This is a genomic window from Methylobacterium sp. FF17 (genome assembly GCF_025813715.1).
Taxonomy (GTDB): domain Bacteria; phylum Pseudomonadota; class Alphaproteobacteria; order Rhizobiales; family Beijerinckiaceae; genus Methylobacterium; species Methylobacterium flocculans.
The window spans coordinates 3553389-4450689 of record NZ_CP107532.1; the positions used below are offsets into that span (position 1 = coordinate 3553389).

At 69.0% G+C, this 897301-nt stretch carries 908 protein-coding genes, 9 tRNA genes, 4 pseudogenes and 1 riboswitch (2 of these 922 only partly in view); of the genes and pseudogenes, 458 read left to right on the forward strand and 463 right to left on the reverse strand.

The features are described from left to right. Window positions 1-2514, forward strand: partial view of an SbcC/MukB-like Walker B domain-containing protein gene (locus OF380_RS16775; protein ID WP_264045911.1) — the 3' portion only. 945 nt of this gene lie to the left of the window's left edge; only the last 2514 of its 3459 coding nucleotides appear in the window; the start codon falls outside the window, past its left edge; it ends in the stop codon at window positions 2512-2514. Between the two features lie 300 nt (window positions 2515-2814). On the opposite strand, the gene OF380_RS16780 is transcribed toward OF380_RS16775, so the two are convergent. The 9 genes from OF380_RS16780 to sseA form a co-directional block, all read right to left on the reverse strand. Next, window positions 2815-3618 carry a succinate dehydrogenase iron-sulfur subunit gene (locus tag OF380_RS16780; RefSeq protein ID WP_056474864.1) on the reverse strand — a complete coding sequence of 268 codons (804 nt, stop codon included), beginning with the start codon at window positions 3616-3618 and terminating at the stop codon, window positions 2815-2817. A gap of 62 nt (window positions 3619-3680) precedes the next feature. After that, the gene (sdhA, locus tag OF380_RS16785) at window positions 3681-5495 is read right to left on the reverse strand and encodes a succinate dehydrogenase flavoprotein subunit (RefSeq protein WP_264045915.1); all 1815 of its coding nucleotides are present in this window, start codon (window positions 5493-5495) and stop codon (window positions 3681-3683) included. Window positions 5496-5531: 36 nt separating this feature from the next. Then, window positions 5532-5945, reverse strand: coding sequence for a succinate dehydrogenase, hydrophobic membrane anchor protein (sdhD, locus tag OF380_RS16790; RefSeq protein WP_264045917.1), 414 nt, complete (start codon window positions 5943-5945; stop codon window positions 5532-5534). Between the two features lie 12 nt (window positions 5946-5957). Continuing rightward, a complete protein-coding gene (gene sdhC, locus OF380_RS16795) occupies window positions 5958-6359 on the reverse strand; it encodes a succinate dehydrogenase, cytochrome b556 subunit (RefSeq protein ID WP_264045919.1) in 402 nt (133 codons plus the stop codon). 165 nt (window positions 6360-6524) lie between these two features. Continuing rightward, a complete protein-coding gene (locus OF380_RS16800; RefSeq protein WP_264045922.1) occupies window positions 6525-7847 on the reverse strand; it encodes an SLC13 family permease in 1323 nt (440 codons plus the stop codon). 147 nt (window positions 7848-7994) lie between these two features. After that, the gene (locus tag OF380_RS16805) at window positions 7995-10220 is read right to left on the reverse strand and encodes a glycosyltransferase family 2 protein (RefSeq protein ID WP_264045924.1); all 2226 of its coding nucleotides are present in this window, start codon (window positions 10218-10220) and stop codon (window positions 7995-7997) included. A 92-nt stretch (window positions 10221-10312) separates the two neighbouring features. Continuing rightward, the gene (atzF, locus tag OF380_RS16810; protein WP_264045926.1) at window positions 10313-12118 is read right to left on the reverse strand and encodes an allophanate hydrolase; all 1806 of its coding nucleotides are present in this window, start codon (window positions 12116-12118) and stop codon (window positions 10313-10315) included. 273 nt (window positions 12119-12391) lie between these two features. Continuing rightward, complete coding sequence (locus OF380_RS16815; protein WP_264045928.1) at window positions 12392-13246, reverse strand: urease accessory protein UreD; 855 nt, start codon at window positions 13244-13246, stop codon at window positions 12392-12394. A gap of 10 nt (window positions 13247-13256) precedes the next feature. Next, window positions 13257-14105 (reverse strand): 3-mercaptopyruvate sulfurtransferase, encoded by an 849-nt coding sequence (gene sseA, locus OF380_RS16820; RefSeq protein WP_264045930.1) that lies wholly within the window; start codon window positions 14103-14105, stop codon window positions 13257-13259. A 175-nt stretch (window positions 14106-14280) separates the two neighbouring features. Here sseA and OF380_RS16825 point away from each other — a divergent pair, with 175 nt between their 5' ends. The 3 genes from OF380_RS16825 (at window position 14281) to OF380_RS16835 (ending at window position 15341) form a co-directional block, all read left to right on the forward strand. Then, a complete protein-coding gene (locus OF380_RS16825; RefSeq protein ID WP_264045932.1) occupies window positions 14281-14589 on the forward strand; it encodes a hypothetical protein in 309 nt (102 codons plus the stop codon). Window positions 14590-14723: 134 nt separating this feature from the next. Further along, window positions 14724-14978 (forward strand): hypothetical protein, encoded by a 255-nt coding sequence (locus tag OF380_RS16830; RefSeq protein WP_264045934.1) that lies wholly within the window; start codon window positions 14724-14726, stop codon window positions 14976-14978. A 15-nt stretch (window positions 14979-14993) separates the two neighbouring features. Next, window positions 14994-15341 carry a hypothetical protein gene (locus OF380_RS16835; protein WP_264045936.1) on the forward strand — a complete coding sequence of 116 codons (348 nt, stop codon included), beginning with the start codon at window positions 14994-14996 and terminating at the stop codon, window positions 15339-15341. 36 nt (window positions 15342-15377) lie between these two features. Here the strand turns inward: OF380_RS16835 and OF380_RS16840 are convergent, their stop codons facing one another. Together OF380_RS16840 and OF380_RS16845 are read right to left on the reverse strand one after the other, a co-directional pair. Continuing rightward, entirely contained in the window at window positions 15378-16601 is a 1224-nt protein-coding gene (locus tag OF380_RS16840) for a GNAT family N-acetyltransferase (protein ID WP_264045938.1), read from the reverse strand. 29 nt (window positions 16602-16630) lie between these two features. Continuing rightward, window positions 16631-18016, reverse strand: a complete 1386-nt coding sequence (locus OF380_RS16845; RefSeq protein ID WP_264045940.1) for an oligosaccharide flippase family protein — start codon at window positions 18014-18016, stop codon at window positions 16631-16633. A gap of 434 nt (window positions 18017-18450) precedes the next feature. On the opposite strand from OF380_RS16845, the gene OF380_RS16850 reads away from it, so the two are divergent. The 5 genes from OF380_RS16850 to OF380_RS16870 all read left to right on the forward strand — a co-directional run bounded on the left by OF380_RS16850 (window position 18451) and on the right by OF380_RS16870 (window position 21655). Beyond that, window positions 18451-19944 (forward strand): DEAD/DEAH box helicase, encoded by a 1494-nt coding sequence (locus OF380_RS16850; RefSeq protein WP_264045942.1) that lies wholly within the window; start codon window positions 18451-18453, stop codon window positions 19942-19944. 184 nt (window positions 19945-20128) lie between these two features. Beyond that, window positions 20129-20314, forward strand: coding sequence for a YegP family protein (locus OF380_RS16855; protein WP_264045944.1), 186 nt, complete (start codon window positions 20129-20131; stop codon window positions 20312-20314). Window positions 20315-20461: 147 nt separating this feature from the next. After that, entirely contained in the window at window positions 20462-20755 is a 294-nt protein-coding gene (locus OF380_RS16860; protein WP_264045946.1) for a hypothetical protein, read from the forward strand. 186 nt (window positions 20756-20941) lie between these two features. Next, entirely contained in the window at window positions 20942-21070 is a 129-nt protein-coding gene (locus OF380_RS16865; RefSeq protein WP_264051522.1) for a hypothetical protein, read from the forward strand. 189 nt (window positions 21071-21259) lie between these two features. After that, complete coding sequence (locus OF380_RS16870; RefSeq protein ID WP_264045948.1) at window positions 21260-21655, forward strand: acyl-CoA thioesterase; 396 nt, start codon at window positions 21260-21262, stop codon at window positions 21653-21655. A 4-nt stretch (window positions 21656-21659) separates the two neighbouring features. Here the strand turns inward: OF380_RS16870 and OF380_RS16875 are convergent, their stop codons facing one another. Next, entirely contained in the window at window positions 21660-22808 is a 1149-nt protein-coding gene (locus tag OF380_RS16875) for a zinc-binding metallopeptidase family protein (protein ID WP_264045951.1), read from the reverse strand. A 474-nt stretch (window positions 22809-23282) separates the two neighbouring features. Between OF380_RS16875 and OF380_RS16880 the strand changes: the two genes are divergently transcribed. Genes OF380_RS16880 through OF380_RS16890 form a run of 3 tightly spaced genes read left to right on the forward strand, consistent with a single transcriptional unit; the run spans window position 23283 to window position 29997 of the window. Continuing rightward, complete coding sequence (locus OF380_RS16880) at window positions 23283-26567, forward strand: transglutaminase family protein (protein WP_264045953.1); 3285 nt, start codon at window positions 23283-23285, stop codon at window positions 26565-26567. Beyond that, window positions 26564-29083: a circularly permuted type 2 ATP-grasp protein gene (locus OF380_RS16885; RefSeq protein ID WP_264045955.1), complete on the forward strand. Its 2520-nt coding sequence runs from the start codon at window positions 26564-26566 to the stop codon at window positions 29081-29083. The genes OF380_RS16880 and OF380_RS16885 overlap by 4 nt, the downstream gene beginning before the upstream one ends. Next, the gene (locus tag OF380_RS16890; RefSeq protein ID WP_264045957.1) at window positions 29080-29997 is read left to right on the forward strand and encodes a transglutaminase family protein; all 918 of its coding nucleotides are present in this window, start codon (window positions 29080-29082) and stop codon (window positions 29995-29997) included. Before OF380_RS16885 ends, OF380_RS16890 begins: the two co-directional genes overlap by 4 nt. 11 nt (window positions 29998-30008) lie before the next feature. On the opposite strand, the gene aqpZ is transcribed toward OF380_RS16890, so the two are convergent. From aqpZ to OF380_RS16905, 3 genes are all read right to left on the reverse strand, one after another. Next, the gene (gene aqpZ, locus OF380_RS16895; RefSeq protein ID WP_264045959.1) at window positions 30009-30749 is read right to left on the reverse strand and encodes an aquaporin Z; all 741 of its coding nucleotides are present in this window, start codon (window positions 30747-30749) and stop codon (window positions 30009-30011) included. Window positions 30750-31053: 304 nt separating this feature from the next. Continuing rightward, entirely contained in the window at window positions 31054-31527 is a 474-nt protein-coding gene (mntR, locus tag OF380_RS16900) for a manganese-binding transcriptional regulator MntR (RefSeq protein WP_404810469.1), read from the reverse strand. 84 nt (window positions 31528-31611) lie between these two features. Continuing rightward, window positions 31612-32499, reverse strand: a complete 888-nt coding sequence (locus OF380_RS16905) for a LysR substrate-binding domain-containing protein (protein WP_264045962.1) — start codon at window positions 32497-32499, stop codon at window positions 31612-31614. A 114-nt stretch (window positions 32500-32613) separates the two neighbouring features. Between OF380_RS16905 and OF380_RS16910 the strand changes: the two genes are divergently transcribed. The 9 genes from OF380_RS16910 to OF380_RS16950 all read left to right on the forward strand — a co-directional run bounded on the left by OF380_RS16910 (window position 32614) and on the right by OF380_RS16950 (window position 40944). After that, window positions 32614-32925 carry an FtsB family cell division protein gene (locus OF380_RS16910; protein WP_264045964.1) on the forward strand — a complete coding sequence of 104 codons (312 nt, stop codon included), beginning with the start codon at window positions 32614-32616 and terminating at the stop codon, window positions 32923-32925. A 145-nt stretch (window positions 32926-33070) separates the two neighbouring features. Next, entirely contained in the window at window positions 33071-34162 is a 1092-nt protein-coding gene (gene pdhA, locus OF380_RS16915; protein WP_264045965.1) for a pyruvate dehydrogenase (acetyl-transferring) E1 component subunit alpha, read from the forward strand. An 83-nt stretch (window positions 34163-34245) separates the two neighbouring features. Then, window positions 34246-35685 carry a pyruvate dehydrogenase complex E1 component subunit beta gene (locus tag OF380_RS16920; RefSeq protein WP_264045967.1) on the forward strand — a complete coding sequence of 480 codons (1440 nt, stop codon included), beginning with the start codon at window positions 34246-34248 and terminating at the stop codon, window positions 35683-35685. 59 nt (window positions 35686-35744) lie between these two features. Beyond that, window positions 35745-36026: a DUF5076 domain-containing protein gene (locus OF380_RS16925; protein ID WP_264051362.1), complete on the forward strand. Its 282-nt coding sequence runs from the start codon at window positions 35745-35747 to the stop codon at window positions 36024-36026. A 43-nt stretch (window positions 36027-36069) separates the two neighbouring features. Continuing rightward, window positions 36070-37518: a pyruvate dehydrogenase complex dihydrolipoamide acetyltransferase gene (locus OF380_RS16930; RefSeq protein ID WP_264045969.1), complete on the forward strand. Its 1449-nt coding sequence runs from the start codon at window positions 36070-36072 to the stop codon at window positions 37516-37518. A 79-nt stretch (window positions 37519-37597) separates the two neighbouring features. Further along, the gene (gene lpdA / locus OF380_RS16935; RefSeq protein ID WP_264045971.1) at window positions 37598-39037 is read left to right on the forward strand and encodes a dihydrolipoyl dehydrogenase; all 1440 of its coding nucleotides are present in this window, start codon (window positions 37598-37600) and stop codon (window positions 39035-39037) included. 66 nt (window positions 39038-39103) lie between these two features. Beyond that, window positions 39104-39388, forward strand: a complete 285-nt coding sequence (locus OF380_RS16940) for a GlsB/YeaQ/YmgE family stress response membrane protein (protein WP_264045973.1) — start codon at window positions 39104-39106, stop codon at window positions 39386-39388. A 131-nt stretch (window positions 39389-39519) separates the two neighbouring features. After that, window positions 39520-40482 carry a lipoyl synthase gene (lipA, locus tag OF380_RS16945; RefSeq protein ID WP_264045975.1) on the forward strand — a complete coding sequence of 321 codons (963 nt, stop codon included), beginning with the start codon at window positions 39520-39522 and terminating at the stop codon, window positions 40480-40482. Between the two features lie 6 nt (window positions 40483-40488). Beyond that, window positions 40489-40944, forward strand: a complete 456-nt coding sequence (locus OF380_RS16950; RefSeq protein ID WP_264045976.1) for a type II toxin-antitoxin system RatA family toxin — start codon at window positions 40489-40491, stop codon at window positions 40942-40944. A 73-nt stretch (window positions 40945-41017) separates the two neighbouring features. Here OF380_RS16950 and OF380_RS16955 read toward each other — a convergent pair whose 3' ends face one another. From OF380_RS16955 to OF380_RS16965, 3 genes are all read right to left on the reverse strand, one after another. Continuing rightward, complete coding sequence (locus OF380_RS16955) at window positions 41018-42805, reverse strand: ABC transporter ATP-binding protein (RefSeq protein ID WP_264045978.1); 1788 nt, start codon at window positions 42803-42805, stop codon at window positions 41018-41020. 271 nt (window positions 42806-43076) lie between these two features. Continuing rightward, on the reverse strand, window positions 43077-43580 hold the full coding sequence (locus OF380_RS16960) for a CinA family protein (RefSeq protein ID WP_264045981.1): 504 nt from the start codon (window positions 43578-43580) through the stop codon (window positions 43077-43079). Continuing rightward, the gene (locus OF380_RS16965) at window positions 43577-44872 is read right to left on the reverse strand and encodes a bifunctional 2-C-methyl-D-erythritol 4-phosphate cytidylyltransferase/2-C-methyl-D-erythritol 2,4-cyclodiphosphate synthase (RefSeq protein WP_264045983.1); all 1296 of its coding nucleotides are present in this window, start codon (window positions 44870-44872) and stop codon (window positions 43577-43579) included. Before OF380_RS16965 ends, OF380_RS16960 begins: the two co-directional genes overlap by 4 nt. Window positions 44873-45055: 183 nt before the next feature. On the opposite strand from OF380_RS16965, the gene dusB reads away from it, so the two are divergent. The 5 genes from dusB to OF380_RS16990 are packed head-to-tail and all read left to right on the forward strand — an operon-like array spanning window position 45056 to window position 49514. Continuing rightward, complete coding sequence (gene dusB / locus OF380_RS16970) at window positions 45056-46105, forward strand: tRNA dihydrouridine synthase DusB (RefSeq protein WP_264045984.1); 1050 nt, start codon at window positions 45056-45058, stop codon at window positions 46103-46105. Further along, window positions 46102-47256: a two-component system sensor histidine kinase NtrB gene (locus tag OF380_RS16975; RefSeq protein WP_264045986.1), complete on the forward strand. Its 1155-nt coding sequence runs from the start codon at window positions 46102-46104 to the stop codon at window positions 47254-47256. Before dusB ends, OF380_RS16975 begins: the two co-directional genes overlap by 4 nt. A gap of 9 nt (window positions 47257-47265) precedes the next feature. Then, a complete protein-coding gene (gene ntrC, locus OF380_RS16980) occupies window positions 47266-48729 on the forward strand; it encodes a nitrogen regulation protein NR(I) (protein ID WP_264045987.1) in 1464 nt (487 codons plus the stop codon). After that, window positions 48726-49328, forward strand: coding sequence for a DUF6886 family protein (locus tag OF380_RS16985; RefSeq protein ID WP_264045990.1), 603 nt, complete (start codon window positions 48726-48728; stop codon window positions 49326-49328). Before ntrC ends, OF380_RS16985 begins: the two co-directional genes overlap by 4 nt. 6 nt (window positions 49329-49334) lie before the next feature. After that, a complete protein-coding gene (locus tag OF380_RS16990; RefSeq protein WP_264045992.1) occupies window positions 49335-49514 on the forward strand; it encodes a hypothetical protein in 180 nt (59 codons plus the stop codon). Between the two features lie 441 nt (window positions 49515-49955). Here the strand turns inward: OF380_RS16990 and oxlT are convergent, their stop codons facing one another. Together oxlT and OF380_RS17000 are read right to left on the reverse strand one after the other, a co-directional pair. Next, on the reverse strand, window positions 49956-51230 hold the full coding sequence (oxlT, locus tag OF380_RS16995) for an oxalate/formate MFS antiporter (RefSeq protein WP_264045993.1): 1275 nt from the start codon (window positions 51228-51230) through the stop codon (window positions 49956-49958). 99 nt (window positions 51231-51329) lie between these two features. Next, the gene (locus OF380_RS17000) at window positions 51330-52928 is read right to left on the reverse strand and encodes a gamma-glutamyltransferase family protein (protein WP_264045995.1); all 1599 of its coding nucleotides are present in this window, start codon (window positions 52926-52928) and stop codon (window positions 51330-51332) included. Between the two features lie 192 nt (window positions 52929-53120). Here OF380_RS17000 and OF380_RS17005 point away from each other — a divergent pair, with 192 nt between their 5' ends. The 4 genes from OF380_RS17005 to hflX all read left to right on the forward strand — a co-directional run bounded on the left by OF380_RS17005 (window position 53121) and on the right by hflX (window position 58796). Then, a complete protein-coding gene (locus OF380_RS17005; protein ID WP_264045996.1) occupies window positions 53121-55490 on the forward strand; it encodes a sensor histidine kinase NtrY-like in 2370 nt (789 codons plus the stop codon). Next, window positions 55487-56857: a nitrogen assimilation response regulator NtrX gene (gene ntrX / locus OF380_RS17010; protein WP_264045998.1), complete on the forward strand. Its 1371-nt coding sequence runs from the start codon at window positions 55487-55489 to the stop codon at window positions 56855-56857. Before OF380_RS17005 ends, ntrX begins: the two co-directional genes overlap by 4 nt. Before the next feature lie 155 nt (window positions 56858-57012). Next, on the forward strand, window positions 57013-57267 hold the full coding sequence (hfq, locus tag OF380_RS17015) for an RNA chaperone Hfq (RefSeq protein WP_003600267.1): 255 nt from the start codon (window positions 57013-57015) through the stop codon (window positions 57265-57267). A 113-nt stretch (window positions 57268-57380) separates the two neighbouring features. Beyond that, entirely contained in the window at window positions 57381-58796 is a 1416-nt protein-coding gene (gene hflX, locus OF380_RS17020) for a GTPase HflX (RefSeq protein WP_264046019.1), read from the forward strand. Between the two features lie 125 nt (window positions 58797-58921). Here hflX and OF380_RS17025 read toward each other — a convergent pair whose 3' ends face one another. The 4 genes from OF380_RS17025 to OF380_RS17040 form a co-directional block, all read right to left on the reverse strand. Further along, on the reverse strand, window positions 58922-59482 hold the full coding sequence (locus OF380_RS17025; protein ID WP_264046021.1) for a fasciclin domain-containing protein: 561 nt from the start codon (window positions 59480-59482) through the stop codon (window positions 58922-58924). A gap of 212 nt (window positions 59483-59694) precedes the next feature. Then, window positions 59695-60714, reverse strand: coding sequence for a transporter (locus OF380_RS17030; protein ID WP_264051363.1), 1020 nt, complete (start codon window positions 60712-60714; stop codon window positions 59695-59697). A 524-nt stretch (window positions 60715-61238) separates the two neighbouring features. After that, window positions 61239-64211, reverse strand: a complete 2973-nt coding sequence (gene uvrA / locus OF380_RS17035) for an excinuclease ABC subunit UvrA (protein ID WP_264046023.1) — start codon at window positions 64209-64211, stop codon at window positions 61239-61241. Between the two features lie 198 nt (window positions 64212-64409). Then, on the reverse strand, window positions 64410-66095 hold the full coding sequence (locus OF380_RS17040; protein WP_264046025.1) for a methyl-accepting chemotaxis protein: 1686 nt from the start codon (window positions 66093-66095) through the stop codon (window positions 64410-64412). A gap of 401 nt (window positions 66096-66496) precedes the next feature. Between OF380_RS17040 and OF380_RS17045 the strand changes: the two genes are divergently transcribed. Then, a complete protein-coding gene (locus OF380_RS17045) occupies window positions 66497-68548 on the forward strand; it encodes a methyl-accepting chemotaxis protein (protein ID WP_264046027.1) in 2052 nt (683 codons plus the stop codon). 12 nt (window positions 68549-68560) lie between these two features. Here the strand turns inward: OF380_RS17045 and OF380_RS17050 are convergent, their stop codons facing one another. Next, window positions 68561-69205, reverse strand: coding sequence for a hypothetical protein (locus OF380_RS17050; RefSeq protein WP_264046029.1), 645 nt, complete (start codon window positions 69203-69205; stop codon window positions 68561-68563). Between the two features lie 182 nt (window positions 69206-69387). On the opposite strand from OF380_RS17050, the gene OF380_RS17055 reads away from it, so the two are divergent. Then, window positions 69388-70812, forward strand: coding sequence for an SNF2-related protein (locus OF380_RS17055; RefSeq protein WP_264046031.1), 1425 nt, complete (start codon window positions 69388-69390; stop codon window positions 70810-70812). 95 nt (window positions 70813-70907) lie between these two features. Next, the gene (locus OF380_RS17060) at window positions 70908-71300 is read left to right on the forward strand and encodes a phage holin family protein (RefSeq protein ID WP_264046033.1); all 393 of its coding nucleotides are present in this window, start codon (window positions 70908-70910) and stop codon (window positions 71298-71300) included. A 3-nt stretch (window positions 71301-71303) separates the two neighbouring features. Here the strand turns inward: OF380_RS17060 and OF380_RS17065 are convergent, their stop codons facing one another. The 3 genes from OF380_RS17065 to epmA all read right to left on the reverse strand — a co-directional run bounded on the left by OF380_RS17065 (window position 71304) and on the right by epmA (window position 73992). Then, a complete protein-coding gene (locus OF380_RS17065; RefSeq protein WP_264046034.1) occupies window positions 71304-71753 on the reverse strand; it encodes a tellurite resistance TerB family protein in 450 nt (149 codons plus the stop codon). Between the two features lie 140 nt (window positions 71754-71893). Next, the gene (locus OF380_RS17070; protein ID WP_264046037.1) at window positions 71894-72943 is read right to left on the reverse strand and encodes a lysine-2,3-aminomutase-like protein; all 1050 of its coding nucleotides are present in this window, start codon (window positions 72941-72943) and stop codon (window positions 71894-71896) included. Continuing rightward, complete coding sequence (epmA, locus tag OF380_RS17075; RefSeq protein ID WP_264046039.1) at window positions 72940-73992, reverse strand: EF-P lysine aminoacylase EpmA; 1053 nt, start codon at window positions 73990-73992, stop codon at window positions 72940-72942. Before epmA ends, OF380_RS17070 begins: the two co-directional genes overlap by 4 nt. A 184-nt stretch (window positions 73993-74176) precedes the next feature. On the opposite strand from epmA, the gene efp reads away from it, so the two are divergent. Then, window positions 74177-74743: an elongation factor P gene (efp, locus tag OF380_RS17080; protein WP_264046041.1), complete on the forward strand. Its 567-nt coding sequence runs from the start codon at window positions 74177-74179 to the stop codon at window positions 74741-74743. A 35-nt stretch (window positions 74744-74778) separates the two neighbouring features. Here the strand turns inward: efp and OF380_RS17085 are convergent, their stop codons facing one another. Further along, window positions 74779-75768, reverse strand: a complete 990-nt coding sequence (locus OF380_RS17085) for a heparan-alpha-glucosaminide N-acetyltransferase (RefSeq protein ID WP_264046043.1) — start codon at window positions 75766-75768, stop codon at window positions 74779-74781. Between the two features lie 380 nt (window positions 75769-76148). Here OF380_RS17085 and OF380_RS17090 point away from each other — a divergent pair, with 380 nt between their 5' ends. From OF380_RS17090 to OF380_RS17135, 10 genes are all read left to right on the forward strand, one after another. Continuing rightward, on the forward strand, window positions 76149-76676 hold the full coding sequence (locus OF380_RS17090) for a cold-shock protein (RefSeq protein WP_264051364.1): 528 nt from the start codon (window positions 76149-76151) through the stop codon (window positions 76674-76676). A 26-nt stretch (window positions 76677-76702) separates the two neighbouring features. Continuing rightward, window positions 76703-77179: a DUF192 domain-containing protein gene (locus tag OF380_RS17095; protein ID WP_264046045.1), complete on the forward strand. Its 477-nt coding sequence runs from the start codon at window positions 76703-76705 to the stop codon at window positions 77177-77179. Window positions 77180-77314: 135 nt separating this feature from the next. Then, window positions 77315-77833: a hypothetical protein gene (locus OF380_RS17100; protein WP_264046047.1), complete on the forward strand. Its 519-nt coding sequence runs from the start codon at window positions 77315-77317 to the stop codon at window positions 77831-77833. 74 nt (window positions 77834-77907) lie between these two features. Then, on the forward strand, window positions 77908-78804 hold the full coding sequence (locus OF380_RS17105; RefSeq protein WP_264051365.1) for a dienelactone hydrolase family protein: 897 nt from the start codon (window positions 77908-77910) through the stop codon (window positions 78802-78804). A 155-nt stretch (window positions 78805-78959) separates the two neighbouring features. After that, a complete protein-coding gene (locus tag OF380_RS17110) occupies window positions 78960-79400 on the forward strand; it encodes a response regulator (protein WP_264046049.1) in 441 nt (146 codons plus the stop codon). 92 nt (window positions 79401-79492) lie between these two features. Next, on the forward strand, window positions 79493-79696 hold the full coding sequence (locus OF380_RS17115) for a hypothetical protein (protein ID WP_264046050.1): 204 nt from the start codon (window positions 79493-79495) through the stop codon (window positions 79694-79696). Window positions 79697-79833: 137 nt separating this feature from the next. After that, on the forward strand, window positions 79834-81021 hold the full coding sequence (locus OF380_RS17120; RefSeq protein ID WP_264046052.1) for an alpha/beta hydrolase: 1188 nt from the start codon (window positions 79834-79836) through the stop codon (window positions 81019-81021). Window positions 81022-81061: 40 nt separating this feature from the next. Next, complete coding sequence (locus tag OF380_RS17125) at window positions 81062-81673, forward strand: glutathione S-transferase family protein (RefSeq protein WP_264046054.1); 612 nt, start codon at window positions 81062-81064, stop codon at window positions 81671-81673. Between the two features lie 62 nt (window positions 81674-81735). After that, window positions 81736-81936 (forward strand): hypothetical protein, encoded by a 201-nt coding sequence (locus OF380_RS17130; RefSeq protein ID WP_264046056.1) that lies wholly within the window; start codon window positions 81736-81738, stop codon window positions 81934-81936. A gap of 175 nt (window positions 81937-82111) precedes the next feature. Further along, window positions 82112-82288 carry a DUF1328 domain-containing protein gene (locus tag OF380_RS17135; protein ID WP_003599466.1) on the forward strand — a complete coding sequence of 59 codons (177 nt, stop codon included), beginning with the start codon at window positions 82112-82114 and terminating at the stop codon, window positions 82286-82288. Window positions 82289-82411: 123 nt separating this feature from the next. On the opposite strand, the gene OF380_RS17140 is transcribed toward OF380_RS17135, so the two are convergent. After that, the gene (locus OF380_RS17140; protein WP_264046071.1) at window positions 82412-82669 is read right to left on the reverse strand and encodes a NepR family anti-sigma factor; all 258 of its coding nucleotides are present in this window, start codon (window positions 82667-82669) and stop codon (window positions 82412-82414) included. Window positions 82670-82816: 147 nt separating this feature from the next. Between OF380_RS17140 and OF380_RS17145 the strand changes: the two genes are divergently transcribed. Beyond that, entirely contained in the window at window positions 82817-83620 is an 804-nt protein-coding gene (locus tag OF380_RS17145) for a response regulator (RefSeq protein ID WP_264046072.1), read from the forward strand. Between the two features lie 376 nt (window positions 83621-83996). Here the strand turns inward: OF380_RS17145 and OF380_RS17150 are convergent, their stop codons facing one another. After that, window positions 83997-84296, reverse strand: coding sequence for a hypothetical protein (locus tag OF380_RS17150; RefSeq protein WP_264046074.1), 300 nt, complete (start codon window positions 84294-84296; stop codon window positions 83997-83999). 227 nt (window positions 84297-84523) lie between these two features. Then, the gene (locus OF380_RS17155; protein ID WP_264046076.1) at window positions 84524-84718 is read right to left on the reverse strand and encodes a con-10 family general stress protein; all 195 of its coding nucleotides are present in this window, start codon (window positions 84716-84718) and stop codon (window positions 84524-84526) included. Window positions 84719-85007: 289 nt separating this feature from the next. On the opposite strand from OF380_RS17155, the gene OF380_RS17160 reads away from it, so the two are divergent. Continuing rightward, window positions 85008-85451: a cyclic nucleotide-binding domain-containing protein gene (locus OF380_RS17160; RefSeq protein ID WP_264046077.1), complete on the forward strand. Its 444-nt coding sequence runs from the start codon at window positions 85008-85010 to the stop codon at window positions 85449-85451. Between the two features lie 49 nt (window positions 85452-85500). Here the strand turns inward: OF380_RS17160 and OF380_RS17165 are convergent, their stop codons facing one another. Continuing rightward, window positions 85501-85944: a VOC family protein gene (locus OF380_RS17165; RefSeq protein ID WP_264046079.1), complete on the reverse strand. Its 444-nt coding sequence runs from the start codon at window positions 85942-85944 to the stop codon at window positions 85501-85503. A 231-nt stretch (window positions 85945-86175) separates the two neighbouring features. Between OF380_RS17165 and OF380_RS17170 the strand changes: the two genes are divergently transcribed. From OF380_RS17170 to OF380_RS17205, 8 genes are all read left to right on the forward strand, one after another. Next, window positions 86176-86817 carry a L,D-transpeptidase gene (locus OF380_RS17170; RefSeq protein WP_264046081.1) on the forward strand — a complete coding sequence of 214 codons (642 nt, stop codon included), beginning with the start codon at window positions 86176-86178 and terminating at the stop codon, window positions 86815-86817. A gap of 78 nt (window positions 86818-86895) precedes the next feature. Next, window positions 86896-87048: a DUF3096 domain-containing protein gene (locus OF380_RS17175; protein ID WP_264046083.1), complete on the forward strand. Its 153-nt coding sequence runs from the start codon at window positions 86896-86898 to the stop codon at window positions 87046-87048. Window positions 87049-87194: 146 nt separating this feature from the next. Continuing rightward, window positions 87195-89867 (forward strand): pyruvate, phosphate dikinase, encoded by a 2673-nt coding sequence (ppdK, locus tag OF380_RS17180; protein WP_264046085.1) that lies wholly within the window; start codon window positions 87195-87197, stop codon window positions 89865-89867. Between the two features lie 192 nt (window positions 89868-90059). After that, window positions 90060-90323 carry a hypothetical protein gene (locus OF380_RS17185; RefSeq protein WP_264046087.1) on the forward strand — a complete coding sequence of 88 codons (264 nt, stop codon included), beginning with the start codon at window positions 90060-90062 and terminating at the stop codon, window positions 90321-90323. A gap of 117 nt (window positions 90324-90440) precedes the next feature. Continuing rightward, complete coding sequence (locus OF380_RS17190; protein WP_404810470.1) at window positions 90441-91514, forward strand: cell wall hydrolase; 1074 nt, start codon at window positions 90441-90443, stop codon at window positions 91512-91514. A gap of 192 nt (window positions 91515-91706) precedes the next feature. After that, complete coding sequence (locus OF380_RS17195) at window positions 91707-92294, forward strand: hypothetical protein (protein ID WP_264046090.1); 588 nt, start codon at window positions 91707-91709, stop codon at window positions 92292-92294. 106 nt (window positions 92295-92400) lie between these two features. Further along, window positions 92401-93387, forward strand: coding sequence for an acrylyl-CoA reductase (NADPH) (acuI, locus tag OF380_RS17200; RefSeq protein WP_264046092.1), 987 nt, complete (start codon window positions 92401-92403; stop codon window positions 93385-93387). Between the two features lie 58 nt (window positions 93388-93445). After that, complete coding sequence (locus tag OF380_RS17205; protein ID WP_264046094.1) at window positions 93446-93907, forward strand: GreA/GreB family elongation factor; 462 nt, start codon at window positions 93446-93448, stop codon at window positions 93905-93907. 149 nt (window positions 93908-94056) lie between these two features. On the opposite strand, the gene OF380_RS17210 is transcribed toward OF380_RS17205, so the two are convergent. Then, window positions 94057-95070 carry an L-threonylcarbamoyladenylate synthase gene (locus tag OF380_RS17210; RefSeq protein WP_264046096.1) on the reverse strand — a complete coding sequence of 338 codons (1014 nt, stop codon included), beginning with the start codon at window positions 95068-95070 and terminating at the stop codon, window positions 94057-94059. Window positions 95071-95190: 120 nt separating this feature from the next. Between OF380_RS17210 and OF380_RS17215 the strand changes: the two genes are divergently transcribed. From OF380_RS17215 to OF380_RS17260, 10 genes are all read left to right on the forward strand, one after another. Next, window positions 95191-96954, forward strand: coding sequence for an acyl-CoA dehydrogenase (locus OF380_RS17215; protein ID WP_264046097.1), 1764 nt, complete (start codon window positions 95191-95193; stop codon window positions 96952-96954). 60 nt (window positions 96955-97014) lie between these two features. Next, window positions 97015-97773, forward strand: a complete 759-nt coding sequence (locus tag OF380_RS17220) for an enoyl-CoA hydratase-related protein (RefSeq protein WP_264046099.1) — start codon at window positions 97015-97017, stop codon at window positions 97771-97773. Then, window positions 97770-98627, forward strand: a complete 858-nt coding sequence (locus OF380_RS17225) for an SDR family NAD(P)-dependent oxidoreductase (protein ID WP_264046101.1) — start codon at window positions 97770-97772, stop codon at window positions 98625-98627. Before OF380_RS17220 ends, OF380_RS17225 begins: the two co-directional genes overlap by 4 nt. Before the next feature lie 3 nt (window positions 98628-98630). Further along, window positions 98631-99491: an SDR family oxidoreductase gene (locus OF380_RS17230; RefSeq protein ID WP_264046103.1), complete on the forward strand. Its 861-nt coding sequence runs from the start codon at window positions 98631-98633 to the stop codon at window positions 99489-99491. A gap of 10 nt (window positions 99492-99501) precedes the next feature. Continuing rightward, entirely contained in the window at window positions 99502-100506 is a 1005-nt protein-coding gene (locus OF380_RS17235) for a magnesium transporter CorA family protein (RefSeq protein ID WP_264046105.1), read from the forward strand. 93 nt (window positions 100507-100599) lie between these two features. Continuing rightward, a complete protein-coding gene (locus OF380_RS17240) occupies window positions 100600-102285 on the forward strand; it encodes a methyl-accepting chemotaxis protein (protein WP_264046107.1) in 1686 nt (561 codons plus the stop codon). A 62-nt stretch (window positions 102286-102347) separates the two neighbouring features. After that, on the forward strand, window positions 102348-103112 hold the full coding sequence (locus OF380_RS17245) for an SOS response-associated peptidase (RefSeq protein WP_264046109.1): 765 nt from the start codon (window positions 102348-102350) through the stop codon (window positions 103110-103112). 139 nt (window positions 103113-103251) lie between these two features. Then, window positions 103252-103866: a PepSY domain-containing protein gene (locus tag OF380_RS17250; protein WP_264046110.1), complete on the forward strand. Its 615-nt coding sequence runs from the start codon at window positions 103252-103254 to the stop codon at window positions 103864-103866. Window positions 103867-103986: 120 nt separating this feature from the next. Further along, window positions 103987-104190 (forward strand): hypothetical protein, encoded by a 204-nt coding sequence (locus OF380_RS17255; protein WP_264046112.1) that lies wholly within the window; start codon window positions 103987-103989, stop codon window positions 104188-104190. Between the two features lie 12 nt (window positions 104191-104202). Further along, window positions 104203-104418, forward strand: a complete 216-nt coding sequence (locus OF380_RS17260; RefSeq protein ID WP_264046114.1) for an alkylphosphonate utilization protein — start codon at window positions 104203-104205, stop codon at window positions 104416-104418. A gap of 31 nt (window positions 104419-104449) precedes the next feature. On the opposite strand, the gene OF380_RS17265 is transcribed toward OF380_RS17260, so the two are convergent. Further along, window positions 104450-104704 carry a hypothetical protein gene (locus OF380_RS17265; protein ID WP_264051367.1) on the reverse strand — a complete coding sequence of 85 codons (255 nt, stop codon included), beginning with the start codon at window positions 104702-104704 and terminating at the stop codon, window positions 104450-104452. A gap of 275 nt (window positions 104705-104979) precedes the next feature. Between OF380_RS17265 and OF380_RS17270 the strand changes: the two genes are divergently transcribed. The 7 genes from OF380_RS17270 to trhA all read left to right on the forward strand — a co-directional run bounded on the left by OF380_RS17270 (window position 104980) and on the right by trhA (window position 110023). Then, complete coding sequence (locus OF380_RS17270) at window positions 104980-106788, forward strand: adenine deaminase C-terminal domain-containing protein (RefSeq protein ID WP_264046116.1); 1809 nt, start codon at window positions 104980-104982, stop codon at window positions 106786-106788. 194 nt (window positions 106789-106982) lie between these two features. Next, window positions 106983-107168 (forward strand): hypothetical protein, encoded by a 186-nt coding sequence (locus tag OF380_RS17275; RefSeq protein WP_264046118.1) that lies wholly within the window; start codon window positions 106983-106985, stop codon window positions 107166-107168. Beyond that, entirely contained in the window at window positions 107165-107458 is a 294-nt protein-coding gene (locus OF380_RS17280; RefSeq protein ID WP_264051368.1) for a hypothetical protein, read from the forward strand. The genes OF380_RS17275 and OF380_RS17280 overlap by 4 nt, the downstream gene beginning before the upstream one ends. Before the next feature lie 88 nt (window positions 107459-107546). Then, entirely contained in the window at window positions 107547-107699 is a 153-nt protein-coding gene (locus OF380_RS17285) for a hypothetical protein (RefSeq protein WP_264046120.1), read from the forward strand. A gap of 56 nt (window positions 107700-107755) precedes the next feature. Continuing rightward, window positions 107756-108877, forward strand: a complete 1122-nt coding sequence (locus tag OF380_RS17290; protein ID WP_264046122.1) for a COX15/CtaA family protein — start codon at window positions 107756-107758, stop codon at window positions 108875-108877. A 153-nt stretch (window positions 108878-109030) separates the two neighbouring features. Next, on the forward strand, window positions 109031-109237 hold the full coding sequence (locus tag OF380_RS17295) for a hypothetical protein (RefSeq protein ID WP_264046124.1): 207 nt from the start codon (window positions 109031-109033) through the stop codon (window positions 109235-109237). A 105-nt stretch (window positions 109238-109342) separates the two neighbouring features. Further along, entirely contained in the window at window positions 109343-110023 is a 681-nt protein-coding gene (trhA, locus tag OF380_RS17300) for a PAQR family membrane homeostasis protein TrhA (protein WP_264046125.1), read from the forward strand. Window positions 110024-110030: 7 nt separating this feature from the next. Here the strand turns inward: trhA and OF380_RS17305 are convergent, their stop codons facing one another. Beyond that, on the reverse strand, window positions 110031-110900 hold the full coding sequence (locus OF380_RS17305; RefSeq protein ID WP_404810471.1) for a glycoside hydrolase family 25 protein: 870 nt from the start codon (window positions 110898-110900) through the stop codon (window positions 110031-110033). Window positions 110901-111117: 217 nt separating this feature from the next. Here OF380_RS17305 and OF380_RS17310 point away from each other — a divergent pair, with 217 nt between their 5' ends. Further along, on the forward strand, window positions 111118-111549 hold the full coding sequence (locus OF380_RS17310) for a DUF488 domain-containing protein (RefSeq protein WP_264051370.1): 432 nt from the start codon (window positions 111118-111120) through the stop codon (window positions 111547-111549). Window positions 111550-111802: 253 nt separating this feature from the next. Next, entirely contained in the window at window positions 111803-112000 is a 198-nt protein-coding gene (locus OF380_RS17315; RefSeq protein ID WP_264046126.1) for a hypothetical protein, read from the forward strand. A gap of 22 nt (window positions 112001-112022) precedes the next feature. Here the strand turns inward: OF380_RS17315 and OF380_RS17320 are convergent, their stop codons facing one another. Continuing rightward, window positions 112023-112667, reverse strand: a complete 645-nt coding sequence (locus OF380_RS17320; protein WP_264046127.1) for a hypothetical protein — start codon at window positions 112665-112667, stop codon at window positions 112023-112025. Window positions 112668-112675: 8 nt separating this feature from the next. Further along, entirely contained in the window at window positions 112676-113311 is a 636-nt protein-coding gene (locus tag OF380_RS17325) for a hypothetical protein (protein ID WP_264051371.1), read from the reverse strand. Between the two features lie 81 nt (window positions 113312-113392). Between OF380_RS17325 and OF380_RS17330 the strand changes: the two genes are divergently transcribed. Beyond that, window positions 113393-114373: a glycosyltransferase family protein gene (locus tag OF380_RS17330; protein WP_264046129.1), complete on the forward strand. Its 981-nt coding sequence runs from the start codon at window positions 113393-113395 to the stop codon at window positions 114371-114373. Window positions 114374-114440: 67 nt separating this feature from the next. On the opposite strand, the gene OF380_RS17335 is transcribed toward OF380_RS17330, so the two are convergent. Together OF380_RS17335 and OF380_RS17340 are read right to left on the reverse strand one after the other, a co-directional pair. After that, window positions 114441-115637 carry a glycosyltransferase family 4 protein gene (locus tag OF380_RS17335; RefSeq protein WP_264046132.1) on the reverse strand — a complete coding sequence of 399 codons (1197 nt, stop codon included), beginning with the start codon at window positions 115635-115637 and terminating at the stop codon, window positions 114441-114443. Next, a complete protein-coding gene (locus OF380_RS17340; protein ID WP_318784169.1) occupies window positions 115637-116677 on the reverse strand; it encodes a glycosyltransferase family 4 protein in 1041 nt (346 codons plus the stop codon). Before OF380_RS17340 ends, OF380_RS17335 begins: the two co-directional genes overlap by 1 nt. 60 nt (window positions 116678-116737) lie before the next feature. On the opposite strand from OF380_RS17340, the gene OF380_RS17345 reads away from it, so the two are divergent. From OF380_RS17345 to OF380_RS17370, 6 genes are all read left to right on the forward strand, one after another. Continuing rightward, window positions 116738-118792, forward strand: a complete 2055-nt coding sequence (locus OF380_RS17345) for an HAD-IIB family hydrolase (RefSeq protein ID WP_264046135.1) — start codon at window positions 116738-116740, stop codon at window positions 118790-118792. Further along, window positions 118782-119663 carry a glycosyltransferase family 2 protein gene (locus OF380_RS17350; protein WP_264046137.1) on the forward strand — a complete coding sequence of 294 codons (882 nt, stop codon included), beginning with the start codon at window positions 118782-118784 and terminating at the stop codon, window positions 119661-119663. The genes OF380_RS17345 and OF380_RS17350 overlap by 11 nt, the downstream gene beginning before the upstream one ends. 21 nt (window positions 119664-119684) lie before the next feature. Then, entirely contained in the window at window positions 119685-120818 is a 1134-nt protein-coding gene (locus OF380_RS17355) for a glycosyltransferase (RefSeq protein ID WP_264046139.1), read from the forward strand. A gap of 45 nt (window positions 120819-120863) precedes the next feature. Beyond that, window positions 120864-121781, forward strand: a complete 918-nt coding sequence (locus tag OF380_RS17360) for a glycosyltransferase family 2 protein (RefSeq protein WP_264046142.1) — start codon at window positions 120864-120866, stop codon at window positions 121779-121781. Next, window positions 121778-122845 (forward strand): glycosyltransferase, encoded by a 1068-nt coding sequence (locus OF380_RS17365; RefSeq protein ID WP_264046143.1) that lies wholly within the window; start codon window positions 121778-121780, stop codon window positions 122843-122845. Before OF380_RS17360 ends, OF380_RS17365 begins: the two co-directional genes overlap by 4 nt. 80 nt (window positions 122846-122925) lie before the next feature. Continuing rightward, window positions 122926-123594, forward strand: coding sequence for a class I SAM-dependent methyltransferase (locus tag OF380_RS17370; RefSeq protein ID WP_264046145.1), 669 nt, complete (start codon window positions 122926-122928; stop codon window positions 123592-123594). A 458-nt stretch (window positions 123595-124052) separates the two neighbouring features. On the opposite strand, the gene OF380_RS17375 is transcribed toward OF380_RS17370, so the two are convergent. Next, window positions 124053-124137 (reverse strand) — tRNA-Leu (locus tag OF380_RS17375). A gap of 118 nt (window positions 124138-124255) precedes the next feature. Continuing rightward, the gene (locus OF380_RS17380) at window positions 124256-124561 is read right to left on the reverse strand and encodes a FliM/FliN family flagellar motor switch protein (RefSeq protein ID WP_264046147.1); all 306 of its coding nucleotides are present in this window, start codon (window positions 124559-124561) and stop codon (window positions 124256-124258) included. A gap of 83 nt (window positions 124562-124644) precedes the next feature. Here OF380_RS17380 and lipB point away from each other — a divergent pair, with 83 nt between their 5' ends. Further along, window positions 124645-125370 (forward strand): lipoyl(octanoyl) transferase LipB, encoded by a 726-nt coding sequence (gene lipB / locus OF380_RS17385; RefSeq protein ID WP_404810472.1) that lies wholly within the window; start codon window positions 124645-124647, stop codon window positions 125368-125370. Here the strand turns inward: lipB and OF380_RS17390 are convergent. Next, window positions 125367-126254 carry a cation diffusion facilitator family transporter gene (locus tag OF380_RS17390; protein WP_264046148.1) on the reverse strand — a complete coding sequence of 296 codons (888 nt, stop codon included), beginning with the start codon at window positions 126252-126254 and terminating at the stop codon, window positions 125367-125369. The genes lipB and OF380_RS17390 overlap by 4 nt on opposite strands. Before the next feature lie 196 nt (window positions 126255-126450). Next, complete coding sequence (locus OF380_RS17395) at window positions 126451-126693, reverse strand: hypothetical protein (protein WP_264046150.1); 243 nt, start codon at window positions 126691-126693, stop codon at window positions 126451-126453. A 188-nt stretch (window positions 126694-126881) separates the two neighbouring features. Here OF380_RS17395 and queA point away from each other — a divergent pair, with 188 nt between their 5' ends. From queA to OF380_RS17410, 3 genes are all read left to right on the forward strand, one after another. Continuing rightward, complete coding sequence (gene queA / locus OF380_RS17400) at window positions 126882-127967, forward strand: tRNA preQ1(34) S-adenosylmethionine ribosyltransferase-isomerase QueA (protein WP_264046152.1); 1086 nt, start codon at window positions 126882-126884, stop codon at window positions 127965-127967. Window positions 127968-128014: 47 nt separating this feature from the next. Beyond that, window positions 128015-129187, forward strand: a complete 1173-nt coding sequence (tgt, locus tag OF380_RS17405; RefSeq protein ID WP_264046154.1) for a tRNA guanosine(34) transglycosylase Tgt — start codon at window positions 128015-128017, stop codon at window positions 129185-129187. 112 nt (window positions 129188-129299) lie between these two features. After that, a tRNA-Lys gene (locus OF380_RS17410) sits at window positions 129300-129375 on the forward strand. 184 nt (window positions 129376-129559) lie between these two features. Here the strand turns inward: OF380_RS17410 and OF380_RS17415 are convergent. Further along, the gene (locus OF380_RS17415) at window positions 129560-129838 is read right to left on the reverse strand and encodes a pyocin activator PrtN family protein (protein ID WP_264046156.1); all 279 of its coding nucleotides are present in this window, start codon (window positions 129836-129838) and stop codon (window positions 129560-129562) included. 196 nt (window positions 129839-130034) lie between these two features. On the opposite strand from OF380_RS17415, the gene OF380_RS17420 reads away from it, so the two are divergent. Next, window positions 130035-130283 carry a hypothetical protein gene (locus tag OF380_RS17420; protein WP_264046157.1) on the forward strand — a complete coding sequence of 83 codons (249 nt, stop codon included), beginning with the start codon at window positions 130035-130037 and terminating at the stop codon, window positions 130281-130283. A 124-nt stretch (window positions 130284-130407) separates the two neighbouring features. Here OF380_RS17420 and OF380_RS17425 read toward each other — a convergent pair whose 3' ends face one another. Both OF380_RS17425 and OF380_RS17430 read right to left on the reverse strand, forming a co-directional pair. After that, window positions 130408-131802, reverse strand: a complete 1395-nt coding sequence (locus OF380_RS17425; protein WP_264046158.1) for an amidase — start codon at window positions 131800-131802, stop codon at window positions 130408-130410. 7 nt (window positions 131803-131809) lie between these two features. Continuing rightward, entirely contained in the window at window positions 131810-133333 is a 1524-nt protein-coding gene (locus OF380_RS17430; RefSeq protein ID WP_264046159.1) for an ABC transporter substrate-binding protein, read from the reverse strand. Between the two features lie 299 nt (window positions 133334-133632). Here OF380_RS17430 and OF380_RS17435 point away from each other — a divergent pair, with 299 nt between their 5' ends. From OF380_RS17435 to OF380_RS17445, 3 genes are read left to right on the forward strand one after another with little or no spacing between them, the layout of a single operon-like run. Next, window positions 133633-133899 (forward strand): hypothetical protein, encoded by a 267-nt coding sequence (locus OF380_RS17435; RefSeq protein WP_264046160.1) that lies wholly within the window; start codon window positions 133633-133635, stop codon window positions 133897-133899. 2 nt (window positions 133900-133901) lie between these two features. After that, window positions 133902-134120, forward strand: coding sequence for a hypothetical protein (locus tag OF380_RS17440; RefSeq protein WP_264046161.1), 219 nt, complete (start codon window positions 133902-133904; stop codon window positions 134118-134120). Next, window positions 134117-134326 (forward strand): hypothetical protein, encoded by a 210-nt coding sequence (locus OF380_RS17445; protein ID WP_264046162.1) that lies wholly within the window; start codon window positions 134117-134119, stop codon window positions 134324-134326. The genes OF380_RS17440 and OF380_RS17445 overlap by 4 nt, the downstream gene beginning before the upstream one ends. Window positions 134327-135671: 1345 nt before the next feature. On the opposite strand, the gene OF380_RS17455 is transcribed toward OF380_RS17445, so the two are convergent. The 3 genes from OF380_RS17455 to OF380_RS17465 all read right to left on the reverse strand — a co-directional run bounded on the left by OF380_RS17455 (window position 135672) and on the right by OF380_RS17465 (window position 138319). Continuing rightward, window positions 135672-135941, reverse strand: a complete 270-nt coding sequence (locus OF380_RS17455; protein WP_264046164.1) for a hypothetical protein — start codon at window positions 135939-135941, stop codon at window positions 135672-135674. Window positions 135942-136600: 659 nt separating this feature from the next. Further along, a complete protein-coding gene (locus OF380_RS17460; RefSeq protein ID WP_264046165.1) occupies window positions 136601-137719 on the reverse strand; it encodes a calcium-binding protein in 1119 nt (372 codons plus the stop codon). A 351-nt stretch (window positions 137720-138070) separates the two neighbouring features. Further along, window positions 138071-138319 (reverse strand): DUF6894 family protein, encoded by a 249-nt coding sequence (locus tag OF380_RS17465; RefSeq protein ID WP_264046166.1) that lies wholly within the window; start codon window positions 138317-138319, stop codon window positions 138071-138073. A 106-nt stretch (window positions 138320-138425) separates the two neighbouring features. Between OF380_RS17465 and OF380_RS17470 the strand changes: the two genes are divergently transcribed. Further along, window positions 138426-138764 (forward strand): hypothetical protein, encoded by a 339-nt coding sequence (locus tag OF380_RS17470; protein ID WP_264046168.1) that lies wholly within the window; start codon window positions 138426-138428, stop codon window positions 138762-138764. A 280-nt stretch (window positions 138765-139044) separates the two neighbouring features. Next, window positions 139045-139728, forward strand: a complete 684-nt coding sequence (locus OF380_RS17475; RefSeq protein ID WP_264046170.1) for a thermonuclease family protein — start codon at window positions 139045-139047, stop codon at window positions 139726-139728. Window positions 139729-139731: 3 nt separating this feature from the next. Here OF380_RS17475 and OF380_RS17480 read toward each other — a convergent pair whose 3' ends face one another. The 3 genes from OF380_RS17480 to OF380_RS17490 form a co-directional block, all read right to left on the reverse strand. Then, window positions 139732-140469, reverse strand: a complete 738-nt coding sequence (locus OF380_RS17480; RefSeq protein ID WP_264046172.1) for a hypothetical protein — start codon at window positions 140467-140469, stop codon at window positions 139732-139734. Window positions 140470-140720: 251 nt separating this feature from the next. Then, entirely contained in the window at window positions 140721-141218 is a 498-nt protein-coding gene (locus OF380_RS17485) for an HAD domain-containing protein (RefSeq protein WP_264046173.1), read from the reverse strand. Between the two features lie 108 nt (window positions 141219-141326). Further along, window positions 141327-142613 (reverse strand): MFS transporter, encoded by a 1287-nt coding sequence (locus OF380_RS17490; protein ID WP_264046176.1) that lies wholly within the window; start codon window positions 142611-142613, stop codon window positions 141327-141329. Between the two features lie 356 nt (window positions 142614-142969). On the opposite strand from OF380_RS17490, the gene OF380_RS17495 reads away from it, so the two are divergent. Further along, the gene (locus OF380_RS17495; protein ID WP_264046178.1) at window positions 142970-144214 is read left to right on the forward strand and encodes an alpha/beta hydrolase; all 1245 of its coding nucleotides are present in this window, start codon (window positions 142970-142972) and stop codon (window positions 144212-144214) included. A gap of 40 nt (window positions 144215-144254) precedes the next feature. On the opposite strand, the gene OF380_RS17500 is transcribed toward OF380_RS17495, so the two are convergent. The 8 genes from OF380_RS17500 to OF380_RS17535 form a co-directional block, all read right to left on the reverse strand. Further along, the gene (locus tag OF380_RS17500) at window positions 144255-144722 is read right to left on the reverse strand and encodes a MucR family transcriptional regulator (RefSeq protein WP_264046180.1); all 468 of its coding nucleotides are present in this window, start codon (window positions 144720-144722) and stop codon (window positions 144255-144257) included. A gap of 115 nt (window positions 144723-144837) precedes the next feature. Further along, window positions 144838-145116, reverse strand: coding sequence for a hypothetical protein (locus OF380_RS17505; protein WP_264046181.1), 279 nt, complete (start codon window positions 145114-145116; stop codon window positions 144838-144840). A 248-nt stretch (window positions 145117-145364) separates the two neighbouring features. Then, window positions 145365-145511 carry a hypothetical protein gene (locus OF380_RS17510; protein ID WP_264046183.1) on the reverse strand — a complete coding sequence of 49 codons (147 nt, stop codon included), beginning with the start codon at window positions 145509-145511 and terminating at the stop codon, window positions 145365-145367. Window positions 145512-145692: 181 nt separating this feature from the next. Next, entirely contained in the window at window positions 145693-147891 is a 2199-nt protein-coding gene (locus OF380_RS17515) for a hypothetical protein (protein WP_264046184.1), read from the reverse strand. Between the two features lies 1 nt (window position 147892). Next, on the reverse strand, window positions 147893-148111 hold the full coding sequence (locus OF380_RS17520) for a hypothetical protein (protein WP_264046187.1): 219 nt from the start codon (window positions 148109-148111) through the stop codon (window positions 147893-147895). Window positions 148112-148237: 126 nt separating this feature from the next. After that, on the reverse strand, window positions 148238-148564 hold the full coding sequence (locus tag OF380_RS17525) for a helix-turn-helix domain-containing protein (protein ID WP_264046189.1): 327 nt from the start codon (window positions 148562-148564) through the stop codon (window positions 148238-148240). A 206-nt stretch (window positions 148565-148770) separates the two neighbouring features. Further along, window positions 148771-149001, reverse strand: a complete 231-nt coding sequence (locus OF380_RS17530) for a hypothetical protein (protein ID WP_264046191.1) — start codon at window positions 148999-149001, stop codon at window positions 148771-148773. Then, window positions 148994-149416, reverse strand: coding sequence for a MerR family transcriptional regulator (locus OF380_RS17535; RefSeq protein ID WP_318784173.1), 423 nt, complete (start codon window positions 149414-149416; stop codon window positions 148994-148996). The genes OF380_RS17530 and OF380_RS17535 overlap by 8 nt, the downstream gene beginning before the upstream one ends. A gap of 389 nt (window positions 149417-149805) precedes the next feature. Here OF380_RS17535 and OF380_RS17540 point away from each other — a divergent pair, with 389 nt between their 5' ends. Next, a complete protein-coding gene (locus OF380_RS17540; protein WP_264046195.1) occupies window positions 149806-150168 on the forward strand; it encodes a YybH family protein in 363 nt (120 codons plus the stop codon). Window positions 150169-150479: 311 nt separating this feature from the next. Further along, the gene (locus OF380_RS17545; RefSeq protein ID WP_264046197.1) at window positions 150480-152573 is read left to right on the forward strand and encodes an FG-GAP repeat domain-containing protein; all 2094 of its coding nucleotides are present in this window, start codon (window positions 150480-150482) and stop codon (window positions 152571-152573) included. Between the two features lie 515 nt (window positions 152574-153088). Here the strand turns inward: OF380_RS17545 and OF380_RS17550 are convergent. The 9 genes from OF380_RS17550 to OF380_RS17590 all read right to left on the reverse strand — a co-directional run bounded on the left by OF380_RS17550 (window position 153089) and on the right by OF380_RS17590 (window position 156921). After that, window positions 153089-153553 (reverse strand): hypothetical protein, encoded by a 465-nt coding sequence (locus tag OF380_RS17550; RefSeq protein WP_264046198.1) that lies wholly within the window; start codon window positions 153551-153553, stop codon window positions 153089-153091. Continuing rightward, a complete protein-coding gene (locus OF380_RS17555) occupies window positions 153541-153810 on the reverse strand; it encodes a hypothetical protein (protein WP_264046200.1) in 270 nt (89 codons plus the stop codon). Before OF380_RS17555 ends, OF380_RS17550 begins: the two co-directional genes overlap by 13 nt. 169 nt (window positions 153811-153979) lie before the next feature. After that, a complete protein-coding gene (locus OF380_RS17560) occupies window positions 153980-154345 on the reverse strand; it encodes a hypothetical protein (RefSeq protein WP_264046202.1) in 366 nt (121 codons plus the stop codon). After that, the gene (locus tag OF380_RS17565) at window positions 154342-154608 is read right to left on the reverse strand and encodes a hypothetical protein (protein ID WP_264046204.1); all 267 of its coding nucleotides are present in this window, start codon (window positions 154606-154608) and stop codon (window positions 154342-154344) included. Before OF380_RS17565 ends, OF380_RS17560 begins: the two co-directional genes overlap by 4 nt. Window positions 154609-154869: 261 nt before the next feature. Further along, window positions 154870-155346: a helix-turn-helix domain-containing protein gene (locus OF380_RS17570; RefSeq protein ID WP_264046206.1), complete on the reverse strand. Its 477-nt coding sequence runs from the start codon at window positions 155344-155346 to the stop codon at window positions 154870-154872. Then, on the reverse strand, window positions 155343-155594 hold the full coding sequence (locus OF380_RS17575) for a DUF6074 family protein (protein WP_264046208.1): 252 nt from the start codon (window positions 155592-155594) through the stop codon (window positions 155343-155345). The genes OF380_RS17570 and OF380_RS17575 overlap by 4 nt, the downstream gene beginning before the upstream one ends. Next, window positions 155591-156037 carry a hypothetical protein gene (locus tag OF380_RS17580; protein ID WP_264046210.1) on the reverse strand — a complete coding sequence of 149 codons (447 nt, stop codon included), beginning with the start codon at window positions 156035-156037 and terminating at the stop codon, window positions 155591-155593. The genes OF380_RS17575 and OF380_RS17580 overlap by 4 nt, the downstream gene beginning before the upstream one ends. Beyond that, entirely contained in the window at window positions 156034-156213 is a 180-nt protein-coding gene (locus OF380_RS17585) for a DNA-binding protein (RefSeq protein ID WP_264046211.1), read from the reverse strand. The genes OF380_RS17580 and OF380_RS17585 overlap by 4 nt, the downstream gene beginning before the upstream one ends. A 78-nt stretch (window positions 156214-156291) precedes the next feature. Continuing rightward, window positions 156292-156921 carry a hypothetical protein gene (locus tag OF380_RS17590; RefSeq protein ID WP_264046212.1) on the reverse strand — a complete coding sequence of 210 codons (630 nt, stop codon included), beginning with the start codon at window positions 156919-156921 and terminating at the stop codon, window positions 156292-156294. Window positions 156922-157039: 118 nt separating this feature from the next. Here OF380_RS17590 and OF380_RS17595 point away from each other — a divergent pair, with 118 nt between their 5' ends. Further along, window positions 157040-158158: a tyrosine-type recombinase/integrase gene (locus OF380_RS17595; protein WP_264046213.1), complete on the forward strand. Its 1119-nt coding sequence runs from the start codon at window positions 157040-157042 to the stop codon at window positions 158156-158158. 412 nt (window positions 158159-158570) lie between these two features. Here OF380_RS17595 and OF380_RS17600 read toward each other — a convergent pair whose 3' ends face one another. Together OF380_RS17600 and OF380_RS17605 are read right to left on the reverse strand one after the other, a co-directional pair. Beyond that, window positions 158571-159743: a YncE family protein gene (locus OF380_RS17600; RefSeq protein ID WP_264046214.1), complete on the reverse strand. Its 1173-nt coding sequence runs from the start codon at window positions 159741-159743 to the stop codon at window positions 158571-158573. 76 nt (window positions 159744-159819) lie between these two features. Further along, window positions 159820-160029, reverse strand: a complete 210-nt coding sequence (locus tag OF380_RS17605; RefSeq protein WP_264046216.1) for a hypothetical protein — start codon at window positions 160027-160029, stop codon at window positions 159820-159822. Between the two features lie 531 nt (window positions 160030-160560). Here OF380_RS17605 and OF380_RS17610 point away from each other — a divergent pair. Beyond that, window positions 160561-160806 carry a hypothetical protein gene (locus OF380_RS17610; RefSeq protein ID WP_264046218.1) on the forward strand — a complete coding sequence of 82 codons (246 nt, stop codon included), beginning with the start codon at window positions 160561-160563 and terminating at the stop codon, window positions 160804-160806. 158 nt (window positions 160807-160964) lie between these two features. Here the strand turns inward: OF380_RS17610 and OF380_RS17615 are convergent, their stop codons facing one another. Further along, window positions 160965-161189 carry a hypothetical protein gene (locus OF380_RS17615; protein ID WP_264046220.1) on the reverse strand — a complete coding sequence of 75 codons (225 nt, stop codon included), beginning with the start codon at window positions 161187-161189 and terminating at the stop codon, window positions 160965-160967. Between the two features lie 531 nt (window positions 161190-161720). Here OF380_RS17615 and OF380_RS17620 point away from each other — a divergent pair. After that, window positions 161721-162275, forward strand: coding sequence for a hypothetical protein (locus OF380_RS17620; RefSeq protein WP_264046222.1), 555 nt, complete (start codon window positions 161721-161723; stop codon window positions 162273-162275). 134 nt (window positions 162276-162409) lie between these two features. Continuing rightward, window positions 162410-163198 carry an energy transducer TonB family protein gene (locus tag OF380_RS17625; RefSeq protein ID WP_264046223.1) on the forward strand — a complete coding sequence of 263 codons (789 nt, stop codon included), beginning with the start codon at window positions 162410-162412 and terminating at the stop codon, window positions 163196-163198. 60 nt (window positions 163199-163258) lie between these two features. Here the strand turns inward: OF380_RS17625 and serA are convergent, their stop codons facing one another. From serA to OF380_RS17695, 14 genes are all read right to left on the reverse strand, one after another. Continuing rightward, window positions 163259-164515, reverse strand: a complete 1257-nt coding sequence (gene serA / locus OF380_RS17630; protein ID WP_404810473.1) for a phosphoglycerate dehydrogenase — start codon at window positions 164513-164515, stop codon at window positions 163259-163261. Window positions 164516-164812: 297 nt separating this feature from the next. After that, window positions 164813-165466, reverse strand: a complete 654-nt coding sequence (locus OF380_RS17635) for a methionine ABC transporter permease (protein ID WP_264046227.1) — start codon at window positions 165464-165466, stop codon at window positions 164813-164815. After that, on the reverse strand, window positions 165447-166595 hold the full coding sequence (locus OF380_RS17640; RefSeq protein ID WP_264046229.1) for a methionine ABC transporter ATP-binding protein: 1149 nt from the start codon (window positions 166593-166595) through the stop codon (window positions 165447-165449). The genes OF380_RS17635 and OF380_RS17640 overlap by 20 nt, the downstream gene beginning before the upstream one ends. Next, the gene (locus tag OF380_RS17645) at window positions 166583-167383 is read right to left on the reverse strand and encodes a MetQ/NlpA family ABC transporter substrate-binding protein (RefSeq protein ID WP_264046231.1); all 801 of its coding nucleotides are present in this window, start codon (window positions 167381-167383) and stop codon (window positions 166583-166585) included. Before OF380_RS17645 ends, OF380_RS17640 begins: the two co-directional genes overlap by 13 nt. A 281-nt stretch (window positions 167384-167664) precedes the next feature. After that, window positions 167665-168342 (reverse strand): metallophosphoesterase family protein, encoded by a 678-nt coding sequence (locus tag OF380_RS17650; protein ID WP_264046233.1) that lies wholly within the window; start codon window positions 168340-168342, stop codon window positions 167665-167667. Between the two features lie 112 nt (window positions 168343-168454). Next, window positions 168455-169417, reverse strand: a complete 963-nt coding sequence (locus tag OF380_RS17655) for a type II secretion system F family protein (protein ID WP_264046234.1) — start codon at window positions 169415-169417, stop codon at window positions 168455-168457. Between the two features lie 104 nt (window positions 169418-169521). After that, entirely contained in the window at window positions 169522-170490 is a 969-nt protein-coding gene (locus OF380_RS17660; RefSeq protein WP_264046235.1) for a type II secretion system F family protein, read from the reverse strand. After that, entirely contained in the window at window positions 170487-171944 is a 1458-nt protein-coding gene (locus OF380_RS17665; protein ID WP_264046237.1) for a CpaF family protein, read from the reverse strand. The genes OF380_RS17660 and OF380_RS17665 overlap by 4 nt, the downstream gene beginning before the upstream one ends. A 45-nt stretch (window positions 171945-171989) precedes the next feature. Then, entirely contained in the window at window positions 171990-173234 is a 1245-nt protein-coding gene (locus OF380_RS17670; protein WP_264046238.1) for an AAA family ATPase, read from the reverse strand. A gap of 77 nt (window positions 173235-173311) precedes the next feature. After that, a complete protein-coding gene (locus OF380_RS17675) occupies window positions 173312-174046 on the reverse strand; it encodes a CpaD family pilus assembly protein (RefSeq protein ID WP_264046240.1) in 735 nt (244 codons plus the stop codon). Window positions 174047-174096: 50 nt separating this feature from the next. Further along, a complete protein-coding gene (locus tag OF380_RS17680) occupies window positions 174097-175587 on the reverse strand; it encodes a type II and III secretion system protein family protein (protein WP_264046242.1) in 1491 nt (496 codons plus the stop codon). 34 nt (window positions 175588-175621) lie between these two features. After that, the gene (gene cpaB / locus OF380_RS17685; RefSeq protein ID WP_264046244.1) at window positions 175622-176422 is read right to left on the reverse strand and encodes a Flp pilus assembly protein CpaB; all 801 of its coding nucleotides are present in this window, start codon (window positions 176420-176422) and stop codon (window positions 175622-175624) included. A gap of 127 nt (window positions 176423-176549) precedes the next feature. Next, window positions 176550-177056 carry an A24 family peptidase gene (locus OF380_RS17690; protein WP_264046245.1) on the reverse strand — a complete coding sequence of 169 codons (507 nt, stop codon included), beginning with the start codon at window positions 177054-177056 and terminating at the stop codon, window positions 176550-176552. 313 nt (window positions 177057-177369) lie between these two features. After that, a complete protein-coding gene (locus tag OF380_RS17695; protein ID WP_264046247.1) occupies window positions 177370-177555 on the reverse strand; it encodes a Flp family type IVb pilin in 186 nt (61 codons plus the stop codon). Between OF380_RS17695 and OF380_RS17700 the strand changes: the two genes are divergently transcribed. After that, complete coding sequence (locus tag OF380_RS17700; protein WP_264046249.1) at window positions 177554-177802, forward strand: hypothetical protein; 249 nt, start codon at window positions 177554-177556, stop codon at window positions 177800-177802. The two genes, OF380_RS17695 and OF380_RS17700, sit on opposite strands and share 2 nt — an antisense overlap. 333 nt (window positions 177803-178135) lie before the next feature. Then, a complete protein-coding gene (locus OF380_RS17705; RefSeq protein ID WP_264046251.1) occupies window positions 178136-178678 on the forward strand; it encodes a pilus assembly protein N-terminal domain-containing protein in 543 nt (180 codons plus the stop codon). Window positions 178679-178702: 24 nt separating this feature from the next. Here the strand turns inward: OF380_RS17705 and OF380_RS17710 are convergent, their stop codons facing one another. Next, on the reverse strand, window positions 178703-179149 hold the full coding sequence (locus tag OF380_RS17710) for a response regulator (RefSeq protein ID WP_264046253.1): 447 nt from the start codon (window positions 179147-179149) through the stop codon (window positions 178703-178705). Further along, a complete protein-coding gene (locus tag OF380_RS17715) occupies window positions 179146-180285 on the reverse strand; it encodes a PAS domain-containing protein (RefSeq protein ID WP_404810474.1) in 1140 nt (379 codons plus the stop codon). The genes OF380_RS17710 and OF380_RS17715 overlap by 4 nt, the downstream gene beginning before the upstream one ends. A gap of 322 nt (window positions 180286-180607) precedes the next feature. Here OF380_RS17715 and OF380_RS17720 point away from each other — a divergent pair, with 322 nt between their 5' ends. Together OF380_RS17720 and OF380_RS17725 are read left to right on the forward strand one after the other, a co-directional pair. Further along, window positions 180608-182074: an AmpG family muropeptide MFS transporter gene (locus tag OF380_RS17720; RefSeq protein WP_264046255.1), complete on the forward strand. Its 1467-nt coding sequence runs from the start codon at window positions 180608-180610 to the stop codon at window positions 182072-182074. Between the two features lie 10 nt (window positions 182075-182084). Next, window positions 182085-183050, forward strand: coding sequence for an EcsC family protein (locus OF380_RS17725; protein WP_404810475.1), 966 nt, complete (start codon window positions 182085-182087; stop codon window positions 183048-183050). 8 nt (window positions 183051-183058) lie between these two features. Here the strand turns inward: OF380_RS17725 and OF380_RS17730 are convergent, their stop codons facing one another. Then, on the reverse strand, window positions 183059-184441 hold the full coding sequence (locus tag OF380_RS17730; protein ID WP_264046258.1) for a leucyl aminopeptidase family protein: 1383 nt from the start codon (window positions 184439-184441) through the stop codon (window positions 183059-183061). Window positions 184442-184568: 127 nt separating this feature from the next. Between OF380_RS17730 and OF380_RS17735 the strand changes: the two genes are divergently transcribed. The 4 genes from OF380_RS17735 (at window position 184569) to OF380_RS17750 (ending at window position 190467) form a co-directional block, all read left to right on the forward strand. Next, the gene (locus OF380_RS17735; protein ID WP_404810476.1) at window positions 184569-185435 is read left to right on the forward strand and encodes a tetratricopeptide repeat protein; all 867 of its coding nucleotides are present in this window, start codon (window positions 184569-184571) and stop codon (window positions 185433-185435) included. A 158-nt stretch (window positions 185436-185593) separates the two neighbouring features. Beyond that, entirely contained in the window at window positions 185594-187342 is a 1749-nt protein-coding gene (locus OF380_RS17740) for a heparinase II/III family protein (protein ID WP_264046260.1), read from the forward strand. A gap of 91 nt (window positions 187343-187433) precedes the next feature. After that, entirely contained in the window at window positions 187434-189032 is a 1599-nt protein-coding gene (gene purH / locus OF380_RS17745) for a bifunctional phosphoribosylaminoimidazolecarboxamide formyltransferase/IMP cyclohydrolase (RefSeq protein WP_264046262.1), read from the forward strand. 58 nt (window positions 189033-189090) lie between these two features. Beyond that, window positions 189091-190467, forward strand: a complete 1377-nt coding sequence (locus tag OF380_RS17750) for a DUF2252 domain-containing protein (RefSeq protein ID WP_264046264.1) — start codon at window positions 189091-189093, stop codon at window positions 190465-190467. Between the two features lie 118 nt (window positions 190468-190585). Here OF380_RS17750 and OF380_RS17755 read toward each other — a convergent pair whose 3' ends face one another. From OF380_RS17755 to OF380_RS17780, 6 genes are all read right to left on the reverse strand, one after another. Continuing rightward, entirely contained in the window at window positions 190586-192295 is a 1710-nt protein-coding gene (locus OF380_RS17755; protein ID WP_404810617.1) for an MFS transporter, read from the reverse strand. Between the two features lie 376 nt (window positions 192296-192671). Continuing rightward, the gene (locus OF380_RS17760) at window positions 192672-194366 is read right to left on the reverse strand and encodes a cation acetate symporter (RefSeq protein WP_264046268.1); all 1695 of its coding nucleotides are present in this window, start codon (window positions 194364-194366) and stop codon (window positions 192672-192674) included. Continuing rightward, the gene (locus OF380_RS17765) at window positions 194363-194671 is read right to left on the reverse strand and encodes a DUF485 domain-containing protein (RefSeq protein ID WP_264046270.1); all 309 of its coding nucleotides are present in this window, start codon (window positions 194669-194671) and stop codon (window positions 194363-194365) included. The genes OF380_RS17760 and OF380_RS17765 overlap by 4 nt, the downstream gene beginning before the upstream one ends. 126 nt (window positions 194672-194797) lie before the next feature. Beyond that, the gene (gene acs / locus OF380_RS17770; RefSeq protein ID WP_264046272.1) at window positions 194798-196747 is read right to left on the reverse strand and encodes an acetate--CoA ligase; all 1950 of its coding nucleotides are present in this window, start codon (window positions 196745-196747) and stop codon (window positions 194798-194800) included. A gap of 147 nt (window positions 196748-196894) precedes the next feature. Then, window positions 196895-197149 carry a hypothetical protein gene (locus tag OF380_RS17775; protein WP_264046273.1) on the reverse strand — a complete coding sequence of 85 codons (255 nt, stop codon included), beginning with the start codon at window positions 197147-197149 and terminating at the stop codon, window positions 196895-196897. A gap of 115 nt (window positions 197150-197264) precedes the next feature. Continuing rightward, window positions 197265-199946, reverse strand: a complete 2682-nt coding sequence (locus OF380_RS17780) for a PAS domain-containing sensor histidine kinase (RefSeq protein WP_264046275.1) — start codon at window positions 199944-199946, stop codon at window positions 197265-197267. 234 nt (window positions 199947-200180) lie between these two features. Here OF380_RS17780 and OF380_RS17785 point away from each other — a divergent pair, with 234 nt between their 5' ends. Further along, entirely contained in the window at window positions 200181-200672 is a 492-nt protein-coding gene (locus OF380_RS17785; protein ID WP_264051376.1) for a phasin, read from the forward strand. Window positions 200673-200857: 185 nt separating this feature from the next. Then, window positions 200858-201211, forward strand: a complete 354-nt coding sequence (locus tag OF380_RS17790; protein ID WP_264046277.1) for a hypothetical protein — start codon at window positions 200858-200860, stop codon at window positions 201209-201211. Between the two features lie 104 nt (window positions 201212-201315). Here OF380_RS17790 and OF380_RS17795 read toward each other — a convergent pair whose 3' ends face one another. From OF380_RS17795 to OF380_RS17820, 6 genes are all read right to left on the reverse strand, one after another. Beyond that, on the reverse strand, window positions 201316-201975 hold the full coding sequence (locus OF380_RS17795; protein ID WP_264046279.1) for a L,D-transpeptidase: 660 nt from the start codon (window positions 201973-201975) through the stop codon (window positions 201316-201318). Between the two features lie 117 nt (window positions 201976-202092). Beyond that, on the reverse strand, window positions 202093-202899 hold the full coding sequence (locus OF380_RS17800; protein WP_264046281.1) for a transglutaminase-like domain-containing protein: 807 nt from the start codon (window positions 202897-202899) through the stop codon (window positions 202093-202095). Between the two features lie 74 nt (window positions 202900-202973). Continuing rightward, entirely contained in the window at window positions 202974-203888 is a 915-nt protein-coding gene (locus OF380_RS17805) for a transglutaminase family protein (RefSeq protein ID WP_264051377.1), read from the reverse strand. A gap of 128 nt (window positions 203889-204016) precedes the next feature. Next, complete coding sequence (locus OF380_RS17810; RefSeq protein WP_264051378.1) at window positions 204017-204523, reverse strand: response regulator; 507 nt, start codon at window positions 204521-204523, stop codon at window positions 204017-204019. A 308-nt stretch (window positions 204524-204831) separates the two neighbouring features. Then, window positions 204832-205998 (reverse strand): lytic transglycosylase domain-containing protein, encoded by a 1167-nt coding sequence (locus tag OF380_RS17815; RefSeq protein ID WP_264046282.1) that lies wholly within the window; start codon window positions 205996-205998, stop codon window positions 204832-204834. Between the two features lie 210 nt (window positions 205999-206208). Then, window positions 206209-206285 (reverse strand) — tRNA-His (locus OF380_RS17820). A 158-nt stretch (window positions 206286-206443) separates the two neighbouring features. Between OF380_RS17820 and OF380_RS17825 the strand changes: the two genes are divergently transcribed. After that, window positions 206444-208273, forward strand: coding sequence for a chloride channel protein (locus tag OF380_RS17825; RefSeq protein ID WP_264046284.1), 1830 nt, complete (start codon window positions 206444-206446; stop codon window positions 208271-208273). Window positions 208274-208357: 84 nt separating this feature from the next. Here the strand turns inward: OF380_RS17825 and OF380_RS17830 are convergent, their stop codons facing one another. Beyond that, entirely contained in the window at window positions 208358-209716 is a 1359-nt protein-coding gene (locus OF380_RS17830) for an MFS family transporter (protein ID WP_264046287.1), read from the reverse strand. A 298-nt stretch (window positions 209717-210014) separates the two neighbouring features. Here OF380_RS17830 and OF380_RS17835 point away from each other — a divergent pair, with 298 nt between their 5' ends. Further along, window positions 210015-210866: a DUF1236 domain-containing protein gene (locus OF380_RS17835; protein ID WP_264046289.1), complete on the forward strand. Its 852-nt coding sequence runs from the start codon at window positions 210015-210017 to the stop codon at window positions 210864-210866. A gap of 52 nt (window positions 210867-210918) precedes the next feature. Here OF380_RS17835 and hrcA read toward each other — a convergent pair whose 3' ends face one another. Further along, window positions 210919-211974, reverse strand: coding sequence for a heat-inducible transcriptional repressor HrcA (gene hrcA, locus OF380_RS17840; protein WP_264051379.1), 1056 nt, complete (start codon window positions 211972-211974; stop codon window positions 210919-210921). Between the two features lie 324 nt (window positions 211975-212298). Here hrcA and OF380_RS17845 point away from each other — a divergent pair, with 324 nt between their 5' ends. The 4 genes from OF380_RS17845 (at window position 212299) to hemW (ending at window position 215350) form a co-directional block, all read left to right on the forward strand. Further along, entirely contained in the window at window positions 212299-212607 is a 309-nt protein-coding gene (locus OF380_RS17845) for a hypothetical protein (protein WP_264046291.1), read from the forward strand. Between the two features lie 155 nt (window positions 212608-212762). Next, a complete protein-coding gene (rph, locus tag OF380_RS17850; RefSeq protein WP_264046293.1) occupies window positions 212763-213491 on the forward strand; it encodes a ribonuclease PH in 729 nt (242 codons plus the stop codon). Next, the gene (rdgB, locus tag OF380_RS17855; protein ID WP_264046295.1) at window positions 213488-214120 is read left to right on the forward strand and encodes an RdgB/HAM1 family non-canonical purine NTP pyrophosphatase; all 633 of its coding nucleotides are present in this window, start codon (window positions 213488-213490) and stop codon (window positions 214118-214120) included. The genes rph and rdgB overlap by 4 nt, the downstream gene beginning before the upstream one ends. Before the next feature lie 51 nt (window positions 214121-214171). After that, complete coding sequence (hemW, locus tag OF380_RS17860; RefSeq protein ID WP_264046297.1) at window positions 214172-215350, forward strand: radical SAM family heme chaperone HemW; 1179 nt, start codon at window positions 214172-214174, stop codon at window positions 215348-215350. An 18-nt stretch (window positions 215351-215368) separates the two neighbouring features. On the opposite strand, the gene OF380_RS17865 is transcribed toward hemW, so the two are convergent. Continuing rightward, window positions 215369-216601, reverse strand: coding sequence for a penicillin-binding protein activator (locus tag OF380_RS17865; protein ID WP_264046299.1), 1233 nt, complete (start codon window positions 216599-216601; stop codon window positions 215369-215371). A gap of 120 nt (window positions 216602-216721) precedes the next feature. On the opposite strand from OF380_RS17865, the gene rsmI reads away from it, so the two are divergent. Both rsmI and OF380_RS17875 read left to right on the forward strand, forming a co-directional pair. Further along, window positions 216722-217681 (forward strand): 16S rRNA (cytidine(1402)-2'-O)-methyltransferase, encoded by a 960-nt coding sequence (gene rsmI / locus OF380_RS17870; protein WP_264046301.1) that lies wholly within the window; start codon window positions 216722-216724, stop codon window positions 217679-217681. Continuing rightward, complete coding sequence (locus tag OF380_RS17875) at window positions 217674-218051, forward strand: YraN family protein (RefSeq protein WP_264046304.1); 378 nt, start codon at window positions 217674-217676, stop codon at window positions 218049-218051. Before rsmI ends, OF380_RS17875 begins: the two co-directional genes overlap by 8 nt. A gap of 2 nt (window positions 218052-218053) precedes the next feature. Here the strand turns inward: OF380_RS17875 and OF380_RS17880 are convergent, their stop codons facing one another. Continuing rightward, window positions 218054-218368 (reverse strand): response regulator, encoded by a 315-nt coding sequence (locus OF380_RS17880; protein WP_404810618.1) that lies wholly within the window; start codon window positions 218366-218368, stop codon window positions 218054-218056. A gap of 161 nt (window positions 218369-218529) precedes the next feature. Further along, a complete protein-coding gene (locus OF380_RS17885; RefSeq protein ID WP_264046308.1) occupies window positions 218530-218724 on the reverse strand; it encodes a hypothetical protein in 195 nt (64 codons plus the stop codon). Between the two features lie 38 nt (window positions 218725-218762). Here OF380_RS17885 and OF380_RS17890 point away from each other — a divergent pair, with 38 nt between their 5' ends. The 3 genes from OF380_RS17890 to OF380_RS17900 are packed head-to-tail and all read left to right on the forward strand — an operon-like array spanning window position 218763 to window position 221637. Next, window positions 218763-219707, forward strand: a complete 945-nt coding sequence (locus tag OF380_RS17890; RefSeq protein WP_404810477.1) for a glycine betaine ABC transporter substrate-binding protein — start codon at window positions 218763-218765, stop codon at window positions 219705-219707. After that, window positions 219704-220888, forward strand: coding sequence for an ABC transporter permease subunit (locus OF380_RS17895; protein ID WP_264046312.1), 1185 nt, complete (start codon window positions 219704-219706; stop codon window positions 220886-220888). The genes OF380_RS17890 and OF380_RS17895 overlap by 4 nt, the downstream gene beginning before the upstream one ends. After that, entirely contained in the window at window positions 220885-221637 is a 753-nt protein-coding gene (locus OF380_RS17900) for an ABC transporter permease (RefSeq protein WP_264046315.1), read from the forward strand. Before OF380_RS17895 ends, OF380_RS17900 begins: the two co-directional genes overlap by 4 nt. On the opposite strand, the gene OF380_RS17905 is transcribed toward OF380_RS17900, so the two are convergent. Continuing rightward, on the reverse strand, window positions 221624-222778 hold the full coding sequence (locus OF380_RS17905) for a L,D-transpeptidase family protein (RefSeq protein ID WP_404810478.1): 1155 nt from the start codon (window positions 222776-222778) through the stop codon (window positions 221624-221626). The two genes, OF380_RS17900 and OF380_RS17905, sit on opposite strands and share 14 nt — an antisense overlap. Before the next feature lie 50 nt (window positions 222779-222828). Further along, on the reverse strand, window positions 222829-223773 hold the full coding sequence (locus OF380_RS17910) for an extensin-like domain-containing protein (RefSeq protein WP_264046317.1): 945 nt from the start codon (window positions 223771-223773) through the stop codon (window positions 222829-222831). 192 nt (window positions 223774-223965) lie between these two features. On the opposite strand from OF380_RS17910, the gene OF380_RS17915 reads away from it, so the two are divergent. Then, window positions 223966-226053 carry a M3 family metallopeptidase gene (locus OF380_RS17915; RefSeq protein WP_264046319.1) on the forward strand — a complete coding sequence of 696 codons (2088 nt, stop codon included), beginning with the start codon at window positions 223966-223968 and terminating at the stop codon, window positions 226051-226053. A 71-nt stretch (window positions 226054-226124) separates the two neighbouring features. Beyond that, window positions 226125-226949, forward strand: coding sequence for a hypothetical protein (locus tag OF380_RS17920; RefSeq protein ID WP_264046320.1), 825 nt, complete (start codon window positions 226125-226127; stop codon window positions 226947-226949). A 13-nt stretch (window positions 226950-226962) separates the two neighbouring features. Here the strand turns inward: OF380_RS17920 and OF380_RS17925 are convergent, their stop codons facing one another. From OF380_RS17925 to recQ, 9 genes are all read right to left on the reverse strand, one after another. Further along, window positions 226963-227178 (reverse strand): hypothetical protein, encoded by a 216-nt coding sequence (locus OF380_RS17925; protein ID WP_264051381.1) that lies wholly within the window; start codon window positions 227176-227178, stop codon window positions 226963-226965. 177 nt (window positions 227179-227355) lie between these two features. Beyond that, window positions 227356-228234, reverse strand: a complete 879-nt coding sequence (locus tag OF380_RS17930; protein ID WP_264046322.1) for an SMP-30/gluconolactonase/LRE family protein — start codon at window positions 228232-228234, stop codon at window positions 227356-227358. Between the two features lie 71 nt (window positions 228235-228305). Next, a complete protein-coding gene (locus tag OF380_RS17935) occupies window positions 228306-229205 on the reverse strand; it encodes an NAD(P)/FAD-dependent oxidoreductase (protein ID WP_264046324.1) in 900 nt (299 codons plus the stop codon). A gap of 129 nt (window positions 229206-229334) precedes the next feature. Then, window positions 229335-229676: a Grx4 family monothiol glutaredoxin gene (grxD, locus tag OF380_RS17940; RefSeq protein ID WP_264046325.1), complete on the reverse strand. Its 342-nt coding sequence runs from the start codon at window positions 229674-229676 to the stop codon at window positions 229335-229337. 44 nt (window positions 229677-229720) lie between these two features. After that, window positions 229721-230230: a DUF29 domain-containing protein gene (locus OF380_RS17945; protein ID WP_264046327.1), complete on the reverse strand. Its 510-nt coding sequence runs from the start codon at window positions 230228-230230 to the stop codon at window positions 229721-229723. Window positions 230231-230253: 23 nt separating this feature from the next. Continuing rightward, a complete protein-coding gene (locus tag OF380_RS17950) occupies window positions 230254-230490 on the reverse strand; it encodes a BolA family protein (RefSeq protein WP_056095688.1) in 237 nt (78 codons plus the stop codon). Between the two features lie 32 nt (window positions 230491-230522). Continuing rightward, window positions 230523-232748, reverse strand: a complete 2226-nt coding sequence (gene purL, locus OF380_RS17955; RefSeq protein ID WP_264046338.1) for a phosphoribosylformylglycinamidine synthase subunit PurL — start codon at window positions 232746-232748, stop codon at window positions 230523-230525. A gap of 106 nt (window positions 232749-232854) precedes the next feature. Further along, window positions 232855-234018, reverse strand: coding sequence for a type 1 periplasmic-binding domain-containing protein (locus OF380_RS17960; protein WP_264051382.1), 1164 nt, complete (start codon window positions 234016-234018; stop codon window positions 232855-232857). A gap of 131 nt (window positions 234019-234149) precedes the next feature. After that, entirely contained in the window at window positions 234150-236003 is a 1854-nt protein-coding gene (gene recQ, locus OF380_RS17965; protein ID WP_264046340.1) for a DNA helicase RecQ, read from the reverse strand. A 308-nt stretch (window positions 236004-236311) separates the two neighbouring features. On the opposite strand from recQ, the gene OF380_RS17970 reads away from it, so the two are divergent. Together OF380_RS17970 and OF380_RS17975 are read left to right on the forward strand one after the other, a co-directional pair. Continuing rightward, window positions 236312-236467, forward strand: a complete 156-nt coding sequence (locus OF380_RS17970; RefSeq protein WP_264046342.1) for a DUF5993 family protein — start codon at window positions 236312-236314, stop codon at window positions 236465-236467. Window positions 236468-236476: 9 nt separating this feature from the next. Next, window positions 236477-237058: a disulfide bond formation protein B gene (locus OF380_RS17975; RefSeq protein WP_264046344.1), complete on the forward strand. Its 582-nt coding sequence runs from the start codon at window positions 236477-236479 to the stop codon at window positions 237056-237058. 93 nt (window positions 237059-237151) lie between these two features. Here the strand turns inward: OF380_RS17975 and OF380_RS17980 are convergent, their stop codons facing one another. The 5 genes from OF380_RS17980 to rpsT form a co-directional block, all read right to left on the reverse strand. Beyond that, window positions 237152-237763, reverse strand: a complete 612-nt coding sequence (locus tag OF380_RS17980; RefSeq protein WP_264051383.1) for a LysE family translocator — start codon at window positions 237761-237763, stop codon at window positions 237152-237154. Window positions 237764-237776: 13 nt separating this feature from the next. Continuing rightward, window positions 237777-238904 carry a DNA replication/repair protein RecF gene (recF, locus tag OF380_RS17985; RefSeq protein ID WP_264046346.1) on the reverse strand — a complete coding sequence of 376 codons (1128 nt, stop codon included), beginning with the start codon at window positions 238902-238904 and terminating at the stop codon, window positions 237777-237779. A 62-nt stretch (window positions 238905-238966) separates the two neighbouring features. Further along, window positions 238967-240088 (reverse strand): DNA polymerase III subunit beta, encoded by a 1122-nt coding sequence (gene dnaN / locus OF380_RS17990; RefSeq protein ID WP_264046348.1) that lies wholly within the window; start codon window positions 240086-240088, stop codon window positions 238967-238969. Between the two features lie 182 nt (window positions 240089-240270). Further along, window positions 240271-241782, reverse strand: a complete 1512-nt coding sequence (dnaA, locus tag OF380_RS17995) for a chromosomal replication initiator protein DnaA (protein ID WP_264051384.1) — start codon at window positions 241780-241782, stop codon at window positions 240271-240273. Between the two features lie 566 nt (window positions 241783-242348). After that, window positions 242349-242615, reverse strand: coding sequence for a 30S ribosomal protein S20 (gene rpsT / locus OF380_RS18000; protein WP_056190238.1), 267 nt, complete (start codon window positions 242613-242615; stop codon window positions 242349-242351). 306 nt (window positions 242616-242921) lie between these two features. Between rpsT and speB the strand changes: the two genes are divergently transcribed. Continuing rightward, entirely contained in the window at window positions 242922-243881 is a 960-nt protein-coding gene (gene speB, locus OF380_RS18005) for an agmatinase (protein ID WP_264051385.1), read from the forward strand. Between the two features lie 36 nt (window positions 243882-243917). Here the strand turns inward: speB and OF380_RS18010 are convergent, their stop codons facing one another. The 4 genes from OF380_RS18010 to ubiE form a co-directional block, all read right to left on the reverse strand. Next, the gene (locus OF380_RS18010) at window positions 243918-244205 is read right to left on the reverse strand and encodes a hypothetical protein (protein ID WP_264046354.1); all 288 of its coding nucleotides are present in this window, start codon (window positions 244203-244205) and stop codon (window positions 243918-243920) included. Window positions 244206-244474: 269 nt separating this feature from the next. Continuing rightward, complete coding sequence (locus OF380_RS18015) at window positions 244475-245755, reverse strand: bifunctional phosphopantothenoylcysteine decarboxylase/phosphopantothenate synthase (RefSeq protein WP_264046356.1); 1281 nt, start codon at window positions 245753-245755, stop codon at window positions 244475-244477. A 53-nt stretch (window positions 245756-245808) separates the two neighbouring features. After that, entirely contained in the window at window positions 245809-247365 is a 1557-nt protein-coding gene (gene ubiB, locus OF380_RS18020; protein ID WP_264046358.1) for a 2-polyprenylphenol 6-hydroxylase, read from the reverse strand. A 16-nt stretch (window positions 247366-247381) separates the two neighbouring features. Continuing rightward, window positions 247382-248167 carry a bifunctional demethylmenaquinone methyltransferase/2-methoxy-6-polyprenyl-1,4-benzoquinol methylase UbiE gene (gene ubiE, locus OF380_RS18025; RefSeq protein WP_264051386.1) on the reverse strand — a complete coding sequence of 262 codons (786 nt, stop codon included), beginning with the start codon at window positions 248165-248167 and terminating at the stop codon, window positions 247382-247384. 133 nt (window positions 248168-248300) lie between these two features. Here ubiE and mutM point away from each other — a divergent pair, with 133 nt between their 5' ends. Together mutM and OF380_RS18035 are read left to right on the forward strand one after the other, a co-directional pair. After that, a complete protein-coding gene (gene mutM / locus OF380_RS18030; RefSeq protein ID WP_264046359.1) occupies window positions 248301-249200 on the forward strand; it encodes a bifunctional DNA-formamidopyrimidine glycosylase/DNA-(apurinic or apyrimidinic site) lyase in 900 nt (299 codons plus the stop codon). Window positions 249201-249324: 124 nt separating this feature from the next. Then, entirely contained in the window at window positions 249325-250773 is a 1449-nt protein-coding gene (locus tag OF380_RS18035; protein ID WP_264046361.1) for a sensor domain-containing diguanylate cyclase, read from the forward strand. Between the two features lie 48 nt (window positions 250774-250821). Here OF380_RS18035 and OF380_RS18040 read toward each other — a convergent pair whose 3' ends face one another. From OF380_RS18040 to uvrB, 3 genes are all read right to left on the reverse strand, one after another. Further along, window positions 250822-251532 carry a YidB family protein gene (locus OF380_RS18040; RefSeq protein ID WP_264046363.1) on the reverse strand — a complete coding sequence of 237 codons (711 nt, stop codon included), beginning with the start codon at window positions 251530-251532 and terminating at the stop codon, window positions 250822-250824. Window positions 251533-251614: 82 nt separating this feature from the next. Beyond that, window positions 251615-251983 (reverse strand): hypothetical protein, encoded by a 369-nt coding sequence (locus OF380_RS18045; RefSeq protein WP_264046365.1) that lies wholly within the window; start codon window positions 251981-251983, stop codon window positions 251615-251617. Window positions 251984-252064: 81 nt separating this feature from the next. Then, on the reverse strand, window positions 252065-254824 hold the full coding sequence (uvrB, locus tag OF380_RS18050; RefSeq protein WP_264046367.1) for an excinuclease ABC subunit UvrB: 2760 nt from the start codon (window positions 254822-254824) through the stop codon (window positions 252065-252067). Between the two features lie 52 nt (window positions 254825-254876). On the opposite strand from uvrB, the gene OF380_RS18055 reads away from it, so the two are divergent. The 5 genes from OF380_RS18055 to OF380_RS18075 all read left to right on the forward strand — a co-directional run bounded on the left by OF380_RS18055 (window position 254877) and on the right by OF380_RS18075 (window position 260661). Then, entirely contained in the window at window positions 254877-256514 is a 1638-nt protein-coding gene (locus tag OF380_RS18055) for a glycosyltransferase family 61 protein (protein WP_264046369.1), read from the forward strand. Between the two features lie 117 nt (window positions 256515-256631). Next, window positions 256632-257171, forward strand: coding sequence for an ankyrin repeat domain-containing protein (locus OF380_RS18060; RefSeq protein ID WP_264046371.1), 540 nt, complete (start codon window positions 256632-256634; stop codon window positions 257169-257171). 65 nt (window positions 257172-257236) lie between these two features. Then, entirely contained in the window at window positions 257237-258985 is a 1749-nt protein-coding gene (locus OF380_RS18065; RefSeq protein ID WP_264051387.1) for a pyrroloquinoline quinone-dependent dehydrogenase, read from the forward strand. A gap of 111 nt (window positions 258986-259096) precedes the next feature. Beyond that, on the forward strand, window positions 259097-259519 hold the full coding sequence (locus OF380_RS18070; RefSeq protein WP_264046373.1) for an acyl-CoA thioesterase: 423 nt from the start codon (window positions 259097-259099) through the stop codon (window positions 259517-259519). After that, window positions 259516-260661 carry an endo-1,4-beta-xylanase gene (locus OF380_RS18075; RefSeq protein WP_264046375.1) on the forward strand — a complete coding sequence of 382 codons (1146 nt, stop codon included), beginning with the start codon at window positions 259516-259518 and terminating at the stop codon, window positions 260659-260661. Before OF380_RS18070 ends, OF380_RS18075 begins: the two co-directional genes overlap by 4 nt. A 40-nt stretch (window positions 260662-260701) precedes the next feature. Here the strand turns inward: OF380_RS18075 and OF380_RS18080 are convergent, their stop codons facing one another. Then, the gene (locus tag OF380_RS18080; RefSeq protein ID WP_264046378.1) at window positions 260702-261613 is read right to left on the reverse strand and encodes an alpha/beta hydrolase; all 912 of its coding nucleotides are present in this window, start codon (window positions 261611-261613) and stop codon (window positions 260702-260704) included. Between the two features lie 92 nt (window positions 261614-261705). Next, entirely contained in the window at window positions 261706-262608 is a 903-nt protein-coding gene (locus OF380_RS18085) for a lytic transglycosylase domain-containing protein (RefSeq protein ID WP_404810479.1), read from the reverse strand. A 161-nt stretch (window positions 262609-262769) separates the two neighbouring features. On the opposite strand from OF380_RS18085, the gene OF380_RS18090 reads away from it, so the two are divergent. The 4 genes from OF380_RS18090 (at window position 262770) to OF380_RS18105 (ending at window position 266339) form a co-directional block, all read left to right on the forward strand. Further along, entirely contained in the window at window positions 262770-264392 is a 1623-nt protein-coding gene (locus tag OF380_RS18090; RefSeq protein WP_264046380.1) for an ABC transporter ATP-binding protein, read from the forward strand. 11 nt (window positions 264393-264403) lie between these two features. Continuing rightward, entirely contained in the window at window positions 264404-265624 is a 1221-nt protein-coding gene (locus OF380_RS18095) for a phosphopentomutase (RefSeq protein ID WP_264046382.1), read from the forward strand. A gap of 30 nt (window positions 265625-265654) precedes the next feature. Continuing rightward, on the forward strand, window positions 265655-265846 hold the full coding sequence (locus OF380_RS18100; protein WP_264046384.1) for a DUF1192 domain-containing protein: 192 nt from the start codon (window positions 265655-265657) through the stop codon (window positions 265844-265846). Between the two features lie 289 nt (window positions 265847-266135). Further along, on the forward strand, window positions 266136-266339 hold the full coding sequence (locus OF380_RS18105; protein ID WP_264046386.1) for a hypothetical protein: 204 nt from the start codon (window positions 266136-266138) through the stop codon (window positions 266337-266339). Window positions 266340-266346: 7 nt separating this feature from the next. Here the strand turns inward: OF380_RS18105 and OF380_RS18110 are convergent, their stop codons facing one another. Further along, the gene (locus tag OF380_RS18110; protein ID WP_264046387.1) at window positions 266347-267465 is read right to left on the reverse strand and encodes a helix-turn-helix transcriptional regulator; all 1119 of its coding nucleotides are present in this window, start codon (window positions 267463-267465) and stop codon (window positions 266347-266349) included. A 216-nt stretch (window positions 267466-267681) separates the two neighbouring features. Here OF380_RS18110 and OF380_RS18115 point away from each other — a divergent pair, with 216 nt between their 5' ends. From OF380_RS18115 to OF380_RS18135, 5 genes are all read left to right on the forward strand, one after another. Beyond that, window positions 267682-268317 carry a TetR/AcrR family transcriptional regulator gene (locus tag OF380_RS18115; RefSeq protein WP_264046388.1) on the forward strand — a complete coding sequence of 212 codons (636 nt, stop codon included), beginning with the start codon at window positions 267682-267684 and terminating at the stop codon, window positions 268315-268317. Between the two features lie 82 nt (window positions 268318-268399). Then, window positions 268400-268858, forward strand: a complete 459-nt coding sequence (locus tag OF380_RS18120) for a DUF2852 domain-containing protein (protein WP_264046391.1) — start codon at window positions 268400-268402, stop codon at window positions 268856-268858. A gap of 179 nt (window positions 268859-269037) precedes the next feature. Further along, window positions 269038-269676 (forward strand): uracil phosphoribosyltransferase, encoded by a 639-nt coding sequence (upp, locus tag OF380_RS18125; protein ID WP_264046393.1) that lies wholly within the window; start codon window positions 269038-269040, stop codon window positions 269674-269676. Window positions 269677-269776: 100 nt separating this feature from the next. Beyond that, on the forward strand, window positions 269777-270787 hold the full coding sequence (locus tag OF380_RS18130; RefSeq protein WP_264046395.1) for an NAD(P)H-quinone oxidoreductase: 1011 nt from the start codon (window positions 269777-269779) through the stop codon (window positions 270785-270787). Between the two features lie 127 nt (window positions 270788-270914). Next, on the forward strand, window positions 270915-271217 hold the full coding sequence (locus OF380_RS18135) for a flagellar basal body-associated FliL family protein (protein WP_264046397.1): 303 nt from the start codon (window positions 270915-270917) through the stop codon (window positions 271215-271217). A 29-nt stretch (window positions 271218-271246) separates the two neighbouring features. Here OF380_RS18135 and OF380_RS18140 read toward each other — a convergent pair whose 3' ends face one another. The 7 genes from OF380_RS18140 to OF380_RS18170 all read right to left on the reverse strand — a co-directional run bounded on the left by OF380_RS18140 (window position 271247) and on the right by OF380_RS18170 (window position 278797). Continuing rightward, entirely contained in the window at window positions 271247-272128 is an 882-nt protein-coding gene (locus OF380_RS18140) for a 3-hydroxybutyryl-CoA dehydrogenase (RefSeq protein ID WP_264046398.1), read from the reverse strand. A gap of 181 nt (window positions 272129-272309) precedes the next feature. Then, window positions 272310-273257 (reverse strand): electron transfer flavoprotein subunit alpha/FixB family protein, encoded by a 948-nt coding sequence (locus OF380_RS18145; RefSeq protein ID WP_264046399.1) that lies wholly within the window; start codon window positions 273255-273257, stop codon window positions 272310-272312. A gap of 88 nt (window positions 273258-273345) precedes the next feature. Next, window positions 273346-274095, reverse strand: coding sequence for an electron transfer flavoprotein subunit beta/FixA family protein (locus OF380_RS18150; protein ID WP_264046400.1), 750 nt, complete (start codon window positions 274093-274095; stop codon window positions 273346-273348). A gap of 163 nt (window positions 274096-274258) precedes the next feature. Then, a complete protein-coding gene (locus OF380_RS18155; protein ID WP_264046402.1) occupies window positions 274259-274831 on the reverse strand; it encodes a cob(I)yrinic acid a,c-diamide adenosyltransferase in 573 nt (190 codons plus the stop codon). A 134-nt stretch (window positions 274832-274965) separates the two neighbouring features. Further along, window positions 274966-275580 (reverse strand): acyloxyacyl hydrolase, encoded by a 615-nt coding sequence (locus OF380_RS18160; protein ID WP_264046404.1) that lies wholly within the window; start codon window positions 275578-275580, stop codon window positions 274966-274968. Window positions 275581-275765: 185 nt separating this feature from the next. After that, complete coding sequence (locus tag OF380_RS18165; protein WP_264051389.1) at window positions 275766-275951, reverse strand: twin transmembrane helix small protein; 186 nt, start codon at window positions 275949-275951, stop codon at window positions 275766-275768. A gap of 107 nt (window positions 275952-276058) precedes the next feature. Continuing rightward, window positions 276059-278797, reverse strand: a complete 2739-nt coding sequence (locus OF380_RS18170; RefSeq protein ID WP_264046406.1) for a TIGR02302 family protein — start codon at window positions 278795-278797, stop codon at window positions 276059-276061. A gap of 184 nt (window positions 278798-278981) precedes the next feature. Between OF380_RS18170 and OF380_RS18175 the strand changes: the two genes are divergently transcribed. Continuing rightward, the gene (locus tag OF380_RS18175) at window positions 278982-279509 is read left to right on the forward strand and encodes a tellurite resistance TerB family protein (protein WP_264046408.1); all 528 of its coding nucleotides are present in this window, start codon (window positions 278982-278984) and stop codon (window positions 279507-279509) included. Window positions 279510-279513: 4 nt separating this feature from the next. Here OF380_RS18175 and lysA read toward each other — a convergent pair whose 3' ends face one another. The 5 genes from lysA to OF380_RS18200 form a co-directional block, all read right to left on the reverse strand. Further along, on the reverse strand, window positions 279514-280791 hold the full coding sequence (gene lysA / locus OF380_RS18180; RefSeq protein WP_264046410.1) for a diaminopimelate decarboxylase: 1278 nt from the start codon (window positions 280789-280791) through the stop codon (window positions 279514-279516). 170 nt (window positions 280792-280961) lie between these two features. After that, on the reverse strand, window positions 280962-281315 hold the full coding sequence (gene lptM, locus OF380_RS18185) for an LPS translocon maturation chaperone LptM (RefSeq protein ID WP_264046412.1): 354 nt from the start codon (window positions 281313-281315) through the stop codon (window positions 280962-280964). Between the two features lie 102 nt (window positions 281316-281417). After that, complete coding sequence (locus OF380_RS18190) at window positions 281418-281714, reverse strand: 3',5'-cyclic-nucleotide phosphodiesterase (protein WP_264046413.1); 297 nt, start codon at window positions 281712-281714, stop codon at window positions 281418-281420. Between the two features lie 199 nt (window positions 281715-281913). Continuing rightward, window positions 281914-282663 carry a coiled-coil domain-containing protein gene (locus OF380_RS18195; RefSeq protein ID WP_264046415.1) on the reverse strand — a complete coding sequence of 250 codons (750 nt, stop codon included), beginning with the start codon at window positions 282661-282663 and terminating at the stop codon, window positions 281914-281916. Between the two features lie 180 nt (window positions 282664-282843). Continuing rightward, a complete protein-coding gene (locus tag OF380_RS18200; protein ID WP_264046417.1) occupies window positions 282844-283470 on the reverse strand; it encodes a DUF1134 domain-containing protein in 627 nt (208 codons plus the stop codon). A gap of 142 nt (window positions 283471-283612) precedes the next feature. On the opposite strand from OF380_RS18200, the gene OF380_RS18205 reads away from it, so the two are divergent. Continuing rightward, window positions 283613-284101, forward strand: coding sequence for a YHS domain-containing (seleno)protein (locus tag OF380_RS18205; RefSeq protein WP_264046419.1), 489 nt, complete (start codon window positions 283613-283615; stop codon window positions 284099-284101). Between the two features lie 13 nt (window positions 284102-284114). Here OF380_RS18205 and OF380_RS18210 read toward each other — a convergent pair whose 3' ends face one another. Continuing rightward, window positions 284115-284975, reverse strand: a complete 861-nt coding sequence (locus tag OF380_RS18210) for a 3'(2'),5'-bisphosphate nucleotidase CysQ family protein (RefSeq protein WP_264046421.1) — start codon at window positions 284973-284975, stop codon at window positions 284115-284117. A 183-nt stretch (window positions 284976-285158) separates the two neighbouring features. Between OF380_RS18210 and chpT the strand changes: the two genes are divergently transcribed. The 6 genes from chpT (at window position 285159) to OF380_RS18240 (ending at window position 291822) form a co-directional block, all read left to right on the forward strand. After that, window positions 285159-285890: a histidine phosphotransferase ChpT gene (chpT, locus tag OF380_RS18215; protein ID WP_264046423.1), complete on the forward strand. Its 732-nt coding sequence runs from the start codon at window positions 285159-285161 to the stop codon at window positions 285888-285890. Between the two features lie 188 nt (window positions 285891-286078). After that, the gene (locus OF380_RS18220; RefSeq protein ID WP_264046425.1) at window positions 286079-288760 is read left to right on the forward strand and encodes a hybrid sensor histidine kinase/response regulator; all 2682 of its coding nucleotides are present in this window, start codon (window positions 286079-286081) and stop codon (window positions 288758-288760) included. Between the two features lie 29 nt (window positions 288761-288789). Beyond that, the gene (locus OF380_RS18225; RefSeq protein ID WP_404810619.1) at window positions 288790-289272 is read left to right on the forward strand and encodes a chemotaxis protein CheW; all 483 of its coding nucleotides are present in this window, start codon (window positions 288790-288792) and stop codon (window positions 289270-289272) included. Window positions 289273-289295: 23 nt separating this feature from the next. Further along, a complete protein-coding gene (locus tag OF380_RS18230; RefSeq protein WP_264046429.1) occupies window positions 289296-289679 on the forward strand; it encodes a response regulator in 384 nt (127 codons plus the stop codon). Between the two features lie 80 nt (window positions 289680-289759). After that, on the forward strand, window positions 289760-290929 hold the full coding sequence (locus tag OF380_RS18235; protein ID WP_264046431.1) for a protein-glutamate methylesterase/protein-glutamine glutaminase: 1170 nt from the start codon (window positions 289760-289762) through the stop codon (window positions 290927-290929). Beyond that, on the forward strand, window positions 290926-291822 hold the full coding sequence (locus tag OF380_RS18240) for a CheR family methyltransferase (RefSeq protein ID WP_264046434.1): 897 nt from the start codon (window positions 290926-290928) through the stop codon (window positions 291820-291822). The genes OF380_RS18235 and OF380_RS18240 overlap by 4 nt, the downstream gene beginning before the upstream one ends. Before the next feature lie 161 nt (window positions 291823-291983). Here the strand turns inward: OF380_RS18240 and ctrA are convergent, their stop codons facing one another. Next, a complete protein-coding gene (gene ctrA, locus OF380_RS18245; protein WP_264046436.1) occupies window positions 291984-292685 on the reverse strand; it encodes a response regulator transcription factor CtrA in 702 nt (233 codons plus the stop codon). A gap of 404 nt (window positions 292686-293089) precedes the next feature. On the opposite strand from ctrA, the gene fliI reads away from it, so the two are divergent. The 3 genes from fliI (at window position 293090) to OF380_RS18260 (ending at window position 296144) form a co-directional block, all read left to right on the forward strand. Beyond that, window positions 293090-294445 (forward strand): flagellar protein export ATPase FliI, encoded by a 1356-nt coding sequence (fliI, locus tag OF380_RS18250; RefSeq protein ID WP_264046438.1) that lies wholly within the window; start codon window positions 293090-293092, stop codon window positions 294443-294445. Window positions 294446-294533: 88 nt separating this feature from the next. Next, the gene (gene fliJ, locus OF380_RS18255) at window positions 294534-294941 is read left to right on the forward strand and encodes a flagellar export protein FliJ (protein WP_264046439.1); all 408 of its coding nucleotides are present in this window, start codon (window positions 294534-294536) and stop codon (window positions 294939-294941) included. Between the two features lie 153 nt (window positions 294942-295094). Beyond that, window positions 295095-296144, forward strand: coding sequence for a lysylphosphatidylglycerol synthase domain-containing protein (locus OF380_RS18260; RefSeq protein ID WP_264046441.1), 1050 nt, complete (start codon window positions 295095-295097; stop codon window positions 296142-296144). Between the two features lie 228 nt (window positions 296145-296372). On the opposite strand, the gene OF380_RS18265 is transcribed toward OF380_RS18260, so the two are convergent. From OF380_RS18265 to OF380_RS18280, 4 genes are all read right to left on the reverse strand, one after another. Then, window positions 296373-297128, reverse strand: a complete 756-nt coding sequence (locus OF380_RS18265; protein WP_264046443.1) for a bestrophin-like domain — start codon at window positions 297126-297128, stop codon at window positions 296373-296375. 95 nt (window positions 297129-297223) lie between these two features. After that, window positions 297224-299377, reverse strand: coding sequence for a flagellar biosynthesis protein FlhA (flhA, locus tag OF380_RS18270; protein WP_264046445.1), 2154 nt, complete (start codon window positions 299375-299377; stop codon window positions 297224-297226). Window positions 299378-299582: 205 nt separating this feature from the next. Then, window positions 299583-300827: a capsule biosynthesis protein gene (locus OF380_RS18275; protein WP_264046447.1), complete on the reverse strand. Its 1245-nt coding sequence runs from the start codon at window positions 300825-300827 to the stop codon at window positions 299583-299585. Window positions 300828-300920: 93 nt separating this feature from the next. After that, on the reverse strand, window positions 300921-301574 hold the full coding sequence (locus tag OF380_RS18280) for an ABC transporter ATP-binding protein (protein ID WP_264046450.1): 654 nt from the start codon (window positions 301572-301574) through the stop codon (window positions 300921-300923). Between the two features lie 266 nt (window positions 301575-301840). On the opposite strand from OF380_RS18280, the gene OF380_RS18285 reads away from it, so the two are divergent. Next, window positions 301841-301930 (forward strand) — tRNA-Ser (locus OF380_RS18285). Window positions 301931-301999: 69 nt separating this feature from the next. Here the strand turns inward: OF380_RS18285 and OF380_RS18290 are convergent. Both OF380_RS18290 and OF380_RS18295 read right to left on the reverse strand, forming a co-directional pair. Continuing rightward, window positions 302000-303067: a spore photoproduct lyase family protein gene (locus OF380_RS18290; protein WP_264046452.1), complete on the reverse strand. Its 1068-nt coding sequence runs from the start codon at window positions 303065-303067 to the stop codon at window positions 302000-302002. A 95-nt stretch (window positions 303068-303162) separates the two neighbouring features. Next, on the reverse strand, window positions 303163-303897 hold the full coding sequence (locus OF380_RS18295; protein ID WP_264046453.1) for an SHOCT domain-containing protein: 735 nt from the start codon (window positions 303895-303897) through the stop codon (window positions 303163-303165). A 254-nt stretch (window positions 303898-304151) separates the two neighbouring features. On the opposite strand from OF380_RS18295, the gene glgX reads away from it, so the two are divergent. The 3 genes from glgX (at window position 304152) to OF380_RS18310 (ending at window position 308531) form a co-directional block, all read left to right on the forward strand. Continuing rightward, window positions 304152-306428, forward strand: coding sequence for a glycogen debranching protein GlgX (gene glgX, locus OF380_RS18300; RefSeq protein WP_264046455.1), 2277 nt, complete (start codon window positions 304152-304154; stop codon window positions 306426-306428). Window positions 306429-306620: 192 nt separating this feature from the next. Beyond that, window positions 306621-308219, forward strand: a complete 1599-nt coding sequence (locus OF380_RS18305) for a histidine kinase famiy protein (protein WP_404810620.1) — start codon at window positions 306621-306623, stop codon at window positions 308217-308219. A gap of 33 nt (window positions 308220-308252) precedes the next feature. Beyond that, window positions 308253-308531 carry a plasmid stabilization protein gene (locus OF380_RS18310; protein ID WP_264046456.1) on the forward strand — a complete coding sequence of 93 codons (279 nt, stop codon included), beginning with the start codon at window positions 308253-308255 and terminating at the stop codon, window positions 308529-308531. Window positions 308532-308541: 10 nt separating this feature from the next. Here the strand turns inward: OF380_RS18310 and OF380_RS18315 are convergent, their stop codons facing one another. Next, window positions 308542-309018 (reverse strand): PaaI family thioesterase, encoded by a 477-nt coding sequence (locus tag OF380_RS18315; RefSeq protein ID WP_264046458.1) that lies wholly within the window; start codon window positions 309016-309018, stop codon window positions 308542-308544. A 44-nt stretch (window positions 309019-309062) separates the two neighbouring features. On the opposite strand from OF380_RS18315, the pseudogene OF380_RS18320 reads away from it, so the two are divergent. The 3 genes and pseudogenes from OF380_RS18320 to OF380_RS18330 form a co-directional block, all read left to right on the forward strand. After that, a pseudogene (locus OF380_RS18320) lies at window positions 309063-309500 on the forward strand (CoA-binding protein); the annotation flags it as partial. 381 nt (window positions 309501-309881) lie between these two features. Beyond that, window positions 309882-310964, forward strand: coding sequence for a nucleoid-associated protein (locus OF380_RS18325; protein WP_264046462.1), 1083 nt, complete (start codon window positions 309882-309884; stop codon window positions 310962-310964). Continuing rightward, window positions 310961-311944: a GTP pyrophosphokinase gene (locus OF380_RS18330; RefSeq protein WP_264046463.1), complete on the forward strand. Its 984-nt coding sequence runs from the start codon at window positions 310961-310963 to the stop codon at window positions 311942-311944. The genes OF380_RS18325 and OF380_RS18330 overlap by 4 nt, the downstream gene beginning before the upstream one ends. A 22-nt stretch (window positions 311945-311966) precedes the next feature. Here OF380_RS18330 and OF380_RS18335 read toward each other — a convergent pair whose 3' ends face one another. Continuing rightward, complete coding sequence (locus OF380_RS18335) at window positions 311967-313253, reverse strand: MFS transporter (RefSeq protein WP_264046465.1); 1287 nt, start codon at window positions 313251-313253, stop codon at window positions 311967-311969. A gap of 355 nt (window positions 313254-313608) precedes the next feature. Between OF380_RS18335 and OF380_RS18340 the strand changes: the two genes are divergently transcribed. The 4 genes from OF380_RS18340 (at window position 313609) to OF380_RS18355 (ending at window position 316897) form a co-directional block, all read left to right on the forward strand. Beyond that, complete coding sequence (locus OF380_RS18340) at window positions 313609-314889, forward strand: O-acetylhomoserine aminocarboxypropyltransferase (RefSeq protein WP_264046467.1); 1281 nt, start codon at window positions 313609-313611, stop codon at window positions 314887-314889. A 70-nt stretch (window positions 314890-314959) separates the two neighbouring features. Next, window positions 314960-315118 (forward strand): hypothetical protein, encoded by a 159-nt coding sequence (locus OF380_RS18345; protein ID WP_264046469.1) that lies wholly within the window; start codon window positions 314960-314962, stop codon window positions 315116-315118. Window positions 315119-315179: 61 nt separating this feature from the next. Then, window positions 315180-315566, forward strand: a complete 387-nt coding sequence (locus OF380_RS18350; protein ID WP_264046471.1) for a response regulator — start codon at window positions 315180-315182, stop codon at window positions 315564-315566. Window positions 315567-315601: 35 nt separating this feature from the next. After that, entirely contained in the window at window positions 315602-316897 is a 1296-nt protein-coding gene (locus OF380_RS18355) for an O-acetylhomoserine aminocarboxypropyltransferase/cysteine synthase family protein (protein WP_264046473.1), read from the forward strand. 64 nt (window positions 316898-316961) lie between these two features. Here OF380_RS18355 and OF380_RS18360 read toward each other — a convergent pair whose 3' ends face one another. The 3 genes from OF380_RS18360 to OF380_RS18370 all read right to left on the reverse strand — a co-directional run bounded on the left by OF380_RS18360 (window position 316962) and on the right by OF380_RS18370 (window position 320824). After that, window positions 316962-319304, reverse strand: a complete 2343-nt coding sequence (locus tag OF380_RS18360; protein WP_264046475.1) for a putative bifunctional diguanylate cyclase/phosphodiesterase — start codon at window positions 319302-319304, stop codon at window positions 316962-316964. Window positions 319305-319370: 66 nt separating this feature from the next. Continuing rightward, a complete protein-coding gene (locus tag OF380_RS18365) occupies window positions 319371-320108 on the reverse strand; it encodes an RNA methyltransferase (RefSeq protein ID WP_264046477.1) in 738 nt (245 codons plus the stop codon). A gap of 167 nt (window positions 320109-320275) precedes the next feature. Next, window positions 320276-320824, reverse strand: a complete 549-nt coding sequence (locus OF380_RS18370; RefSeq protein ID WP_264046479.1) for a formaldehyde-activating enzyme — start codon at window positions 320822-320824, stop codon at window positions 320276-320278. Window positions 320825-321268: 444 nt separating this feature from the next. Between OF380_RS18370 and OF380_RS18375 the strand changes: the two genes are divergently transcribed. From OF380_RS18375 to OF380_RS18405, 7 genes are all read left to right on the forward strand, one after another. After that, window positions 321269-321778 carry a hypothetical protein gene (locus tag OF380_RS18375; protein WP_264046481.1) on the forward strand — a complete coding sequence of 170 codons (510 nt, stop codon included), beginning with the start codon at window positions 321269-321271 and terminating at the stop codon, window positions 321776-321778. Window positions 321779-321786: 8 nt separating this feature from the next. Continuing rightward, window positions 321787-322440 carry a TadE/TadG family type IV pilus assembly protein gene (locus tag OF380_RS18380; protein ID WP_264046482.1) on the forward strand — a complete coding sequence of 218 codons (654 nt, stop codon included), beginning with the start codon at window positions 321787-321789 and terminating at the stop codon, window positions 322438-322440. A 14-nt stretch (window positions 322441-322454) separates the two neighbouring features. Beyond that, window positions 322455-323825 carry a TadE/TadG family type IV pilus assembly protein gene (locus OF380_RS18385; RefSeq protein ID WP_264046483.1) on the forward strand — a complete coding sequence of 457 codons (1371 nt, stop codon included), beginning with the start codon at window positions 322455-322457 and terminating at the stop codon, window positions 323823-323825. A 152-nt stretch (window positions 323826-323977) separates the two neighbouring features. Beyond that, window positions 323978-325189: an NADP-dependent isocitrate dehydrogenase gene (locus OF380_RS18390; protein WP_264051391.1), complete on the forward strand. Its 1212-nt coding sequence runs from the start codon at window positions 323978-323980 to the stop codon at window positions 325187-325189. Between the two features lie 211 nt (window positions 325190-325400). After that, window positions 325401-325862, forward strand: a complete 462-nt coding sequence (gene rplM / locus OF380_RS18395; RefSeq protein ID WP_019903256.1) for a 50S ribosomal protein L13 — start codon at window positions 325401-325403, stop codon at window positions 325860-325862. 2 nt (window positions 325863-325864) lie between these two features. Next, window positions 325865-326344 (forward strand): 30S ribosomal protein S9, encoded by a 480-nt coding sequence (rpsI, locus tag OF380_RS18400; RefSeq protein ID WP_264046486.1) that lies wholly within the window; start codon window positions 325865-325867, stop codon window positions 326342-326344. Between the two features lie 79 nt (window positions 326345-326423). Next, window positions 326424-326675 carry a hypothetical protein gene (locus tag OF380_RS18405; RefSeq protein ID WP_264046488.1) on the forward strand — a complete coding sequence of 84 codons (252 nt, stop codon included), beginning with the start codon at window positions 326424-326426 and terminating at the stop codon, window positions 326673-326675. 223 nt (window positions 326676-326898) lie between these two features. On the opposite strand, the gene OF380_RS18410 is transcribed toward OF380_RS18405, so the two are convergent. Next, window positions 326899-327402 carry a hypothetical protein gene (locus OF380_RS18410; RefSeq protein WP_264046490.1) on the reverse strand — a complete coding sequence of 168 codons (504 nt, stop codon included), beginning with the start codon at window positions 327400-327402 and terminating at the stop codon, window positions 326899-326901. Window positions 327403-327621: 219 nt separating this feature from the next. Here OF380_RS18410 and argC point away from each other — a divergent pair, with 219 nt between their 5' ends. The 3 genes from argC to OF380_RS18425 all read left to right on the forward strand — a co-directional run bounded on the left by argC (window position 327622) and on the right by OF380_RS18425 (window position 331556). After that, window positions 327622-328560 carry an N-acetyl-gamma-glutamyl-phosphate reductase gene (gene argC, locus OF380_RS18415; protein ID WP_264046492.1) on the forward strand — a complete coding sequence of 313 codons (939 nt, stop codon included), beginning with the start codon at window positions 327622-327624 and terminating at the stop codon, window positions 328558-328560. 1026 nt (window positions 328561-329586) lie between these two features. Next, window positions 329587-330126 (forward strand): MucR family transcriptional regulator, encoded by a 540-nt coding sequence (locus OF380_RS18420; RefSeq protein WP_264046494.1) that lies wholly within the window; start codon window positions 329587-329589, stop codon window positions 330124-330126. Between the two features lie 272 nt (window positions 330127-330398). Continuing rightward, window positions 330399-331556 (forward strand): MFS transporter, encoded by a 1158-nt coding sequence (locus tag OF380_RS18425; RefSeq protein WP_264046496.1) that lies wholly within the window; start codon window positions 330399-330401, stop codon window positions 331554-331556. Window positions 331557-331579: 23 nt separating this feature from the next. Here OF380_RS18425 and OF380_RS18430 read toward each other — a convergent pair whose 3' ends face one another. Next, window positions 331580-332788, reverse strand: coding sequence for a hemolysin family protein (locus OF380_RS18430; protein WP_264051392.1), 1209 nt, complete (start codon window positions 332786-332788; stop codon window positions 331580-331582). 463 nt (window positions 332789-333251) lie between these two features. Between OF380_RS18430 and OF380_RS18435 the strand changes: the two genes are divergently transcribed. Genes OF380_RS18435 through OF380_RS18490 form a run of 12 tightly spaced genes read left to right on the forward strand, consistent with a single transcriptional unit; the run spans window position 333252 to window position 346327 of the window. Beyond that, window positions 333252-334364: an NAD-dependent epimerase/dehydratase family protein gene (locus tag OF380_RS18435; RefSeq protein ID WP_264046498.1), complete on the forward strand. Its 1113-nt coding sequence runs from the start codon at window positions 333252-333254 to the stop codon at window positions 334362-334364. Further along, window positions 334361-335425, forward strand: a complete 1065-nt coding sequence (locus tag OF380_RS18440) for an NAD-dependent epimerase/dehydratase family protein (RefSeq protein ID WP_264046499.1) — start codon at window positions 334361-334363, stop codon at window positions 335423-335425. Before OF380_RS18435 ends, OF380_RS18440 begins: the two co-directional genes overlap by 4 nt. Further along, complete coding sequence (locus OF380_RS18445; protein ID WP_264046501.1) at window positions 335422-336729, forward strand: TIGR04295 family B12-binding domain-containing radical SAM protein; 1308 nt, start codon at window positions 335422-335424, stop codon at window positions 336727-336729. Before OF380_RS18440 ends, OF380_RS18445 begins: the two co-directional genes overlap by 4 nt. After that, a complete protein-coding gene (locus OF380_RS18450) occupies window positions 336714-337844 on the forward strand; it encodes a glycosyltransferase family 4 protein (RefSeq protein ID WP_264046503.1) in 1131 nt (376 codons plus the stop codon). The genes OF380_RS18445 and OF380_RS18450 overlap by 16 nt, the downstream gene beginning before the upstream one ends. After that, window positions 337841-338953: a CgeB family protein gene (locus OF380_RS18455; protein WP_264046506.1), complete on the forward strand. Its 1113-nt coding sequence runs from the start codon at window positions 337841-337843 to the stop codon at window positions 338951-338953. Before OF380_RS18450 ends, OF380_RS18455 begins: the two co-directional genes overlap by 4 nt. Further along, window positions 338950-340056 (forward strand): CgeB family protein, encoded by a 1107-nt coding sequence (locus OF380_RS18460; RefSeq protein ID WP_264046508.1) that lies wholly within the window; start codon window positions 338950-338952, stop codon window positions 340054-340056. The genes OF380_RS18455 and OF380_RS18460 overlap by 4 nt, the downstream gene beginning before the upstream one ends. Further along, window positions 340053-341168 (forward strand): CgeB family protein, encoded by a 1116-nt coding sequence (locus tag OF380_RS18465; RefSeq protein ID WP_264046510.1) that lies wholly within the window; start codon window positions 340053-340055, stop codon window positions 341166-341168. Before OF380_RS18460 ends, OF380_RS18465 begins: the two co-directional genes overlap by 4 nt. After that, a complete protein-coding gene (locus OF380_RS18470; RefSeq protein ID WP_264046512.1) occupies window positions 341165-342268 on the forward strand; it encodes an inositol-3-phosphate synthase in 1104 nt (367 codons plus the stop codon). Before OF380_RS18465 ends, OF380_RS18470 begins: the two co-directional genes overlap by 4 nt. Continuing rightward, window positions 342265-342852, forward strand: coding sequence for a histidine phosphatase family protein (locus tag OF380_RS18475; RefSeq protein ID WP_264046514.1), 588 nt, complete (start codon window positions 342265-342267; stop codon window positions 342850-342852). Before OF380_RS18470 ends, OF380_RS18475 begins: the two co-directional genes overlap by 4 nt. Window positions 342853-342862: 10 nt before the next feature. Next, a complete protein-coding gene (locus OF380_RS18480) occupies window positions 342863-343648 on the forward strand; it encodes a TIGR04290 family methyltransferase (protein WP_264046516.1) in 786 nt (261 codons plus the stop codon). Continuing rightward, window positions 343645-344550, forward strand: coding sequence for a glycoside hydrolase 5 family protein (locus tag OF380_RS18485; RefSeq protein WP_264046518.1), 906 nt, complete (start codon window positions 343645-343647; stop codon window positions 344548-344550). Before OF380_RS18480 ends, OF380_RS18485 begins: the two co-directional genes overlap by 4 nt. Beyond that, entirely contained in the window at window positions 344522-346327 is a 1806-nt protein-coding gene (locus OF380_RS18490; RefSeq protein WP_264046521.1) for a hypothetical protein, read from the forward strand. Before OF380_RS18485 ends, OF380_RS18490 begins: the two co-directional genes overlap by 29 nt. A gap of 76 nt (window positions 346328-346403) precedes the next feature. On the opposite strand, the gene OF380_RS18495 is transcribed toward OF380_RS18490, so the two are convergent. The 5 genes from OF380_RS18495 to OF380_RS18515 all read right to left on the reverse strand — a co-directional run bounded on the left by OF380_RS18495 (window position 346404) and on the right by OF380_RS18515 (window position 349937). Next, window positions 346404-346913 (reverse strand): ferritin-like domain-containing protein, encoded by a 510-nt coding sequence (locus OF380_RS18495; protein WP_264046523.1) that lies wholly within the window; start codon window positions 346911-346913, stop codon window positions 346404-346406. A 129-nt stretch (window positions 346914-347042) separates the two neighbouring features. Beyond that, on the reverse strand, window positions 347043-347252 hold the full coding sequence (locus OF380_RS18500) for a hypothetical protein (RefSeq protein WP_264046524.1): 210 nt from the start codon (window positions 347250-347252) through the stop codon (window positions 347043-347045). Between the two features lie 63 nt (window positions 347253-347315). After that, window positions 347316-347459, reverse strand: coding sequence for a hypothetical protein (locus OF380_RS18505; protein WP_264046525.1), 144 nt, complete (start codon window positions 347457-347459; stop codon window positions 347316-347318). Continuing rightward, the gene (locus OF380_RS18510; RefSeq protein ID WP_264046526.1) at window positions 347456-347935 is read right to left on the reverse strand and encodes a DUF2243 domain-containing protein; all 480 of its coding nucleotides are present in this window, start codon (window positions 347933-347935) and stop codon (window positions 347456-347458) included. The genes OF380_RS18505 and OF380_RS18510 overlap by 4 nt, the downstream gene beginning before the upstream one ends. Continuing rightward, complete coding sequence (locus tag OF380_RS18515; RefSeq protein ID WP_264046527.1) at window positions 347928-349937, reverse strand: OPT family oligopeptide transporter; 2010 nt, start codon at window positions 349935-349937, stop codon at window positions 347928-347930. The genes OF380_RS18510 and OF380_RS18515 overlap by 8 nt, the downstream gene beginning before the upstream one ends. 608 nt (window positions 349938-350545) lie before the next feature. On the opposite strand from OF380_RS18515, the gene OF380_RS18520 reads away from it, so the two are divergent. The 6 genes from OF380_RS18520 to OF380_RS18545 all read left to right on the forward strand — a co-directional run bounded on the left by OF380_RS18520 (window position 350546) and on the right by OF380_RS18545 (window position 357364). Further along, window positions 350546-353323, forward strand: a complete 2778-nt coding sequence (locus OF380_RS18520; protein WP_264046528.1) for a xanthine dehydrogenase family protein molybdopterin-binding subunit — start codon at window positions 350546-350548, stop codon at window positions 353321-353323. Further along, window positions 353320-353835 (forward strand): (2Fe-2S)-binding protein, encoded by a 516-nt coding sequence (locus OF380_RS18525; protein WP_264046530.1) that lies wholly within the window; start codon window positions 353320-353322, stop codon window positions 353833-353835. Before OF380_RS18520 ends, OF380_RS18525 begins: the two co-directional genes overlap by 4 nt. Window positions 353836-353846: 11 nt before the next feature. Then, complete coding sequence (locus tag OF380_RS18530) at window positions 353847-354464, forward strand: Isoquinoline 1-oxidoreductase subunit (RefSeq protein ID WP_264046531.1); 618 nt, start codon at window positions 353847-353849, stop codon at window positions 354462-354464. A gap of 150 nt (window positions 354465-354614) precedes the next feature. Continuing rightward, a complete protein-coding gene (locus tag OF380_RS18535) occupies window positions 354615-355604 on the forward strand; it encodes a hypothetical protein (RefSeq protein WP_264046533.1) in 990 nt (329 codons plus the stop codon). A 156-nt stretch (window positions 355605-355760) separates the two neighbouring features. Beyond that, window positions 355761-356090 (forward strand): DMT family transporter, encoded by a 330-nt coding sequence (locus OF380_RS18540; RefSeq protein ID WP_264046535.1) that lies wholly within the window; start codon window positions 355761-355763, stop codon window positions 356088-356090. A gap of 65 nt (window positions 356091-356155) precedes the next feature. Beyond that, window positions 356156-357364, forward strand: a complete 1209-nt coding sequence (locus OF380_RS18545) for a serine hydrolase domain-containing protein (protein WP_264046537.1) — start codon at window positions 356156-356158, stop codon at window positions 357362-357364. 49 nt (window positions 357365-357413) lie between these two features. On the opposite strand, the gene OF380_RS18550 is transcribed toward OF380_RS18545, so the two are convergent. The 3 genes and pseudogenes from OF380_RS18550 to OF380_RS18560 all read right to left on the reverse strand — a co-directional run bounded on the left by OF380_RS18550 (window position 357414) and on the right by OF380_RS18560 (window position 363839). Next, window positions 357414-358958: an HdeD family acid-resistance protein gene (locus OF380_RS18550; RefSeq protein WP_264046539.1), complete on the reverse strand. Its 1545-nt coding sequence runs from the start codon at window positions 358956-358958 to the stop codon at window positions 357414-357416. Between the two features lie 664 nt (window positions 358959-359622). Further along, window positions 359623-360090, reverse strand: a pseudogene (locus OF380_RS18555) (ImmA/IrrE family metallo-endopeptidase); the annotation flags it as partial. Between the two features lie 14 nt (window positions 360091-360104). Continuing rightward, the gene (locus OF380_RS18560; protein WP_264046543.1) at window positions 360105-363839 is read right to left on the reverse strand and encodes a vitamin B12-dependent ribonucleotide reductase; all 3735 of its coding nucleotides are present in this window, start codon (window positions 363837-363839) and stop codon (window positions 360105-360107) included. A gap of 495 nt (window positions 363840-364334) precedes the next feature. On the opposite strand from OF380_RS18560, the gene OF380_RS18565 reads away from it, so the two are divergent. Together OF380_RS18565 and OF380_RS18570 are read left to right on the forward strand one after the other, a co-directional pair. After that, entirely contained in the window at window positions 364335-364751 is a 417-nt protein-coding gene (locus OF380_RS18565; RefSeq protein ID WP_264046544.1) for an NADH:ubiquinone oxidoreductase subunit NDUFA12, read from the forward strand. Between the two features lie 137 nt (window positions 364752-364888). After that, window positions 364889-365530 (forward strand): DUF2155 domain-containing protein, encoded by a 642-nt coding sequence (locus OF380_RS18570; RefSeq protein ID WP_264046546.1) that lies wholly within the window; start codon window positions 364889-364891, stop codon window positions 365528-365530. 44 nt (window positions 365531-365574) lie between these two features. On the opposite strand, the gene aat is transcribed toward OF380_RS18570, so the two are convergent. From aat to OF380_RS18600, 6 genes are all read right to left on the reverse strand, one after another. After that, window positions 365575-366240 carry a leucyl/phenylalanyl-tRNA--protein transferase gene (aat, locus tag OF380_RS18575; protein WP_264046547.1) on the reverse strand — a complete coding sequence of 222 codons (666 nt, stop codon included), beginning with the start codon at window positions 366238-366240 and terminating at the stop codon, window positions 365575-365577. Between the two features lie 127 nt (window positions 366241-366367). After that, the gene (locus OF380_RS18580) at window positions 366368-366700 is read right to left on the reverse strand and encodes a hypothetical protein (protein ID WP_264046549.1); all 333 of its coding nucleotides are present in this window, start codon (window positions 366698-366700) and stop codon (window positions 366368-366370) included. A gap of 444 nt (window positions 366701-367144) precedes the next feature. After that, window positions 367145-367453, reverse strand: coding sequence for a hypothetical protein (locus OF380_RS18585; protein ID WP_264046551.1), 309 nt, complete (start codon window positions 367451-367453; stop codon window positions 367145-367147). A gap of 135 nt (window positions 367454-367588) precedes the next feature. Continuing rightward, entirely contained in the window at window positions 367589-368944 is a 1356-nt protein-coding gene (gene accC / locus OF380_RS18590) for an acetyl-CoA carboxylase biotin carboxylase subunit (protein ID WP_264046553.1), read from the reverse strand. A 14-nt stretch (window positions 368945-368958) separates the two neighbouring features. Next, entirely contained in the window at window positions 368959-369435 is a 477-nt protein-coding gene (gene accB, locus OF380_RS18595; RefSeq protein ID WP_264046555.1) for an acetyl-CoA carboxylase biotin carboxyl carrier protein, read from the reverse strand. 165 nt (window positions 369436-369600) lie between these two features. Continuing rightward, the gene (locus OF380_RS18600; protein ID WP_264046557.1) at window positions 369601-370389 is read right to left on the reverse strand and encodes a DsbA family protein; all 789 of its coding nucleotides are present in this window, start codon (window positions 370387-370389) and stop codon (window positions 369601-369603) included. Window positions 370390-370552: 163 nt separating this feature from the next. Between OF380_RS18600 and OF380_RS18605 the strand changes: the two genes are divergently transcribed. Next, on the forward strand, window positions 370553-371731 hold the full coding sequence (locus OF380_RS18605; protein WP_264046558.1) for a pyridoxal phosphate-dependent aminotransferase: 1179 nt from the start codon (window positions 370553-370555) through the stop codon (window positions 371729-371731). 61 nt (window positions 371732-371792) lie between these two features. Here the strand turns inward: OF380_RS18605 and OF380_RS18610 are convergent, their stop codons facing one another. Then, window positions 371793-374864 carry a ribonuclease E/G gene (locus OF380_RS18610; protein ID WP_264046560.1) on the reverse strand — a complete coding sequence of 1024 codons (3072 nt, stop codon included), beginning with the start codon at window positions 374862-374864 and terminating at the stop codon, window positions 371793-371795. 765 nt (window positions 374865-375629) lie between these two features. Here OF380_RS18610 and OF380_RS18615 point away from each other — a divergent pair. Together OF380_RS18615 and OF380_RS18620 are read left to right on the forward strand one after the other, a co-directional pair. Continuing rightward, complete coding sequence (locus OF380_RS18615; RefSeq protein WP_264046562.1) at window positions 375630-376904, forward strand: N-acetylmuramoyl-L-alanine amidase; 1275 nt, start codon at window positions 375630-375632, stop codon at window positions 376902-376904. Window positions 376905-377159: 255 nt separating this feature from the next. Next, entirely contained in the window at window positions 377160-379586 is a 2427-nt protein-coding gene (locus OF380_RS18620) for a penicillin-binding protein 1A (RefSeq protein ID WP_264046564.1), read from the forward strand. Between the two features lie 130 nt (window positions 379587-379716). Here the strand turns inward: OF380_RS18620 and OF380_RS18625 are convergent, their stop codons facing one another. The 3 genes from OF380_RS18625 to OF380_RS18635 form a co-directional block, all read right to left on the reverse strand. Next, window positions 379717-381837, reverse strand: a complete 2121-nt coding sequence (locus OF380_RS18625) for a TonB-dependent receptor family protein (protein ID WP_264046566.1) — start codon at window positions 381835-381837, stop codon at window positions 379717-379719. A 150-nt stretch (window positions 381838-381987) separates the two neighbouring features. Continuing rightward, the gene (locus OF380_RS18630) at window positions 381988-382971 is read right to left on the reverse strand and encodes a DUF1775 domain-containing protein (RefSeq protein ID WP_264046568.1); all 984 of its coding nucleotides are present in this window, start codon (window positions 382969-382971) and stop codon (window positions 381988-381990) included. A 45-nt stretch (window positions 382972-383016) separates the two neighbouring features. Then, on the reverse strand, window positions 383017-383382 hold the full coding sequence (locus OF380_RS18635; RefSeq protein WP_264046571.1) for a hypothetical protein: 366 nt from the start codon (window positions 383380-383382) through the stop codon (window positions 383017-383019). A gap of 301 nt (window positions 383383-383683) precedes the next feature. Between OF380_RS18635 and OF380_RS18640 the strand changes: the two genes are divergently transcribed. The 11 genes from OF380_RS18640 to OF380_RS18690 all read left to right on the forward strand — a co-directional run bounded on the left by OF380_RS18640 (window position 383684) and on the right by OF380_RS18690 (window position 395245). Further along, a complete protein-coding gene (locus OF380_RS18640; RefSeq protein WP_264046573.1) occupies window positions 383684-384982 on the forward strand; it encodes a L,D-transpeptidase family protein in 1299 nt (432 codons plus the stop codon). Window positions 384983-385291: 309 nt separating this feature from the next. After that, a complete protein-coding gene (gene glyA, locus OF380_RS18645; RefSeq protein WP_264046575.1) occupies window positions 385292-386596 on the forward strand; it encodes a serine hydroxymethyltransferase in 1305 nt (434 codons plus the stop codon). A gap of 115 nt (window positions 386597-386711) precedes the next feature. Then, window positions 386712-387296 (forward strand): transcriptional regulator NrdR, encoded by a 585-nt coding sequence (nrdR, locus tag OF380_RS18650; RefSeq protein ID WP_264046576.1) that lies wholly within the window; start codon window positions 386712-386714, stop codon window positions 387294-387296. A gap of 10 nt (window positions 387297-387306) precedes the next feature. Beyond that, window positions 387307-388449, forward strand: coding sequence for a bifunctional diaminohydroxyphosphoribosylaminopyrimidine deaminase/5-amino-6-(5-phosphoribosylamino)uracil reductase RibD (gene ribD, locus OF380_RS18655; protein WP_264046578.1), 1143 nt, complete (start codon window positions 387307-387309; stop codon window positions 388447-388449). 1 nt (window position 388450) lies between these two features. Further along, the gene (locus tag OF380_RS18660) at window positions 388451-389095 is read left to right on the forward strand and encodes a riboflavin synthase (protein WP_264046580.1); all 645 of its coding nucleotides are present in this window, start codon (window positions 388451-388453) and stop codon (window positions 389093-389095) included. Between the two features lie 151 nt (window positions 389096-389246). Next, window positions 389247-389750 (forward strand): 6,7-dimethyl-8-ribityllumazine synthase, encoded by a 504-nt coding sequence (ribH, locus tag OF380_RS18665; protein ID WP_264046583.1) that lies wholly within the window; start codon window positions 389247-389249, stop codon window positions 389748-389750. Window positions 389751-389755: 5 nt separating this feature from the next. Beyond that, complete coding sequence (gene nusB, locus OF380_RS18670; protein WP_264046585.1) at window positions 389756-390250, forward strand: transcription antitermination factor NusB; 495 nt, start codon at window positions 389756-389758, stop codon at window positions 390248-390250. A gap of 4 nt (window positions 390251-390254) precedes the next feature. Then, window positions 390255-391274 (forward strand): thiamine-phosphate kinase, encoded by a 1020-nt coding sequence (gene thiL, locus OF380_RS18675; RefSeq protein WP_264046587.1) that lies wholly within the window; start codon window positions 390255-390257, stop codon window positions 391272-391274. 231 nt (window positions 391275-391505) lie between these two features. After that, window positions 391506-391802: a hydroxyisourate hydrolase gene (uraH, locus tag OF380_RS18680; RefSeq protein ID WP_264051393.1), complete on the forward strand. Its 297-nt coding sequence runs from the start codon at window positions 391506-391508 to the stop codon at window positions 391800-391802. A gap of 6 nt (window positions 391803-391808) precedes the next feature. Further along, a complete protein-coding gene (gene uraD / locus OF380_RS18685; protein WP_318784198.1) occupies window positions 391809-392459 on the forward strand; it encodes a 2-oxo-4-hydroxy-4-carboxy-5-ureidoimidazoline decarboxylase in 651 nt (216 codons plus the stop codon). Between the two features lie 638 nt (window positions 392460-393097). Continuing rightward, the gene (locus OF380_RS18690; RefSeq protein ID WP_264046589.1) at window positions 393098-395245 is read left to right on the forward strand and encodes a sodium-translocating pyrophosphatase; all 2148 of its coding nucleotides are present in this window, start codon (window positions 393098-393100) and stop codon (window positions 395243-395245) included. A gap of 230 nt (window positions 395246-395475) precedes the next feature. Here OF380_RS18690 and OF380_RS18695 read toward each other — a convergent pair whose 3' ends face one another. From OF380_RS18695 to OF380_RS18710, 4 genes are read right to left on the reverse strand one after another with little or no spacing between them, the layout of a single operon-like run. Next, window positions 395476-396639 (reverse strand): MFS transporter, encoded by a 1164-nt coding sequence (locus tag OF380_RS18695; RefSeq protein ID WP_264046590.1) that lies wholly within the window; start codon window positions 396637-396639, stop codon window positions 395476-395478. A gap of 7 nt (window positions 396640-396646) precedes the next feature. Beyond that, complete coding sequence (locus OF380_RS18700; protein WP_264046592.1) at window positions 396647-397942, reverse strand: arsenic transporter; 1296 nt, start codon at window positions 397940-397942, stop codon at window positions 396647-396649. A gap of 36 nt (window positions 397943-397978) precedes the next feature. Next, window positions 397979-398404: an arsenate reductase (glutaredoxin) gene (gene arsC, locus OF380_RS18705; RefSeq protein WP_264046594.1), complete on the reverse strand. Its 426-nt coding sequence runs from the start codon at window positions 398402-398404 to the stop codon at window positions 397979-397981. Further along, window positions 398404-398751 carry an ArsR/SmtB family transcription factor gene (locus OF380_RS18710; RefSeq protein WP_264046596.1) on the reverse strand — a complete coding sequence of 116 codons (348 nt, stop codon included), beginning with the start codon at window positions 398749-398751 and terminating at the stop codon, window positions 398404-398406. The genes arsC and OF380_RS18710 overlap by 1 nt, the downstream gene beginning before the upstream one ends. A gap of 47 nt (window positions 398752-398798) precedes the next feature. Between OF380_RS18710 and arsH the strand changes: the two genes are divergently transcribed. The 5 genes from arsH (at window position 398799) to OF380_RS18735 (ending at window position 404064) form a co-directional block, all read left to right on the forward strand. Continuing rightward, window positions 398799-399548 (forward strand): arsenical resistance protein ArsH, encoded by a 750-nt coding sequence (arsH, locus tag OF380_RS18715; RefSeq protein WP_264046599.1) that lies wholly within the window; start codon window positions 398799-398801, stop codon window positions 399546-399548. Window positions 399549-399892: 344 nt separating this feature from the next. Beyond that, on the forward strand, window positions 399893-400984 hold the full coding sequence (locus OF380_RS18720; RefSeq protein ID WP_264046601.1) for an alkene reductase: 1092 nt from the start codon (window positions 399893-399895) through the stop codon (window positions 400982-400984). A 178-nt stretch (window positions 400985-401162) separates the two neighbouring features. After that, window positions 401163-403061, forward strand: a complete 1899-nt coding sequence (locus OF380_RS18725; RefSeq protein WP_264046603.1) for a PAS domain S-box protein — start codon at window positions 401163-401165, stop codon at window positions 403059-403061. Then, a complete protein-coding gene (locus OF380_RS18730) occupies window positions 403058-403783 on the forward strand; it encodes an HAD hydrolase-like protein (RefSeq protein ID WP_264046605.1) in 726 nt (241 codons plus the stop codon). Before OF380_RS18725 ends, OF380_RS18730 begins: the two co-directional genes overlap by 4 nt. Before the next feature lie 59 nt (window positions 403784-403842). Continuing rightward, window positions 403843-404064 carry a hypothetical protein gene (locus OF380_RS18735; RefSeq protein ID WP_264046607.1) on the forward strand — a complete coding sequence of 74 codons (222 nt, stop codon included), beginning with the start codon at window positions 403843-403845 and terminating at the stop codon, window positions 404062-404064. Between the two features lie 5 nt (window positions 404065-404069). Here the strand turns inward: OF380_RS18735 and OF380_RS18740 are convergent, their stop codons facing one another. Both OF380_RS18740 and OF380_RS18745 read right to left on the reverse strand, forming a co-directional pair. Continuing rightward, the gene (locus OF380_RS18740) at window positions 404070-406523 is read right to left on the reverse strand and encodes a PAS domain-containing protein (protein WP_264046610.1); all 2454 of its coding nucleotides are present in this window, start codon (window positions 406521-406523) and stop codon (window positions 404070-404072) included. Between the two features lie 161 nt (window positions 406524-406684). Then, window positions 406685-407182, reverse strand: coding sequence for an outer membrane protein assembly factor BamE (locus OF380_RS18745; protein WP_264046612.1), 498 nt, complete (start codon window positions 407180-407182; stop codon window positions 406685-406687). Window positions 407183-407391: 209 nt separating this feature from the next. Here OF380_RS18745 and OF380_RS18750 point away from each other — a divergent pair, with 209 nt between their 5' ends. The 10 genes from OF380_RS18750 to OF380_RS18795 all read left to right on the forward strand — a co-directional run bounded on the left by OF380_RS18750 (window position 407392) and on the right by OF380_RS18795 (window position 417451). Continuing rightward, window positions 407392-407994, forward strand: a complete 603-nt coding sequence (locus OF380_RS18750; RefSeq protein ID WP_264046615.1) for a ubiquinol-cytochrome C chaperone family protein — start codon at window positions 407392-407394, stop codon at window positions 407992-407994. After that, window positions 407991-408500 carry a YceD family protein gene (locus OF380_RS18755; RefSeq protein WP_264046618.1) on the forward strand — a complete coding sequence of 170 codons (510 nt, stop codon included), beginning with the start codon at window positions 407991-407993 and terminating at the stop codon, window positions 408498-408500. Before OF380_RS18750 ends, OF380_RS18755 begins: the two co-directional genes overlap by 4 nt. A 185-nt stretch (window positions 408501-408685) precedes the next feature. Beyond that, entirely contained in the window at window positions 408686-409720 is a 1035-nt protein-coding gene (gene plsX, locus OF380_RS18760; protein WP_264046621.1) for a phosphate acyltransferase PlsX, read from the forward strand. A gap of 28 nt (window positions 409721-409748) precedes the next feature. Then, entirely contained in the window at window positions 409749-410741 is a 993-nt protein-coding gene (locus OF380_RS18765) for a beta-ketoacyl-ACP synthase III (RefSeq protein ID WP_264046623.1), read from the forward strand. A 115-nt stretch (window positions 410742-410856) separates the two neighbouring features. Further along, window positions 410857-411177 (forward strand): integration host factor subunit alpha, encoded by a 321-nt coding sequence (locus tag OF380_RS18770; RefSeq protein WP_264046625.1) that lies wholly within the window; start codon window positions 410857-410859, stop codon window positions 411175-411177. 77 nt (window positions 411178-411254) lie between these two features. Beyond that, a complete protein-coding gene (locus tag OF380_RS18775) occupies window positions 411255-411707 on the forward strand; it encodes a MerR family transcriptional regulator (RefSeq protein WP_264051395.1) in 453 nt (150 codons plus the stop codon). 113 nt (window positions 411708-411820) lie between these two features. After that, the gene (locus OF380_RS18780; protein WP_264046627.1) at window positions 411821-412270 is read left to right on the forward strand and encodes a 4-aminobutyrate aminotransferase; all 450 of its coding nucleotides are present in this window, start codon (window positions 411821-411823) and stop codon (window positions 412268-412270) included. Window positions 412271-412470: 200 nt separating this feature from the next. Then, window positions 412471-414417, forward strand: coding sequence for a PrkA family serine protein kinase (locus OF380_RS18785; protein WP_264046629.1), 1947 nt, complete (start codon window positions 412471-412473; stop codon window positions 414415-414417). 104 nt (window positions 414418-414521) lie between these two features. Next, window positions 414522-415823: a YeaH/YhbH family protein gene (locus OF380_RS18790; protein WP_264046630.1), complete on the forward strand. Its 1302-nt coding sequence runs from the start codon at window positions 414522-414524 to the stop codon at window positions 415821-415823. A gap of 56 nt (window positions 415824-415879) precedes the next feature. After that, window positions 415880-417451, forward strand: coding sequence for a SpoVR family protein (locus OF380_RS18795; protein WP_264046632.1), 1572 nt, complete (start codon window positions 415880-415882; stop codon window positions 417449-417451). 186 nt (window positions 417452-417637) lie between these two features. Here the strand turns inward: OF380_RS18795 and OF380_RS18800 are convergent, their stop codons facing one another. From OF380_RS18800 to OF380_RS18830, 7 genes are all read right to left on the reverse strand, one after another. Next, entirely contained in the window at window positions 417638-417949 is a 312-nt protein-coding gene (locus OF380_RS18800; protein WP_264046634.1) for an ETC complex I subunit, read from the reverse strand. A 37-nt stretch (window positions 417950-417986) separates the two neighbouring features. Then, window positions 417987-418063, reverse strand: a tRNA-Pro gene (locus OF380_RS18805). A 140-nt stretch (window positions 418064-418203) separates the two neighbouring features. Then, the gene (locus OF380_RS18810; RefSeq protein WP_264046636.1) at window positions 418204-418569 is read right to left on the reverse strand and encodes a hypothetical protein; all 366 of its coding nucleotides are present in this window, start codon (window positions 418567-418569) and stop codon (window positions 418204-418206) included. After that, the gene (locus tag OF380_RS18815) at window positions 418559-418861 is read right to left on the reverse strand and encodes a hypothetical protein (RefSeq protein WP_264046638.1); all 303 of its coding nucleotides are present in this window, start codon (window positions 418859-418861) and stop codon (window positions 418559-418561) included. Before OF380_RS18815 ends, OF380_RS18810 begins: the two co-directional genes overlap by 11 nt. A 244-nt stretch (window positions 418862-419105) precedes the next feature. After that, window positions 419106-419357, reverse strand: coding sequence for a pilus assembly protein PilZ (locus tag OF380_RS18820; protein WP_264046640.1), 252 nt, complete (start codon window positions 419355-419357; stop codon window positions 419106-419108). Window positions 419358-419728: 371 nt separating this feature from the next. Beyond that, complete coding sequence (locus tag OF380_RS18825) at window positions 419729-419932, reverse strand: hypothetical protein (RefSeq protein ID WP_264046642.1); 204 nt, start codon at window positions 419930-419932, stop codon at window positions 419729-419731. A gap of 75 nt (window positions 419933-420007) precedes the next feature. Then, window positions 420008-420241 carry a hypothetical protein gene (locus tag OF380_RS18830; RefSeq protein ID WP_264046643.1) on the reverse strand — a complete coding sequence of 78 codons (234 nt, stop codon included), beginning with the start codon at window positions 420239-420241 and terminating at the stop codon, window positions 420008-420010. Between the two features lie 306 nt (window positions 420242-420547). Here OF380_RS18830 and OF380_RS18835 point away from each other — a divergent pair, with 306 nt between their 5' ends. After that, window positions 420548-421249 carry a glutathione binding-like protein gene (locus tag OF380_RS18835; protein WP_264046644.1) on the forward strand — a complete coding sequence of 234 codons (702 nt, stop codon included), beginning with the start codon at window positions 420548-420550 and terminating at the stop codon, window positions 421247-421249. 6 nt (window positions 421250-421255) lie between these two features. Here OF380_RS18835 and OF380_RS18840 read toward each other — a convergent pair whose 3' ends face one another. After that, on the reverse strand, window positions 421256-422125 hold the full coding sequence (locus OF380_RS18840) for an MBL fold metallo-hydrolase (RefSeq protein WP_264046645.1): 870 nt from the start codon (window positions 422123-422125) through the stop codon (window positions 421256-421258). A 117-nt stretch (window positions 422126-422242) separates the two neighbouring features. Here OF380_RS18840 and OF380_RS18845 point away from each other — a divergent pair, with 117 nt between their 5' ends. The 9 genes from OF380_RS18845 to OF380_RS18885 all read left to right on the forward strand — a co-directional run bounded on the left by OF380_RS18845 (window position 422243) and on the right by OF380_RS18885 (window position 433510). Further along, window positions 422243-423547: a glycosyltransferase family 4 protein gene (locus tag OF380_RS18845; protein ID WP_264046646.1), complete on the forward strand. Its 1305-nt coding sequence runs from the start codon at window positions 422243-422245 to the stop codon at window positions 423545-423547. Between the two features lie 67 nt (window positions 423548-423614). Beyond that, entirely contained in the window at window positions 423615-423938 is a 324-nt protein-coding gene (locus OF380_RS18850) for a rhodanese-like domain-containing protein (RefSeq protein ID WP_264046647.1), read from the forward strand. 104 nt (window positions 423939-424042) lie between these two features. Continuing rightward, complete coding sequence (locus tag OF380_RS18855) at window positions 424043-425179, forward strand: efflux RND transporter periplasmic adaptor subunit (RefSeq protein ID WP_264046648.1); 1137 nt, start codon at window positions 424043-424045, stop codon at window positions 425177-425179. Between the two features lie 141 nt (window positions 425180-425320). Then, window positions 425321-428542 carry an efflux RND transporter permease subunit gene (locus tag OF380_RS18860; protein ID WP_264046649.1) on the forward strand — a complete coding sequence of 1074 codons (3222 nt, stop codon included), beginning with the start codon at window positions 425321-425323 and terminating at the stop codon, window positions 428540-428542. A gap of 692 nt (window positions 428543-429234) precedes the next feature. Next, entirely contained in the window at window positions 429235-429822 is a 588-nt protein-coding gene (locus OF380_RS18865) for a PAS domain-containing protein (RefSeq protein WP_264046650.1), read from the forward strand. Between the two features lie 78 nt (window positions 429823-429900). Beyond that, window positions 429901-430701, forward strand: coding sequence for a class I SAM-dependent methyltransferase (locus OF380_RS18870; protein WP_264046652.1), 801 nt, complete (start codon window positions 429901-429903; stop codon window positions 430699-430701). 120 nt (window positions 430702-430821) lie between these two features. Beyond that, window positions 430822-432030: a glycosyl hydrolase gene (locus OF380_RS18875; RefSeq protein WP_264046654.1), complete on the forward strand. Its 1209-nt coding sequence runs from the start codon at window positions 430822-430824 to the stop codon at window positions 432028-432030. 145 nt (window positions 432031-432175) lie between these two features. Next, window positions 432176-432253, forward strand: a tRNA-Pro gene (locus OF380_RS18880). Between the two features lie 381 nt (window positions 432254-432634). Next, entirely contained in the window at window positions 432635-433510 is an 876-nt protein-coding gene (locus OF380_RS18885) for a transporter (protein ID WP_264046656.1), read from the forward strand. Window positions 433511-433554: 44 nt separating this feature from the next. Here OF380_RS18885 and OF380_RS18890 read toward each other — a convergent pair whose 3' ends face one another. After that, window positions 433555-433779, reverse strand: coding sequence for a hypothetical protein (locus tag OF380_RS18890; RefSeq protein WP_264046658.1), 225 nt, complete (start codon window positions 433777-433779; stop codon window positions 433555-433557). Between the two features lie 504 nt (window positions 433780-434283). On the opposite strand from OF380_RS18890, the gene OF380_RS18895 reads away from it, so the two are divergent. The 7 genes from OF380_RS18895 to OF380_RS18925 all read left to right on the forward strand — a co-directional run bounded on the left by OF380_RS18895 (window position 434284) and on the right by OF380_RS18925 (window position 442916). After that, entirely contained in the window at window positions 434284-434631 is a 348-nt protein-coding gene (locus OF380_RS18895; protein ID WP_264046661.1) for a hypothetical protein, read from the forward strand. Window positions 434632-434826: 195 nt separating this feature from the next. Further along, window positions 434827-436587: a ubiquinone-dependent pyruvate dehydrogenase gene (gene poxB / locus OF380_RS18900; protein ID WP_264046663.1), complete on the forward strand. Its 1761-nt coding sequence runs from the start codon at window positions 434827-434829 to the stop codon at window positions 436585-436587. Window positions 436588-436802: 215 nt separating this feature from the next. Then, on the forward strand, window positions 436803-437663 hold the full coding sequence (locus OF380_RS18905; protein WP_264046665.1) for a transglutaminase-like domain-containing protein: 861 nt from the start codon (window positions 436803-436805) through the stop codon (window positions 437661-437663). A 147-nt stretch (window positions 437664-437810) separates the two neighbouring features. After that, complete coding sequence (locus OF380_RS18910; RefSeq protein WP_264046667.1) at window positions 437811-439208, forward strand: ethanolamine ammonia-lyase subunit EutB; 1398 nt, start codon at window positions 437811-437813, stop codon at window positions 439206-439208. Then, the gene (gene eutC / locus OF380_RS18915) at window positions 439205-440008 is read left to right on the forward strand and encodes an ethanolamine ammonia-lyase subunit EutC (RefSeq protein WP_264046669.1); all 804 of its coding nucleotides are present in this window, start codon (window positions 439205-439207) and stop codon (window positions 440006-440008) included. The genes OF380_RS18910 and eutC overlap by 4 nt, the downstream gene beginning before the upstream one ends. Window positions 440009-440299: 291 nt before the next feature. Continuing rightward, window positions 440300-442030, forward strand: a complete 1731-nt coding sequence (gene ilvD, locus OF380_RS18920) for a dihydroxy-acid dehydratase (RefSeq protein ID WP_264046671.1) — start codon at window positions 440300-440302, stop codon at window positions 442028-442030. Next, window positions 442017-442916, forward strand: a complete 900-nt coding sequence (locus OF380_RS18925) for a tetratricopeptide repeat protein (RefSeq protein WP_264046673.1) — start codon at window positions 442017-442019, stop codon at window positions 442914-442916. The genes ilvD and OF380_RS18925 overlap by 14 nt, the downstream gene beginning before the upstream one ends. 27 nt (window positions 442917-442943) lie before the next feature. On the opposite strand, the gene OF380_RS18930 is transcribed toward OF380_RS18925, so the two are convergent. Beyond that, complete coding sequence (locus tag OF380_RS18930; protein WP_264046674.1) at window positions 442944-443573, reverse strand: glutathione S-transferase family protein; 630 nt, start codon at window positions 443571-443573, stop codon at window positions 442944-442946. Between the two features lie 64 nt (window positions 443574-443637). Beyond that, the gene (gene xth / locus OF380_RS18935; protein ID WP_264046676.1) at window positions 443638-444432 is read right to left on the reverse strand and encodes an exodeoxyribonuclease III; all 795 of its coding nucleotides are present in this window, start codon (window positions 444430-444432) and stop codon (window positions 443638-443640) included. Between the two features lie 152 nt (window positions 444433-444584). Here xth and OF380_RS18940 point away from each other — a divergent pair, with 152 nt between their 5' ends. The 3 genes from OF380_RS18940 to glpX all read left to right on the forward strand — a co-directional run bounded on the left by OF380_RS18940 (window position 444585) and on the right by glpX (window position 447966). After that, entirely contained in the window at window positions 444585-445289 is a 705-nt protein-coding gene (locus OF380_RS18940; protein ID WP_264046680.1) for a ceramidase, read from the forward strand. A gap of 169 nt (window positions 445290-445458) precedes the next feature. After that, on the forward strand, window positions 445459-446781 hold the full coding sequence (locus tag OF380_RS18945) for a homoserine dehydrogenase (RefSeq protein ID WP_264046682.1): 1323 nt from the start codon (window positions 445459-445461) through the stop codon (window positions 446779-446781). Between the two features lie 228 nt (window positions 446782-447009). Further along, window positions 447010-447966, forward strand: coding sequence for a class II fructose-bisphosphatase (gene glpX, locus OF380_RS18950; RefSeq protein ID WP_264046683.1), 957 nt, complete (start codon window positions 447010-447012; stop codon window positions 447964-447966). An 81-nt stretch (window positions 447967-448047) separates the two neighbouring features. Here the strand turns inward: glpX and OF380_RS18955 are convergent, their stop codons facing one another. From OF380_RS18955 to OF380_RS18970, 4 genes are all read right to left on the reverse strand, one after another. Next, window positions 448048-448926, reverse strand: a complete 879-nt coding sequence (locus OF380_RS18955) for a tetratricopeptide repeat protein (RefSeq protein ID WP_264046685.1) — start codon at window positions 448924-448926, stop codon at window positions 448048-448050. 256 nt (window positions 448927-449182) lie between these two features. Beyond that, entirely contained in the window at window positions 449183-450223 is a 1041-nt protein-coding gene (locus OF380_RS18960; RefSeq protein ID WP_264051396.1) for a 5-(carboxyamino)imidazole ribonucleotide synthase, read from the reverse strand. Between the two features lie 99 nt (window positions 450224-450322). Then, the gene (purE, locus tag OF380_RS18965) at window positions 450323-450820 is read right to left on the reverse strand and encodes a 5-(carboxyamino)imidazole ribonucleotide mutase (RefSeq protein WP_264046687.1); all 498 of its coding nucleotides are present in this window, start codon (window positions 450818-450820) and stop codon (window positions 450323-450325) included. A 137-nt stretch (window positions 450821-450957) separates the two neighbouring features. Further along, window positions 450958-451176, reverse strand: a complete 219-nt coding sequence (locus OF380_RS18970) for a YdcH family protein (RefSeq protein WP_264046688.1) — start codon at window positions 451174-451176, stop codon at window positions 450958-450960. Between the two features lie 195 nt (window positions 451177-451371). Here OF380_RS18970 and OF380_RS18975 point away from each other — a divergent pair, with 195 nt between their 5' ends. The 6 genes from OF380_RS18975 (at window position 451372) to OF380_RS19000 (ending at window position 455960) form a co-directional block, all read left to right on the forward strand. Beyond that, the gene (locus tag OF380_RS18975) at window positions 451372-451554 is read left to right on the forward strand and encodes a YdcH family protein (protein WP_264046689.1); all 183 of its coding nucleotides are present in this window, start codon (window positions 451372-451374) and stop codon (window positions 451552-451554) included. A 176-nt stretch (window positions 451555-451730) separates the two neighbouring features. Further along, on the forward strand, window positions 451731-453671 hold the full coding sequence (locus OF380_RS18980; RefSeq protein WP_264046691.1) for a propionyl-CoA synthetase: 1941 nt from the start codon (window positions 451731-451733) through the stop codon (window positions 453669-453671). Between the two features lie 79 nt (window positions 453672-453750). After that, a complete protein-coding gene (locus OF380_RS18985) occupies window positions 453751-454869 on the forward strand; it encodes an NADH:flavin oxidoreductase/NADH oxidase (RefSeq protein ID WP_264046693.1) in 1119 nt (372 codons plus the stop codon). A gap of 83 nt (window positions 454870-454952) precedes the next feature. Continuing rightward, the gene (locus tag OF380_RS18990; protein ID WP_264046695.1) at window positions 454953-455309 is read left to right on the forward strand and encodes a hypothetical protein; all 357 of its coding nucleotides are present in this window, start codon (window positions 454953-454955) and stop codon (window positions 455307-455309) included. Window positions 455310-455468: 159 nt separating this feature from the next. Beyond that, entirely contained in the window at window positions 455469-455636 is a 168-nt protein-coding gene (locus tag OF380_RS18995; RefSeq protein ID WP_264046698.1) for a hypothetical protein, read from the forward strand. 27 nt (window positions 455637-455663) lie between these two features. Next, window positions 455664-455960, forward strand: a complete 297-nt coding sequence (locus OF380_RS19000) for a hypothetical protein (protein WP_264046700.1) — start codon at window positions 455664-455666, stop codon at window positions 455958-455960. A gap of 27 nt (window positions 455961-455987) precedes the next feature. Here OF380_RS19000 and OF380_RS19005 read toward each other — a convergent pair whose 3' ends face one another. Further along, complete coding sequence (locus tag OF380_RS19005) at window positions 455988-456803, reverse strand: phosphodiester glycosidase family protein (protein ID WP_264046702.1); 816 nt, start codon at window positions 456801-456803, stop codon at window positions 455988-455990. A gap of 219 nt (window positions 456804-457022) precedes the next feature. On the opposite strand from OF380_RS19005, the gene OF380_RS19010 reads away from it, so the two are divergent. Further along, complete coding sequence (locus OF380_RS19010; protein ID WP_264046704.1) at window positions 457023-457529, forward strand: hypothetical protein; 507 nt, start codon at window positions 457023-457025, stop codon at window positions 457527-457529. An 82-nt stretch (window positions 457530-457611) separates the two neighbouring features. Here the strand turns inward: OF380_RS19010 and OF380_RS19015 are convergent, their stop codons facing one another. After that, window positions 457612-458037, reverse strand: a complete 426-nt coding sequence (locus tag OF380_RS19015) for a DUF4174 domain-containing protein (RefSeq protein WP_264051397.1) — start codon at window positions 458035-458037, stop codon at window positions 457612-457614. A gap of 193 nt (window positions 458038-458230) precedes the next feature. Here OF380_RS19015 and OF380_RS19020 point away from each other — a divergent pair, with 193 nt between their 5' ends. From OF380_RS19020 to OF380_RS19055, 8 genes are all read left to right on the forward strand, one after another. Beyond that, entirely contained in the window at window positions 458231-459247 is a 1017-nt protein-coding gene (locus OF380_RS19020; RefSeq protein ID WP_264046707.1) for an NADP-dependent oxidoreductase, read from the forward strand. A gap of 217 nt (window positions 459248-459464) precedes the next feature. Then, entirely contained in the window at window positions 459465-460049 is a 585-nt protein-coding gene (ssb, locus tag OF380_RS19025) for a single-stranded DNA-binding protein (protein ID WP_264046709.1), read from the forward strand. A gap of 297 nt (window positions 460050-460346) precedes the next feature. Next, complete coding sequence (gene gyrA / locus OF380_RS19030) at window positions 460347-463070, forward strand: DNA gyrase subunit A (RefSeq protein ID WP_404810480.1); 2724 nt, start codon at window positions 460347-460349, stop codon at window positions 463068-463070. Between the two features lie 196 nt (window positions 463071-463266). Beyond that, window positions 463267-464124, forward strand: coding sequence for an outer membrane protein (locus tag OF380_RS19035; protein WP_264051399.1), 858 nt, complete (start codon window positions 463267-463269; stop codon window positions 464122-464124). Between the two features lie 127 nt (window positions 464125-464251). After that, entirely contained in the window at window positions 464252-464752 is a 501-nt protein-coding gene (gene coaD / locus OF380_RS19040) for a pantetheine-phosphate adenylyltransferase (protein ID WP_264046710.1), read from the forward strand. Window positions 464753-464788: 36 nt separating this feature from the next. Then, a complete protein-coding gene (locus OF380_RS19045) occupies window positions 464789-465358 on the forward strand; it encodes a peptidylprolyl isomerase (protein ID WP_264046712.1) in 570 nt (189 codons plus the stop codon). A 1-nt stretch (window position 465359) separates the two neighbouring features. Then, complete coding sequence (locus OF380_RS19050; protein WP_264046714.1) at window positions 465360-465833, forward strand: hypothetical protein; 474 nt, start codon at window positions 465360-465362, stop codon at window positions 465831-465833. A gap of 5 nt (window positions 465834-465838) precedes the next feature. Further along, window positions 465839-466297, forward strand: coding sequence for a peptidylprolyl isomerase (locus OF380_RS19055; RefSeq protein WP_264046716.1), 459 nt, complete (start codon window positions 465839-465841; stop codon window positions 466295-466297). A 114-nt stretch (window positions 466298-466411) separates the two neighbouring features. Here OF380_RS19055 and mobA read toward each other — a convergent pair whose 3' ends face one another. Together mobA and OF380_RS19065 are read right to left on the reverse strand one after the other, a co-directional pair. Then, the gene (gene mobA / locus OF380_RS19060) at window positions 466412-467044 is read right to left on the reverse strand and encodes a molybdenum cofactor guanylyltransferase MobA (protein ID WP_264046718.1); all 633 of its coding nucleotides are present in this window, start codon (window positions 467042-467044) and stop codon (window positions 466412-466414) included. Window positions 467045-467051: 7 nt separating this feature from the next. Beyond that, on the reverse strand, window positions 467052-468176 hold the full coding sequence (locus OF380_RS19065) for an Mrp/NBP35 family ATP-binding protein (protein WP_264046720.1): 1125 nt from the start codon (window positions 468174-468176) through the stop codon (window positions 467052-467054). A gap of 472 nt (window positions 468177-468648) precedes the next feature. On the opposite strand from OF380_RS19065, the gene OF380_RS19070 reads away from it, so the two are divergent. The 3 genes from OF380_RS19070 (at window position 468649) to pncB (ending at window position 471977) form a co-directional block, all read left to right on the forward strand. Continuing rightward, window positions 468649-469923: a GGDEF domain-containing protein gene (locus OF380_RS19070; protein WP_264046722.1), complete on the forward strand. Its 1275-nt coding sequence runs from the start codon at window positions 468649-468651 to the stop codon at window positions 469921-469923. A gap of 65 nt (window positions 469924-469988) precedes the next feature. Continuing rightward, window positions 469989-470492, forward strand: coding sequence for a pyridoxamine 5'-phosphate oxidase family protein (locus OF380_RS19075; protein WP_264046724.1), 504 nt, complete (start codon window positions 469989-469991; stop codon window positions 470490-470492). Window positions 470493-470684: 192 nt separating this feature from the next. Further along, window positions 470685-471977, forward strand: coding sequence for a nicotinate phosphoribosyltransferase (gene pncB / locus OF380_RS19080; RefSeq protein ID WP_264046727.1), 1293 nt, complete (start codon window positions 470685-470687; stop codon window positions 471975-471977). A 19-nt stretch (window positions 471978-471996) separates the two neighbouring features. Here pncB and OF380_RS19085 read toward each other — a convergent pair whose 3' ends face one another. Further along, complete coding sequence (locus OF380_RS19085) at window positions 471997-473085, reverse strand: methyl-accepting chemotaxis protein (RefSeq protein WP_264046729.1); 1089 nt, start codon at window positions 473083-473085, stop codon at window positions 471997-471999. A gap of 571 nt (window positions 473086-473656) precedes the next feature. On the opposite strand from OF380_RS19085, the gene OF380_RS19090 reads away from it, so the two are divergent. Beyond that, window positions 473657-475612, forward strand: coding sequence for an AI-2E family transporter (locus OF380_RS19090; protein ID WP_264046731.1), 1956 nt, complete (start codon window positions 473657-473659; stop codon window positions 475610-475612). A gap of 126 nt (window positions 475613-475738) precedes the next feature. After that, window positions 475739-476527: a histidinol-phosphatase gene (hisN, locus tag OF380_RS19095; protein ID WP_264046733.1), complete on the forward strand. Its 789-nt coding sequence runs from the start codon at window positions 475739-475741 to the stop codon at window positions 476525-476527. On the opposite strand, the gene OF380_RS19100 is transcribed toward hisN, so the two are convergent. Further along, complete coding sequence (locus tag OF380_RS19100; RefSeq protein WP_264046735.1) at window positions 476517-477509, reverse strand: alpha/beta fold hydrolase; 993 nt, start codon at window positions 477507-477509, stop codon at window positions 476517-476519. The genes hisN and OF380_RS19100 overlap by 11 nt on opposite strands. Window positions 477510-477702: 193 nt before the next feature. On the opposite strand from OF380_RS19100, the gene OF380_RS19105 reads away from it, so the two are divergent. Further along, complete coding sequence (locus OF380_RS19105) at window positions 477703-478176, forward strand: Hsp20 family protein (protein WP_264046737.1); 474 nt, start codon at window positions 477703-477705, stop codon at window positions 478174-478176. A gap of 138 nt (window positions 478177-478314) precedes the next feature. Here the strand turns inward: OF380_RS19105 and OF380_RS19110 are convergent, their stop codons facing one another. Then, complete coding sequence (locus OF380_RS19110) at window positions 478315-478611, reverse strand: hypothetical protein (RefSeq protein ID WP_264046739.1); 297 nt, start codon at window positions 478609-478611, stop codon at window positions 478315-478317. Between the two features lie 113 nt (window positions 478612-478724). Then, on the reverse strand, window positions 478725-479183 hold the full coding sequence (locus OF380_RS19115; RefSeq protein ID WP_264046741.1) for an RNA polymerase subunit sigma-70: 459 nt from the start codon (window positions 479181-479183) through the stop codon (window positions 478725-478727). Window positions 479184-479474: 291 nt separating this feature from the next. Here OF380_RS19115 and OF380_RS19120 point away from each other — a divergent pair, with 291 nt between their 5' ends. Together OF380_RS19120 and OF380_RS19125 are read left to right on the forward strand one after the other, a co-directional pair. Then, a complete protein-coding gene (locus OF380_RS19120) occupies window positions 479475-480341 on the forward strand; it encodes a Kdo hydroxylase family protein (RefSeq protein WP_264046743.1) in 867 nt (288 codons plus the stop codon). A gap of 41 nt (window positions 480342-480382) precedes the next feature. Then, a complete protein-coding gene (locus tag OF380_RS19125; protein WP_264046745.1) occupies window positions 480383-480682 on the forward strand; it encodes an antibiotic biosynthesis monooxygenase family protein in 300 nt (99 codons plus the stop codon). Between the two features lie 66 nt (window positions 480683-480748). Here OF380_RS19125 and OF380_RS19130 read toward each other — a convergent pair whose 3' ends face one another. Both OF380_RS19130 and OF380_RS19135 read right to left on the reverse strand, forming a co-directional pair. Further along, window positions 480749-481168 (reverse strand): hypothetical protein, encoded by a 420-nt coding sequence (locus tag OF380_RS19130; protein WP_264046747.1) that lies wholly within the window; start codon window positions 481166-481168, stop codon window positions 480749-480751. Window positions 481169-481248: 80 nt separating this feature from the next. Further along, window positions 481249-481605: a hypothetical protein gene (locus tag OF380_RS19135; RefSeq protein ID WP_264046749.1), complete on the reverse strand. Its 357-nt coding sequence runs from the start codon at window positions 481603-481605 to the stop codon at window positions 481249-481251. A gap of 224 nt (window positions 481606-481829) precedes the next feature. On the opposite strand from OF380_RS19135, the gene hemC reads away from it, so the two are divergent. Continuing rightward, window positions 481830-482753: a hydroxymethylbilane synthase gene (hemC, locus tag OF380_RS19140; RefSeq protein ID WP_264046751.1), complete on the forward strand. Its 924-nt coding sequence runs from the start codon at window positions 481830-481832 to the stop codon at window positions 482751-482753. Between the two features lie 15 nt (window positions 482754-482768). Here hemC and OF380_RS19145 read toward each other — a convergent pair whose 3' ends face one another. Next, on the reverse strand, window positions 482769-483182 hold the full coding sequence (locus OF380_RS19145) for a response regulator (RefSeq protein WP_264046753.1): 414 nt from the start codon (window positions 483180-483182) through the stop codon (window positions 482769-482771). A 174-nt stretch (window positions 483183-483356) separates the two neighbouring features. Between OF380_RS19145 and OF380_RS19150 the strand changes: the two genes are divergently transcribed. The 6 genes from OF380_RS19150 (at window position 483357) to glmM (ending at window position 490478) form a co-directional block, all read left to right on the forward strand. Then, on the forward strand, window positions 483357-483803 hold the full coding sequence (locus tag OF380_RS19150) for an Hpt domain-containing protein (RefSeq protein WP_264046755.1): 447 nt from the start codon (window positions 483357-483359) through the stop codon (window positions 483801-483803). Window positions 483804-484222: 419 nt separating this feature from the next. After that, complete coding sequence (gene pal, locus OF380_RS19155; RefSeq protein ID WP_264046757.1) at window positions 484223-484741, forward strand: peptidoglycan-associated lipoprotein Pal; 519 nt, start codon at window positions 484223-484225, stop codon at window positions 484739-484741. A gap of 96 nt (window positions 484742-484837) precedes the next feature. Continuing rightward, on the forward strand, window positions 484838-485797 hold the full coding sequence (gene ybgF, locus OF380_RS19160; protein WP_264046759.1) for a tol-pal system protein YbgF: 960 nt from the start codon (window positions 484838-484840) through the stop codon (window positions 485795-485797). Then, on the forward strand, window positions 485785-486813 hold the full coding sequence (gene tilS, locus OF380_RS19165; RefSeq protein ID WP_404810621.1) for a tRNA lysidine(34) synthetase TilS: 1029 nt from the start codon (window positions 485785-485787) through the stop codon (window positions 486811-486813). The genes ybgF and tilS overlap by 13 nt, the downstream gene beginning before the upstream one ends. Window positions 486814-486969: 156 nt before the next feature. Beyond that, window positions 486970-488886 (forward strand): ATP-dependent zinc metalloprotease FtsH, encoded by a 1917-nt coding sequence (ftsH, locus tag OF380_RS19170; protein ID WP_264046763.1) that lies wholly within the window; start codon window positions 486970-486972, stop codon window positions 488884-488886. A gap of 248 nt (window positions 488887-489134) precedes the next feature. Next, on the forward strand, window positions 489135-490478 hold the full coding sequence (glmM, locus tag OF380_RS19175; protein WP_264046765.1) for a phosphoglucosamine mutase: 1344 nt from the start codon (window positions 489135-489137) through the stop codon (window positions 490476-490478). Between the two features lie 36 nt (window positions 490479-490514). Here glmM and OF380_RS19180 read toward each other — a convergent pair whose 3' ends face one another. Next, the gene (locus OF380_RS19180; protein WP_264046767.1) at window positions 490515-490841 is read right to left on the reverse strand and encodes an MmcQ/YjbR family DNA-binding protein; all 327 of its coding nucleotides are present in this window, start codon (window positions 490839-490841) and stop codon (window positions 490515-490517) included. A 268-nt stretch (window positions 490842-491109) separates the two neighbouring features. On the opposite strand from OF380_RS19180, the gene OF380_RS19185 reads away from it, so the two are divergent. The 4 genes from OF380_RS19185 (at window position 491110) to OF380_RS19200 (ending at window position 494611) form a co-directional block, all read left to right on the forward strand. Beyond that, complete coding sequence (locus OF380_RS19185; protein WP_264046769.1) at window positions 491110-491979, forward strand: outer membrane protein; 870 nt, start codon at window positions 491110-491112, stop codon at window positions 491977-491979. 271 nt (window positions 491980-492250) lie between these two features. Next, the gene (locus tag OF380_RS19190) at window positions 492251-493108 is read left to right on the forward strand and encodes an outer membrane protein (protein WP_264046771.1); all 858 of its coding nucleotides are present in this window, start codon (window positions 492251-492253) and stop codon (window positions 493106-493108) included. Window positions 493109-493330: 222 nt separating this feature from the next. Continuing rightward, window positions 493331-494260 (forward strand): outer membrane protein, encoded by a 930-nt coding sequence (locus OF380_RS19195; protein WP_264046773.1) that lies wholly within the window; start codon window positions 493331-493333, stop codon window positions 494258-494260. Between the two features lie 81 nt (window positions 494261-494341). Then, window positions 494342-494611 (forward strand): hypothetical protein, encoded by a 270-nt coding sequence (locus OF380_RS19200; RefSeq protein ID WP_264046775.1) that lies wholly within the window; start codon window positions 494342-494344, stop codon window positions 494609-494611. Between the two features lie 6 nt (window positions 494612-494617). On the opposite strand, the gene OF380_RS19205 is transcribed toward OF380_RS19200, so the two are convergent. Next, window positions 494618-495166, reverse strand: a complete 549-nt coding sequence (locus OF380_RS19205; protein ID WP_264046777.1) for an HNH endonuclease — start codon at window positions 495164-495166, stop codon at window positions 494618-494620. Window positions 495167-495724: 558 nt separating this feature from the next. On the opposite strand from OF380_RS19205, the gene OF380_RS19210 reads away from it, so the two are divergent. Both OF380_RS19210 and OF380_RS19215 read left to right on the forward strand, forming a co-directional pair. After that, on the forward strand, window positions 495725-498433 hold the full coding sequence (locus OF380_RS19210) for a DUF3772 domain-containing protein (RefSeq protein ID WP_264046780.1): 2709 nt from the start codon (window positions 495725-495727) through the stop codon (window positions 498431-498433). A 20-nt stretch (window positions 498434-498453) separates the two neighbouring features. Next, window positions 498454-498966 carry a CAP domain-containing protein gene (locus OF380_RS19215; protein WP_404810481.1) on the forward strand — a complete coding sequence of 171 codons (513 nt, stop codon included), beginning with the start codon at window positions 498454-498456 and terminating at the stop codon, window positions 498964-498966. A gap of 103 nt (window positions 498967-499069) precedes the next feature. Here OF380_RS19215 and OF380_RS19220 read toward each other — a convergent pair whose 3' ends face one another. The 3 genes from OF380_RS19220 to OF380_RS19230 form a co-directional block, all read right to left on the reverse strand. After that, on the reverse strand, window positions 499070-500758 hold the full coding sequence (locus OF380_RS19220) for a methyl-accepting chemotaxis protein (protein WP_404810622.1): 1689 nt from the start codon (window positions 500756-500758) through the stop codon (window positions 499070-499072). Window positions 500759-501048: 290 nt separating this feature from the next. Continuing rightward, on the reverse strand, window positions 501049-501882 hold the full coding sequence (locus OF380_RS19225; RefSeq protein ID WP_264046784.1) for an OmpA/MotB family protein: 834 nt from the start codon (window positions 501880-501882) through the stop codon (window positions 501049-501051). A gap of 33 nt (window positions 501883-501915) precedes the next feature. Next, window positions 501916-502689: a motility protein A gene (locus tag OF380_RS19230; RefSeq protein ID WP_264046786.1), complete on the reverse strand. Its 774-nt coding sequence runs from the start codon at window positions 502687-502689 to the stop codon at window positions 501916-501918. Between the two features lie 242 nt (window positions 502690-502931). On the opposite strand from OF380_RS19230, the gene OF380_RS19235 reads away from it, so the two are divergent. After that, window positions 502932-504707: a glucan ABC transporter ATP-binding protein/ permease gene (locus OF380_RS19235; protein ID WP_264046789.1), complete on the forward strand. Its 1776-nt coding sequence runs from the start codon at window positions 502932-502934 to the stop codon at window positions 504705-504707. A 270-nt stretch (window positions 504708-504977) separates the two neighbouring features. Here the strand turns inward: OF380_RS19235 and OF380_RS19240 are convergent, their stop codons facing one another. Next, on the reverse strand, window positions 504978-505802 hold the full coding sequence (locus OF380_RS19240) for a transglutaminase-like domain-containing protein (protein WP_264046791.1): 825 nt from the start codon (window positions 505800-505802) through the stop codon (window positions 504978-504980). Between the two features lie 123 nt (window positions 505803-505925). Then, a complete protein-coding gene (locus OF380_RS19245) occupies window positions 505926-506810 on the reverse strand; it encodes a YihY/virulence factor BrkB family protein (protein ID WP_264046792.1) in 885 nt (294 codons plus the stop codon). A gap of 138 nt (window positions 506811-506948) precedes the next feature. On the opposite strand from OF380_RS19245, the gene OF380_RS19250 reads away from it, so the two are divergent. Next, window positions 506949-507821 carry a DMT family transporter gene (locus OF380_RS19250; protein WP_264046794.1) on the forward strand — a complete coding sequence of 291 codons (873 nt, stop codon included), beginning with the start codon at window positions 506949-506951 and terminating at the stop codon, window positions 507819-507821. Window positions 507822-508013: 192 nt separating this feature from the next. Continuing rightward, window positions 508014-509696: an acyl-CoA dehydrogenase family protein gene (locus OF380_RS19255; protein ID WP_264046797.1), complete on the forward strand. Its 1683-nt coding sequence runs from the start codon at window positions 508014-508016 to the stop codon at window positions 509694-509696. 110 nt (window positions 509697-509806) lie between these two features. On the opposite strand, the gene OF380_RS19260 is transcribed toward OF380_RS19255, so the two are convergent. Further along, entirely contained in the window at window positions 509807-509989 is a 183-nt protein-coding gene (locus OF380_RS19260; RefSeq protein WP_264046801.1) for a hypothetical protein, read from the reverse strand. A 142-nt stretch (window positions 509990-510131) separates the two neighbouring features. Continuing rightward, window positions 510132-511406 carry a glycosyltransferase family 4 protein gene (locus tag OF380_RS19265; RefSeq protein WP_264046802.1) on the reverse strand — a complete coding sequence of 425 codons (1275 nt, stop codon included), beginning with the start codon at window positions 511404-511406 and terminating at the stop codon, window positions 510132-510134. Between the two features lie 111 nt (window positions 511407-511517). Here OF380_RS19265 and OF380_RS19270 point away from each other — a divergent pair, with 111 nt between their 5' ends. The 13 genes from OF380_RS19270 (at window position 511518) to OF380_RS19330 (ending at window position 525085) form a co-directional block, all read left to right on the forward strand. Then, complete coding sequence (locus tag OF380_RS19270; protein ID WP_264046803.1) at window positions 511518-512771, forward strand: glycosyltransferase; 1254 nt, start codon at window positions 511518-511520, stop codon at window positions 512769-512771. Between the two features lie 126 nt (window positions 512772-512897). After that, window positions 512898-513260, forward strand: coding sequence for a phasin (locus OF380_RS19275; RefSeq protein WP_264046804.1), 363 nt, complete (start codon window positions 512898-512900; stop codon window positions 513258-513260). 267 nt (window positions 513261-513527) lie between these two features. Further along, on the forward strand, window positions 513528-514217 hold the full coding sequence (locus tag OF380_RS19280; RefSeq protein ID WP_264046805.1) for a hypothetical protein: 690 nt from the start codon (window positions 513528-513530) through the stop codon (window positions 514215-514217). 115 nt (window positions 514218-514332) lie between these two features. Further along, window positions 514333-515784, forward strand: coding sequence for a Do family serine endopeptidase (locus OF380_RS19285; RefSeq protein ID WP_264046806.1), 1452 nt, complete (start codon window positions 514333-514335; stop codon window positions 515782-515784). Between the two features lie 81 nt (window positions 515785-515865). Then, window positions 515866-517182 carry a replication-associated recombination protein A gene (locus OF380_RS19290; RefSeq protein WP_264046807.1) on the forward strand — a complete coding sequence of 439 codons (1317 nt, stop codon included), beginning with the start codon at window positions 515866-515868 and terminating at the stop codon, window positions 517180-517182. Window positions 517183-517281: 99 nt separating this feature from the next. Beyond that, window positions 517282-518529, forward strand: coding sequence for an Hsp70 family protein (locus tag OF380_RS19295; RefSeq protein ID WP_264051401.1), 1248 nt, complete (start codon window positions 517282-517284; stop codon window positions 518527-518529). 79 nt (window positions 518530-518608) lie between these two features. Continuing rightward, on the forward strand, window positions 518609-520060 hold the full coding sequence (locus OF380_RS19300) for an RluA family pseudouridine synthase (protein WP_264046808.1): 1452 nt from the start codon (window positions 518609-518611) through the stop codon (window positions 520058-520060). 127 nt (window positions 520061-520187) lie between these two features. Beyond that, entirely contained in the window at window positions 520188-520580 is a 393-nt protein-coding gene (locus tag OF380_RS19305) for a hypothetical protein (protein ID WP_264046809.1), read from the forward strand. 31 nt (window positions 520581-520611) lie between these two features. After that, window positions 520612-521316, forward strand: a complete 705-nt coding sequence (locus OF380_RS19310; protein ID WP_264046810.1) for an HAD-IA family hydrolase — start codon at window positions 520612-520614, stop codon at window positions 521314-521316. Beyond that, a complete protein-coding gene (locus tag OF380_RS19315) occupies window positions 521313-522113 on the forward strand; it encodes an ATP12 family chaperone protein (protein ID WP_264046811.1) in 801 nt (266 codons plus the stop codon). Before OF380_RS19310 ends, OF380_RS19315 begins: the two co-directional genes overlap by 4 nt. Before the next feature lie 68 nt (window positions 522114-522181). Next, the gene (locus OF380_RS19320; RefSeq protein WP_264046812.1) at window positions 522182-523174 is read left to right on the forward strand and encodes a phosphatase PAP2 family protein; all 993 of its coding nucleotides are present in this window, start codon (window positions 522182-522184) and stop codon (window positions 523172-523174) included. A 144-nt stretch (window positions 523175-523318) separates the two neighbouring features. Continuing rightward, on the forward strand, window positions 523319-524851 hold the full coding sequence (locus OF380_RS19325) for an acyl-CoA carboxylase subunit beta (RefSeq protein ID WP_264051402.1): 1533 nt from the start codon (window positions 523319-523321) through the stop codon (window positions 524849-524851). Window positions 524852-524956: 105 nt separating this feature from the next. Continuing rightward, window positions 524957-525085 carry a hypothetical protein gene (locus OF380_RS19330; RefSeq protein ID WP_264046813.1) on the forward strand — a complete coding sequence of 43 codons (129 nt, stop codon included), beginning with the start codon at window positions 524957-524959 and terminating at the stop codon, window positions 525083-525085. 57 nt (window positions 525086-525142) lie between these two features. Here OF380_RS19330 and OF380_RS19335 read toward each other — a convergent pair whose 3' ends face one another. The 3 genes from OF380_RS19335 to OF380_RS19345 all read right to left on the reverse strand — a co-directional run bounded on the left by OF380_RS19335 (window position 525143) and on the right by OF380_RS19345 (window position 528153). After that, window positions 525143-526096, reverse strand: a complete 954-nt coding sequence (locus tag OF380_RS19335; RefSeq protein ID WP_264046814.1) for a metallophosphoesterase — start codon at window positions 526094-526096, stop codon at window positions 525143-525145. A gap of 148 nt (window positions 526097-526244) precedes the next feature. Beyond that, on the reverse strand, window positions 526245-526370 hold the full coding sequence (locus tag OF380_RS19340; RefSeq protein ID WP_264046815.1) for a hypothetical protein: 126 nt from the start codon (window positions 526368-526370) through the stop codon (window positions 526245-526247). A gap of 391 nt (window positions 526371-526761) precedes the next feature. After that, entirely contained in the window at window positions 526762-528153 is a 1392-nt protein-coding gene (locus tag OF380_RS19345) for an aminotransferase (RefSeq protein WP_264051403.1), read from the reverse strand. Window positions 528154-528254: 101 nt separating this feature from the next. Here OF380_RS19345 and OF380_RS19350 point away from each other — a divergent pair, with 101 nt between their 5' ends. Both OF380_RS19350 and OF380_RS19355 read left to right on the forward strand, forming a co-directional pair. Continuing rightward, the gene (locus OF380_RS19350) at window positions 528255-528794 is read left to right on the forward strand and encodes a hypothetical protein (protein ID WP_264046816.1); all 540 of its coding nucleotides are present in this window, start codon (window positions 528255-528257) and stop codon (window positions 528792-528794) included. Further along, window positions 528784-529512 (forward strand): HAD family hydrolase, encoded by a 729-nt coding sequence (locus OF380_RS19355; protein ID WP_264046817.1) that lies wholly within the window; start codon window positions 528784-528786, stop codon window positions 529510-529512. The genes OF380_RS19350 and OF380_RS19355 overlap by 11 nt, the downstream gene beginning before the upstream one ends. Here the strand turns inward: OF380_RS19355 and OF380_RS19360 are convergent. Continuing rightward, complete coding sequence (locus tag OF380_RS19360) at window positions 529509-529991, reverse strand: MarR family winged helix-turn-helix transcriptional regulator (RefSeq protein WP_264046818.1); 483 nt, start codon at window positions 529989-529991, stop codon at window positions 529509-529511. The two genes, OF380_RS19355 and OF380_RS19360, sit on opposite strands and share 4 nt — an antisense overlap. Before the next feature lie 185 nt (window positions 529992-530176). Here OF380_RS19360 and OF380_RS19365 point away from each other — a divergent pair, with 185 nt between their 5' ends. Next, complete coding sequence (locus OF380_RS19365) at window positions 530177-531319, forward strand: FAD-dependent monooxygenase (RefSeq protein ID WP_264046819.1); 1143 nt, start codon at window positions 530177-530179, stop codon at window positions 531317-531319. A gap of 30 nt (window positions 531320-531349) precedes the next feature. Here OF380_RS19365 and OF380_RS19370 read toward each other — a convergent pair whose 3' ends face one another. Both OF380_RS19370 and OF380_RS19375 read right to left on the reverse strand, forming a co-directional pair. Beyond that, the gene (locus OF380_RS19370; RefSeq protein WP_264046820.1) at window positions 531350-531817 is read right to left on the reverse strand and encodes an HAD family hydrolase; all 468 of its coding nucleotides are present in this window, start codon (window positions 531815-531817) and stop codon (window positions 531350-531352) included. Window positions 531818-531932: 115 nt separating this feature from the next. Then, on the reverse strand, window positions 531933-532118 hold the full coding sequence (locus tag OF380_RS19375; RefSeq protein ID WP_264046821.1) for a hypothetical protein: 186 nt from the start codon (window positions 532116-532118) through the stop codon (window positions 531933-531935). A 123-nt stretch (window positions 532119-532241) separates the two neighbouring features. Here OF380_RS19375 and OF380_RS19380 point away from each other — a divergent pair, with 123 nt between their 5' ends. Further along, entirely contained in the window at window positions 532242-532523 is a 282-nt protein-coding gene (locus OF380_RS19380) for a DUF2312 domain-containing protein (protein ID WP_264046822.1), read from the forward strand. A 147-nt stretch (window positions 532524-532670) separates the two neighbouring features. Then, window positions 532671-533450: a DUF1499 domain-containing protein gene (locus tag OF380_RS19385; protein ID WP_264046823.1), complete on the forward strand. Its 780-nt coding sequence runs from the start codon at window positions 532671-532673 to the stop codon at window positions 533448-533450. Between the two features lie 61 nt (window positions 533451-533511). Here OF380_RS19385 and OF380_RS19390 read toward each other — a convergent pair whose 3' ends face one another. Further along, on the reverse strand, window positions 533512-534429 hold the full coding sequence (locus OF380_RS19390; RefSeq protein WP_264046824.1) for an MBL fold metallo-hydrolase: 918 nt from the start codon (window positions 534427-534429) through the stop codon (window positions 533512-533514). Window positions 534430-534495: 66 nt separating this feature from the next. Continuing rightward, window positions 534496-535524, reverse strand: a complete 1029-nt coding sequence (locus OF380_RS19395; RefSeq protein ID WP_264046825.1) for a DUF2865 domain-containing protein — start codon at window positions 535522-535524, stop codon at window positions 534496-534498. A gap of 1066 nt (window positions 535525-536590) precedes the next feature. On the opposite strand from OF380_RS19395, the gene OF380_RS19400 reads away from it, so the two are divergent. After that, a complete protein-coding gene (locus tag OF380_RS19400) occupies window positions 536591-538288 on the forward strand; it encodes a methyl-accepting chemotaxis protein (protein ID WP_264046826.1) in 1698 nt (565 codons plus the stop codon). Window positions 538289-538513: 225 nt separating this feature from the next. Further along, a complete protein-coding gene (locus OF380_RS19405; RefSeq protein ID WP_264051404.1) occupies window positions 538514-539788 on the forward strand; it encodes an Nramp family divalent metal transporter in 1275 nt (424 codons plus the stop codon). A 72-nt stretch (window positions 539789-539860) separates the two neighbouring features. Here the strand turns inward: OF380_RS19405 and OF380_RS19410 are convergent, their stop codons facing one another. The 5 genes from OF380_RS19410 to OF380_RS19430 form a co-directional block, all read right to left on the reverse strand. Then, the gene (locus OF380_RS19410; protein ID WP_264046828.1) at window positions 539861-540010 is read right to left on the reverse strand and encodes a hypothetical protein; all 150 of its coding nucleotides are present in this window, start codon (window positions 540008-540010) and stop codon (window positions 539861-539863) included. Window positions 540011-540250: 240 nt separating this feature from the next. Continuing rightward, a complete protein-coding gene (locus OF380_RS19415) occupies window positions 540251-541627 on the reverse strand; it encodes an aminotransferase class I/II-fold pyridoxal phosphate-dependent enzyme (RefSeq protein ID WP_264046830.1) in 1377 nt (458 codons plus the stop codon). Between the two features lie 24 nt (window positions 541628-541651). Further along, entirely contained in the window at window positions 541652-549070 is a 7419-nt protein-coding gene (locus OF380_RS19420) for a type I polyketide synthase (protein ID WP_264046832.1), read from the reverse strand. 437 nt (window positions 549071-549507) lie between these two features. Next, window positions 549508-551703 carry a glycosyltransferase family 2 protein gene (locus OF380_RS19425; protein ID WP_264046834.1) on the reverse strand — a complete coding sequence of 732 codons (2196 nt, stop codon included), beginning with the start codon at window positions 551701-551703 and terminating at the stop codon, window positions 549508-549510. Beyond that, window positions 551700-552746 (reverse strand): hypothetical protein, encoded by a 1047-nt coding sequence (locus OF380_RS19430; RefSeq protein WP_264046836.1) that lies wholly within the window; start codon window positions 552744-552746, stop codon window positions 551700-551702. The genes OF380_RS19425 and OF380_RS19430 overlap by 4 nt, the downstream gene beginning before the upstream one ends. 296 nt (window positions 552747-553042) lie before the next feature. On the opposite strand from OF380_RS19430, the gene OF380_RS19435 reads away from it, so the two are divergent. From OF380_RS19435 to OF380_RS19450, 4 genes are all read left to right on the forward strand, one after another. Further along, window positions 553043-553117 (forward strand) — tRNA-Val (locus tag OF380_RS19435). A 135-nt stretch (window positions 553118-553252) separates the two neighbouring features. Then, window positions 553253-553630 (forward strand): hypothetical protein, encoded by a 378-nt coding sequence (locus OF380_RS19440; RefSeq protein ID WP_264046837.1) that lies wholly within the window; start codon window positions 553253-553255, stop codon window positions 553628-553630. Window positions 553631-553740: 110 nt separating this feature from the next. Next, entirely contained in the window at window positions 553741-553863 is a 123-nt protein-coding gene (locus OF380_RS19445; RefSeq protein ID WP_264046839.1) for a hypothetical protein, read from the forward strand. A gap of 69 nt (window positions 553864-553932) precedes the next feature. Further along, window positions 553933-554124 carry a hypothetical protein gene (locus OF380_RS19450; protein WP_264046841.1) on the forward strand — a complete coding sequence of 64 codons (192 nt, stop codon included), beginning with the start codon at window positions 553933-553935 and terminating at the stop codon, window positions 554122-554124. A gap of 69 nt (window positions 554125-554193) precedes the next feature. On the opposite strand, the gene OF380_RS19455 is transcribed toward OF380_RS19450, so the two are convergent. Next, window positions 554194-555486, reverse strand: a complete 1293-nt coding sequence (locus tag OF380_RS19455; RefSeq protein ID WP_264046843.1) for a Y-family DNA polymerase — start codon at window positions 555484-555486, stop codon at window positions 554194-554196. Beyond that, complete coding sequence (locus tag OF380_RS19460) at window positions 555483-555938, reverse strand: LexA family protein (RefSeq protein ID WP_264046845.1); 456 nt, start codon at window positions 555936-555938, stop codon at window positions 555483-555485. Before OF380_RS19460 ends, OF380_RS19455 begins: the two co-directional genes overlap by 4 nt. Window positions 555939-556066: 128 nt before the next feature. Between OF380_RS19460 and OF380_RS19465 the strand changes: the two genes are divergently transcribed. Both OF380_RS19465 and OF380_RS19470 read left to right on the forward strand, forming a co-directional pair. Further along, on the forward strand, window positions 556067-556321 hold the full coding sequence (locus tag OF380_RS19465) for a hypothetical protein (protein ID WP_264046846.1): 255 nt from the start codon (window positions 556067-556069) through the stop codon (window positions 556319-556321). Between the two features lie 19 nt (window positions 556322-556340). Beyond that, window positions 556341-556583 carry a hypothetical protein gene (locus tag OF380_RS19470; protein ID WP_264046848.1) on the forward strand — a complete coding sequence of 81 codons (243 nt, stop codon included), beginning with the start codon at window positions 556341-556343 and terminating at the stop codon, window positions 556581-556583. Window positions 556584-556661: 78 nt separating this feature from the next. Here OF380_RS19470 and OF380_RS19475 read toward each other — a convergent pair whose 3' ends face one another. The 8 genes from OF380_RS19475 to OF380_RS19510 form a co-directional block, all read right to left on the reverse strand. Then, window positions 556662-557024 carry a hypothetical protein gene (locus tag OF380_RS19475; RefSeq protein WP_264046850.1) on the reverse strand — a complete coding sequence of 121 codons (363 nt, stop codon included), beginning with the start codon at window positions 557022-557024 and terminating at the stop codon, window positions 556662-556664. 4 nt (window positions 557025-557028) lie between these two features. Beyond that, window positions 557029-557436: a hypothetical protein gene (locus tag OF380_RS19480; RefSeq protein WP_264046852.1), complete on the reverse strand. Its 408-nt coding sequence runs from the start codon at window positions 557434-557436 to the stop codon at window positions 557029-557031. Next, window positions 557436-557690, reverse strand: a complete 255-nt coding sequence (locus OF380_RS19485; protein ID WP_264046854.1) for a hypothetical protein — start codon at window positions 557688-557690, stop codon at window positions 557436-557438. Before OF380_RS19485 ends, OF380_RS19480 begins: the two co-directional genes overlap by 1 nt. A 4-nt stretch (window positions 557691-557694) precedes the next feature. Further along, window positions 557695-558519: a lysozyme gene (locus tag OF380_RS19490; protein ID WP_264046856.1), complete on the reverse strand. Its 825-nt coding sequence runs from the start codon at window positions 558517-558519 to the stop codon at window positions 557695-557697. 123 nt (window positions 558520-558642) lie between these two features. After that, window positions 558643-559575 (reverse strand): LamG-like jellyroll fold domain-containing protein, encoded by a 933-nt coding sequence (locus OF380_RS19495; RefSeq protein ID WP_264046858.1) that lies wholly within the window; start codon window positions 559573-559575, stop codon window positions 558643-558645. Window positions 559576-559596: 21 nt separating this feature from the next. Continuing rightward, window positions 559597-562320, reverse strand: a complete 2724-nt coding sequence (locus OF380_RS19500; RefSeq protein WP_264046859.1) for a hypothetical protein — start codon at window positions 562318-562320, stop codon at window positions 559597-559599. Between the two features lie 66 nt (window positions 562321-562386). Continuing rightward, window positions 562387-563658, reverse strand: coding sequence for a phage tail protein (locus OF380_RS19505; protein ID WP_264046860.1), 1272 nt, complete (start codon window positions 563656-563658; stop codon window positions 562387-562389). 84 nt (window positions 563659-563742) lie between these two features. Next, window positions 563743-564471, reverse strand: coding sequence for a hypothetical protein (locus tag OF380_RS19510; RefSeq protein ID WP_264046861.1), 729 nt, complete (start codon window positions 564469-564471; stop codon window positions 563743-563745). Window positions 564472-565116: 645 nt separating this feature from the next. Between OF380_RS19510 and OF380_RS19515 the strand changes: the two genes are divergently transcribed. Further along, a complete protein-coding gene (locus tag OF380_RS19515; protein WP_264046863.1) occupies window positions 565117-565671 on the forward strand; it encodes a PAS domain-containing protein in 555 nt (184 codons plus the stop codon). An 81-nt stretch (window positions 565672-565752) separates the two neighbouring features. Here the strand turns inward: OF380_RS19515 and OF380_RS28820 are convergent, their stop codons facing one another. Then, complete coding sequence (locus OF380_RS28820; protein WP_404810482.1) at window positions 565753-565992, reverse strand: DUF6894 family protein; 240 nt, start codon at window positions 565990-565992, stop codon at window positions 565753-565755. A 197-nt stretch (window positions 565993-566189) separates the two neighbouring features. On the opposite strand from OF380_RS28820, the gene OF380_RS19525 reads away from it, so the two are divergent. The 3 genes from OF380_RS19525 (at window position 566190) to OF380_RS19535 (ending at window position 567172) form a co-directional block, all read left to right on the forward strand. After that, on the forward strand, window positions 566190-566321 hold the full coding sequence (locus tag OF380_RS19525) for a hypothetical protein (RefSeq protein ID WP_264046867.1): 132 nt from the start codon (window positions 566190-566192) through the stop codon (window positions 566319-566321). A gap of 248 nt (window positions 566322-566569) precedes the next feature. Beyond that, on the forward strand, window positions 566570-566824 hold the full coding sequence (locus tag OF380_RS19530; RefSeq protein WP_264046869.1) for an amino acid transporter protein: 255 nt from the start codon (window positions 566570-566572) through the stop codon (window positions 566822-566824). 114 nt (window positions 566825-566938) lie between these two features. Continuing rightward, window positions 566939-567172, forward strand: a complete 234-nt coding sequence (locus OF380_RS19535; protein ID WP_264046871.1) for a hypothetical protein — start codon at window positions 566939-566941, stop codon at window positions 567170-567172. On the opposite strand, the gene OF380_RS19540 is transcribed toward OF380_RS19535, so the two are convergent. The 10 genes from OF380_RS19540 to OF380_RS19585 all read right to left on the reverse strand — a co-directional run bounded on the left by OF380_RS19540 (window position 567155) and on the right by OF380_RS19585 (window position 578632). After that, window positions 567155-570388, reverse strand: coding sequence for a hypothetical protein (locus OF380_RS19540; RefSeq protein WP_264046873.1), 3234 nt, complete (start codon window positions 570386-570388; stop codon window positions 567155-567157). The genes OF380_RS19535 and OF380_RS19540 overlap by 18 nt on opposite strands. Continuing rightward, a complete protein-coding gene (locus OF380_RS19545; protein ID WP_264046875.1) occupies window positions 570388-572094 on the reverse strand; it encodes a hypothetical protein in 1707 nt (568 codons plus the stop codon). The genes OF380_RS19540 and OF380_RS19545 overlap by 1 nt, the downstream gene beginning before the upstream one ends. 10 nt (window positions 572095-572104) lie before the next feature. Further along, window positions 572105-573394 carry a hypothetical protein gene (locus tag OF380_RS19550; RefSeq protein ID WP_264046876.1) on the reverse strand — a complete coding sequence of 430 codons (1290 nt, stop codon included), beginning with the start codon at window positions 573392-573394 and terminating at the stop codon, window positions 572105-572107. Then, on the reverse strand, window positions 573394-573807 hold the full coding sequence (locus tag OF380_RS19555; protein ID WP_264046878.1) for a hypothetical protein: 414 nt from the start codon (window positions 573805-573807) through the stop codon (window positions 573394-573396). The genes OF380_RS19550 and OF380_RS19555 overlap by 1 nt, the downstream gene beginning before the upstream one ends. Further along, window positions 573807-574112 (reverse strand): hypothetical protein, encoded by a 306-nt coding sequence (locus OF380_RS19560; RefSeq protein WP_264046880.1) that lies wholly within the window; start codon window positions 574110-574112, stop codon window positions 573807-573809. Before OF380_RS19560 ends, OF380_RS19555 begins: the two co-directional genes overlap by 1 nt. Next, the gene (locus OF380_RS19565; protein ID WP_264046882.1) at window positions 574109-575608 is read right to left on the reverse strand and encodes a hypothetical protein; all 1500 of its coding nucleotides are present in this window, start codon (window positions 575606-575608) and stop codon (window positions 574109-574111) included. The genes OF380_RS19560 and OF380_RS19565 overlap by 4 nt, the downstream gene beginning before the upstream one ends. 5 nt (window positions 575609-575613) lie before the next feature. Then, complete coding sequence (locus tag OF380_RS19570) at window positions 575614-576264, reverse strand: phage adaptor protein (RefSeq protein WP_264046884.1); 651 nt, start codon at window positions 576262-576264, stop codon at window positions 575614-575616. Window positions 576265-576279: 15 nt separating this feature from the next. After that, window positions 576280-576921 carry a phage adaptor protein gene (locus OF380_RS19575; protein ID WP_264046885.1) on the reverse strand — a complete coding sequence of 214 codons (642 nt, stop codon included), beginning with the start codon at window positions 576919-576921 and terminating at the stop codon, window positions 576280-576282. Window positions 576922-577029: 108 nt separating this feature from the next. Beyond that, window positions 577030-577443: a hypothetical protein gene (locus OF380_RS19580; RefSeq protein WP_264046886.1), complete on the reverse strand. Its 414-nt coding sequence runs from the start codon at window positions 577441-577443 to the stop codon at window positions 577030-577032. An 85-nt stretch (window positions 577444-577528) separates the two neighbouring features. Further along, on the reverse strand, window positions 577529-578632 hold the full coding sequence (locus OF380_RS19585) for a N4-gp56 family major capsid protein (RefSeq protein ID WP_264046888.1): 1104 nt from the start codon (window positions 578630-578632) through the stop codon (window positions 577529-577531). 2469 nt (window positions 578633-581101) lie between these two features. Between OF380_RS19585 and OF380_RS19590 the strand changes: the two genes are divergently transcribed. Then, on the forward strand, window positions 581102-581284 hold the full coding sequence (locus tag OF380_RS19590) for a hypothetical protein (RefSeq protein WP_264046890.1): 183 nt from the start codon (window positions 581102-581104) through the stop codon (window positions 581282-581284). Between the two features lie 612 nt (window positions 581285-581896). Here the strand turns inward: OF380_RS19590 and OF380_RS19595 are convergent. From OF380_RS19595 to OF380_RS19630, 8 genes are all read right to left on the reverse strand, one after another. Then, window positions 581897-582982, reverse strand: a complete 1086-nt coding sequence (locus OF380_RS19595; protein WP_264046893.1) for a glycoside hydrolase family 26 protein — start codon at window positions 582980-582982, stop codon at window positions 581897-581899. A 2-nt stretch (window positions 582983-582984) separates the two neighbouring features. Further along, window positions 582985-585450: a hypothetical protein gene (locus tag OF380_RS19600; protein WP_264046895.1), complete on the reverse strand. Its 2466-nt coding sequence runs from the start codon at window positions 585448-585450 to the stop codon at window positions 582985-582987. A gap of 5 nt (window positions 585451-585455) precedes the next feature. Further along, window positions 585456-585695, reverse strand: coding sequence for a hypothetical protein (locus tag OF380_RS19605; protein ID WP_264046896.1), 240 nt, complete (start codon window positions 585693-585695; stop codon window positions 585456-585458). Window positions 585696-586255: 560 nt separating this feature from the next. Then, the gene (locus tag OF380_RS19610; protein WP_264046897.1) at window positions 586256-587287 is read right to left on the reverse strand and encodes a hypothetical protein; all 1032 of its coding nucleotides are present in this window, start codon (window positions 587285-587287) and stop codon (window positions 586256-586258) included. Window positions 587288-587351: 64 nt separating this feature from the next. After that, window positions 587352-589307, reverse strand: a complete 1956-nt coding sequence (locus OF380_RS19615; RefSeq protein ID WP_264046898.1) for a portal protein — start codon at window positions 589305-589307, stop codon at window positions 587352-587354. Further along, the gene (locus tag OF380_RS19620; protein ID WP_264046899.1) at window positions 589304-590611 is read right to left on the reverse strand and encodes a PBSX family phage terminase large subunit; all 1308 of its coding nucleotides are present in this window, start codon (window positions 590609-590611) and stop codon (window positions 589304-589306) included. The genes OF380_RS19615 and OF380_RS19620 overlap by 4 nt, the downstream gene beginning before the upstream one ends. Further along, a complete protein-coding gene (locus OF380_RS19625) occupies window positions 590601-591074 on the reverse strand; it encodes a DUF2280 domain-containing protein (RefSeq protein WP_264046901.1) in 474 nt (157 codons plus the stop codon). Before OF380_RS19625 ends, OF380_RS19620 begins: the two co-directional genes overlap by 11 nt. 18 nt (window positions 591075-591092) lie before the next feature. After that, on the reverse strand, window positions 591093-591752 hold the full coding sequence (locus OF380_RS19630) for a putative metallopeptidase (RefSeq protein WP_264046903.1): 660 nt from the start codon (window positions 591750-591752) through the stop codon (window positions 591093-591095). A 33-nt stretch (window positions 591753-591785) separates the two neighbouring features. On the opposite strand from OF380_RS19630, the gene OF380_RS19635 reads away from it, so the two are divergent. Beyond that, a complete protein-coding gene (locus OF380_RS19635) occupies window positions 591786-592187 on the forward strand; it encodes a hypothetical protein (RefSeq protein WP_264046905.1) in 402 nt (133 codons plus the stop codon). On the opposite strand, the gene OF380_RS19640 is transcribed toward OF380_RS19635, so the two are convergent. The 10 genes from OF380_RS19640 to OF380_RS19685 form a co-directional block, all read right to left on the reverse strand. Beyond that, window positions 592156-592368 carry a hypothetical protein gene (locus OF380_RS19640; protein ID WP_264046907.1) on the reverse strand — a complete coding sequence of 71 codons (213 nt, stop codon included), beginning with the start codon at window positions 592366-592368 and terminating at the stop codon, window positions 592156-592158. The genes OF380_RS19635 and OF380_RS19640 overlap by 32 nt on opposite strands. A gap of 227 nt (window positions 592369-592595) precedes the next feature. Next, window positions 592596-592820 (reverse strand): hypothetical protein, encoded by a 225-nt coding sequence (locus OF380_RS19645; RefSeq protein ID WP_264046908.1) that lies wholly within the window; start codon window positions 592818-592820, stop codon window positions 592596-592598. Beyond that, window positions 592817-593020 (reverse strand): hypothetical protein, encoded by a 204-nt coding sequence (locus OF380_RS19650; RefSeq protein WP_264046911.1) that lies wholly within the window; start codon window positions 593018-593020, stop codon window positions 592817-592819. The genes OF380_RS19645 and OF380_RS19650 overlap by 4 nt, the downstream gene beginning before the upstream one ends. Continuing rightward, a complete protein-coding gene (locus OF380_RS19655) occupies window positions 593017-593157 on the reverse strand; it encodes a hypothetical protein (protein WP_264046913.1) in 141 nt (46 codons plus the stop codon). The genes OF380_RS19650 and OF380_RS19655 overlap by 4 nt, the downstream gene beginning before the upstream one ends. 4 nt (window positions 593158-593161) lie before the next feature. Further along, window positions 593162-593344, reverse strand: a complete 183-nt coding sequence (locus OF380_RS19660) for a hypothetical protein (protein ID WP_264046915.1) — start codon at window positions 593342-593344, stop codon at window positions 593162-593164. Window positions 593345-593359: 15 nt separating this feature from the next. Next, complete coding sequence (locus tag OF380_RS19665) at window positions 593360-594190, reverse strand: recombinase family protein (RefSeq protein ID WP_264046917.1); 831 nt, start codon at window positions 594188-594190, stop codon at window positions 593360-593362. Between the two features lie 117 nt (window positions 594191-594307). Continuing rightward, a complete protein-coding gene (locus OF380_RS19670; protein ID WP_264046918.1) occupies window positions 594308-594595 on the reverse strand; it encodes a hypothetical protein in 288 nt (95 codons plus the stop codon). Between the two features lie 88 nt (window positions 594596-594683). After that, window positions 594684-594767 (reverse strand) — tRNA-Tyr (locus OF380_RS19675). Between the two features lie 93 nt (window positions 594768-594860). Next, window positions 594861-595595 (reverse strand): DUF4393 domain-containing protein, encoded by a 735-nt coding sequence (locus tag OF380_RS19680; RefSeq protein ID WP_264046920.1) that lies wholly within the window; start codon window positions 595593-595595, stop codon window positions 594861-594863. Window positions 595596-596122: 527 nt separating this feature from the next. Continuing rightward, complete coding sequence (locus tag OF380_RS19685; protein WP_264046922.1) at window positions 596123-596803, reverse strand: hypothetical protein; 681 nt, start codon at window positions 596801-596803, stop codon at window positions 596123-596125. 612 nt (window positions 596804-597415) lie between these two features. Between OF380_RS19685 and OF380_RS19690 the strand changes: the two genes are divergently transcribed. After that, entirely contained in the window at window positions 597416-597682 is a 267-nt protein-coding gene (locus OF380_RS19690; RefSeq protein WP_264046924.1) for a DUF6894 family protein, read from the forward strand. Here OF380_RS19690 and OF380_RS19695 read toward each other — a convergent pair. The 14 genes and pseudogenes from OF380_RS19695 to OF380_RS19755 all read right to left on the reverse strand — a co-directional run bounded on the left by OF380_RS19695 (window position 597679) and on the right by OF380_RS19755 (window position 604664). Continuing rightward, window positions 597679-598137 carry a hypothetical protein gene (locus OF380_RS19695; protein ID WP_264046926.1) on the reverse strand — a complete coding sequence of 153 codons (459 nt, stop codon included), beginning with the start codon at window positions 598135-598137 and terminating at the stop codon, window positions 597679-597681. The two genes, OF380_RS19690 and OF380_RS19695, sit on opposite strands and share 4 nt — an antisense overlap. A 9-nt stretch (window positions 598138-598146) precedes the next feature. Further along, the gene (locus tag OF380_RS19700; RefSeq protein WP_264046928.1) at window positions 598147-598383 is read right to left on the reverse strand and encodes a hypothetical protein; all 237 of its coding nucleotides are present in this window, start codon (window positions 598381-598383) and stop codon (window positions 598147-598149) included. Then, window positions 598380-598664 carry a hypothetical protein gene (locus OF380_RS19705; protein ID WP_264046931.1) on the reverse strand — a complete coding sequence of 95 codons (285 nt, stop codon included), beginning with the start codon at window positions 598662-598664 and terminating at the stop codon, window positions 598380-598382. The genes OF380_RS19700 and OF380_RS19705 overlap by 4 nt, the downstream gene beginning before the upstream one ends. Beyond that, a complete protein-coding gene (locus OF380_RS19710) occupies window positions 598661-599452 on the reverse strand; it encodes a hypothetical protein (RefSeq protein WP_264046932.1) in 792 nt (263 codons plus the stop codon). Before OF380_RS19710 ends, OF380_RS19705 begins: the two co-directional genes overlap by 4 nt. 682 nt (window positions 599453-600134) lie before the next feature. Continuing rightward, a pseudogene (locus tag OF380_RS28825) lies at window positions 600135-600275 on the reverse strand (helix-turn-helix domain-containing protein); the annotation flags it as partial. Window positions 600276-600279: 4 nt separating this feature from the next. Next, window positions 600280-601134, reverse strand: coding sequence for an MT-A70 family methyltransferase (locus OF380_RS19715; RefSeq protein ID WP_264046933.1), 855 nt, complete (start codon window positions 601132-601134; stop codon window positions 600280-600282). Further along, window positions 601131-601592: a RusA family crossover junction endodeoxyribonuclease gene (locus OF380_RS19720; protein ID WP_264046935.1), complete on the reverse strand. Its 462-nt coding sequence runs from the start codon at window positions 601590-601592 to the stop codon at window positions 601131-601133. Before OF380_RS19720 ends, OF380_RS19715 begins: the two co-directional genes overlap by 4 nt. 16 nt (window positions 601593-601608) lie before the next feature. Next, complete coding sequence (locus OF380_RS19725) at window positions 601609-602244, reverse strand: hypothetical protein (RefSeq protein WP_264046937.1); 636 nt, start codon at window positions 602242-602244, stop codon at window positions 601609-601611. A gap of 66 nt (window positions 602245-602310) precedes the next feature. Beyond that, complete coding sequence (locus OF380_RS19730) at window positions 602311-602775, reverse strand: Gp49 family protein (protein ID WP_264046938.1); 465 nt, start codon at window positions 602773-602775, stop codon at window positions 602311-602313. Window positions 602776-602777: 2 nt separating this feature from the next. After that, a complete protein-coding gene (locus OF380_RS19735; RefSeq protein WP_264046940.1) occupies window positions 602778-603293 on the reverse strand; it encodes a hypothetical protein in 516 nt (171 codons plus the stop codon). Between the two features lie 229 nt (window positions 603294-603522). Then, complete coding sequence (locus OF380_RS19740; protein ID WP_264046941.1) at window positions 603523-603675, reverse strand: hypothetical protein; 153 nt, start codon at window positions 603673-603675, stop codon at window positions 603523-603525. 1 nt (window position 603676) lies between these two features. Beyond that, window positions 603677-604048, reverse strand: coding sequence for a hypothetical protein (locus tag OF380_RS19745; RefSeq protein ID WP_264046943.1), 372 nt, complete (start codon window positions 604046-604048; stop codon window positions 603677-603679). Beyond that, a complete protein-coding gene (locus OF380_RS19750) occupies window positions 604045-604482 on the reverse strand; it encodes a hypothetical protein (RefSeq protein WP_264046945.1) in 438 nt (145 codons plus the stop codon). The genes OF380_RS19745 and OF380_RS19750 overlap by 4 nt, the downstream gene beginning before the upstream one ends. Beyond that, window positions 604479-604664, reverse strand: coding sequence for a hypothetical protein (locus OF380_RS19755; RefSeq protein WP_264046947.1), 186 nt, complete (start codon window positions 604662-604664; stop codon window positions 604479-604481). The genes OF380_RS19750 and OF380_RS19755 overlap by 4 nt, the downstream gene beginning before the upstream one ends. A gap of 159 nt (window positions 604665-604823) precedes the next feature. Between OF380_RS19755 and OF380_RS19760 the strand changes: the two genes are divergently transcribed. Continuing rightward, a complete protein-coding gene (locus OF380_RS19760; protein ID WP_264046948.1) occupies window positions 604824-605579 on the forward strand; it encodes a LexA family protein in 756 nt (251 codons plus the stop codon). After that, complete coding sequence (locus OF380_RS19765) at window positions 605580-606458, forward strand: DUF3800 domain-containing protein (protein WP_264046949.1); 879 nt, start codon at window positions 605580-605582, stop codon at window positions 606456-606458. A gap of 148 nt (window positions 606459-606606) precedes the next feature. Here the strand turns inward: OF380_RS19765 and OF380_RS19770 are convergent, their stop codons facing one another. Continuing rightward, on the reverse strand, window positions 606607-606864 hold the full coding sequence (locus OF380_RS19770) for a hypothetical protein (RefSeq protein WP_264046951.1): 258 nt from the start codon (window positions 606862-606864) through the stop codon (window positions 606607-606609). A 166-nt stretch (window positions 606865-607030) separates the two neighbouring features. On the opposite strand from OF380_RS19770, the gene OF380_RS19775 reads away from it, so the two are divergent. The 16 genes from OF380_RS19775 to OF380_RS19850 all read left to right on the forward strand — a co-directional run bounded on the left by OF380_RS19775 (window position 607031) and on the right by OF380_RS19850 (window position 619485). Beyond that, window positions 607031-607495, forward strand: a complete 465-nt coding sequence (locus tag OF380_RS19775; protein WP_264046953.1) for a hypothetical protein — start codon at window positions 607031-607033, stop codon at window positions 607493-607495. Then, the gene (locus OF380_RS19780; protein WP_264046955.1) at window positions 607495-607737 is read left to right on the forward strand and encodes a hypothetical protein; all 243 of its coding nucleotides are present in this window, start codon (window positions 607495-607497) and stop codon (window positions 607735-607737) included. The genes OF380_RS19775 and OF380_RS19780 overlap by 1 nt, the downstream gene beginning before the upstream one ends. Then, window positions 607737-607973 (forward strand): hypothetical protein, encoded by a 237-nt coding sequence (locus OF380_RS19785; protein WP_264046957.1) that lies wholly within the window; start codon window positions 607737-607739, stop codon window positions 607971-607973. The genes OF380_RS19780 and OF380_RS19785 overlap by 1 nt, the downstream gene beginning before the upstream one ends. Further along, on the forward strand, window positions 607970-608191 hold the full coding sequence (locus OF380_RS19790; RefSeq protein ID WP_264046960.1) for a hypothetical protein: 222 nt from the start codon (window positions 607970-607972) through the stop codon (window positions 608189-608191). The genes OF380_RS19785 and OF380_RS19790 overlap by 4 nt, the downstream gene beginning before the upstream one ends. Window positions 608192-608199: 8 nt before the next feature. Beyond that, window positions 608200-608946 carry an ERF family protein gene (locus OF380_RS19795; protein ID WP_264046962.1) on the forward strand — a complete coding sequence of 249 codons (747 nt, stop codon included), beginning with the start codon at window positions 608200-608202 and terminating at the stop codon, window positions 608944-608946. Continuing rightward, on the forward strand, window positions 608946-609584 hold the full coding sequence (locus OF380_RS19800; RefSeq protein ID WP_264046963.1) for a lambda exonuclease family protein: 639 nt from the start codon (window positions 608946-608948) through the stop codon (window positions 609582-609584). The genes OF380_RS19795 and OF380_RS19800 overlap by 1 nt, the downstream gene beginning before the upstream one ends. Beyond that, a complete protein-coding gene (locus OF380_RS19805) occupies window positions 609584-610042 on the forward strand; it encodes a hypothetical protein (RefSeq protein ID WP_264046965.1) in 459 nt (152 codons plus the stop codon). Before OF380_RS19800 ends, OF380_RS19805 begins: the two co-directional genes overlap by 1 nt. After that, window positions 610039-610335, forward strand: a complete 297-nt coding sequence (locus OF380_RS19810) for a hypothetical protein (protein WP_264046967.1) — start codon at window positions 610039-610041, stop codon at window positions 610333-610335. The genes OF380_RS19805 and OF380_RS19810 overlap by 4 nt, the downstream gene beginning before the upstream one ends. Beyond that, window positions 610332-610490 carry a hypothetical protein gene (locus tag OF380_RS19815; protein WP_264046969.1) on the forward strand — a complete coding sequence of 53 codons (159 nt, stop codon included), beginning with the start codon at window positions 610332-610334 and terminating at the stop codon, window positions 610488-610490. Before OF380_RS19810 ends, OF380_RS19815 begins: the two co-directional genes overlap by 4 nt. Continuing rightward, a complete protein-coding gene (locus OF380_RS19820) occupies window positions 610487-610969 on the forward strand; it encodes a chalcone isomerase family protein (RefSeq protein ID WP_264046971.1) in 483 nt (160 codons plus the stop codon). Before OF380_RS19815 ends, OF380_RS19820 begins: the two co-directional genes overlap by 4 nt. A 147-nt stretch (window positions 610970-611116) precedes the next feature. Then, on the forward strand, window positions 611117-612193 hold the full coding sequence (locus OF380_RS19825) for a tyrosine-type recombinase/integrase (RefSeq protein WP_264046972.1): 1077 nt from the start codon (window positions 611117-611119) through the stop codon (window positions 612191-612193). A gap of 45 nt (window positions 612194-612238) precedes the next feature. Continuing rightward, window positions 612239-613444, forward strand: coding sequence for an IS701 family transposase (locus OF380_RS19830; protein ID WP_404810462.1), 1206 nt, complete (start codon window positions 612239-612241; stop codon window positions 613442-613444). A gap of 11 nt (window positions 613445-613455) precedes the next feature. Beyond that, entirely contained in the window at window positions 613456-613671 is a 216-nt protein-coding gene (locus tag OF380_RS19835) for a hypothetical protein (protein WP_264045155.1), read from the forward strand. Window positions 613672-614301: 630 nt separating this feature from the next. Beyond that, on the forward strand, window positions 614302-615801 hold the full coding sequence (locus tag OF380_RS19840) for an ATPase domain-containing protein (RefSeq protein ID WP_264046974.1): 1500 nt from the start codon (window positions 614302-614304) through the stop codon (window positions 615799-615801). Continuing rightward, entirely contained in the window at window positions 615801-616886 is a 1086-nt protein-coding gene (locus OF380_RS19845; protein ID WP_264046976.1) for a sensor histidine kinase, read from the forward strand. Before OF380_RS19840 ends, OF380_RS19845 begins: the two co-directional genes overlap by 1 nt. Before the next feature lie 184 nt (window positions 616887-617070). Then, a complete protein-coding gene (locus OF380_RS19850) occupies window positions 617071-619485 on the forward strand; it encodes a TonB-dependent receptor family protein (protein ID WP_264046978.1) in 2415 nt (804 codons plus the stop codon). A gap of 61 nt (window positions 619486-619546) precedes the next feature. On the opposite strand, the gene OF380_RS19855 is transcribed toward OF380_RS19850, so the two are convergent. From OF380_RS19855 to atzD, 6 genes are all read right to left on the reverse strand, one after another. Then, a complete protein-coding gene (locus OF380_RS19855) occupies window positions 619547-620437 on the reverse strand; it encodes an ABC transporter permease (RefSeq protein WP_264046980.1) in 891 nt (296 codons plus the stop codon). A gap of 2 nt (window positions 620438-620439) precedes the next feature. Continuing rightward, a complete protein-coding gene (locus OF380_RS19860; RefSeq protein ID WP_264046981.1) occupies window positions 620440-621384 on the reverse strand; it encodes an ABC transporter permease in 945 nt (314 codons plus the stop codon). 278 nt (window positions 621385-621662) lie between these two features. Further along, window positions 621663-622937, reverse strand: coding sequence for an ABC transporter substrate-binding protein (locus tag OF380_RS19865; protein ID WP_264046983.1), 1275 nt, complete (start codon window positions 622935-622937; stop codon window positions 621663-621665). A gap of 29 nt (window positions 622938-622966) precedes the next feature. Then, window positions 622967-623959: an ABC transporter ATP-binding protein gene (locus OF380_RS19870; protein ID WP_264046985.1), complete on the reverse strand. Its 993-nt coding sequence runs from the start codon at window positions 623957-623959 to the stop codon at window positions 622967-622969. A gap of 114 nt (window positions 623960-624073) precedes the next feature. Next, entirely contained in the window at window positions 624074-625495 is a 1422-nt protein-coding gene (gene hydA, locus OF380_RS19875; protein WP_264046987.1) for a dihydropyrimidinase, read from the reverse strand. Window positions 625496-625498: 3 nt separating this feature from the next. Then, a complete protein-coding gene (gene atzD, locus OF380_RS19880) occupies window positions 625499-626605 on the reverse strand; it encodes a cyanuric acid amidohydrolase (protein ID WP_264046989.1) in 1107 nt (368 codons plus the stop codon). A 478-nt stretch (window positions 626606-627083) separates the two neighbouring features. On the opposite strand from atzD, the gene OF380_RS19885 reads away from it, so the two are divergent. Continuing rightward, window positions 627084-627836, forward strand: coding sequence for a DeoR/GlpR family DNA-binding transcription regulator (locus tag OF380_RS19885; RefSeq protein ID WP_264046990.1), 753 nt, complete (start codon window positions 627084-627086; stop codon window positions 627834-627836). 161 nt (window positions 627837-627997) lie between these two features. Here the strand turns inward: OF380_RS19885 and OF380_RS19890 are convergent, their stop codons facing one another. From OF380_RS19890 to urtA, 8 genes are all read right to left on the reverse strand, one after another. After that, the gene (locus OF380_RS19890; protein ID WP_264046992.1) at window positions 627998-629050 is read right to left on the reverse strand and encodes an aliphatic amidase; all 1053 of its coding nucleotides are present in this window, start codon (window positions 629048-629050) and stop codon (window positions 627998-628000) included. 63 nt (window positions 629051-629113) lie between these two features. Then, on the reverse strand, window positions 629114-629440 hold the full coding sequence (locus OF380_RS19895; RefSeq protein ID WP_264046995.1) for an FmdB family zinc ribbon protein: 327 nt from the start codon (window positions 629438-629440) through the stop codon (window positions 629114-629116). 2 nt (window positions 629441-629442) lie between these two features. Beyond that, window positions 629443-630672, reverse strand: a complete 1230-nt coding sequence (gene fmdA / locus OF380_RS19900) for a formamidase (RefSeq protein ID WP_264046997.1) — start codon at window positions 630670-630672, stop codon at window positions 629443-629445. A 121-nt stretch (window positions 630673-630793) separates the two neighbouring features. After that, window positions 630794-631483, reverse strand: a complete 690-nt coding sequence (urtE, locus tag OF380_RS19905; RefSeq protein WP_264051405.1) for an urea ABC transporter ATP-binding subunit UrtE — start codon at window positions 631481-631483, stop codon at window positions 630794-630796. A 74-nt stretch (window positions 631484-631557) separates the two neighbouring features. Next, the gene (gene urtD, locus OF380_RS19910) at window positions 631558-632343 is read right to left on the reverse strand and encodes an urea ABC transporter ATP-binding protein UrtD (RefSeq protein WP_264046999.1); all 786 of its coding nucleotides are present in this window, start codon (window positions 632341-632343) and stop codon (window positions 631558-631560) included. A gap of 11 nt (window positions 632344-632354) precedes the next feature. Beyond that, window positions 632355-633503: an urea ABC transporter permease subunit UrtC gene (gene urtC / locus OF380_RS19915; protein WP_264047000.1), complete on the reverse strand. Its 1149-nt coding sequence runs from the start codon at window positions 633501-633503 to the stop codon at window positions 632355-632357. A gap of 13 nt (window positions 633504-633516) precedes the next feature. Beyond that, entirely contained in the window at window positions 633517-634443 is a 927-nt protein-coding gene (gene urtB / locus OF380_RS19920; protein ID WP_264047002.1) for an urea ABC transporter permease subunit UrtB, read from the reverse strand. Between the two features lie 164 nt (window positions 634444-634607). Then, the gene (gene urtA, locus OF380_RS19925; RefSeq protein WP_264047004.1) at window positions 634608-635867 is read right to left on the reverse strand and encodes an urea ABC transporter substrate-binding protein; all 1260 of its coding nucleotides are present in this window, start codon (window positions 635865-635867) and stop codon (window positions 634608-634610) included. Between the two features lie 261 nt (window positions 635868-636128). Here urtA and OF380_RS19930 point away from each other — a divergent pair, with 261 nt between their 5' ends. The 3 genes from OF380_RS19930 to OF380_RS19940 all read left to right on the forward strand — a co-directional run bounded on the left by OF380_RS19930 (window position 636129) and on the right by OF380_RS19940 (window position 640846). Further along, window positions 636129-639497, forward strand: coding sequence for an ATP-binding protein (locus OF380_RS19930; RefSeq protein ID WP_264047006.1), 3369 nt, complete (start codon window positions 636129-636131; stop codon window positions 639495-639497). After that, window positions 639490-640407 carry a response regulator transcription factor gene (locus tag OF380_RS19935; protein WP_264047008.1) on the forward strand — a complete coding sequence of 306 codons (918 nt, stop codon included), beginning with the start codon at window positions 639490-639492 and terminating at the stop codon, window positions 640405-640407. The genes OF380_RS19930 and OF380_RS19935 overlap by 8 nt, the downstream gene beginning before the upstream one ends. Before the next feature lie 259 nt (window positions 640408-640666). Further along, window positions 640667-640846: a hypothetical protein gene (locus OF380_RS19940; RefSeq protein WP_264047010.1), complete on the forward strand. Its 180-nt coding sequence runs from the start codon at window positions 640667-640669 to the stop codon at window positions 640844-640846. Window positions 640847-640859: 13 nt separating this feature from the next. Here the strand turns inward: OF380_RS19940 and OF380_RS19945 are convergent, their stop codons facing one another. Then, window positions 640860-642260 (reverse strand): methyl-accepting chemotaxis protein, encoded by a 1401-nt coding sequence (locus tag OF380_RS19945; RefSeq protein ID WP_264047012.1) that lies wholly within the window; start codon window positions 642258-642260, stop codon window positions 640860-640862. Between the two features lie 441 nt (window positions 642261-642701). Between OF380_RS19945 and OF380_RS19950 the strand changes: the two genes are divergently transcribed. The 4 genes from OF380_RS19950 to opgC all read left to right on the forward strand — a co-directional run bounded on the left by OF380_RS19950 (window position 642702) and on the right by opgC (window position 647448). Beyond that, window positions 642702-643889, forward strand: a complete 1188-nt coding sequence (locus tag OF380_RS19950; protein WP_264051406.1) for an SMP-30/gluconolactonase/LRE family protein — start codon at window positions 642702-642704, stop codon at window positions 643887-643889. 94 nt (window positions 643890-643983) lie between these two features. Beyond that, window positions 643984-644967: an SMP-30/gluconolactonase/LRE family protein gene (locus OF380_RS19955; protein ID WP_264047013.1), complete on the forward strand. Its 984-nt coding sequence runs from the start codon at window positions 643984-643986 to the stop codon at window positions 644965-644967. A 34-nt stretch (window positions 644968-645001) separates the two neighbouring features. Next, window positions 645002-646183 carry an SMP-30/gluconolactonase/LRE family protein gene (locus tag OF380_RS19960; RefSeq protein WP_264047015.1) on the forward strand — a complete coding sequence of 394 codons (1182 nt, stop codon included), beginning with the start codon at window positions 645002-645004 and terminating at the stop codon, window positions 646181-646183. A 107-nt stretch (window positions 646184-646290) separates the two neighbouring features. Beyond that, window positions 646291-647448, forward strand: a complete 1158-nt coding sequence (gene opgC / locus OF380_RS19965) for an OpgC domain-containing protein (RefSeq protein ID WP_264047017.1) — start codon at window positions 646291-646293, stop codon at window positions 647446-647448. A gap of 12 nt (window positions 647449-647460) precedes the next feature. On the opposite strand, the gene ccmB is transcribed toward opgC, so the two are convergent. The 4 genes from ccmB to relB are packed head-to-tail and all read right to left on the reverse strand — an operon-like array spanning window position 647461 to window position 649297. After that, the gene (gene ccmB, locus OF380_RS19970) at window positions 647461-648129 is read right to left on the reverse strand and encodes a heme exporter protein CcmB (RefSeq protein ID WP_264047019.1); all 669 of its coding nucleotides are present in this window, start codon (window positions 648127-648129) and stop codon (window positions 647461-647463) included. Then, window positions 648126-648779, reverse strand: a complete 654-nt coding sequence (ccmA, locus tag OF380_RS19975; RefSeq protein WP_264047020.1) for a heme ABC exporter ATP-binding protein CcmA — start codon at window positions 648777-648779, stop codon at window positions 648126-648128. The genes ccmB and ccmA overlap by 4 nt, the downstream gene beginning before the upstream one ends. Before the next feature lie 48 nt (window positions 648780-648827). Beyond that, complete coding sequence (locus tag OF380_RS19980) at window positions 648828-649076, reverse strand: type II toxin-antitoxin system RelE family toxin (RefSeq protein ID WP_264047021.1); 249 nt, start codon at window positions 649074-649076, stop codon at window positions 648828-648830. After that, on the reverse strand, window positions 649073-649297 hold the full coding sequence (gene relB / locus OF380_RS19985; protein WP_264047022.1) for a type II toxin-antitoxin system RelB family antitoxin: 225 nt from the start codon (window positions 649295-649297) through the stop codon (window positions 649073-649075). Before relB ends, OF380_RS19980 begins: the two co-directional genes overlap by 4 nt. Window positions 649298-649598: 301 nt before the next feature. Here relB and acnA point away from each other — a divergent pair, with 301 nt between their 5' ends. The 4 genes from acnA (at window position 649599) to dprA (ending at window position 655649) form a co-directional block, all read left to right on the forward strand. Beyond that, on the forward strand, window positions 649599-652298 hold the full coding sequence (acnA, locus tag OF380_RS19990; RefSeq protein WP_264047023.1) for an aconitate hydratase AcnA: 2700 nt from the start codon (window positions 649599-649601) through the stop codon (window positions 652296-652298). 217 nt (window positions 652299-652515) lie between these two features. Beyond that, entirely contained in the window at window positions 652516-653823 is a 1308-nt protein-coding gene (locus OF380_RS19995) for a dihydroorotase (RefSeq protein ID WP_264047025.1), read from the forward strand. Then, complete coding sequence (gene plsY, locus OF380_RS20000) at window positions 653820-654428, forward strand: glycerol-3-phosphate 1-O-acyltransferase PlsY (RefSeq protein WP_264047027.1); 609 nt, start codon at window positions 653820-653822, stop codon at window positions 654426-654428. Before OF380_RS19995 ends, plsY begins: the two co-directional genes overlap by 4 nt. Before the next feature lie 30 nt (window positions 654429-654458). Further along, window positions 654459-655649 (forward strand): DNA-processing protein DprA, encoded by a 1191-nt coding sequence (gene dprA, locus OF380_RS20005; protein WP_264047029.1) that lies wholly within the window; start codon window positions 654459-654461, stop codon window positions 655647-655649. A gap of 16 nt (window positions 655650-655665) precedes the next feature. On the opposite strand, the gene ruvX is transcribed toward dprA, so the two are convergent. Beyond that, window positions 655666-656157 carry a Holliday junction resolvase RuvX gene (gene ruvX, locus OF380_RS20010; protein WP_264047031.1) on the reverse strand — a complete coding sequence of 164 codons (492 nt, stop codon included), beginning with the start codon at window positions 656155-656157 and terminating at the stop codon, window positions 655666-655668. A 102-nt stretch (window positions 656158-656259) separates the two neighbouring features. Next, window positions 656260-656805, reverse strand: coding sequence for an SMI1/KNR4 family protein (locus OF380_RS20015; protein WP_264047034.1), 546 nt, complete (start codon window positions 656803-656805; stop codon window positions 656260-656262). Window positions 656806-656919: 114 nt separating this feature from the next. Between OF380_RS20015 and OF380_RS20020 the strand changes: the two genes are divergently transcribed. From OF380_RS20020 to OF380_RS20045, 6 genes are all read left to right on the forward strand, one after another. Further along, window positions 656920-657099 (forward strand): hypothetical protein, encoded by a 180-nt coding sequence (locus tag OF380_RS20020; protein WP_264047036.1) that lies wholly within the window; start codon window positions 656920-656922, stop codon window positions 657097-657099. A 144-nt stretch (window positions 657100-657243) separates the two neighbouring features. Beyond that, window positions 657244-657531 (forward strand): Asp-tRNA(Asn)/Glu-tRNA(Gln) amidotransferase subunit GatC, encoded by a 288-nt coding sequence (gene gatC / locus OF380_RS20025; RefSeq protein WP_056482465.1) that lies wholly within the window; start codon window positions 657244-657246, stop codon window positions 657529-657531. Between the two features lie 105 nt (window positions 657532-657636). Next, window positions 657637-659118 (forward strand): Asp-tRNA(Asn)/Glu-tRNA(Gln) amidotransferase subunit GatA, encoded by a 1482-nt coding sequence (gene gatA / locus OF380_RS20030; RefSeq protein ID WP_264047039.1) that lies wholly within the window; start codon window positions 657637-657639, stop codon window positions 659116-659118. 10 nt (window positions 659119-659128) lie between these two features. Then, the gene (locus OF380_RS20035; RefSeq protein WP_264047041.1) at window positions 659129-659428 is read left to right on the forward strand and encodes a hypothetical protein; all 300 of its coding nucleotides are present in this window, start codon (window positions 659129-659131) and stop codon (window positions 659426-659428) included. A 68-nt stretch (window positions 659429-659496) separates the two neighbouring features. Next, a complete protein-coding gene (gatB, locus tag OF380_RS20040) occupies window positions 659497-660969 on the forward strand; it encodes an Asp-tRNA(Asn)/Glu-tRNA(Gln) amidotransferase subunit GatB (protein ID WP_264047043.1) in 1473 nt (490 codons plus the stop codon). Window positions 660970-661106: 137 nt separating this feature from the next. Then, window positions 661107-661562: a GNAT family N-acetyltransferase gene (locus tag OF380_RS20045; protein ID WP_264047045.1), complete on the forward strand. Its 456-nt coding sequence runs from the start codon at window positions 661107-661109 to the stop codon at window positions 661560-661562. Between the two features lie 420 nt (window positions 661563-661982). Here OF380_RS20045 and OF380_RS20050 read toward each other — a convergent pair whose 3' ends face one another. The 5 genes from OF380_RS20050 to OF380_RS20070 form a co-directional block, all read right to left on the reverse strand. Further along, window positions 661983-662978, reverse strand: coding sequence for an efflux RND transporter periplasmic adaptor subunit (locus tag OF380_RS20050; protein ID WP_264047047.1), 996 nt, complete (start codon window positions 662976-662978; stop codon window positions 661983-661985). A gap of 14 nt (window positions 662979-662992) precedes the next feature. Then, a complete protein-coding gene (locus OF380_RS20055; RefSeq protein ID WP_264047049.1) occupies window positions 662993-663187 on the reverse strand; it encodes a DUF1656 domain-containing protein in 195 nt (64 codons plus the stop codon). Beyond that, on the reverse strand, window positions 663187-665103 hold the full coding sequence (locus OF380_RS20060) for an FUSC family protein (RefSeq protein WP_264051407.1): 1917 nt from the start codon (window positions 665101-665103) through the stop codon (window positions 663187-663189). The genes OF380_RS20055 and OF380_RS20060 overlap by 1 nt, the downstream gene beginning before the upstream one ends. A 110-nt stretch (window positions 665104-665213) precedes the next feature. Continuing rightward, on the reverse strand, window positions 665214-665630 hold the full coding sequence (locus OF380_RS20065) for a DUF4345 domain-containing protein (protein WP_264047050.1): 417 nt from the start codon (window positions 665628-665630) through the stop codon (window positions 665214-665216). Window positions 665631-665726: 96 nt separating this feature from the next. Then, window positions 665727-666005 (reverse strand): hypothetical protein, encoded by a 279-nt coding sequence (locus OF380_RS20070; protein ID WP_404810623.1) that lies wholly within the window; start codon window positions 666003-666005, stop codon window positions 665727-665729. Window positions 666006-666213: 208 nt separating this feature from the next. Between OF380_RS20070 and OF380_RS20075 the strand changes: the two genes are divergently transcribed. Beyond that, entirely contained in the window at window positions 666214-666849 is a 636-nt protein-coding gene (locus OF380_RS20075; RefSeq protein WP_264047051.1) for a glutathione S-transferase family protein, read from the forward strand. Between the two features lie 278 nt (window positions 666850-667127). On the opposite strand, the gene OF380_RS20080 is transcribed toward OF380_RS20075, so the two are convergent. Then, a complete protein-coding gene (locus OF380_RS20080) occupies window positions 667128-667658 on the reverse strand; it encodes a DUF2147 domain-containing protein (protein ID WP_264047053.1) in 531 nt (176 codons plus the stop codon). A gap of 229 nt (window positions 667659-667887) precedes the next feature. Between OF380_RS20080 and ndk the strand changes: the two genes are divergently transcribed. Both ndk and OF380_RS20090 read left to right on the forward strand, forming a co-directional pair. Beyond that, complete coding sequence (gene ndk, locus OF380_RS20085) at window positions 667888-668310, forward strand: nucleoside-diphosphate kinase (protein WP_056468908.1); 423 nt, start codon at window positions 667888-667890, stop codon at window positions 668308-668310. A gap of 136 nt (window positions 668311-668446) precedes the next feature. Further along, window positions 668447-668824 carry a hypothetical protein gene (locus OF380_RS20090; RefSeq protein WP_264047056.1) on the forward strand — a complete coding sequence of 126 codons (378 nt, stop codon included), beginning with the start codon at window positions 668447-668449 and terminating at the stop codon, window positions 668822-668824. 26 nt (window positions 668825-668850) lie between these two features. On the opposite strand, the gene OF380_RS20095 is transcribed toward OF380_RS20090, so the two are convergent. Next, the gene (locus tag OF380_RS20095; protein WP_264047057.1) at window positions 668851-669975 is read right to left on the reverse strand and encodes an AI-2E family transporter; all 1125 of its coding nucleotides are present in this window, start codon (window positions 669973-669975) and stop codon (window positions 668851-668853) included. 300 nt (window positions 669976-670275) lie between these two features. Between OF380_RS20095 and OF380_RS20100 the strand changes: the two genes are divergently transcribed. From OF380_RS20100 to OF380_RS20140, 9 genes are all read left to right on the forward strand, one after another. Further along, window positions 670276-670578: an acyl carrier protein gene (locus tag OF380_RS20100; RefSeq protein ID WP_264047058.1), complete on the forward strand. Its 303-nt coding sequence runs from the start codon at window positions 670276-670278 to the stop codon at window positions 670576-670578. Between the two features lie 78 nt (window positions 670579-670656). Continuing rightward, window positions 670657-671127 carry a 3-hydroxyacyl-ACP dehydratase FabZ family protein gene (locus tag OF380_RS20105; RefSeq protein ID WP_264047060.1) on the forward strand — a complete coding sequence of 157 codons (471 nt, stop codon included), beginning with the start codon at window positions 670657-670659 and terminating at the stop codon, window positions 671125-671127. A 10-nt stretch (window positions 671128-671137) separates the two neighbouring features. Beyond that, on the forward strand, window positions 671138-672277 hold the full coding sequence (locus OF380_RS20110) for a beta-ketoacyl-ACP synthase (protein WP_264047062.1): 1140 nt from the start codon (window positions 671138-671140) through the stop codon (window positions 672275-672277). A gap of 59 nt (window positions 672278-672336) precedes the next feature. After that, window positions 672337-673620 (forward strand): beta-ketoacyl-ACP synthase, encoded by a 1284-nt coding sequence (locus OF380_RS20115; protein WP_264047064.1) that lies wholly within the window; start codon window positions 672337-672339, stop codon window positions 673618-673620. Continuing rightward, window positions 673617-674384 (forward strand): SDR family NAD(P)-dependent oxidoreductase, encoded by a 768-nt coding sequence (locus tag OF380_RS20120; RefSeq protein WP_264047065.1) that lies wholly within the window; start codon window positions 673617-673619, stop codon window positions 674382-674384. Before OF380_RS20115 ends, OF380_RS20120 begins: the two co-directional genes overlap by 4 nt. A gap of 8 nt (window positions 674385-674392) precedes the next feature. Beyond that, a complete protein-coding gene (locus tag OF380_RS20125; protein ID WP_264047067.1) occupies window positions 674393-674671 on the forward strand; it encodes an SH3 domain-containing protein in 279 nt (92 codons plus the stop codon). Window positions 674672-674785: 114 nt separating this feature from the next. Beyond that, a complete protein-coding gene (locus OF380_RS20130; RefSeq protein WP_264047069.1) occupies window positions 674786-675808 on the forward strand; it encodes a zinc-binding dehydrogenase in 1023 nt (340 codons plus the stop codon). A 92-nt stretch (window positions 675809-675900) separates the two neighbouring features. After that, the gene (locus OF380_RS20135) at window positions 675901-676923 is read left to right on the forward strand and encodes a lipid A biosynthesis lauroyl acyltransferase (protein ID WP_264047071.1); all 1023 of its coding nucleotides are present in this window, start codon (window positions 675901-675903) and stop codon (window positions 676921-676923) included. 19 nt (window positions 676924-676942) lie between these two features. Next, window positions 676943-677716, forward strand: coding sequence for a DUF1223 domain-containing protein (locus OF380_RS20140; RefSeq protein ID WP_264047073.1), 774 nt, complete (start codon window positions 676943-676945; stop codon window positions 677714-677716). 154 nt (window positions 677717-677870) lie between these two features. On the opposite strand, the gene OF380_RS20145 is transcribed toward OF380_RS20140, so the two are convergent. From OF380_RS20145 to OF380_RS20155, 3 genes are all read right to left on the reverse strand, one after another. Next, window positions 677871-679151, reverse strand: coding sequence for an aminopeptidase (locus OF380_RS20145; RefSeq protein ID WP_264047074.1), 1281 nt, complete (start codon window positions 679149-679151; stop codon window positions 677871-677873). Between the two features lie 103 nt (window positions 679152-679254). Then, the gene (locus tag OF380_RS20150; protein ID WP_238280622.1) at window positions 679255-679548 is read right to left on the reverse strand and encodes a DUF2218 domain-containing protein; all 294 of its coding nucleotides are present in this window, start codon (window positions 679546-679548) and stop codon (window positions 679255-679257) included. A gap of 259 nt (window positions 679549-679807) precedes the next feature. Continuing rightward, complete coding sequence (locus OF380_RS20155; RefSeq protein ID WP_264047076.1) at window positions 679808-681265, reverse strand: FAD-binding oxidoreductase; 1458 nt, start codon at window positions 681263-681265, stop codon at window positions 679808-679810. A 139-nt stretch (window positions 681266-681404) separates the two neighbouring features. On the opposite strand from OF380_RS20155, the gene OF380_RS20160 reads away from it, so the two are divergent. The 3 genes from OF380_RS20160 to OF380_RS20170 all read left to right on the forward strand — a co-directional run bounded on the left by OF380_RS20160 (window position 681405) and on the right by OF380_RS20170 (window position 682781). Further along, the gene (locus OF380_RS20160; protein WP_264047078.1) at window positions 681405-682103 is read left to right on the forward strand and encodes a fumarylacetoacetate hydrolase family protein; all 699 of its coding nucleotides are present in this window, start codon (window positions 681405-681407) and stop codon (window positions 682101-682103) included. A gap of 4 nt (window positions 682104-682107) precedes the next feature. Continuing rightward, window positions 682108-682584, forward strand: a complete 477-nt coding sequence (locus tag OF380_RS20165) for an NUDIX domain-containing protein (protein WP_264047080.1) — start codon at window positions 682108-682110, stop codon at window positions 682582-682584. 122 nt (window positions 682585-682706) lie between these two features. Then, window positions 682707-682781 (forward strand) — tRNA-Gly (locus OF380_RS20170). Between the two features lie 244 nt (window positions 682782-683025). Here the strand turns inward: OF380_RS20170 and OF380_RS20175 are convergent. Together OF380_RS20175 and OF380_RS20180 are read right to left on the reverse strand one after the other, a co-directional pair. After that, entirely contained in the window at window positions 683026-683499 is a 474-nt protein-coding gene (locus OF380_RS20175; RefSeq protein ID WP_147018819.1) for a hypothetical protein, read from the reverse strand. A 147-nt stretch (window positions 683500-683646) separates the two neighbouring features. Continuing rightward, window positions 683647-684027, reverse strand: coding sequence for a hypothetical protein (locus OF380_RS20180; protein ID WP_147018818.1), 381 nt, complete (start codon window positions 684025-684027; stop codon window positions 683647-683649). A gap of 199 nt (window positions 684028-684226) precedes the next feature. On the opposite strand from OF380_RS20180, the gene OF380_RS20185 reads away from it, so the two are divergent. Next, window positions 684227-684481, forward strand: coding sequence for a hypothetical protein (locus OF380_RS20185; RefSeq protein WP_147018817.1), 255 nt, complete (start codon window positions 684227-684229; stop codon window positions 684479-684481). Between the two features lie 142 nt (window positions 684482-684623). Here OF380_RS20185 and OF380_RS20190 read toward each other — a convergent pair whose 3' ends face one another. Beyond that, entirely contained in the window at window positions 684624-685199 is a 576-nt protein-coding gene (locus OF380_RS20190; RefSeq protein WP_147018816.1) for a hypothetical protein, read from the reverse strand. Window positions 685200-685351: 152 nt separating this feature from the next. Here OF380_RS20190 and OF380_RS20195 point away from each other — a divergent pair, with 152 nt between their 5' ends. Genes OF380_RS20195 through OF380_RS20205 form a run of 3 tightly spaced genes read left to right on the forward strand, consistent with a single transcriptional unit; the run spans window position 685352 to window position 686351 of the window. After that, window positions 685352-685750: a hypothetical protein gene (locus tag OF380_RS20195; protein WP_147018815.1), complete on the forward strand. Its 399-nt coding sequence runs from the start codon at window positions 685352-685354 to the stop codon at window positions 685748-685750. 11 nt (window positions 685751-685761) lie between these two features. Continuing rightward, the gene (locus OF380_RS20200; RefSeq protein WP_147018814.1) at window positions 685762-686088 is read left to right on the forward strand and encodes a hypothetical protein; all 327 of its coding nucleotides are present in this window, start codon (window positions 685762-685764) and stop codon (window positions 686086-686088) included. After that, a complete protein-coding gene (locus OF380_RS20205; RefSeq protein ID WP_147018813.1) occupies window positions 686085-686351 on the forward strand; it encodes a hypothetical protein in 267 nt (88 codons plus the stop codon). The genes OF380_RS20200 and OF380_RS20205 overlap by 4 nt, the downstream gene beginning before the upstream one ends. A 32-nt stretch (window positions 686352-686383) precedes the next feature. Here OF380_RS20205 and OF380_RS20210 read toward each other — a convergent pair whose 3' ends face one another. After that, window positions 686384-686977: a metallophosphoesterase family protein gene (locus OF380_RS20210; protein WP_147018812.1), complete on the reverse strand. Its 594-nt coding sequence runs from the start codon at window positions 686975-686977 to the stop codon at window positions 686384-686386. A gap of 303 nt (window positions 686978-687280) precedes the next feature. Here OF380_RS20210 and OF380_RS20215 point away from each other — a divergent pair, with 303 nt between their 5' ends. From OF380_RS20215 to OF380_RS20260, 10 genes are all read left to right on the forward strand, one after another. Then, on the forward strand, window positions 687281-688981 hold the full coding sequence (locus OF380_RS20215) for an AAA family ATPase (RefSeq protein WP_147018811.1): 1701 nt from the start codon (window positions 687281-687283) through the stop codon (window positions 688979-688981). Next, window positions 688978-690255: a hypothetical protein gene (locus OF380_RS20220; protein ID WP_264047087.1), complete on the forward strand. Its 1278-nt coding sequence runs from the start codon at window positions 688978-688980 to the stop codon at window positions 690253-690255. Before OF380_RS20215 ends, OF380_RS20220 begins: the two co-directional genes overlap by 4 nt. Before the next feature lie 97 nt (window positions 690256-690352). After that, complete coding sequence (locus tag OF380_RS20225; RefSeq protein WP_147018809.1) at window positions 690353-691522, forward strand: DNA methyltransferase; 1170 nt, start codon at window positions 690353-690355, stop codon at window positions 691520-691522. A 34-nt stretch (window positions 691523-691556) separates the two neighbouring features. Continuing rightward, complete coding sequence (locus OF380_RS20230; protein ID WP_147018808.1) at window positions 691557-692483, forward strand: pPIWI-associating nuclease domain-containing protein; 927 nt, start codon at window positions 691557-691559, stop codon at window positions 692481-692483. Between the two features lie 123 nt (window positions 692484-692606). After that, on the forward strand, window positions 692607-693083 hold the full coding sequence (locus OF380_RS20235; protein ID WP_147018807.1) for a hypothetical protein: 477 nt from the start codon (window positions 692607-692609) through the stop codon (window positions 693081-693083). A 323-nt stretch (window positions 693084-693406) separates the two neighbouring features. Then, window positions 693407-694801 (forward strand): P-loop NTPase family protein, encoded by a 1395-nt coding sequence (locus OF380_RS20240; RefSeq protein ID WP_264047088.1) that lies wholly within the window; start codon window positions 693407-693409, stop codon window positions 694799-694801. A 12-nt stretch (window positions 694802-694813) separates the two neighbouring features. Further along, window positions 694814-695032 (forward strand): hypothetical protein, encoded by a 219-nt coding sequence (locus OF380_RS20245; RefSeq protein WP_147018805.1) that lies wholly within the window; start codon window positions 694814-694816, stop codon window positions 695030-695032. Window positions 695033-695036: 4 nt separating this feature from the next. Then, the gene (locus OF380_RS20250) at window positions 695037-695219 is read left to right on the forward strand and encodes a hypothetical protein (protein ID WP_147018804.1); all 183 of its coding nucleotides are present in this window, start codon (window positions 695037-695039) and stop codon (window positions 695217-695219) included. Beyond that, a complete protein-coding gene (locus OF380_RS20255) occupies window positions 695206-695559 on the forward strand; it encodes a hypothetical protein (protein WP_147018803.1) in 354 nt (117 codons plus the stop codon). The genes OF380_RS20250 and OF380_RS20255 overlap by 14 nt, the downstream gene beginning before the upstream one ends. A gap of 2 nt (window positions 695560-695561) precedes the next feature. Beyond that, window positions 695562-695978, forward strand: a complete 417-nt coding sequence (locus OF380_RS20260; protein ID WP_264047090.1) for a hypothetical protein — start codon at window positions 695562-695564, stop codon at window positions 695976-695978. Here the strand turns inward: OF380_RS20260 and OF380_RS20265 are convergent. The 17 genes from OF380_RS20265 to OF380_RS28875 form a co-directional block, all read right to left on the reverse strand. Continuing rightward, the gene (locus tag OF380_RS20265) at window positions 695957-696463 is read right to left on the reverse strand and encodes a hypothetical protein (protein ID WP_147018801.1); all 507 of its coding nucleotides are present in this window, start codon (window positions 696461-696463) and stop codon (window positions 695957-695959) included. The genes OF380_RS20260 and OF380_RS20265 overlap by 22 nt on opposite strands. A 97-nt stretch (window positions 696464-696560) precedes the next feature. Continuing rightward, a complete protein-coding gene (locus OF380_RS20270; RefSeq protein ID WP_186812997.1) occupies window positions 696561-697397 on the reverse strand; it encodes a phage antirepressor KilAC domain-containing protein in 837 nt (278 codons plus the stop codon). 163 nt (window positions 697398-697560) lie between these two features. Beyond that, a complete protein-coding gene (locus OF380_RS20275; protein ID WP_246687734.1) occupies window positions 697561-697749 on the reverse strand; it encodes a hypothetical protein in 189 nt (62 codons plus the stop codon). Continuing rightward, entirely contained in the window at window positions 697736-697921 is a 186-nt protein-coding gene (locus OF380_RS20280; RefSeq protein ID WP_147018800.1) for a hypothetical protein, read from the reverse strand. Before OF380_RS20280 ends, OF380_RS20275 begins: the two co-directional genes overlap by 14 nt. Then, the gene (locus OF380_RS20285) at window positions 697918-698295 is read right to left on the reverse strand and encodes a hypothetical protein (protein WP_147018799.1); all 378 of its coding nucleotides are present in this window, start codon (window positions 698293-698295) and stop codon (window positions 697918-697920) included. The genes OF380_RS20280 and OF380_RS20285 overlap by 4 nt, the downstream gene beginning before the upstream one ends. Further along, window positions 698292-698483 carry a hypothetical protein gene (locus tag OF380_RS20290; protein WP_147018798.1) on the reverse strand — a complete coding sequence of 64 codons (192 nt, stop codon included), beginning with the start codon at window positions 698481-698483 and terminating at the stop codon, window positions 698292-698294. The genes OF380_RS20285 and OF380_RS20290 overlap by 4 nt, the downstream gene beginning before the upstream one ends. Next, window positions 698480-698719 carry a hypothetical protein gene (locus tag OF380_RS20295; protein ID WP_147018797.1) on the reverse strand — a complete coding sequence of 80 codons (240 nt, stop codon included), beginning with the start codon at window positions 698717-698719 and terminating at the stop codon, window positions 698480-698482. The genes OF380_RS20290 and OF380_RS20295 overlap by 4 nt, the downstream gene beginning before the upstream one ends. Beyond that, entirely contained in the window at window positions 698716-699096 is a 381-nt protein-coding gene (locus tag OF380_RS20300) for a hypothetical protein (RefSeq protein WP_147018796.1), read from the reverse strand. Before OF380_RS20300 ends, OF380_RS20295 begins: the two co-directional genes overlap by 4 nt. A gap of 112 nt (window positions 699097-699208) precedes the next feature. Then, the gene (locus OF380_RS20305; RefSeq protein WP_246687733.1) at window positions 699209-699766 is read right to left on the reverse strand and encodes a lysozyme; all 558 of its coding nucleotides are present in this window, start codon (window positions 699764-699766) and stop codon (window positions 699209-699211) included. After that, complete coding sequence (locus OF380_RS20310; protein ID WP_147018795.1) at window positions 699766-699996, reverse strand: DUF7940 domain-containing protein; 231 nt, start codon at window positions 699994-699996, stop codon at window positions 699766-699768. Before OF380_RS20310 ends, OF380_RS20305 begins: the two co-directional genes overlap by 1 nt. Then, window positions 699993-700355: a hypothetical protein gene (locus OF380_RS20315; protein WP_147018794.1), complete on the reverse strand. Its 363-nt coding sequence runs from the start codon at window positions 700353-700355 to the stop codon at window positions 699993-699995. The genes OF380_RS20310 and OF380_RS20315 overlap by 4 nt, the downstream gene beginning before the upstream one ends. Further along, complete coding sequence (locus tag OF380_RS20320; RefSeq protein ID WP_246687732.1) at window positions 700352-700603, reverse strand: hypothetical protein; 252 nt, start codon at window positions 700601-700603, stop codon at window positions 700352-700354. The genes OF380_RS20315 and OF380_RS20320 overlap by 4 nt, the downstream gene beginning before the upstream one ends. Window positions 700604-700636: 33 nt before the next feature. Further along, window positions 700637-700798 carry a hypothetical protein gene (locus tag OF380_RS20325; RefSeq protein ID WP_246687731.1) on the reverse strand — a complete coding sequence of 54 codons (162 nt, stop codon included), beginning with the start codon at window positions 700796-700798 and terminating at the stop codon, window positions 700637-700639. A gap of 148 nt (window positions 700799-700946) precedes the next feature. Beyond that, entirely contained in the window at window positions 700947-701294 is a 348-nt protein-coding gene (locus OF380_RS20330) for a hypothetical protein (RefSeq protein WP_147018793.1), read from the reverse strand. Window positions 701295-701455: 161 nt separating this feature from the next. Then, the gene (locus tag OF380_RS20335; protein WP_147018792.1) at window positions 701456-703480 is read right to left on the reverse strand and encodes a hypothetical protein; all 2025 of its coding nucleotides are present in this window, start codon (window positions 703478-703480) and stop codon (window positions 701456-701458) included. A gap of 935 nt (window positions 703481-704415) precedes the next feature. After that, window positions 704416-705150, reverse strand: coding sequence for a hypothetical protein (locus OF380_RS20340; protein ID WP_147018791.1), 735 nt, complete (start codon window positions 705148-705150; stop codon window positions 704416-704418). Window positions 705151-706570: 1420 nt separating this feature from the next. Further along, entirely contained in the window at window positions 706571-706852 is a 282-nt protein-coding gene (locus OF380_RS28875; protein WP_246687730.1) for a DinB/UmuC family translesion DNA polymerase, read from the reverse strand. 271 nt (window positions 706853-707123) lie between these two features. Between OF380_RS28875 and OF380_RS20350 the strand changes: the two genes are divergently transcribed. From OF380_RS20350 to OF380_RS20365, 4 genes are read left to right on the forward strand one after another with little or no spacing between them, the layout of a single operon-like run. Further along, window positions 707124-707456, forward strand: a complete 333-nt coding sequence (locus OF380_RS20350) for a winged helix-turn-helix domain-containing protein (protein WP_147018790.1) — start codon at window positions 707124-707126, stop codon at window positions 707454-707456. A gap of 45 nt (window positions 707457-707501) precedes the next feature. Then, window positions 707502-708293 carry a molybdate ABC transporter substrate-binding protein gene (gene modA / locus OF380_RS20355; RefSeq protein ID WP_147018789.1) on the forward strand — a complete coding sequence of 264 codons (792 nt, stop codon included), beginning with the start codon at window positions 707502-707504 and terminating at the stop codon, window positions 708291-708293. 4 nt (window positions 708294-708297) lie between these two features. Next, window positions 708298-708963, forward strand: a complete 666-nt coding sequence (modB, locus tag OF380_RS20360) for a molybdate ABC transporter permease subunit (RefSeq protein ID WP_147018788.1) — start codon at window positions 708298-708300, stop codon at window positions 708961-708963. After that, window positions 708956-709738 (forward strand): ABC transporter ATP-binding protein, encoded by a 783-nt coding sequence (locus tag OF380_RS20365; RefSeq protein ID WP_147018787.1) that lies wholly within the window; start codon window positions 708956-708958, stop codon window positions 709736-709738. Before modB ends, OF380_RS20365 begins: the two co-directional genes overlap by 8 nt. A gap of 144 nt (window positions 709739-709882) precedes the next feature. Here the strand turns inward: OF380_RS20365 and OF380_RS20370 are convergent, their stop codons facing one another. From OF380_RS20370 to OF380_RS20405, 8 genes are all read right to left on the reverse strand, one after another. Next, a complete protein-coding gene (locus OF380_RS20370; protein WP_147018786.1) occupies window positions 709883-710314 on the reverse strand; it encodes a Rap1a/Tai family immunity protein in 432 nt (143 codons plus the stop codon). Further along, entirely contained in the window at window positions 710311-710856 is a 546-nt protein-coding gene (locus OF380_RS20375; RefSeq protein WP_246687736.1) for a superoxide dismutase, read from the reverse strand. The genes OF380_RS20370 and OF380_RS20375 overlap by 4 nt, the downstream gene beginning before the upstream one ends. 212 nt (window positions 710857-711068) lie before the next feature. Further along, complete coding sequence (locus OF380_RS20380; RefSeq protein ID WP_246687729.1) at window positions 711069-711437, reverse strand: hypothetical protein; 369 nt, start codon at window positions 711435-711437, stop codon at window positions 711069-711071. 8 nt (window positions 711438-711445) lie between these two features. Next, window positions 711446-712093, reverse strand: coding sequence for a LamG domain-containing protein (locus OF380_RS20385; RefSeq protein ID WP_246687728.1), 648 nt, complete (start codon window positions 712091-712093; stop codon window positions 711446-711448). Continuing rightward, entirely contained in the window at window positions 712090-713502 is a 1413-nt protein-coding gene (gene chrA, locus OF380_RS20390; RefSeq protein ID WP_147018783.1) for a chromate efflux transporter, read from the reverse strand. Before chrA ends, OF380_RS20385 begins: the two co-directional genes overlap by 4 nt. A 1-nt stretch (window position 713503) precedes the next feature. Beyond that, window positions 713504-714334: a chromate resistance protein ChrB domain-containing protein gene (locus OF380_RS20395; protein ID WP_147018782.1), complete on the reverse strand. Its 831-nt coding sequence runs from the start codon at window positions 714332-714334 to the stop codon at window positions 713504-713506. A gap of 119 nt (window positions 714335-714453) precedes the next feature. Then, complete coding sequence (locus OF380_RS20400; RefSeq protein ID WP_147018781.1) at window positions 714454-714927, reverse strand: hypothetical protein; 474 nt, start codon at window positions 714925-714927, stop codon at window positions 714454-714456. A gap of 2 nt (window positions 714928-714929) precedes the next feature. Then, window positions 714930-716186 (reverse strand): hemolysin family protein, encoded by a 1257-nt coding sequence (locus OF380_RS20405; RefSeq protein WP_186812996.1) that lies wholly within the window; start codon window positions 716184-716186, stop codon window positions 714930-714932. A gap of 243 nt (window positions 716187-716429) precedes the next feature. On the opposite strand from OF380_RS20405, the gene OF380_RS20410 reads away from it, so the two are divergent. Next, window positions 716430-716558 (forward strand): hypothetical protein, encoded by a 129-nt coding sequence (locus OF380_RS20410; protein WP_264047108.1) that lies wholly within the window; start codon window positions 716430-716432, stop codon window positions 716556-716558. Between the two features lie 55 nt (window positions 716559-716613). Here the strand turns inward: OF380_RS20410 and OF380_RS20415 are convergent, their stop codons facing one another. The 6 genes from OF380_RS20415 to OF380_RS20440 all read right to left on the reverse strand — a co-directional run bounded on the left by OF380_RS20415 (window position 716614) and on the right by OF380_RS20440 (window position 723911). After that, the gene (locus tag OF380_RS20415) at window positions 716614-716997 is read right to left on the reverse strand and encodes a hypothetical protein (protein ID WP_147018779.1); all 384 of its coding nucleotides are present in this window, start codon (window positions 716995-716997) and stop codon (window positions 716614-716616) included. Window positions 716998-717020: 23 nt separating this feature from the next. After that, window positions 717021-720134: an efflux RND transporter permease subunit gene (locus OF380_RS20420; RefSeq protein WP_264047111.1), complete on the reverse strand. Its 3114-nt coding sequence runs from the start codon at window positions 720132-720134 to the stop codon at window positions 717021-717023. Window positions 720135-720141: 7 nt separating this feature from the next. Further along, window positions 720142-721875, reverse strand: coding sequence for an efflux RND transporter periplasmic adaptor subunit (locus tag OF380_RS20425; protein WP_264047113.1), 1734 nt, complete (start codon window positions 721873-721875; stop codon window positions 720142-720144). A 60-nt stretch (window positions 721876-721935) separates the two neighbouring features. Then, window positions 721936-722370 (reverse strand): DNA polymerase III subunit gamma/tau, encoded by a 435-nt coding sequence (locus tag OF380_RS20430; protein WP_246687726.1) that lies wholly within the window; start codon window positions 722368-722370, stop codon window positions 721936-721938. Between the two features lie 100 nt (window positions 722371-722470). Further along, the gene (locus OF380_RS20435) at window positions 722471-723619 is read right to left on the reverse strand and encodes a nickel/cobalt efflux transporter (protein WP_147018777.1); all 1149 of its coding nucleotides are present in this window, start codon (window positions 723617-723619) and stop codon (window positions 722471-722473) included. 13 nt (window positions 723620-723632) lie between these two features. Continuing rightward, window positions 723633-723911 carry a metal/formaldehyde-sensitive transcriptional repressor gene (locus OF380_RS20440; protein WP_147018776.1) on the reverse strand — a complete coding sequence of 93 codons (279 nt, stop codon included), beginning with the start codon at window positions 723909-723911 and terminating at the stop codon, window positions 723633-723635. 91 nt (window positions 723912-724002) lie between these two features. Here OF380_RS20440 and OF380_RS20445 point away from each other — a divergent pair, with 91 nt between their 5' ends. Then, window positions 724003-724203 (forward strand): DUF1289 domain-containing protein, encoded by a 201-nt coding sequence (locus tag OF380_RS20445; protein WP_147018775.1) that lies wholly within the window; start codon window positions 724003-724005, stop codon window positions 724201-724203. 12 nt (window positions 724204-724215) lie between these two features. Here OF380_RS20445 and OF380_RS20450 read toward each other — a convergent pair whose 3' ends face one another. Both OF380_RS20450 and OF380_RS20455 read right to left on the reverse strand, forming a co-directional pair. Then, complete coding sequence (locus OF380_RS20450) at window positions 724216-725541, reverse strand: MFS transporter (RefSeq protein WP_147018774.1); 1326 nt, start codon at window positions 725539-725541, stop codon at window positions 724216-724218. An 11-nt stretch (window positions 725542-725552) separates the two neighbouring features. Further along, the gene (locus tag OF380_RS20455; RefSeq protein ID WP_147018773.1) at window positions 725553-725819 is read right to left on the reverse strand and encodes a metal-sensing transcriptional repressor; all 267 of its coding nucleotides are present in this window, start codon (window positions 725817-725819) and stop codon (window positions 725553-725555) included. A gap of 86 nt (window positions 725820-725905) precedes the next feature. Between OF380_RS20455 and OF380_RS20460 the strand changes: the two genes are divergently transcribed. The 3 genes from OF380_RS20460 to OF380_RS20470 all read left to right on the forward strand — a co-directional run bounded on the left by OF380_RS20460 (window position 725906) and on the right by OF380_RS20470 (window position 730859). Beyond that, the gene (locus tag OF380_RS20460) at window positions 725906-726250 is read left to right on the forward strand and encodes a hypothetical protein (RefSeq protein WP_264047119.1); all 345 of its coding nucleotides are present in this window, start codon (window positions 725906-725908) and stop codon (window positions 726248-726250) included. A 102-nt stretch (window positions 726251-726352) separates the two neighbouring features. Next, window positions 726353-727609 carry an efflux RND transporter periplasmic adaptor subunit gene (locus OF380_RS20465; RefSeq protein ID WP_147018771.1) on the forward strand — a complete coding sequence of 419 codons (1257 nt, stop codon included), beginning with the start codon at window positions 726353-726355 and terminating at the stop codon, window positions 727607-727609. Window positions 727610-727613: 4 nt separating this feature from the next. Further along, on the forward strand, window positions 727614-730859 hold the full coding sequence (locus OF380_RS20470; RefSeq protein WP_147018770.1) for an efflux RND transporter permease subunit: 3246 nt from the start codon (window positions 727614-727616) through the stop codon (window positions 730857-730859). 212 nt (window positions 730860-731071) lie between these two features. Here the strand turns inward: OF380_RS20470 and OF380_RS20475 are convergent, their stop codons facing one another. Then, window positions 731072-731239, reverse strand: a complete 168-nt coding sequence (locus OF380_RS20475) for a hypothetical protein (RefSeq protein WP_186812995.1) — start codon at window positions 731237-731239, stop codon at window positions 731072-731074. 233 nt (window positions 731240-731472) lie between these two features. On the opposite strand from OF380_RS20475, the gene OF380_RS20480 reads away from it, so the two are divergent. Next, on the forward strand, window positions 731473-731751 hold the full coding sequence (locus OF380_RS20480; RefSeq protein WP_147018769.1) for a hypothetical protein: 279 nt from the start codon (window positions 731473-731475) through the stop codon (window positions 731749-731751). Window positions 731752-731797: 46 nt separating this feature from the next. Here the strand turns inward: OF380_RS20480 and OF380_RS20485 are convergent, their stop codons facing one another. Together OF380_RS20485 and OF380_RS20490 are read right to left on the reverse strand one after the other, a co-directional pair. Beyond that, window positions 731798-731995: a hypothetical protein gene (locus tag OF380_RS20485; protein ID WP_147018768.1), complete on the reverse strand. Its 198-nt coding sequence runs from the start codon at window positions 731993-731995 to the stop codon at window positions 731798-731800. 101 nt (window positions 731996-732096) lie between these two features. Then, window positions 732097-732321: a hypothetical protein gene (locus OF380_RS20490; protein WP_186812994.1), complete on the reverse strand. Its 225-nt coding sequence runs from the start codon at window positions 732319-732321 to the stop codon at window positions 732097-732099. A gap of 239 nt (window positions 732322-732560) precedes the next feature. On the opposite strand from OF380_RS20490, the gene OF380_RS20495 reads away from it, so the two are divergent. Next, window positions 732561-733592 (forward strand): IS110 family RNA-guided transposase, encoded by a 1032-nt coding sequence (locus OF380_RS20495; protein WP_147018767.1) that lies wholly within the window; start codon window positions 732561-732563, stop codon window positions 733590-733592. Between the two features lie 328 nt (window positions 733593-733920). On the opposite strand, the gene OF380_RS20500 is transcribed toward OF380_RS20495, so the two are convergent. After that, window positions 733921-734670, reverse strand: a complete 750-nt coding sequence (locus OF380_RS20500) for a MauE/DoxX family redox-associated membrane protein (RefSeq protein WP_147018766.1) — start codon at window positions 734668-734670, stop codon at window positions 733921-733923. A 137-nt stretch (window positions 734671-734807) separates the two neighbouring features. On the opposite strand from OF380_RS20500, the gene cueR reads away from it, so the two are divergent. Next, entirely contained in the window at window positions 734808-735281 is a 474-nt protein-coding gene (gene cueR, locus OF380_RS20505; RefSeq protein WP_147018765.1) for a Cu(I)-responsive transcriptional regulator, read from the forward strand. A gap of 41 nt (window positions 735282-735322) precedes the next feature. On the opposite strand, the gene OF380_RS20510 is transcribed toward cueR, so the two are convergent. The 8 genes from OF380_RS20510 to OF380_RS20545 all read right to left on the reverse strand — a co-directional run bounded on the left by OF380_RS20510 (window position 735323) and on the right by OF380_RS20545 (window position 743773). Beyond that, window positions 735323-735655, reverse strand: a complete 333-nt coding sequence (locus OF380_RS20510) for a four-helix bundle copper-binding protein (RefSeq protein WP_147018764.1) — start codon at window positions 735653-735655, stop codon at window positions 735323-735325. Window positions 735656-735815: 160 nt separating this feature from the next. After that, window positions 735816-738992 carry an efflux RND transporter permease subunit gene (locus OF380_RS20515; protein ID WP_264047128.1) on the reverse strand — a complete coding sequence of 1059 codons (3177 nt, stop codon included), beginning with the start codon at window positions 738990-738992 and terminating at the stop codon, window positions 735816-735818. Next, on the reverse strand, window positions 738989-740500 hold the full coding sequence (locus OF380_RS20520) for an efflux RND transporter periplasmic adaptor subunit (RefSeq protein ID WP_264047130.1): 1512 nt from the start codon (window positions 740498-740500) through the stop codon (window positions 738989-738991). The genes OF380_RS20515 and OF380_RS20520 overlap by 4 nt, the downstream gene beginning before the upstream one ends. After that, window positions 740497-740901 carry a FixH family protein gene (locus OF380_RS20525; protein ID WP_147018761.1) on the reverse strand — a complete coding sequence of 135 codons (405 nt, stop codon included), beginning with the start codon at window positions 740899-740901 and terminating at the stop codon, window positions 740497-740499. The genes OF380_RS20520 and OF380_RS20525 overlap by 4 nt, the downstream gene beginning before the upstream one ends. An 81-nt stretch (window positions 740902-740982) precedes the next feature. Beyond that, the gene (locus OF380_RS20530) at window positions 740983-741402 is read right to left on the reverse strand and encodes a hypothetical protein (protein WP_147018760.1); all 420 of its coding nucleotides are present in this window, start codon (window positions 741400-741402) and stop codon (window positions 740983-740985) included. A 114-nt stretch (window positions 741403-741516) separates the two neighbouring features. Beyond that, entirely contained in the window at window positions 741517-741717 is a 201-nt protein-coding gene (locus tag OF380_RS20535; RefSeq protein ID WP_147018759.1) for a heavy-metal-associated domain-containing protein, read from the reverse strand. Between the two features lie 376 nt (window positions 741718-742093). Beyond that, on the reverse strand, window positions 742094-743551 hold the full coding sequence (locus OF380_RS20540) for a sensor histidine kinase (RefSeq protein WP_264047134.1): 1458 nt from the start codon (window positions 743549-743551) through the stop codon (window positions 742094-742096). Between the two features lie 12 nt (window positions 743552-743563). After that, on the reverse strand, window positions 743564-743773 hold the full coding sequence (locus OF380_RS20545) for a hypothetical protein (protein WP_147018757.1): 210 nt from the start codon (window positions 743771-743773) through the stop codon (window positions 743564-743566). A 423-nt stretch (window positions 743774-744196) separates the two neighbouring features. Between OF380_RS20545 and OF380_RS20550 the strand changes: the two genes are divergently transcribed. After that, a complete protein-coding gene (locus OF380_RS20550) occupies window positions 744197-745720 on the forward strand; it encodes a sensor domain-containing diguanylate cyclase (protein ID WP_147018756.1) in 1524 nt (507 codons plus the stop codon). A gap of 16 nt (window positions 745721-745736) precedes the next feature. On the opposite strand, the gene OF380_RS20555 is transcribed toward OF380_RS20550, so the two are convergent. The 3 genes from OF380_RS20555 to OF380_RS20565 form a co-directional block, all read right to left on the reverse strand. Further along, window positions 745737-745931 carry a DUF2934 domain-containing protein gene (locus OF380_RS20555; protein ID WP_147018755.1) on the reverse strand — a complete coding sequence of 65 codons (195 nt, stop codon included), beginning with the start codon at window positions 745929-745931 and terminating at the stop codon, window positions 745737-745739. Between the two features lie 154 nt (window positions 745932-746085). Then, window positions 746086-746235, reverse strand: a complete 150-nt coding sequence (locus tag OF380_RS20560; protein ID WP_246687725.1) for a hypothetical protein — start codon at window positions 746233-746235, stop codon at window positions 746086-746088. A gap of 78 nt (window positions 746236-746313) precedes the next feature. After that, window positions 746314-747012: a Crp/Fnr family transcriptional regulator gene (locus OF380_RS20565; RefSeq protein WP_246687724.1), complete on the reverse strand. Its 699-nt coding sequence runs from the start codon at window positions 747010-747012 to the stop codon at window positions 746314-746316. Window positions 747013-747676: 664 nt separating this feature from the next. Between OF380_RS20565 and OF380_RS20570 the strand changes: the two genes are divergently transcribed. From OF380_RS20570 to OF380_RS20585, 4 genes are all read left to right on the forward strand, one after another. Continuing rightward, a complete protein-coding gene (locus OF380_RS20570; RefSeq protein ID WP_147018754.1) occupies window positions 747677-747916 on the forward strand; it encodes a DUF6894 family protein in 240 nt (79 codons plus the stop codon). Window positions 747917-748019: 103 nt separating this feature from the next. Then, the gene (locus OF380_RS20575) at window positions 748020-748340 is read left to right on the forward strand and encodes a hypothetical protein (protein ID WP_147018753.1); all 321 of its coding nucleotides are present in this window, start codon (window positions 748020-748022) and stop codon (window positions 748338-748340) included. 75 nt (window positions 748341-748415) lie between these two features. Beyond that, window positions 748416-748883 carry a hypothetical protein gene (locus OF380_RS20580; protein WP_186812993.1) on the forward strand — a complete coding sequence of 156 codons (468 nt, stop codon included), beginning with the start codon at window positions 748416-748418 and terminating at the stop codon, window positions 748881-748883. A 116-nt stretch (window positions 748884-748999) separates the two neighbouring features. Beyond that, the gene (locus OF380_RS20585; RefSeq protein WP_307724900.1) at window positions 749000-749704 is read left to right on the forward strand and encodes an N-6 DNA methylase family protein; all 705 of its coding nucleotides are present in this window, start codon (window positions 749000-749002) and stop codon (window positions 749702-749704) included. On the opposite strand, the gene OF380_RS20590 is transcribed toward OF380_RS20585, so the two are convergent. From OF380_RS20590 to OF380_RS20605, 4 genes are all read right to left on the reverse strand, one after another. Beyond that, window positions 749701-750036, reverse strand: coding sequence for a hypothetical protein (locus OF380_RS20590; protein WP_147018752.1), 336 nt, complete (start codon window positions 750034-750036; stop codon window positions 749701-749703). The genes OF380_RS20585 and OF380_RS20590 overlap by 4 nt on opposite strands. 70 nt (window positions 750037-750106) lie before the next feature. Next, window positions 750107-750994, reverse strand: a complete 888-nt coding sequence (locus tag OF380_RS20595) for a DDE-type integrase/transposase/recombinase (RefSeq protein ID WP_147018751.1) — start codon at window positions 750992-750994, stop codon at window positions 750107-750109. A 44-nt stretch (window positions 750995-751038) separates the two neighbouring features. Next, on the reverse strand, window positions 751039-752193 hold the full coding sequence (locus OF380_RS20600; protein WP_147018750.1) for an XRE family transcriptional regulator: 1155 nt from the start codon (window positions 752191-752193) through the stop codon (window positions 751039-751041). Continuing rightward, on the reverse strand, window positions 752157-752702 hold the full coding sequence (locus OF380_RS20605) for a hypothetical protein (RefSeq protein ID WP_147018749.1): 546 nt from the start codon (window positions 752700-752702) through the stop codon (window positions 752157-752159). Before OF380_RS20605 ends, OF380_RS20600 begins: the two co-directional genes overlap by 37 nt. Window positions 752703-753477: 775 nt before the next feature. Between OF380_RS20605 and OF380_RS20610 the strand changes: the two genes are divergently transcribed. Further along, a complete protein-coding gene (locus OF380_RS20610; protein WP_246687723.1) occupies window positions 753478-754062 on the forward strand; it encodes a hypothetical protein in 585 nt (194 codons plus the stop codon). Here the strand turns inward: OF380_RS20610 and OF380_RS20615 are convergent. The 7 genes from OF380_RS20615 to gntA all read right to left on the reverse strand — a co-directional run bounded on the left by OF380_RS20615 (window position 753987) and on the right by gntA (window position 760183). After that, complete coding sequence (locus tag OF380_RS20615) at window positions 753987-755753, reverse strand: ATP-binding protein (RefSeq protein WP_147018747.1); 1767 nt, start codon at window positions 755751-755753, stop codon at window positions 753987-753989. The two genes, OF380_RS20610 and OF380_RS20615, sit on opposite strands and share 76 nt — an antisense overlap. Beyond that, window positions 755743-756072, reverse strand: a complete 330-nt coding sequence (locus OF380_RS20620) for a circadian clock KaiB family protein (protein WP_147018746.1) — start codon at window positions 756070-756072, stop codon at window positions 755743-755745. The genes OF380_RS20615 and OF380_RS20620 overlap by 11 nt, the downstream gene beginning before the upstream one ends. Next, window positions 756069-756392, reverse strand: a complete 324-nt coding sequence (locus OF380_RS20625) for a circadian clock KaiB family protein (RefSeq protein WP_147018745.1) — start codon at window positions 756390-756392, stop codon at window positions 756069-756071. Before OF380_RS20625 ends, OF380_RS20620 begins: the two co-directional genes overlap by 4 nt. Continuing rightward, complete coding sequence (gene kaiC / locus OF380_RS20630; RefSeq protein WP_147018744.1) at window positions 756389-758080, reverse strand: circadian clock protein KaiC; 1692 nt, start codon at window positions 758078-758080, stop codon at window positions 756389-756391. The genes OF380_RS20625 and kaiC overlap by 4 nt, the downstream gene beginning before the upstream one ends. Beyond that, window positions 758070-758270: a hypothetical protein gene (locus tag OF380_RS20635; RefSeq protein ID WP_147018743.1), complete on the reverse strand. Its 201-nt coding sequence runs from the start codon at window positions 758268-758270 to the stop codon at window positions 758070-758072. The genes kaiC and OF380_RS20635 overlap by 11 nt, the downstream gene beginning before the upstream one ends. Window positions 758271-758381: 111 nt before the next feature. After that, entirely contained in the window at window positions 758382-759380 is a 999-nt protein-coding gene (locus OF380_RS20640; protein ID WP_147018742.1) for an SDR family oxidoreductase, read from the reverse strand. A 98-nt stretch (window positions 759381-759478) separates the two neighbouring features. Then, entirely contained in the window at window positions 759479-760183 is a 705-nt protein-coding gene (gene gntA / locus OF380_RS20645) for a guanitoxin biosynthesis heme-dependent pre-guanitoxin N-hydroxylase GntA (protein ID WP_147018741.1), read from the reverse strand. A 304-nt stretch (window positions 760184-760487) separates the two neighbouring features. On the opposite strand from gntA, the gene OF380_RS20650 reads away from it, so the two are divergent. After that, window positions 760488-761507 carry an HWE histidine kinase domain-containing protein gene (locus tag OF380_RS20650; protein ID WP_246687722.1) on the forward strand — a complete coding sequence of 340 codons (1020 nt, stop codon included), beginning with the start codon at window positions 760488-760490 and terminating at the stop codon, window positions 761505-761507. Between the two features lie 113 nt (window positions 761508-761620). Then, a complete protein-coding gene (locus OF380_RS20655) occupies window positions 761621-761998 on the forward strand; it encodes a hypothetical protein (protein WP_147018740.1) in 378 nt (125 codons plus the stop codon). Between the two features lie 37 nt (window positions 761999-762035). On the opposite strand, the gene OF380_RS20660 is transcribed toward OF380_RS20655, so the two are convergent. The 3 genes from OF380_RS20660 to OF380_RS20670 all read right to left on the reverse strand — a co-directional run bounded on the left by OF380_RS20660 (window position 762036) and on the right by OF380_RS20670 (window position 764187). After that, window positions 762036-762608: a phosphate-starvation-inducible PsiE family protein gene (locus OF380_RS20660; protein ID WP_147018848.1), complete on the reverse strand. Its 573-nt coding sequence runs from the start codon at window positions 762606-762608 to the stop codon at window positions 762036-762038. Window positions 762609-762795: 187 nt separating this feature from the next. Next, entirely contained in the window at window positions 762796-763059 is a 264-nt protein-coding gene (locus OF380_RS20665) for a hypothetical protein (RefSeq protein ID WP_264047142.1), read from the reverse strand. Between the two features lie 126 nt (window positions 763060-763185). Beyond that, window positions 763186-764187 (reverse strand): transporter, encoded by a 1002-nt coding sequence (locus OF380_RS20670; RefSeq protein ID WP_246687721.1) that lies wholly within the window; start codon window positions 764185-764187, stop codon window positions 763186-763188. 535 nt (window positions 764188-764722) lie between these two features. Between OF380_RS20670 and OF380_RS20675 the strand changes: the two genes are divergently transcribed. Both OF380_RS20675 and OF380_RS20680 read left to right on the forward strand, forming a co-directional pair. Further along, a complete protein-coding gene (locus OF380_RS20675; RefSeq protein WP_147018738.1) occupies window positions 764723-766951 on the forward strand; it encodes a CHASE3 domain-containing protein in 2229 nt (742 codons plus the stop codon). A gap of 131 nt (window positions 766952-767082) precedes the next feature. Continuing rightward, the gene (locus OF380_RS20680) at window positions 767083-767328 is read left to right on the forward strand and encodes an ATP-binding protein (protein ID WP_264047145.1); all 246 of its coding nucleotides are present in this window, start codon (window positions 767083-767085) and stop codon (window positions 767326-767328) included. Between the two features lie 39 nt (window positions 767329-767367). On the opposite strand, the gene OF380_RS20685 is transcribed toward OF380_RS20680, so the two are convergent. The 6 genes from OF380_RS20685 to OF380_RS20710 form a co-directional block, all read right to left on the reverse strand. Further along, the gene (locus OF380_RS20685) at window positions 767368-767559 is read right to left on the reverse strand and encodes a hypothetical protein (protein WP_147018737.1); all 192 of its coding nucleotides are present in this window, start codon (window positions 767557-767559) and stop codon (window positions 767368-767370) included. 3 nt (window positions 767560-767562) lie between these two features. Continuing rightward, complete coding sequence (locus OF380_RS20690; RefSeq protein WP_147018736.1) at window positions 767563-767910, reverse strand: DUF3140 domain-containing protein; 348 nt, start codon at window positions 767908-767910, stop codon at window positions 767563-767565. A 55-nt stretch (window positions 767911-767965) separates the two neighbouring features. Further along, the gene (locus OF380_RS20695) at window positions 767966-768478 is read right to left on the reverse strand and encodes a DUF892 family protein (RefSeq protein WP_147018735.1); all 513 of its coding nucleotides are present in this window, start codon (window positions 768476-768478) and stop codon (window positions 767966-767968) included. 594 nt (window positions 768479-769072) lie between these two features. Beyond that, window positions 769073-769567 carry a hypothetical protein gene (locus tag OF380_RS20700; protein WP_147019880.1) on the reverse strand — a complete coding sequence of 165 codons (495 nt, stop codon included), beginning with the start codon at window positions 769565-769567 and terminating at the stop codon, window positions 769073-769075. Window positions 769568-769611: 44 nt separating this feature from the next. After that, window positions 769612-769974 (reverse strand): hypothetical protein, encoded by a 363-nt coding sequence (locus OF380_RS20705; protein WP_264047151.1) that lies wholly within the window; start codon window positions 769972-769974, stop codon window positions 769612-769614. Then, window positions 769974-770921, reverse strand: coding sequence for a hypothetical protein (locus OF380_RS20710; protein WP_147019878.1), 948 nt, complete (start codon window positions 770919-770921; stop codon window positions 769974-769976). Before OF380_RS20710 ends, OF380_RS20705 begins: the two co-directional genes overlap by 1 nt. A gap of 317 nt (window positions 770922-771238) precedes the next feature. Here OF380_RS20710 and OF380_RS20715 point away from each other — a divergent pair, with 317 nt between their 5' ends. The 9 genes from OF380_RS20715 to OF380_RS20755 all read left to right on the forward strand — a co-directional run bounded on the left by OF380_RS20715 (window position 771239) and on the right by OF380_RS20755 (window position 776888). After that, window positions 771239-771457: a hypothetical protein gene (locus OF380_RS20715; protein ID WP_147019877.1), complete on the forward strand. Its 219-nt coding sequence runs from the start codon at window positions 771239-771241 to the stop codon at window positions 771455-771457. 331 nt (window positions 771458-771788) lie between these two features. Continuing rightward, entirely contained in the window at window positions 771789-772358 is a 570-nt protein-coding gene (locus OF380_RS20720; RefSeq protein WP_147019876.1) for a hypothetical protein, read from the forward strand. Further along, window positions 772358-773074 (forward strand): hypothetical protein, encoded by a 717-nt coding sequence (locus tag OF380_RS20725; RefSeq protein WP_147019875.1) that lies wholly within the window; start codon window positions 772358-772360, stop codon window positions 773072-773074. The genes OF380_RS20720 and OF380_RS20725 overlap by 1 nt, the downstream gene beginning before the upstream one ends. Next, window positions 773071-773259: a hypothetical protein gene (locus tag OF380_RS20730; RefSeq protein ID WP_147019874.1), complete on the forward strand. Its 189-nt coding sequence runs from the start codon at window positions 773071-773073 to the stop codon at window positions 773257-773259. Before OF380_RS20725 ends, OF380_RS20730 begins: the two co-directional genes overlap by 4 nt. A 78-nt stretch (window positions 773260-773337) precedes the next feature. Beyond that, window positions 773338-773691 carry a hypothetical protein gene (locus OF380_RS20735; protein WP_147019873.1) on the forward strand — a complete coding sequence of 118 codons (354 nt, stop codon included), beginning with the start codon at window positions 773338-773340 and terminating at the stop codon, window positions 773689-773691. Window positions 773692-773771: 80 nt separating this feature from the next. Then, window positions 773772-774179: a hypothetical protein gene (locus tag OF380_RS20740; RefSeq protein ID WP_147019872.1), complete on the forward strand. Its 408-nt coding sequence runs from the start codon at window positions 773772-773774 to the stop codon at window positions 774177-774179. Window positions 774180-774513: 334 nt separating this feature from the next. Then, entirely contained in the window at window positions 774514-775818 is a 1305-nt protein-coding gene (locus OF380_RS20745; protein WP_147019871.1) for a site-specific integrase, read from the forward strand. A 108-nt stretch (window positions 775819-775926) separates the two neighbouring features. Then, a complete protein-coding gene (locus OF380_RS20750) occupies window positions 775927-776487 on the forward strand; it encodes a hypothetical protein (protein WP_147019870.1) in 561 nt (186 codons plus the stop codon). Window positions 776488-776576: 89 nt separating this feature from the next. After that, window positions 776577-776888 carry a hypothetical protein gene (locus OF380_RS20755; protein WP_147019869.1) on the forward strand — a complete coding sequence of 104 codons (312 nt, stop codon included), beginning with the start codon at window positions 776577-776579 and terminating at the stop codon, window positions 776886-776888. Between the two features lie 16 nt (window positions 776889-776904). Here OF380_RS20755 and OF380_RS20760 read toward each other — a convergent pair whose 3' ends face one another. Both OF380_RS20760 and ftrA read right to left on the reverse strand, forming a co-directional pair. Continuing rightward, entirely contained in the window at window positions 776905-777669 is a 765-nt protein-coding gene (locus OF380_RS20760) for an abortive infection family protein (RefSeq protein WP_246687808.1), read from the reverse strand. Window positions 777670-777900: 231 nt separating this feature from the next. Further along, the gene (gene ftrA, locus OF380_RS20765) at window positions 777901-778917 is read right to left on the reverse strand and encodes a transcriptional regulator FtrA (protein ID WP_264047158.1); all 1017 of its coding nucleotides are present in this window, start codon (window positions 778915-778917) and stop codon (window positions 777901-777903) included. A gap of 85 nt (window positions 778918-779002) precedes the next feature. On the opposite strand from ftrA, the gene OF380_RS20770 reads away from it, so the two are divergent. From OF380_RS20770 to OF380_RS20780, 3 genes are all read left to right on the forward strand, one after another. Then, a complete protein-coding gene (locus OF380_RS20770; RefSeq protein ID WP_264047160.1) occupies window positions 779003-779443 on the forward strand; it encodes a rhodanese-like domain-containing protein in 441 nt (146 codons plus the stop codon). Window positions 779444-779659: 216 nt separating this feature from the next. Continuing rightward, window positions 779660-780763, forward strand: coding sequence for a lytic transglycosylase domain-containing protein (locus tag OF380_RS20775; protein ID WP_264047162.1), 1104 nt, complete (start codon window positions 779660-779662; stop codon window positions 780761-780763). Continuing rightward, window positions 780760-782379 carry a DUF2336 domain-containing protein gene (locus OF380_RS20780; protein WP_264047163.1) on the forward strand — a complete coding sequence of 540 codons (1620 nt, stop codon included), beginning with the start codon at window positions 780760-780762 and terminating at the stop codon, window positions 782377-782379. Before OF380_RS20775 ends, OF380_RS20780 begins: the two co-directional genes overlap by 4 nt. A gap of 24 nt (window positions 782380-782403) precedes the next feature. Here the strand turns inward: OF380_RS20780 and OF380_RS20785 are convergent, their stop codons facing one another. Further along, window positions 782404-783174 (reverse strand): NAD kinase, encoded by a 771-nt coding sequence (locus tag OF380_RS20785; RefSeq protein ID WP_264047165.1) that lies wholly within the window; start codon window positions 783172-783174, stop codon window positions 782404-782406. 136 nt (window positions 783175-783310) lie between these two features. On the opposite strand from OF380_RS20785, the gene cutA reads away from it, so the two are divergent. Beyond that, the gene (gene cutA / locus OF380_RS20790) at window positions 783311-783655 is read left to right on the forward strand and encodes a divalent-cation tolerance protein CutA (protein ID WP_264047167.1); all 345 of its coding nucleotides are present in this window, start codon (window positions 783311-783313) and stop codon (window positions 783653-783655) included. Here cutA and OF380_RS20795 read toward each other — a convergent pair. From OF380_RS20795 to croR, 9 genes are all read right to left on the reverse strand, one after another. Further along, entirely contained in the window at window positions 783634-784764 is a 1131-nt protein-coding gene (locus OF380_RS20795) for a glycosyltransferase (protein ID WP_264051410.1), read from the reverse strand. The genes cutA and OF380_RS20795 overlap by 22 nt on opposite strands. After that, window positions 784764-785516: a lysophospholipid acyltransferase family protein gene (locus OF380_RS20800; RefSeq protein ID WP_264051411.1), complete on the reverse strand. Its 753-nt coding sequence runs from the start codon at window positions 785514-785516 to the stop codon at window positions 784764-784766. The genes OF380_RS20795 and OF380_RS20800 overlap by 1 nt, the downstream gene beginning before the upstream one ends. A 59-nt stretch (window positions 785517-785575) precedes the next feature. Further along, window positions 785576-787102: a phytoene desaturase family protein gene (locus OF380_RS20805; protein ID WP_264047168.1), complete on the reverse strand. Its 1527-nt coding sequence runs from the start codon at window positions 787100-787102 to the stop codon at window positions 785576-785578. A 339-nt stretch (window positions 787103-787441) separates the two neighbouring features. Beyond that, the gene (locus tag OF380_RS20810) at window positions 787442-788635 is read right to left on the reverse strand and encodes an ABC transporter permease (protein WP_264047170.1); all 1194 of its coding nucleotides are present in this window, start codon (window positions 788633-788635) and stop codon (window positions 787442-787444) included. Continuing rightward, window positions 788632-789603, reverse strand: a complete 972-nt coding sequence (locus OF380_RS20815; protein WP_264047172.1) for an ABC transporter ATP-binding protein — start codon at window positions 789601-789603, stop codon at window positions 788632-788634. Before OF380_RS20815 ends, OF380_RS20810 begins: the two co-directional genes overlap by 4 nt. A 7-nt stretch (window positions 789604-789610) precedes the next feature. Further along, window positions 789611-790033, reverse strand: coding sequence for a DUF2141 domain-containing protein (locus OF380_RS20820; protein WP_264047174.1), 423 nt, complete (start codon window positions 790031-790033; stop codon window positions 789611-789613). Beyond that, window positions 790030-791610: a phytoene desaturase family protein gene (locus OF380_RS20825; protein ID WP_264047176.1), complete on the reverse strand. Its 1581-nt coding sequence runs from the start codon at window positions 791608-791610 to the stop codon at window positions 790030-790032. The genes OF380_RS20820 and OF380_RS20825 overlap by 4 nt, the downstream gene beginning before the upstream one ends. A gap of 170 nt (window positions 791611-791780) precedes the next feature. Next, on the reverse strand, window positions 791781-792581 hold the full coding sequence (locus OF380_RS20830) for a TrmH family RNA methyltransferase (protein WP_264047178.1): 801 nt from the start codon (window positions 792579-792581) through the stop codon (window positions 791781-791783). A 9-nt stretch (window positions 792582-792590) separates the two neighbouring features. Continuing rightward, the gene (gene croR, locus OF380_RS20835; RefSeq protein ID WP_055949554.1) at window positions 792591-793070 is read right to left on the reverse strand and encodes a 3-hydroxybutyryl-CoA dehydratase; all 480 of its coding nucleotides are present in this window, start codon (window positions 793068-793070) and stop codon (window positions 792591-792593) included. Window positions 793071-793287: 217 nt separating this feature from the next. On the opposite strand from croR, the gene OF380_RS20840 reads away from it, so the two are divergent. The 3 genes from OF380_RS20840 to OF380_RS20850 all read left to right on the forward strand — a co-directional run bounded on the left by OF380_RS20840 (window position 793288) and on the right by OF380_RS20850 (window position 795076). Beyond that, the gene (locus OF380_RS20840) at window positions 793288-793917 is read left to right on the forward strand and encodes a cation transporter (protein ID WP_264047186.1); all 630 of its coding nucleotides are present in this window, start codon (window positions 793288-793290) and stop codon (window positions 793915-793917) included. A 19-nt stretch (window positions 793918-793936) separates the two neighbouring features. Further along, on the forward strand, window positions 793937-794782 hold the full coding sequence (locus tag OF380_RS20845; protein ID WP_264047188.1) for a metallophosphoesterase: 846 nt from the start codon (window positions 793937-793939) through the stop codon (window positions 794780-794782). 72 nt (window positions 794783-794854) lie between these two features. Continuing rightward, the gene (locus tag OF380_RS20850; protein WP_264047190.1) at window positions 794855-795076 is read left to right on the forward strand and encodes a hypothetical protein; all 222 of its coding nucleotides are present in this window, start codon (window positions 794855-794857) and stop codon (window positions 795074-795076) included. A 28-nt stretch (window positions 795077-795104) separates the two neighbouring features. On the opposite strand, the gene OF380_RS20855 is transcribed toward OF380_RS20850, so the two are convergent. After that, on the reverse strand, window positions 795105-795482 hold the full coding sequence (locus OF380_RS20855; RefSeq protein WP_264047192.1) for a 4a-hydroxytetrahydrobiopterin dehydratase: 378 nt from the start codon (window positions 795480-795482) through the stop codon (window positions 795105-795107). Window positions 795483-795713: 231 nt separating this feature from the next. Between OF380_RS20855 and OF380_RS20860 the strand changes: the two genes are divergently transcribed. The 6 genes from OF380_RS20860 (at window position 795714) to xoxJ (ending at window position 802311) form a co-directional block, all read left to right on the forward strand. After that, a complete protein-coding gene (locus OF380_RS20860; protein WP_264047195.1) occupies window positions 795714-796709 on the forward strand; it encodes an ABC transporter substrate-binding protein in 996 nt (331 codons plus the stop codon). A 39-nt stretch (window positions 796710-796748) separates the two neighbouring features. After that, complete coding sequence (locus OF380_RS20865) at window positions 796749-797486, forward strand: ABC transporter permease (protein ID WP_264047197.1); 738 nt, start codon at window positions 796749-796751, stop codon at window positions 797484-797486. Further along, window positions 797467-798237, forward strand: a complete 771-nt coding sequence (locus OF380_RS20870; RefSeq protein WP_264047199.1) for an ABC transporter ATP-binding protein — start codon at window positions 797467-797469, stop codon at window positions 798235-798237. The genes OF380_RS20865 and OF380_RS20870 overlap by 20 nt, the downstream gene beginning before the upstream one ends. 677 nt (window positions 798238-798914) lie before the next feature. After that, complete coding sequence (gene xoxF1 / locus OF380_RS20875) at window positions 798915-800717, forward strand: lanthanide-dependent methanol dehydrogenase XoxF1 (protein ID WP_264047202.1); 1803 nt, start codon at window positions 798915-798917, stop codon at window positions 800715-800717. A gap of 134 nt (window positions 800718-800851) precedes the next feature. Continuing rightward, window positions 800852-801457 (forward strand): c-type cytochrome, methanol metabolism-related, encoded by a 606-nt coding sequence (locus OF380_RS20880; RefSeq protein ID WP_318784245.1) that lies wholly within the window; start codon window positions 800852-800854, stop codon window positions 801455-801457. After that, window positions 801457-802311: a rare earth element methanol dehydrogenase accessory protein XoxJ gene (gene xoxJ, locus OF380_RS20885; protein WP_264047204.1), complete on the forward strand. Its 855-nt coding sequence runs from the start codon at window positions 801457-801459 to the stop codon at window positions 802309-802311. Before OF380_RS20880 ends, xoxJ begins: the two co-directional genes overlap by 1 nt. A gap of 31 nt (window positions 802312-802342) precedes the next feature. Here xoxJ and folK read toward each other — a convergent pair whose 3' ends face one another. From folK to OF380_RS20965, 16 genes are all read right to left on the reverse strand, one after another. Then, window positions 802343-802816 carry a 2-amino-4-hydroxy-6-hydroxymethyldihydropteridine diphosphokinase gene (folK, locus tag OF380_RS20890; RefSeq protein ID WP_264047207.1) on the reverse strand — a complete coding sequence of 158 codons (474 nt, stop codon included), beginning with the start codon at window positions 802814-802816 and terminating at the stop codon, window positions 802343-802345. Then, a complete protein-coding gene (gene folB, locus OF380_RS20895; RefSeq protein WP_264047210.1) occupies window positions 802813-803187 on the reverse strand; it encodes a dihydroneopterin aldolase in 375 nt (124 codons plus the stop codon). The genes folK and folB overlap by 4 nt, the downstream gene beginning before the upstream one ends. Continuing rightward, the gene (gene folP / locus OF380_RS20900) at window positions 803184-803957 is read right to left on the reverse strand and encodes a dihydropteroate synthase (protein ID WP_264051414.1); all 774 of its coding nucleotides are present in this window, start codon (window positions 803955-803957) and stop codon (window positions 803184-803186) included. The genes folB and folP overlap by 4 nt, the downstream gene beginning before the upstream one ends. Window positions 803958-804251: 294 nt before the next feature. Continuing rightward, a complete protein-coding gene (locus tag OF380_RS20905) occupies window positions 804252-804632 on the reverse strand; it encodes a hypothetical protein (protein ID WP_264047212.1) in 381 nt (126 codons plus the stop codon). Further along, window positions 804613-805287 (reverse strand): hypothetical protein, encoded by a 675-nt coding sequence (locus tag OF380_RS20910; RefSeq protein WP_404810624.1) that lies wholly within the window; start codon window positions 805285-805287, stop codon window positions 804613-804615. The genes OF380_RS20905 and OF380_RS20910 overlap by 20 nt, the downstream gene beginning before the upstream one ends. A 26-nt stretch (window positions 805288-805313) precedes the next feature. Continuing rightward, window positions 805314-806471 (reverse strand): pyrroloquinoline quinone biosynthesis protein PqqE, encoded by a 1158-nt coding sequence (pqqE, locus tag OF380_RS20915; protein WP_264047216.1) that lies wholly within the window; start codon window positions 806469-806471, stop codon window positions 805314-805316. Further along, complete coding sequence (gene pqqC, locus OF380_RS20920) at window positions 806468-807550, reverse strand: pyrroloquinoline-quinone synthase PqqC (RefSeq protein WP_264047218.1); 1083 nt, start codon at window positions 807548-807550, stop codon at window positions 806468-806470. The genes pqqE and pqqC overlap by 4 nt, the downstream gene beginning before the upstream one ends. 142 nt (window positions 807551-807692) lie before the next feature. Further along, window positions 807693-808595 (reverse strand): pyrroloquinoline quinone biosynthesis protein PqqB, encoded by a 903-nt coding sequence (gene pqqB, locus OF380_RS20925; RefSeq protein WP_264047220.1) that lies wholly within the window; start codon window positions 808593-808595, stop codon window positions 807693-807695. Window positions 808596-808639: 44 nt separating this feature from the next. Then, window positions 808640-808729 (reverse strand): pyrroloquinoline quinone precursor peptide PqqA, encoded by a 90-nt coding sequence (pqqA, locus tag OF380_RS20930; RefSeq protein ID WP_055889187.1) that lies wholly within the window; start codon window positions 808727-808729, stop codon window positions 808640-808642. Between the two features lie 199 nt (window positions 808730-808928). Further along, window positions 808929-809633, reverse strand: a complete 705-nt coding sequence (locus OF380_RS20935) for a response regulator transcription factor (protein ID WP_264047228.1) — start codon at window positions 809631-809633, stop codon at window positions 808929-808931. Further along, window positions 809630-811264 (reverse strand): sensor histidine kinase, encoded by a 1635-nt coding sequence (locus OF380_RS20940; protein ID WP_264047230.1) that lies wholly within the window; start codon window positions 811262-811264, stop codon window positions 809630-809632. The genes OF380_RS20935 and OF380_RS20940 overlap by 4 nt, the downstream gene beginning before the upstream one ends. A 201-nt stretch (window positions 811265-811465) precedes the next feature. After that, complete coding sequence (locus OF380_RS20945) at window positions 811466-811672, reverse strand: hypothetical protein (RefSeq protein WP_264047232.1); 207 nt, start codon at window positions 811670-811672, stop codon at window positions 811466-811468. A gap of 175 nt (window positions 811673-811847) precedes the next feature. Then, window positions 811848-812645 (reverse strand): formylmethanofuran dehydrogenase subunit C, encoded by a 798-nt coding sequence (locus OF380_RS20950; protein ID WP_264047234.1) that lies wholly within the window; start codon window positions 812643-812645, stop codon window positions 811848-811850. After that, complete coding sequence (gene fhcD, locus OF380_RS20955) at window positions 812642-813598, reverse strand: formylmethanofuran--tetrahydromethanopterin N-formyltransferase (protein WP_264047236.1); 957 nt, start codon at window positions 813596-813598, stop codon at window positions 812642-812644. The genes OF380_RS20950 and fhcD overlap by 4 nt, the downstream gene beginning before the upstream one ends. 48 nt (window positions 813599-813646) lie before the next feature. Beyond that, on the reverse strand, window positions 813647-815290 hold the full coding sequence (locus OF380_RS20960) for a formylmethanofuran dehydrogenase subunit A (RefSeq protein WP_264047239.1): 1644 nt from the start codon (window positions 815288-815290) through the stop codon (window positions 813647-813649). After that, entirely contained in the window at window positions 815284-816363 is a 1080-nt protein-coding gene (locus OF380_RS20965) for a molybdopterin-binding domain-containing protein (RefSeq protein WP_264047240.1), read from the reverse strand. The genes OF380_RS20960 and OF380_RS20965 overlap by 7 nt, the downstream gene beginning before the upstream one ends. Window positions 816364-816678: 315 nt before the next feature. On the opposite strand from OF380_RS20965, the gene OF380_RS20970 reads away from it, so the two are divergent. The 7 genes from OF380_RS20970 to fae all read left to right on the forward strand — a co-directional run bounded on the left by OF380_RS20970 (window position 816679) and on the right by fae (window position 823769). After that, window positions 816679-817653, forward strand: a complete 975-nt coding sequence (locus OF380_RS20970; protein ID WP_264051415.1) for a beta-ribofuranosylaminobenzene 5'-phosphate synthase family protein — start codon at window positions 816679-816681, stop codon at window positions 817651-817653. A 110-nt stretch (window positions 817654-817763) separates the two neighbouring features. After that, window positions 817764-818657 carry an NAD(P)-dependent methylenetetrahydromethanopterin dehydrogenase gene (locus OF380_RS20975; protein ID WP_264047242.1) on the forward strand — a complete coding sequence of 298 codons (894 nt, stop codon included), beginning with the start codon at window positions 817764-817766 and terminating at the stop codon, window positions 818655-818657. A 289-nt stretch (window positions 818658-818946) separates the two neighbouring features. Then, a complete protein-coding gene (locus OF380_RS20980) occupies window positions 818947-820110 on the forward strand; it encodes an ATP-grasp domain-containing protein (RefSeq protein WP_264047244.1) in 1164 nt (387 codons plus the stop codon). Next, window positions 820107-821093, forward strand: coding sequence for a methenyltetrahydromethanopterin cyclohydrolase (gene mch, locus OF380_RS20985; protein WP_264047246.1), 987 nt, complete (start codon window positions 820107-820109; stop codon window positions 821091-821093). Before OF380_RS20980 ends, mch begins: the two co-directional genes overlap by 4 nt. Before the next feature lie 166 nt (window positions 821094-821259). Further along, entirely contained in the window at window positions 821260-822171 is a 912-nt protein-coding gene (locus OF380_RS20990; protein ID WP_264047248.1) for an ATP-grasp domain-containing protein, read from the forward strand. After that, window positions 822168-823028, forward strand: coding sequence for a triphosphoribosyl-dephospho-CoA synthase (locus OF380_RS20995; RefSeq protein WP_264047250.1), 861 nt, complete (start codon window positions 822168-822170; stop codon window positions 823026-823028). The genes OF380_RS20990 and OF380_RS20995 overlap by 4 nt, the downstream gene beginning before the upstream one ends. 228 nt (window positions 823029-823256) lie before the next feature. Further along, window positions 823257-823769, forward strand: a complete 513-nt coding sequence (gene fae / locus OF380_RS21000) for a formaldehyde-activating enzyme (protein ID WP_056220318.1) — start codon at window positions 823257-823259, stop codon at window positions 823767-823769. A 136-nt stretch (window positions 823770-823905) separates the two neighbouring features. Here fae and OF380_RS21005 read toward each other — a convergent pair whose 3' ends face one another. Continuing rightward, window positions 823906-824589 (reverse strand): HisA/HisF-related TIM barrel protein, encoded by a 684-nt coding sequence (locus OF380_RS21005; protein WP_264047254.1) that lies wholly within the window; start codon window positions 824587-824589, stop codon window positions 823906-823908. A gap of 29 nt (window positions 824590-824618) precedes the next feature. On the opposite strand from OF380_RS21005, the gene OF380_RS21010 reads away from it, so the two are divergent. From OF380_RS21010 to OF380_RS21020, 3 genes are all read left to right on the forward strand, one after another. Next, entirely contained in the window at window positions 824619-825689 is a 1071-nt protein-coding gene (locus OF380_RS21010) for a hydantoinase/oxoprolinase family protein (protein WP_264047256.1), read from the forward strand. Continuing rightward, on the forward strand, window positions 825686-825886 hold the full coding sequence (locus OF380_RS21015) for a hypothetical protein (RefSeq protein ID WP_264047258.1): 201 nt from the start codon (window positions 825686-825688) through the stop codon (window positions 825884-825886). Before OF380_RS21010 ends, OF380_RS21015 begins: the two co-directional genes overlap by 4 nt. A 70-nt stretch (window positions 825887-825956) precedes the next feature. Next, window positions 825957-826985, forward strand: coding sequence for an alpha/beta fold hydrolase (locus OF380_RS21020; RefSeq protein WP_264047260.1), 1029 nt, complete (start codon window positions 825957-825959; stop codon window positions 826983-826985). A gap of 70 nt (window positions 826986-827055) precedes the next feature. Here the strand turns inward: OF380_RS21020 and OF380_RS21025 are convergent, their stop codons facing one another. The 7 genes from OF380_RS21025 to OF380_RS21055 all read right to left on the reverse strand — a co-directional run bounded on the left by OF380_RS21025 (window position 827056) and on the right by OF380_RS21055 (window position 832794). Beyond that, window positions 827056-827958: a YncE family protein gene (locus OF380_RS21025; RefSeq protein WP_264051416.1), complete on the reverse strand. Its 903-nt coding sequence runs from the start codon at window positions 827956-827958 to the stop codon at window positions 827056-827058. A gap of 59 nt (window positions 827959-828017) precedes the next feature. Beyond that, window positions 828018-828551, reverse strand: a complete 534-nt coding sequence (locus tag OF380_RS21030) for an SRPBCC family protein (RefSeq protein WP_264047262.1) — start codon at window positions 828549-828551, stop codon at window positions 828018-828020. Between the two features lie 30 nt (window positions 828552-828581). Beyond that, window positions 828582-829178 carry a DUF447 domain-containing protein gene (locus OF380_RS21035; RefSeq protein WP_264047265.1) on the reverse strand — a complete coding sequence of 199 codons (597 nt, stop codon included), beginning with the start codon at window positions 829176-829178 and terminating at the stop codon, window positions 828582-828584. Window positions 829179-829182: 4 nt separating this feature from the next. After that, window positions 829183-830709: a DUF6513 domain-containing protein gene (locus OF380_RS21040; protein WP_264051417.1), complete on the reverse strand. Its 1527-nt coding sequence runs from the start codon at window positions 830707-830709 to the stop codon at window positions 829183-829185. Window positions 830710-830759: 50 nt separating this feature from the next. Further along, the gene (locus OF380_RS21045) at window positions 830760-831350 is read right to left on the reverse strand and encodes an amino acid kinase family protein (RefSeq protein ID WP_264047266.1); all 591 of its coding nucleotides are present in this window, start codon (window positions 831348-831350) and stop codon (window positions 830760-830762) included. Then, entirely contained in the window at window positions 831350-832078 is a 729-nt protein-coding gene (locus OF380_RS21050; RefSeq protein WP_264047268.1) for a (5-formylfuran-3-yl)methyl phosphate synthase, read from the reverse strand. Before OF380_RS21050 ends, OF380_RS21045 begins: the two co-directional genes overlap by 1 nt. A gap of 191 nt (window positions 832079-832269) precedes the next feature. Beyond that, window positions 832270-832794, reverse strand: coding sequence for a DUF3280 domain-containing protein (locus OF380_RS21055; RefSeq protein WP_264047270.1), 525 nt, complete (start codon window positions 832792-832794; stop codon window positions 832270-832272). Window positions 832795-833072: 278 nt separating this feature from the next. On the opposite strand from OF380_RS21055, the gene OF380_RS21060 reads away from it, so the two are divergent. The 9 genes from OF380_RS21060 (at window position 833073) to OF380_RS21100 (ending at window position 842429) form a co-directional block, all read left to right on the forward strand. Then, on the forward strand, window positions 833073-834293 hold the full coding sequence (locus tag OF380_RS21060; RefSeq protein ID WP_264047272.1) for an ABC transporter substrate-binding protein: 1221 nt from the start codon (window positions 833073-833075) through the stop codon (window positions 834291-834293). Window positions 834294-834488: 195 nt separating this feature from the next. After that, window positions 834489-835451, forward strand: a complete 963-nt coding sequence (locus OF380_RS21065) for a YVTN family beta-propeller repeat protein (RefSeq protein ID WP_264051418.1) — start codon at window positions 834489-834491, stop codon at window positions 835449-835451. Window positions 835452-835677: 226 nt separating this feature from the next. Next, a complete protein-coding gene (locus tag OF380_RS21070) occupies window positions 835678-836112 on the forward strand; it encodes a cupredoxin domain-containing protein (RefSeq protein WP_404810484.1) in 435 nt (144 codons plus the stop codon). A gap of 10 nt (window positions 836113-836122) precedes the next feature. Beyond that, a complete protein-coding gene (locus OF380_RS21075) occupies window positions 836123-836365 on the forward strand; it encodes a hypothetical protein (RefSeq protein WP_264047273.1) in 243 nt (80 codons plus the stop codon). Further along, window positions 836362-837099, forward strand: coding sequence for an ABC transporter ATP-binding protein (locus OF380_RS21080; RefSeq protein ID WP_264047275.1), 738 nt, complete (start codon window positions 836362-836364; stop codon window positions 837097-837099). Before OF380_RS21075 ends, OF380_RS21080 begins: the two co-directional genes overlap by 4 nt. Continuing rightward, the gene (locus tag OF380_RS21085; protein ID WP_264047278.1) at window positions 837096-837998 is read left to right on the forward strand and encodes an ABC transporter permease; all 903 of its coding nucleotides are present in this window, start codon (window positions 837096-837098) and stop codon (window positions 837996-837998) included. Before OF380_RS21080 ends, OF380_RS21085 begins: the two co-directional genes overlap by 4 nt. After that, entirely contained in the window at window positions 837998-838633 is a 636-nt protein-coding gene (locus OF380_RS21090; RefSeq protein WP_264047281.1) for a hypothetical protein, read from the forward strand. Before OF380_RS21085 ends, OF380_RS21090 begins: the two co-directional genes overlap by 1 nt. Window positions 838634-838966: 333 nt before the next feature. Then, entirely contained in the window at window positions 838967-841537 is a 2571-nt protein-coding gene (locus tag OF380_RS21095; protein ID WP_264047283.1) for a TonB-dependent receptor, read from the forward strand. A gap of 532 nt (window positions 841538-842069) precedes the next feature. After that, window positions 842070-842429, forward strand: a complete 360-nt coding sequence (locus tag OF380_RS21100; protein WP_264051420.1) for a hypothetical protein — start codon at window positions 842070-842072, stop codon at window positions 842427-842429. Window positions 842430-842559: 130 nt separating this feature from the next. On the opposite strand, the gene OF380_RS21105 is transcribed toward OF380_RS21100, so the two are convergent. The 3 genes from OF380_RS21105 to OF380_RS21115 all read right to left on the reverse strand — a co-directional run bounded on the left by OF380_RS21105 (window position 842560) and on the right by OF380_RS21115 (window position 846129). Further along, window positions 842560-844065, reverse strand: coding sequence for an undecaprenyl-phosphate glucose phosphotransferase (locus tag OF380_RS21105; RefSeq protein ID WP_264047285.1), 1506 nt, complete (start codon window positions 844063-844065; stop codon window positions 842560-842562). A gap of 55 nt (window positions 844066-844120) precedes the next feature. After that, window positions 844121-845305, reverse strand: a complete 1185-nt coding sequence (locus OF380_RS21110) for a glycosyltransferase family 4 protein (protein ID WP_264051421.1) — start codon at window positions 845303-845305, stop codon at window positions 844121-844123. A 251-nt stretch (window positions 845306-845556) separates the two neighbouring features. Continuing rightward, on the reverse strand, window positions 845557-846129 hold the full coding sequence (locus tag OF380_RS21115) for a polysaccharide biosynthesis/export family protein (RefSeq protein WP_264047288.1): 573 nt from the start codon (window positions 846127-846129) through the stop codon (window positions 845557-845559). 188 nt (window positions 846130-846317) lie between these two features. On the opposite strand from OF380_RS21115, the gene OF380_RS21120 reads away from it, so the two are divergent. Then, entirely contained in the window at window positions 846318-848609 is a 2292-nt protein-coding gene (locus OF380_RS21120; RefSeq protein ID WP_264047290.1) for a GumC family protein, read from the forward strand. A gap of 40 nt (window positions 848610-848649) precedes the next feature. On the opposite strand, the gene OF380_RS21125 is transcribed toward OF380_RS21120, so the two are convergent. After that, window positions 848650-849849, reverse strand: coding sequence for a GNAT family N-acetyltransferase (locus OF380_RS21125; RefSeq protein ID WP_264047292.1), 1200 nt, complete (start codon window positions 849847-849849; stop codon window positions 848650-848652). A 179-nt stretch (window positions 849850-850028) separates the two neighbouring features. Between OF380_RS21125 and OF380_RS21130 the strand changes: the two genes are divergently transcribed. Next, window positions 850029-851099: a polysaccharide deacetylase family protein gene (locus OF380_RS21130; protein ID WP_264047294.1), complete on the forward strand. Its 1071-nt coding sequence runs from the start codon at window positions 850029-850031 to the stop codon at window positions 851097-851099. 5 nt (window positions 851100-851104) lie between these two features. Here OF380_RS21130 and OF380_RS21135 read toward each other — a convergent pair whose 3' ends face one another. From OF380_RS21135 to OF380_RS21160, 6 genes are all read right to left on the reverse strand, one after another. After that, window positions 851105-851521 (reverse strand): hypothetical protein, encoded by a 417-nt coding sequence (locus OF380_RS21135; protein WP_318784255.1) that lies wholly within the window; start codon window positions 851519-851521, stop codon window positions 851105-851107. A gap of 110 nt (window positions 851522-851631) precedes the next feature. Next, window positions 851632-851865: a DUF2842 domain-containing protein gene (locus OF380_RS21140; RefSeq protein WP_264047296.1), complete on the reverse strand. Its 234-nt coding sequence runs from the start codon at window positions 851863-851865 to the stop codon at window positions 851632-851634. Window positions 851866-851976: 111 nt separating this feature from the next. Then, window positions 851977-852735: an ABC transporter ATP-binding protein gene (locus OF380_RS21145; protein WP_264047298.1), complete on the reverse strand. Its 759-nt coding sequence runs from the start codon at window positions 852733-852735 to the stop codon at window positions 851977-851979. A 1-nt stretch (window position 852736) separates the two neighbouring features. Continuing rightward, a complete protein-coding gene (locus tag OF380_RS21150) occupies window positions 852737-853489 on the reverse strand; it encodes an ABC transporter permease (protein ID WP_264047300.1) in 753 nt (250 codons plus the stop codon). A 187-nt stretch (window positions 853490-853676) separates the two neighbouring features. After that, entirely contained in the window at window positions 853677-854690 is a 1014-nt protein-coding gene (locus OF380_RS21155) for an NAD-dependent epimerase/dehydratase family protein (protein ID WP_264047302.1), read from the reverse strand. A gap of 200 nt (window positions 854691-854890) precedes the next feature. Further along, complete coding sequence (locus OF380_RS21160) at window positions 854891-856534, reverse strand: inorganic phosphate transporter (protein WP_264047304.1); 1644 nt, start codon at window positions 856532-856534, stop codon at window positions 854891-854893. Window positions 856535-856795: 261 nt separating this feature from the next. Between OF380_RS21160 and OF380_RS21165 the strand changes: the two genes are divergently transcribed. Then, entirely contained in the window at window positions 856796-857188 is a 393-nt protein-coding gene (locus tag OF380_RS21165) for a GcrA family cell cycle regulator (protein WP_264051423.1), read from the forward strand. A 160-nt stretch (window positions 857189-857348) separates the two neighbouring features. Here the strand turns inward: OF380_RS21165 and OF380_RS21170 are convergent, their stop codons facing one another. Beyond that, a complete protein-coding gene (locus OF380_RS21170) occupies window positions 857349-857930 on the reverse strand; it encodes a hypothetical protein (protein WP_264047306.1) in 582 nt (193 codons plus the stop codon). 356 nt (window positions 857931-858286) lie between these two features. On the opposite strand from OF380_RS21170, the gene OF380_RS21175 reads away from it, so the two are divergent. Then, entirely contained in the window at window positions 858287-858847 is a 561-nt protein-coding gene (locus OF380_RS21175; protein WP_264047308.1) for a superoxide dismutase family protein, read from the forward strand. Between the two features lie 48 nt (window positions 858848-858895). On the opposite strand, the gene dxs is transcribed toward OF380_RS21175, so the two are convergent. The 6 genes from dxs to ygfZ all read right to left on the reverse strand — a co-directional run bounded on the left by dxs (window position 858896) and on the right by ygfZ (window position 864063). Then, window positions 858896-860839 (reverse strand): 1-deoxy-D-xylulose-5-phosphate synthase, encoded by a 1944-nt coding sequence (dxs, locus tag OF380_RS21180; RefSeq protein WP_404810625.1) that lies wholly within the window; start codon window positions 860837-860839, stop codon window positions 858896-858898. Between the two features lie 143 nt (window positions 860840-860982). Beyond that, complete coding sequence (locus OF380_RS21185; protein ID WP_264047312.1) at window positions 860983-861270, reverse strand: exodeoxyribonuclease VII small subunit; 288 nt, start codon at window positions 861268-861270, stop codon at window positions 860983-860985. A gap of 181 nt (window positions 861271-861451) precedes the next feature. After that, window positions 861452-861985: a tyrosine phosphatase family protein gene (locus OF380_RS21190; RefSeq protein WP_264047315.1), complete on the reverse strand. Its 534-nt coding sequence runs from the start codon at window positions 861983-861985 to the stop codon at window positions 861452-861454. Beyond that, entirely contained in the window at window positions 861985-862584 is a 600-nt protein-coding gene (locus tag OF380_RS21195) for an HD family hydrolase (RefSeq protein ID WP_264047316.1), read from the reverse strand. Before OF380_RS21195 ends, OF380_RS21190 begins: the two co-directional genes overlap by 1 nt. Next, complete coding sequence (locus OF380_RS21200) at window positions 862581-863201, reverse strand: DNA-3-methyladenine glycosylase I (RefSeq protein ID WP_264047318.1); 621 nt, start codon at window positions 863199-863201, stop codon at window positions 862581-862583. The genes OF380_RS21195 and OF380_RS21200 overlap by 4 nt, the downstream gene beginning before the upstream one ends. 10 nt (window positions 863202-863211) lie before the next feature. Beyond that, window positions 863212-864063, reverse strand: a complete 852-nt coding sequence (gene ygfZ / locus OF380_RS21205) for a CAF17-like 4Fe-4S cluster assembly/insertion protein YgfZ (RefSeq protein ID WP_264047319.1) — start codon at window positions 864061-864063, stop codon at window positions 863212-863214. Between the two features lie 104 nt (window positions 864064-864167). Here ygfZ and OF380_RS21210 point away from each other — a divergent pair, with 104 nt between their 5' ends. After that, window positions 864168-865505: a dihydroorotase gene (locus OF380_RS21210; protein ID WP_264047320.1), complete on the forward strand. Its 1338-nt coding sequence runs from the start codon at window positions 864168-864170 to the stop codon at window positions 865503-865505. Window positions 865506-865681: 176 nt separating this feature from the next. On the opposite strand, the gene OF380_RS21215 is transcribed toward OF380_RS21210, so the two are convergent. The 8 genes from OF380_RS21215 to pdxH all read right to left on the reverse strand — a co-directional run bounded on the left by OF380_RS21215 (window position 865682) and on the right by pdxH (window position 871746). Continuing rightward, window positions 865682-866182 carry a DUF4411 family protein gene (locus OF380_RS21215; protein ID WP_318784257.1) on the reverse strand — a complete coding sequence of 167 codons (501 nt, stop codon included), beginning with the start codon at window positions 866180-866182 and terminating at the stop codon, window positions 865682-865684. Window position 866183: 1 nt separating this feature from the next. Beyond that, window positions 866184-867308 carry an ImmA/IrrE family metallo-endopeptidase gene (locus OF380_RS21220; protein WP_264047324.1) on the reverse strand — a complete coding sequence of 375 codons (1125 nt, stop codon included), beginning with the start codon at window positions 867306-867308 and terminating at the stop codon, window positions 866184-866186. Window positions 867309-867713: 405 nt separating this feature from the next. After that, the gene (locus tag OF380_RS21225; RefSeq protein ID WP_404810485.1) at window positions 867714-867968 is read right to left on the reverse strand and encodes a hypothetical protein; all 255 of its coding nucleotides are present in this window, start codon (window positions 867966-867968) and stop codon (window positions 867714-867716) included. Window positions 867969-868198: 230 nt separating this feature from the next. After that, the gene (locus tag OF380_RS21230) at window positions 868199-868651 is read right to left on the reverse strand and encodes a TIGR02301 family protein (protein ID WP_404810486.1); all 453 of its coding nucleotides are present in this window, start codon (window positions 868649-868651) and stop codon (window positions 868199-868201) included. Then, window positions 868648-869124 carry an NUDIX hydrolase gene (locus tag OF380_RS21235; RefSeq protein WP_264047326.1) on the reverse strand — a complete coding sequence of 159 codons (477 nt, stop codon included), beginning with the start codon at window positions 869122-869124 and terminating at the stop codon, window positions 868648-868650. The genes OF380_RS21230 and OF380_RS21235 overlap by 4 nt, the downstream gene beginning before the upstream one ends. After that, on the reverse strand, window positions 869121-870317 hold the full coding sequence (locus OF380_RS21240; protein ID WP_264047328.1) for a hypothetical protein: 1197 nt from the start codon (window positions 870315-870317) through the stop codon (window positions 869121-869123). Before OF380_RS21240 ends, OF380_RS21235 begins: the two co-directional genes overlap by 4 nt. Continuing rightward, window positions 870310-871032, reverse strand: coding sequence for an SDR family NAD(P)-dependent oxidoreductase (locus tag OF380_RS21245; RefSeq protein ID WP_264051426.1), 723 nt, complete (start codon window positions 871030-871032; stop codon window positions 870310-870312). Before OF380_RS21245 ends, OF380_RS21240 begins: the two co-directional genes overlap by 8 nt. A 171-nt stretch (window positions 871033-871203) precedes the next feature. Continuing rightward, window positions 871204-871746, reverse strand: coding sequence for a pyridoxamine 5'-phosphate oxidase (pdxH, locus tag OF380_RS21250; protein WP_264051427.1), 543 nt, complete (start codon window positions 871744-871746; stop codon window positions 871204-871206). 202 nt (window positions 871747-871948) lie between these two features. Here pdxH and OF380_RS21255 point away from each other — a divergent pair, with 202 nt between their 5' ends. From OF380_RS21255 to fabI, 3 genes are all read left to right on the forward strand, one after another. Next, entirely contained in the window at window positions 871949-872488 is a 540-nt protein-coding gene (locus tag OF380_RS21255; protein WP_264047330.1) for an RT0821/Lpp0805 family surface protein, read from the forward strand. A 181-nt stretch (window positions 872489-872669) separates the two neighbouring features. After that, complete coding sequence (locus OF380_RS21260) at window positions 872670-873599, forward strand: DnaJ C-terminal domain-containing protein (RefSeq protein WP_264047331.1); 930 nt, start codon at window positions 872670-872672, stop codon at window positions 873597-873599. Between the two features lie 159 nt (window positions 873600-873758). Then, window positions 873759-874601 carry an enoyl-ACP reductase FabI gene (gene fabI, locus OF380_RS21265; RefSeq protein WP_264047333.1) on the forward strand — a complete coding sequence of 281 codons (843 nt, stop codon included), beginning with the start codon at window positions 873759-873761 and terminating at the stop codon, window positions 874599-874601. 63 nt (window positions 874602-874664) lie between these two features. Here the strand turns inward: fabI and OF380_RS21270 are convergent, their stop codons facing one another. Together OF380_RS21270 and OF380_RS21275 are read right to left on the reverse strand one after the other, a co-directional pair. Beyond that, window positions 874665-875348 (reverse strand): MOSC domain-containing protein, encoded by a 684-nt coding sequence (locus OF380_RS21270; protein WP_264047335.1) that lies wholly within the window; start codon window positions 875346-875348, stop codon window positions 874665-874667. A 53-nt stretch (window positions 875349-875401) separates the two neighbouring features. Next, window positions 875402-876463 (reverse strand): polyphosphate kinase 2 family protein, encoded by a 1062-nt coding sequence (locus OF380_RS21275; protein ID WP_264047337.1) that lies wholly within the window; start codon window positions 876461-876463, stop codon window positions 875402-875404. Between the two features lie 122 nt (window positions 876464-876585). On the opposite strand from OF380_RS21275, the gene OF380_RS21280 reads away from it, so the two are divergent. From OF380_RS21280 to bla, 3 genes are all read left to right on the forward strand, one after another. Then, window positions 876586-877173 carry a histidine phosphatase family protein gene (locus OF380_RS21280; protein ID WP_264047339.1) on the forward strand — a complete coding sequence of 196 codons (588 nt, stop codon included), beginning with the start codon at window positions 876586-876588 and terminating at the stop codon, window positions 877171-877173. Window positions 877174-877313: 140 nt separating this feature from the next. After that, window positions 877314-881402: a Pls/PosA family non-ribosomal peptide synthetase gene (locus OF380_RS21285; protein WP_264047341.1), complete on the forward strand. Its 4089-nt coding sequence runs from the start codon at window positions 877314-877316 to the stop codon at window positions 881400-881402. A gap of 78 nt (window positions 881403-881480) precedes the next feature. After that, complete coding sequence (gene bla / locus OF380_RS21290; protein ID WP_264047343.1) at window positions 881481-882437, forward strand: class A beta-lactamase; 957 nt, start codon at window positions 881481-881483, stop codon at window positions 882435-882437. Between the two features lie 52 nt (window positions 882438-882489). Here the strand turns inward: bla and OF380_RS21295 are convergent, their stop codons facing one another. Both OF380_RS21295 and OF380_RS21300 read right to left on the reverse strand, forming a co-directional pair. After that, window positions 882490-882708, reverse strand: a complete 219-nt coding sequence (locus OF380_RS21295) for a hypothetical protein (protein WP_264047344.1) — start codon at window positions 882706-882708, stop codon at window positions 882490-882492. A 195-nt stretch (window positions 882709-882903) separates the two neighbouring features. Further along, window positions 882904-883227, reverse strand: a complete 324-nt coding sequence (locus OF380_RS21300) for a DUF1476 domain-containing protein (protein WP_264047346.1) — start codon at window positions 883225-883227, stop codon at window positions 882904-882906. Window positions 883228-883688: 461 nt separating this feature from the next. On the opposite strand from OF380_RS21300, the gene OF380_RS21305 reads away from it, so the two are divergent. The 3 genes from OF380_RS21305 to OF380_RS21315 are packed head-to-tail and all read left to right on the forward strand — an operon-like array spanning window position 883689 to window position 886373. After that, entirely contained in the window at window positions 883689-885236 is a 1548-nt protein-coding gene (locus tag OF380_RS21305; RefSeq protein WP_264047348.1) for a TadE/TadG family type IV pilus assembly protein, read from the forward strand. A 7-nt stretch (window positions 885237-885243) separates the two neighbouring features. Next, on the forward strand, window positions 885244-885813 hold the full coding sequence (locus OF380_RS21310; protein ID WP_264047350.1) for a TadE/TadG family type IV pilus assembly protein: 570 nt from the start codon (window positions 885244-885246) through the stop codon (window positions 885811-885813). Then, a complete protein-coding gene (locus OF380_RS21315) occupies window positions 885813-886373 on the forward strand; it encodes a TadE/TadG family type IV pilus assembly protein (RefSeq protein ID WP_264047352.1) in 561 nt (186 codons plus the stop codon). The genes OF380_RS21310 and OF380_RS21315 overlap by 1 nt, the downstream gene beginning before the upstream one ends. Here OF380_RS21315 and OF380_RS21320 read toward each other — a convergent pair. Then, window positions 886370-886819 (reverse strand): hypothetical protein, encoded by a 450-nt coding sequence (locus OF380_RS21320; RefSeq protein ID WP_264047354.1) that lies wholly within the window; start codon window positions 886817-886819, stop codon window positions 886370-886372. The genes OF380_RS21315 and OF380_RS21320 overlap by 4 nt on opposite strands. 178 nt (window positions 886820-886997) lie before the next feature. Then, window positions 886998-887300: a hypothetical protein gene (locus tag OF380_RS21325; RefSeq protein ID WP_264047355.1), complete on the reverse strand. Its 303-nt coding sequence runs from the start codon at window positions 887298-887300 to the stop codon at window positions 886998-887000. A 121-nt stretch (window positions 887301-887421) separates the two neighbouring features. Here OF380_RS21325 and OF380_RS21330 point away from each other — a divergent pair, with 121 nt between their 5' ends. Then, window positions 887422-887733 (forward strand): hypothetical protein, encoded by a 312-nt coding sequence (locus OF380_RS21330; RefSeq protein ID WP_264047357.1) that lies wholly within the window; start codon window positions 887422-887424, stop codon window positions 887731-887733. On the opposite strand, the gene OF380_RS21335 is transcribed toward OF380_RS21330, so the two are convergent. Both OF380_RS21335 and OF380_RS21340 read right to left on the reverse strand, forming a co-directional pair. After that, entirely contained in the window at window positions 887688-889358 is a 1671-nt protein-coding gene (locus tag OF380_RS21335; RefSeq protein WP_264047358.1) for a PepSY domain-containing protein, read from the reverse strand. The genes OF380_RS21330 and OF380_RS21335 overlap by 46 nt on opposite strands. After that, window positions 889358-891580: a TonB-dependent receptor gene (locus OF380_RS21340; RefSeq protein ID WP_264047359.1), complete on the reverse strand. Its 2223-nt coding sequence runs from the start codon at window positions 891578-891580 to the stop codon at window positions 889358-889360. Before OF380_RS21340 ends, OF380_RS21335 begins: the two co-directional genes overlap by 1 nt. 316 nt (window positions 891581-891896) lie before the next feature. Further along, window positions 891897-892111, reverse strand: a riboswitch (cobalamin riboswitch). 155 nt (window positions 892112-892266) lie between these two features. Here OF380_RS21340 and OF380_RS21345 point away from each other — a divergent pair. Beyond that, a pseudogene (locus tag OF380_RS21345) lies at window positions 892267-892743 on the forward strand (hypothetical protein); the annotation flags it as partial. Window positions 892744-892769: 26 nt separating this feature from the next. On the opposite strand, the gene OF380_RS21350 reads toward OF380_RS21345, so the two are convergent. Both OF380_RS21350 and OF380_RS21355 read right to left on the reverse strand, forming a co-directional pair. Then, window positions 892770-893645, reverse strand: coding sequence for an SDR family oxidoreductase (locus OF380_RS21350; RefSeq protein ID WP_264047361.1), 876 nt, complete (start codon window positions 893643-893645; stop codon window positions 892770-892772). A 66-nt stretch (window positions 893646-893711) separates the two neighbouring features. Continuing rightward, a complete protein-coding gene (locus OF380_RS21355; RefSeq protein ID WP_264047362.1) occupies window positions 893712-894353 on the reverse strand; it encodes a phosphatase PAP2 family protein in 642 nt (213 codons plus the stop codon). A gap of 214 nt (window positions 894354-894567) precedes the next feature. Between OF380_RS21355 and OF380_RS21360 the strand changes: the two genes are divergently transcribed. Then, on the forward strand, window positions 894568-894777 hold the full coding sequence (locus tag OF380_RS21360) for a hypothetical protein (protein WP_264047364.1): 210 nt from the start codon (window positions 894568-894570) through the stop codon (window positions 894775-894777). Window positions 894778-895045: 268 nt separating this feature from the next. Next, on the forward strand, window positions 895046-895687 hold the full coding sequence (locus OF380_RS21365) for a DUF2147 domain-containing protein (RefSeq protein WP_264047366.1): 642 nt from the start codon (window positions 895046-895048) through the stop codon (window positions 895685-895687). A gap of 94 nt (window positions 895688-895781) precedes the next feature. On the opposite strand, the gene OF380_RS21370 is transcribed toward OF380_RS21365, so the two are convergent. Both OF380_RS21370 and OF380_RS21375 read right to left on the reverse strand, forming a co-directional pair. Continuing rightward, the gene (locus OF380_RS21370) at window positions 895782-897008 is read right to left on the reverse strand and encodes a serine hydrolase domain-containing protein (RefSeq protein ID WP_264047367.1); all 1227 of its coding nucleotides are present in this window, start codon (window positions 897006-897008) and stop codon (window positions 895782-895784) included. 172 nt (window positions 897009-897180) lie between these two features. After that, window positions 897181-897301, reverse strand: partial view of a methyl-accepting chemotaxis protein gene (locus tag OF380_RS21375; RefSeq protein WP_404810626.1) — the final stretch only. It continues 1511 nt past the right edge of the window; only the last 121 of its 1632 coding nucleotides appear in the window; its start codon lies beyond the right edge, outside the window; the stop codon is at window positions 897181-897183.

Genomic DNA, 897301 nt, shown 5'->3' on the forward strand with positions numbered 1-897301 from the left:
ACGAGCCAGGGCTTCGTGCGCGAGATCGACGGCGAGATCGCGGCCAAGAAGGCCCTCATGGCCGGCACGGGCGCCGAGGGACGCCTCGCGGCCTCGAATGCCGGACTCGCCATGCTCGCACGCGACCGGCGCGATCTCGCCGCCCGCGTCGCCGACCTCGTGGGCATCGTCCTCGACGCCGGGAAGCTCGCAGTGGTGGCGGGGGAGATCCGCCGGATCTCGCCGGACGTCGCGAAGCTGGTGGAGGCCTGCGCCCGTTCCGGGCTGCGGCGCGAGGCCAATCCGGAGGAGACCCTGCGCGCGGACGGGCCCCTCGCCGCGCTCCTGGCAGGCCTCGCGGCGGCGCCCGAGATCGCCACGCCTTTGGAGCGCGCCGCCGAGGACGCGGCCCTGCGGGCCCGTGCGCAGGAGAACGAAGCGCAATCCCGTGCGCCGGCCCCGAGCGCGGGGCGAGGTTCGAGCGTCCCGCGCCTGTCCTCGGACGTGTCCGGCTTTCGCGACGAACTCGCGCGCCTCGGAATCGACGCGACCCCGATCTGCGAGCTTGCCGAGATCGTCGACCCGACCTGGGGTCCGGCGCTGGAAGGCCTGCTCGGGGCCGCGCGCGAAGCCCTGGTGGTCGAGCCCGATCGGCTCAACGCGGCCTTCGCCCATCTGGAGGCCCGCAAGAGCCAGTTCTACCGCTGCATCCTCGTCAAGACGACCGACACCGCCCGCCGGCGCGGAGGGGCGCGTGACGATGACGGTCCGCTCGGCCTGATCGAGACCCGTGATCCGCACGCCCAGGCATTCCTGGCCGCGCGGCTTGGCGGCTACGACCTCGCGCCCAACGACGCGGCGCTGGCCCATATGAACCGGGCCGTGGCGCCGAGCGGGCGCTCGACCTCCGGCATGGCCTATTCGGTGGTGCGCCCGGTCCAGCTCATGATGACGCGTGGCCATCGCGGCCCCACCGCCGAGAGCCGCCAGGATTGGGAGCAAGCCGTGGCCGAGGCGCGCCGTCTGCGCGCCGAGGCCGACATCCGCCGCGAGGCCGCCCGCATCGCCGCAAGCCTGAAGAGCCGCATGGACGGCGCCCGCCTCGACCTGACCGAGCTTCGTGCCGAAGCCGACGGGCTCGAAGGCCGGCGCCGCAGCCTCACCACCGAGCGCGACAGCGTGGAGAAGGCCGATACCGGCGTGATCGAGGCCGAACTCAAGGAACTGATGAAGGAACGCTCGGCCTATCTCACCGAGCTCGTCCAGGTCCTGGAGCCCAAGCGCGACGCGTTGCTCGGAGAGGAAGCCGGCCTGAAGGCCCGGGTCGCCTCCACCCGTGATCTCGTGCGCGCCGCCCTCCAGGCGCGCCGGACCGCCCATGCCCGCTGGAGCGGCGGCGACACCGTGCGCATCCCTCTGATCCAGCCCGAAGGCTTCGATCCGCAGGCCGTATCGTCCCTGCGGGCGAAGCGCGCCGAACTCGAACCGAAGGCCCTGGCGAGCCTTGCCCAGACGACCCGCGCCGCCGCACGGGACGCGACCGAGACCGCTCGCACCCAGGGGCGCGCGGCGGAGCGCGATCTCGCCGAGTACTGCGTGCAGTGGCGCATCGAAAACCCGCTCGGCAATGGCGAGGCCCCCGCCTCCTTCGGCTATGCCTGGGCCAAGCGCGCCCATGACGAGGTGGCGGGCCACGAGTTGCGACGCTACCGCGACCAGGCCCTGCGGGCGGAGGGCGAGATGCGCCGCCTGATGATCGAGGATCTGCTGACCCGGCTCGCCGACAAGTTCGAGCGGGTGCGCGCGCGCCTCGACGCCCTGAACGAGCGCCTGTCGAGCCAGACCTTTACGGGACAGACCTACGCCTTCGAGGCGGAGGTGGACCGCCGCTACGCCGCGGTCCACGCGCTCGCCACGGAGGTGGCCCGTTCGCCGGAAGCCGCCCAGGCGATCCTGCCGGGGGAGGGCGTCCCGGAGGACGGCCCCCTGGCCGACGCCATTGCGGAGATCACCGCGCTGATCGGCGGCGAAGAGAGTGCCGCGCGGCTTGCCGACTACCGCAACTACTTCGTCTACGAGATCGGCATGCGTGACCGGGCAGGCAACCGCACCACCATGTCGAACCGGGCCCTGCGCGGTTCGGGCGGCGAAGCGCAGGCACCGTTCTACGTGGCGATCGCCGCCTCCCTCGCCTCGGCCTATTATCCCGGCGACCGCCCCGGGGACGAGAACCCGGGGCTGGGCCTGTGCCTCCTCGACGAGGCCTTCTCGAAGCTCGACGTGCGCAACAGCCAGGCGCTGGTGGACCTCTACCAGGCCTGGGGCCTGCAACTCCTCATCGCCGCCCCGGAGGACAAGCGCACCACGCTCACCGAGGTGATGGACACCATCGTTACCGTCTACAAGAACCCGGATCTCACCTCGGTGCGCATCGAGGCCGAGCATCCGCTGGAAGCCGCAAAGCGGGCGCTGGCGGCGATCAACCCCGAGCGCCAGGGCATCGAAGGGTTCCGTCGGCCAGACGCGGCGGCCTGAGACGGCCCCGGCTCACCGCGACTGCCTGGCGATCCTGCACCGCGTCATCGGCCGAACGGCACGCGTCTGCGCGACGCCGAAATAGGAGCTGCCATTTTCCGAGCGATGCATGACGGCATTTGCCGACTCGCACTCAGGGTTCGAAGCGCACGGGAGAGCTGAAGGTCACCGCCCGGCGCGCGACGCGTTCGGGGAAAGGACGCATCCGCGTTCCGATCACCGGCGTGGGAGGGACGGCGATGGCCGGGCGATCCGGGCCACCGGCCCATCTTCCATCCCCCCGACAACGAACGACGAGGCTTACACCTCGCGAGCGATCATCATCTTCTTGATTTCGGCGATCGCTTTCGCCGGATTCAGGCTCTTCGGGCAGGTGTTGGCGCAGTTCATGATCGTATGGCAGCGATAGAGCCGGAACGGATCATGCAGCGCGTCGAGACGCTCACCGGTGTTCTCGTCGCGGCTGTCGATCAGCCAACGATAGGCCTGGAGGAGGGCGGCAGGGCCGAGGAAGCGGTCGCCGTTCCACCAGTAGCTCGGGCAGGAGGTGGTGCAGCAGGCGCAGAGGATGCACTCGTAGAGGCCGTCGAGCTGAGCACGGTCCTCCGGCGTCTGCTTCCACTCGCCCTCGGGGGCGGGGGTCTCGGTCTGGAGCCAGGGCTCGATCGAGGCGTGCTGCGCGAAGAAGTTCGTCAGGTCGGGGACGAGATCCTTCAGCACCGGCATGTGCGGCAGGGGGTAGATCCGCACCGCGCCGGTCTTCTTGCCCTTGGCGTGCTCCTGGCACTCGTCGATGCCCATGGTGCAGGCGAGCGCGTTCTGGCCCTCGATGTTCATGGCGCAGGAACCGCAGATGCCCTCGCGGCAGGAGCGGCGGAACACCAGGGTCGAATCGACCTTGCTCTTGATCCACAGCAGGGCGTCGAGGACCATCGGACCGCAATCGTCGCGGTCGACCTGATAGACGTCCACGCGCGGGTTTTTCCCGTCATCGGGATTCCAGCGGTAGATCCGGAATTCCTGCAGGTTGTTGGCGCCCGTGGGCCGAGGCCAGGTCTTGCCCTCGGTGATCTGGGAGTTCTTGGGAAGGTTGAACTGAGCCATGGTTTGGCGTGCCTAAATCCGTCTCGTGAGAACCAGTCCGGGAAACGACGCAGGTCGTCGCTTCAGTACACGCGGGCCTTCGGCTCGATGTACTGGATCTCGTTCGACATCGTGTAGGTGTGCACCGGGCGGTAATCGATGTTCACCTGCTGGGCCTTCTCGTCGAGCCACGACAGGGTGTGCTTCATCCACTCCTTGTCATCGCGGTCTGGGAAGTCCTCGCGGGCGTGGGCCCCACGGCTCTCCTTGCGGTTGGCCGCCGATTCCATGGTCACGACCGCCTGACCAATCAGGTTGTCGAACTCCAGGGTCTCGAGGAGGTCGGTGTTCCAGATCAGCGAGCGATCGGTGATCTTGATATCGGCCGCGCCCTGCCAGACCTTGTGGATGAGGGCCTTGCCCTCCTCCAGCACTTCGCCGGTGCGGAACACGGCGCAGTTGTTCTGCATCGTCTTCTGCATCTCGGCGCGCAGCTCAGCCGTCGGCGTGCCGCCGGCGGCGTAGCGGAAGCGGTCGAGGCGGGCGAGCGCCTTGTCGGCGGAATCCTTCGGCAGCTCCATCTGGCGCGCGCCCGGCTCGACGATCTCGGCGCAGCGCAGGCCGGCCGCCCGGCCGAACACCACGAGGTCGATGAGCGAGTTCGAACCGAGGCGGTTCGCTCCGTGCACGGAGACGCAGGCGGCCTCGCCCAGCGCCATCAGGCCCGGCACCACCGTATCGGGGTTGCCGTTGCGCAGGGTCAGCACCTCGCCGTGATAGTTCGTAGGGATGCCGCCCATGTTGTAGTGCACGGTCGGCAGCACCGGGATCGGCTCCTTGGTGACGTCGACGCCCGCGAAGATCTTGGCGGATTCCGAGATGCCCGGCAGGCGCTGGTGAAGAATCGCCGGATCGAGGTGGTCAAGGTGCAGGTAGATGTGGTCGCCGCCCTTGCCGACGCCGCGCCCCGCCCGGATCTCCATGGTCATCGACCGGGAGACGACGTCGCGGGAGGCCAAATCCTTCGCGGAGGGCGCGTAGCGCTCCATGAAGCGCTCGCCCTCCGAATTGGTGAGGTAGCCGCCCTCGCCGCGCGCGCCCTCGGTGATCAGGCAGCCGGCGCCATAGATGCCGGTCGGATGGAACTGCACGAACTCCATGTCCTGCAGCGGCAGGCCGGCGCGCAGCACCATGGCGTTGCCGTCGCCCGTGCAGGTATGGGCCGAGGTGGCCGAGAAGTACGAGCGGCCGTAGCCGCCGGTGGCGAGAATCGTCATCTGGGCGCGGAAGCGGTGGATCTCACCCGACGCCTGGTCGATGGCGATGACGCCGAGGCAGCGGCCGTCCTCGTCCATGATCAGGTCGAGGGCGAAGTACTCGATGAAGAAGTTCGTGTGGTTCTTCACCGCCTGTCCGTAGAGGGTGTGCAGCATCGCGTGGCCGGTCCGGTCGGCCGCCGCACAGGTGCGCTGAGCGGTGCCCTTGCCGTAATCCGTGGTCATGCCGCCGAAGGGACGCTGGTAGATCTTGCCTTCCTCGGTGCGCGAGAACGGCACGCCCCAGTGCTCGAGCTCGTAGACGGCGGCCGGCGCGTTGCGCACGAGGTATTCGATGGCGTCCTGGTCACCGAGCCAGTCCGACCCCTTCACGGTGTCGTACATGTGCCAGCGCCAGTCGTCGGGGCCCATGTTGCCGAGCGAGGCCGAGATGCCGCCCTGGGCCGCCACGGTGTGCGAGCGGGTCGGGAACACCTTCGAGATGCAGGCGGTCCGCAGGCCCGCCTGGGAGCAGCCGACGGTGGCGCGCAGGCCCGCGCCGCCGGCGCCGACCACCACCACGTCGAAGGTGTGGTCGTTGATCGTGTAGGCCGGGGTGCCGTTCGTTCCGTTACTGGCCATGGGTTCGTCCTTCAGGCGTCTCGGATGCGGGGAGGGTCAGACCAGTCGGGAAAGGCTCACGCGAAGGATCGCGTAGAGGCAGGCGACGGCGACGATGACCGCGTAGAAATTGTTGGCGAAGAAGGCCGCGAGCTTCAGCCCCTTGTCGTGCACGTAATCCTCGATGATGACCTGCATGCCGATCCTCATGTGGAGCGTGACCGAGATCACGGCGAGGATCAGAATGAGAGCAACCAGCGGGTGCGACATCAGGGCGACCGCCTCCGGGTAGGGACGGTTGGCCATCAACGCGACGATGACGACGAAGGCCACCATCAGGGGCGCGTTGGCGGCGGCCGTGAGGCGCTGCATCCACCAATGGCTCGCGCCGTGCCCGGAGGCCCCGAGGCCCTTCACCCGGGCACGCGGGGTGCGCATGGTGACGTTCGTGTTCTGGCGGTTATCGACCATCGAAGCGGCTCCTCAGCGCAACGTGAGGGCGAACGCCCAGATGAGTACGGTCAGGATCACGGAGCCGATCAATGTGCCGCGCGCCAGCCACATGCGGCGCTCGCGGTCGAGACCGTGGCCGAAATCCCAGATGAAGTGCCGGATGCCGCCGAGCATGTGGTGCATCAGGATCCAGGTGTAGGCGAAGAGGACCAGGCGACCTACGATGGAGCCGAAGAACCAGGCGACCGTGCCGTAGGCGGACGGTCCCGAGGCCAGCGCCACGAGCCAGATCGCCACGAGGGCTGTACCGCCGTAGAGGGCCGTACCGGTGATGCGGTGGAACACCGACATCGCCATGGTCCAGGTCCAGCGATAGATCTGGAGATGGGGCGAGAGCGGCTGGGCGACCGTGGGGCGGACGGTTGGAGCCATCGTGCGTGTGGTCCTCGACAGGGAAGCGACATCTGGTTTGAGACGCCGCCAAGAAAAATTTGGATCGTCTCTAAAGTGCTAGCGGGCATGCGCCAATGCGCAACCGCTCTTTGCCGCAGCGCACATGCGACACCGGATGGAATTCGTCATTCGCCCGGTCGCCCCTCATGCCAGCCAGCCCAGGGCGCGCCACCAGAGGTAATCCAGCGGTGCGACGACGACGAGCGACGCGAGGCCGGTGATCAGGGTCAGCTTCGTCGCGGCCCGCAGGGGCACCTTCCCGAGATCGATGGCGACGACGATGGGGGGTGCCTGGTAGGGCAGGAACAGCGTCGAGTATCCGACCACCTGAACCATCACGACGGCCATGAGATCGAGGCCGCTCACCCGGGCCATCTCCCCGGCAAGCGCCGTGTAGAGCGCCGGCGCGCCATTGGCGGTGACCGCGACCGTGAGGATCGTGGCCAGCCCGGTCAGGATCCCGAAATTGTAACCCGGTGCGTCCGGCGCCAGCGGCGCGACCTGGAGCAGGGCATGGCCGAGGCGCGCGCCGAGACCGGTCTCGTTCACGGTGGCGACGAGGCCGAGCAGGGCGGCGACGTAGAAACAGGTTCGCAGGTTCACGGCACCGAACGCCTCCGCCGGCAGGACGCCGATGCGCGGCATCAGGCAGATCAGCGCCGCGACGAGCCCGATCCAGGCTGGCGCGATGCCGTGCAGGCTGTCGGTGATCCAGAATCCGAGGGTCGCCACGAGGATCAGCGCGAGCCGGCGCGCCTCCGGCCGCAGGGGCATCGTCGGGAGGACGGCCTGGTCCGGCGCGGGGTCGAGGCGGTCCGGAAAAAGCCGCACGACGGCGACGATCAGGATCGCTCCCTTCACGAGGGCGAGCACGGGGGCGTGCAGGAGAAGATAGGGCAGATAGGCGAGGTGCAGGCCGTACTGCGTCTCCGCCGTACCCGCCATGACGAGGTTGGGCACGTTCGCCGGCAGGATCGCGGCCGAGAGGATCGGCGTCGCGAGCCCGACCGCCAGCACGGCGCCGGACCGGCCGGGGCGCCCGGCCGTGAGACCGAAGGCATCGCAGAGGGCGAGCACCACGGGGACCAACAGGGCGATGCGGCCAAGATTGGATGGCATCACGAAGGCAAGGGCGAAGGACAGCCCGACGAGACCGGCGATGAACACCGGATACGACGCAGAGAGATGACCGGCGAGGCTTCGGGCGAGACGATCACCGAGGCCCGTGCGGGTCATGGCGAGGCCGACCACCATGCCACTCAGCACGAGCCAGAACGCCGACGAGGCGAACCCTGAGAAGACAACCGCCGGGCTCGCCAGCCGGAACAGCATCGCCCCGGAGAAGAACAGCATCACGGTGACGATCTCGGCCACGAGGCCGCTGGCCCACAGGCCCATGCAGAGCAGGAGAAGGAGCGCGGTCACCGCCACCGTCGCCTCCCCACTCAAGAATGCTCCCGCCGCCATCGACCCATCCCACCGCGAGGGGGGACATTGGTCCTACCTTGGAGCCATTCGCAATTCGGAGTTCTTCGATCAATCCTTCGTCATTCGCGAAGGCTCACCGGAGGATCGACCACGGTGTGGGTTCAGAACGGTCCGAGGGCAGCCCCGCTAAAAGCGGGCGGGATCGAGTTCGAAGGTCGGGGGCCGGGCCTCGAACCATTCGCCATAGTAGGGATCGCGCGGCAGGGTCGCCGCCCACCGGTCGCGGAAGCGCTGGTGCTCGTCCGCCTCGACGGTGCGGTCGCGGTTGCGGCTCTCGTAATGGTAGAGGCTGGCCTGCGCGCAATAGACGATGCGCAGGCCGCGCGCCCACAGGCGCAGGCAGAGGTCGACGTCGTTGTAGTTGACTGCGAAGGCCTCGTCGAAGCCGTCCACCGCCTCGAAATCGGCGCGGCGCAGCATCAGACAGGCGCCCGTCACCGCGAGGTAGTTCCGGTTGCCGACCGTGGAAAAGAAGTGCCCCGGATCGTCGCCGGGAAAACCGCGCCGGACATGGTCCGGCGTCGTGTCCACCACCGAGACGCCGGCATGCTGGATCTCCCCTGTCTCGAACAGGAGTTTCGGCCCCACCGCGCCGACGCCCGGGATCTGAAGCAGCGCCAGCATCGCCTCGATCCAGTCCGGCGTGATCACCGCGATGTCATCGTTGAGGAAGATGAGCACGTCGCCGCTTGCGGCCTTCGCCCCGAGGTTCATCTTGGCCGCCACGTTGAAGACCGGGTCGGCATAGGTCACGCGGCGCGCCCCATGCCGGTCCAGCGCAGCCTGTGTGCCCGGGCGCAGGTCGCCGTTGTCGACCACGACGAACTCGATGGTTTCGTAGGTGCTGGTCAGGCGCACGCTGTCGAGGCAGGCCGCCAGCAGGTCGACGGCGCGGCCCCCGACCACGCTGTCGCGCCCGGCGCTCGGAATCACGATCGAGACCAGGGGCCGTTGGTTGAGCTTGCGGCGCAGCTCGAAGCAGCCCTTGTAGGCGCTGGACCGCGCGTAATCGAGTTCCCCGGTGCGGCGCGCCCGGTCCTCGAGCCCCCGGATCGCAGCGGCGATGACGTAGTCCTTGTTGTCCATGGTCTGGGCCGTGGAGCCCAGAATGGCGCGCCAGTGATAGAGCACCTGGGGCAGGTGCACGACGTTGCGGACGTGCTCGGTGTAGCGCAGGGCGAAATCGTAATCCTGCGCGCCGTTGCAGGCGTCCCGAAAGCCTCCGATGCGCGTGACGATGTCCATGCGGTAGAGCGCCAGGTGCGCCGTGTACATGCAGGATTCGAGCGCCTCGGGCGACCAGTCGGGCTTGAAGAACGGATCGTAGCGCACCCCGTCGATGGAGATCTTGTCCTCATCCGAATAGATGAAGTCGACGCTCGGATCGTCGTTGAGGACCCGTACGAACGCGTAGAGCGCATTGTCGGGGATCGCGTCGTCGTGGTCCATCAGCGTCATGTAGGCGCCGGTCGCCAGCGCCATCGCGTCGTTCGACGCGGCCGAGATGCGTCCGTTGCTGCTGCGCCGATGCAGCTTGATCCGGGCATCGGCGGCCGCATAGGCCTGGAGCATGGGCCAGACATGGGCGTCCGACGAGTTGTCGTCGCAGAGGCAGAGCTCCCAATCCTCGTAGGCCTGTGCCTGGACGGAGGCGATGGCCGCCTCCAGCCAGCGCTTGGGCGTATTGTAGACCGGCATGACGATGGAGATGCGGGGCCGCAGCGAGAAGCCGGCGATCTCGGCACGCATCTCTGCGATCGAGCGGCGTGCCGGCGTCTCCACGGTATCGATCCAGGCCTTGTAGGAGGCCGGGACCGGGCGCGGCCGGGCACTGGCGATGAAGGCGCGCCACAGCTCTGCAGGGGTATTCTCGCGGGCGAGGACGCGAAGGCGCGTCAGGATCGCGCGCGGCGTGCGTTCGGCTTCGGGCAGACGGGCGACGAGGCGGCGGGCGATCTCTCGGGCCGTACCCAGGGGGCCGAGATGCTCCAGGGTCACCGGCCCGAGACGGAACCGGCCGGCTCCGCTCATGGGATCGAGACGCAGGCCACGGACGCGGCGGGGTAGCCGGACGAGATTGTCGATCCCGCCTCCGGCGAGTTCGAGCGGGATCGTCAGAGTCTCGCGAAACCCCTTGCCGTCATCGACATAGAGGAGCGGCGTCAGCTTCGCGCGGTCGATGGCCGCGAGGTCCGCCCGGATACGGACCCAGCCGCCGCGATGGCGCTTGCGATCCGCCGGCGGCCAGAGACGGAAATGCGGGTCGCCGCCAGTCGCGCGCCACGTGTCGGGCTCCCCGTCGGCCACGATCTGGCTGAAGGGGTCGAGACGACAGCGAACGATGCGAGGCAAACCCGGATCCTCTCCGAAGCGGACGCGCCGGGAGGTGCGCCTGCCGGCCGGGGTTTAGGGCAAGCGCGCGGGACGCCGCAAGCGTGACGCGTTCAGGCCTGGATCGCCGCGAGATAGGCGCGCCAGCCCCCGTAATGGGTGATCTCCGGAGCCCCGGCCACCGCATGCGCCTCGCATAGGAAGCCGGAGGCGCAATCCCCGTCCGCCAGCGTGATCTTGCCGATCCCGAGGGGCGCGGGAATCGCCGCCGCGAAGCGCCCGAAACTCGCGGGGTCGAGGCCCCAGACCTCGACCTCCAGTCCCGGCCCGGCATGGCCGGGCTCGCGCAGGAGCCCGGGCTTGGCCGGAACCGTGCCGGGCAGGGCGAAGAGCCGGTAATCGGGCGTGGTCCGGGTGGCCCGAAGGAACGTCGCGCCGAGATCCTGAAGCTGATGGTTGAGGGCGAGCCCCGTGAGGTGTGCGCCGACCACCACGAGGGGAATCCGGGTCTCGGTGATAGCCGGCACGCGGCTCTCGTCCGGAAGAGCGGCGCTCCGGTCGAGGCCCATCCCGCCATCGAGCCCGCGGTGCAGGGCGTTGGCCCAGGGCGCCAGGGCCTCGTCGCTGAAAGCCGGCCCGTGCAGCGTCACTCCCGCGGGGAGACCATCGCGCCCGAAGCCGGCCGGGATCGCGATGGCGGCGAGCCCGAGGAGGTTCGTGAAGTTGGTGTACCGCCCGAAATGGCTGTTGCGCGCGATCGGCTCGGCCTGCATCTCGGCCACCGTATAGGTGGTGGGCGAGGTCGGCAGGAGCAGGACGTCGAGGCCGGACAGGATCGTGTCGGTGCGACGCTTGAGGGCCTCGAAGGCATAGCGACCCTTGAAGGCGTCGACGGCGCTGTAGCCCTTCGCCGATTCGACGATGGCGCGCACGCTCGGGTCCATGGCCGCCGCGTGATCGGAAAAGAACGCCTCGATGGCGGCCAGGCGTTCGGCGACCCAGGGGCCGTCGTAGAGCAGGGCCGCGATCTCGCGGAACGGGGCGTAGTCGAAGGGAACCGGAACGCCGCCGAGGCTCTGCAGCCGGGCAATGGCGGCATCGTACAGGGCCTCCGTCTCGGTATTCCCGTAGAATTCGCGCTCACCGGGTTCCAGGACACCGAAGCGCAGGCCGGAGGCGGGCAGGGGTCGCGGCGCGACCGGCCGTGAGAACGGGTCGGCCGGGTCGAAGCCCTCGGCGACCCGGCGCACCGCGACGCCGTCCCCCACCGTCGCGGCGAAGACCGTGATGCAGTCGAGGCTGCGGCAGGCCGGGACGAGACCGGTCGTGCTCAAGGCTCCCGGCGTCGGCTTGATGCCCACGATGTTGTTGAAGGCGGCCGGAACGCGGCCCGACCCTGCCGTGTCGGTGCCGAGGCTGAAGCAGGCGAGCCCGCCCGCCACGGCCACCGCAGAGCCCGAACTCGACCCGCCGGATACGTAGCCTGCGTCGAAGACGCTGCGCGGTGCGCCGTAGGGCGAGCGCGTGCCGTTCAGGCCGGTGGCGAACTGGTCGAGGTTCGTCTTGCCGGTCACCAAGGCACCCGCCGCCTTGAGGCGCGCGACCACCTCGGCATCCCGATCGGGCGTATAGGCGAAGGCCGGACAGGCGGCGGTGGTGGGCAGCCCCGCCACGTCGATGTTGTCCTTGACGGCGAAGGGCAGCCCCCAGAGCGGTAGGGAATTCGGCTCGGGATGCCGCTCCATCAGATCGCGCGCCGCCGCTACGAGGTCGGCCCGCGGGACGGGGGTGATGAAGATCGCCGGGTCGGCCGAGGCCGCCATCCGATCCGCGATCAGCTCCGCGACGGCGACGGGATCCAGGGCGCCCGACGCGTAGACCGAGCGCAGGCGCGCGGCATCGAGGATGGGGGGCAGCATGGAATCCTGATCTCCTTCATGACCGCGCTCCGGTATCGGGCGGGCCCCGATACCAGATGGCAATCCCGCGATCGGGGCGGCGCGGGTGATTCGCGTGTTCCTCGACCGAAGTCGCTCCGCTTTCCGCCACCGGGGCGATCCCGAGCCCTTGCGTCACCGGAACGTTGCGGACGGAAGCCGGCCGCAGGGCCGGGATGCCGGCGCCGGCGGACGGTGCCGGGTCTTGCATCCTCCGTGCCGCCCGCCCCAGCCCCTGAACTGTCAAGGGGGCGCTCAGTTCTGCCAGACCCGGGGCAGCGGCGCCTCGCGGTAGGCCGTGAGCACCCGCTGGGCGAGGCTGCGCAGGGCATCCGGGTCGCGGCTGAGGATGCGCAGGACGAGGTGGCCGTTCCAGGCGCTCGCGGCCGCCGAGACGCCCTCGATCTCGGCTTCGCCGAGGATCGCGCGGGTGCGCTCCAGGCGCGCCTCGGCATCGGGCGCGACGTCGAGCAACGTCGCCAGGGCGCGAGCACCGCCGCCGATGGCCGCGCGCGCGAGGTGGTCCGACAGGGCGCCGTCGAGGCAGAGGGAGTCCGCGTAGGCCAAGCGGCCGCCGCGCCGGATGCGCCAGGTATCCGTGAAGCGTCCGCGCGTGATCGCCTCCTGACGTGCGGTCCGTCCGAAGGTGACCGCTTCGAAGGCCAGCAAGCGCGCGTCCGACGCCAGATCCGCCTCGAACCGGCGCTCCAGGGCGGCTCCATCGAACAGGATCGTCTCCTGCGGCAGGTGCGCGAGGCGCGCCCCCGCCGCGAGGGTCACCCGCGTCTCGAACCGGCTCACCGGACCATCCGAGCGATAGATCTTCTCGGCCGCGACGGTGGTGAGGACGAGGTCGGCGTCGGCACCGACGTCCACCGTGACGCTGAAATGGTCTCCGCAGGCGATCCCGCCGGCGGTGTTCAGGAGCACCGCCTCGCAGGGGCCGCGCGGGCGGCGCGGCAGACGCAGCCGCAAGGGGCCGGCCTCGGCGATGTCGCGGATGCGGGTGTCGCGCCCATCGGCACAATCGACCCGCAAATGGGCGCGCCCACGCGAGCGCTGCCGAACGGGCACCGCGACAGCGAGATCCGGGCGGTCCGGGTGCAGCATGGCGGTGGCGTCAGGCCGGGCCGGTGGCCACGGGGCGCTCGGGGTCCGAACCCCATTCCGACCAGGACCCGTCGTAGAGCCCGCGCGGCGGACGCCCGAGGGTCTCCAGGGCCAATCCGACGATGGCGGCGGTGACGCCGGACCCGCAGGTCGTCACCACGGGTCTGCTCACATCGACGCCATTCTCGGCGAAGACCGCTCGCAGGGATTGCGCATCCTTGAGGCGCCCCCCGGCCTGCAAGGCGGAATAGTGGACGTTGCGCGCACCCGGCATGTGGCCCGGCCGGACGCCGGGGCGGGGCTCCGCCTCCTCTCCGCGAAAGCGCGGCGCCGAGCGCGCATCCACGACTTGGGCCGAACCGGTCTCCAGGGCGCGGGCGACGTCGTTCGCATCCGCCACGGCACCGTGGTCGAGGCGGGCGGTGAAGTGGCGCCGGGCGCGCGGCCGACCCTCGCCGTCCTCGACCAGATAGCCCGCCGCGACCCAGGCCGGAAAGCCGCCCTCAAGGATCTCGACATCGCGGACGCCGAAGGTCTGGAGCATCCAGCGAACGCGGGGGGCCGAGAACAGGCCCATCCCGTCATAGACCACGATATGGGCGCCGTCGCCGATGCCGAGCGCGCGCATGCGGGAGGCGAACACCTCCGGCCGGGGCAGCGTATGGGGCAGGGGCGAGGTCTCGTCGCTCATCGTGTCGATGTCGAAGCGGATCGCGCCCGGGATGTGCCCGGCCAGATATTCGGCCCGCGCGTCGCGCCCCTGGGCCGGCAGGTACCAGGAAGCGTCGAGGATCACGATGTCCGGGGCGCCGAGGCGGGTCTGAAGCCATTCGGCCGTGACAAAGGGCGTCGTCGCCATGGTGTTCTCTGTTCGATGGACCGGAGACCGGCCGCGGCCGCGGTCGCGTGTGGAGGAAGGCTCACCAAACCACATCCCGGACCGTGTTGCACGCCTCGCGGGACCGGGGACGATCGAACCAGCCCCTTCCGCCGGGGTTGCCCAGGGGAGTCCACATGCTTCAGGAGCACGATCCATGCGCCTCTCTTCCCTTGTCCTCGCCGCGTCGCTCGGCGCCATCCTGTCCGGCGCCGCCCAGGCGCAATCCACCATGCCCGGCGGCACGGGCGGCTCCAGCGGCAATCCCGGCAGCGTGTCCGGCGGCTCGGCCACCACGGGCAGTCCCGGTTCCCTCGGCTCCGCCGGTCCCGCCAGCGGCACGGCGAGTCCCGGCATGGGTGCGGCGCGGAGCCCGAACGCGGCCCCGATCCCCAGTGCGGGCCGTCCGATCGCCCCGGGTGCGACCGGATCCGGCTCCACGTCGAGCGGCGCTCCGGCGCGCTAGCTCACCGGGATTCGGGAACGGAGCGGCCGGCCCCTCGGGTCCGGCCTTTTTCGTCGCAGCCTGCGTCGGGACGGTGCCAGGTACCGTGTCCGTGACTTAAGGAGTATTCGACACCGCAGCCGGACGGAGCCGCCTTGAACCCGCGCGAGACGTATCACATCGAAGTGCTGGCCTCCGAGGACGAGGCCGGTGCGCGCGGCGAAGACCCCGTTCGCCAGCGGATCTCGGTCCGCACCGGCACCGTCGAGGCCGCGAAGGAGCGGGCGCTCACGCTGTTTGCCCGCGCTCGGGCGCCGCAGCGTTCCGGCGCACCCGCCGAGGCGGTCCGCGTCATCGACGGAGCCGGCACGGAGGTGTTCCGCTGGAGCCGCTTCGACGAACCGGCCTGACCAGGGGCCGGCCCCGTGCGCGCCGTTCTTGCCATGCTTCTCGGCTTCGCGGCACTGTTCCTGCGCAGCTACACCGTGCCCCCGGCCCCAGACCGGCGCGGCGGAACCGTGATCTCGCTGGCCTGGCCGAACCGGCCGGTGTTCGGAAGCCCGCGTGCCGAGTGCCTCGCTCCGCAGGACGGCCAGCCGCTGATCGTCTGCCTGATCGGTTCGGTGGCGAGGGCTAGGGCGGACGGCATCCCGTTGCTCCAGATCGGGTTCTGCGGCACCTGCTACGGCCTCTCGCAGCGCATCGCCGCCTTCGGGCGGGACGAGGCCGCCGTCAGCAGCCGTTTGGCGGAGATCGGCCGCTTCGGCTGGTGAGGCGCCGGCGCGCCCCGCTTGGCCTCAGGCGATACCTCAGGTGTCCGCGCTCGGCCCCGTCTCGGACGGCGCCGATCTCCGCCAGGTGCGTAGCCTGTCGCGCCAAGCCTTGAGCCTCAGGTTGGCGGCTGCGCGGGCACGCTCCAGCTGCGCCGCGAGGAAAAACAGCGGATCGCCGCCCTTCGTCTCGACGAGGATGTGGGCGAGGGCCAGCCGCTCGGTCCAGAAGGTCTCGGGCAGGGTGTAGTTCGGGGGAGCGCAGGAATCCGCGGTCGTGAGCGCCGGATCGGCGACGATGTCCTGCGTCAGCCGGTGGAAGGCGAGGGCGCCGGGGGAGTTTCGCGCGGCGGCCGCGTCGTAGGAGATCTTCAGGCTCCAAAGTTGCCCGCGCGTCACGAAGCTGACCACGGCCGCCAGGGTCCGTCCGTCGCGGCGGAGACGGTCGATCCGCACCGCACCGCGTCGGCCGAAGGCGGCGACGAGGTCGCGCATCATCGCGGCTTGGGCGGGGTCGTCCGCAATGGCGGTTCCACGCCGTCCCTTCCAGCCCGCGGCCTCGAGCGCGATGTAGTCGTCGATGGCCGCGGGCAGGTCGGCCGGCGCGCGGATCGTCTCGGCCGTAACGGCGCCCTCGGCTTCGAGGCGGTCCCACGCTTGGCGCAGCTTGCGCCGCTTGCGGGACGAGATGTGCCCGAGATAGGCCGCCCGGGCCGGCGCCTCGCGATCCGAAAGGTCGATGAAGGCGCGCTCATGCGCCCAGAACCGGGCATGTCGCAGCCGGTTGTGGTCGAGCCACTCGGCGAGCAGCTTGGCGAACCGCCCCTCGGTCGGAACATGGGTGAGCATCAGGCGACGGCCGACGAGGCGGCGCAGTCCGAAGAAGAGGCCGTCAAGGGCACGGGCCGGTTCGGCGGCATCCAGCAGCGGAACTCCGAAGATGCCGAAATCGTGCATCCAACCCATCGTCAGCACGAGCGGGAGACCCCAGCGCAGGCGCGTGAACCGCACCGGCCAGACCGCGAGGAGCTTCAATCCCGGTTCCTCCGGCGCACGATCCCCAACGAGGGTCACCTGAACGCCCGCCCCGAACGGCCCAGCGGCCGGCAGCGCGAAGTCGGGATCGTAGAACAGGTTGTCGATGAGCGGGCGTTGGCTGAGAGCGCGCCACGCTCCGATCCAGGGCGCATTGGCAGCGAGGGGACGCAGGGCGACGACGAGCCCGTCCGGCGTCACCACGCTGCGGCGTGATTCCGGTCGCATCAGGCGCCTCGCCGAAAGTGGCGGGCCGCTCAGTCGGTCACGCCCAGGATGTTGAAGTGCCATGCCGTAGCGCCCGAGACGGCGGCAAGGCCGAGGAGTTTCAGAACCGTGACGGCGGGCAAGCCGATCGGGAGGTGGCCGAGACCGGAGAGCAGGAGTCCGCACAGGAGTGCGAGCCCCGCGATCGCCGCCACATCGCGAACGGGAACCGGCATCCGGCTGCCGTCCCGTGCCCCGAACAGGAAGACGAGGCAGCCGAGCGCCTGCCCCACGACCATGGCGATCGCCGCCCCCTCGACGCCGTAGCGGGGAACCAGAACGGCCGAGAGCCCGCCGATGGCCACGAGCAGGATGCCCGACGCGACGGCATCGAGATGGCTGGTGCGCGTGAAGTAGATCACTTGGCCGAAGTAGTAGGAGCGCAGCATCTGCAGGATGCTGGCCGCGACCAGCAGGGGTCCGACCCGCAGGGCCGTCTCGCGGTAATCCGGCCCGAGCAGGACGTTGATGAGAATCGCGTCGAAGCTGAGGAAGAACACGGCCCCGAAGGCTGCGATCACGGCGAGCAGGCGCGCAGCCCCCTCGAGCACCGGCCGCGCCGCCGGGAGCCCACCGTCCCGGGCCTCGTGCTTGGCGATCGAGACGAGGGCGAGGGCGATGCTGTCGCCGAACACCACGAAGCTCTGACGCAGGAAATCCGCGAAGGCCCCGTAGGCGCCGAGTTCTCCGACTCCGATGCTGGCGCCGATGATGAGGCGATCCACGGTCTGCGCCAGAGCGGCGGCGGCGAACGAGAGGATCAGCGGCCAGCCATAGGCCAGGAGGCGCCGGGCCTCGGCCCAATCGCCGGGTCCGCGCAGGAGCGCCCGGATCGCCAGCAGGGAGGGGATCGCGGCCAGCATGTTGGCAAAGGCGGTGGCGAGCAGGAGGGACATCGCATCGCCCCCGAGAAGGAGCACCGCGCTGCCGAGCGCCAGGACGAGCACGGCACGTAGGACGATGGAAAGGGCGACGGCCCCCACTTCCAGCCGGGTTCGGGCGATCTCGGCGGCTCCCTCGAAGGCCATCATGCCGAACACTGCCACGAAGACGGCGAGCGCCGCCGGGGGGGCGACCAAGCCGAAGGCCGCCGCTCCGGCCAGGACCGAGCCGGCGACCGTCACCATGCCGCTGAGCAGCCGCAGCACCGTTCCGACCTGTATGGCGGCCCGTTCCTCCGCGTAGAGCGCGAAGAACGAGAACTTCGGCCACTGACAGGTGGCGCTGTAGAGGACCAGGACCCAGGACAGGACGAGAAGGTAGAGCCCGAACACGTCCGTCGGGGCGAGGCGGGTGAACACCGCGAGCGCCGCCATGTTCAGGGCTGCGGCAAAGCCCCGGGACCCGACATAGGTGAGAGTGTGGCGCGCGATCATGAAGCCTCGGGGCCCCTTACGCCCACCGGGCTATCGGCGTCGTGGCCTCGCGGTAGCATCGCATTGTTGCCGACGCGTCAATGGAGAGTACGAATCGACCGAGTCGATCTTTGCCCCATCCCATGCACTTAACGCATGGGGGCATGCTGTGCCGCACACGGTGAGGGGTTCTCGTTGACTTCGCAGGCGCGAAGGCTCATATCGCAGTTGCAGCGTCAGCGGCCGTCATGGTTCCGCTTGAGAGGGCTGCGTGACGGATCGCCGGATCGCATCTGCGGGCCCCGAGCGACCTGAGCCCCTCTCTTCAACGTGCATGCACCCGGACTGCCCCAGCACGCGGGCGGCTCCAGCTCAACGGACCGATCCTCCCTTACGACGCCGAGCCTCCTGATGTGAGGGCGTCCGGCACGGTCCCGCTGCCTGAAAGTTACCCCTTGACCCAATTCACCGATTTCGGACTCGCCCAGCCCGTGCTGCGGGCGCTGGATGAGGCCGGCTACAAGAGCCCGACCCCGATCCAGGCGCAGGCTATCGCCCCCGCCATGCAGGGCCGCGACCTCTGTGGTATCGCCCAGACTGGCACCGGCAAGACCGCTGCCTTCGCGCTGCCGATCCTGCACCGCCTCGCCGAGACTCCGCGCCGGCCGATCCGCCGCGGTTGCCGCGTGCTGGTGCTGTCGCCGACCCGCGAACTCGCCAACCAGATCGCCGAGAACTTCTCCGATTACGGAAAGTACCTCTCGTTCACCAACACCGTGGTGTTCGGCGGCGTCACCATCTCCCGCCAGGAGAAGGCGCTCGCCAACGGCGTCGACATCCTCGTCGCGACCCCCGGCCGCCTGATGGACCTCATCGAGCGCCGCTCGCTGACTCTCGAGGCCGTCGAGATCCTCGTCCTCGACGAGGCCGACCAGATGCTCGACCTCGGGTTCATCCACGCACTCAAGCGCATCGTAAAGATGCTGCCGAAGGAGCGTCAGAGCCTGTTCTTCTCGGCGACCATGCCGAAGAACATCGCCAGCCTCGCCGACCAGTACCTGCGCGATCCGGTCCAGGTCGCCGTGACCCCCGTCGCCACGACGGCCGAGCGCGTCACCCAGGAGGTCATCTTCGCCCATACCGGCGCGAAGCAAGCGCTGCTGAACCACATCCTGCGCGATCCGGCCATCGAGCGTGTCCTGGTCTTCACCCGGACCAAGCACGGCGCCGACCGGGTGGTGCGCGGCCTGGAGAAGGTCTCGATCAACGCCTCCGCCATCCACGGCAACAAGTCGCAACCGCAGCGCGAGCGCGCGCTGGCCGCCTTCAAGGACGGCTCCTGCCGCGTGCTCGTCGCCACCGACATCGCGGCGCGCGGCATCGATGTCGAGGCCGTGAGCCACGTCATCAATTACGACCTGCCGAACGTGCCGGAGAGCTACGTCCACCGCATCGGCCGCACCGCGCGCGCCGGGGCGAACGGGCTCGCCATCTCCTTCTGCAACGACGAGGAGAAGGCGTACCTGCGCGACATCGAGCGCACCACGCGCCAGAAGATCCCCGTTGCGGGCTTCCCCGAAGGCTTCACGCCCCCGTCCCGCCAGGAGGCGGCGGACACCGCCCAGGCCGAGGAGCGCCGTCCGGCGCCGAACGGCCAGCGTCCCGGTCAGCGTCAGGGACAGCGCCCGAGCAGCCGTCCGGGTGGCCGTCCGGGCCAGGGCCGCGGCTTCGAGGGTCGCGGCGAGAACCGTGGCGGCTCCGGCCGCTCGAGCCGCCCTGAGGGTGCTCCCCGGCCCCAGGAATCACGGGCCGAGCCCCGTGGCGACCGGCGGCCCAGCAACCCGGGCGAGGGCCGGGCGGAGCCGCGCGGTGAGCGCGCCCGGGCTCCGCGCCCGCAGGGTGGCGAAGGCCGCGCTATCGGCTGGCTGGATCGCGGTCCGCGTTCCTGACGCTCTGACGAAATTTCTCTGGATCTTTGCAACGCCGCCCCGGTCCACCGGGGCGGCGTTCGCGTGTCCAGACCCGTCGCGACCCTTGGGCATCGCCCAGCGCCCGAGAGGCATTGTCAACGGGTCGCGCCATGCCATCTCAGGGAAGCCGGACGGTGGGTCCGGGCTCCTGGGAGGCAGGGCGATGCGGTTCGAACTCTATCGAGATGCCGCCGGTGGCTGGCGCTGGCGCCTGCGGGCGCAGAACGGAAACGTGGTGGCCGATTCGGCGGAAAGCTACGTCCGGCGAGCGGATTGCGAGCATGGCATCGATCTCGTCCGCGGCAGCGCCGAGGCGACGGTCGTCGACATGACCCTGAAGATCGCCTGAGGGGCCGGGAGCTTTCGTTGACCATACGGTCACGCTTCGGTGAGGGCAGGGAAACGCTTTCCCGATTCGTGCGTTTTCTGCATCCGGGCCTCGCGGTCGAGCGGGCACGGAGTGTCGACCCTCGACAGATTCCAGGGAGTTGAGAACGTGCTGAGGAAACTCGTGCTGGCCGCGCTGCTGGCTCTAGGCTTCGCCGCCACGGTGCCCCAGGGTGCTTCGGCTGCCCCGATCGGCCCCGCCCTTGCCCTCCAGAGCGAGGCTGCCCCGGCGACGGTTCAGAATGCGCAGTACTATGGCTACGGTCGCCGGTTCTATGGCCCGCGCCGTTTCTATGGTCCGCGCCCCTATTACGGTCGCCGGTTCTACGGCCCGCGCCGTTTCTATGGTCCGCGCCCTTATTACGGCCGCCGCTTCTACGGCCCGCGCCGCTTCTACTACTGAGTTCGTTCGGTGTGCCGCTCGCGGCACGCTGACTCTTCCGGCCCGGTCCTCGTTCTGACGAGGGCCGGGCCGTTTGATTGATGGACACTAAATTTCTCTGGTCCGGCTGGGAAGCCGGGTGATTATGAGATAAGTTTCCGGAGGCGGACGGCGCACGATAGATTGCGACGCCTCGGAGGAACCGACGTGAACGCCATTGCCGCACGCCGCGCGTCTCCCCACGCGATCTGGGAATCCATCCCGCTCGAGCTGATCGTCTCCGTGTTCGCGGTGATCCTCGCCGGCGGCCTGCAACTCGCCGGGATCATGCCCTGACCCGGGAGACGCGATCTATCCTTCGCGCAGCCTTTGACCTGAACCGGTTCGCGTCGGTCGGGCATCGCTCCGCAGGGTTCGGGTTTCAGGCATGTCGTGAGTTACCGCCGCGAATCCGGAGTTCGCTTCCGGGAAATGGGTTAGGTTACCTCCATCGAACGGGCGATCCGGGAAGGCGTGAGCGGCGGCATGGCGGAATCGGATGGTACGAAGCTTCCGAGCGGCGATCTGACGGTACGCACGATCGCGATGCCGGCCGATACGAACGCCAATGGCGACATCTTCGGCGGCTGGGTGATGTCGCAGATGGATCAGGCCGGTGGTATCGCGGCGGTCGAACGCTCGCAGGGTCGCGCCGTGACCGTCGCGGTGGATGCGATGACCTTCATTCGTCCCGTGCGGGTGGGCGACGTGCTCTGCGTCTATACCCGCGTCGGTCGGGTGGGCCGTACTTCCATGCGGATCGAGGTCGAGGCCTGGGCCCGGCGCTTCCGCACCCAGTTGCGCGAGCAGGTCACGGAGGCGACCTTCACCTTCGTCGCCATCGACGACGACGGTCGGCCCCGCCCCATCGAGCCGGCCTGACGCCTCAGGAGTTCGGCGCCGCCACCTTCTGGCGCAATCCGGTGATGACCGCCTTCAGGATATCGGTGTCGGTGTCGCCGCTGCCCATACAGCGGATCGTTTCGATCCGCTCGTGCACGAAGGACAGTTTGGCGATGACCGCCGGTGTCAGCTTGAAGGGGAAGAGCGCGGGCTGGCCCATGCTGCGGCTCAGCGAATTCACCGCGTAGGTCAGCGGGAGCCAGGCCTCCACGATCCGGCTGAAATCCGTGGTCCGATAGGGATCGAAGTCGATCACCACCGGCTCGGCCGGACCATGGCGCAGGCGCGGGCGCACATGCATCTCGAAAGTGCTCGCGGTCTCCAGCGTGTCCACGATGTGGAGATACTGCGCCCAGGTCTCGGCGAAATCCTCCCAGGGGTGCGCAGTCGCGTAGGCGCTGACGTAGCTCTCCTCCCAGTTCGCCGGAGCCCCCTTCGCGTAATGCCGCTGAAGGGCAGCCGAATAGTTCAACCGTTCGTCACCGAAGAGCGACCGGAAGGTCCAGATGCTCTGATCGTAGCGAACGAGCACATTCCAGAAATAATGCCCGATCTCGTGCCGGAAATGTCCGAGCAGGGTGCGGTAATACTCTCCGAACAGCATCCTCCGCCGCTCCCGCTCGACGTCGTCGGCCTCGGCGATGTTCAGGGTGATGAGGCCGCTGCGATGCCCCGTGAGCACCGGCGGCCCGATCTGGAAGCTCTCGGAGGGATCGACCAGGAAGTCGAAGGCGAGGCCCGTGGTGGGGTTCTCGTCCCGGGTCATGAGCGGAAGGTCAAGGCGCAGGAGGGAGTAGAACAGCCGGTGCTTGGCGGCTTCGATCTGGCGCCAGCGGGTCAGGTTCCAGGCAATGGACAAGTCGGGAACGACGTGGTTGTGGCGGCAGGTGACGCAGTAGCGGCTCGGGGAATCGTCCGGCACCAGCCAGTTGCAGGCGTCGTAATGCGCGTTGGCGCAGAAGCGGTACTTGCGGGCCGGATTGGCATAGGCGTGCCAGACGCCGCCCACCGGCTCCAGGGCCGACATCTCGTGGATGTCACAGGCATAGCCGAGCCGGCGCTCGCAGCTCTCGCAATGGTTGCTCTCGAAGCTGATCGGCTGGTCGCAGGCCTGGCACTGGAAGATCTTCATGGAGCCGTCGTGGGACGCCTTTCCTGTCACTGACCGGACACGTGTATATCCTGTCTAGCACGCGGCGCGTGAATGAACTGCCTCCCGGCGCGTCCGTGCATGGCAGGGGCCATCTCCGCATGCCAAAGCGCCCGCCGCCGGCTTGGTTCCGACGCCGCCGGCCGGCGGGAGTCGGGCGCCGCTGCACGAAACTTGCAAGCTTCCGGGTTCCGGACGCGTCCCGTGCGCCCGGGCGCCAGGATCCCTCGGCCGATGCGCACAACCTCAAGGCCCACAACCTCAAGCCCCTTGCCCGCACGCATCTTCCCCGCGAGAGTTCCGGTCGCAAGGCCATCGCACAAGGGGATCGCTTCGCGTATGGCAGAGTGACGCTTCCTCCGGGACACCGCAGGGCGGTGCCCAACCCTTCGCAACCGGTGCGTGCTGTCAAAACGTGCGCCCGGGCCGCCCTGACCCGATACAGCGGGAGCCCCCGTGTCCATCAAAGCCGCCCTGCACCACGTCACGCACTACACCTACGACCGGCCGATCGCGCTCGGTCCCCAGGTCATCCGGCTGCGTCCGGCCCCTCATGCGCGCACGGCCATTCCGGCCTATTCGCTGAAGGTCCTGCCCGCGAACCACTTCATCAACTGGCAGCAGGATCCGAACGGCAACTGGCTCGCCCGGCTCATCTTTCCCGATAAGACAAACGAGTTGAAGATCGAGGTCGACCTGACCGCCGACATGTCGGTGATCAACCCGTTCGACTTCTTCGTCGAGGAATACGCGCAGGCGCGGGGCTTCACCTACGCGGACGACCTCACCGCCGAGCTGAAGCCCTACCTCGTCCTCGACGAGGCGATGGCACCGGAAGTCGACGCATTCCTGGAGCGGCTGCCGGCCGAACAGAACACCGTGCTGTTCCTGGTGGCCCTCAACGCCCAGGTGGCGCAGGAGATCACCTACGGCGTCCGCATGGAGCCCGGTGTCCAGACAGCCGCCGAGACCCTGACGCTGAAGAGCGGCTCCTGCCGCGACTCGGCCTGGCTGATGGTGCAGATCCTGCGCCGCCTCGGGCTCGCCGCCCGCTTCGTCTCGGGCTACCTGATACAGCTCGTCCCCGACACCACCGCCGTGGACGGCCCGGCCGGAACCACCACCGACTTCACCGACCTGCACGCCTGGGCCGAGGTCTACCTGCCGGGGGCCGGCTGGATCGGTCTCGACGCCACCTCCGGCCTGCTCTGCGGCGAAGGGCACATCCCGCTCGCCGCCACGCCGCACTATGCCTCCGCAGCTCCGATCTCCGGGCTGGCGGAACCGGCCAAGGTCGAGTTCGGCTTCGAGATGTCGGTGACGCGCGTGGCCGAGGCGCCGCGCATCACCAAGCCGTTCTCCGAGGACGTCTGGGCCGCGATGGACGCGCTCGGCGAACGCGTCGATGCCGATCTGGTCGAGCAGGACGTGCGCCTCACCATGGGGGGTGAGCCGACCTTCGTCTCGGTGGATGACTTCGAATCCGCCGAATGGAACGCCGCCGCCGTCGGTCCGACGAAGCGGGGTCTGGCCGACAAGCTGATCCGGCGCCTGCGCGACCGCTTCGCGTCGGGCGGCATGCTGCATTACGGGCAGGGCAAGTGGTACCCGGGCGAGAGCCTGCCGCGCTGGGCCTTCGCCCTGTACTGGCGTCGGGATGGCGTGCCGGTCTGGCGGGACGCGGACCTCATCGCGGCGGAGGACGGTCCGCGCGACGCGACCATCCAGAAGGCCAAGGACCTCATCGATGCCGTCGCCCAGCGCCTCGGCCTCGGCGCCTACGTTCTGCCGGCCTTCGAGGACCCGATCTACTGGACCGAGAAGCGCGACGACCTGCCCGTCAACGTCACCACCGCCGAGCCGCACTACCCGAACCCGGAGACCAATGCCCGCATGGAACGGGTCTTTGCGCGCGGCCTGGGCGAGCCAGCGGGCTACGCCCTGCCGTTGGCGAGCCTTCCCACCGGCAAGGACGGGGACGCGGACCGTCTCTGGATCTCCGAGCCCTGGGAGTTCCGGCGCGGCCACGCCTACCTGACGCCGGGCGACTCGCCCGTCGGCTACCGCTTGCCGCTCTCGTCGCTGCCTTACGTACCGCCGGCGCACTACCCCTATTACCAGCCGCAGGACACGCTCGAGGTCCGCGACGCCCTGCCCGAAGGCCATCCCGGGACGAAGACCGTCAACGGATCGGGGGTGATGGGCGTCGCCGTGCGCACCGCCTTCGCCGTCGAGCCGCGCGACGGCGTGATCCACGTCTTCATGCCGCCGCTGCAGCGGGTGGATGAATACCTCGAGCTGCTCGGCCACTTGGAGGACGCCGCCTCCGCGTTGAAGCAGACCCTCCATATCGAGGGCTACGAGCCGCCCTTCGATCCGCGCCTGAACGTCATCAAGGTCACGCCCGATCCCGGCGTGATCGAGGTCAACGTGCATCCCGCCTCGACCTGGCGTGAGGCCGTCCGGATCACCACCGATCTCTATGAGGATGCCCGCCAGATCCGCCTCGGCGCGCAGAAATTCATGACCGACGGGCGTCACACCGGCACCGGCGGCGGCAACCACGTGGTGCTCGGCGGCGCGACGCCGAATGACTCGCCCTTCCTGCGCCGACCGGACCTGCTGAAGAGCCTCGTACTGTACTGGCAGCGCCACCCGGCGATGTCCTACCTGTTCTCGGGCCTCTATATCGGCCCGACGAGCCAGGCTCCGCGCATGGACGAAGCGCGCCACGACGGGCTCTACGAGCTCGAAATCGCCATGGCGCAGGTGCCCCAGCCCGACGAGCCCAACATCCCGCGCTGGCTGGTGGACCGTATCTTCCGCAACATCCTCGTGGACGTGACGGGCAACACCCACCGCTCCGAGATCTGCATCGACAAGCTCTACTCGCCGGACGGGCCGACCGGCCGCCTCGGGCTGCTCGAGTTCCGCTCCTTCGAGATGCCGCCGGACCCGCGCATGAGCCTGGCCCAGCAACTCCTGCTGCGCGCCATCGTGGCGTGGCTCTGGCGCGAACCTCAGTCCGGAGGCTGTGTCCGCTGGGGCACGGGCCTGCACGATCGCTTCATGCTGCCCCACTTCCTGTGGGCCGATTTCCTGACCGTGCTGGAAGATCTCTCGGCAGCCGGCTACGCGTTCGATCCGGCGGCCTTCGTGGCGCAGCGCGAGTTCCGCTTCCCGGTCTTCGGGACGGTGGAGCATGGCGGCGTCAAGCTGGAGCTGCGCCAAGCCCTCGAGCCCTGGCACGTGCTGGGCGAGGAGGGCGCGATCGGGGGCACCGTGCGCTACGTGGATTCGTCGGTGGAGCGGCTGCAGGTGAAGGTGGAGGGTTACGTGCCCGGCCGCCACATCATCACCTGCAACGGTCGCCGCCTGCCCATGACGGGTACGGGAACCGTCGGCGAGGCGGTGGCGGGCCTGCGCTTCAAGGCGTGGCAGCCGGCCTCCTCGATGCACCCGACCATTCCCGCGCAGTCGCCCCTCACCATCGACATCCTCGATGCGTGGAGCGGTCGCTCGCTGGGCGGCTGCCGCTACCATGTCAGCCATCCGGGCGGCCGAAACTACGAGACCTTCCCGGTCAACACCTACGAGGCGGAGGGGCGGCGCCTCGCGCGCTTCCAGGCCCACGGCCATACCCCGGGACCGGTTGCACTGCCGCCGGAGGAGACCAACCCCGAGTTCCCGATGACCCTCGATCTACGCGTTCCCGCACCAAGAGGCTTCAACGCTCCATGAGCGAAGCGGCCGCAGCGGAGGGTCAGGGACGGGCCGAGCGCCTCGCGCGCTGGACCTCCGCATACCGGCCGCAGCCGGGGGTACCGGACGAGTTCATGGGGGTGGATGGCCGGGCGAAAGGTGCCTGGCCGCGCTTCCTCGACCGCCTCGGGGACCTCGACGAAGGCGAGATCGGGGCCCGCTTCGTCTCCGCGGTGCGCCGCATCCGCGACACCGGCATCTCGTACCGGATCTACGGCGACAAGCGCGAGCATGCCTGGCCTCTTGGGTCGCTGCCCCTCGTCATCGAGCAGGCGGATTGGGAAAGCCTGAGCGCCGGCATCGTCGAACGCGCCGAACTCATGGAGTCGATCCTCGCCGACGTCTACGGCGCGGGACACCTCGTGGCGGAGGGCCTGTTGCCGGCAGCGGTGGTGGCCGGCAGCCCGGAATTCATGCGGCCGCTCGCCGGGGTCACCCCACCCGGCGGCCGCTTCCTCAAGCTCTACGCGGCCGACGTCACGCGCGGCCCCGACGGGCGCTGGCGCATCCTGGCGGACCGGACCCAATCCCCTTCCGGGCCGGGCTATGCCCTGGAGAACCGCCTTGTCCTCACCCGTGCCTTCCCGGACCTCCATGCCGACCTGCGGGTCGAGCGGCTCGCCGCGTTCTTCCAGGCTTTTCGCGATGGCTTGGCGGTCGGCGCGCAGCGGAGCGACCCGCGCATCTGCCTGCTGACCTCGGGGGTGTTCAGCTCGACGTATGTCGAGCAGGCGGCCCTCGCGCGGTATCTCGGCCTGCTACTGGTCGAGGGCGACGATCTCGTGATGCAGGACGGAGCCCTGCATGTCCGCACCGTATCGGGACTGAAGCGGGCCGACGTGCTCTGGCGGCGCATCGATTCGGATTACATCGACCCCCTCGAACTCAACCCGGCCTCGCGTCTCGGCGTGCCGGGCCTCGTGGAGGCCCTGCGCAACGGTAGCCTCGTGGTGGGCAACATGCCGGGTTCAGGGCTGCTGGAATCCGGTGCGCTCGCCGCCTACCTGCCCGCCATCGCCCGCCGCTTCCTCGGCAGAGACCTCCGTCTCGCCGGTCCGAAGACCTGGTGGTGCGGCGATCCGGATGCCCTCGCCGAGGTCCGCGACAACTTGGAGGCCTTGAGCCTGCGCCCGGTCGCGACCCCGCCCAAGGGCGCGGTGCGCGACGCGATCCTGGCCCCGCACGCCCTCGACGCCGAACGCGACCAGTTGCTGGCGGCGCTGCGTGACCGACCCTTCGACTACGTGGCGCAGGAAGCGATGCCGCTCGCCACCATGCCGGGTTGGGACCGGACGGGAGGCGCCCTCAAGCTGGTGCCGCGCCCCTTCGTGCTGCGGGTCTTCGCGGCGGTGACGCCGGATGGCTGGCGGGTGATGCCGGGTGGGTTCTGCCGTATCTCGGAACGGCCCGACGTGGAGCCCATGGAAATGCGGGCCGGCATCAAGTCGGCCGATGTCTGGGTCCTGTCGCGCGATCCCGTCGACGCGGTCACGCTGATCCAGGCGGGTCCGGCCCGGGTGCGTCGCATCGCCGGGCACCTGCCGTCGCGTGCCGCCGACAACCTGTTCTGGTTCGGGCGCTACGTCGAACGGGCCGAAGCCGTGATCCGCCTCGTCATCGCGCATCTCGGTAGCGTCGGCTCGGCCGTGATCGCCGACATGGCAGGCGACGCCAAGGCGCCGACGGCGCTCCGCATCCGCGCCCTTCTCGACGAGTGGGGTGCCATCGCGGCGCCCGACCTGCCCACCGCCGCACTCGCCCAGCAGGCGCTGAGCAGCCCCGATGCCTATGGCTCGGCCCTGCGCCACAGCCTCTCGGCCCGGGCCAATGCCGCGACCCTGCGCGAGCGCCTCTCCGGCGAGGCGTGGCGGGCGCTCGCCGACCTCAAGGACGTCCTGGAGATCGATCCGGCCCAGGGGCAGCCGGAGGCCCAGCTCCTCGGACTCGCCGAGCGGGCGCTCAGCCACATCGCGGCCCTCTCGGGCCTCGCCCAGGAGAACATGAACCGCACCGCGGGCTGGCACTTCGTCGATCTCGGCCGGCGCATCGAGCGGGCGATCAACACCTTGAGCTTCGCCACGCGCTTTGCCGGCGATGCCGCGAGCGCCGAAGACCTCGGCGTCATGCTGTCCCTCTGCGACGCCCACGTTTCGTTCGGCGCCCGCTACCTGCAGGGCGTGGCGCTGGAGCCGGTGCGCGACATGGTGCTCCTCGATCCGTTCAACCCGCGCTCGGTGGCCTTCCAGGTTGAGGCGATCGCGCGGCACCTTCGCGATCTGCCGGTGCTGCGCGCGGACGGCCTGCCCGAACCGCACCAGCGCCTTGCAGCCAGGCTCGCTTCCGAATTCACCACCGGCGAGGCCGCAGAGTTCGATGGCGCCGCCCTGACCCGGCTGGAGAACGAGGTGGAGCGCCTGGCCGATGCCATCGCGACCCGCTACTTCCCGAATGGGCCGCACGCCCTGCGCCCGGAAAAACTCATGGGGCTCGCGTGATCTACACGCTGCGCCACCTCACCACCTATCGCTACACGCGGCCCGTGCGCTTCGCACGCTGCACCTTGCGCCTGCGCCCGCGCGACGGCGAGGGCCAGACGGTGCTGGACAGCCGGCTGACGATCAGTCCGGATCCCGCCACACGCGTGGTACGGCGCGACTATTTCGGCCTCGACGTGGTGGCGGCGACCATCGATGCCCCCCATACCGAGTTGCGCGTCGAGGCCCTGTCGCGGGTACGGGTGGAGCGTGATCCGCTGCCCGCGCCGGAATCCGGCCGCCCCTGGGAGCAGGTCCGGGACGACTCCGTCACGGGCGCGAGCCTTCGCCCGGAAAGGCCGGTGCATTTCCAGTTCCCGAGCATGCGCGTGCCCCTGGTTCCGGCGGTGACGGACTATGCGCGGCCGAGCTTCCCGCCCGGACGCAGCGCCTATGGGGGTGCCTGCGACCTGATGCGCCGCATCCGGGCGGATTTCCGGTTCGATTCGAAGGCCACCACCGTCCACACCCCCCTGGCGGAGGCCTTCGCCCTGCGCGCCGGGGTCTGCCAGGACTTCACGCACATCATGATCGCGGCCTTGCGCGGGATCGGCCTGCCGGCCGCCTATATCAGCGGCTACCTGCGTACGATCCCGCCGGCGGGCCGCCCCCGCCTGCGGGGCGCGGATGCGAGCCATGCCTGGGTCTCGGTCTGGTGCGGCGACAGCTGGATCGGCCTCGATCCCACCAACGGGATCGGCATGTGCGACGACCACATCGTGGTGGCGCGCGGCCGCGACTACACCGACGTTTCCCCCATCGACGGCATGGTGTCCTCTTCGGGACCGCAGAAGCTGAAGGTCGAGGTCGACGTGGTGCCGGACGGTGAGCCGATGCCCGAGCATCCGGCGATTCCCGAGGCCGCTCCCGCCTGAAACCGCCTGCCTCAGGCGGCGGCCCGCTTCTCGACCACCGTCGTCTCGGCGATATCCGCAGGCTCATAGAGCCAGCGGGCCATCGCCCCCGCCGCCATCGCGCCTACGATCGGCGCCAGCCAGAACAGCCAGAGCTGCGACAGGGCCTCACCGCCCGCGATCAGGGCCGGCCCCGTGCTGCGAGCCGGGTTGACCGAGGTGTTGGTGACCGGGATCGAGATGAGGTGGATCAGCACCAGCGCGAAGCCGATCGGGATGCCGGCGAAGCCGACCGCGGCGCCCTTGGAGGTCGTACCGATAATGATGAACAGGAAGAAGAATGTCGTCAGGGCTTCCATCACGAGGCAGGCTTCCAGGCTGTAGCGGCCCGGACTGAGTGCGCCGTAGCCGTTCGAGGCGAAGCCGTTCGGGACCCAACCGGCCTTGCCCGTGGCGATGCTGTAGAGGACGCCCGCCGCGAGGATGGCGCCGATCACCTGCGCGACGATGTAGGGCAGCACGTGCCGGGTCGCGCAACGCCGGGCCGACCACAGGCCCAGGGTGACGGCGGGGTTGAAGTGACCGCCGGAGATGTGGCCGACGGCGTAGGCCATGGTGAGCACGGTAAGCCCGAACGCGAACGCGACGCCCAGGAACCCGATTCCGAGTTCGGGAAACGCGGCAGAGAGGACGGCGGCCCCGCAACCGCCGAAGGTCAGCCAGAAAGTGCCGAAAAACTCCGCCGTCGCGCGCCGTACCGTATCGTGATCCATGCTCGACCCTCCCGCTGCCAGGATCCGCGAGACGCTTACGCGGAGGGCGCGAAGATATTCAGCTTCGCGCATCTCGAGACCGCGTCAGGCGCGCAAGTACACGCCTCGGTTCGCTTGCCCTCGGCAAGAGTTGCATGGTGGGGAAGGTGCCGTAATCATCACGAATTGCCGGCATCGCGGGGGTTGATTCTGCTGCAGGCACGACCTCCAGTCGACGAAATCACCCAGATCCTCTCCATTGACGCCTATCCGGCTCTCTGTACTGGGGAGCCGATCGATCGCTGGAAAACGAGGTCGGCGGCGCTCAGACTGTCCGGGCCGTGAACAGGCGGAACGCCTCGAGCGTCTCGGCGCTCACATGATGCTCGATGCCCTCGGCATCGCGGCGCGCGATCTCGGGGCTGACCCCAAGGGCGCACAGAAACTGCTCGACGATGCGGTGGCGCTCGCGACTCTGCACGGCGAGGGCGTGGCCCGCTTCCGTCAGGAACACCCCGCGATAGGGGCGCTGCTGCACCAGCCCATCCTCGGCCAGGCGCTTGAGCATCTTGGCAACCGTGGGTTGAGCGACACCGAGGCGGGCGGCGATATCCACCTGCCGCGCCTCGCCGCCATCACCGATCAGGTCGGCGATGAGCTCGACGTAATCCTCCACGAGTTCGAGGCGGCGCGCTTCCCGGGCCTGCCGGAAGCTCTCCACGTGGATATCGGGGTCCACGAGGGCCGTATCGGGCGCGGGGGACGTCGAATCCTGCATCTGGCCGGCGAACTCCCCCATCCGGCGCGCCTGGGGGGCGGCCTGGAGCAGGGTTGTACCGAAGCCGCGCGCCGGATGGGAGCCCCCCGGCGTGGGAAAGCCCCCTCAACCCCGCAGTTGCGCGACGAATGCCCGGGTGAAGCGCGGCAGCTCCGCGAGCGCGCGTACGCAGATCGTGAGGTCGCGCAGGGCCCAGGGATCCTCCAGGGGCACGATGGCGATGGGCATCGTGCGGGCGGCGCGGGCGGCGGTCGTCTGCGGCACGATGCCGAGCCCGACGCCGCAGGCGACGAGGCGGCAGATCGCATCGAAGCTGCGCAACTGCACGCGCAGGCGCATGGGCGGGCGTCCCGTCCGCGCCGCCTTGTCGGCGAGGAAGCGCGTCAGGGCGCTGGTGCGGTCGAGCCCGACGAGCGGGTGCTCGATGACCTCGGCAAACGCCACCGATGCCCGGGCGGCGAGCGGGTGGTCGGGGGCCGCCACCATCACGAAGCGATCCTGGCGGAAGGGATAGGTTTCGAGCGCGCCGGTATCGACAGTGCCAGCAACGATGCCGAGGTCGGCCGAGCCCTCCGCCACCAGTCCGACGATCTCGTCCGAGGTGCGCTCCTCGATATCGACGCTGACCCCGGTCTGCTGGGCGAGGTAGGCGCTCAGGACCTCGGGCAGGAATTCCGTGAGCGCGTTCGTGTTGGAAACGAGGCGGATCTGCCCCACCGTCCCGCCTGAGAACGCGGCGAGATCCTCCTGCATCCGGTCGATTCGGTCGAGGAGCCCGCGCGCGTGGGCGAGCAGGCTACGCCCGGCGGGTGTCGGGACCACGCCCTGCCGGCCGCGTGTGAGGAGCGCCGCGCCCAGGGTCTCCTCCATCGTCCGGATGCGGACGGAGGCGGCGGCCAGGGCGAGGTTGGCCCGCGCCGCGCCGTGGGTGATCGAGCCCGCCTCGACCACGTGGCGGAACAGGCCGAGATCGACGAGGTCGAAGCGCATCATCGCGGCCGCCGAGCCCTCTTCATGATCGTCTCCCTCCGTGCACGAGCACGTCCCGAGAGTTGGAACGTCCCGAGCGTCAGGACTTCCTTAACCCTGCGGCCGCATTCTGCCGACATGGTGGTCCGTCGTCGCGTCCGTGCTGTCCTGATGCCCCTCGGCCTCTACGCCGTGTCGGGCCTCGTCGTGGGCTTTTTCGTGCATCAGGCCGAGAGCGGCAACCGTGGCCTGGAGGCCAAGCGCGCCCTCAAGATCCAGGCCCGGGCGCTCAACCAGGATCTCGCCGCGGCGAAAGCCGACCGCGCGGTCTGGGAGCATCGGGTGGCGCTCCTGCGCAGCGACCAGATCGACCGCGACCTTCTCGAGGAACGGGCCCGCGTGATGCTGGGCCGGGTCCACGCCAACGACGTGGTCATCATCGACCCGTGAACGGCGTGGGCCGCGAGGACCCCTCCATCCCAACCTTTTGGCCGCGCCTGACAACTCCTCCGTTCTGTCGGGAGGCCGGCCTCGCTTTCCCCGGAGGCGTGTCCTAGAACCCCGTGAGAACAGATGTTCCCCTGGGAGTTTGCCGATGGTTGCCGCGAAGGATGCAGGCCGAGCCGCGTCCGACAAACGCCTTCCGGAAACAAAACAAGCCGAGACGTCCACCGACGGCCCAGCCGCGACCCACGCGCCGGCTCCGAATGCACCGCAGTTCACGCGGGAGGAAGACCTCCACGCCTACCACGAGATGCTGCTGATCCGCCGCTTCGAGGAGAAGGCCGGGCAGCTCTACGGCATGGGGCTGATCGGCGGCTTCTGCCACCTGTACATCGGCCAGGAGGCCGTCGTGATCGGGATGCAGATGGCCTCGGTCGACGGTGATCAGGTCATCACCGGCTACCGCGACCATGGCCACATGCTCGCCTGCGGCATGGACCCCAAGGGCGTGATGGCCGAGCTGACCGGGCGGCGCGGGGGCTACTCGCGCGGCAAGGGCGGCTCGATGCACATGTTCTCCCGTGAGAAGCAGTTCTTCGGCGGGCACGGCATCGTCGGCGCGCAGGTCTCGCTCGGCACCGGCCTCGGCTTCGCGGATGCCTACCGGAAGAACGGCAAGGTCAGCCTGACCTACATGGGCGACGGTGCCGCCAACCAGGGACAGGTCTACGAGAGCTTCAACATGGCGCAGCTCTGGAAGCTGCCCGTGGTCTACGTCATCGAGAACAACCGCTACGCCATGGGCACTTCGGTGGCCCGCGCGTCGGCACAGACCGACTTCTCCCGCCGTGGTCTCTCGTTCGGCATCCCGGGCGAGCAGGTCGACGGCATGGATGTGCGCACCGTGCGCGAGGCGGCCACGCGCGCCATTGAGCACGCGCGCTCCGGCGAAGGCCCTTACATCCTCGAGATGCAGACCTACCGCTATCGCGGCCACTCGATGTCCGATCCGGCCAAGTACCGGACCAAGGACGAGGTCTCGAAGATGCGCGAGGAGCACGACCCCATCGAGATGGTGCGCAAGCGCCTGATCGAGATGCACGGGGTGCCGGAGGCCGAGCTCAAGGCCACGGACGCCAAGGTACGCGAGACCGTCAACGAATCCGCCGAGTTCGCCACGCACGATCCCGAGCCGGATCCGGCCGAACTGTGGACCGACATCCTGCTGGAAGCCCGCGCCTGAGACGCCGGCCGCCGCTCACGCGTGCGGCCGCGCTCCCGCCTTCGTAAGGGCTGACCGCCTCATCCTCGATCGACGAGTGTTCCATGGCGACCGATATCCTGATGCCCGCCCTCTCTCCGACGATGGAGGAGGGCAAGCTGGCCAAGTGGCTGAAGAAGGAGGGAGACCCGGTCAAATCCGGCGACGTTCTCGCCGAGATCGAGACCGATAAGGCGACGATGGAGGTCGAGGCGATCGACGAGGGCGTCCTTGCCAAGATCCTCATCGAGGAGGGCACCGAGGGCGTGAAGGTCAACACGCCGATCGCCGTCATCGCCGCCGAGGGCGAGGACGTGTCGGCGGCCTCCGCAGGCGGTACTCCGAAGGCCGAGGCGTCCGAACAGAAGGCGCCGGCTCCCGACATGCAGGCCGAGGGCCAGGCACAGGCTCCCGCGCCCACCGCCAAGACCGCCGACGACAAGCCCAACGCACCGGCCGCCCCCGCCACCATCACCAACAAGGCGCCCGCGCCGGTGATGGAGGAATTCCCGGAGGGCACCGAGATGGTTACCACGACCGTCCGCGAGGCCCTGCGCGACGCCATGGCGGAGGAGATGCGCCGGAGCGAAGACGTCTTCGTGATGGGCGAGGAGGTCGCCGAGTACCAGGGCGCCTACAAGATCACGCAGGGGTTGCTGCAGGAGTTCGGCGCACGCCGCGTGGTCGACACCCCGATCACCGAGCACGGGTTCGCCGGCATCGGCGTCGGCGCGGCCTTCACCGGCCTGCGCCCCATCGTCGAGTTCATGACCTTCAATTTCGCCATGCAGGCGATCGACCACATCATCAACTCGGCCGCCAAGACCCTCTACATGTCCGGCGGCCAGCTCGGCTGCCCCATCGTGTTCCGGGGGCCCAACGGCGCGGCCGCCCGCGTCGGCGCCCAGCACAGCCACGACTACTCCGCCTGGTACTCGAACGTGCCCGGCCTGAAGGTGATCGCGCCCTACACCGCCTCCGATGCCAAGGGCCTGCTCAAGGCCGCGATCCGCGACCCGAACCCGATCATCTTCCTTGAGAACGAGATCCTCTACGGGCAGAGCTTCCCGGTGCCGAAGCTCGACGATTTCGTCCTGCCCATCGGCAAGGCGCGGATCCACCGCACCGGCAAGGACGTGACCATCGTCTCCTTCTCCATCGGCATGACCTACGCCCTCAAGGCGGCGCAGGCGCTCGCCGAGGAGGGCATCGAGGCGGAGGTGATCGACCTGCGGACCCTGCGCCCCATGGACACGGACACGGTAGTCGAATCGGTCAAGAAGACCGGCCGCTGCGTCACCGTGGAGGAGGGCTTCCCGCAATCGGGCATCGGCGCCGAGATCTCGGCGCGCCTGATGGTCGATGCCTTCGACTACCTGGACGCGCCCGTCCTGCGCGTGACCGGCAAGGACGTGCCGATGCCCTACGCCGCCAACCTCGAGAAGCTCGCGCTGCCGAACGTCGCCGAGGTGATCGAGGCGGTGAAGGCGGTCTGCTACCGCTGAGGGCCGTGCGCGTTCACCTCCCACTCTCCCCGCGCCGGGGAGAGACCGGAGACGAGATGATGACCGAGAAATTCGAAGAACTCTCCGCCCCGCCGGATGCCGTCGAGAACGGCGGCATCGAGGTTCTGCGCGCCAGCGTCGTGGATGGCGCCGTGAGCATCGCCTTGCGGCGCTCCTTCGACGATCCGGCCACATGGGGCCGGCTCCTCGTGGACCTCGCCCGCCAGGCGGCGCGGGTCTACGCGCTCGAGACCGAGATGTCGGAGGAGGAGGCCTTCGCGCGCATCCGCGCCGGCATCGAATCCGAGAGCCTCGACCCCGACGCGCCCATTCTGAACTGACCGCCCACCGACGCCGCCCGCTGACGCTCAGGATCCTTCGCCCATGCCCATCAACGTCCTGATGCCCGCCCTCTCGCCCACGATGGAGAAGGGGACCCTCGCCAAGTGGCTGAAGAAGGAGGGCGACGCCGTGAAATCCGGCGACGTGCTCGCCGAAATCGAGACCGACAAGGCGACGATGGAGGTCGAGGCCATCGACGAGGGCGTTCTTGCCAAGATCCTGGTGGCCGAGGGCACGGCGGACGTGCCGGTGAACGACCTCATCGCGATCATCGCAGCCGAGGGTGAGGACCCGGCGAGCGTGCAGGGGGAAGGTGGCGCGAAACCCGAGGCGAAGGCCGAGGCATCGAAGACCGAAACCCCGAAGATCGAGGCGACGAACGAGAACGCGACGCCCGGCGGTGGGACGATGTCCTACGCCCGGGTCAACGAGGCGCCGGACGGAGCCAAGCCTGTCGGTGAAGCCAAGCCTGCCGGTGAAGCCAAGCCCGGCGGGAATGCGCCGGCCGAGGGCGCCCGCGTCTTCGCCTCGCCGCTCGCCCGCCGCATCGCCAAGCAGGAGGGCGTCGACCTTGGCACTGTAACGGGGTCCGGCCCGCGCGGACGGGTGATCGAGCGCGATGTGCGTGCGGCGCTCGCCAGCGGCACCGGCAAGGCGGCCCCCGCCGCGGCCCCGAAAGCCGCCGACGCTCCGAAAGCGGCAGCGGCTCCCGCGCCGGCGACACCGGCCAAGGCCACAGCCCCCCTCGGACTCACGGTCGATCAGGTGCGCGGCTTCTACGCGAAGGGCAGCTTCGAGGAAGTGCCCCTCGACGGCATGCGCAAGACCATCGCCAAGCGTCTCACCGAGGCGATGCAGGTGGCGCCGCACTTCTACCTGACGGTGGATTGCGAACTCGACGCGTTGATGGCGCTGCGCGAGCAGCTCAACAAGAGCGCCGGCACGACCAAGGACGGAAAGCCGCTGTTCAAGCTTTCGGTGAACGACTTCGTCATCAAGGCGATGGGCCTTGCGCTGATGCGGGTGCCCGCCGCCAACGCGGTCTGGGCCGAGGACCGGATCCTGCGCTTCAACAATGCCGAGGTCGGCGTGGCGGTGGCCATCGACGGCGGCCTGTTCACGCCGGTGATCCGGCGGGCGGACCAGAAGACGCTGTCCACGATCTCCAATGAAATGAAGGACTTCGCGACCCGGGCGCGGGCCAAGAAGCTGAAGCCCGAGGAGTACCAGGGCGGCGTCACCTCCGTGTCCAACCTCGGCATGTTCGGGATCAAGCACTTCACGGCGGTGATCAACCCGCCGCAATCCTCGATCCTCGCGGTGGGGGCGGGGGAAAAGCGCATCATTGTGCGCGACGGTGCACCGTCCGTTGCACAAGTGATGACCGCGACATTGTCCTGCGATCACCGCGTGCTCGACGGGGCGCTCGGCGCCGAGCTGATCTCGGCGTTCAAGGGGCTGATCGAGAATCCGATGGGCATGCTGGTGTGACCGGAGCCCGCTGACCCGTCCCCAAGATCGGCAATCACCCCCGGCCCCGCACAAGGGGGAGGGGAGCAGGAGCCCGCACATGGCCGAGACCTATGACATCCTCATCATCGGCGCCGGCCCCGGCGGCTACGTGGCCGCGATCCGGGCGGCGCAGCTCGGGTTCAGGACGGCGGTGGTGGACCGCGAGCATCTCGGCGGCATCTGCCTGAACTGGGGCTGCATTCCCACCAAGGCCCTGCTGCGCTCGGCCGAGATCTACCACTACATGCAGCACGCCGGGGATTACGGGCTGTCGGCCGAGAAGGTCGGGTTCGATACCGCCGCCATCGTCAAGCGCTCGCGCGGGGTCTCGACGCGGCTGAACGGCGGCGTCGGCATGCTCCTGAAGAAGAACAAGGTCGACGTGATCTGGGGCGAGGCCACCGTCACGGCCGCCGCCAAGGGCAACCAGCCCGGCCAGGTGACCGTCAAGGAGACGGCGCGCGCCCCGGCCCCGAAGGGCGCGCTCGCCGCCGGCACGTATGCGGCCAAGCACATCATTGTCGCCACGGGCGCGCGGCCCCGCGCCATCCCGGGTATCGAGCCGGACAAGAAGCAGATCTGGACCTACTACGAGGCCATGGTGCCCGAGACCATGCCAAAGAGCCTGCTGGTGATGGGCTCCGGTGCCATCGGCATCGAGTTCGCCTCGTTCTACCGCACCATGGGCGCCGAGGTGACGGTGATCGAACTGCTGCCGCAGATCCTGCCGGTGGAGGATGCCGAGATCGCCGGGCTCGCGCGCAAGCGCTTCGAGAAGCAGGGCATCAAGATCCTCACCGGCGCCAAGGTGACGAAGGTCGAGAAGGCCGCCGACGCGGTCACGGCCACCGTCGAGACCACCGACGGCAAGTCTCAGCAGCTCACGGCGGAGAAGCTGATCTCGGCGGTGGGCGTCGTGGGCAACATCGAAGGCATCGGCCTGGAGGCGCTCGGCGTCACCATCGAGCGCGGCATCGTGGTCACCGATGGGCTGGGCCGCACCAACGTGCCCGGCCTCTACGCCATCGGCGACGTCGCCGGCCCGCCCATGCTCGCCCACAAGGCCGAGCACGAGGGCGTGCTCTGCGTCGAGACGATCAAGGGCCTGCCGACCCACGCCATGGACAAGGCCAAGATCCCCGGCTGCACCTACTGCCAGCCGCAGATCGCCTCCGTGGGCCTGACCGAGGCCAAGGCGAAGGAGCAGGGGTTCGCCGTGAAGGTCGGCCGCTTCCCCTTCGCGGGCAACGGCAAGGCCATCGCGCTCGGCGAGCCGGACGGCCTCGTGAAGACGATCTTCGACGCCAAGACCGGTCAGTTGCTCGGCGCGCACATGGTCGGCGCCGAAGTCACCGAGCTGATCCAGGGCTACGTCGTCGCCATGAACCTGGAGACCACCGAGGAAGACCTGATGCACACGGTCTTCCCGCACCCGACGCTCAGCGAGATGATGCACGAGAGCGTGCTGGATGCGTATGGGAAGGTGATCCACACCTGATCGCCCACACCCGGAGGCGTCATGGCACGCGTCCCGTAGGTTCGGTGACGCGACGGAGAACGGACGATGGATGGGCATGTCTACGGCGCGCTGGGTCAGCCGGGCGTCGGTTTCCTGATGGCGATCGTGATCGGGGCCCTGGCGGGCTGGCTCGCTGAACGGTTCACCGCAGCCAATATGGGCCTGATCGCCAATATCGTGATGGGCATCCTCGGCGGGCTGCTCGGCAACTATCTCGCCCACAAGCTGCACATCCCGGTCTTCGGGTTCTGGCGCAACCTGCTCTCCGCAACGATCGGGGCGATCATCATCATCACGATCTATCGGGCGATCGCCGGCCGTCGAGACTGACGCCATCTAAGCTCCTGACGAACCACGCCCCCTGTCGCGCCCTTCCGACGCGGTGGGTTTGCGGAGGCGGGCGTCACGCCTTAAGTCGAGGCCACGTGCCGGCGTCCCCCGGACGAATTCCGTGGATTGTCATGGCCGTCGTCCTCGACCTGCTTCGCAACGATCAGCGTCCGCGCCACCCCGAGAAGGCGCACCGGCCCGACAAGCCGATCCAGCGCAAGCCCGACTGGATCCGCGTCAAGGCGCCGGGCTCCAAGGGGTGGGACGAGACCCGCAAGATCGTGCACGAGCATGGCCTCGTCACGGTCTGCGAGGAGGCGGGCTGCCCCAATATCGGCGAGTGCTGGGAGAAGAAGCACGCCACCTTCATGATCATGGGCGACACCTGCACGCGGGCCTGCGCCTTCTGCAACGTGCGCACCGGCCTGCCCGAGGGGCTCGACGCGGGCGAGCCGGACAAGGTCGCGGATTCCGTGGCCAAGCTCGGCCTGCACCACGTGGTCATCACCTCCGTGGACCGGGACGACCTCGCCGACGGCGGGGCCGAGCACTTCGCCCGCACCATCCGGGCGATCCGGGAGCGCAGCCCGGCCACCACCATCGAGGTGCTGACCCCGGACTTCCTGCGCAAGGCCGGCGCCCTCGAAGTCGTGGTGGCGGCGCGGCCCGACGTCTTCAACCACAACATGGAGACGGTGCCGGGCAATTACCTGACGGTCCGCCCCGGCGCGCGCTACTTCCACTCGGTGCGCCTGCTCCAGCGGGTGAAGGAACTCGATCCCACCATCTTCACCAAGTCCGGCATCATGGTCGGCCTCGGCGAGGAGCGGAACGCGGTGGTCCAGCTCATGGACGACCTGCGCTCGGCGGACGTCGACTTCCTCACCATCGGCCAGTATCTCCAGCCCACCAAGAAGCACCACGAGGTGGTGCGCTTCGTGCCCCCGGACGAGTTCAAGGGCCTGGAGACCACCGCCTACACCAAGGGCTTCCTGCTCGTTTCGGCGACGCCCCTGACCCGCTCCTCCCACCACGCCGGTGAGGATTTCGCAAAGCTGAAGGCGGCCCGTCTCGCCCGCATCGCCAACACCTGAGTCTCGATGCCCTCATTCCGGATCAACCGCGCGGTGCGGCACTCGCCGCGCCAGATGTACGACCTCGTGGCCGACGTGGAACGCTATCCGGACTTCCTGCCGCTGTGCGAATCGCTGCGGGTGCTGCGCCGCCAGCCGGGACCGGACGGGGGCGAGGTGCTCGTGGCCGAGATGGGCGTGGGCTACAAGGCGATCCGCGAGCGCTTCACCACCCGCGTGACCCTCGAGCCGGAACATCTCCGGATCGTGGCCGAGTATATCGACGGCCCGTTCCGGCATCTCGAGAACCGCTGGTCGTTCCGGGACGCGGATCACGGCGGCTGCACCGTCGATTTCTTCATCACCTACGAGTTCAAGAGCCGGACGCTCGGCCTCCTCATGGGGACGATGTTCGACCGGGCGTTCCGCAAGTTCACCGACGCCTTCGAGGCGCGGGCGAACCGGGTCTACGGGGCGGCCTGACCGTCGGCTGAGGCGCGGGGCGGACCGCGTCTTCAGGCCCGCGCGCACACGAAGAGCACGCGAAGCCCCCGCCTCATCCGATCTCCACGCCGCCGGCCTGCCGCTCGAAGAGGCTCCGGTACGACCCGCCCTCCCGGGCGAGCAGATCGGCATGGCTGCCATCCTCGACGATGCGGCCGCCCTCGAACACCAGGATCCGGTCGAGCGTCCGCACGGTGGAGAGCCGGTGCGCGATCACGATGGCCGTGCGGCCGCGCATCAGGCGCTCCATCGCCTCCTGGATCAGCGCCTCGGATTCCGAATCGAGGCTGGAGGTCGCCTCGTCGAGGATCAGGATGGGGGCGTCCGCCAGGAAGGCGCGGGCGAGCGCCACCCGCTGGCGCTCGCCGCCGGACAGCTTGACGCCCCGCTCGCCCACCAGCGTTGCATAGCCCTGCGGCAGGCGGGCGATGAAATCGTGGGCATTCGCGAGCCGGGCTGCCTGCGCGATCGCCTCCGACGAGGCGCCCGGGCGCGCATAGGCGATGTTCTCCGCGAGCGAGCGGTGGAACAGCACCGGCTCCTGCGGCACGATCGCGATCTGCCTGCGCAGGGAGGCCTGCGTCACCCCGGCGATGTCCTGCCCGTCGATGCGGATGCAGCCGCCGGTCACGTCGTAGAGGCGCTGCACCAGCTTGACGAAGGTGGTCTTGCCGGAGCCGGACCGCCCGACGAGGCCGACCCGCTGCCCGCCGGGGATATGGACGGAGAGGTCGGCATAGAGCGGCCGCGCATGCGTGCCGTAATGGAAGGTCACGGCTTCGAAGCGCAGGTCGCCGCCCCGCACGGCGAGGGGCGTGGCACCCGCGCGGTCCGCGACCCCGTAGGGCTCGGCATCGAGGGCGACGAGTTCCTCCATCTCGTTCACCCCCCGCTGCACCCGGTTGATGTGCCCGCCGATGTCGCGCAGGTAGCCGTGGACGACGAAGTAGGTGGTCAGCACGTAGGCGACGTCGCCGGGGCTCGCCGCGCCGGTCCACCACAGCCAGAGCACGGTGCCGACGATGGCGGTCCGCAGGGCGAGCAGGAGCGCGAATTGCGCGGTGATGCTCCAGGTGATCCGCATCCAGGTGCGACGCGTGCGCCGGCTCCACTTGCCGAGGAGCCGGCCGAGGCGTGCATCCTCGCGCGCCTCGGCACCGAAGGCCTTCACCACCGCGTTGGCCCCGACGGCGTCGCTGAGCGCGCCGCCGATGCGCGAATCCCAGGCGTTCGAGATCTGCGCCGCCGGGGCGATGATCCGCGTGGCGAGGACGAGCACGATGCCGAGATAGAGGAGCGTTCCCACTCCGATCACCAGACCCATGACGGGCCATTGCTGCCCGAGCAGGATCATGGTGCCGATGAGCACGACGAAGGCGGGCAGCAATTCGAGCAGCAGCGTGTCGTTCAGGCCTTCGAGCGCCCACATCCCGCGTGAGATCTTGCGCACCGTCGAGCCCGAGAAGCTGTTGGCGTGCCAGTCGGTCGAGAGGCGCTGGACCCGGTGGAACCCGGCCTGGGCCACCGCCTGCATCGTATCGAGGGTCAGGGGCACGACGAGGGCCCAGGACAGGTGCCGCAGCGCGAGCGTGACGAGGCCGAGCCCCGCCATGGCCGCGAAGGCGATCAGCGCCTCCGAGCGGGCGGCCAGGCGGTCGCTGCCCGAGAGGGCGTCCACCAGCCGTCCGGCGAAGAGCGGGAGGAAGACGTCGGCCAGGGTCGCGCCGACGATCGCCGCCACGATACCGGCCACGAGCGCCGCGCGTCGGCGCCACTGGCGCACGAGGAAGGCGAGGACGGCGCGATAGGCCTGCGCGCCCTTGGAACGGGGGACTGACATGGAAGCGATCCCGGCGCGGGCGACGCGCCGGCTCCGTGGGTGGCCAGGGCGCGCGAACGCTGCCGGCTGCAGGCGAGAGAGGTGACGTGGGTTACGAAACGGCCTCGCGCAAGCGCGCGGGCGGCGTCAGACAGGCCGGCGGATAGGGCGCGGACGAGCCGGGAAGGTGATCGAACCGAACGTCATGCAGCCTCCCCTCGGATTTTGAAAAGCACGCGACCGCCATCGTCAGGCGGCATGAGTCGCAGCCTCTCAGGCGAGCATGTCGGTTTCAAGACGTGGGCGTGAGCACGGATTCGAGGAGCCCGATCGCGTCGGCGACCGCCTGACGTCGGATCTCGGTTCGACCCGGATCCCCGTAGCGCCGCTCGAGGTGCCGCACGGATGCGTCGCGCGATGCGAGGCCGAAATGCACGAGGCCGACGGGCTTCCCCGCGCTGCCGCCGCCCGGTCCGGCGATTCCGGTGACCGCAACCGCCACCGAGGCGGGGGAGTGCCGCAGCGTGCCCTCCGCCATCGCCTGCGCCACGGGCGCGCTGACCGCGCCGTGGGCCGCGATGAGGTCGGCGGGTACGCCGAGGCTCTCGGTCTTCGCCGCGTTCGAGTAGGTGACGAAACCCCGGTCCAGCACCGCCGAGGAGCCCGGGATCGCGGTGAGCAGCCCGGCCACGAGCCCGCCGGTGCAGGATTCGGCCGTGGCGATCGTCAGCCCCGCCGCCGCATAGGCGGCGACCAGGGCCTCCGCGCGCGCCAGCAGGGCGGGGTCGTCGATCACGAGCGGCGCTCGGCCGTCTCGTCGGCGGCGTTCAACTCGGCGGCGACCTCGGGCAGCCGGACCGTGGCGGCGGCCTGCGCCGCCAGACCTTCGGCGCGGCCGACGAAGCCGAGCTTCTCCGTCGTGGTGGCCTTGATCGAGACGGCGCTCAGCGGCACCCCGGCGATCGCGGCGATGCGGGCGCGGATCGCCTCGCGGTGGGCGCCGATCCGGGGGGCCTCCGCGAGGACCGTGATGTCGAGATGGTCGATCTTGCCGCCGCGCGCCCGGACCAGTTCCACCGCATGGGCCAGGAAGCGGTCGGAGGAGGCGCCGCGCCACTGCTCGTCGCTCGGCGGGAAATGCGTGCCGATATCGCCGTCCGCGATGGCCCCGAGCAGGGCATCGGTGAGGGCGTGCAGGGCGACGTCGCCGTCCGAATGGGCCAGCACGCCGCGATCGGCGGGGATCTTCACGCCGCCGAGCCAGACGTGGTCGCCCTCGGTGAAGGCGTGTACATCGAAGCCGGTGCCGAGGCGGGTGACGTAGTTGGTCATGGGGGAAACCTCGCTCGGTGCGGTGTGGGTCACGGCGGAGAAGCCGCGATCGGCCTCGATCAGGTCGGCCGGCTGGGTGATTTTACGGTTGCGCGGGTCGCCTTCGAAGACCACGACCGACAGACCCGCCCATTCGGCCAGGGCGCCGTCATCCGTGAAGGCGTGAAGCTCGGCCTGCGCGGCGCGGCGATGCGCGTCCCGCAGGGTCGGATAGGCGAAGGCCTGGGGAGTCTGGACCGCGCGCAGGTGTTCGCGCGCCGGCGTCTCGCGAACGCGCCCGGTGCCGTCGCCGAGATCCTCCACGCGCTTGATCGTGTCGGTGACGGCGATACCCGGCACGGCGGCCCGGTGGTCGCGTCCGGCCACCAGCGCGCGTTCGATCAGGGCCACATCGACGTGCGGGCGGGCCGCATCGTGGACGAGGACGAGGTCGGGCGCGGCAGCCCCGTCGAGGGCTTCGAGCCCGGCGCGGACGGATTGCTGGCGGGTGGCGCCGCCCGGCACCGGTTCGGCAAGCTTGGCGCGGGTCGCGGCGTCGAGATCGTCGAGGCAGGCGCGGTAGAAGTCGGCGGCGTCCGCTGCGATCACGGGCTGGATGCGGACGATGCCGGGATGCGCGGCCAGGGCGGTCAGGGTGCGCGTTAGCACGGCCTGTCCGCCGACCCGGCGATACTGCTTGGGCGTATCGCCGCCGATGCGGATGCCGCGACCGGCCGCGACGACCACCGCTGCCGCATTCCACGCGGTGCCGGACATGATTATGCTCCCGCGCTTCGGGTTCGTGTAGGACCACCCAGGCGTGTATCGATGCGCCGCCGCTACGCAGGGCTTCGATCATCCGCGCGGCGGGACGGCCTGTCGTTTAAGCGTGGGGCAAGGCGAAATCAAATCCACGAGATCCCTTGCGCCGGGGCGCGAATTGTCTATTCGTTGAGCACAATGTCATCTGATGATTATTTGAGCGTTCTGCGCTCGCGCACGTCCGGAAGAGCCGGTGCCAGAGAGGGCGGGCGATCCGTCCCGGTTCTCTTGGCGCCGCTGTCCGGCGTCACCGACCTGTATGTCCGGCGCATCGCCCGGCGCCTCGGCGCCAGCGCCGTGGTCTCCGAGATGGTCGCGGCGGCCGAACTGGCGCGCGGCGACCAGGAGGCGCAGCTGCGCGCCGAGGGCAGCGGGGTCGATCCCCACATCGTCCAGCTCGCCGGCTGCGCGCCCGAGCCGATGGCGGAGGCGGCCCGGATCGCCGAGGCGAACGGGGCGGATGTCATCGACATCAACATGGGCTGTCCGGCCAAGGTCGTCACCGGCGTGGCCTCCGGGTCCGCGCTGATGCGTGACATCGAGGGCGCGACCCGCATCCTCGCCGCCGTCCGGGCGGCGGTGCGGGTTCCGGTCACGGTGAAGATGCGCCTGGGCTGGGACCATGCCTCTCTGAATGCGCCCGACCTCGCACGCCGGGCCGAGGCGCTCGGGCTCGACGCCGTGACGGTGCACGGCCGCACCCGACAGCAATTCTACAAGGACCGAGCCGACTGGGACGCGATCCGCGCCGTGGTCGATGCGGTGACGATCCCCGTCATCGCCAATGGCGACGTCACCTCGCTCGACGCGGCGCGGACCTGCCTCGCGCGCTCCGGCGCCGCCGGGCTCATGGTGGGGCGCGCGGCGGTGGGCCGGCCCTGGCTCGTCGGCGCCCTCGCGGCGGGTCTCGCCGGGCGCGCCGCGCCCGCCCTGTCGGCCGGCGATAAGGCCGCCCTGGCGGTCGAGCATTACCAGGGGCTGCTCGCGCTCTACGGGCCGCGCATGGGCGTGCGCCACGCCCGCAAGCACCTAGCGGCCTATGCCGAGGCGGGCGGGGGCTTGAGCGGGGAACAACGCATGCAACTCCTCACCACCCTGGACCCGGCCCTGGCCGCGGACCTCCTGGCCCGCGCCTTCACGGGTCAGTCTGCAGCTGCGACGCATCGGACGATGGGTGAAGCCGCATGAGTTCGGGCAAGCCGATACCGCCTCGGGGCAACCCACGCGCCGAGGGGGTCGCACCCACCAGCGAGGCGGTGATCAACGCCCTGCCGCTCCCCGTCCTCGCGGTGGGCCCGGATGACCGCATCCTGCACGTGAACCATGCGGGCGAGACGTTCTTCGACCATTCCGCCCGGCTGATGCAGCGGCGGCGCCTCGCCGACATCATCCCCTTCGCCTCGCCGATCATCGCGCTGGTGGCGGAGGTCCGGCGGCGCCGGGCCAGCGTCAGCGAGTACGGCGTCGAGCTGACGCAGCCCCGCTCGGGCGCGGAGCGCAGCGTGGACGTCTTCGCGACGCCGCTGGGCGACGACGAGGAGGTGGTGGTGCTGATGCTCCAGGAGCGCACCATCGCCGACAAGATGAACCGCCAGCTCACCCACCGGGGCGCGGCCCGTTCCATGGTGGCGCTCGGCGCCATGCTCGCCCACGAGATCAAGAATCCCCTCGCCGGCATTCGCGGCGCCGCGCAACTCCTCGAGCAGTCGGGAACCGAGGACGACCGCCTGCTGACCCGGCTGATCTGCGACGAGTCCGACCGGATCGTGCGCATCGTCGAGCGCATGGAGCTGTTCGGCGACGAGCGCCCGGTGGAGCGCAGCGCGGTGAACGTGCACGGCGTGCTCGACCAGGTGAAGCGCTCGGCGCAGTCGGGCTTCGCCCGCCATATCCGCTTCGTGGAGACCTACGACCCGTCGCTGCCGCCGGTGCTCGGCAACCGCGACCAGCTCATCCAGGTCATCCTCAACCTCGTGAAGAACGCCGCGGAGGCCATCGGCGCCGATGCGGTGGACGGGGAGATCACCCTCTCGACCGCCTTCCGCACGGGCCTGCGCCTGCAGGTGCCGGGGTCGCGCGAGCGCGTCAGCCTACCGATCGAGGTGGCGGTGCGCGACAACGGGCCGGGCGTCTCGGGGGATCTCCTGCCCGACCTGTTCGATCCGTTCGTCACCACCAAGGCGCAGGGGTCCGGCCTCGGACTTGCATTGGTCGCCAAGATCGTCGGAGACCATGGCGGCATCGTCGAGTGCGATCCGGTCCCGCGACGAACCACCTTCCGTCTTCTTCTCCCCATGTCGAGCGCCCGCGACGGGCGCGAATCGTCCGCGGAGCCGTAGAGTCTCGTCATGCCCAACGGACACATCATCGTCGCGGATGACGACGCCGCCATCCGCACCGTCCTCAACCAGGCCCTGTCTCGGGCGGGCTACGAGGTCCGCTCCACCGGCAACTGCGCCACGCTGTGGCGCTGGGTGGCCGAGGGCGCGGGCGACCTCGTCATCACCGACGTGGTGATGCCCGACGAGAACGTCTTCGACCTGCTGCCGCGCATCAAGCGCGTGCGGCCGGAGCTGCCGATCATCGTCATGAGCGCGCAGAACACCTTCATGACGGCGATCCGCGCCTCGGAGCGGGGCGCCTACGAATATCTCCCGAAGCCCTTCGACCTGAAGGAGCTGATCGCCATCGTCGGCCGCGCCCTGTCGCGCCCGCGCGGGACCGCGCCGGCCGGGACCGACCCCGGCAACGAGGACATCCCCCTGGTCGGGCGCTCGCCGGCGATGCAGGAGATCTACCGGGCGCTCGCCCGCCTGATGCCGACCGACCTCACCGTGATGATCACCGGCGAATCCGGCACCGGCAAGGAACTGGTCGCCCGCGCCCTGCACGATTACGGCCGCCGGCGCACCGGACCCTTCGTGCCCGTCAACATGGCCGCCATCCCGCGCGACCTCATCGAGTCCGAGCTGTTCGGCCACGAGAAGGGTGCCTTCACCGGCGCGCTGTCGCGCTCGGCCGGCCGCTTCGAGCAGGCCGAGGGCGGCACGCTGTTCCTCGACGAGATCGGCGACATGCCGATGGAGGCCCAGACCCGCCTCCTGCGCGTGCTGCAGCAGGGCGAGTACACCACCGTCGGCGGCCGGGTGCCGATCAAGACCAACGTCCGCATCATCGCGGCCACGAACAAGGACCTGCGCGTCTCGATCCAGCAGGGGATCTTCCGCGAGGATCTGTTCTTCCGCCTCAACGTCGTGCCGCTTCGGCTGCCCGCGCTTCGGGAACGCTCCGAGGACGTGCCGGACCTCATCCGTCACTTCTTCGTCCTGGTGGAGCGCGAGGGCCTGAGCCGCAAGCAGCTCGACGGCGAGGCCATGGAGCGGCTGAAGCGCTACCGCTGGCCCGGCAACGTGCGCGAGCTCGAGAACCTCGTGCGGCGCCTCGCGGCGCTCTATCCGCAGGAGACCATCACCGGCCCGGTCATCGAGGCCGAACTCGACACCCTGCCCCTGGCGCAAAGTCAGCAGAACGGCACGGGCGGCGCGCGTAAGCCGAGCGGCGAGGCGGAGACCCTGTCGGCGGCGGTGGAGCGCCACCTCGCCGAGTATTTCGGCGGCTATCGCGACACGCTGCCCCCGCCCGGACTCTATCACCGCATCCTGCGCGAGATCGAAGGCCCGCTGATCGGAGCCGCCCTGGCCGCCACCCGTGGCAACCAGATCCGCGCCGCCGAATTGCTGGGCGTGAACCGCAACACCCTGCGCAAGAAGGTCCGCGACCTCGACCTGCAGGTGTTCCGCAACGCGCGGTGATCGCGCGCGAGGCGGCCGAGCCGGAGGCGGCACGGGCGCCGCTGTTCCACTTCAGCGAGGATCCGGACATCCGGGTCTTCGTACCGCGCGCCGTCCGGGTCGCTATCGACCGGGGCCCGGCGCGCGCCTGGCTGAACGGCCCCCTGGTCTGGGCGATCGATGCGGCCCACAGCCTGCTCTACCTGTTCCCACGCGACTGCCCCCGGATCGTGATCTGGCCGACCGCCGACACGACGCCGGAGGACCGGCGGACGTGGTTCGGCGACGTCTCGGGCCGTGCGGTCGCCTATGTCGAGGAGGCCTGGGCCGATCGGATCGCCACCTGGACGATCCAGCGCTACCGGATGCCGCCCGAGACCTTCGAGCCCGCCGGCGACCCCGGCACCTGGGTCTCGCCCCACCCGGTCGTTCCCGACACCCGCGATGCGCTCCACGATCTGCCCGCCGTGATGGCGGCGGTGGGCCTGGAGCTTCGCATCCTGCCGCGCCTGACGCCCCTCGCGTCGATCTGGCGATCGAGCCTGCACGCCAGCGGCATCCGCCTCAGGCATGCGCAGGATTGGGTGACGCCGGAGGGCGGACCACCACGCCCGATATGACGGCGCGTGCCCGCCGCCATCCCACCGTCCTGCGGCCAGCCAGGTCTCCCTTCCGCCGCGGCTGAGGGCTTTCACGGGAAGGATGCGCTGATCGTCACCGTCGTCACGGGCCGACGCCTCATCGTCCGCTCCAACGCCCTCTTCAAAGACAGGAAAACCGTTACCGAAGGCAACCTCACGGCTTGACGCGCAATACAGTCGCCAGCTGATCGCTCCGAGGCCGTGCCCGCAACGCGTTACCTTTCCTTCGGGGGAGGGTGGGAGGTGCGTGACACTTTCGAAGATCGACCACACCTCACCCCAACCCTCTCCTTACAGGAGAGGGAGTCCTGTTGAGCTTTACGACCGAACCGGGGTTGTCAGCAGCCCCTCGTTCTCCTGGAACACCTTGGTCACTTGACCTCTCGAGAAGCCCGCAGGTCCCCTCTCCTGGAAGGAGAGGGACAGGGTGAGGTGTGTGACCTCTCCGAAGAGGACCGAAACCTCACCCTAAGCCGACCTCGAAGGAGAGGGAGTCCCGCGTCAGTGTCCTCGACGGCGCGGACCCATCAATCAAAAGCGGTATCAAAGTAAAACGCGGACGGGTTTCCCCATCCGCGCTTCGGTCACGGTTCTGAGCCGGACGTGTCAGGCCAGGGCGGGCTTGCCGACCAGGACGGGGGTCTCGGTCGCCCCGAGCCAGCGCTGACGCATGGGCTTCAGGACGAAGTAGGCGAGGATCGCCGTGATCACGTCGAGGGTGATGATGATCGCGAAGACCGGCAGCCACGAGCCCTGGACGAAGTAGATCCAGGCCGCGATCGGTCCGCCGAAGAGCGAGCCGATGCCCTGTGCCATGTAGAGGAAGCCGTAGTTCGTAGTGGCGTGCTTGGTGCCGAACGTGTCGGTGAGGATCGAGGGGAACAGCGAGAAGATCTCACCCCAGGCGAAGAACACCACGCCGGAGAGGAGCGCGAAGGCATACGCGTTCTCGCGGAAGACCAGGAGCAGCGCGATGGCGACGGCCTCCGCCGCGAAGGCGATGCCCATCGTGTTCTCACGGCCGATCTTGTCCGAGACCCAGCCGAAGAACGGACGGGTCAGGCCGTTGGTGATCCGGTCGAAGGTCAGCGCGAAGGGGAGGGCGACGAAGCCGAAGATGATGGCATCGGCGACGCCGAAATCGCGGGCGAAGGAGGCGAAGTTGGCCACCACCATCAGGCCGCCCGTGGACATCATCGTCATCATGGCGAACATCAGCCAGAACAACGGGGTCCGCAGCATCTCCTTCGGCGCGGTGTCGTGGGCGCAGGTGGAGAGGTTGCGGGCGGGGGCGGGCAACACCTCGTCGGCGCGGGGCGCGCGCAGGCCCAGGGCCGCCAGCACGCCGATCGCCCCGAGGACGATGCCGAAGACCGTCAGCGTGTGCCGGTAGCCGGCGGAGGTCAGCATGTCGCTGATGGGGAAGGTGCTCAGCATCGCGCCCATGCCGTAGCCGGCCGCGACCACACCGACCGCGAAGCCGCGCCGGTCCGGAAACCATTTCACCATCAGGCCGACGATGCCGACATAGACGATGCCGGTCCCGAGCCCGCAGAACAGGCCGTAGGTGGCGTAGACGCCCCAGAGCGTATCCACCCGGGCGGCGAGCACCCAGCCGAGGCCGGACAGGGCGGCGCCGAGCGCGATCATGAGCTTGGGGCTGAACCGGTCGATCAGGTAGCCCTGCACCGGCGAGAAGAAGGTCTGGAGCACGATCAGGATCGTGAAGGTCCACTGGATCTGGGGCAGCGTCGCGCCGGTCGTCGCGATCAGCGGCTTGGTGAAGAGCGTCCAGACGTATTGCGGGCTGGAGATCGCCATCATGGCCACGAGGCCGAGGCCCAGTTGCAGCCAGCGTTGGCGGGTGAGCGTGGTATCCATTATTCACTCCTTGCGACGACACTGCGTTAGCAAGGACGATGCCAAGACGTTGTGCGGCTTGCGTCCGCCGCACAACGTATTCGCGAAGGATCGCGGCGATTACAGCCCTTCCGAGCCTCCATCGGATCTCGGGTCGTGCACGGCCGCGACCGAACCGTTGCCGGGGTCGCGCACCAGCATGCCGGCATGCCCCAGGGAATCGATGTAGGCCCCACCGAGTTCTTCGACCTCGTGACCGAGCTTGCGCAGGGCGGCGATGCAGGCCGGGTCGAACCGGTCCTCCACCTTCACGGTCAGCGACTCGGCTCCCCAGGTGCGGCCATAGAGCAGGCGCGGCGCATCGACGGCGCCGGCCGGGTCCATGCCGTAATCGGCGTAGCGCGCGAAGATCTGGGACTGGAACTGCGGCTGCCCGTCTCCACCCATGCTGCCGTAGGACATGACGCGGCCGTCATCGAAGCAGGCGAGCGCCGGGATCAGGGTGTGGAAGGGCCGGCGGCCGGGCTCGAGGGGATTCACCGCCTTCGGGTCGAGGGAGAACGAGGTGCCGCGGTTCTGCCAGTGGATGCCGGTCTTCGGCAGGACGACGCCGGAACCGTATTCCCAGTAGATCGACTGGATGTAGGAGACCGCGAGCCCGTCCCGGTCGACGGCCCCCATCCAGACCGTGTCGCCCTCTCCGGGGTTGCGCAGGGGCACGCTGGCGGCGCGCGTCATGTCGATCTGCGCCGCTTCCCGGTCGAGGCGCTCGGGCGTCAGGAAGGTCGCCGGATCGACGCCGAGGCGGTCGTAATCGGTGACGATCCGGTCGCGGATCGCGAAGGCGCGCTTCGTCGCCTCGATCAGCCCGTGGTAATGCGCCGTGGTCTCCGGGTTCGCGATGCGCAGGCGATCGAAGATGCCGAGGATGAGAAGGGCCGCGATGCCCTGGGTCGGCGGCGGGAAGTTGTAGAGCACCGCATCCCGACGCCGGATGGAGAGCGGCGCCCGCTCGCGGGGTGCGAAGGCTTCGAGGTCGGCCCGGGTGACCGGGGTTCCGAGCCGGTCGAGGTCGGCGGCGATCTCGCGCCCGAGGTCGCCCCGGTAGAAGTCGTCGAGCCCCGCATGCGCGAGTTGGTCCAGCGTGCCGGCGAGGGCGGGCAGCTTGCGGATCGCCCCGGCCGCGTAGGGCTTGCCCGCATCGAGGAAGGTTTCCGCGAAGTGCGGCTGGTCGTGCAGCGTGTCGAGTTCCTTCGGCACGTAGCGCGCCTCCGAGGGCGAGACCGCGACGCCCACGCGGGCATGCCGGATCGCGTCCGCCAGCAGGGTCTCGAGGGGCAGGCGTCCGCCGAGCGCGCGCGCGAGGTCGAGGGCGAGGCGCCAGCCGCCGATGGCGCCCGCGACCGTCAGGGCGGCGTCGGGCCCGCGCGACGGGAGGGTCTCGTAGCCCTTCTCCCGGTAGCGCGCGATCGTCGCGAGGCGCCCGGCCGGCCCGCAGGCCTCGATGCCGCGAACCCGTCCGCCGCGCTCGCGCACCAGCCAGAAGCCGTCGCCGCCGATACCGTTCATGTGCGGGTAGACCACCGCGATGGTGGCCGCCATCGCGGTCATCGCCTCGATCGCGTTGCCCCCCTGCGCGAGCACGTGCTGCCCGGCCTGGGCGGCGAGGCGGTGGGGCGCGGCAACGGCGGCCGAAGCGAAAACGGGCGTGTCTGACATTCTGATCTCGGGTTGGGGGTGGTCGGTAGAATAATGTATTTTTCCAGCGCGTCGATCACCGGCCGAACCGGGGGTCAGGCCGCGGGTCGAGCCGAAAGCGACGCTGACATCCGCGGGAATCCCGAGGTTTTCACCCCTGCGTAACGCCCGTCCGTATTAATTTCGCCACACTGTTGTGGCGACGCATCAGCCATGCCGTGGCTTCGATCCTCTAGCACTTTGGGCCCCTCCGCGGAGGGTTCAGGCCCCGCCGAGACGGCGCCGCGGACGGCCGAAGGGCCGGACGGTTTGCCCCACGCCGTACGACCGCCGCCGCGCGGTCCGGGCCTGATCGGGGCGCTCGTGGTCGTGACAGCCCTGGTCTCGGCCATCACGACCTTCCTGATCCTCGCAGGTGTGATCCGAGTCACGCCGACGCCGGCGGTCGGTCTGACCCTCCTCGGCATCAACGTCTTCCTGGTCCTCTGCCTCGTCGTCATCATCGCCTGGGAAGCCCGGGTCTTCCTGCACGCCCGGCGCACGAACGCGGCCGTGGCCCGGCTCCACAGCCGGATCGTCGGCCTGTTCAGCCTCATCGCGATCCTGCCCACGGTGCTCCTCGCCGTGGTGGCGGCGGTGACGATCGATCGCGGCCTCTCGCTCGGCTTCACCGACCGGGTGCGCGACGTGGTCCTGAAATCGGTGGAGGTCGCCGACGCCTACCAGGAAAACCAGTGCCAGAGCCTGGCCCGCGAAATCCGCATCCTCACGGACGACCTCACCCGGGCGCGGCCCAACTTCGACATCAACCGGACCTGGTTCGAGAGCTTCCTCACCACCCGCGCCACCGCCCTCGGCCTGCCCGTGGCCGAGATCATGCGCGGGCCGACCGAGGTGGTGGCGCGGGCCAAGATCGACGTCCTGAAGGAACGGCGCCTGCCCTCGGCCGCCGCCTTCGAGGATGCCGCCAAGTCCAGCGACCCGATCTGCCTCGTGCCGAGCGAGGGCCGGGTCTTCGCGGCCCTGCTCCGGATGACCGCCTATGACGGCGCCGTGCTGCTGGTTCAGCGGGAAGTCAGCCAGCTCGCGGTGGAGTTTCCGGGCGTGTCGCGGGCCGCGGCGGCCGAATACCTCACCTACGATTCCCTTAAGCGCTCGATCCAGATCAGCTTCGCCTCGGTCTTCGTGCTGATCGCGCTCATCGCACTCCTGTCGGCGGTGTGGTTCGGCCTCAACTTCGCCAACCGCTTCGTCGCCCCGATCCGCCGGCTCATCAACGCCGCCGATCAGGTCGCCTCGGGCAATTTCTACGCGCAGGTCCCGGCCCGCAAGAGCGACGGCGACCTCGCGCACCTGTCCGAGAGCTTCAACAAGATGACGCAGGAGCTGCGCCGCCAGCATGACGGGCTCACCGCGGCGAGCGACCTCATCGACCGTCGGCGGCGCTTCACGGAGGCGGTGCTGTCCGGGGTCTCGCCGGGGGTGATGGGCGTCGATGCCGCCGGCCTCGTCACCATCGCCAACCCCTCCGTGGAGCGGACCCTGGGTCTCAGCGCCGAAGCGATCGTGGGCAAGCCGCTCACCCAGGTCGTGCCCGAGTTGCAGGCCCTGTTCCCGGAAGGGGGCGAGGCGCGCCTGCGCGCCATGCAGCAGCAGATCCAGCTCACCCGCGACGGACGCGAGCGGACCGTCACGGTGCGGGTGACGAGCGAGCAGGCGCAAGGCGGCGCGCGCGGCTTCGTGGTGACGCTCGACGACATCACCGACCTCGTCTCGGCCCAGCGCACCTCGGCCTGGGCCGATGTCGCCCGCCGCATCGCCCACGAGATCAAGAACCCGCTGACCCCGATCCAGCTCTCGGCCGAGCGCATCCGACGCAAGTACGGAAAGGTGATCACCACCGACAAGGAGGTGTTCGACCAGTGCACGGCGACGATCGTGCGTCAGGTCGACGAGATCAAGCGCATGGTCGACGAGTTCTCGTCGTTCGCCCGGATGCCGAAGCCCGCGATCGGCCGCAACGACCTCAGCGAGATCACCCGGCAGAACCTGTTCATGATGCGGGTGGCCCATCCCGACATGGAGTTCTCCTTCGCCGAGGATGGCGGGCAGCCGGTGCTGGCCGCGTTCGACATCCGGCTCCTGTCCCAGGCGATCACCAACATCCTCAAGAACGCCATCGAGGCGGTCCAGGCGGTGCCGGAGGCGGAGCTCGGCAAGGGCCGCGTCGATGTCCGCCTCGTCCTGGAGCAGGGGTTCGCCGTCATCGAGGTGACGGATAACGGCAAGGGTTTTCCCGCCGAGGGGCGCCAGCGGCTGCTGGAGCCCTATATGACGACGCGCGAAGGTGGCACGGGGCTCGGCCTCGCCATCGTGAGCAAGGTCCTCGAAGAGCATGGCGGCGGGATCGAATTGAACGACAATCCGGAAGGCCGGGGCGGACGGGTGCGGATGCGGGTGCCGCGCGAGACCGCCAGCGACGGCGACCCTGTCCATCACACGACGCCGGAGGGCGGACCCTCCGGGCAGCATGAGAAGGGAGCCGCACGGACGGCCCCCCACATCGCGGAGATCCAGTCATGAGCGCCGATATCCTGATCGTCGACGACGAGGCCGACATCCGCGACCTCGTCGCCGGCATCCTCGACGACGAAGGCCACCGCACCCGCACCGCCGGGGGGTCCGACGAGGCGCTCGCGGCCATCGAGTCGCGCCGGCCCCACCTCGTCTTCCTCGACATCTGGCTGCAGGGCTCGCGCCTCGACGGCCTGCAGGTGCTCGACCAGATCAAGGCCGGGCATCCCGACCTGCCCGTGGTGATGATCTCGGGGCACGGCAACATTGAGACCGCGGTGGCGGCGATCAAGGCGGGCGCCTACGACTTCATCGAGAAGCCGTTCAAGGCCGACCGGCTGATCCTGGTGGCGGAGCGGGCGCTGGAAGCCTCTCGCCTCAAGCGCGAGGTGCGCGACCTCAAGGCCCGATCGGGGCAGGCGAGCCGCCTCGTCGGTGCCTCCGTGGTGGTCAACCAGCTGCGCCAGACGGTGGAGCGCGTGGCGCCCACCAATGCGCGCGTGATGATCCTCGGCGCACCGGGCTCCGGCAAGGAATTGTCGGCCCGCACGCTGCACGCAACCTCGACCCGGGCGAGCGGGCCCTTCGTCGTCATCAACGCGGCCACGATCACGCCCGAGACGATGGAGGCCGAACTGTTCGGCGTGGAGGGCGGGGAGGGCCGGGTGCGCCGGGTCGGCGCCCTGGAGGAGGCGCATGGCGGCTCGCTCTACATCGACGAAGTCGCGGACATGCCGCGCGAGACCCAGAACCGGATCCTGCGCGTCCTCGTGGACCAGAACTTCCAGCGCGTGGGCGGCACCGCCCGGGTGCACGTGGACGTGCGCATCATCTCGTCCTCCTCGCGGGATCTCGCCGAGGAAATCGCGGCCGGACGCTTCCGGGAGGACCTGTTCCACCGCCTCTCGGTGGTCCCGATCCGGGTCCCGTCGCTGTCCGAGCGGCGCGAGGACGTACCGGAGCTGATCGCCTTCTTCATGGAGCAGATCTCGGGCGCCACCGGCCTGCCGCGCCGGCGCATCGCCGAGGACGCCATGGCGGTGCTGCAATCGCACGACTGGCCCGGCAACGTGCGCCAGCTGCGCAACAACGTCGAACGCCTCATGATCCTGACCCACACCGACCCGGATCAGGAGGTGACCTCCGAGATGCTGCCCACCGAGATCGGCGCCCTGGTGCCGACCACGCCGAACGGCTCGGGCGGCGAGAAGCTGATGAGCCTCGCCCTGCGCGAGGCCCGCGAGATCTTCGAGCGCGAGTATCTGGTGGCTCAGATCGCGCGGTTCTCCGGCAACATCTCCCGTACGGCGGAGTTCATCGGCATGGAACGCTCGGCGCTCCACCGGAAACTCAAGTCACTGGGGATCGGCCCCTGAGGCCAAGCGCCAATGCACTTGCATCGCGCCCGCGATGCACGTGTAATACCGGTCGACCGGACCCTTCGGGCCTAGGCCCGGCCGGTCTCAAGAAACGACCTGATGAGAACCCGTCATTCGCGGCGGGCGGCAGCGTGAATCAAGGATAAGAAAATATGGCGGGCGAACGCGCACAGAACCTCCAGGACACGTTCCTGAACCATGTTCGCAAGAACAAGATTCCGCTGACCATCTTCCTCGTGAACGGCGTCAAGCTTCAGGGCGTGGTGACGTGGTTCGATAATTTCTGCGTGCTGCTGCGGCGCGACGGTCATTCCCAGCTCGTCTACAAGCACGCGATCTCGACGATCATGCCGGGCCATCCGGTCCAGCTCTTCGAGCCCGACGAGACCGCGCCCGAGAAGGCCTGAATTCGCACGAAACCGGCATCCGGCCGGCCGAAACGTTTGCCGCGCCCTTGTCTGCGGCCGGCAAGCGCCCATTGTCGTGAAGACACACACGACAGGGTCGAACAAAGAACTTCATGACTGAACTGATGACCCCCGGCGAGGCCCGGCTCCAGGCGATGGCCGCACCGGAAGGCGATATCGCCGCGGCAACCCACACCCTCGTCATTGGGCCTTATCTCGGGCGGGCCGCCGCCGCGGCGCGAAGTGCCACGGGCGCCAGTCCCGAGGCGCTCCGGTCCTCCGAGGCCCGCCTCGACGAGGCGGCCGGCCTCGCCGCCGCCATCGAACTCGACGTGGTCGAGGCGATCGTGGCACCGGTCCAGCGGATCCGCCCCTCCACCTATCTCGGCAAGGGGCGGGTCGAGGAACTCGCCGGCGTGATCCGGGCGCGGGAGATCGGTCTCGTCGTGATGGACTGCGCGCTCTCCCCCGTGCAGCAGCGCAACCTCGAGAAGGCGTTCGGCTGCAAGGTGATCGACCGGACCGGCCTGATCCTCGAGATCTTCGGTCGCCGGGCCTCGACGCGGGAGGGCACGCTCCAGGTCGAGCACGCGCATCTCGCCTATCAGCGCAGCCGCCTCGTGCGATCCTGGACCCACCTGGAGCGCCAGCGCGGCGGCTTCGGCTTTCTCGGCGGTCCCGGCGAGACGCAGATCGAGGCCGACCGGCGCATGATCCAGGAGCGCATGACGAAGATCGAGCGCGAACTCGACAGCGTCACCCGCACGCGCGGCCTGCATCGCCAGAGCCGGGCGCGGGTGCCCTATCCCATCGTCGCGCTGGTCGGCTACACGAACGCGGGCAAGTCCACGCTGTTCAACATCCTGACCAAGGCCCAGGTCATGGCGCAGGACATGCTCTTCGCCACCCTCGACCCCACCGCCCGCGCCACCAAGCTGCCGCATGGCGAGACGGTGATCCTCTCCGATACGGTGGGCTTCATCTCCGAATTGCCGACCTCGCTGATCGCCGCCTTCCGGGCGACCCTGGAGGACGTGATCCACGCCGACATCCTCCTGCATGTGCGCGACGTCGCGCATGTGGACAGCGAAGCCCAGGCCGAGGATGTCGGCTCGGTCCTGCGCGAGCTCGGCATCGAGACCTCGGCCTCCCGCATCATCGAGGTCTGGAACAAGGCCGACCTCCTCGACGCGGACGAGCGCAACCGCCTCCTGAACCTCAGCACCCACGGCCGCAACGACCGGGACAGCGATGCACCCGTGCTGGTGTCGGCCGTGACCGGGGAGGGTCTCGACGTGCTCACGGCGCGGATCGAGGCGCGGATCGCCCGCCAGCGCTCCACCTTCGCGGTGATCCTGCCGCCGGAGGACGGAGCCGCCCTGCACTGGCTCTACGAGAACGCGGAAGTCCTGGACCGGCGCGAGGAGGAGGGGGGCACCATGCACCTCGCCATCCGCATCGCCCCCGAGAAGGAGCCGCGCTTCCTCAACCGCTTCGCGGGCGCACGCCGGCTCAACCGGGTCGGCTGACGACGCGTCGCGATCTTCCACGTCGCGCGTACGTCACTCCTGCACGCAACTCCTGAATGTCAGACGCCCGCGATCCTCTCGGATCGCGGGCGTTTCACGTCAACCGCCGGATCGTTCCTGGGGGATCAGGGCTGGAGCACGCCGTTGACGACGTGGATCACGCCGTTCGACTGCATCACGTTGGCAGTGGTGACCGTTGCGGTGCTGCCCTTGGCATCGGTCACATAGACCTTCTTGCCCTTGGTCTGGATCACCAGGGGCTCACCCGCGACGGTCTTGAGCTGGGCCTCGCCGCCGCCATCCTTGACCAGCTTCATCAGGTCCTTGGCCGTATAGGTGCCGGAAACCACGTGATAGGTCAGGATCTTGGTGAGGGTCGCCTTGTTCTCGGGCTTCACCAGGGTCTCGACGGTGCCGGCCGGGAGCTTGGCGAAGGCGGCGTTGGTGGGCGCGAACACCGTGAAGGGGCCGGGGCCCGACAGCGTATCGACGAGGCCTGCGGCCTTCACGGCGGCGACCAGCGTGGTGTGATCCTTCGAGTTGACCGCGTTCTCCACGATGGTCTTCGAGGCGTACATCGGCGCGCCGCCGACCATCGGGTTCTTTGCGAATGCGGCGGTGGGCGCTGCGGCGCCGAGCGCGAAGGCGAGCGTGGCGGCAGCCAGGGCGCGGTGCGTGATCTTCATGAGCATGTTCCTCTTCGTCGTCCCTCGTGCGGGGTGACTGAGGCGCTCTACGAGGCATTCGCGCGGAAAGTTTCAGGACATCGCCGGCCCCCAACGCCCGATCACGCGGACGTGCGCGCGGTGAAACGCGAAATCCGCCGGACCCTGGGGATCCGGCGGACTTGCGGGCGATCCGACAGCGGTGACCGGGGGCGAGCCCCGGTCGATCGCTCTCAGTACTTGCGGATGATCGGCGCGGGAGCGGCGGCAACCGGGGTCGGCGAGTACAGCGGCACGATCAGGCGGCCGGAGACTTCCGTGCTGTCGAAGGTGCCAGCGCTGCGGACGACGGTGCGAGCGACGTAGACCTGTGCGGTGGCAAACCCGAGGTCGTAGCCGACGAGGCCACCCATCAGGAACCGGCCACGATCGGGGGTACCGGTCGGGTTGGCAGCGTTGATGATGTTGCCGCCCTTGAAGCTGGTGTCGAAGTTGTAGGTACCGTACGCGATGGCGCCGATCTCGAACTTGCCGAACTTTTTGGTCGCGGTCAGATCGAGGTTCAGGGCGTCAGAGATTGAATAGGACTGCGTGAAACCACCCGGACCGATGTTCCTGTTGCCGCCAAAGGTCGCCGGCGAGTCGTAGATGTTGGCGGTCAAGTTGGCGGTCAGGTTGTAGCCATCGCCCGTGTAGCTGGCCGCGACGCCGAAGCGGTAGGTGTTCGAAGCAAGCTGGCCGAGCACGGCGCCGCCGCCGGGGCCGACGCCGCCATTCGGAATGGCGAGGGCACCGGCCCGCGTGGTCAGGACGCCACGGTCACCGTTCAGTTCGTTGAGGTAGACACCGCCGAGGAAGCTGACGCCGAAGTTGTTGCCGAGATCGAAGGCCCAGATACCGCCGACGAAGGTACCGACGTTGAAGGAGAGATCCCGAATGGAGCTGCTGCTGTTACCCTTGCCGAACACGAACACGGTCGGGGGAGCGACGAGCAGTTCGACGCGGCCGCCGAACGGAACGAACGGGGTCGACCAGACCAACACGGGGACGTTGATGCCTGCATCGACCGGCGACGGGTTGTCGCGCATCTGGTAGACGAAGGTGTTCAGGGCATAGATGCCCTCGGGCAGGGGAGCGCCGGTGGCGAGGCCGACCTGCTCACCCGGAACCGTGGTGGACTGCGCGTAGGAGGCGGTTGCGGTCATGCTGGCCGTGAGCGCCATCGCTCCGGCAACGAGCCAGTTCTTCGTCATTATCGTCTTCCTTCCCAAGGATTTCAGGTCCGCCACGCAGCCATCCGAATCATCCTGCCGATCCGCCGCTTGATGCGGCTTGTTTGCAGTTGGTTCGGCGGCCCCCCTTGCGGCGCGATCTCAAGTCTCAACGTCGAGAACTATTCTACAGGATGCGACGGAAGGACAGCGGAATGCTTGGAAACGGGGCAGTTCCAACCCCACCGTTGCGCAAAAGCCGCATTTCGGCTGCACTGCAGCGAAAGGTTTTGTTAACGATTTGAGCAAGTTGCACGCGTCATCCACCGCGACCTGACAATCGCGGTCGGCAGAATATCGCTGAAAGCTCAAGCTGTTGCCGAGCGATGCAGCCGTCAGGACGATCCGGCAAGGCGGGAAGGGGGAATGCGCAGGCGCCGCCGCACCGCAGCGGATCACGGCCGCGTGAAGAGCCGATCCGGTGCAATGCGGAAGCGGCGCGTGGCACGGATCCCGTTTCGGACCGAATCGTGCGGTCGGATCGCCCCGTGCGACGGGGCCGCGACCTATTCCGCGGCTTCGCGACCCTTCGGCGCCGTTGCCGGCCGGCGGGCGAGAACGTCCCGGAGGAAGCGGCCGGTATGACTGGCGCGCGACTTGGCGATCTGCTCCGGCGTTCCTTCGGCCACCACGACGCCGCCGCCGTCGCCGCCCTCCGGGCCCATGTCGATGACCCAGTCTGCGGTCTTGATGACTTCGAGGTTGTGCTCGATCACCACCACGGTGTTGCCCTGGTCCACGAGTTCGTGGAGCACCTCCATGAGCTTGGCGACGTCGTGGAAGTGCAGGCCGGTGGTGGGCTCGTCGAGGATGTAGAGGGTGCGTCCCGTGGCGCGCTTCGACAGCTCCTTCGAGAGCTTCACCCGCTGCGCCTCGCCGCCCGACAGGGTGGTGGCCTGCTGCCCGACCTTGACGTATCCGAGGCCGACGCGGGCCAGGGTCTCCATCTTCTCTCGGATCGTCGGCACCGCCTTGAACAGGTCGGCGGCCTCCTCCACGGTCATGTCGAGCACGTCGGCGATGGAGTGGTCGCGGTACTTCACCTCCAGGGTCTCGCGGTCGTAGCGCCGTCCCTTGCAGACGTCGCAGGTGACGTAGACGTCCGGCAGGAAGTGCATCTCGATCTTGATGACGCCGTCGCCGGAACAGGCCTCACAGCGTCCGCCCTTCACGTTGAAGGAGAAGCGCCCGGCCTGGTAGCCGCGCGCCTTCGCTTCGGGCAGGCCCGCGAACCAGTCGCGGATCGGCGTGAAGGCGCCCGTGTAGGTGGCGGGGTTCGAGCGCGGCGTGCGTCCGATCGGCGATTGGTCGATGTCGATGACCTTGTCGAGATGCTCCAGCCCGTCGAGGCGCTCGAAGGGAGCCGGATGCTCCAGGGCGCCGTTCAGGGATTTCGCCACGGCCTTGTAGAGCGTGTCGATGATGAGGGTCGACTTGCCGCCGCCGGACACCCCGGAGATGCAGGTGAAGGTGCCGAGCGGAATCTCGACGGAGACGTTCTTGAGGTTGTTGCCGCGCGCGCCCACGAGGTGGAGCTTGCCCTTGCGGCCCTTGCGACGCGCGGTCGGCACCCGCACGCTCATCTCGCCGGTGAGGTACTTGGCGGTGAGCGAGGCCGGGTTCTTGAGCACCTCCTCGGGCGTGCCCTGTGCGATGATCCGGCCGCCGTGGATGCCGGCACCGGGGCCGACATCGACGACGTAATCGGCCTGCAGGATCGCGTCCTCGTCGTGCTCGACCACGATCACCGAGTTGCCGAGGTCGCGCAGGCGCTTGAGGGTGCCGAGCAGGCGCTCGTTGTCGCGCTGGTGCAGGCCGATCGAGGGCTCGTCGAGGACGTAGAGCACGCCCGTCAGGCCCGATCCGATCTGCGAGGCGAGGCGGATGCGCTGGCTCTCACCGCCCGAAAGGGAGCCGGAGCCGCGCGCCAGGGTCAGGTATTCGAGCCCGACATCGATGAGGAAGGTCAGGCGGTCGCGGATTTCCTTCAGGATGCGATAGGCGATCTCGTTCTGCTTGTCGGTCAGCTTGCCGGGCAAATCGGAGAACCAGGCATGGGCGTCGCGCACCGACAGCGCGGTGATCTCGCCCACATCCTGCATCGCCACCTTCACGGAGAGCGCTTCCAGCTTCAGGCGCTTGCCGCCGCAGGTAGCGCAGGGCGTCTCGCTCATGAAGCGGGCGATCTCTTCGCGGGAGGCGTCGCTCTCGGTCTCCTTGTAGCGCCGCTCCAGGTTCGGGATCACGCCCTCGAAGGGCTTGTTGACCTCGTAGGCGCGCATCCCGTCGTCGTAGGCGAAGCGGACGGATTCGGAACCCGTACCGTACAGGACCACCTCGCGAGCCTTCGCCGGCAGGTCGGCCCAGGCCAGCGTGGTCTTGAAGCCGTAGTGCCGGGCCAGGGCATCAAGGGTCTGGCCGTAATAGGGTGAGGTCGATTTCGCCCAGGGGCCCACCGCGCCGCGCTTCAGGCTGAGCTTGGCATCCGAGATCACGAGTTCGGGGTCGATCCGCATCTCGTGGCCGATACCGCCGCAGGTCGGGCAGGCGCCGAACGGATTGTTGAACGAGAACAGGCGCGGCTCGATCTCCGCGATGGTGAAGCCCGAGACCGGGCAGGCGAAGCGCGAGGAGAAGGTCACGGGCTCGCGCGGGGCCTCGCCCTCCGGGGTATCGGCGAACTCGATCAACGCGATCCCGTCGGCGAGCTCCAGCGCCGTCTCGAAGGAATCCGCGAGCCGGGCGGCGATGTCGGCCCGCACCACGATCCGGTCCACCACAACGTCGATATCGTGCTTCAGCTTCTTGTCGAGCTTCGGCACGTCGTCGATCGGGTAGTACTCGCCGTCGACGCGCAGGCGCTGGAAACCCTTCTTCTGGAACTCGGCGATTTCCTTGCGGTACTCGCCCTTGCGGCCACGGACGACCGGGGCGAGCAGATAGAGCCGGCTCTTCTCGGGCAATGCGAGGACCCGGTCGACCATCTGGCTGACCGTCTGGCTCTCGATCGGCAGGCCGGTGGCGGGCGAGTAGGGGATGCCGACCCGCGCCCAGAGCAGGCGCATGTAGTCGTAGATCTCGGTGACGGTCCCCACTGTCGAGCGCGGGTTCTTCGAGGTGGTCTTCTGCTCGATGGAGATCGCGGGCGAGAGGCCGTCGATCTGGTCGACATCCGGCTTCGACATCATCTCGAGGAACTGACGCGCATAGGCCGAGAGAGATTCGACGTAGCGGCGCTGCCCCTCCGCGTAGATCGTGTCGAAAGCCAGCGACGACTTGCCCGAGCCGGACAGCCCCGTGAAGACCACCAGCCGGTCGCGCGGAATCGTCAGGTCGATGTTCTTGAGATTGTGCTCGCGCGCGCCGCGCACCGAGATCACCCGCTGATCGCGCGCCCCCTCGAACAGGGCCTCGATCTTCGCCTCGACGCGCTCCGCCTCGGCTTGGGACTTCTTGGCGGCGGCTTTGGCTTTGGCCATGGGGTCTCTTCGGAAGGTCTGCGGGAGCCGGGCGGGGCTGGCCCGTCCCGAACGCCATGTCGGGCGCGCGCCCCGACGGGGCAAGGCGCGCGCCACGCATATCCGTCCTCAACTAGAACAAAATGCGTACAGGCTCAACATCGCCTCCGTCCGGCCCGCCCCCGAGAAGCATTCGGAAGTTTCGGGCCCGGCCCCACCTCAGGCGGCCCGCAGCGAAGCGAGGAAGCGAGCGACCTCGGTATCGAGCTTGCGGGACTGGCCGGAGAGGTCGGATGCGGCAGACAGGACGTCGTCGGCCGCCTCGCCGGTCTTCCCGGCGGCGCCCGCCACCCGCGAGATGCCGGCGGTGACAGCCCCGGTGCCCGACGCAGCGCAAGAGACGTTGCGCACGATCTCCTGGGTGGCGGCGCCCTGCTCCTCGACGGCCGCCGAGATCGAGGTCGCGACCCCGTTGATCTCCCGGATGCGGGTCGCGATCCCGCTGATCGCCGTGACGGCCTGCGCCGTGGAGGCCTGGATCTGACCGATCTGCCCGGCGACCTCGTCGGTCGCCCGCGCGGTCTGGTTGGCGAGTTCCTTCACCTCGGCGGCCACCACCGCGAAGCCGCGCCCCGCTTCGCCGGCGCGGGCCGCCTCGATGGTGGCGTTGAGCGCGAGCAGATTGGTCTGGGCGGCAATGGTCGAGATCATCGCCACCACGTCGTTGATGCGCACGGCCGAGGCGCTCAGGGCCTGCACCAGGCCGGCCGTCTCGTCCGCCTCGTTCACCGCCGAGCGTGCCAGCCGGGACGAGCCGTCCACCTGGCGGCTGATCTCCTCGACCGATGAGCCGAGTTCCTCCGCCGCGGCGGACACCGCATGAACGTTGGCGGCGGCGTCCTGCGCCGCCAACGCGACGGTGCCGGATTGCCCGGCCGTATCGGTGGCGGTCTCGGTCATGCTCCGCGCCGTCGCCTGCAATTGCCCCGCCGCCGCCGTGACGGAGGCGATGATGCCGCCGACCGCCCCCTGGAACTCGTCGGCCATATCCCGCATGGCGGCCTTGCGCTGCGCCTCGGCGCCGGCACGCGCCTCCGCCGTCTCGGCCTCCAAGGCATGGGTGCGGATCAGGTTGTCCTTGAAGACCTGCACGGCCGCCGCCATGGCGCCGATCTCGTCCCGGCGGCCCGTTCCCGGGATCGACGCGGCGGTGTCGCCCGTGGCGAGGCGGTGCATCGCGCCGGTCATACGGGTCAGGGGCCGGCTGACCTCGAGGATGAGGAGGGACACTGCGCCGACCGCCAGCAGCACCGCGAGGGCGAGGAACCCCAACATCTGCAGCGTGCCGGCCTCGTAGGCGGCATTTGCCTGCGCGACGCTGGCCTTCGCCGCCGCTTCGATCAGCGCGTTGAGCTTGTTCAACTCGGCGATCACCGTGCGGATGCCATCGGACATCTCCCCGTCGTAGCTGCGCACGGCTCCGGCGAGGTCGTCGTTCTCGGTCATGACCACCGCCGCCTCATGCAGTGCCAGATAGCCGTTCCAGGCCCGTTCGAAGCCCGCATAGGTCGCTTGCGCCTCCACCGAGGCAGGCAGCTCGCGATACAGCGCCTGTTGCTGCTGCAGTTCGGCGAGGCGCTGGTCGAGCAGGAGCTTGGCTTCCGCGACCTGATTGTCCGTCTTGGCCGCGAGGAGGCGGCCTCCATTGATCCGGACCCGAAGCGTCAGCGCCTGGATCCGGCCGAGAATTTGTGTAGCCGGCAACCGCAACTCGGCAACATCCGCTCCCGTCTCGTGCAGCACCCGCGCCTGATGGAAGGCTAGCGTGGTGAGCGCCATCACCAGAGCAACCATGACAGCGAAGGCCAGGACCAGCTTCGACCTGATCGAGACAGCTTGCAGCATTTTATTTCTCCAACTTCACCGCAAAGACTTTTATTTCATCTTCATGCTGATGGTTGCAGGACTTTGGTGAAAGAATTGGATGCTTCCGGAGGGCTCACCTGAAAAAGTTGGCGCTGTACCGGGTCTATTCGCTGGAAAAGCAGATGATGTGTTCTGATGCCAAGTCGGATCGGGGTACGCCGAGGTCCATGTCCGGCATCGGCGCCGACAGGGCCGATGGGTCAACGCGGGAGACGGAACGGACGGACACTTCGCGATGACGCGGGGCCGGGAGATCATGGCGGACACTGATGGAAATCTGCGATTCCGCCGGAAAATCAATCACCGATGCGGACGGCAACCCGTCCTTTACCGCTCTGCAAACATAAGGAGACCAGAACATCCGTCGTAGGCTCCCCGATATGTCCACCGGTTTCCTGTCTTCCCTTCGCGCCCGCATCGTTCTGGTTGCGCTGGCGCCCTGCCTCGCCTTCGCGGTGGTGGCGGGTCTCGCCATCGCCGATCGCTGGAGCGAGCGCACCCGCATGATGCAGGTGCAGGATCTCGCGGGCCTCGCGGGGCGGATCAGCGCGTTCGTGCACGAAGCGCAGCGCGAGCGCGGAGCCTCCAACCTGTTCCTGGGCTCGAAGGGCACCCAGTTCCGCGCCGAACTCGATACCCAGCGCCGGCGGACGGACGAGAGCCGGACCAGCCTCGACGCGGCGGCCGGCCTGGACCCGAACACGTTCGGTCCCGGCGTGGCGCGTCGCCAAACGGCGCTGGCCGGCCAGATCGCCGCGATCGCAGAGCACCGCAGAGGCGTCGACGCCCTCGCCCGCACCCCGGCCCAGAACGTCGCCCTCTATTCGGGCGTCATCGCCAGCGCCCTCGACCTCGTGCGCGAGATGTCCCAGGTGGCGGCAAGCGTCGAGCTTGCAGGCCGCATCGCGTCCTATTCCGCCTTCCTGTCGCTGAAGGAACTCGCCGGTCAGGAGCGCGCGACGGCCTCGGCGATCATCAGCATGGGGCGCAGCGACCTCGCCGGACTGGAACGCCTCACCGGCCTGATGGCCGGCCAGGCCACCTACGAAGCCCTGTTCCGCCTCGGCGCCGATCCGGCGGGTGCGGCCCTCCTCGATGCCGCCAAGGCGAGCCCGGCCGTGCGGGAGGTCGAGCGCCTGCGCCAGGGCATCCTCGACACGCTGCCCGGAACGCCCCTGGCCTTCACCGATGCCCCGGCCTGGTTCGGCTTCGCCACGCAGCGCATCGACGGGCTCAAGGCCATCGAGGACAGCCTCACCACGGGACTCGCCGGCGCCGCGGCGGATGCGCGGGCGGCCGCCGAACGCAGCGCGACGATCTGGATCACGGCCGGCCTTCTCACCCTCACGGTGTCCAGCGGGCTGGCCTTCGCCTTCGGAACCGCCATCGCGCGCCCGCTCGCCCGCATCGCGGCGGCCCTGACCGCCATCGGACGCGGGGCGGACGGCGGACCGATCCCGACCGGCGGCGCGCGCGAGGTCCGTGCCATCGCGGCAGCGGCCTTCGACTTCCGCGACAGCATCGCCGAGCGTCGCCGCATCAGTGCCGAGGCCGAGGTCCTGAGCCAGCGCGCGGCGGCCGCGCGCCGCGAGGCGATGTTCGAACTCGCCGACCGGTTCGAGACACAGGCCGGAGGCATCGTCGAGGCCGTTTCGGCGGCCTCCAACCAGCTCGAGACCGCCGCCTACGCCCTGACCCAGGCCGCCAGCGACACCTCGTCCCTCAGCGGCGCGGTGGCGGCGGTTTCCCAGGACAACGCCGCCACGGCCGACACGGTGGCGGCGGCCACGGAAGAGCTGAGCGCCTCCGTGCGCGAGATCGGCACCCGCGTCGAGACGTCGACCGTCGTCGCCGACGAGGCGGAGCGGGACGCCGCCCGGATGAAGGGGGATGTCGCACGCCTCGCCACGGCGGCGAGCAGCATCAACGAGATCGTCGGCCTGATCTCCAGCATCGCCGGACAGACCAACCTGCTCGCGCTGAACGCCACCATCGAGGCGGCCCGCGCCGGGGAGGCGGGGCGAGGCTTCGCCGTGGTGGCGACCGAGGTGAAGAGCCTTGCGACCCAAACCGCCCGCGCGACGGAGGACATCGCCGCGAAGGTCGCGGAGATCACGCACTCCACCAACGCTTCGGTGGAGACGATCGCGGGCATCAGCGAGGTGATCCAGCGCCTCGGACACATCTCGGGAGACATCGCAGCCGCCGTCGAGCAGCAGGGCGCGGCGACCCAGGAGATCGCCCGCAACACGGCGCTCGCGTCGGAAGGCGCCCGCGCCGTCTCGGGCCACATCGTCGGCGTGCGCGAGGCGGCGGAAGCGGCGCGGAACGGCTCGTCCCAGGTTCTGTCCGCCGCCAGCGAACTCGCCGGGCAGGCGGCGTCCTTGCGCAGCCAGGTCGACGACTTCCTGGCCGGCGTCCGGGCGGCCTGAGTCGCGCGACGCCTAGCGGGCGGTCGTCCAGGGATTGATGACGCGCATCGCCGTGGCCTCGATCCGGACCGGCTGGTCGACGGTCGCCGGCATGACCTTGCGGGCCTGGGCCATCATCCGGCGGGCCTGGTCGGCGGGCATAGCCCCGACCGGGAGCATCATGGCGGCGAGCTGGTTGCGGGTGCGGCGATCGATGAAGTCTGAGCGCCCGACGCTCTCGAAGTCGCGCGCCGTGTGGCGGTCGTCCGGCTTGCCGACGAAGACCTTGGGTCCGTCCTTCATGACCACGATATCGCCGGGGCGCAGGGTCTCGTCCTTCATGAAGGCAGCGGCCGGACCCGCCTTCATGTCGAGGGGCGTCTGGCGATCCGCGATCTTGATCTGAAGAGGCTCCGCCTTCGGGAGGGCCACGTAGCGGATCTTGGGGCGCTGGCGGGTGGTGACGGCGCGGCGGATCGAGCGGCGCGTCGGGGCATATGCGTCCGGAGCGGCAACCGGGGCCGGCACCACTTGCGGGGCGGGGCGGGCGGGGGCAAACAGCAGGTCGAAGAGACTGCCTTCGCTGCTCTGCGCATGGGCCGGAAGTCCGAGCATCAGCAACGCGAAGGCAGACACCATCGCCGCGCGCGGCGCGGCGGATAGCGGAATCGTCGGCATCGATCTCTCCGATTGCGGCACCCGACCGCGCGTCGGGACGACACCTTAACAAAAGCACAACCTGAACAGTTCCAAGGTTTTCAGAACATGGTGAGGCCGCCGTCAAAATATCGGCGAGGCCGCGGAACCCGGTCCTCAAGACCAGTTTCGCGCTCCCCGCGATCCGCCGGCGCACGAACCTGATGCAGGTTGCGGCACGACTGATCCCGCGCCCCCATCAGGTCGCGGCGAGCCGGGCAATCCTGGCCGCGCGCGCGGCGGGACGTTCCGGCTTCCTGCTCGGCGACACGACGGGACTCGGCAAGACGCTCTCGGTCTGGAGCGCGCTGGCGGCGATGCCCGAGCGCGAGATCCTCATCGTCTGCCCCAAGGGGGCGATGCCGCAATGGCGCCGGACCATCGCCCTCTCGGGTCTGGCCGACAAGGCGGTCACGCTCACGAACTACGAGCGCACCAAGGCTCTGATGGCGCCGCCCCCGGTGAATCGGAGCCGCTCGACGCGGGCCCGGAACAACGCGCTGGCCCGGCACGGGACGCCGAAGCGCGCCTGGCCCCTGGTCGTCTTCGACGAGAGCCATCGCCTGCGAAACCCCTATGCGCAGCAGAGCCTGGTCTGCCGGCAGATCGCGCAGGCGGCCGCGTTCACGGTCTATCTCAGCGCCACGGCCGGCCAAGCCCCGCACGAACTCTCGTATCTTGGGCGCCTCCTCGGCGAGGCGGCGGGCCAGCCCAGCGAGGCGCTGGCGGAGTTTCGCGTCCTGATGCAACGCCTCGGGATCGGGCGCGCGAAGGGGCGCTGGACCAACTGGTCCTGGGAGGCGAACCCGCACGATTGCGCCGTGATGGCCGACCTGCTGTTCAAGGGCGCGGGCGCGATCGGAATGCGGCGGCGCCCCGCCGACATCGCCGGCTGGCCCGAAGTCCAGCGCGAACTCAGCCCCGTCGCCTTGAGCCCGGCCGAACGGCGCCTCTACGACGCGACATGGCGGGAGTTCCGGCGCGAATGGGGCCTCCTGGGGGGCAGCACCCGCAAGCCGGCGGGCTGGGCCGCCGATCTGCGTTTTCGCCAGAAGGCGAGCCTGCTGCGGGTCGCCGGCACCGCCGCCTTCGCCGACCTCCTGCTGGAGGAGGGGCAGCAGATCGCGGTCTCGGTGGCTTTCCTGGAAACGGGGGACGCCCTCGTGGAGGCCCTGCGGACGGCGGGCTGGCGGGCCGACGCCATCACGGGGACGCGCTCGGGCGAGGCCAACGAGGCGACGCGCCTCGCATTCCAGACCGGAAACCTCGACGCGGTGATCTTCACCGTCACGGAGTCGATTTCGCTGCACGAGGGCGAGATGCCCGGCGGCGAACGCACCCGCGCCCTGATCGTCCACGACCTGCGCCACAGCGCGATTCAACTCGCGCAGATCGAGGGGCGCTGCCACCGCGACGGCCGGCAGGCGACGGTCTACTACGCGCTCGCCGAGGGTACCGTGGAGGAAAGCATCGCCGCCACCGTCGTCGCCCGCATGGCCTCGATGGAGGCCATGACGGGGGAGGACACGACGCTCCTCGACGCCATCGCAGCGGCGATCGGAGCGATTCCGGAGGCGGCCGCGCCCTGAGAGACCGTGTCGGCCGGAACGGGATCGTACCGTCACGGTTGTGGCCTTCAGGGTCCCGGGTTTCCGGGACCGTCCGACGAAGAGGATCCGACACGATGGCACGACCGACGCCGAGCCTGCGCAGCCTGATCAGCGAGGGCCTGCGCCACGGCGGCGACCTCGTGGGTCAGGAACTCGAACTGATGCGCCGGGAGACGGATGGGAACATCCGCGCGATCCTGGGGCTCGTGGCCCGGTTCGGGACGGCGCTCACGCTGGTGGTCGCCGCCCTGGTGATGCTGTTCGTGGCCCTGGTGAAGGGGCTCGCCGCGCTGATCGGCTCGGAGGTCCTGGCGGCGCTCATCGTCGGCACCCCGTTCGCCGCCGTCGCCCTGATCCTGACGGTGATGGGCACGCGTCGGATGGCCCGCTCCAACCTGCTACCCCGCCGCTTCGAGCGCCAGGTCGGCAAGGATGCGGCCCTGGTCGCAAATCAAGTGGCCGATTGAGCCTCAGCCTCCGGCGACCGAGGCGAGGAGCGCGTCCTTGTCGACCCCGAGGGCGCCGGCGATCTCACTGAGCGCGACGTGTTCGACCGCGCTGATACCGGCCTGATCGGCGACATCGGCCGCGATCAGGAACACGCTTTTGCGCTGGTCAATCTCGCGATCCGCGAGCGCCGAGACGAAGCGCAGGTTCTCGGCCCGCCCGGCGCGGGTGCGCGCGCGGGCGATCCCCTCGAACAGCTCGGCTTCCAGCTTGAGGGTGTCGTAGCCCTTCTCCAGGATCGGGTTGGCGCGCATCCCCGCGAGCGCCACCTCGATCTCCTCCTCGTCGACCTCGTAATCGGCAAGGATGACGTTGGCCGCGGCCGAAACCGCCGCCTCCATCAGGGCGCGGTCCCCGAGATAAGCCGCGACGTTCTGGGTAAAGCGTCCGACGAAATCCTGAAACGCGCCCATCAGCTTCTCCGGCGAAAGGGCTGTTCCACGACGCGTGCGCGGCGAGGGACCGACCTTGAGTGAATGCACGAAAGTCCGGGCGCATCAAAAGCTTGGCGCTGCCGGCCTGTCAACGCGGGACCCCGGTCGCTCCCGCGTCCTCAGTCATCCCGCTTCGGCGGGTAGGCGTGCGGAACCCCGCGCGGGTCGGTCACCCGCCATCCGGTCCCGTCCGCCTCCACGTAGTCCGGCCCGGCCGGCACCTTTCCATGGCCGCCCGGGATGTCGAGGACGTAGAGGGGCTGGGCGAGGCCCGAGAGCCGGCCGCGCAGGGATCGGGCGAGGTCCCGCCCCCGGGCGAGATCCGTGCGCAGGTGGCTGGTGCCCGGCGCGAGGTCCCCGTGATGCAGGTAGTAGGGCTTCACCCGGTTCTCGACGAAGCGGCGCATCAGAAGACTCAGGGTATCGGGATCGTCGTTCACCCCGGCGAGGAGCACCGACTGGCTGACCATTGGGATCCCGGCATCCACGAGGCGCGCGATCGCGGTCTCGGCGGCAGAGGTGAACTCACGCGGATGGTTGGCATGAAGCGCGACGAAGACCGCGCGCCCGAAGCGCTTGAGGGCCGCGACGAGATCGTCCGTCACCGCAACGGGATCGACCACCGGCACGCGGGTGTGGAAGCGCAGCACCCGCACATGCGGAATGTCCGCCAGCGCCGCCGCGAGGGCGGCGAGGCGACGGGGCGAGAGCGCGAAGGGATCGCCCCCCGTGACCACCACCTCCCAGATCTCGGGATCCGCCGCGATGTAGGCGAGCGCCTGCGCCAGATCGGCCTCGCTCAGCATGCCGAGCCCGTCCGGGCCGACCATCTCACGTCTAAAGCAGAACCGGCAATAGACCGGGCAGACATGCAGGGGTTTGAGCAGCACCCGGTCGGGATAGCGGTGGACGATGCCCCGCAGGGGACTGTGGGCGTCGTCGCCGATCGGATCGGCATCGTCCTCCGGGCGCGTCGTCAGCTCCTCGGCGCGGGGCAGGAACTGGCGGGCGATCGGGTCGGCCGGATCGTGCGGGTCGATCAACGCGGCCATGTCGGGCGTCACCGACACGGCGTAGCGCGCCGCCACGGCCTCGAGGGCCGGCAGGTCGCCCGGGGCGACGAGTCCGGCCCGGACCAGGGCGGCGGGATTGCGCAGGGGCGGGTTCATGCCGGAGGTCCCGCCACGGGGGTCCAGATCACATCCTCGATGCGCGGCGCGCCCGTGGCGAGCATCACCAGACGGTCGAGGCCGAGGGCGATCCCGCTCGCCTCCGGCATGATGGCCAGCGCCGCCAGGAACTCCTCGTCGAGGGGATAGCTCTCCCCGTAGACGCGCGCCTTCTCGGCCATTTCCAGGGTGAAGCGCCGGCGCTGCTCCTCGGCATCCGTGAGTTCGCCGAACGCGTTGGCGAGCTCGACGCCGCAGGCATAGAGCTCGAACCGCTCGGCCACCCGGGGGTCGCGCGGGCTCGGACGCGCGAGGGCCGCTTCGCTCACAGGGTACTCGCACAGGATGGTGGGACGGCCGATGCCGAGATGCGGCTCGATGCGGGCGACGAGGACGCGGCTGAAGAGGTCGGCCCAGCTGTCGTCGTCGGCCACCCGCAGCCCCGCCGCAGCGACGGCGGCGGCCAAAGCGGCGCGGTCCGTCCGACCATCGGCATCGACCGTGGCGAGGAGGTCGATGCCCGCCCGCTCGGCGAAGGCCTGCGCCAGGGTAACGCGTTCGAACGCCGCGCAGGGGTCGGCCTCCCGTCCCCGGTGGCGCAAGGTGGCGGATCCCGCCGTCTCGGCCGCGAGCGCCAGCAGCGCGGCGCAATCCTGCATCAGGACGGTGTAATCGGCGCCGGCCCGGTACCATTCGAGCATGGTGAATTCCGGATGATGCAGCGGCCCACGCTCGCGGTTTCGAAAGACCTGCGCGAAGCAGGCGATCCGCCTCTCGCCGGCGGCCAGGAGCTTCTTGCAGGCGAATTCCGGGGAGGTGTGGAGATAGAGGGGTTGGCGGGTGCCATCCGGCCCGAGCGCCTCGGTGGCGAAGGCCGAAAGGTGGGCCTCGTTGCCCGGCGAGACCTGCAGCGCGGCGGCCTCCACCTCGACGAAGTCGGCGCGCGCGAAATGCGCCCGGAACGCCGCCACGATGCGGTTTCGCGCCATCAGGGCGGGGCGGCGGTCGGCATGCCGGTGCGGCGACCACCAGGGGGAGGGGGTGCTCATGCGGGACGCGATGGAGTGAGGATCATGGCCTGGATGGGAAGGCTCTTGGGCGCCGCCTCACGGGGCGACTGGCAACGGGGGCTCGGATAGGTTAGTGGCGGGGCCAAGATGTCGCTCCCGCGGATGACACCGCGCCGGGGCGACGCACCCGTTTTTCTCTACGCACACAGCAGGACCAGACCCCGTGAAGGTGATCGCCTCTACGCTCCGCAAGGGCAACGTCGTCGACAAGGACGGCAAGCTCTACGTCATCCTGACGGTCGAGAACATCCATCCCGGCAAGGGCACCCCCGTGACGCAGCTCGACATGCGCCGCATCACCGACGGCGTAAAGGTGTCCGAGCGCTACCGCACCACCGAGTCGGTGGAGCGCGCCTTCGTCGAAGACCGGGAGCACACCTTCCTCTACGAGGACGGCGAGGGCTTTCACTTCATGAACCCCGAGAACTACGACCAGGTCGCCATCCCCAAGGACGTCGTCGGCTCCGCCGCGCCGTACCTCCAGGAAGGCATGGCCGTGATGGTCTCCAGCCATAACGGCGTGGCGCTGACCCTCGAACTGCCGCAGCGCGTCGTCCTCGAAGTGACCGAGACCGAGCCGGCGATGAAGGGCCAGACCGCCTCGTCGTCCTACAAGCCCGCGATCCTCTCCAACGGCGTGCGCACCGCCGTCCCGCCGCATATCGCGGTCGGCACCCGCGTGGTGATCATGACCGAGGACGGCTCCTACGTGGAGCGCGCCAAGGACTGAGTCAGGATTGAGCGCGACCGGGAACGGTCCCGGCCTCACGGCACGGGCGCCGTTCCCTCCGCCGCCTCGTAGCAGCCCTGCGAGAGTCCCTGCGCCCGCAGGCGCTCCTCGGGGCTGAAGCTGCGGGGCTTCTCGGCCCAGAGGCCCTCGCGCCGGAAAGCATCGGAGACGCAGGCCGCCGCCATGGCACAGGCCCGCGACTCTCCCCCCGTCGCGAGGCAGTTGCGAACGAAGACCGCCCGGAATTCGGCGACGCCCGCCTGCGGATGCGGTCCGGTCAGGGTGACGAGCCCGGTAAGCAGCGCCATCAGCACGGGCTGGTGGACGAGATAGATCGCGAGGCTGTGCCGGCCGGCAAAGGTGAGCCCGCGCCCCAGCCGTCCCGTCGCCCGCCACACGCCGAGCCGCGAGCGGGCGAAGGCCGCCCATCCGGACCGGGCCAGGGCGATGCCGGCGAGCACCAGACCGAACCAGGGAAACAGCGGCACGTAGTCGTTGGTCTGCGGCGTTCCGCGCCCGAGGCCGAGGAAGGCCAGGAACGGTGCGTCGAGCCAATCCGCCGCGACGAGGTGAGGCGCGGCCAGCACCGCGAGGGCGGCAACCACGACGGCCCAGACCGGCAGGCGCCGCAGGAACGGCAGGGCGAGGACGCTGGCCACCGCGATGCAGTGCAGGATGCCGAAGAAGATGTAGCTCGACGGATCCGTGACGAGCGTGGCCCCGGTGACGAGGAGCGCCGCCCCGGCGATGCGTGCGAGCCGCAGCGTGAAAGGCCGCACGGCGATCCCTGTCCCGTTCATCAGCACGAGGCCGATGCCGACGAGGATCAGGAAACCTCCTGCGATCCCGTGGGCGGCGAGACGTCCGAGCGGGGTCAGCGCGTAGTTCTCGGGGGTCAGCCGCAGGGCGCCGAGGTCCCAGGTCGCATGGTAGGCCGCCATCGCGGCAAGCGCGACGCCCCGCGCCGCATCGATGACATCGAAGCGTGCAAGACGAATAACTGGCGGAGCAGGGGGGCGGGTCATCCGCCGAGCCCCTAGCACCGATCCGCAGCCCGGGCGACGCATCGCGGGCAACGCGATTCCCGACACCTGCTGAATCAAACTTCAATGCGGGCCGCCGTCCCTTCGAAATGCTGTGCCGTGACCAGGGGTTCTGCGGGGCCATGCCGGGGCGGCCTGTTGCAAGCGCACCGCCGTGGCGAACAATACGGCAGTCGGGGCGTCCTGCGGCCGTGAAACGGGCTTCCGCAGAGTCATGACTTTGTTAATCTCTCCCATGAGTCGCTTGGCGTGATTCGGTATGGGTTGCTTACATGTCGGACGATTTCGGTTCAGGCCCGTTTGGGCGGCGCTCGTCGGGGGACCTCGACGACACCCGCGCCGGTGAGGGCTTGGCGGGGGAGATGACGCGCCCCCTCGACCTCATCGAAGTCTCGGGCCATATCAAGTGGTTCGACGTTGCCAAAGGCTTCGGCTTCATCGTGCCCGACGACGGATCGGCGGACGTGCTTCTGCACATCACCTGCCTGCGCCGTGACGGCTACCAGAACGCCAGCGAGGGTGCGCGGGTCGTCGTGGAGGCGACGGAACGGGCGCGGGGCTGGCAGGCATTCCGGGTCGTCTCTCTCGACCAGACGACGGCTACCCATCCCTCCGAACTCCCGCTGCCCCGCACCCATGTGACGGTCACGCCCACCAGCGGTCTCGAAACCGCCGTGGTGAAGTGGTTCAACCGCCTGCGCGGCTTCGGATTTCTGAGCCGGGGCGACGGAACGCCGGACATCTTCGTGCACATGGAGACGCTTCGCCGTTACGGAATCGCCGAACTCAAGCCTGGCGAGATGGTTCTCGTCCGCTACGGTGACGGCTCGAAGGGCAAGATGGCGGCCGAGGTCCGGTTGCTCGACGGCGCGCTGCCCGCTTCACATTGACGGATGGTCCGGTGGTTTCTCGACGCATGTTCGACGCGCGTGATGGGTTTCGCGCGCTTTTCACCCTGATCTTCCTCGGCCTCGCGCAGGCGGCGGCTCAGGACGCCGCGTCCGGTCCGACCGAGCGCCTGAGCATCGTCGGCCGGGAAGGCCGGCACATCTTTGCCGTCGAGGTGATGCGCAACGACGCCGACCGGGCGCGCGGCCTGATGTACCGCCGGACCATGCCGCCCGACCACGGGATGCTGTTCGACTTCCAGGCCGTCGCACCGGTGGCCATGTGGATGAAGAACACCTACCTGCCCCTCGACATGCTGTTCATCCGCGCCGACGGCACCATCGCGAAGATCGCGGCCGAGACCGAGCCGCTCTCCACCAAGGTCATCCCCTCGAACGAGCCTGTGCTCTCCGTCCTCGAACTGAATGCCGGGACGGCGGCCCGTCTCAAGCTTCACGCCGGCGACCGGGTGGAGCATCCGCTGTTCGGCGCCAAGCCCCGGTAACCGCGGCGGACACCCCGAACACATCGAGAACACCGGCTTGACGCCTGTACCGTTTCGGAGCACTGTTCCCTTAATGTTCTGAAACGCTTCGGACCGCCCGCACGCGGCCCGACACAGCGATCGAGAGGGGACATCATGTTCGACCTGCATCCGAACGAGACCTGTGCATCCACGGTCGCCCTGTTCGAGAACGCGGACTGGCGGGTGCTCGGCGAAGGTCTCGAACACCGCGGCACGGGCTACTTCATCACCCGTGAGACGATCGGTATGCGCCGGGGCGACCTCTGGGAGTGGCCGCTGCACCTCGCGGAGAAGAACTGGTGCACCCCCCGCAGCTTCCGGCAGGCCTTCCTGGCGGCACTGGAAGCATTCGGTGAGATTCCGGATGCGAGCCTCGCACGGTCGTTCGCGGTCGGATTCGGGCTCGTCCAAGGTCCCGGAACGAAGCACACCGCGCAGGCGGGCGGTACCGAGGAGTTCCTTGCGCTGGGCGACGTCGTTCGGCCGAGATCCGTCAACACGGTCAAATCCCCGGGCTCGCTGCCGGCTCGCAAGCGCAGTCCTGGCAGCGAGACGCGGGCGACCAGCCGTCGCGTCGGAATGCCGGTGACGCACCTGACGGGCGAGGCCCCGCGCCAGCGCGCCACGTCCTGAGACCTTCCCGGGCTCGCCGTGGCCGCGCGATGCCCTAGCTGATCTGAAGACGCTCGATGTCGACGGGGGACACCATGGCCGCTTGTCCGGATGACCTGACCGAAGCCGCTCCAATCGGAGAACTCTCCGGGCTCGTGGTGCCACCCCTGTCGCGGCGCGGCTTCGTGATGACGAGCCTGATGACCGGCCTCACCCTGGCCACGACGGCCGTGGAAGCCCAGGTGATCCACACCGATGCGGAGGGTCTGGAAGCCGGGGAGGTCCAGATTCCGGCGGCGGACGGACCGATGCCTGGCTACCGCGCCATGCCGAAGGGGGAGGGGCCGTTCCCCATCGTCCTCGTGATCGAGGAGATCTTCGGGGTCCACGACTACATCAAGGATATCTGCCGGCGCCTCGCCAAGGTCGGCTACTGCGCCGTCGCTCCGGAGCTCTACGCGCGCCAGGGCGACCTCTCGACGATGACGGATGCGAAGGCGATCATCCGTGACGTGATTTCCAAGACGCCCGATGCCCAGTGGATCGTCGACCTCGACGCGGCCGCGTCCTGGGCCGTGTCCCATTCGCGTGGCGATGGCGGGCGGATCGGCACCATGGGATGGTGCCGCGGCGGACGCGGCGTCTGGCTCTACGCCGCTCACCGGAAGGACCTGAAGGCCGGCGTCGCGTGGTATGGTCCGGTCGGTGGCGAGCCGTCGCCGATCCAGCCCCTCACCGGCATGGATGTGGCCGCGGAAATCCACGCCCCCATCCTCGCGCTCTATGGCGGTGCCGATACCGGTATTCCGGTGGCGGCTGTGGAGGCGGCCCGCGACAAGGCGCGGGCGGCGGGCAAGTCGGTCGAACTGGTCGTCTACCCGGATGCCCCGCACGGCTTCCATGCGGATTACCGGCCAAGTTATCGTCCAACCGAAGCGAAGGATGGTTGGGAGCGGGCTTTATCCTTTCTCAAGATGCACGGTGTTGGCTAAAACCCTGCTCCAAGCGTGACCTTTAAAGCACAGCCGGGCTGTCGTGTGGTCGGGCGCCCCGCGATAGTCCAATCAGACACATTGACACTTTTGTGCGCGCATGGCGCAACGATGTAAGCGGCCCGCCGTTCTGGCCTCAAGAGCGTTCCGGACCCATGAGTGCTGTGACATCCTCGGACGCACGACCCGTGATCCTCGTCGTCGAGGACGAGCCCGACGAGCGCTTCCTCGCGGCCGAACTGCTGGAAGAAACGGGCTTCCGCGTCATCGAGGCCGAGACGGCCGAACGCGCACTCGCGATCCTCAATGACAGGGCGGACGAAGTCAGCGTCGTCTTCTCGGATGTGCGGACGCCGGGGCCAATCGGCGGCTTCGAACTCGCCCGGATCATCGGTGTGACCTGGCCACGGGTGCGGGTGCTCCTGACCTCGGGCGATGCCGGCGACCAGCCGAGCGATCTGCGCGTCTCCGCAACCTTCATCCCGAAGCCATGGCGCGCGGCCGACATCCTCGCCTGGGTGGAGGAAGCCGCCGGGCGTCCGGACGGTGCCAAGCGAGGCCCCGACGTGATCGGCTCACCACCGACCGGTGCCTAAAGTATTATCATACCTTTATGGAAACATCCGTGTAATCGCCCGTTGACCGGTCTCGGAAATTGAAAGGCCGCTCGATGGCCGGTGAGTCAGCCATGAAACCCGTTCGCGCCCTGCGCAGCCCGATGATCGACGAGTCCTGGTCGTCTCTCACGGCGTTCTCCGATCAGCGCATGCTGTCGACCCTCGGTAGCAATTTGCGCGACGTGTACGACGATCTGACGGATTCGGCACAGCCGAGCGAGCTCCTGCGTCTGGCCGCGATGATCGATGAACGTCGGGGTGGCGACGCCTCCTGACAATCGAATCGCCGGATGAAGTGCGGCCGGAATGCCGCATTCAGGGGCACGCATTTCCCGTATGATGCTCCCTGAAATCAGATCCCGTTGACGGAGGGCATCCTTCGGACGCGCCGGGTCGATCAGTCGGGCCTCCCATGCGTTTGAACTTACATCTCGGTTTGGCCGCCTGCGGTCTCGCGGCCCTGGTTGCCATGGCGCAGCCCGCGTGGTCTGCAGCTCCCCCGGCTCAGCCGAAGGAGGGCCCTGGCGGGATCGGCGACCGCGACGCGACGATCACGAAGCGCGGCCTCGGCAAGGCCGGCGCCGGAAGCTTCGTGTTCTACAAAGCTGGGGCGGCGCCCTCGGAAGGACGCCCGGTCATCGTGCTGCTCCATGCCTGGGGTGCGCCGAATCCCCAGGCCTACGGAGGCTGGATCGACCATCTGGCACGCACCGGGGCCCTGGTGATCTTTCCCCGCTTCCAGGAGGTGAACCGCACGCGGCCGGCCGATGCGAGTGCCATCGCCGAGCGCCTGCTCAAGGCGGCCCTCGCGGAACTCGGCACGGATGCGGAGGCGAAGCCGGACCTGAAGCGCGTCGCGCTGATCGGGCATCTGGCCGGCGCTCCGATCGCGGCGAACATCGCGGCGGATGCCGGGGAGCAGGGATTGCCCGTGCCGCGCCTCGTCTTTGCAATCATGCCCGGTGGAATCGCGAGCGATGCACGGTCGCGTGGTGTCGTCCTTCACGATCTCTCCCGGATCGCCTCCGAGACCCTCGTGATCACGGTGATCGGCGACCGCGATGCGCGCGCGGCGGATCTGGCCGCCCGACGCCTCCTGCGGGAGGCGAGCGCGGTTGCCACCGATCGCAAGCTGTTCCTGAGGGCGTTATCGGACGATCACGGTTTTCCGGCCCTGACAGCAACGCTGTCCTCACCGGCGGCGGTCGATCCCGCCTATGATGGCGGCGCGATCAAGCTGCCGCCGGAGCCTCCGCGCGATCCGAAGCAGCCGGCACCCCCCTTCAAATGGACGCCCGACATGGCGCTGACGGGCGAGCAGACCACGCTGGTGGCACAGATCAACAATGCCCGCGCCGACAGCCTGGATTATCTCGCCTACTGGAAGACCTTCGATCTCGCGGCCACCGCGGCCTTCGCCGGCAGCGACGCCGGCACCCTGAAAGGCAATCCCCGCTTCGGCGACATGGAGCGTTGGGCGGACGGCTGGCCGGTCAAGCGCCTCGTGATCGAGACGCCGCGTGCCGCCGTGGCGCCGAGCGCAACGGCTCCCGCATCATCGGCGCCCCGGCCGAAGCCGGCCAGCGGACGACGCCCCTGATCGTCGGCGCACGCCACGTCTCGGACCTGGATCGATCCCAATGCAGCTGTTTCATTCACACCTTTCGCCCTTTGCGCGGAAAGTCATGGTCGTCGCCTTCGAGCACGGTCTTACGGACAGTCTCGAACTGCTTCCCGCCGCCGCCCATCCGATGAAGCGTGACGGGACGGTCCTGGCCCGGCACCCCATGGCGCAGGTGCCGACCCTCATCGACGAGTCCGGTCAGGCGATCGCCGACAGCCGCGTCATCTGCGAATACCTCGATACCCGGGCCGGGGGCGGCCTGTTCCCGGCGAGCGGCCCCGCGCGCTGGACCGCCCTGAACGATCAGTCCACGGCGGACGGCATGCTCGATGCCGCGCTGTTGGTCCGGTACGAGTTGACGGCCCGCCGTGAATCCGAGCGTTCAGCCGCCTGGATCGCCGGACAGACCGCGAAGATCGAGAGTGTACTCGCGAGCTTCGAAGCCAATGCGAGGCGCCTCGAGGCCCGCGTGGATATCGGGACCATCGCTCTCGGTTGCACCCTCGGCTACCTCGACCTGCGGTTCGCCGAACTCGCCTGGCCTGATGCCCATCCGGCCCTCGCGGCCTGGTACACGATGTTTGCGGCGCGCCCGTCGATGATGGCAACGCGGCCCCCCGCCTCCTGAGGCGGGACAGGTCTGGCGCAGGGGTTGCGTGATCGCCTTCGGGGTCTCCCGGAGAAGCCGCCATGCCCGATTTCGTCGCCGCGCTCGCCGCCGCCATACTCTTCTGCGTCGTCGTTCTTCTTCTGAACGCGCTGACGCGGCTCACGCTGGGGCTGCATCTGGCCCCCGCCGACCTCGCCGAGAACGGCCTCGCTCAATTCGTCCCCGCTCTCGTGGTGTCCGTATTGGTCTGGCGACGGGCGGTGGGCCGCCGTCCGGTCTGAGGCGCGCGATCCGCCCGAGCGCACGGTCTCGTGGCCCTCCGAATCAGCCGCCAAACCGGTCGTGTCGAAAACGTGGCCGTCGTGTGACCACAGCAGGAACCCGATCGCTAACTTGGCGTTATGCTGACATGAGGTCGCAGCCGATGCTGCACCATACTTGATAAGGGTGAGTCACATGCTCGGTTGGGCCGTTACATTCCTGGTCGTCGCCCTCGTTGCGGCGCTGCTTGGCTTCGGTGGCATTGCCGGCACGGCGATGGAAGCCGCCAAGCTCGTGTTCTTCGTCGCGATCGTGCTCTTCGCCATCTCGGCCGTGATCGGCCTGATGCGCGGCCGCTCGCCGACCCTCTGACATAGGTCCGGGTCAGGATGAAACCCTGATCCGAACAGCATGGAAAGGGCCGCTCGTTCACGCGAGCGGCCCTTCTTCGTCGAAGACAGCGATTGACGGTGATAGGCCGTCCGCCGTGGCCTCTCAGGCGTCCGGGTCCGGATCAAACGTCGTACCGTCGAGTTTAGCGATGAGATCGCGGAAGCGGTCTGGAACCGGTTGCTGGATGATCGTATCGTACATCGCGCGCAGGTGCAGTCCGATCCGCTTCTGGGTATGATCACTGAGGCCCTGCCCCGCGGGATCGTCACTCGTCTTCGGGAGCGCGCCCTCGGGGGAGGGGCCGGCGCCCGATCCGTGTTCGTCCATACTCAGGTCCCCTTGGATGTCGACAAGCGACATCGCCGCGATTGTTTTGCGGCGTCACATAGGCCATGGCTGCTGCTGCAACGCTGGTGTGAACAATGGGTTCCCGACCGGCGGAACGGAGCCCGGCATTCCGCGTTGTGGCGGAGGCGCCCGAGAGAACGGCACAGCCAAGGGGATATAATGTCGACAGCTCAACTCGTCGTTCAGCACCTGCCGTACCTGCGCCGTTACGCGCGGGCGCTGACCGGCAGCCAAGTGGCTGGCGACGCCTACGTGGCGGCGACGCTCGAAACTCTGGTGAATGAGCCGGAGACGCTCGGCCGCAGCTCGAACGTGAAGGCTGATCTGTTTCGCGTCTTCACGCGCATTTGGAATTCGCTCTCGGTGAACGGCCAGAGCGAGCAGGTTCAGCACGACCTTCCGGCCGAGGTGCGGCTCGGGCAGATCACGCCGCTTCCCCGTCAGGCGTTCCTGCTCTCCTGCCTCGAAGGCTTTTCGGAGGAGGATGCCGCCATCATCCTCGACGTCGACGTCGGTCAGGTTCGGGACCTCGTCGACGAGGCGGGCCGCGAACTCGCCGCCGACATGGCCACCGAGATCCTCATCATCGAGGACGAGCCCCTGATCGCCATGGACTTGGAAGCCCTCGTCGAGGGGCTCGGCCACAATGTCATCGGTGTGGCTCGGACGCGCACCGAAGCCATCAAGATCGCATCCGAAGGCACACGCCCGGGCCTGATCCTGGCCGATATCCAGCTCGCGGACGGCAGCTCCGGCCTCGATGCGGTCAACGATCTCCTGAAGACCTTCGAGGTTCCGGTGATCTTCATCACCGCGTATCCGGAGCGCTTCCTCACCGGCGAGCGGCCAGAGCCAGCCTTCCTCATCGCCAAGCCGTTCCAACCCGCGAATGTCTCGGCCGTGATCAGTCAGGCCCTGTTCTTCCAGCAAAGCGCACGTCGGCGCGAGTCGAAGACGGCCTGATCCGGCGCGGCGAACGCCGCAATCGATCCTTTAACGTAACGACGACCCCGGCCAGAAGCCGGGGTTTTTTATTGCCCGATGCTCGATGCGGTCGATTCGACGCGAAAAAAACGGGTCGGAGATGATCCGACCCGTTCGAAAGGTTCCGGCCAATGCACAAGGGGAATGCGGGGGAGGACCAGGCGGCCGGGTGCCTGAACAACGACCGATGGGCGGGGCGGTTCCAAAATCCCCGGCCTGGGTCGCAATTTATGAAGATGTTGCAGCTTGACCACACGCCCGGGATCCGACGCGCGGTCGCGTACGACGATCAGAGCAATTTGCGCCGTTGAATTAACGTCCTGAAATCCAGATTAAAATGGTTAAGGAACCGTTTTCAGGCCGCCGCGTTGATCGTGCAACCTGTCAAGCTCCGCATGGAGATTACGACGATGTTCCGGTCTGGATTCTTTCTCAGCGTGAGTGGACCGGCCGCGATCTTGACCCTGATGGTCCATCCGACCGTTCGCGAGACGGCTGACCAGTGGAGGCCAAGCGTGTCGATCGAGAGTTCGGCCGGATCATCGGATGCTCGTGCGATCAGCGCGCTGAGCCACGGCCGTGTCGCCTTCATCCCATCCGCCCCGGCACGCACCAGGGTGATGCCTCCCAGCGCCGGCCAGACGGCCAGCGACAAGGAAATGCCGCGTATGCGTAAGCCTCTCCAGGAAGGCTGCGAACGGTCGATCAGCTCCCTCGCGGGACCGGAAGCGCGTCGGATGCTGCCGGGTCGGTGCATGACCTGAGCGGCAACACAGTATGCCGACAACGACAAAGCCCCGTTCTTAGCGAGCGGGGCTTTGTCGTTGGAAGACCCAAAAAAACGGAAACCGCGCGGTCCGACAGGACCGCGCGGAATAAGATCTAGTCCTCGCCGGGCCGTCCGGAACCCGTGGACTGTCCGCCCTTGCGACCGGCATTCGACGCGAGTTCGCGATCCTGAGAGAACGAGCGCTTCTCGGCCGGCACGCTGCGGCCGCCCTTGCTCGCGATCTCCCGTTGACGCTCGAGATCCATCGAGGCGAAACCTCGCTTCGAGGTGGAATTTCCTGATGCCATCAGCGCCTCCTCAGCATTGCTTTCACTGGATGGACAACCTTTGCCAATATCGATGGTTCCTCGTCTCGTGGGGGTGGCAGCAAAGCGCCCGAGGAGAATTGGGCGTTAATTCAAGCTTAACCGTTAAGGGCAAAGCAGAGCTCGCGCCGTCGCACGCTGTTGCCGTCACCGTCGGCCGCGGGCTCGACCGCCCGCTCTGGACAAAGTTGCGCCGACCGGCATTGGATGGCTGAATCGTGCCGTGCCGGGAGGGACGTCGCGCCGTTGGAGCCGTCCCAGGAGCCCGCCCATGACCCTCGACACCGAGGTATCCTCGCTGCGTCAGGTACCGTTGTTTCGCGGCGTCGAGCCGTCGCGTCTCAAGCTGCTGGCGTTCACGAGCGAGCGCGTCCACTTCGAGGCTGGCCAGCAACTCTTCGCCCGCGGGGATGCGGCGGACGCCGCCTACCTGCTGCTCGACGGGACCGCCGAAGTCTCCATCGACCGGCCGCAGGGGCCATTCCGCCTCGCGCTCCTCGGCGCCAATGCGCTGGTGGGCGAGATGGGTATCCTGGCCGACCAGCCGCGCTCCGCCACGGTGTCGGCGGTCGAGCCGGCCAATGCCCTCCGGATCGACCGGGCGGTGTTCCTCGAGCTGCTCGCGCAGTTTCCCCAGATCGGCATTGCGGTCATGCGCGAGCTGGCCCTGCGCCTGGAACAGACGAACCAGCAACTCGCGCAGAGCCAGGGCTGAGAGACCGTCGGAGCGGAGGGTCCGACGCGAAGCGTCGGGATCGGCGGCCTCACGCCTCCGGATAGGTGATGAATTCCATCAGGGAACCGTCCGGGTCGCGGAAATACACGCTGATCCCGAGCCCGGCCGCGCCGTTGCGTTCCACGGGCCCCAGTTCGATGGGGACGCCGTGGGCGGCGAGATGCGCAGCAGCCGTCTTGATCGGCCCTGACCAGCGGAAACACAGGTCGCTGTTGCCGGGCATCACCGGTCGTTCGGCGAGCGGCGTCGCCTCGACCCCGGGCCCGTGGACGTTCAGCTGAACCCCGCCGAACCGATAGGCGGAGCCGACGCCCAGTGAGATGACCTCCGCGCCCATCACATCTCGGTAGAACGCGTTGGAACGCTCCCAGTCGGTGACGTGGATGACGCAGTGGTCGAGGTGGATGGCGGGCGCGAGGCCGGCGACAGGCGCCTCCACATCGATCGTCGTGAGCGTCTGCGTATCGGCCATGTCGCATCCTGCCGTGTCCGGGAGCGGGGCCGATCATGGGGGCGGGTGTCCCGGCGTGCAATACCGTCGGTTGAACCGAAGAGGGTGGCCCTCGCGAGGATGCGGCGAGATCAAGGCGCCTCGTACCGTACGCGGCATCCACCCTGCGGCGGGAAAGACACAACCTTTGCCGCTGAGCGAGGCTAGTCAGGAGACAACTGTCGTCCGACACGTCGAATCGTGGAGCCGTCCATGCCGCCCCGCCGCCTTGCCCTTGGCCTGATCCTGCTGGCCCCCCTGGCCGCCTGCCAATCGCGGGGACCGCTGGCCACGGCGCAGAACGACGAGGCCGCCTGGTACACCGGGACGATGCCGGACAAGCCGTTCGACGTGCCCCTCGTCGACACGGCGCGCCTCGACCCGAAATACCGCCGCCAGGTGGTGCGCTACACCGGCCCCGAGAAGCCCGGGACCATCGTGGTCGATATCGACGCCCGCCAGCTCGCCCTGGTTCAGGAGGACGGCACGGCCCTGCAGTACGGTGTCGGCGTCGGCAAGCTCGGCTTTTCCTGGAAGGGGCAGGCCCGGGTCGGACGAAAGGGAACCTGGCCCGATTGGCGCCCCACCACGACGATGGTCTCGCTGAATCCGGACCTGCCCCGCACGCTCAAGGGCGGCGTGGACAACCCGCTCGGAGCGCGCGCCCTGTACCTCTACCAGGGATCTCGCGACATCCTGTTCCGCATTCACGGCACCAACGAACCGTGGAGCATCGGTGAGCAGATGTCCTCCGGCTGCGTGCGCATGTTGAATGAGGACATCGTCGATCTCTACGAGCGTGTTCCCGTGGGAGCGACGGTGCTCATCAAGAGGAACGGGAAGTACCGGGTCTAAGTCGCCGCCACTCGGACGCGACGAAAGCCGGCCGCGAGGGACACGCGGCCGACGAACGGAAGTGAAGGACCACGCGCGATGACCATCACCATCTCCAGCCTTCAACCGATCATTGCACTGGCGGCCGGCATCCTCATCCTGATCGTGCCGCGACTGTTGAACTTCATCGTCGCCATTTACCTGATCCTCGTTGGCCTTATCGGCCTGGGAGTCTTCCGCTCCCTATCCTGAGGTTGTGCCGAGGGGTTACAGGAAGCTGAAACCGTTACGACGTTCAGGCTTGGCCGTGCCGTTCATCTTGCGTTGCAGCACGAGATGGTCCAACCCGCCGTGTTAGGCATGGGGCGCGTTTCACTCCTGCAAGCGGACGGATACAAATGGGCAAATGGGTCTACTCCTTCGGTGACGGCAAGGCCGAGGGCCAGTCGTCCATGCGCAACCTGCTGGGTGGCAAGGGCGCGAACCTCGCCGAGATGTCGAATCTCGGCCTGCCTGTGCCCCCCGGCTTCACCATCACGACGGAAGTCTGCACCTACTATTACGACCACGGGCAGCAATATCCCGCCGAGCTGAAGGCCGAGGTCCAGGCCGCGCTCGATGCAGTCGGCGCCCTCACCGGACGCGGGTTCGGCGATCCGCAGACCCCGCTCCTCGTCTCGGTCCGCTCTGGCGCCCGCGCCTCGATGCCGGGCATGATGGACACCGTGCTCAACCTCGGCCTCAACGACGTCACCGTCGAGGCGCTTGCCCAAGGAGCCGGAGACCCGCGCTTCGCCTACGATTCCTACCGCCGCTTCATCACCATGTACTCGAACGTAGTGCTGGGCGTGGAGCACCACGCCTTCGAGGAGGCGCTGGAGCATTACAAGGAAGAGAAGGGCGTCAGCCTCGACACCGAGCTCGGCGCGGACGATTGGAAGCATCTCGTCGGCAAGTACAAGGCCATCGTGAAGGCCGAGCACGGCTCGGACTTCCCGCAGGCACCCGAGGACCAGCTCTGGGGCGCCATCGGCGCGGTGTTCGATTCCTGGATGATCCCGCGCGCCAAGAAGTACCGTGAGCTGAACAGCATTCCGGAGAGCTGGGGTACGGCCGTCAACGTGCAGGCCATGGTGTTCGGCAACATGGGCGACACCTCGGCCACCGGCGTCGCATTCACGCGCAACCCGTCCACCGGCGAGCGCGCGCTCTACGGCGAGTTCCTGATCAACGCACAGGGCGAGGACGTGGTGGCGGGCATCCGCACCCCGCAGGACATCACCGAGAAGGCCCGCATCGAGGCGAAGTCCGACCGCCCCTCGATGGAGCTGGCAATGCCCGACTCCTACGGCGAGCTGGTGCGGATCTACGGCCTCCTCGAGAACCACTACCGCGACATGCAGGACATGGAGTTCACCATCGAGAGCGGGAAGCTCTGGATGCTCCAGACCCGCAACGGAAAGCGCACCGCGAAGGCGGCCCTGCGGATCGCCGTCGATCTGGCGGCGGAAGGTCTGATCACCGAGGAGGAGGCCATCGGCCGCGTCGAGCCGGCTGCCCTCGACCAGCTCCTGCACCCGACCATCGACCCCAAGGCGGAGCGCAAGGTCATCGCTGCCGGCCTGCCCGCCTCGCCGGGCGCCGCCACGGGTGAGATCGTCTTCAACTCCGAGGATGCCGAGGCCGCCCGCAAGGCGGAGCGCAAGTGTATCCTTGTGCGTGTGGAGACCTCGCCGGAGGATATCCACGGCATGCACGCCTCCGAGGGCATCCTGACGACGCGCGGCGGCATGACCTCCCACGCCGCCGTGGTGGCGCGCGGCATGGGCAAGCCCTGCGTCTCCGGGGTCGGCTCCATCCGCGTCGACTACAAGGCGGGCACGCTCACCGTGGCCGGTACCGTCCTGAAGGCCGGCGACCGGATCACCATCGACGGTTCCACGGGCCAGGTCCTGCTGGGCGAGGTGGCGATGCTGGAGCCGTCCCTGTCGGGTGAGTTCGCCACCCTGATGGGCTGGGCCGACAAGGTGCGCACCATGAAGGTCCGCACCAACGCCGACACCCCCACCGATGCGCGCGCCGCCCGCAACTTCGGCGCCGAGGGCATCGGCCTCTGCCGCACCGAGCACATGTTCTTCGAGGGCGACCGCATCGTCGCCGTGCGCGAGATGATCCTCGCCGACGACGTCGAGGGTCGCCGCTCGGCGCTCGCCAAGATCCTGCCCTACCAGCGCCAGGACTTCGTCGAGCTGTTCACCATCATGTCGGGTCTGCCCGTCACGATCCGCCTGCTCGATCCGCCGCTGCACGAATTCCTGCCGCACACGGACGAGGAAGTGCGGGACGTCGCAACGAGCACCGGCGTATCGGAGGAGAAGCTGCGCCGGCGCATGACGGAGCTGCACGAGTTCAATCCGATGCTCGGGTTCCGCGGCTGCCGCCTCGCCATCGCCTTCCCGGAAATCGCCGAGATGCAGGCGCGCGCGATCTTCGAGGCCGCTGTCCAGGCCGCCAAGGAGACCGGCGCCCCCGTGACCCCCGAGGTCATGGTCCCGCTGGTGTTCACGAAGCGGGAGTTCGACATCGTCAAGGATCGCATCGACGCCATGGCGAAGGCGGTTGCTGCCGAGACCGGCGGCACCGTCGATTACCAGGTGGGCACCATGATCGAGCTGCCCCGCGCTGCCCTGCGCGCCGGCGACATCGCCGAGACGGCGGAGTTCTTCTCCTTCGGCACCAACGACCTGACGCAGACGGCGCTCGGCATCTCCCGCGACGATGCAGCGACCTTCCTCGGGGCCTACACCCAAAAGGGCATCCTCGCCGCCGACCCGTTCATCTCGATCGACCAGGAAGGTGTCGGCGAACTGGTGCGCATCGGCGTCGAGCGCGGCCGCGCGGTGCGGCCCGACATCAAGCTCGGCATCTGCGGCGAGCACGGCGGCGATCCGGCCTCGATCGGGTTCTGCCAGGAGGTCGGCCTCGACTACGTGTCGTGCTCGCCTTACCGCGTGCCGATCGCCCGCCTCGCGGCGGCCCAGGCGGCCCTCGCGGCCAAGGGCGCCAAGTAAGGCTAAGACGCACCGGAACCGAGTTCGGGGCGGCCCTCGGCCGCCCCGACTTTCCTGTGAACGTCCCGTTCAACAAATTGTCGAAAACGCGGCGAACCGATGACGCGCGGGCACGTTCAGTGCTAGTGCCGAACCGTTGCGCGCGGGTCATCCTGCTCACAGGGGCGGCAGACAACGCGTGGGATCGCCGGCATGAACGATACCAGCCCACCTCCTCTCTTCATGAACGAAACCCCCGTTGCGGTTCCGTTGCCCCGGGCGGTCCAGCAGGCCTATCTCTGGGTCGTTGCCGGCCTGGGCGGCTTGGCCACGATCGGTCTGTTCGTCTTCGCGGTCGCGACCCAGAGCAGCGCCGATGCGGAGCGGATCGCAGGCCGGAATGGTGCGGAACGCTCGAGCCTGGCCACGGTCATCGGCCACCTCGCCGCCACGCATGGGCGCCCCGGCGCGCTCTGAGCGCCGGGCCTTAACCGCTTCGCAACCATAACGCTCGATAGTTCGACGTGTCGGCCACCGTCCCCCTGCTGGGAGTAGGTGGTTGGGGCGCGTGGCATTCGAGTATGGGTCGGTTGCGTGGCTACGAGACGGTTACGACGCACGTCGCACCTGCGCTGGCTCAGCACCGCCATGGTGCCCTGGGCCGCCGGGATGGGTTTCCTCGTGTCCTTCACCGCGACGGCTGGGACGGACCTGTCCGCCGGCGCGGCGGGTCATGCCGAGCAGGCTAGGCGGGCTGCCCTGACGGCCTCGCCCGGCGCCCGTCTGATCGGAACCGAAACCCGCACACGTCCCGCCCGGCGTTACGCCGCGCGGATCGACGGCACGGAGAGCGGAGCGCCTCATCCGACGCCGGACGGGGAGGCGCGGCTTCTCCTGGTCAGCACCGGGAACGCGGATCCCGATGGTGGTCTGCTCGCCCCCGGCTCCGCCGCATGGAAACCGGATCTCGACGCGGGCTTCGTACCGATGACCGAACGCGACCCGTCATGGACGGCGGGAGACGACGGCGTGATCGTCGTCGAGGACGGAGCGACGCCCGCGATCCCTCGCGCAGAGGCCCTGTCCTCCACCACGCCCGCCCCCGCCGACGCGACGCCGATCGAAGTCGCCGCCACGAGCCTGACCTTTCCCGGTCTGTCCCCTCGCGCGAACGAGGCGGACGGCGCGACCACGCCGGGCGCCGGGGTCGTGCCCGATATCGCCCGTCATCGCTATGCGGACCTGATCGGCCCGGATGCCATGGACCGGGAGCAACGCTGCCTGGCGGAAGCCGTGTATTTCGAGGCCCGGAGCGAGCCGGAAGAAGGGCAGGCCGCCGTCGCCCAGGTCGTGCTGAACCGCGTCAAGAGTGGGCTCTATCCCGGCAACGTCTGCGGCGTGGTCTATCAGAACCGCCACCGTTACATGGGCTGCCAGTTCTCCTTCGCCTGTGAAGGCAAGTCCCTGCGCATCACCGACGGGCCCTCGTGGCAGAGTGCGACCCGCATCGCCAGCGCGGTGATCGAGGGGCGGACCTATCTGAGCGAGGTCGGCGGCGCGACCCACTACCATGCCGATTACGTCAAGCCCGGCTGGTCGCGGCGCCTGAGGAAGATGGATGTCATCGGACGGCACATCTTCTATCAGCTCAAGCGCGGTCAGACCTGATTTCCTGAATCGTTCCGCGGATTCTTACCTAAGCACTGCAACATCTCGGTAGTCCTAAGCTTGGGTTAATTTTACCCTGACTCTGGATTGAGCTTGCCCGACCGGCAACTTGGCGGCCTCTGATACGTCGAGGATGCGCGCACCCGTGTGCCATCCCGCCGTTTCAGCCTTTTGAGCCCCGAGGAACCCGATATGACCGCGCCGGTCACCCCACGCCTGCTTCTCGCCGCCATCGCCGGCGCCGTCATCACCACAGCGTCCGCCGAGGCCGGGGGCTGCGGCGGGGCCGAGTGCTACCGGCACGTCAACGCGCCGCCGATCTACGGCGCCGTCTCCGAGCGCGTCCTCGTGCGACCGCCCGAAACGGTGTACCGCACCATCCCGCCGGTCTACGAAACCGTGTCGGAGCGCATTCTGGTGGCGCCGGGCGGCCGCGTCTGGCAGACCCGCCGCGATGCATACGGCGAGCTCATCGGCTGCTGGGTCGACGTTCCGCCCCGCTACTCCGTGCGCCATCGCCGGGTGCTCGTCCAACCGGCCCAGTCCATCCCCGAGACGATCCCGGCGCAATATGCCAGCGTGCGCCGCCGCGTGCTCGTGCAGCCCGCCCGCTCGGGCTGGGTTCCGGCGAATTACGGTCAGGGCGGGTATCCTGGCACCTTCGGTCCGAGCCTCGCCGTCGGCTCCCTGCCCGATGCCTTCGGCATCACCGGCGCCAGCTCGGCCGATGTCGGCGTCGGCCTCGGCTTCTCCTCGGGCAGCATCTACGACGGCTACTGAGCCGCAACGCCGAGCCTGTTCGACCGGCCCCGGGTGCCAACGCTCCGGGGCCGCTTGATTCGAGGCCGCGCCGCCACACCTCATGAGCCGAACCGGAGGGTGCGCCATGGGTCAGTTCAAGGCTTGGGTCGTCGAGAAGACCGAGACGGGGCAATCGCTCGCCTTCAAGGATTTCGACGATGCCGACCTGATGGAAGGCGACGTGACCGTCCGGCTCACTCACTCCACGGTAAATTTCAAGGACGGCCTGGCGATGACCGGGCGCTCGCCCGTGGTGCGGCGCTTTCCCATGATCCCGGGCATCGATTTCTCAGGCGTGGTCGAGGCCTCGGACCATCCGGAGTACAAGGCCGGCGACCCGGTGGTGCTCACCGGCTGGGGCGTCGGAGAAACGCATCTCGGCGCCTATGCCCAGCGCGCGCGGGTGAAGGGGGACTGGCTCGTGCCCCTGCCGCAGGGTTTGACCCCCGCCCAGGCCATGGCGATCGGAACGGCGGGCTACACCGCGATGCTGTGTTTGATGGCGCTCGATCACCACGGCGTCACCCCGGAGCAGGGGCCGGCCCTCGTCACGGGGGCCTCTGGCGGCGTCGGCTCCGTCGCGGTGGCGCTGCTGGCGCAGGCCGGATGGCACGTGATCGCATCCACCGGACGCGCATCGGAGGAACCCTATCTTCGCGACCTCGGCGCCTCCGAGATCCTCGACCGCGCCGAACTCGGGAAACCCGGCAAGCCGCTGGCGAAGGAGCGCTGGGCGGCGGCAATCGATGCGGTGGGCTCGACCACCCTCGCCAACGTGCTCGCCGGGACGACGTCGGATGGCGCCGTGGCCGCGTGCGGCCTCGCGCAGGGTATGGACCTGCCGACCTCCGTGGCGCCCTTCATCCTGCGCGGCGTCTCGCTCCTCGGCATCAACAGCGTGACCACGCCTCAGCCCAAGCGCCGCGAGGCCTGGGCGCGGCTCGCACGGGAGCTCGACCACGACAAACTCGCCGCGATGACGCAGACCGTCCCGTTGCCCGGTGTGGATACCGTTGCGGAAGCGATCCTCGCGGGCCGGGTGCGCGGCCGGACCGTGGTGGAGATCGCCTGAGGGCGGGGGAGGGTGGCACGGCGCGGAACCGCGATCCGACGCCGAACGTTTTTCCCTCATGAGCCAGGCATTTGTACGCGAACGTGAGGGTGGCGAAGCCTTCGAGGATCTACCGGACCGGGCGATCTCGCCCCATCCGAATTTCGTCACCGCGGAGGGTCTCGCCCGGATCGAGGGCGAAGTCGCCCGTCTTCAAACAGAGTTCGCAGCGCTGAAACCCGGCGCGAAGGCCGACGAGGCACGCGTCACGCGCGATTTGCATTACTGGACCGCGCGTCTCGGGACCGCGCGACGCGTCGATCCGATGCCGGGCGATGTCGTCCGGTTCGGCTCGACCGTCACGATCCTGCTGGACACCGACACCCGGCAGGTGTTCCGCATTGTCGGCGAGGACGAGGCCGATCCGGCACACGGTACCCTCTCCTACGTCTCGCCCATGGCGCGAGCCCTGACAGGGAAGGTGATCGGCGACGTCGTCGATGTGAACGGACACGAGGCCGAAATCACCGACATCGCCTAAGGCGGCGTCACCATCGAATCTGGGACAAGAAAAAAGGCTCGGATTTCTCCGAGCCCTGGAAGGGTAAAGGCCAATGGGGGCTTAGATGGCCTTCGTGGACAGGAAACGGGCGTCCCCGTTCTTTGTTCCGAGCGTCCGCAAGAAAACTTTCAGCGCGGTGCAGCCGCGCGGTGAAGGCGGTCGTTGATGGCGTCGCCGAGGCCGGTCGCGGGAATGGGGACCACGGCGATCGTTTCGACCCCCTGCGCATCGAGATGCCGAAGCGCGGAGAAGAGGCGGGCCGCCGCCTCCGTCAGGTCGCCAGCCGGGCTGAGATTGAACAGCGCTTGGGCCGTCTCGGAGCCGGACGGCAGGTCGGAACCGAACAGCAATACGGCCTCGCCGGCCGCGATGGCGGTCGCATCGAGGCGCACCCGCGCCCGGGGCGCATAATGCGACGCCAGCAGGCCCGGCCCGACAGGGTTCATTCCAGCCCCTGGCTCCGCACCGTCGAGTTCGAAGCCGAGGCATGCGACCAGGGCCTCGCGGGTGATCCCGCCCGGCCGCAACAGGCGCGGCGGACCTCCGAGGCATGCGACGACCGTGGATTCGACGCCCACCGGCGTCTCCCCACCATCGAGCACCGCCGCGATCCGGCCATCGAGGTCGGCGAGGACATGCCCGGCGGCGGTCGGGCTCACCCGCCCGGAGCGGTTCGCCGATGGGGCGGCGACGGGGCGACCAACGCGCGCGAGGAGGTCGCGCGCGAGTTCGTTGCCGGGTACCCGCAGCGCGACGCTCGGCAAGCCGGCTCGGGCGAGATCGCAGACCCCACACTTCGCCGAGGCCGGGACCACGAGGGTGAGGGGGCCGGGCCAGAACGCTTCGGCCAGCGTCCGGGCACTGGCGTCGAATCTGCCTTCCGCGTAGGCAGCCGCCGCATCCGGCAGATGCGCGATGAGCGGGTTGAATTGCGGGCGCTCCTTGGCCGCGAAGATCCGGGCCACCGCCACGGCATCGGTCGCATCCGCGCCAAGACCGTAGACCGTCTCCGTCGGAAATCCAACCACGGCACCCCGCCGGATCAGGTCGGCCGCCTCCGTCACGCCGGCGGCATCGCCGCGAAGGCGACGCGTGCCCCCGGCCCAGACCTTACCATCGGGGATTGACCCGAGATCGTTCATATCTAAACTATCTCCCGAGGGACGGCGGACCAGAATCGCCCCGCCCTAGCGTTCGGCCCGGCCTTGCGTCAAACACGACCCGTAAGCGCCGGGGGCCAACACGGCGTGGGAGGAACCACGATGACCTATCGCGCACCGGTCGCCGATATGCTGTTCACCCTGCGCCACGTGGCGGGGCTCGATGCCGTTCTGGCTACGAGCCCGCACGCCGAGATTGGACCGGAGGACGCGGCGGCGATCCTGGGCGAGGCCGGCAGGGTGGCGGAGGCGGTGATCGCTCCCCTGAACCGGGTCGGGGACCGCCACGGCACGACGCTGGCGGACGGTGCGATCACCACCGCGCCGGGCTGGCGCGCGGCATACCGGACCTGGATCGACGGTGGTTGGAACGGCCTCAGCGCGGATCCGGACCATGGCGGGCAGGGCCTGCCCCTGCTCCTCAACGCCCCCTGCACGGAGATGTGGAACGCGGGCAGCCTCAGTTTCGGCCTCTGCCCGCTGCTCACGGCCGGTGGCATCGAGGCCCTGGCCCAGCACGGCTCGGACGAACTCAAGGCGCACTATCTCGGCAAGCTCGTCTCCGGCGAGTGGACCGCCACCATGAACCTCACCGAGCCGCAGGCCGGCTCGGACCTCGCCCAGTTGCGCAGCCGGGCGGAGCGGATGAGCGACGGCAGCTACAGGATCGTCGGCGCCAAGATCTACATCACCTACGGCGAGCACGATCTCACCGACAACATCGTTCACCTCGTGCTGGCCCGGCTCAAGGACGCGCCCGCGGGCACGCGCGGCATCTCCCTGTTCCTCGTACCGAAGGTGCTGCCGGACGGGAGCCGCAACGACCTGCGCTGCTCCGGCATCGAGCACAAGCTCGGCATCCACGGTTCGCCGACCTGCTCCATGGCCTTCGGCGATGCGGGCGGCGCCATCGGCTGGCTCATCGGCGAGGAGAATCGCGGGCTCGCCTGCATGTTCACCATGATGAACTCCGCTCGTCTCAACGTGGGCCTGCAGGGGGTCGGGATCGCCGAGCGTGCGACCCAGCAGGCCCTCGGCTATGCCCGCGACCGCCGCCAGGGCCGGGCGCCGGGAGCCGCCGAGACGAGCCCGATCATCGCCCATGCCGACGTGCAGCGCATGCTGCTCACCATGAAGGCCTGTACCCAGGCAGCGCGCGGCATCTGCTATCTCACGGCCGCCGCCCTCGATGCGGCGCGCGGACCCGAGGGGCAGGCGGCCCATGACCGCGCCTCGCTGCTGACGCCCGTGGCCAAGGCGTTCTCCACCGACATCGCCAACGAGGTCACGTCGCTCGGCGTGCAGGTCCATGGCGGCATGGGTTTCGTAGAGGAGACCGGCGCGGCGCAGCACATGCGCGACGCGCGCATCCTCGGGATATACGAGGGCACGAACGGCATCCAGGCCATCGACCTCGTCTCGCGCAAGCTGCCGCTGAACGGCGGGGCGACGGTGCGGGCGCAGATCGCGGACCTGCGCCGGATCGCCGAAGGCTTCCTCAAGGATCCCGATCCCGCCCACGGTCGCATTGGCGCGCGCCTGCGCGCCGGGATCGAGAGCCTCGACCGGGCCACGAGTTTCCAGTTGAAGGCGCTGGCCTCGAACCGGCCCGAAGCGGCGCTGGCGGGCGCCACGCCGTATCTGCGCCTGTTCGGCCTCGTCCAGGGCGGGGCCTGCCTCGCCCAGGGCGCGCGCGCGGCGAGCGCGGCGCTGCGGAGCGGCGACACCGATCCGGCGCATGGCGGCCGCATCGCGCTCGCCCGGTTCTTCGCCGACAACCTGCTCACCGCCGCCGGCGGCCTGGAGGAGAGCGTGATCGCCGGCGGGGACTTCACGGACGAGGCGGGGCTCGCCCTGGCCGGCTGAACCGGTCCGGCCGTCCACCGGGGATACCGGCGCGAAACCAGCACGAGGGTCAGGGCGAGCATGAGCGAGCACATCGCGATCGAGGACAGGCCCGAAGGCGTCCGCCTCATCCGCATCGACCGACCGGGTAAGAAGAACGCGCTCACCGGCGCCATGTACGATGCGATGCGGGAGGCCCTGGCAGGCGCCGATGCGACGGAGGCCGTCGGGGCCGTCGTGTTCGCGGGAAGCGCCGGGGCGTTCAGCGCCGGCAACGACCTCGCCGATTTCGTCGCCGGCGCGCGCCACCCCTTCAGCGAGGCGCCCGCCCTCCATTTCATCCGCCAGCTCGCCCGCACACGCACACCGATGATCGCAGCGGTCGACGGTATCGCGGTGGGCATCGGCACGACCCTGACCCTGCATTGCGACCTCGTCTATGCGAGCCCTGCCGCGCGCTTCCGCATGCCGTTCGTGGAACTCGGCCTCGCGCCGGAGGCGGCCTCCAGCTACCTGCTGCCGCGCCGGGTCGGTCTCCTCAAGGCCACCGAGATGCTGCTGCTGAGCGAGGGATTCGACGCGGACGCGGCGCTGGATCTCGGCCTCGTCAACGGCGTGATGCCCGCCGACCTCCTGCTCGATCACGCCTACGCGCAGGGCGCGCGCCTCGCCGGATTGCCGCGCGGTGCCGTGCAGGCCACGCGGGCGCTGATCCGGGGCGACCAGGCCGCGATGGAGGCGGCGCTCGAGGCCGAGGCCGTCGCCTTCGAGGAGCGCCTGCGCGCTCCGGAAGCACAGGCCGCCTTCGCGCGCTTCCTCGGCCGGGCCAAGCCCGCGTGAGCGCCGGCCCCGATCTTCGCGGAAAAATCTGCCTCGTCGCCGGGGCCTCGCGCGGGGTAGGGCGGGGTATCGCCCAGGGACTCGGCGAAGCCGGGGCCACCGTCATCGTCACCGCCCGCTCCAGCGAGACGGGGCCGCGCACCGAGGGGCGGCCCGAGACCATCGAGGACACCGCCCGCGCCGTCGATGCGGCCGGAGGCGAAGGGCACCATTACCTCTGCGACCACACCAGCGAGCGCGCGGTCGACACCCTCGTCCACTGGGTCCTGCGCCGGTTCGGCCGGATCGACGTCGCCGTGTCGAGCGTGTGGGGCGGGAACGAGGGCTATGACGGAGAGCGCTACGCGGATGGGGCGGCCTGGGGCACGCCGTTCTGGCGCCGCTCGGCCGAGCCGTTCTCCGAATTCTTCGCAGGCGGTCCCTATCCGGCCCTCCTGCTCGCCCGCGCCGTCGCCCCCGCCATGGTTTCCGCTAGGACCGGCCTCCTGGCCTTCGTGTCCTTCGATACGGATGGCGCCTATCTGGGCGACATCTTCTACGACCTCGCCAAGGCCACAACGAACCGCCTCGCCCGCGCCTGCGCAGAGGAACTGGGGCCCCACGGCGTGACGGCGCTCGGCCTCTCGCCCGGCTTCGTCCGCACCGAGCGCGCCGTCGCGATCGGCCATGCCGACCGGGCCACGGAGAGCCCGCTCTATGCGGGCCGTGCGCTCGCCGCCCTGGCGGCCGACCCCGGCGTCGCCGCGCGCGCCGGACGCATCCTGCATGCCGGCGATTGCGCCGCCGAATACGGCTTCACCGATATCGACGGCTCACGGCCGCCGCGCTTTCGCGTCAGCCCCGAGGAGGTTTGAGACATGACGGGTTCACTCAAGGGCAAGACGCTGTTCATCACCGGGGCCTCGCGCGGGATCGGCCTCGCCATCGGCCTGAGGGCGGCGCGGGACGGCGCGAACATCGCCATCGCGGCCAAGACCGACACGCCGCATCCGAAGCTCGAAGGCACCATCCACACCGCCGCCGCCGCCATCGAGGCGGCCGGGGGCCGGGCCCTGCCGCTGCTGGTGGACGTGCGCGACGAGGCCGGCGTCGCAGGCGCCATCGAGGCCACGGCGGCCACCTTCGGCGGCATCGACATCGTGGTGAACAACGCGAGCGCGATCTCGCTGACCCGCACGCCCGAGACCGAGATGAAGCGCTTCGACCTGATGCACGGCATCAACACGCGTGGCACCTACATGGTCAGCAAGTACGCGATCCCGCATCTGGCCCGGGCCGAAAACCCGCACATCGTGATGCTGTCACCGCCTCTCGACATGGCCGAGAAGTGGTTCGCGCCGCATCTGGCCTATTCCATCGCCAAGTACGGCATGTCGCTCTGCGTGCTGGGGCTGGCGGGCGAATTGAAGCGCCAGGGCATCGCGGTGAACGCGCTCTGGCCGCGCACCACCATCGCAACGGCGGCGGTGCAGAACCTCCTCGGCGGGGCGGCGCTGATGCAGGCGAGCCGCACGCCCGAGATCTTGGCGGATGCCGCCCATGCGCTCTTCTGCCTGCCCGCCCGCGAGACGACGGGCCGCTTCCTGATCGACGACAGCTTCCTGGCAAAGCAGGGTGTCACGGACTTTTCAAAATACCGCGTCACACCCGGCATCCCTCTTGCGCCGGACTTCTTCGTGCCGGATGCGAGCACACCGCCTTCCGGGGCCTTCGCCTGAGACATCCCGCGTGATCTTCATCCACCAGCCGGTCGCCGGCGCCGGGCAGACTCTGCTCGAGCGCCGTTCCCTCGAATTGCAGGAGCCGATCCCCGACGACACCGTCTGGCTCGACATGGTGCGCCCAAGCCGTGAGGAGGACCTCAAGGTCGAGGTCTTCATGGGCATCTCGGTGCCGACCCGCGAGGAGATGAAGGACATCGAGCCCTCCGAACTCCTCTACGTGGAGGACGGGGCGCGCTACATGACCGGCCGGGTGCTGAGCAAGGTCAGCGAGGCGGAAGAGCCGGGGCTTGCCGGCATCACCTTCATCCTGCGCGGCAACCGCCTCGTGACGGTGCGCTACGAGGAGCCGCAGGCCTTCCGGATGTATACGCAGCGGGCCGGGCGCTCGACCGGCAACGGTCCCTCCGCCATCCCCTCCGGCGAGACCATCCTGGCGGGCCTCATCGAGACGGTGATCGACCGGGCGGCCGACGTGCTCCAGCTCCAGGGCGAGCGCATCGACCGGTTGTCGGGCAAGATCTTCGAGGAGAAGGAGGACCCGGGCGCCCGCAACACGGCCCTGCAGGACACGCTGCGGGCGCTCGGACGCCACGGCGACCTCATCTCGAAGCAGCGCGAGAGCCTCGTCTCCATGGAGCGCATCCTGCTCTCCCTCTCGGCGACCTATCGCACCGCGAAGGCCCCGCGCGAACTACGCGAGGACGTGCGCTCGACCTTGCGCGATCTGCAATCGCTGGAGGAACACGCGACCTTCCTGTCCTCGAAGATCCAGTTCCTGCTCGACGCCACCCTCGGGCTCGTGAACCTCGAGCAGAACAACATCATCAAGTTGTTCTCGGTCATGGCGGTGGTCTTCATGCCGCCGACCCTGATCGCTTCGATCTACGGCATGAACTTCAAGGCGATGCCGGAGCTCGACTGGGGGTTCGGCTATCCCATGGCGGTGGTCATGATGGTTGTGGCGGCCGTCCTGCCTTACGTATTCTTCCGATGGAAGAAGTGGCTGTAGCGAGTATTCGATGCATCCCGTTAAGGATCGCGAGGCAGTGTAACGCCGCGCAACGTCGCCCGGTTGGCGGGCGCACGTTTCCGGAGCGGTTCAATGACCCTGAAGACAACAACCATCCGAACCCGGCTGGTTGCCAGCTTCTCTCTCATGACGATGTTCATCTTGGCAATCGGTTGGCTCGGGATCTCGGGCATGGACCGGATGAACGTTCTACTATCCGACGTTCAGACCAACTGGCTTCCAAGTGTCCGCACCAGCGGGCGCATCGACACGGCGCTCGCCCGCTACACCACGAGCCTCCTGCGGGCGACCCAGACGGCGGATGCGGGCGATCTGGCCAAGATCGAGGCCGATATCGGCAAGCGGCGCGCGCAGGTCGAGACCCTCACCGAGGCCTACCGGCCGCTGATCAGTTCCGAGGCCGAGCGCACCGAATACGAGGCGTTTCGCCGGGCGGCGACCCGCTTCTTCGCGGTCGCCGACGGCATCCTCGTGAAGGCCCGTACCGGCGGACCGCAAGCCTACGGCCTCTACCTGTCCGAGGCCGTCGAGCCGCGCCGCCAGGCCTCCACTGCCCTGGAGAAGCTCATCGAGATCAACGATGCGGGCGCCGCGCGCGCCGAGGCCGATGGTCTCGCCCTCACCGCAGGCACGAAGGCGATCGCGCTGGCATCACTCGCCGCGGCGGTCGGCCTCGCAGTCCTCCTCGCGCTGTTCATCGTGCGCAGCATCGCACGCGGCATCGATTCCGTGGTGAATCCGATGACCCGCCTGACGATGGGCGACCTCGACGTCACGATCCCGCACCAGGGTACCGGCACCGAGATCGGCCGGATCGCGGATGCCGTGCAGCGCTTCAAGGACGACCTCACGCGGATGAAGCAGATGGAGGCCGAGACAGAGCGCGCGCGCGCGGGAGCCCAGGCCCAGCGGCAGCAGACCATGCGGGAAATGGCGGAAGGGTTCGAGCGCGTCGTCGGCGGCATCGTCGAGTCTGTCGGTCGGGCCGCAGCGGAACTGCAGGCCACCGCCCAGGCCATGAGTGGAACCGCGAGCGAGACGGCGCGCCAGTCCGTTTCGGTCGCCGCCGCCGCCGAGGAGGCCGCCTCCAATGTCGAGACGGTGGCGGCGGCCTCGGAGGAACTCGGCTCGTCCGTCCAGGAGATCGGCCGGCAGGTGCAGGGTTCGGCCGAACTCGCCGGGGCGGCGGTGCGCGAGGCGAGCGCCACCGCGGACCTCGTGCAGGAACTCAGCGGCGCCACCGCGCGCATCGGCGACGTGGTCAAGCTGATCTCCGACATCGCCGGGCAGACGAACCTGCTGGCGCTCAACGCCACGATCGAGGCGGCGCGGGCCGGCGAGGCCGGCCGAGGCTTCGCGGTGGTCGCCACCGAGGTCAAGGAGTTGGCGGGTCAGACGGCACGGGCCACCGACGAGATCGGTACGCAGATCGGCCGCATCCAGGGTGCCACGGCCGAAAGCGTGCGTGCCATCGCGGCGATCCGTGGGCGCATCGGCGAGATCAGCACGGTCGCGACGTCGATCGCGGCGGCGGTGGAGGAGCAGGGCGCGGCGACGCAGGAGATCGTTCGCAACGTCGCCCAGGCCGCCACCGGCACGGGTGAGGTGACGGCCAACATCGCGGGCGTGGCCAGTGCCGCCGAGGAGACGGGCGCCGCCGCCGCGCAGGTCCTGGCCTCGGCCTCGGAGTTGTCGCGCCAGTCGGCACATCTCGGCCACGAGGTCGAGCGCTTCCTCGTCGGCGTACGCGCCGCCTGAAGGCGGCCGGGCTTCCTCCGCCGGGGCTTGCCCGGCGGACGGGGATGCGGAATCGTCCGGCCATGTGTGGACGCTTCTTCATCGCTCAGGCGCCTGAGATCTTCCGGGCCTTCTACGGCTACCCGGAGGTCCCGAACTTCCCGCCGCGCTACAACGTGGCCCCGACTCAGCCCGTGCCGGTGGTGCTCTCCGAAGGGGGCCGGCGCCAGTTCCGGCTGGTGCGCTGGGGCCTGTGGCCGAGCTGGGTCAAGGATCCGAAGGACTTTCCCCTCGTGATCAACGCCCGGGTCGAGACGCTGCGCGAGAAGCCGACCTTCCGCGGCGCCCTGCGCCACCGCCGCTGCGTCTTCCTGGCCGACGGCTTCTACGAGTGGCGGCGGGAGGGCAGAGGCAAAACGGCCACGAAGACCCCCTTCATGATCCGCCGCGCCGACCGGGCGCCGATGGCGCTGGCTGGTTTGTGGGAGAACTGGCTCGGTGCGGACGGCTCGGAGGTGGACACGGCGGCCATCGTCACCACGGACGCCAACGGCGTCATGGCGGCGGTGCATGATCGGATGCCCGCGATCCTCTCGCCCGATCAGATCGAATCCTGGCTCGACACGCGCAGCGTGGAACCGGACGCGGCGACGGGGCTCTGCCGTCCATGTCCGGAGGACTGGCTGACCCTGGATCCGGTCTCCCCACGGGTCAACAATGCCCGTGTCGACGAACCGGACCTGATCGAACCCCTGGATACCCCGCGCCGGGGCGATGCCGAGGTGGACCGCCCGCCGGCCGAGCAGCCGCGTTCCAGCGACGAGGACGCCCAGGGCGCCCTGTTCTGATTACCGGGCCCCGGCGACCCGCTCGTGTTACGCGCGCTCCGGGTTTCACGCCGCGCATCGTGCATTTTTGCGTTGCAACGAAAGTCGGGCCTCGCTCGTTCAGGACAGGCAACACCAACCCGAAAACGGGAGACCCGCCATGTCCATTCTGAACCCGCTCCGCCTCGCCGCCGCCGCGAGCCTGCTTGCCCTGACGACCGGGCTGGCCAGCGCCCAGAACCCTGACCTGACCAAGAACCCCGAGAACACCGGCCGGGCGCCGACCGCCACCGAGGCGACCAAGAAGGACGACAACCTCAAGGAGTGGCAGGTCGCGAAATCCGCCAAGACCAGCCTCGCCCAGGCGATCGCCACGGCCGAGGGCAAGGGTGAGGAGAAGGGTGGCCGCGCCATCGACGCCGACTTCGAGAAGGCCGACGGCAAGAACCCGGCGCATTACGCGATCAAGGTGGTCTATCCGAGCGGAAAGCTCGTCGAGTACGGCATCAACGCCGATACGAACGAGCTCTACAAGACCGAGAATCAGCCGATCGAGCGCTACTTCACCCGCCTGAAGCCGGCCGACTTCCAGACCGCAAAGGTCTCCCTCAAGGACGCCATCGCCCTCGCCGAGCAGAAGCTTCCGGGCGGCAAGGCGTACGAGGCCGAGGTCGAGCGCGAGGGCAAGGCGGTCGAGTACGAGATCAAGGTCGCCCTCATGGACCGTGAGCAGGAGATCAAGATCGGTCCGGACGGTGTGGTGAAGAACGACTGAGCCGTCGATCCATCGAATGGGGGCGTTCCGCGTCGCGGGACGCCCTTTCGTATTGCGTCTCGGGTCCAAAGGCCGCATCGCTTCCCCAAGCCGGTGCGTGACCGGAAGGGTAGGGGCACCATGACGCCGGACGAGATCGACAACATGAACCGGGCCCGGGCCAGTCTGGCCCGTCAGCGCAGCGCGCTCGCCCGCCGCATCGGCGCCAGCGATGTCGCCGCGCCCTCGGCAGCCGAGGATCTCACCCGCATTCTCCTAGCCATCGAGGCCGTCGATCGTGCGCTCGTGGATGCCGGCCGGCCCTACGTGCCGTCCGAGATCTGAGGGACCGACTCCATGGACGAGACCCGGGATGCCAACGGAACGAAGCTCGCCGATGGCGATTCGGTGACGCTGATCAAGGACCTGAAGGTGAAGGGCACCTCGACCACGCTGAAGCGGGGCACGCTGGTCAAGAACATCCGCCTGACCGGCGACCCGGAGGAGATCGAGTGCAACGCCCCCTCGGTGAAGGGGCTGGTGCTGAAGACCCAGTTCCTCAAGAAGGCCTGAGCCTCCGCCGCCGACCAACGTCGGGCGCGGATCAGTCGTCGGTGACGCTGGACGGCCGGATCGGCGAGCGCGTGAGCGAACGGATCGAGCGCAGCGGGCGGCCGGACTTCTCGGCGATCACGCGGTCCTGCTCCTCGATGAGCTGGCGAGCCGGCTCATCGCCATCGAGCCCGCCGAGGATCTCCATCGGCACGCGCCGGTTCGAAGCACGGGACTCGTCTTCGTAGAGGACATCGAACAGGACTGAACCGCGTTCCTGCGGTTTCGACTTGGTACGCTTGGCCATGACGGGTTGATGCTCGAACTGGAAAGGCGGGTGGAAAAATGCGGACGGCCACCGATGCGGGCGTGGCGGGTGCGCGTACATCCGGCGTCACCCTGGCCCTGCATCGTGGCCGTCTCCGATCGAGCGACACGGGTCGCGATCGGCTAAGCATGTAGATGGTGTCGGGCCGCCCTTTTGGCAACCCAGGCCGCGCCCCGCAGGGCCGGCTGTCGCCGAACCAACAGGTCTGGCACGATGCGTGCGCCGCTGCGCAGCGGATCAAGATCGGGGGCCGCATGACCGAGACGCGAACGCTGACGCGCTTTTCCGTACAACCCCTGAGCCGGGTGACACGGCACCTGGCGGCTGTGGCTTCGGGACGGGCGGAGCCCGAACTGGTGATCACCGGCGCACGCCTGCTCTCGACCTATTCCGAGCGTATCCTGACCGACCGCGAGGTCTGGATCGCGGGAGGGCGCATCGCGGCGGTCCGCCCCGCGGGCGCGTACCGGGGGAGCGCGCCGCGCCACGACGGGCGTGGCGGGCTGCTCGCGCCCGGCCTCGTCGACCCGCACCTGCACATCGAAAGTAGCATGGTCACGGCCTGTGCCTACGCGGAGGCCGCGCTCCTGAACGGCACCACCACCATCGTCTGCGACAGCCACGAGATCGGCAACGTCCTCGACCGGGACGGCATCGCCTGGATGCTGGAGGACGCTCGGGAGGCGCCGCTGAACATCTACCTGACCGTCCCCAGCACCGTTCCGGCCACCTCGCCGGACCTCGAGACCGCCGGCGGCGACCTCGACGCGGGTAAGATCGCGGCCCTGTTCGATGCCTGGCCGGAGGCGATCGGGCTCGGAGAGAAGATGGATTTCGTCGCCGTCTGCCAGGGCGATCCACGGGCGCACGCCATCATCGCGGCGGCCCTCGAACGCAGACGCCCGGTCTCCGGGCATATCTACGGACGCGACTTCGTGGCGGCATACGCCGCGAGCGGCGTCACCGACACGCACGAGGCGATCGACCGCGACATCGCGGACGACCTCCTCGAAGCCGGCCTGTGGATCTACCTGCGCGGTGGCCCACCGACGACCCCCTGGCACAGCCTGCCGAAGGCGATCGGGACCATCCTCGACTACGGTGCCGCCGCCAAGCGTGTGTGCGTCTGTACGGACGACCGTGACGCGCAGGATCTCCTCGCTTTCGGCCTCGACTGGGTCGTACGCGAGGCGGTCCGCATGGGCATCCCGAAGGCACAGGCCTGGTCGATGGGCTCGCTGCATCCCGCGACCCGCTACGCGCTCGACGGCGAGATCGGCGGTTTCGGCGGTGGCCGTCGCGCCGACCTCGTCCTCCTCGACGACGATCTCGTGCCGCAATCGACCTGGTACGGCGGCACGCTCGTGGTGGAGAACCGGGCGATCACGCCGGTCCTGGATGAAGCGCTGTCCCGCCCCTATCGCTACCCGCCGCCCGCTTACGCCACGCTCCACCTGCCCACCCCGTTGCCGGCGCTCATCCCCGACCTGCCGACCGGTCCGTGCCGGGTCAACGCGATCCGCACCACGCTCCCGGGCATCGAGCTCACCCACGAGATCGTCGACCTCGATCCCGATCCCGACTGGGCCACGACGCTCGCCGCGAATGACCTCTGCTTCGTCACTGTGCTGGAGCGGCATGGCGGGGCGGGAAACGTGGCCCACGGCCTGCTGCGGGCCTTCGGGCTCAAGCGCGGAGCGGTGGCCAGCAGCGTCGGGCACGATTCGCACAATATCATCGTCGCGGGCCTGAACCCGGAGGATATGCGCGTCGCCCTCGATGCCCTGCAAGCGATCCAGGGGGGCGTCTGCGTGGTGGAGGACGGCGCCGTGGTCGCCCTGGTGCCGCTGCCGGTGGCGGGCCTGCTCTCCGACAAGCGCGTCACCGTGGTGGCCGAGGAGGTGCGGGTGCTGAAGGAAGCCTGGACGCGGGCGGGCTGCACCATTCCCTATATGGGCTTCAACCTGATCCCGCTCTCGGTCATTCCGGAGATCCGCATCACCGACAAGGGCCTCGTGCTCGTGCCCGGCATGCGGATCGTGCCCCTGTTCGAGGCCGCCTGAAAGGGACGAAACCTCGGCGGGAACCTTTGCCGGACGCACCCGTTATCGGGCAGGTCTCAACAGCCTCTCGATCCTCCCAAGCTTAGATCAGCCTGCCTGCCGAGACCGGCGAGCGGGCTGTTTTTTTGGGCCACGGACCGCCGTTCTCCGCGCTGGGGAACGGGCGGATCAAAGTTCTGTCCCGGAGTCGCGTCATGCGCAGCCTGCTCACCCTCATCATCGTCGGCGCGATCGCGTTCGTGCTCGTCGGCATGTACGTGGCCCCCTCTCAGCCGGAGCTCCGGACCTGGTACCTGCGCAACGCCTGCGAGCACCTCGACAAGGCCACGCCGCAGATCTGCGCCCCGATGCGCCGGGCCGAGTCGGGTACGCCGACCTGAGTCCCGCCGGCCGCACCTTCGACTGGTTCTTTCGCGATCGCAGCACCGGCGCGATCGTGATCGGCCAGTTCCCGAATGCACCGCTCCTGATCTTCGCCGCCTGCGCCGCCCTCGACTGGATCGTCGGGCCGGGCGGGCGCATCGGCGAAGCGCTTCGCCTGATCGGTGCCGTCGCCCTGGCCTACTGGGCCTTCGACGAACTCCGGCGCGGCGTGAATCCCTGGCGGCGCTGCCTCGGCGCCGCGGTACTGGCCGGGCTCGCCTGGAGGTTTGCGGGTTCCCTGTCGTGATCCCGCAAACCGTGCAGGGGCGGCTTGCGGAGTAGCCAGGGTTGCCTATCATCGAGCTCGCGCGAGAACGCGCGGGAGTGGCGGGCAGATGACATTCTTCATCGGAATAGCCGGACCCTGGCTCGTCGTAGCGACGCTGGCGCTTCTGTCACTGAATCGCGAGCGCGAGCTTGCCGCGCAGCCGGCGGCCTCCGCCGGTGCGTCGTCGGAGAGCGTTGCCCGAAGCGCCTACCTCGCCTAACTCGCATCTCATCTTGGAAAGGCCTGACGGTTCGCCGCCGGGATGAGAGGTCCGACGTGACGAGAGCAGGGACGACGGCCGCGACGGCGGCCCGGGAGCAACGAGCCGTTCGGGTCTGGCTCTACCTGTTGGCCGCCCTCGTCGTCGCGATGGTGGCGGTCGGCGGCGCAACGCGCCTGACCGGGTCCGGCTTGTCGATCACCGAATGGCGGCCCGTCACCGGTGCGGTCCCCCCGCTTTCGGCGGAAGCCTGGACGGCGGAGTTCGACAAGTACAAGGGCACGCCGCAGTACCGCATCCTGAACCAGGGCATGGGGCTGGCCGACTTCAAGGTCCTCTACGCCTGGGAGTGGGGGCACCGCCTGCTGGGGCGGATCGTCGGGCTCGTCTTCTTCCTGCCGCTGCTCTGGTTCTGGTGGCGGGGCGCCCTGACGCGATCCCTGAAATTCGGCCTCCTCGGTCTTGGCCTCCTCGGTGGGCTCCAGGGTGCCATCGGCTGGATCATGGTCGCCTCCGGCCTTCAGCCTGGCATGACCGCGGTGGCGCCCCTGAAGCTCGCCCTACACCTCACCACCGCGAGCCTGATCCTGGCCGGCCTCGTCTGGCTCGCCGCCGGCCTGCGTCCCGCGTCGGGTGAGCCGGAGCCCGTTCGCCTGCGCGAGACCGCCCGCGTCATCATGGGACTCGTGCTGGTGCAGATCTTCCTCGGCGGTCTCGTGGCGGGCTCGAAGGCCGGTCTGGTCTACAACACTTGGCCGACGATGAACGGCATGCTGGTGCCGCCGACCTCGGAGCTCTTCTTCGTCAAACCCTGGATCGAGAACTTCGTCGACAACCTGACCCTGGTACAGTTCAACCACCGCCTGACCGCCTATCTCCTGCTGGCGTTCGCCTTCGTCCATGCCGTCGATGCGCGTCGCGCGAGCCCCGGCTCGGCCTCCGCCCGGCGCGCTGTCGGCGTGGCCGGTATCGTCCTCGCCCAAGCCTGCCTCGGGATCGCGACGCTGCTCCTCGCAGTGCCGCTCTGGGCCGCACTCTCCCATCAGGTCTTCGCCATGGCGGTCCTGACGATGGCCACGGTCCACGCGCGCCTGACCCGCAGCGGACCTGCGGTCTCGACCTTGCAGAGTCCCACGACGCCCTTCGGTTTCGAGGCCCTCTCCCGGGGAGCGACCTAGTCCTGTCACAGGGCATGTGCGCATCGCCACATCCCTACCGCAGTGCAGCGAACTACACGCGTCCTTGCACGTTCCATCCCGGCTCGGGTCCGCATTCGGTCGAATGGGGTCTCTGCCGAGCCGGACGCTCGAACGCGAAAGGACAGAGCCTGCATGCAGGATCCGCACATCGACCCATCCCTGACCCCGAGCATCGAAAAGCCTGATCCGAAGGGCCTCGACGCCGCCTCGGAGAAGGGCAAGACGCCGCGTCGGCGGGAGCGTCACACGGTCCGCCTCGTCCTGGGTCTCTCGGGCCTGCTCGGTGTCGCCTGGGCCGTGGCCATCGCGACCCGATACCCGAACCTGATTCCGGGCTGATCGCACTTCAAAAGATAAGTGTGGATGACACGTCCCCGACCGTTGCCGTCGGGAACGCGGCAACGGTCCGAAGCGTAGCCTTCCTCACAGAACCGGAGGTCGGCGATGCTTTTGGCAAACGACGGACGCCCAACGGGAGTGACCTGGAACTATACGCGGCGCGAGCTTCTCGCGGACGGGGCGATCCATGTCCTCGGTGTCGCCCTGGGCGTCGCCGGCGCGATCGGGATCGTGGTGATCGCAGCCCTGTCTCCCCTCTCATGGGTCGAACGTGCGGGCGTCGCGATCTACGCCGCTGGCCTCGTCTCCATGCTGGGCGTCTCCGCCACCTACAACATGTGTCCGGTCTCGCCCCGCAAGTGGCTGCTGCGCCGCGCGGATCATGCCCTCATCTACCTGATGATCGCCGGCACCTACACGCCCCTCGTCGCCCTGGTCGGCGATGGCCTGCCGGCCTGGGGGCTCCTCGGGACCGTATGGGTCGTCGCCGCCATCGGGATGGCCCTGAAGCTCATGCTTCCGGGGCGCTACGACCGTGCCGCCATCGGCCTCTACTTGACCCTCGGCTGGAGCGGCGTCGTCGCCTATGACGCCGTGATCGGGCGCCTTGCCCCCGATGCCCTCTGGCTCCTCGCGATCGGTGGGTTGCTCTACTCCCTCGGCGTGGTGTTCCACGTCTGGCGGACGCTGCCGTACCAGAACGCGATCTGGCACGCCTTCGTGCTCGCGGCCACCGCCTGCCATTACGGGGCGGTGCTCTCCACGGTGATGGGCGCGGGGTCCTGAGGGCCGATCACTTTCCCGTGCAGAGGCCGCGATCGGCGAGGTTCCGGTGCTGGCGCGGATCGCAATCGGTTGAGAGGAACGAGGCCCATTCGGCGGTCGTGCCGTAGAAGGCGTTCCGGTCGACATCGCCGCGGACCCCGGGCACGCGTCCGGTCGACGTGAACTGCCAAAGCATCCACTTGCGCTTGGCGTAGCGCTGCTCCGGCTCGGCCGCGGTGGAGCGGACCCAGTGCGGGTAATCGGGCAACTCGTCCTCGAGGACGTCCTTGTGGAAGGTGATGTCGGTATAGATGATCGGGCGCTTGCCGGTATACTGCTCCATCTCGTCGAGCATGTAGCGGATCATCGCCAGGGCCTGGGCCTTGGGCAGCTTCTTCGGGCAGAGCTGCGAATGTCCGTTCCACTCCACGTCCAGGACGGGGGGGAGGGCGGTCGGATCGTTCGGCACGTTCTTCTTGAACCAGGCCATCTGGTCCTGCGCCGAGCGACACCAGAACACGAAGTGGTAGGCCCCGCGCGGAACGCCGGCCTGGGCGGCCCCCTCCCAGTTGGCACGGAAGCGTTCGTCCACGTGGTCGCCGCCCTCGGTCGCCTTGATGAAGGCGAACTGGGTGCCGGCCGCGCGGACCGACATCCAGTCAATCGGCCCCTGCCACTTCGAGATGTCGATGCCCTGGATCGGGTGCTGCTTGGCTCGAGCCACGCCCGGATGCGGCTTGGTATCGCCCTTGGTCGGATAGAAATCCGTCGTGCCGGAGCAGGCGGCCAGGACCGACAAGGTGGCAACGGCCGCACTCCACCGGAGCCAGGCGGGGAGGGAAGGGCGGGCGATAGACCGGCGCGGGCGTCTCGAGATGGCCCCGTTCCTCAGCGACATCGATGCCCGACCCATCATCTTTTTACGCGCTACACGAATGGCTAAGGCATGCCTCGGCGCGGTTAATAGACCTTTGACGGCAATGCGGCGGATTTCCGGAAGGCGTGTCGGGTGAGCCACATACGTCATCGCATCCACGCGGGTACGCAACCGCGCATCCGCCGTAAGTGCTGGCGCGATCTCACGATTCGGTGACGGAGGGCAGACCGTGAAGACGTTGTTCACCATCGGCTACGAAGGCCTGGATTCAGAGCGACTTCTGGTCGCCCTCAAGGATGCTGGCGTCGCGACGCTGGCCGATGTCCGGGCTGTGGCGAACTCCCGAAAGCGCGGCTTCTCGAAGACCGCCCTCCGCACCAGCCTGGAGACGGCGAACCTCGGCTACGCCCATGCGCGGGCCCTCGGCACGCCGAAATCCGGGCGACAGGCAGCCCGAGCGCACGACGCGGCGCTGATGCGCCGCATCTACTGCGAGGAGGTGCTCGACACCGCCGACGGTGGCCTCGCCCTCGATGAACTCTGCGCCCTCGCGGACCGGGCACCGACCTGCCTGCTCTGCTTCGAGCGCGAACCGGACCGCTGTCACCGACGCGTCCTGGCCGAGCGGATGGAGGCGCGCGGCTTCACCACCGTCGACCTTTTCGGCTGAATGCCGGCGTGCGCGTCATGTGCCCGGCGGGCGGACGCAGCGCGAATAGGACTGAATTAACAATCTAGAGTTACGGATGCTGTCACCGATCCCCCGGACGATGGCGGACGCCGAATGAACCGCCGAGCACGGGCTGGTACCAAGCGAGGCCCACGGATCACGCCCGGTGGCCGGTCTACGGAGCCGGTGAAACCCGATCTGGGCCAGCCTCGATTTCCCATGCCTGAGGCGCCCGGCGCGCCGGAGATTTCTCATGGACTCGACGTCCCTAGCGCGCGCGCGTGAGGCCCTGGACCAGATCGCCGCGCACTGCATCGCGGCGCGGTCGATCATCGAGGAGGCTGGAACGCCGGTAATGCTGCACCTCGTCGATCTTCTTCTCTTCGAGATCGGCGTCGCCCTCGCCGAGGGAACCGACGAACAGGATCCCGCGGGGGCGCCCACGGCCTGATCCGCCCTCCGGCGTCGCTCGCTCAACCGCCCGCCCAGGCCGCCTGCACAGGTCCGGCGGCGGTATCCGGCTTCGCATCGCCGATGAAGATCACCACCGGGCCATGGTCCACCCGACGCGGATCATAGAAGTCGAGCAGGTTCGGATAGCGCCGCTGGAAGAAGTCCGGCCGCAGGCCGTCCCGGCTCAGCAGGTGGTCGATGACGACCTGATCGCCATGCACCGCATTCGGGACGGGGCCGCAGGATCCGGGTGTCATCCAGCGTTCGGGCTCGGCGGCGAACGCGGTGTAGAGGCCGTCGAGGTCCCCACCGCGCCAGCGTAGCAGGGCACTGGAGACGCGGCCTTTGTGGAAATAATCCTCCATGGCGGCAAAGCCCGGCTCCGCGAGGGCGTCCGCCGGACCGGTGAAGACCGTGTCGAGGTCGCACAGGAGCGTCGTGCCCTCCGCGAGGCCGGGGCGAAAGGCCTCCATCTTCGCCCACCAGGCGGGCCAGTCGTGCCGGAGGGGCACCCGCTCGACCCCCTCGAGGACGAGCGGCAGATCCGTCAGGCAGAGGATCCGGTCGAAGGCCGGGGCGTGGCGCCGGACACCGCGCGCCAACCGTTCGACCCAGGTCGCGTCGTAACGGCCACCGCCCTTCAGCACGGTGATGAGCGTCGTCATGGCGGGGTTCATCCTCTGATCGCGTGGAGGCGAAGACGGGCAGCCGCCTCGGCCTCGGCGAACCACGCACGCTCGGCCGCCCAGGGATGGCCGGGCCAACCCGCGAAGCCGAAGCCGTAGGCCTCGACCGGGCGGGCATGGGGCGGCCGGGCAAGAAGCAGCGCGAGGGTCACGAGGAAGCCCGTGCTCGGGTTCGGGCGCCCGGTGGTGTGCGCCGCGAGGAGGCGCCGCGCCCCGTGGTGAAGGTTCTCGGGCAGGATGTGGATGGGCTTGCCGAGGGGGCGCAGCAGTGTCAGCGCCTCCCGCGTCCAGCACACCTGTTCGGGGCCGCTCTGCTCGGCGGGGAGCATCGGGAACGGCAGGATGAAGGCACCCGCGCATCGGACGGCGGGCCGATCGAGGAAATGCGGATCGGACAGCCATTCCCGCATCTGCCCGCCGCGATTGACCAGGGCGAGGTGGGTGACGCGGGAGCCCGTGCGTCCGCCGAACCCCGGCGCGTTGTTGAAGCGCACGACGGAGGCGGCCGCGTCGATCGCGGTGGCAGCCACTCCGATCTCGGGGGCATTGCCGACGATGGCGAGGGAACGGCTATCGGACGGAAGCCCGTCATCCACCTGAGGAGAGTCGACCTGGACAGGCACTTGCGGCAAGGGTTCGAGGAGCAGCGGAGGTATGGCGCCGGCCACGCGCGGCAAGGTCTCCGCGGCGAACGGAAACACGGGATGCCCCGCACGCGCCGGTGCTTCGTCTGCGGGGCCGATCTGCTCGCGCCGAGCGAGCGAATCCTCGCCTATCCATGCGGGCGCCGGCGGAGCTTTCCGATCGCTTGCGGCTCCTGCGGGCTCCTGCTGGAACCGGACGCCGATCCGGCTCGCTGCCGCGCGCACCTCGGTGTGGCCCTCTCCGGTCGGGCCTACAGCCCCGACCCGGAGGCGCCCTATGGCCTCGACCTCTATACCCTGCGCAGTGCCGCGACCCGGTTCGGGCTCGGCGTTCGGCCCCTCGGCCCGGAGGATGACGAGGCCCTGCGGCATCCGCATTCGCAGCGCGCCGCGCGGGCGACCCTCTACGGGCTCGCCGAAGGGCCAGAGCATCCCGTCTCCCTCGGCCTCCTGTGCCGCCCGCAGGAATTGGACGCTGTGCTGACGGCGGTCAGGGCGCAGGTGTCTTGGACGGACGACATCGTGATCCTGCTCGACACGAGCACGAGCACGAGAGCCGGCACGTCATCTCCCGGATCGGTGCGGGTGGAAGCCCGCCCCATGGAGGGGGACTACGCGTCGCAGCGCAACGCCCTTCAGGAGCGCGCGCGCCATTCCTGGATGCTGCAACTCGACGCCGACGAGGCACTCGACCCCGTCGCCGGTCGTCTCCTGCCGGCACTCGCCGCCCTCGCGGACGCCGGGGACGTGCTCTCGGTCGGTCTGCCTCGGGTCAATCGCGTCGATGGCATCCCCTCGGATGTCTATCCGGACGTGCAGTATCGCCTGAACCGGTCCTCTGTCCGCTATGCCGGGCGCGTACACGAGCGACCAGCCCTAGAGGGTGGCTGGCCGCGCAGCTTCATCGCCCTGCACGGGGCGATCGAGCATCGCTTGAGCCGGGCCCATGTCCTGGCACGCTCGCGGCGCTACGAGGCCCTCGATCCCGGCCGCGGGCGTCTCGAAGAGGAAGCCGCACTCCTGAGGCCCTACCGGGACTGACGATGCCGGATTCAAGTGGTGACAACCTTCGCCGTGTGCCGGGCGGTGCGCTGCGGCGGATGCCGGTTCAGCTCCCTGAAGTCCCGATCCGTCCCGCCGCGATGGCGCTCGCGTACAGGTCCAGCGTCTCGCGGCCGAGCGCCGCCCGGGTAAAGCGCCCCGCCGCCGCCAGGGCGCGGACCCGGTAGGACCTGAGCAGAGCCGTGTCGGCGAGAAACGGGCGCAGCGCATCGGCCAGCGCCGGTCCGGTGGCCTCACGCGCCAGCGGGCCGGCGCCGGGCACGCCGACGAAAGCGCGGGCACTGGCGTCCTCGGCACAGGCCACCACCGGTCGACCATAGGCCAGGGCTTCCTGGTAGACGAGGCCGAAGCTCTCGTAGCGCGAGGGCGCGACGACCGCATGCGCCTCGGCATAGGCCGTCTTCAGCACCTCGGTGGACACACGCCCCCGGGCCCGGATGCAAGCGCGCGCGGCTGCAGGCAGATCGGCCGGCAGGTCCGCCTCGGAAACGCCGACGAGGTCGAGGACGAATGGTGCGTGTTCGCGGCTCCCCGGTTCGTCGGCCAGGATCGCGGCCGCGCCGATGAGCGCGTCGAAGCCTTTGCGCGCTTCGGCCCGCCCGACGAAGAGCAGGCGTATCGGATCATTCCCCTCGGGATAGGCAGCCGCGCGGGCGCCCGCCGCGATCTCCGGCGGCAGGCTGAGCCCGATCACGGCGGAGGGTTGCCGGCCGGAGAGCCCATAGGCCTGCGCGATGACCGCGCCGTGCTCGGCGGTGTTGGCGATCAGCCCGGCGCTGCCCCGGGCCTGGCGACGCTCCAGGGCGTCCGCCGTCCAGCCGTCGAAGCGGTCGCGCATGGAAGAAGCGACGCCGCGTGACAGGGCGGCCGGGGTCGAGTTGCGCGTCACCAGAGGCAGGTCGCGGTGCCCGGCCAGGAGCAGGCCGGGGGCGTACCAGTTCGGGGCCTCGACGATGTCGAAGGGTTTTCGGGCATGGACGGCGCGCACGGCACGACGGAAGGCCAGCGGCGCCGCGAGATGCCCGGCCGAGCCCCAGCGGCGCAGGCGTGCCAGCGCGCCGCCGTTGGGCAGGGCAAGACCCATGACGGTCACGCCGCCGACCCGTTCGCACCCGGTGCGGTCGAGGGTGAAGACCGTCACGTCGGCTCCGGCTTCGCCCAGGCTCTCGGCGATCTCGCGGGCGGCCGTCGAGAGGCCGCTCGGGGCCGGCGGGTAGTCCCAGGTGAGGAGGGCGGTACGCATCAGGCGACGAGCAGGCGTCGGTAGAGGGCGAGGTAGTCCCGCGCCATGCGCTCGGCGGTGAAGCGCGCCTCGAAGCGGCGTCGGATCTGCGCGCGGTCGAGTTGCCCGATCCGGCCCAGGGCTTCCACCGCCTCGGCCTCGGAGGACACCACGAACCCGGTCAGACCGTGCTCCACGACCTCCGGGACCGAGCCACGATCCCAGGCGACCACCGGGGTGCCGCAGGCCATCGCCTCGATCATCACCAGCCCGAAGGGCTCCGGCCAGTCGATGGGGAAGAGCAGGGCCCGGGCGCTTCCTAGGAGGTCGCCCTTCCGGGTGTCGTCCACCGGCCCCAGATAGGTCGCGTCCTCCCCGAGCAGCGGCCGCACCCGCTGCTCGAAGTAGTCGGGGTTGCCGACGTCGAGGGTGCCGCCGAGCCGAATCGGGATGCCGGCGGCGCGGGCCACCCGGATGGCGGTATCCGGACGCTTCTGGTCCGTCATGCGGCCGACGAAGGCGACGTGCTCGGAGGGCTGCGTCCGCAGGGCATAGCGGTCCCGCGCGATGCCGTGGTGGACGATGCCGGCGCGGTTCGAGGCGGGGATGCCGGCGGCCTGGGCGGCCGAGATCGCCGCGACCGGCAGGTCGGGGAAGCCGGCGAAGAACAGCGCCCGGTCGAGTTCGTCCACGCGCCAGTGCACCGTGGTCAGGCTGTGCCGGCGGCGGGGTCCGAGGAGCGCCGCATGGGCGAACTCGCCATGACAATGCACGATGTCGAACGCGTCGAGGCGCAGGCGCAGGGCCTCGAGTTGCAGGGCATCCAGGGCCGCCGGCACTCCGGGTGCGACGCGACCGTAACGCTGTTCCAGGGCGGAGAGGCTCGGCTGATCGCCGATGCGAGGCAAGTCTGTCGCACTGTCGGACGGCGCGAACAGCGTTACTTCCACACCCGAGCTTCGCAGTGCCGTACTGAGGTCGTGGATGACCCGCTCGGTACCGCCGTGATGCTCCGGGGGGACGGGGAAGATGTTGGGCGCGATTTGGGCAACGCGAATCACGGAATGCATCTCACCTGAAACCACTCTTCGTTGGAACACCGTGGCGGTTCCGGCGACCTGATGTTCGTCCTGCACGTCGCTCTACAAGGCTGCCTGCGCGGTGGCGGGGTCGTCTATGGGCTGACCGCCGATACCGGAGGCCATATCCGCTACCTGCTCGACCTCGTGGCGGCCTCGGCCCAGGATGCCGGGATCACGCGGATCGTGGTGGCAACCCGCCTGTTCCACGGCGCGCCCGGGCCCGATTATGCCGTGCCCGAAGAGCGGATCTCCGACAAGGTCACGCTCGTGCGGCTCGCGAGCACGTCACCGGATTACCGTGCGAAGGAGGCGATGCACGCGGAGGTGGGAAGCTTCGCGGACAACCTCCTGGCCTGGATCGCCGCGCAGCCGATGCGCCCCGACCTGATCCACGCCCATTACGCGGACGCCGCCACCGTCGCCACCATCGTGGAGGATCGTCTCGGGATTCCCTTCGTGTTCACAGCCCACTCGCTCGGGCGGGTGAAGGCCTCGCTGCTTGAGCCCGAGGCGGTGGCGGACACCGATTTGGGGCACCGGATCGCGGCCGAGGAGACGGCGCTGGCGCGCGCCAGCCTCGTCATCGCCTCCTCCCGCGACGAGGCGGAGGTGCAGTACGCGGACTATGGGGCCTACGATCCCGGCCGCATCCGGGTGCTTCCGCCCGGCAGCGATCTCGCCCGGTTCGCGGCGGCGCGCCCCGATCCGGCGGTCGATGCCACGATCAACCGTTTCCTCGACGACCCGGCAAAGCCGGTGCTGCTGGCGCTCGCCCGACCAGTGGCACGCAAGAACCTCGGCGCCCTCGTGCGCGCCTACGGCGAGAATCCGGCCCTCCAGGCCCGGGCCAACCTGGTGCTGATCGCCGGGACGCGCGAGGACATCGATGCGCTCGACGGCGAGATGGCCGCGACCTTGCGCGAAATCCTGGTGCTCATTGACCGCTACGACCTCTACGGACGCGTCGCCTATCCGAAGACCCACCGCCCGGAGGACGTACCGGCGATCTACGCCCATGCCCGCGTGCGCGGCGGCCTCTTCGTCAACCCAGCCCTCAACGAACCCTTCGGCCTGACCCTGCTGGAAGCGTCCGCCGCCGGCCTGCCGCTGGTCGCCACCGACAGCGGCGGACCCAACGACATCGTGGAGACCTGCGGCAACGGCCTCCTGGTCGATCCCCGTGCCCCGCAGGCGATCGCGGCCGCCTGCCTGCGCATCCTCGGCGACCCCGGGCTCTACGCGGCCTGCGTGGCGGGCGGCGCCCGGGCGGCAGCGGCCTATGATTGGGACCGACACGCCGCGCGCTACCATGTGCTTCTGCGCGCGCTCATCGCCCCCGAGCCGCCCCTGTCCGCGCCCCGGCAATTGCTCGTCTGCGACATCGACAACACCCTGGTCGGCTGCGCGGCGGCCCTCGGCATCTTCCGGCGCTGGCGCAGCCGGCAGGACGGGTTGGCCTTCGGTGTCGCCACCGGACGCTCATTACACAGCGCCATGGCGGTGCTCGAACAGCAGGACACCCCGCGCCCCCAGGTGATGATCACCTCGGTCGGCTCGGAGATCTACCATCTCGATGCCAACGGCGTGACCTACACCGCCGACGCCGCCTGGCGAGCCACCGTCTCGCTGGGCTGGGACCGCGAGGGGGTCGGCGCCGCACTGGCCGATCTCGCCGGGCTCGTTCCGCAGGGCCCGCTGGAGCAGCGCGGACACAAGCTCAGCTATTTCGGGGATGCGGCAACGGCCCAACGGGTCCGGGCACGCCTCGCGCGGGCGGGTCTCGCCGTCACCGTGATCCACAGCCACGGCCGCTACCTCGACGTTCTGCCGCAAGCGGCCTCGAAGGGTACGGCGGTCGACCATGTCCGGGCCTTCTACGGGTTGCCGGAACGAGCCGTCTTCGTCGCCGGCGATTCTGGCAACGACATCGAGATGCTGCGCCTCGGCGCCCAGGCGATCATCGTGGGCAACTACTCGGACGACCTCGCGAGCAACGCCGCCCTGAAACACTCCTACGTGGCCCGCGCCTCGCACGCCCGCGGCATCATCGAGGGGGTCGGGCATTTCCGCCGGATACTCGCCGATGCCGGCTGAATTGCTGGACGCTCCATCGGCGAGCGTCCTTACCCTGGTGCGCGGCCGGGCCGACCGCCTGCGCAACCTCATGGCGGGGCTCGCCCGCCAGACCGTGCGACCGTGCGAACTGGTGATCGCCTGGATGCAGCCGGAGCCGGCGCCCGACCTGCCCGATCCCGGGTGCCCGGTGCGCCACCTGCACGTGCCCGGCGAGCCGATGCCGCTGGCCGCCGCCCGCAACCGGGCGGCCGAGGCAGCAACCGGTGACGTTCTGATCTTCCTCGACGTGGATTGCATCCCCGCCCCGTCCCTGGTCGCGGCCTACGGGCGCGCGGCGGCGGAGACCGATGGGCTCTTCCTCGGGGAGGTCCTGTACCTGCCACCGGCCATCGATGCGGCGCCCGATCATGCGGCCTTCGACCGCCTCGGCCGGGCGCATCCGGCGCGGCCCCGGCCGCCCGAGACGGGCCTGCGCCGGGAGCCCGATCCGGGCCAGCTCTGGGGCCTGTCCTTCGCGCTGCCGGCCCGGAAGTGGCGGGCGGTCGGCGGAATGGACGAGGCCTATGCCGGCTACGGCGGCGAAGAGACGGACCTCGCCACCCGCCTCGCCGCCGCCGGACTGCCGGTTTTCTGGGTCGCGGATGCACGGGCCTATCACCAGCACCATCCGGTCCATGTGCCGCCGCTCCAGCATTTCGAACCGATCCTGGCCAACGCCACCCGCTTCCGTGCCACCCACGGGCGCTGGTGCATGACGTACTGGCTCGACCAGTTCCGCGCCGCCGGGCTGATCGATTGGGACACGGACGCATCCGCGATCCGCCTCATCCGCCGGCCGAACGCCGCCGAGATCGCCGCCGCCCTGCGGCCCGACGCCCTGTTCTCCTGAAGATTGTCGAACCTGACCGCCATGAAGAAGCCGATCGCGTTCTTCGTCCATCATCAGGGACGGGGCCACGCCAACCGTACGATGGCGGTGGCAGCCGAATTCGCCCGCGACCGACCGGTCTCGGTGCTCACCGCCGGCCCGCACCTGTTCGAGGGATTCGCCAGGGACATCGAGATCGTGACGCTGCCCGACATGATCGGCGCCGGCGTTCCGACGCCGCGCCTCTATGCGGAGCCGACGCCCCAGGTCATGCACTGCGTGCCGCTGGGCCTCGCCGAGATGCGCCGGACCATGCGGGGCATCCTCGACCACCTCGACGCGCGCGATGTCGGCCTGTTCGTGGTCGATGTCTCGGCGGAGATCGCGCTGCTTTCACGCATCGCCAGCGTCCCTGCGGTGCAGATCCGGATGCATGGCGACCGGGGCGATATCGGGCATGTCGGCGCCTACGAGGCCTGCGTCGGGATGCTCGCGCCCTTCGACGAGCGGATTGAGCAGGACGACTATCCTGCGTCCCTGCGGGCGAAGACCTTCTACAGCGGCGGCCTGTGCACGAGCGTCGACCACATCCCGACCCGCGCCGAGGCCCGCGACAAACTCGGGCTCGATTCCGAGCGCGAGATCATCGTGGCGGTGACCGGGGGCGGGGGCAGCGGCACGCCCTACGCGCCGCTCACCGTCGCCGCCCGCGCCGCGCCCGACGCGCTCTGGCTCACCCTCGGCCCGACGCATCGCGAGGGCCACGAAACGGATTTCAGCAATCTGCGCGAGATGGGCTGGGTCCCCTCGGTCACAGACTACCTCGCGGCGGCCGACATCGTGGTGGCGTCGGCCGGCGACAACACGGTCCACGAGGTCGCACGGGTCGGGGGCCGCCTCATCGTGATGCCGGAATGGCGTTACTTCGGCGAGCAGACCCGTAAGGCCGAGGCCCTGGTGCGCCTCGGCTCGGCCGTCCAGGCCCCCGTCTGGCCCGGAGACCTCCAAGGCTGGCGCGACCTCCTCGCACGGGCCCGCACCCTCGACGTCGCCAACCTGCGCAGCCTCTACGCGCCGGACGCCGCCGGTCGCGCCGCCGCCTGGCTCGAAGGCCTGACCGACGAGCTCTGGGAGGGGGCGGAGAAGCCGGCCGCCCTCCAGATCGCCGCCAACTGACCCGAGACGCCACGACCTCAATCTCAACAGGAGCCCGACACCCGCATGTCCACCGTTTCCGTCGTGACCCTGGCCAAGGGACGACCCGCGCACCTGCGCAACGTGTTGCTGGGGCTGGAGCGCCAGACGCGCCCGCCCATCGAGTTCATCGTCGCGGTGATGCAGGACGCGCCCTACGACCTGCCCGAGGTCGGCTTCCCCATCCGTCAGATCCTGATCCCCGGCACCGAATTGCCCCTCGCCGCCGCCCGCAATCGCGGCGTGGCGGCCGCGACCGGTGACGATGTGGTGTTCCTCGACGTCGACTGCATCCCGGCGCCCGATCTCGTGGCCGACTATGCGCGGGGGCTCGCCGAACTCGACGGCCTGCTGATGGGCGAGGTGCTCCACCTGCCCGAGCACGCCACAGAAGGCGACTGGTCGTGCGAGCGTCTCTCAGCGGTCGCCGAGAAGCACTCGGACCGGCGCGGCCCGCCGGCCTCCGGCATCGAGATCTGCCACGACTACCGCTGCTTCTGGTCGCTGAACTTCGCGATCCGCCGGACCACCTTCCTGGCCACCGGCGGCTTCGACGAGCGCTACGCCGGCTATGGCGGAGAGGACACGGATTTCGGCAAGATCCTCGACCAGCGGGGCGTGCCCATCGCCTGGATGAAGGGCGGGCTGGCCTACCACCAGTACCATCCGCACCACATGCCCCCGGTCCACCACCTCGACAGCGTCGTGCGCAACGCCGAACTGTTCGAGGCCAAGTGGGGCTACCGCACGATGGGCCACTGGCTCTACGCCTTCAAGGTGATGGGCCTGATCGACGACACGCCCGACCGGCCGATCCGCATCCTGCGCCGCCCCGAGCCCGCCGATCTCGCGCTCACCGGCCAGCAGAGCCACCAGCCCTATACGAATTCGGCCTCCGTCATCCGGACCCTGGAAGCGCGGTCGGCCACCGTGGCCGGCGTGTGAGGATCGCGCTCCTCGCCCACCTGCGCCACCCCGTCGCGCCGCCCTTCGCGGGCGGCATGGAGGCCCATTGCTGGAGCCTCGCGGAGGGGCTGACGGCGCGCGGGCACGACGTGGTGCTGTTCGCCGCCGGCGACAGCGACCCGCGCTTCCGGATCGATCCGGTAATTCCGCAGCACCACGAGCGCAGCTTTCCCGGGTCGGAGCATCAGGGCGATCCCCGCCTCGTCGCCCATGTGGATGCGGGCTACCGGGGCGCCTGCGATCGGATCGCGGCCGGTGACTTCGACGTGCTGCACAACAACAGCCTCAGCCGCCTGCCCCTCGAGCGAGGGCGCATCGCCGCGATGCCGACGGTCACCTCGCTCCACGTGCCCCCCTACGACGCGCTGCGCTGGTTCGTGCAGGACAGCCTTACGCCCGCCCATCGGATCACCGTGACATCCGAAGCCCACGGCCGGGCCTGGTGGCCGGAGCCGCTTCCGCCCGAGGTGACTGTGCTCCACAACGGCGTCGATCCGGAGGCCTGGCCCTACCGGGATCGCGGGGAGGGCAGCGCGGTCTGGTCGGGACGCCTCACGCCGATCAAGGGCGCCCATCGGGCGATCGCAGCGGCGCGCCGGGCCGGAATCCCCCTGACCCTGTTCGGACCTGTCGAGGACAGGGCGTACTGGGAGACACGGATCGCCCCGGAGCTTGGCGGTCCGATCCGCTACGGCGGCCATCTCTCCGGTTCGGCGCTGGCGCAGGAGATCGGCCGCGCCTCCGTCTTCCTGTTCACGCCTTGCTGGGATGAGCCGTTCGGCCTCGTGGCGATTGAGGCCATGGCCTGCGGCGTACCCGTTGCGGGGATCGACCGGGGCGCGGCCCGGGAGGTCGTCGGCGAGGCCGGACACCTCGCCCCCGACGGGGACGAGGCGGCCCTCGCGCGGTCGATCGGCGAAGCGCTCGCCATCCCGCGTCCGGTCCCGCGCGCGCGGGTGATGCGCCTGTTCACCCGCAACCTTTGGCTCGACCGGTGCGAGGCGCTCTACGCGCAGGCGGCCCGTTCCGGAGGCGTGGGCTGAGTCTTCGACCCACCAGACCCAACCGCATCCCATCCATCCGCTCGCCGGGACGAGCGCACGACGCATCCAGGGCTTCAACCATGAACCGACACGCGCTCATCGCGGCCCTATGGCACGGCCGGGACCCATTCGCGGATCCGCCGGCGGATCTGCGGCCCGTCGACCTGCAGGGCTGGCGCAGCATCCATCCCTATCTGGCGGAAGCCGTGACCGAACTCCGGCCGGAGGTGATCGTCGAGATCGGCACCTGGAAAGGCGCGAGCACCCTCTATCTCGCCCGGACGATGGCCGAGCATGGCATCGTCGGGACCGTGGTCGCCGTCGATACCTGGCTCGGGGCCGTCGATCACTGGGCCGACGAGACGCTGTTTGCGGAACTCGCCACCGAGCACGGGTACCCGAGCCTCTACCGGACCTTCCTGGCCAACATGCTGCGCGAGGGCGTGGCAGACCGGGTGGTACCGCTCCCCCTCGACTCGGTGAACGCCGCCGAACTGATGCGGCTGCGCGGCGTGACGGCCGACGTGATCCATCTCGATGCCGGTCACGAAGAGGCGTCCGTCGCCGCCGATCTGCGGGCGTGGTGGCCCGTGCTGCGGCCGGGAGGCCTGTTCATCGCCGATGATTACGACAGTCTCGGCGGGCGCTTCCCCGGCGTGACCCGCGCGGTGGATGCCTTCTGTGCCGAGTTCGGCGTGCAGGGGCCATGGTCGCACCGGGGCAAGTGCAAATTCCGGAAGCCGGAGTAACGAGGGGCGCCGACGATACGGCGCAGACCGCCAGGAGGGGCGGAGGTCGAGGGCGACGCGATGCAGGCGCTGCGCGGGGTCACCGACCTCCGCGACAAACCCGCCCTGACGCCGATCGGCATCGCGCTGCAGGATTGAACCCTGCACAGGATCAGAACATCGGGAAGTGAAGTCCGTGCAGCGGCCCAGATCCGCCTACGTGGTATCCAGCGTCAGCGATCACATCATCGACGGATGCATCGCGTTTTCGCATGATCCGATGCGCCAGGCTTTCGATCGGCCCGAGCAGCCACGCCCCAATGGGGATCAGACCGTTCAGGCGCAACATCCTGCTGATGAGCTGTGCTGATTTAGAATCGGACGCGCAACTGCGCCATCATCCGATCGACCGCTGTCCGGTTGCGGTAATCCGCCTTCACATACAATGCACCAACTCTCGTCGCTCAAGATCGAGAAGTTGGTGCGGCCAAGAGGACTCGAACCTCCACCCCTTGCAGGACTAGCACCTCAAGCTAGCGCGTCTACCAATTCCGCCATGGCCGCATTGTCTCGCCGCGTTCGTGATGTCCGCTGCCCCGTGGGGTGAAGCGAACGATCTCTCGTGGCGCGGCGCAGCTAGTAGCAGACGAATTTTGGTCCGACAAGCGGCTCCGCGACGGGATCAGAGGAAATCGACGCCCCCCTCGAGGATGGGCACCGCGCCGTCGCCGATGGTGACGCCGGGCAGGCGCACGACCTCGGCCTTGCGGATCAATTCGGTGATCTCCACCGAAATACGGTTGCCCGTCACCACGATCTGACCGCGCGCGATCGGGTGGTCGTTGGCGAGAATCTCGACCATATCGGTCTCGGTGGATTCGAGTTCGATCACCGCGCCACGCCCCATGCGCAGGAGCATGTGCAGCGGCATGTGACTGCGCCCGAGCACCACCTTGAGATCGACCTTGAGGTCTTCGAGAACCGCCACGCGCACCGTCCCTTGAATCGGGGACATCCCGCGCGAAGCGGCGCCCGTCCCTTGCCCGACTGTCCATGCGCGATGGTGAAGTCTTGGTAAACGAAACCCTAACCACCGCCCGGCTGGCGCTGCCGACGGCCGATTTCCACGCCGTCCCGGGCTCCCCGCCGGTGGCGTGGCGGATCAGCGACAGTCCCGTGCCCTATGACGAGGCCGTGGCGGCGATGGAGGCCCATGCCGAGGCGATCGCGTCGGGCACGGCGCCGGAACTCGTCTGGCTACTGGAACACCCGCCCCTCTACACCGCAGGCACCTCGGCGAAGGATGCGGATCTGGTGGCGCCGGGCCGCTTTCCCGTCCACCGCACCGGGCGGGGCGGGCAATACACCTATCACGGCCCCGGGCAGCGGGTCGCCTACGTGATGCTCGACCTCAACCGGCGGCGGCGCGACCTGCGGGCCTACGTGGCGGCGCTCGAAGCCTGGATCATCGCCACGCTCGAGGCCTTCAACGTGCGGGGCGAGCGCCGCGAGGAGCGGGTCGGCGTCTGGGTCCGCCGGCCCGAGAAGGGAGAAGGCGTCGAGGACAAGGTCGCGGCCATCGGCATCCGGGTCCGGCGCTGGGTGAGCTTCCACGGCATCAGCCTCAACGTGGAGCCGGACCTGTCGCATTTCGCCGGGATCGTGCCCTGCGGCATCTCCGGCCACGGTGTCACCAGCCTCGTGGATCTCGGACACCTCGTCACGCTCCCCGAAGTCGACATGCAGTTGCGCGCCGCCTTCGAGGCGATCTTCGGCGCCACCCTGCAGGCCGATTAGATCACCGGCACGCCCCGGCCCTTGGCATGCTCGCCGGGCTCCACGTGGATGACCACCACCGAGCCCTCGATAGCCCCCTCGATCGCCGCCTCCAGGCGGTCGCAGATCGCGTGCGAATCCTGCACCGTCATGGCGCCCGGCACCACGAGGTGGAAATCGATGAAGGTCGCTTGGCCCGCGTGCCGGGTGCGGACGTCGTGCGCCTCCAGGGCCCCGGTGCTGTGGAGGGAGATCAGCGTGCGGATCTGAGCCACCATCTCGGGCGGTGCCGCCTTGTCCATCAGGCCGCTCACCGAATCGCGCACCATTCCCCAACCTGACCAGAGGATGTTGAGGGCGACGAGCCCGGCGATCACCGGATCGAGGACGGCGATGCCCGTCGTCATCACCAGGGCGACGCCGACCAGGACGCCGCCGGAGGTGACCACGTCGGCCATCACGTGGCGGGCATCCGCCACCAGGGCGGGGGAGCGCCAGGCCCGGCCCCGGGCCAGCAGTGCGACGGCCCAGACGGCGTTGATCGCGGTGGCCACGAGATTGACCGCGAGGCCCGTCAGCGGAGCATCGAGGGGCTTGGGATCGAGCAGGCCGTGAAACGATTCGCGCAGGATCAGGATCGCCGCAACGATGATGAGGGCCCCCTCGATCACGGCGGAGAAATACTCGGCCTTGTGGTGGCCGTAGGGGTGGTCGTCGTCGGCAGGGCGCGCCGCCACGCGCAGGGCGACGAGGGCGAACAGCGCCGCCACCACGTTGATGATGCTCTCCAGGGCATCGGAGTAGAGCGCGAGGCTGCCCGTGACCCAGTAGGCCGCGAATTTGAGGCCCATCACGAGCGCGCCGATCCCGGTGCTCAGCAGGGCGGCTTTCTGGGTACGGTCCATGGCGTCGTCCGGCCTGTCCCCGGATGACGGATCGCAGTCCGGGCGCCGTGCCCATAGCCGCTGCGGGTGCCCCCAGGCCACGGCAAAGGTTGAACCCGCCGCTGAACGATTGAGCCGAGGCTATGAAGGGCGTCCGTGGCCATCGGAATCCGCAACGTCCGTTCGACGCGGGGCGAGCGGACGATCCGCGGACAGATCAGCTTGCGTCGGGCGCCGTCTCCCCGTCCGGGGGGCGACGCGCGGCTTCGCGCGCCGCGAACACCGCGCCCTGCGCCCGCGCGCGTTCGGCCTTGCGCTGCAACCGCCGCGCCACCCAGCTCCAGCGCGCACCTTCCGCCAGCGCCTCCAGGCGGCGCGCCTCCCGCTCCCAGTGATCCAGGAGCTGTCCGTCGAGGGTCACCCGCTTGCGGACGGCGGCGCCCGTGATCTCGTCGCTCATTCGGCTCCCCAAACCCCGCACATCGCTGCGATGCCCGCAGGACTCTCTTGTCCCATGATGCCCGGCGCGGCGCTACAGCCGGGAGGGGCCGGCATCCGCCGTCGTGACACTTGCGTGGCGCCTTGCGAACCCAGACCGGCCGGTTCACCCCATTGATCCAACCCGCCAAACCGTGCTGTTGGCGCGCCATGCGCGTCGACCTCTTCGATTTCGAGCTGCCGGAAGCGAGCATCGCCCTGCGCCCGCCCGTGCCCCGCGATGCCGGGCGCCTCCTCGTGGTGCGGCCCGGCGCGCCGCCGGTGGACCGGCGCGTGCGCGATCTCGCCGGATTGCTGCGGGCCGGGGACGCCCTGGTCTTCAACGACACCCGCGTGATCCCGGCGCGCCTCGCCGGCATCCGGCACCGTCCCGGATCGCCGGGCCTGCGCATGGAGGCCATGCTGCACCTGCGCGAGGCGCCGGACCGGTGGCGCGCCTTCGCGCGGCCGGGCAAGCGCCTCGCCCGGCAGGATCGCGTCAGCTTCGGGCGCCATGCGAGCAGCGCCCCCTGTGAGCTCGGCGGCCTCGATGCCACCATCGCGGAGAAGGGGGAGGGCGGCGAGATCGTCCTGCGCTTCGATCTCGCGGGTCCCGTCCTCGACGAGGCGATCGCGCGGATCGGCGACCTGCCGCTGCCGCCCTACATCGCGGGCAAGCGCGCCACCGACGCGCAGGACGCCACCGACTACCAGACGGTCTATGCCCGCGCGCCCGGCGCGGTGGCCGCGCCGACGGCCGGGCTGCATTTCTCCGACGCGCTCCTCGCCGACATCGACGCGGCGGGCATCACCCGGCACACGGTCACCCTGCATGTGGGCGCGGGCACCTTCCTGCCGGTCAAGGCGGAGGATACGGACGACCACCGCATGCATGCCGAGATCGGAATCCTCGACCGCGAGGCGGCCGAGGCCCTGAACGCCGTCCGCGCGCGCGGCGGACGCATCGTGGCGGTCGGCACCACCGCCCTTCGGCTCCTCGAAAGCGCCGCCGACGCGGACGGGCGCCTGCACCCGTTCTCCGGTCCCACCGAGATCTTCATCACCCCGGGTACGCGCATCCGCGCCGTCGACGCGCTGATGACGAACTTCCACCTGCCGCGCTCCACCCTGTTCATGCTCGTTTCGGCCTTCTCGGGCCTGGAGACCATGCGGGCCGCCTACGCGCATGCCATCGCCTCCGGCTACCGGTTCTATTCCTACGGGGATTCGAGCCTGCTGTTTCCGGCAGCATCCTGACGGGGGCGGACGTGCCGCCCGGGAAAACCGGTGCTATGAGGGCGCCCATGTCCGAGCGCATCTCCGAGTCCCCGTCCGACGCCCTGCCGAGCGACTTCACCTTCCGCATCGACGCCACCGACGGGACGGCGCGCACCGGGGCCATCGCGATGCCCCGCGGCGTCATCCGCACCCCGGCCTTCATGCCGGTGGGGACGGCCGCCACCGTCAAGGCCATGTATCCGGGCCAAGTGCGCGACCTCGGTGCCGACGTGGTGCTGGGCAACACCTACCACCTGATGCTGCGCCCCGGCCCCGAGCGCATGGCGCGGCTCGGTGGCCTGCACCGCTTCATGAACTGGCCGCACCCGATCCTCACCGATTCCGGCGGCTTCCAGGTCATGTCCCTCTCGGCCCTGCGCAAGCTCGACGAGCAGGGCGTCACCTTCCGTTCGCACGTGGATGGCTCGACCCACCACATGAGCCCCGAGCGCTCCATCGAGATCCAGGGCCGGCTCGGTTCGGACATCCAGATGCAGCTCGACGAATGCGTGCGCCTGCCGGCGGAGCCCGAGGCCATCGAGCGCGCCATGCAGCTCTCGCTGCGCTGGGCCGAGCGCTGTCGGGTGGCGTTCGGCGAGCAGCCCGGCAAGGCGATGTTCGGCATCGTGCAGGGGGGCGACGTGCCGGACCTGCGCGTGAAGAGCGCCCGAGGCCTCGTGGATCTCGACCTCAAGGGCTACGCCATCGGCGGCCTCGCGGTGGGGGAGCCGCAGGCCGTGATGCTGGCGATGCTCGAGGCGGTGGAGCCGCACCTGCCTGCGGCCAAGCCGCGCTACCTCATGGGCGTCGGCACTCCCGACGACCTGATGCGTTCGGTCGAGCGCGGCATCGACATGTTCGACTGCGTGATGCCCACCCGCGCCGGCCGCCACGGCCTCGCCTATACCCGCCACGGCCGGATCAACCTACGGAACGCCCGCCACGGGGAGGATGCCCGGCCCCTCGACGAGACCTCCACCTGCCCGGCCGCGCGCGACTACAGCCGCGCCTACCTGCACCACCTGGTGCGCAGCGACGAGATCCTGGGGATGATGCTGCTGACCTGGAACAACCTCGCCTATTACCAGGAGCTGATGGCGGGCCTGCGCGCAGCCATCGCGGCGGGGCGCCTCGCGTCCTTCTGCGAGGAGACCCGCGCCGCCTGGGCCCGGGCGGAAGCCGAGCGGGCCGCCGCCTGAGTCACCGGGGGACAACCGGAAAGCCGGTTGACCCCATACCGCCGAGCCCCTATTGCGAGCCACGCTGTCCGCGACGGCCCGGCCCCAGCGCCGCGGCGACACCGCCGGATGCGAGCGCGTAGCTCAGTTGGTAGAGCAACGGACTTTTAATCTGTAGGTCTTGGGTTCGAGCCCCAACGCGCTCACCACCATTTTAGCCCGTCAAGTCAGTGGCTTGGCGGGCTTTTTCGTGACTGCCTGACTGCCAAAACGTGTTGCGTCAGGGTGCAACACGGTGTGTGGTTTTACAATGGGTTACGACCTGACGTGGGCTGGTCCGTGCAACACGGATGGAACACAGCATCATCCCCTTGTGTGGGTTAGTAGCGCGAGCTAGATCCCCGCAACTTTACCGCCCCGCCGCGCAAGTTCCTCCCGCGCCTCTTCGAGGCTCGCATCAAACCACTTTGCCAGATCAAGGATGTGCACGCTCTTGGCGGCCTTCTGGCTGGCCTCGATGCGAACCAGAGGCAGCGCAATCTCTCCGGCAGAGATTTTCCGAATGAGCTTTTCGGTTGTGATTTCGGGGAAAAAATCACGGGCTACCCATTCGATCGGGATCAGTGGTCTCAAGCCATACTGCGCGATCAGAAGGAAGGCCGTCTTGGTCATTGGCGCCTTATGGCGCACCGATGATCGACAGTGCAATCTTGCTGCCTTGAACCGTCACGTTACCAAATCGGTAATGAGCCCGACACCGACAGCCATGTGGGGCTCGTCCGCCCAACACGATTCCGAGGCCAGGATGACCGGATCGTACGAACTCAGCGGTTACCCGGTCGTTGATCTTCGAACAGGAGCGACATCGATGCCCAGCGAAACATCCTCGGCGAATGAAGCTTTGGCCACTGCTTCCTACGATACAGCACGTGTGCGCATGGTTGCGGGAGAGAAGGAGAGGGAAAGCAAGCCTTCAATCAATGTCAACGACGACGACATCGTCGATGTGGTTGAGCCCAGCTATTGGACGAGCAACGCGGACACCGGGAGCAAGGACCGCGACATTCACAAGCATGCCGGAGTGGCGTGGCAGGCGCCGTCCAGCCTCGCGGAGTAAGTCCCGCCTGCGGCGAGTCCATAGATTAGCTTGGTAGACTGGCGTCACTTGGCGGAGGATCATTCACAAGTCCTCTGGTGGGCTCGCGATAAAAGCCCCCCCCCTGCCGCCACGCAAAAGTTCATCAATGGTCAGGAGGTGCCTGCAGGTGCCACTCCGTAACCGCCTGAAACGCGTATCCCACGCGTAGGGCCATCGCCTCGTCGTAGCCTCGGCAGGTGATCTGGAGCGACAGCGGCAGCCCGGTCTCAGTGAAGCCACTCGGTAAGGCGAGCGCACACAGATCGAGCAGGTTCCCGAAACGCGTGAAGCGGGAGGGCAGGTGACCTTCGTCAACCTCGGACAGAGGAATGGCCGCCGTCTCAGTGGACGGCGTCAGCAGGGCATCGAACCCCTCCATCGCCGCTAGGAACTGTCGCTGTAGATCGCGGCGAAGGCGCTGGGTCTGGAGGTAGTCCTGCGCGGTCACGGTCGCGCCGGCCAGGATGCGGGCACGCACGGCGTCGCCGAGGGGAGAGGCCGGGTCCTCAGCGAGGTGGCCGTTGACGTGGTAGGCTTCAGCATTGGTCACGGTGCTGGCTTGGGCCGTCATGAGATCGGCGAAGCGGAACGGCAGGACGATGTCCTCGATTTCTGCGCCGAGGCACTCGAACCGTTCGAGGGCCACGTCGTAGGCGCTGAGCATCTCGGGTGAGACTCCCTCCCGCTCCACCCTCGGCATGCGCGCGAGGCGCAGTCCGCGAACGCCGCGTCTCAGACCGGGTAGGGGATCGACCGGGTCGATCCCGCGGGTGGACGGGTCGAGGGTATCAGGTCCCGAGATGGCGCAATAAAGCATCGCCACGTCGGCGACCGAGCGGCCGAGTGGCCCCGGCGTGTCGAGGGTGGCGCTCAAGGGTACGATCCCGTGGGTGCTGACGCGCCCGACCGTCACCTTGAGCCCAGTGAGCCCGCAGAAGGAGGCCGGTAGCCGGACGGACCCACCCGTATCAGTTCCGATGCCCCAGGGTGCCAAGCGGGCGGCGACAGCGACGCCAGTGCCGCTGCTCGATCCACCGGGCGTTCGTGCCACCGCGAGGTCCCAAGGGTTCCAGGGTGTGCCGAGATGCTGATTGGTGCCCCACCCGCCATAGGCGAACTCCACGGTGTGCGTCTTGCCCAGCACGATCATCCCTTGCCCGATCAGCCTCTGGGCGATGGTCGCCGTGGCACTCGCGCGGCGAGCCCGATGAGCGGCCGAGCCTCCCATGGTGATCCGGCCGGCGAGGTCGATCAGGTCCTTGAGCACCACCGGCACCCCGTGCAGGGGTCCGACAGCGTGACCGGAGCGGATTGCCCGGTCGGCCCCCTCGGCGGCGAGACGAGCATCGTCCGCATAGACCTCCGTGAAGGCCTGCAGCTTCGGCTCCTGGGCAGCGATGCGGGCAAGATGCGCCTCGATGGCCTCCACAGGCGACAGGCGGCGGGCGGCGATCGCCTCGGCGAGAGAGAGGGCTTCGAGATGGGTCGGGTCGGACATGGAAAGCCTACTGAACGCTGACGAGGGACAGGTCGAGGAACCAGGATTGGGCCGGCACGAAGCCCTTCACCCGTGATGACATCGCGCGCGGATTACGGTCGTGCACGACGTAGAGCCAAGGCGGGTCATCCACGAGTCGCGCGTGGGCGGTGCGGGTCGCCTCGGCGATCACCGCCGGATCAGCCGAATCCGACAGGCGCTTGAGCGCGGCGTCGAACGTCTCGTCTCGCCAGTTGGGGAAGTTGAAGCCGCTCGGCGGAAAGCGGTCGGAGGAGAAATAGCGGGCCATCACGCCGGCATCCGAGGACGGCGAACTCACGTTGAGCGCCATGGCGCCGGAGATGCTTGCAGCATCCGGTAGAGCGCGGGTGGCGTTGAGAAGCACCTGCCACTCCACGACGTTGAAGCTGACCTCGACGCCGCAGGATTGCTTGAGGTTCTCCTGCAGGAACTCGTTCATCGGCAGCGGCAGCATCTGGCCCGAGCCCGAGGTCGAGATCATCACCGGGAAGGCCAACGGCTTCTTAGGTCCGTACCCGGCCTCGGCCAGGAGCTTCCGGCCTTTCTCCGGATCGAAGCCGTAGCGGTTCTGCGGCGCGCCGAAGCTCGGATCGTCCGGCTTGAGCCAGCCGACCGCCGGCTCGGCGGTGCCGTTGAGGAAGCTCACGATGGAGTCGCGGTCCACGCAGTAGTTCAGCGCCTGCCGGACCCGTACGTCGCGGAACGGGCTGTCCTTGGCGCCGATGTTGTAAAACCACGGCCAGACATGTGGGTAAGAGCCGGTGGTGACGGTGAAGCCCGCGGCCTTGAGCGAGGGAATCCCGTCGGCGGCCGGCACCTCGATCCAGTCGACCTGCCCAGAGCGCAGGGCGGCGATCCGGGCATTCGCCTCCGGGATCGGCATCAGCCTGATGCGGTCGACTTTCGCCCGGCGGGCGGCATCCCAGTAGCCGTCGAACCGCGCGAGATCGACGGCCTCTCGAGGGCTGACCCGGGTGATGCGGAACGGTCCCGTCCCGGCCGCCGGCAGCATCGCGGTCCCGGCCCAGTTGCGCCCGCCCTTCTCGAACGAAGATGGTGCGGTGAACAGCAGGTAGACCATCATGTAGGGGAAGTACGAGGCCGCGACGGTCGTCGTGACCGCGACCGTGCGATCATCGACCTTGCGATAGCTGGCGATAATCGGCACCCGCGTCTTGGTGATGCCGGCGGCCGCAACCTCGTACTGGGGGCTATCTGCCTTGAAGTAGCGGTCGAGGTTCCACAGCACTGCATCGGCGTTGAAAGCCGTGCCGTCGTGGAACACGACGCCGTCGCGTAGGTGGAAGAGCCAAGTCCGCTTGTCGTCCGGCATCTGCTCCCAGCGCTCGGCCAATCCCGGCTTGAGGGTGGCTGGCCGGTCGCTGCGCGTGAGGTCCCATTGCACCAGCGGCTCGAAGACCGGGTAGCCGAGGAAGCGCAGGCCCTCGAAGCCATTGTTCGGCATGCCCGTGGTGGTGGGAATGTCGGTGGCCGTCATAGCGATGCGCAACTGGCTTTCGGCCTGCGCTACGGACGTGCAACTCCCCAGCACCACAACACTCAACGCCGCCAGCTTTCGGCTCATCATCGTGCAACAGCCTTTCGGTCGATCAGTTCGATGCATGGTGGAGTGTGGTCTGGATGGTGAACACCGAAGCCTTCAGGACGACTGGCAAGGTTGGAAGCTCGCCGCGCGGTCTCGAGACGACCCAGGCATGCCGCATGCCATCATGACGGCCCACACCTCCACGCCCACCAGTCCCGAAAGGCTTCGTACGGGCACGCAATCAGGCGTACTATCGATGCGGAATGGTCGAGTTGAATCGGACAACCAGGGAGCTCTACAAGCCGGAAGCGTTCCCTGAGGCGGACGTGGTAGGCGCGGTCAACGCCTTCATGGCAGACTTTACCACGGGGGCTTTCTTATTCGGCGACGGCTATCGGATTGACGTGGTCGCGGCCGTGAGCAGCCACGAGCGGGCAAAGTTGACGGTCGCCAATAAGGACGCCACCGAGCACCTGCGCCGCGCGGACGTGCGCACGGCGATCCTGCTGGCGCTTCCGGAGAAGGCGTGACAATGACCAGTTACGAGGCTGGCTACCTTCAGGCACTGAAGGATGCCCAAATCACCGCCCGGCAGCTGGTTGCGGACCTCGGCGCCTCTCCAGAGGGCAAGGTCGAGCTACTCGGTATGATCTCGTTTCTCACGAACCTCATCGACGACAAGGTGGCGCGCCAAGGCGACCATGGGACAGAAGGCGCGTCGGACGAAGACGCATGCGGGAATGACGCGTGACCTTCGAGCAGCAGGCGGCAGAACTCACGGAGCTAGAAGCCGCAGCAAAGAGGCGCGGCATCTCCGAACGCGCATTTGAAAGGATTTTGGTCGACGTAGCTATTCAGATAGAGGGATCAGCCATGCCCTCGTCGCCTGAGAAGATGCTGGCTGAGATCAAGCGCCGCGTTGAGCCGCCGCGAACGAAGAAGCCTAGCGCGCCATGACGGCGGTCGAGCTTGTAGCAAATATGAACGTAAACGCTGTCATTCGCATCGTTGTCGTTGTCACCTCGCGTGGAGGCCTCAACGAAGGGTGAAAACGTGTTGAAATCACTGCGTGCATGTACGCTGATCTTCGTGGCAGCTGCGACCATGCTCCCCGCGCGGGCGAGTGCGCACTGCATCTGCGCCTGCGTCAATGGGACGGCACGAAATGTCTGCACGAACTCATTCGATAGTCAGATTGTCTGCAAAAAGCTTTGTCCCATTAGCGTCTATCCTCCTGGGGAGCTTCAGCCGAACTCAGAGCTAGATGAGCTAACTGCATCCAACGGAAGATACAGTCCGCAGCAGCGGCTTTTCATCCGAGGAAGATAAGCGCTGGGCGTGCAACTCGAATCGCTGCCCCCAAGCCGGATGATAGGAAATTGAAGAACCCGCCACGGCCGAAGCCGGGCGGGTGAAGGTTGATCTGCCAGCTAGGCGGGGGCGCTGATTGGCTAGCAGATAGCATTTGAGTATGCGGCCTTCCTTTCCCGAACCTTAAGGAATGTACGTCTTTGCACGGAAGGGCCCCTCGGATTGTTCCGGGCGGACCTAATCGGGATGGGTCAAGAAGTTAGAGCAACGCTGGGCGAAAGCCTAGCCACTGGTGGCGGAGCTTCCTTCTCCGGAGCGGCCCGAGGTCCAACACGAGAAAACCCGCCGCAGCAGCGTGCTGGGCGGGTTTATGGTGAGACCTTACGATTGATCGGGCGCAGGCCTCAGCGCGTTCGACTTGATACGCTTCTGAGGCGATTCGCAGCAACAATTCAGCAACAGCCAGAGATAACCCGCCACGGCGTGAGCCGGGCGGATGAGAATCCAAGGAGCGGCTGCCGTCTATCGAAACTCCGGCAGAGGGCTCGCTTAGCGACCGCTTGGGCCGCCACCAGCGCTGCCGTTGGGAAAAGCCTGTTCGGGTCGAGCTGCATTGCCACCCGCAGCTGAGTTAGTGGTCACAGTGTCAGCACCGGTGGCCCCATAAGAGATTACGACGTCCCGACTGTTGCCAGTGGTGTTGGGCTGGTTCTGCATGATGATGCCGCGCCGGCCCTCGTATGGGGACAAGCCCTGCGCCACGGCAGGCACGATTATCAGCGTTGCGAGCGCACTCGCGCCCGCCAGGAGGGTTCGGGTTTTCATTGCGTTCACCTGGCTTAAGAGATGCCGCGCTAACCGCAACTGAGGAGACCTGTTCCCCCGACGAAAAACCCGCCACGGATTTCTCCGGGCGGGCTCAAGTCGATTACGTCAGGCAAAGCGGTAACCAGAGTGTTACCCGCCGGTTCCGTACGGAGCTTGGCGCCTGTTAATTGCTGCCGCCGCTGCCACCGCCGGCGCTGCCGTTCGGAATGGCACGAGAGGGCTGATTCGCGTTTCCACCGGCAGCAGAGTCAGTGGTGACCGTATCAGCACCGGTCACGCCGCGTGAGATAACCACATCGCGGTCGTTGCCAGTGGTGTTGGGCTGATTCTGGATCACGGTGCCCGTGGTTCCCGGCTGACGGGGTGAGCCATTCTGAGCAAAGGCAGATGCGCCAGCGAGGAGGGCGGCGCCGGCGAGCAGGAGAGATTTCACAGTGGCACTTTCATAGGGCCGCCTGGTTCGCTGCCGGCCATACAGACTACGATAAGCCGGCGCAGCACCCAGAGTTGCGAATGGCCGGTGACGCACCACCCGGGCGATCTGAACAAAAAGCCCGCCGCGGATTGCTCCGGGCAGGTGAGGTTCGGGTCGTTCCCGCCATGGGATATCACGATAAGAGTGGGGTGGGAGTGGTTGTTCCGGACTACCCGGAAACCAATCCGAATCGCCTTACGAGCCCGTCAGTGCTCCACAGGTCCATGCGAAAATCGGAGCCTCTGGCGGTGACGATCGCAAGCGCCTCTGCGTCGCTGGCTGCTTGGAGGTCTCGCACGTGGATTATGCGGCCATCTGTGTGCCGGGTGATGGCGCGATATGACCGAACCGAGCGATGTCCTTCCTCGATCTTCCGAAGCGTGTGAACCGTCAATACGTTTTCCCCTCAGCGCTCTCGCGCGGTCGAGGCGCGGTACGATCGGCGGACAGGGAAAGTTTCAGTAGGGACGAAAAAACCCGCCACGGCCGGAGCCGGGCGGGTGAAGGTTGTGGCTGCCAACTAGGCCGGTGCGCTGATCAGTTGGGAAACGCCGCTAGAGCTCGCCGGCTGCGTTGTCTAAAGCTTAAGCCATAATGGCGGCGTCGGCTGCTGACAGTTAGACGTAGATGCCGATACCCGACGCCTGGGCGAAGACACCGTCGCCTGCCAAGGCCTGGCGGCCCTCGCCGGCACCGTATTCGAGGAAATGCTGAAGTGGGTTGAGCCCGGCGGCGGCGACGTCCCCGTTCTGCGCCAGATACGCCTTGGTATCGAAGTTCGCGGAGGGATCGCGTCCCTCCTTCCAGCCGTAGGTCAGGTAGTGCTCGAGGGGGTCGATGCCTGCCGAGGCGACATCGCCGTACGCGGCGAGGTAACCCTTCGTGTCGAAGAAGGCGTTCGGATCGCGGCCCTCACGCCATCCGTATTCGGCGAAGTGCGCATCCGCGTCGAGGCCGGCCGAGAAGACATCTCCGTTTCGGCTGAGGTAGAAGAGATCGTCCACGCCGGCGTGACCATCCGCCTGGACGATGGTCTTGTCCTGGAACTCGAATACCTCGGTGTTCTTCACCGTATCGAGGCTGTCCGCGCCCGCAATCACCGCGAGAGAGCCCGCTGAGGTGATCGCTCCAGCGGAGCCGAACTGGAACTGGAAGCTCGCGGTGTCGTATCCAACCGCGCCATCGAGGGTGTTGACGCCGGAACCGCCCGACATCCGGTCATCGCCGTAGTCGCCGAACACCAGGTCGGTGCCGGCGCCGCCGAGCAGGGTATCATTGCCGGCATCGCCATCGACGAGGTCGTCGCCGTCTCCACCATCTATCAAGTCGTCGTCATCACCGCCTGCAACGAAGTCATTGCCGGCCTCGCCGTACACCTGATCCCGCCCAGCTTCGCCGACAAGGAAGTCATTCCCGGCCGCACCGTAAAGGATGTCATCACCGGGATTTCCGGCAGCATAGTCGTCACCCGCATCGGTGTAGATGGTGTCGTTACCTGCTTCGCCGATGATCTGGTCAGCTCCATCGCCGCCACGGATCAAATCGTCACCTAGTCCACCGGCGATGAAGTCGAGATTGACCCCACCTGTGATCGTATCATTGCCGTCCTGGCCGTCGATCCGGTTAAAGCCGCCGGGATCGGAGATGGTGTCGTTGCCGAGAAGCCCAAGGATGATGTCATCGGCATTCGTACCGGTGAGCTGGTCGTTGCCGTTCGTGCCGGTAATGGTAGCCATTGCGCTCACTCCACTTCTTCAAAAATCGAAGTATTTAGGTCGCAAATCGCTGAGTGCATGCGTTTCTTGCTCTGAGTGAGCTTCGTCTCAGCAGCTGCGGCTTACCGAGAACCATGATCAGGCTGGCTTGTTCAATTGGAGCACACCTCAAAACAAAAAAACCCGCCACGGCCGGAGCTGGGCGAGTGAGGTGTGGCTTCCGTATGGCGGGGATGCTGCACCCGGAAGCCGTCGGCAGGGTGGTCATCGTCGCTTGCCTGAGGCTGCTCGTTGGTACGGGTTCGGACGGGGCGATCGCTGCGGCAGGTGATCGGCGGTTACGGGCCACTGATCGCGCCAAGCATGAACGACCTACGAAGCCATTGCCGCCGCGGGATCACGCGGGATCACAGGCAACACCCTGACGGTCTTCCCTGACGCGTTGCGGATGATCATCATCCATTGGTCTGCATCGTTGGCGAGCTCGTTGTCCTCTCGCATTTCCGCAAGAGCTTCGCCAGCCTGATGAATTGCGTCATCAAGATCTATTGCCGAGACGCCCACTTCATCGCGGATGGTCGATAGCCCGTTGGTGAGATCGAAGTAGAAGCGCTCCGACAAAACTCTCTCCAAGTGTCTGCTTGGCTCAGCGCCGTCGGCACTACTCCCCTATCCAGTCGTTGGTTTCGACGTAGGCGAATGTGTCGCACGAAGGACCCGCCTCGGAATGCTCTGGGCGGGTGAGGGTCGCGCGATCGTTTTGCTCACGTTGGCCACCGTTAATGCGCTGTGCAGCACCATCGGCTACCCTCAAGCGATGCGCTACACACTCGTTGCCGCCTTCCTGCTGTTCGCCTCCGGAGCCTCAGCCGGCCCTTTGGATTTTATCGCGGGCATCCCCGATGCGCCGGGCGTAGTTTCTGGTGGCTCCTTCGGGTCCACCGGCAATGACTACTACGGCGACATGCACCGGACCGGCTCAATCGCTCACGCCAGACAAGCGCGGCCAAGTAAAATAGCCAAGGCTCGCATTACGACGTTGAAAAGGTCTGGTTCGGGCTCGTGAAAATGGAAATCTGCCGCAGCTTGCGCTGGGCGCGCCTGATCGGCATGGGTAGGTCCGAGAGTGGTTAGAACGGCGTCCCTCCACCCGAAACCGGCCCCCCTCCCGTCGCGCCAGAGCGGCTATAGGTACTGGTGCACGAGGTTGCAGGCGTAGACTGGCACGGCACGGCACGCCCCGCCACGAAAGCTACCGCGTGCGGGATCAGGTCCTTCAACGGTGTTCATCCTACCGTAAGCGACAAAGACCCGCGTAGCAGGTGCAGGCGTGATAGAGGGTTGGCATGCGCTCTTGGCCCTGCCTCCTAGTCCTACTCCTCGCCACGCCAGCCCTCGCTGATCCGATTGTAGGCCGGGCCTCGGTCATCGACGGCGACACGCTCGACGTCCGCGGAACCCGCATCCGCCTTCATGGTGTCGACGCTCCCGAGAGCGGGCAGACCTGCAAGGACGCGGCCGGCAAGGACTACCGCTGCGGCCAGACGGCGGCACTGGCTCTGGCCGACCACATCGGCAAGCGCGCCGTCACCTGCGATCCACGAGAGACAGATCGGTACGGACGCGTCGTAGCCGTGTGTCGCGCCGACGCCGAAGATCTGAACGCCTGGATGGTCCGCCAGGGGCACGCGATCGCCTACCGACGCTACGCCGAGGACTACGTGAACACCGAGATGACGGCGAAGGCGCTGCGGCACGGCATCTGGGCTGGCACGTTCCAGGACCCGTCAGACTGGCGCCGGGAGAAGCGCGCTGGTGGCGAGCACTCACGGCCTGAGGTCGTCACGGCTCCCACCAAGCCGAGCGGCTGCACGATCAAGGGCAACATCTCAGCCGGTGGCGAACGGATCTACCATGTGCCGGGCTCGCGGGACTACGAGCGCACCCGCGTCAACGACCGCGCCGGCGAACGCATGTTCTGCTCCGAGGACGAGGCGAAGGCCGCTGGCTGGCGGGCCGCGCGGGGGTGAGGATCAGGCGGCTGCAGGCGCTCGACCGAGGGGCACACTGACCCAGCGACGAAGGACGTGCACAAATTGGGTCACCAATCGCGAGAGTGGCGAGCGCCACAGGCCGAACCCGTCGTCGCAGAGTGGATCGTTGACTACGGGGCTGCCGTCCTGGCCGACCAGCACATTGCCGATGTTCGGATCGAGAGCCCGCGGAGCTGCGGCCCTGAGGGTGGCCACGAACGCCTCGTAGCCTGGCCATGCGGCTCTGAAATTCTCGCGAATTCCGTCGAAGCTCGGGTGATCAACCCAAGGCTCGTATGCGGGCCATTCCACCTTGAACCGCTCGCGCACGCCCTCGTCCATCGTAACGCCAGCCTGGTCTGCAAGAACGGCGTGGGCGTAGGGCAGCCACCACGTCCCTGGCGTCGGGTTGGTCAGCCGCGAGCCGACCGTCATCAAAGCACCGCAGCGGCTGACGGACAGGTCGTGGACGCGCGGAGCGTGTGGCCCGTCGGAGCCCGCGAACCCCTTACGTAGAAGGGCCGCATAATCGCCGAAGCCGTCGGCCTTGCGTGCCAGGCGCACGACGACGTCCGGATGCTGCGGGTGTGCGTGGACGGTGCCATGATAGCCGTAACCGATCTCGGCCCAACCAGTGGCGATCAGCGAGGCGTGAGCATTGGCGGCCGAGCGCTCGACGATGCCCAAGGTGGCGAGGGAGGGGCTAACGACACGGTTTCGGTACAGAAATCCCAACATCGCAGTCACTCCTTCCTGCCGATCGAAAGTCCGACGCGACGCGCCCTCTGGCGCGACAGAGATGCCACGCCATGAAAGCAGGCCGGACGGGCAGGTCCGGCGAAGGTCGGATGACCGTGTCGATGTCGGGAGCAGCGGGACGAGACCGTCACACCACTGTCATCCCATGACGCGAGGCCTCGGAAAGTTCAAGTGCTACCGAAGCGTAAACCGGCGAACAAATGGCCTGAGCCGTCCGGTCGCATGATCCGTCAGGCTGCTTTCGCCTGAGCCAGGAGGGTTCGCGCCAGAACGCTATCTGCGTCGCATAGGCCCCGCTCCGCATCGGGCTGGACGTGCCGGCCCGTATGGGCGGGACCGACCTCGACGTCGTCGAGGATGAGATACTCCGCGATGCGGTTCCGGATCACGTGTTCGGCGATCTCTTCCCCACGCCCGGCCCGCTCGGCAGGCAGCATTCCGCCTGTTTCGGGGTCGCGGCTCGTTGGTAGGATGGCCGTATGCCAATCGTGGTGGAAGCAGTTCTCCGGCAGGCCGGCTTCGACAAGGGTCGGACGGCAATCGGCGACGCGCCATGTCGACGAGACCACCACCCGTGCGTCGAACTCCCGGACCAGTGCGGCGACACGGGCGACCTGGGCGGGGTTCAGCTTGTCCTTGCCCGCTTGCCGCTGATAGCCGACCGTCGTCACGACGCCGTCCACGTCGAGGTAGATCGTCAGTCGCCGCGCGCCTTCATGCCCGTTCAAGAAGCCGAACTCCGTCCCGTGCGGACCCCCGGCATCCGCCGGCGCACGGCTACAGGGCACTGCGCCATCCGTCCAGCATGGTGTTCCGGTTCGATCGACGGTCGGCGCCTATCTACTTACCGGGTCCGGTCGTTGCCCCGGCGCCGGCGCAGCGCACGTGCAGACGAGGAACACAGCCGCGACGCCGAGGGCAACTAGTGCCGGTGCCGTGAGCGCGGCTAGCGCACCGGCCAGCGCCGAGCCGGCGACGTCGCCGAGGTTCATCGCCGCCATATAGACTTGGAACTGCGTCGCCGATGCACGTCCCGCGCGGCTCGCCAGCAGCACGGTCGGCAGCAGGGCGACGTAGAGCAGGGCCGGTACGACGCTCGCTAGCCCCAGAATGATGGGGCCTGCTGAGGCCTCCAACCCAGCACCGATCAGCAACCCTGCTGCACCGAATGCCAACGCGCAGGCGACGAGAAGACCGCGCAGGGCACGACGTGGCCCGATGCGGTCGACGGCAGCACCGAGACCCGCCGCGCCGAGGGTCCCGCCCAGGAGCGCGAGCCCGGCCTGGAGGCGCGAGAGGTCGCTTGCGTCCCAGCCGTGGACCTGCACCAGCGCTACGGCAAAAGGCACCTGAAACAGGGCGAGCCCGAAATCGATGGCAAAGCACATCGCCAGCAGGATCGCTGCGTCGCGCGATCGGAACGCCGTCAGAAGCCCCCGGGCGAAAGCGACAGTCTCCGCCATCAGCCCACGGCCTGAGGGCCGTGCCGCGGTGGCCCCGTGCAGGGAGAGGAGCCGGTCATCCGGAGCCTCGCGCACGAGGACGGGCATCAGGGCAAGCGGCGTGGTCAGCGCTAGAAGTAGTCCGGCCGCGGCGGGCAGGCCTTGCGCCGCAAGGAGCCAGGCAAAGATCGCGGTCCCAGCTGCACTGCCGATCACGAAACCCGCCCGCGTTCCGGCGCTGGTGCGTCCCAACTCGTCGGCTGGCACGGTGCCAGCAATCATCCGGTCCGTGGCGGTGTCGGCGAGGGAGGCGGCAAGGCTGTGCAGGAAGAGTACAGCGCTGACTGCCGTCAGGCTCGGGGTGGCGCCGAGGAGGAGCAGGCCGGCGAGACACGCCTGCGCGCAGGCCAGCGCGAGAACGAGCCAGTGGCGGCGCGGCCCCATGCGATAGGGGGTCTCCCGATCGATCACCGGGCCCCAAAGCAGCGGTTGCAGTACCCAAGGCAAGCCGACGATCGCAAGGTGGCGGCCAACATCCGCCGTAGAGACGCCGGCGGCGGCGAAGTGGTTGGCAAGGGCCGTCAGTGCGAAGCCGGCCACGATGCCTTGGTAGAGGTAGAGGAGCGTGAAGAGGCTGAACCGCCAGCCCGACGAGTTAAGACTTGGCGGCCCGTGGCGCATCAGTTCGGTCCTTGAGCACGCCCCGCGGCGCCTTTCTGGCCGATCTCATCCGGCCGCTGCCGAACCGCTTCTTAGCCCAGGCTGTCGGCGATGGTCATGCCTCCGCAGGCGCGACCGCATCCGTGTCTTAGGCTCTCGGCCAAGAGGACACGTCCTCGGAGCCGTTCGCTCGTTGCCTGGCCGACACGGCTTCATCATTTGCCACACAACCGCCGGACACGCCCCAACTTGTACACAAGTCGTCGTCATCCCGAGCGAGCGTGATCCGGTCGCCGCTCCTGGCGAGGGTTCGGGAAAGTGATCGGTGGCTGGTGGTCCGAAAGTTCTCAAGAAGCTGGCGGCTGCCGCTCACGGCCATGGCGCTCTCGACGCTCACCGCCTGCGCCGGGCGCCCGACCGGCGTGCTGCTGCCCATCGCCGACACCCAGCAATCACCGGGCACGTCCCGCGTCGACATGCTGGTCGCGACGACGCGCAAGGCGGCGACCGACCGCGGTGTGCTGTTCTCGGGCGAGCGCGGCGATGCCGTGACCTACACGCACCTCGCCGTCTCGATCCCGCCTGATGCAACGCGCCAGCCCGGCTCCGTGCAGTGGCCGAAGTCACTGCCGGGCAACCCAGCCACCGATTTCGTGGCGCTACGCGCCGAACCGGTCGAGCGTGCGAAGGTCGCGGAATGGACGGGTCGCACCGGCCGGCGAGGGGCCAAGCGCCACGTCCTCGTGTTCCTGCACGGCTTCAACAATAAGTTCGAGGACGCCGTTTTCCGCTTCGCGCAAATCGTCCACGACGCCGGCGCCGAGGTCGCACCAGTGCTGTTCACCTGGCCCTCGCGCGGCTCTGTGCTGGCCTACGGCTACGATCGGGAGAGCACGAACTTCTCGCGCAACGGACTGGAGACCCTGCTGCGCGACCTCGCTCGAGACCCGAACGTCGGTGAGGTCACGGTGCTCGCTCACTCCATGGGCAACTGGCTGACGCTAGAAAGCTTGCGCCAGATGGCCATCCGCGATCGGCGTGTTGCCCCCAAAATTCGCAACGTCATCCTGGCCGCTCCGGACGTCGACATGGACCTTGCACGGGCGGCATTCCACGACATGGGACCAGATAGGCCGCGTCTGACGCTGATGGTGTCCGGTGACGACCAAGCCCTGGCGGTCTCCCGACTGGTTTGGGGCGATAGCGTACGGCTCGGTGCCATCGATCCGACGGTCGAGCCATACCGGTCAGAGCTCGCGCGGCAGAACATCGGTGTCCTGAACCTGTCGACGGTGAAGGGCGACGATCCGCTGAACCACGGCAAGTTCGCCTCGGGCGACGTGGTCGCTTTGCTGGGTAAGCGGCTTGCTGACGGACAGCCGATCTCGGACGGGCAGATCGGCATCGGTGACCGGCTGGTCAGCACCGCCGCTAGTGCCGCCTCGACGGTTGCAACCGGTGCCGCGCTAGCCGTGGCCGCTCCGGTTGCCATCATCGATCCACAGACGCGCGAGACCTACGGCGAGCACCTCTCGAGCGTCGGCAACGGCTTCAAGGACACTATCGGCTCGACGGTCGATCTGGCCGGTGCGCCAATGCGTGCGGTTGCAGGCGGTCGGTGACTTGTCGATCCGCACCACCACCGGCGTCGCCCCGTGCAGGTCAAGCGGCCCTTTCGCGGCCCTTGCCCCGGGGCTGCGCGTCCCCGCCGCGATTGACGGTCCGGCCGAGACCTGTCGCCTTCGCGAGCTCGGATCGTCTCGCTGCGTAGGCTGACGCGACCATCGGATAGTCGGCCGGCAGGCCGAAGCGCTGGCGGTAGTCCTGCGCATCAAGGCCGTGCACGCCGAGGTGGCGCTTCAGCGTCTTGTAGGTCTTGCCGTCCAGGAAGCTGACGATGCTGTCCGGGTGAACTGACTTGCGGACCTGCGCCGCCGTCGGCTTCTCGACCTGGGCTTCTGCGGGCGCTTGCGTGCTGCCGCTGGCAAGCCCGTTCAGAGCAGCGTGGATGGTACGGATCAAGTCCAGCAGATCGGCCGGGCGAATGGAATTGTTCGACACGTACGCAGCGACGATGTCGCCGGTCGGGCCCAGGAAGTCGGTCGTTCGGGTTTCGGTGTTTTCAGACATGGCACATTACACTCTCGGAGTAACATTCTTCGAGAAAGAAGCATATTTTCACCGTAAGCAAATCAACAAACCATAATCGTACGCGATACATCCCGGATTTACACTAAAATTGTTATCAATTATTGCCTAATGTTTGCGCCCAAAAGTTACGTATGTTGTCGGTCACTTTGATTTGCTGGAGCCATGCGACGACAGCCTGCAGCGAGCCGAACGTGTGATCGATCCTGCTGAACGACGGCGGGCGCTTCTCGGGCGCGGGGTCGTCCAGCAACTCGGCATGCCAGATGTCGTCGCCGATGCCGTCGCGTATCTCCCGCACCACACTGCCGACGACCGCACCGCCGAGGACGAGATCGTAGCTGCTAGGCTCGAGGCGGTGGAGCGCGTAGGTCATCGAGTGGCCCTAACGCCGCCGAACAGGACGGAGCCGGCCGCGGCCGATCCGAGACCGGGCGCCAGGGCCGTCAACGCGATCAGGGCAACGACGCTGCCGATGCTCTTGGCGGTCGAGCCGCCGGACCCGCTACCGAGCGGCCGGCTGACGAACTCCACGTTGTCGTTGACCGCGAGGGCCCGTGTCGGCCACTCGGCGCGCGCGTAGCATTCCCCGTTGATGAGGCAGATGGGGGGCAGGTCAAAGCGCTAGCCAGCACGCGCCAGGAAACCGGCGACGGTTTCACCCATGACGGAGGTCTCGCCCTCACGAATTGGCATCATGATCGAGTCGGGGCCGAGTTCACCGCCCTTAGGCGTCAACACCTCAAGGGTGTGCTTCACCGCAAGTTGCATGGTGCCTCCTACTCAATGGTCCAAGCGACCACGTGACGGAATGGGCCGCATCCGAGACCCGAGAGGGACTTGCTGGCCCATCCCACGCGCGCCCGAATCGCGAAGGCGAAGCCGTCGCCGAGATGGATCACGCCCACGTCCCCTGGTTGCGGGTCGACGGTCGCCGAGAAGCCCACGACTGTCAGTTGTTCTCCTTCCAGCTGGCCAGTGATTGTCCGATGAGCCGGCGATCCTCGCGGCGTGCTGCATCCACGTAGGACCGAAGCTGCATCAGCCCCTCGCGGTCAGCCCCCGGGGCGCTGATGTTGATGTCGCCCATACGGATCACAGGACCGGAGGAGCCGCTACCGCCCTTGCCGATCGGCACGATCTGGCCGTTCTGGTTCGGGACGAACATCTCTCGGCCCGCCTCTCCCACGGTGTAGGCGCGGCCGGCCTCGACGGGACCGCCGTTGGCCTTGAAGCCGCCGAACAGGCTGTTGGCCAGCCCGGCTATGCCGCCCACGGTGTCGCCAGAGCTTGCCTTCGGCGCAGTGCCCAGCAGCCCAGCCAACGGCCCCTGGCCTGTCAGGAAGCCCTGAAGCCCGACACGGAAAACCTGCTTTGAGATATCGTTCAACACGCTACTGAAGGATTTCCCCTCCAGAATCGCGTCGGCCAGACCGTTCGAAGCGGCATCACCGAAGTAGCGGGCCGCTTCTGCGCTCTGCCGCAGCGCCTGCTCTGCATCACGAGTCGCGTCCCGGTACTTCTGCATCTGGCCGGCGGCGTCCTGCACCCGGGTGCGCTCGTCGTCGTCCAGGCCAGGCGTGGACCGCTTCCCCTTCTGAAACTCCTCACGCGCTGCGGCCTCGGCTTTGGCCAAAGCGACGGCCCGCTCGCGCTCCACGTTGGTCTTCGCGACATTCTCGAGTTCGGCCTTGGCGGTGTCCCGCGCCTTTTCGATCTGGTTGATGAGGGTCTCGACGGCATCGAGGCTTTCGGTGTCCCCGCCGCCCCTCGGGGCGCGAGTGGTCACCCCCGGCCGAGGATTCCCCCGATTCCTGCCGCGCACCTCGATCTCGCCCATCGTAACGGATGGCGTACCCGGCGCGGCGCCGTCCTTCGGCAGAAATCCAAGCTTCTGAGCGGCGATCCGAAGGTCGCTGAACGGGTCTTTGCCGAGGTCGAAGATCTGTCCGATGACCGGGATCTTGGTTGCGAACTTGTCCACCAAGTTCAAGGTGTCGCGCACGGTGACGTAAAGATTACTTGCGACTTTAACCACTCCGGCTATCGCCGTTGCTACCCTTAGATAAGTATCATAGGTGTCGATGACGGAACTGGAAATGTCCTTCTGGATCGGCGCCAGTGCCGAAGCCAAGGTGTTGGAGAGATCCTTGGCCTTGAGATCAAGCTGATTTGCGCGCTCGACTTCGGCCGGATCGATGATCCTGATGCCAGCGACCGTGGTCGAAGTGGAGTTGATTGTCGCCTTCAGCTTGGTAACAGCATCTTGCCCGCTGCGAAGCTGCTTCTCGAACTCTGGCGAGATGAACTTGCCGGCAAGGTCAAATGCAACGAGATCCTTGCCCGCATCCTTGAGCTTCTGGATGATGTCCAGGAGCGCCCGGAATTGCGCCTCGGTGCCCTTTGCTCCGACGACTGACTGCCGGTCCCCGGCGGTGATGTTGCCGGCCAGCACGTCTTGCTGCAGCGAGTCCCCAAGCTGAGAGGTGTTCTTCGCTCCCTTGCCCTCGCCCAGCTTCACATTCGAGGCATCGCGAAACCGGGTCAGAGCCTGCGTGGCCTGTTCGACCGTGAGCCCGTACTTCTCCGCGCCGACCGTGACGCGCTGGAAGAATTCCGGTCCGACGCCGGCCCGCTCGGCCTCCTTGCCGATCTTCACGAAGCCCGCGATGTGCTCGCGCGCTGCCTCGATCGAAGCGGACACGCTGGTGAAGATCAGCTTGGCGGCCTCGAAGGCGATAAACACGCCCAGCAGCGTGCGCAGGGTCGGGATCTGTGAGGCCAGGGTGCTGATGGCCGTGCTGGTGCCTGTGACGCCAGCCTGGACCGTGGCCGAAGCCGTCTGCGATCCGGCAGCGGCAGCCGTGAAGCTGCGAACCACGCCTTCCAGCGTCGCCTTCTCAGCGGTAGCTGCGTTGGCGGTCGCCGTCGCGATGTTCTTGACGTCGTTGCCGAGGGCGGTGGCGGCGCGGGTGAGGTTCTGCTGCAGGGCCCCGAGCGAGTTACCGGTCGCGTTCGAGTTGGCGGCCAGACCCGAGAGGGCCACGCCGGCCGACGCCATGTTGCCGGCGATCGACGCGGCGAGGCTCTGCATCGCGCTGGTGGCGCGCGACGTGTCCGCGGCGAATTGGATGACGAGCGGCTCGGACATGTCAGTCGGTCCCCTGGGGCTGGGCAATGAGGACCACCGAGCGGGCGGCCTGCTCGTAGAGCGCGATATGATCCGTCCGACCGTCGAGGATCAGGAGGAGGGAATGGCCCATGGCCGTCAGAGCCAGGGCGAGGTCGCGGTTATCGCCACGCCAAGACGCGACCGTCTCCCGGACGTGGTCCCGCGCTGCTTCGCTGATCGTGAGGTCTGGATCTGTCATGCGGCCCCAGATTTTCTCGCGCGGAACCAGCGGTTTTCGACGAACACATCCGGTCGCGACACCGAACGATCGATCGTTAATCGAGCCCCCCCACCCCTTCGGCGGCAGGAGAAGGTCAGGCATGCATCAGGCTGCATGGGCGTGCCCCTGCTCCCGCCCACGTCCTGGCATCAGCACCGGGCTGGAGCGGGCCCTGGCCATGGCGGACGCGAACACGCGCCGGAGCGAAGCCTGATGCTCCTCCAGTTCCTGCGCCATGGTGGTGAGATAGGTGCGTTCGTCCTGGGGGAGGGCGTGCCAGTAGCGGTCTACGCTGGCTCGGGTGACACCAAAGTGCTCGGCAACGTCCCTCAGGCTGAGACCGGCGGCACAGGCCAACTCGATCTCATGGCGCCGGGGATGCCTGGCGATGGTGCTCTGACGACCGGGCTTCTTGAGGGTGTCGTTTAACATGCGCAGGGGCTCCACCGGATGACCGGATCAGGGAGGCCCGCGCGCCCGAAGGCGCCTATGGCATGTCGTGGACCGGCTCAGGCCGGCTTCGACACGAGAACGTAGCGTGAAATGTTGTCTCGGATCAAGCGGCTCGTAATAGGCGATCCACCGTCTCTTGACGTGAAGAGATCAGTCCAGGCCGAGCCGATCCCGATGATGGGCCATTACCCTTTGACCGCCCCGGCGCGGCGCTGTGCTTCCTGTAAGGCTTCGATGAGCGCGCCGATCTGCGCCACCGGTACTCGAAGCCCCTTGGCTGTCTCAAACATCATGCCACGGCCATTGGCGGCGGCGATGCGCAAATCGAGACCGAGATCCCCACGCTTCTCCCGTAGCACCACTCGGATGCTCTCGCGGGCTGACTTCCGCACCTCGCCGACGATCTGGTCAGGCATGGCGAGCTCCTCCGCCCTGAGCCTGAGCGAGGCACCGATCAGCGAGAGCGCGGCAAGCAACCGGATCGGCCAACGCCGACGACAGAGCGTCCCTCTGCTCCAGCGAGAGATCAGCCAGGGCGATCCTGTCCGGAGCATCAAGGGGATCGAGGGCGGTGGCCTCCCCCCGGCCCACCGCGCAGACGAAGGTGATGCCCTTGGTACGGAGTACTCGCTGCGCGCCCTCGATGCTGAGGCGTTGGACGTGGAGTAGCTCGCGGACCCCCTTTAACAAAGCCACGTCCTCGGGTCGGTAGTATCGGCGACCGTTCCGCCGCATGGGGCGCACCTGCGGGAACCGGGTCTCCCAGAACCGGAGCACGTGCTGCTCAACGTCCAGATCCTCGGCCACGTCGGCGATGCCTCGAAACGTCATGACCACCATCCGAATGATAGGCATAATCTAATACCGTAAGGTGATCGATAGATAGGACCCGTGCAAAAGTTGCCCACCACCATGAGGCCCGAGCCGCTGGATAGCGCCGGACCTGCCTCAAGATTTTTTTCGCATACGGGAAATCCCCCGAATTTTCGGGTGAGTTTCTAGCTATGGCGCAACGGACGCGGAGGGAACGGCATCAACGCTGGTCATCGACTGGCTACCTGCTGAAGGGTGAGCGGAAGCGCGATTGGGCATCCACTTCGGAAAGCGGAACGCTAGGTACACCGCGCCTCTTCGGTGAGGAGAGGGAGCCAGCGCCGAGATCTCGACAGCCTCGACGCTGATATGCGCTCGAAATCGCTCAAGCAGCTCATGGAGAGAAAATGACCTCACAAGGCCAGGCTATCGCTGATCTCTGGGACCAGACCTTCAACAAGGGCGACACTGCCGCGCTCGGAAGGCTCTACGCCGACGATGGCAAAGTGCTCCCCTCGGGAGGCTCACCGGTTCAAGGCTCCCAGGATATTGCCAACTTCTTTGCGGACCTGCAGGCAAAAGGCTTCAAGGATCACAAAATCACGGTTCAGGACGCCTCGGAGAAGGGGGAGACCCTGATCCTTACGGGCCTCTGGCAGCTGACTGGCCCCGGGGAGGGCGGCCAGGCGCAAAGCTACGGAGGAAACTGGGTCAACGTACTTGAGCGGCAGGGTGACGGCTGGCGCAGCTTGCTCCACACTTGGAACTAAATTGTACGCCTTTATGCTGGGCCGCCAACTTGGCCCAGCTACTCCAATCAATTAGAGCGGCTCATCATTAACGGTCTACTATTCGCCGACATCCCAGCCGCCTTAATACGGGCAGAATACGAGATAGCTGCGCTTAGGTCCGCTACGCTCGGCAGCCATGCGCAAGCTCTACTTCGTGACCACGTACCAGGAGATAATCCGGCGAATGGATCGGGTCGACCTCCATCATAGGCGCCCGTGCGGCGAATTGTTTTCGATCACGAGCGCCGCCAGTATGGACAGCCAGATTGCACACTGTGCGGGAGGTAAGATTGGCCTTTTCATTCGGTACAAGGCGGAGCTTCGCGACTGCGTCTTTCCCAAACGACCTGAAGCTGGCCGACCTTAACGGAGATGGGCGCCTTGATGCCGTCACGGCGAACAGCGGCAACATCGGCGTCTCAGTCCTGCTCGGGCGTGGTGACGGCTCCTTCGATCCCGTCACCAACTATTCGACAGCGGGCTCGGACGCTTACGACGTCGATATCGCGGACCTGAACGGGGACGGTAACCTCGATCTCGTAGTCGGGCTCCTCTACGGGCGTGGTGTCGGTGTCCTGTACGGAAACGGCGCGGGCCAGTTCGGGCCAACACAAGTCATTTCCGCTGGTGCCGCGGGTGCCGTCGCGGCCGCCGACCTCGACAGCGACGGCGACGTGGATCTCGTCGCCACAGACCAAGACCGGATTGGAGCGACTGTCTTCCTTAATGGAGGCAGCGGCAGCTTCGGCGCGCGTCAGGACTATACCGGTATCAGCTTGGGCCAAGTGGTCCTTGCCGATCTGAACGGGGACGGCACGCCGGACCTCATCGTCACGAGTGCGGACGGGGTGAACCTCTCGTGGCTGCCGGGGGCTGGGGACGGACGGTTCGGGGCGCGTGAGTTCATCCGCACGGACACTCAGGAGGGAACGAGCGGGCCTTCTGAAGCCGCCGTGTTGGACGTGAACGGCGACGGGCGCGCGGACATTGTGGCCGTCAACAACATAGCAAATAGTGACGGGATATTCACGGCCTCGGTGATCCTCGGCCTCGGAGATGGGTCCTTTGGGTCAGCGCAAGGTTACGTGACAGGCGAATGGCCCACCGACGTAAGTGTTGTAGACGTGGACGGTGATAGCCGAGCCGATATTCTGACGGCTGACTTCTTTTCAGGAAAGACCTCTCTCCTGTCTGGGAATGGTGATGGGACGTTCCAGCCACGTCGGGACTTCGAGGTTGGCCGGTTCGCGATCGCGGTGGATGTGGGCGACCTGAACGGTGACGGAAAGTCGGACCTGGTCTCGGCAGATTACGGAGCTGCGTCCGTCTCCGTCCTGCTGGGTCGGGACGAGCCGCGGCCCTTCGTTTTCCACACGCAGTACGGCCCGAACGATGGCACCTTGAAGGCGGGCGAGAGCGTCCTTCTCACCGTGACACTATCCGAGCCCGTCACGATCCAGAATGGGGCTGGGCTCAATCTGCACATGAGCGCCGGTGGCGTCGCCGTGTTTGAATCGAGCCTGTCTGACTCAAGCCACCTCGTCTTCCGCTACACGGTACCGCCAGGTCAGGGCGAGGCAGACCTTCGAATCAACGCGTACGAGTTCAACGGCGCGTTCGTAGCCGACGCGCAAGGCAACGAACTCGACCTGCACAATGTCGTCAGCAACCCGGATGGTATCTTGCGGGTAGTGACTGCACCTCCCGTCGTTCGAACCGTTACCTACGACGCGAATGACGGCATTCTACGCGCGGGAGACGCTGTGGATTTAGCGGTCGGCGTCTCGGACCCGGTGATCGTAACTCCCGGGGCCGACCCATTCGTTCTCAATCTCAACGACGGGGGCGTTGCGACCTACGTGACCGCGCTCTCGGACCCCACTCATCTCGTTTTCCGACACGTCGTACAGCCGGGATATCAGGCCGCTGACCTGGCCGTGACAGCCTTCGAGTTCAACGGCGCAACCGTCCAAGAATTAGCCGGTAACGAACTCGACTTCTCCAGAGTGCTCACGAACCCGGTCGGAACGCTGCACGTTGACGGGGTTTCACCAACAGTTAACTCCGTCACATTTAGTTTTGCAGAGACGCCTGTCGACCCTGTCCGGGCTGGGATAGCAGTACTGGCTCTCGATGAAGCCGTGTCTGTTATGGAGTCAAGCGACTTCATACTTGATCTAAATTTTGAGACCCAGGCTCACTATGATCGAGCGCTGTCGGATTCGACGCATCTCGCGTTCCGCTACACGGTCCCATTGGGTGCGACACCAACTGACCTCGCGGTGGTCGCAATAGCATACAACGGTGCGGTGGTTGTAGACGGATCTGGTAACGCCGCTGACCTCTCCCTGGCTATCCAGCTCTCGGGTGGCTTGCTGGAATGAAAACGCGTCCTCCCTTTCGCTGAAGCTGGCGAGGTGGATGGGGCCGGGGAAGTGAGCCCTCCATGAGATGCCACCGGAACCTCCTCTCCTGCTCGGCAAGCTCCTTCTCGTACAGGTGCTGAACTGAGACATGGCGTCGTATCGGAGCCGGATGCTATCGCGGCAGCCTTCTGCGCCATCATTTCCGCGACTGACGGGCTCAGGCTTCGGCTCGGGTTCGAAAGTGGCTTGCGCCAGAGACGATAGGGGTAAGGTGGTCCGGACGCCGGGCTATACTGGCACAATGCTGTGTGCAGAGGCAGGCTAAAGGCGGCACCGACAAAGCGTGCAGCTACATCAAGCGTCATGCCGGCCGATGCCGCTACCCGGGCCCCTGCTGCCCGCACGGGCGCGCGCTCGCCTGGGGTAGCGCCACGGTCTGCAAGGGCCTGGCAATTCGCGAACCGGTCGCGATCCAGCCTCATCGGGGAAACCGTCATGCGGATAGCAGCCAAGATTTCAGCTTCGCTGCATTCTCAGGGCTGAGGCCGTAGCGCCCCCATCCTGGCGTTCGCGAGGTGCTGGCGGCTCATCCCCATCTCCCGAGCGACATCGGCCCACGATTCCCGGCAACGGGCATGCTTCGCGGCCTTGAGGGCTTGGAGCACGTCACCTGTAAGGGGGCCATCGGGATAGGCTTGCAGGACAGTGCTCAACCCGAAGGGGGGCGCGACCTGCACCGCCGGGGCGGCACGGGGGGCTCCGAAGAGATCGGGGTGGCCGCCAACACAATCTTCCGAAGACGACAGCACGCCAGAGGGCTCGACCAGATCCTTCCTCGGCCTGCTCCTGGGCACATGGGCTATCCCGTGCGTCTGGCGGCCCTTGAATTGGCGTTCCTTATCGATGACGGCCTGTATCTTGAGCAATTGTGCGGTCTGCAATTCCCCCTGCCGGTCAAACAGGGTCAGGCTTGGATCGAAGTTTCTCAGTCGCGGCATGTGAGGCTTCCTCGCGGCTTTTGAAGTCTGGAGGGTAGGGGTGCGGCAGCCTCCCACGCCTGATCCTGGGCCTGCTGGACGGCCCGGCGGGCAGCTTCCGCCGCCTTGGCTTCCTCGATGATTGGATCTTTCCCTGCAGCCTTGATGGCGGCGTTCAGCGCATCCGCCAGGGCGGCGGCCTGGGTCAGGCTTAAGTCGATGGTGTCTACCGCTTTGGAGCCATGGCCCACGCCATCACGGGTCTTCACGTGCACCATGGGGCGCCCATCGGCTTTCACCGCCGAGACTACCACTCGGCGAGTTCCGCCACCGCTTACGCCGACTTTGAAGCCGCAAGCCTCGCGCGTCACGCAGCTGCCCTCCCGTATTGGCGTGATCGATGAAGTCGCACGAGGAAATTATCGCAGTCGGTTTGCTCGTGCGGCGTCATCGAGCGGCCTGCACGGTGTGGATGGTCTCCCAGAGGCGTGTGTTGGACCAAAGCACGTCGGCACATAGGCTGAACGTCAGCGCCTCCTCATCATCCAGGTCTCGATTGAGGTAGCGAACAAGGTCGATCTTACGCTCCTCCATCAGGAGCCGCGCCTTGCACATCACGCCGATCTGAGACTGCGACGGGGTGTTCACCAACTCATCGAATATCGCCTGCATACGAGCCAGCGTTGCGACGACATCAGGGTGAGCGTCATCGTCCGGCAGGGCAGTGAGACGATCTCGCAGCTCACAGTGCTCGATGCACAGCGCTCGCATGTGAGCGTCAGGATCGAGGGGGAGGGCGTGCCGGGCGCTCATCGGGCGACCCGCAGGTTGGCGACCATGTCGTAGAGGCGAGTGGAGCGGATGCTCATCTCCTCCAGGCCGAAGGACAGCACCTCATGCTCAGCCTCATTCAGCGGGCATTCCCCCTGATTGAAGCTCCGGCCGGTCATCACGAGCCGATACCAGCGCGCGAGAAGCTCCATCATGTTTAGCGCGTTGCTGGCTTCGTCTCTCAGCGCATCAAGCCCGCTCTTTACCGGCCGGTCATCTTTCGTGGTATAAGCACTTTCAGTCATCTTCATTCCTCAGCAGGTTTCGGGGTGATGAGGCTGAGGGGCCCTTGCACGGGCTTCCTCGGCCGCTCTGGTTCATGGGCACAGCCCAGCATTCACTCGCCGTGCGTCACGGCCAGCGATCTCAGATGCGAAGATTGATGGGAGGCAGGGCAAAGAGACGTAGCGCTCGCTCCGCTCCCGTACTGGTACACTAGATGTGTCCGCCCTGAGTACCTGTGAGACTCCGAAAAGAGGCCTCCACGGTCCGCCCTGAGGGACAGTTCAAGCCCTCAAGGATTTTGACGGTCCGCTATGAGTACCTATCAGTCCGGTATGAGGGACAGACCGTCCCTCAGGGCGGACTGTCAGAATGCTTCCCGGCCGCCAACTCATGAACGCCTTCGACGGCAATTCACCGGACACATCGCAGGGGTATTCGGTCAACCGCCATTCTGTGGCCCGACCATCCTTGCGACCGCCGAAGCTGCCGCGAATAACCACTTCGGTAAAACCGTGGGCCACGAGTTCCTTGAACGCCTCGGCCGCCGTCGTTTTGCTGACGTGCATCTCTTCCGACACCTGCCGAATTGAGAGGACGAGGCGCCCGTTGTTCATGCCTTTGTACTGCGCCTTAAGCAGCACGTAGAGGGCGCGGGCTTGGGGCGTTAGGTCTTTCCATGCCTCGCTGGCCAGAAGCCAATCGTAGAGCCGGACGTGAGGAGGCGCCTTGTTCGAGTTGCCCTTCTGGTCGCGCTTCATGCGGCGCCCCCGTGGCTTAGAAGCAGCCGCCAGAGATGTGCACGCACAGCGCCCTGATAGCTCGCCACCTCCGACCGGATCATGTCATCGGCGACGCCCTTCTTACGGAGCCCATCCTCAAGCCGTCGTAGCTGTTCACGGAGATGCCCCTCGGCGTGGTTGCGAGGTAGCGAGACCATGTATGCAGCCGTCTTGCGGATCTGCGGCAGGCGCCGTGCAAACCTAAAGGGAATGATTGTCGCGCTCATGATGCGCCCGCCTTCATCGTCGCGAGGTCGAGAACCGCCGCAGCGCCTGCTTGAAACGAGTCCGCACGAAGCTTCTCCACCAAGGGCAGATCGGTCAGTGGGTATAGCTCCTGAAGGTCGCCCTCGGCTTCGATAAAGCCACTCAGTGCTTCCACGGCTTCAGGGTAGGTTCGAGGTATTGGCTCACCGACGTGATCATCAAGGATTAGGAACAGTGCCTGCATGTGAGGAGGCAAGGCGCCTTCCAGCACACCAGCGAGGTCGCAAATCTCAGTCAGGGAATAGTCGCGCCCGAAAAAGCAAACAGTTGGCTCCGGGTCGTACTCGCGGCGGCCTGTCTCCGAGTAGACCACGCCCCACTGGCCTTGGCGTTCGTTACTTCGGCGCCAGCCTAATAACTTCACGGCGGCTGTGTGGAACGCTTCGCGGAGGTCAGCGGTCATGCCGCCCGCTCCTGGCTCTCAATCCACGCCAGGATCGTGGAGCGCCGGGCGCACACAGTGCCCCCCAGCTTGAACATCGGCGCGCCGAGCTTGTCCTTCGCGTGATAGACTCGGCGCTTGTTCGTCTCTGACGAGTCTCCGAACATGAATTCGGCGATAGCATCAGCGCCGCTCATTAAATCCTCAGAAAGCCGCAAGCCGCTCCCATTCGCCCCAGAGAGGGGCGTTACAGTTTTCAACATTTCGAGATCCCTCTAGGTTGTGAGGAGCTTTCCGACCGCGGAAAGAGTGTCATCACCAATTATGGTTAGGTCTTTTCTGCCTTCACCTTGTGACCACAACAGCTTTCTGTTCCAAAAATGGGCGAAGACGAGATTGGTTTCCCAGGCCAGCCATCCGAATGGATTGCTCGGCGATGGCGGTGTCGACTCTGACAACCTGATATAGGCTGCAGATGATGGTCTCCCGAAGCCGATCTCAAACCGCAAAAAGTCACTATCTACGAAGCCTCGCCAGATTGGAGTGTTCGCTTCGCTTAGCTTGTGAGCCTCAAGTACGAGTTCGAACGCCTCGGCAAAACGTACTTCTGCAGCCGTAATCCTTCCCAGCAAACCGCCACCTTCGAATCTGATGGAGGACGGACTTATATATAGTTCTCTAAAAGTTTTAACTGCTTCAGGCGCATCTTTTGCCAATGAACAGGCGTTCACTGCAATCAAAAGATTTGCCGCGTCTGTCGTTGACATTTGCGCAGCAGCTCGGCCCCTGCCGTGCTTCGAAATCAAACCAGCATCACGAAGATACTGACCGATTCCCGTCACGGTCATCTCGCTGATGCTCTCAGCTTCAGCGATTGTGCGAACCAAGTCTCTGAACAAAGCCATCGTACGACTCGACATTAAGGATAATTCCGAGAGAGCGTCAATCCACTATCTGGAAAATTCTGAAAGAAACGTGTTACGGTCCTACCCGCCGGTATGACACCGGCTGGTGAGGTACGAAATGGCGACGATCAGGAAGCGAACGCTGCCGAGCGGAAAAATCGTCTGGCTGGCGGGGTATGTTGACGGGGGAGGGAAGAGGCGCTTTCGACAGTTCCCTACCCGGAAGGAAGCAGACGGCTTCCTCCTCCAGGCACGAACGCAAGTAGCCGCAGGGGTGCACACGCCCGACAGCGTGTCGCCGACTGTCGCCGAGGCGGCAGAGCTATGGCTGAAGCGGTGCGAGCGGGACAAGCTTGAGCGGACAACGGTGCTTCAGTACCGAGGGCACCTGACGCACCACATCGGTCCGCAACTCGGCGCAGTGAAGCTTTCTCGTCTGACGGTGCCGCTCATCAACGAGTTCGCTGACAACCTGCTCACGGCCGGACGGTCGCGTGTGTTGGTCTCTCGCGTGATGGTCAGCCTGTCGTCGATCGTGACGGAGGCGCAGCGGCGCGGGCTGGTGACGGCGAACAATGTACGCAGCGCCAAGCCCATTCGGCGATCCAGCCGCGAGGACGCACGACCCGATATGCCTACGCGGGAGGAGCTGAAGACGATCATCGACGCGACGCCGGGACAATGGCGGCCGCTCATCCTCACTGCGATCTTCACAGGCCTGCGCGGCTCTGAACTCCGGGGGCTGCTCTGGGATGACGTAGATCTGCGAAAGGGCGTGTTGCACGTCAGGCGCCGTGCCGACCGGTTCAACGCATTCGGTCCACCGAAGTCGAAGGCAGGCACGCGGGACATCCCGCTTCCGCCGACGCTGCTGATCACGCTGAAGGCTTGGAAACTCGCCTGCCCAAACGGCCCCCTAGGGCTCGTGTTTCCCACGGTCGCCGGCACGGTGCAGGGGCACGCCAACATCCTCCATCGCTGCTTCTGGCCGCTCCAGGAAGCGGCTGGCATCACCGTGCCGGGCAAGGACGGAAAGCCGGAAGCGAAGTTCTCCCTGCACGCCTTGCGGCACGCCGCGGCCGCGCTCTGGATAGGGCAGGGGCTATCGCCGAAACGGATTCAGACACTGATGGGCCACGCCTCGATCGCTCAGACGTTTGATCAGTATGGCTACCTGTTCGAGGCTCGAGACGACGAAGCGGCCTTGCTGGCAGGCGTGGAAAAGGGGCTGCTCTGAAGCCACCCGCAACACCAACGCAACACGACGGGCATAAGCCCTTGTGAGTACGGGATTTTTCCTAGACTTTTAATCTGTAGGTCCTGGGTTCGAGTCCCAGCGCGCTCACCACTTCCCCGCCGTCCCGTTCGCGATCCCAATGCCGACACCGGTTTTGGGACGGCCCTCAGATGGCCAAGCCGCGCCCGAAGTAGCCCAGCACCAGCAAGCCGGCGACGACGACGAACAGGATGTAGAACTTCACGCCGAAGATCTGACGCGTCCACCAAACGCCCTCAGGGGTCATTCAGGCTCTCCCACCCGTTCGAGCGCCGGCGGCGCCTGTCGTTCGAGGGCGAAGCCTACCACGTCCCGCCAGCCTCCGCCTGTATCCTCTGCCGGCTCAGTGTTGGCATCCGCGCCAGGGTCTCGTCTATCGGCCCCCGAGCGAGGCCGGTTGGCCCGGCAGGGACACGCGGTGTCCGGTATCGACCAGGGTATCATCGGAGACCCGGTAGACGCCGAGCGTGCGATCGACGTAGTTGCCCACATAGACGTACGCGCCGGATGGGCTGAACAGGATGCCCTGGGTCACCGCCCCCGCCTCGGCTTCCGAGACGCGCCGGACCGTGCCACCCGGATCGATGGCGATCAGCGCCACGAGGCCGGTCGGCGTATAGGCCGGGCTGGCCTGCGGCGCGCTCGCGCCGCGCACCACCGATACGGCCGCGTGGCGCCCATCGGGCGCGATCGCCAGCGCCTCCGGCGTATCCCCGATCCCGAGGTGATCGACCACCACCGGCCGGGCCCGGTCGGCGCGGATCACGCTCACCGTATCGGCGTGACCGTCACTCGGCTCAGGGCCGGTATTGGCGGTGAGGGCCACGGTTCCGTCCGGTGTCACGGCGAGCCCATAGGTTCCGGGTCCGACCGGCAGGTCGAGGCTGCGGTCGTAACGCAGGGTCGCGCCGTCGATGGTGAGGACGCCGATCTTCGCGGCCTTGTTCTTGGCGACGAAGGCGCGTTTGCCATCGGGTGCGAACGCCACCGCGGCGGCTTCGTCGCCGATATCCACGGTCGCGGTGGGACGCACGGTCGTGCCCCGGATCGTCAGGGCCGTGACGCTGCGCCCCTCGCGATTCGCGACCAGGGCAAGGTCGCCGGCCGGGTTGATCGCGATGCCGGACGGCTGCAGCCCCACCACGACGGTCTCGACGAGGCGGGGCGGAGTCGCGGCAAGATCGATCACGTGGAGCCGGTCGTCGGCATGCGCGTACCACGCCGTGCCGTCCCGGCGCATCAGGACGGAGCTCGCCACCAGCCCGACCCGGCCATCCGGCGTGATCCGCAGATTGGTCGGCGGACCATAGACCGAGTTGTCGAGGGGCAGGGTGTGGACGAGGCGGGGCCGGGCCTCGTCGCTGACATCCAGGATTCCCACCGCGTCCTGTCCGTTCGGACCGTTGCGACCGCCCTCGGCCTCGAAGAACGTCTTCCCGTCGAGGCCCACGAGAATGAAGGCGGGCGCGTCGGCGGCGAGCGCCGGCGGGATCGCGAGGAGAAGGAGCGCGGCGGCCCGGATTGCGGATGCGAAGGGGGATCTCATCCCGCCCACATAGGGCACTGGGGCTCGAGGACCCGCCCGGCGCCACCCGGTGTTGCAACGGGGCACTCCGAGCCGATCAGGCGTCCCCCTCCGGTCCGGCGCCCCGGACATAACCGTAGGAGATCCGTCGCTCCGCCACAGCCAGCCGCGTCTCGAGGCTGAGCACATCCTCGATCGCGTGCCGGAGGGCCCGGCGCACATCCCCGTTCGCGGCATCCTCATAGGCCAGGGCGATGACCTCGGCTTCTCCCATGGCGGCGATCTCCGCGATCTGCGCAGCAGTCATTGGCCCGTCCCTTGTGAGTACAAATAAGGAACACACCGTTCGATAGCCGGGGTCAAACGCTTCGTTCAGGGCCTGTGCAGACCGGGGACAAGCCGCAGCAGATCCTTGCTGGGGGGAGCGTGACGCTCGGCGGGGTCGATCGCGGGACCGTGCTTCCGAAAGTACCGGAACGCTGTCCCCAGGATACCTCGGAGCCACGAAGGCAGCTCGGTCCCACCCCTGGGCAGGTGTGCGGAACCACTGCCAAGAACCCCTGCCGAGGGCCAACGCGCACCAGACCGCAAATTATACTTTCATGCTGGCAAAATTATTTTTGAGTATCGTTTCCAACATATCAACATTCGTGCGTTCAGTGCATAACTCTATAGGCGCGAACCCGACCGGGTGCACTCGGGAAGTGCAATATATCGTCCAGAGCTACCCGAGCCAGGCAATATGCTGCGCTGCAAAATGAGCACGTCGCATCGCACAAAAATGTGGTTCAATCTCCTTCACAGACAGCGTCCTGCCTGACCGATCCGGAGATTTCAGATGCGTAACACCCCCATCCTCGCCTTGACCCTGCTCGTCTCGGCCGTCTGCGGCGCGGGCGCGGCCATCGCTGACGAGTCCCTCTACCTGACCCCCCCGCTGTTCCGTGAGCAGGCGCGCGAGATCCAGCAGGTGCGTCGCGCCAGCGAGCTCACCACCACGCCCCAGCCGGTCTCCTCCAGCCGCCCCGCAGCGCCCCGCAGCGTGCAGAGGGTTGCGGACGCCGAGACGACCACCGCTCGCTGAACCGGACGGCAGCCGCCCAGCGCTGCCGCCAGCCCGAGGTGCCGCGTCGAACGCCGCACCTCGGAGAATTCTCTGCAGTGCAGCGATGTGAACGCCGCTGCAGTTCGATCGCGCTCGACGGATGCCGGCCTCACCAGCGGATGAGGCCAAGGCGAGGCTCAGCGCTCGGCCTGCTCCGCAGCGCGCAGGAGCCAGAGCGCAAGATCGCGCGCGGCGTCCGGTGAGAGCTCTACGCTGCAGGTGGCGCCGAACCCGGTCTCCGCGACAGCGGCCCAGGGCTGTTCGATCGCGACCGTCACGCCGCCCTCCGTCGCCGTTGCCGTCAGAGTGTCGCCCGCCGTACGGTCGTCCGTGAACGTGTGCGCTGGCTTCCAGGCGCTCATCGGGCTTGCCCCATACAGTTGTCGATGTGACGCAAACGACGCCGGGTGCCATCCTATTCCGGGTCTCGAATTGCGGACCCCGGGACAGCGGGCACCTCGCCATCGGCACGCCCGCTCCGGACGCCCGGAGCTCCCAGATCCAAGACGGAACGGCGCTGCACGCCGGTTCGCGGCGCGCACCCCACAGGCGCGAGGTGCTCGGTATTCCGCCCCGCGCTCGGTCGACGCCCCACCCACGCGACCATCCATCACCGCTCCGCGACACGGAGCACCAGAGCCTGGGCACCGCTATTCTGGATTAGGCCAAAATATCCAGCCTTGACCTCTGCTTTGTGACGACATCTAGATGCTGTCTCAGCGAGACCGTATGTCGGCACAACACCTGCGAACCTCAGATCAGTCCTTGAAACTCAACCCGACCTTCGAGGCCGAACCTTGCGGGGATCACTCGTCAGGCTTCGATGACGGCGTACGTTGCTCGCCCGATCTTTGCCGAAGCACGCTGTTGCAGATGAGGCCGCAGGCTACAGAATGATTGCTCATCCGCCCCTCGTGAGCACGGCGCTCGGCCTCGCGGTCCTGCTCTCCCTCTCCAGTGCGTCGGCCCTCACGGTGGAGGAGCGATGGCGGGCCGAGGATCTGAAATGGCGTCGGATCAGCGCCTCCGTCTGCGTGGAGTGCGGCAGACCCCAGCGAGCCAAGACGTATGCGGTCCTGGTCGATCCGATCGCCGTTCTTGAGCGGAAGCCGTCACCGACATCCCGCACCCTCGACCTGCGACGTGCAGGAACCGTCGTCACCGCGAGGGTGACGGACCGGACCCTGGTGCCACGCTACCGCAAGCGCGCGATCAGCTACGCGCAATTGTTGAAGCGTCGACGCCTCGCGAAGATCCTGCAGGCTCGCCGCTACGCCGCCGTGATCAGCCGCCGCAGGGCGCAAGCTGCCGCGGCCCAAGCGGCCCTGGCCCAAGCGGCCCTGGCCCAGGCCGCCGCGGCACAGGCTGCGGCAAGTCAGGCCGCCGCCCGGGCGGCGACCGTCAGCAACGAGGTCGAACTCGGCACCTTGCGTTGGGAGTCGGAGTAGCGGCTGGGCAATGGACACGCGCATTCCCGGCTCAAGGTTCCCGCCACGCTCAGGTATCCCGGGCCTCGACCGGCCCTCGGATCCATGAGCCCGACTCTCGTCCCGGATGATCGCGCCCCACGTCGTTCCGGCCGATGATCACGCGACGCGTCATCGGTGCATTCCTGGCGGCGGGGACGAACCGGCGAGGGTGGTCGCTCCGGGCCGGCGCCGCCTGCGCCTCCCTCACCCTGCATGCCGGCGGCATCATCGGCACCGTCGCGCTGGCCCCGACATCACCGTCGACCATCCCCGGCATACCCGCCCTGGAGGTGACGCTCGAGGTGACCGGCCTTCCCGGAGAGGGGCAGCCGGGGCTTGCGGACGCGGAGCCCCAGGATACCCCGGTCGCTCCGGCGCAGGATATCCCGGACGAAGCCCGCGTCGCCCCGGAACCGCCTTCGAATCCCGACACGGATCCGGCCCCCATCGGCGAAACGGCGAGTCCGCCAGAGCTCACAGGAAAGGCCGAGGTGCATGAGACATCCGCCTTTCCGGCAACGGAGGCCTCGCTCCCGGGTTCGGAGGGCACGGGCGATACCGTTCATCCCGACCTGGCGAACCCGGGCGCCGGACGCAACGCGGAGCGGGATCTGCGGAAGTGGGAGAAGCGGCTCCTGGTCCACCTGAACCGCTTCAAGCGCTATCCGGGCGACGCATCCCAGGCCACCGGCGAAGTCACGCTGACCTTCACGCTGGATCGTTCGGGTCACATCGTCAGTGCGGCCGTCCGGCGGAGTTCCGGCGATCCGGCCTTCGATCAAGCGGCACTCGGCATGATGCTGCGCTCCGACCCGGTCCCCCGTCCCCCGGCCCAGGTGACGCGGGAGGGGCTGATCTTTACCGTTCCCGTCACGTTCCGCTCGCGGAAGCCCGGGCGCTGAGTCCGATGCCGGACTTCAGCGTTTTCCACCGCGAGCCGGGGCGCCGTCCGGCACGATCCCCTAGGGGCGGGGAGTCAGGGGCTTGAGCCGACGCGTGCGCACGGTCCCGTCGATCGCGCCGAGATCGCGCAGGATCGCCTCGGCCTCACCGGCCTCCGCGACGGCGTCTACGACCACGTAACCGATCTCGCAATCCGTCTGCAGGTACTGCGCATCGATGTTGAGGGAGCGGCCCGAGAACGCCGCATTGATCCGTCCGAGGACGCCGGGCACGTTCCGGTGCATGTGCAGGAAACGCGTGCCGGAGACGCGCGGCGGCAACTGGACCTGCGGGAAATTCACGGCACCGAGGGTGGAGCCGGTCCGGACGTAGTCGACCAGCTTGCGCGCGACCTCGGTGCCGATGCGGTCCTGAGCCTCTTCCGTCGATCCGCCGACATGCGGCGTGAGGATGACGTTCGGGATTCCCTGGAGCGGCGACACGAAACGCTCCGCGTTGGAGGTCGGCTCGACCGGAAAGACGTCGATGGCCGCCCCGCTCAGGTGCCCGTCCCTCAGGGCCTGCGCCAGGGCGTCGAGGTCGACGACCGTGCCGCGGCTGTTGTTGATCAGGTAGGCGCCCCGCTTCATCGTGCGGATATGGGCCGCATCGAGCAGGCCATGCGTCTGCGGAGTCTCGGGAACGTGCAGGCTCACCACGTCGCTCACGGCGAGCAGCGCCTCGAAGCTCGAGGCCGGCTCGGTGTTGCCGTGACGCAGCTTGTCGGTCAGGTCGTAGAAGATGACCCGCATGCCCATCGCTTCGGCGAGATTCGACAGCTGCGCGCCGATATTGCCGTAGCCGACGATGCCGAGGGTCTTGCCGCGCACCTCGAACGACCCACTGGCGGATTTGTCCCACCCGCCTTCGTGCGCGGACGCGGAGCGCGGCAGGATGCGCCGCAGGAGCATCACGATCTCGCCGATCGTGAGTTCCGCCACGCTGCGGGTGTTCGAGAAAGGCGCGTTGAAAACGGGAAGGCCACGGGCGCGTGCGGCTTCGAGGTCGACCTGGTTGGTGCCGACGCTGAAGCAGCCCACCGCGACCAGCTCGGGGAGGGCATCGAGCAAGGCGGGCGTCACCTTCGTGCGCGAGCGGATGCCGAGCAGGTTGGCATCGGCGAACTGGTCGGCGTCGGGGACGCCGACCGCATGCGACAGGCGACGGACATTCCCGATCCCTGCTTGGGAGAAGGCGTCTACCGCCGTCGGGGCAATGTTTTCCGCCAGAATTACGCGATCGTCACTCAAGGTCCGGTCTCTCGCTTCCAAGGCCATGTCAGGTCCTCGGCGCGCCTCCATCCCCGTGACCCGTCCGCAGCCAGGAAGCGTGCGACAGGGCATCTGTTCTGTTTGACGAACGATACCAAGCGCGGTCCCACGTCACAAGGACCGCGCGGCGCGCTGCACGTTCGAAGGCCGATATAACAGGACGCAAAATTTGATGGCGTCGTCGGTGAACACGGTTCGTCGGAGGCCGTCTCCGCTGAACAGAGCCGTTCTTCATAAAAAACATTTTCGCGAGCGCTCCGCGAACGATGGCTGCGTACCGCCGCCCACGCCCGCCGCGCCCCGTCAGCGGGCTCTGAGGCGCCGGACGGCGGTGTCCCCCGCGAACTGCACCAGGCAGACGAGCGCCACCAGGATCGCGATCACCGCGAGCATCACCGTGGTATCGAAGCGCTGATAACCGTAGCGGATCGCGACGTCGCCGAGGCCGCCCGCCCCCACCGCGCCCGCCATGGCTGAGGCGCCGATCATCGAAACGACCGTGATGGTGAGGCCAGCGACGATGCCCGGCAGCGCCTCGGGTAGCAGCACGTGGGCGAGGATGTGCCGGCGCCGGCAGCCGATGGACTGGGCGGCCTCGATCAATCCGGCATCCACCTCCCGCAGCGAGACCTCGGCGATCCGCGCGAAGAACGGGGTGGCGCTCACCGCCAACGGCACGATGGCGGCCCAGACGCCGATGGTGGTCCCGGCGACCAGGCGGGTGAACGGGATCAACGCCACGAGGAGCACGATGAAGGGCACCGCCCGGAAACCGTTGACCAGCGTCCCGACGAGCCAGTTCGCGCGCGGCGCCGGGAAGATGCCGCCGGGGCCCGAGGTGACGAGGAAGAGGGCGAGCGGAAGCCCGGCCAGCACGGCGATCCCCGCAGACACCCCGACCATGAACATCGTATCGAGGCCGGCCTGCCAGAGGCGGTCAATCATCAGCGGCGACATACCCGATCCTCTCGACCTTGGCCCCGGAAGCCCGCAGGGCCGCCTCCGCATCGGTTCCGTCCCCCTCGACGGCGATGAGCATCCCGCCGACCGCACGGCCCTGGAGGCGATCGATGGCGGCCTGGAGCAGCCGTACGGGCGCGCGCACTGCGGCGAGGGCCGAGAGGTCGAGATCCGGACCCGAACCGGTGACGCGCAGCACGACCGAGCCGCCCGGCGCCGGGCTCGGCCGCAGGCTGTCCGCCAGATCCTTCGGGAGCGCGCGACCGAGCGGTTCGAGGAGGGCCCGGGTCGCCGGATGCTCCGGAGCGCCGAAGACGCGCCAGACCGGGCCCGTCTCGGCGATCCGGCCCTGCTCCAGCACCAGCACGTCGCTGCAGACCTCTCGGATCACGCTCATCTCGTGGGTGATGAGCACGATGGTGATCCCGAGGCGCCGGTTGATGTCCCGCAGGAGCCCGAGGATCGAGAGCGTGGTCTCGGGGTCGAGGGCGGAGGTCGCCTCATCGCAGAGCAGGATGTCCGGGCGGCTGACGAGGGCGCGGGCGATACCGACCCGTTGCTTCTGCCCGCCCGAGAGCCGTCCCGGGTAGGCGTCCGCCTTGTCCTCCAGGCCGACGAGACCCAGCACCGCATCGACCCGAGGGCCGATCTCGGCCTTCGGCAGCCCGGCCACCGCGAGGGGCAGCGCCACGTTCTGCCGCACGGTCTTGGCCCCGAGCAGGTTGAAGTGCTGGAAGACCATGCCGATGCGGCGGCGCAACGCCACGAGCCCGGCGGTGTCCAGCGCGCCGATCGGAACGCCGTCGACCAGGACACGGCCGGAGGTGGGCTGCTCCAATCCGTTGATCGTGCGCAGCAGGCTCGACTTGCCGGCTCCCGAGCGCCCGATGATGCCGAAGATCGAGCCGGCCGGGATGGCGAGGTCGATGGCATCGAGGGCCCGGACCTCGGCGGCGGCGGAGCGGTAGGCCTTGGAGACCATCTCGAACCGCACGCTGCCGGCCTCCCGGTCCGCCGTCGCGGTCCAGGTAGCGGGGACTGCGCGGGCGTGGCCCGCGTCTTCCGCGATCCAGCCGCCGGCCGCGCGGATGTCTTCGAAGGCGAGGCCGCTCGTCACTTCAGCCATGCCAGCACGTAGAGCTTGTCGCTGTTGGCGAAGGACGTGTGGATCTGCTTCTTCACGGCCTGCGAGGCGTGGAAGAGGGCGACGAACTTACGGATCGTCGGGTCGTCCTTGCGCCCCGCCTTGGTGACGAAGCTCACCGAGAAGAGCTTGTCCTCGATGCCGGAATAGACGAGGCCGCTCGTCGGGTCGAAGGTGCCCGCCGCGACGATGAAGTGCGGGTAGCCCTGCGCGAGGTCGACGTCTCCGGTGATCCGGACGAGTTGCGGCCCCTCGACTTCGCTGAACCGAAGCTTCTTCGGGTTTTCGGCGATGTCGTCGACGGTGCCGAGGAAGCCGACGCCGTCCTTGAGCTTGATCAGCCCGGCCTTCTGGAGGAGCAGCAGTCCGCGGCCCTGGTTGACCGGATCGTTGGCGATGGCGACGCGACCGCCGACCGGCACGGCATCGAGACTCTTGTGCTTCAGGGAGTAGAGCCCGAGGTTCTGCAGGATGCCGAGGCCGACGATCTCGAAATCGTAGCCCTTCTGCGTCTCGGCATTCTCCATGAAGGGGCGGTGCTGGAAGAAGTTCACGTCGATGTCGCCCGCATCGAGCGCGACGTTCGGCGTCGTCCAATCGCTGAATTCGATGACCTTCACGTCGATGCCCTGGGCTTTCGCCTCGCCGAGAACGGCATTGACGGCATCCGCGTAGGCACCGGGCACCACGCCGACCTTCAGGCTCTCCGCCCGGGCGGCCATCGCCCCGAGGGTCAAGGCGGCGGCGATGATTAATCTGAGAACGTGCATGGGCGGGGCTCGAGAGGGTCGCGGCGCAGGGGGGTCCGACAGGGCAGCGCCCATGGGGCATCCGGAATGTCCGGATGCGTGGGGTCTCCGCGGTGATCTGTCGTTCCGCTCAACTTAAGTCGAAGCCGCCTGACCCGACATTCCAAAGATCTGCGGACCGCGAGCGAAACAGTCTCCGGGAGGTGCCCGAGGTGAGAACTCCGTTCTTCCCGGCAGCGCAGGGGCGCCTGCCGGGGCGCGGTGTCTACGAGACCGCGGCTCCGCCCCCGGTGGAAGGCCGCTCACGCACGCGCGTCGCGGTAAACCTGGAGAAACCCGCACGGGGCCGGATGATCCGGCTCGAGGATACCGGCCGTCAGGGTCCCGCCGAAGACGCAGGCCGTGTCGAGGTTGGTGCGGTAGGCGTGACAGTCCGGCTGACCGCTCCGCTGCGGGGTGTGTCCATGCAGGACGTGCTTGCCGAAATCGAAGGAGGCGCGGAGGAAGGGTTCCCGGATCCAGAGGCGCGCCGCGATATCGGGATCGATACCCCGGTGACCGGGGCGGAAGCCCGCATGCACGTAGTAGCGCAGCGCGTCCTCGTGGACGGTCGGCAGTTCCGAGATCCAGGTCAGCACGGGATGGGGAATGGCCTCGGGATCGGCGATCCCGAAGGATGCCAGGGTTTCGCGGCCGCCATTGGCGAGCCAGACCGGCGCGGCCAGCGCCTGATGGTAGGCGTCCAGCATCATCTGTTCGTGGTTGCCGCGCAGGCAGATCAGCCGGCCCGGCTCCCGCGCCGCGCGCTCACGCAGGATCCGGATGACGCCGGCGCTGTCGGGCCCCCGATCCACGTAGTCGCCGAGGCAGACGATGCGGGCGGGGCGCGCCCCCCGGTGCTCGTCGATTCGTGCGAGCAGGCGCGTGAGGGCATCGGAACAGCCGTGGATGTCGCCGATGGCATAGGTCAGATCGAGCATGCAGCCTCCGCTGCGACCGACGCGCGCGTCCGACCCCATAGGGGGCTTCGGGAGCGCGCGCCATCCATGCCGTCGGACACGCTCCGCCCCACGGAACCGGGCCGCCCCGGCCTCAACGGAAGACCTGGATCATCGCCGGCGTGAGGATGACGACGAACAGCACGGGAAGGAAGAACAGGATCATCGGGACCGTGAGCTTCGGCGGCAGCGCGGCCGCCTTCTTCTCGGCCTCGTTCATGCGCGCATCCCGGCTTTCCTGCGAGAGAACCCGCAGGGCCTGCCCAACGGGCGTGCCGTAGCGCTCCGCCTGGATGAGGGCCGTCATCACCCCCTTGACCTGATCGAGCCCGATCCGGTTGGCGAAGTTCTCGAAGGCGACGCGGCGGTCCGGCAGGTAGGACAGTTCGGCCGTGAGCACCGCGAGTTCCTCCGCGAGCACGACGGACTGGCTGACGATCTCCGCGCTGACCCGTCGGAACGCGTGCTCCACCGACATGCCGGACTCGACGCAGATCAGGGTGAGGTCGAGGGCGTCCGGCCATGCGGAGCGAATCTCGGTCTGGCGCTTCTTCGAGGTGTTGAGCAGGTAGAGTTCGGGCGCCTTGATGCCGAGGAGCAGGGCCGCGATGACGAGCATGACCCGGATCATGAACGGCTGGTTCAGGACGCCGAGCACGAAAAGGTAGAAGATCGCCAGGACGCCGAGCAGGATCGGCGTGACGAGGCGGAAGAACAGGAAACTGGTCTCGGAGCCCGGGGACCGGTACCCGGCCATCATCAGCTGCTTCCGCGCGGTCTCCGTGCCGAGCCAGCGTTCGAGGCTGAAGCGTTCGACGACCTGCTTCATGTAGGCCTTCGGCGCCACCCGCAGATTGGTCCTGGCGGCCAGACGCTCCCGTTCGCGGCGACGGATCTCCTCGCGCTCCTCGCCGACCATCTTCATGCGCTTGCCGAGCCGGTCCGGCTCGAGGAGGGGTTGCAGGAGCGCGAAGGCCGTTGCCGCGGTCGCGATGCCGGTGAGCACCATTCCGACGAAGCGCGGGTCGGTGACCTTGGCGGCGATGAGTTCCAGCATGCGGTGGCTCCGTGCGACTCGGCTGGAGGAGATTCGGGGCCTGCGGGCGGGACCCTGTCCGGCGCCGCCCGGCACGGTCCCCGGTTCCACGACCGGCGGCTGTCTCAGACGTCGAAGTTGATCATCTTCTTCATGGTGAAGACCCCCAGCGACATCCAGATCGCAGACCCCACCAGGGCCAGCTTCCCGATATCCGTCCGCCAGAGCAGCGAGATGTAGTCGGGGCTCGAGAGATAGGTGAGGACGGCGACGACGAACGGCAGGGCGGCGATGATTCCGCCGGAAGCCTTCGCTTCCATGCTCATCGCCTGGATCTTGCCGGCCATCTTCTTGCGCTCGCGCAGCACCCGCGAGAGGTTGGACAGGGCTTCCGAGAGGTTGCCGCCCGATTTCGCCTGAATGCTGATGACGATCGCGAAGAAGTTCACGTCCGAAACGGGGACGCGCTCGAACATCTTCACCATCGCCTCGCCCAGCGAGAGACCGAGGGTCTGCGATTCCACCACCATGCGGAATTCGCTCCGGATCGGCTCCTCGGCCTCGCGCGAGATGATGCGGAAGCAGTCGCCCACCGGAATACCGGCGCGCACGCCGCGGGTGATGATGTCGATGGCGGTGGGCAGTTCCTTGATGAAGGCGGCGATCCGGCGCTTTCGCAGGAAGGTGAGGATCCAGAGCGGCAACCCGAAGCCGCCGGCGAACACCGCGCCGATCCCCGCGAGCGGATTGCCCGTCATCAGGAGGACGATGAGGCCGAGGACCAGCGCGAGCGTGGCGGAGATCACGTAGAATTTGTTGCGGGACCAGGCGAGACCCGCTCGGGCGATCTTCAGTTCGAGGGTGACCTTCGTCCCCTCGCGCTTGGCCTCGACCTCCTTGAGGCTCTTGGCGACCTGCTCGCGGCGATTGACGATCGCCGCGCGGCTCCCGGGCGCGGCGACGACGCTGACCGACTTGCGTCGCTCGGCCGAGCGGCGCTCGCCGGAAAGGTAGGGCATCAGGAAGACGTAGGCGACCGCGCCGGCCGCCACGGCCGCGAGCCCGGCGGCGAGCGGCACGTTGAGGGCGTTCACGGCTGCCCCCCGCCGAAATCGGCGGCGGCGTCGAGGGCCTGGGCCAGGGACGTCTCCTCGCCGTAGTAGCGCGCGCGCTCCCAGAAGCGCGGACGGCCGATGCCGGTCGACCGGTGGCGACCGAGCAGCTTGCCGTTCGCGTCCTCCCCGAGCACGTCGAAGACGAAGAGGTCCTGGGTGATGATGACGTCGCCCTCCAGACCCATCACCTCGGTGATGTGGGTGATGCGGCGCGATCCGTCGCGCAGGCGGGTGGCCTGGACGATCACGTCGATGGAGCCGCAGATCATCTCCCGCAGGGTGCGAGAGGGCAGGCTGAACCCGCCCATGGTGATCATCGATTCGATCCGGGCCAGGGCCTCGCGGGGCGAATTGGCGTGCAGCGTGCCCATGGAGCCGTCGTGACCCGTGTTCATCGCCTGCAGCAGGTCGAAAGCCTCGGGGCCGCGCACCTCGCCGACGATGATCCGCTCGGGGCGCATGCGCAGGCAGTTCTTGACGAGGTCGCGCATGGTGACCTGGCCGGAACCTTCCATATTCGCCGGGCGCGTTTCGAGGCGGACCACGTGGGCCTGCTGCAGTTGCAGCTCGGCCGCGTCCTCGCAGGTGATGATGCGCTCGTCCTCGTCGATGTAGCGCGTCAGGCAGTTCAGCAGCGTGGTCTTGCCCGAGCCGGTACCGCCCGAGATCACGACGTTGCAGCGGACCCGGCCGATGATCTGCAGGACGCGCGCGCCCTCCGGGGAGATCGCCCCGAAGGTGACGAGCTGATCGAGGGTGAGCTTGTCCTTCTTGAACTTGCGGATCGTCAGCACCGGCCCGTCGATGGCCAGCGGCGGCGCGATGATGTTGACGCGCGACCCGTCGGGCAGGCGCGCGTCGCAGATCGGCGAGGCTTCGTCGACCCGGCGCCCCACCTGGCTGACGATCCGCTGGCAGATGTTCATCAGCTGCTGATTGTCGCGGAAGCGCACGTTGGTGAGCTGGATCTTGCCGCCCACCTCGATGAAGGCCCGGTTCGCGCCGTTGACCATGATGTCGGCGATGTCGTCGCGGGCGAGCAGCGGCTCCAGGGGGCCGTAGCCGAGCACGTCGTTGCAGATGTCGTCGAGGAGCTCTTCCTGCTCGGCGATCGACAGGACGATGTTCTTGAGCCCGATGATCTCGGAGACGATGTCGCGGATCTCCTCGCGCGCCGACTCGGCATCGAGGCGGGACAGCTGCGAGAGGTCGATCGCCTCGATCAGGGCGCCGAAGATCATGCTCTTCGTGCGGAAGTAATCCTCCGACTTCGTCGTGGGGGACGCCGCCGCCGGCTCGGGCCGGCGGGGCGCCTCCACCTTCGGACGCAGGGAGGAATCGTCGTGGACGGGCAGGACGGCCGCCGGCGGCCGGGCGGGGATCACGGAAGGCAGCCGTTCGGCCGCGGCGCCCACCGATCGCCTACCGAACATGACAGGGCCCCCGGGCGCTCGGATCGGACGAGATGAGGACGCGCATCATGAAGCCTTGCGGCGTGCGAGCTTGGACAGGAGCGGCTCGAACAGGTTCTGACGCGGGCGCCGCTGCTCGGCCCGGCCGATGACCGAGGCGGCGAGCGAGGAGAAGACCTCCACGGCCTTCGCCCCGCTCTGCACCTCGGCGATCATCTGGCCGTTATTGGCCGCCGTACCGAACAGGGCGGCGTCGAACGGAACGCTGGCCGCGAGCGTCGTGTCCAGGGATTTCGCGAACTCGGCCGGGGCGATCTCCGGGCGCTTGGGAACGCCGGTGCCGTTCAGGATCACGCGTGGCTTGCGGTCGTTCGGCCGGTTCTGCTGGAGGAGGGTCAGCAGGTTCTTGGTGTTGCGCAGGGAGGCGAGTTCGGGACTGGCGACGATGAGGATTTCGTCGGCCCCGATCAGCATGCGCCGGGACCACGCGGTCCACTGATGCGGAACGTCGAGCACGATGCAGGGCACGGCGGCCCGCAGCAGGTCGAGGAGGTTGTCGAAGGCCGGCTCGGTGAGGTCGATGGTGCGGTCGAGGGTGGCGGGCGCCGCCAGGAGCGAGAGGTTGTCGCTGCACTTCGACAGCAGGCGGTCGAGGAGGTTCGAATCCAGGCGATCGGGTGCGAACACGGCCTCGGCGATGCCCTGCGGCGGGTCCTGGTTGAAGTTCAGGCTCGCCGTGCCGAAGGCGATGTCGAGGTCCGCTATGACGGTCGCGGTGTCCTGCTCGCGGGCGACCGTCCAGGCGAGGTTGTGGGCGATGGTGGAGGTGCCGACGCCGCCCTTCGCCCCGACCACCGCCACGGTGCGGCCCACGGGCTTGGCACCCGGCACGGTGAAGAGGTCGGAGATCGCCTGGATCAGGTCGATCGTCTGGACTGGCGCCATCAGGTATTCGCTCACGCCGCGCTGGATGAACTGGCGGTAGAGCTGAACGTCGTTGACGTGCCCGATGACCACGACCTTCGTGCCCTCGTCGCAGACTTCGGCCAGGGCATCGAGGCATTCGAGCGGACGCGAGCGGGCGCCCTGCGTCTCGATCACGATGACGTTCGGCGTGGGAGCATGCCGATAGGCTTCCACGGAGGCCGGTCCGCCCCCCATCTGAACCTTGACGTGCGCCTTCTGCATGCGCCGGTCCGAGCCCACGGACTCGATCAGCGCAGCGGTCTCCGAGGTCTCGCAGAACGCCTGGATCGTGATCCGGGGCACCGGGGCGATGATGCGGTCGGACGACGCGTTCAGGTCCGGCATGGAATCAATTCCGGTTCAGGTTGCCGCCGATGCGGAATCAGGATTGGGGCTGCAGACGTGACGGAGCGCGGCGGCCATCATTGCCCGACCTGCGATTTCACGGACGTCTTCCCATCCTGACGCCATTCGGTTGACGGATCCTTGCCGTCGCGGAGTTTCATGATGTCGCCGGTCCGGCGGGTCGTATCGATCCGCCCCTCGGGCCGACCGCGCACGAGGTCGACGGGATCCGCGATCTGGGCGGCGAAGTTCGCCTGCGAGGCGCAACCGAGATTCCAGTGGGACTCGTTGCGCCCGCTGAATCCGGCGTCGCCGACACCGAGATCCTGCGGCCAGGCCCCGCACTGGCTTCCGACCCGCGCTTCCATGCGCTGGAAGCTCAGGCGCAGCGGCGCCGCAAGTCCCGGGTTGGCGACCGCGTAGCTCGTCACGGTCATGCGCCCCGGAGGCACGCCGTTCTCGGCGCCGATCCGCCGGATCGCCGCGCCGGTGCGCTCCACCGCCGCCCCGATTCCGGGCGCAACACCGCGCGGGATGTCGAGAACCAGGGTTCCCCGGCCGTAGCGACGGAACTCGAGCATGAAGGCGTCGAGGTCGGCCGCCTGTCGCGGGTCGATGTGACCGGTGCCCATGACGAAGACATCGAGGCTGCGCACGCCGTCCGCCAGGACGATCGGATGCCGGGCCCGGTAATCCGTGGGGTAGAGGGAGCCGGTGGTGGCGACCCGGTCGGACCGGCATGCCCCGAGGAGGAGGGCGGCGGTCGCGGCCGCCGCCAGGACCGACGGCTTCGGGAGGGACGGAGGAGACATCGGGGTCGGGTCCTGCTGGGGCCGGAGGAATCGCCGTGCGGGGAGGGGGATCAGTCGGTGATAAAGCCGACCCGACCGCGATAGCCGCTGCCGAGGGGGCTCGCGCCCGCGACCCCGTAGAGCCTGTTCAGACGGCCGAGCAGGATGCCCTGCGCGTCCTGGGCATCGACGAAGCCATCGTCCGGCCGGGCGACCTGGCGCGGCTCCATCGGCTTGGCGATGTAGGGAGTGACCATGATCATCAGTTCCGTGTCCTGCCGCTGGTAGTCGCGCGAGCGGAACAGCGCGCCGATGACGGGCAGGTTGATCAGCCCCGGGAGACCGGAAATCGCCGCCTTGTTGCGCTGCTGGATGAGACCGGCGGTCATCATCGTGGCACCCGAGGCCAGCTCGACCGTGGTCTCGGATTTGCGGACGGTGAAGCCGGGGATCGAGGTCGTCGTCCCGGTGAAGTTCAGGTTCAGCGAGTTCTGCTGATCGATCTCGGTCACCTGCGTCCCGACCCGGACGGAGATGCGGTTCTCGGACTGGACCACCGGCGTGAAGACGAGGCTGACCCCGTATTCCTTGAACGTGATGCTGGGGACGCAGCTCTGGATGGTACTCCCCGTCTGCGTACTGCAGCTGAGGTTTCCGGGGACGGGGATCTGTCCGCCGGCGGTGAAATTCGCGGACTCGCCCGAGATCGCGGTCAGGGTCGGTTCCGCGAGGACGCGGGAGACACCCGCCTGCTCGAACGCCCGCAGCGTCGCGGTCAGGCCCGGCCCCCCGACGCCGTTGAGCGCACCGACCGTGCCGCTGACAGCGTTCCCGGTGGGGAACGACCCACCGTTGAGGGCGAGCGGAGCCGTGTTCGAGAGGGCGAGCCCCGACCAGCTGCCGTTGAGATTGACGCCGAACTGCTTGAGGACCGTACGCGAGACCTCGACCACGGTGACGCGTAGCATCACCTGATCCTTGCCCCGGATGGTCAGGTTGTTGATGACCGCTCCCCGCGCCGCGCCGCCGCCGGCGCCGCCGATCCCCACGAAGGCATTGGCGATGTCGACGGCCTGTGCCGCTTCCGACGCCGAGTTCACGTTGCCGGTGAGCACGACGGAATCCCCCGCCGCCCGGACGTCGAAGCGGCCGCCCGCGATGCTCTGGTTCAGAGTCTGGCGCAGCACGTTGAGGTCGCGGGCCACGGTGACGTCGAGGGCGGTGATCTGGCGCCCCTCGGCATCCATGATGAAGATCGACGTGGCGCCGTTCTCCATCCCGATGATGAAGACCTTCCGGGTGGAGCGTACGACGGCGTTGGCCACCTTCGGGTTGGCGACGAACACCTCCTTGGCGTCGCGGGGGAGGTCGATCACCAGGGAGCGCCCCATGGTGAGGTCGATCCGCCGCGAGGTCGTTCCCTCGTTTCCGCCCACGGCGAGGATCGGCGCGGCCGAAACGCCGCCCAAGGGTTGAGCCTCGGCCGGACCTGCCAGGACAAGGGCCAGCAGGGATGCGACGGCGAAGCCGTGGGAACGGATGGGGCGGGGTGTGCGAATCATCGGCGCGTCCTCTGTCATCGTCGGTGGGGGTGCCTCAGCGTCGCGATTGCTGCTTCGCGACGCCGAACCGCACCACCGTCAGGGCCGATTCGGGACGGGCTTCGAGGGAGGGGTCGTTGGGGCGGCCACTGTCGACGAGGCTTCGGAGGGAGAGGGACAGCTGGCCCGCTTTCTGAGCCAGGGTGACGACTTCCGCCTGCGCCGGTGTCAGCGCGAGGGTCGCGGTCTCGCCGGTGACGACGTTGTTGCCGTTCTTTTCCTGGACGATCTGTCCGATCGCCAGGACGCGCACATCCTGGAGCAGGGTGTCGGAGACCTGGGACTCACCGCCGCCGTCCCGCGACGTCTCCTCGTCCCGACGAATCCGGATGATGTCGACGTGATCGTTGGGCAGGATGAATCCGCCCGCCGTGCTGGAGCCGCGCGTATCGATGGTGATGGCCACCGCACGCATGCCCGCGGGCAGGATCGCGGCCATGAAGCCTCCGTCCGAGCGCGCCAGTTTCTGCGGGCGCACGGGCTCGCCGGCCAGGAAGCTGGACCGCGCAATGGACCCGACGATCTCTTCGAGGCCCTTCGGGGCGTTCGCACGGGTGATGTAGCCGGGCGAGAGCGCATCGTTCGGCCAGGCCTGCCAACGCAGGTCGGGGGCCTGGATGTTCTGGCCCATCGGCAGTTCGGCGGCCGCCACGAGGACGTCGGTGGTCGGAACGACGGGCGGCGGCACGACGGCCGCCGGCTGGACCGGAGGCTGGTCCTCGCCGCTCATTAAGAACGCTGCCGCGCCACCCGCCACGAGCGCGATGGCGAGAACGGCGAGTCTGGCTGGTTTCATCACCGAACTCGAACCTGAGGACGGCGGAACGCCGTACTGACCCGAATTGGGCCCGCATTCCTCAAATTACGGTTAACAAGCCGGTAATTCGGCCAGTCCGGTGCGCATCCGGCGTAGTCCCGGGTGGTTAGGCCGCCAGGCCTCGGGTCCAGAGCAGGGTTTCGGGCAATACGAGAAGCGCCGCGAGCGCCAGGGCGATCCCGTAGGGAACACCGGTCTTGGTATCGTGCAGGCGCAGCGCGAAAGGTAGGCGCGCCATCGCGAAGGGAAGCGGCCACGAACGGATCACGAGGAGGGCGAGCGTCAATGCGCCACCCGCCAGGGACGCGACCATCAGGTACTCGATGAGATGGTCGAACCCGATCCACAGGGCCGTCGCGGCAGCGAGCTTCGCATCGCCGCCACCGATGAAACCGAAGGCGAACAACGTGAAGGTGATCGCGAGGGTCGCGGCACCCGCGCCGACATGGCCCGCCACCTCCGCCCACCCGAGACCCGTCCCCACCGCGAAGGCCGCGAAGGCGAGCGCCAGGGCCACCGATACCGTGTTGGGGATCAGCATCGTCAGGAGGTCGCGCGCGGCCGCATAGGCCATCAGGAACGGGAAAACCACGAGAAGGCTGAGAGTGGCCATGATGGTCCGCCGGACTCGTGTCAGTTTGGCTGAGGGGCCATGAAGCGGGGAGATCTCGGTCGAACGTGCTAGCGCTGGCACGATACCGACCCAGAAAGCTCGGAGACAGTCACTACAAACGCGTGCCCCAACGAGGCGACTATTTGTAACTGCGGTGAAGTCTTCACGTCAGCGCAGCAGAGCGTGCGGGCTGCTCCCTCACACAAGACGTACATGCGGGAGGAGCATTGATCCTTGCCATCAATGCCCCTCGTCCCGCTGCATCGCAGCTCGAATCCTTCGGCTCAGCCGCTAAGAGACGAGCACGCTTGCCTCACTTGGAGGTCGCTGGGGCATTCACGAGACCGTCCTTGACGGCGACCAGCTTGGTGTTGAGCTGCGTGCCGATCGTGCCGAGGACGCCGATGATCACGACGGCGATCAGAGCAGCGATGAGGCCGTATTCGATCGCGGTGGCGCCCGACTCGTCGGCGGTGAAACGCTTGAAGATGGACTTCATGGAAAAACCCCTGGAATTGACTGTGCCGTTCACGCTCACCGCGTCTCCATCGGCGACAATCCGAGAATGCACGATCCCTCTTGCCATTGCGTTAAATCGGTCCTGGAAAGCAGCCGTGCAGGACGGAGATCGCACCGTAGTCAACGAAGTGTTAATTCCGAAGATTGATACTTTCAGACTGCGGCGCGAGGGACTGACGTGCGGCAGCAAAACCGAGATCACCCCTCACAATTTTAGCCTTTGCTGAGGATCGACCGAAGCGCCGCGCTGCAGGCGAAGGCATTTACAATTCGATACATACGCGAACGGCGCAATCAGCCGCCAGCGACAGCGTGCATGAAGCGCAGGCCGATCAGTTTCGTCACCGGATCGAGAACCGGAGGAGCCCGGCCGTTTGCGGGCCGGCCACCTCAACCGGCGGCACCGCCCCGACATCACCATTGAGCGGGACTCCGGGAGACCAGGGTTTCGATCGCCCCACCGGCACATTATCGGTTCGTTTACCCTGTGCATGCTTCCTGTCGGCTTCCGTCTGAGCCGATTCGCCCCGGCGGACCCATGCGGTTCCCATGAGCCTCCGATGCAGCATCGAACGAACCCGTCGCGCATCGCCGCCCGCGGCCTTGCCGCGATCCTGCTCTCCCTCTGGGCCGCCTTCGGATGCGGCGCGGCGCGGGCGCAAGCGGCCGAGACCCCGCCGACCATGGTGACGGTGACGGTGGACAACGCCAAGGTCATCCGCCTGCCCGACAGGACGCAGACCGTCATCGTCGGCAACCCGATCATCGCCGATGTGGCCCTGCAGAAGAACGGCATCCTGATCCTGACGGGCAAGAGCTTCGGCAGCACCAACCTCATCGCGCTCGACGCCTCCGGGAGCATGCTCGCGGAATCGACGATCAGCGTTCAGGCGCCCCAGGCCGCCGTCATCACGGTGCAGCGCGGGCTGGAGCGTGAATCCTATTCCTGCACGCCGAACTGTCAGCCCTCGATCCAGCTCGGAGATGCGAGCAAGTACTACGGCGAAGTCTCGGGGCAAGCCGAGTCCCGTCGCACCATGGCCACGGGGGCGGCCGGCGGGGCCGGGGGAGCCAGTGGAGCCGGCGGGGCAAGCCCGCGCTAGGACGTTTCCGAGGCGCCGGCCGACCTAAGGGGATGCGTCGGTTCCGGTCGTTCGGCCGGCGAGGCGGAAGCCATCGAGGCCCTCCACCGTCGCATCGCGGCCGCCGCGCTGGTCCACGATGTAGCGCAGGGCTCCGGCGACGACCCGTTCCGAATAGGGTTTGGCGATCACGCCCACGGCCCCGGCGAAATCATCCGGGATGCGCTTGGCATTGGCCGTCATGAAGATGACGGTGATCAGCGGGTCCAGGCTCAGCGCACGCGCGACCTCCACGCCGGTCGGCCCATCCCCGAGGTGGATGTCCACGAAGGCCACGTCCGGCGCGGTGGAACGCCCGAGCGCGATCGCCTCGGTGGAATTCGCGGCGATCCCGACGATGGTGTGACCGAGGTCGTCGAGCAGACATTCGAGCTCGAGGGCGATCAAAACCTCATCCTCCACCACGAGGATGCGCAGGGCGGAATTCGTCATCGAGGTGCCCATTGCGTCGCGGCGGCCGCGTCCCGGAGCGAGATCGCGTCGAGCGGGACCGTGATCTCCACCCGGGTTCCCGGTGAGACGTCACTCCAGACGACGACGCCGCGCAGCTGACGGACCACCATCTCCACCAGGGAGCGCCCGAAGCCGGCGGGATTGGGTGGACTTCCCGCCAGTCCGACCCCGTCATCCTCGATGAGCATGCGCAGACTCCCGTCGCTGCGCTGGGCCGTGATGGTCACGCGTCCGGGGCGACTGTTGGGGAAAGCATGCCGGACCGCGTTCGTGGCCAGTTCGTGGAGCATCAGTGCGAGCGGCGCGGCCATCGCCGCCGAAACCGCGATCGAGTCGATCTCGGCGCGGACGGCGGTGTGGTCGCCTTCGAGGCCCGCGACGAGTTCAGACACGAAATCCTCGGCGAATTCCCGCAGGTCGAATCGCGTCACGTCGCCGGTCGAGTAGAGCATCCGATGTACGGTCGAGAGGGCCCCGATGCGCTCGGCCATGCCCTGCAGCGCGTCCCGCGCCTCGCCCTTCGGCGTGCGCCGCGCCTTCAGCAGCATGAGGGACGAGATGACCTGGAGGTTGTTCTTGACCCGATGGTCGACCTCGTGGAGCAGCGCCGTCTTCTGCTCCAGGGCCGCCCGCAGATCGGCAGTCTGCTCGGAGACGCGCCGCTCGAGTTCGTCCTGTGCGTCGCGCATCGCGACCTCGTGGCGGTGCTTTCCCGTCATATCGGCCTGGGCCGCGTAGAAGTGCACGACCTCGCCGGTCGCGTCGCGCACGGGCGCCACCGTCATGCCGTTCCAGAAGGAGCTGCCGTCCTTGCGATAATTGACGAGTTCGATCTCGATCGGCAGGCCCATCCGCACGGCCTCGTTCAGCCGGCGCACCGCGCGGGGGTCGGTGTCGGGCCCCTGCAGAAGGCGGCAGTTCCGGCCGTCGAGTTCCTCCCAGGCGTATCCCGTCAGCCCGAGGAAGGCGTCGTTCGCCCAGACGATCGGATTGTCCGGCTGGCGCGGATCGGTGAGGACCATCGGCGTGGGGCTGGCCGTGAAGGCCGCCACGAACGCACCCGCATCGATCCCGAGATTGCGCGCCCGCGTCGTCGGCGTATCCCTATGCGTCATGATCGGCTTCAGCCAAGACGATACACCCGGTTCGAAGGCTCGGACGCGATAACGTTGCACGTCCCGCCGGATGCGAACGACGATGTGAACGGCTGGAACGACCTGTCGTCAACACATTAGAGGCCCGGGGCCGGAGACAATGGCGAATCGCCAACAGAAAACATACGGAACATCGCGTTAACAGTCCGGAAGGCATGCTGTTTCACGGTGTCAGCCGCGCGACCGCACGCCGACCCACGACCGGCCCCGGGTGTAGGGACCGGCCGTGGCCTGCTATGGGTTGCGGGCATCAAGCCGTTTCGGGCCCGAGGAGTTCCATGCCATGCCCCCAAGCACCGTGCGGGATACCCCGAGCCGCCTGCGCCTGAAGGACATCGTCGAGGATCCCCGCATCCTGCTGATGCTGGCGCTGGGCTTCTCCTCGGGGTTGCCGCTGCTCCTCGTGCTCGGCACCTTCTCGACGCGCCTCGCCTATTCGGAGGTCGACATCAAGTCGATCGGACTCTTCAGCTATCTGGCGCTGCCCTACACCCTGAAATTCCTCTGGGCGCCGCTGATCGACCGGTTCGACGTGCCGGCCCTCGGCCGCCTGCTCGGCCGGCGCCGGGCCTGGATGATCGCGACCCAGTGCGCGGTGGCGGTGGCGCTGTCCCTGATGGCCCTGGCGGATCCCGGCAGCAGCCTGGCGCTCCTCGGCCTGGGAGCCTTCCTAGTCGCGATCTGCGCCGCGACGCAGGACGTGGTGATCGACGGGTGGCGCATCGACGCCGCCGGCACCGATCTGCAGGGCGTCATGGCGGCGACCTCCAACCTCGGCTACCGGCTGGCCCTGATGTCGGCCGGCGCCGGGGCGCTGTTCATCGCCAGCGCCTATGGCTGGTCCGTCGCCTACTTCTCCATGGCGGCCCTGATGGGTGTCGGAATCCTCGCCGCCCTGTTCGCCCCCGCCTACGACCGGACGTCGGAGACTGCGTCCGGACCGGGCCGGGCCGCCCCGAAACCGGTCTGGACGTTCAAGAGCGCGATTCTCGAACCGCTGACGGAGCTTCACACGCGGCTCGGCCGCAGCCTCTGGGCGATCCTGATCCTCGTCGCGTTCTACCGCATGCCCGACTTCATCTCCGGCGTGATGGCGAGCCCGCTCTACAAGACCGTCGGCTTCAGCCTCGTGGATATCGGCTTCGTCTCGAAGCTCTACGGCATCTGGGTCGGCATCGCCGGGGCGTTCGTCGGCGGCTGGGCGATGACGCGCTTCGGTCTCTTCCCCACCCTCGTCGTCGGCGCGTTCCTGGGGGCCGCCTCGAACCTGTCCTTCTCGTGGCTGTCGTTCGGCGGGCCCGAGGTGTGGCGGCTGACGGCGGCGATCTCCATCGACAATTTCTGCGGCTCCTTCGCCGGCATGGCGCTGATCGCCTACATGTCGAGCCTGACCGCGCCCGGGCTCGCCGCCACCCAGTACGCCCTGTTCTCGTCGCTCTATGCCCTGCCGGGCAAGTTCGTGGCCGGCACGTCCGGCTACATCGTCGCCGCCTTCGGGTATCCGGTGTTCTTCGCCCTGACGGCGGCGGTCGGCATCCCCGTGGTCATCCTCTGCGCGTTCGTCGGGCGCGCCGGCGAGCGCAACGCGGCCCGGGCCAGCAACGCCGCGGCCGCCGACCCGATGCGTCCGGAAGCAGCGGCCGGCGACGAGGTCGCGGGGAACCATCGACCGGGCCCCGAGCTTGCTTCCACCGCCAGGGAGACCTCGGCGACGGGCCAGACCGGCCGCCCCCACCCGGCACACGGATGAGATCGCAGACGTGAGCAACATCAAACTCGTGGACGACATCACCACCGCCCCGGCTCTCACCGCCGACCCGCCCGCGCTGAGCGAGGCGGATCGTGCCGCCCTGCGCCGCGCCGTCGTGGCCCTGGAGAAGCCGGGCCTCGCCGCGCGCCTGTCGGCCGTCGCCGGTGCGCCGCTCGACATGATCGGGCGGGCGCTGCCGGCCCCTGTCACCGAAGCAGTCTCGCAGGCGACCGAGAGCGCGATGCGCGCTTCGCTCAAGGTCGCCCTCGCGACCCTGCCGGCAGTCCGGGACGCATCTCCCGCACCGACCGGCGACGTGTCCACGCCTCCGGCGCTCGTCACGCCCCCGGAGACCGAGTCCACCGCGATGCGTACGGCCGCTCGCTTGGCGAAGTACTTCCCGTCGAGCGCTTTCGGCCACAAGGCGATGGCTGCGGTCTCGGGCGCGGTGGGCGGGGCCTTCGGGCTCGCCACCCTCGCCGTGGAACTGCCCCTGTCGACCACGCTGATGCTGCGCTCCATCGCCCAGATCGCGCAGGAGGAGGGCGAGGACCTCAGCGATCCCGAGAATGCGCTCGCCTGCGTGCAGGTCTTCGCGCTGGGCGGCCGGGAGGCTGCGGGCAGCGCGCTGACCGAGAGCGGCTACTTCGCCGTGCGCGCGGCCCTGGCCAAGACCATGGTCGAGGCCGCCCGCTACGCCGGCAACCGGGCGCTGCTGGACGAGGCCGCGCCCGCCCTCATCCGCTTCTCGGCCCAGATCGCGGCGCGCTTCGGCGTGGTCGTATCGCAGAAGGTGGCGGCTCAGGCGGTCCCGATCCTCGGCGCGGTCGGTGGCGCAGCGGTCAACGCCGCGTTCATGGATCACTTCCAGTCCACGGCGCGGGCGCACTTCACGGTGCGCCGCCTGGAGCGGACCTATGGCGCGGCCCCGGTCCGCGCCGCCTACGAATCCGAGAAGGCGATGCTGGCGGTCTGAGCGCGGGCTCAGGCCTTCGGGTAGCGGCGTGACAGGAGGGTATGGACGAGGCGCGCGGTCTGCACCTCGCCACCCTCCGGGCGCCCCGGCTTGGTCGAAGGATTCCAGCCGTAAAGGTCGAAATGCACGTGCGCCCGCGTCGCGGGTGCAAACCGCCTCAGGAACAGCGCCGCCGTGATCGCCCCCGCGAAGGGGCCGCCCGAGACGTTGTTGAGGTCGGCGACCTTCGAGTCGAGCAGGCTCGCATAGGGCTTGTGCAGGGGCAGGCGCCAGACCGGATCCGCGCAGGCGAGGCCGGCCTCGGACACGGCCTGTGCCAGTGCGTCGTCCTCTGTGAAGAAGGCAGGCAGGTCGGGCCCCAGCGCGACGCGGGCCGCCCCCGTGAGCGTCGCGAAATCGATGAGCAGGTCCGGCGCCTCGGCATCCGCGAGCGCCAGGGCATCGGCCAGGATGAGCCGCCCTTCCGCATCGGTGTTGCCGATCTCGACGGTCAGCCCGGCCCGGCTGCGAATGACGTCACCGGGTCGGAAGGCTTCGCCGGAGACCGCGTTCTCCACCGCCGGGACGATCAGGCGCAGGCGCAGGTGGAGCCCCGAGCCCATCACCATGTCGGCGGCCGCGATGGCGGCGGCGGCCCCGCCCATGTCCTTCTTCATCAGGAGCATGGCGCTCGACGGCTTGATGTCGAGGCCGCCGGTATCGAAGGCGACGCCCTTGCCGACGAGGGTGACGCGCGGTGCATCGGCCGGTCCCCAGGTCAGGTCGATCAGGCGGGGCGCGCGCGGCGACGACGATCCCACGGTGTGGACCAGGGGGAAGTCGCGGGCGAGGTCCGCCCCGGTGACGACGGCGAGATCGGCCCCGTGGCGCGCCGCGACGGCGCGGATCGCCGCCTCGATCTCCGTCGGCCCCAGGTCGTTGGCCGGCGTGTTCACGAGGTCGCGGCCCTGCGCCACCGCCTCGGCGATGCGGGCGAGGGCCTCGCCATCGACCCCTTCGGTCAGCGCGAGGGCAGGGCGCTCCGAGCCGTTCGCCCGGTAGCGTCCGAAACGATAGCTGCCGAGGAGCCAGGCCAGGGTCGCCTCGGCGGCGTCGACGCCGTCCGCCGGCGCGAAGCGATAGGTTCCGGGCGGCAGGGCGCCGGGGAGCTTTCCGGGGAGCATCCGGTCCTCGCCGTCGCCGAGGCCGAACAGGATGTTCGCGAGACGGCCGTCGTCCCCCGGAAGGAGGGCGATCCGGCCCGCCTTCGGCGCGAAGTCCGTCGCCCGCGCGTAGGCCGCCTGGGGGAGGGGCAGGGCGGCCTCGACGGAGGGCCAGGAATCGGGCGTGACGCAGGTGATCGGCACCGCGTCTTCGGCGTCGCGGACGAGGCGGGACAGGGTCTGGGACATGGGGCTCGCGGGCGCGGGGACGGGTTAACGGGCGATTAGGGTTAACCGTCTATCACCGCTGCTGCGGGTGCCGGAAGCGTCCGCCGGATCAAACCCCGGACCTTACGGGGTCCCAGCGGAGCGCGTCATGGTCAGGCCGGTGTCGAAGTTTCCCCTGGCGCGGCCGGCCGGACTGGCGATGGCCGTCCTCCTCGCCGCCCTGACGGCCGGATGCCAGTCGCGCTCGTCCACCCGCTCGCCCGAGACCACCGGCTCCATCGGCGGCCTCTCGCTGCCGAGCTTCGGCAAGCCACGGACGGCCGCCGTCATCGGCCGCCGCGAGGTCGAGAGCCTCGGCGAGAAATACGCCGCCGATCCCAGCGACGTCTCCCTGGCGCTGCGCTACGCCCAGGCGCTGCGCGCCACCGACCAGAAGCCGCAGGCCGTCGCGGTGCTCCAGCAGGCGGCTTTGCGCAACCCGAAGAACAACGCGGTGCTGGCCGCCTACGGCAAGAGCCTGGCCGAGGTCGGCCGCTTCCAGGAGGCGGCCGACGTCCTCCAGAACGCCCACACCCCCGCCCGGCCGGATTGGCGGGTGCTGTCCGCCCAGGGTGCGGTGGCCGATCAGCTCGGCGACCATTCCCGCGCGCAAGGGCTCTACGAGGCGGCCCTGAAGATCCAGCCCGACGACCCGGTGATCCTGTCCAATCTCGGCCTGTCCTATGCTCTGGGCCGCCACCTGTCGCAGGCGGAAACGACCCTGCGCCTCGCCGCCGCCCAGCCCCGCGCGGATGCCCGCGTCCGGCAGAACCTCGCCCTGGTCCTCGGACTGCAGGGCAAGTTCCCGGAGGCCGAGGCCGTGTCGCGCGAGGACCTGTCGCCGGAGGAGGCCGCCGCCAACACCACGGCCCTGCGCGCATTCGTGGCCCAGCCCAACAGCTGGAAGGCCCTGAAGGCCTCCGAGGCGCGCGGGCCCCGGTCGGCACGTCAGGGTGGCGAGAAGCCGGCCGGCTGAGCCCGGACGGGCACGAATGGGTGACGCCGGCCCGCCCGGCATGGACGGGGCGGGGGATTTGAGGTTTACCGCGACGCCCGGACCCCGGTCCCGGTTTCATCGAACGACCATGGGTGCGGCGTCCGGATCGCGGGCGCGTCGCGGGACAAGGAGAGCGCGTGCGTTGGGGGGCTGATCGCTGGCGCTTCTATCGGCTCATCGGGCGCGAGGTCACGCGGACCGCGCGCGATACCTATGCGCGCCTGACCGGCCGACCCGACATCCTCACCCGTGCCCGGGTCACCGGGCTCGTCATCGCGCCGCACGACCTGCGCACGAGCGACGCCACCTTCGCCGACGACATCTATGCGGGGCTCTTCGTCTTCGCGGGCCGCTCGCTCTCGGTGAGCGGGCGCTCGCCCTTCGACTACGCGCCGCCCTCGCCCGAATGGGCGGACATGCTCTACGGCTTCGGCTGGCTGCGCCACATGCGAGCCGCCGACACGGCGCTCGCCCGCGCCAATGCCCGCGCCTTCGTGGCCGACTTCATCGCCGGTCGGGGCGACCCCGCGCTGGCCCGCCCGACCCCCGTAGCGGCGCGCCGCCTCATCTCGTTCCTGTGCCAGTCCCCCCTGGTCCTGGAGGGGGCCGACCACGCCTTCTACCAGGGATTCCTCAAGGCGCTCGGCAAGGCCGCGCGCGAACTCGAGGGCGACCTGCGGCGCGGGATCTCCCCCCAGACCCGGCTGCTCGCCGCGGTGGCGCTCTGCTACGCGGGGCTCTGCTGCGAGGGCATCCAGCCCATCCTGCGGCGCTCCACCCGCATCCTGGTGCGCGAACTCGACCGGCAGATCCTGCGCGACGGCGGCCATCGCAGCCGCGACCCGCGCTTCGCCATGGAGCTCCTGCTCGACCTGCTGCCCCTCCGCCAGAGCTTCCTCTCGCGCAGCGTCGATCCGCCGGAGGCGCTGCTGCACGCCATCGACCGGATGCTGCCGCTCCTGCGCCTGCTGCGCCATCCGGACGCTTCGCTCAGCCACTTCAACGGCATGGGCGCCACCGCCGCCGACCACCTCGCGACCCTCCTGGTCTATGACGGCGCGCTGGCCCAGCCAATGATGCACGCGCCGAACTCGGGCTACGAGCGCCTGGAGGGCGGGCGCGTCCTCGTCGTCGCCGATGTGGGGGCACCGCCGCCTCTGCCGGATTCGATCAATGCCGGGGCGGGCTGCCTCTCCTTCGAGATGTCGAGCGGTCCCCAGCGCATCGTCATCAATTGCGGCCTGCCCGCGAGCGGACCCGAATTGCGGCGGCTCGCGCGCAGCACCGCCGCCCATTCCACCGCCACGGTGGCCGACACCTCGTCCTGCCGCTTCCTCGTGGGCGGGGGCGCCTGGTACGAGCGCTGGGCGGTACGGTGGCTCTCGGGGCGGATCGGTCCCGTGATCCTGCGCGGCCCCAGCGGCGTGAAGGCGGAACGCACCAGCGAGGCCGGCGCCACGGTGCTGGCGGCGCGCCACGACGGCTATGCCCGGGACCTCAGCATCATCCACGAGCGCCGCTGGCGCCTCTCCACCACGGGCCACGTGCTGGAAGGGGAGGACGCCTTCGTGCGGACGCAAGGCACCGGGCGCGTCAAGGCGGGGAGCAAAGCCCGCCACCGGACGCAGGAGGTGGCGGTGCGCTTCCATCTGCACCCCGCCATCGCGGCGCGCGGGCTCGACGACGGGCGCCTCGAACTCACCTCCCCGATCGGCGAAGTCTGGCACTTCGGCGTGGAGGGTGCCGAGATCGCCCTGGAGGAAAGCGTCTACTTCGCCGGCCTGACGGGCGCCCGGCGCACGGACCAGATCGTGCTCTACCTCTCGGTCACCGAGGATACCCGCATTCGCTGGGGCTTCGCCCGAGCGCAGACCCGCGACGCCTGAACACCGCGCGATCCTGGGACGTCTGGCCGCAGCGCAGCATTTCGTGGTAGGCGCGCATCAGTTCCCTCGTCGCTTGCCTCGGACGAACGCCATGTCGCATGACCAGGTGCGGGTCACCCGCGCACTCCTCTCCGTCTCGGACAAGGACGGCCTCGTCGCGTTCGCCACGCGCCTCGACCGCCTCGGCATCGAACTCGTCTCCACGGGCGGCACCCACAAGGCCCTGCGCGCGGCCGGCCTGCCGGTGGTCGAGGTCGCCGAACTGACGGGCTTTCCCGAGATGATGGACGGGCGCGTGAAGACGCTCCACCCCGGTGTCCACGGGGGCCTGCTCGCCGTGCGCGACAACCCCGAGCATCAGGCGGCGCTGGCCGCCCACGGCATTCGCGCCATCGATCTCCTGGTGGTCAACCTCTACCCCTTCGAGGCGACCGTGGCGAAGGGCGCGGGCTACGACGACTGCGTCGAGAACATCGACATCGGCGGCCCTGCCATGATCCGCGCCGCCTCGAAGAACCATGCCGACGTGGCGGTCGTCGTGGATGTGGCCGATTACACGGACCTGCTCGCCGAACTCGAAGCCGGAGGCGGCGCTCTGAGCGAGCGCACCCGTCGGCGCCTGGCGCAGAAGGCCTATGCCCGCACCGCCGCCTACGACGCCGCCATCGCCAACTGGCTCGCCGGTCAGATCGAGACCGAGGCCACGCCCGCCTTCCGGGCCTTCGGCGGCAGCCTCGCCCAGTCGCTGCGCTACGGCGAGAACCCGCACCAGACGGCGGCCTTCTACCGCTCGCCCGGCCCCGCCCGGCCCGGCGTCGCCACCCTCCGGCAGCTGCAGGGCAAGGAACTCTCCTACAACAACCTCAACGACACCGACGCGGCCTATGAATGCGTGGCCGAGTTCGACCCGGCCCGCGCGGCGGCGGTGGCGATCATCAAGCACGCCAATCCCTGCGGCGTCGCCGAGGGCGCAAGCCTCGTGGAGGCCTACGAGCGCGCGCTGGCCTGCGACCCGACCTCGGCCTTCGGCGGCATCGTCGCGCTGAACAGGACCCTCGACGCGGACGCGGCCCGCAGGATCGTCGAGATCTTCACCGAGGTGATCATCGCGCCGGACGCCACCGAGGAGGCGATCGCGATCGTGGCTGCCAAGAAGAACCTCCGCCTGCTGCTGGCCGGCGGCCTGCCCGACCCCCGCGGTGCGGGCGAGACCGTGAAGACCCTCGCGGGCGGCCTCCTGGTACAGGCCCGCGACGCGGCGGTGGTCGACGACATGCCGCTCCAGGTCGTGACGCAGCGCGTCCCGAGCGACCGGGAATACGCGGATCTCCGCTTCGCCTACCGCGTCGCCAAGCACGTGAAGTCGAACGCCATCGTCTATGCACGCGACGGCGCCACGGTCGGGATCGGGGCCGGGCAGATGTCCCGGGTGGATTCCTCGCGTATCGCAGCCTGGAAGGCGGCCGAGGGCGCACAGCGCATCGGCGCGGCCGAGAGCCTCGCCAAAGGCTCGGTGGTGGCCTCCGACGCGTTCTTCCCGTTCGCGGACGGCCTTATCGCGGCGGCCGAGGCCGGTGCCACGGCCGTGATCCAGCCCGGCGGCTCCATGCGGGATGCCGATGTGATCCAAGCGGCCGACGCGGCCGGCCTCGCCATGGTGTTCACCGGGCATCGCCACTTCCGGCACTGATCGTGCCGCTGGAACGCGGGTCGGCGCCCATGCCGGCCCGTATCGACAGGACGTCCCCATGACCGACACGCACTCCCTGACCAGCCGCGACGAGCGCCGCGCGGCCGGCAAACGCCTGCGCGAGCGGGTCTCGCGGGAATCCCTGAGCCATTGGCAGCCGTCCGCCGACCGCGACCCGCTCGCCGTGCTGCGGGCGAGCGAGGCCGGGCGCCTGATCGAACTGCTCCCGTTGCGCGCCGAGCGCATGCGCGAGACCCCCTTCGCCTTCCTGCGTGGCGCGGCCGCCGTGATGGCCGCCGACCTCGAAGGTCTGCCCGTCCCCGGCATCCCGGTTCAGGCCTGCGGCGATTGCCACATCGGCAATTTCGGCGTGTATCGGAGCCCCGAGGGGCAGACCCTGTTCGACATCAACGATTTCGACGAGACCCTGTGGAACGTCGATTTCACCGTGGACGTGAAGCGCCTCGCCGCCAGCGCGGCCCTGGCCGCCCTGCCGCGTGGTGAGGACAAGGCACGCCGCGCGGCGAAAGCCAGCGCCCGCGCCTACCGCGAACACATGCGCGACCTTTCGGACCTGTCGCCCCTCGCGATCTGGCACAGCCGGATCGACCTGGAGCACGAGGTCGGGCGCTTCGGAAACGGAGACCTGTGCGAGCGCCTCCTGGCGGAAGCCGCCACCGAGAACGCGGACGGGCTGAGCCGTGGCGATGCCCCGAGGCTCGCTTCGGCGCCCGACGCATCCGACCCGTCGCAATGGCAGATCGCGAACAAGTGGCCGACGATCTTCCACGAGGGTCCGAACGGCCTGACCGAGGCGGTGGATGAGGCGGCGGCCGCCCTCGTCACCTATCCGCAGAGCCTCAGCGCGGATCGCTGGACCCTCGTGTCGCGCTACGCGCAGCGCGACGTCGCTTTCAAGGTCGTGGGGATCGGATCGGTCGGCCTCGTCTGCGCGGTGGGGCTCTACGCCGATGCCGATGGCGCGCCGCTCTTCCTGCAGATCAAGGAGGCGCGCCCCTCGGTGATCGCGCAGTTGGCGCTGAGCCCGTTCTCCCTGGTGTCCGAGGCCCAGCGCGTGATCGACGGCCAGCGCATCATGCAAGCGGCGAGCGATCTCTTCCTCGGGACGGCGGTGGGGGAGGGCAGCGGACGCGCCTACTACGTGCGCCAGCTCAAGAACCGGAAGCTCTCGGCGGTGGCGGAGCTCCTGTCGGAGAGCGGCGCCAAGGCCTATGCCCAGCTCTGCGGCACGACCCTCGCCCGCGCCCATGCCCGCTCGGGCGACGCGGCGCTGATCGCCGGCTATCTCGGCAAGGGGTCGGCCTTCGAGGAGGCGATCGCCGATTTCGCGATGACCTATGCCCGGCAGAGCGTCAGCGACCATGCCCTGCTGGTGGAAGACTTCCTGACCCAGCCCGGTCCGGGCGCGGCCTGACGCGAGACAGGCCCCGCCTCGCGGCGGGGCCTGTCTCATTCCACGTCCGACCGCTTCGCCGGGCCTACCGATCCCGCACCCGCCCGCGGGCGGATGCGGGCTTCTGCCTGCCTCGGCTTCAGCGGGTCGGGGCCTCGTCGTAGGTGAAGATGTCGCGATCCTTGGTCTCCGGGATGAAGAGGAGACCGATGACGAAGGTCATCGCCGCGATCGCGATCGGGTACCACAGGCCGTTATAGATGTTGCCGGTCTGGGCGACGATGGCGAAGGAGGTCGCCGGCAGGAGGCCGCCGAACCAGCCGTTGCCGATATGGTAGGGCAGCGACATCGAGGTGTAGCGGATGCGGGTCGGGAACAGCTCGACCAGGGCCGCCGCGATCGGGCCGTAGACCATCGTCACGTAGAGGACGAGGATCGTCAGGATGCCGATCACGATGAGCTTCTGGCCGGTGAAGATGTCGATGGGGTTGGCAACCTTGACGATGGAGTTGTTGCCGGCCGGAGCCGGATAGCCCGCGGCGGTCAGGGCCGCAGGCACGGCCTTGGCGAAGGTCGGGTCGGCGACGGGGAAGTCCTTGCCCGCGATGGTGACGATGGTGGGTGCGCCGGCAGCGACCGGCTCGGTGCTGTAGTTCACGGCGGAGCGGGCGAGCAGCGCCTTGGCGACGTCGCACTCCTTGGTGAACTTGGCCGTGCCGACCGGATTGAACTGGAACGAGCAATCGTCCGGGTTGGTCTTCACCACCACCGGCACCTTGGATTGCGCCTGATAGAGCGCCGGGTTCGCGTTGGCGGTGAGTTGCTCGAACAGCGGGAAGTAGGTCAGCGCCGCGATGAGGCAGCCGCCGAGGATGACCGGCTTGCGGCCGATCTTGTCGGACAGCGCCCCGAAGAACAGGAAGCCACCGGTGGCGAGCAGCAGCGACCAAGCGATCAGCACGTTGGCGGTGAACTGGTCGACCTTGAGGATGCTCTGCAGGAAGAACAGCGCGTAGAACTGTCCGGCGTACCAGACCACGGCCTGACCGGCGGTGAGGCCGAACAGGGCGAGCAGCGCCCACTTGGCGTTGCGCCACTGGCCGAAGGCCTCCGAGAGCGGCGCCTTGGAGTGGGTGCCCTCCGCCTTCATCTTCTGGAAGGCGGGACTCTCGTTCATCTGGAGGCGAATCCAGACCGAGATGCCGAGGAGCACGACGGAGACGAGGAACGGGATGCGCCAGCCCCAGGCCTGGAAGGCCGTGATCGTGCTCTGGGTGCCGTCGGCCGCCGTCGTCACCGTGGGTGCGTAGGCCCCGTTCACGTAGCCTTGCGTCGACAGGATGATGATCAGCGAGAGCAGCAGGCCGAGCGTCGCCGTCGTCTGGATGAAGGCGGTGTAGAAGCCGCGGCGGCCGCGCGGGGCATGCTCGGCCACGTAGACGGCCGCGCCGCCGTACTCGCCGCCGAGGGCGAGGCCCTGGAGCATGCGGAGCGCCAGCAGGGTCACCGGAGCGACCCAGCCGATGCCGTAGGCGTTCAGCGTGTCGTAGGAGGGCAGCAGGCCGACGCAGAAGGTCGAGACGCCCATGATCAGGATGGTGATGAGGAAGGTGTGCTTGCGCCCGACCATGTCGCCGAGGCGCCCGAAAACCAGGGCGCCGAAGGGGCGCACCAGGAAGCCGGCCGCGAAGGCCAGCAGCGCGAAGATGTTGCGGGTCGCTTCCGGGTAGGCCGAAAAGAACTGCGCGCCGATGATCGTCGCGAGCGAACCGTAGAGGTAGAAATCGTACCACTCGAACACGGTGCCGAGGGACGAGGCGAGGATGACCTTCTTCTCGCCCGGACTCATCGGCCGCGTGGCCGACTCGCTGACGGGCATTGCGCTTGACGCAACCATGATGACGTTTCTCCGACTCTGCATGCCCGGGCGTAGCCCACCCGTGGCGATTTGGACCCGCGCATGCGGACCGCCCGACACCATCAGGACAGACTGCGAAAGTCCGCCCTGGGGCCGTTGCAGTCTCCACCGCGCCGCGTGATCGTAAGAGACGCCTTAGTTTCGCCCAATAGGAAAAACGGCCGGTCGAGTACGGAATTCAGATTTTTTTCAACCAAACACCAAATAAATTTTTGATCTCGAACGGATTAGAACGTGAAGTGTCACGCAAGAGGGGCGCGGCTCGCACCGCGCCCCCGATGAGGTCGCTCTCCGTACTGACCGGTGGTCAGTGTGCGTGGGCTCCGTCCGCCCCGATACCGGTCTCCGAGCGCACGAACTGCGCTGCGAACCGCGCCCGCTCGGCCTGGGCCCGCCGTGTATTGTCGAGCTTGGAGACGAGGTAAATCGTGAGGAAGGCCAGCGGCATCGAGAACAGGGCGGGGTTGTCGTAGGGGAAGATCGCAACCGGGTTGCCGAAGGTCGTCACCCAGACCGCCTTCGACAGCACCACCATTCCGACGGCCGCCACGAGGCCGACGAGGCCACCGATGAGGGCGCCCCAGGTCGTGGTGCCCTTCCAGAGGATCGACATGGTCAGGACCGGGAAGTTGCAGCTCGCCGCCACCGAGAAGGCGAGGCCGACCATGAAGGCGACGTTCTGGTTCTCGAAGACGTAGCCGAGGTAGATCGCCACGATGCCGATGACGACGGCGGCGATCTTGGAGAGCCGGACCTCCGCCGCCTCGTTGGTGCGCCCGCGGGCGATCACCTGGGCGTAGAGGTCGTGGCTGACCGCCGAGGCGCCCGCCAGCGTCAGGCCCGCCACCACCGCCAGGATGGTCGCGAAGGCCACCGCCGAGATGAAGCCGAGGAAGTAGGGGCCGCCCACCGCGTTGGCGAGGTTCACCGCCACCATGTTGGTGCCGCCGATCATGCCCTTGAGCTTGTCGAAGGCGCCGGCCGCATCGAGGTTGAAATAGGCCGGGTCGGACATCAGCAGGGAGATGCCGCCGAAGCCGATGATGAAGGTGAGGATGTAGAAGTAGCCGATCAGGCCGGTGGCGTAGAACACCGACTTGCGGGCTGCCTGGGCGTCCGACACCGTGAAGAAGCGCATCAGGATGTGCGGCAGGCCGGCGGTGCCGAACATCAGGCCGACGCCCAGCGAGATCGCCTCGATCGGGTTGTTGACGAGACCGCCCGGCGCCATGATCGCGTCACCCTTGGGGTGGGTCGCGACGGCGGCGGCGAACAGGGTCTCAGGGTTGAAGCCGTAGCGGTAGAGCACCGCGCCGGCCATGAAGGTGGCGCCGCCGAGCAGCAGGCAGGCCTTGATCACCTGCACCCAGGTGGTCGCCTTCATGCCGCCGAAGGCGACGTAGACGATCATCAGCACGCCGACGATGATGACGGCGTAGAGGTAGGGCAGGCCGAACAGGAGCTGGATCAGCTTCCCGGCGCCGACCATCTGGGCGATCAGGTAGAACGCCACCACCACCAGGGTGCCGGTGGCCGAGATGATGCGGATCGAGGTCTGGTCGAGGCGGAAGCTCGCCACGTCGGCGAAGGTGAACTTGCCGAGATTGCGCAGGCGTTCGGCGATGAGGAACAGCACGATCGGCCAGCCGACGAGGAAGCCGGTGGAGTAGATCAGCCCGTCGAAGCCGGAGGTGTAGACGAGGCCCGAGATCCCGAGGAACGAGGCCGCCGACATGTAGTCGCCGGCGATCGCGAGGGAGTTGGTGCCGGCCGAGATACCGCCGCCAGCGGCGTAGAAGTCGGCGGCCGACTTGGTGCCCTTGGCGGCCTTGTAGGTGATGCCGAGGGTAAAGATCACGAAGAACGCGAACATGCCGATGGCAGGCCAGTTCGTCGCCGACTGCTTGATCGCGCCGAGATCGGGGCCGGCCGCGTAGGCGGCGGTGGCGGCCAGCGCCGCCAGCGCGGAGCCGAGCACCAGGGGATGGCGAAGGCGGTTCATCGGCCGAGATCCCGCTTGAGGGCGGCGGTCAGGTCGTCGAAGCGGCCATTGGCGCGCTGGACGTAGATGCCGGTGAGGATGAAGGCGAGGACGATCACGGCGACGCCGAGGACCAGCCCGAGGGAGGCGGTGCCGCCTCCGATCTTGGTGGCGAGCAGCGCCTTGTCGAAGGCGATGAGGCCGATGAAGCCGAAATAGATCACCAGCATGATGCCGGTGAGCACCCAGCCGAACCGCGTGCGCTCGTGGACGAGTTCCTGAAAGCGCGGATTCTGCGCGACGCGCGCAGTCTCGATATCGGACATGACGTGTTCCTCCCGGGAGCCGCTTCTTGGGGGAGCGGCGTCCTGTTGTGTGATGAAGCTTGGATGCAGACGTGATTCCGCGCGGGCATCGTCGAGGATGCCCGCGGTCGACAAATCCGGTGTCGTTCAGTGCGTCCGGTTCTGGCGATTCTCGATGAGGTCATCGACCACCGCCGGCTCGGCGAGGGTCGAGGTATCGCCGAGCGAGGAGAACTCGTCCTCGGCGATCTTGCGCAGGATCCGGCGCATGATCTTGCCCGAACGCGTCTTGGGCAGGCCCGGGGCGAACTGGATCAGGTCGGGGGAGGCGATCGGGCCGATATCCTTGCGGACCCAGGTCACGAGTTCCTTGCGCAGTTCGTCCGAGCCCTCCTCGCCCTCCATCAGGGTGACGTAGGCGTAGATGCCCTGGCCCTTGACGGTGTGTGGGTAGCCGACGACGGCGGCCTCCGAGACCTTCGGATGCGCCACCAGGGAGGATTCGACCTCCGCCGTGCCCATGCGGTGACCCGAGACATTGATGACGTCGTCGACCCGGCCGGTGATCCAGTAATAACCGTCCGCATCGCGGCGGCAGCCGTCACCGGTGAAGTAGTTGCCCGGATAGGTCGAGAAGTAGGTCTGCTCGAAGCGCTCGTGGTCGCCGTAGACCGTGCGCATCTGGCCGGGCCAGGAATCCTTGATGCAGAGGTTGCCCTCGCAGGGACCGTCCTGAACCTTGCCCTCGGCATCGACCACGATGGGCTGCACGCCGAAGAACGGGCGCGTGGCCGAGCCCGGCTTCAGCTTCGTGGCCCCCGGCAGGGGCGTGATCAGAATGCCGCCGGTCTCGGTCTGCCACCAGGTGTCCACGATGGGGCAGCGCGAATCGCCCACCACCCGGTAGTACCAGTCCCAGGCTTCCGGGTTGATCGGCTCGCCCACCGAGCCGAGGACGCGCAGGGAGGCCCGCGAGGTCTTCTTCACCGGGCCCTCGCCGCCGCCCATCAGCGAACGGATCGCGGTCGGGGCGGTGTAGAAGATGTTGACCCCGTGCTTGTCGACGACGTCCCAGAACCGCGAGTTCGACGGATAGGTCGGAATGCCCTCGAACATCAGCGTGGTCGCGCCGTTCGCGAGGGGCCCGTAGACGATGTAGGAATGGCCCGTGACCCAGCCCACATCGGCCGTGCACCAGTAGATCTCGCCCTCGCGGTAATCGAAGACGTACTGGTGCGTCATCGAGGCGTAGACGAGGTAACCGCCGGTGGTATGTACCACGCCCTTCGGCTGCCCGGTGGAGCCGGAGGTGTAGAGGATGAAGAGCGGGTGCTCGGCCTCGACGGGCTCGGCGGGACAATCGTCGGTGACCTGGGCGGCGGCCTCGTCGTAATAGACGTCGCGGCCGGCCTCCATCGGGATCGAAGAACCGGTGCGGCGCACCACCACGACGTGATCGACGCTGTCCTTCGGCAGACGCGCGATCGCCGCGTCGACATTGGCCTTCAGGGGAACCTTGCGGCCGCCGCGCAGGCCCTCGTCCGCCGTGATGACCATCTTCGAGGCGCAGCCCTCGATGCGTCCGGCCAGGGAATCGGGGGAGAAGCCGCCGAACACGATGGAGTGGATGGCGCCGAGACGCGCGCAGGCCAGCATCGCGTAGGCCGCCTCCGGGATCATCGGAAGGTAGATCGTGACCCGGTCGCCCTTCGACACGCCGCGGTTGCGCAGCACGTTGGCCATCCGGCCGACTTCGGCATGAAGCTGCCGATAGGTGATGTGCTTCGATTCGTTCGGATCGTCGCCTTCCCAGATGATCGCGACCTGGTCGCCGCGCGTCTCGAGGTGGCGATCGATGCAGTTATAGGCGACGTTGGTGCGCCCGTCCTCGAACCAGCGGATCGAGATCCGGCCCGGCTCGAAGCTGGTGTCCTTGACGCGGGTGAACGGCGTCATCCAATCGATGCGCTTGCCGTGCTCGGCCCAGAACGCCTCCGGATCCGCCACGGAGGCTTGATACATGGCCTGATACTGGGCGTCGTCGACGTGAGCGCCCTCGCTCCATGCAGATCGGACTTCGACCACCTTCTCGTCCATCGCTTCTTCCCTGTCGGCGCCCGATCGTATCGCGACTGTTCACGCAGCCGGGTCTTCCGATTACCGTCATAGGCGCATGGCGATCCCCGCCGCAAGCACCGATGCGGCAGGCTTCAGGACAGTTGCGCACATCTGTTCGAGCGCTCTTCAATTGCACCCAACGCAGATACCCGTTTCGACCTTGCGGTCGATCGCCTGCTGCTTGCGCGTGGGCTCCGAGGGTTCGCTCTGGGATGCCGGCCCACCGCCGCCCGGCGGCTTCGTCGTGCCGGTCGCGGTGATGTTGCGGAATTGGCCGGCCGATCCGAGGTTCTGTTCGGGCGGCAGGGTTCCGGATTGCTGCGCCTGGGCGGCCAGCGGCAGGCTGAACCCGAGGGCGAGGATCAGTACTGTACGACGCATCGTAACCTCCATGATTGGAGGGAAAACGCGGGCCTCCGCCAGGAGTTTCGCCCGGCGCCCATGGCCCATGGCACCTGGTACTTGGTATTCGGCGCCGGGCCGCGACCGTACGGGATCAGGCCCGCTTCGTGGCGGCGTCCACGGGAAACAGCATCTCGACCAGGGTGCCCTCGTCCTTCTGGCTTTCGATGCGGAAACGTCCCTGGTTGGCCTCCACCAGGGCCTTGGTCAGAGGCAGGCCGAGGCCGGTGCCCCGGCGTGGACCCGTCGGCCGGACCTGACGGAAAGGCTGCAGGGCGACGTCGACCTCGTCCGCCGTCATGCCGATCCCGGTGTCCCGGACCCGCAGGGCGATCTCGCCCCGATCCGCCATCGTGGTCGAGACAATCACCTGTCCGCCGGCTTGCGTGAACGCGATGGCATTGGCGATCACGTTCAGGGCGGCCTGGCGCACCGAGCGCTCGTCCGCCATCAGGGGCGCGAGATCGGAGGAGAAGCTCGTGCGCAGCACGATCCGCTCCCGCGCAGCCTGGGGCTGGAGCAGGGAGACGCAGCGCGTCACCACGTCGTTCAGGGGGATCTCGGTGATGTTCAGATCGAGGCGACCCGCCTCGATGCGAGCCAGATCGAGCAGGTCGTTGACGAGATCGAGGACGTGGGTGCCGGAGGCGTGGATGTCCCGCAGGTATTCGCGGTAGCGCTCCGACCCGAGAGGTCCGGCCTGCTCCGTCAGGATGAGGTCGGCAAAGCCGAGGATCCCGTTGATCGGCGTACGGATCTCGTGGGCGACCTTCGCCAGGAAATCGGATTTCTGGACGCTGGCCGCTTCGGCCGCCCGGCGGCCGTCGAAGGCGTCGGCCTCGCGCCGGCTCGGAACCGGCGCCTCACCGATCACGGCGCAGAGACGGTTCCGCGGGTCGTCGATCAGGGGCAGCACCCGGACCTGCAGGGCCCGCCCCCCGCCGCGCCGGGCGACAGTGGCGGGGCCGGCGGGCGCCGCGCCCGGCTCCGCATGCAGCCGCGCCAGCAGGTCCACGGCGTTGTCGGGAGCGAACAGACCGAGGAAGCTGGCGCCGACCACCTCGCGGGGATCGACGCCGAAGAGCGTGGCGGCGCTGCGGTTGAGCGCCAGGATGCGGCCCTGGTCGTCGAGGGTCGCGATCCCGTCATCGAGGGTGTCGATCACCGCCAGGGCGTCTGCCCCCCGCCGATCCGCAAAATCCTGGGCCAGGGCGGTCGCTTCGCGCAGGCGCGCCGCCTCGCCCGCCACGGCATCGCGGGCGAGCAGCAATTCGGCGGGCTGCCCCGCCCAGTCCACGACCGAGTGCTCCACGAGAACGCCGACCCGCCGCCCATCGCGGGCGGCCAGGACGATCGGCGTGTCGCCGGGTTCGCGCGCATGGGGCGTAAGGCCGCGAAACAGGTTCCCGATTCCGCCCGAGGCATCGAGGGACGCCGCATCCGCGTACCCCGTGAGGTCGAGCAGGCGGCGATTGGCGAACAGGATCGCGTTCTCGCGGTAGACCAGCACACCGGCGGGCAGGCGTTCGAGGGTGGCGATCATCGCGGCATCGGTGTCCGCCGCCGGATCGGAGCCGCGAATCGCCGCGACCGGAAACGGCATGACGGCACAGGGCAGGCCCCGCGCCTCGGTGGCTTCCGGCGCGTCGTCACCGGCGAACCGGGCTCCCAAAGCGCGCGCGATCTCGCGGAACGCCGCGTGCTCGTGGCTGGACAAGGCGGGATCCGCGAGGCTCTCCGAGACATCCGCCGCCGGCGCAGGCTCCGGACCGGGCGACTCGGCGACGGCCAGCGCGACCGGGGGATCCACGGGCCCCGGCGAGGTCATCGCCGGGAGATCCGCCTCCGGAGCAGACGGCGCGGGCATGACAATCGCGGGCATGACGGTCGCGGCCTGAGGATCTACGGGCGCGGGCGGCGCCGTCGCCACCGAAGGCGTGCAGGCGCGGTCCTGCGGGCAGGGCCCGATCGACCGGACCTGGCCGAAGCCCCGGAAGTCCCGCCCTGTCCGATCGACCGGCGATCCGGACAGGTCGAGTTCGACGACCGTTTCGGGATCCGACAGCAGCGTGAGCGGAATCGATCGGAAGGTGCGGGCCTGGGCCAGGGCCGCGATCAGGCCCTGCGCGTCGGTCAGGGCTCCGGATTCGGACAGCTCCCGCCACGTCCGTCCGAGCATCCGCCCCCGCAGGCGCTCTCCCGCCGACGCGGAGAGCTCGATCACCGTGCCGGCAGCATCGCTGCGCCACGTGAAACGCTGGGCGCGTTGCGGAGCCTCGGGCGCGGGCGGCTGCGCGGGTGCATCGGCGGCCTCGGGATTCGCCGGCGCCTCGGCGATGGCCGGGGAGGCGGGCAACCCGGAATCCGGAGCTTCCGGTCCGGTGACGGCGAGGGCCGGGCGGCTCCGTCGCTTCGGAAGGGGGGTGGTCGCGAGCAGGACGAGGAGGTCCGGTCCCTCGGCGTCGGCCTTTCGGATCAGCGTCATCAGCACGGGCGGCGCGATCCGGCGCGGATCGAGTTGCACGCGCAGAAGAAGCGGCACGTCGGGCGCGGGCCGTGCGCGGGCGATCTCGACCCCGATCCGCGAACGCGGATCGAGGCGTCCATCGGGTCCGGCGATCGCGTCCCGCAGGTCGGACGCCGCAGAGGACGCGTGGAGGATGTGCTCACCCGCCGCATCGAGGACGAGGAACACCGCCCCCGGATCGGACAACTGTCGCGCGAGCGACGAATCAGCATTGCACGCGCGCGCCAGCCACTGCGCCGCGTCGCTCACCCGTCCTGGCCCTGAACCCCCGCTGTCGAACATCCGCACCTGTTTCGCGTGACGATTTCAGAGACGTGAAAGCCTTTTTACTGCGTCGCGGCCTTCCCGGAAGCCATAGAGGGGGACGAACCTCGTTTACCTGTTGTCAACCTTAATGCACCCGAGCAGGGTGGCATAGGGCTGGCGCCGTGCTATTGTGCAGCGCACAACAAGCCATCAACAAGTCTGAACGAGGAGAGGATGATGACCAGCACCCCGAATTACGAGGTTCCCGCCGAGATGCGCGACTTCGCGGAGAAGAGCGTCGATCAGGCCCGCAAGGCCTTCGACTCGTTCATCAGTGCCGCCCGCCGGACTGCCGACACCGTGCAGAGCTCCGCCGAGTCGGCGCGTACCAACGCCCAGGACGTTTCGGCGCGCGGCTTCGAGTTCGCCGAGCAGAACGTGACCGCGGCCTTCGACCTCGCCCAGAAGCTGGTGCGCTCGCGCGACCTGCAGGAAGCCATGCAGCACCAGGCCGAGTTCGTTCGCAGCCAGTTCGCCGCGATCCAGGCGCAGGCCAAGGAGTTCGGCGGCCTGGCCCAGACGGCGATCCAGCAGAGCGCCGAGAAAGCCAAGGGCGCCATGCAGGAAGGCGCCGAGCACGCCCGTAAGGCCATGCAGGAAGGCGCCGAGGCGGCGCGCAAGGCCGGCAACGATGCCGAGCAGGCCGCGCGGAACGCCACCAACTCCTGATTCCCGATCCGGCGCCGCATCTTTGCGGCGCTGCACCATGCCGACAGCCCGTTTCGCGCCACGCGGACGGGCTGTTTTCGTAAGAGCGTCGGCGCTTGCCCCCGGCGGCTCCGTCTCCTAACCCTGGCCGCGAGCGGCCCCGGCGTTTCGTTCGGGGCCGGCGCTGTCGAGAGAGGCGAAACGCCATGCGACCTGCCAATCGATTCCGTCTGACCCTCACGCTCCTGGCGGGGCTGGCCGGGGTACAGGGTGCGAGCGCCCAGTACTACGACGACGGCTATGACCGGCCGCCGCGCCGTGTCTACGAGGAGCGTCGCCTGCCGCCGCGCCCCGATTACGGCGATGAGCGCTACGCCCGCCCGGCTTCGCGCCGCGCCGTCGGCCTGAATTGCGACGCCGTGCAGTCGGGTCTGAGCGGCTTCCAGCCCTTCTCCTGCCCGCTGCCCGGCCCGCGCCCCCTGGGTGCCCGCTGCTTCTGCGACATGCCGATCGCGCCCCTCAGTTCGCCCCAGACCGCCGTCGGCCGCGTGGTTCCCTGACATCGGGGGCTCCCTGACATCGACGGACACGAAAACGGCGAAGGCCGCGCCGCCCAATCGGACGGCGCGGCCTTCGCGTTTCGGGAAACGTACCGGTCCGACGATCAGTTCAGGACGACGACCTTCGCTCCCACCTTCACGCGCTCGTAGAGGTCTGTGACGTCCTCGTTGGTCATCCGGATGCAGCCGGAGGAGACGGCCTGACCGATCGTGTCCGGCTCGTTCGAGCCGTGGATGCGGTACTCGGTGCTGCCGATATACATGGCCCGTGCACCGAGCGGGTTCTCGACGCCGCCCGCCATGTAGCGCGGCAGGTCGGGACGGCGTGCGATCATCGCCGCCGGCGGGGTCCAGGACGGCCACTCCTTCTTGGCCGTCACGGTCTTGACGCCGGACCAGGTGAAGCCCGGGCGGCCGACGCCGACGCCGTAACGGATGGCCTCGCCGTTGGGCATCACGAAGTACAGGCGCCGCTCGGCCGTGGAGACCACGATCGTGCCGGGCTTGTAGTTGCCGTTGAAGGCGACGATCTCACGCGGGATCGGGGCGACCTGCGCCTGGGGCGCCGCCTGGACGCCCTGGCCCACCGTGCCCTGGTAGCCGTAGGGATCGTCCGTGGCGCGGCCATAGGCGTAGGCCGGATCGCCGTAGTAATCGTCGCCGCCGTTGCTGCCGAACGGATCGTAGGGGCTTGCTTGAACCGCGCTCGTCGAGAGCGCGCAAACACCGAGTATGCCCACAAGGGCGGTCGCCAAGGTCTTCATTGCCGATACCTTACCTGAGCCGTAACCTTTGCTGTACAAGCGTAAGCACGGCCGGGTGGTTCCATGGCACCTTGACGATTTCGTCATCTTCGTGGTGGGACCCGCGTCACCCAGGGTTCAGAAGACTTCGTCGGTGTGCACATCGAAGCGGGCGAGGTGCGAGTAGCCGAAGTTCGTGGTGATCGCGACGTCGGTGGCATCGCGTCCGCGCGCCATCACGATCCGGCCGATTCGCGGCGTGTTGTGCCGGGCGTCGAAGGTGTACCAGGTGCCGTCGAGATAGGCCTCGAACCAGGCCGAAAAATCCATCGGGTCGGGCACGGGCGGCACGCCGATATCGCCGAGATACCCGGTGCAGTAGCGCGCCGGAATGTTCATGCAGCGGCAGAATGCGACCGCCAGATGCGCAAAATCGCGGCAGACACCCTGCCGCTGCATGAATCCGTCCCAGGCAGTGCGCGTCGCGTCGGCACACATGTAGTCGAAACGGATGCGGTCGTGGACGTAGTCGCAGATCGCCTGCACGCGAGCCCAGCCCAGGGGCGTCCCGCCGAAGAGCGACCACGCGGTCTCGGACAGCTTGTCGGTGTCGCAGTAGCGACTGCCCAGGAGGTAGACCAGCACCTCGTTGGGAAGGTTCTGGACCTCGATCTGCTGGGCGTAGGGCGCGTAGGCGTCCGGCAGGCCGGAATCCTGCACGATGAAGTCGGCCGAGATGGTCAGGCGTCCCGGCGGCGTGACGATGCGGGTACAGATGTTGTCGAAGCTGTCGCGGTACTCCTGGCAGGGGATCGGCGGATCGAAGCTGATGACGTGGGGGGTCATCACGTCCGGCATCCGTGAGGGATGCACGCTCAACGCGAGGATCATGGGCGTCGGCTGAACCGATTCGAAGGCGATGTCGAATCCCGTCCTGATCTTCATGACACTCACCCGATCCTATCGAAAGCCACACGCTTTACTTCTACGAGCCGGCAGGCCCGGACCCGGCCGACTTGTCAACGCACCAGACCGGACCCGGTCGCAGCCCCGCTCCCGGGCTCGACCTCGTCGACCTCGACACTCACGATCATGCCGAGATCATCGGCGGGAAACCCGAAGAACGACCCGTGCAACGGCACCGCCTGGCGCGGGTCGCGCGCCACCGCCACGCGGATCAGGTCGCGGTTCCCGACGATCCCGTTCGTGGGGTCGAACTCGATCCACCCGGCGCCCGGCAGGTAGACCTGCACCCAAGCATGAGTCGAGCCACCGCCCACGTGGCGGTTACGGTCCCCCCTGGGGTTGTAGAGGTAGCCGGAGACGAAGCGTGCCGCCATGCCGAGGGCGCGCACGGCCTCGATCATCAACACCGCGAAGTCGCGGCAGCTGCCGCGCTTGAGCCGGAGGGTGGTGAGGGGGTCCTGGACGCCTTTCTCCGAACGGGCGAGATAGGCGAAGTTGCGGCGGACGCTGCGAGTCATCTCGGCCAGCAGGTCCTGCGTGCCGATGGGGCCTTGCGCCGGAACGAAGCTGCGGGCCCAGGCATCAACCTCGTTGCGCGGGTCGGAGTACTGGCGCTCCATCGACCGGCTGAGGTCGGGGATGTCCTCGGCGCTGTAGCCGAAGGGATAGAAGGCGGCGTGCGAGGAGATCGGGAAGACCGGCGCCGATTCCGGCGTATGGTCGAGGGTGATCGCGCATTCGAAACGAAGCTGGGCCGCCCGGCCGCTGAAGGAAGCCACCGCGACGCAATTCCCGAACACGTCGTGCAGCCAGCGCAGGCCGCTCGGCTCCGGGGTGATCTTCAGGCTCGCCGAGATGAGGCGCTGATCGTAGCTGTCGCGCGGGCGGAAGAGGATGCGGTGCTCGCCGAACGCCACCGGCTGGCGGTAGCGGTAGGTGGTGACGTGGCGGACGGAGAGGATCGGCACGGGAAGCGGCTCCACCGCGCCGAAGGACACGGGTGTATCGGCACGGACGCTGGGATCCGGGTAAGCAAGAGGTGCGCCGCCCGGAGCGGCCAGAGGGGTGACCGAGGCAGGGGCGACGCGGCTGTCCGTCAGCGAACGATCGGTTGTCGTTCGGTGGTGGCGCGCTCGGCCTCGACCAGGAGGTCGAAGGGACGCCAGGGTTTCGGAATGAAGACCGCTTGCGGCGGAAGGGCGCCCGGCCGGTCCGCGCGGTGGCCGGATGTCACGACCATCCGGGCGGTGGGCCAGAGCAGCGCGATGGCCGAGGCGAGCTGCAGGCCATCCATCGGTCCCGCGAGGCGGACATCGGCGAAGACCAGGGCAACGCGTCCGCCCCGCTCGCGCATAATGGCGAGCGCCGCCTCGGCGCTGTCGCAGCCGATCACCTCGAGATCGGTGTCGCCGAGCAGGGCTTCGGCGAGATGGCGGGTCGCCTCGTCGTCCTCGACCACGAGGGCGATGCGCCCCGACTTCGGCTGGGCCGCGGCTTCGGGCTGAACCTGGCGCACCAGGCCGGCGAGATGCTCGGGAACGCCCTCGGCGATGAGGTCGTCGTAGAAGGCCGCGAGCGCCTGCCCGATCCGGTTGAGGGACAGGCCGGGTGTCAGCGTGTCCACCGGAGGCGCGGACAGGGAGTGGGTCGGCGCAGGGCCCTTCGAGTCCGTCAAGCGAAGCCTCCGACATCTGTGCCACGGAACGCAGCCACGAAACGCGGCCGCCACGTGCCACGCGGACTGTAAAGTCGGGACGTGACAGTCAGTTGCCGGGAATCATCCCGTCGGGCGACAGTCGGCGACCATTTTCGATCGCGTTGCGACGGGGCGCCGTGTCAGGTCCTCGGCTCGGCGCGCTCTCGGAGGCCGGACCGGCATCCACGTCGGCAGGGGCGCCGAGGCGCACCGCGTCAGTCCACGGTCGTGTCGGCATAGGCCATCACGCCGGCCACCGAGCGGACATCGCGGTAGCGCGCTCCGCGCGTGCTCATCATGGTCTCGAACTTCTCGTGGACTTCCGCGACCGAGAGGCTCGCGGCCTTGCGGCGCCCGCGCTGGGCGGCAAAGAAGATCGACCGGTTGGCCCGCGCCGGGCCCGGCAGCATCTGGGCGGCGGCGGCCTTCGGCTTGTCGACCACGGTGGCGAGGAAATCCTCGGCATCGTCCGGGCCGAGGAAGTGCGCGAGGTAGACCTCGCCGAGGGTGAGTTCGCGGCCGATGCGCAGGGCGATGCGGGCGGCGTCGCGCTTGAGCATCTCGCCCGCCATCAGGGCCGAGAGGTAGGGGTCGCGGCGCATCTCGAGGATGCGGGTGCGCTCGGCGGCATCGCTCACCGCCGGGCGGCCGTTGTCGCCCGACACGATCAGAGCCGCGTCGGTGGCGAGGCCGTATTTCGGTCCGAAATCCCGGACCACCCCGAGCCAGGTCCGCTCGATGAACTGGAACAGCCCGGTGGCCGACGAGGTCTGTGCCTGGACCTCGGTCTTGAAGCTCGATTCCTTGTCGGCCACCGCCATCAGCAGCACCGGGTCGGTCTGGACCGCCTGGGCCGCCCGGATGATCTTCTGCACCAGGTGGCGCCGGATCTTCATGGGGCCGAATTCGAGGACGTCGTTGGGATCACCGACCGCGCTCTCGTTCAGCAGATAATCGTACGAGACGCGGTCGACCGCGTGGGAGCCGATCTCGGTATCGAGGTCGTGCACCGCCGCGAAGGCGGAGGAGGCGGTGATCACCGAGCGCGCGGTGGGCGCCGACACGCTGGCCTGGAGGATGACCGGGACCGGCTGGACGCGCGGCTTCGGCATCGACACCTCGGTCATCGCCTGGGCGGATTGCACCACGCCCGCCTCCGGCCCGATCCCGTAGGAGAGGACGGCGCCGAGCCCGCCGGCCAGCAGGAGCATGGAGAGGACCGAGCGCGTCAGGGCCGGGCGGCTGCCGTGCTGGCGGCCGACGCGCCCCCCGAGCGTCAGGGCGTCCGACGGCGCCGATCCGGCATGCGGCGCGAGCAGACCCTTGGTCGCGGGCGCTTTGGCGAAGGCAGTCCGTGACGATCCGACATTCCGAACCTGCATCTGCGCGTTCCAACCTCGTGCCCTGGTGACGGGTTGAGATTAGCTTGACAGATGTGGCGACAACACGGCCCGATTTGGGGCAATCCCGTGGCAAGTTTGACACGGTGTCGAGAGCGTTTTGGCACATGCCGGAACGCATCCCGCCAATGCCAACGGCGGCCATGCTCAAGGCATGACCGCCGCCGGTTCATCGATCACGATGGAAAGGAATGGTACCACTGCCCCGGCTCGAACGGGGGACCTCTTGATCCACAATCAAGCGCTCTAACCAACTGAGCTACAGCGGCACTGCGGGCGATCTATCCCGAGCCGCGCCGCATTTCAAGCCGCCTTCGCAGGTTCGTCTGCGAAAGTGTGGATCGGATCCGTCCGGCGATCGCCGGTCGACGCGGGCGCGCCACCCGGTCTAAGCAGGCCGACCGCCGGGCCACCGATACCCCACACCATGTCCTCCCGACCCCCGCTCACCGAAGTGATCCTGGTCCAGGCGCCGGCGCGCCTGCGCGCCCTGGTGCGCGGCAGCGAGATCGGCCTCGTGCTGCTGGCGGCCCTGGTGGGCTGTGGGGGCGGGGTCGCGGTGGCGGCCCTGATCCATCTCACGCAGGCGATGCGCGAGGCGCTCTATGGCCTGTCGCCGGGCATGCGCCTCAGTGCCGCCACCGGCCTGTCGCCCGCCGCGGTCCTGCTCGCGCCGGCCTTCGGCGGCGTCCTCCTGGCCTGCCTGGCACTGCTTCTGCGCTGGCGCCGCCGGCCCCGCCGCGCGATCATCGACCCGATCGAGGCGAACGCCCTGCATGGCGGGCGGATGTCGGTCCGGGATTCCAGCCTCCTCACCCTCCAGAACGTGATCTCGAACGGCAGCGGCGTCTCGGTGGGGATGGAGGCCGCCTACACCCAGTTCTGTGCCGGGCTCGCCTCGCGCCTCGGGCTGTCCTTCGAACTGCGCCGCGCCGACCAGCGCACGCTCGTCGGCTGCGGGGCGGCCGCCGCCATCGCGGCCGCCTTCGGCGCCCCGCTGACGGGCGCGTTCTATGCCTTCGAGCTCATCATCGGCACCTATTCCATCGCGACCCTGACGCCCGTCGCGGTGGCGGCCCTGTGCGGCAGCGTCGTGGCCCGGGCGCTGGTGGGACAGACCGCGCTCGTCACCCTCGACCGGGCCGATGCCGTCACCACCACCGTGCTCACCACGGCCGACACCGTGCCCGGCCTCGTCCTCGGCCTGATCTGCGCCGGGCTCGGCATCCTCATCATGCGGGGAGTCACCCTGGTGGAGGCCGGGTTCCGCGCGAGCCGCCTGCCGGCCCTGCTGGCTCCGACCGTGGGCGGGCTCTGCGTCGGCGCCCTGGCGCTGGCCGTCTCGCCCCAGGTGCTGTCGGGTGGCCACGGCGCGCTGCACCTGCACCTGGAGGCGCACGGCACCGGCCTCGCCCTTCCGGCCCTGATCCTGCTGTTCGTGGCCAAGGCCACCGCCTCGGCGATCTCGATCGGATCGGGGTTTCGCGGCGGCCTGTTCTTCGCCTCGCTGTTCCTCGGGGCGATCGCGGGCGAGATCTTCGCGGCCGGGATGCCCCTGGTCCTGCCCGGCATGGTGGCGTTCGGGTTGACGCCGCTCGCCTATGCGGTGATCGGGATGAGCGCGCTCGCCGTGGCGGTGATCGGCGGGCCGCTGACGATGACGTTCCTCGCCCTCGAACTCACCGGCAGCTTCCCCATCACGGGCCTGGTGCTGGTGGCGGTGATCGCCTCGTCGCTGACCGTCCGCAAGACCTTCGGGTATTCCTTCGCCACCTGGCGCTTCCACCTGCGCGGCGAGAGCATCCGCAGCGCGCACGATGTCGGCTGGATCCGCTCCCTGACGGTCGGCCGGCTGATGCGCCGCGAGGTGCCGACCGCCGCGCTCGACCAGACCCTTTCGGCCTTCCTGCGCAAGCACCCCCTCGGCTCGCCCTCGCGGGTGGTGATGGTGGACGAGGCGGGCCGATACGCCGGCATCGTCCTGGTGCCCGAGGCGCATGCGGCCCTGCGGGAGGCGGAGGAGGGGGAGCCCGGCCTCGGCGAACTCCTGCGCCACCCGCAGGACGTGCTCACCGCCGACATGAACGCCAAGGTCGCCACCGCCATCTTCGACCGCACCGAGAGCGAGGCCCTCGCGGTGGTCGACGACCTCCAGAGCCGCCGGGTGATCGGCCTCCTCACCGAAAGCCACACGCTGAAGCGCTACAGCGAGGAACTGGACCGCCAGCGCCGGGCGGTGCTGGGCGAGGCGGGCTGACGCGCGACACCGGACGGGACAGAAAGACGCCCGCGGCGATCGCTCGCCGCGGGCTTTTCTCGCTCAGAGCCGTGTCGACGGCCGTCAGGCGGCCGAGAGCCGGGTCTTGCGCATCAGGGCCTCCTCGACGGTGCCGTCGCCGTCGAGATAGCCGTGGCGCTTGGGGTTCGGCATGATCAGCGAGCCGATGAAGGCGATGCCGAGCATGACCGTGACGTACCAGAAGAAGCTGCTCTCCGAGCCGAGCTGCTTCAGGTAGAGGGCGACCATCTCGGCCGTTCCGCCGAACAACGAGTTGGCGATGGCGTAGGAGAGGCCGACGCCGAGCGCCCGCACCTGCGTCGGGAACAGCTCCGCCTTCACGATACCGCTGATGCCCGTGTAGAAGCTGATCACGATCAGGCCGACCATGATCAGCGCGAAGGACAGGACCGCGTTCTGGGTGCTGCCGATGGCGGTCATCAGGGGCACCACCATCAGGGTGCCGAGACCGCTATAGAGCAGCATGTTGGCCTTGCGGCCGATCCGGTCCGACAGCCAGCCGAAGAAGGGCTGGATGATCATGTAGACGAACAGCGCGGCGGTGGAGATCTGCGAGGCGGTGACCTTGTCGATATGCGCCGTGTTGAAGAGGTACTTCGGCATGTAGGTGGTGAAGGTGTAGAAGCTCAAGGAGCCGCCTGCCGTGTAGGCCAGCACCACGCAGAAGGCGCGCCAGTGCTTGAACAGGGCCGAGAAGGTCCCGGATTCCTTCGAGGCCATGTCTTCCTTCGTCGCGGTCTCCTGCAGCGACGAGCGCAGATACAGCGCGACCACCGCCGCGATGGCGCCGATCACGAACGGGATGCGCCAGCCCCAGGCGGTGAGCTGCTGGGCGGTGAGGAAGCTCTGCAGGACGATGAGCACCAGCGAGGCGAGGAGCTGGCCGCCGATCAGCGTCACGTACTGGAACGAGGCGAAGAAGCCACGCCGACCCTTCACGGCGATCTCGCTCATGTAGGTGGCGCTGGTGCCGTACTCGCCGCCCACCGAGAGCCCCTGGATCATGCGGGCCAGCAGCAGGAGGGCGGGCGCGAGATGCCCCGCCGTGGCGTAGGTCGGCAGGATCGCGATCATCAGCGAGCCGGCGCACATCATCAGCACCGAGATCAGCATCGAGGTCTTGCGGCCGAGCCGGTCGGCGATGCGGCCGAACAGCCACCCGCCGATGGGACGCATGAAGAACCCCACCGCGAAGACCGCGGCGGATTTCAGAAGCTGGCTGGTGTCATCGCCCTCGGGGAAGAAGACCGGCGCGAAGTAGAGCGCGAAGAAGGCGTAGCAGTAGAAGTCGAACCACTCCACGAGGTTGCCCGACGAGGAGGCGACGATGGCCTTGATCCGGCGTCGGTTGTCGGCGGCGTCGTCCGCCGTGTGCGCTTGAAGTCCGGCGCCACCTGTCATCCGTTTCGTCCCTGTTTCCCGGTGCACGCCGTTCCCTGGCCTGCTTTCGCGGGACGTTACCGCTTGAAGCGAATTTCACAAGGGTGATCAGGGCGTTGCGGATCGCACCCAAGATTTCGATGAAACGTGGCTGTGGAAGAGCCATGGCTGACCTTGATCCTTCGATCTGAATAGGGGGCGCCGGGGTTTTCCGAAGATCAGCCGTAGAAAAACGGGAACGGTCTTTCAGCGGTCTCCGTTGCGGGTGGCGACGACGCCCATGCGGCGTCCTGATCCCGATCGAGGCGGAAACGATCCCATGAACACATTCTTCCGAAGCACGGTGATGGCGGCGGCCCTGGTGCTGGGTGCCACCACGGCCTTCGCGCAGGGCGGACCGGGCGGCGCGGGCGCCGGCGGGGCAGGGGGCGCGGCCGGCGGTGGTGCGGGCGGTGGTGCGGGTATGAGTGGCGGCGGCGCGGGCGGCGGAGCCGGCGGTGGCGGTGCCGGCATGCGCGGCGGCGCGGGGGGCGGTGCGGAGACCGGCGGCGGCGCATCGCGCGGCGAGCCCGGCGGCGCGGGCGGACCCGGAGCACGTGGTGCCGAGGGCGGGGCCGGTCCCCGTGGTGCCGAGGGTGGCGCGGGACGTCAGGACGGACGCCCCGGTCAGGCGGCCGGCGAGCGGGGCGGCCGCGAAGAGGGCGGTGCCACGACGCGCAGCGGCGGCGCCGATCGCACCGCACCCGATCGCGACGGCAGGGCTGATCGCGACGGCAGGGCCGACCGCGATGGCCAGGGAGATCGTGGCGGCCGGGCGGACCGGGACGACCGGGGCGATCGCGGCGGACGGATGGATCGCGAGGGCCGGGGCGGGCGCGCGGACCGGGGCGATCGCGGGGCCGTGCGGGGCGCCTACGGACGCCTCGGCGCGCCGCAGCGCACCGAGTTCCGTCAGAGCGTGTTCCGCCGCGGGATTCCGCGCCTCGCCGCCGGGGCCTTCGCCCTCAGCGTCGGCACGGCCATCGCCCGCAGCTACACCCTCTACGATCTGCCGCCGGACATCGTGCGGATCGCGCCCGAATACGAGGATTACCGCTACGTGCTGGTGGACGACGACATCGTCATCGTCGACCCCGATACCTACGAGATCGTCGACGTGATCCGCGGCTGATCCGCAACGGTCGAAGAACGGGGGGCGGGGCGAAGGCTCCGCCCTCTGGCGTTCAGCGCTTGCGGTCGAGGAGGCCGGAGACCACCCGGGCGGTGTAGTCGACCATCGGCACGATGCGGGCGTAGTTCAGCCGGGTCGGCCCGATGACGCCGACCACGCCGACGATCTTCTGCGATCCGTCGCGGAAGGGCGCCGCGATCATCGAGGATCCGGAGAGCGAGAACAGCTTGTTCTCCGAACCGATGAAGATGCGCACGCCCTCGCCGCCCTCGGCGCGGGAGAGCAGTTCGATCACGTCCTTCTGCGTCTCGAGGTCGTCGAAGAGCAGGCGAATGCGCTCCAGGTCCTCGGCGGCCCGCAGGTCGTCGAGGAGGTTCGACTGCCCGCGCACGATGAGCTGGCGCGCGTCGGACGGGCCGACGCTGACCGCGAGACCCGCATCGACCAGCCGCTCGGTGATCGCGTCGAGTTCGCGCTTCATGGCCTGCCGCCCCGCCTCGATCTCGGCCCGCAGGGTGCCGAGGGTCCGACCCTGGAGCCGGGCGTTGAGGTAGTTGGAGGCCTCCTGCAGGGCGCTCGCCGGCAGTCCGGCGGGCAGGTCGAGGATGCGGTTCTCCACCGAGCCGTCATCCGAGACCAGCACGACCAGGGCGCGGGTGGGATCGAGGCGCACGAACTCGATGTGCTTCAGGTGGACGTTGGTCTTCGTGGTCAGCACCACCCCGGCCCCGCGCGAGATACCCGAGAGCAGCATCGAGGCTTCGGCCAGCGCGGAATCGAAGGTGTGGCGGGAGGCGGCCGCCCGCATCTGCGCTTCGATCCGCTCCTGCTCCTCGCGGCCGACATCGCCGAGTTCGAGCATCGCGTCCACGAAGAAGCGCAGGCCCTGCTCCGTGGGGAGCCGCCCGGCCGAGGCATGGGGCGCGAAGATGAGGCCGGAATGCTCCAGATCCGCCATCACGTTGCGGATCGAGGCCGGCGACAGGGTCATCGGCAGGATGCGGGCGAGGTTGCGCGAGCCCACGGGTTCGCCCGTCGTGAGATAGCTCTCGACGATCTGCCGGAAGATCTCGCGCGAGCGCTCGTTCAACGCGCTGAGCACCTGCATCTGCTGGGAAGGGGCGAAGGGACTTGCGGGCTCGGTCACGGGTCAATCCTGGGCGGTGAATGTGGCCGCCTCGCGCATCCTACACAAGGCCGCGAAGGGACGCGCCCCGGGGACGGCATACGGCGTGCACGTTCTGGTCCTTGGGGTCATCCTCCGGTGTCCCGCTCAAAAAACCGGCGTGGCGCGCTGAGACGATTCCGGCGACAGCGGCGTTACCCGTGTCCGCCTTGCGTGAAGCAGGCGGGCCGAGCGTTGCGAATCGCCCCGGCGTGCAGGCGGTTCGAGGCGCGCGGTCCCACGCCGTACACAGGAGTACAGAGCCCCATGAGAAACACCTCCCGATCCGGCCTGATCAAGACCCTCGCCATCGCCCTGGCGCTCGTCGGCGCGATGATGTTCGGCACGCCCAAGGGTGCGCAGGCCGCGCCCGCGATCGTGTCCGCCGAAGTTGCGGGCCCGAGCGCCGGCCTCACCGAGGTGCAGTACGGGGGCTACCGGCGCCATTACGGCGGCCGGCGCTTCCATCACCACCATCGCGGACGGCATTTCGGCCATCACCATCGCCGCCATTTCGGCCACGGCTTCGGTCACCGTCACGGGCACCATTACGGCCACCGCCGCTTCCGCTACTGATCCGATGGGACGGGCCGCCCCTGCCGGGCGGCCCACACCTCGGGGCCGCTCGTGGCGTGCCGCCACGCTTGCCGTGACGTTTGCCGCCACGCTTGCCGCGCGCGACCCGGCCCCGTAAAGCCCGCTCCCGACCACGAAACGTCAAGGAGAGCGGCATGCGGCCCTCGAAGCGCGCGAACGACGCCCTGCGCACCGTCACCCTGGAGCGTGCCGTCTCCCGTCACGCCGAGGGCTCCTGCCTCGTCAGCTTCGGGGACACCAAGGTCCTGTGCACGGCGACCCTGGAGGAGCGCGGACCCGGCTGGCTGCGCGGATCCGGCAAGGGCTGGGTCACCGCTGAGTATTCCATGCTGCCGCGCGCCACTCACGAGCGCACCCGGCGCGAGGTGAATTCGGGCAAGCCCTCCGGCCGCACCCAGGAGATCCAGCGCCTGATCGGCCGTTCCCTCCGGGCCGTGACGAACCTTCCCGCTCTCGGCGAGCGCCAGATCACCCTGGATTGCGACGTGATCCAGGCCGATGGCGGCACCCGCACCGCCGCGATCACCGGTGCCTGGGTCGCCCTGCACGAGTGCTGCACCTGGATGCGGGGCCGCTCGATCATCTCCGTCGACCCCTTGCGCGACCACGTGGCGGCGATCTCCTGCGGGATCTACAAGGGCAAGCCGGTGCTCGACCTCGACTATGCCGAGGATTCCGGCGCCGAGACGGATGCCAACTTCGTCATCACCGGGTCCGGCGGCCTCGTCGAGGTCCAGGGCACGGCCGAGGGCAAGCCGTTCTCCGAGGACGAACTCCTCGAACTGCTGCGTCTCGCCAAGGGCGGCATCCAGCGCCTGGTCGAACTCCAGAAGCAGGCCGTGGCAAAGGATATTCCGGCATGACCGAGCACCGCATCCTCACCGGCCGGGTCGTCATCGCGACCCACAATGCCGGCAAGCTCGTGGAGATGCGCGAACTGCTCGCGCCCTTCGGCGTCGAGGCGGTCTCGGCCGGGGAACTCGGCCTGCCGGAACCCGACGAGACCGGCACGATGTTCTCGGAGAACGCCGCGATCAAGGCGCTGGCCGCCGCGACGGCCTCCGGCCTGCCGGCCTTCGCGGACGATTCGGGGCTCTGCGTCAACGCGCTCGACGGCGCGCCGGGTCTGTTTTCGGCGCGCTGGGCGGGACCGTCGAAGGACTTTGCCGGCGCCATGGCCCGCATCGCCTCCGAACTCGACAAGCGCGGCGCCACCACGCGGCGGGCGCACTTCGTCTCGGCCCTGGTGATCGCCTGGCCGGACGGACACACCGAGACCTTCGAGGGCCGGGTCTTCGGCGACCTCGTGGCGCCCCGGGGAACCTCGGGCTTCGGCTACGATCCGATGTTCCTGCCCGACGGCCACGACCGCACCTTCGGCGAGATCTCGTCGGAGGAGAAGCACGGGGTCGACTGGCAGACGGGCGAGGCCCTCTCCCACCGGGCCCGCGCCTTCGTCCTGCTCGCGCGAACCTGCCTGCGGCGGCCCTGACGCAGCCGGCGCGGGATTGCCAAACCGCGATCCCGCGCGCACATCCGCCCCATGACCGAACCGACAGGCCCGGACCACCCCACCCGCGACGCGGGGTTCGGGGTCTATGTCCACTGGCCCTTCTGCGCTGCGAAGTGCCCCTATTGCGACTTCAACAGCCACGTGCGCCACGCGCCCGTGGACGAAGTGCGCTACCTCGCGGCCTTCCGGGCCGAGATCGCGCACATGGCGGCGCGCACGCCCGGCCGCACGGTGTCGAGCGTCTTCCTCGGCGGCGGCACCCCGTCGCTGATGCGGCCCGCCACCGTGGCGGGCCTACTCGATGCGATCGGCGGCGCCTGGGGCATCGCGCCCGGCGTCGAGGTCACGCTCGAGGCCAACCCCACCAGCGTCGAGGCGGAGCGCTTCCGCGGCTACCGCGCCGCCGGGGTGAACCGCGTCTCCCTCGGCGTGCAGGCCATGGACGACGCCTCGCTCAAGCGCCTCGGGCGCCTGCACAGCGCCGCCGAGGCCATGGCGGCCGTGCGGGTCGCCGCCACCCATTTCGAGCGCTATTCCTTCGACCTGATCTATGCGCGCCCGGACCAGAGCCCGGCGGCGTGGCGGGCCGAACTGGCCAACGCCATCGCGCGGGCCGCCGAGCACCTCTCGCTCTACCAGCTCACCATCGAGCCCGGCACGCCGTTCTTCGGCCTCGCCGCCGCCGGCAAGCTCGTGCCGCCGGACGACGAGGCCGCGCGCATCCTCTACGACGTGACGCAGGAGGTCTGCGACCGGGCCGGGCTTCCGGCCTACGAGATCTCCAACCACGCCCGCCCGGGCGCGGAATCGCGCCACAACCTGCTCTACTGGCGCTACGGCGAATATGCCGGCATCGGCCCCGGCGCGCATGGGCGCCTCGTGACGGAGACGGGTCGGATCGGCACCGTGACCGAGCGGGCGCCCGAAGCCTGGCTGGCGCGGGTCGAGCGGGACGGCCACGGTATCGTCGAGACCGAGGCGCTGGCCGGATCCGACCAGGGCGACGAGTTCCTCATGATGGGCCTGCGCCTGCGCGAGGGGATCGATCCCGCCCGCTACGCCGCCCTGAAGGGGCGGACCCTGGACGAGGCCCGCATCGCGGACCTCGTCGGGGACGGCCTCGTCGCACGCCTCGACAGCGGTCGCATCGCCGTCACCCCGGCGGGCGCGCCGGTGCTCAACGCCGTCGTGGCGGCGCTCGCTGCCTGATCAGGACTCTCCGCCCGATCAGGTGCCCGAGGGCCCCAGCGTGCGCGGGGCCGGGCTGACCACGGCCGGGGCGCCGCTGCGGATCTCGAACACCGCCAGGGCACGGTCGCTCGGTCCGTCCGGCCGGAACCGGAAGGTCCCGTCGATGCCGGAGAACCCGGACGGGTTGGTGAGGGTGACATCGGCGAAGCGCTGGGAGCCGTACTGGCGGGACAGGGCCGCCATGAGCGAGACGGCATCGTAGGCGAGCGTCGCCACGCGGGGCGGGGCCGTGCCGAAGCGGGCCTGGTAGCGTTGGGCGAAGCCGGTGAAGCCGGCGGTCTCCGGGGCCGCGAACCAGCCGCCCTGAAGGGCCGGCAGGGCGAAGACGCGCGGGTCGTTCCAGAGTGCGGTCCCGACCGGCCGGACCCGTGTGGGCGAGAACCCGGCCCTGGTGAGTGCCGCCGCGACCGTCCCGAGGCCGTCCGGCGTCTCGGGCAGGAACAGCGCGTCGGCCTGCGCCCCCGGCCCGGTGATCAGCCCGGCGACCCGGCCGATGGCGGGGGCGGGGTTGCCGGCCGGATAGCGCTCGACGGCCACGAGGCGCGCGCCCTTGCGGGCGACCGCCTCGCGGAACTGCGCCTCCACCGCGTTGCCGTAGCTCGTCTCGGGGATCAGCGCGGCGAAGGACTTGCGTCCGCCCGCCACAGCCTCGTCCACGACACGGTCGACCTCGGACTGGGGCAGGAAACTGAGGAGGTAGCTGCCCTTGGCGGCCACCCCCGCATCGGTGGAGAAGGCGATCAGCGGCTTGCCGGCGGCCCGGGTCACCGTCGATGCGGCCTGGACGTTGGCGGCGAAGAGCGGACCGAGCACGAGCTCGGCCCCATCCGCGAGCACCGCCTGGGTCGCCTCGCGGGCCCCGTCCGGCGAGCCCCGGTCGTCCCGAACCAGGATCTGCAGGTCCGGCTTCTGGAAATCCTCGATCGCGAGTTCGGCGGCGTTGCGCAGGGCCGTCCCCACGGCCGCGCCCGGACCGGAGAGGGGCACCACCAGCGCGACCTTGACCGTCCCGGAACCGATCCGCCCGGCTGGAGTCGCGACCCCTTCGGGTGCCGCGCCCTCCGCCATCGGGGCCGGGGCACGCCGGTCGACGCGTGGCCCCCCGTCGGGGCCGCCGACGCAGGCGCCGAGGGACGCGGCCAGCAGCACGCCCGGCAGCAGGGCGGCCATGCGCGCGGAAGCGGATCTCAACCTGTTCACGCGCCTCATCGGAGGTTCCCCTGTCGCCGGCCGACGAAGCGACGCTTGCAGCCTCGGACACAAAAGTAAATGTGATCCGACCCATGCGACGGATTCCGCAGGGCGGGCCGATCGTGGCAAGGTCCGGCCATGACGCAGAATAACGACACCCGCGCCCGGCGCCGCCGGGACACGGCGGATGCGGCGGCCAAGCCGCCCTCGACCTTCACCGCTTTCGGCCTCGCGGCCGAGGCGGAGGCCATCGATCCGGGCCTGCACGTGGTGGCGACGCCGATCGGCAACCTGAAGGACGTCTCGTTCCGGGCGCTGGCGACGCTGGCCGCCGCCGACGCGGTCCTGGCCGAGGACACCCGCGTCACCCGCACCCTGCTGATGCATTACGGCATCACCACGCCGCTGGTGGCCTATCACGAGCACTCGAACGCGGCGGTGCGCGAGCGGATGGTCGCCCGCATGCAGGCCGGGGAAGCCCTGGCCCTAGTCTCCGATGCGGGTACGCCGCTCGTCTCGGACCCGGGCTTCAAGCTGGTCCAGGCCGCGATCGAGGCCGGCCTGAACGTGACCCCGATCCCGGGCCCATCGGCCGTGATGACCGCCATCGTTGCGGCAGGGCTTCCCACCGACCGGTTCTTCTTCGAGGGCTTCCTGCCGGCGAAATCGGGCGCGCGCCGCACGCGCCTCGAGACCCTCGGCCGGATCCCCGGCACCCTGGTCCTGTTCGAATCACCCCACCGCCTGCCCGAGATGCTGGTCGACGCCGCCGAAGTGCTGGGCCAGGCCCGCCCGGCCGCGGTGGCCCGGGAACTCACCAAGCTCTTCGAGACGATCCGGCGCGGCACCCTCGGCACCCTGGCGGCGACCTTCGCGGAGGAGGGGGCCCCGAAGGGCGAGGTCGTGGTGATCATCGGCACGCATGATGATGCACCGGACGAGGCCGAGACCGATGCGGGCATCGACGCCGCCCTCGTGTCCGCGCTGGCCCGGCACTCGATCAAGGACGCGGCCACCCTCGTGGCCGAGGAGACCGGCCAGCCCCGCCGCGTCGTCTATGCCCGCGCCCTCGCGCTCGCCCGCACCAAAGATGCGTGAGCGCGAGGCCGGCGCGCATCGGCGGCTCACGGAATCGCGCGGCCGCGCCGCCGAAACCCTGGCCCTGATGTTCCTGATGCTGAAGGGTTATTTGCCGCTCGGCACGCGCTTCCGAGCCGCCGGCGGTGAGATCGACCTCATCGTCCGGCGCGGACGCACCGTCGTCTTCGTGGAGGTCAAGGCACGCGGCACGCTGGAGGCCGCGCAGGGCGCCATCGATGCGCGCAAAATCGGGCGCTTCTCGCGGGCGGCCCGGGCCTGGATCAGCCGTCACCCGGATTGCGGCGCGGCCACGTTCCGGGCCGACGCCGTGTTCGTCTCACCGCGCACCTGGCCCCGCCACGTGCCCGACGCCTTCCCGATCGGGTGAGTTCAGGCCCGCGCGGCGGCGACCGCTGCGATCAGCGTGCGCTTCAAGTCGGCCTGGCTGAAGGGCTTCTGCACGACGGGACGATCCCGGAAGGGCTCGCGAATGCCGGCACCGCCGTAACCCGTGGAGAAGACGATGGGGAGATCGCGCTTCACGATCGCTTCGGCGACCGGATAGATCGGCTCGCCGGCCACGTTGACGTCGAGGATCGCCACCTCGAAACTCTCGCTCTCGGCCATCTCGAGGGCCGTCGACAGGCGCGCGGCGGGACCGACCACCGTGCAGCCGAAATCGAGCAGCATGTCTTCGAGAAGCATCGAGATCGCGGCCTCGTCCTCGACGACAAGTACGCGCGCCCCATTCAGAAGGTCGTCGTCCACTTGAGCACTCACGCCGGGGCTTCTTCCCTTCGATCCGTTCGGAAATCCGGAATGCCCTCCAGGAAGGCACTGCGCGGCTTCGCTCACAACCTCTGCGATCAGCGCTCCACGTCGATGACGATGGGCGGCTTGAGCGGCACAGCGAGGCGATTGCCTACCTCGGCAGGCAACGAGCCGTCGCCCGTTCCGCCGAGCGTGTCAAGCGCCCATACCCCGTCAAACGCTGTCGGCGAAGGTGCAATGTTACGGGCTGATACATTTCCCGTGGTTTCCAGCCATGCATAGGGCTGCATCCAGTCACCAAATACAACCTATGTTAAGATGGACGCGGATGGGTTGGCAGCCGACGCGGCGATCTGCCCTCCACGGTGCCCCGTTCCTCCTGTTGGGTGCCGTACGCGCGGCAAGGGCGGAACCCCGCTTCACCGCAGCCTCCAACACCTTCGTCGTAGCCTCGAAGAGCGACACCGAAGGCGCGCTCACGGGCGCGATGATCGCGCACGTCCTGGAACGCCTCGGGCTACCGGTAGACCGCAGGCTCGGCCTCGGCCCGACCCTGATCGTGCGCTCGAGCCTCCTCTCGGGCGAGGTGACGGTCTATCCCGAATACACCGGCAACGGCGCCTTCTTCACCGGCACCGAGACCGACCCGGTCTGGAAATCGCCGCAAGGCGCCTACGAGACGATCCGCCGGCGCGATGCCGAGAACGGCCTCGTCTGGCTCGACCGGGCTCCTGCCAACAACACCTGGCTGATCGCCGTCAACGGGGCGCTGGCGCGGCGCGAGGGGCTCGCGACCATGCACGACTTCGCCGGCGCGGTGCGCCGCGGCCTCATCCGCCTTGCCGCATCCACCGAGTTCGTGGAAAGCCCCGCCGCCTTGCCCGCTTTCGAGAAAGCCTACGGCTTCAACCTGCCGTTCGACCGGATCATCAGCCTGCCGGGCGGTGATACGGCGGTGACCGCGCGGGCGGCGGCGCAGGGGATCAGCGAGGTCAATGCCGGAATGGTCTACGGAACGGATGGCGCCTTGTCGGCCCTCGACCTCACCGTGATGAGCGATCCGCTGGACGCACAGATCGTCTACGAAGTCGCGCCCGTCATCCGCGCCGAGGCGCTCGGCCGGCATCCGGAGATCGCGCCGGCTCTCGCGCGGGTCTTCGGTAGCCTCGACGCGCCGACCCTGCGCCGCCTGAACGCCCGGATCGCCGTCGAGGGCGAGGTCGCCGAAGCGGTGGCGGCCCGCTACCTGTCCGAGACCGGGCTTCTACCGTGACGGCCGGGCCACCATCCCCTCGGGCGGCGAGCAGTCGCGGCCTCGCACCGTATGGAATCGCCCTGACTTGGCTCTGCGTCGCTGCGTTCGGCCTTCTGGGGCTGCCGCTGCTCACCGTCGCAGAGAACCGCCTCGCCCTCGGGCGCCCGGTCCCGGGTCTCGATCTGCTCGGCGGCGCCGGGGCCCTCGGCATCGCGGCGGGGGTTCTCGGCGTCGTCTGGCTGGTTCAAAGGTCAGGGCCCCGGCCGGCGCGCTTCGCGGTGGCTGCCTTCGTCCTCGCCTTGCTGCTCTTCGCCGAGACCCTCGGCCACGGCGCGGCCCGGAGCCTCGCCGGGCTCGCCCCGGCGGCGCGGGCAAGCCTCGGCGGCGGAAGCTGGCTCACCCTGGCCCTCCTCGCCGGAGCGCTCGGATCCGCGATCCGGCGCAGCCGCGTCCCGGGACTCGGGCTCGCGACCGGCCTCTGCGTCATCCTCGCGTTCACCGTCATGGCTCGGGCCGGGCGGTTCGATGCCCTCTCCCTCGTGGTCGAGTACGACGCACGGCGCGAGACCGTGAACGCGGCGCTGCGCGAGCACCTCGTCCTGTCCGCTGCGGCCCTCGTGCTCGCCGTGGCGGTTGCGGGGCTCCTCACGCTCTGGCGGCGCGGTCAGGGCCTCGTCGCGGCGCTGCTCGGCGGCATCCAGGTGGTGCCCGCGGTGGCGCTGCTCGGCGGGCTGGTCGCGGTGACGGCAGGTCTCTTGAGGGCGCTGCCCAGCCTGCGCGATCTCGGCCTGTCCGCCCTGGGCGCGACCCCGGCGGTGGTCGCCGTCGCCGCCTACTTGCTCCTGCCGCTCTGGCGCGGGCTCGCCCTGGCCCTGCGCGCACCCGACGCCGCGACCCTCGAGGCCGCCGGGGCCCTCGGCCTCACCCGCGTGCAGACGCTGATCGGCGTGCGCCTGCCCCTCGGGGCCCCGATCCTCGTCGGGGCGCTCCGCGTCGCCGCCGTGCAGAGTATCGGGCTCGCCACCCTCGGTGCCCTGGTGGGAGCCGGCGGCCTCGGCCGCATCGTCTTCGACGGCATGGCGCAGTTCGCCCCCGACCTGATCCTCCTCGGAGCGATCCCCGTCGTGGCGCTCTCGCTGGGCGCGGAAGCGGGTCTGAGTCGGCTCGAAACTGCCGTCCGCGGGCGGTGGCACGCATGAGGCCGTCCGCCCTGTCCCGCCTCTTCCGTCACCCGGCCACGGGGATCGGTCTGTCCGGCCTCGTTCTCGCCGCGCTCAGTCATCCCCTCGCGGCGACGTGGATCGCCTCGGCGCTCGGGGAGCCGGCGCGGCGTTCCCTCGACGGAACGCGGCTCCTGGCCCTCGCCGTTCAGCACGCCATCCTGGCCGGGACCGGCTTCGCCTTCGTGGCCAGCCTCGGGCTCGGCCTCGGCATTCTGGTGACGCGCCCGGTCGCCGCCCCCTGGCGCGGCCTCGTCGATGCCGTGGCGGCGGGCGCCCAAGCGGTGCCGCCGGTCGTGATGGTGGCGCTGTCCCTGCCGATCCTGGGGTTCGGCGGGCCGCCGACGCTTCTCGCCCTCGTGGCCTACGGGATCATGCCGGTGCTGCGCGGGACGGCGGGCGGGATCGCGGGGGTCGCGCCCGAGCCTCGCGAGGCCGGCACGGCGATCGGCCTGACCCCGCGCCAGGTGCTGACCCGGATCGAGCTCCCGCTCGCCGCTCCGGCCATCGTCGAGACCCTGCGCACCGCCCTGGTGCTCGCAATCGCCACCGCCGCCGTCGGCGCGCTCGCCGGTGCACCAACGCTGGGAAGCCCGATCGTGGCCGGGCTGCAGAACCAGAACCTCGTGCCGATGCTCCAGGGGGCGGCGGCAACCGCCGCCCTGGCCTTCCTCGCCGATGCCGCCCTCTTGGCCGTCACCGGGCCGTGGCGCGTCAATCGTCCTTGAAGACGACCTCCGCCCCGCGCGTGACGCGGGTGGCGAGATCGCGCGCGTCCCAGTTCGTCAGGCGGATGCAGCCGTGCGACTCGGTCTTGCCGACCTTCTCGGGCTCCGGAGTCCCGTGGATCCCATAGGAGGGGATCGACAGGTCGATCCAGACCACACCGACCGGGTTGTTGGGCCCCGGCGGGATCGTGAACTTGGACTTCGTCTTCACGCCCTCGAACTGGTACTTCGGATCGTAGGTGTAGGTCGGCGCGTAGGCGATGCCCTCGACCTTGGCCGTGCCGGAGGGCGCCGGCTTCTCCTCGCTGCCGATCGAGGCCGGGTAGAACGCCACGAGCTTGCCGGCCTTGTCGAAGGCTCGGACGGTGCGGCTCTCCTTGTCGACCTCGATGCGGGTGACGTCCTTCGTCTCGCGATCCGGGCCCGCCTTGTCGCCGTCCCCGTCCTTACCCTTCGCCTTCGGCTTGCCGGTCTCCAGGGGCTTCACCGCCGCGACCAGGATCACCGTGCCGGCCTTGTCGAAGGCCGCGTCGGGATTCAGTGCCGCGAGCAGGTCCGGGGACATATGGAAGCGCTCGGCCAGCATCTCACGGATATTGGTGTAGCTGAGCGCGTCGAGGTCGGCTTGGTCCTCCATCTTCGGCGGCAATGTCTCCACGAAGGGTCCGGCCGCATCCGCCTCGCTGATCGTGTACTCGGTCAGCACCGGGTCGGCGCCCGTCGCCTGGAGCTTGTCGGCGAGGTCGGGCTTGAGCGCCGGTCCATCCTTCACGCCGTTCGCCGCCTTCAGGCCGTTCGCCGCGGCGAAGGCCGTGAGCGCGCCGCGCAGGTTGTCGCCGTCGCGCCCATCGATGGCGCCCGGGGAAAAACGTGCCCGGTCGAGGAGGACCTGCGCCTTGACGAGGGCCGCCTCCGGCCTTTTCGACGCCCCGCGCTTCGGCTTGTCGCCATCGGCGTTCCCGGCATCCGTCAGCGACGCGGCTTCCACCGCCTCGCGCGTCAGTTTCGGCGCCTCGGCCTTGCTCGCGGGTTCGCTCTTCGTCTCCGCGAGAGCGGAACCGGCCAGCAAAGCCCATGAGAGCGCGGCGAGCCCGCCACCAATCGATCGTCCGACCAGAATCACCGGAAACTCCCGCCCCATCGCATGAAAACCACGGGGTAAAGGCCGATCGGGCATGCCGCGTTCCGCGCCTATTGGCAGAGCCGATGCCCGTTGTTGCGCTCCCGCTCGTCGAGGTGGAGATGATTGGCGTGCGCCGCATCCGAACCCGGTCCCAGCACCGTCCGGAAGAAGCGGCAGGCGCGCGCCCGCACGGTGGCGAGGAACGTCGCCTCGGGCGAGCCGTCCGGCAGGGGCAGCACGCCGATCGCCGCGCGCTTGGCGAAGGTGAATCCCATCACGTCGATGCCGTTGGCGAAGCTGTGTTCGCTGAGTTTGGCATCGGGGTCATGGTTCTGGCCCCGGCACTCGTAGGACGTGCCGATGGCGAGCCCCGTCAGCGGCTGGCCGAGGTCGCGCTCGGCGGCGACCTGCGCCTCGGTCGCCCAGCGCGCCAGGGCCTCGGCGGCGTCGCAGACCAGGGTGACCGGTGGGTTGAGGGCGAGGTCGTCGCCGAGCGCCGTCACCTTCAGGGGTCGGGCCGCGCCGCACTGGCCGTTGGCGATGGCGGGCAGGGGCTCGAAGCGGGCGCCGAGGCGCTCCAACCGGCGACGGCAGGCGCCGTCGTCGAGGGGTGCGACGGTGATGGCGAGGGCCGGGCCGGCGAGCTCGGGCGGACGCGGCGGCGGCACCGGCGTCTCACCCGCCACGGTCGGGCCGGCCGGCGCCGGGCCGAGGTCGGCCGGACGCTCCGGCGGACGCGGGACACCGGATGGCGCGGGCGAAATCGGGTCGGGTTTGGCTGGCTCGGGTTTGGCCGGCTCGGGCTTGAGGGGCTCCGGTTTGGCGGGCTCGGACGTCCCGAGTTCGATCGGACGCGCGGGCGGGGCAGGGGGCGGCATCGGAATCGCCGTCGCGTCCGAGGGAACACCCTTCCCCTCCGCGCTCGCCGCCGGGGTGAACGCGACCGGAAGACCGAGCAGGGTCGATGCGGCCAGGGCGACGACGAGGAGGCCGGTTCGGCGGGGCGGGCGCATGGCGTTTCGATCCTGGTCCGGCAGCGGGCCGCGGGGCGGCGCATCCGGCCGCACGTTCGGGAGGTTGGCGGCCGGCCGCAAGGGCACGAAGTCCACGCGCGCCGGCAATCGGATCCCATATCGCCTTTGCGCTTCCGGCCGCGGTGCTTACCTTGCACCGAGACGCGCGACGAACCGCACGAAGGAACACGGATGACCTCTGGCACGCCCGACGCTACCCTCGACACCGCCGCTCCGGCGGGCATCGGGCCCTTCGCGGAGCGGGTTTGGGCGACGCCCCACGGCCTGCCGCCCTTCGAGCGGATCGCGCCGGCCCATTACCTGCCGGCCTTCGACGCGGCCCTCGCGAGCCACGAAGCGGAGGTCGCCGCCATCGCCGGGCAGGCGGCACCCGCGACATTCGCCAACACGGTCGAAGCCCTGGAACGCGCCGGACACGACCTCGACCGGGTCGCCTCTGTGTTCTTTAACCTGAGCGGAAGCCACACCAACCCCGAGCTCCAGGCGGTCGAGCGCGCGATCACGCCCCGCCTCGCTCGCCACGGCAGCGCGATCTACCTGAATGCCGACTTGTGGGCGCGCATCTCCGCCATCGACCCGGAGGCAGAGGGCCTCGGGCCGGAACAGCGCCGGGTGCTCGACCGCTATCGCACGCGCTTCCGGCGCTCGGGCGCCGACCTCGCCCCCGAGGCCAAGGCCCGGATGGCCGAAATCGCCGGCCGCATGGCCGAACTCGGCACCCGCTTCAGCCAGAACCTGCTCGCCGACGAGGGCGCCTTCGCGCTGCCGCTCGAAACCGAGGCGGACCTGGCCGGCCTGCCGCCCTTCCTGCGCGCCGCATCCGCTTCGGCCGCGAAGGAGCGCGGCTCCACCCACAGCCACGTCATCACCCTGTCCCGCTCGCTGATCGAGCCGTTCCTGGTGTTCTCCACCCGGCGCGACCTGCGCGAGAAGGCCTACGAGGCCTGGACCCGGCGCGGGGAGAACGGCGGCGACACGGACAATCGCGGGCTCATCGCCAAGATCGTGGCCCTGCGCGCCGAGCGGGCCCGCCTCCTCGGCTTCGAGAGCTTCGCGCATTTCAAGCTCTCGGACACGATGGCGGGCTCGCCCGACCGGGCCATGGATCTCCTGCGGGACGTCTGGACCCCGGCCCACCACCGGGCCGCGGCCGAGCGCGACCGCCTCCAGGCCCTGATCCAGGCGGAAGGCCACAACTTCGACCTCGCGCGGCACGATTGGCGCCACTACGCCGAGAAACTGCGCCGGGCCGAACACGATCTCGATGAGGGCGAGATCAAGCCGTACCTCTCCCTCGACGGCGTTATTGCGGCCGCCTTCGACACGGCCTCACGCCTGTTCGGGCTCCGGTTCGAGGAACTCGCCGACGCGCCGCGCTACCATCCGGATGTGCGCGCCTGGGCGGTACGGGATGCCGACGGCTCGGAGGTCGGGCTGTTCCTGGGCGACTACTTCGCCCGCGCCTCGAAGCGCAGCGGCGCCTGGATGAGCGCCTTCCGCTCGCAGGAGCGCCTCAACGGCGACGTGAAGCCGATCATCGTCAACGTGATGAACTTCGCGCGCGCGCCGGACGGCGAGGCGACGCTGCTCTCCTTCGACGATGCCCGCACCCTGTTCCACGAGTTCGGCCACGCCCTGCACGGCCTCCTGTCGGACGTGACCTACCCGCTCCTGGCCGGCACCGCCGTCTCGGGCGACTTCGTCGAACTGCCCTCGCAGCTCTACGAGCACTGGCTCGAGCAGCCGGAGGTATTGCGGGCCCATGCCCGGCATCACCGCACGGGCGAGCCGATGCCGGAGGATCTCCTGAAGCGGCTGCTCGCCGCGCGGACCTTCAACCAGGGCTTCGCCACGATCGAGTACACCGCGTCGGCCATCGTGGACATGACCCTGCACCTCTCGAGCGCCGGGGAGGCGGGCCTCGACGTCGCCGAATTCGAGGCGGACGCGCTGAAGCGCATCGCGATGCCGGCCGAGATCGCGATGCGTCACCGGACGCCGCACTTCGCGCACATCTTCTCGGGCGACGGCTACGCGGCGGGCTATTACAGCTATCTCTGGTCGGAGGTGCTCGACGCCGACGCCTTCGATGCCTTCCGGGAGGCGGGGGACATCTTTCACCCGGAAACGGCGGCACGCCTGCGCCGGTACATCTACGGGGCCGGGAACCTGCGCGACCCGGGCGAGGCCTATACCGCCTTCCGTGGACGCCTGCCGAGCATCGATCCGCTGCTGCGCCAGCGCGGGCTCGCGGCCTGATCGGCATGGTAACGGTTTCGTAAAGAAACAGCCTTAACGAATGCTTCCTGGTCATTCGGGAAGCACGGATCATGACGGATAAGGTGCTCGCGTCGTCGGCGGAAACCTCGCCCGACGCTCTGCTGAAGCAGGCGATCCTCGGAGCGCGTGCTTCGGCCGGGAAGGCTTCGGCGGGGAAGGCTTCGGCAGCCTCCGCGGAGCCGGCACGATCGGCGTGGCGCCTCGACCCCCGTCTTGCCGGGTTCACGGCGGCGGCGCTGGGTCTCGGCGTCCTGCTCGGCGCCGGGGCCGTCAGCCTGACGCTGCCCCGCGCGCCGGAAAGCGCCGAGGCACTGGGCCAGATCCGCCATCAGGTCGAGGCGATGCGAACCGAAGCCGATCGGCAGGTCGAGCGGCTGAGCAGAAGCCTGGCGCAACTCCAGGAGGGCGCGGAGGCTGCGCGCTCCGAAGCCAAGACCCGCAACGCGACCCTCGCCGAGCGCATCGGCCGGGCCGAGCAGTCGCTGGCCGCCAAGGTCGCCACGGTGGGCGACCGACTCGAACAGGCCGAGAAGGAACAATCCGGTCGCCTTGCCGCCCTGACGACGCAGATCGAGAAGCGCGCGGCCGCCCCCATCGCCGCGCCGCCGGCGGCCCAGGCGAGCAAGGCCGCCGCGGCCGAGCCCACGGAGACCGGCACGCTTCCGGACAAGCCCAAGCCCGCACCAACCGAGAATTGGGCCGTGCGCGAAGTCTATGATGGGATCGCAGTGCTGGAGGATCGCAAGCGCCGGCTGGTCGAGGTCGCCCCTGGCGATACCGTTCCGGGCATCGGCCGCGTCGAGACCATCGAACGGCGTGGCAAGGGCTGGGTCGTCGTGACCAAGCAGGGACTCATCACGCCCCAGACGTGGTGACGTCGCCGCGCGTCTAGGAGCTCTGCGCCTCGATCTCGGTCTCGGCGCTGCGGACCGGGAAACGCGGCTCGATCGTCATGGGATCGGCGATCATCGCGCCACGCGCCGCGCGGTTGCGGCCGTGGGTCAATGCCCGCGTCTGCGCCTCGGCGGACGGGTGCAGGATCGCCGCAAGGAAGGCGAAACCTTCGTAGTCGGAATCCAGGTTTTTGGCTTCGAACACAGGCATGATGGCCACCGGACCCGGGGTCCCGAGAGGCTCCCGGTGGGAGCCGCAGAACCTGTCATTGGCAGATAATGGGGATAACGGCAATAAGTTCCGGAACCCCACGAATGTTTACCATTAACTCATGTTTGCACTGCGCCGAAGATTAACGCGGTGCGGTCCCGCACGCGATTACAGTGTTCAGGTGGCCCGATAGAAATCGCCCGGGACGCCCGCCACGCCGGTCTCAAGCACGAACAGGTGCCCCGCCACCGGGTCGAGATCCGGTGACCGATCGCGAGAGCCCGTCGTCACATAGAGACGCGTCAGCTCGGAGCCGCCGAAGGCGCATTTCGTGACCAGCGGAGTCGGCATCCGCACCAAACGCTCGATCCGGCCCTCCGGATCGAACCGGGTGATGCGCGCGCCGCCGTAGTGACACACCCACAGGTGGGCCTGCGCATCCACGGTGAGCCCGTCCGGCTTGCCCCAGTCCGGCTCGAAGCGGACGAAGGGGCGCGCAGGCCCCACCACGCCGTCGGACAGATCGTGCACCCGGATCAGGCCCTCGGCCGTATCCGCCGTGAAGATCCGGGCGCCGTCCGGCGTGACGGCAGGGCCGTTCGACACCGTCACCGCACCCCCGAAGGATTGGAGCCGCCCGGCCTGCCAGCGATGGAACGCGCCTCGGGGTTCGGCCTCGCGATCGTCCATCGTGCTGAAGTAGAGGGCGCCATCCGGGCCGACCTGCCCGCTGTTGAGCCGGTCCCGGTCCGCGTGCCCTTCCGGCGCCACCACGGGCACACGATGGCCGGTCTGCAGGTTCAGGAGCGCGGCGCCGGACCGAAATCCGGCGACCACCGTGTCGGGATCGTCGGTCAGCAGGGCAAAGCCGAGCTTTTCCGCCTGCGGGAAGGTCTGCGTGGTTCCGGTCTGCGGGTGAAACCGCCAGATCGCCGGCGCCTCGACATCGACCCAGGTGAGCGTTCCGGAACGCGCATCCCAGGTCGCCTCCTCCCCGAGGACGCAGCGGCACGCGACCGCGACGGACGGGGATTGCGGATGGACGGTGACGGACATCGATTCGGGCTCCCGGGGAAGGGCGGGGATGGGCGGTGCGTTCCGGAGCGGGCGCTGGGCGCCCGTCGCGGTCAGGCGACGTCCTCGCGCAGGAGTTCGGTGTTGGCGGCAAAGGCCGCCATCGCCCCTTCCGCGGCGGCAACGACGGCGAACTGCACCCGGCGGGAGGCATCCCCCGCCACGAAGAGCCCGGGCACGTTGGTGGTCTCGTACTCCCCGGTCGGGACAGTCCCCTTGTCCGTCAGATCGCAGCCGAGTTGTGCGATCAGATCCGAGGGGCCGCAGGGGACCGGCATCAGGAAGACCGCGTGGCAGGCCCGGGTAGCGCCGTCCGCGAAGACGAGACGTTCCGCGCGGTCGCCGTTGCCCTCCAGGCGCGCGATGGCCGTCTCGATCACGTCGATGCCGTGGCCGTCCAGGCGCGCGCGGTCATGGTCGGAGAGCGCGGTCTCATGGGCATCGGTGCAGAGGGTGACGTCCCGGCTCCACACCGTCAGTTCCAGGGCGACGCCCTTGGCGGAGGGTCCGTGCGCGTAGGCGACGAGGGGCTGGTCGCGGTTCTCGTAACCGTCGCAATAGGGGCAGGAATGCACCCCGTGTCCCCAGTAGGTGTCGAAGCCTTCGATGGAGGGGAGCGCCTGATGCAGCCCGGTGGCGATGATCAGCTTGCGCGCCGTCTCCCGGGTTCCGTCCGCGAGGGTAACGGCGAATCCCGTGTCCCGTCGCTCCGCTCGGACGATGGCGACGTCGCGCCGCTCCACCGTGTCGTATCGCGCGAGATCGGCCTGCGCCTGGGTGCGAAGCTCGAAGGGCGGCGTCCCGTCCCGCGTGAAGACGCCCCACGTGCGGCGCGCGACGGCGTTGCGTGGCGTCCCGGAATCGCAGAGCAGCACGGTCCGCCGGCACCGGCCCAGGATGAGGGCCGCGTTGAGCCCCGCCGGCCCGCCGCCGACGATGATGACGTCGCGCATTCGTATCGCCCCCAGACCCGAACATGCACGATTAACGGTCGCGCGCGGGGGGATGTTCGTCGGTCGCGTCGCCGGACATGGAAAAGGGCGCTCGCGCGCCCTCGTTCCGTGTCGTCGGGACGTCGCGTTTCAGGCGGCGGTGGGAGCCTTCACGGGGATGCCCTTCTCGGACAGGAACTGATGCAGTTCGCCCGACTGGAACATCTCGCGGGTGATATCGCAGCCGCCGACGAATTCGCCCTTCACGTAGATCTGCGGGATCGTCGGCCAGTTGGAAAAGGCCTTGATGCCGTCGCGGACCGCCATGTCGTCCAGCACGTTCACGCCCTTGAACGGCACTTCCAGGTAGTTGAGGATCTGCACGACCTGGCCCGAGAAGCCGCACATCGGGAATTGCGGCGTGCCCTTCATGAACACGACCACGTCCTGGGACTTGATCTCGTTCTCGATCGTGGTTTTCGCGTCGGTCATGGGAGTCCTCATTCGTCTCAAGTCGTGAGTGTTCAGGCTTGAATTCAGGATTCTTGCCCAGATTTCAAGGTCGTCGACTCCGCGATCCGCCGCATGGCGGCATCGAGGTCGAACGGCGTGACGAGAAGTTCGTCAGGCCCCAGCGGACATCGGGACGGGAGATGAGGCAGAAGACGGTCGCCGTAGAGTGTCAGGCCCAGCGTTGCCTGTGCCTGAGCCAGAGACCAGATCTTATCCCAGTCCAGGCGCTGGCGCATCGATCGCTCGTACCGGGTGGTCGCGGCGATCTGGAACGTCCCGGCTTCCTTGCGCCAATGCTCGACCACAAGGGTATCGGGGGCGGACAGGCGCTTGAGGAGGTGGGCCAGGGTCTGCGCCAGCAGGCTCTCCACCGCGTTGATCTGAGACCGCCCCACGCTCTCGATCTCGTCGGCGACGTTCTCCCAGTCGAGGATGTTCGACAGGTCCGGCCGGCGCGCGAGTTCGCGCAGGGTCGAGGCCTGCTGCTCGGCCCAGGTCACGATGTCGTCGTCGTAGAGGCTCGGCTGGTCCATGCGGTCCGCCTCCGGAGGCGACCTCAATCCTGCGGGACGCCCGTAGTCAGCGCAAGGGCGTGGAGCACGCCCCCCATGCGCCCCTGGAGCGCGCCGTAGACCATCTGATGCTGGGCCACGCGGGTCTTGCCCTTGAAGGCGGCGGACAGGACGGTGGCGGCGTAGTGGTCGCCGTCGCCGGCCAGATCCTTGATCTCGATCCGAGCGTCGGGCAGCGCCTCCCGGATCATCGCCTCGATCTCGCGCGCATCCATCGGCATCGGGTTCACTCCTCAGGATCGAAAACGGGATTCTAGGCGGCGACGCCGGCCGGCTGACTCGCCATGTAGGCGGGGAGCCAGCCCTCGTGCGCCGCGCGCAGGTCCGCCACCGCGATGGCCTCGCCACGGGGAAGCGTCAGGCCGTCACCGCCGACGACGCCGACGACGCCGGCCGGGATACCCTGCGCCGAGGCGCTGTAGAGCAGGTCCGGCACCGTCTCCGGATCGACGGCGAGGAGGTAGCGCGCCTGGTCCTCGCCGAAGAGATAGGCATGGGCGAGCAGGCCCTCGGGCACCTCAGGCAGGGCGGCACCGCGGCCGCCGGCCATCGCCATCTCGGCGAGCGCCACGGCGAGGCCGCCATCGGAGAGGTCGTGGACGGTATCCACGAGGCCGGAGGTGATCAGGCCGCGCACGAAGTCGCCATTGCGGCGCTCGACGGCCAGATCCACCGGCGGCGGCGCGCCCGCCTCGCGACCGTCGATAACCGATAGATAGACGGACTGGCCGAGCCAGCCGGCGGTCTCGCCCACCAGGACGAGGAGGTCGCCGTCGCGCTTCAGGTCGATCGTGGCGTGGCGCGTCACGTCGTCGAGGACGCCGACCCCGCCGATCGTGGGGGTCGGCAGGATGCCGACGCCGTTGGTCTCGTTGTAGAGCGAGACGTTGCCGGACACGACGGGGAAATCCAGCGCCTTGCAGGCCTCGCCGATGCCCTTGAGGCAGCCGACGAGCTGGCCCATCACCTCCGGCTTCTCGGGGTTGCCGAAGTTCAGGTTGTCGGTGATGGCGAGGGGCTTGCCGCCCACCGCCGTGATGTTGCGCCAGGCTTCCGCCACGGCCTGCTTGCCGCCCTCGACCGGGTCGGCCTCGCAGTAGCGCGGCGTCACGTCGGCAGTCATGGCGAGCCCACGCGGACCGTCCTCGACGCGCACGATGGCGGCGTCCCCACCCGGCTTCTGCACGGTGTTGCCGCCGATGAAGTGATCGTACTGCTCGTAGACCCAGCGCTTGGAGGACAGGTCCGGCGAGCCGACCAGGCGCTTGAGGGCCTCGGCGCTGCCCACCGTCTCGGGCACGTCGGCGGCATTCAGCACCGGCTGGTGCGTGTTGGCAATGTGCGGCCGGTCGTAGAGGGGGGCCTCGTCGCCGAGCTCCTTGATGGGAAGATCAGCCATCACGACGCCGTCGTGCTTGACCACGAAGCGCAGGGTATCGGTGGTGTGGCCGATGATCGCGAAGTCGAGGCCCCACTTCACGAAGATCGCTTCGGCCTCGGCCTCCATGCCGGGCTTGAGCACCATGAGCATGCGCTCCTGGCTCTCGGAAAGCATCATCTCGTAGGCGCTCATGCCGGCCTCGCGGGCGGGCACCTTCTCGATGTGAAGTTCGACGCCGAGGTCGCCTTTGGCGCCCATCTCGACGGCCGAGCAGGTCAGCCCGGCCGCGCCCATGTCCTGGATGGCGATGACGGCGCCGGACGCCATCAGTTCGAGGCAGGCCTCCAGCAGCAGCTTCTCGGCGAAGGGGTCGCCGACCTGCACCGTGGGGCGCTTCGACTCGGAGGCATCGTCGAACTCGGCGGATGCCATGGTGGCGCCGTGGATGCCGTCGCGGCCGGTCTTCGAGCCGAGATAGACGATCGGATTCCCCACACCCGTGGCGGCCGCATAGAAGATCGCATCGGTGCGGGCGAGCCCCACCGCCATGGCGTTGACGAGGATGTTGCCGTCGTAGCGCGGATGGAAGCCCATGGCGCCGCCCACCGTCGGCACGCCGAAGGAATTGCCGTAGCCGCCGATGCCCGCGACGACGCCCGAGACGAGGTGGCGGGTGCGCGGATGATCGGGCGAGCCGAAGCGGAGTGCGTTGAGGGCCGCGATCGGCCGCGCCCCCATGGTGAACACATCGCGAAGGATGCCGCCGACGCCGGTCGTCGCGCCCTGGTAGGGCTCGATGAAGCTCGGGTGGTTGTGGCTCTCCATCTTGAAGACGCAGGCCAGGCCGTCGCCGATGTCGATGACGCCGGCATTCTCGCCCGGTCCCTGAATCACCCAGGGCGCCGAGGTCGGCAGGCCGCGCAGGTGCTTGCGGGAGGACTTGTAGGAGCAGTGCTCGTTCCACATGGCCGAGACGATGCCGAGTTCGGTCAGCGTCGGGTCGCGCCCGATCAGGCCGCGAAAACGCTCGTACTCGTCCGGTGTCAGGCCGTGCTGGCGAACCAGTTCGGGGGTGATCGGAACATCGTTGCGGAACATGCGACCCCTCTCAGGCCGGGCTCGCTTCCGGGTCCGGCCGTGACGGCTCTAGAGCGGAACGGCGCGCCCTGGCAACCATCGATCGCGGATCGGGCCACGCGCGCCCTCAATCCGCGGGCGATTCCGCCGCCGCGCGGCCCTTGGGCTGCTCCTCCACGTCGCGCCAGCGCCGGATCAGGGCGTGGATCGGCTCCGGCCCGGCCACGAAGGCGACGTAGTCGAAGGCCTCCGGATCGCGGCTCGACATCAGGAGCTGGAAGTGCATGCGGAACAGGTTCCACTTGCGCCGGGCGATGATGCGGGGCTCGATGAGGTCGTCGATCCGGACATGGATCTCGACCGGGCGGTGCGCCCGGGGCGCGGGCAGCTTCGAGGCGCTGAGCGGGTTGCGCTGGTGCACCGACAGCCAGTCCCACTTCGCCCGGACATCGAGCCAGCCGATGGCGTCGCACGCCGCGACCCGGGCGAGCGCGTCGCGGGTCTCGACGGCGCGGGGATCGAGGGTGATCCAGGGGATGACGCTGCCGATGCTGACGAAGGAGACCGGCGTACCGCGCCGGCCGAAATCCGGGTCGCGGGCGAGGATGCGGTCCAGCGCCTCGAGGCCGAGGAAGCTCGATGAGGAATGGCCGATCACGACGATCTCGGATGCCTTGCCTTCGGCACCGCGGATGATCGACGCGAAGGCGTCGAGCCGCGCGCGCATCCGGCTATCGCCGCCACCGGCGTGATCGTGGGTGAAGGCGGTGTCGTCCACGAGGTGAGCCACGTAGAACGGCTTGCCCCGCGTCATCCGCATCAGCAGGGCGAGGATCGCGTAGGCGAGGGGCGGGACGCCGAGATAGACCCACGGCCGGGTGGCCTCGGGCGCGAGGGCGAGGAGGCCGGTGGCCAGCGCGAGGCTGAACGCCACCAGGAACAGGTAGATGAGGTGGACCCCGATGATGACCCGGGCGAACCGCCGCGCCTCGCGCCGGAACGGCCGCAGGTATCCGGAGCGGATCAGCCGCCACCACAGGGCCGGCACCTGCCGCAACCGCCGCCCGTTCGAGCGGGGAAAGCGCGCCCGCACGATGTCGTCCCAGCGCAGCAGGGTGTAGCGCGTGGCCCGGCCGTCGAGGGCCACCGTCCAGTCGAGGGCGAGACCGTCCGGGGACCGCACGGGGTCATCGACCGTGATCGTCAGGCCGCGCCGGACGGCGGCCAGCCGGCTCTCACGCCGGAACAGGCCCCAATAGGTCTCCGGCTCGCGCGGGTCGAAGCCCGGCATGTAGAAGACCTGACGGGGCAGCGCCACGTTCGGCTCTGGGACTTGGGTGATGAGAGATCCGTCCGTTCAGGGGGTGGGACTGCGCCCGTCCCTACACGATGCGCGGGCGCGGGCACGAGTGCGAAAGCACATCAGGCCCGTGCGGCGGGCTCGTGCGCGAGGAATTCGGCGATGGCCCCGACGAAGCGCTCGCCATAGGCCTCGCGCTTGCGCTCACCGACTCCGTGCACGGTGCGCAGGGCGTAGAGGTCGACCGGCTTCGTGCGCGCCATCTCGATGAGGGTACGGTCCGGGAACACCATGAAGGCGGCGATGCCCTCGGCGCGGGCGATGGTGGCGCGCAGGCCGCGCAGGTGCTGGAACAGGGCCTCGGTGGCGGGGTCGAGGTCGAGGCTCGCATCCTCGCGGGCGGCCCCGCGCTTGCGGTCGCGGGGCTCGGCCACCTTCGGTTCGGGATCGGGCCGCATCTGGATGGCCTCGCGGCCGAACAGGATCGCCTCGCCCTTGTCGGTGAGCGAGAGGCCGCCGAAGCCGTCCCCGTTCTCGGTCACGGCGCCGGCGGCGAAGAGCTGGCGCAGCATCGCGCGCCAGGCCGCGATGGGCTTGTCGGCGCCCACGCCGAAGGTCTTGAGCGCCGCGTGGCCGTTGCGGCGGATCGTGTCGGATTCCTTGCCGTGGACCACGTCGCAGACATAAGCCGCGCCGAAGCGCTGGCCGGTGCGCACGATGGCGGAGAGGAGCTTCTGTGCCGGCACGGTGGCGTCGATCAGCGAGACCCCGCTGCGGCAGAGATCGCAGCGGCCGCAGGGCTCGCTCGCCTCGCCGAAATAACCGAGCAGCGATTGCCGCCGGCAGGTGGCGCCCTCGCAGAGCGCGATCATCGCCTCGAGCTTGCGCCGCTCCACCCGGCGGCGCTCGTCCGGCACCTCCTTCTCGTCGATCTGGCGGCGGCGCAGCGCCATGTCGTCGAGGCCGTAGATGGTGAGCGTGTCGGCGGGCAGGCCGTCGCGGCCGGCGCGGCCGATCTCCTGGTAGTAGCCCTCGACGTTCGAGGGCATGTCGGCGTGGCAGACGAAGCGCACGTCCGGCTTGTTGATGCCCATGCCGAAGGCGACCGTGGCGGTCATCACGACGCCGTCCTCCTGCAGGAAGGTGTCCTGGTTCTTCATGCGCGTGCCCTGGTCGAGGCCGGCATGGTAGGGCAGGGCGCGGAAGCCGTCCTTCGAGAGGACCTCGGCCAATTGCTCGGTGCGCTTGCGCGACGAGCAGTAGATGATCCCGCTCTCCTGGCGGCGTGGGCGCAGGAAGCGCTCGATCTGACGCGTCGGGTTGTCCTTCGGCGCGAAGGTCAGGCGGATGTTCGGCCGGTCGAAGGAATGGACGAAGGCCTTGAGTTCGCGGCCGACCGGGAACAGCCGCTCGGTGATGTCGGCCCGCGTCGCCTTGTCGGCGGTGGCGGTGAGCGCGACGGTCTGGACATTGCCGAGCGCCTCGCGGGCTCGGGCGAGGTCGCGATATTCGGGGCGGAAATCGTGCCCCCATTGCGAGACGCAATGCGCTTCGTCGACGGCGAGGCGCCGGACGCCGGCACCCCGCAGGGCATCCATCAACCCTTCCATCATCAGCCGCTCGGGCGAGACGAAGAGGAGCCGCAGGTCGCCGGAGCGGATCCGGCGCCAGGTCTCACGGGACGTCGCCTCGGCCACCGACGAGTTCAGGGTCGCGGCGGCCACCCCGAAACCGAGCATCTGCTGGACCTGATCGTGCATCAGCGCGATCAGGGGCGAGACCACGACGGTGAGCGAGGATTCCACCAGGGCCGGCAGCTGGTAGGTCATCGACTTGCCCGAGCCGGTGGGCATGACCGCGAACACGTCGGTCCCGTCGAGGACGGCGCCGATGACCTCGTCCTGGCCGGGCCGGAAATCGTCGTAGCCGAAGGTGGTCTTCAACGCGGCGCGGGCCTCGTCGAGGCGGCTTGTCATCGGAATCCTGATCGTCTGTCGAAGGGAAGGGCGGCGGACGCGGCCGCTGGTTCGGCGGGGCGCCGACCGGGAGTGGTCATGCCTCTGAACCATCCGGCGCGCCGAGGTCAATCATTGCACGGAGGTCGCATCCGCACGGGGCGGGGCGCCGAAACGGACTGCCCGAGGGCGGAACGCGCGCACGGGGTCGTGGCGGGTGGCCGGACCGCCTTTAAGGCGCCCGTAAGGGCCCTCGTCCATGCTGGGCGGAACGCGTTCGCCACAGACGGGCGCCGATCCGCAACCCCCTTCGCGAGCCAAACCGCGCCATGATGGTGATCCCGTTTCTCGGCGTATCGGGCGCCCTCGGCGCCGCCTTGGCGGGACGGCGCTCGCTTGCGCTCGCCCTCTGGGCGGTCTCGCTGCTCGCGCTGCTCCTGCTGTTTCACCAGCACGCGTCCGACGCGCTGAACCTGACCTTCTGAAAGCCTTCCGTGACAGATCTTCGTCTCACGCCGGACCGGGCGCAGGCCCTCAACGCCCTTGGCCTCGCCGGCTGCAGCGCCATCCTCCTCGTCGCCTTCGGCTATCAGGTGGCGGACGGGGAACTGCCCTGTCCGCTCTGCATCCTGCAGCGCGCCGCCTTCGCGGCGGCCGGAATGGGCTTCGCGCTGAATGTCTGCCTCGGAGCGCGGCCCGCACATTACGCCATCCTCGTCCTGGGTTCGGTGGCGGGCTTCGGCATCGCCGCCCGGCAGACCCTGCTGCACATCGCTCCCGGCACGGGGGTCTATGGCTCGGCCCTGTTCGGGCTGCACTTCTACGTCTGGTCCCTGATCGCCTTCGCCGGACTGATCGTGGCCGCCGCGGTCCTGTGCCTGTTCGAGTCCCAGTTCACCCCGCATGACCGGTCGTCACGCCCGGCACGGATCGGACGGCTCGGCCTCGCCAGCGTGCTGCTGTTCCTCGCGATCACCCTGGCCAATGCGGGATCGACCCTGGCCGAACGCGGCGGCGGCCTCTGCCCGGACAACCCGACCCGCTACGAGTTCTGGGATTCGCTGTTCGGCCGTTAGAGAGAATGTCAGCGTCCCGGCGGGGACGGATCGCTTCGCGCCCTGCTGCGTGATGCCTCGCGAACAGCATCTCGGTCGGCCCTCGGATAATCCCTATCGCAGGGCAATCGCGGCGGCGGACCCGGCCATCACGGTGGCGGAGCCGCGATTGAGAAGGCGGCGGGCACGGCGCGAGGTGAAGGCGCGCCGGGCCCGCTCCGCGGCGGCGACATAGAGCACCAGGACTGTTCCCAGCACGGCGACCAGGGTCGCCGCCATCATCATCAAGCCGAGTGGTGCGAGGTGAGGGAGATCGATGACGCTCGGGAGGAGAGCCAGGAAGAACAGGATCACCTTGGGATTCCCGAGGGTCATCGAAAGACCGCCCAGGAAGGCGCGCAGCGTCTCCTGACGCGGCTCCGAAGCGACCGAAGCTTCCTCCACCGAAGCGTTCCAGATCTTCCACGCCAGATAGGCGAGATAGCCGATGCCGGCGACCTTCAGAGCGATGAAGATGGGGGCCAGTGTCTGGGCCAGGAGCGCGAAGCCGCCCGCCGCGATGCCGAACCAGATCAGGTCTCCCGCGACCATCCCGAGGATGAAGCCGGCGATGCCGCGAGAGCCGGAAGCCAGGACGCGCGCGACGAGCGCCGCGATACCCGGTCCGGGCGATGCCGCGGCGCCGGCATAGATCACGGCGAAGAGGGCGAGGCTGGAGAGCGGCATCGGGGTCACGCGTTCAATCGCGGGCGATTTGCCCGTCGACAACCTTCACCAGATCGGCCCGTCCCTCAAGCTCGGCGAACAGCGCCGGGTCGGCCCCGGTCATCCAGACCTGTCCGGAGAGTGCCTCCAGGGCGTCGAACAGCCCCGCGCGCCGGCGCGGATCGAGATGCGCGGCCACCTCGTCGAGGAGGATGACGGGGCTCAGCCCGCTCATGGCCTGGACGAGGCGGGCATGAGCCAGAACGAGGCCGATCAGCAGCGCCTTCTGCTCGCCGGTGGAGGCGGTGGCGGCGGGCACGTCCTTGGGGCCGTGGCGCACCACGAGGTCGCTGGTCTGGGGACCGCTCAAGGTCCGCCCCGCCGCCCGGTCGCGCGCCCGGCCGTGGCGCAGGGCCATGCGGAAGCGGTCTTCGGCCTCCAGGGCCGGCCAGACGGCGACGAGATCGTCGAGGTCACCCTCCAGGCGCAGGGCCGCCCAGGGAAACGGCTGGGCGTCGTCGCGCCCCTCGGCGATCAGGCGGTCGAGGCGCTCCGTGGTCTCGCGCCGCGCCAGCGCCACCGAGACGCCGAGTTCCGCCACCTCGCGCTCGACGGCGTCGAGCCACTGTCCGTCGTTCGGCCGCTCCTCCAGCAGGCGGTTGCGCGAACGTAGGGCCCGCTCCAGGGCGTTGACCCGGGCCCCATGGCCCGCATCCACCGCCAGCACCAGGCGATCGAGGAAGCGGCGGCGGTCGCCCGCCGGCCCCCGGAACAGGCCGTCGAGGTCGGGGGTGAGCCAGACCACGCGCAGGAATTCCGAGAAGGCCACGGGAGAGGGCGCCGTGGCACCGTCGATCCGGCAGAGCCGGGCGGCGCGGCCATCGAAGCCGGGGGGCTCGTAGCCGGTCCCGATCCGGTGCTCGTCCTCCTCCCCCGCCAGGGTCATCGAGACGGCGAAACCGCCGGGACCACCGCTGCGCGGCATCGCCGAGAGGTCGGCGCGGCGCAGGCCCCGGCCCGGCGAGAACAGCGAGATCGCTTCGAGGAGGTTGGTCTTGCCGGCCCCGTTCTCACCCACCAGCGCGACGAAGCGGCGGCCGACCGCGAGGTCGAGGTCGGCGTGGTTGCGGAAATCGCGACAGATCAGACGGGTGAGGCGCACCCCGCCAGCCCATACCGGATCGTCCCCGACCTGTCTCGCGTCACCGTGCGCCGGCGCCGCGATTACACCCGCATCGGCATGAGCACGTAGAGCGCGGACGCGCCCTCGCGATCCTGGATCAGGGTCGGCGAACCCGGGTCGGCGAGCTTGAACAGGGCGGTGTCGCCCTCGAGCTGGCTCGTGATGTCGAGGAGGTAGCGGGCATTGAAACCGATATCGAGGGTGGCGGCCTCGTAATCGACGTCGAGCTCCTCGGTCGCGCTGCCCGAATCCGGGTTGTTCACCGAGAGTGCGAGGCGGCCCTCCTGGACGGCGAGCTTCACGGCCCGGCCCCGCTCCGAGGAAATCGTCGAGACACGGTCCACCGCGCGGGCGAACTGATCGCGCTGGACCGTGAGGAACTTGTCGTTCCCCGACGGGATGACGCGCTGGTAATCCGGGAAGGTGCCATCGATCAGCTTCGAGATCAGCACCACGCCGCTGGCGAACCTGAACCGGATCTTGGCCGCCGACAGGTCGATCTCGACGCTCTCGCCGCCATCCTCCACGAGCTTGATGATCTCGGCCACCGCCTTGCGGGGCACGATGATGCCCGGCATGTCGCGGCTGCCCTCGGGGGCATCGAGTTCGACGCGGGCGAGGCGGTGCCCGTCGGTCGCCACGGCGCGCATGCGCAGGGCGCCCTCGGACTCGATCGTGTGCAGGTAGATGCCGTTGAGGTAGTAGCGCGTCTCCTCCGTCGAGATCGCGAACTGCGTCTTCTCGATCAGGCGCTTCAGATCCGAGGCCGCGATGACGAAGCGGGTCGGCAGTTCGCCCGCCGCCAGATCCGGGAAATCGCCCTCGGGCAGGGCGCCCAGGGAGAAGCGCGACCGGCCGGAGCGGATGGTCATCTGCCCCGTCTCGCCGCTCGTCTCCAGGGAGACCTGCGCGCCGTCCGGCAGCTTGCGCACGATGTCGTAGATCACGTGGGCGGGCACGGTGGTCGCACCGGCATCCACCACGTCGGCGGGGATCGTCTCGGTCACTTCGATGTCGAGGTCGGTCGCCCGGAGTTCGAGGCCGCCGGTGCCGGCGCGCAGCAGCACGTTCGACAGGATCGGGATGGTGTTGCGGCGCTCCACCACGCGGTGCACGTGGCCGAGCGACCGAAGGAGGGCCGCACGCTCGACAGTGACTCTCATGGGCTGAACTCGTGGTCTCTCGTCCGGCCTCGTCGGGTCGGGCGCGGTGTCGCGCTCAACGTCCCGCCGACGCCCTGGTACCGTGGCCGTTGAACTTGGCGAAGGCTCCCGGCGAACGCAAGTGCGAGCAGCCGGGTATCCCTCGGATGATTCGAGGCGTCGCGCGCGACGCCCCGGTTCCCTCAATCCTGCAGCATCCGCTTCAGGAGCTCGACCTCGTCGTTGAGCACGTTGTCCTCGCCGATCAGCTTGTCGATCTTGCGGACCGCGTGCAGCACCGTGGTGTGGTCGCGCCCGCCGAAGCGGCGACCGATCTCGGGCAGGGAGCGCAGGGTCAGCACCTTCGAGAGGTACATGGCGATCTGGCGCGGCTTGACCACGGCGGCGGTGCGCCGCTCCGACAGGATGTCCGAGCGCGAGACGTTGTAGCGTGAGGCCACCAGCTTCTGGATGTCCTCGATCTTGATGCGCTTGGGCTCGCGGTTCTTGACGAGGTCGCGAATCGCGGTCTCGGCGGTCTCCATCGTCACGGCGGTGCCCGTGAGGGTGGCGTGGGCGAGCAGCCGGTTCACGGCGCCCTCGAGGTCACGTCCGTTGGCGGTGATCGCCCGGGCGACGTAGGTGGCCACCGTCGGCGAGACCTCGAAGTTCGGGTGCGAGACCTGGACGGCCGCGAGGCGCGCGGAAAGGATCGAGGCGCGCAGCTGCTCGTCGAGGGATCCGATCTCGACCACGAGGCCGCCTGCGAGGCGCGAGCGCACCCGCTCCTCCAGGGATTCGAGCTCGGTCGGCGGTCGGTCCGAGGCGACGACGACCTGCCGCCCGGCATCGATCAGCGCGTTGATGGTGTGCCCGAACTCGGCCTGGATCGACTTGCCCTGAATGAACTGGACGTCGTCGAGGATGAGGAGATCGATGGCGCGCAGGCGCTCCTTGAAGGCGAGCGCGTTCTGCGTCTTCAGGGCGTTGACGAAGCCGTACATGAAGCGGTCGGCGGTGAGGTAGATCACCCGGCGGCCGGCTTCACGGGCGGTGTGGCCGATGCCGTGGAGGAGGTGGGTCTTCCCGAGGCCGACGCCGGCATGGAAGTAGAGCGGGTTGTAGAGCGCGCCCTGGCCGTCGTGGCGGGCGACCCGCTCGGCGGCGGCGTGGGCCAGCGCATTCGACCGGCCGACGACGAAGCTCGCGAAGGTGAGCCGGTTGTCGAGCGGCGCGCCGTTGAGGTCGCCACCCGCGTCACCGCGCGTGGCCGCCGCCGGCTCGCTCTCGTGGGCGCCGCTCGACTCCCCGTGGGACGGCATGGGGGCGGCGGCCTGGAGCCGGGCCAGGGGACTCGTGGGGCTGCTGCCGGTCTTGGGAGCGCTCGGCATGGGACGGGCGGCGGCGGAGGGGCCGCGCACGGAGACGTCGAGGCGCGAAACCGACTCGACCTCGCTGCGGAACGTGTTCAGCACGCGGTCGAGATAGTGCGATTCGATCCAGCTCTTCAGGAATCGGGTCGGGACCGTGAGACGGGCGGTGCCGTCGACCACGTCCACCAGTTCGAGCCGGGCGAACCAGCTCGCGAACACGTCCTCACCCAGTTCCGCCCGAAGCCGGCGCTTCACCCGAGCCCAGGCGGCCACCGTATCGGGGCCGCTCACGCCGCTCATGCCCGTCTCGGCATGGCCGGACACGCTACCGTCGACATGCATCATCGCTCTCCTCGTGCCGAGGGCGGAGAGCCGCCAGCGGAACGTACGCACACTTGACTGACGTCGCGCCTCGCGAGGCATTCGCGAGACCCAGATTCGCAACCCTAAGTCAACTGTCTCGGGTCGCTTTTTGTCGATGGAAACAGCCTATCAACAATAAGCTACGGTTCTCCTAACAACGGGGTTTATGGGGACAGCAAAAATTGCGGCAATTCCGACCGAGGGTTCCGGGCGCGAGTCGAGCCGTCCATCCCACCTTGTGCATGAGTCGGCCTCGACTCGCGGATCAGTTGAATTTGTTGGTTCTTCGTGATGGAACGTTAAGCTACACAGGGCCCGAACCCGTCGCAACAAGACAGATCGAGATCAGCGTTAACGCTTCCTCACCAACGCGGCCGAGGATCACGCGGGAGTCCGCCACGATTTCCAAGATTCGAAAGTCGGACCCATCGAACGACGGGAGACGAAGCCGGCGGCCACTCCCCGTCTGCGGGCCTCTCAGACGGCGACAACAAAAAAGCCCGGCATCGCTGCCGGGCTTCATCAGAACGTCCTTGGGAAAAGCCTCAGGCGGCGAGCGCCTTGACCCGCGCGGCGAGGCGCGAAACCTTCCGGGAGGCGTTGTTCTTGTGCACGATGCCGTGCTGGGCGGCCCGCATGATCTCGGGCTCAGCTGCGCGGAGGGCGGTCAGCGCGTTCGACTGATCACCGGTGGCGATGGCCTCCTCGACCTTGCGGACGAAGGTGCGCATGCGGCTGCGACGCGAGCGGTTGACCGCGGTGCGCTTCGCAATCTTGCGGGTCATTTTCTTGGCCGACACGGTGTTGGCCATGGGGCATCCTCGTCACGTTTGAGGCGATCGCGACGAGCCCGCAGGCTGTGGTGTCGGTGGATCGCGTGCAGGTTGTTCGGGCAATGGCGAAGCCGACGATCGCGTTTGAGCGCGCCCGTCGGCGATGTGCGCTCTATAGACACGCGTTGCCGATCCGTCAACGGAACGTCATCGTGGTGTCGTCCCACGGGCGGGGGAGACCGGCGCCCGCGGCTGGGACACCGGATCCCGCGAACGATAGGAGCAAGCCGCGTGCGGAGCGAATCGGACAGGGCGCGGATCGAGTCTCATCGGCCGCTCTCCGGCATGGAAACACCGCGCTTCTCCGGCATCGCGAGCTTCATGCGGCTGCCGGTGGTCGCGCCCGCCGACGCGGTGGGGCGGGTCGATATCGGGCTGATCGGCATTCCCTTCGACGGCGCCACCACGAACCGTCCGGGCGCCCGCCTCGGTCCGCGCGGCGTGCGCGAAGCCTCCACGGGCACGCGAGCACGCAACGCCGCAACGGGCGTCGCCCCCTACGAGCTCGCGGCCTGTGCCGACCTCGGCGACGTGCCGGTGAACCCCATCGACGTCGCCGCGACCGCGCAGATCATCGAGGGCTTCCTGCGCCCTCTGGCCGAGGCCGGCCTCGTGCCCTTGTCGATCGGGGGCGACCACTTCGTGACCTATCCGGTGCTGCGGGCGCTGGGCCGGCACGAGCCCCTCGGCCTCATCCATGTCGACGCCCACAGCGATACCGATGACGGGCAATACGGCGGCACGTCGCTGACGCATGGCACGCCGTTCCGCCGCGCGATCGAGGCCGGGGTCCTCGATCCCCGGCGCATGGTGCAGATCGGCCTGCGCGGCAGCGTCGATGCGGCGGACGAACTGGACTGGGCGGCCGGACAGGGCGTGCGGATCGTGCCGATGGAGGCTGTCCTCGCGCGCGGCCTCCCCGATGTCCTGGCGGAGGCCCGCGCCGTCGTCGGCACGGGGCGCACCTATCTCAGCTTCGACATCGACGCCCTCGACCCGGCCTACGCTCCCGGCACGGGCACCCCGGAGATGGGCGGCTTCACCGCACGCGAGGCACTCCAGATCGTGCGAGGGCTCGGGGGTCTCGACCTCGTCGGCGCGGATGTGGTCGAGGTGGCGCCACCCCTCGACCCGTCCGGCATTACGGCGCTCGCCGGGGCGACGCTCGCCTTCGAGATCCTGTGCCTGCTAGCCCAGGCGGTCGACGCGCGGCGCGCCAACCGAGACGGTGCCGCACGGGCCTGACGGCCCCGTCGCGAATCGCCGGGCGAAGTATCCCGCTCAGCCCCGCGGCAGGGGCATCGCGCTTCCGCGCGCCACGACGTCCTGCGGGGCCGCGAAGGGCGCGAAGGCGGCGATGAGGTGAACGCCGATCACGGGTCCGAAGACGAGGCTCATCATCACCGCCATGATCAGGGCGACGTTGGCATCGCCCGACGACGCGCGTTTCGCCTTGGTCCGGCGGGGCGTCGTTCGGACGAGCTTCGAGCCGTCGGCGCGACGCAGGGTCAGGGTCCGGACCGGCGCCACGGCGAAGCGGAGGCGGGGGAGGGCATTCGAGAAGGTCATCGGCTCACCTCGTTCGACCGGCCATCGGGGCCGATCGCGGGCGAGCCCGATCAAGCGATCAGGCGCGGGTCACGCGGGCGGCCATCGGCGGCGCGGTCCATCGACTACTGTCGCTGGGCATTGGGTTCGGTAGTTCCTGTGGAGGCGCACGGCCGCACCTTCGGTGCTGCACGTGCGAACGACGCCGACATGATGCCGTCGCCGGGGTTAGTCAAGGCTTAACGTGTGAGGGCCCCCAAGGGTCCGCGCGCTTTTCCCCGGGGATCGATTCAGCGGCCCAGGAGTGCGGCGCAATGCGCGACGAGGCGGCGCCCGACCTCGTCCTTCTCCAGGGTCGGCCACGTCTCCACCGCGCCGTCGCGGCCGATGAGGTGAACCGTGTTGGTGGGGCCGCCCATGACCCCCCCGGCAGGGGAAACGTCATTGGCGACGATGAGGTCGCAGCCCTTCCGGGCGATCTTGGCGCGGGCGTGATCCAGCACCGAATCGGTCTCGGCGGCGAAGCCGACGACGAGGCGCGGCCGGTCCGTGCCGCGCCCCGCGATGGTGGCAAGGATGTCGGGATTCTCCACGAGGGCGAGGGGGGCGGGCGCCGCGCCGTCCTTCTTGATCTTGGCGGCACGCGTCTCGGCCGGGCGCCAGTCGCCGACGGCGGCGGCGAAGATCGCGAGATCGGCCGGGAGCGCCGCCTCCACCGCCGCCAGCATCTCGCGGGCGGTCTCCACGGACACGACGCGGACGCCGGCGGGGGCCGGGATCGCCACGGGCCCCGAGACCAGCGTCACCTCCGCTCCGGCCGCCGCCGCGGCGGCAGCGATGGCGTGGCCCTGCCGGCCGGAGGAGCGGTTGGCGAGGTAGCGCACGGGGTCGATGGGCTCGTGCGTCGGGCCAGAGGTCACGAGCACGCGCTTGCCGGACAGCGAGCCCGCCGCTTCGCGCCCGGCCAGGAACCCGAGACCAGACCCGAAACCAGCCCCGAGCCCGGACGCCGGGCGCGCCGCCGCGAGCAGGGCTTCCACCGCGTCGGCGATCTCGGCTGGCTCGGCGAGGCGCCCCGGGCCGAACTCCGCCTCCGCCATCGCGCCGTTGTTCGGCCCGACCACCCGCACCCCGTCCCCGCGGAGCGTGGCGAGGTTGCGCCGCGTCGCCGGATGTTGCCACATCCGCACGTTCATGGCCGGCGCGATCAGGATCGGCAGGGTGGTGGCGAGCAGCACCGTCGCGGCGAGATCCGAGGAATCGCCCGTGGCCATGCGCGCCATCAGGCTCGCGGTGGCGGGGGCCACCACGATGGCGTCGGCGTCGCGGGCGAGCTTGATGTGGCCGATATCGGCCTCCTCCGCCCGGTCGAACAGATCCGTATGGGCCCGCTCACCCGCGAGCGCCGCCGCCGCCAGCGGCGTCACGAATTCCTGGGCGCCCTTCGTCAGCAGGGGGCGCACCCGCGCCCCGCGCTCGCGCAGCCGCCGGATCAGGTCCAGCGCCTTGTAGGCCGCGATGCCCCCGCCGATGACGAGGAGGATGCGGCGGTCCTGGAGCGGGCGCGTCATGGTCCGAACCCCTGTGCAGAATCAGCGTGAACGAAGGGCGGCCCCAGACGGTCCTACCGGAACGCCATGACCAGGGCCCCGATGGCGATGCCCCAGAGGGCGAGCGTCGACCAGAGGGCGCGCCGGCGCTCCGCCCGGGCGAAGCGGTCGATCCGGTTGCCGTCGCCGGAGCCGGCCTCGTCGAGGCGCACCAGGATGCGGCGCAGGCGCTGGGCGAGGTCGGGGATGTCGGCGACCACGTCGGTGATGGTCAGCGCCGCGCGGCCCATGCCCTCGATGCGCCCGACGGGCCCGAGGTTGCGGGCGATCCAGGAGCGGACCACCGGCTCGGCCCCGGTCCACATGTCGAGCTGCGGATCGAGGGAGCGGGCGACGCCCTCCACCACCACCATGGTCTTCTGGAGCATCACGAGTTCGGTGCGGGTGCTCATGTCGAACAGGGCCGTGATGTCGAACAGCAGGGTCAGCACCTTGGCCATCGAGATCTCGTCGGCCTTGCGCTGGTGGATCGGCTCGCCGATCGCCCGGATGGCCTGCGCGAAATCCTCCACCGAATGGTGCGCCGGCACGTAGCCGGCCTCGAAATGCACCTGCGCCACCCGCTTGTAGTCGCGCAGGATGAAGCCGAGCAGGATCTCGGCGAGGAAGCGCCGCTCCGCGTGCCCGAGGCGGCCCATGATGCCGAAATCGACCGCCACCAGGGTGCCGGTCGGGTCCACGAACAGGTTCCCGGGATGCATGTCGGCGTGGAAGAAGCCGTCCCGGATGGCGTGGCGCAGGAAGGACTGGATCACCGAGCGCCCCAGGGCCTTCGGATCGTGCCCGGCGGCCACGATGGCGGCGCGGTCGTTGAGGCGGATGCCCTCGATCCATTCGCTCGCCAGCACGTCGCGGCCCGTCAGTTCCCAGTCGGGCTTCGGCACCCGGAAATCCGCGTCCTCCCGGGTGTTCTGCGCGAGTTCGGACATCGCGGCCGCTTCCAGCCGGAAATCCATCTCCATCATCACCGAGCGGGCGAGGATCTCCACCACCTCGCGGGGGCGCAGGCGCTCGGCCTTGGGCGAGAGGGCGTGCACCACGCGGGCCATGAAGCGCATGACCTGCAGGTCGCGCTGGAAGCGCTCGCGCACGCCGGGGCGCATGACCTTGATCGCCAGGACGCGCTCGGACCCATCGGCGTCGAGGATGTGGGCCTTGTGGACCTGGGCGATGGAGGCCGCCGCGATCGAGGGGCCGAACGAGACGAAGAGGTGCGCCACCGGCTTGCCCAGCGTCGCCTCGACGACGCGGATCGCGGTCTCCTGCGGGAAGGGCGGCACCCGGTCCTGCAGCGTCTCCAGGTCGCGGGCGGCGTCCATGCCGACGATGTCGGGGCGGGTCGCGAGGAACTGGCCGAACTTGACGTAGCTCGGCCCGAGCCGCGTCAGCGCCCGCTGCAGCGGACCGGCGCCGCTGCCCAGGCCGGGACGCTCCAGCATCCGCCCGGTACGCAGGGCGAGGTGCAGGTGCGGCGGCAGGTCGGTGGGGTCGACGAAGGACAGCGCGCCCTCGCGGGCCAGCACGAAGCCCACATGCGCGCCGCGGAACAGGTGGATGACGGCGCCGAGCATCAGGCGGCCCGACCCGTCACGAGACCTTCCACCCGGAATGGATCGCCACGATGCCCCCGGTGAGCGGCCGGTGGCTCACGTGGCGGAAGCCGGCGGCCTCGATCATCCCGGCGAACCGGCCCGGGGAGGGGAATTTGCGGATGGATTCCACGAGATAGCGGTAGGAATCCGCGTCCCCCGCCACGCTGGCGCCCAGCCGCGGGATCACGTGGAACGAGTAGGCGTCGTAGATCCGGTCGAGCACCGGGAGATCCACCTTGGAGAATTCGAGGCAGAGGAAGCGCCCGCCGGGCTTGAGCACGCGGTGCGCCTCGGCGAGCGCCACATCGATCCGGGGCACGTTCCGGATGCCGAAGGCGATGGTGTAGGCATCGAAACGCTCTGAGGGCAGGGGCAGCGCCTCGGCATTGGCGGTCACGAAGTCGATCCGCCCCGGGAAGCGGTTCCCCGCCCGCTCGGCGCCGACACGCAGCATGGCCTCGTTGATGTCGAGGACCGTGGAGTGGGTGTCCGGGCCCCCGGCCTCCAAGGCTCGGAAGGCGATGTCGGCGGTGCCGCCGGCCACGTCGAGGTGGCGGAACGGCCGGTTGCGCGGCGGGCGCAGCATCGAGATCAGGTGCGACTTCCAGGCGCGGTGAAGGCCCCCGGACATGAGATCGTTCATGAGGTCGTAGCGCTTGGCAACCGAGCGGAACACGTCGTCGACGCGGCCCTGCTTCTCGTCGAGCGCGACGCTTTCGAAGCCGAAATGCGTGCTCGCGCCGTCCGTGGCCTGATCGACCGACCGTTTCACCGAATTCATGGACATCAACCTCTCGCGCACGCTCAATAGCGAAACGTGGCCGGGATCGCCATGTGCCATCCTGTGTGAGGTGCGATCCGTCGCGAGTGGCGGATCGCGTCCCCTGACGTCAATCGGAGCCCCCGTCCCACCCATGCCCGAACTTCCCGAAGTCGAGACCGTCCGCCTCGGCCTCGCGGCCGCCCTGGTCGGGGCCCGCTTCGCCCGCGTCCACCTGCGGCGTCCCAACCTGCGGTTTCCCTTCCCCGAGCGCTTCGCCGCGCGGCTCGAGGGCCGCGCCGTGACGGATCTGGCCCGGCGCGCGAAGTACCTCGTGGCGGGTCTCGATTCGGGGGAATCGCTCATCCTGCATCTCGGCATGAGCGGGCGCTTCGACGTGGCCCTTCCGGACGGCCGCAACCTGTCACCGGGGGATTTCTACCTGGAGGGCGCGCTCGGCAACGCCAAGCACGACCACGTGGTCATGGCGATGTCGAACGGCGCGACGGTGACCTACAACGACGTGCGCCGCTTCGGCTTCATGGATCTCGTGCCCACCGAATCCCTAGGGACCTGCCGGCACTTCGCAGGCATGGGGATCGAGCCCTTGAGCGACGCCCTGACGCCACAGGCCGTGGCGCGCCTGTTCCGGGGCCGGATCACCCCCCTGAAGGCGGCGCTCCTCGACCAACGCCTTATCGCGGGCCTCGGCAACATCTACGTCTGCGAGGCCCTGCACCGGGCCGGTCTGCACCCGGAGACCCCGGCCGGCAGCCTCGCCAAGGCGGATGGCACGCCCACGCCCGGCGCCAAGCGCCTGACCCGGGTGATCGGCGAGGTCTTGAGGGAGGCGGTGGCGGCCGGCGGATCGACCCTTCGGGACTACGCCCACACGGATGGCGGGTCCGGCGCGTTCCAGCACGCCTTCCGGGTCTACGACCGGGTCGGGCAGCCCTGCGGGGCGAAGGGCTGCACCGGAACGATCGGCCGGATCGTCCAATCGGGGCGCTCCACCTTCTTCTGCGCCAGCTGTCAGGTCCGCCCCGCAAAATAAATCCGGGGGTGGCGATGCGATCCCGGCGCCGGCCGCCAAATGTTAAGCTCCGATTCGCACTCTCGATGCCTAAGATAGGGGCAATGTCGATCCGCAACATCGGAACGATTGATCCAGGACCCGCATGTATCCCACCGCCGACAACGAAGCGGATCGACTGAAAGCCCTTCGTGATCTGCGCATCATGGCCACCGAGCCGGAGCCGGAATTCGACGCCGTCTGTCGCACGGCGGCGGCCCTGTTCGGCATGCCGATCTCCTACGTCTCCCTGGTCGAAGCGGACCACCAGTGGTTCAAGGCCAAATGCGGCCTCGAACAGAACCAGACGGAGCGGAAAGGCGCCTTCTGCAACTACGCGATCCTCTCGGACGCGGTCTTCGTGGTGGAGGATGCGCGGGAGGATGAACGCTTCCGGGATGCGCCCCTGGTGACCCAGCCGCCGCAGGTGCGCTTCTACGCCGGCGCGCCGCTCCATGCGGAGAACGGATTGCGGGTCGGGATCCTGTGCGTCCTCGACACCGTGCCGCGCCGCTTCTCGGCCGAGGACCACGCCCGCCTCAAGGACCTGGCCTCCGTCGTGAGCGCGCAGCTCACCCTGCACCGGGCGAAGGCGCAGCTGCGCGAGCGCGAAGCGCATTACCGCCTGCTCGCCGAGAACACCTCCGACATGGTGGTGTGGGCGACCCTCGATACGGTCCGCCGCTACGTCTCGCCGGCCGTCCGCGCCCTGCTCGGGCACGAGCCCGAGGACCTCATCGGAACGAAGCCCCTCGATCAGGTCCATCCCGACGACCGGGACGATTTCGGCCGGCTCCTGCGCGACATGTGCGCGGGCCGACTCGACCGGGCGGTCGCGCGCCAGCGCTACCGGCGCAAGGACGGGACCTGGGTCTGGGTCGAGGCCATCTTCAACGTCACCTTCGACGCCGAGGGCGTCGAGCGCACCGGCTACGTGGCGGCCGTGCGCGACATCACCGAGCGCAAGGAAGCGGAGCACCGGATCGCCCACATGGCGCGGCACGATGCCCTGACCGACCTCGCCAACCGCACCCTGTTCCGGGAACGCCTCACCCAGGAGATCGCGCAGTCGCGCCGCCGTGCGGGCGGGTTCGCGGTGCTGTGCCTGGACCTCGACCGCTTCAAGGCGGTGAACGACACCTTCGGCCATCATGCCGGAGACATACTGCTGCGCACGGTTGCCCAGCGCCTGCGCGCGATCGTGCGGACCGAGGACACCGTCGCGCGCATCGGCGGCGACGAATTCATGGTGATCCAGACCGGCCCGGTGGTCGCGAGCAGCATCCGGACGCTGGCCCGGCGCATCATCGACACGATCTCGCAACCGATCGATCTCGACGGCGATCCCATCGTGGTCGGCACCAGCGTCGGCATCGCGGTCGCCCCGCAGGACGGCATGGACCCCGATCAGCTCTGCCGGAACGCCGACCTCGCCCTGTTCGAGGCGAAGAACGCCGGCCGCAACACCTTCCGGTCCTACGAAGCGGGCATGCGCTTCGGGACGCTGGGACCGGAAGGGCGACGCTCCCCGGGAACATCGCCGCCGGCCAGGTGAGGGCAATCCCCGGCCGACGGTACCCGCCCCGTCAGTGGAGGATCGTGCCTACCAACCGCGCGTATCCGCCCCGGTGGGCCGCCGCCCCTCGGGCGTCAGGGCGTTGATGACCTGAGGCAGCGCCTGGGAGAGTTGCGCGAGCAGGTCGTCGCGGTTCATGCCGGTGCGCTGCTCGAGGGCGCCGACCGTCTCCGGACCCAGGGCGTCGGCGAGCCGGTTCGGCGGGACCGGACGGTTCTCGCCGTGGCCGATCCAGGATTCCATGACGTCGCCGAGGCCGCCGCGCTGAAACTGCTCGATCAGCCCGTCGAGACCGCCCCGCCCGTTGGCGGGCTCTTCGTCGAGACGGGCATAGGGTCCGGCGCCGGGGTCGCGCGAACCGCCGCCGGACGACCGCTCGCCCGGCCCGTCGAGCATGCCCGACAGGTCGCTGAAGTCGCCCTCGCGCCCGCGCGGCTGATCGAGCGGCCCACCGCGGTCCTCGCCGCGATCCCAGGACGATCCGCCATCCTGGCCGAAGCCGCCGATATCCCCGTCGTCGCGTCCGCGCGGCTCGGGTGCGTCCCGGCGCTGCCCGCCGCCGAGGAGATCGCCGAGGCCGCCAGCACCCTTGGACATGAGGAGCATCAGCAGGGCCTGGACCAGGGGCGACATCGCCCCGCCGAGGGCACCGCCGCCCTGGCCGCCGCGCTCCGGCTGGCGCCCGCCTCCGAGCACCTGACCGAGAACACCGCCGATGACTTGATCGAGCAGACCCATGTTCGCTTCCTCCGTTGCGTGCGTGTCCGGATTGATGCGGGGATGCGGCGCCCGCGCAGGGACGCCGATCGATCCGTCGCCGTCAGTCCCGCCGGGTGCCGCCGGTGGCGGCGCGGTCCCGTGCGGGCAGGTGATCGAGGGGATTGGTCCGGGCGCCCCGCTTCGCGTCGCCGGCCATGACATCCGTGCTGGACGAGATGGCGCTCGGCGGTGCGACCTGTCCGGTCGGGCGCTCCGACGCGGTGCCGGCGCCATCGCGGCCCGGCAGCGTGCCGGGGGTCGGCTGATCGTTCGGGTTCGCCGCGCTCTGCGCGGCGGCGGGCTGCACCCCGAGCGATCCGGGCACGAAGCCCGAGATCGCCGTGATCGCGAGGCTGCCGAGGAAGAGGGCGGTGATGGCCGAGCCGGCGCGTGGCCGGAACGGCGAGCGGGAGGGGCGGGGCGCTGTCACGGAGTCGTCTCCAGGGTCGGGGCCGGCGTTGCCCAACCAAGCCCCGGTACGCCGGAAGGGTTCCGCCGTCCGGCCTCGCGATCAGCCGCGCTTGCGCCCGCCCCCGCCCTTGTATTTCGGCTTCTGCCCGCCGAGCCCCTGCGTCGAGCGCGCCTTCGGGCGCTCCTGCCAGACGGGTGCGCCCACGGGAATCTCGCGGTCCGTGCCCGGCCCCATGTTGTCGAGGGTCGGCTTCGCGATGCGGCTCCCCTTGGAGCCGCCCTTGGCGCCGTAGCGCCCGGCCTCCCGCTCGACGTCGCCCTGGCGCGCCATTGGATCGTCCGAGACCAGGAGTTCCGTCGCCTGGAGACGCTTCAGCTCGTCGCGCAGGCGCGCCGCTTCCTCGAAGTCGAGGTCGGCCGCGGCCGTGCGCATCCGCTTCTCGAGATCGGCCATCACGGCCTTGAAGTTGTGGCCGATCGTGACCGCGTCCTTGGCGAGGCCGGTGTCCACCTGGACGTGATCGCGCTCGAACACGCTGTCGAGGATGTCGGAGATGCCGCGCTTCACGCTCTGCGGCGTGATCCCGTGCTCCTCGTTGTAGGCGAGCTGCTTGGTGCGACGGCGCTCGGTCTCGGCCATCGCCCGCTCCATCGAACCGGTGACGTGGTCCGCGTAGAGGATGCAGCGGGCCTCGGCGTTGCGGGCGGCGCGGCCGATGGTCTGCACCAGCGAGGTCTCGGAGCGCAGGAATCCTTCCTTGTCGGCGTCGAGGATCGCCACGAGGGCGCATTCCGGGATGTCGAGACCCTCGCGCAGCAGGTTGATGCCGATCAGCACGTCAAAGGCGCCGAGCCGCAGGTCGCGGATGATCTCGATGCGCTCCAGGGTATCGATGTCGGAGTGCATGTAGCGCACGCGGACCGAGTTCTCGTGCAGGTACTCGGTCAGGTCCTCGGCCATCCGCTTGGTGAGCGTCGTCACCAGTGTCCGGTAGCCGGCCTGGGCGACCTCGCGCACCTCGCCCAGCAGGTCGTCCACCTGGCTGCGCGCAGGGCGGATCTCGATGACCGGGTCGACGAGGCCGGTGGGACGGATGACCTGCTCGGCGAAGACGCCGCCGGTCTGCTCCATCTCCCACTTCGCCGGGGTCGCGGAGACGTGGATCGATTGCGGGCGCATGGCGTCCCATTCCTCGAACCGCAGCGGGCGGTTGTCGAGGCAGGAGGGCAGGCGGAAGCCGTACTCGGCCAGCGTCGCCTTGCGGCGGAAGTCGCCCTTGTACATGCCGCCGATCTGCGGAACCGTGACGTGGCTCTCGTCGGTGAAGACGAGGGCGTTGTCGGGCAGGTACTCGAACAGGGTCGGCGGCGGCTCGCCGGGCTTACGGCCCGTCAGATACCGCGAATAGTTCTCGATGCCGTTGCAGGCCCCCGTGGCCTCGATCATCTCGATGTCGAAGGTGCAGCGCTGCTCGATGCGCTGCGCCTCGATCAGGCGGCCCATCTTCGTCAACTCGTCCACCCGCTGCTTCAGCTCGGTCTTGATGCCCTTGACCGCCTGCTGGAGGGTAGGACGCGGCGTGACGTAGTGCGAGTTGGCGTAGACCTTCACGAACTTGAGGTCGTTGATCTTCTTGCCGGTCAGGGGATCGAACTCGGTGATCGATTCGATCTCGTCGCCGAACAAGCCGATGCGCCAGCCGCGATCGTCCAGGTGGGCGGGCCAGAGTTCGATCACGTCGCCGCGGACCCGGAAGGTGCCGCGCGCGAAGTCCGACTGGATGCGCTTGTACTGCAGCGCCACGAGATCGGCGATGAGCTGGCGCTGCTCGATCTTCTCCTCCAGCGACACCGTGAACGACATGGCGGTGTAGGTCTCCACCGAGCCGATGCCGTAGATGCACGAGACCGAGGCGACCAGGATGACGTCGTCGCGCTCCAGGAGGGCCCGCGTGGCAGCGTGGCGCATCCGGTCGATCTGCTCGTTGATCGAGGACTCCTTCTCGATGAAGGTATCCGAGCGCGGCACGTAGGCCTCGGGCTGATAATAGTCGTAGTACGAGACGAAGTACTCCACCGCGTTGTCGGGGAAGAAGGACTTGAACTCCCCGTAGAGCTGCGCCGCGAGCGTCTTGTTCGGCGCCAGGATCAGGGCGGGGCGCTGCGTCTCGGCGATCACCTTCGCCATGGTGAAGGTCTTGCCCGAGCCGGTGACGCCGAGCAGCACCTGGTCGCGCTCGGCCTTCTTCACGCCCTCCACGAGTTCCGCGATGGCGCGGGGCTGGTCGCCCGCCGGCTCGAACTCGGACTTCAGGGTGAAGGGGACACCGCCCTCCGACTTCTTCGGCCGCTCGGGTCGGTGGGGCACCCAGGTCTGGCCGTCCCGGAACAGCGGGTTGCCTTCGGTGAGCAGGCGCGAGAGCGCGTCGACCGTGGCCGAGACGCCGTCGCTCGCGAGCGAGGTCTCGTCCGTGTCGAGCTGGCCCTCCGGCACCGGACCGTCCTCGGACGCCCGCAACCCCAGCGCTTGGGCGAGGCGCGGGTCGACATCGGCGGCCTCGGCGTGCATGAACCCCGCCTGAGGCGCCTCCGACATTCCCGGCCGAGGGGTCGGACGCTTCGAGCGTCCCGGGGCCTTGGCTGCCTTGGGGGCGGGCTCGGGCGTGGGCAACCGATTGCGGTTGAGGGCCGGGCTGAGCAGGGCCGCGAGGTGCTCGTCGAGCGGCTGCAGCTCGGGCTTCGACGCCTTGGAGTTCGGCGTCTTTGAGCCCGGAGTCTTTGAGCTCGGAGTCTTGGAACTCCGAGTTCTGGAACTCGGAGTTTCGGCGGACGCGGCGCGGGGGGGCTTCGGAGTCGGCATGGCACAAGTATGGTTCCTGCCCTCCACTTGGAAAAGGGCTTGGACCCGGAGGATGTGGCGCCGGTTCCGGTCCGCCCTCGGGGTCGGGGCGAAGGAGGGCGATTTGGCGCGCCTCGCCCGGGAACCGGCGGTGGTTGCGCTGGCCACTCAACCGAGCGCGATCCTGATCCTGTGCGACCGCGTCGACCCCGACCTCGCGGCCTTCGGCGAACGCTTCCTGCAGGCCCCGATCTGGCTGGTGACCGAGAACCCGACCCTCGCGGCCGAGGCTCCCGCCGGCGTGACCGTCTGGTGCGGGCGGATCGCCGACCGGCGCTGGCTGCGCTCGCTGGCGGCGTTCCACGGCCCGAGCCTCGTCATCGATCAGCGGGCCCGCGACCCGGCCGCGCAGGCCCGGGCCCTTGCGGTCCTCCTGCCCGACCTGGCCCGGGGGGGCGCCTACGCCCTGCGGGTCGGGAGCGGGCTCGGCACACGCCTCGCCGCCCGGCTCCATCCCGCGCCCGCCCTGGAGGGGCGCCTCGCGAGGCTGGGATGCCGGACGGCGCGGGCGGCCCGGAGCCCGCCGGGGACCGGATACCGGGTCGTCGCCAAGCCCGCCGGCCCGGCCACGGCGATCCGGCTCCTGGCGGCCTCGGCGATCCCCGGCTCGCTGGCGGCGACCGTCGAGACCACGACCTACCGGCGGGCGAACGCGGATTTGATCGACGCGCCGCCCTGGATCGTCGCGGGCGTGGCGGCCTATGCCGGCTGCGACGTCGTTCCGCCCGAGGCGCGCGTCCATCGCTTCCGCGACGCCGTCGTGTTCGGATACGGCCTCGTCCAAGTCGGTGACGCCGTCATCGAGGAGAGCCTGATCAACCGCGACCGGAGCGCCTATCTCGGCGCCCTGTCCCTTTCGGCGGACGGGACGGGGGAGGTCCGCCACACCCTGCCGCGCCCGCGCCGGATCGCCGGGCGCACGGTGCACCTCTGGCAGCTCTGGGCGGAGAATTACGGCCATTGGCTGATCGAGTGCCTGCCCCGCCTGCATGTGGCCGCACGCGCGGGGCTCCTCGACGGCGCGAAGGTCACCGTCCAGGCCGTGCCCGGGATGGAGCGGCTGTATCGCGACTCGCTCGCCGTCCTGGGGATCGGCGAGGACCGGATCGTCTGGCTCACCCAGCGCGAGGTGGTGTTCGAGGAGCTGATCTACCCGACCCCGATCACCCGCCAGCCCGCCACGAAGTCCCCCCTGGTGATCGAGGCCGCCACCGACCTGCGTGACCGCATCGGCCCACCGGCCGGGACATTGTCCGAGCGGATCTACGTGAGCCGGAACCGCGGCGGCCGGCGTCGCCTCGCCAACGAGTCCGAGGTGATCGCGCTCCTCGAGGCGCGCGGCTACCAGCTGGTGCACCCGGAGACCGAGACCTTCGCGCGCCAGATCCAGATTTTCGCCGCCGCGCGGTTCGTGGTGGGCGGGATGGGCGCGGCCCTGGCCAACCTCGCCTTCGCGCCGGCCGGCACGCGCTGCCTGATGCTGACCAACCAGGACATGATGGACGATTTCTTCCTCGACCTGATGGGGCTCAAGGAAGGCCACTACGTCTCCATCCACGGGACGAGCCTGTCCCCGGAACTCGGCATGCAATCCGACTACACCATCGACACAGATATCCTCCGGGCGGCCCTCGACCGCCACGGCTTCTGAGGATCGCCCGTCCGGCCACGTCTCGACTCGCGGCCGTACGGGGCTAAATGACCGGAGCCGACCGTGGCGTCCTCGCGTCGCGGCGACGATCCCTCGCCTCGATGACCGGACACCCGCATGGATCCCGAGCCCACCCCGAAGCCCGAACTCGACGCCGAAACCCTGGCCTTCGCCGGGCGGGTCTTCCAGTACGCCCGCCTCGGCCATGCCGACGAACTCGCCGACCTGTTCGGCCAGGGACTTCCGGCCAACCTGCGCAACGACAAGGGCGACAGCCTGCTGATGCTCGCCGCCTATAACGGGCAGGCCGAGGCCGCCCGGATCATCCTCGCGCATGGCGGCGACCCGGAGCTTGCCAACGACCGAGGCCAGACCCCGCTGGCCGGAGCCGCCTTCAAGGGCGACATCGCCATGGTCACCCTGCTCCTCGCCCAGGGCGCGCTGGTCGACGGCGCCGGCGACGGGAACCGCACGGCGCTGATGACGGCGGCGATGTTCAACCGCACCGAGATGGTGGACCTGCTCCTCGCCCATGGGGCGGACCCGGATCTGCGGGACGGCACCGGGCTCACCGCCGCCGAGATGGCCCAGTCGATGGGCGCCGCCGACACGCCGCTGCAGCTCGCCAAGGCGAAGCGGCCCGGAACTTCCGCCTGAAGCCGAGCAATCACGGCAACGCGGTCATACGGACGAGGGGAACGGGTATGGGTCTGGCACGCGTCATGGGCTTTGCCGCCCTTCTCGTCACGGCGCAGGTCCCGGCGCCGGCCTCCTCCGACGACTGGCCGATGTTCGGGCGCGACCACACCAACCAGCACTTCTCGCCGCTGACGCAGATCGACCGCGCCACCGTGAAGGCCCTGCGCCCGGCCTGGATCTTCCAGACCGGCATCACCGGCTACTTCCAGGCGGAGCCCGTCGTGGTCGGGACCACGCTCTACGTCTCCACCACCCAGAACCACGTCGCCGCCCTCGATGCCCGCGACGGCCGGGTGCTCTGGACCTACACCCACCGGCCGCGCACGGAGAAGATCTTCGGGCCGCCCTCGAACCGGGGCGTGGCGGTCTCGGACGGCCGGGTCTTCGAGGCGACGATGGACGGGCGGATCATCGCCCTCGACGCCAAGACGGGAACGCTGCTCTGGGACCACGAAGCGGTGCGCCCCGAGGAGGGCGAGTCCGAAACCGCCTCGGCGCTGGCGGACACGCTCGGCGCCAAGGGCGTGCAGGGATCGAGCCGGCTCGGGTTCAAGATGCCGCCCCTGGTGGCGCAGGGCCTCGTCGTCGTCGGGGTGGCGGGCGCCGGCTACGGCCTGCACGTGGAGGACGACAAGGGCGGCCTCGACGGGGGCGCCGTGGTCGGTATCGAGGGCGGCTACGGCCGGCGCGGCTGGCTCGCCGCCTACGACGCCGCCACGGGGGCCGAGCGCTGGCGCTGGTACGTCACCAAGGCGGATGGCTGGGAAGGGGACTTCGCCGCGACGACGCCCGACGGCGTTCCGCTCCACCGCGACATTCCGGCAGAGAAGGCCGCCGCCCCGGCCCACCGCGAGGCCTGGCGCGTCGGGGGCGGCTCGCTCTGGATGACGCCCGCCTACGATCCGGATCTCGGGCTGATCTATGTCGGGACCGGCAACCCGGCGCCGCAGAATTTCGGCCTCTCCCGGCCCGGGGACAACCTCTACACCATGAGCCTCGTGGCCCTCGACGTCCGTACCGGGCAGTTGCGCTGGCACTACCAGCAGGTGCCGCACGACGAGTGGGGCTACGACGTCGCGAGTCCGCCCTTTCTCCTCGACCAGCCGACGCCGCAGGGACCGGTCAAGGCCGTGGCGCAGGGCTCGAAGACGGGCTGGATCTACGTCCACGACCGGGCCACGGGCCAGTTGCTGACCCGTTCCGAACCGCTCGTCACGCAGAAGAACCTCTACGCGCCGCCGACCGAGGCCGGCACGGTGGTGAGCCCCGGCCCCCTCGGGGCGATCTCCTGGCATCCGGTGGCGTACGACGCGCGGGGCGGGACGGCCTTCGCCCAGGTCCGGCACGGGGCCACCACCTACGTGGTGCGGACCGTCCCGGCCACACCCACGCGCCCGGCCATCCGCTACACGGAAACCGCGGAGGCGAAGGGCGAGCCGAGCTTCAGCACCCTGACGGCGGTGGACCTCGCCGGGGGCGGCGCGATCAAGTGGTCGGTGAAGGGGGGCAGCCGGCTCTCCGGCGGCACCCTCGCCACCGCCGGCGGCCTCGTCTTCTCCGGCGAGGAGGACGGGCACCTCGATGCCCACGACGCCCGGACCGGCGCGGTCCTGTGGCGCTTCCAGTGCGGCGCCGGCATCGGCGGGCCGCCGATCACCTATGCGCTCGACGGCCGGCAATACGTGGCGGTGGCAGCGGGCGGGGCCTCCTTCACGAAGGGATCCGGCTTCGGCACCGGCGACGCCCTCGTGGTGTTCGCGCTGCCGGAATAGGCGCAATCGGGATTGGCCGCCTGTTCGGCTCGGACCGGATGTGACATGAGGCCACGGGCGGCGCGTCCCTTGCGTCGACCGGTCCATCGCCCCCCGAGTCCGCACGCCATCATGACGACCGACGCTCCCGAACCGCACCCGCCCGCAGACCGGGGCCCCCCGGTGGTCCGCACCATCGCGATGCCCGCCGACACCAACCCGGCCGGGGACATCTTCGGCGGCTGGCTGATGGGGCAGATGGATCTCGCGGCGGGCAACGTCGCCGCCCGCCGCTCGCGGGGACGCTGCGCCACCATTTCGGTGGAGGCGATGACCTTCCACCGACCGGTGATCGTCGGCGACGAGGTCAGCATCTATGCCTGGATCGTGCGCGTCGGGCGCACCTCGATGGTCATCCAGGTCGAGGTCTGGCGCCGCGAGCGCGAGGGCGAGGCCACCATGAAGGTGACGGAGGGGCTGTTCACCTTCGTGGCCATCGGGGCCGACCGCCGGCCCCGGCTCATTCCCCCCGAGCGGGAGACGGTCGAGGCGTGAGCGGCGCGGGGGTATCCCGGCGCGGGCTGCTCGCCGGCACCCTCGGCGCCTTCGCGCTCGCGGGGGACCGTGCCCGGGCCGGGACGCCCTCCTGGTCGGCCGACAGCCTCAACGCGGCGGCGGCGCGCAAGGGCATCGCCTACGGGTCGGCCGTGAACGGCGTCACGCTCCGCCAGCAGCCGGCCTACGGCCGGGCGCTGGCGCGGGAGGCCGGCATCCTCGTGTCCGAGAACGCGATGAAGCTGACCTATGCCTGGCGGAGCCCCGACGCCCTCGACTTCACCTACGCGGACGAGGTCGTGGCCTTCGCGGAGGGCAACCGCCAGCGCATGCGCGGGCACACCCTGGTCTGGCACGAGGGGCTGCCGGACTGGGTTCCGGCCCGTCTCGCGGGCGGCCAGGGCGAGGTGTTCCTGCGCCGCTGGATCGACGCCATGGCGGGGCGCTATCGGGGCCGGATCGAGGCCTGGGACGTGGTCAACGAGGTCTGCGGCCCCCATGACGGCCGCGCCGACGGGCTGCGGCGCACGCCCTGGCTGGAAGCGCTCGGCCCGCGCTACCTCGATCTCGCCTTCCGCATGCAGCACGCGGCGGATCCCGGGGCTGCGGGGGTCTGGAACGAGAACGACCTCGAACTCGACGCGGATTGGATCGACGCCCGCCGCGCCATGGTGCTGCGGACGCTCGAAGGCCTGCGCTCGCGGGGCGTCCCGATCCGCCGCCTCGGCCTCCAGGGCCACCTCTACGCCAAGCACCCGCTGAACCAGGAGAAGCTCAGGCGCTTCCTGCGCGCGGTGGCGGAGATGGGCCTCGCCATCGAGGTCACCGAATTGGACATCAACGACCGGGACTATCCCGCCGACCTGAAGGCCCGGGACGGGGCGGTCTCGGACCTCGCCCGCCGCTTCCTCGACGTGGTGCTGGACGAGCCGGCCGTGCTCAACGTGCTGACCTGGGACATCACCAACCGCAACACCTGGCTGAACACCAGCCCGCAGCGCCGGCGCACCGACGGCCTGATCCAGCGCGCGCTCCCCCTGGACGAGAACCTCGCCCGCACGCCCCTCTGGGCGGCGATGCACAAGGCCTTCTCGGACGCGCCCGACCACCGCAAGGCACGCGAGGCCTTGCGCCGGGCCTGAGGTCTCGCGCCGGGCCTGACCCCCTGCGCCAAGCCTGACCTCAGTTGCCGAGCATTCGGGCCTGCAGGGGCCGCTCGCCGCCGGCCTGCTGGCGCAGGAAGGCCGCCATCTCGGCGAGTTCCGGCGCCTTCGAACGGAAGGTCACGGAAAGCGCCAGCAGCGTATCGGCATGGTCGAGTCCGGGATAGATCCGTTCCTGCACCGGCACGCGGGCCTCGCGCAGGCGGGCGGCGAGGTTCTTCGTGTTGGATGGCCGCACGACCGTGTCGCCGTCGCCCGACGCCAGGAAGGCCGGGGGCGAGCGCGGACCCGCGAAGGTGATGGGCTGGGTGGCCGGTTTGTCCGGCGCCGCGCCGAACACCTCCGTGGCGGTGCCGGCATCGAGGGGCAGGAAGTCGTAGGGGCCGGAGAGCCCCGCCACAGCCCGGATCACGCGCGGGTCGACGCCGGCCCGGCGCAGGTAGCTCGGGTCGAGCCCCAGCATGACGGCGTTGTAGGCTCCCGCCGAGTGGCCCGCGAGCACGATCCGGCGCGGGTCGCCGCCATAGGCCGCGATGTTCGCCTGCACCCAGGCGACGGCGCGGGCCCCGTCATCGAGGAAGTCGGGGAACCGGACCTCCGGATAGAGCCGGTAATCCGGCAGCACTGTGACGAAGCCCTGCGCGGCCAGCGCCTGCCCCACGAAGGCGTAATCCTCCTTCGCGCCGTTCTTCCAGGAGCCACCGTAGAAGAACACCAGGACCGGGGCCCCCTCTGGCGCCGCCACGGGGGTGAAGACGTCGAGGCGCTGGCGCGGATGGCTCCCGAAGGCGGCGTCCTTCAGGCTGAGGCGGCCGCCGTCGTCCCGGGGGCCGATCGCGTCGAAGAAGGCGAGCGGCGAGCAGGCCGTGATTCCCAGCGCGACGAGCGCGAGGGTGGTGAAACCGGCAAGGACGGCGAGAACCCGGGTCATGCATCTCTCTGTTGGGGCGCGTGCCCCCTGTGACAGGGCAGGCGCGGCGGATTGATGGCGCGATCGGCGCGGTTTCGCGAATGGCGGGGAGATCAGGTCCTGAGGACCAGGCAGGCGCCGCCGACCCCGCGGATGCGGCCGCACAGGGTGTCGGCGGCCTCGCGGCTCTGGGCCGGGATACGGATGCGGTAGAAGGCGCGGGTGCCCCGGCTGCGCAGGCGTGTGCCGATGATCATGGGGCGAACATCGCCGATGACGCTTGTGTAGAGCTTCCGTGTCCGCGCGAAGCTCTGCAGCGCCAAGGCTTTGGAGAAGTTCCCGGCGAGTTGGATGCCCCAGGGCGCCGCCGGTCCCTCGTTGCCGCCGAGGGCGAAGCGGTCGCCGCGCGACGGAATGCGCAGGGCCGCCGTCACCTGGAGGCAGGTCTTCCCGGCATCCGGCTTGGTGCCCGCCGGCTTCTCACCCGCTTCCCCGCCCTCGGGCATCTCGATCCCGGCGCCGGGGCGCCAGTCCTCGGCGGGCGCGCCCGTGATCGCGAGCACGTAGTTGCGGGTCTCCGAGGGCAGGCCCCCGGTTCCGGCGAGCCAGGACGAGACCCGGCCCGGCCCGCCATTGTAGGCCGCCGCCGCCAGACCGAGGTTGCCGAACTGCCGGTTGAGGTCCGCGAGCAGGTGGGCCGCATGCGGGATCGCCTGCTCGGGGTCGAACGGGTCCGCGAGTCCGCGCTCGCGGGCCGTGCCGGGCATGAACTGCGCGACCCCCTGCGCCCCCACGGGGCTCACGGCGCCGACCCGGAAGGCGCTCTCGCGCCAGATCAGCCGCGTCAGAAACGGGACGGGCAAACCGCGCGCCTTGGCCGATCCCTCGATCAACCGGCACAGGGCCTGCTCCACGGTCTCGGTCGCCCCCTCGGCGGCCGCGACAGCGCGCCCGGGCACGAGCAGCACCAGCAGCAGGACGAGGAGGGCGGGGAAGTCTCGAAGGAACGCGATCACTCGCCGGTTGTAGAGCGCCGCCGCCCGCGATCAATGATGTCGATCAAGGTCGGAGGCGTTGCGCGCGGCGACGACGGAGTTCGCCGTTCGCCGGCACCCACGCTATAACCGACCGATAGAGCCTTTTACCCAACGTCAGCCCCGCTCCGAAACAGGCCTCGATGACCGAAACGCTGCTCGACGTTCAGGACCTGTCCGTCGTCTTCCACGGGCGGGAGCGCGAGACGCGGGCCGTCGACGGCGTCAGCTTCAGCATCCGGGCGGGAGAGACCCTGGCGCTGGTTGGCGAATCCGGGTCCGGCAAGTCGGTGACGGCCCTCTCGATCCTGCGGCTCCTGGATGCCGGGGCGACGCATCCGGGCGGGCGGATCCTGTTCAAGGGCCAGGATCTGCTGACGCTGCCGGAGCGGCGCCTGCGCGGCATCCGCGGGGCCGACATCACCATGGTGTTCCAGGAGCCGATGACCTCCCTCAACCCGCTGCACAGCATCCAGCGGCAGATCGGCGAGGTGCTGCAGGTGCATCGCGGCCTCTCGGGGCGCAGGGCGCGCGCGCGCATCCTCGAACTCCTCGACCTCGTCGGGCTGCGCGATGCCGAGCGGCGCCTCAACGCCTATCCGCACGAATTGTCGGGCGGCCAGCGCCAGCGCGTGATGATCGCCATGGCGCTCGCCTGCGAGCCGGACCTGCTGGTGGCCGACGAGCCGACCACCGCCCTCGACGTCACGGTGCAGGCCCAGATCCTCACCCTGCTCGCCGACCTGCAGAAGCGCCTCGGCATGGCGATGCTGTTCATCACCCACGACCTCGGCATCGTGCAGCGCATCGCCACGCGCGTCTGCGTCATGCTCTCCGGCCGGATCGTCGAGGCCGGGCCGGTGACCGAGATCTTCGCCCGGCCGCAGCACGACTACACCAAGCGCCTCCTCGCCTCGGAGCCGAAGGGGCGCGCGAACCCGGTGGCGGCGGATGCGCCCCGCCTGCTGGAGACCGGCCCGCTGAAGGTCTGGTTCCCGATCCGGGAAGGCTGGCTCCGCCGCACCACGAGCCACGTCAAGGCGGTGGACGGTGTCGCCCTCCGGGTTCGCGCCGGTGAGACCGTGGGAGTGGTGGGCGAATCCGGTTCCGGCAAGACGACCCTGGGGCTGGCGCTCCTGCGGCTCACCGGATCCGAAGGCCCCATCGTCTTCCTCGGCACCTCCATCGCCGGACTGCCGCCCGCCGCCATGCGCCCGGTCCGGCGCGACATGCAGGTCGTCTTCCAGGACCCCTACGGCTCCCTCTCGCCCCGCATGACGGTGGCCGATATCGTCGCCGAGGGCCTCGTGGTGCAGGGCGCGGTGAAGACCCGGGCCGAGCGGCAGGCGGTGGTGGCCAAGGCGCTCGCCGATGTGGGGCTCGATCCGGCGACCATGAACCGCTACCCGCACGAATTCTCCGGCGGCCAGCGCCAGCGCATCGCCATCGCACGGGCCATCGTGCTCAAGCCGAAATTCATCGTCCTCGACGAGCCGACCTCGGCCCTCGACCGTTCCGTGCAGGCGCAGATCGTGACGCTCCTGCGCGACCTCCAGCGCGAGCGGGGCCTCGCCTACCTGTTCATCAGTCACGACCTCAAGGTGGTGCGGGCGCTCGCGAACTACGTCCTGGTGATGCAGAACGGCCGGGTGGTGGAGGAGGGGGCGGCCGAAGCGATCTTCGCCGCGCCGCGGACCGCCTACACCCAGGCGCTCTTCGCCGCCGCCTTCGACCTCGAGAGCGCCGCCGACGCGGTCCCGGCCTGACGGAAAGAGCCATGGCGCGCGCCCTCCTCATCGTACTCGATTCCGTCGGCATCGGCGGCGCGCCGGATGCCGAGGCTTACGGCGACGCCGGCGCCGACACCCTCGGCCACATCGCGCAGGCCTGCGCCGAGGGGCGCGGCGACCGTCCGGGCCTGCGCGCCGGCCCCCTGTCCCTGCCGAACCTCGCCGGCCTCGGCCTCGGGCTGGCGGCGCAGGGGGCGACCGGGCTGGTGCCGCCCGGGCTCGCGATCCGGCAGCCTCCGGACGGGGCCTATGGCCACGCGGTCGAGCAGGCCGCCGGCAAGGACACGCCCTCGGGTCACTGGGAGATCGCGGGCGTGCCCGTGCGCACGCCCTGGGGGTACTTCCCGGTCACGGTCCCGACCTTCCCGGTGGCCCTCACGGAAGCGCTGGTCGCGCAGGCCGGGCTCCCGGGGATCCTCGGGGATTGCCATGCGGCCGGCACCGCCATCATCGAGCGGCTCGGGGACGAGCACATCCGGACGGGGCGGCCGATCTGCTACACCTCCGCCGACAGCGTCTTCCAGATCGCCGCCCACGAGGACCATTTCGGCCTGGATCGACTCTACGCCACCTGCCGCATCGCCCGCGGCCTCTGCGACCCCTACCGGGTCGGACGGGTGATCGCCCGGCCCTTCGTCGGCGACGCGGGACACGGGTTCCGGCGCACCGCGAACCGCAAGGACTACGCCGTCGAGCCGCCGGGCCGCACGCTCCTCGATGTCCTGGCCGAGGCCGGGCGCGCGGTGGTCAGCGTCGGCAAGATCGGCGACATCTTCGCGCATCGCGCCACCGGCCGGGAGATCAAGCCGGCCGGTAACGCGGCCTGCCTGGACGCCGCCCTCGATGCCTTCGCGACCCTGTCCGACGGGGGCCTCGTCTTCCTCAACCTCGTGGATTTCGACACCGAATACGGCCACCGGCGCGACGTCCCGGGCTATGCCGCCGAACTCGAAGCCTTCGACGCGCGGCTCCCCGGGATCCGGGCCGTCCTGCGGGCCGGCGACCTCTGCCTCATCACCGCCGATCACGGCAACGACCCGACCTGGACGGGCACGGAACACACGCGCGAGCAGGTGCCGGTCCTCGCCTTCGGCCCGGACCTCGCGTCCCGGTCGATCGGACGGCGCGAGAGCTTCGCGGATATCGGCGCGACGCTGGCCCGGCACCTCGGTCTGGCGCCCCTGGAGGCTGGGACGTCTTGGCTTTAGTCCGGCGAACGCGATGGAAGGGAGGCGAACATGCGGGACGCAGATGAGGGCAGGGCGCGCGAGACGGTCTCGCACCGGGTCGGCGAGGTGCTGGACACCCTCTCGGTCGAGGAACTCGACGCGCGCATCGCCATCCTGAAGGCCGAGATCGCTCGGATCGAGGCGGCACGCGCGGCCAAGACGGAAGCCCTCGCGCGGGCCGGATCGATCTTTCGCTTCTGATACCGGCACCCGCCGATCGATAACGGTCGGCGGAGGGTCGCCGCCGCGCGGGCCGACTCCGATGCGTCGGGCTCATCAAGGCCCGGTCGAGGGGATTTCCGACGACGGGCAGTGTTCACGTTTTCGAAAGCGGTCGAGCACCGCGGCGCTGCGTGAGACGCCTACGCAAAGATCCGGAAACAATTTCCCCCAAATAGAGGATGCTACTGTTCAGTCGGTGCGCTCTCATGTCGCTCTCACGTTACTTGAGGGAGCGATCATGCAGTCTAGGTGGACGATGGCCCCGTGGATGCGTCGGCGGATTGCACGCTACGTTCAGCGCGGCACCAGTGACCGGGTCATCGCTTGCCTCGTGGCACCGGCCGGCGCGCCGACCCCGCAGGACACGCCCGGCATACCGGCCTGGCAGAACGGTCAAGCCGACCTGTCCAACGTCATCCTGTTTCGCGCGCTGGGCAACCGCACCGCGCGGCCGGGTTCGAGACCGCACTGAGGCCTCCTCACTGGATCAGGCTGAAGCCTGAGATCAGGCGTGCCAGGTCGACCTGACGCGTGACGCCGGTCTTGGCGAAGATCGCCTTCACCTGACTGCGGATCGTCGCCAAGCTGACGTTCTGCTGCGCGGCGAGGATCGCGATGGTGGCACCGTCGGCGATTCCCCGGGCGATGCGAGCCTCGGCGGCGGTCAGGTCGAACAGGCCAGACAGCAGGGCGGTACCGGGAACGGGCCGCGGCATCACCGGCGTCGCCACCATCAGCATCGTCCCCCCGCCGAACACATCCTGGGCCGCGCCCCGCATGGGCAGGAGGTGCACGACGAGGGCCGGGTTCTCCGCATCGGCCGGAACCGGGATGGAGCGGGCGGCCCGGCCGGCACGGCCCGCGATCGCGTCCGCCAGCAGGGCATCGGCACCGGGATGGGACAGGATGATCCGCTCGCGCTGGTCGCGGACCACCCGGGGCACGAGGCCGGCGAACCCGGCATTGCGGTATTGCAAGCGGCCGGCGCCCGAGAGGATCGCGGCCGGAAGCCCTAGCATCTCCAGGGCCTGGACGGAGGCGTGGGCCCGCTCCAGCTTGAGCCGGGCCGAGAGCAGGGCGGCCCGACCGAGATGCGGTCGCAGCGCGTCGAGGGCGCGACTGGCCTCGCGCGGCACCGGCCCGTCCGCGAAGCGCCGCTCGATGCTGAAGATGAGCGTATCCCCGGTGGAGAGCGGAAACGCGGTGGCCGTGCCCCAGCCGAGGCCACGCGGGCGCAGGAAGTTCTGGATCAAGGCGTCTCGGGCGAGTTCGTCCGGCGTATAGACGTCCTGCTCGGTGATGAAGCCCGCGTGTCGCGCGCCCAGGAGCTTGGCGGTGCGCTGGCCCTGGCTGCCCCACCCGCCCGACGCGAAATCGGCCATGACCTGATCGAGGCTCGCCGAGTTGATCCAGCGATAGGCCATCAGATCCGCCGCAATGAGGACCGAACCTTGGGCGCCAGCAATCTCCGCGAGGTGATCGAGCACGGAAGGCCAGAGTTCCGGCAACACCGCCGCCTCGTAGATTAGATCCGTCAGCGTCTCGTTATCATCATTGATGTTGTTCCCGTCCACGGCATTTGATCCCAGGCCGAACATCTTATCGTCTCGTCAGTATATTGATCCTTATATTGACATCCGACACAAGGCCATCACCCGGGATAATTCGGCAATCGTTTCACCATCACGCCTCCGTGATTGCAGCAGAGGCATCTGTTCCGGTACGCGACGGCGCTCGAAACCCTTGCTCATCGTGCTAGGGAGGGGGCGATTGGAACCCCTCGCGCCCGGTCGAGCGAGGGTGGGGAGAGTGGCGTGCGACATTGGCGCGAGGGGCCGGAAGACCGGCGCAGCTACCATCACGGCAACTTGAAGGAGGCGCTGATCGAAGCGGCGCGCCGCTTCATCGCCGAGCGCGGCATCGGCGGCTTCACCCTTGTGGACGCCGCACGCCTGGTCGGGGTAACCCCGGCCGCCCTCTACCGGCATTTCCGCGGCCGGGAGGCGCTCCTCGAGGAGGTGGCGGGACGTGGCTTCGCCGATCTCGCCGAACGCCTCGCCCGGGCCCTCGGTGCGCGCGGGACCCCGCTGGAGCGGTTCACCCGGATGGGCGAGGCCTACCTCGCCTTCGCGGAGGAGGAACCCGGCTACTATGCGGCCATCTTCGAGACGCGGGGTCTCGCCGCCCCGCCGAACGCGGCGCCCGGCGAGCGCCCGAGCCCCTTCGATCTCCTCGTGGACGCCCTGCAATCGACCTTTCCCGAAGGGTTCGGCGGCGTGGCGCCGCGCTTCATCGCCCTGGAGGTCTGGGCGCTGTCGCACGGCCTCGCGACCCTTTCGGCCTCGGGGCACCTGCCGAAGGGGGCGGGCATGCCGGACAAGTACGAACTGCTCCGCGCGGGGGTGCTCGCCCTCGTCCACGGGGCTGGAGGTGCGCGGGAGCGGCCGTAACACGGACACGGACCGGCCCCTTGAAAGCCGGGCCGCGCATCCGCATGTGAATGTCGTTCACATTTACATCGGAGCCGTAGCCGTGAGCTTCTCCTCGACATCCCCCTTCGCCACCGGGAAGGCCTGCCGCAGCGGCCCCTTCCCACGCCGGTCCGTCGAGATCGGCGCGATCGTCGTCGCGTTCATCTACTGGTGGCCGCTGGCCGCCGCCTACGTGGCCTGGAAGGTCGCGGGCTATCCCGCCCTGTCCGAACTGCGTGGCTTTGCCGGTCGCGGCCTGTCCTGGAACTCGGGAGCGGCGCGTTCGCGCTTCGCCGCCGCGTTCGACGCCGCCAATGGCGGCGGCGTCACCGGCAACCGCGCCTTCGACGAGTACCGCCGCAGCGAACTCGACCGGCTCGACGCCCAGCGCCGCGCCCTCCAGGAGGAGAGCCGCGCCTTCGCCGAGTTCGTGGAGGAGCTGAAGCGGGCCAAGGACCGCGAGCAGTTCGACGCCTTCATGCAGAAGCGCCGCGCCGCCGACACCACCCGCTCGGTCTGATCGAGCGCGTCCGGCAGGATCGAGAGGGCTTCCGGCGCTTGAGCCGGGAGCCCTTTTTCGTGGACGGGCGGCACGCTGCGCCCTCGCTCGCGGCCGGGCGATGCTCTAGGAATTTCCCTTCGGTCACGCCTCGGTTTCCCCCGCCCAGGAACGGACCTCGGTTTCAGGGAGATCCAGCGATGCAGGCAGCGGCGAGCGTCCGGGTGGTGGACCACCCCCTCGTGCAGCACAAGTTGACGCTCCTGCGCCAGCGCGAGCGCTCGACCAAGGGCTTCCGCCAGATCCTCAACGAGATCGGCATGCTGCTCGCCTACGAGGTCACCCGCGACCTGCCCCTGGAGAGCGTGACCATCGAGACGCCGATCCAGGCGATGGAGGCGCCCCAGATCGCCGGCAAGAAGCTGGTCCTGGCGCCGATCCTGCGCGCGGGCGTCGGCTTCCTCGACGGCATGCTCTCCCTGGTACCCTCGGCCCGCGTGGCGCATGTGGGCCTCTACCGCGATCCCGAGACGCTGGAGGCGGTGGAATACTACTTCAAGGCGCCCTCCGACCTCGTGGACCGCACGGTCCTCGTCCTCGACCCCATGCTGGCGACCGCGAACTCGGCGGTGGCGGCGATCAACCTCCTGAAGCAGCGCGGCGCCCAGGATTTGCGCTTCGTCTGCCTGCTCGCCGCCCCGGAGGGCATCGCCCGGCTCCAGGCCGCCCATCCGGACGTGCCGGTCTGGACCGCCGCCATCGACAGCCACCTCAACGACCACGGCTACATCGTGCCGGGCCTGGGCGACGCCGGCGACCGGATGTACGGCACCCGCTGATCCGCCTCGCGGAGCGAGCACACCGTCCGACCTTGCCGACGGATCTTGCCAAGCGGCGGTCGACCCGCCCATGTGCTCCAAAACCCTGGAGGAGCGCACGATGACAGCCAGCCTGCCCGAGACCATGCGACAGATCCGATTCAACGGAGCCGGCGGGGCGGACGTGCTCGCCCTGGAGACCGTGCCGCTGCCGAAGGCGGCCCCCGGACAGGTCCTGATCGAGGTGGTCGCGGCCGGGATCAACCGGCCCGACATCCAGCAGCGGGAGGGCAAGTACCCGCCGCCGAAGGGCGCCACCGAGATTCCCGGCCTCGAAGTGGCCGGACGCATCGTCGCGCTGGGCGAGGGCACGACGGGCTTCGCGCCGGGCGATGAGGTCTGCGCCCTGACGATCAGCGGCGGCTATGCCGAGTTCGCCGTCGCCGAGGTGGGGCAATGCCTGCCGAAACCCCGCTCCCTGTCGCTGATCGAGGCCGGGGGCCTGCCGGAGAACTATTTCACGGTCTACAGCACGGTGATCGAGCGCGGGCGCCTGAAGGCCGGCGAGACTTTCCTGGTCCATGGCGGGTCGAGCGGCATCGGCTCCACCGCGATCCAGATCGCCAAGCACCACGGCGCCCGCGTCTTCGCCACCGCCGGCTCGGCCGAGAAGTGCGACTTCTGCCGTGAACTCGGGGCGGATGCGGCGATCAACTACCGCGAGGCGGACTTCGTCGAGGTCGTGAAGGGCCTCACCGACGGGAACGGCGTCGACGTCATCCTCGACATGGTCGGGGCCCCCTACCTCGCCAAGAACCTCTCGGCCCTCGCCATCGAGGGACGTCTCGTGCAGATCGCCTTCATGCAGGGCTACAAGGTCGATGCCTTCAGCATGACCCCGATCATGATGAAGCGCCTCACCTTCACGGGCGCGACCCTGCGCGCCCGGCCCAAGCCCGAGAAGGCCGCCATCGCGCAGGGGCTCGCCCGAGACGTCTGGCCCCTGCTCGAAGCCGGGACGATCCGCCCGATCATCCACGCGACCTTCCCGTTGGAGGAAGCGCGCCGGGCGCACGAACTGATGGAATCGAGCGCCCATCTCGGCAAGATCATGCTCACCACGGGGCGCTGAGCGTCATCCCCGCGAGCCCTTCTGGAACTCCGCTCTCGACCGTCGCGTTTCAGACCCGAGCATCATGCCGGAGCGCTCTCGCTCCGGCAGCATCGCCGGTCGCCGAGACCGGTCAAGCGAGGATCGAATGGCGGACAATCTACACGGTCAGGAAGCCCGGCAGGGCAAGCGCGGCAAGCCGGTTCTCTACGTCCTCATCGCCAGCCTGGTCCTGCTCGCCATCGCCATCACCGGGCTGATGACCTGGCAGGGTGCGAACTCGCCCAAGGACTATGCCAGCCAGAGCCAGGATGCGTCCCGCAAGGAAGTGACGGGTTCGGTCTCGGGCAAGTCGAACGCGACGTCGACGTCCAACACCGGCGGCACGCCGGCCGAGAACCCGGCCTACCCGGCGCCGGCCCAGCCCTCGGCCAACGGCAACAAGCAGTAAGTCGAACGCATCACCCGTGTCGCCCCGCCTCAGCGGGTCGGCACGGGGGTTTCGCCGCGATAATCGTAGAAGCCGCGCTTGGACTTGCGTCCGAGCCAGCCGGCCTCGACGTACTTCACGAGCAGCGGGCAGGGGCGGTACTTCGAATCCGCCAAGCCCTCATAGAGCACCTGCATCACCGACAGGCAGGTATCGAGGCCGATGAAGTCGGCGAGTTGCAGCGGGCCCATCGGATGGTTCGCGCCGAGCCGCATGGCCGTGTCGATGGATTCCACCGAGCCGACGCCCTCGTAGAGCGTGTAGATCGCCTCGTTGATCATCGGCAGCAGGATGCGGTTGACGATGAAGGCCGGGAAATCCTCCGACATTGTCGAGATCTTGCCGAGCTTGGCGATGAACGCCTTGGCCGATTCGTAGGTCGGATCCTCGGTGGCGATGCCCCGGATCAGCTCCACGAGCTGCATCACCGGAACGGGATTCATGAAGTGGATGCCGATGAAGCGCTCCGGCCGGTCCGTCGAAGCGGCCAGGCGCGTGATCGAGATCGACGAGGTGTTGGTGGCGATCAGCGCATCCGGCTTCAGGGACGCGCAGAGCGTGCTGAAGATCTGGCGCTTGGTCGATTCGTCCTCGGTCGCGGCTTCGATCACGAGATCGCACGGCGCGAGGTCGTCGAAGCTCTCAGCCCCCACGATGCGGGCGACCGCCGCGCGGCGCTGATCGTCTCCGATCGTCCCCTTGGAGACCTGCCGGGCAAGATTGCCGTCGATGGTGGCGAGACCGCTATGGATGCGGCCGGGGTCGCGGTCGTTCAGGCGGACGTCGAGACCCGCCATCGCGCACACATGGGCGATGCCGCTGCCCATCTGGCCGGCGCCGATGATGCCGACCGTTCTGATATCGATGCCCATCGCCTGCACTCGCACCCCTCGGACGTGACATGACCGGCGGCCGGACCCCCGTCCGGCCTCCTCGGACGCCCGCGTCGCTTATAACGTTGCGCGGCGGCGGTCTCCTAGAGCAATTCCATGCCGGGACGCCGCCGTCTTGAGGCCGGCCCCGGCGTGCCGGGACCGGCTGACATAAATCGCTTCAGGCCTTCGACTTGGCGATCTCGGCTTGCAGGTCCGGCACGACCTGGAACAGGTCGCCCACGAGGCCGTAATCCGCGACCTGGAAGATCGGGGCGTCCTCGTCCTTGTTGATCGCGACGATGACCTTCGAATCCTTCATGCCGGCGAGGTGCTGGATCGCGCCGGAGATGCCCACCGCCACGTAGAGGTCGGGGGCGACCACCTTGCCGGTCTGGCCGACCTGCCAGTCGTTCGGGGCGTAACCCGCATCCACGGCCGCGCGAGAGGCGCCGACCGCCGCGCCGAGGGTGTCGGCGAGCGGCTCGATCAGCTCCTTGAACTTGTCGGCCGAGCCGAGCGAACGCCCGCCCGAGACGATGATGCGCGCGGCGGCGAGTTCCGGACGGTCGGATTTCGCGATCTCCTCGCCCTTGAAGCTCGACCGGCCGGCCTGGGCGGCGGCCGAGACGGGCTCGATCGGTGCGGCGGCGCTCCCCTCGGCGGCCGGCTTGAAGGCGGCGGTCCGCACGGTGATGACCTTCTTGGCCTCCGTGGCCTGCACGGTCTGGATCGCGTTGCCGGCGTAGATCGGCCGCTCGAACGTGTCGGGCGAGACCACCGTGATGATGTCGGAGATCTGGGCCACGTCGAGGAGCGCGGCGACGCGCGGCAGCACGTTCTTGCCCGTGGTGGAGGCCGCCGCGATGACGACGTCGTAGGGCGCGGCGATGGCGGCGATCAGGGCCGCCGTGGGCTCGGCCAGGGCGTGGTCGTAGGCGGCGTCCTCGCCGATCAGCACCTTCTCGATGCCTTCGAGCTTGGCGGCGGCTTCCGCCGCCGGGCGGCTACCCGAGCCGAGCACCAGGGCGTGGACCGGGCCACCGAGTTGCGTGGCGGCAGTGAGGGCCTTCTGGCTGGCGTCGCGCACCGCGCCGTTGTCGTGCTCGATGAAGAGGAGAGTGGCCATGATGGGGTGAGATTCCTCGAATGGGCCGGAGCCGGATCAAGGGGCCCGTCGCCATCCCGGCGCCGGACCCCGCTTGTGGAGCCGCTGCCTAGAGCACGCCGGCCTCGACCTTGAGCTTCTGGACCAGGACCGCGGCCGATTCGACCTTGACGCCCGCCTTACGGCCGGCGGGCTCGACGGTCTTCAGCACCTTGACGCGCGGCGTGACGTCGACGCCGAGGGCGTCGGGCGACATCTCCTCCAGCGGCTTCTTCTTGGCCTTCATGATGTTCGGCAGCGAGGCGTAGCGCGGCTCGTTGAGGCGCAGGTCCGTCGTCACGATCGCGGGCAGCGTCAGCGTGACGGTCTGCAGGCCGCCGTCGATCTCGCGGGTCACATCGATGGAGCCCTCGCCGAACTCGACCTTGAAGGCGAAGGTGCCCTGGGGCCAGTCGAGGAGCGCGGCCAGCATCTGGCCGGTCTGGTTCGAATCGTCGTCGATGGCCTGCTTGCCGAGGATGACGAGGCCGGGCGCCTCCTTCTCGACCACGGCCTTGAGGATCTTGGCCACCGCCAGGGGCTCCACAAGCCCGTCGGTCTTGACCAGGATCGCCCGGTCGGCCCCCATGGCGAGGGCGGTCCGCAGGGTCTCCTGAGCCTGCTGCGGGCCGATGGAGACGGCGACGATCTCCGTGACCTTGCCCTTCTCCTTCAGGCGGATCGCCTCCTCGACGGCGATCTCGTCGAAGGGGTTCATCGACATCTTGACGTTGGCCAGATCCACGCCTGACCCGTCAGCCTTGACCCGGATCTTGACGTTGTAATCGACCACCCGCTTGACGGGCACCAGAACCTTCATGGCGTTCACAATCCTCCGCGCGGACACTGTTGTTCGACCGGGCCGGCGCGGCGGGTCTCCGTACAACCGGAGATCCTGAACCCTGGTCATTGAGGCGGCGGACCGTAACGGCCTCATTTCCGCCTTGTCAACGCGCGCCGCACTGCCGCGCGGCGCCGCGCGGTCAGCGGTTCTTGCCCGGAACCCAGAGCACGTCGTCGGCGCCGTTGGCATTGGCCGTGCGGCTCGCCACGAACAGGAAATCCGAGAGGCGGTTGAGGTATTGCAGGGCTTCGGCCGAAACGACCTCGCCCTCGGTGGCGGCCAGCGCCACGGCGAGGCGCTCCGCCCGGCGGCAGACCGTCCGGGCGAGGTGGAGGGCGGCGGATGCGGGCGAGCCGCCCGGCAGCACGAAGGACTTCAGCGGCGACAGGTCGGCGTTCAGGGCGTCGATGTCCCGCTCGATCCGCTGGACCTGCGCGGCGACGATGCGAAGGGGCTCGTACTTCGGCGGCTCGACGCCCTCCGGGGTCGCCAGATCCGCCCCGAGGTCGAACAGGTCGTTCTGGATCGCCCCCAGCATGGCGTCGAGGCCGGGTTCGGCATGCAGCCGGACGAGGCCGATGCAGGCGTTGGTCTCGTCCACCGTCCCGTAGGTCTCGATGCGCAGATCCGCCTTCGAGCGCCGCTCGCCGCTCGCGAGTGCGGTGGACCCCTTGTCGCCGGTGCGGGTGTAGATGCGGTTGAGCGTGACCACGATGTCGTCCGATCCCGATGAGGCCTGATGGGCGCGAAGCTAGCGCGATTCCGTCCGAGAGGAAGCCGCAGGAACGCGAAGGGCCAGTCACACCTGCGCGCGACTGGCCCCGACCTTCGAAGACCCGAGGGGGATCAGAACGTGTAGCCGAGCTTCCCGCCGAAATTGGTCAGGCCGCGATTGTTGGCGCAGAGGCCGGCATTCGACATGTGCTCCACCGTCGCCATGATGCTCCAGTGCTCGGTGAGGCGGAAGCCGAGGGCGGCGGCCTCGCGGAACAGCGGGTTGCAGCCCAGCGTGTTGAAGCCGTCGGGCGCCGTCGCCTTCGGACCGGTATAGCCGTTATGCGCGCCGGCGCCGAAGAAGCCTTCGAGGAAGACGATGTTGTTCAGGGTCTGCGGGAAGAGGTCCACGCTCCAGGTCGCGCCGATATAGGCGTAGCTGGTCCGCCCGCCGAAATTGTAGCTGCCGCCCACGGTCGGACGGGGCACGAAAGCCTGCCAGAAGGGATCGACGCTCACCAGCGGCTTGGCGAAGAGGATTTCGCCGTTGATGTTGCTGGTGTTGTGCTCCGCGCTGCCGGGGTCCTGGACCGACCCGCCGATGCGGACCTCGGAGACGATGCTCAGCGGCTTGACCGGGCTGACATAGGCGGCCGGCGAGACGGACCGAAGGTCGGCGGCCTGGACCGGCACGGTCGCGGCGAGGGCGACGGCAGTGGCGGCGAGGCGGAGCGAGTGGGCTGGCATGAAGCGGTTCCGGTTGAACCGGTCCTGTCTAGCATGCGGCCCGGCGTCCCCGGCAGGCATCGTGAACCGATTCGGGCCTTCCCGGCGCCGATAGCCGCGAGGTGAGCCCCCGCGGCCACACCCGCCCCGAGTTCACCGACGCGCCTCGCCCGGGGGGATTAAGCCGATGCGAGCCGAAATCCCGGTCAGGCCGAACGCCACCAGACCACGCCCATGATGAGGATGATCGCGATGAACTGCAGCAGCACGCGCAGGCGCATCAGCTTCTGCGAAACGTTGGCGCTGCCGCCGCGCATCATGTTGACGAGGCCGAGGAGCAGGATGACCGCCACCGCGACGCAGGCCAGGAGGACGAGGGTATTGGAAGAGATCACGGCGTCGGGTCTCGCGGCTGTCGGGTCGTTCGAGGTACCATCCATATGGGCGCGATGCCCGCCGGAGCCCATGGGGCAGGGCGGCGCATCGCACCCGATCCGCGTCAGTTCCGCCGCAGCAGGCGCTCGAAATAGTCGAGCTCCTCGCGCGGGCGGCTCGGGTCGCCGAGCTTGCGGCGCAGCTCCTCCATGATGCGCCGGGTGCGCTGCACGGCCGATTCGTCCGCCGTCGGCACGCGGGCATTGCCGCTCGTCATGTCCCGGCCCTTGGTCGGCCGGCCGAGGGGGTCGTCCTCGCGGCTGCCGGCCTGGCCCTGCTGGCCCGGCTGCTCGCCGCTCTCACCCTTGCCCTCGCCTTCGCCTTCCGCCTCCGCCATCTCCTGCATCTGCTTCTGCATGCCCTCGGCGCCGCGCTTGAGCCCCTCGAGGGCGCGGCCCTGCGCATCCACGGCGTCGCCGTCCTTGCCCTGGCCGAGGGCGCCCTCGGCCTCGCGCATGGCCTCTTCCGCCTCGGACAGGCCCTCCTCGCCCTGCATGCCGAGTTCCTTCATGCGGCGCTGCAGGTCCTGCAAGCGCTCGCGCAGGGCCTGCTGGCGCTGTCCGCCGCCCTGGCCCTCGCCCTTCTCGCCCTTCTGGCCTTGACCCTGCTGACCTTGGCCCTGCTGACCTTGGCCCTGCTCGCCCTGCTGGCCCTGGCCCGGCTGGCCGGGCGGTCCCTTCTGACCCGGCTGGCCCTGCTGGCCGCGCTGGGGGTTCTGGCCGCGCGAGCCCTGGCGGGGCTGGCCACGCTTGTCCTGGCCTTCCTTGTAGGTCTCGTCCCGCAGGGCCTGCTGCTCGCGGGAGAGCGCGTCGAGTTCGTCGGCCTGCTTGCTCATCTCGCGGCCGTTCGGGTCGGGCTTGCCACCCGGCTCCGCGGTCTGGAGGTTCTCCAGGATCTCGCGGAGCTGGTCGAGGAGCCGCTGCGCCTCCGCGGTGTCGCCGCGCTTCATGGCCTCGGCCATGTCGTTGAGCATCTTGTTGAGGTCGTCGGGCGTCACGGTCTTGGCGTTGGGGTTCGGCGGCGCCTTCTCGGCCTGCGGCTTCCCATCCTTGCGCTGGCGCTCGGCCATGCCCTTCATGAAGGCGTCGAGCGCCTTCTTCAGATCCTCCGTGAGCTTCTTGATCTCCTCGTCGGGCGCATTGCGCTCGATGGCCTGCTTCAGGTTGTCCTGGGCCGCGCGCAGGCTCTTCTCGGCGTCCGTGAGATCGCCATCCTCGATCTTGAGGGCCATCTGCCAGAGCAGGTCGGCCACCTCCATCAGGGCCTCGTCGTTGTGCGCCACCCGCAGGCGGCGCGACGCCGTCTTGAGGCCGAGGAAGACGCTCGGCTGCGGGGTGAAGCGGTCGGGCGCGATCAGGAGCGCGTCGAGGGCGGTCTGCACCCGGCCACGGCTCTCGTCCGGGGCGGTGATGAGCCGCCGGCGCTCCTCGGCGAGGGCCCGTGCCAGGGGCTGGGCGAAGACCCGGGCCGGCAGCGTGACCTCGGCGGCCTGGGTGCGCCCCTCCTGGCCGGCTTCGTCCTTCACCACGAGGGTCAGGCGCACCCGCGCGCCGGACCACGGATTGTCGGTCAGATCCACCAGGGTCTTGGTGTCCTGCTCGCCCGTGGCATCGGCGGGCAGGGCCAGGGCGATTCGGGGCGGCGGCACCAGCGCGCGCGCGTTGGCGAGGGACTCCACGATCCCCTCCGCCGAGGCGATGCCGTAATCGTCCTTGGCCCGGTAGGTCAGGTTGAAGGTGCCGCGGGCGTTGGCCTCCAGGGCGCCGATGCGGCGGACCTCCGGGACCGTGTCGGGAATCGTCTCGATGACGAGGTGCCGGGTCGCGTCGCCCGTGGTGATGGTGAGGTCCGCCACCCCGCCGGTGAGCTGGAAGCGGTCCTCGCGCAGGTCCGTCTGTGGGCGTTCACCGGCCGGGGGTTTCCCACCGATCGAGGGCTTCCCACCGGTCAAGGGCTTCCCGCCGGATGATGCGTCCTTGCCGGGCAGCGGTTTCAGGCCGGCATTGGGCGCGAGTACGGCCTCGCCTTGACCGGCGATGCGGATGATCAGAGTGGAATTGACCGGCGCGCGCAGGTGCGGCGACTCGCCGGTCATCGCCACCACGAGAGGCGGCAGGCGGGTATAGAGCGGCGGGTCGATCCAGCCGTCGACGCGGAAGCTGGGGCCGCCCGGGGGCGGGGCCTGCCAGGCGAAGGCGCTCGCGATGCGCGGACGCCATTCCGCCCCGGCGACGAACAGGCTCGCGGCCGCCGCCACCAGCAGCGCCGCCCGCAGGGCGAAGGGGTCGCGGCGCGCCATGGCGGGGCGGGGGGGCCCGGCCTTCAGGATCGCCACGGAAACGGCGGCGCGCGCCTGATGCAGGGCCCAGAGAGCCCGCGTCGCCGGATCCCCGGTGCCCAGGGCCAGCGTGTCCTCGATCGACGAGGCGGGGTGGTGAACGGCGCGTCCGGACTCCGCCGCCTCCCGGTCGATCCGCGCCAGGGTCTCACGGCGCGAGGCCCGGCGCAGGCCGAAGAGGGGCAGCAGCACCGCGACGAAGCCGACGAGGAAGAGGGCCAGCCCGATCATGCGCCCGAGGGGCGGCAGATCGAGCCAGAGGCCGAGCCAGGACAGGGTGAGGAAGGCGAGGATCACCGCGATCCCGCGCCAGAGGATGGGCCAGGCCCGCTCCCAGAGCCCGGCCGCCTGAGCGCGGGCGACCAGACGATCGAGCCGCTGGCGCAGGTCGTCCCCGCCGGCGTCGCGCGCCTGTCCGCTGCGCGTGTGGGTGCTTCCGGAGGTCGCCGGGTCGGCCTCGCCCATCGTGTCTGGCTCCTCGCGCGCCGCATCGGCGCCGCGCCTGCCCTGAGGCTAGCATGGTGGCGGCTGCGTGCGGCGGGGTCAAATCACCCCAGGGGTGCGGCGCCGGTGGCGGGTATCCGGATGAACCGAGCGCGCTGCTCAGGTGTTGCTGCCTCGATCCGGAACACGTGAAAGGATGCCCGCCATGGTGGATGCCAAGCCAATCGTCGATGCCCTCGTGCGCTCGCGCCGGGGTGGCCTCGCGGCGGCGACGGCCCTGGGCGGCCTCGCCCTGGTCGCCGGGCTCGCCGCCCGGGCGCTGCGGGGGAAGGCGGAGCCGGCGCCAGTGCAGGACCCGGCCCAGGCCCCGTCACTCCCCGCCGTGGACGAGGACGAGGCCCGCCTCATGCTCCGCGCCATGGTGGCGGTGACCCTCGCGGATGGGCAGATCGACAAGGACGAGCGCCAGCGCCTCGACGCGGCGGTGCAGGCCTCCGGAATCGCGCGCGATGCGGCAGCCTGGCTCGCAGCCGAGATCGCCGACCCGGCCGACGTGGACGAGATCGCCGAGCGGGTGACGAACCCGGAGCAGGCGACGCGGATCTACTCGGCCGTGCGCCTCTCGATCCTCGCCGATACGCTGCAGGAGCGCGAGTTCCTGAAGACACTCGCCGCCGCCCTCGACGTGCCGGGGGAGGCGATCAGCCGGATCGAGGCCGAGATCGACGCCTGATCCGTCAGGCGGCCGGGGTCAGCCACTCCGGCACCCGGTCGAGGGCGATCAGGTCCTCGTAGGTCTGGCGCGGACGCACGATGGCGGCGTCCGCGCCGCGCACCAGAACCTCCGGCACGAGGAGACGGGAATTGTAGGTGCCGGCCTGGACTGCCCCGTAGGCGCCGGCACTCATCACCGCGATCAGGTCGCCGGGGGCGACCTCGGGCATCTCGCGGGCGAGCGCGAGGTAATCCCCGCTCTCGCAGACCGGCCCGACCACGTCGGCGACGAGGCGCGGTGCGTCGGGGGCCGGCTCCCGGACCGGCCGGAGGGCGTGGTAGGCGTCGTAGAGCGTCGGGCGGATGAGGTCGTTCATCGCCGCGTCCACGATCACGAAGGTCCGTCCCTCCGTGCGCTTCACGTAGATCACCCGGGTCACCAGAATGCCCGCGTTGCCGGCGATCATGCGGCCGATCTCGAAGACGGGGCGCAGGCCGAGCGGCGCGAAGTGCGGTCGCAGGATCGCCGAGAGGGCGGCCGGCTCCGGGGGCGGCGCGTTGTCGTCGCGGTAGGGGATGCCGAGACCGCCGCCGAAGTCGATGTGGTGGAGGGCGTGCCCCTCGGCCATCAGTTCGCGGGCGAGACCGGCCAGCAGCCCCGCCGCATGGTCGAAGGGCGCGAGATCGGTGATCTGGCTGCCGATGTGCATGTCGACACCGGTGATCGCGAGGCCCGGCAGGCCGGCCGCATGGGCATAGACCGCCCGCGCCCGCGCCAGCGGAATGCCGAACTTGTTCTCGGACTTGCCGGTGGAGATCTTCGCGTGCGTTCCGGCATCGACGTCGGGATTGACCCGGATCGAGATCGGCGCCGTCAGGCCGAGGCTGGTGGCGACGGCGGAAAGTTGCGCGAGCTCGGGCTCGCTCTCGACGTTGAAGCAGTAGATGCCGGCCTTCAGGGCGGCGGCCATCTCACCGTGCGTCTTGCCCACGCCGGAGAACACGATGCGCTGGGGATCGACCCCGGCCGCGAGGGCACGACGCAGCTCGCCCTCCGACACGATGTCCATGCCGGCCCCGAGCCGGGCCAGGGTGGTCAGGACGGCCTGGTTCGAGTTCGCCTTCATGGCGTAGCAGACGAGGGCGTCGTCCCCGCCGAAGGCCTGCGCGAAGACGCCGTAATGCCGCTCGAGGGTGGCGGTGGCGTAGCAGTAGAACGGCGTGCCGACGCGGGCGGCGAGCTCGGTGAGGTCGACATCCTCGGCCTGGAGGCGGCCGTCACGGTACTGGAAATGGTGCATCGGCCTGCCTGCTCGCGCTCGGGCCCGCTGGCGCGCGCTCGGGCCCTTGAAGATGTCTCACTACCAAGTCTCACGCACCCCGACCCGGGGTCGGGGCCGGCGAGGTCCGGCGGATCGCCGCCGCGCCGTCACACGGGCGACCCGGCATCCGCACGTCCGGGATCGCGCTCCTAGAGGAGGGGATCGAGCAGGAAGGGCTGCTTCGGGATGACGTAGCCGCGCTTGGCGCCGCGCGTCGTCTTCACCGGCGCCTCGGCACCGGAGCCCGGCACCGCGAGGGTGTCGAGTTCGTCACCGGCGCGCACCGCTTCCGGCTCCGGAGCGGCCGTCCCGCCGCCGAGCCCGATGCTCTGGGGCAGCGCGCGCGGACTGGCCACGCCGGCAAGTCCGGTTCGCGGCGCGGTACGCGCGGCCTCCGTCCCCGGCGGCGGCTCCAGCGCGCCGCGCCGCCCGCAGGCCGAGGCCGCGAGCGCGATGAACCCGATCACGGCGATCGTGGACAGGGAGCGGGAACGGAGAAACATCAGCGCATGCGGCCCGGCATTGGATACGTGTCACCATAGCGCCTGCGCCGCCGCGATGCGAGCAGAACGGCGACGCTGTCCCGCGCGGCGTTCGGACGGGCCTCAGCCCTTCTTCTTGCCGTCCGTCTTCTGGTAGACGTCGATGGCCCGGCGGCAATTCTCGGACAGCTTGGTCCAGTTGGTCTGGAAGCACTTGTCGAGGGCCGGATCGTCCGTCGACAGATTACCGCAATAGGTCAGGTAATCACCGGTGCAGTACTTCTTCAGGGTCTCGTTGCCGCGCTTGGTCTGCGGGGCGGCGCCGGCCGGCTGGGCGGCGGGCTGCGCCAGGGCGGGGGCGCCCGCGAGGGCGGCGGTTGCGGCCAGAACGAAGGCGAGCGACGTAAGCTTAAGGGCCATGATGGGGCGCGGTCCGTCTCAAGGTCAGAAGGAATGGGCGATCCGATGAAGCGCCGACATGGTCGAAACATGGCGCGCGGATGGTCGCCGCATGGTCAGGCCGCTTTCTATGCCGCGTTGTCCGTTTCGCGCAACGTGCCCGGCGTATTCCGGCGCACATGACGTGAACGCCGCGTGTGCCGGGACGACGCGCGGGCGCTCAGTTCGAGCGGGCCGGCATCGGGAAGGCCGCGACCGGGGGCAGGCGCTCGCGCTGGATGAGCTGGTCGGCCACGTCCGAGATCCGGCGGCGCAGGTCGGCCTCGCCCTCGCGGCGGGCCATGACCTCGGCCAGGGCATCCTCGGCGGCCGCGAGGCTGGCGCGCAGGGTCTCGCGCTCGGCCACGAGGGCGGCGGTGAGGTCGGGAACGCCGGCCTCGCTGGCGCCCGGCGCGCCGGTGATCTCCGCGGCCTGCGCTGCCCCGTGCCCGGTTCGCGCGGCGAGCAGGTCATCGAGCACGTCCCGGTGCGCCTCCTCGAGCACCTGGAGGGTGGCGATGCCCAGCGCCGCCTCGCGGCGCACCGTCTCCAGGTCGCGTTCGGTGGCACCGAGGGTCTCGCGCGTGGCGGCGATCTCCCCCTCGCGCGCGCGCAGGGTCTCGTCCCGGGCCTCGACGGTGCGGGTCAGGGCGGCGGCTTCCAGGGTGCGGGCACCGATGGCGGCGAGGTCCGCGTGACGATGGGCGGCGATCGCCTCGACCTTCCGCTCGAGCCGGCGCTGGGCCACCGCGAACTGCGCGCGCAGGTAATCCTTCTCGGCGGCGACCTCGGAGACGGAGAGCGGCAGGCGCGCCTCGATCCGGCGCTGGGACAGGCGGGTCGCCCGTGCATTCACCGCCGGCAGCAGCAGCAGGGCGAACAGGCTCGCGGCCAGGAAGCCGAGGGCGAAGATCATCACGGTTTCGATCACGCGGACACGCTCATGCACCAATCCGGGCCCGATAGGGGCGGCGGACGCACCACCCGCCGGAGGCTCCCTGTCTAGCCCATTTCCGACACGATGGGGCAAGGCGTCCGACAGGATGTCCGGCAGTGCAGCGGCGGGACCACAGCGGTCGCGGCCGACCCGGGCGGTCCCTCCGGGCAACCCTCAGAACGGGTTCCAGGTCGCCCTGTCGGTGAACTTCAGGTAGCCGATGTTGATCCCGAGCCGGGCGCCGACCCCGGTCCGGATCGGAACCACCACGATCCGGTCGGCGGTCACCGCGGTCATGCCGAACCCGCCCACGAGGTAGGCCGAGCCGTCGACGCCGCCGAAGCGGCGATAGAGGCTGCCGACGCTCGGCAGGTTGTAGATGAGCATCATGGTCCGGTCGCCGTCCCCACCGAGGTCGAAGCCGATGGAGGGGCCCTGCCAGTAGATCCGGCGCTGTCCGGCATTGCGGGTGTAGAGGGTGCCCTCGCCGTAGCGAACGCCGCCGACGATCGCCCCGGATGCCTCCTGGCCCAGGATGTAGCCGTTGGGCTCGCCCCAGCGCCGGGTGGCCTCCTCCACGAGTTGGGCGAGGCCCCGCGACATCGAGCCGAAGAAGCGGTGCCCGTTATCGACGAGTTCCTCGGGCCGGAACGTGCCCGGCCGGCCGTCCCCGGCCGCGAGGGCGCGGGGCGATGTCCCGAGCAGCAGGCTGGCGGCCAGTCCGGATGCAAGGCCAGCGACGAGCGCGCGGCGGCTCGGCGCCGGGGGCAGGGGGCGGGTGGTCCGTGTCGTCGACGTCATGCCTCGTTCCTCCTCCCGATCCCGCGCCGTCCGGTAGCACTCCGCTAACCGCGTTCCCGCTACGGACGAGGGGTTCCCGGTCGCGGCGCCCGGCGGATGTCTCCACCGTGCTATCCGCGACCATGACGCGAAACAAAGCAACATGTGGTTAACGCGCCGTCACCTGCTCACACGCGGTGCCCCCGCCCTCGCGGGCATGGGCGGCGGGGCGACGCGCGCCGCGCCCCTGCCGGAGCTGCGGACGGGCCCGCTCGCCCTCAACGGATTCGACGTCGTCAGCTACTACCTCGACGGCCCGGTTCCGGGGCGGGGGGCCTTCGAGGTGGCCTGGAACGGCCGGACCTGGCGCTTCGCGGGCGCCGGAAACCGGGAGGCGTTCCGGCGCGACCCGGCCCTCTACGCGCCCCGCCTCGGGGGGTTCGACCCGGTGGGCGTCGCTGCCGGCCGCCTGGTCGACACCGATCCGCTGACCTTCGCCCGGCTCCCGGGCCCCGAGGGCGTCGAGCGGCTCTACCTCCTGCGCAACGCCGAGCACCGCGCGCGCCTGCTCGCCGAGCCGGACATCGCGGCGCGGGCCGAGGAACGCTGGCCGGCGCTGAAATCCCAGATCGAGCGGGATTTTCCCGAATAGGACGGGCTGACCCTCAGACCGGGCTCGCGTCGCGCGGCGGGGCCCGCTCCGGGGTACGGGGGCTGCGCTCCGGCAGGACCAGCTCCGTCGCGTAGCTGGCATGCCCCAGGGCGGCGAAGGGCCCGTTGCGATAGTTCCGGGTGTAGTGCCCGTAGGTCATCGGCCGGCCGGCCGGGGCCACGACGCAGCCGCCGGCCACGGTGAGGATGTGGTCTCCCGCCGCCGTGTCCCACTCCATCGTGGGGCCGCAGCGCACGTAGATATCGGCCTCGCCGGCGGCGATCAGGCAGAACTTGAGGGCGGAGGCGGCGGACCGGGTCGCCCCGACCCGGAGCGCGCCGAGGCAGGCCTCGGTCTCCACGTCGCCGTGGCGGCTGCTCTTCAGGGCCACGAGGCCCCGGGCCGGCCTCGGGCGCACACCGATGGGCACCGTCCCGCCGACCCGTCCCGCCGCGACCGTCGCCTCGAAGGCCCGCGCCCCCGCGCCCCAGACCCGCCCGAGCCCCGGCGCCGCGAGGGCGGCGGCGATCGGGCGGTCCCCGGCGACGAGACCGATATTGACGCTGTATTCCGGGTTGCCGGCGAGGAAGTCCCGCGTGCCGTCGAGGGGATCGACGAGGAAGAAGAGCGGCGCGGGCGGATGATCGTAGGACGATTCCTCGGCGATCACCGGGATGTCCGGCCAGCGTCGTCCGAGCTCGGCGATGATGAAGGCCTCGGACTCCGCGTCGGCCTGGCTCGACGGCGACCCGTCCGGCTTGAGCACGTGCGGGCAGTCGCCGCCATGGTGTCGTCTCAGAATCTCGCCCGCCCGGCAGGCAATCTCCATCAGGGTGGCCGCAATACGGTCGCGCGTCGGCGCATCGATCGACATGATGCGGGGAGGATGCCCGTCCCGCCCGGCCTTGTCGACCCGGAGGACGACGCCCCGGACGCTTTTCAAAGCAATCGGCGCCGTCTATCGGTGCCTCTGACGACCGGACGCGGCCTGCGAAGCGCCTTCCACGATACGCCTGCCAAAATACGCCTGCCGACAAACGCCCGCGCGGAGCGCACCATGATCCCCCTCGACCTCGACGCCCTCGACCTGTCCGCCCTGCTGTGCTCGCGCGTCTGTCACGACGTGATCAGCCCCGTGGGCGCCATCGTGAACGGGCTGGAGGTTCTGGAGGACGAGAGCGACGCCTCGATGCGGGAATTCGCCCTGGAATTGATCGCCAAGAGCGCGCGCCAGGCCTCGGCCCGCCTGCAGTTCGCCCGCATCGCCTTCGGTGCGGCCGGCTCGGCCGGCGCCTCCATCGATCTCGCCGATGCCGAGAAGGTCTCGCGCGGCATGTTCGCCGACGACAAGACGCAGCTCGCCTGGAGCGCGCCGCAGGCGCTCTACCCGAAGAACAAGGTCAAGCTCCTCCTCAACCTCGTGGTGATCGCCCAGAGCGCGATCCCGCGCGGGGGCCTCATCGACGTGGTGGTGCGCGGCGACGGCGACGCCCCGACCCTGACCCTGACCAGCAAGGGCTCGCACGCCCGCATCCCGGCGCATGTGGAGGCGATGATCGCCGGCACGCCCGAGAACGGCACCGTGGATGCCCACGGCATCCTGCCGTTCTATGCAGGCCTCGTCGCCCGCGCGGCGGCGATGGACGTGCGCTTCACCCTCGAGGGCGACACCGTGACGATCGCCGCGACCCCGACGGCCGCCGCAATGCCCGAGACGCCCGCTCCGGCCGGCGGTCCGGAGGACGACCGTCCTTCCGATTCCGAGCCGCCCGAAACCGCCCTGGCCTGAGGCCGCCTGGCCCGGGACGACCGGGCCTGAGGCGCCCGCCTCCGGCCGCCCATGCGGCCGGAGGCGGGATCGGCAAATATTACCCCGAACTCGCACTTTGTCGGAGGGCTGAAACTCTTCTCTAACCGGTTCAGGCTCAAGGTCCGCCCTGCACAGACTGTAGTGCGCGTCTGGACTGAGTGCCTCTCATGGATGACTTGTTGCGTGAGTTCCTGACCGAGAGCGCCGAGCATCTCGACACGGTCGACACCGAGCTCGTCCGGTTCGAGCAGGACCCGAACAATCAGACGATCCTTCGGAATATTTTCCGCCTCGTCCATACCATCAAGGGCACCTGCGGCTTCCTCGGACTGCCGCGCCTCGAAGCCCTGGCGCACGCCGCCGAAACCCTGATGGGGCAGTTCCGCGACGGCATGCCGGTGACCGGCGCGGCCGTGAGCCTCATCCTCGTGACCCTCGACCGCCTCAAGGCGATCCTGGCCGACCTCGAGGCCACCGGCAGCGAGCCCACCGGCAGCGACGACGACCTCATCGGCGCTCTGGAGCAGATGGCCTCGGCCCCGATCGTCCCGGCAGCGCCCGTGGCCGACATCAAGCTGCCCGACCCGGTCATGCGCGAACTGAAGCCCGGCGAGGTCAGCCTGGAGGACCTCGAGCGCGCCTTCATGGAGGCCGAGGGCCCCGATTCCTTCGACGCTCCGGTCGCCGCAGCCGCGCCCGAGCCGGTGGCACCGGCGCCGGCGCCCGCGCCGATGGCCGCGAAGGCGCCCGAGGTGCCGGCGAAGTCCGCCGATGCGCCCGCCGCCCCGGAAGGCGAGGGCGGTGTCGCCAAGGTCCAGACGATCCGCGTCAACGTCGATACCCTCGAACACCTCATGACGATGGTGTCCGAGCTGGTGCTGACCCGTAACCAGCTCCTCGAGATCGCCCGCCGGCACGACGATTCGACCTACAAGGTTCCCCTGCAGCGCCTCAGCCACGTGACGGCGGAGCTGCAGGAAGGCGTGATGAAGACGCGCATGCAGCCGATCGGCAACGCCTGGCAGAAGCTGCCGCGCGTGGTCCGCGACCTCTCGTCGGAACTCGGCAAGCAGATCGAGCTCGTCATGAGCGGCGCCGAGACCGAGCTCGACCGCCAAGTCCTGGAAGTCATCAAGGACCCGCTCACCCACATGGTGCGCAACTCGGCCGATCACGGCATCGAGTCGTCCGCCGACCGCAAGTCCGCCGGCAAGCCGGTGCGCGGCACGATCCGCCTCTCCGCCTATCACGAGGGCGGCACGATCACGATCGAGATCTCGGACGACGGCAAGGGGCTCGACCTCGTCGCCATCCGCCGCAAGGCCGTGGAGCGCAAGGTCGCGAGCCAGCCCGAAGTCGAGCGCATGACCGACGCCCAGGTGGCGAAGTTCATCTTCCATCCGGGCTTCTCGACGGCCGCCGCCGTCACCTCGGTCTCGGGTCGCGGCGTCGGCATGGATGTCGTCAAGACGAACATCGAGCTCATCGGCGGCGTCATCGACATCAATACGCAGCTCGGGCGCGGCACCACCTTCACCATCAAGATCCCCCTCACCCTGGCGATCATCGCCGCCCTCATCGTCAAGGCCGGCGCGCAGCGCTTCGCGGTGCCGCAGGTGGCGGTGCTAGAGCTCGTGCGCGTCGACAAGGCGACGGCCCAGAAGGTCGAGCGCATCAACGGCTCGCCGGTCCTGCGCCTGCGCGAGCGCCTGCTGCCGATCGTCACCCTCACGGGGGTGCTCGGCCAGGAACAGGCGATCGACGCCGTGGACAGCGGCTTCGTGGTGGTCGCCCAGGTCGGGCGCCAGCGCTTCGGCATCCTCGTGGACGAGGTCTTCCATACGGAGGAGATCGTCGTGAAGCCGATGTCCTCGAAGCTGCGCCACCTGCCGCTGTTCGCCGGCAACACCATCCTGGGCGACGGCGCGGTGGTGCTGATCGTCGATCCGAACGGCATCGCGCAGCAGGTCAGCCAGGGCTCGCAATCCGGTGCGATCCCGGTGGAGGCCGAGGCCGAGGAGGTCGAGGCCACCGACGCCAAGGCGACGCTGCTCGTCTTCAAGGGCGGCAAGGACAGCTACAAGGCGGTGCCGCTCTCCCTGGTGACGCGCCTGGAGGAGATCGAATCGGCCAAGGTCGAGTGGGTCGGCGGCCGTCCGCTGATCCAGTACCGGGGCCGCCTGATGCCGCTGGTGCCCGCCGATCCCTCCATCGAGATCCGCAACTCCGGCACCCAGGCGCTGGTGGTGTTCTCCGACGGCGAGCGGGCGATGGGCCTCGTGGTCGACGAGATCGTGGACATCGTCGAGGAGCGCCTCGACGTCGAGATCGCGACCGACCGCTCGGACCTCATCGGGTCGGCCGTCCTGCGCGGCCGCGCCACCGAGATCATCAACATCGCCCACTTCCTGCCGCTCGCCTACGACGACTGGGCGCGCGGCCCGAAGAAGCCGGACCGGCGCAGCTCCACCCTCCTGCTCGTGGACGATTCCGCCTTCTTCCGGGACATGCTGACCCCCGTGCTCAAGGCCGCCGGCTACGGCGTGATCACGGCCGCCAGCGCCGACGAGGCCGTGGCGGCACTCCTCTCCAACGGGCGGATCGACGTGGTGGTGTGCGACCTCGAGATGCCGGGCCGTAACGGCTTCGACCTCGTCGGCGCGATGCGCAAGGTCGAGGGCCGCGTGGCCGGCCTGCCGGTCATCGGGCTCACGGGCTCGATCGGGGCGGACGCCATCCAGCGGGCCCGCTCGCTCGGGATCACCGACCTCGTCGCCAAGTTCGACCGCAGCGGCCTGATCTCGGCCCTGGCCGAGCTCGACGCCGCCAGCCTCGCCGCCGCCGCCTGATCGGCCCCTTATCCGGAGTTCATGCCATGATACAGGCCGCCAACAGCAACGCCGACACGCTGGCGACCCATGACTTCGTCACCGTGTTCGTGGGCGAGACCATGTTCGGTCTCGCCATCGACCGGGTCCACGACGTCTTCATTCCCGCCGGCGTCACGCCGGTGCCGCTGTCGCCCCCCGAGATCGTCGGGCTGCTGAACCTGCGCGGACGCGTGGTGACGGCGGTCTGCCTGCGCCGCCGGCTCAGCATGGCCCCGCGCACCGAGGACGGCGCGCAGATGGCCATCGGCCTGGAGCAGGGGGGCGAGACCTTCGCGCTCATCGTGGACGGCGTCGGCGAGGTGCTGAAGCTCGGCGCCGACACCCACGAGCCGGTTCCGATCAACCTCGATGCCCGCTGGCGCGACCTCACCCTGGGCGTCCACCGCCTCGACGGCCGCCTGCTCGTCATCCTCGACGTCGACGCGATCCTCGCCTTCGCGACGAACAACCTCGCGGCCGGCGCGGCCTGATCCAGCAGAGGGAGAAGAGACCGATGAAAACCTGCCTCATCGTCGACGACTCCGCCGTCATCCGGAAGGTGGCGCGCCGCATCTTCGAGACCATGAACTTCCAGGTCGGCGAGGCCGAGGACGGCGAGAAGGCGCTCCTGGCCTGCGGCGAGGCGATGCCGGACGCGATCCTGCTCGACTGGAACATGCCGACCATGGACGGCTACGATTTCCTGCGCGCCCTGCGGAAGGTTCCCGGCGGCGAGCGGCCCAAGGTCCTGTTCTGCACCACCGAGAACGACGTCGGCGCCATCGCCCGCGCGCTCCATGCGGGCGCCGACGAGTACATCATGAAACCGTTCGACCGGGACATCGTCACGGCGAAGCTCGCCCAGGTCGGCTTCCTCGAGGAAGCCGGCGCCACCTGACACGGCCTCCGACCGGGCCCGCCCGGTCTCGAAGGCGCGCCAACCCCTCCGTCGCCTCGTTCACAGCGTGATCCCCAACCATGGCAGCCACGGCCCCGAGCTATCCGCAGAGTTCAGCGCTGCCCAATCCGGCTTCGGGACACCGCGTGCGCGTCCTGATCGCGGATGATTCGGCCGTGGTGCGGGGCCTCGTCACGCGCTGGATCGCGGAAGCCGGGCACGAGGTCGTGGCCACCGCCGCCAACGGTCGGATCGCCCTCGAGGCGATGTCGCGCCACGACCCCGACGTGATCCTCCTCGACATCGACATGCCGGAACTCGACGGCACCCAGGCCCTGCCGCTGCTGCTGGCGAAAAGCCCCGGCGTCCAGGTCATCATGATGTCGACGCTGACCACCCGGAACGCCGACATCTCCCTGCGCTGCCTCGCGCTCGGCGCCGTCGACTACCTCGCCAAGCCCGAGAGCAACCGCGGCGTCACCACCTCCGACACCTTCCGCACCGACCTGATCGAGCGCGTCCGCCTGTTCGGCAGCGCCCGGGCCCGCAAGCGCGGACCGGTCGCCATCGCGCCCTCGCCGGGAACGCCGGCACCGGCCCCGGTCTCGGCCCTGCGTCCGACCGCGCCCCTGGTGCTGCGCCCGAAGGCCCGCGCCGGCGTGGCGCCCCGCGTGCTCCTCGTGGGCGCCTCGACCGGCGGTCCCCGCGCGGTGGGCGAGGTGCTGGAGAAGATCGGCAGCGCGACGCTGCGCCAGTTCCCCGTCCTCATCGTCCAGCACATGCCGCCCGTCTTCACCGCGGTGTTCGCGGAGCATCTCGGTGCCCGCACCGGCCTGCCGGCGGCCGAGGGCAAGGCGGACGAGCGCCTGCAGCCCGGACGCATCTACGTGGCGCCCGGCGGCCGGCACATGGGTCTCGCCGGCGCCCGCCAGGACGTGACGATCCGCCTACACGACGGGCCGGTGGTCAATTTCTGCCGTCCCGCCGTCGACGTGCTGTTCCAGGACGCGGCGGCGATCTTCGGCCCCTCCGCCCTCGCGGTCGTGCTCACGGGCATGGGGTCGGACGGGACCGGGGGCGCCCGCGCCCTCGTGGAAGCCGGCGGCGCCGTGCTGGCGCAGGACGAGGCCACGAGCACGGTCTGGGGCATGCCGGGCAGCATCGCCAAGGCAGGCCTCGCCCAGGCGATCCTGCCGCTCGGCGAGATCGGCGCCGCCCTGCGCACTCTTCTGACGGGGCAGGGCGCATGACCGATCTCGAGTTCGATTTCCTGCGCGCCTACCTCAAGACCCGCTCCGGCCTCGCCCTGAGCGTCGAGAAGCGCTACCTCATCGAGAGTCGCCTCGGGCCCGTCTGCCGGCGCTTCAACCTCGCGAGCCTGGGCGCGCTGGTCACGGCCCTGAAGGGCACCCGCGACCTCGCCATGGAGCGGGCGGTGGTGGAGGCGATGACCACCAACGAGACCTTCTTCTTCCGGGACCGCACGCCGTTCGACCTGTTCCGCGACGTGCTGCTCCCCGAGGCGATGGCCCGCCGCGCCGGCCAGCGCCGCCTGCGCATCTGGTGCGCGGCGGCCTCCACGGGCCAGGAGCCCTATTCCATCGCGATGATGCTGCAGGAGGCCGCCCCGCGCCTCGCCGGCTGGCAGGTCGACCTCGTCGCCACCGACCTGTCGACGGAGGTGCTGGAGAAGGCGAGGGCCGGGCTCTACAGCCATTTCGAAGTGCAGCGCGGCCTGCCCGTGCAGGCGCTGATCAAGCATTTCGAGCAGGTCGGCGAGCAGTGGCGCATCTCCGCCTCGCTGCGGCAGATGGTGGATTACCGGCCCCTCAACCTGCTGCACCCCTTCGACGGGCTGGGCACCTTCGACATCATCTACTGCCGCAACGTGCTGATCTACTTCGACGCCCCGACCAAGGGCGACGTCCTCGCCCGCCTGAGCGGCAGCCTGGCGGCGGACGGCGCCCTGCTGCTCGGGGCCGCCGAAACCGTGATCGGGCTCACCGACCGGCTGATGCCGAACCCGGATCACCGGGGCCTGTACGTCCAGGCCTCCGCGGCGCGCGCGCCCGTCGTCCGGCAGGCGCCGGCCGGCATCCTGACACCCGTGGCGGCGCCCCTGCGGCGGGCGGTCGGGCTCTGACGGACATCCTGTGATCGTGACGGCCGTGGCGCGGGCCCCCTCCCGCACCACGGCCCTGCCTTGGGCCAGGTCACGGCGCCGCGCTCCGAACGCCGCACCGGCCAAACGAAAAAAGCCCCGCTCGCGCGGGGCCTTTTTCGTGGTCGGAAGCGGGAATCCGGTCAGACGGCGATGCGCTCCTCGCCTTCGCCCGGCTCGCGCAGCACGTATCCGCGTCCCCAGACGGTCTCGATGTAGTTCTTGCCGGAGGAGGCGTTGGCGAGCTTCTTGCGCAGCTTGCAGATGAACACGTCGATGATCTTGAGTTCGGGCTCGTCCATGCCGCCGTAGAGGTGGTTGAGGAACATCTCCTTGGTCAGCGTCGTGCCCTTGCGGAGCGAGAGCAGCTCCAGCATCTGGTACTCCTTGCCCGTCAGGTGCACCCGCGCGCCCGAGACCTCCACGGTCTTCTGGTCGAGGTTCACGATGAGGTCGCCGGTGGTGATCACCGACTGGGCATGGCCCTTCGAGCGGCGCACGATGGCGTGGATGCGCGCGACGAGCTCGTCCTTGTGGAAGGGCTTGGTGAGGTAGTCGTCGGCGCCGAAGCCGAGGCCCTTCACCTTGTCCTCGATCCCCGCCATGCCCGACAGGATCAGGATCGGCGTCTTGACCTTGGCCACGCGCAGGTTGCGCAGCACCTCGTAGCCCGACATGTCGGGCAGGTTCAGGTCGAGCAGGATGATGTCGTAATCGTAGAGCTTGCCGAGATCGATCCCCTCCTCACCCAGGTCGGTGGTGTAGGTGTTGAAGCTCTCGGACTTGAGCATCAATTCGATGCTCTGCGCGGTCGCGCTGTCGTCCTCGATCAGAAGTACCCGCATCGTCGGTCCCCAGCCCAGCCGGCCGTCTGCAGCGTACGGGCAAGCCCCCGCCGTTCGTCCGCCACCGGCCCGCGGCGGACGCTCCCTCGTCACTGACGTGAAACGCTATTCGTTAATCGTTAACAAACCCTGATTCACCAACGCAAGCACGCAATTGAAACCGGCTTCCGGCCACGCTCCGAAGCGTTGACGGTCTGTTCTTGCAAGGCCCCTCGGGGTCTCGCCCCGGCCGTTCCGCGATCGCCATCAAGTCGTTTGGCGCCAACGTGTTACCCCACGCTGTCACCCCGGCGCCACGGCACCGGATTGTCGGGGACCCGGGCCGCGAAATCGGCCGGACCGCGACAAGACACCGGACGGTAGTGTTAAGAAGGGTGGCAAACAAGAGATTGAGGGAGCCGCCGATGACCGACCGCGATCCTGGCGGTGCTCGCTTGCGCCTGGCTGGCGCCCGGCGCGCCCTGGCGGACGTGCCGGTGCTCGAGACCTACGGCCGCGTCGTCGCGATCCGGGGCCTCCTCATCGAGGTGGCGGGTCCGGTCTCCGCCATGTGCCTCGGCGGCCGCCTCGACATCGCCGTCGAGAACGGGCTCGGCGCCGTGCCCTGCGAGATCATCGGCTTCCAGGGCGACCGGGCGCTCGCCATGCCCTTCGGCTCCCTGGAGGGCGTGCGGCGCGGCTGCCCCGCGATGGTCCGCGACGAGGCGGCCGGGGCCATCCGGCCCTCCTCGGCCTGGCTCGGCCGCACCATCGACGCCCTCGGCCGACCCATCGACGGGCTCGGGCCCCTGGCCCCCGGGCCGGTGGTCTACCCCCTCCGGGCCGACCCGCCCCCCGCCCATGCGCGCAAGCGGGTGGGCCCGCCCCTCGACCTCGGCATCCGCTGCATCAACACCTTCCTGACGATGTGCGCCGGCCAGCGCATGGGCATCTTCGCGGGCTCGGGCGTCGGCAAGTCGGTGCTGCTCTCCATGCTCGCCCGCTACACCGCCGCCGACGTGGCGGTGATCGGCCTCGTGGGCGAGCGCGGCCGCGAGGTCCAGGAGTTCCTGCAGGACGACCTCGGGGCGGCGGGCCTCGCCCGCTCCGTCGTGATCGTGGCGACCTCCGACGAGCCGGCGCTCATGCGCCGCAACGCCGCCTACGTGACCCTGGCGATGGCCGAGTATTTTCGCGACCAGGGCGCGCAGGTGCTCTGCATGATCGATTCGATCACGCGCTTCGCCATGGCCCAGCGCGACATCGGCCTCGCGGCCGGCGAGCCGCCCACTGCCAAGGGCTACACCCCCACGGTGTTCAGCGAGCTGCCGCGCCTCCTCGAGCGCGCCGGGCCCGGAACGGGGCAGGGGGCGATCTCCGGCCTGTTCACCGTTCTCGTGGAGGGCGACGACCACAACGAGCCCGTGGCCGACGCGGTGCGCGGCATCCTCGACGGGCACATCGTGATGGAGCGCGGCATCGCCGAGCGCGGGCGCTACCCGGCGATCAACGTTCTGCGCTCAGTCTCGCGCACCATGCCGCGCGCCTGCGACCCGGCCCACCTGCCCACCGTGCGGCGGGCCCGGCGCCTGCTTTCGACCTATGCCGACATGGAGGAACTGATCCGCCTCGGGGCCTACCGGGCCGGCGCCTCGGCGGAAGTGGACGAGGCGGTGGCCCTGATGCCCGAAATGGAGGCTTTTCTGGGTCAGGGTAAGGAAGAAGCAACTTCGATCGGCGAGGGTTACCGTCGCCTGGCAGAGATCGTCAGCGTCCCGTGAAGGGGCGCGCGGCTCTGCGCGAAGCCAGGCCCGGAACGCCACGCGCGGCGCGCCGGCGATCCGTGCGTGGCGTGGAGTGGACCCTTCGATGAAATCGCGTGACACGTTGATCCGGCTGCGACGCTTCCAGGTCGACGAGAAGCGTCGGCGCGTGACGCAGATCGAGATGATGAAGGCGGATTTCACCCGCATGGCGCTGGAGCTCGACCGCGAGGTCGCCCACGAGGAGAGCCGCGCCGGCATCACCGACCCGGCGCATTTCGCCTACCCGACCTATGCCCGCGCCGCCGCGACGCGGCGGGACAACATGCGCCAGTCGGCCGCCGCCCTGGAGGGCCAGCTCGCCGAAGCGAAGGCCGAACTCGGCGAGGCCTTCGAGGACCTGAAGAAGATCGAGATCCTGGACGACCGCGAGCGCAGCGCCGAGCGCGCCGCGGAAGCCGCCCGGGACCAGGCCGCCATGGACGGTATCGGCCTCTCGCGCATCCGCGCCTGAACCCGTTTCGTGCCGACCTCGGGCGAGGCCGGCACGAAACCGTCATGATCCCGTGGGATGAGGCAATCCCGCCGGGGCCGTACGGAACCTTGCTTGCGACGCGACGCGCCGTGGTGCAGGGAGGGCCCGAACCAGGGGCTCGTCCGAACCGTCATGAAGAAGATCAGCGATTTCATCTGGCCGATCATCGGGCTCGCCGCCGTGATCGGTTCGGGCTACCTGCTCTACAAGGAGCTTGCCGGCATCTCGGTGGAAGAGATCAAGGGCAGCTTCGCGGCGATCCCCCTGCACCGCTTCCTGCTCGCCGGCCTCGCGACGCTGGTCGCCTACGCCGCGCTGGCCTGGTACGACCGGATCGCCCTGCTGCACCTCGGCGTAACCCACATCTCGTGGTTCTTCGTTTCGGTCTGCTCCTTCACCACCTACGCGCTCTCGCACAATATCGGCGCCTCGGTGTTCTCCGGGGCGGTGGTGCGCTACCGCGCCTACACGGCCAAGGGCCTCTCGGCGGCCCAGGTCGCGGTGCTGGTGGCCCTCTGCTCCTTCACCTTCGGCCTCGGCACGATCCTGCTCGGCGGCTTCGTCCTCACCGTCCTGCCCGACACCCTGACCCGCCTGAACGGCTACCTGCCGGCGCTCCTGACGGACCCGGCCACCGCGCGCATCCTCGGCGCCGGCCTGCTCGGCTTCGTCGCCCTCTACGTGGTAGGTTCGCTGCTGCACCTGAAGCCGCTCACCATCCGCAAGTTCAAGCTCGAATATCCCCGCCCGCGCATCATGAGCCGCCAGCTCATCGCGGCTCCGTTGGAGCTGCTGGGGGCCGCCGGCATCATCTACTTCGCGCTCCCCGAGGCCGGAAACCCGGGCTTCCTCGTGGTGCTCGCCGTGTTCCTCGCCTCCTTCTCGGCGGCCCTGGTGTCGAATGCGCCGGGCGGCCTCGGGGTGTTCGAACTCGTCTTCGTCGTGGCGATGCCCGACATCGCACGCCCCTCCGTGATCGCCGCGCTCCTCGTCTTCCGCCTGTTCTATTTCTGGCTGCCCTTCCTCATCTCCGTCGTGGTGGTGCTGCTCTACGAGCGCAACCGGCTCGCCTCGGCCCTGAAGACCCAGCCGACCGACACCGCGCCCCCCGAGGCGCCCCTGACCGCGCCGGGTCTCGATGCGCACGCCCTGGAGCGCCGCATGGAGAAGAAGCCGGTCTGACCACCAGGGGACTCCCGCGGAGACGCGGGACTTTCCGACACGCGCCGGTATCCGTCTCGCCGGACAATCCCGGCTCCGGTAAGCCGGACGCATCGACAAGTCTCAAAGGCCTGCGGCCTGACCCGAGCGGGGTCCGGCCGCGGGCCTTTTCGCATGGTCGTGACCCCGGGGATCTCCGCGCCCGATCGTGACGTGGGCGACCGCCCGCGACCTACTCCCGCCCGCGACCTATTCCCGCGCGAGTTCCTCGACCGCCGTGGCCATGGGCGCCACGGAGGGACGGATGAAGCCGCGCGTGGGCGCGCCGAGTTCCAGGATCATCAGGATTCCTCCCGAGATCGCCAGCGCGCAGAGCAGGAGGGCGGCGATAACGGTGGTGTTGCGCGGGGCGAAGAGGCCGAAGCTCGCGAACAGGAGGGAGAGCCAGAAGATCATCAGGACTAGGAAAGGAAGGGGCACCGCCAGGCTGTTGCGCTCCACCAGCAGCCAGCGCGCGTCCGTCATCTCGTCCACGAGCCGCAGAGCCTGGGCCTGGACGCGGTGGGCCCGCTCGTCGGTGGGATGGAGGTCCACGATCCGGTCGCTGATGGATTCCAGCCGATGCAGGTTCTCCAGGCCGACGCCGCCGTCGGACGCGGTCGTCGAGAGTTCCGCCACCTTGGCGCGTGCGTAGACGTGGATGTCCTCGCGGATGCCGGCGGTCTCGGAGCCGTAGCGCTGGAGGGCGCGGTCGAGCTTGATCAGGTCGACCGCCAAGGTCTGAACGGCCTTCGTCCGCAGCGTGAACGATGCCCCCGCATTCGAGAGCATGTGGCTGAGCACGAGGGCGGCCAGGGTACCGACCACCGCCATGGAGACCGAAATGGCCGTGCGGGTCTCGGTCGTGAGGTGCGGCGCCGGAAGCCGGCGCGCGATCCAGACTCCACCGAGCGCACCGAGGAAGATGGAGCAGAAGGCCAGCGAACTGACGAAAATCGGGGTCATCGGCTACCGTCGGAAGGTCGTCGTTCGCGCGCCTTCGGGGCGGCGGCCGGGCAGGGCGGGACGGGGCGCCGGCTGATGTGCCGAGAGGCTCCGGGTCAGACCGATCCCACGGTGCGCAGCCGCGCGCGCGGGTGGATCTCGGCCTGGCTCATCACCGGCGTCTCGCGCCGGAAGCGCTCGATGATCGAGCGCACGAAGGGCCGGGCCTGCACGGAGGTGACCAGCACCGGCATCTCGCCCATGCGGGCGGCGGTCTCGAAGCGGTCGCGCACGGTGTTGACGAATTCCGACAGCTTGGAGGGCTGCATGGCGAGGTAGCGCTCGTCGCGCTCGCCCGCGATCGATTCGAGGAAGGCCTGCTCCCAGGCCGGCGACAGGGTGATGATCGGCAGCATGCCGTCCGGCCCCTGGTACTGGGCGCAGATCTGGCGGCCGAGGCGGGCGCGCACGTGCTCGACGATGTCGCGCGGGTTCTTCACGTGTCCGGCGACCTCGGCGATGCCCTCCACGATCGCCCCGAGATCGCGGATCGAGACGCGCTCGGCCAGCAGGAACTGCAGCACGCGCTGGATGCCGGTGGTGCCGATCTGGCTCGGCATGACCTCCTTGAGGAGTTCGCCGTGCTCCTTCGAGAGTTCGCGCAGGAGCTTCTGCACCTCGACATGGTTGAGGAGCTCCGAAACGTGCGCCTTGATGATCTCGGTGAGATGCGTCGAGACCACGGTGGCCGCATCCACCACGGTGTAGCCCTTGAGCTGGGCCTGATCCCGCAGCGAGGCGTCGATCCAGGTGGCGGGCAGGCCGAAGGTCGGCTCCAGCATGTGCTGGCCCGGCAGCTGCACCTGTCCGCCCATGGGGTCCATCGCCATGAACTGGCCGGGGAAGATCTGGCCCGTGCCGGCCTCGATCTCCTTCACCCGCACCACGTAGGCGTTGGCGTCGAGCTGGACGTTGTCGAGGATGCGGACCGAGGGCATGACGAAGCCGAGGTCGGCGGCGAGCTGGCGGCGCAGGGCCTTGATCTGGTCGGTGAGCCGGTCCTGGCCCTCGGGCCCGTTCACCAGGGCGAGCAGGGCGTAGCCCATCTCGAGCTTGAGGTCGTCGAGCTTGAGCAGATCGGTGACCGTCTCCTCCTTGGCGGCCTGGGCGGCGGCCACGGCGCCGGCATCCATCGGCGCGCCGTCGGCATCGAGCGGCGGGGCCTCGCGGGCGACCTTGGCGAAGTGCCAGGCGGCGTAGCCCGAGGCGCCCGCCAGGGCGATGAACGGCAGCATCGGCATGCCGGGCAGGAGCGCGATCAGCACCATCACGCCCGACGACATGCCCAGCGCCTTGGGATAGTTCGCCAGCTGCTTGCCGAGCGCCTTGTCGGCCGAGCCCTTCACGCCCGCCTTCGAGACGAGGATACCGGCGGCCGCCGAGACGATGAGGGCGGGCACCTGGCTCGCCAGGCCGTCGCCGATGGTGAGCAGGGTGTAGGTCTTGGCCGCCGCGCCGAAGGGCATGCCCTGCTGGGCGACGCCGATGACGATGCCGCCGATGACGTTGATGAAGGTGATGAGCAGCGCCGCGACGGCGTCCCCGCGCACGAACTTCGAGGCGCCGTCCATGGCGCCGAAGAAGGAGGATTCCTCCTCGAGGGCCGCGCGGCGCGCCTTGGCGACCTTCTCGTCGATGAGCCCGGCCGAGAGGTCGGCGTCGATGGCCATCTGCTTGCCCGGCATCGCGTCGAGGGTGAAGCGCGCCGCCACCTCGGCGATACGGCCGGAGCCCTTGGTGATGACCACGAAGTTCACGATGATCAGGATCGCGAACACGATGATCCCGATGACGAAGTTGCCCCCCATCACGAAGTTGCCGAACGCCTCGATGACGTGGCCGGCGGCGGCCGTACCCTCGTGCCCGTGGCCGAGGATGAGGCGGGTGGAGGCGAGGTTGAGGGCGAGGCGCAGCAGCGTGGCCACGAGGAGCAGGGTCGGGAAGACCGTGAACTCGAGCGGGTTGTCGATGAACAGCCCCGTCATCATGATCAGCACCGAGATGATGATCGAGACGGCCAGCAGCAGGTCGAGCAGGAAGGCCGGGAGCGGGAAGATGAGCACCGTGAGGATGCCCATCACGGCGGTGGCGAAGAAGAGGTCCGTGCGCTTCGAGAGCGCGGTCAGGTTCGCGCGGTTCGGGATCGCATAGGCGGCGAACTGCCCGAAGCCTCCTCTCGCCGTCGGCGTCGCAACGGCCGTCTCGCTCATCGTCATCCCCGCCGCGCCCGCAAAGGGCCCGGCAAGATTTGCCGGGTAGAGGGTTAGCGGAGCGTTAACGCGGGCCGCTCGGAGGGCGTCCCAGGACGGGATGGCCGCGCGAAACGCCACTTTCCGCCGAACGGCGATAAACCCGCGTCGTCGGGGCCTGCGCGCACGGATCCCGACCGGGGGTCGGGATCCGTGCGACCCGGTCTCAGGCGAGGTATTTGCGCGTCACGACGGCGGCGGTGAAGACGAGGGCGGCTCCGCCGGCGAGGAGGCAGATCATCAGGAGGCGGCGCGGCTGCTGCGAGGATTCCGGCTTCACCGGCTGGACGATCATGGTGAAGAACTCGACCTGGCGCTCGGACATGATCCGGGCGCGCTCGCTCGCGGCGAGAACCTTCTCGAAGTACTTCTGCGCATCGAGGCGCTCGGCGTCGAGGGCCTCGAACCGGGTGAGCGAATCCGCCAGGATCCGGCGCTGCTCGGGATCCTCGGTGGCCGATTGGCGCTCGATCCGGACGATGTTCTCGTCGAGGTCCTTGAGCTGCGCCTTCATGTCCTGGATGCGGCGGGTCTCGGGCCCGAGATCGCGCTGCGACTGGATGAGCTGGATGGCGAGGTTGATGCGCGTCGTGCGCAGGTCACCGATGACCTTGAGGTTGCTCTCGTTGGTCTTCTGCGCGTCGAGCACGCCGTCCTTGTTGCGCAGGGCCGCGACGTCGGTGCGGACCTTCCGCAGGCGCTCCTCGGCCCGCTTCAGCTCACGCCCGCTCTCGGCCAGGGCGTCCTCGCGGGCGCGGGTGCTGAGCGCGTTCACCATCCGCTCGCTCTCCGCCAGGATCGCCTTCGAAAGCTCGAGCGATTCATCCGCGTCGAACGTGTTCACCGTCAGGGTGATGATGCCGCCGCTGGTTTCGATCGCGGTGTGGACGCGCTCGTGCCAGAACTTCACCAGCTTCTCGATGGGCAATTCCGGGTCGAAGCGCGAGAAGATGTCGATGCTGGACCGCGAGAACATCTGCCGCAGGGGCAGGGCCTTCTCAAGCGCTTCCACCATGGGGCGGCTGAGGATGTAGTTGGTGGTGATGAGGCTGTCCTGCGCCACCATCTGGCCCATGGTCGAGCCGGAATTCGTGCCGACCTGATCGGGGCTCGCCTTTTCGACGTTGCCCAGGGCGGGCCGCAGGGCGAAGCGCGATTCCACCACGAAGCGGTCGGAGGCCAGGAACCCGTAATAGGTGACCGCCAGGACGGTCGGGATCAGGAAGCAGACCACGAAGAGCAGCGGGATCAGCGGATCCGTCTTCACGTGGCTCTGGTAGGAGCGGATGCCCTTCTTGCGATCGGCGAAGCGCGAGACGCGCGCGATCTGGCGCAGGGATTCGGCGACGGCGTTCGAGCGGTCGGCCGTCGTGAGCTTCTGCCCCTGGGGATTGCGGATTTCGACGGTCATGAGCCCTGGTGTTCCGAGTCGTCCGGCGGACCCGCGCCGGCCCCACGCGCTCCCTGCACCGGCGGCACGGCGAAACCATGGCCGCCGGGAGGCTCAGGCGTTCAGGCGGCGATAGACCTCGATGGCATCGTCGATGTTCTCGTACACGATGGCGCGCCCGTTGATGAGGACGATGCCCTGCTGGCACCAGGTGCGCATCACGTCCATCGAGTGCGAGACCATGATGACGTCGGCATTCTCCCGGCGCGCGCTGAAGGCCTCCTCGCAGCGCTTCTGGAAGCGCCCGTCGCCCACCGCGGTGGTCTCGTCGATGAGGTAGCAGTCGAACGGGATCGCCATGCTCATGCCGAAGGCGAGCCGGGCGCCCATGCCCGAGGAGTAGGTCCGGATCGGCACGTCGAGGTAGCTGCCGAGCTCGGAGAAATCCTCGACGAAATCGAGCACCCGGCGCGGATCCTCGCCGTAGATCCGCGCGACGAAGATGATGTTGTCGCGCCCCGTCATCAGCGGATGGAAGCCGCCTGCGAAGCCCAGCGGCCAGGAGACGCGCCGGTTCCGGATCACCCGGCCCTTCGAGGGCATCTCGGTGCCCGCGAGCAGGCGCAGGGTGGTGGACTTGCCGGCGCCGTTGATCCCGAGGAAGCCGTAGCTGATCCCGGGCTTCAGGGTGAAGGACACGCGCTCGAGGATGGTTCGGCGGTGGCCTTCCGTCCGGTAGATCTTGGTTACGTTGTCGAAGCGGATCACGGGGACGTTGGCTCCTGGTGCCCCCCGGCCGCAACCGGGGGTCGACAGGGTCCGGCCCTAGGTGGGGAAAGCGGCGAATCTGAGGATACGCCGTGGCGGGCGAGCGGGCACGCCGCGCCCGGCTTCGCCCGAAACCGCCCGAGAATCGACAGCTTTGCGGTTCAGCCCGCTTGCACGCCGCCGGAACGGCTTGTACACGACGGCCTCCCGACGCAGACGCGACCCCGGGCCGCCCCCGGGCGGTGGCGAGACGCGGCGACGGGACTGGAGGGGTGGCCGAGTGGTTGAAGGCGCACGCCTGGAAAGTGTGTATACCGGAAACGGTATCGCGGGTTCGAATCCCGCTCCCTCCGCCAGCTTGACGTAACGCCACCTCGGACCCACGGTCGGTTCATCGCCGTGCGGACGATGGTCGATCCGCCGTCTCAGAAGGCGTACCGCACCACGCAATACGGCATCCGTTCGGCCAGCAGCGCCTTGAACCGCGCCAGCCATTTCCCCTTCCAGCCGGTCCGGTAGCGCAGGTTCGCGCCGCCGCCTTCCGAGACCTTCGCCTCCTGGATGTCCGGGCGCCAGAGCAGGTCCTCCGCCTTCGGATGCCAGCCGAGGTTGACCGCGTGCAGGTCGGCGTTGTGGGTCAGGAGGATGATTTCGGCCTTCAGCTGCGCGCGGGCGGCCGGGCCGAGGGCGGCGTCGAGGGCGTCGAACAGCGCGCGCCAATCCGCCTCCCAGCCCTCGTAGAGGATGACCGGCGAGAAGTTGACGTGGACCTCGTAGCCGGCCGCCACGAAATCGTCGATGGCGGCGAGGCGCTCCGGGATCGGCGCGGTGCGGACATCGACCACGCGGGCGATGCGCTCGGGCATCAGCGAGAAGCGGATGCGGGTCTTGCCCTGCGGGTCGTAGGCCAGGAGGTCGCGGTTCACCGCCTTCGTGGCGAAGGAACCCTTGGCGTTCGGGATGTCCCGGAACAGCCCCACGAGGTCGCGCACGGTCTCGCTCACCATCGCGTCCACCGAGAGGTCGCCGTTCTCGCCGAGATCGTAGACCCACAGGGCCGGGTCGATGCTGTCGGGCTCCGTCAGGGGGCCCTGGCGCGCCGCGTGTCGCGCGATGGCCGCCGCGATGGCCTCCACGTTGACGAAGACCGAGATCGGGTTCGCGAACCCCTTGCGGCGCGGCACGTAGCAGTAGGCGCAGGCCATGGCGCAGCCGTTGGAGGTGGAGGGCGCGATGAAATGGGCGCTGCGCCCGTTCGGCCGCATCGTCAGCCCCTTCTTCACCCCGAGCACCAGGGTGGAGCGCTTGATCCGCACCCAGTCCTCCACCGAGCCGGCATTGCCGTGCAGGCTCGGGATGTTCCAGTGCGAGGGCACGACCCGGCGCTCGGCCCCCGGGAACCGGTCCAGGATCTCCTGCCCGCGCGGGTAATCCGGCACCGCCGGCTCGTGGTAGATCGTGCAGATGTCGAGGAGGTCGCGGGGCTGTGCCATAATCCTCGTGAGCCGGATCCTGGTGGGCCGGATCCTGATGGGCCGGGCCCCGGGGGAGGGGCGTGTCCGTCCGGACGCGCCGGCCCCGAACAACCCTAGAGGCGCGTCAGAAGTTCAGCCTTCTTGGCGGCAAACTCGGCCTCGGTGAGCACGCCCTTGCGCTGCAGCTCGGCCAGGCGCTCGAGCGTGGTCAGGACATCGCCGGCCGGACCTGCCGGACCCGCCGGGGCGGGCGAACTCGATGGACCGGCGCCGAAGGGCTCGGGCTCGAAGGGGCGCGTCTCCGGGGCGGGACGCTCGGGCTCCGCGTCGTCCACCCGCTGGAGCGCCGCGAGATCCACGGGGCCGCCGGGCCCGGAGAACCGCAGATCCGTGCCTGCGCCCTGCTGCTGCGCCACGCCGCTGATCGCGTGCTCGCCCGTGTCGTAGAGGGCGACCCGCCCCCCGGTCTCGACCGCGAGGCGGCGATGGGCCGGAAAGTACGCGTAGCGCGTACCGTCCTGCGATCCGGACGTGGAGGGGGAGCCCCAGGCGGCGGGCCAGAACGTGTCCCCGCCCCGGGGGCCGGACGACCAGCCGCCGGCGGGAAGCGCCGAGGCGAGGGCGGTGCAGAGCGCGTCGACCCGGGCCTTGAGGCCGGTGTTGAACATGTCGCCGATCATGGTCATGCCGGCGCCCGACCATTGCCCGAAGCCGCCGAGCTCGGGATGGTTGAACTGCGCCATCCCGCCCTGTCCCGCCTCCAGCGCGCGGACGAGGTGGCGCACGGCGTCGAGGCTGAACCCGTGACGATCGGCGATCGTCTCCGGGCCGTGGGACGGTTCGGTCATGGGGCGGTCTCCTCGCGGTCGCGGGTGCAGGCGGACGGCACGTGTATCGTCTCGGGCCTGCACCTCTCATGCCGCAATCCGAGCCGGGCCGGAAGCGGGCGGGCGGGCCTCTCCGCCGTTGCGCGGCGCAAAAAAGATTTCCGCGCCGGGGGGACCTTCCGATGAAGCGTGAGCGTTCCTGTCCGGGTTTTCTGAGTCCGGGCGTCCGCCGACGCCCGCGCCGACCCACGCGTTCAAGCGCCTCCGGAGCGACCATGGCCGACACGACGAACCCCTCGGACCGCGCGAGCCAGCAGAGCCGCGCCAAACGTTCGCGCATCAAGGAAGGCTCCCCCTATCCGCTCGGCGCGAACTGGGACGGCCTCGGCGTGAACTTCGCGCTGTTCTCGGCCCATGCCACGAAGGTCGAGCTCTGCCTGTTCGACGACGAGGGCGTGAACGAGATCGAGCGGATCGAGCTGCCGGAATACACCGACGAGATCTGGCACGGCTACCTGCCGGATGCCCGCCCGGGCACGATCTACGGCTACCGGGTCCACGGCCCCTACGAGCCGAAGGCGGGCCACCGCTTCAACCCGAACAAGCTGCTGATCGACCCCTACGCCAAGGGGCTGGTGGGTTCGATCACCTGGAACCCGGCGCTGTTCGGATACCAGATGGAGACCGGCGACGACCTGACCTTCGACGATCGGGATTCGGCGCCCTACACCCGGCGCTCGCGCGTCATCGACCCCGCCTTCACCTGGGGCCGGGACCGCAAGCCTCACGTGCCGTGGGAGAAGACCATCTTCTACGAGACCCATGTGAAGGGCTTCACCAAGCTGCATCCGGCCGTGCCGGAGAAGCTGCGCGGCACCTATGCGGGCCTCGGCACTCCGGCGGTCCTCGACTACATCAAGTCCCTCGGCGTCACCTCGGTGGAGTTGCTGCCGGTCCACGCCTTCGTGCAGGACGATTACCTGCAGGAGAAGGGGCTGGTGAACTACTGGGGCTACAACACCATCTCGTTCTTCACGCCCGCGCGGCGCTACTCGGCGGTGCCGGACTTCGCCTTCTCCGAGTTCAAGGAGATGGTCGCGCGCATGCACGGCGCCGGCCTCGAGGTGATCCTCGACGTGGTCTACAACCACACGGCCGAGGGCAACGAGAAGGGTCCGACCCTGTCGTTCAAGGGTGTCGACAACGCCTCCTACTACCGGCTGATGCCCAAGGAGCCGCGCTACTACATCAACGACACCGGCACCGGGAACACCTTCAACCTCTCGCACCCGCGCGTGCTGCAGCTCGTGACCGACAGCCTGCGCTACTGGGCCACCGAGATGCGGGTGGACGGCTTCCGCTTCGATCTCGCCACCATCCTCGGCCGCGAGCCGCACGGCTTCGACGAGGGCGGCGGCTTCCTCGACACCTGCCGTCAGGACCCGGTGCTGAACGGCGTCAAGCTCATCGCCGAGCCGTGGGATTGCGGTCCGGGCGGCTACCAGGTCGGCGGCTTCCCGCCGGGCTGGGCCGAGTGGAACGACCGTTTCCGCGATGACGTGCGCGGCTTTTGGCGCGGCGACGAGGGCATGCTGCCCGACCTCGCGGCCCGCCTCACGGGGTCGGCCGACAAGTTCAACAAGCGCGGCCGCAAGCCCTGGGCGTCGGTCAACTTCCTCACCGCCCATGACGGCTTCACGCTCAACGACACCGTTTCGTACAACGAGAAGCACAACCTCGCCAACGGCGAGGACAACCGCGACGGCCACTCCCACAACCTCTCGAACAATTACGGCGCCGAGGGGCCGACGGACGATCCGGAGATTCGCGCGGTGCGGCTGCGCCAGATGCGCAACATGCTCGCCACCCTGTTCCTCTCGCGCGGCACCCCGATGCTGCTCGCCGGCGACGAATTCGCCCGGACCCAGAACGGCAACAACAACGCCTATTGCCAGGACAACGAGATCTCCTGGCTCGACTGGGAGGGCGTCGGCCCGGAGGAGCGGGACCTCGCCGAGTTCACGCAGCGCCTGACCCTGCTGCGCGAGGCCCTGCCGATCCTGACGCGGGGGCGCTTCCTCACGGGCGCCTACGACGAGGAGTTCGGGGTCAAGGACGTGGCCTGGCTGCGCCCCGACGGCGGTGAGATGTCGCCCGAGAACTGGACCCAGGGCGATGCCCGGGCGCTGGCGGTGCTCCTCGACGGGCGGGCGCAGGCCTCGGGCATCCACCAGCGCGGCGGGGATGCCACCCTGCTCCTGCTCTACAACGCCTACCACGACCTCGTGACCTTCACCCTGCCGGAATCGGTGGGCGGGGTCGGCTGGACGCGCCTGCTCGACACCAACCTGCCCGACAGCCAGGACGTGGTGAGCAAGCCCATCGGCGCGACCTACGACGTCACCGGCCGCTCGATGCTGATGTTCGTCCTGAAGCCCGAGGAGGTGGACGGGGTCGACGCCACGGAGATGGAGCGCTCCTACCAGCACGTGATGCAGGCGTTCGAGCGCGCCAACGTGAACAGCGTGCGCTTCGAGACCCGGCAGCGCTGACGACACCCGCGATCCGCCGCGCGCCGGGATGGTGCGCGGCGGATCACGACACGGTTAGGTGGTGCAGCGGGAAACGATGGGAGGCCGGCGCGTTTGCAAGGACGCTTCCTCGAAGACACGTCCTTGCCGGCCCCCGCCAGCCCCCACTGTCAGCCCCCGGGTTCCCATCCGAATGATTGCACGCCGATGATGATGCCCGACGCGTCCGTGACGGGGCCCGGGGCGCCCGCGCCGCCGGAGGGCGAGGCCCCGGATCCGGCGACCGCCTTCTTCTTCGCCTCGGTCGCGGCCTCGCGCATGCCGATGGTGGTCAGCGACCCGCGCCTGCCCGACAACCCGATCATCGTGACCAACGACGCCTTCCTGGCGATGACCGGCTACGCCCGCGACGAGGTGGTGGGCCGCAACTGCCGGTTCCTGCAGGGCCCCGAGACCGACCGGGAGGCCGTGCGCGAGCTCGCCCGCGCCATCGCGGCGCGCGAGAACGCCGCCACCGAGATCGTGAACTACCGCAAGGACGGCACCCCGTTCTGGAACGCCCTGTTCGTCTCGCCGATCTACGACGCGGCGGGCACGCTGGTGTACTTCTTCGCCTCGCAGCTCGACGTCTCGCGTCGGCGCGACGCGGAGGAGGCGCTCGGCCAGGCCCAGAAGATGGAGGCGCTCGGCCAGCTCACGGGCGGCATCGCGCACGACTTCAACAACCTGCTCCAGGTCATCGTCGGCTACGTCGACATCCTGGGCAGCGGGCTTGCCGACCCGCAGGCCGACCCGAACCGCCTGCGCCGGGCCACCGACAACATCCGCACCGCCGCCGAGCGCGCCACGACGCTGACCCAGCAATTGCTGGCCTTCGCCCGCAAGCAGCGCCTCGAGGGGCGGACGGTGAACCTCAACGCCCTGGTGCAGGGCATGGGCGAGATGGCGGCCCGGACGCTCGGCGAGGCCATCACGGTCGCCTTCGACCTCGACCCGGACCTGCGGACCTGCCGCATCGACCCGACGCAGGCCGAGGTCGCCCTCCTCAACGTGTTCATCAACGCCCGCGACGCCATGCCGGAGGGCGGCCGGCTCACCATTGCGACCCGCAACCACAGCATCGCGCCGGGGCAGGGCGGGGGCCTCGCGCCGGGCCGCTACGTCACGGTGAGCGTCTCGGATACGGGCAGCGGCATCCCCGCCCATGTGCTGAACCGGGTGATGGACCCGTTCTTCACCACCAAGGAGGAGGGCAAGGGCACCGGGCTCGGGCTCTCGATGGTCTACGGCTTCGCCCAGCAATCGGGCGGCGCGGCGCGGATCGAATCGATCCTGGGGGAGGGCACCGTGGTGCAGCTCGCCTTCCCGGCCACCGACCTCGCGGAGGTGGAGATCCCCGTCGAACCGCCCGAGGTCGAGGAGCGGCCGGGCACGGAAACGATCCTCATCGTGGAGGACCGCGAGGATGTCGCCGAGCTCGCCCGGACCATCCTGCGGGATTTCGGCTACACCACCCTGGTGGCCCAGAACGGCCGCGAGGCCCTCGACGTGCTGGACGGCGGTGGCACGGTGGACCTGATGTTCACCGACCTCATCATGCCCGGCGGCATGAACGGGATCATGCTGGCCCGGGAGGCCCAGGCGCGGCGCCCCGGCCTGCGGGTGCTGCTCACCACCGGCTACGCGGAGGCGAGCCTGGAGCGAACCGATGCGGGGGGCTCCGCGTTCGACCTCCTGAACAAGCCCTACCGCCGCACGGACCTGATCCGGCGCGTCCGGGCGGTCCTCGACGGACCGGCCGTGACCGGCTGACCGGCCCCCGGCCACGGGCAAGCGAGGTGCATCATGGCCCAGGGCGACAAGGCGAAGTACACCGACAAGCAGGTCCGCAAGGCCGAGCACATCGCGGAGTCCTACGAATCCCGGGGCGTGCCGGAAGCGGAGGCCGAGGCGCGGGCCTGGGCCACCGTCAACAAGGCGGATGGCGGCGGCAAGAAGCCGGGCGGCTCCGGGCGCGCGCCCTCCACCCGCACGGCGGAGGAGCGCTCGGCCTCCGCCCGCAAGGCCGCCGCGACCCGCAAGCGCAACGCCGCCGCGAAGGCCCCCGCGCGGCACGCCTCCTGACGCGCCGCCGTCAGCCGCGCGCCGGCCGCTCCGGCGGAATCGCGTAGGTGCCGGTGGCGTGGCAGACCAGGTCCGCGCCGTCCGGCCCCGTGATCCCGACCTCTCCGACCGCCAGCCGGCGCCCGAGCTTGAGCAGGCGGGCGGTGCCGAGGAGCCCGTGCGGCCCGGGTTTGCGCAGGAAGTTGACATTCAGGCTCGTGGTGACGGCGAGCGCCACCGGCCCGAGGCTCGCGAGGATCGCCGCGTAGAGCGCGTAATCGGCCAGCGCCATCATCGACGGACCGGAGACCGTCCCGCCGGGGCGCAGATGGCGTTCGTGGTGGTCCATGCGCATCCGCGCGAAGCCGGGGCCGACCGCGACGAGGTGATAGGTCTTGCCCCCCGCCGCCATCTGCGGAAACGCCGCGTCGAGGAAGTCCACGGTCTCGGCCAGCGACAGGGCCTGGGGGAACGGGTCGGACGACGGGTCGGGCAAGCGCTCGGACATGCCTCACCTTGCAGCACGGCCGATCCTGCCCGACAAGATGGGGGATGCGCCCAACCGCCGTCTCCCCGCACCACGACGCCTACGACCCCGCCCTGATCCGCCGGGTGCTCCGCGAGACCCGGAGCATCGCCCTGGTCGGCGCCTCGGCCAATCCCGCCCGGCCGAGCCACCACGTCATGGCCTTCCTGCTCGGGCGCGGCTACCGCGTGATCCCGGTCAATCCCGGGCTCAGTGGGCAGACGCTGCTGGGCCAGCCCGTGATCGCCCGCCTCGCCGACCTGCCCGAGCCCGTCGACATGGTCGAGATCTTTCGCAGTTCGGATGCGGCGGGTGGGGTGGTGGACGAGGCCCTGGCCCTTCCGCAGCCGCCGCGGTTCATTTGGATGCAGATCGGGGTGCGGGATGACGCCGCCGCCGCGCGGGCGGAGGCCAAGGGGTGTGTGGTGGTGATGGACCGGTGCCCGAAGATTGAGATTTTTCGGTAGTCTCGCAAACCGCAAACTAAAGCTCCTCCTTAAAAATTGAAATTCCTTATATTAAATCTATTTCATAGATTATATTCTATATAAAATTACCGTACACTGGTGTATATTTGTCTTTCGTCAAAAGAATTATTTAAATTACTTAAATTCTTTCTAAGTGCACGATAACGCTGACTTTCGCTCGGTACACGATGATCGCTACGCGACATCGCTCCAAACGCGCGATCATCGTTTCGAAATTCATTGACTCATCAATTGTATCAGAACATATCGTGAACATGCTAAGCGGTGGAATGGACAAGGATACGGAGCTAGGTCACAACCTAGCATTATTACAGCGAACGGCTGGAGTTTAATAGAAGCCGTTTCACGGGAGAAGACATGATCTGGGAGAACCTAGTCGTGGATCGGCTGATTATCCACGAAGTCCACAAACGCAATATCGATCGAAAGCCAGTCGCGGCGAGTTACGGCGCGGACCTTCTAAAGCTTGGAAGCGACGGCTTGGCGATATTCGCGGATCGTGTTGTTTCTGCGATCGGTAGCCATTCCCAAAGCATGGAAATGACGATCAAGAAGCACAGTCCAGGATGTCTGATAGAAAAAGTACACGGCATGCTTGGGCTTAACGATACAGATTTTATAAATACTTCGCGAATATTTGCTGATAAGCTTACGGACGCACAAATCGCGATCAATCTACCAGGAGGGCTACTCATAGTATTCGATGGCTCCGTCGGTGCCTCTGACCGCCGGCTCATTGGCGTAATTAAAGCTGAGACACACAGTGGCTTCCAGCGCACAGATAACTTGACCGCTCAGTTTGTCAAAGATCTATTTCTTACACCCCAAGCTAAGCTTTATAAGCTCGGCGTTTTTGTTCACGACGGAGTAAGCAGTGAAAGAAATTTGCCTGAAGGTTGGGAGATTACAGTCTTCGACAGCTTGATGACCAATAGCAATCGAGATGGGGCCGCGCAGTATATCTATGAGAGCTTCCTAGGCTGCGAACTACCGTCCACCAGTTCGAGGCTAAACCGAATTTTTTATGAGGGAACACGAAAATTTATCGATCGCCTTGACGCTCCTCCAGAGCAAAAAGCCGACTATGTCTCCGGTCTCTACGTTTATCTGAAGGTTAATCAGTCAAAAACTATCAGTATCGCGAGTTTTGCAGATACTAGTTTTCCGACAGAAATGCGTGACAGCTACGAAAAACATATGAGAAGCAAAGGTTTTCCGTCCACGCTAGTAGAGAAAAATCTTACCGAGATTAACAACAAGCTTCGGCGCCGTCGGTTATCATTTAATCGAAATATCCAATTGGTCGGACCAGCTGAAGCTTTCGAAGAAATTGTTACAATACAGTCAACAGAAATCGAAGTCGCTGTTGGAGAAGGGAAATCCGAGCGTCGTGCTGCTACGTCGATTGTGATTCAAGGTAACATGCAAGAACGAGAATGACTGAAGAACAGTTTCTTGCTCGCTGGAAAAGCGAGCGCGGTATGTATGAGGCTTGGGGGCAGCATGTTGCCTCCAAAATAATTGAAGGTATCGGAAAAGTTGCGCCTTTTCCCGCTGATCTCTTTATCCGTATTCCACCTAAACCACGGGCGAAAACAGAAGCATCAATCTTAGAAAAGGCATTTAGGCGCAATAAAAATTATACGAATCCATATGCCGAAATTACCGATAAAATCGGAGTTCGTTTCGTTGTATTGCTTGGACGGGACATCGACTTAATTTGTCAAATTATTGAAGAATGCGTCCATTGGACATGTTCACGCGATCGCGATTTTCAACGCGAACAAGAGGAACGTCCAATACACTTTGAGTATGCTGCTGTCCACTTTGTTGTTAGGTGTCGCTACGAAACGCGTATTGGCAATCACTTGGTAATGGCAGAAACGCCCTGCGAAGTGCAAGTTAAGACAATTCTTCAGCACGCGTACAGTGAGCTTACTCACGACACGCTCTACAAGCCTTCTGTAATAGCTTCCGCTGGAATGAAGCGTGAGGCAGCAAAGAGCATGGCACTCTTAGAGGCAACGGGAGACTATTTCGAAAAAGTCGTAACTCTTGTCGAAGCCGCAACGGAACCTGCAAAAGGTCTCTCGTTGCATATAGGAGAAATCTATCGGAATTTTATTGGGCGCCCACCCGAGGTAACGCGAGCCGAGGGCCTGATCCTAGAAGCTTACGATGACAATATCGGTACTAACGCCTCTGAACGAGTAAAAGCTCTTTTAATTGCAAAGCCTTATATTTGTAAAAAAATCCAAGCGCGCGCAGCTAACGGGCTACTCTATCGCCAACCATCGATCCTCATTGTATATCTTATGGTGGCAGAGCTGCCATCCAAGGCTAAGACTGAATGGCCATTTGTGCCAGATGAATTGAGGCCCATATATACCGACCTTGGCATTTCCTTCGACGGATATTAAATTATTAAGCAAAATCTTACATCTATATTTCCACCTTTCGCGTCTCACTCATCATCGCCACAGCCATAAAACTTACCCCAGCCGCAACCGCCAAATACAGCCCCACCCAACCCACACCACCCCACTCACTCAACCGCTGCGCCAGGTACGGCGCGGCGGACGCCCCCAAAATCCCCGCGAGGTTGTAGGTCACGCTCGCCCCGGTGTAGCGCACGCGGGTCGGGAAGAGTTCGGGCAGGAGCGCCCCCATGGGGCCGAACAGCCAGCCCATGGCGAACAGGCCCAGGCACAGGAAGCCGAGGACGAGGCCGCCCTGGCCGCTGCCGAGCATCGGACCCATCAGCAGGCCGAGGCTGGCGGTGAAGACGAGGCCGGAGAGGAGGACGGGGCGGCGTCCGTAGCGGTCGGCGGCCCAGCCCGAGAGGGGGATGCCGAGGCCCATGAACAGCACGGCGACGCACTCGAACAGCAGGAAGGTCGGCCGGGTGAAGCCCAGCGTCGAGACACCGTAGCTGAGGGCGAACACGGTGGAGAGGTAGAACACCGCGTAGCAGGCCACCATCGCGAAGGTGCCGAGCAGCGTCGCGCGGATGTACCTGGTGAAGATCACGGCCAGCGGCACGCGCTCCGGGGCGGCCTTCTCCAGGGCGGCCTTGAACACCGGGGTCTCGGTGAGCTTGAGCCGGACATAGAGCCCGACGCCGACGAGCGCGGCCGAGGCCAGGAACGGGATGCGCCAGCCCCAGGCCTGGAAGTCGGCCGGGCTGAGCGCCAGGGCCAGTCCGAGGAAGCCGAGATTGGCGGTGATGAAGCCCACCGGCGCCCCGAGCTGCGGGAAGATGCCGTAGAGGGCGCGTCGCCCGGGCGGGGCGTTCTCCACCGCCAGCAGGGCCGCGCCGCCCCACTCGCCGCCGAAGCCCACGCCCTGCCCGAAGCGCAGCACGCAGAGGAGGAAGGGCGCCCACCAGCCGGCGGTGGCGTAGGAGGGCAGGCAGCCGATCAGCACCGTCGACAGGCCCATGATCATCAGCGAGGCCACCAGCGTGGCTTTCCGCCCGACCCGGTCGCCGAAATGCCCGAAGAACGCCGCGCCCATCGGCCGCGCGATGAAGGCGATCGAGAAGGTGGCGAAGGCCGCCAGCGTCTGCACCGCCGGATCGCCCGGCGGAAAGAAGATCGGCCCGATCACCAGCGCGGCGGCGGTGGCATAGACGTAGAAGTCGTAGAACTCGATCGCCGTGCCGACGAAGCTCGCGATGAGGATGCGCGCGGCGGGCACGGTCTCGGGCGTCGGTGTCTGGGAAGTCATCGCTTCGGAAGTCATGATCGGGCGGGTCGCATGCTGGCTCATGGCCGGGGCCATAACCCAAGCGTCACCGGCAGGATAGCGCTGGTACGCGGTCGACCTGCACCTTCCCGCTTGCGGGGAGGGGTCAGGGGTGGGGGTGCCGGCCCCGGTCGAGGGGCGCGCGCGCCCGCCGCTCCGACCTCCGCACGCGAGAACCAAAAGCCCCGGGAGGACGCGTGCCCCCGCCTTGACCCCTCCGTGCGTCCGGCATAAAGAACTCACGTTCGTTACAACGAATGGCGCCCGCTTCCACCGTCCCCGGTCCGGGCGTAGAAGACGCGGGTTGCGGGCCTGCAGCGGCCCGGGAGGAGTTGCCATGACCGATCGTCTGCCCGGCTTCAACACGCTGGCCATCCATGCCGGCGCGGCGCCCGACGCGACGACCGGCGCGCGCGCCACGCCGATCTACCAGACCGCCTCGTTCGTGTTCGACGACGCGGAGCACGCCGCCTCGCTGTTCGGGCTCCAGGCCTTCGGCAACATCTACTCGCGCATCACCAACCCCACCAACGCGGTGCTGGAGGAGCGCGTCGCCGCGCTCGAAGGCGGCACGGCCGCCGTGGCGGTGGCCTCGGGCCACGCCGCCGAGTTCCTGGTGATGCACGCCCTGATGCAGCCCGGCGACGCGTTCGTCGCCTCGACCCGCCTCTACGGCGGCTCGATCAACCAGTTCAACCATTCCTACAAGAACTTCGGCTGGAACGTGATCTGGGCGGATGCCGACGATCCGGCCGCGTTCGAGGCCGCGATCACGCCCAACACCAAGGCGATCTTCTGTGAATCGATCGCCAATCCCGGCGGGGTCGTCACCGACATCGCGGCGCTCTCGGCCATCGCCAAGCGCCACAACATCCCGCTCATCGTCGACAACACGATGGCGAGCCCCTACCTGATCCGCCCCTTCGAGCACGGCGCCGACATCGTCGTGCACTCGGCCACCAAGTTCCTCGGCGGGCACGGCAACTCCATCGGCGGCCTCGTGGTCGATGGCGGCACCTTCCCGTGGGCGGGGGACGCGCGCTTCCCCATGATGTCGGCCCCGCGCCCGGAATATGCCGGGATGGTGCTGGCCGAGACCTTCGGCAACTTCGCCCTCGCCATCGCGGTGCGGGTGCTGGGCCTGCGCGACCTCGGCCCGGCGCTCTCGCCCTTCAACGCCTTCCTGCTCTTGTCCGGCATCGAGACCCTGCCGCTGCGCATGCAGCGCCACTGCGACAACGCGCTAGCGGTGGCCACCCACCTGCAGACCCACCCGGCCGTGGCCTGGGTGAGCTATCCGGGCCTGGAGAGCGACCGCTACCACGCGCTCGCCCGGCGCTATTCGCCCAACGGCGCAGGCGCGGTGTTCACGATCGGCCTGGAGGGCGGCTACGAGGCGGGCGTGAAGCTCGTCTCCAACCTGACCCTGTTCTCGCATCTCGCCAATATCGGCGACACCCGCTCGCTGATCATCCACCCCGCCTCCACCACCCACCGCCAGCTCACCGACCCGCAGCGGATCGCCGCCGGGGCGGGGCCGGAGGTGGTGCGCCTCTCGGTCGGGCTCGAGGATCCACAGGATCTGATCGAGGATCTCGACGCGGCGCTGGGGGCCTGAATGGCCCGCGTGTTAACGCTTCCTTTACCAACCCGGGCCGAGGCTCATGCGGCGGTGACCGGAGGGCGCGATGTCGGCCTTGTATGGTTTGGAACAGATCGACGACGGCGTGCTGCTGGTCCTCGTCTTCGTCGCGCTGATCGCGCTGGCGGTGGTCTGCGCCCCGTCTCCGCCGACGCGCCGGCTGACCGCCCTCGCCAGACGCCCGCGCGACACCGCCCGTTATTGACGCCACTCCCGGGTGGGACTAGGCCCCGCCTTTTCCCCAGCGCGAGATCGTCCGGCCGCCGATGACGCAAGACCAGCCCGATCTTCCCGTCGTGCTCCTCGTCGAAGACGACGGCCTCCTGTTGATGGAAGCCGCCGACACCCTCGCGGATGCCGGGTTCGAGGTGCTGGAGGCGACCCACGCCGACAACGCCCTGACGGTCCTGGAGACCCGCGACGACGTCGGCGTGCTGATGACGGATGTGGACATGCCGCGCGGCTCGATGGACGGCTTCGCCCTCGCGCGTCTCGTCGCCCATCGCTGGCCGACGATCCCCGTCCTCGTCGTCTCCGGCATGGGCACCCCCGGCCCGCACGACATGCCGGACGGCGCCCGCTTCATCCCGAAGCCCTACGAGCCCTCGACCCTGGTCCGGACCCTGCGCGCCTTCACCAACCGCGCCGCCTGACCGCCCGCACGCCCTGTCCAGACACGGGAGGCCCCATGGCCACCGACACCGCCACGCACCGTTTCGCGACCCAGGCCATCCATGCCGGCGCCGCACCCGACCCCGCCACCGGCGCGCGGGCCCAGCCCATCTACTTCACCAACGGCTTCGTGTTCGAGGATACCGAGCAGGCGGCCGACATCTTCGCCATGCGCCGCACGGGCTTCTCGTACTCGCGCGGCTCGAACCCGACCGTGGCCGCCCTGGAGCGCCGCGTCGCCGCCCTGGAGGGCGCCAAGGCCGCCGTGGCCGTGGCCTCGGGCCAGTCGGCCGTGCTCATGGTGCTGATGACCCTGATGCAGAGCGGGGACGCCTACGTCGCCTCCTCGCGCCTGTTCGGCGGCTCGCTCGGCCTGATGAACCGCCTCGACGGGCGCTACCACCTCAAGCCGCAATTCACGCGCGGGCTGACACCGGCGGATTTCGAGGCGCAGATCACGCCCGAGACCCGGGCGATCATCTGCGAATCCATCGTCAATCCCTGCGCCACGGTGATGGATCTGGCCGGCATCGCCGAGGTGGCGCACCGGCACGGGCTGCCCCTCGTCGTCGACAACACCCTGGCCTCGCCGGCCCTGATCCGGCCCATCGAGCACGGCGCCGACATCGTCATCCACTCCACCTCGAAGTTCCTCGGCGGCTCGGGCCAGACCATCGGCGGCGTGATCTGCGACGCGGGCCGGTTCGACTGGGCGGCGGTGCCGGGCCGCTACAACCTGATGAGCGAGCCCTGGGACGATTACGACGGGCTCGTGCTCACCGAGCGCTTCCCCGACTTCGCCTTCGCCTCGGCCTGCCGGGTGTTCGGCATGCGCGAACTCGGCCCCGGCCTCTCGCCGATGAACGCCTTCCTCACGCTCACCGGCATCGAGACCCTGCCGCTGCGGATGGAGCGGCACTGTTCGAACGCCAGGACGGTGGCGGCCTTCCTCCAGGAGCACCCGGCGGTGGCGTGGGTGAGCTATCCGGCCCTGCCGGGCCAGGAAGGCGAGGCGCTCGCCGCCCGCTACGTGCCGCAGGGTCCGGGCTCGATCTTCACCGTGGCGCTGAAGGGCGGCGAGCCGGCGGCGGTCAAGTTCATCATGAGCCTGAAGCTGATCTCGCACCTCGTGAACATCGGCGAGATCAAGTCGCTGGCCATCCACCCGGCCACCACGACCCATCGCCAGCTCAGCCCCGCCGACAAGGCCGCCGCCATGGTCGGGCCCGAGACGGTGCGCCTCTCGATCGGGCTGGAGAATGCCGAGGACCTGATCGCCGACGTCGCGCAGGCCCTCGGCCAGCTCGGCTGAGACCCGCTCTCCCGGATCCCGGCCCGGGGTCGGGATCCGCCGAGTCCAGCGGCCTCGAGTCCCGTCAGGCGAACTGGAGCTGCTGCGACGGCTCCTCGCCGCCGAGGAGGTCGGGCCGGTTGCGCAGGAACCAGGGGACGCGGCTCGCCGGCATCGGCTTGCCGTAGAGGTAGCCCTGGACGTTCGTGCAGCCCTCGGCCCGGAGGAAGGTGGCCTGCTCCAGGGTCTCGACGCCCTCGGCGGTGACGGCGAGGTTCAGGCTGCGGCCGAGTTGCAGCACGGCGGTGACGATGGCGGCATCGTTGGCATCGCGCTCCAGGTCCCGGACGAAGCTCCGGTCGATCTTGATCTCGTCGACCGGAAACTGCTTCAGGTGCGTCAGCGAGGCGTAGCCGGTTCCGAAATCGTCGAGCGCGATCCGGATTCCCGCGCCGTGCAGCGTGTCCAGCACGGCGTTGACCCGCTCCGCATGCCCGGCGAGGAGGACCGTCTCGGTGACCTCCACGCCGACATGGTCGCGCGGAACGCCGCTCCGTTCGATATCCTCGAGGATGCCGCCCGCGAGGTCGCCCTGTGCGAACTGCGCGGCCGAGAGGTTGATGAAGACCCGGCCGGGATCGAGGTCGCGCCCGAGCCAGCCGGCGATATCGGCGAGGACCTGACGGCGCAGGGCCGACCCCACCGCGATGCCGATCTCCGGATCGTCGAATACCGTCGAGAAGGCATTGGGCATGAGCAGCCCGCGGGTCGGATGCTGCCAGCGCGCCAGGGCCTCGAACCCGATCACCGCCCCGGAGACCAGATCGACCTTGGGCTGGTAGAAGGGCACTAGGCCGCAGCCCTCGTCCAGGGACGCGCGCATTTCGCGGGTCACCCGCACGCGCTCCTCGATGTTCGCGCGCAGGGTCGGGTCGAACAGGGTCGCGCAGTTCCGGCCGGACGCCTTGGCGGCGTAGAGCGCCAGGTCGGCATCGGTGAAGAGGTCCGCCGCGTTGCGGGCATGCTGCGGATAGAGCGCGAGGCCGAGGCTCGCCCGGGGCGAGACGATCCGCCCGCCGATCGGCATCGGCGGGTGCAGGGCGTCCAGGATGCGGTTCGCCAGGGCGCCGAGGCTGCGCTCGCAATCCGCTCCGGTCTGGTTCCGGTCCACGATGATGACGAACTCGTCGCCGCCGAGGCGCGCCACGAGGTCACCGGGGTCGATGGCGCCGCTCAGGCGCCGGGCGACCTCCTTGAGCAGCGCGTCGCCGGAATCGTGACCCAGCGTATCGTTGACCTCCTTGAAGGCATCGAGATCGAGGAGGATGAGCCCGACCCCGGCTCCGTCCGCCGCCGCCCGGTGCAGGGAGGTATCGAGGGTCGCCTGGAAGAGCGCGCGGTTCGGAAGCCCGGTGAGGACGTCGTGGTGGGCCGCGAGGCGGACCTGCTCCTCGATGGCCTTGCGGCTGGTGATGTCGACGAGACTGGAGACGAGGCAGCCGATTCCCTCGACCTGAACCGTTTCGATCGAGAGCAGGATATCCCGGTGCTCACCCGACAGGATGGTGATGCGGGTCTCGTGGTCGCGGACCGCGCCGTTCCGGTCGAGCAGCTGCTGCATCCGGAACCGCTCGGACCCCGCAACGAAGTCGCGCGTGCGATAGTGGGCCAGCGTGTCCCCGTCGCGCACGCCGAAGAACCGGTTGCCGGCATCGTTGGTGCTGATGATCTGGCCGTCGCGGGCATGCGCGACCACAATGGGCACCGGGACGGCGCGGAACATCGTCTCGAACAGGGCGCGGCTCTCGGTCAGTTCGCGGTTGACCCGGCGTTCCGACTCGGTCGCGGCCCATTCGAGGCGCCGGATCCGGTTCGAGCGGATCACGAACAGCATGGTGGCGCCGTTGACCAGCCCGCAGACGAGCAGCAGGCCGAGCGCCGTCGGCGGCAGCGGCAGGGGCATCAGGTAGCATCCGAGCAGAATGATGGTGCCGACCACGCCCGAACACACGGTCCAGGCGAAGCGGGTGGGCAGCACGAGCATGTAGGCGGCCGGCGCCATCAGGGTCGTGAACAGCGCGATCTCGGAATGCGACGTACAGAGGTAGCCCGCCGCCGCCACGGTCGTGCACTGCCAGGCCACCGCGATCCGCTGAAGACCCGTGAAGGTTCGCGTCCGGTGCAACAGAACCAGGCCGAGAACGGCGAGCACGATGATGCTGAACCGGGATGCCAGGACCGGTGCGAAGCGGTCCGTGCCGGCAAAGCGCGCATCGTTGAGGAAGAAGAGCAGGTTGAGCGCGGCGGTGAGGATGAGGACCAGCCGGGTATGACGGATCGTCTCGGGAAGCCGCTCCGCCTGGAACGTGGCTTCCCGCTCAGGTGAGGCGAACTCGCCTCCAAACGATGTCAGACCCTGGATTAACATAAGTCAGGACGATGGCAGGCAAGTATGGCTTGACCGTTAAGAGGCGACGGCTTCCCCGTGACAAGCTTAGGGCGTCCGGCGCGGGGCGAGGGCGCGCAGGGCGCCGCGCATCGTGCGCACGTCCTGCTCGGTCATCGCCATACGGTGGAGCATGTCGCGCATGTTGCGAGCGATGATCTCGCGTTTCTCCGGCGGGTAGAAGCCGGCCGCCGCGAGGCTGTCCTCCAGCGTCGCGAAGAGCGAGACCATCGCCTCGCGGGTGGCCGGGGGCGAGAGCATCTCGCCTGTGAAGGGCAGGCGCGTCAGGCCCGCCGCCCGGCGCCACTCGTAGCTCATGAGGAGCACGCCCTGCGCGAGGTTGAGCGACGAGAAGCGGGCATCGACCGGGAAGGTGACGATGGCGTCGGCCAGGGAGACCTCGTCGTTGTCGAGGCCCGCGCGTTCGCGCCCGAACAGGATCCCGGTGCGCTGGCCCACCCGGCCCACGACGTCCCGCATGGCCGCGTCGGGGGCGAGCACCCGCTTCATCTGGCCGCGCTCCCGCGCCGTGGTGGCGAGCACGTAGTGGAGATCGGCGATCGCTTCGGCGAGGGTGGCGTGGACGCTGGCGCCGTCGAGGACGTGGGTCGCCCCGGAGGCCGCCTCCCGCACCCCCTTCTTCGGCCAGCCGCCCTTGGGCGCCACCAGGCGAAGCTCGGACAAGCCGAAATTCGCCATGGCGCGGGCGGTCATGCCGATGTTCTCGGCGAGTTGCGGCTGCACCAGGATGATGACGGGGCCGGGCGGGGGCGCGGGTTCGGTCATGGCGGCATCCGAGGACGGGAGGGCAGGGAGCATGTCCCGCCCTCTGGCACAGGCCGGACGCCACCGCAAAGCGCCGGGGCGGCGACGTGGGACGCCGCTCCGGCGCCGGCGGGCGCCGCACCCGGAACGGGAGGCAGTGGCCGGGGCGCGGCGCCCCGGCGCCGGGCTCAGATCTTACCGTCGAGGCCCATCTGGTAGTACTTGTGGGTGATCTTGTCCTGGTTCTCCAGGAGCCAGTCGATGGACGGCTCGTTGGCCATCGCCTTGCGGATCGCCTCCGTCATGCCCCGGCGCTGGATGTCGAACAGGGCCTTGTGGTCAACGGTCTCGGCCTCGATCACGCCGGGGCTCAGCCAGACGGAGCAGATGATGCCGAGGTCGTTGGCCTTCTCCTTCGGGATGTAGCCGGCGCGCACCGCGTCGAGGACGCCGTTGGCGATGGCGAACTGCACGGTGCCCATCAGGATCGAGGTGTATTTCGAGGTCTCGACGCTGACCTTCGACACGCACAGCGTCACCGGCCGCACCATGATGTCGGTGTTCAGCAGCGCGAAGACCCGGCTGTGGCCCACGACCTGATCGCCGGTCAGGGTCGCGAGGGCCGTGCCCACCGGACCGTCGAGTTCACCGATGATGACCTCGGGCTCGGAGGCGGTGTTGGGCGGGCCGCCCGCGACCAGGGCCTCGCCGGCCCGCAGGATGATGCGTTCGCTCATGGGATCTCTCCAGGATCGTCGTGGGATTGCGTTGGACGCCGCAAGGGACATCACCCCGGCGCCCTCGATGTCCAGCCCCCCGATGTCCAGCCTCCCATGCGCTGCTCGGATGCAGTGTTCCGATGGCGGCCCCGGAAACGGCGTAGTCGCACCGCCGGATCATCCGCGGTTCGAGAAAATCTTCGTCCGGCGCGCCGTTCCGGTACCGAAGTCATCGGACTTTAAGGCTTCGAATGCATCAGACATGACGTCCGCCGGCACCATCGGGGCAGGGCGATATCGAGAGAACGTTCGGGTCCGTTCGTCATGGCGCTGCGACAGAACTGGGGATCCCCGACGAAGACCCAGCGTCATCCTGCGCGATGGTCGATCACGGGCCGCCTTTCGCGTCGCGGAGACTTCTGGAGATCGAGGGATGGCGCGACGGCCGTCGAGTTCGCCCTCGTGATCCCGCTCTTCATCCTCCTGCTGATCGAGATCCTCCAGGGCGGCCTCTACGTGTTCTGCTCGGCGGCCATCGAGAAGGCGACCGGCGATGCCGGCCGTGCGGTCATGCTCGGTGCGTTGCCGGGTACGGCCTCCAGCGCCGAGGGATTTCGCAACACCGTGGTGTGCGCGAACCTGCTCGCGGGCCTGTCCTGCGGCAACATCGTCGCCAGCCTGCAGACGACGACCCTGAGCGGGTCGGGCACCGGCTACGCGAAGTTCGTGAGCGCCGACGAGAAGAGCCTCGCGACGACGACGATGGACGACAGCACGAGCGCCTACTGCCCGGGCGCGCCCGGGACCTACGGATACATCCAGGTCTTCTACGCGGTGCCGGTGTTCAGCCCGCTCTGGGCGACCCTGGCCGGCACGACCACCTGGAACGGCAACACCGTCGTCTTCGCCCGCTCGGCGCTCGCCTTCCGGAACGAGCCCTTCCTCAGCGCAAGCGTCTCCACGGGGTGCTGAGAACCACCATGCGCCGCCCGAGCCTCTCGCGGTTTGCCTCCGATCGGCGCGGCGTCGCCCTGGTCGAGTTCGCGTTCGTCCTCCCCCTCCTGATCCTGCTCTCGGTGGTGGCCTTCGATCTCATTCGCTACGTCATCTACATGCGCAAGGTCGAACTCGCCGCGAGTACGATCGCCGACCTCGTCGCGCGCAACGATACCGGGACGATCACCCAGACCGACCTGCAGGCGATCGCGCGCGCGCAGCTCGTGATCTTTCCCGAAGCGATGACAGCGGCCCGGGACAGCAACACGTCGGTCTGGTCGCTGCTGAAATGGACCCTGTCCGGGGTCCAGTTCCGCAAACCCCCGACCTGCCTCACGAACTGCACCTACGTGGCCACGGTGGCCTGGAGCGCCGGCCTGAAGCGCCCCTGCCTGACGCCCCTGACCTCGGTGGCCAATACCGCGGGCCCCAGCCCGACGACGCTGCCGAGCGAGACCTTCGGGCCGGGCTTCCTCGTCGTGGCGGACGTGGTCTTCAGCTACAAGCCGCTGATCGCCCAGTCGGTGGTCGGCTCGATCGACATCGCGAAGTCCTTCTACGTCGCCCCGCGCTACGTCTCGAGCATCGCCTTCGACACCACCGGCGGCACCACCTCCGCCGGCGCCTGCCCCCTGTGACGAGGCGAACCGCCATGACCGCCCGATCCGCCGACGGGTTCGCCCGGCTCACGCGCCGGCTCCGGCCGTTCCGCGCGGCGCGCGGCGGCAACATCCTGATCCTCTTCGCCCTCGCGCTGATCCCGATGATCGGCATGGTCGGGGTCGGCCTCGACTACTTCCGGGGCCTGACCTACCGCGCGCATTTCGACCGGGCGGCGGACGCCGCCGTGATCACCGCGATCGCGACGGCCCGGGACTACATCTCCACGAACCCCAACAACGAAGCGAACCCGACCGCCGCCGCCCTCGCGCTCGGACAGACGCGCGGCCTGGCGACCTTTCGCGTCAACGCGGCCTCGATGCTGTCGAGCGTGCCCCTCACCCCGACCCTGACGGTGAACCGCACCGGCGGCGTCATCACGGCCACGGCCAACTACGCCGGGACCTTCCCCTCGGCCTTCGGCCGCGTCTTCAGCGAGACCACCACCATCAACGTGGCGGGCAAGTCGAGTTCGAGCCTGACGCTCGGAATCTACACGGATTTTTATCTCCTGCTCGACACCTCGGGGTCGATGGGATTTCCGACCTCCGCAGCCCAGCAGATTTCCTTCGCCAGACTCAATCCGGACATGGCCGACGGGAATCGTAAAAACTGCGCTTTTGCCTGCCATTTTCCAAATAATAATCCACCTTGGCAAGGTGTTGCGATCGCAAAACTCAACAACATAGAACTGCGGATCAAGACCGTCAGCAATGCAGTCCAGGGATTGCTTCAAAAAGCCAAGGCAAATCGAACCCTGGCCAATCAATATCGCGTCGGCCTCTTTCCGTTCATCAGCTACATGGAAACGGCGGCCGCTCTTACATCGGATCTGGATTCACTCGCGGGCATCGACCTCGAGAACTACATGGATATCGGTGACGCGACGCGACCGCGCGGGAGCGGAGGAACCCACTACGACAATGTCCTGCCCGCCATGAACCGTCTGATCACCACGGTGGGAGACGGGACCTCGGCCAGCAGGGCGCTTCCGTTCGTCTTCCTGATCACGGATGGAGTTGCGAACAATCAATACTTCAATGTCAGACTCCCTCGACAATGGGGAGACGGGTCCCGGCCGGTCAAGCTCGACCCTTCCCTGTGCAAGCCTCTGAAGGACAGGGGTATCACCGTATCCGTCCTCTACATTCCCTACGTACCTCTGGAGACACCGATCAATGGGAATACATACGGGGAGAGCGTGGAGACGAACAGAATCATCCCGGATGTCCCAAAAACGCTGCAGGACTGCGCCTCCACGGGCTACTTCCGCACCGCGAGCTCGGCCTCCGAGATCCAGGAAGCCCTGAACGCGATGTTCGACCAGGCGACCCGCAAGGCGCGCCTCGTGGCGTCGCCCTGACAGGCCCATCCATTTGTCATGGCCGCCGGGCCGGGGACCTGTTTCCGCATCGGGGGCGCGCGGGCTAAGGACGGCGCGAGATCGGCATCCGCCTTGCGTTCCGGCCGGGCGTGGAGCCGATGGACATCCTGGCTCAGGAAGGCGTGCTGCAGATGGACAAGATCAAGGTTGCGAACCCGGTCGTCGAACTCGACGGCGACGAGATGACCCGGATCATCTGGAGCGAGATCAAGAACAAGCTGATCCACCCCTACCTCGACCTGAACCTGGATTACTACGACCTCGGCGTCGAGCACCGCGACGCCACCAACGACCGGGTCACCGTCGAGGCGGCCGAGGCGATCAAGCGCCACGGGGTCGGCGTGAAGTGCGCCACCATCACCCCCGACGAGCAGCGCGTGAAGGAGTTCGGCCTCAAGGAGATGTGGAAGTCGCCCAACGGCACCATCCGCAACATCCTCGGCGGCGTCATCTTCCGCGAGCCGATCATCTGCCAGAACGTGCCCCGCCTCGTGCCGGGCTGGACCCAGCCCATCGTGGTCGGCCGCCACGCCTACGGCGACCAGTACAAGGCCACCGACTTCAAGGTGCCCGGCAAGGGCCGCCTGACCATCAAGTTCGAGGGCGAGGACGGCACGGTCATCGAGAAGGAAGTCTTCAACTTCCCGAGCCCCGGCGTCGCCCAGGCGATGTACAACCTCGACGATTCGATCCGCGACTTCGCCCGCGCCTCGATGAACTACGGCCTGAACCGCAAGTACCCGGTCTATCTCTCCACCAAGAACACCATCCTGAAGGCCTATGACGGCCGCTTCAAGGACCTGTTCGAGGAGGTCTTCCAGAACGAGTTCAAGGCCAAGTTCGACGCCGCCGGCATCACCTACGAGCACCGCCTCATCGACGACATGGTGGCCTCGGCCCTCAAGTGGTCGGGCGGCTACGTCTGGGCCTGCAAGAACTACGACGGCGACGTGCAGTCCGACACGGTGGCCCAGGGCTTCGGCTCGCTCGGCCTGATGACCTCGGTCCTGCTCACCCCCGACGGCCGGACCGTCGAGGCCGAGGCCGCCCACGGCACCGTGACCCGCCACTACCGCGAGCACCAGAAGGGCAAGGAGACCTCCACCAACTCCATCGCGTCGATCTTCGCCTGGAGCCGGGGCCTCGCCCACCGGGCCAAGCTCGACGACAACGCGGCCTTGGCCAAGTTCGCCAACACCCTGGAGACCGTCTGCGTCGACACCGTCGAGGCGGGCTTCATGACCAAGGACCTCGCCCTCCTCGTCGGCCCCGACCAGAAGTGGCTCTCCACCACGGGCTTCCTCGACAAGGTCGACGCCCACCTGAAGGCCGCGATGGCCTGAAGCCCGGACCGGCCGGGCAGGGCGACGCGGTATCTCGATACCACAACGCCGAACCCTCTGCGCTGATTGGGTTTTTCGGATTTTCGGCCCGCGCAACGTCGAGAGCGCTTGACGCGGACCCGCCATCCCCCTAAGGCAACCCCAACGCCGCCGCGTCCCGCACGCGGCGGCGCATCGTTTTGAATTCAGACACCATACGGAACGCCACGGGATGAAGACCTTTTCTCTGAAGCCCGCCGACGTCGACAAGAAGTGGATCATCGTCGATGCGGAGGGCCTGGTCGTCGGCCGGCTCGCCTCCATCGTCGCCATGCGCCTGCGCGGCAAGCACAAGCCCGCGTACACGCCCCACGTCGATTGCGGCGACAACGTCATCGTCATCAACGCCGAGAAGGTGAAGTTCACCGGCCGCAAGCGCGAGCAGAAGGTGTACTACCACCACACCGGCTACCCGGGCGGCATCAAGGAGCGGACCGCGAAGTTCATCCTCGACGGCCGGTTCCCCGAGCGGGTGGTCGAGAAGGCCGTCGAGCGCATGCTCCCGCGCGGGCCGCTCTTCCGCCAGATCATGGGCAACCTCCGCGTCTATAAGGGCAACGAGCATCCCCACACCGCCCAGCAGCCGCAGGCGCTCGACGTCGGCAGCCTCAACCGCAAGAACGTGAGCGCTTGATCATGGCGACCCTTCAGTCCCTCTCCGACCTGAACCGCGCGAACGTCGAGGATCCCGAGAACGCCGCGCCCGTCCACGTTCAGAAGCTCGACGCCCAGGGCCGCGCCTACGCCACCGGCAAGCGCAAGGACGCGGTCGCCCGCGTCTGGATCAAGCCCGGCACCGGCCAGGTCGTCGTCAACGGCCGCGCGGTCGAGGTCTACTTCGCCCGCCCCGTGCTGCGCATGATCCTGCGCCAGCCGCTCACCATCGCCAACCGCGTCGACCAGTACGACATCACCGTCTCGGTGCATGGCGGCGGTCTCTCGGGTCAGGCCGGCGCCGTGCGCCACGGCCTCTCCAAGGCGCTGACCTACTACGAGCCGGAGCTGCGCAGCCCCCTCAAGCGCGAGGGCTTCCTCACCCGCGACGCCCGCGTCGTCGAGCGTAAGAAGTACGGCCGCAAGAAGGCTCGCCGCAGCTTCCAGTTCTCGAAGCGCTGAGCCGATTCGGCAGGTCTACGGACAGGGCGGCTTCGGCCGCCCTTTCTTTTTGCGTTCCGGCGAGAAAGCGACATCCACGATGGCCAAACCCTTCCGGCGCGTTCGCGAGCCCGACGCCTCTGCCGTGACCCTCTGCCTCGCGCAGGCGGACGGCGCGACGACGGGCGAGGTGAAGCTCGCCGACGGCCGCCTGTTCAGCAGCACCGGCGCCCTGCCCATCGCAGAGGCCTTCGGCATCGCCGTGCATGTCGCCAACGAGGGTGGCCTGGAGATCGTCGTGGTCGATCCGAGCAACCTCTGGAAGCCGTCCTGGGGCGAACTGCTCGCCTGAACCGGCTTCCGATTGACGGGCTCGCTCGCAAAGCACCACCGCGCTCCCTCTCCTTCGGGAGAGGGTTGGGGTGTGGTCCCTCTCCGGAAAACTCACGCACCTCACCCTGTCCCTCTCCTGTCAGGAGAGGGGACGCGCGGGTTCCCGGAGGGGCCGGGTATGCAGCGGTGCCCGCGCCGCCCCGGGAACTCGGGACGGAACCCGATCAGGGGGCTAGCCGCCCTCAGGCGTGCAGGGCGTGTTCCAGCTCGCCCTTCGACATCTTGGACCGGCCGGGGATGTTCTTGTCCCGCGCGGCCTTCATCAGGTCCGCCTTGGTGGTGCCGGAGCCGGATTTGCGGGCGGCGGCCGTCTTCTTCGCCACGTCCGCCGGCTGCTTCGAGAATTGCTTGCCCTTCGCCGAATCGGCGCGCTTCTTCCGGGTCGAACGGTCGTACTCGGATTTCGAAACCGCCTCGCGGGCCTTCTTGGGCAGGTAGCGCTCGCCGGTCTCGCCGCTCTTCTCCCCCGACTTCGTGTCCCACTCCTCGTCGGTCCACTGCTTCAGGTGGTTGTCCTCCGACTTCTTGCCCTTGTAGCCGCCGCCGGCCTCCTTGTAGGCCTTGGTCGCGGCCTGCGCCTTCCGGGCCGACCACTGGCCGGCCTTGCCGCCCTTGTCGGATTCGGTGACCCGCTTCTTCACCTTGTCCCAGAGCTTGGGGTCCGTCTTCTCCGCACTGGCTGACATCGTCGCCTCCGGGCCTGCACCGCATTTGCGGCGATAACGGACGGCCCGGGGCGCCGTTCCCGTCGGGCCGGGCCCGTACACAGGTCCGCGTCACCGTCATCAAGCCTTATTGGCGTTGCGCGACACCATTGACTTGAGGAAGCGGTGCGGCCACGTGGCCGGTACGGATTCAACCGATGCGGATGCTCGGGAATCCGAAGAACGGGAAGTCGAGTGTCCATGAGCGAGCACGGTGCGGGGCGCAAGCCCACGGTCTTCATCGACGGCGAGGCGGGAACCACCGGTCTCGGGATCCGCGAGCGCCTGGAGCGCGAGGGCCGCGTCGCCCTGCGCAGCATCCCGCACGAGAGCCGCAAGGACACGGCCGTGAAGCGCACGCTGCTGGAGGCGGTCGACCTCGTCGTCCTGTGCCTGCCCGACGCGGCGGCCAAGGAGACCGTGGCGCTCGCCGACACGCTGCCGGGGGGCGGCCCGCGCATCCTCGACGCCAGCACCGCGCACCGGGTCGATCCCGCCTGGGTCTACGGCTTCGCCGAACTCGCGCCGTCCCAGGCCGCGGCCATCGCGCGGGCGCGGCGCGTGGCCAATCCGGGCTGCTACCCCACCGGTGCGATCGCGCTGATCCGCCCCCTGGTGGAGGCGGGGCTTCTGCCTGCCGACCACCCGATCAGCATCAACGCGGTGAGCGGCTACAGCGGCGGCGGCAAGAGCATGATCGAGGCCTACGAGGCCGGACAGGCGGAGCCCTTCCTGGTCTACGGGCTCGGCCTCGCGCACAAGCACCTGCCCGAGACCCAGACCTATGCGGGCCTGACCCGCCGGCCGATCTTCATTCCGGCGGTGGGCAATTTCCGGCAGGGCATGCTGGTGAGCGTGCCGCTGCACCTCGACACCCTGCCGGGCACGCCCCGCGTCGCGGATCTCGAATCCGCGCTCACCGCCTATTACGAGGGGCAGGACCTCGTGCGGGTGATCCCGACCGACGGCTCGGACCGGATCGAGCCCGAGGCGCTCAACGACACCGACCGCCTGGAACTGCGCGTCTACGGCAGCGATGCGCACCGCCAGGCCGTGCTCGTCGCCCGCCTCGACAACCTCGGCAAGGGGGCCTCCGGCGCGGCCGTCCAGAATATCGGCCTGATGCTCGGCCTCGCCTGAGACGACACGACGGCCGGGCGAACCGGTCCCGTCGCCGAGAATACCGGTCCGGCGCGACGAAGCGCGTCGGACCCGGATGATGCGCGCCGCCTGCGGGACGGAGCAGGGCCCGGTGCAGGGGCGGGGACCCGACCCTATCCGTCGCGGCGCCGGCGGCCCGCCGAGCGCGAGTCCGTCGCGACGATCGCAGCCCGAGGGCGCGAATCGAACCCGATCCGACCGGACATCGCCGACTTTCCGAGAGCCTGTCCCAGACATCGATCGGGCCGATCTGTCGAGGTCAGCGCGCGCGACCGCACGGCGATGGCAATTCCGGGACGTTATGGGTCCCGATCATCGCTTGTGATCGCCGAGAATTGGTATTGGTCGGCCTCGCCGCATGCCCCCGGGTGACCTGATCACGCTTTCGTGCACGGCCAGCCGCGCGCCCAAGAACACCCGCCCCTCAGGTCATGGGAAAGTCCGCCGTGGATCGACGGGGTGGGGCGCGTTCACGTACCGAGCGGGAGTTGTTCGGCAAACATCTTCGCGAGAGACCGGATCCGACCCAATATAACCATTGCGAAGACCAGCATTGTGCCTTATCCCGCGCCGATCAGGCTTCGTTCCCGTGTAGGAACCGAAGCCGGCGCCCCGCACCGTCCCGGCAGGCCGGCACCGTCCTCAGGGCAATCGGGCACTGCGGGCGCCGCATCTCCCGCGTGCGGTGCGCCGCATCTCCCGCGTGCGGTGCGCCGCGCCCCGCGGTCGAATGGCATGGTTGCGCCACGCAGAGGCCGCCGTTTTTCGAAGAACAAGCACACGATCCCGTCGAACACTTTACCACTTCCGAGGCTTCGACCGTCTTTGTCGGCAACCAAGAGGCGATTGTTCGATCTTGTGCATGCGACGGGTGAAAAATTGACAAATGATCCACAACGAGGCCGGGAAAAACCGCTTGACCCGCTCTAGAACATCTTGCCTGATAGATGATCTGAGCCTACGTTTGTAAACAACTCCAACACTTCTGCAGATTGGCACCGCCTCATGAATGAAACAGATACCGACGCAGCTCGACTCATCACTCTGGCGGCCGATATCGTCTCGGCCTACGTCAGCAACAATCATGTGCAGAGCGCCGAACTGCCGAAGCTCCTGAGCGACGTTCACGAGGCGATCCGTAACGTCTCGGCGGCCGGCGCGCCGGTGGTCGATACCGGTCCGCCGAAGGCGACCCCGCAGGAGATCCGCCGCTCGATCACCCCGGAATACCTGATCAGCTTCGAAGACGGCAAACAGTACAAGACCCTGCGCCGCCACCTCACCCTGCGGGGACTGACCCCCGAGCAGTATCGCGCCAAGTGGGGCCTGGCGCCCGACTATCCGATGACCTCGGCGAGCTATTCCGAGCAGCGCTCCGAGCTCGCGCGCGCCCTCGGTCTCGGCCAGCAGCGCCGCAAGGGCCTCGCCCGCAGCGCTCCGGAGGAGACCGTGAGCGAGGAGCCCCCGGAGGTCGAGGCCAAGGAGGAGGAGGCTCCCGCGCCGGAGAAAAAGCGCCGCAGCCCCCGCAAGAAGGTCGACGCCTGATCCGCGCGAGCGGGTTCGCGCAATTCCAGTGAACTGAGCCGCCCGGCCGGACCCCTCCGGTCGGGCGGCTTCGTCTTGGCCGGGCAGGCGATTTCGGCCGGACAGGCGGTTTCGGCCGGACAGGCGATTTCGGCCGGGCATACGGTCGGCGCGCAGGCTCCCCGAGCGCGGTGCATCCCTGATCCGGGCCGGGCGTGCTAGCCCCGTGGTGCAACGCAGCATCGCTGCCTCGCGCCGCATGCGGCGGGGGCCGGCTCAGCCTCAGGCGCCCCATGCTCTCCCGCCCGATCCTCGCCCTGGCCGCGGCCTCCTTCGGCATCGGCACCACCGAGTTCGTGATCATGGGGCTGCTCCCGGAGGTGGCCGAGAGCTTCCAGGTCAGCGTGCCGCGCGCCGGCCTGCTGGTCTCCGGCTATGCCCTCGGGGTGGCCGTCGGCGCGCCGATCGTGGCCATCGCCACCGCGCGGCTGCCGCGCAAGGCCGCGCTGCTGGCGCTGATGGCGGTGTTCCTCGTCGGCAATCTCGGCTGCGCGCTCGCCCCCACCTACGATCTCCTGATGCTGGCGCGCATCGTCACCGCCTTCGCGCACGGGGCCTTCTTCGGCATCGGCGCGGTGGTGGCCGCGAACCTCGTGCCCCGCGAACAGCGCACCCAGGCCGTCGCGCTGATGTTCGCCGGGCTCACCCTCGCCAACGTGCTCGGCGTGCCGTTCGGGACCGCGCTGGGGCAGGTCGCCGGATGGCGCGCGACCTTCTGGGCCGTGGTCGTCCTCGGGATCGCGGCGGCGGCGGCGATCCTCGCCTACGTGCCCGGGGGCATGCCCGGCTCGCGGGGCGGGCTCGCGGGCGAGTTCCGCTCCCTGCGGCGCTGGCCGGTGCTGCTGCCGATGCTGGTGAGCACGCTGGCCTCGGTGAGCCTGTTCACGGTCTTCACCTACATCACGCCGCTGCTCGAGGACGTCAGCGGGCTGACGCCGGGGCAGGTCACCGGCGCGCTGCTGCTGTTCGGGGTCGGCCTGACCCTCGGCAACCTCGCGGGCGGGCGCCTCGCCGACCGGCGCCTGATGGCCACCGTCATCGGCAGCTTCTGCGCCCTGGTGGTGGTGTTGGCGCTGTTCGCCTTCACGGCGAAGTCCGCCCTGCCGGCCGTGCTCACCCTGCCGGTCTGGGGCGCGCTGGTCTTCGCCCTGGTGGCGCCCCTGCAGGTCTGGGTGGTGGAGGCCGCCACCGACGCGCCGAACCTCGCCTCGACCCTGAACCAGGGCGCGTTCAACCTCGGCAACGCCACCGGCGCGGCGCTGGGCGGGGCGGTGGTCACGGCCGGCTACGGCTACGGCAGCCTGCCCTGGTTCGGTGCCGCGATCGCGCTCCTCGCCCTGGCGCTCACCCTGACGGCCCGCACGCGGGGCGGCCGGGCCGTGGCCGCCTGAGGCGTCAGCGCCGGCGGGGCCGGTCAGGCCAGCGGCGTCGCCAGCACCTTGTCGATGCGCCGGCCGTCCATGTCGACCACCTCGAAGCGCCAGCCGTGGGATTCGAAGTGGTCGCCCGTGGCCGGGATGCGGCCGAGGCGGAAGATCACGAAGCCCGCGAGCGTGGTGAAGTCGTCGGTATCGGGCCGTTCGGCGAAGGCGAGGCGGTCGAAGGCCTGCGAGGCCGGCATCATGCCGTCGATGAGCAGGGAGCCGTCCTCGCGCTCCACCACGTTGGGCTCGTCGCCCACCTCCGGGATGTTGCCGGCGATCGCCTCGAGCAGGTCGGTCTGGGTGACGATGCCCTCCAGGCTGCCGTACTCGTCCACCACCAGCGCCATCCGCACGGGCTTCGCCTGGAAGGTCTCCAGCACCGCCAGGATCGACATGCTCTCGTGCACCACGATCGGCGGCTGCGTCACGGCGAGGACGTCCGCGCTCTTGCCGTCGAGGAACTGGTTCAGCAGATCCTGCTTGCGCACCACGCCGACGATCTCGTCGACCTCGCTTCGGCTGACGACGAGCTGGGCGTGGTCGCACTCGCGCACCGTGCGCAGCATCGCTTCGCGCTCCTCGTCGGCATCCACCCACTCGACCTCGTGGCGCGGGGTCATGATATCGCGCACCCGACGCTCGCTGATCGAGAAGATGCGCTGCACCGCCTCCTGCTGCGCCTCGCGGATCAGCCCGGCCTCCTGGCTCGCCTGGACCAGCAGGTTGAGTTCGGCGGTGGAGTGCAGGGCACCCTCGCCATGGCCCGCCTGCAGGCCGAACAGGCGCAGCACCGCGTTGCCGAGCCCGTTCAGGAACAGGATGGCGGGGCGGAACACGAACAGGAACACGCCGAGCGGCCGGACCACGGCCAGCGCCGTGCGTTCGCTGCGCTGGAGCGCGAGGCTCTTCGGGGCCAGCTCGCCGAGCACGATGTGCATCGAGGTGATGATGACGAAGGAGATCACCACCGCGATGGTGTGGGCGGCGGTGGTGCCCACGGGCTCCGGCAGGAAGCCGAGCGCCGGCACGATGAGGTGCGCCAGCGCCGGCTCGCCGACCCAGCCCAGCGCCAGGGACGAGATGGTGATGCCGAGCTGCGTCGCGGCGAGGTAGGCGTCGAGCTGGTCGGTGGCGCGCTGGAGCGGCTGGGCGTTGGTCCGGCGCTCGGAGACGAGTTCGGCGACGCGGCTCTTGCGCACCGAGACCATGGCGAACTCGGCGGCCACGAAGAAACCATTGGCGAGCACGAGGGCGAAGACGGCAGCGAGGCCTAAGCCGGTTGCCCATGCGTCGTCGAAAATCGTCGTCTCCCCTGGTCAGCGGCGAATCTCTAACAGCTACGCCGGGTACGAGCCACAGCGTTCCCTGCAAAGCCCCGGGAAAGCCTGGCCCCGGGAAAGCCTGGCCCCGGGAAAGCTTAGCCCGGTGAAAGCCTGGCCGCTTCGGCCCCCCGGCCGCGATGCGGGGCGCCGAAGCCGCCGTCCACGCAACAGTGGATCTTCGCAAGGAACAAAGCTGACAACTCACGGTTCTCGCGTCTGACAGGCATCTTGTCTGCGGACTTGGGACTTAGTCCCAGCAAAATCGGTGCATTAACACAAGACATTCGCACCGTTAGCGAATGTTAATGCTTCGATTCCTAGCGCAGGGCATCGTGGTTTCGTGCAAGAAACGATTCTGATCACCGGCGGAGCCGGATTCATCGGTCGCCACCTCGCAGGAGCGCTCCTCCGCCGGGGTTATCGCGTCCGGGTCCTCGACAGCCTGATCGAGCAGGTCCACGGGCGGACGACCACCGCCGACGGCCTTCCCGACGGGGTCGAGTTCCTCAACGGCGACGTGCGCGATCCGCAGGCGGTGGCCCAGGCCCTGAAGGGCGTCGACCGGGTGGTGCATCTCGCCGCCGAGGTCGGGGTCGGCCAGAGCATGTACGCCGTGGAGCGCTACGTCTCGGTCAACGACGGCGGCACCGCCGTGCTGTTCGAGGGGCTGATCGCGAATCCGGTGAAGCGCGTGGTGGTCGCCTCCTCGATGAGCGTCTACGGCGAGGGTCTCTACCGGACCCGGGACGGCGAACTTGTGGAGGACGCCGTGCGGCGGCCGCGCCGGGCCGGCGAGCCCTGGGATCCCCTCGATGCGCAGGGGCGCCCCCTGATCCCGGCGCCGACGCCGGAGACGAAGCTGCCCGCGCTGGCCTCCGTCTACGCGCTGACGAAGTACATGCAGGAGCGCCTCACCCTGACCCTGGCGCCCGCCTACGGCATGGAGGGCGTCGCCCTGCGCCTCTGGAACGCCTACGGGCCGGGCCAGGCCCTGTCGAACCCCTATACGGGCGTGCTGGCGATCTTCGCCGCGCGCATCCACAACGGCCAGCCGCCGATGATCTTCGAGGACGGCGAGCAGCGCCGGGACTTCGTCCACGTGGAGGACGTCGCCCGCGCCTTCGTGCTGGCGCTCGAGCACCCGGCGGCGGCGGGGCAGGTCTATAACGTCGGCAGCGGCGTCGATCGCTCGGTGCGCGAGGTCGCCGCCCTGCTCGCCGAGGCCATGGGCCGCCCCGACATCGTCCCGCAGGTCACCGGGCAGGCGCGCTCCGGCGACATCCGCCACTGCATCGCGGATATCGGCCGCATCGGGCGCGAGCTCGGCTACCGGCCGCAGCGCGACTTCAGCGAGGGCCTGGCCGAACTCGCCGCCTGGGTCGCCCGGCAGCAGGCGGTCGACCGGGTCGCCGAGGCGCGGCGCGAACTCGAAGCGCGGGGCCTCGTGGCGTGACGGACCAGACCGTCCTCATCACCGGCGGCGCCGGGTTCGTCGGCGCCAACCTCGCCGATGCGCTCGCGACCGCCGGGCATTCCGTCATCGTCTACGACGCCCTCGTCCGCCCGGGGGTGGCCCGCAACCTCGACTGGCTCCGGGCCCGCCACCCCGCCCGCATCCAGGCCGTCGTCGCCGACATCCGCGACGGGGCGACCCTCGCCCACGCGGTGGCGGAGTCCGATGCGGTCTTCCACTTCGCCGCCCAGGTGGCGGTGACCACCAGCCTCACCGACCCGCGCACCGACGCGGAGGTGAACCTCGTCGGCACCCTCAACCTGCTGGAGGCGGTCCGCGCGCAGGCGCGCCGGATCCCGGTGCTCTTCGCCTCCACCAACAAGGTCTACGGCGACCTGCCCGACATCGCGCTGGAGCGCGCGGGCGACGCCTACCGGCCCGCCGACGCGGGGATCCGGGCGCGGGGCATCGGCGAGGACCGGCCCCTCGACTTCCACACGCCCTACGGCTGCTCGAAGGGGGCGGCGGACCAGTACGTGCTCGATTACGCCCGCAGCTTCGGGCTGCCGGCGGCGGTCTTCCGCATGAGCTGCATCTACGGTCCCCGCCAGATGGGCACCGAGGACCAGGGCTGGGTCGCGCATTTCCTCATCCGCGCCCTGCGCGGCGAAGCCGTCACCCTCTACGGCGACGGGGCCCAGGTCCGGGACATCCTCCACGTGCGCGACGCGGTGGCGGCCTATCGCGCGGCCTGGGCGCGGATCGACGAGATCCAGGGCCGCGCGTTCAACCTCGGCGGCGGCCCGGAGAACGCGGTGAGCCTGCTCCAGATCCTCGATCACGTCGCCGCGCTCACCGGACGGCCGGTGGCGCGCGTGATGCGGGACTGGCGGCCCGGCGACCAGCGCTACTACGTCTCCGACACCCGCGCGATCGGCGAGGCGCTGGGCCTCGCCCCCGCGACGGCGTGGCGGGAGGGCGTGGCGAACCTCGCCGAGTGGCTCATGACCGAGGGGAGCACGGCTCCGCAGCCCGTCGGCTTCGCGGGAGCCGCCGAATGAGGGTCGCCCTCGTCAACCCGCCCTGGGACTACCGCAACAGCATCTATTTCGGGTGCCGCGCCCCGCACCTGCCCCTGGAACTCGCCTACGCCGCCGCCCTGCTGGAGGCGCGCGGCCACGAGACGCTCCTCGTCGACGCCCATCTCGACGGCTGGAGCGCGGCCCAGGCGGCGGATGCGGTCGCGGCGTTCGGGCCCGCCATGACCGTGGTGACGACCGCGCCCACCTACCTGTTCTGGCGCTGCGCCCCGCCGGAACTGCGGGTGCCGCGCGGCTTCCTCGACGCCCTGGCGGGGCGGGGCGGCCGCACCGTCGCGGTCGGGCCGCACGGCTCGGCGACGCCGGGGCCGACCCTCGACAAGCTCGGCTGCGACCTCGTCGTGCGCGGCGAGTGCGAGGAGATCGTGGCCCGCCTCGCCGAGACGGGATTCGGCGCCGCTGATTCCCGCGACGGGGTGCCGGCGCTCGCCTTCCGGCGGGACGGCGCCCTCGTGGTCACGGGCAGCCCCCATGCGGGCCGCTTCACCGACCTCGCGCCGCTGCGCTGGCCTGACCGCTGGATCGCCCGCCACACCCACCATCACCACCGCTTCGACGCCGCCCCGGACGGGCCGGGCGCCGAGGTCGAGGCCTCGCGCGGCTGCCCCTACACCTGCAGCTTCTGCGCGAAGATCGATTTTCGCGATGCCTACCGGCGCCGCGACCTCGATCTCGTCCTCGCCGAGATCGACGGGCTGATCGCCCAGGGCGTGACCTACCTCTACTTCATCGACGAGATCTTCCTGCCGCAGAAGCCCCTGCTGGAGGCCCTGGCCACCCGCGACGTGCGCTTCGGCATCCAGACCCGGATCGACCTCTGGAAGCCCGACCTCCTCGACCTGCTCGGGGCGGCGGGCTGCGTCTCCATCGAGGCCGGCATCGAGAGTCTGACGGAGGCCGGGCGCGCCGCCCTCGACAAGAAGTGCCGGGCCACCACCGACGAACTCGCCGAACGCCTGATCCATGCCCGCCGCAGCGTCCCCTTCGTCCAGGCCAACCTGATCGCGGTGGCGGGCGACGATCCGGACAGCGTCGCGGCCTGGCGCGACCGCCTGCGCCGGGACGGCGTCTGGGCCAACGACCCCGTGCCCCTCTACCCCTATCCGAGCTCACCCGATTACCGCCGCCTCTGGGGCGAGCCGGACGACGAGGCCTGGGAGCGCGCCCACGCCCATTACCTCGGACAGTTCGACCGGTTCAGCGACATCCAGGAGGAGCGCCCGCTGCCGCTCCGGGAACTGGAGGCCGCATGCGGCTGCCGGTGAGGGACCATCCGCACGTGCTGATGACGGCCGACGCCCTCGGTGGGGTCTGGCAGTACAGCCTCGACCTCGGCGAGGGCCTGGTCCGGCGGGGGCTGCGCGTCACCGTCGCGATCCTCGGACCCGCCCCGGGTCCCGAGCGCATCGCCGCCGCCGAGGCCGCCACCGGATGCCGCATCGTCGCCACGGGCCTCGCCCTCGACTGGATGGCGAAGGGGCCGGCGGAGGTGCGCGCCGCCGGGGCCGCCCTGGCGCGCCTCGCCACGAGCCTGCACGCCGACATCGTCCACCTGCATGCCCCGGCGCTGGCCGGGGCGGAATATCCGGTGCCGGTGGTGGCGGTCTGCCATTCCTGCGTCGGCACCTGGTGGGAAGCCCTGGAGACCGGCCCGCTCCCCGCCGACCTCGCCTGGCGCCGCGACCTCGCCGCCGAGGGCTGCGCCCGGGTCGATGCCCTGCTCGCGCCGACGCACGCCTTCGCGGCGGCCACCCAGGCCGTCTACGGCCTCGCCGCGCGGCCCGTGGTGGTGCGCAACGGACGCCGGGCGCCGGCCCCGCCGGCCGATCCGGCCCCGCCCGCGCCCTACGTCTTCACCGCCGGCCGGCTCTGGGACCGGGCCAAGAACGCCGCCGCCCTCGACCGCGTGGCCGCCCGCCTCGACTGGCCGCTGCGCGCCGCCGGACCCATGGCGGGGCCCGGCAACGAGCGCGTGCGGGCGCCCCATCTCGACGGCCTCGGGCGCCTCGACGACCGGGGCATCGCCGCGCATCTCGGCCGGCGCCCGGTCTTCCTCTCGCTCGCCCGCTACGAGCCGTTCGGCCTCGCCGTGCTGGAGGCGGCGAGCGCCGGCTGCGCCCTCGTGCTCTCCGACCTCGCGAGCTTTCGCGAATTGTGGGACGGCGCCGCCCTGTTCGTGGACCCCGAGGACGCCGATGGGGCCGTCGCGGCGATCCGCACGCTCGCCGACGACCCCGCCGAGCGGGCGCGCCGGGGCGGCGCCGCGCAGGCCCGCGCCGGCCGCTACGGCGTCGAGGCGATGACCGGCGGCGTGCTCGGGATCTTCCGCGCCTGCTGGGCCGGCACCTCGGTGCGCTCCCTCGGGGGGGCCGCCGCGTGAGGATCGCCTACTTCACCCATTCCCTGGCCTCCTGCTGGAACCACGGCAACGCGCATTTCCTGCGCGGCGTCCTGCGCGACCTCATCGCCCGGGGCCATGCCGTCTCGGCCTACGAGCCGGAGGGCGCCTGGAGCCTCGCGAACCTGATCCGGGACCACGGCGAGGCCGGGCTCGAGGCCTATCGCGCCGCCTATCCGGACCTCGCCTCCGAAACCTACACCGACATCGAGGCGGTGGCGGACCGGGTCGCCGGGGCCGATCTCGTCCTCGTCCACGAGTGGAACGACCCCGCCCTCGCCGCCGCCCTCGGCGCCCGGCGCAAAGCGGGCGCGCGCCACACCCTCCTGTTCCACGACACCCACCACCGCGCCGTCAGCGCCCCCGACGAGATGCGCCGCTTCGACCTCTCCGGCTTCGACGGGATCCTGGCCTTCGGCGAGACCCTGGCGGCGGTCTACCGCGACTGGGGCTGGGGCCGGCGCGTCTTCGTCTGGCACGAGGCCGCCGACACGCGCCTGTTCCGCCCGCCGGCCGTCGAGGGTGCGCGGTCCGGCCTGGTCTGGATCGGCAACTGGGGCGACGACGAGCGCGGCGCCGAACTCGAGACCTTCCTGTTCGCGCCGGCCCGGGCCGCCGGGCTCGGCCTCGACATCTACGGCGTGCGGTATCCCGAGGCGGCGTTGCGGACGCTGCAACATTACGGCGCGCGATATTGCGGATGGTTGCCGAATGCAGCCGCGCCGGGCGTCTTCGCGCAGCATGATGCAACGGTCCACGTGCCGCGCCGCTTCTACGCGCGGCACCTGCCGGGCATTCCCACCATCCGCGTCTTCGAGGCGCTGGCCTGCGGGATCCCCCTCGCCAGCGCCCCCTGGGATGACACGGAAGGGCTCTTCCGGCCCGGAACCGATTATCTCGTCGCCCGGAACGGAGCCGAAATGGAGCGCCATCTCGTCGCGCTCCGGGACGATTCCGACCTGCGCGCGAGCCTGCGTCGCGAAGGTCTCGCCACCATCGCGGCCCGCCACACCTGCGCGCATCGGACGGACGAACTGTTGTCGATCGTCGCGGCGCTCCGCGCTCCCGAACACCTGGAGAGAACCGCATGAAGATCGCCTTCTACGGCTCCAGTCTTCTGTCGTCCTACTGGAACGGGGCCGCCACCTACTATCGTGGCCTGCTCAGCGACCTTGCGGGGCGCGGCCACACGATCACCTTCTACGAGCCGGATGCCTTCGACCGCCAGCAGCACCGCGACATCGACCCGCCGCCCTACGCCGCCGTGAAGGTCTACCCCGCCACCCCGGAGGCCCTGCGCGCCGTGGTGGCGGAGGCCGCGGAGGCCGACGTCGTGGTGAAGGCCAGCGGCGTCGGGATCTTCGACGACGAACTCCTGGAGGGCGTGCTCGCCGCCGCGCGCCCCGACGCGATCCGGATCTTCTGGGACGTCGACGCCCCCGCAACCCTCTCGGAAATCAAGGAAAATCCCGGTCATGCGCTGCACCGCGCACTGCCCGCCCTCGACCTCGTCCTGACCTATGGCGGCGGCCCGCCGGTCATCGCCGCCTACGAGGGCTTCGGCGCCTGCCGCTGCATTCCGATCTACAACGCCCTCGATCCGGCGACCCACCACCCGGTCCCGCCCGAGCCGCGCTTCACCGCCGACCTCGCCTTCCTGGGCAACCGCCTGCCGGACCGGGAAGCCCGCGTCGAGGCGTTCTTCCTCGACGCCGCCGCGCGCCTGCCCGAGCGCCGCTTCCTCCTCGGCGGCAGCGGCTGGGAAGGCCGGAGCCTGCCCGCCAACGTGCATCACCTCGGCCACGTCTACACACGCGAGCACAACGCCTTCAACACCACGCCACTGGCCGTGCTCAACATCGCCCGCGACAGCATGGCGGCCGTGGGCTTCTCGCCGGCCACCCGCGTCTTCGAGGCGGCGGGCGCCGGCGCCTGCCTCATCACCGATGCCTGGGAGGGCATCGAGCTGTTCCTGGAGCCCGGTACGGAGGTCCTGGTCGCCCGCGACGGACGCGAGGTCGCCGAACACGTCGCCGCCCTGACGCCCGAGCGGGCCCGTGCCATCGGCACGGCGGCGCGGGCCCGCATCACCGCGGAGCACACCTATGCCCGGCGCGGCGCCGAGGTCGACGCGATCCTGCGGGCGGAAGCCCGGCGCAAGGGCACCCTCGCGCCTGCGCGGAGCGTCGCGTGAGCCGCCCCCTGAACCTCGTGGTGCTGGGCCTGAGCCTGTCCTCGTCGTGGGGCAACGGCCACGCCACGACCTACCGCGCGCTCCTGAAGGCCCTCGCGGCGCGCGGGCACGACATCCTGTTCCTGGAGCGCGACGTGCCCTGGTACGCCGAGCACCGCGACCTCGCCGAGCCCGGTTTCTGCCGCTTCGCGCTCTATCCCGACCTCAACGGCTTGGAGAGCCACCGCGCGGCGATCGCGGCGGCGGATGCGGTCATCGTCGGATCCTACGTGCCGGACGGTATCGCGGTCGGCGACCGCGTGCGCGATTGGGCCCACGGCCTGTGCGCCTTCTACGACATCGACACGCCCGTCACCCTGGCGCGCCTGCAAGCGGGCGATTGCGCCTATCTCGCCAGGCGCCAGATCGCCGCGTACGATCTCTACCTGTCGTTCACCGGCGGGCCGACCCTGCGCCTGCTGGAGGAGACGTACGGCGCGCCGGCCGCGCGGGCGCTATACTGTTCGGTCGACCGCGATGCCTATCCGGCCCTGGAGCGGGCGGCGCGCTATGACCTCTCCTATCTCGGCACCTACAGCCCCGATCGCCAGCCGACCCTGGAGCGTCTGCTGATCGAACCGGCCCGGCGTGCGCCGGACCTGCGCTTCTGCGTCGCCGGCCCGCAATATCCGGATGAGATCGACTGGCCCGAGAACGTCACCCGCATCGCACACCTGCCGCCGGACGCGCATCCGGAGTTCTACGCGGCGAGCCGGTACACCCTGAACGTCACCCGCGCCGACATGATCCGGGCCGGCTATTCCCCGAGCGTGCGCCTGTTCGAGGCGGCCTGCATCGGCACGCCGATCATCAGCGACACCTGGGACGGCCTCGACACCATTCTCACGCCGGGCTCCGAGATCCTCACGGCGGACGCGCCCGAGGACGTGCTCACGATCCTCCGTCTGCAGCCGGATGCCGTGCGCCAACGCATCGGCTCCGCGGCCCGGGCCCGGGTGCTCGCCCACCACAGCGCCACGCGCCGGGCCGCGGAACTGGAAGGTATCCTGCACGCGTGCGTCGCGACGCGAACCTCCGTACACCCGATGCTGAAGGAGGAGGTCGGCGCATGACGGTCGATCCGATCCGCGTCGGCCTCGTGGGGGTGGGCAACTGCGCCTCGTCCTTCGTGCAGGGCCTGCACCATTACCGCGACGCCGACCCGGCCGAGACGGTGCCGGGGCTGATGAACGTGGCGCTCGGCGGCTACCATGTGCGCGACATCGCGGTCGTCTCGGCCTTCGACATCAGCGCCGCCAAGGTCGGCCGCGACCTCGCGGACGCGATCGACGCCCCCCCGAACAACACGATCCGCTTCGCCACCGTGCCGCAGAGCGGCGTCACCGTGCGGCGCGGCCCCACCCTCGACGGGCTCGGCCGCTACCTGCGCTCCGAAATCGTGGAGGCCGATGCTCCCGTCGCCGACGTGACGGCGGAATTGGAACGCACCCGCACGCAGGTCCTGGTGTCCTACCTGCCGGTCGGATCGCAGGCGGCGACGGAATTCTACGCCCGTTGCGCCCTCGATGCCGGCTGCGCCTTCGTCAACTGCATCCCGGTCTTCATCGCTTCCGATCCGGACTGGCGCAGGCGCTTCGAGGAACGCGGATTGCCCATCGTGGGCGACGACATCAAGAGCCAGGTCGGGGCCACCATCGTGCACCGCATGCTCGCGAACCTCATGCGCGAGCGCGGCGTGCGCCTCGACCGTACCTATCAGCTCAATTTCGGCGGCAATGCCGATTTCAAGAATATGCTCGAGCGGGAGCGGCTGGAATCGAAGAAGATCTCCAAGACCCGCGCCGTGACGAGCCAACTCGACGAGCCCCTCGACGCGAACGACATCCATGTCGGGCCGAGCGACCACGTGCCCTGGCTCACCGACCGCAAATGGGCACAGATTCGCCTGGAGGGCACAGCGTTCGGTGGGGTGCCTCTGTCGATGGAGTTGAAGCTCGAAGTCTGGGATTCGCCGAACTCGGCCGGCATCGTCATCGACGCCGTCCGCTGCGCCCGGCTCGCCCTCGATCGCGGGATCGGCGGCGCGCTGATCGGCCCGTCGAGTTACTTCATGAAGGCGCCGCCCCGGCAGTTCACCGACACGGAAGCCCGGTCGCGCACGCGCGCCTTCATCGCCGGAGATCCGGATCCATCCGCCACGGGGGCTTCGTGACCCGGATCATCCTGGTGCGCCACGGCAGCCATGACCGGCTGAACCGCATCCTGTGCGGCCGCATGCCCGGGGTTTCGCTCAGCGCGCAGGGTCGCGGCGAGGCGGAACGGCTCGGGACCACCCTGGCGGGGTGCGGCGCGAGCGCAATCCTGTCGAGCCCCCGTACGCGGACTCGCGAGACCGCAGCGCCGATCGCCGCTGCCCTCGGGCTGCCGGTGACCGAAGCGTCGAGCCTCGACGAGATCGATTTCGGCGACTGGACCGGCCGCCCGTTCGCCGAGCTGGCCGACGATCCCCTCTGGCAGGCGTGGAATGCGCAGCGCGCGAACAACCGACCGCCCCGAGGCGAAAGCATGGGCGAGGCGCAGGCGCGCGCCCTGGCGACGCTGTCCACCCGGCCGGAGGAATGTCTGATCGCAGTCAGTCACGGCGACGTCATCCGCGCCGTTCTGCTCGGCATCCTCGGTCTCTCGATCGACGCCTTCGACCGCCTCGTGATCGAGCCGGCCTCGATCAGCGTCGTCGAGCTCTGGTCCGGGGGCGGCCGGGTCCACAGCGTCAACAGCACCACCCACCTGTCATGAGGGGTTCGCCATGATGAGACCCGGCGATCGCGCGGGGAGCGAGGCGGAATCCCTGCGTCGGCAGATCGATGCCCTCGGCCCGTGGTTCCACAACATGAATCTCGACGGCGTCTGGACTGCGCCGGACCACTTCCTCGGGAATTACCCGGCGGTGAAGTGGCGCGGCTTCAGCGATGCCCTGCCGGCTGACCTGACGGGCCGGAGTGTCCTCGACATCGGGTGCAATGCCGGGTTCTACGCCATCGAGATGAAGCGACGGGGCGCCGCGCGCGTCCTCGGCCTCGATTCGGATGCCCGCTACCTCGCGCAGGCCCGCTTCGCCGCGCGGATGACGGGGCAGGACATCGAGTTCGCGCAAGGGTCCGTCTACGATGTCGGGGCCTTGGGCGAGCGCTTCGACATCGTCCTGTTCATGGGCGTCCTCTATCACCTGCGCCACCCGCTGCTGGCGCTCGACCTCATCCGCGAGACCGTGGCGGGAGACATGCTGGTCTTCCAGTCGATGCAGCGCGGGAGCGCCGAGGTGACCCGCCTGGAGGCCGATTACGCGTTCTTCGAGCCCGCGCCCTTCGACGCCGCGGGCTTCCCGAAGCTGCACTTCATCGAGCACCGTTACGCCGGCGACCCCACCAACTGGTGGGTTCCCAACCGCGCCTGCACCGAGGCGATGCTGCGCTCGAGCGGGTTCACTATCGTGGCCCACCCGGAGGCGGAGGTCTATCTCTGCCGATGCGCGGAGAAGCCCGAGCCTGGCGCCGTCCATCCGGCCCGTGCGCCGAGGGAGTCCCACGCGTGATCGAAGCCGTGATGCTCTGGAACGAGCCGAACAACAAATCCCACTGGGATCCGGAACTCGATCCCGATTGGCACCGCTTCGGCGCCATGGCACGGCTCGCCGGCAATGCCATTCGCGCCGAGAACCCGAGCCTGCCGCGCGTGCTCGGCGGCATCTCACCGATCGACCCGGACTTCATCCAGCGCATGGAGCGGGCCGGCGTCCTCGACGCGGTCGACGCGGTCGCGGTCCACGGCTTCCCCCTCGACTGGAACCTCTGGCAGATCCACGAATGGCCGGCCAAGATCGCGGAGATCCGCGCAGTCACAGGGCTGCCGGTCTGGGTCTCGGAGGTCGGAATCTCCACCTTCGGCGCTGAGGAGGTCCAGCTCTGGGGCGTCGAGCGGACGGCCGAACTCCTAGTCGGCCGGGCGCCCCGCATCCACTGGTACAGCCTCTACGACCTGCCCCGCGAATGGGAGGCGACCACCCGGCACCGGGAGGCCGAAGGCTCCTCCTACTACCGGCACTTCCACATGGGTCTTCTGCGGCAGGACGGGACGCCGAAGCTCGCCCTCGAAGCCTTCGCGCGACACACCCCGGCGCTCGGCCTCTGCCAGTGGTTCCACTACGAGGACCACCGCCTCGACGAGGCCGTCGCCTGGATGAAGCGCCTGGGCGTGACCTACCTGCGCACGGGCCTATCCTGGGCCGACAGCTTCCGCCCCAACGCCCTCGACTGGTTTGATCGGCAGATGAGGGCCCTGGAGGATTTCGACGTCACCGTGACGTTCTGCTTCACGCCCGAGCATCGCGGCCTCGCCCCCCACCATTCGAGCCCGCCGATCGACCCGAACGAATACGCGGAGTTCTGCGCCGCGATGGTCCGGCGCTATGCGCCGGGACGTGTCGGAGGGGCCTGAGAGCGGCGCGATGCTCGTCTACGGCAAGGCGAACCGGACGAGCGATCCGCGCGTCCTCCTCGGGGAGATCGCGCGCCTCCTGGCGGAGGCTGCCCGGGAGGTTCCGGACATCCGCCGCCACGGCCTGCTGGTGACGGCCTTCATCGAAGCGGGCGCCTTGCTCCAGGGTCTCGCGGATGCCGAATTCGAGGCTCGGGGCTGTGATGCGCCCTCCCGCGTCCAGGACGCCGCCGCGACGCTGCTGCGCCACCTCGCGGAAGCCGTGGACGGCTCGTGGCAGAGCGGTTTCCGCACCGAACTCCCGGATGTGACCGGCATTTTCGCGACACTCCACGCACTGCCGCTCCCGGCGCAGGTCACGCTGCGCTGGGCGGAGGGCTTTGCCTATTACGCCCTGTATCCGGAAGCCTACGCGATGGCCGCGCGACGCTCACGCCTCGCGCCGGACACGCACGTCCTCGGCCTGCGCAGCATCGGCGCGCCGCTGGCCGCGATGGTCGCCGCCGGCCTCGGCAGCGACCGGCTGACCACCGCCCGGCCCTGCGGCCATCCCTTCCACCGGACCTTGCGCCTCTCGAACGCCACGAAGGCACGGTTGCGCGACGCGGGCGAGGGCATCGCGGTGGTCGATGAGGGGCCGGGCCTATCCGGAAGCTCCTTCGGCGGGACGCTGGACGTCCTGCGGGATCTCGGCGTCCCCGAGGCGCGCGTCGCGCTCTTCCCCAGCCACGACGCGCCACCGGGACCGCAGGCTTCGGAAGCGCACCGCGCCCGTTGGGACCTCTTTCCACGACACGTGATGCCGTTCGAGACGCTGCTTCTCAGGCCGGAACGGCCCGAGCATGCACTGGCCAACTGGTTCGCGGACCTCGTAGGGCCCGCAGAGGGTCCGCTGGTGGATATCTCCGGCGGAGGATGGCGCCGGCACCTCTATCCGGACGCCACATCCTGGCCCCCGGTCAATGCTTGGCAGGAGCGGCGCAAGTTCCTGCTCACCGCGCGGGGCTGGACCTGGCGGCTGAAATTCGCCGGCCTCGGTACGCCGGCAGTTCGAAAGGCTGAACTCGGCGGTGCGCTCTCAGGGGCAGGCTTCGTGCCCCAGGTCGCAGGGCTGCGTCACGGCTTCCTCCTGGAGCGCTGGCACGCAGAAGCGACGCCCCTCGAATCGGATTGCGCCGGGAACATCCGGTGGCTCGAAGCCATCGGTCGCTATCTCGGGTTTCGCGCTCGGACCCTGCCGGCCTCACCGGGGACGGGGGCGCCGCTGGCGGAACTGCTCGCGATGGCGCGCCACAACACCGCCGAGGCTCTGGGGTCCGACGACCGGGACGCCTTGGCGATCTGGACCGACGATGCGGTCGCGGCCCTCGCTGTCTCCGCCCGGCCCGTTCTGATCGACGGCCGGATGCAACCCTGGAAGTGGCTCGCTCTGCCAGATGGCCGGCTCCTCAAGGGCGATGCCCTCGATCACCATGCCGGCCATGACCTTATCGGCTGTCAGGACATCGGCTGGGACATCGTCGGAGCGGTCCAGGAATTCGGATTCTCGATGGACGATCAGGATCATCTCGTCCGCATGGTCGAAGGTGCGAGCGGGCAAGCCATCGACCCGCGCCTGCTCGCGTTTCTGACACCCTGCTACCTCGCGTTTCAAGTCGGCGTCCTGACCCTGGCCCTCGGCGCGGCCACGGACCCCACCGAGGGGCAGCGAATACGGCAGCGGCTCGCACGGCAGACGGCCCGGCTTCGTCGGAACCTGTCCGACCACGCGACGTGAGAGGCGGGTAGCCCACACACGGCATCACGGCCCGCGCTTGGCCGGCCGTGATGCGGAAACGCTCGAACCCGTGCGGTCAGCGGTCGGCCTTGTCGCCCGAGGTGGTCAGGTCGATGTAGCGCAGGGTGGTCGGGCGGATGAGTTCACGCACCTTGCGGGCCATTCCCTCCTCCTCGCGCAGCGACTGCTGAAAACCGGTCAGCGCCGTCTCCTGCCCGGCCGCCTCGCCGATGGCGATCAGCGACTCGTAGGCGGCGATCTCGAAGTTCTCGAAGGCATGGTTGGCGTAGGCGTTCTTCAGGATCTCGTCCTGCGCGGGCGTATGACCCAGCGCCATCATGTTACCGACGAAGCCCAGGACGCCTTCCTTGATGGTCGAGGGGCTCTCGGAAAGCGCGTGCAGGGCCTCCTCGATCCGGGTCCGCTGGCCGTGCGTCTCCTCGATGTGCCGGCGCAGAGCGGCCTCCATCTCCGGATAGCGCTGCAGGCGCTCGACCTGCCGCTCCATGATCTGGAGCGCCTGCATCTCGAGGGCATGCGTGTTCTTCAGGGCGGTCACGTAGATTTCGCGCGTGTCGATGGCCACGTCGAAGCTCTCCTCATCGGTCGCGAATGCATTCGCTGTCGTGACGAGAAGGTACCCAGGACGGCCCCAGTTCCGCGCGGCGCGATGACGCCTACCAATCAGCGCACATGCGATCACGGATCGGCGGCCTCACCGCGCCATGTCTGTCCGAAGGCGCGCCAGCTCGGCCTCGGCGTCGAGCGCCCGCGCTTTCCAGGCATCGCGCTCGGCTTCGGCGGCCTGCACGGCGGTCTCGGCCCGTTTAGCCCGCGACGCCTGGGTTGCGGCGAGGGCCTGCGCGCGCTCGCGGGCGCGGGTCTCTCCTGCCATCTGCACCTTGAGGTCGCGGGGCGTGGCCATCCTGTCAATCCTTGGGCTCGTTTCGCACGCCTGCCTTCCCGCGCCGCATTGGCGGGGTCAAGCTCATCCGCCGAAGCAGCGCAGGCTCAGGAGATCATCGAGCCCGAGGGCGTTCCCGAAGAGGAGGGGACGCCACGCCGGAAGGGTGGCCAGGATGAGCCCCGCCGCGAGGAACAGCCACGGAAGCGCCGCACGCGCCGACGTCATGCCCGGGCCCGACGCACGAGGACGAAGCCGAAGGCCAGCATGGCGACGCCCCAGGCCAGGAAGCCGAGGTCCCAGGCGAGCCATTGCGCGCGGGGCACCCGCTCGTTGACGTGGTGCACACCCAGGATCTGGTGATCGATCAGCCCCTCCACCGTGTTGAACAGGCCCCAGCCCATCAGCAGCGATCCGGCCAGCAGGCGGTTCGACCAGCGCAGGTGGCGCCGGTGCGCGCTGCGCCAGAGGAGGAACAGGCCGAGCACCACGAAGACGTAGGTGGCGCTGTGGAAGATGCCGTCCCAGAGCGTGTTGCGCTCCAGGTTCTCGATCGAGGTGATCGGATACCAGCTGCTCAGCATGTGATGCCACTGCAGCACCTGATGCAGAACGATGCCGTCGAAGAACCCGCCGAGCCCGAGGCCGAACAGCACCCCGGCGGCCAAGGGAAATCGGGGCGTGCCCGGAAGTGATTCAGGCATGCGACGCCTCCTCCTGTTGGCGTGGGGGTGGCGCCGGCGCCCGGGAGACCAGGCGGTAGACGCAGAGGGCCGTGCCCACGAACACCACCGCGCCGAGCCCGGTCGCCGCGGAACCGAAGCCCGGCCCGACCAGCACCAGGGACGAGCCCCGCCCCGCCAGCGTATCGGCGGCGGCGACCAGCACGCCGACGATGCTCTCGCCCACGAGGAAGCCGGAGGCGATCAGCACCCCCCTGCGCCGGGCTCCGGCGCTGACCTCCTCGGGCTCGGAGGCCCCGCGCAGGCGGCGCTCCGCGAGCCATCCGATCACGCCGCCGACCGCGATCGTCACCACCACTTCGAGGGGCAGGTAGATCCCGATGCCCACCGTCAGGGCCGGGAAGGAGTGGCCGCGCCGGCGCAAGGCGGCCTCGATGGCCACGAAGACCGCCCCGAGGCCGGCGCCGATCAGTACCATGGTCCAGGGCAACTCACCGTGGACGATGCCGCTGGCGATCTGCGTCATCAGGGCCGCCTGGGGGGCGGGCAGGGCGCCAGCGGCGTCCATGCCGGGCCGGGGCAGGGCGCCGGCGAAGCCGTAGGCGTGATGGAGGAGAGACAGCAGGGGGGCGATGACCAGGGCGCCGACCGTGACGCCCGCCACCAGGGCGACCTGCTGGCGCCACGGCGTGGCATCGACGAGTTGCCCGGTCTTCAGGTCCTGGAGGTTGTCGTTGGCGATGGAGGCGGTGGTGACGATCACCGAGGCCAGGAGCAGCGCGAGGCCGATCACGAAGCGGTCGCCCTCCGGACCGGCCTCGCGGCCGATGATGAGGGGGATCAGCAGTGCGGCGAGCAGGGTGGTGAGGATGCCGATGCCGGAGATCGGGCTGCTCGACGAACCGAGGAGCCCGGCGAGGTAGCCGCAGGCCGCCGCCATCAGGAATCCGAACAGCACAGCGAACAGCGTCGCGACCGCGACCACGACGACGTGGAGACCGCCGAGATCCGCGCCCGAGGCGAAGATCCAGAACAGCCCCGCGAGCAGGAGGGCCAGGGCGAGGGCTGCGCACGCCACCCAGGTGATCGGGATGTCGCGCTCCTGGCGGGGGATCTCGGCGCCCCGGCCGCTCCCGCGCGCGGCGGAGAGGGCGGCGCGGATGCTGCCGCCGATCGCCCCGGCGAGACTCGCCACCGTCCACAGGGCACCCACCGCGATGATGCCCGCCCCGATCAGCCGGACCTGCCCGGACCAGACCTCCAGCACCACGGCGTCGGGCGCTCCCTCGGAGGCGCCCCGCAGCGCGGTGAGGATCGGCACGGCGCCGCCCCAAGCGATGGCGACACCGGTGAGCAGGGCGAGGCAGGCACCGAGGCCGACGAGATAGCCGACGCCCACCAGGGCGAGGGAGAAGCCGGTGCCGAACCGGAACAGGGCGGGGCCCGCGGCAACGGTCGCATGCATGCCGTCGGCGAGCACCCGGAACCCGGTGGTAGCGAGGCCGACGAGTCCCGCGAAGGCCGCGGCCCCGAGAAGCGGGCGCAAGCCGCCCGGCTGCGAGCCGTCCTGCGCGGCCTCGCCCGCGCGCAGCACCTCCGCTGCCGCCGTACCCTCGGGGTAGGGCAGGCCCGCCCCGATCACGAGCGCGCGGCGCAGAGGAATGGAATAGGCGATGCCGAGAAGGCCGCCGACGAGGCAGAGCCCCGTGGTCTGCCAGTAGGGGAAGTCGGTCCAATGCCCGATGAGCACGAGGCCGGGCAGGACCAGGATGACGTTGCACAGGGTGCCGGCCGCCGAGGCCTGCGTCTGCACGACGTTATTCTCGAAGATGTTGGCATTCCCGACCAGACGCAGCACGCCCATCGCCAGCATGGCGGCCGGAATCGACGTCGAGAAGGTCACCCCGGTCTTGAGGCCCATATAAAGGTTGGCCGTCATGAACACGACGGTGATCACCGCCCCGAGCAGGAGCCCGCGCAGGGTCAGTTCGGCCGCATGCGGCGCGGCGGGGGAGGGGCTCATCGCACGTCGCGATCGAGCAGGTGCATCAGGAACGGCCCGATCGGGTGCGGCGCACGGCGAAACGCAGGAGTTGATCCAAGCCTGCATCGTGCGGAACCGCGTCGAAGTGCGAAACCACATAGGTTATCACCGTCCCAGGCAGCGCCTCTGCGCAGGATCCTGAGCAGTCTGTTCAAGACTTGCCGTTCAGGACTTGCCGCTCAAGACTTGCCGATACCCCTCTGCGGGCCGGCCCGTAGGCGCCTTCGACGCAGGCAGCAGCGGAACGATCTGCTTCCACGCACTGCGCGTCGACTGGTTCGCGGCGTCACGCCTCCGCCGCAGGGGGCCAATGGCTCACCGCGTTTGCGCTGCGAAGAGGGGCCGTCGGCGACAGACCTCCGGCCTGCATCATCCATCAGGCCACCGCGCCTGGATTATCGTCCCGACAGGAAAAATAATCTCTCAGATTGGGTAATTTATAATCATTTGATTAAGAGGGTCAGACTTAAATATATGCGTCGTCCTCGTCAGTGACGCACACATACCATGATCAATTGATATAATTACAACCTGAGATAATCAATTTATCAAGTTTTTCCACGAAAACAGACTTGAGGAACACAAATATGCGCGCGTCGCGCCGCGAGTTCATGACCTGGATCACTGCGAGTGGCATTTCCCTTAGCCTCTCCCGTCTTGCCGTCGCCCAGGAACCCAGCTTTGCGACCCGCGAGACGTTGCCGGGCCGGAACCACTGGAATCCCGCGGTCGGGGGCCTCGGCCGCATCGACGGCACCCCGAAGGTGACGGGCGCGAAGCTCTACGCCTCCGACTTCCGGGCTGCCGACATGCCGGGCTGGCCGCAGAAGACGTCGCACGCGCTGCTGGTGCGGGCGCCGGACGCGTCGCATGTCTATCTCGGCCTCGACCTCAAGGGTCTGGAGGGACCGCTCAAGCCGACGGTGATCGTGACGGCGGAGGATGTCGAGAAGGCCAACCTCACGGTTCCGGAATTCTATGCCGGCGACCTGTTCTGTCCGTTGGGCAAGACGCCCCTGTATCTCGGTCAACCCGTGGCACTGCTGATCTTCGACAGCTTCGATGCCTATGACCGGGCCCGCGCGGCGTTCCGGGACGGCGCCCTGGTCAAGTTCGGCGAGGAGACCGGCCCCGTCGAGGGCGAGGATTACGGCGCCTTCCGCTTCACCCGCGTCGCCGGGCCGACCGCGCAATCGCCGGACGTCTACTCGCCGATCCTCGCCGGCTGGGTGAGCCCGGGCCGCATGCAGCATTCCCCCCTCCCGGTCTGGGAGCCCTTCGCCAAGGAGACGGCAAAGCCCTACGGCAAGGCGGCCCAGTACGGCCAGAAGATCCGCGCCGAACTGACGGAAGCAAATCCGGACCTTCTGGTGCTGGACCGGCGCTTCGAGACCCAGTCGGTCGACCCGATGTTCCTCGAGACCGAAAGCGGTCTCGGCTGGTACGACGGCAAGAGCCGCAAGCTGGAACTCGTGCTCGGCATCCAGTCGCCCTACGAGGGCGCGGAGGCGATCTCCACCCTGCTGAGCAAGGCCAAGGCCGCGTTCAAGCCCAAGCACATCGAGGCCGATTTCGCCTATATGGGCGGCGGCTTCGGAGGGCGCGACCACACGCCCTTCATCCTCTACGTCACGCTGGCGGCGATCTTCTTCCCCGGCCGCCCGGTCCGTCTGGCGCATGACCGCTTCCAGCAGTTCCAGGGCGGCATCAAACGCCACGCCTTCAAGATGCACACCCGGATCGGGGTCGACCGCCGGACGGGCAAGATCACGGCCTTCGCGGCGGACCACATCCTCGACGGCGGCGGCCTCCGGAACTTCTCGACGAACGTCGCCACCGTGGCGGCGGCGGCGGCCATCGGCATCTACGACATCCCGAAGGTCGACGTGACCACGGTGGCGCTGCACAGCCACGGCGTCACCGCCGGATCGATGCGCGGCTACGGCACCGTGCAGACCATGACCGCGCTGGAAACGCTGATCGACGAGGCGGCGACGGCGCTGCCGCTCGATCCCATCGAGTTCCGCCGGCGCAACGCCCTCGCCCCCGATGGCCGTACCATGATGGGCAATCGCTACACCGTCTCGGTGCGGACGACGGAACTCCTCGACAAGCTCGAGGCACATCCGATCTGGAAGACGCGCGCGGCGGAGAAGGCGCAGCCGAAGCGGGACGGCGTCGTCGTCGGTACGGGCGTGGCCTGCGTCACCAAGGATTATGGCACGGGCGCGGACTGCTCGATGGGCCGTATCGAGATCGACCCGCAAGGGCGGATCTCCATCGCCTGCGACCAGCCCGAGATGGGCAACGGCATGGGCACCGCCCTGGCGAGCCGGGTCGCGATTCACATCGGCGGACTCGCCGACGAGATCGCCCTTGGGCAGATCGAAGCCTTCGGCGCCTTGGCACTGATCACGTCCGGCAACTCGTACACCATGGATCAGGCGACCCAGGACGCGGTCGAGAAGAACAGCCGCTGGGTTCCGGCGATCAGCTCGGCCACCGCGGCCTCGAACGGCGCCCATGTGGGAACCCATGCGGCGGCCGAGGCGGCCCGCGTCATCTTCCGCTTCGGATTGTGGCCGGCGGCCCTCGCGCTCTGGAAGATCCCGGCCACCGATCACAGGGCCGAGCAATGGGCCGAGGCGAAGTGGCAGGCGGGCAAGCTCGTCTTCGCCGACCTGCCGCCGCTGTCCCTGCCGGATCTCGCCGCGAAGGCCCATGCGAGCCGCCTGGTGACGGGCGCGATGACCCATTGCTTCTCGCGCTGGGCGTTTGCGAGCGCCACGTTCCCGCTTCAGCAGAAGCGCTTTCACGCCGAGGTGGATGCCCTCGCGGTTCGGACCGGAACCGGCCCGTTCGAGCGGATCGCCCGTGTCGCGGTCCAATTCCCGCCCACGAGCAACAACCGGATCGGCACGACCTTCGGGGCCCAGTGCGGCACCCTCGTGCGCGTCGAGATCGACAGGGCGAGCGGTTCGATCCGGATCCTCAAGGCCTATTCGGTGGTGGAATGCGGCCGGGCGCTGGTCCCGGAGGTCGTGCGGGGCCAGGCCCAGGGCGGCTTCGCCATGGGCGTCGGCTACACCCTTCTCGAAACCCTGCCGCTGCACGAGGGCGGCCCCGGCAACGGCCAGTGGAACCTCGGCCAGTACGTCGTCGCCCGTGGATCGGACCTGCCGCTGCACGATCTGGAGATCGAGTTGCTGCCCCCGATCTCGGCCGACGAGCCGCCCAAGGGCATCGCCGAAGTGGTGATGATCCCCGTCGTGCCCGCCATCCTCAACGCCATCTTCGACGCGACCGGCCACCGCTTCAATTCGCTTCCGGTCACCCCCAGCATGCTCAAGGGAGCCCTCGCGTGACGGCACTGGTCATCACCATCAACGGAAAGGTCCACGGTCCCACGGAGGTCCGCGACGACCTGAGCATGAACGACTTCCTGCGCGAATATCTCGGGATGACGGGCACGAAGTTCGGCTGTGGCGCGGCGCAGTGCCTGAGCTGCGCGATCATCGTCGACGACCCGGACGGCACGAGTTCCACGAGCCCGACCTGCGTCGTCTCGGCCGTGAGCTTCAACGGCAAGGCCATCCGCACCGTCGAGGGCCACGCGAAGGGCGACGAGCTGTCCGTCCTGCAGAAGGCCTTCATCGAGCACTTCGCGTTTCAGTGCGGCTACTGCACCCCCGGGTTCCTCAACGAGGGACAGGTGCTGCTCGAGCGCCTGGCGAAGACGCCGGTCGCCCGGGCGGACGTGGAGACCACCATCGCCGAAGCACTCGACGGGCACCTCTGCCGCTGCACCGGCTACGTCAAGTATCACGAGGCCGTCCGCTCCGTGATCCTGGCCGAGCCGGCACGCTATCTGCTCTGAAGGCCCGGACGATGATCTCATTCCCTCGGACCGGCATGCTCGCCGCGGCGGCGGCGCTGGCGTTCTCCCTAGCGAGCGCCCGGGCGGCCGACCCGGCTCCGGCCGGCACACTGGCGCCGCCGCAGAGCTTCGACACGATCACCGACACCACCACGCGGTCGGCGGCGATCTTCACCGAACTCGGCAAAGTCCTGACCAGCCCCCGCTGCACCAATTGCCATCCGGCCAGCGACCGGCCCCGCCAGGGGGACCAGGGCCGCCCGCACCAGCCGCCTGTGACGCGCGGCCCCGATGGGCAGGGCACCGCGTCGATGCGCTGCGCGAGCTGCCACGGGGCGGGCAATTTCGCGGCCGCACGGATGCCGGGACATCCGGAATGGCACCTCGCCCCCCGGTCGATGGCCTGGGAGGGCAGGAGCATCGCCGAGATCTGCGAGCAGATCAAAGATCCGGCGCGCAACGGCCAGCGCAAGGTGGAGGATCTCCTCCACCACATCGGACAGGACACCTTGGTCGGATGGGCCTGGGCACCCGGATACGGCCGCACGCCCGCGCCCGGGACGCAGGCCGAGGCGGGGGCCCTGGTCGCGGCCTGGATCGCCAGCGGCTCGGCCTGTCCTCTGAAGTAGGACCCGCCGGCCCGGACGGACAACGAGAAGCAAAGCATCTGACCCGGGCCCCCAGATCGGGCCGGGTCAGGCTGCGCCCGCGGCCGCCACGACCGATCGACGGCGTGGGCTGGAGACGGAGGCGCGATCAGTCGAGGGGGAGAGTTTTTCATGCTCACGTGGGTGGCCCGCCCGGGCCTGCTGCTTCTGGCTTGTCTGGCGCAAGGCTTCGTTGGCGCGGCGTCAGCCGGGGAGGGCGATGTGGCGCCCCCGCGTGACCGCGCCGTATCGGCGATCCCGGTGGTTCCCCCGCCGTCGCTGTTCAGCTTCTCCGACACGATCATCAGCTACCGTTTCCAGGGCCCATCCGCGGAGCCCGGCATCGGTATCGAGCGCGCGGACGGCCGGCGGGAACCCCGCGAGGTGCCCAAGAACGTGATCAATCTCCTTCACGCGAATGCGTGGGACTATGGCACCAACCTGCTCTCCCTCGATATCCTTCGCTCCGGCTCCCAGGATCCGGCCGGGGACAAGTTCGGGAATTTCGAGGGTGTCGGCGCCACCGAGGCCTACCTCATCTACCGGGGTGTGCTGAGCCCGAACAAGATCTTCGACACCACGATCTTCAGTATTCCCGGCGTCGTCAAGGACATCGGCCTGTCCTTCGGAGCCGACATCAACACCAAGGACACGAAGTTCGATTCCGAGAAGCGCGCCGGCACCTTCGGTCTCAACTTCGCCTTCGACGTTCCGGCCGGATACTTGAACCTCAAGGTCCAGGGCTACAAGGAATTCTCGCGCAACGGATTCGCCGTCGGCCGGTTTCGCAGCGTCGAATTCCTGATGACGCCGGAATTCGAGTTGACCTACGCGCTGCCCCTGACGTTTACGGGGCTCCCCCTCTCGCTCGCCGGCTTCAACACCATCATCCTGCCGAAGGGCCGCTACGGGACGACGAACCAGAACGAGACGCAGATGGAGTTCGTCTCTCAGACCAACCTGGTGCTGGATGTCGGGGCGCTGGTCAGCGGGACGCCGAACCGGTTCGAGGTGTTCGCCGGGTTCCAGTACTGGCACAACAAGTTCGGCGCCGATCCCCGGCGGACCATCAACACCGAGGAGAAGGCGCTGATCGCCGGCGTCTCCTACCACCTGCGCTAGCTCTCCCCCTTCGACAGCCTTCGGGCGGTCGCACGCCTGCCTGGGCCGCACCCGGTCGGCCCCCAAACCGGATCTTAACGAGCCCGGTGGCCCTTAGCGCGCGCAAGCCTCCCACCGGCGTTCCGTCGGCCCTCCGTTTCTCCGGACGCTCCCCGCATGAACCCCTATCTGCTTCTCGCCTTCGCAATCAGCGCCGAAGTGACGGCGACGCTCGCGCTGAAAGCCGCGGACGGACTGACCAAGCCGGTGCCCACGATCATCACGGTCATCGGCTACGGCACCGCCTTCTGGCTGATGTCGAACAGCATGAACATGCTGCCGATCGGGGTGGTCTACGCGATCTGGGCCGGGGTCGGCATGGTCGGCGCGGCGCTCGGGGGCGCGGTCCTGTTCGGCGAGCCGATCACCCTCTCGATGATGGCCGGGATCGCGGTGATCGCCGTCGGCGTGACGATCCTTGCATCGGGTCAGACTTCGGTCCACTGATCCCCACCCCGACAACCCGTCTCCCGGTTGTGAACGCGTCCCGCCGTCAGAAGGGCTGTCCTCCGGTGCCGTCGACATCCGGGCTCCGCCTGCGTCACCCGCGATCGGTGGCCCTGGCCCTCGCGGCCGGAACCCTGGGTTGCGCGATCTGGGCAACCACGGCCCTTCTCGGCCTGCCGAATCCGCTGACCCTGGCGGCTCTGGCCATCCTCGAACCCTCCGCCGTCGGGACCTGGTTCACGAGTCGGCCGGTGGCGGCGGCGGCGTCACCACGGGCTCTGCCGGTCCAGATCCGCCCGATCCTCGATCCTGTGCCCTGGAAGGGGGCCAGTGTCCCCCTCGCCGGGATGCTGGCGGCGACCCACACCAACGCGTTCCTGGTCACGCAGAACGGGGTGCTGGTGCATGAATGGTACCGGCCCGGCTTCGGCCCGGCGACTCTGTTTCCGTCCTGGTCCGTGGCGAAGTCGGTGGTCTCGCTCCTGGTCGGACAAGCGATCGCGAAGGGGCAACTCGCCGAAACGGATCGCATCTCGACCCTGCTGCCGGACCTGAGCGAAGCGCCCGCCGTCGGCCACATCACCGTTCGCGATCTCCTCGACATGACGAGCGGCCTCGCGGTGCCGGAAAACTACGATCCCTGGGATCCGCTGGTCGGCACGTCGGGAATGTATCTGACCCGCGACCTCCATGCCTTCGTCAAGGATCACGCCAGCCTGTCGTCCAAGCCCGGCAGGAAGGGTCAGTACAGGAGCATCGATACGGAGGTGCTCGGCCTGATCCTCGCCCGGATCCAGGGCAGGCCCCTGGCCGACATCCTGTCGGACCAGATCTGGAGACCCATGGGGTCGGAAGCGGCCGCGACCTGGAACCTCGACCGGGCCGGCGGGACGGAGAAGGCCTTCTGCTGCCTCAACGCGGTCGCCCGCGACTTCGCGCGCCTGGGGCTGATGGTGTCAGACCGCGGCCGGGTAGGTTCGGTGACCGTGGTACCACCCCGCTGGATCGAACGAATCGAGACGCCGGCGCGGCAGGCGGTCGATGGCTGGCCCTACTCGGCGCAATGGTGGCACGTGCCGGACGGCGACGACGATATCTCGGCCATCGGCGTCTACGGTCAGTACGTCTACGTCAATCGCGACACCGGCACGGTGATCGTCAAGCTCAGCGACCACGGTGCCGAGCAGGACGAGGCGGACACCCTCGCGGCGATGCTGGCCATCGCGCGCGATCTCGCGCCCTCCCGGACGGCCGTCCGACGCTGGAACGACTGAAGCCCGCAACCGGGCCGGGACGCCGATCCGGCGGATCGTGGACCCGGCCTCAGGCGACGTTCGACGGGGTTTCCGCGCGTGCCAGGGATGCCCGCTTGCGCGCCACCGTCTCCGCTCGCCAGTTGCGAACAAGGCGCCGCCTGACGCCCCGCCAGCGAATGGCCGGAACCGGCGAGACGGGATCGACCAGGGTGCTGAGGGCGCGCGCGTAGTCGAGCACCAGGCCCGGCGTCCACGTCATCGCGCCGGCCCCGTTGCGCAGGACGGCGGCCGCCCAGAACTCCGGGCTCATGGCGGCCCGGGCCAGCATCCGCCACGGCCGACCGGCGCGGTTGAAACTGCCCTCGACGGCGGCGTCGAGGGCGTTCGCGACGGCGGTCGAACAGTTCCGTCCGACCAGGTTGTAGGTCGTATTCCGGCGATACACGTTCCAGAACGCGCGCAGGCGTGCCCTGTCGATCCCGTGGAGCGTCACCGTGACGGTCGCCTCGCACCAGTCGTCCGCCTCCTCGCGATAGCTCGGCAGGAAGCGACCCGGCACGTTGTTTTCCGGGCCGGCGCGCAGGGTCGCGCGCAGGTTGTCGGGCGACCGATCGATTTCCACGGCGGGATAGTGGCTCACGTAGAGCGAATCCTCCGGGGGTTCGCCCTCCCGGACCCGCCCGGCCATCTCCAGCGCCGCGTGACCCGTGGAGATGTGTCCGCCACGATTCACCGAGACGACGTAGCGATGGACGAGGCGCTGCCGGGCCGGGATCGAGGCCGTTCCGGTGGGCGTCCAGACATGGACCGTCAGCGTGTCCGAATCGCCTTCGGACGCGGATCCGGCCGCATCCTCCGGTGGTCGCCGCAGCCGCACGCCGAGGAACGCGATCTTGACGCCGGTCAGGATCAGGAAGGCGCCGATGCTGAAGCCGACCGTGCCGGCGTACCAGGTCGGCCACGGCTCCAGGGTCAGGATTCCGATGGCCATGCCCAGCGACCCGTACACGACCGACCATCGCCATCCAGGAAAGCGCAGGACATGCGCGAGCACCACCCGCGAGAGCCCGTCGAACAGGAAGGCCGTACCGAAGAGCATCGCGAGCAGGAACGTGCTCGAGGCGGAGGACAGCATCGTCAGGACCGCCACGACGAGGAGCAGCCCGGCCTTGAGGAGGCGCAACCGGCGCGCGGCCCCGGTGGCGACGAGGCCGCGCAGGAAGGCGCTGACGGCCTCGAAGACGAGGAGGAGGCCGAACCAGCGATCCGGAATGTGGGTGGCGCCGTCGAGGGCGTCGATCACGAGGGCGACCCCCAGGATCGTCCAGATGACGCCGACCCCGGTGACGGTCGCCCAATGCCGGTGCACCGATTCGCGCCCGACCAGCAGCAGCCACAGGGGAAGCGCCTTCGGACTGGCGGAGGCGTCGGACGTGGCGGCGAGCACACCCTCGACCGGATCGCCACTCCGCTTGGCCGCGGCAAGACCCAGAATCTTGTGCTCCTTCGGGCTGAGCCGCGCCGGAGCCAACGGGTCGCCACCGGGCGGGACGGCCGTCCCATCGGGGATCGCGCCACAGGCGCGCTCAACGGCGTGGGACAGTGCGGTCACGTCTTCGTTCCCCCGAGCGGGTCGTCCATGGACGCCGATCCCGCCGCCGGCGGACACCAACGGTCGATGCCCCGACGCCCGAAGTCTTTTCCCGGGTAGCGGCGCGGTTGTCCACCCGATCCGCCACAATCGTCAAACACGCGGTTCCACCGATCGCGCGTTTTCGGCTCGGGAGCGCGGACCGGGACACATCACGGGCCGATCGCTGGTGGGAACTTCTACTCCTGGCAGATCGGATAAGGCCGGCGCTGAACCGCTCGGTACCATCGGCTTTGTCACCACCTCTGGGAAATAGGGGTAATCGCCGAGCGAAGAGTGCGACTAGATGGGAAGTCACGCTTCGCCCGTCGCTCGATCATGCCGTCGCCGCACTTGAGGGACTGGAGCACCCTCCATCGAAAAGTCACGACCGGGCGAAAGGATCTTCCCCATCGCTTGGCCATCCTGATGCTGACCTCTCGGATCAGAAGTAGCCCATCGTGCCACCGCAAGTGTCGCATTTCAGGCAGGGTCCGTGATGCACGAGCGTGAAGTTCGCGCATTCCGGGCAGGCCTCTCCCGTATGCCGCGCAGATCGACGTCTTGCCTTATCCTGAACAATTTGGAGCCTTCGCCGCGCACAATTGATCGGCACATCAAACATAAATGCAATTTCTTCTTCTTCACTGAATCCCAAAAGCAAATCTTCTTTAACCAACAAGCAATCCGCAAATTTGTCCGCTTGCGGTTCAGCTCGCTCTTGTTCCTGAAGATCTGACAGCGCGGACTTTCCATATCTAGGAAAGCCTAAAGCATCATGCCGATGCATCTTTAGGTGCCCTATCTCATGCGCCAATATAAATCTCGATAGATCGTGATTTGCCTCCGCCAATACCCAAACGGAGCGCCTCACGAACAAAGATGCACGGTCGACTTTTCGATCGAATTCGACGAAAGCTTCCACACCATCTAGACGTGGATCAATGAAATTGATGTCTAATGGGAGAGGCAAATGCTTACGCAATGCACCTTCAATAAGGTGAACAACATTAAATTTACTATGACCTGAAATCTGCCCCCATTGTCGAACGAGATTTGCATCTCGTTCGACAATTTCGTCGCTACGAAAGGTAGCTCGACGATCGGAAAACACGACTTAGAGAAGCCTTACGAGCAACCAGTCGTACTGCCACAGGTTTCACATTTCAAGCACGTCCCATTTCGCACCATAGTGAAGTTCGCACATTCAGGGCAGGATTCCCCAACATATCCTTTCAGCTTTGCTTCTGCGCGTCGCGCAGAAACTGTAGAGGATAACGTCGACGAATTTGATGAATATCCTAGCGCAACAGAATCATCTTCGTCCAACTTGCTTTCCGATTTTAAGGCCGTCGACCCCCGCATTGCATGCACCACACCACCGGCCGGGCTGGTCTGGCCGGTCGTCGCGGCGCCGACACCGAGGGTGCCGCCGGCCGGGCCGCCCTGGATCAGGGTGAGGCGGTCCGCCGAGCCGCGCAGGAGGCCGCGCGAGACCACGCTGGCGGCGCTGGTCTCCGCCTTGGCCGGATCGCGGGTGGTGTCGGTCTCGCCGCCGCCGATCACCGTACCGCCGATCTCGGACGGGTTGACGTGGGCGAGGTCGGCGCGGCCGAGATACGACACGGCCAGCTCGCGGAACACGTAGTCGAGCAGCGAGGTGGCGTTCTTGATCGCGTCGTTGCCCTGCACGAAGCCCGCCGGCTCGAAGCGGGTGAAGGTGAAGGCTTCGACGTATTCCTCGAGCGGCACGCCGTACTGGAGGCCGAGCGAGATCGCGATGGCGAAGTTGTTCATCAGGCTGCGGAAGGTGGCACCTTCCTTGTGCATGTCGATGAAGATCTCGCCGAGGCGGCCATCGTCGTACTCGCCGGTGCGCAGGTACACCTTGTGTCCGCCGACGACGGCCTTCTGGGTGTAGCCCTTGCGGCGGTGGGGCATCTTCTCGCGCGAGCGGATGCGCTCGACGCGCTCGATCACCCGCTCGACGATCTTCTCGGCGACCTGTGCGGCCTTGGCGGCGGCCGGGGCCGCGATCAGCGCCTCGACCATCTCCTCGGCATCCTCGTCCTCATCGGCGATCAGGGCCGAATTCAGGGGCTGCGACAGCTTCGAGCCGTCGCGGTAGAGGGCGTTGGCCTTGAGCGCCAGGGTCCAGGACAGCCGGTAGGCGTTCTTGCAATCCTCGACCGTGGCGTCGTTGGGCATGTTGATGGTCTTGGAGATGGCGCCCGAGATGAAGGGCTGTGCGGCCGCCATCATGCGGATGTGGCTCTCCACCGAGAGGTAGCGCTTGCCGATGCGACCGCACGGGTTGGCGCAGTCGAACACCGCGTAGTGCTCTTGTTTCAGGAACGGTGCTCCCTCGAGAGTCATCGCGCCGCAGATGTGCGTGTTGGCCGCCTCGATGTCCTTCTTCGAGTAACCGAGAAAGGGCAGGATCTCGAAGGTCGGGTCGGCGAGCTTGTCCGCCGGGACCTTGAGCACGTCTTTCAGGAAGTCGTCGCCCAGCGTCCAGCGGTTGAACACGAACTTGATGTCGAAGGCCGACTTCAGGCCCGCCTCCACCGCGGCGATCTTGTCGTCCGTGAACCCCTTGGCCCGCAGCGAGCCGGGGTTGATGGCCGGAGCCTGACCCATCGAACCGTGGCCGACCGCGTAGGCCTCGATCTCGGCGATCTCGGCTTCGCGGTAGCCCAGGGTGCGCAGGGCATCCGGGACGGCGCGGTTGATGATCTTGAAGTAGCCGCCGCCGGCGAGCTTCTTGAATTTCACGAGCGCGAAGTCGGGCTCGATGCCGGTGGTGTCGCAATCCATCACCAGACCGATCGTCCCGGTGGGCGCGATCACGGTGGCCTGCGCATTGCGGTAGCCGTGCTCCTCGCCGAGGGCGAGGGCGCGGTCCCAGGCGAGCTTCGCCCGCTCGGCGAGATCGGCCTGGGGCACGTTGGCGAGGTCGAGGGGCACGGGGGCGATGGAGAGGAACTCGTAGCCCTCAGCCTCGCCATGCGCCGCGCGGCGGTGGTTGCGGATCACCTTGAGCATGGCGTCCGCGTTCTCCTCGTAGGTCGGGAAGGCCCCGAGTTCGCCGGCCATCTCGGCCGAGGTGGCGTAGGCGACACCGGTCATGATCGCGGTGAGTGCACCGGCCAGGGCCCGACCCTTATCGGAATCGTAGGGCAGGCCCATGCTCATCAGAAGGCCGCCGATATTGGCGTAGCCGAGGCCGAGCGTCCGGTACCGGTAGGAAAGCTCGGCGATCTCCTTCGACGGAAACTGCGCCATCATCACCGAGATCTCGAGCACCACCGTCCAGAGACGGTTGAGGTGCTCGAAGGCGGCGACGTCGAAGTGGTTGGAGGCGCGGTCGTACATCGTCAGCAGGTTGGCGCTGGCGAGGTTACAGGCGGTGTCGTCGAGGAACATGTACTCGGAGCACGGGTTCGAGGCCCGGATCCGACCGCCCGCCGGGCAGGTGTGCCAGTCGTTCATCGTGGTGTTGAAGTGCAGGCCCGGATCGGCCGAGGCCCAGGCGGCCTCGCCGATCTTTTCCCAGAGTTCGCGCGCGGGCAGGGTCTTGGTGGTCTTGCCGGTGGTGCGGGCCTTCAGCTCCCAGGGAGCGTCATTCTCGACGGCGCGCAGGAAGTCGTCGGTGAGCGAGACCGAGTTGTTCGAGTTCTGGCCGGCCACCGTGAGGTAGGCTTCCGAATCCCAGTCGGTGTCGTAGACGGGGAAATCGATCTTGGTGAAGCCCTGGCGTGCGAACTGGATCACCCGCTTGGTGTAGGAATCCGGGACCATGTCCTTGCGGGCGGCCTTCACGGCCTTCTTCAGGACGGGATTGCGCTCGAGGTCGAAGCAGGCGTCGCCCTCGGCCTCGCACTGGGTGCAGGCCTTCATGACGGCGGTAAGATGCTTGGAGACGATCTTCGAGCCGGTCACCAGGGCGGCGACCTTCTGCTCCTCCTTCACCTTCCAGTCGATGTACTGCTCGATATCCGGGTGATCGATGTCGACGATGACCATCTTGGCCGCGCGCCGGGTGGTGCCGCCCGACTTGATCGCGCCGGCCGCCCGGTCGCCGATCTTGAGGAAGGACATCAGGCCGGACGACTTGCCGCCGCCGCCGAGCCGCTCGTTCTCGCCGCGCAGCATCGAGAAGTTGGAGCCGGTGCCGGAGCCGTACTTGAACAGGCGCGCCTCGCGAACCCACAGGTCCATGATGCCGCCGTCGTTGACGAGGTCGTCCTGCACGCCCTGGATGAAGCAGGCATGCGGCTGCGGGTGCTCGTAGGAGGAGGCCGACTTCGTCAGCTCACCGGTGCGGTAATCGACGTAATGGTGGCCCTGCGCGGGACCGTCGATGCCGTAGGCCCAGTGCAGGCCGGTGTTGAACCATTGCGGCGAGTTCGGCGCCACCATCTGGCGGGCCAGCATGAAGCGCAGTTCGTCGAGGAAGGCGGACGCATCCGCCTCGGACGTGAAGTATCCGCCCTTCCAGCCCCAGTAGGTCCAGCAGCCGGCCAGACGATCGAACACCTGCGTCGAGGAGATCTCGGAGACGTAGCGTTCGGCCTCGGGCAATTCGGCGAGCTTGGCCTCGTCGGGCACTGAGCGCCACAGGAACGACGGCACGTCGTTCTCTTCCACCTTCCGTAGGGCCGCCGGCACGCCGGCCTTGCGGAAGTACTTCTGCGCGAGGACGTCGCTGGCGACCTGGGACCAGCTCTCCGGCACCTCGATACCGTCGAGGCGGAAGACCGTCGAGCCGTCCGGGTTGCGGATCTCGCTCAGGGTCTTGCGAAAGGGAATCGTCGCGTAGGGGGATTGTCCGGCCGTCGTATGGCGCCGCTCGAACCGCATGGAACCTGTCTCCCGAGCCGCGTACGAAGCTGCGGCGCCGTGTCGAAGAATGATGAAGCCGAGCGCTCGCGAACGCCGCGAAGCGCTGGAAGGGGTATCGAAAAATCCGTGATCCGCCGGCGACGCAACAGCCTCGGCGATGGTCCGAAGGTATGTCGGCCCAGGGTCTCACGTCAATAACTAGTATGCCGCCTACCTGTTCCGGGCTAGATGTAGTGGGTCACGCCTTAAAGCTGTGGATATCCCGGGCAGGCGCGTAAGTGTCCTTTCGGCTTGGCGGAATCGGACCTGAAAAATTTTCCGCCCACAGGCGGCATGGGCCCCGGCGTCCCTGCCGGGATGGTTAACGGTGCCGGGTGTGGGATTTGCGCCGCATCCGGCGCGCGCGCATCCCGTCGCGGACGGGGCGCGGCGACTGGACTTCGGGGATGCGCCTCACCATAGTCCGCGCCACTCATGATGGCGGGGCACGCTTGCCCCATTCGGGCGAACGCGATGGCTCTCAAGGACACGCTCCTGCGCATCTTCACCTGGTGGAACGGGCAGACCATGTCGCTCGCGCTCTACACGGCGCGCAAGGGGCAACGGGTAGGAACGGATGACCTCGGCAACACCTACTATCGCGCCCAGGGCCCCCTGATCGACCGCTCGGTCGGCTCGGAGCGGCGCTGGGTGGTCTATAACGGCTACGCCGACGCCTCGAAGGTCCCGCCCGGCTGGCGCGCCTGGCTCTGCCACAACGGCGACGTGCCCCCGAGCGAGGACGGCTACACCCCGCGCGAGTGGCAGAAGCCCTACGTGGAGAACCTGACCGGGACCAGCGGCGCCTACCGGCCGCGCGGCTCGCAGCTGAATGTCGGCCAGCGCCCGGCCGCCACCGGCGATTACGTGCCCTGGACCCCCGGCAACTGAGGCCGACGCGTCGAAGCCGGCCCTTTTTCCACCAATCTTCTCGGGCTTAACCCCAACCTCGCGCCGTCGCCCGTCAGGGAGCGTGTCACCGAGAGGGGTCGTCCGTGAGCCGCAGCACAGCAGGATCGTCCCGCCCCGTGGTCAAGCGCCTCCTCCTCGCCTCGATCGCGGTCGGGCTCGCCGCCCTTCCGGCCTCCGCCGACAAGATCAAGAACCCGACCGCCGTCTTCTCCGGCCTCGACAAGATCACGGGCCGCATCGTCTCGTTCGAGGTGGCGGTGGACGAGACGGTGCAGTTCGGCGCGCTGCAGCTCACCCCCCGGGTCTGCTACAGCCGGCCGCCCACGGAGAGCCCGAAGACCACGGGGTTCCTGGAGGTCGACGAGGTCACCCTCGACAACAAGTACCGCCGCATCTTCACGGGCTGGATGTTCGCCGCGAGCCCCGGCCTGCACGCCATCGAGCACCCGATCTACGATGTCTGGCTGGTGGATTGTAAGGGCGGCAGCGACGTGATTGCCGAGGCGCGCGAGCAGGAGGACGTGCCCGCCATGGCCTCCAAGCCCGAGAAGCCCCGTCGGCAGAAGGGCGGGCAGGACGCCACGCGCACCGCCCAGCAGGTCAATCCGAACGGCCAGATGGATGTGGAAGCGCCGCGTGGCGTGCCCGTCCAGCCGAAGCAGAAGCCTTCGCGAAAATTCTTCCCGTCGAACGAGGGCCCAGCCCCGGCGCCGCCGCCCCAACAGCCGCAATCGCTGTTCGACGCCCTCTTCCGCTGAGCCGCGCAGGCTCGGCGCCGCGCGATCGCGTCACGGCGCGTCGCTCACCCTCCCAACGCCGCCAGCACGTCGCGTCCGCGTAGGGAGCCGTCACCGGGCCAGACATCCCAGTTCGCGCTCTGGCCGATCGCCTCGGCGAGCCGGCGCTTGTAGATGTGGCGCGGCACCTCCTCGGCCCCGAACTGGCTGAGGTGATCGGTGACGAACTGGGTGTCGGCAAGGCGATAGCCGCCGGCCCGAAGGCGCGCCACGAGGTGGACCAGGGCCACCTTTGAGGCATCGCGCGCGGTGTGGAACATGCTCTCGCCGAAGAAGGCCGCGCCGAGGGAGACGCCGTAGAGGCCGCCGACGCGCTGCCCGTCCAGGAAGACCTCCACGGTGTGCGCGTGTCCGGCCTCGAACAGGGCGCCGTAGAGGTCGCGGATCCGGCCGTTGATCCAGGTCCGCTCGGCATTGGCGCGCGGCGCCGCGCAACCGGCGATCACCGCATCGAAATCCTGATCGGTGCGGACCTCGAACAGATCGGAGCGGATGGTGCGGGCCAGGCGCTTCGAGAGGTGGAAGCCGTCGAGGGGCAGGATGCCCCGCGCACGGGGCTCGACCCAGTAGATCGCCGGATCGTCGGCATCCTCGGCCATCGGGAAGATGCCGGCCGCGTAGGCCTTGAGCAGGATCTCGGGCGTGATCTCCACGCGGTCGCCATCGTCCATAGGCAGATTTTGAAGCGACGCAGCGCCGAAGGCCAGAGGCACGCGCGTCGCACACGTCGCCGTCACACGAAAAAGGCGGGACCGTCCGGCCCCGCCCTGTCACCCGTGGAGAAACAGGTGCCGCAGACTAGAACTTCGGGCCACCGGAGGTGGTGCCGAGGTTCGGGACGATGCGGTTGGTCTGCTCGGCGTTGCCGCCCTTGGCGGAATCCTCCGTGATCGCCTCGAGGTTCGAACCGTAGGCCGGCTCGGCCACAGTCCCAGTCACATCCAGGTCGACGCGGCCATCGGCGTTCCGGTAGGCGCCGTAGACGGACGGGTTGTCGATCGGACCACGCGTGGTGCCGCCGGCCTGGGGCACGGCACGCTCGGGCTGGCCGACATTGCCGGACGGGGATTGGGCGAACGCCGCGGTGGCGATGAGGGAGGCAGCGGCGAAGGTCAGGCTGAAGCGGCGCATAATCGTCTTTCGGGATATCGAACGTTCGGAATTCATCCGGTTCATCAAGGGGGGATTTGCGTCTCGGGCTTGGCGTCCGGAGCGGTCCCGCCTCACCGGCGTGGACTAAGAAGATTTGCCGCCTCGTCGCGTTCCCAGGATATTTCGCCGGCAATCTGTCGCAGCGGATTGGTCTGGATCCGGCAGAGATCATTCCCAATGCAACCGTGTCGGAGGCTCCGGCTCAGCGCCGCTTCGGCTCACATCGGCTGAGCCCCTGAACAGCAAGACCCAATAGGGACCAATCGGCCAACGCGAGTGCACAATTCGATTGTGCGCCGCCGCACATCGCGATTCCTCGCCGTCACCCAGCACGCACGAAAAAGCCCGCCCTTTCGGGCCGGCTTCGTATGGGCGAAACGCTAATCTTCAGATTTTCGAACCTCTCGCGAGGTTCGGGCTACCTCAGCGAGCCGAGCCGCCCGAGGTGCTGCCGGTGTTCGGAACGGAGCGGTTCGTGTCGTTGGCGTTACCACCCTTGGCAGAATCGACGCTGCCCGCGCCCGGGCTCACGCCCGCCCCGCCGACCGGCGCCGCGGCCGAGCCGCCCGCCGGGGCCATGCCCTTGGACGAGGGGTTGTCGATCGGGCCGCGGGTGGTGCTGCCGGCCTGGGGAACGGCGCGCTCGGGCTGGTCGACATTGCCGGACGGCGATTGGGCCAGGGCAGGGGTGGCGAGCAGGAGGCCGGCAAGGAGGGAGGTCGTCAGGCGCACGGTGGGGAGTTCCTATCGGTGAGGCCCCGTCCTCGGAGGAGGAGACAGGGCCGGGATGACGACCGGAAACGGGACAGGGCCCAACTCGTTCCCGACGATCCGCCGCTGTCACCGCTCTTTCCCCAGCTCCTCGTCTCAGGGCTCGTCGAGTCCGCCCTGCTCCAGGAAGCCTTCGAGCCAATGGATGTCGTAGGCGCCCTTCTGCACGTCAGCGTTGCGCACCAGGGTACGGAACAACGGAAGGGTGGTATCGACGCCGTCCACCACGAACTCGTCCAGGGCACGGCGCAGGCGCATCAGGCACTCGTTGCGGGTACGCCCATGCACGATGAGCTTGCCGATCAGCGAGTCGTAGTTCGGCGGGATGCGGTAGCCCTGGAAGACCGCCGAATCGACCCGGACACCGAGCCCGCCGGGCGGATGGAAGTAGGTGATGAGGCCGGGCGAGGGGCGGAAGGTCGCCGGGTGCTCGGCATTGATCCGGCACTCGATGGCGTGGCCCTCGACCCTGATCTCGTCCTGGGTGACCGAGAGCGGAAGCCCGGCAGCGACGCGGATCTGCTCGTTCACGAGGTCGATCCCGGTGATCATCTCGGTCACCGGATGCTCGACCTGGATGCGGGTGTTCATCTCGATGAAGTAGAAGCGTCCGTCCTCGTAAAGGAACTCCACCGTCCCGGCGCCGAGGTACTTCAGTTCCTGCATCGCGCGGGCGCAGATCCCGCCGATCTCGGCGCGGGTCTCGGCGCTGATGACGGGCGAACCGCCTTCCTCCCAGACCTTCTGGTGCCGGCGCTGGAGCGAGCAGTCGCGCTCGGCGAGATGCACCGCGTTGCCGCGTCCGTCGCCCAGCACCTGAACCTCGATGTGGCGCGGCTTCTCCAGGTATTTCTCCAGGTACACGGCATCGTCGCCGAAGGCAGCCTTGGCCTCCGTGCGGGCCATGCCCAGCGCCTGCTCCAGATCGGCTTCGGTGCGAGCGACCTTCATGCCGCGTCCGCCGCCGCCGGAGGCCGCCTTCACCAGCACCGGGTAACCGATCTCGGCCGCGATGCGCTTGGCCTCCTCCGGGTCCTCGACGCCGCCTTCGGAGCCGGGCACGCAGGGAATGCCGAGGCGCTTGGCCGTGCGCTTGGCCTCGATCTTGTCGCCCATGATGCGGATATGCTCCGCCTTGGGCCCGATGAAACCAATGTTGTGATGGGCGAGCACCTCGGCGAACCGGGCGTTCTCGGAGAGGAAGCCGTAGCCCGGATGCACCGCATCCGCCCCGGTGATCTCGCAGGCGGCGATGATCGACGGAATGTTGAGGTAGCTGTCACGGGCCGCGGGCGGCCCGATGCAGACGCTCTCGTCGGCCAGACGCACGTGCATCGCGTCGGCGTCGGCGGTGGAATGGACCGCCACGGTGGCGATCCCGAGTTCCTTGGCCGCGCGCAGGATGCGCAGGGCGATCTCGCCCCGGTTGGCGATCAGGATCTTGTCGAACATGGGTGCGGCCCGGCTCACTCGATGACGAGGAGGGGTTCGCCGAACTCGACGGGTTGACCGTCCTCGACGAAGACGGCGGTGACGGTGCCGGCGCGCGGCGCCACGATCTCGTTGAAGGTCTTCATCGCCTCGATGAGCAGAAGCTTCTCGCCGGCCTCGACCTTCGAGCCGACATCCACGAACAGCTTGGCATCCGGCGAGGGGCGGCGATACGCGGTTCCAACCATCGGGGAGGGCACCGCGCCGGGGTGGCCGACGCCGGCCTTGCCGCGTTCGGGCGCGCCGCCGGGCCCGGAGACGGGCGCCGGGGCGGCGGCCTGGACCATGGCGGGCGCCGGGGCCGCCACCTGAACCTGCACCGCCTCGATCCGGCGGGCGACGCGGATGCGCAGATCCCCCTTCTCGACCTCGATCTCGCTGAGATCGGTCTCGTTGATGAGCGTGGCGAGCTCGCGCACGAGCTCCGGATCGAAGGGGTCGTTCTTGGACATCGGCTCCTTAGGCATCGGCTTGGTCGTCTTCAGGTCAGGTGCGAGGTTCGGTCGGGATGAAATGCGGGTCGCGCGTCCGGGCGGGAAGGACCGGACGCGGACCCCATGTGGTGCGCGACGGGCGGCGGCACCAGCGCACCACCCGCGACAGCATGAACTAGGGTCTCAGCAGGCCGCGTGGCCGCACTGGCGCACATCGGTGATGATCTTCCGGATCGGCTCGATGCCGACCGCGCCCGGGATGATCTCGTCTCCGATGATGAAGGCGGGGGTGCCCGACAGGCCGAGCTTGTCGCCGAGACCGACATTCTCGGACAGGGCCGCCTTCACCTCGGCGCCCTGCGCGTCCCGGGTCAGCCGGGCCACGTCGAGGCCCATCTCCTTGCCGACGGCCAGCGCCCGCTCGGCATTGACCCGGCCCTTCGACTCAAGAAGCTTAGTGTGGAACTCGAAGACCTTGTCCGCTTTCAGCTGCTGCTTGGCGGCCAGGGCGATCTTACTGGCCTCGAGGGACTCGGCGCCGAGCACGGGGAAGTCCTTGAGGACCACGCGCAGCTTCGGGTCGCCCTTGATCAGGGCCTGGATGTCGGTGAGCGCCTTGCGGCAATACCCGCAATTGTAGTCGAAGAACTCCACCAGGGTGACGTCGCCGGCCGGGTTGCCCGCGACCACGCCGTGGGGCGAGTTGACCAGCGCTTCGCGCGACTCCTTGAGCGCGGCGGATTGCGCCAGCTTCTGGGTCTCCTGCTGCCGGCGCTCGCCCTCGGCGATCGCCTCCTGCAGCACGTCCGGATTCTTGACCAGGTAATCCTTGATGATGCCCTCGATCGCCTGGCGCTGCGCGTCCGTGAAGGGGGCGGCCGGGGCGGTCTGGCCCGGAACCGTCTGTGCCGTCGCCATGGTCAGGGTGCCGGCGAGGAACGTGACGGAGAGCAGGGATCGGAACAGGGGCATACGTCCTCGCGGGGCGGGACCGGTCAGGCGTAGGCCGGCCATCGGGGGGTCCTCAATCGGACAGGCGTGCGATTAGTCGTCGGGTTAGGCGTTTTCGCGGCGGGCGGTCAATCGCCGAATGGCGGTTTGGCCCTCGGGCGGGCCTGCGGCTATGACGGAGCGGATGACCGCAAGCCCGATTCGACCCCCGAACCTTTCCTCCCGGCGCGCGGCGCGCGTCGCCCCGTTCCTCGCCATGGACGTGATGTCCGCCGCCGCCGCCCGCGAGGCGCGCGGGGAGGGCGTCGTGCACATGGAGGTCGGCCAGCCCTCGGCTCCGGCACCCCGCGCGGTGATCGCCGCCGCGCAGGCGGCGCTGGCCACCGGCGCGCTCCCCTACACGCAGGCGCTGGGCCTGCCGGCCCTGCGCGAGCGCATCGCCCGCCACTATGCCGAGACCTACGGGGTGACGATGTCCCCGGGCCGGGTGGTGGTGACCACCGGCTCCTCGGCCGGGTTCGTGCTCGCCTTCCTTGCCCTGTTCGATGCGGGCGCCCGCATCGCGGTGCCGCAGCCGGGCTACCCGGCCTATCGCAGCCTGCTCAACGCCCTCGACCTCGTGCCGGCCCCGCTGACGCTGCGGGACGCCGATCGTTTCGCCCCGACGGGGGACGCCCTGCGGGCACTGCACGCACGGGATCCGCTCTCCGGCCTGCTGGTGATGAGCCCCGCCAACCCGTCCGGCACGGTGATCGCGCCGGACCGCCTCGCCGATCTCTGCGCCGCGGCGCGGGCGCTCGGGCTGCGCTTCATCTCGGACGAGATCTATCACGGCCTCGCCTACGGCTTGCCCACCGACACGGCCCTGCGCCACGACGACGACGCCATCGTGATCAACTCGTTCTCGAAGACCTGGTGCATGACCGGCTGGCGCATCGGCTGGATGGTGGTGCCGGACTGGCTCGCCCGCCCGGTGGAGCGCCTGGCCCAGAACCTCTACATCTCCGCCCCCTACCTCTCGCAGGTGGCGGCGCTCGCGGCCTTCGACGCGGTGGAGGAGGTCGAGGCGGTGCGGGCGGGCTACGCCGCCAACCGGGCGCTCCTCCTCGACGCCTTCCCGGGCCTCGGGCTGGGGCGGACGCACCCGGCGGACGGTGCCTTCTACCTCTACACCGACGTCTCCAACCTCACCGACGATGCCAGCGCCTTCTGCCGGCGCATGCTCGACGAGGCGGGGGTCGCCGCAACCCCGGGCCTCGATTTCGACCCCGTGGAGGGCGGCCACCACGTGCGCTTCTCCTTCGCGGGATCGCAGGCGGACTGCGTCGACGCGGTCCGCCGCCTCAAGGGCTGGCTGCGCTGAAACGCGAAACGGGGCCGGCCCCAAGGCCGACCCCGCTTCGTTTCGCCTGGGCGGTCTGCGCTTACTCGCCGGTCAGCGCAGCCTTGGTACGCGACCACCAGCCGGCCCGCTTCGGACGGTCGGGATCGGCGGGCGTGAGCACCACCGCGACCGGCTCCGCGGCCTGAGGCGCCGGGGCCTCCGGCACCGGGTCGGAGACCGGCGCGGGCCCTTCGACCGGCGTCGCCTCCGGCTGCGCGTCCTGCACCGGCGCGGCTTCGCTCCAGGCCGGAGCCTCCGCCGGGGCAGCGGCCTCGCTCGGCGTCGCGGCGGCAACCGCCTCGGCGCTCACCGGCTCCTCGCCGCCGAGGAAGGCGGTCGGCGCATCGGCCGCGCCCTCGTCACCCTCGACCGAACCGATATGGGCCTCGGCGCCCTGGGCCTCGCCCTCGCCGTCGCGGGAACGACCCTCGCGATCACGGCCGCGACCGCCCCGCCGCCCACGCCGGCGGCGACGGCCGTTGCCGTCATCCTCGCCGGATGAAGCGGCCTCGCCGGTGGAGGCCGTCTCACTGGCGGAAGCCGTCTCGGAAGCCGGCTCGGCGAGCGTCTCATCCCCTTCGGCGCGGGCGGCAACCTCGTCGGTCTCCTCGCCCTCGTCGTCACCGTCGGTCTGGGTGCCCTCGCCGGCGGCGTGCTCGGCGGTGTCGGAGCGTCCGCCGCGACGGCGACGACGGCGGCGGCGGCCGCCCCGGCCCTCGCCCCCCTCGGCCGACTTCTCGCGGGTTTCCCCGGCCTCGGCCTCGTCCTCCTCGGCCTCCGCCTCGATAACCTCGTCCTCGGCCTCGATCTCAGGATCGAAATCCTCCTCGGGCGCCAGGGCCGAGTTGATGGCCACCGCGCGGACGCCCGTCACGGGCCCTTCCACGCGGATGGCGGGCTCGCCCCGGTCGAGCTGGAAGGTCGCGTTGGCCGCGAGGCGCTCATCGGCGGCGACGGTCACGGACACGCCGAAGCGCACCTCGAGCTCGCGCAGGTGGGCACGCTTCTGGTTCAGGATGTAGAGCGCCACCTCGGTGCGGGTGCGCAGGATGAGGTTGTGGCTGGTGCTCTTGAGGAGCGACTCCTCGATGGCGCGCAGGATCTGCAGGGCCACCGACGCGGTCGCCCGGACGTAGCCCGAGCCGCCGCAATGCGCGCAAGGGAGCGACGAACTCTCCAGCATGCCGGTGCGGATGCGCTGGCGGCTCATCTCCAGCAGGCCGAAGGGCGAGATCCGGCCGACCTGGATGCGGGCGCGGTCGTTCTTCAGGCACTCGTTGAGCTTCTTCTCGACGGCGCGGTTGTTGCGCTTCTCCTCCATGTCGATGAAGTCGATCACGACGAGGCCGGCGAGGTCGCGCAGGCGCAGCTGGCGGGCGACCTCCTCGGCCGCCTCCATGTTGGTGCGCAGGGCCGTGTCCTCGATGTCGTGCTCGCGGGTGGAGCGGCCCGAGTTCACGTCGATGGAGACCAGCGCCTCGGTCGGGTTGATGACGAGGTAGCCGCCGGACTTCAGGGTCACGTGCGTCGAGAACATCGCGTCGAGCTGCTGCTCGACGCCGTGGCGCGCGAAGATCGGGGTGGTGTCGCGATAGGGCTGAACGACCTTGGACTGGCCGGGCATCAGCATGCGCATGAAGTCGCGCGCCTCGCGATAGGCCTCGTCGCCCGCCACCAGGATGTCGTCGATGTCCTTGTTGTAGAGGTCGCGGATGGCGCGCTTGATCAGCGAGCCCTCCTCGTAGACCAGGGCCGGAGCGGAGGAGGACAGCGTCAGCTCGCGCACGCTCTCCCACAGGCGCATCAGGTACTCGAAGTCGCGCTTGATCTCGGGCTTGGTGCGCGAGGCGCCGGCCGTGCGCAGGATCACGCCCATCCCCTCGGGGACCTCCAGGTCCTGGGCGACTTCCTTGAGACGCTTGCGGTCGGCGGCCGAGGTGATCTTGCGGGAGATGCCGCCGCCCCGGCCCGTGTTGGGCATCAGCACCGAGTAGCGCCCGGCGAGCGACAGGTAGGTGGTCAGCGCCGCACCCTTGGTGCCGCGCTCCTCCTTGACGACCTGCACCAGGATGATCTGGCGGCGCTTGATCACCTCCTGGATCTTGTAGTGCCGGCGGTAGGTGCGGGGACGCTCGGGGATCTCGGCCATGGCGTCGCCGCCGACCTGCGCGATCTTCTGCTCGCGCTCGCCGTCCTCGCCCTCGTTCTCCTCGTCGTCGTCCTCATCCTCGTCGGAATCGTCGTCGTCCTCGGACTCGTCGTCCGAATCGTCCTCATCCTCGTCGGAGTCCTCGTCCGCCTCGTCGTCGGACTCGGCGGTCGTCTCGGTCTCGAAAGCGGGGGCGTCCGCGACGACGGACTCGCCCATCGGGTCCGCCTCGCGGGCCAGGGCGGCGGGCTCGACCGGCGCCTCGTCCGTGGCGGTCTCGGATGCCTCGGGCCGGCTGGCTTCGTCGGATAGGACCGGCGCCTCGTTCGAGACAGCCTCGGACGTCTGGGGATTCTCGGAAGTTTCGGAAGTCTGGGAAGTCTCGGAGGTCTCCGGGATCTCGCCGCTCGCGAGGACCGCGGCTGGCAGGTCGGCGGAGGCATCGCTGCCCGGCGCGATTCCCTGAGGCGCGTCGGTGAGGCCGCCCTCCAGAAGGGCGTCGGCGGCACCGATCGCCGGATCGTTCTCGGGACGCGCGTCGGCGGATTCGAACTCGGCCTCGCGGCTCACGGCCTCCGAGGTCCGGGCCACCTTGGCAGCGGCGCCGTCGCGGCGCCCGCGCGAGCGGCGGCGGGGCTTGCGCTCCTCGCGCTCCCGGTGCTCCTCGGCCTCGCGGGCATCGTCCTCCAGCAGCGCCTGCCGGTCGGCGAGCGGGATCTGGTAATAGTCGGGGTGGATCTCGCTGAAGGCGAGGAAGCCGTGGCGATTGCCGCCGTATTCGATGAAGGCGGCCTGGAGCGACGGCTCCACGCGCGTCACCTTGGCGAGGTAGATGTTTCCACGAAGCTGGCGCCGGTTGGCCGCCTCGAAGTCGAATTCCTCAACCCGGGAACCGTGTACCGTGACAACCCGGGTCTCCTCCGGGTGCATCGCGTCGATGAGCATCTTGTTGGTGTTGGCCATGACGAACTTTCGACATGGCGGTCGACGTCGTTCTCCTCGAACCGCGCGGTCCCGATGGTGCGCCCCCCGATCCCGACGCATCGGTTCGGAGGGTCAGCGCACGTGACGACCCGGGGTAGGGGGTCGCGGAAGCTGTGGGGAAGGGATTGCCGTCAACCGCCGTTGGGCGCCGGATCTCGGCGCGCGAGGGGTTGATCCTGGCCAGGGGCGACGAGAAGGCGGCGCCACGCGAAACGCGCAGGCGTTGAACACGAGCAGCGGCAACCGATGCTGTGTGTCCGCTCATTCTCTCCCTGACCTCGCGAAGACTGTGTGGGCCCGTCGGGGACGGGCCGTGCATTCCAAAGAACGGTGCGGCGGACAAAACGACCGCCGGATGAACCGACTCCCACCCGGCTTGAAGCGCCGCCGGTTCGAAGCTCCGCATCGTCAGACGCGGGGAACCGACTGCGAAAGCGGTCCCGCGAGAAGCCGGACCGCGCCCGCGGGCCGCGGAGCAAACCGCGCGACGCCGGGAAGGGGACACTACCATTACAGAGCGTCGCGACGTTTTGGCAAGGTCCATCCGCCCCGGATCCCCCGGGGAGGGTGGATCGACCGACGGCGCCGGGCGCTCCCCGGCCCTGTCGCTCACAGGTCACAAGCCCGGGCGAAGTGGAACGCGGGCTTTGAGGAACGGTTAACCATCCCGTCCGTATCCCTTAGTCGCAGCGTTCGCCCATCCGCGTTCGCGGGCCAAGCCTCCAGGGGACGAAAGCCGGACCGATGCCAACACGCTCGCCCCTGCTGCGCTCCCTCGCCGTCCTCGCCGTCCTCGGCGCGGCGCCGGCCACGGCCCAGGACGGCGACCGGGCGCGGGCGGCCGCCCCCGGCGCGAACCAGGCCGCCGTCGCGATCGCGGCCGATCTGGCGACGACCGGCGGGACGACGAAGCTGACGCTCACCCTCTCCAGGGCCATCGAGGCGCGGGCCTTCGTGATGGAACGTCCGGACCGGGCCGTCATCGACCTCGCGGAAGTGAACTTCCAGCTCGGCGCCGGCACCGGGCGCAAGCGCGACGGCCTCGTGTCCTCGTTCCGCTACGGCCTGTTCGCGCCCGGGCGCTCCCGCATCGTGGTGGATCTGGCGCAGCCCGCCAGCGTGGGGCGGATCGAGACCGTCACGCGGGCGCGCGACGGGGCGGTCCTGCTCAGCATCGAGTTCCAGCGCACGGATCGCGAGGGGTTCCGCCGCGCCGCCGTGGCGAGCGACCCGGCCCCAGCCCAGCGCAAGGCCGCCGCCGAGCCGGAAGCCACCGACGCCCGCCCCCTGATCATGGTCGACGCCGGACATGGCGGCACCGATCCGGGCGCCATCGCGGCCACCGGCGTGTTCGAGAAGGACATCGTCTTCGGCTTCGCCCAGGCACTCGTGTCCCGGCTCGAGGGGAACGGCCGCTACCGGGTGCGCATGACCCGCGACCGCGACGTGTTCGTGCCCCTCTCGGAGCGCGTCCGCATCGCCCGGGAGGCCAAAGCCGACCTGTTCGTGTCGATCCACGCCGATTCGATCTCGTCGGCGCCACAGGTGCGCGGCGCCACGATCTATACCGGCTCCGAGAAGGCGACCGACGCCGAATCCGCCCGCTTGGCGGAGCGCGAGAACCGGGCCGACGCCGCCGCCGGCACCGAATCGAACGAGGGGCCCGGCCATGTCGCCGACATCCTGCAGGAACTCACCCTGCGGGAGACCCGCACGTTCTCCTCCGGCTTCGCCAAGGGCCTGATGGCCCATCTCGGCCCGGTGATGGAGATGAGCGCCAAGCCCCATCGCGAGGCGGGCTTCCAGGTGCTGCGCTCGCCGGACGTGCCCTCGGTCCTCGTCGAGCTCGGCTATCTGTCGAGCAAGCGCGATCTCGACCTCCTGCAATCGGAGGCGTGGCGGGCGGAGGTCACGGGCGGCATGGCCAAGGCCATCGACGCCTTCTTCGGCAACCGGACCTCGCTGACGCGGCCGGGGCCGCCCCGCCGCTCGGCGGCAATCGCCCCAGTTTCACCATAGAATGGTTGTGAAACCGGGGCTCACAGCGCCCCGGTCAGGTCCACGTCGAATTCATCTCGGCGCGACCCGTCGCGGGGCTCTGGAACGAACGCCACCGATATCGTGGGCCCGGCCGCCAGGAGCGGTGGGACGCATGCGTCCCCCGGAGGGCACTTGCTTTTCGGGACGGGACACGGTCCGAGGAGGCGCCCGCCGCGAAAGTGGGCGCGTTCGCGGCCGACCGGCGGCGGTGGATCATCGACGGACGGGACCCGGATGCGCTTCATCCTTCGTTTCTTCGGCTTCCTGTTCAGCGTGGGCGCGATGGTGTTCGTGCTCGGAGCGGCGGGGGCGGCGTTCTTCTACTGGAAGTTCAGCCAGGACCTGCCGGACCACGCCGCGCTCGCCAATTACGAGCCGCCGGTGATGAGCCGCGTTCACGCGGCGGACGGCTCGCTGCTCGCCGAATACGCCAGCGAGCGCCGGCTCTACCTGCCGATCCAGGCCATGCCCAAGGTCGTGGTCGCGGCCTTCCTCTCGGCCGAGGACAAGAACTTCTACAAGCATGGCGGCGTCGATCCGGAAGGGCTCGTGCGCGCCGCGCTGACCAACTTCATGAGCGGCAAGAAGCAGGGCGCCTCGACCATCACCCAGCAGGTGGCCAAGAACTTCCTGCTGTCGCCGGAGCAGACCCTGGAGCGCAAGGTCAAGGAGGCGCTGATCGCCTTCCGGATCGAGGCGGCCTACTCCAAGGACAAGATCCTCGAGCTCTACCTCAACGAGATCTTCCTCGGCACCATCGTGCCGGGCCGCAACCTGCACGGGGTCGCGGCGGCCGCGCTCGACTACTTCGGCAAGTCGGTCCACGAGTTGACGATCAACGAGGCAGCCTATCTCGCCGCCCTGCCGAAGGGCCCGAACAACTACCACCCCTACCGCCAGACCCAGAAGGCGCTCGCCCGCCGCAACGAGATCATCGGTCTGATGGCCCAGAACGGGTACATCACGAAGGAAGAGGCCGAGGCCGCCCGCAAGATGCCGCTCGGGGTCAATCCCCGCGTCGCCTTCGCCAATGCCGCCAACGCCAACTACTTCACCGAGGAAGTCCGCCGCGAGATCGCCGAGCGCTACGGCGAGAAGAAGCTCTACGAGGGCGGTCTCTCGGTGCGCGCGACCCTCGACCCGAAGATGCAGGCCTGGGCCCGCAAGTCCCTGGTGGACGGCCTGATCCGCTACGACCAGTCCCATGGCTGGCGCGGGGCGCAGGCCAAGGTCGACCTCGTCGGCCGCGACTGGGGCTTGGCGGTCGCGGAGGTCTCCGGACTCGGCGACGTCGCCCCCTGGCGCCTCGCCGTGGTGCTGAGCACCACGGGCGGCGCCGCGCAGATCGGCCTGCAGCCGCGCCGTGAGGCCTCCGGTCAGGTCTCGAAGGACCGGGAGACCGGCACCATCGCGGCCGACGGCACCCGCTGGACCGGGCGCGCGCCCGCCGCTGCCCTGAACGCCGGGGACGTGGTCTACGTGGAGGCGATGGATGGCGGTCGCGGCCTCTACCGCCTGCGCCAGCGCCCCGAGGTCTCCGGCGCCATCGTGGCGATGGACCCCTATACGGGTCGCGTCCACGCCATGGTCGGCGGCTTCTCCTACGACGAGAGCCAGTTCAACCGCGCCACCCAGGCGATGCGCCAGCCCGGCTCGTCGTTCAAGCCGATCGTCTACTCGGCGGCCCTGGACAACGGCTACACCCCGTCCTCCATCGTGCAGGATTCGCCGATCACCATCGAGGCGGGCCCCGGCCAGGAGGCCTGGACGCCCTCGAACTACGATGGCAAGTCGGGCGGACCGCACACGCTGCGCTACGGCATCGAGCATTCGAAGAACCTGATGACGGTGCGGCTGGCCAAGGATGTCGGCATGCCGCTGATCGCGGAATATGCCCGCCGCTTCGGCGTCTACGACGACATGCTCCCCGTGCTGCCGATGTCGCTGGGTGCGGGCGAGACCACGGTGATGCGCATGGTCACCGCCTACTCGATGCTGGCCAATGGCGGCCGGCGCATCCGCCCGACCCTGATCGACCGCATCCAGGACCGGGTCGGCGAGACCATCTACAAGCACGACAACCGCAAGTGCCTGGGCTGTGACGCCGACAAGTGGTCGGGCCAGGACGAGCCGAAGCTCGTGGACGATTCGGAGCAGGTGCTCGATCCGCTCACCGCCTACCAGATGACCTCCATCATGGAGGGCGTGGTGCAGCGCGGCACCGCCACCATCCTGAAGCAGGTCGGCAAGCCGCTGGCCGGCAAGACCGGCACCACGAACGACGCCAAGGATGCGTGGTTCGTGGGCTTCTCGCCGGACCTGGCGGTCGGCGTCTATATCGGCTTCGACAAGCCGCGCTCGCTGGGGGACCGCGCCACCGGTGGCGGTCTCGCCGCGCCCATCGCCCTCGACTTCCTGAAGCAGGCGCTGAAGGACAAGCCGCCGACCCCGTTCCGCGTGCCCCCGGGCATCAAGCTGATCCGCGTCTCGGCCTCGTCCGGCATGCGGTCCGGCTCCGGCGAGGGCGGGGGCACGATCCTCGAAGCCTTCAAGCCGGGCACCGCGCCGCCGGACGCCTACGTCGCCGCCCCGCGGGAATCCGCCCCGGCCGCCGTGCCGGCGGATGCGGACCGCGCCGCCCAGGCGGGCGGGCTCTACTAAAGTCCGCGCCTCCGAAGCGGACACCGATCCGACACGGGAAAGCGCGCGAAAACAGAGACTTGGAGCCGCCCCCGATCGCAACGCGTTCGCGAGCAGCTCCGGCGGGCGACGGAGGAGGACGCGGCGTTCCTCAGAACCCCGCGCGAATCCCCCCGAAGACGCTGCGGCCCGCGCCCGGATAGAACGCCACCGGACCGCCGGCCACGCTCGCGGCATTGGTGACGACCGAGATGTCCGAGACGTAGCGGGTGTCCGTCAGGTTGCGGGCATCCACGAACAGGGAGACGCCGTTGCGGAAGTCGAAGCCCGCCGCGACGTTGAAGACCGCGTAGCCCGGCACCTTCAGGGTGTTGGCGTGGTCCGCGAAGGCGCCGTGCGGCACCCAGTCCACGGACGGGCTGACGTGGAAGCCCGCGCTGTCGCGATAGGTCAGCACGCTCCGCAGCACGTCGGCGGGGATGCCGGCGATCCGGTTGTCGGCAAAGACCGGATCGCGCACGAAGCGGAAGTCGTTGTGGGTCCAGATCTGCGAGACGGTGAGCCCGTCGCCGCGGCTGATCACGTTTCCGGCGAGGTCGAGGGAGATGGCCGCCTCCACGCCCTGGTGACGGGTGCGCGGGGCGTTGAAGGTCGCCGCCGGAATGTTCAGGCCGGGATCGATCGAGAAATTGATCAGTTCGTCCCGGACCTCCGAGCGATAGAGCGTCACGTCCCAGGAGAGCCGGTCGATCCGCCCCCGCGTCCCGGCCTCGTAGGTCACGGCGCGCTGGGCCCGCAGCGGCACGAAGGTGGTGTTCAGCGTGTTCGTCTGCACGAGGTCGGAGAAGTCCGGCACGTCGCGGGACCGCGTGATGTCGCCGAAGACCTGGATCTCGGGCAGCGGCTGCCAGAGCAGGCCGATCTTCGGGTTGAGGCCCGCATAGGTCTCCTCGGCGAAGGCGGGGAGTCGATTGGCGCCGGTAAAGCCGCCCTTGTTGCTGTAGGTGCGATTCGACGAGAACGCCTTGGCGCCGGTCATGAGTGCAACATCCGGCAGGAACCAGAACCGGTTCTCGCCATACGCCTCGTAGTTTGATGCACTCTGGACCGCACGCAGCGTCTGCGCGCCGCGCTGGCCCGCGACGTTGACGAACTGCAGCGCCGAGTTCTGTCCGGCGAAGGCGCGCAGGCCGAGGATCGTGTCGTTGCGGTAGCCCGCGATGTCGAAGCTGCCGGCCCAGTGCGGGGCGATGCCGTAGGTCCAGCCGTCCTGGTCGATGACCTGGAAGATCGGATGGTAGAGCGACTTGTGGATCGCCCAGGTATCGATGTCGAGCTTGCCGACATCGAGCGCGAAGGAGGTGCGGTTGGCGATCCGCTCGGTCTCGACCTTGCGGGACTGGTTGCCCGCGATCGCGCTGGGGTTGGCGAGGGTCGGGTTGTTCAGGGCGTTGAACAGGCTCAGCGTACCCGGCAGTTTCTGGTCGGTCAGATAGATGCCGGCATAGAACCGTGTCTCAATGCCGGGGGCGAGCTGGTATCCGAGATTGGCGTTGAAGTTCTGCGTGCGCTGGGTCTCGTGGTCCCGGTAGCCGTCGGAATTCGTGATCGTGCCATTGATCAGGACATCCACCGGTCCTGAGACCCGCGAGACCTGGAAGTTCTCCCGGATGGTGTTGAATGACCCGCCATCGATCCGCAGGATATTCGGCGCGAGGGCCGTCAGGGCCGTCGGCGTGACGAAATTGATCGCGCCGCCGAGCGTCGTCGCCCCGAAGGTGAGGGCGTTGCCGCCCTTGTAGACCTCGATCGACCGAAGCCCCAGGGGATCGATCTGATAGAAGTCCCCACTGCCGTCCGCGAGGTTGATCGGGATGCCGTCCTGCAGGAGCTCGAGCCCGCGCAGGTGGAAGCCGCGCGAGATGCCCGAGCCGCGCACCGAGAGGCGCAGTTCCTGGCCGTAGCGCTCCTGCACGTAGACACCCGGCACCTCCTTGAGGGTATCGCGCAGGGTGTTGGCGTAGCGGTCCTGAAAATCCTGCGCATCGACGAAGGCGACGGAGCCGACGGTGGCGTTCACCGTCGCGCGCTGCGCCGCCACGCTCGGCACGGTGAGGGAGCCGGCCGCGACTCCCTCGACACTGAGTTCGGAGAGGGTCGCGGCAGCGCTCTCCTGGCCCCCGGCCGGGGCGGCCGGAAGCGCGAGGAGCGAGACACCGGCGAGACCCGCCAGGATCGAGATGGGCGGGCGAAAGGGCAGGGGAGCGGACATGGGAACGGGCTCCGGATCATGGGTCCACGCTCCGCGCCATGGCGAAGGAACCCGGCATGATCCCGGTGGAGGAAGGGGCAGAGGTGTGACGCGGCGCTGCGCGCTGATTCGCGCCGGCCGCCCCCGGGGATTCGGGGGCGAACCGCGACGTCAGTGGTCGTGATGACCCGGGGTGGCCGAGGCGGGGGCGCCGGGCTTCATCGCGCCGATCGGTGCGACGCTGAAGCTCACCGGCACGGTCCCGGCCCGCTCGAAGGTGAGCGTACCCGGGATGACCTCGCCGGCCTTCGGCGCGCCCGAGAGGTCCTCGAACATGAGGTGCAGGCCGCCGGGCTTCAGTTCCACGGTTTCGCCGGGCTTGATGGTGAGCCCACCGTCCACCGGCGCCATCTTCATCACGCCGCCCTCCACGCTCATGGTGTGGATCGCGCCCCGCGCGGCGAGCGGGATCGAGGCGCCGGTGAGCCGGTCCGCCTGCGTGCCGGTATTGGTCACCCGGACATAGCCGCCCGCCACCTTGGCGCCGCCGGGCGTCGCACGCATCCAGGGCATCTCGATGCTGAGGTCCCCGGCCTTCACGTTCGACGCGGGTGCGGGCGCGGCCTTGGCCGCAGCGGCCACCACCCGGACGCCTGGAGCAGGGGATTTCAGGGCATGCGCGTCCTGTCCGGCCGCCGGGATCTCGCTCCATCGGTACTGGCCCTTGGCGCAATCCTGCTCGATGGGAAAGTACACCGTGCTGCCCGGCGCGAAGGCATCGGTGACACGGGCGAAGAACGTGAACTCGTCGACCTGATCGTCGGGCAGGCTGCCGCCGGTCCAGGTGATGGTCTTCACGCCCTCGCGGATGTCACCGTGGAAATACGGATAGGCCTTGGCGTAGGCGCCCTTCTCGGTGCTCACCGTCCAGCCGGGCTTCGGCATCGGCTTGGCGCCGACCACCCCCTCGGGGATGGTGACGCGGACGCGGGTGGTGGGCTCGCCGTCGCAGCCATGGGTGATCTGCACCACGCCGCGATAGCTGGCATTAGGGCTCGCCTCCTTGCGCTCGAGGGTGGCATGCGCGAGGGCGCCGGAGGTGGACAGGCAGAGGAGGAGGCCGGCGAGACGCTCGGCCCGGGCAATCCGGTTCATGATGTGCGGTCCGCGTTCTGAAAGGATCGGGGAAGGGCGATCGGCTCAGACGACGGGGGGACCGCGCGGATGGGCGATCGTGCCGGGCGGCCCGCGCGCCGAGACGAGGGCCTCGGGGCGCCAGGCGAGGCGCACCGCCTCGCGGGACGGCCAGGCGACGATCCGGGTCGCGGGCTCGGGCAGAAGACCGAGGAGGACGGAGCCCGGCACCGTGCAGCAGGGCGGATGCGCGTGATGCCCGGAATCGGGTGTTCCGGCTCCGGAGGCGGCCGCGCCGTCGCCGTCGTACTGCCCGAGACAGAGCACCCCGTGCCCGACCGGCTGGGTCGAGGGCACCAGCCCGCCGAGCACCGCGTGCAGCACGAACGCATAGAGCGCGATCACCGCCGTGACCGCGCGAAGGGGCTGCACGCGTCTGCCTTCTGCTCGGGACGGGGCGAGAATCATCGTCGCTCGGCTTAGAGGAACCATCACAGTTTCGCCATGCCCGTCGCCGCGCGCAAGGCGGTGCTGTGGCGCACGGGTCGCAGTCGAGGGCCCATGAGCGGGGAGAACGGGGACAAGCGACCCAACGCCACAATGTGGCCGGGTCGCCATGAGTTCTTAACCGCACCCCGACACGTTCGCGGCACGGGGAATCCGAAGGTCCGGCACGCCGGGATCCCGGATGCCACATGCCGCTGTTCGTAAATCAGATCAGAGTTCACGTCCGATGCTGAAACAGGCTTTCCACACCCGCTCGCTCGGCTTCGCACTGCTCGCATCGGCGACCGTCCTCGGTTCGTCCGCGATGGCGCGCGAGGCCGGCGGCTTTGCCCAGGCCGAATGGGCGCAGGATTACGCGTCGCCCGCCACCATGCAGGTGCAGCGCTCCTCGACGCCGATCCTGTCGCCGCAGACCGTGGCGGCCACCGAGCAGATGATCGAGCGCTACCGCGACATCGTCAATCGCGGCGGCTGGAAGCCGGTCTCGGGTGCAGACCGCCTGCGGGTCGGTTCCAAGGGCCCGGCAGTGGCCGCCCTGCGCCAGCGCCTGATCACCACCGGCGACCTCGACCCGGCCTCGGGCGGAAGCGGCGTGTACGATTCCTACGTCGCGGCCGGCGTGAAGCGCTTCCAGGCTCGTCACGGCCTGAGCCAGACCGGTGCCATGACCCAGACCACGCAGGCCGCCATGAACGTGCCGGCCGACGTGCGCCTGCACCAGCTCGAGATCAACGTGGTGCGCCTGCGCTCCTATGCGGGCAACCTCGGCAACCGCTTCGTGATCACGAACATCCCCGCCGCCCTGGTGCAGACGGTGGAGAACGGCCAGGTCGTGACCCTGCACGCCGCCGGCGTCGGCAAGATCGACCGTCAGTCGCCGATCATGAACACCAAGGCGACGCAGATCAATTTCAACCCCTTCTGGACGGTCCCGGCTTCCATCGTGAAGAAGGACCTCATCCCCAAGATGCAGAAGGATCCGACCTACCTCACCGAGAACAAGATCCGCATCTTCGCCGGTGACAACGAGATCTCGCCCGCTTCCGTGAACTGGAACTCGGACGAGGGCACGCGCTACCGCTACCGTCAGGATTCGGGCGCCGACTTCAACTCGATGGGCATCGTGCGCATCAACATCCCGAACCCGCACGGCGTGTTCATGCACGACACGAACTCGAAGGGTGTCTACGGCGACGACTTCCGCTTCATCTCGTCGGGCTGCGTCCGCGTGCAGAACGTGCGCGAGTACATCACCTGGCTGCTCAAGGACACGCCCGGCTGGGGCCGTGACCAGGTCGAGCAGGCGATCGAGAGCGGCAAGCGCGTCGACGCCACCCTGTCCAGCCCGGTCCCGGTCTACTGGACCTACATCACGGCCTGGTCGACCCCGGACGGGCTCGTGCAGTTCCGCGACGACATCTATAAGCGCGACGGTGTGAACGTGCCCTCGACCCTCTCGGCTCCGACCCCGGTCGCGAGCGCCGAATCGGTTCCGAGCTTCGAGCCGGGCGACGAGGAGAACTAAGCTTCTCCCACCTGGATACCGGCAAGCACTGGATACCGGCAAGCAGAAGCAGGGCCCGCGCCGGAGGCGCGGGCCTTTCTGCGTCGTGGAAGCCGAGTTTGGCGCGCAGATGCGACGCCACGACACGGTCACGGCAGTTGTCGGTCTGCCGCCTCGACGCTCTGTGCTGAATTTTTTTGAGCGTGTGCACAAAAATGCCTGTGCTTGGCCTGGGAAGCCGGCGCGTGTAGTAATCCAGCCTTCGAACGCCCGCCCGCCAACGCCAGCGGATTACGGGTGCGTCCGCCCGTTCAACAATCGAGGCTTTTCATGAGCGCCGGTACCGCTGCCGACAAGCACTTCTCCAACTCGTTCTTCGCCGCGCCCCTCACGGAAGCGGACCCGGAGATCGCCCAGGCGGTGGCCCTGGAACTCGGCCGCCAGCAGCATGAGATCGAGCTGATCGCCTCCGAGAACATCGTCTCGCGCGCCGTGCTCGAAGCGCAGGGCTCGGTGCTCACCAACAAGTACGCCGAGGGTTATCCGGGTCGCCGCTACTATGGCGGCTGCCAGTTCGTGGACATCGCCGAGAACCTCGCCATCGAGCGCGCCAAGCGCCTGTTCGACTGCGGCTTCGCCAACGTGCAGCCGAATTCCGGCTCCCAGGCGAACCAGGGCGTCTTCATGGCCCTGATGCAGCCGGGCGACACCTTCCTGGGCCTCGACCTCGCCGCCGGCGGCCACCTCACCCACGGCGCCCCGCCGAACGTCTCGGGCAAGTGGTTCAAGCCCGTCTCCTACACCGTGCGCCGCGACGATCAGCGCATCGACATGGAGCAGGTCGAGCGTCTCGCCCACGAGCACAAGCCCAAGGTGATCATCGCCGGCGGCTCGGGCTATCCGCGCCACTGGGACTTCGCCAAGTTCCGCGAGATCGCGGACGCGGTCGGCGCCTACTTCTTCGTGGATGCCGCGCACTTCGCCGGCCTGATCGCGGCCGGCGTGCACCCGTCGCCGTTCCCGCATGCCCACGTGGTCACCTCGACCACGCACAAGACCCTGCGCGGCCCGCGCGGCGGCATCATCCTCACGAACGACGAGGCGCTCGCCAAGAAGTTCAACTCGGCGATCTTCCCGGGCCTCCAGGGCGGCCCGCTCATGCACGTCATCGCCGGCAAGGCGGTCGCCTTCGGCGAGGCCCTCAAGCCCGAGTTCAAGATCTACGCCAAGCAGGTCATCGAGAACGCCAAGGCGCTCGCCGACACCCTGATGTCGGGCGGCTACGACATCACCTCGGGCGGCACCGACAACCACCTCATGCTGGTGGACCTGACCAAGAAGGGCCTCACCGGCAAGGCGGCGGAAGCCGCTCTCAGCCGCGCCGACATCACCTGCAACAAGAACGGCGTGCCCTTCGACACGCAGAAGCCCACCATCACGTCGGGCATCCGGCTCGGTACCCCGGCCGGCACCTCGCGCGGCTTCGGCGTGGCCGAGTTCAAGCAGATCGGCGGCCTGATCGTCGAGGTGCTCGACGGCCTCGTGGCCAAGGGCGAGGGCGGCGATGCCACCGTCGAGGCCAGCGTGAAGGAGCGCGTGCACGCCCTCACCGGCCGGTTCCCGATCTACGGTTGAGGCACGATGCCAGAGCGGGGCGCTTGAAGAAGCGCCCCGCACCATGCCATGCAGCGGCCGTGGACCTTCGGGTCCGCGGCCGTTTTCATGTGTGTCAGTCCCAGGTGTCCGTCCGATGCGGTGTCCCTATTGCGGCGGTCCCGACACCCAGGTGAAGGATTCGCGGCCCAGCGACGACGCGGCGGCGATCCGCCGGCGCCGGGTCTGCCCGGATTGCGGCGGTCGCTTCACCACCTTCGAGCGGGTGCAGTTGCGCGAGCTCACCGTGCTCAAGCGGTCGGGCAAGCGGGTGCCCTTCGACCGCGACAAGCTGCAGCGCTCCATCGACGTGGCCGTGCGCAAGCGCCCGGTGGACCCCGAGCGGATCGAGCGCCTCGTCAGCGGGATCACCCGGCAGCTCGAGAGCGGCGGCGAGGCCGAGATCGCCAGCGAGGCCATCGGCGAACTGGTGATGGACGGCCTCAAGGGCCTCGACGACGTCGCCTACGTGCGCTTCGCCTCGGTCTACAAGAATTTCCGCGAAGCCAGCGACTTCAAGGCCCTGCTCGGCACCCTCGCCGATCCGATCGGGCCGGGCGCGCGGGTGCCCGCCGGAGAGGGTTCTGCCGTCGAGCCCGCTCCGGGGGATCCTGCTACGGGCGATCTTGCCGCCAAGGTCACACCCCTGCGGCCCAAGCGCCAGCCGAGAGCGCCGACGTGAGGGAGGGCCGATGAGCGTGACCGGCATTCCGGAGGGCGATGTCTTGGAAGGCGATCCGCGCTTCATGCGCCTCGCCCTCGCCCTGGGGTATCGCAACCTGGGCCGGACCTGGCCGAACCCCTCCGTGGGAGCCGTGGTGGTGGCGGGGGAGCCGGGTGCCGAGCGGATCGTCGGCCAAGGCGTCACGGCCCCCGGCGGGCGCCCGCACGCCGAACCGCTGGCGCTGGCGATGGCCGGCGCGGCGGCGCGGGGCGCGACCCTCTATGTGAGCCTGGAGCCGTGCTCGCATCACGGCCGCACGCCCCCCTGCACCGACGCGATCGTGGCCGCGGGCATCACCCGCGTCGTCACCGCCCTGGAGGACCCGGACCCGCGCGTCGCCGGACGGGGCCACGGCCTTCTCCGGGAGGCCGGGATCGCCGTGACCACCGGCGTCCTCGCGCGGGAGGCGGCGCGCGACCATCGCGGACACGTCACCCGCGTGACGCAGGGGCGGCCGAGCCTGCACCTCAAGCTCGCCCAGACCCGCGACGGCTTCGCCGGAGCGCCGGCCGAGCGCCTGCGCATCACGGGTCCCATCGCGGACGGCGCCGTGCATCTCTGGCGCGCCCACGCCGACGCCATCCTCGTCGGCATCGGCACCGCGCGCGCGGACGATCCGTCGCTGACCGTGCGCCTGCCCGGCCTGTCGGACCGGTCGCCCCTGCGGGTCGTGCTCGATTCCGCGCTGCGCATCCTGCCATCGACCTCCCTCGTCCGCAGCGCGCGGGACGTGCCGACGCTGATGATCACCACCCGGCGGGCGCCCATCCACGCCAAGCGGATGCTGGCTTCCTTCGGCGTCGAGGTGATCGGCGTCGAGTCCGACCGGAGCGGCCGGATCGACCTCGCCGCGGCGCTCCAGGCCCTGGCCGAGCGCGGGATCACCCGGGTCTGCTGCGAGGGAGGTCCCCAGCTGGCCGATGCGCTGGCGGCCGCCGACCTCGTCGACGTCTTCACCCGGATCACCGGCCCGAACGCCCTGGGCGGCGCCGGGGGCCTGCCGGCCATCGGCCCGGCCCTGGCGGAACGGCTGGCGAGCGGCCATCTGAGGCCCGTCGAGACCCGGACCTTCGGCCCCGACCGGGCGGTCACCTACGAGCGGAGCGCCTGAGATGTTCACCGGTCTCGTCACGGATGTCGGAGAAGTCGTGTCGGTCGCGGGCGACGACCGCCTGCGCCGCATCCGCATCCGCTCGCACTACGACCCCGCCTCGATCGCCCTCGGGGCCTCCATCGCCTGCTCGGGCCCCTGCCTCACGGCGGTGGCGGTGGAGCCGGCGGAGGGGGGCTGCATCTTCGCCATCGATGCCGCCGCCGAGACGCTGGCCCGCACCCATGTGGGCGCGTGGCGCGAGGGCCGGCGCCTGAACCTCGAACGCTCCCTCAAGATCGGCGACGAACTCGGCGGTCACCTCGTCACCGGCCACGTGGACGGGCTGGCCGAACTCGTCGCCCGCGATCCCGTGACGGGCGGGGAGGGCGATCCGCAATGGGCCCCGTCCGACCGCTTCACCCTGCGGGCGCCGGCCAACCTGTCGCGCTTCATCGCCGAGAAGGGCTCGGTCTGCCTCGACGGCACTTCGCTCACCGTGAACACGGTGGCGGGCGACCTGTTCTCCGTCCTCCTCATCCCCCACACCCTCGCGGTCACCACCTGGGGGGAGCGCCGGGTCGGCGACCGGCTCAACCTCGAGGTCGACCTGATCGCCCGCTACGCCGCGCGCCTCTCCGAGAGCCGCGCCACGGTCGAAACCTGAAGGCACCGCACCGGCGGCTATGCCTGCGGCGCGCTTGTGGCCACGTCGCCTTCGGTCTATCGCTCGCGCCTGCGATCGAAGGACGCCGCTCTGCGGTCCGGTCTCCGCGTGGGGCGGGGGCGTCCGCCGCTCGCATCCGTGAAGGCTTCCCATGGTATCGCTCCCTTACGCCGCCCGCTCGCTACCCAACATGAAGGGCGCCCGCGTCCTCGTGGTCGAAGCCCGCTACTACGAGGACCTGTCGGACGAGCTCCTGGCGGGTGCGCGCGCCGCCCTCGCGACGGCCGAGGCCGAGGCCACCGTGGTGACGGTCCCGGGCGCCCTGGAGATCCCCGCCGCCATCGCGATCCTGGTGGAGGCCGCCGCCCGCGCGGGACAGCCCTACGATGCGGCGGTGGCGCTCGGCTGCGTCATTCGCGGCGAGACCGGGCACTACGACATCGTGGCCGGCGAGAGTGCGCGCGCGCTGATGGACCTGTCCGTCAGCCTGCGCCTGCCGTTGGGCAACGGCATCCTGACCGTAGAGACCGAGGCCCAGGCCCAGGCCCGCGCACGGGTCGCCGAACTGAACAAGGGCGGCGGGGCCGCCGAGGCCGCGCTCGCGGTGCTGGCGCTCAAGCGCGACGCATCGGCCGCGCCGGTCGGAGAGGATTGAACATCATGGCCAACAACGCTGGGGTGAAGACCTCCGAGCGGAGCGGCGCGCGCCTCGCGGTGGTGCAGGCGCTCTACGACATGGAGATCTCGGGCAAGGGCGTGATCGAGGCGCTGGCCGAGTTCGAAACCTTCTGGATCGGCCGCGAGGTCGACGGCATCGCGCATCCCCAGGCCGAGATCGCCTTCTTCCGCGACATCCTGCGCGGCGTCGTGGACGAGCAGCGGGCGATCGACCCGCAGCTCGACGGCGCCCTGGCGGCCGGCTGGCCCCTCAAGCGGATCGAGGCCGTGCTGCGCGCGATCCTGCGCGCCGGCGCCTACGAGCTCATGTACCGGCGCGACGTGCCGGCCCGCGTGGTGATCTCGGAATATGTCGACGTCGCGCACAGCTTCTACGACGGCGACGAGCCGGGCCTGATCAACGGCGTCCTCGACAAGGTCGGGCGCGAGGTGCGCGGCAACGAGTTCGCGGGCCTGCCGGCCTCCGGCCGGGCCTGAGCCGATGGCCCGCCCGGACGAGGACGGGCTGATCGCGCGCTACTTCGCGCCCCTGGCCGGCCCCGGCGCGGACGGCCTCACCGACGACGCCGCGACCCTGACGCCGAACCCGGGCTGCGACCTCGTCCTCACCGCCGACGCCATCGTGGCCGGCGTGCACTACTTCCCCGACGACCCGCCGGATTCCATCGCCCGCAAGGCGCTGGGCGTGAACGTCTCGGATCTGGCCGCCAAGGGCGCGCGCCCGCGGGGCTACCTGCTCACCCTCGCCCTGCCGGACGACTGGACCGAGGACTGGCTCGCCGGTTTCGCGGCCGGCCTCGGGGAAGGCATCGCCGCCTTCGGGGGCGACCTCCTCGGGGGCGACACCGTCCGGGCCGCAGGCCCGGCCCTGATCGGCATCACCGCCATCGGCGAGGTGCCGCAGGGCGGCATGGTCCGGCGGAGGGGCGCCCGCATCGGCGACCGGCTCTGCGTCAGCGGCACCATCGGCGACGCCGCCCTCGGCCTGCACCTGCGTGGGCCCGCACCACCGGCCTGGGCAGGGGGCCTCGATGCGCAGGACCGCGCCGCCCTGATCGACCGCTACCGGCACCCGCGCCCACGCGTCGCCCTGGCGCCGGTCCTGCGCGCCCATGCGCGCGCCGCGATGGACGTCTCGGACGGGCTCGCCGGCGATCTCGCCAAGATGCTGAAGGGCGACACGTCGAAGGACAAGGCGTCGAACGGGAAGGGCCGCTCGGCGGCGATCGATCTGTCCGCGCTGCCCCTCTCTGAGGCCGCCACCCGCGCCCTGGCGGCAGCGCCCGAGGCACTCGCCACGATCGTCACCGGCGGCGACGATTACGAAATTCTCTGCGCGGTGGCTCCGGAACGCCTCGACGCCCTACTGACGGATGCGGTGCGGGCCGGCACACCCCTGACCTGCATCGGCACCGTCACGGCGGAAGACGCGCCGCCGATCTTCCGGCAGGCCTCGGGGCAAGACCTGCGCCTCGGCGCCGGTTCGTTCAGCCACTTCTGACGGCGGCCGGGCGCGTCCGGCACCCTTCCTGCTTGGCCCTCCGATGGCACGCCGCCACGAAGCGTCGTCGCGGGCGAGGGAACGGACATGAACGAATTCGGTTGGCGGCGCCGCGCGCTCCTTGCGGGCTGTCTCGGCCTCGCCGCACTGGCATTCCCCGCGTGGGCGGACGAGACCGGGCGCCTCACCACCCACGTCCTCGACACGGCGAACGGCAAGCCGGCGGCGGGCATGGGAATCGATTTCTACAGGCGGGAGGGCGAGGGCTATGCCCTCGTGGCCTCGACCCGCACCAACAAGGACGGGCGCACCGACAAGCCCCTGATGGCGGGCGACGCCTTCAAGCCGGGAAGCTATCAGATCGTCTTCCACGTCGCCGCGTATTACCGGGGCCTCGGCATGCCCCTGGCCGAGCCGGCTTTCCTCGACACGGTGCCGGTGCAGTTTTCCATCGCGGACGGCAAGGCGCATTACCACGTGCCCCTTCTGACCACGCCGTGGAGCTACGCGACCTATCGGGGAAGCTGAGCCCGGATGCCGCGCCGCACCGCGCATCCCGCCATCCTGGCCGCCCTCGCGCTGCTGGGCTGCTGGCCGGCCGATCCGGCAGAGGCCACGCCCGAGCCTGGGGCACCCGAGTCTGCCGCACCGGAAACGGTGATCCCGGCTCCGGTCGACCTGGCGCGCGTCAACGGCATGGACCGCGACGCCTTCGTGAGCACCTTCGGCGGAATCTTCGAGCACTCGCCCTGGGTGGCCGAGCGGGCCTGGGCGGCCCGGCCCTTCGCCAATCGTGACGCGCTCCACGCCGCCATGGTGGTGGTGGCGCGCACCGCCTCGGCGCCGGAGATCCTGGCGCTGCTCAACGCCCATCCCGAACTCGCCGGTCCCGAAGCGCGGGCCCGCCAGATGACCACCGCCTCCGTCTCCGAGCAGGGCAGTGCCGGCCTCGACCGCATGAGCCCGGCGGAATTCGACCGGTTCGACCGCCTCAACGCGGCGTATCGTGCGCGCTTCGGCTTCCCCTTCATCATCGCGGTGCGCGGGCGCGGACGCGCCGAGATCCTGCGGGAGTTCGAGCGCCGCCTGGCGGACACCCCCGACGCGGAACGCGAGGCGGCCCTCGACGCGGTCGCGGCGATCACCCGGATGCGCCTCGAACGCAGGGTCGCCCCCTCGCCCTGATCGGCCGGACGGCCCAAGCGCACCCGCGAGCCCACGCCGCGCCGTCATTCCGGGTGATCCGCGAGGACGCGTTATTGCGCCTGCTCACACCGCTTCCCCGTCCCAACTCACGAACAGGTACTATATTTCTAAATGGATCGCGCCGTGCACCGCATCGACGCCATTGCGCGACGTGACTGAAGTCCTGCGTCACTTCGTTCCCTGCAGCAAATCAAGAGACCGTTGAGCGGATATTCAGTATTCGCCTCGGCCTCCCCGGGGATCCTGCCGTCCTAACCCGACCTGAAGGCGAACGACCAAAGCCTTCATTTCGCTTCACAACGCGACCTGCAATGGCAACGGGCAACCCTTGCGCCCAAACAGGGCCGTTGCTCCGCGCGCGCCATACCGCAACGCACAAATATTTGCGGATGAAAAACCTAAGCAGCATTTGCAAGCGCTCACGAAGTTTGGCACTCAAGGCAGGCGCACGCCACGACGACCTGCCAATACTGGCCTTTCGATCCACCCGGCGAACGCATCACGAAGCCGCCCGCATCGTGGAAAATCCCGAACATCCAAGAAGTCCAGGAAACGGCTGATACGAATAAGACGATACCGAGGTCCCGCACGGACAGCACCCAATCAAGGACGGTCGCATGACAGCACTGTTGCTTATCATCCTCGGCGGACTCTGCGCCGTCGCCTACGGCATCCTTACGATCAACGACGTCATGCGGCGCGATGCCGGCACCCAGCGCATGCAGGAAATTGCAGGCGCCATCGCCGAGGGTGCCCAGGCCTACTTGCGGCGCCAATACGCCACCATCGCCGTGGTCGGACTCGTGCTGTTCGTGGCGCTGGCCTATTTCCTCGGGCTCAAGGTCGCCATCGGCTTCCTCATCGGCGCGGTCCTGTCGGGGGCCGCCGGATTCATCGGCATGAACGTCTCGGTGCGCGCCAATGTCCGCACCGCCCAGGCCGCTTCGACCTCGCTCGGCGGCGGACTCGAAGTAGCCTTCAAGTCGGGCGCTGTGACGGGCATGTTTGTCGCCGGCCTCGCCCTCCTCGGGGTGGCGCTGTATTACGGCTATCTAACCCGCATCGCCGGCCTCGCGCCGGCCAGCCGGGACGTGATCGACGCCCTGGTGGCGCTCGGCTTCGGCGCCTCGCTGATCTCGATCTTCGCGCGCCTCGGCGGCGGCATCTTCACCAAGGGCGCGGATGTCGGCGGCGATCTCGTCGGCAAGGTCGAGGCCGGGATTCCGGAAGACGACCCGCGCAACCCCGCCACCATCGCGGACAATGTCGGCGACAACGTCGGGGACTGCGCCGGCATGGCGGCCGACCTGTTCGAGACCTACGCGGTGACGGTGGTCGCCACCATGGTGCTCGCCGCGATCTTCTTCTCCGGCCAGACCGACGTGGCCGGGCGCAACGTGCTCGAGGCCATGCTGCTCTATCCGCTGGCCATCGGCTCCGCCTGCATCCTGACCTCGATCGCCGGCACCTACGCAGTGCGACTCGGGGCCAACCAGTCGATCATGGGCGCCCTCTACAAGGGGCTCGTCACGGCGGGCGTGCTCTCCATCGGGGCCATCGCGGGTGTGAACTACGCCCTGTTCGGCGGTTTGAGCACCGCCTTCACCACCAATGCGGGCGTCACCTTCACCTCGGGCGGGCTTCTCGGCTGCGCGGTGGTCGGGCTCGTCATCACCGCGCTCATCGTCGTCATCACCGAATACTACACCGGCACCAACTTCCGCCCGGTGAAATCCATCGCGGATGCCTCGGTCACCGGCCACGGCACCAACGTGATCCAGGGGCTGGCGATCTCCCTCGAATCCACGGCGCTCCCCGCCCTCGTCATCGTGGCGGGCATCATCGCGACCTATTCGCTGGCGGGGCTGTTCGGCATCGCCATCGCGGTCACCGCCATGCTGGCGCTGGCCGGATTCATCGTGGCGCTGGATGCCTTCGGGCCGGTGACCGACAATGCCGGCGGCATCGCCGAGATGGCGGGGCTGCCGCCGGACGTCCGCAAGTCCACCGACGCCCTCGACGCGGTCGGCAACACCACCAAGGCCGTGACGAAGGGCTATGCCATCGGCTCGGCCGGTCTCGGCGCCCTGGTGCTGTTCGCCGCCTACACCTCCGACCTCAACTACTTCATCGCGAATGCCAGCCCGACGCAGTACCGCTTCTTCCAGGGGGTCAGCGTCGATTTCTCGCTCTCGAACCCCTACGTCGTGGTGGGGCTCCTGCTCGGCGGCCTCATCCCGTTCCTGTTCGGCGGCATGGCGATGACGGCCGTGGGCCGGGCGGCGGGCGCCGTGGTCGAGGAGGTCCGGCGCCAGTTCCGGGAGAAGCCCGGCATCATGGAGGGACGCGAACGGCCGGATTACGGCCGGGCCGTGGACATGCTGACCCGGGCGGCCATCAAGGAGATGATCGTGCCGTCCCTGCTGCCGGTGCTGTCGCCGATCGTGCTGTTCTTCGTGATCCAGCCCATCGCCGGCAAGTCCCAGGCCTTCGCCACGGTCGGGGCGATGCTCCTCGGCGTCATCATCACCGGCCTCTACGTCGCGATCTCGATGACCTCGGGCGGCGGCGCCTGGGACAACGCCAAGAAGTACATCGAGGATGGGCATCACGGCGGCAAGGGCTCGGAGGCGCACAAGGCGGCGGTGACGGGCGACACCGTCGGCGACCCCTACAAGGACACCGCCGGCCCCGCCGTGAACCCGGCCATCAAGATCACCAACATCATCGCCCTGCTGCTGCTGGCGGTGCTGGCACACAGTTGAGGGCGCCGGCCGAATCCGGGATCCGATCTGCACACCGAAAGTTCCGCGCGCATTCAACCCAGAGCAACACGGGGATCGCCTCGAATCTCGGGCGGTCCCCTTGTCGTCATGATCCCCCGGCATCCGGGTTTGGCTCTGCACCGCCCGGAGCGGAAGCGGCCGGCGAGGGACGAAGAGGAAAATCACTGTCCGACGAAGCCGGACGGCGCCGAGACGCGGGAGGGACGGAACTACCTGACGCGCCAGAGGGATACGGCGAGCGCGACGTTCACCAGGGCGAGCACGGCCAGGAGGGCGTAGGTCGCATCGGCGCCCGCATGCGTCAGCACGACGGCCCCGAGGGAGGGTGCAAGCGCCTGCGCCACCAGGCTCGGACGCGCGAGGCGGCCGACGAGGGGCGCGTAGCGTTCGGGTCCGAACAGGGCCAAGGGCACCGTCCCGCGGGCGATGGAGTAGATCCCGTTGCCGGCCCCGTAGAGGATCAGCGCGAGCCCGACCAAGGGCAGGCCCGCCGCCAGCATCGCGACGCCGACGGCCACCAGGACCATCGCCGCCGTGAGGGTCCACAGAGGATGGTGTCGGCCCTTCCCGGCCATCTCGACGATGCGGGCGCCGACCTGGGATGGGCCGATCAGCGCGCCGTAGGCGACGGCCGAGGAGAGCGCGACGCCACGGGCCTGGAGCAGGGTGATGAGGTGCACCGAGACCATGGCCGTCACGGTGCCTCCGAGGGTCAGCACGCCCGCCATGAGGAGGAAGGCACGGCGCTCCCGCCCATCGAGCCGGACGCCGCGGACCGGCCCCACGGATCGCGCGACCGGGTGTGCGGGTGGCCGGGGGATCGCGAGCAGGACGAGGGGCAACGTGACCGCGAGATGAAGCCCGGCATAGGCGAGGCAGGTCCCGCGCCAGCCCACCTGCTCGATCAGGAAGGCGGAGAGTGGCCAGCATACCGTGCTGGCGAAGCCGCCCCAGAGTGTCAGCGTCGTGATGGCGCTCCGTGCCTCGGAGCCGTAGAGGCGCCCCAGCGTGGCGAAGGCCGGATCGTAGAGTCCGGTGCCCATGCCCAGACCGACGAGAAGCCAGCCCGCCAGGTAGGTCGGAAGGTTCGGGGCCAGGCCGAGGATGGCGAGGCCCGCGGCCAGGACCAGGGCCGCAAAGGCCAGGACGGGCCGGCCTCCATGCTCCCCGATGAAGGCTCCCACGCGCGGCGAGACCAAACCCGCGACGAGGAGGCCCAGGGACAGGCCAGCGATGACCCACGCCAACGGCCATCCCGTATCCTCCGACATCGGGGCGGCGAGCACCGACAGCAGGTAGAACGAGGAGCCCCAGGTCAGGATCTGGACGACCCCCAGGGCCGAGATCACGGGCCAGCGGCGCGTCGGAGCCATCGGTCCGCTACCCAGCCCCGAGCACGGGGAGCCAGAGCGCCAGGGCCACCAAGGTGACGAGCAGCACCGGCGGCGTGATGACGAGGCCGACCCGCATGTACTGGCCCCAGGTGATGTGCTGGCCCTTCGTGTCGAGGACGTGCAGCCAGAGCAGGGTCGCCAGGCTGCCAATGGGGGTGAATTTCGGGCCGAGATCGCACCCGATGACGTTGGCGTAGATCATGAGCTCACGCGTCAGCGGCGACAGGTCCGGGGCCTGCTGGATGGAGAGCGCACCCACCAGCACGCTCGGCATGTTGTTCATCACCGAGGAGAGGATGGCGGCGGCGAACCCGGTACCGAGGGTGGCGACGAACGGACCGTGGCCCGAGAGCCGGACGAGCCCTTGCGCCAGGTAGTCGGTCAGGCCGGCATTCTTCAGGCCGTAGACCACGAGGTACATGCCGAGGCTGAACAGCACGATCTGCCAGGGGGCCCCCGAAAGAACCGTGCGGATGGGGATGATCCGGCTGCGGTTGGCCAGGGCCAGGAGGACGAGCGCCCCCGCGCAGGTGACCACCGAGACCGGCACGCCAAACGGGGCCGTCACGAAGTAGGCGACCAGCAGCAAGCCGAGGAGCGGGAAGGCCGCCCGGAAGACCAGCGGGTCCTTGATCGCGTGACGTGGCGCTTCCAACTCGGCCACCGGGTAGGTGGCGGGCAGGTCGCGCCGGTAGAACAGCCACAGCACCACCAGGGTCACGGCGAGCGAGACCAGGTTCACCGGCACCATCACGGCGGCGTATCGGCTGAAGGTGATGTCGAAGAAGTTTGCCGAGACGATATTGACGAGGTTCGAGATCACCAGCGGCAGGGAGGTCGAGTCCGCCACGAATCCGCAGGCGACGATGAAGGCCAGCGCCGCCGCCGGCTTGAAGTCGAGACGGAGCAGGATCGCCAGCACGATGGGGGTGAGCAGCAGGGCCGCGCCGTCGTTGGCGAACACCGCCGCGATGGCCGCCCCCAGCAGGATGACCAGCGGGAACAGCCGGTGCCCCCGTCCGCCGCCCCAACGGGCGATGTGCAGCGCCGACCAGTGGAAGAAGCCGGCCTCGTCGAGCAGGAGCGAGATGATGATCAGCGCCACGAAGGTGAAGGTGGCGTCCCAGACGATGTGCCAGACCACCGGGATGTCACCGGGGCTGATGACTCCGGTGGCGAGCGCCACGGCGGCCCCGATGAGAGCGCTCCATCCGATCCCGAACCCCTTCGGCTGCCAGATGACGAAGACGAGGGTGACCACGAAGATGGCGAGCGCGAGCATCGGGACCGTTTCTTGTTCTTTGAGAATTGGAACGGCTTAGGCGGTGGCGACGCGGCGCCCGTGCGCGTCGACCACGCGCTCGCCGTCCTCCTTGACGAACTCGCCCTGCTGGGCCGGCAGGAGGTCGAGGACCTTCTCCGAGGGCCGGCACAGCGCGATGCCCTTCGGGCTCACCACCAGGGGGCGGTTCAGCAGGATCGGGTGCTCGGCGATGGCATCGAGAATCCGGTCGTCCGTCAGGCTCTCGTCGGCGAGGCCGAGCTCGGCGTAGGGCGTGCCCTTCTCGCGCAGGAGGTCACGGACGGTGACGCCGGCCCGGTCGGCGAGTTGGCGCAGCAGGATTCGGTTCGGCGGAGTCTTGAGGTACTCGACCACGTGCGGTTCGAGGCCGGCGTTGCGGATGAGGGCCAGGGTGTTGCGGGACGTGCCGCAATCCGGGTTGTGGTAGATGACGACATCCATCAGGCGATCTCCGTGCAGCAGGTGGACAGAGCGGCAACGGCCGGGGCGCAGACCTCCGGACGCCCCTGGCAGCAGTCGCGCATCAGGAACTGGAGGAGTTCCGACAGGTCCGGGTAGGCCGCGCTGTAGATGATCGAGCGCCCCTCGCGCCGGGACGTGACCAGCCCGGAATGCGAGAGCTCCTTCAGGTGAAACGACAGGTTGGTGCCCGACACGCCGACCGCCTCGGCCAGACTGCCGGCCGCCATGCCGTCGGGCCCGGCGGTGACGAGCTGGCGCACGATGCGCAGGCGGTGCTCCTGGCCGAGGGCCGCGAAGGCGGCGACGGCTTGCCGTTCGTCCATCATGATGTCAATACTTCAACCATCATTGAAACGTAGAGGAACAAACCGTCTTGGACAAGCCCCTCCCGCCCTTCGCCGACGGCTTGCCGAACCTCAGTGAGGGGCACTTCGAGGTCCCGGGAGCGGCCGACCTGCAGGTGCAGGCACCGTTCACACACGCCCCACGCTTCCTGATCCTGTACGGCTCCCTGCGGGAACGCTCGTTCAGCCGCTTCCTGGCCCACGAGGCCGCGCGCCTCCTGGAAGCGATGGGCGGAGAGGTGCGGATCTACGACGCGCATGGCCTGCCGCTGCCGGACGATACCACCGCCGATCACCCCAAGGTCCAGGAACTGCGGAATCTCTCGATCTGGTCGGAGGGGCACGTTTGGGTCAGTCCTGAACGCCACGGCAACATGACCGGGGTCATCAAGAGCCAGATCGACTGGTTGCCCCTGTCGGAGGGCTCGGTGCGCCCGACCCAAGGGCGGACCCTGGCGGTGATGCAGGTCTCGGGTGGCTCGCAGTCGTTCAATGCCGTCAACGGCCTGCGCATCCTCGGGCGCTGGATGCGGATGATTACCATCCCCAACCAGTCCTCGGTGCCGATGGCCTACAAGGAGTTCGACGAGGCCGGCCGGATGAAGCCAGGGCCGCTCTACGACCGGGTGGTCGACGTCTGTGAGGAGTTGGTCAGGTTCACGCTGTTGACCCGCGAGCGCGCCTCCTACCTCGTCGACCGCTACTCCGAACGCAAAGAGCGCGAGCCCGAGCGCCTGAAGGCCGTGGCCGCCGATATCGGGTTCGGAAAGCGACCCTGAACACGCCCGTGCCGGGCGGGCATTCGCGCTTGCCGTAGGCGAATTTGCACACCAGCATCGTCCCTGCACTCACGGAGAGGGTGATCGGGGCCGCCGCGATCGGCAGGTCCAGGGATTTCGAGAGGGATGCGATCGATCCGGGCCGGATCGCCTTCGCGAGGCCGGCGAGAGGCCCGATCCAAGGCCCGGCGATGCGTCGCCGGGTGCGGCCCCGCACAGCCGTGCCGATCCGGAGCGTCGAGGCCCTGGCCGTGGGGTGCGCAGAACACAGATGACACCGTTGACGGTACCGGCCGAAAGCCGCGCGCCGTCCGTTTGTCCTTGAAACAACGCGAGACCCCCGAATGCCTTCCTTGTCCGACCCGATCCGCATCGGCGCGATCGACGCCAAGAACCGCGTCTTCATGGCCCCCCTGACCCGTGGGCGTGCCACCGCCGGGCATGTGCCGACCCCGATCATGGTGGAGTATTACCGCCAGCGCGCCAGTGCCGGCCTCATCCTCACCGAAGCCACCGGCATCTCGCAGGAAGGGCTCGGCTGGCCCTTCGCACCGGGCATCTGGTCCGACGAGCAGGTCGAGGCCTGGAAGCCGATCGTCCAGGCCGTGCACGAGGCGGGCGGGCGCATCGTCTGCCAGCTCTGGCACATGGGCCGCATCGTCCATCCGGACTTCCTCGGTGGCCAGAAGCCGATCTCGGCCTCCGCCACCACGGCCCCCGACGCCGCCCACACCTACGAAGGCAAGAAGCCCTACGCGGAGGCCCGCGCGCTGCCGATCGACGAGATCCCGCGCCTGCGTGCCGATTACGACCGCGCCGCCCGCAACGCGATCCGGGCCGGCTTCGACGGCGTCCAGATCCATGCGGCGAACGGTTACCTCATCGACCAGTTCCTGCGCGATGGCGCGAACCTCCGCACCGATGCCTATGGCGGCTCCATCGAGAACCGCATCCGCCTGCTGCGCGAGGTGACCCAGACCGTGGCGGACGCCGTGGGTAAGGACCGCACGGGGGTACGCCTGTCGCCGAACGGCGCGATCCAGGGCGTCGATGATTCCAACCCCGATGCCCTGTTCGGCGCGGCGGCCGCTGCCCTATCGGAGATCGGCATCGCCTTCCTGGAACTGCGCGAGCCCGGCCCGAACGGCACCTTCGGCACCGCCAACCACGCGCCGGTGGCACCGACCATGAAGGCGGCGTTCAAGGGCCCGCTGATCCTGAACTCGGATTACGACGGCGCCCGTGCCCAGCAGGCCCTCGACGCGGGGGAGGCGGAAGCCATCGCGTTCGGCCGTCCGTTCATCGCCAATCCGGACCTGCCCGCGCGCCTGGCCCAGGGTGCCCCGCTGAACAAGGACGAGCAGAAGACCTGGTACAGCCAGGGCCCCGAAGGCTACGTCGATTATCCCACGCTTGACACGGCCAAAGCCGCCTGATCCAGGCCGACCCGGCCCGTTGCGACGCCCGCCTCTCATGTCCGTCCAGGCCAGGAGGCGGGCGTCCTGTTCGTGATGTGATGGCACGCCCTCGACCCGCGGTCACGCCTGTGCACGGCACAGCTATCGTTCGTGCGGGAGACGCCCTATGGGTTGTGTTCGACGAGGATCTTCGCGTTTGCCTTCGACCACTTCCTGCTCAACCGCGACGACTGAGTGGACCGAAGCCGAGCGGCTGGCTGAGCTTCGCAGCCTCGATTTCGACACGCCCGGGCTGCAGCGGAGCTACGATGACCTGACCCGCGTCGCCGCCCTGGTCTGCGCGGCGCCCATCGCCCTCGTGAGCCTGGTCGAAGACGAGCGGCAATGGTTTAAGGCTCGGGTCGGGTTCGACGTGTCCGAGACGCCGCGCCAAGTATCGATCTGCGCGCACGCGATCGAGGCCGACGCGATCCTGGTGATCGGCGACCTGACCCTGGATCCGCGCACTTGCGACAACCCCCTCGTCACCGGGGAACGCCGCCTGCGCTTCTATGCCGGCGCGGTGATCCGCGCCCCTTCGGGCATTCCCCTCGGCACCCTGTGCGTCCTCGACCCGGTCGCGCGTCCCGACGGCCTGACGCCCGTGCAGGCCGAGACCCTGGAGGCCCTGGCGCGGCAGGTCTCGACGCTGATCGAGCTGACCCGGACCCGGAGCGCGGTCGATGCCCGCGAGGCGGACCTCGCCGCGAGCGAGCGCCGCTTCCAGGTGATGACCGGGGCCATGCCGCAGATGGTCTGGACGACGCGGGCGGACGGATATCACGACTTCTACAACGACCGCTGGTACGAATTCACCGGCATGCCCTACGGCTCCACGGACGGCGAGGCCTGGAACGGCATGTTCCATCCCGACGACCAGGAGCGGGCCTGGGCCCGCTGGCGCCACAGCCTCGCGACGGGCGACCCCTACGAGGTGGAGTACCGCCTGCGCCACCATTCGGGGTCCTACCGCTGGACCCTGGGCCGGGCCATGCCGCTGCATGATCCGCAGGGCCGGATCGAGCGCTGGTTCGGCACCTGCACCGACATCGAAGACCTGAAGCGGGCGGAATCGGAAGCGCGCAAGCTCGCCGCCATCGTCGAGCAGTCCCAGGACTTCATCGGCATGACGGACGGGCAGGGCTTCGTCCAGCACATCAACGAAGCGGGTCGCCGCCTCGTCGGACTGGCCGATCCCACGGCCATCGCCGGCACCCACGTGCTCGACTACTTCATGCCCGAGAGTCAGGCGATCGTGTCCGGCACGGTGCTGCCCGCGGTGGAGCGGCGAGGCTGGTGGGAGGGCGAACTCGCCTTCCGCCACTTCGGAACGGGGGAGGGGATCGCGGTCCTCTACAACATCTTTCCCGTCCGCGACGAGGCCGGCACCTTCGTCGGCTACGCCACCGTCACCCGGGACCTGCGCGAGCGCAAGCGCGCGGAGGAAGCACGCGACCTCCTGATCAAGGAGCTGTCGCACCGGATCAAGAACATCTTCGCGGTGGTCGGCGGCATCGCCGGGCTCTCCGCGCGCACCGATCCCGCCGCACGCCCGTTCGTCTCGGCCTTCCGCGAGCGCCTGGCCGCCCTGGCGCAGGCCCACGAATACGTGCGGCCGCACTCGCCCGCGAGCGCCCCGGCGGTGAAGGGCCAGACGCTGTTCGGTCTGATGCGGCTCATCATGGCGGCCTACGCGCAGGACGGACGCGAGCGCATCGTCATCGCGGGCGACGATGTCGATGTGGGGGAACGCGCGGCCACGGCCCTGGCGCTGATCATGCACGAGCAGGCCACCAATGCGATGAAGTACGGCGGGCTCTCCACGCAAGGCGGGAGCGTGAGCCTCACCGGACGACGGGAGGGCGCGGCCTACACCCTGACCTGGGCGGAACGCGGCGGCCCGACGGTGACCGCCCCCCCGACGCGGCAGGGCTTCGGCACCGTGCTCGCCCAGCGCAGCGTGGCGGGCCAGCTCGACGGGACCCTCGAGCAGGATTGGGCCCCGGACGGCCTCGTGATGCGGCTCGTCGTGCCCGTGGACAACCTCGCCTCGTGACGCGCCCCCCTTATCGGCTGGTCGTCTTCGACTTCGACGGGACCCTGGCCGACAGCTTCCCGTGGTTCACCTCGGTGATCAACGACGTCGCGGACCGCTATCGCTTCCGCCGCATCGCGCCGCACGAGACCCATGAGCTGCGCGGGATGGACGCGCGCGGGATCGTTCGACACCTCGGAATCCCGGGCTGGAAGCTGCCCTTCATCACCCGGCACATGCACCGGCTCGCCGCCCGCGATATCGCCGCGATCCCGCTCTTCCCCGGTGTCCCGGCGATGCTGGCGGCCCTCGACGGGGCGGGCCTGCGCCTCGGAATCGCGAGTTCGAATCGCGAATCGAACATCCGGCAGGCGCTCGGCCCGGCCGGCTCCCATGTCCGCCACTACGCCTGTGGAGCCTCGCTGTTCGGGAAGGTCAAGCGCCTCGGGGGACTGATCGGCGCCGCCGGCTTCGCGCCGTCCGAGACCCTCTATATCGGCGACGAGATCCGCGATCAGCTCGCAACACGCGAGGTCGGCTGCGATTTCGGCGCGGTGACCTGGGGTTACACCCGGGCCGATGTCCTGGCCGCCCACGGACCCGCGCACCTGTTCCCACGCCTGGACGCGATCCCGGAAGCGCTCATGGCCGTGGCGGCGTCGCCACAGGGACCGGAAAAAGACCGGACGACGGTCGTCGACGGATTGCCGAAGCCGACTGCTTCGCGCGACGTTAACATATGACCGGATCCTGCGGCGCGTGGCATGCCGGGTCTTGCAACGGCAGTCTCGGGACATCGCACATGGATGAGACGCGACACACGCGGTCCGCGGGCCCTGCCCCGGTGTTCGACCGGGCGGATCGCGGCGCTCGCTCCCCTCGCGGCGGACGTCTGCACCCCCTCGTGGCCAGCCTGTCCGGCGGCCTGCAGGCTGCCTACTCGGCGCAGGAGGAGGACGAAGTCGCGGATCACTTCGCGAGCCTGATCGCGCAGCTCGATCGGGGCGTGCCGGACGCGCGCTGACGCCGTCAGACGGGGTTTCGGCGCCCCCGGCGGCTCCGCGCCACCGCCTTGCGCAGGATGCGCGAGAGCTGCTCCACCGAATAAGGCTTGTGCAGCAGTTCGAAACCGTGGCTGCCCTCTTCGGCCAGCACGTGGCTGTAGCCGCTCGCGAGCACGACCGGCAGGTCGGGGCGGCGCTTGGCGATCTCCTTGGCGAGTTCGATCCCGTTCATGCCCGGCATGACCACGTCCGAGAACACGACCTCGAACCGGAAGGGGATCTTCTCGATCTGGCGCAGGGCCTCGATCGCGCTGGTCGCCCAAACGGTGTGGTAGCCGAGTTCCGCCAGCGTCTGCGTCGCGAAGCGCCCGACCTCCGGGTTGTCCTCCACCACGAGGACGCAGGTGCCGTGCCCCTCCGTGAGCGGCTCCACCTCGTCCGGCACCGCCTCGATCCGGTCCGGGGCCGCGACCCGCGGCAGGTAGAGCGTGAAGGTCGCTCCCCGGCCCGGCGCGCTTTCGGCCAGCACCTCGCCGCCCGACTGCTTGGCGAAGCCGAAGACCTGGCTGAGACCGAGGCCGGTGCCCTGGCCGACCCCCTTCGTGGTGTAGAACGGCTCGAAGATCCGGTGAATCTCCCCCGGCTCGATGCCGCTTCCCGTGTCGGTGAGCGACACCGCGACGTAGGTGCCGGAGCGGATGCCGAGGCGCGCGATGCCCTCGACCGCGTGGACATCGATCGTGAGCCGGCCCTGCCCCTCCATGGCGTCGCGGGCGTTCACCGCCATGTTCACGAGCGCCGTGTCGAACTGACTGGGATCGGCATGCACGAAGCAGGGCTCGTCCGGCACCGTCACCACGATCTCGATGCGCGCCCCCGTCAGGGTGGCGACCATCTCGCTGATCGCCGTGACGCTGGTGGCGGCGTTGAAGATCTCGGGCTTGAGCGCCTGCCGCCGGGCGAAGGCGAGCAGCTGGCCCGTCAGCTTGGCGGCGCGCGCCACCGTATCGGCGATCGCATCCACGTAGCGCGCGCGTCGCTCCTCGGGCAAGCCCGGCCGCTTCAGGAGGTCGGTGGAGGACTTGATCACGGTGAGCAGGTTGTTGAAGTCGTGGGCGACGCCGCCGGTGAGCTGGCCCACGGCCTCCATCTTCTGGGCCTGCCGCAGAGCCTCCTGGACCTGATCGAGGGCGGACTCCCGCGCCTTGTCCTCGGTAATGTCGCGCCCGCTGCAATAGGCGCGCCCGCCCTCGGGCACCGCGGTCCAGGCGATCCAGCGGTATTGACCGTCCCGGGTGCGGTATCGGCTCTCGAAGCCGAAGACCGGCGTGTTGCGGCCGAGGGCGGCGATGGTCTCGGCGGTCCGCGCCACGTCGTCCGGGTGGATCAGATCGAGCACGCTGCGGCCCGAGATCTCGGATTCCGTCCAGCCGAGGACGACTTCCCAGGCGGGGTTCACGCGCTCGAAGTAACCGTCCGGGTGGAACACCCCGAGGAGGTCCGGGCTGACCTGCCAGGTCAGGCCGCGCTCGTGCGACCGCAGGATGACCTGGCGCTCGAGATCGGCGTTGAGGGAACGCAGTTCCGCTTCGTTCCGGCGGAGCGCGATCTCGGCGAGCGCCCGATCGGTGACATCGACGCCCTCGACGAAGATCCCGGTCACGGACCCGCTGTCGCCGAAGATCGGCTGATAGACGAAATCGAGGTAGCGCTCGGTCTCCGGTCCGTTCGCCCCCGCCCGGAGGATGAGCTTGGAAGCGGTCGCGGTGAAGGCCTCGCCGCTGCGATAGACCGTATCGAGGAGGTCGAGATACCCCTGCGGAATCGCGTCCGGCAGGGCTTCGGCCACGGTCAGACCGATCACCGGCCGGTTGCCCACGAGGCGGAGATAGGCGGGATTGGCGAGTTCGAAGCGATGTTCCGGCCCGCGCAGGACCGCCATGAAGCTCGGGGCCTGGGCAAACAACTGCTCCAGGCGCCGGCGCTCCGCGCTGGCCTCCCGCTCGGCCCGAAGCAGCCCCGTCGTCTCGGCACAGGCGCAGAACATGCCCGCCACCTGTCCGCTCTCGTCCCGTACGGGCGTGTAGCCGAACGAGAAGAAGGTCTCCTCCGGGTAGCCGTTGCGATGCATGATGAGGGCGATGCCGTCCATATGCGTCGCCTCCCCGGCATAGGCCCGGGCGAGGATCGGCTCCACCTGATCCCAGATGTCGTGCCACAGGTCGCGGAACGAGCCGCCGAGACAGGCGGGATGGCGGGCGCCGCACATGGCGGCGTACCCGTCGTTGTAGAGGGTGACGTAGTCCGGCCCCCACACGATCAGCATCGGCTGCTGCGAGCCGAGCATGACGCCCACCAGCGTCTTCAGGGCCTGGGGCCAGGACGCCGGTCGCCCCAACGGCGATGCGGACCAGTCGAACGCGCGCAGCAGGGCGCCGGTCTCGCCGCCTTCGATCAGGAACGCCTCGTGGATCGGCATCGGCGGGACGCCCTCACGCGCCTGTGGACCGGCCGCGCGGGCCGGTCACGGGACGGATTTCCATTCTCGCCACGGGCGCCGCGGCATCCGCCGGGCATCCCGCTTGGCGGACGTGGGACGGCGGGCCACGAAACACCCAGCCCGCCCCGCGCGGGCGACCCTTACAAGCCGCGATTGGCGCCCGGAACGATGCTGGTTCCGGAGCCGCTGCCGAAGGGCTCGTACTTCGTCAAGCCACGGAAGAGCTGGCTGATGAAGGCCCGGTCGGCGCCGCTGGTCGGGGTCGTGCGCTCGATGAAGTCGAACACCTTCCCGTCCTGCAGGCCGTAGAGGGCCACACGCTCGACCTTGAAGCCCGCGTTGAAATAGACGGCCGTGACCTTCTGGTCCTCAACCTGCTCCCCGAGGAACAGGACGGTGCGGCGCGTGTTCTGGCTGATGTAGTACCAGGACTTGTTGCCGACGGTGGAGACGGTCGAGGGCGTCCCCAGGATCTGCAGGACCTGCTCGGCGCTCAGGCCGGGCTTCACCGTGGCGAGGGCCGCCTGATCGATCTGGTAGCCGTGGCGGATGTCCTCGCCGATGCAGCCGGACACGCCGGTTCCGATCACGCCGAGGAGCACGAGGCGAGCGAGCGATGAGACGAGACGGCGCGACATCGGCCACCCTTGAGATTATCGTGAGGAACTGAACGCGTGCGCGGCCTCGATCCCGATCCGAGCACCGAGGCACCCGGAAGTACGCGACGGAGGTTGCACCTTGACCGTTCGCTGCCGTAACGCGGGGTTATGGTTTTGACAAGGCAAGCCCGGCCACATCCGCCGGCCGACATCCGCGATCCCGCCGCTCATCGCCGGGGAGGCCGGACATGATCGGCGACCTGCTCGAGCGCCTGCGCTCGTGGGGACGGACGAGCCCGCGCGAACGTCTCATCGAGACGCTGCACCTGCGCATCAACACGGCGGGGCGCCAGCCCGGCCTCTATACGGGGCTCGGCGTACCCGACACCCTGGAGGGACGCTTCGAGTGCCTGATCCTGCACGTCATCCTGGTGCTGCGACGCCTCAACCGGCTTCCGGAGCCGGCGGCGGACGTGGCACAGGACCTCGTGAACTCGGTCTTCCTGCAACTCGATTCCTCGCTGCGGGAATCCGGCATCGGTGATTTCGGCGTCCCCAAGCGCATGAAGAAGCTCGGTGCCGCCTTCTACGGGCGGGCGGAGGGCTACGACGCGGCCCTCGATGCCGACGATGCCGAGGCCCTGCGGTCCGCGCTCGCCCGCAACGTCCTCGGGCTCGACACGCCGGAGGCGGCCGCTGGCCTGATGCGCTACGTCCGCGCCGCAGACGCCGCCCTGGTTCGAACCGACCTCGACGCCCTGCTCGACACCGGGCCGGACTTCCCCGACCCGGCATCCTTCGCCGCTCCGGACCCGGAGCGCGACGCTCACACCGCACGGACGGCACGATGACACGGCACGAAGCGACCGGCCCCCTCTCCCGACCCGTCAGTGTGGACCGCCTGAGGCGGAGCGACGGGCGGATCGAGGTGACGGCGAGCCCCGAGGAATGTGCGGCCCTCGCGCAGGACTTCAGGGTCCCGGGCATCCGCGACCTCGTCGGCAGGTTCGAGACGAGCGGTCCGCCCTCGGCCTTCCGGGTGCGCGGAACCGTGTCGGCGCTGGTGAGCCAGGTCTGCACGGTCAGCCTCGAGCCGTTCGAGGGGCCGCTCTCGGAACCCGTCGACCTCCTGTTCACGGACACGGACCAGCTCGTGGGCACCGACGCGGAGGATGCCGACGTTCCCGATCCGATCGTCGGCGGCAAGATCGATTTCGGCACCATCACGGCCGAGTTCCTGGCCCTCGGGCTCGATCCCTACCCGCGCAAGCCCGGCATCACCTTCGAGCCGCACGTGGAGGACCGGGACGAGCCGCCGCTGGCGGCGCTGGGCTCCCTGAAGCCCGCCAACGACTGAGCTGGCGCGATCGCGCGCAACCGCCGGACACGGAAAAGCTGAGATTTCGTTTGCCCGGCGGGCCTCAATGGTTATTTTCCGCGGCGCCGGGCAGGGGCCGACGGTTCTTCGCGGCCCCGTCCATCTTCGCCCTTCCACGGAGGGGCCCTTCCCATCCGCGACCAGGGGCCACCGGCCAACCCGACATGTCCCAGAGAGTGTGCATCTCGCTCGACGCCATGGGCGGCGACCACGGCCCCACGACCGTGGTGCCCGGCGCCGCCATTGCCCGCGAGCGCCATCCCGAGATGAGGTTCCTGATGTTCGGGGACGAGGCCATCCTCGCGCCCCTGGTGGCGGCCGAGCCGCGCCTGAAGGGCGCGGTGGAGATCCGCCACACCACCGTGGCGATCACCATGGACGACAAGCCGAGCCAGGCGGTGCGCTCCGGGCGCGGCAAGTCCTCGATGTGGCGCGCCATCCAGGCGGTGAAGGACGGCGAGGCCGATGCGGCCGTCTCCGCCGGCAACACCGGCGCCCTGATGGCAATGTCGAAGATCTGCCTCAAGACGCTGGCCGGCATCGAGCGTCCCGCCATCGCCTGCCTCTGGCCCACCGTGCGGGGCGAGAGCGTGGTGCTGGATGTCGGCGCCACCATCGGCACCGATGCCGAGCACCTCGTCGAGATGGCGGTGATGGGCGCGGCCATGGCCCGGATCGTGTTCGACCTCGACCGGCCGACGGTGGGCCTCCTCAACGTCGGCACCGAAGAGATGAAGGGCAACGAGGCCGTCAAGGAAGCGGCGCGCACCTTGCGCGAATCGGACCTGCCGAACCTCGCCTATCACGGCTTCGTCGAGGGCAACGACCTCGGCAAGGGCACGGTGGACGTGGTCGTCACCGAGGGCTTCACCGGCAACATTGCGCTGAAGACGGCGGAGGGGACGGCCAAGCAGATCGGCAGCTATCTGCGCGCCGCCATGAGCCGGACCCTCTCGGCCAAGATCGGCTACTTCTTCGCGCGCCACGCCTTCAAGGCCCTGCGGGACAAGATGAACCCGAGCCGGGCCAATGGCGGCGTCTTCCTCGGCCTCGAGGGCATCGTGATCAAGAGCCACGGCTCCGAGGACGCGCATGGCTTCGCGGCGGCCGTGGACCTTGCCCACGACATGGCCCGACACGACCTCATGCGGACCATCCGCGACATGCTCGACCTGGCGCCGGCGACGGCCTCGTCGTGAGCCGACCGGGAAACAGAAAGACGGCTCGATGACGGCTTCCACCGGCACGGTCCTGCGCTCCGTCGTGGTCGGCTGCGGCTCCGCCCTTCCGGCCCGCTGCGTCACCAACGACGAACTCAGCCGGACCGTCGACACGTCCGACGACTGGATCGTGCAGCGCACCGGCATCCGGCAGCGCTACCTCGCGGATGCCTCCGAGACGACCTCGGTGCTGGGCGCTCGCGCCGCGCGAGCCGCCCTCGACGAGGCGGGCCTGACCGCCGACGACATCGACCTCATCATCTGCGCGACCTCGACACCCGACCACACCTTCCCCTCGACGGCCACCGAGATCCAGGCGGCGCTCGGCCTGCGCGGCGGCTTCGCCTTCGATGTCCAGGCCGTCTGCGCCGGCTTCGTCTACGCGGTGACCACCGCCGACAAGTTCCTGAGCACAGGGAGCGCCAAGCGCGCCCTCGTCATCGGGGCCGAGACGTTTTCGCGGATCCTCGACTGGGAGGACCGGACCACCTGCGTGCTGTTCGGGGACGGGGCGGGCGCCATCGTGCTGGAAGCCCGCGAAGGGGAGGGCACCGCCGCAGACCGCGGCGTGCTCACCGCGAGCCTGCGCTCCGACGGCCGTCACCGCGAAAAGCTCTACGTCGACGGCGGCCCGGGCTCCACCGGCACCACCGGGCACCTGCGGATGACCGGCAAGGAGGTGTTCCGCTTCGCGGTCGGCTCCGTCACCGACGTCATCGAAGACGCCTTCCGGGCCAGCGGCACCACCGCGGAGGACCTCACATGGTTCGTGCCGCACCAGGCCAATCGCCGGATCATCGAGGCCTCGGCCGACAAGCTTGGCATCGCCCGCGAGAAGGTCGTGCTCACGGTGGACCGCCACGGTAACACCTCGGCCGCCTCGATCCCGCTCGCCCTCGACGTCGCCCGGAAGGACGGCCGCATCCAGGCGGGCGACCTCGTCATGATCGAGGCGATCGGCGGCGGCTTCACCTGGGGCGCCGCCCTCATCCGCTGGTAGGAGGGGCCTAACCCGTCAGCGAGGCCCACGCGGTGTTGACCCGGGCGAGAACGCCGATTAGCGTGCGCGATCATAGAGATACCAAGAAAACTCGAATCGCCTTGGGGACATTCGCATGACGGGGAAGACGGTCACACGCGCCGATTTGAGCGAGGCCGTCTACCAGCAGGTCGGCCTCTCCCGGACCGAGTCGTCGGCGCTGGTGGAGACGGTCCTGTCCGAGATCTGCACCTGCCTTGCCAGCGGCGAGACGGTGAAGCTCTCCTCGTTCGGGTCCTTCGTGGTCCGCAGCAAGGGCCGCCGGGTCGGACGCAATCCGAAGACCGGCGTCGAGGTCGCGATCGAGCCGCGCCAGGTCATGGTGTTCAAGCCCTCGAACGTCCTGAAGGCCCGGATCAACGGCCTGAACGGATCCGCCGAACACGACGACGATTGAGGACCGCGATGTCGCTCGCCGCCCGGACGGACGATGTCAGGCCCGACGGTGACGCCGGGGAGCGGCCCCTGCGCGGGATGCCCGAGAAGAGCGCGGCCGCCTTTCGCACCATCAAGGAAGCCGCCGACGAACTCGACGTGCCTCAGCACGTGCTGCGGTTCTGGGAAACGCGTTTCACCCAGATCCGCCCGGTCAAGCGAGCCGGGGGGCGGCGCTATTACCGGCCCGACGACGTCGACCTCCTGAAGGGCATCAAGCGCCTGCTTCACGGGCAGGGCTACACGATCAGGGGCGCGCAGCGGGTGCTGCGCGAACGCGGCCTGCGCTTCGTGCAATCGGTGGGCCGGGGGGAAGCCGAGGCGGCCGCGCCCTCGCGGCAGGACGTCGACGGACCCGACGACGCGGAGCGGAACTCCGGCGAAGGGCTCGCGGCCGAGGACAGGCTGCTGCTCGAGGATGCGCTTCGCGACCTGCGTTCCTGCCAGGCGGCGATCGCGCGCCTGCGCGCACCGCCCGAACCGGACGCCTGAGCGTCGAACCGGCGCCCACTCGACGGTGGCGCTCCTCATCCCCACATCCGTTGGCCACGGGTCAGGTCCGCCGCGCTCCGCTCGGACCACCCCGTCATCGGAGTTCGTCCCGCATGCTGCTCGTCCGTTCCGCCGCCTTCCTCGCCGCCGGCATCCTGCTCGCCACCCCGGCCCTGGCCCAGACCACGGTCACGCGCAGCGAGACCGCGACCAGCGGCAAGAGCGTGCGCCTCGCCATCGTGCCGAACCTGAAGAAGGATTGCTCCACAGGCCCAATGCCGGAGATCCGCGTCAGTGGAGCGCCGAAGAGCGGCTCGCTCATCACCAAGGTCGGCAAGATCAAGACGCCGGCCAAGTATCGCTGCCCGGGCAAGGAGGCCGCCGTGCAGGCGGTGTTCTACCAGAGCAAGGACGGGTTCACGGGTAGCGACGAGGTGACGGTGGACGTCAAGGATTCCGACGGCAACGTCCAGACCCAGAACATCAAGATCACGGTCGGCGCGGGCAAGCCCGACGCAGCCAAGCCCGACGCGGCCTCGAAGAAGGACGCCACCGAGCTGTGAGCCGAGGCCCGGGGATGGGGCCGGCCCATCGGCTTCGTCCCCGCCGCCGGACCCGAGGAACGGGCGGATTCGTTGCACTGTGGCAGGCATCACACGCTCGGGTTTCGTCATCGACGCACTGCGACAAAACTGGGCCTGTCAGTTGCATCCGAGGCGAGACAGGATGAAGCTGTCGCTGTCGTGAGGGGATCGGAAAGCCTATGCCGTCGACGAACGACCTGTTTCAGAGCTTTGCCCGTGGTTACGAGGCGCGTCGCGATACGGAGATGAGCCTCTCCGCCTATCTCGAAGCCTGCCGTGACGAGCCGCTGATGTACGCATCGGCCGCCGAGCGCATCCTGGAAGCGATCGGCAAACCGGAATTCGTGGACACGGCCAAGGACCCGCGCCTCGGGCGCGTCTTCATGAACCGGACCATCCGGATCTACCCCGCCTTCGCCGAATTCTACGGCATGGAAGAGACGATCGAGCGGATCGTCTCCTTCTTCCGCCACGCGGCGCAGGGGCTGGAGGAGCGCAAGCAGATCCTCTACCTGCTCGGCCCCGTCGGCGGCGGCAAGTCGTCCCTCGCCGAGCGCCTGAAGGCGCTGATGGAGACCCACCCCATCTACGTACTGAAGGCCGGCAACGAGGTCTCCCCGGTCTTCGAGAGCCCGCTCGGCCTGTTCGACCCGGAGACGATGGGTCCCGAGATCCAGGAACGCTACGGCATCCCGCGGCGCCGCCTCACCGGCCTGATGAGCCCCTGGGCCCTCAAGCGCCTCGACGAGTTCAACGGCGACATCTCCAAGTTCACCGTGATCAAGGTCCGGCCCTCGCGCCTGCGCCAGATCGCCATCGCCAAGACCGAACCCGGCGACGAGAACAACCAGGACATTTCCAGCCTCGTCGGCAAGGTCGACATCCGCCGCCTCGAGACGCTGTCACAGGCGGATCCCGACGCCTACTCGTATTCGGGCGGCCTCAACCGGGCGAACCAGGGCGTCCTCGAGTTCGTCGAGATGTTCAAGGCGCCGATCAAGATGCTGCACCCCCTGCTCACCGCGACGCAGGAAGGTAATTACGTCGGCACCGAGAACATCGGCGCGATCCCGTTCACGGGCGTGATCCTGGCTCACTCGAACGAATCCGAGTGGCAGACCTTCAAGACCAACAAGAACAACGAAGCCTTCATCGACCGCATCTACGTGATCAAGGTCCCGTACTGCCTCCGGGTGACGGAAGAACAGCGCATCTACGAGAAGCTTGTCTCGGGCTCCGAACTCTCCGACGCCGCCTGCGCGCCGGGGACACTGGAGATGCTGGCCCGCTTCTCGGTGCTCTCGCGCCTGCGCGAGCACGCCAATTCCAACGCCTTCTCGAAGATGCGCGTCTATGACGGCGAGTCCCTGCGCGAGGTCGATCCCCGCGCCCGCTCGATGCAGGAATACAAGGACGCGGCCGGCGTCGACGAGGGCATGGACGGGGTCTCCACCCGCTTCGCCTTCAAGGTGATGGCGGCCACCTTCAACCACGACACGACGGAGGTTTCGGCCGATCCCGTCCACCTCATGTACGTGCTGGAGCAGGCCCTGCGCCGCGAGCAGCTGCCGCCGGAGACCGAGAAGCGCTACCTCGAATTCATCAAGACGGAACTGGCCCCCCGCTACGCGGAGTTCATCGGTCACGAGATCCAGAAAGCCTACCTCGAATCCTATCACGATTACGGACAGAACCTGTTCGATCGCTACATCGACTACGCCGATGCGTGGATCGAGGATCAGGACTTCAAGGATTCCGAGACCGGTCAGCTCCTCAACCGCGAGCTTCTGAACCAGGAACTGACCAAGATCGAGAAGCCGGCCGGCATCGCCAACCCGAAGGATTTCCGCAACGAGGTGGTGAAGTTCGCGTTGCGCTCGCGGGCGCAGCACGGGGGACGCAACCCATCCTGGACGTCCTACGAGAAGTTGCGGGAGGTGATCGAGCGGCGGATGTTCTCCCAGGTCGAGGAACTCCTTCCCGTCATCTCCTTCGGCTCGAAGAAGGACGGCGACACCGAGAAGAAGCACGGCGAATTCGTCGATCGGATGGTGGCGCGCGGCTACACGGAACGTCAGGTCCGCCGTCTGGTCGAGTGGTACATGCGCGTCAAACAGGCCGGGTAGGAGACCCGGGCGCGGCGACGGAGAGGGGGCGGCCACGCGGCAATCGTGGTCGCCCAAGCCAGTCGATCCCACGTAGGTCTTGAGGGCGAAGGCACAGACACCGGATGCACATCGTCGACCGCCGTCTGAATCCCGGGGGCAAGAGCCTCGCCAACCGCCAGCGCTTCCTGCGCCGCGTGAAGGATGTCGCCCAGCGCGCGGTGCGGGAATCCGCCCGGGAGAAGGACATCAAGGATCTGGGCAAGGACGGCCGGGTCTCCGTACCGGTCGACGGGGTGCGCGAGCCACGCTTCGCCCGCCAGCCCGGCACCGGCCTGCACGACCACATCCTGCCCGGCAACAAGACCTATGTGGAGGGCGACCGGATCGAGCGTCCACCCTCGGGCGGGGGTGGCCGCGGCTCGGGCGAGGGCGGCGAGGGCTCCGAGAACAGCGAAGACGCCTTCCGCTTCGTGCTGACCCGCGACGAATTCCTCGAACTGTTCCTCGAGGACCTCGAACTGCCCGATCTCGCCAAGCGCCGCCTCTCCGTGGTGGAGACCGAAGGCCTGCGCCGGGCGGGCTACACGATGTCCGGCTCACCGGCCAACCTCGCCCTGACGCGCACCCTGCGCAACTCGATGTCCCGCCGCATCGCCCTGAAGCGGCCCAAGCCCGACGAGATCGCCGCCCTCGAGGCGCGCATCGCCGAGACGCCGTCGAGCGACCCCGACTTGCCGGGCCTGCTGTTGGCCCTCTCGGGCTTGCGCGAGCGGACGAAGCGAATTCCCTATGTCGACCCCCTCGACCTGCGCTACCGCCGCTTCGAAACCTACCCGCGCCCGGTCGCGCAGGCGGTGATGTTCTGCCTCATGGACGTCTCGGGCTCAATGACCGAGCACATGAAGGACCTGGCGAAGCGCTTCTATATCCTGCTGCACATCTTCCTGACCCGGCGCTACCGGCACGTGGAGATCGTCTTCATCCGTCACACCGACAAGGCGACGGAAGTGGATGAGGAGACCTTCTTCGGCTCCCGAAAGACCGGCGGCACCCTCGTGTCTTCGGCGCTGGTCGAGATGAAGCGGGTCATCGCCGAGCGCTACTCGCCCGACGACTGGAACATCTACGCGGCCCAGGCCTCGGACGGCGACAACGTGTCGAGCGACGGTCCGACCTCCACCGAATTGCTGCGGGCCCACATCCTGCCGGCCTGCCAGCACTTCGCGTACCTGGAAGTCGGCGACGAGAACGGGCCGCGGGCCGGCTTCGTGGAGCACCGCACCACCCTGTGGCGGACCTACGAGGGACTGGCGAAGACGGGCGCGCCCATCGCCATGCGCAAGGTCAACCACCGCCGCGACATCTACCCGGTGTTCCGCGAGTTGTTCGGGCGCAAGGACGCGCGGGCGGAAGCCGAGGCCTGAGCCGCCCGCGTCACTGAGATCGCAGGACACGGACCCTTCGAGGAAGGCGCAATCCCATGGTCGGCAGCATCATCCGCCCCACGCCCCAGCGGATCTCGGGTGGCCAGCAGCCGCTCTTCACGGGCAACGACTGGGACTTCGACACGATCCGGCGCATCCACGATGCCTGCGAAGCCGAGGCACGGGATCTCGGCCTGTCCTGGTACCCGAACCAGATCGAGATCATCACCGCTGAGCAGATGCTCGACGCCTACGCGTCGATCGGCATGCCGCTGTTCTACAAGCATTGGTCGTTCGGCAAGCACTTCGCCCAGCACGAGGCCGGCTACCGGCGTGGCATGATGGGGCTCGCCTACGAGATCGTCATCAATTCCGATCCGTGCATCTCCTACATCATGGAGGAGAACACGGCGACGATGCAGACCCTGGTCATCGCCCACGCGGCCTTCGGCCACAACCACTTCTTCAAGAACAACTACCTGTTCAAGCAGTGGACCGATGCCGAAGGCATCCTCGACTACCTCGACTTCGCCAAGGGGTTCATCGCCCGCTGTGAGGAACGCCACGGCCACGCCGCCGTGGAGGCGGTGCTCGACGCCGCCCATGCGCTGATGAGCCAGGGCGTGCATCGCTACCCGCGCAAGAAGCGGCCGGATCTGGCCTCCGAGCAGCGCCGCGAGCGCGAACGCGCCGAGCACGGCGAGCAGATCTACAACGACCTCTGGCGCACTCTGCCGCAGAAGACCGCCGCCGGGCGCCCGGACGCGGCGGCCGAGCGGCGCAAGGCGCTCCTCGAACTGCCCCAGGAGAACATCCTCTACTTCCTGGAGAAGGCGGCGCCGCGCCTGCGGCCCTGGCAGCGCGAGATCCTGCGCATCGTGCGCCTCGTGGCGCAGTACTTCTATCCGCAGCGCCAGACCAAGGTGATGAACGAAGGCTGCGCCACCTATTGTCACTACCGGATCATGAATTCGCTCTCGGAGAAGGGTCTGATCGGCGAGGCGGCGTATCTCGAATTCCTGCAATCCCACACCAACGTCGTGCGCCAGCCGAACTACAACGAGCGCGGCTACGGCGGTCACAATCCTTACGCCATCGGTTTCGCGATGATGCAGGACATCGCCCGCATCGTGGAGCAGCCGACGGAGGAGGACCGGCAATGGTTCCCCGAGATCGCCGGCACCGGCGACGCCATGGCGACCCTGCGCGACATCTGGGCGAACTACCGGGACGAGAGCTTCATCGCGCAGTTTCTATCCCCGAAGCTGATGCGGGACATGCGCCTGTTCCACGTGGTGGACGATCCCGACGAGGCGGAACTGCGGGTCGAGGCGATCCATGACGAGCGCGGCTATCGCAAGCTGCGCCGCTCCTTCGCGCGGCAATACGACGTCGCTTGGCTCGATCCCGATATCGAGGTGGTGGATGTCGATCTCGAGGGCGACCGCCGCCTCATCGTGCATCATCGGGCGCTCAATCGCATCATCCTGCAGAAGGACGATGCGCGGCGGGTGCTGCAGCACCTCGCCGATCTCTGGGGCTACGACGCAGTGCTGAAGGAGATCGATCCGGCCACGGATACGGTCCTGGCCGAGCACCACGCCACCGCACGGCCGATCTTTTTCTGAAGGTGGCCCGTCAATCCGGAAACCGGATTGGCGCGGCCCCGGTCCGGGGCTAGCCTGGGGTCATGACGAAGAACGACCTGCGCGAATCGCGCGCCGCCCTCATCCTGCTCGCCGTCGCGGTGGGCTCGGTCCTGATCTTCGGAGCGGTCACGATCCTGACCCAACTCTGAGGACCGGCGGCGCGCCTCAATGCGTCCAGGGCGCCGTGCGGTTGAACTTGAAGTTGTCCGAGTAGGACAGGCCCTTGCGCATGATGGGCTTCTGCGGCTCCTCGACCCGGTAGGACAGGCCGGCCCGCGTGGCATAGGCGACCGCTTCCTCGCGCGTCTCGAATTCGAGGTGCACCTGCTGGAGCATGTCGGAGGACCCCGTCCAGCCCATCAGCGGGTCGGTCTCGCGGGGCGCGGTCTGGTCGAACTCCAGCACCCAGGCCTTCGCACGCGCGGTCCCGGACTGCGTCGGATCCTTCGCGGGCTGATAGATGCGGGCGCTCGACATCGGGTCGTCCAACTCCAGGAGCCATCGGCGGGAAGAATGGTCGGGGCGATAGGATTCGAACCTACGACCCTCTGGTCCCAAACCAGATGCGCTACCAGGCTGCGCTACACCCCGACACGCTTGCGCGCAGAGAGGACGTACGGTCTCGGCACCGAAATGGCAACCGGCGCCGGCTCCCCCAAGCACAAAAGGGCGCCGATGCTTTCGCCATCAGGCCGGCGGCACCCGTAGACCGGCGAGAAGGACGCCAGGGATCAGTCCCCGCTCCGGTCCTCCGATTCGGGAGACAGGGCGACACCGAGTTCGCTGGGGCTGCGCCAGGCCACATGGGCCCGCATCCGCTCGGTGCCGACGCACAGGATGAAGTCGTCCGGGATCCCGAGCACGCTCAGGACGCGCAGGCGGGCACCGCCCTCCGACCGGTCCACGAGGGTGCAGGCGATCGCTGCCCCGAAGGCGGGCCGGATCAGGGCGCTGCCCGAGGCGGCCTTGCGCGGACTGCCGCGCCTGTCCCGGGCCGTGCCGTCCTCCCCCGAGCGGGCCGAGATCTCGGACAGACAGCGCGCCGCCCAGTCCTGGGCCGGATCGGCATCGCCGAGCTGGAGCGGGCTAGGCGGCATAGCCGTTCCTCAGGCCCAGCACCGGCAGCCCGTCGACGTGGTCGCAGTTGAACCAGGCATCGATCATCTCGTCGGTTCGCGCGATCGCCTTGCAGGGCAGCGCCGTATCGAACGAATAGGAGTAGAGGACGAAGTCCCCCGGCACGGCGCCCGCATCGATCATGACCAGACGGGCACCCAGGTCGGTGGCCTCCTGAATCACGCAGCCCTTGTGCGTGTGTTCGTCGATCGCGATGAATCCGAAAACGTTCTGAGCATCGAGCTCGACAGCGTCCCATGCGCGGGCTGGCATTTCCGATCCCTCTCAGGACTTGGAGGCAGGGTCTATCATTTGAGAGACGACCACAGCATTCACTGCCAAATCACGAATTTAATCAACCCAAATGCGAGTTTTTCCCCTCAAAAGACGCGATCGGAGGAGACTGGGGGCATCGGCGGGCTGGACCACCGATCCCACGGACCCGGCCCGCTCCCCGCACCAAGATCGACTTGGCTCGACGACATCACTTTGGCCGGCTGGGAAACGGTCTAGGCGATCAGGCCACGAAGGTGATGCCGAGCTTGCGCCCCCGCCGCCACACCACGCGGCAGTGCCGGGGCCGGGCATAGGCGGTCATCGACAGGACGAACGCGTCCGGCACCCCGTCGGGAGTCTCGACCTCGATCTGTGCGCCTGTCTCGGACTGGTCCCAGACCAGGCAATCGATCTCGGCGGCGTTAACGCCGGGCGCGAGCGACCCGATGCGGAACGCATCCGACCGCCGGGAACCGCGCCGATTCTCCTCCACGACACCTCTCCACGCCCGATGAACCCGCGTGTCCCTCGGGGAACGCGCGCTGCCCCGTCCTCCACGCAGCACCGAACGCCGGCGGAGGGAAGTTCCATGGGTCAGCCCTGAGCAGTTGACCGGCAGCCCGTTAACGATTTCCCGTCCCGATGAACGAAATCCCGGCTCCGTGGTGCCGGAACGAGGGGAAACGGCACGTTTCGAAGCGGATCCGCAAGCCTCGGCCTACGGATGCGGTCATTACGCGGGACGCGTGGCCGGTCGAGCCTGGCGCAGCGTCTCGGACGGCGGGACACCGGTTCGTCGAAGGAATGCGCGTCGCCCCCGCAACCGAGCGTCGCCGATCCGGTGCAATCAGGTCGGGGACGGCTCTAGATTCGCAGGTCGACGATCCGGCTTTGCCCGGCGGGCGCTTCGGAGGCTTTGGTGTCGAGGCGCTCCGAGGAACGGGCGACCTCCACGGAGACGGTCTGCGGCTCGACCTCGTGCCGGCGCGCCGCGTCGTTGCGGGCCTGATGCAGGATGTCGTTGGCGCGCAGGATGCCGACGCGGTTGAGTGAGACGGTCAGCGACATGGTCGGCGATGCTCCCCTCTGTTGACGGGTCGCCGGCCCTCGATGCTGAGCCGGGGCGTACCCACACGGGTCGGATCAGGCCAGGATGTCGAGCACCCGCCGCTCGCTCTCCAGGGTCGATTTCAGGATGGCCGTATTCATCCCGATATTGGCCTTTTCCTGCATCATCTGCACGGCGGTGGTCGACAGATCGACCTGCGTCGCGCTGGGCAGGCTCGTGCCGAGGGCGACAACGCCCTCGACCGCCGAGGCGTAACGCTGGCTCGCCGCCACGAGCCCCCCGCTGCTGGCCGCAATCGCGCCGATCATCCTGCCAACTCCATCCTGCCGATGCTCAAGGCAAGCACATCACCTCTCAACCGAATCTTGTGCGATTGCGTGGCATTCGAGCGAACGCAGACGAAATCACCGATTTCGTGAGGCGACGATCTTCTGGGAGAGACGATCTTCTTGGAGGCGACGATCTTATTGGGGGAGACGATCTTCTCGGGGGAGACGAGGCTGCAGAGCCTGTGCGCTCCCGCGCTTGACCCGCGCACGGGCGGGCACCACCTCGGCGCTCGGCGTCAGGGGCCGAACGCATCCCCGGGCCTCCTGCGCCCCACGGAGATTCCGATGATCGATCTCTATTACTGGCCGACGCCGAACGGCCACAAGGTCACGATGTTCCTCGAGGAGGCGGGCCTCGACTACGCGATCAAGCCCGTGAACATCGGCAAGGGCGACCAGTTCAAGCCCGACTTCCTCGCGATCGCGCCGAACAACCGCATGCCGGCGATCGTCGACCACGCACCGGCCGGCGGCGCCCCGGTCTCGCTGTTCGAATCGGGCGCGATCCTGCTCTACCTCGCCGAGAAGACCGGACGCTTCATCGCCCCGGACGTGGCCGGCCGCGCCGAGGTGCTGCAGTGGCTGTTCTGGCAGATGGGCGGGCTGGGGCCGATGCTCGGCCAGAACCACCACTTCACCCAGTACGCGCCGGAGACGGTCCCCTACGCCATCGACCGCTACGTCAAGGAGACGAACCGGCTCTACGGCGTCCTCGACCGGCGCCTCGCCGACCGGGCCTTCGTCGCGGGCGCCGATTACTCGATCGCCGACATGGCGTCGTATCCGTGGATCGTGCCCTACGAGAAGCAGGGCCAGACGCTGGAGGACTTCCCCAACCTCAAGCGCTGGTTCCACGCCATCGCGGAACGCCCGGCGACGAAGGCCGCCTATGCCCGCGCGCCGGAGATCAACCCGGATTACGGGCAGACCATGAGCGCGGAGGCCAAGACGGTGATGTTCGGCCAGACCGCCGCGACGCGGGGCTGAACGCCCTCAGCGCCGCAGCGTGTCGAGCGGCACCGGGGCGGCGTGCGGGCGGGTCGCCAGCATGCCGTCGATCAGCGCCAGCACCTCGGCCCGACCGCAATTGGCGGCCGGCTCGAAGGGCGTCCAGGTCTGCGTGAAGTCGAGCTGGGCGAAGACGTCGCGGTATCGGCGCAGCTCGTTGGTGGTCAGCGGCACGCCGCGCACGAAGGCCTTGTGCGCCGAGATGGTGCGGGCCCGGCGGACATCGTCCGGCTCGAGTTCGAATTTCAGGGCGTCGCCGCAGAACAGGATCTTTCGCGCGCGATCGAACAGGATCGCGTGGCCGTCGAAGTGGCCGGCGGTGCGGTGCAGTTCGAGGCCGGGGAGGGGCTCCAAGAAGTCGTCGTAGGGCCAGGAGACCTGGAGCGCCGCGCTCCAGGTGAAGTCCGCCGCCGGCAGGCAGAGCTCCGGGTCGAAGCGGTCCTGAAGCTGCACCAGGGCGCCGTAGGCATGCGGATGCGAGGACGACAGCACCTGCATGCCGCCGAGCGACGCGATGTGCTGCAGCGCCGCCTCGCTGAAGACCGGGCAGGCCTCGAAGCCCATGTTTCCGGCCGGCGTCTGGATCAGGTAGGCGCTCGGGCCGATCCCCGAGACGGGGTCGTTCCAGAACCGCCACACGCCGGGCTCCAGCTCCTCCCAGTGGCAGGGGAAGCGGGCCTGCGCCTCGCGCTCGCTCCAGAACTGCCAGCCCTTCTGCGGCACCACGTGGCGTGCATCGAGGCACATCGGGCAGGCGGCGGGCGCCTCGAAGTGGCGCTGCCAGAACCCGCAATTGTCGCAGGTATAGGCGGGCAGATCGAGGGCGCCGGCGAAGGGCAGGTATCCGGGGGACACGGGCGTTGCTCTCGTTGGCGGCGACGGCCGCGGGTAGCCTCGGGCTGAGGGGTGCGCATATAGGCGCGAGGCGGTGAGCGGCCATACGGGCCCGCACCTGAACGCCAGCGGAGAATCATGCCCGTCCCGAGCCTCGCCTTCGACCTCACCCGCCTCATCACCCGCCTGCGGCATCCGAGCCCGAGCGGTATCGACCGGGTCGACCTCGCCTATGCCCGGCACGTCCTGGCCCAGGAGGGCGCGCGTTTCGGCCTGGTCTCGACGCCGTTCGGGCCGCGCGTGCTGGCGCGGCCGGAGGCGCTCGCCATCGTCGAGGCCGTGGCGGCCGGCTGGGTCGAGGACCTCGATGCGGACCGGGACCCGGTCTATCGGTGCCTGGCCACGACCCTCGGGGCAGGCCCCGCCGCCGGCGCGGCATTCCCGGCGCCCCACCGGGACACCGGCTGGGCACGCCGGCGGATCCAGGCCCGGGTCACGGCCGGGACACTGCGCGCGCGGGGCCCCGAGGCGCTTCCGCCCGGTACGCTCTACCTGCACACCTCCCACCTGCGCCTCGACAGGCCCGGGCGCTTCGACTGGCTCTACGACCGGCCCGACATGCGCGCCGTCTTCTTCCTCCACGACCTCATTCCCATCGACTACCCGGAATATGGCCGCCCGGGCGAGGCGGGGCGGCACCGGACCCGGGTCGAGACCATCGCGCGCCACGCCGCGCACGTGCTGGTGAATTCGCGGGATGTCGGCGAACGCTTCCAGCGGCACTGCGCGGCGCGGGGTCTCGCGCCCCGCCCGGTGACGGTGGCGCATCTCGGCGTCGAACCGGTCTTCCGCCCGGCCGGCCAGGGACCTGCCTTCGTCCCCGCCCGGCCGACCTTCGTCGCCTGCGGCACGATCGAGCCGCGCAAGAACCACCTCGCGCTGCTCCACCTCTGGCGCGACCTCGCCGCGCGGCACGGGGCCGAGACGCCCCGCCTCGTCCTCGTGGGACGACGGGGGTGGGAGGCCGAGAACATCATTGACCTGCTGGAGCGCTGCCCCGCCGTCATCGACCACGTCACCGAGGTCAGCGGATTGTCCAGCCACGGCCTCGCGGCGCTGCTGCGCTCGGCCACGGCCCTGCTGATGCCGTCCTTCGCGGAGGGATACGGGTTGCCCGTGGTGGAGGCCGCCGCCTGCGGACTGCCCGTGGTCGCGTCGGATCTGGCGGTCCACCGGGAGATCGGGGGCGCCTTCGCCCACGTCCTCGATCCCCTCGACGGGCCGGGCTGGCGCCGGGCGGTGGAGGACCTGGCACGACCCGATTCCCCCTTCCGCCGGACCCTCGCCGGAAAGCTGGTCGACGCCGCCCTGCCGAGCTGGACGAATCACTTCGCCAGGGCGGACGATGCCCTCGCGCGGACGATTTGCGGTCCTGACGCCTGACGAATAAGAACAGACGTCAGTAGCGAAGCCGCCGTTCCGGTGGCCGGAAGCGAGCGGGATCGAGCGCATGAAGGCTGTCGGCCTGGACCGGGATACGATCAAGGCGGGCCTCGCCGACCGTTCGATCCTGTTGATCGACGTGCGGGAGCCTCACGAATTCGCGGCCGGGCATATTCCCGGCTCGGTTCCGCACCCGCTCTCGACCTTCGATACTGCGGCGATCGCCGACCTCATCGCGCAGGACGGCCGCCGTCCGGTGTTCTCGTGCATGTCCGGCGTGCGCTCGGTTCATGCCCTGGCGGCCGCGCAGAATGCCGGACTGCCGCTCGAAGAGCATTACGTCGGCGGCTTCAAGGATTGGGCCGCATCCGGAGAGACGATCGACGTCTGATGGCAATGCCCGCGAAGATCATGCCGAAGACCATGTGTGGCAGCGCACGACACGCCGCGAAGCGGACCTCTAGCTGGCGCATCGTAGGGAACAACAATATGCCCATGCGCTCGATCGTTCGTCTTCTTCCCGCCCTCGGCCTCGTCGCGGCGACCTGCGTCGGGCCTGTCGCCGCGCAGGCGCCCGGCGGCCCGCCGCCAAAGGTGACCACTGCCAAGCCGGTGGTCCGCGAGATCGTGGAGACCGACACCTACACGGGTCGCTTCGACCCGGTGGACATCGTCGACGTCCGGGCTCGCGTGACCGGCTACCTCGAGAAGGTGAACTTCACGGACGGCGCGACGGTGAAGAAGGGCGACCTGCTCTTCGTCATCGACCGGCGCCCCTACAAGGCGGCCCTCGACCAGGCCCAGGCGGCACTGGTCTCGGCCCGCGCGCGCCTGAACTTCTCGCAGACCGATCTCGACCGCGCCCAGACCCTGAGCAAGTCGGGCAACATCTCCGAGCAGGTCACCGACCAGCGCCGTCAGGCCTCTCAGACCGCGCAGGCCGACGTCGACAGCGCCGACGCGCAGCTGCGCCAGGCCCAGCTGAACTACGACTTCACCGAGGTGAAGGCGCCGATCTCCGGCCGCATCAGCCGGCGCCTCGTCACCGAGGGCAACATCGTCATCACGGACCAGACCCAGCTCACGACGATCGTCTCCCTCGACCCGATCTATTTCGGGTTCACAGTCGATGAGCGCTCGTTCCTGAAGTACCAGGGCAGCCTCAACATCGGCATGGGCCAGACCCAGAAGGGCAAGGGCGTGCCGATCCTCATCGCGCTCACCGGCGAGCCGAAGCCGACCCGCAAGGGCACCCTCGACTTCGTGGACAACCGCGTCGACAACGCCACCGGCACGGTGCTGCTGCGCGCCACCGTCGAGAACCCGGACGGCTTCATCAAGCCGGGCCTGTTCGGCATCGTGGCGCTGCCGGCCACCAAGCCCTACCCGGGCATCCTGCTGCCCGACGAGGCGGTCTCGGCCAACCAGGACAAGCGCATCGTCTACGTCGTCGGCGACGACGGCACGGTGGCCCTGCGCGAGGTCAAGCTCGGGCCGAAGGTGGATGGCTACCGGGTGATCCGCGAGGGCCTCAAGGGCGACGAGAGCGTCGTGGTGAACGGCGTCACCCGCGTGCGCCCCGGCGCCAAGGTCACGGCGGAAGCCTCGACCCTGCCGCCCAGCAAGACCTGATCCAGCAGGACCTGATCCGGACCTGACACGAGAGATCCCCGGCCGCTCGCGGGCGGGGGCAAGGCCACGAGACCGCGGACGAAGAAACGATGCCGCCTCGAGACCCGCGCGTGCGGGCCGATGCGGCGAGAGGTTCAAGCGATGCGTTTTGCCCACTTCTTCGTCGATCGGCCGATCTTCGCATCGGTCACGTCGATCGTGTTCCTGATCCTCGGCTACGTGGCCTACCTGTCCCTGCCGGTGGCGCAGTACCCCGAGATCGTACCGCCGACCGTGACCGTGCGCGCGAGCTTCCCCGGCGCCAACGCCGAGACGGTGGCGGCCACGATCGCGACCCCCATCGAGCAGGAGGTCAACGGCGTCGATAACATGCTCTACATGACGTCGTTGTCCACCAACGACGGCAACATGCTGCTGACGGTGACCTTCAAGGTCGGCACCAACCTCGATATCGCCAACGTCCTCGTTCAGAACCGACTCTCGGTCGCCCAGCCGCGCCTGCCGCCGGACGTGCGCAACCTCGGCGTCACCGTGCGCAAGGCCTCGCCGGACCTGATGCTGGTGGTGCACCTGCTGTCGCCGAAGAAGACATACGACCAGAACTACCTCGCCAACTACATCTACCTGAACATCCGCGACGAGTTGCTCCGCCTCGACGGCGTCGGCGACATCACCATCTTCGGCGGCAACGAGTACGCCGAGCGCGTCTGGCTCGACCCGAACAAGCTCGCGGCCTACGGGCTCACCACCTCGGACGTCATCTCGTCCCTGTCCGAGCAGAACGTGCAGGTGGCCGCCGGCGCCCTGAACTCGCCCCCCGCCGCCACCGGCCAGGCGTTCCAGCTCGTCGTACAGTCGCAGGGGCGCTTCCAGAGCCCCGAGGAGTTCGCCGACGTCATCGTCAAGGCGTCCGACGGCCGCCTCGTGCGGGTGAAGGACGTCGCCCGCGTCGAGATGGGCCAGAAGGACTACACCACCAACTCGTTCCTCAACGACACGCCGGCCATCGGCATCGGCGCCTTCCAGCGCCCCGGCACCAACGCCCTCGACGCGGCGGCCTCGGTGCGCAAGGTGATGGACAACCTCAAGAAGAACTTCCCGCCGGACATCGAATACCGCATCGCCTACAACCCGACGGAGTTCATCGAGGAGTCGATTCACGAGGTCTACAAGACCCTCTTCGAGGCCGTCGGCCTCGTGGTCATCGTGGTGCTGGTCTTCCTCCAGAGCTGGCGCACCGCGCTGATCCCGGTGATCGCGATCCCGGTCTCGCTGGTCGGCACCTTCGCGGCGATGTCGGCCTTCGGCTTCTCGCTCAACAACCTCACCCTGTTCGGGCTCGTGCTCGCCATCGGCATCGTGGTCGACGACGCCATCGTGGTGGTGGAGAACGTCGAGCGCAACATGGCCGAGGGCCTGTCCCCGGGCGACGCCGCGCACAAGACCATGGACGAGGTCGGCGGCGCCGTCATCGCCATCGCCCTCGTGCTCTCGGCGGTGTTCATCCCCACCGCCTTCATCCCCGGCATCACCGGCCAGTTCTACAAGCAGTTCGCACTGACCATCGCGGCCTCGACCATCATCTCGATGTTCAACTCGCTGACGCTGTCGCCGGCGCTCTGCAAGCTGCTCCTGAAGCCCCACCACGAGCACGCCAAGCCGAAGTTCTTCCTCTTCCGCTTCGTCGCCTGGCTGGCGGACATGTTCAACAAGGGCTTCGACTGGCTCTCGAACGCCTATGGCCGGGTCATCTACGGCCTGACCAACTACGCGATCGGCCTGATCGCGATGATGATCGTCTATGCGGGCGTGATCGCCGCCACCCTGCACCTCGTGCAGACCACGCCGACGGGCTTCATCCCGGACCAGGACCAGGGCTACCTCATCGGCGTGGTGCAGCTGCCCTCGGGCGCCTCCCTCGACCGCACCACCGAGGTGGTGAACCGGGCCGCGGCGGCCGCCCGGAAGATCGACGGCGTCACGAACACCGTCATCATCGCGGGCTTCGACGGCGCGACCTTCACCAACACCACCAATTCGGGCGTGATGTTCATCACCCTGTCCGGCGCCAAGGAGCGGGCGGCCAAGGGGCGCAGCGCCGCCGTGATCACCGGCGACGTGATCCAGGCGACGGCCGACATCCAGGAAGCCCGCGTCATCGTCATCCCACCGCCGCCGGTGCGTGGTCTCGGCCAGGGCGGCGGCTTCAAGATGCAGATCGAGAGCCGGCAGAGCTCCTCCATCGGACCGCTCCTCGGCGCCGTCGGCGAGGTCCTGGGCAAGGCCAACCAGAGCAACGACGTCCAGCGGGTGTTCACCACCTTCGGCAACGATACGCCGCAGCTCTACCTCGACATCGACCGCACGGTGGCGCGCATGCTCAACGTGCCGCTCGGCAACGTCTTCTCCACCGTGCAGACGGCGCTCGGCGGTGCCTACGTCAACGACTTCAACACGCTCGGCCGCATCTATCAGGTGCGCGTGCAGGGCGACGCGCCCTTCCGCGTCTCGAAGCAGGACATCGAGCAGCTGAAGGTCCGCTCCTCCACCGGCGCCCTCGTGCCGATGGGGACCCTGGCGACGATCCGCGAGATCACCGGTCCGCAGATCGTCCAGCGCTTCAACCTGTACTACTCGATCCCGGTCCAGGGCACGGCCAAGCCCGGCATCTCGACCGGCCAGGCGCTGGACGCCATGGAGGCCATCGCCAAGGAGAACCTGCCGGACGGCTACGCCTACGACTGGACCGAGATCGCCTACCAGCAGAAGGCGGCGGGCAACACCGCCATCTACGTCTTCGCGCTGGGCGTGCTCCTGGTCTTCCTCGTGCTCGCGGCGCAGTACGAATCCTGGGCGCTACCCCTGGCGATCCTGCTCGTGGTGCCGACCGGCGTGCTCGCGGCCCTGTTCGGGGTGCAGCTCAGGGGACAGGACAACAATATCCTGACCCAGATCGGTCTGATCGTGCTCATCGGCCTGGCCGCCAAGAACGCCATCCTGATCGTGGAGTTCGCGCACCAGCTGGAGGAGACCGAACGCAAGGGCCCCGTGGCCGCTGCCGTCGAGGCCTGCCGCCTGCGCCTGCGCCCGATCCTGATGACGGCCTTCGCGTTCATCCTGGGTACCGTGCCGCTGGTGATCGCCACCGGGCCCGGCGCCGAGATGCGGCAGGCACTCGGCACCGCCGTGTGCTTCGGCATGATCGGCGCCACCGTGTTCGGCCTCTTCCTGACGCCGGTCTTCTACGTGGTGATCCGGAACTTCCTGATCTGGCTCGCCAAGAAGCGCGGTAAGGATCCGCACAACACCACGCCGGACAAGCACGACCCGCACGGGTCGCACGCGGCCCCGGCCCACGCCTGACACCACCCGAGCCCGGATGCGGACCCCGCATCCGGGCTTCTCGTTTGAGGGAGCGCCCGCGCGACCGAGACCGGGATGGGATCGTTCCATCGCGGTCCGCCGGGCAGGGCAGGGCAGGCCGTTCCGGCACGCGGGGGGAGCGCCTTGGGGGAAAGCGCCGGCCGCGCGCCCTCAAGGAAGCGCCATGCGACACGCCGGGATCGGCCCAGGCGCACGACCGGTGGGGAAACCCGACGCCGGCGGATGCATGGGGCTGGATCGTGCGAGGACAGAGGGCTTGGCGGAGTCGTGCAGCGGATGGGTTCCAGCCGCGTGGCTCCGCGAACTCCGTTTGCTGTCGCATCGGCGCTCACCGAACACGAGCAGGCTAACCCTGCGATGTCCCGCCGCAGACGGATCGCGCGGGACAGGTTGTCACGCCTATTCTCTGAGAATGAGCGTGCATCGGGCAATGAATTCCGTGTGAGGGTGACAGAATTCAACCGGAAGTCTGTCTATCGATACGCATAGATTCATGAAACAGGAATCTTTGTATACACGCGCTAACCACCCTGCATACCTAAGCGTGACTGTAGCGTTATTGCCGGTTTGTCACGATTTAAACACCTGTTAATGTCCCCTGATTCATCTCATGGACGTGTTGCGCTGCTCGAACGCGGTCGGAGGTTTGTGTGGATCGGGGCGGAGCGGTTATGTCGAAGGCTTCGCAGTTCGGTCTGCAGGATGCGATCGATCGATCCGACGTGATCGGGCATTGGACGTGGGAGATCGCCGAAGACCGGCTGTATACGGATGCGATGGTCGCCCTGCTGTTCGGCGTCGATCCCGCCCGGGCCGAAGCCGGCCTCCCGCTCGATGCGTTCCTCGAAGGCGTCCACCGTGAGGATCGCGAGAAGACTGCGGAGATCATCGCGCGCAGCGTCGAGGCCGGCCATTCCTACGTGCAGGAATACCGGGTTCATTCCGCGGATGGGGCGACGCGTTGGGTCCTGGCGCGGGGCCTCATCAAACTGGACGCGGCCGGGCGCCCCTGGCGCGGCACGGGCTTCCTGATCGACATCACCCGGAACCGCGCGGACGGCGATGCCGCGGACGCGGCTTGGCTGGCACCGGCGGCCCATCCCCTCGAACAGGCGGCCGAGCATTGCCTCGCGGCGCGCCGGGCCATCGGCGAGCTTGCCGAGCCGCTTCTGCGCAACATGACCGACATGCTCCTGCTGGAGATCGGCCGGCGCCTCTCGCGACAGGATTCCGACCGGCGCCGCGCGCGCTTGAGCTGACGCGAAGGCCGGTTCCATCCGGACCGGGCCCATGCCTCCACGCACCGCCTATTCTGGACTAGGCCGAAATAACGCGACTTGACCTTCGATCTTCGACAAGATCAAGATACTGATAAGATCAGTACAACGTCGATTCGAGGGATCAGCCGAATGACTGTGGCAGTCACGGAGCGGAGACAGGAAGCAGCAGCAACGGAGCACGACGCGCCAGCACCGCTCAGCGGCACCGCGCGACAGGGCCTCTTCAATCGGCAGCGTTTCCGGGACGTGCGATTCCGGACCCACATCAAACCCCTGATCGACGAATGCCTGGCACGGCGCGGCCGCTGCAGCATCCTCGACATGGGAGGGGACCCGGATTACTGGAGCCGGGAAAGCCTGAGTTCTCAGGTCGAAGTCCACATCCTGAACATCGAGGCAAAGATCCAGCCCGCCGATCCCCGCTTCAGGATCATCCAGGGGGACGCGCGGGATGTCGGCTTGCCGAGCGACAGCTTCGATATCGTTCACTCCAACTCCCTGATCGAACACGTCGGGCGCTGGGCGGACATGCAGAGCACCGCGCGCGAGATCCGCCGATTGGCGCCGTGCTACTACGTCCAGACCCCGAACTACTGGTTCCCGGTCGATCCGCACAGCAACATGCCCTTCGTGCACTGGCTGCCCCACCCCATCCAGCGCCATCTCTTCGCCACGAAGGATCGCGGCTTCTACAAGCGGGCCGAGACCCTGGACCAGGCCATGCGCACGGTGGAGGGGACGAGCATGCTGGACCACGCCCAGATGAGCCACCTGTTTCCGGATGCCGAGATCCGGATGGAACGGGTGATGTCGCTCGGCAAATCATTCATGGCCATCCGCCGGGCCCGGGCGGACTGAGTCGTCCCCCAGGACGCCATTCCTCCGATCCCCACCCAGGGTGGGATTCGTCGAGGTCCGCCCGACGGCCGCCGTCGCGCGGGCACACCCATCCGGTCAAGAACGCGGGAGCGGAAAGACATGCGACCCGGCCTGCGATTCCTCGCGGTGTCCCTCGTCCTGCTCGCCGGCCTGCGCATGCAGCCGGCGGCCGCGGAACGCGTGCGCGTGACGCCCACGTTCTTCGGCATGCATGTGGAGCAGCAATTCTACGTCGGCTGGCCCGCGGCGAAGTTCTCGACGCAGCGTGCCTGGGGCGTCTACCCCGCGATCACCTGGGACGCCGTCAATCCGGCACCCGGAACCTTCGCCTGGGCACCCCTCGACCGGTTCGTCACGGATTCCCTGAGCCGGGGCGTCGAGCTGGTCTACGTGTTCGGACCGGTCCCGCTCTGGGCCTCGTCGCGGCCGACAGCGGCATGCGGGGAAGCCCCGCGCGGCAGCTGCCACGCCCCGGACCTTAGCGCCTGGACGGAGTTCGTCACCCAGGTCACCAAACGCTACAAGGGCCGGATCAAGTACTGGGAGCTCTGGAACGAGCCGGACGCGAAGAACTTCTGGGGCGGCACGCATCCCGAACTGGTGGAGATGGCAAGGCGCGCCTACCCCATCATCAAGGCCGCCGGCGGGATCGTGCTGTCCCCCTCGCCCCAGGGCAAGATGGGGCCGGCCTGGATGGAGGGCTACCTCGCCGCCGGCGGCGCCCCCTTCGCGGATATCAACGCCTTCCACGCCTACCTGTACGATGCGCCCGAGGCCCTCCTTCCCCTGGTCGCAGCCTACCGCAGCCTCTTCGCGCGCTACGAGATCGGACAGAGACCGCTCTGGGACACGGAGCACAGCTGGGGCGAGCCCGACTCCCCCTTCGGCGGCGATGTCGACCAGCAATCCGCCTGGCTCGCCCGCTTCCAGATCCTCAGCGTCGCGACGGGCATCGACCGCAGCATCTGGTACGGCTGGCATCACGACGGGTGGGGCACCCTCTTCCGGAAGAAGACCCGTACGCTCCTGAAGACCGGCGTCGCCTACAACCAGCTCTACGACTGGCTCGTGAACACGAGCCTCGGCCCCTGCCGGCAGACGGGTTCGCTCTACGAATGTCCGATCGTCCGGGAGGACGGAAGCGAGGCACGGGCTGTCTGGAGCACGGGCGCGGAAACCTCGATCCCCGCACCGGCCGGATATGGCCGCTATCGGACGATCGAGGGCCAGACCGTCGTCGTTCCCAAGGACGGGTCCGTGCCGGTCGGCATGAAGCCGGTCCTGCTCGAAGCCACGCCGGTGAACTGAGCCAGAAGCCCGTCCGGCGCGCGGATCGGCATGGTGACGAACGGGGCGACGAACGGGGCCGTGGGCACTTTTCGCCCCGGCATGCGATCAGGGGGCTTGCGCACCCAAGGGCCAAAAGCTAAGACCCGCCTGCCTTTAGGGGCGTCGGAGCGTAGCGCAGCCCGGTTAGCGCACTAGTCTGGGGGACTAGGGGTCGGAGGTTCGAATCCTCTCGCTCCGACCATTCGAGACCTTCCCCATCAGGGTCTCTGCATCTTTTCCAGGCCGATGCCGCCGGACCCCAGAGTGGGACGTTCCCGCGCACAGCCGGACCGAGGGCGGCCTGAGCCACCCTGATTGTTCCCGACGTGATGACGGCCTGCCTTCGTGGGCCATTCCGGCGCCTGCCGCCGACCAGATCGGCAACCCACGCCGGCCGCCGAGCCCCTGTCCGACAAACCCGCGCTCGGCCCGGCCGTCTCGTTTCAGCGCCATCGGTTTGTGGCGGAAGGGATACGCCCGTCGGGAATGCGCCAGACACTGATCCGTGATGCAGGCCCAACACGAAGGGCGGGGTATTTTCATCCCGGCCGATCGTCGAGGTGGCGTGGACCGGGAGCAGGACATGATGGGATCACAGGGCGCCGCACGCTCCCGCGCCTTGGCGCTCGTCGCCCTCGCGTGCCTGGCACCCAGACGGGCCGAGGCGGCCTCGGCGGCCCAGCCGGGGCAGACGGTGGGCCAGGCGCCGGGTGCGCCCCTGGCACCCGGCCTCTACTTCGTCGACACGTCGAGCTTCGGCTCGCGCGACATCCGCCCACGCTCCACCGACTCGAACATCAACCTGCCGTCCTTCATCTGGGCGACGCCGGCCGAAGTCGTGGGTGGGCGGCTGCAACTGATCGTCCTTCAGCCGATCGCCGCGTCCAGCACCGCCGGCGCGGCCTACCAGAGCGGGTTCGGCCAGACCCTGCTGGCGGCACAGGTGGCCTGGAAGCTCGGGCATGGCCTGAACTTCAGCTATCTGCTCGGCGCCTATCTTCCCAGCCAGACGCGGATCGTGATCCAGAACCCCGTCCTCCACCAGCGCTTCGCGATCACCTACAATGCGGACGGCTGGAACCTGACCGCGAACTTCCTGCACGGGACCTACTTCGACACCACGTCGCCGACCGGCGCCTACTACCCGGACTTCCTCAACCTCGACCTCACGGCGACGAAGCATTTCGGCAAGTGGGAGGTCGGCCCCGTCGCCTTCGGGTCCACCGACCTGCCGACGAGGAACCCGGCCTATGCCCGCCAGGGCCAGTTCGCCGTGGGCGGCCTCGTCGGCTACAATTTCGGGCCGGTGACGCTGCAGGCCTACCTCACGCGCGACGTCGTCCAGCAGAATTACGGTGGTCGGGAGACGCGCGGATGGCTGCGCGTCACCGTGCCGATCCACCCGGAGGATTCCGAGACCACCTCAGCCAGCCGGCCCGGACCCATCCGCAAGTTCTGAAGCCGGTTCTTCTCTGAACCCGGCCGATGCGGAGCGACGCGCGCTCAGCCCTCTCGGCCCCGGAACCGGAGGACGAGGCCACGCTCGCCCCAGAGTTCCGCCGGATGCGGGCTGGGGGTTTTCCGCACGATTTCGATGGCCGCGGCATCGCTGCGCGCCGAGAATTCGCGGACGCTCACGATGCGGCCGTCTTCCTGCCGCGTGATCGCGCGATAGAAGCGCGGCCGCGCGAATGCGGTCTCGGGGGCAAAAGGTATCTCGTCCGGCAATCCGCTTCCTCCGTTGTGATCGCGCGCGGTCGGGGCGCGGTACGGACAGCGGCCGGGGAAAGTTTCAGGCGTCGCGAAAAAACCCGCCGCGGCGCGAGCCGGGCGGGTCCAGGTGGTTCCACGCGGGGGCGTGGGCGGAGAGGGTTAACATCGGGGACGCGCGGTGCCACGGACTCTTCCGAGGTATCCCGATCGGGTAGGCGACGGCCCATGGCGGCGGAACGCCCCGCTTCCGTCAGCTATCCGCCGGCGATCCGCGCGTGGTAGCCTCGCACCATGCCACGCTGGTTCTTCCTGCTCGTTTGCGCCTTCCTGGGTCTGGCCGTCGCCGGGAGCGCCCTGATCATTCTCAGGTCACCCGTCCCGGTCGAGCAGCGGGCGAACTGACGCGGACCGTCGCACCCGGCCGGAGTGACACACGGTCCGCTTCGTCCTCGATCAAGCTTTGCTGAACCAAACGCGCCCGCTAGTCGTTTCCCGCGGCAATCGTGGAGGAGACGTGACATGAAGGTGCTCGGTGGAGTGGTGGCGTTGGGCCTGATTCTGATGGGACCGGCCCTGGCCCAGCCCTATGGCTATCGCGAGGACGGCTACCGCAACCGGTACGAGGGACGCGACGAGGGCTACCGCGACCGTGGTTCCCGCTACGACGACCGCGACGACCGGCGCCGGTTCGGCGAGGACGAGGGCCGCGGACGCCGGGGTCGCGGCGGGGATGTCGGCTTCGACGAGGGCGATTACCTGCGCTGCAACCCCGACGTGCGCCGCGCGGTGGAGCGGGGCCAGATGCCCTCGGGCGCGGTTCACTTCCAGAAGTTCGGGCGTCGCGAAGGCCGGCGCCTGAGCTGCTGACAGCCGAGCAGAAACAATCGCGCGAAAGACCGTGCCAACGGCGCGGCGCGGAACGCATGCGGGGCTCCGGACCGGGGATGCCCCCGCAGCGTTCCGGCGCACGCGCCGCGTGACAGATGTGCGCCGGAGACAGTGCTCCGGCGGAACTCCGACCTGGGGTGACGGTTCCGCTCGGGACAACCGGAGCGAAGCCCCATGAAGATCGCCACCGTCGCGGACCTCGTCGTTGATACCCTCGACCAAGCCGGCGTCCGGCGCATCTACGGCATCGTCGGCGACAGCCTGAACGCGCTCACGGAATCGCTCCGGGTGCGGGGCACCATCGACTGGGTCCACGTACGGCACGAGGAGGTCGCGGCCTTCGCCGCCGGGGCCGACAGCCAGCTCACCGGGAAGCTCGCGGTCTGCGCGGGCTCCTGCGGGCCGGGCCACGTCCACCTCATCAACGGGCTCTACGATTGTCACCGCACCCGCACGCCGGTGCTGGCCATCGCGGCGCATATCCCCACCGCCGAGATCGGCTCCGGCTATTTCCAGGAGACCCATCCGGGCGAGCTTTTTCGCGAGTGCAGCCATTACTGCGAGATGGTCGGCGACGCCTCGCAGCTGCCGCAGGTTCTCGAGAACGCCATGCGGGCGGCGATCGGGCTCAGCGGCGTCGCGGTGGTGATCATCCCCGGGGACATCGCCCTGATGGATGCGCCCCCGCGCAAGGTCGCGCCCAATGCCGGCCTGCTGCCGCCGCGCCCCGTGGTACGCCCCGCCGAAGCCGACCTCGACGCCCTCGCCGAACTGCTCAACGGTTCCGAGCGGATCACTCTGCTCTGCGGCCGCGGCTGCGCCGGGGCCCATGCCGAGCTGCTGCGCCTCGCCGAGGCCCTGAAGAGCCCCATCGTCCACGCGCTCGGCGGCAAGGACGTGGTGGAATACGACAATCCCTACGATGTCGGAATGACCGGCCTGATCGGCTTCTCCTCGGGCTACGCCGCAATGATGTCCTGCGACACGCTGCTGATGCTCGGCACCGATTTTCCCTACCGGCAATTCTACCCACAGGACGCGAAGATCGCCCAGGTGGACGTCAGACCCGAGCAGTTGGGGCGCCGCTGCAAGCTCGACCTCGGCCTCGTCGGCCACGTGGACGACACCATCCGGGCGCTGCTGCCGAAGCTCGCCATCAAGTCCGAGCGCCGCCACCTCGACGCCGCCCTCAAGCACTACGCCAAGGCGCGCGAAGACCTCGACGACCTCGCCACCGGCACCCCCGCCAAGGGCTGGTTCGGCCTGAAGCCGGCCCAGCAGCCGATCCACCCGCAATACCTCACGAGGCTCGTCAGCGAGGCGGCCGCCGACGACGCGATCTTCACGGCGGATGTCGGCACGCCGACGATCTGGGCGGCCCGCTACCTCAAGATGAACGGCCGGCGCCGGCTCATCGGCTCCTGGGTCCACGGCTCCATGGCCAACGCCATGGCCCAGGGCATCGGCGCGCAATCCGCGTTCCCCGACCGGCAGGTGGTGTCGCTGTCGGGGGACGGGGGCTTCGCGATGCTGATGGGCGACCTCCTCACCCTGCGCCAGCAGAAGCTGCCCCTGAAGGTTGTGGTCTTCAACAACGGCACGCTCGGCTTCGTGGAGTTGGAGATGAAGGCTGCCGGCTACATCGAGACCGGGGTGGCCCTCGACAACCCGGATTTCGCTGCCATGGCGCGGGGCGCGGGCATCCACGCGGTCCGGGTAGAGGACCCGGCCGAGCTGGAGGCGGCCGTGCGCGAGGTGCTCGCCCATCCGGGTCCGGCGCTCCTCGACTGCGTGGTGGCGCGCCAGGAACTCTCGATGCCGCCCAAGATCGACGGCAAGCAGGTGAAGGGCTTCAGCCTCTACGTCATGCGCGCGGTGATGAGCGGGCGGGGCGACTCGGTCCTCGACCTCGCGAAGACGAACCTCCTCCGCTAGGTCGGGTGCCGGAGCAGGGCAGCGCGCGAGCCTCCGCCGACTCGGCCTCGAGCGCGGATCGGCGACCTCGTGGCCCCGTTCGGCGAGCGCCCGGGAAGATCAGGGCCGCGCCCGTCCTCCCGAAAGTACCGTTCCCCGCGTACCGGACGGGCGCCTTTCTTCCCGACCCGGGCGTAAACCTTGCTAGCGTCCGCGGTACGGTGGAAGGAGTTCCAATGCGCTACACCCTTGGCTGCAGCCTGTCCTACAACATCCTCTCGGACACGACCTTCATCTTCAACGTCGAGGTCGCGCGCCTCCGGAGCCTCGAGATCCTCAGCGAGACGCTGACACTGAGTCCGAACCTCAAGCGGGACATCTACGTCACCCCAGACCTCCTGAACCGCTACCTCGGGGTCAACGTGCCGGTCGGGCAGTTCGCGCTGGAATACAACGCGGAGGTCGAACTCACCGTACACCGGGCCGACCCGGCGACGATCAACGAGACGCCGATCGCGCAGCTGCCCCTCGACATCCTGCCCTTCCTGCTGCCGAGCCGCTTCGTCTCCTCCGACCGGCTCACCCCCTTCGCGCTCGCCGAGTTCGGCGCCCTGCCGAAGGGCCATCAGCGGGTGAACGCGATCTGCAACTGGATCCACGATCACCTGACCTACCAGCCGGGATCCAGCGACGGCGAGACCACCGCCGACGAGAGCCTCCTCAAGCGCGCCGGGGTCTGCCGCGACTTCGCGCATATCGGCACCGCCTTCTGCCGGGCGCTGGGCATCCCGGCCCGCTTCGTGAGCTGCTACGCGCACGGCCTCGTGCCGAGCGACTTCCATGCGGTGTTCGAGGCCTATCTCGACGGACGCTGGTGGCTGTTCGACGCGACCCGCCAGGCCGACCTCGACGGGTTGGTGCGCATCGGCGTGGGTCGCGACGCGGCCGAGATCGCCTTCTCGACGCCCTGGGGCAACATGCAGCCCGTCAACCAGCAGATCCGCATCGCGCGCTCGGACGGGCAGGGCAGCCCACCCCAGCGCACCGTCGACGCCATCTCGACGGAGGTGCCCGCGCCGCATGCGGGCGCGGCCTGACGCACCCTTCCGGTCACAGGATCGCGGAATAGTAGGATCGGAGTATCCCGGGATCCCGCGATCCCGGCGCGCCGCACCCTTGCCGGATGCGGTGCGAACGCGATCTCATCGAACCGAGAGCGTGTCGAGGCAGGAGCGCGTCGAACCATGGCCTACCGTCACGTCGTCGGATCCCGGACCCACGTCTTCGCCGATCTGGCGGCCCTGATGGCGAAGGCGACGCCCGTGCGCTCGGGCGACCGCCTCGCGGGCATCGCGGCCGAATCCGCCGAGGAGGAGGGGGCGGCCCGCTGGTGCCTCGCCGAGGTGGGCTTGCGCGAGATCCTGGCCCGGCCCCTGATCCCTTACGAGGACGACGACGTCACCCGCCTCGTCCTCGACACCCACGATGCGGACGCCTTCGCGGAGATCGCCCACCTCACGGTCGGCGACTTCCGCGAGTTCCTTCTCACCGCCTCCTCCGAGACCCTGGCCCGCATCGCGCCGGGCATCACGCCCGAGATCGCGGCCGCCGTCTGCAAGATCATGCGCAACCAGGACCTGATCCTGGTGGCCCGCAAGTGCCGGGTCGTGACGCGCTTTCGCAACACCATCGGGTTGCCGGGGCGGCTCGCCGTGCGGATCCAGCCGAACCACCCGACGGACGATCCCGCCGGCATCACCGCCTCGATCCTCGACGGCCTGTCCTATGGCTGCGGCGACGCCGTGATCGGCCTGAACCCGGCCTCCGATTCGGTCTCGGCCCTGAGCGGCCTGCTCCACCTCTTCGACGACCTGATCCGGCGCCTTGAGATCCCGACCCAGGGCTGCATCCTCACCCACGTCACCACGACCCTCGAGGCGATGAACCGGGGCCTGCCGGTCGACCTGGTGTTCCAGTCGATCGCCGGAACGCAAGGAGCCAATGCGAGCTTCGGCGTGACCCTGCCGATCCTCCGGGAAGCGCACGAGGCCGCGCTCGCCCTGAAGCGCGGCACGGTGGGCGACAACTGCATGTATTTCGAGACGGGGCAGGGCTCCGCCCTCTCGGCGGGGCAGCACCACGGCATCGACCAGCAGACACTGGAGGCCCGGGCCTACGCGGTGGCGCGGCCGTTCCGGCCGCTCCTCGTCAACACCGTGGTGGGCTTCATCGGGCCCGAATACCTCTACGACGGCAAGGAGATCATCCGGGCCGGGCTGGAGGACCACTTCTGTGGCAAGCTCATGGGCGTACCGCTCGGCGTGGACGTCTGCTACACCAACCACGCCGAAGCCGACCAGAACGACATGGACACCCTGCTCACCCTGCTCGGCGCGGCGGGCTGCAACTTCATCATGGGCGTGCCCGGCGCCGACGACGTGATGCTGAACTACCAATCCACCTCGTTCCACGATTCGCTGTACCTGCGCGAGGTGCTCGGCCTGAAGCGCGCGCCGGAGTTCGAGGACTGGCTCACCCGGATCGGGCTCACTGACACGGCGGGAAGCCTGCTGCCGCAGGGATCGAGCGCCCGCCTGATCGCCGCCGCGCCCGGCCTCATGGACGGGGGCCTCGCCGCATGAGCGATGACCGGACCCGCGAGGCGGATTGGACCCGGCTGGCCCGGCTCACGCCCGCCCGGATCGGCCTCGGCCGGGCCGGATCCGGCCTGCCGACGCGGGAAGTGCTGCGCTTCGGGCTGGCCCATGCCCAGGCTCGCGACGCGGTCCACACACCCCTGGACCTGCAGGCCGTGACGGCCGGCATCGCGGCCCTCGGCTTCGAGACCCTCGGTGTAGCCTCCGCCGCGCCCGACCGCGCCACCTACCTGCGACGGCCCGACCTCGGCCGTGCCCTGGCCGAGGAGTCCCGCGCGGCGCTCGCCGCCGGCGCCGGTGGACCGGTGGATCTCGCCCTGGTGGTCGCGGACGGGCTCTCGGCGCGTGCCGTGCACGAGGGTGCCGCCGGCGTCCTGGCGGCCTTCAAGCCCCACGTCGCGCGCGCCGGGTGGCGCCTCGCGCCCGTCGTCGTTGCCCATCAGGCCCGCGTGGCGCTGGGCGACGGCATCGGCGCGGCGCTGAAGGCTCGCGCCGTCGTGGTGGTGATCGGCGAGCGGCCCGGCCTGTCCTCGCCGGACAGCCTGGGGCTCTACCTCACCTTCGACCCGCGCATCGGGCGCTCGGACGCGGAGCGCAACTGCATCTCCAACGTGCGCCCCGCCGGGCTCTCGCACGATCTGGCGGCGTTCAAGCTGAACTGGCTCCTCGCCCGGGCCTTCAGCCTCGGCCTGTCCGGCGTGAACCTGAAGGATGGCAGCGACGCCGCCCTCGAGGCCGCGCCCGGCCCGGTCCCCGTCGCGGACGGCGCGCGGGACCACGCCTGATCGCCGCGCGACCACCGGCGCCGAAGCGTGGCTGTGGCGGGGTCGCAACACCCCAAAAGCAACCCGACTTTGCCTTGGGAGCCCCCTTCCGCCGCCGCGATCCCGCCATAAACCGGGGCCACCTCAGGAAGCGCGGTAAACGGTAGTCCCCCCAACGCTTTACCGTGGAGTTCAGGCGCTTTCCGATCTGCGGTCCACGGGATCGTCCGTTGTCCATCCGGGCAGCGCGCGTCCCCGTGCCGGCGGTCGCCCTGACCTCAAGCGTAGCGGGCCGGGGCGGCGAGACAGACGATGGACGCGCGTAACACCGACAAGTCGAAGCTTCCGAGCCGCCATGTCACGGAGGGCCCCGAACGGGCGCCCCACCGCTCGTACCTCTACGCCATGGGCCTGACCCGCGAGCAGATTCACCAGCCGCTGGTGGGTGTCGCCTCCTGCTGGAACGAGGCCGCGCCCTGCAACATCTCGCTGATGCGCCAGGCGCAGGCGGTGAAGAAGGGTGTGGCGTCCGCCAACGGCACCCCGCGCGAGTTCTGCACCATCACGGTCACGGACGGCATCGCCATGGGGCATGCCGGCATGCGCGCCTCGCTACCGTCCCGCGAGGTCATCGCCGATTCGGTCGAGCTGACCATGCGCGGCCACGCCTACGACGCCCTGGTGGGGCTGGCCGGCTGCGACAAGTCCCTGCCCGGCATGATGATGTCGATGGTGCGCCTCAACGTGCCGTCGATCTTCATCTATGGCGGCTCGATCCTGCCGGGCTCGTTCCGGGGCCGGCCGGTGACGGTGCAGGACCTGTTCGAGGCGGTGGGCAAGGTCGCGGTCGGCGACATGTCCCTCGACGATCTCGACGAGCTGGAACAGGTCGCCTGCCCCTCGGCCGGTGCCTGCGGCGCGCAGTTCACCGCCAACACCATGGCGACCGTCTCGGAGGCCATCGGCCTCGCGCTGCCCTATTCGGCGGGCGCGCCGGCCCCGTACGAGATCCGCGACAAGTTCTGCATGGCGGCGGGCGAGAAGGTGATGGAGCTCATCGCCAAGAACATCCGCCCACGCGACATCGTCACCCGCAAGAGCCTGGAGAACGCGGCCGCCGCCGTCGCGGCGTCGGGCGGCTCCACCAATGCGGCCCTGCACCTGCCGGCGATCGCGCACGAATGCGGCATCAAGTTCGACCTGTTCGACGTGGCCGAGGTCTTCAAGCGCACGCCCTACATCGCCGACCTGAAGCCGGGCGGGCGCTACGTCGCCAAGGACATGTTCGAGGTCGGCGGCATCCCGCTCCTCATGAAGACGCTCCTCGACCACGGCTTCATGCACGGCGACTGCATGACCGTCACCGGCCGCACCATGGCGGAGAACATGGAGCGGGTGCACTGGAATCCGGACCAGGACGTGGTCCGGGCCGCCAACACGCCCCTGACGCCCACCGGCGGCGTCGTGGGCCTGCGCGGGAACCTCGCGCCCGAGGGCGCCATCGTGAAGGTGGCGGGCATGTCGGAGGAGAAGCAGGTCTTCACCGGGCCGGCCCGCGTGTTCGACGGCGAAGAGGCCTGCTTCGAGGCCGTGCAGAAGCGCACCTACAAGGAAGGCGAGGTTCTCGTCATCCGCTACGAGGGCCCGAAGGGTGGCCCGGGGATGCGCGAGATGCTCTCCACCACCGCCGCCCTCTACGGCCAGGGCATGGGCGACAAGGTCGCGCTGATCACCGACGGGCGCTTCTCGGGCGCGACGCGGGGCTTCTGCGTCGGCCATGTCGGTCCGGAAGCCGCCATCGGCGGCCCGATCGGCCTGATCGAGGACGGCGACGTCATCACCCTCGATGCCATCAAGGGCACCCTGGACGTGGCGGTGACGGACGAGGAGTTCGCCAAGCGCCGCGCCGCCTGGACGCCGCGCGCCAACTCGGCGACCTCCGGCTACCTCTGGAAGTACCAGCAGACCGTCGGACCGGCGGTAAACGGCGCGGTGACCCATCCGGGCGGCGCCGAGGAGACGCACACCTATGCGGACATCTAGGACAGCCCTCGGCCGCGCCATGCGGCCGGCCTGGGCCGCCCGGGATCGGCCGCTCGCGTCGACGGGCCGGCGGCTCGTCGCGGCGGCGGCACTGCTGGCCTTCGGCGCGATCCCGGTGGCGGCGCTCGACGCCACCGCCCGGACGCCCGTGCCGAGCGGCAGCTACCGCAGCGCCCGCGAGGCGCTGCGCATGGGCGTGCGCGACTACAATGCCGGCGACAAGGAGGGCGCGGCCCGGGCCCTCGAATATGCCGCTGACCAGGGCCATGCCCTGGCCCTGTGGAAGCTCGGCCGCATGTATGCCGAGGGCGACGGCGTGCCCCACGACGATCTCAAGGCCTTCGAGTTCTTCTCGCGCATCGCCGACGACACCACCGACGAAGGTCCCGAGGCCCAGAATTCGGGCGTCGTCGCGAGCGCCTTCACGGCGCTCGGCGCCTACTTCCTCGACGGGATCAAGGGCACCTACGTGCGCGCGAACCCCGAGCGCGCCTACGACATGTTCAACTACGCGGCCTCGTATTTCGGGGATCCGAACGCGCAGTACAATCTGGGCCGTCTCTATCTCGACGGCACCGGGGTCGATACCGACCCGCGTCAGGCCGCGCGCTGGTTCAACCTCGCGGCCGAGAAGGGCCATGCCCCGGCCCAGGCGCTGCTCGGCCAGCTCCTCGTCAACGGGCAGGGCGTGCCGGCCCAGCGGGCGCGCGGCCTGATGTGGCTCTCGCTCGCCCGGGACGCCGCGCAGGGTCGCAAGGACGACTGGATCGTCGCCCTGTACGACAAGACCTGGGCCTCCGCGAGCGAGGACGACCGCGCCGCCGCCCTGGCGCAGGCCTCGACGGCCAACGCCCAGGTCACGGGTTCGGCCCGGCGACGCCGCTGAGGCCGGGGCGGCCCCAGCGGCCCGACATCACTGCTGGCTGGTGCGCGCCGCGAGGGCGGTCACGAAGGACGGCCGCGCCAGGATGCCGTTCACGTAGCCCGCGAGCTTCGGCCAGCGCCCGGCATCCACCGACTCACCGGCCAGATGCAGGTTGTGGAAGCCGGTGACCACCGAGATGTCCGCGATGCTGAAGGCGTCGCCGACGAGGTAGGCCCCCGTGATCTGCCCCTCGAGGTAATCGTAGATCTTCGGCAGTTCCTCGGTGAGCGCCTTGGTGACGGCGGTCTCGTCGCCGGGCTGACCCAGGAGCTTGGGCTTCACCACCCGGTTCGCGAAGGGCTTGATGATGGTCGCGAACATCTCCGTGTCGCCGTACTTGTCGAACCAGACCGCGCGGCCCAGCGCCTTGGGTTCGGTCGGGATCAGGGACGGGCTCGGAAACTTCGCCTCGAGATAGAACAGGATCGCCGAGGAATCCGCGAGCAGGAACCCGTCATCGTCGAAGGCCGGGATCTTGCCGAGCGGGCTCGCCGCCTGGAAGGCCGGGTCCTTGTCGTGGAAGAACAGCGGGATGTGCTCGGCCGCCTCTCCCTTCTCCGCCAGGGCGACGAGGACCTTGCGGACGTAGGGCGAATAGCCGGTGCCGTAGAGCTTCACGTGTGTTTTTCTCCGCTTTGGATGGGACAGCATTCCCCAACCCGCGGAAGCGCGGATCGTTCGCTCACGCGTCGGTGAGTTCCACCGTGACAGGAACGTGATCGGAGGGCTTCTCCAGCCCGCGCAGGTGCTTCTGCACCGAGGCCGAGACCAGCCGGTCGGCCGCCTGCGGCGACAGCAGCAGGTGGTCGATGCGGATGCCGGCGTTCCGGTTCCAGGCGCCCGCCTGGTAATCCCAGAAGCTGTAGACGCCCGCGCGCGGGTCGCAGGCGCGCAGGGCATCCGTGAACCCCTCGGCCAGGAGCGCGCGAAAGGCTGCCCGGCTCTGGGGCAGGAACAGGGCGTCGGCGCGCCACGCCTCCGGGTCGGCGGCATCCTCGGGGTCCGGGATCACGTTGTAGTCGCCGGCGAGCACCAGCGCCTCCTCGGCCTCGCGCAAACCCTGCGCATGCAGGCGCAGGCGCTCCAGAAAGGCGAGCTTGTAGGGGTATTTCGGGCTGTCGACCGGGTTGCCGTTGGGCAGGTAGATGGAGGCCACGCGGACCGGGCTCACGCCCTCGCCGGAGATCAGCGCCTCGAGGTAGCGGGCCTGCTCGTCCTCCGGGTCGCCGGGCAGGCCGCGCCGGACCTCGCGCATCGCCAGGGGCGCCCGCACCAGCAGGGCGACGCCGTTATAGGCTTTCTGGCCCAGGGTCTCGACGGCGTAGCCCACCGCCTCGATCTCGGCGCGAGGAAAGGCGTCATCCTGGCATTTCAGCTCCTGCAGGCAGACCACGTCGGGCTTGGCCTCGTCGAGAAACCCCACGAGGTGGCCGACGCGCTGCTTGATCGAGTTGACGTTCCAGGTGGCGATCCGCATGGGCAGGGAATCCTGGCGCGAGGGGTCGGGGAGAGCGGCGAGGGGGGTCGGCGAGGGAGGTCGGCGGCCGCCGTGACGAATGGGGCCCGTCATCGGGCCTTCGCGGCGGACTGGCAAGGCGTCCGACCGTGGCAGGATGGAGGGAGACCCGGATGTCCGTGGACTGGCTGGCGCCCATCTGCGCCTATTGCGAGCGGAGCGATCCCGGGTTCTGGGCCGAGCCGGTGAACGCGCTGTCGAACGCCGCCTTCCTGGCGGCGGCGGGCCTCGCCGGGTGGCAGGCCCGCCGGAGCGAACCGCGCGACGGGCCGGCCCTCGCCCTCGGCGCGCTCGTGGCCGTGGTGGGCGTCGGATCGTTCCTGTTCCACACCCTGGCGGTGCGCTGGTCGCTGCTCGCGGACGTCATCCCGATCGCGCTGTTCATCTACGGCTATTTCGGGCTGGCGATGCGGCGCTATTTCGGCCTCGGCCCCCTGGCGGCCACGGGCGCCACCCTCGGCTTTGCCGCCTTCAGCTTCGGCCTGGAGCCGGCCCTCGACGCCGCCCTCGGCCGCGCGACGGACGCGCTCACCAACGGCTCCATCGGCTACGTGCCGGCGGTCCTCGCGCTCCTCGGCGTCGCCGCCGGGTTGCTGCGGCCGCAGGGCTGCGCGCTCGGACCGGCTCGGCGCCAGGCCGGGTGGGGGCTCCTCGGGGTGGCGGCCCTGTTCGCCCTCTCGCTGGGCTTCCGCACGCTGGACCGCGCCGTCTGCCCGGTCTGGCCGATCGGCACCCATGCCGCGTGGCACGTCCTCAACGCGGTGGTCCTCTTCGCGCTGATCCGCATCGCGATCCGCTACCGCGCGCGCCTTCCGTAACCGCGAACCGCCCCGGCGCCGGCCGTTTTGTTGCGCCCCTGGGGGATTCGTTGCAGAAGATCGGGCCGCGTCGCGCGCGGCGTCCGCATCGGCCGATCGACGCGGGACCTGCACGGGTCCGTCGCCGGGCGCGACCGATTCACGACCCGGCAGATTTACGGAACACGTCATGACACAGAGCCTCCGCATCGGCGTTGCCGGCCTCGGCACCGTCGGCGCCGCCGTCGTCCGCATGGTCGCCCGTCGCGCCGAGGCCCTCGGCCAGACCAGCGGCCGGACCATCCAGGTCACCGCCGTCTCGTCGCGCGACCGGAGCCGCGATCGCGGCCTCGACCTCACCGGCGTGACCTGGTTCGACGATCCCGTCGCCCTGGCGGCCTCCGCCGAGGTCGATTGCGTGATCGAACTGATCGGCGGCGCCGAAGGCGCAGCGAAGGCGACCGTCGAGGCGGCCCTGAACGCCGGCAAGCACGTGGTCACCGCCAACAAGGCGCTGCTCGCCAAGCACGGCGCGGCGCTGGCGAAGCAGGCCGAGGACCGGGGCGTTGCCCTGGCCTACGAAGCATCCGTCGCCGGCGGCATCCCGGTGATCAAGGCCCTGCGCGAGGGGCTGACCGGCAACGCCGTGTCGCGCATCTACGGAATCATGAACGGCACCTGCAACTACATCCTGACCCGGATGGAGCGCGAGGGCCTGACCTTCGAGGCCTGCCTCAAGGATGCGCAAGCGCTGGGCTATGCCGAGGCCGACCCGACCTTCGACGTCGAGGGCTTCGACACGGCCCACAAGCTCGCCATCCTGACGAGCCTCGCCTTCGGCACCGAGGTCGACGCGGAAGGGGTCTCCGTCGAGGGCATCTCGGCGATCCAGCCCCTCGACCTGACCATGGCCGAGGAGCTCGGCTACCGCATCAAGCTGCTGGGCGTCGCCCAGGCGGCGGCCGGGGGCATCGAGCAGCGTGTGCACCCGACCATGGTGCCGAAATCCTCCGCCATCGCCCAGGTCATGGGCGTGACCAACGCGGTCACTATCGATGCGGACGCGGTGGGCGAACTCACCCTGATCGGCCCCGGGGCGGGCGGCGAGGCCACGGCCTCGGCGGTGGTGTCCGACATCACCGACATCGCGGCCGGCACCCGACGCCCCACCTTCGGCCGTCCCACCGGGGCGCTGACCCCGTCGCAGCGGGTCGCCATGCAGCGGCACGAGGGCGGCTACTACATCCGCCTCACCGTGCACGACCGCCCGGGCGTCGCCGCCGGCGTGGCCACCCGCATGGCCGAGCGCGAGATCTCCATCGAGAGCATCCTGCAGCGGCGTTCCGAGAGCGCGGCCTCGAAGGATCCGCATGGCCGCTCCGGCCAGCCGGTGCCCCTGGTCCTGATCACCTACGCCGCCACCGAGGGCACGATCCGGGCGGCCCTCGACGCCATCGCGGCGGACGGCCTCCTCGCCGAAGCACCGCAGGTGATCCGGATCGAACGCGAGTAGGCAGTTCTCCCCTCCGGGTTCATCCGTCCGGCGGGTCCTTTGGTTCGGCAGTTCTTTGTATCCGTCGAGTCTTTGCGTCCGTTAAGACACGATCCGGGGATGAATGAAGAAAAATGCGTGCAGCCGCCGGAATTCAGTTTGTTCGACGCATTTTAGTTCTTAGAACTCGCCGAAACGTCAGCGAAGGGACGCAAGGCTTTCATGTCCGGTGGCAATTTGGACTCGCGCGTGCCCGTCGCCCGGTCCCTGACCCTCGAACTCGCGCGCGTGACCGAGCGCGCCGCCATCGCGGCGGCGCGGCTGCGGGGGCAGGGCCGCGAGAAGGAAGCCGACCAGGCCGCCGTCGACGCGATGCGCCTGGAGCTGAACCTGCTGCCGATTGACGGAACCGTCGTGATCGGGGAGGGCGAGCGCGACAACGCGCCGATGCTCTATATCGGCGAGCGCCTGGGCACGGGGGAGGGCCCCAAGGTCGATATCGCGGTCGATCCCCTGGAGGGCACCACCCTCTGCGCCAAGGACATGCCCGGCGCCATCGCGGTCACCGCCCTGGCGGAGGCGGGCTCGCTGCTCGCCGCGCCCGACGTCTACATGCAGAAGATCGCCATCGGCCCGGGCTACCCGGCGGGCCTGGTCGACCTCGACGCCAGCCCGGCCGACAACATCGCGGCGCTCGCCCGGCACAAGGGGGTCGACCCGGCCCAGATCACCGCGATCATCCTCGACCGGCCGCGCCACATGCAGCTCGTCGCCGCCGTGCGCGAGACCGGCGCCGGCATCCGCCTGATCTCGGACGGCGACATCGCCGGCATCATCCACACCGCCAACGCGGACGCCACCGGCGCGGACATCTACCTCGGCATCGGCGCCGCCCCGGAGGGGGTGATCGCCGCCGGCGTGCTGCGCTGCATCGGCGGCCACATGCAGGGTCGGCTGATCCTCGACAGCCACGACAAGCGCGAGCGCGCCGCCCGGATGGGCATCAGCAATCCGAACCGGAAGTACGAGCTCGACGACATGGCGCGGGGCGACGTCATCGTGGCGGCGACCGGCGTGACGGACGGCGCCCTCCTCAAGGGCGTCCGCTTCAAGCCGGGCATGATCGAGACCGAGACGGTGGTCTACCGGTCCGCAACCGGCACCGTGCGGCGCATGCTCTGCGAGCATCGCCTCGGGGTGGGCTGAGGGGCGGGGTAGACTGGGGCGCGAATATCGCACCGACGCTGCGCCGTCCGGCTCCACCCGGACGGCGCCTCTCCGGTTCGCTCAGTTGAAGAGCGAGCCGACACCGCCCTGGACGCGGCCGAGGCCCTGCTTGGCGATGGGGTTGCCCGGCTCCAGCTGCGTCGCGCGCTGGTAGCTCTCCATCGCTTCCTTCTTGCGGTTCGACTTCTCGTAGGCGACGCCGCGATAGGCCCAGGATGTCGCGTCCTTGTTGTTGACGTTCAACGCCGCGTTGTAGTCCTCGATCGCCTTGTCGTACTGGTTGGTGGCGATCAGGCTCTGGCCGCGGGCGGCGTAGGGCGCCGCCACGAAGGGGTTGCGGTCGATGGCGGCGTCGAAATCCGCGATGGCCTGGGTGTTCTGGCCCTGCTTCTGACGCACCAGCCCGCGCGCATGGTAGGCTTCGGCGGATTCGGGCGTCAGGCGGATCGCCTGGTTGAGGTCGGAGGTGGCGCCCTCGAGGTCGCCCTGCGCACGCAGCACGTTGGCGCGCCCGATATAGGCCGGGCCGTAATTCGGGTCGGCGGCGATGGCCTTCGAGAAATCCTGGAGCGCGGCGTCGTTGCGGCCGGTCTGCCGGTTGGCGAGCGCGCGGTTGTTGTAGGCGGAGGCCGAGTTCGGGTCGATCTGCACCGCCTTGGTGAAGTCGCCGATGGCGTCGTTGAACTGGCCGGCGCGGGCATAGGCGGCGCCGCGCGTCACGTAGGCTGCCGCGTCGTTCGGGTTGCGCTGGATCACCTCGGAGAGCGAGGCGATGTTGACGGTGGTCGCCCCCGTGGCGTCAGATTCGAGCACGGCGAATTGGCGCGAGGCGGTGGCACCGCCGCCGCCATAGGTCTCGCATCCGGCCAGCGCGGCCGCCACGAGCGCCGTGGCCCCGATCAGCCCCGCCTTCGATGCCCGCAGCTTCACAACCGTCATGGTCTTCGCTCCCCCCGGCGCCGCGCGCGACGCCGCCCCTGATCGATATCGTCCGTCGGCGGGGCCCGAACCGTCGGCCCCCGCGCCGGCACAATCCCGCGTCGCGGTGAACGCGCGCTTAAGGACCGGCCATGGGTCCCGCTCAAGCGGTTCGATGTGGCGAAGGTAAGGCCCGGAGCGGATGCCGGTTCCGAATGCCGGGCGGACCCGCACGCGGGCGTCCGGGTGTCGCAAATGGGCCGCGGTCGGGGGACCCTCAGGTCTTCGGGATCAGCCGGGTGACGTGGCCCATCTTGCGGCCGGCCCGGGCCTCGCCCTTGCCGTAGAGGTGGAGTTGCGCGCCCGGACGGGCGAGGATCCCGGCCCAGTCGTCCACGTCGGCGCCGATGAGGTTGTGCATCTCCACCAGCATGCCGCCGACGCGGGACGGCTCGCCCAGGGGCCAGCCGCAGACCGCCCGGACGTGCTGGGCGAATTGCGAGGTCGTCGCGCCCTCGATGGTCCAGTGGCCAGAATTGTGGACGCGCGGCGCGATCTCGTTGACCACCACACGGGAGAGGCCGTCCGCCTGCGGCACCAGGAACATCTCGACCGCGAGCACCCCGACATAATCGAGCGCTTCGGCGATGCGGCGGGCGATGCCGATGGCGGCGGCCTCGACCTGCGGCGCGATCCCCGGGGCGGGGACGCGGGTCACGGCCAGGATGTGGTCGCGGTGCTCGTTGGCGCAGGGGTCGTAGGCCGCGAACGCCCCGTCGAGTCCGCGCGCAGCGACGACGGACACCTCCGCCTCGAAGGGCACGAAGCCTTCGAGGATGCAGGGCGCGCCGTTGAACTCGGCCAGGATCGCGGCGGCGTCGATGTCGCCCTTGGCCCGGATCATGCGCTGGCCCTTGCCGTCATAGCCGAAGCGGCGGGTCTTCAGCACAGCCGGGCGGCCGATTTCGGCGAGCGCGCGGGCAAGATCCGCCGCCGTGTCGACGGCGCGAAAGGGGGCGGTCTCGATGCCGAGCCCGTTGACGAAGCTCTTCTCGGCGAGCCGGTCCTGGGTCGTCGCCAGGGCGGCGGCGTTCGGGTGCAGGGGGGCCTTGGCGGCGAGCGCTTCGGCGGCCTCGGCGGGGATGTTCTCGAACTCGTAGGTCACCACGTCGACGCTCGCAGCGAAGCGCGTCAGGGCGGCCACGTCGTCATAGGCCGCGATGGTCCGCTCGGCCGACACGTCGAAGGCGGGGCTGTCCGCGTCGGGGGCGAAGATATGGACCTTGAGGCCGTAGCTGGCGGCGGCGAGCGCGATCATGCGGCCGAGCTGGCCGCCGCCCACGATGCCGAGGGTCGCGCCGGGCCGGATGTCGGGAATGCGGGTCACGGAACTTCGTTTCTCAAGGTCGTTCGGCTCTCAAGGCAAATCGCTGCGCGGGGCTTCGGCGACGCTCGCAGTCTGGGCGGCACGCCAGGCTTCGAGGCGGGCGGCGAGGTCCGCATCGGTCAGCGCCAGGATGGCGGCGGCGAGCAGGGCGGCGTTGACCGCCCCCGCCCGGCCAATGGCAAGGGTGCCCACCGGGATCCCGGCCGGCATCTGCACGATGGAGAGCAGGCTGTCCTGGCCCGAGAGGGCCTTCGACTCGACGGGAACACCGAGGACGGGGAGGGGCGTCATCGCCGCCGTCATGCCGGGCAGGTGGGCGGCGCCGCCGGCGCCCGCGATCACCACCTGGTATCCCTGCGCCTTGGCCCCCTTGGCGAAGGCCACGAGGCGGTCGGGCGTACGGTGGGCCGAGACGATGCGGTCGTCATGGGCGACGCCGAGCGCATCCAGCGTCTCGGCGGCATGCCGCATGGTCGCCCAGTCGGACTGGCTGCCCATGATGATCGCGACCGGGGAGGCTCCCGCCATCGTCGTCACATCCCTTCGCAGTCACGCGCAATCAGCCGGGCGACGCGCCGAGGCTCCAGGGGAGCCGCATACAAAAGCGGCGACGCGCCCGCAAGGCAGGATCCCGTTTCGCGGCCGTTCTGCCCCCCGGGCCCGCGTCAGGCGATGATGTCGGGGGTGATCTGGTCTTCCAGGTACGAGATCCGGTCGCGCAGGGAGAGCTTGCGCTTCTTCAGGCGCTGGATCTGCAGCTGGTCGGCCACCACCCCGACCTCGAGGGCATCGATCGCGCCGTCGAGGTCGCGATGCTCCTGTTTCAGCCGCGCCAACTCGTCGGCCGGCTCCACCGATGCATCGTTATCGAACAGGACCGTCATCGCACCTGATGCCCCGGGACGCTTTACCCCGCCGACCATGCGTCAGGTGGAGGGCCTCGGCAAGAACCCGGCGGCGCTCCTGCACAAACATCCGCTTGCACAAACATCCGTCAAGCATGGCCGTCGATAGGCTTAGACAGCCGGCTGATCATATGCCAGTCTAGCCCCGTCGAAACGAGACAGGAGATACGGCTCATGTCACTGCAGACACACCTGACCCAGCTCGCCCGCAAGCACGAAGCCCTCGAGCGGGAAATCCACGACGCCGCCCACCGACCCTCGGCGAACGATCTGCGCATCGCAGAACTCAAGAGACGCAAGCTTCACCTCAAGGACGAGATCAACCGGCTGCGAAGCGACACCGACGCGCTGCATTAGCGGCCACCCCGACTCGTTACTGATTCTCTGAGTGTTCGCCGCCGCCGCTGGTTTCCAGGGCGGCGGTTTTCGTTTCCCGGCCCGACTCCGGGTGTCGGGAATCCCCGACGGCGCGAAACCCGCGTAGACTGCGCTGAAAACCGGCATCCACGACCGGCCACCCGCAGGGATACGCCATGAATCCGACGCCCGCCGCCACGCCTCCGCTGTCGGGACGCTACACCGAGATCCACGCGGCCTCGCTCAACGATCCGGAAACGTTCTGGCTCGATGCCGCCCGCGCGATCGATTGGGACGCTCCGCCGACCCGCGCCTTCGAGGCGGCGGCCGGCAGCTACGGACGCTGGTTTCCGGATGCGACCCTGAACGCCTGCCACAACGCGGTGGACCGTCACGTCGCGGCCGGACGCGGCGAGCAGGCCGCCATCCTGTACGATTCCCCCGTCACCGGCGCGAAGCGCCGGATCACCTACGCGCAGTTGCTCACCGCGGTGGCGACCCTCGCGGGCGTGCTGCGCGACCTCGGCGTCGAGCGCGGCGACCGCGTCGTGATCTACATGCCGATGGTGCCCGAGGCCCTGTTCGGGATGCTCGCCTGCGCCCGGCTCGGGGCCGTCCACTCGGTGGTGTTCGGCGGGTTCGCCGCGAACGAACTGGCGATCCGGATTCAGGACGCAACGCCGAAGGTGGTGCTCGCCGCCTCCTGCGGCATCGAGCCGAGCCGGGTCGTGGCCTACAAGCCGCTGCTGGATGCCGCCATCGCCGCCTCCACGCACAAGCCGGAGGCCTGCCTCATCCTCCAGCGCCCGCAAGGCCCCGCCGACCTCGTGGCGGGGCGGGACCACGACTGGGCCGAGACGGTGGCACGCGCCGAGGCCGAGGGGATTCACGCGGCGTGCGTGAGCGTGGCCGCCACCGATGCGCTCTACATCCTCTACACCTCCGGCACGACGGGAAAGCCCAAGGGCGTGGTCCGCGATACCGGCGGCTACTGCGTCGCCCTGAAATGGTCGATGCCGAACCTCTACGGCGTGGCTCCCGGGGAGACCTATTTCTGCGCCTCCGACATCGGCTGGGTGGTGGGCCATTCCTACATCGTCTACGCGCCGCTCCTGCACGGCTGCACCACGGTGCTCTACGAGGGCAAGCCGGTGGGCACGCCCGATGCCGGCGCGCTCTGGCGGGTGGTGTCCGAGTCCGGGGCCGTCTGCCTGTTCACGGCCCCCACCGCCCTGCGGGCGATCAAGAAGGAGGATCCGCGCGCCGAGCGGGTCGGTGCCTACGACCTCTCGGCCTTCCGCTCCCTGTTCCTGGCCGGCGAGCGGGCCGACCCCGATTCGGTGGCCTGGGCCGAGCGGGCGCTCGCCCGTCCGGTCATCGACCATTGGTGGCAGACGGAGACCGGCTGGGCCATCGCGGGCAACCCGGTCGGCCTCGGCCAATTGCCGGTCAAGCATGGCAGCGCCTGCATGCCGATGCCGGGCTACGACCTCCGGGTGCTCGACGAGGCCGGCAAGCCGGTCCCCTCCGGCACCATGGGCACCATCGCCCTGCGGCTGCCCCTGCCGCCGGGCTGCCTGCCCACCCTCTGGGGCTCGGACGCGCGCTTCCGGACGAGCTATCTCGCCACCTTCCCCGGCTGGTACGACACGTCGGATGCCGGCATCGTGGATGACGACGGCTACGTCACCGTGCTGGGGCGCACGGACGACATCATCAACGTCGCGGGGCACCGGCTCTCGACGGGCGGCATGGAGGCGGTGCTGGCCAGCCACCCGGATGTGGCCGAATGCGCCGTGATCGGCATCCGCGACGCGCTGAAGGGCGAGCAGCCCTGCGGCTTCGTGGTGCTGAAATCGGGCGTGGACCGCGCGTCCCAGGCCATCGAGGGCGAACTGGTCGCCCTCGTGCGCGAGCAGATCGGCCCCGTCGCCGCCTTCAAGCTGGCGCTCACCGTGCAGCGGCTGCCCAAGACCCGTTCCGGAAAGATCCTGCGCGGCACCATGAAGCGCATCGCCGACGGCGAGGCCTGGACCACTCCGCCGACCATCGACGATGCGGGCGTGCTCGACGAGATCGGCGCGAGCCTGAAGGACAGGGGCATCGGGGCCGGCTAACCAACCCCCGCGGGCCCGCCTAGCCAAGCGCCCACGAACGCGCCACCTATGCGGGGACACCGATCTGCCGGAGACCCGCATGACCGCCCGCCTGTTCGAGCCCCTGCGCCTCGACGACCTGACGCTCGAGAACCGCATCATCGTGGCCCCCATGTGCCAGTATTCGGCCCATGCGGGGGAGGCCGGGGACTGGCACCTCATGCATCTCGGGCAGATGGCGATGTCCGGGGCGGGTCTGCTGACCCTGGAGGCCACCGCGATCTCGCCCGAGGCGCGGATCTCCCCCACCGACCTCGGCCTCTATTCGGACGAGACCGAGCGGGCGCTGGGACGCGTCCTCGACGCGGTGCGCGGCTACGCGCCGGTGCCGATCGCCATCCAGATCAACCATGCGGGCCGCAAGGCGTCCAGCCGCGCCCCCTGGGACGGCGGCGCCCAGATCGACCCGGAGGCGCCGGACGGCTGGCGCACCGAAGGCCCCTCGGCGCTCGCCCACGGGGAGGGCGAGGTGGCGCCCCACGCCCTCGATTCGGAGGGGCTGAAGCGCATCCGCGACGGCTTCGTCGCCACCGCGCGCCGGGCGCTGACCCTCGGGATCGACGGGTTCGAGCTGCACGGGGCGCACGGCTACCTCCTGCACCAGTTCCTGTCCCCCCTCTCCAACCAGCGCACCGACCAGTATGGCGGCTCGCTCGCCAACCGGATGCGCTTTCCCCTCGAGTGCTTCGAGGCCGTGCGGGACGCCGTCCCGGCCGGCAAGCCCGTCTGGATGCGGGTCTCGGCCACGGACTGGGTCGAGGCGGGCTGGACCCTGGAGGAGACGGTGGAGCTCGCCCACGCCCTGAAGCGCCGGGGCGCGGCGGCGATCCACGTCTCCACCGGCGGCCTCTCCACGCAGCAGAAGATTCCGCTCTCGGCGGGCTACCAGGTGCCCTTCGCGGAGCGGATCAAGGCCGAGACGGGCCTCACCACCATCGCGGTGGGGCTGATCACCGAGGCGGCCCATGCGGAATCCATCCTGCAGAAGGGCGAGGCCGACGCGGTCTCGCTCGCCCGCGCGCTGCTCTACAACCCGCGCTGGCCTTGGCACGCGGCGGCCGAACTCGGCGCGCAGGTGCGGGCGCCCAAGCAGTACTGGCGCTCGCAGCCGCGCCAGTTCAAGGACCTGTTCACCGACACCAAGCACGGACAGCGCTGAGCGTGCCCCACGAAACGCCGGGGCACCGACCGCTTCCCTTCAGCAAACCCGCTGCGGCGGGCGTTTCGTGAGAGACACGTAGCATGGACGACGACGTCACGACCTTCACGGTGGAGCGGGTGCGCCTCGATATCGAGAACGGCATCACCCTCATCTCGGGCGCCGACGACGAGGAGGAGCCGGCCGGCTACTTCATCATCCAGATCGAGAAGGGTGACCCGGACGGCCCGCTGATCGAGGTGTTCGGCGAGGACCTGACCCAGTCGGACGGTGTGACCGGCCTCGAGCTCGGCCTGCGCCACCTGCGCTTCGACTTCGACCCGCGCAGCACGATCGGCGCCGAGATGCCGGCGGTGCGCGTCGAGTCGCAGACGGAGATCCCCGAGGGCGTGCGCGCCCGTCTGTCCGTCGCTTTCGGCAAGCGCGCGAAGCGGGCCTGATACGGCTTCCGCTCGATCGACGCGGATGCCGTATGAGATCGGCCCGCGCGGCACCTGAGCGAAGCGCAGATCCGGCAGTCCGAAGGAATCGACCGGATTTGGTCTGGCCGCGCGGGACCATCCAGACGAAACCCGGACTCGCATGCGAAGGAGCGTTCCGTGACCATCAAGATCGGCGACTACGTGTCCTCCGACGACAACGAGGCGACCCTGACCGTCGTGGCCCTGGAGGGCGACCGCGCCCTGTGCCGCTGGTTCGTGGACGGGGATGTCGACGGGGATGAGCAGGAAGCCTGGATCGACATCGCCGCGCTGACCGTTCTCTAGGCACGGAATCGCTTAACGGAGGCGCGCATGTCCGCCGTGGACGACAAGCGGCGCGAGATCGCCGAACTGATCGCACTGGAGCTCGGCTTCGGGGATCTCGACGGCCTCTCGCCGACAGACCGGGCGGCCGTCGAGCGCCAGACCGAAGAGACCATCGCGGGCTGCGGCATCGGGAGCGCCGAACCGGCGGATTGCGAGGAAGCGAATCTCCGCCTGCGCGGCCTGCTGACGGAGCTTCACGCCCTCCAGGTCCTCAGGAGCGACGAGGCCGACGCGCGGCTGGCGGCGGAGGGGGAAGTGTTCGCGCGCGAGGACGATGCGTGAGGCGGCGCATGCCTGCGCGGTGACGCCTCAGCGCGCCACGGCCCCCACCATCGGCCCCAGTGGACGGCTCAGGTCCGAGCGGTTCAGCGAGGGCGCGTAGAGGCTGGAGACGCTCCCGTCGAGGAACAGGGCGTTGCGGCAGTTCAACGTATCCTTGAACAGGCGCGCGAAGGCCCCGAAGGTGACGGGGCGCTCCGAGATGGCGAAGACGGCGGTGCGGCCATCGTCGCGCACGCCCACCCCGTTGCGGATCTTCTGGCTCGGGCCATCGGCGGAGATCTTGGGGTGGATGTGTCCGTCCACCACCAGCATCGGGCCCGATTGCGTGGCGAAATCCGGTTTGGGGGGGCTGCGCAGGTAGCGGCCCGTCTCCATCACGCCGGCCCGGTCGCCCTTCACCCAGAAGATGCCGTTCGGCTTCAAGTGGAAGTTGCCGGGGCCGTTGGCCGTGGAAACGCCCTTCAGTTCGCGCCCTTCCTCGACATAGAGCCCGACCGGGGCCTGGCCTTTGTCGTACATGCCGGCATTCATCGCGAAGCGCAGGCCCGCGCCCTGCTTCTCGGCCAGCGTCGAGAGGGCGGAATAGGGCAGGCCGTCGCGCCCGAGCCAGAACACCCGCACCCGGTCGCGGCGCAGGTCGGCGGTGCAGACGGTGTAGGATTCGCCCTCCGCCTGGACGACCTGGCACGGTGCGGGGGCCGGGGCCGGGACCGGGGCGGCAACCGCCGGACCCGCCAGCACGAGGCCGAGCAGGCCGGTGCGGAGAAGGTTGGCGCGGAGGAGGGCCGCGACCGGAGGACGGCTCACCCGAGCGCGGGGCCGCACGACATCCTGGACCATCATCCCTCACACCCGTTGGCGCCAGGCCCGATCGGGGATCGCGGCGGGCGGCCACGCTTCCTCGCCCGAAACACCCCGCCTTTTCAAGGCTGGAGCGGGCGATGCGCGGGATGGACGCGCGCTTCACGAAAGCGGGAGAGACAAAACGCGCCTGAACCCTTCCTGGTGCCACCGCGTTTGACGAGGGAAGGGGACGTTTCGGCTTCTTTCGGAGACGATGTGATGAAACGAGTTGTTCTGGCTTCGGCGGCCATGATCGGCGCGCTCGCGATGATCCCGGCGACCGCCGAGGCACGCGGTGGCTTCCATGGCGGCGGCTTCCACGGCGGCGGGTTCGGTGGAGGCGGCTTCCGTGGCGGGTTCGGCGGCGGCGGCTTCCGTGGGGGCTTCGGCGGCTATCGCGGTGGCTTCGGCGGTTATCGCCACGCGGGCTTCGGTGGTTACCGAGGCGGATTCGGGGGTTATCGCGGTGGCTATTACGGCCGCGGCTACGGGCGCGGTTACGGCTACGGACTCGGCGGCCTCGGCCTCGGCGTGGGTCTCGGCCTCGCGGCCGGTGGCCTCTATGGTGGCTACGGCCCGGGCTACGGGTATGGCTACGGCGGCGGCTATGCGCCCGTCGGCTACGGCGCCTACGATTACGGCTACGGCGGCGGCTGCTACACCGTCCCGCGCGTCCGCTGGACCCCCTACGGCTACCGCCGGGTGCTGATCGAGCGCTGCTACTGATCGGATCGCCGATCCCGCTCGCAGGAGGGGCCGCCCAGGGCGGCCCCTCTTCGTTTTGGCCATCGCATGCCGGAGCGTCCGGCTATCGGCGCATCTCGTCCCGCCGCATCGGCATCGCGTCGATGGTCTCGTACAGGTCCTGAACGGGAAACGGCGCGGCCTCGACCCGCTTGACCCCGCCGTCCTTGCCGATGAGCGCCGCCCGGAACGCGCCGGCGGGCAATCCGAGCCGGCGCCGCAGGGCCACGGCCTCCCGGGTCTCGCCGACCGCCTCCACGATGACGAGGTCGCGATCCTCGAGCCCCGTGCCGGCCTTCGCCAGGGTGGCGCGCTGCGCGATCAGGCTCGCGTCGTCCGGCCCCGGCGCGGAGATCACCACGACCCGCGCGCTCCAGCGATAGCGCGCCAAGGGGTTCTCGGCAGCCTCGGCGATCCCGATACCCGAAATTCCGATCGCCAAAATTCCGATCCCCAGAATTCCGATCACCCCGAGCGTCGCCCCGCGCATCCCCCATCCAGCCGTCATCGCTTCGTCTCCTCGTCCCCCGAGAGTATCCCCGACACCGACAACGCGGGTCGGCCCGCCTCGGACCCGGACGGGGTCGCCACGGCGCCGAATCGCCCCACCTGTCCCGGATCACCGCCCCGCCCTTGGCACCGCCCTTGGCACCGCCTTCGGCACCCGACCCAGGAGTATCCCGATGACCCCCGTCAATCGCCGCATCGTCCTCGCCGCCCGCCCCCACGGCGAGCCGAACGCCTCGCATTTCCGCCTGGAGGAGGGGCGGATGCCGGTACCGAAGGCGGGGGAGGTGCTGCTGGCCAACCGCTACCTCTCCCTCGACCCCTACATGCGCGGGCGCATGAGCGCGGCGAAATCCTATGCCGAGCCCGTCGCCATCGGCGACACCATGGTGGGTGCCACGGTCTCCGAGGTCGTCGCCTCCAACCACCCCGATCACCCCGTCGGCGAGACCGTGGTGGGCTTCGGCGGGTGGCAGGACTTCGCCGTCTCGGACGGTCGCGGCCTGCGTCGGCTCGATCCGGCCGCCGCCCCCGTCACCACCGCCCTCGGGGTTCTCGGCATGCCGGGGATGACCGCCTATACGGGCCTCCTCAACATCGGCCGGCCGCAGGCCGGCGAGACCGTGGTGGTCGCCGCCGCGACGGGCCCCGTCGGGTCCCTCGTGGGTCAGATCGCGCGGCGCAAGGGAGCCCGGGAGGTCGGCATCGCGGGCGGCCCCGAGAAATGCGCCTACCTCACGGACACGCTCGGCTTCGATGCGGCCGTCGACCATCGGGCGGAGGATTTCCCGGATGCGCTCGCCGCCGCCTGCCCGGGCGGGATCGACGTGTATTTCGAGAATGTCGGCGGTGCGGTGTTCGACGCGGTACTGCCCCTGCTCAACGATTTCGCCCGCATCCCGGTCTGCGGCCTCGTCTCCGGCTACAACGCCACCGAGTTGCCGCCCGGCCCCGACCGGATGCCGCTCCTCATGCGGTCGATCCTGTCGAAGCGCCTCCACCTGCAGGGCTTCATCGTCTGGGATTTCGCCGCGCAGGAACAGGACTTCCTCACGGAGGTCGGCACCTGGCTGCGCGAGGGCGCGATCGTTCACCGGGAGGATATCGTGGACGGGCTCGAGAACGCGCCCGAGGCCTTCGCGGGCCTCCTGAAGGGACGCAACTTCGGGAAGCTCATCGTCCGGATCGCCTGAGGCGCCGGCAGGGCGCGCATCAGGCGCGCCTTGCCATCGGACAAGAACAAATATAGAACATAAGCCTTGCGCCGGACTCTGGGAGTCACGGGGACAGAGCGTCCGCGGCGATTGCGGCCGAGGCCATGGAAGCCCATGAATGGCCGTACCGCGGTCGTTCGGACGAAGAGTCCGCGATCGCGGCGCATCGTGAGATCGATCGGTAGGAGAGAGCGGCATGGCCGGCAGCGTGAACAAGGTGATCCTGGTGGGCAATCTCGGGCGCGACCCCGAGACGCGACGCCTCGCCTCCGGCGATCCCGTGGTCAACCTGCGCATCGCCACATCCGAGTCCTGGAAGGACAAGATGTCGGGCGAGCGCAAGGAGAAGACCGAGTGGCACTCGGTGGTGATCTACAACGAGAATCTCGCCCGCGTGGCGGAGCAGTACCTGCGCAAGGGCTCGAAGGTCTACATCGAGGGCCAGCTCCAGACCCGCAAATGGGCGGACCAGTCCGGCGTCGAGAAGTACACCACCGAGGTGGTGCTCCAGCGCTTCCGGGGTGAGCTCACCCTCCTCGACGGGCGCGCCGGCGGCGGCGGCGAGATGGGCATGGACGAGGAAGGCGGCGGCCAGATCAGCCGAGGCGGCGATTTCGGCGGCGGTGGCGGGCGCGGCGGCGACCGGGGTGGCGATCGCGGCGGGGAGTATGGCGGCGGCGGTGGCGGCCGCCCCTCCGGCGGCGGCGAGCGCCGTCCGTCCGGCGGCGGCGGCGGTGGCTCCAAGCCGAACTTCGACCTCGACGACGATATCCCGTTCTAGAATTCCCGGCCTCGACGAGGGCCATCGCGGGCGCGGCGCCATGGGTGTCGCGCCCGTTCGCGTTCGCGGGGGGCGCCGACCGTCCCAGGGTGCCGTGCACCCCGGGGCAAACCGTTCCTGGCCAAAGGGTTAACCGGGCCTCTCGGTGGCTTGCCCGCCGACGATCTGCTATAGAAATTCCAGGACCCCGCGCGGTTCGGCCCCCGCGCCGATGCCGCGCGCAACAACCCCGTGAGCGGGCGCGGCCGACCGCCGACGCGGACGCTCCGGGCCTCGTATCAGCAGAGACCGAAGACCTTGGCAGAGAACGACATTCCGGGCGCCGGCACGCCTGCCCCCGCCTCCGACATAAAGCCCGTTTCCATCACCGACGAGATGAAGCGCTCCTACCTCGATTACGCCATGAGCGTGATCGTGAGCCGGGCGCTTCCGGATGCGCGCGACGGCCTCAAGCCCGTGCACCGGCGCATCCTGTATTCCGCCTACGAGAGCGGGCACCTGCCGGAGCGCAAGTACGTCAAGTCGGCCCGCATCGTCGGCGACGTGATCGGTCTCTACCACCCGCACGGCGACCAATCGATCTACGACGCCTTGGTCCGCATGGCGCAGGACTTCTCGATGCGCCTGATGCTCATCGACGGGCAGGGCAATTTCGGCTCGGTCGACGGCGATCCGCCGGCGGCCATGCGCTACACCGAATCGCGCCTGGCCAAGCCCGCCAACGCGCTGCTCGCCGACATCGACAAGAACACCGTCGACTTCCAGCCGAACTACGACGAGTCGCGCGAGGAGCCGACCGTCCTTCCGGCCCGCTTCCCCAATCTGCTGGTCAATGGCGCCGGCGGCATCGCGGTCGGCATGGCCACCAACATCCCGCCGCACAACCTCGGCGAGCTGATCGATGCCTGCGTGGCGCTCATCGACGAGCCTGGCCTCTCCATCGAGCAGCTCACCGAGATCGTGCCCGGCCCCGACTTCCCCACCGGGGGCTCGATCCTGGGGCGGGCCGGTACGCGGCAGGCCTACGCCACGGGGCGCGGCTCGGTCATCATGCGGGCGAAGTCCCACGTGGAGGAACTGCGCAAGGAGCGCGAGGCGCTGATCTTCACCGAGATCCCGTATCAGGTGAACAAGGCGACGCTCATGGAGAAGATCGCCGAACTGGTGAAGGAGAAGCGCGTCGAGGGCATCTCCGACCTGCGCGACGAATCCGACCGCGACGGCATGCGCATCGTGGTCGAGATCAAGCGCGACGCCATGGCGGACGTGGTGCTGAACCAGCTCTACCGCTTCACGCCCCTGCAATCCTCGTTCGGCTGCAACATGGTGGCGCTGAACGGCGGCCGCCCCGAACTGATGAACCTGAAGGACCTCCTGCAGGCCTTCATCGATTTCCGCGAGGAGGTCGTCTCCCGACGCACCAAGTTCCTCCTCAACAAGGCCCGCGAGCGCGCCCACGTGTTGTGCGGTCTCGCCATCGCGGTCGCCAACATCGACGAGGTGATCCGCCTCATCCGGACCTCGCCCGACCCGAACACCGCCCGCGACGCGCTGATGGCACGCGACTGGCCGGCCCACGACATCGCCCCGCTGATCGCCCTCGTGGACGATCCGCGCCACCGGGTCTCGGAGGACGATACCTATCGCCTCTCCGAGGTGCAGGCCCGCGCCATCCTGGACCTGCGCCTGCAGCGCCTGACGGCACTCGGCCGCGACGAGATCGGCGACGAGTTGAAGAAGCTCGCCGACGAGATCGCCGACTACCTCGACATCCTGCGCTCGCGCCTGCGCATCATGGGCATCGTCAAGGATGAGTTCGCGGAGGTGCGCGAGGCCTACGCCACCCCGCGCCGCACCCTGATCCTCGACTGGGATTCCAACGTCGAGGACGAGGACCTGATCCAGCGCGAGGACATGGTCGTCACCGTGTCCCATGCGGGCTACGTCAAGCGCGTGCCGCTCTCGACCTACCGGTCCCAGCGCCGGGGCGGCAAGGGCCGCTCGGGCATGTCGACCCGCGACGAGGATTTCGTCACCCGCCTGTTCGTGGCCAACACGCACACGCCGGTGCTGTTCTTCTCGAACCAGGGCCAGGTCTACAAGGAGAAGGTCTGGCGCCTGCCGATGGCGGCCCCGAACGCGCGCGGCAAGGCGCTGGTCAACATCCTCGCCATGGATGCCGGCACCGAGCGCATCACCACCATCATGCCGCTGCCCGAGGACGAGGCCTCCTGGGAGACCCTGGACGTCATGTTCGCCACCGCCAGCGGCGGGGTGAGGCGCAACAAGCTTTCGGACTTCGTCCAGGTGAACCGCGCCGGCAAGATCGCCATGAAGCTCGACGCGGGCGACCACATCGTCCACGTCGAGATCTGCCGGGCCGACCAGAACGTGCTGCTTACCACGCAGGCGGGCCAGTGCATCCGCTTCCCCGTCGAGGATGTCCGCGTCTTCAAGGGCCGCGATTCCACCGGTGTGCGCGGCATCAGCCTCGCCAAGGACGACCGCGTCATCTCGATGACGATCCTCAACAGCTTCGAGGCGACGCCGGAAGAGCGCGGCGCATTCCTGAAGATGCAGCGGGCCGTCATCGGCGACACGGAAGGGGGCGATGCCGATTCCGAGGAGGTCGCCACCGATGTGCCGCTGCTCTCGCAGGAGCGCTACGCCGAGATGGGCGCCGCGCAGCAATTCGTGCTCACCCTCTCCGAGCGCGGCTACGGCAAGCGCAGTTCGTCCTACGAGTACCGGACCTCGGGGCGCGGCGGCAAAGGCATCACCGCCATGCGGGTGAACGCCCGCAACGGCGCCCTCGTGGCCTCGTTCCCTGTCCAGGCCTCCGACCAGATCATGCTGGTCACCAACGGCGGCCAGCTCATCCGGGTGCCGGTGGACGACATCCGCATCGTCGGCCGCGCCTCGCAGGGGGTGACGGTGTTCAACACGGCCGCCGACGAAAAGGTCGTTTCGGTCGAGCATATCGAGGGCGAGGACGAGAGCGAAACAGTCGAGGAGGCATGATCGCCGGCTGACTACACCCCGCGAGCATCACGTTTCTGTGTTCGCGGGGACTATTTAGGCAGATCAATCGTAATGCGGGCCGGCCAGCTACACCCCGCATTACTAAAGCATGTGGCCTTTTTACAATAGTCTTACCAGCAACAACAGCGTACCCCGTGATCAAGCGCCACCAGACATTCACGGGACACACATCGTGCTGAGACAGACCCTTCTCGCCGGCGCCACCGGCATCCTCCTGTGCGGCGCCGCTTCGGCCGCCGACCTGCCGCGCCGCGCCGCGCCGCCGGTCTTCGTCCCGGTCCCGGTCTTCACCTGGACGGGCTTCTACCTCGGCGTGAACGCCGGATATGCCTTCAGCGAGAACAGCGCGATCCGGACCACGGGGAACAACGGTCCCGGCGCCGGTGCCCTGATCGGACCTGCCTTCACCAGCACGGTCGGGAACGTCCTCAGCAATCGCCGGCCTGGCAGCTTCCGCAGCGAGCAGGAAGGCTTCACCGGCGGCGGCGGCATCGGCTACAACTACCAGTTCACTCCGGGCTCGGGGATCGTCGTCGGCATCGAGGCGGACGCCCAGTACACGGATCTCGAGCGCACGCGGACCTTCATCAGCTCGCTGAACGATCCGTCGACGTTCCGTCAGAGCCTCGACTTCCTCGGCACGGTTCGCGGACGCCTCGGCTACGCCTTCGACAAGTTCCTGGTGTACGGCACCGGCGGCTTCGCCTACGGCAGCGTCAATTACAGCGCCGACTTCTTCGGCAATGCGGCGGCTCGCCCGCTCGCCTATTCCGGCCGCTTCAGCCAGATGGAAACCGGCTACGTCTACGGCGGCGGCATCGAGTATGCCATCCCGACGGACAGCTTCCTGAACTTCTTCAAGGCGAGCGCGGTCACCGTGAAGGCGGAATACCTGCGCTACGATCTCGGCACCCGCAACGTGATCGTCAACCAGACGAACCTCGCACCGGTGACCGGTTCCTACACCTCGCGCTTCTCGACCGAGGGAAGCCTCGTGCGCGCCGGCATCAACTACAAGTTCGGCTCCTACTAGGATCAACGCAGCGCTCGTTCGCACGAGCCCGACAGGCGTCGAGGCGGATCCCCGAAAGGGGGTCCGCCTTTTTCGTCCACGGCGCGGTGGTTTCGTTTCCGGCCGAAATGCTCTACCCCGGGCCGCGATGATCCGCACCGCCCTCTATGCCGGCTCGTTCGACCCGGTCACGAACGGACACCTCGACGTCATCCGTCAGGCGTGCCGGCTCGTGCCGAACCTCGTCATCGCCATCGGCGTCCATCCCGGCAAGGCGCCGATGTTCTCGCCCGAGGAACGGGCCGACCTGCTTCGCGCCACCTGCACGCCACTCGCGCAGGCCGAAGGCACCGAGCTCACCATCGTCACCTTCGACGATCTCGCCGTGACGGCGGCGCGTCGCGTCGGAGCGACGGTGTTCATCCGGGGTCTGCGCGACGGCACCGATCTCGATTACGAGATGCAGCTCGCCGGCATGAACGGGGCCATGGCCCCGGAGGTGCAGACCGTGTTCCTCCCCGCCTCCACGGGCGTGCGCCCGATCACCGCCACGCTGGTCCGGCAGATCGCCGCGATGGGCGGCGACGTCTCGCCCTTCGTGCCGCCCCTGGTGGCCGAGCGCCTCGCCCAGCGTTTCCCGAGAGCCTGACTCCTTCGTTTCGACAACCAGAGAGAATGCCTGCCCATGACGTTCGGCAAGACCCTCGGCCTCAACCGCCGGATCGCCCTCCTGGCCGTCGCCGCCCTGATCGGCACGGCCCCCGCGGCCCTGGCGGCAGACGAGAACACGGTGTTCCTCGACACCAAGGACGGTCGCGTCACCATCGAGCTTCGGGCCGATCTGGCGCCGAAGCACGTCGCCCAGCTGAAGACCCTGATCAAGCAGGGCTTCTACAACGGCCTGAAGTTCCACCGCGTCATGGAGGGTTTCATGGCCCAGACCGGCGACCCGAAGGGCAACGGGACCGGTGGCTCGAGCCTGCCGAACATCCCGGCGGAGTTCTCGTCCTCCCCGTTCCGGCGCGGCACCGTCGGCATGGCGCGCTCGCAGGATCCGAACTCGGCCAATTCCCAGTTCTTCATCTGCCTCGGCGACGCGCCCTTCCTGAACGGCCAGTACACCGTGGTCGGCCTGGTCTCGTCCGGCATGGAGCATGTCGACGCGATCAAGAAGGCCGCCGCCGGCGCGCCGGGCGGGGCGGTGCAGAACCCCGACAAGATTGTGAAGATGCAGATGGCGCAGGGAGCCAAATAGTTTGCGGCCGGGCGGACGACGCGTCGGGACCACCGTCGCGGCTCTCGCCGCGGCGGGCCTCGGCGTCGTCGCCTCCGCTCAGGGGGCGCCCTTCACCGGACCGCCGACGCTGCCCGAGACGCTGCGCGGCACCGTACGGGTGCCGCAGGACCGTCCGGCCGGGACCGCCAACACCCTCCGGGCGCTGTATCCCGTGCTCGCGGCCTGCTGGACGGCACCCGCCGACGCCGGTGACGGCGAGATCACGACACGCTTCTCCCTCCGGCGCGACGGGTCCGTCATCGGCACGCCCCGCGTGACCTACGCGAGACCGGCTTCGAACACCCACGCCGCCCGCATCCTCTCGGATGCGGCCCTGCGGGCGATCCGGCGCTGCACGCCAGCCCGGATCACCCCCGCCCTCGGCGCGGCCATCGCGGGGCGCCCGATCGCGCTCCGCTTCATCCACCGACCCTCCCAGCGACAAGGAGCTTGAGAACCATGGCAGAGACCGAAACCATCACCCTGGAGACCACCAAGGGCCGCGTCGTGATCGGGCTGCGCCCCGACCTCGCCCCGAACCATGTCGAGCGCCTGAAGACGCTCGCCGCGCAGGGCTTCTACGACGGCGTGCCGTTCCACCGCGTCATCGACGGCTTCATGGCGCAGACCGGCGACCCGACCGGCACGGGCTCGGGCGGTTCCGACCTCCCCGACCTCAACGCCGAATTCAACGCCGAGCCGCACGTGCGCGGCACCTGCTCGATGGCCCGCACCAACTTCCCGCACTCGGCCAACTCGCAGTTCTTCATCTGCTTCGGCGATGCCCGCTTCCTGGACAAGCAATACACGGTCTGGGGCAAGGTCGTTGAGGGCATGGACGTGGTCGACACCCTGAACAAGGGCGAGCCGCCGCGCTCCCCCGACAAGATCGTCAAGGCGACCGTCGACGCCGCCTGATCCCCATGCCGTCCGGTCCCGGTTCCACCCGGGACCGGACGGCCGAGGCCCGGAAGTCCCCGATAGCGAAGGGGCGTCCGCGCCTGCAGCGCGCTATCGCCCTGACGCGACGGATCAGGATCGCTCGGCGCCGGCGAGCACGCGCTCGGCCGCGGCCAGATCCTCGGGTGTGTTGATGTTGGCGAAGGGATCGTGGGGCTCCGTCGGCCACGAGACCGGCACCGCCCCGTGGCGCGCCAGGAACGCCCCGACCCGGCGCTCGCCCCGCTCCACCAGGGCCTGGCGCAGGTCCGCTCGCAGGGCCACCGGCCAGAGCGCGACCGTGAAATGCTCGCGCGTCCCCGATGCCGCCACCGCGATAGCATCCCCGTCCCGCACCGCCGCGAGCCGCGCCACGAGGTCCGGTGGCAGGAACGGCGCGTCGCCCGAGACGCTGGCGACGTGCGTGATCCCGGGGTGATGCAGCGCCGCGTGGTCGAGGCCGGCCAGGATGCCGGCGAGGGGACCGGGATGGTCCGGGACGCCGTCCGGAACGATCTTCCCCGGAAACCCGGAGAAACGCCGCGCATCGCCGTTGGCGTTCAGGATCACGCCGGCCCCGCATTGGGGCGCGAAGCGGGCCAGCACGCGGTCGAGGAGCGTGCGCCCGCCGAGGAGCCGCAGGGGCTTGTCGCCCCCGCCCATGCGCCGCGACAGGCCGCCGGCCAGGATGAGGCCGAGGACGTCCGGCACCGGAACCGCCGGCATGCGAGGGCTACTCGATGACGATGCGGGGGGCCGCGCGGGGCGCCGGTCCGCCGGTGAGGTTGGCCCAGAGCTTGGCCGCGATGCCGCGATAGACCTGCGCATGCGGGCCGTCCGGGTCCACCGCCACCACGGGGCGGCCGGCATCGGAGGTCTCGCGGATCGTCATGTTGAGCGGCACCTCCCCGAGGAACGGCACCTCCAGGCGCTCGGCCTCCGCCCGCGCGCCGCCATGCCCGAAGATGTGCGAGGCCGTGCCGCAATGCGGGCAGATGAAGGTCGCCATGTTCTCGATCACACCGAGGATGGGAACCGCGACCTTCCGGAACATGGTCACGCCGCGCCGCGCATCGATCAGGGCGAGGTCCTGCGGCGTCGACACGATGACCGCCCCCGAGAGCGGGGTCGCCTGCGCCATGGTCAGCTGCGCGTCGCCGGTGCCGGGGGGCATGTCGACCACGAGCACGTCGAGCTCGCCCCAGGCGACCTCGCGCAGCATCTGGGTGATCGCCGACTGAACCATCGGCCCGCGCCAGATCATCGCCGTCTCGGCCTCGATCAGGAAGCCGATGGACATCACCTTGATGCCGAAGCCTTCCATGGGCGCCAGCAGCCGCTCCTCGATGACCTTGGGCTTGCCCGACAGGCCGAACAGCTTCGGCACGGAGGGGCCGTAGATATCGGCATCGAGCAGCCCGACCCTCAGCCCCTGCGCGGAGAGCGCGAGGGCGAGGTTACAGGCCGTGGTGGACTTGCCGACGCCGCCCTTGCCGGAGGCCACCGCGACGATGTGCCGGACCCCCGGCAGGGCCGGGCCGGTGCGCTGGGGGGGAACGGCCGGGCGGCCGGGGGCCGGCGGCTGCGGCGGCGCCGGCTGGTTCGGCCCGCGCTCGGAGGTCAGGCTTGCGAAGACGCCCGAGACGCCGGGCGCGGCGAGGATCGCCCCTTCCGCCTGACGTCGGATCGGCTCGAAGCGCTGGGCCTCGCTCGGATCGATAAGGATCGAGAACATGACCCGGTTGGTGGGGTCCACCACCACCTGCGACAGGCGCCCGGAGGCGGGCAGGGTGGTGCCGGCGGCATCGACCGTCACGGTCGAGAGCACCTTCAGCACATCGTCTCGGGTGATCGCCAAGGGTCTGGCTCCTTGCCGCGAGCGGCCGGACGAGGCTCGGCGCGGAGGTGAGGAAGAGGATCGTGGAGGCTCCGGCGGTCGCCCTTCGTCCACGCGAGGTCCCATGCGACAGCACAGGCCGCGTCCGAGCGCAAGCGGCGGCCTCGTGTGAGGGGGCGAGACAGGCCGTCACGGGGGCCACCCGCCAGGAATTCGCAGGTTTCCGCGCAGTGCCGACGTCCGCGATGTCGCTCGATCACAGATTGCATTCACAGATCGGTAGGCATGCGGTGAATGGACCGGACGGCGCCTGCGTCTTCTTCCCGTACTGCAACGTTCGGTGCTGGACAGAAGAGAGTCGGGACGCTGCGGCGGCCCGGCCCGACACGGGATAACCTCAGCCTTGTTCCACTGGTCACGTCGCCCGTTCCCGAGTCCGCACGGCGCGGTGACGGCATGCCCGCGCGGGGAGGTCGCCGACCGCGACCTCACGATGAGCCCACGCCTACTGCGCTTCTCCCGCCCCGTCTCGGCGCGCTACGAGATCGATACGGGGCGCGAGCGGGCCCGCCACCTGCGCCGCACGATCCTGATCGGCCTCGTCTTCCATAACGGCTACAACCTGACGACGGCGCTGCTGATGCCCGGCATGCTGCCTCTGGCGCTCGGCCTGCGGCTGCTCCTGGTGACGCCGCTGGGGCTCCTCCTGGCCTGGGCCGTGACCCGGATGCCGGGTCCGACGCGCGAGCGCATGGTCACCGCCACGATGCTGCTCGTGATCGGGGTCCCCATCCTGCTCTTCTGTCTCGAACCGGGGCCGATGAGCGCCATCTGCATGGTCGAGTACCCGCTGATGCTGGTCTTCGCCACCATGATGCTGGTCCTGCGCTTTCCCCACGCGCTGGTGGTCACGGGCATCGGCGCGGCGGCGTCCTTCGCCGGCCTCTGGCTGCGGTCGGACCTCGCGCCCGAACTCACCCTGTGCCTGGCCTTCCAGACCCTGACCGGCAGCTTCTTCGTCCTCTACGGCAATCACCGGATCGAGGCGGTGCACCGGCGCGCCTACCTCGTCTCGCTGCGCGAGATCCTGCGCTCGGCCGACCTCGAGCATGACCGGCGGGTGCTGACCGTGCTGTCGGAGACCGATGCCCTGACGGGGCTCGCCAACCGCCGCGCCCTGGACTCCGCCCTCGATGCCTCGGCCGGCGAGCCGCGCGGCACCGCGCTGCTGATGATCGACGTCGACCACTTCAAGCGCTTCAACGACACGTACGGCCATCCGGCGGGGGACGACTGCCTGCGCCGCCTCGCCGAGGCCCTGGCCGACGAGACCCGGGGCGGACGCGATCTCGTGGCCCGCTACGGGGGCGAGGAATTCTCGATCCTGATGCGGGGCTGCGAGGCCCGCGCGGTGGAGCGGGTCGTCGCGCGTCTGCGTGCCCGGATCGCCCGCCTCGCCATCCCGCACGGCGCCCGGGGCGACGATCTCGCGGTGATCTCCGTGAGCATCGGCGTGGCCCTGAGGGGAGCGGGGGCCACCGTCGGGCCGAGGGAGCTTCTCGTCCAGGCCGATGGCGCCCTCTACGAGGCCAAGCGGCAGGGCCGGAACCGCCACGTGATCCGGTTCGTGGGCGAAGTGGGTCTCTTGGAGGAGCGCCGCCCCGGCCGGCTGGCCGCCCTGCGCCGCATGCACGCCCGATCGGTCAAGCCCATGCCGAGCAAGGGCCCGGCGGCAAGGCCCGAAACCAATGCCGCCCTGGCTCGTTGAGCAGACGAACCAGCGCCGCGCATCCGCGCCGGACAACCTTTCGATCAGTTGGAGACTGCGATCCCATGCACCAGGGCAACCACCGCGACCACGAGGGCGCCAAGAAGCTGTTCGCCCTCATCAAGGACGTCAAGGTCGCGATGATGACCACGGCCGACCCGGACGGGAAGCTCTACAGCCGTCCGATGTGGTGCCAGGAGGCGGACGAGAACGGCGACCTGTGGTTCTTCACCAAGCTGCACTCGCCCAAGACCGCCGAGATCAGCAAGGACAACCAGATCAACCTCGCCTACTCCGATCCGTCGAGCCAGACCTACGTGTCGGTCGCCGGCAAGGCCGAGATCGTGACCGATCAGGCGGTCATCGACGACAAGTGGACCGAGAGCCTGAAGACCTGGTTCCCGAACGGCAAGGACGACCCGGAGGTCGCTCTCATCCGCGTTCACCCCGAGAAGGGCGAGTACTGGGACAGCCCGAACGCCACCATGCTGCACCTCTACGGGTACGTGAAGGCGGCCCTGACCGGCGAGTCCCCGAAGACCGAGACCAAGAAGGTCGATCTCGCCTGAGCCTCAGGCCCGGACGGACGGGGCGGCATGCCGAGGGGCGCGCCGCCCCGATGCGTTTTCGGGGCACAGCCCGTGCGGGAACCCGCCGCGCGGCGGCGTTGCCGTACCCGCGATTGACTTGTGACCGGGTGCCATGCGCCTCTGGCGCCGCGTGGGCGCCGAAGCCCCGTGTCAGGGGCCCCGATCCGAACCATGCTCGATCTCGCCACGCGGGTGTACAACCACAGCTTCAAGATCGACCCGATCGTCCGGTCGCTGCTCGACACGGATTTCTACAAGCTCCTGATGGCGCAGACGATCTTTCGCCGCCATCGCGAGGCCCAGGTCACCTTCGGCATCCAGAACCGCTCCCGCCAGGTACGCCTCGCCGAGTTCGTCGATGCGGGCGAACTCCGCGAGCAGCTCGACCATGCACGCTCGGTGTCCTTGAGCCGTGGCGAATCCACCTGGCTGCGCGGCAATACCTTCTACGGCCAGCGCCAGATGTTCTCCGCCGATTTCATGGACTGGCTCGAAGGATTCCGGCTCCCCGAGTACGAACTCGAGGCGCGCGACGGCCAATACGTGCTCACCTTCCACGGCCCCTGGCTCGAGACCACGATGTGGGAGGTGCCGGCGCTGGCGATCCTCAACGAGCTGCGCACGCGGGGCGTCGTGCGCCACCTCGGGAAGCTCGACCTGCAGGTGCTCTATGCCCGGGCGATGACGCGGGTCTGGGAGAAGATCGAGCGACTCCAGCGCCTGCCGGGGCTCTCCATCGCGGATTTCGGGACGCGCCGCCGTCACGGCTTCCTCTGGCAGGACTGGTGCGTCGAGGCGATGCACGAGGCGCTCGGCGACCGCTTCCTCGGAACCTCGAACTGCCTCATCGCCCTGCGCCGCGAGGTCGAGGCGGTGGGCACCAACGCCCACGAACTGCCGATGGTCTACGCCGCCCTCGCCGACGACGATGCCGCGCTTGCCCAGGCGCCGTACGCGGTGCTCGCCGACTGGCAGCAGGATTACGCCGGCAATCTCCTCGTGATGCTGCCCGATACCTACGGCACCACGGGCTTCCTGCGGAACGCCCCCGAATGGATGAGCGCCTGGACCGGCATCCGCATCGATTCGAAGGAGCCGATCGCCGGGGGCGAGGAGGCGATCGCCTGGTGGCGCGCCCGCGGATCGGACCCCCGCGAGAAACTCGCGATCTTCTCCGACGGTCTCGACATCGACACCATCGAGGCGATCCACGCCCATTTCCATGGCCGCATGCGGATCGGCTACGGCTGGGGCACGCTGCTCACCAACGACTTCCGGGGCCTCGTGCCGGACGGACGCCTCGATCCGATCTCCATCGTCTGCAAGGTGATCGCCGCGAACGGGCGGCCCACCGTGAAGATCTCGGACAACCCGTCGAAGGCGATCGGCCCCGAGGCCGAGATCGCACGCTACACCCGCGTCTTCGACATCGAGAACCAGGCCGCGATGCCGGTCCTCGTCTGAGCGAGGTGGGGGCCGGGTCTCAGCGCGGATCGCCCTGGACGATGACCCCGTACCAGCCGAGCCCCGCATAGGTCTCGTAGCCGGGCGTGCGGTGGAAGGCGGTCACGGCCCCGGTACGGGGGTCGAGATCGGCCCCGCTCGGGCGCCCCTTCGGGGTGAAGGCGAGGGTCTCCTCCAGCACCCCGCGCCCATCCGAGGCCGCGATCACGCGCTGCTTGGCATCCACGAGGAGGACCCGCGTGCGGGCGCGATCCGCATCGGACACGCGCACGCCGTCGACGATGGCACGGGCCTGGGCCTGCCAGTCGAAATGGATCGCGAGGACGCCGGTCGCCGCCCCGTGGGGATCTCCACCCGCCCGGATGCTGGCGCAATAGGTGGCCACCTGCGCGCCGTTCAGGCTCGACTGGCAGGCTACGTCGCCGGCCACGTATTCCTCCCCGCTGGCGAGGGCGGCGGCGCGGCGGAACCAGTCCTCGCCGGCCACGTTGCGACCCACCAGCGCGGGATACCGGTCCGGCCGCCCATGGGCGAGCACGTTGCCCTGGAGATCGCAGAGCCAGAGGTCGAGATACACGGTGTAGGCATCGAGGATGATGCCCAGGCGCCCGCTGGCATGGGCCGCCGCCGCCGGGCTCGGGACCGCCGCGCAATCCACGACGGCCGCATCCGTCGCCCACCAGCGCACGTCGCAGGTCCGCTCGTAGAGGTTGCGGTCGATGAGTTCGACGGCATTGAGCGCGAGATCGATCAACCGCTCGGTCTGCGATTCTTCCGCGAAGTTGCGGACACGGGTCTGCAGCCCCGCGATCCGGTTCGACAATTCGACCTCTAGGGCCTTGGCGACCCCTTCGACCTCCGCGCCGATGTTGCGCACCTCCTGCGCCACCACGGAGAACCCGCGTCCCATCTCGCCGGCCCGGGCGGCCTCGATCAGGGCGTTCAGCGCCAGGATCTTCACTTGCCCGGTGATCGCCTGAATGCGGCGGCTCTTCTCGGAAGAGATGTGGCGAAGCTCGGCGATCTCCGCGGCGATGCCGTGGAGGTTCGTGGCTTCGGGAGCCGTAGGTTGGGGGGCTGGGGGTTCGGAGCCCGCCCTCACCGCCATGTCCTGCAAAAGAGCCTCCAACCGCCTTCAGTAGAAAATCGAGAATCGTACGGCTTGTTCTAAGACTGAATTAAATACGCCCCTTCCACAGGATAGATTCCTGCTCCGCGCGGCTTACATTTTTCGGATTCCGCAAAAACTCAGATCAAAGATCCCGCCGTCGTTGGGCAAAGCGCAATCGGCGGATTTTGTCTCGCCCGATGACAGGCAATACTTTACGGATTTCGAAGCGTAGGCGGACGGTCGAGCTTCGGACGCTCGAAGACGATCGCGCCGGCCCCGTCGGCTGCGACGGGGCGATACTTCGCTGCGGCCGAGGATTCGTGAATTGTAACCACGCGGATGCCACGCGCTTCGGTTGGGAAGGCACCCTCAGGACAACCGGAAACTGGTCCATGGCGCGCGTTAAGCGCTGGAAGCCATGCGCGAAACGCGTGGCGCAGCGGCGAGCTCACGGCGGCGTGACGGGATCCGCCGCCGGGAGGGATCGTTTTCCGCAGGGTCGCCGTTCTTCAGGCGGTGGTGGCCGCGAGGCGGATTGCCGCGTGTCGCGTCGTGAAACGGAACCGGAATGGCCCTGAAATCAATCTCGAAGCCGTCCCTGGTCCCCCCGCGACCCACGCGCATCGCGGCGGCCGGTACGCCGCCCCAGGCCCTGACCTCCCCCCTGATCGTGGCCGCCCTCATCATGGTGGGCCTCTATGTCGGGCGGGACGTCCTGATCCCGATCGCCATCGCGATCCTGCTCTCCTTCGTGCTCGGCCCCCTGGTGAACCTGCTGCGGCGCTGGCATTTCGGCCGCTTCCTCTCGGTGGCGACCTCCGTGGTCATCGCCCTCGGAACCGCCGCCGCCCTCGCGACCCTGATCGGGGTGCAGCTCGCGGACATCGCCAAGGACGTGCCGCGCTACCGCAGCACCATCGAGCGCAAGATCGAGGGCTTGAGCGACACGCCGGCCGGTCGCCTCGCCGGCTACGTGGCCAGCATCGGCCGGACGATGCACGAGAGCCGCGAGGAGCCCAAACCCGAAACCCCGCCCAAGCCTGCGCCGCAGGCCGGTGCCGCGCCGCCCGAGAAGGCGATCCTCGTCGAGGTCAAGGAGCGTGCGCCGGGGCCGGTGACGCTGGCGGGCACGCTGCTCTCGCCGATCCTGCATCCGCTGGCCACCATCGGCATCGTCTTCGTGGTGCTGCTGTTCCTGCTGATGCAGCGCGAGGACCTGCGCGACCGCATGATCCGCCTCGCCGGCTCCAGCGACCTGCATCGCACCACCGTGGCGATGGACGACGCCGCCAAGCGCCTCAGCCGCTACTTCCTGGTTCAGCTCGGGCTGAACGCCTCCTTCGGCCTCGTGGTCGGCATCGGCCTCTACGTGCTGGGCGTGCCGAACCCGGTGCTCTGGGGCATCTTCTCGGCGCTGATGCGCTTCGTGCCCTACGTGGGCGCCTTCGTTTCGGCCCTGTTCCCGCTGGCGCTCGCCGCCGCCGTCGATCCCGGCTGGTCGATGGTGATCGGCACCCTCATCCTGTTCCTGATCCTCGAGCCGCTGGTGGGGCACTTCATCGAGCCGATGCTCTACGGGCAGTCGACCGGCATGTCGCCCTTCGCGGTCCTGGTCTCGGCCCTGTTCTGGACCTGGCTCTGGGGGCCTGTCGGCCTGCTTCTCTCCACGCCGCTGACCGTGTGCCTCGTCGTCCTGGGGCGGCACGTGGACAAGCTCGAGTTCCTCGACGTGCTGTTCGGGGACCGGCCGGCGCTGACCCCGGTGGAGAACTTCTATCAGCGGATCCTCGCCGACGACCCCGAGGAGGTGCAGGAGCATGCCGACCTCATCCTGAAGACGAGTTCGCTGACCGCCTACTACGACGAGGTGGTGATCCGGGGCCTCGAACTCGCCGCCCGCGACGCGGCGCGCGGGGTGCTCACCAGCGAGCAGAAGAACGATATCCGCACCAGCGTCGGCGGGCTCATCGAGGAACTGGCGGACCGGGACGACCTGCGCGGCGACACCGAGGCGAAGGCCGACCCGGACGCCCCGCGTCCGACGCCGGTCCCCGAGGTCTGGCGTCCCGCCGGCACCGTCCTGTGCGTGGCCGGGCGCAGCTTCGTCGACGAGGCCGCCTGCGCGATCCTGGCCCAGCTCCTGACCAAGCGCGGGATCGGCACGCGGGTGGCGCCGTTCTCGGACGTGGCGCGGGCGCGGATCGGCGAATTCGATGCCGGCCCCGCCAAGCTGGTCTGCGTGGTCTCGATGGCGATCAGCGGCGAGCCGACGCATCTGCGCCGCCTCGGCGAGCGCCTGCGGCGCAAGCTGCCCGACGCCTGCTTCATCCTCGGCCTGTGGCAGGCCGACGAGGCCCTCGACGAGGCCGCCCAGCGCCGCGCGGTCGATGCCGACATCCACGTCTCGTCGCTGCGCGCCGCCGTCGATGCGGTGGTCGCCACCGCCCATGGCGAGCGGGCCCCGGCGCGCACGGCCCCGGAGGCGAATGAGGGACTCGCCCGCGTTCAGCCCATGCCGGTCTGAAATCTGCCCATCCGAATTCCGTCCGTTGCACGCATCCAGTCCGATGCGGCCCGCCGCTTTTGGGGCTTGACCGGCGACGCTTCCGTCCGCTTCGCTCCCCCGGCGTTTCGCAGGAGGAAAGGGCCGATGAGCGTCGTCGATCTCGCGCGGTTCATGGACGATCTCGCCAACGCCTCGGGGCAGGCGATCCTGCCCTTCTTCCGGGCGGCCTTCGGCATGGACGACAAGGCGCGCGGTCATGCCGCCTTCGACCCCGTGACCGAGGCCGACCGGGCGGCGGAGGTGGCGATGCGCGGCATGATCCGGCGCGCCCTGCCGACCCACGGCATCCTCGGCGAGGAGTTCGGATCGGAGAATCTCGACGCGGAATGCGTCTGGGTGCTCGACCCCATCGACGGGACCCGGGCCTTCATCGCCGGCCTGCCGACCTGGGGCACGCTGATCGGCCTGACGCATCACGGCGCGGCCGTGCGCGGCCTGATGCACCAGCCCTACCTCGCCGAGCGCTTCTCGGGCGACGGCGCGAGCGCGACCCTGCGCTCGCCGCGCGGCACGCGGCCCCTCTACACGCGGCGCGGCACGGCCCTCGACCAGGCCATCCTCGCCACCACCGACCCGCGCCTGTTCGCGGACGGCGCGGAGCGCGAGCGCTTCCTCGGATTGGAGGGCGCCGTCCGGCTCTCCCGCTACGGCACGGATTGCTACGCCTACTGCATGCTGGCGGCGGGGCAGATCGATCTCGTGGTCGAGGCCGGCCTCAAGCCCTACGACATCGTCGCGCTGATCCCGATCGTCGAGGGGGCCGGCGGCGTCGTGACGACCTGGGACGGCGGCCCGGCGACGGGGGGCGGACGGATCGTGGCATCCGGCGACCGCCGCCTGCACGAGGCGGCCCTGCGCCACCTCAACCCGTAAGGCTCAGGCCTCGATCCCCCTCTCCGGCGCGCTCGGCCGCCTCGGACCCCGGCATGAAGGCATCGAAGGCCGCCCAGAAATCCTCGCGGATGCCGTCGCGCTCCGACAGGATCTCGTGGCGTGCATCCGGAAGCACGAGGATGTGCCCGGCCCGGAGCCCACGCGCGAAGCGCTCGGCGGTCCGCGTGCCGCAGACCGGGTCGGCGCCGGCGGCCACGATCAGGGTCGGTACGCCGATCCGCCCCGGCACGCTCGGGTCGGCGAGGCGCCGCATCGCCCGGAACGCCCCGGCGAGCCAGGCGATGCTGGGATCGCCCACGGCGCCGGCCCCGACATCGCGCGCGGCCGCCGCGTTGCGGGCATAGCGCTTCGGGTCGCGGCAGAGGCGGTTGTTCGGATAGGGCTTCGTGGCGATCGAGACGGCGGAACCGAACGGGACGTAGTGCCGCCCCCGCCCCAGCGCCTGGAGCACCCGGGCGAGCAGGGCCGCCCCGGCCGGCCAGCGCACCATGCGGATCGACAGCATCGGCGCCACGGTCACGAGGCGCCGGAACGGAAGCCAGCCGTCCAGGGCGCCCGTGAGCGCCACCGCGCCCCCCATGGAATGCGCCAGGCCCAGGTGCGGATGCGGCATGAGAGGGTTGAGGATGGTGTCCTCGATCGCCTTCAGGTCGCGGCGGTAATCGTCGAAATGCGCCACGTGGCCCCGGTGCGGATCGTCCACCTGCCGCTGCGACTCGCCCTGGCCCCGCCAGTCGAAGGCCACCACCGCGAAGCCGCGCCCCCGCAGGTCGGCGATGGTCTCGTAGTACTTCTCGATAAATTCGGCCCGCCCCTGAAGCAGGCAGACCGTTCCCTTCACCATCCGGGTGGTCGGGCGCCAATGGGCGGCGCGCAGTTCGATGCCGTCCTCGGTGCGCACGGCCTTGAGGGCCCCGCCGAGGGGAACGGGATTGTCGGGCGTGGAACGCAGGGTCAGCATCGCGAAGAGCTCATGGTCAGGGTCTCAGGTGACGGAAGCAGACAAAAAATTCGATCCTGGGGGGTGAGGAGGCTCTTGCGAGGCTGAAAGTGCCCCCCGATATCACGGGAGCACCGGCCAATACGGCGGTGCGACAGGTCCGGCCCTCGGGCGGACCGAATATCAGCATGTTGCTTCTTACGGAGAATGTGTGATGCGTCAGTTCGATCTTGCTCCCCTCTATCGCTCCACCGTCGGTTTCGACCGCCTGTTCTCGGCCCTCGACCAGTATGTCAGCGCCGATGCAGCCCCGACCTACCCGCCCTACAACATCGAGCGCACCGGCGAGAACGCCTACCGGATCACGGTGGCGGTGGCCGGCTTCACGGACTCCGATCTCGCGATCGAGGTCAAGGAGAATGCGCTGACGCTGAAGGGCGAGCGCAAGGCCGATGCCGGCAAGCCCGCGGAATTCCTGCATCAGGGCATCGCGGCCCGCGCCTTCGAGCGCCGTTTCCAGCTCGCCGACTACGTCCAGGTGACGGGTGCGGCCCTGGAAAACGGTCTCCTGCACATCGACCTCGTGCGTGAGATTCCGGAGGCGAAGAAGCCCCGCCAGATCCAGATCGCCACGGCTCGGGCGCAGAACGCCCCTGTGATCGAGGGTTCGGTCCAGCAGGCCGCTTAATCACGCGCCTGACCGCATCGTGTGGAGCGCCCCGGCCGACAGGCCGGGGCGTCTTTGTTCATGGCCTGTACGTTCGTGGCATCTGCCGCGCCATCGCGTGAGGCCGGGCGGAGCGTTGTGGGAGCGTTGTGGTTGCGTCTAGAAATCGTCGAACGGATCGCCGCGGCCCGGCTCGATGCAGCGGTAGCCCACGAAGCAGCGCGGCGTGTCGCCGGCCGGCGCGAAGGCCGGGACCGCGATCTCGGTGACCTCGCAGAAACTGCGATCCCGCACGAAGCGATCGTAGGTCTGCCCGCCCGTACCGAGGACGATGCCGCCCTGACGGCCCACCAGCGCCTTGGCCTGACCGCACGACATCGCGGTCGTGGAGGGGCGTTGCGCCTGCGCCGAGAAGGCCCACGCGGTGAGCAGCACGGCAAGGGGGAGGGCGCGCATCGAAGGGGTTCCAGCCGCAGCGTTCGTCTGATGCGGCAACGCCCCTTCGGCCGGCCTTGATCCCGCTTTGCTTCCGGGAAAAGCGCTTTGCGGAGACGGTCGGACGTGGCGACTCAGACGTCGCCGAAGACCAGTTGCCCCTGCGGGCTCGGACGGCGCGCGGACACCGCCGCCTTCCCACGCTTCGCCGACGCCTTACCGGAACTCCGCTGCGTGACCGGGCGCTTGGGCTGGGGATCGGCTCGCATGCGCGCCTTCGCCTTGTCCCGAGCGACCGCCTCCGGGGCATGCGGGTCGTCGTCGAGCCACTTGCCGCGCTTGATCACCTCGTTGACCCGGCCCTGATTGACGCCGACCTTGAAGGCGATCTCCTGCTGGGTCATCCCGGTGGAGGCATGCAGTTCCAGGATCGCGCGGGCGAGATCCGGCGTCATCTTCTGGCCGGTGAGGCGGCGGGCCGGCTTGATCGTCCGCGTGGCCCGGTCGCGGTCGCGCAGGCGCTCGAGGAGGGCGAGGGCCATGTGCATCCCGTGCTCGCGCAAGGACTCCTCGAATTCCTTCAACGTCGCCATCGTCGGCATCCTCATCGCCGCAGGGTTCCGAGACACCGGAACCACGGCTGTTCCATCAACGCGATCGAGACTCCAGGGTTGCGCCCGGAAGAACCAGGGTTGAGCCTGCCGGCACGGCCTGACAACTGGCAAGACCCGTCATCCACCGGTATTCGCGCTCGACTCGGCTCCGGTCCCGGCACTGGCCTTTCGCGAAAGATCGCCAAGGCTTACCGCGCGCGCCACGTGGTCAGCGGCCCGCCATTCGGGTAAACCGCCGGTCCCGCCGTGGATGTCGAGGAGTTCCGCCCGATGATCAGCCCGATCGTATCCGTTCCGCGCAACGGGCCGGCGCCCGGTGCGAGCCCCCTGGTGGAGGCCCTGGAGGACGGCGCGGTCCTGATGTTCCCCGACCTCGACTTTCCCCTGAGCCCCTTCGAGCAGCGGTTCGTCGAGCGTCCCTATGCCGACGGCAAGGCCAAGAACGTCAATATCCGGGGCGCCTCCGCCACCCTGAAGGGCGCGGCCGGAACCCCCGAGGAGCAGGAGGCCCTGCGCCAGCTGCTGATCCGCTACCGGGCCTTCGCGGAAGGGCTCGTGGCCGAGCACCTGCCGGTCTATGCCGGCAAGGTCTCGTTCGCCGGAACCTCCTACCGGCCCTTCGATGTCGACCAGCGCAAGCTCAGCTGGCGCCGCGACGACACCCGGCTGCACGTGGATGCCTTTCCGTCGAACCCGATCGGCGAAAAGCGCATCCTGCGGATCTTCCGCAACATCAACCCGAACGGGCAGCCGCGGCGCTGGCGCGTGGGCGAGGATTTCTCTGCGATGGCGGAGAAGTTCCTGCCGCGCCTGCCCGGCTACTCGCCGCTCTCGGCGCGTCTGCTCGCCACCCTGAAGATCACCAAGGCGCGGCGCTCGGAATACGACCACCTGATGCTGCACCTGCACGACGCCCTGAAGCAGGACCAGACCTACCAGGACACCGCTCCGCAAGCCGACGTGCACTTCGCCCCCGGCCAGACCTGGGTCACCTTCTCGGACCTGGTGATGCACGGGGCCATGGGCGGCCAGTACATGCTCGAGCAGACCGCCTACCTCGCGGTGGCCGACCAGGCCCACCCCGAGCGCAGCCCGCAGCGCCTGCTCGCCAAGGCGCTCGGCCGCCCCTTGCGCTGACCCTTTCCCACGCTCGCCACCCCACAGCCCGAGACAGAGCCATGATCCTCGAAATCGCGCAGATCGACATCAAGCCCGGCGCGGAGGCCGATTTCGAGGCGGGCATCGCCAAAGCCTCCGCGATCTTCAAGGCGGCGAAGGGCTGTCGCAGCTTCGCCCTGCGCCGCTCGGTCGAGAAGCCCCAGCGCTATCGCCTGCTGATCGAGTGGGACACCCTGGAAAACCACACCGAGGATTTCACCGGCTCGCAGGCGTGGCAGGATTATCGCGCCATGGTCTCCCCCTATTTCGAGTCGGCACCCAGCGTCGAGCACACGGAGCTGACCCTGCAGGCCTTCTGAGCGGGGGCGGTTCAGGAAGCGCCCGCACGGGCGCCCGAGCGGCGCCGAACGCCGCCCTGAAGGTCTTCAGCGTCCGGAGCCGCGCACCAGCATCTTGAGGCGGGCATCGAGGCGCTGCAGACGCGCATCGATGCCGCGCTGGGTGCACTTCATGAGGGTGTCTCCGGTATAGAAGCCGAACCGTTCGGCGCGTTCGCGACAATGCAGCAGCGGGGGCAGGGCGACGACGAGCCCGATCGGCCCGGTCAGCATGATCAGGGTGAGAAGCGCGGACGCTTTCCATCCGAGCCGGAAGCCTCCAACGCGATCGTCTCCGTCCGTTCCTTCGGACCGGTCCGGGGTCGACCTGAACCAGCGGCCGCCTGTCGTACCGGCGGGACGCCGGGCGATGCGTGCCCGCTCGTGAAGCGGCACGTCTCCTCGGGCCCGGGCAGGCGGGGATACCGGAGCGGTCTCGGCGGCGGCGGCCCCCGGCAGAAGCGTCATGTCGACCTCACACTCTGGATGCGGCCTGCGGATCGGGCCGGGTCTCGTTCGGGTTTCGGGGAGGGCAGGGCGCGGAGGCCTCAGCGGAGGCCGGCGGCAACGGTGCGGAGCTGGCCTTCGAGGGAAAAGACCCGGCCGGTGAGATCGCGTCGGGCGCAGGCGGTGCTCCGCAGGAATTCGGGCATCCACGAACCCTGCGCGGACCCCCCGCACTCGGTCAGCATCGTCGCGCCGAGCAGGATCGCCATCGGCCCCAGCATCAGCACCAGCTTGATCGCACCCCAGACCCCGATTCCGCCCCGGCGCGCGCGTCGCCGCCGCACCGGTTCGTGCCGAGGACGCGGGGCGGCCCCTGAATCCTCCGGGGTGACCGCGTCGAGCTCATCCGGGGGACCGAACCGCTCATGGGCATAGATTTCGAGCTTGCTGCGCTTCATGGGACGTCCGGGGAGCCGCGATCCGTCGCGAACCTTACGGCAGAGCTTCAGCGATGCGCGATCAAGGACACGCTAACGCCGGCCGGGCCGGCACGACGACGTCGCATCATGGCTTCGGAATCTCTTCGGTCCGACCGTCGATTTGACGGAACCGGTGACAGCGCGCCGTGGACTGCGTACCAAGTGCCAACGTCTTCGGTCCCGCGCTTCGAGCGAACCCGCCCATGATCCAACGCCCTCTCCGAATCGGAACGCGCGGCAGCCCGATGGCGCTGGCCCAGACCGGTATGGTCCGGGACCAGATCGTCGCGGCCAATCCGGGGCTCGAGACCGAGATCGTCGTGGTGAATACGGTGGCGGACCGCATCCTCGACCGGCCCCTGTCGGAGATCGGTGGCAAGGGCCTGTTCACCAAGGAGCTGGAGCAGGCACTCTTCGCCGACGTGGTCGATGTCGCGGTCCATTCGATGAAGGACGTCGAAACCTGGCTTCCGGACGGCCTCGTCATCGCCTGCATCCTGGAGCGGGACGACCCGCGCGACGCGTTCCTCTCGCGTGGGGCGGCCGGCTTCGCCGACCTCGCGCCCGGGTCGCGGGTGGGGACCTCATCCCTGCGGCGGGCGGCGCAGGTCCTGATGCGGCGGCCGGACCTTCGGATCGTGCCCCTGCGCGGCAATGCCAACACCCGGATGCGCAAGCTGGAGGAGGGCACCTGCGACGCGACGCTGCTGGCCCTCTGCGGATTGGAGCGCCTCGGCATGTCGGACATGGCCCGGAGCGTGCTCTCCGTCGAGGAGATGCTGCCGGCGGTGGCGCAGGGGGCGCTCGGCATCGAGTGCCGGGCGTCGGATGACGCGGTGCGGGCCCTGCTGGCGCCCCTGGCCTCGGCGCGCGCCACCGCCGAACTCGCCGCCGAACGCGGGCTGCTGGCGGAACTCGACGGGTCGTGCCGCACCCCGATCGCGGCGCTCGCCCGGATCGCGGACGACACACTCACGCTGGACGGCCTGCTCTTCCTGCCCGACGGCAGTGCCCATTGGGCCGTTCAGCGCGCCGGCCCCGTGGCCGACGCGGCGCGGATCGGACAGGAGGCCGGCGCCGAACTCAAGCGGGCGGCCGGCGACACCTACGCCCGCCACCTTCAGTGACGATCCCGGCCGGCGTCAGCCCATGGGCTGAAGCATCTGGGGACCATGGGGCCGCGGGAAGATCTGCGGCGCTTGCGGAAGCCCGGAGATCGGGGCCGCCGGCAACAGCCGCATCATCGTTCCGGCGAGATCGATCACGTCGTGGATGCGGAAGGGCTTGCTGAGGAAGACGCTCCCCGCTACGGCGCGCCGGTCGTTGCGTTCTCCCGTCGAGGTATAGATGACGGGAAGGCCCGGATTGAGCGTGCGGTACGCCTCCGCGACGGTCCAGCCGTCGATCAATCCCGGCAGGTTGATGTCCGTGATCAGCAGGGCGAGATCGGCGCCGCGCGGGTCCGACCCCGCCGCGCGGATCGCCGATACCGCCGCCTCGCCGCTGGACGCCGAAAGCACAGGCATCGCGCGCCGCTCGCACAGGCCCATGAGCATGTCGAGGAGCAGGTAATTGTCTTCCACGATGAGAACGTGACGCTGTCGCATCGATGGCACCAACTCTTTGCAGCACCGAATTATTCCGATATTCGTTAAGCACCGATCAACGGGCGTAGTGTTTCCGCATGTGGCTACGCAACGAACGCGTATCGAACACCGCTGGGCAATTCCATGCCGGACCAACCGCTCGTTCAGACATTGCAGCCGGAGGGATGTTCGGAAGTATCTCCCGATACTCCTCAGACCCAGACGGTCCTTGACAGACGGACCTCGCAAGCTGGTCAGCAGGTCTACGACGAATCCACCCTCAACGAGCTCGAAGATATCTTCGGGCGCACGCGTCTGATGGACCTGCTGGGTCGCCTCCGGGTCGAGATCGCGCTGCGGTTGCATGTCTCGACCAATGAACGCGACGTCCTCGGCCATGACGCTCACACCCTTCTGTCGGTGAGCGGCTCCCTGGGCTTCGTCAATCTGTCGCAGCGCTGTTCGGAGGTGGAGCAGGCCTATCTGCGTGGGGGCGACCTCGCCGCGCCCCTGGAAGCCGCGCGGCGGGCAGCGGGAGAGGCCATCGCGGCGATCGGAGCGCTGGAGGATGCGAGGACGGACCCCGTCTGATCCGCCGATACCGGGCTCGTTGCATTGCAGCAACAGCTTAGCCGTAAACGATGGACGGGCGGGATTCGACGCGGCGGCGCCGCAATCCGGGTCGAAGAGTGATGCTCACGAGGCCCGCAGCCCGCACGACACCTGAGTCTCACGCGAGACCCGGGTCTCATGGGAGACGTCGGCTCGAACACCGACAACGCTCCGTCAAGGTTGACGGAACCTTCGCTTAACCGAGTGCCGCTAAGAGTACGTCGCGCAACGCTCGCCCTCGGGCGTCCGAAACAGGACGGTCCGGCGGGCGTTTTGCGAGAGACACCAAGACCCGTCATCAAGACCCGTCAGCGAACAGGCCCCCTGGGGTCATGCGAAGCGATATCGCCGGCCTTGTCTCGCACAGCCGGCGGGTTCGCCCGAGGAGATACAGGATCATGTCCATGATTGCGCGCGCGCGCGTGTTTCCGCTGGCGGCCGCCCTCTGCGCCGCCCTCAGCCTGGCCGCCTGTACGAACGACAAGGACCTGGCCGACGCCTCCGGATTCGGCGGTGGCGGCGGCCTGAACGGTGGCGCCAACACGCCCGGCAGCGCGCAGGACTTCGTCGTGAATATCGGCGACCGGGTGTTCTTCGAGTCGGATTCCACCGACCTGACCTCGACCGCCACCGCCACCCTCGACAAGCAGGCGAACTGGCTGCAGCGCTATCCCCGCTACACCTTCCTGATCGAGGGCCATGCCGACGAGCGCGGCACGCGCGAGTACAACTTCTCCCTCGGTGAGCGCCGGGCCCAGTCGGTGAAGGATTACCTCGCCTCGCGCGGCATCGCGGGCGGCCGGATCCGCACCGTCTCCTATGGTAAGGAACGGCCGGTGGCGGTGTGCAACGATATTTCCTGCTGGTCGCAGAACCGCCGCGCCGTCACGGTCCTGGACCGCGGCGCCGGTTCGTAGGACCATCGGCCCCGTCACGGGCCCGGCCTTTTGCCGTGGACGGGCGCCGCTGTTATCCAGCGCCCATCCGCCCTCCGACCCTCGGTGCCGAACGCCATGCTCCGCCGCCTTCTCCTCGCGACCTGCGCTCTCTGCCTCGCCTCCAGCCCCATCACCCCGGCGCTGGCGCAGGATGCGTCGGACTTCGTGGTCCGGCTGAACCGGCTCGAGAACCAGTCGCGCCAGACCGCCGGCCAGATCGAGACGCTGCAGCACGAGAACCGCCAGTTGCGCGAGCAGCTGCGCAAGTTCCAAGAGGATGTGGAGTTCCGCCTGCAGGAGGCGAAGGGCGGACGCCAGGGCGCCCCCTCCGGCGGCAATCCCTCCGGCACCAACCCGGGCCAGCCCAAGACGCAGAAGCGCAGCGACGCCTTCGACCCGGACCAGAATCCCGGTCGACCGGGCGCGCCGCTGCAACTCGGGACCACGACGCCCACCTCGCCCGTCGCCGAGGCGCCGCGCGCGCGCAGCGTGCCGCCGACCGTGGTCGATGCCGACGACGCGGAACCGGGCCTGACGCCGCCCGGCCTCGGCGGACCCGTCGACCTCTCGCCCCCCGGCCGCGTGCCGACGACGGGCGCCCTGCCGAACCCGTCCCGGCCGCCGAGCGTGGCCTCCACGGGCTCGGGCGACTCCCGGGCCGATTACGAGGCGGCCTACGCCTATATCCTCCAGCGCCAGTACGAGCAGGCCGAGATGGGCTTGCGCCAGTTCATCCAGTCGCACCCGCGCGATACCCTCGTGCCGGCGGCGACCTACTGGCTCGGCGAGAGCTACCTGCAGCGCAACCGCAACCGTGAGGCGGCGGAGCAGTTCCTGAAGGTCTCGACCGACTATGCTCGCTCCGCCCAGGCTCCGGACGCCATGCTGAAGCTCGGCGCCTCGCTGAACGCGCTCGGCGCCCGCGAGCAGGCCTGCGCCACCCTGGCCGAACTGGAACGCAAGTTCCCCTCCGCCAGCGCCAGCGTCCGCCAGGGCGTCTCGCGCGAACAGAAGCGCGCGCGCTGCAGCGCCTGAGCCCGCTCGAGCCCGTCGGGGCGGCCGTCGAAGCGGCCCTTCGGCCCCATCTCGGCATCGGCGCGCCGGTGCTGCTCGCGGTATCCGGCGGCCCGGATTCGACGGCTCTGCTGGCCGCCGCCGCCGCGATCGGCCCACCCTCGGGCCTGCATGTCGCGACCGTCGATCACGGATTGCGACCCGAATCGTCCGAGGAAGCCCGGGCGGTGGCCGCGCTCAGCGCCCGCTACGGTATCCCGCACCGGACGCTCGCCTGGACCGGTGTGAAGCCGACGCGTGGCATCCAGGCGGCGGCCCGCGCGGCGCGCTACGCGCTTCTCGCCGACCATGCGACTGCGATCGGAGCGGAGCGCGTACTCACCGGCCACACCCGCGACGACCAGGCCGAGACCGTGCTGCTGCGGCTCCTGGCGGGGAGCGGTCCGGCCGGCCTCGCCGGCATGCGGCCCGAACGCCGGCTCTCCGGCGGCGTCCGCCTCGCGCGGCCCTTTCTGACGATCCCGAAGGCCAACCTCGTCGCTTATTGCGAAGCGCGCGCGCTCGGCTTCGCCCGCGATCCCTCGAACCGGGACGCGCGCTTCGCCCGCGTCCGCCTGCGCGACGCGATGACGATCCTGGGAGCGGAGGGCTTGACCGCCGAGCGGCTGTGCCGCCTCGCCGAACGCTGCGCCCGCGACGGGGCGGCCCTGGCGCGCGCGTCCGAGGTCGCCTTCGCGGCAGCCGTCAAGGCGTCCTCCGGACGATCGCTCCTCCTCGACGGCGCACGACTGCGGACCCTGCCGGACGCGGTCGTCCTGCGCGTCGTGAGTCTCGGCCTGGAGTGGGTGAACCCCGCAGGCGCGGAACGGCTCGAACGGCTGGAACGGCTCGTCTTCGAATCCCTCCTGCCCGCTCTGCGCACCGGCACGCCCTTGCGCCGGACCTTGCGGGCGGCGCTGGTGGAGGTGAATCCGGCCGGCGATCTCGCCCTGGCTCCCGCCCCGCCGCGCCGTACGCCAGCCCGGTCACGCGCCTGAGAGACTCGGGTCCAGGTGCGGCCTTGCCGCAGGGAGGTGCACGACCCTGCGCATCGACTTGGCAAGGGGTGACACGCTGCCTACATTGGACGGGAGCGTCAGGATTGACCCGCCCCATTTCGTGTCGCGGGCCCCGGCGCCTCCAGGGATTGATCGATGAACCCGAATTTCCGCAATTTCGCCTTGTGGGTCGTCATCTTCCTGCTCGTGCTCGCCCTCGTGACCCTGTTCCAGAACCCGGGTCATCGCGGTGGCGGCTCCGAGATCGCCTACAGCCAGCTCCTGAACGATGCCGATTCCGGCAAGATCCAGGCGGTGGTGATCTCCGGGCAGGACGTCAGCGGCACCTATGTCGGCGGCGGCAACTTCACCTCCTACGCGCCCAACGACCCGAGCCTCGTGTCGAAGCTCCAGGGCAAGGGCGTGCAGATCACCGCGCGTCCGCCTTCGGACAACACACCGTGGTTCATCCAGTTGCTCGTGAGCTGGCTGCCCATCCTGGTCTTCATCGGCGCCTGGATCTTCCTGTCCCGCCAGATGCAGTCCGGTGCGGGCCGCGCCATGGGCTTCGGCAAGTCGAAGGCCAAGCTGCTCACCGAGGCGTCCGGCCGCGTGAGCTTCGATGACGTCGCGGGCGTAGAGGAGGCCAAGGAGGACCTGCAGGAGATCGTCGAGTTCCTGCGCGACCCGCAGAAGTTCCAGCGCCTCGGCGGTCGCATCCCGCGTGGCGTGCTTCTCGTCGGCCCCCCCGGCACGGGTAAGACCCTCATCGCCCGTGCGGTGGCGGGCGAGGCGAATGTGCCGTTCTTCACCATCTCGGGTTCGGACTTCGTCGAGATGTTCGTCGGCGTCGGCGCCAGCCGCGTCCGCGACATGTTCGAGCAGGCCAAGAAGAACGCTCCCTGCATCATCTTCATCGATGAGATCGACGCGGTCGGCCGCCATCGCGGCGCCGGCCTCGGCGGCGGCAACGACGAGCGCGAGCAGACGCTCAACCAGCTCCTCGTGGAGATGGACGGCTTCGAGGCCAACGAGGGCGTGATCATCATCGCCGCCACCAACCGACCTGACGTGCTCGACCCCGCCCTCCTGCGTCCGGGCCGCTTCGACCGTCAGATCATGGTGCCGAACCCCGACGTCGTCGGCCGCGAGCGCATCCTGCGCGTCCACGTCCGCAAGGTGCCGCTGGCGCCGGACGTCGACCTGAAGGTCATCGCGCGCGGTACTCCGGGCTTCTCCGGCGCCGACCTCATGAACTTGGTGAACGAATCCGCTCTTCTCGCAGCGCGTCGCGGTAAGCGCATCGTCACGATGCACGAGTTCGAGGACGCCAAGGACAAGGTGATGATGGGCGCCGAGCGGCGTACCCTGGTCATGACCGAGGACGAGAAGCGGCTCACCGCCTATCACGAGGGCGGCCACGCCATCGTTGCCTTCAACGTGCCGGCCACCGATCCCGTCCACAAGGCAACGATCATCCCGCGCGGCCGGGCTCTCGGCATGGTCATGCAGTTGCCCGAGCGCGACAAGCTCTCGATGTCCTACGAGCAGATGACCTCGCGCCTCGCGATCATGATGGGCGGCCGCATCGCCGAAGAGATGACCTTCGGCGCCGACAAGGTCACGTCGGGTGCGCAGTCCGATATCGAGCAGGCCACACGCCTCGCCCGCATGATGGTGACCCGCTGGGGCTTCTCGCCCGAGCTCGGCACCGTCGCCTACGGCGAGAACAACGACGAGGTCTTCCTCGGCATGTCGATGGGTCGTCAGCAGACGATCTCGGAGGCGACCGCCCAGAAGATCGACGCCGAGGTGCGCCGTCTCGTGGAGACCGGCCTCGAGGAGGCGCGCCGTATCCTCGGTGAGCACAAGGACGACCTCGAGGCGCTGGCGCAGGGACTGCTCGAGTACGAGACCCTGTCGGGTGACGAGATCCGCAACCTGATCGCCGGAAAGCCGCCGATCCGCGATGCGGGTGACGGACCGACCACCCTGCGCGGCTCCTCGGTGCCCTCGGCCGGTCGCGGCCGCCCCCGTGGCAGTGACGGCCTGGAGCCGCAGCCCCAGGCCTGAGACCGGCTGACCGCCGCAATCGACCCATGACGATCGCGAGCCCGCCCTCAGGCGGGCTCGTTCGTATCAAGGCTCCGGTAACGCTGTAGCGGCGTCCCGCCCGGCGCCGCGGGTCCGGGAAACCGGATCTTCAGTCCGCCGGATCACAGTGCTCCGAAAACCTCAGCCCCGAGGGTGACGGTGAAGATCGTGTCCCGAGGCGGACTCGGCTTCCCTACACCGCGAACAGAAGACGGGACGCGAAGACCATGTCGCGCAAGTATTTCGGCACGGACGGCATCCGGGGACGGGCCAACGGCGTCATCACGCCCGAACTCGCCCTCAAGGTGGGTCAGGCGGCCGGCCTGGTGTTCCAGCGCGGCGACCATCGCCACCGCGTCGTCATCGGCAAGGACACCCGGCTGTCCGGCTACATGATCGAGACCGCGCTGATCGCCGGATTCACCTCGGTCGGCATGGACGTACTGCAACTCGGCCCCATGCCGACGCCGGCGGTCGCGATGCTGACGCGGTCCATGCGCGCCGATATCGGCGTGATGATCTCGGCCTCGCACAACCCCTTCGAGGATAACGGGATCAAGCTGTTCGGCCCCGATGGCTTCAAGCTGAACGACGATGTCGAGCGCGAGATCGAATCGCTGATCGACGGCGAGTTGCACCGGCGTCTCGCGGGCTCGCGCGACCTCGGGCGCGCCAAGCGCATCGAAAGCGTGCATGCCCGCTACATCGAGTTCGCCAAGCGCTCCCTGCCGCGCAACGTCACCCTCGACGGCCTGCGCATCGTGGTCGATTGCGCCAACGGCGCCGCCTACCGGGTGGCGCCCGAGACCCTGTGGGAACTCGGTGCCGAGGTGATCGCCATCGGCGTCGAGCCGGACGGCTTCAACATCAACCGCGATGTCGGCTCCACGGCGCCGGCGGCGCTGGCCGCCAAGGTCCGGGAACTCCGCGCCGATATCGGCATCGCGCTCGACGGTGACGCCGACCGCGTCCTCATCGTGGACGAGAAGGGCCAGTCGGTGGACGGCGACCAGTTGATGGCCGTCATCGCCCGCTCCTGGAAGGAGGACGACCGTCTGACCCAGCCCGGACTGGTGGCGACGATCATGTCCAATCTCGGCCTGGAGCGTTACCTCGGTGGGCTCGGGCTCACCCTCGCCCGCACGGCGGTGGGCGACCGCTACGTGCTGGAGCACATGCGCGAGCATGGCTACAACCTCGGCGGCGAGCAATCCGGCCACATCATCATGTCCGATTACGCCACCACGGGGGACGGCCTCGTGGCGGCCCTGCAGCTCCTCAGCGTGGTCAAGCGCCAGGAACGGCCGGTGAGCGAGGTCTGCCACAGCTTCGAGCCGCTGCCGCAGATCCTGAAGAACGTGCGCTACCGCTCCGGCGAGCCGCTGCGGGCCGATTCCGTGGTCACCGCCATTGCCCATGCCCGCGAGCGTCTCGGCAATGCCGGACGCCTCGTGATCCGGCCCTCGGGCACCGAAACGGTGATCCGGGTGATGGCCGAGGGTGACGATCGCCGCCTCGTGTCGGAGGTCGTGGACGATGTCGTGGATGCCGTCACCCGCGCGGCCGCCTGAGGCGCTCGGACCGAAGCAGATCGGACCCAAGCCAAATCAGATCCGGTCATAGGCCGCCGCCGCCACGCCGCGCCAAGCTGCGAGGAGGGCGGCCGCCAGGGTGTCCTCTCCGGCATCCCACAGGTCGAGGCTGGTCCAGCCGCGTCGGCCCCAGGCGCCCTCCACCGCACGGAACAGGTCCGGCTCGGCCTCGCAGGAGGCCGCCTGCTGCGCCGGGGTGAGGCGCAGGACGACCCGCTCCTCATCCACCCACAGGGTCGCGAAGATTCGCCCGCCGACCCGGAAGTCGGGATGGCCGTTATGGGCACCCTCCAGAACTTCCGGCAAGGCATGGGCAAGGCGGCGGACATCGTCGGGTTTCATGGACCGGATGCTAGACGTATCGGGGCCCACGTCCATGCGGCGTCCTCTTTGACCCGGCTGAAGTCTCACGTCGTCACGGGCAGATCCTGGGAGCGACCGCGTTCGACTGGCCCGTTCGCTCGCGAGGTCGAGCGACTGCATGCGGGTCAACGATCCGGCAAGGATAAGATTTAACGTTAAACCGGACTTAACCCTTCCCGTCGAAGATGCCTTGGTCATCCCGCCGGCGTTTCGCGCTTCCGGCACACGGTCGATTGAAGGACATCCGATGCGCCGCTCCAAGCTTTCTGCCTTGGCGCGCTCGATCACGCTCATTGTGAGCGTGGCAGCGCCCTGCCTCGCCCAAGCGGCGGATCTCCTGCCTCCGCTTCCCCCCGAGCCGCTGCCCCCTCCGGTCGAGATCGGCGGAGGCTGGTACCTGCGTGGCGATGTCGGCGTCGGCGCGACCAGCGTGGGCGGGCTCACGACCACCGTCCTGAAGGGGTCGCTGCCCGACGGCTACCGCTACGATCAGAAGGCGATCGAGGACCAGTTCTTCGCCGGCGGCGGCGTCGGCTACCAGTTCGGCTCCTACTTCCACGGTGACATCACCGCCGAGTACCGGGGCGGCGGCAAGCTCACCTTCCAGGACAGCTTCGGCGCCGAATGCCGCGAGTCGGGCTGCCGCTGGGTCAATGCCTATAACGGCAATCTCTCCTCGGTGGTCGTGATGGCCAACGGCTACTTCGATCTCGGCACCTGGTACGGCGTGACGCCCTTCGTCGGCGGCGGCGTCGGTTCCGCGTTCCACCAGCTCAGCGGCTTCAACGACCAGGGCTTCGGCAACGCGGCCGGCGGTTACGGCTTCGCCCGCGACAAGCATTCCCAGACCCTGGCCTGGGCCGCGATGGCGGGCCTGTCCTACAGCGTGACGCCGAACCTGAAGCTCGAACTCGGCTATCGCTACCTCAATCTCGGCGACGTCCGCTCGGGGGTCGTCAACTGCGTGAACCAGGATTGCGGCGGCGCGACCTACAAGATCAAGGAGGTCACCTCCCACGATGTCCGGATCGGCATGCGCTGGCTGCTCGGCGGCGTCGCCGCGCTGCCCGCCGTGGCCGAGTACTCGGAGCCCGCACCCCTCGTGCGCAAGTACTGATCCGCGACCCGGCACGGCCGGGTCGTCACGCGACACCAATCATCGAAGTCAGGGCGTGGACCGAGGTCCGCGCCCTCGCTGTTTTAGTCCCGTCCTTTGGACGGGAGGCCTGAATAGGCGAGAGAAGCGGCCCGATTCACCTCCGAAGGGCAATCCGGCGTTAGGCTTAATCCGTCCCTAAGCTTTCCGATGCAGGATCTGCAGGTGGGTGCCGCGCACAGATCCCGGCAGCGGGTGGTGCCCCCTCTGCCTTGCTGCACACGAGGACGTCATGGCCGCTTCACGATTCCGCACCATCACGGTCCTCGGGCTGCTCGGCACGGGGCTGAGCCTGGCCGGGGCCGCACAGGCGGCCGATCTCTTGCCACCCCCGCCTCCGCCACCCGCCGCGCCGGTCGCAATCGGGGAGGGCTGGTACCTTCGGGTCGATGCCACGGTCAGCGACTATGCGCGCCCGCGCGACGCCACCCTGCCGCCCAGCGACGGCACGATCCTGAACCCGCTCAGCCGCATGAACCTCGACACGGTGCCGGGCTATGGCGGCGGCATCGGATACCGGATCACCCCCTGGCTGCGCCTCGACGCCACCATCGATCAGCGCCTGGGCTCCCGCTACAGAGCCTATTCCTCGGGCTCGGGCTTCACCACCGGCTACAATGTCGAGGCGGGCGAGCTCGATGTGCTGACCGGCCTCGTGACCGTCTATGCGGATCTCGGAACCTGGTGGGGACTGACACCCTATCTCGGCGCCGGCATCGGCTTCGCCGACAAGGGTTTCGGCAAGGCCTACACCCAGACGACCTGCACGATCGCGTTCTGCGACGGCAATCCCGGCACGGGCCTGCGCGACCGTGTCAGCCGTCCGAGTCGCTCGGTCACCTCCCTCGCCTGGGCGCTGACCGGCGGTGTGGCGTACGATCTCGGCCATGGCCTCAGCCTCGACACGAGCTACCGCTACGTCGACCTCGGCCGCGCCAAGACGGGGCAGGATGCCTTCGGCTACGATTCGCGCCTGAAGGACCTCGCCTCGCACGAGGTCCGGGTCGGCCTGCGCTACAGCTTCGCGGGTGTCTCCGGTCCGATGGCCGGCCTCTCGGTGCCGAGCTGGAACCGGAACCCTTACGAGTAGGGAACGGCCGAACCGGCCGGCACCGCCGTCGCCTTCCTGTCCGAGAGAATGACCGATGCGCGGCCCCCGGCCGCGCATCATGCCGTTCGCGGGAGCCCCCTGGTCCCCCATGGGAACTACTCCGTTCGAGTGATGGCAACCGACCGTTAAGGTTACCCAAGTAGAACCAGGGAAGAGGCCCAGCATCTAGACCGTCGCGCTGACGCCCTGAGGACGACACCGATGCGTACCGCAACCCTCGCACTCCTGACCGGCTTCACCCTCGGTGTCATCGCTCCCGCTCAGGCGGCCGATCTCGATTACGGCGTGCTGCGTGGTTCGGATTACGAGCCCGAGGTGGCGGCGATCGACTGGAACGGCATCTATTTCGGTGGGCATGGCGGTTATACGTCGGCATCGCTGAACCAGAACAACGTGTTTCAGCAGCTGCTCGCCCGTGAATTCTTCATGCGCGACATCGAAAGCCAGTTCAACGTTTCAAGTTATCTGACCACACCCTCGGCGCGGATCGGTGGAGCGAGCTACGGCGCGTTTGCGGGCTTCAACTATCAGTTCGACGAAGCGGTGGTGGGCATCGAAGTGGATTACACCCGCTTCGACCGCGAAGGCAGGGCCACCAACGACATCAGCCGCATCATGACGACGTCAGGAGGCATGTCCGAAGTCGTCAGCCTTGCTGGAATCTCCGCAACGAAGATCGAGGATTATGGAACGATCCGCGTCCGCGGCGGCTGGGCCTTCGATCGGTTTCTTCCCTTCGTGACGGCCGGTCTCGCGATCGGTCGCGCCGAAATCACCGATTCGGTCGCAGTTCAGAACTACGGCTACAATGCCCAAACCTACGCCGCCAACCTGACAGCGACGACGCCCGCCTACGTCACCCGTCACGGCTACGCGAGCTTCAATCCCGCCTATCCGGGGCCCAGGTCGTCCCCGAACGGCGAGGTCCAGACTGTGCCAGCCTCGCCCGAACTCATCAGCAAACGCGTCGTCAAGACCGTCGGCGGCCTGGCCCTGGGCGCAGGTCTGGAATTCGCGGTGACCGAGAACATCCTCCTGCGCGGCGAGTATCAGTACGTCCAATTCAACGATTTCGACGGGCACAAGGTGAACCTGAACACCGTGCGGGGTGGCGCGGCCCTGAAGTTCTGAGCGCGGCGTTAAGAGCCCGCTTGCACTTCGGCGCCAAGACTGCCTCGGCGCAGTGCGAGAACCAAGGTCCGGAGTCCGTCGATGCTTCGTCTCATTTTCCTGGGTAGCGTAGCCCTGGCCGCCGGTGCGGCTCAGGCGGGCGGCGAACCCGGCGCCTATGGGCGTGCGCGCGCCCTTCCGCCCGAGATCCCCTATCGAGATCCAGCCTATATTCCGCCGCCGCCAATCCGGCCTATCGCTCTGGTGCGAGTACCGGTCGCGCCGGTGTTCGTGGCGCCGACCTTCATCGCGCCGCGCTCCCTCGCCCTGCCGCTCTACAACGAGCCGCCGCCGCGCTTTCCCACGCCCTGACCCGCCTCAGTTCTCCAGCTCGGTGTCCCAGTAGAGATAGTCGAGCCAGGTGTGGTGATACTCGCGGTGGTCGAATTCCGGCTGGCGGCGGTGCAGTTCGTGCCGCGTCGGCCGGTGCGGCTCGTGGAGAAGCGGCATGTCGGCCTCGGCCGGGGTGCGGTTGGCCTTGCGCAGGTTGCAGGGCGAACAGGCCGCGACCACGTTCTCCCAGCTCGACTGGCCGCCGCGCGAGCGGGGCACCACGTGGTCGAAGGTCAGGCCGCCGGACGGCAGGCGCAGGCCGCAATACTGACAGGAGAAGGTGTCGCGCAGGTAGATGTTGTAGCGCGTGAAGGCCGGGCTGCGCGCCAGCGTCACGTAGCTCTTCAGGGCGACCACGCTCGGGACGCGCAGGGACCGGGAGGGGGAGCGCGCCTCGACGTCGTAGCTGGCCACCAGGGTGACGCGGTCGAGGAACAGCGCAGTGAAGGCGTCCTTCCAGGACCAGAGTGAGAGCGGATTGTAGGAGAGCGGCCGGTAATCCGCATTCAGGACGAGCGTTTGGAGATCCAGCATCGGCGCTACCCTCTCGACGGGTCGACGAAGGGACAACGCGCGGGAATCGGCCGGCGCATCGTCCCAGGTTGGTGGAAGATCAGAAATCTCCGCATCCCGGGGCGTCGGCGCGCGCGGCGGGAGGGGAGGGAGACCGGAGTTCCCGAACGGCGGAGCGCAGGGGAGCCGGGGAATGGCCAAAAGCCGTCGCATCGGGCGAAAACGCCCGGTTCGTGGCGACGCTCAACGGCGCGGAGGGTCGTCGCCACCTCCTCGCACGGGAACGAAAAGGCCAGATCCATCGGGACTTAGTCTAATATCACCATGACAGGCTTGTGAAGGCGTCGCCGACCTGCGCGAGGTCGCACCCACAGGACGCGCCGCGCAACCCTCGATCATCGAAACGGCCGCTCCGTCAGCCTTTCGCCCCATTGCTCGGCGAAGGGGCGGGCCCCGGCCGCTCCCCGCCCGCCGGCTCGCGTCGGGTTCGCCCCCGTTCGAGCGGGGCATGCGGGTTGCCAGTGGCCAGGGGAGGCGCGTCGAGGCGCCAGGACCGCGCGGCGGCACGAAAGGATCATCATGGGCGATCTCCCGAGAGGCTGGATTCGCAGAGGGCTGAGCCGGGGAGGCCGGCCGACCGGCCGCATCCGGACGACGGTGGTGATCGCCGCCTGGCTCGGCGCTCTCGTTCTGGCGCCCGCGGGCGCGATCGGGCAGGCGGCCCCTGCCGCCCCGGCCCACCCCGCCACGGCCAAGCCCGCGCCGGCCGCGCCCGCACCTGCGCCAACCCCGGCGGATGGGCCGAAGCCCGCCGCCAAACCACCGGCCCCCAAGCCCGTGGTCTCCGAGCAGATCCAGAACGTCCGCGACCAGCTCGACGCGGTGAAGGCCGACCTGGAGCAGCGCGAGAAGCTGGTCACGGGCCCGAATGTCGGGGCCGGAGACCTGACCCGCGCCCGCGAGGGCATCGAGGCCATCGCCGACAAGATCCGCCACGTCATCGACATCACCACGCCGCGCCTGGACGCCGCCCGCGAGCGCCTGACCCAGCTCGGCCCGAAGCCGAAGGAGGGCGAGGAGGGCGAGGACGTGGCGCGCGAGCGCACGGAGCGCGAGCACGCGGTGGCCGAGATCGACGAGACGCAGCGGCTGGCCCGCTCGCTCCTCGTGCAGAGCGAGCAGATCATCGACCAGGTCTCGAACCGCCGCCGCGCGGCATTCACGCGCGGCCTGTTCGAGCGCTCCACCGCCCTCGTGAATCCCGATCTGTGGATGCGGATCGCCGCCGACATCCCGCGCGACCTGCGCGCGCTGCAGAGCGCGGTGGAGGACACGGTCGCCCTGTTCGGCCGCAACGGCACGCTGGGCAACCTCCTGCTGCTCGGGGCCGCCTTCGGCATCTCGATCGCCCTGTATTTCGGCCGTCGCAACATCGCGCCCCGCCTGGGGCGGCGGGATGCCAAGGCCGTCGCCCCCACGCAGCGCAAGAAGCTGCTGGCGGCCTGGCGCGTGCTCCTGCTCGGGACCGTCCCGGCCCTCATCGGTAGCTACGCGGTCTACTACGCCCTCGACGCCACCGACCTCCTGCCGCTGCGGCTCCTGCCGGTGGCCGGGGCCATCCTGGGCGGTCTCGCCTTCATCGCCTTCATCGAAGCGCTGGCCGACGCGCTGCTCTCGCCCGGCAAGCCCTCCTGGCGGGTGGCGACCATGGACGATACCGCGGCCGCGCGGGTGACGCGGCTGGCCGTGGGCATCGCCATCGTCATCACGGTGATCAAGTCGATCGAGGCCCTGAACTCCGGCATCTCGGCCGCGCTGCCGGTCTCCATCGCCACGCGGGGCATCGGGGCCATCGCCACGGCCCTCATCCTCGCCGTCGGCCTGCATCGCTTCGCCGACACGGCGGAGAAGGAGGAAGCCTGCTTCGGCCCCTACGTGGCGCCGGAGGCCACCACGGGCATCGGCGGTCCGGCCCGGCTGCTCGGCTGGGCGGCGGCGGTGGTGATCGCCGTCGCGCCGTTCACCGGCTACGTCGCCTTCTCGGCCTTCGTCATCGACCAGCTGATCTGGACGGCGGGCCTCTTCGTGCTGCTGTTCCTGCTGATCACCAGCGCCGACACCTTCATCGGCGGGACGCTGGGCGACGACACCAAGATCGCCACCGCGCTCCAGGCCAATACGGGCCTGCGCAAGCGCTCGATCAACCAGATCGCGGTGCTGGCGACCGGCCTCGCCCGCGTGGTCCTCGTCCTCGTCGCCGCCCTGCTGGCGCTCGCACCCTGGGGCCTCGATTCCACGGACGTGTTCAGCTCCGTGCGCACCGCCTTCTTCGGCTTCAAGGTCGGGGACGTCACGATCTCGCTCTCCACCATCGCGCTGGCCATCGGCCTGCTGATGATCGGCATCGCGATCACGCGGGCGGTCCAGCGCTGGCTCGAACAGACCTACCTGCCGGCCACCGACCTCGATGCGGGCCTGCGCAACTCGATCTCCACCATCGCGGGCTATATCGGCTTCCTGCTCACCCTGGCGCTCGCCTTCTCGTATCTGGGCTTGAGCCTGGAGAAGCTCACCATCGTGGCCGGCGCCCTCTCGGTCGGTATCGGTTTCGGCCTGCAATCCATCGTCAACAACTTCGTCTCCGGCCTCCTGCTGCTCTGGGAGCGCCCGATCCGGGTCGGCGACCAGGTGCTGATCGGCGACAGCGAGGGCATCGTGAAGCGCATCTCGGTGCGCTCCACCGAGATCCAGACCTTCGACCGCTCGGCGGTGATCGTCCCGAACTCGAACCTGATCTCGGGCATCGTGAAGAACCGGGTGCGGGGCGACCGGACCGGCCGGGTCACCATCACGGTCAGCGTCCTGCGCAACCAGGACCCGGTCCATGCGGCCGAGCTGCTGGTGAGCTGCGCGCAGGCCCATGCGGACGTGCTCAAGGAGCCCGCGCCCCGCGTGGTGTTCCGCAAGATCGGCGACCCGTTCCTCGAGTTCGAGCTGATCGTGATGATCGTCGATGTCAATTTGAGCCTGAAAGTGCAGAACGATTTGAACTTTGCGGTCTTCCGGACCTTGTCTGGGGCCGGAATGATCCCGGACCTCGGCCCGGGCTCCAGCGTGGTGACGGTGCAGGGCCTGGATTCCTTCCAGAACGCGGTCGGCCAGATCGCGAGCGCGTTCACGCTGCCGCAACGTTCGGAGGCGCAGACCGCGTCCGCGAGCGGCGAGCGGGTCGAGGAGGCCGAGCCGATGCGTTCCGCGGAGGCGGCGCGCCGGCGCGCCGGGGTCTGAGGACGGAACAGGAGTCGGGTGTGGCGCGGAATCTGGGAACGGGACGCGGGTTCGGCATCGGTCTGGCCGCGCTGGCGACCCTGCAGGTCGGGGCCTGCGCGCGGCCGGAGCCGGTCGATGCCGGCCTTCCGACCCTGTACTGGTCGATGACGAGCCAGGGCGCGCAGGTCGATGCGAACACCGCCCGCGACATGATCTCGGCCTATCGCGCCCGCAGCGGCCTACCGCCCCTGCGCCTCGACCCGGATCTGCAGAAGCTCGCGGAGGCCGAGGCCGCCGCCATGGCCAATGCCGATCGCCCGAGCCGGGCCCAGACGGTCAAGAACGCCGTGGAGCGCCTCGGCTTCGCGGAGCCCGAGGCCAACCTCTCGGCGGGCTATCATACCCTTGCCGAAGCCTTCTCGGGCTGGCGGGACAGCCCCGCCCACAACGCCACCCTGCTGGCGCCCCGGGGCCAGCGCATGGGCATCGCCACGGCCTATGCCCCGGGCTCGAAGTACAAGGTCTACTGGGCGCTCCTCGTGGCGCAGTAGCACCGTCGCCCGAGCCGGCTTCGCTTCGGTCGGTCCCGTCGCGGTCCGGCATCGGGACGCCGGATCAGGCCCGGCGCGGCGCCGGACCTGTCGACAGGTCCGCTCAGGCCGCGCGGACGGTGGCGAGGAAGCGACGGATCTCGCCGTCGAGATGCTCGCTCTGGCGCGACAGGCCGGAGGCGGCCTCGAGGACTTGGCCCGCAGCCGTTCCCGTGGTCGCGGCGGCACTCGCCACCCCGGTGATGCTGGTCGTGACCATATCCGTACCACGAGCCGCCTGGGCGACGTTGCGGACGATCTCCTGAGTCGCCGCGCCCTGCTCCTCCACCGCCGCCGCGATCGTGGTGGTGACCATGCTCATCTCGCCGACCTGCGCCACGATGCCCTCGATGGCCGAGGCTGCCTCACCGGTGGACGCCTGGATCTCGCTGATCTGCCGCGCGATCTCCTCGGTGGCCCGCGCCGTCTGGCTCGCGAGTTCCTTGACCTCGGTGGCGACCACCGCGAAGCCGCGCCCCGCCTCGCCGGCCCGCGCCGCCTCGATCGTCGCGTTGAGGGCCAGCAGGTTGGTCTGCCCGGCGATGCTGGAGATCAGGCCGACGACCTCGCCGATCTTGGCCGCACTTCGGGAGAGGGCCTGAACCAGGACCGTGGTGTCGGCGGCCCGGGCCGCCGCGCGATTGGCGAGCTGGGCCGAACCATCAACCTGACGCCCGATCTCGGACACCGAAGAGCCGAGTTCCTCGGCGGCCGAGGCCACCATGGTGACGTTGGTGGCGGCCTCCTCGGCCGCGGCGGCGACATGCGTCGACTGGCTGCTCGTCTCGGTCGCGGTGGTGCTCATGACCTGCGCGGTCGTCTGCAGTTCGGTCGCGGACGCCGCCACGGCCGTGACGATGTCGCCGACCGCGCGCTCGAAGCCGTCGGCGAGTTCGCGCATCGCGGCCTGGCGCTGCACCTCGATGCTGGCGCGGGCGCGTTCGCCCTGGACCTCCAGTTCGGCGGTGCGGATGAGGTTGTCCTTGAACACCCCCACCGCGGCCGCCATGGCCCCGACCTCGTCGCGGCGCCCGGCGCCCGGGACTGGCAGGGTGACATCGCCGGCCGCGAGGCGCGCCATCATCGCGGTCATGGCCCGGATCGGCCGCGCGATTCCGAGGTGGAGCAGCACCAGCCCGAGGACGGAGACGAGGAGGGTGACGCCGAGTCCGACCCAGTTGGCGAAGCGTGACGCGTGGTTCGCCGACGCCGCCGCGTCCCTGCGCACGCCGAGGAGGGACGCCTCGTCCGCCACGATCTCCGCCGCCTTGGCGCGAAGGGCATCCATCGCGGCCTTGCCGACCCCCGAGGCTTCGAGGCGGCGCGCCTCGTCCTGCGTCCCCGCGTTCCCCATCAGGCGGATCTCCTTCTCCGCCACGCCGTCCTGCCATTGCCGGGCGAAGCCCTCCAGGGCCTGCAGCCGCTCCTGCTGGCGGGGATTGTCCGCGGTCAGCCGGCGAACGGTCTCGAGCGCGGTCTGGAAGGCTTTTCGTCCGCCGGTATAGGGCGCCAGGAACGCCGGATCGCCCGAGACGAGATACCCGCGCACGCCGGTCTCCTGATCGACCATGGTGGCCGTGACCCGACCCATCTCTCCGAGCACCTCGTAGGTGTGCTGCGTCCAGGTGTCGGCTTCACCGATCGCCGACAGGTTGCGCAGGGAAATGACCGAGACGCTGGCCGTCGTGAGGAGAATGACCGCCAGGGTTATTCCAATCTTCGCGGCGATCTTCAGGTTCGTGATCCGGGACAACATAGGCGTTGCTTTCGTGCGGCTATGAACAAGAGTCGGACCCGTGGTCTCGCAGCGAAACGGATCCGGCAGAGCGCCACACTAACGAAGCAGCCGATAAACATTTGTTACAAATCCAGGCAGGCGAGCCGTCCGGAAGAGAGACGACGGGAATCGCTGACCGCACAGGGTCGGGCCAGGCGGGAGGCAGGGTCGCCTCGCCATCGGCCGGGGCTGACGCCCGGCCTGCTCTCCCACCGGTCCGCAATCGTGTTGCGGCCGTCGGCCTCGGGCCCTCCTGGCAGCCCCGATCAGGGAAAGTTCTTCATGCGCGGGGTCGCGGCGGTCTCGTTGAGGAGTGTCACCGTCACCCGGCGGTTCGCCGACAGGTAGGGATTGTCCGGGAACATCGGCTCGGTGTCGGCCTTACCGGCGACGGAGGCGAAGCGGTCGTCGGGGACGCCGCTGCCGGCCAGGATCTCCCGCACGCTGATCGCCCGATTCGCCGAGAGTTCCCAGGGCGGGGCAGGGGGGCGCGTGCCTGGCCGGTCGGTGGCCGTGTAGCCCGTGATGGCGATGCGGTTGGGCAGCTTGCGCAAGGTGGGCGCCAGGCGTTCCAGCAGGCGGCGCGTGCGGTCGTTGGGGCGGCTCGAGCCGTCGGGGAACATCGAGGCGCCGTCCTGGTCCACGAGGGACAGGTCGACCCCACGCTGCGAGGGCGTGACGATGATGTTCTTCGAGAGTTCGGCGACCTCCGGCATGTCCTGCATGGCCTGGCGCAGGCTCGCGGCCGCAAGGCCGGCGCCCTCCGGATGTCCCCGGTCCGGCATGCCTTCGTCGGAGATGCCCTCGACGTTGGGCGGCGTGGTGTGGTCGGAGGAGAGTTCCGGAGGAATGTCGCGCCGGTACTTCACCTTGTCGGCGTGGGGGAGCCCGTCCTTCTCGATGATGCCGGCGAAGCGCGACTCCTTGTTCACGCCGAAGGCGTCGCGCATGGAGCCGGCCACCGCCTGCATCTTCTTCTGATCCTGCGTGGAATAGGCGGCGATCATGACGAAGAAGCTCATGAGCAGCGCCATCAGGTCGGCGAAGGTCACGAACCAGCCGTGGCCGCCATGCGCGCCGCCGCGCTTCTTCTTAGCCACGGGCGTTGCCGCGGGTGCTGCGGGCGCGCACCATCACGCCGGCTCGGCCGCGAGCTCGTCGCGGTGATTGTGCGGCAGGTAGGCGATGAGCATCTCGCGCACGAGGGACGAGCTCTTCGCGTCGCGAATCAGCAGGATGCCGTCGATGATCAGCGAGCGGGAGACGTCCTCCTCCTCCAGCTTCACGTGCAGCTTGTCGGCCAGCGGAAGGGTGATCATGTTGGCGATCAGCGCGCCGTAGAGGGTGGCGAGGAGCGCGGTGGCCATGGCGGGGCCGAGCTTCGAGGGGTCGGACATGTTGGCGAACATCGTCACCATGCCGAGGATCGTCCCGATCATGCCCCAGGCGGGCGCGCAGTCGCCGAAGGCGCGGTAGATCTTCGAGCCCTCGTCGAGGTGCATCAGGAAGTTGTCGCGGTCGCGCTCCATCGTGTCGCGGATGAACTCGCGGTCGTAGCCGTCGGCGATGTAGCGTGCGCCCTGGGCCAGGAACGGATCGGAGATCTCCATGTTCTCCAGCGCCATCGGGCCGGACTTGCGGACCACGTCGGCGATCTTGGTGATCTCCTCGATGAGGTCGCGCGGCTTGATGGCGCGCATCGAGAAGGCGTAGCGCAGGCCCATCGGCAGCCCGTGCATCATCGTCGAGAACGGGAAGCGCATCATCGTGGCGGCGGTGGCGCCGCCGAAGATCACGATCACCGCGTGCTTGTCGAAGTAGGCGGCAAAGTTGCCGCCATCGATCATGATGAGCGTGAAGACCACGCCGAAGCCGCCGACAAGGCCGATACCGGTTGCGAGATCCATGGTCACCCGAAGCCTGTGCGGCGGCCCGCAGGCCGCGTCGGCGCCGCGAGACGAGGCGCCGTCCCCACGTTTACGGATTCAGGTTGAACGAACCGTAAAAACCCTGGCCAAACCCTGTCGGTTCGGGTCATGCCCCGTTCAGGGAGCGCCCGACATAAGGCACGGCACGCCAAGGGCTTGATCGCCCTGGTTCGGCGGCACGGGTTTGGCGGCTTTCGAGCCGGCACGGAGCACACGGGATCATGTCGTTGGTTCGTCTTTACGCGCGAGTCATGGGCCTTCTGGGCGCCGACCGTCGCCTCGCGGCGGTGCTGGCGGTCGCCAATGTGGCGCTGGCGGTGGCGGCGTTCGCCGAACCGCTGCTGATGGGCCGCATCATCGACAAGCTCACGCACCTGAACCGCGACGGCAACGCCTTCGCGACGCTGGCGCCGCTGATCGGCGCCTGGGTGGCCTTCGGCCTGTTCACCATCGCGGCGGGCGTCACCATCGCGCTCCATGCCGACCGGCTGGCCCACCGCAACCGCCTCGCCGCCATGGCGAACTATTTCGAGCACGTGCTCGAGCTGCCCCTCGCCTTCCACTCCTCGAACCATTCCGGCCGCGTCCTGAAGGCGATGCTGGAAGGCTCGAACGGCATGTTCTGGCTCTGGCTCGGCTTCTTCCGCGACCACTTCGTGGCCTTCGTGTCGCTGATCGTGCTCCTGCCCATGACCCTGTTCGTGAACTGGCAGCTCGGCTCGATCCTCGTGGTGCTCGTGCTCGCCTTCACGGCGCTCACCACCATGGTCATGCGCCGCACCGAGACCCTGCAGGGCCGGGTCGAGGCCTACCAGTCGGGTCTGGCCGAGCACGCCTCGGATGCCCTCGGCAACGTCGCGGTCATCCAGTCCTTCACCCGCGCCAAGGCGGAGAAGGAGGCGATGCACGACATCATCCGCAACCTGCTCGCCGCGCAGATCCCGGTCCTGTCCTGGTGGGCGCTCGCCAACGTCGCCACCCGCGCCTCCGCGACCCTGACCATGACGGCGATCTTCATCACCGGCATCGCGCTGCACCAGCACGGTCAGGCCAGCGTCGGCGAAGTCGTGGCCTTCATGAGCCTGGCCACCATGCTGGTCTCGCGCCTCGATCAGGTCGCCACCTGCATCAATGGCCTGTTCCAGCAGATGCCCAAGATCGCCGAGTACTTCGAGATCCTCGACACCACGCCGGCCGTCCACGACCGTCCGGGCGCCAAGCAGGTCGCGCGCTTCGACGGCGAGGTCACGTTCGAGGGCGTCGGCTTCTCCTACACCCCGCGCCGCAAGGCCCTGGAGGAGGTGTCCTTCACCGCCCAGTCGGGGCAGACCATCGCGCTCGTGGGCACCACGGGATCCGGCAAGTCGACCACCCTCGGCCTGCTGCACCGGGCCTTCGACCCCGATCACGGCGCCATCCGCATCGACGGCACCGACATCCGCGACATCGGCCTCTCCAGCCTGCGCCACAACATCGGCGTGGTCTTCCAGGAGCCGATGCTGTTCGCCCGCTCGATCCGTGAGAACCTGCAGGTGGGCCGTCCGGACGCGACCGATGCCGAGATGCTCGATGCGCTGGAGCGGGCACAGGCCACCGAGTTCATGGCCCGTCAGGCGGACGGCCTCGACACGGTGATCGGCGAGCGCGGCCGCTCCCTCTCCGGCGGCGAGCGCCAGCGCCTCTCCATCGCCCGGGCCCTGCTCAAGAATCCGCCGGTGCTGATCCTCGACGAGGCGACTTCCGCCCTCGACGCCACCACCGAGCGCAAGCTCCAGGGCGCACTCGAAGCGGTGATGGAGGGCCGTACCACCTTCGTGATCGCCCACCGCCTCGCGACGATCCGCAACGCCGACCGCATCCTCGTCTTCCACGAGGGCCGGATCGTGGAGTCGGGCAGCTTCGACGAACTCGTCGCGGAGAACGGCCGCTTCGCCGACCTCGCCCGGGCCCAGTTCATGGCCGCCCAGGAGCCCGAAGACATGGCCCTGGCGGCCTGACCCGGCCGCCAGGAACACTGTTCGAGAGGGCCCTTCCGGACCAAGTCCGGGAGGGTTTTTCTTTGTGTCAGGAGGAGCTTACAGCGGTGTTCGGATGAGTTGGTCCAAGCTCGCCGAGGTGCCCCACACCTGTCCCTCTTCCCTACGCAGGAAAGGGAAGAACGCGTGGCGAGACGAGGCCGGCCAGGGAATCCGCGACCGCCGGAGGGAAACCGTCCCGCCGCGTCGAGCGAGTTCGGATCGGCCCGAGCGTCGGAGCGAGACCGGCGGTCAGTCCTCGACGGGCGGCGCCGCCGCGTCCTCCGCCCAGACCCGGAACTTCGTGAGCCGGTTCGCCCCGAAGGTGTGCGTCAGGGGCACGTCCGCCGCATCCCGTCCGCGCGCCACGAGGATGCGTCCCCGGCGCGGCGCGTTGTTGCGCGGATCGAACACGTGCCAGGCCCCGCCGAGATAGACCTCGGTCCAGGCCGCGAAGTCGCCGGGGGCGTGCGGCTCGGGCTCGCCGATGAAGCTGAGATATCCGGTGCAGTAGCGGGTCGGGATGTTGAGGGCCCGGCAGAAGGCCACGAACAGGTGCGCGTAGTCGCGGCAGACGCCGCGCCGGCTCGCGAAGGCATCGGCGGCGGTGCGGTCCACATGGGCGTAGCCGTAGCCGAAGGCGATGTGCGCGTGGACGTAGTCGCAGACCGCCTGCACCCGTGACCAGCCGGGCTCCAGGTCGCCGAACAGGGCCCAGGCCTCGCCCGAGAGCAGGTCGGACTCGCAGTAGCGGCTCGCCACGAGGAAGGGCAGGGCCTCCTCGGGCAGGTCCTCGACCCGATGCTCCTCCGCCTCCGGCACCACGGGATCGAGGGCGCCGTCATCCTCGATTTCCGCCCGGACGCTGAGGGTCAGGCCGCCGGCGGGAGCCACGAAGCGGACGGTCCGGTTGCCGAAGACGTCCCGGAAGGTGCGCACGGGCAGGGGCGGATCGAGGGTCAGCACGTCCGGCGGAACCGCCGCGAGCCCCTTGACCGGATAGGAATTCAGGCGGGCGATCAGGGGCGTCGGCTGCGGGAACTCGTAGCCCATCTCGCAACCGAACCTGATCCGCATCGAATGTCCCCCGGGCCGCAGCGACGCCTGCCCCTCACTGCCCGTGGCCGAACCGGGACACTAGGCCGTGCAGGTCACAGGCGGATGTCATCGCGAGCGCTGCGCGCAGATGAAGCAGCCGGCTCAGAGCCCGCGAGCCCGTGCCTGCCGTTCCTGCATCCGCGCCTGGAGCCGCACCCGGCGCGCTGCAATGACGGTGCCATTGATCTCGCCGCCGAACAGGAACATGGCCGCGAGCCAGTACAGGAAGACGAGGAACACCATCGCAGTGGCCAACCCGCCATAGGTTGAGGCGTAGGCGTTGGAGAATCGGTCGAGGTAGTAGCCGAATCCGAGCCCGGCCAGGAACCAGAGCAGCAGGGTCACGGCGATGCCCGGCACCACCGACATCACCGAGCGGCGCCCCGTGGCGACGAACTTGTGGGCGATGATGAGGACGCTGAGCAGCAGGAAGGCGGTGATGCTGATCCGGCCGATGGCCACCGTCAGGCTCAGGGGCTCCAGGCCCGGCGCCACGTTGATGATCTTGCGCCAGATCAGGGGGCCCAGAACCACCAGGAGCGCGAAGGCCAGCATCGCGAAGGCGCCGCAGACGACGTAGCCGATGGATTCCAGCCGCGTCAGCCACCAGGGCCGCGCCTCGCGCAGGCCGTAGGCCCGGTTGAGCCCCACCCGCAGGCTCTCGACCCCCGAGGACGAGAAATACAGGGCCAGCACCGCGCCGATGGTGAGCACGCCCCCGCGCTGCTCGGTGAGCACCCGGTGCATCTCGGCGACGATCGGCTTGGCGACCTCGCGGGGCCAGGCATCGAAGATGAGGACGCCCGCCTCGTCGGCGAGCGACTTCGTCCCGAACAGGCCGGCGAGGGCCGCGAGCAGGATGAGGAAGGGGAACAGGGCGGTGAGGGTCGAGAGCGCGATGTGGCTGGCGATGGCCCAGCCGTCATGGGCGACGAAGCGTTGCGCGGCGACGCCCGCGATCTCGAAGGGTTTGCGAAGGCGGCTCACGGGGCGGGGGCGTATCCTCGAAATGTCGGGGCGGGGCGTCTTCTAAACGCAACGCGCGCCGTTCGCGCAACGGGTCGCGTGCGGATGTAGCCCGATCCGCTTGAATTCGCGGAGTCGCCGTGCTGCCTGCGCGCCATCATGCCTCCGCACGCTTCGGCCCTCATTCCCGGCCTCTTCGTCCTGATCTGGGCGACCGGCTTCGTCGCGGCCCGCTTCGTGGCGCCCCATGCCGAGGCCCTGACCTTCGTGGCGCTGCGCGTCGTCGGCGTCGCGCTCGTGCTGGCAGCCCTCGCGCGGGGGCTCGGGGCGCGCTGGCCCCGCGACCGTTCCGGCTGGTTCCATGCGGGCATCGCCGGCGTCCTGATGCAGGGCGTCTACGTCATCGGCGTGTTCTGGTCGGTCCAGAACGGCCTGCCCGCCGGCATCGCGGCCCTGGTCGGCAGCCTGCAACCCCTCCTCACCGCGATGCTGGCGGGGCCGGTCCTCGGCGAGCCCGTCAGCCGGCGGCGCTGGCTCGGCATCGCCGCCGGTTTCTCCGGTGCGCTCCTCGTCCTGGCCCCGAAGGTCGGGGCCTCGGGCTCCGCCGGCATCCCGGTCCCCGCGCTCGCGGCCTGCCTCGCCGCCATGGTCGCGATGACGGGCGGGACGCTCTGGCAGAAGGGCCGCGGCGGCGGCGGGGATCTCCTCAGCAACGCCACCATCCAGTTCATCGGGGCGGCCGGCCTCGCCGTGCCGGCGGCCCTGCTGTTCGGGACGGGGCGCTTCGACGCGTCGACGCCGCTCTGGCTCGGGCTGGCCTGGTCGATCCTGATCAACTCGGTGGCCGGCATCCTGCTGCTCCTCGCCCTGATCCGGCGCGGGGCGGTGGCGGGCGTCGCCGCGCTCCTCTTCCTGGTGCCGCCGGTCTCCGCCCTGATGGCCTACGCCCTCTTCGGCGAGACCCTCGAACCGGTGCAGATGGGCGGCATGCTCCTGGCGGCCCTGGGCGTGCTGATCGCCCATCGCGGGTGATTTTTTTCTTTGTCCGGACACTCAATAAAATTCATCACCCCCCGGGAAACGCAGAACAATCACGATTTTTTCCGTTCCTGCATCATGCATTCAAGCAGGATTATGCCGCGATGCGGCGAGACGCCTCTACAGTGTCGGCAAACCTGCCTATAATGACCGGCAAAGCGCTTCATCTCACACAGCGAGCTTGCCATGTCCGCCTCACCCGTCGTCACGACCGAACCGCAGGACCTCCTGTCCCTGGCCCGCGACGCGGCCGAGGCCGTCAAGGGCCTCGTGGCGGAGGCGACCCGGCGGGTGCGCGCCACCGTCCTGTCCGACGAGGGCAAGATCTCGGCCGAGAAGATGGAGCTCCAGCAGCACGCCACCCACGGGCTGGCCTGGATCGCCACCTACGCCGAGGGCGTGCGCGAACTCGGCGCCTACGCGCAGCGCCTGACGGAAGCCGGCGAATTCGGCGAGACCGAGAGCCTGCTCGTGCGGATCGGGCTGGGCGAGTACCTCGACCAGATGTTCTCGGGCATCCCCATGAGCCAGGGCGAGATGGTACGCCCCACGGGCTCCCTCGGCCTCGCCGCCCGCGAGATCGCGAAGTTCCGCAGCGCGGCCGTCGAGACCCTGATCGCCGAGGGCAACACCCCCGAGAACCGCGCGGCCCTCGTCGCCCGCATCCGCGACAACGGCGGCTCGGCCACCATCGGCAAGTCGGGCCTCGACGAGGACATGGAGGCGATCCGCTCCGAGATGCGCCGCTTCGGCCTCGCCGAGGTCGTGCCGCACGCCCACGAATGGCACAGCCAGAACGCCTACATCCCGATGGAGATCGTCACCAAGATGGCCGAGCTCGGCGTCTTCGGCCTGACGATTCCCGAGGAGTACGGCGGCATGGGGCTGCCGAAGATCTCCATGTGCGTGGTCTCGGAGGAGCTGTCCCGCGCCTATATCGGCGTCGGCTCGCTCGGCACCCGCTCGGAGATCGCCGCCGAACTCATCCTGTGCGGCGGTACCGAGGAGCAGAAGCACCGCTTCCTGCCCGGCATCGCCTCCGGCGACACGCTCCCCACCGCCGTGTTCACCGAGCCGAACACCGGCTCCGATCTGGCGAGCCTGCGCACCAAGGCGGTCAAGGACGGCGAGGTCTGGAAGATCTCGGGCAACAAGACCTGGATCACGCACCCCGTGCGCGCCGACATCATGACCTGCCTCGTGCGCACCAAGCCCGAGGAGAAGGGCCACAAGGGCCTGTCGCTCCTCATCGCCGAGAAGCCGCGCGGCACCGATGCCGAGCCCTTCCCGGTGGCCGGCCTCTCGGGGGGCGAGATCCACGTGCTCGGCTATCGCGGCATGAAGGAATACGAGCTCGCCTTCGACAATTTCGAGGTGCCGGCGGCCAACCTGCTCGGCGAGGTCGAGGGCAAGGGCTTCACCCAGCTCATGCAGACGTTCGAGTCCGCCCGCATCCAGACGGCGGCCCGCGCCATCGGCGTGGCGCAGAACGCCCTCGACCTCGGCCTGCGCTACGCCGAGGAGCGGGTGCAGTTCGGCAAGGCGCTGATCAACTTCCCGCGTGTGGCCGACAAGATCGCCATGATGGCGGTGGAGATCAACATCGCCCGCCAGCTCACCTACTTCTCCGCCCGCGAGAAGGACGAGGGCAAGCGCTGCGACCTCGAGGCCGGCATGGCCAAGCTGCTGGGCGCCCGCGTCGCCTGGGCGGCGGCCGACAACGCCCTGCAGATCCACGGCGGCAACGGCTTCGCACTGGAATACGCGGTCAGCCGCGTGCTCTGCGACGCCCGCATCCTCTCGATCTTCGAGGGTGCCGCCGAGATCCAGGCACAGGTCATCGCCCGCCGCCTGCTCGAAGCCGCCTGAGGGGCTTTCGCCGGTCGCGAAACCGCCCGCGAAACATCAGAACGCCGGGGCGATCCGTCGCCCCGGCGTTCTTGCGTTCGGCGCCCGACAGGACGGGAGCGGGATGCGCCTTACTTCGTCACCTTCACCGAGACCGGATCGCTCGATGGGAAGGTCTCCTCGAGGGCCTCGTCCAGGCGCTCGTCGAGCTCGCCCGGCTGATTCTCGGGACGCGACTTGTCGGAACCCTTCGGAGCCGGCTTCTGCGTGGTGGAGATCAGATCGGTCTCCGGGTTCTTCTGCTGATCGGCCATCGGGGGCGTTCCTTCGGTTCTGCGGCCGGCACCCGGGCGGGCACCGGGCTCGGCACGTGACCGGGTTCAACGCCGGGCGCGGCCGCCCGTTTCACCGGAGGGAAGCCGGGTCGCCCGATTCGCCCCGGGGCGGCTCGCGCGCTCAGGGCGTGGCCGCCACCGCGTGACCGGCCGCCGTCCGGCCCGGACGCGCGCTCGCCCCCACCGCGTCGCGCAGCACGCGTTCGTAGATCGCCGCGATCCGGTCGAGGTGGAGCGCGAGGGTGAGGGGCGCGGCCCAGTAGCGCTCAGAGGCCGCCCGGCCCATGCGCGCGGCGAGGTCGTCGTCCTTGAGCCGGGTCAGGTGCGCGGCCAGCGCGTCGGCATCGCCGGAGCGGAACCAGTACCCGGTCTCGCCATCCTCCACCGCCTCGCGCCCCGCGCAGGCGTCGCTGACGATGACCGGGGCTCCGCAGGCGAGGGCCTCGTAGACGGTGAGCGGCTGGCCCTCGTACCAGACGCTCGGGAACACCAGGGCGCGGGCCCGCCCCATCAGGGCCTGGACGCCGGCCTCGTCCCGCCAGCCGAGCATCACCGCCTCGGGATAGCGGGCTTCGAGCTCCGCCCGGGCGGGCCCGTCCCCCACGAAGACCGGCCGCACGCCGGCGCGGCGCGCGGCTTCCGCGAAGATCGGCGCGCCCTTCTCGGTGGAGATGCGCCCGACGAACAGGAAGTCGCCCGGCGGGCCGGAGCGGGGCGGGGGCTTCGTCACCGCGATGGGGTTGTCGACCCGGTGGAAGCGGGTCGCGGCGGGCAGGTGCGGCGCGATCACCCGCTCCTGCAGGGCGCTGATGGTGACGATGTCGGCAAACAGCTCCTTCATGCCCGCCACGTGTTCGAGGGCGGCGTGGCGCACCACCCGCAGGAGCTTGCGCGGGTAGCTGCGGGCATCGCAGTTCGTGGTCAGGCAGGCCGCCGACATCGGCGTGCGGTGGCAGATCCGCGCGGCCTGATACTCGTAGAACCCGCCGTTCGGGCAGACGAGGAAGAACTCGTGCATCGTGTAGAGCAGCGGCAGGCCCGAAGCGGCCAAGCTGCGGCCGATGGAGGGCGAGAGTGCCTTGGCGAAGGCGTGGACATGCACCACCGTGTCGCGCGGGTCGAGGCCGCGCAGTTCGGCGGAGAGGCGCCGGGCCGCCGTGCGGTTCCAGATGGCCTGCGCGGCGAAGGCGAGCTTGTTCGTGGTCGTCCCGATATCGTCCTGCCCGAGGCAGACCACCCGGATGCCCGCGGCCTCCAGGCGCGGATCGGGCGGGCCGACGGCGGCGAACACGGTGACGCGATGCCCCCGCAGCCGCAGGCCGAGGCCGGCATCCAGGGCCACCTTGGCCTGCCCTCCATTGACGAAGGCGTGATCGACGACGAGGACGACATGCATGCGGACAGTCCCGGCCAGCGAAATCTGCGCGGGATCTTTACCGAACGTGCGTTGATCCCGGGTAAATCGCGAGCCTGCGGCCGGACCGCGTCGGACATCCTGGGCTCCGCCATGCAGATCGTCGTGTTGGCCGAGTTCGCGGTGGCGAGCGGGGGCGCCGAGAAGGTGGCGGTGGAATCCGCGCGCGGTCTCGCGGAGGCGGGCGCCGACGTCACCTACATCCAGGCCATCGCGGGGCCGGCCGATCCCCTCCTCGACCATCCGCGGATCCGGCGGATCTGCCTCGGCACCACCGACATCTGGCAGCGTCCGGCGCACAAGGCGGCGCTAAACGGCCTCTGGGATTCCGAGGCCGCCATCCGCCTCGGGGCGGCCCTCGACGGGCTGCCGGCGCGGCCCGACCTCGTGCACCTCCATCAATGGACGCGCAGCCTGTCGCCGAGCGTGTTTCCGGTCCTGTTCTCCCGCGGCCTGCCCGTGGTGACGACCCTGCACGACTACTTCCTCGCCTGTCCGAACGGGGTCTATTACCGCTTCGACCGGGCCGAGCCCTGCACGCTGAGGCCGCTCTCGGCCGCCTGCGTGGCCGCCCCCTGCGACGGACGCAGCCGGCTGCACAAGCTCGTGCGGGTCGGCCGCTCGGTCTCCCTGCGCGCGGCCCTGAGGCGGCGGCGCCTCGACGTCATCCACGTCTGCGATGCGAGCCTGTCGCGCATGGGCGGGCTGATGCGGAACCTGGCCCTCCACCACCACCGCGTCGACAACCCCGTGCGGGTGGCGAACGGCCCGCCGGCCGAGCCAGCGCGGGGCGACGCCATCGCGTATGTCGGGCGCCTGACGCGGGAGAAGGGCGCCGACCTCGTGGCCGAGGCCGCCCGCGCGGCCGGCCTGCCCGCCCTGTTCATCGGCGCGGGCCCCCTGGAGGATTCGCTTCGGGACCGTCCCGGCATCGAACTCCTCGGCTGGCAGGCCCCCGAGGCCGTCTGGCGCATCCTGCACGGGCGGGCGCGCGCCATCGCAGCCCCCTCCCGCTGGTACGAGACCGGGCCGCTCACGATCTACGAGGCCCTCGCCAACGGGATTCCCGTGGTCGCGTCCGATCGCTCGGGGGCGTCCGAGGCCGTCCGCGACGGGGTGAACGGTTTCTCCGTTCCACCCGAGGAGGCGGCGCTCACCCGGGCCTTCGCGGCCCTGGGCGAGGACGCCACGGCGGCGCGCCTCGGCGCGGCCGCGCATGCGCGCTACTGGGCGGCGCCGATGACCCTGTCGGATCACGCCGCCGCGCTGCTGTGCGTCTACGACCGTATTCTCACCGCGCAGGGAAGCCGACGCGAGATCAACGGCCCGCTGAATTCGGCGGCTTGAAAGTCGATTCGAATGTCGGCAAGATTTTGCAGCTTTTCGCGATCCGGCCTTGACGGTTATGTTGCACTGCAACATAAGACTTCTGCAGCGCGTCAAATCGATTGACCCGCCTTGGAGAGAACCGAGATGAACGGCCAGACCTTCGAGATCCCCGCCGAGATGCGCGCTTTCGCCGAGAAGAGCGTCGATCAGGCCCGCACCGCCGTCGACACCTTCGTCGGCACGGCGGTCAAGACCGCCGAGCAGCTGCAGACCACCTCGAAGTCGGTGCAGGATTCGCTGCAGACCGTCGTCGCCAAGGGCTTCGATCAGGTCCAGGAGAACGCCTCGGCGACCTTCGATTTCGCCCAGAAGCTGGTTCGCAGCCGCGACCTGCGCGAGGCCTTCGAGCTTCAGAGCGAGTTCCTGCGCAGCCGCGTCGCCAACCTGCAGGCCCAGGCCCAGGATCTCGGCGCCTTCGCCCAGAACACCCTGCGCCCCTCCGCCTGAGCGGGCGACATCCGGTCTCGAAATCCCGGGCGTGCCCGGGATTTCGAGCCGGCCAGGACAGCCAAACCGGTCCCGCGCGCGTTGCGACGGGACGCGGCTTCGAGCCGACGGGCGGCGGTCCCCAAGCGGCGCGGCCTCGAACCCGGATCGCCGCTCAGGAACGCGAGGGAGACGACAGCCATGGCGAGACGCCGCAGAACGCCACCCCCGCTTCGAGGTCGGGCGCCAGCCTCGACCCCGCCGACGGACGACCGCGAGGGGGGAGCGATGAACACGGACAGCATGCAGGGCGTCGACGGGGCGGGCCGGGACGGGGAATCCCTGCCGGACGCCCCCGCCGGGGCGTCGGACGCGAACATCCACGAGACGCTGCTGGAAGGCGTGTCGGCGGACGCCCTCGCGGCGCATGGCGGCGGGGAACCCGAGGCCGCGCCGCCCTCCGGTACCGACCGGAGCGACGCGACGGATTCCGAACCCACCCTCGCCGAAAACCTCACGGTCGTGCCGGAAGCGGCGGCCGAGCCGCTCCCGCTCGCCACGGAGGCCGTGGAGGCCGCGAGCGCCGCCTCCGAGTCCTTCGCCGAGGCCATGCCCGAGCCGGTCGCCGCCCCCATCGCGAACCCGCTCCCGGCGCTCGAAGGCATTCCCGTCGCCGTGCCGTCCATCCCGGAGCCGGGTCCCGGCTTCCAGACCCTCACGAAGCGCGCCGGGTCTCCCCGGATCGGGCAGGTGATGGGAGAGCTCGGCGAGGTCAACGCCACGCTGCTGACCTACCTGCGCGGCGAGGGCACGGCGGCCCTGGCCCATTGGCAGGCGCTCTCCGGCGCCAGGACCCCGGCCGACGCCCTCCGGATCCAGGTCGACGAGATGCAGCGGGCGGCCGACGCGTCGCTGAGCTGCTTCGCCGCCCTGGCCAAGCGCGCGGGCCGGTTCACCGCGCTGATCGGGCGTTCGTAACCGGCTCGGGCGCCGATGCCCCTCGCGTCGCTGCGTCGGCGCGTCTAGATAGCCCGGCAACCGTGGCGGCCCCCCTAGGACGAGGGCCGCCACGCCCTGTCTCCGGGAGTCCCACATGGCGCGCTCGTTCCGTCCGCTCGCTTCGCTGCTGACCGCGGCCCTCATGATCGCGCCCGCCTCGGCGCAGATAATGAAGTCGCCCGATGCGGCCCCCGAGAAGGCGGCGCCGCAATCGAAGGCGCAGGTCCAGCTCTCCTTCGCCCCCGTGGTGAAGCGGGCCGCCCCCTCCGTGGTGAACGTCTACGGCTCCCACGTGGAGGCGCGGGGCCAGAGCCGCAGCGCCATGGACGAGTTCATGCGCCGGTTCTTCGGCGAGAACGGCGGCGGGCGCGGGCGCGGTGGCGCGCCGGGCGAGCGGGCCCAGAAGTCCCTGGGCTCGGGCGTGATCGTGGACGAATCCGGTCTCGTCATCACCAACAACCACGTCATCGAGAACATGAACGAGGTGCGCATCGCGCTCGCCGACCGCCGCGAGTTCGAGGCCACCATCGTCCTGCGCGACCCCCGCACCGACCTTGCCGTGGTCAAGATCAAGAACCCGACCGGGGGCCTGATCCCGATGGCCTTCGGCGATTCGGAAGCCCTCGAGGTCGGCGACTTCGTGATGGCGATCGGCAACCCGTTCGGCGTCGGCCAGACCGTGACGCAGGGCATCGTCTCGGCCCTGGCGCGCACGCAGGTCGGCTCCTCCGACTACCAGTTCTTCATCCAGACGGATGCGGCGATCAACCCGGGCAATTCCGGTGGCGCGCTGGTGGACCTCCAGGGCCGGCTCGTGGGCATCAACACCGCGATCTACTCGCAGTCGGGGGGCAGCCACGGCATCGGCTTCGCGATCCCGGCGAGCATGGTCCGCGCCGTGGTGGAGACCGCCAAGGGCGGGGCCACGGCCGTGCGCCGCCCCTGGCTCGGCGCCCGCGTCCAGAACGTCACCCCCGACATCGCCGAGAGCATGGGGCTGGACCATCCCACCGGCGTCCTCGTGGCGAGCCTGCAGGCCAAGAGCCCGGCGGAGGAGGCGGGCCTGAAGCGCGGCGACCTCATCCTCACGGTCGACGGCAAGGCGGTCGACGACCCCGAGGCCTTCGGCTACCGCTTCGCCCTCAAGGGCCTCAGCGGCCAGACCCAGTTCGGCATCCTGCGGGGCACCGGCCGCTCGACGGTGACGGTCAAGCTCGGACCCGCCCCCGAGACGCGGCCGCGCGACACCCTGAAGGTCCGCACGCGCTCGCCCTTCCTCGGCGCCACCCTGGTCAACACCTCGCCGGCGGTCGCCGAGGAGCTTCAGGCCGATTTCCCCGCCGAGGGCGTCGCCGTCTCGGGCGTCGACGAGGGCTCGGTCGCCGCCCGGGCGGGCCTGCAGAAGGGCGACATGATCGTGGCGATCAACGGCATGCCGATCGCCACCACCAAGGACCTGGAGCGGATCACCCGCAACAGCCTCAACATGTGGGAGGTCTCGATCAACCGGGGCGGCGAGGTGCTGACCTCGGTGTTCGGGGGATAGGGCCGGAGAGCCTGTCGATGGGCCGGAGGCCGCGATCTTTACGGGTTGCGGTCGGCCGGCGCCCACGTCTTTGATGCACCGATGTCCGATCTCTTCGCCTCGGCCGGCCTCGCGAACGCCGCGCCCCGCCCCCTCGCGGATGCCCTGCGCCCGAAAACCCTCGCGGAGGTGGTGGGCCAGGAGCACCTGACCGGGCCGGACGGGGCCCTGACCCGCCTCCTCAAGGCCCGCTCCTTCGGATCGCTGGTGTTCTGGGGACCGCCCGGCACCGGCAAGACCACCGTGGCGCGGCTGCTCGCCCACGAGACCGACCTGCATTTCGAGCAGATCTCGGCGATCTTCTCCGGCATCGCCGAACTCCGGAAGGTGTTCGATGCGGCGCGCGGGCGCCGGGCCATGGGCCGGGGCACGCTGCTCTTCGTGGACGAGATCCACCGGTTCAACCGCTCGCAGCTCGACGCCTTCCTGCCCGTGATGGAGGACGGCACGGTGACGCTGGTGGGCGCCACCACCGAGAACCCGTCCTTCGAGCTGAACGCCGCGTTGCTGTCGCGGGCCCGGGTGCTGCTGTTCCGGTCGCTCGACGATGTCGCGATCGCCAAGCTGATGGTCCGGGCCGAGGCCCTGACGGACCAGCCCCTGCCCCTCGACGCGGAGGCGCGCGGCGTCCTCGTGCGCATGGCCGACGGGGACGGGCGCGCCGCCCTGACCCTCGCCGAGGAGGTCTGGCGCTCGGCGAAGCCGGGGGAAGTCTTCGACGCGGAAGGGTTGCAGGCCATCATCCAGCGGCGCGCGCCGATCTACGACAAGTCCCAGGAGGGGCACTACAACCTCATCAGCGCCCTGCATAAGACCGTGCGCGGCTCCGACCCGGACGCGGCGCTCTACTACCTCTGCCGGATGCTCGACGGGGGCGAGGACCGCCTGTTCATCGCCCGCCGCCTCGTGCGCATGGCGGTGGAGGATATCGGGCTCGCCGACCCGCAGGCCCTGGTGGTCGCCACCGCCGCCAAGGACGCCTTCGACTTCCTCGGCTCGCCCGAGGGCGAACTCGCGCTCGCCCAGGTCACGGTCTATCTCGCCTGCGCGCCGAAATCGAACGCGGTCTACGAGGCCTACAAGGCTGCCACCCGGGTGGCCAAGGCGCACGGCTCGCTGCCGCCGCCCCGCACCATCCTCAACGGCTCGACCAAGCTGATGCGCAAGATCGGCTACGGCGAGGGCTACCGCTACGACCACGACGAGCCCGACGCCTTCTCGGGCCAGGATTACTGGCCGGAGAAGCTCGGCCGCCAGCAGTTCTACGCGCCGACCAACCGGGGCATGGAGCAGCGCTACGCCGACCGTCTCGCCCACTGGGAGACCCTGCGCCGCCAGCGGCGCGCGTCGGAGGAATGAGCGAGGGGCGACCGCACCGCACAAAAGTCGGTGGACCTCGCCGGAGCGAGCCTGTAGGTGGGCCGGCCCAATCATCCAGCGCTGATGCCGGAGACCATCATGGCGGCCTGCGGCCTCGATTTCGGCACCTCGAACACCACCCTCGGCCTCGTCACCGGCGGGGCACCCGCCCTGGTTCCCCTGGAAGGCCGCCACCTCACCATCCCGAGCGCGATCTTCTTCCCCCCGGGGCAGGCGCCCTTCGTCGGGCGCGCCGCCATGGCCGAGTACGTGGAGGGCACGCCGGGGCGCCTCATGCGCAGCCTGAAGTCGGTCCTCGGCTCCTCCCTGCTCGAGGAGACGACGCCGGTGGGGCGTGAGCGGATCAAGTTCCGCGACGTCATCGGGCGCTATCTCAGCGCCGTGAAGGCGCGGGCGGAGGCCGCGACCGGCCAGTCCCTCGACACCGTGGTGCATGGCCGCCCCGTCCACTTCGTCGACGGCGATCCCGAGGGCGACGCCCGGGCCGAGGGCGCCTTGCGCGAGATCGCCGCCAGCGTCGGCTTCCGCCACGTCTCCTTCCAGTTCGAACCGATCGCCGCGGCCCTCGACTACGAGCAGCAGGTGCGCACGGAGGAGATCGCCCTCATCGCCGATATCGGTGGCGGCACCTCCGACTTCTCCATCGTGCGGCTGTCGCCGGCGCGACACGCCAGGGCGGACCGGGGCGACGACATCCTGGCCAATGACGGCGTGCGCATCGGCGGCACGGATTTCGACCGCCGCCTCAGCCTCGGCATCGTGATGCCGCTGCTCGGCCTGGGCAGCGCGATGAACCGGGGCGACCTCGACGTGCCCACGGGCTACTTCCACGACCTCGCCACCTGGTCGAGCATCAACCGGCTCTACAATGCCAAGACCCTGCGGGAGATCGAGGAGGTCCGCCGCGATGCGCGGCGGCCCGACCTCCTCGCGCGGCTCCAGACCGTGGTGGAAGCCGAGCGCGGCCATTCGCTGGCCATGGAAGTGGAGGGTGCCAAGATCGCCAGTTCCGAGCACGGCCACGGCCGCATCGCCCTCGACTGGGTCGAGGCCGGGCTCGCGGCGGAGATCGATCGCGCGGGCCTCGTCGTGAACACGGACGAACTCGCCCGGCGCATCGCGGAGCGGATCGCCCGCTGCCTCGCCCAGGCGGGACTGGACGCCGACCGGATCGATGCCCTGTTCCTCACCGGCGGTTCGACGGGCCTGCCGCATGTCCGCGCCGCGCTGACGGCCTGCGTGCCGAAGGCCCGCGTGGTCGACGGCGACACCTTCGGCTCCGTCGGCACGGGGCTGACCATCGAGGCGGCGCGCCGCGCGGCCTGACCCGCGCCGACGCATCCCGAAAGAGGAACCTGCCGCACCCGCGCTTTGTCGCGGGGCTGGCGGGTGTTACGAGCAGGCCATGACCACACGACCACCATCACGCGGCGGATCCGGGCGCAAGGGCGCAGGACCGGGCCGTAGCGGACCGCCGGGCCGAGCCGGCAAGCCCGGCACCTTCAAGCGCCCCGAGCGCGAGCGGACCGGCCCGCGCACCAGCGCCCTCGACGCCGCCCAGCGGGCGGCCGCGGGACGGGGCGAGGCCGGCAAGCACGCGCCCTGGCGGCCGGGCCAGGAGGCCCGCGACCGCGAGGCTCAGGCGCCGGAGGCGGGCCTGCACGAGCCGGCCGAGGCTTCCGCGCAGGCGCCGCGCCGGGCGCGAGCCCCGCGCACCGAACGTCCGGAGGCGCCGAGCCGCGCCGGTACGCCGAGCCGAACCGGTCCCCCGAGCCGAACCGGTCCGCCGCGCGGGGCCGCTCCGGTTCCGGAGGGCCCGACCCGGCGCGAGCAGCGCGCGGCGGCCTCCGCCACCCTGGCCTCCGGCGTACAGACGCTGACCGTGGAAGAGGACGAGGCCGGGATGCGGATCGACCGCTTCCTGACCACGCGCTTTCCGCAACTGCCCTTCACCCGCGTGCAGAGCATCGTCCGCAAGGGCGAACTCCGGGTCGACGGCAAGCGGGCCAAGCCCAACGACCGGCTGGAGCCGGGCATGAGCGTGCGCGTACCGCCCCTGAAGCTCGACGCCGAGAGCGAGCGCCCGCGTTCGGCGACCCGCGACGCCACCGACGCCGACTTCATCCGGTCGCTCATCCTCTACGAGGATGCCGAGATGATGATCCTCAACAAGCCCTTCGGGCTGGCGGTGCAGGGCGGCTCGGGCACCGTGCGGCACGTCGACGGACTGCTCGAAGCGCTCACCGGCAAGGACGGCCAGAAGCCCCGCCTCGTCCATCGCCTCGACAAGGACACCGCCGGCTGCCTCATCGTGGCCAAGACGCGGCTCGCCGCCGCGACGCTCGCCAAGAGCTTCCGCTCGCGCTCGGCCCGCAAGGTCTACTGGGCGCTCACCGCCGGCGTGCCGCGCGTTCCCCAGGGGCGCATCTCGACCTACCTCGCCAAGGAGGAGCCCACCGACGCGGATGCGCGGATGCGGGTGGCCAAGCACGGAGACGAGGGCGCCGCGCATGCGCTGACCTACTACGCGATGGTGGACAACGCGGCCCAGAAGCTCGCCTGGCTGTCGCTGAAGCCGGTGACGGGGCGCACGCACCAGTTGCGGGCCCACGCCGCCCATATCGGGCATCCGATCGTCGGCGACCCGAAATACTTCAGCATCGAGAACTGGGAATTGCCCGGCGGGATCCAGAACCGCCTGCACCTGCTCGCACGCCGCATCGTGATCCCGCATCCGCGCACCGGCCAGCCGGTGGACGTGACCGCTCCGCTTCCGCCCCATATGGCGCAGAGCTGGAACCTGCTCGGCTTCGATGCCGCGCGGTACGATCCCATCGTCGAGGCACCGGAGGCCTGAGAGCGAACCCGCGCCCCGGATGACGGCATCGTGGCGGGCGCCACCTTGGCAAGCGCGCCCCATGCCTTATCCTCCCCGACACATCCCGGTCGGCGCGACGCCACCGGTCAAGGACCGTCGCGACACGATGAATCGAGACACGAACCTCACGCCCGCGACCGTGACGGGCCTGGCGCTCCTGGCCCTGGTGGCGCTTCTCGCCCCCGCGCTGGCGCAGTCGGCCCCTCCCGCGCAGACCCGGCCCCAGGCCCCGGCGCAGACGGCCCCCGCCGTTGCGCAGGCCCCGGCGCAGCCCCCGGTGCAGCGCCCGCCCGCGCCACCCGCCGCGGGGACGACCGGCGGGCGCGGCGCGGCGCAGGTCGGACGCAACCGCAGGCCCTCCTACGCGGCCTGCAACCGCATCTCGCATGCGCGGGGCCTGCGCGGCGGGCCCCGCCGCCGCTTCCTCGTGCGCTGCAAGCTCGGCTACGACCGTCCCCGCGCCGGCCAGCCCCAGGCCGCTCCGGGCCGCCAGCCGTGAGGTCCCCGCGCCGAAGCCCAGGTCCGCTCCCGTGAAGCTCATCGTCTTCGACGTCGACGGCACCCTGGTCGACAGCCAGCACCTCATCGTGGCGGCACAGGGCATGGCCTTCGCCGAGCACGGCCTCGCGGCCCCGAGCCGGACGGAGTCCCTCTCGGTGGTCGGGCTGTCCCTGCCCCAGGCCTTCCGGCGCCTCGTGGGCGACGACGGGCCGATCGAGGGCCTGTCGGAGAGCTACAAGCGCGCCTTCAACATCCTGCGCCTCGACCCGGCCTACGAGGAACCGCTGTTCCCCGGCATGGGCGACCTACTGGCGCATCTCCATGCCCGCGACGACGTGCAGCTCGGCATCGCCACCGGCAAGGCCCGGCGCGGGGTCGACCGCCTGATCGAGAGCCACGGCTGGCACGGCTGGTTCGCCACCACCCAGAGCGCCGACGACGCGCCGTCGAAGCCGGACCCCGCCATGCTGCTCCAGGCCATGGCGGAGACCGGCACCGGGCCCGAGGCCACGGTGATGATCGGCGACACCACCTACGACATGGCGATGGCGGTGAGCGCCGGGACGGCGGCGGTGGGCGTCGCCTGGGGCTACCATCCCGTGGGCGCGCTCTTCGGGGCGGGCGCCTCCATCGTCGTGGAGCGCGCGGCCGACCTCGGCGCCCTGTTCGCCGGGGCGCCCGTCCCGAACGCGCCTCGCGACCGAACCCCCGAGACCCTATCTGATCCCGGATGAGCGACATTTCGAAGTCCGACTGGCTCGGTGAGCCCGAGAACCCGGCCCCGGCCGATCCCACCGCCGCGGCCCGCGGCCCCGGCAAGCCGGCCCTGCCCAAGCGCTTCTATGAGCGGGCCGGCCTCGCCGCGCACGGGGACGGCTTCCGCCTGACCCTCGACGGACGCCCCGCCAACACCCCGGCCCGCAATCCGCTGGTCCTGCCAACGGACGCGCTGGCCGAGGCTGTGGTTGCCGAGTGGGCGGCACAGGTCGCCGTCATCGATCCGGCCACGATGCCGCTGACGCGGCTCGCCAACACCGCGATCGACGGCGTGGCGTCGCGCCGGGACGCGGTGGTGGACGACCTCTCGGCTTATGCGGGCACGGACCTGCTGGCCTACCGGGCCGGCGATCCCGACCGGCTGGTCCGGGCCCAGGGGGAGGCCTGGGATCCGGTCCTCGACTGGGCGCGTGACGCGCTCGGCGCCCGCTTCATCCTGGGCGAGGGCGTGATGCACGTCACCCAGCCGGACACCACCGTCGCCGCCCTGCGCCGGGCCATCGCGGAGACCGAGGGCCCGTTCCGGCTGGCCGCGCTCCACACGCTGACGACCCTGACGGGCTCCCTCGTGCTGGCGCTGGCCGTGCTGCGGGGCCGGCTCAGCCCCGCCGAAGCCTGGGCGGCGGCGCATGTGGACGAAACCTATCAGGCCAGCGTCTGGGGGCGGGATGCGGAAGCCGAGGCCCGGCACGCCCTGCGGCAGGCCGAGTTCGAGGCCGCCGCGCGTCTCGCCTCCCTGGCCCGCGTCGGCTGACGCGGGCGCTCGGGTATCCGTTAACGGATCGCGTGCTACCCCGCGATCCGTCACGATGGCGGCACCCGATGACCCGACAGATCGAGGAACGCGCCCGGTCGCGCGCGGGGATCCCCCCCGATTTTCAGCGCGTGCGCGCGCGTCTCTGGCTCGCCATCCTGGCCATCGCCGTCCTCACCGCAGCCTGGATGCGGCTGGCCGGCCTCGCCCTCGATCCCGGCAGCGCGCTCGCCCCGGCCCTGACCTGCCTGGGGCTCGAACTGCTGGCGACCGTCTACAGCACGCGGCGGCCGGAGCCGGCATTCGCGGTCACGCTGTCGGGCCTTGCCCAGGTCATCGCTTTCAGCGCCTGCGCCGGCCTGCTGTCCTATGCGGCGGCGGCGACCGGCGGCCCCCTCTGGGACCAGACCTTCCACGACCTCGATCAGTCCCTCGGCCTCGACTGGACGGCCTATCTCCACGTCCTGAATGAGCGGCCGGATCTCGGTTTCGCCCTGTCCCTGGCCTATCAGAGCCTGATGCTGCAGGTCATCCTGCTGGTGGTCCTGCTCGGGTTCACCGGGCGGCTCCGGGCGCTGCGGGACTTCGTGCTGGCCTACATGATCGCCGGCCTCACGACCGTCCTGATCTCCGGGCTGATGCCCGCGACGGAGATGTTCGTGCATCTCGGCCTTCGACCGGAGGATTTTCCGGGGGTCGATCCGACCGCCGCCTACGTCCACCTCGCGCATCTGACGGGTCTGCGCGACGGCACGCTCCGGGTCGTCTCCCTCAGCCATGTCGAGGGGATCATCACCTTTCCGAGCTTCCACGCGGCCCTCGGCACATTGTTCGCCCGCTACCTCTGGATGTCCCGGGTCACGCGCTGGCCGGGCCTCGCCCTGAATGCCATGCTCATCGCCGCGACGCCGATCGACGGCGGCCACTACTTCGTCGATGTGGGCGCCGGTATCCTGATCGCCGTCGCGGCGATGGCGTCCATCGGTGTCGCGCGACGTCTCGCGGGGGCACGCCGCATGCCCGTCGCCACACCCGGGGTCCTCGGCGCGCACCCGGTCTGAGCAGGCCCGGCCCTCGCTCAAGGATTGATGTTCGCGCGGAAACCACTGTGGTATGGGGCCGTGATGGCCGACCGCCAAGCTCGCCGCGAGAGCGACTGGCGGGACGCGGCCGGAAACGCCAGCACGAGCCCCGAGGCCCACCCCATGAAGGATATTCTCGAAAAGCTGGAGGAGCGGCGCGCCCAGGCCCGTCTCGGCGGAGGCGAGAACCGCGTCGTGGCCCAGCACAAGCGCGGCAAGCTCACGGCGCGCGAGCGCATCGAACTCCTCCTCGACCACGGGTCGTTCGAGGAATTCGACATGTTCGTGCAGCACCGCTCCACCGATTTCGGGATGGAGAAGCAGAAGATCCCCGGCGACGGCGTCGTCACCGGCTGGGGCACCATCAACGGCCGCACGGTCTTCCTGTTCTCGAAGGACTTCACGGTGTTCGGCGGCTCGCTCTCGGAGTCGCACGCCGCCAAGATCGTCAAGGTCCAGGACATGGCGCTGAAGATGCGCGCCCCGATCATCGGCATCTTCGATGCCGGCGGCGCCCGCATCCAGGAGGGCGTCGCGGCACTCGGCGGCTACGGCGAGGTCTTCCGCCGCAACGTCGCGGCCTCCGGCGTCATCCCGCAGATCTCCGTCATCATGGGGCCGTGCGCGGGCGGCGACGTCTACTCGCCGGCCATGACCGACTTCATCTTCATGGTGCGCGACACGAGCTACATGTTCGTGACCGGCCCCGACGTGGTGAAGACCGTCACCAACGAGGTCGTCACCGCCGAGGAACTGGGCGGGGCCAAGGTCCACACCACCAAGTCCTCCATCGCCGACGGCGCGTTCGAGAACGATGTCGAGGCGCTCCTGCAGATCCGGCGCCTCGTCGACTTCCTGCCCGCCAACAACATCGACGGCGTGCCGGAACTCGAGAGCTTCGACGATCCCCTGCGCCTCGACATGAGCCTCGACACGCTCATCCCCGACAACCCGAACAAGCCCTACGACATGGGCGAGTTGATCCGCCGGGTGGCCGACGAGGGCGACTTCTTCGAGATCCAGGCGACCTACGCCCGCAACATCATGACGGGCTTCGGGCGCATCGAGGGCCGCACGGTGGGCTTCGTCGCCAACCAGCCGATGGTGCTGGCAGGCGTCCTCGACTCGGACGCCTCGCGCAAGGCCGCCCGCTTCGTGCGCTTCTGCGACGCGTTCTCGATCCCGATCGTGACCTTCGTGGACGTGCCGGGCTTCCTGCCGGGCACCGCGCAGGAATATGGCGGCCTCATCAAGCACGGCGCCAAGCTGCTCTTCGCCTACAGCCAGGCCACCGTGCCGCTCGTGACCATCATCACCCGCAAGGCCTTCGGCGGCGCCTACGACGTGATGGCCTCCAAGCACGTGGGCGCCGACCTCAACTACGCTTGGCCGACCGCCCAGATCGCCGTGATGGGCGCCAAGGGCGCGGTGGAGATCATCTTCCGGAGCGAGATCGGCGATGCCGGGAAGATCGCCGAGCGCACCGCGGAATACGAGGACCGCTTCCTGTCGCCCTTCGTGGCGGCCGAGCGCGGCTACATCGACGAGGTGATCATGCCCCATTCCACCCGCAAGCGCATCGCCCGGGCGCTGGGCATGCTGCGCACCAAGGAGATGGAGCAGCCCTGGAAGAAGCACGACAACATCCCGCTCTGAGCGGGCGGCGTCGGCCGGCGACAGGGCGGGCCGACGCCAAGATTCGTGTGGTTCTTTTCCCAAGGGCTGCCATGATCCCCTCCCGATCCCGGGAGGAGGCACATCATGGCGACCGAACAGAAGCGCGGAACCCGCGAAGCGAAGAAGCCGAAGAAGGTCGTGCCCAAGACGAACGCGTCCGCCCCGTCCACCAAGGGGACGGTCGCCGTCGCGCCGAAGGCCGGCAAGAAGTAGGGTCGTTCGCCCGGACCGGCGCGGCGGCGTCTCGAAGCACCGCCCGGTCCACCCGGCTCAACCGCGCAGGGCCGTCGATCCCTGGACGGTCTTGCTGACCGCCTCCGTGTCGGACCCGAGTTCCAGCAGCACGATCTCGGGCGGAACGCCGAGGCGCACCGGCAGGCGGCTCACGCCGAAGCCCCCGGAGACGATCATGTGCCTGCCGCGACGCACCACGTGCCCGTACGAGAAGTCGGTGCCGTCCACGGGGCGGATGGCCGGCGAGTAGCCGAACAGGCGGACCTGGCCGCCATGGGTGTGCCCGGCCAGCGTGAGCGAGACCCGCTCCGGCACGTCGAGGAACAGTTCGGGCTCGTGGATCATCAGGAGCACCGGGGCGGCGTCCGTCACCTTGGCGAGCGTACCGGGCACGTCCTCGAGGCCGTGGTCGTCGAGGCCCTGGATCAGGAAGGGAATCTGGTCGGCGACGCCGGCGACCCAGAAGGGCTTGCCGTCCTTGACGAGGCGCAGGGCGTCGTTCTCCAGGACCGGGATGCCGACCTGCTCCAGCACCCGGCGCGCCTGGACGGGGCCGGCGAGGCGCCTCTGCGCCTCCTCGTCGTCCCACCAATCGTGATTGCCGAGGATGGAGTACACGCCCAGCGGCGCCTTCAGGGGCGCCACCACGCGGGCGAAGTCCGTCAGGGGGATCTTGCGGTAGGTCACGCTCGGGCCGGCCGGGTAGTCGCCGAGCATCAGGATGAGGTCGGGCTTCAGCGCGTTGGTGGCGTCGACGATCTCGGCGATCCGGTCGAGGGGCATGAAGGGCTCGCCGACGTGGAAATCCGCCAGCACGGCCACGCGCAGGGAGAGGCCGGGAGTCCAGCGCGGCAGCACGGGCGCGTAGCGCGTCACGACGAGGCGATAGAGCGGCTCGATCCCGAAGGCGTAGACACCCGTGGACCCGGTGACGGCGGCGCTCGCTCCGAGCCCGGTCAGGAACTGCCGGCGGCTCGGCAGAATCAGCATCGTCAGGATCCTCGATCGCGCGAAGCGCGCGGTGCCTTCCTCATCGTCAATGGTGACGAAATCGAGGAGGGCACCCCGCACGCCTCGGAGCGATAGGCCCGAGACATTGAGGAAGCGATACCGGGATCGTCGAAACCTGCTCGGCGCGTCAGGCCGGGGGGGTATCTTCATGCTCGAAGCGGGACGGACCCGTCCCGGCCAGGAGCACGGCGCGGGCCGAGGGGCGCGCAGGGGTGGCGGCCCGTACGGCGGCGGCGAGGGCAGGGAGGGCCACGGGACGGAGCGCTTCGGCCCGGTGATCGACAATGATCGTGGACCGGCCGGACCGTTGATCGCGGCGCGAAGTCTGCTGACGGGGAGCCATGAACCGAATGTCCTATCGCGCTCGACATGCCAGACCGGGCTTCTTCTGCCCAATTCATGACCCTGCGCGTCTCTCGGGCACCTCGCGGTTCCACCCGGACGCTCATCGAGCGGCACGAGAACCATAGAGCCGCCGCCAACCTGAATGAAAGCTTAAAGCCCTCACGATCGGTTGATCATGCGGACGTATCCGATCGGGTAAGTACCGAGACAACACTTATCCAATATCGACGCTGCACTGCGAAGATCATGATGCATCGCAAATCCAGTCTTTGCGATGCACACGTTCGGGCGCCTTGGTCCTACTTCGGAAGGGCCGCCTGAAGGCCCGTCTCGAAGATCCAGGCCTGGGTCCGGTCGAGGGCGCGGATCAGCCTGTCGAACAGCGCGTCGATCTCCGCCGGAGCGATCACCAGGGGCGGGCAGACGGCGATGCGGTCCCCGGCGAGGAAGCGCACGATCAGTCCCTCCGCCTGCGCGAAGGCGACGCAGCGCGCCGCGACGCCGGCCTTCGGGTCGTATTGCCGCCGCGATGCCTTGTCGGCCACGAGTTCGATGCCGCCGATGAGGCCGATGCCGCGCGCCTCGCCGACGAGGGGGTGGTCCGCCAGGGCCGACAGGCGCGCCTGGAAGTGCGGTGCCTTCCCGGAGACCCCCTCGATGATGCGGTCGCGCTTGTAGATCGCGATGGTCTTCAGGGCGACGGCGCAGGCCACGGGATGACCGGAATAGGTGGTGCCGTGCCCGAAGGTGCCGAGCTTGGCACTCTGCTGCACCATCAGGCGGTAGAGGGGTTCCTCCACCGAGATACCCCCGAGGGGGAGGTAGCCCGAGGTCAGCGCCTTGGCGAAGGACAGGCTGTCGGGCGCCAGGCCCATCGCCTCCGAGCCGAACCAGGTACCCAGCCGTCCGAACCCGCAGATCACCTCGTCGGCGATGAAGCGGACGTCGTGCCGGGCGAGCACGGCCTGGATCTTGGCGTAGTAGCCGTCGGGCGGCAGGATCGCGCCGCCCGCCCCCAGCACCGGCTCGGCGATGAAGGCCGCCACCGTCTCGGGGCCCTCGCGCAGGATCACGGCCTCGAGTTCGGCGGCGAGCCGGGTGGTGAAGGCCTCCGCCTCCTCGCCGTCATGGCCGAAGCGGTAATGGTGAGGGCAGCCCACATGCAGGAAGCCCGGCAGCGGCAGGTCCCAGTCGGCGTGGTTGGCCGGCAGGCCGGTCATCGAGGCCGTGGCCACGGTGACGCCGTGATAGCCCTTGATGTGCGAGAGGATCTTCTTCTTGAGCGGTCGGCCCAGCGCGTTGTTCATGTACCAGGTCAGCTTGACCTGGGTGTCGTTGGCCTCCGACCCCGAGGAGGTGAAGAAGATCTTCGAGGTCGGAACCGGCATCAGCTCCTTGAGCGTCTCGGCCAACTCGATCGCCGGGTCGTGGCTGCGCCCCGAGAACAGGTGCGTGAAGGGCAGGCGGGCCATCTGCTCGCTGGCCGCCTCCACCAGTTCCTCGTTGGAATAGCCGAGCGCCGTGCACCACAGGCCCGCCATGCCCTCGAGATAGGGCCGGCCGTCGCTGTCGTAGACCCAGACCCCGTGTCCGCGCTCGATGACCAGGGGTCCGGTCTCGCGAAACGTCTCCAGGTTGGTGTAGGGGTGGATCAGGGTTTCGACGTCGCGGGTCGCGAGGTTCGAGAGCATCATTTTGCCTGACGGTTGTGCGATGGCCGACATGGGTGCGCGACTGTAGCGAGGCGCACCCCGTCTAGAAACCCGCTCGACGTCACACCTCGGACCAGACCATGCTCGATCCCGCGACCATCGTGGCCCATCCGGCGCCCGGCCGCAGCTGCGGCAGCTGCACCCTCTGCTGCAAGGTCTACGACGTGCCGGCGGTGGAATCCGTGGCCGGGCAATGGTGCCGGCACACGAAGCAGGGCCGGGGCTGCGCCATCCACGCGACCCGGCCCGACCATTGCCGGGCCTTCCACTGCCTCTGGATGACGGAAGCCTGGCTCGGCCCGGACTGGAAACCCGAGCGCGCCAAGATGGTGCTGAGCCTCGATCCGGTCTCCCGCCACATGAACGTGCAGGTCGATCCGGGCCAGCCGAACGCCTGGCGGCGCGAGCCGTATTACGGGCAGCTGAAGCGCTGGGCCGTGTCGTCGCTGCCCCAGAAGCGCCATGTCCTGGTCCACCTGAACAAGACGACGACCGTGATCCTGCCGGACCGGGACGTGGCGCTCGGGGTCTTCGAGCCGGGCGACCGCATGGTGGCCCGCGAGCGCATGACGCCGCAGGGCGTCGTCATCGAGGTCGAGAAGGTCCGCGATGCGGCCTGAGGCCCTCGGGTCCGCCCTTCGCGGCATCCTGTTCGACAAGGACGGGACGCTCATCGATTTCGACCGCACCTGGGGGCCGGCGGCCCATTCGGTCATGTCCACCCTGGCGGGGGGCGACCGGGGCCGCCTGGAGGCCCTGATGCGGGTGAGCCACTACGTCGAGGCCGAGTGGCGCTTCGCCCCCACCTCGCCCCTCATCGCCGGGTCCTCGGCGGGCTACGGCCCGCTCTGGGCCGAGGTGCTGGGGCGTCCGGCCGGACCCGAGCTCTATGCCGAGATGGACCGGCTGTTCCGCGCGGCCGGCCTCGCGTCGCTGACACCGATCGGCGTCCCGGCCGACCTCGGCGCGACCCTGGCCGCGCGCGGCTACGCCCTCGGCATCGCCACCAACGATGCGGAGGCCTCGGCACGGGCCCAGTGCGCGGCCCTGGGCCTCGCCCCGCACCTGTCCTTCGTGGCGGGCTACGATTCGGGCCATGGCGCCAAGCCCGCGCCCGGCATGGTCGCGGCCTTCGCCGCCCATCTCGGCGTGCCCCCGGGCCGGATCGCGATGGTCGGGGATTCACCCTACGACCTCGTCGCCGCCCGTGCGGCCGGGGCGGTCTCGATCGCGGTGCTCAGCGGCCCGCTCGGTCCGGCGGCCCGCGCCGAGATGGCGCCCCTGGCCGACCATATCCTCGATTCGGTGGCGGACCTGCCGGCCCTGCTCGGATCCTAGCCCCCGGCCTCCGGGACGGGCTGCGTGCGGGCAAGCTCGCGCCATTTCAGGACCAGCCGCTCGAAATCCGCGATGTCGGCGGCCGGCAATTGCCCGAGGGTGCGGGCCACGTAGGCCTTCTGCGCCGCGATCCCGCGCGTCGCGAGGTCGGAACCGCCTTGCGTGAGGTGGAGGGCATGCGAGCGCCGGTCACCGGGGATGGGGCGCCGCTCGACCAGCCCCGCCTCCACGAGGCGGTCGATCAGCCCCGAGACGTTGCCCTTGGTCACGTAGAGCCGCGCCGCCAGATCCTGCTGCGTCATGCCTTCGCGCTCGGTGAGGGTGGAGAGCGCATCGAATTGCGGGATGGACAGGCCGAGGCCGCGCAGTTCGCCGGCCATCGCCGCCGTGACCCGGCGGTTGAGGCGGATGAAGCGGAACCAGACCCGCAGCGGATCGGCGGCCTCGGGGGAGGTCTGAGGGGGCGGGGATGCGGGCATCGTCGCGTGGCTATAGCAGACCGGCGCCCACACCCGGAAGCGCGGGCGATAGGGGTATGCGTGGGACGGCGGCTGCTCGTCCCCCGGACAGGGCCCGCATCGCCGTCCCGTACGGGGAGGGGGGCGGGAATTGCCTCATCGGATAGAAGTCTCCCGACGCAACGGGACTGAGGACGCGAGATCCCATGGACGCAACACGGGCCGACCGGGTTCTGATCGCTGGCGGCGGTATCGCCGGGCTCGCCGTGAGACGGGCGCTGCGGCAGCGCGGCGTCGCCTCGCTCACCCTGGAACGACGCGGGGATCCGGCCGATGCGGGGCTCGCCATCAACCTGCCGGGCAATGCGGTCCGGGCCCTGGCGCAACTCGGCCTGGCGGAGGGGCTCCGGGCGGTGGGCTCGCCCGTTCGCCGGCGCGAGTACCGCACGCAGAGCGGGCGCCTGCTCTTCGCCGTCGACGAGGATGCGTTCTGGGGCGCGGGGGCACGGCCGCATTGCCTGCGTCGCGGCGACCTCCTGCGGCTCCTCGGCCAGGGCCTGCCGCCGGGCGACCTCCTGCAGGGTCGCGCGGTCGCCGCCATCGACCGGACGCCGCAGGGCGTGGCCGTCACCCTCGCGGATGGCACCGTCGAGGCCGGCGGCCTACTCGTCGGGGCGGACGGGGTACACTCGGCGGTCCGGCGCGGCGTGTGCGGCGCGCAGGCGCCCGGTGCCGCGATGCTGGCTCCGGCAAGCTGGCGCTTCATGGCGCCGAACCCGGGCCTCGAGGCCCGGACGCTCTGGGCCGGAGCCGGCGGATTGTTCCTGCTCATCCCGGTGGACCGGGGCGAGGCCTACGGCTGGGTCTCGGTCAGCGGCGGGGGCGATCCCGATCTCGCCGCCTCGCGCGCCGTCTTCGACCCGTTCCCGCGCCTCGTCCGGGAGACGCTCGCCTGGGTCCTGTCCCGGCCGGGCACGGTCCATCATGCGCCCCTGGAGGAGGTTCGGATCCCGAGCTGGAACCGGGGCCGCGTCCTCCTCGCGGGCGACGCCGCGCACGCGACGGCACCGGTCTGGGCGCAGGGCGCCGCCCTCGCCCTCGAGGACGCGCTCGTGCTCGCCGACCTGTTGGCGGAGCGGGGCGACTGGGACGCGGTCGGCGCGCGCTACGAGGCGCTCCGCCGGCCCCGCGTGGACCATGTCCAGGCCATGACCGACCGCCTGTCGCGCACGGCCCGGATGCCCGACTGGGCCCGGAACCTCCTGCTCCCCCTCATCGGTCCGCGCAGCTATCGCGCCACCTACGCGCCGCTACGCGTCCCGGTCTCGTCCCCGTCGGCGGCGGGTTGAGGCCGGGCCGAGGGCGGGGCCGAACCCGCGTTACAGGAACGCGTGCGTGCGCAGCGCACGGATCGAGGCCGCCGCGCTCCGATGATGGATGAAGACGCCGCCGGCCTGTTCCCAGAGGGGGCGGTACTTGTCGCGATCATCCACCAGGGCGTCGCCGGGGCGGCAATGCTCGCGCTTGAGCGCGGCGCTGGTGGTGATGACCTCGACATCCGGGAAGTGCCGCTGCGCCCAGCGGCGCTTCTGCGGCTCGGCCCAGGCTCCGCGCGGCAGGCCGGTCAGGATGATCGGCCGCAGGTGCCGCACGGCCTCGTAGAGCTCCACCGCGTCCGGCAGCAGCGGCAGCCCGCCGAAGAAGTCGTCGTGGGCGGCGAGGGCGGACCAGAACCGCTTCAGGCCGTGGCGCGCCTCGAATGCCTGCGGCGGCATTCCGAAGACCCGCTCCGCGCCGGCGTCGAAATCCGCGAGCACGCCATCACAATCCAGGAACACCGTCGGCATCGGAACGCCCCGCCCTCTCACGAACCCGGTTCAACGCCTTCGGGAGTGGGGAGTTCGGCTTGGCTCGGGCCCCCTGCCGGAACCGGACGGGGTCTGCGACGGCCGTCCGGTACGGTCACAGGCGCTTCGAGACCACGCCGAGGGCGAGGAGGACGTAGGCGCCCACGAAGAACCAGGTCCTGAACTTCACCACCGTGGGGCCGATCGTCGGAATGCGCAGCCACAGGCTGGCGACGGCCAACCCGATCACCACGAGGGACACGAGGAAGGTGAGGGTGCGCGGGGGCGACAGGTTCAGCATGCCGCGACCCTGGCGTCGCAGGGTTGAGGAGTCGTGAAGCCCGTTCGCCGGCCCGGTCAGGGTTAACCTCCCGCTTACCGAAACCCGTAAAGGGTGCGGCGCCGGATTGGCCCAGGAGAGAGCATGCCCGACACGACCGACACCGTTGGAATCGCCGGAGACCGTATCCGCTCGATCATCGAGCGCGTCGAGAAGGTCGAGGAGGAGATCAAGGAGCTGATGGAAGCCAAGAAGGAGATCTTCCTGGAGGCGAAGGGCGAGGGGCTGGACGTGAAGATCCTCAAGGAGATCCTCAAGCTGCGCAAACTCGATCAGGACGCGCGCGACGAGCACGAGACGCTGCTCGACGTCTACCTGCGCGCCATGGACGCCCCCACCCCCGCGCCCCTGGCCGAAGCGGCCTGAGGGTCCGTCGGCGGCGTCGCGCGGATCGACGCGGCCGACACCCCATCCGGGGGGATGCACGGTTCGGGTGGCGCCCGGCGGCGCGGACCGGTAAAGCTTCGGGGACACGGCCCCAAGCACCTCCCGGACAGCGAATCCCCTCACAGCATGCGTCGTCTGCCCTACGAGGATCCCGTCACCCGTGCCGGCCCGGTCTCGCGGACCCTGGCGGTCCTGGCCCTGCTCGTCACCCTGTTCGCCCTGCTGCTGGTGCGCGATCCGCGCGCCGAGGCGGGGCCGGCCCTGGCGACCCTGGGCGCCGGCCTCGTGCTCGCCGCCGTGGCGGTGTGCGTCGCCCTGATGGCCTTCGTGCGGGTCTGGCGGGAGGGCGCGCGCGGCCTCGGCGCGGCGCTCGTCGGGCTGTTCCTGGGAAGCCTCATCCTCGCCTACCCGGCCTTCGCGGCCCTGCGCGGCCTCGCGCTCCCGGCCATCGCCGACGTGACCACCGATATCGAGTCCCCGCCGGCCTTCTCGCGCTCGCGCGCCGCCTTCGCGGCCCGTGAGGGCCGCTACCCGCCGGATCCCGGCCCGGCCGCGCGGACGGCCCAGCGGGCGGCCTATCCGCAGATCGCCCCGCTCACCCTCGACCTCGACGCGGACGAGGCGTTCGAGCTCGCGCGCAAGGCGGCCGTCAACCGGCGCTGGCAGATCGTGGAGGCCATCCGTCCCGGCGGGCGCATCGGCAACGGGCGCATCGAAGCGGTGTCGCGGGGGCCGATCCTGAACCTCGCCGACGATGTCACGGTCCGCGTCCATCCCCGGGCGGACGGCGCCCGCATCGACGTCCGCTCCGCCTCCCGCCTCGGCACCCGCGACCTCGGCAGCAACGCAGACCGCATCCGGGCCTATCTCGACGAGGTCGCCAACCTCGCCATCGCGATCAAGTGAGCGGCCCTCAGGCCGGCGTGCAAGTGAGCGGCCCTCAGGCCGGCGTGCAAGTGAGCGGCCCTCAGGCCGGCGTGTAGGTGCTCTCGAGCTGGGGCGGGCCGTCGCTGCGCACCACGCCGCGCTCCACCAGATCCTCCAGGTGCGCGAAGACCGAGAGCGCGGCCGCTCCCCGCAGGGCCGGGTTCAGGCCCTGGTAGATGGCGTCCACGATGGCGCGGATGTTCCGGTCCCCCGCCTCGATCCGGGCGCGGATCGAGGCCTCGCGCAGGCGGCGGTGGGTGGCGATCCCGCGCACGAAGCGGCGCGGGTCGCGCACCGGGCCGCCATGGCCCGGCCAATAGACCGTCTCCGACCGGGTCCGCAGCTTGTCGAGGGAATCCAGGTAGGCGCGCATCGATCCGTCGGGCGGTGCGACGATGCTCGTGGACCAGGCCATGACGTGGTCGCCCGAGAACAGGGCCGCCTCCTCGCGCAGGGCGAAGGCGAGGTGGTTCATGGTGTGGCCGGGTGTCTCCACGGCCTCGAGGGTCCAGTCCGGCCCCGCGATCGTTTCGCCCTCGTGCAGCTCCCGGTCCGGTCGGTGCACCCGGTCGGCGCTGGCGTCGAGGTGGGGAAACTCGCCCTCCGCGAGCGCCCGCGCCGCCCGGTGCGGCCCGCAGCCGAGGATCGGCGCGCCGGTCCGGGCCTGCAGCAGGCGGGCCCCCGGCGAATGATCGCGATGGGTGTGCGTGACGAGGATCGCCAGGATGCGCGCGCCCGCGCAGGCCGCCACGAGGGCCGCGATGTGATCCGCATTCTCCGGCCCCGGATCGATGACCGCGACCTCTTCGCGTCCGACGATGTAGCTGCAGGTGCCGCTCGCCGTGAACGGGCCGCCGTTGGGCGCGATCCGCCGCCGGATCCGGGACGAGAGGGCCACGGTCTCGCCGCTGGCGGGAAGCGCCGCGTCGAAGACGGGATCGGTCTGTCTCTCGCTCATGTCAGGCCAGGGTTCGCCACGTCTCGGTTCGCCGGTTCGGGTTCGGTCGCGGGGTCGCGCCGGCCCTCAATAGACGAAGGGCGAAGCCATCACGACCCGCGTCGCACCCGCGCGCACCGGAGCGAAGGCGGGCTCGACCTCGATCGGCGGGGCCGTCGACGGGAAGCCCGTGCCCCCGGCCACGCGGATGCGGTTGGCGCGCTCGGCGCTGCGCATCGCCGTGCGGAAGGCGCGGATCTCGGCCTCCCGGCGGATCACGTCGACCTTGGCGTCGATCTCGCGCCGGGCCCGGCGCGACAGCCCGCGCGCCTCGCGGAAATCCACCAGCGTGATGCCGTCCCGTCCCGGCGTGACGATTCCGGCACCCGTCGCGGTGGCGACCACGTCGCCGGCCCGGGCCGTGAGGTCCTGGGCGATCGGCAGCGGGGGCGCGGCGGTGCCGTCCGGCTGGCACGCGCACTGCTCGATGCGCCGGGCCCGGTAGAGGTTCGCCACCGCGAGGCTGCGATAGGGCTGGCCGTCGAGGCCCACGGCCCGGTCGAGGTCGATCTGCCGGGCCCCGAGGGTGAAGAGGCGCGTCGGTGCGTTCGGGCAGGCGGCCGCGCAGGCGGCCTCGTGCACGGACAGGTCCGCGCGCGCCGCGAGGCGCCCGAGGGGGAAGAGGTAGCCGTCGCACGTGCGGACGCAGACGGTGCGGGCGCCGGGGGAGAGGGCGAGGGAGCGGGCCGGAGCGGCGGGGCGGATCGCGGCGATCGGCGTCGCTTCCCGCTTTGCCTTGGCACGCCGGGCGGGCCGGACCAGGGCGACGGCAGGCGCCGGACGGGGGCTCTGGCGGACCATTCGCGTCGCCGTGACCCGGCGCGCATCGGGAAGCGAGGCATAATGCGCCGGACGGTGCCGCATCGGCATCGCGACGGGCTCCGGCGCCGGGCCTCGGAAGATCGTTTCGAAGAAGTCGAACAGCCCTCCGCGCTCGGAGGCCTGGACCAGGCTCGTCCCCGCCGTGACGCCGCCGAGCCCCAGCAACACACCCGCCAAGGCCGTCACCGCCATCTGCCTGCGCGTGTTCGCGGGCGCGAGACGCTGCCAATCCATACCCAAGCGGGTTCCCCCTCGACGCATCCCCGGCGCGTTCGCCCCGCCTCGGTCGGGCGCCGCACCGACTCGACCGGTGCAGCTACACACCATCCGGGGACCGGTGCAACGGCGGGAAACCACCGAGACGGAGCACGCCCGCCCAACCTGCGCGCCACCCTGACGCGGCGCAGCCCCCTGTCCCGACCGGACGGGGAATGCGCGACGGTGCCGCCCAACCGAATGCACACGCCTTCGTGACCGGCCGGAAACACGGCGCATGCCGGCACACGGGCGGGACCGCCCCACAATCGGACACGACGAGACGCAGGAACAGCCGCTGTACACATATCCGCTCCGGGGCCGCCGTCGCGATTAAGGGCCATTCTCAAAGGTTGAATCGCCGCGAGCAGCAACATTTGGAAGTATTCGCCGATCCGGATCGCGTTCCCGCGAGGGCCCGCATCCTGTGATCTCGAACCCGATGCGCGCCCCCGGTCCCACATAGCTGGACGAGGACACGTCACGGGTGCCGCACGACCTTTCCAGTCTCTTCATCCTGTTCGGAGCGGCATTTTATCAAGTGTATCTATTCGATGGAACAAATAACCCTGCGTTGAATCCAAAGATCTGGCGGATTTGCCAAAATATCCCGGAATTTAAGAAATTTTTGTCATCTTCCATCAATGTTGTCAGCGTGGCTCGACAGCCCGGCACGCCGCGGCCCCAGGGCTCACGTCGCACGCGGGTGAGCGGGCGCGCTGGCTTCCGAGGTTTGGCGTTTAGACCCTGGACCTTGAGGTCGTTCGAAGTCCTGAAGCAGCGCGCCGGGCCTACCTGACGACATTCGGACCAGATTCTGCGGATGATCCGCCACTACAGGTTGATGAAAAACCGAACGAAAACCTATCCCTAGTCCGACCATAGGTTGAGCGACGGTCGCTCGACCAGTGATACCAAAAACGTGATGGCGGAACATCTACCCCTGATGATCAAATGTTATCGTTTCGCGGGCAAGTAGCATACTTATAGTCTCGACATGGTTCCGCCGCTGAACGCGGTGCCTGGGCTCCTTAGGACTCGACCGATGATGTGGCTGCGCCGTGAAACATCCCCGAAGCTCAAGGCGCTGGATCGCTCTCAGGCCGTCATCGAATTCAAACCGGACGGGACCATTCTCACGGCGAACGAGAACTTCCTCGCAACGGTCGGATACAGCCTGGCCGAGATCCAGGGGCGCCATCACAGCCTCTTCGTCGACGCGGCCGAGCGCGAAGGCGCGGAGTACCGTGACTTCTGGGCAAGCCTGGCGAAGGGCGAGTTCCGGCGTGCGGAGTACAAGCGGATCGGCAAGGGCGGTCGCGAGATCTGGCTCCAGGCCAGCTACAATCCGGTCCTCGGGCGGAACGGCCGCACCGTGAGCGTCGTCAAGGTCGCCACCGACATCACGGTCGAGAAGCTGCGCACCGCCGACAACCTCAGCCAGATCGAAGCGATCGGGCGCTCGCAGGGCGTCATCGAATTCGCCCTCGACGGCACGATCCTCACCGCCAACGCGAACTTCCTCGATCTCGTCGGCTACAGCCTGGCGGAGGTGACGGGACAGCATCACCGCATGTTCGTCGATCCGAACGAGCGGGACGGAGCGCCCTATCGCGCCTTCTGGGAGGCGCTCGGCCGGGGGACGTTCCAGGCCGGGGAGTTTCGACGCCTGGGACAGGGTGGGCGCGAGATCTGGCTGCAGGCCAACTACAATCCGATCTACGACCCGTCCGGCAAGCTCACAAAGGTGGTCAAGTTCGCCTCTGACATCACCGAGGCGAAACGGCAAAGCGCCGACCTGCGCGGACAGGTGGAGGCGATCGGACGCTCGCAGGGCGTGATCCAGTTCGATCTCGACGGGTATGTGCTCGACGCCAACCCGAACTTCCTCAACGTCCTCGGATACCGGCTCTCGGAGATCCAGGGCCAGCACCACCGGATGTTCGTGGATCCGGATCATGCGGCTTCGCCCGAATACCAGACCTTCTGGGCCGACCTGCGCCGGGGTGAATTCCAGTCGGGAATCTTCCGCCGCTTGGGCGCGGGCGGCCGGGAAGCCTGGATCCAGGCCTCCTACAACCCGATCTTCGACCCGAACGGCCGACCGCTGAAGGTGGTGAAGTACGCCTCCGACATCACGGTCCGGATGCGCGCGCAGATCGAGGCCGCGCGCGCCTCCACCCAGACCCTCATGAACGTCCAGACCGTGGCGGCGGCCGCGGAGGAACTGAACGCCTCGATCGGCGAGATCGCCGGCAGCCTGACGCGCTCGCGCCAGGAGGTCGACGAGATGGACAGCCGGGCGCAGCGGGCGGACCGTTCGACGGGGGCGCTCGCCGATGCGGCGCGTTCCATGACCGACATCGTCCAGCTCATCCAGGGCGTCGGCGGACAGATCAATTTGCTGGCCCTGAACGCCACCATCGAGGCGGCACGGGCGGGCGAGGCGGGCCGCGGCTTCGCGGTGGTCGCGGGCGAGGTCAAGAACCTCTCGAACCAGGTCACCGGTGCCACGGCCCGCATCGCCGAGGACATCAAGGCGATGCAGTCGATCTCGGGCGACGTGGTCGAGGCGCTGGCCGCCATCGGCCAGTCCCTCGACGCGGTTCGCGGTTTCGTGACGGGCGTGGCCTCCGCCGTGGAGGAGCAGAGCGCCGTGACCAGCGAGATCTCCGCGAGCATGCAGACCGCCGCGCAGGGTGTGGCGGAGATCGACACGAACCTGCGTTCCCTGGCCTCCTGAAAGGGCGGGAGTCCGTCCCGCCCACCGGGCGAACTTAGCCATTTGATCTTATTATAGCCACTGCTATAAAGCGTCGGGCCGCGACGCGTGCCCGACGATTCCTCGGCGGAAGCACGCGCAGGCATGGCTCAACACGACCCGGTGACCACACCCCACGCGGCAGCGGAGCCGCGCGGGTCCTGGCGGTTCGAGCAGGCCACGCGCGAGCAGCCGAGTCTCGGCCGCATGAACGGCAGCGTGCCCGTGCACGCTCACGGATCCTGGCTGCGTCGGCTCCTGGCCTTCATCGGTCCGGGCTACATGGTGTCGGTGGGGTATATGGACCCGGGCAACTGGGCCACCGACATCGCGGGGGGCGCGCAGTTCGGCTACACGCTGCTCGCCGTCATCCTGCTCTCGAACCTGATGGCGATCGTGCTCCAGGCCCTGGCCGCCCGCCTCGGGATCGCCACCGGTCGCGACCTCGCCCAGGCCTGCCGCGACCATTATCCGCGTCCGGTCAGCCTCGTGCTCTGGCTCGCCTGCGAAGCGGCGATCATCGCCTGCGACCTCGCGGAGGTCATCGGCACGGCGATCGCGCTCAAGCTGCTGTTCGGGATCCCGCTGATCCTCGGGGCGACGATCACCGCCCTCGACGTCTTCCTGATCCTGCTGCTGATGCGGCGCGGCTTCCGGGCCCTCGAAGCCTTCGTCATCGCGCTCCTGGGCATCATCTTCGTCTGCTTCGGCATCCAGATCGCCCTCGCGGCCCCGCCCATCCAGGCGGTGCTCGGCGGCTTCCTGCCGACCTCCGAGATCGTGACGAACCCCGCGGCGCTCTACATCGCCATCGGCATCATCGGCGCCACCGTGATGCCCCACAATCTCTACCTGCACTCCTCGATCGTGCAGACCCGGGCCTATCCACGCGACGAGGCCGGGCGGCGGGGGGCCATCCGCTTCGCGGTCACGGATTCCACCATCGCGCTGATGCTGGCGCTGTTCGTCAATGCCGCGATCCTGATCCTGGCGGCCTCGGTGTTCCACGCGCAGGGACGCACCGACGTGCAGGAGATCGAGCAGGCCTACGAACTGCTCTCGCCGCTACTGGGGGTCGGCCTCGCCTCGACGCTGTTCGCGGTGGCGCTCCTGGCTTCGGGGCTGAACTCCACGGTCACGGCGACGCTCGCCGGGCAGATCGTCATGGAGGGCTTCCTGCGCCTACGCATCCCGGACTGGGCGCGTCGCCTCATCACCCGGGCCATCGCCATCGTCCCCGTGGTGGGCGTGACCGCCCTCTATGGAGAGCAGGGAACGGCGCGCCTGCTGGTGCTCAGTCAGGTGATCCTGTCGATGCAGCTGCCGTTCGCGGTCATGCCCCTCGTCGGATTCGTTTCCGACAAGGGCAAGATGGGCCCGCATGTCATCCCGTCCTGGCTCAAGATCCTGTCCTGGGCCATCGCGGCGATCATCGTCGCGCTCAACATCAAGCTGCTGGTCGATACCGTGACGGGCGCCTGACACCGGGCCCCTGTCGCTGATGGAGCGACGTCGCGGCCGGGGCTCGCCCGGCCGGATCTCCCGAGGGCCGCCTCAGTGGCGGCGGCTGGGACGAACGCGGACCGGTACGGGCTGCGGTGCGGGCATGGCCCCCTCCACCACCGAGTCGACGAACGACCGGCCGGCCTCGGTGACGGCTTTGATCAGGCGTCGCACGATGGAGGCGGCAGTCGATTGTCTCATGACGGGCTCCTGACCGACGGGCTGGGGACGAACGCCGCGTGCCGGGCCGGGTTCCGGGGCGACTGAAGAGACACATAGCGAGGCGATTGTCTCCTGCGCAGGGGCTGAGGGCAATCGGCCGCACAGGGAAGAAACGCGCCAAAAAGCGCCGGCGTTCGACGCCGGCGCTGACAATTCGTTGAGAATGCAAAGGGTGATGAACGGAACAGAAGGGAAGAGAACCGACGGCTCCGGCCAGCCTCAGGGCTTGCCGCGCTTGGCCATGAGCTGCTCGATGAGCGATCCGCCTTTCTCGATGGCGGCGAGTTCTTCCGCAACCGCATCCACGGTCTCGCGGATCTGCTCCGGCGTGTGCTCGGAGGTCATGAAGAAGCGCAGGCGCGAGGACCGCTCCGGCACCGCCGGATGGATGATCGGCTGCACGTTGATGCCGCGCTTGAACAGGCGATCCGACAGGGTCACCGCCTTGAGGGAATCCCCGATGATCACAGGGATCACCGCCAGGCCGAGGCTCGTGCCGGTGTCAAGGCCGTGCTTCTTCGCACAGGACAGGAACAGGTGCCCGTTCTGGCGCAGGCGCTCCACCCGGTGCGGCTCGGCATGCATGATGTCGAGGGCCGCTTCCGCCGCGGCGGCGAGGGGCGGCGAGATGCCGACGCTGTAGATGAAGCCGCCGGCGGTGCACTTCAGGTACTCGATCAGCGGGGCCGGGCCGGCGACGTAGCCGCCGCAGGTGGACAGGGTCTTCGAGAGCGTGCCCATCCAGATGTCGACGCCGCGCGGGTCGACGTCGCAATGCTCGGCCAGGCCGATGCCGGTCCGCCCGAGCACGCCGAGGCCGTGGGCGTCGTCGACCATGAGCCAGGCGTCGTAGCGCTGCTTGAGGGCGATGAGCGCCGCGAGGTCCGGCGCGTCCCCATCCATGCTGTAGAGCCCTTCGACCACGATCAGGGCGCGGCGGTGCTCGTGGCGCGTGGCACCCAGCAGGGTCTCCAGGGCGTCGAGGTCGTTGTGGGAGAAGGACCGGCGCTGGGCGCCCGAGAGCTGCGCCCCCGTCACGATGCTGTTGTGGCTCAGGGCGTCGTGGAAGATCACGTCGCCGGGCTCCAGGAGCGCGCCGATGGTGGTGACGTTGGTGGCGTGCCCGCTCACCATCACCACGCAGGCCTCGGTCTCGTAATGGTCCGCCAGGGCCTTCTCCAGGGAGAGGTGCCCGGGGCGCTCGCCGGCCACGATCCGGCTCGCGGAGGCCGAGGTGCCATAGGTCTCGATGGCCCTTGCGGCGGCGGCATTGACGTCCGGATGGCCGTTGAGGCCGAGGTAGTCGTACGACGAGAAGTTGATGAACGACTTGCCGGCGATGCGCGTGGTGGCGCCGGCCCGCGACTCGTGCACCCGGAAGAACGGGTTGCCGAGGCCGATGAGGTCGGCGGCCGAGCGCTGGAGCCGCAGCTCGCGATAGCCCGGAAGCGACTCGAAGTTCTGCACCGACGGGCCGCCGGTTGGGCGCTGCTCCGCCCGGGCCTGGGCCGGACGGTTGGCGTTGCGCCCGAGACGGTTCGTCACGAACCCCGCCAGGGCCGCGCGTCCGCCATCCGGTCTCGCGGGATTGCTCATGCAGGGTTCCTCATGCGGGGTTCCTCACGGCAGGATTTCCTTGATCACGAGGCTGTTCTCTTCGACCAGCGCGTGGAAGGGCTCCAGGGTGCGCACGTCCACCCCCTCGCTCGCATGGCGCTGGGCGAGGCTCATCACGGCGGCGGCCGCCTCGTCCACCGGGGCCGCGATCGACTGGATCAGGGTCTCGGTCAGTTCGTTCACGGTGAGGCCGGACGAGATGCCGGAGGGCGGCGCCTCGAGGGCGAAGCGCTCCTGCAGGCTTGCGCCCAGCTCGACGCCCATCAGCGAGTCGAGGCCGATCTCGGAGAGGTGGCGCACGCGGCTGATGTCGTCCTTCGGCAGGCGCAGGATGCGGGCGATGTCCTCCACGATGGCGTCGGCCACCGTCTTGCGCACCGCGTCGATGTCCTGCGTCTTGAGCAGCAGGCCGATGTTGATGGCCGCCACCGTGCCGGCCTCCATCTGCTGGTCCGAGCCGAGTTCGGCATAGCTCGGGCTCTTCATGGTGGCGAGGCGCTCGCGAGCCTTGCCCCAGTGCATGGAGGCGATGGCGATCACCGCGTCGTCCGGGCTGTTGCCCTGGCCTTCCAGCGCGTCGGCCATGAGGTCGAGGCAGTGGCGGGCGTCCATCGGCGTCACGCCGACGCGACCGGCCAGGGTCTCCATCACCGCGCGGTTGCGGGCCAGCACGCCGACATCGCCGATGGCACCCCAGGCGACGGCGAGCGCCGGCAGGCCCGCCTTGCGGCGGCGGCGGGCAAGGCCCTCCATGAAGCCGTTGGCGGCGACGTAGGCGCCCTGGCCGGGATTGCCGATGAACGTCGTGGCCGAGGAGAACATCACGAAGTAGTCGAGCTTGCGCGCCCGGGTGGCCGCATCGAGGTGCTCGGCACCGATCACCTTCGGGCGGATCACCGCGTCGAGGGCGGCGGCGTCGATGTTGGCGATGAGGCCGTCCTGCAGCACCATCGCGCCGTGGATCACGCCGGCGAGGGTGCGTCCCTTGCCCTCCACCTCGGCGAGCAGGGCATCCACCGCCTTGCGGCTGGTGATGTCGCAGGCCATGGCCGCGACGTTGACGCCGCGGGCGCCGAGATCGGCGACCACCTGCTTCGCCTCGGGGCTCGCGGCCCCGTTGCGGCCGACGAGGACGATGTGCTTCGCACCGCGATCCGCCAGCCAGCGGGCCGCCTCGATGCCGAAGCCGCCGAGGCCGCCGGTGACGAGGTGGACCCGGTCCGGCGCGATCGTGAAGGTGGACTTCTCCACCTGCATCACGCTGCCGGGCTTCGGCGGCGCGATGACGATCTTACCGACATGCCCCGACTGCTGCATCAGCCGGAAGGCGTCGGAGACCTCGTCCGCCGTGAAGGGCTGGAACGGCAGCGGCTTCAGGCCGCCTTCCGTGAACAGCGCCATGACCTCGCGGAAGAGGCGGGCCCCGTCCTCGCCCTGGTGCTGGAGCACCTGGTCGAGATCGACACCGAAGTAGGAGAGGTTCCGGCGGAACGGGCGCAGGCCGATATGGGTGTTGGCGACGTAGTCGCGCTTGCCCAGCTCGATGAAGCGGCCGAACGGCTTCAGTACGTTGAGGCTGCGCTCCATGGCCTCCCCGAACAGGCTGTTCAGGACCACGCCGACGCCGTCGCCGGTGATGCGGCGGACATCGTCGACGAAGGCCAGGGAGCGCGAGTCGAGGACGTGCTCGGCGCCGAGCGCCTTGACCAGGGCGCGCTTCTCGCGCGACCCGGCCGTGGCGATGACGCGGGCGCCCTTCAGCTTGGCGATCTGCAACGCCGCGAGGCCGACGCCGCCGGCGCCGCCATGGACCAGGACCCACTCGCCGCGGCGCAGGCGGGCGCAGCTGACGAGGCCGTAATAGGCGGTGAGGAAGGCCACCGGCACGGTGGCGGCGGCCTGCGGATCGAGGCCGGGTGGGCTCGGCGCCACCACGAGCTCGGGCACGACGATGTGGGTCGCGAAGCCCGATTGCGCGAAGGCGACGACGCGGTCGCCCGGCTTGAAGGCGGCCACACCCTTGCCCACGGAGAGAACGCGGCCGGCGACCTCGAGACCGAGGCGGGGGCCGGCGAAGCCGTCCTCCAGGATCTCTTCGGGCAGCATCGAGAGCGCCCAGAGCACGTCGCGGAAGTTGAGGCCCGTGGCCTCCACCGCGATCTCGACCTCGCCGTGCCCCGGCGCGCGGCGCTCGGCCGGTCCCCAGGTCATCTCGTTGAGGCCGCCGGTGTTGCTGCGCTCCAGGCGGGCGGCGGGGGCCGGCACCGCGTCGTAGGCGGGGCGGCGCGAGAGCTGGCCGGGCGCGAATCGGATCACGCGGGTGCGATCCGCGTCGAGGATGATCTCGGTCTCGGGCGTGCCGGACAGGATGAGGTCGCGCAGGCGCTCGGCAGCGCCCTTGGTCGAGAGCGCCTCGGCGAGGTCGATGCGGCGCACGTCGAGGCTGGCGACCTCGTTGGCGAGGGTCCGGGTGAAGGCCCAGACGCCGGCTTCCACCGAACCGCTGGCATCGCCCGCGTCACGGGTCGCCCCGGGACAGACGACCCAGAGGCGGGTCTGGCGGCTGCCGAGGTGCTCGACGCAGCGCTTCAGGCTGAGGCAGCGCTCGCGCAGGCGCGTGGCGGCCGAGCCCTCGTGGTTGAAGGCGCCGGCGAGGAAGACCACGGTGTCCGGGGTCTCCCGCTCCAGTTCCAGCAGCGACTGCTCGGAATCCAGGATGATGGAGACGTGGACGCCGCTCGCCACCAGCAGGGTCGCCAGCGAGGATGCCGTCTCCGCCGCGTAGGCGTCGCGGGAGCCGATGACGAAGGCGAAAGTCTGGCCGGCGCCGGGCCGGGTCCGCGGGGGCGCCTCGGCGATGAAGAGCAGGTCGTCTCCGTTGGCCGAGACGGCGCGATCGACCGCCACCCGCACGAGGCCGGTCTCGCTCAGGGAGCGCTGCCAGCCCGTGATGTCGTCGAGGCGGCCGATCGGCAGGTCGCCGGACACGTCGAACCATTCCGGCGTCAGGCCGAAGACGAGGTCGCGGAACAGCGAGGCGCCCGGCTCGGCGGCGAGGAGGAAGCCGCCGGTGGCGAGGGCATCGGCGACCTGCCCCAGCAGGGCGCGCTCGGAGCGATGCAGGACGTTGCTCGCCAGGATCGCGTCGAAACCGCCGGCGGTGAGTTCGGCCGGATCCTCGATGACCGTGACGCCGCGCGGAAGGGCGAGGCGAGCACGCTCGGCCAAGCGCCGGTCGGCCTCGAACACGGTGAGCTGTGCCTCGACGCCGTCGGCGAAGCCGGCGGCCTGCGCCGAGAGCGGACCGAAGCCGACCTGGAGGACCCGCAGGGCCCGGTCGCGGGGCAGGGCGGCGCGTCCGGATTCCACGAGCGCCGCGATGACGTCGGCCGAGGCACGCGCGGTGGCGCTGCGCAGGATGAAGGCGTCGAGGGCGTTCTGCGACAGGCTCGGCGCGGTCGTCAGGTCGCCCGCGAGCAGGCGTCCGACGACGGCGCCGATATCGGCGGTCAGCACCAGTTCGGCCGAGAGTTCGGGATGGTCCGCCGCGATCCAGCGCATGATCTCGTCGGGCGCCGGCAGGGTGACATCCTTGCGCAGGGTCCAGCGCGTCCCGTCGAGGGTGGCGAGCCCGCTGCTCTCCAGGGCGAAGAGGGCGTTCAGGAGCCAGGGGCGCATCGCCTCCGGGACCCGTTCGTCGATCGCCACCGTGCCCGAGCGCTGCAGGCCCTCGGCGAGGCGGTAGGCCATCGAGGTGGCCCAGCCCTCGAGCAGGAGGTGGCCGGGGGCCAGGGGCGCCTCGGCCGGCGCGAAGGCCGCCTTGACGGCCGGACGCACCGCGTCGCCGATCCGCTGCCCGCGGCTCAGGGGAATCGCGGTCGGCTCGGTGGCGAGTTCGGGGCGCTGCGCGATGGCATAGGCCGCCAGTTCATTGCCGCCCTTGGCGCGCAGGGCCTGGAACCGGCCTTCGCGCAGGGTGGCGATGACCTCACCCTCGGCATCCACCAGGGTGAAGTCGGCCAGGATGCTGCGTTCGTTGGCGCGGCGGGTCCTGATCATCGCCCGCGCGATCACGGCGCCGGGCTTGACGAGGCGGATCTCGCCGAAGCGGACCGGCACGTAGGCCTTGGTCGAGCCCTCGCCCATGAGCCCGGCAAAGAGCAGGATCAGGCCGTGGAAGCAGGAATCGAGGCGCGCCGGCACGAGGCCGAAGCGGGGATCGGCCTCGGCCGGCACCAATTCGGAGACGATGGTGGTCTCGTCGAGGCGCGCGCTCACCGCGACCTGCCGGAAGCTCGGACCGAAGCCGAGGCCCGAGGCGGCGGCGAGACGGTAGAGGGCCGCACCCTCGACCGCGTGCTCCGAGGGGACGTGGATGTCCACCGGCTCCGGCGCCGAGAAGCTGCCGTCGATGATCTTGGCGGCGGCGTGGATCTGCCAGGCGGCCTGGGTCAGGCGCGGGCGGCTGAGGACCTGGATCGCGTTGCCCGAGCCGGCGACGCGGACCGCGACCTCCCGCAGAGATTCCTCGCCGAACACCATCGGCGACTGGATCTCGAATTCGGCGAGCACCACGCTGTCGCTCTTCATCACCTCGCGGGCGACGCCGAGCGCCATCTCGATGAAGGCCGCGCCGGGGAGGATCGCCTGGCCGTCGATGCGGTGATCGTCGAGGTCCGGCACCGTCGCGATATCGACGTGGCCGTGCCATTCGAGGCCGTCCGGGGTGAGCCGCGAGCCGTAGAGCGGGTGGTAGGGGCGGGGGGTCGCCGCACCGACGCCCTCCGTGGTCTCGGCGAGCCGGAACGGACGGCGCTGCCAGGGATAGAGCGGCAGCGGCACGTCGCCCCGCGGGTTCTGCCCGAACACCGTCGCCTCATCCACCGCCGCGCCCTGGACCAGGGCCGCCGCCACGGTCCGGGCGATCGGATCGCCCCCGGCCGGCTTGCGGTGCAGGACGCCGATCGTGGCGTTCTCGATGCCGAGCGGCTCGATGGCGTCGCCGATATGCGACAGCAGGGTCGCGCGCGGACCCACTTCGATGAAGACCCGGGCGCCCTTGCGGGTCGCCTCCTGCACGGCCTCGCAGAAGCGCACGGGCTCGCGGATGTTGCGCCACCAGTAGCCGGCACCGAACTGCTCGCCGGGCAGCACCGTACCGGTCACGGTGGAGACCATCGTGGTCGTGGCGGCATGCGGCTTCAGCCCGGCGAGATCCCGCAGCAGCGGCTTCTCGGTCGGATTCATCAGCCGCCCGTGGAAGGGGTATTCGAGGTCGAGCTTGCGCCCGCGACGGCGCTTGCGGGTCAGCGCCTTCATGGCCGCGTCGATATCGGCGACCGGGCCCGCCACCGTGATGGCCTTGGGGCTGTTGTAGGCGGCGATGTCGAGGGCCGGGTAATCGGTCAGGAACTGCGTGATCTCGTCGGCGGGCGCGAGCAGCACCGCCATCGTGCCGAAGCCGCGCGTCGTCTCCTGGTGCTTGCTGCGGTAGAAGATGACCTTCACGGCCTGCTCGAGGCTGAGGATGCCGGCCGCTTCCGCCGCCGCGATCTCGCCGACGCTGTGGCCGAGGACGTAGCTGGGCTTCAGGCCGCGCGCCCGCAGCGCCGTGGTCGAGGCGCTGGAGATCGCGAAGATCAGCGGCTGGGAGACCCGGGTCAGGGCGAGGCGCGTCTCGAGATCCTCGGCGAACAGCGCTTCCTTGAGCGACCAGTCCGAGAGCGTCACGAACAGGGCGTCGATCCGGTCGAAGGCCTCGCGGAACGCGGCGTTCTGCTCGTAGGCCTCGCGGCCCATCCCGGCCCACTGGCTGCCGTTGCCCGAATAGACGAAGGCCACCTCGGCCGCGCGGTCGACGGCGGTGCCGAGATGCGCGTTCGGATTGTCCTCGGCCTCGCCGACGGCGCGCAGAACCTCGGGGAGGTCCGCGTCCAGCGAGACGGCGAGGCGCGAGGACAGGCGCTCGCGGCGGTGGGCGGCGGCGGCGGCGATCCGCGCGATCCCCGCCGCATCCGCGCCGTCCAGGCGCTCGGCGTAATCCAGGGCGAGTTCGTTGAGGGCGGCGCGGCTCTGGGCCGAGAGCAGCAGCACCTCCGGGGCACGCCCGGCCTCGGACGCTGCGGCGGCCGCGACGGGCGCCGCGTCCGTGAGCACGACGTGCGCGTTGGTGCCGCCGAACCCGAAGGAGTTCACGCCGGCGAAGCGCACCTTGCCGGTGCGGGCGAGCGCCAGGGGCTTGTTCGTGACCGAGAGGTTGAGGTCCCGGAACGGGATGTCCGGATTCAGTTCGGCCGCGTGGAGCGAGGTCGGGAACAGGTCGTTCTCGAGGGCGAGACTCGCCTTGAGCAGGCCCGCGAGGCCGGAGACCGGCTCGGTATGGCCGATGTTGCTCTTGATGGAGCCGATGGGCAGGGGCTCCCGGCGCGGACGCCCGAGCTTGCCACCGATGGCGCTGGCCTCGATCGGGTCGCCGACCGGAGTGCCGGTGCCGTGGGCCTCGACGAAGACCACCGCGTCAAGGTCGATCTCGGCCTCGCGGTAGACCTGCTCCAGGAGCGCGCCCTGCGCGTAGCCGGAGGGCAGCGAGATGCCGGTGGTGCGCCCGTCCGAGTTGACGCCGCTCGCCGCGATGACGCCGCGCACGGTGCTGCCGTCGCGCATCGCCGCACGGGCGGATTTCAGCACCAGGACGACGCCGCCCTCGGAGCGCACGTAGCCGTCGGCGCTCGACGAGAAGGCCTGGCACAGGCCGGTGCGCGAGAGCATCTGCGCGTTGGAGAAGCAGATGAAGTTGAACGGGCTCGCCAGCAGGTTGACGCCCGCCACCACCGCCGTGTCGATCCGGCCGCTGGAGATGGCGGCCACCGCCGCGTCGAGGGCGACCAGGGAGGACGAGCAGGCCGTGTCGACGGTGAAGCTCGGGCCCTTGAGGTCGTAGATGTACGAGATGCGGTTCGAGAGGATCGAAAGCGTGTTGCCGGTGGCCGCGTAGGCGTCGCCCGAGGAGGTGTCGAGGACGCGCAGGTTGCCGTAATCCAGGGAGGAGGCGCCCACGAACACGCCGATCTGGCTGCCCGCGACGTCCGAGGGGCGCAGGCCCGCATCCTCCAGCGCTTCCCAGGTCAGTTCCAGCAGCAGGCGCTGCTGCGGGTCCATCTGCTCGGCCTCGCGGGGCGAGATGCCGAAGACGCCCGGATCGAACGACCAGATGTCGTCCAGCACGCCGGCCGACCACGTATAGCTCTTGCCGCGCTCCTGGGCGCGCGGATGGCCGAATCGCTCGAGCGACCAGCGATCATCCGGAATGCGGCCTACGGCGCAGCGCGCTTCGGTGAGGAGTTGCCAGAGCCCTTCGACGCTCGAAGCGCCGGGAAGCCGACAGGCACGGCCGATGATCGCGATGTCTGTACGTTGTGTCACGTTCGATTCGCACACGCTCTTGAACGGGGGACAGGACCGAACGGCACCGCCGGGGCAACCCTTGATCCTTAGTATGGCTCTAAGTCGCTGTCCAACCGGAGAGATCGAACCGGACGGCCTTGCCGCCGGAAACACGCCCCCTGTTGCACACCTTCATCAATCGAGCCGAGACAATACCCGAAGCTGGAGCCTCGGGGCCACCTGGATGTACTCGGATCTCGTTGCTAAAACCTTCAGCAACCGATCCGGCCGCGACCTTGTGCCTGCACCTGTTCGTCGCCGGACCAAAACCCGCAGCGAGAACCGGTGCGACCCGCCCCGGAAGCCGATCGCGGACGCGCCGCGTGAGCGGGACGGTCCCGAGCCGACCCGATGCGGATAGAGGCTCCGAATACGGCGACTTTGCGATGGGCGTGGAACCATATCGCACCGCACCATTAAATTCGATAGCGCGCGTCGTCCCGTGACAGATTGGGATTGTAGTAGGGATCGGCCCGCAGCTGCGCGCCCCAGCGCGCCCGCATGACCGCGACCTCGCGTTCGAAGCGCGCGCGCTTCTCGGGCGTGTCCTCGGCGCCGCGACTCTTCGACTCGTGGTGAATCAGCCGCGCATGCGGCGTCCAGACATTGCGGTGCCCAAGCGCACGCAGGCGCAGGCACAGGTCGACATCGTTGAAGGCCACCGCGAGGTGCTCCGCGTCGAAGCCGCCGCAGGCCGCGAAGGCCTCGGCGCGCACGCAGAGGCAGGCGCCGGTGACGGCCGAGACCTCCTGCGTGAGCACCATGCGGGCGAAGTAGCCGGGCTCGGACTCGGGCAGCCCGGGATGGCTGTGCCCGGCGACACCGCCGATTCCCAGGATGATCCCGCCATGCTGGAGCGTCCGGTCGGGGTAGAGCAGCTTGGCGCCCACGGCCCCGATGCCGGGGTCGAGGACGATCGACACCATCTCCCGCAGCCAGCCGGGCTCGATCACCTCGATGTCGTTGTTGAGGAACAGCAGGATCGGGCCGCGCGCGGCCGCGGCGCCCCGGTTCGAGAGTTCGGAGAAGTTGAAGGCGCCCGCGACGGGCAGGACGCGGACCTGAGCCGCGTCGGCGTGGCGCGCGAACAGGGCCCGCGTCCGCGCCTCGCGGCTCTCGTTGTCGACGATGACGATGTCCAGGGCCGGGTAGTCCGTGCCGGTGAGCAGCCCCTCCAGGGCAACCGCGAGGAGGTCCGCCCGGTCGCGGGTCGGGATGATCACCGAGACCAGGGGGGCCGGGTCCGGCACCGGCCGCACCAGCCGGTTGAAGCCGAGGGGCCCGCGCGCCGCCGTCGCGCCGAGGGGGGCGGCGACCTCCGCGAGGGCCTGCAAGCGTGCGGCCTCGGCCCGCGCGAGGGCCCGGTCCGAGAAGGTGCCCGAGCCCCCGGCCGCGCGCCAGTGATAGAGGATGCGCGGGATGTGCCGGATGCGGGCCGGATCGAGCCCGGCCGTCAGGCGCAGGAGCAGGTCGTGATCCTGGCTTCCCTCGAAGCCCGGCCGCAGGCCGCCGGCGGCGCGCAAGGCCTGCGCGCGGACCACCGTGAGGTGGTTGATGTAGTTCTGGCCGTAGAGGAGTTCGCGGTCGAAATCCGATTTGAAGTGCGGCTCGAAGCGGCGCCCGCGCCCGTCGATCTTGTCCTCGTCGCTGTAGATCAGCACGAGGTCCGGGTCCGACCGGATCGCGGCCGCGACATGGTAGAGGGCCGCTTCCGCCAGCACGTCGTCATGGTCGAGGAAGGCGACGAAGGCGCCCGTCGCCTGCGCCACCGCGTCGTTCGTCGCCCGGGCGATGTGCCCGTTCTGCGCCCGACGCGTCACCCGGATGCGCGGATCGTCGGCGGCCTGGCGGGCGAGCAGGCGCGGGATCGCCGGGTCGGTGGAGGCATCGTCGGTGATGCAGAGTTCCCAATGGGGGTAGAGTTGGTTGCGCACCGACCGGATGGCCGCCTCCAGGACCCGGGGGGAGGGGTCGTGGACCGGCATCGCCACGGAGATCAGGGGGGCCGCGTCCGCCCACTCCGCGATCTCCGCGCGGATCCGCCGGCGATCGGCGTCCGCCAGGGTGTCGAACCGGGCCATCCAGGTGTCGTAGCCGGTCTCTTGGCGGCGGTTGAGCGCGCGCAGGAGCAGGGCCCGCCCGCGAACCTTGAGGCCGAGGCTGCGCCAGTAGACCGCCCGCGCCGTCAGGGCCGGGTCCCGGCGCAGGGCCCGGGCCACGAGGGCGAGGCGGCTCCGCCGCCGCAGCGCGAAATCCGAGAGCCGGACCGGTGCCTCGCGGGACAGGGGTGCGAGCCGCAGGGCCCGCAGGCCCGGGGGGAGCCGGCCGGTCCAGGCGAAGTCATCGCCCCCGACCGCTTCCTCGGGCAGCGTGACGACCGCGAGGGCGCCGTCCGGACCGGCGCCGGAGTCGCGCACGAGCGCGCTCAGGGTCACGCGCCCGACGCCGCCGCTCCCCGCATCGCGGAACCGGATCGTCGCCCAGGCACCCGCGAGATCCATATCCGCCAGATCGAGGGTGAGGGCGGCGCCGTCCCTCGCGAAGGCCCGGGCGACGGAGCGCCCGGCGGGCCCGGGGAGGGCGGCGACGACCGGGGGGACCGGCGTGGTCACACGGTCCAGCCCTTGGCGATGGCGTCGCGCACCGCGTCGGTCATGGCGATGTCGAAGACCAGCATCTCCTGGGCGACCTTCAGCCCCCGCAGGCGCTCGGCGAGCATCAGCGTCTCGGCCGGGATCGCCGGCGGGGTCGGGACCGGAGCGTCGACGCCCAGGCGGTCGAAGAGCGTGGCCGCGAAGGCCTCGAAATAGTCCCGGTGGCCGACGACGCCGACGCGGGCGAGGATCTCGATGGCAACGATCGAATGCCCCGGCGTGAGCCGCTCATCGGGCAGCCGGGTGCTGAACTGTCGCGTCAGGGGGTTGTAGAGCAGGCGGTAGGCCGGCTCCGGCAGCATCCGGAAGAAGCGCTTCAGGCTCTTGATGTCCGTGAAGTCGTAGGTCGCGACGGTCTCCACCGTCTCCTTCAGGGGGCCGACGCGCCAGGCCTGGGCCGGGTCGGCCGCGACGGGCGCGCGGGCCTGCAGCCACAGGAGCCGGCTCGCCATCTCCACGTAGGGATCATGGATCAGGGCCGAGGTGAGGAGGTTCTCGCCGGCAAAGTGGCCCTCGTAGCGGGCGAGGAGAATCGCGCCCGACAGGAGGCTCGAGGTCAGCCACGGGCTCTCGAACAGGACCCGCAGGACCTCGTCCGCGAGGCCGCCGATCTCGAAGTAGCTCTGCTGGAACCGGTCGAACAGGACGGACTGGAGGAGGCTGTCGCTGTTGATGCTGGTGTCCACGAGCAGCACCTTGCCCCGGATCACATCGGGGCGCGGGGAACGCCGGTAGATCAGGACGTTGGTGTCGGCGTCGTGGATCTCCACGCGCCGGGCGGAGCTGATGCCCTGGACCTGCTCGTCGGTGATCTCGAACACGCATTGCCCGGTGGCGTGCAGCCCCTGGATCCGGATCACGTCGTCGACCATCCAGGCGTCGAACTCCGCGACCCGCTGCCCCTCGAGGCTCACATAGACCCGGCTGATCGCCGCCGGATTGTCCGGCACGACCCAGCACCGGATGCGAAATCCCAGATCATGGTCGACGTAGAACCGCATTCCTCAGCCGTTGCCTCAACCGTTCCCCGTGATCTGGCGAACCCGCGCAACGCGGATCAGGTGCGGGGACGGGCGTCCCCGCGCCGTGCCGCCCTTAGCGCATTTTTCTTCGCGGTGCAGCGTCAGCCCGCACCCGCGCATCTTCGAGGCATGCGGGGCCTTTTCGAGGCGGGAGGGATTTTTCAGAGCGGGAGGGATTTTTCGAGCAGGAGAAATTTTTCGGAGCGGGAGAGGCCTTGCGTCCCCCCGGACCCCAAGCTATAGCCCCCGTCATCGGCGCCGGACGGCGCGGATGAGGGCGCGTAGCTCAGCGGGAGAGCACTACCTTGACATGGTAGGGGTCACAGGTTCGATCCCTGTCGCGCCCACCACTTATCTCACTGATGTCACGGGATTTTTCCTGAGGTGAGATATCAGAGCACTTAGTGCTCGCAGGTTCACCGAACCTGCTTCGGGTTCGTTTCAATCGAAACACAGGTTCGCGCGATATGCCGAACCCACACCCGATGTTGATGCCGTTGCCCGCGATTATTCCCGCTGACCCAAAGCTATGGCGCCAAGGCTTCCTCAACCTGCGCCCGAGTGTGGTTCCATGCCCCGGCTTTACGCTTCAATCCTGGGGCGCCACGCATGAGAAGTGCGTCAACTTCCTCGACCGGTGGGCCGAAGAGGCGGCTGCGCTCGGTTGGACGACCCTCGACCTTTTCGGCGTGCATCCGGAGGCGGGCATTATCCGGCCGGACTTCTGCGGCGCGATCGTGATGTCGGACGCCAAGGTCTCGGCCATCACCGCCAGACGCATCGCCTTACTGAACACGGCCTTCTACCGGGACACGCCGGGCCGGCCGGCGGGCGCGGTGCCGCTGTGGCAGTTCGGGCGGTGACCATTATTTCGTCAGGAGCCGACGCGACGACGGAAGCATGCATGCCAGATAAGCGAGATCGCAGAACCAAGCCTCTGGCCGACGATACCCCAGACCGGTCTCCCGCTGGCATGCGGGCAACGGCCGATCGCATCGAGGAGCGATCCTCGCAGGGGTTCTACGTCCCTCCCTCGGCTGCCGTGCTCTACGCCGAGGCGCTGCGAGCCCTCGCACGCGAGCACGAGAAGGGGTGAGGATCGTCCGCAAGTATCCCTTGACCGCCTCTCTCAGTAGGGGAAGGCTCGTCCTTTGCGGAGCGTAACGTGTCCGACAGTTCTAAACCCGACGTCTTCGCTGCTATCCGGGTACTTGGCGTCGAGTTGATCGACGGAGGCCGGACGCTGGCTGTTCGTTTGGAGAAGGCAACCGGAACCGAGGCGGTTCTGCTGCTCGCTCAGCCGGTGGCGGATGAGTTATTCCGACAGATGGCGGAGTTGCAGAAATCCGCCGATTAGGCGCTGTAGCCACAAAGCTGTCTCATGGTGCGCACGGCGATCCTGCTGGCCCGGCCGGAGAGGGCGTGATCAAGCGTGTGCCGTCGGTAGCTCGCTGACCTGCGTCGTGTAGCGTGGGCTGCGCATCTCGAACTTCGTGGACCAGGTGCGCTTCTCGGTGAGCCCGGCCCGGGCCGGCACGACGGAGCCCCGGCCGAAGCGCGCGTTGCAGGCGTCCATGGCCGCCATGAGCGGCGCACTGCGCTCCCGGTCGAGCTGCCCGATCAGTGCTCGCGGCGCCATGTCGAGCGTCATCAGGTCGGTGGTGACCACACCGGCCTTGCTGTAGCGCCAGGGCTTGCCGCCCGGCGCCTCGCGCCAGGTGCGTGCCACGCCCGCCTGCGCCGCCTTGATGAGCGCCAGCGTGTCGTTCGTGGCTTCCGGCAGCGTTACGGTGGTCGAGACCGAGCGCATCGGGTCGCCGCGGTCGTGCTCGCTCGTGTGGTAGAAGACCGAGACATGCGTGGTGCCGAGCCCGCCGCGCCGGAGCTTCTCGCCGAGCCGCGTCGCGTGGGCGGCCACCGCCTGCTCCAGCGTCTCGCGTTCGGTGATGCGCCGGGAGAACGAGCGGGTGACGGCGCAGCCCTTGCGCTGGGCTGGCATCAGTTCGAGCGGCAGGCAGGCGAGCCCGCGCAACTCGTAGATGATGCGTTCACCCACCACCGTCATGGCCTTTCGGACAGGCCGAGGGTCGAGGTCGCGCAGATCCGCTACCGTGTCGACGCCGAGCCCCATCAGCTTGGCGAGCGAGGCCCGGCCGATGCCCCAGACCTCGGCCACCGAGATCCGGCAGAGCCAGTGATCGTAGGCCACCGGATCGGTCAGGTCGCACACCCCGTCGCAGTCCGGGATCGTCTTGGCGATGTGGTTGGCGAGCTTGGCCAGCGTCTTCGTTGGGCCGATGCCCACACAGGTCGGAATGCCGGTCCAGGCCCGCACCGTGGCGCAGAGATCCCGGGCCAGGGTCATCCGGTCCCGATCGCGCACGTCCGAGAGATCCAGGAAGCTCTCGTCGATGGAGTAGATCTCCACGGCCGGTGAGAAGTCGCGGTAGACCGCGTTCGTGCGGGCGCTCATGTCGCCGTAGAGGGTGTAGTTCGAGGAGAACACCCGCACGCCGTCGCGCCGGCATTGCTCGCGGATCTTGAAGAAGGGATCACCCATCTTGATCCCGAGCGCCTTGGCCTCGGCCGTGCGGGCGATGGCGCAGCCGTCATTGTTCGAGAGCACGATGACCGGCACGCGGGCGAGCTTGGGATCGAACACGCGCTCGCAGGAGCAATAGAAGCTGTTGCCGTCGATCAGCGCGATGGCCCGGCTCATCGCACCAGTCCGGCGCGCGCCACGTGCCAGCGGATGGAGAAGCGGATCACGCCCCAGATCTCACCCTCGGCGAAATCGTCGACCGCGAAGGCCGGCAGGTCAGGATTGTCGAAAGCGAGGCGCATGACGTTGCCCTCGACATGGAGCCGCTTCACGCTCATCGTCCCGTCGACGATCGCCACCACCACGCTACGGTTGCCAGGCTTTAGGCTGCGGTCGGCCACGGCGAGATCCCGGTCGAAGATGCCGGCGCCGCGCATGCTGTCGCCCGAGATGTTCCAAGCGAAGGTTGCGGGCGGGTTCGGCGCGAGCCAGCGCGGCAGCTCCAGCGCGCCCTCAAGAAAGTCGTCGGCTGGCGATGGAAAGCCTGCGCAGAGCGTGGCCCCCTGGATCGGGATGCGGACGAGGCTGTCCCCAGCTTTCGCGAGTTCGTCGACCCGATAGAGGCCCACCGCTGCTTCCTCCTGTGCTAGAACAGAAAGAGAACAAACAGTCGCAGGGTTCCCGGTCAAGCTCGGCTATGCCGCGTGTGGATAACGGGGACAGTCTGTGGACAGGGGTTGGTGGTAGGAGCGGTCACATGGCGATGAAGACGACGTTCATGGTGCAGACGTTCGCGATCAAGCGGAAGCGCCTGGTACCGGGCGACCGCGAGGTGTCGCCGACTGAAAGCGGCGCGCTGAAGAAGGCTGAGGCGATGGCCGGTCGGATGCCTGGCACGGCCGCGCTCAAGGTCGTGGCGGACGACGAAACTGGCGAACTCGAAGCGGCGACGATCCTCGGTCAGTTCGGGGACATACCAGAGGACTTCGCAGAAAGCCTCCAAGGCGCCTGATCAGCCGCGCAGGGCCACCATGACGTTCGAAGAGCAGGCCGCCGAACTGCACGCTCTGGACGCCTTGGCCATGAGCATGGGCTTGTCCGACGCCGAGTTCGTCCGCGTCGCGACGGCAGCGATTGCAGAAGCCCATGCCGAAGGTACCGGGCCGAACGGGCCTCTGGCGAAGATCCGCGAGCGCCTGATGCAGCATGGCGGTCGCCGGACGAAAGGGACGGATGATGCAATAGGAGCGGATCCAGAGTTGGTCGCAACCTGAGCAAACCCAGCCAAGAACGACGAAAGCCCCGGAGCCGAAGCTCCGGGGCGCGATGTGGACGATGGTGGATAGCGGGGATCAGCGATGCGGCTGCCGCCCCTTCAGGACTGCGTCGAGCAGCTCGGTCCGTGTCGCTCGCATCTCCTCGCGCACCGACGAGACCATGCCGTCGATTCGCCCCTCAAGGCGGGTGATGACGTCGCCGGTGACGTACTTCTGCGCGACTTCGACCTTGAAGGCGTTGAGCGCCTCGCCCTGACGCTCGACGTTGAGCTTCACGGAGGCGAGGTCAAGCACCAGGGGGCTGACCGCTTCCTTCTCGCGCGACTTGAGCTTCGATGCGGCCCAATCGACCGCCTTCAGCACGGCCACCAGGAACAGCGCGAACGCGACCAGGGCCGCCCAGGTGATCGGGCCGCCCGCGAGGAAGGAGGTATCCATGGTCTCAGGCCTTCAGGAGGCGAGCCGCACCGGCGCGAGCCAGGGTGGTCAGCGGTGAGGAGATGAAGAAGGCCGTGAGGATGGTCGCCTCGATCGGCACGTACTCGGCGGGCAGGGGCGTGATCGGCCAGCCGAGATCGAAGGTGTGCGAGAGGCACGTCGCCCCGAAGTGGATCGCGGGTGGGATGCCGATGCTGTAGATTAGGCCCTTGAAGGCCGGCGCGATCGCCGCCCGCGCCTGGTTCGCTGCCATCTCGGCCTGGATGACCGAGACCGCCACGTCCTTCTGGGCGTTCTGGCCGTTCTGCAGCGTCTTCAGGATCGGCCCGAGCACGCTGTCGCCGAGCACCTTGATGATGCCCGAGCCGAAGAAGCCGGCGACCTTGCCGATGGGGTTGAGGAGCCAGTCCATCAGCGGGGCCCCTCGTCGGGGCCGGACCGGCGCGCCGCGTCCCGCATGCTCTTCAGCGCGGGGACGAGCACCAGGCGGGCGAGGGAGAGGCCTGCGCCGATGCGAACGCCGAGGCCCTCGTATCCAGCCGGTAGGAGCGGCGTCCAATCGAAGCCGACCAGCGCGGACAGGATGTCGGGCAGGGTGAAGATGAAGGCGAGCAGGTAGAGCCGCGCGCCGGCGAGCCGCGCGTTCGCGCGCTTGAGCATATCCATGGGGTCAGACCTTCCGAGCCAGGGCGTTGTGGATGCCGGCGAAGAGGCTGTTCAGGAGCCCGCGCGTGGCGCTGCCGGTGGCCTGGGCCCCGGAACGAACAAGCCCGCCGGTGGGGGCGGGCTGAGTTGCCGAAGCGGGGGCTTTCGTTGCCGAAACGGCCGGTTTGGTTGACACAAGGGGCGGTTTCGTTGCCCCGGAGCCCGTTTCGCCTGACACAACGGCCGATCCGCTTGTCATCGGCGCCAGCGGATCGGGCCCAGGCAATGCGGTTGGCTTGACCAACACCGGCGCCGCGATCGGCGTGCGATCCGTGCGCCGCGCCTTCGGCAGCGCCTTGGCATAGGGGGTGAGGAACTGGTCAGCCTCGGCCTGCCGGCGGGGGATGATCTCGGCCGGCTTCTTCCACATCAGGATGGTGTCGGCGCAGCCCTTGGGGTCGCCGGCCATGAACTTGCGCAGGAAGGTCGAGCCCTGGAACCCCCCCGGGCCGATGTTGAAGACGATCGACACGAAGGCGTCGAACTGGTGCTGCGCGATGGGCTTATCGCCGATCGCGGCTCGTACGTATCCGGCATACTTCGTGAAGGCGCGGGCGTTGAGGGCGTCCGCCTGCGCTTCCGTGATCCGGAGACCCGGGGTCACCTTAATCAGCCCGGACGCGGTGGTGATTCCGCAGCCGATCGTCCACACGCCGACGCTGTCCTTGTAGGCTTTCAGGCGGCAGCCTTCGCGCATCTCCAGGGCCTCGCGGCCGATCGGGGAGAGATCCATCTCAGGGCATCCCTGCAAAAGGAAAAGGCCGCACAGGGCGGCCAGGAAGGGCGACACGTCAGTCGTGCGGGGCGGCGCACGCCCCGGTCCCGGAGAGCATCATCGTGAGGCCCTCCGGGCATGAAAAAACCGCCCGAAGGCGGTGCGGACGGATCGGGCTTGGGAGACGCGGCGAGCGGGTTAGCGCGTCGCCATCAGGGCGAGCATCGCGGCACGGGAGGTCGCGTTGTTGAGCACGGGGCCGGGGATGTACGCGAGGAAGGCCATGAAGCCGAAGAAGCGAGGGCTGATGCCGCCCGGGAACAGGCCCGTCCCGCCAATCACGGGCTTGTCGCCGCCCATCGCCGCCAGGATGTCGGTGGTGCAACCGGAGATCTTCGGGGCCTCCGCGCCATCGACGAAGATCCGGAATTCGCCCGCCGCCTGGTCGAAGGTGACGATGTACGTGTGCCAGACGCCGTCGCGGAAATCGAGATCGCGGTAGGCATACTGGTTGCCCGCCTGGACACTCTGCTGATTGTAGACCCGCAGGTAGCCGCCCCCGCCGTCGATCTGCGCGCTGAAGGCGCTGTTCGGGCTGTCGGTGTTGCCCGCGCCGAGGATGGCTCCGCCTACGCTCGTGAAGGTCAAGCCGTTGACGCTCGTGTTGCGCGTCGGGATGCGGGTCTTGAAGGCCAGCGAGTATCCGGTGCTGGGCGCGAACAGCGGCAGGTTGTTCGTTTCGGCGCCGGCGATATCGAGCACCGAGGGGCAGGACAGGACCCCGTTGAAGTCGGTGTCCAAGACGTTCGGCGCCACGCCGCCCGCGCCGAAGGTCCAGACGGGCCGCTTCGTGATGCTGTCGGTGACGATGTAGGGATGCCGATTGCGCACCGGCTCGGGCGCGAAGATGCGCCCGCCGGCCCGGTCCAGAAGCTTGAACTGCGCCGGCGGATCGAAGGCCGCACCCTTCCGGTAGAAGCGCTCCTGGCTGGCCTCAATCCAGAGACTGCGCTTCGCGGCAGCGGAGGAGGCGAAAGCCGGCCAGGCCGCGCGTTCGACATCGGTGTAGCCGAGGTTCACCCCGGTCAGATCCGGGGACGTTCCGGTGCCGCGGGAAACGGTGCCAGCCATGGGGGTTCTCCTGTGTCGGGATCAGAGCACTTCAGTGATGAGGTCACCCACGGCGCGCAGCTCGATCGCGCCGGGATGGTTCTGCATGGAGCACTCGGACAGCTCCTCCTCGCTCACCCCAAGTCCGGCGATGCGGGTGGGGTCGAAGATGCGCGAGGTGTCGATCACGGCCACGCCGAGATCGTCGCCCAGCCGCACCAGTTCGGAGCATGTAAAGCGCCACTGATCGACCCGGTCCGCAAAGCGTGGGTGGGGCCGGGTCGGCGTCACGCCGATCACGTCGCTGCCGGCGGCCAGCAGGGCCTGCCAGATCACGCCGTTCTGCGCGTAGCTGTTAACATTCCCGAGTTCGTTCTGCCCGAACCCCGACACCACGACGTCACAGGCATCCGCGACCAAGGCGTTCAGGCGGTCGGGATAGCTGCCGTGCATCAGGCCGTTACTCGCCAGGCCGTTCGAGCTGTCGGTGCCTGAGATGCCCCAATTCCGGTACACGATAGCCGAGCCATAGGTGCGTTGCGCCCATAGGATCGCCCGCCAGTTCCATCCCTCGCGGGTGTAGGTTTGCCCGTCACCGGTCTCGAACGTCAGAACCTTCGCTCGGGCGGAGGCGTCATAGAGATCGAAGTACCCGACAACGTCTCGGCGGATACCGTTGGCGACCGTGTTCACCTCGTAGGGAAACAATGCGCCGCCAAGCTGCGTGATGCTGTCGCCGTAGCCGCCCCACTTCAGGGACCCGCCAGCCTGAAGCTTGCGACGAAGGCGTGCGGTGCGTCGGCGATTGCGGGCGATCACCGCCTCGGCATCGGCTTGCCGGTCGACACGGATGCGGTCCTGGTACAGGTGGACCGCCGCCATGTCGGCCGCATCGACCGTGCGGAAGACGCGGTAGAGCAGCTTGTGCCCGGCCGGCAGGATCGGCGGGAACAGGCTGGCGGCCCGCGCGCGCTCCGTCCCCTGCGACAGGGTCGGAATGCCGAGCGAGGGGTCGGCGGAGACATAGTCCACGCGGATGAGCCAGCCGGTGTAAGACACCGTAACCGGTATGTCGTCGACGTTCACGAGGCCGGTGATAACACCCCGGCTGCGATCGACCCGGTAGTCCGTGTCCTCGACCAGGAGGGTGTTGTCCGATTTGCGCCGAACCGCGATCGGGCCTCGGACGACTTGGTGCACCAGGAAGACGGGGTTGGCGTAGCGCAAGCTGTAGGACGCGCCCGAGACCGCGACCGATGCGGGGACCGGCGAGACGACCACACCCGGCTTGGTGGCGACGAACCCATAGGACCGCCGAATGCGCACGCTCGGGATCACGAGCGTGGGACCAGCCTGGACCGTGTTCGGCAGGTCGATCGGCGTCTCGCGGCGAATGGCGCCGCCCGGAGCCGCCACCACGTCCAGGGCATGGTTGCGCGTGCCCCGACACTGGCCGAGCACGAGTCGGCCCGCCTCGTCGACTGAGGCCGATGCGGCAAGGCTGTCGTCGAAGGCATCGAGCCAGCCGAGTTCGGGGCCATATTCGGTCAGCGGCGGGCGGAAGGTGCCGGCAGTGTCGGGCATGAGCGATGGGGCGCCCGGGCCCGAACCGGACAGAGGGCGTCCGACCCCGTCGACCTCAACCCTGGTGGCGGGGAGGGCCGTGTCTGCGAGCCAGCCGACCTCCGGGCCAACCTCAGGCTCGCCTTCGGCCTGCCACGCACCGGATGCCGAGGGCCGCCGCGTGCGGCCGTCCGCGCCGAGATAGGACAGGCCGGCCCCGGCACGGTCCAGGATCAGCAGAGCCGCCGGCTGCACGTCGGCATCCGCGAGCCAGCCGACTCCGGGACCGTCGACACCCTCGAAGCTGGAGACGCGCGTGTCGAGGGCCGGCACGGTCTGGGCGGACTTGAAGATCCATGTGCCGCCCCCGGGAGCTCCGCTCTTTTGATAGGTGCCAGCGTTGGCCCCCGTGCGAACCTCGCCCTGCGCGCCGTCTGCCGGCAAGAGGTTAGCCATCAGCTCGGGGAGCGTGTCGTAGCCGACGCGTCCGGAGGCAATGGCGGCCTGAGCTTGGTCGCGCGCTGTCGACGCCGCGTCGCGATCCGTCGCCGTGGCGGCGCGATCTGCTGCGGCTGCCGTTCGTAGGGCGCTGGTTGCGCTCAGATCGGCGGCAACGAACTGGCGGTTCTGCGCGACCTCGGCACGACCGGTCTCGGTCTCGGCGGCCTTACTGACCACGGTCTGCGCATCGGCGCGGGCTGCCGCCGCCGCCGCCGTGCTTGCGTCGGTGTTGGTGGCGACCTCCTGCTTGAGATCGATGAGGCCGGGGATCTCGTCGAGCGTCGAGGAACCCGCCTGAACGCGCCAAGCCGGGGCGTCCGGGTCGAGGGAGACACTGTAGTAGCGGCCCTTCAGGATGCGACCAGCCTGGAGTCGAACGCCGCCGGCATCGACCCAGGGCAGAGGCCCGAGCCCATCGACGTTGAGGGTGGCCTCCGCGGTGTTATCGCGATCGACCCGCACCAGCAGGGTAAGGCCGGCCCGCAGTTCGGACATCCCGGAGTTCGTCGTCACGACGTAGGCGTTGAGCCGCCCCGAGGTCGTCAGCGCCCCGCCGACATCGTCGGTGAACCGGCGCATCCCCGACATGAAGCCACGGATGGTTGCGCCGAAGGAGCGGGCCGAGGCGCCATCCTGTGCGGTGATGAGGGGATCGGCGCCCGCGTTCTTGGCAGGCGTCGGGTCCCACGAAAACAGACCCATGGGGGCGCTCCGGGCATGAAAAAGCCCGCGCGAGGCGGGCGGGATGGGCGAGGACGAGAGGAGCGGTCAGGCCTTGATGGCGAAGGCCACGACGAGGCCGGGCGGCATGTTCGGGTGGCCCTGGCCGCCGCCGGACGCGCTGATGCTCAGCGAGTGCGCGTGGTCGCCGACGCTGGCGATGCCATGAGCATGCTGGCCATCCGGCGAGATCGCGTGCGTGTGCGCGTCGGCTTGGCCGGTGGTGAAGCTGTGCTGGTGGTTCGGGGCAGCGTTGATCGTGAGGCTGTGTCCGTGCGCGCCGTTGGAATCCGTGATGCCGGTGGTGTTCGTGGCGGCTGCGTCGCCCGCGTTCAGGGCGTTGACCGCCCCGGAGCCACCATCCGTGCGATACGTGGCGCCGCGCAGGTATTGGACGCCGTGCGCGTGGGCGCCGGCACTATCCGTCGCGCCGCTGTGCGAGTGCCCACCGCCCCCGTCGGTCGTTCCGGAGTGCGTATGGCTTCCGGCCTGGCCTGTGCCACCGCCGTGGCTGTGCTGCCCGGACTGCCCCGTCGCGCCGCCGTGGTCGTGCCCGCCCGCGCTTCCGGTCGAGCCGTTGTGGCCGTGCGAGGCAAGCTGCGCCTCGGTCAGTGCCACGGTCTCGGTGCCGCCCGAGTTGCCCAGACCACCGCCGAGGCCGCCCGCGCCGGTCAGGCGGTTGGTCCCCCCGTCCGTTCCGAACGGGGCGCGCCCGCGCAGGTCGGGGACGCGGAACGTGTTGGCGTCAGGCAGGCCGTAGGTGCCGCCGATGAAGAAGAACAGGCTGGCGTAGGCTGACCGCGAGAGGGAGCGTCCATCGCAGGGCACCCATCCAGGCGGGATCGACCCTTCGGCACCGAACATGCCGATCGCGCCGGGGCGGCCGATGTGCGGCCAGACCACCGTGTAGACCAACAGGTTGGGCAGCCAGAGCAGATGGTACGGCACGCCCGATTGCAGGTCGCCGGGCCCGAGCTCGATGTTGCCCGGCCGCCGGATCGGCTTGTCGCCGGTGCCGTCCAGATTGAGGGTCGCCGGCCCTGTGTTCTCCCCGCCGGTCAACTGGATGGTGACGGAGAAGGATTCCGAGAAGTCGGCAGGCGTGAAGACCTGGGCGGTGGCGGCCCGGACGGTTCCGGGGGCTGTGAGCGTCGCCGAGAGACCGCCTTCCGTGTCCGAGTGCCACCGCGCGAGCGCGGCCATCATTTCGCGAGACGAGTTGTTCACGGTGCCGGCGGGCTGTCCCTCGACCCAAAGAATGGGCGGGGCCGCCACATCGTTCGACGCGGCGTCCGGCGAGAAGTGGATCAGGCCTGTCATGGCGTGCCTCGTGTCGCCGCGCAGGACTTCAGCCCCGATGACGCTGGAGCGTCCGGGTCGGATCGTGCGGGCCGGGGTCGGGGGTCAGCGGCGCGAGGGCAGCAGGGCGAAGAACTTGGCGGGGTCGAACGCCACCGGGCGCGGCGCGGGTGCCGGCGGCGCGGCGGGTAGAGCCATCGCCGGGGCCGCATCGGCCCCGGCCTGGGGTGCCGCTGCGCCCTGGGACGCGCTCAGCATCTTCAGGATCGCGCTGACGTCCGGGCCGGTGTCGGGCTTCGCGGGCTCGGCCGGGACGGTCGGCGCCGGCGCGGCGCTGCCGACCGGGCCGGACAGGCTGAACGGCGCACGGGCACCGAGAGCGGATTCGCCCGGCATGACCGGGGTGAAGTCGCCACCGAGGAAGGCCGCTGCCTTCGCGCGGTGCCCGCCCATCTGCTGGCTCACCTTGTCGGCCACCGTGCCGGGCGCGCCCCCGTTGCCCGCGTCCGAGGCGTTGTAGCGCCCGGGCCGCCCCGCGTTGATCGTCGAGTAGAGGTCGAGGATGCCCATGCCGGGCTTGAAGCCGCGATCCGTGAGGTAGCCCTCAACGGCGGGGAGTTGTTCCTCGAAGCTCTGGTCCTGGCGTGCGCCGTACTTCTGCTGCTCGGGGATACCGAACTGGATCAGCCCGATGTGCCGGTTGCCCGCGCCACCCCGTATGCTGGGATTGAAGGTGCCGCCCGTCTCGTAGGACATGACGGTCGCGTATTCGAGCGGATCGGCTCCGATGCGCTGCGCCGAGGCGATGAGCGCGTCGCGGCGGGCATCGGCCATGGCGGTCTCCTGGAACGCAAAAGGCCGCCCTTGCGGAGCGGCCTTGTGGGTCGAGCGCGCGAGGCGCCCGACGTTGGCTGTTTCGGGCGCTTTGCCCGTCGGGTCAAGTGCTGGTGTTCAGACGGCCGGCGGAGGCCTGCGAAACTTTCGCACCCGCAAGCTGGGAAAGTCCTAGACGGACCAGCGACCTCTTTCAGGATCTTCAATCTTCAGCGATCGGCTGCGCGAGCGCTCGAACAAAATCCAGGCACGCCAAACGCTTCTCAGCGTCTTTGACTGCACAAAACAACTTTAGAAGCTCGAGCTCTTGAGAGATTTCAACGAGCTTCTCATTCGGCAGGTCAACATTCTTCTGGCGGAATGAAGACTCGTTTATTCCTAAGGCAGCCGCGATACGCTGAACAGTCGATTGTGTGCAACCGTCTCGCATTCTAGGCTCCTTGCGCGGAATTTTTCGCTCTCAGCAACTGTGCGCGATCCGATATAACTATACGCACAGATTTTTTAATCCGTAGAAAACCGTATATCGGCTCGCGACAGAATTTCAGTCTCACAGAATCGTGACTGTGAAAATTCTAAGAAGTGTTGGCTTTTTTCGTTTGCCCATCCAGGATCTTGTAAAAAGATAATGTCCGGAGGGAACGTATGACGTTAGTTAGAGAGGTAATTCCCGCCTTAAAGGCAGCGGGCTTCGTTGGTATTTGGAATACTAACGCGGTCGCGGGCCGGACGATCCTTGATGACGGCGCAGCAGAACTCTTAGCTGGCAACGTAAGCCTCGCGGGCCAACCTATTCCGCTCGAGGCGGCTCTCGGAGCGACACATCCCGACGATCGTGCCTGGCTTTTCGAACGTGTCCGCCGGGTACGCCAAACGGGCGGGCCTTTCTCAGCTGAATTCCGAGTAATCAATTCGGCCGGTGATGTTCGTTGGGTCCTTAATCGCGGCGTGCTCAAGCACGACAGCACGGGTACAATGCACGGCTTGGGAGCCTACATAGACACCACTGATAGCCACCGGCCACCCTTCGTTTCAGCCGCGTCTCTCCATGGGGGTATGGATGACCCGCTGGAGGCTGCTGCCGATCACTGCCTCAGGGCTCACGCTGAGCTTAAGACGGTTGGGGACACTTATCTGCGCCTTCGGGCTGAGATGCTGCTAACGGGTATCGGACAGGCTCTGGCACGGCGTGGAAATTAGCCGAAACCATGGGGAAGTTTCGCACCCCAGGCCTGAAACTTTCCGGAGCGCGGTAGCTTTCAGCTTGGTCGTAAACCGTAGTTATCTAATCAGCCATAAGCCAACGAATGTCATAGCAGCCGAGTAAACGGGATGACCATCCTCATCCGTAACTAGGACCGTTATAACTTGACGCTCGCCATCGTTGGGTATCTCGCGCATCGCAATCTGTGGGATCAGCCGCTTCGCCTGCTTCGCGGCGGTTTGAATGTCAGCGAGATCCACACCGTCATCGTCGCGATCGTGGTGAAGGCCATGAATGTCGAAGAAATAGCGGGGCATCGGTACTTTGTCCGCAGCAGGCGTGAGCTTCAAAATCTCACAGGCGCGGAGGGCCCAGGAATGGCCGCGATCCCGAAGAAGTAGGGCGACGACCACTTCTCAACAGTCCGAAAACGTACATTTCTGCGATCTTCGCTGTCCCGTCCGTATTGCCGCGCCGCTATTCCGCGACGGCCGCCGCGTGGTAGCGTGTGGGCATGCGCTACTTGTTCATCGTCTTCATCGCCGTCATCGCAGTTCTGGCGGCGGGCATCCTGTTTTCCTTCGTCCGCACCGGGGGAACGCAGAACACCGGTACATCCCCGCCGCCTGGTGCCGCTGGTCGCTGATGCCTCGCTGGCTCTTCCTGCTCGTCTCAGCAGTCATCGGCCTGGCTATCGCTGGAAGTGCGCTGATCATCCTACGGGAGCCCCCTTCCGACGAGCAGCCGACAACCGCGAGCGACCGTACGCCGTCGCCTCATCCCTGCGAGCCGCAGAACACCGTTGGCAAGGTCACGCTGCCAGACTGCCCGAACCCGCAGTTTCCCACGCCTCGGACGCCCTGACCCCGTCATCCCGTCCGTAAACGAGGCCCGATGAGCGACAGTGCCGACCTGAAAACGAAGCTCGTCGCGAACGAGCGCGCGAAGCTCAGCGCGACCTACCTGAACGGTCTGGCCGTGGCGGTCTTCGCGGTGGGTGGCCTAGCCCCCGTGTTCTCAACCTCGTTCTCCTCCGCGCCGCTCGGCGTCCCGCTCTGGGTCGTCACCTGGAGCGCCTCCATTTGCTGGATCGTCAGTGTCGTCCTACATCTGGTGGCGAGGCGCTTTCTCAGGGAGCTTGAGCCGTGACCGCATTCCAGATTTTCAGCCTGTTCGGCATGCCCCTGGCCGCTCTGACGATCGCCGGCGGGCTCCTGTGGTTCACCCGCCGCGCACACTGACCAGATTACTCGGCCGAGTAACATGCGCCGCTTGCCCATCGTCATCCTGACCTGGACGCTTTTCGCCGCCGTCATGCTGGCGATCGGCTGGGTCTTGAAGCAGGTCGTGCCACCGTTCAGCGCTTGGCTCGGCAACGAGCTCGGACAGGGCGTATCTACCCTTCTGGTGGTCGGCACCATTGTCGTGTGCGGCGGATTTCTACTCTGGCTGCCGCGGCGGTCAGCCAGACGCAACAATCTACCGACGCGACGCTGATGCGTCTCGAACTGGCGACGCTCCACCGTTCGCAAGGGTCAGCAACCGGCGCGTGAACGCCTCGGCGTTCTTGCTACCGGTGGGCGACTTCGCCAGGGCGCGCAGGTCCGGCAGCGCGCGCGGATCGGTCAGCATGCGGGCGATGGCCTCGCTGTTCCCCATCATCCGAGCTTGCAGCATGGCGTTGCCGACGCCGCGTTTCAGGCCGACCAGCGCCCCGCCGACGGCGCCGGTCGCCCCACCCACGCCCGCACCCGCTGCCGCGCCGGTGACGACATCGGCCACGGCCTGTCCGACCGGAGTCTTCCCGCTCTTGAGCTGGGTCTGAATCGCCTGGTTGAAGGCGGTGTCCGAGCCCTTGTTCGGCCGGTAGCCCGTCGCTTCGAGGGTGGTCAGGAAGGTGTCCATCCCCTGCCAGATCGTCTCGCCCTCGGGCAGGGCGCGGATCGTGGCCTCAAGGTTGTGCCGCTGCTGCGTGTTGCCACGAACCGCCGAGGCGAAGCCGGCGCCGCCATACTGCGAGGCCACGCCCTTCGACTGCTGGGTCGCTTCGTTGAAGACGGATTCCAGATGGATGCGAGCCAGATCGCGCGCGGCAGAGGGACGGTTCTTCACCAGCGCGCCCATGGCGGCGGCAACCTCGCCCTGACTGCCGGGCTTCGGACTCGATGTGAAGACGGCACGGATCGCGGCGTCCACGTCCGGACGGTCAGCGATGCGCCCGAGCGGGGAGGCCTCCACCCGCGCCATCGCATCGCGAGCCCGCACCACGCCCTCGAGGCGATGGTAGACCTCGGGCATCTGCTCGAGCACGTCGGCCTGATCGCGCAACGCCTCGCTGAGCCGGTTCGCATCGACGTTGCCGCGTGCGTCGGTCGCTCCATCCAGGATCTTGGTGGCGACGCGGCCCTCGTAGGCCTGCCGCGCGGCCGGCGGTGCGTTCGCCAGGAACTCGCGCGTCGCGGAGGCGCCCTGCAGGTTCGTCGGCACCTGCTCCGTCGGCGTGGCCATGCGGCCCGTGTTCGGATCCTGCCTCACCACGCGGCCGAGCGGCGTGTTAACTTCAAAGGGCTCCAGCGGGCGCGAGTTCGTGGCGAAGTTGGCGTCGGCCGTCGCCACCTCGGGCACGCCCTTCATCTGCCCGTCGAGCGCGGAGCGCGCCGCCTGGAGGTCGCGCACCTTCGTGCCGTCGCCATCCTTCACGGCCAGGCGGATGCTGTTGTCGAGCCTTTCGCGCGCGTGCAGGAGGCCTTCCACGCTGAGATCGGTCTGCCCGTCCGGCCCGAACAGGTCGCGGCGCGCCTGCACCAGGGCACCCCGGACATCGCCCTTGGCCGAGCGCAGATGCGTGTCGATCGTGTCGAGAGCAGCCTGAGGGTTCACCTGCCCGAACCGCACGTCGGGGACCTCTTCCCGAATCGTGGTCGACTTCACGTAGGGGTCGAGCGGCCCCTTCATGGCGCCGACCGTGCGCTCGTAGGCGTCGAGCGGGTCGACGTGTTCGCCCCGCATCAGGGCGCCGACCGCCCGCTCGCGGATGTCCGGGTGCACGCCCTGCGGATCAACGCCGGCTCGGGTCAGGTCCTCGTCGAGGCGGGATTCGGCGAGGGACCGCGCGTGCGCATACTCGTCGGCCTGCTGCCCGGCGCCGGCCCGGCCCTTGGCGCGGCCCGCGCTGTCGACCGGGTAGGAGGGGAACCCACGCTGCTCGTTCTGGAGCTTGCGCAGCAGCTCGGGCCCGATGTCCCGCGCCATGCCGCCATCGGCGTCCGGACGGAAGTAGCCCTCCTCGATCAGGCGCTCGCGCCAGAAGCTGTCGAGGCTCTTGCCGTCCGGACGGGCGACCTTGCCGACGCCCGGCACCAGGAAGCGGTGGAGGTCCGTTGCAGCCGCATCGCCATCGAGAGCGAGGCCGCCGTTCCGAGCGATGAAGCGGGCAAGGCTTTCGGGGCCCGGCTCGGCCGCGACGGAGCCCGGGCGCTCAAACGCTTCGACGGGGCGCGGCGCTTCGGCTCCGAACTGCGGCCGTGCGTAGGCCGGTTGCGTGACGACGGGCTCGCCAGGGCGCTCCACCGTGATGGTGCGCTCGACGCCGACGTTCTCGGGTGCGGCCCGCGCTGCGGCGTAATCCGCATCGGCCTGCGTCTTCCGGGCGGCCTCACGCGCATCGGCGACGCGACGCATCTCGGGCTGGATCACCTGCCCGGCCGCGTCGTCGGTGACGCGCGGGCCCACCGCCGCGCGCGCCTGGGTCAGGGCCATGCCCTCTGACGTCTGGGCGACGCCCGCGCGGGCCGCAGCCTGCAGGTCGATCCCGAGCCCCGAGGGCGCGAGGTTCAGCGGGGCAATCTGCTCGAACGCCGAGCGGGCCACGTTATCGATCGCCGCCGGGCGCGCCGCATAGACCTCGTTCATGAGGCGTCCGCCCTCGCCGCCAGAATTGGCGACAACGCGGGCGAGCTGGGACAGGCGCGTGGCCTGACCACCGGTCGCTGCGTTCACGGCCTCATCGACGGTCAGGTCGACGCCGCCTCCGGGCAGGGCCCGGCCCTGTTCGAGGAGCTGCTGAGCCGCGGCGAGATCCTTCTCCGGGATGCCCTGGAGCGCCTCGCGCATGACGGCCTGCCCCGGCTCGCCGCCGCGGACTGCGCTCACCACCTTGCCGATGGCACGCCCGGCTGCCGGGCCGGCAGCACCAAGCCCACCGCCGATGAGCGTGCCGTTCCGCACCGCCTCAAGGTCGCCAGAGCTTCGCACCGCCGCATCCGCTCCGCCCAGAGCCGCCCCAGAAAGCAGCGCCGCTCCCGACCGTACCGCAAGGCCTCCAGCGCCCGCGCCGAAGGCCGCAGGGGCCGCCATGACCATCGGAATCGTGCCAACGACACCGCCAGCGATCTCGCCGCCGGTCGTGGCCCAGGAGTGCTCGGCGTTCATCCGCATGCCGTAGTCCTGCGCCTTCGCCGTCTCGTCGGAGTAGCGGCTGTCGTTCGTCAGGCTGCGTACGGCCGCGTCGGCCTTGTCGATTCCTCCCAGGACGTAGGGGCCCACCACAGGCAGACCGTTGACGATGCCGCGTGCGAATGCGTTGGCCGCTTGGCCCTCCCGGGAACCAGCCTCTGGGGCGAAGGGGTCGTGATCCACCGGCACCAGGCGCGGCGCACCAGCGGGTGCCGCCGCGTCGGCGAAGGGATCGTGATCGACCGGGACGAGCTTCATCACTGCACCTTCAGGTACTTGCCGGGCCGGTTCGGGTCGGGACTGTACCAGTTCCCGTCCGGCGCCTGCCGTGCGCCCCTCGGAGCACCCTGCGGCGGCTCTTTCGGGGCGGAGGCGGCCTCACCGGCCCGAGCCGTCGGGAAGAGCGGGTTCTGCGTCGCGAACTCGTCGAGGGCCTGATCGAAGCTGGCGTCGAGGCGTCCGCCGTTCTTCGCCGCATAGTCCCGGGCCAGCTTCGAGACCGCCTGCTGGCGCTGGGCCAAGGTGCGGGCGACGCCGATCAGGTCGCGGTTGCCCTGCTCGGTCTGGGCGAGCGTCGGCGCGGTGCGGGCGATGTAGTCGCGGTCGGTGTTCGAGATACCGGGCCCGAGCGAGCCGCCGAGCCCGTCCAGCACCACCTTGTTCGAGAGAGCGTCGAACACCTCCGCCGCCGAGGCCGCCTTGGCGTCCTTCACCCCCAGCGCGCCGAGGATCTGGTTCGCGCGTTTGGCCGACTCGCCGCCGAAGCCGGAATAGAACCCCGGCGCCTTCATCGCCTGTTCCATCAGGGCCAGCGTGTTGAGGGTCGAGCCCGCGTTTCGGCCCTTGGTGGCCATGTCGAGCTGGTACTCGCCGTAGCCCTTCCCGACCGTGGCGTCCTGGGCCTTCTCCGCGCCCATGTTGATCGTGGTGCCGGTCGGGTTGACCGCCGAGACCTTTCCCTTGCTGTCGCGCTGGTAGGAGCCGGCCGGCAGCCCCAGCGAAGCGCGCTCCGCCTCCGGGATCAGCGTGAAGGTCTCGTCGGGCTTGCCCGAGGCCGTGCCTCGTGCCGCCGCAGCGGCGCGGGCCTCGACCTGCTCGGGCCCCGCCTCGGCCGGACCGATCAGGGTGGCAGCGCTCGGCCGCTCGCCGGGCTTCAGCTCGTAGATGTTGCCGCCCACCGTGACGCGGGACACGCCCGTGCCGTGGCTCGGGTCGCGCAGGATCTTGAGCGCTTCGGAGACCTGCCCGCTGTTCGAGCCCGCCGCCGCCGCTTCCGCGTCCGACAGGTTCGGGAAGGCACGCTTGACGATCGCGGCGTTGCCGGCGAGCGCGCCGGTCTCCTGCTGGAGCTTGCGCTGCTTCAGGCCGAGTTCGGCATTGGCGAGGCCCGTGGCCGCACGCTGGGCTTCGGCTCGCTGTGCGTTCTTGAAGCCGGCATCGAGCCCGGCGCCGAACCCAGCGGTCGACATCAAGCCCGTGCCGAGCCCGATCAGCAGATCGTCCCCGCCGCGAGCGGTGAAGCGGTTGTAGGCGCCGCCGAGGTCGAAGCCTTCGTCGGCGGCGGGTGCGGCCGGCTTCGCAGGCGCGAGCGACAGCGGCGCGGCAGATGGTGCGGCCGGCAGGGCCGGAACGTTTCCGGAGGTCGGGACCGCGCCGGGGGCGGGCATATCGGCCGCGCGGGCACGCTGCTCGCTCGCCGGCAGGTCAGCCGGCTTGAAATCGGGCAGCACGGGTCCGCCCCGATCGATCTGGGGCGCGGCGGGCGATGGCTCCGCCGCGCGGGGCGGGATGCGCAGCGACAGAGGCGCGGGCGACGGCGTGGTCGCTTCCGGCTCCGGAGCCATGATGGTGCCGGACGTGCCCGCGAACGACTGCGGCGCGCCCATCGGCGCCCTGCCGAACAGGCGGGCCAGATCCTCGGGGCTAATATCGGTGGGGAGGCCGTAGGGGATGCCTGCGCTCATGATTCTACCCTCAGACCGGCTTCACGAACTTCGATGCGGTACCGGCGATGGCGAGGCCGCCGCCGAGCAGCTGCTGCAGGAGGCTCGGCTGCGGCTGCTTCACGGTGGTGGTGCCGCTCGAGGTGTTGCCCGATGCCGCGACGGGGAGGGCGAGCTGCGACAGGAGACCGAGCTGATTCCAGGGCTGGGACTGCCCCTCGTTGAACTTGTCCTGCTCGGCCGCGAGCTCCTTCTGCCGCGCCTCGTCCTCGACCGCGCCCAAGGCAGCGATGGTCCGGCCCGGCTGGAGAAGCTGGTCCTGTAGGCCCGCGATCTGAGAGAGGCTGCCGAGCGCTGCCGAGCGGTCGCCCTGCGCTGCCGAGAGGGCGGTTCCGGCCTGGGCGAGGCTCTGGGCGTTGTTGGCCTGCTCGATCCCGGCCAGCGCCGTCGCGCCGGTCAGCGCCGCTGCGTCCGCACCCGACACGAGGTTCGCGCCGGTGACGGCCTGCCCCGCGTTGGCGCCGCGCACGTTGTTCATCTCGCCGAGCAGGCCCGAGCGGATGCCCGTGAGCGCGTTGCCCGCGCTGTCGATCGCGCCGGCGGTCTGGACCTGCCGGGCGCGCTCGTTCTCGTAATCAGCGTAGCGGGCCTGGGTCTCGACGTTCGCCACCGCATCGGCCGTGGCCGCCGCGAACCGCCCGGAGCCGTACCGGCCCGACGCCGCGAACTTCTGGCCCACCGAGGAGGCCGCCTCGCTGCCGGCGCGGCCGATGATGTCGTCGAGGAAGGGGTTCGCGCCGCCGAGGTACTTGCCGTCGGCCACGTCCTGGAGCGAGCGCTCGGTCTGCGTGGTCGAGCCGACCTCGTCGAGCAGGCCCTTGTAGCCGGACCCATCGAGCGCGTAGGCGCTGGACGCGAGGCCCTTGCCCACCGTGGCGGCCGTGCTGTTCGGGTCCGCCATCCGCGCGGATGCCGAGGCCACGCCCGAGGTGTCGACGCCGGGGACCTTCATCAGGCCCGAGAGCGCGTCCTGCGTCGCGGGGGTGGAGCCGCCGGACTTCAGCAGGTCGTCCACGAGGCCGATGCCGGACTGCGTCGCACCCGTCGTCCCGCCGGCGGCGGCCTTCATGCTGTCGAGGCCGGCCGTGGTGGTCGCGCCGAGCCCGGCCACGCGCTGCCCGCCGTAGACCTGGGAGCCGACGCCCGAGTCGTACGCCGTGTTCGCGCCGTCGATGATCTTCTGCAGCGAGGGAATCGCGGGTGCGAACGGATCGGTCTTCGACTCGGTCTTCTGCGTGGTGGTCTTCGATCCGCCGCTCATCAGGCCACCTCGAGGTGTTTCACGTAATAGGCGTCGACCCGGTAGTCGGGCAGCAGCGCGGCCCAGCCGACACGGCCGACGAACTCGACGCGGGAGCAGCCGTTGCGCGCCGCGCCAGCCTCGATCACCCGCATGATGTCCCGCCAGCGGCGCACGTCGGTGCCGCCCACCGCCAGGACGCAGCAGGAGCGGCCGCCATCGGCCAGATCGCGGACCTGGGTCGCCCCCGCGCCGATCGGCACGCCGTCGTCGCCGAGGATCAGCACCAGGAGCGCGGTCTCCGCCTCGACCAGCTCGCGCAGGTCAGCGACGGTGAGGTCGCAGCCGGGCCGCGCGCAGGCCTGCGCCAGCCACGGCTTCGCCACCGGCCACGCGCTTGCGAGGTCGGCATGCTCGACGGGGTGGAGACGCATCAGGGCCGCCGGATCTCGTAGCGCAGCACGCGGTCGGCCGCATCGGACACCGTGTGCCCGAGCACGAACGAGCCGCGCGCCGTGGATTTCAGGAAGGGGAAGGCCGACGCGGCCGTGGCGGTCAGGGGCGAGAACACCACCAGGGCGCCCTCCGTGCAGAGGGAATCGGTGACCGTGGTCTCGGACGCCCCCGCCGTCAGCGTGACGTCGGCCCGGCCCAGCGCGTTCGAGCCACCGGTCGCCAGCTCGCCGAGCGTCTGGATGATGCGGTCGATGCGGGTCTCGCCTTTGCCGGGAACGATCATCGCCCACCCTCGCGGCGCGCGCGCGGCTCGATCGCCGAGGCGTAGCTCCAGGCTGTTCCGGCCGGGATGCGCACTCGGGCACGATGGTAGCGCGCCGAGGAGCGGCACGGCGCGAAGCGCTCGACCGTGGGGGACGTCTCCGGGCGGTAGGCCACCGGAGCCGACTGCGACGCCTTCTCCCGGCCCCCGACCGCCACCCGCCAGTCGTCCGCGTCGCTGTCGAGGCGCACGCCGTCGATGAAGGCGCGGTCCGGCCGGAAGATCATGGCCTCCGCCGTCTCGAACAGGGCTTCGAGCTTCGGGCCGGTCAGCAGCGCGAGGCGGTTGTCCGCCGTCATCACGCCGAGGGCGGGCGCGCCGCCGGCATAGGAGGGATCGTCGAGGGACTTCTGCCCGGGGTCGTCCAGGGAGCCCGGGATGTTGTCGATGGAGACGGCCGGGGTCGCTGCCACCAGCCCGAACCGCACGGGCATCAGGATGAACGACCAGCGGTCGAGCAGCCAGTCGTAGAGCAGGATCTCGTCCAGCAGCGTCGGGTCGGCCGGATCGGGCATCCGGCTGCGGTAGGCGAACAGCACGCGGGGCCCGGTCACGTCGCGGATCGCCACGACCGAGGCGACCTGGTTCGGATCGACCCGGGCCGCGAAGAAGCGGTTCACCCGCTCCGCGCCGATCGGCACCGAGGCGCCGCCCTGGAACTGGTAGAACCCGTCGCGGTCCAGGAAGAACACGCGCGGGCCCGTCTTGGCGATGGACCACGGCGCCACCGCGCCCCGGTTCTCCTCGTAGACCTCGAAGCTGAACACCTCGGCCGAGTTTGGCACGAAGACCATGCGCCGGATCGCGCGCTCCTGGAACACGATGCCGAACTCGCCGCCGGCGAACCCCGTCACCGCGCCGCCGTCGGGGAAGATCTGCAGGTCGGAGGTGTGGCCGCCGCCGACGCCCGGCTGCCAAAACTCGATGTTGCCGAGGTCGGACCAGTCCACCGCGTTGGGGTCGGCCGCGAGCCCCGCCAGCACCACGAACTCGCCGACCACGCCCATGTGCCGGGCGCGCGGCGGGTTGCCGGCCAGATCCTTGAACTGCTTGCCGATGTCGATGTCGATCACCTGGACCGGCGTGCCGAGCGTGCAGGCGAGCAGGCGCGAACCGTAGACCGCGAAGGACCAGTAATCGCCCGGCGGCACGCTGTAGGTCCGACCCGCCTGGGACACGTCATCCCAGCCGGCCGAGCCGAGGTTGTAGCGGTAGAGCTTGGTTCCGGTCCCGGCGAAGTAGATCGGGAAGCCGTAGGCCGGCGAGTTGATCTCGATGGCGCCGCGGCAACCCGCCGGCAGGGACGCCGAAATCGGGGAGGGCGAGGCGAACGGCCCCCAGCCGTCGGCGCGCGGCACCACGTTTGTGGCGACGGCCGAGGCGGTGGCGTCGAGCGACGCGACGTCGGGCGCGAAGGCCGCCAGGGCGACGCGCGGGGCGGGCTGCTGCTCGTCCACCCGGGTCAGCCCACCGCGTTACGTGCGTTTGCCTCGCCCGCGTTCTCAGCGACGCGGTTCGGCCGGCTGGCGACCTTCTGCGCGTCGCCCTGGCCCATCAGCCCCATCAGGAACGCGGCGGCCTGGCTCGCCCACTCGGTGGACCGGGCCTCGTCCTTCTGGAAGCGGTAGGCCTCCGCGAGCGTGCCGTAGAGGTAGAGCTCGGGCGCCTTCTGGATCAGCCAGTTCGTCGGCGCGGCCTCGGTCAGGGCCGGGATCTGCCGATAATAGGTCAGCGTGACCGTCCCGGCCTTGGTGGAGCGGGTCTGGAGCTGATCGCCCAGCACCGTGAAGTACTGCGGGTCGCCGTTGGGCCGGTGCCGGTAGCGGAACTCCGGGGAATCGGCCTCGACGAAGCGCAGGCTCAGCGGCGTCCGGATCGTCGGGTTCGCATAGATCGCGCCGATCCATTCGAGATAGTCGGTCGGCAGCGAGTAGCCGCCCACGACCGGCAGTACGCCCGCCGTGGCCTGCATCTCCCGGGTCCGCAGCTTGCGGTTCAGCCAAGCCTCCGTGACCTGGAGGAAGAACGGCAGGTACTCGGTCAGGTCGGGTCGCGCGAGGTACTCCTCGAACGCGGTCCGCAGGCTGGAGAAATCGGTGATCGGGGCGGCCATCGGGCGGTCCTCGGGTCAGAGGTGATAGGCCCGGATCTGTCCGGACGAGGCGATGCGGTTGGCGCGGCCCCGGAGGGACCGGAAGGCCTCGTCCGCGAGCAGGCCCTGCGCCTGGGCAAGGGCCGGGTCGCGCAGCACGTTGAGGCCGAGGTGCCGCTTGGCTCGGGCCGCGATGAGGTCGGAGGCCTCGTCCACCCACGCGGAGGTGTCGTCTCGATCCTTCGGCGCGGGCAGTTCGATGTGCGCGGCGAGCCGGATGGTCCAGGCCCCGGAGGGCATGGGCCATAGTCGGATGGACCGGTCGAAGTAGGAATAGGCGCAGGGCTGCGTGGCGCTGCCCGGATCGTCGAGGCGCTCGATCGCAGTCTCGGCGATGCGCTTCAGCGGATAGGATTGCTCCCCCTCGATGCGCATGACGCTGTCGATGGCCAGCAACCCCGGGATCTCGGACGCATCCCCGCCGCCGTACACGTCGGCGCCCGGGATGGTCTGAAAAGTCAGGATCCGCTCGTTGAACGTGAACCGCTCCGGCTGGTGGTGCCGGATCGCCCGGTCAACCGCGACCGCGATCTGTCGGTCCAGGTCCGCCCGCTCGATGTCGTCCGCGATCTCGTCGAGGAGGTCGCCGAGCGTCGGCTTCCCTTGCGCGTTCGGCATCGGCTGGCCTTGGCTCGTCGGTCGGAGGGGGCGACGGCGGGGCGCTGGGCTCCGCCGTCATGACCGCTGCGGCGTGCAGGGTCCAGTAGGTCAGGTTCACCGGGCGCCTCAGGCGCGCGGCGCGACGTACTCGAACACGATGTCCGCGACGCCAGCGGTCGGCGCGGTACCGGTCGGGTTGTAGGAGACGAACGGTACGGTGTCGGCGGCGAGCTGACCCAGCGCGGTCGCGGTGTCGGGCCGCTTCACGCCGAGGGTCTGCGCAACGGAATCCGTGGCCGCGACGAGGTCGTTGCCCCCGGGCGTCGAGCCGACCACGAGGGGGTTGGTCGTGCCGGCGTTGAAGGCCTGGCTCACCACGATGGTGGTGCGGGTGATGATGGCGCCGGCCGGGAAGGCGGCGCGCATCGGCATGCCGCCGGCGAGGAGGTCATCGAAGCGCACGCGAGCGCGGATCTCGCCCACCTGGCCGTGCAGGAGCGAGCGGACGGGCGGCTTGGACGGGTTCACATTGGTGGCCATGGCGGGCCCTTTTCGATCAGGAAGGAGGGGGAGACGCGCAGGTGGCCGGGGCCGGCCCGCGCATCAGGATCGGTCAGGGCTGCGATCAGCCAGCGTTGACGGCGTAGGTCGAGACGACGATCACCGCGAAGTCGCGACCGTTATAGGTCGTCTTCTTCAGACCCCAGATCGCCCAGGCGGAGACCTCGAGTTCGCGCTTGTGGTCGTACAGCTCCTCGTTCCAGCGGTACTTCTCGGTGCCGCCGTCCTTACCGAAGGCAGCCGTGGCGGCCTGCGCGCCCATGAGGACGGCGCGGCGGACGTTGGGGAGGATCGTCTTGCCGTCGGGCGCCACGCCCATCGTGACCTGCTGGGACTCGCGCAGCACCACGTTGTTGTAGACGCCGAGCGCCCCGGTGAAGATCGGGTTCTTGGTGACCTCGCCGCCCTGCATCGCGGCCTTCTGGATGTCGAGCCACTGGCCGGCGGCGGTGCCGCGGCGCAGCTGCGTGACCTGGGTCGGGTGCAGGTACATGACCCACATCTCGCCCATGCCCTCGACGCTGACGGGGCGCATCTTCACGTCGCCGGCGTTGCCGCCGGTCTTTGCGATCTCCACCGCCGAGTCGATGAGATCGAGGGAGAAGATGTCGCCGGCAACGATGGCGCCGTCGTTGGTGCGGGCGTTCGGGCGCACGACGCGGGTCGCGGCGGTCACCGCATTGTTGGCGGTGAACTTCACGCCACCCGAGCCGTCCACCTGAACGAAGTTGGCCGGGGTGAAGCCGCAGGCGTGGTTGAAGAACGACACCGAGGTGCGGAGCTGGAACCAGTCGGCGAGGCCGGCGCGGGCCTGCTCACGCAGGTCGAAGTTCACGCGCTGGGCGTCGATCGTGTTCTTCGAACGGATGCCGACGACGTTGCCGAGCTCCTCGATCACGATCGCATCGGAGTTCGTGGTCAGCTGCTCACCGTTGCCCTCGGCGCGGTCCGAGGAGGTGAAGCCGTTGCCGGACAGCTGCATGCGCAGGCCGAAGGTGACCTTGTCGCCGACGCCCTTCTTGAGCTCGGTCTTGACCTGGATCACGGACTTGTCGCCCTCACCGAACAGGGGAGCGATGTCGAGGGCCTTGGTGGCTTCCGTGGCGAGCTTCTTCGACCACAGCTTCACGGCGAGGGCGTCGTTGAGCCCATAGGAGGTGACGGACATAGGGGTGCCTTCGAGGCTTGGGGTTTCCGTGGGGGAGGGGTGCGTGCGGGCGTGCGTCGCCGCGCGGACGGAAGCCGGGCCCCATGGTGCCGCTGGGGACGGTGGTCGGACGGGACCCGTACCGTGGGTCAGGCGAAGGCCGTGACGGGGCCAAGCGGGTCGCGTGACGTGCGACCGGGCGAACCGGTCCGGCGAACGCAAAAAGCACGCGTGAAGCGGGCCTCGGACGAGCGTCGGATCGGGGTGTTGGGAAGGTGCAGGCGGGCGGGTCCGAGAGCGGACCGTCACAGCGCTGGCGACATCGTACCTATTGCGCGCGGAATGCCCGTCGGGTCAAGCCCGGCATCTGCCAGACGGTGACGCGCTGGATTAGGAAGGCTGCGGCGCGTTGATGTCGACCGGCAGGATCGCGAGCAGAGCGAGATGAGTGCGACCGCAGCCGGTGAAGTGGCTCGAGCGGAACCGTTAAGCAACCCGAACGGAAGTTGCCTCCACAAACGGCCTACCGCCTTCCGGTAGAGGGGTCTCGTAACCAGACCTGTGCCCTATAGGAGCATAACCGCAGGACTCAATTAGGAAACTACATCCATGTCTCGTGGAAAACCACAGCGGGAAGCCGGAGCGGACAAGCGCCAATTCTCAAGGACAGAGGTGGCGGAGCAGGGCTTCGCGCTGTTCGCCGACGGGACGAGAGTTACCTGCATCATCCACGATACGTCGCATATAGAAGGCGCGGGCGGGATGGGTATGCGGATCGAGCTGATCGACTCCCCGCACGAACGCTGTCCTGACGGCTTCTGGATCCTAATGCAATCAGGACGTGTAACGTATTACCGTCCGTCTTGGTCTGAAGTTTTGTGAAAGGTGTTCGTTTCCGCGCTTGATCAGGACGTTGGCAAATTAGGGCAAGCCGGCGCGCGCACTTACGTAAGTATCCCTTACCAAACTTGCGGCGTTTTCGTCCACGAGTGCGTTTCAAGCTGCAGAGCGTGTTAGCTTACGCAGGTAATCGCCACTCAGGAATGAGGAAGCCGATGGAGACTGACTCGGGTGAACTCGCGTGAGCGGGTCAGACTAATGCGCTAGCAAATGTTCGCGAGCGCATTTCGACGTGGCTCACGTTCGCGGCCCTGATGGTGTTCTTCATCATCACCATTGCCTTTTGGGGATACGCGGAATGGTGGGGTGTAATGAAGCTGATCGGGCTATTCGTCTGAAGAAAGAACTTCGGGTGCTACAGGCGCATTATAGCACCAGACTGCGAACTCGACGATGCCGGCAAGGTAGACGACACCAAGGATGACGGCGACGTTAAGCGTAAAGCTCATCCCTAGGCACTCCCTCGATCTTGTTCACAACTCACACATTGTCTGTGCGTTTCAGACAATGGAACATGATGCGGAGGCGTTAACAACCTGCATATGCTTGTTGCGCGGCGACTATTAAGGATGATGCAGCGTCCGTTTACAGTGCGCTGCGGCGAAGTTCCTTTAAGCTATCTGCTCGGCCGCGCGGAACAGATCATCGATCTGGGCCGGCGTCATGCTTAGGGGATGGTCTCTGAACGCAAACGGGCGGCCCCGAAAGAGCCGCCCGCTGTCTCCAGCCACATGGACCGGAGGAGCCTATCTATTCGCTGAGGATGGACCGTCGGGTCAAGCCCGGCACCTGCCAGACGGTGACGCGTTGGATCAGACGACGATTTCGAGATCAGGCCGCATGGAGCAAACTAGGTCATGCTTCAGCCCAAACTAACTGCTTGAAGCCGTTGCGGCGGAACGTTTATGGATCGGACAGCAGGTTGGTTGGACTGAATACTCTTATGGTTGCCGTAATGCTTGCCGTGAGTGCAACACAGGTAACGGCTGCCTCCTTCAGCGAAATCCAGGCTCGAAATCGTCGCGCCATTGGCTCGATTTGTGACGACTGCACTATGGGAAAAGGTGATCCTGGACAGCGGCAACCCCGATCTTCCAAGTCGCTAGGCGAGGCTTGGCAGGCAGAGGACACCTCATCCGACGGGATAGACTTCGACCCAGCGCAGGCCCCTGATCATTAGCATCAAGCTCGGATCAGCCCGATGGTAATTCCTTGGATCAGCGTCAATTGTTCATACGTCGCCGTCAGGATCACGGGCCGAGCTGCGGCAGCGGACAGGTTGCTTTGTAAAAAGCCAGGCTTGAACGTTAGCATATATGGTGCTCGAAACCGCGGCCATAGTGAAGATCAGTGCAATGGTAAAAATAGTAAGTACAAGGAAATCTGAACTGATCATCTCTCAGTCTCATGGCATATGATATTTGAAGCCTTCGCTGGATCGGGCAATCGGGTCAAGGCCTTCGGTGGTGGGCCTCCTGCCGTCCTGACGCTCAACGTCGTTAAGGATGCGCTAACCAAGACGGTGACAATCGAGCGATCAGATGCTTGATAGCGGGCGTGGGCATCCAAGCCGGCGGAGGTTGAGACCAAATGCCTGCTGGTGATGATCCGCTCTGGTATGACCGCGAGGAGCCCAAAGAGCCTCTTGGGCTGTTTGCCCTCATGCTGCTGGCTGTCTTCGTCGCATACGATTTCACTTACGCAGCCTTCGTGACGCTTTTTCGCGTCGTACGAACGGGCGTCACGCTCGCATTTCGCGACACTAAGGCATGACGGCGCAGGAACCCAACCGGTGTGCGTCGCATGGCCGTGCGCGGACGGGCGTGATTTTACCGGTCGGAAGTTTGCGGCCTTTTCATTCATGTATGCGTTTCAACCCGCCGAGCGTGTTAGCTCTGCAGGTAGCCGCTGCTCGAAAATGAGGAAGCCGATGGAGACCGGTTCGAGTGAATTCGCGCAAGTGGGTCAGGCTACTACGCGCACAAGTATCCGAGAACGGATATCGACCTGGCTTGGGTTCGCAGTATTGATGGTCTTCTTCATCGTTACCATCGCCATTTGGGGGTATGCGGCATGGTGGAGCGTAGCGAAGCTGATCGGGCTATTCGTCTAAGGAGGCGACGCCCGGCGCTACAGGCGCTTGATGGCACCAGACCGCGAACTCGACGATGCCGGCAAGGTAGATGGATGCGGCAACAACAGCAGCGCTAAACGTGAAGCTCATCCGGAGACCCTCCTGATTTTTTTCTTAACTGCAGGGTTGCGTAGTACTACGTACAATGCAACGTAAATCGTTGCTGCAGCTGCGAAACAGCTAAGCCGCGCGAGTGCAGTGCAATGATATTACCGTGCGGTGACTAAAGCCTTACGGTAAGGGCCGCCGGGTCAAGCCGCCTGCGCGCCGAACAGCTCGCGGTAGCGAGCGGCGCCCTTCGGGAACAGCGTCGGCGTGGGCGTCCAGCCCCCATTGCCGTCCGGGAGCGACTTGCCGGCGGATAGGGAGGAGCGCTGATCGGAGCGCTCGAAGTAGCACTGGAACGCCAGTCGATCTCCAAGCGCGTCGAACTGCGCCGCCATCTGCTCGATGAAGTAGGGATTGTCGCCACCGGATGCGTAGTCCTTCGGCGGGAACAGGTTGCGCAGGCCCCACTCCGTGAATGCTCGCGGCTTGCTGTGCTTGGCCGCGAAGTCGGCGAAGGCGGTCAGGCCGAACTTGCCGTTCAGGAACTTGTCCTTCCATCTCAACGCCACGTCGGTGCGGTGCTGGACATCCCAGGCTTCATCGTAGACGTCGGTGCAGATGACATCGACCACGTCATCGCCCGGGTAGGCGGCGAACGTGTCCATGTGCATCTGCCCGAGCGTTGAGCACCATACGAACTGGAACCGAGGGTCGACCGCCCGGAAGATGCCGACGATGCGGCGCCAGTACGCGATGAAGTCGGCGGGGGTGCCCGCGAACCACGGCATCCAATTGCCGTTGAACTCCCAGCCCGGCCGGATGTAGATCGTGTAGACCGTGCCGCCCACCGTGCGATCGAGCATGGGCTTGGCCGCCTCCGCCATCTTGCGCAGGTTGGCGTCGAAGGCTCCTGCGTTGGCTTGCTTGAACTGGCCCGCGTTGTTGCGCGGCAGGATCGGCAGGCCGAGCACGATGGTCGCCGGCGTTGCCCCGTACTTCCAGATCAAGTCCTGCCAGCTCGACATGGCGTTGAGCCAGTCGTTCGTTTCATTGGCGTTGTCGGAGATGAAGCCGGGGTTACGGCCGAGCCACTGCACGTAGGCGGGAAGCCGACCTGGCCCGGCCTGGAACGGCGCGAACACACCAAAGCGACGGAGACGGGCGGGCACGGCGGGAGCGGCGACCACGGGCGGTGGCGCGGTCAGAGCGGCAAGGCGAGCGCCGAGTTGCGCCGCCAGCGCCTCGGCTTCCGCCTTCCGTTCGGTCAGAAATGCAATCTCGTCGAACATGATCACAGCGTCCCGTAGTAGGTGCAAGCCCAAGCGGCGAGTTCCCGCTTCTCGGTCAGCGTGAGCAGACGGCTGTAGACGAGACCTCGGAAGAGGTAGGCATCCGCGTGGGCATCGTAGGCCCCGGCACCGCGTCGAGCGCCGAGGGTCGTTGTGGTCGCGCCCACCGGAGCGGTAGAGGTCGCCGCCGAGGTGACAGCGTTGCTGCCATCCACTCGCGCGGTGGCGCGGCTGGTGCCGGCGATCACGTCCTCGATGATGATGTGCCGACCGGCGACATGGGGGACGCTGGCGTCTACCGGACCGCCGGCCGTGGAGCGGCGGGTCCGCAGCGTCGTGTCGGCCGAGACGAAGAGCTGCTCCGCGCGGTTCGTGGTGGTCGAGCTGGCGGGGTCTGCGGTGCTCACAAGGCACTGCGTTGCCGTGGTGGTGGCAAGCTCCACGATGAGCACGCGGGTGAACGAAACGTCCCCTGCGGGGTGGCCTGGCATGTCCATCCGCTGGGAGTTCGCGGAGGTGAAGCGGAGCGTCTGACGGCCATTCCGAGCCACCAGCGTGGGCCGGTTCGGAGCCGTGGCCAGAGCCACCGCCGTGGTCCCGTCCGACCCGCCCATGGTGTCCACATCGGAGCCCGTCACCGAGCGCTTGGCGGCGTCCCCGGGGTCAATCGAGTAGGCGAGGCCATCCACCACCGGCGGTGCGATGTTGGAGACGGGCTTGACCGTCTTGATGACCGTGACGCTCTGGCCCACCGCGTTGGTCACGGTGATGGACGCCTGCGTCGGGACGATGGTGGTTGTGCCATCCCACGTGAGGAGGAAGGTCGCCGGGTTGTAGGTCACGCCGGCCGGGAGGTTGGATACCGCAACGGTCTTCGGCAGGAGGTCGCCGACGTCTGCCATCGGGTAGAGGTCGATCTGTGTGACCCCCGTCGTGAAGTTCAGCTCGGGCCCGCCACGGAGGTTCGGGCCGACGTCGCATACCCATCGCGCCGGTTGGCAGGTCTCGCCAGCCTTGGCACCGACGCGGGCAAAGTAGAGCCGGCCCGGCTTGTCGGGATTGGCGATGGTGACAGTGTCGCCGACGCGGGTGACGAACGAAGGCAAGCCGGTCCAACCGCCATCCGTGTTGCCGCCGGGTGCGAGAACGTCGTGCACCAGGGCCTCGAAGGTCTCCGCGACGGTGGCGTCGCCGAACTGATCCGCGAGGGACGGCATCGTGCGCGAGGCGGTGGTGCCGAACGCCATCTTGAGGTCAGCGGTCTCGACGAGCGGCTTGCGGTGGATGGTACCGGTCTGGCGCCACATGCGCAGCCACTCGATCGAGGAGCGGCCGCCGGTCGCGCCTGCCGACTGCCAGGACGACAGAGAATACTGCCCGGCAAAGTCGGCGACGTGGTTCGTCAGCATGAGGTAGGCGGCGCGGTCACCCTTGGACCGCATGTTGAACACCTTGGAGACGATGACGACGCCATCGATCAAGTAGTCGAAGCCATCCTCGCGCAGGCGGAAGCCGACGTTGTACCAGCCGCCATCCATAAGACCGGGGCGGACGTTCTCGGCGTTCGAGCCGATGGAGGTGGATAGGCCGCTCGTCCAGTTCTGGGCGTTGGGGGAGAGTGACTGCGGGAAGGCGTCGTTCGCTTCCCAATCGATCTCGATGTTTAACTGAGAGTTGGCCGCGCCCATGAGCTGAAGCCACAGCGTCGGGTGCCATGCCTTGTTCATGAAAGCACCGGCTTCAAGGCGAATGCGAGCCTCCATGATGCACGGGGGCCGGCAGACGAGGCGCCCGCCCGTATGGATCATGGCCGACAAGATGTCCTTGCCATCCGTCAGCGCCTTCTCCTGGGCCGAGGCCGCGCGAGACTTGAGGACGAGAGCGCTGCCTTCGGTGGCGATGAGGTCCTGCCAAGAGGCGACCGGCTGGCCCCGGTTGGCATCGAGATAGCCTTGATGGGTCGGGCCGACGTCGTAGCCCTTGAGCGTGAGACCGCCGGCGCCGGCCGAGCGCGGCGTCTGGGCAGCGGCCGGAAGCAGATAACCGCGCGTATCGAACAGGTCGCCCTTGGGGGCCGCAGACGAGACGAACGACGGCATCGAGGCGAAGGTCATGCCGTCCGAGAGGCTGTACCCCTCGTATGCGGTCCCAGCCGCGCCGGCTGCGTTGATCGCGACGCCGCCGATGACGCTGCCGCCGGGGACCGGGACGAAGGCCGGGATCGTGCCGCCCGGGAAGACCTGGCCATAGGTGATGACGACGCCGGCGCCCGGGGCGGTGGCGAGCGTCACGGTCGCGTTGCCGAGGATGTCGACCGTCGCGCGTCCGAGCTCGGTGCCGTTGCCGTAGACGACGAACGGCGTGTTGGAGACGAGGCCGATGGCCTTGTGGATCTTGTTGCTAGCGTCACGGCTGGCCGATGAGCCGGAGCCGCCGCCGAACAGACTGAAGGGGAAGCGCTGGCCCATGGCGCTTAGCCCAGGACCGTGACGATGGCGGTGGCGGTCGTGCCACCCGCCTGGACGTCGCGCACCGCGACGTTGTCGATCTGGCCCTGACCGACCGTGGCGTAGACGGGATAAATAGAGCCGTCGTGCAGGACGAGGTTGACGATGCCGGCGGCCGAGCAGGCGATGCCGACCCCGGAGCCCGAGGAGACTGACGTTCCGGGCGTGATGGTGCGGGCAGACGTGTAGACGCCGGGAGCGGGCATGGGAGCCTCCTGGGGTTCGTAGGGATCGGAGCTGAACGGGAGAGCCGAGGCGCGACGCGGCGACGCAAAGCACGGCTTGAGCGGTGTTGAGCATTGGAGCGAAGGTGTTGAAAACCTCAGACGAAGGTCTTTGAGTTAACGAAACTTTAGCTGATTGGATTGAAATTGAGCGACATGAATACTCAGTCGCCCTTCCTATGTGATGATCAGTTTATCTTTGATCTAAATGGCATTCGCTCTGATAACCACGAATTCTGCGTCGCCGAATATAGAGGAAATCGTCCTCCTGAGTACACTGCGGAGCCATCAAGTCTTTCGCTGGTTTCCCGGAGACTTGTTCCGCTGACTGTAGCGCAGGTTATTGCAGCGCTCGCGTTTGGAGCCTCAATTGCACACGCGATGGCCCCCTACGCTGAGAAACAAGCGCCACTGGACGGGATGCACTTCTCGTTGCGGCTCACGGATGCTGATCCATACGTGGCTCCTGTCCCGTCCGGTTTGAAAGACGGTTTCAGCCTACGGTTCAGCTCTGCCGAGTAGAGGTGACACTTTAGCCTGAATCAGCCCCCCATCAGGGCGCGGACACGGGCGGGGTTAGCCTTCTCCATCTTGGCGAAGTCGGCCTCCGACATGCTGGCGAGCATCTCGAGGGTGATCTCGCTGGCCGGCGCGCCGCCGGCTGAGGAGAGCGAGAGCGAAGCGGCCTGCCCCTTGGCGATGCGGGCGGACCTCTCGGACGGGGTCTCAGCGGGAGCGGCGGGAGCGGCCGGCTCGGCAGCCTTCGGCGCAAAGCCGCGCAGCTTGGCGAGCTGCATCAGCCGTGCGGCCGGCGACTGGCCCGCTGCGATCGCGGCCTGCGCAATGCCAAACTCCTCGTCGCGCACGGCCTGAACCGCGTCGCCCTCGGGCACGCCGAGCAGCTTCAGTTCGGCGATGCGACCGGAGAACAGGTGCTCGTAGGCCTGGGCGAACTCGGGCTGGGCCGCGATGGTCCGCTGCACGTCGCCGCGATAGGCGGTCAGGACCTCGTCGCGCTGGGTCGCCGCCGTGCGCTCGGCTGCCTCAGCCTTCTGCGCCTCGGTCATCTGGGTTTGGCCGGACGCCAGATCCCGGATCTGCTTCTCCAGGTGCTGGACATACCCGAAGATGTCCTGGTTCGGATCGGGCGGGGTCTCGGTCTCGGGCGGGGCCTGCGGAGACGCGGCGGCGGCGGGCTTGGCCGCGCCACCCTCGGTGACCATACGCAGGCGCTCTTCCATTCGCGCCAGGGTTACGCGGAACTCATCGCGCTCCCGCTCCACGGCCTTCCGACGCTCGCGCTCCTGGTGGAACGCGCCGTGCCGGACGAACTTGCCCTTGTTCTCGTCGGCGCCACCGTCCTCGACTTCCGGATCCACGACTTCGCCGGGGGACGCAGCCTCGCCGGCAGGCGCAGGAGCGGGCGTGACGGGCGCAGGACCAGCTTCGCCACCGGCGGCCGGCACAGCGGTGCTGACGGACTCCGGAGCGGCTTCGCCGCCCGACATGGCGCCCCAGGCGGCCTCCTCGTCGGCGGTGAAGGCGTCGTCGCTGTTGTTGAAGGCGTCGTTCATGGGTGTCCTCGTGACGTGAAGGGTACGAAAGCCGGTGGGGCGCTCCCGGCCGCGCGGGGAAGGATCAGGCAGCGAGGGCCGATGCAGACTGCGCGGGCGGGCCGGCGAGAGCCGCCACCTTCGCGAACCCGTCGATCTCATCGTGCTTGGTCAGGCCGGCCTCGCGGCTCGCCTTCGCCTGCTTCAGGTTCGCCCCGGCGGTCAGATCCTGGATCTTGGCCACGGCGGTCTGCATCGCGATCTGCTGCTGCTGTTCGGCCTGTGGATCGGTGGGCGCCTGGGCCAGCAGCTCGCGCATCTTCGCGACGAACGAGGCCGGGAAGGGCGAGTAGGGCAGGACCTCAAGGAGCACCTGCGGGGTGATCATGTCCTTGATGATTGGCAGCACCGAGGTGAAGGTCTGCCAGACCACCTGCTGCTGGTTCGGCGAGGCGGGCGCGTCATCGATCACCACGTCGTAATCGCCAGCCGTCTTGTCCCGGAGCAGGGGCACGACCTTCGTCACGCCGTCGCCCATAATGCGCACCAGGCGCCCGTCCGAGAGGAAGTTCTGGATCAGGTAGAGTCGGACGCGGCCGATGTGCTTGCGGGCCCGGCGCAGCGAGTCGAACAGGCTCGCGAGCATGGTCATCGCGGCCTGCTTGCGCTGATATTCCAGCACGCCGGCCTGTTCCTGCTGCTTCTGCCCCATCAACTCCAGGTTCACCCCGGAGGAGTCGCGGATCGACATGATCGCGAACTCCATGAGCTGGTAGTGGCCCGCCGGAAGGACCGGCAGCGGCTTCTCCTTCATCCGGCCGCTCATCAGCGCGCCGTCTTCCATCCATGTCACGGCACCGGGCTTGGCGTAGCTCTCCTCGAACTGCGCTTGGTCGGGCACCGCGCCGCGCTCCATGAACACGCCGCCCTTGGCCTGGCGGTTGAGCATGTCGAGGGTCTGGCTCAGCGACTTGTTCGCGAACCGCTGCGGGTCGCGCATCGGGCGCACGATGCCGAACCAAGAGTTCCGGTTCTGGTCGCGGTCGCCCGTCATGCAGGCGTAGTGGAACTGGTCGCCGGCGGGCGAGGGCGTCTCGGCCAGGATGACGTTGCCGAGGAAGGCGCGGCGGTAGACGCGCTTCACCCGGCGCTGAACCTGGATCTCCATGCCGAGGGCGGTCGCGCGGCGCTCCAGCACCGTAGCCTTCTCGTCGTCCATCTCGGTGGACTCGCCCGTGGTCGGATCGGTGACCGTGGCGACGCGCTTGCGCTCCCACCACACCGCCTCGACGATCGTCACACGGGCGGTGCCATCGTCCGAGCCGGCAGGCCGGTCCGAGCGACGCTGGCCGGGCTGGATCTGGCTGTGCGGGCCGTCACCGTCGCGATCCTCGGCCCAGGCCGCATCGAGGTCGGCGGGGTCCGCGTCGGGGAACATCGCCTCGGCTTCGGCTTGATCCATTGACTTGGCGCGGAAGAAGCGACGCGCGTCCGAGAGGTTGCGCTTGGTCGCCGAGGCGTCCCAGATCATCTCGAGCGGGTTGACCCGGTCCTCGACGTAGGCGCCGTCCGGGTTGGTCTCGTAGTCGAGACGCATCTCGACCCAGCCCATGCCGCAGATGGTCAGGTCGATGAAGGCGTCCGATTCCTCGTCCTCGGCCTCGGCCTCATCGGCGAGGTAGCGCGAGCCCTCGGTCAGCAGCTCGTTGAGTGCCGTGTCCCCGATCTCGCGGGGCAGGTACTGGATGTCGAGGCGGCTGTTCACCTCGGAGCCGGCCACCGCCTTGATGATGGGCAGGCAGCGGTTGAACGTGACAGGCGGGCGTCCCTGCTCCTCAAGCACGGCCTTGTCTGCGGGGTCCCACTGGTTGCCCGCGACCATGTCGAAGTCGATGCGAGCCTCCTCGCGCCACTTCGAGGAGGCGTCGCGGTCCACGCGATACCAGCCCTTCAGCTTGCGATAGGTCGCTTCGCGCTCAAGGTCGGCCCGCTCGTCGGGCTCGCCGGCCACGGCGCTGCGATCGGCGTCTGTGTCCGTCATGTCGCCCATGCCGATCCTGATGGTTTGGCGTCGCTGCGCCGTCGGCGCGCGTAGCGGTCGTTCGGCCCGTCCGGCTGCTTCGGAGGCGCCTGCGGCTCGGCGATGCCCACCGCGAAGTACCGGAAGGCGTCGGCGCCGTGGCTGGCCCAATCGTGCAGCGGGTTCTTCGAGAACTGCTGCGTGGCCGGGTCGACCTCGTAGCGGTAGTTCCGCAGGGCCTGGAGGCCGTCGGCACAGAGGTCCTCATCGAACCAGCACCGGGCGAACAGGAGGCGCGCCGCGTCGATGCCGGCGGCCACGGTGAGCTTCGGGACGATGCGGACCCGGTGCCCCGCGTCCCACATCTGCTGTTCGATGGTGCGCTTGGAGGCGAGCAGCTCGTTGCGCGCATCGTGCGGGAGCCAGTGCTCGCCGTAGACGTAGGCGCGCTCCTCGGCGAACTCCTTGAGCTTGTCGATGTAGTGCTGGAGCGCGTGGCCCCGGTTCTCGTAGTAGGCGATCAGCCGGAACTCGAAGCCGACGACCTGGGCGAACCAGATCGCGGTCTTATCCGCCCGGCCCAGATCCCAGAACGTGTGCACCGGCTTCGACGGGTCGAACGGCACCTTGCCGAACCGGGGCGGCGTGGCCCTGCTCGCGGCCAGGATCTCGTTGGCGTAGATCGCGCCGTCGAGGACCTGCTTGCAGTGGCCGCCCCAGACCGTCTCGTAGGCGATGGGATCGCGGGCCTTCAGATCCAACGCTTCCTGGCGCAGGACGTCCGGGAACCACGGATTGTCCTCCCAGCCAATCTTGACCACGCGGGCCCCGGTCGGCGGGGTCTTCACGAACCGCTTGTAGGTCTCGTCCTCGGCCAGTTCGGTGTTGAAGCTGATCCAGATCTCGGAGCCGGGCTTGCGGATCGTCGGGACGAGCACGTCCCAGGAGGCCTTCGAGACGGTGCGGGCCTCCTCGACCCAGCAGATGTCCACGCCCTCGGTCGACTTCACCGACGCGACGTTGTGCCGAAGCCCCTTGAAGATGAACTCGGTCCCGTTGGACCCGAGAATGCGCTTCTCCTGCGTGTCGTACCGCTGGGACAGCCCAAGCAGGTCGACTTGCTGCGCCAGCAGGGCGTGCGCCGATTCCGCGATGGAGTTCTGAAACTCGCGGGCGCACAGGATGCGCAAGGGCTTCTGGGCGCCGAGGAGCAGGAGCGCCCGGCCGATGCCCCAGGATTTTGCGCCGCCTCGCCCGCCGTAGGTGACCTTGTAGCGCGCCGGCTCGAAGAGGAAGGCCAGCTTCTCCGGAAACTCAACCTGCATCGGGCAACGGCGCCGGCCGCACGAACGTCACGGTGATTCCGCCGTCCATCAGCGGGGCGCCATCCTTGCCCGTGGTCTCCACCTGACGCTTGTTCGTGAAGGCATCGCCGCACTCCTTGGCCACCTGCTCCAAGAGCGAGGCGACCAGGACCATGTTGCCGGCGCGCTCGGCCTTTTCGGCAAGCCGGGCCAGCGTGCGCAGGCGGACCACCTTGTGCGAGATGCCGATCGCCGCCGTGTCCGCGAGGAAGGCCTCGCGCGTGGCCGCGAAGAGGGTTCGGTACTCTTCCGACAGATGCCGGCCAGCCCGCTTGCCGGGGTCGTAGGCCTCGACCTGCTGCGGCGTGACGACGAGGTCGAACTCTTCCTTGATGGCCTTCACCACCAGGGAGGGTGTGTCGTAACAGGCAAGCTGTTGGACAATCGAGGTTTTCACCTCGTCGGGGAGCGTGTTCTGCGCCATGCGAACATCAAAGTCCCATCAAAGGGGACGCCCGCAGGTGCCACAGGCTCCCGCGATGTCCGCCTCGCACACGATCGGCGCCCGGTTGGCGGCCTCGACCAGGGCTGCGGTCTGACCCGCCGCTGCACCGACGCCGTAGCGCGCCACTACGCCGACGAACTCCTCGACGTCATGGCCCCGGATCTCGAACACCGGCTCGCCTGTCGTCTTCGAGAACCTGGGAGCGCCGAACGCGTCCTTGGCCTGGCCCGCGTGGTAGAGCTCATGCTCGATGAGGCTGCAGAACGTCGCGTCGCTGCACTGGTCCGCGTACTCGGCGTCGAAGGTCAGCAGGAAGTGCGGCATCGAGCCGAACCACCCGGTGATCTGCTGGACGAAGCGAGCCTTGGCCCAGCGATTCCCCATGAAGGCGGTCGTCTCGCACATGCCGACCACGGCGTTGCCTTGGCGGGCGTTCGGCACGGTACACCAGAGCGCGCCCAGGCGAGCGTTGCGCAGGTGCGCGTGATCCTCGTTCAGGAGCGGCGCGTCCTCGTCGATGAAGGTGGCGCGTATCCAGGTCAGCAGGTCGTGGTCCGGACGCACGGGCGTCTCGGTGATCGCGCCCTCGGCGCCGAGCAGGTCCTCGGGCGGGCGAGGGCGCTGGCGAAACGTACGCCCTAGCTCTTTCAAGAGCATGATCATAAGCTTACGCCCAGGATGGAGAAGTGCATGCCCAAATCGATTTACAAGACCGAGACCGCCGCCATATCTGGCGTCTTGCTTGATGACTTACTAACGAATTTCCCAATGCCCGTCAGTTTTCATGAGCATGAATTAGCTCTAAGATTAGGCTTTACTGTCGAAAGGATAGATAATGAAGTTTTTGGAACAACTTATAAGATCTCAGATCTTCCGTCCGGATTAACTATACTAAATCTAACCAACAATATTATCATATTTCTTCGACAAGAAGGGTATGTTTCCTTCGGAGAAGATCCGCTGAAAGATGTAGTGTTGAGTGGAAAAGGCTTGCGAGCCATGGAGGAACATCCGGACTTCGTTATAGAATCACTACTTGATCGGGGCACAAAGCAAGCGGTCAGCCCTTCCGCCGCTCGCAGCGGATCATGAGGTAGCGACGGCCCTCGCGGCGCACGTCGAGGGCGACTTCCCCGGTCAGCTCACCGACCTTGGCGCACTCCATCGGCATGGCGACGGGGCGCGTGATCACGTCGAGCGCGGTCTCGCGCGTGCAGTCGGCCGGGCTCGTTGACGACGCGCAGACCAAGATCACAGCAAGGAGAGGCAGCATGTCAGTGCCGCGTCTCGGAGATCGGCAGGCCCCACGCGGTGGCGGGACGAGCGCGCGGGCGCAGCGACGCCAGGGCGATACCGGCGAGCAGCAGGAGGGCGCAGGCGCGGGGCATCAGCGGCCACAGCCCTGCGAGAGGACGGTCTCGCCGCGATAGACCACCGTGGTGGCGACCGGCGGAACCGGAGCGGGCTTGCCGACGAGGCGGCGGAGCAGGGCGATGTACTTCACAGCCGGAACCCTTCGAGGAAGGCGCGCCGCACCTGGACGCACTCGGACGCCGAGCGGCACTCGCTGGCGATGACGGAGGCGATGCGCTCGTGCATCGCGGAGGGGGCGGACCCCGCGTAGGCGTCGAAGGCGTCAGCGGCGGCACCGAAGCTGTCGGAGGTCTGGCCCACCATGGGCGCGAGCAACTCGACGGCGTGGTCGACGAGGTCGGCGGGGATCATGCGGTGGCCTTCAGGCGATGGAGCAGGACGCTCGCGCGGCCGGCGGTGAACACGACTTCGCGGGTGTGACCCGGGACCGGATTGGCCTGGGCGGCGAGAGCGAGGGCGGCGACCCAATGGGCGGCGGTGGGCCGGCCCTGGTCGATGGTGAGGGCAAGGCCAGCGAGGCGGCGGGCGAGGGCGAGGGCGACGGCGTTCATGCGGTCCGCGCCTTCCGTGCGTCCGCCTCGCGGCGAGCCTTGAGCCAGGTCCAGTAGGCGGAAGCGGCCGGATCGCGCTGGAGATCGCGGCGGGCCTTCTCGGCCTGCGCTGCGGTCCAGTCCGGCCGTGCCGTCATCGGATCAGCGGTGACCTTTGAGGCCGAGCACGCGCCGGGTAGCGCTTTCGGTGCTCAGACGGCGCAGACGACGGAGGATGCGCGGGGGCTTGCCCTCGAAGTGGCGGACGATGGCGTCGCGGGTGCGCGCGGCGAGCACGGCGTTGCGATCCTCCTGCAGACGCAGGGCGGCGATGAAAGCGTTCATGCTGGGGACCTTTGTTCAGCCGATGATCGCGGCGTGTGCGCCTGGCTGGAGGACGTGCTGCTCGGCCCCGTTCCAGCGGAACAGGTACTCGATCGCACCGCGATATTTCGGGTTGTCGGTCAGGTAGGCGACCGTGGAGATGGACCACCGCCCGCCCTTCGGGGCCGGGATGGCGTCAGCGTTCAGGCCGTCTGCGATGGCTTGGAGGGTCCGCTTCCGACGGCGCTCCTGGAAGATCCGGCGGACCACGCGGGCCTGCTCCGGGACGATCCGAAGCCCGCCCTCCAGATCCTTCGTGTAGCCGTAGGGCGCCTGCCCACCAGCGAACCCGCCCTTGCCGGCCTTGGCGAGCCGGCCGCTCGCCGTGCGGTCCCGGATCACGTAGCGCTCGTTCTCGGCCATGCCGGCGAAGATCGCGAAGAACGTCCGGCCCATCGGGTTCGAGGTGTCGATCACCGACTCGGTGACGGATCGGAACGCGACCTCGTGCTGCTCGGCGAGGTCCGACACCGTCGTCATCGCGTGGCGGATGTCGCGCGACAGGCGGTCGATCTTGGCGACGAGCAGGACGTCGAAGGCGCCAGCCGCCGCCAGTTCGAGGGCGCGCCCGAAGGCGGGACGATCCGCCGGCTTGGTGGCGCCCGAGACGCCCGGGTCCGTCAGGACCTCAACTAGCTCGTAAGCCTGACTTTCGGCGAAGGCCCGGACCGACTTCTCCTGGGCTTCGAGCCCGTGGCCGGTCGCGGCCTGCTCCTCGGTGGAGACCCGAAGGTATCCGAGGGCGCGTGTCGCCCGGGAGGCCTTCGTCTCCGTCTGGATTTTATTCCGGGCCCGCTGGCGGCCCACGCGACGCGAGCCTGAAACCACCGACAAGCCTCTGTATTTGCTAGTGTTTTATCGCCTAAATGGCTGATTTCTATAAGGTCTTAGGAGACCTTGGAAACGGGGTCATTTCGGAGCCGATCAGGCCCGCGCCGCGACCACTCTCGGCCGACCCCGGAACGCGACGGTCGCGCGGGTTCCGGCGATTGATCCGGGCTGGAACGAGGCGACGACCGAGCGGCGCGATGCGGGTTCGCGCGGAAGATCGGCGCCGGTCAGATCGCGATGGAGCCGGCGGAGACCGGCGCGGATCTCGTCCTGCGCCTCGATCACCATGTCGACGGTGTGCCGATGGCCCGGAACCCGGAGCCGGTCGGCCATGCGCAACAGGTCGGCGACCTGCTCGGCGCGTTCGCGATCCGTCATCATCGGGTGCCGATCATGTCACGAAGCCCGGCCGCGTCCAGTGCTCGAAACGCCGAAGCTGTTGAGCGGGTTCGCGGTGTGGGGTTGAAAGTGGTGGGCAGGGACGGGGTCGAACCATCACAGCCGAAGGCGGGAGATTTACAGTCTCCGGGGCTCACCGATGCCCAGCCTGCCCAAAGGGTGTGCCAGACATGCAAACGCCCGGCGGCGGTGAGCCCCGGGCGTGTGTCGTGCGACGATGACTGGATGCAGCGTTTTGCCCGACGGGTCAAGCGTCTGAGCTACACGCTGCGAGGAAGGCACGTCCGAACGGACTGAGGACAACCGTATATTGGCCCTGGTCTCTCGCCTCGTTCTGGAGACGAAGAACCGCCTGCGCAACGTGCTCTACGTCGCGAAATGGGCCCCTATGGTTGGTCTGCTTAATGAAGCTAATTAAACCAGAGCTATTGAGGTTATCGAACAAAAGATCTGCATTGGGGATCTTCTCAACTTTGCCGCTCAGGATTACTCCTCCGCCTATGCCGGTAAACGATCTTCCGCTTGGTCGTGCCCCTAATTGGATTGATGTTTTCTCTAATTGGCGAAGTATGATCAATTCAGTCTCTGAAATGCGATGAATTACTTCAATGAAGGCAGGATGCACATTAGCGGATGTGTCACTATTCATTGCGGTAATAAGCAAAGATGCAGACATTCTCTCGACGTGCGAGCCTACAGTTTCGTAGCTTACCCCCTCAAGTATCTTGCCTAAAAGTGGAGGCGGCGGAGCAATCCGCCGATCTTCTGGCACCTTGTTCAGCGCACGAAGAACGAACGGCTCGTATTTATCCCTGATTAGATAGCCGAAGCCTCTACCCGCAACGATGATCGCTTGAACAAATTCGCCGAGTTCGGCTCCGACCACCCGCGCAGCAGGCTGAAGCAGATCGCCATAAGCGACCTTCACCAATTCCTTAGCTGCTGCCTCTGCGGCTGCGGTCGCAGGGTCTTTGTCTGGCATGTCGCTCTCCTGGCAGTGAGCGATGCTGGCACACTGGCAGGAGAGATGTCAGGGGAACGCGATCATTCTGCTGTGGCTTCGGCCGCCAGCGCCGCCGACCGTTCCAGCCGCCCGTCGACTGCGTCGGCCTGGGCCGCACACCCGTCCCGTACCGGGATCGCGCAAGTTGGCTGTGCTAAGCCTTGATCGTAAGCCGGAGTATCTTAGCGCCAGCGGAGTCGAGTATTTGGGTTAGATCCTCATAGCTTTCCTCGACGTGGACAAAAGACAATTTCCCCTTTGCGGTACCGCGGAGGCCGATAGAGGCGCCATCCCCCGCAGGGACTACGCGTTCAATCATTCCTACGTTCAGAACTAACTTTTCGGTTCCAACCGTCACTTCTACAAAGGTCATTGCGCGAAACTCCCGGTAAGCGAGAAATGCCATAGGAATTTCGATACAAAAGAGGCTCGCAGGGTTTTCCCACAAGGCCTTCGAGCCCGGCGCCAGTACTGCGTAGTTTGCGCGATGAACGGCGGGATACCCTCTAGTCCCCCGCCCGTTCTGCCATAACCGTGTATTGGTCCTGCACCGGGACCGCCCCCGGCGCCCGCGCGGTGTGCTGCGCCTCGGTTAGCTCATCGAGGAGCCAGCGGAACCGCTTGGCGATGTCGGTGGAGGCGCGTTCGCTGGTGCCGCGCCCGCGGGCCTCGGCATAGGCGCCGAAGCTGAACCCCTCGGCGAGGATAGCGCGGAGGAAGCGGACCCCGCTGTCGCCGATCACGCGGGCGGCCCGCTCGTTCATGGCCTTCACTGCGCGGGCGGTCTCGATCCGGCCGAGCATCCGGATGTCTTCGATGGTGAAGGCGTGGGAGACGTTCTGCGAGCCCTTGCCGATGTTGGCGGTGGTGCTGTCCCAGGTGCCGCCCGAGCGGACGCCGAGTTGCTTCTCCCAGAGCGCCTGGAGCATGCGGCCGACCTGGAACTGCGCTTCGGTGATCCGGCCGGCGGAGCGCTCGGCGGAGAGCACGTCGACCCGGCGATTCACGGTCGCGCTGATGAAGCTCGACGGATCGTAGGGATTGCGGACGGACGCGGTGCCGACCTCGACCTCGACGTCGCGCGCGGTGGTGGGCGCGAGGGTGACAGGCCGGCGACGGCGCGTGGAGGCGCTCTGGTATCGGGCCGTGCGGGTGGTGCTGGACGACTTCTTGGCCGACGCGGTCACGGTGGTGCCCCTGTGCAGGTCCGATCCATGCGCCGGGCCTAAATCGCGGATCGGCTGAAATCTTGGGCATTGTCAAGGAGTTGCGCTGACGCGTCACGATCTCGCGAATACGTGATCGAACGAATGATTACACCCGGAAGTCTGCTTAATGGATCGTATTAAATATTCAGGAATATTATACAAATGTTTGTTTATGTTGTCAGAATTCTATGTCCGCCTCAATTGGCGGGCATAGATCAGTTTTTTAGGTTTGCCGTTCGTACGGACAGCGAAAAGCTGGCCGCCTCGACCGTAAGCAATAGACTTGGACTTCATGTTGATATGGTGACTACCTGCGCCCTAGCAGGAGACCAAGATGAATATTCGCATGTAAAGCCGTATGCATCCACGCTGACCTTTGCTCCAGGAGACTAATCAGCCATGAAGCAATAGGGCCGTCTGCACATACGATCGTCAAGAAATGAATTCCTGAGCAAGCTGATATCAAAAAGTGCGCCATGTTAGATACGGCGGATCTCTTATAGAGTATCCTCAAGCAGTCATGGCTTAATTCCTATCATTTCATGACCGTGAGAACTTTTGTGCTCACGCCGCACACCTATGGAACGGCACATGGCCCTTTATTTTTTCGACATCCACGATGGTACGTTTCGGTTAGACGACGTGGGCGTCGAGTGTCCGGACTTCAACGCTGTGCGCTATGAAGCCAAGCGAGTACTGCCCGCCATAGCCAAGGAAATCCTTCCCGAGGATGGAGACCATCACACGCTCACCGTCCGTGTCCGCAATGAGCGTCATGAAACTGTCTATACGGCCACGCTCATGTTCAGCGGGTTTGGCACTGACCCCGAAAAGGATGATCCCAGGATCGCCGCTTAGATGCCGCCGGGCTTCAAGCCCCTGCGATTGTCCCCACTACCAATTTGCGCGGCCCAGCGCTCTGCCAGGACATTGCAGCTTCGATCAACCGTGCGATTGAACGTGCGCCGATCGATGCTCATTTCGCGGCAGTAATCCGCGATGGTGCCACCACCGGGCGGATTCGGCATGTTCCGCGCCACCGCGATCCGACGAGCCTCGCACCGGGCCCATGTGAGCAGATACCGCCGCGCCCGGCTTTCCCGGCCAAGAACCTGCGCGGAGAAAGCGATCCAGTCGAACGTACCCGGGGCAGCGTGGGGGTTGAGCATGGTGGCCTCGCCCGCCCGAGCCGAGAAAATCGGCGTGGTGGGCAGGGCCATGAACGCGGCCACGAGCCAGCGGCGAACGTCGGTGCAGGTGCAGACGGGTGGATCGGGGCCTTCGATACGACACAACGGGTTTTCAGCCAGCACGGGTCTCTTTCATAGGAGCGAGGCTTCGACCTCGGCGCGGTGGTCACAGCAGGCGTAGACGGCGAGCTCGGGCGCCCGCCGGAAGTTGTTGAAGCCGAAGGGACCGGGCTTCCCGCAGACCTCGCACGGGCTCTGGGGCGTGATGCCGGCCTGCAGGTGCCGGATCTTTGCGGCGGCCTCCTGCTCCTGCTGCGCGAGCACGTGCGGCATGTGGGTGAGCTTGGGGCGGGCGTGGCCGAGGCTCATGGGCGGGTGCCCTCATTCAGTGCGTCCGCAAATTGCTGGGAGAGCGCACGGCGCTGCTCGGAGCACCTGTCGCCGTGTCGTGCTCGCCCTGCATCGCGATTTGCCGAGCGGATCTGATCCACCAACGTCTTGATACGACCGAACTCATCGCGACCGTCCTTGGTCGCTGAGGCAAAGAATGGCACCCGGCCGAATTGATCGACCCGAAACCAAGTGCCCCTCTCCTGCGACACGATCCAGCCGATGCCCGGTGCCTTCTCGACAGTCCAAGGCGCGCTCATGCCCCGACCCTCCGCCGGTCGAGGTTCGAGATCAGGTGGGTCAGGTTCGGATCGCGGCCGGCGCTACGCAGGAGATCCATCTGCCGGTCCATCTCGCGCCGCTCTCGCTCTGCGGCGTGATCGGAAAGCGGCTCGTGCTCGATCGTCTTTCCGTCCTGGTAGGCGTCACCAAGATCATCCGGCGAAGCACGATGGCGCTGGAGGTGGTCCGCGGCCGCCTTCCGGGCTTTCTCGACCTCGGCACGCTGCTCGTCCGTCGGCGGATCGTAGACCTCGGCGGCGAGGATGCGGCGGACCCGGACGAGCTTGGTCCGGACCGACACCATGCCTTCGCGAGCCTCAGCGACGAACTCGGGCGGCATAGGCCGGAAGCGATGGTTCGGCCTCGGGATGAGCGTGGTCGCAGAGCGGATTCGTTCAGCAGCCCCGACGACCGCCACGAGGGGCAGCCCTGCCTTCGTGCAGGCCTCCACGAACTCGCCGTTCAGCGTCACGGCGTTCTCGTCGCTGGGCCCGTTACCGATGTCGAAGCCCATCAGCAGCCGGTTGATCACCGCCTCGACGTGGGTCCGGTTCGTGCACGGCTCCAACTCTCGCTCAAGCCGGCTTTGCACGGCGGAGAACAGCTGCAGCTCGCGGCTCGAAGGTGCCGCGGCGCGCGGCACGCAGAACTTGGTCGGATGGCCTTCCACCGGGGCCAGCGATCCATGGAAGGCCTCGATCCTCTCCTCGGCTTCGCGCCGGCTGATCGTCGAGGGCGATGATGTCGTCGTCAGGTCCTGGGGCACTGGTCATCTCCTCTTCGACGGCACGGATCAGTTCGGCTTGGCGCTTGGCGCGGCCGGTAGGCGGACGGGGGGAGGGTTGCCGCGCGCCGGGCGGCGGATCGCGGCCCTGATCGCGGCGGGCCCGGAGCTGCGCCGTGATCCAGTTCGAGGGGTCGACGACCTCGCGGCGGTCGGCCTCGTCGATCAGGCCGGCCACAACGTGGAGCTCTTCGTCCGCCATCGAGAGCCACGACCCGATCGCAGCCCGGGCTGAGGCCCGGCTTCGGCCCGTGATGGCGCAGAGGGTCGAGACCGCTTGCTCGACTAGGTCCCGACGATCCTGCCGGGCCTGCTTGTCGCGCTGCTCTGCCGATTCCGCAGGCTCGCTCGCGGCGGGTTCTGCACTCGTCTGACGGTTAGCCTGGAGGTTCTTCTGATGGTTCAGTGAAGGTTCTTGTCCGGCATCTGCTGCCGGGGGCCCCGGTTTCTGCTGCCGGGGGGCCTGGCATTTCCTGCCGGGGGGCTTGGCATCTCCTGCCTGGGGAGCCCCCCCGGCATTTAATGCCAGGGGGGTAGCGCTCAGATCCAGGAGAAGGCGATCGCTGGTGCGTCCCCCGTCTGCGCGCCGACGCTCCTCGCAACGGAGGAGACCGACCTCCTGGAGGAAGGCGACAGCGGCGCGAACGGCGCGGGGCTTAAACTCGGTGATGTCCCCAAGCGCCCTTTGGCTAGGCCAAGCCTCGCCGTGCTCGTCGGCAAAGTCTGCGATGGCCAGGAGAACAGCCTTGGCGGTCGGATTACCGAGGGTGTGCCGCTTGGCCCAGATGCGTGCTTCTGTGCTCATGGCCCTACTCCGCCGCCTGGAGGGCAGGCAGGGGCGCCGGCTGGTAGAGGTTCACGAAGTCGGGCCGGGGCGTGCGCTGGAAGCCCTCGCCGAACGGCGGGTAGCTGCAGGCGCGCACCAGGTCGTAGAAGGCGTCCGGCTTCTCGGAGTTGGCGCCGACGGGCCAGTCGTGATCGGTGCGCGTCGAGCGTGCCGGGGGCCGGGTCCGCAGCGTGCCGCGCGTCGCGAAGATCACGTGCTCGGTGCTGTTCCGAAAGTACCGACCGAAGCCGATGTCGGGCTTGGTCCAGGTCAGCACCGTCTTGTGCTCGAAGCCCCAGGCGTCGAGCAGCTGCGGGGCGAGCAGGATCGTGTTGTTCGTGACCCAGAGGTAGAGGTGCGCGTCGTCCTCAGCCCAATCGCGGACCGGCATGGCGAGGATGTCGGTGAACGGCATCAGCGCGTAGTCGTGCCCGGCCGCGTCCGAGATGTTGTCCTCGGCCCAGGGCGGATCGAACACCAGGGTGCGGAACCGGCCCTGCACCGGAACGAGGCTGAGCACGCGCGCCTCATCCTGGAGGCGCAGCAGCTTGGTGTAGGGCCCGTTGATCTTGCCGGTGCGGTCCATCTCCTCGAGGAGGGGACCGAACCGCGCAGGGTCGGCCACGGCCGCCCGGCAGACGTGGCCGATCTTGTCGACCTGGCGCCCGGAGATGCCGAACCGCGCACCGATCCGGTCACGGACCTCGGACGGCCCGGAAACTTTCCGGCCCTTCCGACCATGGGCCATCCGGTCGCGAGCGTCGGCTTGCTCGTCTGCGAGCAGCGCCAGACCCATGCGGTAGAGCTCGCTCGGGCGGAACGTGACGGGCGCCTTCATGACGCGAGGTCCCGGGCGAGCGGCGCGGCCGGCTCGATGCGGAACACGAGCGCAGGCGTCTCGGCGTAGGCCTTGCGGACGAAGCCCTCGACCACGGACGCGTCGTCGCCCCAGACGATGCCGTTGAAGGCGTCGGAGCACTTCGCGATGTTGTCCCAATCAGGCTTGACCTCGGGCCGGACGATGCCGGTTAGGGCGTCGGCGCGCTTCTTCTTCGAGAAGCTCTTCGGGATCGGCATGTAGGCGTAGACCGCCACGGACAACGGCCCCGACAGGGGGGCGAGCCCGCGCATGGTGGCGGTGGCCACCGCGCGCAGGTCGGCCTCGTAGGCGCGCGTCGCAGCGTCGGAGTACTGCTGCGTCCTCGGCGCACGGCCCGCGACGGTCACGACGCGCGAGCGATGCCGGCCCTTCCCACGCGGGGGGCCGGGCAGGCGGATGATGATGGGATCGGGCACCGCTCGCGCTCCCGGATCAAGCGTCGACGGATTCGCGGGATGTGTCGGCCGGCATCTCCGGTGCGGGCGGAGCATCGCCGCCGGCAGCAGCACGACGGCGCCGGCGGGGCTTGCCGCTGGTGGCCTCGCCCTGCTCCGTCTCCTCGTCCTCGTCCTCGTCGGTGCGCAGCTCGTTGAGCTTTAGCTCCGTCTCCTCCTGGAAGACGCCGTCCTCATCGATCCGGAGATCGGGCTGATCCTTGTCGGCCTGGGCCGGGGCGCGCTCGCCAAAGTAGTCGCTGGCCTCGGCGAACACGAGGATGGCGGAGCCGCCACCGTGCTCGGCGAGCTTGGTGATGTCCTCGACCGAACCGGAGGCCGACACCTTCATCTTGATGCCGTCCTTCACCGTCCATTCGCCGGTGGTGACGAGCATGTGCTCGAAGCCGGTGTGAGCGACGATGTCGACCGAGCCCCGCACCACGTTGCGCGAGATCAGCTCAACCTTTGAGATGATCCGCTTTTGCTGGGCCTCACTAAGCTTGGTCCAGGGCTCATCCATCCCCCGGATGAGGTCGAGGTACTGGTCTCGGATGTCGCCGGACAGCGTCTCGGCTTGCATCTCGACAGTATTTGTGGCTTCCATTGTCTCTCTCCACAGCACGGGCACCACGCCCGATTGCGAACCGCCCGGACCCCGCTTCGCCGCGTAGGGTTCCGGGCGGTGTTGTTTCGGGGGTCAGGCGGCCGAGGGCGCATCGTGGCGCGGGACGCGGGGCTCGCCGCGCGAGCGCAGGTCCTGGGTCGCGCGGGGCGCCTCGACGGCATTGTCCTGGCAGCGCTGGGCATCCGCGATCGCGGAGAGGGACTCGCGCAGCAGGTACGCCTCGAAGGCCCAGATCTGCCGGAACGCGTCGTCGTAGGCGTAGCGCTCGCCGGCGGCCTGGTCGTAGTTCTCGGGCGAGACGCAGGCGGACTTGCCCACGAAGGTGAAGCCGGTCTGCATGGTGATGATGCAGATCGTCAGCACGCCGGACCGGAAGTACTCGACGTCACCGACCTTCGCTGTGATGGCGTCGGCCGTGACACGGGGCGCCGTCGACCTCTCGACCAGTGCGTCGGCCTCGTTGCGGGTTAGCGCTGGGATGCCCGTGCTGTCGGGGACTCGCTCGAATCCCTTCGCCTGCTCAGTACCGTCCACCATGGTCACTTCTCCTCGTGGGACGCCCGCCACAGCGGCAGGTCGTTCAGATCCAGCGGCACCCGCGCCGCACGCGATCGAGCATGCGCAGGGGCCAGTGCCGGTACGGTCGGACGCACTGCACGGCGCGGAGCTGCTGCTCGATTGACCGCCGCTGGCAGCGTCGACGGAGCCACCGGATCGCGTGCTGCAAGAGCCGCATGAAGTTCCTCCGTCAGGGTGGCGATGCGGGCTTCTTCGGCATCGGCCGCAGCCTCGATGCGCTTGCAGAGCCGCTCGTAGGCGGCGCTGAGGTTCAGTGCGTCGCGCAGGCGAACGCCGATGCTCGGATCACGACCGACGATGCCTCGGACCCAGCTCGGCGACTTGCCGACCTGACCGGCGAGAACCTCGTACGCACCCATCTGCGAGAGGCCGCGCCCACGCAGGATCTCGATGGCCTTCACCACGCCGGGGCGTACGAAGGCGAGTTCGTCGTCGGCGGTCACCATGCGGTGCGCCCCCCTAATCTTTGCCAGCATTTCCGCAGTCTCCCGTGCTTCAAGAAGATCGAAGCAACGAAGCCAACGGAGTGCGGGAGGTTGAACGGGATACGCAGTACAGACGCGCGATCAGCGGCTTGGCGGCTCAGATGATCGCGCGAATTCAAGGACGCGCCGACCGGGCACCGCGTCAGCGCGGTTCGGTCGGCGCGCTCACGCTCCGGAGCCGCGCAGGCTCGACGGGCGTGATCTCGGAGGGGCGCGGCGCTCATAGCGACCACGCCCAGATGCAGAAGGCGACGAGCCCAATCGCGGCATCGGCCATCCCGAACGCGAGCGCCCGACCAGAGCCGGTCAGGGCCGCGACACCGAACGCGAGCACGGAAAGAGCAGCGAAGATGAGCGAGACGGGCCAGGGCATGTCAGGCCGCCCGCGCGAAGGTGAACCGAGCGAGGACGGCGCGGGCCCGCTTCCAACGCGGCGTGGCGGCAGGATCCTGATCGTCGCCAACGACAACCGGCCCGGACAGCGGCAGCACCACCACATCCCGACCAGTTTCCAGGGCGGCCAGCAGGGCCAGCAGGAGCGGGAAGCGGGCGCACCGGTCCAAGAACGCAGCGGCGACCTTCAGCCCGATGGCGCGAGCACGCATCTCGTTCGAGGCTTGGCGCATCCCGGCGCCCGCATCCGGGCAGCGATGCAGGAACACGTCGGCATCATCGGCCGCGCGCGTCAGGAAATCCGCCGACTCGCGGCAGGCCTTCGCCGCATGGGTGAGCGCTTCGGCGTTCATGCGGCAGCTCCCACCGGCCAGACGCCGTGAAGCGAAATGCGGAAGGAGGGTCCGTGCGCATGGCGGCGCGGTGTGGTCTCGGAAACATCGAGGCGCCCGGCGATCGAGCGCTTGATCGTCAGACCAGCCCAGGCGCGGAATGGCCGCGTGTGGGTCAGGTTCTTCGCAAGGACGCTTTCAGCATGCAGCGGGCCGCCATAGAGGTCGTCCCCGAACATGGCGTCGAGCAGGTCCTCTCGACCGATCGAGCGACCGACCGAGCAGCACATCGCCACGCAGATCCGGAACAGCTGGGTCGGCTTGCGGCCCCTCCCAAGGACGATGCGATCCGCACCGCGCCGGATGCACTGGCCCTCGTAGTCGACGACCAGCGCATCGGGGTTCCGGAGCGCGATCGCGGAGGCGCGAAGGGGAGCGAGGATGACGCGCATCACGCGGCCTGCTCGGTCGTGGTGGGCGTCTTCGGCGGGCGCGGAACGTCAGCAGGCCAGTCGGCGGGCTCAGGCCAATGATCGGAGAACCACTGGAGGCCATTGTGAATACGCTCGGAGCCCATATCGGCCCCGTCGCGAAGTCTCAGGATGGCGTTGCCCGACCCATAGACGATGGTGGACACGCGAGCTTCGGACCGCCCCACGAGGTTCGCGTAGGCTTCCGAAACAGTGAGGAGCTGGTCTCGAAGTCTCATGGGACGAGACGATGCGCTAAGTTTATCGCGAGGTCAACGCTAAACCTATCGCTCTGTATCCACAGATTTGCGCGATAGATTTCGCGCATGGCATCAGACGACGATCAGGCGGTCCTTACCCGCATCCAAAGTCGCATCGACTCGCTCGGCTTGAGTGAACGTGGGGCTGCGGAAGCGGCCGGGCTCAGTGCATCTGCCATACGAAACATCCGTGAGGGCAAGTCGCAGTCGCCGAGGCTCGACACGATGCGCAAGCTCGCACCCATCCTGAAGGTCTCGCCAGAATGGCTCGCCTTCGGCGTGGATGAGGACATCGCCAAGGCCCAAGAAGCCTCAGCGGCCCTCGCGCACAGTCCTTCCCTGAAGGTCATCGGCGAAGTGGCGGCAGGCCGGTGGCTCGAAGCAGATGACCATGTCGACGTGCCGGAGTTTGACCCGGTGCCGGTCAAGCCGGACGAGCGCTGGCGGGTCGAGGATCAGTACGGCCTCGTGGTGCGCGGCACGTCGTTGAACCGCGTTGCCATCGACGGCGATATCCTGGCCTGCGTGGACGCCATCGCCGCTCGTTACCGTCCCGCTGAGGACGACCTGGTCATCGTGGAGATGCGTCGGAACGCCGGCCTGCTGCGGCAGCGTACGGCCAAGCGGTACATGAAGCAGGGCAACCACGTGGAGCTCTGGCCAGACTCAGATGACCCGCGCTGGCAGAAGCCGATCATCATTCCGCAGGGGCCGACGGCGCTCGAATCCATGATCGAGGATGAAGATGGGCGGATCGAGGTGTCGATTATTGCGCTTGTGACGTGGGTGCATCGGCCCATCCAAAGGCGCAGGCGAGCCTGAGTGAGCGAACCGCTTCCTCCCGCCGACAAGCCATACCGCTATGTTGCCTTCATAGACGAGGCTGGCGACGACAACCTCCGTAGCATTCGGCCTAAAGATCCGAACGGCGGCACTGAATGGTTTGTCCTTTCCGCCGTGCTGATGCGCGCAGATAACGAGAGCGTTGTCGCAGGCTGGGTGCGAGAGATACTTGATAGTATCGGCGCCTCGCGATCAAAGGACCTTCACTTCCAGAAACTTCGCACAGAGCAGAAGCTTGCTGTCTGCGAGATGGTAGCTAGATTGCCTATACGCTGTTTTGTAGTGATTTCACACAAAGAAAATATGCGCGATCACAGCAACAAGAGAGCGGCCCGCATACCTGCTAGGAACCCGTTTTACTGCTGGATCGGCCGACTGCTGCTTGAAAGGGTGACAGCTTATTGTGGACTAAGGAACAAGAAGGAAGGTGCTCAGCCTGGAAAGCTAAAGATAGAATTTTCAGAAATACACCGAGTTTCCTACAGTCAATTTCGAGCCTATCTACAATGGATAAGGCCACAAAGCGCAGCCGGCACGCTCCACCTAAAGGGCGGCGACTTAGATTGGTCCGTCGTTGATATTGATTTGATCGAAGCGCACCCGCACACAACTCGAGCGGGTTTGATGCTGGCGGACATCGTAGCAAGCGCATTCTATCAAGCGGTCGTATCGCGCGCGGATGGAACTTGTCGTTCGGAATACGCAAGGGCGCTGAAAGCGGTTGTTGCTACACAGGACAATGATGCCGCCGGCTTTGGCGTGAAAACAATGCCTGCACTTTGGCAGCTTGAACTAAGCGCTGCGCAAAGAGAAATCTTCGAATACTATGGATTGAGCGCCCACAGACATTGGCGGTAGGCTCCTGGACCTGTTCCCTGATGGCCTTGAGTCAGCCATCCAATGTGCTGACGTCCATCAGGCTGCCGCGCCGCGACCAGGCACTCCAGCGAGCCTACCTGCGTCAACTATGGCGTCTATCGACTCACCGTCAACCAATCAGATGCTATCAGAACGGAAGGGCATCGATCACGCCTGCTGGCACCCGCCCGTAGGTAGCAATCGTGACCGCCTCGCCCTCGTCGAACTCTCCGGCACCCGTCCGGTAGAATGCGGCAGCCCCTGCTACATATCCGCCGTTGACGCGCCCTTCGGCCAACCCGCGCGCCTCGTCCGCGTCCTTGCACGTCCAGAACCGTCCCTGGATCAGCTTGCCTACCCGGTCGAGGGTGAACGCCTGCACGCCGTAGAGGTCCTTGCCCGCCATCGTCTGCTCCGAGTGATGTCAGCCCATGCTCGTCGCTGAAACGGAACATTTCAAGAACATGTTCCCGGCACCTCGTGGCTTTGATGCGAGATATTTATCGCAAACGGCTTGACGCGATATATTTAGCGCGTATACTGCCTTCATCGCCAGCCGATGGAGCCACCCGGTGCCCCAGACCCTCCCCAAGCACACGCCCTACGCTGCCTGGCTCGCTGGGCTAACCCTCCTGCCGGAGGAGGTGGATGCCTCACGCCGCGACGTCGCGCGGGTCGTAGCCGAGAACCAGGCCGCTGCGGCGCGCTTCGCCTTTGGGCATGCGTCGCTGTCGCCCGACGCTGACTTCGCTGCCTGCGAAGCGCCTGTCATGGTCCCGCAGGCAGCCCAACAGGCTCAGGCGAACCCCCGCGAGACCGCCGCCGAGTGGGGCGCTCGCATGGACCGGCAGGGCCCGCGTCCGGTCGAAAAGTTGCGGATCCCGGCCGGCTACGTCACCAGCCCTGCGATCCGGGCCATGGACCGTGCTGCGGCCGAGGCCGGCACCCGCTACGCCGAGGCCCAGAACGCAGTTCACGCCGAACTCGGTATTACCGCCGTCCCGGCCCGCGCCGGCCGCTACGGGCGGGCCGCCTGATGGCTGCCCTCACCGTCGCCGATACCGGCATCCGAGCCGAACTCATCGCCCCCGCCGGGGTCCGCCCGATTGACTGGGCCTTTCGCGAGATCGACGCGCTCGGCGGCTGGTTCGACCCGAAGGACCGCGAGGCCGTCGCTCGCGACGAGATGCTTCGGCAAGTCCTCGCGATCCTGGAGCGCCACGGCGCCGTGGACCCCTCCCTTTCCCCCGCCACCCTGAACCTGTCCGAGGCCGCGTGATGCTGTCCGACGCTCAACTCGCCTGCCTGCTCCTCGTCAGCGGCCCGCTCACGGTCGCCGCCATCTTCGGCCTCGCAGACATCATCGAGCGCGCCGTCGGCGGCCTCGCCACGCCGGTGGAGCTCGACGAAGCGCTCCACGTGCTCGCGGGCCACGCCCTGCGCATCGCCATCCTGGTGCCCGCGCTGGTCACCGGTGCCCTGGCCTTCGTGTTCGGCGGGAGGGTTCGCCCGTGACCCGCCGCTCCCTCGCAGACCGCGCACCATACCGCGTCCGACCCGGCACGCGCGCCACCGTCGAAGACCGGCATGGCGAATCCGCCTTCGTCGTCATCGAGCCCGTGAACTTCCCCGCCGACCGCATCGCCTTCGCCGAGGCCTGGGTCGAGCAGGCCAACGCCTTCGTCCGCCGCAGCGCCGCCCAGCGCTCCACCCTTCCTCAAGCCGCCGAGTGACCGCCGCCATGTCCCAACCCGCCCGCCAGGAAGTCATGACCATGGAGGAGGCGCCACCGCGCGCCGTCGCCATCACCGACACAGCCGCTATCGTCCAGATGATCGAGCGCGCCGCGTCGAACCCCGCCGTCGACATCGACAAGATGGAGCGCCTCCTCGAGATGCAGGAGCGCGTCTTCGCCAGGAACGCCAGGGGCGCCTTCGCCTCGGCTTTTGCCGCCATGCAGCAGGACCTCCCGACGATCCGGGAGCGCGGGCGAGGCGACAAGGGCATGAAGTACGCCCTGTGGGAGGACGTGAACGACGCCATCAAACCCGTGCTCGGTCAGCACGGCTTCGGGATCAGCTTCAAGATCGCCCGCATCAACGACCGGCTCGCCGTCACCGCGATCCTGAGCCACCGCGAGGGGCACAGCGAAGAGACCACGATCGAGCTTCCGCTCGACACGTCGGGCTCGAAGAACGCCGTCCAGGCCGTCGGCTCCTCGACGAGCTACGGCAAGCGCTATGCGGCGCAGGCCATCCTCAATCTGACCAGCCGCGATGGGGCGGAGAAGGACGACGACGGACGTGCCGGCGGCGGCGCCCCTCGGATCACCGACGAGCAGGCCATGGATCTGCGCGACCTCGCCACCAGCGTCGAGGCCGACCTGCCGCGCTTCCTGCGCTTCATGCAGGTCCAGTCCCTCGCCGATCTTCCAGCAACCAAGTTCGATGCGGCCGTGAAGGCCCTCGAAAGCAAGAGGGCACGCTGATGGCTGAGATGATCCAGGGCACCGCCGAGTGGTTCGCCGCCCGCCTCGGGAAGGTCACCGCCTCACGCATCGTGGACGTGACCGCGCGGACCAAAGCCGGCAAGCCGACTGCCGAGCGCGAGCGGTACATGGGACAGCTCATCGCCGAGCGTCTCACCGGCGCGCCGGCCCCGCGCTTCACCAGCGCCGAGATGCTGTGGGGCGTCGAGCAGGAGCCGGTCGCCCGTGCGGCCTACGAGTTCGAGCGCGACGTGACCGTGCATCAGGTCGGGTTCGTCCCGCACCCGCGCTACTCGCAGTCCGGCGCGAGCCCAGACGGCCTCGTGGGCGAGGACGGGTGCGTCGAGTTCAAGTGCCCGATGACGGCCACTCACGTTCGGACGATCCTCGCGCAGGACATGCCCGAGGAATACGGCCCCCAGGTGCAGTGGCAGATGGCCTGCACCGGCAGGACCTGGTGCGATTTCGGGTCCTACGACCCGCGCGTGCCGGACGAGATGAAGCTGTTCCTCGTCCGGATCGCCCGCGATGACGCTGCGATTGCCGTCATGGAGGAGCAGGTCGGCGAGTTCCTGGCCGAGCTCGACGAGCGCCTTATGCGTCTCGGCGCCCTGGTCGGCTTGGCGGAAGCCGCTTGATGACCGCGCCGGCCATCTACTGCTACTGCGCGGACTGCGGCACCGAGTGCGAGCGCACCACGGGCCGCGAGGCGGGCGCGCGAGACCCCGACGTGCTCGACGCTCAAGTCTGGGCCTGCCCGCTGTGCCTGGACGCCTGGGCACCATGCGCCCCCGACGACGCTGCGATCGGACTTCCGGCTGGCGCCGAGACCCGGAACGCCCGCGCTGCCACGCGCGAACGCCAGGTCGAGCGGCTCGTCGCCGAGGCTTTGCGGGCCAGCCCGAACGGCCGCGCGATCGCCGAGGACCGCGTCGCCTCGTTCCTCGCCCATGCCCTGCGCTTGCCTCCGGAGGAGGCCGTGCTCGACCGGCTCAACATCGAATGGTGCCGCGAGGCATGGCGAACGCTTAACAGCGTCTCCTATGCCGAGGTCCTGCGGCACGCCCAGACCTACCGTCCGAGGAAGGTCGCATGACCGCCCCATCCCTGCTCCACGCGGCGCGTAAGGCGCCCGACGCACGCGACCGTATTCTTCGGATGGCTCGCGTGATGCGCGACCTTGAGTACGCGCCCTGCACTGACGCGCACCTCCGCGCGGCCGGGTTCACCGACGCCGAGATCGAGGTCTACCAGCCCGACGCCGTCGGCGTGCTCAGCAGGCGACCCTCGCCGCTGCGCACCATCCCCACCGGCCGGATCGCCGCCAACACCATGGTGCGCAGAGCCCAGGGCATCCGCCAACGCATCAGTCAGGGAGCCGCCGCGTGAAGAAGCGCGAGCGTAACGCCCTGCAGACGCTTCGACGCATCCCGTCTCAGCTTCGTACCCGCGACCAGATCCGCAATCTGCTCAAGCTGGCGGCGAAGCAGCAGCGCGAGAACCGCACGAACGATCCCATCCGCCCGCAGGAGAAGCGCCCATGACCCGCCGCTTCGCCGCCGACACGTCGGTCCCGATGGACCGCAGCATCGGCGAGATCCGCACGACGGTCCGGCGCTACGGCGCCGCCGAGTTCACGCACATGGAGAGTGACACGCAGGCCGCAATCACCTTCACGATGCTGGGCCGGCGCGTGCTGTTCCGCCTCGCGATGCCGGACCCGAAGGCCGACGAGTTCACGCGGACCGAGACCGGCAAGCCCCGGTCGGCCAGCGTCGCTGAAACCGCATGGAAGCAGGCCTGCCGATCCCGCTGGCGCGCCCTCGCTCTGGTCATCAAGGCGAAGCTCGAGGCCGTCGAGATCGGCATCGTCGTCTTCGAGGACGAGTTCCTCGCCAACACGCTGCCCCCAGGCTCTAGCGTCACCTTCGGCGAGGCCGTGCGCGAGAACATGGCGCTTGCCCATGAGCGCCAATCGCTCGTCCCGCTACTGCCGCATATGCCAGGAGGACCCGATGCGTGAAACCATTCTCGTCCCGAGGCAGGTCGCCGAGCGATGGGGATGCTCGGAGCAACACGTCAGGAACATGGTCAACCGGGGCGACCTCGGGCACTTTCGCCTCGGCGGGAAGCTGCTCCGGATACCCCTGTCTGCCGTCGAGGAAGCAGAATGCGCGATCAAGACCAGCCCTACGACATCGGACGGCTCAAATCCGCCGGCTTCCCGGAAGGCGAGTGCGTCCTCACGTTCTGGAAAGACGGCAAGCGGCGGCGCTTCCGGCTCGGCACCAGTGACCCGGCTGAGGCTCGCCGCCGTGCGCCATCCGTCTACGCCGAGGCGCTGAGGCCGACCGGAACCACCGTGGCCGAACTCTGGGAGGCGTACCGGGTCGACAAGGCTGGGCGCCCCGTGGTCGAGATCATGCGTCACGAGTGGAAGGCGCTGAGCGCTCGGTTCAGCGAGATGGCCGGCGAGAGCATCACGATCGCGGATTGCCGGGCCTACATCGCCGAGCGGCGCGGCCTGCGCACCGCACGGCACCCGAACGGCATCAAGGACGGGACGATCGTCACCGAGCTCGGCCGCATCCGCATGGTCCTGAAATGGGCCGAGAAGCACAAGCTCATCGCCACGGCGCCGGCGATCGAGCGTCCAGCGCTTCCGAAGCGCAGCGCCGACAAGCATCTGACCGCGCATCAGGTGCGCCAGCTCGCGGAGGCCTGCAAGGCGCCGCATCTCGGGCTGTTCGTGCACGTGGCGTACGGCACCGCCGGTCGCGCCGCCGCGATCCTGGGGTTGACCTGGGACCGTGTGCATTTCGACCGGGGCAAGATCGACCTGGAGGATCCGGAGATCACGGTCGCGCACAAGGGGAGGGCGGTGGTCCCGCTGACCCGAACGCTTCGCCTCCGCCTCCTGGAGGCGCAGAGGGGCACCCGATCGGATTTCGTCATCGAGTGGAACGGGGAGCGCGTCGGATCGGTGAAGAAGGGGCTGGCAACGGCCGCGAAGAACGCAGGCCTCCCGCACGTTCACCCGCACATGCTGCGGCACTCGGCCGCCGTCCGCCAAGCCGAAGCTGGCGTCCCCATGGAGGAGATCGCCAGCTACCTTGGGCACTCGAACCCGAAGGTCACCCGGGACATCTATGCCCGCTTCTCGCCCGAGGCGCTGAGCAAGGGGGCGGCAGCGCTGGAGCTGGACGACGAGGAGCCCATCAGCCTCGTGCCGCGTCGGCGAGCTTAGCATTACAGTTGCGTTTTCGATGGGGTTCTGACTCTGTGCAGCACCATGACGCGCACATTATGGACGACCGGGACCTCTATCGAGGCGACGCTGGAGTTGTGGGCCTCGTCTCTGCGAGAGGTGAAGGGGCGCATGCGGCCCCTGTTCAGCCAGGAGCGGGTCGCCGCCTCGGCGGGAGCGTTCCTGGACGGACTGCTCGGCGCGGAGCGGCGTAAGACCGGTTGGATGCGGGCGGAAGCCGCGGGCGATCCTGGGCCTTGGCGTCAGCAGGCGCTGCTCGGTCGCGGACGCTGGGATGCCGACACCCTGCGCGACGTGGTGCGGGATTATGCCCTGGAGACGCTGGCCGACCCGGACGCGGTTCTGGTCCTCGACGAGACCGGCTTCCTCAAGCAGGGCAAGGCTTCGTGCGGGGTGCATCGCCAGTACACCGGCTCGGCCGGCAAGATCACGAACTGCCAGATCGGTGTGTTCGCAGCTTATGCCTCGCGGCACGGTCATGCCTTCATCGATCGGGCCTTGTACCTGCCCAAGACCTGGACCTCGGATCCGACCCGGCTGGCCGCCGCCCACGTGCCGGAGGGGACAAGCTTCGCGACCAAGCCGGGGCTGGCTCTGGCGATGATCGAGCGGGCGATAGCTGCGGGCGTGCCGTTCTCTTGGGTGGCGGCCGACACCGTCTACGGGGTCGGCGACATCGAGATGGCGCTACGCCGGGCGGGCAAGGGCTACGTGCTCGGGGTCAAGACCGATCACGCATTCAACTCCTGGGTCGGCAAGCCGGAGATCGCCGGCACTGCCGAGACGATCGCGAACGGCCTCGCTCCCTCGGCCTGGATGCGCCTGTCGGCGGGAGACGGAACGAAGGGCGCGCGGCTGTATGACTGGGCCTATTGTGAGTTGGCTGACCTCGATGGTGCCGACGACCAGACCGGCCTGTGGACGCGGGGGCTGCTGATCCGCCGCAGCCTGGCTGACGGCGAGCAAGCCTACTTCACGACCTGGTGCCTGGCCGGCACGCCGCTCGCGACCCTGGTGGCGGTCGAGGGACGGCGCTGGAGCATCGAGGACGCGTTCGAGACCGCCAAGACCGAACTCGGGCTCGCCCACAACGAGACCCGCTCCTGGCATGGATGGCATCGGCACGTCAGCCTGGTGATGCTGGCCTTCGCCCTGCTGGCGGTGATCCGCCATCACGCCAACGCGCCGCCCCCAAAAAGCCGAGCCCGGCCGAGACAGCGCGCCCCCTGATCCGCTGGTCGGTGCAGGAGATCCGCCGCATCGCCGTGCGGCTGGCGCAGCGGCGCATCCAGCCCGCTCACGTCATCGCATGGTCGCTCTGGCGACGGGCGCATCAGGCCGCGGCCCATCAAGCGCATCTGAAACGCCGTGCTGTAAACCAGAAGATGCGCCGACGACGCAAAGGCCGGCCGTCCACGCCGAACAAGGAACCCATTCGCAACAAAACGCAACTGTAATGTTAGGTAGTGCTCTCGGGTTCGCCGTGCCTGTTCCCCGTGAACAGTACCGGAACAATCCGGGATTTCACCGAGGGGGACGGGAGCGCGCCCTCAATGATTAGAGGCACTTGGGGCAGGGGAACAAACTTGACATGGTAGGGGTCACAGGTTCGATCCCTGTCGCGCCCACCATACACCTTCTTCGGAAGGGTATGGTTCACGAAAGGCGGCCTCAGGGCCGCCTTCGTCGTTTCAGGCCTTCGTTGAAGACGCGTGGTCGACGCCGCGCGCGCGGCGCAAGAGCGCTCGCAGGCAAATCATCGCGCAAATCATCGGGGCCGTTCGCGGCGACGTCGACCCGGATCAGGCCGCGCCGCCGAGGTTTCGCGCGGTCGTGCGTATAACAATTCCATGGTATTCCGCGTCCCGTGGCATCCACGGTTCTTGGCTCCCGTGAGGCTTCGCCATACAGGAGGAGGGGACCAGTGAGGGCAGCCATGTCCCGGCGACCGGCTTTACCGCATCGCGCGTTCGTCTCCCGCGCCCGAACCTCGCTCGGCCTCGGGCCCACCGGGAACGATACGGCAGGCGGGCCGCATCACCGCCGTCACCCGCGGACAGGCGGGGCGCGTCTCGAGATCAGCTGCCATGGCCAAGACTCCTGAATCCCGGTCGAAGGCGGCCCTCGGCGTCTACGGCCTCGATGAGATCCTCAGCGGCGGTTTTGCCCGCGACCGGCTCTACCTGCTGGAGGGGAGCCCCGGCACCGGCAAGACCACCATCGCGCTCAAATTCCTGCTGGAAGGCGCCCGCCTCGGGGAAAAGGGCCTCTACATCACGCTGTCGGAGACCGAGGAGGAGTTGCGCGACGGCGCCGCCTCGCACGGCTGGACACTCGACGAGCGGATCAAGGTGTTCGAGCTCGCCCCTCCGGAGAGCCTGCTCGACGTCGAGCACCAGCAGAGCCTCCTCTACTCCTCCGACCTCGAACTCGGGGAGAGCACCAAGGCGGTGTTCCAGGCGATCGAGACCGAGCGGCCGGCCCGCGTCGTCCTCGACAGCCTGTCGGAGATCCGGCTCCTGGCCGGCAGCTCCCTGCGCTACCGCCGGCAGATCCTGGCGCTCAAGCACTACTTCGCCCGCCAGGGTGCGACGGTGCTGATGCTCGACGACCTCACCGCCGACACCCTGGACAAGACCGTGCACAGCATCGCGCACGGCGTCATCCGCCTGGAGGAGCAGGCTCCGGAATACGGCGCCGAGCGGCGCCGGCTGCGCGTGGTGAAGTATCGCGGACAGGCGTTCCGCGGCGGCTACCACGACCTCTCGATCAAGCCCGGCGGCGTCACGGTCTATCCCCGGCTGGTCGCCCTGGAGCACAAGACCCACTTCGCCCGCACCGCGATGACGAGCGGCATCCCCGAGCTCGACGAGTTGGTCGGGGGCGGGATCGAGCAGGGCTCGAGCACGCTGATCCTGGGCCCGGCCGGCACGGGCAAGTCGCTCCTGGCGATCCAGTTCGCCCTGGCGGCGATTGCGCGGGGCGAGCGGGCCGCCCTGTTCGCGTTCGACGAGGAGATCGGCCTGCTGTTCGGGCGCATGCGCGCCATGGGCATCGACCTCGCCGCCCATCAGGAGGCGGGATCCCTGTTCATCGAGCAGGTCGATGCCGCCGAACTCTCGCCCGGCGAGTTCAGTCACCGGGTCCGGGCCTGCATCGACCAGCACGCCGTGAGGACCGTGGTGATCGACAGCCTCAACGGCTACCAGGCCGCGATGCCGGAGGAGAACGCCCTCATCCTGCACATTCACGAATTGCTGCAGTACCTGAACCGGCAGGGGGCCTCGACCTTCCTCACCGTGGCCCAGCATGGGCTCGTGGGCGACATGAAGTCGCCGGTGGACATCACCTACCTCGCCGACACCGTCGTCCTGCTCCGGTACTTCGAGGCCACGGGCCGCGTCCGGCGGGCGATCTCGGTGATCAAGAAGCGCACCGGCTACCACGAGGATACCATCCGCGAGTGCCGGATCACGGAGCGGGGCCTGCGCATCGGCCCCGTGCTGGAGAGCTTCCGGGGGGTGCTGCGCGGGGTCCCCACCCTCGTCGGCACCGAGCAGGATCCCTCGGGCATCGAGCGGGGCTGATGCCGAGAAGTACCGTCAGTTCCGAACGGGCGCTGATCCTGGCCCCCTTCGGGCGGGATGCGACCATCGCGGGCGCGCTCCTCACCGAGGCCGGGCTCACCTTCGCGATCTGCCGCGACCTCGGCGACCTGCTCGCCGGCATGGTGGCGGGCGCCGGCCTGGTTCTCCTGACCGAGGAAGCCGCCGGAATTGCGGACCTGGGCCCGGTCAATCGCTGGATCGCGGCGCAGCCTCCCTGGTCGGACCTGCCCTTCATCCTCCTCACCACGCGGGGCGGCGGACCGGAGCGCAACCCGAAGGCCAAGCACCTGTCGGAGACGCTCGGCAACGTCACCTTCCTGGAGCGCCCCTTCCATCCCACCACGCTCATCAGCCTGGTGCGCACGGCCCTGCGCGGACGCCGGCGCCAATACGAGGCCCGGGCCCGCCTCGTGGACCTCCACGCGGGCGAGCAGCGCCTGCGCGGGGCGCTCGCGGCGGAGAAGCGCAGCGCCGATCACCAGCGCCTGCTCATCGACGAGTTGAACCACCGGGTGAAGAACACGCTGGCGACCGTCCAGTCGATCGCGACGCAGACCCTGCGCAACGCGGCCACCACGGAGGACGCCCGGGATGCCCTCGAGACCCGGCTGCTCGCCCTCTCGCGGGCCCACGACGTGCTGACGCGCGAGAACTGGGAGGGCGCCGACCTCTCGGACATCATCGCGCAGGCGATCGCACCCTACGACCCGCAGGATGGCGGCCGCTTCCGGGTGGGGGGACCCGACGTCCGGCTGCTTCCCCGGACGGCCCTGGCCCTCGCGATGGCCCTGCAGGAACTGGCCACCAACGCGGTGAAGTACGGCGCCCTGTCGAGCCCGGCCGGGCATGTCGAGATCGCCTGGACGATGGGTGCGGACGATCCGAAGCCCCGGCTCAACCTGCGCTGGAGCGAGAAGGGCGGCCCGACGGTCGTGATGCCGAAGCGGCGCGGGTTCGGCTCGCGCCTCATCGAGCGCAACCTCGCCCGCGACCTCGACGGGAAGGTCGAGATCGCTTTCGTGCCCCAGGGCGTCACCTGCACGGTGAATGCTCCGCTGCGCTGAAGGCCGCCGTGAGAGCCGCGACGACATGTCGTCCCTGACCGGCGCAGGGCCGGGCGCGATTGTCTCCGGGTGTGATCGGCGCTCATCACCCGGATGGCGTAGGCTTCCGAGATCGACGCCTCCGGGCAGCCCCGCGGCCCGGAGCCTCGCGATCCATTCGAAGCCCCATCCTGGGACGTGTTCGATGAAACGCGGCGTGTTCCGCCGTCGGATAGGGCCGGGGAGCGGACTGGCGGTGGAGCGCTTCCCGATCACGTTGCGACGCGGCGCGGCCCCGAGCCTCCGGTCCGAGGGACTCACCCGCGTCCTCGCCGCCCTGCTCGTCGTCGGTCTCGGAGACACCGCCGTCCGGGCGCAGAATGCGGCCGGTCGCGTCGTGCTGGAGGAACTCTCCGTGACCGGGGAGGGCGGCGGAACGCCCGCCCGCACCGACGGAGGGGTGCCGTTCGGGGTCGCCGCGCCGCCCGGCTCGGCGCCGAGCGTCATCGAGAACCCCGTGGGCCAGGTGGTCGGCACGGTCGGACGCGCCGGCACCATCACCGACCGCCCGGCCACGAACATCGGCGCGGTCCTCCTCGACAGTCCCGGCGTCACCGTCCGGCCCGGGAGCGGCGGGCGCGACGTGGTCATCTCGATCCGGGGCAGCAATGCCCGCTCCACGGCGGTCATCCGCAACATGGTGGTGCTGGAGGACGGCTTCATCCTGACCCAGCCCGACGGCGCCTCGCGCTTCGACCTCGTGGATCCCCGCGCCTACAGCCGCATCGACGTGTTCCAGGGGCCGCAATCGGCCCTGTTCGGCAACTACGCCACCGGCGGCGCGCTCGCCTTCCGCACCCGCACCGGCCGCGAGATCGACGGCGTCGAGGTCGGCACCGACGCGGGCAGCTTCGGGTATCTCAGCAACTCTTTCACGGTCGGCGGCGCCAGCGGCCCGTTCGAGATCAGCCTGTTCGCCAGCGACGCCCGCGCGCGCGGCTACCAGGACCATGCCGCCTACGACACGCAGACGGTGAACCTGCTGGCGAGCTACACCCCGAGCCCGGACACCCGCCTGACCCTGAAGGTCATCAACAACGTGGTGCATGCGGACCTGCCCGCCCGCGCCTCGCTGAACCAGTACCGGATCAACCCCTACCAGCGCGGTTGCGCCCTGGCGGCGACGGCCGCGTCCGGCTGCACCCTGACGAACCTGCTCGTCAACGGCGCCTTCGGGGCCACCGTGCCGGTCACCGCCGCGCAGGGCGCCTTCGGGCGCGACGACCGCCGCACCATCGTGGCGGCGCGGCTCGAGCACGACATCGACGCGCAGACCACCTGGCGCGTGCAGCTCGGCTTCGACGAGCGCAACTTCGACCAGCCCTTCTACACGTCGGCCTTTCGCGGCTCGTACCCGTCCTGGAACCTCATCACCGACCTCACCCGGCGCCACGCGCTGTTCGGACTTCCCGCCACCGGCTACGTGGCGCTCGCCTACAACACCATCGACAACCACGTCACCACCTTCAACCGGGTGCTGGGCGACGGGCCGGCGCTCGGCGCTCAGATCGGCGATCAGCGGGGCGAGCAGTCCAACCTCGGCGGCCGGGCCCGCGAGGAGGTCGCGCTCTCGGAGACATGGACGGGGGTGCTCGGGATCAGCGCGACGCGGACCCTCATCACCGGCCGCAACCTTGCCTTCGCCACTTCCCCGGCGGGCCGGACCACGTCCGTGACCGACGCCCGGCGCGACATCCGCAACGTCGCGCCGGAGGCCGCCCTGGTCTACCGGCCGAGCGACGCATGGGCGTTCCGGGGGCGGGTGGCGACGGGCTACGCCACGCCGACGGGCAGCAACCTGTTCGTGACCCCCGCCGGCCTGCCGGGCAACAACACCGGGCTCCAGACCCAGGAGAACCTCGGTTTCGACCTTGGCTTCGACTGGACGCCGACCGAGACCTTGCGCTTCAGCGTCACCGGCTTCCAGGAGTTCTTCCGCAACGAACTCGTCTCGCAATCGCCCGGGGGCGGGCGCCTGAGCTACTTCGTCAATGCGCCGGCTTCCGAGCACCACGGCGTCGAGGTCGGGGCGGACTGGGCCTTCGCGCCGGGCTGGCGCGGGGTGCTCGCCTACACCTTCGACGCGCAGACCTATACCCGCTACATCGAGCAACTCAGCGCCGGGCCCTTCACCGTGCGCCTCGACAGGGCGGGCAAATCCCTACCCGGCGTGCCCGCCCACCAGCTCCTGGCCCGGATCGGCTACGATCAGGTCGGCGGCCCCCTCGATGGTCTCGGCGCCTTCGTGGAAGCGGTGGCCCAGGACGGTGTCTTCATCGACAACGGCAACCAACTGCGGGTGCCGGGCTACGCGATCCTCAACGCCAACCTGCACTACGCCACCGAACTGACCGGCGGCTACGCCCGGCGCCTCACCCTCTACGCGGAGGTGCGCAACCTCCTCGACACCACTTCCGTGGCCTCGGCCCAGACCCTCACCAGTTCCCTCAACCGCGCCACGGGCCTGCCGAACGGCGCCGGCCTCCTCGCCGCCACCACCGGCTCCATCCTGCCGGGGGCGCCGCGCAGCCTCATGACGGGCATGAAGCTCGCCTTCTGACGCCGCCCCTCGACCGCGCGGCGGCGCGGCCTCCGTCACCCCAAGGAACGGAAATGGCCGTTCAGCCGAGGCGGAGCCCGGCCCTGGCCCTGCGGCGCTGCAGGTAGAGGCTCGCCCCGAGGGCCGTGGCGATCACCGCCAGCGACATGCCCGTGGTGAGGGTGCCCAGCGCATAGATCTCCGGCGTCGTCACCGTCGTGGTCAGGCCCTGGAGTTCCAGCGGCAGGGTGTTGCGGCCGCCGATGGCCTGGCTGGTGCGGGCGAGCTCGTCGAAGGACAGGGTGAAGCCGAAAAGGGCGACGCCGACGAGGGAGGGCCCGAGGATCGGCACCACCACGTGGCGCAGGGTCTGGGGGCCGGTGGCGCCGAGGTCGCGGGCGGCCTCCTCGTAGGCGGGGTCGAACCGGTTGAAGACCGCGAACATGATGAGGAGGCCGAAGGGCAGCGTCCAGGTCAGGTGCGCGCCGAGCGCCGAGGTGTAGAGCCCCATCAGCGTGCCGTGCTCCTGCAGCCAGCCCCAGCCGGTGGTCTCGGCGGCCCACTTCACCGCCTCGTCGAGGAGGCGGAATTCGAGGCCGATGCCGAGGGAGACCACGATGGAGGGCACGATCAGGCTCGCCACCGCCACCGTGAACAGCGCGCCCTCGCCGCGGAAGCGCTTGCGGAAGGCGAGGCCCGCGAAGAACGCGATGACGACGGTGAGCCCCATCACCACGAGGCCGAGGCGCAGGGAGCGCCACAGGGCGCCCCAGATGTCGACGATGCCGAGCCCCGCCCAGAGCTTGCCGAACCAGTGTGTCGAGACCCCGTTCATCGGGAAGGTGAGCCCGCCCTGCGGGCCCTGGAAGCTCAGCACCAGGATGGTCAGGGTCGGCCCGTACAGGAAGGCCACGAAGAGGGCGAAGAACGCCGCGAGCGCGTAGAAGGCGGGGGAGCGGGGGCGGTCGCTCACGGTCAGAGTTCCTTGCGCAGGTCGATGAGCCGGGTCATGGCGACGATCATCAGCATCACGGCGCCGAGCAGCACCACCGCGTTGGCGGCCGCCGCCGGCAGCTGCAGGGCCGACATCTGCACCTGGATGACCTTGCCCACCGAGGCGATCTGCTGGCCGCCCATGACGCCCACGGTGACGAAGTCGCCCATCACCAGGGTGATCACGAAGATCGACCCGATGGCGATGCCGGGCTTGGCCAGCGGCACCACCACGTTCCACAGGGTCTGCCAGCCGCTGGCGCCGGCATCGTAGGCCGCCTCGATCAGCGAGCGGTCGATGCGCGCCATGCTGTTGAAGATCGGCACGATCATGAAGACCGTGTTGAGGTGCACGAAGGCGAGCACCACCGAGAAGTCGGAATAGAGCAGGCCCTCGATCGGCGCCTTGATGAGGCCCATCCCCATCAGCGTGTCGTTGACGAGCCCGTTGCGGCCGAGCAGCGGGATCCACGAAATCATCCGGATCACGTTCGAGGTCCAGAACGGGATCGTGCAGACGAGGAACAGCGCCATCTGCATCGTCTTGGAGCGCACGTGGAAGGCGACGAAGTACGCCACCGTGAACCCGATGAGCAGGGTGCAGACCCAGGTCAGGGCGCAGAACTTCAGGGTCGAGAGGTAGGTCCGCACGGTGGTGCAGGCCTCGGTCGTGTTGAGGCAGCCCTCGAACACGTCGCGGTAGTTCTGCAGCGTGAAGGCCGGGATGATCTCGTACTCGTTGTACTCCCAGACGCTGACCATCAGGGTCAGCGCCAGGGGCACCACGAAGAACACGAGGAACACCAGCGCCAGGGGCGCGGCCTGGAGATAGGCCAGGGCGCGGGTGCGCCGCATCCTGGCCGTGAGGCTGGCGGACGGAGCCTGGACGGGCGCCTCCGCGAGGGCGGGGAGGGCGATGTCGGTCATGCGGAGCCCCCCAATTCGATCCCGGCATCGCTGACCGGTACGGCAGCCGCCGCCCGGCTCCCGCTCGCGAACGGAGAGGGTCGGGGTGAGGTGTGGCCCATCTCCGAAGAGGTCACGCACCTCACCCTGTCCCTCTCCTGCCAGGAGAGGGGATCCGCGCTCGATGCGAACGACATCAGGATCATGACGGATGCCTCTCGTCGGTCAGAAGGCCAGGTGGCCGTCCGCGATGCGCCTGTCCGAGGGACACGCAGCGCGGAACGACGGAGCGTCTCCGCTCACGCGGCGATGAACTCGTTCCACTTGCGGACCATGTAGGTGTTCTCGTCCATCACGGCGTTCCAGCAGGCGACGGAGCCCATGCGGGTCTCGAAGGAGCCGCCGTCGCGGGTGGCGCCGGCCTTCTCGAGCACGCCGCCATCCGGACCCTTGATGTCCTTCTCGGCGGGCTTGCCCTCCATCCAGTAGGCCCACTCGTAGGGCTCCATGTGGGATTTGGCCGTCTCCAGCACCGCCGAGTAGTAGCCCTGGCGGTTGAGGTAGGCGCCGGCCCAGCCGGACAGGAACCAGTTGATGAAGTCGTAGGCCGCGTCGAGCTTGCGGCCCGTCAGGGTCTTGGGCAGGCCGAAGCCCGTAGCCCAGGCCCGGTAGCCCTCCTTGAGGGGCTGGTAGGTGCAGGCGACGCCCTGGGAGCGCACCTTGGTGACGGCGGGCGACCACATCGACTGGATCACGGTCTCGCCGGACGCCATCAGGTTCACGGATTCGTTGAAGTCCTGCCAGAAGGCGCGGAACTGGCCGGCGCGCTTGGCCTCGATCAGCAGCTTGATGGTGCGGTCGATCTCCGCCTTCGTCATGTTGCCCTTGTCGGGATAGGTGTAGTCGCCGGTCGCCTCGATCACCATGGCGGCATCCATGATGCCGATCGACGGGATGTTGAGGATCGAGGCCTTGCCCTTGAACTCGGGGTTCAGGAGTTCCTTCCAGCTCGAGATCGGGCGCTTGATCAGGTCGGGGCGGATGCCCAGCGTGTCGGCGTTGTAGGTGGTGGGGATCAGGGTGATCCACTCGGTGGCCGACCCGGCGAAGTTCTTCGAGTTCTGACCTTCGAGGTAGAACACCTTCTTCGGCGCCGTGCCCTGGTCGCCGATCTTCTTGCCGCCGACCTCGCCCTTGGTGAAGACCGGGGTGATGTTGTCGGCCTGCTTGATCCGGCGGGCATCCATGCCTTGGATGTTGCCCGAGGGGATCAGCTTCTTGAGGCTGAAGAACTCCGTGTCGAGGAGGTCGAACGAGTTCGGCTGCGTCACCACGCGCTTCGTCACCTCGTCGGTGACGACGGGGATGTACTCGATGGTGATGCCGAGATCCTCCTTCACCTTGCGGGCAATGTCGCCGGACTGGTTCACGGCGGTGCCGAGGTAGCGCAGGGTGACGGGCTCGGCGGCGATCACGTTGGGAAAGCCGGTGATCGGGCCGGCGCCCAACGCCAGTCCGGTGGCACCCGCGCCCTGGAGCAGGGTGCGGCGGCTCAGCTTGATCGTGGTCGTCATGCGGGTTCCTCTGTGGAAGCGAAAACGGATCAGGCGCTCAGGCGATGGGCCGCGGCCGCGTCCCAGCCGAGCGGCACGGTCTGGCCGAGGGCGAGGGGCGCGCCCGCATAGGCGCCGTCGTCGATCACCGCCGTGAGCGCCGTGGCGCCGGCGCCGCCGAGGCCGTCCGCCTCGAAGCCCACATGCACGCTGGTGCCCTGGTACTCGACCGAGACGACGCGGGCCGGCACCGCCTCCGGTCCGGCCTGCGGGCCGAGGCGCATGCGGTCGGCGCGCACGGCGATCTCGCTGGAATCGGGCAGGCGGATGATGTTGTGGCCGCCGATGAAGCGGGCGACGAAGGCGGTGGCCGGGCGCTCGAAGATCGTGCGGGGGTCGGCGGCCTGCTCGATGCGCCCGCCGTTCATCACCACCACGAGGTCGGACAGCGCCATCGCCTCCTCCTGGCTGTGGGTGACGTGGATGAAGGTGAGGCCGAGTTCGGCCTGGAGCCGCTTCAGCTCGGTCCGCATCCGCACCCGCAGGAACGGGTCGAGGGCCGAGAGCGGCTCGTCGAGGAGCAGGACCTTGGGTCCGGTGACCAGCGCGCGGGCGAGCGCCACGCGCTGCTGCTGGCCGCCCGAGAGCTGGGCCGGCAGGCGCTCTGCCAGGTGCGCCATCTGCACGAGGTCGAGCATGGCAAGGGCCTTGGCGCGCCGCTCGGTCTTGCCGATGCCCCGCATCTTCAGGCTGAAGGCGACGTTGTCGCGGCAATTGAGGTGCGGGAACAGGGCGTAGCTCTGGAACATCATCGCGGTGCCGCGCTCGGCCGGTGTCGCGTCGCCCACCGCCTTCGGGCCGATGACGACGTCGCCGCTCGACACCGTCTCGTGCCCGCCGATCATCCGCAGGGTCGTGGTCTTGCCGCAGCCCGAGGGGCCGAGCAGGCAGCAATACGACCCCGAGCGCACCTTCAGGTCGATGCCGTCCACGGCGGTGGTGCTGCCGTAGCGCTTGGTCAGGCGGATCAGCTCGACGTCCATGCGTGTCTCCCCGCGAGGGCCCAGCAAGCCACGGGCCAGACGGTATCTGATTCGTCCAGGATGTCCCCTTCCTCGTCCCGGATGTCCCCTTCGTTCCGGATGCCCCGCCTCCGATCAGGCGAACGGCGCGGCTTGCACGGACCGGTCGATCACCTGCCCGTGCCCGAGTGCCCCCGTGACCCGCCCATCCTCGGCGACGACCGCGCCCCGCGCGAGGGTCATCACCGGCCAGCCCGTCACCGCAAATCCCTCCCAGGGCGTGTAGTCGGCCCCGTGATGGAGGTTGGCCTGGGAGATGACCTCGCGGCGGTTCGGATCCCAGAGCGTCAGGTCGGCGTCGAACCCGATGCCGATCGACCCTTTTCGCGGATAGAGCCCGTAGAGCTTGGCGTGGTTGGTGGCGGTGAGTTCCACGAAGCGGTTGAGGGAGATGCGTCCCGCCGAGACCCCTTCCGAGAACAGGAGGGGCAGCCGCGTCTCGATGCCCGGGATGCCGTTGGGCACGTAGCGGAAGCCGTCCTTGGCGCGCGGGTTCAGCTTGCCCTGCGCGTCGTCGTAGCGGAACGGGCAATGGTCGGAGGAGACGACCTCGAACACCCCGGTCTGCAGCCCGCGCCAGATCGCGGCCTGGCTCGCCGTGTCGCGCGGCGGGGGCGAGCAGACGTACTTCGCCCCCGCCATGGCGTCCTCGGCGCCGCGCCCCTTCAGGTCCTCGGCGGTCAGCGTCAGGTATTGCGGGCAGGTCTCGGCGTGGATCTTCAGGCCGCGCGCGCGCGCCCAGGCGATCTGCTCCATGGCCTGCTCGCCCGAGACGTGCACGATGACGATGGGCAGGTCCACGAGTTCGGCATGCGCGATCGCCCGGTGCGCCGCCTCGCGCTCGACGACCTGCGGCCGGGACAGGGCGTGGCCGAAGGGGCGGGTCTCGCCGGCCTTCTCCAGCCGCTCGGTCATGTACCGGATGGCGTCGTAGCCCTCGGCATGGACCATCACCCGCGCGCCCTCCCGGCGCGCCACGTCGAACACGTCGAGGATCTGGCGGTCGTTCAGAACGAGGTCGTCGTAGGTCATGAAGACCTTGAACGAGGTGTAGCCCTCGGCGATCAGGGCCGGCAGTTCCTGTCCGAGCACGGCCGGCGTCGGGTCCGAGACGATGAGGTGGATGGCGACATCGATGTGGCACTGGCCCTCCGCCAGCGCCCGGTAGGCATGGGTCGCCTCACGTAGGGATGCGCCGCGCGGCTGGAGCGCGAAGGGCATCACGCAGGTGTTGCCGCCGGCCGCCGCCGCCCGCGTGGCGGAGGCGAAATCGTCCGCCATGACGATGCCGGGGCCGGAGGCCTGCGCGATGTGGACGTGGCTGTCGATGCCGCCCGGCAGGACGAGGAGGCCGGAGGCGTCGATCGTGCGGGCCGCATCCGTGATCCGCCCGGCCACAGCCGCGATGCGCCCGTCGCGGATGCCGAGGTCGGCGCGGACCGTGTCGGCGGCGGTGACCAGGGTGCCGCCCCGGATGGCGAGGTCGAATTCGGGCATGTCTCAGTCTCTCACACGGGCGATGATCGCGACGGGGCCACCGCCATCCGGCCCCTGGTGCTCGGCGCCGCCCGACACGAACAGGTCGGTGCGCCCGAGCGCGGCGGCCGCGACCCCGCCGACCAGGGCCCGGGCGTGCCGGGTGGCGTTGATGTCGCTGTCGTCGTTCATGATGTGGCGCCGGCCCCGGATCAGGCCGTCATGGGAGGGCTCGGCCTTGGCCAGCAGCGCGACCACGCGCTCCGACTCCTCCGGCGTCAGCTGGCCGCCGCCGGCAAAGCCGAGATCCGCCAGGGCCCCCTGGATCGCGAAAAAATCGATGCCGTCGCGCATGACCCGGTGGGCGATGGCGTGCGGGCCGGACCAGCCCCGGGCGTTGCCGAGCACGATGACCTCGTTGCGCATCAGCTCGATCCCGGCCGAGGCGCTGGCGCGCTCCGAGAAGAGGTCGCGCCGCCCCCCGATGGCGGCGTCCGCGAGATCCGCGCGGTCGACCTCGCGCAGAGCCAGGGCGATGCCGAGTGCCGAGGCGCCGCGCGACAGCCCCATCGAGGCGTAGGTGTCGTGGGTGGCGACGGTGTGCCCGCGCGCCGCCGCCTCGGCGATGCGGGCGCTGGTGAGCAGGGGGCACTTCACCTGGACGAAGTGCACGTCCGCCGGATCGTCGATCCCGGCCCGCGCCATCGCCTCCGCCACGGCGTCGGCCGTAGCCGCAACCTGCGCCATCCGGCCGATCTCCTCGGGGCGGAACTCGACGGTGAAGGCGGTGCCGACGGCGAGCGCCGTCGCGTCCGGGTCCGGCGCGGCCTCGCGGCGCGCCAGCACCAGGAGGTGGGGCGAGAGGCCCCCCTCGGTGCCCCCCGACATCACCAGGGCGACCCGTGCGCCGACGGCCTCCGGCGCGCAGCCGAGGGCGGGCGCGAGGGCGCCCTCCAGGGCCATCACGGCGAGCTGGCGGGTGAAGTCGTTGACGCAGCCATTGCCCTCGGTCTTGCCGAAGATCGCCACGATCTCGTCCGCCGCCACGGCCCCGGATCGGATCAGGGCGACCACCGCCGCGACGTCGGCGGGATGCCGGGTGGGCACGCGGAAGACGAGGCATTCGGGCATGGTGCGTCCGGTGAAGGGCAGGGTGAGACGAGATCGAAACGGGGGTACGGCGGGAGAGGCGCCAGATTAGGATGGGCCGGCGTCCCGGAGCGAGTGCTGGTTTGCGCACGCGGCGCTCCCGAACCGGCAACGCGGGCCGGCACCGGGCGGTATGCCTCTTGCCGGGCGCCCCCGCCGGTCCAGGCCGGCCTCGCCGCCCAAGATCTCGGCAGAATGCCGCCAAGATGTGCAACCCCGCCCGCGAAGATCCGCCCTCACCGAGGCAGGTCGCCGCGTTGCGATGCGCCTGACGGCAGCCTCGGAAAGCTGCGCGTCGGCCCCCGGTCGCGGCAGAGCACCCCGCCGCAATCCCTCGGCGTGCGGACACACGCCAGACAACCCAGACGCGTATAGGGTATGACCCGGTTGCGCATTCCGGCACGCGCGCGGTTCCGCGGGACCGCTCGCGTCGCCTCAACGGTCGGACGGCCTCTCCCGCATGCTGATGGATCATCGCCACCAGGACATCCTGTCCCGCCTGCACGGGACCGGGCGGGTCGGCGTCGGAGAGCTGGCCCTGGTCCTGAGGGTGTCCGAGGAGACGATCCGCCGCGACCTGAAGACCCTCGAAGCACGCGGCCTCGTCCGGCGCGTCCATGGCGGCGCGGTTCCGCCCCGGCTCGACCGGGAGGCCTCGCCGCAGGCGCGCGGCAAGCCGAACACCCGCGAGACGGGGCGCGTGGCCGTGCTGGCCGAAGCCCTGGTGCGCGACGGCATGTCGATCTTCATCGACACCGGCTCCGCGACGCTGGCCCTGGCCCGGCGCCTGACCGGCCGCAATCTCACCGTCACGACCAATTCCATCGACGTCGCCCTGCATCTCGGGACCGGGCCGGCGCGGGTCAACCTGACGCCCGGCACGTTGCGGAGCAGCGACCATGCGCTGGTCGGCTACGAGACCGTGGCCTATGCCCGGCGCTACCTGTTCGACATCGCCTTCATGGGGATCGCCGCCTGCGACCTCGATCTCGGCTGGATGGACGACGCGGAGCACGAATCCGTCCTCCGGCGGACCCTCAAGGGCCAGGCGCGCCGGGCCGTGCTGCTCGCCGATTGCCACACCTTCGGCCGGCGGGCCACGCTTCGCACCTTCGGCCTCGGCGAGCCGCTGAGCATCGTCACCGACAGCCCGCCCCCGGCGCCGTTCCGGGACGCGTTCGCCCGGCACGCGATCGACCTCATCCATCCCTGAGGCCGCGCCCCCGGCCTCCGTCCGTCGCGGCCGGGGACGGTCGCGTTCCCCGTCCGTGACGGGGCGCTCCCCCTGGCGCTGTCGTCTTCCGGGGCCGCGCGATGGGCCGCCTCCGCGTCCCGGCGGAGCCGGCCCCCCGACCGGACGGCGCGCGCGGGGCGTCACCTCGGGTCGGGCGGGCCCTCGCCCTTGCCGACGAAGGGGATGCCTTCGATGGGGCATTCCTCGGTGCCGACGCCCTGGCGGGTGATGGCCCGGACCGCGTCGCGGGTGGCGTCGGGGTCCTCGATCCAGCGGCGGTAGAAGTCGTAGGGGCATTCCGACAGGCCGTGCCGGTTCTCCTTGGAGGCGATCATCCCCGTGTAGCCCCGGTGGAGCAGCTTGAAGAGGTGGTTCTCGGATTGGCCGTGGGCGCGGGAATCGCGGATCAGGAACTTCGAGAGGGCGGCGTACTGGATGCCCATCGGCTCCTCGCCGCACTCGCCGAGCGTCCGCCCGTCGAAGCCGATCACCGCCGAGTGGCCGAAATAGCTGTAGACGCCGTCGAAGCCCGCCGCATTGGCCACGGCCACGTAGGTGTTGTTGGCGAACGCCATCGCCTTCGACATCAGGATCTGCTGCTCTTTCGCCGGATACATGTAGCCCTGGCAGCGGATGATGAGTTCGGCGCCGCGCATGGCGCAGTCGCGCCAGATCTCCGGGTAGTTGCCGTCGTCGCAGATGATGAGGCTGACCTTGAGCCCCTTGGGCCCGTCCGAGACGTAGGTCCGGTCGCCCGGATACCAGCCCTCGATCGGGGTCCAGGGCATGATCTTGCGGTACTTCTGCACGATCTCGCCCTGGTCGTTCATCAGGATGAGGGTGTTGTAGGGCGCCTTGTGCGGGTGCTCCTCGTGGCGCTCGCCGGTGAGGGAGAACACGCCCCAGACCCGGGCCTTGCGGCAGGCGGCGGCGAAGATGTCGGTCTCCGGCCCCGGGATCGTGGTGGCGGTCTCGTACATCTCGGCCGCGTCGTACATGATCCCGTGGGTCGAGTATTCGGGGAAGATGACGAGGTCCATGCCGGGCAGGCCGGCCTTCATGCCGACCACCATGTCGGCGATCTTCTGGGCGTTCTCCAGCACCTCCGCCTTCGTGTGCAGGCGTGGCATCGTGTAATTCACGACGGCGACGCCGACGCTGTCGGCGCTGGACGAGATATCTCCGTGCATCATGGCGTCTGTGCTCCCGTTATCCGGACATGTCCCTCTCCCGTTTGCGGGAGAGGGTTTGTCGCGTCAGTGGCTGATCATCCAGGGCCGGGCGTTGGGAAAACTCTTGGCGGCCGTCGGGTTGGCGTTCGCCTTCATTCCGCTCTTAGTGCCGCAGCATCCGCAGCCGGGGCCGTGAGCGGAGGACTTGCGGGGCGCGTGCTGGCTCCGCTCGTTCGTCGCGTGCGCCTTGCGCCGGCCCGCATCCATGGAGGCGAGGTTCGGCGCGGTGAGGAAGGCGCGCCCGCAGGACGACCCGCAATCGGGGCAGTCGTGCGGGTCGCGGAACTGGGCCATGGGGCGCAGCACCGTGAAGGGCCCGCAGGCCTCGCAGGCGTAATCGTAGACGGGCATGCTCAGAGGTCCGGCGAGAGCGGCATCTGGATCGAGCCGTCGAGGAACTTCGTCGGACCGTCGGCACCGGGATTGATGTCGAAGTCGAAGATCTTCGTGGGAATCCACAGGGTGGCGCAGGCGTTGGGGATGTCGACGACGCCCGAGATGTGGCCCTGGACCGGCGCGGTGCCGAGGATCGAGTAGGCCTGGGCGCCCGAGTAGCCGAACTTCTTCAGGTACTCGATCGCGTTGAGGCAGGCCTGGCGGTAGGCCACCGTGACGTCGAGGTAGTGCTGCTTGCCGTGCTCGTCGACGGAGACGCCCTCGAAGATGAGGTGGTCGTCGAACTTCGGGGTGATCGGCGACGGCTTGAAGATCGGGTTCTTGATCCCGTACTTCGACATGCCGTCCTTGATCAGGCTGACCTTGAGGTGGACCCAGCCCGCCATCTCGATGGCGCCGCAGAAGGTGATCTCGCCGTCGCCCTGGCTGAAGTGCAGGTCGCCCATGGAGAGGCCGGCACCCGGCACGTAGACCGGGAAGTAGATCTTCGAGCCGCGCGACAGGTCCTTGATGTCGCAATTGCCGCCGTGCTCGCGCCCCGGCACCGTGCGGGCGCCCGTGGCCGCGGCCTTGTCCTTCGCCTCGCCCTTGAGCCGGCCCATATGGGCGGTCGGCCCGAAGGGCAGGGTGGCCAGCGCCGGCACCCGGTTCGGGTCGGTGTCGAACAGCGCCTTCTCGCGGGTGTTCCAGGTCTCCAGCATCTTCGGATCGGGCAGGCAGCCGATCAGGCCGGGATGGATCAGGCCGGGGAAGCGCACGCCGGGGATGTGGCGCGACTTCGTGAACATGCCCTCGAAGTCCCAGATCGACTTCTGGGCCTGGGGGAAGTGCTCGTCTAGGAATCCGCCGCCGTTCTTCTTGGAGAAGAACCCGTTGAAGCCCCACTGGCTCTCGGGCTTGGCGCCGATGTCGAGGAGGTCGACCACGAGGAGGTCGCCGGGCTCGGCGCCCTCGACGCCGATGGGGCCGGAGAGGAAGTGCACGATCGACAGGTCGATGTCGCGCACGTCGTCGGCGGAATCGTTGTTCTTGATGAAGCCGCCGGTCCAGTCGTAGGTCTCGACGATGAAGTCGTCGCCGGGCTTGACCATCGCCACCATGGGGATGTCGGGGTGCCAGCGATTGTGCACCATGTCGTTGTCGTAGGCCGATTGGGTCAGATCGACCTTGATCAGGGTCTCTGCCATCGTCACGTGCTCCCTTCCCTGGGTGAGGACATGCGTCCCCGTTCGCGCGCGCCGGTCGTCCGGCTCCGCGCAAGAGGTGGTGTTCGGATTGGGAGAGGGCCCGGCGAGGCCCTCGGAAAACTCAGACCGAGAGGAAGCGCGCGACCTGGGCTTCGTCGATGTCGGCGCGCAGGCTCTCGTGGACGATGTGGCCATTCTCGATCACCAGCACCCGGTCGGCCACGTCGAGGGCGAAGCTGAGCACCTGCTCGGAGACCACGATGGAGAGGCCGCGCTCGTCGCGGATCTTCTTGAGCGTTCGTCCCATCTCGCGAATGATCGAGGGCTGGATGCCCTCGGTGGGCTCGTCGAGCAGGAGCACCTTGGGGCGACTGGCCAGAGCGCGCGCGATGGCGAGTTGCTGCTGCTGGCCACCCGAGAGGTTGCCGCCGCGCCGGCCCTTCATCTCCAGGAGCACCGGGAACATCGTGTAGAGGTCCTGGGGCACCCGGCGCTCGTTGGTGACGGTGAGCCCCGTCTCGATGTTCTCCTGCACGGTCATGGCGGAGAAGATCATCCGGCCCTGCGGCACGTAGGCGAGGCCGCGGGCCACGCGCTGGTGGCTCTTGAGGCCGCCGACCTCGGCGCCGTCGACCCGGATCGAGCCGGACTTGACCGGCACGATCCCCATCAGGGTCTTCATCAGCGTGGTCTTGCCCATGCCGTTGCGGCCCATCACCGCCACGATCTCGCCGGGCGCCACCGCGATGTCGAGGCCGTGCAGCACCTCGCTCTGGCCGTAGGCCGAATGCAGGTCGCTGATCGCCAGCATGGGCTGGAGGCCGGCCTGGAGGGGCGGCGCGAATGCGGGGGCAGGCGTGGTCTGGAGCATGGCGCCGTTCCCTCTCAGTGGCCGAGATAGACTTCGATGACCTTGGGGTCGTTCTTGACCCGCTCCATCGAGCCCTCCGACAGGACCTTGCCCTGGTGGAGCACGGTGACCCGGTGGGCGATGTCCTCCACGAACTTCATGTCGTGCTCGATGACCAGCACCGAGCGGCCGACGATGATCTGGTTGAGCAATTCGGCGGTCTTGATGCGCTCGCCGACGCTCATGCCCGCCACCGGCTCGTCCAGCATGAGGAGTTCGGGATCCTGGATCAGCAGCATGCCGATCTCGAGCCACTGCTTCTGGCCGTGGCTGAGGAACTCGGCCCGCTCCAGCAGCTGGTCCTTGAGGAAGATCATCCCGGCGACCTCCTCGATGCGGTCGCGCACCTGGGCATCGCGCTTGAAGGTGAGCGCCCCGAACACCGAGCGGCCGCGCGGATAGGAGATCTCCAGGTTCTCGAACACAGTCAGGTCGTCGTAGATCGAGGGCGTCTGGAACTTGCGCCCGACCCCGGATTGCACGATGGCGCTCTCGGAGAGCTTCGTGAGTTCCTGGCCCTTGTACTTGATGGAGCCGGAACTGGCCTTGGTGCGACCGCAGATGAGGTCGAGCACCGTGGTCTTGCCGGCCCCGTTGGGGCCGATGATGACCCGGATCTCGTTCGGGTCGACGTAGAACGAGACGTCGTTGACCGCCTTGAACCCGTCGAACGAGACCGTGAGGGCTTCGACGGCGAGGAGGAAGTTCTTCTCGACGGGGTCGGCGCCGATGATGTGACCCGGCAGGAGCGCGGCGTTCATGGGAGACGGTCCTACTCGGCCGCGTGGGGGAGGGCGACGGCGGGGGCGGGCTCCAGGGCCTTCACCCTGCGGGTCAGGCGCGGCTCCACATAGGTGCGGTAGATGCCCGCCAGGCCGTTGGGGAAGGCCAGCACCACGGCGATGAAGAGGGCGCCGAGGCCGAACAGCCAGAGTTCCGGGAAGCTTTCGGAGAAGCTGGTCTTGGCCCAGTTCACCAGCAGCGTGCCCCAGACCGCCCCGAAGAGCGACAGGCGCCCGCCGACGGCGGCGTAGATCACCATCTCGATGGAGGGCACGATGCCCACGAAGGAGGGTGACATGAAGCCGACCTGCAGGGTGAACATCGCGCCCCCGATGGCGGCGAACACGGCGGCTAGGCAGAACGCGAAGGTCTTGAAGCTCGCGACCTGGTAGCCAGAGAACCGGACCCGGTCCTCCTTGTCGCGCATGGCGACGAGGATGCGCCCGAGCTTCGAGCGCTTCACGACCTGCGCGAACAGGATGCAGGCCACCAGCAATCCGCCATTGATGAAGTAGAGGATGTTGTGGGCGCTGTCGGTGCGGATATCCCAGCCGTTGAGCGTGCGCAGGTCGGTGATGCCGTTGATGCCGCCGGTGTAGCCCTGCTGGCCCACGATGAGGATCGTCAGGATGGCGGCGATGGCCTGGGTGATGATCGCGAAGTAGGTGCCGCCGACCCGGCGCCGGAACATCGCGGTGCCGATGACGAAGGCGAAGAAGGCCGGCACCACGATCACCGCGATCAGGGTGAAGGGCAGGCTCGTGAACGGCTTCCAGAACCAGGGCAGTTCGGTGATCTGGTTCCAGTCCATGAAGTCGGGGATGCCCGGCGTCGACTGGATCTTGGTGTTCTCGACGCTGGAGGCTTCGAGCTTCAGGTACATGGCCATCAGGTAGCCGCCGAGGCCGAAGAACACGCCCTGGCCGAGGGAGAGGATGCCGCCGAAGCCCCAGCAGATGACGAGGCCGAGGGCCACGAAGGCATAGGTCAGGTACTTGCCCACCAGGTTGAGCCGGAAGGCGTCGAGCAGCATCGGCAGCACGAGGAAGATCACGGCGGCCAGCAGCGCGAGGCTGATCCACTCCATGGGCTTCATGAAGGGGTTGTCGTGGACGTTCGAGTCGGTGGCGCGGGTCATGGCAGAAAGCTCCTCAGCGCCGGACCTTGAGGGTGAAGAGGCCCTGCGGCCGCAGCATCAGGATGCCGACGACGGCGAGCAGGGTGATGACCTTCGCGGTGGAGCCGGACAGGAAGAATTCGAGGGTCGACTGGGTCTGCGAGATCGAGAAGGCCGAGGCGATGGTGCCGAGGAGCGAGGCGGCGCCGCCGAAGACCACGATCAGGAAGGTGTCGACGATGTAGAGCTGGCCCGAGGTCGGCCCCGTCGAGCCCACCATGGTGAAGGCCGAGCCGGCGATGCCCGCGATGCCGCAGCCGAGGCCGAAGGTGAGGCGGTCGACCCGCTCGGTGTCGATGCCGACGGCCCCCGCCATGGGCCGGTTCTGCACCACGGCGCGGACCTGGGCGCCGAAGCGCGAGCGGTACATCAGCAGGGCGACGCCGGCGGTGATCAGCAGGGTGATCGCCATCACGAACATGCCGTTGATCGGAATCTCGATGGTGTCGGTGACCTGCACCGAGCCGATCAGCCATGACGGCAGCTCGACGCCGACCTCGCGGGCGCCGAAGATCGTCCGGTAGGCCTGTTGCAGGATCAGCGACAGGCCCCAGGTGGCCAGCAGCGTGTCGAGGGGCCGCTTGTAGAGGTGGCGGATCAGCGCCCATTCCACCAGCATCCCGAGGGCCCCCGAGGCCACGAAGGCCAGGGCCATGGCCACGAAGAAATAGGCCGGGAACAGGGCCGGCAGGTGCGTCTGGAAGAAGCCGGAGCAGAGATAGGTCATGTAGGCGCCGAGGATCATGAACTCCCCGTGCGCCATGTTGATCACGCCCATCTGGCCGAAGATGATCGCCAGCCCCAGCGCCATCAGCGTGTAGACCGAGAACAGGATCAGCCCGGCAAAGCCCTGCATCACGAAGATCGAGCTGAGGTCCGTGAGGGAATAGTCGCCGAGCATGTCTTTCGACCTTCCGAAGGATGCGGCCGACGCGTTGCAAGCATCAGGCCGGTGGAGGAGGCGCGGCCCTCCGGTGACGAATCACGACAGGCTCCCTCTCCTGGAAGGAGAGGGGACCCGCGCCGGACGAAAAAACGGTCTCCGACGGGCGCGGGCGGATCGTCCTACTGGTAGCCCTTGGGGAAGGGGTTCGGCTCGATGAGCTCATTGCTCTCGTAGACCACCTCGAACTGGCCGGACGGCAGGGCCCTGGCGACGCGGGTCTTCGACCAGAGGTGATGGTTCGGGTGGATCTTGACGTAGCCTTCCGGGGCTTCCTTGAACTCGATGTCGGCGGAGGCCGCCGCCACCTTGTCGACGTCGAAGGAGCCGGCCTTCTCCACCGCCATCTTCCACAGGAACGGCCCGAGATAGGCGGCCTGGGTGACGTCGCCGATGACGGTCTTCTCGCCCCACATCTTGTGGAAGGCGGCGACGAACTTCTCGTTGTTGGGATTCTTCAGCGACTGGAAGTATTTCATGCAGGAATAGGCGCCCGCGATGTTTTCGCCGCCGATGCCGTCGATCTCGTCCTCGGTCACCGAGATCGTCAGCAGGGTCTGCTTGTTGAGGTCGATGCCGGCCGCCTTCAGCTGCTTGTAGAAGGCCACGTTCGAGCCGCCGACCACGTCGGTGAAGATCACGTCCGGCTTGGTGAGCTTGAGCTTGTTGATCACCGAATTGAATTGCGTGTGGCCGAGCGGGAAATATTCCTCGCCCACGACCTTGGTCTTGAGCACGTTCTCGATGTGCTTGCGGGCGATCTTGTTCGAGGTGCGCGGCCAGATGTAGTCCGAGCCGATGAAGAAGAACGTCTTGGCGCCCTTCTCCTTGGCGACCCAGTTCAGCGATTCGAGGATCTGCTGGGTGGCTTCCTGGCCCGTGTAGATGACGTTCTTGGACTGCTCCAGGCCCTCGTAGAAGGTCGGGTAGTACAGGAGGCCGTTATACTGCTCGAACACCGGCAGCGCGGCCTTCCGGGAGGCCGAGGTCCAGCAGCCCATCACGGCGGCGCAGTGGTCGTTGACGAGGAGCTTCTTGGCCTTCTCGGCGAAGGTCGGCCAGTCGGAGGCGCCGTCCTCCTGGATGATCTTGATCTTGCGGCCGAGCACGCCGCCCGCCTCGTTGATCTGGGAGATCGCGAGCTTCTCGGCCTGGATCGAGCCGGTCTCGGAGATCGCCATGGTGCCGGTGGCGGAATGCAGGATGCCGACCGTGACCTCGGTGTCGGTCACGGCGAGGCCCGTGGTGTTCACCGTGGCGGTGGCCGGCCCCGCCGCGAAACTCATGCGCGGCATCAGGGCGATGGCCGGCACGCCGGCGAGACCCATGAGAAGCCTGCGCCGCAGCGCCGATTGCAGGCCGTTGCCCTTGTCCACTGCCATCGTGCCCTGAACCCCTGATCGTCGTCGCATGGCCGAGTGCGTGGCCGTGGATCGATGAAGCAAAGGCTAGGCCGTAGGGTGCGCTGCGGTCGATACGCTGTTTTGCGTATGTCCGGGCGGCGCGCCGGAGCCCATGCTGGTGGACCGCTCACCCCGTCGCGCCGCCGGTTCCGCCCGGACAGGCTGTGCGCGCAGGCCCATGCGGGGCACGGTCCTTGCTGAGTTCGGGCGCAGCGCATGCTAGCGTCCGCGCCGAACCCGATGACCGAACACCAGCGCATCCTGCCGATCCGGCGCGCCTACAACCGCCTCGTGGCCGACGAGACGCTGGAGGACTATGCGCTCCGCTTCACCGCCAAGAAGGCGCGGCGCTGGTCGGGGTTCCGGGTCGCCCAGACGGCGCTGGGCTCGCTCTCCTTCCTGGCGCTCGAGGCGATCGGCGGCACCCTCGTGCTCACCGTCGGCTTCACCAACACGCTCTGCGCCCTCGTCGTGGTGAGCGCGATCATCTTCGCCACCGCGACGCCGATCAGCCTCTACGCCGCCCGCTACGGGGTCGATATCGACCTCCTCACCCGGGGGGCCGGCTTCGGCTATATCGGCTCGACGGTGACCTCGCTGATCTACGCGAGCTTCACCTTCCTGTTCCTGGCGATCGAGGCGGCCATCATGGCGCTGGCGCTGGAGCTCTGCTTCGGGCTGCCGCCGAGCCTCGGCTACCTCGTCAGCGCGCTCGCGGTGATTCCGCTGGTGGTCTACGGCATCTCCCTCATCAGCCGGTTCCAGCTCTGGACGCAGCCGGTCTGGATCGTCCTCAACCTCCTGCCGCTCGCCTGCATCGCCTGGGCGGGCGACGCGCCGGTGGCGGACTGGCTCGGCCATCCCGGCGCGGACGGAGCGGGCGGCTTCGACTGGGCCCGGTTCGGGCTGGCCACCGGCATCCTCCTGGCGCTCCTGGCCCAGGTCGGCGAGCAGGTCGACTTCCTGCGCTTCGTGCCCGCCCTCGAGCCCGAACGGGCGGGGCGCTGGTGGGCGGCGGTGCTGGGGGCCGGCGGCGGCTGGATCCTGCCCGGGATGCTCAAGATCCTGCTCGGCTCGTTCCTGGCCGTGCTCGCCCTGGCGCACGGGGTGCCCGCCGAGCACGCCGCCGAGCCGACGCGGATGTACGCGGTCGCCTTCGGCTACGTGCTGCCCTCGGGGTTCGGCGCGGTGGCGCTGATGACCCTGTTCGTCGTGGTCTCGCAGCTCAAGATCAACGTGACGAACGCCTATGCGGGCTCCATCGCCTGGTCGAACTTCTTCTCGCGCCTGACCCACAGCCATCCCGGCCGCGTGGTCTGGCTGGTCTTCAACGTCGCCATCGCGCTCCTGCTGATGGAGCTCGGCATCGACAAGACCATCGTCAGCACACTCTCCCTCTACGCCGTGGTGGTCTCGGCCTGGGTCGGGGCGCTGGCGGCGGATCTGGCCATCAACAAGCCGCTGGGCCTGTCGCCGCCCGGCATCGAGTTCAAGCGCGCCCATCTCTACGCCATCAACCCGGTCGGCACCGGCGCCATGGCGCTCGCGATCCTCACCGGGTTCGTGGCGCATGCGGGCTGGATCGGCGCCCTCGCGGTGCCCTTCGCGCCGATGCTGGCGCTCGCCGTCGCGGTCACGGCGGCGCCCGCCATCGCGTTCGCCACGGGTGGGCGCTACTATCTCGCCCGGCCCCCGAAGACCGATTGGCACGGGGCCGCCGAGATCGCCTGCCGGGTCTGCGAGCACCCGTTCGAGCCCGAGGACATGGCCCATTGCCCCGCCTATGCGGGGCCGATCTGCTCGCTCTGCTGCTCGCTGGACGCCCGCTGCGGCGACCTCTGCAAGCCGCACGGGCGCCTGGAGGCGCAGGCGCAGGCGGTGCTCGCCCGCGTGGCCCCGGCCCGCACCGCCGCCTGGATCGGCGCACCCCTGGGGCGCTACCTCGCGCTGATGCTCACCCTGGTGGCGGCGGTCGCGCTCATCCTCGGCATCGTGCATGCGGGCGCCAGCGCCGAGCATCCCGAGCACCGGGCGGTGCTGGCGGGGGCGCTGACCAGCGTGTTCCTCATCCTGATCGTGATCCTCGGCATCGTCGCCTGGCTCTTCGTGCTCGCCCAGGAGAGCCGCCGCGTCGCCCTGGAGGAGACCGCGCGCCAGACCGGGCTCTACCAGGCCGAGATCGAGGCCCATAAGGTCACCGACGCCAAGCTGCAGCAGGCCAAGGAGGTGGCGGAGGCCGCCAACCTCGCGAAAAGCCGCTACGTGGTCGGCATCAGCCACGAGCTGCGCACGCCGCTGAACGCCGTGCTCGGCTACGCGCAGCTGCTCGAAGGGGATCCGAGCATCCCGGCCCCGCGCCAGAACGGCATCCGGGTCATCCGGCGCTCGGCCCAGCACCTGTCGGGGCTGATCGACGGCCTCCTCGATATCTCCCGGATGGAGGCGGGCCGCCTGCAGATCCACCGCAACGAGGTGCGGCTCGCCGACTTCCTCGACCAGATCGTGGACATGATCCGGCTCCAGGCCGAGGCCGCCGCCCTGGCGTTCCGCTTCACGCGCCCGGACACCCTGCCGCTGGTGGTCGCCACCGACGAGAAGCGCCTGCGCCAGATCCTGCTCAACCTGCTCTCGAACGCCATCAAGTTCACGCCCGCCGGCCACGTGGCCCTGGACCTCACCTACCGCAGCCAGGTCGCGGTCTTCACCATCCGCGACACCGGCCTCGGCATCCCGCAGGCGGACCTGCAGCGCATCTTCGAGCCCTTCGAGCGGGGGTCTATGGCCGCCGCCCGCGCCACGCCCGGCACCGGCCTCGGTCTCACCATCGCGCACCTGCTGGCCCAGGTGATGGGCGGCGAGATCACCGTGGAGAGCGAGGTCGGGCGCGGCACCTGCTTTCGCGTCCGCCTGATGCTCGCCTCGGTGGCGCGGCCGAAGCCCGGCCTCGCGCCGCAGGCCGGCGCCCCGGCGGCGGTCTATGCGGGCGCCCGTCGCACCATCCTGGTGGCCGACGACGATGCCGCCCATCGCGGCCTGATGCGCGACATCCTCGAACCGCTCGGCCTCGTGGTGTGGGAGGCCGAGGACGGCCCGGCCTGCCTGGCGCTGGCCGCGACGCGAGCGCCGGACCTGTTCCTCCTCGACATCGCCATGCCGGGCATGAGCGGCTGGGCCCTGGCCCGGGCCCTGCGCGAGGCCGGCCACGGCGCCCGCATCGCGATGATGTCGGCCAACGTACACGAGATCAGCCCGGTGCGCGGCGACGATGCGCCCCACGACGCCATCATCGCCAAGCCCTTCGACCTGCGCGATTTCCTGGACTGCGTCACCGGGCTCCTCGGCCTCGACGGGTCGCCCTCGGAGCCGCCCGCCCCGGCAGCGGCGCCCGCGCCCGCTCCGGCGCCCGACCCCGGGGACGTCGCCGACCTGCTGCGCTTCGCGCGCATCGGCCACGTGCGCGGGATCGAGGCCAAGCTCGGCGAGATGGAGCGCCGGGCCGGGGCCCCCACCGCCTTCACCGCGCAGATGCGGGGGCTCGCCGAAGCCTTCGACCTGCGCCGCGCCCAAACGATCCTCGAGGGCTTGCGGAAGGCCGCCCCCGATGTCTGAGGCGCAGCGCGACATCGTCCTCGTGGTCGACGATTCCCCCGAGACCCTGAGCTTCCTCACCGAGGCGATCGAGCGCTCGGGCGCCACCGTGCTGGTGGCGGTGGCGGGCGACCTCGCCCTGGCGCTGGTCGACGAGATCACCCCCGACGTGATCCTCCTCGACGCGATGATGCCCGGCATGGACGGGTTCGAGACCTGCCGGCGCCTCAAGGCGAAGGGCCATCTCGCCCATGTCCCGGTGATCTTCATGACGGGCCTGTCGGAGACCGAGCACATCGTGAAGGGGCTGGAGGCGGGGGGCGTCGACTACGTCACCAAGCCCATCGCGCCCGACGAGATCCTGGCGCGCATCCGGGTGCATCTCGCGGGCGCCCGGGCGGCACAGAGCGCGCGCGCGGCCCTCGACACCACGGGCCGCACCCTGTTCGCGGTGGACCGGGACGGCGCGGTGCTGTGGTGCACGCCCCAGGCCGCGCGCCTGCTCGGCGGCTTTTCCGAACCCGGAGCCCCGGCCCGGCTGCCGCCCCCGGGCATCCCCTGGCTGCGGGGCTGCCTCGCCGGTCCGGGCGCCCCCCTCACGCTGACCGACCGGTCCGGCACGGCCTACACCGTGAGCTTCCTAGGCGTCACGGGCGACGAGATCCTGCTGAGGCTCGCCCGCGACGGCACGCAGGCGGGAACCCAGGCGGGACTGGAGCGCCTGCGCCTGCGCCTGCGGGTCACCGGCCGCGAGGCCGAGGTGCTGCTCTGGCTCTCGCGCGGCAAGTCGAGCCGCGACATCGGCGAGATCCTGGGCCTGAGCCCGCGCACGGTGACGAAGCACCTCGAAGGCATCTACGAGAAGCTCGGGGTCGAGAACCGCACCGCCGCCTCGGTCATCGCCGCGCGGCACCTGCAGGATCTCGACTGAGACCGGATCGGTCGATCGCTCCGGGGCGCTTCACGACCGAACGGGATTTGTCGTCATCCCCTCTGTCCACCGTGAGGTCTCGGCGTCACACGCACCGGGGGACCCGCGGGTCCCCTCTCCCGAAGGAGAGGGAGCCCTGTGGCGCTTCACGACAGAACCGGGACCGGCCGGACGGGCGCGCGGATATTTCGAGGCCCGCCCCTCGCTTTGTCACCGCGCACACCGATCTATCCCATCAGGACAAGGCGGGAGGCTCGCGATGAACTGGATGACGTGGCTGGTCGGTCGGTGCGTGGACCTCACGGAGCGGGTCGTGCCGGGTCTGGAGCGGCGTGAGCCGGGGCGCGGCGCCGGAACCCCGGCCCTTCGGGGCCGGGTCCGCGGCTCGGCCTCGGAACCCTCCGTCCTGCAGCCGGGCCCGGCACCGCGGCCGGACTAGCGGGCGGCCCCGCTCAGGCCAGCGCGCGGGCGGTGGCGCTGACCTTGCGCACCGAGTCGTCGACATCGCCGGTGGCGCTCGCGATCGCGTCCATGTTCTGACGGACCATCTCGACGCTCCGGGCGGCGGTCTGCATGTTCACCGCCATGTCGCGGGTCACCGCCGCCTGTTCGGTCACCGCCGAGGAGACGCTCAGGGAGATCTCGCTGAGATGCGCGATCGTCTGCCCGATCGCCTCGATGGCCATCACCGCCTCGCCCGTGGAGGTCTGCACCGCCGCGATCTGCGTGCCGATCTCCTCGGTGGCCCGCGAAGACTGGTTGGCCAGGGCCTTCACCTCCGCGGCGACCACCGCGAAGCCCCGGCCGGCCGCGCCGGCCCGCGCCGCCTCGATGGTGGCGTTCAGCGCCAGCAGGTTGGTCTGGTCCGCGATGGAGCGGATCACGGAGATGACCTCGCCGATCTTGTCGGCGGCCGAGGTCAGGCCGGCGATGATGCCGCCGGCCGCCTCGGCCCGGACCACGGCGTCATCGGCGGCGGCCTTCACCCCGATGGCATGGCGGCTGAGTTCCTCGATGGAGGCGGAAAACTCCTCGGCGCCCGCGGCCACCGCCTGGACGTTGGTGGATGTCAGGGCCGCCGCCTCGGCGGTGGTGTTCGCCTGACGGCTGACATCGGCGATGGAGCCCGTGATCCCCCCGAGATCCCGGTCGATGCTGCGCTGACCGTCGGCGCGCCGAAGCCGATCGTGCACCTGCGCCGTCACGTCGATGGCGAACTTGACCACCGCGACGGGCTTGCCGTCCGGGCCGAGCACGGGGTTGTAGGCCCCGTGGATCCAGACCTCGCGCCCGCCCTTGGCCATGCGACGGAACTCGCCCGCCTGATAGGTGCCGTTGGCGAGCGACGTCCAGAAGGCCGCGTAGGCGGGGGTGTCCCGGTCGGCCGGGGCCATGAACTGGCTGTGATGCCGACCCTTGATCTCGTCGAGGGTATAGCCGACGGCCGCCAGGAAGTTGGCGTTCGCGCCGGTGACGATGCCGTCCGTCGTGAAGTGGACCACCGCCTGCGAGCGGTTGATCGCCGCGATCTGCCCCTCATAGGCCGCATTGCGCAGGGTCTGCGCGGTGATGTCGGAGGCGAACTTCACCACCTTGATCGGCTTGCCGCGCCGGTCGAGGATCGGATTGTACGAGGCCTGGAGCCAAAGGTCGCGCCCGCCCTTGGTCACCCGGCGGAACTCGCGGGACTGGAATTCCCCCCGGCGCAGATCCTCCCAGAATTGCCGATACGCCGCGGAGCCCCGGTCTTCGGGGGCGACGAACAAGCTGTGATGCTGGCCGCGCACTTCGGCGAGCGTATAGCCGACGAGATCCAGAAAGATCTTGTTCGCGTCCCGAATGATTCCATCCATCCCGAACTCGATCCGGCCTTGCGAGCGATCGAGTGCGTCCAGCGTAGCGTGAACACCAGAGCCCAGCATGTCTTCGTCTTTCTTCCAGTTGCCGGGCCTGCAAATCAACCGAATCCAGATCCATGCGGCACTAGACAAAACTATTCAGTAATCATTGATTTTGACTTAAAACGGTAACACAGCCTCTCCTTAATCCGTCGCAATTGAAACTTTTTCGGACGTAACCGTACGAAATTGTCCAGCTGCCTTCGAGGAATCGCCGCCTCCGAGGAATCGCCCCCTCGGATGAACCGGCCGCCTCCGATGAACCTTGGCCGCCGTCTCATGCGTTAGGCCGTCGACCACGACCCAGACGCATTCCGCGAGACAGTGCCGATGACACGCCCCCTATCCGCCCCCCCGACGATCCGGTCCGCAGCCGCCCCGCGTCGGCGTTTCCGGATGACGGTCTGCCTCGCCGCCCTGGCCGGCCCGCTCCTCGCCCCCGGCCTTGTCCGGGCGCAGTCCGGGCTCGCCGTCCCGGGGGCGGCCCTCACCAAGGTCATGAGCTTCGAGCATCAGGTCACGGGCGTGACCGTCGCGAAGGACGGGCGGATCTTCGTCAACTTCCCGCGATGGACGGAGGATACGGAAGTGTCCGTCGCCGAGGTGAAGGACGGCAAGCTGGTGCCGTTCCCGGACGTGGCCTGGAATTCCTGGCGTAACGCCCGCAAGGACGAGGTCTCGGCGAACGACCACTGGGTCTGCGTCCAGAGCGTGGTGGCGAGCCCGGACGGAAACCTCTGGGTGCTCGACCCGGCCGCCCCCGCCATGGCGGCCCTGGTGCCCGGCGGCGCGAAGCTGGTCGAGATCGACCTGAAGACGAACCAGCCCGCCCGCACCATCGCCTTCGACGAGAGCGTGGCGCCACAGGGCTCCTACCTCAACGACGTACGCTTCTCCCCCGACGGCAAGACCGCCTATCTCACTGATTCGGGCGCGAAGGGGGCCCTGGTGGTGGTGGACCTCGCGAGCGGCCGGGCCCACCGGGTGCTCGACGGCGACCCCTCGACGCAACCGGACAAGAGCGTGACCGTGACCTATGACGGCAAGCCCTTGCGCCGGCCCGACGGGCGCGGGGTCGAGTTCGCCGCCGACGGCATTGCCCTCTCGCCGGACGGCAAGACGCTGTACTGGCAGGCGATCAAGGGCAAGACGCTCTACAGCCTGCCCACCGAGACCCTGGCGGGCAGCATCACCACGGCGCTGATGCCCACCGCGCTCGCCGACAAGAGCGTGGCCGGCCGCATCGAGACCATCGGCGAGAACGGCCCGGCGGACGGCCTCATCATCGCCCGCACGGACGGCCGGATGTACGTGACCTCGCCGCAGGACGATTCGATCAAGGTCCGCGACCTGTCGGGCAAGGGGAACACGCTGGCCACCGTGGTGCAGGACAAGCGCCTGCGCTGGCCCGACACCTTCGCGGAGGCCCCCGACGGCACCCTCTACGTCACCACGTCGCACATCCAGGATTCGGCCTTCTACAAGCCCGACGCGCCGGCGGCCCTGCCCACGGAACTGTGGAGCTTCAAGCCCGCCCCGGCGGAGGCCGCCGGCTCGACGCCGCCCGCCCCGAGCGCCCGCTGAGGAACGGCGCGCCGCCCGCGCGGCGCGCCCTTCGACACCGCACCCCAGAGGTCTGATGCCGACGCTTCCACGACGCCCGCTGCCGGGGGGACGCATGCTGCTCGGAAGACGCACGGTACTCGGCGGCGCCGTGGCGGTCGCGGCCCTGGCCGCGTCGCGTGCCACGGCGGCGCCGGTCCTGCGGGCGGAGGATCCACGCTTCGCCGAGGTGGTGGCCCCCGGCACGCCCCTGCGGACCCTCTATGCCGCCGGGCGCTGGTGCGAGGGCCTCTGCTATGCGGGTCGCCTCGGGGGCCTGATCGCCAGCGACGTCCGGGCCAACCGGATGCTGCGCATCGCCGACGACGGCGCCGTCAGCCTGTTCCGCGATCCCTCGAACAATGCCAACGGCAACACCCTGGACGCCGAGGGGCGGCTCGTCACCTGCGAGCATCGCGGGCGCCGGGTGGTGCGGCGCGAGGCGGACGGACGCCTCACCGTGCTGGCCGACAGCTTCGCGGGCCGGCCGCTCAATTCCCCCAACGACGCCGCCCTGGCTCTGGACGGCGCGATCTGGTTCACCGATCCGGTCTTCGGCATCACCATGCCGGACGAGGGCCTGACGGCCGCCCCCGCCCAGGGCGCGCGGCGGGTCTACCGCATCGATCCCGCCTCCGGCCGGGTCGAGGGGATGACGGACGCGGTGGGACAGCCGAACGGGATCGCCTTCGCCCCGGACGGGGCGCGCCTCTACGTCAGCGATACCGGCGCCGCCCTGAAGAACCCCGAGGGCGCCCGCGCGATCCTGGCGTTTCCCGTGATCGACGGACGCCGCCTCGGCCCGCCGGAGGTCTTCGCGGAGCTCGAAGCCGGCGTGCCGGACGGGCTCGCGGTCGATGCCGGCGGCCGGGTCTACGCCGCCTGCTTCGACGGAGTCCGGGTCTACGCCCCGGACGGCACCCGCCTCGGGCGCATCGCCACCGCCACGGACGCCGCCAACGTCGCCTTCGGCGGCCCGGACGGGCGCCGCCTGTTCATCGCGGCCGGCGGATTCATCCACGCCATCGACCTCCAGGTGGCCGGCCCCGCCCGGGGCTGAACCACCCGATCCCCGACCTCAAGCGGATTCCGTCATGCCCCTCGCTCGCCGTGACCTCCTCGCCGCCGGCCTCACCGGCGCGGCGACCCTCTCCCTCGGCCGCGAGGCCGAGGCGGCGGGCCCGCCCGCCGGGGCGACCGTCGCCACCCGCCGGTCGGCGGGCGGCCTCGAACTGGCCTTCACGGCGAACGCGCCCTCGACCCCCACGGGGCTGGCCATCGCGCGGAACGGCCGGCGCTTCGTCATGATGCCGCGCTTCGACGCCAAGGTGCCCTACACCCTCGGCGAGGTCATGCCCGACGGCGCGGTCCGGCCCTATCCGGACCTCGCCACGAACCAGCCCGACCCGGAGCAGCCGCAAGCCCGCCTGTTCCACGTGCCGAACGGGGTCTTCGACCGCGACGACACCCTCTGGTGCCTCGATGCCGGCCTGCCGGACGGCTCCGGCCCGCCGGTCAAGGGCGGCGCCAAGCTGGTGCAGATCGACCTGTCGGAGAACCGCATCCGCCGCGTGGTGCCCCTCGAGGCCGGCATCACCCCGACGTCGTCGCTGAACGACCTGCGGGTGGACATCCGCGACGGCCATGCCCGCGCCTACGTCACCGACCAGGGCCAGGACGGGGAGGGCGCGATCCTCGCCGTCGACCTCGCCAGCGGCCGGGTGGTGCGCCGCCTCGCGGGTCACGCCAGCACCAAGTCGCAGAAGGGCCTCCTCAAGATCGTGGAGGACCGCCCGGTCGTGCAGCGGAAGGGGGAGGGGCCGGCGCGCCCGGTCCAGGGCGGCGCCAACGGCATCGCCCTGAGCCCGGACGGGCGCCGCCTGTACTACGCCCCCCTGATCGGGCGGCGCCTCTACGCGGTCGACACCGCGACGCTCCTCGACCCGGAGGCCAGCGACGCGGCGGTCGCCGCCGGCGTCGCGGATCTCGGCGAGAAGGGCATGACCGGCGGCCTCACCACCGATTCGAAGGACCGGGTCTACCTCGCCATGCAGGAGTTCAACGCGGTCGGCCGGCGCGACCCCGACGGCACCGTGACGATCCTCGCCTCCGACCCGCGCCTGATCTGGGCCGACACGTTCTGGATCACGCCCGACCGCTGGCTCCACATTTCCGCCGCGCAGGTGAACCGCCGCCCGGAATACAACGGCGGCCAGGACCTCCAGGCGCCGCCCTATATCGTGTTGCGCATGCGGATCGACGCCGATCCGGCCTGAGGAAAGGGCTCCGCGCAGCATGATGCACCACACGCGACGGTTGAAACGCCGCTTTAAGCCCTCGCTCCTATCACGGTCCCGTGAGGATGGCAGAGGGGCCCCGAGGGATGCCGCAGCGAAGAGCGACGATCGATGCCATTCGCGGACTCTGCCTCGTCAACATCTTCGTGACCCACATCGAGAACGGCGCTTTCGCCCGTCTCTCTCCGTCGCGGCTCGGCTTCTCCGATAGTTCCGACATCTTCGTCCTGCTGAGCGGGATCTCCACCGCCCTCGCGGCACAGCAGGCCTCGCGACGGCGGCTCGGGGAGATGGCCGCCCATCTCTGGCAGCGGGCCGCGCGCCTCTACGCGGCCGAGGTCGTCCTAATCCTGTCGACCCTCGCCCTGCTCGCCGCCATCCTGGCCCTACGCGGGGTCGAGGGCGTCCAGGCAGCCGAGACCGGACTGCTCCGGGACCATGGGCTCGCAACCCTGCTCTGGCACGCGCTGACGCTCGGCCAGAACGTGGGCTATTCCTGCGTCCTCCGGCTCTACATCGCGCTGATGCTCCTCGCGCCCCTCCTGCTGCGCCTCGCGCTCTGGCGCGTCTGGGCGCCGCTGCCGCCCGCGATCCTGCTCTGGGCCTTGGCCGGACACTGCGATTGGGTGGTCCCCAACAGCCTGTCGGGCATCCCCTTCACCCAGACGATCCTGCCCTGGACCCTGCTCTTCACGATCGGGATCGTGATCGGACAGGGCCTGAACCTCGGCCTCCGCCTGCCGCGCAACCGCTGGCTCATCGGCCTCGCCCTCGGCTACCTCGCCGGTAACATACTGTTCTATCTGCTGATTCCCACCTGGCCGGCGGCCCAGGACTGGATCGCGACGCGGAACGACCATTTCTGGCTCGGCGGCAGCAAGACCTATCAATCCCCCCTTCGGGTCCTGCACGTCCTCGCGCTCGCCTACCTGGTGATGGCCGTGCCGAAGGCGCCGCTGATCCGGCTGCTGCATCAGGTTCCGCGCGACCATGGGCTCGCCCGGCTCGGGCGCCGTTCCCTGCCGATCTTCACCATGGGTGCCGTCGCGGCCGTGGCCGCCAGCGAACTCCTCGATCTCGCGGCCCTTCGCCTGAACGGCGCCCCGGTTCCGGTGCTGCTCCTGGAAGCCGCCCTGATCGGGCTCTTCGTTCACCTTGCACTTCGGTTCGACCGGCTTCCGCGCAGACCCGCTTCCGGGCCGGAACCCGCGCTCCGGGGCCCAACCACGCCCTCCCTCGGCTGAACGCGTCCCAGGTTACTCGGACCAGCGCAGGGCGGCGGCGGCGGCCAGCGTGCCGGTCACCCCCGCGATGAGGCTGAGCGCGCACAGGATGGCGAGCGGCGTGGTGAAGGGAACCGTGCCGCCGAGCGCGGCCTCGCTCGCCGAGACGCCGAAGATCAGCGTCGGGATCATCAGCGGCAGCACCACCACGGCGAGGATCAAGCCGCCGCGCCGGATCGAGGCGGTGAGCGCCGCGCCAACCGCACCGACGAAGGTGAGCGCGGGGGTGCCGACCAGGAGGGTGAGGGCGGTGGCACCCATCGCCCGGCCGTCGAGGGCGACGAGGAGGCCGAACAGCGGGGAGGCCAGTGCCAGCGGCAGGCCCGTGGTGAGCCAATGCGCCAGGACCTTGGCGAGCACGATTCCCTCGAGGGGCACCGGTGACCCGGTCATCAGGTCGAGGGAGCCGTCCTCCTCGTCGGCCTGGAACAGCCGGTCGAGGCCGATCAGGGTGGAGAGCACGGCGGCCAGCCACAGGATCGCGGGACCGATCCGCGACAGCAGGTTGAGGTCGGGCCCGAGGGCGAACGGCACCAGGGCGACGATCATGAGGAAGAACACGAGCGAGAGCGCGCCCGACCCGCCGACGCGGGCGGCGAGCGCGAGATCGCGGGCGACGAGGGCCCGAAGGGCGCGGCTCACCACCAGACCTCCTCCGCAGGAGCGCGTTCAGAGGGAACCGGGGCAGGGGGCTTGGCCGCCTCGATCCGCAGTTCCCGTGCGCCTTCCAGCCCCAGGGCCTGGTGCGTGGCCGCGATGACGAGCCCGCCCCCCGCCCGGTGGCGCGCCATCATCCCGGCCAGCACGGCCTGGGAGGCCGTGTCGAGGGCCGCCGTCGGCTCGTCGAGGAGCCAGAGCGGCCGTCGGCAGACGAGGAGGCGAGCCAGCGCCACCCGGCGCCGCTGGCCGGCGGAGAGGTAGGCGACGGGCAAGCGCAGGGCATGGCCGAGGCCGAGTTCCTCCAAGGCCGCGCGCGGGCTCGCGGTCGGCGCCCCGAGGAGGTCGCGGGCGAAGGCGAGGTTCTCTTCCGCCGTCAGCGGGCTCTTCAGCCCGTCGCGATGGCCGACCACGTGGAGGCATTCGGACAGGGTCGCCTCGCCGACCTCGCTCACCGCGACCGTCCCCGCCTCCGGCTTGAGCCGACCCGCCAGCACCGCGAGCAACGTCGACTTCCCCGCTCCGTTGCGGCCAGTGACCATCAATGCCTCGCCCTGCCTGAGGGTGAAGGACAGGTCCGAGAAGATGCGTCGGCCAGAGCGGCGGACAGCAAGGTCTTGGGCGGTCAGCCGCACTGGGGATCCTGAAACATAAGCCCTGAATCTCGAGCCTCGTCGAACCGGCTACGGGTAGACGTCGCGCCGATGGACGATCCTGATCACGAGGATGCGCAGGGCATTGTCCGCGATCACGCGAAAGTCACCGATCCGGAATTTCCGGAAGTTGCCGAGCCGAGAGCCCTTCAGGGCTTCGCCAATGGCACGCGGATCATCCAGTGGCGAGACCCGGTCGCGCAGAAAACTCCAGGATGCGCCTGGCCGCCTCTTGGTCGAGCCTGGCGAGTTGGCGTTCCGCGGAACCTGCGAACTCAATCCGCCGCGCCATAGCGTGACAGCAGGTCCTTCACGGGAACGGGGTCGCTTTCGCCGCCCTGGACTGCCGCAAGGCGCTGCTCGACGGCAGCGAGATTCTCTAGGTTCTCCAGGTGCCTGAGGATGGCGCCGCACGCGTGGTCATCCTTGCTTCGGCCCGTGCGCCGCGCAAGGGCCCCCAGGCCGTCTTCGATCTCGGGAGGCAAGCGCAGGGCGAGCATCGCGGTCGCGTTCGTAGGCCCAGAATTCAATGGGCGTGCCCCCGTTGGCGGAGATGCGCCCGAACAGATCCCACGCGCTGTCAGGCCACCGGTAGCGGCCAGTTTCGAAGTGTTCTATAACGCGCATAGGCTGCGCCGCGCGAGTTTCAGGGCGTCCAAATCGCCCTTCGCGCATCACCCTCGTCCGGGCACCCCCGGGGCGGCGCGCGCTTCCATAGCGCTCCCAGCCGAACACGTGTTTTCGTGGCGCAGGTTATGCCTGCGCGTGTTCGACCAACCGCTCGTGAGGAACGATATCGCCGTGGCATCGCTCGACAGCTTCCAGTCTCGCCAGACACTCACCGTCGGAGACAAGTCCTACACCTACTACTCGATTCCACACGCCGAGAAGGCCGGTCTCGCCGACGCCACTGCGCTCCCCTTTTCGATGAAGGTCCTGCTCGAGAACCTGCTGCGCTTCGAGGACGACCGCTCGGTCAAGAAGGACGATATCTCGGCCACCGTCGCCTGGCTCGGCAACAAGGGCAAGACCGAGACCGAGATCGCCTTCCGTCCCTCGCGCGTGCTGATGCAGGATTTCACCGGCGTACCGGCCGTGGTGGATCTCGCCGCCATGCGTGATGCGATGGTCGCCCTCGGCGGCGACCCGCAGAAGATCAACCCGCTGGTGCCGGTCGACCTCGTGATCGACCACTCGGTGATTGTCGACGAGTTCGGCACCCCGAAAGCCCTGGCCGACAACGTCGCGCTGGAATATTCGCGCAACGGCGAACGTTACACCTTCCTGAAATGGGGCCAATCGGCCTTCGACAATTTCTCGGTGGTCCCGCCCGGCACCGGCATCTGCCACCAGGTGAATCTGGAATACCTCTCGCAGACCGTGTGGACGAAGAGCGAGGACGGCACCGAACTCGCCTATCCGGACAGCCTCGTCGGCACCGACTCGCACACCACCATGGTCAACGGTCTCGCGGTGCTGGGCTGGGGCGTCGGCGGCATCGAGGCCGAGGCCGCGATGCTGGGGCAGCCGCTCTCCATGCTGATCCCGGAGGTCATCGGCTTCAAGCTGTCGGGCAAGCTGCCCGAGGGCACCACCGCCACCGACCTCGTGCTCACCGTCACCCAGATGCTGCGCAAGAAGGGCGTCGTCGGCAAGTTCGTAGAGTTCTACGGACCCGGCCTCGACGACATGGCGGTGGCCGACCGCGCCACGATCTCCAACATGGCCCCCGAATACGGCGCCACCTGCGGCTTCTTCCCCATCGACCAGAAGACCATCGACTTCCTCACCGTCACCGGCCGCGCCGACGACCGGATCGCCCTGGTGGAGGCCTACGCCAAGGCGCAGGGCATGTGGCGCGATGCCCAGACCCCGGACCCCGTCTTCACCGACACGCTCGAACTGGACATGGGCGACGTGCGCCCGTCGCTCGCCGGCCCCAAGCGCCCGCAGGACCGCGTGCTCCTGGACGGTGCCAAGCCGGGCTTTGCCCAGTCCATGGAGACCGAGTTCAAGAAGGCGGCCGACATCGCCAAGCGCTACCCGGTGGAGGGCGCGAACTACGACATCGGCCACGGTGACGTCGTGATCGCCGCGATCACCTCCTGCACCAACACCTCGAACCCGAGCGTGATGATCGGTGCCGGCCTGCTCGCCCGCAACGCGGTGGCCAAGGGCCTGCGCTCGAAGCCCTGGGTGAAAACCTCGCTGGCACCCGGCTCCCAGGTGGTGGCCGAGTACCTCGAGAGCGCCGGCCTGCAGGCGCCCCTCGACGCGCTCGGCTTCAACCTCGTCGGCTTCGGCTGCACGACCTGCATCGGCAATTCGGGCCCGCTGCCGGCGCCGATCTCGAAGGCGATCAACGACAACGACGTCGTGGCCGCCGCCGTGCTCTCGGGTAACCGCAACTTCGAGGGCCGCGTGAACCCGGATGTGCGGGCGAACTACCTCGCCTCGCCGCCCCTCGTCGTCGCCTACGCGCTCGCCGGCTCGATGCAGATCGACATCACAACCGAGCCGCTGGGCACCGGGTCGGACGGCCAGCCCGTCTACCTGAAGGACATCTGGCCCTCGACCGCCGAGGTGCAGGAGTTCATCGAGGCCAACATCACCTCGGCGCTGTTCAAGTCCCGCTACGCCGACGTGTTCGGCGGCGACGATTACTGGAAGGCCGTCGAGGTCACCGAGGCCGAGACCTTCAAGTGGGATTCGACCTCCACCTACGTGCAGAACCCGCCCTACTTCGTCGGCATGCAGAAGACCCCGGCCCCGGTGGAGGACGTCATCGACGCCCGCATCCTCGGCCTGTTCCAGGACTCCATCACCACCGACCACATCTCTCCGGCGGGCAACATCCGGGCGAACTCGCCCGCTGGCGCCTACCTGCAGGAGCATCAGGTCCGCGTGCAGGACTTCAACCAGTACGGCACGCGGCGCGGCAACCACGAAGTCATGATGCGCGGCACCTTCGCCAACATCCGCATCAAGAACCAGATGGTCCGCGACGAGAGCGGCAACGTGGTCGAGGGCGGCTGGACCCTGTTCCAGCCTTCCGGCGAGCGGATGTTCATCTACGACGCCGCCCAGAAGTACCAGGCGGAGGGCACCCCCCTCGTCGTCTTCGCCGGCAAGGAATACGGCACCGGCTCCTCGCGCGACTGGGCGGCCAAGGGCACGAAGCTGCTCGGTATCCGCGCCGTGGTGGCCGAGAGCTTCGAGCGCATCCACCGCTCCAACCTCGTCGGCATGGGCATCGTGCCGCTGGTCTTCCAGGGCGAGACCTCCTGGGCCTCGCTCGGTCTTAAGGGCGACGAGACGGTCTCGATTCGGGGCCTCTCGGGTGAGTTGAAGCCGCGCCAGACCATGATCGCGGAGATCACCTCGGCCGACGGCACCAAGCGGGAGGTGCCGCTGACCTGCCGCATCGATACCCTCGACGAGCTGGAATACTTCCGCAACGGCGGCATCCTGCCCTACGTGCTGCGCTCGCTCGCGGCGTAAGACACCGCGAACCGCGATGATGAGGCCTCGCCCGAAAGGGCGGGGCCTTTTTCGTTTCCGCGTGCACGCTTGACGCCAAGCCGCACGCGGTCGAAACGCAGTGCCAATGCCTGCAACCGCGACCGTGCAAGGGATCTCAGGTGCTTCACCTCTCCGATGATGTCTCGCCGGCCTCGCCGCGCTCGAACCCTTCCCCCTCCGTGGGAGAGCTGTGAGCATGCGCCCCATCCTTCTGACCAACGCTACCTTGTGCGATCCGGCCACGGGCCGGCAGGGGCCCGGCCACGTCCTGGTGCGCGACGGCCTGATCCACGATGTCGGCTGGGGGCCCCTTGCTGGAGTCCCGGACGGGGCGGAGACGATGGATTGCGGCGGCCACGTCCTCAGCCCCGGCCTGATGGATCTGCGCGCCTTCGTGGGCGAGCCCGGCGCCGAGCACCGCGAGACTTTGGCGAGCGCCAGTGCGGCCGCAGCCGCCGGCGGCGTCACCACCCTGGTCTGCATGCCCGATACCAACCCGGTGATCGACGGCCCCGCCATTGTCGACTTCGTGCTGCGCCGGGCTCGCGATACGGCGAGCGTCAACGTGCTGCCGGCCGCCGCCATCACAAAGGGCCTCGCCGGTCAGGAGATGACCGAGTTCGGCCTGCTGCAGGAGGCCGGGGCCGTCGCCTTCACAGACGGCCTCAGGGCCGTACGGAACGCTCAGGTGATGCGCCGTGCGCTGACCTATGCCCGCGACTTCGATGCCCTTCTGATGCAGCACGTGGAGGAGCCCGACCTCGTCGGCGACGGCGTGATGAACGAGGGCGAGATGGCCTCCCGCCTCGGGCTCCTCGGAATTCCGCGCGAGGCCGAGACGGTGATGCTGGAACGCGACATCCGCCTCGTGCGCCTCACGGGCGCCCGCTACCACGCGGCGATGGTCTCGTGTGCCGATTCCATCGAGATCGTGCGGCGCGCCAAGGCGGACGGGCTGCCCGTGACCTGCGGCGCCTCGGTGAACAACCTCGTCCTCAACGAGGGGGATATCGGACATTACCGCACCTTCTGCCGGCTCTCGCCGCCCCTGCGCCACGAAACCGATCGGCTCGCCCTGGTGGCAGCCCTCAACGAGGGCGTGATCGACGTCGTCGTCTCCGACCACAACCCGCAGGACGTCGAGACCAAGCGCCTGCCCTTCGCCGAGGCCGCCGACGGGGCGCTGGGGATCGAGACCCTGCTCGGTGCGGCTCTGCGCCTCGTCCATACGGGCGACATCCCGCTGCCGCGCCTGCTCGCGGCGCTGACCACCAGCCCGGCCAAGCTGCTCGGGCGCGCGGCCGGACGCCTCGCCGCGGGCGCCCCCGCCGACCTCGTGCTGATCGACCCGGACCTGCCCTACGTCCTCGACAAGCGCCGGCTCAAATCCCGCTCCAAGAACTCGCCCTTCGACGAGGCCCGCCTCCAGGGAGCCGCCGTCCTGACCCTGGTCGGCGGACGCATCGTGTTCCGGGCCCCCGACGAGACCGAGGCTGCCGCGTGACCCCCTTCGAGACGCTGTTCTGGCCGCTCCTGCTGGCGGCCCTGGCGGGGGGCTACCTCCTCGGCTCGATCCCGTTCGGGCTGATCCTGACGCGCATCGCCGGGCTGGGGGATGTGCGGGCGATCGGCTCGGGCAATATCGGCGCCACCAACGTGCTGCGCACCGGGCGGAAGGGGCTGGCCGCCGCCACGCTGCTCGGCGACGCGCTGAAGGGCACGGCCGCCGTGCTCATCGCCGGGCGGTTCGGGCTGGAGGCCGCGCTCGTGGCCGGTCTCGGCGCCTTTCTGGGGCACCTGTTCCCGGTCTGGCTCGGCTTCAAGGGCGGCAAGGGCGTCGCGACCTTCCTCGGCGTCCTGCTGGCGCTCAGCCCCCTCGGCCTGCTCGCCTTCGCGGCGATCTGGCTCGGCCTCGCCTTCACGCTGAAATACTCCTCCCTCGCAGCGCTCGCCGCCTCGGCCCTGACCCCCGTCGTCCTCTGGGGGCTGGGACAGCCTTCGGTTGCATTTCTGTTTCTCCTGCTCGCCGCCCTGCTATGGTGGAAGCACGCGCCCAACATCCGCCGACTGCTCGACGGGACGGAAGGGCGCATCGGGCAGAAGGGCTGAGGCTCGGCGCCCGCTCCGGAGGGGAGGGCGATGCAGCTCACCGATGCCCAGCGTCTCGACTGGCTGCGCCTGATCCGCAGCGAGGGCATCGGCCCGCGCACCTTTCGTACCCTGGTGAACCGTTTCGGCGGGGCCGGTGCGGCCCTGGAGGCGCTGCCGAGTCTAACCGGCCGCAGCGGCAAGCGGGTGACGCCGCCCACCCGCGCGGAGGCCGAAGCGGAGATCGCCGCCGCCGCGCGCCTCGGCGCCCGCTTCGTCGCACTGGGGGAGGCGGATTATCCCAAGCTGCTTCAGGCAGCGGATTCCGCGCCGCCGCTCGTCGCCATCCGCGGCGCCGCCGTCATCCTGAACCGGCCCGGCATCGCCATCGTCGGCTCGCGCAACGCCTCCGCGGCGGGACTCGCCTTCACCGAGCGGCTGGCACGCGGCCTCGGGGACGCGGGGCTCGTCGTGGTCTCGGGGCTGGCCCGCGGGATCGACGCCCGCGCCCACAAAGCCGCCCTCCTGCCCGGCACCGTGGCGGTGCTGGCGGGGGGCCACGACCGGATCTATCCGGCCAACCACGCCGCTCTGGTCGAGGCGATCCTGGAGGCGGGGGGTGCGATCGTGGCCGAGATGCCGATGGGCTGGGAGCCGCGCGGGCACGACTTCCCGCGGCGCAACCGCATCATCTCCGGCCTCGCCTACGGCACCATCGTGGTCGAGGCCGCCCGCCGCTCGGGTTCGCTGATCACGGCCCGCTTCGCCCTGGAGCAGGGCCGCGAGGTCTTCGCCGTGCCGGGCTCCCCCCTCGATCCCCGCGCGGAGGGCACCAACGACCTGATCCGCCAGGGCGCCACCCTGGTGGCCGAGGTGGAGCACGTCACGGAGGTGGTGGCGCCTCTGATCGACAGGGGCGCCCTCGCGCAAGGGGCGGGCGGGTTCCGCCAGGGGGAGGGCGGCTTGGCGCTGGCTCGGCCCGACCTCGCCGAGTCCCCGATCTTCTGGGACGAACTCGACGTGGAGCGGACCACGGTGTTCCCCGACGCCCACGAGCCGCCCGAACCGGCGGACGACCGCGCCAGGCTCATCGCCTACCTGAGCCCGACCCCGATCGGCACCGACGAACTCGCGCGCGCGGCCGGTCTCAGCGCTCGCATCGTCCAGACGACCCTGCTCGAACTCGAACTCGACGGACGCATCGAGCGGCACGGCAGCGGCGCGGTGTCGCTCCTGCGATAAGGCTTCGCGATGAGGATCAGTCCTCGTCCTCTGGCTCCGACCCGAGGGCGTGGCGCATCTGGTCGAGGCAGCCCTGGAGGATGTAGGCGGCGGCCAGCATGTCCACCACCTCGCCGCGCTTGGCCCGCGAGGCATCGGCCGCGATGAGGGCGCGGGTGACGGCGGCCGTAGATAGACGCTCGTCGCAGTAGAGGACGGGCAGCGGCAGCAGCGGCTTCATGTTGCGCACGAAGGAGCGGGTCGATTGGACGCGCGGCCCCTCGCTGCCATCCATGTTCAGCGGCAACCCGATCACCAGGCCACCGACCCCATGCGCCTCGCACAAGGCGCGCAGGCGCGCGACATCGGGGGTGAACTTCACCCGCCTGATGGTCTCCAGGGGTGACGCGATCTGGCGCCCGACATCCGACAGGGCGAGCCCGATCGTCCGGGTACCGAGGTCGATTCCGATGAGGCGGGGACCACCCTGCGACGCCTCCGCGAAGGCCCGCATCTCGGCCTCGTCCATGTCCGTCGCCCTCCCGTGAAGCCCCCTCCTGAGGGATCGGGCGTCGGTGGGCAAGGGCGATCGCTGGGCAAGGGCCATCGGTGGGCAACAGCGTCGGCCCGATCAGTGCGGGCCGGAGGCGCCCTCGGTCCCGTCTCCGACGAACGAAGCGGGGAGGGGCTCGGCGCCCATGCCGAGGATGCCCCGCACGGCCGGCCCCTGGCTGCGCCGCATCAGGTCCACGAGGTCGGCACCCCCGAAACGGATCGACTCGAGGTCGGGCGCGAGGACCCAGATCTCGTACTCGTCGCGCCCCGGCACCACGTCCCAGAACAGGAACGCGCCTGCCTCCGACTGCCCGAAGAAGCACGCCCGATCGATCACGCTGGGATTGTCGCCCTCCACCTCGAAGCGGTGATCCGCGCGCTCGCCCAGCACAGTGGAGATGCTGTGCGCGATGAGTTCGGCCCGCCCGACGAGGTCAAGCTCCGGGTCGGGGCTCGGGGTCGCCACACGGAAATAGCCGTTCGCGCGCCCTGCCCCGAGGGTTCGGCAGAAGGCGCGGTAGCTCTCCGGAAGCGCGAAGCCGAGTTCCGATTCGGCCCGGTCGAGGTCCGCGTCGGTCGCAAACGGACCCGGCACACAGGGCGCGAACACCGTCTCCCACATGGAAAGTATCCTTTCGTACGGGTTAACCCTAAGAAAACGTCGTCATGCCCTTGGCGGAGCGTCCGGGCCATAGCATCGTTAAGAAAGCGTTAACGCTTCGGGAACACCGTCTCCATGCCTCGCCCGACCTCGGAGACCCAGCGCGCCCGTCGACGGATGCCGCTGCGGCACAAGCTGATGCTGGCACTGGCCTGTGGAATCCTCCTCATCGGGTTCCAGCATGCGGAGCCGGGTTCGCGCCGAGCTGGGATCATCATCGAGGTGCCGGCCGTGCTGCACCATGTGATCACCTGACGCCGTGATCACCTGACGCCTGACCCACGCGGCCGCCTGGCCGACCATCCTGGACCGTGGTGGCGTTGCGAGCGCGCGAAGGCGGGTGCTATAGCCCGGCGCGACCCCCGCCCCACGGGGCGCGCTTGAGGATCTGAAGACAGCATGTCGGTCGACGCAACGACGGTGAGGCGCATCGCGCACCTGGCGCGCATCGCGGTGAGCGAGGACGAGGTCGCTCCCCTGCAGGGCGAGCTCAACGCGATCCTGGCCTTCGTGGAGCAACTCGGGGCCGTCGACGTGACGGGCGTGGAGCCGATGACGTCCGTGACGCCGATGGCGATGAAGAAGCGCCGGGACGTCGTCACCGATGGGGCCAAGGCGGATGCCATCGTGGCCAACGCACCCGAGACCGAGGACCACTACTTCCTCGTTCCGAAGGTGGTCGAGTAGGCGCGATCCGCCTGATGTGACGAGACCGCGCCCCGCGCGGGACGACGCCCGGCGCCCAATGTACGGCGACGGCGGCACCCCGGGGCCCCAACAGGACGAGCGGGCATGACGAACCTCAACGAACTCACCCTGGCCGAGGCCCGCGACGGGCTCAAAGCAAAGGACTTTTCGGCAACCGAACTCGCCGGGGCGCATCTCTCCGCCATGGAGAAGGCGCGGGGCCTCAACGCCTACCTCGTGGAGACCCCCGAGCAGGCTCTGGCAATGGCCGGAGCCGCGGATGCCCGGATCGCCTCCGGCGAGGCACGTCCCCTCGAGGGCATCCCGCTCGGCATCAAGGACCTGTTCTGCACCGAGGGCGTAGTCACCACCGCCGGATCGAAGATCCTCGAAGGCTTCACCCCGGCCTATGAATCGGCCGTGACCGCCAACCTCTGGCGCGACGGCGCCGTGATGCTGGGCAAGCTCAATCTCGACGAGTTCGCCATGGGCTCGTCCAATGAGACCTCCGCCTACGGCGACGTGGTCTCACCCTGGCGCCGGTCCGGGTCGGACGCCCGGTTGGTGCCGGGCGGCTCGTCCGGCGGTTCGGCGGCGGCGGTGGCAGCCCACCTCTGCCTCGGGGCCACCGCGACCGATACCGGCGGCTCGATCCGCCAGCCCGCCGCCTTCACCGGCACCGTCGGCATCAAGCCGACCTATGGCCGCTGCTCGCGCTGGGGCACCGTGGCCTACGCCTCCTCGCTGGACCAGGCCGGCCCCATCGCCCGCACGGTGCGCGACTGCGCCATCCTGCTCGGCTCCATGGCCGGGGCGGATGCGCGGGACACCACCTGCGCCGACCTGCCCGTACCGGATTTCGAGGCAGCGGTGGCGCGCGGCGTGAAGGGCCTGACCATCGGCATCCCGAAGGAGTACCGGGTCGAGGGCATGTCGGCCGAGATTCAGGCGCTCTGGGACAGGGGCGCCGCGATGCTCGAGGCGGCCGGCGCGACGATCCGCGAGATCTCCTTGCCGCACACGCAATACGCCCTGCCGGCCTACTACATCGTCGCCCCCGCCGAAGCCTCCTCGAACCTCGCCCGCTACGACGGCGTGCGCTACGGCCTGCGCGTGCCGGGCAAGGACATCGCCGGGCTCTACGAGAACACCCGCGCCGCCGGCTTCGGCCGCGAGGTGAAACGCCGGATCATGATCGGCACCTACGTGCTCTCGGCCGGCTACTACGACGCCTATTACGTCCGCGCCCAGCGCATCCGCACCCTGATCAAGCGCGACTTCGAACAGGCCTACGCCTCCGGCATCGACGCGATCCTGACGCCCGCGACACCGTCGGCCGCCTTCGGCATCGGCGAGAAGGGCTCGGGCGACCCGGTCGAAATGTACCTGCAGGACGTCTTCACCATCACCGTCAACATGGCGGGCCTGCCGGGCATCTCGGTGCCGGCGGGGCTCGACGCGCAGGGGCTGCCGCTAGGCCTCCAGCTCATTGGCCGGCCCTTCGACGAGGAGACGCTGTTCGCCGCCGCCCAGGTGATCGAGGATGCCGCCGGGCGGACCAAGCTGCCCGCCGCGTGGTGGGCATGAGTCGCCCCCGATGACCGTCCCGGTCTATCCCTTCGACGTCTGGATCTGGGCCGCCTTCGATCCGGTGCTGATCGCCATCGCCCTGGTGATGGGCTGGAAGTCGGACCAGTTCGTGAAGGTCATCCTCGTGTCGCTGATGGCCTTCGCGATCTCGGTGCTGGTGTCCTGGGCCGTCACGGCGATCGGCATCCCGTGGCCAGCCCCGATCAGCCACGACGGACCGACCTTCTTCCCCATCCGCTGGATCGCGGGTTTCCTCTGGGGCACCCTGGGGTTCCTGGCGCACCAGCTCTACCGCCTGCGCGCTTGACCGCGCCGGCTAGCACTTCCACCATTCCGGCGCGTCCGCGCGCCCCGCAGAACTGAGTCCGGGCCATCATGACCGCAGCCGTGAACCCCAAGAAGCTCATCAAGGGCGGCCTGCACGACTGGGAGGTCGTGATCGGCATGGAAATCCATGCCCAGGTCACCAGCCGCTCCAAGTTGTTCTCCGGCGCCTCCACCGAGTTCGGGGCGGAGCCGAATGACCACGTTTCCCTGGTGGACGCGGCGATGCCCGGCATGCTGCCCGTCATCAACGAGGAATGCGTGGCCCAGGCCGTGCGCACCGGCCTCGGGCTGAAGGCGCGGATCAACCATCGCTCGGTGTTCGACCGGAAGAACTATTTCTACCCGGACCTGCCGCAGGGCTACCAGATCAGCCAGTTCAAAGACCCGATCGTCGGCGAGGGCGAGGTCCTGGTGGACCTTCCCGACGGCGAGTCGATCACCGTCGGCATCGAGCGGCTGCATCTGGAGCAGGATGCGGGCAAGTCGCTGCACGACCAGAACCCGACCCAGAGCTTCGTGGACCTCAACCGCTCGGGCGTCGCCCTGATGGAGATCGTCTCGCGGCCGGATCTCCGCTCCTCCGAGGAAGCCCGCGCCTACGTAACCAAGCTGCGTACCATCCTGCGCTACCTCGGCACCTGCGACGGCGACATGGAGAAGGGCTCGCTCCGGGCCGACGTGAACGTCTCGGTGCGAAAAGTCGGCGCGCCGCTCGGCACCCGATGCGAGATCAAGAACGTCAACTCGATCCGCTTCATCGGCCAGGCCATCGAGACCGAGGCCCGCCGCCAGATCGCGATCATCGAGGATGGCGGCACCATCTCCCAGGAGACCCGCCTGTTCGACCCGAGCAAGGGCGAAACCCGTTCCATGCGCTCGAAGGAAGAGGCGCACGATTACCGCTACTTCCCCGACCCGGATCTGCTGCCGCTGGAATTCGACCAGGCCTATGTGGATGCCCTGGCTGCCGGCCTGCCGGAACTGCCCGACGCCAAGAAGGCGCGCTTCATCGAATCCTACGGCCTCAGCGCCTACGATGCCGGCGTGCTCATCGCCGAGCGCGCTTCGGCCGACTATTTCGAGGCGGTGGCCAAGGGCCGCGACGGCAAGGCTGCGGCGAACTGGGTCATCAACGAGCTGTTCGGGCGCCTCAACAAGGAGGGCAAGGACATCGAGACGAGCCCGGTCTCGGCGACCCAGCTCGGCGCCATCGTGGACCTCATCGGCGAGGGCGTGATCTCGGGCAAGATCGCCAAGGACCTGTTCGAGATCGTCTGGTCCGAGGGTGGCGATCCGCGCCAGATCGTTGATACTCGCGGCATGAAGCAGGTGACCGATACCGGCGCCATCGAGGCGGCGGTGGACGAGATCATCGCCAAGAACCCCGACAAGGTTCAGCAGGCCAAGGAGAAGCCGACCCTGCTCGGTTGGTTTGTCGGGCAGACCATGAAGGCCACCGGCGGCAAGGCCAACCCGGCAGCGGTGAACGCGCTGCTGAAGGCCAAGCTCGGGATCGAGTAGCCTTACGCCGCGCTGGATCTCACCGGTGCTGACCAGGGGTCGCGGTCGGTAAGACTTAGAATAAGGGTGAAAATTTGGATCTGCGATCCACGAGCACGATCCGAAGACTTCAGCCGAGCGACGCGGCAGCGTTCCGAGTGCTCCGTCTCGACGGCCTTGCCCGCCACCCCGAAGCCTTCGGTGCATCCTGGGAGGCTGAAGAGGGTCAGCCACTCGCGTGGTTCACGAGCACCCTGGAGAACCAGGCTGTCTTCGGCGCTTGGCGTCGCGACAATGAACTCGTTGGTGTAGCCGGCCTCTACGTCCCGGACGCACCCAAGCTTCGGCACAAGGGAACGCTCGGAGGCGTCTTCGTCAGGCCGGACGCGCGCGGAGGAGGTGTCGGAACAGCCCTCATCGCGGCTGTGATCGACCATGCGGCGACATGTGTCGAGGATCTCGGACTGTCTGTCGGCGCAACCAACACGACCGCGATCCGGCGCTACGAAGCTGCCGGCTTCGTGCCGTACGGCCTCGAACCGCGCGCCCTTAAGGTCGGCGACGATTACTATTCGGAAGTCTTGATGATTCTCAGCCTCAATCGCACCGATTGAGGTCGATCATTCGGCGGCGGAAGCGGCCGAGGTGGGGCTTGGTGCATGTCTGAAGTCGTGCCGTGCTGGCCGCTTCTGCGCCCCGGAGACCGCTTCCGTCCCGTTATTCGCGTGTGTGCTGCTCAACGTCCGGGTCGAATCAACCCCGGATGATCGCCGCAGCCGCCTGCTGGGGTGGCGTCATTCCCAAATCTCCTGCGTCCGGTCGGTCGTGATCGTTATCCGATCAAGGCCTCCTCGTTGCTTGAGTTGTGCTTTGCCGTCGAAGCACCGGATCAGACTGCGACCCAATCTGTCAGGCGTCAAGAGCCTATTTGCGGGATTTCGCGACTGTATCCAGTCCCGATGGAACGCCCTTAAAAATCAGTGCCTTCCCAGTCTCTTGGCGTGGGATGCAACCCTTGGACCCGGGGTCACAGCTTACGGGGTCGGCGCCACGGCGCCGCTCAAGCGGGCACGCAGGCGTGCGAGCCAGTCGTCGCGATAGGTGCCGGGCTCGCCCACCGAGACCGTGGCGGTCATGCCGGCCACCAGGGTGAGGCCCTCGGGCACCCCCTCGATACGGATGCGCACGGGCACGCGCTGCGCCAGCCGCACCCAGGTATAGACCGGATCGACATTCGGCAGCCCCTGCGTGCTCGCGGTTGCGTTGGCGGTGCTGATGCCCAGCGTGATGCTGTCGACCGTTCCTCGGATCAGGGGGTCGTAGCCGAGGAGTTCGGCCGTGACCGGATCGCCCACGTGGATGTGAGCCATCTTGGTCTCCTCGAAGTAGCCGTCGATCCAGAAGGAATCGGTATCGATCACCGCGATGTTGACCGTACCGGTGGTGGCGTAGTCGCCAGGGCGCAGGAGCAGGTTCGTCACCCGGCCGTTCACCGGTGATCGCACCTGGGTGCGCTGAAGATTGACCTTGGCCTGCGAGAGCTGCGCTTTGGCCGAGGCGACGGCGGCCTCCGCGATCCGGGCGGTGCCGGCATATTGCTGCTTCTCCTCTACGGAGGTGGAGAGAGTGGTGAGCGCTTCGCGCCGCGCGGCCTGCGTGCGCTTGACCTGAAGGTCGGCCTCCCGGTTGTCGAGTTCGGCCTGGGCGGAGGCGACCGAGACCTCGAAGTCGAAGGGATCGATGACGTAGAGCACGTCGCCCTTTCGCACCTGCCGGTTGTCGGAGACGCGCAGCTCGGTGATTTGGCCCGAGACCTGGGGCGCGACGCTCGCCACCTGCACGCGCACCCGCCCATCGCGGGTCCAGGGCGCGGTGACGTAGAACTGCCAGACCAGCGCCGCCGCCACGACGGCGCAGGCCAGGATGATTCCGGTCACGAGGAGGCGGAGCAGCCAGCGACCGCGACCGGGCGGGCGCGGGCGCGTGTCCGGGGGCTCGGACGTGGAAGGTGCGGCGGTCTCGCCGCGCATGTCGTCGGCCATCGTCAGAACAACACGATCAGGAGGGCGAGGATACAGACGTAGAGGCCGGCCTCCGCCAGGGGCGGATTGGCGACGTAGCGGCTGATACGCAGCCGGGCGGAGACGAGGCGCAGGACCACGAGGATCGCCAGCGCTCCGGCGGCATAGGCGACAAAGGGCGAGACCAGCACGCCACCGAGATCGAGGTCGCTGCGCATCAGGCCGCCATCACGCCGAGGCGGCGCAGGAAGCGCCCCTGGACCTCGGTGACGTGCGCGGCCGTGGTCAGGTCGCTGACCGCGCGGGCGAGATGCAGGCGTGTCTCCGGCGCTGCCGTGCCGCCGGCCGCCAGAAAGGCGCGCGCGGCGTCCCGCATACCGGCGGCATCGACCGCCACGATGGCCGTGCGGGCGCGCTCGACCGCCGCCGCGAGCGACGCGTCGCACGCCAGGCCGCGCAATTGCGCATGGGCGCGCGCGGCGGCGGATTCCATCCGCGCGAGGTCGAAGGCCCGGTCCAGGCTGGCCCGGCGGACGGCACCGCTGCCCGAACTCCAGCGGGCGAACTGCAGAAGGCGATCGCTGTTGAGGCTGGTCCGGGTCGTGGCGTCGCCGCCCTGCCCGGCCAACGCGTCCACCAGGGCGCGGCGCGCCGAGTCGAGGGCGAAGGCCCGGTGCCGTGCGTTCGAGACCGGCAGGATCACCCGCACCGTGAAGAACAGGATCAGCGCCGCCACGACGACCAGGAAGGCATTGCTAAGAAAACCCTGCGGATCATAGGTCTGCGGGTTGGCGGGCGAGAGCAGAACAGGGAAGAACACCAGCAGGATGAAGCCGATCCCGAAGGTCGGCGGGTTGAGGCTGAGAAAGCAGGCGGCGAAGACCACCGGCGCCATGGCGATGGCCAACAGCGGGAATCCCTGTACGCCCGCCAGCGCGCCGAACAGCACGATCCCGGCACAGAGAGCGGCCACCGGCATGCCGATGAGCACGCCCTTGGCGAAGACCCGGGGGTCCGGCGTGATCGACGACAGCGCGCAGGTGGAGGCGACCTGCACCAGGGCGAAAGAGGTCGCGGGCCAGCCGGCGGCGATGAAGAACAGCGCGCTCAACCCGAATGCGATCGCGACGCGAAGGGCGCCCCGCAGAGCTTCCGGCATGTCGCGATGGGTGGGCAGGGGCACGTTGCGCAGGGGTTGCCCGCCCCGCGCCAGGACACCGTAGCCGTCCTGCGCGAACACCGCCGCACGGGCGAAATCGAGCGACCGCTGCAGGGCCAGGATCTCGTCCAGGGGAGTCTCATTCGCGCGGGTGGCCGATCCTACCAGCGCCGCGTCCACCAGTTCGGACAGGCGCGCCACCGCCGCATCGGGGTCGGCTTCGGCCTCGGTCAGGCCCACGCAGAGGCGCCGTGCTTCCGCGACGGCGGGCGAGGGCTCGGACAGGCGCGCGATCGCGGCCCCGAGGTGGCGGGCAGCGGCGGCCATGACGTAGAGCGCCGCGATGGCGCTGCGGGCACCGGCTGCCCGGTCCGGCCCGTCGTCGAGTTCGCCTGCGATGGCGCTGGTGTCCCCGCGCATCGCCGCGATCTTGCGAATCAGCGCGGCGGCGCGCTCAGAGCCGGGATCGCCCCGCGTCAGGGCCTCGCGCGCGAAGGCCTTCGTCTCCGCGATGGCCCCGCCCAGGGTATCACGCACCGAGCGCCAGATGCTGGGGCTACCCAGCGCGTCATTGATGAAGGTGATCGCCACGATGCCAAGGGTGATCGCCGCGACCCGGTCGACGGCGGCGTCGAAGGTGTTCTGCGGCGTATCGATATGCGCGATCGCGATGATCGCCACGGTGTAGCCGGAAAGCATGGCCCCGTAGGCGCGGGTATCCTGCAGGAAGTGGGCGGTGAAGACGCAGAGGCCGAGCCAGGTGGCGAAGGCGACGAGGAGCAGAACCCGATCCTGGGCGAACAAGGCCATCAGGCCGATCGCCACGGCGGCGCCGACCAGGGTGCCGAGGAACCGGTAGAGCGCCTTCGAGAGGGCCTGTCCCCGCGTGGGCTGGGCCAGGATGGCGACGCAGACGGCGGCCGAGGAGGCACTCGACAGTTGCAGCCAGAACGCCGCGTAGAGCGCCAGGATCATGGCGAGCCAGATCCGCAGGGCGAAGGCCCAGGCGGCGGGCCTGGGTACCACCCGCTCGGCGAAAGCCAGCACCCGATCGGGCAGGCCGGGCCGGCTCTCCGCACGGACGCTCACCCGCCAATGACCCGGGGATGGGCCTCAGCGTGCCGGGCCGCGACCCGTGCCTGCCACAGGCAGAGGAGCGGCGTAACGACCAGTTCCACCGCAAGCGCCGCCAGCATCAGGACGGACGGCAATCCGGTGAGCGCGAGACCGAGCAGGCGGGCGAGCCCGCCGAGTGCCACCACGAGGGTGAGGAAGCGGAACAGGGTGGTCTTGGCTTCGATGCCGGGCACGCAGGTCCAGAACAGGATGCCGATGCCCATGTGGAGGCCGGAGAGGTAGCGGAAATGGCTGTCGGCGGAGACGTCCACGAGGCCGCCGCGACCGAGGCCGTTCAAGCCGAACAGCACGCCGTAGAGGCCGGACATGACCGGAACGAGTGCCACCACCGCCACCGCGCGCTGCAGCGCCTGCCGTTCCCGCATCGTTGCACCTCGTGAGAAGACTCCAGACGATCGGCAACCGGGGCCGTCAGGCTTGCGTTCCTCGGCAGCCTGGAATCACGAGGGCTCGGGCGAGGCTCAGGCCTTGATCTCCTTCAGCCGCTTGACGCACTTGCTGTAATATTGCGGCCATTTCGGACCCTGCGCCGCCTTCTCGGAGACGGGGAGGGCTCGCCACTCGACGCCGCACTTCTTCTGGCGTTCGCGCGCCGCGCTCTGCCCGACACTGGGTTCCCGGCTTTCCTTGGCGGCCGCGGCCTGGGCCCAGGCGTCAGCGGCGGCAAAGGGACTCGTCAGGGCACCTGCCAGAAGGATGAAAGCCGCGAACAACGCGGCGGGACGATGCGAACGGAACAGCACTGAGGACCTCCGGGATCTCGGAACCCCGCGGGAGAGCGGGCCGGACGCATCACACCACAACCCTGGGCGAGGGCAAGCGCCATGCACACGCGCCGCGGTGCGGTCCACCGTTTCGCGCCGCTGGCACGCGCCCTGCAACCATGGGCTCGCGTTCCGGATTGATCCGGGGCATGAGACGAGCCTCCACTGGGCTGGACGAGAACGCATGGCACACGCGCCGGGAAAACCCATCGACGTGCACACCTGGAGCACGCCGAACGGCTGGAAGATCCCGATCATGCTGGAGGAATGCGGGCTGCCCTACCGGGTGGTGCCGGTGAATATCGGCCGGGGCGACCAGATGGCGCCGGATTTCCTGGCGATCTCGCCCAACAACAAGATTCCCGCCATCGTCGATCCGGACGGGCCGGGCGGCACCCCCGTGACGGTGTTCGAGTCGGGCGCGATCCTGCAATATCTCGGGCGCAAGACCGGGTGCCTCTACCCCGCCGACGAGCGGGCACGGGTGGCGGTGGACGAGTGGCTGTTCTGGCAGGTGGCGGGTTTCGGGCCGATGCTCGGCCAGGCACATCACTTCCGCATCTACGCGCAGGAGAAGATTCCCTACGCCATCGAGCGGTTCACGGCGGAGGCCCAGCGCCTCTACGGGGTCCTCGACCAGCGCCTCGCGGGCCGCGACTACGTGGCGGGCGACTACTCCATCGCGGACATCGCGATCCTGCCCTGGGCCAAGTACCACGAGAAGCAGAGCATCGATCTCGGCGGCCTGCCCAATGTCCGGGCCTGGCTCGACCGCGTGATGGCGCGGCCGGCGGTGCAGCGGGGATTCGCGGCGGTCTGAACGGGGTTTCGGTCGATCGCGAGCCGTGAATTCGTCCCGTCCTGCAGAATCTCTCGCTTCCCGCAAGGTGGACCGAGCAAGATTCGCTCGGGAACCGGATGACGACGGTCGGGCCGCAGCGAAGGTGAGTCGCAATGCGCTCCCTCTTCCGGGAAGAGGGGAGACCCGCGGATCCCTCTGGATGTGTGAGCCCGCCCGCTCTCAGGGGAAGAGCGACACGCGCGGGCTGCATCCACGCTGTGTCGATACGCGATCCGTTCGGGCTCGCTCGGGCGGTCTCACTCCGCCGGGGCAGCCTTCACGGGCGCGGCCTTGGCCGGCTTCGGCGCGGCCTTCGTGGCAGGCTCGGGCTGCGCGGCGGCCTGCTGGTTCACGTCGGGCACGCGGGTCCAGGTCTGTGAGCCGCACAGCACCTTGAGGAGGCAGCCGGAGACGGAGAGTTCGGAGTTGCTCTCGCGCTCCAGGCTGACCTGGTACATCTTGCCCTCGTCGGCATTGTAGATCTCACCGGAGAACTTCGCCTCCTCGGGCTTCAGATTGTCGAGGAGCGTCAGTCCGACCACCGGGCGGCTGCGCTTCTTCGGATCGGGATTTTTGATGTCCGTGCGCGGGGTCCCGTCCTCGTTGGTCGCGGTCTTGGCCCAGACCACCTTACCGCAGATGTTGGCGGCGGCCGGGCCGCAGCGGTCGATGCGGACCTTGGCGCGGCCATCCCCGGTGAGCCAGGTGCCCGAGGGGTCCTGCGCCGGAGCGGCGATGGCGGGAGCGAGGCCGGCGAGGATGAGGGCGGCGGGAAGGGCGACGCGCATGTCCGAGTCTCCGTGTGGCGTGGCTTCGGAAGAGGGGGCCGTTGTCGTCTGGCCACAGGAGGCGTCCGCATTCGGGCGATTTTCCGGCGCTGTTGCGCCAAAGCCATGACGGTCCGGAATCCTCCACTGTCCCCACGCGATCCCGCCTCGGGTTGAGGGTGGGGGATCCGCCCGCTATAAGCCCGGCGCCGAAGCCATTTTCGGCTGAGCGATCACAACCGGACGGACCATGGCCACCGAGCGCACCTTCTCCATCCTCAAGCCCGACGCGACGAAGCGGAACCTGACCGGCGCGGTCAACGCCGTGATCGAGAAGGCGGGCCTGCGCATCGTCGGCCAGCGCCGCATCCAGATGAGCCGCGCTCAGGCGGAAAAGTTCTACGAGATCCACAAGGAGCGCCCGTTCTTCGGCGAGCTCGTGGAATTCATGACCTCGGGCCCCGTCGTCGTTCAGGTGCTCGAGGGCGAGAACGCCGTCGCGAAGTACCGTGAAGTCATGGGCGCCACCAACCCGGCCAATGCCGACGAGGGCACCATCCGCAAGACCTTCTCGGAGTCGGTCGGCGAGAACACGGTCCACGGTTCGGACAGCCTCGAGAACGCCAAGGCCGAGATCGCCCAGTTCTTCCAGGATTCCGACATCGTCGGCTGATCGCCGCATTGGGCGCCGAGGCCCGCGAAGGGCTTCGGCGTTTACGGCTCCAGTGTGGCCCCGGCGCCCTTGCGCGGCGGGGATGCGCCCGTGACACCGGTTCGTTCCCGAATCGCTTTCACGGACCCAAAATTCCATGCGCCTCACCGCCCCGCGCACCGGCCGGCCCCTGCTCGCCGCCGGCCTGCTCTCGCTCGTCGCCGCCTGCAACGCCAACCAGACCGGGCCGACCGCGTCGCTCGCAGGCTATACCCCCGATCCCGCGCTGAAGACCGCCTCCACGGGCAACCTGACCGGCCGCGTGCGCCACGCCTGCACGGTCACCCAGGCCCGCCTGCAGAACGTCTCCGAGGTGTCGCTGGCCCGCCCCTGCGGCTGCTACGCGAACCGGACGCTCGCGAACCTCGACAAGGGCGAGCTCGACGCCTACCGCACCACCGGCTACTTCAACGATTCGGCTCGCGCCAAGGCGCTCTCCGCCCTCGACAGCTGCCAGTTGCCCCGTCCGGCCTGAGACCAGGGCCCTGACGCGCCCCGGGCTCAGGCCCGGGGCTCCAGAGCCGCGGCGCCGTCGGTGAATTCGCGCCAGAGCAGGATCAGCGCCGCCATCACGGCCGGTCCCAGGAATAACCCGAGCAGCCCGAAGCTCTCGACGCCGCCGAGGATGCCGAGCAGCACCCAGAGGAAGGGCAGGCGGGTCGTGCCGCCGATCAGCGCCGGACGCACGAAGTGGTCCGCCACGAAGGTGACGACGAAGCCCGCCGCCAGCACGACCACCGCCGGCACCACCGCGCCACCGGCGAGCAGGATCAGGGCCGCACACCCGAAGACCAGCGGCGCTCCGAACGGGATCATGGCCGCCACCGCCGTCAGTGCCCCGAGCAGAACCGGGTGCGGCACTCCGGCGAAGTAGTAGACGATCCCGAGAAGCACGCCCTCGCCGAGCCCGACCAGGACGAGGCCGTCCACGGTGCCGTGGACCGAGGCCACCATCTGTCGCGCCACCCGCTCCCCCCGCGGCCCGAACAGCTTTGCGCTCGCGGTCAGCACCTGCGCGGCCACCGCGCGGCCATCCCGGAACAGGAAGAACAGGGCGACCAGGGTGAAGCCGAACAGGACCGAGCGCCGGACGATCTGCGCCCCGAGGCTGCGGGTCACGCCGATCACCGAGGAATTGTCGAGGCGGTGCAGCAGCTCGGACCCGGCGGCCGGGTGGCTCAGGTTCTGCGCCCACCAGCCCTGGGCCTGGGCCGCGAAGGGGAGACGGGCCAGGAAGTCGGGTACCGGGATGCCGGTCCGCTCGAAGGTGCGAACCCAGGTCACCACGTCATGGGCCTCCCGCGCCGCCTGGATGCCCAGGACCACGAGGGGCAGCAGGAAGACCAGGGCGACCGCTGCCGTCACCAGGGCCGGCAGGGCGATGTTGTGCCCACCCGGCGGCCAGCGCCGCTCGACCCGGGCGTAGAGGGGGCCGAGCGCGATCGCGAGGATCACGGCCCAGACCAGGGCCGGAATGAAGGGGTGCAGTACCCAAAGGCCGAGCGCCGACAGGGCCAGCACCAGGGCGAGGCGGGCGAAACCCTGCGCCTGCTCCGACGGCGGGTGCGCCCCCGCACGTGCCGACGCTGCGGTGTCGAAGGAACCGGGAGGAGGGGGAAGCGCCATCGTCTCACCTGTTGTCGTGCGGATCGGCAGCCCGCGGGGCCGCTCCGTCTCGCCGGAGCATCTAGTCCGCTCGGGTCGGATCGGAATGGCGGCGACCGCCCATCGCGAGGCCGTGATGGCCAAGGTTGCCCCTCCAACCCCCCTCGTGTAAGTGACCGCCTTCACGGTCCGGGGCGGCGAAGGCCGGCCCCCGGGGCATGCTGCGCGACCGGGGGCACCGGGCATCATGCGCCGGATCGTTCCGGCCGCGATCGGCACGGGCCGGTCCCGGCGGGATATCCAGTCACACGGCGAGAACGCATGTCCGAGCAGACCCACACCGCCACTTTCGACCGTGTCGCGGACATCATCGCCGACACCGCCGACATCCCGCGGGAGACGATCACCCCCGAGAGCCACGCCATCGACGATCTCGGCATCGATTCGCTCGCCTTCCTCGACATCGCCTTCGCGGTGGACAAGGCCTTCGGCATCAAGCTCCCCCTCGAGCGTTGGACCCAGGAGGTCAACGAGGGCAAGGTGCCGGCCGAGGAATACTTCGTCCTGAAGAATCTTTGCGCCCGCATCGACGCGCTGGTGGCCGAGAAGGCCGCCAAAGCCTGAACACAGGCGTGATCTTGGCTGTCGTGATCCGGCGCGGCCTCTTCGAAAAACCGGCCCGGCCGGAACCCTGAGTACGCCATGCGCCTCGAATATTTCGAGATGATCGATGCCGTGACCCGGTTCGACCGCGAGGCCGGCCGGATCGAGGCCCTGGCCCGCGTGCCGATGGAGAGCCCGGTCTTCGAGGGGCACTTCCCCGAGCATCCCCTGGTGCCGGGCGTGCTCCTCACCGAGACCATGGCGCAGGCCTCGGGCTACCTCGTCCTCGCCCATCTCGGATTCCGGCAGATGCCGTTCCTAATGGGTGTCGACAAGGCGCGCTTCCGCGCCTTCGTCGGCCCGGGTGCCGAGTTGCAGATCGAGGCGAGCCTGGAGCATGACGGCTCGGGTTACGCCGTGACCAAGGCCGCGATCCGCCACGACGGCAAGCCGCTCGCCAATGCCGAGCTGCGCTTCCGCACCATGCCCTTCCCGGCCGGGCTCGACGCACCGATGCGCGAGCGGGCCCGCCGGATCGGCCTGTTCGACCTCGCGGGCGAGCCCGCATGAGCATGACCGCATGAGCGAACTTCGCGACGTCGTCGTCACCGGCATCGGCCTCGTCTCCTGCGCGGGCGAGGGCATCGCGGCCCATCTCGCGGCCCTGGAGGCGGGCGCCCCGGCGCGCACCGACACGGAAAGCTTCGCGCCCTACACGGTACACCCGGTCGCGCCGCTCGCCCTCGACGGGCAGATCCCGAAGAAGTCCGACCAGCGCCAGATGGAGCCGTGGCAGCGCCTGGGCGTCTATGCCGCCGGCCTCGCCCTCGACTCCGCCGGGGTGAAGGGGGATGCGGACCTGAAGGGCCGCATGCACCTCGTGGTGGCCTGCGGTGGCGGCGAGCGCGACACGGCGGTGGACGGGGCCATCCTCACCGGCCTACGGGACGCGGCCGAGCCGGGCGCCTACCTCAACGAGCGCCTGCAGAACGACCTGCGGCCAACCCTGTTCCTGGCCCAGCTCTCGAACCTGCTCGCGGGCAACATCGGCATCGTCCACGGGGTCACGGGCGCCTCGCGCACCTTCATGGGTGAGGAGGCCGCCGGCACCGACGCCCTGCGGATCGCCCAGGCGCGGATCGCCTCGGGTCAGGTCGACTGCATGCTGGTGGGCGGTTCCTACAGCGCCGAACGCCCCGACGTAATGGTGATCCACGAGATGGGCGGTTACCTGCGGGCGCGGGATTTCCGTCCCGTCTTCGATCGCGACGGCGACGGCGAGGCCGGCTTCATCCTCGGGAGCTCTGCCGCCTTCCTGGTTATCGAGGCGGCCGAACACGCCGCCGCGCGCGGCGCCCGGGCTCTGGCACGCCTCGGCCCGGTCGCGAGCGAGCGCACGCGGCGCGCGCCCGGCAGCACGGAGGCCAGCCTCACCGCGCTCTGGGCGGCGACGGGTGGTGGCCAGCCGGACGCCATCCTCTCCGGGGCCACGGGCGTCGCCCCCGTGACGACGGAGGAGGCAGCGGCCCTGCGGCGCCTCGCCCCGAGCGCACCGATCACGGCCCTGGGCGACGTCATCGGCCACAGCCTGGAGACCGCGGCCCCCTTCGGCGCCGCCCTGGCGGCGGGCCTGATCTCGGAGCGAGGGTTGTCCGAGGTCGCGATCACGGTGGTGGGCCACCGGCGCGGCGAAGGCGTGATCCGGGTGACGGCGGCCTGACGATGCGGGACCGTTCGGCGCATGCAGACGGTCCAGGGAACACGGTGTAGATCAGCGCGATGACGAACTCATCCCTCCGCGACGCGAAAGGCCGCCCCCTCGTGGCGGTGACCGGCCTCGGCATCGTTACTTCCCTCGGACAGGGACAATCCGACAACTGGGCCGCGCTCACGGCCGGCCGCTCCGGCATCCACGCGATCCGGCGCTTCCCCACGGACGGCCTGCGCACCCGCATTGCCGGCACCGTCGACTTCCTGGACACCGACCCCCTGGTGGCACCCGCTCTCTCGCAGCGCTTCGCGGAAGCCGCCGCCGACGAGGCGATCGCGCAGTCCGGCATCGGCCGCCCCGGCGACTTCCCCGGAGCCCTGTTCATCGCCGTGCCCCCGGTGGAGATCGAGTGGCCGCAGCGCCAGGCCCTGGCCGAAGCCTCGGGCCAGGACGGCCCGATCACCTATGCCGACCTGCAGCGTGCCGCCGCGAGCCGCCGCTTCGATGCCTGGCACGACCTCTTCATCTTCGGCACGGTGGCCGACCAGATCGCCGATCGCTTCGGCACCAAGGGCTCCCCGATCTCGCTCTCCACCGCCTGCTCGTCGGGCGCCACCGCGATCCAGCTCGGCGTCGAGGCGATCCGGCGCGGCGAGGTCACGGCCGCCCTCTGCATCGGCACCGACGGCTCGGTGAATCCGGAATCCCTGATCCGCTTCTCGCTGCTCTCGGCCCTCTCCACCCAGAACGATCCGCCCGAGGCCGCCTCGAAGCCGTTCTCGAAGAACCGCGACGGCTTCGTCATGGGCGAGGGGGCTGGGGCGCTGGTGCTGGAGAACGCCGAGGCCGCGCGGGCGCGGGGCGCGAAGATCCTCGGCTACGTGCTGGGATGCGGCGAGAAGGGGGACGGCTTCCACCGCACCCGCTCGAGTCCCGATGGCGCGCCGGGCATCGCGGCGATCCGCGCCGCCCTGGAGGATGCCGACACGGCACCCGACACCATCGACACCGTGAACGCACACGGCACCTCGACGCCGGAGAACGACAAGATGGAGGCGATGAGTTGCGCCGCCGTCTTCGGCGAGCGCATCCGCGCCCTGCCGGTCTCCTCCAACAAGTCGATGATTGGTCATACGCTCACCGCCGCCGGCGCAGTGGAGGCGGTGATCTCGCTCCTCACCATCGCGCATGGGCGCATCCCGCCCACCATCAACTACGCGGTCCCCGACCCCTCCATCCCCCTCGACATCGTCGCGCAGGCGCGCGACGTGCCCGTTCGCCGGGTCCTGTCGAACTCCTTCGGCTTCGGCGGCCAGAACACCTGCCTCGTGCTCGCGGACGAACCGGCATGAGCACGGGATCCGCGCGGCACGTCCTCGTCACCGGAGGCGCTTCCGGCCTCGGCGCGGCCATCGTGCGGTCGCTCGCCGCCGCCGGCCACGACGTGACCTTTACCTATCGCTCGTCCGGCGAGGCGGCGGAACAGCTCGTGGCGGAACTGTCGACCCTGTACCCGGATCGCGCAGTCACCGCGGCCTCCCTCGACCTGGCCGACCGTGCCGCCGTCGAGGCGTTCTGCGAGGGCATCGAGGGCAGCGACGGCTTCCACGGCTTCGTCCACAATGCCGGCCAGTCCTACGACGCGCTCGCGGCGATGCTGGACCAGGATCGGGCCGAGGCGGCCATGCAGGTGAACTTCTGGTCGCTCACCCGCTTCGCGAAGTCCCTCGTGCGGGGCATGACCCGCGCGCGCTCGGGGCGCATCGTCGCCATTGGTTCGGTGGCGGCACTGCAGGCCAATCCCGGCAATGCCGCCTACGCCGCCACGAAGGGCGCGCTGATCGCCTATTGCCGGACCCTCGCGATCGAATCGGCCAAGCGCGGGGTGACCGTGAACGTGATCGCGCCGGGCTTCATCGACACCGAGATGATGGCGCCCTATGCCGCCTACCGTGCCACCATGGAGCGGCAGATCCCCGCTGGCCGCTTCGCCAAGCCCGAGGACGTCGCGGCACTGGCGGCCTTCCTGATGGGGGAGGGTGCGGCCTACATCACCGGGGCGGTCCTACCGGTCGATGGCGGCCTCACCGCGATGATGGGCATCCACCGGTCATAGGACCCGTCATGTCCCCGCTCCGCCCGGCGCTCATCCTCGTTGTTCTAACCGCCGCCCCCGCTGGGGCCGCAGAGACGTTCCGCGTCGATGGCCTCCCGCGCGGCGAGACCCTGACCATCCGCGAGACGCCCGATGCCGCGGCACCCGCCCTCGGCCAGGCTCCGCTTGGAGCGCGCCTGCGCGGCTTCGGCTGCACCAGCGACACGCCGAGCGGCCTGACCTGGTGCCGCGTCAAGGCCGGCCCGATCCTCGGCTGGGCCCGGCGGCGCTACCTGTCGCCGGAGTGAATCCCGTCCGGTGGGTTGATGCCCAAAGCCTCGACAGCTAGCCAGGGCCGCATCTTCCTCTCTCCTTCTGCGGGGGAGGGTTCGACGGCGCCACCGGGAACAGAGACGAGACCCATGCAAGCCCTTCAGCTCCACGGCGACCGCGACCTGCGCCTCGAGGACGTCGCCGAGCCCGCCGCGCCCGGGCCCGGCGAGGTCCAGATCCGGGTCCGCGCGGTGGGGCTCAACTTCATCGACGTCTGGGGCTTTCGCGGCATGGCCTTCGCCAAACGTAAGCTGCCGCTCACCGTGGGCGCCGAGGCCGCGGGCGAGATCGTCTGCGTCGGGGAGGGGGTCGAGGGACTGGCGCCGGGCGACCCGGTGGCGATGTACGGCGCGCAGACCTGTGGGCAGTGCAAGGCTTGCCGGCAGGGCCGCGACAATCTCTGCGAGAACGTCTCCGGCGTGATGGGCTTCCATATCGACGGTTTTGCCCGGGAGCGGGTGACCATGCCGGCACGGCTCGTGATGCGGATGCCGGACGGCGTCAGCTTCACGGATGCGGCCTGCGCCCCCGTGGCGTTCGGCACCGTGCAGCACATGCTGTTCGACAATGCCCGCTTGGAACCCGGCGAAAGCATCCTCGTGCATGCCGGCGGCTCCGGCATCGGCACGGCAGCGATCAAGATGGCCAAGGCCATTGGCTGCACGGTGTTCACCACGGTGGGCGACGACATCAAGGGGGAGAAGGCACGGGCGCTCGGCGCCGACCACGTCATCAACTACCGCGAGGAGCGCTTCGAGGGCGAGGTCCGTCGCCTGACCAAGCGCAAGGGCGTAGATGTCGTGTTCGAGCATGTCGGCCCGGACACGTGGAACGGCTCGCTCCTGTGCCTCAAGCGGGGCGGCCGCCTCGTCACCTGCGGTTCGACATCCGGCGTCTCCACGACGATGAATTTGATGCAGCTCTTCCAGCAGCAGTACCGGATCACCGGCTCGTTCGGCTGCTCGATGGCCAATATCCGTGATGCCCTGGCCAAGATGGCGCAGGGTCTTACACCCGTAGTGGACACGGTTCTGCCGCTGGCGGATTTCGCGGAAGGGCTGGAGCGCCTGGAATCCCGCAAAGTCTTCGGCAAAATCCTCGTGACGCTCTGAGTTGCGGTGCACACGGGTGCACTCCGGCCAACAAATGAATTATGCCAGGGATCAGGGTCGTCGCTGGAACGCCCCGCGTCACGGGATTCGTTTTGCTCCGCCTCGCCCTCGTCCTGAAGCGTCACCTGCCCCGCCTCGCCGGCCTCGCCATGATCCCCCTCATCCGGGGACTGTTCTGGCTGGCGCGGAGCCTGGGCGCTGAGCGCGCGAGCCGGGTCGGCGGACGCCTTCTCCGGATCATCGGTCCGTTCCTGCCCGCCCACCGCACCGCCATGGCGAACCTGCGAGCCGCCTTCCCGGAGCGGAGTGAGGCCGACATCCGCGCCCTGGCGGGTCAGGCCTGGGACAATCTCGGCCGCACCGGCGCCGAGTACGCGCACCTGCAGACCCTGTTCGACCTCGACCTGGCGGACCTTTCGGCCAGCCGGCACATCACGGTGGCGGGCGAGAGCCACTTCGCCGATCTGCGCGACGACGGGAAACCGGGGCTGATCTTCTCGGCCCACCTCGCGAACTGGGAATTGCCGGCGATCTGCGCGGCGAAATTCGGCCTCGACGCCACCGCGATCTTCCGTCCGCCGAACGATGCGGCCTCCGCCCGGCTGGTGCAGGAGGTCCGCCGCCAGACCATGGGCGGGCTGGCGGCGGCGGGGCAGGGGGCCGTCTTCGCCATGCAGGGCGTGGTGGATCGCGGCGGCCATCTCGGCCAGCTCATCGACCAGCACTTCACCCGCGGCGTCGTGGTGGAGTTCTTCGGCCAGCCGGTACTCGTGAACCCCCTGCTGGGCAAGCTCGCCCGCCACTACGATTGCCCGGTCCACGGGGCCCGGGTGGTGCGTCGCGAGGGAACACGCTTCCACCTGGAGCTCACCCCTCCCCTCGACCTGCCCCGGGACGCGGGGGGCGCCATCGAGGTCCAAGCCGCCATGCAGGCGATGACGCGGGTGATCGAGGACTGGATTCGCGAGAATCCCGGCCAGTGGCTGTGGATGCATCGTCGCTGGCGCCCCGCCATGCTGCCCAAGCCCAAACCGACGGGATCCGGGCCGACGGCGGCCGAGCCGGCGGATCGAGGGACCGTGATGCAGGCGGCCGGTCGTTCGGCGGTATCGTGACGCCATGAATCATGACGCCATGGATCGTGACACCACGGATCGCGCCGCCACGTTCCTCCTGCGCCGGGCCTTCGGGCTGGTCCTCGCCGCGGTCCTGGCGGCGACTGCCCTGCCGGCCGGCGCGGGCGAGCGGAACCCGGTGGTGATCGAACTCTACACCAGCCAGGGCTGCGCCTCCTGCCAGCCGGCCTCGCGGGTGCTCGGCGAGTTCGCCCGGGAGCCGGGCATCATCGCCCTGACCTTTCCGATCACCTATTGGGACTACCTCGGCTGGAAGGACGTCTACGGCCTGCCTGCCTTCACCGCACGGCAGCGGGCCTATGCCGCCCTGCGCGGCGAGCGGCAGGTCTTCACCCCCCAGGCCATCGTGAATGGCGAGCCCTCCATGATCCGGTCGGACCGGATCTCCCTGGAGCGCGCCCTGCGCCGCGCCCGCGCGAACAGCGCGACCCAGGTCTCGGTCCGCAGTTGGGAAGAGGGGGACCGCATCTGCGTCGATGTCGGCGCGAGCGCGGCACCGGACGCCCAGGCCGACCTCTGGCTGCTCCCCGTGATGCGTCATCGCCGCATCGCCATCGGCGGCGGCGAGAACAAGGGGCAGGTCGTCGACTACATCAACGTCGTGCGCGGGATGCAGCGGATCGGCCCCTGGACGGGACGCGCGGCGCATTTCGAAGTCCCGCGTCATGCGGCCAAGGTGGCGGAAGCGGATTCCTACGTCGTGGTCCTGCAGGGGGCCAGCGAAGGGCGGCCCAGCCGCATCCTCGGCGCCGCCAAGGCGGAGGGGTTCTGACAGCCCGAACCGTCGTTCGACCGGGCGACCCGCAGGCCTACCACCCTGATGGCGCAGGCAAGCGGGTCGGCCCGCGACCCTGCTGCATCCCGGCCGGACCCATGCCCAGTCTCACGGCCCCCAACCGCCGGTCCGGGTCAGTGAGATCCGGGTTTCAGTCGACCCATTCGCCGGCCCGCATCACCGGGACGGCGCGGCCTTCGGCGGAAAGGCCGTCGACATCCACCTGATTCGATCCGATCATCCAGTCGATGTGGATCAGGCTGCGGTTGGCGCCGCGCGCGGCGAGATCCGCCTCGCTGAGGTCTGCCCCGCCGTTGCGGAAGCATTTGCTGTAGGCCTGCCCCAGGGCGATGTGGCTCGCGGCGTTCTCGTCGTAGAGGGTATTGTAGAACAGGAGACCCGAGGCGGAGATCGCCGAGGAGGCGGGCACCAGCGCCACCTCGCCGAGGCGGCGGGCACCCGCATCGGTCTCCAGTACCTTGGCGAGCACGTCGCCGCCGGTCCGGGCGCTGGCCTCGACGATGCGCCCGCCCTCGAAGCGCACGGTGATCCCGTCGATCAGGGTGCCCTGGTAGGAGAGCGGCTTGGTACTGGTGACGGTGCCCTCGACCCGGTCCTTGTGGGGGGTGGTGAACACCTCCTCGGTGGGGATGTTGGCGTTGCAGACGATGCCGCTGCGCGAAGCCGAGGCGCCGCCGCACCATTCGTGATCGTCGGCGAGCCCCACAGTGAGATCGGTGCCGGGACCGGTGAAGCGCAGGGCCGCGAAGCGATGGGCGTTGAGGGTGCCCGTGCGGGCATGGAGGGCCGCGTTGTGCTCCGCCCACGCGGCCACGGGATCGGGTCCGTCCACCCGTGAAGCCGCGAAGATCGCGTCCCACAGGCGGGCCAGGGCCTCGTCCTCGGGCAGGTCCGGGAAGACCGTCCGGGCCCAGGGCGCGGTGGCCGCCGAGACGATGGTCCAGTTGGTGGCGAAGTTGGCGATCAGTTCGAGAGCCGGGACGTAGGCCTGCGATCGGGCGCGGTTGGCCCGTGCGACCTTGACCGAATCCTGCCCCGCGAGGAGGGACGGGTCGTCCCCCGCGATGGCGAGGCGCGCAGCACCGTTGCGATAGGCCTCCGCCATGCCGGCATAGAGCCAGCCGGGGGCCGTGTCGAAGGCCTCATCCGGCGCGTAGGCGAAGCGTGCCAGGGTCGCGGCATCGTCCGCGTAGAACGTGGTGACGAGGGAGGCCCCGGCCTTGTAGGCCTGCTCCGTAATGGCGCGGGCAAGCGGAACCGTCTCCAGGGGCGCCGTGATCACGAGCTCCTGCCCGGGCCGAAGCCCGAGGCCGACCTTCACCGCGACTTCGGCGAGGCGGTCCAGCCGTTCGGCGAGCGGTGCTGCCGTCGACGGTGCGACCCCCTGAGCCGTCTGCGCGCTTCCGTCCATCCCGTCTCTCCCAATCCAAGCCTCACGCGCTCAAGATCAGGTCTCGGGACGGCAGGTCAACCCGCGGCGAATCGGACAGGTGGCCGACGCTCCGGATGAAGGCTCAGGCGGCGCGCGACCAGGTGATCTCGCCGAGGTTCTCGCGGAAGGCGAAGCGCAGGAGATGGTCGGAGACCACGTTCTCGAGGCGCGTGAGCGCGGCGGGATCGGGGGTCGCCACCCGCATCAGCAAGGCATCGGGGCCGGCCTCGAAGGTGCAGACCCGGTCCTCGCCGAAGGGCACGCGTCCGGAATCCTCGGTGGCTTCCACCGGGAACTTGTGGCTCCAGTGACGGCAGAGCTGCTTGAGGTAGCGGCTCGCCTCGGCGGTCGGAACGCGTGCCTGGGAAATCGGCATCGAACGGGTCTCCTGCTCGGTCTTCGGTCGCGGCCCGCCCGAGCGGGCCGCCTGGTCGCGACGGCGGCGTTGTCCCCTCATGAGAGATGGGAAGCGTTAAGGCCCGGCTAACTCGCCGCAGCGCACCCAGCCTCTCGTCATTGCGGCTCAATGCCTTCCGTCATCAGCGCAGCCGATTTATGGCGCGCTGCGGTCGACAATTTGACGCGTCTTTGTGCGGCGCACAACAGTAATGCGGCCGCGCGCGAACCAGTTCCGGCTAAATTTTTATTGCGGTCGGCTCAATTGCGGGTGAGCCTGAAATCGTCTCCGCCAAGACCTTGCCGGGATTCAGAATACCCCGGGGGTCGAGGGCCAATTTGAGGCTGCGCATCAGATCGAGGGCGACCGGGTCGGCGTAGCGCGCGAGTTCCTCGCGCTTCAACAGACCGACGCCGTGCTCGGCGGCGATGGACCCGTCGAATTCCTGGACGATGTCGTGGACGATCCGGTTGAAGCGCCCCCACTGATCAAGAAAGGCGGCACGGTCCGTCCCTGGCGGCTGGCTCAGGTTGAAGTGGATGTTGCCGTCGCCGAAATGTCCGAAGGCACAGACCCGCAGGCCCGGCAGCGCGGCCTCGCAAGCCTCCGTCGCCCGGTCGAGGAAGGTGGGCAGGCGCGAGAGGGGCACCGAGACGTCGTGCTTGATCGAGGCGCCCTCGGCCTTCTGCACCTCCGAGAGGCTCTCACGCAGATCCCAGAACGCCCGCGCCTGCGCCTCGCTCGTGGCCATGGCGGCGTCCTCCACGAGGTGCTCGGAATGCGCCCGGTCGAGCATTCCTTCCAGCGCCCCGGCGGCATCCGTGCCCGGCCGGGTGCTGGAGAGTTCCACCAGCGCGTAGGCCGCGTGCGTCCCGGCGAGGGGCCGGCGCGCACCGGCCCGGTGACGCAGAACGATCTCCAGCCCGAACGGGGCAATGTACTCGAACGCGGTGAGCGTCGCGCCGGCCTCCGCCCGCAGCCTCTCGAACAAGGCGAGGGCGCCCTCGGTCGAAGCGAGGCCGACGAAGGCCACGGCGCGGGACAGGGGCCGGGGATGGAGTTTCAGCACCGCCGCCGTAATGAGGCCGAGCGTGCCTTCCGAGCCGAGGAAGAGATGCTTGAGGTCGTAGCCCGCATTGTCCTTGCGCAGGCCCTTGAGCCCGTTCCAGACTCGGCCATCAGCCAGCACCACCTCGAGGCCGAGGACGAGGTCGCGTGCGTTGCCGTAGGCCAGCACCGCCGTCCCGCCCGCGTTGGTGGAAAGATTGCCACCGATGCGGCAGGACCCTTCGGAGGCGAGCGAAAGCGGGAACAGCATCCCGGCCGCCGCGGCCGCCGCCTGCACATCCGCCAGCACCATACCGGCCTCCACCGTGATGCTGGCATTGACCGGATCGACCGCGCGCAGGCGCGTGAGCCGCGCCATCGAGATCACGATGCCGCCCTGCGGGAGCCCGCCGCCGACATGGCCGGTATTGCCGCCCTGCGCGACCACGGACACGCCAGCCTCTGCGCAGGCCCGCACCGTGAAGGCGACCTCGGCCGTGTCGGCCGGCCGCACCACCGCCAGGGCGTGCCCCCGGCGCAGGCCCCGCGTCTCGGCGAGATGGGGGGCGAGATCGGCCGCGTCGGTGAGGACGTGAGGGGCCCCGAGCCGTTCGGCCAGGCGGGCGAGCAGAGGGGAGGGGTTCGTCACGGATACGTCTCGCGCGCCGGCGGGATGGCGCAGCCCGGCCTGACCCCTATGATAGGATGGGGAGGCCGCCCTGTGCAGGGCGAGCGACGGGTCGCCGCGCCATATCTCCCAGCAGCCCATCTCCCGAGGTTGGAACCCCATGCTGTCCGTGATCCCGAACCCGCCCCGCATCGCCCTGCCGATCGTCGGCAGCGACGACCTGTTCCCAGTCCGGCGGGTCTACTGTGTCGGCCGCAACTACGCGGCCCATGCCCGCGAGATGGGCAAGGACCCCGACCGCGAGCCGCCGTTCTTCTTCATGAAACCAGCCGACGCCTTGCAGATCGTGGCCGGAGAGGCGACCGCCGATCATCCCTACCCGCCGCGCACCGAGAACTACCATTTCGAGGTGGAGATGGTGGCGGCGCTGGGCCTCGGCGGCCGCGACATCGCGGAGGCGCAGGCCATCCATCACGTCTACGGCTACGCGGTCGGTCTCGACATGACCCGGCGCGATGTGCAGGACGAGGCCAAACGCCTCGCGCGGCCCTGGGATCTTGCTAAATCTGCCGATGCTTCGGCCCCGATCGGCCCCCTGCATCCGGCCTCCGCCATCGGCCACCCGACCCGTGGCGCCATCACGCTGGCGGTGGATTCGGGCGAGCGTCAGCGCGGCGACCTCTCGGAGATGATCTGGTCGATCCCGGAGCAGATCGCGTTGCTCTCGACCTATTTCGAACTGCAGCCGGGCGACCTCATCTTTACCGGCACGCCGTCCGGCGTCGGCGCGGTCCAGCGGGGTGAGACCATGACGGCCGCCGTCGAGGGCCTGGGCGCCATCCGCCTCCGCGTGGTCTGACCGGATGATCCTCGATCACCCCTGGGCGATGCGGCTGTTCCACCTCGGCGCGCTGGCGACGCGCGGCATGACCCTCGGCGTGCGTGGGGCCGCCATCGATGCCGCCGGCCGGGTCTGTCTCGTGCGCCACACCTACGTCTCCGGCTGGCACCTGCCGGGCGGCGGCATCGAGGCGGGAGAGAATGCCGCGGAGGCCATGATCCGCGAGTTCCGCGAGGAGGCCGAGATTCTCGTCGATCCCGGCCAGGGCCTCAGGCTCCACGGCTTCTACCACAACCGGGCGGCGGCCGGACGCGACCATGTTGCGCTCTACCTTGCGCCCGCCTTCAGGGTGCGGGCGCCGAAGGCACCGGACCGGGAGATCGCGGCCTGCGAATTCTTTCCCCTCGATGCCCTGCCGCCGGAAACCACCACGGCCACGCGGGCCCGCCTGCGCGAGATCGCCGGGGAATTGCCACCGGCGACCCTTTGGCAACCGTGACGCCGGCAAACAGCCCCGGTGAGCGGCGCTCGATTCAGCGCTTGCAACGCTCGGCGGAATGGTGTTTAGAGACGCCGTCCGGGGCCGCCGGCGGGTCTTCTCCTCCAGCGGCGCGGTTGTGAGCGGGTGTAGCTCAGGGGTAGAGCACAACCTTGCCAAGGTTGGGGTCGAGGGTTCGAATCCCTTCGCCCGCTCCAATTCACTCGGACTAATTGGAACGCTATATCAACGCGTTAGCATAGGCCGCCTTCGGGCGGCCTTTCGCGTTTCAGGGCCCCTGGGTCGTAAACTGGGTCGGAAACGGCTGAAAACCCCGCTCGGGAGGGGTCCCGGCAGGGCGACGGCGGCATCCGGGTCCGAAACCAATCGGACCCGTCAGAATGTCGCAGGACCATCATCCCACCGCCCCCGTGGCCCAATCCAGGCCACGGCCCCGTCCGATCAGGCGACGGCGGCGGGGGCTGGTGTGCGATTGCGCACACGGGCCTCGGCGATCAGGGCATCCTCGCGGCCGAGGAGATTTCGGGCGATGGCATCGTCTGCCTCGGTCGTCCCGGTCTTCACCTTGCCCCGATAGGCTTCGAGCCAGTCCGTCGCCGGCGGCTTGATCCCGAGGGACTTCAGCCGGGTCATCCACGCGTCCATGCCACCCCGGTCGATCCGCTCGCCCACGACGAGAGCCAGGATGAAGCCGGGGCTATCGTCGCAGATGCGGACCTTCCGCAGCGCGTTGTTCAGCGTGGTCCTGGCCGTGTCGAGCCCGGCCTTCCGGTCGGCCTCCACCGCGTCGAAGTTCGGGACGTTCGGGTTGATGACGAAGAGGCGCCCAAGCCATTCCTCGGCATTGTCCACCCGACGCAACGCTGTCTGAATGCGCCCGCCCAGGCGCATGTCTGCATCTTCCATATTCGGCATCGCATCCTCCATGGGCGCACCCTGGAGGCCGTGCGTTAAGGGGCTCTGGGGCGGACGCGTCCGGGCTCACCTGATTTTCGAGCCTTGGTTTGCGCCCCGTTACTTCCTCGCCTAGTAACGCCGAATTCGGGGAAGGTGTCCCGGCGCTCAGCCGAAGAGCCGGACCCGGACGGAATGCGTGACCGGCTCCTTCGCGAAGCCGCGGCCGACCAGCGCCTTCGAGGCGTGGCGCATCACCGAGATCAGGTCGACGTTGTGCACAGCGTTCTTCCCAGCCGTCCGGAGGGCCTCGACGGCGCCGTCGCGTGCCAGCACGGCTGCGACGGCCGAGGCGATGGCACTGTCGACGGCATGCGCCGGCGGGACCCCGGCCTTTTTCAACCGGGCGCGCTCGTCGCGCTTCCTCGTCGCCTCGGCCCGGCGGTAGGCGGCCGCATCTGCGCTCGCCGTGGACGGCGTGGGCATGGGCTCGTCGTCCTCACGAAGGGCGTCGAGCATCTCAGCGACGAAGGCGTCAGACTCGGTCATCGGGGCTCTCCTGGAGAGAGCATCCCCCTCGGGCTGGATAGCCACAACCGGACATGTCCGGACACGTCCGGACGCGTCCGGCCAGGGTGTTCGTTTACCCTGTCGCCAGCCTCAGCTCGACAAGCCGCCCGGGATCCCGATCTCCTGGGCGGACCGAACGAAGGAGGCCGCCCTGACGTATCATCGCTCTGCTCACGACGTGGCGCACTCCTTCGAGACCGGCGCCTGCTCCATCGCCCTCGGGATCGGCGGCGCTGTCCTCGCGGACGCCCGGCTCCGCGCGGGGGACCGGGCCACAGCGGCCCATCTCCGCGCCACCGCCGCCCGGGTCCGGGCCTCGCGCCACGCCCAGGCTCAGGCCGCCACCGCGCGGGCCGAGGCCGACCGTGACCGCGACATCGAGATCCGCCGGCAGAAGCTCGTCGTCGCGGCCCGGCGCGCCGGCGTGGCATGACGTGATGCCATGACGTGCTCAGTAGATGCCGCCGCGTGCGCACGGGGGGTAGCACAATCCCCTAAATGAGCCGATCACGGGTTTGTGAACCACAAAAAGCCCGCCCCGGGCGACCGGGGCGGGCTTCGTGTTCGGGCCTGGATCAGGCGGCCTTGCGGTAGAGAGGGTCGTCGGCCAGCAGGTCATCGAAGATCTCCCCAATGACCTCCGTCTGCGCCGCCCGGGCATCGTGGGCCCGGACGCCCTCGGCCAGGATGGCCGCGGTTCTGGCGGCCTCGGCCGCTTGATGCTCCATCAGGCTCGGGGCCCGGGGCAGACCGGGGATCACAAGCTCGCCGAGCAGATGCCGGCCGATCCGGCTCAGGTCCTGCCGGCCGAGCTCGCGCCGCTGCACGATGTTGAGGCTGTCGAGGTAAGCAAGCGCCGCCTCGTCGAGGCAGGCAGCCTTGGCCTCGTCGCCGTCGTTGAGCGGCGCGAGGTAGGCGAGAGCGCCCAGGCCCCACTCCTCGGCCGGGAGGAGGGGGCGCGGCGCGGCCGGGGCGACCGGCTCGGCCAGGGCCGCTTCGAGCTCGGCCTCGGCGGCCGGGGTCTCGGGCTGTGGAGCCACGATGGCCCGGACCGTTTTCCAAACGATTCGGCCGCTCTCGATGACGGCGATGATGACGAATGCCGCCATGGCGGCGAGGAAGGCACGGAGGGCGGCGAGGACTTGGCGCATGGCGCGGGCTCCTTGAGGGGGGACATCGCAAGCATGGCCCTGGGCGACGAAAGGCACAGCCACCACCCCCCTTGTGGCTGGCCACGGGATCCATACCATCGAACTCAGGTCGGCCTCGCCGACCGCCACGCCGCACGGGAGACCTCGGCATCATGCGCACCGCCAGCAACATCCATTTCTCCAAGCCCGTCACTCCGCTCGACGCCTCGGCCCGCGAGCAGCTCGTCGACGCCCTGCACGCCGCGGGCTCGCCGACGGTCTCCTACGTCCGCGTTATCGACGCCGACTGGCAGCCCATCGCCCCCGAGCTCGACCTCGTCGTCCAAACGTCTTCGACCCGGGCTGCGCGTGAGGTCTGGGCTGCCTGGGCGCTGGAACAGGACCTCGACGGCCGATACCGCGTCGAGGTCCTCGCCACGAACCCGCTGGCGCCTGGACGCAAGCGCCGCCCGCGCGAGATGGGCTACGCCGCCGACGTCGACTTGGACCTGATCGTGCTGGAGGCCGAGCTCGCCGAGCTCGACGCTGCCGACCGCGCCCTCGGACTGTGAGGGGTGCGGCAATGATCACCTTCCTCGCCACGCACACCGACCTGGTCCTCGCGGTCCTGCCGCTGCTCGTCGACGCCGAGAGCGTGCGTCAGGCCGTGGGCGGTTGCCGCACTCGCGCCGCCGCACAGCGCGTCACGAAGCTCCTCGCCGAGGCCAAGGGTCCAATCTTGCCGGACTGGTTCGTGTTCGATCCGCCCGCACCGGGAGACGTCGTCGCCGTCCTTGGCGACGGCGACGTCCTAGCTTGGTCGGAGGTGCAGCCGGGGGAGCCACCCGAGCTCATCGCTTGGATGGACACGCACTCGGGGTCGGTCGTCTGGCGCGAGCCGCTCGCATGACGCCCGACCTGCTCGCGGCCGCCGGCATCGCCCTGTTCGGTCCGGAGTGGAAGCGCACCCTCGCTACCGCCCTCGGACCACTTTTTCCTGCGGGACCACGGGACTCACTAGACCCAAGGTCGGTCCAGCGATGGGCGACCGGGCAGAAGCCCATCCCACCCTGGGTCGGCCCCGCCCTGCAGCGCCTCCTCCTAGCCGAGGCCGAAGGCCTGGAGGAGCAGGCCAGGGAGCGCCGGGCGGTCGCCGAGCAGATAGCTGGATAGCCGAAGGGCCCGGGGATGACCCGGGCCCTTCTTCATTCACCGTCCTCTTCGGGCTCCGCGGGCCCTAGCAGGGCCTCCGGGAGCGTCGGCGTCTCGGCCATCCGTTCCATGATCTCGGCGAGGCCGACTGGCCGGTAGCGCCAGGCGTCGACCCCAACGTCCAGGCTCAGGGACGTGCCCGGAAGCTTGTTGTGGGAATGCCCGTAGAGGTGTCGCGTCCCCCTCCAAACTCCGTCCCACGTGCGCATGGCGTAATGAGACAGGACGAGACGAACCCCGTCCACGTGGATGGTCCGCAGCTTCTCCGGCGGGTCGGCCCAGCCGAGCTGCACGTGCCGGTTCTTGTCATGGTTGCCCACGATGAGCCGCTTGGAGCCGTTCAGCCTCGCGAAGACTTCCTGGCACCGTTCGGCCGAGGAGTTCAGTGCGAGATCGCCCAGGTGGAAGACATCATCACCCGGCCGAACGGTGGCGTTCCAGGCATAGATGAGGTCGTCATCGTGCTTGGCGATGTCGTCCCACGGGCGCTTCTCCATCGCCAGGACGCCCCGGTGCCCGAAATGGGTATCCGAGGTGAACCAGGTCCGATGCGAGACGAAGGTCGATTGGATCTTGGGGTTCTTCATCAGGGCAGCCTCCTCAAATCATGAGGGGGCTGCCGCACGCGCGGTCACGCCCCCGGGGGGATCTCTCGGATTGCGTGGCGGGATATGCGTTTCACGGCGTGCCTCGTGGCGGTGTGTGGCGAAGGGATCGCAGCTCCGGATTCGGCGATCAAGGCGGGATTTTCGGCAGGGTTAAGCGTTCCCTGGTCGGATTGCCTGGGCTGGGAGCAGGCGGGAACGGCCTGCCACCACTGGTTTGAAATTGCCTATCGAGTCATGGTGGCAAAGCCGAGCTTCCCTTGCGGCCTCACCCTGGTCTCCTTGATGCCGTTTTTCACCCAAGACCATCTACGCCTCTCCCTGGAGTACCTCGCCGCGAACGGGCACCCGCAACTCATCACCCTTTTGGCGATGTTCCGGACGCGTCTCGAAGTCGGCGACACGGACGACGACGCGAGCCCTTTCGGCGCCCGTGACGAGAACCTGCTCCTGACCGATTTCTTCAAGCCCTCCGGCGGGCCGGAGGAGCGGCCCCTGTACGTGCCGTTCGGCTTCGGGCTTGGGACCCCGTCGCCCTGGCGCGACCACCTCTACGCAAGCCGCAGCCTTCAACGCATGCGGAAGGACCGGCAGAACGCCGGCATCGCCTTCCGTCAAAGCACTGCCGACAACCGCCGCTGGAGCCTGAGGTCGGACTTCATCGAGCACCTCCGGGACAAGAGCGCCGACACCGTCGGCTCCATCCCGTTCCATCTCGCGATGCTGGCCGTGTGGATGTACCGGACCGAGCCGTTCGAGAGCGTCGAGGAAGCGGTGCAGCGTCTGGTCGCCGACCTGTCGCTCGACGACTACGGCGTGATCGGCACCGTCTTCTCCACCGCCGTCCCAGGCGATCTTGCGGGTCTGCCCATGCAGGGCCAACCAATGGAGCCGTTGGAGATCCTGGCCCTGTTGGTCGTCCCGGCTGCGCCTCCTGCCGAGCAGGTCGCGGAAGAGGACGTGGACAAGCCCGGGGACGAGGCCCCCGGCAGGTGGGAGATCAATGCCGCGGATCTCGGCGACATGGAGGGGCTGGTCGGGCTGATACCCGCCGCGCTCCAGGCGCTGGCCGCGCTGCGGGCGGGCATGCATGTCATCTTCACGGGCGCGCCGGGAACCGGGAAGACATCGCTGGCCGTCCTCCTGTGCGACAAGGCCGGATTCCCGTCATGGACCGCCTCGGCCACCGACCAGTGGACGACGTTCGACACCATCGGCGGCTACTTCCCGGCCGTGCACCGCGAGGGCGCCGGAGAGCAACTCGACTTCCTGCCCGGGCACATCGTGGAGACCATCGAGCAGCGGAAGTGCCTCGTCATCGACGAGATCAACCGCGCCGATATCGACAAGGCGTTCGGCGAGATGTTCACGCTGCTGTCCGGGCAGCCCGTCACCCTTCCATTCCGCCGCCGCGATGCGGACGGCAACTTCCGGCGCCTGCGCCTCGTCCACGGGCCTTCGCTGCAGGAGAGCGACCTCGAACCGATCCAGGTCCCGCCCTGGTGGCGCATCCTGGGCGCCATGAACGATGCGGACAAGCAGAGCCTCAAGCAACTGTCCTACGCCTTCATGCGGCGCTTCGCGTTCGTCTCGGTCCCGGCGCCGCCGCCCGATGCCTACGAGGGGCTCATCCGTAGGAATGCCGAGGACCTGCCGGACGGGCTCGTCGACACGCTGGTCGGTCTATTCGCTGACGAGCGTGCCGGCTTCGGGTCGGTTGGCATCCCCTTCGGTCCCGCCATCCCCCTGACGATGATCAGGCACGCACGACAGCGTCTGGCTGTCGATGCCGCCACCTCGGACGCAGTCCTCATGCGGGAGCTGCTCGAAGCCTACGTGATCCCTCAGATGCAGGGTCGCGCGGACTTGCACGAGGGCGTCGACGCGCTCCTGTCCGGTAGCCTCGGCGCCGAGGCGGCCGTCTTCGAGCGACGGTTGGCCGTCTGGACCGGATACATCGCGCCGCCCGAGGATGACCGGGAGTGACGGGTCGTGCCCGGTGGGTGGCGGACCTGACCACGTCCCGCCACGTCCACCGCTTCCTGACGCGCATCAGCGCAGCCTCCGACCCGGCCGAGGCTCCGGCCATCGATGAGGCGCAGTTGCGGGCCTACCTCGATAGCCTCCGGGGCGGAGCGGACGATGCCCGCACCCTGGTGGAGGTCATGGAGCTCATGACCCGGGGGTACGTCGAGTTCATGCAGACGGAATTGCCCAAGCTCTTGGCGGTCCTGTCGAACCGCACCGAGCATGTGCGCGAGGTCGTCGGTCCGGGGCTGCGTGGCGTCGTGCGTTGGGACCTGACGAAAGTGGGACGGGCCAACCGGACGCTTCCAAGCGCCCGGTACATCTCCAACGTTCAGCGGCGTTCCTACGAGACCCCTGAGAACGCGCTGCTCGTCTGGTTGCTGACCGACATCGAGCGCGCCGTCGCCCAGATCGGCAAGCGCATCGGCACCCGGCGCCTGCATCCCCTGCTGCGCCTTCTACGGGACGAGAGCCAGGCGGCTCTCCGACATGAAGCCTTGTCGAGCGTGGAGGCCGTGCGCGCCGTTTCCCCTCACATGATCCACGCCGCGAGGCACAATCGCCAGCCGGGATACCGGGCAGCGGCCGCCCTCGTTCAACGCCGGCGCCGGATGCAGGAAAGAAGCAGGGCCGCACGTTGGTCGCTCATGCTCCAACTGCTCCGCAGCAATTGGCTGGAGCCGGTATCCGACGATGACCTGTTCGAGATCTACGGCCTCTCGACGGTCCTGTCCGTCCTTTCTGAGGACCTGGGCCTTGGCGAACCCGTGCATTACGGCCTGCTTGGATCGACCCTGGAACCGGCCGCGACCTACCGGATGGTGGATGCGACCGTGCGAGTGTGGTTCAACCGGACGCCCGGGCGTGTCCTCGGCATCACCAGCCGGTACGCGACCGTGAACGCCACCTATAGCGGACTGGGAGGGTTCGACCGGCGGCCCGACATCATGCTCGTCCTCGAACGAGGGCTGGACCGCCGCACCTTCCTGGTCGAGGTCAAGAACGCCGGGACCAAGGCTTACCTGCGAGACAGCGTCTACAAGGTCTTCGGTTACCTGCACGACTACGCCCAGGTTTTCGCGGACCGCCCGACCGACCTCGCTGCGCTCTACGTCCCGGAAGGCATGGTCGGATTTCTCGGGACAGAGGAAGCCGCGTCGGGCATGACCATCGTCTGCGAGGGCGACAGACCCCGACTGGCGAGCGCCCTCAGGTCGGGCCTCGGCCTGTAGCAGACTGTCCACTCCGATACCGGCATTGCCCGTTGACTTCGGGTTCGTCACCGCGTTGGCTGTCGGCAGGCGTGATCACTCCTGAGTACCAGAGATAATGAACGACCAGGCATTCAAGCACGGCGCGAAAGCGGAGGTCGAACGCCTCCTGACCATCGAAGAAGTCGCAGAAACGCTGCAGGTGTCGGCAGTTACGGTCCGACGCATCGTCGCGAAGGAGGAGCTCGCCACGGTCCGGATCGGAGAGCGCCATATACGCGTGACGCCGACAGCTCTTCAGGCGTACATCGATGGGCAGGCCCGTCAGCGGCCAAGCGCGGTTCGGCCGATTACCGAGACGGCGAGGCCGGGAAAGAGGACCGCTCCGGCAAAGGTGTTCGAGGGCGTCACCGGCTCGAAGCTTTCGTGGACGGTCATCCAGGCAGACGCCGCGCAGGGCATGAAGGGGCTCCCTGCTGAGAGCGTCGACTGCATCGTGACCTCCCCACCGTACTACTGGCAGCGCGACTACGGCTACGATGGTCAGATCGGCCACGAGCAGACCATCGACGGGTTCGTGCAAGCGCTCCGGGAGGTGTTCTCCGAGGCGCGACGCGTGCTGAAGCCGACCGGAACCCTGTTCCTGAACATCGGGGACACCTACTACTCGGCGAAAGGCAAGCCTCACGGCCAGGACCTCAAGAACGCGGGACGCCAGATGGCCCGAAAGGTCCTCCGCGCCGTCGACGGACCAGGGCTTGGCCTTCCGCGGAAATCGCTGATCGGCATCCCATGGCGCGTGGCCCTGGCCCTGCAGCAGGATGGCTGGACGCTTCGCAGCGACATCATCTGGGATCGACCAGGATCGCTGGGGGAGCCGACTGCCAAGGACCGTCCCTGGAGGCGCTTCGAGCACATCTTCATGTTCTCGCGGGCGCCACGCTACTTCTTCGACCGGACCGGGCTTGAGGGCAGCGAGGACATCTGGACCTTCCCCGCCCGACCGGACAACCCGGCGCCCCACTTCGCCCCCTATCCGCGCGAGCTCGTGTCCCGATGCCTCGCCATCGGTTGCGTACCGGGCGGGGTGGTCCTCGACCCGTTCGTGGGTAGCGGCACGACGATGGTCGCCGCCCTGGAAAGCGGCAGACCAGCCATCGGCATCGATCTCAATCCGGAATACTGCACCCAGGCGCTACGGTGGGTTTCGGAGAAACCGCGAGCCCGCCGTCGCCCAGCCGGAACCGACGCCCGCGCCACGAAACTGCTGCCGGGCCTTGAGGCCTGAGGCATCGACCCGAACACCTCGGTGACAGTCCGCCATGAACTCTCCTACGCCAATCAACGCCGGTTCCGCTGCGCGCCTACCTGAGGAAGTCCTGCGCGGGCTGAAGCCGTTGGCTCCGGATGAGTTCTCGCGGCAACTGCTCGATAGCGCCGCGAGCGTGATCGAGGATCAGGGCAACTTCCTGCGACTGAACTACTTCTCCGTCGCGGTTCGTGTCTTCTTCGAGCACATCATGGGCACGTTGTCGCCCGACGACCAAGTGTCGAGCTGCCCCTGGTTCCAGCTTGAGGACGGCCAGGACAAGCCGACGCGGGCGCAACGCATCAAGTATTGGCTGCAAGGCGGCTTGACCGACGATTACCTTGTTGCCGAACTGAGCCTCGACCCCGCCCCATTGCGCAAGCGCCTGATGAAGGCGTTTAGCCGCCTCAGCAAGCATGTTCACGTTCGGGAGAACACGGTCGTTTACGAACCGGCAATCCAAGCCACCGAGATCGATCAGGCGACGTTGGCGGTCGAGGAGCTCCTGTTGGCGTACCGCGACTGCCGGAATGCGCTCTTGGAACCTCTAGCCGAAGCTCTCGACGAGGAAGCCGTCGACACCCTCATGTCCGAGACCATCGGAGACATCGACGAGTTGGCCACGCATCACTCGCTCGAAGAGGTCTATACTGCTGACACGTGCGTTCTGGACATCGGCCCACGGTTCGTAAGGTACCAGGCGTCGGGGACTGTCTCGGTCCTGCTGCAGTACGGCTCCAACTCGGACGTGAGGCGCGGTGATGGCGCGGAGATGAGCACAAGCTTTCCCTTCGCCGTCGAGTTTGAGGTGCCTCTGGAAGAGCCCCGCGACTTGCGGAACGCGCATATCGTTTCCGGGGTCGATACTGCATCCTGGTTCGATGTGCCTGATGACGAGGACCTGCCTGACGTAGCCGACGACGCAGACTCTCCATTTTGAGGCGGTAGGGCGGTGTGGGTCGTTGCGCGGCCTGCCGTTTCCTCCCACTCGGAAGGTCACACGTCTACCCTCATCGAACCCTTTCCGCCTTCCAGGGAGCGACCGGTCTGATACGATGACGGCATGCGCGTCTCCCTCCACCCGGTCCCAGACACACCCGACGCCGTCGGCACCCTCGACGGCGAGGTCCTCGTCGCCGTCGGCCGAGAGCTTCAAGTCAACGGCCGCGTGATCCCCCAGGACGATGTCGGCGACGCCCTGGCCGAGGCGGTCGAGGTCGCCGCGACCGCGCTGTTCGGCGGTGATTATCTGGGGTCGCTCTCGCGGGTCCTTGGCCTCAACCGGCGCTCGACCGTCAGCGACAGGGTGGCACGGAACGGCCTGCCGGCCTGGGCCCTGCACATCCTCGGCTACGCGGCAGGGCACCCGGCGCCGCGGGCTCTCGGATACCTCATGTTGGCCGCCGCCGAGATCCTCGACGCCGAGGCGTCCGCGACGGCCCGGCGGGCGGAGCTCGGGACCCTGGCGCATCAGGGCCTGGAAGACGCCTTGGCGCTGGTGGAGCGGGCTCGCACGATGAAGGTGCTCCCGCGGTCGTAACGCTTTCTTCAGAGGTGACGGGGTAACCTCATCGAACGCGTCTGATTTCCGATCAGGTGCGAGGTGGAGCACCCGTCATGAAGTCCATTTCCCGCTTTGAAGCGGCTGAGCCCCTGTCCGCGCACAACATCCTGTGCGGCACGCTCCCCCCTCCAGACCGGCGCGACGAACACCCATTCGTCCCGCTGATCACATACCTGGACGTGCGCTGCCCTGAGCAGCCGCACGGCTGGAACGCCACGGCCGACGTCTTTTTCGACGACATCCTAGCTGGGCTGCTCGGGTCCGCCTGCGGCATCCGCGAGGCCCTGCAGCGAGGGACGATGGATCTCGCCGCGGCCCGCATCGCCGTCGAGACCCTTCGCAAGCGCTGCATCGCCCATGGCGAACGGCTCGACGCGTGCAACGTCTTCGCCGAACACGATGACGTCGAGAAGGCGGTGACGGACACTGCCCGCCTGCGTGCGCATTGCGATGTCGGGCTCACGGGCTGCGGGGACCTCACGGCCCTGGCGCGCCTCGCGGAGATGGGGGAGACGTGCATCCTACTGCGGGCGGACGGCTTCGTGGATTTCGTGCTGGGCGCCCGGGCCTATCTCGCCGGTGCCGACGAGACACCGCTCGTCTGGCGGCAAGGTCCGCCCCTCCCTCTGATCGCACGCAGCCTGGACCTTGGGCGCTCGATCCTAGCCCGGCGCGAGCAGGCGCAGGTCCGGGAGACCCATGCCGAGGCGATGGACGACGACTGCGCCGGCATCCGGCGGATCGCGTCGTCGGCCCCGGACCCGGCCATTGACCCGGAACCGAGGACCGAGCCGGGCGTGACCGGCCTGTCACTCGTCGTCATCCCCTCGCTCAAGCACTTGCCGCTGCCGAGCAAGCACTCCCGCGACAGAGGCGATAGCCCGCGTGCCTTGTGCGAGGACCTCTCCGAGAAGGCCTTGGCTCTGACGCCGGCGCCAGATCCGGCCGCGTTCAGCGCGAGGCTCCTGGCGGACTACCCGTGGGCTGCGGAAGTCATCGAAGCGTACGCCCAGGATCTCGTCGGAGCTCCGTTCGCACGGTTCCGACCCCGGACGCTTGTTAGCGGAGCCGGTGGGGGAAAGACCTCGTTTGCCCGGTCATTGCTCCGGGCGGCGGGCCTGCCCGAGGTGCTTTACTCCGCCGCGGGCGTCATGGATGGCGGCAATTTCGCGGGGGCGTCGAGGACCTGGAGCACATGGCGCCTGTCGGTCCCGGGCCAGGGCGTCTTGCGGTTCGGGCAGGCGAGCCTGGGGGTCATCATCGATGAAGCGGAGAAGGCAGGTCCGTCCCGTCGGTGGGGCCGGCTTGACGAGACGCTTTTGCCGTTCCTCGAACGGGGCACGACCGCTCGGGCCATTTTCGACCCGGCGCTGGAGGTGCCACTCGATCTGAGCGGCATCAGCTACATCCTGACGGCGAACGAGGGCCGGGGCATGTCGGGGCCCTTGCTGGACCGGGCACCCCCCGTGGAGTGGCCAATGCCACGCCGGCAGGACATGCCCATCGTCGCGGCCGCAATCCTTGACGAGCTCCGTCGCGAGCGGGGCCTCGATGAGGTCTGGTGTCCGCCCTTGGATAGGGATGAGCTCGACGCCCTGACGGCGTGGCGAGGAGGCTCGATGCGCCCCCTACGCCGCATGGTCGAGGCCGTGGTCTCCTCCCGCGAGACGTTCGCCCGCCGTCAGCCGAACTAGGAGGATACCGTGGTGTCCTTCCTTCGCCCCGCCTCGCCGGCGGGAATGATGCGGCTCGCCTACGGCCTGCTCGTCCGCGTCGGCGACCCCCAGTGCCAGGACGGCGCCGCCAAGGTCTCGGAGCTCCGGCGCCGGGTCTCGGAAGGCACGCTCGATCCCGAGTGCGCGGCCGCCCAGGCATGCCGGCTCGCCCGGACCATTCTCGCCACCACCCCCAACGCCAAGGAGTAGCACCATGCCTCGATCCCAAGATCCCACGACCGCCCAGCGCATCCAGGGCCTGCAGCATGCCTGGGGCATCCTCGTCTTCGAGGTCTGCGAGGGCAATCTCACCTACGACGACGTCACGCCCATCATCGACATGCTCGCGGCCAGCATCGACGAGCTCAAGGCTCGGGCGGGCGATGCCCCTGTCTGAGCGGGTCGACGTCTACCGGCACCTGCGCCTCCGCGTCCGGTGCTGGTCGGTCCGCGTCAACGGCCGGGTCGTCGACCACGTCGAGGCCATCGCCCTGCGGGACGTCCGCCTCGTGATCCGCCCCGGGGCGCTCGCCCGCGTGAGAGCCCGTCAGATTCGCGAGGTCTGTGCACATGCCCGGGGCACCGTAACTGACGCGCCCCGGCCGGAGGGCGCCAGGCGCCTCCGGTTCTGTCCCTACGCGGGGACGACTTTCACCGCCGACGGCGAGCCCATGACAGCGGCCGCCGCAGCATGGTTCGAGGCCGACGGTTCGGCTTGGTGCACCCTGGAGAATTGAGCATGCGTTCCATGACCCTGTCCCTGGCCCTGGCTCTGCTCGCGTCCGCCAAGGCGCTCGCCGGCGAGCCCTCATTCCCCGCCGAGGGAGACCGCTGGCTTCTCGACGTCCGGTCGGCGCCGTCGGGCGGTCAGGGACGGTTCGCCCGTGTCCGTGCCGAACCCGACGCCCGATCCGGATGGGCGACGCACGTCATCTGCGGAACCGTCGACATCCGGACCGGCCGGGAGACCATCGCGCTGCGCGCCGACGGCGTGGCGGCCCGCGCGCGAGGCGGTTGGCTAGGGGGCACATTCCCGGCGCCGACATCAACCGGCACCGGCGGTTTCACGGTCCTGTCGCAGGACGGCCTGGACGCTCGCGTGGAGATGTCAGCACCGTGCCAGGGCGGACACGGTCAGTTCTCCTCGGGCGACTGAGCGGCCTGCGCGGCCGCGGCCTTCGCGGCTTCCTTGGCGGCCACGGCGGCCTCGATGCGGGGCAGCGCTGCAGCCAGCGCGGCCTTACCACGCTCGGCATCGGCGCGCCGCTGGTCCGAGCGACGGCGGGCGACGGCCTCGGAGAGCTCGTCCTCCCCCGCCGCGGCGAGGAGTAGCTGCGCCGTGTGCCTGGCGTACTCGCGGGCGCTGGCGACTGCCTGCGGCGAGGGGACGCCATCGCCGTCGCGCCACCGGCGCAGGGTACGGTCGCCCTCACCGAGGAACGGCGCCAGCTTGCCCAGCCAGTGGTCGCCGTGGGCGGCGCGGCCGATCAGCTCCAGCGTGCGGAAAGGGCTCTCGTCGAGGGGCGGGGCACCGTTGGCGCCGATGGCCTCGCGGGGCGCCGGCAGGGGAGGCGGCAGGGCGGCGAGGTAGTCCTCGATGTCGATGTGACGGTCGTCGCGGGGCGTCGTAAGGTCGAGCATGGATGGGCTCCGTGCCTGCGCGGCATGGCCTGCGCGGCGGGTCTCCGGAAGGGTGACGGGAAGCTACGGGGGCGTAGCTTCCCTTTCCTCGCAGGGCTCAGAACCCGGGCAGCTTGCCCTGACGGGAGAGCGCCGGCGGCTTCACGCCGAGAAGCCGGGCGTAGTGGACGACCCCCTTGCCAGTGACCTGCGTGACCGGCTTCGGCGTCGAGCCGTAAGGCTCCCAACGGACCTTGAGGAGGCCCCGGTCGATCAGGTGCTGCTTGGCGCAGAGGCTCTTGGAGCGGCGGTAGATGTCGCCCCGGGCGAGAAGCCATTGGATGAAGCCGTTGGACTTCTGGCCGAGGGCCTTGCCCGCCTCCTGCAGGCCCCAGGTGTCCTGGCTCTCGACGAGGGCTTCCTGGAACGCCACGGCCGGCGCGGCGGCCTCGATCTTCTCCTGAAGGGCCAGGTTCGCGCTGGCGTAGTGGCCGATGAGCTCCAGCGCCGTGGCCGGGTTGCGCATCAGGTCCATGAGGGCGGCCGCACCATGGGCGGGGGCCGGGGTGCCGTAGCCGCCGGTCTGGCGGATGGCGGGCAGGACCTCCGAGGTGACCCAGCGCCGGAACCGGTGGGCGACGCTGCCCGGCGTCATCGCCGTCCGGCTCCGCAAGACCATCGTGTAGAGGCCGCTCTCGGTGACGACGAGCAGGGACTGGAGCCCACCAGGGGTCGGGATTGAAGCCCGACCCTTCTCGTCGTCGTCGAGCTTGCCCACGGCGTCCGAAACGTCGCGGAGGTCGATGGCCTCGCAGACGTCGCTGGCCACGAACCGAGGCTCGCCGCCGAGGGGCACCACACGGACGGGGTGGCCGTCGAAATAGAAGGTGGAGGGCGCCGCCGGGGGCGCGACGGGGACGAGCCCCATGGTAGAGATGAGTGCAGCTTTGGACACGGGACCATCCGGGTCTGGAGCAAGGCCCTCGGCTCGGCGTCTCACCGCCGGCTGGGGGCCGACCCCTCGGTCGAGAGGCTGCCCCTAAGCGTAGCGATTCGGTAGGGTTACCGCTACGTTAACTGCCGGAAATCCGGCGAACGGGTTGAAATTTCTTCCGGGGTCAGCTGGCGGACACCCCCTCGCGCAGGGCATCCGGGTACAGGGCGCCTGCGGCCAGGGTCACGAACACGGCCATGAAGTAAGTGCTGGTGTCCGGGTCCGCCCCGTCGGAGAGGCGTGCCCGGGCGGCCGCGAGGGCATCGGTCAGGAACAGGCGGGCATCGCGCTCGTCTCGGTCACGGTCGGTCACGGTCAGCCTCTGCGGCGTCGAGGGCGCGCACCGCCCGGTCGAGGGCGGCCTGAAGGGTGTCTGGCAGGTCGCGGTCATCGGGAAGCCCGAGGTACCAGCGTCGCGACCGAACGAGCTCGCGCGCCGCGGCGACGACCGCCCGGACGGCCGGGTTCTGGGTGGCGGTGCTCACGCCTCGCGCTCCTCGCCCCAGCCCTTGAGGATGCGGTAGCGCCGGACGAGGGCGACGAGCGCGACCGATTGGACCGGGCTCAGGACGTAGGCCGGGGCGCCGTCGCAGATCCTATCGCGGACGGGGATCAGGGTGATGCCGTCGGGCCGGAGGACCTGAACCAGGCGGCCGGCGCCGAAGGTCGCCATGCCCTCGCTCTCCATCCACGCCAGGATCGCGGGCATCACCGAGGACGAGATCTCTCGGACCGGGTAGCCCGGTGGCAGCACGCCCTGCAGGGCCTCGATGTGGTCGGGGACGGTCCGGCAGGTGGCGGCCGCCGGCGTCGCGAGCGCGAGGGCGAGGATGGTGGCTCCGACGACCTGGGCGCTCATCGACGGGGGATCCTACGGCGGGAGGCGGCCTCGATGGCCGCGGCGACCTCGGCCCGGGCGGGACGGGGTGGGACGGCCTTGCCCCGAAGGACGGCGACGACGCCATCGAGGGCGGGGTCGCGCGGGGGCGGATCGGACGGGAAGGCGACGCAGGCGATGGCCAGCAGGGCGAGCGCTTCCGGGGTCACGGGGTCGGCTCCACGATCTTGCCGACGGCGTCGAGCCGGTCGCGGCAATCGGCATGGGCGTCCCGCAGGTCGGTCACGTAGCCGGCGACGTCGCGCTGGGTCCCGCCACGGCGCCAAGCCGGGGCCTCGGCGCAGGTCAGAAGAGACGCGGGGACCGAGGGCCTGCCGAGGCCGACGGTCTCGCACCCGGCGAGCCCGAGGGCGGCCGCGGCGGCGAGGATGAGGCGGCGGGTCACCGGCGGCCCTCCAGGACGTCGCGAAGGACCGGGGCGACGGGGGCGTCATCCGAGGCCGGCGCGGTGAGGATGCGGTCACGGGTCGACCGGGACGCCTTCGCCCGAGCCGCCGCTTTTCCGGCGACGCCCTCGACGGCCTTGGTTCCGGCGACGGCGGTGGCGGCCGCGGCATTCGCCAGGTCGCGCTCGGTCCGGGCGGTCGCCAGGTCGGCCTCGATGGAGGCGACGTAGGCGGCACCGGCCAGGATCACCGCGACCGCCGCGAGGGGCAGGGCCAGCTTCCGGAGGTAGACGACCGCGAGGGCGGCCGCCGCGAAGGCGACGAGGGCGCTGATGCCGAGGGGCGTCCAGACCAGGGCGAGGAACAGGTCGAGCATCAGCGCCTGCCCTCCATGACGATGGAGACGATGGCGCAGGCGGCGGCCAGGGGCGCGCACCAGCCGAGGAGGCTGCAGCATGAGATCACCGCGATGGAGGAGGTCGACATGATCAGATCCCCTTCAGGCAGAGGGCCTGCTCGCGCTTCCGGCGGGCGACGAGCCCGGGGACGACCTTGCCGCCGGCGCGGTTGAACAGGAGGACCGCGTTGCAGGCCCCGGCCTTGTCGCCGGCGTTCCAGCGCTTGACGGCCGTGCTCTTGCAGAAGGCGCTCGCGCCGACGTTGTAGGCGAGGTCGAGGAAGGCGACGTAGGGCTCGTCGGCGATGGGACCCTTGATGCAGCGCTCGACCGAGGCGTCGGCGAACTCGCCCAGCGCCTTGACCAGCATGGCGTCGCACTGGGCCTTGGTGAACCGCATGCCGAGCTCGATGCCGCGGGTCTCGCCGTAGCAGACGGTCGGCAGGTCCTTGGCCAGCCGGTCCTTGTAGGTGACGAGCTTCAGGCCCTCGTTCGGGCCCGTGGTCGAGACGGCCATGGCGGCGACGCCCGTCACCGTCCCGGCCGCGGTGATGGCCGCGAGGATGCGGTTCCGGCCCTTCGAGGGGGTGGCGGCCTTGGGCTTGGCGGCCGGCGACCGGAGGAGACGGGCGAGGGAGAAGCGGGCCATCACTGGTCTCCGGACAGGCAGGACTGGGCGACGAGGCGGGCCGCCATGCCGGCGAGGTTCACGCCGGCGTAGGCAGCCGCGAACACGCCCGGGGAGACCGGGGGCGACGCCGCGAAGACGGACATGCCGAGCTCGACGGCGCCGAGGACCGCGCCGAGGGCGTTGAGCCGGAACGACCAGGAGTGCCGGGCGACGCGCTTCGGATGGGGGACGAGCTTGGGGCGCCTCATGCGTGCGGCCTCCGGTTCCGGTGGGACCGCTGCGACCTGGGCGGTGCGGCGCCGCCACCGTTCCCGCCGTCGCCGTCGTCGTCGCCACGGATGGTCCGGCGCAGGATCTCGCCGTGGTCGTGCAGCGCCCGGGTCAGGTCCGTCCCCGTCCTTGCCAGGGTGAAGGCCAGGTCGAGCGCGACCGGATCGAGCGCGACCCGCGGGAGTGTCGCCACGGACTCGGGCGGCCGGCGGACCTCCTTGATGCGCGCGACGACGTAGGTGCCCAGGGCGAGGCATGCGCCGCCGAGCACGGTGCCGGCAGCCTTGAGGTACTCGGCCGGGAGGGTGGTGACGGTGGAGAGCCAGTCGCCGGTCATGCCGCGGCCTTCCTGATGATGGAGGCCCGGGCGTCGTTGCGGCCTTGGTCCCAGATGCTGCGGAAGGCGCAGTAGGTGTCGACGAGCGCCAACATCCCGTAGGCGCCGCAGCCCGTGTTCCAGCCGGGGTAGCCGTCGTGCGCGAGCAGGTAGGTGACCCACCCCCAGAGCCCGGCGCCGGCGGCCGCGGTCACGAACCGAAGGGCGGGGCTGTGCCGCTTGCTGCCGTTCACCCAGAGCCCGATCATGCGGATCACCGCGATGCCGAGCAGAGCGGCGCCTCAGGTGCCCTCGGGCGCGATGTCGGCGAAGGGGTCGAAGGTCGGGCGCGAGAACGTCTTGCCCGGGAGCAGCAGCGCGACGGCGACGCCGAAGGCCACGAGGGCACCGACCCACTCGGCCTCGCGCCGCTCGTGGTGGCCCTGGAAGGGGAAGCCGGTCACGCCTGCGCCTCCGGGGCGAGGTGGATGCAGCGGATGGCGATGGACAGGCAGGACACGGGGGGCGGCCTCGGGGACCGCCGACGCGGCCGGGATGACCCACGGTGCTCGCGTCCCCGTGGCCAGTTCCAGGCCACGCCGGCCGGTGGTCTCAGCCCCGGACGACGAAGGTGACGACGCGGGACCCGGCCAGCACCAGCCCGACCCGGCCGACGACGACGCCCTTGGCCCCCCAGCGCGGACCCGAGTAACCGTAGAAGGCGAGCCACCTCCCGATGCCGGCGACGTCGTAGCCGAGGCCCCGGAGCGCATCGATGGCCTCGCGGTCGGTCAGACCCTCCAGCACTGGTTCCAGCCCCATGACCCTGTCCGCGAAGCGCCGGATGGCATGGCGGGTGACGGTCGCCCGGTATCCCCCGGAGCGGTCGTAGGAGACGCAGGGAGGCGGCAGGGACGGCTCTGCGGGCGGGGAGGCGGCAAGGGCGAGGGCAGCGGACACGGGGCTCTCCTGGGGTTGGGAGAGCGTGCGCTCGGGTGTCCGATTTGGGCAGGGTGGCGGGTCGAGATCGTGCCCCTACCGGTCCCGGATGGAGGGAACCGGAAACGACGAAGCCCGCCCCGACCTTTCGGTTGGAGCGGGCTTCCCTGGATGTGCTGCATCTAGGACCTGTCGGCAGGAGAACTATAGCCCTGCGACCGGCATCCCTCAAGCGGGAACGAGGGTGGCGGGTAAGGTTCCGGACCCCTGGAACCAAGCCAGGAAGGCCGGCATCTCCTCCTCCGTGGGGAGCGGGATGGACGCCTCATCCGGGGCGGCGCAGGGCCCAGGGGACGCCACCGGAGCCCCTCCGGCAAGCGGCCCACTATCATGCTCACCACGGCCCCGAGAGCCTCCCACGGTCTTCCCTGTGCCTCGGCGGTCTGAGGCAGGTCGGAAATGGCGGTCCGGGGGGTGCCGGAAGCGGTCGGCGCGACTTTGGAGGCAAGGGCCTCCGGCAGGGCCACTATAGAGGTGGTCGAACCGTGAGGAGAGGAGACGGCCTGATCCTCGCGGGTCTCGAAGGCGGTTTCGACGGGGGCGACCGCGACGGTCTCGGACACGGTCTCGACGGGGGCCACGGATGCCGCCTCGGCCATCGCCCGGCGCAGGCTCGTCTCGCCCCGGCGCCCGACGAAGGCGGCCACGATCTCGCGCATGGTCTTGCCGGCCGCCTGGAGGGCGAGGGCCTCGCGACCGTCGGCAAGGCGCGCCGAGACAACGACGGTCCGAGGGGTGGCGCCGGCATCGGCCCTGCGTTCCGCGGACCGCTGCTTCTCCGTCCGCACCACCCCGCCAGGCAGCAGCGCGTCTGCACCGGCGGCCCGGGCATCATCCTCGGACAGGCCGAGCAGGGTCAGCATCCGTGCTCTGGCGTAGACGTACATGACCGGGCGCTCGACCCCCTTGTAATCGCGGGTCTCGCCGGCCTCGTGCCGACGGAGGATCCGCTCCAGGGCTCCAAGGCTCGACCGGAGCTCTCCCTCGGGCAGGCTAGCGGGACCGGCGAGACCCGCGGCCCATGATGCGGCATCCCCGCCCTCGACCTGGGCGATGGCGCAGGCCGAGAGGAAGGCCCACAAGGTGCGCTTCCCCTCGGGAGGGGTACCGCCCCACCAGACGCGGACGGCGTCGAGCGCCTGCACGATGCTCGGCCAATTCCCGCCGGAAATCCGGCGGGTCGAATGCTCCTCGACGACCGGGATGCCGGCGGCCTCGGCCTCGGCGCGGCGGGCCTGCCGCCCGGCCTCACGGATCTCGTACTCCGCCTGACGCTCGGCCTTGAGGCAGGCCATCTCGTCGCGGGAGAACGGCAGGTAGGCCGCGGCGAGATCCTCGAAGTCGTGACGCTCGACGTCCGCCCAAGACGCCGGCCAGACCAGCCGGGCGACCTTGCCCGACTTGCCGTTGTACGATCCGGCCAGGCGCAGGACCCGGGCGGTGTCGATGGCCGCGCGGTCGATGCCGGTACCCTTCCAGACGGCCGCCATCATCGTCTCGTGGGCGATGACCTCAGGGTCCTGGAGCCGCGTGCCGCCCTTCGTCCGGACGGTCGTGGAAGGCTTGCCGTCCTTGGGACCGACGAGCCAGCGCTGGACGGCCCGATGGCGTCCAGCGACCCCCGCCGTCGCCATGAGGGGCTGATGAAGCCAAACGAGGTGGAGGCCGCGCCCGCTGAAAACGATGTACGACGGCAGCGGCTTCCCGGCAGCCCTGAGGCGCTCGATCAGGATGCCGGCCATCTCCTCCGGGCTGAGCCCGAGGAAGGCTGCCTTGTCGTGGCAGTCGACGTCCGCGATCAAGGAGTTAACCTGGACGAGCGAGGTCGAGCCCCGGGCGCCGTAGAACCGCTGCATGCTGATGTGCGTCGCCCAGCGCAGGGCGTCAGAGGTGGCGAGCTCGCCGACGGAGACGACCCGGGTCTCCCACCGATCCTCGCCGTCGACGTTCTTTGACTGCCGCATCAGCGAGACCTTGCCCTTGGTGGTGGCCAGGTCGGGGTGGAGGGCATGGGCGTGGGCGACGCGAGGGCCGGCATTGACGCGCGCCTGGAACTGCTCCCGCAGGTCCGCGAGCTTGCTCTCGGGCAGCAGCAACTCGCCGTATGGATCAAGGCGAGCGAAGGTCTGGGGCGCGGAGTGATACAAGGCGGCGACGGTCCATAGGCGGCGACGGGGCAGCACGACCCGACGCGACTTAGGAATGCTCCCACTGGACCCTGAAAACCGCCAGGGGCACCGCTCGGCGCCGATCCGTTGTCTACCTGTGCCTGCGGCCCGTCACCCTAGGTCAGGGGCTCGATGCGGCCCTGGACCCAGCCGGACAGAGGCGCGGCCAGGCCGTTCGCCGGCGGCGATAGCGAAACCGCAACCAGGGCTCGAAATCTGCCCACCGGTCGCCCCTGCCTCGCCCGGCCGGACGCATCGTTCGCTATTAAGAACGGGCCAGATGACGCACAAATGTTAGGCACCTCTGATCACGGTGGTTAATCCTTGTGCGATCATGACTGCCGAGCATTCAAACGTCAAAAACAGGTGCCGGCTATCTCATAGAAGCATGGCAAGGAAGCGGCACTCTAACATTCGAGGCTCGTACCCTGGAACCGCTTACGTTAAGCGGGGCAGCCTTTTTAACATGACTATCGACCTCACATCGGCCCTGCACGACTATGATACTGCTCACCAGTAACCCTGAAAGGAGCGATTACCAGTCTCAGCGCTGGCAAATGCAGGCACCTGAACGGAAGTATCTGTAAGGAGAACAAGCTAGCGCCTCCCCACGCAATTGAGAGCACCGCTCATGATGGCGTCGATTGCGGTCTCCTCGCCCAAGATTTTGGAGACATACACGAAATGCGGATCGAGGCACTGCTTCCAAGCTATGACAAGCGCTGATCCAATCCACGATTTAGAGGACATAACCTTCCAGGATCAGGTCGTGCCAAAAGAGAAGCGCTGGCGCCCTGAGCTTGGGCCGGTTCACGACCGGCTCGATCACGCAAGCGCGATCCACTCCGTTTATGGCGCCCTGTAGCAGTTCAGCATTAAGGACATCTTTTTCCCAGGAAGCAGGACATGAAAATTCAGATGCGCACACCTAGCAATTCGCATAATGCATCCAAAAGCCTTTTTGGAAGATCAGGCTCATGAATCTTTCTATTGAGCCAAACTGCAGACCGGCTATGCCGGAAGTACCTCCATTCTCCAGAGAGTGTGACGCCCTCTACAAACAGATACGTCTCTCCCTTACGGATGAGGAACCGTGTCGTCGTGCATTCGTGCGACCGTCGCGCTCTTACGATACGTCGACGAACTTCGCGACTGTCAGACCTATATCCCCATCCCATTTTCTCGAAGTTGAGTAGATCCGCATCGCAGATGTTTGACTTGGCCGTTTCCTGCATCCATTCTTGGTCACAGGAGTTGGCGAAGCCGTCGCGGAACCGCGCTATAACGCGCGTGAGATGATCGTCAGTATCTGCAATGCAGCAATCGACCGCCTCTGCATTGAAGGCTTCCAGGATATCATTGACATGCCTCAATGCCTCAACACCGAAGATGTAGGTGGTCAGCTTCTCTCGGAGATTAGCTGAGAGACAGCATAAGCTCCGGGCAACGCCCTCCAAGATACTACCTTCCGGCTCATGGATGCGTCCGGAAGGATCAAAAAGATCGGTCCTGACGACGCAAACACCCAATCGCTCTGCGACGGCGGCAGCTTGTCCGCGATCCTCGCAAGCATCGGCTCGCCAGCGCGCAAATGCATAATAAGCAACATCTGGTAGCTCATCCCAGTATTTTCTCTGCAATTGCTTCAAGGCAAGGCCTGCACTTCTGCTACATCATGCTTGCAACCTTAGTGGGACAGCGATCCGAGATAAAGGACATGTAAGGACCAAACCCGTCCTCGAGCCGAGCGGGTGCTGCGGGGTCGCGTTGATCCTTTTCGACCTTTTAGGGTGGAATATGCAGTTGGCTCAAACCAAAACGATTGACGTTACTCCCGCAGCGCCGGTACAGACCGGTGAGCCTGCTAAACGAAGTCTTCTATGCCGATGGACCGGTACTGGGCTGAATTTGATCGAGGTCCATTTCGACTACCGGGTGTCCATCGGGATTGACCATCTGGAGTGGCGCTGAGACAATCCCCGAGCGTCATCCATCGCGCATTGGCAATCTAAGCAAGCTTCTCATGTATTAATACCATCTAAATATTTGAGATATTGTCGATTTCTCTGATTGTTGCAGCCCGCGGGCACGGCAGATTGGCTCAAAGCATCAAAACGATGTTGTGGCAAGTACGTGTTAGCATCTACGTTCTGAAATGATTGAGCCCTTAAACCATCATTACGGCTTGATAACCAACCGGTTCATAAAAACGTTGGAGATATGATTGCTCAGGCGATTTAGTCGCCGACCGCTGTTAAATACCAGCTGTCTAGCTGAGGAACAAGTTCGATGTTAACGTACTCCGTTGGGCAAAATCTGGGCCCTAAACCTCGCGAGGGAATGCAGGTCACCCCAGGGCCGCACGGACTTAACATTGAGGTTTTCTGCAGAAAAGACTCTGACCTGGCTCGATGTATCGCAGCCGGCGGGCCGTTTCAGTTTGCTTTCATTGATGCCAATCCGTTTTGCTGGTTCTTAATGAATGCTGGACCTGCTGGTTACTTAGACGCCTGCTGGTCTAGATCACGGGTACCGTTGCATGTTCAAGATGTGATGCAAGGTAGCTTTCACACGATGAGGGAAAGTAGCGCCAGGGAGCCTGCTGCCGAGGATGTAGCAGCAGTTTTGTTACTCGCCGAGCTTTCTGGTACCGTTTTTGGAGTTCGGCCAATTCATCTTCCAAATTCCGCCTGGAACCTTCTTGCAACAACAATCCTTAAGCACCCCACTGCACTCGGCGAAAAAGAGATACTCAAACACCAAGAACGTCTAGAGCGGCGGTATGCACGATTGGACGACTTTCGGAGGGCGAATATAAAATGGGTAAAGAATGTAAATAGAAGCATTTCTGATGAAAGTGCAAATTTTATATAAAATGCTCACGCTTGACTTAAATTTTGCTTACGCAGCTGTCTTTGGCTGCCTTCACGTCCCGGATCTCTTCGACCCGTATTGTGTAACGCGGTGACCGTATTTTGAACTTCGTGGACCATCCCCGGTTCGGGGAGGGCCCGCATAACTGGGAACGACCACTCCAGGCCCAGAGCGTCGATTGCAGGCGTCGAGCGCCTACATCGGGGCCGCGCCCATTTTGCGGTCCAACTGGCCCAGGCCCGGCATCGCCCGCTGCGAGGCGGCCATTGGCGTCAGGTCGGCGGTGACGACGCCGGCCTTGAAATAACGGAACCCATCGCGCCAGGTCTTGCGGACACCTTGCGTCGCGGCCTTCACCACCGCCAGGGTGTCGTTCGTCGCCTCGGGCAGGCTTACTACCGTCGAGAACGAGCGTTGCGACTGGTCACGGTCGTGCTCGCTCGTATGAAAGAAGACGGTGACGTGGTTGGTCGCCACCGTACCGACGAGTCGAGAATCCCGCCATGGAAACCACGTCATCGACGCCCCGTTAACGGGCCTGCTCCATCATGGCCCGTCGCGGGCACGTGGGCGATTGGCCGAAGTTTTCGGATGCGGCCTCGCATCACTGTATCCCGATGACATACCCCGCGTCGTACCGTGCCGGCGAACCTGACCGGAGCCATGGGGCGATGACAGGTATGGTGCCTGTGGTCCGCCACCGGGTAGGCCGAAGCAGGTGAGGGATAGGGTGCCAGAGACAAGCATCATGCTTCGGGTCGCGTTGCGGGCCGAAGCCCTTCTCGGGCCAGGCAAGGCGGCACTCCTGGAAGGCATCCGCGATACCGGCTCCATCGCCGCCGCCGGCCGGCGCATGGGCATGAGCTACAAACGGGCCTGGTACCTCATCGACACCCTGAACGGTGCGTTCCGCGAGCCCATGGTGACAACCAGCAAGGGCGGCAAGGCCGGTGGCGGTGCCAAGCTCACCCCCACGGGCGAGGCCGTCCTCGACGGCTACAGGCGCATGGAGGCGGCGGCAGCCGATGCCGTCACGGACGACCTGGCACGACTTTCGGCCTTGCTCCGACCCACGGGTTGATCGTACGACCGTGCGATATAGCCGACGGGCTATAGCGAGGCTCGCATGACCATTCGGTTCCCACGCCGCACGCTGATGCTCGCCGCCGCGCTAGGCCTCGGCCTCGTCACGGCCTCGCAGGCGGCGGACCCGGTGCGGATCGCGGCGGCGGCCGACCTGAAGTTCGCGCTCGATGCCGTGGCGGCGCAGTTCAAGGCCGACACCGGCCGCGAGCTCTCCATCTCCTACGGCTCGTCGGGCAACTTCGCCCGCCAGCTCCTGCAGGATGCGCCGTTCGAGGTGTTCCTGTCAGCCGACGAAGGCTTAGCCTTCAAGCTTGCGGACGCGGGTAGGACGTTGGACCGTGGCACCCCCTATGCCGAGGGGCGCTTGGTCCTGTTCGCGCCGCACGGCTCGGCGCTCACCCCCGACGACCGGTTTTCGGACCTGAGGGCCGCTCTCGCCGACGGCCGCGTGCAGAGGTTCGCCATCGCCAACCCGGAGCACGCTCCCTACGGGGTCGCCGCCGAGCAGGCGTTGGCGGCGCAGGGCCTCTGGACGACCGTGCAGCCCAGGCTGGTCCTTGGCGAGAACGTCGCCCAGGCCGCGCAGTTCGCCACCACCGGCTCGGCCCAAGGCGGGATCTTCGCCTACTCCCTCGCGCTCTCCCCCGAGGTCGGCAAGCTCGGCACCTACGCCCTGATCCCGGCGGCGTGGCACCAGCCTCTGCGCCAGCGCATGGTGCTGATGCGGAACGCAGGCGACACGGCCAAGGCGTTCTACGCCTACATGCAGGCTTCTCCGGCCCGTGCCGTCCTGCGCAGGTTCGGGTTCGTGCTGCCCGGCGAGGCGCCGTAACCCGATGGACTGGACGGCGCTTTCGGTCTCGCTGCGCCTCGCGGCCCTGACCTCCCTCCTCCTCCTGCCTGTCGGCGTGTGGGTCGGCCGCTGGCTCGCCTTCCGTCGCGTACGGGGACGTCCGGTCATCGAAGCCCTCCTGGCGCTGCCCCTCGTGCTCCCGCCGACCGTGCTCGGGTACTACCTCCTCGTCGCGTTCGGAGGCGGCTCCCGTCTCGGGCAGGCTTGGAAGGCCGTGTTCGGGCACCCGCTCGCCTTCAGCTTCGAGGGACTTCTGCTCGCCTCGTTGATCGCGAACCTGCCCTTTGCCATCCAGCCGATGCAGCGTGGCTTCGAAGCCGTTCCCACGGACATCCGCGAGGCGGCCGCCGTCTCGGGATTTCCGCCGTGGCGGGTCCTGCGGGCCATCGACCTGCCCTTGGCCTGGCCTGGAATCGTCACGGGCATGGTCCTCACGTTCGCCCATACCGTCGGTGAGTTCGGCGTCGTCCTGATGGTGGGCGGGTCCATCCCCGGGGAGACCCGGACCGTCGCCATCGCGCTCTACGACCGGGTCCAGGCCTTCGACATGCGAGCGGCCGGCGTCATGGCTGCCTTCCTGCTGCTGCTGTCGCTCGCGGCGCTCGCCATGACCTACACGCTGTCGACAAGGATCGGGCGACGTGCCTGAGCCGGCCGGCCTCTCCGTCCGCCTGCGCCAAGCCGGCCCGATCCCGCTCGCGGTCGACCTCGCCTGCGGCCCATCGGAGCTCCTCGCCCTCGTCGGGCCCTCAGGCGCCGGCAAGTCGACGGTGCTCCGGGCCGTGGCGGGGCTCCACCGGTCCGGCACAGGTCGGATCGCATGCGGGGGCGAGACCTGGTTCGACACCGCCGGCGGCATCGACGTCCCGCCCCATCGACGGCGGGTCGGGCTGGTGTTCCAGTCCTACGCCCTGTTCCCGCACATGACGGCGCTCGGCAACGTCACCGCGGCGCTGGGGCATCTGCCCCGGTCCGAGCTCCTGGAGCGGGCTCGGACCCTCCTGCGACTGGTGCGCCTCGACGGCCTGGAGGATCGCCGTCCGTCGGCGCTGTCGGGTGGCCAGCAACAGCGGGTGGCCGTGGCTCGGGCATTGGCGCGCGATCCCGGGGTCCTGCTGCTCGACGAGCCCTTCGCGGCGGTCGACCGGCGCACGCGGCGCCTGCTTCAGGAGGAACTCGCAAGGCTGCGCGCGTCCTTGCGCATCCCCATCGTGCTGGTGACCCATGACCTCGACGAGGCCGCGGGCCTGGCCGACCGCCTGTGCGTGCTGGACCGGGGCGAGACCCTCCAGGCCGGTCCGCCGGAAGAGATCCTACGTGCGCCGGCCTGCGAACGGGTCCGCGAGGCGCTGGATCTGCGGGAGGGGGTACGGGGTGGCCTAGCGCGTGAACCGGAACCTTCGCCGGATCGCCCCGGCCCTTAGCCGATTGGCCTTGGCGGCCCAACCCCCGCAATCGCCCGTGGTCCCATGGGTTCGCGACACGTTCCCTCGTCCCTACGAACGTGGATGACCCAAGTCTCACGACCGCCTAGCGAGGCCTCCCCGGCCTCGCCCCCGTTCGCAAGTTCATTGCCGGCACGGCCAGCGCTGGCGGAAGGCGAGGCTCGCTCCCGCCAGCATGTCGACGCCAAGCAGGCCGTCGTTGGCCCGCGACCATGTCAGGAACGTCTCGGCGAGGGTCTCGATGGTGTACTCGGCATCGCAGATGCCCCCCTTGTGGCCTCCCGTGCCAAAGGCCGCCAGCGTGTCGGCGACGCCCATCAGATAGGCGCTGCACCAACCCGACGCCGCCCCCTGTTCGGCGAGGCAGGCCGCTCGAAGGTCCCGGGTCCTACGCGACGTCACGTCCACCGCCTCCGCATCCGGGGCGGGTGCCTCGGCCGGGACGACGGCGGACGTCGCGCCTCGTGCCGGAGCCGCCGTAAGCGCGCTCGCGCAACTCAGGCCGGCCAGCAGCCCCGGGAGCAGCACGACGCGCGTGAACCAGGGCTTCCTCATGCGGCGCGGCTGGCCTCGTCGTAGAGGCGGTCCGCGGTCTCCCAGCGGATCACCTTCATGAAGACGTCGACGTAGTTCGCGGCCTTCGCGCCGAAGTCCATCTGGTAGGCGTGCTCGTACATGTCCATCGCCAGGATCGGCGTGCCGCCGGCCAGCGTCGTGGTGTGATCCGCCGCCCAGGCGTTCACCAGGCGCTTGTCGCGCGGGCTGTAGGTCAGGAGCACCCAGCCGGAACCGCCACCCTCGGCGCGACCCATTGCGGTGAACTGCGAGCGCCAGCGCTCGATGCTGCCGAAGTCGCGGATCAGCGCCGCTTCCAGGGTCGGCCCCGGCTTGCTCTGGTCGCCGAGGTTCGAGAAGAACAGCTCGTGCAGAATCATCGAGTTGGTGGCGATGAGCTCCTCGCGCTTGAGCCCGTTGACCACGAACCCGGGCGTCTTCTCGTAGTCCAGCGTCGCGAGCTGGTCGGCGATGGAGTTCAGCCGCTTCACCGCCCCGAGATAGTTGTTCTCGTAGTGGCTGATCATGATGCGCTCGCTCATCCCGGCGATCTTCTGGGGATCGAGCGGCAGGGGCTTGGCGGTATAGGGCGGCAGCTTGATTGCGGGCTGCCCGGGCGCAGGTCCGTCCGCGGCGGCGGCCGAACCCGCGCCTAAGCCGACGGCGGCAAGGCCCGCGCCGGCGAGGAACAGGTTGCGGCGGTCGATGTCGTGGGACTCGGACATAGGTTTCTTCCTTGTGGTGGAGGCTGCCGCTAGCGGCGTGCTTGCGGCCTCTGCAGAATGGCGTCGTCGGGGAGCATCCCATCGCGCCTGAGCTCGACGCGCCGGCCCGCTTTCCAGACCTCGAAGCAGCGGGCGCCGTCAGGGCCGCCGTCGAGGCAGAGTTCGTCGTTGCGCACGCGCCAGGTGCCCGCGCCTCGGGTGCCGAGGGAGACCGACGTCATGTGCCCGCCCTTCCCGAAGACGTAGGTCCAGTGGACCTCGTCTGTGAGTTCCATGCCGGTCAGCCTGCCGGCGATCTCGCCGCCGGAGAGCTTGCGAAGCGGCTCGCCGGCACAGGCGGCTCCCATCAGGACCACCGTGAGGAAGAGCGCGACCGCGATCCGTTCGGCCGGTGCCACCGAGCCGTTCATGGCAGCGGACGCACGCTGAGCGCATCGAAGCGCGTTACGCTGTCGGCCTTGGTCCAGAAGCCGACTTTGCCAGGGGCGGCCATCGTGGCGTCCACTGTCGTGAACAGCTCGCGGCCATCGAAGGACACCGTGAAGCGGTCTCCCTGCGCATCGAGCCTGAGGTCGTGCCAAGCATTTGCGGTGACCGGCAGGTCGGCTCCGCCCAACTGCTCCCGCTTGCCGCCCGTCACTTTGTAGAAGCGCACGTTGCCTTCGAGCGCGTTGGCGCGGACCACGTAGTAGTTGTTCGCGTCCTGCAGGCGCACGACGAGGCCCCCGGCCTGGTCGACCCGGCCCGAGATCGGCTTGATCCGGGTCGCGACCGAGACGTCGGCCGGCGCCCCCGCTGACTGCACCAGGACCGGGAACCTGCCATCGGTGGGATCCTGGCTGGTCTGGTCGAGTGCCCGGCCTCCGGGGGCCGATCCGTCCTCGACGACCTTCCACTCGCCCGGTTTACCGCCCCCGGTCTGCATCGGCTCGAAGTCGTAGGGGACGCCGCCATCGGGACCACCGACGAAGCTGACGACCTTGGCAAGTGCGCTTGTCTGGCCGGCGCCGCCCATGAGAAGGGCCAGCGAACCTAGCATCAGGATGCGTTTCAAAGGACCACTCCGGCGAGGTGAAGAAGGACGCCTGCCGCTGCGCAGGCCGTCAGCGTCGGGATCATGCCGACCTTGAACCGGAAGACGGCGAGGATGGCGGCCGCGGAGAGGAGCAGGGCCCAAGGGTTCAGACTCGCCAGCACCGGCACGTCGAACCTGAGCGGCCCCGCCACGAAGGGCGTCACCTGGGCGAAGATGGTGTGGAGCGCGAACCACACGGCCAGGTTCAGGATCACCCCCACTACGGCGGCGGTGATGGCCGCGAGGGCTCCGGCCAGGGCGCGGTTGCCGCGCAGACGCTCGACGTAAGGTGCGCCGACGAAGATCCAGAGGAAGCAAGGCGCGAAGGTCACCCAGGTGGTCAGCAGGCCACCGAGCGTCCCGGTGAGGAGCGGTGGGAGCGCGCCGGGATTGCGGAACGCCGCCATGAAGCCCACGAACTGCGTGACCATGATCAGGGGGCCGGGCGTGGTCTCGGCCATGCCGAGGCCGTCCAGCATCTCGCCGGGCCGAAGCCAGCCGTAGTGGTCGACCGCCTGCTGGGCCACATAGGCCAGGACCGCGTAGGCGCCCCCGAAGGTCACCATCGCCATCTGCGAGAAGAACACCGCGATCTGGCCGAACACGTTGGCAGGTCCGAGCAGCGCCAGAACCGCGAGGACAGGCACGAGCCAGAGCGCGCCCCAGACTGCCAGCGTCCGTAACGTATGGCCGTGCGCGGCCCTCTCCTGCGGGAGTTCGTCGTCTGCGAGGAGGTAGGGGCCGCCGTCCGCCTTCCCGGACGCGCCATGGCCTCCGCCGGCCTGGAACTGCGGAAGGCCGGCCCGGCCCCCAAGGTAGCCGATCACCCCCGCTGTCAGGACGATGACGGGGAATGGCACGTCGAGGAAGAAGATGGCCACGAAGGACGCCGCCGCCAGACCGACCATGGTCCGGCTCTTCAGGGCCCGACGACCGATCCGCAGGACCGCCTGGGCGACGATGGCGAGCACGGCCGCCTTGAGCCCGAAGAACAGGCCGGCCACGATCCCGACGTTGCCGTAGAGGGCATAGACCCAGCTCAGGGCCATGATCGCAATCACGCCGGGCAGGACGAACAGGCCACCGGCGACGAGCCCGCCGCGGGTGCCATGCATGAGCCAGCCGACATAGGTGGCAAGCTGTTGCGCTTCGGGCCCCGGCAGCAGGGTGCAGAAGTTAAGGGCGTGGAGGAAGCGGTTCTCGGAGATCCAGCGCCGCTCCTCGACGAGGATGCGGTGCATGACGGCGATCTGCCCGGCCGGTCCGCCGAAGGAGAGCGAGGCGATGCGCGCCCAGACCGGCACGGCCTCGCGCAGAGTCACCGGGGCTGGCGTGTCGGAGGCGTCTGGGCTTCGTGCGGCGACGTGGCCGAGGGTGGCTCCTGCCATGTCAGGACCTCCCCTTCGGCTTGTTGGTCGGCCAGTTGTGGGTTTCCTCCGAGGCATCCCGGCACCAGCGGTAGAAGGCGTCGTAGAGCAGCATGCCGGCGTCGAGCTGCTCCAGGTCGTCGGCGTAGATGCGCGACAGGCCGAGCGAGGCGGCGAGGAGCCCGGCCGCCTCGGGTGCCAAGTCAGGACGGCCCGTGTCGGCGCCCCGGACCAGCGTGGCGAGGCGCAGGAGCGGGTCGGTGGCCAAGCCCAGTTCCTGGACCATGACGTCGAAGGTGCAGAGTTCGCCGCGATGGCTCCAGAACACCCCGGCATCGTCGATGTCGAACGCTTCGCCGTCGAAGCGTTTGGCGACCTCGGCCACTTCGGAAGGCGGCACGAACAGGAACACGGCGTCGGGGTCGACGAAGCGGCGGATGAGCCAGGGACAGGCGATGCGGTCGACCTTGGGCCGCGACCGGGTCACCCACACCGTTCGGCCCTGCGGGTCACGGTTCCGCAGCTTGTCCAGCGGCACCATGGGTCGCTCGGCAGCAACCCAATCCGCGATCCCGCCTTCCAGGGTCTCGGCGGCCACGCCCTGGGTCCGCAGCCAGGCGGCGACACCCTGGCTACGAGCGTGCCCTTCCTGGCAGATCACGACGGCGGAGCGACCGCGGAGGGTGTTTCCCCACTCCGAAACCCGTTCCCAGGCGTACGGCTTCGAGCCCGGGATCAGGCGCGGGTCCGACCGCAGGTCGGCGGCTGAGCGCACATCGATGAGCACCGAGCATGCCGGGGTGCCGATGAGGCGAGCAAGTTTGTCGACGGAAATCGAGTTGGGTAAGGCCACGGCGCGTCCTTGCAGGGATATGCAGGTTGGACGCGATGCTTCGGCCTAAGCCTCGTCGGGAGATCGCATCCCGATGGCGCAATACATGACCCAACACCGAGGAGTGTCAAGCCAGATCATCATCGCGATCCGCAGCCGCTCAGCGTCCACACGCCGGATGGTGGGGAGATGCCCGCCCCGGAAAGGCGCCCCGCCCGCTCGCGATGCGCGATGAACCCTTGCGCGAGGTGGAGGAAGGAAAGCCTGGCGACACCGTTGCCGTCCGCGGCAACCGCGCCGTCCTCGCGACGCGGCGTCATCGGCGTCCTGACACCGGGGTCGATGCCCTGGGTATTGGCCTCGGAGACGAGCACCCACTCCGTTGCGGGCGATTCCACCTCCGTCCGGAAGGGGTACGTCTCACCGGTCGCCGTGACGACGAGATCCCACCCGATAGCATCGCCTGCGCGTCGGCTGCGAAGCTCGAACTCGGATGCGCCGCGGAGGGGCCTGAAGCTCGCCTCGCCGAGACGACAGGAGGCCGGTTGGGCCACGGCCCCTACGGGACCCAGCGTCAGGACCATGACGGCCATCAGGACGGGGTGCGTGCGCATGCTCAGTTCACCCGGCTGGCGAGGATCTTGTCGATGCGGCGGCCATCCAGGTCGACCACCTCGAAGCGCCAACCTCCGGCCTCGAAGGCATCCCCGACCGCCGGTATCCGCCCCAACTGGAAGATCACGTAGCCGGCCAGGGTGGTGAAGTCGTCGGAAGCGGGCACTTCCGAAAATTCGAGGCGTTCGAAGGCCTGGCGCGCCGGCATCATGCCGTCGATGAGGAGCGATCCGTCCGGGCGCTCGACGACATCCGGCTCCTCGCCCGCCTCCGGGATGTCGCCGGCGATGGCTTCCAGGAGGTCGGTCTGGGTGACGATGCCCTCCAGGCTTCCGTACTCGTCGACCACGACCGCCATGCGCATCGGCTGGCTCTGGAAGGTCTCCAGCACCGCCAGGATGGTCATGCTCTCGTGGACGACGATGGGCGGCTGGATGGCCGCCGCGATGTCGATGTCCTTGCCGTCGAGCACTTGGTCGAGGAGGTCCTGCTTGCGCACGACGCCGACGATCTCGTCGACCTCGCCGCGGCTGACCACGACCTGGGCGTGCTCGTAGGTGCGCAGGGCCTTGAGCACCTCGTTGCGCGGGTCATCGGCGTCGATCCACTCGACCTCGTGGCGCGGGGTCATGATGTCCCGGATCTTGCGCTCGCCGATGGAGAAGATGCGTTCGACCGCCTCCTGCTGGACCTCGCGGATGAGCCCGGCCTCCTGGCTCGCCTGGATGAGCAGGTTGAGCTCGGCGGTCGAGTGCAGCGAGCCCTCGCCGTGTCCGGCCTGCAGGTTGAACAGGCGAAGCACTCCATTGCCAAGCCCGTTCAGGAACAGGATGGCTGGACGGAAGACGAGCAGGAACAGGCCGAGCGGACGGACCACGGCGAGCGCCGTATGCTCGCTTCGTTGCAGGGCCAGGCTCTTCGGGGCGAGCTCGCCGAGCACGATGTGCAGAGACGTGATGATGGAGAACGCGATCACCACCGCTACCGTGTGGGACGCCACCGTCCCAAGGGTGCCTGGCAGCCATTCGAGCGCCGGCTCGATCAGGTGCGCGAGCGCGGGCTCGCCGACCCAGCCGAGCGCCAGGGACGAGAGGGTGATGCCGAACTGGGTCGCCGCGAGGTAAGCATCCAGGCGGTCTGTCGCCCTCTGCAGGGCCGTAGCGTTCGTCCGCCTCTCCGTGACCAATTCGGCGACGCGGCTGCGGCGTACCGAGACCAGGGCGAACTCGGCCGCCACGAAGAACCCGTTGGCGAACACCAGGACTAGGACCGCAACCAGTCCCAGTGCGGTCGACCATGCGTCGTCGGAAATCGGCTTATCCCCACTCTATCGATCTGGTGAACGTCGAGGCGCCACCCGATATTCCGTTGGTACGGACACGGCTTGAAGGCGCCACCGCGGCAATCCCTGCCGTGTGGAGGCGTGCGTCGCGGTTGCCTGAAGGCTTAGCATGGCTAAGCTTGGGCATCGCCGCGACGCCGGCGTCCACCTTGGGACCCCATGTCCATCAAGATCAAGACGGCCAACGACGGGACCCACACGCTGGTCCGTGACGGTGCGGTCGTCAGTTCTGGCCTCACCCTCGACCAAGCGCATGAACTCGCCTCGGTCCTAAGATGCCTGGGCTGACGCGAAGGCACCGTCGTGGGACGCGGGCCGGGAATGTTCTGCCCGCGCCAGGGTCTCACTTCTCGACGTGACGGACCTGGATCGAACGCCCGTCCGCGGTCCTGGCCGAGACCACGACCTTGTCGCCCTTGGCGAGAGGCTGCGAGAGGGGAGCCGTGAGCTTCTCCGGGGAAGCCGGCGAGAGCACCAGCGTCTCGGTCTTGCCGCCCGACAGCACGGTGGCCTTGCCCGAGGCGCCCTTGGCCGTTTGCGGCTTTCCGTCCTCGTCGCTGAAGTAAAGCGCGATCTCGTTCGGAGTGTCGACGAACTCAGCATGCCCGCCGGTCACGTCGATGAGGGCGCCACCATTCGGGCCCTTGTGGGAATGCCCGCCGCCGGCAGCGAGGGCCGAGGTCGAGAGCGCGAGGGCGGCGACGAGGGTAAGGGTCGTGTTCTTCATGGGTCAGTTCCTTTCCGTAGTGGTCAGAAGGCTTCGGCGGGGGTGAGGCCGCCGCTCCGGGCCGCTTGCAATCGCTCCAGGGCCTTGCGGCCGAACGCGAGGAACAGGACGGGCGTCAGAAGGGTGTCGAGCACGGTCGCACTCACGAGGCCGCCGAGGATGGTCACGGCGACCGGATGCAGGATCTCGCGTCCCGGCTCGTCGGCGCCGACCACGAGGGGCAGCAGCGCCAGTCCGGCGGAGAGCGCGGTCATCAGCACAGGCGTCAGGCGCTCCAGGCTCCCGCGAACGACGAGGGCCGGCCCGAACGCCTCGCCCTCGTGGAGCGCGAGGTTGAGATAGTGCGAGATTTTGAGGATGCCGTTGCGGGCCGTGATGCCGGCCAGGGTGATGAAGCCGACCATCGAGGCGACGGAGAGCGGCTGTCCGGCAAGCCATAGCGCTGCGACGCTGCCGATCAGGGCCAGCGGGATGCTGGCCATGACGATGAGGGCCAGGGGTACCGAGCGGTACCGCCCGAACAGCACCGTGAAGATCAGGGCGAGGGCCACCAGCGACAACAGGCCGATCCGCGTGGAGGCTTCCTCCTGCGCCTGGAAGGTCCCCTCCAGCCCGACGCGGTAGCCTGCCGGCCACCGGGTCTCGTCGACCGCCCTGCGCACGTCCGCCACCACCGCGGCGAGGTCTCGCCGCTTGTCGGTGTTCCCGAACACCGCGATCCGCCTCTGGGTGTTTTCGCGGTTGATCTGGTTCGGGCCGTCGGCCTCGGTGACGTCGGCAACCCTGCGCAAGGGGATGCGTCCGGCCGGGGTCGAGATCAGGAAGTCGCCCAGGCCGGTGGTCGAGCGGTCCTCGACCCTGAGCCGGATGACGACGTCGAAGCGGCGATTGCCCTCGATAATCTGAGAGACTGTGCGCCCGTTGCTCAGGGTCGCCAGGGCATCCGTGACGGAGGCTGGCGTCAGGCCGTAGAGGGCCGCCCGCTCATGGTCGACGTCGACCCGGAGTTGGGGGATGCGGACCTGCTTCTCGACCTGGAGGTCGGCCATGCCGTCGATGCCGGCGACCTTGGTCCGCAGGGTCTCGGCGAGGCTCCTGAGCGTGTCGAGGTCGTCGCCGTAGATCTTGATCGCGACCTCGGCCCGGATGCCGGACAGCATGTGGTCGAGCCGGTGCGAGATCGGCTGTCCCACATTCAGGACGGCCGGCAGCACCGCGAGGCGGGCACGAAGGTCGGCGAGGATGGTCTCCTTCGGCCGGCCCGGCTTCAGGTCGACGTCTAGCTCGCTCGAATGCACGCCCTCGGCATGCTCGTCCATCTCGGCCCGCCCGGTGCGGCGGCCGACCGAGACCACCTCGGGCACCTCGCCGATGAGGCGCTCGGCGACAAGGCCGAGGCGGTGGCTCTCGCCCAGCGAGATGCCTGGGTTGTAGGCCAGCCCGAGGGCGAGCGTGCCCTCGTTGAAGGGCGGCAGGAACGCCCGGGGGAGCCGGGTCGCGGCTACGCCGGCCACGATGACGGCGACCCCGGTCAGCCCAAGCAGGATCGCGCGGTTCCCGAAGGCCCAGGACAGCAGGGCGGCGTTGCCGCGCTTGAGGTGGCGCACGAGCCAGGTGTCGGCGGCCTTATGGCCGGTCCTCCCGGCGAGGAGGTACGACGCCAGCACCGGCGTCAGGGTGATGGAGACGATCAGGCTCGCCAGGATCGAGACGATGTAGGCCACGCCCAATGGCGCGAAGAGCCGGCCCTCGATGCCGGAGAGGGCGAACAGGGGCACGAACACCAGGATGACGATGAGGGTGGCGTAGACGATGCCCGAGCGAACCTCCTGGCTCGCCGCCGCCACGACCTTCAGTACCGGCCGGGGGGTGGCGCTCTCACGGTTCTCGCCGAGGCGCCGGATGATGTTCTCGACGTCCACCACGGCATCGTCGACGAGTTCGCCGATGGCGATGGCCAGCCCGCCCAGGGTCATCGTGTTGATGGTCAGCCCGAGGACCTGGAACACCGTCACCGTGACGAGCACCGAAATCGGGATGGCCGTCAGCGAGATGACAGTCGCCCGCACGTTCATGAGGAACGCGACCAGGACCATGGCGACCACGACGCCGGCTTCGATCAGGACGCGCTTCACGTTGCCGACCGAGGCCTCGATGAAGGTCGCCTGCCGGAACTGGATGTTTTTCGCGTTCACGCCCGCCGGAAGGGTTTTCTGGATGGAATCGAGGGCCGCCTCGATCTTTCGGGTAAGCTCGACGGTGTCGGCCCCGGGCTGTTTCTGGATCGAGACGATGACGGCCGAGCGACCGTTGAAGCCGGCGTCGCCGCGCTTGACCGCCGGGGCGAAGTCGACGCCCGCGACTTGCCGCAGGAGCACGGGCTGGCCCTGGCGGTAGGTCACCACGGTGTTGCGCAGGTCGTCGAGGCGCTTGGTGAGGCCCACATTGCGGATGAGGTACTCGCGCCCGTGCTGGTCGATGAAGCCGCCGCCGGTGTTGGTGCCGAAGCGCGAGACCGCGGTCTCGACCTGCTCCGGGGTGACGTCGAGGTTCTGCATCGCGGCCGGGTCCGGCGAGACCCGGTACTGGCGGACCTCGCCGCCGATGGGGATGACCTGGGAGACCCCGGAGATGCTCAGGATCTGCGGACGGATGGTGAAGTCGGCGAGCTCGCGCACCTCCATGGCGGGAATGGCGTCCGCCGTGATGGCCACGAGCAGGATCTCGCCCATGATCGAGGTGACCGGCCCCATGTGTGGGCTGACCCCGCGCGGCAGGGCCTCGCGCACGATGGCGAGCTTTTCCGAGACGAGTTGCCGACTGCGGTACACGTCGGTCGACCAGTCGAACTCGACGTAGACGATGGACAGGCCGGGGCTGGAGACCGAGCGCACGCGGGCGACGCCCGGCATGCCATTCATGGCCGCCTCGACCGGGTAGGTCACGACCTGCTCGACCTCCTGGGGAGCGAGCCCTTCGGCCTCGGTCATGATGGTGACCATGGGCCGGTTGAGGTCGGGCAGCACGTCGACGGGGAGCCGGGGCAGCACGAAGCTGCCGTAGGCCACCAGGATGACGGCCGCGGCGAGGACGAAGAGGCGATTGCGCAGGCTGGCGCGGACGATCAATCCGAACATGGCGGCCTCACCGGATCTGGTTGATGAGGTCGGCACCACGCACGACGACGCGGTCACCCTCGGCCACGCCGGCCCGGACGATCAGGCGGGTCGCGTCGAGGGGTTCGATCCGGACGGGACGCGGCTCGAACCGTTCGGGCTCGACGTGGCGCCAGATCATGGCCTCGCCGTTGCCGGACCGGACCACGGCGTTGCGCGGCAGGACGATGCCGGTGGCGCTGGCGCCGGTCCGGGACAGGACGGTCACCGGCTGGCCCACCCGCAGGTTGGCCGGCGGGTCGATCACGGCGAACTGCACCACCGTTGCCTGCTGCTGCAGGGCGCGGCTTACGCCTTTCGGAGACAGCTTCAGGGTGATGCCCTCCACGGTCAGGGCGGTGGCATCCTCCGGCAGGGGCGGCAGGGTCTCGAACGCCAGGGCCTCGACCCAAAGGTTCTTCGGGTCCACGACCTGGAATAGGATGTCCTGTCCCTGCACGACCTGGCCGGCGACGACCCGGCTCGACGCGATGACGCCATCGGCCGGCGAGGTCAGGGTCTCCGGGGTAGTGCGGATATCGCTGACGGCGGCGCGACGGCTGCGCATGCCCTCCAGTTCGATCTCCAGGTCCGACACGGAAATCGTCGTTCCCGCCCCGGTCGCCACGAGGCGCTTGGCCCGGGCGAGCTTGGCCTCGGCCAGCCCGATCATCTGCTCGATCTCGCCGACCTTCTCGACCACGATGGCCTGGTCGGCCTGGATGATGGGGCGCTCGACATGGGCGAGGACGTCGCCCTTGCGGACGGCCTGACCGAGTTGCGGCATGCCGGACGGCGGGGCGATGACGCGGCCGCCGCCGATGCTCTGGACGAGACCACCCCGGTTCGGGTCCGGGATGACCTTGCCGATGAGGCGAGTGGCGGCCTCGACGGTGGCCGGCTTGGCGACGGTGGTGCGGACCTCCAGGATGCGCTGGGAGGGCTTGGGCACGAAGACCGCCCCGTCGGGCATGCGCTGGGGCGTGTTGGTCCCCGGTACCGCGACGGGCGCGTCGTGGTCGTGATCCTCGCCACCATGGGCGAACGCGAACCCGGTCGTGACGAGCACCAGGATTCCGGCGGTGACGAGGGCCACCGGGCGCGCGCGACGGCTTTGTAGGAGGAGGCCAAGCCCTAGACCAGCGGCGAAGATGCCGAGAACCCAGGTCTGGCCCCGATGAAGCGGCGCCACGGCTTCCCGGGCACGGTCGACGATGGAGCCATGGTCGTGGCCCGATAGGGCTTGGGTCACCGCATCGCCTTCGAGGCCCGGGATGGCGAGCGATCCGATGAGCAGATCGTCACCGGCGGGGGCGGAGATGGAGACGACCACGTCGACGGGTCCCGGCTCCGCAAGCCGGGACGAGGCTACGACGTAGGTCCCGCCCGGGGTCGGCGTCGCGTTCACCGGGACGTCCCCGAGGGTCACGGTCACCGTGGCGTTAATCACCGGCTCGTTGTCGTCCGTCTGGTCGACGTGAAGCGTCAGCCGCAGGTCCTGCAGCGTCCCCACGACCTCGTAGAGGTCGGACTGCAGGGCGATGCGGGGCACGCCCTGGGTCGCTACCGCGACCGGCGCGGTCGCGTGGGTATGGTCGTCGCCGCCCCCGGCGCGGGATGGCAAACCGGTGAGGCATAGGCCTGCCGAGGCCAGCGCGAGCATGGCCCACCCGAGGATACGGCTGCGCAGCCGCCCGCGGGCGTCGTTCAGATGTCGGGTCACGTTGTGAGGTCCTGTCGAGCGAGCGCATCGTGCGGCCGCGCCCGTGGGGCACGTCCGCGTCTAGGCGTCCGACAGGGTTCTCGGAGGTCGTCGCAAGTCGTTCGGGTCGATGCCGAAGGGCTGGAACTGGGGCGGCAGGGCAAGGGACGCCGAACCAGGGACCGGCCCTGTTATGCCAACGTCTCCACCGAGAAGGGCGACCGGCTGGAGCAGATTACAGCAGGACGCCTTCTGATGCTCGTGGTCGCCCGGATCATCGAGCGGGGGGAAGTCAGGCCAGTCACCTTCATCGGTCGCGACCGATGTCGCGGCCAGATGGGAGTGCACCGACCCGTCGCCGTGCATGTGCAGGTTCGCGGGACCCGCATGGGCGAAACGCTCCGCCGGTGCCGATGCGGTAGCGGGGACGATCACGTTGCCAACCACGAACGCCAACAGCGCCACCAGCATGAGGCTGGTGCCGATCCGGCGCAGAAGGGGCAGCAGGTCTCTCAACAAAAGGTCTCCTGGGTCGAGGATATCATCGACCCGGTTCCGCTACCAATGGCGGTGACACCTACAGTGTCAGGGAATGCCTGCATGACGGATGAACCGTTCACCGGAGCGCCAACCGGGTTGCCGAGGGCGCGGCCAGGGTCGTGAGCTGCGCATGCTGGTGATGACGGTGGTGGATGCCCTCCCATCCGAGCCAGCCCGTGTAGAGGCCGACGAGGACGATCAGCCCGGCGGAAGCATAGGGTGCGCGTCGGGCGAAGGCGCCGAAGCGTGACCACCGGCTCGCGACGTGCTTCACACTCAAAGCAGCCAGCACGCCGGCCGAGACCATCGTGACCGCGAGGCCGATGCTGAAGCACACCACCAGCACGAACCCGAGGCTCAACTGCTTCAGCTGAATGCACAGAAGGAGGACGGTGATGGCCGCCGGGCACGGGATGAGCCCGCCCGTGAGCCCGAACATCACGATCTGACCGGTGGTGACGCTGCGCCCGGCAAAGCGTTGGCGGATGTCTTCGGCGTGCGCCCTGGCATGGGCGTCGTCCTCTTCGCCCAGGTTCATGTGGTCGTGATCGTGATCGTGCTCCTCGAAGCGGACCTCGTGGGTCTCGACACCGGCCGAGCCGCTTAGATTGAGGCGCGCGGTGAAGGCGTGCGGCTCCGGGATCTCCTCAAGGCTCTCCAGGTAGCCGTCCTTCGCAGCGAAGCCGAAGGCTTGCGTCACCCCACCCTCACGGACGATCTCGACCGTCAGTGCGCTCGCCTCCGGCAGGGGGCCGCGCTCCGAGCGGATGCGCCAGCGTAGCGGCACGCCATCCTCGAAGACCTCCAGCGTCAGCAGGCCAGCGCGCGTCGTGACGTGCTTCACCTCTTCGCCGTGATGGTGGTGGTCATGCCCGTCGTGCTGCTCCCGCCAGGTGCGCCAAGCCATCCAGAGTGCGATGCCGACGATGAGAAGGGCCGAGACGAGCTGGAAGTACGGCTCGCTTGCTTCCGTTCCCCATTCCTGCCCAAGGTACTGACCCCCAAGCGCGATCAGCCAGACCACCGCGGTGTGCGAGAGCGTCGCCGCCAAGCCCAGCAGGACCGCTTGGGTGACGGTGCCGCGCACCGCGATGATGAAGGCCGCCATCATCGTCTTCGAGTGGCCGGGCTCCAGCCCGTGCAGGGCCCCGAGCAGGATCGCGCTCGGCACGAACAGCCAGGCGTGCGCGGTGCCCTGTTGCAGCAGGTCGGTGAGCGGGGTCATCGGGCGGCCTTCGTCATTTCAGGTAGGTGCGGACGACCTCAATCAGGTCGGCGGCACCCTTGGCGCGGTCGGCATCCGGTTCGTTGTCCGGGTTCACGACATGGTGGCGGACATGATCCTCGATCAGCTCGGCGGTCAGGCCGTTCACGGCGCCCCGCATCGACGCGACCAGCATCAGCACATCCGTGCAGCCGATCTCGGCTTCCAGGGCGCGCTCGACCGCCTCCGCCTGTCCCTTGATCCGACGCACGCGGGCCAGGAGCTTGGACTTGTCCTTGATGGTGTGGGCCATGGGTCAGGCGCTCCGTTCCTCTGGTAATATAGGGGGCTACCCTACATATGTCGAGATGTGACGAGTTCTCGACGGAAGGAGATGGCCTACCATGCGCAAGGACGACCCCTGCATCTCGGTCTGCGAGTTCGACGGACGGACCGGCTGGTGCCTGGGCTGCGGCCGCACCATCCCGGAGATCCGGGAATGGAAGAAGCTGACGCCTTACCGGCGAACGATGCTCGTGCGGGAACTGCCGCGTCGCGTGGCGCAGGTCGGTGGCGCGGTCCGACCTGCCAAGAAGCGCTCCTGAGGTGGCTTGCGGCTAACCCGCCCGCGCTGGCCATTGGTGATGCAGGTCGTCGATGACGAACGCATGGGCGTGGAGCCGGTCCCCGTGAAGGTGCGGGTGACCAGGGTCCAGGTCGGCGTGGGCATGCTCGATCACGTCGGGATCGGAAGCCGGCCAAAGCCAGGCCGCGGCGGCGACGCCGGCCAGCGTCAGGGCCCCGAGGGTGGCCAACGTCACAGACATGCCCACCGACGCGCCAAGCCAGCCCGCCAGTGGGTAGGTCACCAACCAGGCCGCATGCGACAGGGCGAATTGGGCAGCGAAGACGGCCGGCCGATCCTCGGCAGTTGCAGAGCGGCGCAGCAGGCGGCCTGTCGGTGTCTGGGCGGCGGAATAGGCTACGCCGAGGACGAGCCAGGTTTCGAGCAGAAGCGGCCAACCTGCCGCCCCACCCCAGGTCATCGCGGCCACGCAGAGCAGTACGCCACCGAGCAGGGCGGCCGCCGGGATCATCACGGCCCTGTCGGACAGCCGGTCGAGGACGCGTGGAAGCGTCAGGGCGGCGATCATGGAGCCGCCCCCGAACAGTCCGAGTGCCATCGCGACGTCCGTCTGCGGCCGGTGAAGGAGGCCCTGAACGATCACCACTGTGTTGACGATGACCATGGCACCCGCCGCTGCGACGGCGAAGTTGATGGCGAGGAGCCCACGCAGGCGCGGGGTCGCAAGATAGATCCGGAGTCCCCGTGTGGTCCGGTCATAGATGCCGGCCTTCCGCTCCGCACGGATTGCCGCCGGAAGCGTCACGGAGACGACCAGGGCCGCGGAACCTAGGAAGCCCACCACCGTCCCACCGAACAGGGCGTTATAGGGCACGACGGTCAGAAGGATGGCTGCCAGCGCCGGACTGAGCAGGTTCTCCAGGTCGTAGGCGAGCCGCGAGAGGGACAAGGCCCGGGTGTAGTCGCGCTCGTCCGGCAGGATGTCGGGAATGGTCGCCTGGAAGGTCGGGGTGAACGCCGCCGACGCCGACTGGAGGACGAAGATCAGGACGTAGACCTGCCAGACCTGGTCGACGAAGGGCAGCAGCAGGGCGATGGCGGCGCGGACGAGGTCGGTGGCGACCAGGAAGGCGCGGCGGGGCAATTGCCCGGTAAAGGCGCCGGCGATGGGCGCGAGCACGACGTAGGCGACCATCTTGATGGCGAGGGCAGTGCCCAGAACGGCGCCGGCCCGCTCGCCCGCCAGCTTGTAGGCGAGCAGGCCGAGGGCGACGGTGAGCAGCCCGGTGCCGACAAGGGCGATGACCTGGGCGGCAAAAAGATGCCGGTAGGTCCGGTTCGCAAGGACGCTGAGCATGGTGATGGGTCCTAGAGGTACTTCGCCATGGCCTTGAACTCGGAGAGGGCGTCCTTGGCGGACTTGCCCCCGTGCCCGACGCCGTCCGCGAGGCAGTGCTCCATGTGATCCTCGATCAGGACCCGCTTGGCGTTCGTGATCGCGCTCTCGACCGCATGGAGCTGCTGGGCGAGATCCACGCAGGGGCGGCCCTCCTCGATCATGGCGATGACGCCGGCGAGGTGGCCGTGGGCGCGCTTAAGGCGCTTGACGATGTCAGGGTGCGACGCATGCTGCATGTTGACATCCTATCCCCCCGGGTAGGATATGGGAAGACGGATTTGCGGTCCCGGTGAGTCCGCATGGGTAAGCGGTGGCGTCGGGATTGGGTCGGATCGTACGGTTCCTGGCGGTGCTCATCGCACTCGTGCTGATCGCGACCTCGGTCATGCCGCTGGTCGCGGAAGCGCGCGGCGAGAGCTCGGCCGCCCATGCACACGCCTTTCACGGGATCGACCACGGCGACCACGACGATGACCAGGGTCCCGACGGTTCCGGCTTTGGAGACCTCGCCCATCATGCGCAATCCCACGCGCAGACCCTGGCATCCGCCCAGCCGGCGGGCGTGACGGCCACGCTGGCCGGCGCCGACGTTCGGTTCCGGGTCGTCCAGGACACCTTCCCTGTTCGGGGGCAAGGACGAGCGCCGTTCGAGCCCCCCAGGGGCTGAGGCCGGGCTGCCCGACCACGTCGGGCCCTTTCCTCCAACGGCACCCGCGCTCCCCGGACCCGCCTTCGCGGGCTGACGGCGGCGAGGGCTCATGGCATCGACATGTTCAAACGCATCCTCATCGTCCTGGGAGCCGTCGGCGGCGGCTTCCTGATCGCGACCGTCTGGCCGAGCGCGACGGACGCGCTCCGCGCGCGGCTTGCCCAAGGCGGCTTTCCGGCCTTCGGTCGCGTCGCGTCAGGCAGCCCCGCACCGACGCCGGCGGCCGCCTCGAAGCCCGAGGACGCGCACCGGGACGAGCCCGGCCTCGTCCGGTTGACCGCTGAGCAGGTCGCCAAGGCCCGTATCCATGTCGACGCCGTCCGGGGCGGCCGGCTCTCCCGCCACCTCCACGTGCCGGGCACCATCGTTCCGAGCGCCAACAACACCGCCCGCATCGCGGTGAAGACCCAGGGCACGGTGGCGGAACTGCGAAAAGGCCTCGGCGACCACGTCGCCAAGGGCGAGGTCGTCGCGCTGCTCGACAGCCGCGAGATCGCCGACACCAAGGGCGAGTACCTCGCCGCCCGCCTGTCCGCCGCCTTGCAGAAGACCCTGTACGAGCGCGACCAGTCGCTCTGGGACAAGCGCATCTCGTCCGAGCAGCAGTACCTGCGCTCCCAGGCCAGCTACGAGGAACTCAAGGTCAAGGTCGACGCCGCCCGGCGCAAGCTCACCTTCCTCGGTTTGAACCCTGCCGAGATCGAGGCGCTGCCGACCCTACCAGCAGCGCAATTCGAGCGGCAGGAGATCCGCTCCCCCATCGCCGGCAAGATCGTCGAGCGCCGGGTCGACCTCGGCGCCGCGGTCGGTCGCGACAACCTGGAGACGGAGCTCTACAGCGTCGTGAACCTCGCCCAGGTCTGGGTCGACCTCGCGGTCTCGCCGGGCGACCTGCCGCTGACCCGCGAGGGCCAGACCGTCACCGTGCGGATCCAGGCGACCGGCGAGGAGGCCCAGGGCAAGATCGTCTTCATCGGCCCGATCCTCGACCAGAACACCCGCTCCGCCCGGGTGGTCGCGGAGTTGCCCAACCCCGAGGAGCACTGGCGACCTGGGTCCTTCGTCTCGGCCGAGATCGCGGTCTCGGACAAGCCGGTGCGCGCCCTCGTTTCCTCGGACGCGATCCAGACCATCGCGGGCAAGCCGACCGTGTTCGTGAAAGTGGAGGACGGCTTCGAGGCGAGACCCGTGGGAATCGGGCGCTCCGACGACGGAAGCGTGGAGGTCACGTCGGGGCTGGAGCCAGGCGACGTCATCGCCGTCGCCAACAGCTTCATCCTGAAGGCCGAGCTCGGCAAGTCCGCGGCGGAGGACTGAGCCCATGATCCGCCCGATCCTCGCGTTCTCCGTCACCAACCGATACGCGGTCATCCTGGTGACGCTCATCGCCACCGCACTCGGCGCGTGGTCGCTGGCACGGCTGCCCATCGACGCCGTGCCCGACGTCACCAACAACCAGGTCCAGATCAACGCCGTCGCGACCTCGCTGACCCCGGTGGAGATCGAGAAGCAGGTCACGGTGCTGATCGAGCGTGCGCTTGCCGGTACCCCCGGCCTGGAGACGATGAGGTCGTTCTCCCGCAACGGCTTCGCCCAGCTCACCGCCGTGTTCAGCGACAAGGTCGACGTCTACTTCGCCCGGTCTCAGGTCAACGAGCGTCTGGTCGAGGTGCGCGGGACGCTGCCGCCCGGGGTCGAGGTCAAGCTCGGGCCGATCTCCACCGGCCTCGGCGAGATCTACTGGTGGGCGGTCGAGTACCTCCCGCCGGGTGAAGGGGCGCCCGTCCGCGACGGTAAGCCCGGCTGGCAGACCGACGGCAGCTACCTGACGCCCGAGGGCGAGCGCCTCACCGACGAGTTCCGTCGCACGGTCTACCTGCGCACGGTGCAGGACTGGATCATCCGTCCGCAGATGAAAAGCGTGCCCGGGGTCGCCGGCGCCGACGCCATCGGCGGCTACGTCAAAGAGTACCAGGTCCAGCCCGACCCGATGAAACTCGTCGGCTACGGCCTGTCGTTCAAGGACGTGGCCGATGCCGTCGAGGCCAACAACGCCACCCGCGGGGCGAACTACGTCGAGCGCAACGGCGAGGGCTACATCGTCCGCGCCGGCGGCCTGATCGAGAACGTGGGCGAGATCGCCGATATCGTGGTCGCCACCCGGTCCGGGGTGCCGATACGGATCGCGGACGTCGCCGAGGTCACCATCGGTCGGGAGCTTCGCACCGGCTCGGCGAGCGAGAACGGGCACGAGGTGGTCCTCGGTACCGCCCTGATGCTCATCGGCGGCAACAGTCGTACGGTGTCGGCTGCGGCGGACGCCAAGATCACCGAGATCAACAAGCTGCTCCCGCCCGGCATCAAGGCCCGGACTCTCCTGAGCCGGACGGAGCTCGTCGACGCCACGATCCGGACGGTGGCGGAGAACCTGGCGGAAGGGGCGCTGCTGGTCGTCGCGGTGTTGTTCCTGGCGCTGGGCAACATCCGCGCGGCCATCATCACGGCCCTGGTCATCCCGGTCGCGATGATGCTGACGGCCACCGGTATGCTGGCCGGCCGCATCAGCGCTAACTTGATGAGCCTGGGCGCGCTCGACTTCGGCCTCATCGTCGACGGCGCGGTCATCATCGCCGAGAACAGCCTGCGCCACCTCGCCGAGCGCCAGCACGAGCTCGGACGCAAGCTCTCCCTCGACGAGCGGCTCGTCACGGTGCGGGTCTCGGCCGAGGAGATGATCAAGCCCACCGTGTACGGGCAGGCCATCATCATCCTGGTCTACGTGCCCCTCCTGACCTTCACGGGGGTCGAGGGCAAGACCTTCACGCCGATGGCCCTGACGGTGCTGATCGCTTTGGGAGCAGCGTTCGTGCTGTCGCTGACCTTCGTACCGGCGACGATCGCGACCTTCGTCACCGGACGGGTGAGCGAGTCCGAGAATGTCCTCATCCGAGGGATTAAGGCGGCCTACCGCCCGCTTCTCAACGGCGCGATCCGGGCGCCCATGGCCTTCATCCTCGGGTCGGTCGTCCTGCTCGGTCTTGCAGGCGCCCTGTTCACGACCCTCGGGCAGGAGTTCGCCCCGACCCTCGACGAGAAGAACATCGTCATGGAGGCCCGGCGCATCCCGTCGACCTCGATCTCGCAATCGCAATCCATGCAGCTCGGCGTCGAGCAGGCGATGAGCAAGTTCCCGCAGATCGCCTTCGTGTTCTCGCGATGCGGCACCCCGGACATCGCCGCCGACCCGATGCCGCCAAATGCCTGCGACGCCTACCTCATTATGAAGCCCCAAGCCGCCTGGCCCGACCCGAGCCTGAGCAAGGAAGCACTCATCGGCCAGCTTGAGGCGGAGGCGAAGCTGATCCCCGGCACCCTGCTCGGGTTCTCGCAGCCGATCCAGATGCGCTTCAACGAGCTCATCGCCGGCGTGCGCGACGATCTCGCAGTCAAGGTGTTCGGGGAGGAGTTCGGCCCGATGGTCGAGGGCGCCAACAAGATCGCCGGCATCCTGCGCGGACTCGAAGGAGCCGCCGACGTCAAGGTGGAGGAGGCGGTCGGCCTGCCGTTCATGGACATCAGGATCGACCGACGCGAGATCGCGCGCAGGGGCCTGAGCCTCGCCGACGTGCAGGACGTCATCGGAACGGCCATCGGCGGCAAGGACGCCGGCTTGGTGTTCGAGGGCGACCGCCGTTTCAAGATCGTCGTGCGCCTGTCCGATGCGATCCGCGGGGACGTCGAGGCGCTGAGGAACCTGCCGGTCCCCTTGCCGGCCAAGCCCGGGATGACGGAGGGCGCAAGCGTGCCGTTGCGCCAGGTCGCGTCGTTCAGCTTCACGGAAGGGCCGAACCAGGTCAGCCGCGAGGACGGTCGCCGACGCGTGGTGGTGACCGCCAACGTGCGTGGCCGAGACATCGGCTCGCTTGTGGCCGAGGCGCAGGATCGCATCGCCAAGGAGGTGACGCTGCCGGCGGGCTACGAGGTACGCTGGGGCGGCCAATTCGAGAACCTGACCGCGGCACGCCAGCGCCTGATGGCTGTGGTGCCGGCCTGCTTCGCCCTGATCTTCATCCTGCTCCTCGGAGCGCTCGGGTCGGCCCGGGACGCGGCAATCGTCTTCAGCGCGGTGCCGTTGGCACTCACCGGAGGGGTCGCGGCCCTGTGGCTGCGGGGGATGCCGTTCTCGGTGTCGGCGGCGGTGGGATTCATCGCTCTCTCCGGCGTCGCGGTGCTCAACGGTCTCGTGCTCCTCAACCACATCAAGCTGCTGGTGGCCGAGGGGGGTGATGTCCGGACCGCCGTGCGCGAGGGGGCGATGACCCGGCTCCGGCCGGTTGTGATGACGGCGCTGGTGGCGGCGCTGGGCTTCGTGCCGATGGCGCTGGCGACGGGCACGGGGGCGGAGGTGCAGAAGCCGTTGGCGACGGTGGTCATCGGAGGCTTGGTCAGCGCGACCCTGCTTACCCTGGCCGTCTTACCAGCGCTATTCGCCCGGTTCGGAGGATTGAAGCAGAGCGGCCTTGCAAACGCACTTGGTTCCCTCCCTTCGGTAAGGACGGCCGAGTAACGGCGCCTCGGCGCGCACGCGGTGGGTTTCGCCATGAGGCTCAACTGCGTCCAGAGGTCTTCGTCCGCTATGGCGAATATTCACCTGTAAGCGAAGGGACAAAAATTCTCGCCCTTCTCGGACGTTCGATAGGAGTACGAAGCGTTAGATTTCCGCACTAGGGTCGCTCGCTCAAAGGCTCCCGGGTGAACATCAAGCGGTCGCAGAACGAATTACGCCAAGAAGCTGCGCCGAACGTCCCGCAACGTCGCCAGGGCGTCCATGTCGGCCCACAGCCACCGCAGGGCCTCCGAGGTATCGAACCCCGTCGCCGTGAGGATACCGGTGGTGACGGCTTGCGCCGACGTCGAGGTTTCTGCCTCGACGATGCAGGCGTTCAACTCCGCAAAGCATTCGGCCCGCCGAATAATCGATATCGGTGATCTTATAGGCATTAATCGGCCTCCGCCGACCGGTGCCGACGCGTGCTTCTAGCACGAAGCGTTCCTCACATGTGAAAAACCATGCTGCGGATTACTGATCCATTCTTATGGATCACATGATTACACTTCCGGTTCTCGCGCGCTCTTTCCGTTCGAGGTATGCTCGATCATAAACGAAAGGACTGGACGCGATGTCGGATAGACGGGAACTTCACCAAACCCCCGATTGGGACTCCTGGCATCTCGGCCGCGAGCCCGAGAACGGCCGGGCCTTCGTCATCCGCCAGCCCAATGGCCCATCCGGCGGACGGCTCCGCCACGTCGAGCTTGGGGCCTTCCTCAGCGACGGAACCGGCAAGCCCGAGCAGCAAGCGCTTCTCCGCCTGATCGGAACGCTCGTGGACGTTCCCCCTTACGCCGACCGGATGGACGGCAGGGAGCCGACCTCGACGCTGCCGTCCGTGCCTTGACGCTGGAAGTGGCGGTCCGCCCCCGACATATTCTCCCGGCAGGTTCTCAGGCCGCTTCAGGCAGGCATTGAAGCGCCAGGATGGCTTCGGCCTCTAAGAGGGCCGCCACGGCCCGATTGAGCCGGTTGGACACTGCCTCATCCAGGATGACGGGGAACGCCATCTCCAGCGCAAGGGTCGCGCCGACGATGGCTGCCCGCGGAGCCGAAGAACGCCGCGGACGTCGAAATTTGATAATGGACATGGGGTTATCCTGTGACACACCGAGTATGCGCCCCGGATCGGTATTCGCCTAAGTTTATCGTGAACTGCCTCCGTGACTCGGACGAGAGCTCGAAGGCGATGTCACATCCAGATCCCGTCGTTGATCCGTCCCCTGATCGGCTGCCGGTCCGCCAGGACGTGGGCGTGGGCTATCCCGGCCACGAGGGCGATGGAGGCTGAGGGGTAGGAAGCCTGGGAGCGGTACGGGTGATAGCCGGCGGTCGTCACCGACCATCGGAAGCGGCCCCTCTCGGTCCGGCAAGCCGAGACGGCCACGCTATGGTCGGGCAACGAGGGAATGCGCATCGGTCGGTCATCCCACGTGGGCCAGCCACGACATAGCGATAACGCGCGCAAGGCTCCATCCGGCATCGACAATCGCTCCGGCACGATGGGCTCGTCGACATGCAGGGTCCCGGCTAGTGGGAGAAATCTGACGCCTGGTACCCGCGCCGAAGGTCCGAGTTGGGTGATGGGGTGGACGCCCCCCGGCGGCATCGCTGTGCCAGAGTGGTGGTGTTGAGCACCAATCGAGGGAGGCGTCCGTGTCCCAGGTTACCACGATCGGCTTGGACATCGCGAAGAACGTGTTTCATGCGCATGGTGCGGATGCGCGTGGGCAGGGCGTCTTCAGCAAGCGGCTGAGCCGGGCAAAGCTTCTCGGCTTCTTTGCAGCCCAGCCGCCCTGCCTGGTGGCTCTGGAGGCCTGCGGCGGTGCCCATCACTGGGCCCGCGAACTGATGGCGCTGGGCCATGAGGTGCGGCTGATCCCACCAGCCTACGTCAAGCCGTTCGTGAAGCGCCACAAGAACGATGCCGTTGATGCTGAGGCGATCTGCGAGGCGGCGCAGCGTCCGACGATGCGCTTTGTCGCCGTCAAGAGCGAGGAGCAGCAGGCCTCGGCTCTCCTCTTCCGGACCCGCGACCTTCTGGTTCGGCAACGCACCCAACTGATCAACGCCCTCAGGGGGCATCTCACCGAGTATGGCTGGGTCGCACCGAAAGGCCCGTCGCATATGGCGATGCTGGGCGATCTTCTGGAGGACGAGATGGGCTCCTTGCTTCCACCTGCCGCTGTCGCGATGTTCCGGGTGATGCTGAACCTCCTGGCCGACCTGGATGACCGCATCGCCGAACTCGACCGGGAGATTGCCCGCCGGGCTCGGGAGGACGAGACGGCTCGTCGGCTGATGACCATCCCCGGCATCGGCCCCATTACCGCAACGGCACTGATTGCCCTGGCTCCTGTGGCCGAGACCTTCGCCAAGGGACGGGACTTCGCCGCGTGGCTCGGCCTTGCCCCCCTGCAACGGTCGACGGGTGGCAAGCAGAAGCTGGGCGCGATCTCGAAGATGGGCGAACGCACGTTGCGACGTCTCCTCATCATCGGCAGCAGTGCGGTGGTGCATCAGGCGTCGCGACGCGGAGCGCCTAAAGGATCGTGGCTGGAACAGATGCTGGCGCGAAAGCCCCGCATGCTGGTGACGGTGGCGCTGGCCAACAAGATGGCGCGCATCGTCTGGGCCCTTCTGGCGAAGGGCGGAAGCTACCGAGCTCCGGCGGTGGCCACGGCGTAGAGCCGGGGTCGGCGTCAGAGGCTGTCGGGGACGCGAGGTCGGTCGAAGGAGGGTATGGCACAACAGTCGGCGAGACGGGGCCGGAAGAACCAGTGCTTTCCACCGTGCCAGCGAGCACGCTTTGGGTGACTTGGTTCCGGTCCGCGAACTCCCATACGGGCCCGCAGCCAAAAGCTGCAGCAGAGGCCGGACAGATGGCAGCAACCGACATCGTGCCTACACACCAAAAGCCACTTGCGTTCCAGGGGGCGTCCACAGATGGAGAGCTGTCATTGAGCTTTCGCTCGAAAGCCGACATTTTCTTCGCCAGATGTCGCCGTTCATCTAGTCAGTGGTGTGCCATCAGCATCCAGACGGCCATGGCGACCATCATCACGTTCTCGGTCAGCGAGACGAAGCCCAGCGGCACCTTGCTCGACCCGCCGACGCAGGCGCATTTGATCTCGCGCTTGTCGACGTAGACCGCCTTGAACACCGAGACCGCGCCGATGGTGCCGATGAACAGGGCCACGGGGATCGACAGCCAGTTCAGGGCGCCCGCCACCATCAGTACGCCGGCGATGCCCTCCAGGAACGGGTAGGCGTAGGCGTAGCGCACCCAGCGCTTGGCCAGCAGGTCGTAGCCGAGGAACATCGACGAGAAGATCTCGACGTCCTGCAGCTTGAGGAGGGCCAGCACGCACATGCTGAAGGCGATGAACCATTCGGCCGCCCGGACGGTCAGGGGCGTGCCGTACACGGCGTAGCTCGCCGCGAGCGCCATCAGCGCCGTCATCGAGAACACCGCCACGACCGGCGTGTAGGTCGTCGCGTTGGGGTCGTTGGCGGCCTGGCCGAAATGCCGCCTGAGGTCGTCGAAACCCCCGACGCGCTTGCCGTTGATGAAAGTCTGGGGCGTCGACTTGACCCCGTGCTCGGCCTTGAAGCGGTCCGTCTCCTCGCAGGTGGTCAGCCAATGGTCCTCTACCTGGAAGCCCTGGCGTTCGAGGAGGTCCTTTGCCTTGAGGCCGTACGGACACGTGTGCTGCGGCATCATCATGCGGTACAGGACGGCCTTGCGGGACGCGGTGGCTTGCATCGGAGACTCCGTGGGTTGTCGGACCGGGATGCCGTCCGTTCGTCACCGTGGAAACGACGGACGGGCAGAGGCCGATTGGGCTTGCGGACCTTCCTGCACCTTCCCATCATGGTAAGGTCAACGGAGGGATTTTCACGATGAACATCGGCGATGCGAGCCGGGCCTCCGGGGTGTCGGCCAAGATGATCCGGCACTACGAAGGCATCGGGCTCGTGCCCCCGGCCGACCGGCGCGACAGCGGCTATCGCGATTACGGTCCCGGCGACCTGCACCGGCTCGGGTTCATCCGGCACGCCCGGGACCTGGGCTTCTCGCTGGACCGCATCCGGGTGCTGCTCGGCCTCTGGAGCGACCCGGCCCGTAGCAACGCCGAGGTGAAGGCCATCGCGAGCGCCCACGTCACGGAGCTCGAACAGCGGGCCCGCCAACTGAAAGAGATGGCCGACGCCCTGCGGTCCTTAGCCGATGCCTGCGACGGCGACGGCCGGCCGGACTGCCCGATCATCGCCAGCCTGGAGACCGGGGCGAACGTCCCGGCCTGCCATCCGGGCGCATCCAGAGGGGCGACGCCGCCCCCCGCACCGCGCCGGAAGGCGTCTTCCAAGCGTTGAGGCGATGCGGGAGGTACGGCCCCGGAGGCCGTCGCCCGGGGTCAGGCCGCCATCTTCCGGCAGCTCTCGGCACAGCGGCGGCACTGCTCGACGCAGTCCTGCATGTCGCCCACCCGCTCGCAGCTCTTCGCGCAGGCCTCGCAGACCTCGGCACAGGCCCGGCAGGTGTGCCTGTGCTCGGGAGTACCGAGCAGCATGAAGTGGGCGGAGGTCCGACAGATCTCCGCGCAGCCCAGCATCAGGCGGAAGTGCTCAGGCTCGACGTGCTTGCCGCCCGCCGGCAGGCAGTGGTTCGAGGCCATCCCGAGGCAGGTTTGATAGCAGCGAAGACATTCGTCGATGCAGGACTGCATCTCGCTCGACATATTGCTCATGTGAAGCTCCTTGATGTTAGACAAAAAGAGACAAGCGTCAGTACCGGATGACAATATGCCTCCAGTATTGCCTTGCTCATTCTGTCAACTTAGGCGGCTATAGTTCGTTCTAATAAATTCCTTCCTTCTTGGCCGGGATTTTCAATCCGTCCGCAAGCGCCTACTCCGCCGCCTCGCGGTAAGCGGGGCGTTCGGCCGGGGCGACACTTGCCGGCGTCTCGGCGGCCGCCGATAGGCCCCATCCTTTCACGAGTCCGTAGACGGCGGGGATCACCACGAGCGTCAGCACGGTCGAGGACACCATCCCGCCGATCATTGGCACGGCGATGCGCTGCATGACCTCGGAGCCGGCACCCGTGCTCCACAGGATTGGGATGAGGCCCGCCATAATGGCGGTGACCGTCATCATCTTCGGGCGCACCCGCTCGACCGCGCCGACCATGATCGCCCGCCGCAGGTCCTCGCGGTTCAGGGGCCGCCCCTCGCGGTCACAGGCGGCCCGAACCTCGTCGAGGGCATGGTCGAGGTAGACCAGCATGATCACGCCGGTCTCGGCCGCGACGCCGGCGAGCGCGATGAAGCCGACCGCCACCGCCACCGACATGTTGAAGCCCATCCACCACATCAGCCAGATGCCGCCGACCAGGGCGAACGGCAGCGACAGCATGACGATGAGCGTCTCGGTCAGGCGCCGGAAGTTGATGAACAGCAGCAGGAAGACGACGAGCAGTGTCAGCGGCACCACGACCTTCATGCGCGCCTCGGCCCGCTCAAGGTACTCGTACTGCCCGCTCCACTGCAGGGTCGTGCCTTGGGGAAGCTTGACCTCGTCCACCACGGCCTTGCGCGCCTCGGCCACGTAGCCGCCGAGATCGCGCCCGCTGATGTCGATGAAGATGTAGACCGCGAGCTGTCCGTTCTCGGTGCGGATCGAGGTCGGTCCGCGGGTGAGCGCGACCTTGGCGACCTCGCGCAACGGCACCGTGCCCCCGGCCGGGAGGGGCACCTGCACCTCGTCGGCGATGGCCCGCGGATCGGACCGGAAGGCCCGGGGGTAGCGGACGTTGACGGTGTAGCGTTCGCGTCCCTCGACGGTGTTCGTCACGCTCTGGCCGCCGAGCGCCGTGGCGATGACGTCCTGCACGTCGCCGACCATCAGCCCGTAGCGTCCGAGCGCCTCCCGGTCCGGCGTGATGTCGAGGAAGTAGCCGCCGATGACCCGCTCGGCGTAGGCGCTCGACGTGCCCGGGACGTTGCGCACCACTGCCTCGACCTGGCGGGCGACCCCCTCCATCTCCTTCAGGTCCGTGCCCAGCACCTTGATGCCGACGGGCGTGCGGATGCCGGTGGAGAGCATGTCGATGCGGGCGCGGATCGGCTGCGTCCAGGCATTCGAGACGCCCGGGAACTGCAAGGCCTTGTCCATCTCGGCCTTGAGGCTCGCCAGCGTGACGCCCGGGCGCCACTCGGACGGCGGCTTCAGCGCGATGATGGTCTCGAACATCTCCATCGGCGCCGGGTCGGTCGCGGTGTTGGCGCGACCGGCCTTGCCGTAGACCGAGGCGACCTCCGGGAAGGACTTGATGATGCGGTCCTGGGTCGCCAGTAACTCGCCGGCCTTGGTCACCGACAGGCCCGGCAGGGTCGTCGGCATGTACATCAAGGTGCCCTCGTTGAGGTCGGGCATGAACTCGGATCCGAGCTGCCTGGCCGGCCAAATGGTTGCCCCCAGCACCCCCACGGCCAGCAGGACGGTCAGGACCCGCGCCCGCAGGACGCCCGCGATGAGCGGCCGGTAGAGCCAGATCAGGAGCCGGTTCAGCGGGTTCCGGTGCTCTGGGATAATCCGGCCCCGCACGAACAGCACCATCAGCGCCGGGACCAAGGTCACCGACAAGATCGCGGCCGCCGCCATGGCGAAGGTCTTGGTGAAGGCGAGCGGCCCGAACAGCCGGCCCTCCTGGCTCTCCAGGGTGAAGATCGGCAGGAACGAGACCGTGATGATGAGGAGCGAGAAGAACAGCGACGGGCCGACCTCGGAGGCCGCCTCGACCAAGATCTCGACCCGGGGCTTGCCCGGCGGCGCCCGCTCCAGGTGCTTGTGGGCGTTCTCAATCATGACGATGGCGGCGTCGATCATGGCGCCGACCGCGATGGCGATGCCGCCGAGGCTCATGATGTTGGCGCCCAGACTTAGCGCCCGCATGCCGACGAACGCCATCAGGATGCCGACGGGCAGCATCAGGATGGCGACGAGCGCGCTCCGGACATGCAGCAGGAACACAATGCAGACGATGGAGACGACGATGCTCTCCTCGACGAGCGTGTGGCGCAGGGTCTCGATGGCGGAATCGATCAGCTGCGAGCGGTCGTAGACCGGCAGGATCTCAGTTCCCGCGGGCAGGCTTTTGGCCACCTCCGCGAGCTTCGCCTTCACCCCCTCAATGACATTCAGCGCGTTCGCGCCGAAGCGCTGCAGGACGATGCCGCCGGCGACCTCGCCCTCGCCGTTCATCTCGGTGAGACCGCGGCGCTCGTCGGGACCGAGCTCGACCCGGGCCACGTCCCGGACCCGTAAGGGTGCACCGGCCGCGGTCTTGAGGACGATGTTCTCGATGTCGGCGACGCTGCGGATGTAGCCGCGACCGCGCACCATGAACTCGAACTCGGAGAGCTCCACCGTGCGGCCGCCGACATCGGCGTTGCTCGACCGGATTGCGTCCCGGAGCTTGCCCAGCGAAATGCCCTGGGCACGAAGCCGGTTCGGGTCGACCACGACGTTGTACTGCTTCACGAAGCCGCCGACGCCCGCGACCTCGGCCACCCCCTCGGCGCGCGAGGCTCCGAAGCGGACGACCCAATCTTGCAGGGAGCGGAGCTCGGCCAGGGTCCGCTCCTTGGCGACGACGACGTACTGGTAGACCCAGCCCGCGCCCGTCGCGTCGGGCCCGAGCGTCGGCGTCACGCCGGCCGGGAGCTTGCTGGCGGCGGCGTTGAGGTACTCCAGCACCCGCGAGCGTCCCCAGTACGGGTCCGTGCCGTCCTCGAAGATGACGTAGACGAACGACACGCCGAAAAACGAGAAGCCGCGCACGACCTTCGCCTTCGGCACCGTCAGCATGGCGGTGGTCAGAGGATAGGTGACCTGATCCTCAACCACCTGAGGGGCCTGGCCCGGGTACTCCGTGTAGACGATGGCCTGCACGTCCGAGAGGTCGGGGATGGCATCGAGCGGCAGGGTCCGCAGAGCCAGGACGCCTGCCGCGACGGCGAACACGGTGCCGACCAGCACCAGGACGAGGTTGCGGGCCGACCAGCCGATGAGGCGCGCGATCATGGCGTTGCTCCCACGTCGGCGGCTTGCCGGTCGTCCTTGGGGGGCGCCATGCCCTGCAGCGCCGCCTTCAGGTTGCTCTCTGCGTCGATGAGAAAGTTCGCCGCCGTCACCACGGTGTCGCCGGCCTCAACGCCGTCGCGGATCTCGGTGTAGCCGCCGCCGCGCACGCCGACTTTCACGGCCTTGGGCTCGAAGCGACCCTGGCCCCGGTCGATCAACACGATCTGGCGCTCGCCGGTGTCGATGACCGCGTCGTCCGGCACGGCCACGACCGGCTTGGCATCCCCCGTCGCGATCTCGACGTCGGCGTACATGTCGGGCAAGAGCGTGCCGTCCGGGTTCGGAAGCTCGATGCGCACCCGTGTGACCCGGGTCTCCGGGTTCACTTGAGGGTAGATCACCCCGACCTTGCCGGAAAAGGTGCGGCCCGGGGCCGAGCGCAGGCGCACGCTGGCAGCCTGTCCGACTCGGATGTTGGCGAGGTCGCGCTCCGGCACGTCTGCCAGCACCCACATGGTCGCGATGTCGCCGATCCGGAACAGGGTGTCCCCGGCCGCTGCCTTCATGCCCTCGATGGCGGTCCGTTGTAGGACGATGCCGTCCCGGGCCGACGACCAGGTGATGGCCATCGGCACCTTCCGGGTGCGCTCCATCTCGTCGATGACGGCCTCGGAGACGTTCAGGTTCTGCAGGCGCCGCCGGGCCCCGTCGAAGCCGGGGTTGGCGATGAGCTGGGCCGCCGCCGCGTTGATCTCGGGCGAGTAGACGTGGACCAGCGCCTGGCCCTTGCGGACCCGGTCGCCGGTGGTGACGTTCTCGACGTGGTCGACGTAGGCGTCCGAGCGGGTCGCGATGACCGTCACACGCCGCTCGTCGAGGGCGACCGTGCCGGGCACCCGGACGGGCTGCGCAACCACCCGGCGCTCGACGACCTCGGTCCGCACGCCGGTGCGCTGGACCTTGCCGGGCGAGACGGTCACGACATTGCTGTCGCTGTCCTCGCCCTCGTAGACGGGGATGTAGTCCATCCCCATCGAATCCTTCTTCGGGGTCGCCGAGGTGTCCGGCAGTCCCATCGGGTTGCGGTAGTAGCGGATGCGCCGGGCGGCCGTGGCGGGCTTCGCGTCCGTGGCCTTGGCCATGTCCTGCGAGGCCATCCTGTGCCCGCCCATGTCGGCAGGGCCGCCCTCGTCCTCGTGCGGCGTGTCGAAGCGCGTGTCCTCGCTCGCGCGAACGGCGCGGAACTCGCGGCCGTCATCGGTGGCCATCGGCGAGAGCGAATAGACGGGCTTCCCGTCTGGGTCCCGGTAGTAGACCACCGGCCCGGTCGCCTTGGCAGGCGCCGGGGCCTGGGTGGACGGCGAGGCGGCCGCAGCCCACCGGGAGAACTCCGTCCGGGCGCGCTCGACGAGCGCCGGTACGGGATCAGTCCCGTGCCCCGCGACGTAGCCGGCGCCCCCCGCCACGAGCGCGGCGAGGGTCCCGACGAACCAGGCCGCCCGGCTCACTTGACGGCCTTGAAGACGAGCTTGTCCTCGACGGTGCCGTTCTCGCCTTGGACCTTGGCCCCGAGCGACAGGCGCCAGCCGCCGGCCATCGTCAACTTCGCCTTGAAACGGTAGATGCCCGGCTCGGTCGTGGGGAGCTGCTCGATCTTCGAGGTCATCTCGTCCATGCTGTCCGGAGCCATGTCGATGCGCTTGGCGAAGATCACGGCGTCGGGCACGGGCTTGCCGCTCCGCTTGTCGAGAAGGCGCACCGAGAGGACGGCCTCGCCGACCTTGGCCTCCTGCTGCACGAGCTCGAAGTGGTAGTCCTTGATGTCGGCAAGAGCCGGCAGCGCGGTCGCCGACAGGGCGGCACCGAGCAGCGCCGCCGAGACGGCGCGCGAAAAAGGCTTCTGGGTCACGGGTGTTGTCTCCTAAACGCGATGGCGGGCCGCGCGTGGACATGCGGCGTCGTGCCGGCGCTCACGCCGGCGGCATCGGGTTCAGGCTCGGGGGGGCTCGGGTAGCGGCGTCCCGTGCACGCTGGCTAAGGACGCCGAGGCGGGCCAGGTCAGGCTCGCCCGCATCCCAGCAGGAACCGGGAGCGGAAGTGCAGTGGGAAGGAGCGAGGCCACGCTTGCCAGGCACAGGGCCATCAGTGGGCAGCCCTTGGTGCAGTCAGGCTTCTCAGCGTTCACCTTTGGGCAACAGGGCATGTCGTCCATGGTCATGTCGGCCATGTCCATCACGGCGTGATCCATCGCCATGCCATGGACATGGGCGTCGTGCCCAGTCGAGGAGACCTGCGCCGCCATGGACATGTGCATGCCCGCGGTGGCCGCAGGGGCAGTCACCGGCGTCAGGGCGAGGCTGAGGACCGCCAGGAGCGGCAACAGTCGCCTAAGGGCAAGCCAAAGTTTCACAGATACAGGATGCCAAATTCCGCGGTCGGGCGAAAGCCTGTCCCGACTTCTTCGAACGACGCAGGGCTAGGTTGGTTGCACGCGACCGTCAGGCCGGCACGGCCGGGAACACCGTCAGGCCGGCACGGCCGGGAACCCTGCCGCACCGATGGCCCCGGCGATCCGGTCGGCCGGACCAGAGGCATCGAACACGGTCACGAGCTTGGCGCCGAGGTCCACCTCGATCCTGGCGTCCGGCTCGATGCCGAGGATGGCCTTGGTGACGGACTTGGCGCAGCCGCCGCAGTTCATTCGAGTGACCTTGAGCCTGACCATGACGCTTCTCCCGTCGGGTGACGTCCACCACAGATGGAGCTTCCTATAATGGGAAGGTCAAGAGGCACGGCGGGTTGAAGATGGCGTCGCTTGTTGCGCTATTTCGAGCGGTATGGCGCCCCTCGGCTGAGAATTGCTGAAGTTGCTTTACCAGACTGCCTTGGAGCGGACGTTCCAGGCTTCTGCAATGGGTCGGTAGCAGACGGTACCAAGCGTCAGGTTTTGTCCACTAGGTCTCGCTCGCGGGATGGATGCCGTGCATCGGAGACCCTTCGAGCGGATGGCAGCCTTTTGAGGCCCCGTTGGCCTTTCGCCTGTCCACTGGCAGCGACAGTATCCCATCAGCCTGCGTCGCCTCCGGCCATGGGGCATGGCTTCAGGGCGCCGCCGGCGAAGGTCCGTCGAGGTGCAGGCTGGCAGCGTAGCGAAGGCCCTCCGGAGCGAACGCGATCTCCGGTCCCCTATCGTCGTCCAGGCCACGATGCAGCAACCGCGTCCCGAAACCTCTTCGAACGGGCGGACGAACGGCGGGCCTATCACGCTCGATCCACGAAATCCCAAGCCTTGAGGCACCATCTTCCGTCGTGACCGTCCAGGCGACATCCACGCGTCCGGCGTCGGCGGACAACGCCCCGTGCTTGGTGGCGTTGGTCGCCAACTCGTGCAGCGCCAGGGATAGGGCCAGGGCCTGCTGAGGGCGCAGGTAGACGGCAGGTCCGGAATGGGAGATGCGGCCGCGCCCATCGTCGAACGGCCTGACCGCCTCGGCGCAAAGCTGCCGGACATCGGCTCCGTGCCAGCCTTCTTCGGTGAGGATGTTGTGTGTGGCGGAAAGGGCAAGAAGGCGAGCCTCGAACGTCCGTCTTGGATTGGCCGCCTCCTCGCCGATCCCGCGAAAGCTCTGGACCGCCATCGACTGGACCGTCGCCAGCGTGTTCTTCACCCGATGGTTGAGCTCGTCGATGAGGAGGCGCTGCGTCGTGTCCCGCCGACGGATGCCGTCCGAGGCGCCCGCAAGGGCATCCGCGATGCAGCGCCCCTCCCGGACGATGGGGTCCGCGACGGGCGGCAGCGGCTCGCCGCGTCCCAAGGCTTCGGCGGCCGAGGCGAGGTTCCGCATGGGACGCGCGATGCGGCCGGCGAGGAGCCAAGCCACGAGGCCGGCGATGAGGGAGACGAGGCCGCCTGCCGCAAGGATGCCCCGCCTGAGTTCGTCGACCGAGGCAAGAGCCCGGCCTGCGTCCTGCCGGACGACGACCCGCCACCCGAGCCCCGGGTACTCCCGGTAGCCGCCTGTCGCCGCGGATGCACTGAGATAGACCTTACCGTCATCCGGCCAGACGCCGATGCGGCCATCGCCCGTATCAGACGCCTCCTCGCCGGTCGGTAGGGCCTTGCCCCAGAGTGGCTCCGGGCCGAGGAGCACCGTCCCGTCCTTGCCCAGGATGATGATCTCGGAGCCGGCACGGTGGCCCTTGAGTGAACGCGCCAGGCCGCTCGCGAGCTCGCGCGCCCAGGCCCAATCCAGATGGGCGACGACCACGCCGGTGAAGTTGCCCTGGCCGTCCCGGACGGGGGCGGCGACGTCGAGCAGTCTGAGGGGTTCGCGCGACTGGCGGGGGAGCTGCTTGGCCAGCAGCACCGCGTCGTGCAGGTCTCCGACGTAGGGGCCGTGCCGGCTGTCGGTGAAATAGCTCCGATGCGAGACGTCCGCCCCTTCCAGCAGCCCGAGGCTGGTGGCGACGACACGCCCGGACGCATCGATCAGGCCGACGATGGAGTAGTTCGGGTAGGTTTCCTGGATGCTCTTCAGAACAGCCCGCTTGTCGGCCAACGTGCCGTAGTGCTAACGGATTGTATCAAGGGAAGCGGCGATCTGGATGTCGCGCCAGCGCTCGAACATGCCTTGGTCGAGGTTGGCCGCCATGTGTCCGGCGACCTCCGCAAGCTGCGTCCCGACCTCCGCCTCCATGCGCCCTGTCGCGTAGCGCGTGACGAAGGTCGCGAGGGTGAGGGTCGCAGCCAAGGCGATCCCGCCAAGGGAGAGAGCCAGCACCGCACGGATCGACGGGCCGCTCCCGGCAGGCCAAGCGGCGACGGACGCGACCTTCGCGTCAACCGGAAGGCTACCTATCGGTGCAGCCAAGTCAGGGGGGGCTTGCAATCAATCGGTTCCCAGACGTCCCCGGACCGAGGGGCGCTTGCGCGGTGACGCCGCTGTTATCCTATGACGATTCCGGAGCGAAAGGCACCTGCCTCGAAGTTCGTGAAGACTGGGGCGGGTGCGTCCTCACCCCCCCACGATGGTCTGCAACGGTGGCCACGCATGCACGAGCCGATCAAGACGCCATGATCCGGTAGAGGAATCGTTAGCCACGGGTCGGTTCGGCAAACCTTTTATCGGTCCGCTCAAACCGGCGTTAGGCATGGACATGCCAGGTACCGAGCAACGAAGAAGCTTGCTTGCGAAAGGCCGTCGATGTCCCTGCCGCACCGCCTCGCGCGACGGCTTCTCTCCGTCCGCACCTGGCTCGTCCTTGGCGTCTTCGCGCCCGTTGGCATGCTCGTCGTCTCGGGCCTGATGCTGCTCGACCTCCGGCGGGACGCCTGGGACAAGGCGGAGCAGACCTCGCGCAACCTCCTGCAGGTCATCGAACGCGACATCGCCCGGAACGTCGAGCTCATCGACCTCACGCTGCAAGCCGTCCAGGACAACCTGCGGGCGCCGGGCCTCGGGCAACTCGACGCTGCCATGCGCCAGCTCGTCCTGTTCGACCGCGCCGCGAGCGCACGCGACCTAGGCGTCATGTTCGTCCTCGACGAGAACGGCGACGTGGTGGAGGACGCTGGGGCCGTCCCGCCGCGGAAGGGCAACTACACGGACCGTGACTACTTCCAGGCCCACAAGGCCAACCGTCATCTCGGTCTCTATGCCGGCCGGCCCATCATCTCGCGCCTGACCGGCGAGCGCATGATCAACTTTAGCCGACGCATCGACAAGCCGGACGGCGCGTTCGGCGGGTTGGTGCTGGGCAGCCTTAAGCTGTCTTACTTCGGAAGCCTCTTCGACCAGATCGGCCTCGGCGAGGACGGGGCGATCAACCTCTACCTCAAGGACGGCACGCGCATCACGCGCCACCCCTACCTGGATGCCGACGTCGGCGTGAACATCGCCGGCTCCCGCACCTTCGACCGGTTCGTGCGCGAGGGGACCGGCACATTCGTCGAGACCTCCGTCCGTGACGGCGTGAAGCGGCTCTACACCTTCACCCGCGTCGGCGACTTGCCGCTGATCCTGAACGTGGCGCTTTCGGTCGAGGAGATCGAGGCCGGATGGCGCGCGAAGGCCGTGGTGATCGGCTCCGTGGTGCTGGTCCTGTGCGGCTTGACCGTCGTCCTCTCGCTGCTGTTCGGGCGGGAGCTCCGTCGTCGTACCGCCATGCAATCGGAACTCGCGCGGCTCTCCGAGACCGATACCCTGACCGGGTTGGCCAACCGGCGGCGCTTCGAGGAGGCGTATGCCCGAGCCGGTGCGGACGCTGCCCGGACGGGTCAACCGCTGTCGCTGCTCGTGGTCGATGCAGACCACTTCAAGCGCTACAACGACCGCTACGGTCACGCCGTCGGCGACGAGGTGCTGAAGGAGCTCGCCCGTTGCCTGTCCGCGAGCGTGCACAGACCCGAGGACCTCGCCTGCCGGGTCGGCGGCGAGGAGTTCGTGCTGCTCCTGCCGAACACCGACGAGACCGGGGCCCGCTGGGTGGCGGGCGAGGTGCACGCCCAGGTCTCTGGTCTGGCGGTGCCGTCCGCCGGCATCGGGGCGGGCTCGGTCACCGTCAGCATCGGGTCGTCCACCGGTGCCCCCGATGCCGCGAACCTTTACGGTCTTGCCGATGCCGCCCTCTACGAGGCCAAGGCAGGCGGACGAAACCAGACCCGTTGCGCGGCGTCCGTCGTTCCCGGAACGGTTGTGAGGCATCCCCTGCGCGTCGTACGGGGCTGAGCGGTCCCGGACTTTCTTATGTCGCCTGCGGGCTAACGTCCCCGCCGCCGCCATCGCGGCGGGCCGACGTGCCCCCTGGCGCCTCGGCTCTGAGCTCGCGTTCCGCCAAGAGCCAGAACTCGACGTCGAACCCAGCCGGGCGATGGTTGCGGTCCCAGATGTCGTAAGCCCGCTCTCGGATACGTTCGAAGGTGATCCCGTCGTCTGGCATTGTCGTAAGTCTCTGCTAATCGGGCCGGCGATGCGATGCGAACCTCGCGGGAGCAGGACAAGTGCGCCGCGTCCTGGCCCATCCCCGGACCTCAGGTTCGTTCCGCCACCAGGTTTCGATGGGCGCGGCATCCTTCTCGACGAAGTCCTGTCCGCTACCGCCGCGCGAACCACGCCTGCGCTTGGTCCAGGTCATCGAAGAGGGCCGCCGGCTCCCCGCAATCGCAGCGAAATTCGGCCTCCAGGAGCCACTTGCCGGCGTCTTCGTCGTGGTTGTCCGACAGACGCACCAACAGGGCGACCAAGGCATCGTCCTTGAAGACGAGCCGGCCGTCCTCGTCGTCACTGCCGGTGCCGACCCGGACCAGGCTCCAACCGAAGGCTCATGCCGCCCTCGGTTCGCCGAGATGAAGGTAGTTGGGCTTGAACTCGGCCAGCGCCTTCAACGCCGGCACGTCGAGGATGGTCAGGGTCTTGCCACTGAAGTGAATGAGTCCGCGACGGCGGAGCTCCATGAGGGAGCGGTTGACGTGGACGTTGCTCATGCCCGTCGTATCGCCGAGTTCGCCCTGGCTCACGGGCAGCGTGTAGCTGTTCTCGGAGGCCAAGCCGACCACCTGCAGGCGCAGGAGGAGTTCGGAGAACAGGTGTGCCAGACGCTCGATGGCCACGCGGCAACCGACGTTCATCAGCCATTCGCGCAAGGTCGCCTCGTCGACCAGGGTACTCATGCGCATCGCTCGGGTAGCCTCGGGATGGTTCTCACGAATGCCGGCCAGCACCTCGGGCTTGATCCAGGCGATCTTGCATCCGGAGAAGGTGCTGATGCCGTGGTCCATCCGGTCGAGCAGGGCCACGTCGAAGTCGCCCATGTCCCCGGGCACGAGGTAGGCCATGATCTGGCGGGAGCCGTTCGCGCGCATCTTGTAGCGGAAGGCCATCCCTTTCAGGACCAGGAGAATGCCCCTGGGTCTCTCGTCCTCGCGCACGAGGTCCGTATGGGCCGGGACCGCCTCCGCAGATGCGCCCAGGGCTTCCAACACGGCACGGTCGGCGTCGGACAGGCGGACGAACCCCTTCATCTTGCGAACAAGAGGGCTCGGCGAAGGCGAACTTTGCATCATGCCGATTGGCGGTCCGTCGTGGATGGTGTTGCGTCGGTCACGACCCACAAAGGTCATGAGGCTCCGAAGGTGCGAAATAGGGCAGCCCAACCGCGAGGTAAGACCTCAACGAGCAAAACATCATCCACCCGAACACGGAGGAAGAAAAGTGGATGTTCGAAGCGAGCAATCGGGCGGTTTCTTTGTGTGGAAACATACATTTTCACTTGAGCCAGGCATCCCTTGGCTCGGATTGGCTATGCGGCAAGCGATGCGGACGAACGGAAGTACGCTTCAACCGACGGCAGGCTAATCTCGGACATGCAAAGGATAATGGAGGCAGGGGGCCTTGGTTCAGTTTCGCGAACTCCATCGGTCGAGAACTTCTTTCCCCATTAGATTTCGGAAACGGATCGGACATTGCCAATAGGTGATAAGGCTCTGTTTATTGGATTGTAGGTGTTTTGCTCAGTCCGGCTGCTTGCAACTGACTGTGCGGCCTGATGCTGCATACGACACGCTTCTCCGTCTTCTCCTTGTGGTCGATGCGGTGGGAGCGTAAGGTCAGGACATCGCGGCCTTACCATCCGGCCTTCCGCGCTTGAGAGACAGATGTGCTCCCGCCCTACGCGTGGAGAGCCCTGTGCCTCGCTATTTTTTCGACATCCATGATGGGCGCACAGAGCGCGACAACGACGGAACCGAATACGCCAGTCCCCACGAGGCGGCGCAGCACGCCAAGCGGCTCCTGCCCGAGATCGCGGCCCACGAAGTGCCAGCCGATGGCGAGCACCAAGCCCTTACGGTGCTGGTGACGGATGATGAGGGCCATCCCGTCTACTCGGCAGCGCTGACCTACACCGGTATCTGGCTGCTTCGATAGGAGGCGATGCGAGTGTGCGTACCTACTCTTCGCACGCGTCTGAAAGCGGCTCTGAACCCTTCATGAGCCGGCTGCGTTTCGCTTCCCGCAACGGAGAACCTGAATGCCCGACACCGGACTTACCTCGGCACTGTTTCCTTCCCTGAACGCGGCCCGCTCTGCCAAGCAGCGGCTCGTCAGCGGCGGCTTCGCCCGCAACAGCGTCGACATCGAGCGGCAGGGCGACGGTTTCGAGGTCCTCATCCACGTCCGCGACGAGCATCGGGAGCGCGCGGAGGGCCTTCTTGCCCGCTCCCCCGGCACCCACGCGCTGTATGAGACGGGAGGCCAGGCGGTGAGCGCCTTCCAAGATAACCGCTGGCTCGCACTCGGCCTCGCCGGCCTTGCAGGCTTTGCCATGTTCGGTTTGCTTCGCCGTCGTTGACGCCAGACTCAAGCGACGCAAGCGGCATCAACCCGCCGGTGTCGCCCTCAAGACACCGGAAGAGCCTCTACGGACATGGAACGGCCCAGCGTCATCATCGGCATCCACGGCTTGGCCAATAAGCCGCCGGTCGATGAGAAGACGCGTTGGTGGAAGGCGGCCATCGCCGAAGGACTGGTCAGGAACGAAGGCCTCACCGACACTTCGTTCGACTTCGAGTTCGTGTACTGGGCCGACCTCCGCTACGGGACGCCGCTCGCGAGCGACGCCCTGGACGAGCCCTACCGCCCGTACGAGGGGACCGAACCCCTGCCGAGCGAGGAAGACGCGCCCAAGCTGACTGGCCAGGACCTTCTGGGGGTCGTCTACGAAGGCATCGACCGGATCGAGGAGGCGACGGGCGTCACGCTTGTCGACGACCTCATCCTGGAGCACCGCTTCGACGACCTCTGGCACTACCATGTCGAGCAGACGTTCGCGCGCCAAGTCAGGTCTCGGTGGTGTCTCAGTTTGAAATTTGACGGCCAGCGCGAACCCTTCTGAGTCCGAATGAGCTTGTGCTGAGGGTCGGCGAAATGACGCCTTCTTGATGGCAAACTCGCGTGCTACCCGTTCACGAGAACAAAGATTGAACGGGCGCCTCAAAGGGTTTGCCGCTTATGAAAACGATGAAATGGCAATCTCATGCGGTGTCTGCACAGCGCATCGAGGCCGCCGATAGTCCTGATGATTTTCCGACGCCGCCCTGGGCGACGCGAGGGCTGATCGAGCATGTTTTAGATGACAAGCAGGCATTGAAAAGCATGTCATGCTTGGAGCCGGCATGCGGAGCTGGCCACATGTCTAAAGTCCTCAAAGAGTATTTCGGCGAAGTACAAAGCGCTGACGCCAACTACTACGGATACGGGGACATCAAGGATTTTTTGACATACCCGTACGAAACCGCATCTGTAGATTGGGTGATAACAAATCCACCGTTTAGGCTGGGTGAGGAGTTTGTGTTAAGAGCCTTGAACGTAGCTAGATATGGCGTTGCTATCTTGGCGCGAACAGTTTTTATTGAAAGCGTAGGCCGATACAATAATATATTCCTTGAGCATCCCGTGTCGAAGTTCGCGCAATTTACTGAACGCGTGCCAATGGTTCGCGGTCGCTTAGATAAGAAAGCTACAACAGCGACAGGCTATGCATGGCTTGTTTGGGAGAAGCATACGGTGGGTAGCCCACGCTTAGTTTGGGTGCCCCCCTGCCGCAAGAAACTAGAGCGCGAAGGTGATTATGATCTCCCAGCGTCACCGAGCGCCGCATCAAAGAAAAAGCCGCCCACTCCTGTGAGGGAGCGAGCGGACCTCTTTGGAACTTAATCTTCCAGCTTTGAACCGTTGTCTAGCTGAGATAATGCGGCATCAATATCTTTAATCGCCTGCCTCAGTGCCTTTCTAGAAGATCGAAGTGCTTCGGCGGCTGCGTACGAGGACTGCCCCGAAGAATACGGTCCAGCTGGTGGGAGATCTTCCTCGTCAGCTTCATCGGCATTGGGATGAAGCTCTCCTTTTTCGACTTCGGCTATGCGACCTTGATTGACACCAAACCAAGCCGCAATGTCATGCTTTCTATCCCCCCTCTCGATCATACCTTTGACGAGAGATGCATCTTGCTCGCTTAGTCGTCTTCCGCTCGCTGGTGCTCGTGACATCTTGCATCCCTTCCGAGGCCGCTGAGATGGCGGGGGAAGGCTGATACACCTAAGCCGAGCGCGCCACCACCTAAACTTCGACCTTGGATTGTTTTTTGTACGGGCCGCGCTTGCCGGCAACAGGTGCAGCGGCCTCTACCAGTGCCGCCACGTCTTCCATGCTCCAAAGACGATCCGACACGCCAGCGGCCATAGCCGGGCTCATCCGGTGCTTCTTGTGCATCTTCACGAAATTGTACCAGACCGTATAGAGCGCGACCATATGAGCGTGGTTCTCGAACTTTTTAGAGAAAGCGTTTGAGAGACGGGTGAAGCGCTTCATCTGCATCCGCATCGTGAGGTTCTGACGCTCAACATAGGACGTGGAGACGTGCGCCTCGTCGGGCGATCCCTCGATGGTCGTCTTCTTGATGCCGGTGCACTCGGCAGGGCTGTAGCGGCCCGTAGAGCCGCCCGGCGCGGGGCCGTAGAGCTTCACCAGCATGGCGTAGTCCACGTCAGCACCGAACGCGCCCTCGACAGCCTCAAGGTACGCCTTGTGCCCGTCTGTGGTGAGCTGAACCCGGTTGGCCAGACGGCCCGCCAGATCGCCCATGAAGGCGTCGGCGTATTCGGCATCACGTCCGCCCACGAGATAGGACACGATGAGCTTGGAGTCGGCATCCAGAGCCGTCCACGTCCATACGTCTCCGGCGCCTTCAGGAGCGGCCTTAGCGGCGGCGACATTCTTTGCCTTGGCGTAGCAGTAGGACCAGATCTCGTCGCACTGGACGCGTTTGGCGGCGACGCCACGCACCGTCTCATCGTGATGCGCGGCGCAGGCTTTCCCGGCGTCCTCAAGCAGCTTGGAGACGGTGTTGATCGACACGTCCACCACACGGCTAATCGACCGCATGGAGGAGCCCTCGCAGAGCATGCTCAGGATTTGGACGCGCTTTGCGAGAGGCAGCTTATTCATGCCTCTCTTATCTGAACTTTTATGCTTGGCGTCAAGCACAAAGATCATTGAACAAGCCGGAGGGTCGGTCGTTTCTGGCCCCGCTCCTCCTTCGGCCCGAGCATATCGCTCCCGTACATACGATCAAATTCGGACGCTGATATAAACAGCGCCTTGGCAAGCTCGACGTTTGAGTAGCCAAGGACGTTTGTATGATAATCGATCAAGCGGGAAAGCTTTTTTGGGTACTCTTTCTTCGGTTCGTATGGTTCAGACTTCCGATACCCAAGCTTGCTCATCTCAATAAAGAATGATTTCTTTTGATATGGTGTTATCATATTCAGCCGATCTGCCCTCATAGCTATTGAGGACATCGAGACCTTCCAATGCCTCTTTAGATTGGCTATCTGCCTAATATCAAATTTTGATAGTTGAGCCCTGATATTCTTTGCTGGAAGCAAAAAAGATCCCGCAAATAGATCTGCTTCATCTTCCATAACTTCATCTTCGAGCAAGGTTGTCGTATGTAGCACCATGTGACCTAGTTCGTGGCAGAGCGTATGTCTAATGCGATCTGCGGGCGCGTTCATGTTAACGAAAAATAAAACCGGCGTTCCGTCTATCCGCTGACTCACAGCATCAATAAGATCATTATCGAAATTACACGGAATAACGACGCCGCCATTCTCCTCAAGTAGATCGGTCACGTTATCAATCGGTCCGTCCGGCAGCATCCATTGTTCACGCAGATGCCGGGCAGCGTCCTCAACACTAAAAGGGCGGGCGACAAAGCCCTGATACTCATTCCTATCTATCTCAGGAATAAATCCGTTCGCCCGTGCATCGTACGAGCGGAGCAGTATACGCAAGTGAATGCGTCGGATATTCATCTCCGCGATCATCCGGTCCAGCGGCTTTTGACCGAGCTTTTTCCTGCGCCTATAATGGAACGGTGGCATGCCATACGGGCGACCCGTTTCATAGAAAAACTCGGGCGTGTACTTGAGCACGCTAGCAAGTTCGCTGACGAACTCGCTAGGCGGCTCGCTCATGCCGGCTTCGGCTTTAGAGATGGTGCCTTGCGCAACATTCATTTGATCGGCAAGCGCCGACTGTGTCAGCCCGCGCGAGTCTCGCGCAAGCATCATCATGTAACGGTTGAACTGTTCGACTTGCTTCATTTTTAAAAGAGCCGACGCTGCCGCTGCACTTCGTGCCATGCGGTTTCGCCTGCTTCCCGGTTCGCTTCTGGTATGATGGCAGCGCACCAGATAACGCCGCGTTTCGTCGGTAGGGAGATCTGCGACCGCATGTAGCCCATGCCGGTAGCGTCGAGCAGATACCCGGCCGTCAGCCTCGTGGGCTCAGCCGGTATGCCGGGGATCTGAGCGCCGCGATCAAACGCCCGCGCTTGGCGTGTTTGGTAATTCGAGGATACGCCGTCCTCGTCTGTTTTCTTGAACCGCACGATCACGTTGACCGGATCGATCTGCCAGAGGTTCTGCCCACGGACCTCCCTGTGATTGACGCCCGGCAAATCGTCCAGCAGCCGATGCGCCTCGGCGAGAACGTGGCGGTTCGTGCAATGCGCCTGAGCACTCGCGTCGTGATCGACAACGATGTTTGCCGGATACGTCTCGTAGGTAGTGTGCCCGTGGCGGAGGATGCCATCGAACAGGGGGAGGTAGGGCGTCAGGGCACCCATGATCGTTTCTATGTCGGTTTCCAAGGTCGTGCTCCGCAGATGAAGGCCATCCACGAAGCCTACGCTCGGCCACGACAAAAACCAAGAAAAATATTCCGAGAAATATTCCAGTGCGGCTTAGTCGTGCTGATCCCATCGCTTTTTGGCAGCACCACGGGCAATCTCGGCCCGACGCTCCGGCGTCATGTTCGCCGCCCGAGCCGCAGCACCCTTCCGACCCATCTCAGCGGCGGCTTCGTTCTTCTCAGGGGCGGAGCCGTAATCCTCCGGCTCTTCCTCAGTAGCGATCCGCATCACCTTTACGGCGTTCCCAACGGCGTCGGCGGGGCGGCGCTGGCCTTTAGGTCCGGTGGGCATCACTTAATCTCAATGAATGCGGACAGACGTGCGACGACGTCCTTTAGCTGTTCTTTGTCAAATACTCCGCTCAGAGGTATCGTAGGATCGCCTTGATCGTCGTACCACATGAGCCACAACGGGTCGTTAAATCCCTCAGAATTATCGACGACATGTTCGAGCCACAAAGTGTACGCACCACTATTTATCAGTGGGCTTGCAAATACGCTTCCGTCGACCTGCCCTGGCCCGTGCGCAACTCCTTTCGTTGTATCCGTCCAAAATCGATAATTCTTGCAGGTGTAAGCCTGACCATTCAATCGATGCCGCGCAGCCATACCCGTCCTCCTGCTTGGCGCCAAGCATACGCCAGCAGGAGGGTTCGCGCGAGGGACCGGAACGGGAACGCGAGGCGCGACCGTTCGCCGTCAAATTTCAAACTGAGACACCACCCAGGTCTCGCTTGATCGAGCGGCTGAAGGAGTTCAGCGACCACCGCATCCTGCTCGTGGCGCACTCGATGGGTTCAGTCATCGCCTACGACGTGCTGCGTATCCTTGAGCGCGATACACCCGGCCTGAAGGTCGAGCATCTGGTCACGGCGGGCTCCCCGCTCGGGCTGGCGAAGGTGAAGCTCAAGATCGAGGCCGAGTGTGGCGTCGTCCGGGTGCCAAACAACGTCAGGTACTGGACCAACCTGGCCGACGGCAACGACATCGTGGCGGTCACGGGCGCCCTGGCCGGCGACTTCGTGCCGAGTGACACCGGGGTCGAGGTCGTCGACCACCGGGTGGTAAACGACTACCGGCGCCCCACGGGCGAGCCCAACCACCACAAGTCCTACGGCTACCTGCGGACACCGGAGTTCTCGCGCATCGCAGCGGGGTTCATCGGCGAGCTTTCAAGGGGGCTTCCGACAGTCGTCCCGCAGCGCTTGAGCCCGGGACACGTCCATCCGGGTTCGGTGCCTCGTCAGGAGGCGCACGCCTCGGCCGGTTCGCACCTCATCAAGAGCCGGAGCGCTCGCGAAAGGTCCTCGACGGAATAGGGCTTGCGCAACAACTCGAAGCCATGGCGTCCGTCCTCCGCCAACGCATGGCTGTAGCCGCTGGTGAGCAGGATGGGCAGGTCTGGATAGAGGCTTCGGATCGCACGTCCAAGGTCGACCCCGTTCATTCCCGGCATCACAACGTCCGAGAAGACGATGTCAAATTGGTTCGACGTCTCGGCAAGGCGGCGCAAGGCCTCGTCCGCGTTGGAGGCCCAGGTCGTCTCGTAGCCGAGCTCTCGCAGGATCTGTGTCGAGAACGTCCCCACCTCGACGTTGTCCTCGACCACCAGGACCCGGCGCCCGCCTCCTCGCGTCGTCTCTGATGACGCGACCGTATTAGGCACCTCGTGCCGCTCCTCCGCATCGCAGGTGACCTGTGGCAGATAGAGGGTCAGGGAGGTACCCTGACCGACGGTGCTCTCCACCTCGACGTTGCCGCCGGACTGCTTCGCGAAGCCGAACACCTGAGACAGGCCGAGGCCCGTACCCTTGCCCACCTCCTTCGTGGTGTAGAAGGGCTCGAAGATACGCCCGATCCGATCCGGGGGGATACCGCATCCGGTATCGGTGACCGTCACGGACACGAACGACCCGCCCGGCGCGGCATGTCCCCGGATGGCCGGCAGCACGGTCCCGCAATGCACGCGAAGCGTGAGCCGCCCTTCGCCGTCCATGGCGTCCCGTGCGTTCACGGCCAGGTTCACCAGGGCGGTCTCGAACTGGCTCGTGTCCGCCTCGATGTGGCAGGGCGCCTCGGGTACGATCCGCTCGATCCGGATACGGGCGCCCACGATGGTGCCGAGCATGTCCGTGATGGCGTGGACCCGCTCGGTGACGTCGAAGACAACTGGCGTGAGCGCCTGCCGGCGGGCGAAGGAAAGCAACTGGCCGGTCAGCTTGGAGGCCCGGTCCACGGTGTCCGAGATGGCGTCGATGTAACGGCGGCGGCGCTCGTCAGGCAGGTCAGGGCGCCGCAGGAGGTCCGTCGACGACTTGATCACCGTCAGGAGGTTGTTGAAGTCGTGCGCGATGCCCCCGGTCAACTGGCCGACCGCTTCCATCTTCTGCGCCTGGCGCAGGACATCCTCGATCCTCTCGCGCTCCAGGCTTTCCGCCTCCAGCCGGAGGTTGGCTCCGGCCAGTTCGCGAAGATGGGATTTCTGTTCGGTCAGGTCGGTGAGCACGCCGCACAGGAGGGGGGTAGCCTCGTCCCGTGCGAGCAGGCTGAGCGACAGGTAGACGGGCATCCGGCCTCGGCCTTCGACAAAAAGGGCGAGTTCGCCACGTGCCACACCGAGCCGCGCCTCCTCCAGAAGACGGGAGAGGATGGGCTCCTCGTCGGCTGGGATGAATGCCTGCAGGGATTGGCCGATCAGCCGCTCCTGACGGACGTGGAGCATCTCGGCCAGGCGACGATTGCAGTAGAGGACAGTCCCTTCCGCGCTCAGCGTCAGGGCGCCTTCCTGGATCTGCTCGATGAGCACGCGATAGGGACGGTCGGCGCTCTCAAGGGTGTAGACCTGTCGCTCGCCGTTCTCACCCTGCACGACCACCGCATCAAAGTCGCCTCGGCGGATCGCCTCCAGGGTCTCCTCGCTCTCCTCAAGGCGTGCCTCAAGCTCACGGATCCTGGCCTGATCCGCCCGATGGCGCTGAACGAAGTCGATGTCCGTGGCCTCAGCGTCCATCGCCGTTCCGCGGATTGGAGGGCGGGAGATCGAGGCCGCGCAGGACGCGGCCCTCGTCTGACAGGTCGCCGATGATGCGCCGCAGGGGCGGGGGCAGCAGCTTCAGGAGGGTGGGAGCCGCCACGACCTGGTTTATCTCCGCGAGGTCAGGCTGCTGGTAGATGTCGACCACTTCCAGGTCGAAGCGGTCCGCAAGGTGGTTGTCGCAGATGCGGCGCAGGTTCTCGATGGTTCGCCGCGACCGGGGCGTCGTACCCGCGATGAACAGGCGCAGCAGGTAACGGTCCCGAGGTGCTTCGCCAGTGGGATCATTCTTCAAGAAATGACAACTTTCGGGCGGATGTCGAGCCCGACCAGAACCTTCTCGGTGTTAGAGAGATCGCCCACCATGCGCTTAAGCGGCTCGGGCAGTCGACGGACCAGGGTGGGTATCGCGAGGATCTGGTCGCCGGCGGCGAGTTGCGGATTCTTCACGAGGTCGATCACCTCGATGTCGTAGCGCCCGGCGAGATGCTCCTCGCAGACCCGCTTGAGGTTGGCCAAGGCGGCCATGGACTTGACCGTCTGGCCGGCCACGTAGAGGCGCAGGTGGTAGTGGCCGTTCTCGTCGGCCACCTCCGATGGGTTGAGGTCGCTCATTCCGCCGCACTCCTACGGGCGGAGACCGCAAGCCGCTCGTTCGACATGGCCGTCTCCCGGGCCTCGTCCTCGGTGAGAAGAACCGCCTCCTCCTCCTCGGCCACCTCCAGGCTGGCGCGCAACTCGGCGATCTGGCGCTCGATGGCGTGCCTTCGGCGGAGCACGTCGCGCCTGCGGCGCTCGCTCTCTTGCCGGCGCCGGAGCGCGACGGCCTTCTCCTCGGCTTCCTGCACGATACGGGCTGTGCCGGTGAGGACGCCGGCCGGACCGACATAGGCGTCGACGAGGGTGATGCCGGATGACGACATCTGGAACTCGCGCACCTGGTTGGAGTGGCTCATCCCGCGTGCCTTGATGACGTAGAGGGTCCGGGAGCGCTCGCCGTTGGCCTCGACGCTGACGAGCTTCACCCATCCGTCCATCAGGGAAGACAGGCCGAGGTCGTCGGCCTCCTCGAAGGTGCCATCGGTCCGCAGGCTGGTGAAAACGCCCGTGATCCCGCGGCCCTTGAGCAGGTCGACCATGCGCAGCAGCGTGGCCTGGACCTCGGAGCTCGGACCGCGCAGGGCCGAGATCGGGTCGAGCACGACGACGGAGGGTTTGAACCGCTCGATGTCGCGGTGCATGCGCGCTAGGTGCGTCTCCAGGCCGAACAGGCTCGGACGCGCCGCCTCGAACCGCAGGAGGCCGCTCTGGACATGGCGCTTGAGGTCGATCCCGATGGAACGCGCGTTCCGGCAGATCTGCTCGCCGCTTTCCTCGAACACGAAGGACATGCAACGCTCGCCGCGCTCGCAGGCGGCGTTCACGAGCGACGCGGCGATGCTGGTCTTGCCCGTGCCCGCCATTCCGGAGACCAGGATGCTGGAGCCACGGTAGAACCCGCCGGGACCCAGCATGGCATCGAGCCCGGCGATGCCCGTGGACATGATCTCGTCGGAGACGCCGTAACCGAGTTCGGCCGAGGTTACGGGCAGGACGCTGATGCCCTGGTCGTCGATCAGGAACGGGTACTCGTTGGTGCCGTGGGCCGAGCCACGGTATTTCACCACCCGCAGGCGACGGGTGGTGATCTGGTCCTCGACCCGGTTGTCGAGCAGGATCACGCAATCGGAGACGTACTCCTCCAGGCCCTGGCGGGTGAGTTGCCCCTCGCCGCGCTCGCCCGTGATGATGGCGGTGAGCCCGCGGTCGCGGAGCCAGCCGAAGAGCCGTCGCAACTCGGCGCGCAGGATCGTGTCATCGGTCAGGCCGGCGAACAGGGTCTCGATGGTGTCGAGCACCACGCGCTTGGCGCCGATGGTGTCGACCGCGTAGCCGAGGCGGATGAACAGGCCTTCGAGGTCATACTCGCCGGTCTCCTCGATCTCACTGCGCTCGACCCGGACATGGTCGATGGCGAGCTTGCCCTCGGCCACCAGCGCATCGAGGTCGTAGCCGAGCGAGGCGACGTTCGCAGCAAGGTCCTGGGCACGCTCCTCGAAGCTCATGAAGACGCCCGGCTCGCCGAACAGGGTGGCGCCGTTCACCAGGGCCGTGACCGCGAACAAGGTCTTGCCGCATCCGGCAGCCCCGCAAACCAGCGAGGGACGACCCGCGGGCAAGCCGCCGAAAGTGACGTCGTCGAAGCCGGCGATGCCGGTTCTCGCCTTCGGCAAGGCGGGAGACGGTGTAGTGTCAGTCGCCACGGTTCATTCCCTTGCGGTCCTGGCTCGAAGGCCCGGAAGCGCTTTCGACGCGGTTCGCCCTCATCGCTGCAATGCGAGCGATCAGGGCCGTCTCGATGAAGTTGGTGAGGGTGCGATTGTCCTGCCGGGCGCAGTCCCGCGCTGCCGCCAGCAAATCGGAATCGATCCTTACCGAGAGGGGCTGCTTCATCGTCCGCCCTCGGCTTCAGGTCGCAATCTCAATACGCCACGTGGTGCGAATAGCAATACAGCCGGCGCGAGGCGGGGCGTTGGTGCGAACCGGCGATTACGGGGCTCCTTGTCAGAGCTGGCGCTGGGCTCGCTGCCGCCCGAGGACCAAGGCCGCAGTGGCAGCCAGGCCGACCGCAATCGCCGTCGTCGCCAGCGGATGGAGCGTGGCGCGGGTGTAGGCGCTCGTGCGCATGACGTAGATCGGCGGATCGCCGCGTTCCGAGCCGGCCTGCACGGGGGAATGCAGGGCACCCGTGGGGTTCCGCGGAGCCTCAGAGCGCTTCTGAAGGGCGATAATGGCGGACGCCAGCTCGTCGTAGGCGCCAGGCGCGAACTCCTTGCCCATCACGAACATCTTGCCGCCGCCGCCCACGAAGATGTCCCGCTGCGGGTGCACGGCGGCGTGCAGGATGGCGTTGGCGACCTCGGAGGGCGGGTAGATCGGCGGGGGCAACGTCGGCTCGCAGTCCATGTAGTTGCGCGCCCGGTTCGGTAGCGGCGTGTCGATGGAGGTGGGCTTCACCAAGGTGACGGAGACCCGCGCCCCCTCGGCGATCAGCTCCATGCGCAGGGTGTCGGTGAACCCCTTCACCGCGTGCTTCGAGGTGGCGTAGAGGCCCTGGAACGGGAAGGCGAGGTCGGAGGCGACGCTGCCGACGTTGATGAGTGCGCCGCCGTGCTTGCGCAACTCCTCGACCGCGACGAGGGAACCGTTCACCGTGCCCCAGAGGTTGGTCTGGATCAGCCGCTCGTGGTCGGCGTACTCGATCTCGCTCAAGGGACCGTAGACGGTGAGGCCCGCGACGTTGACCCAGGTGTCGAAGCCGCCGAAGCTTGCCCGCGCCTCATCGGCAATCGCCTGCACATCCTCGCGCCGACCGACATCGGCGACCACGTAAGCCGCCCTGGGACCGAGTTCGGCTGCGACCTCGGCCAACACGTCCCCGCTGCGGGCAGCGAGCACGACCCGTGCACCGCGTTTCGCGGCCATGCGGGCGGTCGCCAGCCCGATGCCGCTCGACGCGCCGGTGATGACGATGACCTGCTCGTGCAGCGGCTTGTGTCTCATGTCGGCATGCTCCTCAGTCCTCCGCTCAACGCGGGGGGCGAGGAGGTACGCGTGAGGAGCCAATCCGTTGCGAGATCCTGCGAGCCGTACTCCGGACGCTAGCGGACGTTCGGGATCTCGCCGTTCCCGGTGCGCGGTCTGAAGGGGCAGCGCCAGCCCTCGTCGACGGCGCGTCCGCTGTACTGGCGTGCCTCGGACACCTCGCCATGCCGCGCCAGCATCGGGTTCGCCGAACCGGCGAGCACCTCGTCCCGCTGTAGGATGGAGGAGCGCAGCTTCTCGTAGCGCCCCGCTTCCCGCAGCTCCTCGAACTGGGCATGCAGGTTGAACACCAGGGCCGGCGAGGAGAAGCGCCGGGCCGGTCTGCTGGCCCGGGGGTGCAGGCCGACCACGAAGAACGCCTCGCCCGCGAAGCTTAACGAGAAGTGCGGGCTGTCCGGCTCCGAGGCCACACGTTCGTCCACGGGGTGTCCGAGCCAGGCATCCTTGTCGGACAGGGACTGGACCCGCTCCCAGAGGTGACGCTCGAAGCCTTCCTCGTCGAGGGTGCCAGGTCCCTCGAACACGACGGCGAAGCTCTGGAAAAGGTCGGGTTGCCGCCGGTAGCGCGCCGCGAAGGCCAGGAGGCCGGGATAGATGCGCATGTCGTCCCAGGCCGAGGTGATGTCCCGGGCCACCATGATCCGCATCTGCCCCTTGGACAGCGCCGACTTGGCGCCCACGCAAGGGAAGCCCGCGTCCCGGATGAAGGTGCGGAACTCCTCCGCCTTGGGGTGGGCGCGGTCGTCTCGGGGGAATTGCATGGTTACTCGGCACTCGCAGCGAAGAGGTGCCCACGAAAGCATCTTTTGACCGTCGCGGGACTCTGGAACGGCGTCGTCCGACCGTCGTTCCAGCGCCGGCCAGGATGGCGACACTTGCCCACAGGAAGTGGCATTCCATCGAAGGCTTCACGGCTCACCCATCACCAAGGGCTGATGCGGACTCACCCACAGGCACTTGGGCCATTGGGGAAACCACTGGGGCTAACATGGGTTTACCCAGTGGCTCGGAGGCGGGACCTGGGCGCGGTACCCGAATCTGCTCTTGGTTCCGGAGTGATGCGCTTTGGACGGACTGAATGACGTCGAGCCGGCCCGCCCTGATCTCGGAGCGCTCTTCGCCGCGGTCGAGGCTTCGGGCGAGGCCATCCTCATCACCTCGGCGGATCTCGACGAGCCTGGTCCCCGCATCGAGTACGTCAATCCGGCCTTCACGCGCATGACCGGGTACGCGATGCGAGAGGTCGTAGGCCGCACACCGCGGTTGCTGCAGGGTCCTGCGACCGAGCGTGCAGTCATCGAACGCATGCGCGCCGCCCTCCGAGCGGGCGAAGGGTTCCAGGGCGAGGCCCTCAACTATCGCAAGGACGGCTCGACCTACATGGTCGAGTGGCTGATCACGCCCGTGCGCACGACGGACGGCAGCATATCACGCTGGATCTCTGCACAACGCGACGTCACCCATCGCCGTGCGGCCGAGGACCGTCAGGGGCTGATGGTCCGCGAGCTTCACCATCGGGTGAAGAACACGCTGGCCACGGTCCAGGCCGTGCTGAACGCGACCGTTCGCTCCTCGTCCACGATTTCCGAGTTCAGCCGTGCCTTCTCCGGCCGGATCGCCTCGCTGGCAAAGACCCATGCGCTGATCACGGAGGATGTCGACCAGGCCGTGTCCTTCGAGGATCTGCTGAGGACGGAGCTCGGGCCCTACGACGAGCGTGGCCGCCTCAAGCTGTCCGGACCACTCGTCATCCTGCCTTCCGAGCTTGCGGTGCCGTTCGGGATGGCGCTGCATGAGATGACGACGAATGCCCTCCGGCACGGGGCGCTGGGGCATCCGGAAGGACGGATCGAGGTGACGTGGGAACTGGTGGAAGGCCCGGACGGCAAGGTTCTGGCTTGGACCTGGAACGAGCATGGCGGGCCACCCATCGCCGTCCCCACGCGGGATGGTTTCGGTTCGCGCATCCTCAGGAAGGTGCTGACGCTTCAGGCGGAGGCGCAGGTCGATGTCGCCTACCATCCCGATGGCATGCGGGTGTCCATCCGTGCCCCGCTGCGCACATCTCAGCGCTCTGCACGTTGATCCGGCATCGGGCATCCCCGCGACCATTGTGGCCTCATCCAAGTGCCGCCCTTCCGCGTTCCCATGGCAAGCCGCTCGTTGTGGCGGTCCACGCGTGAGAAGGAGACGTGAGCATGAGACAGATCGCACTGGCGGCTCTTGCGGCCGCGCTCGTATCCGGAGGGCTGATCGGCAGCACCTCAGCCAAGGCTGGCGGGTATGGCTACGACGACTATGACGCGCCGGAGACAGTGGTGACCCGCCGCACGGTGGTGGAGCGCCGTATCGTGGCACCCCCGCGCGAGGTCGTGCGAGAGGTCGTGGTCGAGCGTCCCGTGGTGCGCCCGCGTCGGATCGTGCGGGAAGTCATCGAGGAACGCCCGGTCGTGTACCGGCCGCGGCCGGTGGTTCGCGACGTCGTGGTCGAGCGCGAGGGCTTCTACGGTCCTCGCCGGTTCGGGCCACGCCCGGTCGGCTATGCCTACGGACCTGCCTTCGTCCCCTACGACTAGGATGCGGCGAGCCGGCCCTCGACTTGGGGCCGGCTTCCTAAACCTGCGGGGGCGCCCCGCCATCGGTGCCGAGTTGCGTATCCTTCCTGTCCTGATCCCGCACCAGCCAGTGGACGGTACCCAGGGCCAGGACGGCGGCCGCCAGGCCGATGATGGTCATCGGCTCCGTCTTGCTGGCGTCCAGGATGATGAATTTGCGGGCCAGCGCCAGCAGCGCGATCAGGATGACCGTGCGCAGCTGGATGATGCTTTCCTGACGGTGCAGGACGCTCAGGATCGAGTGGTTGAACTCCAGCGCGATCAGCACCGTGAAGATCATGCCGAACACGGCCTGGAACACGCTGTGTTCGGCCGGGTCTAGCAGGCCGAAGATGACAAGCAGGACCACGCGGAAACAGAGGTTGACCATCGCCGCGACGATGACGAGGCCGATCAGCCCGGTGAGAACCACCACGACGACTTCCTCGAAGCGCTCGTAGACGCTGAGGCCCGGCCAGGCCTTGCGGGTCTCCCTCAGCGTATCCGCTGCCGCCGTGGCATGCCGCGCGAAGGGAAAGCGGCCGCCGACCGGCTGCCGTGTGCCTGTCTCCTCGCTGGTCCGCTGTTCCACGCTGCAAGCTCCGTCTTCATCGCCACTGGAGTGGAGGCTGTCCCTCGGAGGCCAGAACCACGAACCCGGCATCCTGGCTCCATGCGGCAACATTGGAATCGTTGGCTTGGCCGCTCGGCGACGGTGAACCCGTGACAATGGGGTCGAAGGGGGTGGGGGTGCCGCTCGGAACGGCAGGGTGCCGCTGTCAATGGAAGCCGCGGGCCGCCTCGCGATGGCGTTTGCCGAGGTGCCGCTCGATCTGCTCGAACAGGCCGCCCCGGTTGAGGGCACGGTGTGCCGGTCTGGAAAGCTCGGTCCGTAGGCTCTCGATGGCGGCGGCGCGGCCTCGGTATCCTCGGACGGTCATCAGATAGCTATCTACGACCCGCTCGGCCTCGATGATGGCGCCGGGTCGATAGGCTCTGGCCAACGTGAGGATCTCACGGACCGCTTCATCCAGGTCATCCATTCGCAGGGTAGCGTCCACTCAAGGCAATCCGTTCTCGGGCAATGGTCTCAGGGGGGTGCGTGGGGCGCCTCCGCATCCCGGTTTTTCGAAGAGGCGCCATCCCGATCCTGCAACGGCGTCGTTGCCTCACGCCCTCGGTGGCCGGATGCCGAGGGCGCGGATGATGGCGTAGGTCGCCGCCCCCGAGAGCACGGACAGGCCGATCACGACGAGAAAGCCACGCGGGTCGTCTGCGAGGGGGAGGCCCTTCACGTTCATGCCGAACAGTCCGGTGATGAAGGTCGGCGGCAGGAACAGCGCCGAGAGAATGGAGAGCACGTAGAGCTGGCGGTTGCTCTCCTCGGCCAATCGGGCCCCGACCTCGTCCTGCAGCAGGCGGGCACGTTCGGCCAGGGCGTTCACGTCCCGGTCCAGGGCATCGAGCCTCTGGACGAGACGGGCCGCCACGGCCACAGCGGGTCCGTGCATCTGCTGGGCCGCGTCGTCGTCTTCCAGCCTGTGGAACACGGCCTTGAGGCCAAGGAGCTGACGGTGCAGCCGAACCGCGCTCCTGCGGATCGGACCCAGCCGGCGCCGGTCGTCGCGCACGAGCCCGTCGAGCACCCGGTCCTCGATGCCGTCGATCTCGTCGGCCAGCCGTTGACCGGTCTCCGCCATGGCCGCTGCCACGTAGCCGACCATGGTCTCCAGGAGCAGCACCGGCGAGGATATAGGTCTGCCCTTCTCTGCGGTCGCACGGACAGCGTCGGGGCTCTCGACCGATCCCCGGCGCCCGCTCACCAGGGTACGCGGCCCCATGACGAAGTGCAGGCGGCCCGCGGCGTCCGGCTTGGCCCCTGGCTTCGCAAGGTCCGCCACCACCCCGCCGACATGGTCGTCCTCGACGGTGACGCGCTGGTGCTCATCGGGGCGGAAGACGGCCTCGACAAGCGCACGAGGGCCGACGTGCCCGCCCTCGATCAAGGAGCTCATCTCCGCGGCCTTAAGGTCCAGGTGCAGCCAGAGGAAGCCGCTCCCGAAGGCGTCGAGGTCCGGTAACGCATCCTCCGGCGAGAGGAGGCGTCCGCATTCCTGCTCATCGAAGGACATCGTCCAGAGCAGGCCAGCCGGTGCAGCGGCTAAGGTCATCTCGGTCACTAACCGGCCCGCCACGGGTGCTCGCGTCCTAGTCCGTGACCACGGCCACGAGGGAGAAGGCCGACGCGAGTGCGATGTTGCCGGCATGCAGGATCGTGAGGAGGGTCATCTTGGGCTCCAGGGATCAGGCACCCTCAACGCCAAAAGCCACGCTTCCGTTGCCAAGTCCTCGTCGACTGGGCCCGACAAGCGCCACGGTAGCCGGATCTACCCCCTGGCCATTTTCGGAGGCGGCTTCGCGCCCCTCCTATGGACGGCTGATCCCCGCCGGAAGCAACGCTTAAGGCGGTCCATGTCGATAGATGGGACTTGCCAAAGGCACCCCCGGGCCGGTCGCAAGCGCTTCCGGCGTCGCGCGATGGCCAAGGCACTGGCACCGCCATCGAAATCCGCCGCAATCGCCGTGCGTTGTGGCATACCTGCCGTGTAGGCTCAGGGGCACGGGGTATCCGGGGTTCGGACAGCCGCGACCTAGGTGCCGAGACACGAGGGCTCATCCCCTGCGGCGGGCGCTGGAACGGACGTCATGACCAAGCACCTCGTCGCGCGCGCGAACGTCCTCCTCCTCGCGGTCCTCTTGACGATCCTCGCCTTGGTCGGCGCGGTGACCTGGGAGCGCCTCAACGCCTCCCGCGAGGCACGCCAGTGGTCGCAGCACAGCTATCGCGTGCTTGGCACGCTCAAGGACCTCGCCATCGCTCTGCGCGACGCAGAGACGGGGCAGCGCGGCTACGTCCTCACAGGCAAGAACGAGTACCTTGCGCCCTACGACGCCGCCCGCGACCGCATCGGCGTGCTCCAGGGCGAGATGCAGAAGCTCACCGCCGACAATCCGGTCCAGCAGCAACGCCTGCGTGAACTCGCTCCGGTCATTCAGCACAAGCTGGAGGAACTCGCCCAGACCGTGCAGGCACGCAGGGATTCCGGCCTGGACACCGCCCTGCGCATCGTCAACTCCGATGCCGGGCGGTCCTACATGAGGGACGCCGAGACGTCCCTGACAAGGATGCTCGAAGACGAGGAGACGCTGCTGGCCGAGCGCCTCGCCCAGAACGATGCCCGCGCCGCCTGGGTGCGCTGGATGGTCGTCGGCGGGTCGATCCTCGCCGTCCTGATCCTGCTGGCCGCAGCCCGGCTCCTGAACCAGGCTTGGTCGCGCTCCTACAAGGCGGAGATCGCCCAGCGCGATCTCGTCCTGCGCCTGCGCACCACCCTCGACAGCCTTAGCCAGGGCGTCGCCGTCTTCGGCCCGGACCGCAAGCTCAAGAACTGGAACCACTGCTTCCAGGTCCTGCTCGACTTGCCCAAGGCCATGGTCCGGCCGGGCACCGCCTACGGCACCTTCGTCGAGCACACGGCCGAGCCGGGCCGTCCCGCCCTGGAGAGTGAGGATCAGGTCCGCCACGGCAGCCGTAAGGCCGGCGAGGCGGTCACCTACGAGCGCGAGTGCGCCGACAGCCACCACCTTGAGATCCGCCGCACGCCCATGCCGGACGGCGGCTTCGTGCTGACCATCTCCGACATGACCAAGCGCGCCCAGGCCGAGGGCGTGCTTCGGGAAGCCCAGAAGATGCAAGCCATCGGGCAGTTGACCGGCGGCATCGCGCACGACTTCAACAACCTGCTGCAGGTCATCCTCGGGAACCTGGAGATCGTCCGCTCGAAGCTCAGCGACGACCCCAAGCTCCAGCAGAGGATCGAGCGCGCAGCCTGGGCGGCCCAGCGCGGGGCGACCCTGACCGGACAGCTCCTCGCCTTTGCCCGGAAGCAGCCCCTGGCCCCCGCCGCCATCGACCTTTCCGCCACCATGCCGGATCTCGTGCCGCTCCTGCGTCGTACCCTGGGCGAGCACATCGACGTGCGCTACGTCGAGACTGCGGGGCTCTGGCCTGCCATGGCCGATCCGGCCCAGATGGAGAGCGCGGTCCTCAACCTCGCCCTGAACGCCCGCGACGCTATGCCGGGCGGCGGCCGCCTCACCATCGAGCTCGGCAACAAGGTGCTGGACGAGGCGTATGCCCGCGATCACGCCGAGGTGACGCCGGGCGATTACGCCATGGTGGCGGTCTCGGATACTGGCCATGGCATGACGCCGGACGTGGTGGCGAGGGTATTCGAACCCTTCTTCACGACCAAGCCCGATGGCAAGGGCACCGGGCTCGGCTTGGCCATGGTGTTCGGCTTCGTCAAGCAGTCCGGCGGGCACGTGAAGATCTACTCCGAGCCTGGACAGGGCACGACGGTGAAGATCTACCTGCCGCGCGCCCTCAAGGCTGCGGCCATCGCCGCGACGCGCTCGTCCGACCCCATCGACCTGCCACGCGGCTCGGCGACGGTGCTGGTGGTCGAGGACGAGGCGGCCGTGCGCGAGGTCGCCTGCGCCATCCTCTCCGACCTCGGCTACCGTGTCCTGGAAGCAGCCGACGGCGAGGAGGGTCTGCGGATGTTCGGGCTCCATGCGGCGCAGGTCGACCTGCTGCTGACAGATGTCGTGCTGCCCGGTCAGGTGCGCGGACGCGAACTAGCCGAGAGCATCACCGCCATCCGTCCGGAGGTGAGGGTGATTTTCATGTCGGGCTACACCGAGAACTCCATCGTCCATCACGGCCGCCTCGACGATGGAGTGCACCTCATCGGCAAGCCGTTCAAGCGCGAGCAGCTCGCCCGCAAGGTCGCCGCGGTGCTCGGTCCGCCGGTGACGGCCGGAAACGAGGCACCCAACGTCGTGGAACTGCGACCCCGTAGGGATGGCTAGCGAAGCCCGACCGGCTTCCGACGCACCCATCGAACGACCGCATCACGTGGGAAGCGGACGTTGGAGGGCTTATATCTCTACAGAGCTTCGATGCCGGCGAGTGCCACGGAAGACGGAGGAGGCTCGCACCGATGGTGCCGCCTTCGCGTCGAGTTCGTCGCCGGGTTCACATCGTAGTCGGCCTGAGCGACCAGGGCGGCGGCCAAGTACGGGTCCGTGTCTGCGATGACGGCGAGAGGCTTCCAGAGAGCTGGGCCGACCGGAAGCCAGAAGGCACGGGCCTCAGGATGAAGCTCGTGCGCGCCATGCTCGACCAGATCGACGCCACGCGTGAGGTGGCGAACGAACCGGGGCTCTGCTTCACCGTCCATGCCTGAACCAGGGTGGCGCAGCCGGGCACCTGTGGGAACGGGATCTTAGGTTCGGGCTGCAGCCCCGAAGGCATCCAGTGCCGCCTGTCCGGCCGCACCGGCATCCTCGGGAGTATCGTAGGCTTCCGGCGAGACCCGGACGGAGATGCTGTCTGCATCGGTGAGGTGCCACCGGTAGCGGCCATGATCCTGGCCGCATGCCTCGACGGTGACCGCGACGGGTGTGGGATCGTCCATGGCTCAGCCCTTCATCGGGTCGTGGCCCCAGTTCATCAGCGACATCCGCCAGGGCGAGCCTTCCAGCGCGTCCTTGTCCTTGGGACCGCCTTGCTTCAGGTGCCGGTGCACGTAGCCGACGACCTTGCGCATGTGCCCGTAGTCCTCATCGGAAAGGTCGGATTTCTTCTTGTGCAGGATCTCGACGATTCGACGGCCCTCCTGGTGCCCCGTGGCCTCGCCGCCGTCCTTCTTCTGGCCGACGGCCTGGCTCTGGTCGCTTGCCAGATGTTTCTGCAGCGCGGACGCCGTCATGTTCACGGCTTCCTTGAAGTCCTTGTAGGTCGTCGCCTGATCGTCCTTGTCCGCCATCGTCCCACTCCGAAACGAGAAACGGGCGACCTGCAGGAGGCCGCCCGGGATGGGTTCAGCTATCGGCCTTGGCGCCGCTGAGGGTAAGGTCGAGGTAGGTCTTGGTGACCGGCTCGATTAGCGCGGCGATCTCCTCGGCGACCTTCGCCTCCTCCTCGGCCGCAGTGTGGAAGCCCGAGACCTGGTCGATCTTGCCGGCCCGTTCCGCGATGACCGCGAGCGAACGGTAGGCGGCGACCTGGTCGTACTGGTAGGCGTAGCCCGCGTAGAGGTTCTTCAGCGTCTCGTCCTGAGCGATGCCATGCACGGCCGCGCCGATGGAGCCGGTGACGCTCGTGACGGTCTCCTTCAGGGACGAGGGGCTCTCGCCGACGGCGGCCAGGGCCTTGTCCAGGCGGTCGATCTGCGCCTTCGTGGTCTCGACGTGGCGGCGCAGGACGGCGGCGTAGTCGGGGTAGCGCTCCAGGCCGGAAAGCTGGCGCTCCATCTGCTCCAGGCCCTGCTTCTCCAGGGCGCGCGTGTTCCGAAGCGCACCCGCGTAGATCGTGCCGATGTCCGTGCTGGCCATGTCGTCGTTGCTCCGCATGATGAAGGGTTCGGCGGCCAACGTGGGTCAGGTACCCGCGTTCCCGGCGCCCCATGCGACGGAAGCGCTCCGCCAAGCCTGCCCCTCCAGACCTCGCGTGGGTGGTGACCGACCGGGATCCCTCGAATGGGGCCAGACACCCGCTTCGGTCCCGGGCGTTTCCGACATGCGCTCCTGGGTGACAGCAAGGCGCACGGGTGCCCAATCCCAGCAGTCGACGCCGACGTCCAGGCTGGTCCGGGTGCCTGGCAGGCTACCATGGGAATGGCCGTAAAGGTGGAGATCGCCGCGCCACGCGTCCGGCCATACCCGATAACCGTAGTGGCTCGCCCATAGCGCAACGATCTTCGGCATACCCGGATCCGGGACAAACACCCTCTGCACGTCGACGATGGGTGCGTCCCATTCGAGGTGCTCGGCGAGCGCGTCGTGATTGCCGCGGATCAGGCTGATGCGTCGCCATGGGCGCACGCCTGGGCGCTCATTCCAGGCGCTCCCAGATGCGCGTCCCGGTGTGCCCTCGGGCTCAGGGGGGAGCTCCGCCTCGCACCCATCGAGACGCCGGCGACCGCCTGACTATGCGGCTACTTTAGCGCCGCGCACCGGCACGGCGTTCATGCCTTCAGGGCAGCAGATCAGTGTGGCCGGGCTCATGCGCCACTTCTTGGCGCCCTCGTCCCACGTGCACGGCGGCCCTTGGGGCTGGCGCCAGATGGTCATCCAGTCGTAGTCCCAGTCACCCCGCTCGCCTGAGATCACCACGTACTGGGTCGGCCAAGTGTGGTCGTTTTCGGGATCAAAGCTCGGGCGCCCGCCGTCGATGAGGAGGAGGCTCGCCTTGAGGCCCAAGGCGGTGCGACAGAGTACCGTAACGTCACGCCAGAACGGGTGCGCGCCGTGCGGCAGGAGCGCCTCAAGCGCGTCCCGCACTTCTCTGTAATCGCGTTCCGTGGGATGCGGCCTGCGTGCCACCTCGCGGATCGGGCGGACCAAGTCTACGGGAGCACGATAGCCCGTGCCTCGGTCGGTCTGGAAGAAATCGCCCTGGAAGGGGGACGTGCGCTTGGACATAGATAGTCCCTGAAGGGGTGGCGGATCGGGGCTCGGGGCAGTTGCTACGACAGGCGCTCCCAGATGCGCGTCCCGGTGCGCCACATCATCGGCGGGTGACCATCGACACTCCGCCCCATGACTTGGTAGGCGCCGAGTCCGCCGGGGGCGACGCGGACGACGACGTGCTTCTGCAGGCCATCCGTGCAGTCGATGGCGGCGTAGATCCCGTCCTCTTCCTGCCGGACCTCGTTCACGCGGACGTAGGGGTCCCAGGCGTCGGCGGGCAGCCGCATGCGGACCTGCTCCATGACCAGGGTCGCCAGATCCGGTTGCTGGGCAGGCTCAGCCTGGACGGGAGCCCACGCGGGAGCGCTGTCGAGGACGTGCATGAAACTTGCCTGTCGCGGGTCGGGGCGGCGAGCCATCACGCCGCCTCCCCGAACAGCTTTCCCTGGAGCCAGCCGGGTAGTTGCTTCCGGTGCCGATGCAATGCGCCGAGGGCCTGCGACGCCTGGATGACGTTCAGGCTCTTCTCCTCCGCGAGGACGTGGCCCAGGTGCGTGTGGGACCGGCCCCAGCCCCGGCTGTTCCGAACGCTGGCGCAGTCCTCGTCCTGGGCAGTCACGTGCAGCACGCCCACCAGGGCGAGGCGCCGGATCTCCTCACTCTCGGCCCGCTCCAGCCAGGCATGGAGCGGGTCCGAGGCTGCGCGCCGCCGGACGGTGTCGATGGCGTAGAACACCTCGTGGACAAGCTCGCGGGCAAGTTGCGCGACGCGGGCCTGTGGCGCCCCGCCGTAGTCCTCCGGCTCCCGGAGCAGGCTCTCGGCGAGCTCCCGCTTCCGGCGGGGCCACGCCCACGCGAGATCGCGGAGGGACGTGCGCAAGTCCGCCAGGGCCTCGCGACGCACGCTCCCATCGAGCTCGGCTCTAAGCTCATCACTGCGCCGGCGGGCATCCTCCTCGCGCTCGCGGCTGGCGGCGTTCTCGACTAGCGCCTCCGAGACCTGATCCAGCGCCCGCAGGATGGGGCCATCGCCGAGGGACGCGTCCTCCCAGCAGCACGGCTCCAGCGTCCCCGTCCCGGTCACGCTGCCCTCCAGGACGGACCAGGAGTAGCCGACAGCCGACATCGCCTCGCGGGCGACCTTCCAGGCACACTGGTACTCCACCGGATCACCTTCTCCGGCCCATAGCGTCCGGGGACCGCGCCGGGTGTTCACATCCCGGAGCCGGCGCCACTGCAGCCCAAGGGCCGCGAGCGGGATGGCCTCGACCGGCGACGGGAGCGGTGGAGCCGGGCGGCTGGCGGCGGCTGCGACGGTCACGAGGACCGTCGCAAGGCCGATGGCGAGGAGGAGGAGTGACAGCATGGGATGGGGTTCCTGGAAGCCATTTGGATTCCATCCATGCTGCCACTCGCCCCCATCCCGCCGCAAGTAGTGGAATGACCATAATCAAAAATTGATACGTATATCGCCAGCCGGCTCCTGGCATCATATGGACCATATGCTCTCTACGCAGGATACATTCGTAAGCACCATATGATGAGAAAGCACATCGATCGCCGCTAGTGCCAGACCAAGGTGACGCACCCCCTTTCACGACTTCATCGGGCCGCGTAGGCTTCCAGGTAGACGTTCGGATTCGCCGAAAGTCGCTTCACGATACTTCCACGGATTTCGCAGTCGTGAACCAGCATGACGACACGAAGGCCGTCCTGGCGCTACTGAAGGAGCGCGTGGGCACGGCCGGCTCGCACCGCGCCTGGGCCGTCTCGGCCGGGCTGAGCCACACGTATGTGTGCGACGTCGCCCGGGGCGCCAAACCGCCGGGCCCTCGCATCCTCGCCGCCCTCGGGGTTGCCAAGCACACCGTCTACGGCCTCGCAGGGGGGACGAGCTCATGACCGAAGAAGAGAGGATGGCCGGCGCGCAGGGCTGGCTCGACATCATGGCGTCCTGGGCGACGGCCAACGCCAATCCAGCCCTCTCATGGAGCGCACCTCGCCCAGCGCTCCGCGAACTCCCGCCCGAGGAGCCGTCCCGCCCCGAGAGGCCCAGGGCCTTTCCGCCGCCCCCGGCGCCCCGCTTCGTCCCGCCCGCGCCGGCTCCGGCCAATCCGTCGCACCGACCAATCGCGCCGATCCGCCGGATTCCCTCGGCCGATCCCCGCAGGCCCGGTCAATCCCAAGGGAGCCTGCTGTGAGGGGCGTGCCATCGGCCGAGAGCGACGTCTACATGACCCCGACACCTGCAGCGGTCGCGAAGCTCGTGGCGACGCACACCCTCGACGCCGCCTGCGGCCGTTGGTTCTGGATGGGCGAGCGCACTCTTAGTCAGCTCGCGCAAATCGGGCGGGCTCAGGCTGGCGTCGTCCCCGGGCGCCCGAAGCGCAATCGAGGCTACTCAGACGCGCAGGCTGCCGTCGCCGTCGAGGCCGGGCACGTGCTCGGGTCCGCCAAGCGCGGCCTGCGGGCGGCCGGCATTTTGGGAGGCACAAACCCCCAGGTGCTCTACGCGGCGCGCGGACTGGCGCCGCCGCGGATCTCGCCCGAGGAGCGCAGGGTGGCTACCCGGCTCGCCTTGGCCGCCAAGGCCGGCGACCCCTCCGGTCAGGACGTGCGCCTCGCCCACGAGCTCGCCGTCGGCCGGGTCCTGCGCGTCACCCTGGCCCTTGTGCCCACTCAGCCCAGAACCGGCCGGTACCGCCTGCCGCCGGTGGACGCGAACCTGGCCGCCGCGCTTGCGGGCGAGGATGCCGCCGCCATCGCCGCCGTTTTTCCGGACATCGCCATGGAGGCACGCTGATGGCCGCCCGCACCCCCGCCGGCGAGAAGGGCGCTGACAGCCGCATCCAGTGCGACAACGCCTGGTACTGGGTCCGCCTCATCACCCGGGCCGCCCTCGCGCGCGAAGGCGCGTGCATGGAGCATTGCGTCGGCGACGGCGACTTCGACAGCCTCTCCGGCGCCGAGGACCTGACGGACGATGCGGTGTGGTCCCTGCGCGACGAGCTCGGGGTCTCGCGCCTGACCGCCCAGGTCGAGGACGGTCGCGTCACCCGCGCCCTCGGACACCTGAACCATCAGGTCGCCAAGGGCGCGGCGCTCCAATGCCGTCACCTCGTGGCGGCCTTCCGCTCGGCCGGGGCTGACCTAAGCTTCTGCCACACCACTAAGGTGGTCCTCGCGCCGGACGGGCAGACGTACCGCCGCGACCGCGTCCCGCCCGAGGTCGAGGCCGCCCTCGACGATGCAGATCAGGCGCACCAGGCCGTGACCCTAGCCGACCTTGTCATGATGCAGGTCTCCCAGTCTCTCGTCGGGATCATAGCCAGCGTCGACACTCAGAACGGCAGGGTCTTCATGAGCCGGCCCCGGAGGATTGCTTCGGGCGGCAGTCGCCTGCTGGCGGCCTACCGGAGAGCCCGGGACGCCGGGGATGCCGGGGACGCCTTCGACATCCGGCACGTCATCGGCGGGTCCAACGACTTCCCCGGGCCCGGCGGAGGGGCACGCCCATGACTGCCTCCGAGTGGCGCGCCGAGACCGCGGCGGTCGACGGCATCGTGGACGCCTTGCTGGCCGGGGACGGCCCCGCCGCGGCCCGAGCCGTCCGCGAGATCCCGGACGAGGACGAGGCCCACCGGCGGGTCTGGCTGAGGGTCGCGATGCTGGTGACGTGGCACGCTGACCACGGGGCGGACTGACACCGCCCAGATTCGTCGCGCGCCCGGCGGCAGGGGCGCCCCATCGGCCATCACCGACATCACCGCAGAGAGGACACCATGACCGACCAACCCATCACGACCATCGACGACCTGCTCACGCGCCTCGCCGCGTCACGGATGACCGGCGACGGGGACACGACCCAGCGCCTCGTCACTCTGGGAACGTCCTGGGCCCTCGATGCCGATCTCGACGCCGAGTTTGCGCATTACGGCATCTACTGGGACGCCGCGAGCCCGGAGGAGGTCGCTGATGCCGACGCGGTCGAGCATCGGGCCATGGCAGACCTCGACCAGCTCCTGGCCGACCCGGCCATCAAGGCCGAATACGAGAAGGGGCTCCAGGGCCAGCACTACCGGGAGATGCGTGCCGAGCGGACGCGTGAGCCCTCGCTGAGCGACGAGGACGCCTGAGGCCGTCGCCTCCGTCACGCGCCCGGCGGCAGGGGCGCATCACGACAATCCCTGCACCCCCGATCCCCAGGAGCCCGACCGTGGCCAAGGCTAAGACGAAGGCGAACATCTCCGCAACCACGTTCGACGGCGCCGAGGCGTGGCGCTCCCTCGATCCTGAGGCACAGGCCCGGATCGGCGCGGCCGCGCTCGAAAAGATGGTCGCGAAGGCGATCTTCGAGGTCGAATTCTCCGCCACTGCAGCGGGCCGCGCCGCGGTGGTGGCGCTGGAAATGGCGGATAATCTGCTCCACGTGGCCGTCCTCGGTAAGGACGGGCTGGACGACCGCCTTTGGACCGACGTCGTCGGTCGGCGCGTAACGTACCGCGTCCCCTCCGTGCTGGGCATATTCTGCCATTCCTGCGGCTATTCGGACGCCGACGATTGCGAGGACACGAGCGGCGGATGGGCGTCGGACACCCTGTGTGCCGCTTGCGCCCAGGGATAACCCCGGCCTCGGTAGTGCACCCCTAGACCCGAACGTTGACCCGACCCATCGAGAGCTGAGATCGTCGATCCATGCCGACATACGAGATCCTCGTCGACCGCGCTGTCGACCTGTCCGATGGCCAGTGGCTCCTCGCCGAGGCGGCCGGCCTGGACGGGCTGCTCCCCCTGGAGACGGCCCGCTGGGCGCCCGAGCTCGCGGGGCCATTCCGCATGCCTATGTTCTCCGCCGCCCAGCTTCGCGCCGCGGTGAAGCGCGGCAAGCTGAAGGGCTTCCAGCCCGGGCACGGCATCCTCGTCACCCGTCGCGCCCTGCAGGATTGGAGAGACCAGACGTGGCACGCCCCAAGGAACCCGCCCGCCTCGTCTGGGACTGCGACCGGACCGTCTGGGCCATCAAGGACACCGTCGCCGGCAAGCCGTGGAAGCGCCGAACACGCCACGGCCGAGAGGATCGCTCAGCGGCTGAAAGCGAGTTCGCGGTCTACCTCGCCGAGCGGTCGCGTATCGAGCAGGAAAGGCTTCTAGGCGAGCCAGACGCCGACGACCCGGCCAACAAGGACCCGAGGCTGATCAGCATCGCCACGTGCCTCGCGCACTACGGGGCGCTGCAGGAGGGGACGAAGAACGCCGCGCTCACCGGCCAGCACCTCACGCACCTGCTCCGCCACTGGAAGGGGAAGACGCTCGCCCAGGTCACGGGCAAGACCTGCCGGGCCTACACCGCCGCCCGGACCGGCGAGACCTATTCGGCGCCGGGCTCGAAGAAGGTCAAGTTCGTGCAGGTTCCGACGGCCAGGCGCGAGCTCCAGACGCTGTCGGCCGCCATCGGCGCCTGGCACAAGGAGTTCACCCTGACCGCCAAGCCGGTGGTGTCGCTGCCCGAGGCTGGGGAAGCGCATCCGGACTGGCTGACCGAGGGCGAGTACGCCCGGCTGCTCAAGGCTGCGCAGGGATGGCGCTGGGCCTCGACGGACCTGGCGACACGCGAGCCCCAATGGGAGCGCATCGACGGCCTGCCCCACGACCCGTCGGACCACCTCGCCAGGTTCTGCGAGATCGGCTTCTACTCGGGCACCAGGAGCGCGGCCATCCTCGACCTGCGCTGGCGCCGGCACCGCATTGCCGGGTTCATCGACTTCGCATCGACGACGTTGTTTCGGTGCGGGCCGGAGGCGCCGGTGTCCCGGAAGCGGCAGACGCCGTGCCGCATCCACGACAGGTTGTTGCCCCTGCTGTCGGCCTGGCGCGAGGCGGATCTCGCCAAGGGCATCGGCCGGGTAGTGAGCGACCACGGGACCGAGATCAAGCGCGTGTCGAAGGGCTTCCGGCTGGCCGCCATCCGAGCCTGCCTAGACCTTCGCGAGATCGACGGGACGTACCGGGTCGGGGGCGGGGCCGTGGGCTACGACGAGGACGGGGACGAAGCCGACGTGCCCGAGACCGAGGACGACGCCGGCATCGACGAGATGGGCTGGCCCACGCCCCACATCCTCAGGCACACGCGCGCGACGCTGGCACTCGCGAAGGGCGTGCCGGTGCAGGAGGTCGCCGAGTTCCTCGGGCTGACGCCGGGTGTCGTGCTGAAGACCTACGGCCACACCGCGTCCGAGTATCAGAAGCGGATGGCAGCGGCCTGATCGGGCGAATGGTAATTATTTCACTACCGGGCCTTGCCGCCGGTCCGATGTGGTAGTAATTTAACTACCAGCCGGGGAGGCGGTCTCTCACGGCACAGGAACCCGACCATGAGCACCCACGCCGACCCCGCCCACCCCGCCATCGCGGCCATCCTGGCCCTCGACCTCGAAGGCTTCGGGAACGACCACTCCAGGATCGCGGCCGCCCTCAGCCCCCACGTCATCGCCATGCCAGTTCTGCGGGATTGGTCCTGCGACGACGAGTGGGACGCCGTCGAGGAGGCATGCTCGACCGCCAGGTTGTTCGTCGAGGCCGTCGAGCTCCCGTCTGGGAAGGACCCCTGGATGACCTGCCAGAACTACTTCGACCGCCTGCGCAAGATGCAGGTCGCCCACCGCAAGAACATCATCCTCGACCGCCTGGGCACCTTCCCGGGCTACAAGCTAAGGGTCCAAGCCTGGGGGGCCTGCGACCGCATCCAGATCTGGCCGAATGAACTGTCGATTGACCTGACGGCCCCGATCCTCTCCCTCGACGCGAACGCCACGCGCCGTGAGGTCGAGATCGCAATCGACGCCTGGAATGCCGGCCACAACCGCGGCCTGAACGAGGGGGCCGACCGCATCAGGCAGGGCATCAGGGACCTGCTCGGGATCGAGGCCGCCTGAGGCCCGAGAGCATCGCCATCATTGAACGGCCGCCTCGCCATCGGGGCGGCCGCAGTCGTATTGATGCCCTCGAACGAGGACCTGACACCGTGGCCACTCCCCCATCCAAGCCCCGCCGCGAGGCCAAGGTCGACCTCTCCGGCCTATCCCCGGAACAGGTCCGAACCCGACGCGGCGTCGTCAACCTCGGGACGCTGGCCTTCGGCCCCCGGTGGCAGACCGATCTCGCAGCGGCCCTCTCCCAGGAAGCCGGACGACGGATCGGCCAGGCGCAGGTGTCGCACTGGATCTCCGGCGAGCGCCCGGTGCCCGAGGCCCTCGTCGAGCCCCTCCGGGTGGTGGCGATGCGGCTGGCGGAGGACCTGGAACGGCGGGCCAGCCAGATCCGCGAGGACTGGTAGCCGGGCAGATCGGGCGTCATGCCTTCCCGCGTTCCAGGTGGGTCTCGACGAGGAAGGTCGCGACCGCGCCGGCGGCGTTGACGGCGAGGCTGGCGTGCCGCGCCGACGGTTTCACCGGCGCGCCCGCCTCCTTCGACAGCCCCCGGCCGTGCGCGTCTGATAGGCGGTTGCGCAGGGTCCCGAGGCCGTTCACCAGGTTCATCGCGCCACCGAGGATGGCCTTGATCGGCTCCTCGGTGTGCTGGTCCGGAGCGAGGCGCAGTACCTTCGCCACCGCCCCGTACAGCTTGGGAAGGTCGTCCTTCTCGGCATAGGCCACGCCCCGGTCGTCGAGGATGCGCTTGCACACCGCTTCGACCAGCGTGCGGGCGACGGTGATGGCGCCCTCCGGATCGGACGTCCGGCGCGCGAGGGCCTTGGTCCAGACCGCGTGGACGCCGTCGGCATCGAAGGTCGCCAGCGCGTCCGAGACCACCGCATCCCCGGGCGCCCGGTTGCGCCCCTCCAGGTGGTCGATCAGCGGCGTGAACGCCTCGCGGATGAAGGCGCGCCGTTCCTGGTACCGCCCGAGCTTGTCCTTGATGAAGGGCCAGAACGCGTCGAGCGTCCGGGATGTCCGGACGAAGTCAGGGAGCAGGGCCCTGACCTCGGCGTCGGCGATGAACTCGCGGCGCAGGTGCTCGTAGATATGGCCGTCGCTGGACCGGCCCGTCGCATGCTCGATGAGGATGCCCTCCATCATCGCGACCTGCTCCAGCCGGCTCTCCGGAATATCGTCCACGCGTGCCCCCGGGCGGCCCCGGGTCCGGGGCGGTAATGGGTCGGAAACCCCGCGTCCGGGTTCGATTGGCCGGTGACGGGATTGAACGGCGTCGCACGGGAGAGCATGCTTTCCCTAGGCGCGCGGCGCAGCCCCGAGGGCATCATGGGACTGGAACCGTGCGTTGCCAAGGTTGGGGTCGAGGGTTCGAATCCCTTCGCCCGCTCCAGTTTTCCGTTACCATGCGACAGGTCAAGCGTCCTTCGGGGCGCTTTTCGCGTTTTCGGACCCGGCCGCGAATCCGCTCCGGTAGGTGGCCGGGCTCGTGCCGAAGCGGCGCCGAAAGGGCTGGCGCAGGGCGGCGGCGCTGGTAAAGCCCGCCGCCTCGGCAACCGCGTCGAGCGTCCGGTCCCGCCGTTCCAGGAGGTCGCGCGCACGCGCGAGCCGGAGATCGAGCAACCAGCGGGCCGGCGTGGTCCCGGTGGCGGCCGCGAAGCGCCGCAGGAACGTTCGCCCACTCATCCCGGCACGGATCGCGAGGGTAGCGAGCGGCCAGTCGCCGGCCGGGTCCGCCCGCATCGCGTCGAGCAGCGGGCCGAGCCGGGCGGCCTCATGGCTCACGGGGACCGCGCCCTCGACGACCTGGGCCTGGGCGCCGTCGCGGTGGGGCGGAACCACGAGGCGGCGCGCAACCCGGTTGGCGGCCGCGGCACCGAAATCCCGGCGCACGAGGTGCAGGCAGAGGTCGATCCCGGCGGCGCTGCCGGCCGAGGTCAGGATCGCGCCCTCGTCGACGTAGAGCACGTCGGGCGTGAAGCGGATGCCCGGGTAGCGGGCGGTCAGCGCTTCGGCATGGCGCCAATGGGTGGTCGCGCGCCGCCCGTCCAGCAGTCCCGCCGCCGCGAGAACGAAGACGCCCGAACAGATCGACAGGATGCGCGCACCGCGCGTCGCCGCCGCGCGTAGGGCCGCGACCAGCGCTTCCGGCACCGGCATCGCGGCTCCACGCCAGCCCGGGACCACGATCGTGCCGGCGCAGGCCAGAAGGTCGAGGCCGCCATCGGCGAGGAGTCGCACCCCGCCCTCGGCCCGCATCGGGCCGGGATCGAGGCCTGCCACGGCGAAGCGGTACCACGCCTCCCCCATCTCGGGACGTGGCAGGCCGAAAACCTCGACGGCGACACCGAACTCGAAGGTGCAGAGCCCGTCATAGGCCAGCACCACCACGAGGCGGTCGGAGACGGGGAGGCGAACCTGCGGATTTGGCATGAGCGCAACGCTAACTGGCAATCCGGCCCGCCGCCAAGCAGCGCGCCCGCTGTTACGCCTGAGCGGCACCCACAGGAGGCAACCCATGAGCATCGTGAGCGCCATACCCGCCAGTCCGCCCGAGATCACGCGCGACCATTTCCGCCGTCGCCTCGCCCTGGAGACCGACTGCGCCGACGTGGCAAGTGCCCTGCGAGCGGGCGCGCCCGACTTCGTGCTGCTCCATGTCGTCGGCTCCGCCGATACCTTCGCGCGCCGTCATATCCCCGGGGCGCTCCACCTGCCCCTTTCCAGCATCACGGCGGAGCGCATGGGGGCCTGGCCGGCGGACACGCTGTTCGTGGTCTACTGCACCGGCCCCCATTGTAACGGCGCCGACCGGGCGGCCCTGCGGCTCGCCGAACTCGGCCGGCCAGTGAAGCTCATGCTCGGCGGCCTCGCGGGCTGGGCCGATGAGGGTCTGGCGTTCGCCAGCCTCGATGCTGTCGGCGATGCATCGGGGTCACCGCCCGAATCCGAAGACTGAAAATAAGTCTCCCCGGCCCCGACGCGCACTCGGAGTCCGCAGAGTCCGGTGGACGGCTGCCGCCGCGCAGTCGCGCGGGCAGACCTCGATTCGGCCGGGCGGATCAAGGCTTGGTCCGGGACGGTTCGGCGGCTCGCTTCTTCAATCTTCCTTTACCATAGACGAACAAATGTTGGGGGCGGGGCTGCATTCGCGCCCGCCTCCAGCCGGACGGCCATGTTCCTGTTCACCACGCCCCCAGCCAACCCCCGCGACACCGGCGCCAGCCGGGAGGCGGGCCCGCGCGGGACGGCCACTGCGGCGACGGGACGGGCCGGCGGCGCGAACGGCGTCATCGAGGCGATCCGGGACGGGGCGCAGAGCTCCGGCGCGGGCTTCGACTACCTCCTGGCCACGGCCCAGCGGGAATCCTCCCTCGACCCCTCGGCCAAGGCCGCGACCTCCTCCGCCACCGGCCTGTTCCAGTTCATCGAGCAGACCTGGCTCGGCACCATGAAGAATGCCGGTCCGCGCCTCGGCCTCTCGACCTATGCGGATGCGATCACCCGGGGCGCGGACGGCACCTATTCGGTGAGCGACCCGGCCGCCAAGCAGACCATCCTCGACCTGCGGCGCGACCCGAAGATCGCCGCCACCATGGCGGGTGCCCTCACCGAGCGGAACCGGGAGAGCCTCTCGGCGACGCTCGGGCGCGAACCCACGGGGGGCGACCTCTACGCGGCCCATGTTCTCGGCGCGCGGGGTGCGGCCGCCCTGATCGCGACGGCGCAGGCGAGCCCGGCCCGGGCCGCCGCCCTCGACATGCCGGAAGCGGCCGCAGCCAACCGCAGCCTGTTCTACGAAAAGTCCGGGCGCCCGCGCGGCGCCGCCGAACTCTACGCGCATCTCGCCACGGCGCGTGCCGGCAGCACGCCACCGGCCGCCGTGACGCTGCCCGAGGGAACGACCGCCTACGCCTCGCTCAACGAGGGCGGCCTGCGCTCCCTTTTCCAGACCGACGCGCGCCAGCAGGGCGGGGTCTCGGCGAGCGTCGCCCGGCTGTGGCAGGGGCGTACCGGCCAGGAGGCGAACCGGGTCGAATCCAGCCGCAGCGCCCCGACCTACTTCCCGCGCTCCGACGGCGCCGATCCCGTTCCGGCGGCCACGGCCGCCCCCGATCCGGAGCCTGCGTCCTCCGCCACCGCGCCGGCCGCCTCGGCTGCCCTCGTCAATGCGCCGCTGCCGCCGCGTCGACCGGCGGAGTTCGGCGCCCCAGCCCAGGTGGCCCGGTCCGGCGCCCCCCTCGACCTGTCCCTCTTCACGATCCGGAGCGGCCTATGATCATCCGCCAGTTCCTCACCTGGACGCAGCATACCTCCGCCGCGCGCCGGGCGGAGGCGGCGGGGGCGCTGGCCCGCGCCTATCTCTATGGCGGCCTCGGGGACGACATGGCCTGGGAGGCGGAAGCGGCCCTCCTCGCCCTCCTCGACGACCCGTCGAGCCTCGTACGGCGGGCCCTGGCGGAGGCCTGCGCCGGATGCGCCAGCACGCCCCGCACCCTGATCGTCGCATTGGCCGGCGATCAGGCCGAGATCGCCGCCATCGTCCTCGCCCGCTCGCCGGTGCTCGGCGATGCCGATCTCGTGGATGGCGTCGCCATCGGTTGCCTCACCGTCCGGCTGGCCATAGCCGGCCGGCCGAACCTCTCCGCCGCCGTCGCCGGGGCGCTCGCGGAGATCGGCGAGGCCCGGGCACTCGTGGCGCTCGCCCGCAATCGCGGCGCCCGGATCACCACCGGCAGCCTGATGCGGATGGTGGAGCGCCACGGCGACGTCGCCGCCTTGCGCGAAGCGATCCTGGCGCGACCCGACCTCCCCCTCGAAGTACGCCAATGCGTGACGACGCATCTCGCCGCGTCGCTCTCGGCCTTCGCCGTCGCCTCGGGCTGGCTCACCCCGGCGCGCAGCGAGCGCGCCAGCCGGGAGGCGCAGGAGCGGGCCACGCTGGCATTCAGCGCCGATGCGCATCCGGTCGATCTCGCCCGCCTCGTCGCCCACCTGAAGGCCAACGGCCAATTGAATGCCGGCCTGCTCCTGCGGGCGATCCTCTCCGGCCAGATGGCCTTCGCGGAAGCCGCGCTCGCCGACCTCGCCGGACTTCCGGTCCGTCGAGTGGCGGGGCTGATGCAGGATGCCCCGGCAGCGGCCTTCGCCGCACTCCATCGGAGGGCGGGCCTGCCCTCGGTGCTCCTGCCGGCCTTCACCGCTGCGCTCTCGGCCTGGCGGGAGGCCGGGCAGGGCTTGATCGCCCATGCGGGAGCCGGCCTGTCCCGCCTGATGATCGAGCGTGCGCTCACCGCCTGCGAGGCCATGCCGTTCGCGGAGGCCCAGGGGGTCATGGCGCTGCTCACCCGCTTCGAGGCGGAGGCTGCCCGCGACGAGGCACGGGTGCTGGCGCGCGAATTGTCGGCGGAGGCCGCGCAGGCAGAAGCCCAGCGTCTCCAGAACGAGATCCTCGACGGCGAGTGGCGCGAGGCGCAGCGCCTCGTCGCCCAGGCCGCAGAGGCCGAGCCGGTTCTCGCGATCGTGCAAGGCCTGGAGGTCGTGGAGACCCCGCAGGCGGTACAAGCTCCGCCGGTGGCCGAAGCCCCACGGGAGGCGGACGTCGCGGAGGTTCTGGAGGACGCGGAAGCCACGCTGCGCGTGGACACCGCCCTGCAAAGCGATGACGGGGCGAGCCCTGTTCCAGAGGCGGCACCGGAGATGCCGACGGACGAGGTCGTCCGCACCGACCCGGTGGGCCAGATCCTGGATGGGCTCTCCGACGCGATCCTGGCCGAGTTCCAGGGCAGCCGGGCACAGGTGCGGGCGGTGATGAGCGTCGAGGTCGTACTCGACGCCATCCCCGAAGCCCTGATCGCGAGCTACCGCGACGACCGCGCGCGGCTCGCCGCCTGAGAGCGGATCTCGGATGAGTCTCTCTCAGCCGAACTGCTCGCGCAGGATCCGCTCGTCGAGGCTGTGACCGGGGTCGTGCAGCAGGGTGAGGTTGGTGGCGTGGTCGAGCCAGGTCTCCACCGTGCAGACCCGCCGGAACTCGGTATGGTCCGCCACCGCCGCCACGGGGCGGTGCTCGGCGTCGAGCACCTCGATGCGGATGCGGGCAAAATCGGGCAGCAGCGCCCCGCGCCAGCGCCGGGGGCGGAAGGCCGAGATCGGCGTCAGCGCCAGCAGCCGGGCGTTCAGGGGAAGGATCGGCCCGCCCACCGAGAGGTTGTAGGCGGTGGAGCCGGCCGGCGTCGCCGCGAGGACCCCGTCGGCGATGAGTTCGGGCAGGCGGACATGCCCGTCCACCGAGATGCGCAACTTGGCGGTCTGGTGGGTCTGGCGCAGCATGTAGACTTCGTTCAGCGCCCGCGCCTCGTGCCGGCGCCCCTCGATATCGAGGGCCGACATCATCAGCGGGTGGATGATGCTGCGCTTGGTGCTTTCCAGGCGCTCGATCAGGCCGTCCTCGCGGAACTCGTTCATGAGGAAGCCGACCGTACCCCGGTTCATGCCGTAGATCGGCGTGCCGGCATGCATGAAGCGGTGGAGGGTCTGGAGCATGAGGCCGTCGCCGCCGAGCGCCACCACCACGTCGGCCTCGTCCGGCGGCACGTGGTCGTAGTGGCGCATCAGGGTGGCGGCCGCCTGCCGGGCGTCCTCCGTGGGGCTCGCGACGAAGGCAAGCCGTTCGAAACGCCGCGCCATGGGCTCACATCCGCCTTGCCGACCACCTTGCCCGCGCGATGCCTTCGCGCCAGCGTTCCGCACCCGGTTCCCTCGGCGATCCCGCCGAAACGCTCCCACCGGTGGAGCGTCGCAGCCCCGGGCGGAGACCCATAGCATGGAGCGCGCGCTTCTCGTCTACACCACCTTCCCGGATGCCGGCACCGCCCTCAGGGTCGGAGAGGAACTGGTGCGCCTGCGCCTCGCCGCCTGCGTCAACGTCCTGCCCGGCATGCTGTCCGTCTACGCCTGGAAGGGCGCGGTGGAGCAGGGTGCCGAGGTGGTGGCGATCCTGAAGAGCCGGGAGGGCCTGGCGGAGGCGCTCAGTGCCGCCCTGAAGGCGCGCCATCCCTATGAGACGCCGATCATCCTGCACCTTCCCGTCATGGGCGCGGACCCGGATACGGCGGCCTGGATCATGCAGGAAACGAGCACCGGGATTCAGGGACCGCCGATTGGGTAGCTGCGCCCCTTCCACATCGGCGTGCCCTCCCCCTTGCGCCGCAGGAGCGATGTCCACTGGATCGCCAGCGCCACCAGCACGGTGAGCGGATGCAGGAGGATCGTACCCGCCGGCTCGCGGGTGACGAGGGTGATCGCGGCGCGCGTCGCCAGTGACACGAGGATCGCCGCGAAGGCCAGGAAAGTGGCTTCGGCCGAGCCGACCGCGAACAGGCTCAGCACGAGGAGCAGCCACGGCAGCACGTGTCCACCGGCCAGCAGGAGGGTCCAGACGGGCAGGGCGCGCGGGGTCGCCATGCCCTCGTGGGCGTTCTTCGAGAACCCGGCCCAGGCCTCGGCGAACCCGCGATACATCCGGCACGTGGCCAGAGCGTGCCCCGCCACGAGGTCGGTGCGGTGGCCGGCTTGCCGGAACCGGCGCGGAAGCACCACGCCGTCATGGAGGCTGGTGCGCACCGCGCCGTGGCCGCCGATCTCCCGATAGGCCTCGGTCGCCACGAGCACGAGTTGCCCGCAGGCCGCACCGAGGCTCGGCCGCAGAGAGGCTCGCATCATCGCCATGGGCAGGTAGCCGATGAGGAGGAAGTTGATCATCGGCACCGTGAGGCGCTCGCCCAGCGAGCCCATGCGCTGACGCGGCACGCCGCTGACCAGAGCGGATTCGGTGCGGCGCGCATGCGCGGCGAGCGCGGCCGCGGCGGTGGGTGCCAGGGTGACGTCGGCATCCAGGAACAGGAGGTGCGTGCCGCTCGCCGCCTCGGCGAGGCGCGCGCAGGCATGGTTCTTCCCCGTCCAGCCCTCGGGCAAGGGGGGAACCGGCACGAGGCGCAGGCGTGGGTCCTCGGCCGCGATTGCCGCGACGATCGCGGCGGTGTCGTCGGTGGAATGATCGTCGCCCACCAGCACGTCCACCGCGGCGCCTCGGCTGGCGAGCGCCGCCCGCACCGTGGTGGCGATCACGGCGGCCTCGTTTCGCGCCGGGATCAGGATCGAGACCCGGGCCCGGACGTCGAGATCCGGCTCGGGGGTGCGCAGGAGGGACAGGTTCACCCAGGCGATCAGGCCGGGCAGCAGGGCGCAGATCAGCGCCAGGATCGCGAGACCGAGCATCACGGAACCGGATCTCCCTCATGTCGGTGGCCAGGCTCGAAGCGTCGCCCGGTAAAAACGGCCCGCAGGCGCCGCCAGAGATCGTAGACCCCGCCGATGCCCTTGGCACCGGAGGCAAGGACCGTGAACCGCGTCGCATCGCGGGACACGACGTCGGCGCTCAGGGCATCGAGGGTGGCGGTCAGGTCCGCCTCCATCCGCGCCAGACGTGCGGAACGGTCCAGGGCCAGGAGGTCGGCTCCCCGGACGGGCGTACCGAAGGCCGCGAAGGCCTCGCCCCCCCGCTCCTCCCAGAATGCGTATTCGAGGGCCAGGGGCACGAACAGCGCGTCGGGTGCGATCTCGGGCAGGCGGGCGACACCGGCGCGCAGGTCCAGCGGACGGGCCCGGCTATCCGCGAAGCGCCCCTGGGCGGTGATCCAGAGCATCCGGTCGGGCGCCCCCAGGATACGCCGCGCCGCCCGAAGGAACTGTGCCGCGCCGCGGGGCGATTCGAGATCCACCGCGAAGGCCCCCATGCGGGCGAAGATCTTGTACGTCTCCAGCATCCGCGCGTCGAACGGCGCGTAGCAGGCGCGGCTCGGAAACAGCCGCGCGGCGAGCAGGATGAGCACGGCCGCGTCCCACCAGGCCGGATGGTTGCAGTAGATCACGATGGGGCCGGGGTGATCGGCGCAGGCCGGCACGCCCCACCGGGCGAGCCGCAGGGCGTTGAGGTGGCGTCGCACGTACCGTTCGAAGTACCCCGCCATGAATCGCCACAGGGCGGGCGAACGGGCGGGGCTGTCCTCAGGCGTCACGGCGGGAGCCCTCAGGCGGAGGCACGCACCTCGCCGCGCGCATCCGTGTCGAGGGCATCCGCCGCGATCCAGCCCGACATCATCACCATCGGCATGCCGGGCCCCGGATGGGCGGCGCCTCCCGCGAGATAGAGGCCACGCACCTGGCGCGACCGGTTGCCCGGCTTGAAGGCGCCCATGAACTTGCCATGCGAGGCTAGGCCGTAGATCGCTCCGTTAAGCACCTTGTAGCGCTCGTGGATGTCCTGGGGCGTGAGGTGGCGCTCGACGACGATGCGCTCTTCGAGGTCGGGCATGTTCGCGGTGCGCTTGAGCTTGTCGAGAATGACCTGCCGGTAGGCCGGGAACATCTTCGACCAGTCGTGGTGCGGCCGGAGATAGGGGGTGTGCACCAGAACGTAGAGGGCCTCTCCGCCCTCGGGCGCGACGCTCGGGTCGGTGGAGGAGGGGGCGGCCAGGTAGGCGGTCGGGTCCGGGGCCGGCTCGCCCTTGTGGTAGATGTAGTCGAACTCCTCTTCCGGGTTGCGGGAGAAGACGAAATCGTGGTGGTTCAGGTGCTCGTAGCGCTTGTTCAGCCCGAGATACAGCACCACGCCGGAACAGGCCGGCTCGAAGCTCTTCTTCTCATAGGCCTTGCCGACGTCGCCGCCGACGAGTTCGCGGTAGGTGCGAACGGAATCCATGTTGGAGATCACCGCGTCGAACGGTGTCACGCCGGAGGCGGTCTTCACGCCCTTGACCGCGCCCTTCTCGATGGCGAGCCCGGTGACCTCGTCGCCGGGACGCAGCGTCGCGCCGAGTTCGGAAGCAAGCTTCGTCAGCGCCTCGGCCACCGCGCGGGTACCGCCCATCGGATACCAGACCCCCTCGGCGGTCTGCATATGGGCGATGGCGCAGAGCACGGCCGGAGCGCCGTAGGGCGAGGAGCCGACATACTGCACGAAGTGGTCGAGCATCTGCGCGAGGCGCGCGTCCTTGACCTTCGAGCGGATGGTGCCGGCCACCGACGAGCCCATGCGCAGCGACAGCACGTCTCGCAGGGTGCCGGGGTTCATGTTGGCGCGGATGTTGATCGTGTCGAACAAATCCTCGACCGGCTTCCAGAAGAAGAACTTGTTCGAGACGTCGTGCAGGTGCTCGGAGATCTCGAGGAACTTCTTGTAGCCCTCGCCGGCACCGGTGTTGGGGGCGAAGCGTTCCATGTCGGCGGCCATGGTGGGAACGTCGGCCATGAGGTCGAGATGGGTGTTGTCGTCGAAGAAGCAGCGCCACTGCGGATCGAGGCGGCGCAGGTCCAAATAGTCGTGGATGTTGCGCCCGGCCTCCTGGAAGATGCGCTCCAGCACCTTCGGCACGGTGAGGATGGTCGGCCCCATGTCGAACCGGAACCCGCCCTCGTGCAGGACGGCGGCCTTGCCGCCGAGCCAGTCGTTCTTGTCGTAGAGGGTGACGTTGTGGCCGCGCGCGGCGCTCACGCAGGCGGCCGCCAAGCCGCCCAACCCTGCGCCGACGACGGCGACCGATGACCCAGCCCGCATGTTCACGTCACTCCCCGGGCGGGCTCACAATCCCTTCCCGGAGACGAAGCTAGACCTGATGGGCGCGCGGTCAACGCGCTAACCGGTCGCGGCACCGCGCCATCGGCAACAAAAACCGGTCGCACGCGCCGTCATCGCCCCGATGGAAGGGCAAAGACCGTGACGCATCCATCCCCTTCGACTTCCAATCTCCGGTTCATGACATCCTCGAGATGCGCCGGAGCGTCGAGGGCGCACCACAGCAAGCGGCGTTGGCTGGAAACTATCCGTCTCCGGCACCGGGTCACGACACCCGGGATCGTGCCGCCCGCCGACTGCCTTCGCCAAGGGAATGCAGGATCATCCCGCCCGCCGCGAGACCAGCCCCAGCGCGAGGCCCAGGCCCACGACCGCCACCGCCCCCATAACGCCCCAGGCGGGAAGCGCCGCCGCCCAGCCTTCGCTGAGGGCGTTCTGATAGCCCTCGATGGCCCAGGCATTGGGGGTGAACCAGCCGGCCTCCTGCAGCCACGGTGGCATCAGAAAGCGGGGAACCATGCTGCCGCCCACCGCCGAGAGCAGGAGAACCCCGAAGGTGGCGGCGAGGTGCGCCTGCTGGCGGGTGGCGGAGGCCGCGCAGGCAGCGAGCGCGAGACCCGCCGCCATGGCCGAAACGAGGAGCGAGGTCACCAGCCAGGCGCCTCCATTGGGCCGGATGTCGACCCCGTGCAGGAGGGCGGCAGCGGCGAAGATCAGGGCCGCCTGGACGACGCCCTGGCCCACCAGGAACAGGAACTTGCCGAGGACCACCACGGCAAGCCCCCCGGGGCCGGCCATCAGCCGGTCGGCGAGACCGGACTGGCGTTCGTCCACCAGGGAGAGGGCCCCCTGCATGGCGGCGAACAGCAGGAACACGGCGGTGATCGCCCCCGCATAGTAGCTGACGCGGTCGTTGGTGGCGCCCGAGGCGGTGCTGCGGCGCTCCACCAGCGAGGCGAAGGCAAATGGCTCCTTGCGGGCCCGCTGCTCGGCGAAGGCCTGGTTGAGGAAGTTGCGCTCGTCCGGGCCGATCTTGCCGGAGCGCTCCACGTCGGCGACGATCCGGGCGAGGACGACGTCCGGCAGCGCCGCGTTGAGGACGCGCTGGAGCTGGCCGAGCGCGACCGGGGTGGCGAGCGCCTTGGCGGGGTTCTCGATCAGCAGCACGGGCTGGCCAGTGCCGGCCGAACCCGCATCGAGGTCCCCGCGCAGGACCAGGGCGACGTCGACGGTGCCGCGGCGCACGGCCGCGATGGCCCCGTCGATGTCCAGGGCCGGCAGGCGCCCGACGCGCAGGGCCGGGTCGGCTTCGAGGGCCTGCATCAGGCGCTGCGTCGTCGGGGTCTGCGCCAGATCGAGCAGACCGAGATGGATGCGGATGCGCTCGCCCAGCGCCCCGGAGAAGATCGCGGCGAAGATCGTGAAGATCACGGTCGGCAGCACGAAGGCCATCACCAGGGCGGCACGGTCGCGCAGGAGCCCGAGCAGCATCACGCGGAAGGCGGCCGAGATCATGACGCGCGTCCCTCCCCGGCGCCGGCCTCGATCCCCGACAGTGCCGATCGGTAGACCCCCTCCAGGCCCGGGGCACGGATTCGGATCTCGGTGACGGGCACGCCCGATGCCCGCAGCGCGTCGAGGAGGGCCGCTCCGTCGAGGGCGGGCCCGGCCAGCCGGGTCGCCCGCCAGATCGAGCCGATGTCGCGTGGCAGGAAGCCGGTACGGCGCAGCACCGCCTCCGCATCGGGTTCCGCGGGGGCGGCCAGCACCACCTCATGCTCGGGCGCATCGGCACGGATCCGGGCGAGGAGGTCGGCCAGGCGCCCGTCGACGACGATCCGGCCCTGCGCCAGGATGGCGACGCGGTCGGCGAGGCGCTCGGCCTCGGCGAAATCGTGGGTGGCGACGAGGAGTGCGGTGCCGGCCGCGCGCAGGCGGGCGAGTACCGCGTGGATCGCCGCGCGGGCGTGGAGGTCGACCCCCTGGGTCGGCTCGTCGAGGAGGACGAGGCGGGGCCCCGCCATCAGGCTGGCTGCGATGTTGACCCGGCGCTGGTAGCCGCCCGAGAGCAGCCCGACCGGCCGGCCGGCGACCTCTGCCAGGGCGCAGAGCGCGAGCCCGGTTGCCACCGCCTCCCCCCGCTCGCGCCGGGCGATCCCGGCGAGCTGCGCGAACACGGACAGGTTCTCGGCCACCGAGAGCCGGGGGTAGAGGGCAATCTCCTGCGGGACCCAGCCGATCACCGCGCGGGCGGCCCGGGACCGGTGGGGATCGGCGCCCGCAACCCGGACGCGACCGGCCGCCGGCCCCAGCCGGCCGGCGATGAGGCGCATCAGCGAGGTCTTCCCCGCCCCGTTCGGCCCGAGCAGCGCCAGGGTCTCGCCGGCGCCGAGGGCGAGGTCGATCCCCTCCAGCGCGCGGGCGCCGCGATAGGCGAGGGCGGCGCCGTCGATGCGCAGGAGCGGCTCGGGACGGGCGGTCACGGGACGATCAGCGGCGGGGGAGAGCGCGCGACAGGCGGACCCGCACGCTCGCGCCCGGCTCACGCACGGAGAAGCGTGCCTGGGCGAAATCCGGCCGGGTGCCCCGGGGCGACCCGCCGGAGAAGCCGTAGGGTTCCAGCGGCAGGCCGAGGCCGGTCCGATCGAGGCGGCCGTTGCCGTTCGTATCCTGGTAGGCGAGGGCCGCGTAGATGCCCGGCGCCAGATCCGCGAAGAGGAAGCGCTGCGCGGCCGCGCGGGGCGGGGCCTGCTGGCCGATTCGGCAATCGGCCTCGCTCAACCCGTCCTGGCACAGGGCGACCGAAACCAGGCCGGCGGGCTCGATCCCCTCGACCTCCACCGCCACCTCCGCGGCCCGGGCGAACCCGGCGCCGAAAACGAGAAGGACGAGCCCCCCGGCGAGGCCCCTCAAGAAGCGTCGCCCGAGGTCGCAAGCGGCGCGGTGGCAGGGATGCCGGCGCTGGCGGCCCCGACCCGCCCGGCCGACAGTTCCTCGATGAGGAGGCGCGCGGTGATGCGCGCGCCCTCGTAGATCACGGGCAGACCCGAACCCGGATGGGTTCCGCCGCCGACGAGGTAGAGGCCCGGCCCGAAGCGGTTGTGCGGGCGGAAGTAGAGCATCTGCATCAGGTCGTGGGCGAGGTTGAAGGTGGCGCCCTCGTGAACGAAGAAGTCGTCGCGCCACTCGGTCGGGTCGACGATGCGCTCGTAGCGGATGCGCGATTCGATGTCACCGAGGCCGAGCAGGGCGAGGCGGTCGAGGACGAGGCGGCGATAAGTCTCGCGTAGGCCCTTCCAGTCGATGCCGGCCTTCAGGTTCGGCACCGGCACCAGCACGTAGAGGCTGGTCTGGCCGGGCGGCGCCATGCCGCCATCGGTGAAGCCCGCATGCTGCACGTAGAGGGAGGGCTGCATCGGCAGGATGCCGTCGGTGATCTCCCGGATGTTCCGGGCGTAATCCTCCGACAGCAGGATGGTGTGGTGGCCGAGTGCCTCGGGCATCGGCCCGTCGAGGCCGAGATAGAGCATGAAGGTCGAGCAGGAGAGGCGCGCCTTCTCGATCTTGGCATCGCGCCAGCGCGGGCGGTGCTGTTGCGGCACCAGGTCCTGGATGACCTTGGCGAAATCGCCGTTGATCACCACTGCGTCGGCATGGATCGTTTCGCCGTTGCAGATCACGCCGCTGGCGCGCTTGCCCTCGAAGAGGACCCGCTCGACGCCGGCCCCGAGGCGGATGTCGACGCCCATGCGGCGGGCGAGGCCGGCCATCGCCTCGGAGACGGCACCGCAGCCGCCGACCGGGTGGTAGACCCCGTGCTCGTATTCGAGGAACGACAGGATGGTGAACAGGCTCGGGCACCGGAACGGCGACATGCCGAGGTACTTGGTCTGGAACGCGAAGGCGAGGCGGACGCGCGGGTCCTTGAAGTAGCGCTGCAGGTCCTTGTCGACGCTGCGGCCCGGATGCAGGTGGGGCAGGGCGGCGATCATGGCGGGCGAGGCCATGGACCGCAGGGTGTGGAAGGCCTGCTCCAGCACCGGCTTGAAGAACTTCAGCTTCACCCGGTTGTCCGCGAAGAACTTGCGCACGTTCTTCGCGTCGTCCGGCGCGATGCGGGCGACCTCGGCCTCCAGCCGGTCCATGTCGTTGGTGGCGCGGATCTCGCCGCCCGCCTCGAACACGAGGTGGTATTGCGGGTCGAGGCGCTCGAGCTTGACGTGGTCTTCCAGACGCTCGCCGCAGGTCTCGAAGATGTCCGCCAGGATCTGCGGATAGAGGAAGAAGGTCGGCCCGATATCGAAGCGGTAACCGCCCGGCGCCTCCACCGTCTTGGTGCGCCCGCCCACCGCCGGATCCTTCTCCAGCAATGTCACGTGGACCCCGGCACGGGCCATGAGAAGCGCGGTGGCGAGGCCGCCGGGACCGGCACCGACGATGATGACGCGGCGTCCGGACAGGGTCCGCAGGCCATCCCGTGACTGCAACAACGCTCGCGATTCCTTCGTCTTCGCCCTCATCCCGAACGCATGTGGCGCGGAACGAGGGTCCGTCCAGGCCTCAGGGCCCCTGCGACCAATCTTGACCGTGGCAGGGCGGGCGGCAATGGGGGCGCAATGTCGCGCGGCACGGTTGTGCCAGTGGCACGGCTCCGGCGCCGTCAGCAGATGGCCGCCAGATGATGGAGCGCGATCGCTCCGGCGGTGGCCACGTTGAGGGAATCGAAGTCCGGCGCCATCGGGATGCGCAGGGTGCGCAGGCTCGCCATCAGGGCCGGCGGCAGGCCGGGCCCCTCGGTCCCGAGGATCAGCAGGGTCCGGAGCGGAGGCGCGAGGGCAGCGAGAGTCTCCACGCCTCCCGGGCTCAGGGCCAGGGGAGTCAGGTCGTGGCGCCGGGCATAGCCGAGGATCGCGTCGGCATCCGCCAAGCGCTGGAACGGCACCGTCAGCGCCGCTCCGGCCGAGACGCGGATCGCCTTGCGGTAGAGGGGATCGCAGGTGGCCCCGTCGAGGAGCACCGCGTCGGCCCCGAAGGCGGCGGCGTTGCGGAACAGGCCCCCGACATTGTCATGGTTGGTGAGACCGACGAGGCCGAGCACGAGGGTACGCGCGGGAGCGGGGGCCAACCCAGCCTCGGCCTCGCTTCCACGCCGGCCCACGGCGAGCACGCCGCGATGGATCGGAAACCCGGTGATCGCGCTCATCACCGGCTTGGTCGCGCAGAAGACCGGGACGTCGCCGGGGAGCCGGACGAGGGTATCGGTGAGCGCGCCCAGGCGCTCCGGGGCGAGCAGGACCGATTCGAGTCCGAACCGGGCCCGAGCCGAGAGCATCACCCGCAGGGTGACCTCGCCCTCGACGATGAACCGTCCCTCCCGCCCGACGAGGTCGCGCTCGCGCATCGCCGTGTAGGGGGCGAGACGCGGATCGGCCGGGTCGTGAATGGTGATCGGCGCGCGCAAGGCGGGTCGTCAGGCGCTCGCGGGGCGCCCGCCCATCCGGACCGCGAGGGGGTCGGCCTCGGCCTTGGTCGGCACCTTCACCAGGGCCTCCCCGTCGAGCACGACCTCGCCGGCCACGGAGCAGGTGCATTTCAGACGCGCGCGCCGGCGCTCCGGCACCAGTTCGGCGACCTCGACGGTGACCTCGACCGTATCGCCGATGCGCACGGGGGCGCGAAAGTTCAGGGTCTGGCTGATGTAGACGGCGCCCGGGCCGGGCAGGCGGGTGCCGAGCACCGCCGAGATCAGGCCGGCCGTGTAGAGGCCGTGGGCGATGCGGGTGCCGAAGGGCGTGCGGGCCGCGAAGTGCTCGGAGAGGTGGATCGGGTTGCGGTCGCCGGTGATCTCGGCGAAACCCACCACGTCGGAGGAGGCGATGACCTTGTTCAGCGTCTCGGACAAACCGACTTCGAGATCCTCGAAGTACAGGACGCGCAGTTCGGGCATCATGGGCGGTGTCCCTCCGATTCCGGTCGTTGATCTCGATTCGTGGGCGCGCAACGTCCACGCGGCCGGATTTCCGCCTCGCACAGGCGGCGGGCCAAATCCAGCCTGCACCGACCGATAAAGCCGCGCCGCCGGACGGCGGACCTCGACAGGCGGAGGCTTCCCGCGCCAAGGAGGTCGCCAACGCGGCGTCGTCCCGCGACAAGGTCGAGCCGTCCCCGTGCCCAGTCCCCCCTCCGCCACCCTGCGCCCCGTCGTTGCCCGCGTCGCCGGGCTGAACCTCGCCTATTTCGGCGTCGAAATCAGCGTCGCGCTGGCAATCGGCTCGCTCGCGCTCATCGCCGACAGTCTCGACTTCCTCGAAGACGCGGCCATCAACCTGCTGATCTTCGCCGGTATCGGCTGGAGCATGCGCAACCGGGCGCGCCTCGGCGCGGTGCTCGCCGTCATCCTGCTGCTGCCGGCGCTGGCCACCGCCTACGCCGCCTGGGGCAAGTTCGCCACGATGGTGCCGCCGGCCCCGGTTCCGCTCACGCTGACGGGACTCGGAGCGCTCGCCGTCAATCTCACCTGCGCGATGATGCTGGCCGGCCACCGCGCAGGAGGCGGCAGCCTGACCCGGGCGGCCTACCTCTCGGCGCGCAACGACGCCTATGCCAACCTCGCCATCATCGCCGCCGGGATCGCCACGGCCCTGACCCTCTCGGCTTGGCCCGATCTCATCGCGGCGGCGGGCATCGCCATCCTCAACGCCGATTCGGCGGGCGACATCCTGCGGGCCGCGCGGGCGGAATGGCGGGCGGCCAAAACCGCCCCCGAGACGACTGCACCCGAAAAGCCCGTTTCCTGAGGGACCCCGAGCCGCCTCCATGCGCCTGTTTCCGATCTCCGATCTCCACCTGGAGCGCCGACGCCTCGACGTCATCCTGCGGCCGGAACAACCCTTCGACGTGCTGGTCTGCCCCGGCGACCTGTACGAGGGACGCCCGGAGCAGGGTCTCGCCGCACTCGTGACCCTGGCGCGGGGCGGGCCGATCGTGCTGGTGCCCGGCAACCACGAGCATTATGCGCCCACCGGCGACGGACGCACGGCGCCGGATCTCCTCGCCGACCTGGCGGCCGAGGTCCACCGGCTGAACGGGGAGGGCGCCGCGATCCACCTGCTTCAGCGCGGGGCCGCGATTGTCCTCGACGGCGTGCGCTTCGTCGGCACGACCCTCTGGAGCGACTGGTCGCTGGCGGGGCGCTGGCTGGACGCGGGCGTACCGGACCATCCCCAGGACCCGGTCGCCTACGCGGCCGCGCGCATGACGGATCCGGTCACAGGATCGCGCGAGTTCCGGGGCTCGATCCGCAACGGCGACGGCACGGTCTGGTCGCCCGCCGACGCGATGGCGGCCCATACCCGGGAGCGCGAGGGCCTGATCGCCGCCTTGTCGCGGCCCCATGACGGCCCCACCGTCTGCGTCACGCATCACCCTCCGAGCCCGCGCGCGGCCGATGCGTTCCGCCACGCGCCCGGCGTGCCGTGGTGGGTACCGGCCTTCTATGCCAGCACCGTGCTGGAGGACCTTCCCGAGGCGGCTCGGCCGGACCTCTGGGTCTCGGGCCACTTCCATGCCGGGCATGACATGCAGATCGAGCGCACCCGCTGGGTCGCGAACCCGGTGGAGGGACGGGACTTCTCGGCCGATCACATTCTCACGATCGGATGAGACCGATCCCGGCGCGGGTGCGTATCGGATCCGGAAGATCGCCCACCGAGGACCGGTCAGAAGAGATCGCCCATGAACGCCTTCATCGCCGTGGTCCTGGTCTGCGCCAACGGCATCCCCATCGAGGCCTGCACCGACGATCGGGCGAGCGAGGTCCGCAAGGTCCGGGTCGCCAACGAACTCGGCTGCACGAACGGCTGGCAGGAGATCATCGCCCGTACCGATCTGAGGGACGAGATCGGCCGCACGAGCTACCTCAAGACCGAGTGCCGGCGGGTGAAGCACGCGGAGTGAAGCCGGCGGAGCGCCCCCTGCCGCGCGGCTACTTCTCGTACTTGATGTAGGCGAAGCGCGGGTCGGTGGGCGTCCCCTCCAGCGCCCCGCCCTCCGCACCGGGCTGCCAGCCGACTACCTCCTCGATCTTGGCGGCCAGTGCGAAGTCCTTCTCGGTAATGCCCTTGGCGGCATGGTTGGTCAGGCGCACCTCCACCCAGGCGTAGGAAGCGGTGATGTCCGGGTGGTGCCAGGCCGCCTCCGCAAGGTGGCCCACGGTGTTGATGACCATGAGCGTGCCCTTCCAGCCCGCCGTCTTGTAGGTGCGCTTGATCCAACCGTCCTCCAGCCGCCAGGCCGGCAGGTCACGCGCCAGCCGCGCCGTGATGGTGACGTCGTCGATCACGTCTTCGCGTGTTCCGGCCATGATCCGCTCCAGACAGGTCTTCGGCGAAAACCTGCGCCGGGCTTCGGTTTCACGCAAGTCCCGCCTGGACGACAGGGACTTCGCTTTCGCGAGGGGCGACCATCAGCCCTTGCGTCTTACCGAATCATCCTGTGGACGCCCTCCGATCAAGCTCTTATGTAGAAGTCCAACAGGCGCCGGTCTTTACGGGACCACCCGAGCGCCCGACGTCGAATCCAGGGAGTGTGCCCCATGCTGTCACGGCGCGGATTGCTCGCGACGGCGGCATCGTCGCCCCTGTCGGTTCTGGCCTGGAACGCTCCGGCGCTTGCGGCGCCGGCCACCATCCGCGTCGGCAGCCTGCCCTTCGGCACGGTCTCGTGGGAAGCGGCGGTGATCAAGGCGCACGGGCTCGACACCGCCAACGGCTTCACCCTCGACGTCGTCAAGCTCGCCGGCAACGACGCGGCGCGGATTGCCTTCCTCGGCGGCCAGGTCGACACCATCGTGGGTGACCTGCTCTGGGCGGCACGCCTCGGCAACGAGGGCCGCGCGATCCGCTTCTTCCCCTACTCCACCACCGAGGGTTCGCTGATGGTACCGGGCGACAGCCCGATCCGAACGCTGGCCGACCTCAAGGGCAAGCGCCTCGGCGTCGCCGGTGGTCCCCTCGACAAGAATTGGCTCCTCCTGAAGGCCCAGGCCCGCGACGCGGCGGGCATCGACCTCGAGGCGCAGGCGACCATCGCCTTCGGCGCACCGCCGCTCCTCGCGCTCAAGCTCGAACAGGGCGAACTGGATGCCGGGCTCCTCTACTGGACCTATTGCGCCCGCCTGGAGCCAAAAGGCTTCCGCCGCCTGATCGGCTCCGACGACATCATGCGTGCCTTCGGGGCCACCGGCTCGATGGCGCTGATCGGATACCTTCTCGATGGCGAGACCCTGAAGACCAAGCCCGAGGCGGTGGCGGGTTTCGCCCGCGCCTCGAAGGCCGCCAAGGAGGCGCTCGCGAACGACGCCTCGGCCTGGGATGTGGTGCGCCCGCTGATGGCGGCCGACGACGAGGCGACCTTCCAGGCCCTGAAGCGCGATTTCCTCGCCGGCATCCCGCGCCGTCCACTGGCCACGGAGCGGGGCGACGGCGAGAAGCTGTTCGGCGTCATGGCGCGGCTCGGAGGAGAACGCCTCGTCGGGGCCGGTTCCACGCTCCCGCCGGGCCTCTACTTCGACGGCAGCGGGAATGGCTGAGGCGCTCGCGCGCGCGCCGTTCCCGGTGCCCTGACCCCCATGGGTCTTGCCACCCGTCTCGTCTCCGTGCTGGTGCTGCTGGCCGGATGGCAGGTCGCGGCCTCCGCCGCCGGTTCGCGTCTGCTGCCGGCGCCGCTGGCGATCCTCGACTTCCTCGCCCAGGAATCCGCGCGGGGCGACCTGTGGTGGAACGTCGGCATCACGCTTTCCCGCGTGGGCATCTCCTTCCTCCTGGCGATGACCCTCGGCGTGCTGCTCGGCGTCGCGCTCGGACGCTCCCGCCGCCTCAACCTGATCCTGGACACGCCCCTCCTCGTCCTCCTGAACACCCCCGCCCTAGTAATCACGGTGCTGGCCTACATCTGGGTCGGGCTGAACGAGGCGGCGGCGATCGTGGCGGTGGTGCTCAACAAGCTGCCGAACGTAGCGGTGATCCTGCGGGAGGGCGCGCGCGGACTCGACCCGCAGCTGGAGGAGATGGCCCGCAGCTATCGCTTCGACCGCCGCACCTGGATCGCCCATGTGCTCGTGCCGCAACTGCAGCCCTTCGCCGTGGCGGCGGCGCGCTCCGGCCTGTCGCTCGCCTGGAAGATCGTGCTGGTGATCGAGTTGCTCGGCCGCCCGAACGGCGTGGGCTTCGCCATCAACTACTACTTCGTCCAGAGCCTGAACGTGGCGGCCATCCTCGGCTACAGCCTCGTCTTCATGAGTGTGATGATCGCCATCGACATCCTCATCCTCCAGCGGCTCGAAGCCTATGTCCGACGCTGGCGCTAAGGACTCGGTCCCGCCGAAGGCGCCGGACGCGGCACTGCAGGTGGAGATCGTCCGCAAGGTCTACGGGGCCGGTGGCCCGGAGCCGGTGGAGGCCGTGCGGGATCTGGCCTTCTCGGTGATCGCGGGCGAGATCACCTGCCTGATCGGCCCCTCGGGCGCGGGCAAGACCACCACCTTACGCATCCTTCTCGGACTCGATCCGGACTACGAGGGCCGCGTGACACCCCAGCCGGATGCCGCGGGAATCGCGATGGCGTTCCAGGAACCGCGCCTGCTGCCCTGGCGCACGGTTGAGCAGAACGTCCGGCTTGCCCTTCCGCGCGGTGCGCGCGGACAGAACCTCGACACCCTGTTCGCGTCCCTCGGCCTCGCGCCCTGGCGCGGGCGCTATCCCGGGGCCCTGTCCCTCGGAATGGCGCGCCGCGTCTCCCTTGCCCGGGCGCTGGCGCAGAAGCCCCGCATCCTCATCCTGGACGAACCGTTCGTCTCCCTCGACGACACCGCCGCGGCAGCGCTGCGAGCCCTGGTGGTGGAGGCGGTCGGACGCACCCGCATGGGCGTCCTGATGGTCACCCACAACGTCGCCGAAGCCATCGAGATCGCGGACCGGCTGCTCCTCGTCTCGGCCCGGCCCGCCAGCCTCCTCGGATGCGTCACTCTCGAGCGGCCACGCGGCGAACGCGACCGGTCCTGGATCGAGTCTCGGCGAGGGGAATTGGCCGCGCGGTTCCCCAGCGTCATCGCCAACTGATTCGATCGGATCGCGATCACGCGGCCCGTTCGCAGACCGATCGCTTCCGACCTATGGGCCGATGCGGCGAGACCGCGCAGAGACCGCGCAGAGACAGAGCTCAGACCGTGACGCTTCAGCGAAGCTAACGCAGCTACTGTGAGACCGCAGCACTAAGCAAAACGGAATTATTATGCCTAACCTAAGCCCGCTCAGCGTTGGTATTTTGAATTCCAAATGCCGAGCAGGTCGCATTCGTCGGTTTGTGAATTCCGGATGATACAAAGCGTCAGCACCATGCGCGGAGTGCATGAACGTCGCCTAAGATGATGAAAACACTTTGCGTTCACACAAGCTTATATTGCACCGCACAATCTTATGCTGCAGGGCACCGTTACCATTCGGTTCGTCTGTTGGGTTCACGAGGACTTGTGCGTGGCAAGGCAAGACCGTGCGCAAGCGAGTTGACGTCGGCGAGATTTTTCTTAGAGTTCATTCAAGCTTCGGTTTCGAGGGGCGCCGCAAAGGGATAGCGGCCCCTGACCGCGCAGGTCCGGCGACCCCCGTCATTGGCGCGGTCGTAAAGGCTTGGCGTCCGCTACCGAGGCGATCCTATCCCTGTCGCAAACAGTCAGATCACGACGTGATCTTGCGGATGTTCCGTAAGGTGGCGGCCGGAAGATCTGTCGGAGGAATCCATGAGAGCGGTACATCTTCTCGCACTCGGCGCCGGCATGGTCGCTTCGACCTCGGCATTCGCCAACGATGACGTCCTGAAGCGCTCGGCCAACCCGGCCGAGCAGGTGCTCCAGACCGTCGACTACGCCAACACGCGCTACTCCAAGCTCGATCAGATCAACGCCAGCAACGTCAAGCAGCTCCAGGTCGCCTGGACGTTCTCGACCGGCGTGTTGCGCGGCCACGAGGGCTCCCCGCTCGTCATCGGCAACATGATGTACGTGCACACCCCCTTCCCGAACATCGTCTACGCCCTCGACCTCGACAAGGACGGCGTGATCGTCTGGAAGTACGAGCCCAAGCAGGACCCGTCGGTCATCCCGGTGATGTGCTGTGACACGGTCAACCGTGGTCTGGCCTACGCCGATGGCGCCATCATCCTGCATCAGGCCGACACCACTGTCGTGTCCCTCGACGCCAAGAGCGGCAAGGTGAACTGGTCCGTCGTCAACGGCGACCCGAAGAAGGGCGAGACCAACACCGCCACCGTCCTGCCCGTTAAGGACAAGATCATTGTCGGCATCTCCGGCGGCGAGTTCGGCGTGAACTGCCACGTCACCGCCTATGACTCCAAGACGGGCAAGAAGGTGTGGCGCGGCCACTCCCAGGGCCCCGACGCCGACATGATCATGGACCCCGAGAAGACCACGTCTCTCGGCAAGCCGGTCGGCAAGGACTCCTCGCTGAAGACCTGGGAAGGCGATCAGTGGAAGACCGGCGGCGGCTGCACCTGGGGCTGGTTCTCCTACGACCCCAAGCTCGACCTGATGTACTACGGCTCGGGCAACCCCTCGACCTGGAACCCCAAGCAGCGTCCGGGCGACAACAAGTGGTCCATGACCATCTGGGCGCGTAACCCCGATACGGGCGCCGCCAAGTGGGTCTACCAGATGACCCCGCACGACGAGTGGGACTATGACGGCATCAACGAGATGATCCTCACGGATCAGAAGGTTGACGGCAAGGATCGTCCCCTGCTGACCCACTTCGACCGTAACGGCTTCGGCTACACCCTCGATCGCGCCACCGGCGAGCTCCTGGTTGCCGAGAAGTTCGATCCGGTGGTGAACTGGGCCTCCAAGGTCGACATGGACAAGGGCTCGAAGACCTACGGTCGTCCGCTCGTCCAGGCCAAGTACTCCACCGAGCAGAATGGTGAGGATACCAACTCCAAGGGTATCTGCCCCGCGGCCCTCGGCACCAAGGACCAGCAGCCTGCTGCGTTCTCGCCGAAGACCAACCTGTTCTACGTGCCCACCAACCACGTCTGCATGGACTACGAGCCGTTCCGGGTGTCCTACACCCCCGGTCAGCCCTACGTCGGCGCGACGCTCGCCATGTACCCGGCCCCCAACAGCCACGGCGGCATGGGTAACTTCATCGCCTGGGACGGCGTCGCTGGTAAGATCAAGTGGTCGAACCAGGAGCAGTTCTCGGTGTGGTCGGGCGCCCTCGCCACCGCCGGTGACATCGTGTTCTACGGGACCCTCGAGGGCTACCTGAAGGCCGTCGACTCGAAGACCGGTAAGGAACTCTACAAGTTCAAGACCCCGTCGGGCATCATCGGCAACGTGATGACCTACCAGCACAAGGGCAAGCAGTTCGTCGGCATCCTGTCGGGTGTCGGTGGCTGGGCCGGCATCGGCCTCGCGGCCGGCCTGACCGACCCGAACGCCGGTCTCGGCGCGGTGGGTGGTTACGCCGCCCTGTCGAACTACACCAACCTCGGTGGTCAGCTGACCGTCTTCTCGCTGCCGAACTAATCGGTCGCACGTAACGGTCTGATCTGGGGTGCCGGCGCGGGTTTCCGCGCCGGCATCTTTCTGGTTAGAATTGGAAGAACAACACGCGACATACGCGGCCGAAGGCCGAAATCGTGTTCCTGGGAGAAACGTCGTTGTACACCATCAGCAAAGCCGTCATCCGTCCGCTTGTGGCGGCGCTCGCCCTCGCGTCGGTCTCCACGCTCGCCGTCCAGGCCCAGGATGCGAAGAAGGCTGATCCGGCACTGGCCAATCAGCTCGATCCGAACGTGCCCGAGAAGGATGCCAAGCTGATCGACAAGTTCGCGGCCGTGAAGGTCGAGGACGGCAAGTATCAGGACGGCGACGGCCACCCGACCTTCCACATCACCAACGACGGCAAGAAGTTTGATTGGTACGCCTATTCGGGCTACCGTCGCTATCACGCCGAGTGCCACGTCTGCCACGGCCCCGATGCCATGGGCTCCACCTACGCGCCGGCCCTGAAGGACTCGCTGAAGACCATCGGCTACGAGGAGTTCATCGGCATTCTGGCGGGCGGCAAGCGCGACTCGCAGGCCGGCCAGGAGCGGGTCATGCCCGCGTTCGGCGATAACAAGAACGTCATGTGCTACGCCGACGACCTCTACGTCTACCTGAAGGCCCGCGCGTCCGGTGCCATGCCGCGCATCCGCCCGACCGACAAGGAAGACAAGCCCGACGCCGCCAAGGCGGCCGAGAAGGAGTGCCTGGGCGGCTGATGACCCGCTCGCGCGCCCGGACTGGCCTTGCGCTCGCGCTCCTGCTGATCTCGGCAGGAGCGCGACCCGCTTTGGCGCAATCGTTGCCGGATCTCGTGACGACGGACACGCTCCGTGTCTGCGGCGATCCGGGCAACATGCCGTTCTCCCAGCGCAAGGAGGACGGTTTCGAGAACAAGATTGCGGCGATCATCGCCGACGAGCTCAAGGTCAAGATCCGCTATTACTGGCTGACCCAGGGGCCGGGCTTCGTCCGCAACACCCTGGGCACGGGCCTGTGCGACATCATCATCGGCTCGGCAGCCGGTGGCGAACTCGTCCAGCATTCAAACCCCTATTATCGCTCCGCCTATACGTTGGTCACTCGCCAGGGCGAGTTCGACGGCGTCGTGCGCCTCGACGACCCGAAGCTGAAGGGCAGGGCGATCGGCGTCATCGGCGGCACGCCCCCGGTGAACCGCATGGGCGAGGTCGGCCTCGTCAGCACGATGAAGGCCTACGCGCCCTATCAGCTCGATCCGGCGCGCAAGCATCAGACCGTCTCGGCGGAGGTCATCGCCGATCTCGCCGAGAAGCAAATTGACGCCGCGATCCTGTGGGGGCCCGCCGCTGGCTGGCTCGCCAGACAGAGCGGTGTTCCGATGAGCGTCGTCCCCCTGCTGCAGGAGCCTGACCGGCCGCCCCTGACCTTCCGCATCGCGCTCGGCGTGCGGATGGAGGAGAACGACTGGAAGCGGACCCTCAACACGATCCTGCGCAAGCGACGCGCCGATATCGAGGCGGTTCTGCGGGCCTACGACGTCCCGCTGCTGGAGGAAGAGGGTAACACCCTTCTCGGAGCGCCGAGGCCCTGAAGTACCCACCGGACCGGATGCCGGTCCGGTCTCAGGCCCGCTCGATACCGGTGGCGTCGAGTTTGGCCAGGGCTTCGGCCACCGTTTCCGGTCCGATCCGGAGATCGGGTGCGATCTCCGCCAGCGGCACCAGCACGAAGGCCCGCTCGCGCACGAAGCGGTGTGGCAGGATCAGGCGTGCGTCGCTGATCGCCGCTCCTTCGTAGGACAGCACGTCGATGTCGATCACGCGCGGTCCCCAGCGGCGCTCGCGCACCCGCCCCATGGTGGATTCGATGGCGAGTCCCGTCTCCAGGAGTTCGTGTGGAGTCAGGCTGGTTTCCACGCCGATCGCGGCATTGAGGAACCAGTCCTGATCGGTATCGCCCCAGGGCGGCGTGCGGTAATCCGATGAGCGGGCCGTGACCCGGATGCCCGGCGTGGCGGCGAGTCGCGCCACCGCCTCGGCGAGCGTCGCGGCCTTGTCGCCCAAGTTGCTACCAAGACCGAGGTAGGCGGCGCTCACCGTGCGACCTCGCGGGAGCGGACAATCTCGATCGCCACTCCCTCGATCACCGCCGGAACCGGCGCGCTCGGCTTATCCACCCGCACCCGGACTTCCGTGATCGGCGCGTGCTGGTCCAGGATCTCACCGGCGATGGCCTCGGCCAGGGCCTCGATGAGGGCGAAGCGCCGCTCGGTGGCGATGCGCGTGACGATCTCGGTCAGGTCCGCATAACTCACCGTCCGTGTCACGTCGTCGGAGCGGCCCGCAGGCGCGAGATCGAGGCGACAATCGAGGGAGATGTAGAAGCGCTGGCCGAGCCGCGCTTCCTCGGCGAGCAGTCCGTGATAGGCGAAGACCGCGATGCGGGTGACGAGGATGCGGTCGCTCATGCGGGCCTCTGCATCACGGCGTCGACCACCCTCAGGGCGTCCACGTGCGGACCGACATCGTGCACCCGCACGATCTGCGCCCCGAGGGTCGCGGCGAGCACGTGGCTGCCCACCGAGCCGAACAGGCGGTCGACGGGTCGCGTTTCGGTGTCGTGCAGACGCCCCAGCAGCGACTTTCGCGAGATTCCGACGAGAACCGGAAACCCCAAGGCCACGATCTCGGGCAGGCGTCGCAGGGCGTCCAGGTGCTGCTCCCAACTCTTGCCAAAACCGATCCCGGGATCGAGCACGATGTCGCGGTCGGGAATACCTGCAGCCCGCGCGATGGCGAGTGACCGTTCGAAGAAGCGCAGCATGTCGGCGATGATGTCGATGCCGGGATCGATGCGCTCGCGGTTGTGCATCACCATCACGGGCGCTCCGTGATCGGCGGCGACGCGGGCGATCTCGGGCTCCCGCTGGAGGCCCCAGACGTCGTTGACGATGCGGGCGCCGGCCTCCAGCGCCACGCGGGCGGTGGAGGCCTTGTAGGTGTCCACCGAAATCGGCACGGGCAGCCGGGGCGCCAGCGCGCGGATCACCGGCAGGATGCGGGCCTGCTCCTCCTCGGCCGAGACCGGAACGTGGCCCGGCCGGGTCGATTCGCCACCGATATCGATGAGCGCCGCACCCTCCGCCACCAGCGCTTCCGCCTGGGCCCGGGCGGGCTCGAGATCTGCGAAGCGTCCGCCATCCGAGAACGAATCGGGCGTGACGTTGAGGATGCCCATCACGAGGACGCGCCGCCCGAGATCGGGCAGGAGCGTGGTCAGGGAAGCCGGCAGGTCAGGGGGCACGAACGTCTCATGGGTCAGGGCGACGGGCACGCCGGGATGCCGCTGTGTTTGAACGCAACCGGCGACCGGGGCAATGCCGGGTTCCCGCGAGCGGACCGCGCTCCTCTGCCTATGGGAAAGCCATGGGGCGGGGTTGGCCACCAGCTTCCTCAGGCGGCGGGGTACACCGCCCTCAAGGTCCGGCTGGACTCGGTTTGGGCCTGACTTGGCCGCGCGCGTAAGCCCCGCTCAGGTCCCGCCCCGGTAGCAGCGGATTTCGGCCTCGGCCTGGGCCCGGCGCAGGTCCGCGACCTGGTCGTCGAAAACCTTGGTGGTCTTGAACTGGGCGGTCCGCTGACCGATGCCCTGGCGGATGGAGAGCACGGTGCTCGCCTGAACGTACTTGTCGTAAGGCAGGAGGGAGGCCAGGGCGTCGAGGGAGCACGAGCAGCGGGAGAGGGATTCACGGGACTGCCCGTTGGCCGCCATGCAGCCGAAGATGTAATCGGCCCTCGCCTCGGTGGGGTAGTCGTTCTCGGGTTCGGCCAGGGCCGGCCCCGTCAGCAGGGCTGCGACGCAAGCGCCGGCGGCCAAGGCCCGAGGAAAGCGCTCAACCAGCGTTCGGATCATAGGTCAGGTTCTCTTGCAGGAGTTCGCCGCCCTCGGCGTTCTTGGACGAGGCCTCGATCGAGACGAGCTCGCCCGGCACCGCGTCGGAGGTCACGAAGGTGTAGGTCAGGTTCTCGAACCCACGCATGCGCTCCTTCATCTTGTCGTCCAGGAAGGGCCGGGTTTCGACGCGCCAGGCGGCGACCTTCCGGCCCTTGTAGTCCACTTCCGTCGGCGTCACCGTAGCGTTGTCGCGCAAGCCCTTGCGGATCGCGTTCTTGATGTAGCGCGGGTTCGCCATCAAAACGCGGGCGAGGTCGATCAGATGATGCTCCAGGAAGAGCGTCATCACCGGGTTGCCCGGCATGTCCTCGAACGGACCGGCCGGGAAGCGGTTGGCGCCGGAGAACATCTGGACGCGGATGTCGCGGCTGTCGGCACTCTTGCCGGGCTCGATGCCGAGCTTGATCGTGTCGTCGAGCGGGGGGCCGAACGGCCCCTTGGAGATGCCGCTGCGGCGCAGGTAAGTGTAGGTCAGCGTCGTGCCCGCGGGCACGTTCTTCATTTGCGGCTGCTCGAAGAGCAGGTCGGAGGCGTTGGGCGGCGCCGTACTGGTCTTGGTGACGGCGGGGGCCTCGAGCGCACCTTGCGCAAGGGTGGGTGCGCTCGCGAGCATCAGCAGCGCGGCGAGGGTGACGGGCTTCAAAGGGGCGCTTCCTCATTCAGCGGCGTACGCACGTTCGGCTGCACGTTACTGCCGATGGTCCGGTAGACGTAGTCCGGCGGTGTCTCGGCCGCTTCCTCGACGGCGAGATCCCGCACCTTGGCGTGGAGGGGCGAGAGCGAACAGGCCGGGTCGGTGGCCGCCGCATCGCCGGCGAGCGCCAGGGCCTGGCAGCGGCAGCCGCCCCAGTCCTTCTCGCGACGGTCGCAGGAGCGGCAGGGCTCCTTCATCCAGTCCGTCCCGCGATAGGCCGTGAAGGCTGGGGAATTCGCCCAGATGTCGCCGAGCGAATGCTCCGAGACATACCAGAATTCAAGGTTCGGAATCGTCTCGGCCGCGTGGCAGGGGAGCACCTTGCCCTGCGGCGTCACGTTCATGAGCTTGCGGCCCCAGCCGCCAGCGCAGGCCTTCGGGTACTTCGCGTAGTAGTCCGGCACCACGAGATCGATGACGAGTTGGCCCTTCAGGCGCTCGCGGGCGGCCTCGACGATGCGGATGGAGCGGTCGACCTCGGCCTTGTTGGGCATCAGGGCGGCGCGATTCACGTAGGCCCAGCCGTAATACTGGGTGTGGGCGACCTCCAGCCGCTTGGCGCCGAGCTTCACCGCGAGGTCGATGAAGCCTTCCACCTCGTGGATGTTACCCCGGTGGATCACGGAATTCAGCGTCAGCGGCAGGCCGAGTTGCGTCACCCGCTCGGCGAAGGCGAATTTCTGCGGCTGAGCGTTCTTCAGACCGCCGATCTTCTCCGCATTGGCCGCGTCTACGCCCTGCACGGAGAGCTGCACGTGATCGAGACCGGCGTCGTAGAGCGCGTCGAGTTTCTGCAGAGCGCCCCCGACACCGGAGGTGATGAGGTTGGAATACAGGCCCAGCGTCGCGCAGGTCTTCGTGATCTCGACGATATCGTTGCGGGCCGTCGGCTCGCCGCCCGAGAGATGGACGTGCAGCACGCCGAGCGCCGCCGCCTCCGTCAGCACACGCTGCCACGTCGCGGTGTCGAGTTCGCCCGACCGCCGGTCGAGTTCGAGCGGGTTCGAGCAATAGGGACAGCGCAAGGGACAGCGATGGGTGAGCTCCGCCAGGAGCCCGACCGGGGCCGGCAGGACGGGGGCGTTCGGCGTGATCGCGTTCATCGCTCCAGGACCCGCTTTGTGGCCAGATCGTTCAGCATGACGAGGATGTCGGCCTCGATCACGGATACTTCCGCCGTGAACTTCTCCGCCAGCATCCCGGCGATGTCGCGCACGGACCGCTGACCGTCGACCAGTTCCAAAACCATGACCGCGTTGGCATCGAGGTCGAAGGTGCGCTCGGGCGCCAAAAGGACGTGCTGGTTGCGCACGGCGTCGTGACGCAGGCGGACGCCGCGCGGCAGGCGCGGCACGTCGTGTGCCGAGATCGTCCCGGTGCCGGCGGCCTGCAGCACGGTGGCCTCCGCCACCAGACCGGTGCCCGGCGTCCAGGCATCCGGCGGGATCATCCCCGGCGCCACGTAGGCGAAGTACAGGGCATCGAGCTGCGTCCACAGCACGTTGCACTTGAAGGTGAGCGCATCCATCGCCTGGCGCTGCAGGGCCGGCGTGGTGGCGTGCTCCTTGACGTAGGCGATGGCGAAATCGGCATCGCGCGGTGCCTGGGTCAGGCGCTTGTCGAAATAGGCCAGCGTATCCTTGGTGATGAAGTCGTAGTTCTTCAGCATCCCGGCGACGCGCTCGGAGATGATGGTCGGCGAGAACATCTCGGTGAGCGAGGAGGCGATGGCTTCCAGGAGCGAACGCTCCTTCACGAAATGCACGTAGGCATCCACGGAAAACCGAGTTGCAGAGAGGATCCCTTGGGTCGACTCGACGTAGTCCCGGGCAAAGCCCACCCCCTCGGCGAGCTTCAGCCAGCGCTCGATGCCGCCGTCGCCGGGCGCGTCGCCGTCATGGTCGACGATGCGCTGGCGCCAGACCCGGCGCAGATTTGCGTCCGTCATGCGGGCGAGCACGGCGGCGTCCTTCACCGGGATCATCGCCTGATAATAGTAGCGGTTGAGCGCCCAGGCCCGAACCTGATCCTTGTTCAGCTTGCCGTCGTGCAGCAGACGGTGAAACGGATGCAGGTTGTGATAGCGGCGCGCCCCGATCTCGCGCAGAGCCGCCTCCAGTTCCTCGGGCGTCAGCAGGCGCTGGGCCTCGTCGGGCTTCGGAGTCGGGAAGGGCGCGGTCATGGCGTGGCTCGCGTTAGGACGGGGATCGGTTCTGAGACCGGGTCTCGGATATCGTGCGCCGTGCCGCGATGGCTACGGGCGAAGGCACGCAATTCCATCGGACACGATGTAAGACGTCGGCACTAAATTGCCAGACGCATCCCTACGTAAGGGTGAGCGTCAAACCGTCATGGGCCACGGTCCACCCCTCGGCCTCGACCCGCAGACGCTCCTCGGAGTTCTCGACCAGGACCGGGTTGGTGTTGTTGATGTGCACGAAGACGCGCCGGCCGATCTCCACCTCCGACAGCGCCGCGATCGAGCCACCGTCGCCCGTCATGGGCACGTGCCCCATGCGCCACCCGGTCTTGGTGCCGACTCCGGCGCGGATCATGTCGTCGTCGAGGAGGACCGTCCCGTCGAAGAGCAGGGCATCGACCCCGGCGATCCGGGCCTTGAGGCCGTCGGTGACGCGGGCGCAGCCAGGGATGTAGGCGAGGCGCTTGCCGCCCGCCTCGATCATCGCGCCAACCGTGGTCTCGGTCTCGGCGCCGATCTCCAGGGTCTCGTCCTCGAGCCAGAGCGGTACCTTGCCGGGCACCGAGAACAGCGTGACGGTGAGGCCCGGCACCGGCTCGAAGCTCCGATCGAGGGCGATCGGTTCGCGCGCCACCACGCCCGACGCCATCACGTCGAAGACCCGGTTGGCGTTGACCGATTCGAGGATGCCGGCAGTGCCGTAGAGGGTGAAGGGCTGGCCCTCGCGCAAGGTCAGGAGCCCGGCCACATGGTCGACGTCGCCGTTGGTCAGCAGCACCGCATGGATCGGCGAATGCCGCAGCCCACTACGCGGATGCATCGCGGGATTGTCGAACAATTGCTGCCGGATATCCGGGGAGGCGTTCACCAGGAGCCAACGTTCCCCATCGGGGGAGACGGCGATGCTCGACTGGGTCCGCGGCCTGACGCAGGCGGCGTCCTCGCGGGCGAGGGCGCAGATTGGGCAGCGGCAATTCCACTGGGGAAGGCCGCCGCCCGCGGCCGAACCGAGGATCAGGACATGCATGGGAAACCGACGCTGCCTTGGGACCCCGGGATTCGGCGAAAACCTTAGTTGAAGGTGTCGATCTCGGCGGACTCGTAGCTGGTGACTTCCATGCCGACGCAGATCTCGGAAACGATGGGGGCAGCCCAGGTCATGGTGTTTCTCCTGATGTTTCTTCTCAACGTCAGCAGCATCCCGACACCTTCTAAGAAGATCGTAAGACACTGACGGCGCAGTGATTTCTGTCGCCGGAGTGATATCGACAATTTGGCTCCCGAGTTCAAGCGCTAAATTGCCGGTTTCTCCCATCGACCCCCGTGAATCCCGGGTCGCGGTCAACAGCAGGTTCCGATTTCAGTGACGGAAATCCTGGCCCTTGAGGTCGAGCATGAAGCCACGCCCCCGCACCGTGACGATGACCGGGCCGCCGAGCCGGACGAAATCGGCGAGCTTCGTGCGCAGGTAACCCACGTAGACATCGACGACATTCAGGGAGAGGCCGCCCTGGCCCGCCCAGAGCTTGTCGAAGATGTCGCCGCGCGTCACGGGCTGGTTGGCATGGTCCATCAGGAGTGCCAGCAACTCCGCCTCGCGCGGGGTGAGGCGCGCCGTCGCATCGGCGAAGCCGACCTGACGGATGTTCAGGTCGAGGATGAGCTTGCCCGCTGTCACGATGGTGCGGGGTGCATCCGCAGCCTTACGGCGCAGGAGGTGGGTCTGCAGCCGGGCCAGCAATTCGTCGAAGACGAAGGGCTTCACGATGTAGTCATCGGCGCCGAGTGCCAGTCCCTCGGCCCGGTCGCGGACTTCGTCGCGGGCCGAGAGGAAGAGGATCGGGCCGGGGTAGCCGCCCTCCCGCAGGGAGCGGCAGACGTCGTGACCGGAGCCGTCCGGCAGCGTGATGTCGAGCACCACTGCCTCCGGGGCATCGTCGCGGGCAGCGGCGAGGGCGTCGTCGACGCATCCCGCGACACCGACCCGGAAGCCTTCCGCCTCCAGGCCGCGCGCGAGCATGGCGCGGATGTCGCTGTCATCCTCGACGATCAAGACGCGCGTCATGCCAGGGTCTCCTTCCCGACCCGGTCCGGGCCATCGTGATGCTGCGTCGCCGGGTCGGACGCGGCTTCGGCGGAACCCAGCACCGGCAGTTCGAGGGCGACCTCGGCACCGGTGCCGTCCGGCCCGCTCGCCAAGCGGATCGTGCCATCATGGCGCTCGACGACCCAGCGCGCCAGGGCCAAGCCGATGCCGAATCCGGCCTCGCCGGCGGGGCTCTCGCGCCGGAAGCGCTCGAACAGGCCATCGCCCAGGTCCGGAAAGCCCGGACCGTCGTCGGTGACGGTCACCCGCGCCCATCCGTCCCGCTGCGCCAGCGCCACGGTGACGCGCGTGAGGCCGGCGGCGTGGCGCAGGGCATTGTCGATCAGACTCTCGACGACCTGGCGCAGCCATTCGCGGTCGGCGAGCAGCATCGGATCGAGGTCCGAGGCCGCCAGGGTCAGGGTCACGCGCCGGCGCGCCGCTTCGGAGGCCATGCCCTCGACGGCGTCGGACAGGATCGGACGCGCATTCACCGGGCGCCGGTCGAGTTCGATCTGCCCGGATTCGGAGCGAGCCACCCGGAGCAGGTCCTCGACCCGGCGCTGGAGGCGCAGGGCCCGCTTGCGGATGGTGGCGAAGACCGGCGCGAAATCAATTCCCCGTCCGGCCGAGCGGGCGGCGATGTCGCATTCGCCGAGGATGACGGTGAGCGGCGTGCGCAGCTCGTGGCTGACATCGGCGAAGAAGCGCCGGCGCGACCGGTCCACCGCCTCCAGGCGGGCATTGGCCGCCCGAAGGTCGAGGGTGCGGGCGGCCACGATGTCCTCCAGGGCGGCGCGGTCGGCGGCCAGACGGCCCTCCCGCCGGGCCAGCCGCGCGGCCATGCGGTTGAAGTTCGCTACCAGCAGGCCGAGTTCGTCGCGGGTCGCCACCGAGAGCCGGGTGTCGAGTTCCCCGCGGCCGACGGCGCTGGCGGCGCGCCGCACCGCCTCGATGCGGGCGAGCACCGGCCGGGTCACGCCCCGGTAGAGCAGCAGGACGAGGACGAGGGCGACGGCCACCGCCGCCAGGGATGCGATTCGCAGGGTGCCGGAGAGGTCCCGCGCCGCATCGGAGCCCGCGATCATCGAGCGCCGCTCGACCTCGATGAGGAAGGAGAGGGGCTGGCCCGTCATCGCCCCGAACCCGTTCAGCGCCCCCCGGATCGCGGCCCGGCGCTGCTCGTCGTCGGATTGCCGCAGCACCTGCGCCACCTGCCGGTCGAGCACCGCCCGCGCCGAGCGCAGTTGCGCGAGGGGGCGGGTGCGGGCGGCGTACTGGGTCCGGTCCAGGGGATCGTCGCTCGCCGCGATGCTGCGGCCCAGCGCCTCGTCCACCGCTACCAGGGCCCGGTCGACATTGGCGCGGGCCACGGCCAGCACTTCGGGCTGGGCATCGGGATTGCTCACCGCCTCCAGCGCCGCGAGACCGTACTGGGTCATGCGCCCGGAGAGTTCGACGAGGAGTTCGAGGCGCCCCTGCGCCGCCAGGGTGCGGTCGATGGTTCGCTCGGCGGCGCTGATCGAGGCAAGTACGCCCAGAGCCGCCAGGATGACGAGCAGCGCGCAGCTGCCCAGCAGCAGGGCGAACCGGACCCTCAGCGAGCGCATGGTCTTACCAGCATCGTCTTGCCAGCATGCACTTGCCAATTATTCCCGATGTTTTCTTCGGCCTTCACTTGGCGCATGGTGCCGCCGGTGCTTGCCTGATCCTCCCGTCATCTCCGACCATCTTGCCATGACGGTGATGCGGTCCCGATCCTTAGGCTCAGGTCCGCTCGCGTTGCAAGTGGGGAGGCGGGTAACCGCCGGTCACAGGTCTCGCGGCTGGCTGCCTCGCACGGCGCAGCGCCATTTCGTGACCTGCCAGTCCGGATGCTCCGCCTGCCACTTGGCGATGGCGCTCTGGGAGTTGCGCAGGCAGATCGCGGGAGAGCGTGCCTCGAAGGACAGGTCGATCTTGTCCTCGCGGCATTGCGAGGGCTGCGACAGGAGACAGATCGAGAGCAGAATGAGCATGCGGACGGCGCCCTCTTCGCGCGGGGAGCGGCGGACCGGCCGGCACGATGCTGCCGGTCCGCGGGCGCAAAAGGTCATCCGATCGGGATGATTGTGCAAGACGGCCCGTCCGGGCCGCGTGGTCGCATCGTTGGCTCCCGTCGCGGCGGACTCGGGCGCCGTCGGTTCTGTCGCGTCAGGCCGCGGAGACCCAGAGCTCGCCCTTGCCGAGGGTGGCGAGATCGCCAGAGTACCGCTTGAGCGCACCGGCCGCGAGGTCGGCATGGGCCGGGCTCAGAGGGCGCAGCGACCGCGCCAGCAGGCGCAGGAACACGAGGTCGTGCGCGCCGGTTTCGACAAAGCTCGGGATCAGTGCGCCGACGCCGCCGGCCAGGATCGTACCCCGGCGCATGCCGTAGCCCGGATGGTCGCCGAGGCTGAGGGCCGCGATGGTGCCGGCGATCATCCGCGCACCCGCATGGGCACCGGCCTCGCCGACCAGGATCAGCCCGCGCCGCATGCGGTCGCCGAGATGGTCCCCCGCCCGGCCGTGGATCACCAGGGTGGCCCCGTCGAGACCGGCCTTGGCGGCATAGACCGCACCGCCGGCATGGTCTCCGGCATCGCCCTCGATGGTGATCGTGCCGCCGGTGGCACCGGAACCCGCGAAGGGACCGGCCGAGCCCGTGACGGTGACGGTTCCCGATCTCATGCCTGCGCCGAGGCGCTGGCCGACATCGCCCACCACCCGGATGCTGCCGCCGCTGAGGGATGCGCCGACCCGATCGAGGCGGGTCGAGCCGCCCTCGATGACGAGGGTGTCGGAGCCGTCGAGGGAAAGGGTAAAGCAATCGCCGAGGGTCAGGCCGTGCCGGCTCGTGCCCACGGGAAGCCGCGCGGCTTCCGCCTCGGTGAGGCCGCTGAGCGAAAGCGGGTTGACGTGCAGGAGATCGAGCCGCTCCGGCGGCTCCTGGCGCAGGGTGAGGGTGCTCATGCCGCTCCAGCCTCGCTCGCCGGCTCCTTCGAGAGCAGGTTCTTCAGGTGATAGTGGTGGCGGCCGAGATTGCCACCGTAATTACCGGCCGTGACCGCGACGAGCCCGTGAGCGGCACCGGCTTCGGTGGCCGCGTGCAGGCCGGCACGCATGGATTCTGCGACCGCGTCCGAGGTCAGCGCGTCGATGACGATCTCCAGCACGACGCCGACTTCGGCCGACAGCGCGGTGCCGGCCCGGCCCTTCAGGGTCGGGCAATAGGCGTCGTTGGTGGAGGCCATCATGCCCTTGGTGCGGGCACCGACCTTCGAGCCGGAGCGGACGATGCCCCCGGGGAACGGCAGAATCGCGCCCGGGACCGCACGGGCGGCTTCCACGGCGATCTCCGCCACCTTCAGGGTGTCGGCGTGCTTGCGCCCGAGGAACAGGAGATTGCCGCCGCCGACCGCACCGTCCACCGCGCGGACGAAGTCCTCGCACAGGAACTCGCCGTCCATCACGGGGATGCGCCAGTAGCGCCGGGCCTTGCCGGTGACGGGGTCGGTCAGGCGTTTCGCCACCGCGAAGCCGTCGCCGAAGTAGCGGATCGCGCCGCCGAGCTTGATCTTCGTCGGGCCCTCGACGCCGGCGTAGCAGGCGGTGCCGGGGCAGGTGAGAACGCACTGGCCGACGCGCTTGAGGAGCTGATCCTTGAGACCGTTCGGCTCGAAGCCGAACAGCAGCACGCGCACGCCGGGTCGCCCGTCCGGGGTCTCCTCGGGGGAGAGCTCGCAATCGATCCCGGCCTCGGCGCCGCAGCCGATTACCGAGGTGGCGAAGCCCGTCATCACGGTGGCGGCGATCATCGCCCACTTGGCCGTGTCGTTGGTGATGATGATCGCGGTCCCGGCGACGTCGAACGCCTCCGCGAAGGTGTCGATCACCGGAATGCCGTTGAGGGTGAGGTCCGTCATCTCAGTCACCCGTCCCCACGCGACGCAGCTCTCTCACGAACGACATGATCACGAGCGACATGCAACCTCCGCGAACACATCCGGCTTCGGGAAGGCTTCGTCCGGCACCGCGAAGCTCTGCAGGCCCGTGCCGAAGCGGTCCTGCAGGTAGGTCTCGGAGCGGGCCACCATCGCCTTGTCGGATTCGACGGTGAGTTCCAGGGTGCGGCCCGAGCGCCAGGCCACGACCTCGCCGTCCTCCACGATGGTCTCGCCATCCTTCAGGACCAGCTTGGCGCGGGCGAACATGGCGGTGCGGTTCCTGTCGTCGCGGTAGATCGCGACGTCGGCGCGCGCGCCCTCGCGCAGGTGCCCGCGGTCGGTCAGCCCGAGGAGCTTGGCCGGACCGGATCGCGTCAGCTGCGCGATCTCCGAGAAGCTGTACTCGCGCTCGATGGCGCACAAGCCCGAGCGCTCGGCGATCACCTTGTGGAGGGATGCGATCTCGCGGTCGCGCTCCTCCTTGTCCATCAGGAAGTGGATGATGCGCGGGTAATCGGTGAACGGGCCGCCGTTCGGATGGTCGGTGGTGAGGATCGTGCGCTCCGGCTCCTTGGCCAGCAGCATCAGCTCGAGGCCGATCGCCCATTGCAGGGAGCTCACCGGTCCACGCGGCTTGTAGAGGAACGGCACCACGCCGCCGCCCTCCGCGTCGCCCGCGGTGAGGATCCATTTCTTCGGGTTGGCACCCTTGCGGCCGGCGAACTGGCGCAGGATGTCCAGGGAGATCGTCACGGTCTGGCCGAAGGCGACCTGGCCGACGTCGAAGGTGGCGTTCGGGTGCGCCTCCATGGCTTCCGTGATGCGCTCGGCCGCCGAGCGGAAGCCGCCGGTGAGCGGGTTCTCGGGGTCGGCGACGCCGTAGCCGTAGAACTGGGCATGGGCGAAGTGAATGCGCCGCCCCTCAGCCGCCTCCATCGTGGCGACGAACGAGTCGTCGGCGCCCGGAATGCCGAGGTTGTTGCAGTGGACGTGCAGGGGATGCGGGACGCCGATCTCCTCGACCGCGTCGAGGAGGGCGCCCATGATCCGCCGGGTGGACAGACCGTAGACGGGGATCTCGTCGTCGAGGCTGAGCTTCAGCATCCCGTCCTTGAAGGCCGAGGCGCCGCCCGCATTGATGCACTTGACGCCGAGGCCCCGCGAGGTCGCCACCGAGAGGGCGACGAGATCGCGCACCGCCGCCTTGCCCTCGCGCTGGCGCAGAAGCTGAAGCAGGTGGTCGTCGTTGCCCATCACCGTCAGGGCGCCGCGGTCGAGCAGCGGAATGTCGGCGAGTTCGAGTTGCGTCGCCAGGGCGTTCGAAGGCGGCATCGCGGGCTCGACGGCCAGCGTGTAGCCCATCCGCGCGTAATTGGCCCCGATCCAGGCGGCCGAGCCACCCGCATGCGCGAAGGGATGGCCCTCGGGCGCCGCCTCGCTGGCATAGAGTTCGGGCAGGAGCAGGCGGCTCATCACCACGTTGCCCCCGGCGATGTGCGAGTGCACCTCGACGCCACCCGCCATCACCACGCAGCCGCTGGCGTCGATGGTCCGGTCGGGCGCGCGGTCGGAGGCAGCCACGACGCGGCCGTCCTCGATCCAGACCTCACCGACCGCGTCGCGGCCGGCCGTCGGGTCGACGACCCGGCCTCCGTGAATCCGGATCAGCATGCGGCGGCCTTCTTCTGCGTGAGGCGTTCGTGAATGGCGGTGAGGATGCCGGCCGCGCTCAACTCGGCTGTCTGGCCGGAGGCCGGCACGTAGGTGATCGCGGCACGGCGCTCATCCCACAGCGTGCCGCCGACGCTCTCGCCGGGCACGCCCACCGCGAAGACCACGTCGGCGACGTCGCCGCTGGCCTCGGGGCTGCCGACGCCCACGATGGCGACGCTCGGCAAGGTCCCGAGCCAGTCCGGCCGGGGGGCGGGGAGGGAGGCGAGCCAGAGGACGGCATCGGCCTCGCCGGCCGCGATCTGGCGGGCGCTGTCGAAGCGCCAGGGATCATGCTCGGGCAGGTGCCGCCCGAAGCCCACGCGGGGGGCCTGGCCCGTGGTCCAGGCGGCGAGTTGGAGGAGCGCGCGGCCCTGGAACGGATCGGCGAGCGGCAGGCCGAAGAAGCGCGTGGTCTCGTTCAGGTCCTTGATCAGGCCCTGGAGCATCTCGACACCGAGTTCGCCAATCTCGGCCGGGTCGTAGAGGACGACGCCGTACTGTGCCGCAGCGAGGCGCTTGGCCAGATCCGCATAGGCCGTCTCGCCAGCGAGGTTGCCCTTCAGGAAGGCGCGCAGATGCGCGACCGAGACCGCGAGGCCCCCGCCATCCGCCGGATAGGCCACGTGCCGCGTGGCGCCGTTGCGCGGACCGCCGAGCGACAGGATCGTGCGCTCGGAGCCAGCGGCGCGGCCCCGCGCGGGCGGCGTCCCGGCAATGTCCTGGACGATGGGGCGATCCCACGGGGAATTTCCCACGATGAGGACGGCATCGCCACGGCCGATGGCCTCGGCCGGGGTCGTGGTCATCCCACCGGTGCGGCTGAGCGGGCCAAGCTCCGCGTAGAGGCTCGGGCCGGCCACGGGATCGACGGAGGCACCGATGGCATCGGCGAGGTGGTAGGCCGCGCGTACCGCGCTCAGCTCGGCGCAGAGCCCCGCCAGGACAGCGTTCCGCGCTGAGGCGAGGAGCGTAGCGGCGGCCTCCACCGCCGCGTCCGCGTCCGTCGCACCACCCTTCACCCAGGCCGCCATGCGTTGCACCTTGGAAAATCGAGGGCCCGGCACGCACCGTATTCGGCGTCGCGCGCGGCGGGACTGAGCCAGTCCATATCGTTGGGGCGGCACGTTTGCATCGCTGCCGCTCCCCAGGCAACCCCCTGACCTGTGGCGAGCGAGTCGGAAAGGCGCGGCGATGCTGCGAGAATCGGCCGACATGCTTGCGACAGGTCCGCGCTCCGTGGGAGAAGCCGCCCACCCGGGGCGCGAGGCTTGGCAAGATTGCAAGGCTTGGCAAGAGTGCCAGGCTTGGCAAGAGAAGGACGCGGCGCGATGGAAGGGATCGACGTGATGCGGATCCCGGGCGGGCAGGGCGGCACGCCCGTGGCTGCCGGTCTGCGCGTACATGCCCCGGCCCGCCTGCATTTCGGCTTCCTCGACCTGCATGGCGGCCTCGGCCGCCGCTTCGGCAGCATCGGCCTCGCCCTCGACGCCCCCGCAGTGACCCTGACGGCGCGGCCGAGCGAGCGCCTCGACGTGACGGGCCCGGAAGCGCGCCGCGCGGCGGCTTATGCGCTGGCGGCCGCGACCCATCTCGGCATCGCCGGCCAAGCCGCCCTGACAGTCGAGACCGCGATCCCGGCCCATGCGGGCTTCGGCTCGGGCACGCAGTTGGCGCTCAGCGTCGCGGCGGCGCTCGCCGGCCTGGCGGGGCGCCCCTTCGCCCCGGAGGATTTCGCCGACGCTCTCGACCGGGGCAACCGCTCCGGGGTCGGGCTCGCCGCCTTCACGCAAGGAGGGCTCATCGTCGATGGCGGGCGCGATCCTCACGGCAACCCGCCCCCCGTGATTGCGCGCCTCGCCTACCCGGAGGCCTGGCGCGTGGTGCTGATCCTCGACACCGCCATGACCGGGGTGCACGGCAGCCGCGAGATCGCGGCATTTCGCGACCTGCCGCGTTTTCCTGAGGGGCAGGCCGCCGAGATCTGCCGCATCGTTCTGATGCAGGTTCTGCCGGCCGTCGCCACCGCCGAGCCGGAGGGGTTCGGTGCCGGCATCACCCGGATCCAGCAGTTGATCGGGGACCACTTCGCGCCCCACCAAGGCGGCCGCTACGCCAGCCCGGCCGTGGCCGAGGCGCTGGCCGCCATCGCGGCACGGGGCATCGCCGGATACGGCCAGAGCTCCTGGGGGCCGACCGGCTTCGCGCTGGTCCCCTCGGAGGCGCAGGCCCGCGCCCTGGTGGCCGATCTCGAACGACCCGGCCCGCTGAGCTTCCTGATCGCGCGCGGGCGCAACACCGGGGCCACGGTCACGGCGCTTTAAGACGAAGCCCGGTAGAGCAGAGCTTCGGGCGGCCGGGATCGGACCTGCTTTGACAATTCGACGCTCCGGCGCACGATCGGGCGGCGTCACCACGCAAAGGGAGACCGATGATGGCCCGCTCGATTCTGCACATGATCACGCCCTTGAAGCACATGAGCCCGTTCGACGTGAACATGGCTGTGGATGCGGGCTTCGAGACCATCGCGACCTACACGAACGCCACGCTCGCGGACGTGACGGCCCTGGTCCAGGACTCGATTTTTTCGCGCGCGCCCGGTGACGGCGTGCGCACCGGGATCTTCATCGGCGGCAAGAATGCCGAGGACGCCCTGGACATGGTGGACCGGGCCAAGAAGGCCTTGGTGCCGCCCTTCGCCAACCACATCTTCGCGGACCCCGCCGGATCCTTCACCACGGGCGCGGCCATGGTCGCGGAGGTGACGCGAGCCCTGAGGGTGAAGTTCGACACGGAACTCGCGGGGAAGCGCATCGTGATCTTCGGGGGCGCCGGCGTCGTCGCCTACGTCGCGGCGGTGATCGGCGCGCTGAACGGCGCCAAGGCGGTCATCGTCGGCCACGACGGCGAGGAGCGGGTGAGCAAGATCGCCAACACCATGCGCTGGCGCTTCGGCGTGGAGGTCGAAGCCGTGGACGGCACCACGCCCGCCGCTCGGCGCGCGGCCATCGCCGAGGCCGACGTGATCCTCTCCGCCGGTCCCGCCGGCGTCGCGATCCTGACCGCCGAGGATCTCGAATCCGCCCCGAAGCTCCTCGTGGCGTCCGACGTCAATGCCGTGCCGCCCGCCGGCATCGCGGGGATCGACGTCAATGCCGTCGACGTCGCCCTGCCCACCGGCCGGGGCGTCGGCATCGGCGCCCTCGCGGTGGGCAACGTGAAGTACCAGACGGAATCCCGCCTGTTCCGCCGCATGCTGGAGGCCGATGAACCGCTCTGCCTCGATTTCCGGGATGCCTATGCGCTGGCCGTCGAGGTGGCGGGCTGACGAGGGGGGAGAGCATCAGCCCTCTTCGTCTTTCCGGAGGGACACGGGGCTCCCTCTCTTTGAAGGAGAGGGGATCCGCCCCGGTCGGCGCCTCTCGCGCGCGACCGGAAGCGTCCGACTCATGGTCGGCGGATGGAGATTGGCCCGTTCCGAGCCGGGCGAATCCGGAAGCCTTCGTGAGGAAGCGCGGTAAGCCCGAATCGGATTGTCCAGACAGGGACAGTTGCCCGGTGCGGGTTTCACTGCCTGACATCACGCACGCTCCGGACCGCCCGCCAGGGCCAGGCGCATGGCCCTGATGCCAGGACTGGCCGGCCGGACCATCCTCATTGCCGCCCAGTCCGGCCGCGCCCTGGCACAGGCTGCGCGGCGGGCAGGCCTGACGCCCCTCGTCCTGGACCTGTTCGGCGATGCCGACACGCGGGCCCTGGCCGGGGATTATCGTCCGGCCGAGGGTCGGTTCGGCGAAGGCTTGCTCGGCCGTGATGCCGTCCTGCGCCACCTCGACGCGCTCGCGGCGAGCGCGCCCACAGCGCCCCTCGGCCTCGTCCTCGGCAGCGGGTTCGAAGCCGCGCCGGAGGTGATGCGGGCCGTCGCCGGCCGCCATACCCTCCTCGGCGCCGGCCCGGACTGCGTATCCATCCTGAAGGACCCGTTCGCCTTCGCGGCTTTGTGCCGGCAGCACGGCGTCCCGCACCCGCCCGTCAGCCGCGACCCCGTATCCGATCGGTCGGCCTGGCTCCTGAAGCGGTCAGGGGGGTCGGGCGGAGCGCATATCCGTGCCGCGACGGGAGGCCGCGCCCCACCGGGCACCTATTTCCAGGCCCGAGTGCCGGGCCGGGCGTTTGCCTTGTCGTTCCTGACCGATGGCCGGTCCATCCGAGTCGTCGGCGTCACCGAACAATGGTGCACGCCGTCCCCCCTGCGCCCCTTCCGCTATGCCGGCGCCCTGGAGCGGGCGCGCCACGAGGCACCACCCCTCGCCCCGCCCCTCCTCGCGGCGATCACGGACGGCGCCGCCCGCCTCGCGGCGGCGACGGACCTTCGCGGGCTCGCCAGCGCCGACTGCCTCGTCAACGGCGCGGAGTGGTGGCTCACCGAGATCAACCCGCGCCCCGGTGCCACCCTCGACGTGCTCGACCGTCGCCCGACACCCCTGCTCGCCCTGCATATCGCTGCGAGCCTCGGCCACCCGTTCGAGACGGAACCGTCGCCTGTGGATGCGGCGGCGTCCGAAATCTGCTACGCGGCCAGCGGCTACGCGCCGATACCGCCGATCTCCTGGCCGGCTTTCGTGCGCGACCGCCCAAAACCCGGCTCCACGGTGGCACGCGACGCGCCGCTGTGCACCCTGTTCGCCACAGGGCCGGACTCGGCCGCCACGAGAGCGATGTTGCGAAGCCGGGCCGCGGAACTGCGGACCCTGCTCGCCCTGACGGAGGGACACCCATGACCACGAGCCCGAGCGGCGCGAAATTCCCCTTTCCCAGCGTCAACGCCCTGACCGCCCCCCTGGTGGAGCGTCTGGTCGCCGATGCCGAGGCCCTGCGCCTGGCCGTCACCACCGAGAACGGCGCCCGCATGATCGATGCCGGCGCCAACGTGCGCGGCTCGATCGAGGCCGGACGCCGCATCGCCGAGATCTGCCTCGGCGGCCTCGGCACCGTTTCGATCGCGCCCGCCGGCCCGATCGCGTCCTGGCCGTACTCGGTGATCGTGCACGCGGCCGATCCGGTCATCGCCTGCCTGGGTAGCCAGTATGCCGGCTGGTCGCTCGCCGACGAAACGGGGGATTCCGGATTCTTCGCCCTCGGCTCCGGCCCTGGCCGGGCCGTGGCCGCGGTGGAGGATCTCTACGGAGAGCTCGGCTATCGGGACAGCGCGAGCCACACCGCCCTGGTGCTGGAAGCCGCAGGCGGACCGCCGGCCTCCGTCATCGCCAAGGTGGCCGAGGCCACCGGCCTGAACCCCGAACAGCTGACCTTTATCTACGCCCCGACCCAGAGCCTGGCCGGAGCCACCCAGGTGGTCGCCCGCGTGCTCGAAGTCGCCCTGCACAAGGCCCACACGGTCGGCTTCGACCTGCATAAGATCGTCGACGGGATCGGCTCGGCCCCACTCTCGCCCCAGCATCCGGACTTCATCCAGGCCATGGGCCGCACCAACGACGCCATCATCTATGGTGGTCGGGTCCAGCTCTTCGTGGAGGCCGACGAAGCGGACGCCCAGCAGCTCGCCGAACAGATCCCCTCCTCGAACTCCGCCGACCACGGCGCGCCCTTCGCCGAGATCTTCGCCCGCGTGAACGGCGACTTCTACAAGATCGACGGCGCGCTCTTCAGCCCGGCCGAGGTCATCGTGACCTCCGTCAACACCGGGAAAAGCTTCCGTGGCGGCAAGCTGATGCCAGAGCTGGTCGAGGCGTCGTTCCGGTAAAGCGCCGGCTGTGAACCCTCCCCCCTTCGCGGGGGAGGGTGCCTGCGGAGCAGGCGGGGGAGGGGCAGCCTCTCCGACACGAGCGCTCCCCTCATCCGACTTGGCTCACGGGCCACCTTCTCCCGCAGAGGGGAGAAGGGATCGACGTCGAGGCACAAGAAGAACAATGCGGATCGGACTCGCGGCCGACAACGGCAATTGGCACAAGGCGCGCCTGAAGGCCGCCCTCGAACAGCTCGGCGCCGAGCCGGTGCTGTTCTCGCTGGCCGACGTCGCTGTGGTGACGGGGGGCCCCGAGCCCCTGCGCGTGCCGGGCTTCGACACCCTGCCGGACGGCGTCCTCCTGCGCACCATCGCGGGGGGCACCTTCGAGGCGACCACGATGCGCCTCGGCGTGCTGCACGCCCTGGCCGCCGCCGGCACGACGGTGTGGAACGCACCCGGCGCGATCGAGCGCTCCGTCGACAAGGCGATGACGAGCCTGCTCATCGACCGCGCCGGACTGCCGACCCCGGAGACCTTCGTGGTCTCGAAGCGCGAAGCCGCCGCCGCCCTGGTGGCACGGGAGGCGGGCGCCGGTCGGCCCCTGGTGCTGAAGCCGCTCTTCGGCTCGCAGGGGGAGGGCCTGCAGCTCATCGCGCGACCGGAGGACCTGCCCGACGAGGAGGCGGTATCCCGCGTCTACTACCTGCAGCGCTACATCGCCCGGACCGACGGCCTCTGGCGCGACTACCGGGTCTTCGTCTGCGAGGGCCGCGCCATCGCGGGCATGATCCGCGAGGGTGACGGCTGGATCACCAACGTCCACCGCGGGGGCCGGCCGCTGCCCTGGGCGATGCCGGCCGCCGCCGCCGAACTCGCGGAAGCCGCAGCGGCGGCGGTCGGCGTCGACTACACGGGGGTCGACCTCGTGGAGGACGGAGCTGGCGGCTACCTCGTCCTCGAGGTCAACTCGATGCCGGCCTGGTCGGGCCTGCAGCGGGTCACCGAGGTCGATATCGCCCTGGCCGTGGCCCGCGGCTTCCTCAACGCCGTGCGGGCGGCCCGTCCGCCCCGCCTCATCGCGGCCCTCGGATGATCGCGCCCGGGGCCATCGCCGCCGCCTACCACGCGAGCTGCCTCGACGAGCTCGATGCCCTGAAGCCCGGCAACGTCCACGCCTTCGCCGACGGCCACCGCATGGCGGTGGCGGATTTCGTGGCGAGCGCGGAGATCTCCGCGCCGCACCTCGCCGAGGCCGGCGCGCCGGTCGGACGCCGCGTGCTCCGGGCGGTCGAGGCGACGATCGATCAGGTCGGCCAGAACACCAATCTCGGCATCCTCCTCCTCTGCGCGCCCCTCGCCCGCGCGGCCGAGGCCGGCCGTCCGCTCCGCGGCGTCCTCGCTGCAGTGCTCGACGGTTTCGACGCCGCGGATGCGCGCGACGTCTTTGCCGCTATCCGCCTTGCTAATCCGGGCGGCCTCGGCCGGGCCGAGCGCCACGACGTCACCGATCCGGCAGCCCCCGCCTCGCTCTGGGCTGCCATGGCGGAGGCCGCCCCCCGTGATGCCATCGCGCGGGCCTACGTCACCGGCTTCGCCGACCTGTTCGCCATCGGCCTGCCGGCACTGGCGGCCGCCCGGGCGCGCGGGCTGGCGCCGCAATGGCGCACCACCGCGCTGTATCTCGCCTATCTCGCCGAGGTGCCCGACAGCCATGTGGCGCGCAAGCACGGTCCCGCCCGGGCAGAGGCCCTGCGCCTCGAGGCGGAGGGGCTGCTCGCCCTCGACCTCGCCACGGCGCCGGTGGCGGCCCTCCTGGCCCAGGACCAGGCCTGGAAGGCGGCGCGACTCAATCCCGGCACCAGCGCGGACTTCACCGTGGCCACGCTCTTCCTCGCCCGGCTCCGCGAAGGCCTCGGCGAGGTGGAGCCGGAAATCGGAGAATCGCCATAGGTTTCGCGGCTTCAACCGAAGGTTCCGGACCGGCGCGAATAAATTGCCGGACTCGGCACTCCGCGCAGGGTTGTTCCCGGCAAGGCCCCAGAGTAGGGTCCGCGCCGCGATCCGGGCTAACCGGTCCGGTCCCTCGATGGACTGGACGCCGTGAACAAGGATAGCTGCCGGCCGCGCCCAAAGCTCGGGGGCGGTCACGTCTTTTCAAGACTCTGGGAGAAACCCCACATGGCGAAGATCAACAAGGTTCTGGTCGGCGAGGCCCTCGTCGGTGATGGCAACGAGGTCGCCCACATCGATCTGATCATCGGACCGCGCGGTTCGCCGGCCGAGGCCGCTTTCTGCAACGGCCTCGTGAACAACAAGCACGGCTTCACCAGCCTGCTCGCGGTCATCGCGCCGAACCTGCCCTGCAAGCCCAACACCCTGATGTTCAACAAGGTCACCATCAACGACGCCCGTCAGGCCGTCCAGATGTTCGGCCCCGCTCAGCACGGCGTCGCCAAGGCCGTTCAGGATTGCGTGGCCGAGGGCACGATTCCCGCCGATGAGGCCGACGACCTGTTCATCCTGGTCGGCGTGTTCATCCACTGGGAAGCGGCCGACGACGCCAAGATCCAGAAGTACAACTACGACGCCGTGAAGCTCTCCATCGAGCGCGCCGTCAAGGGCGAGCCCACCGCTGCCGTCGTCACCGAGCAGCGCAACTCCGCTTCGCACCCCTTCGCGTCGAACGCTTAGATCGGGGGCAGTCCTGGGCAGAGCGCGCCTCCGCCCGCACCGCGGGGCCTGCTCCAGCGACTGGCTTCCATCTTCCTCGGACGATGAACAACATGTGGGGCGGCCTTCGGGCCGCCCTTCTTTTTTGCCCGACGGCTCAGCCGCGCAGCGTGCCGTCGTGGATGGCCGAGGCCACAAGGGCCCCGGCGACGCCCTGGGACTCGAGCGCCGCCACATCGGCCCACCCCCGCACGCCACCGGCCGCGTAGACGCGCCCGTCCGGCCGCAGCGCCGCCACCGCCGCCAGACGGTCGAGATCGGGACCGGCGCCGATGCCGATCCGCCCGAGCGTCATCACGATGACGTCGCGGGGCCAATGCGCCGGCTCGTCGTGCAGGGCGGCGGGCCCCAGGCGCTCGCCCTCCCGCGTGTCGAGGGAGAACACCGCCTGATCCCCGAGCGCGTGCACGAGGCCGGCATCCACCTGGCTCTCGCTGCCGATCACCGGGCGCCCCAGGCCATCGCTCAGGAAAACGTCGAGCCCCCTCGCCTCCGAAAACCCGGCATCGACCCAGAGCGTCGCGGCGGGGCAGGCGGCCGCGATGGCCTGGAGGCTCGCGAGGTCAGGCGCAGCGCCATCGATGATCGCGTCGAGGTCCGCGACGTAGAGGATGCGGGCCGGTACCGCCCCGAGGAGCCCGAGCGCCACCTGCGCGGGGGCCGATCCCTTTGCCAAGGGCGTGACGATCGGGGCATAGGAGGCGCGATCCCCCGCCCGCGCCCGCACCACGGCTCCATGGCGCAGGTCGATAACCGGGATGATTTCGAATTCGTCCGCCATCCGGCTTCCTCCAACGGTCAGGCCCGCTCGTGACAGCAACTTCCGCCCCCGAGAGACCGCTGATCGGCTGGGATCTCGGCGGGGTCCATGTCAAGGCCGCCCTGGTCCGGGCGGGTCGCGTCGAAGCCGTGGTCCAGGCGGCGTGCCAGCTCTGGCGCGGGCTCCCAGCCCTCGACGAGACCTTGTCGCGATTGCCCGACTGGGCACGGGCCGAGGCCGACCACGTCGTCACCATGACGGGGGAACTCACCGACTGCTTCGCCGATCGGCGGGACGGGGTGACGCAACTCGCCGGCTGGGCCGGCCGGACGCTCCCCGGCCGGGTGCGGATCTATGGCGGCCGATCCGGGCTCCTCAATCCGGCGACGGCGCCGGAACACGCCCCCGACGTCGCCTCGGCGAATTGGCACGCCACAGCGGCCCTGGTGGGGCGCCATGTCGCCAACGGGCTCTTGGTGGATATCGGCTCCACCACCTCCGATCTCATCCCCATCGTGGGCCGCCTTCCGGCGGCAACCGGCTACAGCGACGCCGAACGGTTGGAGACGGGCGAGCTCGTCTATACGGGCGTCGTCCGCTCGCACCTCGTGGCTCTCTCCGATCACGCGCCCTTCCGGGGCCGGCGCACCCGGCTGATGGCCGAGACCTTCGCCACCACCGCCGACATCTACCGCATCCTGGGCATCCTGCCGGAGGGCGCCGACCAGCAGCACAGCGTCGATCTGAAGGGCAAGTCGATCCCGGAGAGCGAGATACGGCTGGCCCGCGTCATCGGGCGCGATCATGACGAAGGGACGGAGGCCGACTGGCGGGCCCTGGCGGCGCATTTCTCCGAAGCCCAGTTGCGGATGCTGCACGACGCCGCCGCCCTGCTGCTCTCGCGACCCGATCTGCCCGCCGACGCGCCCCTGGTGGTCTGTGGTGCCGGCCGCTTTCTCGCCGAGCAGCTGGCGACCCGCCTGGGACGACGCGCCCTGGCCCTGACCGACCTCATCGCGGCCGACCTCGCCGAGGCTGGGGCCGACTGGGCCTCCACCTGCGGCCCCGCCGTCGCCGTGGCGCTGCTGGCCGCCCATCCGATCCCAAGGAGCCCCGCATGAGCACGCCCCAGAAACTCGCCCGCATCCTCGCCACGCGCTCCGGCGGCGGGATCGAACTCGCGCTCGCCACGGAATCCGGCCAGACCCTGCGGGTGCTGGCGACATCGGACCAAATCGACATGCTGGTGGACGAACTGGAGGATATCCTGAACTCACCGGAGGAGCCCGAATCTCCGGAGCCGCCCGCAGCCGCGTGACGCGCGGGCTCCCGCGATCGAACTCGGACGCTTCATACCATCCGCCGGCGATCCAACCCGGCTGCACGAGATGGAACTCGCCGCCAGGAAGCAGACGTCACAACCGATCCTGCGGATGGCAAAAATTGGCTCAATCGGAAAGACGCCTGTGTCCCTGCGCTGGATCCTTGTGACGGCGGGCGGGATCCTGGCCAGTCTGTCACTGCTCAACGCCTTGGCCCGGCGGCGTGCCAGCCAGGATCGAAGCGTGAAACGGGGCCGCCTCGCGACGAGGCTGACCCGCGTCGACGGCAGAACGATGCATGCCCGCGTCTCGGTCGACGCCGTCCCGGATGGTCGCCTGCCCGTTGTCCTCGTCCACGGGCTCGGGATGTCGAGCCGCTACATGATCCCGCTCGCAAGGCATCTCGCCCCTCATTTCAGGGTCTACGCGCCTGACCTGCCCGGCTTCGGCTTGAGCGATAAGCCTCGCCGAACGCTCACGGTTCGAGAGCTTGCGGATGCGCTGGCGAGCTGGATGCAGAGGATCGGGGTCGAGCGCGCAGCCTTTGTCGGAAATTCGCTCGGCTGTGAGGTGTTGGTCGAACTGGCACTCGTTCACCCCCAGCTGGTGGATCGCCTTGTTCTGCAGGGACCCACGCCGGACCCGGAGGCTCGGAACCTTGTTCGGCAAGTTGTCGGCTTCTTTGCCATCGCGCCGTTCGAGCGCTGGTCGCTCGCCTGGGTGGCGCTGGCCGACTATGCCCGCAGCGGGATCAGGCGCTACATCCTGACCTTACGGAGCATGGTCGACAACCGCATCGCGGAGAAGGTCCTGCGGGTCATGCAGCCAACGCTCGTGGTTTGGGGCACGCGCGACCACATCGTCCCCCATGCCTTCGTCGTGAGCCTCGCAGGCTCTCTGCCCCATGGCCGTCTTGCCGTCATCCCAGGAGCGGCCCACGGGATCAACTATTCGCACCCGGAGGCGTTCATCACAGTCCTGCTGCCATTCCTCCTCGCTGCGGGAGGAGATGCCTGTCGCCCAGAACCGAACTCCGGCGGTGAACACTGTGGCGGCGGCCTGACCGATCGGTCCGCTTTCGCTGATACAGCCTAGAAGCTGACCGGCAGACGGTCACCCGAACCGGCCCTTCGCGAAAAGCGCACGCGTCGGACGGACGAAACCATCACCGCAAGAAATCCCCGAACGCGCGGGGCCCGTCCGGGACCTTGATCTCCCCCGTCACCTTCAGCGTATCGGCGTCGATCACGGAGAGCGTGTTGGAACCCCAGTTCGCCACGGTCAGCGTGCGACCGTCCGCAGAGGCGGCGATGCCTTCCGGATGGTCGCCGACTTCGATGGCCGCGACGTTGGTGAGGGTCTTCAGGTTGAACACCGTCACGGTGCCGGAATACTGGTCGGTGACGAAGCCGCGCGGGCCGGCGAGCGCCACCACGTAGGGGCGTTCCCCCGTGGTGACCCGGCCGAGTTCGTGCCGGCCGGCCACGTCGATCACCGAGACGTCGTTCGAGGTCACGTTGGCGGTGTAGGCGCGGGCGCCGGCCGCATCGAGGGTGATACCGAACGGATGCCGGCCCACCGGGATTTTCCTGGTTTCCGTCGCGCTGGCCACGTCGACCACCGAGACGGAATCGCCCTCGCGGTTCGCCACCAGGATCGTGGCGCCGTCCGGCGTCACCGCGATGCCCGAGGGCGAGGCCCCGACCTGGATCTCGGTGTCGAGGCGCGCCCCGTCGGCCGAGACCACGAAGATCCGGCTGCCGTACCAGTCGGCCACGTAGACGGCGCCGGTCTTCGGGTTGACGGCGATGCCAAGCGGACCGCCGGGCAGCGCAAGGGTGCCCGTCACCGTGCGGGTGGCGAGATCCACGGTGGCGAGGCCGGGGCCTTCCGGGCGGGTGACGTAGGCGGTGCGCCGGTCCGGCGAGAGGGCGATGCCGGCCGGGGCGCCGTCGATCGGAACCTGCGCGGCCACGGTGCCGGCCTCGAGGTCCACGATGGCGAGGACGTTGGCGCCCTGCGCGGTAACCAGGGCCTCATCGGCCCGGACCGGGCCCGCGAGCAGCATCAGGCCGAGGAGAGGGCCGGCGAGGCGCCGACCCGTCCCCGTTCTGTCCAGAAAAGCGATCAAGAACCGCTCTTCTCGACCTTGGCCTTCAGGGCGTCGAGGCCCGTGCGGTAGAGGCCGCGCACGGCCTTCTGAGAGGCTTCGTCGTTCAGCTCGGGCGGCGGATCGTTGTTCATGTAGCCGCGATAGAACGCGCCGCTCCACGAGACCTTCGATTTGCCACCCTCGTCTTCGACCTTGATGGTGGAGGAGTAGTCGTTCACCGGCAGGGTCTTCACATCGACCTTGGTGATCCGGTACGAATAGCTCTTGGCGTCGGGGGCGTACTTGTACAGCTCTTCGTCCACCGTAGCGCCGCCCTTGAGGGTCAGGGTGCGGGTGGCCTTGACCTCGTTCCCGCCTTTGCCTTCGGTCTTCTCGACCGGGGGCAGCCAGCTCATGTCCTGGAAGTTGGAGATCACGGCCCAGACCTTGTCGGGGGCCGCATTGATTTCCACGGTCTCCTCGACCTTCTTGCGGGTCGGGCCGTGCGCCTGGGCGCCGAACGAGACCAGGGCGAAGGCCGCCACGGTCGTCAGGGTAAGAAACTTCATCGGGTCTTCGTCTCCTCGGGAACGCACATTCTACGGTGCTGGGGGGGAACGTTCGAGGATGCGGTCGTGCCGGCCCAGTGCCGTGGCGACCTTGTCCTCGATCCAGTCCCAGGCCTCGCGCTCGGCGGGCCCGGCGGTCTTTTCGATCGCGATGGCGTGATAGCGCATCTCGGTCAGGATCTTATCCGGCTCCAGCATGTGCAGCCGGGTGGAGAGGATCGCCGCCTCCAGCACCGCAGCTTGCGCCCGGTTGTAGCCGATGAACGGCATGTGCGCTGCGGCATGGACCATCCGTCCCCGGTAGCGCGGTCGCACGGGATCGTCCTCGATCGCCGCCACCTCGAACTCGGCATGACCGAAGCTCTCAGCGAGCCGCCGGCCGGCGATCCGCTCGCAGGGCAGGGTGGCCCAGTCGCGCCGCCCCGTGACGGCGCCGGCGATCACCCGCACGTCGCTGGGGCTGGAGGCGGCGAAGACGGGATTGGCCTCGAGATTGAGGATGGTGGGCGAGGGCCGGAACGGGGCCAGGATCCAGTCCGCCCCGTCCTGGATCAGGCCGAACGGCACCAGGTGGAGCGCGCCGTCGCGGTCGGTCGTGGTCACGACGGTCTCGAGGATCAGCGGCACGGGATCACGCCTTCCCTGCGGGCACGAGCTTGCCGCAGACGATGCGGGCACCCGTATCCGAAGGCACCTCCGAGGTCGCAGCGGCGCGCGCGCCCGCAGCCTCGGGTCCCGTGGTTTCGGGCGCGGCGGCGTCCGCCTCGGCGGGCGTGGCGTCGCGGCGTGCGGTCTCGGCCCCGGCAGGGCCGGAATGCTTCGTGTGTCCGGCCTTCTTGAAGGCGGTGGTGTCCTCCACCTCGGCATCGGCGGCCGCACCCCAGGCCAGGGCCTCGTCCTGCACGTAGCGCTTGCCCAGCCGCCAGGCCGTCTCGGCCTTAATCAGTTCGCCCCCGAGGTAGAAGGCGTGGGCGCCGTCGCTCGCGACATCGAGATCGGGGAAGAAGGCCATCGCGTCGGTGCCGATCGTGTGGACGTCGCGGTTGAACACGTGGATGCCGTCCTCGGCCACGGCGATGCGGTAGTTCGGGTCCTTCACCTCGGCAGCCTGGACCGCGATCTCATCCGGGGTCTGCACATAGGGCCGCTTGTCGTGGAGCGCCAGGAGGCTCCGCCCATAGCCCTTGGGCAGGGCGGCGTCGGCTTTGGCCGCGTACATCACCCGGCGGGCGGCGTCGTGCTCCTCCACGGTGCGGCGGGTGTGGTTCGAAACCTGGACGATGAGCACGTTGCGGATGGCGAGTTCCGAGCACATGCCGACGAGGAGCGCAGTGACGCCGAGGCTGTCGGCCTCCGTCAGTTCCGTGAGGTTGCCGGTACCCATCATCATCTCGATGCCGGGCCAGCGTCGGCGCGTCTCATGATAGCGGGTGATCGATTCCACGAAGCCGAAATGGATCGGCTCCAGGATCGGGTCGGCCATGTAGGGACGCCCCGCCCGCTCCATGCGTTCGATGGCGCGGTCGAGGGAGGGCAGGTCGTCGGGCCGCATCGGCACCAGTACCGGCACCGCATCGGTCTCGAAGGCCAGGTCCAGGGTCTGCTCGTTGAGGCTGAGGAGGTAATCCGCTCCGGCCCTGGCCCCGCGCGTCAGCTCGTCGAGGGAGAAGGAATCGACGCTCACCTTGAGCCCGGCGCCCTTGAGGAGGCGCACGCACTCCTCGAGATGCGGAAAGTCGGTGTCGGGAAGGCCGCCGAGGTCGATCACGTCGGCGCCGCGTCGGGCGAGATCCAGTCCCTTCTTCAGGATCTGCTCGGGCGTCATCTTCGAGGCATCGACGATCTCGGAGAAGATGCGCAGATCGTGGCGGGACAGGTCCACCTTGCGCCCGGCGAGGCCGAGATAGGCCGGCAGATCGACGATCTCGTCGGGGCCGCGCTCCACGGGCAGGCCGAAATGTCGGGCGAGCGCCTCGGGGTTGGCCCGGCAGCGTCCGGGCAGGACGATGCGCGTGGCGCCCTCGGGGATCGTGACCCGGCGGCGGATGATCTCCTCGGTCATCAGGGCGGCGACCTTCACGCCCGCATCCGCGATGCTCCACCCGAAGCGCTCCGGGGGCAGGGCGGCGGCGACCTTTTCGAGGCGTGCGCGCGCCATGCGACCGGTGATGAAGACGAGGTGCTCGGGCGGAAGCGGCTCAGGGCTGCTCACGCGGCGGCCCTCCAGCGGTCGGCGCCGGGGCCGAGGATCTCGATGCGCCCGGCATAGCGCGCCGCGAAGGCCGGAAAGGCGGCGTCCACGAGGCCGATCCGGGCTAGCCCGGCCCAGTCCGCCCCTGCCGGGGCATCGGCGGATTTCACGAGGCGGCACAACGGCGCCTCGACGGCGGTGGCCAGCCAGAGCGCGAGGCTGTCGGAGGTGAGGTCCCAGGTCTCCGGGATGTCCGGATGCCCGGCTTTCAGGGCCACCGGATCCCAGACCGGGATCCGGCCCGCCGCAAGGGTTGTCGCGAGGGCGGCCTCATCAGGGGCCACCACGAGACGGGGCTCCAACGCGTGAAAAACCTCGGCCATGCGGCCCATGGCGTCGAGGGCGAGGCGGTGTGCGAGGGCGTCGGAGAAGCCCAGCGCGCCTTGCGTCGTCCGCACCGCATCGGCGAGGGCACCCCCGCCGGGAACGAGGATGCAGGGCCCTGCCGCGCCCGCCGCCAAGTGCGCGAGCCATGCCCGCAGGCGACCGCCATCTCCGGCAAGGCTGCCGCCGAGCTTGACGACCATGGAGGAGGGGGCGGCCCGCATCAGGCGGCGTCCTGCCGGGCTCGGGCTCGCAGAACGCGCACCGCCTCCGCCACGCGGGCGGGATCGAGGCCGCGCGTGCGGTCGCCCGCCGCGCAGAGGCCGCCGCGAAAGCCGAGGTAATGCGCGCCGAGGGGGGCCAGGCGATCGATGTCCGGAAGCGCCAGCGATCCGGCGAGACCCGAGACGAGCCCGTGGGACCGGCAGGCCTCGACGAAGGCGCCGAGCACCGTCAAAGGCAGGTGGTCGGTGAGCCGGCGCCCGTCCTTGCCGGCGGTGTCGATCATCGCTCCGAGGAAGCCGGCCTGGCTCAGGCGCGGCACGAGGTCGTCCGTGCGGTGATCCTCAGCGAACAGGACCGCGATGAGGCGGCCGGGCGCGGCGGACGCCGCCCGGGCAAGTTCGTCCCCCGTCAAGGCGGGCCGCACCGCCACCTTCACGAAGGCAACGCCCGTGTCGGCCATCGCCTCGATGCAGGGCGCGAGCCCGGCCGGATCGGGTTCTCCCGCCACCGCGCTGGTGAGGGCACGCCCCTCCACCCGCGCCACGATGGCACGGACGTGACCGGGCGACAGGGCACCGAGGGCACCGCGCGACGGATCCTTGGCATCGATGAGATCGACGCCCGCAAGGGCAGCGAGCGCCGCCTCGTCGGCGTCGCGCACGCTCACGAGGAGGCGCGGATCGGTGTCGGCCGGATCGAAGGGCGAGGAAACGCGGGACAGGGACATCAGCACGGGTTTCGGTTGCTCGGGGTCTCGGGGAGACCATCGACGACGCCCGGGTCGGGAAGCGCCGCGCCTGTCGTGGCGCGGCCGGGGCAAATTCGGTTCGGGCTCGGCTTCGCGGCACGCATCCGGGATCCGGGCCTAGAACATGCGCGTGGGATGACGCAAATCCTCGATGTCGTAACGCCGCGCCGTCAGGAGCGGTTCGGCAGGGGCTCGGCCAGGAGCCGGTTCTTGACCACCCAGCGCATGGCGTGCGCCCAGGTGTCATCCGTGTCCGCGCGGATCACCACGCGGCCGCCCCGGATGACCTTGCCGGTGCCGGCCTCCGCGATGGTAACGGTGAGATTGAAGATCTGGTTGGAGCCCTTCTCGACATAGCCGCTGACGGCCAGCTCCGCTCCCAGGGTCTTGGCGATGGCGGCGGCACAGCCGTCGCACTTGTAGAGCGGGGCCTGCTTGGCGATCTCGGCCGCCTGGGGTGCGACGTCGACGGGCTCGACGCTGTCGCCGAGCGCCCTGCGCAGCTCATCCGTCACCAGCCCCAGGCGCCGGACCTCGTCCGGCCGGGCTTTCCGCCCGCCGACAACGCCGGGATCGAACAGTTCGACGCCGAAGATCGCAGCCTTTTCCGGCGCGGCGGAGGCCGGTGCGGCGAGGACACTCGCTGCGAGCGCGGCGCCGAGCCCGAGACGGAAGCGGACCGGAGACGGGGCCATGGGCAAAGCTCTCCGCTGGAGGTCGTGACGAAGGGGACCATGGGAACGCGCCGGCGGGCCTCACGATCCCGCCGCTTCCAACCGATCCGCGAGATCTGCCCGGAAACGCCGTGGCGCGCAAATCGTCCCGTGCCACCCCAATCGTCCATGCCCCTGACTCAGGACGCGCGCGGCCGGCCCGAGGTTTCTGTGCCGCCCTCTCGCAATCCCATCCTCATGGATCTCTTATGACTCGGCGATTGAGCGGCCCGGCGCAATGTTGTTAGCCTGCCCGCCACATGCCCAATCCCGCGCGCCTCCTCCTCGTCCCGCTCGCCCTCGGCCTCGGGCTGTGCGGATCCGTCCCGGCCTCGGCGCAGGACGCTGCGCCGCCCGCCGCGATCCCCCCGAGCGAGACGCGAATCGGGATGATCTATCGGCCCGAGCCCGCGCCCTCCTCCTACGACGCGGAGGCAATTCCCGAGGACGAGGGCGTGGCGGGCGCGCGGATGGCGGTCAAGGACAACAACAACACCGGCCGCTTCACCAGGCAGACCTACCTGCTCGAGGAGGTCGCCCTCGCGGGCGAAAAATCCGCCGGCGAAGCGGCCCGCGACCTCGCCGGGCGGGGCATCCGCTACCTCGTGGTGGCACTGCCGGCCGCCGACCTGCTCGCCGTCGCGGATGCGGTGAAGGGGCAGGGCGTCACGGTCTTCAACGTCGCGGCTCCCGACGACCGCCTGCGCGGGGCCGATTGCCGGCGCAACGTGTTCCACGTCATCCCCAGCCGGGCGATGCAGACCGATGCCCTGGCGCAATTCTTCACCCTGATGCGCTGGCGCAAGATGTTCCTCATCGTCGGGCCGGGGGAGAACGACCGGCTCTACGCGGACGCCTTCCGGAACTCCGCCAAAAAATTCGCCCTGAAGATCAACGCGGAGAAGCCCTGGACCTTCGGGCCCCTTGCCAAGGCGCGCGGCGACACGCCGACCCGTTCCGAGGCGATGGTCTTCACGCGGGGGCTCGACTACGACATCGCCGTCGTGGCGGACGAGGCGGGAGACTGGGGCGACTACGTCCCCTTCCGGACCGTCGATCCGCGTCCGGTGGCCGGTACGCAGGGGCTCATCGCCGCGACCTGGCATCCGACCCTGGAGACTTGGGGCGCGGCCCAGGCCCAGAACCGGTTCCGGCGCCAGTCGGGGCGGCTGATGCGCCCCCTCGACTACCAGGCTTGGGCGGCGGTGCGCTCGGTGGGCGAGGCCGCCACGCAGAAACGGACGGCCGATCCGGGTGTGCTCGCCCCCTTCTTCGCCGATCCGGCCTTCAGCCTGCCGGCCTACAAGGGCGTGTCGCTGACCTATCGTCCCTGGGACCATCAGCTGCGCCAGCCGGTCATCGTGGTGCAGCCTAAAGCCATGGTCTCGGTCGCACCCGAGCAGGGTTTCACCCACCAGCGAACGCCCCTGGACACCCTCGGCATCGACCTGCCGGAAACCGCCTGCAAGTTTCCCGACTGACCCCGTCACGTTCGCGCGAGGTCCGGCTCGGCCGGATCACCTGCGGCAACACGGTCCCCCGCCCGCTTGCAGTCGCGCGCTCCCCGTGAGACGGGGCTGCACTATAGTAACGCCCATCCAATCGCGCACGAGACAGCGATGGCCCCGAGGAGGAACCCCATGAGCCGCGGCTTCAGGGCAGGCGCGTCCGGAACGATGCTGACGCTGGCGATGCTCGCCGGAACGACGCTCGGTGCCGCGCAGGCGCAGGCCTACACGGTCTATGTCACGAACGAGAAGGGCAACTCGGTCAGCGTCATCGACACCGAGACGCTCGCCGTGACCGGGACCTGGAAGGTCGGCCGGCGTCCGCGGGGCGTCACCACCAGCAAGGACGGCAAGGAACTGTTCGTCTGCGCCAGCGACGACGACCGCATCGATGTGCTCGACTCCGCAACCGGCAAGGTGGTGCGCTCCCTGCGCTCGGGCCCCGACCCCGAGCAGTTCATCCTCGGACCGACCGGCAACCTGCTCTACGTCGCCAACGAGGACGACAGCCAGGTCACGGTCATCGACATCGAGAAGAACAAGGTCATGGCCGAGGTGCCGGTGGGCGTCGAGCCCGAGGGGATGGGCCTGTCACCGGACGGCAGGATCCTGGTGAACACCTCCGAGACCACCAACATGGCCCACTTCATCGACACCACGACCTTCGCGGTGATCGACAACGTGCTGGTGGATGCCCGCCCGCGCTTTGCCGAGTTTACGGCGGACGGAAAGTTCCTCTGGGTCTCGGCGGAGGTCGGCGGCACCATCAGCGTGATCGACGTGGCCGCGCGCCGCGTGGTCAAGAAGATCACCTTCAAGATTCCGAGCGTGAACGACGAGGCGATCCAGCCCGTCGGCATCCGCATCACCAAGGATGGCGCCAAGGCCTTCGTGGCCCTCGGGCCCGCCAACCGCATCGCGGTGATCGACGCGAAATCCTACGCGGTGGAGAAGTACCTGCCCGTGGGCCAGCGCGTCTGGCAGCTCGCCTTCACGCCGGACCAGAAGCTGCTGTTCTCCACCAACGGCTCCTCCAACGACATCTCGGTGGTCGATGTGGCGGCCGAGAAGGTGGTGAAGAGCATTCCCGTGGGGCTGCTGCCCTGGGGCGTCGCGGTCTCGCCGAACTAGGCGCGTTCCTCTCCCCAGCGGATCTCGGGCAAGCCCGTGATCCGTCCGGCTTGTGAGGAGAGGTTCGGAGTGGGGGTGGTTCCGCCGGCCTCCGCACCTTGAGGGCCGCCCGACCACCCCCACCTCCGACTCCGCCCCACAAGGGGGCGGAGGGCCCCACGAGATCGAAAGCGACGACCGCCCCACGGCGGCACCGCCCCAGGGCGGCGAACGGGAGGATGACGACATGAAGCGGACGATGCGGCTCACCGCGCTCGCCCTGGTGGCCGTTCTGGCCACGGGAACGGCCTACGCCCTCGACCTGACGAAGAAGCGCCAGAACCTGCCCGACCTCGTGCTCGGCAACGAGGAGGGCAACGACTTCGTCGTGGAGAACCGGGAGATCGAACTCGAATCCGGCAAGGCCTACCGGCTGCGCATCGTCGCCAAGGGCCGTCAGGAGTACAAGTTCTACGCCACCGAGTTCTTCCGCAACGTCTGGTTCAACCAGATCGTTATCCAGCACTTGGAGATCCACGGCAGCGGGCCGCCGGACCACCTCGAATTCGATGATCCCGGCGAGATCGCCATCGAGTTCGTGACCATCAAGCCCGGCGAATATGCCTGGTCCGTGCATGGCCTCGAGTCCAAGGGCATGACCGGCAAGTTCATCGTGAAGTAGGAGCGGTTCGATGCGCGTGAGCCTCCTCGCCCTCGCCACCTTGGTGGCGATGTCCCCGGCCCGGGCCGACGACAAGGCCGCCTGCCTCGACGGGATCGCGATGATCCGGGCCGAACTCGCCAAGCCTGCCCCGGAGACGGCCCTGCCCAAGCTGAAGAAGGCCCTGCGGGTGGCCGAGCGGGAGTTGGGAGAGGGCGAGTTCGACGAGTGCCTGGACGCGGTGGGCGATGCCCGCCGGGCGCTCAAGCCATGAGCGCTGCCCTCGAAGTCGCCAATGTCAGCCATCGCTTCGGCGCGCGGGCCGCCCTGTCGGACGTCTCGCTCACCGTGGCGCGGGGGCGGTTCACCGCCCTGCTCGGACCGAACGGGGCCGGCAAGACAACCCTGTTCTCGGTGATCACCCGGCTCTATTCGAACCAGGACGGCCGGGTCTCGATCCTCGGCCACGCCCTCGACCGGGAACCGAGCCGGGCGCTGGCCCGTCTCGGCGTGGTGTTCCAGGCCCGAACCCTCGATACCGACCTCACCGTGGCGCAGAACCTCCTGTACCACGCCAGCCTGCACGGCATCGCCCGCCGCGCCGCCAAGGCGCGGATCGCCGCGCTCCTCGACCGCGTGGGCCTCGCCGACCGGCGCGACGACAAGGTCCGGACCCTCTCGGGCGGGCAGGCCCGCCGCATCGAGATCGCGCGCTCCCTGGTCCACGAACCCCGCCTCCTGCTCCTCGACGAGCCCACCGTCGGCCTCGACCTCGAATCGCGTGCCGACATCGTCGCCATCGTCCGCGCCCTGGTGCGGGAGGAGGGATTGTCGGTGCTCTGGGCCACGCACATCTTCGAGGAGATCGACCCAGGCGACGACGCGGTCGTGCTGCACCGGGGCCGCATCGTCGCCCGCGGAACCGCCGGATCCATCGCGCGGGGCGACGAGACCCTGGAGGCGGCCTTCCGCCGCCTCGTTGCCGAACCCGCACGGCAGGCTGCATGAGCACGCATCCGACCACCGGCGCGACCCCGCGCCCGCTCGGCGCCGCCCCGGCGGAGGCGGCGGTGCCCCATCTCGGGCGTCTCGATGCGATCGGCTACCTGATCTGCCTCGGCGGCATCGTGCGTCGTGAATTGCTGCGCTTCTTCAACCAGAAGGAGCGCTTCTTCTCGGCCCTGGTGCGCCCCCTCGTCTGGCTGTTCATCTTCGCGGCGGGCTTCCGCAACACCCTCGGCGTCTCCATCGAGCCGCCCTACCAGACCTACGTGCTCTACGAGGTCTACGTGGTGCCCGGCCTCGCGGTGATGATCCAGCTCTTCAACGGCATGCAATCCTCGCTCTCGATGGTCTACGACCGCGAGGTCGGCTCCATGAAGGTGCTGCTGACCAGCCCCTATCCGCGCTGGCTGCTGCTGCTGGCAAAGCTCGTCGCGGGCGTCACCGTCTCGGTGGTGCAGGCCTACGCGTTCCTCGCGATCGCCTGGTTCTGGGAACTCGACATCCCGGCGCTCGGCTACCTCGCGGCGCTGCCGGCCTTCATCGCCTCGGGGCTGATGCTCGGCGCCATCGGGCTGCTCCTGTCCTCCATGGTCAAGCAGCTCGAGAATTTCGCCAGCGTGATGAACTTCGTGATCTTCCCGATGTTCTTCGCCTCGTCCGCGCTCTATCCGCTCTGGCGGATCCGCGAATCCTCAGAAACGCTGTACTGGATCTGCCAGCTCAACCCCTTCTCCCACGCTGTGCAACTCGTGCGCTTCGCCCTCTACGGGCAGTTCGCGCCAATCGCCTGCGCGGTGGTCGTGGGCACCACCCTCGCCTTCTTCACCCTCGCCGTCGTCGCCTACGATCCCGGCCGTGGCATCATGGCCCGGCGCGGTGGCCCGGCCGGAGATAACGCCTGATGGTCCTGTCCCTGAACCCCGCCCGTGCGCTCGCGGGCCTCGCCCTCCTCGGCCTCGGTGCCGGCCCAGCCCTCGCCCAGCCCAAGGGCGATCCCGATTGGCCCTGCGTCCAGCGCAAGGTCTCGACCTTGAGCCCCGGCACAGTCTGGACCGGGCCGGATCTTGAGGCCGCTGGCCCCTGGGGCGACGATTTCGAGGCCGCGGCCCTTGCCCAGAAGATCGCCTCGCGCCGCACCGCCCTGTCGGAGGTCGACCCGCTCCTCGACGATTTCGTGGCCAAGGCGGGCGCCGAGAAGGAGAAGCGCCTCACCCGCGTCTTCGCCGGCGTGTTTGAGGTCATCAACGGTGAGCGCAGCAAGGTCATCGCGGGCATCGGCCGCTACGCACAGGGTCAGCGCCGCATGGCCGAGCGTATCCGCGAGGAGGCCGACCAGATCAGCGCCACCAAGGACGCGCCGAGCGCGCAGGATGCCCGCGACATTCCCAAGGACGCCTCGGAGTTGGAGACCAAGTTCACCTGGGACCGGCGCATCTTCCAGGAGCGCAGCCAGTCCCTGACTTATGTCTGCGAGGTGCCCACCCTGCTGGAACAGCGCCTCGGCGAGGTCGCCCGCCGCATCCAGGCCCGGCTCTAGGCGGGCTAGGCGCAAGGGGCTCCCAGTACGGCGAGCCCCGGCGTCGCAGCAGAAATCTCGCTTCACTGAAGTGTCGGCCTGCCCGCGCGAACCGGCTCAGCACCCGGAAAGGCATTGCCACTTTATCCCGAACCGCTTGCCGGAACGTCCTTAAGTCCCTGAAATAAAGCGATAAAATGTTGCTGCTGCGCCACGACGGCAGACGAAGATTGATGCGATAGGGCTCCAACGCTGAATATGTGCCGGTCCCCGATTGTCGTTCAATGACGATCCTCGCAAGGATGCATTCGACAAGCCCCCGAGAACGAGGGGCGGAAGATCGAGGGTCTGGGGATGACGAAGCGGACGCTGCGAGGCAGCCTGCTCTTTTCTGTGGCTTTGGTGCCGGGTGCCGCCCTGGCACAGGGCGCGGGCGGGCAGCAGGCGGTGAGCTTGAGCGAACTCAGCGTCGTGGCGACCACCCCTGTCGGCGCGGGGGGAAGCTCGCTCAGCCGTGATCCCGTCGTGACGGCGCCCTTCGGTCAGGTTCCGGTGTCGGCCGAGCCGCGCCTGCGCGGCGGTGCGCAGCCCCTCTACAAGATCCCGAGCACCGTCGAGACGGTCACGGCGGCCGATCTCGACATCGATCGCGGCACCTTCAATGCGGTCGCCACGCTGGCGCGTCGGACACCGGGCCTCAACCTGTCCGACTCGCAGGGCAACAACAACCGCCTCGACATCAACTATCGCGGCTTCCAGGCCTCGCCGGTGACTGGCGTGCCCCAGGGCCTGGCCGTGTACCAGAACGGCGTGCGCATCAACGAAGCGTTCGGCGACACGGTCAACCTCGACCTAATTCCGCCCTCGGCGATCCAGCGCATCGACGTGGTCACGAGCAACCCGGTCTTCGGCCTCAACGCCCTGGGCGGGGCGATCAACATCCAGATGAAGAACGGCTTCACCTGGCAGGGGGCCGAGGTTACCGCGCTCGGCGGTTCGGATGGCCGCGTGGCCGGCGGCCTCGAATACGGCAAGATGATCGGGCCGTGGAGCTTCTACTTCAACGGCGACGGCCTCAACGACCGGGGCTGGCGCTTCCAGTCGCCCAGCACGATCGGCCGCATCTACACCGACCTCGGCTACCGCACCCCCGATTCCGAGTTCCACCTGATCGGGAACTTCGCCCGGACGTTCTTCGGTGCCGCCGCCGCGACGCCGGTCGACTTCACCCATGCCGATCCGCGGGCGATCTTCACCTATCCGCAGACCACCACCACCCAACTCGGAACCCTGCAGCTCACCGGCCGGGTCGACATCTCGCCGACCTGGGATCTCGCCGGCAACGCCTATTTCCGCCGCTTCAGCCAGCAATACATCGACGGCAACGACGCCGAGTTCGAGCGTTGCGGCAATTCCTGCACGACGCCCAACGCCCTGCGCTTCGACGATGACGGTTTCCCCGAAAGCGTGACGTCCGATCAGCTCCGAATCCGCGGCGCCAACGGGCAGTTGATCCCGTTCACGCGCGAGGCCGGACTCACGCGCGGCGTCCCCTACGGGACGCTCGACGTGACACGGACGGAAGCGACCGGTTACGGGGGCTCGCTCCAGGCCGCCAACCGCGACCGGATCTTCGGCTTCGGCAACAGCTTCGTCGTCGGCGGCAGCATCGATGTCGCGGATTACAGCTACAAGTCGTCGAGCACGCTGGGCATCATCAACCCCGACCTGTCCGTCACCACGAACCCGAACAACCCGACCTATGGATTGGTCCCAGGTCTCGGCGCCAACCAACTGCGCACGGACGCCGCGCTCGGTATCGCACCGAGTTCGGTGATCGGCTCGAACCTCTACATGGGCGTTTACGCCACGGATACGATCGACCTCACCGACGCGCTCTCGCTCACGGCGGGTGCCCGCCTGAACTTCGCGCGCGTCTCCACCACCGACCAGACCGGCTTCTCGCCGGACGTCAACGGCACGCACTACTTCACGAAGGTGAACCCGCTGGCGGGCCTGACCTATCGGTTCACGCCCGGCCTCTCGCTCTTCGGCAGCTACTCCGAGTCGAATCGCGCCCCGACCCCGCTGGAACTGGCCTGCGCGAATCCCGAGCGGCCCTGCCTCCTGCCGAACTCGTTGGTCGCCGACCCGCCGCTGAAGCAAGTCACCGCCCAGAACTACGAGGTCGGCATCCGGGGCGCGATCCCGAACTTCTATGACGGCGGTCTGCTCACCTATAAGGTCAGCGCCTTCCGCAACGACCTCACCAACGACATCCTGCAGCTCGCGACCCCCGGCAATGCGGCGCGCGGCTACTTCGTCAACGTTCCGGCAACCCGGCGCCAGGGCATCGAGGTCGGCGGCGAGTACAGCCGCGGCGACCTCTCGGTCTACGCGAACTATGCCCTGATCGACGCGACCTTCCGGTTCACGGGAACCCTATCCTCGCCGAACAACCCCTTCGCCACGGAGGACGCTGACGGCAACCCGGGAGAGATCCTGGTGACGCCCCGCAAGCAGGTCCCCCTGATCCCCAACCATCAGTTCAAGGTCGGCTTCGAGTACACGGTCCTGCCGGGCTGGCGGTTCGGCATGAACCTGCAGGCCTTCTCCTCGTCCTACTTCCGAGGCGATGAGTCGAACCTCAACCGCAAGCTGCCCCCGTACTACGTGCTGGGTCTCAACACGAGCTACCAGATCACGCCGAACCTCCAGGTCTTCGGCCTGATCACCAACCTCACCAACAACCGCTACACCACGTTCGGCACCTTCTTCGAGCCGGGTCTCGTCGCCAACCGCTACCCGGTCAGCGACGTGCGCACGACGACGCTCGCTCAACCGCTGTCGATCTATGGCGGCCTGCGCTACGCCTTCGGTCCGGACCCCGTGCCGATGGCCGAGCCGATCATCCGCAAGTACTGATCGGGTTTCCGTTCGATCCGCGCGGCGCCAAGCCCCCAACACCAAGCCCCCGGCGCAAACTCCCCCGGCAACCGAGTCCGGCGGGGTCGGACAGACGCACCGGCAAATGACCAACAAGAGCGGCGCGGATCCCAGGATCCGCGCCGCTCTTCGTTCGTCAGGGGGCTGTTCGGTGAGACGGTCGGCGACCTGCCCTCACGAAGCGGAATGTGCATCCATGTCGTCTCTCCTGTCCGCCGTCATCGCTGCCGATGTCGCTGCCTTCGACCTCGACAGGGGCAGCCCGCCGGATGCGAAGGAATCCGAACGCCCGCCTCACGGCGGCCGAACCCAAGGCTGCCGACCCGGACGGCGATCCCCCCTCGGCAGGAAGGAATATCTCGCCGTTGCGGCCACGCGCTTTAAAGCCGCAGACCCGGATACCGGGGGACCCTCGATGCGAAGGAACTCTCTTCACCCGCCGGCGCTTCTCTGGCGACCCTGCTGAAACAGGCTGTCCCCCGAGGGCAGCCGCCCCTTCGGAGAGCCCATGATACGGATCAGACTCGTCCTGCCGGCCGCCCTCGTGATGCTCGGCGCCGCTGGCCCCGTCCTCGCCTCCTCATGCGCGGAGCAGATCGCCACGATCGAGCGTCGCCTCGACAGCGCGGGTGCCGAGCAGGTCACCGGCAAGGAGCCGCCCGGAGGCCCGACCTCTTCGCACTCGGACAAGGCCCTCGCCCAGCCGCCGAAGGTGAAGCCGACCGATCCGTCGACGACGGCCAGCGCCGGTGGCGTCTCGGAAGCGCGCGACCTGATCAAGAAGGCCCGCGCGCAGGACAAGGCCGGCGACATGAAGGGCTGCGAGGACACGATGACCGAGGCCAAGAAGAAGGCCGGCGCCCTGCCGTAGGCCCGAGCAGACCTGCCCTCCTCACGGGCCGGATATCGACATGGAAAGGGCCGCGTCCATCCCCGGACGCGGCCCTTTCCATGTCGGGAGCACTTGTTTGCTGGCAGCTCAGGCGGGCCGCCGAAGCCGATCAGTAAGCATTCTTGGTCCGGAACAGCGAGACGGGGGTCGAGAGCATGATCCGGATGTCGAAGAGGATCGACCAGTTCTCGATGTAATGCAGGTCGTGGTCGACGCGCTTCTGGATCTTGTCGCTGGTATCGGTTTCGCCGCGCCAGCCGTTGACCTGGGCCCAGCCGGTGATGCCGGGTTTGACCCTGTGGCGGGCGAAGTAGCCGTCCACGACCTGATCGTAGAGGGTGTTGGCGGCCTTGGCCTGGAGAGCGTGGGGCCGGGGGCCGACCAGGGAGAGTTCGCCCTTGATGACGTTGAAGAGCTGCGGCAGCTCGTCGAGCGAGGTCTTGCGGATGAACCGGCCCACGGGCGTGACGCGGGGATCGTCGCGGGTCACCAGCTTGGCCGCGCCGGCATCGCTCTGGTTGACGTACATGGAGCGGAACTTGAAGACTTCGATCAGCTCGTTGTTGAAGCCATAGCGCTTCTGGCGGAACAGCACCGGCCCCGGCGAGGTCAGGCGCACGGCAAGCGCGACACCGAGCATGACAGGGGACAGGGCGAGTAGCATCGCCAGGCCGACCACGCGGTCGAAGACGCTCTTGGTCACGATGTCCCAGTCGGCCATCGGCTTGTCGAAGACGTCGAGCACCGGCACGCTTCCGAGATAGGAATAGGCACGGGGGCGCAGGCGGAGCTTCGAGGCCTGCGCCGAGAGGCGGATGTCGATCGGCAGGACCCAGAGCTTGGCCAGCATCTGCAGGATGCGGTCCTCGGCACTGATGGGGATCGTGACGATGATGAGGTCGATGCGCGTGTTGCGGGCATAGGCGACGAGGTCGCTCACGGTGCCGAGCTTCGGGTAGCCGGCCACCACGGTGTCGGAGCGGGTGTCGCCGCGATCGTCGAACACGCCGACGATGCGGACACCGGAATCGGTTTGCGCGTCCAGCGCCCGGATCAGTTCCTCGGCCACGACTCCGCCGCCGACGATGGCGGTTCGCCGATCGAAATGGCCCCGCTGCATCTGCGTCGCGATGAGCCACGCCACGGCGGAGCGCTCGACCATGAGGGCGGCGAGCCCGCCGGCGAAAAAGCTCGCGAGCCAGATGCGGGAATAGTGATCCGCGATCTTGGCAAAGACCATGACGGTGGCGACGATCAGGAAGGCGAGGGCCCAGGCCCCGGCCAGGCGCAGCATCGAGCTCTTCAGCGTGCGCAGGGCCGTGATCCGATAGGCGCCCCCGGCCTGGATCAGGAACACCGCGAGCGCTGCGGCACCGAGCGTGGCCACGAGGTACTGGGGCGCGAGCGGCACGATCCCGGCGAGTTCGGCCTGATGGATTCCGACGCCGGTCAGGGCGATCAGCAGGAATTCGGCGACCCGGACGCAGCCGGCCAGCACCACCGGCGACAGGAGGGCCGGCGGGGTGTGCGCCGGGCTCCCGGCGAGGGGCAGGGCGGTCGCTTGGCCGGTTCGCTCGGCCGCATCCAGCAGGTCACGGACATCGAAGGCGCTCATGGCAGGCTTCCGGGTTTCAGGCACGCACGGATCGAGGGGTTGGGGCGGGAACCGGTCACGGCATCGTCGAGGCGATCGCCGGGCGGGCAGCCTCGGCCCGGGCGCGCAGGGCCGCGGCGTAGCCGGAGAGCACGTCGGAACCCATCCGTGTCATCGAGAAGCGCGCCTTGACCGAGGCCGCGAGCGCTTCGAAGCGCAGGCGGGTGGTTTCGGGATCCGCATCGAGGATCTTCGTGATGGCGTCGGCGAGCGCCTTCCCGTCGCGGGATGGGACGAGCTGAGAGGCGGCAGGTCCGAAGATCTCAGGGATCCCGCCCACGTTGGTCGCGACCAGGGGCTGGCAGGCGGCGGCGGCTTCGAGCACCACGTAAGGCAGGGATTCGGCGAGCGACGGCACCACCATGATGCGCCCGCGGGCCAGCACCGCGCGGATCGCCTGGGGCGGCTCGAACGCCACCGCTTCGCCGAGCCCCATCTCCACCACGCGGGCGGCGAGGAGGTCCGCATCGGGGCCCGAGCCCACCATGAGGAGGCGCAAGGGATATCCCGCGGCGCGCAGGCGCAGGAGCGCATCGAGGAGGAAGGGCACGCCCTTCGCGTCGCGCAACTCGCCGATATAGAGCAGGTCGTAGCGGTCCTCGGCCGGGATCACGGGGGCGAATTCGGCATCGGCGATCCCGTTATGGACGATACGGGTGATGCGGTACGGGTCGCCCGCATAGGCCCGGTGCCGGCCGGCCACGTACTCGCTCTCGAAGAGGAACACGTCCGTTCGCAGGGCGAGACCCCGCTCGATGCTCATGTAGAGGCGATGGCTCAGGGTGCCGGGCTTGTAGTTGTAGCTGCCCCCGTGAGGGGTGTAGGCGCGGATCGGATCCACGCCCCGTACCACCGCGAGGCGGGCATAGACGCCGCCCTTGGCGCCGTGGCCATGGAGCACCGTCGCGCCGACCGCCTCGGCATGGCGCGAGACGGCACGTAGGGTGAGGAAGTCGGAGGGGTGCGGATTGCGTCGCATCGGCAATCGGGTGATGCCCAGCGCGAGACAGGGCGCCAAGTCGGCCAGGGCCCGGGCGGCGCGCTCGCCACCGGTGGAGGCATCGCAGACGAGGCCGACCTGATGCCCGGTCGAGGCCTGAATGCGAGCGAGATCGAGCACATGCCGGAAGAGGCCGCCGACCGGCGCGCGGAACACGTGCAGGATGCGCTGCTCGGTCGGGCCGCCCACAGCGGCGTTCAGGACTGGGACGGAGCGGCTCGAATCGGTGAGGCCGGGGGCGAACGCACGCACGACAGGGAACTCCAAGCGACGGGGCGCGAGCGTCTGGGACGCTCGGCCGTTGCTTGACCCTGAGGCCGGAGAGATGGGCGGATCGTTAAGGCAGCCGCGCGAGGCGCGCACGGACACGGCGCCGGCGCCTGGATGGACGCGGGAGTTGCGGACGGGGTTAGGCGAGTCCTAACCGCTCACGGAAGAAGCGCCCGATCAGATCAGAAGAACCGCTCCTTGATCACGATCGTGTCGCCCGGGCGAACGGGATAGGTCATCGGCACGATGCCCGAGACGAGGCCGTCCCGGCCCTCGCGGGTGAGCACCGCGTAGTCGCGCGCGGCCCGGGGGCCGAACCCGGCGGCAATCGCCACCGCGGTCTCGACGGCCATGCCGTTGACGTAAGGGTACTGGCCCGAGGTCGTGACCTCGCCCAGGATGTAGAACGGCCGATAGGCGTCGACCTCGACGGTGACGTGCGGCTCGCGCACGAAGCCTGCGGCGAGCTTGGTCTCGATCGTGCGCGCCGCCTGGCTGGTGGGCTGCCCCCCCACCTTCACGAGGCCGATGAGCGGCATGGCGATGTTGCCGGCCCCATCGACGGCGTAGATGTTCGAGAGGTTGTCCTGCCCGAAGACGATGACCCGCAACCGGTCGCCCGCCGAGAGGGTGTAGCGCGCCCCGATGGAGCCGGTCCCCGTGGCGTCGAGCTGATCCGTCCGGAAATCCGGGCGCAGGCACCCGCCGAGCGCGAGGCTCGACGAGAGAGCTATGAGAAGTGATCGCCGGTTCATCAACACCGCCGCCGTGAGGAATATGTGGTGCGAGACCTACGGCCATATGGTTAACGAAGACTGACGCTCCGCGGTCGCGAGGCATCGGCACCCCGCTTCTTAACGTCCGGTCAATCTTAACGCGCTCTAATCATCCGCGAGCCGGCATTCTCGCGGTCGGCATCCTTGCCTTGCGTGAAGATCGAGCCATGCCCCGCTCCTCGCCGTTCCAGCCAGACGCAGCACCGACGCCCGCCCCGGGCGAAGGTCTCGGGCTGACGCACCTTGCCGGTCTGCTGCGCCGGTCGTGGCGGTGGATCGTGATCCCGACCGCGCTGGCTACCATCGGCGCCGTCGCCTTCGTGCAGATCGTGCCGCCGCGCTACACCGGCGAGGCGAAGATCCTCCTCGAGAGCCGGGACACGTCCTTCACTCGCAGCGCCCAGGAGCGCGGCGAGCAGCCCCAGCCCATCGACGAGCAGGCGGTGGCCAGCCAGGTGCAGGTGGTGATGTCCCGCGATCTGGCGCGCGAGGCGATCCGACGTCTGTCGCTCGCCGGCAACGCGGAGTTCGACCCGAGCGTCGCCGGCATCGGCCCGATCCAGCGCGCCCTGATGATGATCGGGCTCGCCAAGAACCCAATGGAGCGCCCGCCCGAGGAGCGGATGCTGGAGACCTATTTCGACCGCCTGACCGTGTTCCCGGCGGGCAAGTCGCGCATCCTCACGGTGGAGTTCCGCTCCCGGGACCCGCACCTCGCGGCGCAGGCGGCCAACACCATCGCGGAACTCTACATCGCGTCCCTCGATGCGGCCAGGACCGACACCGCCCGCTATGCCTCGACCTGGCTCGGCGGCAACATCGAGACCCTGCGCACCCGCGTGGCCGAGGCCGAGGCCAAGGTCGAAACCTACCGGGCCAGGAACGGCCTCATCGCCACGGGCGGAGCGGCCGGCCAGCCGCTCGGCGCCCAGCAGCTCGGGGAATTGTCGACCCAGCTCTCCCAGGCCCGCACCGCCAAGGCGGACCTCGCCGGCCGGGCCAAGCTGATCAAGGAGATGATCAAGGACGGTCGGGCCTTCGAGATCCCGGATGTCGCCAACAACGAAATCATCCGCCGCACCGTCGAACAGCGCATCACCCTGCGCAACCAGTTGGCCCTCGAATCCCGGACTCTGCTCCCCGCCCATCCTCGGATCAAGGAACTGACGGCGCAGATCTCCGACCTCGACGCCCAGATCAAGGCCACCGCCGAGCGGGTGGTCCGCACCCTGGAGAACGATGCCCGCATCGCCGAGGCGCGGGTCGAGAGCCTGGGCGCGGCCGTCGACGCGCAGCGCGACGTCGTCTCGAAGGGCAATTCCAGCGAGGTCCAGTTGCGGGCCCTGGAGCGCGAGGCCAAGGCGCAGCGCGAACAGCTCGAATCCTACCTCTCGCGCTACCGGGAGGCGTCGGCTCGCGACGCCGAGAACGCCACCCCGGCCGATGCCCGCGTGGTCTCCCGCGCGATAACGCCCGAGACCCCCTCGTTCCCCAAGAAGCTGCCGATCGTCCTCCTCGCCGCCGTGCTGGGGCTGCTGTTCTCCATGGGCGGTGTCATTGCCCACCATCTCCTGCGCGATCCCGACGGTTCGGGCCGGCGCCGGCGTGACGAGGCCGATGCGGACATCGCCCGTCCTCAGGCCTCCAGCCAGCCCTTCGTCTTTCCCGAGGCTTCCCTCGCCCTCGCGCGCCAGGCGGAGATCCCGGCCGCGACGCCCCGGGTCGCCACGGCCACAGGCATGGAGATGGGCGCGACGGCGGAGCACGGTGAGCTCAGAACTTCGGCCGGCAACCGCACGCGCGGCCGCGATGCGGCGGAAGCCTACGACCTCGATGACCTGATCGCCCGTCTTCGCACCGGGTCGATTCCGGACGGGAAGGCCGGTCGCACGATCCTCATCGTCGAGACCGTTCCCGCCGGCCGGGGCACCCCCGGCCTCGCGGTGAACCTCGGCGGAACCCTGGCCGCCGGCGCAACCGCCGTGGTGCTCGACCTCAACGGCCCCGCCTGCAGCGAGGAAGAGGCAGGCCTCACGGACCTGGTGGCGGGCGAGGCCGACTTCCTCGACGTCATCCAGTCGATTCCCGGCTCGCCCCTACATGCCATCTCGCGCGGCTTTATCAGTGCCGGGATCCTGGTGGAGGAGCCCCAGGCGCTCGCGATCACCCTCGATGCGCTGGCGGAAACCTACGACTGGGTGGTGTGCCGCCTCGGCGCACCTCGGACCCGGATCGCCCGCGAGATCCTGGCGACGGCGGGTCCGCACATGGCCTGCGTGGTGATCGCCTCCGACCGAGATCCGGAGGATGCCGAGCTCGTGCAACTCTACGGCCTCGCCGAAGCCTCTGGAGCCGGGCAGGTCCTCGTGGCTCAGGATCGCGTGGCCGGTACCCTCCAGTCTCGCAAGCCGGCCTACGCGTCGGACGAGGACATGCCGCTGCGCCTCTCGGCGGCCTGATCGCTTTCCCATCGTCCCGGCGCGATCGCGCCGCGACCGGCTACTCGCCCGGCCCGGCCACCCGTCGGCGCAGGCGCATCGCCAGCCCCATCAGGCGCGGATCGCGCTTGATCCGGCGCTTCAGACGGGCCGTGACGACCGCCTTCAGGGCAAACAGGTGGCCCCGCAGGGTCACCGGGATGGTGACCTCCCCGAGTTCGATGGTCTCGTCGCAGATATTCGCCTTGTAGCGGGCCTCGCCGACACCGAGGTCGAACGCGCGGCGACCGCGGGCGGTCTGATCGGCGATGAGGTGATGGAGCAGGATGTCGCCGGGGCTCGAACGGCTGACCGCCGGATCGCTGTCGAACGAGGTCATCATGCCGCTGTAGCGCTGCGCATCCACGGCACCGGCGAACACAGCGAAGACGCGGCCTGTCTGGCTCGCGACCAGGGCCGTCACCTCGATGGCGGGCGTGCCCCCGTCGAGCGCGGCGCCCCGCGCCAGGAAATCGCGCACCGCTGCGTCGGCATAGGGGTTGGCGAGTCCCATGGCGGCGAGACGACCGGCCTTCTGCGCGTAGAAGGCGGCGAGGTAGCGCTCGACCTCCTCGGCCGTCGTGGCCCGCCGGCACGCCACCGGGCCGAAGGCTTCGACGAGCTTCTTCTCCTTCGAACGCAGCTTCTTGCGCGCGTCGCTGCTGAAGACGCGCTTGACCGTCGAATCCGGATCGGGGCCGAGGATCAGCCCGTAGGCGTCGCTCGGCGCGGGCTCGGCCCGGAACGACATCGGGTTGGCGGCCCCGTCCCAGAAGCGTGGCTGGTGCGAGAGGGCGTAGACGTCGATGCCCGCATCACGGCCGAGCAGGCGAAGCGGTTCGATGAGATCCTCGGGCCGCATCGCAGCGGCCTCCCGGGAGGCGAAGAGGGGCATGTGGTAGTTGGCATGCTTGGCGCCGACCACGCGGGCCACCAGCATCCCGCCCTCGCGGGCGACGACCAGGGGCAGGAGCACGCGCGGCCGCCCGGACGCGTCCCGCAGCACGACGATGCGCAGGGTGGCCTCGGGCGCGCTCCGCGCATAGGCCGCAACCCAATCGAAGCGCTGGTAGGGTGTCGCCAGGACCGCCGGGTCGGATTCCATTCCGCGCCACAGGGTCTCGACGGCCCCGAGGTCCTCGACGATCTCGGCGCTCAGGCCGCCCTGGACTCGGTCACACATCGCGCCGGCTTCGGTCCTTCCGTGAGCAAGTGCAGCCATGCCGTCATTCCTGGTGGCCGGCGGAGCGGTCTCCGCCGAATCGCCCGCCCCGTCATGGAACCCGAGGCCTTAACCGGCGGGTGACACGGGCCGGGCCGAGGCCGGGTCTCTGCCCGCGTGGGTAACGAAACCTTGCCGGACCGCGTGCTTGGCTATCGGCCTGCCCTGAGGGATTCACCATGTCGTCTCTCGACACCCCCGCCCTGAGCCGCCGCCACCGCCTCTTCGCGGCGGGTTTTCGCGCCATCGCGGCAAGCCGCGCCGACCTCTGGCTCGGCCCGGTCGCCCGGGGGCGCGGCGTCGTCCTGACCTTCCACCACGTCCGCCCCGGTGCGCCGGGCGCCTATGCACCCAACAGCCTGCTGACGATCACCCCGGACTTCCTCGATCGGACCCTCCGCCTGGTGCGGGCGCGCGGCTTCGAAATCATCGGCCTCGACGCCTTGCCCGGGCGCCTCGCGAGGGGAGGCCGCCCCTTCGTGGTCCTGACCTTCGATGACGGCTACCGGGACAACGCCGAGCACGCGGCTCCCATCCTCCGGCGGCACGACGCACCCTGGACGCTGTTCGTCACCAGCGATTTCGCGAGCGGCCGGGGACGCCTGTGGTGGCTCGAACTGGAGCGGGCGATCCGGCGCCTCGACCGGATCCGGATCGTCGACGGGATCGACCCGATCGACCTGCCGGCCCGCGACGCGGCGGAAAAGTCGAGGGCCTTCGAAGCCGTCTACCGCAGCCTTCGGAGCGGGCCGGAGGCACGCCTCCTCGCGCGGATCGCCGATCTCAGTGCGGAGGCCGGCTTCGCACCAGGTACCCTGGCGGGTGAGCTCTGCCTCACCTGGTCTGAATTGCGGGATCTCGGGCGCGATCCGGGCGTGACCTTCGGCGCGCACACGATCAGCCACCCGATGCTGGCCAAGCACGATGCCGCGACGGCGCGCCGAGAAATCGCGGAGGGGCGAACCCGGGTCGCAGCGGAACTGGGCCGCCCCGTGATCCACCTGTCGTATCCGTTGGGCGATCCGACCTCGGCCGGCGGGCGCGAGTTCGGCCTCGCCCGCGACCTCGGCTTCGCCACCGCGGTGACGACCCGTCCGGGCCACCTCTTCGCGGCACATGCGGCGCACCTGCACGCGCTGCCGCGCGTCTCGGTGAACGGGCATCACCAGACGGAAGCAGCCCTCTCGGCCCTGCTCTCGGGCGTCCCGTTCCTCGCCTGGAACCGGGGACGCCGGCTCAACGTGGGCTGATCCCCTCAGCGCCGGCGGCGATGACGGCGATACGAGCGGGTCTCCGCCCCGGCGACCGCGAAGCTGGCGCTCTGGCGCCCATGGCGCGCGTGGCGGCCCCGCCGCCCACGCCGCCCGACGGACGCGATGGCGGCCTCCGTCGCCGCGGCGCTGGCCGCGATCGATTGCGGAATGGCAGCGAGCGCGGCGGCGACGGAGGCCGAAGTGGCGGCCGAGCCGGCCGCGATGTTCCCGGCCACGTTCCGGGCGGCGGGCCCGAACATGGCGAGGCACTGATTGTAGGCGAGGTCGTTCTTCAGGCGCTCGCAATCGGAGACGGAGCGCGGGGCGGACTGGGCCAGGGCAGAGCCCCCCGAGAGAACGGGGGGCGCCGACAGGATCGCGAGGCCGAGCATGAGCGAGATCGTGCGCAGACGAGGCATTGAGCTTTACGGCGACCCTTTAACGAAAGACACGGCTCGCTTCTGGTCCGCGAGTACGGCGAAAAACCGACGCCGACCGGTGTTTTCCACGCCATCCGCCCTCGGCGCGGCTACCGAGGATCGTGCGGCTCGTCGTGCGGGACGTCGTTCCTGCCCATCCAGCTGATCAGGGGCATCAGGGGGAAGATCCAGGCGATGCCGAGCAGCGCGTAGAGCACTGCCTGCACGCCGGCAGGGGTCTGGGAGATGCGGCTATCCGCCAGCGCCATGGCCAGCGGCGCGTAGATGATGATGAAGGCCAGCATCACGATCGTGCCGATCAGCGAGCGGGTGCGGCGGCGCATCGGCTTGGTCCTCGAAATGCGGGTGTCTCCTGCCCACTGGGCGTAGAGGGGCGGGCACGCCATGGCAACGGGCGCGCCCGCGACCCTTGTGCTCGCCCGTCGCTCGGCGGATCAGAGTTCTGCCGAGCGATTCGACAGTTCCGAGCGCAACTGCCGGGCGGCCTCCTGCAGGGCGGCATCCCGCCGCTGCCGGGGCCGGGGCACCGCAACCCGCATCTCCGCCGCGAGCCGGCCGGGGCTGCCCGCCAGCACCACCACGCGGTCGGCGAGAGTCACGGCCTCGTCGATGTCGTGGGTGACGAACAGGATCGTCTTGCCCGTCGCCGCCTGGATGCGCTGCAGCTCGTCCTGCAGGCCCTCGCGGGTGAAGCTGTCAAGTGCCGAGAACGGCTCGTCCATGAGGAGCACGTCGGGATCGACCGCGAGCGCCCGGGCGATGGCGACCCGCTGGCGCTGGCCGCCGGAGAGCTGGTGCGGCCAGCGCTGGCCGAGGTCGCCGAGGCCGACAAGGTCGAGCATCGCCTGCGCCTTGGTCAGGCGCTCGGCCTTCGACAGACTGCTTCCCTCCAGTCCGAAAGCCACGTTGGCGATGACCCGGCGCCAGGGCAGCAGCCGGGCATCCTGGAAGACCAGGGCCATCGGCACGCGACAACCCGGCCGGGGCGCGAGTCGCACGCGGCCCGAACTCGGTTTTGCCAGCCCGATCAGCACACGCAGAACCGTGGACTTGCCCACCCCCGACTCGCCGACGATGACTAGGAACTCCCCGCGTTCGACGTCGAGGTCGAGGTCGGACAGGATGACGTTGCGGATGCCCGCGCGCTCATAGGCGAGGCTGAGGCCTGCGATGGAAATGATCGGCTCGGACATGTCAGGCGCGCCACCGGAGGAGCCACCCCTGGAGGGCGACGAAGGCCGTGTCGAACAGGCCGTAGAGGGCGGCCATGGTGAGCATGTAGACGACGACGATGTCGGTGGAGAGCAGGCTCGAGGCCTGCATCATCCGGGCGCCGACGCCGGGCACGCCGAAGATCTCGGCGGCCACCACCGCCATCCAGGCCTGACCCAGCGCCGTGCGCAGGCCGACCAGGATTCCCGGGGTCGCCGCCGGCAGCAGGATTTTGGTGAGCCGCGACCAGGGCGAGCCGAAGCCGAAGGCCTGGGCCACCTCCACGAGGTCGCGGTCGACGCCGCGCACAGCCCCTTGCGTTGCGAAGAAGACGATCCAGAACACACCGATGGCGATGATGAACACCGCCGCCTCGGGCTGGACGCCGAACCAGATGATGGCGAACGGCACCCAGGCAAGCCCGGGGATCGGGCGCAGCAGGCGCACGATCCAGGCGGTGAAGGCCTCGAACCCCCGGAACATGCCGCTGAGCAGCCCCAGGGCGATGCCGGCGGCGGCTCCCACGCCGAGGCCGGCCACGTAATGACTGAGACTCGACACCACAGCCTCGCCCCAGACGCCGAGACGCACCTCGTTGAGGAAGGCCGCCGGAATCGTGCTCGGCGGCGGCAGGAAGGCCGGGCTGATGAGGCCGAGGCGCGGCATCGCCTCCCAGAACAGTAGGAAAGCGAGAAGCCCGGCGGCGGCGAGCCCGGTGGAACGCAGGGCCCTCATGGCCGGGCGCCCGGCGCGGTCGCGCCTGTGCCGGAAGGGTTGGCGTGCCGCCGGAGGTTGGTTCGAGACATCATCGGACTGGCGTGCTTCGTGGCGATGGGGCAGCGACCTGCCTGCTGCGGGAAGAACCGGCTCCGGCGCACGAACCCGTGCGGGAATCCGGCCGATACGACGTCGTGTGGGAAGGTCAGGCGCCGTAGTACTGCCGATACCATGCCACGAAGGCAGGAATCCCGACGGTCAGCGGCGTTTCCGGCACGTGCCCCACCAGCGCCCGCAGGAGGTCGGTGCTCGCCTCGGTTCGGGGAACGTCGCCGGGGGGCAGGGGCTTGAGAACGCGCTCGGCGCGGCGCCCGAGGGCGCGCTCCAGCTCGTCGATCATCGCGTCGATCCGCACCGGCCGGCCGCCGCCGATATTCACGAGGCGATACGGCGCCACGGGACTGAGGGTGTCGCCCGCAAGCACCCGTCCAGCGCCGCTCCCCGGCAGGGGCGGGGGCCGGTCGATCAGGCCGCGAATCGCCGTGACGAGATCGTCCACATAGGTGAAGTCGCGCTCGGCCGCACCGTCCGCGAACACCTCGATCGGTACCCCCGCCAGGATCTTGCGGGTGAACAGGAACAGGGCCATGTCCGGCCGGCCCCAGGGTCCGTAGACCGTGAAGAACCGGAAGGCCGTCGTCGGAATACCGAAGAGATGGCTGTAGGCATGCGCCATGGCTTCGCCGGCGAGCTTCGAGGCGGCATAGAGGGTGAGCGGCGTCACCGAGGGGTCGGCCTCCCGGAACGGCATCGCGGTGTTGCCGCCATAGGCCGAACTGGTGGAGGCGAACAGCAGGTGGCGCACCGGATGCGCCCGCACCGCCTCGATCAGGTTCGCCGTGCCGACAAGGTTGGCATCCACGTAGGCGCCGGGATTTTCCAGGCTGTGGCGCACCCCGGCCTGGGCCGCGAGGTGGACGACGACGTCCGGCTTCGCTCGGCCGATCGCCTCCAGCAGCGCACCCGGCGTCTCCAAACGGGCTTCGACAGCGGTGAAATGCGGGCGTTCCGCCAGGGCGGCGTGGCGCGCCCGCTTCAGGCCGACGTCGTAATAGTCACTGAAGCCGTCGAAGCCGGTAACGGCGTGATCCTCGTCGAGGAGGCGCCGCGCGAGATGGTAGCCGATGAAGCCGGCGGTGCCGGTGACGAAGACGCGCATGGGGTCCCTTGCGGCCGTCCGAACCGGGCTGAGCCTGCCCCCGACCTACACCCAGTGCCGTGCGACCTCAAGAAACCGGGGCATCGCCCCCTTGGGGGCATTGGAGATTGGGAGGCAGGGTGCCGGAGCCCCGATCGGGAGTTGGAACCAACATCTCCACCCCGGCCTCCCCCATAGGCGGATGGGAAAGCCCTCGCGCCTCAGAACACGTGCCGCAGGATGAAGAACAGGCCGCCCGCCAGGATGATCGCGGCGGGCAGGGTGAGCACCCAGGCGAGCGCCATGTTGCGCACGGTGGCCACCTGCAGCCCCGAGCCGTTGGCCGCCATGCTGCCGGCCACTCCGCTCGACAGGATATGGGTGGTCGAGACCGGCAGGCCGTAGACTTCCGCGAGGCCGATGGTGCCGGCAGCCACCATCTCGGCCGAGGCGCCCTGGGCGTAGGTGAGGTGGGTCTTGCCGATCCGCTCGCCCACCGTGACGACGATGCGCTTCCAGCCCACCATGGTGCCGAGGCCCAGCGCCAGCGCGACCACGACCTTGACCCAGGTCGGGATGTAGCGCGTGCCCTCGTTCAGGAGGTTGGCGTAATCCTTGAGGGACTTGGCCTCCTCGGGCGAGAAGGTGGCGCCATCCGCCGGCAGCAGCCGCACCGCGTCGGCCGCCAGGTACATGTCGTTGCGCAGGTTCGGGGTTGCGGCGGCCGGCACCTGCCGGATCGCTCCATGACGCTGGACCGAGGCGGCGATGTCGTCGGAGAGGACGGCCAGCGCCGCGTAGACGGCGGGCTGGTTCAGATCCTTGCTGCGCAGGGCCTCGGCGACCCGGGTCCGAGCAGCGGCCGGATCGGGGGCTGCGCCGCCGCCAGCGTGGCTCGAGAACACCGCACCGGCCCCGCGCGATTGCTGGACGAAGGCGGGCGTCATGTCGTCGGACATGGTGCGATTCAAGGCGTAGGCGGTGGGCGCCGCCCCGATCAGGATGAGCATGATCAGGCCCATGCCCTTCTGCCCGTCGTTGCCGCCGTGGAAGAACGACACCAGGGTGCAGGTCAGGATCAGCAGGGCGCGGATCCAGGGTGGGGGTGGCGCCTCGCCCTCGGGCGCCGCGTAGAGATCCTTGCGCTTCACCACGGCCTTCATGGCGAGCAGCAGCAGGGCGGCCAGGACGAAGCCGAGGACGGGCGAGAGCAGCAACCCCTCCAGCACCTTCATAGCCTGTCCCCACTCGACGCCGGAGGTGCCCTGGCCGTCCGGAGCCATCAACTGGTTGGCAAGGCCGACACCGATCACCGAGCCGATCAGCGCGTGCGAGGAGGAGTTCGGCAGGCCCAGCGCCCAGGTGCCGAGATTCCACAGAATCGCGGCGATGAGCAGCGAGAAGATCATCGCGTAGCCTGCAGCCGAACCAACCTGGAGGATCAATTCCACCGGCAGCAGGGTGACGATGGCGTAGGCCACCGCGCCCGAGGACAGCATGACGCCGAGGAAGTTGAAGGCGCCGGACCAGATCACAGCCACCAGAGGGGGCAAGGCGTGGGTGTAGATCACGGTCGCCACCGCGTTGGCGGTATCGTGGAAGCCGTTCACGAACTCGAAGGCGAGCGCGATGAAGAGGGCGAGGGCAAGCAGGGCGAAGGCCCCGATCGCGAGGGGCGACTCATCCACCGCATTCATGTCGTGGATCAGGCTGTACCCAGCATAGGCGAGCCCACCTGTCAGGACGAGCCCGAAGGCGATCACGCCCGAGACATGGAGGCCTCCGTCGAGATTCGGTCCCTTGCGCGGTGCGGCGGCGATCGGGATGGTCGCGGGACGAAATCCGGGAGCGCTCGCATCAGACATGTGGGTTCCTTCAGAGCCGACCGATGACGTCATGGTCACAGACGGATGACACCTGCGTGAAGACGCACCATCTTGGGATGAGATCTCCCTTCTCGAACGTGGGGGAACCCGGGCCGGGCGGCCGGCTTGGGCACCGGCACGGCGAAACGCGCGTGCGATTTCTGTGCGCCGCAGCACACGCCCGTACAGGGACTTGTTTGCTGGAAGCCAAACCCCAGATATAACAGTAGCATGACGCTGCCGTGCCCAACGCGGCCGTCGATGTGTTTTCCTCGGGGTCGAGGAATTTCCTCACGAAGGTGCGTGGCCACAGGCCGGGCCCGGGTGAGGGAAGGGCCTACCGGGATACAGCGCGCTTCTCATCCGTCACATTCCGCGGGGCCTCGCCCGCGACACACAAGTCCGCGAGTCATTCGATCCATGAACCAGCTTGTCCGCACGCCCCAGGTCGGCGAGGCCGATGCCGTTGCCGAACCCTCCGCCTCGTTGCGGGTTCCCTTCGCGCAATCCGGCGCCTTCGTGTGCAAGTTCATCATCGGTGAGCCGAACGACCGTGCCGTCTGCTGTGGCGCCCCCGCGCCGGACGGCAAGAGTTGGTGCGCGTTCCACCGCCGCATCGTGTTCGAGCCGGCTCGTCCCGGCCGCCTGCGCTGAGGCTCAGAACCTCAACGCCCGGGACATAGCCCCGCCGGTCAAGCCGGCGGGGTTTTCTTTTGGCGACCCAACCTGAGCGGGCCTCTCAAAGCTCCTGGGGACCGACCGTTTTCCTTTGGCCGATGCACTGCGGCGCGTGCTGTGTGAGAGACCCTGAGCGCTAATCGTCCGCATCCGCGTCGACCGGCCGATACGTCCGCAGACGGCGCCCGTCGGGAAACTCGACGCTGCGGGAGCGGACCACGAGGTAGCCCGCCTCCTCCGCCTGGCGGATCCGCGCGGCGCGCCCGTCATCGTAGACCATGGGTCTGACCGGCATCTCCCCAACCACGTAGCCGTAGCGGATGACCGGAGCCGGAACATAGGAGCGGGGTCGCACCGTCACGACCCGGAAGCCGGAATCGTGGCCCGGCCCGCGCAGGCGCGGCGCAGTGCCGACAACCTGGCGGCGCGGGACGGCGGGTCGCGCAGCGACCTTGGCACGCGGTGCCGGACGTACGCTTGCGGCTTTCGTGCGACCGGGCCGGGGGGCCGAGGGCTGAGCCGCCGGGACCGTCGCTGCCTTAACGGCTTCGACCGGTTTCGGCGCATCGACCTTCGGACCGGCGGTCTCGCGGGCGGGTGGGTCGGTCCAGGCCCGCCCCCCCTTGGCGGCGGGGTCCGTCTGAGCCGCGGCAAGGGCGGGAAGGAGTCCCAGAGCGAAAGCGGCGATTCCGAAGCAGCGAGGGGCGGCAAACGTCATGAAGACCTCCCAACCAGCATTGCGCCGTGAAGCGCCGAGTCATCGTCTCGCCGGTCGCAGTCATCGTCTGCGAATCACCGCTCAAGAGCAGGCTCGTTTCCGAAGCTTAAGGAAACATAACCGCTTCGTCCACGCACCGGCGACGCGAGCCGGCGGGCATGGGCGTCGGCCCTGTGGAAGACGTTCCTCCAATTCCGGACGCGCCCGAACGATACAGTTTCGCGCTCCGGCGGCTGGCGTCCCGGCGTCACGCATGGGAAAGGTCAGGGGCACCCACGGCATTGTCGTGGATCGCACCGGGTCCATCTTCGTTGACGCTCCACATTCGATCCCGGCGTGGAGAGGAGAGCCATCCCATGAGACGACCCCTGTCGGTTCTCGCCCTGGCCGCGAGCACGGTCCTCGCGGCCCATACCGCCCTCGCGCAGACGACGCCCGCAGCGCCCGAGGCTCCGGCGGCCGCAGCCCCCCAGACCTTCGAGAGCCCCATCCAGAACGGGAAGGGGGAGCCCATCGGCAAGATCGTGATCCGCGACGGTGCGAGTTCCCTGGTCATGCGCGTGACGATTCAGCCCGGCGGTCTCCCTCCCGGCTGGCACGGCATCCACTTTCATGCTGTCGGCGACTGCTCGGACACCGCGAAATTCGAGAATTCCAAGGCCCACGTGAATCACGACCAGAGCAAGCACGGCCTGCTCAACGCGGAGGGGCCGGACGAGGGCGACCTGCCCAACGTCTTCGCCAATGCGGATGGCTCGGTGAACGCGGAGGTGTCCAGTGAGACGCCGCTGACCGGCGAGGGCGCCCTGAAGGATGGCGACGGCTCCGCACTGATCATTCACGCCAACGAGGACGATCACACCACCCAGCCGATCGGCGGCGCCGGCGCGCGCATCGCCTGCGCGGTGATCAAGTAAGAGCGACGGCCCCCGGTGCCGCGCGGCACCGGGGGCATCATCCCTGACCTACTTCTGGACGACGCTCACGAGCTTGGCACCCCGCGCCTTCCGCTCGGGCAGTGCGGCCTTGACGACCTTGAGGATGCCGGCGGCGTCGAGGCCGGCCTCGGCGTACATCGCGTCCGGCGTGTTGTGGTCCTGGTAGGTGTCCGGCAGCGTCAGCGTGCGCACCCGGACCCGGCCCGCATCCAGCGCGCCCCTGTCCGCGAGCAGGTGCAGCACCATCGCGCCAAAGCCCCCCACCGAGCCCTCCTCCAGCGTCACCAGAACCTCGTGGCTGCCCGCCAGGTCCAGGATCAGGCTCTCGTCCAGCGGCTTGGCAAAGCGCGCATCCGCCACCGTGACCGCGACCCCCTCTGCCTCCAGGAGGTCGGCCGCCTTCAGCGCCTCCGACAGGCGCGTGCCCAGCGCCAGCAGAGCCACCCGCGCGCCCTCCGGCCGGCGCACCATCCGCCCCCGGCCGATCGGCAGCACCTCGCCCCGCTCGGGCAGGTCCACGCCCACGCCCTCGCCGCGCGGGTAGCGCAGCGCGATCGGGCCGGTGTCGTGCGCATGCGCCGTGGCCACCATGTGCACCAGCTCGGCCTCGTCGGAGGCCGCCATCACCGTCATGTTCGGCAGGCAGCAGAGATACGCCAGGTCGAACGCGCCCGCATGGGTCGCCCCGTCCGCGCCCACCAGCCCGGCCCGGTCCAGGCAGAAGCGCACGGGAAGGTTCTGCAGCGCCACGTCGTGCACGACCTGGTCGTAGGCCCGCTGCAGGAAGGTCGAGTAGATCGCCACGAACGGCTTGTAGCCCTCGGTGGCGAGCCCCCCCGCGAAGGTCACCGCGTGCTGCTCGGCGATGCCGACGTCGAAGGTCCGGTCCGGATGCGCCTTGCCGAACAGGTCGATGCCCGTGCCTCCCGGCATGGCGGCGGTGATCGCCACCACCTTGTCGTCGGCATCGGCCGCCTTGATCAGGCTCTCGCCGAACACCCGGGTGTAGGCCGGGGCGTTGGGCTTGGCCTTGGCCTGGACGCCGGAGAGCACGTCGAACTTGACCACGCCGTGGTAGCGGTCGGCGCTGGCTTCAGCCGGCGCGTAGCCCTTGCCCTTCTGCGTGACCACGTGGAGCAGGATCGGGCCCTGCTCGGAGTCGCGCACGTTCTTGAGCACGGGCAGCAGGTGGTCGAGGTTGTGCCCGTCGACCGGCCCGACATAGTGGAAGCCCATCTCCTCGAACATCGTGCCCGAGCCCACCACCAGGGAGCGGGCGTATTCCTCGGCCGCGGCCGCGCGCTGGTAGAGCCCCTTCGGCAGGAGCTTGCCGAGCTGCTTGGCGGTCTCGCGCAGGGACTGGTAGGTGTCGCCCGAGGCCAGCCGCGCGAAGTAGGCCGACATCGCGCCCACGGGCGGCGCGATCGACATGTCGTTGTCGTTGAGAATGACGATGAGGCGCGAGTGCAGGGCGCCGGCATTGTTCATGGCCTCGTAGGCCATGCCCGCCGACATCGAGCCGTCGCCGATCACCGCGATCATGTTGCGGCGCTTCGGGGCCGGCGCGCCCTTGGCCTTGGCGGAGGCCTCGTCGAGGTCGCGCGCCACCGCCATGCCGAGCGCCGCCGAGATCGAGGTGGAGGAGTGGGCCGCCCCGAACGGATCGTAGACGCTCTCCGAGCGCTTGGTGAAGCCCGACAGGCCGCCGGGCTGGCGCAGGGTGCGGATGCGGTCGCGTCGGCCGGTGAGGATCTTGTGCGGGTAGGCCTGGTGGCCGACGTCCCAGACGATGCGGTCGTCGGGCGTGTCGAACACGTGGTGCAGCGCCACGGTGAGCTCGACCACCCCGAGCCCCGAGCCGAGATGCCCGCCCGTGACCGAGACCGCCTCGATCATCTCCGCCCGCACCGCGTCCGCCACCGCCTGAAGCTGGCTCTCCGGAAGCAGACGCAGCGCCGCAGGCTCCGACAACCCGTCGAGAAGCGCCGTCGCGCCTGTAGAATCTTGCGAGGTTTCTTGCCGTGACACCGAACCAACCTCACGCCCGGAGGGAAGACATGCACGCAATTGCTTGCGGCCAATGACAAAATCCGACCCGCGCCCTGATCGGGCGCCTAATCGACATCGAGGGGTGACACGCCGGCGGCCTTGCCATCGGCCCCGAGAGTGATCTTCTGGATGCGGGCCTCGGCCTTCTGAAGCAGGCCTTCGCAATGGCGCTTCAGCGCCTCGCCGCGCTCGTAGATCGCCACGGATTCGTCGAGGGGCACATCCCCCTTCTCCAGGCGACGCACGATGTCCTCGAGCTGCTCCAGGGCCTTCTCGAACGGCAGGTCCAGGGCCTGATCGCCGGCGCCGGACGTCGACGCCGTCGGCGCAACGGCGGGTCGCGTGACACTCATTCTAAACTACCCCTTGATTCTGACGGTCTAAGCCTGCTGCCCGGAAGCCGGCAACCCGATCCGCGGTAACCCGCCGCGTTTCGTCGTACGGGGCGGCGTTTGCGCCACACCCCAGTCGGTTCACCCGAAGCGGGGCGAGGAGTGCAGGCCCTGGATCCAATTCTTACGCCGAGCAGATGACTTAGAGCCGAGTCCGGATGTCCGACGTTAACGCCAGGCGGAAAACCTCGCCCTCGAAGGCGTCGGCGCCGCGTCCGATCCCGGTGATCGCCGCGACCATCCGCCCATGGCGGTCCAGCATGCTGTCGGCGATGGCCACGAGGAGCGCGTTCGGCGTCGCCGAGGGCGAGGCCACCCGGAGGCTCCGGGCGATTTCGGCCTCGTCGCGCTCCGGCGCCAGGGCGCAGGCGACGAGGTAGGCGGCCGCCGTCGAGCGGCTGATCCCGGCGTAGCAGTGGATCAGGAGCGGCTGCTGCCGGTCCCAGGCCCGGGCGAAGGCGAGGATCGCGGCCACGTGCGCCTCGTCCGGAATCACGTGGCCGTCCAGCGGCGCGACGATGTCGCTGGCCTCGATCACGCAGTGGCGCCCCTCTGCGATGCCCGCGGGCCGGGCGATCGCAGTGCCCTGCTTCATCAGGGTCATGAGGTGCTCCGCCCCGGACGCCGCGAGGGTCTCGGGCAGGCGGGAGAGGGGGCAGACCTGGAGGTGGGGCATCAGGAATCCGGGCCGGTCAGGGCGTGGAAGCGGGTGAGGAAGCGGGTCTGCGCGACGTCGGTGGGCCAGGGCGCGAGCAGCGCGCCGGCATCGGGGCGGAGCGCCGCGCAGGCCCCGAAGACCACATCGGCCTCGTCCCGCGAAAATCCTGCGAGTTCAACGGCTTCGTGGTAGGCCGCGATGCCGTCCGCCCGCTTGACCAGGGCGATCCGCGCCGGCCTGGGATCGGGCAGGCCGAAGCGCTGGCGGATCGCCGCGAGGAGCCGGCGCTCCACCGCCTTGTAGGAGTCGCCGATCGTCGCCTTGAAGGGCGAGATGATGTCGCCGATCACGTATTCCGGTGCATCATGCAGCAGAAGTTCGAGGCGCGCGGCTGCATCAAGCTGCGGATCCAGTGCATCGCCGATCGCCTCCACCAGCAGGGCATGCTGGGCGACCGAGAAGACGTGCGGACCCGCCGTCTGCCCGTTCCAGCGGGCGACCCGGGCGAGGCCGTGGGCGATGTCGGCGATCTCGATGTCGCGCGGGGACGGGTCGAGGAGGTCGAGGCGCCGGCCCGACAGCATGCGCTGCCAAGCGCGCGCGCGCGGGCCGGTCATGCCCGGGCCCCCAGGGCGGCGCAGGCGGCGTGGCGATGGCAGCCGGCGAGGTGGTCGTTGACCAGTCCGACCGCCTGCATGAAGGCGTGGACGATGGTCGGGCCGCAGAAGGCGAAGCCCTCGGCCTTCAGGGCCCGGGACAGTTTTCGCGAGACCTCGGTCTCGGTGGCGATGCCCGCCCGGTCGACCGCCCGGCCCTGGATCGGCGCCCCGTCCACGAAATCCCACAGGAAGCGGCTGAACCCCGGTCCCCGCGCCTCGATGGCGAGGTAGGCCCGCGCGCCCGCGATGGTGCCGACGATCTTGGCCCGGTTCCGGATGATGCCGGTGTCCTGCATCAGCCGCTCGACGTCGGCCGGCGTGAAGCGCGCGATGGCCTCGGGGTCGAACTCGACGAAGGCCCGGCGAAACCCCTCGCGGCGGCGCAGGATGGTGATCCAGGACAGGCCCGCCTGGAACCCGTCCAGGATCAGCTTCTCGTAGAGGGCGCGGCCGTCGCGCTCGGGCACGCCCCACTCGGTGTCGTGATAGGCGACGTAGACCGGGTCGGTGCCGGCCCACCAGCAGCGGGCGCAGCCGTCGGGATGGTGGATCAGGCCGGAGGCGTCGGTGTGCATCGGCGAGGCCTTAACCGGCTTGGCCCGCCTCGGGAAACGCGAAGGTCGCGAAGGCCGGCTTCTCGACGCCGACGGGGGCCCGGCCGGCCCGCAGGGGTTCGCCGGCGGCCAGCGCGTCGGCGAGGCGGTCGAGGCGCAGGAGCCCGAGGCCGCGCCGGCCGGCGACGCTCCCCACCGTGCCGAGGGTGCGCTGCCCGGCGGTGATCTCCGCGCCGGCCTCCAGCGCCTCCTCGGACACCGCCACGAGGGGCACGATCCGGGTGCGGGCGGTGCCGCGGTGCTGCATGCGCGAGACCACCTCCTGGCCGACATAGCAGCCCTTGCGGAAATCGACGCCGCCGAGCTGGTCCATCAGCGCCTCGTGCGGGAAGGCGTCGGACCAGGGGAAGTCGCGTCCGCCCTCGGGGATGCCGATCCGGATGCGGTGGGCGTGGTACTCGGCCTCCGTCGCATCCGCCGAGAAGGCGCCGGCCTCGAAGTGGAGGCGCGCGCCGAGGGCATCGAGGCGGCCGTCGCGGAGGCGGGCGACCGTCGCCGCGGTGGTGGCCCCGTCCCAGGCGGCGGCGACCCCGAGGGTCGGGTCGAGGGCGATCGTCACCCGGGCGCGCAGGCGGTAGAGGCCGAGGCGCTTGGCGAGGTCGGCCGCGCGGTCGGCCGCCACGTCGAGGTGGTAGCCGTCGCCCGCGCGGGCGAGGAGGAAGTCGAACAGGATCTTGCCCTGGGGCGTGAGCAGGGCGCCCAGCCGCGCTTCGCCGGGCTCGAGCGTCTCGACATTGCAGGTCACCACGCCCTGCAGGAAGCCCGGCGCGTCCTCGCCCGTGACGGTGACGACGGCGCGGTCCGGCAGCAGGGCGATGGGCATGGCGACTCCTCGACGGCGGCATTGCGCGCCACCGGGAGCTGACATAAGCCGCCCGCGACCCCGTCTCAATGCGCCCCGGACGGACCCGCCCGAGGAGACCCGGAATGGACCAGCCCTTCGACCTCATCCTCGCCGGCGGCACGGTGGTGAACCAGGACGGCGAACACCGCACCGATCTCGGCATCCGCGCCGGGCGCGTCGCGGCCCTGGGCGACCTCTCCGGCGCCGCGGCGGCCGAGCGGCGCGACTGCACCGGCCTGCACCTGCTCCCCGGGGTGATCGACAGCCAGGTGCATTTCCGCGAGCCAGGGCTCGACCACAAGGAGGATCTCGAATCAGGCTCCCGCGCCGCCGTCATGGGCGGCGTCACGGCGGTGTTCGAGATGCCGAACACCAACCCGCTGACCACCAGCGCCGAGGCGCTGGCCGACAAGGTGGCCCGCGCGCACCACCGCATGCATTGCGACTTCGCCTTCTGGGTGGGCGGCACCCACGAGAACGCCGCCCTGGTGCCGGAGCTCGAGCGCCTGCCGGGGGCGGCCGGCATCAAGGTGTTCGTGGGCTCCTCCACGGGTTCGCTGCTGGTGGAGGACGATGCCGGGGTCACCGAAATCCTGAAGCGCACCCGCCGCCGCGCCGCCTTCCACGCCGAGGACGAGCCGATGCTGCGCGCGCGAAAGGACCTGCGCGTGGCCGGCGACCCCTCCTCCCACCCGGTCTGGCGCTCGCCCGAGGCCGCGCTCAAGGCGACGCAGCGCCTCGTGCGCATCGCCCGCGCCACGGGGGCGCGCATCCACATCCTGCACATCTCCACGAAGGAGGAGATGGCCTACCTCGCCGACGCCAAGGACGTGGCGACCTGCGAGGTGACGCCCCACCACCTCACCCTCGACGGCGACGAGGCTTACGCGCGCCTCGGCACCCTGGTGCAGATGAACCCGCCGGTGCGGGGCGCGGACCACCGCGACGGCATCTGGCACGGGCTGGCACAGGGCGTCGCCGACGTGCTCGGCTCCGACCACGCGCCGCACCTGCTCTCGGAGAAGGCCAAGCCCTATCCGAATTCACCCTCGGGCATGACGGGCGTGCAGACCCTGGTGCCGATCATGCTCGACCACGTCGCCGCCGGCCGGCTGTCGCTGGCCCGGTTCGTCGACCTCACCAGCGCGGGCCCGAAGCGCCTGTTCGGCATCGCCCGGAAAGGCCGCCTCGCGGTCGGCTACGACGCCGACGTGACGCTGGTGGACCTCAAGCGCCGCGAGACCATCCGCAACGACTGGATCGCCTCGAAATGCGGCTGGACCCCCTATGACGGCGTCACCGTGACCGGCTGGCCGGTGGGCACCCTGGTGCGGGGCCATTGCGTGATGTGGGAGGGGGTAGTGACGGAGCCGTCGCGGGGCGAGGCGGTGGTGTTCGAGGAGGCGTTGGCGGTGGGGTGAGGCTGGGGCCGTTTCGCCCACGCCGATCACCGGATGATGATCCTTTCGGCTGTGAGAGACCTGCACGACATGGGGGTGACCGCAAACGCGCGGCCCCCGAACGACCGCGCATCGTCGCCAAACATCGGATGTCCTGACGAGCGGACCGCAATAGGACTTGGTCGAAAGCGCCAATCCTAGATCGTATGCCCCTCACGACGGAGCATGTCATTGAAGGTCAGGTGCTCGACGCCCTCCAGCTGGCAGATATCCGGAATTCGCCTCTTAACGGTTGAAGTCCCGGCTGATACTTCCATGCTGATCAGAGGAATGCCCAACGTTTTCGCCAAGGCGATGATCGTTATGTCATTCAGGCCGACCGTTTGCCTGCGATCGCTGTTGTACTCGGCGATGACGCCTTCGTAGTCGGTCTGCATCCGGACCACGCATTCGATGTAGACATTTGCTGGCCAATGCTCGTCATCAACATCGAGCAAGAGAACGCGCTCGTTACCACGCAGGCATTCTCCGATGCCGCCCGGCATGCGCGTGAGCTCCGCATAAATCTCCGCAGTGCAAGCCAAGCATCCAGATCGAACCATGGCGCCCATCAAGCGCCACAACGAAACATGTATATCTTCCGGAGTCGTCTCCATCGGATTGGAAAATCCCGATGTGTCGAGACAATACCTTTTCATGCTAAACTGCGAACTCTTCGCGGATGCGAAAAAGATGCTCCAAGTTCTTTATACCCATGAACTCGGAGGCACTATGGTTCGTTATCTTTCCCGTACTCCAAGCTTCAATGACAAGTCCGGTATATAGATCTCCAAGCCTTGAACGATATCTTGAGCCATAGTACCTGGGCCTACCAAAGCCTGCATAGTCAGCCTCTTCCCGCACGTATACAGGCCGCTTCTGCCGCCAATAGAAATTGGGCTCCACATACCTCAGATTCACCAGCCTAATCAGCGCCGCATGCTTACTGACCTTAAAAATCTCTGAGATAGACCTGATTTCCTCATCCGCTATTTTCTCGAGCGGGATGCTCGGCTTAGGCCGAACGATGTTCATCGCGTCCCGTGGCATGAGGAATGCCGCTGAAAACCTGTCGCACCATCGCTCAACCCTAGGCCGACCGGTGCCGATAGTCCGGGCAAACGGCTCTGTGTCACTGACCGCACTCGCGCGAAGGAGAACATGACCAAGCTCGTGAGCAAGTGTAAACACCTGCGCCCCGGGTGACTCTCCTGTATAGACGATCGTAGGCAGGACATCATGCGCAAGGCAAAGCCCCCGAGCACCGATCTTCTTCAGATCGGCATGTTTGAGCGTAAGAATTCCAGCACGTTCCAGATGGGAGCGCAGAACGTTTGGAAACTTATCACGGTCAGAGCGCGGCATATTCAACTGGTCTGCGACAGACAAACCAAGGGCTGCCCTCGAGGAATTCGCTGCCTCTTCGGTACCGTCGTCAGTATCTGCTCTCAGACCTTCAGGCAGCTTCGGGACGTCCTCGCCTATCGCCGCAAACAGATCGATCGTGTTCAGGCGCTGAGATGCTGCCCATTTCTGCAGTGAGCGAAGCTGCCATTCTTGTTCCGCGGATCGGTCGTCTGTTCGCTGCCTGAAATCCGGGGCAATCTCGACCGGCGTCTCGGTGGGAGGAGCCTTCCGGAAAAATTCGATGAAGGCGCGACCGTAAGCATCCGCCAGTCGGCGGGCTTGCTTGACCGTTGGACCAGCCTCGCTGCCAGGAGCCTCCCAAGCCAGGATGTCGGCAGCATCTTTGCTGATGGCCTTCGCTGCGTCCTCGACGCTCAAACCACGCCATTCCCGCGCCCAACGCAGCATCGCTGGGTTATAAGGTGGGCGGGGTTTTTTCGGGTTCGTCTCGATCACGGTAGGCCGAGCGTATCAAAAGGGGGTGAGAACGAAAGGTGGGCGGCAGATCGCTCTGAAAGCCAAGTCTGCGCCATGTCGGCCCTATTTAGTCTTACGCGGGATACTCTTGCGCATGACGGGCACGGCGAGGGCGACCGTCGTGGATGGCGACCGTCGTGGATCGGATTCGCAGAATCCAATCGACGGTCAGCGGTTCGACATCAAGACCTTAGCGTGCGATTCCGAAATCATACAATCCTGAGTGAAAAAGGGCGAGCCCGGCCGGACTCGCCCTTGATTCTGTCTGTGCGGATCGGCTCACACCCGTGAGCCGCCACCAATACCTCAGTGCTGCGGGCTCGTCGTGAACGCCCCACCCCGGATGCGATCCGGAAAGCCTTCCGCATAGAGGGCGGTGGCTTCCTCGCCGTAGGTGGTGACGAGTTCCTGGAAGGCTGCGAACAGGGCGGCCTGGGCCATGCAGTCCCCGTCGAGACCGTCGAGACAGCCCTCCGCGAAGGCTTCCGAGACGTAGCCCAGCGCGGCGCGCTTGTCGTCGAGATCCGCCTCGAAGGGCGCGGAGACCGTTTCCATGTGCATGGGCCACATCATCGTTTGGGCCGGCGAACCCCCCGGCCAGTCCCATGAGGATAGGGCGGGTCGCCGGCTTCGCAAAGCCAGGAATTGCGAAGCGGTTAACGCGGGCGCTCAAATTCTTCATTTCGGTGCGGCGCGAAGAACCTGTGGCCCGGCCGCATCACACGCCGTCGCTGAGCGCTTCGGCCGTCACGTTCGCAGCGCGCGAACCCTTCGGCCGGACCCGGCATCGCTCATCCCCCGAAGCGGCTCGCCAGGGCGTGCGAGAGGCGTTCGCCCTCGGCGATGAAGCGTCCCGCGGCCTCGGCGGCGGCGGGGGTGCAGACCCGGTAGGTGAGGCTGTAGCCGCGATAGCCGCGATTGTAGGCGCCGGCGAGCCGGTCGCGCCGGTTCGGGGTGACGCCCTCGGCCTCCATCAGGGCCTTCATCCGGGCGGGCCACTCGGCGGCGTCCGGGGTGGCGCAGAGTTCGCGCAGGAAGGCGAGCGACCCGATGATTTCGGAGAGCCGCAGCAGGTCGCGGTCGTAGGGTGCCGGCGGCGGCTCGGGCGGGGGCGGCGGCTCCTTCTCGGCGGGCTTGGCCGGGGTGGGGCGGGAGGAGCCGCCCCGGGATTGCTGGGCCTGCCCGGGCTCGGGCACGGCCAGCAGGAGGGCGAGGGCGGCGAGGCCGAGCGCGCGGATCCTCACGCCACCGGCTCCCCGTGTCCGGCGGCACGGGCGAAGGCCTCCCGCACGGTGTCGGCGAGGCCCGGCGTGGTGTCCAGGGTGGCGAGTTCGGCCAGGGTGACCCAGCGCACCCCGAGGGCCTCCGGCCCGGCCGTGGGCTCGCCCCCGGTCCAGCGGGCGGCGTGGGGATGGACGACGTAGTGATGGCGCACGCGGCCCGCCGCGTCGCGCAGGATGATCTCGGTGGGGCTGAGGACGCCGACCACCTCCGCCGCCAGGCCGACCTCCTCCTGCAATTCCCGCAGGGCGGCCTGGGCCAGGGGCTCGCCCGCCTCCACGAGGCCGCCGGGCAGGGTCCAGACCCCGCGCATCGGCTCGTTGGCGCGCGCGGCGAGGAGCACCCGGTCCCCTCGCAGGACCGCGATGGAGGTGCCGACGAAGGGCCGGGTGGGAAACAGCCGGGATTGCGCCGCGTCCGCGCCCGCGTCGCTCACGGCGTCACCACGGCGATGCGGCCGTCGGCGAGGCCGACGAGGAGGCGGGCGGCGGCCCCCCGCCCGAGGCTGACCACCCCGAAGGCGGCCGGCCCCGGCAGGGTCGCGCGCGCGCGCTCGCGGATGCCGTCCTTCAGGGAGACGATCGCCAGGGCGCTCCGGTCCGCCACCGGCAGGGCGAGTTCCGGCAAGGCGCGTTCCGGCAAGGCGCGTTCCGGCAAGACGCGTTCCGGCAAGACGCGTTCCGGCAAGGCGCGTTCGGGGGCGCCGTCCCGGGCGGGCTCGACCAGGGCGGCGAGATCCGCCTCGCCCTCGCCGGGGGAGACGTTGGTGTAGCCCGGCGCCTCGTGGGCGAGGCGCAGGGCGCCGCCCTCCAGGGTCCAGAGCTGCAGCAGCCCCGCCCGGTCGGGGGCCGCCACGGCGGCGACCTGGGGCTGGCCCGCGCCGGAGAAATCCGCGACGGCCGCCGGCTTGAGGGGCTGGCCGCCCGGCGCCGTGTCCTGCGCGGGGCCGCGGGCGTGGAGCGTCCAGCCGGCTTCCGGCTTCGTGAACAGGGCCAGCGCGCTGCCCCCCGAGGGGGCGATCGTGACCGCGACCAGGGCGGGCCCGCCCGCGAAGCGGGTCAGGCGGGGGCGGCGCAGGGCGAAGGCCGCCTCGGGCGCCGGCGACAGGGTGGTGGTGGCGACGGGCACCGGCTTCGGGTCGCCCCCCATCGCCACGGGCTGGCGCTCGCGGATGACGAGGTGGGCGGCCTGCTCGGGGCCGCCGGCGAGGGCGGGCACGGGGTCCGCGAGATGCGCGCTCAGGGGGCCGGACACGGCGCGGCGGGAGCCGGGCAGGGCGCCGCGCGGGGTCTCGGACGCGGCCAGGCCCTCCACCGCCTCGGCGCCGAGGAGCGTGGTCGTCACGCGGCCCTCGACGAGGCTCAGCGCCGCGCCGCCGCCATCGCCCCAGGCCACCGCGATGGGCGCGTCCCCGTCCGCGCGGGCCGGGTCGCCCCCGCGCGGACGCGCCAGGGGCAGCAGGCCGGAGGTGGCCACCGCGACCGCGACCTCGCTGCCGGGCCCCCGCAGGGCGCGGGCGCGGAAGGGCAGGTCGAGGATCGCGACGGTGGGTTCGGCCGAAGCGGGTCCGGTGAGGAGCGGCGCGGCGGCGACCAGGAGGGCGACGAGGCGCACCGCCCGCTCAGACATGCTGGCCGCCGTTGATGTGCAGCTCGGCGCCGTTCACGTAGGACGAGGCCTCGGTGCACAGGAAGTAGATCGCCTTGGCGACCTCGTCGGGGGTGCCGAGGCGGCGCTGGGGAATGCCGGCGACGATCTTGTCGGTGCCGGGCGACAGGATCGCGGTGTCGATCTCGCCCGGGGAGATCGCGTTGACCCGGACCCCGAGGGGGCCGAAATCGCTCGCCATCTCGCGGGTCAGGCCGGCGAGCGCCGCCTTCGAGGTGCCGTAGGCGGCGCCCGCGAAGGGGTGGACGCGGGATCCCGCGATCGAGGTCACGTTGACGATGGAGCCCTTGGCCCGGGTCAGCTCCTCGCAGAGACCCCGCGCCAGGAGGAGGGGGGCGAACAGGTTGACCTGGAACACCCGCTGCCAGTCGCTGAAATCGGTGGCGATGGCGCCGAGGCGCTCGCCCTGCGGGCCCTTGGGCGAGATGCCCGCGTTGTTGACCAGCGCGTGGAGCAGGCCGCCCTCGGCGGCGAGGCGCCCGGCCACCTCCGCGATGCCCCGCACCGTGTCGGCCGGGTCGGCGAGGTCGACCTGGAGGTGATCCTCCGGGCCCATCTCCCAGGGACAGTTCTCCGGAAACGCGTGGCGGGAGCAGGTGATCACCCGCCAGCCGGCGGCCGAAAAGCGTTTGACGGTGGCGTGGCCGATGCCACGGCTCGCCCCCGTGAGCAGCATGACGCGCCGGCGTTCGTTGGATGAGGCCAAGACCGTTCCTTCTCGGATGGGCCGGCATTCCGCGCGGCGTCACCGCCCCGCCCGAGATACCCCCACACCGCGTTCAGGTCTAAGCGGCGCCGGCCCCGAAATCCAGCGCCATCCCGCGACGCAGCACGAGGGAGGGGCGGCTCAGGGATAGAGCCGCGCCCCGCGCCAGGCCTCGCCGTCGCGGGTGAAGCGGACCCGGTCGTGCAGCCGGAACGGCCCGTCCTGCCAGAACTCGATCGCGACCGGCGCGATGCGAAAGCCCGTCCAGTTCTCCGGGCGCGGCACCGGGCCCTCGCCGTAACGCTCCGCCACCGCCGCGACCGCCTGTTCCAGGGTCGCCCGGTCGGCGAGCGGACGCGACTGGCGGCTGGCATGGGCGCCGATGCGGCTGTCGCGCGCGCGGCTGGCGAAGTAGGCGTCCGCCTCCTCGGCCGTGACCGGGGTCACGGGGCCCCGGGCCCGGATCTGCCGGCGCAGGCTCTTCCAGTGCAGCACCAGGGCGGCCTGCGGGTTCTCGCGCAGCTCGTCGCCCTTGGCGGAATCCACGTTGGTGTAGAACACGAAACCGCGCGCATCGACGCCCTTCAGGAGCACCACGCGCACGTCCGGCAGGCCGTCGGCCCCGGTGGTGGCCAGCGCCATCGCGTTGGGATCGTTGGGTTCCGAGGCCTCGGCCTCGGCCATCCAGGCGCCGAACAGCGCCCAGGGGTCGCCGGCGCGGGTGAAGTCGCCGCCGGGCCCCAGGGCCTCCCCGCCCGCGCTGCGGGAGGCGGGATCATCGATCCTTAACCGTTCCAAGGTGTAATCCTGTGGTGAGATCCGGGTCGGGGGCACCGACGTGGGACACGAGCGTTATCGGCCCAACACGTCGTTGAGATCAGGTGTAATGCGTCGGCGCGACTGTAAAGCCCAAGCCGTATCGAGAAAAGTTGCGCGTGACCCGTCACGCCGCGCGGGTCCGCTCGTCGGGGCGGCGCTCCTGCTCGGCCTCTGCGGGTGCGGACTGCCGATCATCACCTTCCAGGGCGAGGAGACGGCCGCCGCCTCGGAGACCCCGAAAGCCGCCCTGGTGAAGGCCGCGCTGCCGGAGGAGCCGACGGTGACCGGCAGCATCGACCGGCGCACACCGGGATTCGGGCAGGATCTCGGCGCCGAGGATTGGCGCCGCGCCCAGGCCGCCCTCGCGGTGGCCCTCGACCCGCAGGGGAACGGCCGCCCGGTGAAGTGGGACAACCCGGAGACGACCCTGCGCGGCTCGGTGAACCCGACCGGCCTGCCCTACGTCGCCAACGACCTCGTCTGCCGCGACTTCCTCGCCTCGGTCATCGCGCCCACCGGCGGACGCTTCCTGCGCGGCACCGGCTGCAAGCCGTCCGGCGGCGAGTGGACCCTGATCCGGGTGCGGGCCGCGAAGGCGGCCGGCTGAGGGGTTCCCGGGGGTCCGCCCGGGATCGGAGTTCGATCCTGTGAGTTGACGGCGCGCCAAACGCAGCGAATTCTGGCGCGAGACCGTTGCATGGAAGCAACAGGCCGTCCACATGAACGACGAATCCGAAGGAGCCGGGCAGGCGCCCGGCCCCAGGCGGCACCGAGAATCCTGAAGACCGATGCGAAATCCCTACGACGTGCTGGGTGTCCCCAAGGGCGCCCCCGAAGCCGACATCAAGAAGGCCTACCGCAAGCTCGCCAAGGCCTATCACCCCGACCGCAACCAGGGTGACGCGAAGGCCAAGGACCGCTTCGCGGAGGCCAACAGCGCCTACGAGATCCTCGGCGACGCGGGCAAGCGCGCGCAGTTCGACCGCGGCGAGATCGACGCGGACGGCAAGCCGCGCGCCACGGGCTTCGAGGGCTTCGGCGGCGGACGCGGCGGCTTCGCCGGCGGCGGCGGGTTCGACTTCGAGAGCGCCGCGCGCGGACGCGGGCCGGCCGGGGGCGGGGGCGGCATCGGCGAGGACATCTTCTCCCACCTGTTCGGCGACGCCTTCCGGGCGGCCGGCGCCGGCCCCGGCGCGCAGCGCGGCCCCGCCAAGGGCGAGGACGTGGCGGCCGAGCTCAGCGTGACCCTGGAGCAGGTGGGCTCCGAGGAGAAGCTGCGCCTGACCCTGCCGGGCGGGCGCGACGTCGACGTGGTGGTGCCCAAGGGCGTGGTGGACGGCCAGACCATCCGCCTGCGCGGTCTCGGTCAGCCCAACGGGCGGGGCACCCCGGGCGACGCCCTGCTCACCATCCGCATCCTGCCGCATCCGCGCTTCACCGTGGACGGCGCGGACCTGCGCGCCTCCGTGGAGGTGCCCCTGGAGGACGCGATCCTCGGCGGCCCGATCCGGGTGCCGACGCTCACCGGGGCCGTCGAGATGAAGATCCCGGCGATGACCGGATCCGGCCGCACCTTCCGCCTCAAGGGCAAGGGCCTGCCGAAGAAGGACGGCACCCGGGGCGACCTGTTCGCCACCACCGCCGTGACCCTGCCCGCCACCGAGGACCCGGCCCTCACCGAGTTCGCCAATGCGCGCCGCGCGGCCAAAGCCGGGTAGGACGAGGCCGGCTGAGGAACCCGCTCCCGAGGCCGACCGGGACCGCGGCGCATCCCGCACTTCCGTCCCCGGCGCGCCTCCGCTAAGGATGCCCGGCGCGTGGGCGCCCGCCGCTCGGCGGGCGGCGCTCACGCGCAACGGCTCTCGCTCAGGTGACACATGGCGGACACGCACCCGGTTCACGATCACGTCGGCGGCCTGCTCGCCGGCAAGCGCGGCCTCGTGCTCGGTGTCGCCAACAACCGTTCGATCGCCTGGGGCATCGCGAAGTCGGCGGCCGCCCACGGCGCCAAGCTGGCCTTCACCTACCAGGGCGACGCCCTGAAGAAGCGGGTGGAGCCCCTGGCGCGGGAGCTCGACGCCCACGTGGTGGGCCATTGCGACGTCACCGACCCGGCCTCGATCGACGCGGTCTTCGCCGCCACCGCCGAGGTCTTTCCGGAAGGGATCGACTTCGTCGTCCACTGCATCGCCTTCTCGGACAAGGACGAGCTGACGGGCCGCTACGTCGAGACCTCGGAGGCGAACTTCACCAAGTCGCTCCTCATCTCCTGCTACTCGTTCACGGCGGTGGCCCAGCGGGCCGAGAAGCTGATGAAGAACGGCGGTTCGCTCCTCACGCTGACCTATTACGGCGCCGAGAAGTGGATGCCGCACTACAACGTCATGGGCGTCGCCAAGGCGGCGCTCGAAGCCTCGGTGCGCTACCTCGCCGCCGATCTCGGCCCCTCGAAGATCCGCGTCAACGCGATCTCGGCCGGCCCGATCAAGACGCTGGCCGCCTCCGGCATCGGCGATTTCCGCTACATCCTGAAGTGGAACGAGTACAACGCCCCCCTGCGGCGCACCGTGACCATCGAGGAGGTCGGCGAGACCGCCACCTACCTCGTCTCGGACATGAGCAAGGGCATGACCGGCGAGATCCTGCACGTGGATGCCGGCTACCACGTCGTCGGCATGAAGAACCCGGAAGCCCCGGATCTCAGCCTCGACAAGGATTGAGTCCCGAGACGGATCGAGCCTGGAGACGGACCGAGCCTGGAGAGGACTGGGACCCGCTCCGGCCTACCCGTCGAGGCGGGCCGTCCAGTCCTCCACGGCGTCCCGCTCGAGCCGGCGCGTCGCCAGCGTCCGCCAGGACGGCGCGAGCGGGGGCAGGGCGGCGATCTCCGCCAGGGCCGCACGGTCGAGGCGATCGACGTAGAAGACACGCACCAGCCGCGTCACCGGCCAGCCGGGATGGGGGCGTTCGACCAGCCGCAGGGCATCGCCCGCCGCCACCCGCCCGCTTTCGAGGACGCGATAGTACCAGCCGGTGCGGCCGCTCGCCTGGACCCGGCGCGCCATGTCGGGCACGCCGAACCGGGCATTGAGCCTCCAGCAGGGCTGGCGTCCCTGGCTGACCTGCAGCAGCGCCGTCCCGGCCCGCCAGACGTCGCCGATGCAGACCTCCGCTTCGGTGAGGCCGCGCGTCGAGAGGTTCTCGCCGAAGGCGCCGGGCCGGTCGACGAAATCCGGCAGGCTCGACAGCTCCGCCCGCCAGGCCGGCGCATGATCGAGCGCGTAGTGATGGACGGCCTTGTCCGGCCCGCCGTGACGGACCCGGTCCCCCTGCGCGTCACCGGAGAACCCGAGCGGGCCGACCTCCACCGGACCCGACACGGGCCACTTGACGATCCCGCTCGGGTGCCCCTGCGGTCCCAGGGGCGCGAGCCGACCGGTGAGAACGGCGCCGATCGTAAGTCCCATGATCGGGCTCCCCACATGGTCGCCTCGCGCTCCGACGAGGCGGCGCCGGGGGATCACTCCGGCACGGTCATGCCGGACAGATCCGCCTTCGCCTCCGGGAAGCGCGGGTCCATCGCCTCCAGGGTGTCGGCGATGGTGCGGGCGATGAGGAGGTTGCGGTACCACTTCCGGTTGGCCGGCACCACGTGCCAGGGCGCCTGCGGCGTGGAGCATTCGGTCAGCGCATCCGCGAAGGCGCCCTGGTAGGCGTCCCAGGACTTGCGCTCCACGAGGTCGGCCGGGTCGAACTTCCAGTGCTTGTCCGGGTTCGCGATCCGTGCCTCGAGCCGCTCCCGCTGCTCGTCCTTGGAGATGTGCAGGAAGAACTTCAGGATCGTGGTGCCGGAGGCGGCGAGCATCCGCTCGAAATCGTTGATCTGGCCGTAGCGCGCCCGCCAGACCGGCTCGGGCACGAGGTCCTTCACCCGCACCACCAGCACGTCCTCGTAATGGCTGCGGTTGAACACGTTGATCATGCCGCGCGCCGGGGCCTTGGCGTGGTAGCGCCACAGGAAGTCGTGGTCGCTCTCCTCGGCGCTCGGCACCTTGAAGGACCAGACCCGGCAGCCCTGCGGGTTCACGCCCTCGAACACCGCCCGGATCGTGCCGTCCTTGCCGCCGGTATCGATGGCCTGGAACACCACGAGGAGGCTGCGCCGGTGCTCGGCGTAGAGTCGCTCCTGCAGGGCGACGATGCGGGCGCGTTCGGTGACGAGGGCCGCCTTGGCCGTCTCCTTGTCGAGGCCGCCATCGGCGTCGGCGTCGATCGCCCCGAGATCGCAGCGGGTTCCCGGCCGCACCGTGACGACGCCCTCGGCGGCGGGGGCGCATCGCGGCCCCGGACCCCCGACGGGCACCGTGTCGCCGCCCTCGACCGCGTGCGCCCAGAGGGCCGAGGAGGGCGGCCGGTGGAGGAGGGGCCGCACCTCGGCTCCGGATTCCCCTTCGGCTTCAGCCTTGATATGCGGCTTGGCCTTCTTGCCGCCCCCGCGGTGCGAAACATCACGTTGCAATGCGGAAAGGCCTGATTCCCCGGACGCTTGGCCTCGGCGATGCTTGCCGTGGTGCTTCGACATGATGAGACTCGGTTCTCGATCGCGGGGCGCGATACGGCGGCCGCCGGGATGCAGGGCCAGGATGTGCGTGCGAAAACGATTCCCCGGCTCGGCTGTTCCGAAGCGTGGCGGGGCCTGAGGGCGTGAACCCGATCTACTTCATCCGCCACGGCCAGACCGACTGGAATGCCGAAGGCCGCCTGCAGGGGCAGCGCGACATCGACCTCAACGCCGAAGGGCTGCGGCAGGCCGAGGCCGTGGCCGCGCGCCTCGCGCGCGTCGCCGGCAGCGACGTCGCCGCCATGGATTTCGCCGCGAGCCCCCTCGTCCGGACCCGCCGCACCATGGAGATCCTGCGGGGCGCCCTCGACCTCGCGCGGGGGGATTTCCGGCTCGACGCGCGCCTGAAGGAGATCAGCTTCGGGGCCTGGGAGGGCTCGACCTGGGCCGAGATCCGCCGCCGCGACCCGTCCGGCGCCCTGGCGCGGGACCGCGACCGCTGGGGCTATCGCCCCCCGGGCGGGACCGGCGAGAGCTATGCCATGTTGGTGGACCGGGTGACCCCGGCGATCACCGGCCTGACGCGGCCCACCGTGATCGTCTCGCATGGCGGCGTCGCCCGGGCGATCCTGGTGATCCTCGGCCATCTCGGCACCCGGGACGCACCGCGCCTCGGCATCCGCCAGGGCAGCGTCCTCGTCCTCGACCGGGCGGGCTGGCGCTGGGCCTGACGCGACCTCTCGGTGTTCGAACCCGGTTCAAGCGTGGCGCCCAATCGTGCTAGACGCGCCGTGATTTCGGCGCGATCCGGGCGCCTACCCGGCCAAAAGGACGGCTCCCGACCGATCGGGAACCGACAGCGGAGCAGCGGATGAGCAGTCTCGCCGAAACGACCCGGCCCCGGGCGGAGACGCGCGGGCCTGGACAGGACGCGGCGCCGGCCTCCGGCGCCCGCGCCGTCCTGCGCGGAGCGCCGCGTCCCGACCTCATCCGCGACGAGACCCTGGGCGAGATCTTCGGCGCGAGCGCCCGGGCGCGTCCCGACCATCCGGCCCTCGTCGACGGGTCGCGCACCGGCCCCGACGGCACCCATCCGATTCTCACCTATGCGCAGGTGGAGGCGCAAGCCGCCGAGATCGCGCGCGGCCTCGCGCATCGTGGCATCGGCCCCGGCGACGTGGTCGGCCTCTGGATGGCGCGAGGGCCGGACCTCCTCGTCGCCCAGATCGGCATCACCCTGTCGGGGGCCGCCTGGCTGCCCTTCGACGCCGAGGCCCCCGCCGACCGCGTCGCGGTCTGCCTCAGCGATGCCGGGGCCAAGGCGCTCCTCGTCTCGCCCGCCCTCGCCCCCCAGGCGCCGGCCGGCACCCCGGCGCTCACCGTGGCGGCGCTCGCCACCGGAACGCCGGCGGAGGCCGCGGTCCCCGACCCGCGCGCGCGGGGCCTGACCCCGGAGCACCCGGCCTATCTCATCTACACGTCGGGCTCGACCGGCGTGCCGAAGGGCATCGTCATCAGCCACGCCAACATCTGCCACTTCCTGCGCTCCGGGAACGCCCTCTACGGCATGCGGCCCGACGACGTGGTGTTCCAGGGCGCCTCCGTCGCCTTCGATCTCTCGATGGAGGAGATCTGGGTGCCCTACCTCGTGGGCGCGACCCTGTTCGTGGCCTCGCCCGCGATGATGGGCGACGTCGAGGCGCTGCCCGAGATCCTGGCCCGCGCCCGCGTCAGCGTCCTCGACACGGTGCCGACCCTGCTGGCGATGATCTCGCAGGACCTGCCCACCGTGCGCCTCGTGCTCCTCGGCGGCGAGGCCCTGCCCGAGCCCCTGGTCGCCCGCTGGGCCACGGCCACGCGAAAACTCTTCAACACCTACGGGCCGACCGAGGCCACGGTGGTGGCGACCGCCGCCGAGATGCGGCCGGGCGTGCCCGTGACCATCGGCGGGCCGATCCCGAACTATTCCGTCTACGTCGCCGGCGAGGCCCTCGAACTCCTCGGGCCGGGCCAGCAGGGCGAACTCCTCATCGGCGGCCCCGGCGTGGCGAAGGGCTACCTGCAGCGCCCGGAGCTGACGGCCGAGAAGTTCATCGCCAACCCCTACGCCTCGGACGGCAGCGACCCGGTGCTCTACCGCTCCGGCGACGCGGTCTCGCTGGATGCCGACGGCAACATCCTGTTCCACGGGCGCATCGACGACCAGGTCAAGATCCGGGGCTTCCGGGTGGAGCTCGCCGAGATCGAGTCGCGCATCCAGGTCCAGCCCGGCATCAACCAGGCGGCGGTGGTCCTGCGCCAGGATGACGGGGTCGACCGCCTCGTGGCCTTCCTGGTGCCCGAGCGCGGCACCGAGATCGACAAGGCCGCCCTGCGCCACACGCTGGCCGAGCAGATGCCGCCCTACATGGTGCCGGGGCATTTCGAGGCGGTGGAGGTGCTGCCGCGCCTGACCTCCGGCAAGGTCGACCGCAAGGCCCTGCGCATCGCGACCCTCACGGTGGCCGATACGGCGGGCGAGCAGGAGCCGCCGCGCAACGAGACCGAGGCCGCGCTGCTCGCTGCCGCCCACCGCGTCTTCGGCAACCAGGCGATCCCGTTCGAGGGCGACTTCTTCGCCGATCTCGGCGGGCACTCGCTGCTCGCCGCCCGCTTCGTCGGGGCGGTCCGCGAGGTGCCGGCGCTGGCCGCCATCACCCTGCAGGACGTCTACGGACGGCGCACCCTCAGGGCCATGGCCGACACGCTGATCGCGCGCACCGGCGGCGCGGGGGCGCAGACGGCGATCCGCGACCTCAGCTTCCCGGCCCCCTCCCTCCGGCGGCGCTTCCTCTGCGGCCTCGCCCAGGCCGCGGCCCTGCCCTTCGTGATCGCGCTGGCGACCGCGCAATGGCTCGGCATCTTCGTGACCTACCTGCTCCTCACCGGCGGCGGGCTCGGGTTCTTCGGCGAGCTCGGGGTGCTGCTGCTGGTCTATATCGGCATCAACGCGGTGACGGCCTCCATCGCGGTGGCGGCCAAGTGGCTGATCCTCGGGCGCACCCGGCCCGGGCGCTATCCGCTCTGGGGCGTGTACTATTACCGCTGGTGGCTGGCCCAGCGCCTGACGCCGCTGGTGCACATCAAGTGGCTCCAGGGCTCGCCGGCCATCGTGGCCTACCTGCGGCTCCTCGGCGCCGACATCGGCAGGGACGCCCTGATCTCCGACGCCGAGATCGGCGCGCCGGACCTCGTCAGCATCGGCGCGGGCGCCTCGCTCGGCGGCCGTCTCGTCATCGCCAACGCGGAAGTCGTGGGCGACGAACTGGTGATCGGCCGGGTCCGCATCGGCGCCGACGTCGCCATCGGCGCCTCCTGCGTGATCGGCCCCGACACGGTCATCGGCGACCACGCCGAGATCGGCGACCTCACCACCATCCCCACCGGCACGCGGGTGGGCCGGGCCGAGATCTGGGACGGCTCGCCCGGGCGCAAGGTCGGCGAGGCCGATCCGGATTCGCTGCCCGCGCCCGCCACGGCCTCGCCCGGCCGGCGCCTCGGCTTCGCGGCCCTCTACGCCTTCCTGCTGGCGGCGATCCCCGCCATCGGCCTGCTGCCGATCTTCCCGGCCTTCTACATCTTCGACCAGCTCAGCGACTCGCTCGGCGACATCACCGACATCGACTACCACTGGTACCTGCCGCTGCTGACCTGGCCCACCGCCATGCTGATGACGGCCGGCACCGTGCTGCTGATCGCGGGCATCCGCTGGCTCGTGCTGCCGCGCGTCTCCTCGGGGACCTACTCGGTCCACAGCGGCTTCTACATGCGCAAGTGGGCGGTGGCGCTCGCCGCCGAGGTGACCCTGGAGACGCTCTCGTCCCTGTTCGCCACGGTCTACATGCGGGCCTGGTACCGCCTGATGGGTGCCCGGATGGGGCAGGGCGCCGAGATCTCCACCAACCTCGGCGGGCGCTACGACCTGGCCGATATCGGCGCGCGCAACTTCGTGGCCGACGAGGTGGTGTTCGGCGAGGAGGAGATCCGGCGCGGCTGGATGACCCTGCACGAGGTCCGCACCGGCGCGCGCGTGTTCGTGGGCAACGACGCGGTGGTGCCGCCGGGCACCGTCATCCCCGAGGACGTGCTCATCGGCATCAAGTCGAAGCCGCCGGCCAACGCCCTGATGACGCCGGGCGACACCTGGTTCGGCTCGCCGCCGATCAAGCTGCCCGCGCGCCAGCGGGTCGATCTCGGCTCGAACGCCCAGACCTACGAGCCGGGGATCGGCCCCAAGCTCCGGCGCGGCATCTTCGAGGCGTTCTCGACCTCGTTCTCGCCGATGCTGTTCATCACCCTGGCGATTTCGGCCATCGACTTCTACTTCTACCCCGCGATCCTCGCCCGGGACTGGACCGGCCTCGCGTTCAGCTTCGTCGCGGTCTCCGTCGCCATCGCCTTCATCCAGTCCTTCACGGTCATCGCGGTCAAATGGCTGCTGATGGGCGTCTACAAGCCCGGCATGCAGCCGATGTGGTCGTGGTGGGCCATGCGCACCGAGGCGGTGGCGGTGCTGTACTGGGGGCTCGCCGGCAAGGTGCTGCTGGAGCACCTCGTCGGCACGCCGTTCCTGCCCTGGATGCTGCGGCTCCTCGGCGTGAAGGTCGGGCAGGGCGTGTGCATGCTGACCACCGACATCACCGAGTTCGACTGCGTGACCATCGGCGACTACGCCACCATCAACCGGACCTCCGCCCTGCAGACGCACCTCTACGAGGACCGCATCATGAAGGTCGGCCGGGTCGAGGTCGGCCGGGGCGTCTCGGTGGGGGCCTTCTCGACGGTGCTCTACGACACCAAGGTCGGCGACTACGCCCGCCTGCGCCCGCTGACCATCGTGATGAAGGGCGAGTCGATCCCCGCGCATTCGGAATGGGAGGGCGCGCCGGCGGTCCCGGTGGTGCACGCCAAGGCCTCGTAGGAACGCCCCGGCGTGCGCCGCGACCTGTCGGCGCCACCGTACCGGGCTGTCGGCCCGGGCAACCCGAGGAGCCTCGCGATGCTGAACCGACGCACCCTGCTCGCCGCGGGTCCTGTCTTGGCGGGTCCTCTCTTGGCGAGCCCGCTCTGGGTCTGTTCCGCGATGGCCGGTCCCGAAGCGGCGCGGGCGGACGATCGATCGGAGCCGCCCACGGCCCTGGCGCAGCGTTTCGCCGCCCTCGAGGCCGAGAGCGGGGGCCGCCTCGGCGTCCGGGTCCGCGATACGCGGACGGGCGCCACCTTCGGGCATCGCGCCGACGAGCGCTTCCCGCTCTGCAGCACCTTCAAGCTCCTGGCGGCCGGCGCGGTGCTGGCGCGGGTCGATGCCGGCCGCGAGAGCCTGGAGCGCCGCATTCCCTACGGACCCGCCGACCTCGTGGACTATTCGCCCGCCACGCAGCCGCGCCTCGGCGCAGGCGGCATGGCGTTGGGAGGCATGGAGTTGGGAGGCATGGCGCTGGGGGACCTGTGCGAGGCGGCCGTCACGCTCAGCGACAACACCGCCGCCAACCTCATTCTCTCCACCCTCGGCGGCCCCGCTGGACTCACGGCCTATCTGCGCACGCTGGGCGATCCGGTCACCCGCCTGGACCGGACCGAGCCGACCTTGAACGAGGCGGTGCCGGGCGACCCCCGCGACACCACCACGCCCGCCGCGATGCTGGCGGACCTGGAGCGCCTGACGCTCGGGCCGGCCCTGACCGACGCCACGCGGGCGATCCTCGTGGGCTGGCTCCGGGGCAACCGGACCGGCGATTCCCGTCTGCGGGCCCGATTGCCCGGGGGCTGGCAGGTGGGTGACAAGACGGGTTCGGGCCCGCGGGGGACCACCAACGACGTCGGCCTGCTCTGGCCCCCGGAAGGCGCGCCGCTCCTCGTCGCGGTCTACCTCACCGAGACGGAGGCGCCCGTGGCGCGGCGCGAGGCGACGATCGCGGCGGTCGGCCGCGCGGTCGCGGATCTCCGCCTGCGCTGAGCCTGGCGGGCGGCAAACCTCGCGGGCGGTCCCGGCGTCCGGCCGCGCGGGCCTACCAGTGTCGGGCGGCGGGCGGGTTCCGATCACCGTCGAAGTCCCGGCGGAGCCGCTCCCGGCGCAGGGTCTGTCCGGCCGCGAGATGGTCGAAGAACTGCTTCCGCTGGCGGCGCGCCTCCCGGTCGACCTTCGGCTCGTCGGGCCAGGTGGACGCCGAATAGACGGCAACGGGCATGACCGCCAGGATACAGATCGCGAGGATGGAACGAAACATACCGCCGCTCGTCGTCGGGGCCGCTCATGAACCTTCGCTCAACATTCCGTGATGCGCCCCGTTCCGCGTGCAGTCGTTACGGAACCGCGTCCTCAGAATCGATGGTTTCCAAAGCGTTCCCGCCCGCATGCGGCCTCCGTCCTCCCGGTGACGGAGAGCGTTACTACGGCCACGTCTCGTTAAGCCGAGGACCCGCTATGCCAACGACTTGCCCGAAGCCCGCTGCGCCGGCGGTTGCTTCAGGTGCTGAACCAGGGGTGCGCGGTCGACGACGACGCCGTTCGCCTCCAGATCGGCCTGGACGCGCGCGATCAGGGCGTCGTCCTTCGTCCCCTGGATCACCGAGGCCATCAGTTCCTCGGCATAGGCGAGGGCGCTGAAGTGATCCACACCGAGCACCTGCGCCGCATAGGCCGCGAGGGACTGGACCCCCTGGGCATGCACGCGGAACCGGGCTTCCTCCGTGCGCACGAAGAGCATCTCGGCCGCGCGTTCACGTTCCTCGAAGAATCGCGACATCGGACGTTTCCTTCCCGATCGAGAACAGCCTCGCTGTGCGAATACTGGTCGTTCGACGAGGTTAAGACTGGAGGAGCGCCTCCGCTTTCACAAACAGCAAACCGCCTCGACGGCGGGAGGCCGGTCCGTCGCGCGGGTTCCCGTCGGCCCGCAGGCCAAGGTGCGGCGGACGGTATGGGGTCGGGCGTTCCCAAGATGCGTTCGGCATCAGCCGCCGTTCAGACAAGCTTCCGTGGAACAACGCAAAGTCTAGGCTCGCGTCCTGTCACGAAACCGCAGGCTCAACCGCCCGCTAGATCGGGGCGGGTTGTATCGCCGCGGGCGATGTCGGCGTCATAGGACCTCGGCAATCCGCTCCGTTGCCTTCGCGGTTCCGTCATCTGGCGGACGAACCGCGCGGATCGCGGCGGATGCTTCGAGCCGGTAAGCGTTCTTTAACGGACGCCTCCGAAACTCGCCAAATGAGGGAGTTTTACAACCAGATACACCGGGCGGGGCGGCGGTTCCGGGGCGGCGAGGGTGGTGCGGTCGCCCTGATCTTCTCTCTGGCCCTGATCCCGATGCTGATGCTCGCCGGCATCGTCATCGATTACGGCGCCAACTCGAACGCGCGCCAGCAGGCGCAGAACAGCGTCGATGCGACGGTCCTGGCCCTCGCCAAGCTGCCGCCCGCGACGAGCGACGCCGTCCTGCGGGACAAGGCCACCAAGCAGATCACGGCGGCGATGACGCGGACCCAGGCGGAAGGCGTCACGGTCGCGCTGCAACGGTCCGACGACACGATCCGGGTCACGCTGAGCGCCACGACGCCGACCACGCTGACCCGGCTGGGGGGCTTCAGCAGCCTGCCCCTCGTGGTGTCGGGAAGCGCGCGGCGCGGATCCGGCAACCTGGAGGTCGCGCTGGTCCTCGACAACACGGGGTCCATGCGGGGCACGAAGCTGACGAACCTCAAGGCCGCCGCGACGGACCTCGTCGCCAGCCTGTTCCGGGAGGTCGATCCCGCCAGGCCGAACGCCCTCCGGATGGCGGTCGTCCCGTTCTCGATGACCGTCAATGTGGGCGCCGCGAATGCGGGGGCGAGCTGGATCGACAAGGACGGGCTCGCCTCCTACCATTCCCAGATCTTCGCATCGAAGGCGAACCGGCTGACGCTCTTCGGCCGGCTCGGCGTTCCCTGGGGCGGCTGCGTCGAGGGGCGCCCGATGCCCTACGACGTCTCCGAGACGGCGGCGACGACGGGAAACCCCGACACCCTGTTCGTGCCCTACTTCGCACCCGACGAGTCGGACCGCGACGGGAACTCGGTGAACGACTACCTCTACGACTATCCGCTGTTCGGGGGGCTGCTCGTCCTCGACAACCGGGTGCGGCAGGGCCAGGTCGCCAAGTACGGCACGGCCTACAAGGTCTCGAAGACGGACCGTTCCGGGGGCCCGAACGGCTACCTGTACGGGCCCAATGCCGGGTGCGAGCTGCAGCCGATCACGCCCCTGACGACCTCGCAGGCGACCCTGACGAGCGCGATCGGCGCGATGACGCTGAGCGGCGACACCAACATCCCCCTGGGCCTCGTCTGGGGCTGGCACGCGCTCTCGCCCTTCGGCCCCCTGGTGAAGGGCGCCGATTACACGGACCAGACCGTGCGGAAGTTCGTCGTGCTGATGACGGACGGACAGAACCAGGTCGGGAACCCGCTTTCGGACAACGCCTCGTTCTATTCGGGCACGAGCTACATCTGGGCCAACCGGATCGGCACGGTCTCGTCGGATCTGGGCGCGCGGACCCGGGCCCTGGATGCGCGCCTCTCGACCCTCTGCGCCAACATGAAAGCGGCCGGGATCCAGATCTTCACCGTGCGGGTCGAGGTCACGGACGGGACGAGCGATCTCCTGCGGACCTGCGCGACGAGCCCGAGCATGTTCTTCGACGTCGCGGATTCCGCCGATCTGACCACCGCCTTCAAGTCGATCGGCGCGCAGATCAGCGAACTCCGGATCTCCCGGTGACGGCGCCGTGACGCACGCGCAGCCCCGCGCCGGATTCCGCCTGCGCCTCGCCCGCTTCGCGCGGGCCCGCGACGGGGCGACGGCCGTCGAGTTCGCCCTGGTCGCGCTGCCGTTCCTCATCCTCCTCTGCGCCATCTTCGAATCCTGCCTCCTGACCTTCGCGCAGCAGACCCTGAACAACGCGGTCGATCGCGCCGGGCGCCAGGTCTTCACCGGCACCTTCCAGGAGGGCTACGACGGCACCCCCGCCGTCGAACGGTTCCGGACCGCGCTCTGCGCCGGACCGACCCTCTTCGACTGCAATGCCGTCAAGCTGGAGGTGACGACTTCCCAGACCTTCGCGGCGGTCGCGGCATCCGACCCCTACGACGCGAACGCGAAGGCCCTGTCGTCGAGCTTCGGCGCGCGGTTCCAGTGCCCGGCGGGCAACGACGTGGTCACGATCCGCGCCGCCGTGGTGGTGCCCCGGTTCTTCACGATCCTCGACCTCTCGCCGCGCAAGGTCGGCGCGGGCAGCCAGCTCATCGTCGCCACCGCCGTGTTCCGCGCCGAGCCCTACGCCGCGGGGCGCTGCTGATGCGCCGCTTCGCACGCTGCGCGGACGGGATCGCGGCCCTGGAGTTCGCCCTCGTCGCCCCGATCCTGCTCCTGCTGCTGATGGGCTCCATCGAGCTGCCCAGGGCCTACGGCACCAGCCAGGGACTGCTGCGCGCGGTGCGCACCATGGCCGACCTGATCTCCCGCGGCAGCGTGACCAGCGTGGACGACGTCTACGCGGCGGGGGCGGCGGTGACCTTCCCCGACAACACCGCGGGCGCCGGCATCGTCCTGACGGCGGTGGGCGTCTACCAGAAGGGGACGAGCCTGGAGGCGCGGGTCTGCTCCAGCGTCGCGCGCAACGCGACGGCCCGGGTGGTGGGCAGCGTCGTCGACCCGCCCCCCGAGACCCAGATGACGGCCGGGGCCCGCTACGTCATGGCGGAGGCGACGTTCCCCTACACGCCGATCTTCGACATCGTCCCGGGGCTCAGGGGCCTCGTCCTCGCGCGGCAGGCCGCCTGGCCGATGCGCGGGACAGGGAGCGGCGCCGCGACCGAGACGATCCTGCCCGGCGGCAGGTCCTGTCCCGCCGCCTAGCGGGCCGGCATGCGCCGGATCCGGTCGATGTTCCCGGTGGAGAGGTCGGTGTAGAGGCTGCGCCCGGACGTCTCGGGCGCGGCCGTCCTCGGGGCCGCGCGCGGCCGGGCCGCCTCGGGGCTGGTCTCGACACCGGCGCTTCGCCGCCCGTTGACGTAGTAGCTGCGCACCGTCGTCCGGTAGGGGGGCGTATCCCCGCAGCCCTCGCAGATCGAGGTCGTCCAGGATTGCCAGAGGCCGTTCGTCTTCTCGTCGACCGAGGCGGCGCGCTCGCGATGGGCCGAGGCGAGCTGCAGCGTGTCGAGATCCTTCGTCGGCGCTGGCGCGGCCCGGGGCGGGGCCGCCGCAGCCTCGCCGGTCACCGTGATCGGGGCGGTGGCGCTCGACTGGGCGAGCGCGGTTCCGCCGAGGCAGGCGAAGGCCAGGAGCGAGCTTCGCAGGCGCATGGATGACTCCCGTTCTGAATGGAACGGGATCAATGCATGATGTTCGCCTCCGGTTTGGCCGACTAATCCCTTCGCCCCAACCCGAACGGCAAATCTTTGGAGGTATCGAATTCGAGAGGAGAGATCTCGCGCCGTCGCAGGGTCGGCCGGACCGGTCACGACGTCGGCGGCCCCCGCCCTAGCGGCGCGGCGGGGCGGATTTCGGCCTGGGCATCTTCACCACCGTGTTGCGCGGCTTGCCGAAGGGCCGCAGCGGCGCCTTGGCGGCCAGGGCGGCGCGGGCGATCTCCTGGGGGTTCGGCGCGCCGCTGGCGATCCGGCGCAACGCCTCCTGCATCTCCTCCAGGGTCTGGGCGGATTCACCCTCCAGCGTCTCCTCCGGGCGGATGCCGTTGAGTTCCGGGGCGATCTCCTCGGCCGCCTCGCGCAATTCGGCGATGAGTTCGGCGGGGGAGTAGCGCGGGGGGATCGTCTGGACCATGGCGCGACCATGGCAGGCGGTGGCATGGTCGGCAACCGACGGCGTCCGCGCGGCCGATCCGAACGGTTCCGGCCCCTCGCGCGTTGCTGTCGCCTCGGGACGTCGGAGGGGGGAGAGCAGCATGCGCACCTGGAGGGCCATGGACCGGGCCCCGCATGACGGCCGCTGGATCATCGCGATCCATCGCGACGATCCCGACCGGCGCGCGGTGGTGCGCTGGGATCCGCGCGGGCTCGGCGATCCCGAACCCTGGCACGTCGCCTCCTGCCAGCACAGCTACCCGGCCGACGCCTTCACGGACTGGATGGACTTTCCGGATTGTCCCCTGCCCGACTGCCCCCTGCCCGAACGGCCGGACCCGGCCGAGGCGCGGGACCTCCCGGAAGCTCACGCCGGCGAACGGCGCGTCGGGTTCGCGCCGCCCCTGGGCTGAGCCCCGCGCCGCAGGCGGCGCCAGCCCAGCACGACGCCCGTGAGGGCGATGCCGGCGCCGAGGCCGTTGAGGAGCCACATCACGAGGTCCCAGGCCGGTCGGGCCTGGAACAGGATCGCGAAGTCGAGGCGGTGGGGCGCCTCGAACAGCCAGCGCTGGAGCCGGCCGCTGGCATCCAGCCGGTCGAGGAGGGCGCCGCTCTCCGGGTCGACGTGGAGCCAGGTCGCGGCCGGGTCGTCGAAGCGCAGGCGCAGGACGGGCAGGGGCCGCGTGTCGTGGTGGGGATACCAGTAGGCGTCGTAGGCGGTGAGCGTCTCGGCGCCCGCCAGCCGCGCCTCCGGCAGGGCGGCGCCGGCGGCGGCCAGCACGGCCGCGCGGGTCGGGGGCGCGACCACGACCCGCGCGGCCTTGGCATCGGCACCGACGCGCACGGGCCGGCCGCCGACCCGTGCGATCCGGACCTCGACGATCCCGGGCCGGCGCAGCGCCCCCCAGGGCTCGCCGTCCGGCGCCGCCGCCGGCCCCGCATAGGCGTCCCGCATCTCCGCCGGCGGCATGCGGGGCGAGAACCAGTGGTTCGGGTTCATGGAGAGCCAGCCGCTCGCCGCGAAGCTGACGAGGCTCACCCCGCCGACGACCCCGAACAGGTGGTGCCAGCGCGCGAGGCCGCGATAGGGCGTCACGCCGCCCGCATAGGGGCGACGCAGGCGCAGGCGCCAGATCCCGAGGACGAGCCCGCTCACCGCACCCGCGACCGCCACGCCCGACACCCAGAGCACGATTCCGCGCCAGAGGTCCGCCCGGGCCCGCAGGGGCGTCGGGTAGAACCAGTGCGGGATCGCGCCGAGCCAGTTCCACAGGCGCTCCCGCCGCGTGGTGTCGAGCACGACCGTGCCGGTGCGCGCGGAGACGTAGAGTTCGGTCCCGGCCGCGTCGCCGAGCGCCACCACGTGGAAGGGGCGGAGCGGATCGTAGCGGTCCCGCACCGTCCACTGGTCGCGGATGACCGCCCGCACCGTGGCGCCCGGCCCGAACGGGGCGCGGGCCTCCCCCGCGTCGATGTCCCCGAGCACGGCCCCGGTCTCGGCCGAGACGACGTGCCGGGCGCCGTCCCGCGTGGTCACCTGATAGACCGGCGCCCCGCCCGGCTGGGCGATCGGCTCCCCGCAAGGGCGATGGGCCCGCGCTCCGCCGGGCAGCGTGTCCTGCACGCCGCTCGACGCAGCACCGGGCTCCCTCTCCCGGACGGAGAGGTCCGGGGTGAGGCGTGGTCCATCGCCGGAGAGGGCACACCCCGCACCCTGTCCCGGCTCCCGAACGCGGGAATCCCCGTGCCTCCCGCCCGATGGGGGAGAACCGGAGCCTCGCATCGACAGGCTGAGCCCGCCGGGGGCGGGGTCGAGCCCGGTCCCGGCCAGCGCGGCGTCGGGGCCGAGGCGCACCCGGTCCCAGGCGATCGGCGCCAGGCGGGACAGGCGCTCCGCCTCGGTGAGCGCCGGAAACGCCACGTAGAGCATCACCAGGCCCGACAGCACCCAGGCGGCGAGGAACAGACCCGTGGCGATGCCGAGCCAGCGATGGCCGAGGATGAGCCAGCGCTTCAGGGGCTTCAGGAGAGCCCGCATCAGAACCGCACGCTGTAGGCCAGTTCGAAGGAACGCGGCCGGCCGAGCAGCCAGTTCGTGCCGATTCCGTCCACCGCGTTGCCGCTGATCGCGTAGATCGTGTCGAACAGGTTGTAGGCCCGCAGCGACAGCCGCGAGGCCGGGGTGACCTGATGATCGAGCCCGGCATTGACCAGGGTGTAGGCCGGGCGCCTGGCCTGGTTGCCGAAGTCGCTGAAGGTCTCGCCCACATGCTGCAGGCCGACCCGCGCCTCCCAGGTCGGGGCGAAGGCGTAGTTCAGCCAGAGGTTGGCCACGCGCTCGGGCACGTCGATGGGCTGGCGCCCGGCATAGGAGACCACGCGGCCCCCCACCGCCTCGTTGAAGTCGTCGTACTGGGCGTGGAGCAGGGCGAGGTTGGCGTCCACGCGCCAGGCCTCGAAGAGGTGCAGGCTCACCGCCGCCTCGACGCCGAGGGAGGATTGCCGGCCGACCTGCGTGGAGAGCGTGGGCTGACCCGGCACCGTGGAGATCAGGTTGTCCTTGACGATGCGGTAGCCGGCCAGCGTCCACTCGGCCCGGCCGTCGAAGGCGACCCCCTTGGCGCCGACCTCGACCTGCTCGCCGGTGGAGAGCCGGAAACTGGCGAGACTCTGGGACAGCGAGATCAGGCTGCCGACCGGATCGGTGGCGGTGGCGACTTGGGCATAGAGCGCCAGCAGCGGGGTCGGGTTGTAGACCGCGCCGAAGCGGTAGCTGAGCGCCTGGAAATCCTGGTCGAAGGTCGCGCCCGTGACGAGGTTGCGGCGGTGGAGGCTCGGCGCGTCGTAGCGCACGCCCGCCAGGAGGGAGACCTGATCCGACAGGATCAGGCGGTTCTCGGCGAAGACCGAGGCCTGGTTCGTGCGGGTGGCATAGGCCGGCGACGCGCGGCCGTTGGTGGGGAACAGGCCCGGGTCGTAGGCGAAGGGGTCGACGCTCGTGGTGAGCCCGCCGCCCTCGGAGGCGAAGTTGTTGGTGTGCCGGAAGCCGATGTGGTTCACGTCGAAGCCGGCCAGGAACGCGTTGCGAAACCCGAACAGGGTGCCCTGGAAGGCCGCGTCGAAGCGGTTCCCGACCTGCTCTTGCTGGTGGTAGATCTCGGTGTAGCTCGACCGGTCGATGCGGCCGGTGGAGCTGTTGAAGGCGTATTGCTCGACGTCGAGCCACTGGCGCCGGCTCTGCAGCCGGTAGGCGGTGTTGCGTACGGTGATGTCGGCGCTCGGGCTCCACTCGGTCTTGAGCTGGGTCCAGTTGTCCATCCAGAAAATCTTGGCGTCACGGACGTTGTAGTTGTTGAACCGGACGGCATCGAGGATGCGCCCGTTGACCAGAGGCGTGCCCCAGTAGCGGGCCGGCTCCTGGTATCCGAGGTCGTGGCTCACCGTGAAGGCGAGGTCGGGCGTCGCCTGGAAGGTGAGGGCGCCCGAGACCGCGAGGTTGCGAAAACGTCCGTCCGGCGACATCCAGCCCTCGGTCCGGTTGCCGCTGACGTTGAGGCGATAGGCCAGGGCCTCGCCGATGGGGCCGCCGGAATCGAGGGCGAGGCGCGCGAGCCCGTCCGAGCCCACCGCCGCGCGGGCCTCGTTCAGGGGCGTGAACACCGGCTTCTTCGTCACGACGTTGATGACGCCGCCGATGGCGCCGTCGCCGTAGAGCACGGAGGCCGGCCCGCGCAGCACCTCGATGCGCTCGACGTTCCAGGTGTCGAACGGGAAGGTGACGGTTCCGGCGCCGACGAACAGGCGGGTGCCGTCGTAGAGCTGCTGGATCGAGTTCGGGCCGGCGAATCCCCGCGCCGTGAAGGCGCCGTTGCCGTTGCCGGGGGCCGCCACGGTGGTGATGCCGGTGGCGTTCTGGGTCACGGCCTCGGCCACCGTGTTCTGGCCGCGCAGGCGGGTGGTCTCGCCCGCGATCACGTCGACGCTGGCGGGCGTCTCCAGGGGCGTCAGCCCGAGTCGGCTGGCGCCGCGCGTGACGGTCCCCAGGTTGAGGCCCTCGGCCGGGGCCGGGGAGCCCATCCCGGTGCCGGCCACCGAGAGGGTGTCGAGGGTCACGGCCTGCTGCGCCGCGGCCGGGGCGGACAGAAGGCCGCCGAGCAGGGCGGCGACGGGCCAGACGCGACCCGGGGATGGGGCGGGCGGGTCAGAACGGGCGGGATCGCGGCGGGCAGGATCGAGGCGGGCAGGATCGAGGCGGGACATGGGACAACCGGGAACGGGCGCGGGCATCGGCCGGGACCGACCTTCCCCCTCCGCTAAAGCGAATGTTATAATGTTACAATCGCTGAGACGGGCCGTGGACGCGTTCGTTCGCGGGGCAGCCGCGCGCGGATCGTCCGGAACGACCGGACGGGGCAGGCGGCGACGGAACGCGGGGCGCGTGGCGGCGGAGGCGGACATCGATGGGACGGCTGACGCGAAATGCGCGAAGTGGCACGTCACCGCGAACGAGGCCGACCCGTTCGCGACAGGCGAACGCCCCGACACCCACCAGGACACCCCGCCCGGTGCGTTTCGCGTGTGACCACGACTGACGGCAGGTCTCCTGGCTCGCGGGTCGCCGCCCACTCATCGTCTTCCCAGGCCCCGGGTCCTCACGGACCTTTCACCCAGTGACGTGTTGATGATGGGCTCGCCGCTTACAGTTGCGGGGGCAGCCGCGGCATGGGAGCGAGCTCCGCACCGCGTTCCCTTTTGATCCTCGAACGAGGAACCGTCGCGGGAAAGCTAGGCCGTTCGGTGGGCCGGCGTCAATCGGGGGCCTTGCCGGGTGGTGTCGGGTCGCGGCAGGCCCCTGGCCGCGTCGCGCGTCGGTTCGAGGCGATCGTGCTAGCGTGGACGCCGCCCGATTCGCGGTATCCCGATCGTGGCGCGGGGCCGGACGCATGCTGCGACGCCTGATGAAGTTCCTCCACACGATGGGGGCGACCGGGCTGATGGGGGCGATGGCCGCGCTCCTCGCCATGCTGAGCGTCGCGCCCCCGCCGAGCGCGCTCAGCGAATACGCGGTGGCGCGTGCCGCCATGGGGGCTGTGGCCACCTGGATCGTGCTGCCGAGCCTCGCGCTCGTGCTGGTCTCCGGCCTGCTGGCGATGGCCGTGACCCGCGCCTACCTCGGCGCGGGCTGGGCCTGGCTGAAACTCGCCACCGGGGTTCTGATGTTCGAAGGCGGGCTGGTCTACGTCCAGGGGCCGATGCGCTGGGAAGCGGAGCAGAGCGCCGCGGCGCTCGCGGGGCGGGTCGATCCCGCCACGCTCGGCGCGTCGCTCGGGCCGGAGCGCGGGACGCTCTGGCTGCTGCTCGCGGTCGCCACCGCCAACGTCGTGCTGGGCATCTGGCGACCGCGTCTCGTCCGGCTTCCGCGGCCGGCGTCAGCGCCGGCCGGCGCCGATCAGAGCACCGGCATGGCGCCCGCCACCGTGACGAGGGCGCCCGAGGTGTAGCTGCTCTCCGCGCTCGCCAGCATCACGTAGGCGGAGGCGAGTTCGGCGGGCTGACCCGGCCGCCCGAACGGCACCTGGGAGCCGAAGGACTTGACCGAATCCTCGCTCATCCCGGACGGGATGAACGGCGTCCAGATCGGCCCCGGCAGCACGCCGTTCACGCGGATGCCCTTCTCGGCGAGCAGTTGCGCGAGGCTGAGCACCATGTTGCTGAGCGCGCCCTTGGTGGCGCTGTAGGCCAGCAGCGACGGCATCGGGTGCTTGGAATTCACCGAGGAGGTGAAGATCACGGACGCGCCCGGCTTCAGGTGGGGCAGGGCCGCCTTGGTGACGTAGAAGGGGCCGAACACGTTCGTCCGGAAGTGATCCTCGAAGATCGCGTCCTCGATGCCGTCGAGCCCTTCGTTGGGCTGCTGGAAGGCGCCGTTGTTCACCAGCACGTCGAGGCGCCCGAAGGCCGCGACGGTGCGCGCCACCAGTTCCCGGCCATGGGCGGCGTCCTTGAGGTCGCCGGGCAGCAGCAGGGCCCGACGGCCGGCCTTCTCGACCCAGCCCGCCACGGCCTCCGCATCCGCCTGCTCCTCGGGCAGGTAGGCGATCGCCACGTCCGCGCCCTCGCGGGCGAAGGCGATGGCCACCGCGCGGCCGATGCCGCTGTCGCCGCCGGTGATGAGCGCGGCCTGCCCCTCGAGCTTGCCCGAGCCCCGGTAGCTCGCCTCGCCGTGATCCGGCTCGGGCGACATCCGGCCCGTCTTGCCGGGAAAGCTCTGCGGCTGGCCCTCGAAGGGCGGGCGGGGATACGTCGTCAGGGGATTGCTGGGCACGCGAGGTCTCCGGAGGGAATGCCCCGTCAACCGGTGCTTGCGCGCGGCGTTCCGGCCCCGCGACCGTTAGGCCCGGTCCGCCTCTCCTTTAGCGAGGTCCCGGGGCGATCGGTCCCGGGGCGTGCGGCTGGCGACGCAGGCCCGCCCGATCGCCAGCCTGTGCTCGACCGCCTCGGCCGTCAGACCGACCAGCGCCCCCGCCAGGACATCCGACGGGAAATGCGCGCCCCGCACCACCTGGGCCACCACGACGCCGAGGGCTGCCGCCGTGGCGACGCCCCGGATCTCCGGACAGGCCCGGCCGGCGGCCGCGGCGACCGCGACGCTCATGGCCGAGTGCCCCGACGGGAAGGATTGCCAGGGCCCCACGTTCGGCCCGAACCAGCCCTTCTCGTAGAGGCCCTCGTCCATGAGGACGTTGGGGCGGGTGCGGTGCACGAGCCGCTTCACGCTCGTCTTGGCGACCCCCGCCAGTACCCCCGAGGCGAGCATGTGCCGCCCGGCCTCGGCCAGCGGACGGTTCCCCTTGAGGAGGCCGTAGGCGAGGGTGCCGGTCGAGAGCGCGAGCAGCCAGCGCCAACCGCCGCCCTCGCTCGCCGCCGCGAGGGCCCGCACCGGCCGGGTGTCCTTCGCACGGGCCAGGGACACGCCGAGGCGGATGTCCCCGGCCTCCAGGCGCCGCGCCCAGCCGGCCGCTTCCTCTCGCATCGATCCGCCCCCGGTTTCAGCACGGCCGTCGACGCCGAGCCCGGAGAAACGCCGAGCCCGGGGAATCGTTCGGACGGGATCGCGCGATCCGGCCCGGCCGGTTCCGGAACCGGCCGGCCATTCGCGGATTGACGCTTCATTGGAGTTGTTCTAATTAAGAACAGCAGGGGCGCCGGGGCGCCCGACCCGACCCGAACCAACCGGAGAGATCACCATGGCCACCAACACCAACGCTGCCTGCGAAGCCTGCCGCTTCTTCGACGACCACAAGCTCAACGGCGGCCAGGCGTCGGGTGACGAGGGCCTGTGCCGCTTCAACCCGCCGGTGAGCCAGCCCGAGCCGAAGTCGCCGGGCCTGTGGCCGGTGGTCGCCTCCAAGGATTGGTGCGGTCACTTCACCAGCGACATGACCGCCGCCGAGTAACGGCCCGCGATCGGGCCGGATCCGATCTCGGATCAACGGTCCTCGAGCCTGCGAAACGGGCCGGTGCCATGGGCGCCGGCCCTTTTCGCGTCGCCGGCCCGAGTCTCCGGCCCGCGATTTCTAACCCCGATGATTCTTCGGGTTCGCGGTTTGCGGCCATGATCCCGTCACCTTCGCATCGGATGGCGAGGCATCACGCGATGGGCGCTCGCCGCGCCAGGGATGCAGCGGTCCGCCGCCGGGCGAGCGCATGAGGGTTGTTGGAAGCATGACGAATCGATCGATCCTCGCCGGCGCCGCCCGCCGGCTCGCGCCGCTGGCCGGCCTGGCCGTGCTCCTGCCCGGCCTGGCGCAGGCCGTCGCGCCGAACGAGGCGAGCGGCACCTGGCTCACCGAGGACGGCCGCGCCCGCATCCGCACCGAGAAGTGCGGCCCGCAGAACGCCAACCTGTGCGGCTACGTGGTCTGGCTGAAGGTGCCGCTGAACGACCAGGGGCAACCGCGCGTCGACTTCAAGAATCCCGATCCGAAGAAGCAGGCCCGGCCCTCGCTCGGCCTGCAGCTCATCATGGGCCTGAAGCCGCAGCCGGACGGCCATTACGGCGGCAAGATCTACAACGCCGACGAGGGCAAGTTCTACGACGTGACCATGTGGGCCGACCAGCCGTCCGAACTGTCGGTGCGCGGCTGCCTGCTGGGCTTCCTGTGCGGCTCGCAGACCTGGAACCGGGTGAACGACGTGGTGCCGGGCCAGCTCACCGGCCCGACCAACGGCCCCGGCGGCCCGCGCTCCGACGCCGAATGGGCGCCCAAGGCCCCGGCCGCCGCCGGTGCGGCTGCGCCGACCGGCACGGGAACCGCGAAGCCCGCGCCGAAGCCGGCGCCCAAGGCGAGCACCGCTCCGGAATAATCGGGCTTCCCGTTCGAGAGACTGCCGAACGCCGCCGTCCCGCCCGGGCCGGCGGCGTTTCGCGTTCGCACCCTCACGCCACCAGGGGGCCGCCTCAATCCACCAGGGCGGCGTAGGTCAGCACCCGCAATTCGCGCCGCAGGGGCAGGGCCGAGGAGGGGATGAGCTGGGTCAGCAGCACCACGGCGAGGTCCTCGGCGGGGTCGATCCAGAAGGCGGTGCTGGCGAGTCCGCCCCAGGCGACCTCGCCCGGGGTGCCGAGGATCTGGGCCCGGGCGGGGTCGAGCATCACCGAGAAGCCGAGGCCGAAGCCGATGCCCGTATAGGCGGTCTCGGAGAAGCGCGGCTGCCCCATGGCGGCGAGATCCCCGTCGAGGTGGTTCATCAGCATGAGGTCGACGGTCTTGCGCCCGAGGAGGCGGGTGCCGTCGAGTTCGCCGCGCCCCAGGATGAAGCGGCAGAAGCGCATGTAGTCGGCGGCCGTCGAGACGAGGCCGCCGCCGCCCGAGGCCACCGCCGGCGGCGCGCAGAAGCGGCTGCCCACCGCGTCGTCGTAGAGCTTCAGGGTGCGGTCGCGGAACAGGCTGTAATTGGCGGCCAGACGCGGCAGCTTCCCGGCGGGCACGTGGAAGTCGGTGTCGATCATGCCGAGCGGGCCGATCACGCGGTCGCGCAGGAAATCGGCGAAATCCCGGCCCGAGACCACCGCCACGAGGTGGCCGAGCACGTCGGTGGCCACCGAGTAGTTCCACTCCGCGCCGGGCTGGGCCAGCAGCGGCTGGCGGGCGAGCCGGCCCACCACCTCGGCGAGGCTCGCCTCCTGCGCTTCCCCGAAATCGACGCCGTTCTGGCGGTAGAGGGCGTCCACCAGGGTCGCCTCCATGAAGCCGTAGGTGAAGCCTGCGGTGTGGGTGAGGAGATCCCGGATGGTGATCGGGCGCCGGGCGGGCTCGCTCTCGAACTTCGCCCGGTTGCCCCCGGTGAGCACCCGCAGATCCGCGAAGTCCGGCAGGAAGCGGGTGATCGGATCGTCGAGCTGGAAGCGGCCCTCCTCGTAGAGCATCATCACCGCCACCGAGGTCAGCGGCTTCGTCATCGAGTAGATGCGCGCGATGGTGTCGGGGGCGAAGGGCTTGTCGCGGGCGATGTCGGCGCGGCCATGGGCACGGAAGAACGCCGTGCGCCCGCCCCGCGCCAGCATCACCGAGAGGCCGGCGACCCGCCCCTCGTCGACCAGGCGCCGCATCCAGCCGTCGATGCGCTCCAGCCGGTCCGGGCAGAGCCCCAGCGCCCTCGGATCTCCCGCGATCTCACCCTGCATGTTCCCGCGCTCCATCCCCGGCCAACGGATCCCGGCATACCGTCGAGGCGGGCGGGCGCAAACCCTCGGGCGCGCGGATCGGGCTGCGTTCGCGGGCCTCCGGGCGGTGGCGCGGGGGGTGGATCTCAGCCAGACGATGTGCCCCGACGACGCGCACACCGCCGCATGCGGCTCAGGCCGCCCGCACCGTCGTCAGGAACCGACCGACCTCGGCGGCGAGATGCTCGGATTGGCGCGACAGTTCGGAGGCCGCATCGAGCACCTGGCTCGCCGCGACACCCGTCTCCTCGGCG

Bases quoted from the DNA above. Each gene is read 5' to 3' on its own strand.
- OF380_RS16780 (WP_056474864.1), bottom strand. From the start codon at position 3,618: ATGGCTCAGTTCAACCTTCCCAAGAACTCCCAGATCACCGAGGGCAAG.
- sdhA (WP_264045915.1), bottom strand. From the start codon at position 5,495: ATGGCCAGTAACGGAACGAACGGCACCCCGGCCTACACGATCAACGAC.
- sdhD (WP_264045917.1), bottom strand. From the start codon at position 5,945: ATGGTCGATAACCGCCAGAACACGAACGTCACCATGCGCACCCCGCGT.
- sdhC (WP_264045919.1), bottom strand. From the start codon at position 6,359: ATGGCTCCAACCGTCCGCCCCACGGTCGCCCAGCCGCTCTCGCCCCAT.
- OF380_RS16800 (WP_264045922.1), bottom strand. From the start codon at position 7,847: ATGGCGGCGGGAGCATTCTTGAGTGGGGAGGCGACGGTGGCGGTGACC.
- atzF (WP_264045926.1), bottom strand. From the start codon at position 12,118: ATGCTGCCCCCCATCCTCGATGCCGCGCGCCTGCGCTCGGTCTACGCG.
- OF380_RS16815 (WP_264045928.1), bottom strand. From the start codon at position 13,246: ATGCTGCACCCGGACCGCCCGGATCTCGCTGTCGCGGTGCCCGTTCGG.
- sseA (WP_264045930.1), bottom strand. From the start codon at position 14,105: ATGGCGACGACGCCCTTTGTCACGGCCGAATGGCTTCAGACCCGCCTC.
- OF380_RS16825 (WP_264045932.1), top strand. From the start codon at position 14,281: ATGCGCCTCTCTTCCCTTGTCCTCGCCGCGTCGCTCGGCGCCATCCTG.
- OF380_RS16840 (WP_264045938.1), bottom strand. From the start codon at position 16,601: ATGCGACCGGAATCACGCCGCAGCGTGGTGACGCCGGACGGGCTCGTC.
- OF380_RS16845 (WP_264045940.1), bottom strand. From the start codon at position 18,016: ATGATCGCGCGCCACACTCTCACCTATGTCGGGTCCCGGGGCTTTGCC.
- OF380_RS16855 (WP_264045944.1), top strand. From the start codon at position 20,129: ATGCGGTTCGAACTCTATCGAGATGCCGCCGGTGGCTGGCGCTGGCGC.
- OF380_RS16870 (WP_264045948.1), top strand. From the start codon at position 21,260: ATGGCGGAATCGGATGGTACGAAGCTTCCGAGCGGCGATCTGACGGTA.
- OF380_RS16875 (WP_264045951.1), bottom strand. From the start codon at position 22,808: ATGAAGATCTTCCAGTGCCAGGCCTGCGACCAGCCGATCAGCTTCGAG.
- OF380_RS16885 (WP_264045955.1), top strand. From the start codon at position 26,564: ATGAGCGAAGCGGCCGCAGCGGAGGGTCAGGGACGGGCCGAGCGCCTC.
- aqpZ (WP_264045959.1), bottom strand. From the start codon at position 30,749: ATGGATCACGATACGGTACGGCGCGCGACGGCGGAGTTTTTCGGCACT.
- mntR (WP_404810469.1), bottom strand. From the start codon at position 31,527: ATGGGGGAGTTCGCCGGCCAGATGCAGGATTCGACGTCCCCCGCGCCC.
- OF380_RS16905 (WP_264045962.1), bottom strand. From the start codon at position 32,499: ATGATGCGCTTCGACCTCGTCGATCTCGGCCTGTTCCGCCACGTGGTC.
- OF380_RS16910 (WP_264045964.1), top strand. From the start codon at position 32,614: ATGGTGGTCCGTCGTCGCGTCCGTGCTGTCCTGATGCCCCTCGGCCTC.
- pdhA (WP_264045965.1), top strand. From the start codon at position 33,071: ATGGTTGCCGCGAAGGATGCAGGCCGAGCCGCGTCCGACAAACGCCTT.
- OF380_RS16920 (WP_264045967.1), top strand. From the start codon at position 34,246: ATGGCGACCGATATCCTGATGCCCGCCCTCTCTCCGACGATGGAGGAG.
- OF380_RS16925 (WP_264051362.1), top strand. From the start codon at position 35,745: ATGACCGAGAAATTCGAAGAACTCTCCGCCCCGCCGGATGCCGTCGAG.
- OF380_RS16930 (WP_264045969.1), top strand. From the start codon at position 36,070: ATGCCCATCAACGTCCTGATGCCCGCCCTCTCGCCCACGATGGAGAAG.
- lpdA (WP_264045971.1), top strand. From the start codon at position 37,598: ATGGCCGAGACCTATGACATCCTCATCATCGGCGCCGGCCCCGGCGGC.
- OF380_RS16940 (WP_264045973.1), top strand. From the start codon at position 39,104: ATGGATGGGCATGTCTACGGCGCGCTGGGTCAGCCGGGCGTCGGTTTC.
- lipA (WP_264045975.1), top strand. From the start codon at position 39,520: ATGGCCGTCGTCCTCGACCTGCTTCGCAACGATCAGCGTCCGCGCCAC.
- OF380_RS16950 (WP_264045976.1), top strand. From the start codon at position 40,489: ATGCCCTCATTCCGGATCAACCGCGCGGTGCGGCACTCGCCGCGCCAG.
- OF380_RS16955 (WP_264045978.1), bottom strand. From the start codon at position 42,805: ATGTCAGTCCCCCGTTCCAAGGGCGCGCAGGCCTATCGCGCCGTCCTC.
- OF380_RS16965 (WP_264045983.1), bottom strand. From the start codon at position 44,872: ATGTCCGGCACCGCGTGGAATGCGGCAGCGGTGGTCGTCGCGGCCGGT.
- dusB (WP_264045984.1), top strand. From the start codon at position 45,056: ATGTCATCTGATGATTATTTGAGCGTTCTGCGCTCGCGCACGTCCGGA.
- OF380_RS16975 (WP_264045986.1), top strand. From the start codon at position 46,102: ATGAGTTCGGGCAAGCCGATACCGCCTCGGGGCAACCCACGCGCCGAG.
- ntrC (WP_264045987.1), top strand. From the start codon at position 47,266: ATGCCCAACGGACACATCATCGTCGCGGATGACGACGCCGCCATCCGC.
- oxlT (WP_264045993.1), bottom strand. From the start codon at position 51,230: ATGGATACCACGCTCACCCGCCAACGCTGGCTGCAACTGGGCCTCGGC.
- OF380_RS17000 (WP_264045995.1), bottom strand. From the start codon at position 52,928: ATGTCAGACACGCCCGTTTTCGCTTCGGCCGCCGTTGCCGCGCCCCAC.
- OF380_RS17005 (WP_264045996.1), top strand. From the start codon at position 53,121: ATGCCGTGGCTTCGATCCTCTAGCACTTTGGGCCCCTCCGCGGAGGGT.
- ntrX (WP_264045998.1), top strand. From the start codon at position 55,487: ATGAGCGCCGATATCCTGATCGTCGACGACGAGGCCGACATCCGCGAC.
- hfq (WP_003600267.1), top strand. From the start codon at position 57,013: ATGGCGGGCGAACGCGCACAGAACCTCCAGGACACGTTCCTGAACCAT.
- hflX (WP_264046019.1), top strand. From the start codon at position 57,381: ATGACTGAACTGATGACCCCCGGCGAGGCCCGGCTCCAGGCGATGGCC.
- OF380_RS17025 (WP_264046021.1), bottom strand. From the start codon at position 59,482: ATGAAGATCACGCACCGCGCCCTGGCTGCCGCCACGCTCGCCTTCGCG.
- OF380_RS17030 (WP_264051363.1), bottom strand. From the start codon at position 60,714: ATGACGAAGAACTGGCTCGTTGCCGGAGCGATGGCGCTCACGGCCAGC.
- uvrA (WP_264046023.1), bottom strand. From the start codon at position 64,211: ATGGCCAAAGCCAAAGCCGCCGCCAAGAAGTCCCAAGCCGAGGCGGAG.
- OF380_RS17040 (WP_264046025.1), bottom strand. From the start codon at position 66,095: ATGCTGCAAGCTGTCTCGATCAGGTCGAAGCTGGTCCTGGCCTTCGCT.
- OF380_RS17045 (WP_264046027.1), top strand. From the start codon at position 66,497: ATGTCCACCGGTTTCCTGTCTTCCCTTCGCGCCCGCATCGTTCTGGTT.
- OF380_RS17050 (WP_264046029.1), bottom strand. From the start codon at position 69,205: ATGCCGACGATTCCGCTATCCGCCGCGCCGCGCGCGGCGATGGTGTCT.
- OF380_RS17055 (WP_264046031.1), top strand. From the start codon at position 69,388: ATGCAGGTTGCGGCACGACTGATCCCGCGCCCCCATCAGGTCGCGGCG.
- OF380_RS17060 (WP_264046033.1), top strand. From the start codon at position 70,908: ATGGCACGACCGACGCCGAGCCTGCGCAGCCTGATCAGCGAGGGCCTG.
- OF380_RS17065 (WP_264046034.1), bottom strand. From the start codon at position 71,753: ATGGGCGCGTTTCAGGATTTCGTCGGACGCTTTACCCAGAACGTCGCG.
- OF380_RS17070 (WP_264046037.1), bottom strand. From the start codon at position 72,943: ATGAACCCGCCCCTGCGCAATCCCGCCGCCCTGGTCCGGGCCGGACTC.
- epmA (WP_264046039.1), bottom strand. From the start codon at position 73,992: ATGAGCACCCCCTCCCCCTGGTGGTCGCCGCACCGGCATGCCGACCGC.
- OF380_RS17085 (WP_264046043.1), bottom strand. From the start codon at position 75,768: ATGACCCGCCCCCCTGCTCCGCCAGTTATTCGTCTTGCACGCTTCGAT.
- OF380_RS17090 (WP_264051364.1), top strand. From the start codon at position 76,149: ATGACGCGCCCCCTCGACCTCATCGAAGTCTCGGGCCATATCAAGTGG.
- OF380_RS17095 (WP_264046045.1), top strand. From the start codon at position 76,703: ATGTTCGACGCGCGTGATGGGTTTCGCGCGCTTTTCACCCTGATCTTC.
- OF380_RS17100 (WP_264046047.1), top strand. From the start codon at position 77,315: ATGTTCGACCTGCATCCGAACGAGACCTGTGCATCCACGGTCGCCCTG.
- OF380_RS17105 (WP_264051365.1), top strand. From the start codon at position 77,908: ATGGCCGCTTGTCCGGATGACCTGACCGAAGCCGCTCCAATCGGAGAA.
- OF380_RS17110 (WP_264046049.1), top strand. From the start codon at position 78,960: ATGAGTGCTGTGACATCCTCGGACGCACGACCCGTGATCCTCGTCGTC.
- OF380_RS17115 (WP_264046050.1), top strand. From the start codon at position 79,493: ATGAAACCCGTTCGCGCCCTGCGCAGCCCGATGATCGACGAGTCCTGG.
- OF380_RS17120 (WP_264046052.1), top strand. From the start codon at position 79,834: ATGCGTTTGAACTTACATCTCGGTTTGGCCGCCTGCGGTCTCGCGGCC.
- OF380_RS17125 (WP_264046054.1), top strand. From the start codon at position 81,062: ATGCAGCTGTTTCATTCACACCTTTCGCCCTTTGCGCGGAAAGTCATG.
- OF380_RS17130 (WP_264046056.1), top strand. From the start codon at position 81,736: ATGCCCGATTTCGTCGCCGCGCTCGCCGCCGCCATACTCTTCTGCGTC.
- OF380_RS17135 (WP_003599466.1), top strand. From the start codon at position 82,112: ATGCTCGGTTGGGCCGTTACATTCCTGGTCGTCGCCCTCGTTGCGGCG.
- OF380_RS17140 (WP_264046071.1), bottom strand. From the start codon at position 82,669: ATGTCGCTTGTCGACATCCAAGGGGACCTGAGTATGGACGAACACGGA.
- OF380_RS17145 (WP_264046072.1), top strand. From the start codon at position 82,817: ATGTCGACAGCTCAACTCGTCGTTCAGCACCTGCCGTACCTGCGCCGT.
- OF380_RS17155 (WP_264046076.1), bottom strand. From the start codon at position 84,718: ATGGCATCAGGAAATTCCACCTCGAAGCGAGGTTTCGCCTCGATGGAT.
- OF380_RS17160 (WP_264046077.1), top strand. From the start codon at position 85,008: ATGACCCTCGACACCGAGGTATCCTCGCTGCGTCAGGTACCGTTGTTT.
- OF380_RS17165 (WP_264046079.1), bottom strand. From the start codon at position 85,944: ATGGCCGATACGCAGACGCTCACGACGATCGATGTGGAGGCGCCTGTC.
- OF380_RS17170 (WP_264046081.1), top strand. From the start codon at position 86,176: ATGCCGCCCCGCCGCCTTGCCCTTGGCCTGATCCTGCTGGCCCCCCTG.
- OF380_RS17175 (WP_264046083.1), top strand. From the start codon at position 86,896: ATGACCATCACCATCTCCAGCCTTCAACCGATCATTGCACTGGCGGCC.
- ppdK (WP_264046085.1), top strand. From the start codon at position 87,195: ATGGGCAAATGGGTCTACTCCTTCGGTGACGGCAAGGCCGAGGGCCAG.
- OF380_RS17185 (WP_264046087.1), top strand. From the start codon at position 90,060: ATGAACGATACCAGCCCACCTCCTCTCTTCATGAACGAAACCCCCGTT.
- OF380_RS17195 (WP_264046090.1), top strand. From the start codon at position 91,707: ATGACCGCGCCGGTCACCCCACGCCTGCTTCTCGCCGCCATCGCCGGC.
- acuI (WP_264046092.1), top strand. From the start codon at position 92,401: ATGGGTCAGTTCAAGGCTTGGGTCGTCGAGAAGACCGAGACGGGGCAA.
- OF380_RS17205 (WP_264046094.1), top strand. From the start codon at position 93,446: ATGAGCCAGGCATTTGTACGCGAACGTGAGGGTGGCGAAGCCTTCGAG.
- OF380_RS17210 (WP_264046096.1), bottom strand. From the start codon at position 95,070: ATGAACGATCTCGGGTCAATCCCCGATGGTAAGGTCTGGGCCGGGGGC.
- OF380_RS17215 (WP_264046097.1), top strand. From the start codon at position 95,191: ATGACCTATCGCGCACCGGTCGCCGATATGCTGTTCACCCTGCGCCAC.
- OF380_RS17220 (WP_264046099.1), top strand. From the start codon at position 97,015: ATGAGCGAGCACATCGCGATCGAGGACAGGCCCGAAGGCGTCCGCCTC.
- OF380_RS17230 (WP_264046103.1), top strand. From the start codon at position 98,631: ATGACGGGTTCACTCAAGGGCAAGACGCTGTTCATCACCGGGGCCTCG.
- OF380_RS17240 (WP_264046107.1), top strand. From the start codon at position 100,600: ATGACCCTGAAGACAACAACCATCCGAACCCGGCTGGTTGCCAGCTTC.
- OF380_RS17245 (WP_264046109.1), top strand. From the start codon at position 102,348: ATGTGTGGACGCTTCTTCATCGCTCAGGCGCCTGAGATCTTCCGGGCC.
- OF380_RS17250 (WP_264046110.1), top strand. From the start codon at position 103,252: ATGTCCATTCTGAACCCGCTCCGCCTCGCCGCCGCCGCGAGCCTGCTT.
- OF380_RS17255 (WP_264046112.1), top strand. From the start codon at position 103,987: ATGACGCCGGACGAGATCGACAACATGAACCGGGCCCGGGCCAGTCTG.
- OF380_RS17260 (WP_264046114.1), top strand. From the start codon at position 104,203: ATGGACGAGACCCGGGATGCCAACGGAACGAAGCTCGCCGATGGCGAT.
- OF380_RS17265 (WP_264051367.1), bottom strand. From the start codon at position 104,704: ATGGCCAAGCGTACCAAGTCGAAACCGCAGGAACGCGGTTCAGTCCTG.
- OF380_RS17270 (WP_264046116.1), top strand. From the start codon at position 104,980: ATGACCGAGACGCGAACGCTGACGCGCTTTTCCGTACAACCCCTGAGC.
- OF380_RS17275 (WP_264046118.1), top strand. From the start codon at position 106,983: ATGCGCAGCCTGCTCACCCTCATCATCGTCGGCGCGATCGCGTTCGTG.
- OF380_RS17285 (WP_264046120.1), top strand. From the start codon at position 107,547: ATGACATTCTTCATCGGAATAGCCGGACCCTGGCTCGTCGTAGCGACG.
- OF380_RS17295 (WP_264046124.1), top strand. From the start codon at position 109,031: ATGCAGGATCCGCACATCGACCCATCCCTGACCCCGAGCATCGAAAAG.
- trhA (WP_264046125.1), top strand. From the start codon at position 109,343: ATGCTTTTGGCAAACGACGGACGCCCAACGGGAGTGACCTGGAACTAT.
- OF380_RS17305 (WP_404810471.1), bottom strand. From the start codon at position 110,900: ATGTCGCTGAGGAACGGGGCCATCTCGAGACGCCCGCGCCGGTCTATC.
- OF380_RS17315 (WP_264046126.1), top strand. From the start codon at position 111,803: ATGGACTCGACGTCCCTAGCGCGCGCGCGTGAGGCCCTGGACCAGATC.
- OF380_RS17320 (WP_264046127.1), bottom strand. From the start codon at position 112,667: ATGACGACGCTCATCACCGTGCTGAAGGGCGGTGGCCGTTACGACGCG.
- OF380_RS17330 (WP_264046129.1), top strand. From the start codon at position 113,393: ATGCCCCGCACGCGCCGGTGCTTCGTCTGCGGGGCCGATCTGCTCGCG.
- OF380_RS17335 (WP_264046132.1), bottom strand. From the start codon at position 115,637: ATGCGTACCGCCCTCCTCACCTGGGACTACCCGCCGGCCCCGAGCGGC.
- OF380_RS17345 (WP_264046135.1), top strand. From the start codon at position 116,738: ATGTTCGTCCTGCACGTCGCTCTACAAGGCTGCCTGCGCGGTGGCGGG.
- OF380_RS17350 (WP_264046137.1), top strand. From the start codon at position 118,782: ATGCCGGCTGAATTGCTGGACGCTCCATCGGCGAGCGTCCTTACCCTG.
- OF380_RS17355 (WP_264046139.1), top strand. From the start codon at position 119,685: ATGAAGAAGCCGATCGCGTTCTTCGTCCATCATCAGGGACGGGGCCAC.
- OF380_RS17360 (WP_264046142.1), top strand. From the start codon at position 120,864: ATGTCCACCGTTTCCGTCGTGACCCTGGCCAAGGGACGACCCGCGCAC.
- OF380_RS17370 (WP_264046145.1), top strand. From the start codon at position 122,926: ATGAACCGACACGCGCTCATCGCGGCCCTATGGCACGGCCGGGACCCA.
- OF380_RS17390 (WP_264046148.1), bottom strand. From the start codon at position 126,254: ATGGACCGTACCCAGAAAGCCGCCCTGCTGAGCACCGGGATCGGCGCG.
- OF380_RS17395 (WP_264046150.1), bottom strand. From the start codon at position 126,693: ATGAGCGACGAGATCACGGGCGCCGCCGTCCGCAAGCGGGTGACCCTC.
- queA (WP_264046152.1), top strand. From the start codon at position 126,882: ATGCGCGTCGACCTCTTCGATTTCGAGCTGCCGGAAGCGAGCATCGCC.
- tgt (WP_264046154.1), top strand. From the start codon at position 128,015: ATGTCCGAGCGCATCTCCGAGTCCCCGTCCGACGCCCTGCCGAGCGAC.
- OF380_RS17415 (WP_264046156.1), bottom strand. From the start codon at position 129,838: ATGACCAAGACGGCCTTCCTTCTGATCGCGCAGTATGGCTTGAGACCA.
- OF380_RS17420 (WP_264046157.1), top strand. From the start codon at position 130,035: ATGCCCAGCGAAACATCCTCGGCGAATGAAGCTTTGGCCACTGCTTCC.
- OF380_RS17425 (WP_264046158.1), bottom strand. From the start codon at position 131,802: ATGTCCGACCCGACCCATCTCGAAGCCCTCTCTCTCGCCGAGGCGATC.
- OF380_RS17435 (WP_264046160.1), top strand. From the start codon at position 133,633: ATGGTCGAGTTGAATCGGACAACCAGGGAGCTCTACAAGCCGGAAGCG.
- OF380_RS17440 (WP_264046161.1), top strand. From the start codon at position 133,902: ATGACCAGTTACGAGGCTGGCTACCTTCAGGCACTGAAGGATGCCCAA.
- OF380_RS17460 (WP_264046165.1), bottom strand. From the start codon at position 137,719: ATGGCTACCATTACCGGCACGAACGGCAACGACCAGCTCACCGGTACG.
- OF380_RS17470 (WP_264046168.1), top strand. From the start codon at position 138,426: ATGCTCTGGGCGGGTGAGGGTCGCGCGATCGTTTTGCTCACGTTGGCC.
- OF380_RS17475 (WP_264046170.1), top strand. From the start codon at position 139,045: ATGCGCTCTTGGCCCTGCCTCCTAGTCCTACTCCTCGCCACGCCAGCC.
- OF380_RS17480 (WP_264046172.1), bottom strand. From the start codon at position 140,469: ATGTTGGGATTTCTGTACCGAAACCGTGTCGTTAGCCCCTCCCTCGCC.
- OF380_RS17490 (WP_264046176.1), bottom strand. From the start codon at position 142,613: ATGCGCCACGGGCCGCCAAGTCTTAACTCGTCGGGCTGGCGGTTCAGC.
- OF380_RS17495 (WP_264046178.1), top strand. From the start codon at position 142,970: ATGGCGCTCTCGACGCTCACCGCCTGCGCCGGGCGCCCGACCGGCGTG.
- OF380_RS17500 (WP_264046180.1), bottom strand. From the start codon at position 144,722: ATGTCTGAAAACACCGAAACCCGAACGACCGACTTCCTGGGCCCGACC.
- OF380_RS17505 (WP_264046181.1), bottom strand. From the start codon at position 145,116: ATGACCTACGCGCTCCACCGCCTCGAGCCTAGCAGCTACGATCTCGTC.
- OF380_RS17510 (WP_264046183.1), bottom strand. From the start codon at position 145,511: ATGCAACTTGCGGTGAAGCACACCCTTGAGGTGTTGACGCCTAAGGGC.
- OF380_RS17515 (WP_264046184.1), bottom strand. From the start codon at position 147,891: ATGTCCGAGCCGCTCGTCATCCAATTCGCCGCGGACACGTCGCGCGCC.
- OF380_RS17520 (WP_264046187.1), bottom strand. From the start codon at position 148,111: ATGACAGATCCAGACCTCACGATCAGCGAAGCAGCGCGGGACCACGTC.
- OF380_RS17525 (WP_264046189.1), bottom strand. From the start codon at position 148,564: ATGTTAAACGACACCCTCAAGAAGCCCGGTCGTCAGAGCACCATCGCC.
- OF380_RS17530 (WP_264046191.1), bottom strand. From the start codon at position 149,001: ATGCCTGACCAGATCGTCGGCGAGGTGCGGAAGTCAGCCCGCGAGAGC.
- OF380_RS17535 (WP_318784173.1), bottom strand. From the start codon at position 149,416: ATGACGTTTCGAGGCATCGCCGACGTGGCCGAGGATCTGGACGTTGAG.
- OF380_RS17540 (WP_264046195.1), top strand. From the start codon at position 149,806: ATGACCTCACAAGGCCAGGCTATCGCTGATCTCTGGGACCAGACCTTC.
- OF380_RS17550 (WP_264046198.1), bottom strand. From the start codon at position 153,553: ATGCCGCGACTGAGAAACTTCGATCCAAGCCTGACCCTGTTTGACCGG.
- OF380_RS17555 (WP_264046200.1), bottom strand. From the start codon at position 153,810: ATGGTGCACGTGAAGACCCGTGATGGCGTGGGCCATGGCTCCAAAGCG.
- OF380_RS17560 (WP_264046202.1), bottom strand. From the start codon at position 154,345: ATGAGCGCCCGGCACGCCCTCCCCCTCGATCCTGACGCTCACATGCGA.
- OF380_RS17565 (WP_264046204.1), bottom strand. From the start codon at position 154,608: ATGACTGAAAGTGCTTATACCACGAAAGATGACCGGCCGGTAAAGAGC.
- OF380_RS17570 (WP_264046206.1), bottom strand. From the start codon at position 155,346: ATGAAGCGCGACCAGAAGGGCAACTCGAACAAGGCGCCTCCTCACGTC.
- OF380_RS17575 (WP_264046208.1), bottom strand. From the start codon at position 155,594: ATGAGCGCGACAATCATTCCCTTTAGGTTTGCACGGCGCCTGCCGCAG.
- OF380_RS17580 (WP_264046210.1), bottom strand. From the start codon at position 156,037: ATGACCGCTGACCTCCGCGAAGCGTTCCACACAGCCGCCGTGAAGTTA.
- OF380_RS17585 (WP_264046211.1), bottom strand. From the start codon at position 156,213: ATGAGCGGCGCTGATGCTATCGCCGAATTCATGTTCGGAGACTCGTCA.
- OF380_RS17590 (WP_264046212.1), bottom strand. From the start codon at position 156,921: ATGGCTTTGTTCAGAGACTTGGTTCGCACAATCGCTGAAGCTGAGAGC.
- OF380_RS17595 (WP_264046213.1), top strand. From the start codon at position 157,040: ATGGCGACGATCAGGAAGCGAACGCTGCCGAGCGGAAAAATCGTCTGG.
- OF380_RS17600 (WP_264046214.1), bottom strand. From the start codon at position 159,743: ATGAGATCCCCCTTCGCATCCGCAATCCGGGCCGCCGCGCTCCTTCTC.
- OF380_RS17605 (WP_264046216.1), bottom strand. From the start codon at position 160,029: ATGACTGCTGCGCAGATCGCGGAGATCGCCGCCATGGGAGAAGCCGAG.
- OF380_RS17610 (WP_264046218.1), top strand. From the start codon at position 160,561: ATGCGTAACACCCCCATCCTCGCCTTGACCCTGCTCGTCTCGGCCGTC.
- OF380_RS17615 (WP_264046220.1), bottom strand. From the start codon at position 161,189: ATGAGCGCCTGGAAGCCAGCGCACACGTTCACGGACGACCGTACGGCG.
- OF380_RS17620 (WP_264046222.1), top strand. From the start codon at position 161,721: ATGATTGCTCATCCGCCCCTCGTGAGCACGGCGCTCGGCCTCGCGGTC.
- OF380_RS17625 (WP_264046223.1), top strand. From the start codon at position 162,410: ATGATCACGCGACGCGTCATCGGTGCATTCCTGGCGGCGGGGACGAAC.
- serA (WP_404810473.1), bottom strand. From the start codon at position 164,515: ATGGCCTTGGAAGCGAGAGACCGGACCTTGAGTGACGATCGCGTAATT.
- OF380_RS17635 (WP_264046227.1), bottom strand. From the start codon at position 165,466: ATGTCGCCGCTGATGATTGACCGCCTCTGGCAGGCCGGCCTCGATACG.
- OF380_RS17640 (WP_264046229.1), bottom strand. From the start codon at position 166,595: ATGGCTGAAGTGACGAGCGGCCTCGCCTTCGAAGACATCCGCGCGGCC.
- OF380_RS17645 (WP_264046231.1), bottom strand. From the start codon at position 167,383: ATGCACGTTCTCAGATTAATCATCGCCGCCGCCTTGACCCTCGGGGCG.
- OF380_RS17650 (WP_264046233.1), bottom strand. From the start codon at position 168,342: ATGCTCGATCTGACCTATGCCATCGGCGACATCCACGGCTGTTCCGAT.
- OF380_RS17655 (WP_264046234.1), bottom strand. From the start codon at position 169,417: ATGCTGGAACTCATCGCCGCCAAGGTCACCGACCCGCGCTTCGTCGGA.
- OF380_RS17665 (WP_264046237.1), bottom strand. From the start codon at position 171,944: ATGTTCGGTAGGCGATCGGTGGGCGCCGCGGCCGAACGGCTGCCTTCC.
- OF380_RS17670 (WP_264046238.1), bottom strand. From the start codon at position 173,234: ATGCCGGACCTGAACGCGTCGTCCGACCGCATCATCGCCCCGGTGCCC.
- OF380_RS17675 (WP_264046240.1), bottom strand. From the start codon at position 174,046: ATGTCTCCTCCGTCCCTCCCGAAGCCGTCGGTCCTGGCGGCGGCCGCG.
- OF380_RS17680 (WP_264046242.1), bottom strand. From the start codon at position 175,587: ATGATTCGCACACCCCGCCCCATCCGTTCCCACGGCTTCGCCGTCGCA.
- cpaB (WP_264046244.1), bottom strand. From the start codon at position 176,422: ATGAAACCAGCCAGACTCGCCGTTCTCGCCATCGCGCTCGTGGCGGGT.
- OF380_RS17690 (WP_264046245.1), bottom strand. From the start codon at position 177,056: ATGGCCACTCTCAGCCTTCTCGTGGTTTTCCCGTTCCTGATGGCCTAT.
- OF380_RS17700 (WP_264046249.1), top strand. From the start codon at position 177,554: ATGGAAAAACCCCTGGAATTGACTGTGCCGTTCACGCTCACCGCGTCT.
- OF380_RS17695 (WP_264046247.1), bottom strand. From the start codon at position 177,555: ATGAAGTCCATCTTCAAGCGTTTCACCGCCGACGAGTCGGGCGCCACC.
- OF380_RS17705 (WP_264046251.1), top strand. From the start codon at position 178,136: ATGCAGCATCGAACGAACCCGTCGCGCATCGCCGCCCGCGGCCTTGCC.
- OF380_RS17710 (WP_264046253.1), bottom strand. From the start codon at position 179,149: ATGACGAATTCCGCCCTGCGCATCCTCGTGGTGGAGGATGAGGTTTTG.
- OF380_RS17715 (WP_404810474.1), bottom strand. From the start codon at position 180,285: ATGACGCATAGGGATACGCCGACGACGCGGGCGCGCAATCTCGGGATC.
- OF380_RS17720 (WP_264046255.1), top strand. From the start codon at position 180,608: ATGCCCCCAAGCACCGTGCGGGATACCCCGAGCCGCCTGCGCCTGAAG.
- OF380_RS17730 (WP_264046258.1), bottom strand. From the start codon at position 184,441: ATGTCCCAGACCCTGTCCCGCCTCGTCCGCGACGCCGAAGACGCGGTG.
- OF380_RS17735 (WP_404810476.1), top strand. From the start codon at position 184,569: ATGGTCAGGCCGGTGTCGAAGTTTCCCCTGGCGCGGCCGGCCGGACTG.
- purH (WP_264046262.1), top strand. From the start codon at position 187,434: ATGTCGCATGACCAGGTGCGGGTCACCCGCGCACTCCTCTCCGTCTCG.
- OF380_RS17750 (WP_264046264.1), top strand. From the start codon at position 189,091: ATGACCGACACGCACTCCCTGACCAGCCGCGACGAGCGCCGCGCGGCC.
- OF380_RS17755 (WP_404810617.1), bottom strand. From the start codon at position 192,295: ATGAGTCCGGGCGAGAAGAAGGTCATCCTCGCCTCGTCCCTCGGCACC.
- OF380_RS17760 (WP_264046268.1), bottom strand. From the start codon at position 194,366: ATGAACCGCCTTCGCCATCCCCTGGTGCTCGGCTCCGCGCTGGCGGCG.
- OF380_RS17765 (WP_264046270.1), bottom strand. From the start codon at position 194,671: ATGTCCGATATCGAGACTGCGCGCGTCGCGCAGAATCCGCGCTTTCAG.
- acs (WP_264046272.1), bottom strand. From the start codon at position 196,747: ATGGACGAGAAGGTGGTCGAAGTCCGATCTGCATGGAGCGAGGGCGCT.
- OF380_RS17775 (WP_264046273.1), bottom strand. From the start codon at position 197,149: ATGCGTCGTACAGTACTGATCCTCGCCCTCGGGTTCAGCCTGCCGCTG.
- OF380_RS17785 (WP_264051376.1), top strand. From the start codon at position 200,181: ATGACCAGCACCCCGAATTACGAGGTTCCCGCCGAGATGCGCGACTTC.
- OF380_RS17790 (WP_264046277.1), top strand. From the start codon at position 200,858: ATGCGACCTGCCAATCGATTCCGTCTGACCCTCACGCTCCTGGCGGGG.
- OF380_RS17795 (WP_264046279.1), bottom strand. From the start codon at position 201,975: ATGAAGACCTTGGCGACCGCCCTTGTGGGCATACTCGGTGTTTGCGCG.
- OF380_RS17800 (WP_264046281.1), bottom strand. From the start codon at position 202,899: ATGAAGATCAGGACGGGATTCGACATCGCCTTCGAATCGGTTCAGCCG.
- OF380_RS17815 (WP_264046282.1), bottom strand. From the start codon at position 205,998: ATGCAGGTTCGGAATGTCGGATCGTCACGGACTGCCTTCGCCAAAGCG.
- OF380_RS17825 (WP_264046284.1), top strand. From the start codon at position 206,444: ATGTCCTCCCGACCCCCGCTCACCGAAGTGATCCTGGTCCAGGCGCCG.
- OF380_RS17830 (WP_264046287.1), bottom strand. From the start codon at position 209,716: ATGACAGGTGGCGCCGGACTTCAAGCGCACACGGCGGACGACGCCGCC.
- OF380_RS17835 (WP_264046289.1), top strand. From the start codon at position 210,015: ATGAACACATTCTTCCGAAGCACGGTGATGGCGGCGGCCCTGGTGCTG.
- hrcA (WP_264051379.1), bottom strand. From the start codon at position 211,974: ATGCAGGTGCTCAGCGCGTTGAACGAGCGCTCGCGCGAGATCTTCCGG.
- OF380_RS17845 (WP_264046291.1), top strand. From the start codon at position 212,299: ATGAGAAACACCTCCCGATCCGGCCTGATCAAGACCCTCGCCATCGCC.
- rph (WP_264046293.1), top strand. From the start codon at position 212,763: ATGCGGCCCTCGAAGCGCGCGAACGACGCCCTGCGCACCGTCACCCTG.
- rdgB (WP_264046295.1), top strand. From the start codon at position 213,488: ATGACCGAGCACCGCATCCTCACCGGCCGGGTCGTCATCGCGACCCAC.
- hemW (WP_264046297.1), top strand. From the start codon at position 214,172: ATGACCGAACCGACAGGCCCGGACCACCCCACCCGCGACGCGGGGTTC.
- OF380_RS17865 (WP_264046299.1), bottom strand. From the start codon at position 216,601: ATGAGGCGCGTGAACAGGTTGAGATCCGCTTCCGCGCGCATGGCCGCC.
- rsmI (WP_264046301.1), top strand. From the start codon at position 216,722: ATGACGCAGAATAACGACACCCGCGCCCGGCGCCGCCGGGACACGGCG.
- OF380_RS17875 (WP_264046304.1), top strand. From the start codon at position 217,674: ATGCGTGAGCGCGAGGCCGGCGCGCATCGGCGGCTCACGGAATCGCGC.
- OF380_RS17880 (WP_404810618.1), bottom strand. From the start codon at position 218,368: ATGCTTCTCGAAGACATGCTGCTCGATTTCGGCTGCACGGTGGTCGGT.
- OF380_RS17885 (WP_264046308.1), bottom strand. From the start codon at position 218,724: ATGCAGCCCTATGCATGGCTGGAAACCACGGGAAATGTATCAGCCCGT.
- OF380_RS17890 (WP_404810477.1), top strand. From the start codon at position 218,763: ATGGGTTGGCAGCCGACGCGGCGATCTGCCCTCCACGGTGCCCCGTTC.
- OF380_RS17900 (WP_264046315.1), top strand. From the start codon at position 220,885: ATGAGGCCGTCCGCCCTGTCCCGCCTCTTCCGTCACCCGGCCACGGGG.
- OF380_RS17905 (WP_404810478.1), bottom strand. From the start codon at position 222,778: ATGGGGCGGGAGTTTCCGGTGATTCTGGTCGGACGATCGATTGGTGGC.
- OF380_RS17910 (WP_264046317.1), bottom strand. From the start codon at position 223,773: ATGCGCCCGCCCCGCCGAACCGGCCTCCTCGTCGTCGCCCTGGCCGCA.
- OF380_RS17915 (WP_264046319.1), top strand. From the start codon at position 223,966: ATGACCTCTGGCACGCCCGACGCTACCCTCGACACCGCCGCTCCGGCG.
- OF380_RS17920 (WP_264046320.1), top strand. From the start codon at position 226,125: ATGACGGATAAGGTGCTCGCGTCGTCGGCGGAAACCTCGCCCGACGCT.
- OF380_RS17925 (WP_264051381.1), bottom strand. From the start codon at position 227,178: ATGCCTGTGTTCGAAGCCAAAAACCTGGATTCCGACTACGAAGGTTTC.
- OF380_RS17930 (WP_264046322.1), bottom strand. From the start codon at position 228,234: ATGTCCGTCACCGTCCATCCGCAATCCCCGTCCGTCGCGGTCGCGTGC.
- OF380_RS17935 (WP_264046324.1), bottom strand. From the start codon at position 229,205: ATGCGCGACGTCATCATCGTCGGCGGCGGGCCGGCGGGGCTCAACGCG.
- grxD (WP_264046325.1), bottom strand. From the start codon at position 229,676: ATGACCGACGCGAAAACCACGATCGAGAACGAGATCAAGTCCCAGGAC.
- OF380_RS17945 (WP_264046327.1), bottom strand. From the start codon at position 230,230: ATGGACCAGCCGAGCCTCTACGACGACGACATCGTGACCTGGGCCGAG.
- OF380_RS17950 (WP_056095688.1), bottom strand. From the start codon at position 230,490: ATGCCGATGGATGCGCGCGAGATCGAGGCGATGATCCGGGAGGCGCTG.
- purL (WP_264046338.1), bottom strand. From the start codon at position 232,748: ATGTTCCGCAACGATGTTCCGATCACCCCCGAACTGGTTCGCCAGCAC.
- OF380_RS17960 (WP_264051382.1), bottom strand. From the start codon at position 234,018: ATGCCGGGCTTCGACCCGCGCGAGCCGGAGACCTATTGGGGCCTGTTC.
- recQ (WP_264046340.1), bottom strand. From the start codon at position 236,003: ATGACAAGCCGCCTCGACGAGGCCCGCGCCGCGTTGAAGACCACCTTC.
- OF380_RS17970 (WP_264046342.1), top strand. From the start codon at position 236,312: ATGATGGTGATCCCGTTTCTCGGCGTATCGGGCGCCCTCGGCGCCGCC.
- OF380_RS17980 (WP_264051383.1), bottom strand. From the start codon at position 237,763: ATGCCGCTCTCCAGCCTCGCCCTCTTCGCCGTGATCTATGCCGGCGCC.
- dnaN (WP_264046348.1), bottom strand. From the start codon at position 240,088: ATGAGAGTCACTGTCGAGCGTGCGGCCCTCCTTCGGTCGCTCGGCCAC.
- dnaA (WP_264051384.1), bottom strand. From the start codon at position 241,782: ATGCATGTCGACGGTAGCGTGTCCGGCCATGCCGAGACGGGCATGAGC.
- rpsT (WP_056190238.1), bottom strand. From the start codon at position 242,615: ATGGCCAACACCGTGTCGGCCAAGAAAATGACCCGCAAGATTGCGAAG.
- speB (WP_264051385.1), top strand. From the start codon at position 242,922: ATGGAAACACCGCGCTTCTCCGGCATCGCGAGCTTCATGCGGCTGCCG.
- OF380_RS18010 (WP_264046354.1), bottom strand. From the start codon at position 244,205: ATGACCTTCTCGAATGCCCTCCCCCGCCTCCGCTTCGCCGTGGCGCCG.
- OF380_RS18015 (WP_264046356.1), bottom strand. From the start codon at position 245,755: ATGACGCGCCCGCTCCAGGACCGCCGCATCCTCCTCGTCATCGGCGGG.
- ubiB (WP_264046358.1), bottom strand. From the start codon at position 247,365: ATGCTCGGCGCCGTCATCCACCTGTTCCGCGGCGCGCATGTGGGCTTC.
- ubiE (WP_264051386.1), bottom strand. From the start codon at position 248,167: ATGAATTCGGTGAAACGGTCGGTCGATCAGGCCACGGACGGCGCGAGC.
- mutM (WP_264046359.1), top strand. From the start codon at position 248,301: ATGCCCGAACTTCCCGAAGTCGAGACCGTCCGCCTCGGCCTCGCGGCC.
- OF380_RS18035 (WP_264046361.1), top strand. From the start codon at position 249,325: ATGTATCCCACCGCCGACAACGAAGCGGATCGACTGAAAGCCCTTCGT.
- OF380_RS18040 (WP_264046363.1), bottom strand. From the start codon at position 251,532: ATGGGTCTGCTCGATCAAGTCATCGGCGGTGTTCTCGGTCAGGTGCTC.
- uvrB (WP_264046367.1), bottom strand. From the start codon at position 254,824: ATGCCGACTCCGAAGCCCCCCCGCGCCGCGTCCGCCGAAACTCCGAGT.
- OF380_RS18055 (WP_264046369.1), top strand. From the start codon at position 254,877: ATGTGGCGCCGGTTCCGGTCCGCCCTCGGGGTCGGGGCGAAGGAGGGC.
- OF380_RS18060 (WP_264046371.1), top strand. From the start codon at position 256,632: ATGGATCCCGAGCCCACCCCGAAGCCCGAACTCGACGCCGAAACCCTG.
- OF380_RS18065 (WP_264051387.1), top strand. From the start codon at position 257,237: ATGGGCTTTGCCGCCCTTCTCGTCACGGCGCAGGTCCCGGCGCCGGCC.
- OF380_RS18070 (WP_264046373.1), top strand. From the start codon at position 259,097: ATGACGACCGACGCTCCCGAACCGCACCCGCCCGCAGACCGGGGCCCC.
- OF380_RS18080 (WP_264046378.1), bottom strand. From the start codon at position 261,613: ATGACCCGGGTTCTCGCCGTCCTTGCCGGTTTCACCACCCTCGCGCTC.
- OF380_RS18090 (WP_264046380.1), top strand. From the start codon at position 262,770: ATGACCGAAACGCTGCTCGACGTTCAGGACCTGTCCGTCGTCTTCCAC.
- OF380_RS18095 (WP_264046382.1), top strand. From the start codon at position 264,404: ATGGCGCGCGCCCTCCTCATCGTACTCGATTCCGTCGGCATCGGCGGC.
- OF380_RS18100 (WP_264046384.1), top strand. From the start codon at position 265,655: ATGCGGGACGCAGATGAGGGCAGGGCGCGCGAGACGGTCTCGCACCGG.
- OF380_RS18105 (WP_264046386.1), top strand. From the start codon at position 266,136: ATGCGTCGGCGGATTGCACGCTACGTTCAGCGCGGCACCAGTGACCGG.
- OF380_RS18110 (WP_264046387.1), bottom strand. From the start codon at position 267,465: ATGTTCGGCCTGGGATCAAATGCCGTGGACGGGAACAACATCAATGAT.
- upp (WP_264046393.1), top strand. From the start codon at position 269,038: ATGCAGGCAGCGGCGAGCGTCCGGGTGGTGGACCACCCCCTCGTGCAG.
- OF380_RS18130 (WP_264046395.1), top strand. From the start codon at position 269,777: ATGACAGCCAGCCTGCCCGAGACCATGCGACAGATCCGATTCAACGGA.
- OF380_RS18135 (WP_264046397.1), top strand. From the start codon at position 270,915: ATGGCGGACAATCTACACGGTCAGGAAGCCCGGCAGGGCAAGCGCGGC.
- OF380_RS18140 (WP_264046398.1), bottom strand. From the start codon at position 272,128: ATGGGCATCGATATCAGAACGGTCGGCATCATCGGCGCCGGCCAGATG.
- OF380_RS18145 (WP_264046399.1), bottom strand. From the start codon at position 273,257: ATGGCCACTCTCCTCTTCATCGAGCACGACAACGGCGCGGTGCGCGAC.
- OF380_RS18150 (WP_264046400.1), bottom strand. From the start codon at position 274,095: ATGAAGGTTCTGGTGCCCGTCAAGCGGGTGGTCGATTACAACGTCAAG.
- OF380_RS18160 (WP_264046404.1), bottom strand. From the start codon at position 275,580: ATGCCAGCCCACTCGCTCCGCCTCGCCGCCACTGCCGTCGCCCTCGCC.
- OF380_RS18170 (WP_264046406.1), bottom strand. From the start codon at position 278,797: ATGGGCGAGGCCGACCCGGCGACCTCCGGAAGCACCCACACGCGCAGC.
- OF380_RS18175 (WP_264046408.1), top strand. From the start codon at position 278,982: ATGGTGGATGCCAAGCCAATCGTCGATGCCCTCGTGCGCTCGCGCCGG.
- lysA (WP_264046410.1), bottom strand. From the start codon at position 280,791: ATGCACCATTTCCAGTACCGTGACGGCCGCCTCCAGGCCGAGGATGTC.
- lptM (WP_264046412.1), bottom strand. From the start codon at position 281,315: ATGTTTCTCCGTTCCCGCTCCCTGTCCACGATCGCCGTGATCGGGTTC.
- OF380_RS18190 (WP_264046413.1), bottom strand. From the start codon at position 281,714: ATGGCCCTTAAGCTTACGTCGCTCGCCTTCGTTCTGGCCGCAACCGCC.
- OF380_RS18200 (WP_264046417.1), bottom strand. From the start codon at position 283,470: ATGACGTCGACGACACGGACCACCCGCCCCCTGCCCCCGGCGCCGAGC.
- OF380_RS18205 (WP_264046419.1), top strand. From the start codon at position 283,613: ATGTGGTTAACGCGCCGTCACCTGCTCACACGCGGTGCCCCCGCCCTC.
- OF380_RS18210 (WP_264046421.1), bottom strand. From the start codon at position 284,975: ATGTCGATCGATGCGCCGACGCGCGACCGTATTGCGGCCACCCTGATG.
- chpT (WP_264046423.1), top strand. From the start codon at position 285,159: ATGATCCCCCTCGACCTCGACGCCCTCGACCTGTCCGCCCTGCTGTGC.
- OF380_RS18220 (WP_264046425.1), top strand. From the start codon at position 286,079: ATGGATGACTTGTTGCGTGAGTTCCTGACCGAGAGCGCCGAGCATCTC.
- OF380_RS18230 (WP_264046429.1), top strand. From the start codon at position 289,296: ATGAAAACCTGCCTCATCGTCGACGACTCCGCCGTCATCCGGAAGGTG.
- OF380_RS18235 (WP_264046431.1), top strand. From the start codon at position 289,760: ATGGCAGCCACGGCCCCGAGCTATCCGCAGAGTTCAGCGCTGCCCAAT.
- OF380_RS18240 (WP_264046434.1), top strand. From the start codon at position 290,926: ATGACCGATCTCGAGTTCGATTTCCTGCGCGCCTACCTCAAGACCCGC.
- ctrA (WP_264046436.1), bottom strand. From the start codon at position 292,685: ATGCGGGTACTTCTGATCGAGGACGACAGCGCGACCGCGCAGAGCATC.
- fliI (WP_264046438.1), top strand. From the start codon at position 293,090: ATGACCGACCGCGATCCTGGCGGTGCTCGCTTGCGCCTGGCTGGCGCC.
- fliJ (WP_264046439.1), top strand. From the start codon at position 294,534: ATGAAATCGCGTGACACGTTGATCCGGCTGCGACGCTTCCAGGTCGAC.
- OF380_RS18260 (WP_264046441.1), top strand. From the start codon at position 295,095: ATGAAGAAGATCAGCGATTTCATCTGGCCGATCATCGGGCTCGCCGCC.
- OF380_RS18265 (WP_264046443.1), bottom strand. From the start codon at position 297,128: ATGACCCCGATTTTCGTCAGTTCGCTGGCCTTCTGCTCCATCTTCCTC.
- flhA (WP_264046445.1), bottom strand. From the start codon at position 299,377: ATGAGCGAGACGGCCGTTGCGACGCCGACGGCGAGAGGAGGCTTCGGG.
- OF380_RS18275 (WP_264046447.1), bottom strand. From the start codon at position 300,827: ATGACCGTCGAAATCCGCAATCCCCAGGGGCAGAAGCTCACGACGGCC.
- OF380_RS18290 (WP_264046452.1), bottom strand. From the start codon at position 303,067: ATGGCACAGCCCCGCGACCTCCTCGACATCTGCACGATCTACCACGAG.
- OF380_RS18295 (WP_264046453.1), bottom strand. From the start codon at position 303,897: ATGACCGAACCGTCCCACGGCCCGGAGACGATCGCCGATCGTCACGGG.
- glgX (WP_264046455.1), top strand. From the start codon at position 304,152: ATGGCCGACACGACGAACCCCTCGGACCGCGCGAGCCAGCAGAGCCGC.
- OF380_RS18305 (WP_404810620.1), top strand. From the start codon at position 306,621: ATGCCCGACGCGTCCGTGACGGGGCCCGGGGCGCCCGCGCCGCCGGAG.
- OF380_RS18310 (WP_264046456.1), top strand. From the start codon at position 308,253: ATGGCCCAGGGCGACAAGGCGAAGTACACCGACAAGCAGGTCCGCAAG.
- OF380_RS18315 (WP_264046458.1), bottom strand. From the start codon at position 309,018: ATGTCCGAGCGCTTGCCCGACCCGTCGTCCGACCCGTTCCCCCAGGCC.
- OF380_RS18325 (WP_264046462.1), top strand. From the start codon at position 309,882: ATGATCTGGGAGAACCTAGTCGTGGATCGGCTGATTATCCACGAAGTC.
- OF380_RS18330 (WP_264046463.1), top strand. From the start codon at position 310,961: ATGACTGAAGAACAGTTTCTTGCTCGCTGGAAAAGCGAGCGCGGTATG.
- OF380_RS18335 (WP_264046465.1), bottom strand. From the start codon at position 313,253: ATGACTTCCCAGACACCGACGCCCGAGACCGTGCCCGCCGCGCGCATC.
- OF380_RS18340 (WP_264046467.1), top strand. From the start codon at position 313,609: ATGACCGATCGTCTGCCCGGCTTCAACACGCTGGCCATCCATGCCGGC.
- OF380_RS18345 (WP_264046469.1), top strand. From the start codon at position 314,960: ATGTCGGCCTTGTATGGTTTGGAACAGATCGACGACGGCGTGCTGCTG.
- OF380_RS18350 (WP_264046471.1), top strand. From the start codon at position 315,180: ATGACGCAAGACCAGCCCGATCTTCCCGTCGTGCTCCTCGTCGAAGAC.
- OF380_RS18355 (WP_264046473.1), top strand. From the start codon at position 315,602: ATGGCCACCGACACCGCCACGCACCGTTTCGCGACCCAGGCCATCCAT.
- OF380_RS18360 (WP_264046475.1), bottom strand. From the start codon at position 319,304: ATGTTAATCCAGGGTCTGACATCGTTTGGAGGCGAGTTCGCCTCACCT.
- OF380_RS18365 (WP_264046477.1), bottom strand. From the start codon at position 320,108: ATGACCGAACCCGCGCCCCCGCCCGGCCCCGTCATCATCCTGGTGCAG.
- OF380_RS18370 (WP_264046479.1), bottom strand. From the start codon at position 320,824: ATGAGCGAACGCATCATCCTGCGGGCCGGCGAGGCCCTGGTCGCGGGC.
- OF380_RS18380 (WP_264046482.1), top strand. From the start codon at position 321,787: ATGCGCCGCCCGAGCCTCTCGCGGTTTGCCTCCGATCGGCGCGGCGTC.
- OF380_RS18385 (WP_264046483.1), top strand. From the start codon at position 322,455: ATGACCGCCCGATCCGCCGACGGGTTCGCCCGGCTCACGCGCCGGCTC.
- OF380_RS18390 (WP_264051391.1), top strand. From the start codon at position 323,978: ATGGACAAGATCAAGGTTGCGAACCCGGTCGTCGAACTCGACGGCGAC.
- rplM (WP_019903256.1), top strand. From the start codon at position 325,401: ATGAAGACCTTTTCTCTGAAGCCCGCCGACGTCGACAAGAAGTGGATC.
- rpsI (WP_264046486.1), top strand. From the start codon at position 325,865: ATGGCGACCCTTCAGTCCCTCTCCGACCTGAACCGCGCGAACGTCGAG.
- OF380_RS18405 (WP_264046488.1), top strand. From the start codon at position 326,424: ATGGCCAAACCCTTCCGGCGCGTTCGCGAGCCCGACGCCTCTGCCGTG.
- OF380_RS18410 (WP_264046490.1), bottom strand. From the start codon at position 327,402: ATGTCAGCCAGTGCGGAGAAGACGGACCCCAAGCTCTGGGACAAGGTG.
- argC (WP_264046492.1), top strand. From the start codon at position 327,622: ATGAGCGAGCACGGTGCGGGGCGCAAGCCCACGGTCTTCATCGACGGC.
- OF380_RS18420 (WP_264046494.1), top strand. From the start codon at position 329,587: ATGAATGAAACAGATACCGACGCAGCTCGACTCATCACTCTGGCGGCC.
- OF380_RS18425 (WP_264046496.1), top strand. From the start codon at position 330,399: ATGCTCTCCCGCCCGATCCTCGCCCTGGCCGCGGCCTCCTTCGGCATC.
- OF380_RS18445 (WP_264046501.1), top strand. From the start codon at position 335,422: ATGAGGGTCGCCCTCGTCAACCCGCCCTGGGACTACCGCAACAGCATC.
- OF380_RS18450 (WP_264046503.1), top strand. From the start codon at position 336,714: ATGCGGCTGCCGGTGAGGGACCATCCGCACGTGCTGATGACGGCCGAC.
- OF380_RS18460 (WP_264046508.1), top strand. From the start codon at position 338,950: ATGAAGATCGCCTTCTACGGCTCCAGTCTTCTGTCGTCCTACTGGAAC.
- OF380_RS18470 (WP_264046512.1), top strand. From the start codon at position 341,165: ATGACGGTCGATCCGATCCGCGTCGGCCTCGTGGGGGTGGGCAACTGC.
- OF380_RS18480 (WP_264046516.1), top strand. From the start codon at position 342,863: ATGATGAGACCCGGCGATCGCGCGGGGAGCGAGGCGGAATCCCTGCGT.
- OF380_RS18490 (WP_264046521.1), top strand. From the start codon at position 344,522: ATGCGCCGGGACGTGTCGGAGGGGCCTGAGAGCGGCGCGATGCTCGTC.
- OF380_RS18500 (WP_264046524.1), bottom strand. From the start codon at position 347,252: ATGGCCACGCCCCGCGACCTCAAGGTGCAGATGGCAGGAGAGACCCGC.
- OF380_RS18505 (WP_264046525.1), bottom strand. From the start codon at position 347,459: ATGACGTCGGCGCGTGCGGCGCTTCCGTGGCTGTTCCTCGCGGCGGGG.
- OF380_RS18510 (WP_264046526.1), bottom strand. From the start codon at position 347,935: ATGCCTGAATCACTTCCGGGCACGCCCCGATTTCCCTTGGCCGCCGGG.
- OF380_RS18515 (WP_264046527.1), bottom strand. From the start codon at position 349,937: ATGAGCCCCTCCCCCGCCGCGCCGCATGCGGCCGAACTGACCCTGCGC.
- OF380_RS18520 (WP_264046528.1), top strand. From the start codon at position 350,546: ATGCGCGCGTCGCGCCGCGAGTTCATGACCTGGATCACTGCGAGTGGC.
- OF380_RS18530 (WP_264046531.1), top strand. From the start codon at position 353,847: ATGATCTCATTCCCTCGGACCGGCATGCTCGCCGCGGCGGCGGCGCTG.
- OF380_RS18535 (WP_264046533.1), top strand. From the start codon at position 354,615: ATGCTCACGTGGGTGGCCCGCCCGGGCCTGCTGCTTCTGGCTTGTCTG.
- OF380_RS18540 (WP_264046535.1), top strand. From the start codon at position 355,761: ATGAACCCCTATCTGCTTCTCGCCTTCGCAATCAGCGCCGAAGTGACG.
- OF380_RS18560 (WP_264046543.1), bottom strand. From the start codon at position 363,839: ATGCGGTTCGAGCGGCGCCATACGACGGCCGGACAATCCCCCTACGCG.
- OF380_RS18565 (WP_264046544.1), top strand. From the start codon at position 364,335: ATGGCTCTCAAGGACACGCTCCTGCGCATCTTCACCTGGTGGAACGGG.
- aat (WP_264046547.1), bottom strand. From the start codon at position 366,240: ATGGACGATGGCGACCGCGTGGAGATCACGCCCGAGATCCTGCTCAAG.
- OF380_RS18580 (WP_264046549.1), bottom strand. From the start codon at position 366,700: ATGCGCCGCTTCAGCCTGACCTTCGCCGCTGCCTCCCTCATCGCCACC.
- accC (WP_264046553.1), bottom strand. From the start codon at position 368,944: ATGTTCGACAAGATCCTGATCGCCAACCGGGGCGAGATCGCCCTGCGC.
- accB (WP_264046555.1), bottom strand. From the start codon at position 369,435: ATGTCCAAGAACGACCCCTTCGATCCGGAGCTCGTGCGCGAGCTCGCC.
- OF380_RS18600 (WP_264046557.1), bottom strand. From the start codon at position 370,389: ATGCCCCTGTTCCGATCCCTGCTCTCCGTCACGTTCCTCGCCGGCACC.
- OF380_RS18605 (WP_264046558.1), top strand. From the start codon at position 370,553: ATGACCGCAAGCCCGATTCGACCCCCGAACCTTTCCTCCCGGCGCGCG.
- OF380_RS18610 (WP_264046560.1), bottom strand. From the start codon at position 374,864: ATGGCCAACACCAACAAGATGCTCATCGACGCGATGCACCCGGAGGAG.
- OF380_RS18615 (WP_264046562.1), top strand. From the start codon at position 375,630: ATGCCAACACGCTCGCCCCTGCTGCGCTCCCTCGCCGTCCTCGCCGTC.
- OF380_RS18620 (WP_264046564.1), top strand. From the start codon at position 377,160: ATGCGCTTCATCCTTCGTTTCTTCGGCTTCCTGTTCAGCGTGGGCGCG.
- OF380_RS18625 (WP_264046566.1), bottom strand. From the start codon at position 381,837: ATGTCCGCTCCCCTGCCCTTTCGCCCGCCCATCTCGATCCTGGCGGGT.
- OF380_RS18630 (WP_264046568.1), bottom strand. From the start codon at position 382,971: ATGAACCGGATTGCCCGGGCCGAGCGTCTCGCCGGCCTCCTCCTCTGC.
- OF380_RS18640 (WP_264046573.1), top strand. From the start codon at position 383,684: ATGCTGAAACAGGCTTTCCACACCCGCTCGCTCGGCTTCGCACTGCTC.
- glyA (WP_264046575.1), top strand. From the start codon at position 385,292: ATGAGCGCCGGTACCGCTGCCGACAAGCACTTCTCCAACTCGTTCTTC.
- nrdR (WP_264046576.1), top strand. From the start codon at position 386,712: ATGCGGTGTCCCTATTGCGGCGGTCCCGACACCCAGGTGAAGGATTCG.
- ribD (WP_264046578.1), top strand. From the start codon at position 387,307: ATGAGCGTGACCGGCATTCCGGAGGGCGATGTCTTGGAAGGCGATCCG.
- OF380_RS18660 (WP_264046580.1), top strand. From the start codon at position 388,451: ATGTTCACCGGTCTCGTCACGGATGTCGGAGAAGTCGTGTCGGTCGCG.
- ribH (WP_264046583.1), top strand. From the start codon at position 389,247: ATGGTATCGCTCCCTTACGCCGCCCGCTCGCTACCCAACATGAAGGGC.
- nusB (WP_264046585.1), top strand. From the start codon at position 389,756: ATGGCCAACAACGCTGGGGTGAAGACCTCCGAGCGGAGCGGCGCGCGC.
- thiL (WP_264046587.1), top strand. From the start codon at position 390,255: ATGGCCCGCCCGGACGAGGACGGGCTGATCGCGCGCTACTTCGCGCCC.
- uraH (WP_264051393.1), top strand. From the start codon at position 391,506: ATGGGAATCGATTTCTACAGGCGGGAGGGCGAGGGCTATGCCCTCGTG.
- uraD (WP_318784198.1), top strand. From the start codon at position 391,809: ATGCCGCGCCGCACCGCGCATCCCGCCATCCTGGCCGCCCTCGCGCTG.
- OF380_RS18690 (WP_264046589.1), top strand. From the start codon at position 393,098: ATGACAGCACTGTTGCTTATCATCCTCGGCGGACTCTGCGCCGTCGCC.
- OF380_RS18695 (WP_264046590.1), bottom strand. From the start codon at position 396,639: ATGGCTCCGACGCGCCGCTGGCCCGTGATCTCGGCCCTGGGGGTCGTC.
- OF380_RS18700 (WP_264046592.1), bottom strand. From the start codon at position 397,942: ATGCTCGCGCTCGCCATCTTCGTGGTCACCCTCGTCTTCGTCATCTGG.
- arsC (WP_264046594.1), bottom strand. From the start codon at position 398,404: ATGGATGTCGTCATCTACCACAACCCGGATTGCGGCACGTCCCGCAAC.
- OF380_RS18710 (WP_264046596.1), bottom strand. From the start codon at position 398,751: ATGATGGACGAACGGCAAGCCGTCGCCGCCTTCGCGGCCCTCGGCCAG.
- OF380_RS18720 (WP_264046601.1), top strand. From the start codon at position 399,893: ATGCCTTCCTTGTCCGACCCGATCCGCATCGGCGCGATCGACGCCAAG.
- OF380_RS18735 (WP_264046607.1), top strand. From the start codon at position 403,843: ATGGATGAGACGCGACACACGCGGTCCGCGGGCCCTGCCCCGGTGTTC.
- OF380_RS18740 (WP_264046610.1), bottom strand. From the start codon at position 406,523: ATGCCGATCCACGAGGCGTTCCTGATCGAAGGCGGCGAGACCGGCGCC.
- OF380_RS18745 (WP_264046612.1), bottom strand. From the start codon at position 407,182: ATGTCGCGCCGTCTCGTCTCATCGCTCGCTCGCCTCGTGCTCCTCGGC.
- OF380_RS18750 (WP_264046615.1), top strand. From the start codon at position 407,392: ATGATCGGCGACCTGCTCGAGCGCCTGCGCTCGTGGGGACGGACGAGC.
- OF380_RS18755 (WP_264046618.1), top strand. From the start codon at position 407,991: ATGACACGGCACGAAGCGACCGGCCCCCTCTCCCGACCCGTCAGTGTG.
- plsX (WP_264046621.1), top strand. From the start codon at position 408,686: ATGTCCCAGAGAGTGTGCATCTCGCTCGACGCCATGGGCGGCGACCAC.
- OF380_RS18765 (WP_264046623.1), top strand. From the start codon at position 409,749: ATGACGGCTTCCACCGGCACGGTCCTGCGCTCCGTCGTGGTCGGCTGC.
- OF380_RS18770 (WP_264046625.1), top strand. From the start codon at position 410,857: ATGACGGGGAAGACGGTCACACGCGCCGATTTGAGCGAGGCCGTCTAC.
- OF380_RS18775 (WP_264051395.1), top strand. From the start codon at position 411,255: ATGCCCGAGAAGAGCGCGGCCGCCTTTCGCACCATCAAGGAAGCCGCC.
- OF380_RS18780 (WP_264046627.1), top strand. From the start codon at position 411,821: ATGCTGCTCGTCCGTTCCGCCGCCTTCCTCGCCGCCGGCATCCTGCTC.
- OF380_RS18785 (WP_264046629.1), top strand. From the start codon at position 412,471: ATGCCGTCGACGAACGACCTGTTTCAGAGCTTTGCCCGTGGTTACGAG.
- OF380_RS18790 (WP_264046630.1), top strand. From the start codon at position 414,522: ATGCACATCGTCGACCGCCGTCTGAATCCCGGGGGCAAGAGCCTCGCC.
- OF380_RS18795 (WP_264046632.1), top strand. From the start codon at position 415,880: ATGGTCGGCAGCATCATCCGCCCCACGCCCCAGCGGATCTCGGGTGGC.
- OF380_RS18800 (WP_264046634.1), bottom strand. From the start codon at position 417,949: ATGTCGAGCGCCCGCATCTATCAGCCCGCGAAGGATCCGACGCAGTCC.
- OF380_RS18810 (WP_264046636.1), bottom strand. From the start codon at position 418,569: ATGCCGCCTAGCCCGCTCCAGCTCGGCGATGCCGATCCGGCCCAGGAC.
- OF380_RS18815 (WP_264046638.1), bottom strand. From the start codon at position 418,861: ATGCCAGCCCGCGCATGGGACGCTGTCGAGCTCGATGCTCAGAACGTT.
- OF380_RS18825 (WP_264046642.1), bottom strand. From the start codon at position 419,932: ATGTCGCTGACCGTCTCACTCAACCGCGTCGGCATCCTGCGCGCCAAC.
- OF380_RS18830 (WP_264046643.1), bottom strand. From the start codon at position 420,241: ATGATCGGCGCGATTGCGGCCAGCAGCGGGGGGCTCGTGGCGGCGAGC.
- OF380_RS18835 (WP_264046644.1), top strand. From the start codon at position 420,548: ATGATCGATCTCTATTACTGGCCGACGCCGAACGGCCACAAGGTCACG.
- OF380_RS18845 (WP_264046646.1), top strand. From the start codon at position 422,243: ATGCCCGTCCCGAGCCTCGCCTTCGACCTCACCCGCCTCATCACCCGC.
- OF380_RS18850 (WP_264046647.1), top strand. From the start codon at position 423,615: ATGAAGGCTGTCGGCCTGGACCGGGATACGATCAAGGCGGGCCTCGCC.
- OF380_RS18855 (WP_264046648.1), top strand. From the start codon at position 424,043: ATGCGCTCGATCGTTCGTCTTCTTCCCGCCCTCGGCCTCGTCGCGGCG.
- OF380_RS18860 (WP_264046649.1), top strand. From the start codon at position 425,321: ATGCGTTTTGCCCACTTCTTCGTCGATCGGCCGATCTTCGCATCGGTC.
- OF380_RS18865 (WP_264046650.1), top strand. From the start codon at position 429,235: ATGTCGAAGGCTTCGCAGTTCGGTCTGCAGGATGCGATCGATCGATCC.
- OF380_RS18875 (WP_264046654.1), top strand. From the start codon at position 430,822: ATGCGACCCGGCCTGCGATTCCTCGCGGTGTCCCTCGTCCTGCTCGCC.
- OF380_RS18885 (WP_264046656.1), top strand. From the start codon at position 432,635: ATGATGGGATCACAGGGCGCCGCACGCTCCCGCGCCTTGGCGCTCGTC.
- OF380_RS18895 (WP_264046661.1), top strand. From the start codon at position 434,284: ATGAAGGTGCTCGGTGGAGTGGTGGCGTTGGGCCTGATTCTGATGGGA.
- poxB (WP_264046663.1), top strand. From the start codon at position 434,827: ATGAAGATCGCCACCGTCGCGGACCTCGTCGTTGATACCCTCGACCAA.
- OF380_RS18905 (WP_264046665.1), top strand. From the start codon at position 436,803: ATGCGCTACACCCTTGGCTGCAGCCTGTCCTACAACATCCTCTCGGAC.
- OF380_RS18910 (WP_264046667.1), top strand. From the start codon at position 437,811: ATGGCCTACCGTCACGTCGTCGGATCCCGGACCCACGTCTTCGCCGAT.
- eutC (WP_264046669.1), top strand. From the start codon at position 439,205: ATGAGCGATGACCGGACCCGCGAGGCGGATTGGACCCGGCTGGCCCGG.
- ilvD (WP_264046671.1), top strand. From the start codon at position 440,300: ATGGACGCGCGTAACACCGACAAGTCGAAGCTTCCGAGCCGCCATGTC.
- OF380_RS18925 (WP_264046673.1), top strand. From the start codon at position 442,017: ATGCGGACATCTAGGACAGCCCTCGGCCGCGCCATGCGGCCGGCCTGG.
- xth (WP_264046676.1), bottom strand. From the start codon at position 444,432: ATGCGGATCGCCACCTGGAACGTCAACTCGATCAAGCAGCGCGTCGGC.
- OF380_RS18940 (WP_264046680.1), top strand. From the start codon at position 444,585: ATGTCCGTGGACTGGCTGGCGCCCATCTGCGCCTATTGCGAGCGGAGC.
- OF380_RS18945 (WP_264046682.1), top strand. From the start codon at position 445,459: ATGACACAGAGCCTCCGCATCGGCGTTGCCGGCCTCGGCACCGTCGGC.
- OF380_RS18955 (WP_264046685.1), bottom strand. From the start codon at position 448,926: ATGACGGTTGTGAAGCTGCGGGCATCGAAGGCGGGGCTGATCGGGGCC.
- OF380_RS18960 (WP_264051396.1), bottom strand. From the start codon at position 450,223: ATGATCGCGCTCGCCGCCGCCAGCTACGGCCTCAAGGTCCATATCTTC.
- purE (WP_264046687.1), bottom strand. From the start codon at position 450,820: ATGGCGGGAGCCTCCCCGGTCGCGATCATCATGGGCAGCCAGTCCGAC.
- OF380_RS18970 (WP_264046688.1), bottom strand. From the start codon at position 451,176: ATGACGGTCCTGTTCGATAACGATGCATCGGTGGAGCCGGCCGACGAG.
- OF380_RS18975 (WP_264046689.1), top strand. From the start codon at position 451,372: ATGTCACTGCAGACACACCTGACCCAGCTCGCCCGCAAGCACGAAGCC.
- OF380_RS18980 (WP_264046691.1), top strand. From the start codon at position 451,731: ATGAATCCGACGCCCGCCGCCACGCCTCCGCTGTCGGGACGCTACACC.
- OF380_RS18985 (WP_264046693.1), top strand. From the start codon at position 453,751: ATGACCGCCCGCCTGTTCGAGCCCCTGCGCCTCGACGACCTGACGCTC.
- OF380_RS18990 (WP_264046695.1), top strand. From the start codon at position 454,953: ATGGACGACGACGTCACGACCTTCACGGTGGAGCGGGTGCGCCTCGAT.
- OF380_RS19000 (WP_264046700.1), top strand. From the start codon at position 455,664: ATGTCCGCCGTGGACGACAAGCGGCGCGAGATCGCCGAACTGATCGCA.
- OF380_RS19005 (WP_264046702.1), bottom strand. From the start codon at position 456,803: ATGATGGTCCAGGATGTCGTGCGGCCCCGCGCTCGGGTGAGCCGTCCT.
- OF380_RS19010 (WP_264046704.1), top strand. From the start codon at position 457,023: ATGAAACGAGTTGTTCTGGCTTCGGCGGCCATGATCGGCGCGCTCGCG.
- OF380_RS19015 (WP_264051397.1), bottom strand. From the start codon at position 458,037: ATGCGCGGGGCGACGCTCGGGGTGATCGGAATTCTGGGGATCGGAATT.
- OF380_RS19020 (WP_264046707.1), top strand. From the start codon at position 458,231: ATGACCCCCGTCAATCGCCGCATCGTCCTCGCCGCCCGCCCCCACGGC.
- ssb (WP_264046709.1), top strand. From the start codon at position 459,465: ATGGCCGGCAGCGTGAACAAGGTGATCCTGGTGGGCAATCTCGGGCGC.
- coaD (WP_264046710.1), top strand. From the start codon at position 464,252: ATGATCCGCACCGCCCTCTATGCCGGCTCGTTCGACCCGGTCACGAAC.
- OF380_RS19045 (WP_264046712.1), top strand. From the start codon at position 464,789: ATGACGTTCGGCAAGACCCTCGGCCTCAACCGCCGGATCGCCCTCCTG.
- OF380_RS19055 (WP_264046716.1), top strand. From the start codon at position 465,839: ATGGCAGAGACCGAAACCATCACCCTGGAGACCACCAAGGGCCGCGTC.
- mobA (WP_264046718.1), bottom strand. From the start codon at position 467,044: ATGCCGGCGGTTCCGGTGCCGGACGTCCTCGGCCTCATCCTGGCCGGC.
- OF380_RS19070 (WP_264046722.1), top strand. From the start codon at position 468,649: ATGAGCCCACGCCTACTGCGCTTCTCCCGCCCCGTCTCGGCGCGCTAC.
- OF380_RS19075 (WP_264046724.1), top strand. From the start codon at position 469,989: ATGCACCAGGGCAACCACCGCGACCACGAGGGCGCCAAGAAGCTGTTC.
- pncB (WP_264046727.1), top strand. From the start codon at position 470,685: ATGCTCGATCTCGCCACGCGGGTGTACAACCACAGCTTCAAGATCGAC.
- OF380_RS19085 (WP_264046729.1), bottom strand. From the start codon at position 473,085: ATGGCGGTGAGGGCGGGCTCCGAACCCCCAGCCCCCCAACCTACGGCT.
- OF380_RS19090 (WP_264046731.1), top strand. From the start codon at position 473,657: ATGGCCCTGAAATCAATCTCGAAGCCGTCCCTGGTCCCCCCGCGACCC.
- hisN (WP_264046733.1), top strand. From the start codon at position 475,739: ATGAGCGTCGTCGATCTCGCGCGGTTCATGGACGATCTCGCCAACGCC.
- OF380_RS19100 (WP_264046735.1), bottom strand. From the start codon at position 477,509: ATGCTGACCCTGCGTTCCACGCCCGACAATCCCGTTCCCCTCGGCGGG.
- OF380_RS19105 (WP_264046737.1), top strand. From the start codon at position 477,703: ATGCGTCAGTTCGATCTTGCTCCCCTCTATCGCTCCACCGTCGGTTTC.
- OF380_RS19110 (WP_264046739.1), bottom strand. From the start codon at position 478,611: ATGCGCGCCCTCCCCCTTGCCGTGCTGCTCACCGCGTGGGCCTTCTCG.
- OF380_RS19115 (WP_264046741.1), bottom strand. From the start codon at position 479,183: ATGGCGACGTTGAAGGAATTCGAGGAGTCCTTGCGCGAGCACGGGATG.
- OF380_RS19120 (WP_264046743.1), top strand. From the start codon at position 479,475: ATGATCAGCCCGATCGTATCCGTTCCGCGCAACGGGCCGGCGCCCGGT.
- OF380_RS19125 (WP_264046745.1), top strand. From the start codon at position 480,383: ATGATCCTCGAAATCGCGCAGATCGACATCAAGCCCGGCGCGGAGGCC.
- OF380_RS19130 (WP_264046747.1), bottom strand. From the start codon at position 481,168: ATGACGCTTCTGCCGGGGGCCGCCGCCGCCGAGACCGCTCCGGTATCC.
- OF380_RS19135 (WP_264046749.1), bottom strand. From the start codon at position 481,605: ATGAAGCGCAGCAAGCTCGAAATCTATGCCCATGAGCGGTTCGGTCCC.
- hemC (WP_264046751.1), top strand. From the start codon at position 481,830: ATGATCCAACGCCCTCTCCGAATCGGAACGCGCGGCAGCCCGATGGCG.
- OF380_RS19145 (WP_264046753.1), bottom strand. From the start codon at position 483,182: ATGCTCATGGGCCTGTGCGAGCGGCGCGCGATGCCTGTGCTTTCGGCG.
- OF380_RS19150 (WP_264046755.1), top strand. From the start codon at position 483,357: ATGCCGGACCAACCGCTCGTTCAGACATTGCAGCCGGAGGGATGTTCG.
- pal (WP_264046757.1), top strand. From the start codon at position 484,223: ATGTCCATGATTGCGCGCGCGCGCGTGTTTCCGCTGGCGGCCGCCCTC.
- ybgF (WP_264046759.1), top strand. From the start codon at position 484,838: ATGCTCCGCCGCCTTCTCCTCGCGACCTGCGCTCTCTGCCTCGCCTCC.
- ftsH (WP_264046763.1), top strand. From the start codon at position 486,970: ATGAACCCGAATTTCCGCAATTTCGCCTTGTGGGTCGTCATCTTCCTG.
- glmM (WP_264046765.1), top strand. From the start codon at position 489,135: ATGTCGCGCAAGTATTTCGGCACGGACGGCATCCGGGGACGGGCCAAC.
- OF380_RS19180 (WP_264046767.1), bottom strand. From the start codon at position 490,841: ATGAAACCCGACGATGTCCGCCGCCTTGCCCATGCCTTGCCGGAAGTT.
- OF380_RS19185 (WP_264046769.1), top strand. From the start codon at position 491,110: ATGCGCCGCTCCAAGCTTTCTGCCTTGGCGCGCTCGATCACGCTCATT.
- OF380_RS19190 (WP_264046771.1), top strand. From the start codon at position 492,251: ATGGCCGCTTCACGATTCCGCACCATCACGGTCCTCGGGCTGCTCGGC.
- OF380_RS19195 (WP_264046773.1), top strand. From the start codon at position 493,331: ATGCGTACCGCAACCCTCGCACTCCTGACCGGCTTCACCCTCGGTGTC.
- OF380_RS19200 (WP_264046775.1), top strand. From the start codon at position 494,342: ATGCTTCGTCTCATTTTCCTGGGTAGCGTAGCCCTGGCCGCCGGTGCG.
- OF380_RS19205 (WP_264046777.1), bottom strand. From the start codon at position 495,166: ATGCTGGATCTCCAAACGCTCGTCCTGAATGCGGATTACCGGCCGCTC.
- OF380_RS19210 (WP_264046780.1), top strand. From the start codon at position 495,725: ATGGGCGATCTCCCGAGAGGCTGGATTCGCAGAGGGCTGAGCCGGGGA.
- OF380_RS19230 (WP_264046786.1), bottom strand. From the start codon at position 502,689: ATGGATCTCGCAACCGGTATCGGCCTTGTCGGCGGCTTCGGCGTGGTC.
- OF380_RS19235 (WP_264046789.1), top strand. From the start codon at position 502,932: ATGTCGTTGGTTCGTCTTTACGCGCGAGTCATGGGCCTTCTGGGCGCC.
- OF380_RS19240 (WP_264046791.1), bottom strand. From the start codon at position 505,802: ATGCGGATCAGGTTCGGTTGCGAGATGGGCTACGAGTTCCCGCAGCCG.
- OF380_RS19250 (WP_264046794.1), top strand. From the start codon at position 506,949: ATGCCTCCGCACGCTTCGGCCCTCATTCCCGGCCTCTTCGTCCTGATC.
- OF380_RS19255 (WP_264046797.1), top strand. From the start codon at position 508,014: ATGTCCGCCTCACCCGTCGTCACGACCGAACCGCAGGACCTCCTGTCC.
- OF380_RS19260 (WP_264046801.1), bottom strand. From the start codon at position 509,989: ATGGCCGATCAGCAGAAGAACCCGGAGACCGATCTGATCTCCACCACG.
- OF380_RS19265 (WP_264046802.1), bottom strand. From the start codon at position 511,406: ATGCATGTCGTCCTCGTCGTCGATCACGCCTTCGTCAATGGAGGGCAG.
- OF380_RS19270 (WP_264046803.1), top strand. From the start codon at position 511,518: ATGCAGATCGTCGTGTTGGCCGAGTTCGCGGTGGCGAGCGGGGGCGCC.
- OF380_RS19275 (WP_264046804.1), top strand. From the start codon at position 512,898: ATGAACGGCCAGACCTTCGAGATCCCCGCCGAGATGCGCGCTTTCGCC.
- OF380_RS19280 (WP_264046805.1), top strand. From the start codon at position 513,528: ATGAACACGGACAGCATGCAGGGCGTCGACGGGGCGGGCCGGGACGGG.
- OF380_RS19285 (WP_264046806.1), top strand. From the start codon at position 514,333: ATGGCGCGCTCGTTCCGTCCGCTCGCTTCGCTGCTGACCGCGGCCCTC.
- OF380_RS19290 (WP_264046807.1), top strand. From the start codon at position 515,866: ATGTCCGATCTCTTCGCCTCGGCCGGCCTCGCGAACGCCGCGCCCCGC.
- OF380_RS19295 (WP_264051401.1), top strand. From the start codon at position 517,282: ATGGCGGCCTGCGGCCTCGATTTCGGCACCTCGAACACCACCCTCGGC.
- OF380_RS19300 (WP_264046808.1), top strand. From the start codon at position 518,609: ATGACCACACGACCACCATCACGCGGCGGATCCGGGCGCAAGGGCGCA.
- OF380_RS19305 (WP_264046809.1), top strand. From the start codon at position 520,188: ATGAATCGAGACACGAACCTCACGCCCGCGACCGTGACGGGCCTGGCG.
- OF380_RS19315 (WP_264046811.1), top strand. From the start codon at position 521,313: ATGAGCGACATTTCGAAGTCCGACTGGCTCGGTGAGCCCGAGAACCCG.
- OF380_RS19320 (WP_264046812.1), top strand. From the start codon at position 522,182: ATGACCCGACAGATCGAGGAACGCGCCCGGTCGCGCGCGGGGATCCCC.
- OF380_RS19325 (WP_264051402.1), top strand. From the start codon at position 523,319: ATGAAGGATATTCTCGAAAAGCTGGAGGAGCGGCGCGCCCAGGCCCGT.
- OF380_RS19330 (WP_264046813.1), top strand. From the start codon at position 524,957: ATGGCGACCGAACAGAAGCGCGGAACCCGCGAAGCGAAGAAGCCGAAG.
- OF380_RS19335 (WP_264046814.1), bottom strand. From the start codon at position 526,096: ATGCTGATTCTGCCGAGCCGCCGGCAGTTCCTGACCGGGCTCGGAGCG.
- OF380_RS19345 (WP_264051403.1), bottom strand. From the start codon at position 528,153: ATGCTCTCGAACCTCGCGACCCGCGACGTCGAAACCCTGATCCACCCC.
- OF380_RS19350 (WP_264046816.1), top strand. From the start codon at position 528,255: ATGCTCGATCCCGCGACCATCGTGGCCCATCCGGCGCCCGGCCGCAGC.
- OF380_RS19355 (WP_264046817.1), top strand. From the start codon at position 528,784: ATGCGGCCTGAGGCCCTCGGGTCCGCCCTTCGCGGCATCCTGTTCGAC.
- OF380_RS19360 (WP_264046818.1), bottom strand. From the start codon at position 529,991: ATGCCCGCATCCCCGCCCCCTCAGACCTCCCCCGAGGCCGCCGATCCG.
- OF380_RS19365 (WP_264046819.1), top strand. From the start codon at position 530,177: ATGGACGCAACACGGGCCGACCGGGTTCTGATCGCTGGCGGCGGTATC.
- OF380_RS19370 (WP_264046820.1), bottom strand. From the start codon at position 531,817: ATGCCGACGGTGTTCCTGGATTGTGATGGCGTGCTCGCGGATTTCGAC.
- OF380_RS19375 (WP_264046821.1), bottom strand. From the start codon at position 532,118: ATGCTGAACCTGTCGCCCCCGCGCACCCTCACCTTCCTCGTGTCCCTC.
- OF380_RS19380 (WP_264046822.1), top strand. From the start codon at position 532,242: ATGCCCGACACGACCGACACCGTTGGAATCGCCGGAGACCGTATCCGC.
- OF380_RS19385 (WP_264046823.1), top strand. From the start codon at position 532,671: ATGCGTCGTCTGCCCTACGAGGATCCCGTCACCCGTGCCGGCCCGGTC.
- OF380_RS19390 (WP_264046824.1), bottom strand. From the start codon at position 534,429: ATGAGCGAGAGACAGACCGATCCCGTCTTCGACGCGGCGCTTCCCGCC.
- OF380_RS19395 (WP_264046825.1), bottom strand. From the start codon at position 535,524: ATGGATTGGCAGCGTCTCGCGCCCGCGAACACGCGCAGGCAGATGGCG.
- OF380_RS19400 (WP_264046826.1), top strand. From the start codon at position 536,591: ATGATGTGGCTGCGCCGTGAAACATCCCCGAAGCTCAAGGCGCTGGAT.
- OF380_RS19405 (WP_264051404.1), top strand. From the start codon at position 538,514: ATGAACGGCAGCGTGCCCGTGCACGCTCACGGATCCTGGCTGCGTCGG.
- OF380_RS19410 (WP_264046828.1), bottom strand. From the start codon at position 540,010: ATGAGACAATCGACTGCCGCCTCCATCGTGCGACGCCTGATCAAAGCC.
- OF380_RS19415 (WP_264046830.1), bottom strand. From the start codon at position 541,627: ATGAGCAATCCCGCGAGACCGGATGGCGGACGCGCGGCCCTGGCGGGG.
- OF380_RS19430 (WP_264046836.1), bottom strand. From the start codon at position 552,746: ATGCGGTTCTACGTCGACCATGATCTGGGATTTCGCATCCGGTGCTGG.
- OF380_RS19440 (WP_264046837.1), top strand. From the start codon at position 553,253: ATGTTGATGCCGTTGCCCGCGATTATTCCCGCTGACCCAAAGCTATGG.
- OF380_RS19445 (WP_264046839.1), top strand. From the start codon at position 553,741: ATGCGGGCAACGGCCGATCGCATCGAGGAGCGATCCTCGCAGGGGTTC.
- OF380_RS19455 (WP_264046843.1), bottom strand. From the start codon at position 555,486: ATGAGCCGGGCCATCGCGCTGATCGACGGCAACAGCTTCTATTGCTCC.
- OF380_RS19465 (WP_264046846.1), top strand. From the start codon at position 556,067: ATGGCGATGAAGACGACGTTCATGGTGCAGACGTTCGCGATCAAGCGG.
- OF380_RS19470 (WP_264046848.1), top strand. From the start codon at position 556,341: ATGACGTTCGAAGAGCAGGCCGCCGAACTGCACGCTCTGGACGCCTTG.
- OF380_RS19475 (WP_264046850.1), bottom strand. From the start codon at position 557,024: ATGGATACCTCCTTCCTCGCGGGCGGCCCGATCACCTGGGCGGCCCTG.
- OF380_RS19480 (WP_264046852.1), bottom strand. From the start codon at position 557,436: ATGGACTGGCTCCTCAACCCCATCGGCAAGGTCGCCGGCTTCTTCGGC.
- OF380_RS19485 (WP_264046854.1), bottom strand. From the start codon at position 557,690: ATGGATATGCTCAAGCGCGCGAACGCGCGGCTCGCCGGCGCGCGGCTC.
- OF380_RS19495 (WP_264046858.1), bottom strand. From the start codon at position 559,575: ATGGCTGGCACCGTTTCCCGCGGCACCGGAACGTCCCCGGATCTGACC.
- OF380_RS19500 (WP_264046859.1), bottom strand. From the start codon at position 562,320: ATGGGTCTGTTTTCGTGGGACCCGACGCCTGCCAAGAACGCGGGCGCC.
- OF380_RS19505 (WP_264046860.1), bottom strand. From the start codon at position 563,658: ATGACAGGCCTGATCCACTTCTCGCCGGACGCCGCGTCGAACGATGTG.
- OF380_RS19510 (WP_264046861.1), bottom strand. From the start codon at position 564,471: ATGGCCGATGCCCGCCGCGACGCGCTCATCGCCTCGGCGCAGCGCATC.
- OF380_RS19515 (WP_264046863.1), top strand. From the start codon at position 565,117: ATGACGTTAGTTAGAGAGGTAATTCCCGCCTTAAAGGCAGCGGGCTTC.
- OF380_RS28820 (WP_404810482.1), bottom strand. From the start codon at position 565,992: ATGCCCCGCTATTTCTTCGACATTCATGGCCTTCACCACGATCGCGAC.
- OF380_RS19525 (WP_264046867.1), top strand. From the start codon at position 566,190: ATGCGCTACTTGTTCATCGTCTTCATCGCCGTCATCGCAGTTCTGGCG.
- OF380_RS19530 (WP_264046869.1), top strand. From the start codon at position 566,570: ATGAGCGACAGTGCCGACCTGAAAACGAAGCTCGTCGCGAACGAGCGC.
- OF380_RS19535 (WP_264046871.1), top strand. From the start codon at position 566,939: ATGCGCCGCTTGCCCATCGTCATCCTGACCTGGACGCTTTTCGCCGCC.
- OF380_RS19540 (WP_264046873.1), bottom strand. From the start codon at position 570,388: ATGAAGCTCGTCCCGGTCGATCACGATCCCTTCGCCGACGCGGCGGCA.
- OF380_RS19545 (WP_264046875.1), bottom strand. From the start codon at position 572,094: ATGAGCGCAGGCATCCCCTACGGCCTCCCCACCGATATTAGCCCCGAG.
- OF380_RS19550 (WP_264046876.1), bottom strand. From the start codon at position 573,394: ATGAGCGGCGGATCGAAGACCACCACGCAGAAGACCGAGTCGAAGACC.
- OF380_RS19555 (WP_264046878.1), bottom strand. From the start codon at position 573,807: ATGCGTCTCCACCCCGTCGAGCATGCCGACCTCGCAAGCGCGTGGCCG.
- OF380_RS19560 (WP_264046880.1), bottom strand. From the start codon at position 574,112: ATGATCGTTCCCGGCAAAGGCGAGACCCGCATCGACCGCATCATCCAG.
- OF380_RS19570 (WP_264046884.1), bottom strand. From the start codon at position 576,264: ATGGCCGCCCCGATCACCGATTTCTCCAGCCTGCGGACCGCGTTCGAG.
- OF380_RS19575 (WP_264046885.1), bottom strand. From the start codon at position 576,921: ATGCCGAACGCGCAAGGGAAGCCGACGCTCGGCGACCTCCTCGACGAG.
- OF380_RS19580 (WP_264046886.1), bottom strand. From the start codon at position 577,443: ATGGCCACCAATGTGAACCCGTCCAAGCCGCCCGTCCGCTCGCTCCTG.
- OF380_RS19585 (WP_264046888.1), bottom strand. From the start codon at position 578,632: ATGTCCGTCACCTCCTATGGGCTCAACGACGCCCTCGCCGTGAAGCTG.
- OF380_RS19590 (WP_264046890.1), top strand. From the start codon at position 581,102: ATGCCTGCTGGTGATGATCCGCTCTGGTATGACCGCGAGGAGCCCAAA.
- OF380_RS19595 (WP_264046893.1), bottom strand. From the start codon at position 582,982: ATGTTCGACGAGATTGCATTTCTGACCGAACGGAAGGCGGAAGCCGAG.
- OF380_RS19600 (WP_264046895.1), bottom strand. From the start codon at position 585,450: ATGGGCCAGCGCTTCCCCTTCAGTCTGTTCGGCGGCGGCTCCGGCTCA.
- OF380_RS19605 (WP_264046896.1), bottom strand. From the start codon at position 585,695: ATGCCCGCTCCCGGCGTCTACACGTCTGCCCGCACCATCACGCCCGGA.
- OF380_RS19610 (WP_264046897.1), bottom strand. From the start codon at position 587,287: ATGAACGACGCCTTCAACAACAGCGACGACGCCTTCACCGCCGACGAG.
- OF380_RS19615 (WP_264046898.1), bottom strand. From the start codon at position 589,307: ATGACGGACACAGACGCCGATCGCAGCGCCGTGGCCGGCGAGCCCGAC.
- OF380_RS19620 (WP_264046899.1), bottom strand. From the start codon at position 590,611: ATGCAGGTTGAGTTTCCGGAGAAGCTGGCCTTCCTCTTCGAGCCGGCG.
- OF380_RS19625 (WP_264046901.1), bottom strand. From the start codon at position 591,074: ATGGCGCAGAACACGCTCCCCGACGAGGTGAAAACCTCGATTGTCCAA.
- OF380_RS19630 (WP_264046903.1), bottom strand. From the start codon at position 591,752: ATGCTCTTGAAAGAGCTAGGGCGTACGTTTCGCCAGCGCCCTCGCCCG.
- OF380_RS19635 (WP_264046905.1), top strand. From the start codon at position 591,786: ATGCCCAAATCGATTTACAAGACCGAGACCGCCGCCATATCTGGCGTC.
- OF380_RS19640 (WP_264046907.1), bottom strand. From the start codon at position 592,368: ATGCTGCCTCTCCTTGCTGTGATCTTGGTCTGCGCGTCGTCAACGAGC.
- OF380_RS19645 (WP_264046908.1), bottom strand. From the start codon at position 592,820: ATGATCCCCGCCGACCTCGTCGACCACGCCGTCGAGTTGCTCGCGCCC.
- OF380_RS19650 (WP_264046911.1), bottom strand. From the start codon at position 593,020: ATGAACGCCGTCGCCCTCGCCCTCGCCCGCCGCCTCGCTGGCCTTGCC.
- OF380_RS19655 (WP_264046913.1), bottom strand. From the start codon at position 593,157: ATGACGGCACGGCCGGACTGGACCGCAGCGCAGGCCGAGAAGGCCCGC.
- OF380_RS19660 (WP_264046915.1), bottom strand. From the start codon at position 593,344: ATGAACGCTTTCATCGCCGCCCTGCGTCTGCAGGAGGATCGCAACGCC.
- OF380_RS19670 (WP_264046918.1), bottom strand. From the start codon at position 594,595: ATGATGACGGATCGCGAACGCGCCGAGCAGGTCGCCGACCTGTTGCGC.
- OF380_RS19680 (WP_264046920.1), bottom strand. From the start codon at position 595,595: ATGCCAGACAAAGACCCTGCGACCGCAGCCGCAGAGGCAGCAGCTAAG.
- OF380_RS19690 (WP_264046924.1), top strand. From the start codon at position 597,416: ATGGCCCTTTATTTTTTCGACATCCACGATGGTACGTTTCGGTTAGAC.
- OF380_RS19700 (WP_264046928.1), bottom strand. From the start codon at position 598,383: ATGAGCCTCGGCCACGCCCGCCCCAAGCTCACCCACATGCCGCACGTG.
- OF380_RS19705 (WP_264046931.1), bottom strand. From the start codon at position 598,664: ATGAGCGCGCCTTGGACTGTCGAGAAGGCACCGGGCATCGGCTGGATC.
- OF380_RS19715 (WP_264046933.1), bottom strand. From the start codon at position 601,134: ATGAAGGCGCCCGTCACGTTCCGCCCGAGCGAGCTCTACCGCATGGGT.
- OF380_RS19730 (WP_264046938.1), bottom strand. From the start codon at position 602,775: ATGGTGGACGGTACTGAGCAGGCGAAGGGATTCGAGCGAGTCCCCGAC.
- OF380_RS19735 (WP_264046940.1), bottom strand. From the start codon at position 603,293: ATGCTGGCAAAGATTAGGGGGGCGCACCGCATGGTGACCGCCGACGAC.
- OF380_RS19740 (WP_264046941.1), bottom strand. From the start codon at position 603,675: ATGCCCTGGCCCGTCTCGCTCATCTTCGCTGCTCTTTCCGTGCTCGCG.
- OF380_RS19745 (WP_264046943.1), bottom strand. From the start codon at position 604,048: ATGAACGCCGAAGCGCTCACCCATGCGGCGAAGGCCTGCCGCGAGTCG.
- OF380_RS19760 (WP_264046948.1), top strand. From the start codon at position 604,824: ATGGCATCAGACGACGATCAGGCGGTCCTTACCCGCATCCAAAGTCGC.
- OF380_RS19770 (WP_264046951.1), bottom strand. From the start codon at position 606,864: ATGGCGGGCAAGGACCTCTACGGCGTGCAGGCGTTCACCCTCGACCGG.
- OF380_RS19780 (WP_264046955.1), top strand. From the start codon at position 607,495: ATGGCTGCCCTCACCGTCGCCGATACCGGCATCCGAGCCGAACTCATC.
- OF380_RS19785 (WP_264046957.1), top strand. From the start codon at position 607,737: ATGCTGTCCGACGCTCAACTCGCCTGCCTGCTCCTCGTCAGCGGCCCG.
- OF380_RS19795 (WP_264046962.1), top strand. From the start codon at position 608,200: ATGTCCCAACCCGCCCGCCAGGAAGTCATGACCATGGAGGAGGCGCCA.
- OF380_RS19800 (WP_264046963.1), top strand. From the start codon at position 608,946: ATGGCTGAGATGATCCAGGGCACCGCCGAGTGGTTCGCCGCCCGCCTC.
- OF380_RS19805 (WP_264046965.1), top strand. From the start codon at position 609,584: ATGACCGCGCCGGCCATCTACTGCTACTGCGCGGACTGCGGCACCGAG.
- OF380_RS19810 (WP_264046967.1), top strand. From the start codon at position 610,039: ATGACCGCCCCATCCCTGCTCCACGCGGCGCGTAAGGCGCCCGACGCA.
- OF380_RS19820 (WP_264046971.1), top strand. From the start codon at position 610,487: ATGACCCGCCGCTTCGCCGCCGACACGTCGGTCCCGATGGACCGCAGC.
- OF380_RS19825 (WP_264046972.1), top strand. From the start codon at position 611,117: ATGCGCGATCAAGACCAGCCCTACGACATCGGACGGCTCAAATCCGCC.
- OF380_RS19830 (WP_404810462.1), top strand. From the start codon at position 612,239: ATGACGCGCACATTATGGACGACCGGGACCTCTATCGAGGCGACGCTG.
- OF380_RS19840 (WP_264046974.1), top strand. From the start codon at position 614,302: ATGGCCAAGACTCCTGAATCCCGGTCGAAGGCGGCCCTCGGCGTCTAC.
- OF380_RS19845 (WP_264046976.1), top strand. From the start codon at position 615,801: ATGCCGAGAAGTACCGTCAGTTCCGAACGGGCGCTGATCCTGGCCCCC.
- OF380_RS19850 (WP_264046978.1), top strand. From the start codon at position 617,071: ATGAAACGCGGCGTGTTCCGCCGTCGGATAGGGCCGGGGAGCGGACTG.
- OF380_RS19860 (WP_264046981.1), bottom strand. From the start codon at position 621,384: ATGACCGACATCGCCCTCCCCGCCCTCGCGGAGGCGCCCGTCCAGGCT.
- OF380_RS19865 (WP_264046983.1), bottom strand. From the start codon at position 622,937: ATGACGACCACGATCAAGCTGAGCCGCCGCACCCTGCTCCAGGGCGCG.
- OF380_RS19870 (WP_264046985.1), bottom strand. From the start codon at position 623,959: ATGGACGTCGAGCTGATCCGCCTGACCAAGCGCTACGGCAGCACCACC.
- hydA (WP_264046987.1), bottom strand. From the start codon at position 625,495: ATGCCCGAATTCGACCTCGCCATCCGGGGCGGCACCCTGGTCACCGCC.
- atzD (WP_264046989.1), bottom strand. From the start codon at position 626,605: ATGCCCGAATGCCTCGTCTTCCGCGTGCCCACCCGGCATCCCGCCGAC.
- OF380_RS19885 (WP_264046990.1), top strand. From the start codon at position 627,084: ATGCTGATGGATCATCGCCACCAGGACATCCTGTCCCGCCTGCACGGG.
- OF380_RS19890 (WP_264046992.1), bottom strand. From the start codon at position 629,050: ATGATGCACGGAGATATCTCGTCCAGCGCCGACAGCGTCGGCGTCGCC.
- OF380_RS19895 (WP_264046995.1), bottom strand. From the start codon at position 629,440: ATGCCCGTCTACGATTACGCCTGCGAGGCCTGCGGGCCCTTCACGGTG.
- fmdA (WP_264046997.1), bottom strand. From the start codon at position 630,672: ATGGCAGAGACCCTGATCAAGGTCGATCTGACCCAATCGGCCTACGAC.
- urtE (WP_264051405.1), bottom strand. From the start codon at position 631,483: ATGCTGGCGATCAGCGACCTGCATTCGGCCTACGGCCAGAGCGAGGTG.
- urtD (WP_264046999.1), bottom strand. From the start codon at position 632,343: ATGAACGCCGCGCTCCTGCCGGGTCACATCATCGGCGCCGACCCCGTC.
- urtC (WP_264047000.1), bottom strand. From the start codon at position 633,503: ATGACCCGCGCCACCGACTCGAACGTCCACGACAACCCCTTCATGAAG.
- urtB (WP_264047002.1), bottom strand. From the start codon at position 634,443: ATGCTCGGCGACTATTCCCTCACGGACCTCAGCTCGATCTTCGTGATG.
- urtA (WP_264047004.1), bottom strand. From the start codon at position 635,867: ATGGCAGTGGACAAGGGCAACGGCCTGCAATCGGCGCTGCGGCGCAGG.
- OF380_RS19930 (WP_264047006.1), top strand. From the start codon at position 636,129: ATGACCGAACACCAGCGCATCCTGCCGATCCGGCGCGCCTACAACCGC.
- OF380_RS19935 (WP_264047008.1), top strand. From the start codon at position 639,490: ATGTCTGAGGCGCAGCGCGACATCGTCCTCGTGGTCGACGATTCCCCC.
- OF380_RS19940 (WP_264047010.1), top strand. From the start codon at position 640,667: ATGAACTGGATGACGTGGCTGGTCGGTCGGTGCGTGGACCTCACGGAG.
- OF380_RS19945 (WP_264047012.1), bottom strand. From the start codon at position 642,260: ATGGATGGAATCATTCGGGACGCGAACAAGATCTTTCTGGATCTCGTC.
- OF380_RS19950 (WP_264051406.1), top strand. From the start codon at position 642,702: ATGACGGTCTGCCTCGCCGCCCTGGCCGGCCCGCTCCTCGCCCCCGGC.
- OF380_RS19955 (WP_264047013.1), top strand. From the start codon at position 643,984: ATGCTGCTCGGAAGACGCACGGTACTCGGCGGCGCCGTGGCGGTCGCG.
- OF380_RS19960 (WP_264047015.1), top strand. From the start codon at position 645,002: ATGCCCCTCGCTCGCCGTGACCTCCTCGCCGCCGGCCTCACCGGCGCG.
- opgC (WP_264047017.1), top strand. From the start codon at position 646,291: ATGCCGCAGCGAAGAGCGACGATCGATGCCATTCGCGGACTCTGCCTC.
- relB (WP_264047022.1), bottom strand. From the start codon at position 649,297: ATGCTCGCCCTGCGCTTGCCTCCCGAGATCGAAGACGGCCTGGGGGCC.
- OF380_RS19995 (WP_264047025.1), top strand. From the start codon at position 652,516: ATGCGCCCCATCCTTCTGACCAACGCTACCTTGTGCGATCCGGCCACG.
- dprA (WP_264047029.1), top strand. From the start codon at position 654,459: ATGCAGCTCACCGATGCCCAGCGTCTCGACTGGCTGCGCCTGATCCGC.
- ruvX (WP_264047031.1), bottom strand. From the start codon at position 656,157: ATGGACGAGGCCGAGATGCGGGCCTTCGCGGAGGCGTCGCAGGGTGGT.
- OF380_RS20015 (WP_264047034.1), bottom strand. From the start codon at position 656,805: ATGTGGGAGACGGTGTTCGCGCCCTGTGTGCCGGGTCCGTTTGCGACC.
- OF380_RS20020 (WP_264047036.1), top strand. From the start codon at position 656,920: ATGCCTCGCCCGACCTCGGAGACCCAGCGCGCCCGTCGACGGATGCCG.
- gatC (WP_056482465.1), top strand. From the start codon at position 657,244: ATGTCGGTCGACGCAACGACGGTGAGGCGCATCGCGCACCTGGCGCGC.
- gatA (WP_264047039.1), top strand. From the start codon at position 657,637: ATGACGAACCTCAACGAACTCACCCTGGCCGAGGCCCGCGACGGGCTC.
- OF380_RS20035 (WP_264047041.1), top strand. From the start codon at position 659,129: ATGACCGTCCCGGTCTATCCCTTCGACGTCTGGATCTGGGCCGCCTTC.
- gatB (WP_264047043.1), top strand. From the start codon at position 659,497: ATGACCGCAGCCGTGAACCCCAAGAAGCTCATCAAGGGCGGCCTGCAC.
- OF380_RS20050 (WP_264047047.1), bottom strand. From the start codon at position 662,978: ATGCGCGGCGAGACCGCCGCACCTTCCACGTCCGAGCCCCCGGACACG.
- OF380_RS20055 (WP_264047049.1), bottom strand. From the start codon at position 663,187: ATGCGCAGCGACCTCGATCTCGGTGGCGTGCTGGTCTCGCCCTTTGTC.
- OF380_RS20060 (WP_264051407.1), bottom strand. From the start codon at position 665,103: ATGATCCTGGCGCTCTACGCGGCGTTCTGGCTGCAACTGTCGAGTGCC.
- OF380_RS20065 (WP_264047050.1), bottom strand. From the start codon at position 665,630: ATGCGGGAACGGCAGGCGCTGCAGCGCGCGGTGGCGGTGGTGGCACTC.
- OF380_RS20075 (WP_264047051.1), top strand. From the start codon at position 666,214: ATGGCACACGCGCCGGGAAAACCCATCGACGTGCACACCTGGAGCACG.
- OF380_RS20080 (WP_264047053.1), bottom strand. From the start codon at position 667,658: ATGCGCGTCGCCCTTCCCGCCGCCCTCATCCTCGCCGGCCTCGCTCCC.
- ndk (WP_056468908.1), top strand. From the start codon at position 667,888: ATGGCCACCGAGCGCACCTTCTCCATCCTCAAGCCCGACGCGACGAAG.
- OF380_RS20090 (WP_264047056.1), top strand. From the start codon at position 668,447: ATGCGCCTCACCGCCCCGCGCACCGGCCGGCCCCTGCTCGCCGCCGGC.
- OF380_RS20095 (WP_264047057.1), bottom strand. From the start codon at position 669,975: ATGGCGCTTCCCCCTCCTCCCGGTTCCTTCGACACCGCAGCGTCGGCA.
- OF380_RS20100 (WP_264047058.1), top strand. From the start codon at position 670,276: ATGTCCGAGCAGACCCACACCGCCACTTTCGACCGTGTCGCGGACATC.
- OF380_RS20105 (WP_264047060.1), top strand. From the start codon at position 670,657: ATGCGCCTCGAATATTTCGAGATGATCGATGCCGTGACCCGGTTCGAC.
- OF380_RS20110 (WP_264047062.1), top strand. From the start codon at position 671,138: ATGAGCGAACTTCGCGACGTCGTCGTCACCGGCATCGGCCTCGTCTCC.
- OF380_RS20115 (WP_264047064.1), top strand. From the start codon at position 672,337: ATGACGAACTCATCCCTCCGCGACGCGAAAGGCCGCCCCCTCGTGGCG.
- OF380_RS20120 (WP_264047065.1), top strand. From the start codon at position 673,617: ATGAGCACGGGATCCGCGCGGCACGTCCTCGTCACCGGAGGCGCTTCC.
- OF380_RS20125 (WP_264047067.1), top strand. From the start codon at position 674,393: ATGTCCCCGCTCCGCCCGGCGCTCATCCTCGTTGTTCTAACCGCCGCC.
- OF380_RS20130 (WP_264047069.1), top strand. From the start codon at position 674,786: ATGCAAGCCCTTCAGCTCCACGGCGACCGCGACCTGCGCCTCGAGGAC.
- OF380_RS20140 (WP_264047073.1), top strand. From the start codon at position 676,943: ATGGATCGTGACACCACGGATCGCGCCGCCACGTTCCTCCTGCGCCGG.
- OF380_RS20145 (WP_264047074.1), bottom strand. From the start codon at position 679,151: ATGGACGGAAGCGCGCAGACGGCTCAGGGGGTCGCACCGTCGACGGCA.
- OF380_RS20150 (WP_238280622.1), bottom strand. From the start codon at position 679,548: ATGCCGATTTCCCAGGCACGCGTTCCGACCGCCGAGGCGAGCCGCTAC.
- OF380_RS20160 (WP_264047078.1), top strand. From the start codon at position 681,405: ATGCTGTCCGTGATCCCGAACCCGCCCCGCATCGCCCTGCCGATCGTC.
- OF380_RS20165 (WP_264047080.1), top strand. From the start codon at position 682,108: ATGATCCTCGATCACCCCTGGGCGATGCGGCTGTTCCACCTCGGCGCG.
- OF380_RS20175 (WP_147018819.1), bottom strand. From the start codon at position 683,499: ATGCCGAATATGGAAGATGCAGACATGCGCCTGGGCGGGCGCATTCAG.
- OF380_RS20180 (WP_147018818.1), bottom strand. From the start codon at position 684,027: ATGACCGAGTCTGACGCCTTCGTCGCTGAGATGCTCGACGCCCTTCGT.
- OF380_RS20190 (WP_147018816.1), bottom strand. From the start codon at position 685,199: ATGCGCCAAGTCCTCGCCGCCCTCCGTGCCTTCCTCGCCGCCATGGCG.
- OF380_RS20195 (WP_147018815.1), top strand. From the start codon at position 685,352: ATGCGCACCGCCAGCAACATCCATTTCTCCAAGCCCGTCACTCCGCTC.
- OF380_RS20200 (WP_147018814.1), top strand. From the start codon at position 685,762: ATGATCACCTTCCTCGCCACGCACACCGACCTGGTCCTCGCGGTCCTG.
- OF380_RS20205 (WP_147018813.1), top strand. From the start codon at position 686,085: ATGACGCCCGACCTGCTCGCGGCCGCCGGCATCGCCCTGTTCGGTCCG.
- OF380_RS20210 (WP_147018812.1), bottom strand. From the start codon at position 686,977: ATGAAGAACCCCAAGATCCAATCGACCTTCGTCTCGCATCGGACCTGG.
- OF380_RS20215 (WP_147018811.1), top strand. From the start codon at position 687,281: ATGCCGTTTTTCACCCAAGACCATCTACGCCTCTCCCTGGAGTACCTC.
- OF380_RS20225 (WP_147018809.1), top strand. From the start codon at position 690,353: ATGAACGACCAGGCATTCAAGCACGGCGCGAAAGCGGAGGTCGAACGC.
- OF380_RS20230 (WP_147018808.1), top strand. From the start codon at position 691,557: ATGAACTCTCCTACGCCAATCAACGCCGGTTCCGCTGCGCGCCTACCT.
- OF380_RS20235 (WP_147018807.1), top strand. From the start codon at position 692,607: ATGCGCGTCTCCCTCCACCCGGTCCCAGACACACCCGACGCCGTCGGC.
- OF380_RS20240 (WP_264047088.1), top strand. From the start codon at position 693,407: ATGGATCTCGCCGCGGCCCGCATCGCCGTCGAGACCCTTCGCAAGCGC.
- OF380_RS20250 (WP_147018804.1), top strand. From the start codon at position 695,037: ATGCCTCGATCCCAAGATCCCACGACCGCCCAGCGCATCCAGGGCCTG.
- OF380_RS20255 (WP_147018803.1), top strand. From the start codon at position 695,206: ATGCCCCTGTCTGAGCGGGTCGACGTCTACCGGCACCTGCGCCTCCGC.
- OF380_RS20260 (WP_264047090.1), top strand. From the start codon at position 695,562: ATGCGTTCCATGACCCTGTCCCTGGCCCTGGCTCTGCTCGCGTCCGCC.
- OF380_RS20265 (WP_147018801.1), bottom strand. From the start codon at position 696,463: ATGCTCGACCTTACGACGCCCCGCGACGACCGTCACATCGACATCGAG.
- OF380_RS20285 (WP_147018799.1), bottom strand. From the start codon at position 698,295: ATGAGCGCCCAGGTCGTCGGAGCCACCATCCTCGCCCTCGCGCTCGCG.
- OF380_RS20300 (WP_147018796.1), bottom strand. From the start codon at position 699,096: ATGCTCGACCTGTTCCTCGCCCTGGTCTGGACGCCCCTCGGCATCAGC.
- OF380_RS20305 (WP_246687733.1), bottom strand. From the start codon at position 699,766: ATGGCCCGCTTCTCCCTCGCCCGTCTCCTCCGGTCGCCGGCCGCCAAG.
- OF380_RS20310 (WP_147018795.1), bottom strand. From the start codon at position 699,996: ATGAGGCGCCCCAAGCTCGTCCCCCATCCGAAGCGCGTCGCCCGGCAC.
- OF380_RS20315 (WP_147018794.1), bottom strand. From the start codon at position 700,355: ATGACCGGCGACTGGCTCTCCACCGTCACCACCCTCCCGGCCGAGTAC.
- OF380_RS20320 (WP_246687732.1), bottom strand. From the start codon at position 700,603: ATGATCGGGCTCTGGGTGAACGGCAGCAAGCGGCACAGCCCCGCCCTT.
- OF380_RS20350 (WP_147018790.1), top strand. From the start codon at position 707,124: ATGCTTCGGGTCGCGTTGCGGGCCGAAGCCCTTCTCGGGCCAGGCAAG.
- modA (WP_147018789.1), top strand. From the start codon at position 707,502: ATGACCATTCGGTTCCCACGCCGCACGCTGATGCTCGCCGCCGCGCTA.
- modB (WP_147018788.1), top strand. From the start codon at position 708,298: ATGGACTGGACGGCGCTTTCGGTCTCGCTGCGCCTCGCGGCCCTGACC.
- OF380_RS20370 (WP_147018786.1), bottom strand. From the start codon at position 710,314: ATGAGGAAGCCCTGGTTCACGCGCGTCGTGCTGCTCCCGGGGCTGCTG.
- OF380_RS20375 (WP_246687736.1), bottom strand. From the start codon at position 710,856: ATGAGCGAGCGCATCATGATCAGCCACTACGAGAACAACTATCTCGGG.
- chrA (WP_147018783.1), bottom strand. From the start codon at position 713,502: ATGGCAGGAGCCACCCTCGGCCACGTCGCCGCACGAAGCCCAGACGCC.
- OF380_RS20400 (WP_147018781.1), bottom strand. From the start codon at position 714,927: ATGCGCACGCACCCCGTCCTGATGGCCGTCATGGTCCTGACGCTGGGT.
- OF380_RS20410 (WP_264047108.1), top strand. From the start codon at position 716,430: ATGTCCATCAAGATCAAGACGGCCAACGACGGGACCCACACGCTGGTC.
- OF380_RS20415 (WP_147018779.1), bottom strand. From the start codon at position 716,997: ATGAAGAACACGACCCTTACCCTCGTCGCCGCCCTCGCGCTCTCGACC.
- OF380_RS20420 (WP_264047111.1), bottom strand. From the start codon at position 720,134: ATGTTCGGATTGATCGTCCGCGCCAGCCTGCGCAATCGCCTCTTCGTC.
- OF380_RS20435 (WP_147018777.1), bottom strand. From the start codon at position 723,619: ATGACCCCGCTCACCGACCTGCTGCAACAGGGCACCGCGCACGCCTGG.
- OF380_RS20440 (WP_147018776.1), bottom strand. From the start codon at position 723,911: ATGGCCCACACCATCAAGGACAAGTCCAAGCTCCTGGCCCGCGTGCGT.
- OF380_RS20445 (WP_147018775.1), top strand. From the start codon at position 724,003: ATGCGCAAGGACGACCCCTGCATCTCGGTCTGCGAGTTCGACGGACGG.
- OF380_RS20450 (WP_147018774.1), bottom strand. From the start codon at position 725,541: ATGCTCAGCGTCCTTGCGAACCGGACCTACCGGCATCTTTTTGCCGCC.
- OF380_RS20455 (WP_147018773.1), bottom strand. From the start codon at position 725,819: ATGCAGCATGCGTCGCACCCTGACATCGTCAAGCGCCTTAAGCGCGCC.
- OF380_RS20465 (WP_147018771.1), top strand. From the start codon at position 726,353: ATGTTCAAACGCATCCTCATCGTCCTGGGAGCCGTCGGCGGCGGCTTC.
- OF380_RS20470 (WP_147018770.1), top strand. From the start codon at position 727,614: ATGATCCGCCCGATCCTCGCGTTCTCCGTCACCAACCGATACGCGGTC.
- OF380_RS20480 (WP_147018769.1), top strand. From the start codon at position 731,473: ATGTCGGATAGACGGGAACTTCACCAAACCCCCGATTGGGACTCCTGG.
- OF380_RS20485 (WP_147018768.1), bottom strand. From the start codon at position 731,995: ATGTCCATTATCAAATTTCGACGTCCGCGGCGTTCTTCGGCTCCGCGG.
- OF380_RS20490 (WP_186812994.1), bottom strand. From the start codon at position 732,321: ATGCGCATTCCCTCGTTGCCCGACCATAGCGTGGCCGTCTCGGCTTGC.
- OF380_RS20500 (WP_147018766.1), bottom strand. From the start codon at position 734,670: ATGCAAGCCACCGCGTCCCGCAAGGCCGTCCTGTACCGCATGATGATG.
- cueR (WP_147018765.1), top strand. From the start codon at position 734,808: ATGAACATCGGCGATGCGAGCCGGGCCTCCGGGGTGTCGGCCAAGATG.
- OF380_RS20510 (WP_147018764.1), bottom strand. From the start codon at position 735,655: ATGAGCAATATGTCGAGCGAGATGCAGTCCTGCATCGACGAATGTCTT.
- OF380_RS20515 (WP_264047128.1), bottom strand. From the start codon at position 738,992: ATGATCGCGCGCCTCATCGGCTGGTCGGCCCGCAACCTCGTCCTGGTG.
- OF380_RS20535 (WP_147018759.1), bottom strand. From the start codon at position 741,717: ATGGTCAGGCTCAAGGTCACTCGAATGAACTGCGGCGGCTGCGCCAAG.
- OF380_RS20550 (WP_147018756.1), top strand. From the start codon at position 744,197: ATGTCCCTGCCGCACCGCCTCGCGCGACGGCTTCTCTCCGTCCGCACC.
- OF380_RS20555 (WP_147018755.1), bottom strand. From the start codon at position 745,931: ATGCCAGACGACGGGATCACCTTCGAACGTATCCGAGAGCGGGCTTAC.
- OF380_RS20565 (WP_246687724.1), bottom strand. From the start codon at position 747,012: ATGAAGGGGTTCGTCCGCCTGTCCGACGCCGACCGTGCCGTGTTGGAA.
- OF380_RS20575 (WP_147018753.1), top strand. From the start codon at position 748,020: ATGCCCGACACCGGACTTACCTCGGCACTGTTTCCTTCCCTGAACGCG.
- OF380_RS20580 (WP_186812993.1), top strand. From the start codon at position 748,416: ATGGAACGGCCCAGCGTCATCATCGGCATCCACGGCTTGGCCAATAAG.
- OF380_RS20585 (WP_307724900.1), top strand. From the start codon at position 749,000: ATGAAAACGATGAAATGGCAATCTCATGCGGTGTCTGCACAGCGCATC.
- OF380_RS20590 (WP_147018752.1), bottom strand. From the start codon at position 750,036: ATGTCACGAGCACCAGCGAGCGGAAGACGACTAAGCGAGCAAGATGCA.
- OF380_RS20595 (WP_147018751.1), bottom strand. From the start codon at position 750,994: ATGAATAAGCTGCCTCTCGCAAAGCGCGTCCAAATCCTGAGCATGCTC.
- OF380_RS20600 (WP_147018750.1), bottom strand. From the start codon at position 752,193: ATGGCACGAAGTGCAGCGGCAGCGTCGGCTCTTTTAAAAATGAAGCAA.
- OF380_RS20615 (WP_147018747.1), bottom strand. From the start codon at position 755,753: ATGGACGCTGAGGCCACGGACATCGACTTCGTTCAGCGCCATCGGGCG.
- OF380_RS20625 (WP_147018745.1), bottom strand. From the start codon at position 756,392: ATGAGCGACCTCAACCCATCGGAGGTGGCCGACGAGAACGGCCACTAC.
- OF380_RS20635 (WP_147018743.1), bottom strand. From the start codon at position 758,270: ATGAAGCAGCCCCTCTCGGTAAGGATCGATTCCGATTTGCTGGCGGCA.
- OF380_RS20640 (WP_147018742.1), bottom strand. From the start codon at position 759,380: ATGAGACACAAGCCGCTGCACGAGCAGGTCATCGTCATCACCGGCGCG.
- gntA (WP_147018741.1), bottom strand. From the start codon at position 760,183: ATGCAATTCCCCCGAGACGACCGCGCCCACCCCAAGGCGGAGGAGTTC.
- OF380_RS20655 (WP_147018740.1), top strand. From the start codon at position 761,621: ATGAGACAGATCGCACTGGCGGCTCTTGCGGCCGCGCTCGTATCCGGA.
- OF380_RS20665 (WP_264047142.1), bottom strand. From the start codon at position 763,059: ATGGATGACCTGGATGAAGCGGTCCGTGAGATCCTCACGTTGGCCAGA.
- OF380_RS20670 (WP_246687721.1), bottom strand. From the start codon at position 764,187: ATGACCTTAGCCGCTGCACCGGCTGGCCTGCTCTGGACGATGTCCTTC.
- OF380_RS20675 (WP_147018738.1), top strand. From the start codon at position 764,723: ATGACCAAGCACCTCGTCGCGCGCGCGAACGTCCTCCTCCTCGCGGTC.
- OF380_RS20680 (WP_264047145.1), top strand. From the start codon at position 767,083: ATGGTGCCGCCTTCGCGTCGAGTTCGTCGCCGGGTTCACATCGTAGTC.
- OF380_RS20685 (WP_147018737.1), bottom strand. From the start codon at position 767,559: ATGGACGATCCCACACCCGTCGCGGTCACCGTCGAGGCATGCGGCCAG.
- OF380_RS20690 (WP_147018736.1), bottom strand. From the start codon at position 767,910: ATGGCGGACAAGGACGATCAGGCGACGACCTACAAGGACTTCAAGGAA.
- OF380_RS20695 (WP_147018735.1), bottom strand. From the start codon at position 768,478: ATGGCCAGCACGGACATCGGCACGATCTACGCGGGTGCGCTTCGGAAC.
- OF380_RS20700 (WP_147019880.1), bottom strand. From the start codon at position 769,567: ATGTCCAAGCGCACGTCCCCCTTCCAGGGCGATTTCTTCCAGACCGAC.
- OF380_RS20705 (WP_264047151.1), bottom strand. From the start codon at position 769,974: ATGGCTCGCCGCCCCGACCCGCGACAGGCAAGTTTCATGCACGTCCTC.
- OF380_RS20710 (WP_147019878.1), bottom strand. From the start codon at position 770,921: ATGCTGTCACTCCTCCTCCTCGCCATCGGCCTTGCGACGGTCCTCGTG.
- OF380_RS20720 (WP_147019876.1), top strand. From the start codon at position 771,789: ATGACCCCGACACCTGCAGCGGTCGCGAAGCTCGTGGCGACGCACACC.
- OF380_RS20725 (WP_147019875.1), top strand. From the start codon at position 772,358: ATGGCCGCCCGCACCCCCGCCGGCGAGAAGGGCGCTGACAGCCGCATC.
- OF380_RS20730 (WP_147019874.1), top strand. From the start codon at position 773,071: ATGACTGCCTCCGAGTGGCGCGCCGAGACCGCGGCGGTCGACGGCATC.
- OF380_RS20735 (WP_147019873.1), top strand. From the start codon at position 773,338: ATGACCGACCAACCCATCACGACCATCGACGACCTGCTCACGCGCCTC.
- OF380_RS20750 (WP_147019870.1), top strand. From the start codon at position 775,927: ATGAGCACCCACGCCGACCCCGCCCACCCCGCCATCGCGGCCATCCTG.
- ftrA (WP_264047158.1), bottom strand. From the start codon at position 778,917: ATGCCAAATCCGCAGGTTCGCCTCCCCGTCTCCGACCGCCTCGTGGTG.
- OF380_RS20770 (WP_264047160.1), top strand. From the start codon at position 779,003: ATGAGCATCGTGAGCGCCATACCCGCCAGTCCGCCCGAGATCACGCGC.
- OF380_RS20775 (WP_264047162.1), top strand. From the start codon at position 779,660: ATGTTCCTGTTCACCACGCCCCCAGCCAACCCCCGCGACACCGGCGCC.
- OF380_RS20780 (WP_264047163.1), top strand. From the start codon at position 780,760: ATGATCATCCGCCAGTTCCTCACCTGGACGCAGCATACCTCCGCCGCG.
- OF380_RS20785 (WP_264047165.1), bottom strand. From the start codon at position 783,174: ATGGCGCGGCGTTTCGAACGGCTTGCCTTCGTCGCGAGCCCCACGGAG.
- cutA (WP_264047167.1), top strand. From the start codon at position 783,311: ATGGAGCGCGCGCTTCTCGTCTACACCACCTTCCCGGATGCCGGCACC.
- OF380_RS20795 (WP_264051410.1), bottom strand. From the start codon at position 784,764: ATGCTCGGTCTCGCGATCCTGGCGCTGATCTGCGCCCTGCTGCCCGGC.
- OF380_RS20800 (WP_264051411.1), bottom strand. From the start codon at position 785,516: ATGGCGGGGTACTTCGAACGGTACGTGCGACGCCACCTCAACGCCCTG.
- OF380_RS20805 (WP_264047168.1), bottom strand. From the start codon at position 787,102: ATGCGGGCTGGGTCATCGGTCGCCGTCGTCGGCGCAGGGTTGGGCGGC.
- OF380_RS20810 (WP_264047170.1), bottom strand. From the start codon at position 788,635: ATGATCTCGGCCGCCTTCCGCGTGATGCTGCTCGGGCTCCTGCGCGAC.
- croR (WP_055949554.1), bottom strand. From the start codon at position 793,070: ATGATGCCCGAACTGCGCGTCCTGTACTTCGAGGATCTCGAAGTCGGT.
- OF380_RS20845 (WP_264047188.1), top strand. From the start codon at position 793,937: ATGCGCCTGTTTCCGATCTCCGATCTCCACCTGGAGCGCCGACGCCTC.
- OF380_RS20850 (WP_264047190.1), top strand. From the start codon at position 794,855: ATGAACGCCTTCATCGCCGTGGTCCTGGTCTGCGCCAACGGCATCCCC.
- OF380_RS20855 (WP_264047192.1), bottom strand. From the start codon at position 795,482: ATGGCCGGAACACGCGAAGACGTGATCGACGACGTCACCATCACGGCG.
- OF380_RS20860 (WP_264047195.1), top strand. From the start codon at position 795,714: ATGCTGTCACGGCGCGGATTGCTCGCGACGGCGGCATCGTCGCCCCTG.
- OF380_RS20865 (WP_264047197.1), top strand. From the start codon at position 796,749: ATGGGTCTTGCCACCCGTCTCGTCTCCGTGCTGGTGCTGCTGGCCGGA.
- OF380_RS20870 (WP_264047199.1), top strand. From the start codon at position 797,467: ATGTCCGACGCTGGCGCTAAGGACTCGGTCCCGCCGAAGGCGCCGGAC.
- xoxF1 (WP_264047202.1), top strand. From the start codon at position 798,915: ATGAGAGCGGTACATCTTCTCGCACTCGGCGCCGGCATGGTCGCTTCG.
- xoxJ (WP_264047204.1), top strand. From the start codon at position 801,457: ATGACCCGCTCGCGCGCCCGGACTGGCCTTGCGCTCGCGCTCCTGCTG.
- folB (WP_264047210.1), bottom strand. From the start codon at position 803,187: ATGAGCGACCGCATCCTCGTCACCCGCATCGCGGTCTTCGCCTATCAC.
- folP (WP_264051414.1), bottom strand. From the start codon at position 803,957: ATGGGCATCCTCAACGTCACGCCCGATTCGTTCTCGGATGGCGGACGC.
- OF380_RS20905 (WP_264047212.1), bottom strand. From the start codon at position 804,632: ATGATCCGAACGCTGGTTGAGCGCTTTCCTCGGGCCTTGGCCGCCGGC.
- OF380_RS20910 (WP_404810624.1), bottom strand. From the start codon at position 805,287: ATGCTCGCGAGCGCACCCACCCTTGCGCAAGGTGCGCTCGAGGCCCCC.
- pqqE (WP_264047216.1), bottom strand. From the start codon at position 806,471: ATGAACGCGATCACGCCGAACGCCCCCGTCCTGCCGGCCCCGGTCGGG.
- pqqC (WP_264047218.1), bottom strand. From the start codon at position 807,550: ATGACCGCGCCCTTCCCGACTCCGAAGCCCGACGAGGCCCAGCGCCTG.
- pqqB (WP_264047220.1), bottom strand. From the start codon at position 808,595: ATGCATGTCCTGATCCTCGGTTCGGCCGCGGGCGGCGGCCTTCCCCAG.
- pqqA (WP_055889187.1), bottom strand. From the start codon at position 808,729: ATGACCTGGGCTGCCCCCATCGTTTCCGAGATCTGCGTCGGCATGGAA.
- OF380_RS20935 (WP_264047228.1), bottom strand. From the start codon at position 809,633: ATGACGCGCGTCTTGATCGTCGAGGATGACAGCGACATCCGCGCCATG.
- OF380_RS20940 (WP_264047230.1), bottom strand. From the start codon at position 811,264: ATGCGCTCGCTGAGGGTCCGGTTCGCCCTGCTGCTGGGCAGCTGCGCG.
- OF380_RS20945 (WP_264047232.1), bottom strand. From the start codon at position 811,672: ATGCTCATTCTGCTCTCGATCTGTCTCCTGTCGCAGCCCTCGCAATGC.
- OF380_RS20950 (WP_264047234.1), bottom strand. From the start codon at position 812,645: ATGAGCACCCTCACCCTGCGCCAGGAGCCGCCGGAGCGGCTCGATCTC.
- fhcD (WP_264047236.1), bottom strand. From the start codon at position 813,598: ATGACGGACCTCACCCTCAACGGCATTCCGGTGATCGACACCTTCGCG.
- OF380_RS20960 (WP_264047239.1), bottom strand. From the start codon at position 815,290: ATGCTGATCCGGATTCACGGAGGCCGGGTCGTCGACCCGACGGCCGGC.
- OF380_RS20965 (WP_264047240.1), bottom strand. From the start codon at position 816,363: ATGGCGGCCTGGGTGAAGGGTGGTGCGACGGACGCGGACGCGGCGGTG.
- OF380_RS20970 (WP_264051415.1), top strand. From the start codon at position 816,679: ATGCGGATCCCGGGCGGGCAGGGCGGCACGCCCGTGGCTGCCGGTCTG.
- OF380_RS20975 (WP_264047242.1), top strand. From the start codon at position 817,764: ATGGCCCGCTCGATTCTGCACATGATCACGCCCTTGAAGCACATGAGC.
- OF380_RS20980 (WP_264047244.1), top strand. From the start codon at position 818,947: ATGGCCCTGATGCCAGGACTGGCCGGCCGGACCATCCTCATTGCCGCC.
- mch (WP_264047246.1), top strand. From the start codon at position 820,107: ATGACCACGAGCCCGAGCGGCGCGAAATTCCCCTTTCCCAGCGTCAAC.
- OF380_RS20990 (WP_264047248.1), top strand. From the start codon at position 821,260: ATGCGGATCGGACTCGCGGCCGACAACGGCAATTGGCACAAGGCGCGC.
- OF380_RS20995 (WP_264047250.1), top strand. From the start codon at position 822,168: ATGATCGCGCCCGGGGCCATCGCCGCCGCCTACCACGCGAGCTGCCTC.
- fae (WP_056220318.1), top strand. From the start codon at position 823,257: ATGGCGAAGATCAACAAGGTTCTGGTCGGCGAGGCCCTCGTCGGTGAT.
- OF380_RS21005 (WP_264047254.1), bottom strand. From the start codon at position 824,589: ATGGCGGACGAATTCGAAATCATCCCGGTTATCGACCTGCGCCATGGA.
- OF380_RS21015 (WP_264047258.1), top strand. From the start codon at position 825,686: ATGAGCACGCCCCAGAAACTCGCCCGCATCCTCGCCACGCGCTCCGGC.
- OF380_RS21020 (WP_264047260.1), top strand. From the start codon at position 825,957: ATGGAACTCGCCGCCAGGAAGCAGACGTCACAACCGATCCTGCGGATG.
- OF380_RS21025 (WP_264051416.1), bottom strand. From the start codon at position 827,958: ATGCTGCTCGCGGGCCCGGTCCGGGCCGATGAGGCCCTGGTTACCGCG.
- OF380_RS21030 (WP_264047262.1), bottom strand. From the start codon at position 828,551: ATGAAGTTTCTTACCCTGACGACCGTGGCGGCCTTCGCCCTGGTCTCG.
- OF380_RS21040 (WP_264051417.1), bottom strand. From the start codon at position 830,709: ATGGCGCGCGCACGCCTCGAAAAGGTCGCCGCCGCCCTGCCCCCGGAG.
- OF380_RS21045 (WP_264047266.1), bottom strand. From the start codon at position 831,350: ATGCGGGCCGCCCCCTCCTCCATGGTCGTCAAGCTCGGCGGCAGCCTT.
- OF380_RS21050 (WP_264047268.1), bottom strand. From the start codon at position 832,078: ATGTCCCTGTCCCGCGTTTCCTCGCCCTTCGATCCGGCCGACACCGAT.
- OF380_RS21055 (WP_264047270.1), bottom strand. From the start codon at position 832,794: ATGGCCCCGTCTCCGGTCCGCTTCCGTCTCGGGCTCGGCGCCGCGCTC.
- OF380_RS21060 (WP_264047272.1), top strand. From the start codon at position 833,073: ATGCCCAATCCCGCGCGCCTCCTCCTCGTCCCGCTCGCCCTCGGCCTC.
- OF380_RS21065 (WP_264051418.1), top strand. From the start codon at position 834,489: ATGCTGACGCTGGCGATGCTCGCCGGAACGACGCTCGGTGCCGCGCAG.
- OF380_RS21070 (WP_404810484.1), top strand. From the start codon at position 835,678: ATGAAGCGGACGATGCGGCTCACCGCGCTCGCCCTGGTGGCCGTTCTG.
- OF380_RS21075 (WP_264047273.1), top strand. From the start codon at position 836,123: ATGCGCGTGAGCCTCCTCGCCCTCGCCACCTTGGTGGCGATGTCCCCG.
- OF380_RS21080 (WP_264047275.1), top strand. From the start codon at position 836,362: ATGAGCGCTGCCCTCGAAGTCGCCAATGTCAGCCATCGCTTCGGCGCG.
- OF380_RS21085 (WP_264047278.1), top strand. From the start codon at position 837,096: ATGAGCACGCATCCGACCACCGGCGCGACCCCGCGCCCGCTCGGCGCC.
- OF380_RS21090 (WP_264047281.1), top strand. From the start codon at position 837,998: ATGGTCCTGTCCCTGAACCCCGCCCGTGCGCTCGCGGGCCTCGCCCTC.
- OF380_RS21095 (WP_264047283.1), top strand. From the start codon at position 838,967: ATGACGAAGCGGACGCTGCGAGGCAGCCTGCTCTTTTCTGTGGCTTTG.
- OF380_RS21105 (WP_264047285.1), bottom strand. From the start codon at position 844,065: ATGAGCGCCTTCGATGTCCGTGACCTGCTGGATGCGGCCGAGCGAACC.
- OF380_RS21115 (WP_264047288.1), bottom strand. From the start codon at position 846,129: ATGAACCGGCGATCACTTCTCATAGCTCTCTCGTCGAGCCTCGCGCTC.
- OF380_RS21120 (WP_264047290.1), top strand. From the start codon at position 846,318: ATGCCCCGCTCCTCGCCGTTCCAGCCAGACGCAGCACCGACGCCCGCC.
- OF380_RS21125 (WP_264047292.1), bottom strand. From the start codon at position 849,849: ATGGCTGCACTTGCTCACGGAAGGACCGAAGCCGGCGCGATGTGTGAC.
- OF380_RS21130 (WP_264047294.1), top strand. From the start codon at position 850,029: ATGTCGTCTCTCGACACCCCCGCCCTGAGCCGCCGCCACCGCCTCTTC.
- OF380_RS21135 (WP_318784255.1), bottom strand. From the start codon at position 851,521: ATGCCTCGTCTGCGCACGATCTCGCTCATGCTCGGCCTCGCGATCCTG.
- OF380_RS21140 (WP_264047296.1), bottom strand. From the start codon at position 851,865: ATGCGCCGCCGCACCCGCTCGCTGATCGGCACGATCGTGATGCTGGCC.
- OF380_RS21145 (WP_264047298.1), bottom strand. From the start codon at position 852,735: ATGTCCGAGCCGATCATTTCCATCGCAGGCCTCAGCCTCGCCTATGAG.
- OF380_RS21150 (WP_264047300.1), bottom strand. From the start codon at position 853,489: ATGAGGGCCCTGCGTTCCACCGGGCTCGCCGCCGCCGGGCTTCTCGCT.
- OF380_RS21155 (WP_264047302.1), bottom strand. From the start codon at position 854,690: ATGCGCGTCTTCGTCACCGGCACCGCCGGCTTCATCGGCTACCATCTC.
- OF380_RS21160 (WP_264047304.1), bottom strand. From the start codon at position 856,534: ATGTCTGATGCGAGCGCTCCCGGATTTCGTCCCGCGACCATCCCGATC.
- OF380_RS21165 (WP_264051423.1), top strand. From the start codon at position 856,796: ATGTGTTTTCCTCGGGGTCGAGGAATTTCCTCACGAAGGTGCGTGGCC.
- OF380_RS21170 (WP_264047306.1), bottom strand. From the start codon at position 857,930: ATGACGTTTGCCGCCCCTCGCTGCTTCGGAATCGCCGCTTTCGCTCTG.
- OF380_RS21175 (WP_264047308.1), top strand. From the start codon at position 858,287: ATGAGACGACCCCTGTCGGTTCTCGCCCTGGCCGCGAGCACGGTCCTC.
- OF380_RS21185 (WP_264047312.1), bottom strand. From the start codon at position 861,270: ATGAGTGTCACGCGACCCGCCGTTGCGCCGACGGCGTCGACGTCCGGC.
- OF380_RS21190 (WP_264047315.1), bottom strand. From the start codon at position 861,985: ATGCCCCACCTCCAGGTCTGCCCCCTCTCCCGCCTGCCCGAGACCCTC.
- OF380_RS21195 (WP_264047316.1), bottom strand. From the start codon at position 862,584: ATGACCGGCCCGCGCGCGCGCGCTTGGCAGCGCATGCTGTCGGGCCGG.
- OF380_RS21200 (WP_264047318.1), bottom strand. From the start codon at position 863,201: ATGCACACCGACGCCTCCGGCCTGATCCACCATCCCGACGGCTGCGCC.
- ygfZ (WP_264047319.1), bottom strand. From the start codon at position 864,063: ATGCCCATCGCCCTGCTGCCGGACCGCGCCGTCGTCACCGTCACGGGC.
- OF380_RS21210 (WP_264047320.1), top strand. From the start codon at position 864,168: ATGGACCAGCCCTTCGACCTCATCCTCGCCGGCGGCACGGTGGTGAAC.
- OF380_RS21215 (WP_318784257.1), bottom strand. From the start codon at position 866,182: ATGAAAAGGTATTGTCTCGACACATCGGGATTTTCCAATCCGATGGAG.
- OF380_RS21225 (WP_404810485.1), bottom strand. From the start codon at position 867,968: ATGCACATGGAAACGGTCTCCGCGCCCTTCGAGGCGGATCTCGACGAC.
- OF380_RS21240 (WP_264047328.1), bottom strand. From the start codon at position 870,317: ATGTCTGAGCGGGCGGTGCGCCTCGTCGCCCTCCTGGTCGCCGCCGCG.
- OF380_RS21245 (WP_264051426.1), bottom strand. From the start codon at position 871,032: ATGCTGCTCACGGGGGCGAGCCGTGGCATCGGCCACGCCACCGTCAAA.
- pdxH (WP_264051427.1), bottom strand. From the start codon at position 871,746: ATGGCCGAGGCCGAGGCCTCGGAACCCAACGATCCCAACGCGATGGCG.
- OF380_RS21255 (WP_264047330.1), top strand. From the start codon at position 871,949: ATGCGTCGGCGCGACTGTAAAGCCCAAGCCGTATCGAGAAAAGTTGCG.
- OF380_RS21260 (WP_264047331.1), top strand. From the start codon at position 872,670: ATGCGAAATCCCTACGACGTGCTGGGTGTCCCCAAGGGCGCCCCCGAA.
- fabI (WP_264047333.1), top strand. From the start codon at position 873,759: ATGGCGGACACGCACCCGGTTCACGATCACGTCGGCGGCCTGCTCGCC.
- OF380_RS21270 (WP_264047335.1), bottom strand. From the start codon at position 875,348: ATGGGACTTACGATCGGCGCCGTTCTCACCGGTCGGCTCGCGCCCCTG.
- OF380_RS21275 (WP_264047337.1), bottom strand. From the start codon at position 876,463: ATGTCGAAGCACCACGGCAAGCATCGCCGAGGCCAAGCGTCCGGGGAA.
- OF380_RS21285 (WP_264047341.1), top strand. From the start codon at position 877,314: ATGAGCAGTCTCGCCGAAACGACCCGGCCCCGGGCGGAGACGCGCGGG.
- bla (WP_264047343.1), top strand. From the start codon at position 881,481: ATGCTGAACCGACGCACCCTGCTCGCCGCGGGTCCTGTCTTGGCGGGT.
- OF380_RS21295 (WP_264047344.1), bottom strand. From the start codon at position 882,708: ATGTTTCGTTCCATCCTCGCGATCTGTATCCTGGCGGTCATGCCCGTT.
- OF380_RS21300 (WP_264047346.1), bottom strand. From the start codon at position 883,227: ATGTCGCGATTCTTCGAGGAACGTGAACGCGCGGCCGAGATGCTCTTC.
- OF380_RS21305 (WP_264047348.1), top strand. From the start codon at position 883,689: ATGAGGGAGTTTTACAACCAGATACACCGGGCGGGGCGGCGGTTCCGG.
- OF380_RS21315 (WP_264047352.1), top strand. From the start codon at position 885,813: ATGCGCCGCTTCGCACGCTGCGCGGACGGGATCGCGGCCCTGGAGTTC.
- OF380_RS21320 (WP_264047354.1), bottom strand. From the start codon at position 886,819: ATGCGCCTGCGAAGCTCGCTCCTGGCCTTCGCCTGCCTCGGCGGAACC.
- OF380_RS21325 (WP_264047355.1), bottom strand. From the start codon at position 887,300: ATGGTCCAGACGATCCCCCCGCGCTACTCCCCCGCCGAACTCATCGCC.
- OF380_RS21330 (WP_264047357.1), top strand. From the start codon at position 887,422: ATGCGCACCTGGAGGGCCATGGACCGGGCCCCGCATGACGGCCGCTGG.
- OF380_RS21335 (WP_264047358.1), bottom strand. From the start codon at position 889,358: ATGCGGGCTCTCCTGAAGCCCCTGAAGCGCTGGCTCATCCTCGGCCAT.
- OF380_RS21340 (WP_264047359.1), bottom strand. From the start codon at position 891,580: ATGTCCCGCCTCGATCCTGCCCGCCTCGATCCTGCCCGCCGCGATCCC.
- OF380_RS21355 (WP_264047362.1), bottom strand. From the start codon at position 894,353: ATGCGAGAGGAAGCGGCCGGCTGGGCGCGGCGCCTGGAGGCCGGGGAC.
- OF380_RS21360 (WP_264047364.1), top strand. From the start codon at position 894,568: ATGGCCACCAACACCAACGCTGCCTGCGAAGCCTGCCGCTTCTTCGAC.
- OF380_RS21365 (WP_264047366.1), top strand. From the start codon at position 895,046: ATGACGAATCGATCGATCCTCGCCGGCGCCGCCCGCCGGCTCGCGCCG.
- OF380_RS21370 (WP_264047367.1), bottom strand. From the start codon at position 897,008: ATGCAGGGTGAGATCGCGGGAGATCCGAGGGCGCTGGGGCTCTGCCCG.